Annotated in this window: 880 protein-coding genes, 31 tRNA genes, 9 rRNA genes, 1 other RNA gene, 9 pseudogenes and 1 riboswitch (1 of these 931 only partly in view); of the genes and pseudogenes, 323 read left to right on the forward strand and 607 right to left on the reverse strand. The window is 27.6% G+C overall.

Translation table 11 applies throughout. The features are described from left to right. Window positions 1–141 precede the first annotated feature (141 nt). From AACT_RS09540 to hypF, 10 genes are all read right to left on the reverse strand, one after another. The gene (locus AACT_RS09540; RefSeq protein WP_172126584.1) at window positions 142–1728 is read right to left on the reverse strand and encodes a type II toxin-antitoxin system HipA family toxin; all 1587 of its coding nucleotides are present in this window, start codon (window positions 1726–1728) and stop codon (window positions 142–144) included. A gap of 292 nt (window positions 1729–2020) precedes the next feature. Further along, window positions 2021–2380: a HepT-like ribonuclease domain-containing protein gene (locus AACT_RS09545; protein ID WP_172126585.1), complete on the reverse strand. Its 360-nt coding sequence runs from the start codon at window positions 2378–2380 to the stop codon at window positions 2021–2023. Further along, a complete protein-coding gene (locus AACT_RS09550) occupies window positions 2373–2684 on the reverse strand; it encodes a nucleotidyltransferase family protein (RefSeq protein ID WP_172126586.1) in 312 nt (103 codons plus the stop codon). Before AACT_RS09550 ends, AACT_RS09545 begins: the two co-directional genes overlap by 8 nt. A gap of 504 nt (window positions 2685–3188) precedes the next feature. Beyond that, a complete protein-coding gene (locus tag AACT_RS09555) occupies window positions 3189–3695 on the reverse strand; it encodes a hypothetical protein (protein WP_172126587.1) in 507 nt (168 codons plus the stop codon). Between the two features lie 14 nt (window positions 3696–3709). Continuing rightward, window positions 3710–4918, reverse strand: a complete 1209-nt coding sequence (locus AACT_RS09560) for a PDDEXK-like family protein (RefSeq protein WP_172126588.1) — start codon at window positions 4916–4918, stop codon at window positions 3710–3712. Between the two features lie 57 nt (window positions 4919–4975). Beyond that, window positions 4976–5980 (reverse strand): helix-turn-helix transcriptional regulator, encoded by a 1005-nt coding sequence (locus AACT_RS09565; protein ID WP_172126589.1) that lies wholly within the window; start codon window positions 5978–5980, stop codon window positions 4976–4978. Between the two features lie 25 nt (window positions 5981–6005). Continuing rightward, a complete protein-coding gene (locus AACT_RS09570; protein WP_172126590.1) occupies window positions 6006–6341 on the reverse strand; it encodes an FtsZ/tubulin family protein in 336 nt (111 codons plus the stop codon). A 125-nt stretch (window positions 6342–6466) separates the two neighbouring features. Continuing rightward, window positions 6467–6820, reverse strand: coding sequence for a cupin domain-containing protein (locus AACT_RS09575; protein WP_172126591.1), 354 nt, complete (start codon window positions 6818–6820; stop codon window positions 6467–6469). A gap of 62 nt (window positions 6821–6882) precedes the next feature. Further along, window positions 6883–7299, reverse strand: a complete 417-nt coding sequence (locus AACT_RS09580) for a hypothetical protein (protein ID WP_172126592.1) — start codon at window positions 7297–7299, stop codon at window positions 6883–6885. Between the two features lie 318 nt (window positions 7300–7617). After that, on the reverse strand, window positions 7618–9861 hold the full coding sequence (gene hypF, locus AACT_RS09585; RefSeq protein ID WP_172126593.1) for a carbamoyltransferase HypF: 2244 nt from the start codon (window positions 9859–9861) through the stop codon (window positions 7618–7620). A 188-nt stretch (window positions 9862–10049) separates the two neighbouring features. Between hypF and AACT_RS09590 the strand changes: the two genes are divergently transcribed. Together AACT_RS09590 and AACT_RS09595 are read left to right on the forward strand one after the other, a co-directional pair. Next, entirely contained in the window at window positions 10050–10727 is a 678-nt protein-coding gene (locus AACT_RS09590) for a type 1 glutamine amidotransferase domain-containing protein (RefSeq protein ID WP_172126594.1), read from the forward strand. A 104-nt stretch (window positions 10728–10831) separates the two neighbouring features. Further along, window positions 10832–11707, forward strand: a complete 876-nt coding sequence (locus AACT_RS09595) for an AraC family transcriptional regulator (protein ID WP_172126595.1) — start codon at window positions 10832–10834, stop codon at window positions 11705–11707. 12 nt (window positions 11708–11719) lie between these two features. Here the strand turns inward: AACT_RS09595 and AACT_RS09600 are convergent, their stop codons facing one another. The 12 genes from AACT_RS09600 to AACT_RS09655 all read right to left on the reverse strand — a co-directional run bounded on the left by AACT_RS09600 (window position 11720) and on the right by AACT_RS09655 (window position 27056). Then, complete coding sequence (locus AACT_RS09600; protein WP_172126596.1) at window positions 11720–12865, reverse strand: iron-containing alcohol dehydrogenase; 1146 nt, start codon at window positions 12863–12865, stop codon at window positions 11720–11722. 97 nt (window positions 12866–12962) lie between these two features. Continuing rightward, complete coding sequence (locus AACT_RS09605; protein ID WP_172126597.1) at window positions 12963–14879, reverse strand: TIGR00341 family protein; 1917 nt, start codon at window positions 14877–14879, stop codon at window positions 12963–12965. Window positions 14880–14942: 63 nt separating this feature from the next. Then, window positions 14943–16475, reverse strand: a complete 1533-nt coding sequence (locus AACT_RS09610) for a Kae1-like domain-containing protein (protein WP_172126598.1) — start codon at window positions 16473–16475, stop codon at window positions 14943–14945. After that, window positions 16459–17052 (reverse strand): HyaD/HybD family hydrogenase maturation endopeptidase, encoded by a 594-nt coding sequence (locus AACT_RS09615; RefSeq protein WP_172126599.1) that lies wholly within the window; start codon window positions 17050–17052, stop codon window positions 16459–16461. The genes AACT_RS09610 and AACT_RS09615 overlap by 17 nt, the downstream gene beginning before the upstream one ends. A gap of 46 nt (window positions 17053–17098) precedes the next feature. Further along, on the reverse strand, window positions 17099–17803 hold the full coding sequence (locus AACT_RS09620) for a cytochrome b/b6 domain-containing protein (protein ID WP_172128635.1): 705 nt from the start codon (window positions 17801–17803) through the stop codon (window positions 17099–17101). A 1-nt stretch (window position 17804) separates the two neighbouring features. After that, complete coding sequence (locus AACT_RS09625) at window positions 17805–19547, reverse strand: nickel-dependent hydrogenase large subunit (protein ID WP_172126600.1); 1743 nt, start codon at window positions 19545–19547, stop codon at window positions 17805–17807. Next, complete coding sequence (locus tag AACT_RS09630) at window positions 19547–20782, reverse strand: hydrogenase small subunit (protein WP_172126601.1); 1236 nt, start codon at window positions 20780–20782, stop codon at window positions 19547–19549. The genes AACT_RS09625 and AACT_RS09630 overlap by 1 nt, the downstream gene beginning before the upstream one ends. Window positions 20783–21056: 274 nt before the next feature. Then, the gene (locus tag AACT_RS09635; protein WP_172126602.1) at window positions 21057–22412 is read right to left on the reverse strand and encodes a nickel-dependent hydrogenase large subunit; all 1356 of its coding nucleotides are present in this window, start codon (window positions 22410–22412) and stop codon (window positions 21057–21059) included. A 4-nt stretch (window positions 22413–22416) separates the two neighbouring features. Further along, window positions 22417–23310, reverse strand: coding sequence for an NADH-quinone oxidoreductase subunit B family protein (locus AACT_RS09640; RefSeq protein WP_172126603.1), 894 nt, complete (start codon window positions 23308–23310; stop codon window positions 22417–22419). Then, the gene (locus AACT_RS09645; protein WP_172128637.1) at window positions 23300–23893 is read right to left on the reverse strand and encodes a TetR/AcrR family transcriptional regulator; all 594 of its coding nucleotides are present in this window, start codon (window positions 23891–23893) and stop codon (window positions 23300–23302) included. The genes AACT_RS09640 and AACT_RS09645 overlap by 11 nt, the downstream gene beginning before the upstream one ends. 77 nt (window positions 23894–23970) lie before the next feature. Further along, window positions 23971–25422, reverse strand: a complete 1452-nt coding sequence (gene pyk / locus AACT_RS09650) for a pyruvate kinase (RefSeq protein WP_172126604.1) — start codon at window positions 25420–25422, stop codon at window positions 23971–23973. A 14-nt stretch (window positions 25423–25436) separates the two neighbouring features. Further along, entirely contained in the window at window positions 25437–27056 is a 1620-nt protein-coding gene (locus AACT_RS09655) for an NADP-dependent glyceraldehyde-3-phosphate dehydrogenase (RefSeq protein WP_172126605.1), read from the reverse strand. A gap of 138 nt (window positions 27057–27194) precedes the next feature. Between AACT_RS09655 and AACT_RS09660 the strand changes: the two genes are divergently transcribed. Continuing rightward, a complete protein-coding gene (locus AACT_RS09660) occupies window positions 27195–27926 on the forward strand; it encodes a GntR family transcriptional regulator (RefSeq protein ID WP_172126606.1) in 732 nt (243 codons plus the stop codon). A 110-nt stretch (window positions 27927–28036) separates the two neighbouring features. Here the strand turns inward: AACT_RS09660 and AACT_RS09665 are convergent, their stop codons facing one another. From AACT_RS09665 to AACT_RS09730, 14 genes and pseudogenes are all read right to left on the reverse strand, one after another. Further along, window positions 28037–28228 (reverse strand): hypothetical protein, encoded by a 192-nt coding sequence (locus AACT_RS09665; protein WP_346726243.1) that lies wholly within the window; start codon window positions 28226–28228, stop codon window positions 28037–28039. 21 nt (window positions 28229–28249) lie between these two features. Further along, window positions 28250–29890, reverse strand: coding sequence for an IS1634 family transposase (locus AACT_RS09670; RefSeq protein ID WP_172125626.1), 1641 nt, complete (start codon window positions 29888–29890; stop codon window positions 28250–28252). A 230-nt stretch (window positions 29891–30120) separates the two neighbouring features. Next, entirely contained in the window at window positions 30121–31065 is a 945-nt protein-coding gene (locus AACT_RS09675) for a malate dehydrogenase (RefSeq protein ID WP_172126607.1), read from the reverse strand. 36 nt (window positions 31066–31101) lie between these two features. Next, a pseudogene (pgi, locus tag AACT_RS15540) lies at window positions 31102–32753 on the reverse strand (glucose-6-phosphate isomerase). A 2-nt stretch (window positions 32754–32755) separates the two neighbouring features. Then, complete coding sequence (locus AACT_RS09685; protein ID WP_172126608.1) at window positions 32756–33397, reverse strand: bifunctional 4-hydroxy-2-oxoglutarate aldolase/2-dehydro-3-deoxy-phosphogluconate aldolase; 642 nt, start codon at window positions 33395–33397, stop codon at window positions 32756–32758. Between the two features lies 1 nt (window position 33398). Next, complete coding sequence (gene edd, locus AACT_RS09690; RefSeq protein ID WP_172126609.1) at window positions 33399–35228, reverse strand: phosphogluconate dehydratase; 1830 nt, start codon at window positions 35226–35228, stop codon at window positions 33399–33401. After that, on the reverse strand, window positions 35225–35920 hold the full coding sequence (pgl, locus tag AACT_RS09695) for a 6-phosphogluconolactonase (RefSeq protein ID WP_172126610.1): 696 nt from the start codon (window positions 35918–35920) through the stop codon (window positions 35225–35227). The genes edd and pgl overlap by 4 nt, the downstream gene beginning before the upstream one ends. Next, a complete protein-coding gene (zwf, locus tag AACT_RS09700; RefSeq protein WP_172126611.1) occupies window positions 35910–37373 on the reverse strand; it encodes a glucose-6-phosphate dehydrogenase in 1464 nt (487 codons plus the stop codon). The genes pgl and zwf overlap by 11 nt, the downstream gene beginning before the upstream one ends. A 71-nt stretch (window positions 37374–37444) precedes the next feature. Continuing rightward, entirely contained in the window at window positions 37445–38371 is a 927-nt protein-coding gene (locus tag AACT_RS09705; RefSeq protein ID WP_172126612.1) for a carbohydrate kinase family protein, read from the reverse strand. Window positions 38372–38396: 25 nt separating this feature from the next. Further along, window positions 38397–39857 (reverse strand): mannitol dehydrogenase family protein, encoded by a 1461-nt coding sequence (locus AACT_RS09710; RefSeq protein WP_172126613.1) that lies wholly within the window; start codon window positions 39855–39857, stop codon window positions 38397–38399. Beyond that, window positions 39854–40906, reverse strand: a complete 1053-nt coding sequence (locus AACT_RS09715; RefSeq protein WP_172126614.1) for an ABC transporter ATP-binding protein — start codon at window positions 40904–40906, stop codon at window positions 39854–39856. Before AACT_RS09715 ends, AACT_RS09710 begins: the two co-directional genes overlap by 4 nt. Before the next feature lie 47 nt (window positions 40907–40953). Beyond that, window positions 40954–41784, reverse strand: a complete 831-nt coding sequence (locus AACT_RS09720) for a carbohydrate ABC transporter permease (protein ID WP_172126615.1) — start codon at window positions 41782–41784, stop codon at window positions 40954–40956. 10 nt (window positions 41785–41794) lie between these two features. Next, window positions 41795–42670: a carbohydrate ABC transporter permease gene (locus AACT_RS09725; RefSeq protein ID WP_172126616.1), complete on the reverse strand. Its 876-nt coding sequence runs from the start codon at window positions 42668–42670 to the stop codon at window positions 41795–41797. Between the two features lie 98 nt (window positions 42671–42768). Further along, on the reverse strand, window positions 42769–44076 hold the full coding sequence (locus AACT_RS09730) for an ABC transporter substrate-binding protein (RefSeq protein WP_172126617.1): 1308 nt from the start codon (window positions 44074–44076) through the stop codon (window positions 42769–42771). Between the two features lie 265 nt (window positions 44077–44341). On the opposite strand from AACT_RS09730, the gene AACT_RS09735 reads away from it, so the two are divergent. Together AACT_RS09735 and AACT_RS09740 are read left to right on the forward strand one after the other, a co-directional pair. Further along, window positions 44342–45052 carry an HAD family hydrolase gene (locus tag AACT_RS09735; protein WP_172126618.1) on the forward strand — a complete coding sequence of 237 codons (711 nt, stop codon included), beginning with the start codon at window positions 44342–44344 and terminating at the stop codon, window positions 45050–45052. Further along, window positions 45049–45993 carry a sugar-binding transcriptional regulator gene (locus AACT_RS09740; RefSeq protein ID WP_172126619.1) on the forward strand — a complete coding sequence of 315 codons (945 nt, stop codon included), beginning with the start codon at window positions 45049–45051 and terminating at the stop codon, window positions 45991–45993. Before AACT_RS09735 ends, AACT_RS09740 begins: the two co-directional genes overlap by 4 nt. Window positions 45994–46070: 77 nt before the next feature. Here the strand turns inward: AACT_RS09740 and AACT_RS09745 are convergent, their stop codons facing one another. From AACT_RS09745 to AACT_RS09755, 3 genes are all read right to left on the reverse strand, one after another. Next, entirely contained in the window at window positions 46071–46643 is a 573-nt protein-coding gene (locus AACT_RS09745) for a class I SAM-dependent methyltransferase (RefSeq protein WP_172126620.1), read from the reverse strand. Between the two features lie 14 nt (window positions 46644–46657). Continuing rightward, the gene (locus AACT_RS09750) at window positions 46658–47365 is read right to left on the reverse strand and encodes a hypothetical protein (RefSeq protein ID WP_172126621.1); all 708 of its coding nucleotides are present in this window, start codon (window positions 47363–47365) and stop codon (window positions 46658–46660) included. A gap of 90 nt (window positions 47366–47455) precedes the next feature. Beyond that, window positions 47456–50029, reverse strand: coding sequence for a bifunctional aconitate hydratase 2/2-methylisocitrate dehydratase (locus AACT_RS09755; RefSeq protein WP_172126622.1), 2574 nt, complete (start codon window positions 50027–50029; stop codon window positions 47456–47458). Window positions 50030–50410: 381 nt separating this feature from the next. Between AACT_RS09755 and AACT_RS09760 the strand changes: the two genes are divergently transcribed. Next, window positions 50411–50854, forward strand: a complete 444-nt coding sequence (locus tag AACT_RS09760) for a YiiD C-terminal domain-containing protein (RefSeq protein ID WP_172126623.1) — start codon at window positions 50411–50413, stop codon at window positions 50852–50854. On the opposite strand, the gene AACT_RS09765 is transcribed toward AACT_RS09760, so the two are convergent. Further along, on the reverse strand, window positions 50844–51866 hold the full coding sequence (locus tag AACT_RS09765) for a GGDEF domain-containing protein (protein ID WP_172126624.1): 1023 nt from the start codon (window positions 51864–51866) through the stop codon (window positions 50844–50846). The two genes, AACT_RS09760 and AACT_RS09765, sit on opposite strands and share 11 nt — an antisense overlap. 153 nt (window positions 51867–52019) lie before the next feature. Between AACT_RS09765 and AACT_RS09770 the strand changes: the two genes are divergently transcribed. Further along, a complete protein-coding gene (locus tag AACT_RS09770) occupies window positions 52020–52277 on the forward strand; it encodes a hypothetical protein (protein WP_172126625.1) in 258 nt (85 codons plus the stop codon). 15 nt (window positions 52278–52292) lie between these two features. On the opposite strand, the gene yddG is transcribed toward AACT_RS09770, so the two are convergent. Next, window positions 52293–53180 carry an aromatic amino acid exporter YddG gene (yddG, locus tag AACT_RS09775; RefSeq protein WP_172126626.1) on the reverse strand — a complete coding sequence of 296 codons (888 nt, stop codon included), beginning with the start codon at window positions 53178–53180 and terminating at the stop codon, window positions 52293–52295. 203 nt (window positions 53181–53383) lie between these two features. On the opposite strand from yddG, the gene AACT_RS09780 reads away from it, so the two are divergent. The 6 genes from AACT_RS09780 (at window position 53384) to AACT_RS09805 (ending at window position 63799) form a co-directional block, all read left to right on the forward strand. Then, a complete protein-coding gene (locus AACT_RS09780) occupies window positions 53384–55117 on the forward strand; it encodes an AMP-dependent synthetase/ligase (protein WP_172126627.1) in 1734 nt (577 codons plus the stop codon). A gap of 9 nt (window positions 55118–55126) precedes the next feature. Next, window positions 55127–56401 carry a thiolase family protein gene (locus tag AACT_RS09785; protein WP_172126628.1) on the forward strand — a complete coding sequence of 425 codons (1275 nt, stop codon included), beginning with the start codon at window positions 55127–55129 and terminating at the stop codon, window positions 56399–56401. A gap of 1 nt (window position 56402) precedes the next feature. Beyond that, window positions 56403–58508: a 3-hydroxyacyl-CoA dehydrogenase NAD-binding domain-containing protein gene (locus tag AACT_RS09790; RefSeq protein ID WP_172126629.1), complete on the forward strand. Its 2106-nt coding sequence runs from the start codon at window positions 56403–56405 to the stop codon at window positions 58506–58508. Continuing rightward, window positions 58496–60856, forward strand: coding sequence for an acyl-CoA dehydrogenase (locus AACT_RS09795; protein ID WP_172126630.1), 2361 nt, complete (start codon window positions 58496–58498; stop codon window positions 60854–60856). Before AACT_RS09790 ends, AACT_RS09795 begins: the two co-directional genes overlap by 13 nt. Next, window positions 60853–62970: an alpha/beta fold hydrolase gene (locus AACT_RS09800; RefSeq protein ID WP_172126631.1), complete on the forward strand. Its 2118-nt coding sequence runs from the start codon at window positions 60853–60855 to the stop codon at window positions 62968–62970. Before AACT_RS09795 ends, AACT_RS09800 begins: the two co-directional genes overlap by 4 nt. Before the next feature lie 61 nt (window positions 62971–63031). Continuing rightward, complete coding sequence (locus tag AACT_RS09805) at window positions 63032–63799, forward strand: M48 family metallopeptidase (protein ID WP_172126632.1); 768 nt, start codon at window positions 63032–63034, stop codon at window positions 63797–63799. A 13-nt stretch (window positions 63800–63812) separates the two neighbouring features. Here the strand turns inward: AACT_RS09805 and AACT_RS09810 are convergent, their stop codons facing one another. The 3 genes from AACT_RS09810 to AACT_RS09820 all read right to left on the reverse strand — a co-directional run bounded on the left by AACT_RS09810 (window position 63813) and on the right by AACT_RS09820 (window position 66522). Beyond that, a complete protein-coding gene (locus tag AACT_RS09810; RefSeq protein ID WP_172126633.1) occupies window positions 63813–65057 on the reverse strand; it encodes a sensor domain-containing diguanylate cyclase in 1245 nt (414 codons plus the stop codon). Next, window positions 65054–65566, reverse strand: a complete 513-nt coding sequence (locus AACT_RS09815) for a Rab family GTPase (RefSeq protein ID WP_172126634.1) — start codon at window positions 65564–65566, stop codon at window positions 65054–65056. Before AACT_RS09815 ends, AACT_RS09810 begins: the two co-directional genes overlap by 4 nt. A gap of 245 nt (window positions 65567–65811) precedes the next feature. After that, complete coding sequence (locus AACT_RS09820) at window positions 65812–66522, reverse strand: YebC/PmpR family DNA-binding transcriptional regulator (RefSeq protein ID WP_172126635.1); 711 nt, start codon at window positions 66520–66522, stop codon at window positions 65812–65814. Window positions 66523–66629: 107 nt separating this feature from the next. On the opposite strand from AACT_RS09820, the gene pgp3 reads away from it, so the two are divergent. From pgp3 to AACT_RS15630, 7 genes are all read left to right on the forward strand, one after another. Continuing rightward, window positions 66630–67484, forward strand: coding sequence for a peptidoglycan metallopeptidase Pgp3 (gene pgp3 / locus AACT_RS09825; RefSeq protein WP_172126636.1), 855 nt, complete (start codon window positions 66630–66632; stop codon window positions 67482–67484). A gap of 56 nt (window positions 67485–67540) precedes the next feature. Continuing rightward, entirely contained in the window at window positions 67541–68284 is a 744-nt protein-coding gene (locus AACT_RS09830; protein WP_172126637.1) for an MlaA family lipoprotein, read from the forward strand. A gap of 5 nt (window positions 68285–68289) precedes the next feature. Continuing rightward, complete coding sequence (locus AACT_RS09835) at window positions 68290–68889, forward strand: Tgt2/MlaC family protein (protein WP_228720472.1); 600 nt, start codon at window positions 68290–68292, stop codon at window positions 68887–68889. After that, the gene (locus AACT_RS09840) at window positions 68889–71375 is read left to right on the forward strand and encodes an efflux RND transporter permease subunit (RefSeq protein WP_172126638.1); all 2487 of its coding nucleotides are present in this window, start codon (window positions 68889–68891) and stop codon (window positions 71373–71375) included. The genes AACT_RS09835 and AACT_RS09840 overlap by 1 nt, the downstream gene beginning before the upstream one ends. After that, window positions 71372–71935, forward strand: coding sequence for an LOG family protein (locus tag AACT_RS09845; RefSeq protein ID WP_172126639.1), 564 nt, complete (start codon window positions 71372–71374; stop codon window positions 71933–71935). Before AACT_RS09840 ends, AACT_RS09845 begins: the two co-directional genes overlap by 4 nt. A gap of 228 nt (window positions 71936–72163) precedes the next feature. Then, window positions 72164–72601: an HAD family hydrolase gene (locus AACT_RS09850; protein ID WP_272953542.1), complete on the forward strand. Its 438-nt coding sequence runs from the start codon at window positions 72164–72166 to the stop codon at window positions 72599–72601. 65 nt (window positions 72602–72666) lie between these two features. Beyond that, a complete protein-coding gene (locus AACT_RS15630) occupies window positions 72667–72795 on the forward strand; it encodes a hypothetical protein (protein WP_272953543.1) in 129 nt (42 codons plus the stop codon). Here AACT_RS15630 and AACT_RS09855 read toward each other — a convergent pair. The 7 genes from AACT_RS09855 to AACT_RS09885 all read right to left on the reverse strand — a co-directional run bounded on the left by AACT_RS09855 (window position 72792) and on the right by AACT_RS09885 (window position 77240). Next, window positions 72792–73370 (reverse strand): TlpA family protein disulfide reductase, encoded by a 579-nt coding sequence (locus AACT_RS09855; protein WP_172126640.1) that lies wholly within the window; start codon window positions 73368–73370, stop codon window positions 72792–72794. The two genes, AACT_RS15630 and AACT_RS09855, sit on opposite strands and share 4 nt — an antisense overlap. Then, window positions 73370–73666, reverse strand: a complete 297-nt coding sequence (locus AACT_RS09860; RefSeq protein WP_172126641.1) for a hypothetical protein — start codon at window positions 73664–73666, stop codon at window positions 73370–73372. The genes AACT_RS09855 and AACT_RS09860 overlap by 1 nt, the downstream gene beginning before the upstream one ends. A 1-nt stretch (window position 73667) precedes the next feature. Continuing rightward, window positions 73668–74858, reverse strand: coding sequence for a hypothetical protein (locus AACT_RS09865; RefSeq protein ID WP_172126642.1), 1191 nt, complete (start codon window positions 74856–74858; stop codon window positions 73668–73670). Window positions 74859–74869: 11 nt separating this feature from the next. Next, window positions 74870–75517 carry a DsbA family protein gene (locus AACT_RS09870; protein ID WP_172126643.1) on the reverse strand — a complete coding sequence of 216 codons (648 nt, stop codon included), beginning with the start codon at window positions 75515–75517 and terminating at the stop codon, window positions 74870–74872. Beyond that, window positions 75518–75955, reverse strand: a complete 438-nt coding sequence (locus AACT_RS09875; protein ID WP_172126644.1) for a disulfide oxidoreductase — start codon at window positions 75953–75955, stop codon at window positions 75518–75520. Between the two features lie 4 nt (window positions 75956–75959). Beyond that, entirely contained in the window at window positions 75960–76244 is a 285-nt protein-coding gene (locus AACT_RS09880; protein WP_172126645.1) for a hypothetical protein, read from the reverse strand. Between the two features lie 66 nt (window positions 76245–76310). Continuing rightward, window positions 76311–77240 carry a methyltransferase domain-containing protein gene (locus tag AACT_RS09885; RefSeq protein ID WP_172126646.1) on the reverse strand — a complete coding sequence of 310 codons (930 nt, stop codon included), beginning with the start codon at window positions 77238–77240 and terminating at the stop codon, window positions 76311–76313. Between the two features lie 189 nt (window positions 77241–77429). On the opposite strand from AACT_RS09885, the gene rraA reads away from it, so the two are divergent. The 3 genes from rraA (at window position 77430) to AACT_RS09900 (ending at window position 80946) form a co-directional block, all read left to right on the forward strand. After that, entirely contained in the window at window positions 77430–77912 is a 483-nt protein-coding gene (gene rraA / locus AACT_RS09890; RefSeq protein WP_172126647.1) for a ribonuclease E activity regulator RraA, read from the forward strand. Window positions 77913–78051: 139 nt separating this feature from the next. Beyond that, window positions 78052–80559, forward strand: a complete 2508-nt coding sequence (locus AACT_RS09895; protein WP_228720579.1) for a glycosyltransferase family 2 protein — start codon at window positions 78052–78054, stop codon at window positions 80557–80559. Window positions 80560–80790: 231 nt separating this feature from the next. Continuing rightward, window positions 80791–80946 carry a hypothetical protein gene (locus AACT_RS09900; RefSeq protein WP_172126649.1) on the forward strand — a complete coding sequence of 52 codons (156 nt, stop codon included), beginning with the start codon at window positions 80791–80793 and terminating at the stop codon, window positions 80944–80946. 39 nt (window positions 80947–80985) lie between these two features. On the opposite strand, the gene AACT_RS09905 is transcribed toward AACT_RS09900, so the two are convergent. Both AACT_RS09905 and AACT_RS09910 read right to left on the reverse strand, forming a co-directional pair. Further along, on the reverse strand, window positions 80986–82983 hold the full coding sequence (locus tag AACT_RS09905) for a BCCT family transporter (protein ID WP_172126650.1): 1998 nt from the start codon (window positions 82981–82983) through the stop codon (window positions 80986–80988). Further along, window positions 82967–84247 (reverse strand): MFS transporter, encoded by a 1281-nt coding sequence (locus AACT_RS09910; RefSeq protein ID WP_172126651.1) that lies wholly within the window; start codon window positions 84245–84247, stop codon window positions 82967–82969. The genes AACT_RS09905 and AACT_RS09910 overlap by 17 nt, the downstream gene beginning before the upstream one ends. A gap of 111 nt (window positions 84248–84358) precedes the next feature. On the opposite strand from AACT_RS09910, the gene AACT_RS09915 reads away from it, so the two are divergent. Further along, the gene (locus AACT_RS09915) at window positions 84359–85138 is read left to right on the forward strand and encodes an RMD1 family protein (RefSeq protein WP_172126652.1); all 780 of its coding nucleotides are present in this window, start codon (window positions 84359–84361) and stop codon (window positions 85136–85138) included. Here the strand turns inward: AACT_RS09915 and AACT_RS09920 are convergent. After that, entirely contained in the window at window positions 85126–85764 is a 639-nt protein-coding gene (locus AACT_RS09920) for a peptidoglycan recognition protein family protein (protein WP_172126653.1), read from the reverse strand. The genes AACT_RS09915 and AACT_RS09920 overlap by 13 nt on opposite strands. 88 nt (window positions 85765–85852) lie before the next feature. Here AACT_RS09920 and AACT_RS09925 point away from each other — a divergent pair, with 88 nt between their 5' ends. Further along, window positions 85853–86143: a hypothetical protein gene (locus AACT_RS09925; protein WP_172126654.1), complete on the forward strand. Its 291-nt coding sequence runs from the start codon at window positions 85853–85855 to the stop codon at window positions 86141–86143. Between the two features lie 4 nt (window positions 86144–86147). Here the strand turns inward: AACT_RS09925 and AACT_RS09930 are convergent, their stop codons facing one another. Then, entirely contained in the window at window positions 86148–87758 is a 1611-nt protein-coding gene (locus AACT_RS09930; protein WP_172126655.1) for a cation:proton antiporter domain-containing protein, read from the reverse strand. A 159-nt stretch (window positions 87759–87917) separates the two neighbouring features. Between AACT_RS09930 and AACT_RS09935 the strand changes: the two genes are divergently transcribed. After that, window positions 87918–88238: a DUF6172 family protein gene (locus tag AACT_RS09935; protein ID WP_172126656.1), complete on the forward strand. Its 321-nt coding sequence runs from the start codon at window positions 87918–87920 to the stop codon at window positions 88236–88238. A gap of 15 nt (window positions 88239–88253) precedes the next feature. Here AACT_RS09935 and AACT_RS09940 read toward each other — a convergent pair whose 3' ends face one another. Genes AACT_RS09940 through blaOXA form a run of 4 tightly spaced genes read right to left on the reverse strand, consistent with a single transcriptional unit; the run spans window position 88254 to window position 90643 of the window. Further along, window positions 88254–88772, reverse strand: a complete 519-nt coding sequence (locus AACT_RS09940; protein WP_172128643.1) for an MOSC domain-containing protein — start codon at window positions 88770–88772, stop codon at window positions 88254–88256. A gap of 3 nt (window positions 88773–88775) precedes the next feature. Further along, window positions 88776–88952 (reverse strand): hypothetical protein, encoded by a 177-nt coding sequence (locus AACT_RS09945; RefSeq protein WP_172126657.1) that lies wholly within the window; start codon window positions 88950–88952, stop codon window positions 88776–88778. 33 nt (window positions 88953–88985) lie between these two features. After that, the gene (locus AACT_RS09950; RefSeq protein WP_172126658.1) at window positions 88986–89852 is read right to left on the reverse strand and encodes an aldose 1-epimerase family protein; all 867 of its coding nucleotides are present in this window, start codon (window positions 89850–89852) and stop codon (window positions 88986–88988) included. Further along, window positions 89849–90643 (reverse strand): class D beta-lactamase, encoded by a 795-nt coding sequence (blaOXA, locus tag AACT_RS09955; protein WP_172126659.1) that lies wholly within the window; start codon window positions 90641–90643, stop codon window positions 89849–89851. Before blaOXA ends, AACT_RS09950 begins: the two co-directional genes overlap by 4 nt. A gap of 103 nt (window positions 90644–90746) precedes the next feature. Here blaOXA and AACT_RS15635 point away from each other — a divergent pair, with 103 nt between their 5' ends. Continuing rightward, window positions 90747–90869, forward strand: coding sequence for a hypothetical protein (locus AACT_RS15635; RefSeq protein ID WP_272953544.1), 123 nt, complete (start codon window positions 90747–90749; stop codon window positions 90867–90869). 3 nt (window positions 90870–90872) lie between these two features. Here AACT_RS15635 and AACT_RS09960 read toward each other — a convergent pair whose 3' ends face one another. The 5 genes from AACT_RS09960 to AACT_RS09980 all read right to left on the reverse strand — a co-directional run bounded on the left by AACT_RS09960 (window position 90873) and on the right by AACT_RS09980 (window position 94983). Beyond that, on the reverse strand, window positions 90873–92258 hold the full coding sequence (locus AACT_RS09960) for a DEAD/DEAH box helicase (protein WP_172126660.1): 1386 nt from the start codon (window positions 92256–92258) through the stop codon (window positions 90873–90875). A gap of 193 nt (window positions 92259–92451) precedes the next feature. Further along, window positions 92452–92868: a DUF3010 family protein gene (locus AACT_RS09965; RefSeq protein WP_172126661.1), complete on the reverse strand. Its 417-nt coding sequence runs from the start codon at window positions 92866–92868 to the stop codon at window positions 92452–92454. Between the two features lie 82 nt (window positions 92869–92950). Then, window positions 92951–94174, reverse strand: a complete 1224-nt coding sequence (locus AACT_RS09970) for a type II toxin-antitoxin system HipA family toxin (RefSeq protein ID WP_172126662.1) — start codon at window positions 94172–94174, stop codon at window positions 92951–92953. Then, window positions 94171–94479 carry a helix-turn-helix domain-containing protein gene (locus tag AACT_RS09975; protein WP_172126663.1) on the reverse strand — a complete coding sequence of 103 codons (309 nt, stop codon included), beginning with the start codon at window positions 94477–94479 and terminating at the stop codon, window positions 94171–94173. Before AACT_RS09975 ends, AACT_RS09970 begins: the two co-directional genes overlap by 4 nt. Before the next feature lie 75 nt (window positions 94480–94554). Next, window positions 94555–94983 (reverse strand): hypothetical protein, encoded by a 429-nt coding sequence (locus AACT_RS09980; RefSeq protein ID WP_172126664.1) that lies wholly within the window; start codon window positions 94981–94983, stop codon window positions 94555–94557. Window positions 94984–95113: 130 nt separating this feature from the next. On the opposite strand from AACT_RS09980, the gene AACT_RS09985 reads away from it, so the two are divergent. From AACT_RS09985 to AACT_RS09995, 3 genes are all read left to right on the forward strand, one after another. Continuing rightward, entirely contained in the window at window positions 95114–96739 is a 1626-nt protein-coding gene (locus tag AACT_RS09985; protein ID WP_172126665.1) for a YcaO-like family protein, read from the forward strand. 70 nt (window positions 96740–96809) lie between these two features. Then, on the forward strand, window positions 96810–97187 hold the full coding sequence (locus AACT_RS09990; RefSeq protein WP_172126666.1) for a DUF302 domain-containing protein: 378 nt from the start codon (window positions 96810–96812) through the stop codon (window positions 97185–97187). 134 nt (window positions 97188–97321) lie between these two features. After that, the gene (locus AACT_RS09995; protein ID WP_172126667.1) at window positions 97322–97789 is read left to right on the forward strand and encodes a DUF2721 domain-containing protein; all 468 of its coding nucleotides are present in this window, start codon (window positions 97322–97324) and stop codon (window positions 97787–97789) included. A gap of 23 nt (window positions 97790–97812) precedes the next feature. Here AACT_RS09995 and AACT_RS10000 read toward each other — a convergent pair whose 3' ends face one another. Further along, entirely contained in the window at window positions 97813–98163 is a 351-nt protein-coding gene (locus AACT_RS10000) for a RidA family protein (RefSeq protein WP_172126668.1), read from the reverse strand. Between the two features lie 112 nt (window positions 98164–98275). Between AACT_RS10000 and AACT_RS10005 the strand changes: the two genes are divergently transcribed. Next, window positions 98276–98509 (forward strand): transcriptional antiterminator Rof, encoded by a 234-nt coding sequence (locus AACT_RS10005; RefSeq protein ID WP_172126669.1) that lies wholly within the window; start codon window positions 98276–98278, stop codon window positions 98507–98509. A gap of 44 nt (window positions 98510–98553) precedes the next feature. On the opposite strand, the gene AACT_RS10010 is transcribed toward AACT_RS10005, so the two are convergent. Together AACT_RS10010 and AACT_RS10015 are read right to left on the reverse strand one after the other, a co-directional pair. Then, on the reverse strand, window positions 98554–100749 hold the full coding sequence (locus tag AACT_RS10010) for a methyl-accepting chemotaxis protein (protein WP_228720473.1): 2196 nt from the start codon (window positions 100747–100749) through the stop codon (window positions 98554–98556). A gap of 176 nt (window positions 100750–100925) precedes the next feature. Further along, window positions 100926–101072 carry a hypothetical protein gene (locus AACT_RS10015; RefSeq protein WP_172126671.1) on the reverse strand — a complete coding sequence of 49 codons (147 nt, stop codon included), beginning with the start codon at window positions 101070–101072 and terminating at the stop codon, window positions 100926–100928. Window positions 101073–101322: 250 nt separating this feature from the next. On the opposite strand from AACT_RS10015, the gene AACT_RS10020 reads away from it, so the two are divergent. Both AACT_RS10020 and AACT_RS10025 read left to right on the forward strand, forming a co-directional pair. Beyond that, the gene (locus AACT_RS10020) at window positions 101323–102144 is read left to right on the forward strand and encodes a ribonuclease HI (protein ID WP_216658192.1); all 822 of its coding nucleotides are present in this window, start codon (window positions 101323–101325) and stop codon (window positions 102142–102144) included. A gap of 66 nt (window positions 102145–102210) precedes the next feature. Then, a complete protein-coding gene (locus tag AACT_RS10025) occupies window positions 102211–103185 on the forward strand; it encodes an aldolase catalytic domain-containing protein (protein WP_172126672.1) in 975 nt (324 codons plus the stop codon). A gap of 53 nt (window positions 103186–103238) precedes the next feature. On the opposite strand, the gene AACT_RS10030 is transcribed toward AACT_RS10025, so the two are convergent. Beyond that, window positions 103239–103556 (reverse strand): monooxygenase, encoded by a 318-nt coding sequence (locus AACT_RS10030; protein WP_172126673.1) that lies wholly within the window; start codon window positions 103554–103556, stop codon window positions 103239–103241. 81 nt (window positions 103557–103637) lie between these two features. On the opposite strand from AACT_RS10030, the gene AACT_RS10035 reads away from it, so the two are divergent. Next, window positions 103638–104108, forward strand: coding sequence for an MOSC domain-containing protein (locus tag AACT_RS10035; protein WP_172126674.1), 471 nt, complete (start codon window positions 103638–103640; stop codon window positions 104106–104108). A gap of 16 nt (window positions 104109–104124) precedes the next feature. On the opposite strand, the gene AACT_RS10040 is transcribed toward AACT_RS10035, so the two are convergent. Beyond that, a complete protein-coding gene (locus AACT_RS10040; RefSeq protein ID WP_172126675.1) occupies window positions 104125–105396 on the reverse strand; it encodes a Y-family DNA polymerase in 1272 nt (423 codons plus the stop codon). A 141-nt stretch (window positions 105397–105537) separates the two neighbouring features. On the opposite strand from AACT_RS10040, the gene AACT_RS10045 reads away from it, so the two are divergent. Next, window positions 105538–105729, forward strand: a complete 192-nt coding sequence (locus AACT_RS10045; RefSeq protein WP_172126676.1) for a c-type cytochrome — start codon at window positions 105538–105540, stop codon at window positions 105727–105729. 171 nt (window positions 105730–105900) lie between these two features. Here the strand turns inward: AACT_RS10045 and AACT_RS10050 are convergent, their stop codons facing one another. Next, window positions 105901–106881 (reverse strand): IS5 family transposase, encoded by a 981-nt coding sequence (locus AACT_RS10050; protein ID WP_172126677.1) that lies wholly within the window; start codon window positions 106879–106881, stop codon window positions 105901–105903. A gap of 209 nt (window positions 106882–107090) precedes the next feature. Between AACT_RS10050 and AACT_RS10055 the strand changes: the two genes are divergently transcribed. Continuing rightward, on the forward strand, window positions 107091–108374 hold the full coding sequence (locus AACT_RS10055) for an NAD(P)/FAD-dependent oxidoreductase (RefSeq protein ID WP_172126678.1): 1284 nt from the start codon (window positions 107091–107093) through the stop codon (window positions 108372–108374). Between the two features lie 36 nt (window positions 108375–108410). On the opposite strand, the gene AACT_RS10060 is transcribed toward AACT_RS10055, so the two are convergent. From AACT_RS10060 to AACT_RS10140, 17 genes are all read right to left on the reverse strand, one after another. Then, window positions 108411–108653, reverse strand: coding sequence for a hypothetical protein (locus tag AACT_RS10060; protein ID WP_172126679.1), 243 nt, complete (start codon window positions 108651–108653; stop codon window positions 108411–108413). 9 nt (window positions 108654–108662) lie between these two features. Beyond that, window positions 108663–108857 carry a sodium-dependent tyrosine transporter gene (locus AACT_RS10065; protein WP_172126680.1) on the reverse strand — a complete coding sequence of 65 codons (195 nt, stop codon included), beginning with the start codon at window positions 108855–108857 and terminating at the stop codon, window positions 108663–108665. Between the two features lie 48 nt (window positions 108858–108905). Next, window positions 108906–109928 carry an energy-coupling factor ABC transporter ATP-binding protein gene (locus AACT_RS10070; RefSeq protein WP_172126681.1) on the reverse strand — a complete coding sequence of 341 codons (1023 nt, stop codon included), beginning with the start codon at window positions 109926–109928 and terminating at the stop codon, window positions 108906–108908. Next, window positions 109925–110620: an ABC transporter permease gene (locus AACT_RS10075; RefSeq protein ID WP_172126682.1), complete on the reverse strand. Its 696-nt coding sequence runs from the start codon at window positions 110618–110620 to the stop codon at window positions 109925–109927. Before AACT_RS10075 ends, AACT_RS10070 begins: the two co-directional genes overlap by 4 nt. Window positions 110621–110654: 34 nt before the next feature. Beyond that, window positions 110655–111470, reverse strand: coding sequence for an ABC transporter substrate-binding protein (locus tag AACT_RS10080; RefSeq protein WP_172126683.1), 816 nt, complete (start codon window positions 111468–111470; stop codon window positions 110655–110657). A 17-nt stretch (window positions 111471–111487) separates the two neighbouring features. Further along, entirely contained in the window at window positions 111488–112735 is a 1248-nt protein-coding gene (locus AACT_RS10085; RefSeq protein WP_172126684.1) for a molybdopterin molybdotransferase MoeA, read from the reverse strand. Then, entirely contained in the window at window positions 112736–113728 is a 993-nt protein-coding gene (locus AACT_RS10090) for a cysteine desulfurase (RefSeq protein WP_172126685.1), read from the reverse strand. It lies immediately after the preceding gene. Further along, complete coding sequence (locus tag AACT_RS10095) at window positions 113721–114092, reverse strand: winged helix-turn-helix domain-containing protein (RefSeq protein ID WP_172126686.1); 372 nt, start codon at window positions 114090–114092, stop codon at window positions 113721–113723. Before AACT_RS10095 ends, AACT_RS10090 begins: the two co-directional genes overlap by 8 nt. Then, complete coding sequence (locus tag AACT_RS10100; RefSeq protein WP_228720474.1) at window positions 114076–114504, reverse strand: ModE family transcriptional regulator; 429 nt, start codon at window positions 114502–114504, stop codon at window positions 114076–114078. The genes AACT_RS10095 and AACT_RS10100 overlap by 17 nt, the downstream gene beginning before the upstream one ends. After that, complete coding sequence (gene fdhD, locus AACT_RS10105; protein ID WP_172126687.1) at window positions 114497–115285, reverse strand: formate dehydrogenase accessory sulfurtransferase FdhD; 789 nt, start codon at window positions 115283–115285, stop codon at window positions 114497–114499. The genes AACT_RS10100 and fdhD overlap by 8 nt, the downstream gene beginning before the upstream one ends. Before the next feature lie 75 nt (window positions 115286–115360). Continuing rightward, window positions 115361–116329 (reverse strand): cytochrome b/b6 domain-containing protein, encoded by a 969-nt coding sequence (locus AACT_RS10110; protein WP_228720475.1) that lies wholly within the window; start codon window positions 116327–116329, stop codon window positions 115361–115363. Further along, complete coding sequence (fdh3B, locus tag AACT_RS10115) at window positions 116319–116933, reverse strand: formate dehydrogenase FDH3 subunit beta (RefSeq protein WP_172126688.1); 615 nt, start codon at window positions 116931–116933, stop codon at window positions 116319–116321. The genes AACT_RS10110 and fdh3B overlap by 11 nt, the downstream gene beginning before the upstream one ends. Window positions 116934–116942: 9 nt before the next feature. Next, complete coding sequence (locus AACT_RS10120; RefSeq protein ID WP_172126689.1) at window positions 116943–119765, reverse strand: formate dehydrogenase subunit alpha; 2823 nt, start codon at window positions 119763–119765, stop codon at window positions 116943–116945. A 16-nt stretch (window positions 119766–119781) separates the two neighbouring features. Next, complete coding sequence (locus AACT_RS10125) at window positions 119782–119994, reverse strand: Tat pathway signal protein (RefSeq protein WP_172126690.1); 213 nt, start codon at window positions 119992–119994, stop codon at window positions 119782–119784. Between the two features lie 137 nt (window positions 119995–120131). Further along, window positions 120132–120908, reverse strand: coding sequence for a TorD/DmsD family molecular chaperone (locus AACT_RS10130; RefSeq protein WP_172126691.1), 777 nt, complete (start codon window positions 120906–120908; stop codon window positions 120132–120134). Beyond that, window positions 120898–122595, reverse strand: a complete 1698-nt coding sequence (locus AACT_RS10135) for a 4Fe-4S binding protein (protein WP_172126692.1) — start codon at window positions 122593–122595, stop codon at window positions 120898–120900. Before AACT_RS10135 ends, AACT_RS10130 begins: the two co-directional genes overlap by 11 nt. Before the next feature lie 279 nt (window positions 122596–122874). Further along, the gene (locus AACT_RS10140) at window positions 122875–123906 is read right to left on the reverse strand and encodes an IS5 family transposase (protein ID WP_172125441.1); all 1032 of its coding nucleotides are present in this window, start codon (window positions 123904–123906) and stop codon (window positions 122875–122877) included. Between the two features lie 200 nt (window positions 123907–124106). On the opposite strand from AACT_RS10140, the gene AACT_RS10145 reads away from it, so the two are divergent. Genes AACT_RS10145 through AACT_RS10155 form a run of 3 tightly spaced genes read left to right on the forward strand, consistent with a single transcriptional unit; the run spans window position 124107 to window position 127498 of the window. Continuing rightward, window positions 124107–125261, forward strand: a complete 1155-nt coding sequence (locus tag AACT_RS10145) for an ABC transporter substrate-binding protein (protein ID WP_172126693.1) — start codon at window positions 124107–124109, stop codon at window positions 125259–125261. Continuing rightward, entirely contained in the window at window positions 125251–126843 is a 1593-nt protein-coding gene (locus AACT_RS10150; RefSeq protein WP_172126694.1) for a sensor histidine kinase, read from the forward strand. The genes AACT_RS10145 and AACT_RS10150 overlap by 11 nt, the downstream gene beginning before the upstream one ends. Next, a complete protein-coding gene (locus AACT_RS10155; protein WP_172128651.1) occupies window positions 126836–127498 on the forward strand; it encodes a response regulator in 663 nt (220 codons plus the stop codon). The genes AACT_RS10150 and AACT_RS10155 overlap by 8 nt, the downstream gene beginning before the upstream one ends. A gap of 13 nt (window positions 127499–127511) precedes the next feature. On the opposite strand, the gene AACT_RS10160 is transcribed toward AACT_RS10155, so the two are convergent. From AACT_RS10160 to AACT_RS10215, 12 genes are all read right to left on the reverse strand, one after another. Then, window positions 127512–130541, reverse strand: a complete 3030-nt coding sequence (locus AACT_RS10160) for an efflux RND transporter permease subunit (protein WP_172126695.1) — start codon at window positions 130539–130541, stop codon at window positions 127512–127514. A 3-nt stretch (window positions 130542–130544) separates the two neighbouring features. Continuing rightward, a complete protein-coding gene (locus AACT_RS10165) occupies window positions 130545–131243 on the reverse strand; it encodes an efflux RND transporter periplasmic adaptor subunit (protein ID WP_172126696.1) in 699 nt (232 codons plus the stop codon). 52 nt (window positions 131244–131295) lie between these two features. Further along, entirely contained in the window at window positions 131296–131910 is a 615-nt protein-coding gene (locus AACT_RS10170; protein WP_172126697.1) for a TetR/AcrR family transcriptional regulator, read from the reverse strand. Window positions 131911–132072: 162 nt separating this feature from the next. After that, entirely contained in the window at window positions 132073–132513 is a 441-nt protein-coding gene (locus AACT_RS10175; RefSeq protein WP_172126698.1) for a hypothetical protein, read from the reverse strand. A gap of 96 nt (window positions 132514–132609) precedes the next feature. Then, window positions 132610–133314, reverse strand: coding sequence for a pirin family protein (locus AACT_RS10180; protein ID WP_172126699.1), 705 nt, complete (start codon window positions 133312–133314; stop codon window positions 132610–132612). Window positions 133315–133340: 26 nt separating this feature from the next. Next, a complete protein-coding gene (locus tag AACT_RS10185) occupies window positions 133341–134120 on the reverse strand; it encodes a DODA-type extradiol aromatic ring-opening family dioxygenase (RefSeq protein ID WP_172126700.1) in 780 nt (259 codons plus the stop codon). 9 nt (window positions 134121–134129) lie between these two features. Further along, window positions 134130–134333, reverse strand: coding sequence for a CDGSH iron-sulfur domain-containing protein (locus AACT_RS10190; RefSeq protein WP_172126701.1), 204 nt, complete (start codon window positions 134331–134333; stop codon window positions 134130–134132). A 28-nt stretch (window positions 134334–134361) separates the two neighbouring features. Continuing rightward, window positions 134362–134928, reverse strand: a complete 567-nt coding sequence (locus AACT_RS10195) for a YceI family protein (protein ID WP_172126702.1) — start codon at window positions 134926–134928, stop codon at window positions 134362–134364. A 59-nt stretch (window positions 134929–134987) separates the two neighbouring features. Further along, window positions 134988–135440 (reverse strand): MarR family winged helix-turn-helix transcriptional regulator, encoded by a 453-nt coding sequence (locus AACT_RS10200; protein ID WP_172126703.1) that lies wholly within the window; start codon window positions 135438–135440, stop codon window positions 134988–134990. Between the two features lie 124 nt (window positions 135441–135564). Beyond that, window positions 135565–135849, reverse strand: a complete 285-nt coding sequence (locus AACT_RS10205; protein ID WP_172126704.1) for a heavy-metal-associated domain-containing protein — start codon at window positions 135847–135849, stop codon at window positions 135565–135567. A 3-nt stretch (window positions 135850–135852) separates the two neighbouring features. Beyond that, window positions 135853–136179 carry a hypothetical protein gene (locus AACT_RS10210; RefSeq protein ID WP_172126705.1) on the reverse strand — a complete coding sequence of 109 codons (327 nt, stop codon included), beginning with the start codon at window positions 136177–136179 and terminating at the stop codon, window positions 135853–135855. After that, entirely contained in the window at window positions 136176–137270 is a 1095-nt protein-coding gene (locus AACT_RS10215) for a transglutaminase family protein (RefSeq protein WP_172126706.1), read from the reverse strand. The genes AACT_RS10210 and AACT_RS10215 overlap by 4 nt, the downstream gene beginning before the upstream one ends. A gap of 243 nt (window positions 137271–137513) precedes the next feature. Between AACT_RS10215 and selD the strand changes: the two genes are divergently transcribed. Beyond that, window positions 137514–138551, forward strand: a complete 1038-nt coding sequence (gene selD, locus AACT_RS10220; protein WP_216658193.1) for a selenide, water dikinase SelD — start codon at window positions 137514–137516, stop codon at window positions 138549–138551. Between the two features lie 32 nt (window positions 138552–138583). Here selD and AACT_RS10225 read toward each other — a convergent pair whose 3' ends face one another. The 5 genes from AACT_RS10225 to AACT_RS10245 all read right to left on the reverse strand — a co-directional run bounded on the left by AACT_RS10225 (window position 138584) and on the right by AACT_RS10245 (window position 144693). Further along, window positions 138584–140947, reverse strand: a complete 2364-nt coding sequence (locus tag AACT_RS10225; RefSeq protein WP_228720581.1) for a diguanylate cyclase — start codon at window positions 140945–140947, stop codon at window positions 138584–138586. Between the two features lie 14 nt (window positions 140948–140961). Continuing rightward, window positions 140962–141138 (reverse strand): hypothetical protein, encoded by a 177-nt coding sequence (locus tag AACT_RS10230; RefSeq protein ID WP_172126709.1) that lies wholly within the window; start codon window positions 141136–141138, stop codon window positions 140962–140964. A 72-nt stretch (window positions 141139–141210) separates the two neighbouring features. After that, a complete protein-coding gene (locus AACT_RS10235; protein WP_172126710.1) occupies window positions 141211–143133 on the reverse strand; it encodes a diguanylate cyclase in 1923 nt (640 codons plus the stop codon). Beyond that, window positions 143072–144412, reverse strand: coding sequence for a transporter substrate-binding domain-containing protein (locus tag AACT_RS10240; protein ID WP_172126711.1), 1341 nt, complete (start codon window positions 144410–144412; stop codon window positions 143072–143074). Before AACT_RS10240 ends, AACT_RS10235 begins: the two co-directional genes overlap by 62 nt. Window positions 144413–144593: 181 nt before the next feature. After that, window positions 144594–144693: transfer RNA gene (locus AACT_RS10245), tRNA-Sec, on the reverse strand. 56 nt (window positions 144694–144749) lie between these two features. Here AACT_RS10245 and selA point away from each other — a divergent pair. From selA to AACT_RS10270, 5 genes are all read left to right on the forward strand, one after another. Further along, window positions 144750–146096 carry an L-seryl-tRNA(Sec) selenium transferase gene (gene selA / locus AACT_RS10250; protein WP_172126712.1) on the forward strand — a complete coding sequence of 449 codons (1347 nt, stop codon included), beginning with the start codon at window positions 144750–144752 and terminating at the stop codon, window positions 146094–146096. Next, the gene (gene selB / locus AACT_RS10255) at window positions 146096–147925 is read left to right on the forward strand and encodes a selenocysteine-specific translation elongation factor (RefSeq protein WP_172126713.1); all 1830 of its coding nucleotides are present in this window, start codon (window positions 146096–146098) and stop codon (window positions 147923–147925) included. Before selA ends, selB begins: the two co-directional genes overlap by 1 nt. A 48-nt stretch (window positions 147926–147973) precedes the next feature. Beyond that, window positions 147974–149599 (forward strand): UvrD-helicase domain-containing protein, encoded by a 1626-nt coding sequence (locus AACT_RS10260; RefSeq protein ID WP_172126714.1) that lies wholly within the window; start codon window positions 147974–147976, stop codon window positions 149597–149599. A gap of 70 nt (window positions 149600–149669) precedes the next feature. Next, a complete protein-coding gene (locus tag AACT_RS10265; protein WP_172126715.1) occupies window positions 149670–150416 on the forward strand; it encodes a hypothetical protein in 747 nt (248 codons plus the stop codon). Between the two features lie 8 nt (window positions 150417–150424). Next, on the forward strand, window positions 150425–151678 hold the full coding sequence (locus AACT_RS10270) for a response regulator (RefSeq protein WP_172126716.1): 1254 nt from the start codon (window positions 150425–150427) through the stop codon (window positions 151676–151678). A 12-nt stretch (window positions 151679–151690) separates the two neighbouring features. On the opposite strand, the gene AACT_RS10275 is transcribed toward AACT_RS10270, so the two are convergent. From AACT_RS10275 to AACT_RS10285, 3 genes are read right to left on the reverse strand one after another with little or no spacing between them, the layout of a single operon-like run. Then, on the reverse strand, window positions 151691–152803 hold the full coding sequence (locus tag AACT_RS10275) for a sensor histidine kinase (protein WP_172126717.1): 1113 nt from the start codon (window positions 152801–152803) through the stop codon (window positions 151691–151693). After that, window positions 152803–154314, reverse strand: a complete 1512-nt coding sequence (locus tag AACT_RS10280) for a sensor histidine kinase (RefSeq protein WP_172126718.1) — start codon at window positions 154312–154314, stop codon at window positions 152803–152805. The genes AACT_RS10275 and AACT_RS10280 overlap by 1 nt, the downstream gene beginning before the upstream one ends. 52 nt (window positions 154315–154366) lie before the next feature. Further along, window positions 154367–155413 carry an IS630 family transposase gene (locus AACT_RS10285; RefSeq protein WP_172126719.1) on the reverse strand — a complete coding sequence of 349 codons (1047 nt, stop codon included), beginning with the start codon at window positions 155411–155413 and terminating at the stop codon, window positions 154367–154369. 282 nt (window positions 155414–155695) lie between these two features. On the opposite strand from AACT_RS10285, the gene AACT_RS10290 reads away from it, so the two are divergent. The 8 genes from AACT_RS10290 to AACT_RS10320 all read left to right on the forward strand — a co-directional run bounded on the left by AACT_RS10290 (window position 155696) and on the right by AACT_RS10320 (window position 159735). Then, window positions 155696–155968 (forward strand): hypothetical protein, encoded by a 273-nt coding sequence (locus tag AACT_RS10290; protein ID WP_172126720.1) that lies wholly within the window; start codon window positions 155696–155698, stop codon window positions 155966–155968. 103 nt (window positions 155969–156071) lie between these two features. Then, window positions 156072–157376, forward strand: coding sequence for an IS1380 family transposase (locus tag AACT_RS10295; RefSeq protein WP_172125880.1), 1305 nt, complete (start codon window positions 156072–156074; stop codon window positions 157374–157376). Between the two features lie 218 nt (window positions 157377–157594). Next, window positions 157595–157726, forward strand: coding sequence for a hypothetical protein (locus tag AACT_RS15640; protein WP_272953545.1), 132 nt, complete (start codon window positions 157595–157597; stop codon window positions 157724–157726). 73 nt (window positions 157727–157799) lie between these two features. Then, window positions 157800–157874: transfer RNA gene (locus AACT_RS10300), tRNA-Gln, on the forward strand. Between the two features lie 23 nt (window positions 157875–157897). Next, window positions 157898–157982: transfer RNA gene (locus AACT_RS10305), tRNA-Tyr, on the forward strand. A 9-nt stretch (window positions 157983–157991) separates the two neighbouring features. Next, window positions 157992–158067 (forward strand) — tRNA-Phe (locus AACT_RS10310). A 34-nt stretch (window positions 158068–158101) separates the two neighbouring features. Then, a tRNA-Leu gene (locus tag AACT_RS10315) sits at window positions 158102–158188 on the forward strand. Between the two features lie 128 nt (window positions 158189–158316). Further along, window positions 158317–159735: an ABC transporter substrate-binding protein gene (locus tag AACT_RS10320; RefSeq protein WP_172126721.1), complete on the forward strand. Its 1419-nt coding sequence runs from the start codon at window positions 158317–158319 to the stop codon at window positions 159733–159735. Here AACT_RS10320 and AACT_RS10325 read toward each other — a convergent pair. Next, window positions 159719–160765 (reverse strand): IS630 family transposase, encoded by a 1047-nt coding sequence (locus AACT_RS10325; protein ID WP_172126719.1) that lies wholly within the window; start codon window positions 160763–160765, stop codon window positions 159719–159721. The two genes, AACT_RS10320 and AACT_RS10325, sit on opposite strands and share 17 nt — an antisense overlap. On the opposite strand from AACT_RS10325, the gene AACT_RS10330 reads away from it, so the two are divergent. From AACT_RS10330 to AACT_RS10345, 4 genes are all read left to right on the forward strand, one after another. Then, on the forward strand, window positions 160741–161625 hold the full coding sequence (locus tag AACT_RS10330) for a sensor histidine kinase (RefSeq protein ID WP_172126722.1): 885 nt from the start codon (window positions 160741–160743) through the stop codon (window positions 161623–161625). The genes AACT_RS10325 and AACT_RS10330 overlap by 25 nt on opposite strands. A gap of 94 nt (window positions 161626–161719) precedes the next feature. Beyond that, the gene (locus tag AACT_RS10335) at window positions 161720–163711 is read left to right on the forward strand and encodes a transporter substrate-binding domain-containing protein (RefSeq protein ID WP_172126723.1); all 1992 of its coding nucleotides are present in this window, start codon (window positions 161720–161722) and stop codon (window positions 163709–163711) included. 79 nt (window positions 163712–163790) lie between these two features. Continuing rightward, a complete protein-coding gene (locus tag AACT_RS10340; RefSeq protein ID WP_172126724.1) occupies window positions 163791–164300 on the forward strand; it encodes an NADPH-dependent FMN reductase in 510 nt (169 codons plus the stop codon). An 80-nt stretch (window positions 164301–164380) separates the two neighbouring features. After that, window positions 164381–165757 carry a PhoH family protein gene (locus tag AACT_RS10345; RefSeq protein WP_172126725.1) on the forward strand — a complete coding sequence of 459 codons (1377 nt, stop codon included), beginning with the start codon at window positions 164381–164383 and terminating at the stop codon, window positions 165755–165757. Window positions 165758–165795: 38 nt separating this feature from the next. On the opposite strand, the gene AACT_RS15730 is transcribed toward AACT_RS10345, so the two are convergent. Continuing rightward, on the reverse strand, window positions 165796–165915 hold the full coding sequence (locus tag AACT_RS15730) for a FeoB-associated Cys-rich membrane protein (RefSeq protein ID WP_430385337.1): 120 nt from the start codon (window positions 165913–165915) through the stop codon (window positions 165796–165798). A 351-nt stretch (window positions 165916–166266) separates the two neighbouring features. On the opposite strand from AACT_RS15730, the gene AACT_RS10350 reads away from it, so the two are divergent. From AACT_RS10350 to AACT_RS10360, 3 genes are all read left to right on the forward strand, one after another. Further along, window positions 166267–167757, forward strand: coding sequence for an HD domain-containing protein (locus tag AACT_RS10350; RefSeq protein ID WP_228720476.1), 1491 nt, complete (start codon window positions 166267–166269; stop codon window positions 167755–167757). A 51-nt stretch (window positions 167758–167808) separates the two neighbouring features. Next, window positions 167809–168447, forward strand: coding sequence for a pyridoxamine 5'-phosphate oxidase (gene pdxH / locus AACT_RS10355; RefSeq protein WP_172126726.1), 639 nt, complete (start codon window positions 167809–167811; stop codon window positions 168445–168447). A gap of 85 nt (window positions 168448–168532) precedes the next feature. Further along, a complete protein-coding gene (locus AACT_RS10360) occupies window positions 168533–168904 on the forward strand; it encodes a hypothetical protein (protein ID WP_172126727.1) in 372 nt (123 codons plus the stop codon). Between the two features lie 6 nt (window positions 168905–168910). Here the strand turns inward: AACT_RS10360 and AACT_RS10365 are convergent, their stop codons facing one another. The 5 genes from AACT_RS10365 to AACT_RS10385 form a co-directional block, all read right to left on the reverse strand. Further along, entirely contained in the window at window positions 168911–169192 is a 282-nt protein-coding gene (locus AACT_RS10365; RefSeq protein WP_172126728.1) for a peptidylprolyl isomerase, read from the reverse strand. 66 nt (window positions 169193–169258) lie between these two features. Beyond that, a complete protein-coding gene (locus AACT_RS10370; protein ID WP_228720477.1) occupies window positions 169259–171712 on the reverse strand; it encodes a diguanylate cyclase domain-containing protein in 2454 nt (817 codons plus the stop codon). A 38-nt stretch (window positions 171713–171750) separates the two neighbouring features. Next, the gene (gene dbpA, locus AACT_RS10375) at window positions 171751–173139 is read right to left on the reverse strand and encodes an ATP-dependent RNA helicase DbpA (RefSeq protein ID WP_346726266.1); all 1389 of its coding nucleotides are present in this window, start codon (window positions 173137–173139) and stop codon (window positions 171751–171753) included. A gap of 51 nt (window positions 173140–173190) precedes the next feature. After that, window positions 173191–173727 (reverse strand): DedA family protein, encoded by a 537-nt coding sequence (locus AACT_RS10380; protein WP_172126730.1) that lies wholly within the window; start codon window positions 173725–173727, stop codon window positions 173191–173193. Between the two features lie 4 nt (window positions 173728–173731). Next, entirely contained in the window at window positions 173732–174364 is a 633-nt protein-coding gene (locus AACT_RS10385) for a hypothetical protein (RefSeq protein ID WP_172126731.1), read from the reverse strand. A 172-nt stretch (window positions 174365–174536) separates the two neighbouring features. Here AACT_RS10385 and AACT_RS10390 point away from each other — a divergent pair, with 172 nt between their 5' ends. After that, window positions 174537–175553, forward strand: a complete 1017-nt coding sequence (locus tag AACT_RS10390; protein WP_172126732.1) for an EAL domain-containing protein — start codon at window positions 174537–174539, stop codon at window positions 175551–175553. 157 nt (window positions 175554–175710) lie between these two features. Here AACT_RS10390 and AACT_RS10395 read toward each other — a convergent pair whose 3' ends face one another. After that, window positions 175711–176886, reverse strand: coding sequence for a transposase (locus AACT_RS10395; protein ID WP_172124464.1), 1176 nt, complete (start codon window positions 176884–176886; stop codon window positions 175711–175713). Between the two features lie 134 nt (window positions 176887–177020). Here AACT_RS10395 and AACT_RS10400 point away from each other — a divergent pair, with 134 nt between their 5' ends. Together AACT_RS10400 and AACT_RS10405 are read left to right on the forward strand one after the other, a co-directional pair. Further along, on the forward strand, window positions 177021–177257 hold the full coding sequence (locus AACT_RS10400) for an EAL domain-containing protein (RefSeq protein ID WP_272953577.1): 237 nt from the start codon (window positions 177021–177023) through the stop codon (window positions 177255–177257). Continuing rightward, window positions 177254–178054 (forward strand): diguanylate cyclase domain-containing protein, encoded by an 801-nt coding sequence (locus AACT_RS10405; RefSeq protein ID WP_172126734.1) that lies wholly within the window; start codon window positions 177254–177256, stop codon window positions 178052–178054. The genes AACT_RS10400 and AACT_RS10405 overlap by 4 nt, the downstream gene beginning before the upstream one ends. On the opposite strand, the gene AACT_RS10410 is transcribed toward AACT_RS10405, so the two are convergent. The 8 genes from AACT_RS10410 to AACT_RS10445 form a co-directional block, all read right to left on the reverse strand. Then, complete coding sequence (locus AACT_RS10410; protein WP_172126735.1) at window positions 178036–178947, reverse strand: 5-oxoprolinase subunit C family protein; 912 nt, start codon at window positions 178945–178947, stop codon at window positions 178036–178038. The genes AACT_RS10405 and AACT_RS10410 overlap by 19 nt on opposite strands. Next, window positions 178944–179618 carry a 5-oxoprolinase subunit PxpB gene (gene pxpB / locus AACT_RS10415; RefSeq protein WP_172126736.1) on the reverse strand — a complete coding sequence of 225 codons (675 nt, stop codon included), beginning with the start codon at window positions 179616–179618 and terminating at the stop codon, window positions 178944–178946. Before pxpB ends, AACT_RS10410 begins: the two co-directional genes overlap by 4 nt. Next, window positions 179615–180352 (reverse strand): 5-oxoprolinase subunit PxpA, encoded by a 738-nt coding sequence (locus AACT_RS10420; protein WP_172126737.1) that lies wholly within the window; start codon window positions 180350–180352, stop codon window positions 179615–179617. The genes pxpB and AACT_RS10420 overlap by 4 nt, the downstream gene beginning before the upstream one ends. A 150-nt stretch (window positions 180353–180502) precedes the next feature. Continuing rightward, window positions 180503–181840, reverse strand: coding sequence for a TRAP transporter large permease (locus AACT_RS10425; RefSeq protein ID WP_172126738.1), 1338 nt, complete (start codon window positions 181838–181840; stop codon window positions 180503–180505). Continuing rightward, on the reverse strand, window positions 181830–182315 hold the full coding sequence (locus AACT_RS10430; RefSeq protein ID WP_172126739.1) for a TRAP transporter small permease subunit: 486 nt from the start codon (window positions 182313–182315) through the stop codon (window positions 181830–181832). The genes AACT_RS10425 and AACT_RS10430 overlap by 11 nt, the downstream gene beginning before the upstream one ends. Before the next feature lie 3 nt (window positions 182316–182318). Further along, window positions 182319–183275 (reverse strand): TRAP transporter substrate-binding protein, encoded by a 957-nt coding sequence (locus tag AACT_RS10435; RefSeq protein WP_172126740.1) that lies wholly within the window; start codon window positions 183273–183275, stop codon window positions 182319–182321. A 75-nt stretch (window positions 183276–183350) separates the two neighbouring features. Further along, window positions 183351–184031: a response regulator transcription factor gene (locus AACT_RS10440; RefSeq protein ID WP_172126741.1), complete on the reverse strand. Its 681-nt coding sequence runs from the start codon at window positions 184029–184031 to the stop codon at window positions 183351–183353. Further along, window positions 184024–185553 carry a cache domain-containing protein gene (locus AACT_RS10445; RefSeq protein ID WP_172126742.1) on the reverse strand — a complete coding sequence of 510 codons (1530 nt, stop codon included), beginning with the start codon at window positions 185551–185553 and terminating at the stop codon, window positions 184024–184026. The genes AACT_RS10440 and AACT_RS10445 overlap by 8 nt, the downstream gene beginning before the upstream one ends. A gap of 139 nt (window positions 185554–185692) precedes the next feature. On the opposite strand from AACT_RS10445, the gene AACT_RS10450 reads away from it, so the two are divergent. Together AACT_RS10450 and AACT_RS10455 are read left to right on the forward strand one after the other, a co-directional pair. Next, window positions 185693–186310, forward strand: a complete 618-nt coding sequence (locus AACT_RS10450) for an LOG family protein (protein WP_172126743.1) — start codon at window positions 185693–185695, stop codon at window positions 186308–186310. Between the two features lie 37 nt (window positions 186311–186347). Beyond that, a complete protein-coding gene (locus AACT_RS10455; protein ID WP_172126744.1) occupies window positions 186348–188258 on the forward strand; it encodes a GGDEF domain-containing protein in 1911 nt (636 codons plus the stop codon). 19 nt (window positions 188259–188277) lie between these two features. On the opposite strand, the gene AACT_RS10460 is transcribed toward AACT_RS10455, so the two are convergent. Further along, window positions 188278–188604: a hypothetical protein gene (locus AACT_RS10460; protein WP_172126745.1), complete on the reverse strand. Its 327-nt coding sequence runs from the start codon at window positions 188602–188604 to the stop codon at window positions 188278–188280. Window positions 188605–188799: 195 nt separating this feature from the next. On the opposite strand from AACT_RS10460, the gene AACT_RS10465 reads away from it, so the two are divergent. Then, the gene (locus AACT_RS10465; RefSeq protein ID WP_172126746.1) at window positions 188800–189606 is read left to right on the forward strand and encodes a DUF4197 domain-containing protein; all 807 of its coding nucleotides are present in this window, start codon (window positions 188800–188802) and stop codon (window positions 189604–189606) included. Between the two features lie 13 nt (window positions 189607–189619). On the opposite strand, the gene AACT_RS10470 is transcribed toward AACT_RS10465, so the two are convergent. Next, window positions 189620–190204 (reverse strand): hypothetical protein, encoded by a 585-nt coding sequence (locus tag AACT_RS10470; RefSeq protein WP_172126747.1) that lies wholly within the window; start codon window positions 190202–190204, stop codon window positions 189620–189622. Window positions 190205–190333: 129 nt separating this feature from the next. On the opposite strand from AACT_RS10470, the gene AACT_RS10475 reads away from it, so the two are divergent. Then, complete coding sequence (locus AACT_RS10475) at window positions 190334–190804, forward strand: hypothetical protein (protein WP_172126748.1); 471 nt, start codon at window positions 190334–190336, stop codon at window positions 190802–190804. Window positions 190805–190818: 14 nt separating this feature from the next. Here AACT_RS10475 and AACT_RS10480 read toward each other — a convergent pair whose 3' ends face one another. From AACT_RS10480 to AACT_RS10510, 7 genes are all read right to left on the reverse strand, one after another. Continuing rightward, on the reverse strand, window positions 190819–191943 hold the full coding sequence (locus tag AACT_RS10480; protein WP_172126749.1) for an ABC transporter permease: 1125 nt from the start codon (window positions 191941–191943) through the stop codon (window positions 190819–190821). Beyond that, complete coding sequence (gene rbbA, locus AACT_RS10485; RefSeq protein ID WP_172126750.1) at window positions 191943–194663, reverse strand: ribosome-associated ATPase/putative transporter RbbA; 2721 nt, start codon at window positions 194661–194663, stop codon at window positions 191943–191945. The genes AACT_RS10480 and rbbA overlap by 1 nt, the downstream gene beginning before the upstream one ends. Before the next feature lies 1 nt (window position 194664). Further along, window positions 194665–195651, reverse strand: coding sequence for an HlyD family secretion protein (locus AACT_RS10490; protein WP_172126751.1), 987 nt, complete (start codon window positions 195649–195651; stop codon window positions 194665–194667). 9 nt (window positions 195652–195660) lie between these two features. Beyond that, window positions 195661–196260: a TetR/AcrR family transcriptional regulator gene (locus AACT_RS10495; protein ID WP_172126752.1), complete on the reverse strand. Its 600-nt coding sequence runs from the start codon at window positions 196258–196260 to the stop codon at window positions 195661–195663. 291 nt (window positions 196261–196551) lie between these two features. Continuing rightward, on the reverse strand, window positions 196552–198462 hold the full coding sequence (gene htpG / locus AACT_RS10500; RefSeq protein WP_172126753.1) for a molecular chaperone HtpG: 1911 nt from the start codon (window positions 198460–198462) through the stop codon (window positions 196552–196554). A 105-nt stretch (window positions 198463–198567) separates the two neighbouring features. Further along, window positions 198568–198981, reverse strand: coding sequence for a type II toxin-antitoxin system VapC family toxin (locus AACT_RS10505; protein WP_172126754.1), 414 nt, complete (start codon window positions 198979–198981; stop codon window positions 198568–198570). Next, window positions 198962–199219 carry a ribbon-helix-helix domain-containing protein gene (locus AACT_RS10510; RefSeq protein WP_172126755.1) on the reverse strand — a complete coding sequence of 86 codons (258 nt, stop codon included), beginning with the start codon at window positions 199217–199219 and terminating at the stop codon, window positions 198962–198964. Before AACT_RS10510 ends, AACT_RS10505 begins: the two co-directional genes overlap by 20 nt. 131 nt (window positions 199220–199350) lie before the next feature. Between AACT_RS10510 and AACT_RS10515 the strand changes: the two genes are divergently transcribed. From AACT_RS10515 to AACT_RS10530, 4 genes are all read left to right on the forward strand, one after another. Further along, the gene (locus tag AACT_RS10515) at window positions 199351–200280 is read left to right on the forward strand and encodes a hypothetical protein (protein ID WP_172126756.1); all 930 of its coding nucleotides are present in this window, start codon (window positions 199351–199353) and stop codon (window positions 200278–200280) included. Between the two features lie 72 nt (window positions 200281–200352). Continuing rightward, complete coding sequence (gene ciaB, locus AACT_RS10520; RefSeq protein WP_172126757.1) at window positions 200353–202236, forward strand: invasion protein CiaB; 1884 nt, start codon at window positions 200353–200355, stop codon at window positions 202234–202236. Between the two features lie 373 nt (window positions 202237–202609). Then, a complete protein-coding gene (locus AACT_RS10525) occupies window positions 202610–203362 on the forward strand; it encodes an NAD-dependent epimerase/dehydratase family protein (RefSeq protein WP_172126758.1) in 753 nt (250 codons plus the stop codon). Between the two features lie 23 nt (window positions 203363–203385). After that, window positions 203386–204267, forward strand: coding sequence for a glycosyltransferase family 2 protein (locus AACT_RS10530; protein WP_172126759.1), 882 nt, complete (start codon window positions 203386–203388; stop codon window positions 204265–204267). A 96-nt stretch (window positions 204268–204363) separates the two neighbouring features. Here AACT_RS10530 and AACT_RS10535 read toward each other — a convergent pair whose 3' ends face one another. From AACT_RS10535 to AACT_RS10560, 6 genes are all read right to left on the reverse strand, one after another. Beyond that, a complete protein-coding gene (locus tag AACT_RS10535) occupies window positions 204364–204870 on the reverse strand; it encodes a hypothetical protein (protein ID WP_172126760.1) in 507 nt (168 codons plus the stop codon). Between the two features lies 1 nt (window position 204871). Then, window positions 204872–205363: an ankyrin repeat domain-containing protein gene (locus tag AACT_RS10540; protein WP_172126761.1), complete on the reverse strand. Its 492-nt coding sequence runs from the start codon at window positions 205361–205363 to the stop codon at window positions 204872–204874. 2 nt (window positions 205364–205365) lie between these two features. Beyond that, on the reverse strand, window positions 205366–206793 hold the full coding sequence (locus AACT_RS10545) for a catalase (protein WP_172126762.1): 1428 nt from the start codon (window positions 206791–206793) through the stop codon (window positions 205366–205368). Window positions 206794–206991: 198 nt separating this feature from the next. Beyond that, window positions 206992–209649, reverse strand: coding sequence for an MlaD family protein (locus AACT_RS10550; protein WP_172126763.1), 2658 nt, complete (start codon window positions 209647–209649; stop codon window positions 206992–206994). Then, window positions 209642–210223: a paraquat-inducible protein A gene (locus tag AACT_RS10555; RefSeq protein ID WP_172126764.1), complete on the reverse strand. Its 582-nt coding sequence runs from the start codon at window positions 210221–210223 to the stop codon at window positions 209642–209644. Before AACT_RS10555 ends, AACT_RS10550 begins: the two co-directional genes overlap by 8 nt. Next, window positions 210224–210820, reverse strand: a complete 597-nt coding sequence (locus AACT_RS10560; RefSeq protein ID WP_172126765.1) for a paraquat-inducible protein A — start codon at window positions 210818–210820, stop codon at window positions 210224–210226. Window positions 210821–210960: 140 nt separating this feature from the next. On the opposite strand from AACT_RS10560, the gene AACT_RS10565 reads away from it, so the two are divergent. After that, window positions 210961–211395, forward strand: a complete 435-nt coding sequence (locus tag AACT_RS10565; protein WP_172126766.1) for a globin domain-containing protein — start codon at window positions 210961–210963, stop codon at window positions 211393–211395. 153 nt (window positions 211396–211548) lie between these two features. Next, complete coding sequence (locus tag AACT_RS10570) at window positions 211549–214104, forward strand: putative bifunctional diguanylate cyclase/phosphodiesterase (RefSeq protein WP_172126767.1); 2556 nt, start codon at window positions 211549–211551, stop codon at window positions 214102–214104. A gap of 48 nt (window positions 214105–214152) precedes the next feature. Here the strand turns inward: AACT_RS10570 and AACT_RS10575 are convergent, their stop codons facing one another. The 5 genes from AACT_RS10575 to AACT_RS10595 form a co-directional block, all read right to left on the reverse strand. Then, window positions 214153–214359, reverse strand: a complete 207-nt coding sequence (locus tag AACT_RS10575; RefSeq protein WP_172126768.1) for a hypothetical protein — start codon at window positions 214357–214359, stop codon at window positions 214153–214155. A 68-nt stretch (window positions 214360–214427) separates the two neighbouring features. Continuing rightward, a complete protein-coding gene (locus AACT_RS10580; RefSeq protein WP_172126769.1) occupies window positions 214428–217613 on the reverse strand; it encodes an NAD-glutamate dehydrogenase domain-containing protein in 3186 nt (1061 codons plus the stop codon). A 95-nt stretch (window positions 217614–217708) separates the two neighbouring features. Further along, entirely contained in the window at window positions 217709–218179 is a 471-nt protein-coding gene (ybaK, locus tag AACT_RS10585; protein WP_172126770.1) for a Cys-tRNA(Pro) deacylase, read from the reverse strand. Continuing rightward, window positions 218163–219239 carry a DNA alkylation repair protein gene (locus AACT_RS10590; protein WP_172126771.1) on the reverse strand — a complete coding sequence of 359 codons (1077 nt, stop codon included), beginning with the start codon at window positions 219237–219239 and terminating at the stop codon, window positions 218163–218165. The genes ybaK and AACT_RS10590 overlap by 17 nt, the downstream gene beginning before the upstream one ends. Further along, window positions 219240–219569: a gamma-glutamylcyclotransferase family protein gene (locus tag AACT_RS10595; RefSeq protein ID WP_172126772.1), complete on the reverse strand. Its 330-nt coding sequence runs from the start codon at window positions 219567–219569 to the stop codon at window positions 219240–219242. It abuts the gene before it with no gap. A 332-nt stretch (window positions 219570–219901) separates the two neighbouring features. Here AACT_RS10595 and AACT_RS10600 point away from each other — a divergent pair, with 332 nt between their 5' ends. Beyond that, the gene (locus AACT_RS10600) at window positions 219902–220963 is read left to right on the forward strand and encodes an agmatinase family protein (RefSeq protein WP_172126773.1); all 1062 of its coding nucleotides are present in this window, start codon (window positions 219902–219904) and stop codon (window positions 220961–220963) included. A gap of 24 nt (window positions 220964–220987) precedes the next feature. Then, window positions 220988–222361, forward strand: coding sequence for a dihydrolipoyl dehydrogenase family protein (locus AACT_RS10605; RefSeq protein ID WP_172126774.1), 1374 nt, complete (start codon window positions 220988–220990; stop codon window positions 222359–222361). Between the two features lie 45 nt (window positions 222362–222406). Here AACT_RS10605 and AACT_RS10610 read toward each other — a convergent pair whose 3' ends face one another. From AACT_RS10610 to AACT_RS10800, 40 genes are all read right to left on the reverse strand, one after another. After that, the gene (locus tag AACT_RS10610) at window positions 222407–223522 is read right to left on the reverse strand and encodes a PQQ-dependent sugar dehydrogenase (protein WP_172126775.1); all 1116 of its coding nucleotides are present in this window, start codon (window positions 223520–223522) and stop codon (window positions 222407–222409) included. Window positions 223523–223584: 62 nt separating this feature from the next. Further along, window positions 223585–224019, reverse strand: coding sequence for an Lcl C-terminal domain-containing protein (locus AACT_RS10615; RefSeq protein ID WP_172126776.1), 435 nt, complete (start codon window positions 224017–224019; stop codon window positions 223585–223587). 124 nt (window positions 224020–224143) lie between these two features. Then, window positions 224144–224719, reverse strand: a complete 576-nt coding sequence (locus AACT_RS10620) for a superoxide dismutase (RefSeq protein ID WP_172126777.1) — start codon at window positions 224717–224719, stop codon at window positions 224144–224146. 162 nt (window positions 224720–224881) lie between these two features. Beyond that, window positions 224882–225802 (reverse strand): manganese-dependent inorganic pyrophosphatase, encoded by a 921-nt coding sequence (locus tag AACT_RS10625; RefSeq protein ID WP_172126778.1) that lies wholly within the window; start codon window positions 225800–225802, stop codon window positions 224882–224884. A gap of 76 nt (window positions 225803–225878) precedes the next feature. Beyond that, window positions 225879–226802, reverse strand: a complete 924-nt coding sequence (locus AACT_RS10630; RefSeq protein ID WP_172126779.1) for a GGDEF domain-containing protein — start codon at window positions 226800–226802, stop codon at window positions 225879–225881. 9 nt (window positions 226803–226811) lie between these two features. Then, window positions 226812–228719, reverse strand: coding sequence for a sensor histidine kinase (locus AACT_RS10635; RefSeq protein ID WP_172126780.1), 1908 nt, complete (start codon window positions 228717–228719; stop codon window positions 226812–226814). 37 nt (window positions 228720–228756) lie between these two features. Further along, complete coding sequence (locus AACT_RS10640) at window positions 228757–232665, reverse strand: bacteriohemerythrin (protein ID WP_172126781.1); 3909 nt, start codon at window positions 232663–232665, stop codon at window positions 228757–228759. 142 nt (window positions 232666–232807) lie between these two features. Then, window positions 232808–234001, reverse strand: a complete 1194-nt coding sequence (gene lhgO, locus AACT_RS10645) for an L-2-hydroxyglutarate oxidase (RefSeq protein WP_172126782.1) — start codon at window positions 233999–234001, stop codon at window positions 232808–232810. Continuing rightward, entirely contained in the window at window positions 234002–234598 is a 597-nt protein-coding gene (locus tag AACT_RS10650; RefSeq protein WP_172126783.1) for a lactate utilization protein, read from the reverse strand. Continuing rightward, on the reverse strand, window positions 234582–236531 hold the full coding sequence (locus AACT_RS10655) for a TRAP transporter permease (RefSeq protein WP_172126784.1): 1950 nt from the start codon (window positions 236529–236531) through the stop codon (window positions 234582–234584). Before AACT_RS10655 ends, AACT_RS10650 begins: the two co-directional genes overlap by 17 nt. Before the next feature lie 94 nt (window positions 236532–236625). Continuing rightward, window positions 236626–237645, reverse strand: coding sequence for a TAXI family TRAP transporter solute-binding subunit (locus tag AACT_RS10660; RefSeq protein WP_172126785.1), 1020 nt, complete (start codon window positions 237643–237645; stop codon window positions 236626–236628). A 629-nt stretch (window positions 237646–238274) separates the two neighbouring features. Further along, complete coding sequence (locus tag AACT_RS10665; protein ID WP_172126786.1) at window positions 238275–238736, reverse strand: hypothetical protein; 462 nt, start codon at window positions 238734–238736, stop codon at window positions 238275–238277. After that, window positions 238733–238987, reverse strand: coding sequence for a hypothetical protein (locus AACT_RS10670; RefSeq protein ID WP_172126787.1), 255 nt, complete (start codon window positions 238985–238987; stop codon window positions 238733–238735). Before AACT_RS10670 ends, AACT_RS10665 begins: the two co-directional genes overlap by 4 nt. Window positions 238988–239148: 161 nt before the next feature. Beyond that, entirely contained in the window at window positions 239149–239862 is a 714-nt protein-coding gene (locus tag AACT_RS10675; protein ID WP_172126788.1) for a response regulator transcription factor, read from the reverse strand. Between the two features lie 17 nt (window positions 239863–239879). Next, window positions 239880–242489, reverse strand: a complete 2610-nt coding sequence (locus AACT_RS10680) for a PAS domain-containing sensor histidine kinase (protein WP_172126789.1) — start codon at window positions 242487–242489, stop codon at window positions 239880–239882. A gap of 63 nt (window positions 242490–242552) precedes the next feature. Beyond that, window positions 242553–243044 carry an asparaginase domain-containing protein gene (locus AACT_RS10685; protein ID WP_172126790.1) on the reverse strand — a complete coding sequence of 164 codons (492 nt, stop codon included), beginning with the start codon at window positions 243042–243044 and terminating at the stop codon, window positions 242553–242555. After that, window positions 243041–244453, reverse strand: a complete 1413-nt coding sequence (aspA, locus tag AACT_RS10690) for an aspartate ammonia-lyase (protein WP_172126791.1) — start codon at window positions 244451–244453, stop codon at window positions 243041–243043. Before aspA ends, AACT_RS10685 begins: the two co-directional genes overlap by 4 nt. A gap of 68 nt (window positions 244454–244521) precedes the next feature. Next, complete coding sequence (locus tag AACT_RS15545) at window positions 244522–244695, reverse strand: winged helix-turn-helix domain-containing protein (protein WP_228720478.1); 174 nt, start codon at window positions 244693–244695, stop codon at window positions 244522–244524. Further along, window positions 244668–245201, reverse strand: a complete 534-nt coding sequence (locus AACT_RS10695) for a response regulator transcription factor (RefSeq protein ID WP_228720479.1) — start codon at window positions 245199–245201, stop codon at window positions 244668–244670. Before AACT_RS10695 ends, AACT_RS15545 begins: the two co-directional genes overlap by 28 nt. A 3-nt stretch (window positions 245202–245204) precedes the next feature. Continuing rightward, window positions 245205–246329 (reverse strand): sensor histidine kinase, encoded by a 1125-nt coding sequence (locus AACT_RS10700; RefSeq protein ID WP_172126792.1) that lies wholly within the window; start codon window positions 246327–246329, stop codon window positions 245205–245207. A gap of 119 nt (window positions 246330–246448) precedes the next feature. Next, the gene (locus AACT_RS10705) at window positions 246449–247906 is read right to left on the reverse strand and encodes an alanine/glycine:cation symporter family protein (protein WP_172126793.1); all 1458 of its coding nucleotides are present in this window, start codon (window positions 247904–247906) and stop codon (window positions 246449–246451) included. Between the two features lie 150 nt (window positions 247907–248056). Next, entirely contained in the window at window positions 248057–248752 is a 696-nt protein-coding gene (locus AACT_RS10710) for a 5'-methylthioadenosine/adenosylhomocysteine nucleosidase (RefSeq protein WP_172126794.1), read from the reverse strand. Continuing rightward, complete coding sequence (gene fabD / locus AACT_RS10715) at window positions 248745–249674, reverse strand: ACP S-malonyltransferase (protein ID WP_172126795.1); 930 nt, start codon at window positions 249672–249674, stop codon at window positions 248745–248747. The genes AACT_RS10710 and fabD overlap by 8 nt, the downstream gene beginning before the upstream one ends. Before the next feature lie 170 nt (window positions 249675–249844). Continuing rightward, entirely contained in the window at window positions 249845–250423 is a 579-nt protein-coding gene (locus tag AACT_RS10720; protein ID WP_172126796.1) for an FKBP-type peptidyl-prolyl cis-trans isomerase, read from the reverse strand. A 22-nt stretch (window positions 250424–250445) separates the two neighbouring features. Beyond that, a complete protein-coding gene (locus AACT_RS10725) occupies window positions 250446–251465 on the reverse strand; it encodes a tetratricopeptide repeat protein (RefSeq protein WP_172126797.1) in 1020 nt (339 codons plus the stop codon). Between the two features lie 5 nt (window positions 251466–251470). Then, window positions 251471–252010, reverse strand: coding sequence for an OmpA family protein (locus AACT_RS10730; protein ID WP_172126798.1), 540 nt, complete (start codon window positions 252008–252010; stop codon window positions 251471–251473). A 336-nt stretch (window positions 252011–252346) separates the two neighbouring features. Then, on the reverse strand, window positions 252347–253618 hold the full coding sequence (gene tolB, locus AACT_RS10735; protein ID WP_172126799.1) for a Tol-Pal system protein TolB: 1272 nt from the start codon (window positions 253616–253618) through the stop codon (window positions 252347–252349). A 5-nt stretch (window positions 253619–253623) separates the two neighbouring features. Continuing rightward, complete coding sequence (locus AACT_RS10740; RefSeq protein ID WP_172126800.1) at window positions 253624–254349, reverse strand: TonB C-terminal domain-containing protein; 726 nt, start codon at window positions 254347–254349, stop codon at window positions 253624–253626. Window positions 254350–254352: 3 nt separating this feature from the next. Further along, window positions 254353–254742 (reverse strand): biopolymer transporter ExbD, encoded by a 390-nt coding sequence (locus AACT_RS10745; RefSeq protein WP_172126801.1) that lies wholly within the window; start codon window positions 254740–254742, stop codon window positions 254353–254355. A gap of 4 nt (window positions 254743–254746) precedes the next feature. Then, window positions 254747–255307, reverse strand: coding sequence for a MotA/TolQ/ExbB proton channel family protein (locus AACT_RS10750; protein WP_172126802.1), 561 nt, complete (start codon window positions 255305–255307; stop codon window positions 254747–254749). A gap of 6 nt (window positions 255308–255313) precedes the next feature. Next, entirely contained in the window at window positions 255314–255691 is a 378-nt protein-coding gene (gene atpC, locus AACT_RS10755; protein WP_172126804.1) for an ATP synthase F1 subunit epsilon, read from the reverse strand. A 21-nt stretch (window positions 255692–255712) separates the two neighbouring features. After that, window positions 255713–257107, reverse strand: a complete 1395-nt coding sequence (atpD, locus tag AACT_RS10760; protein WP_172126806.1) for a F0F1 ATP synthase subunit beta — start codon at window positions 257105–257107, stop codon at window positions 255713–255715. A gap of 18 nt (window positions 257108–257125) precedes the next feature. Then, window positions 257126–258013: an ATP synthase F1 subunit gamma gene (gene atpG, locus AACT_RS10765; RefSeq protein ID WP_172126808.1), complete on the reverse strand. Its 888-nt coding sequence runs from the start codon at window positions 258011–258013 to the stop codon at window positions 257126–257128. Window positions 258014–258023: 10 nt separating this feature from the next. Continuing rightward, on the reverse strand, window positions 258024–259541 hold the full coding sequence (atpA, locus tag AACT_RS10770; protein WP_172126810.1) for a F0F1 ATP synthase subunit alpha: 1518 nt from the start codon (window positions 259539–259541) through the stop codon (window positions 258024–258026). A 21-nt stretch (window positions 259542–259562) separates the two neighbouring features. Then, window positions 259563–260096, reverse strand: a complete 534-nt coding sequence (locus AACT_RS10775) for a F0F1 ATP synthase subunit delta (RefSeq protein ID WP_172126812.1) — start codon at window positions 260094–260096, stop codon at window positions 259563–259565. 1 nt (window position 260097) lies between these two features. Next, complete coding sequence (locus AACT_RS10780) at window positions 260098–260610, reverse strand: F0F1 ATP synthase subunit B (RefSeq protein ID WP_172126814.1); 513 nt, start codon at window positions 260608–260610, stop codon at window positions 260098–260100. A gap of 12 nt (window positions 260611–260622) precedes the next feature. Further along, the gene (locus AACT_RS10785; RefSeq protein WP_172126816.1) at window positions 260623–261045 is read right to left on the reverse strand and encodes a F0F1 ATP synthase subunit B family protein; all 423 of its coding nucleotides are present in this window, start codon (window positions 261043–261045) and stop codon (window positions 260623–260625) included. Between the two features lie 116 nt (window positions 261046–261161). Further along, window positions 261162–262016, reverse strand: a complete 855-nt coding sequence (locus tag AACT_RS10790; RefSeq protein ID WP_172126818.1) for a ParB/RepB/Spo0J family partition protein — start codon at window positions 262014–262016, stop codon at window positions 261162–261164. 21 nt (window positions 262017–262037) lie between these two features. Continuing rightward, the gene (locus tag AACT_RS10795; RefSeq protein WP_172126820.1) at window positions 262038–262814 is read right to left on the reverse strand and encodes a ParA family protein; all 777 of its coding nucleotides are present in this window, start codon (window positions 262812–262814) and stop codon (window positions 262038–262040) included. Continuing rightward, complete coding sequence (locus tag AACT_RS10800; protein ID WP_172126822.1) at window positions 262811–263446, reverse strand: biotin--[acetyl-CoA-carboxylase] ligase; 636 nt, start codon at window positions 263444–263446, stop codon at window positions 262811–262813. The genes AACT_RS10795 and AACT_RS10800 overlap by 4 nt, the downstream gene beginning before the upstream one ends. A gap of 65 nt (window positions 263447–263511) precedes the next feature. On the opposite strand from AACT_RS10800, the gene AACT_RS10805 reads away from it, so the two are divergent. Continuing rightward, the gene (locus AACT_RS10805; protein ID WP_172126824.1) at window positions 263512–264405 is read left to right on the forward strand and encodes an AEC family transporter; all 894 of its coding nucleotides are present in this window, start codon (window positions 263512–263514) and stop codon (window positions 264403–264405) included. A gap of 5 nt (window positions 264406–264410) precedes the next feature. On the opposite strand, the gene AACT_RS10810 is transcribed toward AACT_RS10805, so the two are convergent. The 8 genes from AACT_RS10810 to dnaG form a co-directional block, all read right to left on the reverse strand. Next, window positions 264411–265781 carry a GAF domain-containing protein gene (locus tag AACT_RS10810; protein ID WP_172126826.1) on the reverse strand — a complete coding sequence of 457 codons (1371 nt, stop codon included), beginning with the start codon at window positions 265779–265781 and terminating at the stop codon, window positions 264411–264413. 40 nt (window positions 265782–265821) lie between these two features. Next, on the reverse strand, window positions 265822–266742 hold the full coding sequence (gene fmt / locus AACT_RS10815) for a methionyl-tRNA formyltransferase (RefSeq protein ID WP_172126828.1): 921 nt from the start codon (window positions 266740–266742) through the stop codon (window positions 265822–265824). Window positions 266743–266754: 12 nt separating this feature from the next. Continuing rightward, the gene (gene proB, locus AACT_RS10820; protein ID WP_172126830.1) at window positions 266755–267525 is read right to left on the reverse strand and encodes a glutamate 5-kinase; all 771 of its coding nucleotides are present in this window, start codon (window positions 267523–267525) and stop codon (window positions 266755–266757) included. Continuing rightward, entirely contained in the window at window positions 267522–268613 is a 1092-nt protein-coding gene (gene obgE / locus AACT_RS10825) for a GTPase ObgE (protein ID WP_172126832.1), read from the reverse strand. The genes proB and obgE overlap by 4 nt, the downstream gene beginning before the upstream one ends. A 148-nt stretch (window positions 268614–268761) precedes the next feature. Next, window positions 268762–269016, reverse strand: a complete 255-nt coding sequence (gene rpmA, locus AACT_RS10830) for a 50S ribosomal protein L27 (protein WP_118886868.1) — start codon at window positions 269014–269016, stop codon at window positions 268762–268764. Between the two features lie 27 nt (window positions 269017–269043). Beyond that, the gene (gene rplU, locus AACT_RS10835; RefSeq protein ID WP_172126834.1) at window positions 269044–269361 is read right to left on the reverse strand and encodes a 50S ribosomal protein L21; all 318 of its coding nucleotides are present in this window, start codon (window positions 269359–269361) and stop codon (window positions 269044–269046) included. Window positions 269362–269481: 120 nt separating this feature from the next. Next, entirely contained in the window at window positions 269482–269865 is a 384-nt protein-coding gene (locus AACT_RS10840; RefSeq protein ID WP_172126836.1) for a Rid family detoxifying hydrolase, read from the reverse strand. A 77-nt stretch (window positions 269866–269942) separates the two neighbouring features. Next, on the reverse strand, window positions 269943–271580 hold the full coding sequence (dnaG, locus tag AACT_RS10845; protein WP_172126838.1) for a DNA primase: 1638 nt from the start codon (window positions 271578–271580) through the stop codon (window positions 269943–269945). Between the two features lie 85 nt (window positions 271581–271665). Between dnaG and AACT_RS10850 the strand changes: the two genes are divergently transcribed. The 4 genes from AACT_RS10850 to AACT_RS10865 all read left to right on the forward strand — a co-directional run bounded on the left by AACT_RS10850 (window position 271666) and on the right by AACT_RS10865 (window position 275303). Then, window positions 271666–272715, forward strand: a complete 1050-nt coding sequence (locus AACT_RS10850; protein WP_172126840.1) for a tetratricopeptide repeat protein — start codon at window positions 271666–271668, stop codon at window positions 272713–272715. 86 nt (window positions 272716–272801) lie between these two features. Then, on the forward strand, window positions 272802–273476 hold the full coding sequence (gene rnc, locus AACT_RS10855; protein ID WP_172126842.1) for a ribonuclease III: 675 nt from the start codon (window positions 272802–272804) through the stop codon (window positions 273474–273476). Between the two features lie 2 nt (window positions 273477–273478). Continuing rightward, window positions 273479–274552, forward strand: coding sequence for a chorismate synthase (aroC, locus tag AACT_RS10860; protein ID WP_172126844.1), 1074 nt, complete (start codon window positions 273479–273481; stop codon window positions 274550–274552). Further along, window positions 274530–275303: a M15 family metallopeptidase gene (locus tag AACT_RS10865; protein WP_172126846.1), complete on the forward strand. Its 774-nt coding sequence runs from the start codon at window positions 274530–274532 to the stop codon at window positions 275301–275303. The genes aroC and AACT_RS10865 overlap by 23 nt, the downstream gene beginning before the upstream one ends. Before the next feature lie 202 nt (window positions 275304–275505). Here the strand turns inward: AACT_RS10865 and AACT_RS10870 are convergent, their stop codons facing one another. The 3 genes from AACT_RS10870 to AACT_RS10880 form a co-directional block, all read right to left on the reverse strand. Beyond that, window positions 275506–276285 (reverse strand): D-alanyl-D-alanine carboxypeptidase family protein, encoded by a 780-nt coding sequence (locus AACT_RS10870; RefSeq protein ID WP_430385345.1) that lies wholly within the window; start codon window positions 276283–276285, stop codon window positions 275506–275508. 126 nt (window positions 276286–276411) lie between these two features. Continuing rightward, entirely contained in the window at window positions 276412–277266 is an 855-nt protein-coding gene (htpX, locus tag AACT_RS10875; RefSeq protein WP_172126850.1) for a zinc metalloprotease HtpX, read from the reverse strand. A gap of 53 nt (window positions 277267–277319) precedes the next feature. Continuing rightward, window positions 277320–278234, reverse strand: coding sequence for a 5'-nucleotidase (locus AACT_RS10880; protein ID WP_172126852.1), 915 nt, complete (start codon window positions 278232–278234; stop codon window positions 277320–277322). A gap of 146 nt (window positions 278235–278380) precedes the next feature. Between AACT_RS10880 and AACT_RS10885 the strand changes: the two genes are divergently transcribed. Next, window positions 278381–278860 carry a SixA phosphatase family protein gene (locus tag AACT_RS10885; RefSeq protein WP_172126854.1) on the forward strand — a complete coding sequence of 160 codons (480 nt, stop codon included), beginning with the start codon at window positions 278381–278383 and terminating at the stop codon, window positions 278858–278860. A gap of 24 nt (window positions 278861–278884) precedes the next feature. On the opposite strand, the gene AACT_RS10890 is transcribed toward AACT_RS10885, so the two are convergent. The 8 genes from AACT_RS10890 to AACT_RS10925 all read right to left on the reverse strand — a co-directional run bounded on the left by AACT_RS10890 (window position 278885) and on the right by AACT_RS10925 (window position 286610). Beyond that, entirely contained in the window at window positions 278885–279307 is a 423-nt protein-coding gene (locus tag AACT_RS10890; protein WP_172126856.1) for a hypothetical protein, read from the reverse strand. A gap of 31 nt (window positions 279308–279338) precedes the next feature. Next, on the reverse strand, window positions 279339–280679 hold the full coding sequence (mnmE, locus tag AACT_RS10895; RefSeq protein WP_172126858.1) for a tRNA uridine-5-carboxymethylaminomethyl(34) synthesis GTPase MnmE: 1341 nt from the start codon (window positions 280677–280679) through the stop codon (window positions 279339–279341). A 2-nt stretch (window positions 280680–280681) separates the two neighbouring features. Continuing rightward, on the reverse strand, window positions 280682–281557 hold the full coding sequence (locus AACT_RS10900) for a Jag N-terminal domain-containing protein (RefSeq protein WP_172126860.1): 876 nt from the start codon (window positions 281555–281557) through the stop codon (window positions 280682–280684). Window positions 281558–281566: 9 nt separating this feature from the next. Continuing rightward, the gene (gene yidC / locus AACT_RS10905) at window positions 281567–283177 is read right to left on the reverse strand and encodes a membrane protein insertase YidC (RefSeq protein ID WP_430385346.1); all 1611 of its coding nucleotides are present in this window, start codon (window positions 283175–283177) and stop codon (window positions 281567–281569) included. After that, complete coding sequence (gene yidD, locus AACT_RS10910) at window positions 283164–283511, reverse strand: membrane protein insertion efficiency factor YidD (protein WP_172126864.1); 348 nt, start codon at window positions 283509–283511, stop codon at window positions 283164–283166. The genes yidC and yidD overlap by 14 nt, the downstream gene beginning before the upstream one ends. Continuing rightward, window positions 283508–283843 carry a ribonuclease P protein component gene (gene rnpA / locus AACT_RS10915; RefSeq protein WP_172128657.1) on the reverse strand — a complete coding sequence of 112 codons (336 nt, stop codon included), beginning with the start codon at window positions 283841–283843 and terminating at the stop codon, window positions 283508–283510. The genes yidD and rnpA overlap by 4 nt, the downstream gene beginning before the upstream one ends. Continuing rightward, window positions 283831–283965 carry a 50S ribosomal protein L34 gene (gene rpmH / locus AACT_RS10920; protein ID WP_108558405.1) on the reverse strand — a complete coding sequence of 45 codons (135 nt, stop codon included), beginning with the start codon at window positions 283963–283965 and terminating at the stop codon, window positions 283831–283833. The genes rnpA and rpmH overlap by 13 nt, the downstream gene beginning before the upstream one ends. Window positions 283966–284030: 65 nt before the next feature. Continuing rightward, on the reverse strand, window positions 284031–286610 hold the full coding sequence (locus AACT_RS10925) for an ATP-dependent Clp protease ATP-binding subunit (RefSeq protein ID WP_172126866.1): 2580 nt from the start codon (window positions 286608–286610) through the stop codon (window positions 284031–284033). Between the two features lie 166 nt (window positions 286611–286776). Here AACT_RS10925 and rnhB point away from each other — a divergent pair, with 166 nt between their 5' ends. Then, window positions 286777–287361, forward strand: coding sequence for a ribonuclease HII (gene rnhB / locus AACT_RS10930; protein WP_172126868.1), 585 nt, complete (start codon window positions 286777–286779; stop codon window positions 287359–287361). A gap of 74 nt (window positions 287362–287435) precedes the next feature. Continuing rightward, window positions 287436–289277 carry a GGDEF domain-containing protein gene (locus AACT_RS10935; protein ID WP_172126870.1) on the forward strand — a complete coding sequence of 614 codons (1842 nt, stop codon included), beginning with the start codon at window positions 287436–287438 and terminating at the stop codon, window positions 289275–289277. A gap of 51 nt (window positions 289278–289328) precedes the next feature. Here the strand turns inward: AACT_RS10935 and AACT_RS10940 are convergent, their stop codons facing one another. After that, window positions 289329–289643: an MTH1187 family thiamine-binding protein gene (locus AACT_RS10940; protein ID WP_172126872.1), complete on the reverse strand. Its 315-nt coding sequence runs from the start codon at window positions 289641–289643 to the stop codon at window positions 289329–289331. A gap of 159 nt (window positions 289644–289802) precedes the next feature. On the opposite strand from AACT_RS10940, the gene AACT_RS10945 reads away from it, so the two are divergent. After that, window positions 289803–290141: a hypothetical protein gene (locus AACT_RS10945; protein WP_172126874.1), complete on the forward strand. Its 339-nt coding sequence runs from the start codon at window positions 289803–289805 to the stop codon at window positions 290139–290141. On the opposite strand, the gene msrA is transcribed toward AACT_RS10945, so the two are convergent. From msrA to AACT_RS10975, 6 genes are all read right to left on the reverse strand, one after another. After that, window positions 290138–290632, reverse strand: coding sequence for a peptide-methionine (S)-S-oxide reductase MsrA (msrA, locus tag AACT_RS10950; RefSeq protein ID WP_172126876.1), 495 nt, complete (start codon window positions 290630–290632; stop codon window positions 290138–290140). The two genes, AACT_RS10945 and msrA, sit on opposite strands and share 4 nt — an antisense overlap. Then, window positions 290632–290994 carry a methionine-R-sulfoxide reductase gene (locus AACT_RS10955; RefSeq protein WP_172126878.1) on the reverse strand — a complete coding sequence of 121 codons (363 nt, stop codon included), beginning with the start codon at window positions 290992–290994 and terminating at the stop codon, window positions 290632–290634. The genes msrA and AACT_RS10955 overlap by 1 nt, the downstream gene beginning before the upstream one ends. A gap of 16 nt (window positions 290995–291010) precedes the next feature. Next, on the reverse strand, window positions 291011–292153 hold the full coding sequence (locus AACT_RS10960) for a response regulator (protein ID WP_172126880.1): 1143 nt from the start codon (window positions 292151–292153) through the stop codon (window positions 291011–291013). Continuing rightward, window positions 292146–292556, reverse strand: a complete 411-nt coding sequence (locus AACT_RS10965) for a response regulator (protein WP_172126882.1) — start codon at window positions 292554–292556, stop codon at window positions 292146–292148. The genes AACT_RS10960 and AACT_RS10965 overlap by 8 nt, the downstream gene beginning before the upstream one ends. Then, on the reverse strand, window positions 292543–296322 hold the full coding sequence (locus AACT_RS10970) for a transporter substrate-binding domain-containing protein (RefSeq protein WP_172126884.1): 3780 nt from the start codon (window positions 296320–296322) through the stop codon (window positions 292543–292545). The genes AACT_RS10965 and AACT_RS10970 overlap by 14 nt, the downstream gene beginning before the upstream one ends. 151 nt (window positions 296323–296473) lie before the next feature. Next, a complete protein-coding gene (locus AACT_RS10975) occupies window positions 296474–297088 on the reverse strand; it encodes a fumarylacetoacetate hydrolase family protein (RefSeq protein ID WP_172126886.1) in 615 nt (204 codons plus the stop codon). Between the two features lie 60 nt (window positions 297089–297148). Between AACT_RS10975 and AACT_RS10980 the strand changes: the two genes are divergently transcribed. Continuing rightward, on the forward strand, window positions 297149–297490 hold the full coding sequence (locus AACT_RS10980) for a DsrE family protein (RefSeq protein ID WP_172126888.1): 342 nt from the start codon (window positions 297149–297151) through the stop codon (window positions 297488–297490). Here the strand turns inward: AACT_RS10980 and AACT_RS10985 are convergent. From AACT_RS10985 to purH, 6 genes are all read right to left on the reverse strand, one after another. Next, window positions 297487–298143: an NUDIX hydrolase gene (locus AACT_RS10985; protein ID WP_172126890.1), complete on the reverse strand. Its 657-nt coding sequence runs from the start codon at window positions 298141–298143 to the stop codon at window positions 297487–297489. The genes AACT_RS10980 and AACT_RS10985 overlap by 4 nt on opposite strands. After that, window positions 298130–299410, reverse strand: a complete 1281-nt coding sequence (gene bioA / locus AACT_RS10990) for an adenosylmethionine--8-amino-7-oxononanoate transaminase (RefSeq protein WP_172126892.1) — start codon at window positions 299408–299410, stop codon at window positions 298130–298132. The genes AACT_RS10985 and bioA overlap by 14 nt, the downstream gene beginning before the upstream one ends. Window positions 299411–299476: 66 nt before the next feature. Continuing rightward, complete coding sequence (locus tag AACT_RS10995) at window positions 299477–300757, reverse strand: ATP-binding protein (RefSeq protein ID WP_228720480.1); 1281 nt, start codon at window positions 300755–300757, stop codon at window positions 299477–299479. 13 nt (window positions 300758–300770) lie between these two features. Further along, window positions 300771–302135 carry an IS4 family transposase gene (locus AACT_RS11000; RefSeq protein ID WP_172126292.1) on the reverse strand — a complete coding sequence of 455 codons (1365 nt, stop codon included), beginning with the start codon at window positions 302133–302135 and terminating at the stop codon, window positions 300771–300773. A gap of 87 nt (window positions 302136–302222) precedes the next feature. Next, complete coding sequence (locus AACT_RS11005) at window positions 302223–303569, reverse strand: ABC transporter substrate-binding protein (RefSeq protein ID WP_228720481.1); 1347 nt, start codon at window positions 303567–303569, stop codon at window positions 302223–302225. 117 nt (window positions 303570–303686) lie between these two features. Then, complete coding sequence (purH, locus tag AACT_RS11010) at window positions 303687–305219, reverse strand: bifunctional phosphoribosylaminoimidazolecarboxamide formyltransferase/IMP cyclohydrolase (RefSeq protein WP_172126894.1); 1533 nt, start codon at window positions 305217–305219, stop codon at window positions 303687–303689. 182 nt (window positions 305220–305401) lie between these two features. Here purH and AACT_RS11015 point away from each other — a divergent pair, with 182 nt between their 5' ends. The 11 genes from AACT_RS11015 to AACT_RS11065 all read left to right on the forward strand — a co-directional run bounded on the left by AACT_RS11015 (window position 305402) and on the right by AACT_RS11065 (window position 315533). After that, complete coding sequence (locus tag AACT_RS11015) at window positions 305402–306229, forward strand: ABC transporter permease (RefSeq protein WP_172126896.1); 828 nt, start codon at window positions 305402–305404, stop codon at window positions 306227–306229. 9 nt (window positions 306230–306238) lie between these two features. Then, window positions 306239–306736, forward strand: a complete 498-nt coding sequence (locus AACT_RS11020; protein WP_172126898.1) for a nitrous oxide reductase accessory protein NosL — start codon at window positions 306239–306241, stop codon at window positions 306734–306736. 165 nt (window positions 306737–306901) lie between these two features. Beyond that, window positions 306902–309499 carry a Sec-dependent nitrous-oxide reductase gene (nosZ, locus tag AACT_RS11025; protein WP_172126900.1) on the forward strand — a complete coding sequence of 866 codons (2598 nt, stop codon included), beginning with the start codon at window positions 306902–306904 and terminating at the stop codon, window positions 309497–309499. A gap of 172 nt (window positions 309500–309671) precedes the next feature. Then, window positions 309672–310460 (forward strand): cytochrome C, encoded by a 789-nt coding sequence (locus tag AACT_RS11030; protein WP_172126902.1) that lies wholly within the window; start codon window positions 309672–309674, stop codon window positions 310458–310460. Window positions 310461–310463: 3 nt separating this feature from the next. Next, complete coding sequence (locus AACT_RS11035; protein ID WP_172126904.1) at window positions 310464–311675, forward strand: nitrous oxide reductase family maturation protein NosD; 1212 nt, start codon at window positions 310464–310466, stop codon at window positions 311673–311675. A gap of 9 nt (window positions 311676–311684) precedes the next feature. Continuing rightward, the gene (locus AACT_RS11040; protein ID WP_172126906.1) at window positions 311685–312416 is read left to right on the forward strand and encodes a 4Fe-4S dicluster domain-containing protein; all 732 of its coding nucleotides are present in this window, start codon (window positions 311685–311687) and stop codon (window positions 312414–312416) included. Further along, complete coding sequence (locus tag AACT_RS11045) at window positions 312413–313015, forward strand: c-type cytochrome (protein ID WP_172126908.1); 603 nt, start codon at window positions 312413–312415, stop codon at window positions 313013–313015. The genes AACT_RS11040 and AACT_RS11045 overlap by 4 nt, the downstream gene beginning before the upstream one ends. Next, a complete protein-coding gene (locus tag AACT_RS11050) occupies window positions 313012–313509 on the forward strand; it encodes a c-type cytochrome (protein WP_172126910.1) in 498 nt (165 codons plus the stop codon). Before AACT_RS11045 ends, AACT_RS11050 begins: the two co-directional genes overlap by 4 nt. A gap of 16 nt (window positions 313510–313525) precedes the next feature. Then, window positions 313526–314431 carry a NapH/MauN family ferredoxin-type protein gene (locus AACT_RS11055; RefSeq protein WP_172126912.1) on the forward strand — a complete coding sequence of 302 codons (906 nt, stop codon included), beginning with the start codon at window positions 313526–313528 and terminating at the stop codon, window positions 314429–314431. After that, window positions 314428–315075: an ABC transporter ATP-binding protein gene (locus AACT_RS11060; protein WP_172126914.1), complete on the forward strand. Its 648-nt coding sequence runs from the start codon at window positions 314428–314430 to the stop codon at window positions 315073–315075. Before AACT_RS11055 ends, AACT_RS11060 begins: the two co-directional genes overlap by 4 nt. Then, a complete protein-coding gene (locus AACT_RS11065) occupies window positions 315075–315533 on the forward strand; it encodes a nitrous oxide reductase accessory protein NosL (protein ID WP_228720482.1) in 459 nt (152 codons plus the stop codon). Before AACT_RS11060 ends, AACT_RS11065 begins: the two co-directional genes overlap by 1 nt. Before the next feature lie 24 nt (window positions 315534–315557). On the opposite strand, the gene purL is transcribed toward AACT_RS11065, so the two are convergent. Together purL and AACT_RS11075 are read right to left on the reverse strand one after the other, a co-directional pair. Beyond that, a complete protein-coding gene (gene purL / locus AACT_RS11070) occupies window positions 315558–317771 on the reverse strand; it encodes a phosphoribosylformylglycinamidine synthase subunit PurL (protein ID WP_172126916.1) in 2214 nt (737 codons plus the stop codon). A gap of 64 nt (window positions 317772–317835) precedes the next feature. Beyond that, window positions 317836–318795 carry a L,D-transpeptidase family protein gene (locus AACT_RS11075; RefSeq protein WP_172126918.1) on the reverse strand — a complete coding sequence of 320 codons (960 nt, stop codon included), beginning with the start codon at window positions 318793–318795 and terminating at the stop codon, window positions 317836–317838. 79 nt (window positions 318796–318874) lie between these two features. Between AACT_RS11075 and AACT_RS11080 the strand changes: the two genes are divergently transcribed. Next, window positions 318875–320062: a peptidoglycan DD-metalloendopeptidase family protein gene (locus AACT_RS11080; RefSeq protein WP_172126920.1), complete on the forward strand. Its 1188-nt coding sequence runs from the start codon at window positions 318875–318877 to the stop codon at window positions 320060–320062. A gap of 17 nt (window positions 320063–320079) precedes the next feature. After that, window positions 320080–320421: a MerR family transcriptional regulator gene (locus tag AACT_RS11085; RefSeq protein ID WP_172126922.1), complete on the forward strand. Its 342-nt coding sequence runs from the start codon at window positions 320080–320082 to the stop codon at window positions 320419–320421. Window positions 320422–320468: 47 nt separating this feature from the next. On the opposite strand, the gene folE is transcribed toward AACT_RS11085, so the two are convergent. The 8 genes from folE to AACT_RS11125 form a co-directional block, all read right to left on the reverse strand. Further along, entirely contained in the window at window positions 320469–321041 is a 573-nt protein-coding gene (gene folE / locus AACT_RS11090) for a GTP cyclohydrolase I FolE (RefSeq protein ID WP_172126924.1), read from the reverse strand. Window positions 321042–321093: 52 nt separating this feature from the next. Continuing rightward, window positions 321094–322047: a magnesium/cobalt transporter CorA gene (gene corA, locus AACT_RS11095; RefSeq protein ID WP_172126926.1), complete on the reverse strand. Its 954-nt coding sequence runs from the start codon at window positions 322045–322047 to the stop codon at window positions 321094–321096. Between the two features lie 12 nt (window positions 322048–322059). After that, a complete protein-coding gene (locus tag AACT_RS11100) occupies window positions 322060–323250 on the reverse strand; it encodes a type II secretion system F family protein (RefSeq protein WP_172126928.1) in 1191 nt (396 codons plus the stop codon). Continuing rightward, window positions 323250–324611, reverse strand: a complete 1362-nt coding sequence (locus AACT_RS11105; RefSeq protein ID WP_172126930.1) for a GspE/PulE family protein — start codon at window positions 324609–324611, stop codon at window positions 323250–323252. Before AACT_RS11105 ends, AACT_RS11100 begins: the two co-directional genes overlap by 1 nt. Further along, complete coding sequence (locus AACT_RS11110; RefSeq protein ID WP_172126932.1) at window positions 324583–325299, reverse strand: hypothetical protein; 717 nt, start codon at window positions 325297–325299, stop codon at window positions 324583–324585. The genes AACT_RS11105 and AACT_RS11110 overlap by 29 nt, the downstream gene beginning before the upstream one ends. Further along, the gene (locus tag AACT_RS11115) at window positions 325280–326161 is read right to left on the reverse strand and encodes a hypothetical protein (protein WP_172126934.1); all 882 of its coding nucleotides are present in this window, start codon (window positions 326159–326161) and stop codon (window positions 325280–325282) included. The genes AACT_RS11110 and AACT_RS11115 overlap by 20 nt, the downstream gene beginning before the upstream one ends. A gap of 139 nt (window positions 326162–326300) precedes the next feature. Continuing rightward, a complete protein-coding gene (era, locus tag AACT_RS11120; protein WP_172126936.1) occupies window positions 326301–327185 on the reverse strand; it encodes a GTPase Era in 885 nt (294 codons plus the stop codon). Between the two features lie 119 nt (window positions 327186–327304). After that, the gene (locus AACT_RS11125; protein ID WP_172126938.1) at window positions 327305–328816 is read right to left on the reverse strand and encodes a YifB family Mg chelatase-like AAA ATPase; all 1512 of its coding nucleotides are present in this window, start codon (window positions 328814–328816) and stop codon (window positions 327305–327307) included. Between the two features lie 114 nt (window positions 328817–328930). On the opposite strand from AACT_RS11125, the gene AACT_RS11130 reads away from it, so the two are divergent. After that, entirely contained in the window at window positions 328931–329308 is a 378-nt protein-coding gene (locus AACT_RS11130; protein WP_172126940.1) for a hypothetical protein, read from the forward strand. Window positions 329309–329336: 28 nt separating this feature from the next. Here the strand turns inward: AACT_RS11130 and def are convergent, their stop codons facing one another. From def to tig, 3 genes are read right to left on the reverse strand one after another with little or no spacing between them, the layout of a single operon-like run. After that, window positions 329337–329852, reverse strand: coding sequence for a peptide deformylase (gene def, locus AACT_RS11135; RefSeq protein WP_172126942.1), 516 nt, complete (start codon window positions 329850–329852; stop codon window positions 329337–329339). 8 nt (window positions 329853–329860) lie between these two features. After that, window positions 329861–330445 carry an ATP-dependent Clp endopeptidase proteolytic subunit ClpP gene (gene clpP, locus AACT_RS11140; RefSeq protein ID WP_172126944.1) on the reverse strand — a complete coding sequence of 195 codons (585 nt, stop codon included), beginning with the start codon at window positions 330443–330445 and terminating at the stop codon, window positions 329861–329863. 14 nt (window positions 330446–330459) lie between these two features. Continuing rightward, window positions 330460–331761 (reverse strand): trigger factor, encoded by a 1302-nt coding sequence (gene tig, locus AACT_RS11145; protein WP_172126946.1) that lies wholly within the window; start codon window positions 331759–331761, stop codon window positions 330460–330462. A gap of 148 nt (window positions 331762–331909) precedes the next feature. Between tig and AACT_RS11150 the strand changes: the two genes are divergently transcribed. Then, window positions 331910–333541, forward strand: a complete 1632-nt coding sequence (locus tag AACT_RS11150) for a VWA domain-containing protein (protein ID WP_172126948.1) — start codon at window positions 331910–331912, stop codon at window positions 333539–333541. 11 nt (window positions 333542–333552) lie between these two features. On the opposite strand, the gene ppk2 (AACT_RS11155) is transcribed toward AACT_RS11150, so the two are convergent. The 5 genes from ppk2 (AACT_RS11155) to AACT_RS11175 form a co-directional block, all read right to left on the reverse strand. After that, on the reverse strand, window positions 333553–334695 hold the full coding sequence (gene ppk2, locus AACT_RS11155; protein WP_172126950.1) for a polyphosphate kinase 2: 1143 nt from the start codon (window positions 334693–334695) through the stop codon (window positions 333553–333555). Next, window positions 334695–335633, reverse strand: a complete 939-nt coding sequence (ppk2, locus tag AACT_RS11160; protein ID WP_172126952.1) for a polyphosphate kinase 2 — start codon at window positions 335631–335633, stop codon at window positions 334695–334697. The genes ppk2 (AACT_RS11155) and ppk2 (AACT_RS11160) overlap by 1 nt, the downstream gene beginning before the upstream one ends. Window positions 335634–335641: 8 nt before the next feature. Further along, complete coding sequence (gene nspC, locus AACT_RS11165; RefSeq protein WP_172126954.1) at window positions 335642–336790, reverse strand: carboxynorspermidine decarboxylase; 1149 nt, start codon at window positions 336788–336790, stop codon at window positions 335642–335644. Beyond that, a complete protein-coding gene (rd, locus tag AACT_RS11170) occupies window positions 336777–336944 on the reverse strand; it encodes a rubredoxin (RefSeq protein ID WP_172126956.1) in 168 nt (55 codons plus the stop codon). Before rd (AACT_RS11170) ends, nspC begins: the two co-directional genes overlap by 14 nt. 108 nt (window positions 336945–337052) lie before the next feature. Then, a complete protein-coding gene (locus tag AACT_RS11175) occupies window positions 337053–338249 on the reverse strand; it encodes a saccharopine dehydrogenase family protein (RefSeq protein ID WP_172126958.1) in 1197 nt (398 codons plus the stop codon). A gap of 160 nt (window positions 338250–338409) precedes the next feature. Between AACT_RS11175 and ssrA the strand changes: the two genes are divergently transcribed. The 6 genes from ssrA to AACT_RS11200 all read left to right on the forward strand — a co-directional run bounded on the left by ssrA (window position 338410) and on the right by AACT_RS11200 (window position 340988). Continuing rightward, window positions 338410–338808, forward strand: a transfer-messenger RNA (tmRNA) gene (ssrA, locus tag AACT_RS11180). Between the two features lie 114 nt (window positions 338809–338922). Continuing rightward, complete coding sequence (locus AACT_RS11185) at window positions 338923–338994, forward strand: helix-turn-helix transcriptional regulator (protein WP_172128663.1); 72 nt, start codon at window positions 338923–338925, stop codon at window positions 338992–338994. A gap of 78 nt (window positions 338995–339072) precedes the next feature. Beyond that, window positions 339073–339372, forward strand: a complete 300-nt coding sequence (locus tag AACT_RS11190) for a nucleotidyltransferase family protein (protein ID WP_172126960.1) — start codon at window positions 339073–339075, stop codon at window positions 339370–339372. Between the two features lie 122 nt (window positions 339373–339494). Further along, window positions 339495–339620: a hypothetical protein gene (locus tag AACT_RS15645; RefSeq protein WP_272953554.1), complete on the forward strand. Its 126-nt coding sequence runs from the start codon at window positions 339495–339497 to the stop codon at window positions 339618–339620. A 509-nt stretch (window positions 339621–340129) separates the two neighbouring features. Then, complete coding sequence (locus tag AACT_RS11195) at window positions 340130–340786, forward strand: zeta toxin family protein (protein WP_172126962.1); 657 nt, start codon at window positions 340130–340132, stop codon at window positions 340784–340786. Then, window positions 340776–340988 (forward strand): hypothetical protein, encoded by a 213-nt coding sequence (locus AACT_RS11200; RefSeq protein ID WP_172126964.1) that lies wholly within the window; start codon window positions 340776–340778, stop codon window positions 340986–340988. Before AACT_RS11195 ends, AACT_RS11200 begins: the two co-directional genes overlap by 11 nt. 396 nt (window positions 340989–341384) lie before the next feature. Here the strand turns inward: AACT_RS11200 and AACT_RS11205 are convergent, their stop codons facing one another. After that, window positions 341385–343031, reverse strand: a complete 1647-nt coding sequence (locus tag AACT_RS11205; protein WP_172126966.1) for a HipA domain-containing protein — start codon at window positions 343029–343031, stop codon at window positions 341385–341387. A gap of 509 nt (window positions 343032–343540) precedes the next feature. On the opposite strand from AACT_RS11205, the gene AACT_RS11210 reads away from it, so the two are divergent. The 4 genes from AACT_RS11210 to AACT_RS11225 are packed head-to-tail and all read left to right on the forward strand — an operon-like array spanning window position 343541 to window position 347583. Then, the gene (locus AACT_RS11210) at window positions 343541–344179 is read left to right on the forward strand and encodes a type IV toxin-antitoxin system AbiEi family antitoxin domain-containing protein (protein ID WP_172126968.1); all 639 of its coding nucleotides are present in this window, start codon (window positions 343541–343543) and stop codon (window positions 344177–344179) included. Next, window positions 344176–345063, forward strand: coding sequence for a nucleotidyl transferase AbiEii/AbiGii toxin family protein (locus AACT_RS11215; protein WP_172126970.1), 888 nt, complete (start codon window positions 344176–344178; stop codon window positions 345061–345063). Before AACT_RS11210 ends, AACT_RS11215 begins: the two co-directional genes overlap by 4 nt. Window positions 345064–345070: 7 nt before the next feature. Beyond that, window positions 345071–345376, forward strand: a complete 306-nt coding sequence (locus AACT_RS11220) for a hypothetical protein (RefSeq protein ID WP_172126972.1) — start codon at window positions 345071–345073, stop codon at window positions 345374–345376. An 8-nt stretch (window positions 345377–345384) separates the two neighbouring features. Continuing rightward, window positions 345385–347583, forward strand: coding sequence for a TOTE conflict system archaeo-eukaryotic primase domain-containing protein (locus AACT_RS11225; RefSeq protein ID WP_172126974.1), 2199 nt, complete (start codon window positions 345385–345387; stop codon window positions 347581–347583). A 340-nt stretch (window positions 347584–347923) separates the two neighbouring features. Here the strand turns inward: AACT_RS11225 and AACT_RS11230 are convergent, their stop codons facing one another. Next, window positions 347924–348625 (reverse strand): MOSC domain-containing protein, encoded by a 702-nt coding sequence (locus AACT_RS11230; RefSeq protein WP_172126976.1) that lies wholly within the window; start codon window positions 348623–348625, stop codon window positions 347924–347926. After that, a complete protein-coding gene (locus AACT_RS11235) occupies window positions 348615–349811 on the reverse strand; it encodes an acetylornithine transaminase (protein ID WP_172126978.1) in 1197 nt (398 codons plus the stop codon). Before AACT_RS11235 ends, AACT_RS11230 begins: the two co-directional genes overlap by 11 nt. A 333-nt stretch (window positions 349812–350144) precedes the next feature. Between AACT_RS11235 and AACT_RS11240 the strand changes: the two genes are divergently transcribed. The 3 genes from AACT_RS11240 to AACT_RS11250 all read left to right on the forward strand — a co-directional run bounded on the left by AACT_RS11240 (window position 350145) and on the right by AACT_RS11250 (window position 352628). Further along, on the forward strand, window positions 350145–350957 hold the full coding sequence (locus AACT_RS11240) for an AraC family transcriptional regulator (protein ID WP_172126980.1): 813 nt from the start codon (window positions 350145–350147) through the stop codon (window positions 350955–350957). Window positions 350958–351351: 394 nt separating this feature from the next. Further along, a complete protein-coding gene (locus tag AACT_RS11245; protein WP_228720483.1) occupies window positions 351352–351705 on the forward strand; it encodes a NifU family protein in 354 nt (117 codons plus the stop codon). Window positions 351706–351950: 245 nt separating this feature from the next. Then, entirely contained in the window at window positions 351951–352628 is a 678-nt protein-coding gene (locus AACT_RS11250; protein WP_172126982.1) for a hypothetical protein, read from the forward strand. Window positions 352629–352835: 207 nt separating this feature from the next. Here the strand turns inward: AACT_RS11250 and AACT_RS11255 are convergent, their stop codons facing one another. Then, a complete protein-coding gene (locus AACT_RS11255) occupies window positions 352836–353648 on the reverse strand; it encodes an SDR family oxidoreductase (RefSeq protein WP_172126984.1) in 813 nt (270 codons plus the stop codon). Between the two features lie 137 nt (window positions 353649–353785). After that, window positions 353786–354694: a protoglobin domain-containing protein gene (locus AACT_RS11260; protein WP_172126986.1), complete on the reverse strand. Its 909-nt coding sequence runs from the start codon at window positions 354692–354694 to the stop codon at window positions 353786–353788. 414 nt (window positions 354695–355108) lie between these two features. Here AACT_RS11260 and AACT_RS11265 point away from each other — a divergent pair, with 414 nt between their 5' ends. From AACT_RS11265 to AACT_RS11285, 5 genes are all read left to right on the forward strand, one after another. Next, window positions 355109–356467, forward strand: coding sequence for an IS4 family transposase (locus AACT_RS11265; RefSeq protein WP_172126989.1), 1359 nt, complete (start codon window positions 355109–355111; stop codon window positions 356465–356467). Between the two features lie 59 nt (window positions 356468–356526). Then, the gene (gene rd / locus AACT_RS11270; protein WP_172126991.1) at window positions 356527–356688 is read left to right on the forward strand and encodes a rubredoxin; all 162 of its coding nucleotides are present in this window, start codon (window positions 356527–356529) and stop codon (window positions 356686–356688) included. A gap of 8 nt (window positions 356689–356696) precedes the next feature. After that, on the forward strand, window positions 356697–357890 hold the full coding sequence (locus tag AACT_RS11275) for an anaerobic nitric oxide reductase flavorubredoxin (protein ID WP_172126993.1): 1194 nt from the start codon (window positions 356697–356699) through the stop codon (window positions 357888–357890). Window positions 357891–358062: 172 nt separating this feature from the next. Beyond that, the gene (locus tag AACT_RS11280; protein ID WP_172126995.1) at window positions 358063–358962 is read left to right on the forward strand and encodes a response regulator transcription factor; all 900 of its coding nucleotides are present in this window, start codon (window positions 358063–358065) and stop codon (window positions 358960–358962) included. Between the two features lie 55 nt (window positions 358963–359017). Beyond that, window positions 359018–359650 carry a Crp/Fnr family transcriptional regulator gene (locus AACT_RS11285; RefSeq protein WP_172126997.1) on the forward strand — a complete coding sequence of 211 codons (633 nt, stop codon included), beginning with the start codon at window positions 359018–359020 and terminating at the stop codon, window positions 359648–359650. Between the two features lie 45 nt (window positions 359651–359695). Here the strand turns inward: AACT_RS11285 and AACT_RS11290 are convergent, their stop codons facing one another. From AACT_RS11290 to AACT_RS11330, 9 genes are all read right to left on the reverse strand, one after another. After that, the gene (locus AACT_RS11290; RefSeq protein WP_172126999.1) at window positions 359696–360406 is read right to left on the reverse strand and encodes an ABC transporter ATP-binding protein; all 711 of its coding nucleotides are present in this window, start codon (window positions 360404–360406) and stop codon (window positions 359696–359698) included. A gap of 1 nt (window position 360407) precedes the next feature. Beyond that, window positions 360408–361553, reverse strand: a complete 1146-nt coding sequence (locus AACT_RS11295) for an ABC transporter permease (protein WP_172127001.1) — start codon at window positions 361551–361553, stop codon at window positions 360408–360410. Then, a complete protein-coding gene (locus AACT_RS11300; RefSeq protein ID WP_172127003.1) occupies window positions 361550–362695 on the reverse strand; it encodes an efflux RND transporter periplasmic adaptor subunit in 1146 nt (381 codons plus the stop codon). The genes AACT_RS11295 and AACT_RS11300 overlap by 4 nt, the downstream gene beginning before the upstream one ends. Beyond that, on the reverse strand, window positions 362692–363945 hold the full coding sequence (locus tag AACT_RS11305) for a TolC family protein (protein WP_172127005.1): 1254 nt from the start codon (window positions 363943–363945) through the stop codon (window positions 362692–362694). The genes AACT_RS11300 and AACT_RS11305 overlap by 4 nt, the downstream gene beginning before the upstream one ends. Before the next feature lie 70 nt (window positions 363946–364015). Next, window positions 364016–365080 carry a sensor histidine kinase gene (locus AACT_RS11310; protein WP_172127007.1) on the reverse strand — a complete coding sequence of 355 codons (1065 nt, stop codon included), beginning with the start codon at window positions 365078–365080 and terminating at the stop codon, window positions 364016–364018. Continuing rightward, window positions 365067–365720 carry a response regulator transcription factor gene (locus AACT_RS11315; RefSeq protein WP_172127008.1) on the reverse strand — a complete coding sequence of 218 codons (654 nt, stop codon included), beginning with the start codon at window positions 365718–365720 and terminating at the stop codon, window positions 365067–365069. The genes AACT_RS11310 and AACT_RS11315 overlap by 14 nt, the downstream gene beginning before the upstream one ends. Before the next feature lie 393 nt (window positions 365721–366113). After that, window positions 366114–366407, reverse strand: a complete 294-nt coding sequence (locus AACT_RS11320; protein WP_172127009.1) for a type II toxin-antitoxin system RelE family toxin — start codon at window positions 366405–366407, stop codon at window positions 366114–366116. Window position 366408: 1 nt separating this feature from the next. Next, on the reverse strand, window positions 366409–366717 hold the full coding sequence (locus AACT_RS11325; RefSeq protein ID WP_172127010.1) for a hypothetical protein: 309 nt from the start codon (window positions 366715–366717) through the stop codon (window positions 366409–366411). A gap of 214 nt (window positions 366718–366931) precedes the next feature. Then, window positions 366932–367156 (reverse strand): twin-arginine translocase TatA/TatE family subunit, encoded by a 225-nt coding sequence (locus AACT_RS11330; protein WP_172127011.1) that lies wholly within the window; start codon window positions 367154–367156, stop codon window positions 366932–366934. A gap of 204 nt (window positions 367157–367360) precedes the next feature. Here AACT_RS11330 and AACT_RS11335 point away from each other — a divergent pair, with 204 nt between their 5' ends. The 4 genes from AACT_RS11335 to AACT_RS11350 all read left to right on the forward strand — a co-directional run bounded on the left by AACT_RS11335 (window position 367361) and on the right by AACT_RS11350 (window position 370691). Beyond that, window positions 367361–368104, forward strand: coding sequence for an ABC transporter ATP-binding protein (locus AACT_RS11335; RefSeq protein ID WP_172127012.1), 744 nt, complete (start codon window positions 367361–367363; stop codon window positions 368102–368104). Continuing rightward, window positions 368041–368847, forward strand: a complete 807-nt coding sequence (locus AACT_RS11340; RefSeq protein ID WP_216658194.1) for an ABC transporter permease — start codon at window positions 368041–368043, stop codon at window positions 368845–368847. The genes AACT_RS11335 and AACT_RS11340 overlap by 64 nt, the downstream gene beginning before the upstream one ends. A gap of 35 nt (window positions 368848–368882) precedes the next feature. Next, a riboswitch (TPP riboswitch) is annotated at window positions 368883–368988 on the forward strand. A 77-nt stretch (window positions 368989–369065) separates the two neighbouring features. After that, a complete protein-coding gene (gene tenA, locus AACT_RS11345) occupies window positions 369066–369719 on the forward strand; it encodes a thiaminase II (RefSeq protein ID WP_216658195.1) in 654 nt (217 codons plus the stop codon). 24 nt (window positions 369720–369743) lie between these two features. After that, window positions 369744–370691 (forward strand): ABC transporter substrate-binding protein, encoded by a 948-nt coding sequence (locus AACT_RS11350; RefSeq protein WP_172127013.1) that lies wholly within the window; start codon window positions 369744–369746, stop codon window positions 370689–370691. Between the two features lie 33 nt (window positions 370692–370724). Here AACT_RS11350 and AACT_RS11355 read toward each other — a convergent pair whose 3' ends face one another. Next, window positions 370725–371876 carry an alpha/beta hydrolase gene (locus tag AACT_RS11355; protein ID WP_216658196.1) on the reverse strand — a complete coding sequence of 384 codons (1152 nt, stop codon included), beginning with the start codon at window positions 371874–371876 and terminating at the stop codon, window positions 370725–370727. Window positions 371877–371893: 17 nt separating this feature from the next. Continuing rightward, complete coding sequence (locus tag AACT_RS11360) at window positions 371894–372244, reverse strand: sensor histidine kinase (protein WP_172127015.1); 351 nt, start codon at window positions 372242–372244, stop codon at window positions 371894–371896. Window positions 372245–372358: 114 nt separating this feature from the next. Here AACT_RS11360 and AACT_RS11365 point away from each other — a divergent pair, with 114 nt between their 5' ends. After that, a complete protein-coding gene (locus AACT_RS11365; RefSeq protein WP_172126292.1) occupies window positions 372359–373723 on the forward strand; it encodes an IS4 family transposase in 1365 nt (454 codons plus the stop codon). Here AACT_RS11365 and AACT_RS11370 read toward each other — a convergent pair. Both AACT_RS11370 and AACT_RS11375 read right to left on the reverse strand, forming a co-directional pair. Then, the gene (locus AACT_RS11370) at window positions 373707–375785 is read right to left on the reverse strand and encodes a PAS domain-containing protein (RefSeq protein WP_172127016.1); all 2079 of its coding nucleotides are present in this window, start codon (window positions 375783–375785) and stop codon (window positions 373707–373709) included. The genes AACT_RS11365 and AACT_RS11370 overlap by 17 nt on opposite strands. 10 nt (window positions 375786–375795) lie before the next feature. Continuing rightward, window positions 375796–376557 (reverse strand): CHASE domain-containing protein, encoded by a 762-nt coding sequence (locus AACT_RS11375; protein WP_172127017.1) that lies wholly within the window; start codon window positions 376555–376557, stop codon window positions 375796–375798. A gap of 235 nt (window positions 376558–376792) precedes the next feature. On the opposite strand from AACT_RS11375, the gene AACT_RS11380 reads away from it, so the two are divergent. From AACT_RS11380 to AACT_RS11390, 3 genes are read left to right on the forward strand one after another with little or no spacing between them, the layout of a single operon-like run. Beyond that, entirely contained in the window at window positions 376793–377620 is an 828-nt protein-coding gene (locus AACT_RS11380) for a PhnD/SsuA/transferrin family substrate-binding protein (protein WP_172127018.1), read from the forward strand. After that, window positions 377620–379716 (forward strand): PAS domain S-box protein, encoded by a 2097-nt coding sequence (locus AACT_RS11385; RefSeq protein ID WP_172127019.1) that lies wholly within the window; start codon window positions 377620–377622, stop codon window positions 379714–379716. The genes AACT_RS11380 and AACT_RS11385 overlap by 1 nt, the downstream gene beginning before the upstream one ends. Then, window positions 379713–380156 (forward strand): sensor histidine kinase, encoded by a 444-nt coding sequence (locus AACT_RS11390; RefSeq protein WP_172127020.1) that lies wholly within the window; start codon window positions 379713–379715, stop codon window positions 380154–380156. Before AACT_RS11385 ends, AACT_RS11390 begins: the two co-directional genes overlap by 4 nt. 38 nt (window positions 380157–380194) lie before the next feature. Here AACT_RS11390 and AACT_RS11395 read toward each other — a convergent pair whose 3' ends face one another. From AACT_RS11395 to AACT_RS11410, 4 genes are all read right to left on the reverse strand, one after another. Continuing rightward, window positions 380195–380866 carry a haloacid dehalogenase type II gene (locus AACT_RS11395; RefSeq protein ID WP_172127021.1) on the reverse strand — a complete coding sequence of 224 codons (672 nt, stop codon included), beginning with the start codon at window positions 380864–380866 and terminating at the stop codon, window positions 380195–380197. Between the two features lie 30 nt (window positions 380867–380896). Beyond that, window positions 380897–381556, reverse strand: coding sequence for a peroxiredoxin-like family protein (locus tag AACT_RS11400; protein ID WP_172127022.1), 660 nt, complete (start codon window positions 381554–381556; stop codon window positions 380897–380899). Between the two features lie 75 nt (window positions 381557–381631). Next, window positions 381632–382192: a TetR/AcrR family transcriptional regulator gene (locus AACT_RS11405; protein ID WP_172127023.1), complete on the reverse strand. Its 561-nt coding sequence runs from the start codon at window positions 382190–382192 to the stop codon at window positions 381632–381634. Between the two features lie 135 nt (window positions 382193–382327). Further along, window positions 382328–383020 carry a SapC family protein gene (locus AACT_RS11410; RefSeq protein WP_172127024.1) on the reverse strand — a complete coding sequence of 231 codons (693 nt, stop codon included), beginning with the start codon at window positions 383018–383020 and terminating at the stop codon, window positions 382328–382330. Between the two features lie 213 nt (window positions 383021–383233). On the opposite strand from AACT_RS11410, the gene AACT_RS11415 reads away from it, so the two are divergent. From AACT_RS11415 to AACT_RS11425, 3 genes are all read left to right on the forward strand, one after another. Further along, window positions 383234–383533, forward strand: coding sequence for a YaeQ family protein (locus AACT_RS11415; RefSeq protein ID WP_172127025.1), 300 nt, complete (start codon window positions 383234–383236; stop codon window positions 383531–383533). 88 nt (window positions 383534–383621) lie between these two features. After that, entirely contained in the window at window positions 383622–385223 is a 1602-nt protein-coding gene (locus AACT_RS11420; protein ID WP_172124149.1) for an IS1634 family transposase, read from the forward strand. Window positions 385224–385228: 5 nt separating this feature from the next. Then, entirely contained in the window at window positions 385229–385708 is a 480-nt protein-coding gene (locus AACT_RS11425) for a YaeQ family protein (protein ID WP_172127026.1), read from the forward strand. 15 nt (window positions 385709–385723) lie between these two features. Here AACT_RS11425 and AACT_RS11430 read toward each other — a convergent pair whose 3' ends face one another. From AACT_RS11430 to AACT_RS11455, 6 genes are all read right to left on the reverse strand, one after another. Continuing rightward, a complete protein-coding gene (locus tag AACT_RS11430) occupies window positions 385724–386131 on the reverse strand; it encodes a rhodanese-like domain-containing protein (RefSeq protein WP_172127027.1) in 408 nt (135 codons plus the stop codon). A 38-nt stretch (window positions 386132–386169) separates the two neighbouring features. Further along, window positions 386170–386808: a L,D-transpeptidase gene (locus AACT_RS11435; protein ID WP_172127028.1), complete on the reverse strand. Its 639-nt coding sequence runs from the start codon at window positions 386806–386808 to the stop codon at window positions 386170–386172. Window positions 386809–386834: 26 nt separating this feature from the next. After that, window positions 386835–387185 (reverse strand): hypothetical protein, encoded by a 351-nt coding sequence (locus AACT_RS11440; protein ID WP_172127029.1) that lies wholly within the window; start codon window positions 387183–387185, stop codon window positions 386835–386837. 54 nt (window positions 387186–387239) lie between these two features. Continuing rightward, window positions 387240–389714: a PAS domain S-box protein gene (locus AACT_RS11445; protein WP_172127030.1), complete on the reverse strand. Its 2475-nt coding sequence runs from the start codon at window positions 389712–389714 to the stop codon at window positions 387240–387242. Between the two features lie 4 nt (window positions 389715–389718). Beyond that, on the reverse strand, window positions 389719–390504 hold the full coding sequence (locus tag AACT_RS11450; protein WP_216658197.1) for a substrate-binding periplasmic protein: 786 nt from the start codon (window positions 390502–390504) through the stop codon (window positions 389719–389721). A 120-nt stretch (window positions 390505–390624) separates the two neighbouring features. Further along, the gene (locus tag AACT_RS11455; protein WP_172127032.1) at window positions 390625–390792 is read right to left on the reverse strand and encodes a hypothetical protein; all 168 of its coding nucleotides are present in this window, start codon (window positions 390790–390792) and stop codon (window positions 390625–390627) included. Window positions 390793–390923: 131 nt separating this feature from the next. On the opposite strand from AACT_RS11455, the gene AACT_RS11460 reads away from it, so the two are divergent. Together AACT_RS11460 and AACT_RS11465 are read left to right on the forward strand one after the other, a co-directional pair. Next, entirely contained in the window at window positions 390924–392078 is a 1155-nt protein-coding gene (locus AACT_RS11460; protein WP_172127034.1) for a trans-sulfuration enzyme family protein, read from the forward strand. A gap of 11 nt (window positions 392079–392089) precedes the next feature. Next, on the forward strand, window positions 392090–393580 hold the full coding sequence (locus AACT_RS11465) for a PLP-dependent transferase (RefSeq protein WP_172127036.1): 1491 nt from the start codon (window positions 392090–392092) through the stop codon (window positions 393578–393580). A 41-nt stretch (window positions 393581–393621) separates the two neighbouring features. Here the strand turns inward: AACT_RS11465 and AACT_RS11470 are convergent, their stop codons facing one another. Further along, window positions 393622–396525, reverse strand: coding sequence for a DEAD/DEAH box helicase family protein (locus AACT_RS11470; protein WP_216658198.1), 2904 nt, complete (start codon window positions 396523–396525; stop codon window positions 393622–393624). A gap of 1 nt (window position 396526) precedes the next feature. Further along, complete coding sequence (locus tag AACT_RS11475; protein WP_172127038.1) at window positions 396527–398422, reverse strand: site-specific DNA-methyltransferase; 1896 nt, start codon at window positions 398420–398422, stop codon at window positions 396527–396529. Between the two features lie 157 nt (window positions 398423–398579). Here AACT_RS11475 and AACT_RS11480 point away from each other — a divergent pair, with 157 nt between their 5' ends. From AACT_RS11480 to AACT_RS11495, 4 genes are all read left to right on the forward strand, one after another. After that, the gene (locus AACT_RS11480) at window positions 398580–398768 is read left to right on the forward strand and encodes a hypothetical protein (RefSeq protein ID WP_172127039.1); all 189 of its coding nucleotides are present in this window, start codon (window positions 398580–398582) and stop codon (window positions 398766–398768) included. Between the two features lie 91 nt (window positions 398769–398859). Next, entirely contained in the window at window positions 398860–399579 is a 720-nt protein-coding gene (locus tag AACT_RS11485; protein WP_172127041.1) for a hypothetical protein, read from the forward strand. Beyond that, a complete protein-coding gene (locus AACT_RS11490; protein WP_172127043.1) occupies window positions 399576–400658 on the forward strand; it encodes a hypothetical protein in 1083 nt (360 codons plus the stop codon). Before AACT_RS11485 ends, AACT_RS11490 begins: the two co-directional genes overlap by 4 nt. 7 nt (window positions 400659–400665) lie before the next feature. Next, window positions 400666–401538 (forward strand): hypothetical protein, encoded by an 873-nt coding sequence (locus AACT_RS11495; RefSeq protein WP_172127045.1) that lies wholly within the window; start codon window positions 400666–400668, stop codon window positions 401536–401538. A 78-nt stretch (window positions 401539–401616) separates the two neighbouring features. On the opposite strand, the gene AACT_RS11500 is transcribed toward AACT_RS11495, so the two are convergent. The 8 genes from AACT_RS11500 to AACT_RS11535 all read right to left on the reverse strand — a co-directional run bounded on the left by AACT_RS11500 (window position 401617) and on the right by AACT_RS11535 (window position 407761). Continuing rightward, window positions 401617–401901 carry a type II toxin-antitoxin system RelE/ParE family toxin gene (locus tag AACT_RS11500; RefSeq protein WP_172127047.1) on the reverse strand — a complete coding sequence of 95 codons (285 nt, stop codon included), beginning with the start codon at window positions 401899–401901 and terminating at the stop codon, window positions 401617–401619. Next, window positions 401888–402154 carry a hypothetical protein gene (locus tag AACT_RS11505; protein WP_172127049.1) on the reverse strand — a complete coding sequence of 89 codons (267 nt, stop codon included), beginning with the start codon at window positions 402152–402154 and terminating at the stop codon, window positions 401888–401890. The genes AACT_RS11500 and AACT_RS11505 overlap by 14 nt, the downstream gene beginning before the upstream one ends. A gap of 82 nt (window positions 402155–402236) precedes the next feature. Next, entirely contained in the window at window positions 402237–403118 is an 882-nt protein-coding gene (locus AACT_RS11510; RefSeq protein ID WP_172127051.1) for an ORF6N domain-containing protein, read from the reverse strand. Window positions 403119–403152: 34 nt separating this feature from the next. Then, window positions 403153–404097: a RhuM family protein gene (gene rhuM, locus AACT_RS11515; RefSeq protein ID WP_172127052.1), complete on the reverse strand. Its 945-nt coding sequence runs from the start codon at window positions 404095–404097 to the stop codon at window positions 403153–403155. A 201-nt stretch (window positions 404098–404298) separates the two neighbouring features. Beyond that, window positions 404299–405492, reverse strand: a complete 1194-nt coding sequence (locus AACT_RS11520; RefSeq protein WP_172127054.1) for a hypothetical protein — start codon at window positions 405490–405492, stop codon at window positions 404299–404301. A gap of 9 nt (window positions 405493–405501) precedes the next feature. After that, window positions 405502–406839: a c-type cytochrome gene (locus tag AACT_RS11525; protein WP_172127056.1), complete on the reverse strand. Its 1338-nt coding sequence runs from the start codon at window positions 406837–406839 to the stop codon at window positions 405502–405504. Beyond that, window positions 406827–406997 carry a hypothetical protein gene (locus AACT_RS11530; protein WP_172127058.1) on the reverse strand — a complete coding sequence of 57 codons (171 nt, stop codon included), beginning with the start codon at window positions 406995–406997 and terminating at the stop codon, window positions 406827–406829. The genes AACT_RS11525 and AACT_RS11530 overlap by 13 nt, the downstream gene beginning before the upstream one ends. Window positions 406998–407092: 95 nt before the next feature. Continuing rightward, window positions 407093–407761: a response regulator transcription factor gene (locus AACT_RS11535; protein WP_172127060.1), complete on the reverse strand. Its 669-nt coding sequence runs from the start codon at window positions 407759–407761 to the stop codon at window positions 407093–407095. 102 nt (window positions 407762–407863) lie between these two features. Between AACT_RS11535 and AACT_RS11540 the strand changes: the two genes are divergently transcribed. Then, window positions 407864–408418 (forward strand): GNAT family N-acetyltransferase, encoded by a 555-nt coding sequence (locus AACT_RS11540; RefSeq protein WP_172127062.1) that lies wholly within the window; start codon window positions 407864–407866, stop codon window positions 408416–408418. A 19-nt stretch (window positions 408419–408437) separates the two neighbouring features. Here AACT_RS11540 and AACT_RS11545 read toward each other — a convergent pair whose 3' ends face one another. Together AACT_RS11545 and AACT_RS11550 are read right to left on the reverse strand one after the other, a co-directional pair. Next, window positions 408438–409913 carry a nickel/cobalt transporter gene (locus tag AACT_RS11545; protein ID WP_172127064.1) on the reverse strand — a complete coding sequence of 492 codons (1476 nt, stop codon included), beginning with the start codon at window positions 409911–409913 and terminating at the stop codon, window positions 408438–408440. Further along, window positions 409910–410794, reverse strand: a complete 885-nt coding sequence (locus tag AACT_RS11550; protein WP_172127066.1) for a metal ABC transporter solute-binding protein, Zn/Mn family — start codon at window positions 410792–410794, stop codon at window positions 409910–409912. The genes AACT_RS11545 and AACT_RS11550 overlap by 4 nt, the downstream gene beginning before the upstream one ends. 119 nt (window positions 410795–410913) lie before the next feature. Between AACT_RS11550 and AACT_RS11555 the strand changes: the two genes are divergently transcribed. From AACT_RS11555 to AACT_RS11575, 5 genes are all read left to right on the forward strand, one after another. Further along, the gene (locus AACT_RS11555) at window positions 410914–411300 is read left to right on the forward strand and encodes a Fur family transcriptional regulator (protein WP_172127068.1); all 387 of its coding nucleotides are present in this window, start codon (window positions 410914–410916) and stop codon (window positions 411298–411300) included. Beyond that, the gene (gene nhaA / locus AACT_RS11560) at window positions 411293–412573 is read left to right on the forward strand and encodes a Na+/H+ antiporter NhaA (protein WP_172127070.1); all 1281 of its coding nucleotides are present in this window, start codon (window positions 411293–411295) and stop codon (window positions 412571–412573) included. Before AACT_RS11555 ends, nhaA begins: the two co-directional genes overlap by 8 nt. Window positions 412574–412648: 75 nt before the next feature. Continuing rightward, complete coding sequence (locus AACT_RS11565) at window positions 412649–413440, forward strand: helix-turn-helix transcriptional regulator (RefSeq protein WP_172127072.1); 792 nt, start codon at window positions 412649–412651, stop codon at window positions 413438–413440. 54 nt (window positions 413441–413494) lie between these two features. Beyond that, window positions 413495–414397 (forward strand): DMT family transporter, encoded by a 903-nt coding sequence (locus AACT_RS11570; RefSeq protein ID WP_172127074.1) that lies wholly within the window; start codon window positions 413495–413497, stop codon window positions 414395–414397. Next, window positions 414390–415592, forward strand: a complete 1203-nt coding sequence (locus AACT_RS11575; protein ID WP_172127075.1) for an APC family permease — start codon at window positions 414390–414392, stop codon at window positions 415590–415592. The genes AACT_RS11570 and AACT_RS11575 overlap by 8 nt, the downstream gene beginning before the upstream one ends. 6 nt (window positions 415593–415598) lie before the next feature. Here AACT_RS11575 and AACT_RS11580 read toward each other — a convergent pair whose 3' ends face one another. The 6 genes from AACT_RS11580 to AACT_RS11605 all read right to left on the reverse strand — a co-directional run bounded on the left by AACT_RS11580 (window position 415599) and on the right by AACT_RS11605 (window position 424292). Next, window positions 415599–416900 (reverse strand): dicarboxylate/amino acid:cation symporter, encoded by a 1302-nt coding sequence (locus tag AACT_RS11580; RefSeq protein WP_172127076.1) that lies wholly within the window; start codon window positions 416898–416900, stop codon window positions 415599–415601. Between the two features lies 1 nt (window position 416901). Continuing rightward, window positions 416902–419955 carry an efflux RND transporter permease subunit gene (locus AACT_RS11585; RefSeq protein WP_172127077.1) on the reverse strand — a complete coding sequence of 1018 codons (3054 nt, stop codon included), beginning with the start codon at window positions 419953–419955 and terminating at the stop codon, window positions 416902–416904. 1 nt (window position 419956) lies between these two features. Next, window positions 419957–421063, reverse strand: coding sequence for an efflux RND transporter periplasmic adaptor subunit (locus tag AACT_RS11590; protein ID WP_172127078.1), 1107 nt, complete (start codon window positions 421061–421063; stop codon window positions 419957–419959). A gap of 3 nt (window positions 421064–421066) precedes the next feature. After that, complete coding sequence (locus tag AACT_RS11595; protein WP_172127079.1) at window positions 421067–422836, reverse strand: TolC family protein; 1770 nt, start codon at window positions 422834–422836, stop codon at window positions 421067–421069. Then, a complete protein-coding gene (locus AACT_RS11600; RefSeq protein ID WP_172127080.1) occupies window positions 422833–423474 on the reverse strand; it encodes a TetR/AcrR family transcriptional regulator in 642 nt (213 codons plus the stop codon). Before AACT_RS11600 ends, AACT_RS11595 begins: the two co-directional genes overlap by 4 nt. Before the next feature lie 113 nt (window positions 423475–423587). After that, complete coding sequence (locus AACT_RS11605; RefSeq protein WP_172127081.1) at window positions 423588–424292, reverse strand: SDR family NAD(P)-dependent oxidoreductase; 705 nt, start codon at window positions 424290–424292, stop codon at window positions 423588–423590. A gap of 307 nt (window positions 424293–424599) precedes the next feature. Here AACT_RS11605 and AACT_RS11610 point away from each other — a divergent pair, with 307 nt between their 5' ends. After that, window positions 424600–425631 carry an IS5 family transposase gene (locus AACT_RS11610; RefSeq protein WP_172125441.1) on the forward strand — a complete coding sequence of 344 codons (1032 nt, stop codon included), beginning with the start codon at window positions 424600–424602 and terminating at the stop codon, window positions 425629–425631. A 137-nt stretch (window positions 425632–425768) separates the two neighbouring features. On the opposite strand, the gene AACT_RS11615 is transcribed toward AACT_RS11610, so the two are convergent. Then, a complete protein-coding gene (locus tag AACT_RS11615; protein ID WP_228720484.1) occupies window positions 425769–426413 on the reverse strand; it encodes a di-heme oxidoredictase family protein in 645 nt (214 codons plus the stop codon). Continuing rightward, complete coding sequence (locus AACT_RS11620) at window positions 426382–427734, reverse strand: imelysin family protein (protein WP_172127083.1); 1353 nt, start codon at window positions 427732–427734, stop codon at window positions 426382–426384. Before AACT_RS11620 ends, AACT_RS11615 begins: the two co-directional genes overlap by 32 nt. 186 nt (window positions 427735–427920) lie before the next feature. Here AACT_RS11620 and AACT_RS11625 point away from each other — a divergent pair, with 186 nt between their 5' ends. Further along, window positions 427921–428619, forward strand: coding sequence for a rhodanese-like domain-containing protein (locus AACT_RS11625; protein ID WP_172127084.1), 699 nt, complete (start codon window positions 427921–427923; stop codon window positions 428617–428619). Window positions 428620–428649: 30 nt separating this feature from the next. Here AACT_RS11625 and AACT_RS11630 read toward each other — a convergent pair whose 3' ends face one another. Continuing rightward, window positions 428650–430731, reverse strand: coding sequence for a translocation/assembly module TamB domain-containing protein (locus tag AACT_RS11630; RefSeq protein WP_172127086.1), 2082 nt, complete (start codon window positions 430729–430731; stop codon window positions 428650–428652). Between the two features lie 171 nt (window positions 430732–430902). Here AACT_RS11630 and AACT_RS11635 point away from each other — a divergent pair, with 171 nt between their 5' ends. From AACT_RS11635 to AACT_RS11645, 3 genes are all read left to right on the forward strand, one after another. Further along, the gene (locus AACT_RS11635; RefSeq protein WP_108558306.1) at window positions 430903–431217 is read left to right on the forward strand and encodes a F0F1 ATP synthase subunit C; all 315 of its coding nucleotides are present in this window, start codon (window positions 430903–430905) and stop codon (window positions 431215–431217) included. 131 nt (window positions 431218–431348) lie between these two features. Then, window positions 431349–433472 carry a methyl-accepting chemotaxis protein gene (locus AACT_RS11640; protein ID WP_172127088.1) on the forward strand — a complete coding sequence of 708 codons (2124 nt, stop codon included), beginning with the start codon at window positions 431349–431351 and terminating at the stop codon, window positions 433470–433472. A gap of 117 nt (window positions 433473–433589) precedes the next feature. Next, a tRNA-Leu gene (locus tag AACT_RS11645) sits at window positions 433590–433674 on the forward strand. A gap of 156 nt (window positions 433675–433830) precedes the next feature. Here the strand turns inward: AACT_RS11645 and AACT_RS11650 are convergent. The 4 genes from AACT_RS11650 to AACT_RS11665 are packed head-to-tail and all read right to left on the reverse strand — an operon-like array spanning window position 433831 to window position 436339. Continuing rightward, entirely contained in the window at window positions 433831–434130 is a 300-nt protein-coding gene (locus AACT_RS11650; protein WP_172127090.1) for a nucleotidyltransferase domain-containing protein, read from the reverse strand. 4 nt (window positions 434131–434134) lie between these two features. Continuing rightward, window positions 434135–434770 (reverse strand): hypothetical protein, encoded by a 636-nt coding sequence (locus AACT_RS11655; protein ID WP_172127092.1) that lies wholly within the window; start codon window positions 434768–434770, stop codon window positions 434135–434137. Then, window positions 434763–435794 carry an esterase/lipase family protein gene (locus AACT_RS11660; RefSeq protein ID WP_172127094.1) on the reverse strand — a complete coding sequence of 344 codons (1032 nt, stop codon included), beginning with the start codon at window positions 435792–435794 and terminating at the stop codon, window positions 434763–434765. The genes AACT_RS11655 and AACT_RS11660 overlap by 8 nt, the downstream gene beginning before the upstream one ends. A 59-nt stretch (window positions 435795–435853) precedes the next feature. Then, complete coding sequence (locus AACT_RS11665) at window positions 435854–436339, reverse strand: hypothetical protein (protein WP_172127095.1); 486 nt, start codon at window positions 436337–436339, stop codon at window positions 435854–435856. Between the two features lie 163 nt (window positions 436340–436502). Here AACT_RS11665 and AACT_RS11670 point away from each other — a divergent pair, with 163 nt between their 5' ends. After that, window positions 436503–438389, forward strand: coding sequence for a mechanosensitive ion channel family protein (locus tag AACT_RS11670; RefSeq protein WP_172127096.1), 1887 nt, complete (start codon window positions 436503–436505; stop codon window positions 438387–438389). Between the two features lie 8 nt (window positions 438390–438397). On the opposite strand, the gene AACT_RS11675 is transcribed toward AACT_RS11670, so the two are convergent. Together AACT_RS11675 and AACT_RS11680 are read right to left on the reverse strand one after the other, a co-directional pair. Further along, a complete protein-coding gene (locus tag AACT_RS11675; protein ID WP_172127097.1) occupies window positions 438398–438811 on the reverse strand; it encodes a hypothetical protein in 414 nt (137 codons plus the stop codon). A gap of 9 nt (window positions 438812–438820) precedes the next feature. Continuing rightward, entirely contained in the window at window positions 438821–439135 is a 315-nt protein-coding gene (locus AACT_RS11680; protein WP_172127098.1) for a hypothetical protein, read from the reverse strand. 111 nt (window positions 439136–439246) lie between these two features. Here AACT_RS11680 and AACT_RS11685 point away from each other — a divergent pair, with 111 nt between their 5' ends. The 6 genes from AACT_RS11685 (at window position 439247) to AACT_RS11710 (ending at window position 444362) form a co-directional block, all read left to right on the forward strand. Beyond that, a complete protein-coding gene (locus AACT_RS11685) occupies window positions 439247–439528 on the forward strand; it encodes a peptidylprolyl isomerase (RefSeq protein ID WP_172127099.1) in 282 nt (93 codons plus the stop codon). 296 nt (window positions 439529–439824) lie between these two features. Next, window positions 439825–440043 (forward strand): XRE family transcriptional regulator, encoded by a 219-nt coding sequence (locus AACT_RS11690; protein ID WP_172127100.1) that lies wholly within the window; start codon window positions 439825–439827, stop codon window positions 440041–440043. Further along, window positions 440040–440801, forward strand: a complete 762-nt coding sequence (thiD, locus tag AACT_RS11695) for a bifunctional hydroxymethylpyrimidine kinase/phosphomethylpyrimidine kinase (RefSeq protein ID WP_172127101.1) — start codon at window positions 440040–440042, stop codon at window positions 440799–440801. Before AACT_RS11690 ends, thiD begins: the two co-directional genes overlap by 4 nt. Window positions 440802–440866: 65 nt before the next feature. Beyond that, window positions 440867–441166 (forward strand): hypothetical protein, encoded by a 300-nt coding sequence (locus tag AACT_RS11700; RefSeq protein WP_172127103.1) that lies wholly within the window; start codon window positions 440867–440869, stop codon window positions 441164–441166. 30 nt (window positions 441167–441196) lie between these two features. After that, on the forward strand, window positions 441197–442429 hold the full coding sequence (locus AACT_RS11705; protein ID WP_172127105.1) for a glutamate-5-semialdehyde dehydrogenase: 1233 nt from the start codon (window positions 441197–441199) through the stop codon (window positions 442427–442429). A gap of 61 nt (window positions 442430–442490) precedes the next feature. Continuing rightward, on the forward strand, window positions 442491–444362 hold the full coding sequence (locus AACT_RS11710) for a glycoside hydrolase family 17 protein (RefSeq protein WP_172127107.1): 1872 nt from the start codon (window positions 442491–442493) through the stop codon (window positions 444360–444362). Between the two features lie 48 nt (window positions 444363–444410). On the opposite strand, the gene AACT_RS11715 is transcribed toward AACT_RS11710, so the two are convergent. After that, on the reverse strand, window positions 444411–445118 hold the full coding sequence (locus AACT_RS11715) for a hypothetical protein (RefSeq protein ID WP_172127109.1): 708 nt from the start codon (window positions 445116–445118) through the stop codon (window positions 444411–444413). A 150-nt stretch (window positions 445119–445268) separates the two neighbouring features. On the opposite strand from AACT_RS11715, the gene ccoG reads away from it, so the two are divergent. Further along, a complete protein-coding gene (gene ccoG, locus AACT_RS11720; RefSeq protein WP_172127111.1) occupies window positions 445269–446582 on the forward strand; it encodes a cytochrome c oxidase accessory protein CcoG in 1314 nt (437 codons plus the stop codon). A 2-nt stretch (window positions 446583–446584) separates the two neighbouring features. Here the strand turns inward: ccoG and AACT_RS11725 are convergent, their stop codons facing one another. Together AACT_RS11725 and AACT_RS11730 are read right to left on the reverse strand one after the other, a co-directional pair. After that, window positions 446585–447904, reverse strand: a complete 1320-nt coding sequence (locus tag AACT_RS11725; protein WP_172127113.1) for an ATP-binding protein — start codon at window positions 447902–447904, stop codon at window positions 446585–446587. Beyond that, the gene (locus AACT_RS11730; protein WP_172127115.1) at window positions 447894–448574 is read right to left on the reverse strand and encodes a response regulator transcription factor; all 681 of its coding nucleotides are present in this window, start codon (window positions 448572–448574) and stop codon (window positions 447894–447896) included. Before AACT_RS11730 ends, AACT_RS11725 begins: the two co-directional genes overlap by 11 nt. 41 nt (window positions 448575–448615) lie before the next feature. Here AACT_RS11730 and AACT_RS11735 point away from each other — a divergent pair, with 41 nt between their 5' ends. Genes AACT_RS11735 through AACT_RS11745 form a run of 3 tightly spaced genes read left to right on the forward strand, consistent with a single transcriptional unit; the run spans window position 448616 to window position 451254 of the window. Further along, a complete protein-coding gene (locus AACT_RS11735; RefSeq protein ID WP_172127117.1) occupies window positions 448616–449149 on the forward strand; it encodes a methylated-DNA--[protein]-cysteine S-methyltransferase in 534 nt (177 codons plus the stop codon). Beyond that, a complete protein-coding gene (locus AACT_RS11740) occupies window positions 449142–450554 on the forward strand; it encodes a phosphomannomutase/phosphoglucomutase (RefSeq protein WP_172127119.1) in 1413 nt (470 codons plus the stop codon). The genes AACT_RS11735 and AACT_RS11740 overlap by 8 nt, the downstream gene beginning before the upstream one ends. Next, complete coding sequence (locus AACT_RS11745) at window positions 450529–451254, forward strand: carbon-nitrogen hydrolase family protein (protein ID WP_172127121.1); 726 nt, start codon at window positions 450529–450531, stop codon at window positions 451252–451254. The genes AACT_RS11740 and AACT_RS11745 overlap by 26 nt, the downstream gene beginning before the upstream one ends. A gap of 15 nt (window positions 451255–451269) precedes the next feature. Here AACT_RS11745 and AACT_RS11750 read toward each other — a convergent pair whose 3' ends face one another. The 3 genes from AACT_RS11750 to AACT_RS11760 form a co-directional block, all read right to left on the reverse strand. Further along, entirely contained in the window at window positions 451270–451476 is a 207-nt protein-coding gene (locus AACT_RS11750; protein WP_172127123.1) for a hypothetical protein, read from the reverse strand. Between the two features lie 172 nt (window positions 451477–451648). Continuing rightward, window positions 451649–452152 carry a hypothetical protein gene (locus AACT_RS11755; protein WP_172124437.1) on the reverse strand — a complete coding sequence of 168 codons (504 nt, stop codon included), beginning with the start codon at window positions 452150–452152 and terminating at the stop codon, window positions 451649–451651. Window positions 452153–452216: 64 nt separating this feature from the next. Next, window positions 452217–452822, reverse strand: a complete 606-nt coding sequence (locus AACT_RS11760) for an ISAs1 family transposase (RefSeq protein ID WP_172124435.1) — start codon at window positions 452820–452822, stop codon at window positions 452217–452219. An 86-nt stretch (window positions 452823–452908) separates the two neighbouring features. Between AACT_RS11760 and AACT_RS11765 the strand changes: the two genes are divergently transcribed. The 4 genes from AACT_RS11765 to AACT_RS11780 all read left to right on the forward strand — a co-directional run bounded on the left by AACT_RS11765 (window position 452909) and on the right by AACT_RS11780 (window position 455287). Continuing rightward, entirely contained in the window at window positions 452909–453406 is a 498-nt protein-coding gene (locus AACT_RS11765; protein ID WP_172127125.1) for a transglycosylase SLT domain-containing protein, read from the forward strand. Between the two features lie 274 nt (window positions 453407–453680). Continuing rightward, the gene (locus AACT_RS11770) at window positions 453681–454022 is read left to right on the forward strand and encodes a DUF2325 domain-containing protein (protein WP_172127127.1); all 342 of its coding nucleotides are present in this window, start codon (window positions 453681–453683) and stop codon (window positions 454020–454022) included. Next, entirely contained in the window at window positions 453985–454770 is a 786-nt protein-coding gene (locus AACT_RS11775; RefSeq protein WP_172127129.1) for a hypothetical protein, read from the forward strand. Before AACT_RS11770 ends, AACT_RS11775 begins: the two co-directional genes overlap by 38 nt. 19 nt (window positions 454771–454789) lie before the next feature. Further along, window positions 454790–455287: a flavodoxin gene (locus AACT_RS11780; protein ID WP_172127131.1), complete on the forward strand. Its 498-nt coding sequence runs from the start codon at window positions 454790–454792 to the stop codon at window positions 455285–455287. Window positions 455288–455318: 31 nt separating this feature from the next. Here the strand turns inward: AACT_RS11780 and AACT_RS11785 are convergent, their stop codons facing one another. Further along, window positions 455319–455768, reverse strand: coding sequence for a Fur family transcriptional regulator (locus tag AACT_RS11785; RefSeq protein WP_172127133.1), 450 nt, complete (start codon window positions 455766–455768; stop codon window positions 455319–455321). Between the two features lie 145 nt (window positions 455769–455913). Here AACT_RS11785 and AACT_RS11790 point away from each other — a divergent pair, with 145 nt between their 5' ends. Next, window positions 455914–456138: a FeoA family protein gene (locus AACT_RS11790; protein ID WP_172127135.1), complete on the forward strand. Its 225-nt coding sequence runs from the start codon at window positions 455914–455916 to the stop codon at window positions 456136–456138. Beyond that, entirely contained in the window at window positions 456131–458239 is a 2109-nt protein-coding gene (feoB, locus tag AACT_RS11795) for a ferrous iron transport protein B (RefSeq protein ID WP_172127137.1), read from the forward strand. Before AACT_RS11790 ends, feoB begins: the two co-directional genes overlap by 8 nt. A gap of 37 nt (window positions 458240–458276) precedes the next feature. Here feoB and AACT_RS11800 read toward each other — a convergent pair whose 3' ends face one another. The 10 genes from AACT_RS11800 to AACT_RS11845 form a co-directional block, all read right to left on the reverse strand. Beyond that, entirely contained in the window at window positions 458277–458645 is a 369-nt protein-coding gene (locus tag AACT_RS11800) for a hypothetical protein (protein WP_172127139.1), read from the reverse strand. Further along, window positions 458638–458865 (reverse strand): hypothetical protein, encoded by a 228-nt coding sequence (locus tag AACT_RS11805; RefSeq protein WP_172127141.1) that lies wholly within the window; start codon window positions 458863–458865, stop codon window positions 458638–458640. The genes AACT_RS11800 and AACT_RS11805 overlap by 8 nt, the downstream gene beginning before the upstream one ends. Then, complete coding sequence (locus AACT_RS11810; protein WP_172127143.1) at window positions 458855–459592, reverse strand: arginyltransferase; 738 nt, start codon at window positions 459590–459592, stop codon at window positions 458855–458857. Before AACT_RS11810 ends, AACT_RS11805 begins: the two co-directional genes overlap by 11 nt. 2 nt (window positions 459593–459594) lie before the next feature. Beyond that, entirely contained in the window at window positions 459595–460335 is a 741-nt protein-coding gene (trpA, locus tag AACT_RS11815) for a tryptophan synthase subunit alpha (protein WP_172127145.1), read from the reverse strand. Window positions 460336–460397: 62 nt separating this feature from the next. Further along, window positions 460398–461813 carry a chloride channel protein gene (locus AACT_RS11820; protein ID WP_172127147.1) on the reverse strand — a complete coding sequence of 472 codons (1416 nt, stop codon included), beginning with the start codon at window positions 461811–461813 and terminating at the stop codon, window positions 460398–460400. 161 nt (window positions 461814–461974) lie between these two features. After that, complete coding sequence (gene galU, locus AACT_RS11825; RefSeq protein WP_172127149.1) at window positions 461975–462811, reverse strand: UTP--glucose-1-phosphate uridylyltransferase GalU; 837 nt, start codon at window positions 462809–462811, stop codon at window positions 461975–461977. A 30-nt stretch (window positions 462812–462841) separates the two neighbouring features. Beyond that, entirely contained in the window at window positions 462842–464581 is a 1740-nt protein-coding gene (locus AACT_RS11830) for a sugar phosphorylase (RefSeq protein ID WP_172127151.1), read from the reverse strand. After that, on the reverse strand, window positions 464578–465789 hold the full coding sequence (locus AACT_RS11835) for a glycosyltransferase family protein (RefSeq protein ID WP_172127153.1): 1212 nt from the start codon (window positions 465787–465789) through the stop codon (window positions 464578–464580). Before AACT_RS11835 ends, AACT_RS11830 begins: the two co-directional genes overlap by 4 nt. Continuing rightward, a complete protein-coding gene (locus AACT_RS11840) occupies window positions 465782–466945 on the reverse strand; it encodes a glycerate kinase type-2 family protein (protein WP_172127155.1) in 1164 nt (387 codons plus the stop codon). The genes AACT_RS11835 and AACT_RS11840 overlap by 8 nt, the downstream gene beginning before the upstream one ends. Then, on the reverse strand, window positions 466938–467747 hold the full coding sequence (locus AACT_RS11845) for an HAD-IIB family hydrolase (RefSeq protein ID WP_216658199.1): 810 nt from the start codon (window positions 467745–467747) through the stop codon (window positions 466938–466940). Before AACT_RS11845 ends, AACT_RS11840 begins: the two co-directional genes overlap by 8 nt. A gap of 133 nt (window positions 467748–467880) precedes the next feature. Here AACT_RS11845 and panB point away from each other — a divergent pair, with 133 nt between their 5' ends. From panB to AACT_RS11860, 3 genes are read left to right on the forward strand one after another with little or no spacing between them, the layout of a single operon-like run. Continuing rightward, window positions 467881–468690 carry a 3-methyl-2-oxobutanoate hydroxymethyltransferase gene (panB, locus tag AACT_RS11850; RefSeq protein WP_172127157.1) on the forward strand — a complete coding sequence of 270 codons (810 nt, stop codon included), beginning with the start codon at window positions 467881–467883 and terminating at the stop codon, window positions 468688–468690. Window positions 468691–468720: 30 nt separating this feature from the next. Then, complete coding sequence (gene ruvB / locus AACT_RS11855; RefSeq protein WP_172127159.1) at window positions 468721–469758, forward strand: Holliday junction branch migration DNA helicase RuvB; 1038 nt, start codon at window positions 468721–468723, stop codon at window positions 469756–469758. Then, window positions 469755–470807, forward strand: coding sequence for an AI-2E family transporter (locus tag AACT_RS11860; RefSeq protein ID WP_172127161.1), 1053 nt, complete (start codon window positions 469755–469757; stop codon window positions 470805–470807). Before ruvB ends, AACT_RS11860 begins: the two co-directional genes overlap by 4 nt. An 18-nt stretch (window positions 470808–470825) precedes the next feature. Here the strand turns inward: AACT_RS11860 and AACT_RS11865 are convergent, their stop codons facing one another. The 9 genes from AACT_RS11865 to AACT_RS11905 form a co-directional block, all read right to left on the reverse strand. Further along, window positions 470826–471572 carry a ferredoxin-thioredoxin reductase catalytic domain-containing protein gene (locus AACT_RS11865; protein ID WP_172127163.1) on the reverse strand — a complete coding sequence of 249 codons (747 nt, stop codon included), beginning with the start codon at window positions 471570–471572 and terminating at the stop codon, window positions 470826–470828. A 37-nt stretch (window positions 471573–471609) separates the two neighbouring features. After that, on the reverse strand, window positions 471610–471837 hold the full coding sequence (locus AACT_RS11870; protein WP_172127165.1) for a VF530 family protein: 228 nt from the start codon (window positions 471835–471837) through the stop codon (window positions 471610–471612). 48 nt (window positions 471838–471885) lie between these two features. Then, window positions 471886–471961, reverse strand: a tRNA-Thr gene (locus tag AACT_RS11875). A 689-nt stretch (window positions 471962–472650) separates the two neighbouring features. Further along, window positions 472651–472766, reverse strand: a 5S ribosomal RNA gene (gene rrf, locus AACT_RS11880). A gap of 268 nt (window positions 472767–473034) precedes the next feature. Continuing rightward, window positions 473035–475990, reverse strand: a 23S ribosomal RNA gene (locus tag AACT_RS11885). A 425-nt stretch (window positions 475991–476415) separates the two neighbouring features. Beyond that, window positions 476416–476491: transfer RNA gene (locus AACT_RS11890), tRNA-Ala, on the reverse strand. Window positions 476492–476586: 95 nt separating this feature from the next. Next, window positions 476587–476663 (reverse strand) — tRNA-Ile (locus AACT_RS11895). Window positions 476664–476767: 104 nt separating this feature from the next. Next, window positions 476768–478284: ribosomal RNA gene (locus AACT_RS11900) — 16S ribosomal RNA — on the reverse strand. Together the 16S, 23S and 5S rRNA genes with 2 tRNA genes alongside form the textbook arrangement of a ribosomal RNA operon. Before the next feature lie 449 nt (window positions 478285–478733). After that, entirely contained in the window at window positions 478734–479069 is a 336-nt protein-coding gene (locus AACT_RS11905; protein ID WP_172127167.1) for a c-type cytochrome, read from the reverse strand. 295 nt (window positions 479070–479364) lie between these two features. Here AACT_RS11905 and proV point away from each other — a divergent pair, with 295 nt between their 5' ends. From proV to AACT_RS11925, 4 genes are all read left to right on the forward strand, one after another. After that, window positions 479365–480489 (forward strand): glycine betaine/L-proline ABC transporter ATP-binding protein ProV, encoded by a 1125-nt coding sequence (gene proV, locus AACT_RS11910; RefSeq protein ID WP_237682639.1) that lies wholly within the window; start codon window positions 479365–479367, stop codon window positions 480487–480489. Further along, window positions 480482–481510, forward strand: coding sequence for a glycine betaine/L-proline ABC transporter permease ProW (proW, locus tag AACT_RS11915; RefSeq protein WP_172127169.1), 1029 nt, complete (start codon window positions 480482–480484; stop codon window positions 481508–481510). The genes proV and proW overlap by 8 nt, the downstream gene beginning before the upstream one ends. Further along, window positions 481507–482484, forward strand: coding sequence for a glycine betaine/L-proline ABC transporter substrate-binding protein ProX (gene proX / locus AACT_RS11920; protein WP_172127171.1), 978 nt, complete (start codon window positions 481507–481509; stop codon window positions 482482–482484). The genes proW and proX overlap by 4 nt, the downstream gene beginning before the upstream one ends. A 291-nt stretch (window positions 482485–482775) precedes the next feature. Then, window positions 482776–483276 (forward strand): zinc-binding dehydrogenase, encoded by a 501-nt coding sequence (locus AACT_RS11925; RefSeq protein ID WP_216658200.1) that lies wholly within the window; start codon window positions 482776–482778, stop codon window positions 483274–483276. Between the two features lie 45 nt (window positions 483277–483321). Here the strand turns inward: AACT_RS11925 and AACT_RS11930 are convergent, their stop codons facing one another. Continuing rightward, a complete protein-coding gene (locus AACT_RS11930; RefSeq protein ID WP_172127173.1) occupies window positions 483322–483945 on the reverse strand; it encodes a LysE family translocator in 624 nt (207 codons plus the stop codon). A gap of 43 nt (window positions 483946–483988) precedes the next feature. Further along, a complete protein-coding gene (locus tag AACT_RS11935) occupies window positions 483989–484486 on the reverse strand; it encodes a lactoylglutathione lyase family protein (RefSeq protein WP_172127175.1) in 498 nt (165 codons plus the stop codon). A gap of 162 nt (window positions 484487–484648) precedes the next feature. On the opposite strand from AACT_RS11935, the gene AACT_RS11940 reads away from it, so the two are divergent. Further along, the gene (locus AACT_RS11940) at window positions 484649–484996 is read left to right on the forward strand and encodes a winged helix-turn-helix transcriptional regulator (RefSeq protein WP_228720485.1); all 348 of its coding nucleotides are present in this window, start codon (window positions 484649–484651) and stop codon (window positions 484994–484996) included. Between the two features lie 158 nt (window positions 484997–485154). After that, window positions 485155–487416, forward strand: coding sequence for a glutamine--tRNA ligase/YqeY domain fusion protein (locus tag AACT_RS11945; RefSeq protein ID WP_172127177.1), 2262 nt, complete (start codon window positions 485155–485157; stop codon window positions 487414–487416). A gap of 303 nt (window positions 487417–487719) precedes the next feature. Here AACT_RS11945 and AACT_RS11950 read toward each other — a convergent pair. The 13 genes from AACT_RS11950 to AACT_RS12010 form a co-directional block, all read right to left on the reverse strand. Then, a tRNA-Asn gene (locus AACT_RS11950) sits at window positions 487720–487794 on the reverse strand. 33 nt (window positions 487795–487827) lie between these two features. Then, window positions 487828–487902, reverse strand: a tRNA-Asn gene (locus AACT_RS11955). A 29-nt stretch (window positions 487903–487931) separates the two neighbouring features. Beyond that, window positions 487932–488006, reverse strand: a tRNA-Asn gene (locus tag AACT_RS11960). Window positions 488007–488076: 70 nt separating this feature from the next. Continuing rightward, window positions 488077–489000: a radical SAM protein gene (locus AACT_RS11965; RefSeq protein WP_172127179.1), complete on the reverse strand. Its 924-nt coding sequence runs from the start codon at window positions 488998–489000 to the stop codon at window positions 488077–488079. 54 nt (window positions 489001–489054) lie between these two features. Continuing rightward, entirely contained in the window at window positions 489055–490086 is a 1032-nt protein-coding gene (gene hemE, locus AACT_RS11970) for a uroporphyrinogen decarboxylase (protein ID WP_172127181.1), read from the reverse strand. Window positions 490087–490161: 75 nt separating this feature from the next. Further along, window positions 490162–490674: a YqhA family protein gene (locus AACT_RS11975; RefSeq protein WP_172127183.1), complete on the reverse strand. Its 513-nt coding sequence runs from the start codon at window positions 490672–490674 to the stop codon at window positions 490162–490164. Further along, window positions 490675–491712 carry an aspartate-semialdehyde dehydrogenase gene (locus AACT_RS11980; RefSeq protein ID WP_172127185.1) on the reverse strand — a complete coding sequence of 346 codons (1038 nt, stop codon included), beginning with the start codon at window positions 491710–491712 and terminating at the stop codon, window positions 490675–490677. 4 nt (window positions 491713–491716) lie between these two features. Then, a complete protein-coding gene (gyrA, locus tag AACT_RS11985) occupies window positions 491717–494305 on the reverse strand; it encodes a DNA gyrase subunit A (protein ID WP_172127187.1) in 2589 nt (862 codons plus the stop codon). Window positions 494306–494449: 144 nt separating this feature from the next. Continuing rightward, window positions 494450–494659, reverse strand: a complete 210-nt coding sequence (locus AACT_RS11990) for an HP1242/YdcH family protein (protein ID WP_172127189.1) — start codon at window positions 494657–494659, stop codon at window positions 494450–494452. A 71-nt stretch (window positions 494660–494730) separates the two neighbouring features. Beyond that, the gene (gene argJ / locus AACT_RS11995; RefSeq protein WP_172127191.1) at window positions 494731–495921 is read right to left on the reverse strand and encodes a bifunctional glutamate N-acetyltransferase/amino-acid acetyltransferase ArgJ; all 1191 of its coding nucleotides are present in this window, start codon (window positions 495919–495921) and stop codon (window positions 494731–494733) included. Window positions 495922–495923: 2 nt separating this feature from the next. Then, the gene (locus AACT_RS12000; protein ID WP_172127193.1) at window positions 495924–497051 is read right to left on the reverse strand and encodes a potassium channel family protein; all 1128 of its coding nucleotides are present in this window, start codon (window positions 497049–497051) and stop codon (window positions 495924–495926) included. A 23-nt stretch (window positions 497052–497074) separates the two neighbouring features. Beyond that, window positions 497075–497263: a 50S ribosomal protein L28 gene (rpmB, locus tag AACT_RS12005; RefSeq protein WP_128360241.1), complete on the reverse strand. Its 189-nt coding sequence runs from the start codon at window positions 497261–497263 to the stop codon at window positions 497075–497077. A gap of 62 nt (window positions 497264–497325) precedes the next feature. Further along, a complete protein-coding gene (locus AACT_RS12010) occupies window positions 497326–498198 on the reverse strand; it encodes a glycosyltransferase (RefSeq protein ID WP_172127195.1) in 873 nt (290 codons plus the stop codon). An 83-nt stretch (window positions 498199–498281) separates the two neighbouring features. Between AACT_RS12010 and gmhB the strand changes: the two genes are divergently transcribed. The 5 genes and pseudogenes from gmhB to AACT_RS12035 all read left to right on the forward strand — a co-directional run bounded on the left by gmhB (window position 498282) and on the right by AACT_RS12035 (window position 503211). Next, complete coding sequence (gene gmhB / locus AACT_RS12015) at window positions 498282–498809, forward strand: D-glycero-beta-D-manno-heptose 1,7-bisphosphate 7-phosphatase (protein ID WP_216658241.1); 528 nt, start codon at window positions 498282–498284, stop codon at window positions 498807–498809. Next, the gene (gene rfaD / locus AACT_RS12020; RefSeq protein WP_172127197.1) at window positions 498809–499816 is read left to right on the forward strand and encodes an ADP-glyceromanno-heptose 6-epimerase; all 1008 of its coding nucleotides are present in this window, start codon (window positions 498809–498811) and stop codon (window positions 499814–499816) included. The genes gmhB and rfaD overlap by 1 nt, the downstream gene beginning before the upstream one ends. Continuing rightward, window positions 499816–501251, forward strand: a pseudogene (gene rfaE1 / locus AACT_RS12025) (D-glycero-beta-D-manno-heptose-7-phosphate kinase). Before rfaD ends, rfaE1 begins: the two are co-directional and overlap by 1 nt. Then, a complete protein-coding gene (gene gmhA, locus AACT_RS12030) occupies window positions 501235–501801 on the forward strand; it encodes a D-sedoheptulose 7-phosphate isomerase (protein WP_172127199.1) in 567 nt (188 codons plus the stop codon). The pseudogene rfaE1 and the gene gmhA overlap by 17 nt, the downstream one beginning before the upstream one ends. A 165-nt stretch (window positions 501802–501966) precedes the next feature. Beyond that, window positions 501967–503211 carry an O-antigen ligase family protein gene (locus AACT_RS12035; RefSeq protein ID WP_172127201.1) on the forward strand — a complete coding sequence of 415 codons (1245 nt, stop codon included), beginning with the start codon at window positions 501967–501969 and terminating at the stop codon, window positions 503209–503211. Here AACT_RS12035 and AACT_RS12040 read toward each other — a convergent pair. From AACT_RS12040 to gltB, 15 genes are read right to left on the reverse strand one after another with little or no spacing between them, the layout of a single operon-like run. Beyond that, window positions 503191–504300: a glycosyltransferase gene (locus AACT_RS12040; RefSeq protein ID WP_172127203.1), complete on the reverse strand. Its 1110-nt coding sequence runs from the start codon at window positions 504298–504300 to the stop codon at window positions 503191–503193. The two genes, AACT_RS12035 and AACT_RS12040, sit on opposite strands and share 21 nt — an antisense overlap. Continuing rightward, on the reverse strand, window positions 504290–505318 hold the full coding sequence (locus tag AACT_RS12045) for a polysaccharide pyruvyl transferase family protein (RefSeq protein WP_172127205.1): 1029 nt from the start codon (window positions 505316–505318) through the stop codon (window positions 504290–504292). The genes AACT_RS12040 and AACT_RS12045 overlap by 11 nt, the downstream gene beginning before the upstream one ends. A gap of 1 nt (window position 505319) precedes the next feature. Then, a complete protein-coding gene (locus AACT_RS12050) occupies window positions 505320–506306 on the reverse strand; it encodes a hypothetical protein (protein ID WP_172127207.1) in 987 nt (328 codons plus the stop codon). Further along, complete coding sequence (locus tag AACT_RS12055) at window positions 506303–507307, reverse strand: ELM1/GtrOC1 family putative glycosyltransferase (protein WP_172127209.1); 1005 nt, start codon at window positions 507305–507307, stop codon at window positions 506303–506305. Before AACT_RS12055 ends, AACT_RS12050 begins: the two co-directional genes overlap by 4 nt. Continuing rightward, window positions 507307–508323, reverse strand: a complete 1017-nt coding sequence (locus AACT_RS12060) for a glycosyltransferase family 4 protein (protein ID WP_172127211.1) — start codon at window positions 508321–508323, stop codon at window positions 507307–507309. The genes AACT_RS12055 and AACT_RS12060 overlap by 1 nt, the downstream gene beginning before the upstream one ends. Next, complete coding sequence (locus AACT_RS12065) at window positions 508320–509138, reverse strand: polysaccharide deacetylase family protein (protein WP_172127213.1); 819 nt, start codon at window positions 509136–509138, stop codon at window positions 508320–508322. The genes AACT_RS12060 and AACT_RS12065 overlap by 4 nt, the downstream gene beginning before the upstream one ends. Window position 509139: 1 nt before the next feature. Then, on the reverse strand, window positions 509140–510225 hold the full coding sequence (locus AACT_RS12070) for a glycosyltransferase family 4 protein (RefSeq protein ID WP_172127215.1): 1086 nt from the start codon (window positions 510223–510225) through the stop codon (window positions 509140–509142). A gap of 3 nt (window positions 510226–510228) precedes the next feature. Then, window positions 510229–511497, reverse strand: coding sequence for a nucleotide sugar dehydrogenase (locus tag AACT_RS12075; protein ID WP_172127217.1), 1269 nt, complete (start codon window positions 511495–511497; stop codon window positions 510229–510231). Between the two features lie 35 nt (window positions 511498–511532). Continuing rightward, the gene (locus AACT_RS12080) at window positions 511533–512411 is read right to left on the reverse strand and encodes an ELM1/GtrOC1 family putative glycosyltransferase (protein WP_172127219.1); all 879 of its coding nucleotides are present in this window, start codon (window positions 512409–512411) and stop codon (window positions 511533–511535) included. Continuing rightward, on the reverse strand, window positions 512386–513294 hold the full coding sequence (locus AACT_RS12085) for a lipid A biosynthesis lauroyl acyltransferase (protein WP_172127221.1): 909 nt from the start codon (window positions 513292–513294) through the stop codon (window positions 512386–512388). The genes AACT_RS12080 and AACT_RS12085 overlap by 26 nt, the downstream gene beginning before the upstream one ends. Window positions 513295–513296: 2 nt before the next feature. Beyond that, window positions 513297–514763, reverse strand: a complete 1467-nt coding sequence (locus tag AACT_RS12090; RefSeq protein ID WP_172127223.1) for a Ppx/GppA phosphatase family protein — start codon at window positions 514761–514763, stop codon at window positions 513297–513299. Next, window positions 514763–515017 carry a YfhL family 4Fe-4S dicluster ferredoxin gene (locus AACT_RS12095; protein ID WP_172127225.1) on the reverse strand — a complete coding sequence of 85 codons (255 nt, stop codon included), beginning with the start codon at window positions 515015–515017 and terminating at the stop codon, window positions 514763–514765. Before AACT_RS12095 ends, AACT_RS12090 begins: the two co-directional genes overlap by 1 nt. A gap of 41 nt (window positions 515018–515058) precedes the next feature. Continuing rightward, window positions 515059–515811: an inositol monophosphatase family protein gene (locus AACT_RS12100; RefSeq protein ID WP_172127227.1), complete on the reverse strand. Its 753-nt coding sequence runs from the start codon at window positions 515809–515811 to the stop codon at window positions 515059–515061. 6 nt (window positions 515812–515817) lie between these two features. Further along, window positions 515818–517194 (reverse strand): glutamate synthase subunit beta, encoded by a 1377-nt coding sequence (locus AACT_RS12105; protein ID WP_172127229.1) that lies wholly within the window; start codon window positions 517192–517194, stop codon window positions 515818–515820. A gap of 3 nt (window positions 517195–517197) precedes the next feature. Next, complete coding sequence (gltB, locus tag AACT_RS12110; RefSeq protein ID WP_172127231.1) at window positions 517198–521634, reverse strand: glutamate synthase large subunit; 4437 nt, start codon at window positions 521632–521634, stop codon at window positions 517198–517200. A gap of 281 nt (window positions 521635–521915) precedes the next feature. On the opposite strand from gltB, the gene AACT_RS12115 reads away from it, so the two are divergent. Genes AACT_RS12115 through AACT_RS12125 form a run of 3 tightly spaced genes read left to right on the forward strand, consistent with a single transcriptional unit; the run spans window position 521916 to window position 524754 of the window. Then, complete coding sequence (locus tag AACT_RS12115) at window positions 521916–522908, forward strand: DctP family TRAP transporter solute-binding subunit (protein ID WP_172127233.1); 993 nt, start codon at window positions 521916–521918, stop codon at window positions 522906–522908. Between the two features lie 12 nt (window positions 522909–522920). Next, the gene (locus AACT_RS12120; protein ID WP_172127235.1) at window positions 522921–523472 is read left to right on the forward strand and encodes a TRAP transporter small permease; all 552 of its coding nucleotides are present in this window, start codon (window positions 522921–522923) and stop codon (window positions 523470–523472) included. Between the two features lies 1 nt (window position 523473). Next, entirely contained in the window at window positions 523474–524754 is a 1281-nt protein-coding gene (locus AACT_RS12125; protein WP_172128685.1) for a TRAP transporter large permease, read from the forward strand. Window positions 524755–524918: 164 nt separating this feature from the next. Here the strand turns inward: AACT_RS12125 and AACT_RS12130 are convergent, their stop codons facing one another. Beyond that, entirely contained in the window at window positions 524919–525623 is a 705-nt protein-coding gene (locus AACT_RS12130; protein WP_172127237.1) for a glycerophosphodiester phosphodiesterase family protein, read from the reverse strand. After that, window positions 525610–527202, reverse strand: a complete 1593-nt coding sequence (locus tag AACT_RS12135) for a cache domain-containing protein (RefSeq protein WP_172127239.1) — start codon at window positions 527200–527202, stop codon at window positions 525610–525612. The genes AACT_RS12130 and AACT_RS12135 overlap by 14 nt, the downstream gene beginning before the upstream one ends. A gap of 240 nt (window positions 527203–527442) precedes the next feature. Here AACT_RS12135 and AACT_RS12140 point away from each other — a divergent pair, with 240 nt between their 5' ends. After that, window positions 527443–528129, forward strand: coding sequence for a response regulator transcription factor (locus AACT_RS12140; protein ID WP_172127241.1), 687 nt, complete (start codon window positions 527443–527445; stop codon window positions 528127–528129). Window positions 528130–528147: 18 nt separating this feature from the next. Here the strand turns inward: AACT_RS12140 and AACT_RS12145 are convergent, their stop codons facing one another. Next, on the reverse strand, window positions 528148–528975 hold the full coding sequence (locus AACT_RS12145; protein ID WP_172127243.1) for an EI24 domain-containing protein: 828 nt from the start codon (window positions 528973–528975) through the stop codon (window positions 528148–528150). A 12-nt stretch (window positions 528976–528987) separates the two neighbouring features. Further along, the gene (locus AACT_RS12150; protein ID WP_228720487.1) at window positions 528988–529845 is read right to left on the reverse strand and encodes a radical SAM/SPASM domain-containing protein; all 858 of its coding nucleotides are present in this window, start codon (window positions 529843–529845) and stop codon (window positions 528988–528990) included. A 128-nt stretch (window positions 529846–529973) separates the two neighbouring features. Between AACT_RS12150 and AACT_RS12155 the strand changes: the two genes are divergently transcribed. After that, the gene (locus tag AACT_RS12155; RefSeq protein WP_172127245.1) at window positions 529974–530297 is read left to right on the forward strand and encodes a hypothetical protein; all 324 of its coding nucleotides are present in this window, start codon (window positions 529974–529976) and stop codon (window positions 530295–530297) included. Here AACT_RS12155 and AACT_RS12160 read toward each other — a convergent pair. Beyond that, window positions 530290–531036, reverse strand: a complete 747-nt coding sequence (locus tag AACT_RS12160) for a hypothetical protein (RefSeq protein WP_172127247.1) — start codon at window positions 531034–531036, stop codon at window positions 530290–530292. The genes AACT_RS12155 and AACT_RS12160 overlap by 8 nt on opposite strands. A gap of 7 nt (window positions 531037–531043) precedes the next feature. Further along, window positions 531044–531583 carry a hypothetical protein gene (locus tag AACT_RS12165; RefSeq protein ID WP_172127248.1) on the reverse strand — a complete coding sequence of 180 codons (540 nt, stop codon included), beginning with the start codon at window positions 531581–531583 and terminating at the stop codon, window positions 531044–531046. Between the two features lie 123 nt (window positions 531584–531706). On the opposite strand from AACT_RS12165, the gene AACT_RS12170 reads away from it, so the two are divergent. Then, on the forward strand, window positions 531707–535105 hold the full coding sequence (locus AACT_RS12170) for an ABC transporter substrate-binding protein (RefSeq protein ID WP_172127250.1): 3399 nt from the start codon (window positions 531707–531709) through the stop codon (window positions 535103–535105). Between the two features lie 48 nt (window positions 535106–535153). Here the strand turns inward: AACT_RS12170 and AACT_RS12175 are convergent, their stop codons facing one another. The 18 genes from AACT_RS12175 to AACT_RS12260 all read right to left on the reverse strand — a co-directional run bounded on the left by AACT_RS12175 (window position 535154) and on the right by AACT_RS12260 (window position 543776). Next, complete coding sequence (locus tag AACT_RS12175; RefSeq protein ID WP_172127252.1) at window positions 535154–535363, reverse strand: hypothetical protein; 210 nt, start codon at window positions 535361–535363, stop codon at window positions 535154–535156. A 205-nt stretch (window positions 535364–535568) separates the two neighbouring features. Continuing rightward, window positions 535569–535645: transfer RNA gene (locus tag AACT_RS12180), tRNA-Met, on the reverse strand. A 77-nt stretch (window positions 535646–535722) separates the two neighbouring features. Then, window positions 535723–535797, reverse strand: a tRNA-Gln gene (locus AACT_RS12185). Window positions 535798–535816: 19 nt separating this feature from the next. Next, window positions 535817–535893: transfer RNA gene (locus tag AACT_RS12190), tRNA-Thr, on the reverse strand. Between the two features lie 51 nt (window positions 535894–535944). Next, a tRNA-Met gene (locus tag AACT_RS12195) sits at window positions 535945–536021 on the reverse strand. 11 nt (window positions 536022–536032) lie between these two features. Beyond that, a tRNA-Met gene (locus AACT_RS12200) sits at window positions 536033–536109 on the reverse strand. A gap of 39 nt (window positions 536110–536148) precedes the next feature. Next, window positions 536149–536225: transfer RNA gene (locus AACT_RS12205), tRNA-Gly, on the reverse strand. 55 nt (window positions 536226–536280) lie between these two features. Beyond that, a tRNA-Gly gene (locus AACT_RS12210) sits at window positions 536281–536357 on the reverse strand. A 63-nt stretch (window positions 536358–536420) separates the two neighbouring features. After that, window positions 536421–536497, reverse strand: a tRNA-Ile gene (locus AACT_RS12215). 2 nt (window positions 536498–536499) lie between these two features. After that, window positions 536500–536590, reverse strand: a tRNA-Ser gene (locus AACT_RS12220). 88 nt (window positions 536591–536678) lie between these two features. Then, complete coding sequence (gene pyrF, locus AACT_RS12225; protein ID WP_172127254.1) at window positions 536679–537377, reverse strand: orotidine-5'-phosphate decarboxylase; 699 nt, start codon at window positions 537375–537377, stop codon at window positions 536679–536681. Between the two features lie 3 nt (window positions 537378–537380). Further along, window positions 537381–537776, reverse strand: coding sequence for a transcription antitermination factor NusB (gene nusB, locus AACT_RS12230; RefSeq protein ID WP_172127256.1), 396 nt, complete (start codon window positions 537774–537776; stop codon window positions 537381–537383). Window position 537777: 1 nt separating this feature from the next. Beyond that, window positions 537778–538248: a 6,7-dimethyl-8-ribityllumazine synthase gene (ribH, locus tag AACT_RS12235; RefSeq protein WP_172127258.1), complete on the reverse strand. Its 471-nt coding sequence runs from the start codon at window positions 538246–538248 to the stop codon at window positions 537778–537780. A 29-nt stretch (window positions 538249–538277) separates the two neighbouring features. Beyond that, a complete protein-coding gene (kdsA, locus tag AACT_RS12240; protein WP_172127260.1) occupies window positions 538278–539078 on the reverse strand; it encodes a 3-deoxy-8-phosphooctulonate synthase in 801 nt (266 codons plus the stop codon). Beyond that, window positions 539075–540763: a potassium channel family protein gene (locus AACT_RS12245; RefSeq protein WP_172127262.1), complete on the reverse strand. Its 1689-nt coding sequence runs from the start codon at window positions 540761–540763 to the stop codon at window positions 539075–539077. The genes kdsA and AACT_RS12245 overlap by 4 nt, the downstream gene beginning before the upstream one ends. A gap of 14 nt (window positions 540764–540777) precedes the next feature. Then, entirely contained in the window at window positions 540778–541155 is a 378-nt protein-coding gene (locus AACT_RS12250; protein ID WP_172127264.1) for a DUF6394 family protein, read from the reverse strand. Next, window positions 541142–542890 (reverse strand): FMN-binding glutamate synthase family protein, encoded by a 1749-nt coding sequence (locus tag AACT_RS12255; RefSeq protein ID WP_172127266.1) that lies wholly within the window; start codon window positions 542888–542890, stop codon window positions 541142–541144. Before AACT_RS12255 ends, AACT_RS12250 begins: the two co-directional genes overlap by 14 nt. Window position 542891: 1 nt before the next feature. Then, window positions 542892–543776 carry a DMT family transporter gene (locus AACT_RS12260; protein ID WP_172127268.1) on the reverse strand — a complete coding sequence of 295 codons (885 nt, stop codon included), beginning with the start codon at window positions 543774–543776 and terminating at the stop codon, window positions 542892–542894. Window positions 543777–543902: 126 nt separating this feature from the next. Here AACT_RS12260 and murA point away from each other — a divergent pair, with 126 nt between their 5' ends. The 3 genes from murA to AACT_RS12275 all read left to right on the forward strand — a co-directional run bounded on the left by murA (window position 543903) and on the right by AACT_RS12275 (window position 546990). Further along, window positions 543903–545168 (forward strand): UDP-N-acetylglucosamine 1-carboxyvinyltransferase, encoded by a 1266-nt coding sequence (gene murA / locus AACT_RS12265; protein WP_172127270.1) that lies wholly within the window; start codon window positions 543903–543905, stop codon window positions 545166–545168. 99 nt (window positions 545169–545267) lie between these two features. After that, window positions 545268–546362, forward strand: a complete 1095-nt coding sequence (locus AACT_RS12270; protein ID WP_172127272.1) for a DUF5644 domain-containing protein — start codon at window positions 545268–545270, stop codon at window positions 546360–546362. A gap of 13 nt (window positions 546363–546375) precedes the next feature. Further along, window positions 546376–546990, forward strand: coding sequence for an HNH endonuclease (locus AACT_RS12275; RefSeq protein ID WP_172127274.1), 615 nt, complete (start codon window positions 546376–546378; stop codon window positions 546988–546990). A gap of 5 nt (window positions 546991–546995) precedes the next feature. On the opposite strand, the gene AACT_RS12280 is transcribed toward AACT_RS12275, so the two are convergent. Further along, the gene (locus AACT_RS12280; RefSeq protein WP_172127276.1) at window positions 546996–548687 is read right to left on the reverse strand and encodes a type II secretion system protein GspD; all 1692 of its coding nucleotides are present in this window, start codon (window positions 548685–548687) and stop codon (window positions 546996–546998) included. A gap of 49 nt (window positions 548688–548736) precedes the next feature. Next, on the reverse strand, window positions 548737–549309 hold the full coding sequence (locus AACT_RS12285) for a YigZ family protein (RefSeq protein WP_172127278.1): 573 nt from the start codon (window positions 549307–549309) through the stop codon (window positions 548737–548739). A gap of 14 nt (window positions 549310–549323) precedes the next feature. Here AACT_RS12285 and tlyA point away from each other — a divergent pair, with 14 nt between their 5' ends. The 8 genes from tlyA to AACT_RS12325 all read left to right on the forward strand — a co-directional run bounded on the left by tlyA (window position 549324) and on the right by AACT_RS12325 (window position 556080). Then, window positions 549324–550034: a 23S rRNA (cytidine-2'-O)-methyltransferase TlyA gene (gene tlyA, locus AACT_RS12290; protein WP_172127280.1), complete on the forward strand. Its 711-nt coding sequence runs from the start codon at window positions 549324–549326 to the stop codon at window positions 550032–550034. Next, window positions 550003–550839 (forward strand): bifunctional riboflavin kinase/FAD synthetase, encoded by an 837-nt coding sequence (locus AACT_RS12295; RefSeq protein WP_172128689.1) that lies wholly within the window; start codon window positions 550003–550005, stop codon window positions 550837–550839. Before tlyA ends, AACT_RS12295 begins: the two co-directional genes overlap by 32 nt. 65 nt (window positions 550840–550904) lie before the next feature. After that, window positions 550905–551615 carry a carboxy-S-adenosyl-L-methionine synthase CmoA gene (gene cmoA, locus AACT_RS12300; RefSeq protein WP_172127282.1) on the forward strand — a complete coding sequence of 237 codons (711 nt, stop codon included), beginning with the start codon at window positions 550905–550907 and terminating at the stop codon, window positions 551613–551615. Window positions 551616–551630: 15 nt separating this feature from the next. Beyond that, on the forward strand, window positions 551631–552137 hold the full coding sequence (bcp, locus tag AACT_RS12305; protein WP_172127284.1) for a thioredoxin-dependent thiol peroxidase: 507 nt from the start codon (window positions 551631–551633) through the stop codon (window positions 552135–552137). A 12-nt stretch (window positions 552138–552149) separates the two neighbouring features. Then, a complete protein-coding gene (locus AACT_RS12310) occupies window positions 552150–553157 on the forward strand; it encodes a plasminogen-binding N-terminal domain-containing protein (protein WP_172127286.1) in 1008 nt (335 codons plus the stop codon). After that, the gene (locus AACT_RS12315; RefSeq protein ID WP_172127288.1) at window positions 553154–554542 is read left to right on the forward strand and encodes an FAD-binding oxidoreductase; all 1389 of its coding nucleotides are present in this window, start codon (window positions 553154–553156) and stop codon (window positions 554540–554542) included. The genes AACT_RS12310 and AACT_RS12315 overlap by 4 nt, the downstream gene beginning before the upstream one ends. 7 nt (window positions 554543–554549) lie before the next feature. Then, window positions 554550–555341, forward strand: coding sequence for a YihY/virulence factor BrkB family protein (locus AACT_RS12320; RefSeq protein ID WP_172127290.1), 792 nt, complete (start codon window positions 554550–554552; stop codon window positions 555339–555341). A gap of 22 nt (window positions 555342–555363) precedes the next feature. Beyond that, a complete protein-coding gene (locus tag AACT_RS12325; RefSeq protein ID WP_172127292.1) occupies window positions 555364–556080 on the forward strand; it encodes a hypothetical protein in 717 nt (238 codons plus the stop codon). Between the two features lie 414 nt (window positions 556081–556494). On the opposite strand, the gene rrf (AACT_RS12330) is transcribed toward AACT_RS12325, so the two are convergent. The 8 genes from rrf (AACT_RS12330) to AACT_RS12365 form a co-directional block, all read right to left on the reverse strand. Beyond that, a 5S ribosomal RNA gene (gene rrf / locus AACT_RS12330) occupies window positions 556495–556610 on the reverse strand. Between the two features lie 268 nt (window positions 556611–556878). Next, window positions 556879–559834, reverse strand: a 23S ribosomal RNA gene (locus AACT_RS12335). A 425-nt stretch (window positions 559835–560259) separates the two neighbouring features. Next, window positions 560260–560335 (reverse strand) — tRNA-Ala (locus tag AACT_RS12340). Between the two features lie 95 nt (window positions 560336–560430). Next, window positions 560431–560507, reverse strand: a tRNA-Ile gene (locus AACT_RS12345). A 104-nt stretch (window positions 560508–560611) separates the two neighbouring features. After that, window positions 560612–562128 (reverse strand): 16S ribosomal RNA (locus tag AACT_RS12350). 518 nt (window positions 562129–562646) lie between these two features. Then, entirely contained in the window at window positions 562647–563405 is a 759-nt protein-coding gene (locus tag AACT_RS15690; RefSeq protein WP_346726244.1) for a c-type cytochrome, read from the reverse strand. A gap of 96 nt (window positions 563406–563501) precedes the next feature. Beyond that, complete coding sequence (gene clpA, locus AACT_RS12360) at window positions 563502–565727, reverse strand: ATP-dependent Clp protease ATP-binding subunit ClpA (protein WP_172127294.1); 2226 nt, start codon at window positions 565725–565727, stop codon at window positions 563502–563504. Between the two features lie 2 nt (window positions 565728–565729). Beyond that, on the reverse strand, window positions 565730–566029 hold the full coding sequence (locus tag AACT_RS12365; RefSeq protein ID WP_172127296.1) for an ATP-dependent Clp protease adaptor ClpS: 300 nt from the start codon (window positions 566027–566029) through the stop codon (window positions 565730–565732). Between the two features lie 69 nt (window positions 566030–566098). Between AACT_RS12365 and bioD the strand changes: the two genes are divergently transcribed. The 7 genes from bioD (at window position 566099) to AACT_RS12400 (ending at window position 575549) form a co-directional block, all read left to right on the forward strand. After that, window positions 566099–566731: a dethiobiotin synthase gene (bioD, locus tag AACT_RS12370; RefSeq protein WP_172127298.1), complete on the forward strand. Its 633-nt coding sequence runs from the start codon at window positions 566099–566101 to the stop codon at window positions 566729–566731. Between the two features lie 318 nt (window positions 566732–567049). Beyond that, window positions 567050–568180, forward strand: a complete 1131-nt coding sequence (locus AACT_RS12375; protein ID WP_172127300.1) for an HpcH/HpaI aldolase/citrate lyase family protein — start codon at window positions 567050–567052, stop codon at window positions 568178–568180. Between the two features lie 15 nt (window positions 568181–568195). Further along, the gene (locus AACT_RS12380; protein ID WP_172127302.1) at window positions 568196–570715 is read left to right on the forward strand and encodes an aldolase/citrate lyase family protein; all 2520 of its coding nucleotides are present in this window, start codon (window positions 568196–568198) and stop codon (window positions 570713–570715) included. Between the two features lie 9 nt (window positions 570716–570724). Next, a complete protein-coding gene (locus AACT_RS12385; RefSeq protein ID WP_172127304.1) occupies window positions 570725–571795 on the forward strand; it encodes a MaoC family dehydratase in 1071 nt (356 codons plus the stop codon). A 27-nt stretch (window positions 571796–571822) separates the two neighbouring features. Beyond that, entirely contained in the window at window positions 571823–572806 is a 984-nt protein-coding gene (locus tag AACT_RS12390; protein WP_172127306.1) for an HpcH/HpaI aldolase/citrate lyase family protein, read from the forward strand. Between the two features lie 230 nt (window positions 572807–573036). Continuing rightward, the gene (locus AACT_RS12395) at window positions 573037–574530 is read left to right on the forward strand and encodes a fumarate hydratase (protein ID WP_172127308.1); all 1494 of its coding nucleotides are present in this window, start codon (window positions 573037–573039) and stop codon (window positions 574528–574530) included. 182 nt (window positions 574531–574712) lie between these two features. Next, the gene (locus AACT_RS12400) at window positions 574713–575549 is read left to right on the forward strand and encodes a DUF5718 family protein (protein ID WP_172127310.1); all 837 of its coding nucleotides are present in this window, start codon (window positions 574713–574715) and stop codon (window positions 575547–575549) included. Between the two features lie 35 nt (window positions 575550–575584). Here AACT_RS12400 and AACT_RS12405 read toward each other — a convergent pair whose 3' ends face one another. After that, window positions 575585–577030, reverse strand: coding sequence for an RNA-guided endonuclease InsQ/TnpB family protein (locus AACT_RS12405; RefSeq protein WP_346726268.1), 1446 nt, complete (start codon window positions 577028–577030; stop codon window positions 575585–575587). 138 nt (window positions 577031–577168) lie between these two features. Between AACT_RS12405 and AACT_RS12410 the strand changes: the two are divergent. Further along, a pseudogene (locus tag AACT_RS12410) lies at window positions 577169–577261 on the forward strand (transposase); the annotation flags it as partial. A gap of 62 nt (window positions 577262–577323) precedes the next feature. On the opposite strand, the gene AACT_RS12415 reads toward AACT_RS12410, so the two are convergent. From AACT_RS12415 to AACT_RS12425, 3 genes are all read right to left on the reverse strand, one after another. Next, entirely contained in the window at window positions 577324–580137 is a 2814-nt protein-coding gene (locus AACT_RS12415; RefSeq protein ID WP_172127314.1) for a methyl-accepting chemotaxis protein, read from the reverse strand. 366 nt (window positions 580138–580503) lie between these two features. Further along, the gene (locus AACT_RS12420) at window positions 580504–581067 is read right to left on the reverse strand and encodes an IS630 family transposase (protein WP_172124293.1); all 564 of its coding nucleotides are present in this window, start codon (window positions 581065–581067) and stop codon (window positions 580504–580506) included. A 43-nt stretch (window positions 581068–581110) separates the two neighbouring features. Continuing rightward, the gene (locus tag AACT_RS12425; protein ID WP_172126026.1) at window positions 581111–581509 is read right to left on the reverse strand and encodes a helix-turn-helix domain-containing protein; all 399 of its coding nucleotides are present in this window, start codon (window positions 581507–581509) and stop codon (window positions 581111–581113) included. Between the two features lie 58 nt (window positions 581510–581567). Here AACT_RS12425 and mscL point away from each other — a divergent pair, with 58 nt between their 5' ends. Beyond that, window positions 581568–581957, forward strand: a complete 390-nt coding sequence (gene mscL, locus AACT_RS12430) for a large conductance mechanosensitive channel protein MscL (protein ID WP_172127316.1) — start codon at window positions 581568–581570, stop codon at window positions 581955–581957. Between the two features lie 35 nt (window positions 581958–581992). Here the strand turns inward: mscL and AACT_RS12435 are convergent, their stop codons facing one another. The 7 genes from AACT_RS12435 to AACT_RS15650 are packed head-to-tail and all read right to left on the reverse strand — an operon-like array spanning window position 581993 to window position 587965. Then, complete coding sequence (locus AACT_RS12435; RefSeq protein ID WP_172127318.1) at window positions 581993–582556, reverse strand: flavin reductase family protein; 564 nt, start codon at window positions 582554–582556, stop codon at window positions 581993–581995. A gap of 12 nt (window positions 582557–582568) precedes the next feature. Further along, on the reverse strand, window positions 582569–582793 hold the full coding sequence (locus tag AACT_RS12440) for a hypothetical protein (protein ID WP_172127320.1): 225 nt from the start codon (window positions 582791–582793) through the stop codon (window positions 582569–582571). Next, window positions 582784–583965, reverse strand: a complete 1182-nt coding sequence (locus tag AACT_RS12445; RefSeq protein WP_228720488.1) for an MFS transporter — start codon at window positions 583963–583965, stop codon at window positions 582784–582786. Before AACT_RS12445 ends, AACT_RS12440 begins: the two co-directional genes overlap by 10 nt. After that, window positions 583952–585661, reverse strand: a complete 1710-nt coding sequence (locus tag AACT_RS12450; RefSeq protein WP_172127324.1) for a molybdopterin-dependent oxidoreductase — start codon at window positions 585659–585661, stop codon at window positions 583952–583954. The genes AACT_RS12445 and AACT_RS12450 overlap by 14 nt, the downstream gene beginning before the upstream one ends. Beyond that, on the reverse strand, window positions 585648–586355 hold the full coding sequence (locus AACT_RS12455; protein ID WP_172127326.1) for an efflux RND transporter periplasmic adaptor subunit: 708 nt from the start codon (window positions 586353–586355) through the stop codon (window positions 585648–585650). Before AACT_RS12455 ends, AACT_RS12450 begins: the two co-directional genes overlap by 14 nt. Window positions 586356–586365: 10 nt before the next feature. Continuing rightward, on the reverse strand, window positions 586366–587829 hold the full coding sequence (locus tag AACT_RS12460) for a BatD family protein (protein ID WP_172127350.1): 1464 nt from the start codon (window positions 587827–587829) through the stop codon (window positions 586366–586368). 1 nt (window position 587830) lies between these two features. Then, window positions 587831–587965 carry a hypothetical protein gene (locus AACT_RS15650; protein WP_272953556.1) on the reverse strand — a complete coding sequence of 45 codons (135 nt, stop codon included), beginning with the start codon at window positions 587963–587965 and terminating at the stop codon, window positions 587831–587833. Window positions 587966–588116: 151 nt separating this feature from the next. Between AACT_RS15650 and AACT_RS12465 the strand changes: the two genes are divergently transcribed. Then, the gene (locus AACT_RS12465; protein WP_172125880.1) at window positions 588117–589421 is read left to right on the forward strand and encodes an IS1380 family transposase; all 1305 of its coding nucleotides are present in this window, start codon (window positions 588117–588119) and stop codon (window positions 589419–589421) included. A gap of 217 nt (window positions 589422–589638) precedes the next feature. On the opposite strand, the pseudogene AACT_RS15555 reads toward AACT_RS12465, so the two are convergent. The 3 genes and pseudogenes from AACT_RS15555 to AACT_RS12475 all read right to left on the reverse strand — a co-directional run. Continuing rightward, window positions 589639–589734, reverse strand: a pseudogene (locus tag AACT_RS15555) (flagellar hook-basal body protein); the annotation flags it as partial. 3 nt (window positions 589735–589737) lie between these two features. Continuing rightward, window positions 589738–590811, reverse strand: a complete 1074-nt coding sequence (locus tag AACT_RS12470; protein WP_172127357.1) for a hypothetical protein — start codon at window positions 590809–590811, stop codon at window positions 589738–589740. Between the two features lie 14 nt (window positions 590812–590825). Then, complete coding sequence (locus AACT_RS12475; protein ID WP_172127359.1) at window positions 590826–591197, reverse strand: response regulator; 372 nt, start codon at window positions 591195–591197, stop codon at window positions 590826–590828. A 160-nt stretch (window positions 591198–591357) separates the two neighbouring features. Between AACT_RS12475 and flgG the strand changes: the two genes are divergently transcribed. Genes flgG through AACT_RS12490 form a run of 3 tightly spaced genes read left to right on the forward strand, consistent with a single transcriptional unit; the run spans window position 591358 to window position 592769 of the window. After that, window positions 591358–592146: a flagellar basal-body rod protein FlgG gene (gene flgG, locus AACT_RS12480; RefSeq protein WP_172127361.1), complete on the forward strand. Its 789-nt coding sequence runs from the start codon at window positions 591358–591360 to the stop codon at window positions 592144–592146. A gap of 16 nt (window positions 592147–592162) precedes the next feature. After that, complete coding sequence (locus AACT_RS12485; protein ID WP_172127363.1) at window positions 592163–592537, forward strand: hypothetical protein; 375 nt, start codon at window positions 592163–592165, stop codon at window positions 592535–592537. A gap of 10 nt (window positions 592538–592547) precedes the next feature. Next, entirely contained in the window at window positions 592548–592769 is a 222-nt protein-coding gene (locus AACT_RS12490; RefSeq protein ID WP_172127365.1) for a hypothetical protein, read from the forward strand. A gap of 55 nt (window positions 592770–592824) precedes the next feature. Here AACT_RS12490 and AACT_RS12495 read toward each other — a convergent pair. From AACT_RS12495 to AACT_RS12510, 4 genes and pseudogenes are all read right to left on the reverse strand, one after another. Next, window positions 592825–593490: pseudogene (locus AACT_RS12495) on the reverse strand (IS1634 family transposase); the annotation flags it as partial. Between the two features lie 101 nt (window positions 593491–593591). After that, entirely contained in the window at window positions 593592–594338 is a 747-nt protein-coding gene (gene istB / locus AACT_RS12500) for an IS21-like element helper ATPase IstB (protein WP_172127369.1), read from the reverse strand. Window positions 594339–594360: 22 nt separating this feature from the next. Further along, complete coding sequence (gene istA / locus AACT_RS12505) at window positions 594361–595887, reverse strand: IS21 family transposase (protein ID WP_228720489.1); 1527 nt, start codon at window positions 595885–595887, stop codon at window positions 594361–594363. A 191-nt stretch (window positions 595888–596078) separates the two neighbouring features. Next, window positions 596079–597143 (reverse strand): annotated as a pseudogene (locus tag AACT_RS12510) (IS1634 family transposase); the annotation flags it as partial. A gap of 247 nt (window positions 597144–597390) precedes the next feature. Here AACT_RS12510 and AACT_RS12515 point away from each other — a divergent pair. Further along, on the forward strand, window positions 597391–598377 hold the full coding sequence (locus AACT_RS12515; RefSeq protein ID WP_172127375.1) for a hypothetical protein: 987 nt from the start codon (window positions 597391–597393) through the stop codon (window positions 598375–598377). 51 nt (window positions 598378–598428) lie between these two features. Here AACT_RS12515 and rimM read toward each other — a convergent pair whose 3' ends face one another. The 20 genes from rimM to rpsL all read right to left on the reverse strand — a co-directional run bounded on the left by rimM (window position 598429) and on the right by rpsL (window position 619471). Then, window positions 598429–598962: a ribosome maturation factor RimM gene (rimM, locus tag AACT_RS12520; protein ID WP_172127377.1), complete on the reverse strand. Its 534-nt coding sequence runs from the start codon at window positions 598960–598962 to the stop codon at window positions 598429–598431. Window positions 598963–598968: 6 nt separating this feature from the next. Next, window positions 598969–599208 carry a KH domain-containing protein gene (locus AACT_RS12525; protein ID WP_172127379.1) on the reverse strand — a complete coding sequence of 80 codons (240 nt, stop codon included), beginning with the start codon at window positions 599206–599208 and terminating at the stop codon, window positions 598969–598971. Window positions 599209–599225: 17 nt separating this feature from the next. After that, window positions 599226–599453: a 30S ribosomal protein S16 gene (rpsP, locus tag AACT_RS12530; RefSeq protein ID WP_129086815.1), complete on the reverse strand. Its 228-nt coding sequence runs from the start codon at window positions 599451–599453 to the stop codon at window positions 599226–599228. An 87-nt stretch (window positions 599454–599540) separates the two neighbouring features. Beyond that, on the reverse strand, window positions 599541–600893 hold the full coding sequence (ffh, locus tag AACT_RS12535; RefSeq protein ID WP_172127381.1) for a signal recognition particle protein: 1353 nt from the start codon (window positions 600891–600893) through the stop codon (window positions 599541–599543). Between the two features lie 151 nt (window positions 600894–601044). Then, window positions 601045–601803 (reverse strand): pseudouridine synthase family protein, encoded by a 759-nt coding sequence (locus AACT_RS12540; RefSeq protein ID WP_172127383.1) that lies wholly within the window; start codon window positions 601801–601803, stop codon window positions 601045–601047. Next, window positions 601794–602942 (reverse strand): lipid IV(A) 3-deoxy-D-manno-octulosonic acid transferase, encoded by a 1149-nt coding sequence (waaA, locus tag AACT_RS12545; RefSeq protein WP_228720490.1) that lies wholly within the window; start codon window positions 602940–602942, stop codon window positions 601794–601796. Before waaA ends, AACT_RS12540 begins: the two co-directional genes overlap by 10 nt. Before the next feature lie 2 nt (window positions 602943–602944). Further along, window positions 602945–603637: a zinc ribbon domain-containing protein gene (locus AACT_RS12550; protein WP_228720491.1), complete on the reverse strand. Its 693-nt coding sequence runs from the start codon at window positions 603635–603637 to the stop codon at window positions 602945–602947. Window positions 603638–603659: 22 nt separating this feature from the next. Further along, the gene (locus tag AACT_RS12555; protein WP_172127395.1) at window positions 603660–604415 is read right to left on the reverse strand and encodes a Nif3-like dinuclear metal center hexameric protein; all 756 of its coding nucleotides are present in this window, start codon (window positions 604413–604415) and stop codon (window positions 603660–603662) included. A gap of 9 nt (window positions 604416–604424) precedes the next feature. Next, window positions 604425–605363 carry a glycine--tRNA ligase subunit alpha gene (gene glyQ, locus AACT_RS12560; protein WP_172127397.1) on the reverse strand — a complete coding sequence of 313 codons (939 nt, stop codon included), beginning with the start codon at window positions 605361–605363 and terminating at the stop codon, window positions 604425–604427. Beyond that, window positions 605364–605597, reverse strand: a complete 234-nt coding sequence (locus tag AACT_RS12565; RefSeq protein WP_172127399.1) for a glutaredoxin family protein — start codon at window positions 605595–605597, stop codon at window positions 605364–605366. Next, window positions 605597–606091 carry a 5-(carboxyamino)imidazole ribonucleotide mutase gene (purE, locus tag AACT_RS12570; RefSeq protein WP_172127401.1) on the reverse strand — a complete coding sequence of 165 codons (495 nt, stop codon included), beginning with the start codon at window positions 606089–606091 and terminating at the stop codon, window positions 605597–605599. The genes AACT_RS12565 and purE overlap by 1 nt, the downstream gene beginning before the upstream one ends. A 40-nt stretch (window positions 606092–606131) precedes the next feature. Continuing rightward, window positions 606132–607394: a glycosyltransferase family 9 protein gene (locus AACT_RS12575; protein WP_172127403.1), complete on the reverse strand. Its 1263-nt coding sequence runs from the start codon at window positions 607392–607394 to the stop codon at window positions 606132–606134. 17 nt (window positions 607395–607411) lie between these two features. Next, window positions 607412–608698 carry a peptidase U32 family protein gene (locus AACT_RS12580; protein WP_172127405.1) on the reverse strand — a complete coding sequence of 429 codons (1287 nt, stop codon included), beginning with the start codon at window positions 608696–608698 and terminating at the stop codon, window positions 607412–607414. A gap of 123 nt (window positions 608699–608821) precedes the next feature. Beyond that, a complete protein-coding gene (locus AACT_RS12585) occupies window positions 608822–611716 on the reverse strand; it encodes a methyl-accepting chemotaxis protein (RefSeq protein WP_216658201.1) in 2895 nt (964 codons plus the stop codon). A gap of 68 nt (window positions 611717–611784) precedes the next feature. Further along, window positions 611785–613506, reverse strand: a complete 1722-nt coding sequence (locus AACT_RS12590; RefSeq protein WP_172127409.1) for an IS1634 family transposase — start codon at window positions 613504–613506, stop codon at window positions 611785–611787. A gap of 385 nt (window positions 613507–613891) precedes the next feature. Beyond that, entirely contained in the window at window positions 613892–615421 is a 1530-nt protein-coding gene (locus AACT_RS12595) for an AAA family ATPase (protein ID WP_172127411.1), read from the reverse strand. A gap of 2 nt (window positions 615422–615423) precedes the next feature. Further along, window positions 615424–616290 (reverse strand): NAD(+)/NADH kinase, encoded by an 867-nt coding sequence (locus AACT_RS12600; protein WP_172127413.1) that lies wholly within the window; start codon window positions 616288–616290, stop codon window positions 615424–615426. Window positions 616291–616493: 203 nt separating this feature from the next. After that, window positions 616494–618599 carry an elongation factor G gene (gene fusA, locus AACT_RS12605; protein WP_172127415.1) on the reverse strand — a complete coding sequence of 702 codons (2106 nt, stop codon included), beginning with the start codon at window positions 618597–618599 and terminating at the stop codon, window positions 616494–616496. Window positions 618600–618608: 9 nt separating this feature from the next. Beyond that, window positions 618609–619076: a 30S ribosomal protein S7 gene (gene rpsG, locus AACT_RS12610; protein WP_172127417.1), complete on the reverse strand. Its 468-nt coding sequence runs from the start codon at window positions 619074–619076 to the stop codon at window positions 618609–618611. 11 nt (window positions 619077–619087) lie between these two features. Next, a complete protein-coding gene (gene rpsL / locus AACT_RS12615; protein WP_172127419.1) occupies window positions 619088–619471 on the reverse strand; it encodes a 30S ribosomal protein S12 in 384 nt (127 codons plus the stop codon). Window positions 619472–619746: 275 nt separating this feature from the next. On the opposite strand from rpsL, the gene AACT_RS12620 reads away from it, so the two are divergent. Next, a complete protein-coding gene (locus AACT_RS12620; RefSeq protein ID WP_172127421.1) occupies window positions 619747–620892 on the forward strand; it encodes an MFS transporter in 1146 nt (381 codons plus the stop codon). 24 nt (window positions 620893–620916) lie between these two features. Here AACT_RS12620 and AACT_RS12625 read toward each other — a convergent pair whose 3' ends face one another. The 3 genes from AACT_RS12625 to AACT_RS12635 are packed head-to-tail and all read right to left on the reverse strand — an operon-like array spanning window position 620917 to window position 622471. Beyond that, on the reverse strand, window positions 620917–621111 hold the full coding sequence (locus AACT_RS12625; RefSeq protein WP_346726269.1) for a YwbE family protein: 195 nt from the start codon (window positions 621109–621111) through the stop codon (window positions 620917–620919). After that, window positions 621108–621608 (reverse strand): hypothetical protein, encoded by a 501-nt coding sequence (locus tag AACT_RS12630; RefSeq protein ID WP_172127425.1) that lies wholly within the window; start codon window positions 621606–621608, stop codon window positions 621108–621110. The genes AACT_RS12625 and AACT_RS12630 overlap by 4 nt, the downstream gene beginning before the upstream one ends. A gap of 47 nt (window positions 621609–621655) precedes the next feature. Next, entirely contained in the window at window positions 621656–622471 is an 816-nt protein-coding gene (locus tag AACT_RS12635; protein ID WP_172127427.1) for a DUF2971 domain-containing protein, read from the reverse strand. A gap of 198 nt (window positions 622472–622669) precedes the next feature. On the opposite strand from AACT_RS12635, the gene AACT_RS12640 reads away from it, so the two are divergent. Both AACT_RS12640 and AACT_RS12645 read left to right on the forward strand, forming a co-directional pair. Then, window positions 622670–623266 (forward strand): nucleotide-binding protein, encoded by a 597-nt coding sequence (locus AACT_RS12640; protein WP_172127429.1) that lies wholly within the window; start codon window positions 622670–622672, stop codon window positions 623264–623266. A gap of 1 nt (window position 623267) precedes the next feature. Next, the gene (locus AACT_RS12645) at window positions 623268–623534 is read left to right on the forward strand and encodes a hypothetical protein (RefSeq protein WP_172127431.1); all 267 of its coding nucleotides are present in this window, start codon (window positions 623268–623270) and stop codon (window positions 623532–623534) included. Window positions 623535–623631: 97 nt separating this feature from the next. Here the strand turns inward: AACT_RS12645 and AACT_RS12650 are convergent, their stop codons facing one another. Then, window positions 623632–624570 carry a hypothetical protein gene (locus tag AACT_RS12650; protein WP_172127433.1) on the reverse strand — a complete coding sequence of 313 codons (939 nt, stop codon included), beginning with the start codon at window positions 624568–624570 and terminating at the stop codon, window positions 623632–623634. 270 nt (window positions 624571–624840) lie between these two features. On the opposite strand from AACT_RS12650, the gene AACT_RS12655 reads away from it, so the two are divergent. Both AACT_RS12655 and AACT_RS12660 read left to right on the forward strand, forming a co-directional pair. Continuing rightward, window positions 624841–625095, forward strand: a complete 255-nt coding sequence (locus tag AACT_RS12655) for a helix-turn-helix domain-containing protein (RefSeq protein ID WP_172127435.1) — start codon at window positions 624841–624843, stop codon at window positions 625093–625095. After that, window positions 625092–626399: a HipA domain-containing protein gene (locus AACT_RS12660; RefSeq protein WP_172127437.1), complete on the forward strand. Its 1308-nt coding sequence runs from the start codon at window positions 625092–625094 to the stop codon at window positions 626397–626399. Before AACT_RS12655 ends, AACT_RS12660 begins: the two co-directional genes overlap by 4 nt. A 468-nt stretch (window positions 626400–626867) precedes the next feature. Here AACT_RS12660 and AACT_RS12665 read toward each other — a convergent pair whose 3' ends face one another. The 5 genes from AACT_RS12665 to AACT_RS12685 all read right to left on the reverse strand — a co-directional run bounded on the left by AACT_RS12665 (window position 626868) and on the right by AACT_RS12685 (window position 629361). Further along, window positions 626868–627140, reverse strand: a complete 273-nt coding sequence (locus AACT_RS12665; RefSeq protein ID WP_172127439.1) for a type II toxin-antitoxin system RelE/ParE family toxin — start codon at window positions 627138–627140, stop codon at window positions 626868–626870. A gap of 3 nt (window positions 627141–627143) precedes the next feature. Then, entirely contained in the window at window positions 627144–627377 is a 234-nt protein-coding gene (locus AACT_RS12670) for a type II toxin-antitoxin system RelB/DinJ family antitoxin (protein ID WP_172127441.1), read from the reverse strand. Window positions 627378–627592: 215 nt separating this feature from the next. Beyond that, the gene (locus AACT_RS12675; RefSeq protein ID WP_172127443.1) at window positions 627593–627943 is read right to left on the reverse strand and encodes a hypothetical protein; all 351 of its coding nucleotides are present in this window, start codon (window positions 627941–627943) and stop codon (window positions 627593–627595) included. Window positions 627944–628702: 759 nt separating this feature from the next. Further along, a complete protein-coding gene (locus AACT_RS12680; protein WP_172127445.1) occupies window positions 628703–629065 on the reverse strand; it encodes a helix-turn-helix domain-containing protein in 363 nt (120 codons plus the stop codon). Window positions 629066–629067: 2 nt separating this feature from the next. Next, window positions 629068–629361: a type II toxin-antitoxin system HigB family toxin gene (locus AACT_RS12685; protein ID WP_172127447.1), complete on the reverse strand. Its 294-nt coding sequence runs from the start codon at window positions 629359–629361 to the stop codon at window positions 629068–629070. Between the two features lie 250 nt (window positions 629362–629611). Here AACT_RS12685 and AACT_RS12690 point away from each other — a divergent pair, with 250 nt between their 5' ends. Then, a complete protein-coding gene (locus tag AACT_RS12690) occupies window positions 629612–629923 on the forward strand; it encodes a hypothetical protein (protein WP_172127449.1) in 312 nt (103 codons plus the stop codon). Window positions 629924–630010: 87 nt separating this feature from the next. On the opposite strand, the gene AACT_RS12695 is transcribed toward AACT_RS12690, so the two are convergent. The 7 genes from AACT_RS12695 to AACT_RS12725 all read right to left on the reverse strand — a co-directional run bounded on the left by AACT_RS12695 (window position 630011) and on the right by AACT_RS12725 (window position 633084). Continuing rightward, window positions 630011–630574 (reverse strand): IS630 family transposase, encoded by a 564-nt coding sequence (locus AACT_RS12695; RefSeq protein WP_172124293.1) that lies wholly within the window; start codon window positions 630572–630574, stop codon window positions 630011–630013. 43 nt (window positions 630575–630617) lie between these two features. Continuing rightward, window positions 630618–631016: a helix-turn-helix domain-containing protein gene (locus AACT_RS12700; protein WP_172124295.1), complete on the reverse strand. Its 399-nt coding sequence runs from the start codon at window positions 631014–631016 to the stop codon at window positions 630618–630620. A 48-nt stretch (window positions 631017–631064) separates the two neighbouring features. Then, the gene (locus tag AACT_RS12705; protein WP_228720586.1) at window positions 631065–631793 is read right to left on the reverse strand and encodes a tyrosine-type recombinase/integrase; all 729 of its coding nucleotides are present in this window, start codon (window positions 631791–631793) and stop codon (window positions 631065–631067) included. Window positions 631794–631824: 31 nt separating this feature from the next. Beyond that, the gene (locus tag AACT_RS15735; protein WP_172128695.1) at window positions 631825–632007 is read right to left on the reverse strand and encodes a tyrosine-type recombinase/integrase; all 183 of its coding nucleotides are present in this window, start codon (window positions 632005–632007) and stop codon (window positions 631825–631827) included. Window positions 632008–632052: 45 nt separating this feature from the next. Further along, window positions 632053–632256, reverse strand: a complete 204-nt coding sequence (locus AACT_RS12715) for an Arm DNA-binding domain-containing protein (RefSeq protein ID WP_172127453.1) — start codon at window positions 632254–632256, stop codon at window positions 632053–632055. 339 nt (window positions 632257–632595) lie between these two features. Then, entirely contained in the window at window positions 632596–632847 is a 252-nt protein-coding gene (locus AACT_RS12720) for a type II toxin-antitoxin system RelE/ParE family toxin (RefSeq protein ID WP_172127455.1), read from the reverse strand. Window positions 632848–632850: 3 nt separating this feature from the next. After that, the gene (locus AACT_RS12725) at window positions 632851–633084 is read right to left on the reverse strand and encodes a type II toxin-antitoxin system RelB/DinJ family antitoxin (protein ID WP_216658202.1); all 234 of its coding nucleotides are present in this window, start codon (window positions 633082–633084) and stop codon (window positions 632851–632853) included. Window positions 633085–633361: 277 nt separating this feature from the next. Between AACT_RS12725 and AACT_RS12730 the strand changes: the two genes are divergently transcribed. The 8 genes from AACT_RS12730 to AACT_RS12765 all read left to right on the forward strand — a co-directional run bounded on the left by AACT_RS12730 (window position 633362) and on the right by AACT_RS12765 (window position 639267). Then, window positions 633362–633586: a helix-turn-helix transcriptional regulator gene (locus AACT_RS12730; protein ID WP_172127457.1), complete on the forward strand. Its 225-nt coding sequence runs from the start codon at window positions 633362–633364 to the stop codon at window positions 633584–633586. Further along, entirely contained in the window at window positions 633561–634082 is a 522-nt protein-coding gene (locus tag AACT_RS12735; protein ID WP_172127459.1) for a hypothetical protein, read from the forward strand. Before AACT_RS12730 ends, AACT_RS12735 begins: the two co-directional genes overlap by 26 nt. Further along, entirely contained in the window at window positions 634083–634481 is a 399-nt protein-coding gene (locus AACT_RS12740) for a hypothetical protein (protein WP_172127461.1), read from the forward strand. It abuts the gene before it with no gap. A gap of 32 nt (window positions 634482–634513) precedes the next feature. After that, window positions 634514–634813, forward strand: coding sequence for a hypothetical protein (locus AACT_RS12745; protein ID WP_172127463.1), 300 nt, complete (start codon window positions 634514–634516; stop codon window positions 634811–634813). A gap of 64 nt (window positions 634814–634877) precedes the next feature. Beyond that, window positions 634878–635327, forward strand: coding sequence for a helix-turn-helix domain-containing protein (locus AACT_RS12750; RefSeq protein WP_172127465.1), 450 nt, complete (start codon window positions 634878–634880; stop codon window positions 635325–635327). After that, window positions 635317–635988: a nucleotidyl transferase AbiEii/AbiGii toxin family protein gene (locus tag AACT_RS12755; protein WP_172127467.1), complete on the forward strand. Its 672-nt coding sequence runs from the start codon at window positions 635317–635319 to the stop codon at window positions 635986–635988. Before AACT_RS12750 ends, AACT_RS12755 begins: the two co-directional genes overlap by 11 nt. Window positions 635989–636548: 560 nt before the next feature. Further along, window positions 636549–637475 (forward strand): hypothetical protein, encoded by a 927-nt coding sequence (locus AACT_RS12760; protein WP_172127469.1) that lies wholly within the window; start codon window positions 636549–636551, stop codon window positions 637473–637475. 190 nt (window positions 637476–637665) lie between these two features. Then, window positions 637666–639267, forward strand: a complete 1602-nt coding sequence (locus AACT_RS12765; RefSeq protein WP_172124149.1) for an IS1634 family transposase — start codon at window positions 637666–637668, stop codon at window positions 639265–639267. 99 nt (window positions 639268–639366) lie between these two features. Here AACT_RS12765 and AACT_RS12770 read toward each other — a convergent pair whose 3' ends face one another. The 5 genes from AACT_RS12770 to AACT_RS12790 form a co-directional block, all read right to left on the reverse strand. Further along, complete coding sequence (locus AACT_RS12770; RefSeq protein WP_172127471.1) at window positions 639367–640023, reverse strand: hypothetical protein; 657 nt, start codon at window positions 640021–640023, stop codon at window positions 639367–639369. A gap of 460 nt (window positions 640024–640483) precedes the next feature. Further along, window positions 640484–640777 carry a plasmid mobilization protein gene (locus tag AACT_RS12775; RefSeq protein ID WP_172127473.1) on the reverse strand — a complete coding sequence of 98 codons (294 nt, stop codon included), beginning with the start codon at window positions 640775–640777 and terminating at the stop codon, window positions 640484–640486. 71 nt (window positions 640778–640848) lie between these two features. Then, window positions 640849–641511: an AAA family ATPase gene (locus AACT_RS12780; RefSeq protein WP_172127475.1), complete on the reverse strand. Its 663-nt coding sequence runs from the start codon at window positions 641509–641511 to the stop codon at window positions 640849–640851. A 168-nt stretch (window positions 641512–641679) separates the two neighbouring features. After that, on the reverse strand, window positions 641680–641907 hold the full coding sequence (locus AACT_RS12785) for a hypothetical protein (protein ID WP_172127477.1): 228 nt from the start codon (window positions 641905–641907) through the stop codon (window positions 641680–641682). Between the two features lie 70 nt (window positions 641908–641977). After that, window positions 641978–642232 carry a helix-turn-helix domain-containing protein gene (locus AACT_RS12790; protein ID WP_172127479.1) on the reverse strand — a complete coding sequence of 85 codons (255 nt, stop codon included), beginning with the start codon at window positions 642230–642232 and terminating at the stop codon, window positions 641978–641980. A gap of 94 nt (window positions 642233–642326) precedes the next feature. Between AACT_RS12790 and AACT_RS12795 the strand changes: the two genes are divergently transcribed. Then, window positions 642327–643001: a hypothetical protein gene (locus tag AACT_RS12795; protein ID WP_172127481.1), complete on the forward strand. Its 675-nt coding sequence runs from the start codon at window positions 642327–642329 to the stop codon at window positions 642999–643001. A gap of 143 nt (window positions 643002–643144) precedes the next feature. Here the strand turns inward: AACT_RS12795 and AACT_RS12800 are convergent, their stop codons facing one another. Next, the gene (locus AACT_RS12800) at window positions 643145–643699 is read right to left on the reverse strand and encodes a recombinase family protein (protein ID WP_172127483.1); all 555 of its coding nucleotides are present in this window, start codon (window positions 643697–643699) and stop codon (window positions 643145–643147) included. 690 nt (window positions 643700–644389) lie between these two features. Between AACT_RS12800 and AACT_RS12805 the strand changes: the two genes are divergently transcribed. Together AACT_RS12805 and AACT_RS12810 are read left to right on the forward strand one after the other, a co-directional pair. Then, window positions 644390–645421, forward strand: a complete 1032-nt coding sequence (locus AACT_RS12805; RefSeq protein WP_172127485.1) for a YbfB/YjiJ family MFS transporter — start codon at window positions 644390–644392, stop codon at window positions 645419–645421. 39 nt (window positions 645422–645460) lie between these two features. After that, window positions 645461–646519, forward strand: coding sequence for an IS630 family transposase (locus AACT_RS12810; protein WP_172127487.1), 1059 nt, complete (start codon window positions 645461–645463; stop codon window positions 646517–646519). 239 nt (window positions 646520–646758) lie between these two features. Here AACT_RS12810 and AACT_RS12815 read toward each other — a convergent pair whose 3' ends face one another. The 28 genes from AACT_RS12815 to mraY all read right to left on the reverse strand — a co-directional run bounded on the left by AACT_RS12815 (window position 646759) and on the right by mraY (window position 676587). Further along, on the reverse strand, window positions 646759–647739 hold the full coding sequence (locus AACT_RS12815; RefSeq protein WP_172127489.1) for a nucleotidyl transferase AbiEii/AbiGii toxin family protein: 981 nt from the start codon (window positions 647737–647739) through the stop codon (window positions 646759–646761). After that, window positions 647732–648346 carry a DUF6088 family protein gene (locus AACT_RS12820; protein WP_172127491.1) on the reverse strand — a complete coding sequence of 205 codons (615 nt, stop codon included), beginning with the start codon at window positions 648344–648346 and terminating at the stop codon, window positions 647732–647734. The genes AACT_RS12815 and AACT_RS12820 overlap by 8 nt, the downstream gene beginning before the upstream one ends. 104 nt (window positions 648347–648450) lie before the next feature. Continuing rightward, entirely contained in the window at window positions 648451–648819 is a 369-nt protein-coding gene (locus AACT_RS12825; RefSeq protein ID WP_172127493.1) for a hypothetical protein, read from the reverse strand. A 1605-nt stretch (window positions 648820–650424) separates the two neighbouring features. After that, complete coding sequence (locus tag AACT_RS12830) at window positions 650425–651438, reverse strand: hypothetical protein (RefSeq protein WP_172127495.1); 1014 nt, start codon at window positions 651436–651438, stop codon at window positions 650425–650427. A 37-nt stretch (window positions 651439–651475) separates the two neighbouring features. Then, complete coding sequence (locus AACT_RS12835; protein WP_172127497.1) at window positions 651476–652684, reverse strand: restriction endonuclease subunit S; 1209 nt, start codon at window positions 652682–652684, stop codon at window positions 651476–651478. Next, window positions 652677–654164 (reverse strand): class I SAM-dependent DNA methyltransferase, encoded by a 1488-nt coding sequence (locus tag AACT_RS12840; RefSeq protein WP_172127499.1) that lies wholly within the window; start codon window positions 654162–654164, stop codon window positions 652677–652679. Before AACT_RS12840 ends, AACT_RS12835 begins: the two co-directional genes overlap by 8 nt. A gap of 168 nt (window positions 654165–654332) precedes the next feature. Next, entirely contained in the window at window positions 654333–655181 is an 849-nt protein-coding gene (locus AACT_RS12845; RefSeq protein WP_172127501.1) for an Abi family protein, read from the reverse strand. A gap of 91 nt (window positions 655182–655272) precedes the next feature. After that, window positions 655273–657660: an EcoAI/FtnUII family type I restriction enzme subunit R gene (hsdR, locus tag AACT_RS12850; protein WP_228720492.1), complete on the reverse strand. Its 2388-nt coding sequence runs from the start codon at window positions 657658–657660 to the stop codon at window positions 655273–655275. 319 nt (window positions 657661–657979) lie between these two features. Next, on the reverse strand, window positions 657980–659209 hold the full coding sequence (locus tag AACT_RS12855) for a tyrosine-type recombinase/integrase (RefSeq protein WP_172127503.1): 1230 nt from the start codon (window positions 659207–659209) through the stop codon (window positions 657980–657982). Between the two features lie 155 nt (window positions 659210–659364). Then, a complete protein-coding gene (locus tag AACT_RS12860) occupies window positions 659365–659652 on the reverse strand; it encodes a YciI family protein (RefSeq protein WP_172127505.1) in 288 nt (95 codons plus the stop codon). Between the two features lie 64 nt (window positions 659653–659716). Next, window positions 659717–659899, reverse strand: coding sequence for a hypothetical protein (locus tag AACT_RS15560; RefSeq protein ID WP_228720493.1), 183 nt, complete (start codon window positions 659897–659899; stop codon window positions 659717–659719). 252 nt (window positions 659900–660151) lie between these two features. Continuing rightward, window positions 660152–664675 (reverse strand): DNA-directed RNA polymerase subunit beta', encoded by a 4524-nt coding sequence (gene rpoC / locus AACT_RS12870; protein WP_172127509.1) that lies wholly within the window; start codon window positions 664673–664675, stop codon window positions 660152–660154. Beyond that, the gene (gene rpoB / locus AACT_RS12875; RefSeq protein WP_172127511.1) at window positions 664668–668813 is read right to left on the reverse strand and encodes a DNA-directed RNA polymerase subunit beta; all 4146 of its coding nucleotides are present in this window, start codon (window positions 668811–668813) and stop codon (window positions 664668–664670) included. Before rpoB ends, rpoC begins: the two co-directional genes overlap by 8 nt. 172 nt (window positions 668814–668985) lie before the next feature. Then, window positions 668986–669357, reverse strand: coding sequence for a 50S ribosomal protein L7/L12 (gene rplL, locus AACT_RS12880; protein ID WP_172127513.1), 372 nt, complete (start codon window positions 669355–669357; stop codon window positions 668986–668988). Window positions 669358–669409: 52 nt separating this feature from the next. Next, window positions 669410–669898 carry a 50S ribosomal protein L10 gene (rplJ, locus tag AACT_RS12885; RefSeq protein WP_172127515.1) on the reverse strand — a complete coding sequence of 163 codons (489 nt, stop codon included), beginning with the start codon at window positions 669896–669898 and terminating at the stop codon, window positions 669410–669412. A 164-nt stretch (window positions 669899–670062) separates the two neighbouring features. Further along, window positions 670063–670761, reverse strand: a complete 699-nt coding sequence (rplA, locus tag AACT_RS12890; protein ID WP_172127517.1) for a 50S ribosomal protein L1 — start codon at window positions 670759–670761, stop codon at window positions 670063–670065. A gap of 75 nt (window positions 670762–670836) precedes the next feature. After that, window positions 670837–671262, reverse strand: a complete 426-nt coding sequence (gene rplK / locus AACT_RS12895; protein WP_172127519.1) for a 50S ribosomal protein L11 — start codon at window positions 671260–671262, stop codon at window positions 670837–670839. A 97-nt stretch (window positions 671263–671359) separates the two neighbouring features. Continuing rightward, window positions 671360–671887 (reverse strand): transcription termination/antitermination protein NusG, encoded by a 528-nt coding sequence (gene nusG, locus AACT_RS12900; RefSeq protein WP_172127521.1) that lies wholly within the window; start codon window positions 671885–671887, stop codon window positions 671360–671362. A 12-nt stretch (window positions 671888–671899) separates the two neighbouring features. After that, window positions 671900–672082, reverse strand: a complete 183-nt coding sequence (gene secE, locus AACT_RS12905) for a preprotein translocase subunit SecE (protein WP_172127523.1) — start codon at window positions 672080–672082, stop codon at window positions 671900–671902. An 83-nt stretch (window positions 672083–672165) separates the two neighbouring features. Beyond that, window positions 672166–672241: transfer RNA gene (locus tag AACT_RS12910), tRNA-Trp, on the reverse strand. A 52-nt stretch (window positions 672242–672293) separates the two neighbouring features. After that, a complete protein-coding gene (gene rpmG, locus AACT_RS12915) occupies window positions 672294–672452 on the reverse strand; it encodes a 50S ribosomal protein L33 (RefSeq protein ID WP_430385347.1) in 159 nt (52 codons plus the stop codon). Between the two features lie 18 nt (window positions 672453–672470). Further along, window positions 672471–673679 (reverse strand): elongation factor Tu, encoded by a 1209-nt coding sequence (tuf, locus tag AACT_RS12920; protein WP_172127527.1) that lies wholly within the window; start codon window positions 673677–673679, stop codon window positions 672471–672473. Between the two features lie 222 nt (window positions 673680–673901). Beyond that, window positions 673902–673978, reverse strand: a tRNA-Gly gene (locus AACT_RS12925). A 10-nt stretch (window positions 673979–673988) separates the two neighbouring features. Next, window positions 673989–674073, reverse strand: a tRNA-Tyr gene (locus tag AACT_RS12930). A 62-nt stretch (window positions 674074–674135) separates the two neighbouring features. Beyond that, a tRNA-Thr gene (locus AACT_RS12935) sits at window positions 674136–674212 on the reverse strand. A 13-nt stretch (window positions 674213–674225) separates the two neighbouring features. Then, window positions 674226–674301 (reverse strand) — tRNA-Phe (locus AACT_RS12940). A gap of 42 nt (window positions 674302–674343) precedes the next feature. Continuing rightward, window positions 674344–675516 carry a UDP-N-acetylmuramoyl-L-alanine--D-glutamate ligase gene (gene murD / locus AACT_RS12945; protein WP_172127529.1) on the reverse strand — a complete coding sequence of 391 codons (1173 nt, stop codon included), beginning with the start codon at window positions 675514–675516 and terminating at the stop codon, window positions 674344–674346. A 9-nt stretch (window positions 675517–675525) separates the two neighbouring features. Further along, window positions 675526–676587, reverse strand: a complete 1062-nt coding sequence (gene mraY / locus AACT_RS12950; protein WP_172127531.1) for a phospho-N-acetylmuramoyl-pentapeptide-transferase — start codon at window positions 676585–676587, stop codon at window positions 675526–675528. Between the two features lie 68 nt (window positions 676588–676655). Here mraY and gpmI point away from each other — a divergent pair, with 68 nt between their 5' ends. Genes gpmI through AACT_RS12965 form a run of 3 tightly spaced genes read left to right on the forward strand, consistent with a single transcriptional unit; the run spans window position 676656 to window position 680779 of the window. Next, window positions 676656–678131 carry a 2,3-bisphosphoglycerate-independent phosphoglycerate mutase gene (gene gpmI, locus AACT_RS12955; RefSeq protein ID WP_172127533.1) on the forward strand — a complete coding sequence of 492 codons (1476 nt, stop codon included), beginning with the start codon at window positions 676656–676658 and terminating at the stop codon, window positions 678129–678131. A 10-nt stretch (window positions 678132–678141) separates the two neighbouring features. Next, the gene (locus AACT_RS12960; RefSeq protein ID WP_172127535.1) at window positions 678142–678831 is read left to right on the forward strand and encodes an ATP-binding cassette domain-containing protein; all 690 of its coding nucleotides are present in this window, start codon (window positions 678142–678144) and stop codon (window positions 678829–678831) included. Window position 678832: 1 nt separating this feature from the next. Continuing rightward, a complete protein-coding gene (locus AACT_RS12965; RefSeq protein ID WP_172127537.1) occupies window positions 678833–680779 on the forward strand; it encodes a transglycosylase domain-containing protein in 1947 nt (648 codons plus the stop codon). A gap of 83 nt (window positions 680780–680862) precedes the next feature. On the opposite strand, the gene glnA is transcribed toward AACT_RS12965, so the two are convergent. The 4 genes from glnA to AACT_RS12985 all read right to left on the reverse strand — a co-directional run bounded on the left by glnA (window position 680863) and on the right by AACT_RS12985 (window position 683958). Beyond that, window positions 680863–682290 (reverse strand): type I glutamate--ammonia ligase, encoded by a 1428-nt coding sequence (glnA, locus tag AACT_RS12970; RefSeq protein ID WP_172127539.1) that lies wholly within the window; start codon window positions 682288–682290, stop codon window positions 680863–680865. Window positions 682291–682419: 129 nt separating this feature from the next. Then, window positions 682420–683211: a histidinol-phosphatase HisJ gene (gene hisJ / locus AACT_RS12975; protein WP_172127541.1), complete on the reverse strand. Its 792-nt coding sequence runs from the start codon at window positions 683209–683211 to the stop codon at window positions 682420–682422. 37 nt (window positions 683212–683248) lie between these two features. After that, complete coding sequence (locus tag AACT_RS12980) at window positions 683249–683731, reverse strand: molybdopterin synthase catalytic subunit (protein WP_172127542.1); 483 nt, start codon at window positions 683729–683731, stop codon at window positions 683249–683251. A 2-nt stretch (window positions 683732–683733) separates the two neighbouring features. Then, window positions 683734–683958 (reverse strand): MoaD/ThiS family protein, encoded by a 225-nt coding sequence (locus tag AACT_RS12985; protein WP_172127544.1) that lies wholly within the window; start codon window positions 683956–683958, stop codon window positions 683734–683736. Window positions 683959–684028: 70 nt separating this feature from the next. On the opposite strand from AACT_RS12985, the gene AACT_RS12990 reads away from it, so the two are divergent. Beyond that, window positions 684029–684691, forward strand: a complete 663-nt coding sequence (locus AACT_RS12990) for an MqnA/MqnD/SBP family protein (protein WP_172127546.1) — start codon at window positions 684029–684031, stop codon at window positions 684689–684691. After that, window positions 684688–685455, forward strand: coding sequence for an undecaprenyl-diphosphate phosphatase (locus AACT_RS12995; RefSeq protein ID WP_172127548.1), 768 nt, complete (start codon window positions 684688–684690; stop codon window positions 685453–685455). Before AACT_RS12990 ends, AACT_RS12995 begins: the two co-directional genes overlap by 4 nt. On the opposite strand, the gene AACT_RS13000 is transcribed toward AACT_RS12995, so the two are convergent. Both AACT_RS13000 and AACT_RS13005 read right to left on the reverse strand, forming a co-directional pair. After that, complete coding sequence (locus AACT_RS13000) at window positions 685438–686466, reverse strand: UDP-N-acetylglucosamine--N-acetylmuramyl-(pentapeptide) pyrophosphoryl-undecaprenol N-acetylglucosamine transferase (protein ID WP_172127550.1); 1029 nt, start codon at window positions 686464–686466, stop codon at window positions 685438–685440. The genes AACT_RS12995 and AACT_RS13000 overlap by 18 nt on opposite strands. Next, window positions 686463–687749, reverse strand: a complete 1287-nt coding sequence (locus AACT_RS13005) for an FtsW/RodA/SpoVE family cell cycle protein (RefSeq protein WP_172127552.1) — start codon at window positions 687747–687749, stop codon at window positions 686463–686465. The genes AACT_RS13000 and AACT_RS13005 overlap by 4 nt, the downstream gene beginning before the upstream one ends. Before the next feature lie 28 nt (window positions 687750–687777). Here AACT_RS13005 and AACT_RS13010 point away from each other — a divergent pair, with 28 nt between their 5' ends. Next, complete coding sequence (locus AACT_RS13010) at window positions 687778–689691, forward strand: peptidoglycan D,D-transpeptidase FtsI family protein (RefSeq protein ID WP_172127554.1); 1914 nt, start codon at window positions 687778–687780, stop codon at window positions 689689–689691. 10 nt (window positions 689692–689701) lie between these two features. Beyond that, entirely contained in the window at window positions 689702–690202 is a 501-nt protein-coding gene (locus AACT_RS13015; protein ID WP_172127556.1) for a peptidylprolyl isomerase, read from the forward strand. Between the two features lie 37 nt (window positions 690203–690239). Here AACT_RS13015 and AACT_RS13020 read toward each other — a convergent pair whose 3' ends face one another. From AACT_RS13020 to AACT_RS13030, 3 genes are read right to left on the reverse strand one after another with little or no spacing between them, the layout of a single operon-like run. Further along, window positions 690240–691583, reverse strand: a complete 1344-nt coding sequence (locus tag AACT_RS13020; RefSeq protein ID WP_172127558.1) for an HlyD family type I secretion periplasmic adaptor subunit — start codon at window positions 691581–691583, stop codon at window positions 690240–690242. Next, the gene (locus AACT_RS13025) at window positions 691576–693792 is read right to left on the reverse strand and encodes a type I secretion system permease/ATPase (protein ID WP_172127560.1); all 2217 of its coding nucleotides are present in this window, start codon (window positions 693790–693792) and stop codon (window positions 691576–691578) included. Before AACT_RS13025 ends, AACT_RS13020 begins: the two co-directional genes overlap by 8 nt. A gap of 3 nt (window positions 693793–693795) precedes the next feature. Beyond that, window positions 693796–695484, reverse strand: coding sequence for a TolC family protein (locus tag AACT_RS13030; protein ID WP_172127562.1), 1689 nt, complete (start codon window positions 695482–695484; stop codon window positions 693796–693798). A gap of 211 nt (window positions 695485–695695) precedes the next feature. On the opposite strand from AACT_RS13030, the gene AACT_RS13035 reads away from it, so the two are divergent. The 19 genes from AACT_RS13035 (at window position 695696) to AACT_RS13125 (ending at window position 715179) form a co-directional block, all read left to right on the forward strand. Next, a complete protein-coding gene (locus AACT_RS13035) occupies window positions 695696–696853 on the forward strand; it encodes a glycosyltransferase family 4 protein (protein ID WP_172127564.1) in 1158 nt (385 codons plus the stop codon). 11 nt (window positions 696854–696864) lie between these two features. Continuing rightward, on the forward strand, window positions 696865–697977 hold the full coding sequence (locus AACT_RS13040; RefSeq protein ID WP_172127565.1) for an RNA/DNA-binding domain-containing protein: 1113 nt from the start codon (window positions 696865–696867) through the stop codon (window positions 697975–697977). 19 nt (window positions 697978–697996) lie between these two features. Next, window positions 697997–699004 carry a UDP-glucose 4-epimerase GalE gene (galE, locus tag AACT_RS13045; protein WP_172127567.1) on the forward strand — a complete coding sequence of 336 codons (1008 nt, stop codon included), beginning with the start codon at window positions 697997–697999 and terminating at the stop codon, window positions 699002–699004. 78 nt (window positions 699005–699082) lie between these two features. Then, window positions 699083–699292 (forward strand): hypothetical protein, encoded by a 210-nt coding sequence (locus AACT_RS13050; RefSeq protein WP_172127569.1) that lies wholly within the window; start codon window positions 699083–699085, stop codon window positions 699290–699292. Beyond that, window positions 699270–699605 (forward strand): type II toxin-antitoxin system PemK/MazF family toxin, encoded by a 336-nt coding sequence (locus AACT_RS13055; protein WP_172127571.1) that lies wholly within the window; start codon window positions 699270–699272, stop codon window positions 699603–699605. Before AACT_RS13050 ends, AACT_RS13055 begins: the two co-directional genes overlap by 23 nt. Window positions 699606–699794: 189 nt before the next feature. Then, window positions 699795–701006, forward strand: coding sequence for a nucleotide sugar dehydrogenase (locus AACT_RS13060; RefSeq protein WP_172127573.1), 1212 nt, complete (start codon window positions 699795–699797; stop codon window positions 701004–701006). Window positions 701007–701021: 15 nt separating this feature from the next. Next, entirely contained in the window at window positions 701022–702122 is a 1101-nt protein-coding gene (locus AACT_RS13065; RefSeq protein ID WP_172127575.1) for an NAD-dependent epimerase, read from the forward strand. Next, on the forward strand, window positions 702119–703387 hold the full coding sequence (locus AACT_RS13070) for a flippase (RefSeq protein WP_172127577.1): 1269 nt from the start codon (window positions 702119–702121) through the stop codon (window positions 703385–703387). Before AACT_RS13065 ends, AACT_RS13070 begins: the two co-directional genes overlap by 4 nt. Continuing rightward, window positions 703377–704387, forward strand: coding sequence for a glycosyltransferase family 2 protein (locus tag AACT_RS13075; RefSeq protein WP_172127579.1), 1011 nt, complete (start codon window positions 703377–703379; stop codon window positions 704385–704387). The genes AACT_RS13070 and AACT_RS13075 overlap by 11 nt, the downstream gene beginning before the upstream one ends. Then, window positions 704375–705514, forward strand: a complete 1140-nt coding sequence (locus AACT_RS13080) for a glycosyltransferase (RefSeq protein WP_172127581.1) — start codon at window positions 704375–704377, stop codon at window positions 705512–705514. The genes AACT_RS13075 and AACT_RS13080 overlap by 13 nt, the downstream gene beginning before the upstream one ends. Continuing rightward, entirely contained in the window at window positions 705504–706427 is a 924-nt protein-coding gene (locus AACT_RS13085) for a DUF6625 family protein (RefSeq protein WP_172127583.1), read from the forward strand. Before AACT_RS13080 ends, AACT_RS13085 begins: the two co-directional genes overlap by 11 nt. Next, complete coding sequence (locus AACT_RS13090) at window positions 706411–707322, forward strand: hypothetical protein (RefSeq protein WP_172127585.1); 912 nt, start codon at window positions 706411–706413, stop codon at window positions 707320–707322. The genes AACT_RS13085 and AACT_RS13090 overlap by 17 nt, the downstream gene beginning before the upstream one ends. Further along, window positions 707319–708524: a glycosyltransferase gene (locus AACT_RS13095; protein ID WP_172127587.1), complete on the forward strand. Its 1206-nt coding sequence runs from the start codon at window positions 707319–707321 to the stop codon at window positions 708522–708524. The genes AACT_RS13090 and AACT_RS13095 overlap by 4 nt, the downstream gene beginning before the upstream one ends. Beyond that, a complete protein-coding gene (locus tag AACT_RS13100) occupies window positions 708521–709474 on the forward strand; it encodes an NAD-dependent epimerase/dehydratase family protein (protein WP_172127589.1) in 954 nt (317 codons plus the stop codon). Before AACT_RS13095 ends, AACT_RS13100 begins: the two co-directional genes overlap by 4 nt. Window positions 709475–709915: 441 nt before the next feature. Further along, the gene (locus tag AACT_RS13105) at window positions 709916–710158 is read left to right on the forward strand and encodes a type II toxin-antitoxin system Phd/YefM family antitoxin (protein WP_172127591.1); all 243 of its coding nucleotides are present in this window, start codon (window positions 709916–709918) and stop codon (window positions 710156–710158) included. 90 nt (window positions 710159–710248) lie between these two features. Next, window positions 710249–710449, forward strand: coding sequence for a hypothetical protein (locus AACT_RS13110; protein WP_172127593.1), 201 nt, complete (start codon window positions 710249–710251; stop codon window positions 710447–710449). 32 nt (window positions 710450–710481) lie between these two features. Then, on the forward strand, window positions 710482–711939 hold the full coding sequence (locus AACT_RS13115; RefSeq protein WP_172127595.1) for a mannose-1-phosphate guanylyltransferase/mannose-6-phosphate isomerase: 1458 nt from the start codon (window positions 710482–710484) through the stop codon (window positions 711937–711939). Window positions 711940–712012: 73 nt separating this feature from the next. Further along, the gene (locus AACT_RS13120; protein ID WP_172127597.1) at window positions 712013–712810 is read left to right on the forward strand and encodes a polysaccharide biosynthesis/export family protein; all 798 of its coding nucleotides are present in this window, start codon (window positions 712013–712015) and stop codon (window positions 712808–712810) included. A gap of 8 nt (window positions 712811–712818) precedes the next feature. After that, on the forward strand, window positions 712819–715179 hold the full coding sequence (locus tag AACT_RS13125; RefSeq protein WP_172127599.1) for a GumC family protein: 2361 nt from the start codon (window positions 712819–712821) through the stop codon (window positions 715177–715179). Between the two features lie 33 nt (window positions 715180–715212). Here AACT_RS13125 and AACT_RS13130 read toward each other — a convergent pair whose 3' ends face one another. The 6 genes from AACT_RS13130 to AACT_RS13155 all read right to left on the reverse strand — a co-directional run bounded on the left by AACT_RS13130 (window position 715213) and on the right by AACT_RS13155 (window position 733144). Then, window positions 715213–715446, reverse strand: coding sequence for a BrnA antitoxin family protein (locus tag AACT_RS13130; protein ID WP_172127601.1), 234 nt, complete (start codon window positions 715444–715446; stop codon window positions 715213–715215). Continuing rightward, the gene (locus tag AACT_RS13135) at window positions 715433–715717 is read right to left on the reverse strand and encodes a BrnT family toxin (protein ID WP_172127603.1); all 285 of its coding nucleotides are present in this window, start codon (window positions 715715–715717) and stop codon (window positions 715433–715435) included. Before AACT_RS13135 ends, AACT_RS13130 begins: the two co-directional genes overlap by 14 nt. 58 nt (window positions 715718–715775) lie before the next feature. Then, window positions 715776–715937 (reverse strand): hypothetical protein, encoded by a 162-nt coding sequence (locus AACT_RS13140; RefSeq protein WP_216658203.1) that lies wholly within the window; start codon window positions 715935–715937, stop codon window positions 715776–715778. Between the two features lie 477 nt (window positions 715938–716414). Then, the gene (locus AACT_RS13145; RefSeq protein ID WP_172127607.1) at window positions 716415–716699 is read right to left on the reverse strand and encodes a GIY-YIG nuclease family protein; all 285 of its coding nucleotides are present in this window, start codon (window positions 716697–716699) and stop codon (window positions 716415–716417) included. A gap of 251 nt (window positions 716700–716950) precedes the next feature. Further along, window positions 716951–717691 (reverse strand): tyrosine-protein phosphatase, encoded by a 741-nt coding sequence (locus tag AACT_RS13150; RefSeq protein ID WP_172127609.1) that lies wholly within the window; start codon window positions 717689–717691, stop codon window positions 716951–716953. Window positions 717692–717736: 45 nt separating this feature from the next. Next, on the reverse strand, window positions 717737–733144 hold the full coding sequence (locus tag AACT_RS13155; protein ID WP_172127611.1) for a tandem-95 repeat protein: 15408 nt from the start codon (window positions 733142–733144) through the stop codon (window positions 717737–717739). A gap of 109 nt (window positions 733145–733253) precedes the next feature. Here AACT_RS13155 and AACT_RS13160 point away from each other — a divergent pair, with 109 nt between their 5' ends. Further along, window positions 733254–733958 (forward strand): response regulator transcription factor, encoded by a 705-nt coding sequence (locus AACT_RS13160; protein ID WP_172127613.1) that lies wholly within the window; start codon window positions 733254–733256, stop codon window positions 733956–733958. Between the two features lie 143 nt (window positions 733959–734101). Here AACT_RS13160 and rrf (AACT_RS13165) read toward each other — a convergent pair. The 8 genes from rrf (AACT_RS13165) to AACT_RS13200 all read right to left on the reverse strand — a co-directional run bounded on the left by rrf (AACT_RS13165) (window position 734102) and on the right by AACT_RS13200 (window position 742620). Then, window positions 734102–734217, reverse strand: a 5S ribosomal RNA gene (gene rrf / locus AACT_RS13165). Window positions 734218–734496: 279 nt separating this feature from the next. Next, window positions 734497–737451: ribosomal RNA gene (locus AACT_RS13170) — 23S ribosomal RNA — on the reverse strand. Window positions 737452–737876: 425 nt separating this feature from the next. Further along, a tRNA-Ala gene (locus AACT_RS13175) sits at window positions 737877–737952 on the reverse strand. 95 nt (window positions 737953–738047) lie between these two features. Beyond that, window positions 738048–738124 (reverse strand) — tRNA-Ile (locus AACT_RS13180). 104 nt (window positions 738125–738228) lie between these two features. Beyond that, window positions 738229–739745: ribosomal RNA gene (locus AACT_RS13185) — 16S ribosomal RNA — on the reverse strand. Between the two features lie 472 nt (window positions 739746–740217). Further along, window positions 740218–740847, reverse strand: a complete 630-nt coding sequence (locus tag AACT_RS13190; protein ID WP_172127615.1) for a type II secretion system protein — start codon at window positions 740845–740847, stop codon at window positions 740218–740220. Beyond that, the gene (locus AACT_RS13195; protein WP_172127617.1) at window positions 740844–742049 is read right to left on the reverse strand and encodes a glycosyltransferase family 39 protein; all 1206 of its coding nucleotides are present in this window, start codon (window positions 742047–742049) and stop codon (window positions 740844–740846) included. The genes AACT_RS13190 and AACT_RS13195 overlap by 4 nt, the downstream gene beginning before the upstream one ends. A 1-nt stretch (window position 742050) precedes the next feature. After that, the gene (locus AACT_RS13200; protein ID WP_172127619.1) at window positions 742051–742620 is read right to left on the reverse strand and encodes an anthranilate synthase component II; all 570 of its coding nucleotides are present in this window, start codon (window positions 742618–742620) and stop codon (window positions 742051–742053) included. Window positions 742621–742794: 174 nt separating this feature from the next. Between AACT_RS13200 and AACT_RS13205 the strand changes: the two genes are divergently transcribed. The 6 genes from AACT_RS13205 (at window position 742795) to AACT_RS13230 (ending at window position 749757) form a co-directional block, all read left to right on the forward strand. Continuing rightward, window positions 742795–743802 (forward strand): Fe(3+) ABC transporter substrate-binding protein, encoded by a 1008-nt coding sequence (locus AACT_RS13205; RefSeq protein WP_172127621.1) that lies wholly within the window; start codon window positions 742795–742797, stop codon window positions 743800–743802. Then, window positions 743793–745361: an ABC transporter permease gene (locus AACT_RS13210; protein ID WP_172127623.1), complete on the forward strand. Its 1569-nt coding sequence runs from the start codon at window positions 743793–743795 to the stop codon at window positions 745359–745361. The genes AACT_RS13205 and AACT_RS13210 overlap by 10 nt, the downstream gene beginning before the upstream one ends. Further along, window positions 745358–746290 carry an ABC transporter ATP-binding protein gene (locus AACT_RS13215; protein WP_172127625.1) on the forward strand — a complete coding sequence of 311 codons (933 nt, stop codon included), beginning with the start codon at window positions 745358–745360 and terminating at the stop codon, window positions 746288–746290. Before AACT_RS13210 ends, AACT_RS13215 begins: the two co-directional genes overlap by 4 nt. Before the next feature lie 28 nt (window positions 746291–746318). After that, the gene (locus tag AACT_RS13220; RefSeq protein ID WP_228720494.1) at window positions 746319–747254 is read left to right on the forward strand and encodes an ABC transporter substrate-binding protein; all 936 of its coding nucleotides are present in this window, start codon (window positions 746319–746321) and stop codon (window positions 747252–747254) included. A 191-nt stretch (window positions 747255–747445) separates the two neighbouring features. Then, window positions 747446–748474 carry a transporter substrate-binding domain-containing diguanylate cyclase gene (locus AACT_RS13225; RefSeq protein WP_172127629.1) on the forward strand — a complete coding sequence of 343 codons (1029 nt, stop codon included), beginning with the start codon at window positions 747446–747448 and terminating at the stop codon, window positions 748472–748474. Between the two features lie 107 nt (window positions 748475–748581). Beyond that, window positions 748582–749757: a transposase gene (locus tag AACT_RS13230; protein ID WP_172127631.1), complete on the forward strand. Its 1176-nt coding sequence runs from the start codon at window positions 748582–748584 to the stop codon at window positions 749755–749757. Between the two features lie 389 nt (window positions 749758–750146). Here the strand turns inward: AACT_RS13230 and AACT_RS13235 are convergent, their stop codons facing one another. Next, window positions 750147–750311: a hypothetical protein gene (locus AACT_RS13235; RefSeq protein WP_172127633.1), complete on the reverse strand. Its 165-nt coding sequence runs from the start codon at window positions 750309–750311 to the stop codon at window positions 750147–750149. Continuing rightward, on the reverse strand, window positions 750308–750460 hold the full coding sequence (locus AACT_RS13240) for a hypothetical protein (RefSeq protein WP_172127635.1): 153 nt from the start codon (window positions 750458–750460) through the stop codon (window positions 750308–750310). The genes AACT_RS13235 and AACT_RS13240 overlap by 4 nt, the downstream gene beginning before the upstream one ends. 213 nt (window positions 750461–750673) lie before the next feature. On the opposite strand from AACT_RS13240, the gene AACT_RS13245 reads away from it, so the two are divergent. Then, entirely contained in the window at window positions 750674–751705 is a 1032-nt protein-coding gene (locus AACT_RS13245; RefSeq protein ID WP_172125441.1) for an IS5 family transposase, read from the forward strand. A gap of 148 nt (window positions 751706–751853) precedes the next feature. On the opposite strand, the gene AACT_RS13250 is transcribed toward AACT_RS13245, so the two are convergent. Together AACT_RS13250 and AACT_RS13255 are read right to left on the reverse strand one after the other, a co-directional pair. After that, entirely contained in the window at window positions 751854–753200 is a 1347-nt protein-coding gene (locus AACT_RS13250) for an IS1634 family transposase (RefSeq protein ID WP_172127637.1), read from the reverse strand. A 191-nt stretch (window positions 753201–753391) separates the two neighbouring features. Next, window positions 753392–754978, reverse strand: coding sequence for a nitrite/sulfite reductase (locus tag AACT_RS13255; protein WP_172127639.1), 1587 nt, complete (start codon window positions 754976–754978; stop codon window positions 753392–753394). 410 nt (window positions 754979–755388) lie between these two features. Between AACT_RS13255 and AACT_RS13260 the strand changes: the two genes are divergently transcribed. Genes AACT_RS13260 through AACT_RS13285 form a run of 6 tightly spaced genes read left to right on the forward strand, consistent with a single transcriptional unit; the run spans window position 755389 to window position 760769 of the window. Continuing rightward, window positions 755389–756477 (forward strand): peptidase M42, encoded by a 1089-nt coding sequence (locus AACT_RS13260; RefSeq protein WP_172127641.1) that lies wholly within the window; start codon window positions 755389–755391, stop codon window positions 756475–756477. A gap of 42 nt (window positions 756478–756519) precedes the next feature. Beyond that, complete coding sequence (locus AACT_RS13265) at window positions 756520–756753, forward strand: hypothetical protein (protein ID WP_172127643.1); 234 nt, start codon at window positions 756520–756522, stop codon at window positions 756751–756753. Next, window positions 756737–757141, forward strand: coding sequence for an ester cyclase (locus AACT_RS13270; RefSeq protein WP_172127645.1), 405 nt, complete (start codon window positions 756737–756739; stop codon window positions 757139–757141). Before AACT_RS13265 ends, AACT_RS13270 begins: the two co-directional genes overlap by 17 nt. 24 nt (window positions 757142–757165) lie before the next feature. Beyond that, window positions 757166–757876, forward strand: a complete 711-nt coding sequence (locus AACT_RS13275) for a 2OG-Fe(II) oxygenase (protein ID WP_172127647.1) — start codon at window positions 757166–757168, stop codon at window positions 757874–757876. Between the two features lie 54 nt (window positions 757877–757930). Beyond that, window positions 757931–758665: a phytanoyl-CoA dioxygenase family protein gene (locus tag AACT_RS13280; protein ID WP_172127649.1), complete on the forward strand. Its 735-nt coding sequence runs from the start codon at window positions 757931–757933 to the stop codon at window positions 758663–758665. Further along, window positions 758658–760769 carry a helix-hairpin-helix domain-containing protein gene (locus AACT_RS13285; protein ID WP_172127651.1) on the forward strand — a complete coding sequence of 704 codons (2112 nt, stop codon included), beginning with the start codon at window positions 758658–758660 and terminating at the stop codon, window positions 760767–760769. Before AACT_RS13280 ends, AACT_RS13285 begins: the two co-directional genes overlap by 8 nt. Window positions 760770–760793: 24 nt before the next feature. Here AACT_RS13285 and AACT_RS13290 read toward each other — a convergent pair whose 3' ends face one another. From AACT_RS13290 to AACT_RS13355, 14 genes and pseudogenes are all read right to left on the reverse strand, one after another. Continuing rightward, the gene (locus AACT_RS13290; protein WP_172127653.1) at window positions 760794–761078 is read right to left on the reverse strand and encodes a type II toxin-antitoxin system RelE family toxin; all 285 of its coding nucleotides are present in this window, start codon (window positions 761076–761078) and stop codon (window positions 760794–760796) included. Further along, window positions 761068–761319, reverse strand: a complete 252-nt coding sequence (locus AACT_RS13295; RefSeq protein WP_172127655.1) for a type II toxin-antitoxin system Phd/YefM family antitoxin — start codon at window positions 761317–761319, stop codon at window positions 761068–761070. Before AACT_RS13295 ends, AACT_RS13290 begins: the two co-directional genes overlap by 11 nt. A 256-nt stretch (window positions 761320–761575) precedes the next feature. Further along, window positions 761576–762634: a hypothetical protein gene (locus AACT_RS13300; protein ID WP_172127657.1), complete on the reverse strand. Its 1059-nt coding sequence runs from the start codon at window positions 762632–762634 to the stop codon at window positions 761576–761578. 18 nt (window positions 762635–762652) lie between these two features. Then, window positions 762653–763036: pseudogene (locus AACT_RS13305) on the reverse strand (DUF4238 domain-containing protein); the annotation flags it as partial. A 316-nt stretch (window positions 763037–763352) separates the two neighbouring features. Further along, on the reverse strand, window positions 763353–763541 hold the full coding sequence (locus AACT_RS13310; protein ID WP_172127659.1) for a DUF4238 domain-containing protein: 189 nt from the start codon (window positions 763539–763541) through the stop codon (window positions 763353–763355). A gap of 53 nt (window positions 763542–763594) precedes the next feature. Beyond that, a complete protein-coding gene (locus AACT_RS13315; RefSeq protein WP_172127661.1) occupies window positions 763595–763900 on the reverse strand; it encodes a CcdB family protein in 306 nt (101 codons plus the stop codon). Next, on the reverse strand, window positions 763900–764145 hold the full coding sequence (locus AACT_RS13320) for a type II toxin-antitoxin system CcdA family antitoxin (protein WP_172127663.1): 246 nt from the start codon (window positions 764143–764145) through the stop codon (window positions 763900–763902). Before AACT_RS13320 ends, AACT_RS13315 begins: the two co-directional genes overlap by 1 nt. A 136-nt stretch (window positions 764146–764281) precedes the next feature. Beyond that, window positions 764282–764665 (reverse strand): RidA family protein, encoded by a 384-nt coding sequence (locus tag AACT_RS13325; protein WP_172127665.1) that lies wholly within the window; start codon window positions 764663–764665, stop codon window positions 764282–764284. A 28-nt stretch (window positions 764666–764693) separates the two neighbouring features. After that, window positions 764694–765479, reverse strand: a complete 786-nt coding sequence (locus AACT_RS13330) for an NUDIX hydrolase (RefSeq protein WP_172127667.1) — start codon at window positions 765477–765479, stop codon at window positions 764694–764696. 27 nt (window positions 765480–765506) lie between these two features. After that, the gene (locus tag AACT_RS13335) at window positions 765507–766121 is read right to left on the reverse strand and encodes a LysE/ArgO family amino acid transporter (RefSeq protein ID WP_172127669.1); all 615 of its coding nucleotides are present in this window, start codon (window positions 766119–766121) and stop codon (window positions 765507–765509) included. Further along, window positions 766114–766746: a MarC family protein gene (locus tag AACT_RS13340; RefSeq protein ID WP_172127671.1), complete on the reverse strand. Its 633-nt coding sequence runs from the start codon at window positions 766744–766746 to the stop codon at window positions 766114–766116. Before AACT_RS13340 ends, AACT_RS13335 begins: the two co-directional genes overlap by 8 nt. Window position 766747: 1 nt before the next feature. Next, a complete protein-coding gene (locus AACT_RS13345) occupies window positions 766748–767716 on the reverse strand; it encodes an amino acid ABC transporter permease (RefSeq protein WP_172127673.1) in 969 nt (322 codons plus the stop codon). A 3-nt stretch (window positions 767717–767719) separates the two neighbouring features. After that, window positions 767720–768535 (reverse strand): transporter substrate-binding domain-containing protein, encoded by an 816-nt coding sequence (locus tag AACT_RS13350; protein WP_172127675.1) that lies wholly within the window; start codon window positions 768533–768535, stop codon window positions 767720–767722. 29 nt (window positions 768536–768564) lie between these two features. Next, window positions 768565–769293: an amino acid ABC transporter ATP-binding protein gene (locus AACT_RS13355; protein ID WP_172128701.1), complete on the reverse strand. Its 729-nt coding sequence runs from the start codon at window positions 769291–769293 to the stop codon at window positions 768565–768567. A gap of 162 nt (window positions 769294–769455) precedes the next feature. Here AACT_RS13355 and AACT_RS13360 point away from each other — a divergent pair, with 162 nt between their 5' ends. After that, the gene (locus AACT_RS13360; RefSeq protein ID WP_172127677.1) at window positions 769456–770343 is read left to right on the forward strand and encodes a DMT family transporter; all 888 of its coding nucleotides are present in this window, start codon (window positions 769456–769458) and stop codon (window positions 770341–770343) included. Here AACT_RS13360 and AACT_RS13365 read toward each other — a convergent pair. Beyond that, window positions 770327–771217: an AraC family transcriptional regulator gene (locus tag AACT_RS13365; RefSeq protein ID WP_172127679.1), complete on the reverse strand. Its 891-nt coding sequence runs from the start codon at window positions 771215–771217 to the stop codon at window positions 770327–770329. The two genes, AACT_RS13360 and AACT_RS13365, sit on opposite strands and share 17 nt — an antisense overlap. A gap of 117 nt (window positions 771218–771334) precedes the next feature. Here AACT_RS13365 and AACT_RS13370 point away from each other — a divergent pair, with 117 nt between their 5' ends. Further along, on the forward strand, window positions 771335–772438 hold the full coding sequence (locus AACT_RS13370; protein WP_228720495.1) for an aminotransferase-like domain-containing protein: 1104 nt from the start codon (window positions 771335–771337) through the stop codon (window positions 772436–772438). Between the two features lie 24 nt (window positions 772439–772462). On the opposite strand, the gene AACT_RS13375 is transcribed toward AACT_RS13370, so the two are convergent. The 13 genes and pseudogenes from AACT_RS13375 to AACT_RS13435 all read right to left on the reverse strand — a co-directional run bounded on the left by AACT_RS13375 (window position 772463) and on the right by AACT_RS13435 (window position 786434). After that, a complete protein-coding gene (locus AACT_RS13375; RefSeq protein WP_228720589.1) occupies window positions 772463–773146 on the reverse strand; it encodes a DUF5718 family protein in 684 nt (227 codons plus the stop codon). A 33-nt stretch (window positions 773147–773179) separates the two neighbouring features. Then, on the reverse strand, window positions 773180–774238 hold the full coding sequence (locus AACT_RS13380; RefSeq protein WP_172127681.1) for an IS630 family transposase: 1059 nt from the start codon (window positions 774236–774238) through the stop codon (window positions 773180–773182). Between the two features lie 53 nt (window positions 774239–774291). Then, window positions 774292–774438: pseudogene (locus AACT_RS13385) on the reverse strand (DUF5718 family protein); the annotation flags it as partial. Further along, window positions 774428–776149 (reverse strand): FMN-binding glutamate synthase family protein, encoded by a 1722-nt coding sequence (locus tag AACT_RS13390; RefSeq protein ID WP_172127683.1) that lies wholly within the window; start codon window positions 776147–776149, stop codon window positions 774428–774430. The pseudogene AACT_RS13385 and the gene AACT_RS13390, both read right to left, overlap by 11 nt. A 143-nt stretch (window positions 776150–776292) precedes the next feature. Continuing rightward, entirely contained in the window at window positions 776293–779856 is a 3564-nt protein-coding gene (locus AACT_RS13395; RefSeq protein ID WP_216658204.1) for a bifunctional proline dehydrogenase/L-glutamate gamma-semialdehyde dehydrogenase, read from the reverse strand. A 134-nt stretch (window positions 779857–779990) separates the two neighbouring features. Continuing rightward, window positions 779991–780713 carry an ABC transporter ATP-binding protein gene (locus tag AACT_RS13400; RefSeq protein ID WP_172127685.1) on the reverse strand — a complete coding sequence of 241 codons (723 nt, stop codon included), beginning with the start codon at window positions 780711–780713 and terminating at the stop codon, window positions 779991–779993. Next, window positions 780703–781491 carry an ABC transporter ATP-binding protein gene (locus AACT_RS13405; protein WP_172127687.1) on the reverse strand — a complete coding sequence of 263 codons (789 nt, stop codon included), beginning with the start codon at window positions 781489–781491 and terminating at the stop codon, window positions 780703–780705. The genes AACT_RS13400 and AACT_RS13405 overlap by 11 nt, the downstream gene beginning before the upstream one ends. After that, complete coding sequence (locus tag AACT_RS13410) at window positions 781491–782456, reverse strand: branched-chain amino acid ABC transporter permease (RefSeq protein WP_172127689.1); 966 nt, start codon at window positions 782454–782456, stop codon at window positions 781491–781493. The genes AACT_RS13405 and AACT_RS13410 overlap by 1 nt, the downstream gene beginning before the upstream one ends. Further along, window positions 782456–783358, reverse strand: a complete 903-nt coding sequence (locus tag AACT_RS13415) for a branched-chain amino acid ABC transporter permease (protein ID WP_172127691.1) — start codon at window positions 783356–783358, stop codon at window positions 782456–782458. The genes AACT_RS13410 and AACT_RS13415 overlap by 1 nt, the downstream gene beginning before the upstream one ends. 12 nt (window positions 783359–783370) lie before the next feature. Beyond that, a complete protein-coding gene (locus tag AACT_RS13420) occupies window positions 783371–784492 on the reverse strand; it encodes a branched-chain amino acid ABC transporter substrate-binding protein (protein WP_172127693.1) in 1122 nt (373 codons plus the stop codon). 27 nt (window positions 784493–784519) lie between these two features. Continuing rightward, on the reverse strand, window positions 784520–785179 hold the full coding sequence (locus AACT_RS13425; RefSeq protein WP_172127695.1) for a hypothetical protein: 660 nt from the start codon (window positions 785177–785179) through the stop codon (window positions 784520–784522). After that, window positions 785179–785412, reverse strand: a complete 234-nt coding sequence (locus AACT_RS13430; RefSeq protein ID WP_172127697.1) for a hypothetical protein — start codon at window positions 785410–785412, stop codon at window positions 785179–785181. Before AACT_RS13430 ends, AACT_RS13425 begins: the two co-directional genes overlap by 1 nt. 218 nt (window positions 785413–785630) lie before the next feature. Continuing rightward, window positions 785631–786434 carry a DMT family transporter gene (locus tag AACT_RS13435; protein WP_228720590.1) on the reverse strand — a complete coding sequence of 268 codons (804 nt, stop codon included), beginning with the start codon at window positions 786432–786434 and terminating at the stop codon, window positions 785631–785633. Here AACT_RS13435 and AACT_RS15655 point away from each other — a divergent pair. After that, window positions 786373–786504: a hypothetical protein gene (locus tag AACT_RS15655; protein ID WP_272953558.1), complete on the forward strand. Its 132-nt coding sequence runs from the start codon at window positions 786373–786375 to the stop codon at window positions 786502–786504. The genes AACT_RS13435 and AACT_RS15655 overlap by 62 nt on opposite strands. A gap of 54 nt (window positions 786505–786558) precedes the next feature. On the opposite strand, the gene AACT_RS13440 is transcribed toward AACT_RS15655, so the two are convergent. The 5 genes from AACT_RS13440 to trmD are packed head-to-tail and all read right to left on the reverse strand — an operon-like array spanning window position 786559 to window position 789302. Beyond that, on the reverse strand, window positions 786559–787101 hold the full coding sequence (locus AACT_RS13440) for a hypothetical protein (RefSeq protein WP_172127699.1): 543 nt from the start codon (window positions 787099–787101) through the stop codon (window positions 786559–786561). Between the two features lie 3 nt (window positions 787102–787104). Beyond that, the gene (locus tag AACT_RS13445; protein ID WP_172127701.1) at window positions 787105–787710 is read right to left on the reverse strand and encodes a DedA family protein; all 606 of its coding nucleotides are present in this window, start codon (window positions 787708–787710) and stop codon (window positions 787105–787107) included. A gap of 9 nt (window positions 787711–787719) precedes the next feature. Continuing rightward, window positions 787720–788238: a hypothetical protein gene (locus AACT_RS13450; RefSeq protein WP_172127703.1), complete on the reverse strand. Its 519-nt coding sequence runs from the start codon at window positions 788236–788238 to the stop codon at window positions 787720–787722. Between the two features lie 30 nt (window positions 788239–788268). After that, complete coding sequence (gene rplS, locus AACT_RS13455) at window positions 788269–788628, reverse strand: 50S ribosomal protein L19 (RefSeq protein ID WP_172127705.1); 360 nt, start codon at window positions 788626–788628, stop codon at window positions 788269–788271. Beyond that, window positions 788625–789302, reverse strand: coding sequence for a tRNA (guanosine(37)-N1)-methyltransferase TrmD (gene trmD, locus AACT_RS13460; protein WP_172127707.1), 678 nt, complete (start codon window positions 789300–789302; stop codon window positions 788625–788627). The genes rplS and trmD overlap by 4 nt, the downstream gene beginning before the upstream one ends. Before the next feature lie 130 nt (window positions 789303–789432). Between trmD and AACT_RS13465 the strand changes: the two genes are divergently transcribed. Continuing rightward, complete coding sequence (locus tag AACT_RS13465) at window positions 789433–789783, forward strand: hypothetical protein (protein ID WP_172127709.1); 351 nt, start codon at window positions 789433–789435, stop codon at window positions 789781–789783. A 129-nt stretch (window positions 789784–789912) separates the two neighbouring features. Next, window positions 789913–790545, forward strand: a pseudogene (locus AACT_RS13470) (5-methyltetrahydropteroyltriglutamate--homocysteine S-methyltransferase); the annotation flags it as partial. Between the two features lie 31 nt (window positions 790546–790576). Here the strand turns inward: AACT_RS13470 and AACT_RS13475 are convergent. Further along, on the reverse strand, window positions 790577–791635 hold the full coding sequence (locus tag AACT_RS13475; protein ID WP_172124971.1) for an IS630 family transposase: 1059 nt from the start codon (window positions 791633–791635) through the stop codon (window positions 790577–790579). 25 nt (window positions 791636–791660) lie between these two features. Between AACT_RS13475 and metE the strand changes: the two genes are divergently transcribed. The 4 genes from metE (at window position 791661) to AACT_RS13495 (ending at window position 796084) form a co-directional block, all read left to right on the forward strand. Then, window positions 791661–793331 carry a 5-methyltetrahydropteroyltriglutamate--homocysteine S-methyltransferase gene (gene metE / locus AACT_RS13480; protein ID WP_272953578.1) on the forward strand — a complete coding sequence of 557 codons (1671 nt, stop codon included), beginning with the start codon at window positions 791661–791663 and terminating at the stop codon, window positions 793329–793331. A 111-nt stretch (window positions 793332–793442) separates the two neighbouring features. Next, complete coding sequence (gene ilvA / locus AACT_RS13485) at window positions 793443–794648, forward strand: threonine ammonia-lyase (protein ID WP_172127711.1); 1206 nt, start codon at window positions 793443–793445, stop codon at window positions 794646–794648. A gap of 90 nt (window positions 794649–794738) precedes the next feature. Further along, a complete protein-coding gene (locus AACT_RS13490) occupies window positions 794739–795425 on the forward strand; it encodes a F0F1 ATP synthase subunit A (RefSeq protein WP_172127713.1) in 687 nt (228 codons plus the stop codon). A gap of 92 nt (window positions 795426–795517) precedes the next feature. After that, the gene (locus AACT_RS13495) at window positions 795518–796084 is read left to right on the forward strand and encodes a thiamine phosphate synthase (RefSeq protein WP_172127715.1); all 567 of its coding nucleotides are present in this window, start codon (window positions 795518–795520) and stop codon (window positions 796082–796084) included. On the opposite strand, the gene AACT_RS13500 is transcribed toward AACT_RS13495, so the two are convergent. Then, a complete protein-coding gene (locus AACT_RS13500) occupies window positions 796081–798813 on the reverse strand; it encodes a RecB-like helicase (RefSeq protein WP_172127717.1) in 2733 nt (910 codons plus the stop codon). The genes AACT_RS13495 and AACT_RS13500 overlap by 4 nt on opposite strands. 124 nt (window positions 798814–798937) lie before the next feature. Between AACT_RS13500 and argB the strand changes: the two genes are divergently transcribed. The 5 genes from argB to AACT_RS13525 all read left to right on the forward strand — a co-directional run bounded on the left by argB (window position 798938) and on the right by AACT_RS13525 (window position 804148). Beyond that, window positions 798938–799837 (forward strand): acetylglutamate kinase, encoded by a 900-nt coding sequence (argB, locus tag AACT_RS13505; RefSeq protein WP_172127719.1) that lies wholly within the window; start codon window positions 798938–798940, stop codon window positions 799835–799837. A gap of 13 nt (window positions 799838–799850) precedes the next feature. After that, on the forward strand, window positions 799851–801332 hold the full coding sequence (gene thrC, locus AACT_RS13510; protein ID WP_172127721.1) for a threonine synthase: 1482 nt from the start codon (window positions 799851–799853) through the stop codon (window positions 801330–801332). Between the two features lie 173 nt (window positions 801333–801505). After that, window positions 801506–802006 carry a Rieske 2Fe-2S domain-containing protein gene (locus AACT_RS13515; RefSeq protein ID WP_172127723.1) on the forward strand — a complete coding sequence of 167 codons (501 nt, stop codon included), beginning with the start codon at window positions 801506–801508 and terminating at the stop codon, window positions 802004–802006. Between the two features lie 10 nt (window positions 802007–802016). Continuing rightward, window positions 802017–803267, forward strand: coding sequence for a cytochrome b (locus AACT_RS13520; RefSeq protein WP_172127725.1), 1251 nt, complete (start codon window positions 802017–802019; stop codon window positions 803265–803267). Then, a complete protein-coding gene (locus tag AACT_RS13525; RefSeq protein WP_172127727.1) occupies window positions 803264–804148 on the forward strand; it encodes a c-type cytochrome in 885 nt (294 codons plus the stop codon). Before AACT_RS13520 ends, AACT_RS13525 begins: the two co-directional genes overlap by 4 nt. An 86-nt stretch (window positions 804149–804234) precedes the next feature. Here AACT_RS13525 and AACT_RS13530 read toward each other — a convergent pair whose 3' ends face one another. Together AACT_RS13530 and AACT_RS13535 are read right to left on the reverse strand one after the other, a co-directional pair. After that, window positions 804235–804906 carry a 16S rRNA (uracil(1498)-N(3))-methyltransferase gene (locus tag AACT_RS13530; protein ID WP_172127729.1) on the reverse strand — a complete coding sequence of 224 codons (672 nt, stop codon included), beginning with the start codon at window positions 804904–804906 and terminating at the stop codon, window positions 804235–804237. Next, window positions 804906–805310, reverse strand: coding sequence for a hypothetical protein (locus AACT_RS13535; RefSeq protein WP_172127731.1), 405 nt, complete (start codon window positions 805308–805310; stop codon window positions 804906–804908). Before AACT_RS13535 ends, AACT_RS13530 begins: the two co-directional genes overlap by 1 nt. 83 nt (window positions 805311–805393) lie before the next feature. On the opposite strand from AACT_RS13535, the gene AACT_RS13540 reads away from it, so the two are divergent. The 8 genes from AACT_RS13540 (at window position 805394) to accA (ending at window position 812092) form a co-directional block, all read left to right on the forward strand. Further along, on the forward strand, window positions 805394–806617 hold the full coding sequence (locus AACT_RS13540; RefSeq protein WP_172127733.1) for a molybdopterin molybdotransferase MoeA: 1224 nt from the start codon (window positions 805394–805396) through the stop codon (window positions 806615–806617). Next, a complete protein-coding gene (queC, locus tag AACT_RS13545) occupies window positions 806610–807293 on the forward strand; it encodes a 7-cyano-7-deazaguanine synthase QueC (protein WP_172127735.1) in 684 nt (227 codons plus the stop codon). The genes AACT_RS13540 and queC overlap by 8 nt, the downstream gene beginning before the upstream one ends. Then, window positions 807294–807827 carry a 6-carboxytetrahydropterin synthase gene (locus AACT_RS13550; RefSeq protein WP_172127737.1) on the forward strand — a complete coding sequence of 178 codons (534 nt, stop codon included), beginning with the start codon at window positions 807294–807296 and terminating at the stop codon, window positions 807825–807827. Then, complete coding sequence (locus AACT_RS13555; RefSeq protein WP_172127739.1) at window positions 807820–808584, forward strand: 7-carboxy-7-deazaguanine synthase QueE; 765 nt, start codon at window positions 807820–807822, stop codon at window positions 808582–808584. The genes AACT_RS13550 and AACT_RS13555 overlap by 8 nt, the downstream gene beginning before the upstream one ends. Before the next feature lie 67 nt (window positions 808585–808651). Further along, a complete protein-coding gene (fabG, locus tag AACT_RS13560; protein ID WP_172127741.1) occupies window positions 808652–809395 on the forward strand; it encodes a 3-oxoacyl-ACP reductase FabG in 744 nt (247 codons plus the stop codon). Between the two features lie 92 nt (window positions 809396–809487). Then, window positions 809488–809718 carry an acyl carrier protein gene (gene acpP, locus AACT_RS13565; RefSeq protein WP_128359949.1) on the forward strand — a complete coding sequence of 77 codons (231 nt, stop codon included), beginning with the start codon at window positions 809488–809490 and terminating at the stop codon, window positions 809716–809718. Window positions 809719–809828: 110 nt separating this feature from the next. Beyond that, entirely contained in the window at window positions 809829–811085 is a 1257-nt protein-coding gene (locus tag AACT_RS13570) for a beta-ketoacyl-ACP synthase II (RefSeq protein WP_172127743.1), read from the forward strand. 68 nt (window positions 811086–811153) lie between these two features. Next, the gene (accA, locus tag AACT_RS13575) at window positions 811154–812092 is read left to right on the forward strand and encodes an acetyl-CoA carboxylase carboxyl transferase subunit alpha (protein ID WP_172127745.1); all 939 of its coding nucleotides are present in this window, start codon (window positions 811154–811156) and stop codon (window positions 812090–812092) included. A 44-nt stretch (window positions 812093–812136) separates the two neighbouring features. On the opposite strand, the gene AACT_RS13580 is transcribed toward accA, so the two are convergent. Then, on the reverse strand, window positions 812137–812466 hold the full coding sequence (locus AACT_RS13580; protein WP_172127747.1) for a histidine triad nucleotide-binding protein: 330 nt from the start codon (window positions 812464–812466) through the stop codon (window positions 812137–812139). A 129-nt stretch (window positions 812467–812595) separates the two neighbouring features. On the opposite strand from AACT_RS13580, the gene pheS reads away from it, so the two are divergent. From pheS to efp, 7 genes are all read left to right on the forward strand, one after another. Next, a complete protein-coding gene (pheS, locus tag AACT_RS13585; protein ID WP_172127749.1) occupies window positions 812596–813588 on the forward strand; it encodes a phenylalanine--tRNA ligase subunit alpha in 993 nt (330 codons plus the stop codon). Further along, on the forward strand, window positions 813585–815909 hold the full coding sequence (gene pheT, locus AACT_RS13590) for a phenylalanine--tRNA ligase subunit beta (RefSeq protein WP_172127751.1): 2325 nt from the start codon (window positions 813585–813587) through the stop codon (window positions 815907–815909). Before pheS ends, pheT begins: the two co-directional genes overlap by 4 nt. 14 nt (window positions 815910–815923) lie before the next feature. Next, complete coding sequence (gene aroA / locus AACT_RS13595) at window positions 815924–817204, forward strand: 3-phosphoshikimate 1-carboxyvinyltransferase (RefSeq protein WP_172127753.1); 1281 nt, start codon at window positions 815924–815926, stop codon at window positions 817202–817204. 11 nt (window positions 817205–817215) lie between these two features. After that, window positions 817216–818052, forward strand: coding sequence for a 4-hydroxy-3-methylbut-2-enyl diphosphate reductase (locus AACT_RS13600; protein WP_172127755.1), 837 nt, complete (start codon window positions 817216–817218; stop codon window positions 818050–818052). Window positions 818053–818119: 67 nt separating this feature from the next. Then, the gene (locus AACT_RS13605) at window positions 818120–819775 is read left to right on the forward strand and encodes a 30S ribosomal protein S1 (protein WP_172127757.1); all 1656 of its coding nucleotides are present in this window, start codon (window positions 818120–818122) and stop codon (window positions 819773–819775) included. 11 nt (window positions 819776–819786) lie between these two features. Then, window positions 819787–821370, forward strand: coding sequence for a phosphoglycerate dehydrogenase (gene serA / locus AACT_RS13610; RefSeq protein ID WP_172127759.1), 1584 nt, complete (start codon window positions 819787–819789; stop codon window positions 821368–821370). A 9-nt stretch (window positions 821371–821379) separates the two neighbouring features. Beyond that, window positions 821380–821940: an elongation factor P gene (efp, locus tag AACT_RS13615; protein WP_172127761.1), complete on the forward strand. Its 561-nt coding sequence runs from the start codon at window positions 821380–821382 to the stop codon at window positions 821938–821940. A 148-nt stretch (window positions 821941–822088) separates the two neighbouring features. Here the strand turns inward: efp and ribD are convergent, their stop codons facing one another. From ribD to nadA, 12 genes are all read right to left on the reverse strand, one after another. Then, entirely contained in the window at window positions 822089–823096 is a 1008-nt protein-coding gene (gene ribD / locus AACT_RS13620) for a bifunctional diaminohydroxyphosphoribosylaminopyrimidine deaminase/5-amino-6-(5-phosphoribosylamino)uracil reductase RibD (RefSeq protein WP_172127763.1), read from the reverse strand. 98 nt (window positions 823097–823194) lie between these two features. Next, window positions 823195–823623, reverse strand: coding sequence for a ribosome maturation factor RimP (gene rimP, locus AACT_RS13625; protein ID WP_172127765.1), 429 nt, complete (start codon window positions 823621–823623; stop codon window positions 823195–823197). Further along, the gene (rbfA, locus tag AACT_RS13630) at window positions 823620–823979 is read right to left on the reverse strand and encodes a 30S ribosome-binding factor RbfA (protein WP_172127767.1); all 360 of its coding nucleotides are present in this window, start codon (window positions 823977–823979) and stop codon (window positions 823620–823622) included. Before rbfA ends, rimP begins: the two co-directional genes overlap by 4 nt. A gap of 2 nt (window positions 823980–823981) precedes the next feature. Further along, window positions 823982–826690, reverse strand: a complete 2709-nt coding sequence (gene infB / locus AACT_RS13635) for a translation initiation factor IF-2 (protein ID WP_172127769.1) — start codon at window positions 826688–826690, stop codon at window positions 823982–823984. Further along, window positions 826680–826955 carry a DUF448 domain-containing protein gene (locus tag AACT_RS13640; RefSeq protein WP_172127771.1) on the reverse strand — a complete coding sequence of 92 codons (276 nt, stop codon included), beginning with the start codon at window positions 826953–826955 and terminating at the stop codon, window positions 826680–826682. The genes infB and AACT_RS13640 overlap by 11 nt, the downstream gene beginning before the upstream one ends. Before the next feature lie 36 nt (window positions 826956–826991). After that, window positions 826992–827873 (reverse strand): homoserine kinase, encoded by an 882-nt coding sequence (gene thrB / locus AACT_RS13645; RefSeq protein ID WP_172127773.1) that lies wholly within the window; start codon window positions 827871–827873, stop codon window positions 826992–826994. A gap of 14 nt (window positions 827874–827887) precedes the next feature. After that, entirely contained in the window at window positions 827888–828340 is a 453-nt protein-coding gene (locus AACT_RS13650) for a hypothetical protein (protein WP_172127775.1), read from the reverse strand. Window positions 828341–828351: 11 nt separating this feature from the next. Continuing rightward, window positions 828352–829257 (reverse strand): UDP-3-O-acyl-N-acetylglucosamine deacetylase, encoded by a 906-nt coding sequence (gene lpxC / locus AACT_RS13655; protein WP_172127777.1) that lies wholly within the window; start codon window positions 829255–829257, stop codon window positions 828352–828354. Then, window positions 829254–830660, reverse strand: coding sequence for a M23 family metallopeptidase (locus tag AACT_RS13660; protein ID WP_228720496.1), 1407 nt, complete (start codon window positions 830658–830660; stop codon window positions 829254–829256). The genes lpxC and AACT_RS13660 overlap by 4 nt, the downstream gene beginning before the upstream one ends. Then, complete coding sequence (locus tag AACT_RS13665) at window positions 830644–831630, reverse strand: DHH family phosphoesterase (RefSeq protein WP_172127779.1); 987 nt, start codon at window positions 831628–831630, stop codon at window positions 830644–830646. The genes AACT_RS13660 and AACT_RS13665 overlap by 17 nt, the downstream gene beginning before the upstream one ends. A gap of 8 nt (window positions 831631–831638) precedes the next feature. Further along, entirely contained in the window at window positions 831639–832460 is an 822-nt protein-coding gene (gene nadC / locus AACT_RS13670) for a carboxylating nicotinate-nucleotide diphosphorylase (RefSeq protein WP_172127781.1), read from the reverse strand. Further along, window positions 832457–833446 (reverse strand): quinolinate synthase NadA, encoded by a 990-nt coding sequence (gene nadA / locus AACT_RS13675; RefSeq protein WP_172127783.1) that lies wholly within the window; start codon window positions 833444–833446, stop codon window positions 832457–832459. The genes nadC and nadA overlap by 4 nt, the downstream gene beginning before the upstream one ends. Before the next feature lie 121 nt (window positions 833447–833567). On the opposite strand from nadA, the gene plsY reads away from it, so the two are divergent. From plsY to prfB, 8 genes are all read left to right on the forward strand, one after another. After that, window positions 833568–834191 (forward strand): glycerol-3-phosphate 1-O-acyltransferase PlsY, encoded by a 624-nt coding sequence (gene plsY, locus AACT_RS13680; protein WP_172127785.1) that lies wholly within the window; start codon window positions 833568–833570, stop codon window positions 834189–834191. A 25-nt stretch (window positions 834192–834216) separates the two neighbouring features. Continuing rightward, window positions 834217–834528, forward strand: a complete 312-nt coding sequence (locus AACT_RS13685; protein ID WP_172127787.1) for a dihydroneopterin aldolase — start codon at window positions 834217–834219, stop codon at window positions 834526–834528. A gap of 589 nt (window positions 834529–835117) precedes the next feature. Further along, on the forward strand, window positions 835118–836296 hold the full coding sequence (locus AACT_RS13690; protein WP_172127789.1) for a porin: 1179 nt from the start codon (window positions 835118–835120) through the stop codon (window positions 836294–836296). A 148-nt stretch (window positions 836297–836444) separates the two neighbouring features. After that, on the forward strand, window positions 836445–837071 hold the full coding sequence (locus AACT_RS13695; RefSeq protein WP_172127791.1) for a c-type cytochrome: 627 nt from the start codon (window positions 836445–836447) through the stop codon (window positions 837069–837071). Between the two features lie 141 nt (window positions 837072–837212). After that, a complete protein-coding gene (locus tag AACT_RS13700) occupies window positions 837213–838340 on the forward strand; it encodes a major outer membrane protein (RefSeq protein ID WP_172127793.1) in 1128 nt (375 codons plus the stop codon). Window positions 838341–838467: 127 nt separating this feature from the next. Continuing rightward, window positions 838468–838719 (forward strand): type II toxin-antitoxin system Phd/YefM family antitoxin, encoded by a 252-nt coding sequence (locus AACT_RS13705; protein ID WP_172127795.1) that lies wholly within the window; start codon window positions 838468–838470, stop codon window positions 838717–838719. Then, window positions 838716–838976 carry a Txe/YoeB family addiction module toxin gene (locus tag AACT_RS13710; protein WP_172127797.1) on the forward strand — a complete coding sequence of 87 codons (261 nt, stop codon included), beginning with the start codon at window positions 838716–838718 and terminating at the stop codon, window positions 838974–838976. Before AACT_RS13705 ends, AACT_RS13710 begins: the two co-directional genes overlap by 4 nt. A 536-nt stretch (window positions 838977–839512) precedes the next feature. Then, entirely contained in the window at window positions 839513–840607 is a 1095-nt protein-coding gene (gene prfB / locus AACT_RS13715) for a peptide chain release factor 2 (protein WP_172127799.1), read from the forward strand. A 26-nt stretch (window positions 840608–840633) separates the two neighbouring features. On the opposite strand, the gene AACT_RS13720 is transcribed toward prfB, so the two are convergent. The 12 genes from AACT_RS13720 to AACT_RS13775 form a co-directional block, all read right to left on the reverse strand. Next, window positions 840634–843003, reverse strand: coding sequence for a PD-(D/E)XK nuclease family protein (locus AACT_RS13720; RefSeq protein WP_172127801.1), 2370 nt, complete (start codon window positions 843001–843003; stop codon window positions 840634–840636). Next, window positions 842993–843550, reverse strand: coding sequence for a hypothetical protein (locus tag AACT_RS13725; protein ID WP_172127803.1), 558 nt, complete (start codon window positions 843548–843550; stop codon window positions 842993–842995). Before AACT_RS13725 ends, AACT_RS13720 begins: the two co-directional genes overlap by 11 nt. A 4-nt stretch (window positions 843551–843554) precedes the next feature. Next, window positions 843555–844184 carry a hypothetical protein gene (locus AACT_RS13730; protein ID WP_172127805.1) on the reverse strand — a complete coding sequence of 210 codons (630 nt, stop codon included), beginning with the start codon at window positions 844182–844184 and terminating at the stop codon, window positions 843555–843557. 104 nt (window positions 844185–844288) lie between these two features. Then, window positions 844289–844534, reverse strand: a complete 246-nt coding sequence (locus AACT_RS13735; RefSeq protein ID WP_228720591.1) for a DUF4006 family protein — start codon at window positions 844532–844534, stop codon at window positions 844289–844291. A 19-nt stretch (window positions 844535–844553) separates the two neighbouring features. Continuing rightward, window positions 844554–845444: a c-type cytochrome gene (locus AACT_RS13740; RefSeq protein WP_172127809.1), complete on the reverse strand. Its 891-nt coding sequence runs from the start codon at window positions 845442–845444 to the stop codon at window positions 844554–844556. Window position 845445: 1 nt separating this feature from the next. Further along, on the reverse strand, window positions 845446–845670 hold the full coding sequence (locus tag AACT_RS13745; protein WP_172127811.1) for a CcoQ/FixQ family Cbb3-type cytochrome c oxidase assembly chaperone: 225 nt from the start codon (window positions 845668–845670) through the stop codon (window positions 845446–845448). Window positions 845671–845679: 9 nt separating this feature from the next. Next, complete coding sequence (ccoO, locus tag AACT_RS13750; RefSeq protein WP_172127813.1) at window positions 845680–846363, reverse strand: cytochrome-c oxidase, cbb3-type subunit II; 684 nt, start codon at window positions 846361–846363, stop codon at window positions 845680–845682. Window positions 846364–846377: 14 nt separating this feature from the next. Next, window positions 846378–847844: a cytochrome-c oxidase, cbb3-type subunit I gene (gene ccoN, locus AACT_RS13755; RefSeq protein WP_172127815.1), complete on the reverse strand. Its 1467-nt coding sequence runs from the start codon at window positions 847842–847844 to the stop codon at window positions 846378–846380. A gap of 163 nt (window positions 847845–848007) precedes the next feature. Then, window positions 848008–848484 carry an SsrA-binding protein SmpB gene (gene smpB / locus AACT_RS13760; protein WP_172127817.1) on the reverse strand — a complete coding sequence of 159 codons (477 nt, stop codon included), beginning with the start codon at window positions 848482–848484 and terminating at the stop codon, window positions 848008–848010. Next, on the reverse strand, window positions 848474–849238 hold the full coding sequence (locus tag AACT_RS13765; protein WP_172128711.1) for a 4-(cytidine 5'-diphospho)-2-C-methyl-D-erythritol kinase: 765 nt from the start codon (window positions 849236–849238) through the stop codon (window positions 848474–848476). Before AACT_RS13765 ends, smpB begins: the two co-directional genes overlap by 11 nt. A gap of 2 nt (window positions 849239–849240) precedes the next feature. Then, entirely contained in the window at window positions 849241–850095 is an 855-nt protein-coding gene (gene truB / locus AACT_RS13770; protein ID WP_172127819.1) for a tRNA pseudouridine(55) synthase TruB, read from the reverse strand. Window positions 850096–850107: 12 nt separating this feature from the next. Continuing rightward, window positions 850108–852162, reverse strand: a complete 2055-nt coding sequence (locus AACT_RS13775; RefSeq protein WP_172127821.1) for an ATP-dependent helicase — start codon at window positions 852160–852162, stop codon at window positions 850108–850110. A gap of 116 nt (window positions 852163–852278) precedes the next feature. Here AACT_RS13775 and AACT_RS13780 point away from each other — a divergent pair, with 116 nt between their 5' ends. Beyond that, window positions 852279–853175 carry a LysR family transcriptional regulator gene (locus tag AACT_RS13780; RefSeq protein ID WP_172127823.1) on the forward strand — a complete coding sequence of 299 codons (897 nt, stop codon included), beginning with the start codon at window positions 852279–852281 and terminating at the stop codon, window positions 853173–853175. A 72-nt stretch (window positions 853176–853247) separates the two neighbouring features. After that, window positions 853248–854771: a bifunctional GNAT family N-acetyltransferase/carbon-nitrogen hydrolase family protein gene (locus AACT_RS13785; RefSeq protein ID WP_172127825.1), complete on the forward strand. Its 1524-nt coding sequence runs from the start codon at window positions 853248–853250 to the stop codon at window positions 854769–854771. 35 nt (window positions 854772–854806) lie between these two features. On the opposite strand, the gene mnmL is transcribed toward AACT_RS13785, so the two are convergent. The 5 genes from mnmL to trxA (AACT_RS13810) form a co-directional block, all read right to left on the reverse strand. Continuing rightward, on the reverse strand, window positions 854807–855769 hold the full coding sequence (gene mnmL, locus AACT_RS13790; RefSeq protein WP_172127827.1) for a tRNA modification radical SAM protein MnmL/YtqA: 963 nt from the start codon (window positions 855767–855769) through the stop codon (window positions 854807–854809). A gap of 1 nt (window position 855770) precedes the next feature. Beyond that, window positions 855771–857120 (reverse strand): amidophosphoribosyltransferase, encoded by a 1350-nt coding sequence (gene purF / locus AACT_RS13795; protein ID WP_172127829.1) that lies wholly within the window; start codon window positions 857118–857120, stop codon window positions 855771–855773. A 12-nt stretch (window positions 857121–857132) separates the two neighbouring features. Then, a complete protein-coding gene (gene dapB, locus AACT_RS13800; protein WP_172127831.1) occupies window positions 857133–857906 on the reverse strand; it encodes a 4-hydroxy-tetrahydrodipicolinate reductase in 774 nt (257 codons plus the stop codon). A 13-nt stretch (window positions 857907–857919) separates the two neighbouring features. Further along, window positions 857920–858849 (reverse strand): thioredoxin-disulfide reductase, encoded by a 930-nt coding sequence (trxB, locus tag AACT_RS13805; protein ID WP_172127833.1) that lies wholly within the window; start codon window positions 858847–858849, stop codon window positions 857920–857922. Window positions 858850–859091: 242 nt separating this feature from the next. Next, window positions 859092–859409 (reverse strand): thioredoxin, encoded by a 318-nt coding sequence (gene trxA / locus AACT_RS13810; protein WP_172127835.1) that lies wholly within the window; start codon window positions 859407–859409, stop codon window positions 859092–859094. Between the two features lie 187 nt (window positions 859410–859596). On the opposite strand from trxA (AACT_RS13810), the gene alaS reads away from it, so the two are divergent. The 3 genes from alaS to AACT_RS13825 all read left to right on the forward strand — a co-directional run bounded on the left by alaS (window position 859597) and on the right by AACT_RS13825 (window position 863323). Next, window positions 859597–862152, forward strand: coding sequence for an alanine--tRNA ligase (gene alaS, locus AACT_RS13815; RefSeq protein ID WP_172127837.1), 2556 nt, complete (start codon window positions 859597–859599; stop codon window positions 862150–862152). A gap of 9 nt (window positions 862153–862161) precedes the next feature. Then, on the forward strand, window positions 862162–862641 hold the full coding sequence (locus tag AACT_RS13820) for a hypothetical protein (protein WP_172127839.1): 480 nt from the start codon (window positions 862162–862164) through the stop codon (window positions 862639–862641). A gap of 109 nt (window positions 862642–862750) precedes the next feature. Continuing rightward, a complete protein-coding gene (locus AACT_RS13825; protein ID WP_172127841.1) occupies window positions 862751–863323 on the forward strand; it encodes an NlpC/P60 family protein in 573 nt (190 codons plus the stop codon). 15 nt (window positions 863324–863338) lie between these two features. On the opposite strand, the gene AACT_RS13830 is transcribed toward AACT_RS13825, so the two are convergent. After that, window positions 863339–863905: a hypothetical protein gene (locus tag AACT_RS13830; RefSeq protein WP_172127843.1), complete on the reverse strand. Its 567-nt coding sequence runs from the start codon at window positions 863903–863905 to the stop codon at window positions 863339–863341. A 116-nt stretch (window positions 863906–864021) separates the two neighbouring features. On the opposite strand from AACT_RS13830, the gene AACT_RS13835 reads away from it, so the two are divergent. After that, window positions 864022–864642 carry an NlpC/P60 family protein gene (locus AACT_RS13835; RefSeq protein WP_172127845.1) on the forward strand — a complete coding sequence of 207 codons (621 nt, stop codon included), beginning with the start codon at window positions 864022–864024 and terminating at the stop codon, window positions 864640–864642. A gap of 18 nt (window positions 864643–864660) precedes the next feature. Continuing rightward, entirely contained in the window at window positions 864661–865308 is a 648-nt protein-coding gene (locus AACT_RS15485; RefSeq protein ID WP_216658205.1) for an NlpC/P60 family protein, read from the forward strand. A gap of 315 nt (window positions 865309–865623) precedes the next feature. Here AACT_RS15485 and AACT_RS13845 read toward each other — a convergent pair whose 3' ends face one another. Both AACT_RS13845 and AACT_RS13850 read right to left on the reverse strand, forming a co-directional pair. Then, window positions 865624–866910 (reverse strand): tellurium resistance protein TerC, encoded by a 1287-nt coding sequence (locus AACT_RS13845; protein WP_172127847.1) that lies wholly within the window; start codon window positions 866908–866910, stop codon window positions 865624–865626. Continuing rightward, entirely contained in the window at window positions 866911–867795 is an 885-nt protein-coding gene (locus AACT_RS13850) for a DMT family transporter (RefSeq protein ID WP_172127849.1), read from the reverse strand. It lies immediately after the preceding gene. A gap of 93 nt (window positions 867796–867888) precedes the next feature. On the opposite strand from AACT_RS13850, the gene maf reads away from it, so the two are divergent. After that, window positions 867889–868434 carry a septum formation inhibitor Maf gene (maf, locus tag AACT_RS13855; protein WP_172127851.1) on the forward strand — a complete coding sequence of 182 codons (546 nt, stop codon included), beginning with the start codon at window positions 867889–867891 and terminating at the stop codon, window positions 868432–868434. 30 nt (window positions 868435–868464) lie between these two features. On the opposite strand, the gene AACT_RS13860 is transcribed toward maf, so the two are convergent. From AACT_RS13860 to gap, 9 genes are all read right to left on the reverse strand, one after another. Then, window positions 868465–868935: a hypothetical protein gene (locus tag AACT_RS13860; RefSeq protein ID WP_172127853.1), complete on the reverse strand. Its 471-nt coding sequence runs from the start codon at window positions 868933–868935 to the stop codon at window positions 868465–868467. Beyond that, window positions 868935–870740 (reverse strand): 1-deoxy-D-xylulose-5-phosphate synthase, encoded by a 1806-nt coding sequence (gene dxs / locus AACT_RS13865; protein ID WP_172127855.1) that lies wholly within the window; start codon window positions 870738–870740, stop codon window positions 868935–868937. Before dxs ends, AACT_RS13860 begins: the two co-directional genes overlap by 1 nt. A gap of 12 nt (window positions 870741–870752) precedes the next feature. Further along, a complete protein-coding gene (gene hisC, locus AACT_RS13870) occupies window positions 870753–871859 on the reverse strand; it encodes a histidinol-phosphate transaminase (protein WP_172127857.1) in 1107 nt (368 codons plus the stop codon). A gap of 9 nt (window positions 871860–871868) precedes the next feature. Beyond that, complete coding sequence (gene pheA / locus AACT_RS13875) at window positions 871869–872945, reverse strand: chorismate mutase (RefSeq protein ID WP_172127859.1); 1077 nt, start codon at window positions 872943–872945, stop codon at window positions 871869–871871. 20 nt (window positions 872946–872965) lie between these two features. Next, a complete protein-coding gene (lysA, locus tag AACT_RS13880) occupies window positions 872966–874174 on the reverse strand; it encodes a diaminopimelate decarboxylase (RefSeq protein WP_172127861.1) in 1209 nt (402 codons plus the stop codon). A gap of 232 nt (window positions 874175–874406) precedes the next feature. Beyond that, a complete protein-coding gene (gene fabI / locus AACT_RS13885; protein ID WP_172127863.1) occupies window positions 874407–875231 on the reverse strand; it encodes an enoyl-ACP reductase FabI in 825 nt (274 codons plus the stop codon). Window position 875232: 1 nt separating this feature from the next. Next, on the reverse strand, window positions 875233–875940 hold the full coding sequence (locus tag AACT_RS13890; protein WP_172127865.1) for a triose-phosphate isomerase: 708 nt from the start codon (window positions 875938–875940) through the stop codon (window positions 875233–875235). Beyond that, entirely contained in the window at window positions 875937–877142 is a 1206-nt protein-coding gene (locus AACT_RS13895; protein ID WP_172127867.1) for a phosphoglycerate kinase, read from the reverse strand. The genes AACT_RS13890 and AACT_RS13895 overlap by 4 nt, the downstream gene beginning before the upstream one ends. A 19-nt stretch (window positions 877143–877161) precedes the next feature. Next, a complete protein-coding gene (gene gap / locus AACT_RS13900; RefSeq protein WP_172127869.1) occupies window positions 877162–878157 on the reverse strand; it encodes a type I glyceraldehyde-3-phosphate dehydrogenase in 996 nt (331 codons plus the stop codon). Window positions 878158–878245: 88 nt separating this feature from the next. Here gap and nadD point away from each other — a divergent pair, with 88 nt between their 5' ends. Then, window positions 878246–878788 (forward strand): nicotinate (nicotinamide) nucleotide adenylyltransferase, encoded by a 543-nt coding sequence (gene nadD, locus AACT_RS13905; RefSeq protein ID WP_172127871.1) that lies wholly within the window; start codon window positions 878246–878248, stop codon window positions 878786–878788. A 5-nt stretch (window positions 878789–878793) separates the two neighbouring features. Beyond that, window positions 878794–879123, forward strand: a complete 330-nt coding sequence (gene rsfS / locus AACT_RS13910; protein ID WP_172127873.1) for a ribosome silencing factor — start codon at window positions 878794–878796, stop codon at window positions 879121–879123. A 14-nt stretch (window positions 879124–879137) separates the two neighbouring features. On the opposite strand, the gene AACT_RS15660 is transcribed toward rsfS, so the two are convergent. The 10 genes from AACT_RS15660 to AACT_RS13955 all read right to left on the reverse strand — a co-directional run bounded on the left by AACT_RS15660 (window position 879138) and on the right by AACT_RS13955 (window position 886571). Next, window positions 879138–879260 (reverse strand): hypothetical protein, encoded by a 123-nt coding sequence (locus AACT_RS15660; protein WP_272953559.1) that lies wholly within the window; start codon window positions 879258–879260, stop codon window positions 879138–879140. Beyond that, window positions 879260–880849, reverse strand: coding sequence for an arginine--tRNA ligase (gene argS / locus AACT_RS13915; protein ID WP_172127875.1), 1590 nt, complete (start codon window positions 880847–880849; stop codon window positions 879260–879262). The genes AACT_RS15660 and argS overlap by 1 nt, the downstream gene beginning before the upstream one ends. Window positions 880850–880858: 9 nt before the next feature. After that, window positions 880859–881089: a Sec-independent protein translocase subunit TatA/TatB gene (locus AACT_RS13920; RefSeq protein WP_172127877.1), complete on the reverse strand. Its 231-nt coding sequence runs from the start codon at window positions 881087–881089 to the stop codon at window positions 880859–880861. Window positions 881090–881155: 66 nt separating this feature from the next. Then, window positions 881156–881542, reverse strand: coding sequence for a fluoride efflux transporter FluC (locus AACT_RS13925; RefSeq protein WP_172127879.1), 387 nt, complete (start codon window positions 881540–881542; stop codon window positions 881156–881158). Further along, window positions 881532–882218: a lysophospholipid acyltransferase family protein gene (locus AACT_RS13930; RefSeq protein ID WP_172127881.1), complete on the reverse strand. Its 687-nt coding sequence runs from the start codon at window positions 882216–882218 to the stop codon at window positions 881532–881534. The genes AACT_RS13925 and AACT_RS13930 overlap by 11 nt, the downstream gene beginning before the upstream one ends. After that, the gene (locus AACT_RS13935) at window positions 882205–883275 is read right to left on the reverse strand and encodes a hypothetical protein (protein WP_172127883.1); all 1071 of its coding nucleotides are present in this window, start codon (window positions 883273–883275) and stop codon (window positions 882205–882207) included. The genes AACT_RS13930 and AACT_RS13935 overlap by 14 nt, the downstream gene beginning before the upstream one ends. 30 nt (window positions 883276–883305) lie before the next feature. After that, on the reverse strand, window positions 883306–883977 hold the full coding sequence (purQ, locus tag AACT_RS13940; RefSeq protein ID WP_172127885.1) for a phosphoribosylformylglycinamidine synthase I: 672 nt from the start codon (window positions 883975–883977) through the stop codon (window positions 883306–883308). Window position 883978: 1 nt separating this feature from the next. After that, complete coding sequence (purS, locus tag AACT_RS13945; RefSeq protein ID WP_172127887.1) at window positions 883979–884224, reverse strand: phosphoribosylformylglycinamidine synthase subunit PurS; 246 nt, start codon at window positions 884222–884224, stop codon at window positions 883979–883981. Between the two features lie 89 nt (window positions 884225–884313). Next, on the reverse strand, window positions 884314–885267 hold the full coding sequence (locus AACT_RS13950) for a phosphoribosylaminoimidazolesuccinocarboxamide synthase (protein WP_172127889.1): 954 nt from the start codon (window positions 885265–885267) through the stop codon (window positions 884314–884316). Between the two features lie 8 nt (window positions 885268–885275). Beyond that, complete coding sequence (locus AACT_RS13955) at window positions 885276–886571, reverse strand: S41 family peptidase (protein WP_172127891.1); 1296 nt, start codon at window positions 886569–886571, stop codon at window positions 885276–885278. A gap of 113 nt (window positions 886572–886684) precedes the next feature. Here AACT_RS13955 and AACT_RS13960 point away from each other — a divergent pair, with 113 nt between their 5' ends. Together AACT_RS13960 and AACT_RS13965 are read left to right on the forward strand one after the other, a co-directional pair. Beyond that, entirely contained in the window at window positions 886685–887266 is a 582-nt protein-coding gene (locus AACT_RS13960; RefSeq protein ID WP_172127893.1) for a hypothetical protein, read from the forward strand. Window positions 887267–887275: 9 nt separating this feature from the next. Further along, entirely contained in the window at window positions 887276–888259 is a 984-nt protein-coding gene (locus AACT_RS13965) for a hypothetical protein (protein ID WP_172127895.1), read from the forward strand. A gap of 73 nt (window positions 888260–888332) precedes the next feature. Here AACT_RS13965 and AACT_RS13970 read toward each other — a convergent pair whose 3' ends face one another. Together AACT_RS13970 and dksA are read right to left on the reverse strand one after the other, a co-directional pair. Then, window positions 888333–889331, reverse strand: a complete 999-nt coding sequence (locus AACT_RS13970) for a tRNA pseudouridine(13) synthase TruD (protein WP_172127897.1) — start codon at window positions 889329–889331, stop codon at window positions 888333–888335. Next, window positions 889328–889699 (reverse strand): RNA polymerase-binding protein DksA, encoded by a 372-nt coding sequence (gene dksA / locus AACT_RS13975; RefSeq protein WP_172127899.1) that lies wholly within the window; start codon window positions 889697–889699, stop codon window positions 889328–889330. The genes AACT_RS13970 and dksA overlap by 4 nt, the downstream gene beginning before the upstream one ends. A 450-nt stretch (window positions 889700–890149) precedes the next feature. Here dksA and AACT_RS13980 point away from each other — a divergent pair, with 450 nt between their 5' ends. The 4 genes from AACT_RS13980 to AACT_RS13995 all read left to right on the forward strand — a co-directional run bounded on the left by AACT_RS13980 (window position 890150) and on the right by AACT_RS13995 (window position 894138). Further along, the gene (locus AACT_RS13980; RefSeq protein ID WP_172127901.1) at window positions 890150–891328 is read left to right on the forward strand and encodes an ABC transporter permease; all 1179 of its coding nucleotides are present in this window, start codon (window positions 890150–890152) and stop codon (window positions 891326–891328) included. Continuing rightward, window positions 891325–891996: an ABC transporter ATP-binding protein gene (locus tag AACT_RS13985; protein ID WP_172127903.1), complete on the forward strand. Its 672-nt coding sequence runs from the start codon at window positions 891325–891327 to the stop codon at window positions 891994–891996. Before AACT_RS13980 ends, AACT_RS13985 begins: the two co-directional genes overlap by 4 nt. After that, complete coding sequence (locus AACT_RS13990; RefSeq protein WP_172127905.1) at window positions 891989–892957, forward strand: hypothetical protein; 969 nt, start codon at window positions 891989–891991, stop codon at window positions 892955–892957. Before AACT_RS13985 ends, AACT_RS13990 begins: the two co-directional genes overlap by 8 nt. A gap of 62 nt (window positions 892958–893019) precedes the next feature. Further along, window positions 893020–894138: a DUF475 domain-containing protein gene (locus AACT_RS13995; protein WP_172127907.1), complete on the forward strand. Its 1119-nt coding sequence runs from the start codon at window positions 893020–893022 to the stop codon at window positions 894136–894138. A gap of 85 nt (window positions 894139–894223) precedes the next feature. Here the strand turns inward: AACT_RS13995 and AACT_RS14000 are convergent, their stop codons facing one another. From AACT_RS14000 to AACT_RS14010, 3 genes are all read right to left on the reverse strand, one after another. Continuing rightward, the gene (locus AACT_RS14000) at window positions 894224–894511 is read right to left on the reverse strand and encodes a hypothetical protein (protein ID WP_172127909.1); all 288 of its coding nucleotides are present in this window, start codon (window positions 894509–894511) and stop codon (window positions 894224–894226) included. 169 nt (window positions 894512–894680) lie between these two features. Further along, window positions 894681–896969: a cache domain-containing protein gene (locus AACT_RS14005; RefSeq protein WP_172127911.1), complete on the reverse strand. Its 2289-nt coding sequence runs from the start codon at window positions 896967–896969 to the stop codon at window positions 894681–894683. 100 nt (window positions 896970–897069) lie between these two features. Then, complete coding sequence (locus AACT_RS14010) at window positions 897070–899016, reverse strand: sensor histidine kinase (protein ID WP_172127913.1); 1947 nt, start codon at window positions 899014–899016, stop codon at window positions 897070–897072. Window positions 899017–899328: 312 nt separating this feature from the next. Here AACT_RS14010 and AACT_RS14015 point away from each other — a divergent pair, with 312 nt between their 5' ends. Next, window positions 899329–899925, forward strand: a complete 597-nt coding sequence (locus tag AACT_RS14015; RefSeq protein WP_172127915.1) for a peroxiredoxin — start codon at window positions 899329–899331, stop codon at window positions 899923–899925. A 1-nt stretch (window position 899926) separates the two neighbouring features. After that, window positions 899927–900247, forward strand: a complete 321-nt coding sequence (trxA, locus tag AACT_RS14020) for a thioredoxin (protein ID WP_172127917.1) — start codon at window positions 899927–899929, stop codon at window positions 900245–900247. A gap of 76 nt (window positions 900248–900323) precedes the next feature. On the opposite strand, the gene AACT_RS14025 is transcribed toward trxA (AACT_RS14020), so the two are convergent. The 9 genes from AACT_RS14025 to AACT_RS14065 all read right to left on the reverse strand — a co-directional run bounded on the left by AACT_RS14025 (window position 900324) and on the right by AACT_RS14065 (window position 912789). Further along, window positions 900324–900584 carry a GGDEF domain-containing protein gene (locus AACT_RS14025; RefSeq protein WP_172127919.1) on the reverse strand — a complete coding sequence of 87 codons (261 nt, stop codon included), beginning with the start codon at window positions 900582–900584 and terminating at the stop codon, window positions 900324–900326. Further along, entirely contained in the window at window positions 900568–902112 is a 1545-nt protein-coding gene (locus AACT_RS14030; protein WP_172126420.1) for an IS1634 family transposase, read from the reverse strand. Before AACT_RS14030 ends, AACT_RS14025 begins: the two co-directional genes overlap by 17 nt. Window positions 902113–902354: 242 nt before the next feature. Beyond that, window positions 902355–903857, reverse strand: a complete 1503-nt coding sequence (locus tag AACT_RS14035; protein WP_172127921.1) for a sensor domain-containing diguanylate cyclase — start codon at window positions 903855–903857, stop codon at window positions 902355–902357. Window positions 903858–903952: 95 nt separating this feature from the next. Continuing rightward, window positions 903953–905740 (reverse strand): transporter substrate-binding domain-containing protein, encoded by a 1788-nt coding sequence (locus AACT_RS14040; RefSeq protein WP_172127923.1) that lies wholly within the window; start codon window positions 905738–905740, stop codon window positions 903953–903955. A gap of 115 nt (window positions 905741–905855) precedes the next feature. Then, on the reverse strand, window positions 905856–906887 hold the full coding sequence (locus tag AACT_RS14045; RefSeq protein ID WP_172125441.1) for an IS5 family transposase: 1032 nt from the start codon (window positions 906885–906887) through the stop codon (window positions 905856–905858). Window positions 906888–907368: 481 nt separating this feature from the next. After that, on the reverse strand, window positions 907369–908673 hold the full coding sequence (locus AACT_RS14050; RefSeq protein WP_172127925.1) for a leucine-rich repeat-containing protein kinase family protein: 1305 nt from the start codon (window positions 908671–908673) through the stop codon (window positions 907369–907371). A gap of 143 nt (window positions 908674–908816) precedes the next feature. Continuing rightward, entirely contained in the window at window positions 908817–910205 is a 1389-nt protein-coding gene (locus tag AACT_RS14055) for a sensor histidine kinase (RefSeq protein WP_172127927.1), read from the reverse strand. 120 nt (window positions 910206–910325) lie between these two features. Continuing rightward, window positions 910326–911582, reverse strand: coding sequence for an Lcl C-terminal domain-containing protein (locus tag AACT_RS14060; RefSeq protein WP_172127929.1), 1257 nt, complete (start codon window positions 911580–911582; stop codon window positions 910326–910328). Between the two features lie 400 nt (window positions 911583–911982). After that, complete coding sequence (locus AACT_RS14065; protein ID WP_172127931.1) at window positions 911983–912789, reverse strand: ion transporter; 807 nt, start codon at window positions 912787–912789, stop codon at window positions 911983–911985. A 141-nt stretch (window positions 912790–912930) separates the two neighbouring features. On the opposite strand from AACT_RS14065, the gene AACT_RS14070 reads away from it, so the two are divergent. Beyond that, window positions 912931–913389 (forward strand): YccF domain-containing protein, encoded by a 459-nt coding sequence (locus AACT_RS14070; protein ID WP_172127933.1) that lies wholly within the window; start codon window positions 912931–912933, stop codon window positions 913387–913389. A 285-nt stretch (window positions 913390–913674) separates the two neighbouring features. Here AACT_RS14070 and AACT_RS14075 read toward each other — a convergent pair whose 3' ends face one another. The 5 genes from AACT_RS14075 to AACT_RS14095 all read right to left on the reverse strand — a co-directional run bounded on the left by AACT_RS14075 (window position 913675) and on the right by AACT_RS14095 (window position 916691). Next, window positions 913675–914055 carry a helix-turn-helix domain-containing protein gene (locus tag AACT_RS14075; RefSeq protein ID WP_172127935.1) on the reverse strand — a complete coding sequence of 127 codons (381 nt, stop codon included), beginning with the start codon at window positions 914053–914055 and terminating at the stop codon, window positions 913675–913677. An 83-nt stretch (window positions 914056–914138) separates the two neighbouring features. Then, window positions 914139–914498, reverse strand: a complete 360-nt coding sequence (locus AACT_RS14080) for a DCC1-like thiol-disulfide oxidoreductase family protein (protein ID WP_172127937.1) — start codon at window positions 914496–914498, stop codon at window positions 914139–914141. Window positions 914499–914501: 3 nt separating this feature from the next. After that, window positions 914502–915164, reverse strand: coding sequence for a DUF2071 domain-containing protein (locus AACT_RS14085; RefSeq protein WP_172127939.1), 663 nt, complete (start codon window positions 915162–915164; stop codon window positions 914502–914504). A gap of 13 nt (window positions 915165–915177) precedes the next feature. Further along, complete coding sequence (locus tag AACT_RS14090) at window positions 915178–915753, reverse strand: SOUL family heme-binding protein (protein ID WP_172127941.1); 576 nt, start codon at window positions 915751–915753, stop codon at window positions 915178–915180. Window positions 915754–916226: 473 nt separating this feature from the next. Beyond that, window positions 916227–916691, reverse strand: coding sequence for an SHOCT domain-containing protein (locus AACT_RS14095; RefSeq protein WP_172127943.1), 465 nt, complete (start codon window positions 916689–916691; stop codon window positions 916227–916229). A gap of 509 nt (window positions 916692–917200) precedes the next feature. On the opposite strand from AACT_RS14095, the gene AACT_RS14100 reads away from it, so the two are divergent. Both AACT_RS14100 and AACT_RS14105 read left to right on the forward strand, forming a co-directional pair. Next, window positions 917201–918241 (forward strand): DUF5677 domain-containing protein, encoded by a 1041-nt coding sequence (locus tag AACT_RS14100; RefSeq protein ID WP_172127945.1) that lies wholly within the window; start codon window positions 917201–917203, stop codon window positions 918239–918241. Between the two features lie 77 nt (window positions 918242–918318). After that, window positions 918319–919521, forward strand: a complete 1203-nt coding sequence (locus tag AACT_RS14105) for a phospholipase D family protein (protein ID WP_172127947.1) — start codon at window positions 918319–918321, stop codon at window positions 919519–919521. A gap of 319 nt (window positions 919522–919840) precedes the next feature. Here AACT_RS14105 and AACT_RS14110 read toward each other — a convergent pair. From AACT_RS14110 to AACT_RS14135, 6 genes are all read right to left on the reverse strand, one after another. Further along, window positions 919841–919928: transfer RNA gene (locus AACT_RS14110), tRNA-Ser, on the reverse strand. 502 nt (window positions 919929–920430) lie between these two features. Further along, a complete protein-coding gene (locus AACT_RS14115) occupies window positions 920431–920589 on the reverse strand; it encodes a hypothetical protein (RefSeq protein ID WP_172127949.1) in 159 nt (52 codons plus the stop codon). A 427-nt stretch (window positions 920590–921016) separates the two neighbouring features. Further along, complete coding sequence (locus tag AACT_RS14120; protein ID WP_172127951.1) at window positions 921017–921688, reverse strand: hypothetical protein; 672 nt, start codon at window positions 921686–921688, stop codon at window positions 921017–921019. Window positions 921689–921882: 194 nt separating this feature from the next. Next, on the reverse strand, window positions 921883–922146 hold the full coding sequence (locus AACT_RS14125; RefSeq protein WP_172127953.1) for a hypothetical protein: 264 nt from the start codon (window positions 922144–922146) through the stop codon (window positions 921883–921885). A 1-nt stretch (window position 922147) separates the two neighbouring features. Continuing rightward, window positions 922148–922348 carry a helix-turn-helix transcriptional regulator gene (locus tag AACT_RS14130; protein ID WP_172127955.1) on the reverse strand — a complete coding sequence of 67 codons (201 nt, stop codon included), beginning with the start codon at window positions 922346–922348 and terminating at the stop codon, window positions 922148–922150. 154 nt (window positions 922349–922502) lie between these two features. Continuing rightward, window positions 922503–922746, reverse strand: partial view of a tyrosine-type recombinase/integrase gene (locus AACT_RS14135; protein WP_172127957.1) — the end only. The gene runs 1010 nt beyond the window's last position; only the last 244 of its 1254 coding nucleotides appear in the window; its start codon lies beyond the right edge, outside the window; it ends in the stop codon at window positions 922503–922505.

Below are 922746 nucleotides of genomic sequence, written 5' to 3' on the forward strand. Positions count from 1 at the left end.
AGGATTTAAGATATTCATTGATTTATATATTCAATTAGTATTCTTTTCGAAAAATTCATAAATATGAGTAAATTTTTTCAACTTACATTGGATACATTCATTAAATTGATTATAATAAATCTTCCATCTCAAATGTTTTTATCATATTATCCAAGAATATGTTTTTAAATGCTCTACTCTTTCTTTATGAAACTTTGTTAATAACTCATGAAACTCAATTGGTGCTGTTGAAGCTTTCCAGTATGAACCTTCACCTATTCTTGTTTTTTGTTTCTTCTTATAAAAAGGTATTGATCCTAAAGATTTAATTTCTTCAATATATTCAGGTAATTTCATTTCATATAATTTAGCTATTTTATAAGCTTCCTCTTTAAATTCTTTGAAATCAACTTTTAAAATTTTACATAATGGTTTAAAATCATTAGGTCTAATATTTGATTGTTTTCCATTTATTGTTAGATGAGAATCATATCCTTTCGATGAATCGTATATACCTGTACAAGCTACGTCATATAAAGGAGCAAAAAATATTAAATCTTTATCATAAATTAATGATAAATTTTTTGTATGCATATCTTCATGTTGAATAATTACAGAATATACATAATGTTTTAATAACTCCATTCTTTCTTTTGGGCTGATTAATTCTTTTTCAATTCTTTCAAAAAGTCTTTCACTAGTTGTATCATATTTATTTTCACTTCTTAAGCCTAAAAATACTGCAAATGTAGATTTTGCATATCGATGAAAACCTAATCTATCAAATCTTTTTACAATATAATGAAACTCTTCATCTTTTTCATTCTTTACAATTGCACTATATGGAACTCTAAATCCTAAAGTATTCTTTGCAAAAGACATAAATAGATGTTCGTTTAAAGAAATATGAGGAAAGTAGTTGTCATTATCTTTATTTGCTTTAGGTTTGCTATATGGTTTTAATATATAGGCATGAGCTGAGTCATCTAACTTTATATTTCTTTTTTCAAAATCAATATTGATTAATTTTTTATATTGAAATCCAGATATTCCATGAGCTTTTCTCATTTCTTGTTTTGAAATATCGTATCCATCAGGGAATAGTAATGAATCTTCTATATCTACTGTAAAATTGTTTAATACATTTATTTTAGGATTATTAGCTAAAATCTCATTTAATGAAGAAAGATAGCTAGGATTAGAAGATGTAGTATTATCAATATCTTTTGTTTTAGAAAAATATAAATCTCCAATATTATCTTCAAGCATTGTTAAGATATGAAATTCATCTGCAGTTTTTGAAGTTGTTTCTAAAATTTCTCTATTAATTCCTTCTGGAATATTCTCTTCAAATACTGCAGGGATATTATCAAAATCAAAAGCTTTAATTTGTAGATTTAATGTAGGAATAGCTTTTGATTTATTTATTAAGAATTCATTTTCATAATAAAACCTATATCTATCTTTTAGTTTAAAAAGTATCCCTGCAATTTCATCATTTTTAACTACATAGATAAATTCAAATCTTCTATAATTTGAAACAATATCATTTATTGCATATTCAGTAGAAGATGCTTGTCCTATAACACTTACTCTATTTGTATCAATTAATTGCTTTAGCTCTTTTTGAAGAGTTCTTGGTGTAATTTTAAATTTATCTAATTTACTAATTAATTTTTTTAAGCTAATGTATTTATTTTCTTCTGTAAGTATTCTTAAAATATCTATTAATATGGGTTTTATTGTCATATATTTCCTTTAAGCTTATTACGAATTACTTTTATATTTATTTAAGATTATATAATAATAAATACAAAAAATCAATATAATATTAAAATAATCTTATGATTGTTCGTGATATGCTTTAATAATTCCTTTAATAAAATTCACTACATTTGTTAATTTATTAAAGCTTTTAATTATTACAGTATTCCCAAATAGGTGAAGTTTTTGAACCCTTATTACAAATTTTCTTTAATTAAATTTACACTGGTTATTTCAATATTTCAATTTAAAATGTTTTCCGCTGTTTCTTTTTAGTTTAAGGTAGCTTATCTATAACTTTTAAACATTGTGTTTTAAACTTAGGAAGACCAAATCTAATTATCCATTCGATAATAGATAAGTTTACACCTTCATAATCATGTGCAATATATGTTCTCACATCATAAAGACCTTTTAAATCATCTTTATCAAATTTATCTAATATATCATCAGCATGAGATTGTTTTAATTTATTAAATTGTTCAGCTATAGCTGTTAGATGCATAAGTATTGCAGGTCTTGAAGTAACTAGGTCTTCTAAAGCAGCAGAAATAGTTCCATTATTTTTTACAATTTCTTCTATATATTCTATTTTTTCAATAATCAAATATATTTTAGAAATAGATTCTTTAGACATAAATAGTTCTATCAATAATAAATTTTTTTGCAGTTTTTCCCATACCTGAACTATCTGCTAAATCAACAGGTATTCCAAAGATAGTACTAATTTCTTGTTTTATTTCATTTATTCTACTAACAGCTTTAAAACCATATTTTGCAGCAAAATCAGGGGTAGATTCAACTAATATATCCACATCACTATTTGGTGTTGCTTCATCTCTTGAGTATGAACCAAATAATCCTTTTATAATGAAACCCTCTTTACTATAAAGAGGTTTTAGTTCTTTTAGTTTTAAAATTATTTCATTTTTTTGAATCATTATTTACCTTTGTTTTTTTGTATTATAGCATAACAAAATTTTTGTTCATTATTGTTTATATCTCTTTTGATTTAAACAATCTGCAATAATATAGATTTTGAAAGCTTATGGGTTGGGATTTCTTTTCCTAAGACTCACTTCTTATCGAATCCCTTTGTATTATTTTTTTCATAGGATTATTTGGGCATCTTGACTGTTTTAATTTATAATTAGTCATTGGATTTAGAGTTGATTTTAACTCATAAGCACAATTTTCATTTCCTATTTCTTAAAAATTGCACCTAAATAGATTTCATCATCATTTATATTATCTATTTTTACTTTTCTATGTATTTATCACAAAATCTAATATAATCTTTGCTCCTGCCATCTTAAACCTCCTTTTCTTTTTTATAAAAAAATTATGGAACGATTTGAAATGTTTTTAAAGCAAAATTTATTTTATTTATTATTCTTTTTTTCCTATGTGTTTTTTCTATTTGAAGTTCATTTAACATTTTAAGATTAATTCTTTTGATAAATTAAATTAAAAAATATTTTATTTATATCTTTGATAATAATATTGGCTAAATGTATATTAGATTCTTCATTAAATTTATTCAAGTCGTCTAAAAAACCATTAGCATAAAAATCAATTAATACTTTTTCATTTGCTGAAATACAATTTAACAATAAAGTTTTTACATTTTGAAACTCTTGAAAATTTATTTTTTCTACTATTTGTTCAAATATTTCATCTTCTTCTTTAAATAATGATAAAAACTCTTCTTTTGTTATCATTTCCTGATTTTTCATAATTTTATACATAAAACTATCATTCATATAACTTTGTTTATCTTTATAACTTATCTCTTTTGTTAATGGATTTTTAGCAAAAGTGTCAAATTCATCTTTCATTTCAATTTCCATAATTTTGAATTTTTCACTATTTTCCCAAAAATTATTTTTATCTAATCCACATTCCTTTGAAAGTAATTCACTCATTCTATTAAGATCAATTTTATTTCCCATTTTAATTATTCCTTTTAGTTTAATTCTTTAACTATAATATCCATATAACTTTTTATTTCATTATAAATATTTTCAACAATTTTATCTAATTTATCATTATCAAAAATGTCATAAGTTGGCTCTTCATAATCTTTGCAAAAATTTAATGCATATTTTGATTCACAATATCTAGCATTTTTATATTTGTATTTAAAATCTATTAATTTAGCTAATTTTTCTATATCACTTTTACTTTCAAATTCAATTTGATATTTAAAATTAGATTTAGAATAAGAATAAATTAAAAAATAAAAATTATTTTTATTTAAATTAAGTCTTAATCCTAAATCATTATCTTTTGTTCTTTTCTCATAAATTTCTTTTATTAAATCATCTGTTGAACTATCTTTTATAGAAAAATTATATCCCTCCATTCCCCAATTTTTCTTATTTTTTAAATATTCTTCAAGTTTAATAGTTAAACTCTTCCAAAATAAGAATTCTCTTTCTGCCCAAACTTTAGCTAAACCTTTTGACATTCTTGTTGCTGCTATTGCCATTTTTGGAGTATTTATAATTTCGATTATTTCCATTTGCATTTCCTGTGTTGTTTGATTTGTGATATTTAATATTAAATTTTTATATTGAAAAAGACTTTCCCTTATTATTGGTAAATTTGCACTTTTTTCTATGGATTTTTCAATAAAATTTAATATATTAGATTGAAAAGAAATTCTTTCATATTCAACTTCTTTTGCACTTTTTTCATCGGCATCTCTACCATCTAAAGTTAAATAATAGATTTTAAAAAACTTTTTATCTTGCTTTTTTGCATATTCAAAATAATCACTTAATTGTTTATCTTGATCTGTTGCATCTATTTTCATTTCAATTGCAATATAATAATCATCATTTTCAATAGTAAAATCTATCCTTCTATTAGCGTCTATTAAATTTTCTCTACCTACTTTTACATTTTCAAAATCAAAATCTTCAATTTTTAGAACTTCATCTATAAAAATTCTTAAATATTTATCATCTTGATAATGTGTACCTTTTGGATTGATAAATTCATATAAAAAAGCTGAATGCGTATTAACTTCCAATCTTTCCATTTTTAAAATAGAAAAAATATTAAACTTATCTCCTCTATGCTTTTGTAACTCTTCAATAAGTTCTATTTTTCCATATAACTTAATTAAAGCTTTTTCTAGTTCTTTAAAATCTATATTTTTATCACTCATTTCAACAATTCCTTTTTAATTTACTAAATCTTATCATACACGAATAACCAAGTAAGGTTACTCAAATCTCTTCAAATACAAATCAATATTCTCTTTCACTTTACTTTTCAATTTATCAGGCTCAATAACCCCAATAAAAGGAAGATACCTTTGAATAGTAGGAATTATCTCCATATAATCTGTAATCATTAGTTCTATATCACAAGATTCATCATCATAGATTTTTAATACTCTTTGTGATTTATTTAGTGGTTTTCGCATGACATATCTTGATACTTCTTTATCAAGAAAGAGTTGAACTAAGATAGGTTCATTTTCTGGTTTATAGTAGGCACTTATGGCATTTTCAAAAGAGTTTATTTTTTCTTCATCAAATCTAAAGTTTGAGTGTAATACTTCTATATCTTTAATAGTATTTAGATGGAAAGTTTTTATTTTATTATCAATTGGCTCAAATATGATTAGATACCAAAATCCCTCAAGGTTTAGAATTTTAAGAGGATATATTTCTCTATTTTTCTTATTATAAAAGCATTTGATAATAGATTTTGACTCTATTGCATTTTTAATTTGAATTATTTCATTTTTAAAGTTATCTATTTTTTCTATTGAGCTTGTTTGATAAAGTTTATTTGTTAATTCATCTTCAAATTTTAGAAATAGACTATCAACTTTTGGGGATAAATCAACATCACTATATTTATCTTTTGATTTATTTTTTAATATTGCAATTATTGCTAATTCATCAGAGCTAAACAAAGTTTTTGTTAAAAAGTTGTTTTTAGCTTTATAGGTTTTAGAAGAGTAATTATAATAGATCTTATCATCTACAAATAAAGGCAAGATATAATCTTTAAAATCACTTTGAATGATTTTTTTACTTACACCTAATCTTTCAACAAGATTTGGTGTTGATAAATCATAGCCTTTATTTAACAATTCTAATATAGCTGATAGTCTATTTATTCTAATACTAAAATCCATTTTCATCTTTGATAATAATTTATTAATTATTATATCTACCAAATGACTCTCAATTGACTCTTTTTTATCTAAATTCATAAAATATTTTTATAATTAGATATTTTTACACTAATCCTGTAAACAATATTTTACACTTAATACTATTTTCAACTAAATCTTCATTAATAGCTGTTCCAAAGATTACTTCACAATTTTCATCACAATTGTCATTTATAAAACCCATAATATCATTTACGATTAATAAAGAGCTATTAGGTAAAATCTCAAACTCAACCCAAATACCTTTTGCAGCTTTTAATTCATTAGAAAACTCATTTTTAATATCTGATGTTATATTATCTTCAACATTAAAAATCTTAACATAACCAGCAACTTTTCCTATTTTTGACAAGATTACTTGTAAATCTTGTAAATCAGTATTTGTAGTATTTAAATTCATTTTGTTCTCCTAGATTGTTTATATAGTGAAATTATAAACTAGGTGAATTACTTAGGTTGGGGATTTAGTGAAATTTAGGAAAAGGAAAAACTAACTTGAGAATAAATTCCCAAGTTGATTTTATTTTATAACATAGTGATCTTATCTTCTTTTGTAGTAATCATACATAAAAACTCATATTCGCTACCATAACAGGCTTCATAGTTATGTTCTACTCCTGCTGGAATGTAAATAAAATCTCCAGCTCTTGCGTGATACTCTTCATCACCTACAATAACCTTTGCTTCACCTTTTAAAACATATTGTTGGTGTTGTATTTCATTGATATGATTTGGCATAGAACCATCAACTGCCAGGGTAACTTTTCTAACAATAAAATCTTTATCCTCTTTTGGAGTTAAAACAGCAATTGAGGCATTTACAGTTTTTGGAATACAAGTTGATTCATAAACGTCTGAATTATTACAATATTTGTTCATATCTATCCTTTTTTTTAATTGTTTATAATTGTAATTATAACTCTTTTTAAGAATAAAATGTATTAAAATACAAAAGCAATATCAGCAATACTAATATTGTAAATATTTATTTTAACTCCATCACTATCAACAACATTGTATGAGATAATCAATTCATTTGGATTTTCTATAGTTTGATTCTCTTCAGCAAATTTTACATATTTATCATAATCAATAACGCTATAAATAAATTTTGCTTTTTCTTTAAATTTTTCATTATTTATATATCTTACATAAACTTCTTCGTATGTTTTGGGATCATATTTATCATAAAAATTCTTCTTATACATTAGCTCACAATAAGCAGCTTTTTTAGAATTTGTTGAAGAGTATTCTAAATAATCATCTGCAATAATTGACTCTAAACTTTCATGTATTTCAAATAGATTATACTTTTTATATCCATCTTCATTTGATATTTCAGCTGTTGTTCTAATCATTTTTATTCCTAATTTTTTATTTGATTTTAGCATATTCTTTGTTATAAACACATAATTAATTTTTAATATGTATAATCTTATATAATTATAAATAGATAACAATATATATTGTTTTTTGATATAATTTCATATAAAGTTAATGCATATTTTATATAGTATTTTTGAGAAAAATTATTTTTCTATTTCTACCTTATATATAGCTTTTATTTAGTATTATCATTACATTTTAAATACTATTTATATATCTATTAATGTTTATATATTGTATAGTATAAATATTTTATATAAAGTACTATTTTATAGCTTTATTCTAATTTATTAGATTTTATGATAGATTTGCCCAATACTAAGACCACCATCATTAGCTGGAATATCAATATTAAAATAAAATTCCCTACCCTGCTTTTCAAATTTATCAATTAAAATTTCTAATAAAATTCTATTTTGAAAAACTCCTCCACTAATTACCAAAGGAAGATTTTTATAAGTGTTTGATAAATCTTCTATAATCTTAACTATTGTATTTATAAACTTTGAACAGATTAATTTCTTATCATTATCTAAAATTATTTCTTTTATCATCAAAGATAAATCTATTTGATTATGTGATATTTCATAAGAATAATTCTCTTTTATTGAAGCCTCATAGTATTGTTCTATTTGTAAGCCTGTTTCACCCTCATAACTTTGGGTTTGTAAAATATCAGCAAATGATGCAAGTGCATCAAATAAACGTCCTATAGAGCTTGTAAGAGGTGTATTTAAAGCTTTTTGCCACATTGTATGAAACATTTTTATTTCATTTATTTTAAAAGCTTTTACACAAGAATTATCCATAAGTAGTATTTCATCTAAGGTAAAATTATCAAATAGTAGACTCAAAGCCACTCTTTTGGGCTCTTTTACTGCCATTTCCCCACCAAGAAGTTTGAAGTATTTAATATGATTTACTCTTTTGTATGTACTTTTATTTGCTATAAAAACCTCACCACCCCAAATATTCCCATCATCACCATACCCTGTACCATCAAATGCTATTCCTAAAACCTCTTTATCAAGTTTATGCTCAGCCATAACAGAAAGAATATGAGCATAATGATGCTGAACTTGAACAAGTTCTATTTTAGGATTAATATTTTTAAGTTTAAATGCAAACTTTGTGGACTCATAATTTGGATGTTTATCACAAACAATAATCTGGGGTTCAAAGTCATAAAAATTTTTAAAAGTGTTAATTGTTCTTTCAAAATATTCAACAGATTCAATAGAGTTTAAATCTCCAATATGAGGAGATAAAATTAAGTTATTTTCAAAGGCTAAACTAATAGTTGACTTTTGATTTGCACCCATTGCTAAAATCTTTTTTTCTAATTTATTTTCTAATTTTATAGATGTAGGAGCATAACCTCTTGCATTTCGTAGCTTTATATTTCTATTTCTAACAACTTGTATAACTGAATCGTCACAAGCGTTTACAATATCTCTATTAAAATCAAGTATAAAGTCTACAATATGTTCTAATTTAGCAAAAACTTCATCTTTATCTTTGATTATTGGTTCATCTTTTAAATTAGCACTAGTGGCTATAATTGGGCCATCTAAATACTTAAAAAGCAAATGATGTAAAGGTGTATAAGATATAAAGCATCCTATACGATTTACATTTGGAGCAATTTTACTTGATAAAGCTGTATTTCCTTTTTTATTTACTAAGACAATTGGTTTTTCTTTTGATGATAAGATTTCTTCTTCTTTTAAAGTGATATTTGTATATTCTTTAATACTCTTTAAGTCTTTAAACATAACCGCGTAAGGCTTAGTTGGTCTATTTTTATTTACCCTTAATTTATTTACACTTTTTTCATTTAAAGCATCACAAATCAAGTGAAAACCACCCATTCCTTTTATAGCTATAATAAAGCCTTTCTTTATCAAAGTAGCTACTTCTTTAATAGCTTCATTATTGTATTTAATAATATCTCTATTAGAACTATACAAAGTTAAATTAGGGCCGCATTTTTCACAAGAAATTGGTTGTGCATGATATCTTCTATTCCTTGGATCTTTATACTCTTTTTTACAGTCTTCACACATTTCAAAGCTTGCCATTGATGTGTTTACTCTATCATAAGGAACTGTAGTTATAATAGAGTATCTAGGACCACAATTTATACAATTTGTTAAACAATAGCTATATCTAAAGTTATCCAAATCATTAATATCATCAATACAGTCATCACAAATAGATATATCAGGAGATATTATTGTTGATTTGCTATTGCAGTTAAAACTCTCAACTATTTCAAAGTTTTTATACTCTTTTTGATTTATTATTTCTTTTATTTTTAGCTTATGTATAATTGCTAGTTTAGGAGGGTTTAGTTCAAGTTCCTTCATGAAATTTATAGCCTCTGATTCTAAACAATAAAGAAGAATATTAACTCCCCTATCGTCATTATTTACCCAACCTTTTATATTATGTTTTATTGCTAGATTATAAACAAAAGGACGGAAACCAACACCTTGAACTATCCCTGTAATTTGAATAAGAAATGACTTCATATAACTCCAAAAAAATTTATATTTTTATTATAAAAGATTATTCCTTTACTAATGATATTTAATAAAATCTGTAAATTTATAATTTAACTTACTATTTGTAGAAATTGACATGATATTTATATAATTGTCTATTCACTTATTTTCTTTTATCTCTTATAATCTCACATATAAAAAAAAAAGGAAATATTATGAATATACTAATTGTACTTACATCACATGATAAACTAGGAAATACACAAGAAAAAACAGGTTTTTGGCTAGAAGAATTCGCATCACCTTACTACACACTACTTGATGCAGGAGCAAATATAACAATTGCAAGTCCAAAAGGTGGGAAACCGCCACTTGATCCAAAAAGTGACGCAGCTGATTTTCAAACAGAATCAACTAAAAGATTTAAAGCAGATGAAAAAGCAAATGAAGTATTAGCAACTACAGTTAAACTTTCAAGTGTAAAAGAAAGCGATTTTGATGCTGTTATGTATCCAGGAGGTCATGGACCACTATGGGATTTAACAACAGATTCTGATTCTATAGCATTAATTGAAGCCTTTGTAAAAGCTGATAAACCCGTAGCTTCTGTATGTCATGCACCTTCTGTTTTATTAAATGTAAAACTATCAAATGGTGAGTATTTAGTAAAAGGTAAAAAAGTAACTGCTTTTAGTAATACAGAAGAAGAAGCTGTTCAATTAACAGATATTGTTCCATTTTTACTAGAAGATGCTTTACAAAGTAAAGGTGCTATTTACTCAAAAGTTGATGATTGGCATTCATATGCAATTACTGATGGCAAACTAATTACTGGTCAAAATCCAGGTTCTTCTCAAGCTGTTGCTAAAGAACTTTTAAAACTTCTTGCATAAATTACATAAGGACTTATTTTAAGTCCTTTTTGTAGAAATACACATAATTTATCAATACTCTAACAAACTTTCTACTATAATGAATAAAAAAATTTGGAAATCTTATGAACCATAAAATATTAGAAGAAGTAAATAAACTTGTAAAAGAAAACTCATTAACTAGAACGAATATAAAAGCCGTAAACTTATATAAAACTACAACTTTTTTACCACGAACTCCTTTGACTTATGATTTTTGTTTAGTATTTGTTTTACAAGGAAAAAAAATAGGTTATCTTCCAAATAAAAGATTTGAATACGACTATAAAAACTATCTAGTAGTGCCAGCTGCCCTTCCCTTTGAGTGTGAAACCTATGCTTCGAAAGAAGAGCCTTATACTTGTATTTTAATAAATATTAATAGAGATATTATGCATGAAATCATCTCTTGTATTTCAAAAGAAGAATCAAAAAACTGTAAGTCTGTACAAATGGCAATTTTTCAAGATAAAGTTACTCAAGACTTAGAAAACTCTATTTATAGGCTATTAAAAATACTTCAATCAAAAGAAGAATCAGCTATTTTAGGTGATTCAATATTAAGAGAAATTTATTATAGAATTGCAATTGGTGAAAATTCTCACTTTTTACATAAAATGTTTTTAGAAAATAAAATGGAATCAAAGATGACAAGAACACTAAAAATCATACATAATAAATACAATGAGCATCTTGATATTCCAACTCTAGCAAAAGAAGAAGATATGAGTGTATCGTCATTTCATACACACTTTAAAAAAGTAACAAGTCTTAGTCCTTTGCAATATATTAAAAAAATACGACTAAATAAAGCCAAAGATTTATTAACAAGAAATAATTTACAAGTAAATGAAACAGCCTATGCAACAGGATATGAGAGTTCTTCGCAGTTTTCGAAAGATTTTAAGAGTTATTATGGATATCCACCAAAAGAGGCAAAAGCCTCTTTTGAGATTGTTTAAAGCTTATTTTGACTATTTCATAGCCATTTTAAGAATTTTTTCACAAATATCTAAAGTGATATTCTGGTTTTCACCAATAGCTATCATTCCATGAGCTTCTAGAGATGGAATGATATTTTCAATAACTTTATTATCAACTGTTTCATAATCGTTTAGATTTGTAGTAACACCAACGCTGTGATACATATTTTCAATAGCAACAATAACTGCTTCATTATCATTTTTGATTCCAAAAACATTTTCACCCATTTGTGCTAGTTTTTCACTTTTTTGTTCAATCATAACTCTTAATAAAGAAGGTTGAACAACAGCTAAACTTTGTGCATGATCAACTCCATAAAAGGCTGTTAATTCATGTCCTATCATATGTGTAGCCCAATCTTGTGCTACACCTGAACCTATAAATCCATTTAAAGCTTGATTTGCAAGAAGCATTAGGTTTTCTTCCCAAACTGCATCTTTTCTATTGTCCCAAGTACTTGCTAGTTTTGCTAAACCTCTTAAAATAGTTTCAGCATAACCATCATGAAGCAATGATGTATTTGGACATGTTAAATACTGCTCACAAGTATGAACAAAGGCATCAACTAAACCATTTGCTAGTTGTCTATCTGATAATGTACTCATTACACTTGGATCTAATACTGCAAATAATGGAGAAACAAAAGGTGATGCGAAAAATCTTTTTTCATTTGTAGATTTTTTTGATACAACTGCATTTGTATTTGATTCGCTCCCCGTTGCAGGTAAAGTTAAAATAGCACCAAGAGGTAAAGCTTTTTCAATAGTTGCAGTTCCACACAAGAAGTCCCAACCGTCACCATCATATAGTGAAGCTGCTGCTATATATTTTGAACCATCAATAACAGAACCACCACCAACAGCTAAAATAAAATCAACTTTTTGCTCTTTTACTAAAACAACTGCTTTACTTAGTGTTTCATAAGATGGATTTGCTTCAACTCCTGAAAACTCAATCCAATTAAAACCTTCAAGTGCAGATTTTACCTCATCATACACACCATTATTTTTAATTGAACCACCACCATAAACCACTAATATTTTATTACCTTTACTTAAATGTTTAACTATTGAAGCAATTTGACCTTTTCCAAAGTGAATTGCTGTTGGGTTTGAATAATCATATACTAAACTCATTGATATTTCCTTCATATTTTTTAATTTATGTATTATAGAAGAAAATTATACTAATAAGAATAGCTATTTCTTTAAATTATATGTTAATTCCTACAAATTAATTTATTACAATAACAGGTGTAATTTCTAAAACTAATTTTTTGTCTACTACTTTTTGTAACTTCTCTTTGATAATATTATAATCATCTAAGATAAGAGGTTTAGAAGATATTACATCTAAATTTACAATAATTTCATCGTTTTTATTTTGTACTTTTTTAATATGCAATTCTATATCATGTCCATTTAAGGCCACTGATTTAAAACCATTTAGTTTATTGAAATAATCATATCTGTGAACCACATCCATAAATGATAAAAATAAAGGAATAGCAATAATCACCATTAAAATAGAAGTATATAAAATACCTTTTTTAGCCCTTTTAATAGGAGCATAACCTAAAACTATAAATGTCAATGCAGCACTTAGAGTAATTCCCACTAAGTTTGTTACAAATAATAAAAATGAACCATAAATCACATCAATATTTCCAAGGCCAAGCCCAATACCTGTTACACTCAAAGGTGGCACTAAGGCAACTGCTATTGCAACACCTGCAAGGGATTTGGCAACTTCTTCTTTAGAGTTAGCATAAGCACCTGCAATTCCTGAGAAAACAGCCACCATTAAATCAAGTAAATTAGGATTTAATCGTCCTTGCATTTCTGCTGTTATTTGCTCTAATGGAATAAAAAGAGTATAAACGCAAGAAAATAGTAAGGCCATAAAAATACCAATAATCAAAGATCTAGCACTTTGAATCATCAAAAACTTATCAGCTCTTACAACACCCATTGATAAAGAGATAATAGGAGCCATTAATGGAGCTAATATCATGGCACCTATAATAACAGGTGCTGAATTAGCGAAAAGTCCTGTAGTAGCTAATAGAGTACTTAAAATCATCAAAGTTAGATATGTATAAGAAAACTTAGCACTATCTTTTAAACTTACAAATAAATCTTTAAACTCTTCATCTGTAGCTTTTTTAAATAATGGCAACTTTCCACCTATTAAAATAGAGCTTAATTCAGCTTTTGGGAGTGTATTTAGTTTTATTACATCTTTTTCTTCACACTGATTTGTATCATTTTTTACAATTTCAAGTAAAACTTTTCCTAAATGTACATTTAAACAATCTTGTAGCACTTCTAGTTCTATCATATTTGATTGATACATATCTTTATGATCGATTTTATAATTCAATATTCCATTAGATGAAACACTCAACTTTGAAGTTTTAATAAATCCCAAACTTTTTGGTAAAGAAACTAAAGATATTTTTTGATAAAAGAAAATTGAAATCAAATACCAAATATATGAAAACAAAGACGTGGGAGCTAGAATATAGGCATTTAACTTTCCATCATGAATTGATAAATCATCTTTAATTGCTGATTCTTTATTCATGATAGTTGTGTGTTCAAGTATAGTTATACCTGAAGCTGCTGTTTGAATTGATTGTTCTTTTGAAGTAGTTAGGGTATAGCTTTTAAATTTTATATTTATTAAGTTATTAAAAAATATTTTTATTTTATTTATTCTACTATTTTGATTATAATCAAGTCTATTCATTCCATGCATATCACCAATTACAACACGATTAAAAGCAATGAAATCATTACATTTTAATAAATCTATCTTACTTAATAGCTCAATATTAAAAGCATCTTCAATAGACTCTTTAATATCTTTAGAAACACCATAGTTTCGCATTGCATTTGGGCAATTTTCATTTGGTAAAATTGCAATATTTATATTTGTGTTTAGATGATTTTGAAAAAAAGTTTTTATTTCATCATCACTTAAATATAATAAAAATAAACAATCCTGCTTTTCTTCAGACTTATCAAATATTTTTTCTGTTGAAAAAGTAGCTATTTTACTAGTATATTTTTCTTTTATATAATCAAATATTTCACCAAGAATTTTTTCATCTTGCTCTTTTGTAATAAAACAAACATCTCTATACACTTTTACTAATCCTTATAATCAATAGCTTTATTCTTTTAGATTAGCATTATAGTATAAGATATTTTAATAATCTAGGGGATACTCTTTTGGCAAAATTATATTATATGATTTACTTAATGTTTTATTTGTTTTTGACAATAATATTGAATTTGCGAACATATTTCCGCATAAAACAACATCTTTTGCTTTTGTTTCTTTTGCGATTTCATTTGTGTAATTACATATAAATTCACTTAAACTTTCATAGAAAGAATAAATTAAAGTAATATTATCAACATCAGCCATTTTATAAGCCATTATTGATTGAACAATTCTTCTATAATCTAAATAATTTACATCATTTATAGATATTAGTTTCATATCTATTTGAATTCCACTTGTCATACTTGTATTTAAAGCCATATCTTCAAACTCTTTAGAGCTATTTATTCCTAAAACCTTTGCACACATATTTATAATTGATTCAAAACCATTTGTATTTAAAGGTACATCATCTTTTAAAACATTTGGGAATTTTTTACTATAATTTGCAATTAATCTAGCGCAATGCTCATCAATATCTGCAATTTCTTCAAAACAATTTTTTATACTGTTATGAATATTTGGAATTGAAATAATATTTTTCAAACCTTTTGTTGGAATATTTATACAAATAGAACTATTTGAATTATTTTGAGAGAAATAAACTCCAATAGAAGGTATTAATCTTTTTGAAGTTTGAGCCAAAATTGCTTTATAAACACCACCATTATCATCAAAATACTCCTTTGAAGAGTTGTATTTTCTATTTGCTACAAAATCATATTTAGGAAAAAGACCTTTATCTCCATGAATTATCAAATTTTGTTCTTTCATATAAGTAATTTTTAATCCATCTTGATAAACTTCATCATTTACATATAAAACATAATTTATATCATTTTTCTTTAAAGCTTGTGCAAATAAAACCACCTCTTTATCATCAGGAATTTTTGCATATATAAAATTTGTTGAAGAAAACTCTTTTTGTGTATTTTTTAATATTTTAAATTTTAGTTTTACTAAAGGTCTTTCAATTGAACATAAAAGTTGAAAATCTTTTACACTTATATCAAAAATCTCTTCAATTTTACTGGTATCTGTAATTAGAAGTTTAACTTCAAAACCTTTTTCTTCAAACTCTTCTCTTATTTTTTTGTTTGGTAAAAAGTAGTCCTTAAGTCCATTATGGGTTTCAAATCTTGATATTTCACCCCTTGTGATTTTTACAATATCATTTAAAAAATCAATATTATTCTCTTGTATTATTTGTTTTATTGAATCATTTGTAAGAAGTGATAAGTTTTGTTTTATTTCAAAATCTTTCAATTCTTCTAAACTTTCATCATAATCTTCAATAACATAAGATTTTCCAATAAAAATTGATAATGGAAGTTTTTTTTCTAAAAGTGAAAAGAAATTCTCTATTATTTGGGCTTCTTCTTCTAATATTATTAGAATAAAACCTTTATATTGTTTGCAAACTGCATTTACTTTTGACTGTTTTATTAAATCTTCTATTATATATTTGAAATATAAATTTGTTGTATTGAACTCTATTTTATAAATTAATTGCATGTGTAAAATCTTCTTCATTTGGAATTCTATTTAAGTGCTCACCATTGTAACTACCTATCATACTTTTAACAATATCAGGAATCAAGATGTTATTTATTTTTGTAGCTTTTATACCTAAGCTTTCTATTTCTTTTATACTATTTAAAATAAACTTTTCAAATCTATTTTCCATACTTTGAGTAAGTCCAATTTCAACATTTATAATATCTTCAGGAATTATTCCAATTATAGTCACATTTGCATGGGAATCTAAAACTGAAACAATTTCTAACATCTCCACAATTTCTACCTCATGGGCTGTTTTTCTATAGTTTCCAAGTCCCAATAAAACATCTGAAGGAAGTCTATATATTTCCCCTGCTTTATCTTCAATAGACACAGTATCTAAAATAATAACATTGTCATACTCTTGAAAATATGTCATTAGTTTAAACCCTAATGTTCCACCATCTATTATTTCTAATTCTTCATCATCAAATTTGTAATTTTGTTTAATATATTCAGCAGCATAAATTCCAATACCTTCATCTTTGAAAAGCATATTTCCAACACCAATTACAATATTTCTTTTTTTCATTTTTTCTCCAAAATATGGCTGAAGTTTTAAACCTCAGCCATTGTTTTTATTTTTTTTCTTCTTTTTTATCATCTTTTACAAATTTATGTCCAGAGAATACTATACCAATATCACCTTCTCTCCAGAAAATTGTTCTCCATATTTGATAATAAATATGTGACATAACCCACATCAAAATCAAATACATAGCTGTATGGTGAGCAATTCTAACGCCCATATTCCCACCAAACACCGTAAGTGTCCAATCAGTTGCTATATGTAACATTGTAGGCCACCATGTTCCTATTGAGCTCTCACCTGATGCTAAACCATGAACATATAATTGAAGTCCAGTTAATAACATAAACACTAATAATATATGAAAAAATGTAAAAAACACAATATTATAAGAATCACTGTGAGTTGAATCAAACTTTTTTCTTCTATTAAATGTAATTAAGTTAAAAAATACTTCCCAAAATTCAATAAAATTTTGTTTTGTTGGTAAAATTTTTTTATATGGTTTATCAAAATTTGAAAACAAATATAAATAACCAATTAATATAGCTGTAACATCAAAAATAATTGCAGCTATAAAATGTCCCCATCTATTCCAAGCCATTACATACTTATCCACAGCAGGATCAGCAATAAAAGTTTGATAATAAGGATGACCAATATATAAACCGGTTGCAACAGCTACTATCATACAAAACGCATTCGTCCAGTGAATGGTTCTCATAGTAGCTGTCATTCTCTCAACCCTTTTCATTTTAGGCACGGCTTGTTCCTCCAATTGGATCTACTTTATAAACACCTAGTTCTTTTCCATTAGTATCAATAATATGCACAGCACAAGCAATACATGGATCAAAACTATGTACAGTTCTTAAAATCTCTAAAGGTTGATCAGGATTCGCTACTTTTGTACCTATTAATGATGATTCATAAGCACCAAGTCTTCCTTTGTAATCTCTTGGAGCTGCATTCCAAGTAGATGGAACCACCGCTTGATAATTTTCAACTTTTCCATCTTTTATTTTAACCCAATGACCTAATCCACCCCTTGGAGCTTCAGCCATACCATATCCTTGTGTATTTGCTGAAACATTATCAAAATTAAATTCGGTCCATGTAGATAAATCACCATGAGCCACATTTGAAGCTAATTCATCAACCCATTCCATCATAACATCAGCCATTAATTCAGTTTCAATAGCCCTAGCAGCTGTTCTTCCCACAGTTGAAAATAAAACTTTAATAGGTAAGTTTCCATTTTTTAAGAATGTTGTTACATATTTAGAAATTCTTTCATCTCCCTTTGCAACTCCAATTATCATACGAGCTAATGGCCCTACTTCCATTCTTTCATCATCATGAAGTGGTGATTTAATCCAAGTATATTTATTTTGAGTATCTAAATAAGCGATATTGTCTTCTTTTTTCCCAAAACCTGTATAATTTGGCTTAGTTTCACCATCATATGGATGTAAATTTGTTTTACCTTCATACCATGCATGTGTTACATCTTCTGTGATTTTTGTTTGATCTACTTCAAAAACTTTTGATAAATCTCTATTTTTTACAATTCCAGATGGAAATAATTTAGCAGCTTCATAAAATGGTGTATCATCAAGTCTAAAGTCACCATAAGACATATAGTTTCCTATACCTCCGCCAATACCTTCAAGAGCTTCATCAGTATACATGGTTCCTGCCATATAAATATCTGGTAAATATGCTTCTTTTGTAAATTTTTGTGCTAATTTTAGTATTTGTTTAAATTCAGCGATTCTTGCAGGATTTTTAATATCTTGAACACAAGTTACTCCTCCCACTACAAATGATTGTGGATGTGGATTTTTACCACCAAAAATTGCCATCATTTTAGCCAGTTCTCTTTGTATTTCCAAAGCATCTAAATAGTGCGATAAACCAATTAAATTTTGTTCAGGAGTCAGTTTAAAACCCTTTGAACCCCAATAAGCATTTCCAAAAATTCCAAGCCTTCCTTGTTTTACATATCTTGTGACTCTTTCTTGAACTGCTGCATAATTATCTTCACTTGCATTCCAAGGTCTATGAGCTGAGAGTCCTGCCCATTTTTGTGCTTCAATAACTGTTTTTTTAGGATCAGCTTCTAAGGCTTTTGTAATATCAACCCAATCAAGAGCATGTAAATGATAAAAATGAACAATATGATCGTGTAAATATAAAGCACCTTGAATTAAGTTTCTAACTAATCTTGCATTTTTAGGAATAGTAATTTTAAAGGCATGTTCAACAGCTTCAATACTTCTTTGATAGTGAGTACCTGTACAAACTCCACAAATTCTCATGGCTAATAAACCACAATCCCTTGGATCTCTTCCTTTTAAGATAGTTTCAATACCTCTAAACATCGTTGAAGAAGAAAAGGCATCTACTACAACATTATTTTCATCTATTATTGCTTCAATTCTAAGATGTCCTTCAATTCTTGTAATTGGATCAATTACTAAGTGTTTCTTTGCCATTATTTTTCTTCCCCTTCTCCTGATTTTTTACCTGCAACAGCTGAAGCTATTGCATGAACTCCAATACCAACAGCAGTTGCTGTTAATAAACCTAAACCAAATTCATCTACAGTTTTTTCAACTCCACCTGTTGGTGCTTTGATTTTTGCATCTGCCATTGGTCTTTCATATGCATATTTATCCCAGAAATCAGGCTCACTACATCCAATACAACCACGTCCTACACCAATTGGCCAGTTTGTTCCTTCGTTATATCTAACTATTGAGCAGTTATTAAAAGTCATAGGACCTTTACATCCAACTTTATATAAACAAAAGTTGTTTTTAGCACCCTCATCTCCCCACTCTTCAACAAATTCACCTGCATCAAAGTGTGCTCTTCTTTCACAATTATCATGAATTCTATATCCAAAGGCAAATTTTGGTCTTAAAAGTGAATCAAGTTCTGGAATTTGACCTGTTAAAACATAGTGTAAAATAACTCCGACCATATTTGCAGGATTTGCAGGACAAGCTGGAATATTTACAATTGGTTTTCCTTTTACTAAATCCATAACCCCAACAGCGCCTGTTGGATTTGGAGCAGCAGCTGGAACTCCTCCAAATGTAGCACAAGTTCCAACAGCTACAATTGCAGCTGCATCTTTTGACATTCTAATTAAGTGATCATGAAAAGTTTCACCCATAGCACCAATAGTTCCATATTGACCATTCATTGCCATTGGAATTGCACCTTCTACAAATAAAAGATATTTACCTTTAAAGTGATGAACCGCCTCTTCAAGTTGCTTATCAGCATCATGACCCGCTGCAGCTTGTAATGTTTCATGAAATTCTAAAGATAATACATCAAAAAGTAAATCATCAACGGTTGGAGCTGAACTTCTTAATAGTGCTTCAGAGTTTCCAGCACAGTCTTGTAACTCAATCCAAATTACAGGGACTCTATTCATAAGTTCAGTTGCTTCTGCCACAAGTGGTGCAAACATTGGAGGAAGCATTAATGTAGCAGTTGTTGCACTAACCCACTTTAGAAAATCTCTTCTATTTACTCCCTCACTTTCAATAATATCCATCATATCAATATCTTTAAGAGGTTCTTGTGCCCTTAAATCTGATAATCTTTGTTTAGCTTGAACAAATAAATTATTATAAAAAACTTCCCCTTTATTTGTTTCAACCCTTCCTGATTTTTGTGTAAAAACTTTTTTTACCATATCTGCTGAATTAATCATAAGACCTAGTCTCCTTATTAAAAATGAATGTTCATTTACTTATTCGTAAATTAACAGTAAAAAACTTATGCATTACTTAATTGATATTTAAGTAATGTAGCATGAAAATAGCATTGTTTATTTTTTATAATATAAGAAAAAGTATAAAGTCCCAAGGGGATGGATTATTTATGAATAAGTATTCATTTATATTAAATAAATACTATTTTTTTTGAGTTTTATAATTTAATAGATTCTTTTTATATTTGTTACAAATATATACATCTTTTTAAATTTAATGGCTAGTGCAAACAGAACAAACATCAAAACTTCTTAGAACTATTCTTGCTATTTCTATAGAAGGAGCACCAATAATTGCTTTTTGAGCGATACCCTTTTGAGTTTTATTTTCAGGACCTAAATTCCAAACAGTTGGAGTAATAACATCATATTTAGATATTTTTCCTTTTTTTATATCTATTTTATGAAATAAAGAACCTCTACATGCTTCAAGAACCGAGGATCCATTTGCACTTTCTATATCTTTTAAAGATACTTTTGGCTTGATAAATGATTCTTCACTAATATCTACTTTTTTTATTAATTCTTTTGTATTTTCTAATAAAAAAGCTAATTCATCTATTCTGGCCATTATTCTTGTAAAAGAAGAGTCTTTATAACTTTTATGTATATCTTTTATAAATTTTCTATTTGAAATCATAGCTCTAGCTAAAGGCCCTGTTTCAAAAAAGTCATTATCATAAGATACTGATTTTGACCATGTTGTTTTTTTATTGTCAAATTTATCATCTAAAACTAAAAAAGTATGTTCACTACTCTCTTTTATTTTTGATAAATCAAGTTTATGTGCTAACCTTTGTTTTATTTTTCCACTTTCAAATAAAAAAGAAGAACCTAAAGAAATAAATCTATCATAAGATTTCCCATATTTCTCCAAAGAATTTTTAAAAGATAAATCTTTAAAATATTTTAAATCAGCCCCTAATAAATCTAAATCATTTACACTATCAAAAGTTAAATATTTATCAAAAGGTACTCCTGCAATTGATTTTTCAAAAAATCTAATTGCACTATCCATATAGTTTTGCATTGAACTTAATTCTAAAAGCGTTGGATCACATACAACTCCACCTGGCATCATATATGAAGTGTGGGGCCATTGACCTCCTATTATTGCAAGAGCTTTTATGGTTTCACTAGCAGTTTTGCAAGCTTCCAACCAACGTGTACCTTTTAAAGGAGAGTAAATTCCCAAATCAGGAGTATCTAGTTTGATAATATCAGGAAGAATAAACATATAAAACCATTTTATATGAGAATCAATTATTTCAATATTTAAACCTATTTCTCGAAGTAACTTTGCTTTATTTGTAACTTGCAAAGGCTCATTTAGATTTTCATAAATATTTTCTAGCGCATCAACAGTAGCTTTTAAATGGGCTTGCCCACAAATTCCACAGATTCGTGGAGTATAAACCAAAGCATCAAGGGGAGCTTTTCCTTCTAAAATATACTCAAATCCTCTAAAATTTAGAAAATCAATTCTTGCATCACTTACAATATTGTTCTTCCAAGTACAAGATACCTTTGCTTCGCCTTCAATTCTCTCTACTATTTCAACTGTTTTCATATAATCAATCCATTAGCTTTTTGTTTAGTCTATCAATTTTAAAGGTTTTTGCAATTCCAGCTAGGGATAAGTAAGCTCGTTTAGAGATACCAATAGGAACGTCTTGTGGAATTCCTATATTTTTTTTGGTTTCTAACATATTTTCCCTTGGGAAATCACTTTCTGTACATCCAATACAGGGCATCCCTACTCTTGTTTTTGAGCTAATATCATTCCATAATATTTTATTACAAGAGCTATGAGTCATAGGACCACGACATCCTTGATCGTAAAATAAACAACCCTCTTTCTCTCCAAAAGCACCTTCTACTTTCCATTCAAAATATTCATTTCTTGTGCATCCATGGTGAGCTAAAGAACTATATAATTCTTTTGGTCTTTTTTCCTCATCTAAATTCATTTTTCCATAATCTCTTAATGAAAAAAGAGTTTGAAGTATCCATTCAGGATGAACAGGACAACCTGTTAGATTTATAATACTATGTTCAAGTTTATTAATAGTTTGTTTATCAATAGAATCATTAATTCCTTGAATATCATTGTTTTGAGTGAACTTTGTATGAATTCCACCATTTGAAGCACATGAGCCAACTGCTATTATATATTTTGATTTTAATGCTAGTTTATTTAAAAGATTAAAAGTTGTGTCATTTGAGATTGAGAAGAATTTTTCATTTGAAGTAATTGCACCTTCAATAAGTAAAAAATCTATTTGTTCTTTTTGATTTAAAATATCATCCAAAGTCTTTTCAATAGTTAAACTTGGATGATAAATAAGATTAAAGCTATTAAAAAAAAGCTCCAATCTTGAAGAGTTCGCACTTAATAAGGAATGGGTATTTCCATTACATGTAATTGCTTGAAACCATACTACAGTTGGTTTTTCTTTACTCGTCATACTTTAATGCTCGATATATATTATCAGCAACAGCATCTGAGTAAGTTAATAAATCTTTATCTAGCACTTTTTCTCCACTTAAAAAAGCAAAACCACCTAAGCATCCCATTATCATAGAAAAAGCTGGGAAAAAGTCTTGTTGTCTAAACTCTTTTTTAGAAGCACCTTCTTCTAGTAAAATCATAACTTCTGTTACAAATTCTCCTACACATAAGAAGCCCTCACAGCCTTGTTTAAACACTTCTCTATTTGATAAATATACTCTTAGAAAGTATTCAATTACTTCTGGTGAATTTTGTACATTTTCTAAATATCTTTTAACAAATATGTAAATTTTTTCTTTAGAAGAGACATCTAACTGATTAATTTCTTTTAATTCTTCAGCTAATATATTAGTTGAATATTTTATTGCAAATTTCGCAAGTTCTTCTTTTGAAGAAAAATAGTTATACATATTTCCAACACTCATCTTCATAGCTTTTGCTATATCTGGGATTGTTGTATTATAAAAACCTTTTTGAGAGAATAATTTTAAAGAATTTTCTATTATTGAATTTTTTTTAGTTTCTTTTGTATTAGAAATAGTATATCCTTCCTTGTATTATTTTTTATTATGATAATACAACTTTGTTTAAAATAAGCCACTATTAATTTAAAACATCACTCTGAATTATTATTAGTATAATTCAAGTAATAATTAATCTCACTTGGTGTTAAAATCTTAATAGTATTTGTACTTCCTTGAAGTCCAACCGGATATCCAACTGTTGCCACATAAGATTGATTTTTATCTAATAAACCTTTCTTATCTAAAATTGTTAACATTTCTTGAAACATTTTTGAAGCTTGATCTTCTTTTATTGTTCCAATAGCTTCAATACCCCAAATTGCAGTTAGTGAATTTAATACTTCTTCTTCATGAGTAAAGGCATAAATAGGAGTTTTTGGTCTATATCTTGACATTTTAATCGCAGATCTTCCAGAACTTGTAAGTGATAAAATTGCTTTTGCACCTAAATCATCTGCAAGTTTTGTAACTGTTGCTTGGATTACATCATATTTATCAAGATAAGCTAATTTATTTTGTTTATTATAGTTATAGATATCCTCTGTTCTTGCAATAATATTACTCATAGTATCAACAACATTAATAGGATCTTCTCCAACTGCACTTTCTTCACTTAGCATCACAACATCAGTTCCATCTAAAACAGCATTTGCAACATCTGAAATCTCTGCTCTTGTTGCTCTTTCATTTTGAGTCATTGAAAGAAGCATTTGAGTTGCAGTGATTACTGGAATTCCTACAGCATTTGCTTTTTTTATAAGCATTTTTTGAATTGTTGGAACATCATAGTAAGGAACTTCTATTCCAAGGTCACCCCTTGCAACCATTATTCCATCACTTTCTTCTATAATTTCATCTATATTTTCAACTGCATCAAACTTCTCAATTTTTGCTATTAATTTACCTTTATAACCATTTAGCAAACTTCTTGCTTTTTTCATATCTTTTGCATTTTGTACAAATGAAATTGCAAAATAATCAACTTGATTTTCAACTCCCCAAGCAATATCTTTTTCATCTTTTATTGTAATTACATCAATATCAATTACAGTATTTGGGAAATTCACACCTTTTTTCGAACCTAAGATTCCATGGTTTTCGATTCGTGCTTTTACTGTTTCTCCAGTTTCTATAACTTTAGCTCTTATAGTTCCATCATAAAGGTAGATATATTCATTTATTTTTACTTTATCTAAAATATCTGGGTAATTAATAGATACAACATAATCTTTATCACCTCTTTTATATCCAATCATATCATCTTTTAAAAACGTAATAATATCATCTCTATGAAGTTCAAATGGCTCTTTTACATCACCAATTCTTACTTTTGGTCCTGAAATATCTTGTAAAATTCCAACAGTTTTTCCTACATTTTTCATAGCTGTTCTTATATTATTCAATGTTTCTAAGTGATATTCATGACTTCCATGAGAAAAGTTTAATCTAAACATATTTGCACCAGCTTTAATTAATCCTTCAATCATTTCAATAGTGTGGCTCGCTGGGCCTAATGTTGCTAATATTTTTGTTCTTTTTTGCATAATTCTCCCTATACTTATAAAATAAAGTCAGTTGATAAAAAGTTCGATTTATGATCTCTTAAAATACTTGAAACAATCTCTTTATTTTCATTGTTATCTTTTATAGCAACCATTGATCTAATACTAAATGCTCTTAATGCATCACCAACTGAAAGTGTACTTTGAGCTGAATCTTTTCTTCCTGTAAATGGGAAAATATCAGGCCCTCTTTGACATTGAGCATTTATATTAACACGACTTACTAAATTTACTAAACTATCAATCATTTTTGCAATTTCATCTGAATTATTACCAAAAACACTTACTTGTTGTCCATAGTTTGATTCCATTAAATACTGCATTGGCTCACAAATATCTTTATATGTAAGAATTGGCACGATTGGTCCAAATTGCTCTTCATGATAAATTCTCATATCTTTATTTACAGGGAATAAAACAGCTGGGAACATAAATGTATTTTTAATTGTTCCTCCATCTTTATTTACTATTTTTGCACCTTTTGATGTTGCATCATCAATTAAATCTTTTAAATATGTAGTTTTATTTGCTTCTGGTAATGGAGTAATTTGAACATCTTTATCCCAAGGCATACCAAATTTTATTTCATCTACTTTTGCATTGAATTGCTCTAAAAAACTTCCAACAATATTTTCATGTATAAATAAAATTTTTAAAGCTGTACATCTTTGTCCATTGTAAGATAAACTTCCAGTAACACACTCATTAACTGCAACTTCTAAATTTGCATCAGGCATTACGATTCCTGCATTTTTAGCTTCTAAACTAAGTACTGATCTTAATCTATTTGGTTTTGGGTGATGATGCTCCATTGTACTTGCAACTTTTGAACTACCAATAAATGCTAAAACATCAATTTTTCCACTTTTCATTAAAGGTGTTAAAAGCTCAGACCCACTTCCATATAAAGTATTTACAATTCCCTTTGGAAAAGAATCTCTAAAAGCTTCAAGTAAAGGTCTATGTAATAAAACACCAAATTTTGGAGGTTTAAATATCACTGCATTTCCCATGATTAGTGCTGGAATTAAAGTTGTAAATGTTTCATTTAATGGATAATTAAATGGCCCCATACATAAAGTAACTCCAAGTGGAGATCTTTTTACTTGTGCTAGAATTCCTGATTCTATTTCTAATTGAGAGTTTTTTCTATCTAAAGTTTTTAGTGCTTCAATTGTATCTTTAATATAATCAACTGTTCTATCAAACTCTTTTTGAGAATCTTTTAGAGGTTTTCCAATTTCCCACATTAAAAGATTTACTACTTCTTCTCTTTTTTCAATCATTTTAGAAGTGAATTTCTCAACTGCTTTTATTCTATTAGCAACTGTCATTTGTGGCCATTCACCCATTCCATAATTATAAGCTTCCAGGGCAGAATCTAAAGCTTCTTGAGCTTCATTTTGAGTAAGTTTTGGATAAGTTCCTAGTTTTAATTGCTTACCATCTTTTAAACAAAGTGGAGAATAAACATCTTGTTTTTGTCCTTTCCAATGTTTTATAGTACCATTTATTAAATACTCATTTTGAGAAATTTCACCATCAAGTTTATACTCTTTTGGAACTTCTTCAATTGACGTAAATAAATTATCATATTTTTTATTAATTGTTTTCATAATCTTCCTTAAAATTCATAATAACATTATAATGATTAAAATATTAATTTAAACTTAAACATTATAATGTTATTATATAATGTTTATTTAATTTCATTTAATATAAACTTTTAAAACTATAGAACATAAGGATGACATTTGTTTACTAAAAAAGGTAGCCCTCTATACTTACAACTAAAAGATATTCTTTTAAAAGATATAAAAGAAAACTACAAAGCGGGAGAAATTATTCCAGCTGAACCAAAGCTTGAAGAAATTTATAAAGTAAGTAGAATTACAATTAGAAAAGCAATTGAAGAACTTGAAAGAGAAAATATAGTTGAAAAAAAACAAGGTCGAGGTACTTTTGTATTAGAGCAAAAAATTCTTTATGATGCAAATGCAATAGGTTCTTTAACACAAAGACTATCTAAGCAAAATCATAAATTAGAAACCAAATCTATTAAGTTTGAAATAATAGAAGGTGAGCATTTTGTAAAAGATCTACTTTTATGTAAAAAACTTCTATGTATTAAAAGATTAAGACTTCTTAATGGTATTCCATTTGCGTTAATGCGTAATTATATGGATTATGAAAAAGTACCTAATATTGAAAAAAACTTTAATATAGAATCTTTATATACTTATTTAAAAGATGAATATGAAATAGAATTTTATAATGCTCAAGAAACAGTGGAAGCAATAGCGCCTACAAAAAAAGAGGCAAAAGATTTAAATATTAAAGACTCTACTCCTTTATTATCTTTACATAGATTATCTTTTGATAAAGAAAATAAGCCAGTGGAATACTCAGAAGTAAGAATTAAAGCAGATATGTATAAACATAAAATTTATTTACATAATGATAATATTTCTAATAATCCTTCATAAAAAAGAGGAGAACTCCTAAGATATCGAAAGAACTTTTAAGAAAAATAATCTTACTTTATTCAGTTTCCCAAACTTTTTTTGTTTAGGAAATGAATATTTATACTTCTAAATTAAATAAAAAATTTCTCATCTAAAGTATCAATTAATTCTTGAACAGAAGCAACTGAATTTGCAAATAACTCTTTTTGTTCTTCATTTAGTTTTAACTCAATAATTTTTTCAATTCCATTGCTTCCTAACATAACAGGAACTCCACTTACAACATTTTTACAATCATATTCCTGACTTCCGCGATAAGACACACAAATCAATATCTTGAAATTTCAAATAATATCTAAAATCTGTTTTTGTATTTCAGATGGATTAATAGGTATTATTTCATCATCTATTTTTACAGCAATTATATGCTCAATAATTTTGCGTAAAAATTTTTGTGAGAAATCAAATTTAACATCATTTAGTTTTAATTTTCTTTCAAACTCTTTATAGATTGCATAAGATACAAACGAAATTAAGATATGAGCTTTTATTCTTGTTTCTAGTCTATGATAAATAGGTCTTATTTTTAGATCAGTCTTTGAGATTCTAAAAGCTCGTTCTACATCATATTGATTATTATAGTGTTCAATTATTTCATTTGCTGTAAGATTAAAATCATTTGTTATAAATCCTTTGATACCATCTAATTTTTGATCTTCAATTATTTTTTGATTATTGATATTAAAAGTGATATCACATTTATGATCATCAATATTAAGATATTTAGCATAGTATGATAGTTTTAAATCTTTTTTTGTGATATTTTTTGTAGTCTTTATTTTCTCTTCTAATCTTTGCAATGCTTTATCTCTATTGTACTTATCTTTTTTTGCTCTTTTGAATGAATATGAAAGCACTAATCTTTGATTTACATTTATTGATTTTGAAACGCTAGTATCTTCATCTATTTTTTCTTTATAGGATATATCTTTATTAAATTTTAGTGTATGAATAGTACCATCATCAATAAATGTTAGATTTGTGATTTTTTCTTTTAAATCACTTGCGATACTTCTTGTTTTAGCAGCTAAAATATATTTATAATTATTCTCTTCTAAATAAGCTATATTTGCATTATTTAACATTCCACGATCAGCTACAACTATAGGTTTATTTGGAAGAACAAATTTCTCTTGGAATTTTTTGAGTATATCTACTAGTGTATGGCCTTCATATTTATTACCCTCATAAACTTCAAAGCTTAATGGATATCCTTGCAGTGTTGTAAACAATCCTAGTTGTATCTGAGGACGTGCTAATTTACCCTCTTTACTAAATCCAATACGTCTAAGATCATCTTCACTCTCACTCTCAAAGTATAATGTTGTTACATCATAAAAGGTTAATACTATTTCACCTTTCATTATATTTTTTGTATATTCAAATACACAGGTCTCTATTTTTGATTTTATTTCATCTTGGTACAAAGTATCTAAAAATCTATATATTTTATCACTTGTTATATCAATATTTTTAAAGTAACTTAGATAGTTTATAAGTTCAAGTTTACTCCCTGGATATAATAATCTTGAAATCACCAAACTTTTAAACAAAAAGTTTTTATCCTCTTTATTCCTAATATTTTTTGTATTTATATCTTTAAATAAATCATTACATCCAATATTATTAAACAATTTTCCAAATATAAGCTCATCACCTATTGGAATAAAGTCTTGTGTATTTAAACTTGAAAGTAGTTCTTTAAGTAGTATCTTTTTATTTGATTCTGATATTTTATTTGCAAAAAGATTTTGAGATAAATCATTGATTTTTACAAGAGCTTTTTCATAAAATTTTTCAATCTCTAGATCTTCAAAACTACAACCAATAGTTTCAACTACTTTGTATCCTCTATTTGTTCTATCTAATATTTGAACACTTATACTACCACTAGCATTTTTCTTTTTTCTAACTCTTAAATTCATAAAGAAATTTTAACAAATATACCCTTGAGACACACAAATAGTGTTTTCTTATTACCTATAAAGCCCTTTATTTAGGGATTCATATTTTTAAATTATTGATTTATTGAGTTATCGCGGAAGTCAGGAGGAGAACTCCTAAGATATCGAAAGAACTTTTAAGAAAAATAATCTTACTTTATTCAGTTTCCCAAACTTTTTTTGTTTAGGAAATGAATATTTATACTTCTAAATTAAATAAAAAATTTCTCATCTAAAGTATCAATTAATTCTTGAACAGAAGCAACTGAATTTGCAAATAACTCTTTTTGTTCTTCATTTAGTTTTAACTCAATAATTTTTTCAATTCCATTGCTTCCTAACATAACAGGAACTCCACTTACAACATTTTTACAATCATATTCTCCATCAAGCATAACTGAACATGGATATATTTTTTTGTTATTATATAAAATTGCTTCTACCATTAAAGAAGTTGCATGAGCAGGTGCATAATAAGCAGATCCTGTTTCAAGAAGTTTTACGATTTGAAGTCCACCATTTTTTGTTTTTGTAACGATATCTTCAATATCTTCTTTACTTAAAAGTTCAGGTAAACTAACACCTGCAACTGTTGAATAATTAACTAAAGGAACCATAGCATCACCATGACCACCCATTACAGATGATTCGATTTGCCCTGCTCCATATCCTAATTTTTCACAAATAAAATGAGACATTCTAGCGCTATCTAAAATTCCAGCCATACCAATAACATGTTCTCTTGGGAATTTAAGTATTTTAAGTGCTGCATAAACCATTGCATCAAGTGGATTTGAAACAATAATTATTTTTGAATTTGGAGCATATTTTTTAATATCTTCTAAAACAGCTTGCATAATTTTTGCATTTGTTAAAAGTAAATCATCCCTACTCATTCCTGGTTTTCTAGGAATCCCAGCAGTGATAACGATAACTTCACAATCTTTTAAATCTTCACCACTCTTAGCAGCTTTTACCATAGTATGTGACTTTTCTGCATTTGCTGCTTGTGAAATATCTAAAGCCATAGCTTCAACTATATTTTCTCTAATATCTTTTAAAACAATTGATGAGCAAATTCCCTTTGATGCAAGTGAATATGCAAGTGTAGAACCTACATTTCCAACACCAATAATTCCAACTTTCTTATTTTCCACCATAAATCCTTAATTATCTTTTATATCTTTATAAATTTATTCTTGCCATGCACTAATAGCATTTAGTAAACCAGCACTTGAAGAATCCATATCTTTATAAGAGTAGTCTTTTTTATTATCACAATTTTGAACATGAGATAACATTTCAGATGCTAACTCTTTTCCAAGTTCAACACCCCATTGATCAAAAGAATCAACTCCCCAAATAATACCTTCTACAAAAACTCTATGCTCATATAAAGCAATAATTTTTCCTAAAGTTTTAGGGTCTAATTTTTTGTATAATAAAGTAGAAGAAGGTCGATTTCCATTAAACTGTCTATGAGGAGCAAGTCTAATTGACTCTTCATGGGAAACACCTCTTTTTTCTAATACTCTAATAACCTCATCAACTCTTCGTCCTGCCATTAAAGCTTGACTTTGTGCTAAACAGTTTGCTATTAATAAATCATTGTGCTCTTTCATATTGCTTTCTGACTTATTAACTCCCAACATAAATTCACAAGGAACTATTTGAGAACCTTGATGTAATAATTGGAAAAAAGAGTGTTGAGAATTAGTTCCTGCATCACCCCAAACAATTGCACCTGTTTTTTCATATAACATTTCACCACTTGAAGAGATACTTTTTCCATTACTTTCCATGTCAAGTTGTTGAATATACGAAGGAAATGAACTAAGTCTTTGATCATAAGGCAAAATTGCTCGTGTTGGATATTCACAAATATTAATATGCCAAATTCCAATTAGTCCTAAAAGTACTGGCATATTTTCTTCAAGTGGAGCATTTTTGAAATGTTGATCCATTTCATAAGCACCATCTAAAAATTCAGCAAAATTTTTTGTTCCAATTGCAATCATAACACCTAACCAATAGAACTCCAAATAGAATATCTTCCACCAACCCAATCCCAGTATCCAAATACACGATTATCTTTAATACCAAAATCTTTAGTTTTTTCTAAAGCTGTTGAAATAGCTGCAAAATGTTCACTTACATTTTGCTCACCTACTGCATCTTTCATCCAAGTTAATGCTGTTTTAGCATTAGTCATTGTTTCAATAGTAGTAAATGTTTTTGAAGCAATTAATATTAAAGTTCTTTTTGGATTTAAATCAGCTAACACATCTGTTATATGTGAAGAGTCAATATTAGATACAAAATGTACATTTGGTCCATCATGAAAAGGTTTTAAGGCTTGAGTTACCATTGCAGGTCCCAAGTGAGAACCACCAATTCCAATATTTACAATATCAGTAAATGATTCATTACTTGAAGATAGAATTTTTCCATCTCTAATACCATTTGCAAATTCTTCCATTTTCTCTAAGCCATCATGCACATCTTGCATAATATCTCTATTGTCAACATATATAGGATTATCTAGCTTATTTCTAAGAGCTATATGTAAAACTGCTCTATTTTCAGTGATATTTATTTTATCACCTCTATACATTGCATCTCTTTTTTCTTCAACATCACAAACTCTTGCAAGTTTAAAAAGTGTATTTAATACATCTTTATTCATATGAAGTTTAGAATAATCAAGAATCATATCATCAATCGAAGTTGAAAATTCTTCAAATCTTTTTGGATTTAAAGTAAATAAATCACTAATTGAGAGATTTTTTAATTGGCTTCTAATTTGCTTTAATCTTGCAAAAAGAATATCTCTTTGTTCATCCATTACTAAGCCTTGTTTCCATTGATTTTCGCAATTGAGCTTTTAGCAATTCTAGTGATTTCTTCAAACTTTTTCTCTTTTAATAAGTTTTTAGGAACTAGCCATGAACCACCCACACATAGAACATTTTTTAAGTCTAAAAAGTCATTCATATTATCTAAACTAACTCCACCTGTTGGGCAAAAATTCATTTTAGGGAAAGGTCCAGAAAAAGCTTTTAAAAGATCTATTCCACCAACTTGAACAGCTGGAAATAGTTTACAAGCAAATAAACCATTATTTTGTGCAAGCATAATTTCTGATGCGTTTGAAACACCTGCAATTAAAGCAATATCATTTTGCTTTGCACTTTGTATTAACTCTTCACTAATACCAGGTGAGAATATAAAAGCCGCACCATGTGCAATTGAATCTTCTAAATCTTTTTTATTACAAACAGTTCCTGCTCCCACATTCATAGATGGCATCTCTTTTGAGATTAACTCAATAGCTTTTAATCCAGTAGGTGTTCTTAAAGTAATCTCCATGATGTTTATTCCACCATCTTGTAAAGCTTTTGCAAGTGGTAAAGCATCTTCTATATTATCTAAAGCAATAACAGGAACGATTGGCGAAATACTTAATACTTCTGTTGCGTTTAATTTCATCTTAACTTCTCTCTTTTCCAATAATATCAAAAATAGTAGCACCCTCTTCTGCTGTACTAATATTTGCTCTAACTATTGAGAATAAATTTCTTCCATAATTAGCGTGATTTGCAGATAAATCTGCTTTTTTTATTTGTCTTCTAATTTTTTCTTCTGAAGGTATTTCTAAATTTAATTTTCCGTTTTTAACATCTAAACAGATAATATCACCATCTTCAATAAGTGCAATATTTCCACCTTTTGCAGCTTCTTCAACAAGATGAATAGCTGATGGAACTTTTCCTGAAGCCCCTGACATTCTTCCATCTGTTACGATGGCAACTTTATAACCTTTATCTTGAAGAACTCCAAGTGAAGGTAATAATCCATGAAGTTCAGGCATACCATTTGCTTTTGGACCTTGGTATTTTACAACTGCTACAAAATCTTTGTCTAATAAACCTTTTTTAAATGCATCTTTTAATTCATCTTGAGTTGAAAAAACCATAGCAGGAGCTTTTACATATAAATGCTCTTCTTTTAGTGCTGAAGTTTTTATAATACTTCTTCCTAAATTTCCTTCAAGTAAAGTGATTCCACCCTCTTTTGAAAAAGGAGCTGCTACACTTGAGATAATATCTTTATCTCTTGAAACTGTTGCACCTTTGTTAAAAGTTAATACATTATCTTTTAATGATGGTTCAACAATATAATTTTTTAAACCAAAACCAACTACAGTATTTACATCTTCGTGTACAAGACCTGCATTTATTAATTCATGAATAACAACGCTCATACCACCTGCATCTCTGAAGTGATTAACATCAGCACTTCCATTTGGATATAACTTACATAAAAGTGGAGTAACTTTTGAAATCATATTAAAATCATCCCAATTTAAAATAATTCCAGCAGCTCTTGCCATTGCAATTAAATGGATAGTATGATTTGTAGAACCACCCGTTGCCATTAACCCAACTATTGCATTAACAAAACTTTTTTCAGTCACAATATCTGCTATTGGTGTGAAATTATTTTTAAACGCTGTTAAATTTAATAGTGTTCTTGATGCTTCTTGTGTTAATTCATCACGAAGTAATGTATTAGCATTTACAAAAGAAGAGTTAGGCATTTGTAGTCCCATCATCTCTAAAAGCATTTGATTTGAATTTGCAGTTCCATAAAAAGTACAAGTCCCACTACTATGATACGAAGCTGCTTCTACTTTAAATAGTGCCTTTTCATCAACTTTACCTTGAGCAAATTCTTGACGTACAGATGCTTTTTCTTTATTTGAAATACCAGATGGCATTGGACCAGCTGGCATAAATATTGCAGGTAAATGTCCAAAAGATAAAGCTCCAATTAGAAGTCCTGGAACAATTTTGTCACAAACTCCTAAAAATATAGCTCCATCATAAACATTATGAGATAAGCCAATTGCAGCACCCATTGCTATATTATCTCTTGAAAATAGACTTAATTCCATTCCTTCAAAACCTTGTGTAACACCATCACACATAGCAGGAACTCCTGATGCAACTTGAGCAGTGGCACCTTCTTGTAATAAAGTTCTTTTTATAAGTGGAGGATATACACTAAAAGGCTCGTGAGCAGATAACATATCATTATATGAAGTAACTATTGCTATATTTGGAGTAAGCATATTTGACATAGCTTCTTTTTCAACGCTGCTCATAGGAGCTATTGTATGTGCTAAATTACTACATCCCATTTTTGATCTATTTACTTTTTTAGAGCTAACTTCTTTAACTCTATTTAAATAAATTTCACGACTTGTTTTTGATCTTTCTATTATATTTTGTGTAACTTCTAGTATTATTTCATTCATTTGTAATATACCTCAATTTTTTTCTTATCTTGATTTAATATTGCAGAGATAGGCATGTCATTGCTATTTGCACCTTCAAGAACTTTTTTATATACATTTCGTTTTTCAACACCTTCAAAGTGCAAATAGATATTAGAAGCACTTAATATTGCTGTTTTAGTTAGACTCATTCTTTCATAAGGAGCTGTATCTGGTTTCATACAAATACAAATTTTATTGAGAGTTTCTAATGATTCTTTTAATTTAATATTATTAGGAAATAAAGAAGCTGTATGTCCATCATTTCCCATACCTAAAATTAGTACATCCAAAGGAAATAACTCTTTTTTATAAATATCTGAACAAAGCTCTTGTGCATCTTCAATATTTATATTTTCTTGATACATTGATACAAATTGTGCTTTTTTTGCAAAATTTACTAAAAGTGAATCTCGAACAAGTTTTTCATTTGAATCTTTATGATTTTTATCAATCCATCTTTCATCACAAAGGGCAATTTTTACTTTTTCCCAAGGAATATCAAAAGAACTAAGTTTTTCAAATAAAGGTTTAGGAGTACTACCTCCTGAAACCAATAAAGAAGCACTACCTTTATGTAGTATTGCTTCTTCTAAATTTGCAATAATTTTTGAACTTAAAGCATCAATTAATTCTTTTTGCTCTAAAAAGAAATGTTCATTATTATTCTTCATGCCAATCCCTACCATCTTTTGCAACTAATTGAATACTTGCACTTGGTCCATTTGTTCCAGCTGTATATTTTTTCATAGGAACTAAATTATCTTCCCAAGCTTCAAGAATAGTATCAACCCATTTCCATGCACTTTCAACTTCATCAAGTCTCATAAATAAAGTAGGATTAGATCTTATAACATCAAGTAATAATCTTTCATAAGCTTCATTTTTTCTTTTTAATGTACAAGGAGTCATTAATTCAAGATCAACTTCTTCTAGTCTCATATTTTTACTTAAATCTGGAACTTTATTAATTAAACTTAATGTAATACTCTCTTCAGGTTGAAGTGTAATTACTAATCTATTTGAAGATACGGGCTCTCCATTATTTTGAAAAATTGAATGGGGAACATTTTTGAATTGAATAACAATTTCAGAATTTCTTTTTTGCATTCTTTTTCCACTTCTTATGTAAAAAGGAACGCCATTCCATCTCCAGTTATCTATATCTACTTTTAAAGCTGCAAAAGTTTCTGTTGTACTTTCAGATACTCCATCACCTTCTAAATATCCAGGAACTGGTTGTCCATTTATTGAACCTTTTTCATATTGAGCTCGAACAGTATTTGAAGCTACGTTTTCTCTAGTAATTGGTCTAAGAGATCTTAAAACTTTTACTTTTTCATCTCTAATACTATTTGCATCTAAAGAACATGGTGGTTCCATTGCAATTAAACAAAGTAGTTGCATAAGATGATTTTGAATCATATCTCTCATTGCACCAAATTGGTCATAATATCCCCATCTACCTTCAACACCCACACTTTCTGCAACTGTTATTTGTATATGATCAATATTAGTAGAATCCCAAAGTGGCATCATAATTCTGTTTGCAAAACGAAGAGCTAAAATATTTTGTACAGTATTTTTCCCTAAATAATGATCAATTCTATAGATTTGATTTTCAGTAAAATAACTTAACACCTGATTATTTATTTCTCTTGCAGATTCTAAATCTCTACCAATTGGTTTTTCTAAAACAACACGACTACTTGGTTTTATTAAACCCCAATGATTTAAAGATTTACAAATGTCACCAAAAAAACTAGGCGATGTAGATAAGTAAGAAATTCTATCTTCATTCGTACTTTTATCTAATAATTTTTTTAAATCTTTGTAAGTATCGTTATCGCTAAAATCTACATAAACCGCATGTAAAAGTTTTTTAAACTTTTCAAATGCATCTTCACTAAATAATTCTGGTTCTATAAATTCGATTAATTTTTCTTTTGTAAGTTTTATATGCTCTTCTTGGCTTGTTTTTTGTCTCGAAACTGATATGATTTTACTATCAGCATCTAAATAATCATCATTAAAAAGATGATATAAAGCAGGGATTAATTTTCTAAAAGAAAGATCCCCATATGCTCCAAAAATTATGATGTCAGAAGAATTTTTTATTTCATTCATAAATTTCTATCCTTTATTAAAAACATGGCAACATAATAACATTATAATGTTATAATTGCCATTAAATATAATTAAAAATCTAACTCATTAAAAAAAGGAGGATTTGCACCTGTTCTACCTACACTAATAGCAGCTACTTTATTTGCAAATTTTAATGATTCTTCTAATGATTCTTTATCAATATTAATTAAATCTTTTTTTGAAAAACTTTTGTGTTTAGATAGTGAATATAATAAGGCACCATTAAAGATATCTCCAGCACCAATAGTATCTACCACTTCAACTTTTTCTCCACGAGAAGTTACTTCATAATTCTTTGTTTTTATAATAGCTCCTTCACTTCCTTTTGTAAGAACGATAATACTAAGACCCAAATTTAGCCACTGTTTGTATATTTCTTCAAAAGAACCATTTGGATATAACCATTCTAAATCTTCTTCAGATATCTTTATAATATCACTTTGAGATAATATTTTTTCAAATCTTTGTATAAAAAGTGATCTATCTTCTATAAAATTAGGTCTAACATTTGGATCATAGAAAACAATTTTCTTTGAGCTTTCTTTTGCAATGAAATTTTCAATTTCTGTTCCATTTGGTTCACTCATCAATGATATTCCACCAACATAAATAGTATCAACTACACTATCATCTAAAACAACATCTTTTAAGCAAATAGTTCTATTTGAACTATTTTCATCAAAAAAACTATATGTTGTAGTTCCATTTGCAATTTTTGCAAAAGCTAAAGTTGTGTTATTTGATGTTTCAATACAAAATGAAGTATTAACTTTTGAATTATTTAACTCTTCAAAAATCATTTCTCCGAATAAATCTTTAGAAACTGCTCCTAAAAAACCAACATTAGCTCCTAGTCTTCCTAAACAAATAGAAGTATTTAAAATCGCTCCTCCTATTTTTGGAATAAAAGCAGTTTCTTTACTATCTAAAGTAGTAGGTATCATGTCTATTAAAGCTTCTCCACAACATATAATCATTTTGTATTATCCTTTAGTATTTTTGCTATTGTTTATTATAATTTATAACTGTATTTTCAACACCATTTTCCCAAATACTGTTTAAGAATTTTGAGAATGTATTTGCAAAATATTCGTTTTGTGCTAAATTTCCGTAGATATCTTCCATTTGAATGAAAACTATTGGATTAGTTTTTGCTTCTAAAGCCAACTCTTTTAATTTATCTTTTCTACCATCATTTATATCTATTGCTTTATTATTTTCATCAGTACCAATTGAATAACGACACCATAAAGCACACGTTAATATTAAACCGTCAACATTTACATTGTTTTTAATTCCGCTTTTAATACTATCTATAATAAATTTAGGTTGTTTGTTTGAATTATCAAAACAAATCCTTGTAATCGTATCTTTAATATATGGATTAGCAAATCTATTTAAAACAGTATTATAATACTTATCTAAATCAACATCAATAATATTTTTTAATACAGGTATTACTTCTTTATTCATAATATTATCTAAAAAAGTTTTTACAGTTTTGTGTTCTAATGCTTCATGAACATAATCAATATTTAATAATGCACTCACAGATGAGATAGCAGCATGAGAACCATTAAGCATTCTGATTTTCATTAATTCATATGCTTCGATGTCTTCCACAAACATAACACCTACTTCTTCTAAAGCTGGTCTTCCATTACAAAAGTTATCTTCTATAATCCATTGAATAAATGGTTCACAAAAAACAGGTCTATTATCAATATATCCATATTCACTTTGAATAAATGCTCTATCAGCATCTGTTGCAGTTGGTGTAATTCTATCAACCATAGAATTTGGGAAAGCTACATTTTTTTCAATATATTCACTTAATGCTGGATCTATTGCAGCAGATAATTTAACTACTACATTTTTTAATACATCTCCATTATGAGCTATATTGTCACAAGTTAATAAAGTAAAAGGAGCAAGACCTTTTTCTTTTCTAATTTTAAGTGCTTTAATTAATATACCAAATGCAGTATTTGGGCTATCTGGATTTTTAATATCTGCTTGAATTTCTTCGTTTTGAATATTAAAGTTACCATAAGAATCAATATAGTAACCACCTTCAGTAATTGTAAGTGAAACTATTTTAATATTTTCATTTATTAAAGACTCAACTAATAATTTATTATCAACTTCAATAAAATCAATCATTGATTGTAAAACACGTACACTTGTAGTTTCACTATCTCTTGAAACAACTGTTGTTAAGCAATCTTGTTTTAAAAGATCATTTCTCATAAAAGAATCATATTCTCTTAAACCTGCACCTACGATACCATAGTTTAAATCTTTTCTTTTATTAAATAAAGCATCTAAATAATATGCTTCATGTGATCTATGGAAATTTCCAACACCTATATGTATAATACCTGCAGTCAAATCAGCTTGATTATAATTATAATCAGCCTTATTGAAAGATTTGTTTTCTAAGAAATTTTTATTTAATATCATTTTATTGCCTTATCTTCATTGTCAAAAAAGTAAAATTTAGAGTCATCACAGTTTAAATATGCCGTATCACCTATTGCAAGATGATCTGGATTATCACTTTTAACTGTTATTATTTCATCATTATTAAGTTTCACATAATAAATCATATACTCACCTAAGTTCTCAACTAAATCAACTACCCCTGTAAATTTACAGTTTTCTTTAGTTGATAAGTTGAAATGTTCAGGTCTAACACCAACTGTTTTAACTGTATTTCTTCTATTGTCTAATCTATTTTCAATATTATTAACTATATATTGAGCTTCAGAAGAATTCTCTGTTTCAATAAAATTCATTTTAGGACTTCCTATGAAACCTGCAACAAATAAATTATCTGGACTTTTGTATAAATCATCAGGTGATCCAAATTGTTGAATTACCCCTGCGTTTAATACTACAATTCTATCTGCTAAAGTCATAGCTTCAACCTGATCATGTGTTACATAAAGCATAGTAGCTTCTAGGTGTTTATGTAATTTTGCAATTTCAATTCTTGTATTAGATCTTAAGTTTGCATCTAGATTTGATAATGGCTCATCAAATAAAAACACTTTTGGCTCTCGAATAATTGCACGTCCAATTGCTACCCTTTGTCTTTGACCCCCTGATAAATTTTTTGGTAATCTATCAAGTAAATTCATCATTTGTAAAGAAGTTGCTGCTTTTTTAACTCTCTCATCTATTTCTGCTTTTGGTACTTTTGCAACTTTTAAAGAGAATGACATATTGTCATAAACATTCATATGAGGATAAAGTGCGTATGATTGGAATACCATTGCAACTCCTCTTTTTGATGGAGGAGTATCATTGATTACTTCTCCATGAATTAAAATCTCACCACTTGTAATTTCTTCTAAACCAGCGATTGTTCTCATTAATGTTGATTTTCCACAACCACTTGGTCCTACGAAAACAACGAATTCGCCTTTTTTAATTTGTAAATTTGCACCTTGAATTATTGTATGACCTTCATAAGCTTTTACAACATTTCTTAATTCAACTCCTAACATATAAGTTCCTTTAATTTTTTTTAATAATTTCTAATATTCTAATAATTTTATTTAACAGCACCAAAGGTTAAACCTTGTACTAATTGTTTTTGACAGAACCAACCAAATACTACTATTGGAGCACATGCCAATGTTGAAATTGCTGATAACTTAGCCCAGAACAATCCTTCAGGACTTGAATATGAAGCAACTAGTGCTGTTAATGTTGCTGCGTCTGCTGAAGTTAAATTTATAGACCAAAACGCTTTATTCCAACACAATACAATACTTAATAGTCCAGTTGAAGTAATTCCACCCCAAGATAATGGTAAAACAATATGTCTCATCTCTTGAAGATAATTTGCACCATCTAAACTACAAGCTTCTAAGATATCTTTTGGTAAATCTTTAAAGTATGAGAATAACATCCAAATAATAATTGGTAAATTCATAAGTGCAAATATAATAATTAATACTATTTTTGTATCTAATAAACCAAATTTTTGTGCCATTAAATATATAGGAACTAATACTCCAACAGCTGGTAACATCTTAGTTGATAACATCCATAGTAAAACATCTTTTGTATTTTTCGTAGGAGAAAAAGCAAAAGAGTATGCTGCTGGAACTGCAATTATTAGTGATAATAAAGTTGCACCAAATGATGTAATAATCGAGTTCATTGCATGATGGAAATAATCACTTCTTTCATTTACTAATGAATAGTTTTCAAAAGTAAAATCAAATACAAATAACGGAGGTACAGCAATTGCTTGTAACTCTGTTTTAAAACTTGTTAATATCATCCAAAATATTGGGAAAAAGAATACAATTGCAATTAACCAAGCTAATGCAACTAGTAATCTATGGGTAATCTTTTGTTTAGTTTTATAAGTCATTTTTTATTCCTTATGCCATTAAGCTTTTGCCAACTTGCTTGATTAAGAAGTAAGCTACAATATTTGCTAATATGATTGCGAATACACCACCAGCTGATGCAATTCCAACATCAAAATTTAATAAAGCATTTGTAAAAATCATATATGTTAAGTTAGTACCATCATTACCTGGTCCACCACCTGTTGTAATTAAAATCTCAGCAAAGATTGATAAATGGAATATCATTTCAATCATTATTACAATTGCAATTGATCTTGATAAATGAGGTAAAGTTAAATAATAAAACTTTGCAAAGAATCCAGCACCATCTAATTCAGCTGCTTCTTTTTGCTCTTGATCTTGCGATTGTAAAGCTGTCATAAAAATCAATAATGCAAATGGAGTCCATTGCCAACTTAGCATTATAATAATTGACACCAATGGATAATCAGACATCCAGTCAATTGGTTCTAATCCAAAAGTATTAGAGAAAAATGCAAACATCCCATAAACTGGATTCATGAACATATTTTTCCATAATAAAGCATTTACTGTAGGCATTATAAAGAATGGAGAAATAAGCATAACTCTTACTATTCCACGACCTGGGAATGTTCTATCAATTAAAACAGCTAAAATTATCCCCGAGATAATGGTAACAACAATAATACTCACTACTAAAATTAATGAATTTAAAATAGCTGGCATAAATGCAGCATCTGTCATAAAAAATTCATAATTCCCTAAACCTTCGAATCCATTATCCATAGGACTTAAAAGGTTATACCTTATTACCGAAAAATACAAAGTCATTGAAAGCGGTACTATCATCCATAAAAATAAAACGATGATACTAGGCGCTTTTAATAAGTTCATAACGGTGCTTTTATTTAATTCAAATTTCATTATTAACCTTGTTAAATTGTTTTGTTATTTATAAAAAATTTATTATTTTAAATAGACATGAATCAAAAAAAGAGTTTCCTCTTTTTTTGATTTAGATATTATTTATAATATCTTGCTCTTTTCATTGTTCTTTCAGCTGTTTCTTGAGAATCGGCTAATGCTTCTTTTACTGAAATTTTTCCAGCTAATGCAGCACTCATATCTTTTCCAACAGAAGTTGCAATTCCTTGAAATTCAGGAATAGTAACAAATTGTACACCTACAAAAGGAGTAGGCATTAAAGTTGAGTCTTTTGGTTTTGCTGATAAAATTGCTTTTAACTCAGCATCTGCAAAAACTGCTGCTTTTTTGAAGTTTTCATTTTCATAAGTACTTTTTCTTGTACCTGTAGGAACTTTTCCCCAACCATTAGTATCACCAACTAATTTGATATACTCTTTAGAAGTTGCCCAAGAAATGAATTTTTGTGCATCTGTTACATTTTTACTACTAGAAGGAATAGCTAAAGCCCAAGACCATAACCAGTTTGCACCTTTACTTGTAACTCCAACAGGAGATTGTGCAAATGCAACTTTGTCAGCAACTTTTGATTGTGCTGGATCTGAAATAAATGATGCTGCAATTGTTGCATCAATCCACATACCACATTTACCTTCATTAAATAAAGCTAAAATTTCATTAAAGCTATTTCCACTTGAACCTGGAGGTCCATATTTAGTTAATAAGTCAACATAGTAATCCATTGTATTATTCCATGCTGCTGAGTTTAATTGCGGTCTACCATCTTTATCAAACCATTGTGCTCCAAAAGTATTTGCCATTGTAGTAATCAATGCCATATTGTCACCCCAACCTGCTTTTCCTCTTAAACAAATACCATAAACTCCTTGATCTGGATTATGTATTACTTTTGCAACTTCAGAAATATGTTCCCAAGTTGGATTATCAGTAATAGTCATACCTGCTTTTTCAAGTAAATCTTTTCTATACATAAGCATAGAACTTTCTCCATAAAATGGTGCTGCATAAAGTTTTCCATCAGATGATAATCCATCTACCATTGCAGGTAAAAGATCTTTTTCATCATAAGCTGCATCAAACTTCATTTCTTCAATCCAACCTTTTTTACCCCACATTGGTGCTTCATACATACCAATAGTCATAATATCAAACTGACCACCTTTAGTAGCAATATCAGTTGTAACTCTTTGTCTTAAAACACCTTCTTCTAAAACAACCCATTTAAGGTTAATACCTGGATTCTCTTTTTCAAAAACTTTTGATAGTTTTTGCATTTCTACCATGTGACCATTATTAACTGTAGCAATAGTTAAATCACCAGCATTTAAACATACACTAGCAATTGCAGTAACAACACTCGTTTTTAGTATCTTTTTAACATTCATCTCTCTCCTTAGTTTAGTCAAAAATAAGCTTTTGCCAATACTGATAGCAAAAGCTCACTACTTGAGAAAATAATAACACCTTGAAACTAAATTGTAACTTAACAGAAGGCTATTTTTTATACTATTTTAAAAAAAAAATTTACATATTTTTCTTTAGTTTTTTTTAAGTTTTAAATAACTCTTTTAATAAAATCTAATAATAATCTTTTTGTAAAATAAAAACTTGTATACTCCTATTTATAAAATTAATAAAAGGCTCAATATTTTGGAAATTGAAAATTATGAAAATATTCAATTAATCATCTTTGATTGTGATGGAGTTTTAATAGATAGTGAAATCATAAGTGCAAAAGTAATATCTATGCAATTTAATAAACTAGGAATTTACATAGATACACAATATGTACAAAAACATTTTATTGGACAATCATATTTAAAGGTAAAAGGCCATGTTCTTAAAAATTTCAATATTCAGTTAGCAGATAATTTTGAAGAAGAATACAGAGTTGAATTACTAAAAGTATTTGATAAAGAATTAAAAATTATACCTGGAATTGAAGATATTTTAAAACAATTAAATATCAAAAAATGTGTTGCAACAAGTAGTAGTAAAACCCGAGCAACTAGTTCATTAAAAACAGTTGGTATATATGAGTATTTAAAAGATAATATTTTTAGTGCATATAATTTAGGAGATAAAGGCAAACCAGCTCCTGATATATATTTAAATTCTGCAAAAAAATTTAATATTGAACCTCAAAATGTATTAGTAATAGAAGATAGTCTAGTAGGAATTGAAGGTGCTAAAAAAGCTGGTATGAAAACTTGGCATTTTATAGGAGCTAGTCATTTAATAACTTGGGATAGAAATCATCAATACTCTTATGAACCTGATTTTGTATTTGATGATATGAATAAGTTTTTTGACTATTTACCTCATTTATCAATAAATAATAAGAAAGAAGAGCAATCATGATATACAAAAAAGGTGATAAATATGATTTAGCAGCACGAGCAGGATGGCTTTATTATGTTGCTGGATACAATCAAGAAGAAATTGCAAATGAATTTGGTATTTCTAGACAATCAGCACAAAGAATGGTTTCATTATCAGTAAGTGAAAAACTTATAAAAGTAAGGCTTGATCATCCTATTGCTAGTTGCATGAAACTAGCATCTGAATTAAAAAAGAAATACTCTTTAAAAGAGTGTGAAGTAATTCCAAGTGTTACGCAAGAAATTAGTACAAATGTGGGCTTAGGACAAGCAGGGGCTCAAATATTAGAAAAATATTTAGAATCAAAAGAGCCATTAATTATAGGTTTAGGGACAGGAAAAGTTTTAAATATGATTGCAAATGAGCTATCACCTATAAATGGTTCTCAACATAAACTTCTATCTTTAGTTGGAAATATGGCAAATGATGGTTCGGCGTCTTCCCATGAAGTTGTTAGTAAAATTGCAGATAAAACAAATGCAACATACTATCCTATGCCTCTTCCTTTAATAGTTAAAACTGAAGAAGAACGAGATTTATTACATAATCAACAATCAACAAAGAATATTTTAGCCTTATCAGAAAAGGTTGATATTTCATTTGTAGGAATTGGGCAAATAGACGGTACTGCTCCTATGTATAAAGATAACTTTATCACTGAAGAAGAGTTAAACTCTTTATTAGAAGCAAAAGCAGTAGGTGAAATTATAGGTTGGGCCTTTGATATTAATGGAAATATAATAGATGGGTGTACAAATAAAAGATTAACAAGTATTCCTCTTAAAAAGAATCCTGAAAAATTAATAATAGGAATTGCAGCAATACAAGCAAAATTAACAGCAATAAAAGCAGCTTTAGAAGGTAAATTAATTAATGGCTTAATAACAAATGAGATGTGTGCAAAAGCTCTGTTAGCTTAGAGTTTTGCTAAATAAAAAAGCTTTTTACAATAATTTGTTAGAAGCTTTTTTATGGTTAAAATTATTCTTTGTAAAAATTACAATTTTCTAATTGCAATTGATTGCTTTTTCATTCTATATAGTTCATTCTCTTCATTTAAAAATTCATCATAATCCAAAACTTCAAAAGCATCATCAAAAAAAGTTTTTAGTTCATCTTTTTTTAATAAAAAATCTGGATTTGAAGAAGGTTTTTCATTTATAATATCATGCATGTATGTTTCAATAAATAAAATTCCATCATTTTTAAGAGCATTTGAGAGTTTAACAATAATATTTCTATCTAAAAAATTTGTCATAACTATAAAGTCATAGGAATTTTCAGGCACTTCATATTCATCTAAATCTACAAGTTTACAAGAAATATTTTCAAATCCTTTGCTTTTAAGTGAATCAAGAGCCACTTGCGAAATATCCAAAGCATCAACTTCAAAGCCATTAGCTGCTAAATAAACAGAGTTTCTTCCAGTTCCACTTGCTACATCAAGAGCTTTTTTGCCTTTTACTTTTTGTATTATTTCAATCAATTTTTCACTAGGTCTCCTCTCTTCAAGTAAAGAAGGAGTTTCTTGATATTTTTTATTCCATTTTATTTCATCTTTTTTTGCCATATTATCTCTTTATTTTAATCTAAAATAGTTTGAGTATCAAGAATTGAAAATGTATCAACTACACTACCATCTTCTTCACCTATTCCCATGAATAATATAGTTCCCATATTTTTTGCCATGTAGATATGATATTCATTTTCCATAAATGAATCTTTACATGATAGTTCTACTACATCATTATAATTTTTATCTTTAGCAAAATATTCTGCTTTAAAATAGGTATTTATTTTATCTTTAACGTTTATATTTTTATGGTAATTAGTAAAAGTACAAACCAATATATTTCCATCAATATCAACTTCATCAATTACTTTATCATTGATTTTTATATCTTTTTTATAAGAAGAAACTTGCTTTTTATCAAGCTCAAACTCTTCATTTATATCATTTTGTGAAATATTATATTTTAAATCAACATTTTTATCCAAAAGCATTGATTTATAATTTTCCTTATTAATATCCTCAAAAAAACTATACTTTTCTATTTGATATATACCTGTTTTATTTTTTTTGTAAACATTAAAATCTACATAGCTACTTGTTTTATTGCCATTATTATATTGTTCAGTGTAATTTTTATTTATAACAACTTTATTGTTATCTAAACTTTTCATATTAAACCAATGAGTAGATAAATCATAAGTATCAACATTATCATTTTTTTCAGCACAAGCTGTAAAAAGTGATAAAACTGCAATCGTACATATACTTTTTTTGAACATAATTTCTTCTTTTATTGTATTTGATTAGTAAAATCTATATAAAAAAAAACCGAGGCCAAAGACCTCGGTTTTTAAATCCCAAAATAACTATTAAGAGTGAACTAAGTTTTTTAATTGAGCTGGAGTAACTTGGTGGAAGTTTAAGTATTTATAAACACCCTCTCTGTTTTTCTCTGTAATTTTCTTAGGTACGATTTCCATATATTCTTCAACAGATGGTAATCTTCCTAAAAGTGCAGTAACAGCTGCAACTTCAGCAGATCCTAAATAAACTTGAGAACCTTTTCCTAGTCTATTATCAAAGTTTCTTGTAGATGTTGAGAATACAGCAGCACCTTCAGAAACTTGAGCTTGGTTACCCATACATAAAGAACATCCAGGAATTTCAAGTCTAGCACCCGCAGCTGCAAAGATTGAATAGTATCCTTCTTCTGTTAATTGCTCTTTATCCATTTTTGTTGGAGGCGCAACCCATAGTTTTGAAGGAACTTCACCCTCACCTTTAAGTACTTCACCTAAAGCTCTGAATAATCCGATATTAGTCATACAAGAACCTACGAATACTTCGTCGATTTTTTTAAGTCTTTTTGGATCATTGTTGATGTTTGTTAATGTATCAACATCATCTGGATCGTTTGGACAAGCTAAAATTGGCTCAGTAATTGTATTTAAATCGATTTCGATAATTGCTTTATATTCAGCATCTGCATCTGGAGTTAATAACTCTGGGTTATTGATCCATTCTTGCATTTTATCAGCTCTTCTTTGAAGTGTTTTAGCATCTTCATAACCTTCTTCAATCATTTTTCCAATTAAAGCGATGTTAGATGATAAATACTCAATAATTGGCTCTTTATCTAATTGTACTGAACAAGCTGCTGCTGATCTCTCTGCTGCCGAATCTGATAATTCAAATGCTTGCTCAACTTTTAAGTCTGGTAAACCTTGAATCTCAATAATTGTTCCAGCAAATACATTTTTCTTACCTTTTTTCTCAACAGTTAATAAACCATCTTGAATAGCTTGGTAAGGAATAGCATTAACTAAATCTCTTAAAGTAATACCTGGTTGCATTTCACCTTTAAATCTTACTAATACAGATTCTGGCATAGTTAAAGGCATCATACCTGTAACTCCAGCAAATGCAATAAGACCAGATCCAGCTGGGAATGAAATACCAATTGGGAATCTTGTATGAGAGTCTCCACCTGTACCAACAGTATCTGGTAAACATAATCTATTTAACCATGAGTGAATAACACCATCACCTGGTCTTAATGTAACTCCACCTCTTGAAGAGATAAACTCTGGTAAAGTATGTCTTAATTTAATATCAGCTGGTTTTGGGTAAGCAGCAGTATGACAGAATGATTGCATAACCATATCAGCACCAAAAGAAAGTGCAGCTAGTTCTTTAATCTCATCTCTTGTCATTGGTCCAGTTGTATCTTGTGATCCAACAGTTGTACAAATTGGCTCAACATACATACCAGGTTTAACACCTTCAATTCCACAAGCAACACCTACCATTTTTTGAGCTTGAGTAAACCCTTTTCCATTATCTTTTGGTTGTGTTGGAGCAACGAACATATCAGAAGCACCTAAACCTAAAGCAGCTCTAGCTTTTGCAGTTAAACCTTTACCAATAATTAATGGAATTCTTCCACCTGCTCTCATTTCATCTGTTAATGTATTTGGAGCTAATTTAAATTCAGAAACAACAGCACCATCTTTTAAGATTTGTCCAGCGTATGGTTTAATAGTAATTACATCACCTGTTTCTAAAGCATCAACAGAAGCTTCGATTGGTAAACATCCTGAATCTTCTGCAGTATTGAAGAAAATTGGAGCAATAATTGAACCTAATACAACTCCACCTGTTCTTTTATTTGGAACACCTGGAATATCTCTACCCATATGCCATTGAACTGAGTTGATTCCTGATTTTCTTGAAGATCCAGTTCCAACAACATCACCAACGTATGCTAAAGGGTGACCTTTTTCTTTTAAAGAAGCCATCATTTCTAATGGTTTTTCCATTCTTGATTGTAACATTGCAGTTGCATGTAATGGAATATCAGATCTTGTAAATGCAACAGTTGCAGGAGATAAATCATCTGTATTTGTTTCACCAGGAATTTTATATACAGTTAGAGTCATTTCTTCTTCTAAAGCTGGTTTATTAGTAAACCATTCAGCAGCAGCCCATGATTCAATAATTTCTTTAGCTTTTGCATTTCCAGCATCCATTAATTCTTTTACATCATTAAATGCATTATAAACTAATATAGTATTTTTTAATTCTTTTGCAGCAGCTGATGCAACTTCATCAATTTTTAATGCTTCAACTAATGGAGTAACATTAAATCCACCCATCATCATTCCTAAAATTTCAACAGCTTCAACTTTTGAAATTACTGAACATGTTACGTTTCCTTGAACGATGTCATTTAAAAATGCAGCTTTAACATAAGCAGCATCATCAACACCTGGATTAATTTTATTTTTAAATAAATCTAAACAATACTCAGCTTCAGCAACTGGGTTAGCTTTTAATAATTCTACTAATTCAGCAGTTTGTTCAGCAGTTAAAGGTAATGCAGGTAAACCACCTTCATTTAATCTCTCTTGCGAATGTGCTTTATAATTTGCTAATAAACTCATATATTATCTCCTCTTTTATTTTAGAAAGTTTGATTTATTATATCACAAAGAAAAAAATTAGTATGTACAAGTTTTGTAAAGAATTGTACAAGTTTTTATTTATGTAAATAAAAGTTACACAAAAATAGCGCATTAAGCTAAATTAAAACAAAAAGATGATTAATTGACATTTTACAGACGCTATTTCTAATTTAATACTGTACAATTATTGTACATCATATTATTTATTTAAAATAAGAAATCATTAAATAATTGTAATCAATACTTCATATAAATCATCAATATACTCGAGCTTTTAATCTATTATTAGTATATAATTAATATAAAGAAAAGTTATATTATTGTCTAATTTCATATAAAAAGATCAAGAAAAGGGAGTAAATGTTATTAGAAGAACTTCAAAAAAAATTACATAATGAAATTCCACTTACTAAACTAATGAATATAAATATTAAAGAATACAATGAAAAAGAACTTATAACAACAGCACCTTTAAATATCAATATAAATGATAAAGGAACTGCATTTGGTGGGAGTTTAAGTACTATGACTATTATTTCATCTTGGAGTTTATGTTGGCTTATTTCAAAAGAGCTTGGCTTTAATAGTAAAAATATTGTAGTAATAAAAAATGAAAACTCTTATAAAAAACCTGTAACAAAAGATATTGTTTGTTATACACAAAAACCATCACAGCAAGAGATTGCAACTTTAAAAGAAAAATTACAAACTAAAAAAAGTGCTTCAATTAAAATAAATTCAATAATTATAGAAAATAATGAGACTTATGTAGAATTTCAAGGATATTATGTAATTAAACTATAATATCCCTTGTAGTTATTTGATTCCGTCCATTATCTTTTGATTCGTATAAAAGTTTATCAACTTCATCATAAATTTGATCACTATTTGCATCAGGACTAGCTTTTTTGATATATCCTAAACCTATTGATATGGTTAAATAATTACAAATAGTAGAATTACAAGCGATGATTTTTAAATCTTCAACTTTTTTTCTTAGATTTTCCATAATAGAAATAGCATTATCTTTACTATCAACTTCAAATATTATTGCAAACTCTTCTCCACCTACTCTAAAAACATAATCTGTTTGTCTATTTAAAATTTCTTTTAATACATTTGAAACTTCTTGTAAAGCAATATCACCTTTATGGTGACCATAGGCATCATTATAATCTTTAAAAAAATCTATATCAATCAAAGCAAAATAAAATTGATAATTGTGTCTGCTTAATAAATTAATTTTTTTATCAATTATATTTTGAAAATATCTTCTATTAAAAAGCCCTGTCAAGTGATCTGTAATGCTTAAATTACTTAATAATTTATTTTTTTCATCAAGTTCATTTAAAGTTTTTTTATAATCACCAACATCCAACATAACCCCAACAAGACCTAAGATTTCACCATCAACAACAAAAGTTGATTTATAAAATTGGTAAGATCTGATTTCTTCATCAGCACATTTTACTTTTGCCTCATAAAACTGCTCTTTTACTGCTAAAAAAAGTTCTTGATCTTTCTCATGATAAATTTCAGCATACTCTTTTGGGATAACCTCTTCTAAATCACAAAGTGTTTTCCCTATAATTTCCTCTTTTGCGATTCCTAAAATTGTTTTTGAAAAAGCATCATTACAATGTTGATAAACTCCATTTATATCTTTATAAAAAATAGGATTAGGAATAGTATCAAATAATTTTTTAAAAAAAATCTCATTTATTTTTATATCTTGCTTTAGAGAATTTAGTATTGATGAATTTTCAAGTTTTTTTATCTTTTCTTCTAACTCTTCATAGCTAGGTTTTTTATTCATAAGCTACCTTTATTTTTAAAAAATAATATTTATAGAAAACTAATTATTGTTATATTTATTTTTTGTAATATAGTACATAAATTATTAAATAACGATTTAAAATAGGCATTTTTAGATTTTTTTGTTAATATTAGTTAAAAAATAGGAAAAGAAATGTCAAATATAAAAAAACTAGAAAACGTTCTAAAAGAGGAACTAATTCCAGAATTAGATGAAAGTCTTGAAGAGATGATGGATATTGTTGATAGTGGTGATTGCTCAAAGGATGATAGAGATGAGCTTAAATATCTAGAAGAAATGAAAGCATATTTTGATGAAGTTGAACTTGATATTGCAAATAATAATATTACAGAAGAAGATGCTTTGGATATTTTAGAAGTTTTAGAAGATATGAGAATAGATAAAGAGTAGGTATCAACTCTTTTCTTATCTAAAAAAAAACTTTTTAATAGCTTTTAGATATTCAGCTGAGCTTATAAATGAACCTATAATAATAAATGCACAAGCAAGGGTGATACTTAAAGTAAAAGTTGCATATCCTAATAAAACCAAAATAAATGTGGATAATAATGGTGTAAAATATGAAATCGAACCTAAAAGTTTTATATCTGCATTTTTAACCCCATAGTCCCATAAATAAAAAGCCCCGCCAACAGGCCCTAAACCTAACATTAAAGCTCCAAAAAGCTCACTTTGATTTGGGATTACTGTTATTTCAAAAATAAAGTGACAAATAGTTGATAAAATAACTGTTACAATACAAAATCCAGTCACTGCATAAGTTGGAATATGAGATAGTGTTCTTGATATCACAGAATATGATGACCAAGTAAGTGCAGCAATTAAAGCAAAAATATAACCCCACATATACTGTACTTCGAAGCTGAAACTACCATTTTTTGAAACTAATAAAAAAGCCCCTACAAGTCCAAATAAAGCGCCTAAAATGTGAAACCACTTTAATTTCTCATTTGGTAAAAAAGCAGAAAATAGAACAATAAGTAAAGGCCATAAATAATTTAAAAGATTCGCTTCAACTGCAGGTGCATTTTTAATAGCTAAAAAATAAAAAAAATGATAACCAAAAAGACCTACTACTCCTATAATCCAAACTTTTAAAGGAAGTTTTAATAACTGTATTATCTTAATATTTTGCTTTTTTAATAAAATCAATCCTATACATGAAGCCACGAAAAATGCCATAGCTGTGAGTTGAAAAGCTGGAATATGAGTAGTTAATATGGAAAATAAAGCTAAACTTCCCCACATAATTATGGCTAAAATACCGTAGATATTACCTCTTCTTGCTTGCATATAAAACCTTAATTTTTTGGAACTATATCTAAATTAATATAAAGTTCTTATATTTAATTTATTATTTATAATATGAGTAAATTTGACATAAAAGAGACAAAAAATAGATTTTAAATTTATCTATTTAAGAAGAAAAAATTATCTATTTGATTTTTTGTTATAATATTTTTATAAATTAATTTTAATTTTATGGAGGATATGAGATGAATAATTATAATTTCAAAACATATAATGAGCTTTTTTCCTACATATCAAACACTTATGATAATAAAAAATTTTTAAACTATCTATCAAATGGCCAATATAAAAATATTTCAACAAATGATTTTAAAAATAAAATAATTTGCCTAAGTCTTGCTTTAAAAGATTTAGGGATAAAAAAAGGTGACACAGTTGGTATTTTTGCTAATTCTTCACCTTTTTGGTTAATTTTTGATTTTGCCATTCATGAAGTTGGAGCCATAAGTGTTCCTATTTTTGCAAATATTTCAAGTGTTAATCTAAACTTTGAAATTAAAGATTCAAAAATGAAATATATGTTTATTGACTCACAAGAAAGATTAAAAGATATCGAAGAGGAAAACTCACACTTAACTTTTATCACACATAATTTTTGTATAAAAGAGCCAAACTTTTATAATTTTGATGAAATTTTAGTAATAGGTCAGCAAATCTGTGATTCAAAAGGTTTTACAAGCCATAAAGCAAATGAAGATGAAGTTTTTTCTATTATTTATACAAGTGGAAATACAGGAACACCAAAAGGTGTAATGCTAAGCCATAAAAATATAGTTTCTCAACTTCATGATATAAATACTCTAATAAATTTAGAAAAAAGTGAAATTGCACTATCACTGCTTCCACTTGCACATATATTTGAGCGAACTGTTATGAGTTATTATTTAAGTCGAGGAATTAGTATCTATTTTGTAGATGATATAACAAATGTATCAAATTTGTTAAAAATAGTAAAACCAACTATTATGACGGCCGTTCCTAGACTTCTTGAAAAAATATTTAATAAAATCAAATCAAATATTTCTCAAAAGCCCTTAATCTTAAGGTTAATAGCAAGTTTTGCTTTTAAATATGCACTAAAAGAAAGTATAGATAAAAATGCCCTACTTTTTAAAATCTATGACAAAATTGTTTATTCAAAATTAAGGGAAATTTTTGGTTCAAGACTTCAAAAACTAATAAGTGGAGGAGCTCCTCTATCAAAAGAGATAGCACAATTTTTTGTAAATATTGGAATTCCCGTTTATCAAGGTTATGGATTAACAGAGTTTTCACCTGTAATTTCTACAAATGCTCCAAATGCAAACAAAGTTGGATCTTGTGGAAAAATTCTTCCAAGTGCAAAAATTAAAATAGATGAAAATAAAGAGCTTTTAGTACGAGGTCCTTCTTTAATGAAAGGTTACCTAAATCAAGAAGAGTTAACAGCTAAAACTATCGATAAAGATGGCTGGCTTCATACAGGAGATATTGCATCTTTAGATAAAGATGGCTACCTTTATATTACATCTAGGGCAAAAGAGATATTTAAAACTTCAACGGGAGAGTATGTTAATGCTGTTGCAATTGAACAAAAGCTATCAAAAAATAGATATATAGAGTTTGCAGTTGTAATATCTCAAAATAGAAAGTACACAACGGCCCTACTTTTTGTAGATATTGAAAAATATGAAATTGCAAAAAAATCAAATAAAAGCTTAACTATAGAAGAGTATTATAATAGTAGTGATATTATTAAAAATATTTCAAACTATATAGAAAATATTAATAAAGATTTAAATCAATGGGAAAAAATAGTTAATTTCAAAATCATTACCAATGATATTTCAATAGAAGGTGGTGAATTAACACCTTCTATGAAAATCTGTCGAATTGTAATTGAAGAAAAATATGAAGAAATTATAAATAGTATGTATTAGGAGCTAAAAATGAAAGAAAGAATAGCCGTAATTGATGGATTAAGAAGTCCAATAGCAAAAGCAAATGGAAAACTAAATGACGTAAGTGCTGATAACTTAGGTGCAATAATTACAAAAGAGTTAGTTTTAAGAAATAACCTAGAGTATAAACTCTTTGATGAAGTAATCATGGGAAATGTAGCCCAACCTGCAAATGCTGCAAATATAGCCAGAGTTATGGCAATTAGAGCTGGATTTCCACAAAGTACACCTGCATATACAGTTCATAGAAATTGCGCGTCAGGAATGCAGTCAATTTCAAGTGCCATTGAAAAATTACACTCAAATCAAGGTGATTTATATTTAGTTGGAGGAATGGAATCAATGAGTAATATTCCATTACTTTATAGTGATGAATTTAGAAATTTTATTACAAAATTTACCTACTCTAAATCACTTGCTCAAAAACTTAAAATATTAAGCTCGTTTAGATTGGGATTCTTAAAACCTACTATTGGTTTGATTTCGGGATTAACAGATCCAATTTCTGGAAAAATCATGGGAATTACAGCTGAAAACTTAGCAAATGAGTTTAAAATTAGCCGTGATGCTCAAGATGAATATGCTCTAAAATCTCATTTAAAAGCTCAAAAAGCAATTGAAAGTGGAATATTCAAAGAAGAAATTCATCCAATAATGACGAAAAATGCTTCAATAATAGATGATGATGGTGTAAGATTTAATCAAACAATCGAAGCTTTAAATAAATTAAAACCAATTTTTGACAGATTAAGTGGAACAGTAACAGCTGGAAACTCATCTCAAGTTTCAGATGGAGCTTGTAGTTTAATAGTTTGTACTGAATCAAAAGCTCGACAATTAAATCTTGAACCAATTGGATTTATAAAAGATTATGCTTATGCTGGACTTGATGCACATAGAATGGGATTAGGGCCTATTTATGCCACAAAAAAACTATTTGATAAAACGGGTGTTTCTTTAAAAGATATTGATGTAATTGAATTAAATGAAGCTTTTGCAGCTCAAGTTATTGCAAACCTTGAAGCATTTAAATCAGATGATTTTTGTAAAAAAGCATTTAATAGTAGTGCCTTAGGGGAAATTGATGAATCTATTTTAAATATAAATGGAGGAGCAATTGCTTTAGGACATCCTGTTGGTATGAGTGGAGCTCGAATTGTTTTAACAGCTCTTAAAGAGTTAAAAAGAAGAGATGATAAACTAGGTCTTGCAACACTATGTATTGGTGGCGGGCAAGGTGCATCTTTCTTATTGGAGGTATAAAATGAGTAATATGACATTAGAGATTAAGCAAAATATAGCAACACTTACATTTGATTTGCAAAATGAAAAAATAAATAAATTATCATTTGAAATTTTAAAAGAGTTTAAAGAAATTCTAAACACAATTGAAAACGACTCTTCCATAAAAGCTTTAGTAATAGATAGTGCAAAGAAAAATATTTTTATTGCAGGGGCTGATATTAAAGAGATTGAAAAACTAAAAGATGAAAAAGAGGTTTATGAAGCTTTAATGGAAGTTCACGAAATCTTTAATAAGCTCGAAAACCTTCAAATTCCAACAATTGCATATATAAATGGTGCTTGTATGGGTGGTGGTCTTGAACTTGCCCTTGCTTGTAAATATAGAGTTTTAAGCACAAATGAAAAAACAAAACTAGCCTTTCCAGAAATAAAACTAGGAATTTTCCCAGGATTTGCAGGAACTATTAGAGCTCCTAAATTAATAGGCCTTGTAAATGCCCTTGATTTAATATTAACTGGAAAAACTATTGATGCAAAAAAAGCTTATAAAATAGGTCTTGCTGATATGATTTTTGATGATGCACAAAAAGAGTTTATGTTAGAAGGTTTTGTAAAAAAAGCTATTTATGGAACAATTAAAAGAAAATCTAATTTTAATTTTTTAAATTATGCACCATTAAATGAAATAGTATTTAGTAAGGCATTAAAAGGCTTAGAAGCAAAGGTAAATAAAGATTTCAAAGCACCTTATAAAGCCTTAGAAGTAATAAAAGCTACCATAAATAAAGAGCTTGATGATGCTATAAAAGTAGAGGCAAAAGAGTTTTCAAAACTGGCTGTTTCAAAAGAGTCAAAAAATATGATAAAACTATTTTTCCTTTTTGAAAAGCTAAATAAAAACTATACAAAAACTTCAAATCCAATCTCAAATGCAATAGTTCTTGGAAATGGAGTTATGGGAAAAGGAATTATTTGGTTATTCTCAAAATATTTAGATGATGTTAGAATAAAAATAAGAGATATTTCACAGGCAAATGAGATAATAAAAGATGTTTCAAAAATCTATGATTATTTAGTAAAAACAAGAAAAATGACAAAAAATCAAGCCGAGTTTAAACTAAATAAAATCTCATATACCCAAGATTTCATAGGTTTTAAAAATTTTGATTTTATTATTGAAGCTATTGTTGAAGATGAAAATATAAAAAAACAAACTTATAAAGAGATTGAAAATGTTGCAAATGAAAATACAATAATTGCTACAAATACATCATCAATTTCAATAGAAAAATTATCAAGTGAAGTTAAAAACAAAGAAAACTTCCTAGGAGTTCATTTTTTTAATCCTGTAAATTTAATGCCACTTGTGGAAGTGATTCCAAATTCAAACACTTCAAAAGAAACTATAAATAAGGTATTTGAACTTCTTATTTCTTGTGGAAAAACACCTATTTTAGTGGGGGATTGTGCTGGATTTATTGTAAATAGAATTTTACTTCCTTATATGAATGAAGCTGCTTTTATTTTAGAGCAAGGTTCAAAAATAGAAAGAATTGATAATGTAATAAAAGATTTTGGAATGCCAATGGGACCATTTACCCTTGCTGATACTGTGGGAGTTGATATTGGATATAAAGTTGCAACTATTTTAAATGAGTCTTATGGAAGCAGAATGCCAATAGCTTCTATTATTGAAAAAATGTACAATGCAAAACTTTTAGGGGAAAAAACTAAAGCTGGTTTTTATGAATATGCAGGACGAGATACTTATCCAAACTCACATGTTACGTCTATGCTAGAAAACAATAATAAAATTATCGAAGACGATGAGATAGTTCAAAGATGTATTTATATTATGATAAATGAGGCATCAAGATGCCTTGAAGAAAATATAGTAACAGATGCATCAATTATCGATTTTGCAATGATTTCAGGAACTGGATTTCCAGCTTATAAAGGTGGATTACTATCTTATGCAAATGAGATTGGTTTAAAAAACATCTTAGAAAGTTTGAGAAAGTTTGAAAAAGAGTTTGGAAGTAGATTTACACCTTCAAATTTATTAGTAAAATTAGTTGAAGAGTATGAAGATTTTGAAACAGGAGAAGCATTATGGAAGCATTAATTTTATTGTTGGTTATATTGGTTTTTGGATTTTATTCATTTCCACTATATAGTTATTTTGCATTTATTGCAGTTTATTCTTTAGCATTTTGTGATGTAGGGTTTATTTTCTGGACTATTTATTTACTAGCTGCACTTGTGCTATTAATACAATCATTTAGAATAAAATTTATTACATCTAAAATTGTAAATTTTATAAATAAAAATGGTCTTTTACCAAAAATCTCAGCAACAGAAGAAGCAGCACTACAAGCTGGAACAAACTGGGTTGAAGCAAACTTTTTTAAAGCTCAAGTTAACTTCAAAGAGATTCAAGCTGAAAAAGTAACAGTTTTAACACCTGAAGAACAAGCATTTTTAGATAATGAAGTAAAGCAACTTTGTGAAATGACAACAGATTGGGAAATTTTCCAAGATAGAGATTTCAGACCTGATGTTTGGCAATTTATCAAAGATAAAAAATTCTTTGGAATGATTATTCCAAAAGAGTATGGAGGACTTGGATTTTCTGCAACTGCACACTCAAAAGTAATTGAAAAATTAGTATCACGTTCTCAAGTTTTAGCAATAACTATAATGGTGCCAAATTCACTTGGGCCTGCTGAATTAATCTTAAAGCATGGAACTCAAGCTCAAAAAGATAAGTATTTAAATGACTTAGCACTGGGAATTCAAGTACCTTGTTTTGGATTAACAGAACCAAATGCAGGAAGTGATGCCACATCTATTTCATCAAATGGTGTTGTTTTTAAAGATAAAAAAGGTAATTTAAAAATCAGATTAAATTTTGAAAAAAGATATATTACCCTTGGAAATATAGCAACTTTAATAGGTCTTGCTTTTGTATTAAAAGATCCTGAACACTTACTTGGTGAAAAAGAAGACTTAGGTATTACCTTTGCAGTTATTGATGCAAAAACAAAGGGAATTGATAACTCAAAACGACATGATCCACTTGGTATTCCATTTGTAAACTCACCACTTTATGGAAAAGATGTGGTTATTCCTTTAGAAAATATTATTGGAGAAGAAAAAGGAATTGGAAAAGGTTGGCAAATGCTTGTTGAATCTTTATCAATTGGACGAGGAATTTCACTTCCAAGTGTAAGTCTTGGTGGAAGTAAACTGGCACTTAATGTGGTAGCCTCATATTCACAATTAAGAGAGCAATTTGGACTTAGTATTAATCATTTTGAAGGCGTAGAAGAAAAAATTGCAAAAATTGCAGCCTTTACTTATATGTTAAATGCTTCAAGAAATTACACTTTAGATGCTATTGATAATGGTGCAAAACCAGGAGTTATAAATTCTGTTATGAAATACCACGCCACTGAGAAATTTAGAACTATTATAAATGATGCAATGGATGTTTTAGGAGGAAGCGCTATTATTAGGGGAGAAAACAATCTTTTAGCCCATGCTTATTTTGCTATTCCTATTTCAATTACAGTTGAAGGTGCAAATATTTTAACAAGAAATTTAATGCAATTTGGACAAGGATTAATTAAATCACATCCATATATTTATACACAAATAAATGCTTTAAAAAACAATAATGTACAAAGTTTTGATAGGGCATTTTTTGCACATATTGGATTAGTATTTAACTCATTTTGTAAATCTTTAGCTTATTATTTAACAAGGGCACAAATTAATTGTCAAAAAGGGCACTTCCAAAGATATAAACAAAAACTTACATGGGTATCAAGTGAATTTACACTTTTAACAAATGTTGCTTTAGCAATTTTAGGACCAAGTCTTAAAAAAAGAGAAAATATTAGTGCACGATTTGGAGATATTTTATCAAATTGTTATTTGATAACAGCAACATTAAGGGAGTTTGAAAATAATCCAAACCAAAAAGATGAAGATTTAGTGGATTATATTTGTAATTATTGTTTTAATGAAATTCAAATAGCAAGAGAAGAGATTATTATAAATATTGGTTACTTAGGATTTTTACTTCCACTTGTAAAAATCAATCCATTCTCTATAAAAGAGAAAGACTCTTTAAATGCAAAAATTGTAAAAAACTTAGAGAATGAAGATTATCTAAAACAAATGACATCAAGTTTATTTATTTCAAATAGCAAAGAAGATAGATTGGCAAAAATCCAAAAAGCTGTAAAACTAAATAAAGAAGCACAAAATAGTTTTAAAATTCTAAAAGAAGCTATAAAAAATAATACTATACAAAAAGATAATTCAGAAAGTATGATAAATGAACTTTTAGAAAAAAATCTTTTATCAAAAGATGAGATAGAAAAAATGCTAGAAGCCCACGCACTAAAACAAGAAGTTATAAGTGTAGATTCATTTAAAACAAGTGAGTATAAGGCTCAACGATGATAAAAAGTGATTTGTTAATTAACATAAATGGTTATGTTTTAAGTTTACTAGAGAAGATTCTTGATGCAAATATAGAAATAAAAGGAATTGAAAATATTCCTATAGACAACCCAAAAATGTTTGTTGCAAATCATTTTACTCGAACAGAAGCTATGCTAATTCCATATACTTTATATAATCTAACGGGCAAAAAAGTAGGTGTCATTGCCGATGATTCACTTTTTAAGTCCTATTTTGGTGATTTTTTAAAAAATCTAGGAGCTATGAAAAAAAGTGAAGCAAATAGAAATGAACATATTATTGGTGATTTAATAACTTCATGTAAAAACTGGATGATATTTCCAGAAGGGATGATGGTAAAAGCAAAAGATATTAGTAAAATTGATAATAACTTTTGTGTAAAAATTGACAATGCTTGCCAAAGAGTTTATACAGGAGCAGCAGTTTTTGCCTTAAGTTCCCAATACTTTAGAGAAAAATATTTTGATCATAAACTTGATGATTATGATTCTTTTAGCCAAAAGTTTTTTATAAATGAATGTAGTGATATTAATAAAAATGAAACAATGATTGTTCCTATTAATATAAGCTATACAAAAATTAGAAATGGAAGAAACTTTTTAATTGATATGGCTGAAAAGCTTATTGATGAAATGGGTGAAAATTTTAAAGAAGAGTTAGAGATTGAAAGTAACTTAATATTAAACTCTAAAATTATAATTCATATATTAAAGCCTATTAGTACTAAAAATATTATTGAAAACTTATATAAGCAAAATCTTTCACAAGAAGATGTAATCTCTAAATTAAGATATGAAGTCACCCATGATTTTATGAATTATATTTATGAATCTTTAACTATAAGTTTTGATCATGTCTTTGCACTAATACTTCATTTATATCCAAAAAATGAAATCAATATTGAATATTTTAAAAGATTAATTTATATGGTAATTCATAAAATAAAAGAAGCCAAACTATTTTATGATGAAGAGATTGACAAAGATTTAATTTATTTAATATCTTATGAAAAATTTAAACTATTTGATAATATTTTAGAAATAGCAATAAATACTCAAATCATAACAATTGAAGAAAATGCATATTTAATAAATAAAGAGAAATTATTAGATTCCCATACTCACAATACCATAAGATTAAAAAATATTTTAAGAGTAGTTTTAAATGAAATATTAATCAATGAAAAAGTTGTAAACATAATACAAACACTATTATCAAAAGATGAAAATGAAAATAATTCCCAATTAGTAAATATATTAAAAAATGAAGAAAATGAAGAGTTTGAATTTGCCTATGAAAAAAGTAAAGATTATGAAAATATAAAAGCAAAAGAGATAGGAAAAACAAAATATTTTGATATTGATAAAGCAAAAAATTGTGTTATTGCAATTCATGGGTTTTCTTCATCTCCCAAAGAAGTAGAACAATTAGCTCTTTTCTTAAATGAAAATAATCTAAGTGTACATACACCAAGACTAGCAGGGCATGGAATAGTTCCTGAAGAGCTAAAAGAGAAGAAATGGGAAGATTGGTATAAGTCTGTTTCACGGGCTATTGTAATTGCCTCATTGCAATATAAAAAGATTTATATTGTAGGGTTTTCAACGGGTGGATTATTAGCTCTTTTAAGTACTAAAAAGTATTATAAAGAGTTTGTAGGATTAGTTTGTATAAATGCTGCACTTCATTTAAATGATCTTCGAATAAAAACATTAGTTCCTGCTATTTCCTTTTGGAATGATATAGTAAAAGTATTTGGTGAAAATGATTACACAAAAGAGTATGTGGATAATTTTCCTGAGAATCCAGAAATAAACTATAATAAACACTATATTGATGCTATTGAACAACTTAGTTTATTAATGAAAAGAACAAGAAAAAGCTTACATAAAATAAGAAAACCTATTTTAATAATTCAAGGAAAAGACGACCCAATTGTAAATCCAAGTTCTGCCCATGAAATATATGAAAAGATAGAATCAAGATATAAATCTTTAAAAATAATTGATGCTTCAAATCATGTAATAATCATAGGGGAAAAGACTAAAGAACTTTTTACTGACATATTAGATTTTATAAGCCAAGGAGAGTAATAATCTATTTTGTAATAAAACTTATTATAGAATAAATTATAAAACTTATTAAAGGATTACTATGAAAATTATAAAAAATATGGTTTTAATACTGCTAAGTTTAATAATTATTATTGGATGTACACACAAAACTCCTTATACAAATAGATCTCAAATGATATTTATGTCAAGTGAAGAAGAGTTAGCCCTTGGTGAGAAATCATACCAAGAAGCACTCGCTGAAGCAAAAGTTATCACAGGAACAAAAGATGCTAATAGAGTAAAAGCTATTGGAGAAAGAATTGCAAAAGTAGCCGATAGAAGTGATTTTACATGGGAATTTAATCTTGTTGAAGATGAAGCTTTAAATGCATTTTGTTTACCAGGGGGTAAAGTTGTAGTTTATACAGGTATTTTAAAAGCAGCACGTAATGATGACCAATTAGCAACTGTAATTTCACACGAAATAGCCCATGCACTTGCTAGACATGGAGCTGAAAGAATGAGTTCTGCAAAAGTACAACAAGGAATTCAAGTATTAGGAAATGTTGTTTTAGCAGTTGGAGCACCTGAATATCAAAATGTATTTAATCAAACATATGGAATTGGAACGCAAGTGGGAGTTATGCTTCCTTATGGAAGAATGCAAGAGAGTGAAGCTGATGAAATAGGTATTTATTTAATGCACAAAGCTGGATATAATTTACAAGAAGCACTTAAATTTTGGGAAAATATGAGTGAGGGAAAACAAGAAACAAATGAGTTTTTATCAACACATCCAAGTTCAAGTACTAGAATTGAAGATATTAAAAAAGTAATTGTAAAAATACAATCTCAAGCAAACATCTAAAATAAGAGTAAATCTATACTCTTATTTTTTTATCTTCATACATTTTCTCATCTGCATAATTTAATAAATCCTCAATATTATCACCATCTTTTGGATATATACTCACTCCCAAACTAAAAGATAAAGGTATTGTTAAATCTTCAGTATAATTTAGTGGATTTTTTTTTGAAATTTCTTCTATTCTTTTTAATGTTAAATTTAAATATTCTAATGATTTAAGATGTTCAAAAAGTATTACAAATTCATCTCCACCAATCCTTGCAAGTGTGTCGTCATCTCTTATAATATCAGATAAAACTTCACCAAGATGTTTAAGTAACATATCCCCAACATGGTGACCATATTCATCATTTACTTTTTTAAATTTATTTAAATCTATAAAACATAGGGCAAAAAATTCTTCTGAATCTTTACTTTTCGAAATAGCATTATCTATTTTCCTTATTAACATAGAACGATTTGGTAATCCAGTTAAACTATCATGATCAGCAGAATATTCAAGCTCTGATTGAATTTTTTTAAGATATGTAATATCTTGACAAATAATTATATTATCTGCTCTATTATTATAAGTAAATTTCATTGGAATAATATCTGTATGAAAGAAAATATCAACGCCATCTAAATTTGTTGCTTGTAAAATACTACTAACTTGTGTAGATGAAATATTAACCTCTCTTGAAAAGAAATATTTGGAGAAATGTGAACCTATCATATCATTTTGGTTTAAACCAAAAAAAGATGTACAAGCTTCATTGGCTTCAGTTATTATTCCTTTTTCATTTATATGAAAACTAATTAAATTCTGATTTATTAGATTAAAATACATCTCATTGTTTTTTATATCTTCTTTTTGATTTTCATAATGTAAATTCTCTTGATTTATTAACTGTATTGCTTGTACATAATCCATAGTAAGTTTTGATTGTTTGGTGAACATTGCTATATAAAAAATTTTGTTTGTTTCGAAATAACAAAGTTCTATATTAACATCATAAAATATATCTCTTTTTGAAAGCATTGGTATATGTAAATAATCTTTATTATTGATATTTAAATCTTTTAGTTTTTCTTCTAAACCAACAAATTCCCAAAAGAAATCTCTTATGTCTGAATTTACACTTATTGTTTTGAAATCATCAACAAAATCTATTAAATTATCTGTAAACTCAACAATTTTGAAATCTTCAGAAAATAATATACAAGAGATATTATATTTCTTGCAAATGATAGGTAAAATCAATCCTGATAAAATCATAATAATTGCTCAACTATTTTTTTACTTAAAACACCAAATAATTCTTCGATATTACTGTTATCTTTTGCCGAAGTTTTAGTAATAAATACTATATTAGGAAAAAGTTTCTTTAAACTTTTAAGATCAATTTCCTCATACTCTAAATCACTTTTATTTAAAGCAATACAAATAGGTAAGTTTGGCATTGTTTCTTCACAAAGAGTTAAATGTTCAGAAATAAAATTAATTGTATTTTTTCTAGTTAAATCTGCAACAATAATAAAACCTTTTGCTCCATTTAAATAATGACTTAAAATTGGTTTAAAATCTGTTTTTCCTTCAATATCCCATATCATAGTATTTGAAGTGTAAGTTTTATTATTTACATAAGTATCAATAACTTTATTTAAAATAGAAACACCAATAGTGCTTAGATATTCTTCATTAAAATTATTATCAATATAACGTTTTATTAAACTTGATTTACCTGTTCCAAAATCTCCTAATAAAACAATTTTATAAGTAAACATCCAAAACCTTTATTTTTTAATAAAAAATGTATAAACTAAAAGTATATTATATCTAATTTTATTATTAAAAACTTTATTATTTATTATTATTTTAAATATGAGATAAAAAATGTGTTATATTTATAAGGATTTTTCTTAGAAGTAATTCTAGTATATACTTTATTTTTAAGTTAAATTGATAGGATTGTAAAATTCTGAGATTTTTTATTCAACTCTCATAATTGAGAATTGAATAAATTTATAAATTAAGCTATATTTGTATAAACCGCTTGAACATCCTCATCATCTTCAAGTTTTTCTATTAATTTACCAATCTCTTCTTGTTGAGCTTCTGTAAACTCTTGAGGATTATTTGGAATTCTTTTTAACTCTGCTTTTGTAAGTTCAATTCCTAACTCTTCAAATTTTTGATTCATATTTCCAAAGTCTGTATAGTTAGCATATGCTAAAACAACACCATCTTCTTCTTCAATTTCTTCAAGTCCAGCATCAATTAATTCTAATTCTAATTCTTCAATATCCATATCAGCTGTTTTATTAAATTCAAAAATAGCTTTTCTATCAAAGAAAAATTCTAAAGAACCAGTTGGTACAACTTGTCCACCGTTTTTATTGAAATACATTTTAACATTTGCAACTGTTCTTGTATTATTGTCTGTTGCAGTTTCTACAAAAATTAAAATTCCATGAGGACCTTTTCCTTCAAAGTTTACTTCAGAAAAATTTGTTGCATCTTTTCCACTAGCTCTTTTTATAGCAGCATCAATATTTGTTTTTGGCATATTTTCAGCTTTTGCATTTAAAATAGCTGTTCTAAGTGCTGAGTTCATTTCAGGATCTGGAACTCCTGCCCGTGCTGCCATTTCAATTGCTTTTGCTAATTTAGGGAAAATTCTTGACATTGCTCCCCATCTTTTCATTTTTGACGCTTTTCTATATTCGAAGGCTCTACCCATTATAACTCCAATTTGTTTTTCAAATTTTTGTTGAATTATAGCAAGTTTGTAATAATATAATTATAAATATAAAACTTATTCTAAAATAAAATTCGATAATATAAAGGATGAAAAAAATAATATTACTCTCATTTATCCTATTTTTAAACTTAAATGCTTTTAATCTGTCCAGCTCAAAAGTAAAAAATGCAAATACAGTTTTAGTAAAAATTAATGGAAAAAACATAAGCGAGCCAAAATTAACTTTTGATAAACAAAATATAAATTTTTATAAAAATCCTTTTATTTCTGATTCCTATTATGCCCTACTTCCTATTTCTTATTATCAAAAACTTGGGAAAGATAGAATTATCTTCTCTTATTTAGAAAATAATAAAAAAATATTTAAAGGTTTAGATTTAGAAATAATTGATGGAAAATACAAAAGTGAAGTAATAAATGTAAAACCTTCAATTTTTAAACCAAATAAAGAAAGAGTTGCAAGAACAAAAAAAGAGTATGAAGAAGCTATGGAAATTTACAATAGTTCAAGTGCAGAAATTTACTGGAAAGATGATTTTATATATCCTTTAAACTCGAAAATAACCAGCGATTTTGGAACAAAAAGAGTTTATAATAAAGAGCTTAAATCATACCATGGAGGAACAGATTTTCAAGCAAAAGACAATACTCCTATTATCGCTTCAAATTCGGGAATAGTTCGAATTTCATCAAATAGATTTTATGCAGGAAATTCAATAGTGATAGATCATGGACAAGGCGTTTACTCATGTTATTTTCATTTAAATACAATGAATTTCAAAGTTGGTGATTTTATAAATAGAGGTGAAATTTTAGGTCTAAGTGGAAGTACTGGAAGAGTTACGGGCCCACACTTGCATTTTACTTTTAGAATAAATGGCCTACAAGTTGACCCATTACAAGCAATTCAAGTATTAAATAATTTAAAAAACACTTATTAAACATTCTTTTTATAATTTTTTTATATAATATGAGTAACATATAAGAAAGGATAAATTTGAAAAAAATAATTTTATTACTAGCTTTAACAATTTTTTGCTTTGCCCAAGACAAATATCAAGATGATTTTGTAAAAAGTTTTGATTCAGAGTATAATGAAAACAAAATTGAAGTTTTTGATCCTTTAAGTGGTTACAATAGATTAATGACTGATTTTAACGATAAAATATATATGAATGTATTAGACCCAACAGCTAGAGGTTATGAATATATAGTACCCCAAACAGTAAGAATTAGTGTTGATAATTTTTTCAAAAACTTAATGTTTCCAGTTAGATTTGTAAACAATATATTACAACTAAAATTTCAAAATTCAGCAGAAGAATTAGGTCGATTTGTAATAAATACAGTTTGGGGATTAGCAGGATTCATGGATGTTGCAAAAAGTGAATTAGGCTGGGAAGCTCATAATGAAGACTTTGGACAAACTTTAGGTTTTTATGGAGTTGGGGATGGTTTTCATGTAGTATTACCTTTCCTTGGCCCATCAAATTTAAGAGATATTGTTGGTATTGGAGCTGATTCTTATGTAAGTGTATTAAGTACTACAGGAAGCAGTGATTTAAACTATAAAATACCAGATACTTTCTTACAACAAATGGGAATTACAACTTTTAGTATCGTAAATTCCACTTCACTAAAGTTAGGACAATATGAATCAATAAAAAAAGATGCTTTAGATTTATATCCATTTTTAAGAGATATTTATACGCAAGCAAGAAAAAAACAAATAGAGGAATAATATAAATGATGTTTAAAAAAATTTTTACAATTTTATTAATAATTGCAGCTACATTTTCTTATGCAAATGCTCTAAAACAAAATGAAATAAAAGAACAAATGACAAAAAAAATCGATAGTGTTTTATTGGTTTTAGAAAAAAAGAATTTAACAATCCCTCAAAAAGGCGATGAAATCATTAAAATAATTGATGAAGTTTTTGATTATGAATTAATGGCAAGAATTTCTCTTGGAAAAGAGACATGGAATTCAATATCTGAGCAAAAACAAAAAGAATTTACAAAAATATTTGAAAATAAATTAAAAAAATCATATATAGAAAAGCTTGAACTTTATAATGATCAAAAAGTTCAAATTATTGCTTTAAAGCCATATAATAATACAAGACTACAATTAGAAACACAATTAGTAGGAAAAGAAGGAAACTATCAAATAAACTATAATTTCTATAATAAAGCAAAAGATTCTGAGCAATGGCTAATTTATGATGTAGATTTAGTAGGAGTTAGCATCATACAAACATATAGACAACAATTTGCTGGATTATTAAAAGAAAAATCTTTTGATGAAATGCTTGTATTATTAGAAAAATCAAATAGTAAATAATGATAAAAAGAATATATGATACTTTTATTTTAAAGTATCCAAGTGCTGTTTTAATTGCTTTAATGATATTTATCTCAAGTTTAGCTTATTATGCTACAAAACTTGAGATAGATGCTTCTGCTGAAACATTACTACTTGATGATGATAAAGATTTGAAATTTTTTAGAGAAGTTAATGAAAGATACAATAGTACAGATTTTTTAGTTGTTACATTCTCTCCCAAAACAGATTTACTTTCAAAAGATAGTCTTGAAACTATAAAAAACATTTCTGAAGATTTTTTAAAAATTGAAAATATTGAAACTATAACTTCAATTTTAAATGTTCCCTTGCTTCAATCACCTGTTCGTCCAATATCAGATTTAGTTTCAGGAGTAGAATCACTTGAGACAAAAGAATTTGATAAAACTCTTGTAAAGAATGAGTTTTTAAATTCGCCCCTTTATTCAAATGCCTTAGTAAGTAGTGATTTTAAAACTACTGCTTTAATTTTAAATTTAAAAAAAGATACAAAATATTTTGATTTACTTGAACAAAGAAATAGTTTATTGGCTAAAAAACGAGAAAACAACTTAAGTGATGAAGATAATAAAAAACTTGAAGAAACAATTTTAGAGTTTAAAGCACATAGAGATAGACAAAGAGAAAATGAAACTATTGAGATACAAAATATTAGAAATATTATCAAAAAATATGAACCAAGTGCTAAAATATTTTTAGGTGGAGTAAATATGATAGCTAGCGATATAGTTGGCTATGTTAAAAATGATTTACTTATTTATGGAACATCTTTACTTCTAATTTTAGTATTTATTTTATGGTATATTTTTAGACATATTAGATGGATTATAATACCCTTATTTATATGTTTAGTATCTGTTATTGCAACAGCTGGAACCTTAGGTATTTTTGGCTGGGAAGTAACTGTAATATCATCTAATTTCATTGCTTTACAATTAATTATTACCATTTCAATAGTTTTACACTTAATTGTAAGATATAGAGAATTAAATGTAAAATATAAAAATGCAAGCCAATATAAACTTGTGATAAACACTATTTTATCAAAATTCAATCCATCATTTTTTGCAATAATTACAACCATCACAGGATTTGGTTCTTTAGTTTTATCAAATATCCAACCTGTTATTAATCTAGGACTTATGATGAGTACTGGGATTGCTATTTCTTTAGTTTTATCATTTTTGATTTTTCCAGTTATTTTGATAATGATGGACAAAAAAGATGAGCATGAGCAGGAAAACACCAGATTTTCTTTTATAAAAAAATGTTCAAATATTGTAGAACATAATGGAAAAACAATTATTGTTACAAGTATTCTATTATTAATCTTTTCTCTAAGTGGAAGTTTAAAACTTATAGTTGAAAATAGTTTTATTAGTTATTTTAAACAATCAACTGATATATACAAAGGGATGCAAGTAATTGATGAAAACCTTGGAGGAACTACTCCTTTAGATATCGTTATCAAATTCAAAGATGAACCAAAAGCCATAGTAAAAGAAGAAGTAAAAGATCAATTTGATGATTTTGAAAATGAATTTGCAAAAAATGCAGATGATAAACAATATTGGTTTAGCCAAGATAAAATGGACACAATAACTGCTGTTCACGATTATCTAGAAAGTCTTCCAGAAGTTGGAAAAGTTCAATCACTAGCAACTTTATTAAAAATTGGACAAACATTAAATAATGGCAAAAAGTTAGATGGAATTACTTTAGCATTATTATACAATCAGTTACCTGCTAAATACAAAACTTTAATACTTTCTCCATATATTAATATTGATGAAAACGAAGCTAGAATTACTATTAGAATAGTTGATTCAAATCCAGATTTAAGAAGAAATGATTTACTAAATAAAATAAGAGATGATTTAAAAACTGTAATTCAAAATAAAGAAACAACTGTTAAATTATCAAATTTAATGGTTTTATATAACAATATGCTTCAATCTTTATTTAATTCTCAAATTGCGACTTTGGGATTTGTAATTGTAATTTTATTTGTAATGTTTATAATTTTATTTAGATCATTAAAAATAGCTCTAATAGCAATAGCAACTAATATAATACCTATTTCAGCAATATTTGGAATAATGGGTTGGTTAAATATTCCTTTAGATATTATGACTATTACAATTGCAGCAATTGCCATAGGAATAGGAGTTGATGATACAATTCACTTTATACATAGATTTAAAGAAGAATTTAAAAAAGATCATAATTATGTTAATTCAATAAGAAGATCACATGAAAGTATTGGATATGCTATGTATTATACTTCTTTAGTGATAATCATGGGCTTCTCTATTTTAGTTTTATCAAATCTAATTCCAACTATCTATTTTGGTTTATTAACTGTAATTACTATGATTACTGTATTAATAGCTAATTTATTGTTATTACCAAGATTAATTCTCATTTTCAAACCATATGAAAAACTAAAGGACAAAAATAAATGAATGTAGCAATATATTGTGGTTCTTCATTTGGGAATGACATAATTTATGAAGAATCAACAAGGATTTTAGCCAAGAAATTAGCTTTAAAAAAATTAAATATTGTTTATGGTGGCTCACTTCAAGGATTGATGGGAATTATTTCAAATGAGTCACTTAAATATAATAATATGGTAACAGGTGTAATTACATATGACTTAGTTACAAAAGAAATCGAAAATAAGAATATTACAAAGATTTACAAAGTTGATACAATGAATGAACGAAAAGCAAAGATGGAAGAGCTAGCAGACGCTTTCATAGCAATTCCAGGAGGTTATGGTACACTAGATGAGACATTTTCTGTATTAACAGCTGCACAAATAGGACACCACGAAAAACCCTTTGCTTTTTACAATATAAATGGTTACTATAATAAACTCATTGACTTTTTAGAAAACTGTGTAAAAGAAGGTTTTATTGGAAAAAGTTTTGTTGATATGCTTATTATTAGCGATGATATTGATGAAATTATAAGTAAAATTTTATCATACAAAGCACCAAAAAATAAGTGGGTGAAATAATAAAGCTAATATAAGCTTTAAGCTATTTACCTTTTGTTAATCTTCTATTTAATAAGAGTTAATAGTAGTAAATTATAATTATCTTACAAGTTAATTACAAACTTAATTTTTTGCGATGTTAAGATTTTAGATTAACCTTCCTCCTACTACTATATACAAAATTCAAAGTCCACCAGGAAAGCTTTTTAGCTTTCCTTTTTTTTAAATTACTTACAGGAAAAACTACTTATGAAGAAATACATATTATTTGATAATGATGGAGTTGGAGAGACTGAAAATTGGTACTATGAAGCAAATAAAAAAGCTTTGAAACAATTAGGCTTAAATCTTCAAAGGGATGAATATCAAGAAATAATGGCAAGGGGTGGCACAGCTTGGGAACTTGCAATAAATGCTGGAATCACAACAGAAATTATAGATAAGAAAAGAGTTCAAAGGGATAATTATTACCAAGAGTTTTTACATACAAAAAATCTAGAAATATCAAATGTAAAAAAAGTTCTAAAAAATCTTTCAAAAAAATATAAGATGGCAATAGTAACCACATCAAGAAGAGTAGATTTTGAGCTTATTCATAAAAACAGAGGAATAAGTGACTATATGCAGTTTGTATTATGTGTTGAAGACTACGAAAGAGCTAAACCCTATCCCCTGATCCATATTTAAAAGGTTTAGAGCTATTAAAAGCATCTGCTAAGGATACTATTGTAGTTGAAGATTCACAAAGGGGATTGATTTCTGCAGTTAATGCAAATATAGAGTGTGTAATTGTAAAAAATGAATTTACAAAAACACACGATTTTTCAAAGGCTAACTATTTTATAGACACTTTAGAGCAACTAGAAACTATTTTAAATTAGTTTTTAATTGCTAAATTTATATACTCTTCTAAACTTTCTTTTGAAGTTTTACCAACAAACTTTTTCACAAATCTACCCTCTTTTGTAAATAGAAACATTTCAGGAATTTTTTTAACATCACCTAATTGTTTTGCTAATTTAAAATTTTCATCTCCTACTGTAACAGGATATTCTATTCCATGTTCTTTTATAAAATCTAAAATCTCTTGTTTTGGTTTATCTTTTTCAAATAAAACAGAAACTATTTCAAAATCATCTTTATACTTTTCTCTAAGCTCTTTTAAAATAGGAAGTTCTTCAATACATGGTGGACACCATGTAGCAAAAACATCAACTAAAACTGCTTTTTTACCCTTATACTCTTCAAAATCTAAACCTTGAGTTGTACTTTTCAAAGTAATAAATTTTTCATCTGTTGTAAGTAGTGTGAAGTTTTCTGAAACAAACTCAACCGGTGCACTATTTTGGTGTGTACCTGGTTTTACCATTGCACTTTCGTCAATTGTTGTTTTAGTATCACAAGCACTAAATAAAAGACCAGTAACCATTAAACCTATTAATAAACTTTTTTTCATTATTTACCCAAACCTGACAATTCTTGTATTAAATTCTTAGCTTCAATTTCATCAAAAAATATATTCATAGAAAGTTCATAATTTACTCTTTTTATAAACTTTATTCTTTCTTGAAATTGTAATTCTTTATTATCTTTATTCTCTTCTAAAATATTTAGAAGTTCCTCTTTATAACCTTGAATTAACTCTTCTTTTTTTACGGGTGCTGATTTTATACTAATATTTTTATTCTTTTTAAAATAAATAAAACCTACAGTTAAACCTGCACTTAAAAGTAAAGCTAATACATATTCCATTTTATTTACCGCTTCTTGCTATCGCTTTTGCTTCTTTTGCTATTGTTTCAGCTCGTCTTGCAACTTCTAGAATCTCAGCTACTTTAGCATTGTAATCAACTTCATTTTCTAGTTTTTCAATTCTCTCAAGTACATTTCTATAATCTATATGACCAATAGTTTCTAAAACTCTTGGAGCATTTAAAATATGTTTTATAAGTCCTAAATCTTTCCAATTAAAGGTAATTTTATTATCCAAATATTCTTTATAATTTTCATTTATTTGTGTTTCATTTTTAACAAATGCCAATTCTAAATTAATATCATCATTTTCTTCTTTTCCAAAAAAATTATAATATAAACTTTGTAAATAACTTGGATTCTTTAAATTTGAAATATACTCATGAACTTTTTGTTTCTCACCATTTTCAATCATATAAGATAAAATTACTTCAGAAATTTTTACATTGTTATTTGAAAATAAACTATCTATTTTATCATTACAATTAGTAAATATTTTCCCTGATTCCTCTTTTGTTAAAGCTTTTGCAAATTTAAATAAATTTAAATTAAAAGCAAAACTAAATCTATTTATCTCCTCTTGTAAAGGAGTTAAAATTGACTCAGGATTTTTTAAACTATTTGCATAAGTTACAATACTATTTACATATTTAATGTCATTTTCTTTAAAACTAATATTTTTATAATAATTTTCAATCTCTTTTATTAAATCTTCATCCAATAATATTCGAGATTTATTTTCATAGTATTTAGTTAATTCTTCATTTGCATATTTTTTTGAACTATTAGCAATCAAAGAATATACAGATGAAATTTGCTTATAAGATTTTATTTTCTTTTTTATATTAAAATCTTTTAGTAAAGCCAATTGAGAAGTTAAGATACCTCCTTTTAGGGCATTTAAACTATTTGCAACCTCACTTCCTCTTTTTGGTAATTCTAAAGCAATTTTTGATAATTTACTATCAAACTCATCAAAATCAGAAATATTTTGTATTTTTGACACAAGCCTTAAAAGCTCTGATTTTTTAAAAGCACTTCTAATAAACAAAGCTACTATTAACAATAATACTAATAGTATTAAAACTACTACATAAATACCATTTGGATTTTGTGAATAAATTAATCCTAAATCAAAGTTTGACTCTTTTACAAGTGTAAAAAAATCACTAGTTTCTTCTAAAAATGACATCATTCTCCCTTTTATTTATAAATTTCAGCCTCTACTAAATCAAATAAATCTTTTTGCGATAAAACACTTAATCTTTTTTCATTTACAAAAATAGTTGGTGTTCCCCTAACATTTAATTGGTTTGCATCTTGCGTATCAATATCCATAATTTTATCAATTTGTGGATCTTTTGAATCTTCTTTTAATTTATTAATATCTAATTCTGGAATTACACTTAAAAATTCCCATAATAATTCTGGTTTTTCATTATTGTGTTCTGCCCATAAAGGCTGTTTTTCAAATATTACACTTAAAACTTCTTCGTATTTATTTTGTACTCTTGATGCTTCAAGAATTTTTACTGCAAATCTTGAATTTTTGTGATTTGGAATATATCTAACAACTAATTGAATATCTTCATGATATTCTTTATAAACTTTTCTCATAATTGGGTGAAATAGTGCGCATGATTCACATTCAGGATCTAAAAACTCAACTACTGAAATATTTTTTTTATTATCACCAAATTTTATTGAGTGATCTCTAACTAACGAAGAGCTTTTACTCAATGTTGCTACTTCTTCTTGTTTTTTTTCATTATTTTTATAAAAATAACCAAACCCTACAAATAATAACACTAAAACAACTAGTGTTCCTAATACTAACTTCTTATTCTGCATTTAATTTAATTCCTTTTTCATTTTTACTAATAAAATTAGTATTGTAGTATATGCAAAAAAAGATAACAAAGGAATAGTAATAAAACCTAACCAATTGATATAAGCTGTTGAACAAGGTACGCCTTGTACACAAGGTGCTAGATTTTCTGGGATTATCCCAAACATTAATAAATTATGATAAATTGATATAATCCATCCAAAAAGTACTAATAATATTGCATATTTAAATACTTTATCATCAGGAAATAAAAGATTCATCAAAAATATAAGAACTAATGAATACATAAATATTCTTTGATACCAACATAAAGAACAAGGAATAAAATGCATGATTTCTGAAAAAAATAGACTTCCAAGAGTGGCTATTAAAGATACTATAAAAGCAAAAAAGACATAGGTCAAATTAGAATTTGACCTATTTTGTGAGTCTGAACCCATTAAATTAAGCCCCTCCACCAATATCTGAATTTAATTCATCATGAATTTTACTTCTTGGAATTGAATCACATAGAGCAACTGATTCATTTAGAGCTTTAAAAAATTCACCAATATTTTCATAAGGAATTTCAACTTCAGAAACTTTAGTTTTACCATGGGAAAAAATAGCAATACTAACAACTGGACTACTGTATTCACCATAAGGTTTTTCAATATGTTCAATTCTTACTGTATCATCAGTAGAATGAGCTAGCTTAAACGTCTTAACTTCAATGTGCTTTGATGGCATAATATACTCCTTTTATTTTATAAATAATTGTAACAAAAAATTGTAGCATAAACAAAACATTTTTACTTATTTTATTGAGGTTGCCGTTAAAAAGAGATAATTTTTCCCAGTTAAAGTAACCCTATATTTTTTTTGCTGTAAATATTTCTTACAAAAATAAACATCTTTATATAAAACAGATTGCTCAGAGTATGAATAATTAGCTGCCTTTGCACCATAAATCATTTCACCATTAATCCATCTGCAATTTGGAAAACCTAAAATAATCGAGCCTTTATCTTCTAAATAATTTTGAATTAAATCCATAAATAGTAATTTAAAATTTAATCCCGAACTTTGCAATGTTCCTATTGAAATCAATAAATCTGCTTTTTTTAGATCTAATTCATTAAGCCTATTTATATCATGATTGTAAAAAGTAAAGTTTTCATCAGGAAATCTATTTTTTGAATATTCTATTGCACTTTTAGAATAATCAATCCCTACTAAATTCATTTCATTTAATATTTTTTCATCTACTAATTTTTTTATAACTTCGAATTCATCAGCTTTATTTATACCTAGATTTAAAATATTTCTTTTTTCTTCAATTTTTACATTTTTTAAAGCATTTAAATATGTATAAACAAAAACGGGTTCTTCATTTTTATTAATTCTAAAAAAAGTTGAATTCTCTCCATATTTCTCGTTTTTTTCATCATTTAAATCATTATGAAAAGAATCAAGTTTATTTAATTTTTGAAATTTTAATATAACAGTATTCTCATATAAATGAATAACTAACATTTTACAAAATAAGATTTCAGCCAAATCACTCCACGATTTATATGATCTATATATAAACTTATTGTTTTCTATTTTTAATTTTTCGCCTGCGTAAATATCATCTTTTACATTTGGATTTAGAACTTCTATAGATATTTCATTATTATTTTTTAACTCATTTTCTAAATATTGAATTATTTCAAACATTTCTTCATTGATAATTTTTTTCATTTATAATCTCATTTTTTACACAATTTTTTTGATTATATTATACTTTTCAAAAATATACAATGTTTTTTATAGCTTATTAAATTAAATTAATATTTAAGTTTAATAAATTTTTAATTTTATACACTTTTTCTACATTTTATTTCTATACTATTGTCACTGTAATATTTATTTAGGAAAAAAAGGATTAATATGAACATTCAAACAGCAGACTTATGTGATAACAATAGAGACAAAAAAATAGAAGTTTTATCTTCAAAATTTACAAACTATGGCGGATTAAAACAATTTTCAGGACAAATTGTTACTGTTAAATTAGATAAAAGTAATTGGCTTTTATTAGAAATGTTAAGAGATGAAGATGGAAAAGGAAGAATCGTAGTAGTAGATAATTCACAAGAATTTTTTGGAGTTGTAGGAGATAAGTTAATGGCTTTTGCACTTAAAAACAATTGGCAAGCAATTATTTTAAATGGTTACGTAAGAGATACAGATGAAACAAAAAACATCAATGTAGGCTTGGCTGCAATTGGAACTTGTCCATTAAGAAATTTTGAAGAAACTCAAGGACAAAGAGATGTTGAACTAAGTTTTGAAGGACTTACTTTTAATACAGGTGATTATATTTATGCTGATAATGATGGAATTATTCTAACAAAATCAAAACTAATGTAGCATCTATTTTTAAATTCACTATTTTTAAGAAGAAGTATCTCAATTTAGTTAACAATATAATAAACGAAAAAATGGTAATATACTCAACTAATTATTTAAAAGGAAACTAACGTTGAGATATATTATCTTAGGTCTTATCATGGCAGGTTTATTCCAAGTGTTTTTTTGGATTACACAGGATAACCGTGTGTCATTAATTGAAACTTCATTTGAAAAAGTTGAATCTCTTTCATACTCTCCATTTGAAGGTTACGATAAAAAAGTTTTATCACCTGAACAAATTGAAGAAGATGTAAGTATGCTTTCGCATTTTACAACTAAACTTCGTACTTACTCTACTGCGGATGCTAAAGTAATTCTAGAAGCAACTTCTAAAACAGATATACCTATTGACTTAGGTATTTGGATAAGTGGTGATCATAAAGAAAATCATTTAGAAATCCAAAGAGCATTAAAATTATTGGAAAAATATCCAGATAATATTGCAAATGTTATAGTAGGAAATGAGACTCTTCTTAGAGCTGATTTAGAGGAAGAAGAATTATTCGCTTATATTGATTTTGTTGCAGAATTTACTAATAAACCAATCACTTGTGCTGAGACATGGGATGTTTGGGAAAGAATTCCAGATCTTGCAAAACATGTAGATTTTATCACTATTCACATCTTACCTTATTGGGAAAAAGTGCCTATAGATAGATTCAATGATTTTATTATTGAAAAATATACTCTTGTTGAAAAGTTATTTCCTTATACAAAGATAAATATTGGGGAAACAGGATGGCCAAGTCATGGGTATAATAATAATAACGCCGTTCCAAGTTTAAAAAATCAAGCTGTAGCAATTAGAGGTTTTATAAATCTTGCTTCTGAAAAAGGTTGGGATTATAATATTGTTGAAGCATTTGATCAACAATGGAAAGGTTATGATGAGGGAAATGTTGGACAATATTGGGGAATTTTCACATCTGATAGAGAATTAAAATTCTATTTAAGTGGTGATATTGAATTAAATCAATATTGGCTATACCAAATGATTGCTGCAATTATTATTGGAGCTTTATTAACATTATTTGGACTTAGAAACCAAAAAATGAATATCAATCATGCATTAGCTTATGCTGTTACAGCTCAAGGTATGGCATTTGGTATTGTAATGGCTGTTATTTATCCATTTGCAAACTATATGAACTTTGGTATGTGGGTTATGTGGGGAATGGGAACATTCTTAATGATTCCATTAATCATTATTACTCTTGCTAAGGCAAATGAATTATTTAGAAATTCTTTAGGAGTTGGACCAGAAAGACTAGTACCTCTTGATTTAAGATCAGATAATATTCCATTTGTTTCAATTCATGTTCCTGCATATAAAGAGCAACCTCATGTATTAGCAGAAACATTACAAGCATTATCAAGATTAAATTACCCTAACTATGAAGTTTTAGTAATTATTAATAATACTTCAGAAGAGTATTACTGGAAGCCAATTGAAAAGTTATGTCAAGAACTTGGAGATAAATTTGTATTTATGAATATCACATGTACTGGATTTAAAGCGGGTGCTTTAAATGCTGCACTGGATTATACAAATAAAAAAGCTGAAATTATTGCTGTTATTGATGCAGATTATGTTGTTGAGTCTCCTTGGTTAATTGATTTAGTTCCTTTATTTGATGATCCAAAAGTAGCAATCGTTCAAGCTCCTCAAGATCACAGAGATGGAAATGAATCAATTATAAAGGCTGCTATGAATGCAGAATATGCAGGATTCTTTGATATTGGTATGATTGATAGAAATGAAGAAAATGCTATTGTTGTTCACGGAACTATGGTAATGGTTAGATTAAGTGCCATGATGGAAGTTGGTGGTTGGGGAACTGATACTATTGTTGAAGATAGTGAATTAGGTCTTAGATTATTTGAAGCTGGTTACCTTGCACACTATACAAATAGAAGATATGGTTATGGATTACTTCCTGATACTATTGAAGCATTTAAAACACAACGTCATAGATGGGCTTATGGTGCTATTCAAATTCTTAAAAAACACTGGAGAGAATTTACACCATCAGCTACAAAATTAACATCTAGACAAAAAAATAAATTTGTTGCTGGTTGGTTCTTTTGGTTAAGTGATGCTTTAGGTCCTGTTATGGCTATTATGAATATTATTTGGGTTCCTGTTATTATATTTGTTGGGGTTACAATTCCAACAATTCCATTAACAATTCCAATTATTACAGCATTTTTAGTAAATGTTTTACATACTTTTATTTTATATAGAATCAAAGTAAAAACATCATTTAAAAATACAATTTTAAGTTCTATAGCATCTATGAGTTTACAGTTAATTATTTTCAAAGCTGTTTTTGATGGTTTTGTAAAAGATGGTTTACCGTTTAAAAGAACAGATAAAGGTGGTAAAGCTAAAAAAGCAGCTACCGCTACTAACCCTATTAAATATGAAACTATTTTAGGTACATTATTGTTAATATCATTTTTCGGTTTAATATTTACAAATTATACAGGTATTACTGAAATTTATGTTTTTGCAGCAACTATATTTATTCAAAGTATTCCTTATATCTCAGCAATTATTATGAGAATATTAGAAGTACAATCTTTAAAAAATCAGAAGTCTTAATAAGACTTCTGATTTCCTAACAAATTTCAAATATTTTTCTAAAATAACTCTTTTTAAATCTACTATTTATTAACTATTCTGTATATTACGCATCCAAAAAAATTCCATGACAAGGATTAAATAATCAATAAAATAATTATCTATTTATTATTATCTACAAGTTTATTTTCAAATGATTTCAAGTTAAATGCACTTGCAAAAGAACAGAAAAGTTTAATTAATAAATATGAAATGAATATAAAAATAGCCAAAGCAAAAAGATTATATGAAAGAATAAACCTTTTATCTCAAACACTAAACTGTTTTAAAAACTCACATAGTAAAAAAGATATAACAAATTGTAAATATGAAGAGCAAAAAAAGATTATGGAAATAATAAGTAAGTGAAATTAGAAGCCAAAAAATGACTTCTAATAATATAGTTTTCTAATCGATAGGAACTACAGGGTTAAGTGTTGATGTATTATGTAAGAAGTGTCTATGTTTTTCAAATTGATCGATAATATCAATCACAATTGCATCTTCATCATAACCATAAATATCATAAGCTTTATTTCCATCTTGTAAGTAAACCTCTGCTCGAGCGTATTTTTTTTGCTCTTTAGTAGGATTTACAGACTCAGGATAAGCATAACTTGGAGTATCATAATTTCTAGCACGTACTTCATAAATAAAGTCAAAATCATTTGAATGCTCAACTCTAATAACAGAAATTGCACTTGCTTTATCATTTGAAATATCTACGTTCCATGAGTAATTATTAAGCTCTTCTTTTACAGCTTGCATTGCTGTAAGAACATCTTCATTAATAAATCTTTTTGTTTCTTCAACTTTAGGAAACTCAATAATTCTATTAAGTCTTACTTTCCATGTTCCACTAATTTTTCCATGACGACCTGCATTCATATGGTGTCTTAAACTTTCATTTCTAATTGTTTCAAGATTAAGTGCTTTATACAGCCCCCAACAAGCAATTAACATAACAATAGCAAAAGGTAAAGCTATAATAATTGAAGCTGATTGTAAAGCTCCTAAACCACCTGCAAGTAATAAAGCAATTGCAACAATACCTTGAGTAACTGCCCAAAAAATTCTTTGCCAAACTGGATTATTATCTTTCCCACCTGATGCTATTGTATCAACTACAAGCGATCCTGAATCTGATGATGTAACAAAAAATGTAACAACTAAAATAATTGCTATTATTGAAGTAATACTTGCAAATGGGAAATGCTCTAAAAATTTAAATAAAGCTGTTGAAACATCAGCTGAAACAGCTGTTGATAACATAGTAAAACCATCATTCATAATTGCATCTAATGCACTATTTCCAAACACAGTCATCCATAAAAATGTAAATCCAACAGGAACAAATAAAACTCCAATTACGAACTCTCTGATTGTTCTACCTCTTGATACACGAGCTATAAACATCCCAACAAAAGGAGCCCAAGCAATCCACCAAGCCCAATAAAATAAAGTCCATGAACTAATCCATGAAGTTTTATCATAAGCATATTGATTAAAAGTCATAAATACAACATTTGATAAATAAGAACCTATATTTTGAATAAATGCATTTAATAAAAAAAATGTAGGACCAGCTAAAAAAATAAATAGTACTAAAAAACCAGCTAAATAAAGATTTAACTCTGATAATCTTTTAATTCCACCATCAAGACCTAAAACAACTGAAATTGTTGCAAGTGCTGTAATAATAGCTATTAAAATTATTTGATTTGTAATATCAACAGGAATATCAAAAAGATAATTTAATCCTGAATTCACTTGTAAAACACCAAATCCAAGAGAAGTTGCAACTCCAAAAACTGTTCCTAAAACGGCAATGGTATCAACACTATGTCCAATTCCACCATATATTTTATCTCCTATTAAAGGATATAACGCAGATCTAATAGATAATGGTAAGCCATGTCTAAAAGAAAAATATGCTAATACTAAACCAACAACAGCATAAATTCCCCAAGCATGTAGTCCCCAGTGAAAAAATACTATATTCATAGCCATCTTAGCTGATTCTATACTTTCAGCTGTTCCAACAGGAGGTGATACATAATGCATTACAGGTTCTGCAACACCCCAAAACATAAGCCCTATTCCCATTCCAGCTGAAAAAAGCATAGCAAACCAAGAAAGATTTGAATATGCAGGTTTTGATTGATCAGGGCCTAATCTAAACTTTCCAAAGGGAGAGATTGCTAAAAATAGTACAAATAGTGTAAAAATTCCTACACTTAACATATAAAGCCAACCAAATTTTTCTGCTACAAAGTTTTTAACTGTACTAAAAACCTCGCTTGCAACTTGGGGCATTATCATCGTAAAGACCACTAATATTACTATAAATAATACAGATGGTATAAATACTGGTTTTAAGATCGTTGTCTTAATTTCTTGACTCATTATTTTCCTTTTCATTTTCTAAATTTTGTTCTAAGTCTAGTTCTAAAACCACACTTCCTGAAGCCACGGGAATATTTACAAACACACTCATATCATCATCTGCAATTCGTTTTTTAGATAGTGAATAGAAACCTAAAAAAACACCTAATATTGCAAAAATGACAAAAATAAATTCACTATAGTAATAAAGTCCAAATCCTAATATTATTGGAGCAAGAAATGATCCTAATCCATAAGTAAATAAAAGTGCTCTACTAATTTCAACTATATCTTTATTTTCATCTACAACATCATTAGCTCTTGCAAGTGCTAAGGGATAGATTGAGAAAATACTAAAACCTAATAAAACTCCTAATACATAAATCATATTCTCATAAGATAAAACAAAAATAAATAATGTAGAAATAAGAGCTATATAAAAGCCATTGTAAGCAAGAAGTTTTCTTCTTCCATACTTATCAGATAATAGTCCTATTGGCCATTGAGAGATAAGACCTCCAATAATAGAGCAAGCCATAAATAAAGAGAGCATTTCAATAGAAGAATATTTTTGAATTAAATATATAGGTATCATTGTAAAAAATCCACCAACTAAAAAACCACCAATAAAACTGCCCATTAATGCCAAAGGTACCACTGAAAAAAGCTTCGGGAAACTATATTTTTCAAAAGGTTTTAAAATAGGCTCTTTAATCTTTGTCATTGATATAAATAAAACAGAAAAAAGTATTAATACTGAGCCTAAAATAAAAATAATATAAGTAGTATCCCCTTTTATATTTAAAAAAAGTTGCCCCACTGCAGTTGCTAGATAAAAGATAATTGTATAAATAGCAAGTATTTTTCCCCTATGAGTTTGGCTAGACTTTTCATTTAACCAACTTTCTAATATTATAAGTAATGCATAAAATGCAAAACCTGAAATAAAACGTAATATAGCCCAAAGGTACTCATTAAAAAACAAAGCTTGAACTAAAAATGAGATAACCATCAAAGATGCAAATGTAGCAAAACTTCTAATATGCCCAACAGAAGATATAATCTTTTGACTAAAAATAGATGAGCCAATTGCTCCTAAAAAAAACGAAGCATTAATAAGACCAATTATTGCATCATTTAAACCTAATTCTTTTAGATAAACTCCAACATAAGTAAGTATCATTCCATAACCAATTGCTAAAAATGCTATTGCAAAAAATAAAGAAGAAATAGGACTTAGTGAAAATTTTTCTATGTACGAGTGTGTGTTTGTATTGTCATTCATATGCCCAAAATAACATATTTTGTCTTAATTTTTACTGTTAATTATATTTTTGTTTCTTTAAAGTAATCATATTATTATATAATAATAACAAAATATAATATGGGAAAAATCATGAATGTAAAAAAATTAATATCTTATTTAACTTGTGAGAAATTTGAAAAAGAGGTATTTAAAAGTATAGAGGAACGATATAAATGTAATATTATAAAAGATGCAATTATTATAAATATAAAAGAAAATCAAGAAATAATATTATTTAACTATGGTGTTCTAATTTCTTGGAATGTAGAATTTGAAAATATAAAATTTTTTATGGATTTTATAAAAAACTTTCAAGTAAATAGTTTTGAAATTCCATTTATTGAAGAATTAAATTATACATTTGAAAGCGAATTCAAAATAAACTTTGACACAATTTATTTAAATGATTTGTCATCTATATCAAAAATAGCAATTTCTCAAGCTTTATCTCAAAATGTAAAATTAGATCAATTTGAAAAAGAGGTACAAACAAGTATTGAAAATAATTCAAATATTCCTTTACAATTAGCACAAACAGGAAAAATAAAATTAACAAAAAAAGAGATTTCTAAGAAAATTGGAGAATTATTTTTAGTAAAAAGTAAAATAAATTTACATTATGATTTACTTGATACTCCTGAGTTTTTCTGGGAATATCCTGAATATGAAAATCAATATGAAAAAATGATTAAATATTTAGATATTAAATCTAGAGTAGAAGTTTTAAATAAAAAAGTTGAAATTATTCAAGAACTGTTGCATGTTTTAGGAGATGAACAAAAGCATAGATATTCATCTTTTTTAGAATGGATAATTATTATTTTAATTGCTTTTGAAATAGTTATAAATCTTAAAGATCACTTTTGGTAGGAGTTCAAATCAGGAAAGTTACTTCTTAAACTTTCCATAAACCATACAGCTGGGTCATGTTTTATAGTTCTATATTTAGCATCTCTTTCTAAAAATAAAGGATGATTTTCAAACTTTGTATATTCATAATGACCAATTAGATATTCAATAGTTTTATACTTTTCTTTTAAATATTTAACTAACTCTATATTTGCTTTTAGTTGCTCTTGTGTTAACTCTTTTTTATTGCCACCAATATTTTCTATTCCAATACTTGAAAGATTTAAACCTATTACATGTCTTGCCATATAAGTTTCTGGCATTAAAGCATAAATACTCCCATCAAAATCTACTAAAAAATGTGCTGATACATTTAAGTTCCCAGCTTTCATTATGTAGTTTCTATCAGCTGTTAAAGTCTCTGAGTTAAATCTATCATATGATTCTTTTAAATCATCCATTGCAGTATGATGAATAACAATAACTTTAGGAACTATATATATATTCTCAACATCTAAGCCATAAGAGTTTTTTATATATTCTTTTGTTAAATCAATTCTTTTTTGTGTAAAATTTAAAGGCATTTGTTTAATTTCAATAGAATTTGCATAAATAAAAAGGGATAATATTAGTAAAAATTTTTTCATAGTGCAATTGTAACAGATTTTTTGTGAATTTCATTTGTTAATTAAATGAATAAAACTATATAATATAGTACAAATAAAAAGGAAGCTTATGCAAAATATAAAAGAAAATTTAAAAGATTTAGTGGAAAACACTATGATTCCTGAAGTTGAAAATTATTTAGAAGATTTATTTAAACTTTTAGAAACAAATTCACAAACTCCTGATGATGTATTAGCAATAGAAGAAATGGAGTCATTTTTAGTTGAATTACAAAATATTTTAGCAGTTATAGAAGAAGACAAAATGCCAGATAGTGAATATCAAAGAATTTATGATTATATTATGCAAAACATAGATGAGCATGCACATGGACATGAACTTGAGCAACAAGAAGATTAGAAATCTACTTATTTTCTAACTTAACTAAAGCCTCTTCCACCAATAAACGCCCTACTTCAAAATGGGCATGAACAAATTTTTTAATATTTAAATCTTTTAGTAAAGCTTTTTCATCTAGTGATTCAATTTTTAATAAGATATTAGCTTCCTTATGAAATTTTAAAACTGCTTCACAAATCAATCTTTTCATATGAGTATCACTAACAGTTATTATCACACTAGATGCCTCATCTACTTTTAAAGACTCCAAAACAGGCAACTTATCTAAGTGTCCAAAGTATGCCATATATCCCAGTTTTCTTCCAAGAAGTACATGTCTTAAATCATCTGAAATTATTACAAAAGGAATATTTCTTTCACTTAAATCTCGTGCAATTACCCTTCCTAAAATGGAAAATCCACAAATTACAATATGATTTTTTGCTTTAATTGGTGTAATTTTATCAGATTCATAAAACTCAACAACAAAATATGATGCAATTTTATAAATATTATTTACTATAAATGGTGTTAATATCATAGATAAAACTGAAATTAGTATCAGAAAACTTGCTATTTCATGTGAAATCAGATTGTTATGTGAAGCTAAGGCAAAAATAGCAAAAGAAAATTCTCCAACTTGACAAAGGGCAAAAGCTGATTTAATAGCTGTACTTTTATCTGATTTTCTTCTAATAATTACATAAACAACTAAAGCTTTAATAAGCATGATAGCTATAAAAATAACCAAAATTATATGCACATTATATAAAAAATATAAGGCATCTATTTTTGTTCCTACACTAAAGAAAAATGCTCCTAAAAGAAGATCTTTATAACTAGAAATATCAGATTCAACTTTTACACTAAAGTTTGTATCAGAAATAATCATACCTGCTATAAATGCTCCCAAAGAGTACGTAAATCCAACTTCATGAGCTAAAAGAGATGTTCCTATAACTATTGATAAAACAGACCCTAAAAATAACTCCTCTATTCTTGTATCTGATGCAAATTTTAAAAGCCAAGAGATAATCTTTTTTCCAACTGTAAACATAAAAAATATAATTGCAAGTGCTAGAACAAAGGTTTTAGCTAATACTTCACCTATAGATAAAGTATCATTTGTCAAAAATGTAATTAAAAGTAAAATAGGAATAACAGCTAAATCTTGGAAAATCAAAATAGCTGTTGATTTCTCACCATAAGGAGTATGATTATCCTTTGATTGTTTTAAATAAGTTAAAACAATTGCAGTTGAAGATAAAGAAAAAGCCAAAGAAACTATAAGTGAAACTTCAAGCCCTAAATCAAAAACAAAAAAAGTCACAAGATATATTAATACAGCACTAACACTTACTTGTAAAAAACCATTTAAAAGTAAAATTTCTTTCATTTTTTTAATTTTATCAAAGCTCATTTCAAGACCAATTGTAAACATCAAAAATACAATTCCAAATTCAGCAATAAGCTCTAAAGAACCTATATCAACACCATTAAAATTAAAGCCATAACTAATAAGAGTACCTGTTATTATATATCCGATAATATGGGAAATGCCAAATTTTTTTAATATAATATTTAAGATTGTAGCTATAAAAATAGTTAAAAATAGCGTTAGTAAAATATTTTCCATATTTCTCTTTTTTATAAAATGTATAAAAATTATATCAAAAAATGATTTGGTTATTTTATAATTAACTGTATAAAATATAATCTATGAATCTTCTTTCATAAAAATGCAAAAAATTTTTAAATAAAACATAAATTAGATATAATTCCCAAAAGGATTTATATGAAAAAAACATTCCAACTAATAGTTGAAAACAAAAACAAAGATAGACAAGTTGATTCTATAAAAAATGAAGTAAGAAAATATATCAAAAGAGAAAGAAGTAAAAAATTACCTGAAAAATGTAACTACTGGAATTTTGATTGTAAATTTGGTAAAACTGAAGAAGAAGCTGTAACAATCAGATTTGTAGATATTACAAAATCAATTGACATAGCAGCTAGTGAAAATCTTGATAGTTTCTTTTTAGAACTAGTAGCACGTGCTGAATTTAGAAAGCCAAAAGAAAAAGGTCAAGAAAATGAAGATGAATTAGAAGATTAATTTTCTTCTATTTCATTATGTATGATAATATGAAAACTGATCATCTTTCTCTTTTAATTTATATCTCTTAGATAATGACTCAAAAAATGCCTTACCTAATTCTTCACATTTTAAAGCTTCAAAAGTAAGTGCTTCATCTAACATTGGATTTATTATTAATTGATTTAATATATTTATATTTAAAGTAGGATTAATTCTTTTTTCTAAAATAACTTCATCATTTTGACAAATAAACCCTTCTTCTAAAACTTTTGCATACCAACCAGTTAATCCATTATCAAAAATAATTTTTGTCATATCTTGTTCATTTGTATTAGCACTTAATTTCCAACAAGGCTGTCTAGGTTGTGTTATTTGTACTTTAGTTTGCCCTATTTTTAAAATATCTCCAATACAAATATCTTCTTCACAAATATTTGATAAAATAAGATTCTCTCCAAAATATGCCATATCTGTCATTTCAAAACTATCATTAAAAAAAGAATTTATTTTTTTGTAAGTTAAGGCAGAAAAAAGAAATAAGGCTTTATTAATTCCTCAATGATGAAGCAAATCACCTTGCTCATCATTTTTAAATCCAGTTTTTGTAAGATATGCTTTTAAAACTGGATATTTTTTTATTCCTGAAACTAATTCACTTCTTTTATTTTCTATTTTTGTTGTACTTACTTTTCCAACTTTTATATATAAAACATTTGAGATTTTTTCATTCATTTAAAGCTGCCTTATTCAAAAAATTATGATTTTCTAAATTTCAATACTATAAAAAGAAGAGAAGATCTCATCTTTTAGTAAAGTAATTATTCCTTTTTTATCTTCTAAATTTTTTGAAGAATCAAAGCTATCCGCAACACCAAACCAAGGTTCAATACATAAAAAAGGCGCTCCACTTGGTTTTGACCAAAGACCTAAATAAGGGAACTTTTCAAATTCTAATCTTATATTCTTTGTATTTTTCATATTTTTAAAAGATATTGTTTTAATAGATAAATCATTAAAAACTAAAGCATCATCTTTAAATAACTCTTCACTTAAAGGTATTTTATTTTCAATAATCTTTAAATCTGCATTATCATAAACTAAACCTTTATCATTTAAAAAATATCTTTTTGTATTTTGAATATTATTAAATTTAAAATAAGCATCATTTTTTTCTTCATTATCTAAAGGCCAATTAAAAGCCGGATGAGCTCCTATGGAAAAAAGCATTTCACCATTTGTTTTATTTCTTACTTCATAAGATATTACTAATTTATTTTCTACTAACTCATAAGAGATATCTAGTTCAAATAAAAAAGGATATTTTTCTAAACTCTTTTCATTACTTTGAAGCCTAAACTTTAAGTAATCATCTTCTTTTTTTACAAGCTCAAACTCACAATCTCTTGCAAATCCATGTTGAGTCATATTATATTTTTTATCTTTATAAAAATACTCATCATCTTTTAGTCTTCCAACTATTGGGAAAAGTATCGGGGCATGACGATTCCAATATTGTGGATTGGCTTGCCAAATATATTCTAGGTTTTCATCTGTTTTTTTCAAGCTATTTAATTGTGCTCCAAATGAGTCAATTTGAGCTGCTATATGAGTGTTTTTTATTTGAAAATTCAATTTATTATTCCTTTTATTTTTAATGCTTCCATAGTAATTTCTTTTCGTAATGGCAAATCTTTCATTCCATGGGTAATTATGTTTGTAGCAAAAAACCAAACATCATCTTTAGTTTCGATATATCCAACATACCAACCACTTTCAGACTCAAATCTTGTACTCCACCCACTTTTTGCTCTAAGTATAAAATTCTCATTTTTTTCTTCTATCATAATATTTTTTAATGTATTTATATTTTCTATTTCAAAAGGTAAATCATTTTTATATAGCTTCTTTAAAAAATGAACTTGTTCAAAAGCAGTGATTTTCAAAGATCCATCCAACCAAAAATCACTCACATCTTGCCCAATAGCTTTATTTCCATAATTTAGTTTTTCTAAATATTCTTTATATTTTGAAGCTGCAATTTTTAAAGTAAACTCTTTATAACACCAAACACATGATAATTTAAACGCTGACTCTAAAGTTTGATCTTTATTCCAAGGGGTCATTCCTTTGTCAGTTTTATCCCAAAAAATTATAGAATCTGCTCTAATTACACCTTCATTTAGTGCCATTAAAGTATGAGGAATTTTAAATGTAGAAGCAGGACTCAAAAGAGTTTCAGCTCTTTTTTCATTATATATATAAAATTTTTTTGTATTTAAAGACTCTAAAACAAGAGTTCCTTCAATATTCTTATTTTTAAAAATATTTTCTAAGTCACTATCACTTGCCATTAAAAATGAATTGAAAACAAAAGTTATGAATAAAAATAGTTTAATTTTAGATAGGTTGATTTTAATAGACATTAAAACTCCATTGAAAATTTTATTGTTTAATTTTAACAAAATATATTGATAATTTTTATAAATATCGATAAAATAAAATATAATCTTTATAAAAGGATAAATTATGCAAACATCAATGTACAAACAAAGAAGTTTTCAAGATGAGATTTTAGAAAGTTTTGACTCAGCGTTTAAACAAGTAAAGTCATTTTTGTATAAACATCATACTTTACTTGCATATTTTTAAAATCTAGTTATTTTTAAAACCAGAATTAGTTCTTCTATTTTTAGAAGTATTATTTGTAGCGTGGTTACTATTTTTACTTCCGTATTTATTATCACTGTTTCTATTATTGCTATTTTTATTTTTTGAAGGAGCTGCTTCTTCTTTTTTTCTTCCAGATGGTTTTCTTGAAGCATCTTTTGGTTTTGCAGTTCGGTTTTGATTCGAACCATTTCCTCTATTACTTCTATTTCCAATTGGTTCAGCTTTTATATTTGGATCTACTTTAAAACCTAATATTTCAACTTTTTTAATTTTTTGTTTAATTAATTTTTCTATTCCAAATAGGTAATCATGTTCATCTACACAAACTAAAGAAATTGCATCACCTGTATTTCCAGCACGTCCAGTTCTTCCAATTCTATGTACATAATCTTCTGCGATATTTGGTAATTCAAAGTTTATTACATGGGGAAGTTGGTCTATATCAATACCACGAGCTGCAATATCAGTGGCTACCAATACTCTTACATTTCCTGACTTAAAATCATCCAATGCTTTTGTTCTTGCACCTTGTGATTTATTACCATGAATAGCAGCTGAAGTAATGCCATCTTTTACAAGGGCTTCACTTAGTTTATTTGCTCCATGTTTTGTTCTTGTGAAAACTAAAACTTGCTTCCAATTGTTTTTATTTACAAGATAAAGTAAAAGCTCTTTTTTTCTTTCTCTATCAACGTGGTGAACAATTTGCTCAACCTTATGAGAAGTACTATTTGCAGTTGCAACTTCTATTAAAACAGGTGAGTTTAGTAGACTATCTGCTAGTTTTTTAATATCTTCTGAAAAAGTTGCTGAGAAAAGAAGATTTTGTCTCTCTTTTGGGAGAATTGCAAGAACTTTTTTAATATCGTTTATAAATCCCATATCAAGCATTCTATCTGCTTCATCTAAAATAAAAAATTCTATTTTTCTTAAATCTAAACAATTTTGAGAAACTAAATCAAGAAGTCTTCCAGGAGTTGCAATAACTATATCAACACCTTTTCTTAAAAGTGCAATTTGAGGGTTAATTCCAACTCCTCCAAAAATAACTGCTGATTTAAAAGGAAGATATTTCCCATATGTTTCAACACTAGCTGCAACTTGAGCTGCAAGTTCTCTTGTAGGAGTTAAAATAAGTGCTCTTACATGAGATTTTTTATCTTTATTATAAGAAGTTTTTAATCTTTGTAATAATGGAAGTGTAAAACCAGCTGTTTTTCCAGTACCCGTTTGAGCACCTGCTAGAACATCTTTTTTTGATAAAATTACTGGAATTGACTTTGCTTGGATAGGTGTTGGAGTTGTATAACCCTCTTCTTTTATTGCACGTAAAAGTTCCGCACATAAACCTAAGTTTGAAAATGACATAAGTACCTTGTTTTTTATGAACCTATCAAAAGCTGTAAACTTGAGTTACGATCTAGGTTATATAATATGAGTTTAGTTGAGTTGTAAAGTGGATACAAAAACGAAGTCAGGCATAGACCGATGTACGCTGAAATTACGTAATTATAGCACAATTAGTAAAATTAAAACTATTTTTGAATTAATTTAGATTATTTCACTGTTTTTCCAGAAAAGCAAGAGCAGCTAAATATGCTTGTTCTTGATATTTTTTTAAATTTCTGGGAAATTCAATATTGTTTTTTTTCTCAAAGGCATTGATAGTTTGAGCAGAAATTAACTCAACTTTACAAACGCTATTTAGTTGAATGATGGCTTCTACTTTAAAAGTATTTGCACCTCCTGAAAAAGCGCCTTTTTTAGCTCTTTTTTTGATAAGAACTTGCTCTATTTGATTCTCTTGTAGAAAATCATTAATTGCTTTAGAATAAGTGATTATATTTTCTTGGATTTCATCATCTTCTAATTCTATTTTTTTTATTCTCAAATCTAAATATTTTATTTGTTCATTGTTCTTTTCTAAAACTACTAAAATTGTATTATTTGCTTTTAAATCAATTGCACATATTTTCAAAATATACTCCTATTTTGTATATTTTGAATTATATATGATTTTATTTTTTAAATTGGATTTTATTTCATTTTGTAATGAAAATCTAATTTTTCCCAATTAATCCATTAAATATTTTGCCCAAATTTACAGTTTCATTTTTTGAAAGTTCCACATCTTTTGCAAGGTTTGAAAACTCTAAAATAGCACTTTTTACTTCATCAATTATCTGTTTATACTCTTTTATTCCATGCTTTAATGCAAGTTTTTCAAGATGATTTATATTCGGATTTTTGCCTTCATTTAGATATGTGGTGCTATGTTCAGTTCCTACTCCATAAGAAAAAGTCAAATCATAAGCAGGAGTTAGTTTCCAAGAGTTTTTTTCATCTAACATAAAAGAGAAGTTTTTTGCATGGTCGTCTCTATTGTGTGTGAAAAGATTAAAAACTGCTAATCTAAAAAGCTTTTTTACTTCATTTATATCTTTTGTTAGATGAAAACATAAAGTTAATAAATCATCATAATCAAGAGAGGGAATTCTAAAGTCACTATGTGTAAGTCCTGCCACACTATGAATATGCAATCTATTATCTTTTATTCTATCAAATCTTTTTATTGCAAAATAGTTATTTTTTTTACCTTTTAGTAACCTTGTTTCAGGTATTTCAATATTTGCTTTTCTTGCCATTAAAGAGTAAATATACTCTATTTTCCCAATATTTAATCCATCATTTGAGTTTGGGAATTTGATTATATAGTGTTCAAAACCCTCTATTAATTTTTGGCTCCCATGGAGTATTTCATTTTTATTGTTTAGTTGAGTCATTATTTTTGGTCTAGCTCCAGCACTACTTCCACCAATAGCCAATAATGTATCAAGAAGTTCATAACTAGAACCATTTAAAATATTTATTGAAGAGTTCGCTAAATCATCTAAAATTATTTCTTGATTTTTTGTTTCTATCTCTTCAAATATTGGCTCATAGCTTAATGCTCCAATACCATATTTTCCAACATAACACAATCTATCAAGTGGTGTAATATCGTGAAAATTTATTCCTTTTGACATAAGATGTCTATCTAAAAGCAATTTTCCCCAACCATCAGGTAAACTATCTGCAAAAACTCCAAATAAACCATCAAAAACATTATCATTACAAACTTGTAACTCTTTTTTTAGTGGCAAAAGATAAGGGGATAGATTTATATTTTTTTGAATAAAATCTAAATCATATTCAAAATATATTTTTCTATTTTTTAGTGCTAACTTTCCAACAAAGATTTTGTCATCAAAATGATTTAAAAATACATTTACTGTTTTTATCATTTTATAGCTCCTCTTTTTTTCATAGGTTTTACTTTTAATAAATCATCCATAGAATCGTATTGTTCATCTTTTTTATTCGCTATATTTTGAAAATCATCTAAACAATCCAATACAAATGCAACTTTGAGCAAAGATTCAAAAGAGATTTCTCCACTTGATTCAAACCTTTTTATACTTCCAAGACTTACTGCACTTTTGTTGGAAAGTCCTTCTTGAGTTAAGTTTAAAGATAATCTTTTTTGTTTGAATTTATCTTTTAAATCTTGCATTATAGATTTTGGTGTTGAGATATTAATAGCTAACATATTAGTCCTAAAATAGATATTTTATTTATTATAGCTAAAATATTATCTATTAATACTTTTATTTAGTTAGATTTTTTACGCTTCTTCTGTTACATAAAATGTAGTTTTACCGTTTTTAGGGTCAAAATTTTCACCATTTTTTGAAATATATGTATTTATGATTTTTCTAGCTTTTACAAACGAACTTGCGTTTCCTATCTCTTCTCTTTTATCATCTTTTGTGATTACTGTTTTGTCATAACCTTTTGCAAAATTTTTAGCAACACTTGCATCTGCAAATGTGTACTTAACTATATCAATATCTCTTTTTACATCAATTGTTGCTTTTTTCTTTTCATCTTCAAATCTTAAAATTCTGTTTCCGTTTGATGAAATTTTCATTGTTGTTGCTGTTTCGATATTTTCTGTGTCTTCAACAATCACGTACTCTTTTCCATTTATTAATAGTATATCATCATCTAATTTTTTGATTTCTTTTATTAAAGTCTTTTTCCCTTTTGCCATTTTGTAACCTTTTATTTTATATTAGTTTCATATTGTATCTAATATTTCTAAGCTATTCTTAAAATATAATTTTTTCAGCTATAATCTATATATCTTATAAAAATCAATATGAATCGAGAACAAAAATCAAATGAATTTATTATCAAAAAATAGCCCTGTAGAACAATCAATTATTAAAATGAAAGAAGTTTTAAAAGACGTAGGTTGTGAGGCATCTTTTTCACAAGAAAAGCATCCTTTAGAAAACTGCTTTTCAGTAAATTTAGCTTCAAATGAAGCTCCAAATCATATCTATTCAAATGGAAAAGGTGTGATTTCAGATGCATCAATTGCAAGTGCTTATGGAGAATATATAGAAAGATTACAAACAAATAACTTTTTTATAGACTTTCACCTTCCAAATAGAAAATATTATCCAGATGAAATTGCCTTTGAATTTGGTGGAAATTATTTAAATGATGAATTAAAAGAAATTTATAGTGCAGATGGTGAGTTAGAAGATAAAGACTTAGTAGATTTTAACAGTGATTATATGGATAAAATTGTTGCACTTCCTTTTATTAGAGAATCAGATAAAGTAAAAACATATATTCCAATAAATATTTTAAGTAATCTATTCGTAAGCAACGGACTTGCAACTGGAAATACAGCAAATGAAGCAAAAGTTCAAGCACTTAGTGAAATCTTTGAAAGATATGCAAAAATCGCTATCATCAAAGAAGGTTATGCACTTCCTAAGTTTCCAGATGAAGTTGTAAAATCTTTTCCAAAAGTGGCTAAAGATGTACAAACTTTAAGAGATTTAGGTTATATCATCGAAGTTTTAGATGCTTCTTTGGGTGGAGTTTTTCCTGTAACTGCAATTTCACTAATAAACACTAAAAACAATACTCTGTTTGTATCTTTTGGAGCACACCCTATTTTAGAAGTAAGTCTTGAGAGAACAATGACAGAACTTATGCAAGGAAGAGATTTAACTAACCTTGATGCTTTTGAAATCCCTACTTTTGATATGAGTTTGGTAGCTGATAGTTTTAACTTAGAAGCTCACTTTATTGATTCAAATGGAAAATTAGGTTTCCCATTTTTATGTGCTAAAAAAAGTTTTGAATACGCACCTTGGAGATATGAAGGGAACGGAAGTGATGACGAATACGCATTTTTATTAGATATTTTAACTTCACAAAATAGAGAAATGTATTTAAGAGAATATACATATTTAGATTTTTATTCTTGTCAAATGATAGTTCCAAATTTCTCAGAAGTTTATCCACTAGATGATATGGTTTATAACAATAAAAACAATGGAAAACTAATCCGAGATATGGTTTTAAACTTTGAAAAATATGATGTAAATGAAATTTTAGACACAGTTGATAGTCTTGATGACTCTTTAAATATGCAACTATATATTGGTGTAATTTTTAAAGAAAACTTCACAATGGGAGATTTTAAAGCTCAAATGTTACTTCTTTTAGAAGAGTATGATGATGCTTTAGAGATTTTAGAGTTTTCAAATAATAAATTTGGACATCTAGTAGCTCAATTAATTAGAATGAGTAATGATGAACTTGAATGGGCGGATTATGAAGAAGCTTTAAACAATGTTTATGGAAAAGAAAAAATTCAGAGAGCTGTAAATATTTTAGAAGGAAAAGAGTTTTTAATCAATAGAACTTTACATCAAGATTATAACAATATGCTAAGTATGTTTGATAAACTTGAAGTAAAAAAATTGGCTTTTTATAAAAACTAATTTGATATAATCAATAAAAACTAATTTGATATAATCAATAAAAATTAAATAATTATAAGGAAAAAAATAGATGCAATATGTAGAAACATCAAGCAAAAGTGTTCAAGAAGTAGTTGATTGTCTAAAAGAAGTATCTTCAAAATATAAATTTGGAATTCAACATATTCATAATGTAAAAGAAACTTTAAAATCAAAGGGAATTGATTTAGCAAATGAGTGTCAAATAGTTGATATTTGTAATCCTCAAATAGCTGAAAAATTCTTAAGTGAAGATATGTCTCTTTCTATTATCATGCCTTGTAAAATCTCTGTTTACACACAAGATGGTGAAACAATGATAGCTATGAACTCACTTGTTCAACTAGTTGATGATATAAATCCTGATTTAATCGAAATTGCACAAGAAGCACAAGAGCGATTATTAGAAATTATTGATGAAATAAAATAGAGTCTACTTTGGAAATATTATATAAAGTATTTGAAGTAGCTATTGTTTTATATTTCGTTTATATGCTTGTGAAAATATTAAGATGTAAATTTGGAAAATGTAATATAAAGTAAATAAAAGAATAAGAAGAAAATATGATCACTCAATTAAATGCAGATAGTGTAAATACAGTTTCACAATTAATACAACTCTCTGTTGCTCCTGTTTTTTTATTAGCTGGAGTTGCAGGATTGTTAAATGTTTTTACAGGAAGACTTTCACGAATTATTGATAAAGTTGATAAATTAGATAAATATGAAGAAGAAAATATCTTAAAAGATGAAAAATCTATTTTAAAAATAACTCAAAGAAGAGATTTTTTAACTATGAGAATGAAAAACACAAACCTTGCAATACTATTTTCTACAAGTACAGGTTTACTTGTAGCCATGGTTATTGTAACTATGTTTTTAAGTGCTATTTTTAATTTTAAAGACTTTTTATTTATTGCTATTTTATTTATTTTGGCAATGATTTGTTTAATAATATCTCTATTTTTATTTCTAAGAGAGATTTTTTATACCACTTCTTTTATAAACAAAAAGAAAAGTTATATACCCTAAAAAAAAGTAAAAACAAAATGTTTTTACTTTTTTACATTTGTAAAGATTATCTCCACTAAAGTTTCAGGCGTTGACATACTAGCTTCTACGCAAGCTCGTGCAGGAGGATTTTCTTTTGATACCCATGCATCCCAGATTTCATTAAAGTCTGAAAAATCTCTATCTATATTTTTTAAATAAATTTCTGCTCTTAAAATATTTTCATTATCAGTATTTGCTTGTTCAAAAAGATCTTTTGCAATATTTAAAACTTCTAGTGTTTGACCTTTTACATCAACAGTTTTATCAGTTGGTACAATTCCTGCAAAATAAATTACACCATTGTGCTCAACAATTTTACTCATTCTACTTCCAACTATTTGTCTATTTATCATTATAACTCCTTTAATTTCTGAGTATTTTAAGTATATCATTTTAAAATAAAAAATCATTTATTAATTCAATTAATACTAAAATCCTTTTTAAAATCAATAAAAGGCACTATTTATGTACACACCAATTTCTTTAGATTTCTTTGACCAACTAAATGTAGCAATGCAAAGAAAAATCCCATCAACTGTTGTTTTTCTAGATAATGGTGAGAAAAAAACTCTTAAAGGTTTAGTTCATACTATGGAAGTAATTGATGGAATTGAATATATGATTTTAAATACAAAAGAAAAAATAAGACTAGATAAAGTTGTACTTTTTAATGGAAGAAGACATAAAGAAGAAGAATAAAAAAGGAATTTAAACCTTTTTTATCTTTTTGTTTTTTCTAATTTTTAAGATTTTATAGAGTCTTTTCCATTAAACTCTTTTGCATCAGCTTGTTCTATAATAGTATTTGAAATAAGAAGTGTTTTTTGTGCTATTTCATTTGCAGAAGAGGCATTTTGTGCATTTTGTTGAGTAATTTGATCTAAACTATTAACAGCATCATTTATTTGAATCATTCCAGTTGCTTGCTCTTTACTAGCAGTTGTAACATTTTGAATTAAATCTAAAGTAACAGTTATATTTTCATTTAATTGAGCATAACCTTTTATCATATCAGAAGCTATTTCTTTACCTTCATAAGTTTTTCTTTGTGCATTTTCAACTAAGTCTTTTATTTGTTTAGCAGCTTCTGCACTTCTACTTGCAAGTGTTCGCACTTCTCCTGCAACAACTGCAAATCCACGTCCAGCTTCACCAGCAGTTGCTGCTTCAACGGCTGCATTTAATGAAAGAATATTTGTTTGAAAAGCAATTTGATCTATGATTGTAATAGCTTCGTTAATAGCTGATGTTTGAGAATTAATCTCTTCCATAGAAACCACAGTTTTATTTGCTAAGTCTTGACCTAAAGAAATTGAAGTTTTAACTTTATTACCATAACTTGCCATTTGTGTAGTTGTTTGAGTATTGTTTGTGATATTTGAAGTTATCTCTTCTAATGAAGCTGCTGTTTCTTCTAAAGATGCAGCTTGAGAATTTGCAGCATTTGCAATTTCTTGCATATTTTTAGTTAGAATATTTGCATTATTACTTAAAGTAATCCCTATTCTTTTATTTTCAAGTAAAGTTTGAGTAATAACATCACCTAATATATTTACATCATTTTCTAACTCTTTGATTATACCTTCAAGATTATTTTGTGTTAATTTTGGTCTAAAATCAAGTTTTGAATATGAAGTTAATACTTTTAAGATATTTGAAATATTACTATTAAGTGTTTCTAACATTTCATTAATAATATCTTTTAATTCATTTAAAGAAGGATTGTTTGAACCTAGCTCTATTTTTGTATTTAAATAGCCTTTATTAATAGCATTTGTAACTCGAATAGTATCAGCTATTAAAGCTCTATCTTTTTGAATATTTGCTTTTGTATCTTCAATATTTTTGTTGATAATTTTTGACATCATTCCTAATTCATCATTTGATTTTACATCAATAAGTTCTATATCATCTTTTTCAAAATTAATAAATGCAAAAAAGTTTTCAACACCTCTTTTTACAGATGCAACATCAATTAAAATAGTAAAGGCAATTGTTCTTGCTAAAATCATAGTTAAAGCTATTCCCAAAATACTAAGTAAACCAAATATAATCATATTTTGATTTGAATCGCTCATTTCATCATTTATTGTAATAATTAAAGTTTGGGAAATATAATCTTCAACTTTTTTTAGTAAATTGATTTTTTCTGTAATTTCTTTAAACCAATGATTAGCATCAACTTCAAAATTTGTTTCAATATCACTATATAGTGCAATTTTTCTTATTCTTTCAACTTCATCAACAGAATCACCTTTTAAATTCGTTTTATAAAATTCAACTACTTTTGAATCTGAAACTTTTAAAAATGAATCCATATATGCATTTTGCTCTGCAATTAAAGTGTAAAATTTAGCTTTCATACCTTCACCAAAACTATCTTTTGCAAAAGTATTAGTTCCAACAGCTCTCTCAACGCCAGCTCGTTCTTTTGATAATAAGAAATTCATATAAGAAACTAATTGTTGAGAAACAGTAGCACTATTTGATAGTTTTGTAATACTTCCTATTACATTTAATAACAATTTATTTAAATCTGTATAATAGCCTATTGCAATGCCAGCGTTTAAAGATAAGGAATTAACCCCATTTCTAGTATTGTTTAAGTCTTCGATTTTCTTTAAACTTAAATTCAAATTTTCTAAAAATTCTGAACTATATTCATTTTTATTAAAAGTGTTTAATAAAGTATTTAACTCTTTTAATTTTTCATCAACATTTAATCTTTGAGCTGGCAATTCCACTTTAAACTTTTCACCAGAACTTCCAAGAAACCCAGCTGTCATGCCTCTTTCTTTTTGAGCTTCATGAACTAAAGCCCCAATTTTTGTAGAAAGAATAACAACCCTATCTAATGCACGTAAGTTTTTAGAAGTACTAAATGAATCTATAGCTAATTTTGCTGCTAATAAAATAACCACAATAAGTGGTATTAACATTATTAAAATAAGCTTTTGTTTTATCGATAATTTCGAAAGCATAAAAAACCCCAATTTTTTTAATTTTTGTGATTTTAACTGAATTAATAATAATTAGTGATGATTGTGGTCAAGAGATTAATAAAAATAATTGAATGAAGTCTTTTATATTTGAGTTTAAATAAAAGTAATAACTTTTATTTAATTTTGTTGTTAAGAATTACTTTTGTTTTTTCTATATTTAAACCAGATTTTGAACTTGCGTCCGCCAAATTTTCGTTATTTGCTAAAAGTCTTAATAAAACTTCGATTTTTTTGTTTGTTTTTATATGTGTAATTGACATATGATTTTCCTTTTTTTTTCTTCATTATATGAAGTTAATCAAAAGATAAATATGAGCTTGTTGTCTAAATGTAAATAATGTGTAATATCAATAGTGTGGGAATCAATAAAAAGCATAAAATAAAATAACAGATGAAACTCGAATTCATCTTAAGTGGACACAGTATAACTAAATTGATTTATAAAAGCAAGCCCTATACTATTTTTTAGTATACTCCTTCTTAAAATTAAAAGAAATAGAGAAAATAAAAATGACCATAGATAATAGTTTTATAGAGTTAATATCCCATAAAAACACACTAAACAAAGAACAATTTAAAATATTAGCTTTAGATTATCCTGCCTTAGATAACTGGAAAGAATTAGCTTTAAATAAAGAAGTATCAAAAAATGATACAAATTTATTAATGCTTTTAAAAGGTGACTTATCTTTAAAAGCCCAAGAACAAATAATAAAAAACTATCATATGGTATTAGAGTTTAACAATATCAAGGCAAAATCAGTTTATAAAACAACTACAACACAAGAAATTCCAAGTCCTAAAATAGAAGATGATGAAGAAGAGCATATAAAAATCTACTGTGATGGTGCATGTTCTGGAAATCCAGGGGAAGCTGGAAGTGGATTAGCAATTTATTCAAATAAGAAAAATCCCGTTTTACTTTATGGTGCTTATGAAAAAGACGGAACTAATAATATCGCTGAATTAAACGCACTTTATCAAGCTTTATTAATAGCTAGACAAAGCAATAACCAAAATATCATCTCTATATTTTCAGATTCAAAATATAGTATTGATTGTATTACAAATTGGGCATATGGTTGGAAAGCAAAGGGTTGGATCAAAAAAGGTGGAGAGATAAAAAATCTTGAACTAATAAAAGAAGCTCATTATTTATATGAAAAATTAAAAGATAAAATCGAAATAAACCATGTAAAAGGTCACTCAGGAGTCGAAGGAAATGAGCTTGCTGATAGAATGGCTGTTCATACGATAAAAGCAAAAAACAAAGATTTTGCTTTTTATTCATATAATAAAGTGGAAGAAGTTCTATCTTTAACTTCATATTAAAGATGATTTGAGCACCATTCAGATATTATAATAAATATTATTTAATAAGCACAACGAGGAAGAAAAATGGTTGAAAAAAAGGGTTCAATATTAACAGTTAGAGAAGACATCAAAGTTTTTGATTGCACAATCAGAGATGGTGGTCTTGTAAACAATTATCATTTTACAGATGAGTTTGTAAAAGCACTTTATGAAACATGTGTAGCTGCTGGTGTTGATTATATGGAAATTGGTAAAAACGTATCTCCTACAGTAATGAGTGAAGAAGAGTACGGAGCTTGGAATTTCTGTAAAGAAGCTGATATTAGAAAAATTGTAGGTGAAAATAATACAAGTCTAAAAATTGCAACAATGGCTGATGTTGGAAGAACTATAAAAGAAGAGATTCCACCAAAAAGTGAAAGTGTTGTAGATATGATAAGAGTTGCTACTTATATTCATCAATTACCTGAAGCTATTGAATTAATCGAAGATTTTCATGCAAAAGGTTATGAAACTACTTGTAATATTATGGCTATTTCTAAATCATTTGATGATGAATTAGACCAAGTTTTAGAAACTCTTAGCAAAACAAATGTAGATGTTATTTATATAGCTGATAGTTTTGGTTCATTTTATCCAGAGCAAATCAATAAACTAACTGCAAAATACCTAGGTGCTGCAAAACCTGTTGGTAAAAAAGTTGGAATTCATGCTCATAATAACCTTACTTTAGCATATGCAAATACACTTGAAGCTATGATTTATGGAACAAGTTATTTAGATGTTACAGTTTCAGGACTTGGCCGTGGAGCTGGAAATTGTGCTATGGAATTATTATTAGGTTTCTTAAAAAATCCAAAATACAAATTATTACCTGTACTTAAATTTATCGAAACTCACATAGTTCCTTTAGAAAAAGAGTTAGATTGGGGACCAAGTGTACCTTATATCCTAACTGGACACTTAAATGAACACCCAAGACCAGCTATGAAAGCTAGAGATGAAGGTGATACTCAATATGTAAAGTTTTATAATAAACTAACAGAAGAGTATAGTTAATATTTAACAGTATTCTGTAGTCTTCACCGATAAAAAAGGGATTAGTTTTTTAACTAATCCCTTTTTTTTGTTAAAGTTGCATTCGTTATTGAACTTAATGGTTCATTCACCTTAAATATTTTTGCTTTTATATCTGAATAACCAAAAGATTCAAGCCTTTTTGTGTGCATTTCTAAATATCTTTTCGCATCAGCTTCATTATCAAAAAGATATATTCCTCCTGCTTCTTTTGTTTGCTCATTTTCTGTCCAAATTTTCCAAATCAAACCAGATTCTTCTGATATATTTTTTGCTAAATCTACAAAAGCATTTGAAAAATCTTCACCAAAAATTACATCATGTGGGAAGTCAACTTGTAATAAATATGCCATCTAATTACCTTTTATTTTTATTTAATTTTAGTGTTAATAAACTTTATTTTCAGTTATAATGAAAACAAAAAAGGAATCATTATGTCTGGTAAAATTATAAAACTTCTTATTTCAAAAGATCCACAAAGTACTATGATAAACGTAAATCAAATGGTTTTAGAAATTGATAAAGGAATATTTGGAGATAGATATTATAATCAAATAGGAACTTTCTCAAATAAAGAAACTATTGAACCTGATAGCCATGTAACTTTAATAGAATTAGAAAAGATAACTGCCTTAAATGAAGAGCATAACTTAAATATTACAGCAGAAGATTTTAGAAGAAATATTGTTGTAACAAATTGCGATTTAAACTCACTTGTAGGAAAAGAATTTCAAATAGGCGAAGTTGTATTAAAAGGTATTAGACTTTGCGAACCTTGTAAATATTTAAGTGATAAAATAAATGAAAAAAAAGCATTAACTGAAATGGTTCATAAAGCAGGTCTTAGAGCCCAAATTATCAAAGGTGGAAGTATTGATTTAAATTCACAAGTAGAAGTTAAATAACTTCTGCTTGATAGCTTTACTTTTTAATCTCAAAACCACTTTTTATAATATCAATTCCATATTTATTTCTTAATTTTTGCATTTGATTTGTCAAAGCTCTTTTTTTTGTATCATTTTCATATTCAAAAAGATTATAAGTATATTCATTTACCTTTGCAAAATTTGAAACTGTAATATTTAACTGAATAATTCCATGAGTTTTATGGTTATCTGTACTTTCAAAGAGTTTTACCATTTCATTTTTGAAGTCCATTTCATTAAAAATTCTATTTACATTTATATAGTTTTTTGATTTAACTTTATATTCATATCTTATTAAAATGGCATAGGTAAGTGGATTTACATTTGCTTTTTTTACTAAAAAGCATAGATATCTACAAAGTATCATTACTCTTCTTTTTAACTCAACTCTATCAAAAATAACATCAAAAGTTCGCCCTATTCCTATTGATTTTTTTTCTCGCTCTATGGTGAGTTTATTATCTCTAATTCCGCAAACACGATTGTATAAATCAATTCCTGGTTGTTTCCAAGAGTAAAAAAGTTTTTGATTTTTTTTAATATCTCCAAGGGTTTTAATTCCATAACCTTTTAGTCTTTCTTGAAAAGCTTTTCCAATACCTGGAAACTCTTTGATTGGAATATCTTTTATAAAATTTCCAATATTATCAACACTTACATATTTAACCCCATCTGGTTTTGCATATTCAGTTATTAGTTTTGAAAGATACTTTGTATTTGCAATTCCTATTGAAATGGGAAGTTTTAGCTCATCATATATTTTTTTCTTCAAATAATATGCAAAAGCTACCACTTCACTTTCATCTATATAACCACTTACATCTCCAAAAAATTCATCAATAGAAAATTGTTCAACAAGGGGTATTTCTTTTATTAAAAGTTCTTTTAATTTTGTTGATAATTCATGATACAAAGGATAGTTTGGTGGAAGCATTTTTAAGTGTGGACATAAAGTTAAAGCTTCATTTACACTCATAGCTGTTTTTACTCCAAAAGCTCTTGCTTCATATGATGATGTTGTTATTATCCCTCTTATTTTTCCATTTTCATCTACAAAATACTCTTTGAAAGTTTTTTGACCTTCATTGGTAAGAATTGTACTTACAAAGGCACCACTATTTTCTGAGATTTTTCTAATCTCTTTTTTTGATGAAAAAATATTAAGATTACTTCTTCCTCCAACCGCAACTGGAATATGAAACAAACTATCATCTATAGTTCTGTGAGCAGAAACAAAAAAGCAATCTAAATCTAAGTGAATGAACATAATGCCATTTTATACTATTTTTAATATGAACTGCCATTATATTTCATTTTGCAATATTTATTTTAAACTTTTATTTATCTTATTTTTAAGGTTTTTAAACTATTATATTAGATTATACTTTGTATAACTAAGGAGAGAAAAATGAAAAAACTAGGTCTACTATTATTATGTTTGAGTAGCTTGTCATTTGCTGCTGAATATGATCCTGTAAGGGGAGAAATGTTATCACTATCTTGTACTTCATGTCATGGAAGTGAAGGAAAATCTGAAGCTATTACACCATATATTGCTGGTATGGGTAAAACAAATATGTACCAAATTTTATTAGATTGAACCCTCTGAATAAAATCACTTTTACAACTTAATTCCAAGATTCAGTGTTTTCTTAAAATTTAAAATCTACTTTTTAAGATATTTTTTAATTTCTTTAATCTTTTAACTAAGTTTAGTCACTTTCCCCCTCTAGTAAATAGCTCAATATAGCTATATATTCCTATTTTCATACTATTCACACCTTTGTATCAGATTTGGCATTCGTCTTAAATTATAAGCGGCTGCTATTAGAAATACATGTTGACTATTTTTATGTAGTCCAAGATATTTAGTTTCTGTATATTTCATTAGTTTTTTAATAAAAGCAAATGGTAATTCAACCAGTGCTCTTACTTTTGAGAATTTAGTATTATTTTTTGATTGTTTAGTTCTTAGTTTAGATTGTCCTCTTACTCTTCTTTCAGTAATACCATTGAATATACCTTTTGAACGTAATGTTCTTTTTCTCTCTTGTGACATGTATCCACTATCAGCGAATACTGCTTTAGTCTCATCTTTTGTGAGAGTATCAAACTGTGTTGAGTCATGAGTCTTTGCTGTGGTTGTTATTACTTCTTTTATAATAGAGTTCGTATCAGTTGCAATATGTATTTTATAGCCATGATGCTTTCTTCCTCTTTTTGAAGTATAACTTGCATCTTCATCATTTGCTTTATTTGAAATAGTTTTACCATTCTCATCTTTTCTTTTTTTTGGTTCACTTGAGTGAATAAGTGTTGCATCTACAAGTGTTCCTTCATTAAGTATGAGATTATTTTTTATCATGCTATTTTTTACTTCTAGGAATATAGATTCTAGAAGATTGTTTTTTATTAATGCGTTTCTAAACTTACAGATAGTTGTCTCATCAGGAATAGTATCGTCTTCTTTAATATCAAGAAACTTTCTAAAAGATATACGGTCATGAATAAGTTCTTCTGTAAGAGGATCACTTAAACCATACCAGCTTTGTAAAAACAAAGCTCCAACTAGAATATTTACAGGAATTGATGGTCTTCCTTGTTTCCCCTTATTAGGTTTATAGATGCTTTTTTCGATTAGAAGTTTTTCAATTTGCTCAAAAGGTATAAGTTCTTTCATCTCTGAAAGAAATTTTGTACTCTTTTTACCACCTTTATACTCTAGTGCATAATCGAAAAAACTTGTTTGCATGATTCTTACCTCAGATATATAATTCTTTTTAGTATATCTATTTTATCAAATTACCTCTGAATTCTTATTGTTTATTCAGAGGGTTCGATTATAAAAGTGGTAAAAGAACTGAAACTATGATGCAAAAACATGCAAAAGGTTTTAGTGATGAAGAGTTAGAACAAATTGCTTACTACTTTTCAAATATTAAAAGATAGAAAGGATACAAGATGATGAATAGAAGAACTTTTAATAAAATACTTTTAGGAACAACAGCACTATCTTTTGTTACATGTGCAAGTATTGCAGATACGAAACTTCCTGCTAATAAAAAAAGAGTTGTAATTGTTGGAGGTGGATTTGGTGGTGCAACTGCTGCTAAATATCTAAAAAAATTTAGTCCTGATACTGAAGTTATTTTAATTGAACAAAATAAAGATTATTATACTTGTCCATTTAGTAATACAGTAATTGCAGGAATGAATAAAATTGATTATATAAAACATGACTATAAAACTTTAGAAGAAAAATACAAAATTATTGTAAGACATGAAAAAGTTGCAAAAGTTGACGGAACTATAAATAGTGTTATTTTAGAAAATGGAGAGATTATCCCTTATACTAAAGCTATTGTAGCACCTGGAATTGATTTTAAATATGATAAAGGTTATATTGAAGGCTCAGAAGCATATGCACCTCATGCATATAAAGCAGGAGAGCAAACTGTACTTTTAAGTGAGCAATTACAAAATATGAAAGATGGTGGAACATTTGTAATGGTAGCACCTAATAATCCATTTAGATGTCCTCCTGGACCTTATGAAAGAGTTTCTTTAGTTGCTCACTATTTAAAACATAATAAACCAAACTCTAAAATTATAATTCTGGACCAAAAAAACAAATTCTCTAAACAAGGATTATTCCAAGAGGGTTGGGAAAAACTTTATAAAGATATGATTGACTGGAGAAGCGTTGAATTTGGTGGAAAAGTTATCTCTGTAAATCCTAAAACAAAAGTTATAAAAACAGATGATGGTGATGTAATTGCTGATGTACTTAACTATATTCCAGAACAAAAAGCTGGAAAACTTGCATTTGATTCAGGACTTGTAGATGGTGATTGGTGTCCAATTAATACTAAAACATTTGAATCAAAACTGGTAAAAAATGTTTATGTAATTGGTGATGCATGTATTGCTGGTCCTATGCCAAAATCTGGATTCTCAGCAAACTCACAAGGGAAAATTGCAGCACTTCAAATTTCTAGGATTTTAGTAGATTTACCTCTTGTAAATCCTCCAAAACTTGCTAACACTTGTTATAGTTTAGTAGCTCCAAACTATGGTATTTCAGTTGCTGCTGTTTATGAAGCACATGATAATGAAATAGTTGATTTAAAAAGTTTAGGAGCAGGTGGATTAAGTCCTTCATATGCTGATGAAAGTATCAGAATGCAAGAAGCTGAATATGCTATTGGTTGGTATAAAAACCAAATGTCTGATATATTTAGATAAATTTAATTTGATAAATAAGACACTTTTGTGTCTTATTTACTTAGTTATATATTGAATAATTTGTTGTGGTGCTTCACCAATTTTTACAACATTTGGCTCTTCAATTAAATCTCTTTTATCTCTATTTAATCCAAAAGTAACTTCGTAATCTCCACTAGGACAAGAGATGATACTCTTAGCTTCACTTAATTTCAACTCTTTACAACCATCAAAACTATTATTTGAGGCTGCAAACAAAGTTGATGCAGCAATAATCAAAAATAATGATATTTTTTTCATATTAATACACTATTTATTTAAAGGATTGATTAACTCTTCAAACCATTTATTAGCGTCTTCAACTGTCTCAAATCTTTTTGATTTTGCAACTTGGTCTTTACCTTCGTAGAATCTTACTCTAATTCCATCTTCTACATGGTCAATTTTTGTTCTTGTGATTTTTGATAAGTTTAAATAAACTCTTTCATTTAATTTTACAAACATTTTCGTTCTCACTTTCTTTTGATTTTGTACATTTTACTTGAATTATCTTTAAATCCAACAAACACCTGAAAGATTTATATTTACAAAAATTTTATCTCCTGGAAGTAATGCTTGTTTTTTCATCTCTTCTCTAGTAATTTTACTATTAAAATTCATTCCACTAATAGAAAATTCTACTAATAAATGATTTTCATTTGTTTGTTGATAAATAGAGCAAACCGTTGCCACAAGAGTGTTTTCATTTTGCATTTCATCACAATCTTTTCTACAAATATCAATATGTTCAGTATTTATCATCATTACTGAATCTCTTTTCTTTGATTCACTATTTGCTATAGTTAATCTTTGACCATCTGAAAAAACTTTTACAAGATTTCCTTCTTTATTTTTTTCCCATGGAGCAAAAAGAAGATTTACACTACCATTTTCCACAAGATTTCCTTGAAATAATGCGATCCTTCTATCACAAATATGATTTAACCAATTATGATCGTGACTTGAAATAAAAATAGTTGTGTTGTATTTTTGTTTTGCAGTTAATATTGCTTCTTTTATAAGTTGTGCTGAATTTGTGTCAACACCCGCTGTTGGTTCATCTAAAATCAATACCTTTGGCTTTAAAATCAATCTTGCAGCAAGGGCCACTCTTTGGGATTCTCCACCTGAGAGTTGACTCCATTTTCTATTGGCAAAATTTGTATCTAATCCTACTAATTCTAATGCCTCATAAACTTTTTCTTTTAAGTTATCCGTATCATTTCTTAGTTTTAATCCATAAGCAATATTATCAAATACTGTTCTTTTTAAAAGATAAGGATTTTGAGGAACTATTACTATACTCTGTTTTGTTTCTAAATCAATTTTTTTATTGCAAATACCATTAAATGATATTTCGCCTTTTGTTGGTTTACAAATAAAAGAGAGTAATGAAAAAAGCGTAGATTTTCCACTACCATTAGGTCCAAAGAAACCAATAATTTGGTTTTCTTCTAAATATAGTGTATCAACACTAAGCACTTTTTTACCATCATAATATTGTTCAATATAATTCAGTTCATATAAGTTACTCATTGATTCCATTTCCTTTTTAATACAGATAAAGCAATATTAACCATCAAAGCAACTGCAAATAAAACTAAACCAAGTGCAATACCTGTTACAAACTCACCTTTACCCGTTTCAAGTGCGATTGCAGTTGTGATTGTTCTTGTATGGTATTTTATATTTCCACCAACCATCATAGAAATACCAACTTCTGTGATAATTCGTCCATAAGCAGTCATAGCAGCTGTCATAAGACCAAATCTTGCTTCTATTAGAGTTCCTATTAAAATTTGATAAGAATTTGCTCCTAAGCCTTTTAAAGAGGTATATAATCTCTTATCAACAGCTTCTACTTGGCTTGCAGTTAATGCAATAATAATAGGAAGACCTAAAACTATTTGACCCATTATTATGGCTTGTTGGGAAAAAAGTAAATTATACTCTCCCAAAGGTCCTACTTGGGAAAGCATTGTATATGCAATTAATCCAATTACAACCGTTGGCAAAGCTAAAAAGGTATCTACAATTGTTCGAATAATTGTTTTACCTGGAAATTGATAATATCCAAGTAAAAAACCCAAGGGTAGACCTATTATTAAACTAATCATTAATGATAATGAGGAAACTGTAACTGTTACACTAATTGCTGAGTAAACACTTTCGTTTCCTGACGTAAGAAGATCAATCGCTTCATTGAAGCCATCTGTAAAAAGATTCATTCTATAAACTAACCCTAACCCTTGGAATTTTTATTTATTTACTTGCGTTTGGTGTAAATAATGTTTTATCTAATAATTTAAAATCACCAATGAATTTTTGTGTTTCAGGTTTTATTAACCAATCACTAAAGCTTTGTGCTAATTCTAATTTTACATTTGGACATTTAGCTTTGTTAACTGGAATAACACTATATTGATTAAATAAAGTTTTATCTTTTTCAACAACAATTTTCATTTTATTATCAGCTCCTTTTTGAGCTTCATATTTAATCCATGTACCTCTATCTGTCATTGTATATCCATTTTTTTCAGCAGCCATATTAATAGTAGTTAGCATACCTTGACCTGTTTGAATATACCATAAATCAGTTTCTGGAATAACTTGTGAAGCATCTTTCCAAAGTGATAATTCTTTTTTATGCGTTCCTGAATCATCACCTCTTGATAAGAAGTTTGCTTTTGAATCTTTAATTATTTTTAAAGCTTCAACTGTACCTTTACCACTTACATGAGCAGGATCTGCAATTGGTCCAACAATAATAAAGTCATTGTACATAACTTCTTTTCTATCAATTCCAAAGCCACTTTCAACAAGTTTTTTTTCAGCAGCAGGTGCATGAACTAATAAAACATCAACATCACAATTTTCACCCATTTTAAGTGCTTTTCCTGTTCCTGTTGCTACCCATTTAAGATTAGTTCCTGTTTCTTTTTCAAACTGTGGTGCTAAATAATCTAATAATCCAGTGTCATCTGTGCTTGTTGTTGTTGCCATCATTAAAGAATCAGCTGATAAACTCATAGCTAATAGTGCAGATAGTCCTACTGATAATAAAGTTTTTCTAATCATTTTTTATTTCCCTTTTATTAATTAAATATATTTGTTTCTTGCGCTGTTGATTTGTTATTGAATTTAATAACATACACTTCTTGCCCCACATCAATAGATGATGTACTTTCTTTTGTTACAAGAATAGAATTACTCTCATATAAAGCTGTTATCATTCCTGATCCATATTTATTGTTTCTAGTGACTTTAAAACCTCCATTTTCAAGTTTACCAAGGACAATATTCACTCTCCCTGCTTTTGTTTTAAATTGCTCATGATTCATAGCAAAGGCTGTTTCATGATAAATATTTTCATTTCCTTGGATTTTATTTAAAATAGGAATTGCAAATAAATAAATATTAACCATTGCAGTTAGTGGATTTCCAGGAAGACAAATAACAAGAGTCTTGTCCATCTTTCCCATCATAATAGGACGACCAGGTTTTATATTTACTCCATGAAATGCTGTTTGTAAACCATTTTGTAAAAAAGCTTCTCCTACAAAGTCAGCATCTCCCATAGAAATACCTCCACTTGTAATAATTACATCATAATTTTTTAGATTTTTTATATAGTTTTTTGAGTCTTCAAGATTATCAGGAATTACTCCACAATAAGTTGCATCAAAACCTTTTTCTTTTAGTTGAGAAATTAAAGCAAATGAATTACAGTTATAAATTTCTTCCTCATCTGCTCTTTCCCATGGCTCTTTTATTTCATTTCCAGTTGATAAAACTGCAATTGAAATTTTTCTAAAAACTTCAATCATTACTAAACCTTGAGAAGCTAAAAGAGTAATATGAGATGAGTTTATTTCTTCACCTTTTCTAAATAATACATTGCCCTCTTTTTGCTCTTCTCCTTTTAGTCTTAAGTTTGCACCTTTTTTGATATCAGAGGGAATTTTTACTGTTTTTTCTGTCACATCAAAACAGTTTTCAATAGGAACAATAGTATCAACATCAGAAGGAACTTTAGCTCCTGTCATGATTTTATAACACTCATTTTTTAAAAGTGATTCTTTTACTTTTTCACCTTTATCACCTGCAAATATAGTTTTATTTATACTTAAAACTTTTCCTGCATCTTCAAATTTAACAGCAAATCCATCCATTGCAGAATTATTAAAAGAAGGTAGATTTTTTACACAAACTACATCCTTTGCAATTATTCTTCCTATTGCTTCACCAATAGAAATCATTTCTGTAAAAGTTGTAGCAATTGATAAATCCAAACTCTTTTTTACGGCATCCGTAAAATCTAAAAAATTCATTTTCTCAGCCATTTAATTTCCTTGATTCAAAACTTTTATTTGTTTATATTTTTTTGCAATAGTATTTACAATTTTTTCTATCTCTTTTTCTTCTAATTTCTGAGTAAAAGTTAAAGAAATAGAGTTTCTACTTGTAGTTTCATCATATCCCATAGCCTGAATAATTCTAGAAGGTCTTGAAAGTCCAAGAGAACAACCCTCACCATTTGTAATACAAATTTCATCTAAGGCAAGTGTTCGTATAAGCTCCCTTGCTTTTATATTTTTTAAAGCAAAATGAAGGCTATAAGGTAAAGTTTGTGAGTTATTAACAAAGAAATAAATATCTTCTTTTAATGCATCTTTTAATTTTTCTATAAAGATATCTTTTATTGATATTTCAAATCTTTGATTTTTTAAAGCTTCTAAAATATTAAAAAGAGCAATTCCATCTTTGTTTGAGATGGCTTGTTCTTCAAATAAATCTTCATTAAAAAGTATTAATCCATGAAAAGAATATCCTGTTAATTTATATGGGTCAAAATAAATTACATCAGAATTTTTATCAAAATGGGCACTGGCATTTGAAATAATTTTTGCATTTGTTGATTCTTTTATTTTTTCAAGAGGTGTTTGAACAAAAGTATCCATCACATAAGAAGATATGAAAATAAAATCTATATTTAAATCTTCTAATTTTTTGATATTTACATTTCCATCTTTTAATAAATCAATCCAAATTATTTCAAATCCCAACTCTTCGAAAAGCATTGCTGCATCTATCAAACTTTGTGTTTCACCAACACTTATTGCAATTTTTCCTTTTTTACTTAATTCTAATAATAAAGATAAAAAACCACTTTTAGAAAATGAAAAACTATTAATATTTTCAAATGAATATTTCTCTTTGAACTCTTTTTCAGTTTTGTTATACTCTTCATTATTACTTAGAATATTTAAAGACATATCATCTTTAATATGCAAATTTTGCATATTATTATATTGCAAAATATTAAGTTTATACATTTTTACTTTCCTTTACTATATCAGATTCCCTATCTAAAAAAAGTTCTTTGAACCTTTTTTGAGAATACTCTTTTATATCTTCATCAAGTGTTTTATAAAGTTTCATTAACTCTTTAGCTTTTAAAGTTAATTTACTTCCACTATCTTCTGCTCGACCTTTTTTTGTCAATACTAAATCATCTTCAATATACTCTTCAAGAATTTTTATATGAGACCATGCTTTTTTATAGTTCATTCCAACATTTTGTGCAGCTTTTGCTATTGAGCCTGTTTGATCTATTTGATTTAAAATCTCAGTTTTTCCGCTTCCAAAAATAAGATTTCTATTTTCATCTTCAATCCAAACTTTAACTTTTATTTCCATTTTTATGACCTTTTTTTTCTCTAAAACATCCTAATTGGCAATGAACTACTTCAATATCAGAGTTTTTAACAGTAGAACCTACTGTTCGTAGTGTTGAGTTTTGAGCTTCATCCCACAATACTTTACATTCTAAAGTTTTATGGCCCATATAGTTTTGTTTTAATTTATCATAAACATGAATATTTGGGTCTTGAAATTTTAATTTCCCAAAAACACCCAACTCACAATTTGTAATTTTTATACCTAAACTTTTTGTAATGGCACTCATCTCTTTTGGTTTTTTACCAATTAATCTGGCAACTTTAAAAGCTTTTAGACAAGAGAGTTTCCCCTCTTCATCTAAATTTGTCATAAGTAAATCTTTTTGAACTTTATCTAATTCTATTTTTAAATTATCATCAATACTAGACATCTATTCTTCCACCATGCGTATAAAGATTCATTTTTTTACCCCTTGCAAATCCAATAAGAGTAATTCCATGTTTATGTGCAGTTTGAACTCCTAAGTAAGTTGGCGCAGTTCTTGAAACTATTATTGGAACCCTATGCATAACAGCTTTTGTAACCATTTCTGAACTTAATCTTCCACTTACAAATAATATTGATTTTGTAGTATCAAGTCTTTGAAGTTTACATTTTCCAACTGCTTTATCAATAGCATTATGTCTTCCTATATCTTCAGCTGTTACTGTTGTTCCATCTAATAAATAAATCATTGCTTTATGAACACAACCTGTTAAATTATAAAGTTCACTTTCATGATAAAATATTTTAATTTCACTTGAAATAGTTTCGGGTTTAACTTTGAAAGCAGTTTGATTAAATGGTATTTCTAAACTTCCTTCAATATTTCCAGTGACTCCACCACCACATCCACTTACTAGTGTTTTTTCTTTATATAAGTTTTGTAGTGAATCTTCATCAATTTTTGCTTTTACATCTACTCTTAATCCATCTTCACTAACCGTTAGCTCTTCGATGTCATCAATAGATGATATTACATTTTCACTCATTAAAAAACCAATTGCATGTGCGTCTTGATCTTTTGGAATACACATCATTGATATGGCTTTCTCTCCGTTTAAAAAAAGGTTAAGACGTGACTCATCAATAGTCACGTCTTCAAATACAGTTGCTTCATTTTCTATAAGTTTGTCAATTATTACGGTTTTTAAATATTTGGCGTTGTCCATATCTTTCCTTTAATATGCAAAATTAGCATATTATAATATATAAAGAAAAGCAAAGAGCTCATAAAGAGCTATTTACTAATCTTTTTTTAATAAATTCTTATCCTCTTCTAAAACGTCGGGTCTTAATTGTTCTAGATACTCAAGAGGTAATTTTCCAGTTACAACTCCTGGGATGTAACCTTTTACAGATACAAAGTATGAATAAACTGTTTCAAAAGTAAAGAACGAAATAATCGCACTACCCATAAAATGTATAAACAAAATAAATCTTTTTATCTGTATAGTTTCAGCATGTGTTGCAGCATTTGGAAACATATACCAAATTACAAATCCACTAAGTACTAATAATGAACCAAAAGCAACATACATATAATAATTAATTCTATCCATATGCTTATACTTTCCTCTTAGGAAAATTTTATTCCATATTTTAGAACTTGGTCTTACGAAAAATTTGTGATCTTTAAAAGCAATTATAGTCATAATAAACCAAATTGGCATCCATCCAAGACCTACTATTTCATGTGTTGCTCTCATTAATCTTGCAATATATCCACCACCTGTCCAGTTTCCAAATGTAATTGAAAAACCTGTGATAAATAGATACATCATAATGATAATATTTAGTAAAATTACCAATCTTTGAAAGATTGAATAAATTTGAACCTTATCATTTTCCCTTGTAATTTTTGCTTGTTTTCTTCCTTTTGCTACAATAAACATAGTTAAGAATAAGAAGAATTCAACTGTAAATACTATTGGAAGTAAATGCTGTCTTTCTTCAAATGCTCTTATAACTTCTGGTGCAATTGCATCATATCTTGGTCCAAAAAGCCCTACTTCCATCTGTTGATAGTGAGTTAAGCTTTCAAATGGTACCACTTGACCTGTGAAATTACCTTGCAACATTTGTAATATAAACTTATAAACATAATTTATATCAGCAATTGATGCTAACCAGAAATACCAATATGTTAAAAGGATGAATAAAAAGCCTATAATTAAATAGGCCTTATATTCACTTAGAAAACTTTTATTTTCCATACGCTTTATCCCAACCATAAGGCATAGTTTGTACACCATGACCAAATGACATTACTCTTTCTCTATAGATATTTGAAATTGATTCAGCATCTCCAACTAGTAAAGCTTTTGTTGAACACATAGCAGCACATACAGGAACTTTTCCTTCTGCAATTCTATTTTGTCCATAAAGTTCTCTTTCATGTTCACTATTTGTTTCATCTGGACCACCTGCACACATTGTACATTTATCCATTACACCTTTAGTACCAAAAGCACCGTTAGCTGGGAACTGAGGAGCTCCAAATGGACAAGCATATAAACAATATGAACAACCAATACATTTATCTTTATCATGTAAAACAATACCATCTTGTCTGATATAAAAACAATCAACAGGACATACTTGTTCACAAGGTGCATCAGTACAATGCATACAAGCAACAGATAGAGAAAATTCCATCCCTTGCTTACCTTCATTTACTGTTACAACTTTTCTTCTAGAAATTTCAACAGGTAGTTCATGTGCCTCAGCACAAGCAACAGAACAACCATCACAATGAATACATCTGTGCTCATCGCAGTAAAATTTCATTCTGGCGAAATCTACATTATTATTACTCATGTTATTCTCCTACACTCTTGAAATCTGACATAATCCACCTTTTGTTTCAGGGATTTGAGTAACAATGTCATAACCGTAGTTAGTAACAGTATTTGCACTCTCACCTGTCGCATAAGGAGCAGTTCCATCAGGATATTTATGAAGTAAACTTTCACCTTCTAATACACCTGCAAAGTGAATTGGAATAAATATTCTATCAGGACTAACTGAATGAGAATAATGTGCTTTTACTTTAATTTTTGTTCCTTGAGGTGAATGAATCCACATCATAGAACCATCTCTAATACCATATCTTCCTGCTAAATCTGGATTAATATCACAGAACATTTCAGGTGTTAATTTTGCAAGATATTTACTAGCTCTATTTTCCATACCAGCACCATTCATATTTACAAGTCTTCCTGTAACTAAGTTAATTGGGAAATCTTTTGCCCAATCTTGTTTAGTTTGCTCAGAAATATATCTTGTATCAACTCTCCAGTGATCTGGTTTATCGGCAAAACTTGGATATTCTTTTACTAAATCACTTCTTGGTGAATGTAATGGTTCTCTATGTTTTGGAATAGTATCAGCCCAATCCCAAACTTTTGCTCTAGCTTTTGCATTTCCATAAGGCGCAATTCCAGCTTCCATACATTTTTCAGCAATAATATCTGACTTATCAACTTTCCAGTTTTTACCAATTTTTGCTTTTTCATCTTCTGTTAAAGTTATTCCTAAAACAGCTTCAATATTTTCAGCTGTGATTTCAGGGTATCCATCTTTGTTGTTTGAATCTTTTGGTGCACTACCTTTACCTGCAAGTAAATCCACACCATCTTTTTCAACACCAAATCTGTTTCTGAATCCCATTCCACCTTCTTTAACAGGTAAATTTATATTATATAAAACCGGGCTTCCAGAATGAGATGTTGTCCAACAAGGCCATGGTAAACCATAGTACTCACCAGTCATATCTCCATAACCTCTTAATGTTACTTCATCAAACATATGCCAATTGTCTGTATGTTTTTTCAATCTATCAGCTGTCCATCCAGTTAATCCAATAGTTTTGATGATTCTTGCAATTTCATTTGTTGCATCTTCAGGCCATGAGAAATCTTTCCCTTTACCCATTCCAGCAACTAATTCATCATAGAATCCTAATCTTTTAGCTAATTCAAACATAATGTCTTGGTCAGCCTTAGATTCATACATAGGTTTAATAATCTCATATCTCCATTGAGCAGATCTATTTGTAGCAGTTACTGAACCACTTGTTTCAAATTGAGTTGCTGCTGGTAAAATATAAACATCATTTTGTTTGTCTGTTAAAATTGCACCTTCATTAACAAATGGATCACAGAATACAGCAAGTTCTAGATTATCTAAGGCTTCTTTAACTTTTTTTGTTTGAGCAGTAGAAGTAATTCCATTACCCATTACAAATAAAGCTTTTAATTTTGTTCCTGCATTATGAATAGCATCTTCTCCAGGATTTTCACCTAAAACTCCAGCCCACCATCTAGCTAATGTAAATCCTTTTTTACCCATCCATGATGGATCTTTGAATCTACCTTGAAGCCAATTAAAATCTACTCCCCAAGATGATGCAAAATATTTCCAAGAACCTTCTACTAAACCATAATATCCAGGTAATGAATCAGCTAAACAACCAAAGTCTGTTGCCCCTTGAACATTATCATGACCTCTTAGAATATTAGTTCCACCACCTTCAACACCCATGTTTCCAAGAGCAAGTTGTAAGATTGGAGCCATTCTAGTATTTGATGTTCCATTTGTATGTTGCGTTAATCCCATTGCCCAAACTAATGTTCCGGGTTTTGCAGCTGCATATAATTTTGTAATTTGTAAAATTAAATCCGCTTTAACACCTGTAACGTCAGCCACTCTTTCAAGAGGCCAATTTTTAGCTTCAGCCATAATTTCATCCATACCAAAAACTCTATCATTAATAAAGTTTTTATCATGCCATCCATTTTCAAATATAATATTTAACATTCCATACATAAATGGAATATCTGTTCCTGGTCTAATTTGTGCATATAAATCTGCTTTTGCAGCAGTTTTTGTAAATCTAGGATCTATTACAATAATTTTTGAATTATTTCTTTCTTTTGCTTTTAAGAAATGTTGAAAACCAACTGGATGATTCACAGCAGGATTCGCTCCAAAAATTATAATCGCTTTAGAATTTTGAATATCTCCTAAAGAATTTGTCATAGCACCATAACCCCATGTATTTGCCACACCGGCAACTGTTGAGCTATGTCAAATTCTAGCTTGGTGATCTATATTATTAGTTCCAAACATTGCTGCAAATTTTCTATAATAATACGATTGTTCATTATTGAATTTTGCTGATCCTAAAAACATCGCTGAATCAGGTCCTGACGTTTTTCTTAAGTCTTCAAGTTTAGATGCAATTCCATCTAAAGCTTCATCCCAAGAAATTCTTTGCCATTGACCATTTTTCTTAACCATTGGATGTTTAAGTCTTACTTCTGATCTAACCATATCAATCATATCGGCACCTTTACAACAGTGACCTCCAAGAGATACAGGGTGATCTTGTGCAACTTCTTGTCTTACCCACACACCATTTTGAACTTCTGCTATTACACCACAACCAACAGAACAAGCAGTACAAATAGATTTAACCATTTTTGAACCTGGAAAAGGATTTTTAATCTCTTCAACAGTTGCTTGTCTAGTAGCAGTAGTGCTTGCAAAAGATGATGTAACTCCAAATGCAGTTGCAACTGCAGCCATTTTCATAAATGACCGTCGTCCTACTTTTGCATTTAGAGATTCATATGTATTTGCTGACATACTATCTCCCTTTTACTTATTTTGCAGTCTTGTAAAATTCTTCCCAAGCTGCAGTTTTTTTGTAAAGAATCTCTTTTTTTCTAGAGCTCCCTAAAACAACACCATTATTGCTATCACCTTGAACAGATGATTCACTACTATTAGCCAACACACTCGAACCACCAACAACTGCCGCTCCCGCAGCGACCATTGCAGCTTTTTTTGCAAATTCTCTTCTGCTTTCTTGCACGACTGACCTCCTTATAGAAATTGAGCCCCTAAAAGGCACTCTTAAAAACTTAAGGTTTTTAAAAGGCACTTTATTAAGAGACTTTATAAAAAAAGCAAAACTTTCTTTATAAAATCTCTAAAAAGGTTTTTACCTTTTTAGATTTCTGTTTCACCCACACTTACAATATCAATAGGACAAGCTTCTTCTTCTTTTGGTCCTAATGCTTTTAATGCTTTATTTCTCGCACGTCTAGCCATTTCTTCATCTGAAATAACATCACAAGTTTCTTCTTCTTTTTTTACTATTCGCTCTTTTTTAGGAGCTTTAGATACTTCTAAATATAATCTTTCAAAAGCAACAAATGAATGAAGAACTATCATTAACTCTTTATATATTTTAGAACTATTATGCTCAAATACATCTTTAGCAAACTCTTCAATAAATTCATTTAAAATTTCAGCAAAAATACAATGAACTGTATTTTCATAAACTTTTTCACCATTTGATATTTGATTTGTTAATTCTGCCATTAAAGAAAAAATAAACCCAACTGAATCTTCATACTCAAAATAGTTTTTTTCATCTCTTCTAATTTTTGTTTTAGCAACAAATTGAATCATCTCAACTCTTTTTTTACCTGACTCAACGCCTTCATCATAGAATGATGCTGTTTGTCTGATTTTTTTAGTTGTTGGATTATGAAATAAATCATCAAACTCTTTTAATAAAGCAACATTTGAACTAGGATCCAATAAGCTTGAAATATTTTCTAAAGCTTCACCTGAAAGTTCATCAAGAGGATTTTGTTTTAAAATATTTATTAATCTTAATAATTCAAAGTAGTTCTCACTCTTAGAACTCTCCACAAAGAAATTTGCAAAAAGGTTGTAGTATAAAGCTCTTGCTTTATTTATTGTTTGATTATCTTGCATTATTTTCTCCTTGATTTTTTTTATCAAAATAGCTTTGCATCATAATTTTTGGTTTACAATCAGCACAGCAATATAAACTTCTCTCTTTTACAGGATCAACAGAAAAAATTGGTCCCATCATAGCTGCTATTTTTTCAATAGCTTTAGTTGTAGCAAACTCTTTTCCGCATTCAACACAGGCAAAAAGCGTATCTTGTGCTAAAACACTGTCTTTAAACCAAGATGGTTGTAGTTCTATAATATCACGCTGTATTGTTAAACAATCTTTTTCAGGACATGAAATTTCACAGTAACCACATGAGGTACATAAACTTGGATTTAATCTTAATGTATTATCTTTAGCATCTGCAATTAATGCTCCAACATTACAAGATCCAACGCAAACTAGACATAAAGTACAAGTTGATTCATTTACAATTACTTTTCCATAATGTACATGTTCACCTGTTTTAACAATACCTAGATTATCTTCACCTATGAGTTTTTGAAGTCTATGTGAAAAAATCTCTCTTTTTTTAAGAGTGTCTTGATTAAAATTGAAATATGAATTTTCCACAAAAGAAACTTCTTCCAATGCAGTTTTTAATTCATCTTCATTCATAGCTACTAAAATTGCATCTTTTGAATATTTTTTTTGATAAATATCATTTACAATTCTAATTGCATCTTTTGAACCTTTTGATAAAAAGTCACTATAAAAGATAATTTGAGATCCTGACATTTGAAGAAGAGTTAAAAAAGAAGATTCATCTAAAAACTTTTCACCTTCAATTGCAAGAGGTAATACACCTTCTTTTAAAAATGATTCTAAATTTGTAATATTCATTTTTTCAGGAATAATTAAAGGGTGAGTCTCTTTATAAAATTTACTAACTTCATAGATAGATTCTCTATTCATAGGTGCATATTCTAAAGCACCACTTGGACATACAGAGATACAACCTCCGCAACCATGACAATCTATTTGTGAAAAAGTTAATGTTTTAGTTTTATCATCTTTAGTAATAGCCACCGTTGGACAAACTTCTTCACATTTACTACAAATAACTTCTCTTCTTCCATCATATTGGCAGATTGATTTATCATAAGTTGTGAATTTTTTATAAGAGTATGAATTTATATTTTCTTTTAAAGTTTGTATTACATCATCAACACTTGATAAATTTGGATCAAAAGTTCCGCTTTGATCTAATCCCATTTGTTTAGCATCAAACCAAACAATTTGAGAAACATTTAAAGTTACATCTTCTCCCTCATCATCAACAATTACTTGAAGATTTCCGATATGTCCTGATATTGATTTAATTATCTCTTCATTTATTGAAAAAAGTTCGAAATCATCTGATTTAATTTTTGATATAAATAGTTCATAATCTTCTGATTTACTTGTGATTAGCAGAAGTTCTTTTGAAACTTCACTTGAATATGAAATATCTTGAGCAAAATCGTATTTTGTCGCAGCAATTTCATAAAGTTTTAAAACATTTTTAATTTTATCTGATAGTGAATCTTGTGTATTTTTTATATAGAAATCTATTTCTTGTGCACTTAGTTCACAATTAATTTCTTTTGAGTTTGAAATTAAAAAACTTTTATCTTTTAGTTCTTCAATATTGTTTGTTACTAGTATCTGCTCACTGATGGGAAAATCTAGCCCCGAAGCATTATAATATATAAAATCTTGCATAAACTATGCCCTTTTTACTAAAAGTTATTTTATTTATTTTATATGTTTAAAAATTAAACAATACTTAAAAGTTAAAAAATATTTTACCTTTTTTGTTAAAACTGTTACTTTTGTATACTATCAATTTAAAGGGAACCTCTAAAAATACCTTTTAAAGCTCCCAACTTTTACTTTTTTTGATTTTTAAAAAATCTCAGCCCAATTCTAACTGAACTTTACTAAGAATTTTGTGGAAATCACCCTAATATTTTGGATATTTCATCCATTTCCCAACTCTTTTCATATCAATTTTACCTTTTGTAATCTAACCATCTGTTCGTATCTGACTAAGTTGTAGGTAAGGTTCGTAAGTCCTATTGTGGACTTTATCCTATCTATTCCAATTGAGAGAAGATTAAGTGCATTATGCATTTGAGTTGTAAGTGTTCCAAATATATGTTCAACTCTTACTCTTGTTTTAGAGTGTTTATAATTTTCTTTATGCTGGGCATTGGTTAAGGGTTTGTTTCTGTAGGCTCTTTTGATAACTTTTGATTTCACATTTTTACTTTCGAGATATTGCTCAGTCTCTTCAGATTTATAAGCACTATCAGCATAGAGGGTATTATCATCTCCATCTATCAAATCTTTAACCACTTGTGAATCATGGGTTGAAGCTGGCGTCACTTCATATTTAGTGATAATTTTAGTTTTCTGATCTGAGGCTACATGATCTTTATATCCATATTCTCTTTGACCTCCTTTTGTTGTCCATCTTGCATCACAATCTTTTTGAGCTTTTTTATTTGGATTGTCTTCAAAGCTTTGTGGCATTTTATCCTCTTTGATTTGTTTATTTTCATCTCTTGTATTTCTTTGTTTGGGTACATTTACAAATGAAGCATCAACGATTGTCCCCTCTTTGGCAACTATTCCATTTGAGATAAGTTTAGAGGTAAATAGTTCAAATAATTTTTTGGATAAACCTTTCTCTTTTAGTTGCTCTTTAAACAACCATATAGTCTTTTCATCTGGTACATCATCACCGATTTGCAATCCTAAAAAATCTAAAAATGATAATCTATCTTTGATCTGAAATTCTGTTTGTTCATCTGAAAGATTATAATATCGTTGAAGTATTAAAATTTTAAACATTAGCAATTTATCGTATGGCTTTCTTCCTGCATTTGACTTTCTATCCTCTTTTTCTAAAGCTGATTCAATTGTTTCTCTAAACATCTCCCAATCAATAATCTTGTTTAGTTTTTGTAGCGGTGGTTGATGTTTATTGATTTTTTCCAATTGAAATTCGTAGTCAAATAGTCCTGCCATTTTTTAACCTTTGTACCTATATTTATATAGATATTTTAGCTAAAAAGTCCTACAAAAAGCCTTACATAAAGGGTTTTGTCGCTTTATTGCAAAGTATACATCATCAGTGATTTTATGAATATTTTCAATTTTTATGAATATTGACTAATTTTTAGAGGTGCCCTAAAGTATTTTTTTTAATTTTTTCTGTAAACTATCACATGATAAAACGACTACCTATAATTATATTTATATTTATTATTTTTTATATATATTTCAAAGATGATGTATTCAAAGATAAAACAATTGTTATTGGCGCTTCACTACCAAATAGTGGAATTATAAAATCTTGGGGAGATGCTGTTACAAGTGGTGTAAATAGTTATTTAAATTATTCAAATGAAAATCATTTACTTGGAAATAAAGAGATTAAATTTCTAACATACGATGATAAATACGAGCCTGAGCTCACCTTAGAAAACACAAATAAACTTATTTATAAAGAAAAAGTATTTGCTCTTTTTGGTTTTGTTGGAACTCCCACGGTAAAAAGAGTTTTACCTATTTTATATGATGAAAATATTCCATTTTTTTCAGCATTTACAGGAGCTTCTTTTCTAAGAGATAATAAAAATGAAAACTTCATAAATTTTAGAGCATCTTATAATCAAGAAATTGAAGCATTGATAAACTATTTGTCTAAGCAAAAAAAGCTAAATAAAGTTGCCGTTTTTTATCAAAATGATGATTATGGAGAAGAAGGATATATTTCATTATTACAAGCCCTTAAAAATAAAGATATAAAACTTGTAGCTGAGGGTTCTTATAAAAGAAATACCCTATCAATAAGTCATGCTTTTAATGAAATAAAAGATGCAAATCCCCAAGTTATATTTATGATAGGAGCTTATAAAACAAACTCTTTATTTATCAAAAAAGCAAAAGAAAATGAAAATCTAAAAGATACAATTTTTTGTAATATCTCTTTTGGTGATGCGAACTCTATGATAAAAGAACTAGAAAAACTAGATACAAATACTCAAAATCTAATTTTTTCACAAGTTGTTCCTAGCTATATAAATAGCGATATTCCTGTAGTTTTTGAGTATCAAAATCTTATGAAAAAATATTATCCAAATGAAGAATTAGGATTTTTATCCCTTGAAGCATTTTTATCTGCAAAAGTTTTGGTAAATGCAATTTCTAGAATTCAAGGTGATATTACTAGAGAAAAGTTTATTTATATGCTAAAAACAACACCTACTAACTTATTAGAAGGAATTAATATTAAATTTGAGAACTCTCAACTTTTAAATAACGTTTACTTATTTGAGTATAAAAACAATCAATTCCTTGAGTTGAAAAATGAAAAATAAAATTGATAAACTAATAAATTATTTTGATAATTTAAAATTTAGATATAAAACTGCTTTTTTAATTTTTATAATCGCAGGAGGAATGATTTGTATTATTATACTTTCACAAATATCTATTTTTGCAGTAAAACAAGATTTTGATATTTTATTTGATAAAAGAACAAAAAGTTTAATGCAACTAGAAAATATAAAAGATACCTTTCAAGTAAATGTTCAAGATACATTAAGAGATTTTGAGAAAAAACAAATCTCTTTTGAACAAACTTCTGAAGTTTTAAAATTAGCCCAAGAAATTATTGATAAGAACTGGCTTTTATACAAAAATCAAATAAAAGTACAAAATAAAGATTTTTTAACAACTTTTATTAAAGATTTCATAATTAAAGAAGAAAATTATTATGAAAATAAAGCCCTAAAAAACAATATTATGAATAATATTAATACAAAAATGCAAATCATAAAAAGTAAACTTGCTAAAATAAATATAGATACTAATGAAGAAAAATTCCATTTAGAACTAAATCTTCAAATAAATGCCGTTTCTATTTATCTAACAAGTTTAATTAATTATGATTTATCATTAGCTATTAATGAAAAAAGAAATACTGATAAAATTTTTAATATCATTTTGATTTTCTCTATTATTTCTATTTTTATAGTATTTTTATTTTCTATTATTTTGTCTATTTTTATTATAAACAATTTCAAAAAATTACATAATTCACTTGAACAAAAAGTTGATATAAAAACAAAAGAACTTCAAGAGTTAAATATGTCCCTTGAGTCAAAAATTTCAAAAGAAGTTTCCCAAAATAGAAAAAAAGATATTATCATGTTCCAACAAGCAAGACTTGCATCTTTGGGTGAAATGTTAAACAATATTGCTCACCAATGGAGACAACCATTGGGATCTATTACCATGATTATTCAAAGCTTTCAAACAAAACTATTATTAGGTAAATTAACACCTGATTTTGTTGATGAAAAAGTTAAAGATGCCCTGTTTCTAGCTAATAATATGTCAAATACCCTTGATGATTTTAAAAACTTCTTTTCTCCAAATAAAATAAAAAGTAAATTTTCAATTAAAAATTGTATTGAACACTCTATTGAGCTTTCAAAATATTTATTATTAAGAGAGAATATAAAAGTTGAGTTAACAATAAAAAAAGATGTAGAAATCAATAGTTTTTATAATGAATTATCTCATGTGTTCTTAAATATCATCACAAATGCAAAAGATGCTTTATGTTCAAATGTTAATAAAAATGATAGAATCATAAAAATAATTGTAAATAAATTTGAGAATAATCTTGTTGTAAATATAGTAGATAATGCAGGAGGAATACCTCAAGAAGTTTTACCAAAAATTTTCGAACCTTACTATACAACAAAATATAAAAGTGCAGGAACTGGAATAGGACTTTATATGTCTAAACAAATAATTGAAAAACATATGGAAGGTCAATTATCTTGTAAAAATATTCGCCATAAAATAAAGGATGAAAGAGTTTTTGACTGTACTTTGTTTACAATAAAAATACCTATAAAAAACAACTATAAAGAGAGTGATGATGAATAACAATGATTTAAATATTTTACATGAATTCAATATTTTATATCTTGAAGATGATGAAAATCTATTAAAACATACAAAAGATATTTTAGAAGATTTTGTAAACAATATTTATGCTGTAAAAACTATAAGTGAAGCTTTAGATATACTTTTAAATAAAAAAGTTGATGTAATAATTTCTGATATTTTATTAAAAGATGAAAATGGTATTGATTTTTTAAAACACATAAAAAATAAAAATATAAATATTCCTACTATTCTTACAACTGCTCACACTGATACTCAATATTTATTAGATGCAATAAGATTAAAAGTTGAAAACTATATTATAAAACCTATAAATATTAAAGAGTTATTAAATAGTTTACACGATATTTTACTTCCAATTGTTCAAAAAAAAGAGATTCAAAAAAACAATAATTTAATAAAAACAATTTCAGCTATAACAGATGGAAAGCAAGTTGCAATTATAAAATATATTCTAAATAATTTAGATAATGAAAACCTTTTTACAGCTTCATATACAGATATAATGGATAGTTTTTCAATTTCAAAACCAACGCTTATTAAACTATTTAAAGAGTTAGCAGAAAAAAATATCTTGGTAAAAGTTCAACATAAAACTTATAGATTCAATGAAAAAACATTAGAGAATCTATAGTTTATATGCTTTTTTATTTAACTATACCTTTTTCGTACCATTTTCTAAGCCATGCATCAAGTGGATACATAAATTTATAAATAGCAGGAACTACTAAAAGGGTTAAGATAGTTGAACTTATAAGTCCTCCAATAATTGCTATTGCCATCGGAGCATTACTTTCATGCCCTGCTCCACTTCCAAAAGCTAAAGGAAGCATAGCTCCAATCATTGCAAAGGTTGTCATTAAAATTGGACGTAACCTTTTTTCACCTGCTTCTAAAAGTGCATCATCAATACTTTTTCCATCTTTGATTGCACGATTTGCAAAATCCACAACTAAAATAGCATTTTTACCAACCATTCCTAAGAGTAAAATAATCCCAATCATTACAAATAAACTAAAAGAATTTCCACTTAAATATAAAGCAACCATAACTCCTGTAAAAGATAAAGGCATTGAAATCATAATAATAAAGGGCTGAATAAGTGATTCATATAATGCTGCAAGAATAAGATAAATCAAAATTACAGCAAAGAAAACAGCAGAGGCAAAAGCCTTATTTGTATCTACCATATTTTCAACATCTCCTGTATAACGATAGCTATATCCTAAAGGTAAAATTTCTGGCATTTTAGAATCAACAATTTCTACGATTTTATCAAGGGAAGTATTAAAAATATTTGCTGTTACTAAAACTTTTCTTTCCCTATCAAATCTGTTTATTGAAGCATTTCCTAGAGTTTCTTCGATTTTTATTAATCCATCAAGAGCAACAAATTGACCATTTGAATTACGAACTTGTAGTTTTTTTAAATCATCAAGTGAAGATCTAAAATTATCTTTTAATCGAACAGTTATATCAAATTGTCTTCCATTGTCTTCAAAATATGAAACTGCACTATCACTTGAATATGCTGAACCTAAAATTGAAGCAATATCTTCAACACTAACTCCTACTCTTTGGGCATTTTCTCTTAAAATACCAATTTTAATCTCAGGTTTTCCATTTTCAAAATCTCTATCAACATCCACAACACCAGGAGTTTCTTTTAGAATATTCATTAACTTTGTAGATAAAACATCTAATTCTTCAAGTTTATCACCTTTGATTACAACTTGAACAGGTGCTGTTGTTGTTCCTGTATCAAAATCATCTACTTTCTCAACAGATATTATCATATCTTTAATTGATGAGAATTTATCCCTATAGTATTGAATTATTGCTTCTTGTGTTTTTGTTCTTTCTTTTAAGCTTTTAAGTTTTACATAAACTCTTCCTTTATGTAACTCTTGAGCTGAGTTATAACCAATCGATGAAATTGAATATAAAATATCTTTATCCTCTTTTAACATATCATCAAAGGGAATCATAGCTTTTTTCATTGATTCTAAATTAATTCCAACAGGTGCTTTTATAGTGATTTGAAACTCTGCATTATCTTGCATTGGTAAAAATGACATTCCAACTTTTAAAGTAGTTGAAGCAACTAATATACCAATTGTTACAATAATCGTAATAGTTTTAAAACGAAGTAATGGCTTTAATAACCAAGTATAACTTTTATCAATGGCAGATAATATAGGCTCAGTTGCATGATAAAAACGACTTTGTTTTGTACTTAAAACCCTTGCCCCAATACTTGGAATAAACATAATGGCAACAAAATAAGAAATTACAATTCCAGAAGCAACAGTCATTGCAAATGAGTTAAAAAACATTCCTACAATTCCATCCATGAAAGCCACTGGTACAAAAACTGCTAATAAAACAGATGAAATAGCAAGAATTGAAAAAGCAACCTCTTTTGCACCTTCAAAAGAAGCTTGAAATGTTGTTGCGCCATCTTCCATTTTTTTCATGATATTTTCAATTACAACAATAGCATCATCAATAAATATTCCAATTGCAAGGGTAAGTCCAATAAGTGTTAAACGATTTAAGTCATATCCCAAATAATCAATAATAGCAAAAGTTCCAATAACAGAAGTGGGAATTGCTAAGGCTGAAACAAAAGTAGCTGTTGTATTTCGTAAAAAAACAAATACAATAAAAACAGAAAGAAAAGCTCCAAAGATTAGGTCAAATTGTACATTATCAATATTTACCATAATTTTTTCAGATTGATCTTGAAGTATTTTAATTTGTGTATTTTCACCTGCAAGGACTTGAAGTTTAGGAAGTACTTTCTTTACCTCTTTGATGATATTTAAAACATTTTCCCCTGAGATTTTTTTTACTTCTAAAGTAACACCTTGTTGACCATTATAAGAAGAAAAACTTTTTGCATCACTTAGTCCATCTTTGATTGTTGCAATATCTTTTAATCTAACACCTGATTTTACTAATATATTACCAATCTCTTCAACATTTTGCGCATCACCTTGAGCTTTTAAAATAATCTCTTGGTTTTGATTAATGATTTTTCCAACACCTTGTTTTATATTTTGTTTTGAAATAATAGCACTTACGTCTAAAGCGCTAAGATTATATTTATTTAATAAAAAGGGGTCTATAAAAATACGAATTTCTCTATCTTGATATCCTAAAATATTAACTTCCCCAACACCTTTTATTCTTTGTAATTGAGGTTTAAGTTTTTCATCTGCAAGTCTCATTAAAGAGCTTGTATCATTTCCATCTGAAGCTATAAAAAGACTTATAACAGCTCCTGCGCCCCCTAATTTCTTTACAACTGGTTTATCAACTTCAGAAGGAAGATTTAATGCACCTATTTTATCTCTTACATCATTTGTGGCTTCATCTAAATCTTTTGTAAGTTTAAACTGGATGGTAACCGCACTAAAACCTTCATAACTTGTTGACATAAGTTTATCAATACCATCAACACCTGAAATCGCTTCTTCAATCTTATCAGTTACTTTTGTTTCAACAGTAGATGGATCTGCTCCATTGTATGTAGTTTGAACTGTAACTATTGGAAAGTCAACATTAGGAAAAAGATTGATAGGCATACTTTTATATGACATAATTCCAAAAATAACAAATGTTAATACACCCATCAAAGTTGTGATTGGGCGATTTATAGCTAATTTATACATTATTTACTCTGCTTTAATTGTGCCATTACCAAAAAGACCTGGCATAAGATTTTGTGCTTGAACTTCAGCTTGCATTTGTCTTGTTTCTTTTAAAATTACTGGATATACTTTTGTAATAGTTCCTTCATAATCTGTATCACTACCATCAACTTTATATATAAACTTTTGCCCTACTTTTACTTTTTGCCAATATTTCTCATCTAATTTTAATATCAATTTCACATCATCTAAAGCAATAACATCAATAAGTTTAGTTTGAGAAGCTAAAACAATAGCACCTAAGTCAATATTTTTTTTAGTAATCACTAAATCATAAGGTGCTCTTAACTCAGTTTTTCTCAAAATGATTTCTTTATTTTTAGCATTTAACTGAGTAATATCCCTATCAAAAGTGTAGTTCTCCATTTTTTCTTTATCTATAACATTAGATATTTTTGCATATCTTGAATAAGTATTAGCCGAATGTTCTGCATTCTTTTTTGCAATTTCATATTCATTTTTTTCTTGTGTATTATTTAAAGAAAGAATTAAATCATCTTTTTTTAACTTATCACCAACATTTACATTTAAGGTACTTACAATTCCTGATACAGAAAGTCCAAGTTGTGACTCTTTATCACTTACAACATCAAATGTTGCATAAATATCCTCTGCAAACAAGGAATGAAACATAAATAATATAATTATAAAAATCTTTTTCATTTGATAATTCCTTTAATATGTTCACTCATTTTATTAAGTAGTTTTGATTTATTCATAATTTATCCTTTGTGTAATTGTCAAGTAAGTAACTAAGATGTTTATTCAAAATATTTTGAGTTTCATTAAAAGTCATATTTGAAGCTTTTGATTTAACTAATAGACCTTTTAAAAGTAGAATTATTATATTAGTTAAGTTATCAACATCATCAATTATTAATTCACCTTTATCAATTCCTTCATTTAAATACAAAAAAATAAAGTCATAATCTTTTTTGAAAAAACTTTCAAAGTATGCTGTATAAAGTTGGGTTTCATCAATAAGCATTGAGCTTATAAAATGTTGAAAAAGTTTAAGTATTTGCTCTTTATCAAACTCTTCTTGAAGTTGATTAAAATTAAAATACTCTAGGATTTTTTCTTTTGCACTCATATTTACTGTGATATTTTTTTGAAAAGTTTCTTGATGTTGTGCAGAAAGAATATCCCAAATAGTAAAAACTATCTCTTCTTTATTTTTAAAATAAAGATATATAGTTCCTTTTGCTACTTCAGCACTTTTGGCTATTTCATCAATACTTGTTTGTTGTATTCCCTTTTCACAAAAAAGTTTAATAGCAGATAATGCTATATTAGCTCTTTTTTCATCTTTATCTATAATTCTTGCCATAAAATACCTTTTTTAATGAATGACCGTCAGTCATTTATGAAATAATACATCTTTTAGATTTACTTGTCAAGACAAATAATTTTATTAGGAATTTTAAAAAGAGTTTTGTTTTATTTGTGATAAGTTTGAGTATTTTTTGAAAAAGACAAAATGAAAATAGAATTAATCTAAAATCTTTAAAATCTCTTCTATTTTAGAAATATTAGTTTGTGAGAATTCATCTTTTTCATCTTCATATTTAACTTTATTTATTTCTAAAAGATTTGCTAGTTCTTCTCTTAAAATAAACTCTTTTTCACTTACTATTCTATGGGAAAAAGTCTCTTTTAAATCAAATTCTACATTCGATTGAATGTCTATTGAAAAGTTTAAACTATAGTGAACTTCTCTTCCTTTAATATAAGCTCGTGAAGCTACAAGATAAGCTGCATAGAAAAATACATCATCCATTTCTCTTGAAGTATAGGTCATTTTTATTAGATTTTTTGCATTTTCTATCAAATCATATTTAGAGTAATTTTCTCCTAATTTTGTAAGAATATCTAAAGTCTTATCAAAGTCAAAATCTTTAATCAGTTCTTTTTGTATTTGCGCTAGGTTCATTTGTTTTAGCCTTATTAAAATCATTTTTTTAGTTAAAAAAGTGAAAGTATAGCAATATATTCTAAATATAGGAATTGAATTTATGCTTTGCTTGAATTATACTTTTGCCATTTCAATAAATAAAAAATGTGAATTTTCTAAGGCTTTTATATTTATTTGTTTTTCATTTATTATTTCCACTGCATCACCATTATTTAAGACAAGCCCATTTATATCTGATTTTCCTTCAATTTGTACAAAATAAACCTGTCTATTTTCTTCTATATGAAAATCTAAATTTTTATCTGAATCTAATTGACTAACATAAATATTTATGTCTTGATGGATTTTTATATCAGCTGTTCCATTTTGCCCTGATACTATATTTAAAAATTTATTTTTTCTCTGTATTTCTTCAAATTTATTTGAACCATAAAGTCTTGGAAGTCCAACTTTAGGTGGTATAATCCATATTTGTAAAAGTCTTAAATCAAGAGATTTATTTTTATTATATTCACTATGATATATACCATCACCTGCACTTAAATATTGAATATCACCTCTTGTTAGAGTCTCAATATTTCCTAATGAATCTTTATGTGTTAGTTCCCCATTAATCACATAAGTAATAATTTCCACATTTTCATGAGGATGCATATCAAATCCAGAAGTGGTATGGATAATATCGTCATTAAGCACTCTAAGTACTCCAAAACACATATTCTTTGGGTTATAATAATTTGAAAAACTAAAATGAAATCTACTTTCTAACCAGCCTAAATTAGAAGTACCCATATTCTCTTTTTGCAATTTTTTTAACATTTTTCACTCCTGATATAATACATTAATCAATTATAAGTTTCCTTTTCATCAAAAATAAAACTCTCCATTGAGATATTTGAATAAATCATTTCTTTATTGAAAGATTTCCCTTTCTTATTTATGGCATTTCCATAAGCTATAAATAAGGGTAAAAAATGTTCCGTTGAAGGATGATTTTTATAGAAGTTAATATTTTTTGCAATATTTTTTAATTCATCTTCTTTTGCATTTTCAATAATATTTACAATATCACTATTAAATTTCTTTGCATAATCTTTTGTAGTAAGACTCATACCCATATCGCCTAAGTTATGTGTAATACCACCACTACAGATAATCAAAGCTTTATCTTTAAATTGTTGAAGATTTATTCCTAAATTAATTAACTGTTCAGTACTATAAGAACTTGGAATACTTATTTGTAATACTGGAATTTTAAGATCTTCATACATCAAGGCTAAGACATTCCAAACTCCATGGTCATAACTTTTTCTATTTTCATCTATTGAAATATCAATATTATTTTTTTTCAATTTTTCAATTAATTCTAATGTTAATTTCTCATCACTATTTATTTCATACTTTACTTTATATAATTCATCTTCAAAACCATAAAAATCGTACATTATTTTATTTGCTTGGGGTGAAATAATTTTTAAATCTTTTGTTAAATAATGTGCTGAAAATATAATAATATATTTTGGTGTTTCTAAATTCTCTGCTAATTTCTTTATTCTCTTTTTTGATTTGATATCACTCAAAATAATATTTGGAGCGCCATGTGAAATAAATAGTGTTGGATTCATAATTTATACTTATTTAGAGTGAGAACCATCACAAAATGGTGCATTCGATGTTTTCTTACAGGCACAAATATTATATTTTTTAGTTTCAGATACTGTAAATACTTTAGGTATAAACTCTGTTCCTTTGTGTGAACCATTACAGAAAATTCCATCTTCACTTTTACCACAAGTACAGTAATAGTACTCTTTATTTGCTTCTAATTGTGTTGCCATAATTTTATCTTTTTTAAATTTTAGCTAATTACTTAGCTAAAATTCCTTCTACTTCAATGTTTAATTTTACAGTTTCATCAACTAAAACTCCACCAGCTTCTAATGCTTTATTCCAGTTAAGACCAAAATCTTTTCTATTAATTTTTCCTGTTAATTCTAAAGCAACCCTTTTATTTCCCCAAGGATCAATCGCTTCTCCATTATTTTCAAAATTAAGTTTTACATCTTTAGTTATACCTCTAATTGAAAGTTTCCCATATGCAAAATCACCATCAATTTTGTCTAATTTAAAAGTTAAAGTAGGATGATTTGCTTCATCAAAGAAATCAGCAGATTTTAAGTGCGCATCTCTTTTTGCATCTTCTGTATTAATTGAAGCAACTTTTGCTTCACCAACTAAACTTTTTAATGTTTTTGTTTTTTCATCATATTCAAAGTTACCACTAAATGTATCAAATTTCCCATTTACGTTTGAAATCATTAAGTGTTTTACTTTAAATCCAACATTCGAATGACTTGCGTCAACATTATATGTTCCTGCAAATAGAGCACTTGAAGCTACAAGTGATGCTAAGCTTAATTTTAAAAATTTCATTTTATTCCTTTTTTTATCTATAATATATTACTAATTAGTATTAATAAAGCAAAAAAATATCAGTTTGCCTTATAAACCTTGTCCAATAAATCATATAAAGTATCTAGTTCTTTATCACTTAAAATTTCTAAAGCTTTATTCAAATTATTTGCATGATTTGGAAATACTTTTTCAATAACATCTGTTCCCTTTTGAGTAATAGACAAAATAGATACTCTACTATCATTTGGATCTTTTATAGAAGTTATCCATTCATCTCTTTTGAGATTTTTTACCACAACTGTTATATTCCCAGGTGTGCTCATAGTAAGTTTTGTGATTGAACCTATATTTAAATCACCTAAGTGATATAAAACTTCTAGAACTTTAAATTGATTAAACGTCAGATTATGTTGTGATAAATAGTTCACTGTCATATTGTTTATTTTTAAAGCTGCTCTTTCTAATCTAACAACAGTTTTCATAGATTTATCAGTTCGTAAACCATAAGATTTTAGTGATTTATTATTCATTTCATACTCCTTGGAAAATTATACTACTAATTAGTAATAATGTCAAGTATTTAAAAAAAGAATTAATATCTTAATTATCAGCATACCATTTAATGTATTTTACTATGGTGCTAGTTTTTAATATTTAATTTTTAATATTATGCAAAGTAGTTGATATTAAAACTCCTTCGTATGAAGTAGTTTTAATTGCACTTAAAATTTCTTTTAAGTTTGTTTTATCATTGTAAGTAACTGTAACTTCTTTTGTATTTAATCGTACACTAACTTTTTCAACTCCATCTACAGCTTTTACTGCTTTTTTTACAGCTGTAGTACATAAAGGGCAATGCATTCCTTCAACTTTTATAAGTGATTCATTTGAAGCAAAAACAAAAGAACAAAAAGCAAATATTATAAATAAAATTTTCATAATCTAATCCATAAAGTAAGGTATTATTTCAGGGTAAAACAACAAAAATACTAATAGGAAGAAAAAGCCTATACTAAAGGTATAATGAGTAATTTTTTTTCTTCTATCTTTTTGGCAAGAGATATTTTTATTTGATTGTCTTATTGCTAAAATAAATAAAATAACTGTTAAAACACTCATAGGAATACGTAGATATTCTAAACTTGTAAAATAAGTCAAAATACCACTTGATACTCCAAAGAATATAAATAAAAAAGCTGGTAAACAGCAAAGCGTAGATAAAAGAGCAGTGCTAACTGCTCCAAATATCGTTAACCTATTTTTTTTCAAATGATTTCTTGTGAAGTATAAGAATATGTAAATGTTTTAGGAGTATAGTAATCAAGAGCATCTTCTCCAACCTCAGCATATGGATAACCTAACATATTTATAGGATATTGAGTTGGTTTTGGATTTAATACAAAATCTCTAGCACTATTAAATGCAACCCAGTTCATTTCCCAAGAACCAAAGAAATATTTTTTAACATCTTTTACTTTTTTGTCTTCATTTGTTAATTTTTCAGCAAGTCTTACTTTTGTAACATCAGCAGGATCAGCAGGAACCCATCCTAATCCATCTATATAAAATTCTGCACGACAATGTTGAGCTCCTGTAATATTTGCAAAACCTTTATCATCTGCTTTACCACAAGCATTTGAGATTTTTGATTGTCCAGCTCTTATACCAAAAACTTCTCTAGAAGGAATGCCTAAGTTTCTTAATAAACATACCAATACTGAACTAATATCTGTGCATTTTCCACCATAGATTTTCTCTTCAATAGCTTTTTTAGCATCACCTAATCCACAACCAATTACACTATCATCTCTATACATAGTTGTAACCGTCCAGTCATAAACAGCTTGTGCTTTTTCAAGTGGAGTTTTTGCACCTTTTGCGATATCTTTTGCATATTTAGTTAAACTTGCGGTAATAGGAATATGAGTACTTCCTTCTAGGAATACTTTTACATCTTCAGGGTAATTCATACTTGATGTAGCCTTTGAGAAATTAGTTGTTCTTTCTTGCATAATTACATCAAAGTTAACTTCTAATTCAGATTTTTTATCTGATTTGTCCCATTTTACATATAAAACTCTTGTATCGTATTCATTTTTTACAATTTTTGCTTCAGTAAAATTTCCTTTATAATCAAAAGATACAACTTTATGGTAACTTTCATCTTTTGGAAGTGGTATCCAAAGTTGTGTAGATTCAGTACTTGGATTTATTGAATAAGTATTTGCAACACTAAATTTTCTTGGTTTACTTGTAATTCCAAATGGATTTATTTCTTTATTTGCAAATGCAAAACTCGGAGCTAATACAGCAACACTTGATAAAGTAGCTGTTGTTTGTAGAAATGTTCTTCTTTGCATGGGGGATTAACCTCTAATAGTTTTTTGTTCTACAGAAGAGATAAAGTAAATATAGTTAACTTTATGTCAAACCATAACCTATGGTCTTGAACTAATTTGAAAGATATTAATATATCTCTTATAAATAAATACTTAAAAAGTAAAAAAAAATTTACTTGAACATAATGAATATTTTAATAAATTGTAAGTATAATAAATTACTAATTTAAATAAAAACCCATATAAATTAATATAAGGAGAAGAATGAACAACGAATATAAACTAACAAAATTTGTTCAAGCTGCTGGTTGAGCTGCAAAAATGGGTCCGGGTGATCTTAAACAAACTATTTGCGGTTTAACTCCAAGTGATGAGAGAATTTTAGTAGGATTTGATACAAGTGAAGATGCAAGTGTATATCAAATAAATGAAACACAAGCAATAGTTCAAACACTTGATTTTATAACTCCTGTTGTTGATGATCCATATATTTATGGACAAATTGCAGCTGCAAATGCACTTAGTGATGTATTTGCAATGGGTGCTGATGTAAAAACAGCCATGAATATTGTAGGTTTTGACAAAAAAAATATTTCTAAAGAGGCTTTAGGACTTATTTTAAATGGTGGAAATGAAAAAATCAAAGAGTGCGGTGGTGTACTTTTAGGTGGACACACTATTGAATCACCTGAAATGTATTATGGATTATCAGTTACAGGAATGATTCATCCAAAAGATATAATTAGAAATAATACTTCAAAAATTGGGCATGTATTAGTTTTAACAAAACCTTTAGGTATGGGTATATTATCAACAGCAATAAAAAGAGATTTATTACCTTTAAACTTTATAAAAGATTGCGCAAAAATAATGGCAAGTTTAAATTACTTACCATCAAAAATAATGAGAAAATATGATGTAAGTTCTTGTACTGATATTACAGGTTTTGGACTACTTGGGCATGCCTTAGAATGCACAAATGAACTGGTTACCTTTAATATTTCATGTAATGATGTGCCAATTGTAAATGAAGCTATAGAGTTATGTGCAAATGATGTAATTCCAGGTGGAACAAAAAGAAATATAAAATATGTAGAAGATAAAATTTTATATATGAACAACCTACCTACTTATTGTAAAGCTTTATTATGTGATGCACAAACATCAGGTGGTTTATTAATAGCCATGAAAGAAAGTGACGCTATTGAGTATATAAAAGAACTAGAAGAGCTATCTTTTGGTTATGCAAGTATCATAGGACAGGTAATTCCAAGAGGAATAAAGCCTATTATTATTCATTAAATTAAGTAAAGATTTTTTCTTTACTTAATTACTTAAAGTGTGCAAACTTTATTTTTACCTGTAGTTTTAGCTTCATATAAAGCATCATCTGCTCTTTTAAAGATACTTTTTACATCATCATCTTTTTGAAACTCTGATAAACCTAAACTTATAGTTTTAGTCCCTACTTTATCAAATTTTATATTTTCTACAATTTTTCTAATATTTTCTGCAAGGATTTTTGAATTATCTAAATTTGTATTATTACAGATAATTAAAAACTCTTCTCCACCCCATCTTCCTATAATATCAGTGATTCTAATATGAGTTCGTAATGTCTTTGCAATTGTTTGTAAAACATAATCTCCTACATCATGACCATATGTATCATTTACACTTTTGAAATTATCTACATCTAATAATATAATAGAAAAGTTTACGTTATATCTTCTAAATTCTTCAATCTTTATTATCATTAATTCATCTAATTTTAGTCTATTATATAAACCTGTTAATTTATCAGTTACTGATAATTCTTCAATTCTTTTTTTATCGGTTATATCTTCAGAAATTGATCTATAACCTATTTTTATATTATTTTTAAAAATTGGTTCAATATTTACATTAAAAATTATATTAGTTTTGTTTTTCTTTAAATTTTTAATTTCTCCTGACCAAATTTGATCTTTATTTATTGTATTCCAGATATCTTCAAAAACTTCATGTTTCATATCTGGATGTCTCATAATACTATGGGTAGAGCCTATTAGCTCTTTTTTTGAAAAACCAGTAGCATTACAATAAGATTCATTTACATCTGTTATTATTCCTTTAGTATCTGTTGATAATATTGGAACATATTTATTAACCATTTTTTGTTGTTCTTCTCTTTCTTCTTTAGCTTTTGTTAGTTCATTATTAAGAAGAATAACAGTCCTATTTTTATATAAAACAGCTAATACAATAATTAAAAATATAGCAGTAATTTGCCATAAAATAGTATAGTCAAATGCTTGTAAAACTTTTATTTCAATCCATTTACCAATAATAGTTCTTTTATGCTCTAGACTTATAGAATCCAAAGCTTTTTGCATAATAGTATTTAAAATTGGCTCATCACTTCTTGACCCAATGCTAAGTTCTATATCAAACTCTAATTTTCCTGCAATTTTTAAATCTAACATAGAATACTTTTGAATAGCATAACCAATAGTAGGCATAGTATCTATATATCCAAAAAGTTCACCACTCCTAACTCTTTCTAATCCTTCTTTTGTATCTGATACATCAACAATTTCTACAGAAGGATTCTTATCTTTCAAAACTTCAATAAATGCATAGTTTCTTACTATTCCCACTTTCTTATTATTAAGAGAAGTACTATCTTTGATAAAAAATTTATCCATTGTAGTAGCAATAACAAAAGGTTCTTCTACATAAGGTTTAGTAAAATTTATTGCAATTCTTCGACTTGGAACATCCATAACTACAGGTAAAACATCACATTTTCTATCTTTTATATTTTGTAAGGATTCTGCCCATTCTTTAGTAGGTATTAGCTCAATTGGTTTATCTATATATTTTGAAATTATTTTCATAATATCAGCACCAATTCCTTTGTGCTTACCATTTTCATCAATTTGTTCAAAGGGAAGCCAGTTTGGCAATACACATATTTTTATATTTTTTTTGGTCTTTAGATATTCAATTTCTTCACTATTAATATCATCATTTAAATATTCAAATGATGTTACACTCATCCATTTCTGTTTTAATTTATTTATTTCACTATAAGGAATAGCTAGATTTACTTTTTCTAGAATAGATTTTAATATCTCATTTTCTTTTGATACAGCCATGGGTAGATTGGTTTTAAATGAAGTTCCAAAATCATCAACACTAATAGTTTTAATATTACTTAACCAATTTCTTTGAATATAGTAATTAAGGGTAGGTAAACTACCGATTACTGCATTTGATTCACCTAAGGATAAAGTTTCAATGGATTTTTCAGTTGAAGAAGTTAATAATAAAGTATATTTTGGGAATTTGTTTTTTAAGTAGTTATGTAAAAAAGTACTATTAGTAACGGAAATCACTTTATTATTTAAATCTTTCATTGATTTAATAGTGCTATTTTTATTAATTGCAATTCCAGTATTGTATTCAATATGATTAAAGTTTGTAAAAGCTAGGTATTTTTCTCTTTCTTTAGAAACAGCCACATGAGGGATTAAATCTATTTCATTATTTTTTAACATCAAAAGATATTCATCCCAAGATTTATCACTAATAAACTCTATTTTAATTCCTAAGTACTCTCCAACTAATTTCATATAATCAACAGAATAACCCTTTGGTTTTCCATCTTCATAAAAATTAAAAGGAGGCAATGTAGGTAAATTTGCAACAGTTATTTCTTTTTTATTTTCTAAATACTTTTTTTCTTCATTTGTAAGAGATAGTTTTTTATATTTTCATTTATAATCTGAGAATTAAAAGGCACTTCTTGATTCTTCTTTGATTGAGTTTCAGTTAAAATATTTTGCGATGCATTTAATATAATTGTTGTAAAACATACTAATAAAATAATAAATATTTTTTTCAAGCTATAGGCACCTTTTAGTGTTAATACAATATTTTAACATAGTAATATTAATTGAAGTATTAATGCTTTTAATTAAATTGCACAAACTTTATTCTTTCCTGTGGTTTTAGCTTTATATAAAGCATCATCTGCTCTTTTAAATATAGACTTAGCATCATCATTTTGGTAAAATTGAGTTATTCCTAAACTAATAGTTTTTCTTCCAACTTTTTCAAAATTTGTTTCTTCAACTAATACTCTTAAATTTTCAGCTATAACTTTACAATCTCCTAAATCGGTATTACTACAAATAATAATAAATTCTTCTCCTCCCCATCTTGAAACAATATCTGATATTCGAACATTCTCTTTTAAAATATTAGATAGGGTTTGTAACACATAATCACCAACATCATGTCCATATGTATCGTTTACCATTTTAAAATCATCTATATCAATTAATATAATAGAAAAATCTGTTTTATATCGGCTAAACTCTTCAATTTTTATTAACATCAGTTCATCAAGTTTGAGTCTATTATAAAGACCTGTTAATTTATCAGTAACAGATAATTCTTCAATTCTTTTTTTATCTGTAATATCTTCAGAAATCGATCTATAACCTATTTTTATATCATCTTCAAATATTGGCTCAATATTAACGATAAAAATTATAGTAGTTTGATTTTTTGTCAGATTCTTAATCTCTCCTGACCATTTAGCATTGTTAGTAATTGTTTCCCATAACTCTTTAAAATAACTATCTTTCATATCAGGATGTCTCATAATACGGTGAGGTTCTCCAATCAATTCCTCTTTTGTGTAACCTATGGCTCTACAAAAAGCTCCATTAACATCTGTAATAATACCTTTTGTGTCAGTGCTAAGTATTAAAACAAAATCATCAACCATTTTTTGTTGATTCTCTACTATTTTATTTGCTTTTGTCAACTCTTGATTTACAAGAATAACCGCTCTATTTTTATATAAGACTGCTAATATAATAAATAAGAAAAAAGCTGAGATTTGCCATAAGGTTTTATAATCAAAATCTTGAGCTACTTTTATTTCTACCCATTTATTAATAATAGCTCTTTTTCTCTCTTCGCTAATTGCATCTAAGGCTTTTTGCATAATATCAGTTAAAAGAGCTTCATCATTTCTTGAAGCAATAGCAAGCTCAATATTAAACTCCAAGTTTCCTGCTATTTTTAAATCAAATAAAGAGTATTTTTGAATACCATAAGCAACTGTTGATAGGGTATCTACATATCCATATAATTCACCACTTCTAACTTTTTTCAATCCTTCTTCAATATTTTTTACTCCAACTACTTGGATTAAAGGATTTTTTTCATTTAAAATTTCAATAAGAGCATAATCCTCATTAACACCTATTTTTTTATTACTTAAATCAGAACTATCTTTGACATAAAACTCATCTAACTTAGTCACTACAACAAAAGGTTCTTTTACATAGGGCTCTGTAAAATTCAAATAATCTTTACGACTAGGTACATTTATAGCAACAGGTAGAATATCACATTTTCTATCTTTTATATTTTGTAAAGATTCAGACCATTTTTTTGTGGGAACTAATTCTATTGGCTTATCAATATACTTAGAAATTAATGCAATAAAATCAGCACCAATTCCCTTATACTCTGTATTAATGTCAATACTACTAAAAGGAGGACTATCAGGAAGCACACACATTTTTATACTTCTTTTAGTCTTTAAATAGGCTAACTCTTCAGCAGTAATTTCAGAATTAGTAAATTCAAGAGGTGTGATACTCATCCATTTTTGTCTTAATTTTGATTTTTCTCGATATGAAATTGAAGCATCTACCTTTTCTAATATTGATTTTAATATTAGATTGTCTTTTGATACAGCCATTGGGAAAATTGTTTTTAATGGTATTCCTAAATCATTTAATACTACTGTTTTAACATTACTTAGCCAATTTTTTTTGAATATAATAGTTAAGACTAGGTAAACTTCCAATAGCAACATCAGCATGTCCTAAAGATAAAGCCTCAATAGATTTTGCAGTTGATTGGGTTGAAAGTATTGTGTAATGAGGAAATTCTTTTTCGAAATATGCTTCTACAAAGGAATTATTTGTGACTGCAATTACTTTATCCTTTAAATCTTTTACTGATTTTAAACCACTATTCTTACTAATTGCAACTCCTGTAATATGTTCTATATGGTCAAAATCTGTAAAAGACATATACTCTTTTCTTTCTTCAGTAATAGCAGCATGGGGAATTAAATCAATTTCCCCTTTTTTTAGCATTATTAGATTTTCAGCCCAAGTTTTATTACTAACAAACTCTATTTTAGTGTCTAAATATTCCCCAACTATGTTCATATAATCAACACTATACCCTCTAGGTCGTCCTCTTTCATAAAAATTAAAAGGAGTGAATGTATCTAGATTTGATACTTTTAATAACTTTTTATTTTTTATATACTCTTTTTCTTCTTTTGTTAAAAATAAACTATTTTTATTTAATAAATGTGAAGAAGAGAACCATTTTTTATCTATTGCTATATTCTCTTCTATAGAAATTGCTTTTAAACCTTTATTTAAAATTGAAATAGCTTCAGGATAATCTTTTCTAAGTGAAAATACCAAATCAAGTTCACTATTTAATACTTTATATGCAATTTTTAAATATGGTAACTTTTTTTTCTCTGCTGTAAAAAAGATATCATGATTTCCTAAAACAAAATCAATCTTTCCATTAACTAAGTCTTTTAATTGTTCTTCAATTGAAGAATAAGGTACTAATATTGAGTTTTGATACTGAGTCAAAAGTTTTTTATCAAATAAGTTTGCCTCTTGATAAGCTATTTTTTTATCAGTAAGGTCATTCAAAGTATATATATCTTCTTGATTATTAGCTAAAGTAATTAAATATTTTTGTGTATTTGCATAAGTATCTGAAAAGTTAAAATAATTTTCTCTTTCTTTATGAACAACGCTTGTACTTAATCCATCTATTTCTTTATTCATAGCTTTTTCAACCATATCTTTCCAGTCTCCTAGTATCAACTGAAAATTTGCACCTGTTTTTTCATTTATCAAAGTTAAAATATCTTTGTCATAACCTGTTATAAAACCATTATTATCAATAATAAAAGGAGCCCAACTTGAATCTGAACCAAGTGTAATAATAGGATGTTGTACTAGCCAGTTTTTTTCTTCATTACTTAACTCAACAGAAGCTGCAGTTAAAATCAATGTATTAAAATATATCAATAAAATTATAAATATTGTTTTCAATTTTAATCACCTTTCAATATCTAAGATATAATAGTTATATCGTTCCATTACTCTTATTATACTATAGTTTATAATTTATTGAGAGTAAATTATTTTTTACCATATGTTAAGTTGAAATCAATTTTTAATTTGATAAGATTTGTGAATTTATATTAATAAGTATGATTTTAAGGCAATAAAGTGGCGAGAAGATGTAGGAATCGAACCTACCTCGGCGTATTACACATAAACCGACAATCAGGGTTGAAGCCTGTGGTGCCCACCAGGTACACATATCTCCCACTTTTAGAAATCTAATTCTACATAAAAAATTTTAAAACTATCTGAAAGGGTAAAAGTGATTTTACTAAAATCTATTCCAAAAATTGATAAGTTTATCAATAACAAGGCTTTTGATGGGTTTTCAAAAGAATTAATTACAAAAATTTCTAAAAAAATTATAGAAAATTTACGAAAAGATATATTAGAAAACAAGATAGATTCAATAAATGAAGATATTTTAGTATTTCAAGTTATAGAAGATTATAACAATCTAATCGAACCATCATTGCAAACTCTTATAAATGCAACAGGAATTATAGTTCATACAAATCTAGGAAGAAGTTTAATAAATAAAAAAAGCCTAGAAAAAGCCATCCAAATAGCAACTTCATACAATAATCTTGAATATGATTTAATAGAAGGTAAAAGAGGTGAAAGATACTCACATATAGTAAAAACTCTTCAAAATCTAACAGGATGCGAAGATGCTATTGTTGTAAATAACAACGCAAGTGCTGTATTTTTGATTTTAAATACCTTTACTAAAAACAAAGAAGTGCTTGTAAGTCGTGGTGAGTTAGTTGAAATTGGTGGAAGTTTTAGAGTACCTGAAGTAATGGCTCAAAGTGGAGCTATTTTAAAAGAGATAGGTACTACAAATAAAACACACTTAGCAGATTATGAAAATGCTATAAATGAAAACACATCTATGCTTATGAAAGTTCATAAATCAAACTACTCTATTGAAGGCTTTTCAAGTGATGTTGATTTTGAAGATATTGTAAAAACAGCTCAACAAAACAGTGTTATAGATTATTATGATATGGGTAGTGGTCATATGATTGATTTGCCTTTTAATCTATCTCAAAAAGAGCCTTCAATTTTAGAAATTATGAAATACAAACCTTCACTTCTTAGTTTTTCAGGGGATAAACTTTTAGGAAGTGTTCAAGCAGGAATCATAATAGGTAAAAAAGAGTTAATATCTAAAATCAAAAAAAATCAACTTTTAAGAATGCTAAGGGTTGATAAAATCACTCTTAGTATTTTAGAAGATAACCTAAACTCATATTTAAAAAATGACTTAGATGATATTCCCACATTAAAGATGCTTTTTACTTCCCTTGAAACACTTGAAAATAGAGCTAATAGTTTAAAAGAAAAAATAGATACTATTTGCACAGCTCAAGTATTAGAAACTCAAACACTAATAGGTGGGGGAACAACTCCAAATAGAAAAATTCCATCTTTTGGAGTAACTATTTCATATAAAGATTTTAAACCAAATAAAATAGAAAAACTTTTTAGACAAAATAATCTAATATGTAGAATTGAAAATGAAAAAGTTCTTTTAGATTTTAGAACCATCCAAGAAAATGAAATAGAACAAATCGCAAAAATTATAACTAAGGTTTTTAATTAATGTCAAATATTATCATAGGAACAGCAGGACATATTGACCATGGTAAAACTGCACTTATCAAAGCTTTAAATGGGTTTGAAGGTGATAGTACAAATGAAGAGAAACAAAGAGGAATCACAATAGATTTATCCTTTTCAAATCTTACAAAAGGTCAACAAAATATCGCTTTCATTGATGTTCCAGGACACGAAAAACTTGTAAAAAATATGATTGCGGGAGCTTTTGGATTTGATTATGTGATGATTGTTGTAAGTGCTGCGGAGGGAATAAAACCCCAAACTGTTGAACACTTGGAGATTATTAATCTTTTGGGATTAAAAGAGATTATAGTTGTTATTACAAAAAAAGATTTGGTTACCCTTGAGCAATTAGAAGAGAAAAAAGAGCAACTTTTAATGTTTTTAGATACTTTTGATTTTGAAATTAAATTTATTCACGAAGTTTCCATCTATGAAAAAGAGTCCATAGAAAAACTAAAAAACTCCCTATTTTCCATAAATAATAGTATCAAACAAGAGGAAAATTTCTTTAGATATTATGTTGATAGGGTTTTTTCTCCAAAGGGAATTGGAACAGTTGTAACGGGTACAATTTTAGGTAAAAAAATAGAATTAAATGAAAAAATATTTATTTGCGATTCACAAATGGAATCAAAAATAAAAAATATTCAAGTTCACAATATTAATGCTCTTGAAGCAAATATCTCAAATAGAGCAGCTTTAAACCTACAAGGTGTAAATATTAATCAAATCAAAAGAGGAGATTTAATCACAAAAAAAGGTCATATTAGAGGTTTTGATGGTATTGATATTTCCTTTAAATGTCTAAAAGATAAAAAACTTCACCATAACCAAACATATACTTTGTTTATTGGGGCAAAAAAAGTTGAAGTAAAAGTTCTATTATTTGATTGTATTACAACTTTAGAAACAGGTTATGCCACACTAAAAGCGGATGAAAAACTATATTGTATCTTTGGAGAGAAAATAATCTTACGAAATGCAAATGATACTATTTGTGGTGGGAAAGTTTTAAATCCTATTATTGATCCTATGAAAAAAAATCAAAAAAGAAGATTATTAGAAGCTTTAGATAATAGTGATTTTACAGCTGCATATAAAGAGCTTTTAGATGCCCACAAAAAAGGCTTAGGAATTATCTCTTCAACTCAAAGATTTGCACTTTCCCATGAAAGAGCAATAGAGTTTGCAAATGAACTTGAAAATGTTTTTGTTGATGTTAAAGAGCTTGTTATTTATCCAATGGAGACAAAAGATTTTATAAAAGATTTTATAAAAATAATCTATACAAAAAATACCTATGCCCTACTTTCAAATGCTTCAATAAATCTAAGACTAAAATGGGCAAGTACAGCTTTTATTCAAAGTGCTTTAGATGAACTTGTAAACGAAGATTTTTTAACAAGAGATGTTTCACTTTATAAAAATTCAAATATCAAAGAAGATTTTACAAAAGAGTTAGAAACTGTATTTTTACATAGATTAAAACAAGAAGATATTACACCAACAGCTCCTTATAATATCTATGATGATTTAGATATTGATAGAAAACTAGGTGATGATATTTTGAAATCTCTAACAGCAAAAAAACAAGTTATTAGATTACAACATAATCTTTTTATACATTTTGAAAGTTTAAATAAAATAGTGAAAGAGATGAAAAACATCATAAAAGAAGATGGCTTTATAGATATTTCAAACTTCAAAACTAGATTTGATTTAAGCAGAAAATATTTGATTACCTATCTTGATTATTTAGATAATTACTCAAATATTAAAAAAGTAGAGAATAGAAGAGTTTTTGTTTAAAACTTTTCTTTTTATAAGTTATTTAGAAATGCCTGCTAAAATTTCACAATGAAATTAACAAAAGAGCAAGAAGAGATAATCAATAGTGATAAACTCTCATTTAAAATCAATGCCGTTGCAGGAAGTGGAAAAACAACAACACTTTTAGAGTATGCAAAAAAAAATTCCCACCTAAAAATTTTATATCTTGCATATAATAAATCTTTACAAGTATCACTTCAAGATAAACTAAAAGAGTATAAGCTTCCTTCTATGCACGTAAGCACAATTCACTCACTTGCATATAATAAAATAGAAGCCTACAACTACAATCTTGCCCACGATTTAAAAAATCAAATCATAGAGCGAGTTATAACACAACACGAGCTAACAGTAAATCAAAAATCATATTATCCAATACCTGAATATGTGGCTTTGATAAAAGATTTAGTAAATTTTTATTGTAACTCCTCTTTAATAGCACTTGATGATAAATTAATAGAATCATATAAAAAACAGTCAGATTTGGGAGCTAAGATACTTGAGCTTTTAAGTAAAAATGAAAAAAGAGTATTAGAGCATTTAAAAACTATTCTAAGTGCTATGAAAAATAAAATCATAGATGCCACTCACGATTTTTATTTAAAAATGTTTTATCTTAATAAAAAAGTATCAACAAACTTACCCTATGATTTAATTTTAGTAGATGAAGCTCAGGATATTTCAGATGTGATGATTGGAATTGTTGAAAATCAAACTTGCAGACGTATTTATGTTGGAGATTCTTTTCAACAAATTTATACTTTTAGATTTGCTACAAATGCTTTAAATAAAATAGATTTACCCTCATTTGATTTAACAAAAAGCTTTAGATTTGGAGATAATTACGCAAAAATCTTACAAAATAATCTAAATAAACTATATGAAATAAACTCAAGTAAAACTCTAAAAATAACTGGATTGGAGTGCACAACTCAAATAGGAAAAGAGCATATAGATTTTAATAAACCCTTTTGTGTTATTGCTAGAAGTACCTTTGGATTGGTTCAGCAATTAGTCTATTTTATTCACGATAAAAAGAAAATATATTTTGAAGGCGGTTATAATTCTTACTCATTTATGAATCAAACTGTTTACTCTATTTTTTATTTAAAACAGAAAAAAAACGACAAAATCACAATAGATGAAATCAAAGATTTTGACACAATAAGTGAACTTGAGCAGTTTGCAAAAGATACAAAAAATCAAGATTATTTAAATATTATTAAGTTCATAAATACTTACGGAGATAATATATTTGAAATAAATAAAAAAATCAAAGAACATCTAGTAAGTGATAAAAAAGATGCCGATATAATATTTACAACCACTCATAAATCAAAGGGTTTAGAGTATGAGCAAGTTATAATGGCAGATGATTTTATTTCAAAAAAAGAGATAGTAAATACAAAAAATAAAATCTCATATCAAAGAATAAACGAAGAGTTAAATATCTATTATGTAGCAGCAACCAGGGCTAAAAACGTAATACAAATAGCAGATTTAAATCTTACATATACTTACAATGAAAATGATGATAGTTCAAGTTTTGTAAAATCAAGATTCATAAACAAAAAAGCTGATAATAAAAAAAGTAAAGAACTACAAGAAGAGTGGCTGAAAAAAAATCGAGTAAAAAAAGTTAATGCATTTTAAAATAAAATATATAAGCAAGCTATGTATAATTATTTGATAAAATAATAATAGAAATAAACAAGGAAATTCAATGCAATATTTTGGAACAATTGAAACTAAATATGAAGAGATTTTTTTAACTGAAAGTTATATGTATTTTAATGCAGAAGATGAAGAAATAACAGTTAAAGAATTAAAAGAAAAAATAAAAACAGCAAAAGATAGAAAAAAAAATATAATAGGAACTATAATTTTATACAGTCCAATGGTGACGCCAGTTGGATATGATTCAAATAAATATTTATTAGAACAAGATTTTGAAGATTTTGGTAAAATGGTTGAGTTAAAAGGTGAAAATCATATCACTATATTTAAACAAGCTATGAGAGAACATTGCGCAGGGAAAATAGTAGAAATAAGAAATCTATTTAATTTAATAGAAAGAAACATAGATATTCCTGTTTTATTAGAAAAATTTAATAGTGATTTAGAAAGTTACAACTCTTTTCAAACAACACAATTTGACAGAGATATTATGTATTTAGATGCTGCAAATTTAATTCCAAGTGGTAAGTTTGTATTCTTCTGTTGGGGAGATAAAATCAAAGAAAAAGAGTTCCCATACATAAATGATTATGCAAGAACACTTTATGAAAGTAGTATGAAACTTGGTAAAAAAGTTGTTTACGTTTATAAAAAAGAAAAAACTCAACAAGGAGCAACTGATTATCTACAATTTTCAAATCCTATGCAAAATCATAAATATAAAAATGCAATTATCTCTTCAATAAAAAAAGCATTTGAAGAGTTTCCACCTTCTGTAACACCATACGAATAGGAAAATCTATGTCAAATATTGAATACCTAAGAACCCAAACTGTACTATTTGTAGAAGATGAAGAACTAGCTAGAGATGTACTTGCAAAAATATTAACTAAGCTTTTTAAGAAAGTTATAACAGCTGCAAATGGACAAGAAGGATTAGAAAACTTCAATAAAGAAAAAAACACAGATGAGCCTATTGATTTAATAATATCAGATATAAATATGCCTATTATGAATGGCCTTGAAATGTTAAAAAATATTAGAAAAATAGATTCAGAAGTTCCTGCAATTTTTGTAACAGCAAGAAATGAAACCAATAATATATTAAAAGCTATTGATTTGAATGTTTCTAACTATGTAATTAAACCTATAGAAACAGATGTTTTATTAGGAAAAATCTTTGATGCTTGTGAAAAGAAATTTATTCAAAAACAATTAGCTGATAAGCAAAAAGAGTTAGCTGTATATTTAGAAGCCGTTGATAGTGTTGCTTTAATTTATAAAATGAACAATGAAGGAGAGATTATCTTTGCAAATAAAGGTCTTTCTGAAGCTTTATCATATTCAAAAGAAGAAATAGAAAAATTACATTTTAATGATTTAATTCATCCAGATATTCCTAAAGAACAGATTCAAAATACATGGAAATTTATTAGAGAAGGAAAAATCTGGAGTGGAAATACAAAATTTATTGGGAAAAATAAAGAAGCCTTTTATTTAAAAAATACAATATTTAAAATGAAAACCAATTCAATTGATGAGTATATAACAATTGGATTTTCTACTACAAAAGAAAATAATGAAAAACGTGAGTTCCATAAAAAAGTATTAATGAGTATCCAAGAATTCAATAAAAAAGAGTATGGATACAAAAAAGAAATTGCTGAATTAACAGATAAATTAAAACAACTAGAACTTTATATCCCTAGATTATATGAAGAATTAGAAGATCAAAAAGCAAAAACAATTAGTAAAAATAGACAGTTAGAACATTATGAAATGCAAATGCATAATGTGGATGAAAAATATTATGGCCATATGACTGTAAAAAGTAAAGAAGTTGAAGAATATTCAAAAGTTATTTCTGGTTTAAGACAAGAAAATGACAAGCTTAAAGAAAAAAATGAATCATCACAAGAAGAAATTGCAGCAACTAAAAAAGAATTAGCTCTTCTTATGGAAACAAACAATAGTAAAAATAGAAGAATAAATGATTTAAGTGATGTGATAAGATCTCTAGAATCTAAAATAAGAGATATTACAGCTGGATCATAATCTTATTTTATCCTATCTTTTTTGAGGAAGGGCTATAATATACCTTAGTCCTTTTTCACTATTATTTACTTTTAGATCTCCAGAAAAACTATTTTTTATTACAAGTTTAACCATATATAAACCTGTTCCTGTACCATAAGGTTTAGTTGTGTAATAAGGATCGAATAATTTTTCTAAACTTTCTAATTTAACTCCACCTGCATTATCTTCAATAATTAATATGGTATATGTACCTTTTGATAATACTGTAATATTTATCTCTTTATTTTTTATTTCTCTTTCTTTGAAAGCATCAATGGCATTATTTATAATATTTAGAATAACTTGATCTAGTTCTGTTTCTATTCCATAAACATTTAGATCACTAAGTTCTAAATTTAATTTTATTTGATTTACTACAAATTGATTTCCAAGAAGTCTTAATGATCTTTCAATTGCATCTTTAATGCTGAAATCCCTTTTTTGTTTATCTGGATTAAAAAAGTCTCTAAAATTGTCAATGGTATCACTTAAAAATTTTATTTGTTCACCTGTATTTTTTGAAAATTCATTGATAAAATTTTCATCTAATTCATTTAATTTAAAATTACTTTTTACATCACAACAATATAAAGACAAGATATTTAAAGGTTGTTTTAATTGATGAGAAATAACACCTATCATTTCTCCCATAGTTGCCATTCGTGATTGGTGAATTAAAATTTTATCTTTAGATACAATTTTAGCTTCATCTATTTTTTGCTTTTCAAAAATATCAATATAAACTTTTAATTTTGAGTTTAATAAAATATCATGTATAGGTTTAGTTATATATTCAACAGCACCTAAGTTATAACCTCGTGTTTGATATTCATCTTTATCATAAATACCAGTAATAAAAATAACTGGAATATTTTTTGTTCTATCAATATTTTTCAAATATTCAATAAATTCAAAACCATCAATTTCTGGCATTTGAACATCTGTTAATATTAAATCAATATTTTCTTTCATCAATATTTCTATTCCCTCTTGTGCACTAAGAGCAGTAAAAATATTTACATCAAAACTATCTTCAATCATCATTCTTAAAGAATATATATTTTCAGGAACATCATCAACAAGTAAGAGAGCAAATTTTTCCATTATTTTTCCAATTTATTTAAAATATCATTTAGAAGTTCTATTTTTGATAAGCTTTTATTTACATATTTATTATTATTTTCCATAAGTTTAAAAGATAAAATTAAAAAATTTATATTTTTATCTAAACAATAAGATATAAAATCTTCAACTTCATCATTTAAGTCTTTGTCATCTAAAAGCAGTAAATCATAAGATTTATCTAACTTTTTATAAGATTCTTCTATTGATTTACTATAATCTAATTTGATATTTTCTTTTTTTAAAGAAACAGCAAGGGGGAAGAAAAAAGCAGGATCACTATTTATAATCAATAAGTCTTTATTTTTCTCAATAATTGGATTTTTAATATCAATATTTTCCTCTTCCATATCAAAGAATACTATATCTTCAATAATTGTATTATTTTCTCTTGATGATATAGTAACTTTATCATCGGAAATATTTTGAATATTTGTTTTTTTAGGCAAAATTAATTCAAAAGTACTACCTTTTTCCAAAGTAGAAAAAGCTTTAATATCTCCTCCTAATAAAATTGCCAATTCTTTTGAAATAGCTAAACCAAGACCTGTACCACCATATTTTCTAGTAGTACTTCCATCTGCTTGTTTAAATCTTTCAAAAATATGATTTAACTTATCTTTTGCAATTCCAATACCTTCATCAATTACTTTAATAGTAATATCATTTGTATTTTCCTCTAAAATAATACTAACAGTACCTTTTTGAGTAAATTTTATTGCATTACTTAATAAGTTTTTTAAAATTTGTTTTATTCTATGGCTATCACTTAAAAGAGTAATTTCATTAATAAAACAAGTAAATTCTAAAGTAAGCTCTTTTTGATTTGCCAAGGGGTTCATCTCAGATACCAATTCTTCGATTAATTTATTTATATCAATTTTTGATAAATTAAGAGATATTTCCCCTGCTTCAATTTTTGAAATATCTAAAATGTCATTTATTAAAAATAATAAATCATTTCCACAAGTATTAATAATCTTCATATTTTTTATTTGTTCATCATCTAATTTTTTATTTTTATTTTTAGCCATAATTGATGAAATAACAATTATTGAATTTAAGGGAGTTTTTAATTCATGGGACATATTTGCTAAAAAATCATTTTTATATTTATCTGATTCAATTAATTGTTTTTGCTGTTCTTTTAATTCATTTGTTAAGCTGTTAAGCATTGCATTTTTATTTTTCATTCTTTGAACATTTAAACAAGCATCAATACTAATGTTTAGTTTTACAATTAGATCTTGAAACATAGATAATAAAAATTCAAAATTCACATCTGTTTTTTCATAAACAATTGCAAAAACTCCCTTATCTAAAGGAATTAATAATATTTTTTTATCATCAAAATCAATAAGTTTTGTAAATGATAAATTTTCAATATTTGTTTCTAATAATTTTTTATCAAATATATCTTCGGGGAAATAAGATAAATATAAATAAGACATATTTGATTCATCTAATAAATAAAAAAAAACCATTAGAAGCATTTGTATCCTCAACAAAAGTAATTATTACTCCCCCAACAAAATACCATAAAAATCAAGCTGCATAACTAATACTTGGGTGTTTAAAAAAGTTAGATACTTTTTGAGTATCTTTTATTAAATTATCCATATAATTCTCAGTATTTTCTCTAAGTTCTGTAAGATTTGTCGGTATTCTATTTTTATTTGCATTTCTCTTATAATCTTGATTTAGATATTCATCTGGATTATAATCTGGTGAATATGGCGGAAGATAAAAAATAGCTATTCTATTTTTATGTTTCTCTATCCAAGCAGTTACAAGTTTTGCATGATGTACACGAAGATTATCAACTATCATATATACTTTTTTCTCACTCGATTCAATTACTTTTTGTAAAAAATCTATAAACTTCTCTACATTTACACTTTCATCATAAAGAGCAAACATTGTTTTACCTGTATTAGTTATTGCACTAATCATATTTATTTTAAACTTTCTTGCTGGATGTTTTAGTACAGGTTTATTTTTACTTCCTATTGGTGCATATCCTTTTAGATTAGTAGGTAATGATACACATGCAGTTTCATCAGCCCACCAAATATCTGCACCATCAGCTTTAGCTTGTATTTTTATCTTTGGATACTCTTCTTCTAACCAAGCTTTTGTTTTCTCATCTTTCCTTTCATATGCCCTTTTGATTGGCTTTTTACTTGTAAACTTCCACTTTTTTAAATAATCCCCAACTGTTGAGATAGGCAATTCTTCTCCTATCTCTTGTTTTATTAGTTGTCTTACAGCTTCTCTTGTCCAAAGAGCAAATTTAAATTGTAGTTGTTGCGGATTTTTATCAATAATAAGTTTGATAATATGATACTCTTGATCTTTAGTTAGTTTTGCGCCAGTCCCTTTTTTTACACCTCTATCTTTTATCTTTAAAGCTTTCACTCCACCATCATTATATAATTTCTTCCAAGCATACACTACCCCTTGAGTTATATCTAATATTTCCATTATCTCTTTTACTGGCAATTCCCGTTGAAATAATTTTGCAGCTATATTCCTTTTCTCTTGTTGTTGCTCTGTTGTTAATTTTCTTGCATCTATTCTTTCATTTTTCATACTCAAATTATATCATAATATTACTGTATTTTATCGGTGGAGTAATAATACTTCTTTTAGCATGTAATTTAGATCTAAACTATTACCAATTGAGCTATGACATTTGTAGGTCAAGGCTAAATGTTCCATAAACATAATCTACAACCTTTTCAAATTAAATAATTTTTAATTATTGAAATAATAATACCATAAAAAATACTAATTAATAGAATCCTATAAAAATAAAGATTTGTATTATGAAATTAAATATGCTAGAATAATCAAAAAATTTAAGGTAGAAACATGAAATTAAAGAAAGTATTATTAAGTATTGGTTTTTTAGGACTTATAGGAGCAAATGCTGGTGATTCAAACTCTGTAAAACATTATGGTTTTTCAGCAGTATTTGGATTTACAAGTGAAACAATAATTCATAAAAATTTCACAAGTTTAAATGATATAGAAAAAGTTTCTTATGCAACTTTATTAGGTTCAACACCTGGATTAATAAAAGAATTAACAGATGATAAATTTTCAAATGAAGATATGGCCCCTAATAATTCCATACTAAATTAGACAACAAGCCGACTTGCTCTATAATTAGGTACTTTAAAGCGAAAAAGTTACACCTAAAACTTTCACCTACTGGGTGTAACTTTTTCTAACTCAGGATTAGATTATGGCACAGACTATCTTAAATTTCAAACTACAATCCACAAACGAAAAATTAACTCCTAGAACAGGTGTAGCAATATTTGGGGAGTATCTCAAAGGTATAAACCTTGAGAGTCTTTGCAATACAAACCTTCCTTTAGCTAAACATCCAAACGGATATACTCCGTTTGAATTTATTTATCCATTGATTCTAATGCTTCACAGTGGGGGTAGAGTTCTTGATGATATTAAAGAGATACGATTAGATACAGCACTCTCAACACTTCTAAAAATGGATAATATTCCAACAGCATCAGCGTTCACAAAATATCTTCATAAGCATAAGACTATCGGGGAAGATGGAATAAGAAAGATCAACAAACAGTTCTTAAAAAGATTTCTAAAAAGTATCAAAAGTGAAGAGCTTATCTTAGACATAGATGCTACATTTATTGAAGCACATAAAAATACTGCAAAGTGGTCTTATAAAAATGCACCTGGTTATATGCCTATGGTTGGACATATTAATGGCGGATATGTAATTGATGTTGATTTCAAAGAGGGTAATGAGGCACCTGCAAGCAAAAACTTAGAGTTTATCAAGCAGTGCCAAGGACAACTTCCAATCGGAGTAAAGTTTGATAGGTTTCGTGCTGATAGTGCTTCGTATCAAGCTGCTATTTTTAACCACTGCGATAAAGAAAATATTCTTTTTACTGTAACAGCTAAAAAGAACAAGAATGTATTTGATTCAATCAAAGATATTAAAGATGATACATGGCAATTTTTTTCCAAAAGAGAGAAAGTTTCAGAGTTTACACATACAATGCAAGATACAGATAATGCTTTTCGGATGATAGTAATTAAAAAAGATATAACACCGATTCTTCCGACAATGGAGGAGTATATATCGGATGAAGTGATGATGCAATATCAAGATGAGATTTATTACTGTATTGCTACAAATGATAATGATTTAAGCTCTGAAGAGATTATTAAACTTCATCGTCAACGTGGTGAAACAAGTGAGAACAAGATTAAAGAGTTAAAGAATGGCTTTAATATGAGTTATCTTCCAACATCCAACACACAAGCAAATGCCTTTTACTTTGCCATTGGTACTTTAGCATATAATCTGTTTTTACTATTCAAACAGATTTTAGACTCTAATATGCAAAAACATACAGTAAAAACAATCAGATACAAGCTTTATAATATCGCAGGTAAAGTAGTTTCACATGCCAGAGAGATAACTCTAAAAGTTAATGAACAGTTTAAAGAATTGTTACAAAACATCAGATACAGAGCTTATGAAGAGAGCTTACAATGACAGCTAAAAACTTAAAAATCCTATTTTTCAATAAAATAACAACAGGATACTATCGCCTGAAAAACTGTAAATCTCGCAAAAAGTACCAATATCTCATTAAAATTGGAGTCAAAAAATGTGAAGTATAATTTTATAGCCTAATTTAGTATTTTTATTCTGAAAAAATTGATATTTTTTTACAAGTAAAGAGCAGAAATTGTACTATGGATTTATTTGGGATGGCATTTAATGTAGCTGGTGCATTAACAGGAGCTTTAATATCTAATTATTTAAATAATAACACTTCAATCTTTGTAAGTCATAATAAAGAAGAAAAAGCAACAAAAGTTAATTTAGCATATAATTTCTAAAATTTTTGGATTTTCCAAAAATTTTAGCTAACTTTAATAAACTTATGATTATAATTCCATCCACTTAAATTACTGGGGTATCGCCAAGCGGTACGGCAACTGCTTTTGGTGCAGTCATTCCTAGGTTCGAATCCTAGTACCCCATCCATTTAATTTAAGTACATTTTCAACGGTGAGGTTGGAGAGTGGTCAAATCCTGCGGACTGTAAATCCGCCGCCTACGGCTTCGAAGGTTCGAATCCTTCTCTCACCACCACTTCTAAATGGTTCGATAGCTCAGTCGGTAGAGCAAAGGATTGAAAATCCTTGTGTCGACAGTTCGATTCTGTCTCGAACCACCACTTCTTTTGAAGTCTTTAATTAATATGTACATGTGCGAGTGTGGCGGAATAGGTAGACGCGTTGGACTTAAAATCCAATTCCGGTTTCGGAGTATCGGTTCAATTCCGATCATTCGCACCATATTATTTACAATCAACTATGAAATCAAAATTTACTGTTCAAATTAATATAAAAAATAATTTATTTTTGCTTATATTAAAATTCTTCTGCTATTATTCCAATTATTAAAATATTGGAAAAAATTATTTATGATAAAAATACTTATACTATTTCTTTTTCTTTTCTATTCAAATATCTTTGCACAAGAAAAAAAACTATCTAAAGTTTCTTTACAACTTCATTGGAAATATCAATTTGAGTTTGCAGGTTTTATTGCAGCACGTGAAAAAGGTTTTTATAAAGATGCTGGTTTAGATGTTGAGTTAAAAGAGTATGAATTTGGCCAAAATATAATAGAAGATGTAAGTTTAGGAAAATCAAACTATGGTATTTATAACTCAAATATTTTAGTAGAATATATAAAAAAAGAACCTATACAACTAATATCTTCATACTTCAAAAGATCGGCACTTGTTCTTATTACAAAACCTGATATAAAATATCCAAAAGATTTAATTGGTAAAAAAATAATGGCAGTGGGGAAAAATGATTTTGATTTAAATTTTAATTATATATTTTCTTTACAAAAAATTAAAATCGATGATTTAAATCTTATACCTCATAGTTTTGATGTGAAAGATTTTGCAGAAGATAAAGTTGATGCTATGACTGCTTTTATTTCAGATCAACCTTACAAACTAGACAAATTAAATATAAAATATAATCTTATAAATCCTAGTGAATATGGACTATTTAACTTACAGCTTGAACTATTTACCTCAGATAATGAAGTATCATTAAATAGAAATAGAACAGAAGCCTTTAAAAAAGCTAGTTTAAAAGGATGGGAATATGCTTTAAATCATCCTCAAGAAATTATTGAAATCATATTAAAAAAATACAATACTCAAAATTTAACAAAAGAGTTCCTAGAAAATGAAGCTATTTACACAGATAGATTAATTCTTCCAAAAATGTATGAAATTGGATCTATTGATGAAATGTTCTTATTTAAACAAATAGATGCACTATATACTGACGTAAGCTTTACTTTAAACGAAAAAAAACAACTTGTTAATGATTTTATTTTTTCTTCAACAGAAGATTTAGATGTGAAAAAAAGTGAAAAGAACTATCTTTTAATAAAAAAAGCCATGCCCTTTTTAGTAATTATATTAATAATATTTATTTTCAGTCAATTACTTCTAAAAAAATATAATAAAAAATTAAAAAAAGAAGTTGATGATAAAACCCTTGAGTATAAGAAAAAAAACCAAGAGCTTATAAATGCAAATCAAAATTTCTTTGATTTATTAAATACAGCAATTGAAGCTATTGCAATATTTGATGAAAATGACAATTTAGTCAAGTTAAATAAATCTGGGAAACTTATGTTTAATTATTATTTTAAAAAGAATTCTGAAAATAAAACAATATCAGATTTTATACCCGAAGATTTTATTTCTGAAGTAAAAGATAGACTAAATAATAAAATATTTGAACAGGTTGAAATAAATCTATTATTACTCCCCCAACAAAATACCATAAAAATCAAGCTGCATAACTAATACTTGGGTGTTTAAAAAAGTTAGATACTTTTTGAGTATCTTTTATTAAATTATCCATATAATTCTCAGTATTTTCTCTAAGTTCTGTAAGATTTGTCGGTATTCTATTTTTATTTGCATTTCTCTTATAATCTTGATTTAGATATTCATCTGGATTATAATCTGGTGAATATGGCGGAAGATAAAAAATAGCTATTCTATTTTTATGTTTCTCTATCCAAGCAGTTACAAGTTTTGCATGATGTACACGAAGATTATCAACTATCATATATACTTTTTTCTCACTCGATTCAATTACTTTTTGTAAAAAATCTATAAACTTCTCTACATTTACACTTTCATCATAAAGAGCAAACATTGTTTTACCTGTATTAGTTATTGCACTAATCATATTTATTTTAAACTTTCTTGCTGGATGTTTTAGTACAGGTTTATTTTTACTTCCTATTGGTGCATATCCTTTTAGATTAGTAGGTAATGATACACATGCAGTTTCATCAGCCCACCAAATATCTGCACCATCAGCTTTAGCTTGTATTTTTATCTTTGGATACTCTTCTTCTAACCAAGCTTTTGTTTTCTCATCTTTCCTTTCATATGCCCTTTTGATTGGCTTTTTACTTGTAAACTTCCACTTTTTTAAATAATCCCCAACTGTTGAGATAGGCAATTCTTCTCCTATCTCTTGTTTTATTAGTTGTCTTACAGCTTCTCTTGTCCAAAGAGCAAATTTAAATTGTAGTTGTTGCGGATTTTTATCAATAATAAGTTTGATAATATGATACTCTTGATCTTTAGTTAGTTTTGCGCCAGTCCCTTTTTTTACACCTCTATCTTTTATCTTTAAAGCTTTCACTCCACCATCATTATATAATTTCTTCCAAGCATACACTACCCCTTGAGTTATATCTAATATTTCCATTATCTCTTTTACTGGCAATTCCCGTTGAAATAATTTTGCAGCTATATTCCTTTTCTCTTGTTGTTGCTCTGTTGTTAATTTTCTTGCATCTATTCTTTCATTTTTCATACTCAAATTATATCATAATATTACTGTATTTTATCGGTGGAGTAATAAGAAGTGATAAAACTATTTTTCCTGGTTTAATTGCTGTAAAAACAATTCAAATAGAAAATAAAATTCATACTATTATTACTATAGTTGATTTAACTCAAATAAAACTTCAAGATAAATTCCTTCAACAACAAGCAAAACTAGCACAAATGGGTGAACTTCTAAGTATGATAGCACATCAGTGGAGACAGCCTTTAACAGCTATTAGTGCTGCAAGTGAAAATCTAAAATTAAAAACACTATTAAATAAAATAGATAATAATACTATTCATACAGCAACAAATGATATCAATAAATACACAAGCTATTTAAGTAATACAATAAATGATTTTAAAAATTTTTATAAAACAAATAAATCAAAAGAATTGACAAATTTAAATGAAATGGCGGAAAAATCATTAAATATTATTGAAGATTCTATAACATTTAGAAATATAAGAATCATTAAAAATTTGAAGTCAACTTCATCAATTGAAACTTTTATGAGTGAAGTAACACAAGTTATTTTAACTCTTTTACAAAATGCAGAAGATATCCTTTTAGATAAACAAACGCAAAATCCATATATAAAAATAAACACCTTTGAAAATGAAAAACATCTGTATCTTCAAGTAATTGATAATGGTGGAGGAATTCCCCAAGATATAATAGATAAGATTTTTGATCCTTATTTTTCAACTAAACATGAAAAAAATGGTACAGGGTTAGGATTATATTTCGCAAAAAGTATTATAGAAAATAATTGCGATGCTTTATTAACAGTAGAAAATAATCAAGATGAAGCTATTTTTACAATAAGATTTAAAAAAGAATAATCTTTTTATTATTAATTAAGTAAAAAAATATTGTTAACCAACTTTTTATATACTAGGTGTTATCATATCTAAAACATGATGTAAAGGATTATATTTGAGATTATTAATTTTATTAATAATAACACTTAATATATTTGCGCAAGAACTAGGAAATTATATTGGGCCTACGCTATCTCAATTAAATTATCTTAACAATAAAAAAGAACTAAAATTATGTATTGGCCCTGATTCTATGCCCTTTGAAGATTTTGGAGAAAATGGCGAATATATTGGACTTACATCAGACTATTATAAAATATTTTCTAAAAATCTAAATATCCCAATCAATGTTGTACCTGTTAAAACATGGAAAGAATCTATAGACTTAGCAAAAGATAGAACATGCGATATTATATCAGCTATGCAGACAGAAGAAAGAAAACAATTTCTAAATTTTACAAGTCCTTATTTAATTACACCTGTAGTAATTGCTACAAATAATGATAAACCTTTTATTTCAGATTTCAAAGATTTAACAAATGAAAAAATAGGTGTACCTAAAAGTTATGCTTATGTTGAAGAACTAAAAAAAATCTATCCTAATATAAATTATGTTGAAGTACCAACAATAAAAGATGGTTTAAAAAAAGTTATAGATGGTGAATTATATGGACAAGTTGGAACCTTAGCTAGTATTGGATATTTTTTTATCACAGATTTTATAGGTTCTCTTAAAATTGCAGAGAAAACAGATAAAGTAAATTTAGAATTAGGAATAGGAGTTAGAAATGATGACCCTATACTTTTTGATATCTTACAAAATCAAGTAGAAAATATTGATGAATCTTTTCATAACAAAGTACTGAACAACTGGATAAATATTAAATATAATACTTCTATTGATTATACTTTAGTTTATCAAATCCTATTTCTAGTATTTATTTTGGCATGTTTTTTTATATATAAACAATTACTTCTAAATAAATATAATAAAAAATTAATAAAAGATGTTGAAGAAAAAACAAAAGATTATAAAATCAAAAATGAAGAACTAATTAATTCAAATCAGAATTTTTTTGATTTATTAAATACAGCCATTGAAGCCATTGTAATATTTGATGATAGTAATACTCTTGTTAAGTTAAATAAATCAGGGAAAATCATGTTCAATTATTATTTTGATGAAGAATCTACAAGTAAAAAAATATCTGATTTTATACCAGATAATTTCCTGTTTGAAGTGAATATTAAACTAAAAGATGAAATATTTGAGCCCTTTGAAATAAACCTACTAAGAAGCGATAAAACTATTTTTCCAGCTTTAATTTCAGGAAAAACTATTTTAATAGAAAATAAAATTCATACTATTTTATCTGTTGTAGATTTAACTCAAATTAAACTTCAAAATGAATTTATTCAACAACAAGCAAAACTGGCACAAATGGGTGAACTTCTAAGTATGATTGCACATCAATGGCGGCAACCATTAACTGCCATCAGTGCTGCGAGTGAAAACTTAAAATTAAAATTAATTTTAAATCAAGTGGACAATGAATTAATACAAGATACTACAGAAGATATAAATAAATACACAAAATATTTAAGTAATACAATAAACGATTTTAAAAATTTTTATAAAACAAATAAATCACGGGAAACAACAAATTTAAATGAAATGGCGGAAAAATCATTAAATATTATTGAAGATTCCATAACATATAAAAATATAAAAATTATTAAAAACTTTAATTCAAGATCAGATATTAAAACTTATATGAACGAAGTAACACAAGTTATTTTAACTCTTTTACAAAATGCAGAAGATATTCTTTTGGAAAAACAAACGCAAAATCCATATATAAAAATAAATACCTTTGAAGATGATGAATATTTATATTTACAAGTAATTGATAACGGTGGAGGAATTCCCCAAGATATATTAGATAAAATTTTTGATCCTTATTTTTCAACTAAACATGAAAAAAACGGTTCAGGATTGGGATTATATTTTGCAAAAAGTATTATAGAAAATAATTGCGATGCTTTATTAACAGTAGAAAATAATCAAGATGAAGCTGTTTTTACAATAAGATTTAAAAAAGAATAAATTTTTATTTTAATAAATTTATCAAATAAAAGTATTGCTTCGTTATAATTTGACTTTAAAAATATAAATAAGGATAATTATGGCAAAAATAGGAATATTAGTTGCTAGTTCTAATAACAATCAAAAATTAGGATTAAAACTTAAAGAGTTAGCACTAGGTCAAAATTGTGAAGTAGAATTAATAAATTTAGTTGATTTAAGATTACCTCTTTATAGTACAGTTGAAGAGCAAGAAAATGGAATTCCTGAATCTGCTTTGGATTTAGCTACAAAAATATTAGAACTAAAAGCTTTTATTATTGTTGCTCCTGAATACAATGGTGTTATGCCTCCTGTACTTAATAATGCAATGGCGTGGACTTCTAGAGCTACAAAAGACTGGAGAGATGCTTTTAATGAAAAAATTGTAGCCCTTGCTACTCACAGTGGTGGTGGTGGAGCAAAAGGTCTTCAAGCTATGAGAATTCAATTTCAACATTTAGGTGCAAATATTCTTGCAAGAGAAATTTTAACTACTTATGAAAAACCTTTAAACGAAGAAACTGCAATTGCTATGATAAATACACTTGCAAAACTATCTGAAGCTTAAGAGAAATCTTAAGCTTTAAAATCTATTTTTTACACAATTTTGTCTCTCAAATGTAATTTATTTTATGCTAAAATTTTCTTATGAAAGAAAAAGTATATGTCCTAGACACAAATATCATCTTACAAAATCTTCAAAATCTCTACAAAATTTCAGACAATAAAACTAACCATATAGTAATCCCAGAGACAGTTCTTCTTGAATTAGAGGATAAAAAGAAACTGACTAGTGAACTAGGATTTTATTCAAGAGATTTTGCAAGATTATTAGCAAAGATGAAAATAAAAGAGGTTGATTATAAACTTGGCTTTAAAGTTGTGAAACTTTTTAATGATGAGATTAATATTGATATTATTTCAAAAGATAAATATGACACTGTAATTGAGCAAATACATATTTCTGAATCAAATGATAAAAGAATCATAGAAGTTGCTTCAATAGCCCAAGAGTATTACAAAGGCTGCCAAACAATCTTTTTATCCCTTGATGTATATGCAAGGACATTTGCACTATTTAAAAGCATCAAAACAGAAACATTGCATGATGATAAATCAACAGTTCCAAAGTTTAATTTTGTAAAAAGTATGGAATTGGATTCATCTTTATTTAATAGTTTGGAAAATAAAGATATTAGTCTAATAGATAAGGAATATGAGCCTGAGAACTTTGCTTATAGTTTTGAAAGCAAAGATGGAAATACTGAATATGCACTTATTATTAATGGGAAAATTGATGTTCTAAAAGAGAATGATTTTAAATCATTAAATGTAAAACCTGTAAATTTAAAACAAAAACTATTTACAAAAGCAATATTGTCAAATATGTATGAGCTTTTAGTTATTGATGCAAAAGCAGGAAGCGGAAAAACTTTAATGTCAGTGGTAAGTTCAATGAGACTTATAGATCTAGGACTATATGACAAAATAGTATATGTTAGAAATTCTATTGAATCCCTTGATAAAGGTGCTGATATTGGATATTTAGCAGGGAATGATGAAAAATTTAGAATCTATAATATGGCTTTACAAGATACCTTAGAGTTTATTGCAAAAAAACATCTTAAAAAAAGTGAAAATAAAGAAAATCAAGAATCAATAGAATCAAAAATTAGTGAATTACAATCAAGATATTGTATTGAAACTTTATGGCCAGGTGAAGCTAGAGGAAGAACACTAAGTAGTGCTATTGTTATTATGGATGAGTGGCAAAACTCAAGTGAAAAAACAACACAGTTAATACTTTCAAGATTAGATGAATCTTGTATGGCTATTGTAATTGGCTCAAATAGACAAATAGATAACTTATACTTGAATAAGTATAATAATGGTCTTACAACCCTCTTAAAACAAACAAATGTGCTACATCCTGAGCTTAAAATGTTTGCAATAGAATTAGAAAAAGCAGTTCGTGGTAAATTTGCTCAGTTTACTGAAAGAATTTTTGAAAATAGAAAAGATTGATAAAAATTAATTACTAATAAAAATAGAACTTCTTAGTTCTATTTTTTAGAAGAACACTTTCCTTCACTTCCACAGCCACAGCCACTTTTCCCAAATGTTTTTTTAAGAATAAAAAACAAAGCTAATAAAACAATTGCATATATAAAATAGTCTTCCATATTCATCCTTTATTTATTGATAATAATTATTAGTATAATATACTCTTTGTAATTAATTAGAAATTAATTCACATATTACTTATAAATTAAGCGATAATAAAAACTAACAAAATTATAATATACAATAATATAAACAGAATATTAAAAGGAAATCAAATACAAAATAGATTAATAAACGACACTATATACAATCATATAGAGTACACAAAACTTGAAGATAAGATTTTACAAACTAAAATAGTAAATAGATTACAATTTATAACACAAAATGCACTGGCATACTTTTCATATCCATCAATTACAACTAAAAGATTTATTCACTCTTTAGGAACTATGCATTTGGCTTCTTTTATGTTTAAAAATGCCCTTTTAAATGCTGATAAAAAAACAAAAAATGATTTTCTATCTTCCCTAAAAAGAGTTATAAAATTAATAATCAAAGAAGAGAGTATAAAAGTTACAATCGATGATATGGAGTATTTTGATAATAAAGCTTTATATCAATTCACAATTCCTACAAAATCAAAATCACAAAGAGCAGCATATTCTGTATTTCTTCAAACATTAAGAATCGTTGCCCTACTTCACGATGTTGGACATTTACCATTTTCACATCAAGTGGAATATGCTTTAAAAAAAGTATATAACAAAATAAAAGATAAAGAAGAAAATCAAGAATTACTTTGTGCAAAAGAGCTAAAATTCAAAGAAAATTATGAAAATATAACTAACAATAGTAAAGATGTATTACACGAAGCTATTGGAGAAAATCTATTAAAACTTCTTTTTGATTATGAACTTGAAGAGTTAATAGTAAAAACCCATGAAAAAGAGTATATAAGGCTTATTAAAAGATTATGCATTTTAATTCTTGAAGAGCAAGTTTATGAAGGCTTTGATTTCAAAGTTTTACACAATTTTATAGATAGTACAGTTGATGCGGATAGGCTTGATTATATAAATAGAGATATGCTTGCAAGTGGCTATATAACAGGTCCAAATGACCATATAAGAATCACAAAACAAGCTGTTCTTGTACAAAAAAAAGAAAAGTTTTATTTGAGTTTCTTTGATATGAGTTTAATTGATATAGAGCATATGCTAGAGATGAGATTTAATCTTTATAAAAAAGTAATCTTTAATCATGGTATTGCAAAAACAGATACTTTACTTGAAAGTGTTGTTCAATATTTAGCTACTAAGTATTTTGAAAGTGTTGACATAAATGAAAAAATTTCAAATAATATTTCAATGTTGTGGAATTTCAAAAATAAAGACAATGTGGAAAAAGAGCTTGATATTATTTCTATGCTTGATGAAAACTGGTTAATTTCTTTATTTAAAACAAAATATTTTGAGATAAAAGATAAAGAAAACCCAACACAAGAAGATATAAAATATCAATATTGTTTTGAAGAGGTTTTATTTGGAAAAAGAAGATTTAGAAGTCCTTGGAAAAATCTAAATGAATTTTATAAGGTATTAGATTTTACAACAGTTGAAAGATATAAATTTAGAGAGAGCTTTGGATATATAACTGATATTAGAGCAAAAAAACTTCAATTAGAATTAGATAGATTTATCAAAAGATGGGAAGAAAAAGAGGATAATCTATATCTTTCTTATCAAATAGTTTCTTTTAAACTAGGAATTGCAAAAGAGTTTTATTTATATGATGGAGAAGAATTAATAAATCTTGATGAAATCTCAACTTTAAGAAAAAGATTAAAATATTCTATGAGAAATACTGTTCCTTTTTATTTATATTCAAATAAAAAATATATAAATGAAGAGATGAAAATAGAATTAAGAAATATATTATTTGACATTTTTGGGGAATGAAACAAATAGTTATTTCGCTAAAATAAAAAATATCAATTCAAAGGACAGATTTTGGATTTAACAAGTTTAAGAGCGAAATATACAACAAAAGGTTTGGATATAAAAGATTTAAACCAAGATCCTTTTATGCAATTTGAAACATGGTTTAATGAAGCTATAAATGCAAAATTAACAGAACCAAATGCTTTTTCTCTAGCAACCGTTGGAAGTGATATGATGCCAAGTATTAGAACTGTATTACTAAAGATATTTGATGAAAAAGGTTTTGTTTTTTTTACAAATTATAAAAGTACAAAAGCAAAACAAATTGAAGAAAATCCAAAAGCTGCAGCTTTATTTGCATGGTTAGATTTAGAAAGACAAGTAAAAATTGAAGGAAGTATTGAAAAGATTTCTAGTACTGAATCTTTAAAATACTTTTTATCACGTCCAAAAGGCAGTCAAATAGGAGCTTGGGTTTCACACCAAAGTGAAGTTATAACTTCAAGAAGTTTACTAGAGCAAAAATTTGATGAGATTAAAAAAAAGTTTTTAAAAGGTGAAGTTCCTTTTCCATCTTTTTGGGGTGGATATGCAATAAAACCTATACGAATTGAGTTTTGGCAAGGTGGACAAGATAGACTTCATGATAGATTTTTGTATGAACTTCAAAAAGATAATACTTGGACTATTTCAAGACTTGCTCCATAAGAATAAATATTACAAAATGAAATTTAATTTCGCTTTTTGATATTTTTTAAGTAAAATAAACTTATAAAATATCAGGAGTTTTAATATGATATTAGGTAAATGCCCCTATTGTAAAGCAAATGTTGTAGCTATTAAAAGTACAGCAAATGGTAAAAAAGTAAATTTATACACTTGTGAAAATGCAAAAAAAGAGTACGATGATAGTGATCAGTTTGTCTTTACATCTGATTCAACTTGTACTTTTAGAGTATATTCAAATGTGTTTTTAAGATGGAATAAACGAAGTTTTTCTAAATATGAAATGAAAAAACTTTTAGAAGATGAACAAGTAATTATTAGACTTCATGGAAGACGTGGTACTTCTGAATACTTTAAATATGTCATAACAGATAAAGAGTATGGAGTTTCTATTTTATGGGATGAAGAAGTAGAGAACGAGAAAGAAACTTTCTCGTAATAAATATTAATCTCTTCTTGAAGTTGTTTCTAATAAGTGAAATCCAAAATCAGTTTTAACAGGACCATGAACTACATTTATTGCTTCATTAAATACTACAGCATCAAATTCAGGAACCATTTGACCTTGGAAAAAAGTCCCTAAATCCCCACCATTTGAACCTGATGGACATGAAGAATATTCTTTTGCAATATCTTCAAATTTTTCACCATTTGATATCTTTTCTTTTAATTGTAAACATAACTCTTCACTATCAACTAATAGATGTCTAGCTGTTGCACTTTTCATTATTTTTCCTTACACTGTATAAAATTTAGACGGATTGTATCATAAGCAGTTGATTAAATTTCTTAATCAAAAAAATTCTATTGAATTTTTTCCTTGTTTTTTAGCTACGTACATAGCTGTATCTGCTTGTTTAATAATATTTCTAACACTAACTGAAGAATCGTTAAATAGGGTAATCCCTATACTTGGAGTAGATACATTTTCATGCCCATCAATGTGAGTAATTGCATTTAATGAATCTTTTATTTTTTCTGCAAGATTTAGTATATTTATCTTTGCATTTTCCTTATTATTTCCAATATTATCAAGTAAAATAATAAATTCATCTCCTCCAATTCTAGCAAGAGTGTCTTCATCTCTAATTACTTTATGTATAGTTTTAGAAACCATAACAAGTAATGAGTCTCCAACATCATGTCCTAAAGTATCATTAACTTCTTTGAAATTATCTAAGTCAATAAATATTAATCCACCTACTATTTGATGTCTAACTACTTTTGTAATTGCATGTTCTATTCTATCAAGTAATAGTAATCTATTTGGTAAACCTGTTAAATTATCATGAGTTGCTTGGTATTCTAGAACTTTCTCTTTATCTTTTTGTTCAGAGATATCAATATATTGACCTAAAAAATGAGTGATAACATTATCTTGATTTTTAATTGCTGTAATAGTTGTTCTCAAAGGTATGATTTCGCCATTGAATTTTCTATTATAAACTTCACCACTCCAAAAACCATTTTTCCTTAAATCGTTCCATAATTGATTTCCAAACTCTTTATCTTGGTGATTTGATTTAAAAATTCTTGGATTTTTACCTATAATATCACTTCTTGAATATCCCATAACATTACAAAAAGCATGATTTACTTTTATTATTTTTCCTAACTCATCGGTTATTATCATAGGTTCACTAGATTCAAAGGCAAAAGAGGTAATTTTTAGCTCTTTTTCTTGATTTAACCTATTCTTTTCATAATCAAATTTTTCTAAAATATGAGATAAATCACTTACTAGTTTATCAAATAACACTTCACCTTCATAATCAAAAAATTTGTTTTCATTTGAATATATTACAAAAACAGAAACAACCTCAGCAAATTTTTTAATAGGAAAAGCTGCTGCTGATTTTATCCCAAATTGTTTCGAATATTTGAAAAATACAGAGATGTTATTATCTTCAAAAGATTCAATAATCACATTTGATTTACTACTAATTACTTTGTTAATCAAATTATCACTATTTAATTGTCTACTTTCATCAAGTCTCATTAAAAGTAAATCTTTTAAGACTCCCTCTTGAGCATATACTTCATCTTTTTTTACAACATCATCATTTTCATCTTTATTTTCAATATCATAAATAAAACTAAATACCATACTTGGATGTTTAGAAATAATCTGATGTATTTGTGAGTATAAATTTTCTTTTGTATTATTTTTCAATAAATACTTGTTTGTGTCATTAAGTAATTCATACACTTTTTTCTGTTTTTCAAGCTTATCAAAACTTATTTGTTGTTTGAAAATTATATTCTTTAGTACAAATAATAAACTAATAAAAGTTACAAAACATATAAATAAAAATAATAAACTTACATTTTGATCAATAAATGCTGTTTTTTGAATATCTTTTGTAGTTTTCTCTAAGTTAGCAATTATAATACTACATATTTCATCTAGATCTTCTATTCTTTGAGTAGAAATTTGCAACCATTGATCTAAACTTATTGAATTATTATTTATATTATTTTCTATATTCAATCTTATTTTATCTATTTTATTTGTTAATTCTTTTGGTATTATCTCATTATATTTATTGAAAATATCCATAGAAGAATTTTTAATAAAATTGTTAAAACTTTCTAATTGATATGATTGTATTTTTATTAATTCATTTTTAACTTTATTATCAACTTTTCCTTCATTTATAATAAAAGAAATTAATGCACTTTCCATTACAAAAGATTCTTTATATACTAGAAAATGGTATATATTTATAAATTCTTCATTGAAATTTGATGCGGATTTAATTGATTTTATTGATGAAATTGATTCTAAAAGTATATTATTTATATCAGAATATTTAGAAAGAATATCCATTTTATTCATTGCTAGATTTTTTACTTCAGCACGTATTTCATCTAATTCATGAAATTTTTTTTGAAGTTCTTTAATTACAGTAAATATTTCTTTTTGCTCAGGAACATCTAAAATATAGGTATTTGCATTTTTTAAATAATTATTAAAGTCTAAATCACTTGTCTTTTTTTGTTTCTCTAATTCAAGAGTTATACCCTCGTGTTTTGCATCATATAAAATAGATAAACCTCTTTCTTTTTGAATAGAGTATATTAGAGTTTCTGACATTTTCATATATTGCAAGTTATAATTGGTTTTATATATTTCATCCAGTAGTTTTATTTTATCAAGAACTAGTACCGTACTAAAATATAAAATACCCAAGGCAGGAAGGGTAAAAATCATAATAATTTTTAAAAACAATGTATTCTTAAACACTCTTAACCTCCCCATTTTTTAATACTTATTTATTATATTTATTTCTCGTAAATTCTATACAATTTACCTTTGATTTTTGATTTAGATAATTTATCTAGAACATAATCAATTTTTTCTTTATTGATTGCAACATAAGAAGAAAAATCTAAAATATCAATTTTCCCGATATCACTTTTATCTAAACCAATACCAGCTGTTAAAGCTCCTAAAATATCTCCTGCTCTTAACTTGTGTTTTTTCCCACCATTTATAAAAATAGTTCTTTGAGGTGAGTCGATTTTATAAGATAAGTCATCTTCAATTTTTGATACATCTTCCTCTTGGATATCAGGGAAAGTATCTTTAATAATATCATATCTATCTAAATCATTTTGCGTATATAAAGAAACAGCTAAACCACCTTTTCCAGCACGAGCTGTTCTTCCAATTCTGTGAGTATGAATTTTCTCATCCAATGATAAATCATAATTAATAACTAAATCCACATCATCAATATGTAAACCACGTGATGCAACATCTGTTGCTATTAAAATAGGATATGATTTATTTGAAAATAAAATTATTGTTTCATCTCTTTGTTTTTGTTCTAAATCTGAATGAAGTGTTAAAACATCTAAACCTAAAGCATATAAATCATCTGCTAATTGGTCACATTTTATTTTCATATTGCAAAAGATCAAAATTGATTTTGCTTTATTTGATGAGATAATTCCTGGAATTAAAGCTGTTTTATTATCTTCTCTTACTTCATAGAATTTTTGTTTTATATAAATTTTTTCTTCATCTTCGATTTTAACAAGTACTGGATTTTTTAATACATTTGAAGCTAGTTTTTCAATATTTTTTTCAAAAGTTGCTGAGAATAAAAGTGTTTGTCTTTTTGTAGGTAATGAACTTATGATTTCCATAATATCATCATAAAATCCCATATCTAACATTTTATCAGCTTCATCTAAAACTAAAGAGTTAATATTTTCTAAGTCAATATTATTTTGCTGTATATGTTTTAATATTCGCCCAGGAGTTCCTACAAGTATATGTGCTTGATGGCTTAAAGATAAAACCTGAGGTTTAAAAGGCATTCCTCCACATAAAGTCAAAACTTTCATATTATGAATATGACGTGAAAGTTTTCTTAGTTCTTGTGCAATTTGATTTGCAAGTTCTCTTGTTGGAGCTATTATTAAAGATTGAACTCTAAAGTTTTTAATATCTAATTTATTTATTAAAGGAATACAAAAAGCAACAGTTTTACCTGAACCTGTTTTTGCTTGTGCAATTAAATCATAGTTTTCTAAGCTTAGAGGTAAACTTTTTTGTTGAATTGCTGTTGGTTTTGAATAACTTAATGAATCTAAATTTGATAAGAATTCTTTTGATAAATTTAATTGTGAGAATTTTTCTACTAAAATGATAAAGCCTTTTATAGTTTTTTTCTATTATATCAAAACTATAAAGTACTTTATACGAAAATTTAGTTATTTTTCTATTTTTTTGAAAAGATAAGAGATTGATAAAATTATTACTAGAACTATTCCTAATCCTACATATTTAAAATCATCACTTAAGCTAAGTATATATTCACCTGCTGAATAACTTAAATATCCAACGACACAAGCCCAAAGAATTGTAGCTAAGACATTAAAAAATGCAAATTTTGTTGCTGAATATTTTGTAATTCCCATTGCAAGGGGAATTAATGTTTTTATTCCATAAATATATTTCTGAACAAAAACTACCCAAGAACCATATTTTCTCATCATCAAATGAGCTAGAGCAATTTTTCTTCCATATTTTTTCATCATATCTTTTGCATAATTTTTATTTTTCCTAGCTAAAAAGAATAAAAATTGATCTCCTAAAAAGTTAGAAATACCTGCAACTAAAATAGATACATAAATATTTAAATCACCTGCGTATGATAAAACCCCTGCAAAGATAAGACCTACAAATCCTCCACCAAATGAGTATAAAAATAAGGCAACATATCCCCAGTCTTGGATTAATTGTTCCATGAAATTAAGCCTTTATTTCGAAAATTTCTAATGCTTCAATTACATCATCATCTTCAATGTCTACTAAATGCTCTTTTATGTTTTCTAATGCTTTTTTAGCAATATACTCTTTTACTTTTGCTCTTACATCATTTATATCATCAATGATTACAAAACCACTAAATTGGATTGTATTATCATAACAAAGTAAAACACCTTCACAATTATCTTCTATAAATTCACTAATTTCTCTATAGTTGATTTCTAAAGCACTTGCATGCCAACCATAATCTTCAAGAACTTTATCTTCAAACATTTCAACACCATCACTTTGGTGATCAAAATAAAGCATATTATCTTTATTCATATCAATAATATTTTGCCAGTTTGAAACAGGTTTGATTTTACAAATTGTTCCCAAGATATTTGGCTTATAATCAGCAAATAAATTTGATGCAATTGCTTTTGCATCAAGCATTGATGAAATTTGTTTAGGAGTTATTTGTTTAAAAATTACAGCTTTTTTCTTTACATCATTTTCACTAGTGTAAATATTTCCATCAACATCAATGATTATTGGAGTTTTTGAACTATGTAAATTTAAAATTTGTGTAATATCGATATTAAGTTCTAAATCTTTTATATTTATTTTTTTCATTTTAAAATATCCCTTTAAATTAAGATTGCGCGATTCTATCTAAATATATATTAAATATTATATTTAATAAATGTATATAAAAAATTATTTATTTTTTATATACATTTTATTTTTTATTTTTATTAAAGAATAATGGAATATAATCAACGTATTAATTCGTAAAAGGTTGTTTTTGATATTTAAAAATTTTTTTTCTTATCTTTTTAAAAAAGTAGAAATAAAAACTCTTTTTTTAGTTGATATATTAAACATGCAAGACTTAAATGCTATTTATGGTTTTTCTAATGGCAATTATATTATAAAACAATTAAACTCAATTCTAAAAAATGAAACCAAAAACTCCATAAAAAAGATTTTAAATCGTGAATTTCATATAAAAATAAAAAATTCTCATGCCGATGTTTTCAAAATATTAATTTATGATGATTTATCAATTGAAGATATTATAAAAATAAAAAATTTAATTTATGAAAATATAGTATCAAATGATTTTAAATTACTTGATAGAAACTCATTAATAAATATTGATATAACTATAGGTTGTTCTAAAAGTGATGACAATAGAACAAAAGTTTATGCAGAAAAAGCCTTACATAATGCAAAACAAGATTTTCTTCACTATTCTTATTATGATTCATTTTTATATAAAAACGAACTAATAAATGAAGATTTAGTTGATACCATAAATTATAGTATTCAAAATAATTTAGTAGAGCCATATTTCCAAGCTATTATGGACAATAATACAAATGAAATTGTAAAATATGAAGCATTAATGAGAATATTTGATAAAGATGGAAATATGATTATGCCAAATGTTTTTATTTACAAAGCAAAAAAATGTAGACTTTATAATAAACTTATGGAAATATTATTTGATAAAATTATTATTTATATTTTAAAATATAAAATACATGTGAGTATAAATTTGGATTATATTGATATTTTAAATCCACAAATAAAAAAAACACTATTATCAAAGATAAAAAATAATAAAATTGGTTCATATTTAACTTTAGAGATCTTAGAAAGTGAAAAAGTATCAAATTTTGAGTTAGTAAATAAATTCATAAATGAAACACAACAATATGGTGTAAAAATTGCAATTGATGACTTTGGAACTGGATTTTCTAATTATGAAAATATTTTAAACCTAGAGCCGCTTGCAAATTCCACCATCATAAACTAGTGAATTTGTAAACCTACTAAACTTATCAAGCAGATCTTTTAAACTTTTAATCATTTTACCGCTTTATGGGTCAATTTTAGATAAAAAACTATTATTGGGTGCGTGCTTGATGGTTGAGTTTTAAAAATGGCTAATTTTTAGTGTTTTTAGCTAAAAGTTATGTTACCATTTTCAAACTCTGATGAATACAAACTGATAAAATACCAAATGCTAAAACAGAAGCTACTTTTGTAGCTCCTTTATAATAAATATTACTGCATCCAAAGTCTTCTTTGAGGTATTTATTTACACGCTCAACCATACTTCTTTGGTTATAGTGATGGGTATCTAAACTTTGAGTAAGGTTTAGAATTTCAAATTTCTTTTTTTCATCTTTTATAAGTTGAATTTTTCCTTTTAACTCTTTGGAGTTCTTCGGATTGATATCAATAAGCGGTCTATGATTTAGTTTTTTGGAAAAATCTCTGATAATATTGCTGTCGTATCCTGCATCTTGTAAGTCATAAAGATATGATACTTTTTTGCTTGTCTCGTTTATAAGAGGAAGTGCTACTGAGCTATCATGAACATTTGCCCCTGAATAAATAGCAGTAATAGGGATATCTCCATCTACTACACTGATATGGAGTTTCCCTCCTATCCATGTTTCAAAGTTGCCTTTGGAATTCTGTTTTCTTCCAACTCCACACTGCGTTGATACCAAAGATAGCATCTGCTTTGTGGTTTTCATATCTTCTTGTTGCTGCAAGATACTGGGTGTTTTAGGCTCTCTTGTTTCACCTTTTTTAGGTCGTCCTCTTCTTTTTGGTTTAAACTTTTCTTTTTCAACTTTTACAGGTTTTTCTCTCAGTGGTATTTTTGTTGCATCACTTGCATTATAAAAAAAGAGTGTATCCCTTAGATACTCCTTCACAAACTGCTCATGCGTCTTTTGTGCAATTTTAAGAGCACTTAACTCTTTAAATACTCTACTAAATTTAGACTCACTTGGAATATCGTTTTTATATCTCCACCCACACAAGATCCTCAGCGTTCTATCACTATGAAGTCTATCGATAAGGTCTCTGGTTGTTTGGATATTGTAAACACTCTTTGCAATAAATGCTCGTGCAATCTCTTCTCTATGCTTTGGAGTGTTTGTAATAGATACGACAGTGATATTTTTTTCAATCGCAGCAAAGTCTAATATCTTAATAAGCTTTTGCTCTTTATTTGACAACTCTTCTAATTGAAGCTCTCTTTTCAAAGAAGGAAAAAGTGAATTTTCAAGATTTAAAACCTTAGTCCACATTTTAGATAGACTTGAAGATATTTTTGGTAGAATAATTTCCATAAGTTGAATCGCTCTTCTGTTAAATTTTTGTAGTAAAAAATTATAACTTATCTGAAGTTTGATTCAACTTTTTAAAATTTAAATCAGCTTAAATTACGGGTTGTTTTTTATAATCTGCAAGTGGCTCCCTAGATATTAATTATATTAAAATTGATGGTTCTTTGATTAGAAAAATCGATGAAACAATATATTTAAATCTAATAAAAAGTATAGTTTCTTTTTCAAAAGAACAAAATATAAAAATAGTTGCTGAATTTGTGAGTGATCTAAAAACCCTAAGATACGTAAAAAGTGTCGGAATAGATTATTCACAAGGTTATCATATAGGAAAACCCATGCATATAAATGATATCATCAAAGGAAATAAATGAACCATAAGCTAGAGCAAATTACAAATTTAACTATTAATAGTTTGTTGAATAATAAAATAATTCTTCCCTCTTCATATTTTGAAAAGTTTAATCATTATGCAAAAGAAATAGAAATAAATTTAGATGATATTGATTTTACAAAAGAAATAAATAGTTTAATACTTCAAGATTTCAATAAAATTGAAGAGTATATGAAAACCATAATTTCAAGCACAATTAAACTTCAAGATAATGCAAAAGATGCTAGCAAAGCTATTTTAGATAAAGACACAGAGTCTTTAGACAATGTTTGTGAAAAGATGATTAATTTAGAAGAAGAAATCAGAAACTTAACAAATCAACTATTTATTGATGATATAACAGGTATATATAATAGAAAATGGATTTATAGTAAATTATTAGATGAGAATGCAAACTTTAAAGAAGATGGGATTTGCATATTATTAGATGTGATTGATTATGATTATATAAAAAAAGAGTATGGAGAATTACTTGCTAATAACCTCTTAGCTTTTGCAGTAAATTTCATAAATGAAAAATTAAAAGATGAAAAATATAATTTTCAAATTGCAAAATATCTTGAAAATAAATTCTTCATTTTTATTTTTGATGAAACAAGACAAGAAATTTTAAATAAAATAAAAAATCTTGAACAAATTTTATTAAAAACAACTCTTAAAAGTAATTCTGGTTTATTAATAAAAGCAAAATATGATTTTAAATTAAATTTATTTAAGAAAAATCAAAATTCAAAAAATATTTTTGAAATACTATTGGCTTACAAAAAAGAAGAATAGAATCTTCTAGTCTTTTTTGTAGCCTCATCTATTGAAATTTCAGAAAATCTAATTTTTGTATTTGCTTTAACTTGCGATAATTTAAAACAATCAATAGCTAAAACTGAACCAATTTTAGGGTAACCACCTATTGTTTGTCTATCTTTTAGAAGTATTATTGGTTGTCCATCAGATGGCACTTGAATTGCTCCAAAACTTATTCCCTCTGAAATAATTCCATTAACATCACATAATATCGACTCACCATTTAACTTACATCCCATTCTATTAAAATCATTACTCACTGTAAAACTATTTGAAAAGAACTTCTCTTTTTCTTCATTAGCAAATAAATCACTCTGATAAGATAAAACTACTCTTAAAATCAATTCATCTTCATAAGAAGGAATTAACTCTTTTTTAAATCTAGCATCAAATGAACAAGAAATTTCTTTAAAAGCTAAAATATCACCTTTTTTTAATTTATCACCATTTAATCCACCAAGATTTTCTTTTATGGTTGTACTATTGCTTCCAAACTCTTTTTTAATGTCAAAGCCACCAAAAACTCCTAAATAAACTCTAATTCCTTTTAATATTTTTCCTATTTTTATAATATCCCCTGCTTTTACATTATGGGTTTGCCAACATTGCTTAGAAATATCATTTATAAAAAGTTCACAAATTGCACCTGTAATTGCAATTTGAGTAGGAGCATTTGCTTTAAATATTACATTTGAAAAAGCAATTTCAAGGATATTTGTATCAAAGGAATTTCCAAGCATTTTATTAGCAGCATAATAAGCATACTCATCCATAACTCCTGAGTTTGTAACTCCAATATCACTGTATCCATAACGCCCCTTATCTTGAAGCATCACTAAAATAGGATTATTTATAATTTCTAAACTCATATTATTCCACCTTGAGATAAAAATTCTTCTTTTGATATAGGATTAAATTTCACTTTATATCCAACACTTAAAGGAGAAAGTTTCTCTAAGTTTTTATCAAAAAGTTCCATTGCAGTTCTACCTATAATATTCCAACCACCAGGACTTTGCTGTGGATAAACAGCTGTTTGAGTATCTGCAATTGCAACAGAACCTTTTGGAACACTTTTTCGTGGACTTGAAAGTCTAGGAACTGCAATTTTTTTATCAACACTTGCTAAAAAAGCAAAACCAGGAGAAAAACCTATTGCATAAACATCATATGATTTTGAAGAATGTATTCTTATAATTTCTTCTATTGAAAGATTAGTTTTTAAACTCATATCATTTAAATCTAAACCAACCTCATCTCCATAATATACATCAATATTTATTATTTCTTTTACACTATTATCTTGGTAATCTAAATCTATATTATTTTTTAGTATTTCAACAAAAGAAGAATAATCATATTTAAAAATATCATACAAAATATAAATACTTGTATATGAAGGAATAATTTCTCTTATTCCCTCAATATTTAGATTTTTTAATGAAAAATATGCCTTCTGTACAATACTAGCAATATCTTCACTTATTTCATTTCCAAAATAAATAACTAAAGAATCAACAGAAGCTATTTTAAATATCATTCAGTGATTTCCTTTCTAAGGATTTTTATAAATTCTAAGGCATTTTTTGTATCACCATGAACACAAAGTACATCTGTAGCCAAAGATAACTCTTTTCCACTAATACTATTTAATGTACCTTTTTCTTTTAAATCTTTAATTCTCTTTATTACTAATTGCTCATCATCAATTACAGCATTACTTTGTGATCTTGAAACCAAAGAGCCATCATCATTATAATTTCTATCCGCAAATACTTCATATAATAAAGAGATATTATAAGCTTTTGCAATTAAAGCATACTCCTCATTTTTTGGACTTGACAGTATCATTAGTTTTATATTTTTATCATAAGAAGAAATTGCACTTAATATTGCTTTGAATACATTTTCATTATTCATCATATCATGATACAAACCACCATGTGGTTTCACATAAGATACAGATGTACCATGTGCTTTACAAAAAGCATTTAATGCCCCTGTTTGATATAAAACAATTGCACTTATTTCTTCATTAGAGCAAGACATACTTCTTCTACCAAATCCTACTAAATCTTGATAACCAGGATGGGCACCAATTGTTACGTTATTTTTTTTTGCTAGAAGAACTGATTTATTCATAATAAGAGCATCACCTGCATGAAATCCACAAGCTAAATTTGCCATATCAATATATGGCATGATTTCCTCATCTAATCCCATTTTCCAAATACCAAAACTTTCACCCATATCACAATTTAATTTTATACTCATTTTGTTCCATCCTATTTCTTTCGTTTACTATACCAATTTTATTGTTTAGAAGTGTGAAATCAGTGAGTTTTTTTTATTTAGATATTAAATTTTGAGAATTTTAGTTTTTTGAATATACTGGGGAAAATTCCCCAGTTAAAAAATCTAGAATTATTTTGCAGTCATATATTTTGGTAAGAATTGTACGATTTCTGGGAAAAATGTTATTAAAACAACAGCCACAATCATTAATAAAAAGAATGGTAATGTAGCTTTTAATATATATTCAATTTTTTCTCCACTTATACTTTGTATTACAAACAATGAGAAGCCTACAGGTGGAGTTATTTGGGATAATTCAACCATAAATACTAAGAAAATACCAAACCATAAAGGATCAAATCCAGCCATTACTATAATTGGTAATACAATTGGTAAAGTCATAACTACAATAGAAATTCCATCAAGAATCATTCCTAAAATAATATACATTACTCCAATTATTAAAATCAACATCAAAGGACTTAAGCCTAATGTTCCTATAAATTCACTAATTGCCCTTGCAATTCCTAAAAATCCTACAACTTGTGATAAAAATCCAGCTCCAACTATTATAAAACTTATCATAATAGAAGTTTTTATAGTATTTAATAAAGCATTTTTCATTACATCAAAGGTAAAGCTTTTAAAATAAACTGCTAAAACAACTGCACCTAAAACACCTAAAGAAGCAGCTTCTGTAGGAGTTGCAAGACCTCCATAAATAGAACCTAAAACAACAAGTATCAAAGAAAATACTGGAAACAAATCTTTTAATGAATGAATATAATCATTCATAGTATATTTAACGTTTTCTTCTGGAACTACACTTTTATCAATTCGCGAAACAATCATTATGTAAACAGAATAAAGTGTTGCAAGTAACAATCCAGGTAGTATTCCTGCCATAAAAAGCTTACCTATTGATACATTAGATAATACTCCATAAATAATCATAATAAGAGAAGGAGGAATTAAAAAACCTAATGTTCCACTTCCAGCTAATGAGCCAAGAGCAAGTGATTTTGAATAACCTCTTTTTTTAAGTTCATCAAGTGTAATTTTTCCAACAGTTGCAGTGGTTGCTGAGCTTGAACCTGAGATTGCTGCAAAAAGTGAACATGCAGCAACATTTACATGAAGAAGTTTTCCTGGAACAAAATTCAGCCAAGGAGTCAATCCATTTAAAAGACGTGTTGAAATTGATGATTTATATAATATTTCTCCCATTAAAATAAATATTGGTAAAGCTGCAAGAGACCATGAATTCAAAGAATCATACATTGATGAAGCTAATAAATCCCCAATTTTATCAAAAATTGAAATAACAGGAGGAAGATTATTTTCAAATATCAACATACCAACAATACCAGTTAAAATAAGCGAAACTCCAATCCAGATAGAAGATAAAAGAAACACAAACATAATAAAGATTAGAACAATTGATAAAACTAATGGATCAGATATCATTTTTTAATCCTTTAATAACAAAGATTAAAACACTTAGTATAAATAAACTCAAGCCTAATGGCATAACTAATTGTGTTAAATATAATGGTGTTTGTGATACTGATTCAGAAAGCATTTCCATTTCATATGAATCAAAAGTAAATAAAATTGTGCGATAAAGTGCAAAAAGTAAAACAACAATAGTTATACTTCCTGCAAATATATCAATAAATTTATTTGATTTCTCACTCATTCTAGAAGTTAAAATATTAATTCTAATATGTGCATTTTCTTTAAAAGTATAAGATAAACCTAAAAATACTGAAGCTAAAAATAAATATCCACTATACTCATCGGCAATAAGAGTAGAAGTATTAAAAAAATATCTAATGAAGATTTCTGTTAAAATTAACAAAACCAAGGAAACTAATAATATTGAAGATAAATAAGCGCCCCACAAAGAGAGCTTATTTACTAAATTATAAAGTGTTTTCATAACTTATCTTCTATATTCTTCAAATATTTTTTTTGTTTCATCATCAGTATCAGCTAAATATTCTAGTAACAATTTATCTGCAACAATTGATAATTCTTTCTTTAAAGTTTCATTTGCTTCTGAAATTTTAATACCATTTTGAGCCATAGTATCAAGTGCATCTTTATCTTCACTTTTTACAACTTCCCATTGTTCTTTTTCAATTTCATCTGCTGCTTTTAATATTGCTTCTTGTTGAGATTTATCTAAAGAATTCCAATAGTCAAGATTAATAGTCACAGCTTGCAAAGGATAGGCATAACTAATTTTTGTAAAGTTGTTTAGAACTTCCCAAAATTTACCATCTTTACCTGATGTTGAAGAAGTGATAACTGAATCAACCATTCCCGTTCTAAGTGCTGAGTAAACCTCTCCCCAAGGAAGGGCAACTGCATTTCCCCCTGCACCATTTACAAAATCAGCAGAGTTTTTATCATATGTTCTTGTTTTTACACCTTTAAAATCTTCAATAGATTCCATTTTTTTATTTGCATAAAATCCAGATGCTGGCCATGTTACACTATAAAGAAGTTTTTGATTCCATTTTTTAGCAGTATCTTCATACGCTGGTTTTGAAATTTGATAAAGTTTATATGCATCTTCATAAGAAGTTGCAATAAAAGGTAAAGCTGAGATTCCAAAAACTTTTCCCCCACCTGCTGTAAAAGGAATAAACATATCAGCCATTGCAACTGTACCATCTTTTACTGCTTTTAAAGGATTACCTTTTACTAAAGAAGAACCTGGATGAACTGTAATATCAACACTACCTTTAGTGTAATCTTTTACTAATGAAGCAAATTTCTCGCTACCTTTTGTATGAAAATGATTTGCACTTTCTCTTTCATTTAAATCCATTTTTACATTTGCTGCAAATACAGAACCTGTAAGAGTAGCGATTAATAGACATTTTTTAAACATTGTATCTCCTTATTTTTTATATAAGGACATCATAATAATTCAAAGTGAGCATTGAGTGAGTTTTTTACATAATTATTAGGAATTTATTAATTTATACCCTTCTTGTGGTACATTAATAATCAAATCAATAGGTAATCTTTGTCTTAACTCTTTTATAAAAGTTTTTAATGCACTCATACTCATTAATTTATCTTTCCATATATACTCTTCTATTAAAGAGTATGTTAAAACTCTATTTCTATTTTCATGAAGTAAAAGTAAAAAATCTTTATCTCTTTTTCTCAAAATTATAATTTCATCTTTACAGTATAATTCACGTTTTTTCATATTAAAATAAATATCATCAGTGAATTTTATTTTATTTTCTAATCTGTCTCCAAAAGCTTTTATAATACCATTTAATAAACTTTCAGAAACCACAGGTTTTAAAATATAATGATTTATATTTAGATTTATTAAACTCAAAAGATACTCTTCACTTGAATATGCTGTTAACATAATAATAATTGTATTTAAGTCATTTTTTCTAATTTCAGAAATTAACTCAATCCCATTCTTTTTTGGCATTTCAATATCAGAAATTATAATACTAGGTTTATATTCATAATATAACTCATACCCCTCTTCACCATTTGATGCTTCATAAACATCAGCAAAATAATACTTTAAAGTATTAACTAATCTTTTTCTAATACCATCTTCATCTTCAACACATAAAACTGTATAATTTTTTAATTGTTCTGTAATATCACTCATTGTAAGCCTTGATTTTTACTTTAAAAATAGCGCCATCATCTACGTTTTCAACACTAAGCTCACCACCCATATTTTTCTCAATAATCATTTTTGACATATAAAGACCAAGTCCTGTTCCTTGTAAACTACTTTTTGTAGTGAAATATGGTTCAAAAATCAAATCTATATATTCATTTTCTACACCACCTGCATTATCTTTTATTGTAACAATTGCATAAGTATCTATGTAGTCTACTTCTAAATTAATTGTTGGATTTTTTATCTCTCTTTGAATTAAAGCATCTTTTGCATTCGACATAAGGTTTAATAACACTTGAGCAAATTCTCTTCTATACCCATATATTTCATAATTCATTTTAATATTATAATGTAAATCAATATTATGATTTTTAATGGAAGCATTTATTAAAGATATAGCTTCCATACAAGGGTCTTCTATATAAAAATGTACTTTTTGTTTATCTGGCTTAAAAAAATTCCTAAAATCATCAATAGTATATGACATAAATTGAATAAGTTTATTAGACTCTTCAATTGATTCTTTTATCATCTTATCATCTACTTTTTTAAATTTTGAAGCTGTTTCTAACTCCATAAGTATTCCAGCTACTTCACTTAAAGGTTGTCTCCATTGATGAGCTATCATTGATAGCATTGTTCCCATTCGTGCAAGTCTTGATTGATGAAGCATTGCTCTATCTTTTTTTTGAGCTTCTTCAATTGCAATTTGAATTTTTTCTTCTAAATTTTTATTTATATCTTCAAGTAAAAGTTCTTTTTTCTTCACGTTTTCTTGATATTTCTGAAATACTTCTGTAATTTTTTTTGACATGAGAAAAGATAATAAGCTAATAATTAAAATAATAAGAAAAGAAATAAATACAATCAATCTAACATATTTATCAATTTTTTCTTCTAATAACTTTTTATTCTGAAAAATAGATTTTTGAATATCATCAACATAAAGACCAGCACCTATTACCCAATTATACTTTTCATATAATCTAAAAAAACCAAGTTTTTTTGAAAAACTAACTTCTCCAGGTTTTTGCCAAAAATATTCTATAAATACGCCCTTTGGACTTTTTACTGTTTTGTCAATAAACTCTTTTGTTATAAAAGTTCCTATAGCATCTGTTAAGTCAATATCATAAGTGTTTAATCTATCTTGTCTAAAAGGATGGGCTTTTAAATAATAATTTGTATCATGTATCCAGATATAGCCATGTTTACCATAACGAATAGTTTCAGTATATTTCAAAATTTCATTTTTTAATTCATTATCATTTAATTTTGTATTATGATTTACATGAAACTCTATGTAGTTGACAATATAATCAACCTCTTTTTTTAAAATATCTTCTTGTCTTTGAAGATACTCTTTTTCAAGCCTAATGCTTTCTTCTTCAAAATAATTATATTGATTTTGTATAAAAAAATATATAGTGAAAAAAGCTACTAAAAGAACTGTAATAATAGGTGTTAAAATAATTAATTTTGGTATATTTCTTTCTGAAAACAAAAGTACTCCCTATAAAAAATCTACTTTATCCAAATCAAGTGAGATTAAAGTGAGTTTTTTATTATTTAACAAAATAAATTAATTTTTAAGGCATTAAATAATATAAGCTAGTGATTAACTAGAGATAAAAGAGAGATGAATGAAAAAAGAAAAAGTTATATGTAAAGATAAAATTGCAGTTGATTTTAATGATGGGAAAGAGTTACTACAAGATTTAGGAAAAAGTGTTACAATATTTGGAAGTGCAAGAACTTCTAGCGATGACAAATATGCAAAATTAGCAGAAAAATTAGCATTTAGACTTTCAAAGAAAAATATAAATGTAATTACAGGTGGTGGTAATGGCATTATGCAAGCTGCTAATAAAGGTGCTTTTGAAGCAAAAACAGCTGAATCAATTGGACTTAGCATTTATTTACCAAATGAAAAAACAAAAAATGAATATATTACAAAAGGTTTAACTTTTAACTACTTTTTTTCAAGAAAATATATGTTAGTAAAATACTCAAAAGCTTGTGTTATTTTTCCAGGAGGATTTGGGACATTAGATGAGATGTTTGAAGTTTTAACACTTACACAAACTGGAAAATTAAATGGTTTTAAGATTTATTTAGTTGGATGTGATTATTGGAAATATCTAATAAAATTTATAGAAAAATCTTTATATAAAGAAAATATGATTGATAAAGAGGATTTAAATATTATTACTTTAACAGATAATATTAAACAAATTGAGAAAGAGATTGTGTTATTATAAACATAAATATGTGTACAAAAATAAAAAAGGATGAGTTATGAAAAAAATCTTACTAATAACGTTTTTTCTTACAATTTTTTTGTATGCACAAAATGATAAAAAGATAACTTTACAATTAAATTGGTTAAATCAATTCCAATTTGCCGGTTATTATATGGCAAAAGAAAAAGGTTTCTACAAAGACGTAAATTTAGATGTACAAATAAAAGAATCAAATTTTAACACCGATGTAATAAAAGAAATAGAAAGCAAAAATGCAGATTTTGCAGTTGGAAGATCTTCATTAATAATTGAAAAAATAAATGGAAAAGATATTGTTGCATTATGTGCTATTTATCAAGAATCTCCTCTTATACTTTTAGTAAAAAAAGATTCAAATATAAATAGTGTAAAAGATTTAAGAAATAAAAAAATCATGATTACTCCAGATGCAAGATATTCAGCCCCAGTGTTAGCAATGTTAAGTGCAAATGAGCTTACAATAAATGATTTTATGGTACAAAAACACTCTTTTGATATTAATGACTTAATCAATAGAAAAACAGATGCAATGGCTTCTTATATCTCAAATGAACCTATTCTATTAAATGAAAAAGGAATTGAATATACAATATTTAATCCTAAAGATTTCGGATTTGATTTATATAGTGATATTTTATTTAGCTCTTCAGAATATATAAAAAACAATCCAAAAATAACAAAAGATTTTTATGAAGCAAGTTTAAAAGGTTGGAAATATGCCTTTGAAAATTTAGCTGAAACTGCTGAAATAATATATTCAAAATATAATACTCAAAATAAAACATTTACTCATTTAGTAAAAGAAGGTGAAGTTTTAAAAAAACTTGCATATACAGGAAACAATGAACTAGGTGATTTCAATGATAACAAATTAAAAAATATAGCAAATGTTTTTAAATTATTTGGCTTAGTAAATAAAGATTTAGATCTAAAAGAATTCATATATAAAGAAAACAAACCTAAAATTATAAACCTAGAAATTTCAAAACAAGAAAAAAATATAATCATAACAATTTTAATTTCATTATTTTTAATTTTTTCTTTAATTATAATTTTATTGAGAAAGAACTCTCAAACAAAAAAACTTTTACAGACTGTTATAAACTCTTCTGATGATTTGATTTATTATAAAGATAGTAAATTAAGATATATTGGTTGTAATAAAAGTTTTGAAAATTTACTTGCTAAAAAAGAAAGTGAGATTATTGGTAAAAATGATTTTGAACTCTTTGAAGAAGATCTTGCCAAAGTTTTCAGAAGAGAAGATTTTGAGGTACTTGATGAGAATAATTTAATCACAAGCAATGAATGGATTATATTTGGTCATAAAAGAATTTTTTTTCAGACTAAAAGAATACCTTTTATATACAAAAATAAAAAAATAGGAATCTTAGGCATTGCAAGGGACATAACAGGTTTATATGAAATTCAAGAAAAATTAAAAAAACAAACTTATTATGATGAACTTACAAAAATATTTAATAGAAAAGCTTATAATGAGAGAATTCAAGAAAAATTTGATTTATTTGATAGATATGATACTAATTTTACAATAGCAATGTATGATATAGATGATTTTAAAAAAATAAATGACACCTATGGACACGATATAGGAGATAAAGTTTTAGTAGAAATCACTAATGAAGTAAAATCAATTATTAGAAAAACTGACTTCTTATTTAGAGTTGGTGGGGAAGAGTTTGTTATTATTTTTGATAAAATATCACTTGATGAATCTTATGATATTGCAGAAAAAATTAGAATTAATGTTTCAAAAATGCAAATTATTGAAAATGAAAAAATTACAATAAGTATGGGTATCACGCAAGCAATAGCAAATGACAATCCTCAATCTATTTATGAAAGGGTTGATAAGCTAATGTATCAATCAAAAAGAAACAATAAAAATCAAACCACAAAGGGTTGATTTTTAACTATTTCTAGCTCTAATATTGATAAATATGATATTTGGAATTCTCTTTTGCTTTTTTTTCTTCTAATTTTTTATAAACTTGTAAAGCTCTTTGTTTTAAATCTTCATTTATTTCTTTTGTATTATACTCTTTGATTAAAACATCTAAAACCAAAATATAAACTATACAATTAAGCTTTAAAGAGTCTTCATTTCTCATTAATTTATCTAAATCAACTGCATAAACAGCCTCTGAAAATGTAAAGAATAATCTTTGTTTAATATTTTCAAGTCTATATGAATAACCCAAGATTGTTAAAAAATTTTCTTCAAATTCTTCATGAAAATTTAAATCTTCCAAATCTTTAGCAAACTTAGATATTTGCTCCTTATGTTTTGTAGCAATTTCTTCTGATTCTATTACTTTATTTTTATAGTAATAAATAAAATCACAAATTTCTTTAATTAGTTCTATAACTGATCCTTTTTCACAATTTTTGCATAGTTCGTATTATATAATGTAAATGTAAAAAATCAACATATTATAGGAATCATTATGAAAAAATCAATTATAGTATCAACATTAATTTTATCTTCAAGTTTAACATTTGCTTTTGACTTAAGTGCAATTGCAAAAAATGTAGTAGAAAATGTAACGAAAGAGCAAACAACAACGCAAGAAACAAGCACATCAAATCTTAGTGATACAACAGTTTCAAATGGACTAAAAGAAGCTTTAAAAACAGGTGTTAATTACGCAGTTACTCAATTAGGAAGCAACAATGGATATTTAAATAATACAGCTGTTAAAATACCATTACCAGATAATTTAGCAAAAGCAGAAACACTAATAAGAAGTATTGGTGGAGATAAAATGGCAGATAATTTAATAAACTCAATGAACACAGCAGCATCAAAAGCCGCTCCAAAAACAGCAGAAGTATTCGTAGAGGCAATAGATAAAATGACGCTAACAGATGCACAAGCTATTTTGTCAGGGGGAAATGATGCAGCTACAAACTACTTCAAAGCAAATACAAGTGATTCATTAAAAAAATTAATCACTCCTATTATTCAAGAAACTATGAAAGAAAATCAAGTTGCATCTTATTATGATACGGCAAATAATTTATATAAATCAAATGTAAAAGGTTTAGTTGATAATAGTGGAGTTATGGGACTTGCTAAAAATTTTGGAGTTGACTCTTTTATTCCTGGAAGTTCAGATGAAAGCTTGGATGAGTATATTACTACAAAAGCAATTGATGGATTATTTACAATGATTGGTCAAAAAGAAGCAGCAATTCGAGCGAATCCACTTGAACAAACTTCTTCAATACTCAAAGAAGTATTTGGGAAATAGACTAAGATTTTTCTTAGTCACCCCCACTTGTAGTTCTAAAATATCCTTGAATAGCATTGTTTTTTACTACACTTGTATTTAAAGTTAAGTTTAATTTCTTATTTCTTTCAAATTCATATTTATAATTTTTATCAAAGTTTTTTAATAAACCTTCATATAAATCACCTTTTAAATCAACTATAAAAATTTCTTTGTTTATTTCATAAATATAAATCAAGTTTAATATATAAGTGTTATCAATTCTATATACCATTAATTCATAGTGCTTAAACTCTTTTTTTTCTATTAAATCCATTGATTTAGCTCTTATATCACGCTTTAGCAAACCTATAAAAAAAGAAAATGCTTGCCCATTCCAAGAAACATCAGCATCAGTATGAATATACTCAATATAAAGGTTATTTGCAGTTAGGGTGAAAGCCTCTAAAACATAAGGATCATGTCTTGTTTTTGTTTCAATATTTGATATGGAAAATAGATAAAAATTGTCAGAATCTATTTTGAATTTTAATTGATTTTCTTCTAAGGTAAAATAGGGTCTTGATAGCTTTGTAATTGTTTTAAAAAATGATTTAAAAGCATTTGTGATCATACCCATATTGAAGCCTTTTATTTAATCTTAAGAATTGTACTTTAACATATTTAAATCATTTATACAAGTATTTTGTAATAATTTTATTAAATCTTTTTTTTAGATATAATCAATTTAATAATAATTAGGAAATATATGAATATAGAAAATTACTTTGAAAAAAATGAGATTATAAAAAATCTTGGGAAATATGAACTTTTTTACCAGGTTACTTTGGGAAATCTAATCAGTCTAACTAATGCAAAAGATATGAATTATGAAATAGAATTCCAACTAGCTCTTGGATCTATTTATGAACTACTAAAAGACTTAAGAAGCCTAGAAGATGAAAGTATATCATTTGAAGAAGAACTAAAAAAACAAGCCGCAATGGATGCTGTTCAAAACTTTGCAAATGAAAATCTAGAACTATTAAAAAATGGTGAAATAAAAATAGAAAAAATAGTAAATCACATAAATGATGGAATATTTTTTAATGAAGCCATGGAAGTTGTCTGCAATGAGAATCTAGAACATCAAATTGAAAAATGGGAACAAATAATTACATCTGATTTAGCAAAAGCAATATTAGAAAGTATTCAAGAATTAGAAAAAAATGAAAACTAAAATTCCTAAGAATTTTAGTTTTGTGAATCTAAACTTCTTTTAAAAAGAGCCAAAGTTGAAACAAAAAACACTACTCCAATAATAAAAATAATTAACATCTTTTCCCAAATAATACTAAGACCTGCTCCTTTAAATAAAATTGCTTGAGATAAGTCCACAAAATGACTTGTAGGCATTAGTTTCATAAGCTCTTGTAAAATCATAGGCATACTTTCATAGGGGGTAATACTTCCAGAAAGTAGCATTAAAGGCAAAATAGCTAAAATAAATATCATTCCTAATTGTGGCATATTTTTAACAATTGTTCCCATAAATACTCCCATAGATGTAGTTGCAAATAAAACTAAAAAAGTACACAATAAATACAAAGGAACAGAACCACTCAAAGGTATTTTCAAAATAAGCTCAATAACAACCAATAAACTAAAAGATACACAAACTAAAACCACTAAACAAGTAGAAAGTATTTTTGAAAGCATAATTTCGAAAGCTCGTAAAGGCATTACCATAAGATGTTCAATTGTTCCATGTTCCCTCTCTCTTACAAGAGCAGCACCTGAAAGTAAAATAGAAATCATTACAATATTATTTATAATTTCATTTATACTACCAAACCACATACTAGTAAGATTTGGATTATATTTATATCTACTTACAATTTTTGGATTAACTGAATTATCATATGTTCCTTTTAAAAAAGTTTGAACTTCTTGAGTTATTATATTTTGAATATATCCTGAACCAATTCCTGCTTGTGTCATTCTTGTAGCATCTATATTTGCCAAAATATCAGGAGATTTTCCTCCTAGTACATCTTTTTCAAAATCTGCTGGTATTAAGATAATAAAAGTGTAATATCCTGAATCTAAATTAGCATTAACATCATTATAAGAAATCATAACAGGAGTATTAAATCTAGGCTTCATAAAGGAATCTATGATTCTAGTAGAAAGAGTTGATTTATCACTATCTACAAAAGCAATAGAGGCATTACGAAGTTCTGTAGAGGTTTGAGTTCCTCCTATATAAATTGCAAAGGAAAAAGAGTAAATTACCAATAAAACCATAACCTTGTCATAGAAAAGTGTTTTTAACTCTTTTATACTTAAATTATATATATTTAAAAAAGTTCTCATCATTATTTTTCCTGTTTTTTTAAAACAAATAAACTTAACATTATAATCACAACAGTAGAAATACTTAAAGCAAAAAACTCAAGATGTAAATCAGAAAAAGAAACATTTTTACTAAATAATCCTCTACTTATATTTATAAAATATGTTACAGGAAAAGCTTCACCTATTAGTCTTCCTATTCCTTCTAAGGAACTAACAGGATCTTTTAATCCTGCAAATTGAACTGTTGGTAAAAGTGTAAAAATTGCGGTTCCAGCAAGGGCTGCTATTTGTGTTTTTGCAAAAGATGACATTAGAAGTCCAATTCCAGTTGTACAAATAATATAGAGTAAAGCTGCAAAACTTAAAGTAAAAAAACTTCCTTTTAAAGGAACATCAAATATAAATACTGCAAAAAATACAAGAATAAAAAAACTAATCATACTAACAAATACATAAGGCAATTGTTTCCCTAATAAAAACTCCAATTTAGTAACAGGTGTTGCATAAAAATTTGTAATTGAACCTAACTCTTTTTCTCTCACAACACTAAGCGCCATCAAAATTGCAGGTATAAAAATCAAAAGCATAGGAATAACAGCAGGAACAATAGAATAAATACTTTTAAAATCCTGGTTATATCTATATCTTAAAAGAATATTTACATCTGAGATTATATTCATTCCAAAATTTTCTTTATAAAATCTTTTTATATAATTATAATGCAAGCCTTGAACATATCCATGAATTGTCTCTGCTCGAAAAGGAAAAGTACCATCTATCCAAACAGCTATTTCTTCAGAATAACCTTTAGTAAGATTCTTACCAAAATCAGGAGGAATAACAAATGCAAGACTTATCTCGCCTTTTTTCATTCTTTCATCTAATTGCGCAAAAGAGTCCAAAGATTCTTTTTCTAAAAAATAACGCGAGCCTGCAATATTTTCTATATAACTTTGACTTAAAGGAGTTTTATCTTGATCTAAAACTGCAAATTTTAAATCTTCAACATCTAAGCTTATTCCATATCCAATAACAAACATTAAAATAACAGTTCCAAGTAGTGCAAAAGTAAGTCTTACTTTATCTCTAAATAGTTCTAATGATTCACGATAGCTATATCCAATAACTCTTAGAAGAGAAAAAAAGCTATTGTTTTTACTTTTCTGTACACTTGTATTAAAACTTAGTTCTTCAGTTTTTTCTTCATTTGCAGTTTTTCCTACAGCTTCTTCTAGATATGAGATAAAAGCCTCTTCTAATGTATCTTTATTTTTTAAAGATATAAGCTCTTTGGGAGTATTTGTAATTAAAACTTTTCCTTGGTGCATCAAAGAAATTCTATCGCATCTTGCACCTTCATTCATAAAGTGAGTAGAAATAAAAATAGTTACATTGTCATTTCTTGATAAATCAATTAAAAGTTCCCAAAAATTATCTCTAGAAATTGGATCAACACCTGAAGTTGGTTCATCTAAAATAAGCATTTTAGGTTTGTGAATAACAGCTGTTGCCAAAGAAAGTCTTTGTTTTATACCCAAAGGTAAATCTATTGCTAAATTGTCTTTATAATCTTTTAAATCGAATTTTTCTAAAAGATATTCTATTCTTTCTTCTCTATCTTCTTTTATATGAAAAAGCTTTGCATGTAATTCTAAGTTTTCTAAAATAGTTAATTCATTGTATAGGGAAAAAGCTTGGGTCATATATCCTACTTTTTCTTTCATCTGCAAAGAATTATCTTTTACTTCTTCTCCAAAAAGTTTAGCTTTTCCACTTGTAGGGGTTAGTAGTCCTGTTAGCATTTTCATTGTTGTAGTTTTTCCACAACCATTTGAGCCTAAGAAACCAAAAATTTCACCTTGTTTTATTTTTAGATTTACATTATTAACTGCAATAAAATCACCAAATTGCATAATTAGGTTTTCAGCCTCAATTGCATAATCATCTTTATAATCATTTTTTACAGGAACTACAAGTTTTTTATGCCCTACTCTTTTTTCTTGGGGTAAAAGTTGGATAAAAGCATCATCAATATTATCGCATTTTGTTTTTCCTAAAAGCTCTTTTAACGTTCCTTCTAAAAGAATTTTCCCATCATCCATGGCAATAATAGTGTCAAAGCTAGCAGCCTCTTCCATATAAGCTGTTGCTATTAAAACACTCATATTTTCATTTTTTTCTTTTATACTAGATATTAGTTTCCAAAATTCTCTTCTTGATAAAGGATCAATACCTGTAGTTGGTTCATCTAAAATCAAAAGATCAGGATCATGAATCAAAGCACAACAAAGTCCTAGTTTTTGTTTCATTCCTCCTGAAAGTTTCCCTGCTGGTCTATCTTTGAATTGAAGTAAACCTGTACTTTTTAATAGTTGAAGAATTCTTTCATTTCTTTCTTTTTTTTCTTGTCCAAAGAGTCTTGCAAAAAATTCTATATTTTCATAAACACTTAAAGTCATATATAGGTTCTTCCCTAAACCTTGTGGCATATATGCAATTCTTGTACAGATATGTTTTCTGTAGTTTTTATCTTTTATTTTATCACCTAAAACTTCTACCTCTCCTATTTGAATTATCTTCACACCTGAAATTATAGAAAGAAGTGTTGATTTTCCTACTCCATCAGGTCCAATGAATCCTATCATTTTACCTGCTGGAATATCTAAAGTAATATTTTCAAGTGCTATAATATTTCCATATTTATGGGAAAGGTTATTTATTCTAGCAACAAAATCACTCATTTTATTCACTTAATCTTTTTGGTAAAGTACTTAAAGATTCTGGCCAAGGCGTATTTTTATCATATTTAATATATGCAATTCCTGGCAGTCCGGTTTTTATTTCTTTAAAATATTTTTCTAAAACTGTTGCATCAATTCTAACTTTTACTCTAAACATCAGTTTTTCTCTTTCTGCTTGTGTTTCTATCTCTTTTGGAGTAAATTGAGCTAAGGGTGAAACAAAAGTTACATGAGCTGGTATTGTTACATTTGGAACAGCATCTAATACAATCCTAGCTTCTGAATCAATATTTACAAGTCCTGCTTGGGAAGTTGGAAGAAAAATATTCATATAGGTATTCATTAAATCAAGAACAACTAAAACCTTCCCACCACTTGCAACTACTTCACCATTTTGAGCAATTTTATATAAAACTCTTCCTTTTATAGGTGAATAAAGTTTTGAATCTTCTATATTTACTTTTATAGTTTCCATTTGAGCAATTGCTGCATTTATTGTAGCATCAGCACTTATTACTTGACTTTTAGCAGCACTTAAAGCAGCTTTTGCGCTTTGTAGTTCTGCCTCATTTTTTTGATATTCAGCAAGAGGGATACTTTTACTTTTATATAAAGAATTTGCTCTATCATAATTTTTTTTCACTAAGTTTAATGCACTTTCTTTTTCTTGAACGATTGCTAAAGTATAGTTTTTATTTTCAATTGCTTGTTGTTTATAAGCTGTAACTTCTTGCAATTTTGCATTTAATTCTTTTATATCAAGAGAAGCTAAAAGTTCATCTTTTTGTATTAAAGAGCCTTCATCTACACTAATGTTTAGTAATCTTCCTGCTAATTTTGATGAAATATCAACTTGAGTAGTTTCAATTCTACCATTTCCAACAGCAAATCCTTCAGGGACTTTTGATTGTTTATTTGCAATCACATAAAAATAAACAGCTGCAGAAACTGCAAGCAAAAAAAGTAAAACTATTATTCTTTTCAACATTCTATTCTCCTAATTTTCACATAAAGCATCTAATAAAATATTTGAAATAAATTCTTCAATATAATTTAATATTTTTTTATTATCTTTATCTAAATTTTTAATATTTTTTAATTCTAAAGGTGTTTTTTGCATTGAATAATAAGTAAATATTGTTCCAAGAATCATGGCTTTTATTTGATAAAAATCAGTATTTTTGTATTTTTCTTTTAGATTCAATTGTAATACAATTTTTTTCATACAAATAATGTCATTTTCAATATTATTTGAAATATTACTTTCAATACCTATATCAAAACCTGCCATTTCTCGAAGAGTTAAAGGAATTATATTAGGATTATCACCCATAGTATTAATTAATGATTTAATATATTGTTTAAATTTTTCTTTAGGTTCTAAAGTACTATTAGCTATGGCTTCTCTCTCATCTTTATCTAATTGAATAAGAGAAAGTATAACCTCATTGTATAAACTTTTTTTGTCTTTAAAGTGATAATAAATAGTCGCTTTATTAATTTCTAGTTTTTTAGCAAGATTATTCATACTCAAAGCACTATAACCCAAAATAGCAAATTCACTTGTTGCAATATCTAAAATATGTTCTTTTATCATAAGATGCTCGATTCTTAGTAACTAACCGTTCGGTTAGATTAAGTATAAGATAATAAAGATTAAATGTAAATTAGATTAAGTATAAGATAATAAAGATTAAATGTAAATAAGAATTATTAAAAAAGAAAGTAAGTTAAATGGAATAAATAAAAAACTAGCTCTCAAAATAATTAAAAGAGCTAGTTGTATAAAGATTCAAGGCGAAGTGAAATTTTTGAGATTGAACGTACATTAGTACGTGATTGAACAAAAATTTTACTTCAACGCAGAAGATTTATGCAAATAGCTCTTTTAAAGAGCTTTTGCTGTGATTCTTGATAATCTTTGTGCGAAAGCTACAGTATCTGTAATATCCATACCCTCAGATAATTTTGCTTGATCTAATAAAATCCAAGATACATCTTCGATTGTAGAATCATCTGCACAACCATTTAATTTTTTTACGATTTCATGGTCTGGATTGATTTCTAAAATTGGAGCTGATGCGGGCATTTCTTGTCCCATTGCTCTCATCATTTGCATCATTTGAGCCATTTGTGCATCACCTGCATCTTTTGTTACACAAGATGGAGATTCACTTAATCTTGTAGTGATTTTTACTTCTTTTACTGCATCACCTAATTTATCTTTAATTTTTTCAACGATAGATTTGAATTTTTCTTCAACTTCTTTTTTCTCTTCTTCGTTTTGTTCAACTTTTGGAGGCTCACAAGCTGTAATATCTTTGAATTCCCATTCTTTAAAAGCACCCATAGTTGGAGTTATAATCTCATCAATTTCTTTATCATCTAAGATTAAAACTTCAATTTCATTTTTCTTATAAGATTCTAATAATGGAGAGCTTTTTAATACTTTTTCATTTTCACCAACGATATAGTAAATAGCTTTTTGCTCTGAATCAGCTCTATCTTTATAAGCTTCTAGTGAAGTCATTTTCCCAGCTTCAGTTTTTGTTGATTTGTATCTTAATAACTCTAAGATAGCATCTTTATTTGTATAATCTTGGTAAACACCCTCTTTTAAAGGTCTGATATATTGAGCTATAAATTCTGCATATTTTTCTTCATCTTTAGAAAGTTTTTTGATTTCTGAAAGTATTTTCTTAACAGATGATTGTTTAATATTTGCCATTACTCTATTTTCTTGTAAAATCTCTCTAGATACATTTAATGGTAAATCTTCTGAATCAATAATACCTCTTACAAATCTTAAGTAAGTTGGTAATAATTCTTTTTCAGAATCTGTGATAAATACTCTTTTAACATAAAGCTTAACACCTGGTTGGAAATCAGCTCTATACATATCCATTGGTGCTGTTTTAGGAATATAAAATAGTGTCGTATATTCACTAACACCTTCTACTTTTGTATGAATTGAAAGCATTGGATCTGTTGAATCATGAGAAATTGATTTATAAAAATCATTATACTCTTGCTCTTTTAGTTTAGCTTTTGCTTGCATCCATAAAGCTGTTGCTTCATTTATTTTTTCTCTTTTATCTTCAATAGATTTAGCAGCTTCTTTTCCTGCTTTTTTATCATCTTCACTTAAAGTTTCAGTAACTTCTTCTTTATAGTTTAAGAAGATTGGATATGCAATATGATTTGAATATTTTTCAACAATATTTTTAATTCTATATTTACTTGCAAATTCACTAGCTTCTTCATCTTTTAATTTAATATAAATAACAGTTCCAGATGATTCTTTTGTACAAGGTACTAAATCAAATTCACCTGTACCATTTGATGACCATTTGTAAGCTGTTTCAGAGCCTGCTTTTTTAGAAATAACATCTATGTTATCAGCCACCATAAATACAGAGTAAAAACCAACACCGAATTGACCAATAAGGTTTGAATCTTTTTTAGCATCACCTGTTAGTGCTTCAACAAATGATTTTGTACCTGATTTTGCAATTGTACCAATAGAAGCAATTAAATCTTCATCATTCATACCAATACCATTATCTGAAATAGTTAAAGACTTATCAGCTTCATCAAAAGAGATATTAACTTCACCTTTCCAAGTAGCATAAGCGTCTTTTAAATTTTCATCTGTAAGTCTTAAATAGTTTAATTTATCGATTGCATCACTTGCATTTGATACAAGTTCTCTTATAAAAATCTCTTTATTTGAGTATAAAGAGTGTGTCATTAAGTGTAATAATTGTCCTACTTCTGTTTGAAATTGATGTTTTGCCATTATAATTTCTCCTATAATTTATTAATTTTAGAACAGAATTTTATCAAAACTTTATAAAAGGAAGCTAAAGTTTTTATTAAAATTAGCACTTTTTATATAAGAGTGCTAATTTTTAAGTAGATTATTTAAACTCTGTTTTTTCAAAGTTCTGTAAATATCGAAATCACTATCAATACTTACTATATTTTTAATTTTTTCTTTATTTGAAATATACATCAAAGTTCCATCAGCTAAATCCATAGGAATATCAATATATTTTTCCATCATTACCCTAATATTTGATATTTCATCTTGTGAAATATCATAAACTTCAACTCCACCAACTTCACACCATTTTAAAAAATCAATTTGAACATTAAGATTAAAATCAAGCATATGAGAAACTTCTGTTATAACAGCCCAAGAAGTGATTAATTTACCATTGTATGATTTTAAAAATTCAACTACTTTTAAATGATACTTATCACTCCTATCAAAAAGTGCAATCAACGGACCGCTGTCAATGATTGTTTTTTGCATTTATTTTATCTTTTATTTTTTGTTTATAAGTTGTAGATAAATCATCTCTTCCACTTGAATATTTACCAAAAAATTCACTTCCTAGTTCATAAGGAGTTTTTTCTTTTGATTCATTTTTTGTCATATCAAAATAGTATGTTAAGGCATCTTTGATAATTTTACTTTTTGAAATATGCTTTTGTTGAGCTAAGAAATTGAGTTGATTTTGAGTATTTTCATCTAATCTTATAGATAACATTTCTATTCCTTTTTAGTTTTGTATTACATATTGTATCACAAAAATTTCATAAAAAACTATATTTAAAATAACATAATTACTTTTATGTTTAAATGTATAATTTTTTTAACAACATAATTTAAAGGTTGAAAATGAATAAAAAAGAAAAAGCATTATTTGAAAAAGCAAAAAAATTAATTGATGATAAAAGAATTGAGATAATAAAATATGCTAATGAAAACAATTCAAGTCATTTAGAACTAGTAAAAAAAGATATTTTTCAATTAAGAAAATATATAAAAGGTTGTATTTTGTTGAAAGAACAAGATATAGATAATTTATTATCAAATTTAGTTCAATATCGTATATCTTTAAGTATTCCAATAAATAATGCAAAATTTGCAAGAACAAGGATAATGACTAACTCAAAAGAATATCCTAAATATGACGATGTTTCAGTTCTATCTTATACACCTTTACACTTACAAAATAAAGTTTCACAAGGTAGATTTAATAAAAAAGAACAAAGAATGTATTATGGCTCTATTTTTTACGATTACAGTAATCTTAATGTTCCATTTAGTGAAATAGATTTAAAAGAAGTTGATGACTATGTCAATACTTTAATATCTGAAGTTACTCAAAATATAAATCTAAGAATCATAGGTTTGTTTTCATTTATTGAAAATAAACATCCATTGATAGATTTTCATCCAATATTAAAAGAAATAAGTGATTACTATGAAAAAACTCATGAAGAAAAATTATTAAAAGCAATTAAAATGGTAGATGATTTTTTTGTAGAAATAACTACTTCAAAAGGAAATGAAAGAGTTTATAATGTTACTTCTATATTAGGAAATATTTATTTAGAAGATGAAAGTATAGACGGAATTTTATATCAATCTGTTAAATCTGATGAAGTTCCAAATGTTGTTTTAAAAGCAAGTTCAGTTGATACTAAAGTTAAACATTTTGAAGCAAAGATTGCTTTATTAACAGAAGAAAAAGATGGAGAATATATTATAAAAGAATTAAATAAAGGTAAAATAGACAACTGTAAAATAATTTGGAAAAAATAAATAAAACCTCTTTAATCATTACCAACATTATAATCTGCTAAAATAAATTCTTATAAAAAATGAGGAAAATAGATGAATAAAGAAAATTTTTTAAACGACTTACAAAAGATATATGATTTTTTAAATGAACAAAAAAACCAAACAAATAAAATAATAACTCATCTTGAAAATGAAGAGTTTGATAAACTGCAAATCATTAATGATTTTGCAAAAACTTTAGGTCTTGAAATGACAAAAGATTTAAGATTTGCACTTGTTACTAGACTTGTAGGATTAAGAGATGATTCTTTAGTTCAAGTTCTAAAAAAACTTGAAAAAAATGAAAAAGAAATAATTGAACTTCAAGAAAAAGCTTATAATTTTGTAAAAGAGTATTGGCATGAAAATCATACAAAACTAATAGATTTAATAGTTCAAAATAAATTATTAACACCTTTTTATCAAGAAATATTTATTGGTGTTTATAATGTGGGACTTCAAATGTCAGCATGGCAAACAACATGGACTTCACATATTATAAACGGAATCAATAAAGAATTGCTTGCTAAATTTGATGGAAATGAAGAAAAAGTTATGGAATATCTTGAAAATGAAAAGCTTTTAGATTTAGGACATGGTGGAATTATTGCTGATAGATGTTATTCAGCGTTAGTAAAAGATGGTGATAAATATAAATCACAAGCTTATATTAAAGCCTTTAAAAAAGAAACAACTGAAGTAGTAGATGCCCTAGAAGAGTTTGCTGATAAACTAATCGAACTTGAAGATGATATTTATAATCAAAAATGGGATTATGTTTTATATATTCAAGCACTTATAAAAGCATTTTCTGAAGATAGAACAGATGAACTTGTATCAAAATGGGCAGATGTTGATAGAGCTTGGATGAAGATAAAAACACCAATTCAAATAGGTCATCCTTTAGAATATTACGAAGATCACTTTAGAAAAGCTGTTGCACTTGAATGGGATATAAGACTAACTAATCCCAAATTTGCTCAAAATGACCATAGGGTAAATAAAATAAAAGATTCATTTACAAAAATTTATAATAGTTTTGAATCAAATGAGAAATATGAGAAAATTTATAATTTCTCTTTAAAATCACTTGATAAAGTTCAACTTTATGTAGGACGACCTGCACTATTTTTTGGAGCAGAATTACAAGGGATGTTTTCAGCGCAAGTTGTACCAAATGATGAAGTAGTATCTTTAGAAGAAGGTAAAAAAATCTTTGCATTTTCTGATGAAATTTTACAAGCAAGCAGAGCTAAACCATTTTTAGCTTTAAGTAGAGAAATCTTTGGACAAGAACTATTAACTCATGATAGAACATTTTTATTTAATGAAACTGCATCTTGGCATCAAGTATATGATATAAGTACTGTAGGACACGAATATGGACATATATTATGGTGTGATGAGCAAACAGAATCTGTTATGAATAAAACAGGGAATTTTAAAAATATAGAAGAGTTCAAAGCAACAACAGGAGGACTTATTTCATATTTCTTAGATACAAATACAGATGAATCACATCTAAAAGAGCAAGTTTTAAGTGACCTTGTAAAAAGAAGTGTAGGATTAATTGGATGGATGGAAGTTGACGAAGTTCAACCATATTATTGTGAAGGATTAATTCATTTAAATGGTTTATTTGATACAGGTGTATTAACTTGGGATGAAAATAATAAAAAGTTGAATATAGATTTAAGTGATGAAAAATATGAAGAATTAAGAAAATGGTATATAGTAAATTATACAGCTTTAGCAAAACACTATTTAGATAAATTAGATGCTACAAAATTCTTAAATTTATACGCTACAAAAGTTGGAAAATATTTTATGCCAAATAATGAAAAAATTTCTTCTTTTGTAAAATATTATTTCAAAAGATACCAAGATATAGGACAAGAGATAGATACAGTTGATAAAAAAAGCAATTATTTGAAATAAAATATTTGTAAAAATTTAAGCATTTAAATATCCAATATCATTTTTCATGCACTTTAATTTATTTAATAAATTAAGAAGCATGAAAACGATATAATATGTACAAATAAATTACTTTTAAATACAGATAAATTTTATTTTAATCTGATAGAGATGTTAATTGAATTAGTGAATTTGTTAAAAAAATTAATAATTTTTTAGGGAACCTTGATAATTGAAACAACCTTATCAAAAAAAGTACTTTTAAACTGTAGAAAATTAAGAAAAAATCTTAGAGCCAAACTATTTATAATCTTTTCTCCCAATATAAATCACTTACATAAAAACGGCGTATTTTTATAAATACAAATAACTTATTTAAATCTGGAGTACAAATTTGCTTAATATTTTAGTTACGGGGGCAAAAGGTTTTATTGGTAAAAACTTACTTAATGCGCTAAAAAACAATAAAAATATTAATATCTTAGAGTTTGATAGAAGTAATACAATTGAAGATTTAGAAAAATTAATTTCTAAATGTGATTTTATTTTTCATCTAGCAGGAGAAGTAAGACCAAAAAGTAGTGATGAAGAGTTTAAAAAATCAAATATTTTATTAACTAAAAATATATTAGATATTTTAGAAAAACAAAACAAAATCGTACCTATTTTATTAGCCTCTTCAATACATTCAAAGTTATTATTAAATGAATATGGTAAAACAAAGAGAGTCGCTGAATTATTAATTGAAGAGTATTCAAAAGAAAAGAAAATAAATTGTTTTATATATAGACTTCACCATGTATTTGGAGAAGGTTGTAAAGAAAATTATAACTCTGTAATAAGCACTTGGATGTACAATAGCATCAAGAATTTAGATATAATTGTATTTGATAGAAATATTGAAATGCATTATGTATATATTCAAGATGTAATAAATGAATTTGTATCGAAATTAGAAATAAATGACGCTAAAGAAACATACTTCGAAGTTGAATCAATATTTGATACAACACTAGGAGAAGTAGTAGATTTTATAAATGAATTTAAGTTAAATATTCTAAATGAGAATTACAAAATTGAAAATAATGATTTTAAACAAAAGCTATTCCAAACATATCAAGATTATTACAGGAAATTAAATGCTTAAAAATATGGTAAAGGACTTCTTAATTGACTAATGAGCCTAAAATAGGACTGGTTACAGTTTTATATAATAGTATAGAAGTATTAGAAGATTTTTTCCAAAGCTTAGTAAATCAAAGCTATAAAAACTTTATATTATATGTTATTGATAACTCACCAAATGATGATGTACTTAATGAAGCCATAAGATTATCAAATAAATTTAATATTAATTCAGTTTTTATAAATAATAATGCAAATCTTGGTGTTGCTAAAGGTAATAATCAAGGAATAGAACAGTCATTAAAAGATAACTGTGAATATGTATTATTATTGAATAATGATATTGAATTTGCTCAAGATACAATTAAAGATTTAGTTGAATATACAGTAAAAAATGATGTATCAATAATAGTGCCAAAAATACATTACCACAATACAAATAAAATATGGACAGCAGGTGGTCACATATCTAAATTAAAAGGAACATCTCCTCATAGAGGTGAACTTGAAGAAGATGTTGGTCAATATGAAAATATCGAATATGTAAATTATGCACCAACTTGTTTTATGATGATTAAAAAAGAAGTTTTTGAAAAAGTTGGATTAATGGATGAAAAATATTTCGTTTATTATGATGATAGTGATTTTATTTATAGAACAAATGAAAATGGATATAAAATTGTATATTTCCCAAAAGCTGTAGTTGCACATAAAGTAAGTGTTAGTACAGGAGGAAGTGAAAGTCTATTTTTTATTTATTATGTAACTAGAAATAGAATCTATTTTATAAGAAAAAACTTACCTTTTATCTATAAGCTGATTAGCTTACCTTATTTCTTTTTAACAAGAATGGTTAAATATAAATCATACAATCAAGAACAAAGAAAAACATTAATAAAAGCAATCAAAGATTCATTTAAACTATAAAAATATTTGGAAGATACTGGCTTGAAGAAAGCCCTTAAAATCAATCTATAGATTGTGCTTAAGGGCTATATATTTAAATTTAATTTATACTAAGTTCTAGAATTTCCCTAAAACTAACTCAGTTGATGCTAATGATTTATTAGCTGAATCAAGAGCTTCAATACCTACTTTATAAGTATTTCCTTTTCCACCTGAACAAGGTGCTAAATATGCTCCAGGAGTTTTCTTGAATCTTGTTCCTGTATGTGCAGTTACAACTTCAAAACCATCTACTAATTCAAATGTTTCACCACCTTGTGCTGGAACACTAATTTCTTTTGCATCTGCTGCTACTTTGTAAGCAACAATTCCATGACCACCATTATCCATTTTTGTAAATGTTTTATCACTATAAGTGAAAACTAACTTAGCCGTACCACTTGGAATATTTGAAACTTTTAAAGGTGGAGTTGAACCTATTTTGCTTTCGTTAAAGTTTGAGCAAACTTCATCTTTAGGAACTGTCATACCGTCCCATTTAGCATCTGTAAACTCGGCTTTTAAATCACTTGCAAATAATGAACCTGAAACTAATAATGTACTTAATATAATTGATTTTAACATGTTATTTCCCTTTTTTAAAAATATTTTTAATGATAGCAAAAATTTTAGATATTAATAAATAAAATTTTGTCTTATAATTACTATTTTCTTTATTTAAATATTTTACTATTTCATAATTCCCAAACATCGAAGCAAACATAATAGGAGTAGTTCCCATTCCATTGTTTTCATAAATATTTGCACCTGCTTTTACTAGAACTTTTACGATGTCTAAATAACCTTTAAAACAAACACCTGCAAGTGGTGTTTGTCCTCTATCGTTCTTTTTATCAACATCTGCACCCATATCAACTAAGAGTTGTGTTGTTTCTAAATTTCCATTGTATGAAGCTAACATTAAAAGAGAATTTCCTTTATGATCACATAAATTTATAGGCATTTTAGCTTCTAGCATTGCTTTTAAATCTTGAGTTTTCCCTTGTCTTGCAAAATCAAGTGCAAAAACCTGAAGTTCTTCATATCTTCTTTGTTCTTCTTCTAATATAGCTTCCATTTTTAGATTCCTAAAGCTTTTTTAACTCCAGCTGCATAATCTTTATGAACTTGTTCAAAAAGTGCAAGTTGTCTATCAACTATGTTTCTTGGAACTCCACCCATTGCTTCAGCAATATTAGAGAATAACTGCTCTTTTTGATTATCACTCATTAAATTAAATAAAGCTGTTACTTGTACAAAATCATTATTCCCATCTCTGTGATTATATCTATCAGCCATATCACCTGTTTCAAATGCAGGTTCTGCAAAACTTGCATCTTCTACAGCTCCACCAAAGCTATTTGGCTCATAATAAGCATCTGTAGGCTCTTTAATTTCATAATTCATAGATCCATCAGCATGATAAGTATTAACATCAACTATAGGTCTATTAACAGGCAACATTTCATAATGTGTTCCTACTCTATATCTATGAGCATCTGGATATGAAAAGATTCTAGCTTGTAACATTTTATCAGGTGAGAAACTAACTCCAGGAACTACATTCGATGGAGAAAATGAAGCTTGTTCAATTTCATTAAAATAGTTTTTTGGATTTTCATTTAAAGTCATTGTTCCTACTTTTATCATAGGATAATCACCATGTGGCCAAACTTTTGTTAAATCAAATGGATCAAAGCTACAGTTTTTAGCTTCTTCATTTGTCATAATTTGAATTTCAAAACTCCATTTTGGAAAATTACCAGCTTGAATATTTTCAAATAAATCCCTTTGATTTGATTCTCTATCTTTTGCAACAATAGCTTCAGCTTCTTTATTTGTAATAGTTTCAATTCCTTGAAGAGTTTTAAAATGGAATTTAACCCAAAATCTCTCACCACTTGCATTAATTAAACTATAAGTATGAGAACCATATCCATTTACATGTCTATATGATTTTGGAATTCCTCTATCAGACATAAGAATAGTTACTTGATGTAAAGATTCAGGACTTAATGACCAGAAATCCCAAGCAGCAGTGTTTGATCTTAAATTTGTTTGTGGATGTCTTTTTTGCGTGTGAATAAAATCAGGAAATTTATATGCATCTCTTATGAAAAATACAGGAGTATTATTACCAACTAAATCCCAATTACCTTCACGTGTATAAAATTTAAGAGCATAACCTCTTACATCTCTTTCAGCATCAGCAGCACCTTTCTCACCTGCAACAGTTGAGAATCTAAGTAGCATTTTTGTAGTTTCACCTTTTTGTAAAACTTTTGCTTTTGTATATTTTGAAATATCTTCAGTAATTTCAAGAACTCCAAAAGCTCCACTTCCTTTGGCATGAACTACCCTTTCTGGAATTCTTTCTCTATTTTGGTGAGCTAATTTTTCTATTAATTGGTAGTCTTGCATTAAAACAGGACCTCTAGGTCCTGCTGTCATAGAGTTTTGATTATCTGAAATTGGATTACCAGCAGTTGTTGTCATAACTTTTTTCATTTTTTATCCTTTAATTTTATTAAGGAAAATATTTTTCCTTTGATAAATTTATTCTATATGATTAAACATTAAAATAAACTTAAAATTTATTTTATAAAAGACCTTTTTTACATTGAAAAAATCTTTTTACATAACTAAATATATCCTATAAAATTAAATATGATTTAAATAAATAGTAAACAAAAGTAAATACAAAAATTATTTAATACTTGGGCTTATACTTTTCCAATCTTCCCTTAATGTTTTATTTAAAATAAATTTATCTTTAGAACTTGCAATTTCATTATATTCATAAGGAGTAACAACTACAATTCCACCTTTTAATATACTAGTAAAAGTATTTGATTCAATTTTTGAACCAGAAAAAATTGAGAATTTCATTTCAAAACCACTTATGTCATAGAATTCAGAGTTTTTTCGAACAAATTTTTTATATTTATCATCAATTAAACAGTCAACAATAACTTTTGATCCATCACTACTTAAATCAACTTTACTTACTTTTCCTATTTGAACATTTTTATAATAAACAGGAGCATCAACATTTACACTTGATGCTGTACTATCTTCTACTTGGAAAACTGTACCAAAATGAGATTTTTCAACAGAAGGTTGATCTTTTAATCCATCAAATTTTGTTTGTGTATTCGCACTTGTACTTTTGATTACACCTATATTTACAGCCATTACAGTTGAGCCTGCATTTGCAATTTCTTGTAGCGAAATTCTTGGTTTTTTTAAATAATAGATTGTTCCTTCTTTAGCAAAAGAGGCATAATCATCATATATAATTGCTTTTACTTCAACTTTTTGATCTTTATTTAATGATACTTTTGTAACTTTCCCTACATTTACACCTTTGTATGTAAGTTGTGAAAAGTTTTCTTGAACACCTTCAACATCATCAAAAACAATACTAATACTATTTGATGAATTTTTCATAGCATCTTCACTTGAGAAAACTTCATAATTATTATAAGTTATAGGAGAATCTGTATCAAGATGAATTGAGCCTTCTAAAAGCGAAGTGAAATTATCAACTTCAAATAAAACACCACTTAAACTAGCTTTTAAATTTACAATTCCCTTTTTATAAAATCTACTTTTTTTAGTAATATATTTTTGAAATGGAGTATAAATAAATAATCTAACTGTTGATCTTCTATCATCAAAATCTATATCTTTTACAAATCCTATTTCTTGATTTTTATAAATTATTGCCATATTAGGTTTGATTTCAAAATCATTATCAAAAAATGCATCTATTGTAATTCCAGTGTTATACACTTTTTTTAATTTTTCAACGTCTTTGAATGAGCTATAAAGTTTAAACTCTTTTTTTGTTAATTTTTCACTTCTTTTTTCACCAACAATTCCAATAGCCCCATTTAATAAAGGTTCAACTCCACTATAATTTATATTTAAATCTAAAGCTTTCATTTCAACTAATTTTGAACTCATATCATAAAAAAGTATATGGTCATTTATTAAATCTTTATATTGATCATCAATAGAAACTACAATTTTTACTTTTTGTAAATTTGAAGTTAAACTATAACTATCAACTTTCCCCACTTCAATATTTTTATAATATATTTTTGATTTTTCACTAATAGAATTTAGGCTATCACTATAAAGTTCTAACTTAATTGATCTATTATTTTTATTTATATCTTTTTTATCAATAGCTTTAAAAATATTATTAAAGGTTCCTTCTTTATAAACTAAAGATACAAAGTTTCCTTTTACTATATTTCCAAGATTTTCAACTCCTTCAATAGAAACAGTTGGCTCTTCAACAAAAAACTTAGTGTTATTTGTAAGTAAATATCTATAATCATCATAAACATAGGCTTTTGTTTGTAGAATTTCATTTTGTAAGCCTACTGTTAATATTCGCCCTATTTCAATACCTTTATAAATAATTGCACTATTTTCTTCTATTCCATTTGCTTTTTCAAAGTTAATATGAAAATACTCTTTTTTTCGCAAATCATCTTTTTTTGCAAATAGTGTATAAACTTCTTCTTTTTCTATTTTCTTTGCATCTTTATTTGGTGTAACAACTGTAACTCCACCTACTAATGCTGAGTATAAAGAGCCAACTTCAATGTTTAATCCACTTGCTCCATAATTTACTTTTAATGCTTCATTTATAACAAATTTTGAACTTTGGTTTACTAAATAATTAAATTTATCATATATATATGCACTTAAAAAAACTTTTTCATACTTAAACTCTTTTGAAATAATCTCACCGATTTGAAATTTATTATAAAAGATTGGAGTCCCAATTTCAACATTGTCTTTATCGTTTGCAATTAAAGATATATAGTATCCATTATCTTCATACTCGTCATTTGGTTGAGTATCTAATCCCTCAAAAAATAACTGTTCATTAGTACTATTATAATCTTCTTCTTTTTTAAATTTTGGAGATAATTCTATTTTATGTCCTGAAATTAATGTACTTAGTCCTGAAATTTTTGTTAAAGATATTGTTGGTTTTCTTATCCAAAATTGCGAACTTTCATTTGCAACATATTTAGCAACTTCTTTTTTTACAAGAATATTTACTTTTACACTTTTTAAATCTTCATGCATACTAATTTCCGTAACTTTTCCAAGTTGTAGTCCTTTGTATTCTAAAGGAGTAACACCCTCTTTTAAGCCTTCTGCACTTTTGAAAATAACAGTTATATTTGTTCCTTTCTTCATATAAGATTCATAGGCAATCCAGCCTAAAACTCCTAATATAATTAAAGGTAAAACCCAAATAAAAGACACTGGTTTTTTTTGTTCTATCTTTGGTTTATAAACTACTTGTTCTATCTCTTGTTTAACTATTTCACTCATCCCAAATAATCCTTGTATCAAATCTATGTGCTGCTATCATTGTTAATACTACCATCAAAGCAAAAGAGGTCGCAGCAATTCCCCCTTTGATATTAAAAATCTCATCTAACTGTATAACTGAAGCTAAAATTGCAACAACATAAATATCAATCATTGACCATTTTCCAATAGCTTCTATAAATTTAAAGATTTTAACTTTTGTTTTATTTTCCATTTTTATATTTATTTCTAATGATATAAAAATAAAAAGTAATCCTGCTAGTTTTATTATAGGTATCACAACACTTGCTGCAAATACCACAAAAGCTATAAAGTAACTTTTATACTCTAAGAAACTAATAACCCCTTCTAAAATTGTACTTTCAACTTTAACTCCAAGCTTAGTAACTTCCATCATAGGATAAAGCATAGCAGGGATATATAGTAAAATTGCACAAATTGTAAGTGCTATTGATGTTTGTAAAGAGTAGCTAATTCTTCGCTTAACTTTATGCTTGCATCTTGTGCATACAAATTCGTCATAATTTTCTTTTTCATACATTTTATGACAATTTTTACAAGATATTAAAACCATCTATTCTCCAAAAACACTTTTTCCCTCAAATCGTTTATTAGACATATAAAAACAAAAAACATATGCTAACATAACATAAAAGCCAATATCAAATTTTGTTGAATTTACTAATCCAATAAGTTTAATATACGTAACAATTATACTTACTACAAAAACTTCAATAAATCCCCAATGTTGAAAGAAATGAAAACTATCATGGAGCAAAGTTTTTGTAAAAAACTTAATTTTCGTTTTTGATTGTATAAATGAAAGTATTATTACAAGAGAATTCAATATTGGAGCTACAATAATTGTAAAAAATACAATCACAGCTACAAAAAAGAAGTTTTGCTCGAGTAAAATAGACACTGTTCCAATCAATGAAGCTCGTAATTCTGTATCATTTATATTTAGTGACATAATTGGATAAATATTTAGTACTCCAAATAAAAGAAGTGATGAAATAGCAAAATATAAAGAATCTTTTGAATGTTTTTTACTTCCACTTAATTTTGTATTACATCTAGGACATCGTTGTACTAAATTTGTTTTTAATTCTTTTTTTATAAATAAGCCACAACTATAGCACTCTACAATTGTATTTATATTTTTATGCATCAAAATCCTAATTTAAAAAATCTCGGCATTTTACCACACTTAATATTCTTTAAATACAAAAAGTGTTTAAAATCTAATATATTGTATTATGTTATCTGCAAATATGCAAATCAATACTATATTTTAAAAGGTTAATAAAAATGCAATTTACTATTACACAAGGACAATTAGGTACTAGACCTCCTGTTGTAAAGCCAGATCCAAAGGTTTTAGAATTTTTAGGAGAAGAAGGAATGAGAAAGTTAATTTCTGATCACTATGATTTATTAAGAGAAAGTAACATAAAAGGATTATTCCCACCAAGTGATGAAGGTTTTGCTCTTGCAAAACAACATTCAGCTGATTTCTTTATACAAATTTGTGGAGGACATCCATATTTTAATGAAAATAGAGGAGCACCAATGATGGCTGCACGACATCAACCATTTGCTATTACACAAGAAGCTAGAAGGATATGGTTAGAATCTTATATTATGGTTTTAACACCACTTAACATGCCAGATGACTTAAAAAAATCTTTCTGGAACTATCTTGATATTTTTTCTATTTGGATGATGAATACTCCTGAAAAATAATAAAAATGGCTTCGCCCATTTTTATTAAATAATATTATTTATCCTGTATTTGTCGTAATGTTTCTTAATTTAATAATATTTTTACAAAAAATATACTTAAAATAAATATTTTTTTTGATATGATAATAAAGTTATTTCTTATTAGGATCAATTATGCCAAAAACTTTCAAAAATTATATTTTTTCAGGACAAATTATTCTCGTTTCAATAATTTTTTTAATATGCTTTGTATTTAGCACTTATTTACACACAACCCTTACAAAACAAGAAGCATTAAAACATTCTCAAGCCATATCAAATCAAATTTTTTCTTCAATGTACCAAGTTATGAAAAAAGGATGGAGTAAAGATGATGTTAATATATTTACAAAATCATTGGAAGATAATTTTGTAAGTAGCAATTATGAAATAAATATATATAGAGCTCAAAAAGTAAAAGAAATTTTTGGTGAAATACAAGAAAAACAAAAAGATATAACATTAATAGATGTACTAAATGGAAAGATTGGAAACTTTGAAAGTTTTGAAAATAATACAGTAAGAACAATAATACCTCTAAAAGTAAAAACAGATTGTATTTCATGTCATGTAAATACTATTGAAGGTGATGTTTTAGGTGTATTAGAAGTAAAACAAGATTTAAATGATGTTTTTCATGAATCTAAATATCAATTTATTGCATTTTTTCTAATAATCATTCCTTTATTTTATCTTTCTGCATTTTTATCTTCAAGATATACAAGTAAACAAATAGTTGATAGTTTAACTTTATTTAATAATAAAGTTAAAAATATAAACTCTGTACAAGATTTTAAAGAATTTGATTCAAAAAATATTGATTTGCACTTTAAAGAGTTTAATGAAATTGTTAATAATGTAGATTTAATGGCAGAAAAATTAAAAGGAATTGCTGTTGATAAAGAATTATTAGAGTTTGAAATAAGACTTCTAGATAAATTTATTATTACCTCAGAAGTTGTAAAAGATTGGAAAGAGTATATTAGTGAATTATTAATTGAAATTAACAAAATCATGGAAACATATACTTTAATGACTGTTTTTAGAGTAGGAGATGACCAGTTTGAAGTTGACATTTTTTGGTTAGGAATGCCAAAAGAAATACAAAAAAATGTTTTTGAAAAATACATAAATAAAACAATTAAAGACTCAGAATATTTCCAAGGAATGAGTGATTTTACAATTAAACATATAGTTGCAGATAGAAATAAGTGTCTTAATGAAGTAAGAGAAGAAGAGATAGAATATCGTTCTAAATCTTTATTTTTAGATAGTCCAAAGATTGGTGGAATTGTAGGAATTGGATTACAATCAGCTTTTTCAAATGATCCTATTAGATATATCGTTATTGATTCTATTTTAACAACTATGGCAAATTTAGTGGGTTCAGTAAAAGCTATTAATAAATATACTCAAGACTTAGAATATTACGCTGCACGTGATCCATTGACTGATTTATTTAATCAAAGAGTATTTAACGACATGATGAGTTATGAAATTAAAAGAGCAAATAGACATGAATATTCATTTGCTTTAATGGTAATTGATTGTGATAATTTTAAACCTATTAATGATAACTTTGGACATGCCTTTGGTGATAAATTTTTACAAACAATAGCTGATATTCTAGAAGAAGAAAAAAGACCTGAAGATGTTGCTGCTAGATATGGTGGAGATGAATTTACTATCATACTTCCTGAATGTGATGAAAACGGTGCATTAACAGTCGCAAAAAGAATAGCAGAAAGAATAGCAAATAAAAAACTAATAGCTCCTGATAATACAAAAGTTGGTCTTACTATTTCAACAGGAATTTGTGTATATCCTCAACATACAATGTCACAAACAGATATGTTTGTAATTGCAGATGCAATGATGTATCAAGCAAAAGAAGAAGGTAAAAACTCTATTAGAATTCCTGACCAAAAAGATATATCTTCTATTCTAAGAAATAATCAGGAAAAATCTTCTTTATTAATTAAGGCCATTGAAAATGATCAAATAGAAGCTTATTTTCAACCAATAAAACCATCTTTATCAAATAATGATTTAGTAATTCATGAGTTATTAATGAGAATAAACCAAGATGGTAGAATCGTTTCAGCTTATGAATTTATCGAAATTGCAGAAGCTAGAGGATTAATAAATACTATGGATTTAATGGTTATTGAAAAAGCCTTTAAAAAAATACGAGAAACAAACTATGAAGGTATTTTATTTATAAACTTATCACCTAAATCTTTAATCATGGGAGATTTCATTAATAAAATAAATAATTTTGTAAAAACTTATGGAATTGTGAAAGAACATATTGTATTTGAAATAACAGAAAGAGAGACTGTAAAAAATTTCTCTCTATTAGAAAAATTTGTTCATGCTTTAAAAGCTGAAGGATACAAATTTGCTATTGATGATTTTGGTTCAGGATTTTCATCTTTCCACTATATTAAAAAATTTCCTATTGATTACATCAAAATAGATGGTGATTTTATTATAAATATAGATAAAGATATAAAAGATAGAGCCTTTGTAAATAGTATAGTAACACTAGCTAAAGAGCTAAATATTAAAATAATTGCTGAATTTGTAGAAAGCCAAGAAATAGTTGAAGTTTTAAATCTTTTAGAAATCGATTATTACCAAGGTTATCATATTGGAAAACCAATAGATAAATTTATCTCTTTAAAATAAAAATTATAACTTATAAAATAGTACTAGAAACTAGTACTATTTTTATATTTATTTTTTACTTGTATTAATTCCTGGTTGTTCAGGCGTTCCTATATAATCATCAGGAAGAGATGTTGTTTTAAAATAAGCAATTACAGCTCCAACAACTAAACAAAAAATCACAATTAATCTAACTGTATTTCTTTTTTGTTTTGATTCATTTCCGTTATAATCATCTATTTTATCTAAACTTGGTTCATTATTAAAATTACTCATAATTTACTCCTTTATATTTTTCATAAGTATATCTAATAATTTCTTATATTAATAATTATAAATTTAACTTATATTAAAGAAACCATTAACTGATTTACTGTAATTGTAATATCTTTAATATCTTTATTTTCTTTAGCCATAAAAGTATCTAAATAATCTCTGATTTTATAAAATTTATCTTTTTCATTTGCTATGAAATTTGCAAATGCAATATTAGGTTCTTCATTAACTCTTTGGAATTCTAAAATCTTTTTTGTATAGTGAACAACAATATACTCAATAAATTGTAACACTTGATTTCTCAAAGCCATATCACTTGCATTTACAACTTTGATTTTATTTAAAGCAAGAATAATATCTAAGATATTAAACTCATGAATTAAAGAATAAAACAATACTATTACATCTTTAAAAGAATGTGGCGTATTTTCTTTTACTATAATAGCAGCAATTGCAAATCTTAAATAATCAATAACACTATAAAATTTATTAAACTCATCATCACCTTTGATTATGACTTCAACTTTTTCATTATGAACTTCTGATAGTAAAGCAAATAATTCAGATTTATGATCTAAAATATGTACTGAATCTAATTGATTTTTTTGAAGATATTTTACCATCCACTTTGTACTTGAATATAAAACATATTCTAGTTTATTTATTAGTTTATATTGTTTTTCAACAGGCATAATTGCATCTTGTGCATATATTTTTTCTCTAATCTCTTTTGTTCCAAATAATAATTTTACAAGTAAATATGATTTTATTTTTAATAAAAATTTATCATTTCCAAGTTTATTATAATCTGAAATAAAAGTAATTCCTTGATTGTTTATTACAATATCAGCCATCATAGTTGCTATTATTTCTCTTTTTAAAGGGTGATGTGCTATTTGTTGTTCATATGCACCAACAAACGATTTTGGGAAATATCTAAATAAATATTGTTGAGCAAAAGGCTCATCTATAAGTGTTGAATCTAGTAATATTTTTTTAAGAAAAATTTTACTGTAAGAAAGTAGTGATCCTAAAACTGGTCTAACAATAGAATCATTTATATCAATAATATCACTTAAATTTTCATTTTTAGGAATATAGAAATCTCTTCTATTAAATGCTTCTACTTCACTTTCTAAAATTTCAATTGCTTTTATATAATCATTTGGATATTTTCTTGAAAATTGCTCATCAATAGATATTATACAAGCTTGATCGTAGTTATTTTGAAGAACTAGTTCAACAACTGCTTGAGTTAAAGATTGCAAAGTATCCCTAGTTTGTTGCTCACTTAAAATACCTTGATTTTTTATTATGTTTAATAGAATTTTTAAATTCACTTCATGATCTGAAGTATTTACACCTGCTGCGTTATCAATAGCATCTTGATTTATTCTACCACCTTTTAAAGCGAATTCTATTCTAGCTTTTTGAGTAAAACCTAAATTTCCGCCCTCACATACTATTTTTGCTTTTAATTCACTTGCATCTACTCTTACAGCTTCATTTTGTTTATCACCTAAATCAAGATTATTTTCATCACTTGCTTTTACATAGGTTCCCACTCCGCCATTAAATAATAAATCAACATCAAGAGTAAGAAGTTTTTTACATAACTCTTCACCTGAAATTGTTTTTTTAGTGCATTTTATTAATTTTTGTATTTCAGGACTTAACTCTATTTGCTTATCATTTCGTTTAAAAATTCCACCACCTTTTGAGATTAGCTTAAGATCATAGTTTTCCCAACCACCGTTTTGTGATTCAAAAAGTCTTTTTCTTTCCATATATGATTTTTCAATATCAGGTTTTGGATCAATAAATATTTCCCTTTGAGAAATAGCAGCAAGAAGGTTGAATTTTTCTGATTCCATCATTCCATTTCCAAAAACATCCCCACTCATAGAACCAATTCCCACAACAGAGATCTCTTCTTTATGAATATCAATACCCTCTTCAATAAAAAATCTTTGAGTTGATACCATTGCACCTCGAGCAGTGATTCCTAAATCTTTATGTCCAAAACCATTACTTCCTCCACTTGCAAATGCATCCCCCAACCAAAACTCTCTTTGTTTTGCAATACCATTTGCAACATCACTCATAGATGCAGTTCCCTTATCAGCAGCAACTACGAAATAAGCATCATCTTCATCATAAGAAACAACATCAGGATTTTTTACAATTTTTCCATCAATCATATTATCAACTAAATCTAAATTTGCATTTATAAATAGCGAATAAATTTGCGTAAAAAACTCTTTTGTAATTTCACTTGAATCTTTGTTTATTACAAATCCGCCTTTTGCACCATCTGGAATAATAATAGAGTTTTTACCCTCTTGAGTAATCATTAGAGATTTAACTTCTTGTCGATAGTCATCATGTCTATCAGACCATCTAAGTCCTCCTCTTGAAATTTTTGTCATTCTTAAATGAATACCATAGAAATCCCTATGATAAATAAAATTTTCAAGATTTGGTTGTAAACCTTTTAAATCTTTTCCAAAGTTTTTTGTATCAATTTTAAAAGAGATTGTCTCTTTATTTAAAAAATAGTTTGTTCTTAAAAGTGACCTTAGAAATTGTAATGTTAAGTTTAAAATTTTATCATCAAGTATTTGGGGTACTAGTTTTATCTTTTGTTTTATATCTTCTTCTATTTTTATTAATAGCTCATTTTTATTTTTAATTTTTGGATCAAATTTTGTAAGAAAATACTCAACAAATAAAGCTGTAATTGAGTGATATGTTGTAAACGTATTTAAAATTGCTGCTGAATTAACAGTAAGAACTGCTTGGTCTAGGTACTCAATAAATGCTCTTAAAATCATAATTTTTCTGAAATTTAAGTTCTGTTCATAAACTAAAGAAAAAGCTTTTGAGTGTTTTACTGTTGGATCTTGTAAAGATTGTGTAACTATATTTTCAATATTATCTTTTGCAATATCCAATTTTTTCAGATCAGAAATATTTAAATTAAATCTTGAAATAAAAATTAAATCTTTTTTATGGGTAACATTATAAGTCACCTCATCAATAATCTCAAATCCAATATTGTGCAAAAGTGGTGTTATATGAGATAAAAAAAGTTGTTCTTTTGAGAAAATTTTTATATATTTACTATCTTTATTATCTAATATTTTTGTAACAATTCTATTTTCTAGAACTTCATTAAAAAGTTGTTCATCAACATTTAAATCATCACTTGTTAAAAGTTGAGAACAAATTGCGTTAATATCATGAGTAGCCATATTTAAGTCCTTGTAAAAAGTATAATATGAATATACTACTCTTAATAACTTAAATAATTGTTAAATAAATGATTATTTATATAACTGTATTTTCTTTAAACAGCCTTTATTTCACATATTTTTGCTTTAAGTAATTTTTGTAAATCACTAGGCTTAACTTCTATATCAAGTCCACGTTTCCCACCACTTATAAAAATAGTTTTAAAACTATTTACACTCTCATCTAAAACTGTTCTTAATAGCTTTTTTTGTCCTAAAGGAGAAATACCTCCAAGCAAATAACCTGTTACTTTTTGAGCTTCATCTTTATTTGCCATTACAGCTTTTTTTACACCAAAAGCAGATGCCACCTCTTTTAAGCTTAATTGATTTGATACAGGTAGAACACAAACAACCAACTCTTTTGGCGTAAGTTCTACTAATAGAGTTTTATAAACTTGATTTGCATCTAAACCTAACTTTTCTACAGCTTCATCTCCAAAATCTGTGCAAGCAGGGTCATGGTCATATTTGTGAACTTTAAAATCACATTTGTTCTTTTTCAGTAAATTAATTGCAGGTGTCATCTAGTAAAAACTCCTTTTTTATAATTTCTTCACCATTTATTAAAATAGAAATATAATGAATCCCTAAATAGTGTTTTCTTGTGCTCATATTTTTAAAGCTTTGTTTTTTTATAAATTTTTTTGAATTTGATTTTATCTCATTCTGACTTATCATAAAGACTTTTTTATTATGATTTTTATTTGATTTTAGATAATCAATAGCATATTCTATTCTTACATTTCCAATCTCTTCTTGGGATACTAATTCAAAAGAGAAATTTAGACTTTCATTTATTTTAACACTTAAATCACAAGAAAAGTTTTGTATATCCACATGTTTTGATTTATCAAAAGAAAAAAGTTTTAAAATCTCTTTATCAGCTTTTTTTAAAAGTGTTCTAGATGCATGCTTACAAATCCAATCAAGATTTTTTGAAACTCCAAGATTTGTTTTTATAAAATTTATTACTAAATGTGGATTATCTTTTGAAATATCATTTAGATTATTTGCCACTGATTTTTTAACATACAAACTTTTATCATTTTTTAAAAACTCAATTATTTCAAATACTTTTGTTGGATCTTTTTTAAACTTAGACAATGCAATAGCCCAAGGAAGTCTAGGTCTACAACCTTCACAAGAAAGCCTTCTTAAATGTTCATTTGAACTTTGACTCCAGATTTTCATTTGTGTCATAGTTTTATCTTCGTATTTTAAAATAAATTGCCGAATAGCAAACTCACTACTTGAATCTTGTGTAAAAACTTCCAATGCTTTCATAGACTCTTCAAAATCATCAAGGCCAAAAACCTCAACAAAATCCTGAAAAAACATAGCTTCAAATGAGCTAAAATCTTTTGATACTTCTTTTAGTATTTCCAACTGTTTATCATAAGTAAGAGCTAAACGTTTATCTAAATTAATTGCAATATGTCGCATACGAGCTTTTAATTCTAGACTTTCCCAAGTATTATCAAAAATAGAATCTATAAATTTATCTGTATCAAATTCTTTATAATTATCTTTTATTTTTAAAGCTAGATTTTTTATATACTCTTTTGTATATACATTTTTTAACATTTACTTTTGATTTAATTCATAAATATATGCATAAGTTGTATTTCCACCGTTTAATGTAACTTTTACAAGAACCCTACGATACTCTTCTCCTTCAAAGCTATCTAATTCATCCAATTTTTTATAAAGTTCCTTTGAAGTAAATAGAAAACCTTTAATTTCATTTGCATTTTCATCTAATATAATTCCAGGAAACCCAAGATCAGAACCCCATCCTTCTTGATGTAAAACTCCTTTAACAATTCCCTCTTCCCAAATACCATCAATATCACTTAATTTATGTTCATTTGGTCTTCCAGGAGCTAGGGTTCCATATATAAATAATTTTTCCATATTTATTCCTCGTATAATTTTATATTTGTAAAATATTTAAGTTCATTTAGGATTTTGAACCATTTATTATTTCTTCAAAAAATCTTTTTTTAGTTTTGAGAACTAATCCAAGTTGTACTTATAAATGTACTATATTAGAAAATAATTTTTCTTCATTGTGTGTTAATTTACAATAAAATTTATTAATTCTAATTAAAAAGTTTTTATACAATTTTAATATGTGGCAAAATTAAAACTTAATATTATAAATAAAGCAAAAAATTAACTTTATTATTTCCATATTTATCATATAATTCAAAAATTAAATAAATACAATATATTAGGAAATCAATATGTCATATAGAACTTTAGAAGAAGAAATAAAAGTATTAGAGCAAGGATTGCCTCCAGTTGAAGGTGATGGTTTTATTGGTGGTAGATTAGATCCCCAAGAAGCTAGTTTAGTTTTAGTTCCAGTTCCATGGGAAGCTACTGTTTCATATGGTGAAGGGACTGCACTTGCTCCTGATGCTATGAGACTTTCAAGTCATCAACTTGATGTTGAAACATATCATTATATTAAGCCATATACAGCTGGTATTGCCATGCTTGAAACTGATAAAAGTCTATTAAAACTAAGTAATAAAGCCAGAAAAAAAGCTTTAAAAGTTATTGAAGCCTTAGAAAATGGTAAAAAAAGTAAGAAAGCTCTAAACTTTGTAAATGAAGCTTCAGATACATTAAACAATGCAGTATATGAAAAATCAATAGAACAATTAAATAAAAGTAAATTTGTAGGAGTTGTTGGTGGTGATCACTCATCTCCACTTGGACTTATCAAAGCTTTAAATGATACTCAAAATGAGCGATTTGGAATCTTACATGTTGATGCACATCATGATTTAAGAAAGGCATATGAAGGTTTTACATATTCTCATGCTTCTATTTTTTATAATGCAATGAATGAATGTGACAAAATTTCTAATTTAGTTCAATTTGGAATTAGAGATTATAGTAGTGAAGAATCTCAAAGATTGTTTAACTATGGATATAAAGGTGCATGTTTGTATGACACTGATATGCAACAACAATTAGCTTGGGGGGTTTCATTAGAAAATGTTTTTTCACCCTATATTGAAAAACTTCCAAGAAATGTATACCTATCAATAGATATAGATGGATTAGAGCCATTAAACTGCCCAAATACTGGAACACCTGTTCCTGGTGGATTAAGATATGGGGAATTAGAACATCTAATATTTATGGTGGTAAGAAGTGGAAGAAATATCATAGGTTTTGACTTATGTGAAGTTGGTGATAGTGTTGATGGTTGGGATGCAAATGTTGGTTCTAGGATTTTATACCAACTTTGCGGAGCATTATTAGCTAGTCAAGGTAAAATACCATACAAATAAGTCCATTAAAAAGAAGGATACATAATGAAAGAATTTGATTTAATTATTATTGGAGCAGGAAGAGCCAGCAATCTAGCTGTTAGTGCTGGTAAAGCTGGTAAAAAAGTTGCTTTAATAGAAAAGTCAACTTTAGGCGGAACTTGCCCAAATAGAGGTTGTGTACCTTCAAAACTATTATTAGGTTATGCACACGTTGCAAATGCAATAAAAGAATCCCAAAGACATTTTATTGACTCATCTATAAATAGTATTGATATAAAAAAAATATTTGAAAAAACAAACAGTTATATTTCAAAAATCGATTCAATATATGAAAATAAATTTAATGAAAATGTTCAAATCTTCAAAGGTGAAGGTTCATTTATTTCAAATAATATAGTAAAAGTAAATGATGAGCAATTAACAGCTCCTAAAATAGTAATTGCAACGGGAACAAGACCTATAGAAGCTCCCCATGAAAAAGCTTGGACTAGTGATGATATATTTCCTTTACTTGGCGATATTCCAAAGTCTATTACTATTGTTGGAGCTGGTTTTATTGCTTGTGAGCTTGCAAGCTTTTTTTCAGGTGTTGGAATTAAAACTACACTACTAGTTAGAAGTCAAAGAATTTTAAGTAACGAAGACGAAGAGATATCTGCAATTTTTAAAGATGAATTTAGTAAAAAAATGGATATTTTATTTGATACAAGTATTAAAACTACAAATTATGAAAATAATCAATTTAATCTTATCCTTGAAAATAAAGATGGAACTACAAAAGAACATCAAAGTGATGCCCTTCTTTATGCAACAGGAAGACAATCAAATACAGATACATTAAACCTTGAAAATACATCTATTCAAATAGATAAAAGAGGTTTTATAAAAAGAGATAAGCTTTTTGAAACAAATGCAAAAGGAGTTTATGTAGTAGGAGATGCATCAGGAAAACACATGCTTCAGCACGCAGCTGCTTATGAAATAAATCATCTAGGAAAAATATTACTAGAAGATTGTAAAGAACCTTTATATTTTAAATATATGCCCCATGCAGTTTTTACAGAACCTGAAATTGCAAGTGTTGGAATAACAGAGCAAAAAGCAAAAGAGAAAAATATAAAATATATAACAAGTACTACAAACTGGTTAGCAAGTGCAAAAGCTATGTCAACTAGACTACACTATCCAGTTACTAAGTTTCTTATAAATCCAGATAATTATGAAATATTAGGATGTCATATGATAGGACCTGAAAGTTCAACTATGATGCATCAAGTCTTAGCAGTAATGCATATAAATAACGATGTAAGACATATAAAAGAAATGCTTTATATTCATCCAGCATTAAGTGAAGCTTTACTTCCAGCAGCTGTTGCAGCTGTAAAAGAAGTTGAAAAGTATAATAAAAAAAGTTAAATATGAAAAAAAGATTTTTTAGTTAAAAAGCAGATAATCTGCTTTTTAATTTTTGGTACTTAACATATAAATATTTCCACTATCGCTAGAAATATAAATCTTACCATCAGAAGATTGAATTACATTTCTTATTCTCTCATTTAAATTTTCTAATAATCTCTCTTCTTTTATCACATTGTTACTCTTATCAAGAACAATTCTATTTAAATGTGTTAATTTTAAAGCTCCAGAAAAAATATTACCTTTGTATTTTTTAAATAAATCCCCATTATAAACCATAAGCGAACTAGGAGCAATTGATGGAATATAGTATTTAATAGGCTGTTGCATTCCTTCTTTTGCTGTTGATTCTCCAACAGCAAAATCATTCCAATACTCTTTTCCATAAGAGATGATAGGCCAACCATAATTTTTACCTTTTTCAATCAAATTTATTTCATCACCACCCCTTGGGCCATGTTCTATACTCCATAAATTTTTACTTGTTTTATCATAAAAAAGTCCTTGAGGATTTCTATGTCCATAAGTATAAATTTCAGGAAGTGCATCTTTTTTATTAATAAAAGGATTATCACTTGGAATTGAGCCATCAAGATTAAGTCTTATAATACTTCCAGCATGGTTAGACAAATTTTGTGAGTTTTCTCTAACTCCCCTATCTCCAATTGAAAAATATAGATGACCTTCTTCATCAAAAGTAATTCGACTTCCAAAGTGTCTTGAAGTATCTGAAAAAGCTTGACTTATAAATAAATCATTCCAATTAATTAATTTATTATTTTGTAGTTTTGCCTTTGCTAATACAGTTGTTGATTTACCTTTTATTTCTTTTACATAAGTGAAAAAAAGTTCATTGTCTTTTAAAAAATTTGGACTTTTTTGAACATCTAATAATCCGCCTTGTCCTGTGTAGTTTAAGTTTTGAGTATTTGAAAGATTTGAAATATTTTTGATTTCTTTAGTTTTTATATTTAAAAGAGCGATTTTACCAGTTTTAACAGTAAATAAAAGTTCATTATCAGAAATAAAAGTCATACCCCAAACAACACCTAAATTTGATGCTATCTTTTCAACTGTAATATTTGTATCTTCACTTTTAAATTGGATAGTTTGAGAAAATAAAAGAACAGGTAATATTATAAATAAATAGATAAAATGCATAGTTTTTCTCCTAGATAATTTATTTAATATATACTACCTATTTAAAATTTACTTTTACCTTTTTATTTATTCAAATCTTTCACACATCTTATATAAAATTTATCCACCATTAACTCTCTATTAAAAGCTCCTGATAAAAAATTCACAACAAAAGCTTCCCCACTTGCTCCATGTCCAAAAGTTTTACTTGACCAGTAATTATCAGATACAAAATATTTAAACTCTTTTGGCAATGTTGGATTATAAGATTTTGTATCTACAATAGAAAATAATTCTAGAAAATTTGGCATCTGCCAATTTTTGTACCCATCAAGTTCAAGATTTTGACAATAATTTTGCGCTTCTAAAAAATCTCTTTTAATAACCGTGCCCTCTTTTGTATCTTGCCACAATAAATTTGTTTTTGAATCTTTTAATATAAATTCACTTTCTTTTATCATTTGAGCATTTGAATAAGTAAGAATTGACATAAAAATAAGAGCGTTTAAGATTTTCATAATTTAACCTTATAATAAAAATTTTATTTTATTATAACTTAGTAGATTTGAAATAGTATTGATTATAATCAAAAAAAGATAGTGATTAATAATTTTTATTAAATCACTATCTAATTGTTTTAGATTAATCTAAATTTGCCTCAACATAATCCCAATTTACAAGTTTCCAGAAGTTTTCTAAATAAGCAGGTCTTGCATTTCTAACATCAATATAATAAGCATGTTCCCAAACATCACATACTAAAACAGGTTTTAAATTATCTGCAAGTGGTGTTTGTGCATTTGCAGTTGTTACTATTTTTAGTTTTTGTGCATTATCTTGAACAAGCCAAGCCCAACCTGAACCAAAATGTCCTATTGCTTTTGCTGTAAACTCTTTTTTAAATTCACTAACAGAACCAAAACTTTCAACTAATGCTTCTTCTAATTTTTCTGAAATTGCACCTTGAGTAGGAGTTAATCCTTTCCAAAAAAAATCATGATTGTAAACTTGTGCAGCATTATTAAAAACAGCCCCTTCTGAGTCATAAACTATTTCAAGTAAGCTCATATCTTGGTACTTTGTATCTACTATTAATTCATTTAATTTGTTAACATATGTTTGATGATGTTTTCCATAATGAAACTCTAAAGTTTCTTTTGACATTAAAGGAGCTAAAGCATCTAAAGCGTAAGGTAAAGTCATTAATTCGTGTTTCATGGTATATCCTTTTATATATTATTTTATTTTATTTGCCAACATTAAATTATAGTCTAATTTAATTAAATTATATCAACAATAAAAAAGGGATTTGATTAAATTAAAATTTAAGAAGAAAAAGGAACAAAACCATAATAGGTTTTATTCCTAGCTTATAAAGTATTACGCGAATGCAGGTTCTAAGAAAGGAATGATTTGTTTTTTTCTTGATAAACAACCATCTAACCAAACTTTTCCATCTACAAGTTTTACATTAAATGCTTTTTCAAAAATAGACGTATCTTCTGAACAAACTAATACTTCTGAACCTTCTTTCATAATATCTGTTAAGATTAAACAAGTTGTATGTAAGTTGTTTTCAATTCTTAATTTTTCTAAATCAGCTTGTAATTCAGCTTTAACACTATCAAAAATAGATAAATCAATAACTTCAAGTTGTCCAATTCCAACTTTTGTTCCATGCATATCAAATGGTTTGTAATCTCTTAAAATTAATTCTCTTACAGGAACTCCTGAAACTGCTGATTTAACTTTGAACATCTCCATTCCAAGTGCACCAAAATCTTCAACACCACAAATAGTTGCTAATTCTCTAACAGCTTTAATATCAATTTCTGTACATGTTGGTGATTTGAAAATTACAGTATCAGATAAAATTGCACACATCATAATTCCTGCAATATTTGCAGGGATTTCAACTTTATGATAATCATACATTTCTTTTACAATTGTATTTGTACAACCAACTGGTCTAATCCAACATTCAAGTGGAGTTGAAGTTGTAATATCACCTAATTTATGGTGATCAACGATACCTACAACTATTGCTTTATCAATATCAGCTGGAGCTTGACCTTTATCAGAATAATCTGTAATAAATAGTTCTTCACCTGCAAATTCAGTTTTTAATAATGGTGCTTCAAATCCAAATCTATCTAAGATAAATTGAGTTTCAGGAGAAACCACACCTTGACGTGCAGGAATTGCTTCTCTACCAATTTTATTTAATAAATATCCTAATGAAATCGCTGAACAGATAGAGTCTGAATCAGGAGTTGTGTGTCCACATGTATAAATTGCCATATAAAGTCCTAATTTTTATTAATTTTTGCCATTTTATCTAAAATAAAGTTATTGTTCTTTTAAATATATCAATTAACTATTCAATTTTACTAATAACTTGATTTCTACCATTTTGTTTTGCTTGATATAGTAATTCATCTGCTTTTTTTATAATTTCTTTTTCATCTGTATCAATATCAGTATTTATAGTTATTAATCCAATACTAATTGTAACTATAGGTGAAACTGTTGATTTTTCATTTGGAATTTTATGTTTTTTAATATCTTTTTTAATTTTATCAATGAGTAATAAAGCATTTTCATTACTTGTATTTCCTAAAACTAAAGCAAACTCTTCTCCACCATAACGAGCACAGATATCACCTGCTCTTTTTATATTTTTTTTTAAAACTTTACCTATTTTTTTTAAGCAATTATCGCCCTCTAGATGTCCATATGTGTCATTTAATAATTTAAAATAATCTATATCTAAAAGAGCCAAAGAAATAGGTGTTTTCTGTCTTTTCCAACGTTTTAATTCTTCTTTTATAAATCTATTAAATGCTCTACGATTGTAAATATTTGTTAACCCATCTACCAAAGAAAGCTTTAAAGCTTTATCTTCTGCTAATTTTCTCTTTGTAATTGTTTGATGAGAAATAACAAAGTATTCAGTCTTTTCAAAAATAAAAGACTCAACACTCATTAAAAACCAACGTTTTTCTTTCTTTCCATGACAAGGATACTCTAAATAAAAAGTTTTCTCTTTATTCTCAATTACTTTCCTTATTCCAACTGCTGCTTCAAAACCAAAAGATTCTCCATTTAAAGATGATTTATCACAAACTTCTAAATAATTAATTTTTTGCCAATCAGAAGCATTTGTTATACAGTGATTATTTTCTCCAAAACTGTTCCAACTTTTATTTGTAAAAATAATATCACCATTTTTATCTATTACAACAATATGATTTTCTACTGTATCTAGTATTGATTTAAAAAAAATTTGATTATAAAGCATTTTAATTCCTTATTTTAATGGCATAGTTATAATAAATAATGCTCCAATAAAATTTTCACCTTCAAATTCATAACTCGTGTTTTCAACTTCTAAAACTCCATCCATATGTTTTGTTATAATCTCTTCTGACATATAAAGCCCTATTCCTGTTCCTTGGCTTTGATGTTTAGTAGTGAAGTATGGTTCAAAAACTCTTTTAATAATATCTTCTTTTATTCCTCCAGCGTTATCTTTTATTTTTATTATTAAACTTGTATCTTCTTTATATATATCTACGAAAATATATTTTTCATTAGGGATTGATTCTAAGGCATCCATTGCATTTTTAAATATGTTTAATAGTACTTGAAGAAATTCCCTTTCAAATCCAGTTATAGATAAATCATCAACATTCCTAATCACTTTAATTTGTTTATTATCCAATTGAATTTGAAGAAGCTTAAATGTTTTATCAAGCGCACTATTCATAGAGAAAAGACTCTTTTCTCTATCTGGCTTAAAAAAATCTCTAAAATCTTCTATAGTTTCACTTAAATGATATGCGCTATTTTCTATAGTATTCAAAGAGCTTAATAAAAAATCGTCTTCTAAAAGATCTAACTCTTTTTTAATTTTTATACCACTTGCAGAAATTGTTATTAAAGATAAGGGCTGTCTCCACTGGTGTGCTATATTTTCCAACATTTGCCCCATGGCAACTAATTTTGTTTTTTGTGCTAAAAGTTCATACTGTTTTTGATTTTCATCTATATATCCTTTAATATCAGCTTTATATGCATTTAATTTTTTTTCTATTAAATAAGAAATATAAAAAGATATCCCTAATAAAATAATAGTTGAAAGAAAAGAAGCTAAAAGTAATTCTTTTATATTTTTTTCATAGGCAAGAGCCAATGTCTTTTTTTCTTTATCAATTAAAACAGCAACATCATTTTCATAAAAACCTGTACTAATTACCCAATCCCATTTTGGAATCGTTTTCAAATAAATAATTTTTGATTCTATAGTAGTAGTGCTTGGTTTGTAAAACTCTAAAGAAACATATCCCTGAGATTCATTTATTACTTTTGAAATTGCATTTAAATTATTCTTATCATTTACACTTTTTATTTTTGCAAAGGCATTTTCTCCTATTAGACCTTTATTAATATGACTAATATAGTTATTATTTTTATCTGTGATTATAAGATAACTATTTTCTCCAAAACTAAACTTACTAATTTGTTTTATAACATCTTTTTGTATACTTTTATTAAAATCTTCTATATATTCACCTGTACCTATAAACCAATCTAATTCATATATATTTTTAATAAAACCTATTTTTTTATATTCATGCTCATCTTCTTGAGTCTTTTTCCAATACCATGTTTGATATGATTCATCACTATTTTTTAGTAAATTTAAGGATTCTTTTAATGCAAAAACACCTTCTGAGTCTTGATGTTTTATTAAGTTTTCATCTTCTAATTCTGAATTTAAACCATGAAAAATATTTTTTCCATTTTTATCATATATAAAAAAATATCCTCTATTATCGTTAAATTTCATATCTCTTAATACTATTTTAATTAGGAGCGTTATTTCTTCTTTAGTATAAATATCTTTGTATTGATTATAAATATTTATAATCACTTTATGGGCATCATAAATTTTTGTTTTAAGAGTTTTTTTAAGAGTTTCTTCTGTGCTATTTTGTTCATCGATAATATAATTGTAAATATAATCAATTTGTTCTTTTATTAGTTGTTTTTTTTCATTAAAAAATCTTACTTCAGTTTCTTGTTTTATTTTTTCAAATGTTTCTTTATGTTCAAAATATAAAAAAGTTGTAAGAGCGATAGAAAGTAATAATATAATAATAGATAATAAATATCTAATTATAAATAACAATTTTTTCTCATTTGCTAAATACATAATAAACCTTTTTATTAATTATATCATTTTTATTGTTCTATATAAGATAACACTTATTCAATAAATCAATTAACTGTTTACTTAAATCATTTAATATTTTAATATTATTTTCTGATATTGGTAAACCTGATTTTTTTAAACGAATTAATTTATTAGCATGCTCATGAATAGTAAAATGAATATCTATTATAGATTGAAATTCACATTTATTTTCATATTTTTTAGTATTTTCACCATAAAGCCACTGGGAAAATCTACATTCCCTATGATTTTGCTCTTCTACTGTAAAAGAATTATTTGTTAAAAAAGATATGATATTTTTTATCCAAGAAGAGTGTTCTATTTTCGCATGGAGTAAATGAATATCCTCACGACTTATAGGAGAAATATTATTCCAAAGTACATTTGGTTTCCATGTATTTATCCATTTTACTATATTTTCTGCGGGCATTGGATAGGCAATAAAATACCCTTGTGCAACTTCACAACCTAATTGTAATAAAATTTGTCCTTGCTTAATATTTTCTACTCCTTCTGCAATAATATCACGGCGAAATGCTGTTGCTAAACTTATAATACCTTCAAGAATTGCTAAATCATCTGTATCAAAAAGCATATCTCTTACAAAACTTTGATCTATTTTTAACTCTGAAACAGGAAGCCGTTTTAAATAAGTTAAAGAAGAATAACCTGTCCCAAAATCATCAAGTGCAAAGTTTATACCAATTTTTTTACATGTTTCCATGATTTGAGATACTTTTTCTATATCCTCAATTGCACTTGTTTCTAATACTTCAAGAATAATATTATTAGGTTTAACAGTAGGATATTTATTAAATAATTTTTTAAGATAATTAAAAATACTTCCAGATAAAAGATGTAAAGCATCAATATTAATACTTACAACAATTTCAAGTCCCTCTTTTTCCCAACATTCAATTTGCTCAAAAGCTTCATTTAAAACCCATTCTCCAATTTGAATAGATAATAAATCTCCTTTTATCATAGGTAAAAAATATCCAGGAGTCAAAATACCTTTTGTTTTATGATTCCAACGAATTAAAGCCTCTAAACCAACAACTGTTCCTTTTTTCATATTAACTTTTGGTTGATAATAAAGCATAAATTCATTATTTTTTAAAGCAGTTTCTATTATTTCTATATTAGCATGTTGTGTACGTATATTTTCATCATGAACAGCATCGAAGATATGAAAACGATTTTTACCTGCTAGTTTAGCTTGGTACATAGCTTGATCTGCGAAACGAAGTAATTGGTCTGCATCAAAAGTATCTTTGTCATCAAAAAAAGTAACTCCAAGACTAGCTGTAACTTTCATATCACATTTTTCTATAGTAACAGTTTCAGATGCCGCTTGAAGAAGTCTATTTATCATTGGTTTACATTCTTTATGATTTCCTAAATTATGTAAAACAGCTACAAACTCATCTCCTCCAAGTCTAGCTATAGTATCACATTCTCTTAATGTTTTTTTCATTCTATTTGCAATTATTGTTAAAAACTTATCTCCAATATTATGACCATAAGAATCATTTATTTCTTTAAAACCATCTAAGTCAAGATATATGATTGCTATAGTAGATTTATTTCTATGCGCATGTAACATAGCTTGATGTAATCTATCAGATAGTAAAATACGATTTGGTAAACCAGTTAGTGCATCATAATGTGCAATGTATTCTAAGTGCTTTTGTTGTTCTTTTAATCCACTAATATCTGCAAAAAGTGCTACGTAATGAATTAATTCACCAAAATCATCTTTTACAGCTGTAATAGTTAACATTTCAGGAAATAATGTTCCATCTTTACGTTTATTCCATATTTCTCCTGTCCATGAACTATTTTTATTTAACTCTTCCCACATTTCTTTATAAAAAATAGATAAATGTTTTCCTGAACTTAATATTTTAGGATTGTGACCAATTAATTCTTCTTTTGAATATCCAGTCATTACTTCAACAGCATGATTAACATCTATAATTTTATTTTCTGAAGAAGTTATGATTATACCTTCATGACTATGAGTAAATACGCTTGCAGCTAAATGTAATTTATTTTCTGAGACTCTTCTTTGAGTGATATCTTCACCCGCACTTAGTGTTCCTATAATTTGATTTGATTCATCCAATAAAAGAGAGTTATGCCATGCTATTAATTTTTTTTCTTTGTTTTTAGTAACAATATAATTCTCAAAATATTCTTTTCCTTCTAAATTTCCATTAATTATTTCTAAAAAAACTGGATATACATTTTCTTTACCCTCAGGTTGTGGCAAACAAAATTCAAACCATTGTTTTCCAATAAGTTCTTCTTGGGGATAGCCTAAAAGATCACATCCTTTACGATTTACAAGAGTAATACATCCATTGATATCTATTGAAACAATAATAGCTTCTACGGCATAAAGATAGCTTTCAAAACGATTACGCTCCAAAATTAAATTTTTTTCTAATTTTTTTGTTGCAGTGATATCTCTTGCAACACCTAAAACACCAATAAAATTACCATTTGAATCATGAAAAGGCGTTTTTGAAGTAGATAAAATTTCCTTATGACCATCTTTTACAAAAGTTACTTCTTCTTCATTAATATTTTGTTTTTTAGTAAGCAATACTTTATTATCATTTTCACGAAAACGATCTGCTTGTGATTTTTCAATAAAATCATAATCAGTTTTACCAATAATTTCAGACTCGCTAGCTCCAAAAAAATCTTCAAAACGATTATTACATGCTAAATAAACCCCATCTTTATTTTTCAGCCAAATTAAGTCGGGGATATCTTGAATAAGTGTTTTTAAAAAACTTCGTTCATATTTAAGTTCAGTTTCTATTCTTTTTTTATTTGCAATATTGCCTAATAATCTACTAAAAAATCCTAATAATTCTATTTCAAGTTTTGTAAACTTATGTAATTTCTTTACAGCATCAAATCCTACAAATCCTATACATTTGTTATTTTCAAAAAGAGGAAAGGTAACTAAACTTTTTATATCTTGTGAAGATAAAATTTCTTTTAATTTACCTTCTTGCAAAGCTTTTACATCTTCGATAATTACATATTTGCCTTTTGAATGAAGCTCTGGCCAATCAACCACAAAACTCATACAGATATTTTGAAGATTTTGTATATGAGGTTCAATATCAGTATTACACCACTCATAAGTATTTGTTGCTGTATTTAAATCAAAATTATAATCAAAAATGTAAGCACGATCAGCACCCACAAATGTTGCCATTTCTTTTAATGCATTATTTATTTGTAAATCAATTTGATCAAGTGGTAAATTTATAAAAGAGCTGGATAATTCTAAAAATAATTGAAGATATTTATCTTGAAAGATAATTGTTTCTTCATGTTTTTGATGTTGCTTTAATTCTTTTATAAGCTCTAAAGTGTTTGGAAATAAAGTAGAATAAATAGAAATAATTATTTCAATAAGAATATTATGATTATCATTTAATTTATTTTCTGCTTCATTTTTTGCAGTATTAATATCAAGACCAGATTCTACACCTAAAATAATATAAGCCATTTTACGATCTGTTTTAAGAATATGTGAAACTAACCAATCCACTAAAAAGGCTAAAACTTCATTGGATAATTGATTAAATGGCTTAAGGTCTTGCTCTTTTTTAAATTGCAGTATTTTATCTATAAATTTTTGGTGTGTGTTTTTATGCTCAATATTTAAAATATCATTTTCTAAATATTTGTGCCAAATTTTTTCTTCTGATTGGAAATGACATAGAGCATATTCAATAAGTTCATCAAAGATACAATTTAATTCTTCAGTATTTGATTTATAAGTAACAAAAGTGGCTAAACGATTAAGAATAGCTACTAGTTTACTGTGTTGAGTATCAATAAATTCTAAACCTGTATCAAAGTGATTATTCCATGGAAAAATATCTATTGTTTTCATTTTTATGCTTTTTTGATAATTTTTATTTATGCAGTTAAAAGATAGTTAAAACTCTTAATAAAAGCAAGTCCATAAAAAATTATTTATTTAAATCTTAGCTAAGTTATAATAATAGGTATATAAAACTAATTAAAAAAGAGTATCAACTCTTTTTTAATATATGTGTTTCAACAACCCAAGAAGCAAAAGGAATTGAAGAGGTAAAAGCGGGGCTTACAGCATTTAATACATGTACTGAGTTAATATCAGATTCAACAACAAAATCTTGTACAAGTTCTAGTGTATTTTTATTTAAAAGTTGTGCTCTAATACCCGGTGTACTCCAAGAATCATAACCTTTATGGTTCATATTTTGTGTTAATTTCGTAGCAAGTCCTTTTAAATAATTTAGATTATATTTTTTTATTTCACTAAAAGCTAAGCTTCTAAATCCAAAAGCATTACTTGCAAATAATTTCATTTCATAAAAAGTTATTTGAAGAAATTCTTTTAATGAAAAGTTATCAAAACCTTTATAATTTTCTCTCCAAAAAGCGGGAATTGCTGTTGGACCTATTTTACTTTCATTATCTACTGTAAGTGTATAATGAACTCCTAGAAATGGATTATCAAGATTAGGAACTGGATAAACATTTGTTGTAAGATTTGAGATATTACTTTTATCTTTTAAATAAATTCCTTTAAAAGGAATAATCACATAATCTTTAGAAAAACCAAAATCACGTGCTATATTATCAGCATATAATCCAGCACAATTTATGATTTTTTTAGCAGAAAAATCACCCTGTGAAGTTCTAACCATATTAGCTTTTGAACTAAGGTATTTACAATCAAGCACTAATTCAACACCTAATTCTTGTATTACTTTTGCAAATTCTTTTGTAACTTCTTTTGGATTTACCGTTGCTGTACTTGGACATAAAAGTGCTTTTTTATGAGTTTTAATATTTGGATATAGCTCTTTTAATCCTTTTTCATCTAACCAATGAAGCTCAACCCCATTGGCATCCCCTCTTCTTTTTAACTCTTCTAATCCTTCAACTTCTTTATCATTAAGAGCAACAACAACTTTTTGACATGGATTAATTTTTAGATTTCTTTGATTACAAAACTCTTTTAAAGCTGCATTTCCTTCTTTTGTAAACTTTGCTTTTAGAGAGTTAGCTGTGTAATAAAATCCAGCATGTAATACACCTGAGTTTCTACCACTACTGTGCATTGCGACTTCTTTTTCTTTTTCCATAACTAAAATTTGAGCATTTGGAAATCTTTCTTTTAAATTTTTTGCAATATTTAATCCAATAATTCCAGCTCCAATAATCAAATAATCATACATTTAATATCCTAACTCTTCATCTACTAAGATTAATATAATTCTATTTTTTTCATCAGCTTTTACCCATGAAAATTTATTTGCAATATTATCAAGATTATGACGTGGTTCTTTTCCCATTTCAATGGCTTTTGAATTCATTCTATCGATATTTTTAACAGCGGCAACTTCCATAACTCTTTTAAAACCGGCTTCTACATCTTTTACTATTTTATTTTTTCCAACAATTACTAAAACTCTTCTAGGACCATAACAAAAAGCAGCAACTCTATTTCCGCTACCATCTGCATTTACAAGTTTTCCATCAAGGGTTAGAGCATTTGTTCCTGTAACAAAAATATCAGAAACTAAACCTTGTCTTCTTCTCTCAGAATTTTCTTCCATAGTAATACCAGTTTCATATTGGTTTTGTAATTTAATATCTTTTTTATTAACTAAATAATCTAATAAACCAATTTGTCCAACACTAACACTTCCACCAAGACCAACACTCATTCCTGATTTTATGAATGTTTTTGATAATTCAAAAGCTTCACTTTTATTTGAAACACAATGAACTTCATAACCACAATTTTCTAAAGTATTAACTAATGCTTGCATATTTTTTTCCTTCTTTAAATAACATTTTATGTAAAATCATCGATACTGCAAAGATTATAAATCCTACAATATGTGTTGTTTGAACTATACCAAAAAATGAATCAATATTATATGCTTCATCTTCTGTTAATAATAAAATTGCAGCAAGTGCAAATATAGCCCTTTCTAAAATCATCATTTTTTTATCCCAGAAACCTTCCATTACAATTGAAAAAGATAAAATTCCAAAAAAAGCAAAAATAAATACTTCAAATTTTTCATACCAATCACCTGTTATAAGTGGTGTAAAGGCAAATAATAAAGGAAGAATATACATTCCTTTTCCTATTTTCCAAGAAACTAATCCTGTTTCCATAGGAGGTGTTTTTGCAATTGCAGCTGCTGCAAAAGCTGCTAAACATACAGGTGGAGTAAGATTTGAATCTTGTGATAACCAAAAAATAATTAAATGAGCTGATAATAAATACATAGCAACTTCAGGAATTTGAATTCCCGCATTTGCAAGTGCTGCCATTTCTGGACTTAACATAAGTCCCAAAAGCGCGGGTGCACTTAAAACTGATAATACAACATAAGAAGCAGTTACAGGTAATCCCATTCCTAAAATAAGAGAGGCTAATGCAACTAAAATAATTGCTATTAATAAAGAGTTTCCTGACCATTCCATAATAAGTTGAGAAAATGTAATTCCAATTCCAGAAATATTAATAACTCCTACAATAATACCAACAGCTATTAATAAAACACCCGTAACTATCATATTTTGACTTCCAAGAGCTAAAGCTTCTAAAATCTCTTTTATTCCCATTCTTTTATTTTTAGTTAAATACGAAGCTAAAACAATTGTAACTATTGCAATTGAAGCTGCATATGTTGGAGAATATCCATAAATTAAAAGCCCTACTAAAGTTGTTAAAGGAATTATAAAATGAAAACCTTCTCTTAATAATGGTAAAATTTTTATATTGTTATTTTCGCCTTTTATATTGTTCTCTTTTGCATGAATATGAATATAAAAAGAAATAGATGCAAAATATAAAATTGCAGGTAAAATAGAAACTGATACAATGGTTACAAAAGGAATATTTGTAATTTGAGCCATAATAAAAGCTCCAGCACCCATAATTGGTGGCATAATTTGTCCACCTGTACTTGCTGCTGCTTCAACTGCTGCTGCAAAGGTAGGTTTAAAACCAGCTTTTTTCATCATAGGAATTGTGATAGATCCAGTTGAAACTGTATTTGCAACTGCACTTCCTGAGATAGTTCCCATCAAAGCAGATGAGAAAACAGCTACATGACCTGTTCCACCTGTATATTTCCCCGCAACTGCATTTGATACATCAACAATAAAATCTCCAGCACCTGATTTTAATAAAAATGCTGCAAATAAAATAAACATAAATACATATGTTGATGAAATAGTAGCAATTGGACCAAAAAGTCCTTCACTAGTATAAAACATTCTATATAAGAATCTTTCATAATCCATTCCAGCAAATGCAAAAATTCCCTCGAAATATTGACCTAAGAATAATATATATGAAATACAGAAAATAATTATACCAGGAATAATATATCCTGTTTCTCTTCTAACTACTTCAATAGCAAGTGCAATAGTAAGACATGTAACAATTATATCGCTTGTTCTCATTTGTCCACTTGCGACTTCATATAAACTCTCTTCAAATAAAACCATATATACGAAAGTAAGCAAAGAAAGAATTGCAAATATAATATTTATTATACTTATCTTATTTTCATTTTTACTTGCTTCATAACTTAAAAAACCAAGAGAAGCTAGAAGTGCAAAGTGAGCTGAATTAAACCATAAGTCACTTATACCACCCCAAATATTCACATAGAAGTGAAAAAGAGAAATTAGTATTGCATAGACAAATATAATTTCTTTAAAGTATTTAATTTGTATCATGATGATAGTCCTTATTTTTTATAAGCTACATAAATGATTTTTAATCACTTATGTAATATATAAAATAAAGAGAGGAAAACTCTCTTTATTTTTTTTAGTTATTATCTATTAAAGCATCAGGTATTTTTATACCTTGTTCTTTGTAGTATTTAGCCGCACCTTTATGTAAAGGCATTGGTAATCCAGCGATTGCTTTTTGAATTGACATATCAAGAGTTGCTTTATGTACACTATTTAAAAATGGTAAGTTTTCATAAATTGTTTTAGTTAAAAGATAAACAGTTTCTTCAGGTGTATCTTTTGTAACAACTAATAAATTTGGTTGAGAGATTGTATTAATATCTTTATCTTGACCTGGATATGTTCCAGCTTTAATTGTGTATGGATTCCATACAGGATAGTTATCGTTAATTGCTTTTAAGTCTTCTGCTGTAAAATCAAGTACTCTAATATCATTATTACCAATTGAAGCAAAGGCATTAGTAACAGCTGAAGTTGGAACACCTGATGGAGTTGTCATACCATCAACTTTTCCATCTTGAAGTGCAGTAGAACTCGGGCTATAACCTAAATATTGTTGGTCCAATTTAGTATAATCAATTCCTAATGAACTAAAAATAGTTTCTGTTGAAATTCTAGAACCTGAACTTCTATCACTCATAGAGAATCTTTCTCCATAAAGGTTTTTCATATCTTTAATATTACCAGTTTTAGCATATTTACTTTTTATAGTAATTTGCTCAATATTTTCCCAAAGCATTGTGATTGATCTTAGATTTTTTTGAGGTTTACCTTCGTATTCATCTTTACCTTGCCAAGCCATTGAACCAAATAAACCTTGTAAAAGTGCAAAATTAACTTCACCTTTTCCAAGCATGTCAATATTTTCATTACTTCCTGCACTTGTAATTGCTGAAAAAGTTGTTTTATGATCTTTTGCTAATTTAATTGATGCAATTGTAGCAATTCCAACACCTACTGGATAATATGTCCCACCTGTACTTGCTGTTGCAATTACATATTTATTTTCATCCGCTGCATTTGCAACACTTAGCATCGTAGCTGTAATTGCTGTTGTTACCAAGATTTTTTTTAAAATAGAATTTCCAAACATAATTTCTCCTTAGTTTTTTATCTAGGAGAAGTATATCATTTTTTGAAACAAAATTGTTTCAAAATTGTTTTAAATTTTAAAATTTGTTTTAGAAACACTATTTTATAAGAGTTTTAAGAAGTGAATAAAATGATATTTTGAAACAAATAAAACAAATTTATCTAAAATAAAGGTATATTAAATAATATAAATTCAAAATAAGGACATTTGCATTTTTGGTTTTTTATACTAATAACTTTTCTAAACTCAATTAAAAAAAAATAGCTTGAACTATAGGGATTTTTTTCTGCCTTTGATGAAGCCGGAAGTTAGATATTTATTTTCGGTTACGCCCGAAACTGTTTGAGCGTTAAGAAATGGCCTAAATGGCCGTTTTAGCGAGTTTTGCAGGGCAGAAAATAAATATATAACTGTAGAGTAGCTTTGCCTTCATCAATTCGGCAGTCTTTTTTGCTTACTTTTTTGAGACCAAAAAGTAAGAAATGTGGAAACTTCCAAGTTTTCAAGAGAAACTAAAAAACTATTAAAATAAAATAATATAGCAAAAGAAATAAAAGGATTAGAAGTTAAATATATCATTTAATTGTACCGCCTCCCCTTTTCTTCAAGATTTTCTTATCTTAATAAAGTTAGTTCTTGTTTTCCATCAATTTAACAGTTTCTTTACTCCAATATCCATTTGGTTTGTACCAAACTGTGTATGATGTTTTGAAAACATCATCATTGGAAGCATTTGTAAGAGCAATTGTAAATTGAGAGAAATATCCGCTACCATCTTCATCATTTTTTCTGTATTCTTGATAAACTCTTAATGTATTGACTTGAATAGAATAGTATTCTTTATTTTTATCCCATTTTTTTAAAAGTGAAACATATTGACTAACCGGTGTACCATTGTTTGTTTCATAATGATCTTGAAGATAATATTCCTCGCCATCAATAATTAAATCATTAAAATAATTCATTGCTACTCTATCTGAATCACAACTCACTCTTTGTTGAGAGCCTTGCCAATTAAAAAATTTGTCCCATCCTTGAAGAGATACTGTAACTATAGTAGAAATAATAATTACTTTTAAAATATTTCTCATAAATTTTCTTCTAATGTTAATTTTGAACCATCGCTAGAACCTTCAAATTTCATAATTACTTTTTTACATGTACATAATATTTGACCTTCCAAAATATTATCTAATGGACCAGTTATAGCTAATATAATATCTAACTGATTGAGATGACATGGAACCAAATTTCGTTCTTCAATTACATTAGAAATTAATATTTCTATATCTTCAACTTGTGATTCTTCAAAATTACTTTGCCATATGAAGTTTTTTTTCATAAATTCACCTTTATTTTAGATTATACTTAAATGTAAATAGAATATAGATAACTATTTATTAAACATACATTATATACACAATAGCCTGAAAACCAATAAATAGAATACAATATCATGATAAACCTGCATTATATTATATTTAGTAAGAACTCAATTAATGATTAATTATTTCTCTCTATCAAATACCCCAACCCCTTTTTAGAAACAATGAAGTCATCATCCACAATTTTATCTTTAACTCTTTTAATCACAGTTCTCATAGTTGCATCAGAAGTTTCACTATCTTTCCAGATAAATTCTTTTAAATACTCTTTTGTTTTTATCTCTTTTATATTTTTAACTAAAGCCTCTATTAGTAATTTTTCCTTTTTTGATAAATCTACTAATTCACCATTTCTATAAAGAAGATTTGTTTTTCTATTATATTCATAGGTATTATTTATTTTTAGAATCACTTCTTCTACTGGCTCATTTGATTTATCTTCTAAAACTTTTGATTTAACCTTTTTCAACATCTCCATCATATTTTTTACTTCCAATGGTTTTACAAAATATGAAATAACATTTAGATTTATTGATTTAAAAAGATATTCTTCATCTTTGTATGCTGATACGATTATAAATTTCTGATCTTCATTTATTTTTGTTATATCTTCAATCATTGATAAACCATCAAGATTTGGCATTTGAATATCTGTTAAAACTAAATCAAAGGTCTTATTATCATTGTAAGCTTTTTCATAAAGTTCTAATCCTTCTTGCCCATCACTGGCAATTTGAACCTCATCAAAAATAGTATCAAGATAAAAACTTAATATTTCTCTTGCATCTTCTTCATCTTCTACTAATAATACTCTTGTAATATATTCATTCATTTTTTAATCCTATAAAGTTAAATGTTTAAAGTAATGGTAAATTTAACACCATTAATTATATTTTGGACTTCAATTTTCCCTTTCATATTAGTTTCAATAATCGATTTTGTCATATAAAGCCCTATTCCTGTTCCTTGAGTTTCAAACTTTGTTGTAAAGTATGGTTCAAAAATTTTGTATAAAATTTCTTCATTTATATTTCCACCATTATTTGATATTTCTAATATCATTTTTTCTTCATTTTTGTATAAAGATATATTAATAAAAGCATCAAAATCTTCTATATCTTTTTTAGAAAGTAAGGCATCTTTTGCATTATTCAAAATATTTAATAAAGCTTGTTTTAGTTCATTTTCATAATTTGTTATTTCAATATTTTCATACTCAAAGTTTATTTTTATATTTTCACTTTCATATTGATTTTTCACCATATCAAGTAAAGTATCAATACTCTCATTTACAAAAAATTTATTTTGTGTTTTTGATGGTTTATAAAAATTTCTAAAATCATCAATTGTTTCACTCATATACTCAATGTGCTTATTTGCTTTATTCATAAATTTATCAATCTTCTCTTCACTTACTTCTTTGTTTTTATAATTATCTCTTAAGAATTGAAGTATTAAAGAGACATTATTTAAAGGTTGTCTCCATTGGTGAGCAATATTCCCTAACATCTCTCCCATGGCTGCTAGTTTATTCTGCTGGATTAAAATTCTATCTTTTTCTCTATTTTTAATAAGTTCTTCTTCAACTTTTAATTTTAATTCTTCTTCACTTAGTTTTATTTTTGTAATATCATTTAAATAGCCATAAAAGTGGCTTATTTGCCCAGTATGGTTTTTAATAAGAATAACTCTACTTGATATCCATCTTATTTCATTTGCAGCATTAACTATTCTACAAGTAAAAGTAAAATGTGGTAGATCTTTTTTTACAGCTGCATTAATAGCAACTTGTACATTTGCAATATCTTCTTTATGAATTAAATCCATAAATCTCATATTCTGTTTTTCAAACATGTTTTTAGTAAATCCAAAAATTTGAATACTATTTGAAATATATTGAACTGATAAGTTCTCATCGTTCATAAGTTTAAAAATTACAATTTTTCCATCTTCAACTAAAAGCTCAATATCCAATAACTCTTTTTTCATTCTTTTATTTTTGTCTATGTCCATAGACATCATTAGCATTCTATCTAGCTCATCATTATCATCAAGAAAAGATTTACCTCTTGCTAGTACCCATTTAAAACCTTCATTTTTTGTTTTTAATCTATACTCACAAATAAAAGTATCATCAACTTTTGCAAATATTTTATCAAATAATTTTTCCACATTTATTTTATCTTCATTATGTATTAGATTAAACCAATCAGAAAAAGTTAGCACTTCATCTTTTTCATATCCAAACATATCCAACCACTTATCAGAAAAATATATTTTTTGGCTTTTAAAATCAATATCCCATAAACCATCATTTGAAGCAATAATCGCCAACTCAAACCTTTTTTTCCAATGAATTAAAGATACGGTTTTATTTTCAAGTTCATCATTATATTCTGTAATGATTTTTTTAATAAAATTTATAAAAAGATAAGTAAGTAGTATTAATAGTGTTGCACCAATTAAAATATAACTAAGAATTTTCAAAAGTAGATTGCTACTGTCTTTTTTAATTTTAGCAATAGTATCTTTTGTTTGATTTTCTACTATTTCATTGTTATTAAATGTTGAAACTAAAAAATTATATTTTTTATAAAGATAACTATAATTTTTAAACTTGTCGTTATATCCAAAGTCAGTAAAATAGTGTTTTAAAAGCTCATAAGATTTAGTGTCTTTTTCATTTTTAAATAACTCATTTGAATCAACATATTTTTTCTTTTTGTTAAAATTATATGTTTTTTGTGAAATGAGATCATAAAACCAAATATCGAAATTATTACTATTAATAGCATCAATTATTGCATTTTTTGTAATCATACTAATTGAGTTAATAGTAGAAAGAGCCCCAATATAATACTCTTCATCATCAATAAGAACCTTATCATAAAAACTTAATCTCACAGTATTTGCAATATCATCCTTCCAATATTGAAGATTTTCATTACCTTGTGAATAGATATACATTAAAATAAGATCTTTATATTTTTTATCTTTGTAATTAAAAATTAAATTTTGTAAATAAGTAATTGATTGTTTTCCATATAAAATATCTAAATTTTCTTTTTTAAAAATAGTAAGATTTACATTATTTGTTTCTTCTATATTTTTTAAATAAGTACTTAATTTATCAAACTCTTTTAAACGATTTGATTGAATATATCCAACAACTTTATAAGTAATATTCTTAAGATGTATTTCTTCTTTTAAAAACCTATTTTTCAATTTTTTTTCAACATAAGCTTTGAATCTACTAATTTCTTCTTTTTGCGCAAATTCATAATTTAAAAAGTATTTTTGTTTAAGTAAGTCTATTTCTCTAGATTGTTTTGAGTCTAAAATAAAAAAAGTAATAAGAGAAGATAATAAAGCAATTACAATTATAAATATCAATGGTATTTGTGAATATAATCGCTCTATATCGTTTAAGCTATATTTTTTATCATTTTTAAAAAGCATATAATAACCTGTTTCATAATTGTTTCAAACTAAACAATTATATTGAAACTTTGTTAAAAGTAACTAATTAACTAAAAATTGCCCTACTGATCTATTTTTTTTAAGTCTATTATGCTCAACTACAACTCCATGCATTGATAAATAAATACCATTTTCTATTGGTGCATTTAAAAATCCAATTGCTTGAGAAAAATTCATAGTTGCTTCAACTTCATCAATACTCATAGGAACCATTGCACCTGTGAAAACTATTTTTTTACCCTCAATTTTATCTTCAATAAATTTTGAAGTTAAATCAACAGTATCAGTTCCGTGAATGATGATAATTTTGTCACTTGTGCTATTTTGTATCTCTTTTAAAATAGTTTCTCTATCTTCTTGAGTAAAATCTAAACTATCTTTTGAAACAATATTTTTAATGTCAAATTGTACATTAAAACAAGATTTTACAATCTTGTCTAATGCGATATTATCACTTGGAACTTCTAATTGTCCTTTAATTGGATTATATCTTTTGTTAAATGTTCCACCTGTATTTAATACAGTTATTTTCATTTTGCATCCTTAGAAAGATTAGTTACCATATTTTCAGGTCTTAATAATTCATCAAGTTCTTCTTTTGTAAATAGTTCTTGTTCTAAAATAATGTCATAAACTCTTTTGTTTGTTTTTAAAGCTTCTTTAGCAAGTGCTGAACTCTTTTCATATCCTAAAATTGGATTTAAACAAGTTACAAGTGTTACTGAATTTAAGATATTTTCCATACAAACTTCTTCGTTTGCAGTAATTCCTTTAACGCATTTTTCACCTAAAGAATAAAATGCTCTTCTCATCATATTAATTGAAGTAAATAATTTATAAGCAATTAATGGTTCAAATACATTTAATTGTAATTGTCCACCTTCACTTGCCATTGCAATAGTCATATCAGCACCAATTACTTCAAAAGCAACCTGGTTTACAACTTCAGGAATAACAGGATTTACTTTTCCAGGCATTATTGAGCTTCCTGGTTGCATTGGAGGAAGATTTATTTCATTAAATCCAGCTCTTGGTCCTGAACTAAGAAGTCTTAAGTCATTACAAATTTTTGATACTTTAATTGCAACACTTTTTAACATTCCAGAAATATGTACAAATGAACCTGTATCTTGAGTAGCTTCAATTAAATCACCTGCAGCAATATAATCAACACCTGTAACTTCTCGCAAGTTTGAAATAACTTTTCTTTGATATGCAGCTTTTGAGTTAATTCCAGTACCAATTGCAGTAGCACCTAAATTAACTTCTCTTAAATGAGCTTGTACATCTCTTAATCTAAAAATATCTGCATCAATCATAACCGCAAATGTTTTAAATTCTTGACCTAAAGTCATAGGAACAGCATCTTGTAACTGCGTTCTTCCCATTTTTAAAACATCTTTAAATTCAACAGATTTTTCTTCAAAGCAATCTCTTAAAAATCTTAAAGATTCTTTTAATTTATATATTAACTCATGTAAAGTTAACTTAATAGCAGTTGGATAAACATCATTTGTAGATTGACTCATATTAATATGATTATTTGGATGAATAATGTCATATGAACTTTTTGGTTTTCCTAAAATCTCTAAAGCACGATTTGCAATAACTTCATTTGCATTCATATTTGTAGAAGTTCCAGCTCCACCTTGAATAGGATCTACAATAAATTGATCATGAAATTTTCCATCTATAATTTCATTACAAGCTTGAACAATTGCATCTTTTTGCATATCAGATAAATCGCCTAACTCATAGTTAGTTAAAGCACAAGCTTTTTTTACTTTTGCAAGTGATTTAATAAAATTTGGGAACAAAGATATATCTGTTTTAGTAATATTAAAATTTTCTTTTGCTCTTAATGTTTGTATTCCATAATATTTACTGGGATCTATCTCTTTCTCACCTAAAAAGTCTTTTTCTATTCTTAATAATCTTTCCATAAAAATCCTTTTAATTAATAATTTCATTATAATATAAAATAGAAGTATGTTAAAAGTGTGCAATATTTCTATTTATGTAAAGTATACCCTTCTTGAGGTACATTTTTGATTATATTAATTGGAATTTTATTTCTAAGTTCTTTAATAAATGATTTTAAAGCATGACTTGTCATCTCCTTATCACTCCAAAGTTCAAACTCTATTTCTTCATATTTTAAAATTGAGCCTTTTTTTTCATACAATAGATGTAAAAATCTTTCTCTCTTTTTCTTAAATGAATAACTTCATCCCCTTTATAAATAAGTTCTCTTTTATGTGAATCTAAAAATAAATCCTCACACAATAAAATAGGTTCAACAGCTTTTATTAAATATTTTTCTAAGGCTTCATTTAACTTTTTTAAATTTAAAGGTTTTAAAATAAAATGACTAATATTTAGATTTATTAGTTCTATTAAATACTCTTCATTTGAATAAGCTGTTAACATAATAATCATAGTTTCATTATCTGTTTTTCTAATTTTTTTTACAAGTTCAAGACCATTGCAATCTTTCATTTGAATATCTGTTAATACAATCTTTGGTTTATAATACTCATAAAGTTCATAAGCTTCATTTCCATCACAAGCTTCATAAACTTCTTTAAAATAATACTTCAAAGTACTAACTATTGTATCTCTAATACCATCTTCATCTTCTACACATAATATGGAAATGTCTTTTAATTCTTTTAATAATTCTTCATTCATTTTCTATCCTGCTACTATTATTTTAAACACAGCACCATGAGCATCATTATAAATACTAAGTTCTCCACCCATATTTCGCTCAATTATTAACTTAGAAATATAGAGTCCAAGACCTGTACCTTTTGATGAATCTTTTGTACTGAAATATGGATCAAATATCAATTCTTGATTTTTTTGTGCAATACCACCTGCATTATCTTTTATTGTAATAATAGATAATATTCCTTTTGTATCAATATTTAAATCAATTTGTGGATTTTTTATACTTCTTTCAACTAAAATATCTGCTGCATTACTTAATATATTTAAAATAACTTGAGAAAACTCTGTTGGATACCCAAAAATTCTTTTGTCATTTTCTATATTTATATTTAATTTTATATTAAAATTTTTTAATGAAGCTCCAATAATATTTATTGCATTTTTACAAGAGTCTGAAACTAAGAACTCTTCTTTTACTTTATCGGGTTTATAAAAATTTCTAAAATCATCAATAGTATTTGACATAAACTGAATCATCTTATCACTTCGTTCAATTGCACCTAAGATATGTTTTTCATCAGCTTTTTTAAATCTAGTTGCAGTTTCAAGCTCCATCAAAATACCTGATAGTTCAGTAAGTGGTTGTCTCCATTGGTGTGCAATCATAGAAATCATAGAACCTATTCTTGCTAATTTAGCTTGCTCTAATATTTTTTTATCCTTTTGTTTTCCCTCTTCAATACCACTTTGTACTTTCATTGATAAGTTTTCATTTAAAGAGTGTAATTCTTCTTCTCGTTCTTGAACTTCAATTTTATATTTTTTCACAACATCTTTTGTAATTAAAATCATTATATATGAAAAAAATGCCATAAAAAGAGTAACCACTGAAGTAACCGCTAACATGAAACTACTATATTCTGTATTCATGATTTTATTTTCATTTATTTTATTTTCTATAAATAAATCTAAATTATTATTTTCTTTATTAGTTTGAAGATATAATTCTTTATACTCTTTTATATTAGACTCAAAATTATTAGAAGAAAGTTTTAAATGATATGAGATAGAAAGAAAAGTTATAAGAAAGATACTTAGAAAAGGGATAACAATTACAAAAAAAGGGATTCCTTCTTTGTTAAACATATAAGACCTTTTAATTATTATTTTAAATATATCATGTCTAAATATTACTTAAAAGTAAGTGTTTCTAACAAGAAATTTAAAGAAGAAGAATTTAAAATTCTTCTTCAAAGAAATAAAAGCTAAGCTTTCATTCCTTTATTTTTATTTTTTTTGTCGTTAATATTATCAACGATTTCTTTCCAAGTTTCTTTTTCAAAATTAAACTCTACGTAATCGTTATATCTAAGAACAGGAGTTTTCCCTTCTTTGATTTGTCTTTCATAACCTTTAATTAATTGTAAAACTGGTTTGTATAATAAAGCAATTACAATCATATTAATAACTGCTAATAATCCCATACTTAAATCAGCAAATGCGAAAATAGAACCTAAATCTTGAAATGAACCCCAAACAACAAGTAAAATACAAACTATTCTAAAAATATTGAAAACAAATACATTACCTTTAGAAAAGAAATTTAAACTATTTTCAGCTAAATAATAGTTATAAATCATTGAAGAAAAACCAAATAAAAATAATGCAATAGTAATAAAATAACCACCCATTGGACCAATATGCTCAATTAATGCATTTTGAGTTAATAAAATACCATCAGCACCATTAGCCCCTGGAGTATAAACACCTGATAAAAGAATTATAAATGCCGTACATGAACATAAAATAATTGTATCAATAAATACAGAGAATGATTGAACAATACCTTGTTGAACAGGATGCCCTACATAAGCAACTGCAGCTACGTTTGGAGCAGATCCAAGTCCTGCTTCATTTGAAAACATACCTCTTTTTGCACCTTGTAAAATAACAGCTCCAATACCACCACCAATAGCTGAACTTGGGTTAAACGCTTCATTAACAATCATTCCTATTAAACTTGGAATTTCATTAATATTTAAAACAATAACAACAAGTGCAATTAGTAAATATCCTAAAGCCATGATAGGTACAATAACTTCAGACATTCTAGCAATTCTTTTTACTCCACCAAAAATAGTAACCCCAAAAACAGCAGTAACTATTAAACCACCAATCCATGTTGGAAGATTAAATGAAGCTTCAAATGAAGTTGAAATAATAAAAGATTGAGTTGCATTAAAAGCAAAACCAAATGTAATAATTAATAAAATAGAAATAATTACACCTAACCATCTTTGACCTAATCCTTTTGTAGCATAATAAGCTGGACCACCTCTATAAACGCATGAATCATTACCATCTTTTTCTTTATATAGTTGTGCTAAAGAACACTCAAAAAAACTAGTTGCCATACCAACAAGTGCAATAACCCACATCCAAAATACAGCACCAGCTCCACCAAGTGTAATTGCAACCGCGACACCTGCAATATTACCACCACCAACTCGACCAGCAACACTTAGCATTAATGCTTGAAATGAACTAATATGACCATCTTTATCATGCACTGTATCTCTTAAGATATTGAACATCTTAAAAAAGTATCTAAATTGAACAAATCTAGAACTGATTGTAAAAAAAATCCCTAATGCAGGTAGTAAATATATTAATATATTACCCCATATAAGATCATTCAGAAAAGTATTGATTTCTGCGAACATTTATTCTCCTTGTTTATATATAAGAAAACTTTATCATGTAGGAGAGTGTTAAAAGTGTCTTTTAGTAATAAAAAATATAGTTTATATTAGAAAGTAAATAAAACTGAAAACAAAATAGTTTCAGTTTTATTTATAAAGAGTAAGAAGAGTTTATTTTTTTAATTCTTTTAATATTTTGATTAAATAATCAGCAGAATTTTTTGCACTTGATTTTAAAAATTCATCAAAATCAAATCCTGCATCCATATCAGCAGTATCAGAAATAGCTCTTAAAATAAAAAATGGTACATTTAAAGCATCACAAACAACAGCAACACTAGCGCCTTCCATTTCTAAAGCATCTGCATTAAAAGTATTTTCAATAAATTCTTTTCTTTGTGTTGAATGAACAAATTGATCACCTGTAGCAATTATTCCTTCGATAACTTTTAAATCATTTTCTTTTGCAACTTTTATAGCTACATCTCTTAATTCTTTTGAAGTTTCAACAAATACTTTTCCACCAGGAACATATCCGTGAGGATGACCAAAAGCTGTAATATCTAAATCATGTTGGCATAATTTATCAGCAATAATTAAATCACCAATTTTTAGCTTAGGATTAATTCCACCTGCAACACCTGAAAATAATAAAGTATCACATCCAAATTTTTCAATCATTGTTGAAGCAGTTAAAGAAGCAAAAACTTTTCCTATTTTTGAATAAGCTATTACAATATCTAAACCATTATAATTTACTTCATAATATTTATTATTTGCATATTCAACAACATTTACTTTATCAAAATATGCTAAAAGAGGTTCAATTTCTTCTTCCATTGCCCCCATTATTGCTAATTTAGTCATTTAATTCACCAATAACACTCTCTAAAGATTTCATATCAGAAACATTTAGTGTAGGAACTTTTGTAATTTTTCTATTTAGACCTTTTAAAACTATTCCATTTCCAAACTCTATAAATAAATCAATTTTTGATTCATGTGCCATAATTGATTGTTTATATTTAACTGGACTTGTAAGTTGAGCAGATAATAACTCAATAGCTTCATCTTTTGTAGTATATGCTTCAGTACTAACATTTGAAATAATAGGCATAAATTCATCTTTTAAATACTCTTCTAAATAAGGTTTTAAATTTTCAACAGCAGATGTTAATAATTCACAATGAGAAGCAACTGACATATCTAAAACAATAGCTCTTTTTGCACCTGCTTCTTTGAATACTTCAACTAAAGACTCTAAATCAGCTTTAATACCAGCAAGAACTAATTGACCATCCATATTATAGTTCGCTGGCCAAACTTGTTTTCCAGCATCTCTTTGCTCTTCACAAATTTTTTCAACAGCATCATCATCAATTCCAACTAATGCCATCATTCCAGCCCCTCCACCTAAACAAGCTTCAGTCATAAATAAACCTCTTCTATGAACTAATTCAATAGCATCTAAATAATTAATTGCGCCAGCTGCAACTAAAGCTGAAAACTCACCTAATGAATGTCCTAAAACAAATTCTGGAACAATATTACATTTTTCTTTGAAAATAGCATTAGCAATTGAACTTACAAGTAAAATTGCAGGTTGAGTAAATTCAGTTTTTCCTAAATTTTCATTTTCTTCAAATAATAGTTTTTCAAAATCAACATTTAATCTAGCGCTTGCATTAGAAATCATTTCCTTTGCAATTTCACTATTTTCAAAGAAATCTTTTCCCATTCCAATTGTTTGACTTCCTTGACCTGGAAAAATAAAAGCAATTTTTTTCATATGTTTTAACCTTATTGTAAATTTTATATTAAATTAAAAAAGCAATTATACACTTTTAATTTAGTCTTTAAAATAAAAAAGCCCAAGAGCTTCGTGCTCTTGGGCTTTTTTTGATATTTTTGTCATAATTAAATCTGAGATTTAATCCAAAGTGTTTCGCATACTGCGAACTAATGACAACCACAACCACCATGTGATTGTTTAGGTTGTTCAGATCCACAAGAACCTCCACCATGGTCATGTCCATGATCGTGACCACCGCCACCACCACAACAACCACCACCCATAGCAGCCATTCCACCAACAACACCTGTTTGAACTTCTTCTTCAGTTGCATCTCTTAAAGATAATACAGAAACTGAGAACATTAAAGTTCTTCCAGCCATTGGGTGATTGTAATCAATTGTTACATCAGAATCAGAGAAAGATTTAACTACAACTTGTACAGTTTCACCTTGTTCACCAGTTCCATATAAAGACATCCCTTCAGTTAATTCAATACCAGCAAATTGCTCTTTTGGTAAAACTTGAACTGCTTCATCATTATATTCACCATAAGCAAGTGCAGGCTCTACTAGAACATCTGCTTCTTCATTTGCAGCCATTTCAACTAATTTAGACTCAAGCCCTGGAATAATTTGACCTTTTCCTGAAATAAATTCTAATGGTGCTTGACCAACGTTTGTATCTAATTGTTCACCAGTTTTTGCATCTTTTAATGTATATTCAATACCAATTACTTTTGACATATATTTTCCTTATTAATTATTATTATAATTTAGTTAAATTTTTTTTCGCTATCCCAGCTTCACTTGAACTTGGATAAAGATCTATTAATGTACTATAAAAATTCTTAGCATTTTCTTTATCTTTAGTATTTTCAAATGAAATAGCACTATGCAATAATAATGTAGGCATATAAGCTGCTTTATCATAAAGTACAGCAGATTTTTTAAAATGACTTATTGCAAGATCATATTTTTTTCTTATATACCACATTTCACCTAGGTAAAAATTACTCTCAGCTGGTTTATAATTTACTTCTACAAGTTTTTCATATTTAGGAATCGCACTATTATAATTTTTAGCATCAAAATCACTTTTTGCATCATTTAAAAGTTTTACTTTATCTTCTGCAGTTAGATTTTCTTTTATTACTTCATCAGCTGATACTTTCGTTTCCACTGCTGATGATTTTGCTTGGTTAGTTTTTGTTGGAGTTACTTGAGTGGTTTTTACTCCTAGAGTCTTTTTTAAAGCCTCAAATTCCTCTCTTGTAATAAATTGTTGCATATTTTTTTCTAATTCTGAAGAAGAAACATAATCTGAATTTATTTTATTTACTAGAGTTGAAATTTTAGCAAGTGCAGCTTTTAAAGTATTAATACTTTCTTTCATCTCTTTTTCAGAGTCGCTTTTCATATTTAGAAGTTGTTGAGATACATTTTTTATTTCAGCGGCATCGCCGTTAGAAGCTAAATCTGAAGATTGGCCTATTTTCTGTGATAATTCGTTAATCTTCAACACTGTTGAATTTAACTTTGCAGAATCACCTTCATATGTAGATTCTAAGCCTTCTAATCTTCTATTAATAGCTTCAATCAATGAATTCATATCCCCAACTTTTGAAGATAAAGAATTAATATTTGTTTGGTTCTTTAAAATATGCTTTTCCGAAGAATTTAATCCATAAGGACTATTTGCATTTAAATTTCCTGCATCAAATACCGAAACCTCTTGGGCTCCGGCTATTGAAGATACTACTAATAGAGATAGAAGATACTTATTCATTTAAATTATTTACTTAAATCGTGTTCAACTCTTCTGTTTTTTGCCCAACAATCTTTAGTTTTTTCAGTACATACTGGAGAACTTTCACCTAATGAAACTAAAGAAACGTTTGCAACAACACCATTAGCAACTAATACATCTTTAACAGAGTTAGCTCTTTTTAATCCTAATGCGTAGTTATACTCATCAGTTCCCCATTCGTCTGTATTACCAGAAACTTTAACAGTAGTATCAGATTTTAATGCAGCTAATTTAGAAGCATTTGACATTGCATTTTCTTTGTTTTCACCAGCTAAGTCATATTTATCAAAACCAAAATAGATGTTAGCAATAAATACTTTTTGACCGTTAATCATAAAATATTGACCATCAGCAGTTTTTTCTAAAGCAGAGAAGCTTCCATCAGCAATATTTGTGTCAGGAATAGTATTAGCTACTTCTGGTTGCGCAACATTTTCAACATTCATATCAGCATTTTTCTCACTACAACCTGTAGCAAATAATAAAGCTGCAACTAAAACAGAGTAAAGACCTAATTTTTTCATAATTTTTTTCCTTGAAGTAAAATTTGTGGAATAATACTGAACTGAACCTTAATTATAGTTTACGTTTTCATATTTCAACACATTTACTTATAATATCTAAATAAATATTAATTTTCATTCAGTAATGAAAGTATAAATCAAATAAACTTAAAGTTTAAGAATAAAATATAAAAATGTATTTTTGGTTACAAAAGAAGTTTTAAAGCCCATATAATGGGATATCATTAAAATAGTATAATGAGATAATTTCTATAAAAAAGATTTAGAAAAGAAATTTATGAAAAAAATAAAAAATCTAAACCAAATGTATAAAAATACATTTGATTTAGCATGTTTTTACCAATCAATAGATTGAATTCTTCCACCACTTAATGGGAAAAGGAATGATTTACTATATTCAAGTCTAATTATACCAACAGAACTAACTCCGCTTAATGATTTAATAAACAATAATGTTTGTCCATCATTAGAGAATTTAGGGAATTGGTTAATCCCACTTGATGTTAATCTTGTTAAATTATCTGTTTTAGTAGATATTAAATAAAGATTAAAACTTTTATCAGCTAATTCATTACTTGAATCTTTACTACTATATACAATTGAATTTTTGTATGCAGTAGCAGACGAGTTATTATTACTATGGTAAACTAATCTTTCAACAGCAGTAGAATTTATACCTTGAGCAAAAATATTTGGATTTCCAAGTCTATCTGAAACAAATACTATTCTTGAATCATCTTCGATAAATTGTGCACCAACATCAATTCCACTAAATTTAGTTATTTGTTTTTTTGCTTTTGTTCTTGCATCAACTAAAAATACATCTGGTTGATTGTTTGGTGATGCTGTAACCAATAATTTACTTCCATCATCATTTACATCAGAACAAGCTATCATTCCATCAGACTCCATAATAACATCTTTACTTCTAGTATAAATGTTTAGTTTAACCAAAGTAGGATTTTTATAATTGTATGATGTATAGTAAATAGTTTTTTGATCTTTATCTGCCCATTTAGGGAAAATATTTAAACCACCTGTAACAACTGTCTTCTTATAAGTTAAAGTATAATCACCAATTAAGATATCTGCTTTACCAGGACCTTTATATACAGAGAAAACAACAAATTTATCCATCCAATCTACACTAGGTGCTTTGAAAAATGTATTAATTGATATTGCAGCTTTATGTGCTAAGAAAACATATCTATCTTCTTGTGATGTAGTAAAGTTTTTTTCTAAAATCAAAGCTCTTGCATTAATGTCATATAATTTAGTCATTAATGTATACTCACCAGATGCTTCTTTTCTAGCTGATAAATTTAAAAATAAGCTAACACCTTGATTAGATAAACCAATAATATCCGGTAAATCTTCATATGCTGCTCTACTTGTAACAGTAGCAATTTCAAAGTGCCCTGTTACTCCTAAATCATCAATTAAACTTTTTCTAATTTTTCCTAAAGTTTCAATTTCTGTTGCATTACTAGAAACAGAAACTAAAATTTTTGGTATTGAATTTGCTTTTTTAACAATTTCTAAATTTGCATCAACTTCTGCAAAAACTGTACTTAATATCATTGATATTAACAAAAATATTTTAAACATAATTTTTATCCTTCCGATTTGAAATCAACATTAATTCTGATTGCTTTATCTTTTGTAGGTATTGGATAAGGAATATTCCTTTGTTCATCCAAAAATGCCTGTAAAGACGTGTCAAATGCTTCATCACCTGATTTATTTACAAAACGATAATCAAACTTACCATTTAAATCAATCATAATTAAAACAACAGCCTTTAGTCCAGAACCAACTGGTACCCAAACTGATAATAAATCACTAACTTTTGAAAAATATTCATCATTCTCAACGCCTTTATTTGCATTGGTACTTTTTGCATTAGTTGTAGTTTTTTCATCATCTAACAGTTTATCAATCTTAATATTTGAAGATTTTTTTTCTTTTTCAAATTTAGATTTAAATCTTTTAGGATCTGCTGATTTTTCAACATTATTAACTTCTTCTTTTGCAACTTCTTTTGCTGTTTCTTTAACATTTGCAAATAAAGATTTTAAATCAGGTCTTTTTTCATTTGAAACTGAAGCAGTTTTTTCTTGTACTTCTTCTTTTTCAATTTTTTTCTCTGCTTTTTTCTGAATCATTTTCTTATCACTTTTTTCAACAATCATATCAAGTTCAATTGTTGTTGAAGTTGGAGCGATACTAATCATCTTTGGCTCAGGGCTCATAATATAAAAAAGGATTCCAAGACATAACATAACATAAAATGAAATCGCTATTATACCTGAAATTATAAATGAAGATCTATTTTGCATTTACTATCCATCTGTTACTAATGATACTTTAAGAAAACCTGCTTCTTTAACTGATTTTAAAACAAAAATAATATCATCATATTTTAGATCTTTATCTGCTCTAATATATATTGGAGTAGCTTGATCTTTACCAGTTGAAAACAATAAAAAGCTATCTGGGAAATTAGTTATTTCTACTTTATTTTTATTTAATGTGACAATTCTATCTTTTGTAATTATAATATCTATTTTTTGAAAATCTTGTACTTGTTTAGATTTACTTCCAACAGGAAGTTGAATAGGTTCTTCAAACTCAATTACTGGAGCTGTAACCATTAATATAGCTAATAAAACTAACATAATATCAACTAAAGGTGTAATATTTAATTCTGGTTTATCATTAAAATCGTACACTATATTAGCCTTTAGCAATTAAAATTTGCGATTCTGCCTTAAGATAAATATTTAATTCATATATTTTTCTTGAAATAATTTGATGGAATGTATACGCAAATATTGCTACTAAAATACCAGCAGCTGTTGCAACTAATGCTTCGGAAATTGCAGGAGCAATTACAGAAAAAGCAACTTTTGATTGACTTGCAAATTTTGCAAATGATTCTAATATACCAACAACCGTTCCAAAAAGACCAATAAAAGGTGATGTTGAAGATATTATTGCTAACCATGAAATACCTTGGCTTGCATCTTTAATTAAATTAATTTCGCATGCATATAGTAATTCTTTAGAATTTGAATTATTAGAGCACTTATTTAGTGCCGACAGTGGGGAAAACCTAGCTTCTCTTGAAGTTAATGATTCTAATGCTTTTTTTTCGTTACTAATAAGTTTAGTAAGAGCAGCATTTCGATAAAAGAAAATCCAAAATGTAATGATTAGGTACGTTGACAATAGTGCTAAAACTATATAAGTTATAGCACTACTATTTGCCAAATAATTTAGTAATGTAGTTATCATGAGCTTTTATGCAAATGAGTTAATTTTTGCTTCAACAGCAGCAACTGAAATATTAGAATCTTTTACAGATTTAACTAATTCTCTAGCAGCTTCAATGTTTTTAGCAAGTTCAGAGTCTTTTCCAGCTGTTAATGCAATAGCTCCATCTGCTAATACATCAACCGATTTTTCATCTACTTTTGCATGTCCCCAGTTAATAGCAACTGCTTCAGTAGAATTTGCTTTTTCAATAACAATTACACCAACCGTTAATGAAGAAACTAATGATGAGTGTCCTGGTAGAACACCGAACTCTCCCTCTTTTCCAGGAAGAGTTACAGTTTTTACGTCATCATTAAATATTTCTCCATTAGGTGTAACTATTGATAATCTAATTGTATCCATGTTATGCCTTATGGTTTTTTGTTATTTCATTTTCTCGGCTTTAGCAAGAACCTCGTCGATTCCACCAACCATATAGAATGCCATTTCAGGGATGTTGTCATATTTACCAGCTAAAATTCCTTGGAATCCTGCAATAGTATCTTTTAATTCAACATATTTACCTGGGCTTCCTGTAAACACTTCAGCAACGAAGAATGGTTGAGATAAAAATCTTTCGATTTTTCTTGCTCTTGAAACAACAAGCTTATCAGATTCTGATAACTCATCCATACCAAGAATAGCAATAATATCTTGTAAATCTTTATACTTTTGTAATACAGACTGAACGCCTCTAGCTACATCGTAATGCTCTTGACCTAAAATATCTGCACTTAAGATTCTTGAAGATGAATCTAGTGGATCAACTGCTGGGTAGATACCTTTTTCAGCAATTTTTCTATTAAGAACTGTAGTTGCATCTAAGTGAGCAAAAACAGAAGCTGGTGCTGGATCTGTTAAGTCATCCGCTGGTACGTAAACTGCTTGAACAGAAGTAATAGAACCTTTAGAAGTAGAAGTAATTCTTTCTTGTAATTTTCCCATTTCTGATGCAAGTGTAGGTTGGTATCCAACAGCTGAAGGAATTCTTCCTAATAAAGCTGACATTTCAGAACCTGATTGTGCAAATCTAAAAATATTATCAACGAACATTAATACGTCAAGACCTTTTTCATCTCTAAAGTATTCAGCCATTGTTAAACCTGTTAATGCAATTCTATTTCTAGCTCCTGGAGGCTCACTCATTTGACCATAGCACAGTGCAACTTTGTCAAGAACGTTTGAGTCTTTCATCTCATGGTAAAGGTCATTCCCTTCTCTTGTTCTTTCTCCAACACCTGCGAATACTGAGTATCCTGAGTGTTTAAATGCAACGTTATGGATTAATTCCATGATAATAACTGTTTTACCAACACCAGCACCACCAAATAGTCCAACTTTTCCACCTTTTGAATATGGTGCTAAAAGGTCAACAACTTTGATACCTGTTTCAAACATTTCTGTTTTTGTTGATTGCTCTTCAAAAGAAGGAGCAGATCTATGAATAGACCATCTTTCAGTATCTGCAGGAATTGCTTCACCTTCATCAACTGGATCACCAATTACATTGAAGATTCTTCCAAGTACAGCTTCACCAACTGGAACTTTAATAGGTCCACCTGTAGCAATACACTCTTGACCTCTAGTTAAACCTTCTGTCATATCCATAGCAATAGTTCTAACTCTACTATCACCAATATGCGCAGCAACTTCTAATACTAATCTATCAGCATTAGCATTAGCTAATACTACATCAATAGCTTCGTTAATTTCTGGTAAGTATCCGTCGAACTCTACGTCAACAACCGGACCCATTACCTGAAGAATTTTACCTTTCATGCGGGCAGCTCCTTTAAATTATTTTAATGCTTCAACACCACTGATAATTTCTATCAGCTCTGTTGTAATTGCAGCTTGTCTAGCTTTGTTATATTCTACTGTTAAACTATTAACTTTCTCTTTTGCATTTTTAGTTGCAGCTTCCATTGCTTGCATTCTTGCAGAATGCTCAGCAGCTAAAGAGTCAATTAAAGCATAATACATATTGAAATCAATATATTTTTCTGTTAATTCATTTAACACTTCGTCTTCATCATCTTCAGGTTCAATATTTAGCATAGAAGCAGTATCACTAATTTCAACTTTTTCTAAACTGATTGGTAATAATTCTCTAACTCTAATTTCTTGAGCTAGCATATTTAAGAATCCATTATAAACTAAAACTACCTTATCAGTAACTTCGTTTTTAAAGTCTTCTACAACATCATTAATAAAATCAGCTGCTCTATCATAATCAGGAGCAGAAGATAAATCAGAAACTTTTTGTTCTAAAGTCATACCTTGGAAAGAGAAGAAATCAACTCCCTTTCTTCCAGCGGCTCTTAATCTAACTTTTGTACCTTTAGCTTCATATTGTGCAATTAATTTACTAACTGCTTTAATAGTTGCCATATTAAAACCACCGCAAAGTCCTTTATCAGCAGTTACAAAAACAATATCAACTGTTTTTGGAGTGTCATTTTGTACAAATGCTCTACTAATATTTCCTTCGTCTTGAACTTTGCTAACTCTAGCAGCAATATCAGAAAGAACGTCATTTATTTTTCTTGAATAACTTCTAGCTTGCTCAGACAATTGTCTTGTTCGAGTAAGCTTTGCAGAAGAAACAAGCTTCATAGCTTTAGTTGTTTTCTGAGTATTTTTAACACTACCTATTTTTACTTTTATTTCTTTTAAGTTAGCCATTGACTAATCCTTAGTTTGCACTAAATACAGTTTTGAACTCTTCTAATGCAGCTTTTAATTGCGCTTCTGTATCATCATCAATTTTTTGTTTAGATTTAATAGCTTCTAAAATATTAGAATACTTTTGTTCAAAGAACGCATGTAATTCAGCTTCAAATCTTACAACATCACTAACAGCAACATCATTTAAGTAACCTTTTGTACCAGCATAAATAATAACAACTTGTTTTTCAATAACAAGTGGTTTATTTACACCTTGTTTTAATACTTCAACCATTCTTTGACCAAGCTCTAATTCTCTTCTAGTTGCTTCATCTAAGTCAGATGCGAATTGTGCAAATGCTTCAAGTTCTCTATATTGTGCAAGTGATAATTTTAAAGTACCAGCAACTTGTTTAGTAGCTTTAATTTGTGCAGCTCCACCAACTCTTGAAACTGATAAACCAACATTAATTGCAGGTCTAATACCTGAGTTAAATAAGTTAGTTTCTAAGAAAATTTGACCATCAGTAATAGAAATAACGTTTGTTGGAATATACGCAGCAACGTCTCCAGCTTGAGTTTCGATGATTGGTAATGCAGTCATAGACCCAGCACCTCTTTCATCAGACATCTTAGCAGCTCTTTCTAATAATCTTGAATGTAGATAGAATACATCTCCTGGATATGCTTCTCGACCTGGAGGTCTTCTTAAAATTAATGACATTTCTCTATATGCAACAGCATGTTTAGATAAATCATCATAAATAATAAGTGCATGTTTACCATTATCTCTAAAGAATTCACCAATAGTAACACCTGTATATGGTGCTAAAAATTGTAATGCAGCAGAATCAGCAGCTGAAGCGTTAACAACAATTGTATATTCCATTGCACCTGATTCTTCTAATGTTCTAACAACAGAAGCAACAGAAGATGATTTTTGACCAATAGCTACATAAATACAAATTACATTCTCACCTTTTTGGTTAAGAATTGTATCGATTGCAACTGTAGTTTTACCAGTTTGTCTATCACCAATAATAAGCTCTCTTTGTCCTCTTCCGATTGGAACAAGTGCATCAATTGCTTTAATACCAGTTTGTAAAGGTTCATGAACTGATTTTCTAGCCATAATCCCAGGAGCTTTTTCTTCAACTAATCTTGACTCAGTTGAAGCAATTTCACCTTTACCATCAATTGGTTCACCAAGAGCATTTACTACTCTTCCAACCATTCCATCACCAACAGGAGTAGATAAAAGTTCTCCAAGTCTTCTACAAGAAGTACCTTCTCTAAGACCTGTACCTTTTCCAAGTATAACAACACCAACTGAAGATTCTTCTAAGTTAGAAGCAAGACCTCTCTCACCATTTTCAAACTCAACAATTTCCCCAGCCATAACATTTTTTAGACCGTAAACTTGAGCAATACCATCTGCATAAGAGATAATTTTACCTGTTTCATTTACATCTACATTTAATTCAAAGTTATCAATTCTTTCTTTTATAATAGAACTGATTTCATCAGCTTGAATTTTTGCACCCATTCAATTTCTCCTTTGTAAGTTCTAAACTGCTTTTAAAATATGATCTATTAACTGTGATTTTAATCTCTCTTTTGAGAAAGAAATTTCAACCCCTAGTCCATCAATATCTACTTTAATACCATCGTAATCACAAACATTTTGTGATAATGATAATTTAACATCAAATTTTTTACTAAATTGTTTTTCTATTGAAGATACATAATCATTAGATAACTCTTGATTAGTATAAACAACTCCAACATAACTATTATTCATTTTTGCAATTTGAGAATCTAACTCTTTTGCAATAAATGGTAATAATCCTAGTCTTCTTTTTTCACCAAGTATTTTGATGAAATTATTTAAAGTTTCATCTTTTGCTGCATCACATAAAGAGATAATTAAATCTACTTTTGAAGAAACAGCAATCTCAGGAGAAGACACTATCGAATTGAATTTTTCATCAGCAAATGCTGAAGAAATAACATTTAGCTTACCGCTAATAGCAACTATAGTTTCACTATTTCTACCATCAACTAACGCTTTTACGTATCTTTTTGCAACTAAATCATTCATGTTATGCTACCTTTTTAAGAACAATATTTGCTAACTCATCTTGAGTTAATTTAATATTTTCTGAACTTAATAGCTCTTCAAGAACTTTAGCAACAACTTCTCTCTTAGCCTTTGATGTTTCAACTTTCATCATTTCATCTAAACTTTTATTTAAATGAGTAATATCTGAATCAACAGCAGTTGCAACTTTTTGTTTAACTGAATCTATATCAGCTTTTGCACCTTCAATTATATCAGCAGCAATTTTTTTTGCTTCTTCTAATTTTTTCTGTGCATCTGAAACTTTATCTTTAGAAGCTTTTAAAGTATCTTGTACTTTATCAAGCTCACCTTGAATAGATAAAGTTCTATCAGCAAAAAATGCTTTAATTTTATCAGCAAGTAAATACCATAAAATTCCAGCAAATATTATAAAGTTAACGGTTCTTTGTACTATATCAGTTTCTACCGCACCTTCGTTTGCAAGTAATGCAACAGGAGCTAAAGCCAATCCGAGTAATAATATTCTTTTCATTTTCTATTCCCCTTAAATTGAGCTAAGCTTAGCTTTTAGGCTCTCATTAAATTGAGGCATAGAAGATACTAAAGAATCTCTTAGAGCTTTAGTCTCGTCTTGTAAGTTCTTTGCAAATTCCGCAGACTTTGCTTCTAAATCAGATTTAGCACTTGCAAGTTTTGCATCAGCACTATCCTTTGCTTCCTTATAAGCTTGTTCTCTAATTGCAGCTGCTTCCTTTTTAGCTTTTGAAATGATATCATTTGCTTCCGCTAACAAACCATCTACATCAGCACCGTTTGATTTCGCATCTTCTAAATCTCTTTTTATAGAAGCTGTTCTATCATCCATGTGCTTTAGTAAAGGCTTGAAAAGACAACTGTTTAGTCTAGCAACAACCAAAAGAAAGATGATACCAGAGCTAAGCAATAATACAGGACTTATGTCTAACATTCATTCCTCCATATTTTTTACAGTTTAGTTTAACTAAAACTTGATTATTTTAGCAAAACTAACTATAAAATTATATTAAAAGAAAAAATTAGATTGTAATTTTTTAGATTTTGTTACTATTGTAAATTAAAATATGAAGATATTTTCTCAATATCATCTTGTGAGTTAAATTCAATTTTAAAGTAATTCTTTTCAACTTTTACTTTTAAATCGTTTTCTTGAAGTTTATTCATTAAATTTTTTAATGGATTAATATCATAAGTGTTTGATTCTTTCTTTTTCTTAGGTTTATCACTATTTTTTTCTTTTAAATCTTTAACTAATTTTTCTGTTTCCCTAACTGAAAGTTTTTGTCCAATAATTGAATCACATACCATTTTTTGTTCATCAACACTAAGACCTATCATAACTTTTGCATGACCTGCACTAATTTTGTCCGTTGCTAAAAATTGTTGTACATATGAGCTTAATTGTAACAATCTTAATGTGTTAGTTATAGAAGTTCTACTTTTAAATACTTTTCTTGATAATTCTTCATGGGTAATATTATGTTCATTTAGTAACTGTGCGTAACAATATGCTAATTCTATTATATTTAAATCATCTCTTTGAATATTTTCAATTAAAGCTAATTCTCTTAATTTAAATTCATCGGCATCGATTATAATAGCTTTGATTTTATCAATTTTTGCAAGTTTATGAGCTCTTAATCTTCTCTCCCCTGCAACTAAAGTATAAGTATTATTATCATTTTCTATAACAACAATAGGTTGTAACAACCCATGCTCTTTAATTGATTCACTTAAATCATTTAATTTTTCTTCATCAAATATTTTTCTTGGTTGATTTGGATTAGCTTTAATAGATGCAACATCTATTTTATTTACACCTGATTTGTTGTTTCTAGTTGAACTCTCATATGCTGATTCAACTTCTCCTAATAATTCTCCTAATCCTCTACCTAATGCCATATTCTTTCCTATTGATAAAAATTAACCTGCAATTGCTCTTGCTAAATTTGTATATGCTTTTGTACCACTTGAGTTTGTATCATATAACATAATTGGTTTCCCAAAACTAGGGCTTTCTGCTAATTTAACATTTCTTGGAATCACCACATATGAATCATCATCAATTTTAAATAGTTTATTTTCAAAATGTTGTGCTAAATCTGCAAATACTTGTTTTGACAAGTTATTTTGAGAACTGTACATTGTTGGTAAAAAACCTCTAATTTGTAAACCTTGGTTAATAGTTTGTTTTACTAATTTTATAGTGTTCAATAACTGTGCAAGACCTTCTAATGCAAAAAACTCACACTGAATTGGGATAAGAACAGATGTTGATGCACTTAAAGTATTTATTGTAATTGGTCCAAGTGCTGGAGGTGAATCGATAATTATATAATCAAAATCTTTTTTTACTGGATCAATTTTTCTTTTTAATACTAATTCTCTTTCTTTTGTATTTTTATAAAATTCTTTTTCAATTCCTACAAGACCAATATTTGAAGGAGCTACTTTTAAATTTTCTATTTCAGAATCTAAGATAATTTCACTTAATTCTTTTGTCCCTAACATTACATGATAAATATTGTATTCATAAGTATCCCTATGAAATCCTAATGAAGTTGTAGCATTTGCTTGAGGATCAGCATCAATTAATAATACTCTTTTTCCTTCTAATGCAAGTGCTGCACTTAAGTTTACAGCAGTAGTAGTTTTACCTACTCCACCTTTTTGATTAGCTATTGAAATAATTTCTGTCATCTTAAACTAAATACCTTTTTATTGTTTACTTGTATTGAACCATCTTCATTTAATATCGCATTTTCGAGGGAAACTTTTTGATCATCTATGGTTGTTTGGAACTTTTTGCTATGTTGAAATTCTATCCTAAAGTCACTAAATATTTGCTTCCATAAAATCTTTTCCCCTAAGAGTTTAAAATAACTTTCCAGTACATTATTTACATCAATTTTAATATCTAATTTACCAAAAGCCTCATCTACAGCTAATAAATTTAATCCAATTCCACAATATATCAAATCTTTAGATACTGTAGTAATTGTACCTCCGATTTTTTTATTGTCAATATAAAAATCATTTGGCCATTTTAACCAAATCTTTGAGCCTAAGTCTTTTAATATTTTTTTTAGTATAAAAGATACATAAATAGAGACACTTTGTAATGGTAAATCACTAGGTAAAAACTCTTTTTTAATTACAAAAGAGAAAAATAAATTGCCTTTTTTCCCACTCCAAGAGTTTCCCCTACTTCCTAAACCATTTGTTTGATAATCTGTAAAAATACATAATGATTCTTCAAATCCATTTTTTAATATGTACTCTTTTAGATATGTATGTGTTGAGTTAACTTGTTCTAATCTTATAATTTTCATTTTTTGATTATACATAATATAAATAGAAGATTTTATTAAATATAATCTTTGTAAAAAAGGTTAATATGCTAGATCCTATTTTACCAATTGCAATTTATTTATTGTTGGGATATTTATTTAAAATAGTATTCCATGATAATTCAAAACAACTAATTGAATTTATTATATATTTTTCTCTTCCTGCTATTGTATTTTCTAAAATCTATCCATTAATTCTAGATCAGAAAATTTTCGGATTAATTCTTATGTTTATTTGTTTTATTTTATTAAATTTAATGCTTGCATATTTTATTGGTAGAATGATGAAATTAAACAAGTTGCTACTTGCTACTTTTATGATTATGGCAACTTTTGGGAATACCTCATTTATTGGTTTTTCATATATAGATGCATTTTATGGACAAGATTATATTGTTTATGGTTTGATTTATGATTTATTTGGTTCTTTTTTACTTTTAGTTTCAATTGGTATGTTTATCATCACTTGGGGAAGCGGAAGAAAAAATGATACTAAATCAATTTTTAAAAGCATTTTCTTATTTCCGCCTACTTTAATGTTTTTTGTAACTGTAATTGCAAAAAACTTTGAAGTTCCAAATTTTTTAATTTTAACATCACAAACACTTGGGTCTACACTTGTTCCTATTGCTATGATTGCAATTGGAATGAAACTTGAATTAAAACATATTTTTGTAAAGTTCCATATTGTTTCAATGGCTATGATTTTAAAAATGCTTGTTGTTCCAATTATTGTACTTATTGGGTTTAAATTTTTCTATGGTATTGATCAAACATGGGTTAAAGTAACAATTATCGAAGTTGCGATGCCTCCAATGACTATGGCTACAGTTTTAGCAATAAAAGGTGGATTAGATGAAAAAGTGGCTATTAATTCACTTGTATTAGGAGTATTACTAAGTTTATTTACAATTACAATGTATACCACATATTTAGGGTAAATTTTTTACTCTAATATGATTGTAAATTGCTCTCCTTTATAATCTTTTCCTTTATATGAGAACTCAACATTATCAAATGTAATAACACCATTTGTATGTTTTTCTATTATAATTTTTGTCATATAAAGACCTGATTTAGAGTTGTTATTTATCTTTTCTAGGTGTAAATTTTCATTAATAATATTCTTATTATTATCAAGTATTTTTTCACCTGAATTATTTTTGATAACTATATATTTTTTACCATCTTTTTGGAATAAGTCAATAAATATATATCTATTTTTATCTAAACTAACTTTTTGAATTAAACTATCTTTTATACTTACTAATAAATTTAATAATGCTTGTGTAAATTCATTTCTTAATCCATACATAGAAATAGAGATATCTAAATCTAAAATAAGTACTATGTTATTTTCATCAAATGTTACTTTTGCCAATTCTAAGCTTTTATAAATACTACTATTAATAAAAAAAGTTTCTTTTATTGTTTCAATATTATAAAAAGTTTCAAAATCGTCTATTGTTCCAGATAACTTATTCGTAATATCAAGCATTCGATCTAATTTAATTATAAATTCTGGAGAGTTAATATTCTCATATTCAACATCTAATTTTAATGAACTAGCATAAGCAGAAATTACGCCTAATGGCTCTTTCCATTCGTGTGCAATATTTCCTATAAGTTCGCCCATTGAAGACATCTTTGATTGATGAAAGATTATTGATGATTTATATTTATTATCTAAAACTTCTCTTTCTATTTTCTTTTCTAATCTTTTATTTGCGTTCTCTAATTCTTCATTTAATCTTTGAAGTTTAACAACATCGTTTTGAGCTTTTGAAATTGATAATGCAATAAAAGAACTAAACATTGATAAAGAATTTTTATCTTTTTCATTAAAATTTATATAATTGTCATTATCTTTTTTATTTAATAATTGAACAACACCTAAAACTTCATCTCGTATAGGATGAATTAAAGGAATTGTAATTATAGAGTGAGTTTTGTAATTTAATTTTTCATCAAATTCTTTAGTACCAGAATATTCATACTCTTTTGTATCATAAATATCATCAATCATTATAATTTTTTTTGTTTTAAAAGAATCAACAGCAAGGAATTTATTTTCAATAAATAAAGGGAGTTTAGAATCTTTTATCGTATAAAAAAGTTTATATATATCTTCATAAGATAATTTATCATTTTGGAAAACATGAAATTTTAGATATTCATCTTCTTTTATATAAATAGTTCCTGCTTCTGCATTTATTAATTCACGAGTGTATTTGAGTATCTCATGTAATAATACATCTAAGTCATTTATATTGAATAAGTTTATATCATAAATATGTCTTAATTCTAAATCTTTCATGAGTAAATTACTTTGTGTTAATTTTGAATTATTATAGCACTTAAATTATTATATTTCCAACTTCAAGTCTTTGACCTCTTACAAAATCAACAGAACTAATAGCTTTTTTAGATGGAGCTTGCAGAGTTTTTATCTTTAAGCTTCCTTTTTCACAAGCTACTAAAATATAATCTTTTTTTATTTCTAAAATTTCACCAGGATTATTAATCGATATTTCTTCATTTAGTTCAATATCTTTTAATTTTAATTCAGAAGATAGAAAAATTCCTGGCCAATAAGAATAGGCTTTATATTTTAAAATCAATCTTTTTGCATCTAAAAAATCAACTAAACCATCTTCTTTCTTTATTTTTTTACAAAAAGAAACTTCTGCTTCATTTTGTTTTAATGGTTTAATATTCTCAAAATTATCTAAAGTAGTAATCGTAAGTTTTGCAGCAATTTGAGAAAGTTCTTCAAATGCAGCAGATACTTCCATAGTAGGAGTTACTTTTAAATATTGAAAAGCTAAAATATCTCCACTATCAAGTCCCTCTTCCATTAACATAGATGTTACTCCTGTATATGAATCGTCATTTAACAATGACTCTTGAATAGGACTTGCACCTCTATATTTTGGAAGTAATGAAGCATGTAAATTTATACAAGGAGCAATATCAAGTATTTCTTTTGGCAAGATTTGACCATAGGCTGCAACTATTATAAAATCAGGATTTAAATTCTTTATTTGAGTAGTAGCTTCTTCATTTCCTCTTAATTTTAAAGGCTGAAAGATAGGTATATTTAAATTTAAATCTAAACAATACTGTTTAATATGAGGGGCAGTTAATATTTGTTTTCTGCCAACAGGTTTATCAGGCTGAGTAAATAATCCTATAATTTCATAATTACTTTGCAACAACTCGCTAAAAATAGTTGTTGCATAATCAGGAGTTCCCATAAATAAAATTCTTTTACTCATTTGTTTATCCTTTTATTTCTTTGCTTTAAAAATTGTTCCACTTTTATGATTTCCATCAACTAAAAAATCATAAGCATTTGTTAAATCAAAACCTGAAGTTAAATACATTGGAATATCATTTTTCATTAAAAAATCAGCAGCTTTTAGTTTTGTAACAATTCCACCTGTTGCAAATTCTGAATTTGCGGTATGTGTCATTTGTAATTCGCTAGGATCAATAAATGATACTTCTTTTTGCAAAACAGCATCGTCAAATTCCCTTGGGTTTTTATTATAATATCCATCAATATCTGATAATATTGCCAGCATATCTGCTTTAAAATGAAATGCCACATGAGCTGCTAATTGGTCATTATCACCAAATAATAGTTCATAATTAGCAATTACATCATTTTCATTTATAATTGGAAGAATCTTATTTTCTAAAAGAATTTCCATTACGTCTTGAGCATTTTTAGTTCTTTTTCTTGAATCAAAATCATCTGCAATAAAAAGCATTTGAGCACAACTAATGTTATGCTCTTTAAATCTTTTTTTATAATGTTTTAACAATAAAGGTTGCCCAATAGCTGCAAGTGCTTGTTTATTTGCAATAATTTTTTTATCTAGTTTCAAAGTAGTATACCCAGCACCAACAGCACCTGATGATACTAAAATTACTTCAAGTTTTTTTTCATTTTTTAATTTAGCTATTAAATCAACTAGATTTTCCATTCTTTCAATGGCTAGTTGACCGTCTTGTGTTAAAACGGCTGTTCCTACTTTAATAACTAATCTTTTCATTTATCTTGTTCCAATAAATTATATAATGCAAATCCAAGTGCTTTGATATTAAATTTTGTTAAAGATGAAATTGGTAAAACAAAATATGGTTTTGTATCATCAAATCGTGAATAAATTAAATCTTGAACATAATATGGATATTCTGTTTCAAATTTGAATTCATTAGATTTAGTAATTTCTAATCCAATATCTTTAATGAAATTTTCTATATCACCATCTAAATCTTCACCCATATATCCATCAACTTTACTTAATACTATTGCATAGTTTCTAGTTGATAATTCACTTGAGAATTTAGCAACTTCTTCTTTTAGAACATTGTATTGATCAATCATTGTTCTATAATTTGCAACATCAATAACAAATAAAAGAGTTTTTGTTCTTTCAATATGTTTTAAAAACTCTAATCCTAAACCTCTTCCTTCACTTGCACCGTCGATTATTCCTGGAATATCTGCCATTACAAATGAATTATAATCTCCAACTGTAACTACACCTAATTTTGGTGTTAATGTTGTAAATTCATAGTTTGCAATTTCAGGAGTTGCATTTGACGTAACTGAAATTAAAGTTGATTTTCCAACATTTGGATATCCAACAAGTCCAACATCTGCAATTAGTTTTAATTCTAATCTAATTTTTCGCACTTGACCTGGAAGTCCTGGTTGGAAATATGTAGGTCTTTGATTTCTAGAGTTTTTAAAGTGAGTATTACCTAATCCTCCTTTTCCACCTTCTAAAAATAAAACCTTTTCTCCAAGTTCTAATAGGTCAAAGATTACTTCATTTGTTTCATCATCAATAACTTGAGTTCCTGGAGGAACAATTAAAACTAATGCTTCTCCTGACTTTCCAGTCATTCTTCCACCTAAACCTTGTGCTCCATTATCAGCTTTGAAGAATTTTCTTCCTTTATAGTTTGATAATGTATCAGTGTTATTGTCCACTAAGAAGTAAACATCTCCACCTTTTCCACCATCTCCACCATCTGGTCCACCTTTAACAACAAACTTTTCTCGTCTAAATGCTGCACATCCCTGTCCACCTTTTCCAGATGTAACTGAAAATCTAGCGCTATCTATAAACATAATAAAACCCTTTTAATAATTAATTAAAAACTAAAAGCAAAATTATTATTTTCACTGTTAACTTTTAATTAGCTACATTAATTTTTAAATAAAAAAAGGGTGTAGGCAAAAGCCATACACCCTTTAAAGAAATCAATTTTATCCAGAATTACGAAGCGTAAACTGAAACTTTTTTTCTTTTTTTATCTTTAATTTCAAATTTAACAACACCATCAATTAAAGAATAAATTGTATGATCTTTACCCATACCAACATTTTGACCTAAATGTACTTTTGTACCTCTTTGTCTAATTATGATGTTACCAGCTCTTACTACTTCACCACCATACTTTTTAACACCAAGTCTTCTACCAGCTGAATCTCTATTATTCTGTGTACTACCCTGACCTTTTTTGTGAGCCATAGTTCTTCTCCTTAACTTTTGTTATGCTTATGCAGCGATTTTTGTAATTCTAATTTTAGTGAAGCTTTTTCTAAAACCTCTTTTTAACTTAGAATCTTTTCTTCTTCTTTTTTTGTAAATGATTACTTTTTTAGCTCTATTTACACCTGTTCCATCTAATACTACAACTGCTTCAACTTTTGCGTTTGCAACAGCATCACCAGTTTTTAATTCACCATTGTTTACAGCTAAAACATCAGTAATTTCTAAAGTTTCTTTAGCAGTTTGACCTGTATAATCAACATCTAAGATATCACCCTCAGATACTTTATACTGTTTTCCACCACACTTGATAATTGCGTACATCTTTACATCCTCTAATTCAATTCTATATGCTAAGTAGTTGATATATTCTCATATAACTCTATTTTTCGAACCGGAATAGTATCTTATTTTAGTTTAAACTTTCTTTAAGGCCAATAGTTTTTATCTATAATCGTTAGCTAATGCGATTGCTTCAACCATAATCATAGAATTTTTTGGCAGACCTTTTACTGAAACAGTACTTCTTGCTGGTTTATGATCTCCAAAAGCTTCTGCAAATAATACATTAACAATACCAAAATCTTCGATATTTTCTAAATACACAGATACTTTTACTACTTTTTCCATTCCGCTTTCTGCATCTTCCAATAATGTTCGTAAATTAGACAATACTTGTCTAGTTTGAACTTTAATATCCCTTTCAACCATTGTTCCATCTAATGTTACTGGAACCTGTGCAGATGTATAAATCATCCCATTTACCTTTACAGCAGGAGAGTAAGGTCCTATTGCTTGAGGTAAATTATCACTTGCAATAAATTTCATGCATAATCCTTAAGTTTATATAGCTGATGGAATTTTACATAAATTAAACTGCTAATTAAATAAATTATAAAAATTAATTATAAATTATAACTTACAAGTTTACCTTGCTTCAACTGATAGATATTATCTTTGATTTTTCTAATCAAATTTGCTTTTTGTCTAAAATCTAACTCTTTATCATAAGAAATTGCTGTTAATTTATTTGCATAGAACTTATATAATAAAGTAAGTAATTCTTGATTTAATCTTTCATCATCATAGTTTTCAAGTTTTTCATTTAAAACTATAGAATTTAATGATATGTTATTTATATCTGTTAAAACTAATTCAAATTCGTTTTTATGGGCTTCAAACATTGAAGCATCTACTATATCTAAAACAGCATCCAATCTTTGAGGTTTTTCTAAAATAGATTTAATAATACACAACTCTGCAATATCAATTTTAGATAAGCTTGGAGTGAAAGCTCTTTGTTTATTTGAACTTATTTGTATTAAATTTTCTCTAATATTTAATTTTTGAGCTAAATATCTTTTATACTCATCTTGATAAATTAATCCTAGAGATTTCAAATACTCATTTGATTCAATTAAAGCTTTTTGTTTTTGATTTGCATCATTTATATCATATTTTGAAATAATGTAATCAATAGCATAAGGAGTAAAGGAAATCGGATTTGCAAAAATTTCATTTAATTCTTCTACTTTATTTTTATTAACCATATCAGCAGGATCCATACCATCTGCAAAAATTATAACACCACCTTCAAATTCACTTTGAGATAACATTACAGATGCTTTAAAAGCAGCTGCTAATCCTGCTTTATCACCATCATAGGCTAATATTACTTTTGGTTCACCTCGTCTTAGAAGTGGCAAATGATCAGCTGTAAGGGCAGTTCCAAGAGTTGCTACTGCTGTATTAAAACCTGCTTGATGAAGCATAATAACATCTAAATAACCTTCACAAACTATTATTTGATTTTTTTTATAAATATACTCTTTGGCTATTTGATATCCATATAAAAGTTTTGATTTATTAAAAAGTTTTGTTTGGGGTGAATTTACATATTTTGCATTATGTCCAGTGATTGTTCTACCGCCAAAGCCTACAAGTTTACCACTTATAGAATAAATTGGAAAAGTAATTCTTTCAATGAATCTTGAATATAATCCATTTGTTCCTGTATCAATAATCCCTAAATCAATTGCATCTGTTAAATTATAATGATTTGATTTTAAAAAGTTTATTGTATCAGCAGAAATAGGAGCATACCCTATTTCAAATTTTTCAACAGAAAAATCTGAGATTCCTCTTTGATGAATATAATCTTTTACCGCAGGATTTGAAACAAAAAGTTTTTGGTAAAATTTATTAACTTCTTCAATTACTCTTGTATCTTGTTTTTTTTCAGAACTATTTTCTTCATATTCTAAAATAAAATTATTCATAGAAGCTAATTTTTCTATTGTTTCTGGATATGTTAATTTTTCATATTCCATAACAAACTTTATAGAATCACCACCTACTCCACATCCAAAACAATGATATATTTGCTTAGCAGGACTTACAACAAAAGAAGGTGTTGTCTCTCCATGGAAAGGACAACAAGCCTTAAAATTAGCTCCTGATTTTTTTAATTCTATATATTGTGAAATAATATCAACAACATCAAGATTATTTTTAAGATTTTCAATGGATTCTTTTTTTATCATATTTGGATTATACTCTTTTATTATTTTATATGAACTTTTATGTTAAGATTTATCAACTTATAAGATATAAACATGAAGGTTTTACTTGGGTAATATTGCTTTAGGATATAGAGATCCACTTTTTGGAATTATACTAATTGTTGCACTAATTTTTTTGATATCATTTTTCACATATTATTATAGTATTTATAAAGAAAAAATTGCTAGAAAAGATTATAGAAAATTATCTAAAAGGTTCGAACTTGGTAAATTAAAAGAAGAAGATTATGTTCATTTATATAAAACATATAATCTACCTTTTGATTCTATCCTACTTTTAGCTTCATCTTTTTTGCACAAAGGTGATCACAATAAAGCTATCTCTGTTTATCTTACTTTACTTGAGCATGTAAAAGATCGAGTAAAAAAAGAAGAATTACTTGAACTTTTAGGAACTACCTATTTCAAAGGTGGATTTTTACAAAGATCAAAAGAGATATTTTTAAGAATTTTAAAATTTTCTCCAAGAAATAAAAATGCCTTATTACATCTTTTACTTGTAAATGAAAAACTAAAAGACTTTAAAAAAGCAAAAGAGATTACACTATGTTTAGAAGAACTAGACAAAGATATGAGTACAGATAAAATCTACTTAGATTCTTTACTCATATTAAATGACTCTGTTTTATCATATGAAAGACGAACTGAACTTTTATATGACATTTTTAAAGAAAATAAAATCATTGAAAGAATTTTTGCAACATTTTTAATTCAATTTAATAAAGCATTTTTATGGGAACATATCTCTGAATTTGATTGTTCTAAATTTATTGATGTTATGTGGTATATGCCTCTTAATGATATTAATTTAGAAAAAGCAATTGAAAATGATTTTTTAGCTGAACTTTATAATGCTAAAGGTTACTTAAATAATTTGAAACATAGTAAAAATTTTGACTTTGATATTTTAATTTTAATAAATCAACATGAACATAAAATTAATGCTACTTTAGATTTTGAATATATATGTTCATCATGTAAACATTCTTTTCCTATTTTTGATACAAGATGCCCACATTGCCATCAAATTCTAACATTTAATGTTAAACATCACTTAACAAAAGCACTTTTTGATACAAATCAATCATTACAATAGATAATTTTTCTTCTTAAAAGCTATTATCAATTAACTAATAATAAAAGATGTGATATACTTCTAAAAAATTTTACAGAAGGAAAGATATGAGTGATTATTCAAAACTAGAAAAGTGTTTGGATTATCAGTTTAAAAATAAAGATCTGATAATCGAAGCACTTACACACAAAAGTTATAAAAAACCTTACAATAACGAAAGACTAGAATTTCTAGGAGATGCTGTTTTAAATTTAATTGTTGGCGAGTTTTTATTTACTAAATTCAATAAATCAAATGAAGGTGAATTATCAAAAATAAGAGCCTCGCTTGTGAATGAAACTGGATTTACTAGACTTGCAAATGAGATAAAACTAGGTGATTATATTTATATTTCAACTGCAGAAGAAAGAAATAAAGGAAGAACAAAAGCTTCTATTTTATCAGATGCTTTTGAAGCTATTATGGGAGCTATTTATTTAGAAGCTGGTCTTGAAACATTAAAACCTATTATTTTAGATTTATTAGAAAGATCTTATGACAAAATAAATTTAGATGTTTTATTTAGTGATTATAAAACAGCACTGCAAGAAATAACACAAGCACAATTTGCTTCAATACCTGAATATAAAATAGAAGGTTCATATGGACCTGACCATAAAAAAGAGTTTGAAGTTTCAATTTGGATTGATGGCGAAAAATATGGAAGTGCAAATGGTAAAAGTAAAAAACTAGCTCAGCAAGCAGCAGCTAAAATCGCAATAGAAAAACTAAAAGGAGAGTAAATATGAATACATTTGGTCACAGATTTAGATTTACAACTTTTGGTGAGTCACATGGAAAAGCTCTTGGATGTATTGTTGATGGAGTTCCAGCTGGAATTAAAATTGATGAAGAATTTATTCAAAATGAAATGAATAGAAGAAAACCAGGGCAAAATAAATTTGCAACAGCAAGAAAAGAAGGTGATGTAGTAGAAATACTTTCAGGAGTATTTGAAGGAATTACTACAGGAACTCCTATATCTATGGTTATTTTTAATGAAAATCAAAAAAGTAGTGACTACTCAAATGTAAAAGACTTATTTAGGCCAGGTCATGCTGACTTTACTTACTTTAATAAATATGGAACAAGAGATTATAGAGGTGGAGGAAGATCAAGTGCTAGAGAAACAGCGTGCAGAGTTGCAGCTGGATCTATTGCAAAACTAATGCTTCTTGAGCTTGGAATAAAAGTTCAAAGTGGTATTTGTGAAATTGATGGAATAAAAGCAGAAAATTATGATTTCTCAAAAGTTAGTGAATCTGAAATTTTTGCTTTGGATAAAGAAGTAGAACAAGCACAAAAAAATGCTATTTTAGAAGCTAAAAACTCTCACAATAGTGTTGGAGGGGTTGCTTTAATAAATGTATCAAATGTTCCTATTGGTCTTGGTGAACCATTATATTTTAAACTTGATTCTCAAATAGCAAATGCAATGATGGGAATAAATGCAGTTAAAGCTGTAGAAATTGGTGATGGAATGCTATCATCAAAAGTAAAAGGTTATGACAATAATGACCAAATTAGAGCCAAGGGATTTAAAACAAATCATAGTGGTGGAATGTTAGGTGGAATTTCAAATGGTGATGATATAAATGTAAAAGTTTACTTTAAATCAACTCCATCAATTTTTATAGAACAAGAAACAGTTGATATTTATAATAATGAAGTTGAGTGTAAATTAAAAGGAAGACACGATCCTTGTGTTGCAGTTAGAGGAAGTGTTGTTGCTGAATCTATGATGGCTTTAGTTCTAGCCGATATGGCACTACTTAATATGTCTTCAAAAATGGAAAATGTTAAAAAAGTTTATAGCTAGTCTTTTATTAATTGTAAATCCTCAGAATATAGAACTTTTTGCAAGTAATCAAGATGAACAAAATCTTACAAAACTTGCAAAAGCCTACCCTACTTTTATAAAAACAACTTCAAATAATAAGCTAATTTTCACAGATAATGATCAAATGAAATATAGTGATTTCATAGAAAATAAAACATATGAAGAGATACTGAATAATCCATCATTAAAAGATCAAATGAGTATGAAGTATATAAAAATAGATGAAAATCTAAATTATATACCTTCCCAAAATGAAGATGCAGGAAGAATTAGATATGAGCCATTTTTCAAAAAAATGTATGGTTCAAATCCCAAAGAAATAAAAAAAAATCTTACAAAAATAATCTGGCTTCCAAAAAGCTCTAAGAAAACTCTTTTAGTTACTACAATAAATGACGTAGATAAAAAACTTAAAGCCATATCAGATGAATTAGAGCTATTGCCAAAGGAACTTAAATCATATGTTAATAATCCAGCAGGAGCAACTAATTACAGAAAAATTAGTAATACAAACAGATTAAGTGCCCATAGTTTTGGAATAGCAATTGATATAAATGTAAAAAATTCTGATTATTGGCAATGGCATAAGAAAAAGGATAATCTTAACTACAAAAATAAAATACCTTTAGAAATAGTAAGAATATTTGAAAAACATGGATTTATTTGGGGAGGCAGATGGTATCACTATGATACCATGCATTTTGAATATAGACCTGAATTATTGAATTAAAGAATCATTTAAACTTATTTGTATATAATTACATCACTAAGCAACTCTTTGGTCAAGGGTTGCTTTTTTTATGCCTATGTTTTACCTAATCCTATATGCTTCTATTAAATTAATTTAAATATTAAAAGCATAAAGACTGAAATAACTTCAACAATATTAAAATCTTATGGAGAGAAAATCAAGAAATAAGTATATAATGATTTTATCTCATTACTGCATTAAGCGCAATTTTAGCATTTGGCCATCTATTATTCACATTTAACATAACCATTAAAACATCTTTATTATTACTCTTAGCACGTGCAATTAAACAAGCACCCGCTTCATTTGTATAACCTGTTTTAATACCTATGATATAAGGTTCATGGGCTAATAGTTTATTACTAGAATGAACTACGTATCTAGATTTTGTATTAATCGCATTAAAAGCATATTTTTCAAGCTTAACAATAGAATTAAAAGTTTTATTTTTTATTGCATATTCTGTTAATTTTAGTAAGTCACTAGCAGTACTTGCATGATTTCCAATATCAAAACCACAAGGATTTGTAAAATTAGTATTTTTCATTCCTAATTTTTTTGCTTTTACATTCATCATAGAAACAAATTTTTGTTTATTTCCATTTCCTAAATAAATAGCAATTGAATTAGCAGCATCATTTGCTGATTTAATCATTGCGGCATGAACTAAATCTTTTAAGTAAAACTTTTCACCAACCTTGAAGTTTGAAATAGTTGGTTCTACTTTTTTCATTTCAGCAGTAATAGTTACAACATTATTCATCTTTCCACTTTCAATAGCAAGTATAGCTGTCATAATTTTTGTTAAACTAGCTGGTCTTAAAATTTGATTTTCATCTTTTGAAAAAATCAATTTTTTTTGCCCTAAATCTTTTACTATTATTGAATCAAAATCTTTTTGAATTTTTTGAAACACCTTTGTGTCACTAGTAAGTGCCAAAGCTGGCAAGATAAAAAGCATAAATACAAGAAAAATTCTCATCAGGTCACCATTTAAAAAGTTATTTATAATACAAGTAAAACCAAAGGTATTTGTAATACATAGATATATTATATCTAATTCATAAATTTTTTACCCTTAAATTTGTTATTTCAATTCATTTTTTAATTCTTCTAATCTTGCAATTCTATCTTCAGTTGTAGGATGTGTTCTAAATAAACTTCCTAAAGTTGATTTTAAACCAGAAAAAGGATTGATAATAAACATATGAGCAGTTTGTTCTGTTGCATTATGAATTTGATGTCCGCTTCTAGCATAATTTTCAAGTTTAACCAATGCACTTTGAAGACCTGCTGGATTTCCTGTCATTCGAGCAGCTCCTTCATCAGCCATATATTCACGGCTTCTGCTTACTGTCATTTGAATAATTGAAGCTGCTAATGACAATAATATAGCCATTGCAATCATCATAATTGGATTTGAACCTTGTCTATTATTATTTCCACCAAACATTGCTCCAAACTGCATCATATTAGCTATCATTGCTATAGCTCCTGCAAACACAGCAGCTATGGTTCCCACTAAAATATCATAATGTTTGATATGTGATAATTCATGGGCAATTACACCTTCAAGTTCTTTCTCATTTAACATTTCATATAAACCCATGGTAACAGCAACAGCTGCGTGTTGATGATTTCTTCCTGTTGCAAATGCATTTGGAGTATGATCAGGTATTAAATAAACTTTAGGCATAGGAAGTCCAGCTTTTTGAGTTAGTCTTTGTGTGATTTTATAAACTGGATGTCTTGAATCCTCAAGTGGTGTTGCATCATAATGTTTTAATACTTGTTGATCTGAGTAATAATATGCATAAAAATTCATACCACCCGCAAGTAAAAATGCTATTAGCATTCCTGAACTTCCACCAAATGAATAACCAATAAATACAAAAATAACTGTTAAAAATGTTAATAAAAATACTGTTTTTATTTGTTCCATAAAATTCTCCTAATTTTTCTAATACTAGCAAAAAAAAGTTAATAAAAATTAAACTAAATATTATTTAAAATCGATTCTTTTTTATATGGCACCTTTGCGCTTGGAGTATTTTTAGAAGTACTTTCTAAATGTACATCTTGATCATCAAAGAAAATATCAGCTCCAAAAGCTTTTACAACTTCATACTTATCAACACCACCTAAGAAAAATGCTTCATCAAGTCTAACATTCCATTGAGAAAGTGTTCTAATCACTCTTTCATGAGCAGGTGAGTTTCTAGCTGTTATAAGTGCTGTTCTTATTGGTGTTTGCTCTTGTGGATATTTTGCTTGGATATTTGATATAACACTTAATAACTGCGCAAATGGACCACTATTCATAGGATTTGTTGCATTTTGTTTTTCAAAGGCTAAAAAAGCTTCTAAGCCTTGTGTCTTATATACTATTTCTGACTCTTCTGAAAATAAAACAGCATCTCCATCAAAAGCAATTTTTACTTGATTTGTATACTCATCAGCTGATTCTTCATATGGTAAAATTCTAGCTGAGGCAATTCCTTCATTTATTGCATCTTGAACATCCTGTTCATTTGCTGATAAAAATAAATCAACTTTAAATGGTTTTAAATATTTAGAAATTTCACTTCCTCCACTCCAAGCAGATCGTTGAATATCTAAGTTATATTTTTCTATTGATTTTGTAATTCTTAAACTTGTTGCTGAATTATTCCTTGACATAATTATTACTTCAACTTGTTTATCATTTGGAAAATCATCGTTAATTTTTAAAAGATTTTTAACTAATCTAAAAGCAGTACCTTTTTTTAATTGTGAATCTTCATTTTCAATTTGATATTTATAATATTCATCAAGACCTTTTTCTTCAAAAATTTTATTTTCATCTTCTAGATTAAATAAAGCTCTTGAAGAGATTGCTATTACTAATTTTTTATTTAAATCATATCCCAAAATATTATCCTTTATTTTTTATATTATACAAAATCTAGCTATAAACTTACTATGGTACTAAATTTGAAAATTTGAAAATTTTTTTATAGAAAGAAAAGCCAAATTAATCTAAAATCAAATTATTATTTTTTAAATTAAGAGTCAAAATGAAAAAACTTTATATTGTAAGACATACACAAAAAGAAGAAGAATTTACTAAAGATGATTATGATAGAGATCTAAGCCCTGAAGGCTTAGAAAAAGCTAAGTTAATTGCAGAAAATTTTGCTAAAAAAAATATACCTATTGATTTAATTGTTGCAAGTCCTGCCATTAGAACAAAAAAAACTGCAGAGATATTTGCTGATGCACTAGATTATAAAAAATCTATTATGTATAATGAAGTTTTATATATGGCTTTTGTAAATGAGTTATTTGAAACTATCTCTTATACTTTTGATACTGTTGATTCTATGTTATTAGTGGGACATAATCCATCTTTAACAGCACTTGCAATTACACTAGTTGGATTTAAAGAAAAGTTTGAACAAGGAGCAATTATGCAGATTATTTTTGATTGTGATTCATGGATTGATATATCAGTAGAAAATGCAAAATTAGTTTCTTATGAGTTACCTAACATATAATAAAATCCTTTTGGATTTTATTATTTAGTCTAAGTTTTTATTTAAAAGAACTAGTGAAGCTAAAGATGTTAACTCTTTTATACTCTCTTTTGTAATTTCTGGATTATCACCTAAAACTAAAGAAAATATATCAGTGAAGTTTTGTCTAGCCCAAACTCTCAACTCATCACCTGTTAAGAATTTATCAGTACTTAGAATCTTTCCTTTTTTATTTGTAACTATAACTTTCGCAGTATCAGTTTTTTCAAAATTTCCTTTTACTCCATCATTATTTTTTATTTGATATGAAACATTTGCTTCATATAATTTACCTTTTACAACCGTTCCATTATCAACAATTTTTCGAGGAAATCCTGTCGCTTTAAAAAAACCATCCCATTGATCTGCAAATAAACTTGTCATACCAAAACTTATTATTAATAAAAAAAATAAAAAATATTTTTTCATTTATTATTACCCTCTGTAATTATTATATATATTATTTACCTAAGCAAAACTCACCAAACATAACATCTAACATTTGGTCATTTTCATAAGGTCTTGTAATTGCTGAAATGTGTTCTAACGCTTCACTTATATAATGGGCAAAAAATTCTAACTCTCCACTATTTAAAGGAGTTTTAGATAAATCTATATTATAAAGTGTATTTTCAACAGAACTTATTTGTCGTTTAGAAATCAATGTCATTTCATCACTATGTGTATTTGAATCTAAAATATTTTCAACTTTTTTAATTAATGGACTTATATCCTCTTTTGTTGAAAGTTCAATAAAATCTTTTATATTTGACTTATCAAAATAGTTTTCTAAATCAGATTTATTTAATACTTTTATAATCTCTTTATGAGAATTTTCATCTATTAACTCTATTATCTTTTTATCTTCATCATCACAAATTTTACTATTATCAAAAAGTGCAATTACAATATCTGCTTCATTTATAGCTTGAATTGATTTTTCAATTCCTATTTTTTCAATCACATCACTTGCATTTCTAATACCTGCTGTGTCTACTATTTTAATAATATGAGTTCCTATTTTCACAGATTCTTCAATAGTATCTCTAGTAGTTCCTGCTATATCAGAAATAATAGCTCTATCATAGTTTAGAAGCTTGTTTAAAAGCGAAGACTTACCAACATTTGGTTTTCCAATGATTGCTACTTTAAAGCCTTCAATCATTCCTTCTCGTCTTTTAGAAGCATCTAAAGTATTTGTTAATTTTACAATGATTTTTTCCATTTTACTTTTAATTTGCTCAAAAATATCACTTGGTAAATCATCTTCTGCATAATCAATTGAAACTTCTGTATAAGCTAACATGAAAAGTAAATCTTCTCTAATATCATTTACAAAAGTTGTAAGCTCACCTTTTAATTGACGTGCTAATAATTTAACAGCATCTTCACTTCTTGCTTCAATTATTTTAGCAATTGCTTCTGCTTTTGTTAAATCTATCTTATTATTAAAAAATGCTCTTTTTGAAAATTCACCAGGATTAGCAAGTCTAGCACCTTGTTTTAAAACTTCATCAACAATCATATTTGCTATTGCAAATCCACCATGACATTGAAACTCTATTACATCTTCACCTGTAAATGAAAAAGGAGCTTTAAAGTATAAAACTAAAGCCTCATCAATAAGATTTTTATTTGTATCATACAAATAAGAAAGTGTAGCAAGTCTTGGTTGAAAAGCGTTTTTTTGAGATATTTTTGAAGCAATTTCATGAGCCTTTGGCCCTGAAATTCTAACTATTGAGATAGACCCAATACCATTTGCTGTTGCTATTGCAACAATTGTAGCATCATCAAACAAGATTATACTTCTCTTGCTCTGTACTCATTTACAAGTACGTATTTATCACCTCTAACATTTGTTTTTACAGCAACATATTTGTCTGGGAATTCATCTCTTAATTTTTTTAGTGCAATATGAACTAAAATTCCATCAAGTGGTTTAGTTTTAAAAGTACCTTTTTCTTTGATAATTTCGATTATTGGTTCAAGATAAGTATAAATTGCTTCTTCTTGGTTTTTCAAAAATTGTGCAACTTCAAGTCTTAACATTAAACCATATTTTTCATTTATCCAGTTGAATAAGATATATGATAAGGCTTTGTATCTATATCCTTCTTTACCAATAAGTAAAGCTGAATCTTCACCTAAAAACTCTACGTATAAAGTTTCTTCATCATAAAACTCTACATTTATTTGATCAATTTTATAACAAGTGTCTTGAAATAATAAATTGATTCCAGCTTTTACTTCTTCTAAAATTTTTTCTTTATCTTTTTTAATGACAATTTTTGAAACTTCATTTTGAGAAGCTTCTTCATTGTAAAAATTATCAAAAATTTTATCTTTTGATTCAACTTTTGGAACTTTAATTAAAGGTTCTTTTTTTTCTTCTTTTCTTGAAAATTTTTCTTCTTCTGATTTATTTGAGTATTCAATTCTATCAGATACTTCTTCTATTCTAACATCTTTATTTTTGAAACTTTTAGTTTCTTGAACGTATTTCTTGCAGTTATCTTTGTAACATACTTCAATAATTGCATTTTTCTTTCCAAAACCAAGAAAGCCTTTACTTGGTTGTTGGATAACTTCAATTTCTAATTCTGTAATAGAACAGTTGAATTCTGCACTTGCTAATTCATATACTTTTTCTAAACAATCTGATTCAAACTTTTTCATAATAAGTTCCTAATTTTTTTCAGCTCTTTTTCTTTCGAATACACTATTGATATAGTATTGTTGCCCAATTGTAAACAAGTTATTTATAAACCAATATAAAGTAAGACCTGCTGGGAACCATAAGAAGAAGAATGTGAAAATAACCGGTAAGAACTGGAATATTTTCTTTTGCATTTCATCTTGCATAGTATTTGGTGTAATTTTTTGTTGAATATACATTGTTGCACCCATTAAAATAGGTAAAACAAAATACGGATCCATTTCTGCTAAATCGTGTATCCATAACATCCAAGGAGCACCTTTTAATTCAATTGCATTTAATAAAACTCTATAGATTGCAAAGAATACAGGAATTTGTAAAATTAATGGTAAACATCCACCCATTGGGTTTGCACCATGTTTTTTATAAAGTTCCATCATATGCATAGATTGTTTTTGTTTATCATCTTTATATTTAGCTTGAATTTCTTTCATTTTAGGAGCTAAATCTTTTAGTTTTTGCATAGAAACCATTCCTTTGAATGATAAAGGGAAAAGAACTAATTTAATTAAAATTGTCAAAATAACAATTGTCCAACCCCAGTTTCCAACATAACCTTGAATAAACTGTAATAATAAGAACATTGGTTTTGCAATAAATGTAAACCAACCATAATCAATTACATCAATTAATTCAGGATTTAAAGCATCTAAATCTCTATGATTTTTTGGTCCAACAAAACCTGAAAAAGTAATATTACTTCCACCATGAATAAAAGCTTGAGGATTTGATTCTGAATCTGGCATTAAAGAAATACTTAATGATTTCTCAAAATTATAAATAACTGTTGCATAATATCTATCAAAATTAGAGATAAATTTTACACCCGTAATATTTTCATTTTTATCTAAATCACCATCTTCGATAGTTTTTAAAGTATTGTCATTTAATTTTGATATAAATCCATGAACAGCATACATATCAGCTAAAACATTTGGTCTAAATCCATTTGTAATAAAAAATTGTTTATCATTTGTAGCGTTAACACTTAAGTCATAATGACCATCAGGATAAATAGTGAATTTTTTTGTTAAAACTGTTCCACTTAAAGTTTGAGTTAATACTAACTCTTGAGTACTTGTTGTTGCATCTACATTTGATAAACTAGCAACTGCTGGAACTTTAAATGCTTCAGTATTTAAATTTATATCTGCAAATCTAACTTCTAAAGGTCTTAATTGATTTGCTTCAAATAGTTTAATTTGACTTGCATTTTCATCTTTATATTTTTCTTCAAGTAATGTAACTTGAGCAATTCTACCTAAAGTATCTATTTCAATAATATTTTTTGCTGTTTTAATAACAGAAACAATTTGAGAACTAGCAATTGCTTTAGCAGATAAAGCATCAAGCGATTTTGACATATCAATTGGATTACCGTTAACATCTGTTGATACCATTTGCGTAGATGCATTTACATCAGGTGCTGCATTTTGTTTTTGCACTTGCTCTTGTTTTACAAGGGCTGCTTTAGCTTCTTGTTGCGGTTTTAAAACTAAAAACTCGTAAGCTATAAAAAATACAAAAACTACTAATGTCATTATTAACATTCGTTTTTGCATACCGTTATTTTGATTCATGTTGTTCATTCTTCTCTTTCCACTCCCGATTCTTTACTACTAAATACTTTCCATTTTTCAATGGGATATACCAATATTTTATTTTGATTTTTGAAAAATTGATATTTTGATTTGCTCTCAATCTTATGATAGGATAGTCAAATCCACCAGCAAAAAGTTGATTACATTTTAATATGCGTGTTATTGTAAAATAAATCGCCTTAAAAAAAGTATTGTTGTCCAATTGCCATAATGCATATTGGGAACAAGTTGGATAATATCTACACGATCCAAAAGCTAAAATAGTTAAATATCTTTGATAAAATCTTATCAAATATTTAAATATGGTTTTCATTTTAAAACTTCTAATCTCTTTAGTGCGAAATCAAAATCTTTTTTTAATTCTAAAAAATTTTTATCATGTAAGGTTACTTTTGCAACAAATATATAATTACCAATTACTAATTGTTGTTCATATGAAGCGAATAAAGCACGCATTCTTCTTCTTGCTTTATTTCTATATACTGCGTTCCCAACTTTTTTGGAAGTAACAAATGCAGCTTTTAATGTAGGATTAGAACTAAAAAAAGCGACAAAGCTGGTAGTATGCCATCTTTTGCCGCTTTTATATAGTCTATTAAAGTCTCTCGAACTATTAAGCCGATGTTCTTTATTTAAACAGCTAATTTATGTCTACCTTTAGCTCTTCTTCTGTTAATTACTCTTCTACCATTTTTTGTAGCCATTCTTACTCTGAACCCATGAGTTCTTTTTCTTGGAGTATTATGCGGTTGATATGTTCTTTTCATCTTAGATTTCCTCTATATTCACTAATTAAGTTGGGGATTATAGTTAAATTCAGCTTAAATTTTCTTTAGTTTAAATTTACTTTTACTTTATTATCTACAACATCAAACTCAATAACACTTCCCTCACCTATTTTATCTTCTAAAATTAAATCAGCTAGTTTGTCCTCAACTATTTCATAAATAGCACGTTTCAAGGGTCTTGCACCATATACAGGGTCAAATCCAATTTTAGCAATATACTCTTTTGCATTTTGTGTTAAAGAAATTTTAATATCTTTTTCTTCAACTTTTTTCTTGATACTATTAAATAAAATTTCTACTATATTTGTAATTGCGTTTAAATTTAATTGTTCAAAAATCACAATATCATCAAGTCTATTTAAAAATTCTGGTCTAAAATGAACTTTTAATTCATCTAAAACTGCTTTTCGTCTCTCTTCTTTATCAGATATTTCAATAATTCTTGCACTTCCAATATTTGAAGTTAAAATAATAATTGTATTTTTAAAATCAACTGTAACACCTTTGTTATCTGTTAATCTTCCATCATCTAAAACTTGTAATAAGATATTAAATACATCAGGATGTGCTTTTTCAACCTCATCGAAAAGTATTACACTATAAGGTTTTCTTCTAACAGCCTCTGTTAATTGACCACCTTCTTCATATCCCACATATCCAGGAGCAGCACCTACAAGCCTAGAAACTGCATGTTTTTCCATATATTCACTCATATCAAATCTAATAAGTGCTTTTGGATCATCAAATAAGAATTTTGCTAAAGTTTTTGCACTTTCAGTTTTACCAACTCCTGTTGGTCCTAAAAATAAGAAAGATCCAATTGGTCTAGAAGCTTCACTTAATCCTGCTTTATTTCTTTTAATTGCTCTGCTTATTGCTTTTAATGCTTCATCTTGTCCAATTACATCTTTTCTTAATACATCTTCAACCATCAAAACTTTTTGTTTTTCACTATCCATCATTTTATTAACTGGAATTCCAGTCCATCTTGACACAATACTAGCAATTGCATCTTCATCAACAGAATTTCGCAGAAGCGTTCCTTCTTTTTGCATTCTGTCCCATTTTTCTGTGTTTTCTTTTATTTTTGCTTCAAGAGCTGGAATTTCTCCATACTCAATTTGAGCAGCTTTTTCGAAATTTGATTCACGTTTTGCTATATTTGCTCTTGTTTTAAGTTCATCAATTTTTACTTTTAATTCACTTGTTGCATTAAATGTTTGTTTTTCATTATCAAATCTAGCTTCTAAATTTTGTTTTTCTTCATTTTTATTTGCTAACTCTTTATCTATTTGAGCTAATCTATCCTCATTCTTTTTAGTTTTTTCCATTTTAAGAGCTTCTTTTTCAACATTTAATGTTTGAATCTCTCTTTTAATAGTTGATAATAAAGTAGGCTCACTCTCAATTTGCATTTTAAGTTCTGCTGCTGCTTCATCTATTAAATCAATTGCTTTATCAGGTAAAAATCTATCTGTTATATATCTGTTTGATAATTTTGCAGCTGCAACTAATGCTGAATCATTAATAGTTACATTATGGTGAGTTTCAAGTTTCTCTTTTATACCTCTTAATATTTGTAAAGCTTCATTTACACTAGGCTCATTTACGTTTACAGGTTGAAATCTTCTTTGCATTGCTGTATCTTTTTCAAAATACTTTCTATACTCTTTTAATGTTGTTGCTCCAATAGTATGTAATTCACCCCTTGCAAGACTTGGCTTTAAAATATTAGCTGCATCCATAGAACCTTCACTAGCACCTGCACCTATAATTGTATGAATTTCATCTATAAATAAAATTATATTTCCAGCTTTTTTAACTTCATCAATTACAGATTTTAATCTATCTTCAAATTCCCCTCTATATTTCGCTCCTGCAATCATTGCACCCATATCAAGAGTAACAACTCTTTTATTTAGTAAACTTGTAGGAACATCTCTATTTACTATTCTTTGAGCTAAACCCTCTGCAATTGCTGTTTTACCAGTTCCTGGCTCTCCTAGAAGTATTGGATTGTTTTTTGTTTTTCTAATTAAAATTTGCATCATTCTATTGATTTGCTCATCTCTTCCAATTACAGGATCAAGTTCTCCATCAATAGCCTTTTTATTTAAATTAATTCCATATTTCCCAAGTGCTTCTAGATTTTCATCTCCACTTGCACTATCTATTGTATTTCCAGCTCTCATGGCTTCAAGCTCTTTTTTTGCTTCTCTTAAATCTATATATTTACCTAATACATCTTTTAATGTTTGCGAATCAAAGTTTGCTATTAAAAGTGTATCAACAGCTATATATTTATCTCCATAACTTGTCATTAATCCTTCTGCTTTTTGCAAGCTTGAAAGAAGATTTCTCGATAATTTTATATTCTCTTTAGTTACACTTGAAACACTTGGCAATTTGTTTGCATATGATTTTGCTTCAAGCTCAATTGCTGCTTTATTAACATTCATTTTATTTAATAGTTGGTTTAGAACCGAATTTGTATTTGTTAACAAAGCCCAAAGTAGATGTATCATCTCTACTTCTTGATTTTTATTATGCATTGCAAGAGCAACACTTGAATCTATTGTCTCTGTTAGTTGATTTGTCATTTTCTCAAAAATATTATTACTCATTTAGCACTCCTTAGTTTTAACTGCTAATAAAATTATAGCACCTTGAGTGATTGTTTGTCAAGTTAAAATAATATAATTTTTAAAATTTTTTATAATATTTTCCTTATTCACTATAAAAAAAGAATTCCGATAAATGATATAATTCACTTTTTAAAAGGATTTAAATATGTTATGTGGAATTGATGAAGCAGGACGAGGACCAATTGCAGGGCCTTTAGTAGTATCAGGTGTTGTATTATTGGAACAAATTGATGGATTAAATGATTCTAAAATATTAAGTGAAAAAAAGAGAGAAAAACTATTTGATGAAATAAAAGAAAAATCAAAATACCATATTGTATTTACATCAGCAAAAACAATAGATGAAATAGGATTAAGTGCATGCTTAAAAAATTCTATTTTAGAAATAATCGAAAAACTAAAACCCTATTGTGATGAATTCTTAATGGATGGAAATACAAGTTTTGGGATATCTTCTTTAAAATGGAAAATCAAAGCCGATGCTACTGTACCACAAGTTAGTGCTGCATCAATTCTTGCAAAAGTATCTCGAGATAGATATATGTACGGAATTAGTGAAAAGTATTCAAAATATAATTTTGAAAAGCATAAAGGATATGGAACAAAAGCTCATCTGGAAGCAATTAAAGAATTTGGTAGAAGTGATGAGCATAGATTTTCTTTTAAACTTAAAGCTTTAGATGAAAATATTGATAATAATTTGACTAGCCAAGCTATTATTGATTTTTAAAGATTATTAAAATGTATTCTTTATTATAAGCTTAGTTAAAGTAGAATCATTATTTACTTAAATAAGGGACTTAGATGGGAAAAAAGATAATTTATCAGTTTATTATAATCTCTTTTTTATTAATTTGTATTGTTAGTGCCATAACAATGTACAGTACAAAAAATAATTCAATTAAAGCATCTATTCATAATGCAGAGCTAATTTCCAGAATTGTTAAAAACGATTTAACTTCTTATATGGTAAATAATAATGTAAAACAAATAGATAGTTATATAAATTCTATGGCTAGTATAGATAATGTTAAGAATTTATGGCTAGTTAGAGCAGATTCTGTAAGTAATCAATTTGGAATAAACAAAAATCAAGAACCAAAAGATGATATAGATAAGAAAGTTTTAAAAACAGGAGAAATAGAATATAAATTAAATGAAAGTTTATTATATTCTAGTATGCGTATTACTGTTCCTTATAAAGCAACATTTGATAATGGAATTGACTGTTTAAGCTGTCATACTGCATCAGCTGGTGAGACACTAGGTGCTGTCTCTATGGAGTTAGATATTAGTGAATTAAAAAATATTGGATTAGAAGCTATTTATTTAATTCCTATAATTATGATTGTAGGTATTTTACTAATATTTTTTATTTTTAAAAATAAATTAGAGCAAGATAACTTAATTTTTGATAGCATTTCAAAAAGTTTAAGCTCTTCATTAAATGGAAATCTAAGAAAAATATCTTATTCTAAAGGATTATCAAAAGATATGATACTTTTGATGGAAAAATTCAATAGATTAATGGTAACTTTTAAAGATACATCAACAGATATTGATAAAAAATTAAAAGGTTTTATTGGAACTAAAACAAATAAATTTACAAATCCATTAGAAGACTCAAAAGAAATAGTTCAAAACTTATCAAATTTATATCAATTTAAAAAAGAAATTGAACTTGATAACACTAAAGAAGAGATTTATAATAGATTATCTGAAATATTTACTAATCAATTTAAGATCACAAGTTTTACTTTTATTGAAATTGACTTATCAAAACGAAAAATGACTACAGTCAAAGAAATAGGAAATACTTTTTATTGTAAAGAAAATATAGAAAATGAACCTCATTTATGTCGAGCAGCAAGAACTGAAAATGATGTAATTACAACAGAATATCATCATACTTGTCCTTATTTTGAAAAAGTTGATAAATTTCATTATTGTATTAGTACAAGTATTAGCAAAAATATTAATTTGATTATAAATTTTGTATTTGATGATAAAGATAAATTAGAATACTTAAAAGAAAAAATTTCTTTTATTAAAAGCTATATTAATGAATCAGCTCCTTCAATAGAAGTTAAACTTCTAATAGAAGCTTTACAACAATCAGCATTTAGAGATGGATTAACAGGATTATATAATAGAAAATTCCTTGAAGAACATACAAAAAAACTTATTCCTCAAGCATTAAGAGATAAATTTAATATTGGAGTATTATTATTAGATATGGATCATTTCAAAGCTGTAAACGATGAATATGGTCATGATATTGGAGACAAGGTATTAAAAGAATTAGCAAGAATCTTAAATGAAACAACAAGAGAATCTGATATTATCATTAGATATGGTGGAGAAGAATTCATTGTTTTACTTGTAAATATAAAAACAGAAGAACAAGCTATTTCTGTTGCAAATAAAATAAGAATTAAAGTTAGTGAAAATGAAATAGATGTATACGCAGGAAGTAAATTAAGAAAAACTGTTAGTATTGGATTATCAATGTTTCCTGAGGATTCAAGTTCATTAGAATCTGTAATAAAAAATGCAGATATTGCACTTTATGAAGCAAAAAGTAAAGGTAGAAATCAAGTAGTTAGATTTCAATCTGAACAAACTTCTAGCATAGATTTATTTTAAAATTTAAAGAACAGCCTATAAAATCATTAATTTTATAGGCTTCTTTGAAAACTATTTTGATACTTCCCCTATATAACTTTCAACTGTAGCTATTTTATTTTTCAACCTATTCTCATGGCCTTTTCTAATATCAAATTTCAATGTAGCATAAACTCTGTTACAACCTAGCTCTTCTAATCTTGAATAACATTTTTCTGCTAAAGCAAATGCTTCTGCTATTGTATTTATTTCTATAATAGTAGCCATTGAGGTAAGTTGATAACTCATACCACTATCTCTTATAATTTTAATAACTTCAGAAACTTCTTTACTTTTACTTTCACTTTTATCTGTGGGGAACATTGACATTTCTAATAATACACTCATAAATTAACCTTTAAATCTATTTATTTAATAATACATAAACTATTATAAAAAGTTTAATAAATAGACAGTAAAAGAGTGTACTGCTTTATTTTTTAATTGCTATTTAAAATTATTTTGATAACATATCTGTTAGTAAATATTAAAACAAGAAGGATTAAAATGCAACTAGATGTATCTGCAGAAGTAATATTATCTCAACTAGGATATTCAAAAAATGATGCTTCACTACAACAAGCTGAAAAAATAATAAATTCAACAAGTAATTTTGATAAATTCTCAAAACATATTTTCACACTAAATGACCACTTAAAAAAAATGAATGCATATGTTGCACTATCAAATAAATCTGATTATTTAAAAATCAAATGTGATGAAAATGATTCTAATGAAATCTTAGAAGAGTTTCATAATGAAGTTTCACATTGGGCAGATAAGTACAATGTAAAACTTGAAAAATTAGATAGTAGACACATATACTATATTTTAGGTACTCACTAAAATATTTTTCTATAACTATGACAATAAGGCATCTTTTGATGTCTTTCATAGTAATCTTGATGATAAGACTCTGCCTCATAAAACTTAACTAACGATCGTAAAGAAGTTGCGATTTTAAAACCTTTATTTTCTAACTCACAAATTAATTTTTCACATACTTTTTGTTGTTTTTCATCCACATAAAAAATTGCAGATAAATACTGACTTCCTATATCTGGACCTTGTCCATTAGTTTGAGTAAAATCATGGATTTCAAAAAATAGTTTTGTTAATGTTTCAAAAGAAACAATAGTTTCATCATAAGTAATCTCAACTACTTCTAAATGACCTGTTAACCCAGTACATACCATTTCATAGGTAGGATTATCAATATGGCCTCCCATATAACCAGAAATTGCACTAAGCACACCTTCTAGCTTTTCAAAGTGATATTCAACTCCCCAAAAACAACCCGCTGCGAAATATGCTTTTTTAATATTTTCATTATTCATTATTTTTCTTTCTTAAAATTTAAAGATATTGAATTTACGCAATGTCTTGTATTTTTTGAGGTAAGTTCTTCACCTTCAAAAACATGTCCTAGATGTCCACCACAAGATGCGCATACTATTTCTACTCTTCTTCCATCTGCATCTGGAACTCTTTTTACAGCACCTTCTATCTCATCATCAAAGCTAGGCCATCCACATCCTGAAGAGAACTTATCTTTTGATGTATAAAGTTGAGCATCACATTTTTTACAAGTAAAAATACCCTCTTCATAAAAATCATTATATTTCCCAGAAAATGGATATTCTGTTCCTTTATTTTCTATTACTCTTTTTTCTTCATTTGTTAATTCATTGTATTTCATATTTATATTTCCTTAATTATTTATCAAATCTAATAATATATTTTATACCATCATTTGTTTTTTCTATAGATATTAAACCAAAATTCTTCTCAATAAATACTTTTACTAAATAAAATCCTAAATCAAAATCATCTTGTAATAAAGAACTTGGAGTTAAAAAAAATCTATCTATTTGTATATTTTCATAAATTTTTGCATTGTCTTCATAGGTAATAAAGATTGATTCATTTATTTCTTCAAAAGATATATTAATAAACTTATTATTTAAACTGCTATTCTCTTTAAAGTTTATCATTGATTTATTTAGTAATTTACTAAAAATATGTTTAATTTCATCAAATACAATATTTATTGATAACAAAATATCACCTTGAATATTTATATTTATATCTAATTCTTTCATTTTATCTTTTAGTAAAAATAGTGCATTATCCAAAGAAACTTTTAAATTTACATTCTCTTTATTTTTATGATTATTAAAAGATTTATGAAAATCATTCATTATCTCATCTAATTTATTTATTTCAAAAAGTGTATTTTTAAATGTTTCATCTGATTTTAAATCTTCAATATTTTCAATTTTTATATTTAATGATTGTAAATAAAGTTTAATCTTATCAAGAGGTTTCTTCCATTGTATAGTTATTACATCAATTATAGAAGCCATTGCACTTATTTTAGATTGCTGAACTATTATTTCATCTTTTTGTCTAATTTGTTCAACTTGCTCTTTTACTGTTTTATTTAAATTTGAGTTTACATGTTTAAGTTCACTCATAAGTCTAGCTATTTTTAAATGAACTTCAACCCTTTTTAGTAAAACTTCACTATAAAATGGTTTTGTTATATAGTCAACTGCTCCTAATTCGAAACCTTTTACAATATCTTGCTCATCATCTTTTACTGTTAAAAAAACTATTGGTATATTTTTTGTTTTTTCATTTTCTTTAATTTTTGAACACACATTATAACCGTCCATCATAGGCATAACAACATCAAGTAAAATTAAATCAAAATTATTTTTTTCCAATAATTCGAAAGCTTTTTCACCATTTTGTGCATAAATAACATTATAATTTTTTAATATATTCATAGCAACTTGTAAATTTTTTGTATCATCATCAACTAGTAAAATTTTATTATCATATTTTTTATACATAACTTGCTCCAAATCTATCTTCTAATCTTTTTAATCTTACATAAGAGTTTACTTTTGTAATTAACTCTATTGTAATAAATGGCTTTACAACATAATCTATTCCACCACTTTCATAAGCTTGTGAAATATCTTGAGAGGAATTTTTCCCTGATAAAAAAATTATAGGTATATCTTTTGTTTTATTATTGTTTTTTAACTCTATACAAACTTCAAATCCACTGATATCTGGCATCATTATATCCAATAATATCAAATCGAAGCTATGTTCATCAACTAAATCAAGTGCCATTTGTCCACTCTTAGCATAAAACATTTTATAACCTTCATTTTTTAAAATATTCATAGCCATCTGAATATTTTTTGGAATATCATCTACTATTAATATTTTGCTATTTGTTTCCAATTTTTGCCTTTAAATTCTCAATTAGTTCTAAATATGTATTCATTAAATAATCTACTTTTTCTATATCAAAAGAGTTTATATTTTTTATTAACTCTTTAGAATAATTTTCCAATAAATGAATTTTTTCTTTTACAGATAAATCATCTAATTTTTTTGCAAACTCTTCAATTAAAGAAAAATCTCCAGCGTCTTTTATATTTTTCCACTCTTCTTTTAGCTCATTTTCTAATTTATCTAAAACAACTTTTAATCTTTGTGAATCAATAACACTAAAATCATCTATTTGAACTATCTCTTGATTTATAAAATGATATTTTAAGTATTTACCTAATTCTTCTATTAAATCATCTAATATTACAGGTTTACGTAAATATCCATCAAATCCAAACTTAGATACTTTTTCTAAATCTTTTCCCATTACAGAGGCTGTTAGAGCTATTATTGGAATATGTTTTAACTTTTCATTGCTTTTTATTATATTAGTAGCTTCATATCCATCCATAACAGGCATTCTTAAATCCATTAATATCAAGTCTACATTTATATTTCTTAATTTATCTATTGCTTCTTGGCCATTTTCTGCCATGATTAAATCTATATCAAAATCTTTGAGGCTAGCTTTTACTAATTTTCTATTTTCTTCAATATCATCAACCACTAATATTTGTGCTTTTTCAAAAACTATATTTGAAGCTAATAATTTTTGAGAGACAATCTCATCTTCAATTGAACTAATTGGAATATCTCTTAATAACACTGTAAAAGTCGAACCTATATTTTTTTTACTCTTTACTTTTATTTCACCATTCATCATATGAACTAATTTCGAACAAATAGCAAGACCTAATCCAGTACCACCATATTTTGCAATATTTTGATTATCTGCTTGTTCGAAAGCATTAAAAATAGTTTCTAAATTATTTTCTTCAATTCCAATACCTGTGTCTTCAATGCTAAATATTAAATCTATTTTACTTTTTATATCATCTTTATAAATATTCTCAACTTTAAGTTTTATATAACCTTTTTCAGTAAATTTAATTGCATTTCCAATTAAATTAAAAAGAATTTGTCTTATTCTTACACCATCAATTATTATAAATTTTGGAATTGTTTTATCTATATCTACCATAAAAAGGATATTTTTACTTATTATTTTTGAATGGAAAATTGATTCAATTTCTAGAAATAAATTTTTGGGATTTAAAGATTCATTTTTAACTTCTAACTTTCCTGCTTCTATTTTTGAAAGATCCAAAATATCATTGATAATACGTAAGAGTGAATTTCCACCTTTTCTTATTGAACTAAGATACTCTTTATGTAAGGGATTTTTTATCTCTTTTTCTAATATTTCTGTAAATCCAATTACAGAGTTCATAGGAGTTCTTATTTCATGACTCATATTTGCTAAAAACTCACTTTTTTGTTTTGCTATATTTTCAGCAACATCTTTTGCTTTTTTTAACTCTACATTTAGTGATTTTATAAAGTTTCGTTCCTTTTCTAACTCTTTTTGTACTTTTTCTTTTTCAAGTATTTCTAATTTTAATTTTCTATTCCAATAAATTGTACCAATTAAAATAAATAATGCAAAGATAATTATTTTCCAAATTAAATCATAATCAATTTTTTCTTCATAATCTACTTGTATCCATTTTCTATAAATTTCATCTTTTTTTTGAATAGAGATATTATCTAGCAATTTATTTATTATTGAGTGTAAGTGAGTATTATTTTTATCTATACCAAAACCATATTGGTAATTATATCCCGAAGGGCCTACTATTTTTAGATTACTTAAACTATAATTTTTACTATAATATTCAAAAGAAGGAATATCTAATATAAAATAATCAATCTGAGAATTCGATAACTCTTTTAATCCATCTAATGGATTATCAAACTCTATAATTTTTTTTATTTGAGGAAAATCACGTTTTATCTCTTCAATTACTGAATAACCTTTTACAGTAGCTATTTTTCTGTGAGAAATTGTATTAAATGAATTTACATAATTATCATTTCTATTATTTGCAATTATTACAATTTCAGCCCCAACATATTTATTTGAAAAATTTAAATATTCACTTCTTGTAGGAGAGTATGATATAGCATCTATTAAATCAATCTTTTTATTTTCCATTAAACTTATAGTATCAGCCCAAGAATCAGTTTTTACATACTCTAGTTTTATATTAATATTTTTAAATACCTCTTTTACTAAATCAGGAATAATACCAATATAATTGTTTTTATCATCATAAAAAGAGTAAGGAGGCCATAAAGGATCTCCTGAAATTTTAATTTTAGGATTTGCTTTTATCCAATCAAGTTCATCTTTAGTAAAAGATATTGAACTATTTTTTTCTTTTAGTTCAAAAATCCATTTTTTATTTATATTCTCTTTTTCTTTTCTAATAATAAAGGGCATTGCTTTTTGAACAATATTAAACAGTGTTTCATTTTCTTTTAAAACAGCCATAGATAGATCTATTTTGTCAAAATCTGCTTTAAATTTAACCTCTATATTTGTATATAACTCTTTTTGAACAAAATATGAAAATACAGGCAAGTTCCCGATAAAAATATCAGCTTTACCATAAGAAACCATTTCAAAGGCTTCTTTATTTGATTTTGCAAAAATAAACTTCATATCAGGATACAACTTAAGTAGTTTTTCATGGACAAAATTACCCCTTTGAACAGCCACTACATAATCTTTTATTTCATCAAATTTTTGAATTGGAAGCTCTTTTCTTGCAATTACCACAACATCAATATTTAAATATGGACTCGTATAGTTTAAATATTTTTCTCTATCAGTAGTTTTTGCAACGCAAGCTAGCATATCAAGTTCTTTTTCTTTTATTTTTGATATTACACTATACCAATCATTTGCTTGAACATTAAATTTCAAGCCTGTATAAAAACTAAGTAAATCTAAATAATCAGAAGCAATTCCTTGGTATTTGCCATTTTCATCAAGATATTCAAAAGGTGGCCAATCAGAATCTGCACCTATATTTACTATTGGATTTTTTTTAATCCAAAGAAGTTCATCTTCTGTAAAATTTATTTCATTATTTAATTTTTTTGATAAAACCCATTTCTTATTTATTTCATTTATTTGTTCTTCAGAAATGTTTGATAAAACTTTATTAAAAATTGTTTTTAATATATTTTTTTCTTTTATAACAGCAATTGATAATAAGGAAGGTTCAAAGTCAGCTTTTATTTTTATTTCAAGATTAGTCAATAAATCTTTTTCAATAAAATAAGAAATTGTTGGTAAATTATCTATATATAAATCTGCTTTTCCATATGATATAAGCTTTAAAGCTTCTTGATTTGATTCAACAAATACAAAATCCATATTAGGAAATTTTTTAACTAAAGAATCATAAATATAACCATTTTTTTGAACTACAACTTTAAAATTATTTATATCTTCAAATGATTTTAAAACTAACTCTTTTTTAGCAACAACTACAATATCAAGTGTTAAATAGGGATTTGTAAAATCTAAATATTCTTCTCTTTGGGGATTTTTAACAGCACAAGCTAATATATCTAGTTCTTTATTTTTTATCTTTTCAATGACATTTGACCAAACATCAGAATAAATATCAAATCTTAAACCTGTTTTTTCTGATATTATTTTTAAATACTCAGATGATATTCCATTATGTACACCTAAAGCATAATAATCAAAAGGTGGCCAAGCTTTATCGACCCCTACTTTTATAACTGGATTATTTTTCATCCATTCTAATTCTTGAACCGTGAAAATTGAATTATTCTCTTTATTTATAGAAGAAAAGAGAGAAGTGAGAAATAGAATGATAAAAAAAAGGTATCTCATAAAAGTCCTTAAATTGATTAGAAAACCTATTATAACATAATAAAATTACTTATTATAAAACTTTAAAAGATTCCTCTATTATTACTTTCTCATCAAATAATATTTTTCCTAAAAATACATCTCCTCTTTTAAAAGAACCAACTCCTGATGGTGTTCCACTCATTAAAATATCACCATCTTCAAAACTTAGAAAACTATTTGCTTCTTTTATAATTTCTAATGGTTTATTTATCATCAATGAGTAATCACCTTTTTGTTTTAATTCACCATTTATATAAAGTTCAATTCCAAGTTTTGAAATATCACCATCAAAATTTACAAATTTTGAGAAAACAGCTGCTCCATCAAAAGATTTCGCTCTTTCCCACGGAAGTCCTTTTTCTTTTAATTTACTTTGAACTTCTCTTAATGTTAAATCAAGTCCAAAAGATACGGCACTTATTTTATTATCTTCAATTAAAAAAGATATCTCAGCTTCATAATGACAAGAATTTTGATTTTTTGGAAAATCTAGTTTATTTGAAATTGCAGAATTTGGTTTTATAAAAAATACCATATCTTCAGGAACTTCATTGTTTAATTCCTTTATATGTTCCATATAATTTCGTCCAATACACACAACTTTTGATGGAAATATCTCTTTATCTTCTAATACTATTTTATTCATTTTTTACCTTTAAAATTTTTATTATATAATCATGGAAAATTATAACTAAAGGCCTTTTAAATGAAAGATAATTTATTGATTGTTTGGACAAATGGTGATATTGAAGTGGCTAATAAATTCCCACTTTTATATTCATCTGTAATTTTAGAGCGAGAATATTGGAAAACTGCACATTTAATGCTTTGGGGTCCATCAATTTTACTTGCTAAAAATAATCCCCAAATTCAAGAACAGTTAAAAAAAATACAAAAAACAGGTGTAAAAATGAGTGCTTGTGTTGTTTGTGTTGAAGATTATGATGCAGTTAATATACTAAAAGAATTAAATATAGAAATAATACATACAGGAGAGCTTTTAACAAAAGCTCTAAAAAATGATACTTGGGCTGTGATGACTATCTAATATCTTTCAATAACATCACGAATTAAAACTGAAGTAATTCCCCAGATTACTTCACCGTCATATTTATAAACCCAAATTTTATGTTGTTTATTTCCCCAAGGTTTTTTATAAGCAGCAGGAAGTCCTAACTCTTCAACTGGAAATAAAATCTCTTTTTGTCCATCTTTATTATATTTATAAGGTTGGATTTCATGGGATAAAGTATATTCTTCAGGCTCGTTATCTTTAAAAAATGAAATAGGAATAACAATAGTTTTTTCAACTTCATTCTCATCAATTTTCATATTTTTATATGCTTTTTTCTTTATTCTAGCAACAAAAGATTCAATTACTGTTCCAATTGGTGCAATATAAGTATCAAGTTGACCTAAAACCTTTATATCTTTAGCATCGATTCCTAGCTCTTCTTTTGTCTCTCTAAGAGCTGTATCTTTATAATCTTTATCTACACCTTTTTCGAATCCACCACCTGGGAAACAAATATCTCCACCTTGTCTTATATGTGCTGCTCTTTTTTGAAATAATAGATGATATTCACCTTTTATTTTTACAAGCGGTATTAAAACTGCACTATTAAAAAGTCTATGTCGTCCCAAAACACTTGGATATTTTGGCAAGTTTGAAACTAATTGCTTTAAATTATTTTTTTTCATTTTCTATCTTTATTGATTTTATAGCATCAATCATTGTTTTTACTATTTTTCTTAAATCTTCTTCTTTTATAGTATACGCAACAATTGAATAAATTAATTTTCCAAAAGGTCTAATCCATACTGCATTTTTAACACAATAATCTTGTATTTCTTGGGCATAACAATCATCTTTTAATTCAATAACTCCAATAGCTCCAATATTTCTAACAGATTTTACAAGATTTAACTCTTTTGCAAACTCTAATTCTTGAGTAAAAATTGTTTCGATGTTTTTTACATTTTCTTGCCAAGAAGTATCTCTTAACAAATCAATACTTGCATTTGCAACACTACAAGCTAAAGGATTTGCCATAAAAGTTGGTCCATGCATTAAAACACCAATATCACTATTTGAAATAAGATCACTAACATTTTTAGAAGTAATCATGGCAGCCATAGTCATATAACCACCTGTTAAACCTTTTCCTACTGTCATAATATCAGGTTTTATTTCAGCCCATTCACATGCGAACATACGTCCTGTATGTCCAAATCCGGTTGCTATTTCATCTGCAATTAATAAAATATCATATTTACTACAAAGTTCTCTTGCTTTTTTTAGGTAGTTTGGATTATATATTCTCATTCCACCTGCACCTTGAACAATTGGCTCTAGAATAAAAGCTGCAATTTCTTCGTTGTGTTTTTTTAATATCTTTTCTAGCTCTATTATTGAATCACTGCAATCACTTTGGAAACCTAGTTCTGGAGCTTTTGTAAAGATATGTTCACTTAGATATGTTCCATAAATACTGTGCATAGAATTATTTGGATCGCATACGCTCATAGCTCCCAATGTATCACCATGATAAGCATTTTCTAAGGCTAAAAATTTATATTTTTTTAAACCCTTTGCTTTTTGATAAAGTATTGCAGTTTTTAAAGCAACTTCAACTGAAACCGAACCACTATCACATAAAAAAACACTATTAAGTCCTGTTAAATCTATCAGTTTTTTAGACAAAATAGATGATTGTTCATGGGCCAAGCCCCCAAACATAATATGAGGCATAATATCAACTTGTTTTTTTAATGCTTCATTTAATTTTGGATGATTATAACCGTGAATTGCACTCCACCATGAACTCATACCATCTATGAGTTCTTTTCCATCTTCTAAAAAAATTGATGTTTTATTTGTGCTTTTAACAGGAAGTATTTTTGTTTTTGAAGGTAGAGCATTATAAGGATGCCAAACGTGAGCTTTATCTATATCTAACCAATTCAAGAGCTTTCCTAATGTATATATTGTTTAAATTATAGCCAAAGATTATTACAAAATTAATAAATCATTTTATTTAACTACATCCAGAACAATAACAGCTAAAGTTCCTTTATGAATTTTCTCATTATATTTAAATTGAGTATTTGTAATATCAATATGACCATTCATATGTTTAGTAACAATTTCTTGGCACATATAAAGTCCTATTCCTGTACCTTGAGCTTGATGTTTAGTTGTAAAATACGGTTCAAAAACTTTATCTAAGATATCCTCATCAATTCCACCCGCATTATCTTTTATTTTAATAATTGCTTTATTGTTTTTTCTAAGAATATCAATAAAAATCAATTTCTCATCTTCTTTAGATTCTAAAGCATCTTTTGAATTATTTAAAAGATTAATTAAAACTTGAATTAATTCTGTTTCATATCCATTTATTTTTACATCATCAATTGTACAAATTACTTTTATATTTTTTTCTAAAAAGTTTGCCTCTAGTAAATCTATAGTTCTATTGCAACAATTTTCTAAATAAAAATCTTCTTTTTCCCTTTGCGGTTTAAAGAAATATCTAAAATCATCAATTGTACTAGATAAGTATTGAGAGGTATTCATTACAGAATCAAGAGTTTTGTTAAAAAACTCATCATCCAAATCACCTAACATTTTTTTTATTTTTAAACCACTAACACTCGTAGTTATCAAAGAAAGTGGTTGACGCCATTGATGAGCAATGTTTTCTATCATTTGGCCCATAGAAATCATTTTTTGTTGTTGAGACAAAAGTCTATCTTTTTTTAAATTTTCATCTACTTCTTTTTTTATTTTTTCTTCTAGTTGATTATTTATTTCTCTTAGTTTTTTTGTTTTTTGGTGAACTTTTTCTATTAGTGTTTCATTCAATCTTTTTAATAATTTTTGTCTATAAAGAATGGCCATAAATATAAGAATTAGAAAAATAGAAATTTTCCAAATTATAGAATAATCAAATTCCTTTTGATATTCAGTAAAAGTCCATTTATTTAATATCTCATTTTTATTATATTCATCAATACTCAAAACAGCTTTTTGGAAAATACCATATAGTACATCATCAGGAACAGTAGCTATAGAAATATCAATATTTTCATCAAGCTTCGATGAGATTGAGATTTTAGTTAAATATTTACTTTGAATCTTATACCATGAAGTAGAAATAGTATCAATATGCCCAAACACTTCACCATTCAGAGTTTTTTTAATACCTTCATCTATATCTTTGACTTCTATAAACTCTATGTCTTTATATTTATTTCTTAAGGTATTAATTATAGAATAACTTTCTACTACTGATATTTTTTTATTTTTCAAAGAACTTATATTCTCAACTTTCGCACATAAAACCAAGTTCTTTTTTAGTGTAAGCACTTAACACAGCGATAATGTTGAGTAAATCTTTATTATCCTTGACAACATTTTGAATTTCACTAATTTTTGTCAATATTTGAATAAACAGTTGCATTGAAATTGCCAGTGTTTCAAGTTCACACTCTAAATCTCTAAAAAGTTCTCCTAGTGTTTGTGGCTCATGCTTTATGCGATTGATATAGCTTACAATATTGTAGGTAAACATTGAAAGAGTTATTTTCGCAATAAGTGCTTCATAGATTCGATTCTCTTCTTTTCCTAAACCAAAAAGGTTTCGTAAATCTTTATAACCTTGTTCAATATTCCATCTCTTTTTGTAAGTAGCTATTATCTCTTTACCTGCGATAGTTATATCAGTTGAGATAAAAACTAACAAGTCTTTGCCTGTGTGCAAAAATACGAGTTTAATCTTACCTAAAACTGCATGCTCTATAATTGCATCAAAGTATTTGTAAGATATTTTGCCATGCTGTCCGCCGCTTTTATGACGAGAGTTTTTTAAACTCTCATAGATTGCATTCATTGTTTTATGTTTGCCTTTAAAGTTCCAAATGAGTTTATTATTTGGAAGTCTTGAAATTACAGGCATACCGAGCTCATTAGCTTTTTCTATAAAGTTTGGTTTAGCGTACCAACTGTCAACCAATAGATAATCTGCTTCAACTCCGTTATTCAAGGCTCTTTCAAGCATCTCTATAGCAAGTGTGTTTTTACTTTTTATTATCTCACTTTTTCTTTGATATGAATTACTTCTATGATGGAGTTTACTTGTAAATTCTGATATCTCTTTTCTTTTACTATCATTCATCTTTATAGAAAAATCAACTTGAAAAGTTGAGTGTGAGTCTGCATAATTTAAAGATACAATGTTTAATGCATTGATACTTTTATGCTCTTTATTACTCCAAACATATTTACAACTTCCTTCAATGAATTTCCCTCTTTTGGGTTCTACTGTATCGTCAATAATAAGCAAGCGGTGTTCACCATTTTTATGTAATAGTTTTATTCTTTGCAAAAGTGCAGCAGCACTTAGTATCAAAAACTTTCGCCAGTTATAACGACTCTCTTTAATGAATCTGTAATAGGCGTCTTTACCAAATGCATTCTCACTGTTTTTTATAAAAGCTGATTGTCTTTTATTCATAATTAGCATATAAACAAAATGTAAGATAATTTGAAAAGGAGGATAACCAACTTCTCTTTTTACAAAGTTACTTTGTTTAAGTATTTTTGTAATTTTTATTTCTGATAATACTTCAAGAATTGGGTTTTTTAATATGCTTCTCATAGCAGTTTGAATATAATTGTCAAGTCCCATAAAAACACCTTTGTATAGTTGATTGTCGTTATGAAATTATACTAAAAAGTGCCTATTTATGGGCTTTATTATTCAACTCTGGTTCATTTATTTACTGGAATCTATGTGCGAAAGTTGAGTTATATTATTAATAAAAGAAGTATCACTTTTTGTTAAAAGAACAAATGGAATATTTAAGTATGGTTTTGTAAAGCTAAATATATCATCTCTCTCTTCTGTCCAAACAGCAGATGGCAAAATATCACATTTTCTATCAGCTGCAAATTTCAAAGATTCAGCCCAACTTTGTGTAGGAATTAATTTGATTGGTTTTTTTATTTTTTCTTCTATTAAATGCATATAATCAGCTACAAATCCTACAAATTCATCATTTTTTATATCACTATAAGGCATTGCATTAGGAATAACACACATACTTAAAGTGTCTTTTTTTTCTAAATATTTAAGTTCAGATTCTGAGAAAGTTAAATTTTTTAAATTATTCAAATCAAAAACAAATTTTTCTAAATCAATAGGAGTATCAATAAGACCCATAAGATTGTATAAATCATAAATTCTTTGAATTTTATCTTTTTTAATTTCTCCTAAGTTTGCAGTTTTAAAGTATGAAAGTTTTTTTAACTCTCTTCCTTCATATATTAATTCAGCTTTTGTTAGTTTTTCAGAATTATATTTTTTATATATTAAATCAGCACTTTCTTGGATATTTGAGTATGCATATTCCCATCCTTTTAATGAAGCTTTTTTAAACAATAACACTGCATTTAAATCACGATTTATAAGATTCTCACTTGTATATAACATATCACTATACATATCAAATCCGAAATGTTTTGGATCAAAAATATTATATTCTACAGATTTTTGATTAAGTTGGAATGGAGCTTTCGATATGTATGCAGAAATAACATCTGTATTTTTATTTAATAAATCATTAATATTATGAGTATGTTTTAAAAAATTTAAATCTTCAACTTTAACTTTATTTGAAATAATCATTGCTTTTAAAGATACTTCACTTGAATCATCAATTGTTGTCATTATCTTTTTATTTGAAAAATCATTTATTGTATTTATTCCTGATTCTTTTGTGCTTATTAAAATCAATGGAGTTGCTTGAAAAAGTGCATATAAAGCAACAATATTTCTATTTTTTGTTCTCTCTAAAATTAAAGTTTCACGTCCTACTGCAAAGTCTATTTTCCCATCACTAACTTCTTTTGGAATATCAATACCAAACTCAAAGGGTTTTATCTCTACATCAAGACCTAATTCTTTATAAAAACCTTTCTCTTTTGCCATATAATATCCAGCAAATTGGAACTGGTCAAACCATGATAATTGAATAGTTATTTTTTTAAGATTTTCGCTGTATAAAGAAGTAGTGAATATAAAAAATAAAAATAAAGATTTGATAAGTTTTGAAAAATTCAATACGAACCCCTAAATAAAAGTGAAAGAGTATATCAAAAAATAATTAAAAAAAAAGAAGATTAAAAAGAAAATAATATCAAAAGCTAAAAGCTAGTGATATTATTTATATGATTGTTTCTAATGTAAGAAGTGTCTAATTCCAGAGAAATATAAAGCCATTTCATATTCATTTGCAGCATCTATAATTTCATCATCTCTAATACTTCCACCTGGTTCAATTACACATTTAACTCCAGCCTCAGCAGCCGCATCAATAGAATCTCTAAATGGAAAAAATGCTTCAGATGCTAAAACAGCACCTTTTACATCAATTCCCATGTCTTCAGCTTTTCTTAAAGCAGCTTTTGAAGCGTCAACCCTAGAAGTCATACCCATACCAACAGCTACCATTGCAGAATTTTTAACATAAACTACACAGTTTGATTTTGTTAATGAAGCTATTTTATATGCAATTTCCATATCTTTTACTTCTTGCTCAGTTGCAATTCTAGTTGATTTTAGCTCAGAATTTCTAACTTCATCCTCTTTAACTTTATCAGCATCTTGGAATACAAATCCACCATCAACTCTTTTAAAGTCAATTGCATCATTTGCAAGTTCTAAATATTGTGTACCTTGCTCAAATAATTTAATTCTTTTTTTAGATTCAAATACTGCAACTGCTTCAGGTGTAAAAGAAGCTGCAAATACAACTTCTAAAAAGATTTCATTCATTTTTTCTGCTAATTCTTTATCAACTGTTCCGTTAACTGCAACAACTCCACCAAATGCAGAAACTGGATCACATTTAAGTGCTTCAACATAAGATTCTAATAATGTATCTTTAATTGCAAATCCACAAGGATTTCCATGTTTTACAATACAAACAGCCTTATCTTTTCCAAAAGCAGCGGCAATCCTTGCAGCTCCTGAAATATCACCCATATTATTAAATGATGCTTCACCTTTTACAGTTTTAAATTTATTTGAAAATTGCTCATCAAATTCGTATAATGCACCTTTTTGATGTGGATTTTCACCATATCTTGTATCAAATACCTTAGACCCAACAATAAATTGTTTAGCTCCCATTCCACCATTAAATCTTTTATTCATATAATTAGCAATCATTGAATCATAAGCAGCTGTATGCTCATAAGCTTTAATCATCATATCACGTCTAAATTCAACAGTGTTAGTGTCATTTTTAAGATTATTTAATACTAAATCATAATCAATAACATCTGTAACAATAATAACAGAATCAAAGTTTTTAGCAGCACTTCTAACCATTGCAGGTCCACCAATATCAATGTTTTCAATAATCTCTTCAAAATCATCTGTTTTTTCAATAGTTGCTTTAAAAGGATATAAATTTACACATACTAAATCAATACCTTCAACACCAAGTTCTTTCGCTTGATCTAAGTGAGATTGTTTATCTCGTCTGTGTAAAATCCCACCATGAATATATGGGTTTAAAGTTTTAACTCTACCTTCAAAACACTCAGGAAATTTTGTAACTTCATTTGCTTCAATTACTGCAATTCCTGCATCTTTAAGTTTATTATATGTTCCACCAGTACTGATGATTTCATAACCTAATGCTACTAACTCTTTGGCAAAGTTTTCAACACCACTTTTATCACTAACGCTAATTAATGCTCTCATATATGCATACCCTTTGATAATATATTTAATCACTGTGAAGCAATTTCTTTTATTTTAATAAGTGGGATTATATAAAAGTATTAGTTAGGGATAGCTTTCATAATAAAATAGTCTATTGATATACATCAATCATATGACCTATTGTTATATGATAAAATGCCCAAATAATAAGGTAGGTGTATATGAAAAATTTATTACTAATTGCATATTTAGATTTAAAAGAATCCATAAGAGCTAAGTGGTTTTTGGTTTATTCTTTGGTTTTTGGAGGAATGATAGCACTATTTTTTATAGCTGGTGTTACTCAATCTCAAGTTATGGGATTTTCTGGATTAAGCAGGTTGTTACTTATGTATATTCAAATTACAATAGTAATTTTACCAATATTTATTTTAGTAACAACCGTTCGTTCAATTTCTGGAGATAGGGATAATCATATTTTAGAATATATGTTATCTTTTCCTATTTCATTAAAACAATATTATTGGGGGAAAATACTAGGTAGATTTATAACTGTATTTTTGCCAGTATTTTTTGCAATGATTTTAGCAGTTATTTATGGTGTAAGTATTGGAGCATCTGTTCCTTGGGATATTTTATTTTTATATTCTGGATTATTATTTGCACTATCATCTGCATTTTTAGGAATTGCATTTTTTATCTCTTCATTTGTAAAATCAAGTGAAGTAGCCCTTGGAATATCATTTTTTGTATGGATTTTTTTATTAGCCTTTATAGATATTGCATTAATATCTTTAATGATGCAAAATAGATATGAAGAATCAATGATTATTGCAATTGCTCTTATAAATCCTATGGAGATATTTAGAGTTGCTGCAATTTCATTATTTGATCCAGAATTAACCGTTATGGGACCTGTTGCATTTTATATTTTAGATACATTCAATCAATGGGCATTTGTATTGTTTTCAATTTTATATCCAGTTTTATTAGGACTTGTATTTGCAGTATTTGGATATAAAATATTCTCAAAAAAAGATTTAGTATAAGGATTAAGTATGAAAAAAAGTTTAGTAGGCATTTTATTTTTAGTTTTTGGTTTATTTTTAGTTTCAGCTTTTGCTGATGATATTAAGTATGATATGAATTTTACAAAAGAAACTTCTTGTGAAATAAGAAAAGTTAAAATATATGAAAATCCAGCATGGGCTAGTAAAATTGATTTTACGAATGGCAAAAGTGCATTTTTCTGTTCACCAAAATCAATGTTTGAATTTTATTATAATATGGAAAAATGGGAAACTTTTGATGCAAAAGAGTTAGCTGATTTTAAAAATATACTTGTAACAGATTATAATACTTTAAAAATAATTGATGCAAGAAAAGCATTCTTTGTATATGGTTCACATGATATTTCTCCTGCTGGTGATGATTTAGTGGCATTTGAATCAAAAGAAGAAGCACAAAAATTCCTTGAAAAAAATAATGGAAAAAGAATTTTTGATTTTGATTCGGTTCTAAACTCATTAATTAGACTTCTAAATGGCAGAATTTAAAAATTTAAAAAATTTAAAATATTAAGAATTTATTAATTAATTAACAAATAATTAACAAAATCTTGATATGTATCATTTTTCTTAACTTTCCTTAGTGTTAGAATGTTATTGATATTTAATAACTTAAGTATTAAAAAATCTAATACATTAAGGAAAGGAATTTAAATGAAACCTGTACTTGGTAAAATCTCATCTTTACTTTTAGGAACAACGCTTATTACATCAGCTCTGGCTGCTACTGATGGAGAATTAGCAAAAGTAATGAAAGATAGAGGCTTATCTGAAATCGATGTAGTTCGTGCTGCGAAAACGTACAATCCTACTGGGGTTAAAGATAAATATGTAGTTTTCTCATCGGGTGGACAAAGTGGACAAATGCTTGTTTATGGCGTTCCATCTATGAGACTTTTAAAATATATTGCTGTATTTACACCTGAACCTTGGCAAGGATACGGTTACGACAAAGACTCACTTGAAATTCTAAGACAAGGAAATATAAGAGGAAGAGAGATAAATTGGGGAGATACTCATCACCCTGCACTTTCTGAAACTGACGGAAAATATGATGGTAAATGGTTAGTTATAAATGATAAAGCTAATCCAAGAATTGCTGTTATTGACTTAGAAGACTTTGAAACAAAACAAATTGTTCCAAATCCAGTATTTAAATCTGAACATGGAGGAGCATTTTTTACTCCGAATTCTGATCATATTCTAGAAGCAGCTCAATATGCAGCTCCATTTGATAATGAATACCATCCTATAGAAGATTATAAAGAAACTTATAGAGGTGGAGTTACTGTTTGGAAATTTGATTCAAAAATTGGACGAATTATTCCAAAAGATTCATTTACTCTTGAATTACCTCCATATATGCAAGATTTATCAGATTCTGGTAAAGGTATCTCTGATGGTTGGGGATTTACAAACTCATTTAATACAGAAATGTACACAGGTGGAATTGAAGTGGGAATGCCACCAAATGAAGCAGGTATGAGTAGAAATGACACTGACTTTTTACATGTATATAACTGGAAAAAATTATATGAATTATCAAAAGATCCTAAAAATGTAAAAATTGTAAATGATCATAAAATAATTCCAATTGAAATTGCAGTTAAAAATGATGCACTATTTTTAATTCCTGAACCAAAATCACCTCATGGTGTTGATGTTGATCCAACAGGACAATACTTAGTTGTTTGTGGAAAATTAGATACTCATGCTTCAGTTTATGATTTTAAAAAAATCCAAAAACTAATTAGTAATAAAGAATATGCAGGGAAAGATCCTTTTGGTATTCCAATTTTGGATATGAAAAAATCTTTACATGGACAATTAGAATTAGGACTTGGGCCACTTCATAATCAATATTCACCTGTTGATGGAGAAATTTATACTTCATTATATGTTGATTCACAAGTTGTAAAATGGAACTTTAAAGAATTAAAAGTTCTTGATAAAGAAAATGTTCACTATAACATTGGTCACTTAGCTGGAATGGAAGGGAAATCTGCAGATCCACAAGGTGAGTATATTATTGCACTTAACAAATTATCAATAGATAGATTCCAAAATGTTGGTCCTTTACATCCACAAAATCATCAGTTAATTGATATTTCTGGGAAAACAATGGATTTATTAGTTGATATGCCTTTACCTTTAGGTGAACCACATCAAGCTGTTGCAATTAGAGCAGAAAAACTACATCCTCATGTTAGATATGAGATGGGTACAAATACTAAAACAGGTGAACAACATATTGGAAAAACTCTTGCAGGACAAGAAAGAATTGAGAGAAATGGTAACCATGTAACTGTATATGCTACATTAGTTAGATCTCATATTAATCCTGAAAGAATTACTGTAAATAAAGGTGATAAAGTAACTATTCACATGACTAATCTTGAAAGAGCACAAGATGAAACACATGGATTTACTGTTGACAACTTTGACGTACACGCATCATTAGAACCAGGAGAAACTTCAACAATTGAATTTAATGCAGATATTGAAGGTGTGTTTCCATACTATTGTACAGAATTTTGTTCAGCACTTCACTTAGAAATGATGGGTTATTTAATGGTTAAAGACCCAAATAAAAAATATGAAAGTGCTCAAAAAATCAAAATGCAAACAATGACACCTGAGCAGTTAAAAGCTGAATATGATAAAACAGTAGCAGTTAATGCAGCAACTGATTCAGTTATTCAAAGTGTTGTTAAATTCTTAAAAGATAATAAATTTGGTGATCATAAAGTTGTAGCTGATTTAGTTACAGATGCACTTGATCAATATGGGAAAATTCCTGAACAGAAAAAATTATCTGATGAAGCTGTTAAAGCTGGAGATATGGAAAAAGCTATTTTATTTGAAAATATGATTTGGCAACTTATGGTTAAAACAGCAGACGTAGGGATCAGAGCAAAAGACACTTTAGTAAGACTAATTGCTACTAAACAATCAGATGCAGCAGCGCGTGGAGAAAAAACATTCGCAGAAGGTGGATGTAATGGTTGTCACGTTATTGGTAAAGTATCTTCAGGACCTGATTTAACAGGAGTTTTACAAAGACATGAAAATGGTGAAAAATGGGTTGCAGACTTTATTTTAGATCCAGAAAAAATGTATGGTGAACCTTATGTAAAAGGTATGATAGATTACTTTAATCTAAAAATGCCAAACCAACATATGAGTCAAGAAGAAACTAAAGATATTATTGAATATCTAAAATGGATTGATGAAAATGCAAACCTTTTCTAAAATCATTTAGATGAGAATAAAAAAGGAAGAATATAACATTCTTCCTTTTTTTATTGATGAGTATCAACATTTAAAATTTTTATTTATGATAATCTAACATTATAATAAGTTTTGAACTATAAATTATAATTATAACTTATAATTCAAAGCTTTTAAAGAAAGGAATTTTTCTATGCATCCTAGTTTTCTAAAATCTAAAATATTTGCATTACTGGCTCTTGTGATTATGAGTGTCTCTTTTACTTTTCCAATGATTGCATTTCATGGAACATTAAATAAAATCCATGAAGACAAAAGTGATGAAATATCATCACTTGCAATTAACACATGGAATTTATACAACCAAGGTAAATACAAAAGTACTACTACTCCAAAAGAAGCACATAATGATCTTGAGAAAATGATTAAAACATCTTCTGAAATTGGTGTTGCATCTCTTCCTATTTGGTCATGTTCACTAGAAGCTCCAAACTATCCAAAAGTAGCTTTTCCAGAAGGAATCCCTGTATTTTTCCACTTTGATGGATTTTCAGGTGAAGTTCATGAAATGAATACAATTAATCACTATGTGGGAATGGATCCTATGTGGAGAGGTGGACAACTTGAGCGAGAGATTGGTATTTATGCTCTTTTAGGACTATCTTTATTTATGATTTATTTTATTTTATTTAATAAAAAAATCCTAACTTATATAATGATTATTCCAGCATCTCTTCCTTTATTATTTATAGCTGATTACTCATATTGGTTGTATTGGTTTGGACACAACCTTCATGACTGGGGAGCTTTTAAAATAAAACCATTTATGCCTACAGTTTTTGGTGATGGGAAAATTGCACAATTTACAACTCACTCTTATCCAACAATTGGTTTTTATATGTTACTTGCAATTGGAATTCTTAGTTTATTAGCAATTTTAGCTAGAAGTAAAGCAATAAAAGAAAGTGGATTAGAGGATTAAAAAATGTTAAAAATTATATTTACATCATTTTTCTTTCTTATTACTTTTTTAAATGCAAATTTATTACAAGAAGCTATTGATAATGCAAAAGAAGGATCTATATTAAAACTTCCAAAAGGAGTTTATAAAGGTTCTATTGTAATAAATAAACCAATATCAATTATTGGAAAAGAAGATGGTGTAATAATTGATGGAGAGCAACAAGGAACGGTTATTCAAATAACTAGTCCATTTGTAACTATCAAAAATTTAACAATAACAGGAAGTGGTGATAGACACGATACATTAGATTCTGCCATTAAAATTACCAATTCTAATCAATCTGAAATTTCTGGAAACATTATAAAAGATTCATTATTTGGTATTGATGTTTCAATGACAAATAATTCAATAATCTCAAATAACTATATAACTTCAAAAGATTTAGATTTGGGATTAAGAGGTGATGGGCTTAGACTTTGGTACTCAAATGATAATATTGTAACAAAAAATAAACTTATCAAATCAAGAGATATGGTAATTTGGTATTCACATGGAAATGAGATTTCAGAAAACTATGGTGAACACAATAGATATTCACTTCATTTTATGTATGCAGGTAAAAATCTAGTTAAAAATAATACTTATAAATATAATTCTGTTGGAATATTTTTTATGTATAGTCAAGATACAACTGCTATTGGAAATACTATTCAAAGTTCATTAGGTGCAACAGGAATGGGAATAGGATTAAAAGATGTATCAAACTTCACATTAAAAGATAATACAATTATTTATTGTGCGCAAGGTTTATATATAGATAGATCACCATTTGAACCAGATACTAAAAACTGGATTGAAGATAATAAAATCTTATACAATTCAGAAGCTTTACATTTTCATTCTATAAGTGAAAACAATGTAATTAAATCAAATAAAATTCTAGGAAATATCGAAGATATTATAAATGATAGTAGAGGTGCTAAAACAGATTTAAATGAAATAGTAAATAATTATTGGGATAACTACGAAGGTTTTGATAAGGATGGAGATAATATTGGAGATACACCACATAAAGTTTTCCAATATGCTGATCAGTTATGGGTTTATGATCAAGATGTAAAATTTTTCTATGGTTCTCCTGTTATTGCATTATTAAATTTTCTAGCAAAATTAGCACCATTTACTCAACCAATTTTTCTTATGGCTGATGATAAACCTAAGTTAAAAATGTAAGGACTTAAAATGAAAGAATTACAAAAAGATAGAAGAGATTTTATAAAATTCTCAACATTAGGAATTTTAGGATTAACACTAGGAGCAGGAGTTGTTATTTCACCACTTGCTCTTCAAGCTCAAATGAAATTAAGACCACCAGGTGCAGTTAGTGAAAAAGAGTTCTTAGCTTTATGTATTAAATGTGGTCAATGCTTACAAGTATGCCCTTATCACTCTATAAAATTAGCAGATATGGCAAAAGGCCATGGAATTGGAACTCCTTATATTGATGCAAGAGAACGTGGTTGTTATGCTTGTAGTGCAGTTCCTTGTGTACTTGCTTGTCCAAGTGGAGCTTTAGATCATGCTTGTGAAAAACCTGAAGATATAAAAATGGGAATTGCTGTTTTAGAATTCCCAAACAAATGTATTGCAATGACAAATGAACTTGTCACAAAAGAACAAATAGCAAGAATTCATACTCATCCAAATAGTAGACAACTTGAACAAGATATCTTAGATAAGCTAGATAAGTTTGAAGGAAAACCTTGCACAATATGTGCAGATATGTGTCCAATTCCAAATGCAAGTAGTGCTATCTCAATGATACAAAGTGGAAATGGAATGAAACCTGAAATTTATGATGGATGCGTTGGTTGTGGAGCTTGTGAGGAATTATGTCCAGCTTTTGAAGCAGCTATAGTCATAAAACCTAGATTAACTTATGAAGATTATTATATTAAAGGAATTAGATCATGATAAAACAAATTATATTAAGTGCTGCATTAATTTTATTAATAAGTGGATGTGGAGACAATAAAAAAACTGAAGAGACTAAAGAAATCATAAAAGTAGAAAATACTCAAACTCCTTTAAAAATAGAAGTAGAAGAAAATTCAAATGCAAATGAAATAAAAGTTACTCCAAAAATAAAAGATGGTTCAAAAAATGAATCATATTATTATGATTATAATGTAAAAAGTGAATATGATCCAAATGCAAAACCAGCCAATGAAGATGCAGCAGTAAGAGAAAAACCAAGAACTACAATTGATGCAAACTTAAATGTAAGAAGTCCTTATCAAAAAGTTCAAATTTCATTACTTGTAAAAGGTTTGAGTAAAGAGTTTATAGTCAAATGTTCTGCTTGTCATAATGATTATGCAAATGGAATAATTGGACCTTCATTATTAGATAAAGATGCAACATTTATTTTTAATCAAATTAAAAAATTTAAAGAAGATAAAAATGCAAATGTACTAATGAGTGATTTAGTAAAACAAATGTCTGATGAAAATATACAAAAATTAGCTGACGAAATTTTTGCATTTAATAAAGAGATTAAGGAAATGAAATGAAAAATATAATTGCAATTGTTTCAACAGTATTTATAATAGGTCTGATGGTATATACTTTTTCAAATGGTAGAGCATTTCAAGGTGGGGAAGCTGGGAATATTATTGAGGATATGAAATATATCGATACTCCAAAAACAGTAGAAACAGTAGAAACAAAAGAACAAAAAAATGAAGATGAAGAAAAATTAAAAGCCTTAAGAGATAAAGCTGGGAATTCTGGAACATTTGAAGTTTCAAATGCATACAAAAGTAAATGTGCATCTTGCCATGGTGTTGATGGTTCAGGAGAACAAAATGGTAAAAAACTAATGGGTCCTAAATTAATTGGACAAGAAGAAGCAGTTTTATATAAAGATTTAGTTGATTTTAAAGCAGGTAGAAAAGAAAATCTTATTATGAAAGGTTTATTAATCAACCTTGAAGATGAAGATTTAAAAAACTTCGCAAAAGAAATAGCTGGATTTAAAGCAAAACAAGAAGCCTTAAATCAATAGTTAAAAGGAGAATAAAATGGATAAATGGAATACAAGAGCAACCATAAAAAACACAACTTTTATGTCTACTTTTTTTGATAAAACAAAAGATGGAAAAACAAAATTTTCTTATAGAATGAAAAGATGGATTGTAGTTATTTCTATTCATTTATTATTCTTTTTATCATTTCATATTGATATACAAACACTAGAAGGAACATTAAATGGTTCAAGATTTTTAGGTTTTCATTTAATTGACCCATTTACAACTATTCAAATGTTTTTAGCAACTTATCATATGCCAATTAATATGATTATAGGAACTGTAACTATTTTACTTTTTTATCTATTTATTGGTGGAAGAACTTATTGTTCATGGGTTTGTCCATATGGAATTATAAGTGAAATAGGAGAAAAACTTCATAATATTTTACTTACAAAAAAAATCATAAAAGAGCGAAAATTTGATCATAGAGTAAGACATATTTTTTGGTTTATATTTTTAATTTTAGCATTTACAAGTGGTTATTTAGTTTTTGAAACATTTAATGTTGTAGGAATTTTAAGTAGATTTATAACTTATGGTTGGAGTTTAGCTGTTGTTTGGGTTCTTGCAGTATTTTTAATTGAAGTATTTTTTTCAAGACGTGCTTGGTGTACATATCTTTGTCCAATTGGAACAACTTATGGATATGTTGGAAAAGTAAGTGCTCTTAGAATTCAATGGAATGATAATTGTGACCATTGTATGGTTTGTCATGATGTTTGTTTTGAAAATCAAGTATTAGATTTAACAAAAGCAAAATATGATAAAGAAAGACAAGAAAAAGGAATCAAAACTCAATATGTAACAGGCGCTGATTGTACACTTTGTGGAAGATGTATTGATGTTTGTCATTCAGATGCATTAAAATTTGATTTTAGATTAAAAGGCTTAGTATGATTCAAGTTAAAAATTTAACAAAAAAATTCTCTTCACATATATCTTTAGATAATGTAAATATAGAATTTAATAAAAACGAATATATAGCTTTGATGGGACCAAATGGTGCTGGAAAAACTACACTTATTCGTTCTATTTTAGGATATTATCACCCAAATAGTGGGGAAGTATTAATAAATGGACTTGATCCAATTAAACAAAGAGAAGATGTATTAGAGCATATTTCTTTTGTACCACAACTTCCACCCCCTATAAAATTAAGTTTAAATGAGTTAATGCAATATATAGAAGCTAGTTCAAACGTTGATAAAGATTTAATTATGCATTATGCAAATGAAATGAAACTAGATATTAAAGAAAATCTAAATAAATCATTTTTTAAACTAAGTGGTGGGATGAAACAAAAAATGCTTATAGCAATTTCATTAGCTAAAAAAAGTAATATTATCATTTATGATGAACCAACTGCAAATCTTGATCCAAAAGCAAGGGATGATTTCTATAGATTATTAAAACAAAATGAAGATGATAAAATCCTACTTTTTGTAACCCATAGATTAGATGAAGTAAAAGATATAGTTAATCGTCAAGTTTATATGGACTTAGGAAAAATAATTTCAGATGAAAAAGTTAAGGAAAAATAATGATTTCATTAAAAAGAAGAAAATTCATACAAAACACAGCAGCTTTAGCACTTATTCCAATATTTTCTGCTTGCGAGAAAAAGATTTCAACTGAAGTGCATGAAATCCATTGGGATAGAGATATGTGTGCAAGATGTGTAATGGTTGTTAGCGATAGAAATCAAACAGTTCAAGCAATAAATCCAAAAAATGGTAAAGTACATGTATTTGATGATATTGGATGTTTAATATTATGGTTTAGGGATCAAGATATTAAATGGGAAAATGAAGCAGTTATCTGGATAAATGATATAAAAACTTCAAAATGGATAAACGCTAGAACTGCATATTATGATACTATGAATATTACGCCTATGGCTTATGGATTTGGAGCTCATGAAGCAAAAGAAGATATTCAAGAAGGATTAGAAATTATTGATTTTAATGAAGTTAAAAAAAGAGTTCTAGAATCTGAGTAATAATAAAAAGGCGATGCCTTTTTATTATAAATCTTGCTCAATTACTTCTTTAAATCTATTGAAATAAATATAAGATACTTTATCTAAATCTTTGTAAATATCATTTATAGAGATTTTATCTCCTGTTACTTGACCTATTTTTGAATATTCAATATTAAACGAACTTGCAACTTTTTCAAATTCTGCACAGTTTTCAGGCCTAACTTCAACAATAGCTCTACTTAATGATTCTGAGAAAATATCTTTTGAATCATTTAATGAAATTGAAATCTCAATTCCAATATTACCCACAACAGCCATTTTAGCAGCACTTACTGCAATACCACCAACATTTACATCTTTTGCAGATTTTAATAAACCTTTTTTATTTGCTTCAATAACCGTATTCCATAATGCTAATTCTTTTGTAAAATCAACTTCAGGGTGAGTACCAGCTACTTTTCCATACATTTTTTTCATGTATAAAGAAGCACCAAATTCAGATTTTGTTTCACCTAAAAGATATAAAATATTTCCATTTTCTTGAACACAAGAAGGTAATACTTTATTTGCATCTTCATTAACTCCAACCATAGCAATTGAAGGTGTTGGGAAAACCCCTATTCCATTTGTTTCATTATATAAAGATACATTTCCACCAATTACAGGTGTATTTAATTCTCTACAAGCTTTTTTAATACCTTCGCAAGACGCCGCAAATTGCCACATAACTTCAGGATTTGTAGGATTCCCAAAATTTAAACAATCTGTAATTGCTTTTGGAACAGCACCTGTCATTGCAACATTTCTTCCAGATTCCATAACAGCAGCTGCTGCTCCTAATTCTGGATTAATATAACAAAGTCTTGTATTACAATCAGCACTCATTGATAAAGCTTTCCCTGTCTCTTTGATTCTAATAGATGAACCATCAAGTTTACCTGGACCTTTGATTGTATTTGTTTGAACCATTGAATCATATTGAGAATAAACCCAAGATTTATCAACAACTTCCATATCAGAAAATAAATCATCAAATGCAGCTTGATTTGAAATTTCTTTATCTAAAGTAATATCTTCAATACCATCTAAATATGCAGGTCTAGCTGTTGGTCTATCAAGAACTGGAGCTTGTTCAGATACTGGTTGAACAGGAACTTCAGCACATTTTTCACCATGCCAGAATAATTCCATATTTCCAGTATTTGTAACTTCACCAATAACTGCAACATCTAATTCCCATTTTTCAAAGATATCAATAACACCTTGTTCACAACCTTTTTTAGCACAAATAAGCATTCTTTCTTGTGACTCTGAAAGCATGAAATCATAAGGAGTCATACCCTCTTCCCTTGCTGGAACTTTATCTAAATGCATAATCATTCCAGATCCAGATCTTCCTGCCATTTCAAATGAAGAAGAAGTAAGTCCAGCAGCACCCATATCTTGAATACCAATAATTAAATCAGCTTTAAATAGTTCTAAACAAGCTTCTAAAAGTAATTTTTCAGTAAATGGATCTCCAACTTGAACAGTTGGTCTTTTTGATTCAGAATCTTCTGTAAATGCAGCACTTGACATAACTGCTCCACCTAATCCATCACGTCCAGTTTTAGACCCAACATACATTACAGGATTTCCTAAACCTTCTGCTTTTCCTAAGAAAATTTCATCAGATTTTGCAAGTCCAACTGTAAATGCATTAACAAGATTGTTTCCAGCATAACACTCTTCAAAAGTAGTTTCTCCACCAATAGTAGGAACTCCCATACAGTTACCGTATCCACCAATACCAGCAACTACACCTCTTAATAAAAATCTATGTTTTTTAGCAGTTTCACTATTTCCTTCAATTGAAGCAAATCTAATAGAATTCATATTAGCAATTGGTCGTGCACCCATTGTAAATACGTCTCTTAAAATACCGCCAACACCTGTTGCTGCACCTTGGTAAGGTTCAATAAAACTTGGGTGATTGTGTGATTCCATTTTAAATACAGCAGCATATCCATCACCAATGTCAATAACACCAGCATTTTCACCTGGCCCTTGGATAACCCATGGTGCTTTTGTAGGAAAACCACTTAAATATTTTTTACTTGATTTATATGAGCAGTGTTCGCTCCACATAGCAGAGAAGATACCAATTTCTACATAGTTTGGTTCTCTTCCTAAAATTTCTTTAATATTTTCAAATTCTTCAAGTGTTAGAGAGTGAGCAAGTGCTATCTCTTGAAGGTTCATCTCTTGTTTTTGCATCTTTAGCCTTAAAATATGGTTGTTATTTTAAGGCGATTATATCTAAAAAGAGTTAAATATACTTTTAATCCTCAGATAGAATTTTTACTTCATTATCTATTATTTCAATAAATAGCTCTTTATTTCCAATAAATTTAATTGTCGGACTTAAATATTCTTCATCCATAAAAATTCTAAACATATTTTTACCAAGTGAGTTTGGATAGGGAGAAATATCAATGTTTGTAAAGTTTATAGTTTTCTTTTCATCTTTAGCAAAAATTCTCTCTTTATACTCTTTAAACTCTGTAAAACCTGATTTATCATCTTTTTTAAACTCAGTTGAATAAAATGATATATAGTCATTAAATTGTGAATACTTCCATGCATCTTTCCATTTAAAAATAGAAGATAAAATAAGTGCCATTTCATCTTTTGTAGCTTTTTTAAATTGGTTTTGAGTTGTGATTAAAATAGTTTTCTTTAAATCTAAATTTTTTTCTAAATTTTCTAATTCATTATTATCTAAAGCAATACAACCTTTTGTAACACTTTCTCTTTCTCCGCTAAAAGGCTTACCATGAATCCAAATACCATAACCATTTTTGTTAAGACTTTGATCAAAAACATTAGGGTAAGAAGTAACTAAAGCAAAAGGACCATAAAATTGATCCAAGCCAGTTTTCTTTTCAATTAAATCATAAGAACCTTCAGGAGTTTTTTTATCACCTTCTGTATATTTATCACCTTGATTTTCACCTGTGATTACATTGTTTCTTAGAACAAGTTTGAAATCATTATCTTTAACTTCAAAAAGTGAAATTTCTGATTGATCTTTTTGAGTTAAAAGTACATATTTTTTATACTCATAATAACCATAGTCAACATTTTTATCTTTTAAATATTCTTTCCAGTAATCCTGATTTTTTAAAGTTTTTTCTATTTCCATTTCTACTGAATTTAAACCCTGCATTCTATATATATTAACTAAATCACTAGCATATCCATTTAATATTATCATCAAAAAAATTACAACTCTAAACAATTCTTACTCCATATTTATCTTTAAGTTGCGCCATTGTATAATACTTGACCTAATTATTTAATAAAAAAGCGACACACTAATGAAGAAAATCATCCTATCAATTATTATGTTATTTAATATATTATACTCTGCACAAGTAGAAGAATTACCTTGGCCAAAAGGAGAGAGTTTTTTAACTTTCTTGGATAAATATTCAATATCACAAAAGCTATATTTTGACTTAGAAAAAGAAGATAAAGAGTTATGTTCAGAAATAGAAGCTGACAAAACATATTACTTATATACAGAAGATGATGGTTCTTTAAATCAGGTATTAATTCCAGTATCAGATGATATTCAAATCCATGTTTATAAAGATATAAATAATGAATTCAAATTCCAAACTTTACCTATTAATTATACAGAATATACAGAAACTGTTGCAATAGAAATTACAGAATCTGTTTCACATGATATATTAAAAGCCACAGGGGATGTTACTTTAGCAGCAGTTATAAAGTCTCTTTTTAAAGATAGTGTAAACTTTAGGAAAATGCAAAAAGGTGATTTTATTGCATTAAAATATTCAAGAAAAGCATACTTAGGTAAACCATTAGGTCTTCCCGATTTAATGGCAGCAATGGTAGAAATTTCAGGGAAACCTTACTATAGATTTAAACATGATAAAGATGATAAATATTATGATGAAAAAGGTATTGGCTTTACAAAATCATATTTTTTTCAAATTCCTTTGAAATATCAAAGAATTTCAAGTATCTTCACAAAAAAAAGATGGCATCCTGTTTTAAAAAGATATAGAGCTCACTTAGGTACAGACTTCGCAGCACCTAAAGGAAGAACTATTTATGCAGCAGGAGATGGAAGAATTGAATTTGCAGGAACTAAAGGTGGTTATGGAAAAACTATTATTATAAATCATGGTAATGGATATAAAACATTATATGCACATCAAAATGGTTTTGCAAAAGGAATTAGACAAGGTATGGGTATCAAAAAAGGTGAACTAATTGGTTATGTAGGAAATACAGGGCTTAGTTCTGGACCTCATTTGCATTTAGGTTTATACAAAAATGGTACTGCAATTGATGCAATGACTGTCTTAACAAAACCTAAAGTTGATGGATTAGAAGCAAAAGAAAGAGCTACGTTCTTAGCAAATACAAAAGTGATTCAAAAAATATTTGATGATGAAATAAAAAATGACAAAAGAACAATTCCAACAAGATTAGATAGAGTTACAGATAAAAGTGAAATAAATATTTTATAAAAGAAACAAGGATAGAAATGGCTTTACTAAATAATGACAAAGATGTTCTACCTTTAAGTAGTATTTCAGAGCTTTTAAATGCAAAAATTCGTACATTAAAGATGTATGAAGATAAAAAACTATTCCCACTAAAAAACAATAAGCTTAAAAAGCTTTACTCTATAAATGATATAAAAATTATAGCTTTTGTTCACTATCTTGCTAATATAAAAAAAATTAATGCAAATGGAATAAGTTATATCTTAACAATGATTGAAAATAATATGGATGAAAAAAATAGAAATGATTTTTTAGATATGATAGAAAATAAACTTGAAAATATCTCTCAAAGTGATATTCAAGATCTAGAATCTTTTTAAAGAAGTAATTAAATAGACAATAAAATCAATAGAAAATTTCTATTGATTTATTTACGTAAAGAGTTAGAAACTATTGATAAAAACTCATCTTTAGTTTTCTTATTTGATTTAAAAAGCCCTCTTAATGCTGAAGTTACTGTTGTTGAACAAATCTTTTCAACCCCTCTCATTTCCATACACATATGCCGTGCATCAATCATAACAGCTACACCTTTTGGTTTTAAATGCTCATTTAAAGCATCACAAATCTGCTCTGTTAATTGCTCTTGAATTTGTAATCTTCTTGCAAAAACATCTACAACTCTTGGTATTTTTGATAATCCAATAACTTTTCCATTTGGAATGTAAGCCACATGTGCTTTTCCAATAATTGGTAACATATGATGTTCACATTGAGAATAAAACTCTATATCTTTTACCACAACCATTTCATCATTTGTTGATGTAAAAAGAGCTTTTTGAATAATCTCTTTTGGATCTTGTTTATATCCACTACACATAAACTCATAGGCTTTTCTAACACGACTTGGAGTATCTTGTAATCCTTCTCGGTTTACATCTTCACCAACATGTTCAAGCATTTTTTTAATTGCATTTTCAAACTCTATATCACTACTCATTAAACGTTTCCTTTAAATTTATATTTTTATTTATTTAGATTTAGTAAGTTTACTAAATCCAACCTTTCTTTTTAAATATTACAATTGGTGTGATTGCTGCAATTATCATAAAAGTAATTGAAAACGCATAACCATATTCCCAATGCAACTCAGGTATAAAATCAAAGTTCATCCCATAAATACTAGCTATTAATGTGGGTGGTAAAAACATTACATTTACAATTGTAAATATTTTCATAACTTTATTTTGTTCAATACTTAAAATACCAATAAATATATTTTGGAGATAATCTAATCTTTCAAAATTAAAATTTGTATGGTCAATTAGAGATTTAATATCTTTTAACATAATTGGTAAATCATTCTTTTCATCAGTAAATTTCTGAGATTTTAAAAGTGAAGTTAAAATTCTTTGTTTATCTGTTAAATTTTCTCTAATAATCATATTTAAATCTTCAAATGTAGAAATTTTTTCCAATATTTCTTGGTCGTCATTTGAATAATCTGTAAAAACATGTTTTCTGATTTTTGTTATCTCTTTAGATAAATTCTCAATAGTATCAGCATCAGCATCAATTCTAATATCAATAATCTTACAAAAAATAGAATAGCCATTTTTAAATTCTCTTGGTAACAACATAAGTTTTTCTATAAAAATATTAAAACTTTCAAGTTTTTTATATCTAACAGAAATCAATAAAGAACCTAGTAAAATAAATGACACTGTTTCATTGTATGCTGATTTAGCATCATCAACTAAGAAATAACTATTTATTTCTATTTTATTTTTTTCTTCTCTATATCTTGAACTTAGCTCAATCTCTTCACTTTCTTGTTTTGTAGAAAATTTCATATCAAATAAATTTTCAATAGCTTTAACTTCATCAAGAGTAGGAAGAAGCATATCAATCCAAATCACATCATTTTTATTTTCAATATTATCTAAAGAGTCAACACCTTCAACTACAAAAAGCTTATTTCCTTTTTTTATATAACAGTTAATCAAAGATACTCCTTTTCAAGCGTTTATCATGGTTCCCATATTCCAAATAGGCATAAATATTGCCAATACAATCCAAAGTATTAAAGCCATAATCACAATCAAAAATATAGGTTGTATTAAAGACGTTAGCAAATTCATTTTATCATAAAATCTATTTTTATAAATCTTTCTTATTTCACCTATTGTAATACCCAAAGAGTTTGAAATCTCTCCTGTATTTATAAGATTTAAAACTATATCATCAAATATATTTGTTTTTAAAAAAGAGTCATTGATACTTTTTCCATTTTGTAATAAATTATCAATTAGTGCTATTTTATCTAACAAATATTTGTTTTTTAATAAAATTTTTGATGAAATAAAGGCTTTGTGAAATTCATAATTTGATTTTAGCATTATATCTATTACTAAAAACAATTTATAAAGTTGCATATTTAAATAAACATCTTTAACTAAGAATATTTTTTCAATCAAAAGCTTATGAATCACGTATTCGAAATTTTTATTATATTTATAAAAAAATATAAGCCCAAAAGAAAATACCAGTAGAAATAAAAAAATCAAGTAAGAATAGTTTTCTAAAATATGCTGTGTTTCCAATAATATTTCAGTTGCAAGGGGTAATTGATTTTGGCTTTGTTCAAAAATCATTTTAAATTTTGGAATAACAAAAGTAAAAATCGATATTAATGAAATAAAAAAACTTATGATTAAAATTATGGGATATGATATTGCTTTTATAAAACTCTTTTTAATTTCCGAATCTTCTGTTAACAACTGACTCAATGCTTTCATATTTGAAGCTAAGTTTCCATATTTTTGAGATATTTCTAAAAAAGATAAAACTATATGATTAATCTGAAAATTATCCAAGTTTTCACTTATTGATTTTCCATTTGATAAACTATATTTAATAGCTTTTAAAAATTCTAAGATATTTTTATCTTTTTTATTTTTTATCAAAATTTCAAGGGCATCATTTATGTTTATATTTGCTTGTAACATCAAATTTAATTCATAAAAAAGTAGATTTAACTTTTTGTCATTTATTCTTTTTTTATTAAAATAGTTTAAATCAAATGTTTTTTTGTACTCTTCAATACTAATTATATTTTTAGGAAGTTTTTCATTTGTGATATTACTACTTTCAAGTGTAATTTCTTTTATAAAACTTGCATCTTGATATTTTATTTTATACTTTTTCATCAGTATGAAATCACTTTATAAACTTCATCTAAAGAAGTAATATTTTCTTCAACTTTTTGTTTTCCATCATCTAACATAGTTTTAAATTTTATAGTTTTAAGATACTCTTTTATTTCATTTATATCTGATTTTTTAAATATAAAAGAAGATATCTTTTCATCAATTCTTAAAATCTCAGCAATATTTGATCTATCATAATACTTTGTAAAATTACATTTCTCACACCCTTTTGCTTTACAAAAATTACAATAGTTCAAAACTAATCTTTGTGCCATAATAAGTTTTAATGTACTAGAAATCAAAAATGGATCTGCATCTAAATCTACAAGTCTAGAAATAGTCTCAACGGCATTATTAGCATGAATACTAGCAATCACTAAGTGTCCAGTAAGAGACGCTTGTAGGGCAATATCCAAAGAAAATTTATCTCTGACTTCTCCAATAAAAATCACATCTGGATCTTGTCTTAAAATATTTTTTAATACAAGTTCAAAACTAAGTCCAATTTTATTGTTTATTGCAACTTGACAAATTGAATCTATTTTATATTCAATTGGATCTTCAACTGTAATAATCTTTTTTTCTTCACTATCTAACTCTTTTAAAATAGAGTATAAAGTTGTAGTTTTACCACTTCCCGTTGGTCCGGAAATCAATATCAAACCTTGAGTTAATTTTAGTGATTCATTTAAAATTTCAAGTAAATTCGAAGATAATCCTAAAGTTCTTAGATTTTTATTTATATTTTTATTATCTAAAACCCTTAAAACAATTGATTCTGAATCAATTGTAGGCATAGTTGAAACTCTAAAATCAAAATTCTTCTCATTTATAAGTAAAGAGAATCTTCCATCAAGTGGAATTCTAACTTGAGTAATATCTAAGTTAGAAATTAATTTAATATAAGAAGAAATATATTTAAAAAAATCATATTCAAAGGCAAAAAATGTTTTTAATCTTCCATCAACTCTAAATTTAAATAAAATCAAATCCATATATCTTTCAATATGTATATCACTAGCTCGTAATTCAACAGAGAAAAGCAATACTTCTTCTAGAAAATCACTTATATATTTTTCAAAACTATTCTGAAAAATCGACTTAGAAGCTAAATTAAATAAAGCTATTTTTTTATCAAGATTACTTAAAATAAATAAAAGCTCAAGCTCATTAATCTCTTGATAACTAATCAATTTATCAAAATCATCTTTTACTGTTAGAAGATTTGAGTTAGAACAAACTGCAATTTTTAGATATATATTATCCTCATAAATAGGAATTATTTTATTATTGATAAAATATTCTTTCCCATACTTTTCAAATAACGAATAATCAATAAATGTTTTTAAGATACTCTTCATCTGCTAACTCCAATCTTATTTTTTTATTTTTATTTTCTAAAACAATAGAATTTCTGTTAATTTCATTAACTTTAAATCCATCAATTATCTCACCTTCTTTTAACCAAATATCATTTATTAAAATATATTCAGCAATTATCGCTTTTAGTTCATAATTATTTTGTGGAATTGGTATTTTAGTGATTTTAATTTCCTTAGCTATTTCAGATTTCTTTTTAACTATAGGTTTTATTTTCTCAAATTTTTTTATATAAAATTTATTTAGATCAATTTTTAAATCAAAAAAATGTGCATTTAAATCTTTTTTATCAGACATAGTAATTAAATTTATTTTTGTAAAACTATTTATATTTTCAATCTCTTTTATAAATAAAGGAAGTTGTTCTATTTTTGCTTCTATTTTTAAATCTACAATATTCTTTTTATTATTTAAAGAAAGAATTTCTATATTATTTTCCTTTGCCCTATTTTCAAGATTTGAGAAAAATTCTAAAAAAGAACTTTGAAATTTCTTATTTTCATACTCTTTAAAATTTATTTTGTTTTTTATGGCAATTGGTTCTTCTAAAACAAAAAAAGAACTTGAGAAATAATACAAAAGATATAAAAGCAAAAGAGGCAAAAGATATAGTTCAATTTTAGTTTTTAATGAAGCATTGGCAAATTTATTATTTATATAAGTTAACATAAGCTGTCACCTCATAGAGTTCCTTTTTTTCATCAAAATATATTGATGAAGAAATCAAACTTTTTTTATACTCTTTTAAAAATAGATATAAGTTATCTTTAATTTGGGAATTTAGAACAATTTTTATTTTTGGTTTTTTATATTCAAAAGATATTATTTGTAAACTATATTTATTTAGGTTTTCTAAAATTCCATTAAAATCATTTTCAAGGCTTACAAAAGTATGCTCTTTTTTGAATTCTTCGTAATTTAAACTTTGAGTATTTGTTGTTGGATTTTCAATTTTTTGTGAACTATTTTGTTCTATATAATAAATGCAAATATATACTAATATAAAAAGGTAAATCAAATAAAAAATGAAACTATTATTTTTTCTCTTATTTATATTTTTTAAATTGCTTTTTTTATTTCTTTGAAAATATTTATCTTTTAGTTCTTTTAGTTCATCTGCTTTTATTTTTTTATAGTTATTTACTTTTGTATTAAATTTTTTATTTATAAAATCAAGAAATTCTTCAATAGTTAAAGAAAATTCAATAGCTTGATAGTAATAAAAAACACCATTTTTATATAAACAAAAAAACTTATCTGTAAGATATAAATCTAATCCTTCACTAATATCATCATAAAAAAGCTCAAAAACTTGAAATTCTGCATTTGTGAATTTATTATCTATAAGAATAATTTGATACTGTTTTAGTTCTTGAAGATATGTAGTATAAATCAAATCATTACTTGAGTATTCTTTATTATTTAAATTCAAAGATGTCGTAACAAAATTTTTTAAACTATTATTATCTATTTCTTCTGAAACATCTAGTTCAAGTGAAAAGATTTGTTCTGTTGAAATATAATTTATCATAAAGCAATCCATATATAATTTTTTTAGTTATTAAAAATTATACAATAAAGAGCTTAAGGCAAGATATAAAATAATATTTTTATTTATTTAATAAGTGGATTGTTTAGTGTAATATAAAGAAGAGGTAGTTCCTCTTCTTTTAGAAAGTTACGTCGTAACCTAAGTCTTTAAGTCCTTGTCTGTCTTTTGTCCAACCTTTTTTAATTGAAACAAATAGCTCTAAATAGCACTTTTTACCTGTTAGTTTTTCTATTTTTTCTCTTGCATCTTTTCCAATTCTTTTAATTGCAACTGCATTTTTTCCAATAATCATACCTTTTTGAGTAGATTTTTGAACAATAATAGTAGCTTTTACAACATCTACATTATCTTTTTCTTCAACTTTATTGATTAGAACATCTGTTTCATATGGAATTTCATCTGAAATATTTTCAAAAATTGATTCTCTAATAAACTCTTTAAATAAATCTCTCATATTTTCAGTAGTCATAATTTCTGGATCAAATAAATATGGATGAACTGGTAAATGTTTTACAACATCATTTAAAATATCAGCTTTTGTAGTTTGTTTTTTTATAGAAATTGGAATTACAGCTTCGTATCTATCACTGTATTTTTCATATTCTTTGATTTTTTCTAAAACTTCAGCATTTGATACAAAATCAATTTTTGTAAGAAGTAAGATGTGTTTTACATTTTTCTTATTTTTTACTAAAAAATCTTCATAATGTGAAACTTTATCAGTAATAGGTGCTAAAAATAAAATTAAATCACAATCACCCATTGCTTTTAATGCCTCATCAAGCATAAATTGATTTAATAGTTTTTCAGTTTCATGAATACCTGGTGTATCCACAAATACAATTTGATCATCATTGTGCATTACAATAATATTTGATCTTTTTCTTGTAGCATTTGCTTTGTGTGAAACCATCGCAATCTTTTCACCAACAAGCCAATTTAATAGTGAACTTTTACCAGCATTCGGTCTTCCTACTACTGATACATATCCGCATTTTGTCATTTTTATCCCTTTGTAATCAATACGAAGTTTTCTTCGTAAAATCTAATTTTTTGCATTATACTATAAAATTATGATATTTAAAAATTTGAGAGATAAATAATGATTTGAAAAAGAATAATTTATCTTTTTCTAAAGCTTAAACTTTGTAATAAATCGTTTTTTGTAATTATTTCATTATTATTTAAATCAGCAATAGTTCTTGCTACTTTTAAAACTTTATTTATACTTCTAAAGGAGAGCTGATAATTTATTTTAGCTTTTTCTAGAATATTTTCTGATTCATCATCTAAGATACAATATTTTTTTATATCCTCATCTCTTAATTTCCCATTTAATTCACTTTGCCCTCTTTTCTTTTGTTTTATAAAAGCACTTATTACTTTTTCATGCAATTCTTTAGAACTTACAAAGTTTTTATTATCACTAAAAGCATCATTCATAACAACATATAAATCAATTCGATCTAAAAAAGGTTCACTTAAGCGCCCTTTGTATCTTTGGATTTCCATTTCATTACATCTGCACTCTTTTACACTAGAAAGTAAATTACCACAAGGACATGGATTCATAGCTGCGATGAAAATAAATTTTGTTTCATACATAATTTTTGTATTCACTCTTGAAATCAAAATCTTATTATCTTCTAATGGTTCTCTTAAAGCTTCTAAAATTGATTTAGAAAAATGTGGCAATTCATCAAAGAACAAAATACCATTGTTACTAAGTGCGATTTCTCCCATCTTTGCATTTGAACTACCTCCTCCAAAAATGGAAGATTTGGTTGAACTATGATGTGGACTTCGAAATGCTCGAATTGGTAGAAAATCTACCTCTTTATAATCTAATGATTGAAGTTTTGCTTTTTCTAAAATTTCTTCTAAATTCATAGGTGGCATAATATATTTTAGTCTTTTTGAAATCATTGACTTACCACATCCAGGGCTTCCTTCAAAGATTATATTATGGCAACCAGCAGAGCTTATAACAGCTGCATTTTTAGCCATATCTTGACCTATTACATCTTGAAAATCATCTATATAATTTGTATCAAAATAGTACTCTATTTCATTTATTTTTAATACTTTATATTCTAATGGATTTTTTTTAAATAAAAACTCTTCTTTTTTATTTGATTTAATAAAATTAATAGCATCATCTAAATTTTTTACACAATAGATTTCTAAATTTGGAATATTTGAGAGTTTTTTTGCACTTTCTTCACAAACTAAAACTTTATTTATAAGATTCTTTTTTGTTAAAGATAAAATAATAGGAAAAATTGAACTTGTATCTTTTATATTCCCATCAAGAGATAATTCACCAAAAAAATATATGTCATTAAAATCAATATTTTTTTGATCATAAAAAGCTATCTGTAAAGCTATTGCCAAGTCAAAATGAGTACCTTTTTTATTTATTTCAGAAGGTGAGAGATTAACAGTTATTTTCAAAGGTGGAAATTTAAATCCATTTGTTAAAAGTGCAGATTTTACCCTATCCTTAGATTCACTAATACTTGTACTAATCATTCCAACAATAGTAAAGGTAGGCAAGCCTTTTGTAAAAGTGGACTCAACATCAATGCTTATGGCATCTATTGTATCTAAAGAGGCTGACTTTATAATTTTCATATTTTACCCTTTAAAAATAATATTTTTAATTATATAATAAAAGGCCTTAAATCAAATATCTTCTATTTTAACTTCACTTGCTATAATATGAAAAAAATATAGGAATTAATACATATGTCATCACTTACAAATTGCCCTGAATGCAATCATGAAATATTATCAAGACTTGGAACTGTCTGCCCTGAATGTGGTCATACAATAGGATATTTTAATGGAGATAGAAAAAGAAAAGTTTATGGGAAATTTTTTGCATTAACTGTATTTGCACCATTTATATCACTTATTACAATATTATTCGCTTCACAAAATAAATATACAATGATAGTAGGAACACTGATTTATCTATTTTTAGCTGTAAAATCTTGTCCATTATTATTTAAAGAAATTTTTTTTACAAGTTTTGAGAAAGTGTTTTTTTGGTTAATTTGGATTATTGCAAATAGTATAATGTTTTCTTTGATATTTAATATCACTCAAAAGGGTTTTGAGTAGAATAAAAGGGAAAGGAATAAAAGATAAATTATTTTTTATCTTTTAACTTCTTTTTCCACTCTTTTTCAAATTTTTTTCTTTTAATTATTGACAGATGTTCTATAAATAAATGACCTGCTAAATGCTCCATCTCATGTTGCCATGCAACTGCTAGAAAATCTTCGCATTCCATTATTTGTTTTTGACCATTTCTATCAAAATATTCAACTATTATATGCTTTGCTCTTGTAACATCTTCACTAAAACCAGGAACACTTAAACACCCTTCAGTGAATACTTGAGTACCATCTTTGTGAGTAATTATAGGATTGATAGCTTCAATTAAATCATTTTTATCTTGAATATCTTCTTCATTTGGTAAATTGATTATCAAAACATTTAATGGGATTGCAACTTGAATTGCAGCTAGTCCAACGCCTGTTTCAGCCATCATAGTTTCATACATATCATCTAAAAGAGTGTGCAGTTTTGAATCAAACTGCTCCACATCTTTAGATTTTAATCGAAGTAATTTGTTTGGATAAGTTATAACTTCTCTAATCATTGCAATTCTTATTTATGTTTAGTTATAACTTCGTCAATTAAACCATAAGCACAAGCTTCTTCAGCACTCATAAAATTATCTCTTTCTGTATCTTTTTCAATAGTTTCAATAGTTTTTCCAGTTTGTTCTGCAATCATTGCATTTAAACTATCTTTCATTCTTTGAATCTCTTTAGCTTGAATTTGGATATCAGTTGATTGACCTTGAGCACCACCTGATGGTTGGTGAATCATTATTCTAGAGTTAGGTAAAGAATATCTCTTACCTTTTACACCAGCTGATAATAAAAATGCACCCATAGATGCTGCTTGTCCTATACAAATAGTACAAACATCAGGTTTGATATAATTCATAGTATCATAAATTGACATACCACTTGTAATTACTCCACCTGGAGAGTTTATATATAAATAGATATCTTTATCTGGATCTTCAGCTTCAAGAAAAAGTAACTGAGCAACAATAGTTGACGCAACTTGGTCATTTACTTCTCCACTTAACATAATAATTCTATCTTTTAGAAGTCTTGAATAAATATCGTAACTTCTTTCCCCTCTACCGCTTTTTTCAACTACATATGGTATATAACTCATATTCATTCCTATAATTATTTTCCTAATTTTTCATCTAATAATTTAGAGATAACTTTCTCTTCAATCATAGACATTTTAATAGCTGGTAAGTATCCAGCTTCTTGGTATTGTTTTACAACTTCTTGTGGGTTTTGTCCCATTTGCATTGCTTCATAATAAAGAACTTGCATAACTTCTTGATCACTTACTTGAATATTTTCAGCTTTTGCTAAAGAATCAATAATAAATGTAGCTTTTACAGAATTAACTGCATCTTCTTTTAATTCATTTCTAATTTCTTCAACTTTTGCAGGATCTTCTTGTAAAGCTTTAATTTCATCTTCACCCATTGATCTTACTTTATTATTTAAAGCATAGTTAATCTCTTGATCAACTACAGAATTTGGTAATGCAAATTCTATTCTCTCAACTAAAGTTTCTAAATATGCAGGTTTTAATTCTTCTCTATAGTATTTACCCATAGCTTCAGATTTCATTTGCTCTTTAATTTTTTCTCTTAAAGTATCAATTGTTACATTTTCTTCATTTGGTAACATTTTTTGTGCAAATTCATCATTTAATTCAGCTGCTGCTTTTTCTTGAATTTCATGTAAAGTTACTTTAAAAGTAGCTTCTTTACCTGCTAAGTTTTTAGCTTGGTAAGATTCTGGGAAAGTTACAACGATATCTTTTTGCTCTTCATATTTCATACCGATAACTTGTTCTTCAAATCCTGGAATAAATGAACCTGAACCTACGTGTAATGGATACTTTTCAGCTTTTCCACCTTCAAATGCAACACCATCAACAAAACCTTCAAAATCGATAACAGCATGATCATCTTGTTTTACAGCTCTTTTTCTAGCAATTTTTGCTAATGGAGCAGATGATTTAGAAATTTCTTCTAATCTTGCATCAATATCAGCAGCATCAATTTCTTTTTCAGCAACTTCTGGAAGTAATGATTTATAATCACCTAAATCAATAGTTGGTTTACAAGCAACTGCGATTTCAACTTCGATTGAACCATCTTCTTTTTTATCAAATTTAGAAATATTTGGCTCACCAATTAAATCTTCACTTGCAATTGCTAATTCTTTGATACCGTCATTTAAAACTTTTCTTAATGCGTCACCTTCAGCATCTTCTCTTAATTTTTCAGCAAATCTTTGCTTAATAACAGTTACAGGAACTTTTCCTTTTCTAAAACCTTGAACATTCATAGTTTTTGCAGCTTGTTTAGCTACTTTGTCTAAATTTGCTTCAATTGTTTCTTTTGTAACTGTAGCAGTGATAACTGCGTTTGCTCCATCAACTCTATTTGCGTTAAATTCCATTAAATTTACTCCGATTGTTATAATTTTAACAGTGATTTTAGCTAAAAATTACTAAGTGTTTACTAAAATAGCACTTTTAAAGGAGTTTTGATTGTATTTTATCCATTTTCAGGTACTTTTTTTAATGTTAATACCAAGCTTTATTCTCATGTATTTAATAATCACAAAACAAAGTAAATTAACTTCTTATTTTTCAAAAAATGCCTTAAACAAGCTTAGTGTCTCAAATCAATATTTTTCTAATAAGGCTAGAAATATAACTCTTTTTTTATCTTTAATTTTTATGATAATAGCCCTTGCAAGACCTGTAACAAATGAAAAGATAAATGATATAGAAGCAGAGTTAAATGCTGTAGTAATAGCAATAGATGTTTCAAAATCTATGAATGCTATAGATATTTATCCAAATAGATTAGAATTTGCAAAAAAGAAAATACTAGATATTATTGATACTTCTAAAACAGAAGCAATAGGAGTTATACTATTTGCTAAATCATCTTTTTTGTTATCTGCTGTTACTCAAGATTTAACATCAATAAAACTTCTAATAAATAATCTTGATACTGGAATAAATTTTGACAACGGCACAAATATATTTTCAACTTTAGAAACTACACAAAAACTATTAAAAGATTTTTCAAGTAAAAATCTGATTTTATTAACAGATGGAGCAGATAATACAGATTTTGAAAAAGAAATTGGGTTTGCAAATAAAAATAAAATAAATGTTTATACACTAGCTCTTGGAACACCACAAGGTTCAGTTATAAAATTAAATGATGGAAATTTTTTAACAGATAAAAATGGCGATATAGTAAATGTAAAATTAAATGAATCAATAAAAGAATTAAGCCTTAAAACAAATGGTGGATATATAAATTACACACTTGATAACAGGGATATAAATCAAATACTAAATGATATAAATTCAAAGTCACAAAAAGAAAAATTTGATAACACTAAATACAAATCATATACTGAACTATTTTATTATCCTTTGGCTTTTGGTATATTTTTACTTTTGATTGCTTTTTCATCTCTGCCTACTTTTACAAAAAACAAATCATCTCTTTCAATACTTTTATTATCATTGATTTTTATTTCAAACTCAAATTTAAATGCCTCTTCAATTTTTGATTTCAATACAATAAAAGAAGCAAATAATGCCTATGAAAAAGAAGAATATGAAAAAGCATCAAATGAATTTAAAAAATTAGATTCAAATGAATCAAGAGATTATAATCTTGCAAATTCTTATTATAAAGATAATAAATTTAAAGAAGCTATAGAATTATATAAAAACATTCAAACTTCAAATAATGATCTAGAGTTTAAAAGATTACACAATTTAGCTAATTCTTATGCAAAAAATAAGGATTTTCAAAATGCAATTAAAAACTATGAAGAAGCATTAAAACTTAAAAATGATCAAAATACTAGAGAAAATTTAGAATTAGTGAAAAAACTATTGGAAAATAAAAATAAAAAACAAGAGCAAAATGACAAAGAAGATAAGCAAGAAAAAGAAAACAAAGATACTAAAGAAAAAGAACAAAAAAAAGAAAAAAAACAAAAAAATGATTCTAAAAATCAAGAAAATAGAAATCAAGAAAAATCAGAAGAAACCCAAAAAGAGAAAAAAGAAGAAGATAGAAAACAAGAAATAATGTCTGATTATGAAGAACAAAAATGGTTAAAAGACTTAGAAAGCCAAAAAACAAATTCTTTACTAAAAAAAATGGAATCTTCGAATGAAGATTCCATTTCAAATCCATGGTAAAATCAAAAAGATTAGTAGTCTTTTGATTTTCTCATTTGTAAAAGTTCTTTTTGAACAGAAATATTTATAGCCTCATTTGGATCAAAATCTAAAGAATAATTTCTTCCATCATAATCAACAGAATTTAAAATAATTTTCATAGCTTCAAGTCTAGCTTTATGCTTATCATCACTTCTTACAATATGCCAAGGAGCAGCTCTTGAAGTTGTTCGTCTTAGCATTTCATATTTTTTTTCAGAAAATTCATCCCATAAATCTTGTGCTTGCATATCAACTTCTGAGAATTTCCATTGTCTTAATGGATCTTCTATTCTTCTATCAAATCTTCTTTTTTGCTCTTCTTTAGAAACAGAGAAATAAAGTTTAATCAAAACCATTCCTTGTCTTACTAAATCTTGCTCAAAATTAACAACATCTTCCATAAAAATCTCATGTTCTTCAGGAGTACAAAATCCAAAAATTGGCTCAACCATAGCTCTGTTATACCAAGATCTATCAAACATTACTATTTCTCCACCTGTTGGAAAATGTTCAATGTATCTTTGTAAAAACCATTGGTTTCTTTGAGTATCATCAGGTTTACCAAGAGCTACTATTCTATAATGTTTATTATTCATATATCTAGTAATTCTTCTAATAGCTCCACCTTTTCCTGAAGCATCTCTTCCTTCAAAAAGAATAATCATTCTTTTATTCCCTTTTTCTAGGAAATTTTGAAGTTTTATTAATTCTATTTGATATTTTTTCAAAGCTTCTAAATCATGAATTTTTTGAATACCTTCTGCTAAAACTTCTGGCTTTAACTTTTGATAATCACCTAATATAGATTTAAAAAAATCATTTTCTTCTTTTAGTTTTACTAATTCTGCATTATCTTTTATTGACACCTTTTTTTCCTGTACTACTATTTTTTCTTCTGCTTTTTCAATTATAGTTTCATGAGGTTCTACAATTATTGTGTCTTTAAATTTTTGCATTAAATCAAATGCATTTTTAACACTCATTTTATCTCTTATGCTATAGCCTAAAACTTTTACATATCTTTTTTTATCATGTTGAAATCTTGTAATATATTTTTTTCCATATTTTACATGTGCCTCTTTTGAAACGTATAAGCCGCTATACGTTGTCATTTCAAAATCACTTAAATTCATTAGGCTAACCTTGCTAATTTATGGTCTTGTTCCATATTTTCTATTTCTTCAATTCCAGTAATTAAAATTTCATTATCTATTTCAAATATTTTATCATCTGTTTTACGTTCATAATTAACATTTAACAATATATGTTTTATACAATTTAATCTTGCAGCTTTTTTATTGTCACTTCTAATTACAGTCCATGGGGCGATGTCTGTATTTGAAGCCATCAACATTGAAAATTTAGCAATCGTATATTTATCCCATAAATTTTGAGATTCTTTATCAACAGGTGAAAGTTTGAACTGTTTTAAAGGATCTATTTCTCTTTTTTTGAATCTCTTTGCTTGTTCTTTTTTTGAAACAGAAAAGTAGAATTTAAATAAAATTATTCCTGATTTAACAAGCATTTTTTCAAATTCTGGAACTTCTCTTAAAAACTCATGATGTTCTTCAGTTGTACAAAATCCCATTACAGGCTCAACACCTGCTCTGTTATACCAAGATCTATCGAACATTACGATTTCCCCAGCACTTGGTAGATGTTGTGTATACCTTTGAAAATACCATTGTGTTTTTTCAATATCACTTGGTTTTTCTAAAGCCACAACTCTTGCACCCCTTGGATTTAAATGTTCTGTGATTCTTTTAATAGTTCCACCCTTGCCAGCAGCATCTCTACCCTCAAAAATCATAAGAACTTTTAGTCCATTTTCTTTTACATGATTTTGTAATTTTAGAAGTTCAATTTGTAGTTTTGTTAACTCTTTTTCATAATCTAAAGTCTCTTTTCTAACCCAAATCTGAACTTTTTTACGTCCCTCTTCTTCTTTTTCTTCTAACTTTTCTCTATCTCTATTTTTTTCTTTATAATCATGTTTTAAAGATTTTTCAGTATCAATTTCCTCCATATCTGAAAATTCATTATCAATAATTTTCCGCTCCTGCCCCATTTATTCTCCTATGAAAGTCTTACTTTATAGTCATTATATCCAAAGTTTTTTATAATTTGATAAGATTCTTCATTATGTTTTACAACAATTGATGGTAATTTAATCCCATTAAACGTTGTAGTTTTTACCATTGTATAATGAATCATATCTTCAAAAATGATTTTATCTCCAACTTTTAATGGCTCATCAAAAGAATAATCTCCAATAACATCACCTGCTAAACAAGTATTACCACCAAGTCTATAAGTATGTTTTTTTTCACCAGCAAGTCCAGAGTTTCTAATCATTGCTCTATATGGCATAGCTAAAGTATCAGGCATATGCGCTTCTGCTGATGTGTCTAAAATAACTAAATCCATACCATTATTTATAATATCAAGAACAGTTCCTACTAAATATCCAGTTTGCCAACCAACTGCTTCACCTGGTTCTAAATAAACTTTTAGATGTGGATATCTTGATTTAAAATCTTTTAAAAGAGTAATTAATCCTTCAACATCATAATCAGCTCTAGTGATATGATGTCCACCACCAAAGTTTACCCATTTTAACTTATCAAAATATTGTGAGAAATTCTTTTCAAAAGCTGTTAATGCACCTTCAAGAGCATCCACATTTTGCTCACAAAGAGCATGAAAATGAAAACCATCTAAAAATTCTAATTGAGACTCATCAAAATTTGCTTTTGTAGTCCCAAGTCTTGAAAATGGAGCACATGGGTTGTATAAATCAACATCAACAGATGAGTATTCAGGATTTAATCTAATACCTAATGAAACTTTTCCATAAGCTTTATCTTTATATCTTTTTAGTTGATTAAAAGAGTTAAAAACTAAGTGATTTGATAATGAAATAATTTCATCAATCTCATCATCTTTAAAAGCAGCAGAATAAGTATGAACTTCTCCTCCAAACTCTTCTTTGGCTAAAATCGCCTCATGAAGGCCTGATGCACAACATCCTTTTAGATACTTTTTGCATAAATCAAAAGTTGACCATAATGCAAAACCCTTTAGGGCTAAAAGAATACTAACATTAGCTTCATCTTGAATTCTTTTTAGAAGTATCAAATTTTTTTCTAAAAGTTTCTCTTCACACACATAACTTGGACTTGGTAGTTTATCAAAACTATCTACTATTAAATTATTTGTCTTCAAGTGGCTCAAAATCCTCTTTACTTACACCACAATCTGGACATTCCCAATCATCTGGTAAATCTTCAAATGCAGTTCCTGGTTTAATTCCAGAATCTGGATCACCTATTGCTGGATCATAAATATAATCACACGCGGTACAAATATACTTTTTCATCACAAACTCCTTTTAAAATGTTCTATATTTAAGAAAACTTTTTTATCAATAAATTTATGAATTAAGAGATTTTTTCATAATCTTCAACGCAGAGTATGAAAAAAAGAATTAATTCAACTCTAGGATTTTCCAAGGAAGACCTTGAGTCATCAACTCATCCATAAATGGTTTTGCATCAAACTCTTCAATGTTAAATACACCTTTATTTTTCCAAATACCTTTATAAACCATTTTCGAACCAATCATCGCAGGAACTCCTGTTGTATAGCTTACAGCTTGAGCTCCTGTTTCTCTATAACACTCTTGGTGATCACAAACATTGTAAATGTAAATTTTTCTTGGTTTTCCATCTTTGATACCTTCTATGATACATCCAATATTTGTTTGTCCAACAGTTCTTGGTCCTAAACTTGAAGGATCTGGTAATAATGTAGTTAAAAACTCAATAGGAGTAATCATCATTCCTTTATGTTCAACTGGCTCAATACCTAACATTCCAACATTTTGTAAACAATTCATATGAGCAATATATGAATCTCCAAATGTCATAAAGAATCTAATTCTTTTTAAACCTTTGATATTTTTAACTAATGACTCTAATTCTTCATGATATAAAAGATATGAAGCTTTTACTCCAATTTCTGGATAATCATGATCAACTCTTATTTCAAGTGGAGTTGTTTCAATCCATTGTCCATTTTCCCAATATCTACCATTTGCAGATACTTCTCTTAGATTGATTTCAGGGTTGAAATTTGTTGCAAACTTATAACCATGATCTCCTGCATTACAATCCATGATATCAATAGTGTGAATTTCATCAAATAAGTTTTGTTGAGCATATGCACAAAATACTCCAGTAACTCCTGGGTCAAAACCTGAACCTAATAATCCCATGATTCCAGCTTCTTTAAATTGATCATTTCTAGCCCATTGTTCTTTATATTCAAATTTAGCTTCATCTGGATGTTCATAGTTTGCAGTATCTACATAATCAACACCACATTTTGTACAAGCGTCCATGATAGTTAAATCTTGGTATGGTAATGCAACATTTAAAACCATTTTTGGATTAACTTTTTGAATTAATTTTACTAATTCATCTACATTATCAGCATCAACAGAAGCTACATCGATTTGCACACCTTGATTTTTTAAAATATCAGCCGCTATTGATTCACATTTTGAAATCGTTCTTGACGCTAATGTAATCTTTTCAAAAGTGTCTATGTTCATTGCACTTTTTACAGTTGCAACACGACTAACTCCACCTGCTCCGATAATTAAAATACCTTTTTTACTCATTATTCACTCCGATATATTTTATATATTTTTTTATATATTATTGTACTATTTTTAAATATAAGAATGGATAAAATAGTTTTAAATTGCTATTTTAGTGACAATCTGATTACAATTAACATCCTTTTAATAATTTGTTTTGTAAAATTCATTTTTAGGTTATGGGGATGACTTGGCATCGATTAGAGCAGTGAGTATAAGTTGCATGTCGGCCTGAACATGCCGTTACGCGGTTCATTTTTTTTAGACGCAAATAATACAAATTACGCTCCAGCTTACGCAAAAGCTGCGTAAGTTTTAAAAACTTACTGACTCGCCTTCGGGCTTGAGTCTTTTGGAGACTGGCACTACGGATTCTATCTATGTAGATAAATGCTGGTTCACCCTAGATAGATTATCTTTGAGGAGTTGATTGAAACTCAAAGAGAAATTCCAAATCTTAGCTTTATAATTGCCTGGGGAGTTGAGCTGTTGTAAAGTGAAATTATTCAACTCTGCTAAGCATGTAGACGCTTATGTGAACTGTTTTAAGACTGCGGTTCGATCCCGCACATCTCCACCAATACACAAACAAAACTTATAAAGTCTAAAAAGTACCTAAAAATGGTACTTCTTATCTCAATTACAAACAATACCGTCTAATTAACTATTATCAAATCAAAACTTTTAGGGGTATATTACTAAAAGCACTATTTGGCTATGGGTTAGTGAAGGTAAATTTCCAAAACCTATAAAATTAAGTCCTTGAATTACAATTTGGGAAGAAGAGAAAATTAATAACTGGATGAAAGAAAAGTTATAAATTTTTTTATGATATAATTTTATTATGAATAAAAATGAAATATTAAATAAATTAAAAGAACTAAAACCAATATATCAAAATGAAGGCTTAGAAATACTTGGAGTATTTGGAAGTTATGCAAAAGAAACAAATACTAAGTATAGTGATATTGATATAGCTTATAAATTAGATTATGATAAATTCTCTAAAAAATATATTGGTGGTTTTTCTAAAATATTAAGAATCGATGAAATAAAAGATGAATTAAAAACAATCTTCAAAACAGAAGTTGATTTTGTATCTGATTCAAATAAAAAAATCATGAAAGATTTAATATATGTCTAAAGCAATAAATAGATTAAATAAAATATTGGAAGCTATTTAAGATATTGATTTCATTATAAAATGACAGTAATCTAAAAATTACACAAGCAATAAATGATAAAATTATAAAACCAGCAATTAGAATGAATATAATAAGAATTGCAGAACAATTTTCTAAACTTAAGGATGATAATATTATTGAAGAAGTAATTAGATACAATTTACCTATTTTTAAACAGACTATTTTAGATATAAAAAAAGAATTTTAAAACTTTAGAAATTTATAATCTTAGGGTACTTTTTAGGGGTACTTTTATAATTTTGTCTTCAAAACTACCTATTTAAAGGCAAGTTTAATCCTGCATATCACATCAATTTATATCTCTTAATTCTTATTTTTAAAATATATCTTTCACTTATCACATACTTAATTAATTCATTATTACATACCTTTAAATTTTAATATACGAAAAACCCTTTATACTTAATTTCCGTACTATATTTTAATCCGATAGTATTTTTCGTATACTTATTTGATGGAATTTTAGTTATTTTTGAAGTTTTTGATAGTGTCGAAAACAGATGATTGTAAGCTGCTTTTAGAATTTGGATTCAAAAAGCTATTGCCTATTTATGTTATCACCCAAATAGATGTATAGTTAGGAATATAATATATAATTTGAAACATTGAAGGAGTATGTTATAATCTAAGTTTAATGATGATAAAACAATTTTTGCATTAAATCAAATTCAAAATTTATAAAAAGAATAACTTAAAATGAACAAATTAGAAAAAATAGCTACGGACTATCTTAATCAGAACAAACAACAATTTTTAAATGAGTACACAAATGAGATACAAGATACAGATGAAAAAATAGCTATATTTACAGCTGGTATGAGTGGTGTTGGGAAAACTGAGTTAGGGATTTTTTTTAAGGAAAATAATCCAGATATTTTACATATAGATACTGATAATATTAGAGAATTTTTCAAGCCAGTTGGTTATGATGGTCAGAATTCAGATGTTTTCCAAAAAGTTGCCAGTAGAGGATTTAATGGACTTTTTAACTATACTTTAAAAAAAGGTTATTCTATTATTTTAGATTCTAATCTATCTAATGTTAATTTAGCTATTCAAAATATTGAAAGATTAGCAAAAAGAGGCTACAATATTCATATATATTATCTCTATAATTATCCAAAAGTTTGTTTTGAATATGCAACAAGAAGAGAAGTAGTAACACACAGGAAAGTCCCTAAAGAAATATTTGTTAAGAGTAATTTTAACTCTTATAACACAGTATTAGAGATAAAATCATTATTTAAAGAGAGTATTAATTTACATTTCATTGATAAAAGAAATGATACTTTTTATCAAAATATTGATGATAATTTTATAAAAAATAAAATAGGAGTAGATTTTGAAATTTAATGATCAACTTATGAAAAATGCACTTATTAGAATAAATGAATTACAAGAAGAAATTATACAAAAATCAAAGAATATTAGTGGTGCAGAAGATTTTGTGAAACAAAAATTAGAGCTTTATGAAGAAGATGAAAGAATCAGAGCTATAGCTAAAGATATAAATCTTCAAGAAAAGCAAATTACAGATAATTTTTTTAATAAGTGATTCTAAAACAATATTAATAATTCAACCAATTGGAATGGTAACTAAAATTCAGACACTTTTTTCCCTATCGAAGTTCAACATTTTATTATATATACGAAAACTAACTTTATATTTTCCGACACTATATGGAAAACATATTTCTTGGTTTTCATATATTTTTAAAAATTCAAAAATATATGAAAATTACTGAGTGTCGGAAAACAGATGTTTAAAAATAATTTTTAGATAGCACATTTATTATTCCACTTGTCTACAAAATATAAATTTCATATTTTTTTAAATTAACAGCAGTATGTTAAATTAAAACAACTAAACTTACAGGAAAAATTAATGAAAATATTGGGTTAAAAATATTTGCTTAAGTTATTAAGTGAATTTAAAAAAATCATTCATCATTTATTTTATAATATGACTTTTATGTAACTTTTTTAACTCATTTTTATCATACTTTAAAAGCTTATCATCTTGTAATTTATTTTTATAATGCTCTATTTCAAAATCTTTCAACATATTTAATTTCATAAACTCAACAATTCTTTCATTATAAAAATTTGCCATTTTAATAATTAGATTTGTATATCCATTTCTTGTATTATTAATTTCAAGTGAAGAAAACTTCAATAAGTCTTTTGTTGCTTCTATATATGAAGGAAATTTATCAATAAAGGTAATTAGAATATCTTTTGCAGCTAGTTTAAATCTTTCATTACTAATCCCTAATATATGGGCAAGTCCATAAAAATCTTCCACTCTAAACTTAACTCTTTGATTAGGATATTTATTATTAACAGATAAACCAAGCGCATCACTATTTCCATAATAAATACCAATTGATATGACATCATATAATGGTGCTAGTATATTCTTTTCTCTTCCTATGTTTAAAGTAGCAATATTTTTTGCATGAAGATCACTATGCTTAATAATAGTAGAATAAAAATAAAATTTTAATGCATTAAACTTTTCTTCTTCATTATATAAAACTTCATTTAATTTACTAAATAATTTCTCACTTGTTGTTTTATATTTTTTAGTACTATCAATATTAAGGTATTGAGCAAAGTCTTTTTGATGATATTTATAATTTTCATATCTATCATATCTTTTTGTTATGTAGTGGAATTCTCTTTCCCCTTCTATTAATGCAGTATAAGGAACGTTAAATCCTAACTCATTTTTTGCAAAACTCATAAAAAGATGTTCATTAATTGCAATATGTGGATAATAACCTTTATCTTTTTTTTTAAACTGTTCAAAATAACTGGACAAATCTTCACTATATGGTTTAAGTAAATATTGAGCAATCTCATCGTTTGTTACTTCTGAAATATTTTTGTTTTCAAAATCAATATTAATATCCACTTTATTTTGATTACCACTTAAGTGTGAATGTTCTCCTTTAGTTTTAGCTTTTAATATTTCATTGTCTATTTTAAGATTGAAACCAGATAAAACATTTGGATAATCATTTTCTCCTAGTATTTTATTTTTTACACTGTACCAAGAAGGTCTTTTTGAATAATCACTTATATATTTCCCTTCTTCATAGCTATTTATAAAATCATATGCTCCATGGGAATTTTTCAAGTGAATTAACAACTCAGATAAATATTCTGAATTATATTCTCTTATTAACTTATCTCTTCTTGCATATTCAGGAATAAGATTCTCAAACTCTGGAAATAAATCAGGTCGATTTTTTTGCTCCATAAGATTATCTGGTTTCTCTCCTTTATAATTTTTATCATATAAAAATCCAAAACCATCTGTTCCGAATTCAAGAACACCAAACCTAACACCTTCTTTAAAAACAGTAATTTCTTTCGCGATATATTCATTTATTATAACTCTAGAATAAAAAGTACTTTTTCCTACTCCTGATTTTTTTACAAAATCATTCTTAATTAAAAAATTAACATTGTCAAGAAACGTTCTTTTAGGAAGTCCAAGCTTCTGTGATAATTCACTTGATGAACCTTCTTTTATTATTTCAAGTAGTGCAATAATGTTTCTTTGATTTCTAGATAAGTCATCAACTTTCATATCTTTCCTTTCGTGCAATTTCATGCGAAATATATAGTTTTTAAGTAATTATTAAATAATAGCATAAAATGTATAAATTGATATTTTTTCGTGCAATTTCGTGCGAATTTTATAATACTTTAGGATTTATTAAGAATATTCTATATTTTAGAGAATATTATAATTTTTATTTAACAATTGAGTTTTAGAAAAGAATTATGTATGCGGAAATGAATTTTATATTTTCCACATTAACTGAAAAACATATTTCTTAGTTTTCGTATACTTTTTAAAATATGGAAAAATTACTAAGTGTCGGAAAACAGATGTTTAAAAATAATTTTTCATCTACTTCTTTTTGCATATTTTTATCTTAGCTCTCTCGTGTATATTATTAATATTAAATTAAGTTTCAAGAATTATTCTAAATTTTATTTTCTTAATATAAAAAATTCATTATTATATAAATTAAATCTCAATAAATTGGATTATCTATACAATATAATGAATATTATGTTAAAATCATTCCTATGAAAACAATAGAATTAAAAAATGCTTTACCATTAAGTATCTTTTCCCATGAAATGATATATTCACTACTTGAGAAATCAATTAGTAATGTAAATGAGAAAATATCAAATCTTGTTAAAAATGGTGAATTAGTAAGATTAAAAAAAGGTTTTTATACTTTTTCTAAACTTTATCAAACAAAACCAATTAATCTACTCAGTGTTGCAAATACTTTATATTCACCATCTTATGTATCATTTGATTATGCTTTAAGTTATTATGGAATGATACCTGAAAGAGTAAGTGAAGTAACATCAGCTACAAGTAAAAATGAAAAATTATTTGATACTCCTATTGGAAGATTTAGTTATAAAAAAGTAAGTCTACAAGCATATTCTTTGGGAATTGATTGGATTTATGATGATATTGAAGGTGGAAGATTTATTGCAACTGCTGAAAAAGCATTATGTGATAAAATAAAATATGATAGAGGCATTGGAACTTTAACTCAAAATTCAATGATTGAATATCTAAAATATGATTTAAGAATTGATATTACTACACCTTTAAATTATGAACTTATAGAAATAATTGCAACTGCATATAAATCAAGAAATCTAAAAACATTGGCAACTATAGTAAAAAAAGGAAAATTATGACTCATCCAGCACTTATGAAAATGTTAGAAAAATATGATTTATCAAATTCAAATAGTAGTTTTGATGCATTAAGAGAAATTCTTCAAGAAATAGTACTGCTTGGGCTGTATGATGCTGGATTTTTTAAACATGCTGCTTTTTATGGTGGGACTGCTTTACGAATTTTACATAATCTTCCTAGATTTTCTGAAGATTTAGATTTTTCGCTACTTGAATCAAATCCAAACTTTGATTTAAAGCCTTTTCAAGATGCTATTGTTGATACTTTAAAATCATTTGGATTTGATATAACAATAGAAATAAAAGAAAAGAATTCAAATAGTGCAATAGCATCAGCATTTGTAAAAGGAAATACTATAGAGCATTTACTAAATATAAATGCTCCAAAAGATATTACTAAAGCTATTAACAAAGACAAAATTGTAAAAATAAAATTAGAAGTAGATACAAATCCTCCATTAGATTTTGAAACACAAAATGTAATTAGATTAACACCTAGACCATTTTCTATAAATGCATTTACATTACCATCTTTATACGCAGGGAAAATGCATGCGATTTTATGTCGAGCATGGAGTACAAGACCAAAAGGAAGAGATTGGTATGATTTAATTTGGTATATAGCAAATAATGTGGAACTTGACTCTAAGCATTTAAAATCAAGATTAACTCAAAGTTGTAAATATTTAGAATCTAATGATATAAAAATACCAGATACTCTTAACAAAGAAAGCATAAAAGAATTATTGTTACAAAGAATAGAAACTCTTGATGTAGAAAAAGCAAAAAATGATGTTCAACCTTTTATAAAAGATATTAGAGAAATTGAACTTTGGTCAAAAGAGTTTTTTATAGCTGTAATTGAAAATATGAAAGTTAGGTAAACAAGTTATGAAAATAGAAATTGAAACAGCAACCAATGGTTATATTATAACAATTCCACCAGAATATGAAGATAGTGTTGAAAAGAAAATTGTAATTCAAGAACTTGAATATGACCATAATAATGGTAAAAAAGAAGAGTTTGAATGTTTTCGTAATCTTGTCTCAAATTTGCAAGAAATTTTTGGTGTAAATAACTCTAAGCATAATACTATTGGATATATCAATGATATTTGTTCAGAAGATAAAAGATGGGAGTTTCAACAACAAATGAAACAGTCCTTAGAAAATCCAAAAAATGATTTAGGTGATTAAGATTAAAAATGACTCTTCCAGAACTTCGCCAAAAACTACAACATTTAGAATCTCAAAAAATTAATTTAGATAATGAGATTCTACAAACAAAAAGAGAAATAGAAAAATTATCACCTTTTTCAAAAGAGCAGAAAATTGAACTTTTTAAATCTCTTTTTATTGGTAGAAGTGATGTTTTTGCAAAATATTGGGTTAGTAAAGATGGATTAAAAAAAGGTTATTCTCCCTCAACTTATACTTTTAAAGGGAATGATTATATTCCTATTTCAAATGAGATTATTCAACAACATCTAGAAGGAAAAATTAGACTTGGCACTTATGTTGTCGTAAATCAAACTATGGCAAAATTTTTAGTAATTGATTTAGATAAAGCAAGTTTTATTGAAGATGCAAGAGCTATAAATAAAATCTCGTTAAGTCTTGGACTAAAACCATTGATAGAGCTTTCAAAATCAGGGAATGGTATCCATATTTGGTACTTTTTTGAATTAACAATTAAAGCAAAGGATGCCAGAAAACTAGGTGATATAATTATCACAAAAGCTATGGATACAACTAGTGGTATTGATATGACAAGCTATGATAGAATGTTTCCAAATCAAGATTTTGTATCACCTGATGCATTAGGGAATTTAGTTGCACTTCCTCTTCACTATGGCTCAAGATGTGAAAATAAAACAATTTTTATTGATATAGATACTATGCAACCATTTGAGAATCAATGGGAGATATTACAAAATATTTCAAAAATATCATTCTATCAAGTATCAGCAATTTTACGAGAGCATTTACTAAGCTCAAATTATGATGAGAACCTTATGCCTTGGGAAATTAAACGAGATAAACCACTTGTTTTCCCTAAAACAACCAAAGCAATTTTATATGATGCTTTATATATTGAAAAAGAAAATCTCTCAAAAGAAGTATTAAATAAACTACAAAGATTATCAAGCTTTTCAAATCCAGAGTTTTTTAAGTTACAGAATTTAAGATTTTCTACTTTTAATACACCAAGAATTATTACATCATTTGATATAAATGAAAAATATATTATTGTTCCAAGAGGACTTACAAATAAAGTTCTTAACCTTTTCAACTCTAATAAAGCAAAACTTTTTATTGAAGATAAACGATTTGTAAAGTCTATCGAGAAACTAAATTTTAATCTTACTTTAAAAGATGAACAGCAAATAGCTTTAGAAAAAATACTCCTACAAGATTATTCAATTTTGATTGCACCTCCAGGATTTGGTAAAACGGCAGTTGCAGCAGCAGTAATTGAAAAAAGAAAAGTTAATACCTTGATTTTAGTAAACAAAAGCAATTTACTTGATCAATGGGTAGAAAGATTATGTGAATATTTTCAGATTGATATAAAAGCCATTGGAAAGCTTGGTAATGGTAAGAAAAAACTAAATTCAAATTTAGACATAGCTACTTTACAATCACTAAAAAATAGACCTGAACTAATTGAAGAATATTCACAAATTATAATTGATGAAGCACATCATATTCCAGCAGTTTCCTTTGAAATACCTCTAAAAAGGTTTAAAGGTAAATTTGTTTTAGGTTTAAGTGCAACACCTGCAAGACAAGATGGGATGCATCCAATTATGTTTATGCAGTGTGGAGATATTGCATATGAATCAAAAAAAGAGATTAAAAAAATACATACATTAAAAACAATTGTTTCTACATTTGAAGCACTAAGTGATGATTTTTCATTAATTCTAAATGAAATGGTAGAAGATTTTGATAGGAATAATCTCATAATTTCTGAGATTGAAAAATTAAAAAATAGAAATATCTTAGTACTTAGTGAAAGAATTGAACATTTAAATATTTTATATCACATATTAGATGCAAAAAAGATAAAATCAACTCTTATACATGGTGGCTTAAAATCAAAAATGAAAAAAGAGTTTTTAAAAGAAGCTAATAGTTCCTCAATTATTTTATCAACTAGCTCATTTATTGGAGAAGGAATAGATTTTTCACATCTTGATGCTATTATTCTTACAATGCCCGTTTCATATTGGGGAAGAATAGTTCAATATCTTGGGAGAATAGGAAGAGATGGACAAGAGTGTATAGCTATAGATTTTTATGATGAAAATACTCCCATGTTACGATCAAGTTTTCAAAAAAGACAAAAAGGTTATAAAAAAATGGGTTATATTTCATTGAATGAAAAGGGATTATTTTAAAGAATAACTTTCTGCAGAATATGATTTTATATATAATTTAAGTAACAGCCCTTCCTATATACGAAAACTAACTTTATATTTTCTGACATCTAGTGAAAAACATATCTTTTAGTTTTCGTATACTTTTTAAAATTTAAAATATGGAAAAATTAATAAGTGTCGGAAAATAGATGTTTGTGAGTTACTTATGAAATTTCAATTTAAAAAAGCTATTAACCTATTTTGAGTAGGAATTAATGTAACTGGACAGGTACTTAATAAAAGTTTCTAAGCTATTCTACTTTAAGTATAGATTTAAGTTTCTAATTCAAAATTAGATAAGAAAAATAAATATAATAACTTATTGTCCATACGTATCTTCTTGCCATTCTTGAATGCCTTGTTCTTTATCTTTATATCTTTTTGATAGAGATAATCTATAAGCATTTGCTAATTTATCACAAGCTAGTATTTTCTTTATATTTTTTTGATTTTCTTTTGCATTAAATGAACATTGATTTATATGCTCAATAGTTATATCAGGGTAATCTCTTGAAATCAATTCTAATTCATTACCTATTTGAATATACCCACCTTTTATCACTCTAAAATAAAATCCTGTTTTATGTTCTTTTACAATTAATGCAGTTAAACTTTTTATTCCTAAAACAGAAGATATTTTCCAGCAAGGCTGTCTTGGTTGAGAAACTTCAAATATTACCTCTCCACATTGGAACTTATCTCCTAAGCAAACTTCTGAATCATCCAAGTCTTCGATAGTAAAGTTTTCACCAAATGCACATTCAGAGAGACTTAAATCATATTTATTTTTAAAATAAGGATAATACTTTTGACTATACACACATACAGCTTTATCAATTCCTCCATGATGTATTTTATCACTTTGTGTATCCATTTTAAATCCAAATTCATTTACAATTAATATTTCATTTTTAGATACAAGTGTTTTTTTATATGATGTTTTATAAGAATTTCTTTTTCCATCATCAATTTCTTGTTCTTTTCCACAAAAAATATTTCTAATTCTTGATTTAATCTTCATTTTTAATCCTTTTTAGAGCAATTTCAATTCTTCTAAATCCCTCTTTTATCTCTTTATTTGTAATTGTTAAAGGGGGTAAAAATCTTAAAACATTTTTTCCTGATTTTAAAACTATTACTCCTTCTTCAAATAAAGTTTTTATTACGCTTTCTAATATATTTTCATTTTTTAAACGTAATCCTTTCATCAAGCCAAATCCAAGTATTTTATCAAAAACATCATCGTAATCATTTAGTATATTAAGTAATGATAAAGAAAAATAATCAGATGTACTCTTCAATACACCAGTATTTTTATGTTTTTCTAAAATCTCACATACTTTTAAACTTACTTGACAACTAAGATAGTTACCTCCAAAAGTACTACCATGATCTCCTGGTTCAAAAATCTCTTTATGTTTACTCATAACTATTCCAATAGGAACTCCACCACCTATGCCTTTTGCAATAGTTATGATATCTGGCTCAATATTATAAAAATTAGAAGCTAAGAACTCTCCCGTTCTATATACTCCAGTTTGTACTTCATCAATAATTAGCAAAATGTCTTTACTTTTTAGAAATCTAGCTAATTTTTGAACTTCTTCAATTTCAAATGTCATAAGACCACCTTCTCCTTGAATTAGTTCCATCATCACAGCAACTGTTTCATCATCAACACTTTTATATATTTTTTCAATATTTTGATTAAAAGAAAATCCTTCAGGATAAGGTGCAAAATCTTTTTTATGAACTTTTACTTGCCCCGTGGCCTTTGAAGTTGTAATGGTTCGTCCATGAAATGAATTTTCTAATGTTATAACTTTATATCTTTTACCATTATATTTTCTTTGCCCATACTTTCTTGCAATTTTGATTGCTGCTTCATTTGCTTCAGCCCCACTATTTCCAAAAAAACATGCCATGTCATAACCACTTAATTCAACCACTTTCTTTGCCAATAAACTTTGCGGTTCTATTGCAAATAAGTTTGAAATATGTGTAATTCTTTCTGCTTGTTCATAAATAGTTTTAGCAATGATTTTATTTCCATGACCAACAGAAACAACACCAATTCCACTCCCAAAATCTATATAATTTTTCATATTTTCGTCAAAAAGTGTTGCACTCTCACCTTTTACAAAATTAACATAGTTTCTGTTATAAGTATTTAATACATATTTCTTATCTAATTCTTTTAAAGACATTTTATTGTATTCCCCATTTTTAAATTACCACTTAGTAATTTCTTTTATTAACTTTATTTATTTGTTGATTTATTAATTTTGAATATTTATTCTCAAAATATTTTGTAGTATTTAAACTTAAATTGAAAAGACTTCTAATAATGTAAATATATATCTTTGTTACACTCATTTAATTTCCCTATGTTTTTTCAGCAGTATACATTTAGCAAAAAAAAATATAAATGGTTAATTAGTACAATTTATTGTATAATTTGTACATCAACCATAAAACAATAGATTATAAAAAAGATTTAACTTTGACTTCATTGAAGTTTTAAAAGGTTAAAATATAATATGGAAGATAAAGTAAATACATCAAGAAATAATAACTCATTTAGTATTAAAAAAATTGAAAAAAATATAAATGGTTTTTCTTTTGATATACGTCAACATTCTCTATATGAACTTGTTTGCATATCAAAAGGTAATATAAAACTTACTATAGATTTCCAAACATATGATTTAAAAGAAAACACAGTTTATTTAATAAAACCTGGACAAGTACATCAATGGATCAAAGATAAACAACCTAATACTTGCATAGGATATATTTTCCATTTTTCAAAAGATTTTTTACCCTCATATGATATGGTAAACAAATTATATGAAAAAAATTCTTTTCCTATTATAGAACTATCTTTAAGTGTTTTCAATAATATCAATCAGTTAATATCAATGTTATTAACTGAAAATCAACCTAATACTCTTTGTGCTTACTTATTTGGTTCAATATTAGAATATATATTAAAATCTAAAAAAAATACAAATAATTTATATTATAAAGATCAAAGAATCTATTTATTATTAGATCTAATTGAAAAAGAATTTATACACGAAAAATCAGCATTGTTTTATGCAAAATCACTTAATTTAACAACAAAAAGATTAAATGAATTAACAAAAAAATATTTAAATAAAACAGTATCTTCTTTAATTTTTGAAAGAATTATTATTGAAATAAAAAGAGAATTAACTTATAGTAACTTAACCATTACAGAAATTTCTAATAATTTAGAATTTAATAGCCTTTCACATTTTTCTAAATTTTTTAAACACTATACTTCTTCCTCTCCTTTAGAGTTTAAAAATTTAAAGAAACATACATAAAGTAAAATAAAAAATATATTGAAAAATTAAATATTATAATAAAATCTTATAAAAATATCATTGATTTAATTATTGTATTTTTCAAAAGTTCAAATCAATACATTATGGAAAAATCTAATCATCAATCATAATAAAAGATATTTATTCAAATTACAGAAAAATTGATATTAATCTTTTCTAATTCTTCAAAAGATCTGAAATAAGAGATTGAGAGTCTATAAATTCAAAAGTATCATTAAAAAATAAAGCTTTAGTATAATAAAACCAATCAATACTTTTTAAAATAATTAAAATAGAAATAGTGCTTAGAAAAGTATTGCAAAATGATTAGTCTTATTTAAGTAATCATATACTATTATAATAAATTATAATATATATTACAAAGGATAATTAAATGATGCCTTTTTCAGATGAGGAGATATATAGAGCGACAAAGTATAATTTATCTAAAATAAGTACTTACATTAGCTCTCATGGTGGGGATATTAGATTGTTAGGTGTAAAAAGTGCTACTATTTATATAGAACTTACCGGTGCATGTCATGGTTGTGCAATGAGTCTGATGACAACAAAAATGGTCGTACAAGAAGAGTTTAGGAAATTGATTCATCCCGAGATAAAGGTTATTAATGTTGATGGTATGCCAGGGAATGAACTTCCTAAAAATTGTTATAAAGAAGAAGAACCCATAAAAGAAAAAAGGGAAAATGGATTGATTAATAAAATTAAAAAGTTTTTTAAATTATAACTGAAAGATATAAAAAAGACTCGGTAGCCATCTATCTATATATTTAGTTTAATATCTAAACACAGATAAGACATTATATTATACAAATTCAAATCAAAAAAAGAGTAGAAAACTTATTTGGATACTTTGAAATAATTGTGTAAATACAAATTTTATCAAAAATTTAATTTATTGTTTTTTATCAATAAATATTCTAATTAATTGATATATAATTAATTCAATCTTATAAGATAAGAAGTAAAACCTTGATAAAAAAGACATCTAAAACAAAATCAAATACCATACAAAAGCAAAAGTATCTTAAAACATATTTACATCAAAGAAACTATACATTAAAAGATTTAAAATGTGAAATAGTTTTAATGATATGTGATATGTTATTAGAAAACTATTTATATGTAGAAGATACTGCGAATGCTGAAGAATTAATTTCAGATTTTACATCTGATGAAAGAATTACAACCTATAATACTATGAAAGACTTAAAAAAAGATATTCAAGAAAATATATTAACTATTGAAAAAGTTCAAAATATAATGATTCTTCAAAATGAAAATAAAGATACTTTAACTAAAGCCAGATTAGCTGATAGTACGTACTACTTCTATAATACATGTATAAACTACTTAGAATTTCTAATTACATCCACCTCCATAGATAAAAATAAAAAGATGTGGATTCCTGATCTAATATGTCTTTATTTGATTCAAGATATGAAGGAAAGTGGATATACATTTAATAAATTTACATTTCTTGATAAATATGATTTTGATAGTATATTCAGAATCTATGAAAAAATTAATATAACTTTTAAAAAAGTAGGAAATTTATCAATGTTTTCAAAAGAAAAAACTAGAATTGATATCATGTCAAATATTTCTTATGAAATAGTTACTAAATTAATTAATACTAAATATAAATAAGCATCACTTTTGCAATATTTATTTGTTTTAATTATTTAATCTATCGAGGTGATTAAAGAATATCATCTATTATCAATAATCACAAGTTTCTATTAGATTTAAAGAAATGAAGGAGAACTTAGAAATATTCTTTTATATGTTAACAGAAAATATGAGATTACTTTACATACATCAAATATTTAACTAAAGAATATTTCTAATTATATATTAAATACTAAAAGTATCTCTAACTTTTTGCTCAAATGCTTTATCGCTTAACTCTTTTCTTAGTGGTATAAAAGTTTTAGCCTCATCCCCCACAGGAATAAATATTTCTGAGTTTTCATCTTCTATAATATTTTTTACTGCATCAGCTATTGGTTGAGAAGAAGGACCTTCATTTATCGCTTTTGCCACTATTGGAACAAAATGTGCTACTAAATCTTTATAGGGTGAGTTTTCATCTGTTGTTTTTGAATTAACAACTAAACCCTTTTTTACAAAATTTGTTCCAAAAAGTCCTGCTTGGATAGAATGAACTCTTACATTATACGGTAGAGTTTCAAATCTTAAAGAGTCTACTATTCCTTCAACTGCATACTTAGATGCATTGTAATGAGCTAAAAGAGGAAGTCCCATCTTTCCTAAAAATGAGCTAATATTAATTATAACTCCTGCTTTTGCTTCTCTCATATATGGAAGAACTGCTCTTGTAACTTTGAGTAGTCCAAATACATTTACATCAAACTGATTAAACATTTCTTCATCTGTTCCATCTTCTACAGTTGAAAGAAGACCATATCCAGCATTGTTAACAAGAACATCAATTTTGCCTTCATCTTTTATAATCTTTTCAACAGCATTATTTATACTTTCTGTCTTAGTTACATCTATATATATGCTTTTTAATAATCCATCATTACTTATTGTATTTTTATCTCTTGTACCTGCATAAACAATATATCCATTATCACTAAGTAACTTTGATGTTAACTCACCCATTCCTGATGTTGCACCTGTAATTAGAACTACTTTTGACATATATAAATCCTTTTATTTTAATCACTATATTATCCTATAGCGAGATAAATAAAATAGATTTATATCAATAATGGAGGCCTTATAATTTAAAATCTATTTATTAAAAGAGAAATAAACGAATTTTTTTATTTCATAGTTTAATTATTATCTGAATTTCTTTTGTTAATACTTACTAGCCAATAAGAAATAGCTAAGGCAACTATTACTATGGCAATTATTAATAATTCTGTTGCTTTTTCTGTTGAAAGAGAATATATTAATACTTTTCTTATCAACGCTGCCATTGCAAGCATAATAAAAGCACCAATTGCAAAACCTTTTCCTTGTAAATGTTTTATCTCTTCATGTATTAACTCAATTGATGCCCATAGTACTAATAAACTTCCAAGTACTGTTAATATACCTTTTTCTATTTTTATATCAGTAAAAAATAATAAATAAATATCATAAACAAACAAACCAATAGCAAAAAAAGCAATAATTCCTAAGGCAAATGCTAAAAAGTAATTAATAAAAGAATTGAATTTTTTTAGTGAAGATAAGATTCCTTTTTCTGTTCGAGATAATGATAAAAATTTCCCAAGTTCTTCTTCTCTATAAGAACTAGTTAAAACATCCAAATTCATATCAATTATTTTTTCAACTGCATTGATTTCTCTTACATGTTGTTCTTTATTTTCAAAATTCTCTTCTATACTCTTAAGTACAAATGTTCTAACAAAAGTGAAAGCAGAATTTACATAGTGAGTAGGAAGACCAATTTGAACGTGAATTTCACCTATTTTATAAATAGATAAAAAATAAGATATATCATATTTACCAGAAAAAAGATTTATGAACCAAGCTTTAATTTTAATCTTATGTCTACTAATGATTTCATTGTTCTTTAAATATTTTGCAGTTCTTCCAAAACCCCAAATATAATCATAAAATTCATCAATAAATGTATCGGCTAGTTTTTCCATTCTTGGTTGAAGTTTTTTTAAAATAAGAGCTTCTTCTTCAGTAAATTTATAGTGTTCTTTTAACTGGGTATATTCTTTCATTTGTTATCCTATCAAATAATTCTAATATAAAAATTTAAATTATCTCTAGTAATTATACTTATATATTAACCTAATAAACTTTTTTTCTTCAAGAATTATAATATTATGTTAAAAACTCTTCAAAAGAATTATCAATAACAATATCTTCCTTATGTATTAATTTCTTAATAACCTACAATATCATTAATTTCATTTTCTTTTAATAGTAATAATAGTTTTCATTTAAATTCTTCTTTTAACAATTTTAAGAAAATAAGTTAAAAATTATCTTGATTTATATCAAAATATAATTAACTCAACTTTCGCACATAGAAAATCATAAATTCACTATATTCAAAAGCTTCATTAAACCCCATAAATAGACACTTTTAGCTATAATTGTTCACCACAAACATTAATATATAAGGGCTTTTTATGGGTATTGACAATTTTATCGAAACTGCTATGAAGAGTGTGTTAAAGAATCCTATAGTTTTAGTTTTAAGAGATATAAATTTTAGCAGTATTTTAAAACAAAGTAATTTTATCAAGCGTGATGTAGGTGTGCCGCCGTATATGGTGATCTTACAATTTTTATATATGTTCCTTATTAATAAAAAGATCTCATCCTTTATGAAATATAGTAATGACAGTTTTAAGAAAGATGTTTATTATAGATTACTAAAAAATAGTAAATACAACTGGAGAAAATTATTGTTGCTCACATCCGTGAACTTAATCAATAAACTTTCATCATTGCAAAAGCCAACTGATACAAAAGTATTTATCATTGATGACACAGTTGAAATTAAGCGTGGAAAATATATAGAAGGCAGTTGTAAGAATTTATGGAGCAATAAAGATAAAAGAGTAGTTAAGGGTTTAAATATTGTATCACTAAACTATAGTGATACTCATACCGATATGATGCTAGATTTTTCCATGAACTATAATAAAAATCAAATTATAGATTCTATTGATAATAAATATCACCATAGAAGCAATGCCTATAAACGAAGAATTGAAGGGAGAAACGGTAAAAATATCCAAGCAATAAATATGCTAAAACGAGCTTTAAGTTCAGGAATATATGCAGACTATCTACTTGTCGATAGCTGGTATGCAAAACCAAATTTTATCAAAGAGGTTAGAGATAATGGTTTGGATACGATTGCAAGGGTTGCAAAAAGCAATAGAATCTGGCAGTTTAGTGGGAAATATAAAACACTTGAAGCTCTATATAATCATGAAAAACAAAATAAAACTTCAAAACTTGGTAACTATAATTCCATCAAATACTCCTATGTTTCAACTATCACTACACATAAAACACTTGGAAGAGTAAAGATTGTATTTATAAGAACCAAAGAAAATCTAATACCAATATTTTCAACCAATATACATTTATCAGATTTAGAGATTATAAATACATACAAAAAACGGTGGAATATTGAGCAAGGATATAAAGACCTAAGGGAATACTTTCAATTCGGTAAAGAGGAAAACCGCATTTATGAATCCCTAATAGCTAGAATCACTCTATCATTCCTTGCATACAATTTAACAAGCTATATCAATCGTATCAATAATGAACCACAAACTTTAGGAAACTTATTCAAAGACTTAGAGTGTCAGCTTGAAACCCTTGCTATTTCAATGGAACTATTCCTAAAAATATTAGAAAACTTGCTCCAAACTACAGAAATTGTCAAGAGAAATAAAGATTTAGAGCTTATTATCAATGTTTTACGCATTCATACCAAAAAGCAACTTGGTTTTATGTGCGAAAGTTGAGTAATTAATTATTTTAGTTATTATTAATTGATTAGAAACTCTTATTTAAAAGCCTTTTTATGAATAAATATGTTTGTACTGTTTGTGGATATATATATAATCCAGAAATAGGTGATTTAGATTCAGGTATTGAACCAGGAACTGCATTTGAAGATATTCCTAATGATTGGGAATGTCCTGATTGTGGTGTTAAAAAAGAAGATTTTGAAATAATTAATTGAGGTGAGAAATGGGATTTAATATAAAAAATAACATTTACCTTGTAGGTAATGTAGATTGGGAAATTGAAAGTTATCAAGGATATAAATATTCAACACATAGAGGCTCATCATATAATGCATACCTTATTAAAGAGCAAAAAAATGTTTTAATTGATACTGTTGATTCAACATTTACTGATATATTTATTAAAAATCTTAAAAATGAAATTAATTTAGATGATATAGATTATATAATTATAAATCATGGTGAAAAGGATCATACAGGTGCACTTCCTGAATTAATGAAACTTATACCAAATACTCCAATTTACTGTACTAACAATTGTGCAAAATCATTAAAAGGTCAATTTCATCAAGATTGGAATTTTAATATTGTAAAAACAGGAGAAAAACTTAATTTAGGTGATAAAGAATTAATTTTTGTAGAAACTCCAATGTTACACTGGCCTGATAATATGATTTGCTATTTAACACAAGATAATATGCTCTTTAGTAATGATGCATTTGGACAACATTATGCTACATCAGCTATATACAATGACTTAGTTGATCAAAATGAGTTATTTGTAGAATGTTTAAAATACTATTCAAATATCTTAACTCCGTATAATTCAAAAGTAATCAAAAAAATTGAAGAAATTTTATCTTTAAACCTCCCTCTTGATATGATTTGTCCTTCACACGGAGTAATATGGAGAGATAACCCAACTCAAATTGTAGAACTGTATTTAAAATGGGCGCAAAACTATCAAGAAAATCAGATAACAATTCTATATGACACAATGTGGGAATCAACAAGAGATATGGCAGAAGCAATAGCCAAAGGAATAAAAGAAGCAGATAGCCAAACAGTTATTAAATTAATACACTTATCGAAAAAAGATAAAAATGATGTTATTACTGAAGTTTTTAAATCAAAAGCCATATTAGTAGGATCACCAACAGTAAACAAAGGAATTTTAACAACTATTGCTTCTTTATTTGAATTTGTAAAATCTTTAGAATTTAAAAATAAACAAGCAGCTGCTTTTGGTTCATTTGGATGGAGTGGAGAGTCTGTTAAACTAATTAATGCAAAATTAGTGGATAGTGGATTTGCGTTAGTAAATGAAGGACTAAGGGTTTCTTGGAAACCAGATGAAGAGACTATTAAAGAATGTGTTAAGTTTGGAAAGGATTTTGTTAAGGATTTAAATAAGTAAATTGATAAATATCATTTTATCTATTATTGTTTAGCAGTATAATCACAAAGTTATGAAGTAAAAGAACGGTATTTAGCATTCATATTTCAGAAATAGAATAAATTCTATTGAAAAGAAAAAAGTTGTTATTCATAAAATATAACAATTATAAATATTATAAATGGAAAAATGAATGAATATATTAGTAATAGAAAATGAAATTTATTTAGCACAAAAAATTGTATCAAAACTTATTAATGATGGGTATAATTGTGATTACATCGATTCACCAAACACGGATACTTTTACAAAAGAATATGATGTAATTTTATTATCTACTTCTTTCCCTTTTAATTTTTGTAATAATATAATAAAAAAATACAATGAGAATTGTATTATTATTCTTTTAGTATCTTATATTTCAGATGAAACTGTTACTCTTCATATTAAAAGTGGTGCTAAAGATTATATAATGAAACCATTTATTATGAATGAATTAATAAGAAAAATCCACCATTATAAAGAATGTAAAGATATCAATAAAGAACTTCAAAAATTAAGAAATTATTTTCAATTTACTATGTTAGATATCAAAACTACAGATGTTCTATCAGCAACTTCTTTTCCCATATTAATAGAAACTAATGTTCAGAAATATGCAGATAAATTAGTTTATGAACTATCCATTAAAATGGCCTTGCCAATTACTTTTATTTCATTAACGACATCCAATTGGCAAGAACAAATAAATAAAATTCAAAAAAAATCAATTATTTATTTAATTAATTATCAAACTTTAAAAAAACATCCAAAAGAAAATCTTTTGAAAATAATTGAAAATAAAAATTGTGTAATTTCTACATTAGAAGAAGAACTTGATTTTCCCTATACAAAGGTTGAAGCTAGAAATGCAAAAGGACTATTAGCTAATTCAAATATTATGACTATTCCTGATTATGTAAAAACTATGGTAACTTCTTATCAGCATAAATATACAGATACAGAATTATCCAAAAAACTTGGAATTTCTAGAAAATCTCTTTGGGAAAGAAGAAAAAAATTTGATATTGAAAAAAGAATATTAATAAGTTAAGATAATATTTAATTATTCCTAATATAATACAAATGTATTTAATTTAGGGGTTAATATGCTGCAAAAGTTACGAAATGTTTATCTTTTAAAAGATGTATGTGATGAAACCTTAAAAGAAATAGCTAAATATACTTCATATTTAAAACTATCAAAAGATAATATTCTTTTTTATGAAGGAGAAGATTCTAATTGTTTATTTCTACTTACAAAAGGTATAGTAAAGTTCTATAAAACTTCATCAAATAACAAAGAAATCATCATAAAATATCATTATAGTAATGAATTCATAGCAGAAGTTGCAAATTTTGAAAATATTCCATATCCTGCAACAGGAAAAGCTTTTACAGAAATAGAAGCACTAAAAATTGATTTTAAGAATTTAAAACACCTTCTTTATTCTGATGCTAACTTAGCTTTAGTCATTCAAACTTCACTTATAAAGAAAATAAGAAATCTTGAAAATCTTATACTTTTTGATGTAGTCCTTACTGCTGATGAAAGAATAGCAAAGTATATATGTGATAATACAAAAGAGTTTTTTAATACAAAAAGAATAATAATTGCTGAAATTTTAAATATCACACCTGAGACATTATCAAGAAGATTAAAATTATTCGAAAATGATGGCTTGATTAATTATCAAAAGAAATCAATAGATAAGGAAAAACTTAAAACTCTTTTCTCATAATCTAGAGAATTATTCTCTAGAAATAATATAAATTAATAAAAAATATTAAACGAATGTAGAATCTTTTGAAATAGATGAAACTACTTTTTTATTCTCAATCTTAAGTATCCTATCACATAATGGAAGCATGGCTTCATCGTGTGTTACCATAATAACTGCTACATTTTGTTCTATTGCTATTTTTTTAAGCATTTTAACTACGCTAATTGAGCGTTCATTATCAAGAGCAGCAGTTGGTTCATCTGCTAATATTATTTTAGGTTTATTTGCCAAGGCACGAGCTATTGCAACTCTTTGATTTTGACCACCTGATAGTTGTGATGGCATGGCAAGAGCTTTTTCACTAATATCAAAATATTTCAGAAGTTCCATTGCTACTTTTTCTGATTCTTCTTTTGACTGTCCACTTGTTTGAGGTAAAAGAGTTATATTATCTATAATATTTAAAAAAGGAATAAGATAATGCGCTTGAAAAATAAATCCTATTTTCTCCCTACGAATCTTTCTTGTATCTTTATTTAACCATTTGTTATCATATACTTTTTCATCGCCAAGCCATATTTGACCACTTGTGGGTTCTTCAACACATCCTATCATCATAAGTAATGTAGTTTTTCCAGCACCACTTGGTGCAATCAATGCTATTAATTCCCCTGTTTCTACACTAAAAGATGCTTTATCTATAACATCAACAAGACTATCACCTTTTCCAAAACTTTTTACTAGATTTTCAACACGAATACTTTGTTTATTCATATCATCCTCCTATTGCAGCTGCTGGATCAGCACTTATAACTTTTTTCACACCTATAAAAGATGATAAAATAGAAGCAATTATTACAACTATAAAAAGTAGCCAAGCATCAGAAATTTCTAATACAACTCTTTTGGGAAACTTCTCATATATTAGATGAGAAAAAATATTCCCTGAAATAAAAGCAATAATACCAAGAAGAAGTGTTTCTTGTACAATCATCTTTATAATTACGCTATTTGGAATTCCTATAAGTTTCATTATTGATATTTCTTTCATCTTTTCAAGAGTCATCGTGTATATGATAAGAGCTATTATAATTGTTGAAACTAAAATAAGAATACCCGTAAATAAACCTATTTGTTTCGCTGCTCTTTCAATAAGATTTTTTCCTAAAATATCTTCTTGTTCTTTTTTTGTATAAACACTTTTATGTTTCCACTCTTTTATATTTTTTGCAACTGCATCTGTGTTATATCCGTTTTTTAGTACAGCTATTATTGCATTTACCATTGTAGTGTCATTTCCACTTATACCACGTTCACGATCGTTTCTTACTCTATTATTAGAATATGAAAATTGATTTTTTTGTGCATCTTTTAAGCTGATGTAAACTAACAAATCACCTCCTGAAGATACGGTCTTTTCAGTTAGTCCTACCACTTCATACTTATCTCTTGCAAGTATTATCTCATCATGGAGTTTGAATCCTGTTTCTTTAGAAACAACAATTTGATAATGGTCTTTTGTTAACTTACTTCCTTGGATTAGTCTATCTGGGTTTATTGGATTTATATTACCAAAAGGATCATAACCAACAGCCATAACTCGAATAGGCATATTAGCTTTTGGAAGCTGTATATTTTGAAAGGTTATTGCTTCACTATACTTTACTCCATCAATAATACTTATAGAATTTTTTAAATCTTCATGAACTCTTGATGATTCGGCAAAAGGGCCTAGGGTATCTTCTTGAACTATCCACAAATCTGCATTTATATCATTAATTAATATCTCTGCATCAACAACCATACCTCGATATACTCCCATCATAATAAGTACAATTCCAAGAAGCATACCTACACCCATTGCAGTTACTAAAAACTTTCCAAGGGAGTGAGATATATCTTTTTTGGCTAGATTAATCATTGATGAATCCTCATTCCTTCACTTAAAGCTTTTTTACTATTGTCTGGTATGATTATAATATCTTCTGTTTTTATACCACTTATTATTGCAGCTTCATTATCACCTTTTGCTTGAATATTGAGCTCTTTGAAATAAGCTTTATTATCTATTAAAGTCCAAACCCCTTCTTTCCCATCTTCAACTTTTATTGTATTTAAAGGAATTGTAATTGCATTTGATATTGTTTTTGCATTTATAGTAACTCTTGCTTGTTCATTAATATAAAAAGGAATTGGTAATTCATCGAAGGCTACATTTATTTCTCTTTCTTGAGTTACAGCATCACTTTGTGCAACAATTCGTTTAACAGATCCAGTAAATTGTTTATTACTTTGAGAACGAAGAGTTATTTCTGCTTTTTGTCCAACTTTTATATCACCACTAATTTTTTCATCTATATAAGCTTTTATCCAAAGAGTTTTAGGATCAACGATTTTTAAAATAGTTGTAGAAGAAGCAACATTTTGTGCTACTTCTGCACTTTTAGATATTACATAACCATCAACTGGAGCATAAATTTGAAATCTAGATAATTTTGTTTTTAAAGAATCTGCATTTTTTTGCGTACGTTGAACTTCTATTTTACTTGACTCAATACGAACTAAGGTTGCTTCTAATTGTGCTGTTAAAGAATTTAAATCTGTTTTTGCTTTATCAAATTCAGATTTAGAAACAAAAGATTGTTTAACTAAGTTTTCATATCTTTTATAAGTAATCAAAGATAATTCTTTTTGAGCATTTAAGCTCTCACTTTCTTTTATTAGTGCCTTAAGCTCAGATTTTGTTTTCTCAACACTTATAAGCATCTCTTCAACTAATTCAGGCATATCAACTGGATCTATAGTAATTAGTAAATCACCTTTTTTTACCCATTGTCCCTCATCTGTAAGAATTGATATAATTTTTCCTCCTGTTTGAGCAGTAATAGAATATATATCTTTAGCACTTACATTACCTATTCCAAATACTTTAATATCTAAATTAGCAACTTTGGGTGAAAGAGTTTTATAAGTAGTTTTAACAATATAAACATTCTTATAAAAAAGAACTATCCCCACAATAACAAGTATTGCGATTATTATATATTTAATTCTTTTATTCATTGTATTTTTCCTTTTAAATAGTCAACTTGATCTATAGATGTACTTTTAGTGTAATAAGCCTCAAGTAGTTCTAATTGTGCAGTCAAGATTAATGACTCAGCGTCAAGTACCTCTATGTACGTTGAAAGACCTTCTTTATATCGTCCTTCTAGAACATCTTTTGTATCATTAGCCCAATGAAGTTGAGCTTGTTTTGAGGCAATAGTTTTATCATACCTGGCAATATCAATAAGTAAATTTGATAAACTTTCTTTAATAGCTAATATTTTAGATGATTGCTCTTGTTTTGCTAATTGAATATTAATTCTTGCTTTTTGTGTTTCTGCTTCAATTCTTCCTCCACTATAAAGTGGAACAACAACTGTAACACCAATAGTTGAAGTGTTATATTCATTTAAAGTATCAAAATGATTATAAGAAGCAACCCCATCAATTGAACCATAATGAGAAGCTTTTGCAGATTTATATAAAAGTTTATTTTTATCTATATTTAATGCATTTATTTTTAGTTGAGAATTATTACTTAAGATTTCCTCTTCTACTAAATCAGGTTCAAAAGAATAATTTTTCTTTATAATATCTGATTCAAAAGTAGTATCATCTTTTATTTTTTCTCCCATATATAAAGAAAGAGATTTCTTTGTTTTATCAAATGAAGCTTGTGCAATGGCTAGATTTTCTTCTGAAAAATAAACTGCTGATAAAAAACGACTTGAATCTGCTTTTGTTTTAAACCCTTGAGAAACTAGTCCTTGAGCTTGTTCATAATAAGCTTTTTTTGAATCCAAATCTTTTTTATGAACTTCTATTGCTTCTTTTTGAACAACAATTAGTTTATACAAAGATTTTATTTTGTAAGCCATAAGTGCTTTCATATCTTCTAAAGATAAGCTAGCTATATCTTCATCTATTTTTAAAGAATCTAATTTAGAAGAAGTTTTTTGGAAATCCCATATTCTTTGCTTTAAACTTGCACCTGCATATCCGCCATTTTTTTCAGTAGTATAAAAAGTTCCATTTGAAGAACTAGTGTAAGTTTGCGCAAAATCATACTCAGCTTGCAAATTTATTTGTGGTAAATTATCAGCAAAAGTTACATCATAATTTTTCTGCGATAATTCAGTTTTTAAAATAAAAGATTGAATATCTGGATTGTTTAAAAGAGTTTTTTCTATGCTTTGTTCTAAACTCAAAGTTTGAGTATAAGCACATGAGAAGAATAAGCTTAATAGTAATAAGCTTTTTTTCATTTGGAATCCTTTTTCAAAATAATATGCTTATTGTACTCTTCTCATATTAGCTTAATGTTAGGATAAAGGATTATTTATCAAAGATTAAACTAAAACAATTACTTTCTTCATTTGATGTAACCTCAATTTTTATATTCATAGCATCACATAAACGCTTAACTATATCTAATCCTATTCCACTACTATTTTGTTCACTATAATTTCGATTAAAAATCTTATTAGTTTCATTAATTTCCGCACCACTATTTCTAATATGTAATATTTTATTTTTTTCATAAATACGTACATATCCATTGTGACGATTATATTTACAAGCATTAGAAATGATATTGTGTAACACTTCTTTTAAAGCATTGGGATTTGTGTCAATAATCAAAGAATTCTTTGAAATATCAAATGTTATATTAGGATAACTAGGCTCATGAAGATGAACGACTTCTTGAACAATATCAAATATATTTACAGATATGATTTGAAAAGTTCTTTTTTCAAGTAAAACAGTTAAGTTTTCATGTAATTCTGTAACAGTATTTATACTTTTATTTAATCTCTCAATAGCTTTGATATTCTTTATTTGCGGATCTTTTTCAAGTAATTTAATATTTAATTTCATAGCAGTGAAAGGTGTATTTAAATCATGAATTAAATCTTTTGCAAATTTATCTAAAGTTTCAATACTTTCTTTTAGAGGTTTTAAAGAACTTTTTGCCAAATAAAAACTAAGTGTTGCAAAGATAAATAGCAATAAAAGTTGAACAGCTATAACTCTTAATAGTAATTCATAAACTTCATTATTAAAATTTTCATCTGATTTAAAAACTTGAAGATATGGTTCATTATTTGACATGGGAATAAGCTTTGTAAATTCTTTTCCTATTTTCTCAAAGTTCCTAATATCTATATATTTGTTATTAGTATCAACAAATTTATGATGATATTCACTAGAATAAGTATTGCTGCTATCCCCTATTTTAATATAACGAGCGTAGGTAATTAAAGAAAAATCTTCTGCTTTTAAATACCCTTCTTTCATTTGTTGAAAATAAAAAAATCCAGCAATTAAAATAAGTAAGGCAACACTAAAAAAATAAGTAATAAAAAACTTTAGAAAAGCATTTCTTTCATGACGATGCAAAACGATATCCTATTCCTTTTATTGTTGCAATTGGTAAGCCAATTTTACGTAAATTAGTAATATGCACACGAAGAGCTCCTTCGCTTATATCTTTAAAATCATCTAAAGAGTCAATTAGAAAATCTTTTGTCAAAGTAGTATTTATATTTTTAAAAAACAATAAAACAAGCTTTAATTCATAAGGAGTTAGAGGAATAAAAATATCTGATTTATAAAGTTCATTTTTTTCTATAAAAAAATGAAAATCATCAAGAGTAAGTTCATTACTATAAGTATGATACTGCTTTTTTAAAATAGCATTTATTCGAATAAGTAACTCATCAAAATCAAAAGGTTTTTTTATATAGTCATCTGCTCCAACATCAAAGCCTTTTGATAAAGATGCAATATCAGTAAGTGCTGTAAGAAATATTGCAGGAGTTTTATCACCACTATCTCTTAAACTTTTTAAAAGCTCAAAACCATTAAACAAAGGAACATTAACATCTAGTAGTAATAAATCGAATTTTTGTAAAAATGTTTCATCCAAAGCTTTTTGAGAATTAAGCACATGAACAATATCAAAGTTTTCACTTTCTAAAAGCTCAATAAGAGATTCTGCTAACATATGATCATCTTCTAGTAATAGTAATTTTATCATAAAGAATAATATCTAAATTAGTTCTTATTGAGTTTAAAATTTATAGCTAGATACAAATATTTTCTGAATAAATATGTTGTGATAAAGATTTTATTATTTCTTATAGAAAATAGTGCTTTAAGTTTGGCACATCAATTAAAAATTTAGGAATTTATAAATCATAAAAAACATTTATATTTTAACTATCAAATAAATTTTAAAAAATAAATACTTGTATACGAAAACTAACTTTATATTTTCCGACATCTAACGAAAAACATATTTCTTGGTTTTCGTATATTTTTGGAAATTTAAAATATGAAAAAATTTCTGGGTATCGGAAAACAGATGTTTTAAAATCTTAATTTAAAAAACTGCAAGCAATTAATTTAGATTAATACTACATAAAGATATTTATAATCTCTCATTTGCTTTTTTATAAACTTCCATATCATTTCTTTTTCCAATGGCAATAGTGTAAATTAATAATTCATCATCTTGAATTTCATAAACAATTCTAACTCTCTTTTTTGCTACATATACTTTTTTAAATCCACTTAGGTTCATATTATTTTTATTTCCAAGAGGAAGTCCAAGTTGAGGAGAAATTTGAATTTGCTTTAATTTTTTGAATACTTGAATTTGAAGTGCATTATCAAGTTCTTTTAAATCATCTTCAACTTTTGGATGTAATTGTAGTTCATACATTTTATAAAGAATTTGTATCTATGTTGAATTTTTTAGCCATATCATTTAAAGAAACATAATCAGACTTTGAAGTATTAATTCTGCTTTGAACTATTTCATATATTTCTTTATGTTCAATATTATTCATTAGCTCTTCAATCTCTTTTAATCTCTCATATTCCTGTGTTGAAATAACAACAGCTTCAAGCTTATTGTTTTTTAGAATACCGACTTTTTCTAAACTATGTTCTTTTAAATTTCCAAGAATTTTACTTATTGATTTTGTAAAGTCTGTAATTGATAATAATTCATTTTGTGTATAACTTACCATTTTATTAACTCCTATATTCTATGGTTTATATTATAGCTAATTTAATAGTGAATTTACAAATAAATATTTTCAAGTTTAAAAAAAAGTTAACTAAGATTAATACAATTTATTCTGAAATATTAACATTTTTTTTATTGATATTGAACTCTAAAAGTATACTTAGCAAAACCTTTTTACGGTAATTATTACGGTATTTTAATTTTTAATTAAATAACTAATTAATTTTTTCATTTAATATTTTAATTTCATTATTAATAGGATTTTGAATATTCTCAGCCTTTGCAATCTCTTCTTCTTCAACACCCTCTTTTAATGCATTTTTAAAATTTTTAATACCGCTTCCCAATCCCTTTGCAAGTTCAGGAATCTTTTTACCAAAAAGCAAAAGTATTACTATAAAAATCACTGCTAATTCCATACCACTTGGCGCACTAAACATATTTACTCTCCTATTGACTTTTTTGAAAGTATAACTTTTTTATTGAAGAATTAATCAATTATATTAATAAATCGTTTCTTTTATTTTTTTAAAGTATTTTTTTACAAAGTATAAAAGATCATATAACAGTTTTTGAAATATACAATCAAAAAATTTGTTAACTAATTCCTTTATTTTTAGTTCTTTTATTATATTATAGCGCACATGAAGAACAATTTTATAGCTCAAATACAAAACTTAAGCCTTGATTTCAAAGGTAAAAAACTATTTAAGAACCTAAACTTTAATATATTGGAAAATAAAAGTACCGCCCTACTTGGAAGTTCAGGAGTTGGAAAATCAACCCTGCTTAGATGTATAGCTGATCTTGAGATTGAGAATATCACAGATGGAAAAATAATATTAAAAGAAGGTACAAACATCGCTTGGCTTAGTCAAGAAAACTCACTTTTCCCTTGGCTTAGTATTTTGGATAATGTTCAACTATATCATCATCTAAAAGGAACTAAGACAAATCAAACTTTACAAAAAGCAGAAGAGCTTTTAAGCCAAGTAAATATGTCTGACCACCTAAATAAAAAAACCTATGAGCTTTCAGGTGGACAAAAACAAAGAGTTGCACTAGCTAGAACTCTTATGCAAGATGCAAATCTTATTTTGATGGATGAACCTTTTTCAGCCTTAGATGCAATTACAAAAATGCAACTACAAGATTTGACTTGTCATTTATTAAAAGATAAAACGGTAGTACTTGTGACCCATGATCCACAAGAAGCTATAAAACTAGCAAATCATATTTATATTTTAAAAAACCAACCTGTTGTTTTTGAAGAAGTTGCCTCTTTACAAGGAGCTTTACCTCATCAACTATCAAATGAAAAATTATGGAATTTGCAAGAAGAGTTAATATCAAAACTTCAAGAACAAAACAAAGAAAGTCAAATATGAAAAAAGTTTTAATAATATTACTTCCTATAGTATTTTTATTTATTTTGTGGCAAAGCATTATTGTGATTTTTGATTTACCTCACTATATAATGCCAAAACCAAAAGATGTATTTTTCCAACTAATCAATCAACATAGCTTACTTTGGGAACATACACAAACTACACTTTTAGAGATAATAATAGGAATAATTCTTGGTTGTATTTTTGGTTTGGGTTCTGCTTTTACTCTGCTTTATTTTAAAAAAATTGAGAAATATTTACTTCCATTACTTGTAATTTCACAAGCAATTCCTGTATTTGCAATAGCGCCTCTTTTGGTTTTATGGTTTGGTTATGGTATGGCTTCAAAAATAGTTATGACAGTGATTATTATATATTTTCCAATTACCACTGCTTGTTATGATGGCCTTAAAAACACACCAAAACAGTGGCTTCAACTTGCACATACATATAAGCTATCTGCTTTACAGACTTTATTAAAAGTACGCTTTAGAGCAAGTTTACCTTCTTTGGCTTCTGGACTTAAAATTGCAGTTTGTATAGCACCCATTGGAGCAGTTATTGGGGAATGGGTTGGATCTTCAAAAGGACTTGGTTATCTTATGTTACATGCAAATGCAAGAATGCAAATTGATTTGATGTTTTCTGCACTTTTTATACTAATTGTAATGACTTTAAGTATTTATTTTTTAACTGATTATTTAACAAAAAAGTTTATTCCTTGGGCTTCACATTTACATTAAATTGACTTAAATTCTTTTTTCAGATAAGATTTATTTTTTAGTACATAGGGAGCTTATATATAGGCTGAGAGGAAGTTTTGAACTTCGACCTTTGAACCTGATCTAGGTAATGCTAGCGTAGGGATTTGTTTTTGCAAATGTATTTATATACTTCAAATTTTGTCTATCTTTATTTCAAGATAAACTCTCTTCTTATATTATAAGTTAAAAGGAGAGCAATGACTATTACACAAGATCTTATCAAAAATTCAAAGCCTCATTGGGATAATTATATTAAACATGAATTTGTACAAAAATTAGCTAATGGAACACTGGAACTTAAAAACTTTCAACACTATTTAATGCAAGATTATATTTATCTATTTCATTATTCAAGGGCATTTGCACTTGCTATGTACAAAAGTGATAATTTTGAGCAAATGGAGTTTTCAAGACAAGCTTTAAATTCTATCTTAGATGAAATTCAACTACATATAAATTATTGCAAAGAGTTTGGGATAGATGAAAAATCAATCCATGAACAAAAAGAATCACCTGCATGTGTTGCATACACTAGATATGTGCTTGATTGTGGGCTAAGTGGAGATTTAACCCAACTTTATGCAGCTGTAATCCCCTGCTTTCTTGGTTATGCAAAAGTAGCTGATTATATCACTCTTAACAACTTAAGCGTAGCAAATAATCCATATCAATCTTGGATAGATATGTACTCTTCAAAAGAGTATCAAGAAGCAGCAAATGATGCAACTGAGTTTTTTGAAGGACTATGCAAAGACTTATCAAAAAAACAAATGGGAAAAATACAAGATATTTTCACAACAGCCACTCGTATGGAAATATCTTTTTGGCAAATGGGTTTAGACCTATCGTAAAAAATAAAATAAAAAAGGAAAATAATGAAAAAAACAATATCAAAAATAACATTAAGTTTACTACTTTTAAGCTCAACTGCTTTTGCAGATAAAGAGAAAGTAAGCTTACTTTTAGACTGGTTCGTAAATCCAGATCATGCAGCTATCATAATAGCTCAACAAAAAGGTTTCTTTGAAAAGAACAATCTTGAAGTAGAGATTATGGAACCAGCGGATCCTACAATGCCTCCAAAACTAGTAGCTGCAAAAAAAGCAGATTTAGCTGTTGATTATCAACCACAACTTCAAATGCAAGTGGCAGAAGGTTTACCATTAGTAAGAATTGCAACACTTGTAAACTCTCCACTTAATAGTTTAATCGTATTAAAAAATTCTGGTATAAATAAAATAGAAGATTTAAAAGGTAAAAAAGTAGGATATTCTGTAAGTGGATTTGAAACAGTTTTATTAGATGCTATGCTAAAATCTGCAAATTTATCTGAAAAAGATGTTGAACTTGTAAATGTAAACTTTTCATTATCTCCATCTTTGATGAGCAAACAAGTTGATGCAGTAATTGGAGCTTTTAGAAACTTTGAATTAAATCAATTAAAATTAGAGAAAGAAGAAGGAAAAGTATTTTTACCTGAAGATTATGGAGTTCCTAAATATGATGAACTAATAGTTGTTGCAAATAAAGATAATGTATCTCAAGTTAAATTTAAAAACTTTGTAAAATCTTTACAAGAAGCAACAAACTACTTAAAAGAAAATCCTAAAGAATCTTGGGAAGCTTTTATAAACTATAAACCAAAAGAGTTAGATAATGAACTAAATCGTCTTGCATGGGCTGATACTTTGCCATATTTAGCAGCAAATCCTGCTACTTTTGATAAAAAAGTTTATGAACAAATGGCTTTATTTATGAAACAAAATAAACTTGTCGAAACATTACCAAGTTTAGATGAGTATGCTCAAGAGATATTAAAGTAAAGAAAGTAGAGAATTAACTTTCTCTACTATTTTTTATTTAGAATTTATAACATCACTCATAAGTTTTATTGTTTTGTCAAAATATGGATTCCATGTAAGTCTTGCAAAATATTTTCCTTCTTCTTTTAATCCCCAAGCTGAATACCAAAGTTCATCTTCTTTTTCATTATAGATCTTATCTTGACCATTTTTGAACATTTTATATGAGCCATTTCTTCCATAAAAGAAATGATTTTTTTTAAATAATACTGATAGATGGGAAAAATTACCAATATGTTCTTCTGGAAGATAAGATGATAAAGAAGTGATTCTGTTGTCATTTGAGCTATTTTTTTTACCAAACCAAAGAAGTTGACTATTTGGGTTTTTAAAATTATTTGAAAAAATTGATACTATTTCTTCTGCCTTTATTACACTATCATCTTCACTAATTGTTACAAATACAGGTTTTGAAAAGCTCTTATTTTCTAATTCTTCTTGTACTCTTTGTAGGGATTTATAATATAGGTTTGAAGCATTCATTGATAATGATTCATATCGTAAAATATTTTGACTATTATCATTTTGAAACAACCAAGTTTTAAAATAAGTTCCAATTCCAGATAAAGGCAATAAAGTATCTTGATTTGATGCAAATCCAGGTGAAAAAAGCAATAATCCTGATATATCTTTTTCATTTTCTAAAGCATATGAAGTTACAAGATTAGCTCCTGTTGAAAATCCTCCAAGCCATAGTTCATCTACTTCTTTTTCTAATAATTTTATATGATGAGAAACAAGGTTTTCCCACTCTTCAAATTCTACATTTATTAAATCAGCAGGTTTACTGCCATGACCTGTTAATAATACTGTTCTAACTAAAAATCCATGAGAAACTAACTCTTGCGTTAAATCCTCAAAATAACCTGGAGAATCTCCAAGTCCATGAACAAGTAAAATTCCTTTTGATACATTTTGATTGATAGGTTTTCTTTCAAAAGGTGTATTTAAACTAAGTTCTAGATTTTGATTTTTGCTTAGAAAAACACGATTATCTTTTAGCCATTGTTTATTTTCATTTACATATTCTGAAAAATTTTGTTGATTATAATTTGGCAGAGATTTTGAAGATACATACAAAGGATTGTTTTCATTAGCAAAACAAAAGTTTATAAGTAATAATAGTAATAAAATATGTCTATTCATTTTTATAGTTTTGATACTCATAGAGTATCGCAATTTAACACAACCATAAAACAAGCACCCTTATATGTTTTACCTTCATATTCAAATTCTTCATTTGAAACGCTGATTGTTCCATCATGTCTTTCTCTAATAATTTTATCTGCCATTGCTAAACCTAATCCTGTTCCTCTTGATTGATGTTTAGAAGTAAAATATGGTTCAAAAACTCTATTTATAATATCATCAGGAATCCCACCACCTGAATCTTTAAAAGTTATGACTACTTGAGAAGTACTCTTTTTATAAGCATCAATAAAAATAAGTCTATCCTCTTCATTTGAAACGCTCTCTTTTAAAATATCTTTTGAATTATTAAGTATATTACTCAACTTTCGCACATAGATTCCAGTAAATAAATGAACCAGAGTTGAATAATAAAGCCCATAAATAGGCACTTTTTAGTATAATTTCATAACGACAATCAACTATACAAAGGTGTTTTTATGGGACTTGACAATTATATTCAAACTGCTATGAGAAGCATATTAAAAAACCCAATTCTTGAAGTATTATCAGAAATAAAAATTACAAAAATACTTAAACAAAGTAACTTTGTAAAAAGAGAAGTTGGTTATCCTCCTTTTCAAATTATCTTACATTTTGTTTATATGCTAATTATGAATAAAAGACAATCAGCTTTTATAAAAAACAGTGAGAATGCATTTGGTAAAGACGCCTATTACAGATTCATTAAAGAGAGTCGTTATAACTGGCGAAAGTTTTTGATACTAAGTGCTGCTGCACTTTTGCAAAGAATAAAACTATTACATAAAAATGGTGAACACCGCTTGCTTATTATTGACGATACAGTAGAACCCAAAAGAGGGAAATTCATTGAAGGAAGTTGTAAATATGTTTGGAGTAATAAAGAGCATAAAAGTATCAATGCATTAAACATTGTATCTTTAAATTATGCAGACTCACACTCAACTTTTCAAGTTGATTTTTCTATAAAGATGAATGATAGTAAAAGAAAAGAGATATCAGAATTTACAAGTAAACTCCATCATAGAAGTAATTCATATCAAAGAAAAAGTGAGATAATAAAAAGTAAAAACACACTTGCTATAGAGATGCTTGAAAGAGCCTTGAATAACGGAGTTGAAGCAGATTATCTATTGGTTGACAGTTGGTACGCTAAACCAAACTTTATAGAAAAAGCTAATGAGCTCGGTATGCCTGTAATTTCAAGACTTCCAAATAATAAACTCATTTGGAACTTTAAAGGCAAACATAAAACAATGAATGCAATCTATGAGAGTTTAAAAAACTCTCGTCATAAAAGCGGCGGACAGCATGGCAAAATATCTTACAAATACTTTGATGCAATTATAGAGCATGCAGTTTTAGGTAAGATTAAACTCGTATTTTTGCACACAGGCAAAGACTTGTTAGTTTTTATCTCAACTGATATAACTATCGCAGGTAAAGAGATAATAGCTACTTACAAAAAGAGATGGAATATTGAACAAGGTTATAAAGATTTACGAAACCTTTTTGGTTTAGGAAAAGAAGAGAATCGAATCTATGAAGCACTTATTGCGAAAATAACTCTTTCAATGTTTACCTACAATATTGTAAGCTATATCAATCGCATAAAGCATGAGCCACAAACACTAGGAGAACTTTTTAGAGATTTAGAGTGTGAACTTGAAACACTGGCAATTTCAATGCAACTGTTTATTCAAATATTGACAAAAATTAGTGAAATTCAAAATGTTGTCAAGGATAATAAAGATTTACTCAACATTATCGCTGTGTTAAGTGCTTACACTAAAAAAGAACTTGGTTTTATGTGCGAAAGTTGAGTATATTAATAAAAGCTTCACTTAATTCATTTATACTACCATCTATTAAAAGATTATCTTCAATCTTTTTAATTAATCTTATATTGTTATTCTTAATTGTTGCATCCATTAAAGCTAAAGTATAATTAAACACTTTATCGATTTTGATAATTTTATGATCTTTATCATCTTTAAAAAAATCTCTAAAGTTATCGATTGTGCTAGAGAGATAGTTAGCCTGTTGAATTACAAGATTAGAATACTCTTTTATTTGCTCCTTAGAAATTTCCATATCTAATTCAGCTTCCAAGTTTAAACCACTTGCGCTTGTTGTTATTACACTTAAAGGTTGTCTCCATTGATGGGCAATATTTCCTATCATCTCACCCATTGAAGCTAATTTAGATTGTTTTTCTAAAAGTTTAATAGATGATGTGTCTTTGATTATAAAAAGTAATGTTTGCTTATTAGGAAGAAGTGAAATAGAAATATGCACTGTAATTGTTTTATTATTCTTTGTTATAAAATCTTTTTCAAAATTTTCAACATGTCCTACGACTATTGCATCTTGTATTATTTTTATAATTTTTTCTCGATTTTTAGATACTGTGAATTCATAAAAGTTTTTACTCAATAACTCTTTTCCCTTATAACCTAAAAGATTTTTAAAGGAATCATTAAATTTTAATAAGTTTCCTTCTAAATCACTTATTACAATACCATCTTGTGCATATTTAAAAATAGCTTCAAATTCCTCTTTTTTATTTAAAATAAGCTTTTGAATATTCTCCTTTTGGGTTACATCAATTCCTATTGTTGCAAAATAATTCATACTTCCATCTTCTTTTAGAACTAAGGTATTTGACCACTCAAAAACTCTTTCTTCTTTATCTTTTGAAACCCAAATATTTTTAAAAGATTTTATAATATGACCTTTTTTTGCTTCTTCTACAAGATCCAATACTTTTTCTTTTTGACTTTCAGGCAAAAATCTTGACCAAAAATATGGCTCACTAGCTATCTGCTCTTGAGTATATCCTGTAAACTCTTGGGCATATTTATTAACCCTAATCATTCTGCCTTCATTATCAATTACTGCAATAACAGAGTTTGCATTATCAATAATAGTTGAAATAAAATCTCTTTCAGATATGATTTTTTGTTCTAATTCTTTTTGCTTTGTGATATCTCTAAAAGTTACATAAAGATAATTTTTATTTAAAATATTAATCGTAACAGCATTTACATGAACATCTATTATTGTGCCATCTTTTAGTCTATGCTTTGATTCAAACTGATCCCAACCACGCTTTATAATATTTTCTTGAGTCTCTTTTATTTTCTCTTCATCGTGGGAAGCTTCAATATTTATTATTTTTAAATCCAAAAATTCATCTTTTGTATATCCATACAATTGAGTAGCTCTTTGATTTACATCTGAAAAATTTCCACTTTCTGTATCAAGAAGTACTATTGAATCTAAAGAATAATTGTATATTGAATTAAATTTGATATTTGCTTTCTCAATTTCTTCTTGATATTTCTTTCTCTCATCAATATCTGTATGAGTTCCAATAAGTCTTAAAGGATTTCCCTCTTTATCTTTTTTAACAATAACACCCCTATCAAGTATCCACTTATATGAGCCATCTTTACATAATACCCTATGCTCATTTTGATAACTTTCTACTTTCCCTTCCATGTGAGCAGTAAGATCTTTATATACTTGTTTTAAGTCATCTGGATGTACCTTATTCTCCCATTCTTCAATGGAATCTTTTATTTCATGTTCTTCAAAACCAAGCATATTTTTCCATCTTGGAGAAAAATAAACTTCATTTGTTTGAGCATTCCAGTCCCATAATCCATCACCACTTCCATCAACTGCAAACTTCCATCTAAATTCACTATCTTCCAAAAGAGTTTTTTGTTTTACAAGATCTGCTGTTTGAATTTTAAGTTCATTTTCTAATTCTTTATTATAGTTTTCTAATATCTCTTTATTTTTAGCAAAAAGTTTTTCATATCTATAAGCCATTAAAGCGATTAAAAAAGAGATTAGTGTAATTAGTGCATATATCATATTATCTCAATTAATTATTTATACTATTTTTTTCAAGAGTAAAAATCCATTTACCATTTGGCACATTTATATCAAACTCTAGGGTATCTTTACCTTTAAAGTTTTTACTTTTTGCAAATAAAGGCCTTTTTTCTTTATCAGGATCAAAACCTTCAAGTTGATATTCAAAGCCATTATCTTTAATTTTTTCTTCAAGAGATTTCATAATAGAATCAACATAAATTATAACTGTAGAAAATCCCCAAAATTTCTCTTTATCATCTAAAGTTTCAAAAATAGGTTTTCTAGCTATCAAAGCATATTTATCATTTTGAATTAATTTAATTGGACCTACGAAAGTTATTCCTTTTTTTTCAATAGCTAATAATGCACCATCATCACGTCTTTTATCTTTTAAAAGATCATGTCCCATAGCACTTTTATTCTCTTCATAAGGGTAAATACTTGATACAACACCATCTTTTGCTAACTGTAAACAAGCTATAGAATCTTTTTCTTTCATAAGCTCTTTTGCCCATTTATCAAAATCTTTTGGATTATAATTATTTTGTTTTAATATAAGTATTTGAGAATCAACGGCTGTTATACCTTGTGAAATTTTTGTTTGAATTTCATTTACAATATTTTGTACCAATAAATTTGCTTTTTCAGAAGTTTTATTTTCTTCTTTTTCTTCATAAAACATATAAAAACTTATTAAAGTTATAAATACAAAAACAAAAGTAAATACAGAAGCGATTATTGGTTTCTTATCTTTAAAAGTATTATTCATCAATTATCCTTATAAAAAATTATAACTTTTTATTTGTTAAAAAGCACTCTTTTTCATAGGTTTTTTATCAATTTATTCATTTATAATATTGCTAAATTAATAATCAAAAAATGTAAAACTAAGATATTTTTTCATTATCACCTTATTTATACAATATTAGCTCTAAATAATTATTTTTTTAGAATTAAATGATAAAATATGGAAATTTTAAAATATAAAAAATTAAGAGTAATCTATGTTCAAATTTATCTTTTTATTAAGTCTTTTCCATTTGTATCTTTTTAGTGAAACTAGAACTCTAACATTCGCTCCTTTAGTAACAAAGGATATAGAAGAAATAAATACTCAATTTTTACCAATGATTAAATATCTAGAAAAAAAATTAAATGTTAAAATCCAAATAGATTATAATAGTGATTATGATGCTTTACTAGAAAAGTTTATAAATGGAAAAATAGATATGGCATATTTAGGTCCATTGCCATATTTGACTTTAGAAGAAAAATACCCAAATACAATGCCTTTGGTTAATTTTAAAAATGAAAAAGGTGAAGTCTCATATACTTGTTCTTTTGTAAGTTTTATTTCTACAGAAGGTTCTATTGAAAATATGACTAATACAAAGATTGCATTAACTCAACCTCTTTCTACTTGTGGATATTTATTTGTTAATGATGTACTAAATAATTCAAATACAAATATTGAAAAAAATAAATATAAATATTTAGATAGACATGATGAAGTAGCATTAAGTGTGATTAGAGATGAGTTTAAATATGGTGGCTTAAAAACTGATATTGCTCAAGGATTTACTCATTTAGGATTAAAAGAAATAGTTCGTTCCAAAGAGATACCAAGTTTTGTATTAGTAGGTAATTCAAAAACTTTAGAGAATAATATGCTTACAAATATCAAAAACAGTATGTTATTTGTAGAAGAAAAAGAATTATCATCTTGGCATAAAAGTATGAAATTTGGAACAAAAGAAATAAACAATGCAGATTATGATTATCTTCGCAATCTCATAAAATCAACAAAAATATCATATGAAAGTAATTTTTGATGAAATATATAATAAATAATATTTATCAGTTTTTTATAGTTCTTATTCTTTTTACAGGAATTCTTGCCTTAGTTTTTATAAATCATTATAAAAAAAGCAATGAAAAAGAATATCTTAATGAAAATATATCAACCCTTGGTATCTCTTATCAATCAAGTATTGATAAGTATCGTTTATTATCAAAATACATTTTTAATGAATCAATTAATAATGAATTAGTACTTTCTCTTTTTGAAAAAGGAATTAATTCAACAGATGATGAAAAAAAGTTATATAAAGGTTTATTATTTAGAGAACTACATCCTTTATACTTAAAATTAAAGGAAGAAGGAATAAGGCAACTACATTTTCATACAAAAGATAATAAAAGTTATATAAGATTTCATCAACCTGATAAATATGAAGATGATTTATCACTAGTAAGAAAAACTGTTAAATTTGTAAATGATGAAAATAAAGCAATAACGAGTTTTGAATCAGGGAAAGTTATATCAGGATTTAGAAATGTTTTTCCTATAAATTTTAGAAATGAACATATAGGAAGTGTTGAAATTAGTATTTCAACAAGAATGATGGTTGAATCTATTTCAGATTTAGATTCAAGAAAAGAATATTCTATTATTCTAAATAAGGATATTGTATTTGATAAATTATTTAAAAGTCAAAGCTTCTTATATGAAGAGTCAGTACTTAATTCTGATTTTGTAATTGAAGATATAAATTCTTCTTTGCCCGATTCACCAAAAACACTTAGCGATATCGCAAAAAGAATTAATGATAAATTGCATAATAATAAACAATTAAAAGAAGCAATGAGACAAGGTGAAAAATATGCAGTATTTGTAAAACTTGATGATATTTATTATGATGTAACACTTATTCCTATGCCTGGTATTAGCAAAAAGATTGAAGGTTATTTAATTGGATATCAAAAAAGTATAAATATACCAATCATGATGTCTTTTGAATTATATGCTTATTCTCTAATAATATTAGTAATGATAATTTTCATATCAATGCTACTAATAATACAAAGAAAAACAATGATATTAGAGAACGAAAGAAAGTGGTTTAAATCTATAACTGATAATTTGGTCGAAGGATTATATGTTATGGATTCTAATGCTAAAATCAACTATATCAATCCTAATGCTTGTAAAATTTTAGGATATAAAGAAGAAGAAATTTTAGGAAAAAATGCCCATACTCTTTTTCATTCCCATTATCTCAATGATAATATGAAACAAGAAGATTGCACTATATTCAAAGGAGTAATGAAAAATAAATATTTTACTTCAAAGAAAGAATATTTTAAAAATGCTAAAGGTGAAAATATTCCTGTTGCAGTAAATAGTAAATTGGCTTTATCTTCAAATAGAGGAATGGAGATAGTTACTTCTTTTTCTGATATAAGTATTCAAAAAGAGCTTGAAGATAAAAGTAATCTATTAATTAAAGCTCTTGAATCAAGTATAAATTGCATTGTTATAACAGATAAAGATGCTTATGTACAATGGGCTAATCCAGCTTTTGAAGAATTAACAGGATTTAAAATAAGTGAAATTATAGGTAAAAACCCTAAAGAATTTATCTCTTCAAAAAAACAAACAAAAGAGTTCTATGAACAAATGTGGGGAACTATTTTAAATAAAAAACCTTGGAAAGGTGAAATTATTAATAAAAAGAAAGATGGAACATTATATGATGAAGAATTAATAATAACTCCAGTTCTTGATGAAAATGAAGAAATAACAAATTTTATTGCTATAAAACAAGATATAACTCATCGTAAACTTCTTGCTTTAGAAAAAGAAGAGAAAGATAAAATATTTTTCCAACAATCAAAACTTGCAGCAATGGGAGAAATGTTAGGAAATATAGCTCACCAATGGAGACAACCATTATCTGCAATTTCAACAGCTTCTACGGGTATAAAGTTACAAAAAGAGATGAATTGTTTAAGTGATGAAGATTTTAATTATGCAATGAATACTATTAACAATTCTGCACAACATCTTTCTTCTACAATTGATGATTTTAGAGGTTTTTTTGACCCGAACAATGATAAAAAGAAATATTTTTACTTTCTGGGATGATTGATAAGGTTTTTAATATCATAGGTCAACAATTTATAACTCAAGATATTGAAATTATAAAAAACATAGAAGATATAACTATTTTATCTTTAGAAAATGAATTAATACAAGTTCTTTTAAATATATTAAATAATGTGAAAGATGCATTACTTAAGTTAAAAGATGAAAAAAGATTAATTTTTATAAATGCATATACTAAAGATAAATTCATAGTAATAGAAATAAAAGATAATGCAAAAGGAATAAAAGAAGAGATTATAGATAGAATTTTTGAACCTTACTTCACTACAAAACATCAATCCCAAGGTACAGGAATAGGATTATATATGAGTCAAAATATTGTTAAAAACTATTTAAATGGAACGTTAGATGTTTACAATGAAGATTATAAATATGAAGGTGTTGCATATACAGGAGCTAAGTTTATTATCATAATTTAAAATTTATAAAAACACTAAAGACTTAAAAGTCTTTAGTGTTAATTTAGTTTTTCACAAAGTTCTAATAAAGAGTTAACCCTAATAGTAGGCTCTATTTCCCAAGGATCAAAAATAGCTTCACTACTTCTTTGAATCCAAGCTGATTTCATTCCTGCTGAAATTGAACCTGTTACATCAAAAGAATTACTTGAAATCAACCAAGCTTCACCACCATTTACTTCTGCTGTTCTTAAAAAGTGTGCATAAGCTCCAGGTGAAGGTTTAAAAGTTTTAATATCATCAACACTTACAACACCTAAAAACAACTCTCTAACTCCTGCATGAATCAAAAGTTTTTCAACAGCTTCTTTTTTTCCATTTGAAAATGCAAATAATCTAAAGCCTTTTTCTTTTAACTTTGTTAATGCTTCTTTAACATCTGTAAATGCTGGTAATACTGCATAGATATTCATAAGCTCATTTTTTTGTTCACTTGAAAGTTCAAGCTTGTAAAATAAACAAGTATAATCTAAAGCCTGGGAAGTACAAACAGCAAAACTCACATAGTTTTGCATATGCCCTCTTCTAAATGAGTATTCAAGTTGTTTATCACGCCAAGTAGCTGAAAATGCTTTTGCTTTATCACCTATGAATATTTCTAATAAATCAACAACTCCATTAGTATCAATTAGTGTTCCATAAACATCAAAGGCAAGTGTTATGTTTTTCATGATATCTCCTTCGTTTTTTTCTATATAATTTTATTTATTTTTAGCCTTTTTAATCACCTCTATTATATCTTGTGGCTCACATCTTTTTGTATAATCTTCATCTATAAATGAAAATATAATCTCTTTATTTTTATTTATTACATAAGTTGCTGGCATTGGAATTTCATAAGAATCTTCTTTGTTATTTGCTGGAAGATTAATTCCAAAACTTAAATAAATTGGTCTTAGTTCTTCTGCTAGTGAAAATACAAGTCCATACTGTTTTGCTATTACATTTGAATTATCACTTAATACTTCAAATTCCAATTCATTTTTTTCTTTTGTAGCTAAACTTGCATCTGGACTTTGTGGTGAAACAGCAATTAATTTTGCACCTAAGGCTTTTAACTCTTCATTTCTTTCTTGTAATGCTTTTAATTCTAGATTACAATAAGCACACCATGTACCTCTATAAAAACTCACAACTGCAAAATCATTTTCTTCTAAAGTTTTAAATAATGAAACTTCATTTCCTAGGGCATTTGGTAATTTAATTTCTTTTGCAGTTGAGCCAACAGTTAGTGCGTTTTTGCTAAGACTTGAATTCTCTAGTTTTTTTGTAGCTTCTAACATCATTTCTTGAATTTCTTTTGGAGCTTTTTGTTTAAATGCTTCTTTATATTTATTTATCTCATCTATTAATCTTGACATTTTATTTCCTTTTATATTTTGTTTAATTTCTCTAATATGTTATAGAACAATTATTCTATAATATATAAAAAAAATTTATCTAATCATACTTAGTAAATTTTTAATTATAAGCCGACTATCTTCTTTTGAAGAATTATATTTTCCATGAACATGAAAACCATGAATAAAAGTCTCAATAGTAAGAGCCATTGCTTTTACATCTCCACTAAAATCACCATCTTTTTTCGCTTGTGTAAGATTTTCTTCCATTCCTAAACGAACATTATTAAAATACTCTTTTGTGATATTGTATGTTTCTTCAGTTACAAAATCTTTTTCTCTCATAGTATTTGAAAACAAACAACCTTTAAAATCTTTTTTAAAAGTAAAACTTTCAAAGAAAAGTTCAATTCCTTTTTTACCAGGATTATTTTTTAAAATAGTAAGTTTTTGAGCTGATAATTTTGAATAATAATTCTCAAGGGCATCTTTAAACAAACCTTCTTTATCTGTAAATAAAGAGTACATGGTTCTGCGATTTAATCCTGTATATGAAACTAATTCAGCCATAGATACACCTTCGTATCCTTTTTGCCAAAATATTTCCATAGCACTATCTAGTACTTTGTTTAAATCATATTCCACAGGTCTTGCCATTTTTTTCCCTTTTGTTTGTAAGATTATAGAACAATAATTCTATAATGTCAAGTTTAATGATTTTTGCTTCAAATTTCTATAAGTATGAAAACCTTTGAACAGCTTAAAAAAGAGAATCCAAAGGCTTATTTATTCTTATGAAAATCGTTTAATATTTGATAATGAAATTAAATGTGCAGTGATTAAAGGAATTGCATTTTTATTAAAAAGTTCTTCTTTTCTTTTTTTACTTAAATGTTTTAATTTTTCTTCATTTACTACATAAAAACCATTTATATTGTATTGTTCATCTTTTGAAACTATCACTTTTGCATTTTTTTCTTCTAGAAGTTCCCATTCATCTAATTGTTTTATAAAAGAAGATGTTTCTATTGAATCTTTTTGATATTGGTTTAAAAATCCTAAGATTCCATTTAAAAATTTACTATTATTTCCATCTTTATCAAATAGTTTTCTATTTTCATCTTTTTGTGTTTTGATTTTATAATCTTTTTCCACACCTAAAGTTAATTGTGATGATTTATTGTCTGTTACAAATATAAAAGGATATCTTCTAATATGAGCCGGAATATATTTATGTTTAGCCCAAATACCCTTTTCATCAACAAAAGTATTTTCTTTTTCTTTATAACCTAACATAACTGTAGCCATCCATGAGTTATTAGCATCTTTTACAAAAAAGATTGGATAATCTTTACATGATTCATAAAATTCTGAAATTGTTATTGGTGAATTCATCTGAGTTTTTGCAAAAGAGTAATCTTTAATTTCTTTAATTGATACATCTTTATCTGTAATTTTATTGATTGCTTCTAAATTGTTATACATGATTATGACTTCCTTATTACTATAAATTATTTTCTACTATATTTTAACTAATAGCTATTTAAAAGAAGGATTATCTTCGTAGAAAATATTTAAATCATCATGTGCATTAAAAAATTCGCTTAATATTCAATCAAATAATAAAAATTTCCTAAATTCATCTACTATTTTCTAATAAGCGCTATAATGCAGCCAAACAATAAACCAAGGAATCAAATGGCTACGAAAGCAACAATCTATAAAGCACTTTTAAACATTGCAAATATGGATACAAACTACTACAATGAGCACAATTTAACACTTGCCTTACATCCAAGTGAAACGGAACTAAGATTAATGGCTCGTTTAGTTGCATTTATTTTAAATGCAAATGAAGATTTAGTATTTTGTAAAGGTATTGATCAAGATGATGAGCCTGATTTATGGGAAAAAGCTTTAGATGGAGATATTGAACTTTGGATTGATTTAGGTCAGCCTCCTGACTTTCTCATTTTTATCAAAAATCAATTTTTCTAAAAGTGATATCCCTTATTAAAGGGCTTTATAGACTATAAAATTCATAAAAGTGTGTGTCCTATAGTCTAAAACCTGCTACAATTTTAGTATGAGTTTACATATTAGACAGAAGAAAAATAGTAGTGGAACAATCAGTATTCAGATTATCGATAGAGTTCATAGGAAATATAAGGTTATAGAAACTATTGCTTGTGTAAAAAATGATTTAGATTTACAAATTTATTTAGATGTTGCAAATAAACGTTTAGAAGAACTGCGTCAACAAATGTATCCTACTTTATTTGATGAAAATAAAAATGAAGAGTTAATATTCATAGAACTTGGAAATAATGATTTAATACCAATAGGTGATGAATTAATCTATGGAAAATTATTTGAACGATTGGGATGTTCTAGTGTAGATTTGGATTGTAAAAGACTTCAGATGTTTAAAAATCTTGTTGTATCAAGATTACTGTATCCTGGTAGTAAATTATATTTGATTGATTATCTTGAATATTTTAAAAAAGAGAGTGTAGATAAAAATGCTATCTATAGATTTTTAGATACACTTTATGAAGAGAATTTAAAACTACAAATTGAAAAATGTGTATTTGATCATACTTATGCAAAAATGAACCAAACTATTGCATTTACATTTTATGATGTTACAACCCTGTACTTTGAATCTGAGAGTGAAGACGATCTTAGACGTATTGGATTTAGTAAAGAGGGTAAATTAGCACGTCCTCAGATACAACTGGGATTGTTTACAACACTACAAGGATATCCATTAAGCTTTGAGGTTTATGAGGGTAATAAATATGAGGGACATACTTTAGTTGATGTACTTAAAAAGTTTCAAAATAAATTTCAATTAAAAAATAAACCTGTAGTTGTAGCTGATAGAGGAATGCTAAACAATAATAATCTAGTATATCTTGAAAATAATGGATATAAATATATCCTTGCAGCCAAAATAAAAAATATATCAAATGATTTAAAAGAGCAAATATCAAACTTGATATTTTTAAATGATGGAGTAACTCATACACTTAAATTTAATAAAGATATACCATATACTGATGAGAATGACAATAAACAATCCATAAATATCAATCAAAGGTTAGTTCTTTCATATTCAACGGCAAGAGCTAAGAAAGATAAACATAATAGAGATAAAGCACTTGAAAGATTAAAGAAAAAAATTGAATTCTCAAAATCTATCACAAAAAAAGATTTAAAACTATCATACTATGCTAAATATCTTAACATCGATGATCATAAATGTGATATCACTTTTAATATCAATAATCAAAAAGTTGATAATGATTCAAAATTAGATGGTATAAAAGGTTTTATTACAAATGATTTTACACTAACACCAAGTGAAATTATAGAACACTATAATAATCAATATGCAGTAGAACAAGCATTTAGAATATCAAAAACTGATCTTAAAATCAGACCCATATACCATAGGCTAGAAACCAGAATAAAGGCTCATATTCTTATTTCATTTGTATCATACTCAATTTATAAAGAGTTTGATTCAAAACTTAAAGAAAATAATATTAAATTTAAATTCTCACAAAAACTTTTAAGAGATATAATTAAACATATGTTTGCACTTAGAACAAATGGAAAATTAGTCTACTTGAAATTTGATGAAATTCAACAACAAGTTTATAATGCAATTAAAAATAGTTAAAAAGTGTGTGTCCATATGAGAAAGTCAGGAATTTAACACTTGCCTTACATCCAAGTGAAACGGAACTAAGATTAATGGCTCGTTTAGTTGCATTTATTTTAAATGCAAATGAAGATTTAGTATTTTGTAAAGGTATTGATCAAGATGATGAGCCTGATTTATGGGAAAAAGCTTTAGATGGAGATATTGAACTTTGGATTGATTTAGGTCAGCCTGATGAAAAACGTATCAAAAAAGCTTGTGGACGTTCTAAAAAAGTTATAATTTATACATATCAAGAAAATATGGCAACACCATGGTTTGCTCAGATTGAAGGTATTCTTTCACGATTTAAAAACCTATCTATTGTACATCTTAATCTTGATGAAGAAATAATAGAACTAGCAAAAAGAGGTATGAATTTACAATGTAATATCAGCGATAGTGAACTTACGTTAATAGAAAAAGATACAAGTACAACTATTACTCAAAGAGTATGTAAGTAAGGTTATTTAACCTTACTATTTATACTCTACTGTTTTTTTACCTTTATCAATCCATCCATAATTTATTCCACCTTCTAATTCATAAACATTTGTATAACCTACTTGTTTATTTAGAAAATTTCCTAGCATTTTAGTTCTATTAGCATGGGCGCAATATATTACAAATGCTTGATTTTTGTCTTTTACATATTTTGAAAATTCACTAAGCCATTTTGTAATATCATAATTTCCTTTTTCATCAAAAAAAGTTATTGGCTTAGCATTTTCAATAATTCCATATTCTTTCCATTCACCCAATGTTCTTATATCAATAACAACTACATTTTTATTTTGCATTTGAGTTAATTCATTCTCATTAACTACTTTTAAGTCTGCAAATAATGCAGCAAAAAATAGTGATAAAAGTACAAAAATTCTTAGCATTTATTTTTCCTTTGATTTTATTTTATTCTATAATATTTTTATTTCAAAATTACTTTTATATCATTTATACTTTTAAAGTCTATAAATTCATTTAAGATTTCTACTAGTTGCACAACTTCTTCATTTTTCATTCTTATACAACCAGCTGATTCATAAGAACCTATTGTTTTTTCACTAAGAGTTCCATGTATTCTAAAGGTATCTTTTCCATCAACCCTATGAGTTAGGTTTATTTTTGCTGAACCCATATAGTTCAACTTATCTCCACCTGGAACTACTGTTGGTAAATCTATTCCTCTTTTTTTAAAACTTTCTATAGTATCAGAAGTTGGATACCAAACAGGATTTAAGGCAATAGAAGTTATATTTCCCTCACCTAAAGGTTTTTTTATATCTTTTTTTGCTGTTGATACTTTATAGCTTTTTAGAAGTTTAAGACCTCTTTTACTTTTTCCACTTACGGTCATTATATTATTTTTAGAGTTTACAACAATTAGTAGTGTATCAAAATAGCTAAAAGGAGATAGAAGGTTATCAACTTTTCTTACAGGAGCTATTTCAGGGGTAAATTTATCTATTAGCTGACTACCAATAGTTTTTATTTCTTCTAAATATTTTACTTCAGATGCAATTATTAGTGATTTAAGTAATATTAAAATGAAAAAAAATCTATACATAAAAATCTTACTTAATCACTATATTATTAATTTAAAACAGCAAGTATTTCGTTGTCTTTTCTTGATATTCTATATACTTTATTTTCAATTCTATAAAGATCTGTATATTTGATATTTTCATATTTATTTGTATTAATCATTGTTCCTTTTTTTAGAAAAGCCATAGTTGCGAATTTTTTCGCTGGTTTCTTTTCTACTTTTTTAGTAGCTGTAACAACTTTTTTATCATTATTTACTTTTTTTGTTGAGCTTGAAGTTACTTTCTTTTCTTTATAATCCTTATAACTTATCATGTCAGGATCTTGTTGTTTAGCATATAATGAAGTTCCTATAAAAGCTATAATTGAAAATGTTATAATCATTTTTTTAATAAACATAATAATTCCTTTTTATTTTTTACAATTTTATCAGATAAAAACTAGAAAGTAAATTTAAATTTTTATATTTTTAGATATGGGTATTTTTATAGAAAACTTTGCTCCTTTATAAGGCAGGTCTTCATAAATATAATTTTCATTTATTGCACTAATTTCACCATTCATATGTTTAGTTAAAATTTCTTCAACCATATATAAGCCGATTCCAGTACCAATACTTTTATGTTTTGTAGTGAAATATGGTTCAAATATTTTATCTATAATATTTTCATCAATACCTCCTGCATTATCAACAACATCTATATTTATATAACTACCTTCTATATAAACATCTATAAATATATATTTCTTTTCATCTAAAACTTTTTCAAGTAATACATATTTTGCATTATTAAAAATATTCATCATTACTTGCTTAAATTCATTTTCGCTTGCAAAAATATTATCAGATTCAATTCTTTTAAAAATAATATTTATTTCTTTATATTTAAAATCTGATGACAATAATTTCAAAGTCTTATTGATAGCATTTACACAATCAAAATCATTATTTTCAATATCTTGTGTAAAGAAATTTCTAAAATCATCTATAGTTTCAGATAAATATTGAGTAGAATTATTAATAGAATCAAGAAAATCTATGATTTCTTTTTCCCCATACGTTCCCTCATATTCGTGCCCCAGTTTAACAGCTCCAGCTGCCACACTAATCACACTTAAAGGCTGTCTCCATTGATGGGCGATATTTCCTAACATCTCTCCCATTGATGCCATTTTTGATTGTTGGAAAAGCATTCTTTCTTTTTCTTTTATAATCTCTTCTTGTTGTTTTTGTTTTGAAATATCTGAAAAAATACCAATATAGTTTGTCAATTTATTTTTTTTATTATAAACAGCACTGATTGTAAGTTTTTCTACATATGACGTTCCATCTTTTTTCTTATTGACTATTTCACCATCCCAATAATTATTTTCTACTAACTCTTTCCACATATCTTCATAGAAATTTGGGTTATTTTTTTCAGATCTTAAAATACTAGGATTTTGATTTAGTACTTCTTCTAATTTATATCCTGTACAACGCATAAAAGCATCATTTACATTTATTATTTTATTTTTATCATCTGTAATCATAATTCCATCATGGGTGTTTTTAAATACTTGATAGGCTTGTATTAATTCTCGTTCATGTTCTTTCTTTTCACTTATATCTCTTCCAAAAAGTACTAATTCTTTTTTATCATCAATAATAATTGAGTTAATAGTAATATCAATATATTTTCTTTTAGAATCTAAATTAGTTATTACTAACTCTTTTTCAATATCGTTTTCACGATTTTTTATTGCATTTTCTAGCCAAATTTTACATTCATTATTAAAACAATATAAATCCCAAATATAAACCCCTATGTAATTATCTTTAGTATTTCCTAAAAAAGACAATACTGTATTATTTATCTTATTGATTTTTCCATCTTCATTTAAAATAAAAGAAAAAAAATGAGTTTGTTCAAAAAGTATCTTAAATCTTTTTTGACTTTGTATTTTTAGCTTATGAGTTTCTATCTCTTCTTGCTTAGTTTTATCATTTCTTATTATAAAAATTAATATCAATATAATAATAAACACCAAAAGAAGAGAGATAATAAATAAAAAATTTAATCTTTTTTCTTCCCAGTTTTCAAGGCTTTTTTCATAATCAAAACGAAGTAATAGCGATAGTGGATAATCTTTTATATTTTCAATTGAAATAATATTTTTATTTACTGACTTAAATTCTTTAATTCCTAAATAACTATTTCTTTCATTTAAAACATCTAAAATCTCATCATCTAATAGTTTCTCACCTATTTTTATAAATTTATCATTTGAAAATAAAACTTCACCATCAAAATTTAAAACTTCCATATGAGCTGATTCTTTTTCTAAATTTTGATTATATTTATTTAAAAACTGCTCAATATTTAATGCTAATAAAACTATATAATTTTTATTCTCAAGATGAACAAGCTTCGATATAGGAAGGAAAAGAGACTCTTTATTTGAATACTCAAGCTGATTTGTTATCTCTTTACCTTCATAAAAATCTCTTCCTACAAAGGAGTTTCCAAATCGTAAAATATCTTTTTTAAAAATAGGTTTAGGGTAGAATTCATCTGTAACTACAAATAAACCTAAATTAGATTTATTTGTACTTTTAGTAATTATTTCTTCATCTAAAATATTAATAGATCTAATATATGGATTTTCTCTTAAATATTTTAATAAATAATCATCAATGATTTTTTCATCTTCATTTTCTAAATATATAACTTCCAGACCATTTATAAATAACTCAATATTATAGATACTATTATTAAAATGTTCAGAAAAAGTTTTATTATAAATATTTGCTATATTTTTATGGGATTCTTCTGCATCTTTTTTTAATAAATTAGTTGTTGTTGAGATTATAGTAAGAACAATAATAAAAAGTATTAAGCTAATTAAAATTATTTTTTGTGAGGTACTTAGATTGTCTTTTTTCAAATTATTACTTTATTTTTACTATTGGATTTAATTCATTATGTTTAGCAATCTCATATAATCTACCATCAATCTTTATATCAGAAATAAACTTTTCTATTCGATTATAAAACTTATCATCTCCATAAGCAAGAGTCCAAGCGTATGGTGTTAAATGATAAGTAGAACTAGGTTTAATAAGTTTTGCCCAATCGGTTTTAGCTAACATTCTTTTTCCAAAAGGGTAATCAGTCATAAAAACATCTGCACGTCCTGATTGAACCTCTTGTTCTCTTGCGTGCATACTATCAACAACTAATAATTGAGCATTTTTTAATTTTTCTCTCATTACAGGCTCGTGGTATGTTCCCTTTGCAACAGCAACAATCACTCCTTCTTTATCAATATCATCCCAGTTTTCTATTTTTTTATTATTTTTTGTAGTAATTGCATAAATATCGCTTTGTAAGTGAGGTGTAGTAAATCTTACTTTTTCACGTCTAGATTCTGTATTTCCTATTGCAAACATTGCAATATCACATCTATCTTCAGTAATATCTGAAATAAATTTAGGAAACGAACTCGCTACAAACTCTAAATTAACCTTTAAATCTTTAGCTAATTCTTTAGCTAAATCAACATCGATTCCAACAAGTTTTTGTGTTCTATTATCCAAATAACTAATACCAAAATATTCAGGCCAAACACATACTTTTATGCTCTTTTCTAATAATATTTTATCCAATCTACTCTCTTGTGCAAACAAAAAGAGTTGAAAGAAAAATAATGAAATAATAATTTTTTTAAGAATCACTTTAAAGCCTTTTTATACTAATTAAATACATTATATATAAAAAAAGATTAAACAACTAAAAAGAAAATTTGTAGTTTTTATATTTCATTTAATATTAATATTTTGTCATTTCATCTTATTTTAGTCACTTGTAGCTTCATTTATTGATTTTTTAACAGATTTATATACACCTTTTGAAGTATCTTTTGTCACATTCCAAGCATCATTTGTATCTTGTTTTACACCGCTCCATGTTGCACATCCTTGAAATAAAATCATAAGAATAACTAATAATATAATTTTAATCATAGCTTATATCTCCTCAAATACTATTTTATTAATATACTTATATCATTTTTTTATATGAAATACAATTAAATTTTTTTCTCATTTTATTAATATGACTTTGGGTACAATTGCCTAAAAATTTTAGGATAATTATGACTAAACAAATAGAAACATCTTTATGCCATATGGCTTCATTTGCACCATTTGATGATGTAAGTGGCGCTTCACATTTCCCAATTTATAACACAGGGACTTTTGATTTAAAAAAGCAAAAGGGTGATAAAATATATGATTATACAAGAAGTGATAATCCTACACGTGAAGTTTTAGAAAACCTTTTCACTCATGTTGAGAGAGGTGCAGGATGTGTGTGTACACATACAGGAATAGCTTGTGTATCACTTTTATTTGAAACAGTTTTAAAAGCAAATTCTCATATTTTAGTGGAAGCTGATTGTTATGGTGGGACATTTAGATTATTAAAAATCTTTAAAGAAAAATATAATGTTACTGTTCATTTTGCAGATTTTTTAGATTTTGAAAATTTAGAGCATATTTTAGCAACAAATCCTATTGACTTAGTTTTATGTGAAAGTCCTACAAATCCAGGTCTTAAAATCATAGATTTAAAAAAAGTAGCAGATTTAACACATAAATACAATGCCCTATTTGCAGTTGATAATTCCCTTGCAACTTTTATTTCTCAAAGACCTTTAGAGCTTGGAGCTGATTTTTCACTATTTTCAACTACAAAATATATTTCAGGTCATGGAGCTGTGGTTGCTGGTGCAATCGTTGCAAAAACAGAAGAGCTAAGTGACAAAATCCACTACTATGCAAATGCTCACGGAAGAAGTCAAAATCCTATGGATGTCTATTTAATCAGTCTAGGAATTCCAACATTAAAAGTAAGAATGGCTGAACATGAAAAAAACTCTATATTAATTGCTAAGTTTTTAGAAGAGCAAGATTACATAGTAAAAGTAACTCATCCAGCTTTAAAATCACATCCTCAATATGACTTAGCAAAAAGCCAAATGGCTTATATTCCAGGTCTATTTTGTGTAGATTTTAACAGTATTGAATTAGCTGAGAGTTTTATAGAAAATACAAAACTTTTTGGAGAAAAATGTTCATTTGGAAGTCCAGATAGCAGAGTTGAAATTCCTGCAAAAATTTCCCATGCATCTTTTTCAAAAGAAGAACTAGCTGCCATTGGAATAAGTGATAGTACGGTTAGATTTTCTATTGGTTTAGAAAATGTTGAAGATTTAATCGCTGATATAAAACAAGCTGTAAAGAAGTAGAAAAAACATAGATGAGTCAATCAATTTTTAGTCATATTCCTTGTGGACAAACATTACCTTTAAATAACATTCACGCAGTTTCTGTTTCTATGCCAGAACTTCAAGATGTTATTGATTATGAAGAGCAAACACCAGAAATTTTAGAGAAAATAAAAAGTGCATATCCAAGATTTGTGATGCATCCATATTTAAAAATCCTAGCTTCTCATATAAAAGAGAAATACAAAGTTTCAAATGCCTATGAAGTTGTACTTTTAAGCTCACAAAAAGCTGTTGATGTGGTAAGTAGCAAATATTTTATTCACAATAAAATAGAAATAAATGAACCTTTTGGAGTGATTTTAGTTCAAAATGGAACAACACAACTACAAAAAGTTTTAAAGTTTATTCAACACGTTGGATATAACTTATCTTCAAGACTAGCTCAAGATTATCTATTTGAAATTGGATTATTAAATAATATTCACCAAGAAGAACTTGAAAATAAAACTATTGCAAAAGAGATTGTTATAAGTGAGTTAGCAAAGGCATATAAACAACCAAAACAAAATATCTGTTTAACACCATCTGGAATGAATGCAGTTTATTGTGCGCTAAAAGGATTAAAACCAATCCAAGAGCGAAATGGCAAAAATAAACTAATTCAACTTGGATGGTTATACCTTGATACTATGAATATAGTTGAGCACTATTTTGATGAAAATAAAATCTTTTATGATATTAATAATCTTGATTTACTAGAAGAATATCTAAAAACAAATGGTCATACAATTTCAGCAATAATCACAGAAATTCCAACAAATCCCCTACTTCAAACGGTAGATTTAGTAAGATTAAAAGAGCTTTGTTTAAAATATAATATTGTTTTAGTAATAGATGCAACTTTTGCAACACCATACAATCTTGATTTAAAACCCTATGCAGATATTTATATAGAATCACTTACAAAGTTCGCTTGTGGGAATGCAGATGTTTTAATGGGTGCATTAATTTTAAATGAAAACTCAAAAATCTCTATGATGTCTCAAGAGTTTTTCAAACACGCCGATGAGCCATATATCAAAGATATTCAAAGATTAGCTTTTCAAATAAAAGATTATGAAAAAAGAATGAAAGTAATATCAAAAAATACAAAACTTCTAGTTGAGTATTTTAAAAAAGCACCTTTTATAGATGAGATTTTTTATTGTTTAAATCCAAAATATGCCTCAAACTATCAAAAACTAATGATTGATGAGAACTCTTTAACAGGTATTATTTCTGTGACATTTAAAAAAGATTTCAAAGAGATATATGACAAATTAAACTTTGCAAAAGGTCCTAGTTTGGGAACTGAATTTACACTTTTAATGCCTTATACTTATTTGGCACATTATGATTTGATTTTGACAAAAAGTGGAAATGAATTTTTAGAAAAAATTGGACTTCCAATAAATCTTCTTAGAATCTCTGTTGGATGTGAAGATATAAATGATATTATAAATGAGTTTGAGAGAGTTTGACTAGAAAATCCACAAGCTTTTTAAAACTTGTGGATTGTTTTTTATAAGTCGAATAAATTCCCCGTAAATGTAGCTTCATTCATCTTTGCACTATTTGCCAAATCTTCAATATCAGCTCCACTTTTTACTAGTGAGTAAAACTGCGTTTCACCTAAAAGTAAATAATTCCAAGTTTTAAACTCTCTTAAATCTTCACTTAAATTATTTATCCTTTTTACAAAGTCTATTGTTGATTTTTGTTTTTGTTTTACATTGACATCTTTTAAATCTTTATCGGATTTTGTCTCCACTAAATATATATTTTTTTGCGTTTCTATCATAAAATCAGGATAATAACTAGCCATCAATCCATCATCTCTAAAGTAACTAATAGTTGCAAAATCGTGTTTGAACTCTAAAATTTTGATAAATTTTAACACTTTGCTATCTTTATCCAAAAACTCTAAAAATGCTTTTTCAAATCCGCCTTTATTTGATGGATATGATGTTTTTTCATATATTGTTTTTTGTAAATCTAGCGAAAAATTTGCCCTCATATTTAAGCTACTAACTTTTGAAAAATATATTTTATTTACAAGTGGTTTTATATAAGTTGTACTATTTTGCATATTGTAAATAAGTCTATTTATCTCATTTGTAATATGTGTTGTGATATTTGCATTTTTTAACATCAAAACTCGCCAACTCTCATCTAAAAAAGGATTAAACTCTTGTGCAAAAAGTTTGGTTCTTATATATTTATCCAAAACTCCTAAAAGTTGCGGTTGATATATTTGCATTGATGGTAAAGCTCGGTTATGTCCTCGTAACTTTAACTGTCCCATTTTGTGGGTCAAAATCTCCAGTAATTTTTGCAAATATTCATTATAAGAGTTTGCACTAAACAAATCAGCACTGATACTATAATCTCCAAACGTTGTTTTAACAGTCAATTCTTCACTATGAAAAACTTCCCCTCTGACAGTCCATGATTTGAGTTGTTCTAAGCTATGATAAGTATAAGGTGGCAAATCATTTACATTTATATTTGGAGTGCTTAATTCTTCCTCTTCATCTTTTATAATCTCTAAAAAAGCCATATCAAAATCTTGATAATTCTCTTTTAGTCCTACTTTTATCATATCGCCTGTACTTGTTCCCTCAATTGGTTCATTTTCATCAAAACCAAATTCATCACTTGAAAGTAAATCACCATAAAACTGCGTAAAGGCAGGATGTTCAATGATACTTAAAACATCCAAATAAGAGCTAGGACTTAGTTTTTCTTTTAAAACTCTTTGTCTATTTTGTTGTTTTTCATCTTCAAATTCAGCTCCTCGATACATAAGTCGAAGCCCTCGACCAATAGTTTGTTCAAGTAAAATAGAAGATTGGTTTGACCTCAATGGCACTATCACACAAACATTTGATACATCAAATCCCTCTTTTAACATCAAAACAGAAATTACAACTTTTGGATTTTCATAAACATCAAGATTAAAAAGTTTTTGTTTTAAACTAGCCCATTCATCTTTTGCTATTTCTCCATTTTTTTTAGAATGAACACCCATAAATTCATCACTTTTAAGTCCAATTTCCACTAAAAAATCTTCTACAAATCTCACAACTTCTGTATCTTCACACATAATTAGCATTTTTGGATGTTTTGGATTGTCAAGTGTAGAAAAATCTTTTTCTAAAATATTTAGTTTTGTAAGTCCTGCTTGTATCATGATTTTTTGACCATCACTTAGACCTATAACTTTATTTGAACCTTCATCTCTTAGGGCTTTAAAGTCTAACTCCAAAGTAGATAACTCTTTTCTTTTATCAATGGTTATCATTTTTACTAAACCATCTTTTATGGCACTATTCAAATCAAAATCCACAACAACATGAGGGAAATAGTGTTTTGCCCTATTTTGCCCACTTCCTGTAGTATCATAAGGCGTTGCTGAAAAATCTATTTGAATAAATTTAGTTCCCTTATTTTTGGCTATAAAATTCAAAGATTTTTGCCATTCTACCTCTTGAATTTCCCCTGCTGTTTTATTTTCATGGATATGATGTGCTTCATCATTCATAACAACTAAATCATCTAGCCCAGCTAAGTATTCTATTTCACCACCACTAAAATAAGCATTATCAAGAGTTTCAAGACTATTTCCTGCACTTATTCCAGGACGTGCTGGAAAAATATCAGCTATCACACCGCTTGGGTCATCAAGTGGGCTTATCTCTTGGGCTTCTTCTTTTCCCATAAACAAATGCCAATTTGAAATAGCCAACATCCCATCACTTGTGATTTTTTTGCCTATTTCATCTTTGTTTACTACACTTGAAGATAAAAAAGCTTTGATTGTCATCTCATATTTTTGTGATACAAAAAGCTCTTTATTTTTGAAAATATCACTTGTATTTACATCTCTACTTCCATCAACTCCCTGTTTTCCCATATAACTATCAAGCAATCTTTCATATACTATAAGCCCTGGAGCTATAAGCAAAAAGTTTTTTGAGTATCTTCCGCTTTTTTCTTTTTCAGCTCTTGCATTTAGATATTGCCAAATAAAAAGTGCATTCATAACCCAAGTTTTACCTGTACCTGTTGCCATTTTCATAGCGTATTTTGGGATATTGTATTTCTCTTTAGTTAAAAATTCAAAGTTTAGTTTTAAGATAAGTTCTTTGTCGCATTTTTCATAAATCTCTAAAACAGAGTTTATTTTGAGTATCTCATGTAGATAAATAGTATTTAAAATAGCTTGTTTTTGCCCTCTATGAAAATTTATTTCTCGTTGTGTTGTGTGAGGTTCACAAAACCAAAATTTTAATAAATCAGCACTTACAGGAGTAACAAGAGTTAGAAACTCTCCACTTTCCCAAAGTTCATTTACTATTTTTGAGATACTAAGAGCAAGTTTTAAAGGTATTTCACCTGTTAGAGTATTTATAGGCATAGGCATTTTATATCTCCTCTTTTACCATAGATTCAAAACCAAAAACATCAACAGCCTTAATACAAACAACTCTTTTATCTTTTTTTGGAACCATTATTTTAGCACTATAAATCACATGAAGTGGATCACCATCATTTGCAGTATTTTCCCTATAATCTTGCCATTTACTCCTAAAAGTAACCCCGTCAAAATCAGGGTCAATACTCCAATACTCAATAAGTGCAAGAGGGTCTGTAGCCATAAGTTGTTGAAGAGATTTTTTATCATTTTCATCAAGGGGAATATTATCAGGACTTAAAAGAATATAGTTATCAAGTTTGATTATTAACTCTTCAATAGTATCATCATAAACTGTTTTTTCTATTGGTTTTATAGTTAAATATTGAAGTGAGCTAAATCTAATTTTTCCACTATCTACAAGTTTTTTATATGTGGCTTTTGATTTTAGTTTGTCAAGTAAATCAGGAGGTATAACTAAAACTTCAAGTTTAGAGTCATTTAGTTCATTTATAGCACTACTTATATCATAGGCAAAATTCCATCCTAAAACTACAACTTTTTCCCAACCACCCAAAAAGTTATCTCTAAATTCAATAGCTTTTTTCAAAGTAGCAAATCCAGTGAGGCGACTAGGACTATCTATAAAAACCAAAGTTTTTTTATCTTTGATATATCCCAAATTTCGTGGATGTTCATCTCCAAATCCCAAAGCACCAGAGCCACTATCATCACTAAAAAGTGAAATCACAACTTGTGATAAATCTCCGATTCGTTTATAAAGTTTGCTAGACTCAAATGCTTCTTTTTGATAATCGCCGATAGATTGATATAAAAATGGTTTCACTTCATTGTCAATCAGCCTTTTTCTTTGCACCATAATAGATGGTTTTCCAATATCACTACTTATCCATCTTCTGCCTAACTTTTCAGCAACCGATGCAGTTGTACCACTTCCTCCAAAGAAGTCAGCTACTATTGAATTTTCGTTTGATGATGCTTTGATAATTTTTTCTAATAATTTTTCTGGTTTTTGAGTTGAGTAATCTACTTTTTCTTTAGCCATACCATTTATAGTTGCAATGTACCAAACATCAGTTGGTAAAGCTAATTCACTATCCCCTCTACCTTTATTTCCATCTGTGATTAATGCACCTTTATATTTTAATCTGTTTGCAGTTGCATCACTTATTTGTCGCTCTTCTAAAACTTCTTGTGCATTAAATATTATATTATCAGTATTTTTAGAATACATAAAAATATTATCGTGTTTTCTATTCCATCTGCTATCTGTTCTAATTCCCCAAGAATAATTCCAAATAATTTCATTCACAAAATTATTCTTTCCAAAAATATCATCAAGTAGAATTTTCACATAATGCCCAACATGCCAATCAATATGCACATATATTGAGCCTTTTTCACTCAAAAGTTCTCTCATAAGTGCAAGTCGTGGATATATCATTTTAAGATAACTAACCGTTCCATCTTTCCAAGTATCAGCATAGGCAAACTGCTCTATTACAGTTGGTTTTTGATTTAGATTTACATTTGGTAAAGTGATTTTTGTCCGATAATCAGCCTTTGAGTCAAAAGGTGGGTCAATATAGATTAAGTCTATTTTTCCTCTCATACTCTTTAACCCACTTGCACTATCTCCCGCAAGAAGTCCTTGCATCACCAAAATATTATCCCCATAAATCAGCCTATTTTTCCACTCTTCATTTTCATCAACAGATGGAACCTCTCCACGATAAAGTCCGCTTATATCTTTTGAGGGTAAAACTAACTCATTGGTTTGTAAAGCCAAAGCATTTCCACTATTGATTCGTTCAAGTATTCGAGCAACTTCTGCCCGACCCTCTTTTACTATTTTTGGTAACTCTTCTATTAATGATAAAGGCATAATATTTTTCTCTTTTTTTAAGATTTGGGAAAAGATATTATCTTTTTATATCTTAAAAGGCAAATATATATTTTAAAGTTTAATTATAAAGCAAATATATTGCTTGTTGTTTAATTAATACTTTTGGGTTAATTTTTTACTAAAAAAGGTTAAAAATATGACACAAAGAGATATGGCAGGATTATTAAAAATTACCCCAATGACTTTAAGAAACTGGAAAAAAGAAAAACCAAAACTGTACGAAATAATAATGAAAGGCTTCGCATTTGAAGATGCCGTGAAAAAAGCTCAACAAAATGCCGATGAACTGAAAGCTTTAGAAGAAGAGTTTAAAACCAAGAAGTAAATATTTATCCAAAACATTGCAATTTGACATATTCTTTTGCTTTTATTATTTTTGGTGGTATAATTTAAGAAAATTCATTAGGAAATATTCAATGATATGGGTCAATATTCTATTTCTAATATTAGTATCTTCTCTACTCTTGAGTGATTTAACTTTTTTAAAAATCATTAATTCATCAAATATTATAACTGTTGTAACTGCATTTGCTGGTGCATTATCTGGTGCATGGGGAGCATATAAACTACAAATAAATAAAGAAAACAAAAAAGAAGAAAAACAAAAAATTAATTCACTTAATAAAGCATTATTTATTTTATTAAGGCAAATTAATGCAATGACAATGTTTAAAATTGATTTAGAAAAAGTAAAAGAAAAAGAACCTATCGTAAGAGCATTTCAAATACAAGCATGGAAAACAAATCCATATAATGATTTAAAATTTAACTTTGAAGAACTATCTTTTATTTTAGATACCGAAGATTTAAATTTATTACATGAACTCTTTATCGTGCAAGAAAGTTTTGAACAAGCCATAGAAACAATAAATCAAAGGTCAATTTACTTTATCAATAAAGTCACTCCTGAGATGGAGTTAAAAGATATTGATAATAAAAAATTTACATTAGATGAATTAAAAACTGAAATGGATATTAATAAAATAAATGGATTAGTTTCAGGAACAGATTATATGTATATACATGTATATAGAACATATCAACAATTAGAAGATGTAACATCAAAATTATTTAACTTTGCAAAATCACAATATCCAGATAAAAAATTTATTCAATTTGAAAAGAGTATATCGTGATTGAAAATGTGTTTAAACTTTACTACACTGATAAAATAGACCTGTTTTCCAAAATAATTGAAAGTAGTATATTTGAGAGTATTTTCTTATCAATCATCGCTGCTGTAATTTTTAACCATATATTTGTAACCATACCATTTAATAAAAGAAAAAATAAACTCAGACCAATTATTGAAACTGATATGAGTTCTATATATTTTAATTTAACTATTACTTTTGATCTCATTTTTAGACATTACGAAAAATCACCTTCTTATTATCAAGATAAAATGAGAGGAAATCAGCTATCAAAAAAAGATTTTAATATAGCTTTACAAAATAAGGTTTCAAATAATAATTTTTTACTCGATAAAAATTTGGCTCCATACATGATGATAATAGGGGATAAGCTAGAAGGTCATTTAAACAAAATTAATGCTTTACTACAACATATTATTTCGCTTTATGATTATTGTTCAGTTGATGAAATTTTATTATTGAATAAATTAAGACAACAAATTGAAAAAATACAATTGGATAAAACTCCACTATTTATCAATTATGAAAATAATAAAGTATTGCCAATACCATATTCTCTTGAATCTCAAACAAATAACTTTTATCAACTATACTTATTATACATTGAATTAGTTACAACAATTATTTATACACATAAATTACTAGAAAAACTTAACTTTCAAAATAAGATAGTTTGCTTTTATTTTAGTAAAAATTATAAAATGTGTAAAAAAACTATTCAAGATTATAAAAGGAATTACCCAAATATGGATAGTACCTTTTTAGATTTATATCTTGCAAAATGTGAACTAAAATTAAATAATAATCAGAAATTTAAAAACTTAATATCTAGTGTAATCAAACAAAAACCTGAATTAATAGGACATAGATATATTTATGAAGAAATACTAAATATTGATATTGTCAATAATTTACTAAAAAAATATTATTCAGATGAAGAAATCAAAAGATTAAATGATACTTTGGTAGAAGAAAAAACTCAAAAAGAAAACTTTGAAAACCAAAATAAAAGCTTATATAAATATTTTCATCATAATAAAGAATACTCATTTAAAGAATGACTTAAAAATGGAAAGACTAGTAAATATTTTTGAGATAGAAAAAAACAATTTAATAACAGAAAATTTTGAATTAGAATATAAACTTAAAGAACTTGAGCAAACTATTGAGTATGCTAAATTTAGATGTTTACCTACTTCTAAACTAATTGAAGAACTATCCAATTATCAAATAGACACTTTTGTAGAAAATTATTTTTACAGATTAAATGAGTTGAAATTAACAGTTAAAGATTGTAATTTACTTATAGATTCTATAGATAAACTTATAAATAAATATACAAATTTAACGACTAAAGATAAAATAAAATTTGAAAATTTTATTAGACGATTAATTGTATATCTACCATCACATCTAAGACATAAATATTTTGATATTTTTATAAATTCGACAAGAAAATCAGGAAGAAAAATTGCATATAAATCCATTTGTAAAGACTTGCTTACAAAAAATCAAATAAATTTACTTTTAGAATTATATTTAAAAAAAAGAGAAGAAGAATCTCTCAAATCAATTATTTTTTCTTCTGTAAAACTTGATTTAGAAATTATTATATCTATTCTTGAAAAAACAGACAATAAATACTGGAAAGCAAGATTAATCCAAAATCTTATTCTCAATGAACAAAATGAAGTTTTAAAAATATATTCAATGTATCCATTTGAATTTGTACATGCAGTAGGCAGAATCGGTAATAAAAAATATATCAAAGTGATTAAAGAATTATTTGAAGAAAATAAAAATGATTTTGATTTTTTGTCAATTTATGCCTATTCATTAGGAAAACTGGGTGCAAAAAAAGAATTAAATAACCTTAGCAAATATATTAAAACAAAAGGCAAGGCTTTAAATTGTCCCCAAGGGACGAGCAAAGAAGTCTAAACTTCCAGCCCAAATACTTAAAAATATTATAGGAAAATTTATCTAAAATCACACAAACCCAATCTTTTTAGAAAAAAACTAAATTAATTTTTCCATATATTTGTTTATACCGATGATAATAATTTGATTTTTAGCAGTATCAATCTTATAAGGTACTACATATCCTTTAAAGATAAGATCTCTTATGTTGTTATTATTGAAGTAGATTGATTTTCTATATTTAAAAGGCATATTTGGAATATCATCTATAATTTCATCCAACTCTACTTGAAATTTTATAGCCAGATTCACACTATCTTGTGCTATAAATTCCATGATAGATTGAAGTTTTTGAAGATAACTAATATCCCTAATTATTTGCATATTTAGACTTGAGATTTTTCTTGAAGTTATTCATTTGATTTGTGTATTGTTCTTCTGATAGTAGCTGAGTATTACCATTTTCTATATTTTCTAAAGATTTCTGAAAATAGATTTTTGTTTGTTCAAAATCATCAACTACGAAATCTTCTTCTTTTACTGCAAGATTTTTAACCATACCCTTTTTTAGACTTTTAATAATAGTTAAAAATGACTCATAGTTATCATCTTCTACTTGAAGCTGTATAGTTTTCATTTCTACCTCTTTTTTATTTTATTGTATCTTATTTTGAATATAAAATCACATAAACTCAATTTTCTCAATCCCCTCTTTTACTTCATTTTAGCTTCTCTAAAACTTCCAAAGCTTCCATCTCAAACTTTGAAAAAGCAAACCATTTTTTGCCCAAGTCTTTAAGACTAGCTCCAACATGATAAATCTCTTTTTTATCAATAATAAGAAATCTATCATGAGCTTTTTTGAACTCTTTTAGTTCTATATTTTTATATTGAGAGCTATATTTTTGAAAGTCTAGATTCAACTGTTTTGAGATACTTTGGGTATATATTTTTATTTGCAAATTTTGATATTTGCTGAAAAGTGTAAATACTGTATCATTGATATAATTATCTATTAGCAATACTTCACTTTTTGCACTTTTAAGTAAATCATTTATAAAAGCATAAGCATCATAAATCTGTCCGTCATAAAATATCCCTTCACTAGGTTTTTGAGTTTTGTTTTCTAGTGCATTTAAAACTTGTTCTATTTTTGCATCTGTTTTAAGTTGATAATAGATTTGTTGTTTTTCTAAAGTTTCTATCCTAGCGTATATTAAATTATTTGAATTGATGAGTTTTCGCATATTTACAAAAGCTCTCATAATATTTATATGTATTTCTATAGCAATTTTACTTGTTAGCACAGTAGATAAAGAAGATACACCTTGCTCTGTAAAAACAAATGGTTTAGCTCCTCCAAAAGATTTTTTTGATGGTATCACAGATTGTGATACCAAGAAATCAATCTCCTCATCGTTTAGTTCAAACATAAAGTCATTGGGAAATCTATCAATATTCCTTTTTACCGCTTGTTTTAATGCTCTTGTTTCAACTTGATAAAGTACTGCTAAATCTCTATCAAGCATCACTTGAAATCCACGGATAGTGTAGATTTTATCTTGTAGGTTTTGTATATTTATTGTTGTTATTTGATTCATCTCTAAGTCCCAACTATTTATTTTTTTAATCATATCAAATGAATCTATTTTGATTTAAAAATATGACATTTTGCAATACAAAATCACACAAACCCAATTTTCTTAATCTCTTCTTTTGCTTCATCTTAAATATTTTATATATTAACAAATCCTTTACAGAAATATTCATCTTATTTACTGCAAATACTTTATTTCCCAAATCCTTGAAACTTGCTCCAAAATGATATACAATTTCATCACAAATCAAAAATCTATCATGAAAATTTTTAGTGATTTTTGCTTCAAGATTGGAATATTGTTTGTTATATTTTTGAATATCAAGTTGTAGTTCTTTAGAAATATTTTGAGTATAAATAGTAAATTTTACATTTTGATTTTTTGAAAATAGGTTTAATATAGATTCATTTATGTAATTATCAATTAAAATAATTGAAACTTTTGCACTTTTTATTAAATCTGATAAAAATACATAAGCATCAAATATTTGTCCGTTGAAAAATATTCCGTGTTTGATTTCTATTGTATTATTTTTGATATGGGATTTAATAATTTGAATATCATTTTCAAGAATAGTTAATCTTTGTTCTGTGATTTTATGAGTATTGATAGCATAACCATTTTGGATGTAGTTTTTAAGTACAGAAGTTGCCCATTGTCTAAAATGGATAGCTTTATTAGAACTTGTTCTATAACCTACTGCTAAAACAATATCTAAATTATAATACTTAATATCTCTTGTTTGTGTTTTATCTGATAGTGAACCATGTTTTGTGGTATGTGCAAAATTTGCACATACCACTTTTTCATCTAATTCATTATCTTTAAAAATATTTTTAATATGTTTTGATACAACACTTCTATCTATATCAAAAACTTTTGCAATATCATTGGTACTAGCCCAAATAGTATCCTTATCGGCAGATATTTTTAACTCTATCTCACCATTTTCATAGACTACTATATCTGATATTGTATCCATGTTTAATACTCCTAAATTTTATACGTACAAAACAATAACATAAAATTTTATTTTTATTAAAAAACATAACAAATTGCAATGTTTACAAAACAAAAAAGCCCCACCAAAAGGTGAGGCTTTAAAATATCTATAATTAAAACTTAAAATCTCTTCTAAAAATGCCAAAGAGAATATCTCTTTGGCATATAACTTTAATAAAAATTAAAGAATATTGTTAAATAGGATTGTCATACCCCAACCAAAATATATTACCATCCATAAAACCATAATAGCTAATGTATAATTTCCTAGTTTTGTTACAGCTACATCTTTTGAGCCATCAAAAATACCTTGATTTTTACCAACTTTCCACGCCATTGTTAATAACCAAGCAACTCCAACTCCTCCAAGAACTACGAATGTAAGTAAAAATAATATAATACTTGGTAACTCAAGATTAACTGGATATTCGTAAATGCTATATCCTAATTTTGCCATAATATCAAATCTAATAAGCTCTCTCATACCTGAGATTAATAAAGCCACCACAACCAATACTATTGTTGTAATATAACTATTACTATTTTTTGCAACCATCAATAATAATACAACTACACCTACAATAATCGCAAGAGATAATGGATTAAATAAATAACCTATTTGAAGCATCCAAGCAACAAAACAAAGTGCACTTATGATTAATCCAATAACACCCAGTTTAGTTCCAAGTGAAGCTGTGTATTTTATAAAATCAGGACTAAAATCTTCTCTTGTACTTAGAAATCTACTATAGTTTTGTAAAAAAATTCCAACAACTGGAATAGCTAAACTTACCATAAATGCTAATCTTACAATATTCATATTAAATGTCCAACCGCTGTTATCAACAACACCATTTGGAGCATACATATTCATCCACTCATTTGGCATAATAGAAGTAACTGCAAAGTTATGCATTAATATTCCGGCAAATACTAAAATTAAAAATGAAATAATACCAATAAGTTTTCCTCCACCTTCATTTTTTTTGTTTGCATAATAATACCAATAATACATACTGTAACCAACAACAAGTGTATAGATAAATATAAAAATCCACATACCTGATAATGTATTGGCTACATACCAGTTTGGATCATAAATAACTTGAGTAAACAAAAGTGGGGCAACACCTAAAACAATCAAAATAGATATACTAATCTTTCCAGTTTGAAGTAAATGTGGTGTTAAAATTTTCCAATTTGAATCACTTTTTTGTTTAAAAGTTCCAAAAATAGATAAGCCCATTGAACCAAGTGCTAATAAAACAAAAGCTGCATGTAATGCCCATGTTAAAACATAAAGTGCTTGAAATACAACTGGATAGAAAGGAACCCCTGCTGGGTCTCTTAGTGCTAATAATACTGATGCGTCCATAATTCCTCCTTAATATTTCAATGACGCGATATATTCTGCAATCGCATCATATTCGTGTTCTGGTAGTTGAAGTGACGGCATATATGGCATTCCACCACTTCCAATAGCATATAATATTGATTTAATTGCATCTTTATCCATACTTGCAAGTCTATCTTTAAGAGGTCTATATTTACCTGTTTTTTCCAAAGAGTGACAATTTGAACATGCCATCCTTGTTAAAAGTTTCCCTGCTTCAAGTTTATTTTCTTCAGTTATTACTTTCAAATTTTCAGGAACAAATGGATTAACTTGTAAAAGACCTTTTTGCGCAATGATAGGTAATTCATTTTTAATATTTTTTCCAGGAACATCACGACTGATAATTTGATTTGAATAGATATATTGACCAGCAACATAAGGTTTTCTCATGGATTCTCTAAGTTTCTCACCTGGCCAAATTCCTCCAATTAAGATAACTAAAACCATTACACCAGCTAATGGAGTAGATATAAATTGTGGTTTGAAAATAGCTATTAAGAAGTAGAGTGAGAAAACAGCAGTAAGAATAATTCTATTTTGAATTACTTCTGCTTTTGTTATATTAAATACTGCATGTGCATTATCAGGTAATGTTCCCATATACCACATAAAAAAGAATATAACTAAAAATCCACCTAACATACTGATATAACCCATTTTTTTAGTTAACTCTTTTGCAAGTTCTAATTTTGTTTTCTTCATGGCACTTGAAATTACCATTCCAATAACACCTGAAAGCATAATCATAAAACCAATTCTTAAGAACATGTGAGGGAAAGTATTCGTACCAAAGAAAGCATCACTTGCACTTCCTGTTGTATAGTAAGCTTGTGTTCCTGGCCACATCATAAAGCTAATAATCCCAATAATAAGTGCCAATGTACCAACAGAGGCTAATGCGAAAGAAAATGTCAGTTTTAAATGGGTTTTTTTATCAATTTTATCAATGAAATATACAAGAACAAATACCCCAATAACTTCATAAACAAAAAATACCCACTCAGTTGCCCATACCCACACAAAGTTATGAATAAGTGCGCTAATACCCCTAGGACTTGCAGCTGTAGCTGTATACCAAATACCTGGGCCTGTTATTGAACCGATTACATATGAAAAAATCAGTAAGAACATACCGTATTTTTTCATATACGGATATAAATCACTTCTGTCTTCTTTATACGCTTTATACGCTAAAAATGCAAAAAGCATCGCAGCACCAACAGAAGTATGTGACGCTAAAATATGAATAGTACCAGTCATACCCATCATCCAAGCACTTCCATATTCTGGAAAATAAAACAATGGGAATTGTCCTATAATATCCATGAAGTCTCCTTTTTTAAATTAGAATGTGCAATTACAGCTAAAATAACAGAACCATCAAAAGTTCTTCCATAAGATACAAAATTATGTATAATTGCATTTATTGCCATTAACACTCTTTGAACTATGAAAAACATTTCAAATATGGGGTAATTAAACATACCCAAATCCTCCCTATATAATTTTTTGCTTTATGCAGAAAGCTATTTTAATGCTATGTTTGTTAATTGTTCGTTTGTATTTTGTTAATAAATTGTTAATTAATAATATCTATTTTGTAACCATTAGATTTATGAGAAGTAATTAAATCATTTCCTAATAATTGTCTAATTTTGTGAATATGAAAACGAATTACTCCATTTTTAGAGTTTGTATTTGCAGGGTAAACACCATTTTCAAGATTTTCAGAAGATACATAAAAACCTCTATATTTTAATAAGTAAGTAAGAATTAAAAGAGCTTTTTCACCTAAATTAATTTCATTCTTATTTATCAAAACTTTTTTATTAAATATCTCATATTTAATATTGTTTTTTAATGAAATGGAATCCGTATAAACCTTGAATTGTCTTCGTATAAGTGCTTTAACGCGTAGGATAATCTCTTCTTCATCTATATTTCTGATAATACATTCATCACAACCAGATAAAAAAGAGGGTTTAATAATATCAGGAATAGAAGTAATCACCATTTTCATAGTCATATCTTTGTATTCATTTAATAATTGAATTAATTGAAATCTCGGAAGTGATTTTTCATTAATATCTATTAAATATAAATCATATAAATTATTATAAACTCGTTCTAAAAATTCATTATTATTTTTACAAATATCAATATTAAAATCATTTTTTCTTAAAATTTCTATAATCTGGGAAATTGAATTATCTGTACTTTCTAAAACTAAAATTTTTAATGCTTTCAACAATATTCTCCAATTCAACAATGGGATTAATTTTAAAATAAATCTATTAATTATCTGTTAGTTAAACAGTGTATAATTATCAAAATTAAAGAAAGAAAAATTGTGATTACACAAGCAAAAAAACAAAATAATATGAATCTTGCAATTTTAATCCATAATGCAATACACGATATTGCAAATACCCTAACGGGTGAAGGTGAAAAAGATAAAATATTACAAACTTTAAATTTATATATTTCAATGGATATAAATAGATTAAGTTACAACAATATTTGGACTTATGAAATAGAAAATGAAATAGCAGGACTAATCTTAGCTTATGATTCAAACAGAGTAAAAAAGCTTGATGGTGCTATTTTAGAGTATCTAAAAACGAAAAATATCTTTTTAGAATCATTTGATAAAGAGTGTTTTGAAGATGAATTTTACATAGACACAGTAAGTGTTTTTGGAAAATTCCAAGGAAGAGGAATTGCAAAAGAATTATTTGCATTTATTGAAAATAAAGCCAAAGAAGAAGGCTTTGAAAAAGTATCTCTTTTAGTTGATTTTGAAAATCTAAAAGCTCTAAAACTCTATGAAAAAATAGGTTTTGAAAAAAACTGTATATTAGAAGTATCAAAACATAATTATCATCATATGATAAAAATGCTTTGATAAAAAATTTAAATCTAATTTAAAAACTACTTGAATTTAATAAAAGTAACAATCCTAATATAAACATAAAAATTGGTGCTACAATTTCTAAAATATTTTTGATTCTATTTGATTTTGAAGATACTTTCCCCAAAGAAACTCCCAAAAACGATGAAGCAAAAATAATCACTGCCATCCCAAGACTTATAGCAATACTAGCAAGTAAAACTGAAAAATATGTTTTCAATAAAAAAGCATAAACAAACAGTAAAACAGTTCCAGGGCATGGAATAATTCCAGCTGTTAATACAAAAATTATATTTTGTTTTCTTTTTAATTTATTATCAAATATTGGTTTATTAGAACTTGTTTTTACAAAATTTATATTTGATGCATTTATAGAGAAATTTGTCTTTTTTAAATCCACATTACAAGCACAACATGAAGATGATTTTCTACTTAGTTTTCTATATAAAATGTATAAAGCTAAAAGCATAATAACCAAAGCAGAAAATGAAGTAACATAAGAAATAGAATCTTCCATAAATTTATTTAAAACACTTTCCAATACAAATACAGAAACCAATACTAAAATCAACGCTCCTATAATATGAACAAAAGCCGTTCCAAGAGATACCATAAATGCTTCAAAATATGAACTTTTTTGAGCAGAAAAATATGAAAAGGCTAATGCTTTTCCATGACCTGGTCCTAAAGCGTGTAAAACTCCATACAAAAAAGAAGCAATTAAAAGAAAAAATAGTGCATAATTATCTTCACCTTTTTCAATATCTACCAAATATTTTTTCATATTGTAAGTAAATTTATCCAATAAATTTTCATTTTTTACTGTTTCTTCTACAATATTCTTTTCTTGTTTTTTTTCTATATTTTTTATTTGTTCATTAATTAGTTTTTCTTCTACTATCTCTTTTTTATCATCTTCTTCAAATATAGGTAAAGAGCTATCATTTATAGTAAAAGAAACATCATTTATATTTGTTTTTTTGGTGATTTTATAAGGAATATTAAGTAACTGTTTTTTTTCATCAAAAATTATAAAAAAATAGTTTTCATTGTCAAAGATATGAATATTTAAAATATTTTTATCATAAAGTTTATAATTTAAATCAATATTATATTCAAAACTTAAAACCGAATCTTTAAAAATCATTTTATAATTTTTTACTTCAAAAGGATTTGATTTTTCATTTATTTGTTTGTCATAAGAGATTTTAGTCAAGAAATTTTTAGGTTTTAAATATGCGATTAAGGCATCTTCAATCAGTTTTAACTCTTTGTCATTAAAACTAGTATCCAAATCTAAATCATATAGTTGTAAAAGCTCTTTTGTAAACTCTGAAGCAAAACTCCAATTAATCTTTAAGGTTTTGATATGTGTTTTATCAGCTTTTATAGATGTTGTAACGTGGGTTTTTGGTGTATATACAGAACATAAAGAGCATCCAAAAACAATGCTCTTTAAAAATAATAATATTAATAAAAATCTTATCATTTACTATAACTATTTGCTATTTCTTTCGCACTTAAAAGTAAACTTTCATTCCATTTTTCATTCAAAGGATCAATTGATATAACAGATGCTCCAATATTTTTCGATATTGTTTTTGCACTTTTTTGTGAAAATTGAGCAGATACAAAAACAATTTTTATATCATGTTTTTTTGCATCTTTTATAAGTTCTACCAATTCATTTGGTTTTGGCTCTTTTCCTTCAACTTCAACTGCAATTTGCTCTAAATTATATCTTTTTGCAAAATATCCCCAAGATGGATGAAATACCATAAAAGCTCTATTTTCATAAGGTGCTAAAATAGTTTTTACTTGAGTATCTAAATTATCCAACTCTTTTAAAAACTCTTCATAGTTAGCTTTATAAAATTCACTGTTTTTTGAATCAATTTTAATAATAGCCTCATAAATATTTTTAGCTTGAACTTTTACTAAAATAGGATCTAACCAAATATGTGGATCTAAAGCTTCATCTTCATGCTCATTTTCGTGTTCATGATTTGTATGAATTTCTTCTTCATCATGATGCCCATGTTTAGCCATTGCAAGTTTTTCTATTCCAATAGTTGTATCTACAAAAGTAGTGTTTTTTGCTGATAATTTGAACTTATCTAACCAAACTTTTTCAAATGAAACCCCAATATAAAAATAAATCTTAGAATTAACCAATGATTTCATTTGAGATGATTTTGGTTCATAAATATGTGGAGATGCACCTGGCAGGACCATTACATTTACATCAAATTTATCTTTTACTATTTTTTCAACAAAATATTTTTGAGGTAAAATACTTACACTTAATTCAGCCTTTGATGCATTTAATACTGTAAACATTGCTATAAATAAAAATAATATTTTTTTCAATATTTTATCCTTTTGTTTTCTTTGCAACTTAGTTGCGATTTGGAATTTTAATTAATTTTTTCTTTAATGCAACTTAGTTGTAAAAGTAAGTTTAAAAATAAATTGATATAATATTACCCATGAATGAAATAAATAACTTAAACAATATTACAAATATCAAATTAACAAGTGCGAGAAAATCAATTTTGGAACTTTTGATAAATTCAAATAAACCTTTATCATATGAAGATATGAAAGATAATATTTCTATGGACAAGGCAACTTTTTATAGAAACATAACAATTTTTGAAGAAGAATCTGTTATTAGTTCTTTTGAATCAAATGATAAAAAAAGATATTTTGAAATTTCAAAAACTCCCCATTCACACTTTATTTGTTCAAGCTGTTCAAAAATAGAGTGTATTCATAAAAAGATTGATTTTAATCTGCCTGAATATAAAATTGAAAATATAATTATAAAAGGTATTTGTAAATATTGTTTAAATAAAAAGGAAGAAAATGCTTAAAAAGTTTTTAATGATCGAAGACTTTATCTCAAAAGAAGCTCTAAGTGGGATACTACTATTTATAGCTACCGTTGCTGCTGTAATTGTTGCAAACTCTAGTTGGGGACAAGCTTATTATGATTTATGGCATATGCCATTAGGAATGACTCTTGGTGAAAAATCTATATCAATGAGTTTAACATATTGGATTGATGATGGACTTATGGCTTTGTTTTTTCTTATGGTTGGTCTTGAAATCAAAAGAGAAATGGTAATTGGTGAACTTTCATCAGTAGCAAAAGCATCTTTTCCTATTATTGCAGCTATTGGAGGAATGGTAGTTCCAGCACTTATTTATGTAGCTTTAAATACTGATAATCCATTAGGATTTGGTATTCCAATGGCCACAGATATTGCTTTTGCCCTTGGTATTTTAATGTTACTAGGAACTCGTGTTAATCCAGCACTTAAACTATTTTTAGTAGCTCTTGCAGTTGTTGATGACTTAGGAGCTGTTTTAGTAGTTGCTACTGTTTATACAAGTGAAATAAAAGCTGAATACTTTTTACACGCAGGTGTTACATATGCTCTAATTTGGTTATTAAACTATATGGGTGTTAAAAAGATTTTACCTTACTTAATTTTAGGTGTTTTTTTATGGATATTTATTCATGAAATAGGAATTCACGCAACAATCGCTGGAGTTTTATTAGCTTTTGCAATTCCTATTAGTTCTAAAATTGATGAGGATAAGTTTATTGAAAAAACAAGAGAATCACTTGATGAGTTTGAAAAACATAGAGATCCAATTCCTGTTTTAAATCATCATCAAATAGATGCACTTGAAGGTATGGCTTATGGATATGATAAGGTTCAAAATCCATTAGTAAGACTTGAACATAATCTTCATGGTTTATCTGCATTTTTTATTATGCCTTTATTTGCTTTTTCAAATGCAGGTGTTATTATTGATTTTTCTACAATAGATGCAAACTTAATGATTGTGTTAGGAGTTGTTTTAGGACTATTAATAGGAAAACCTGTTGGTATTTTTGGATTTACTTACTTGGCTACAAAAATCGGTCTTATCAAAAAACCAGATGATATTTCTTGGTATGATGTAATTGCAGTTGGATTCTTAGGTGGTATTGGATTTACTATGTCAATTTTTATTACACATTTAGCATTTAGTGATGAAACAATAATTGCAGCTGTTAAACTTGGAGTTTTTGCAGCTTCATTCATTGCAGCTCTTATTGGTGTAATGCTTATTATGATGAAGAAAAAAGCGTAAATACGCTTTTTCTTCAACTTTTAAAATAGCAATTTTATTCTATTTCTTATAATAATTATTTTGATATAATTCCCAATGACAAAACTATTAAAAAATACCCTATTTGAAAATGTTACACATATCAACGAAAGCTTTTCAAAACATTATCATGATACATATACAGTAGGTCTTACTTATGATGGGGTATTAAAAACATATAATTCAAATAAAAGTTTTGACTTTTATAAATACTCAATTAGAGTAAATAATCCAAATGAAGTACATGAAGGAATCAGTCAACACTGGTCTCACTCAAACTTTTACCCTACAATTGAGTTATTATCAAATTTATATGAGCAGATATTTTTTGAAAAAAAAATACCATTTTTTGAAAATCATATTATAAATGATAAGGTTTTATTTTTTAAATTACATAACTTTTTTGATTCATTTTTCAAAAATGAAGATGAAATTTTAATTGAAACTCTTTTGATTGATTCATTGTCATATTTAATACTACATTTTACAAACTATACAAAAAACTATAATGATATTTTTGATAATAAAATTATTGTAAAAAGATCTTTAGAACTTATAAATGATTGTATTGATGAAAATATAAGTCTTGATAAACTAGCTTTAAATTGTAATCTTAGTAAATACCATTTTTTAAGAGTTTTCAAAAAAGAAATAGGTCTAACACCCCACTCTTTTATTATAAATGAAAGATTAAACCGTGCAAATAATTTAATTAAAGAAGGAATTACCATTAGTGAAGCTAGTTTACTTGTGGGATTTAATGACCAGTCACACTTTACACGAAATTTTAAAAAATATTTTGGATACACGCCAACTTTACTTCAAAAAAATAGCAATATTATTCTATAATTAATTACTTATTTTATATACAATAATCTCCTAAAAATTACAAAAAGATAGATAATGACACAAGCAAACAAAAATATATTTTATTTTATGATGGTTTTAGCAATGGCAGGATGGGGTGCATCTTGGGTAAATGCAAAAGTATTAAGTTCTTATATAGATGAATATCAGATGATGTTTTTAAGAAATTTTTTTACAATAATTACCTTAGCTCCAATATTAGTAATAACTAGAAAATATTTCTATTCAAATACCAAAAGTCTTATTTTAGCTTTTATTGCTGCTATTGTAATGATTGTTTATCTAAAATTCTATTTTTTAGGGGTAAAGTTTGGAACAGCAAGTCTTGGTGGAGCATTAGTTACTACTTTGATTCCTATTAATACATTTATTTTAATGGCCTTGTTTTTCGGTAAAAAATTACAAAAAAAAGATATATTTGCACTTATTCTTGGAATGTTTGGGGTTTTAACTATTTTAAATATTTGGAGTTTTTCAATTGAGCAAATATTTACAGAACATAATTTGTATTTTTTAGCTGCATCTATTTTATGGCCTATTTTTACAATAATTTCTTCAAAATCGACAAAAACTTCGCCTTTAGTTTTTTCATTTTATATGTATGTTTTTATGACTATTTTACTTTTAATATTTTTTGTAGAACCTACAAAAATGCCTTATGCAAATTTTGATTGGATTTTTTGGGCAAATGTTTTATGTGTGGCTGTTGTTTCAACTACCTTTGCCACATCAATTTATTTTATTGGAATTGAAAAATTAGGTACAAATGAAGTTAGCTCTTTTATATTTTTAGTACCATTTTTTGCAATTGTTTTAAGTGTAATTTTCCTAAAAGAACATATAAGTTATTCAATTATTTTAGGTACAATTATGACCTTAATTGCTGTAAAAATACTAAACAATATCAAAATATTCAAAAAGAAAGAAAAAATTGCATAATCAAGAAAAAAAGCTAAATACCTTTACTCTTTCAGGACTTATTATTGGCCCTATTTTAGGCTCTGGAGTTATATTACTTCCATCTATGCTTTATAATATGATAGGTAACTATTCACTTATTATTTGGGCTATAATTTTATCTTTGGGCTTTATTTTTGCACTTGTTTTTGGAAAACTAGCAATTTTATATCCAGGTGATGGTGGAGTTTCATTAGCAACTAAAGAGGCTTTAGGTAAAAAGTATCAACTACTTACTTCTTTTTATCTGATTTGTGCTGTATTTTTTGGACCTGTGGCTGTTTTATTAATTGCAGGGCAATTTATAAAACCTTATTTTCCCGATACTTCTGTGGTAACTTTGGGTTTTTTTATCTATTTAGTAACTTATGCTTTATTGCTATTTAGAATTGATTTTATTGGGAAATTAATGCTAATTGTAAGTTCTGCAATTACAATTATATTTCTAATTTCTAGTATAAATATCTTACTTCAAACAAGTAGTTTTTCTTTAGTGATTCCATCCCTTGAGTTTTCACAAATTGGCTACTCTTTTTTATTAGCCTTTTGGGCAATTGTTGGATGGGAAGTAATAGGTAACTATTCAAATGAAGTGAAAGAGACAAAAACTCTTACAAATGCTGTAATTTTTTCAGCAATCATAGTGTCATTGGTTTATATTTTGATTTGTTTAGCTATTTTGTTTGGAGATTTTGAGAAAAAAGGAATTGAAGCTTTTAAATTAATTTGGTTAATTGAGCCTATTTTTAAATCATATTCAAATCTAATATTATCAAGCATATCTATGATTTTGTGTGTTGGAACTTTGATTTTATTTGTAGGTGGAGTTGCAAGACTCATATCATCTTTAAAACTAACTACTTATACCTCAAAACATCTAAGTAATAAAACACCAATTGGTGCTTTAAATTTATTATCAATGATTTATATTATTACACTTATTTTAGTGCATTTTGAAGTTTTATCACTTGATAATCTAGTAGCTTTTGCAGATGGATTTTTTATTGCAAATGCAATTATTGGACTTATAACTGCTATTGTCATATTTAAAAAAGGATTTCTTAGAAATTGTTCAATATTTTTAACTTTTTTATTTTTTATAATACTTCTATTTTCAAATATTTTTATATTAGTGCTTATTATTTCACTTTTTATTTTCACATTTTTCAAGAAGTAGTAAATACTACTTCTGTTGACTTACATACTCATTTGCAATTTTTTCACTTGTAGTTGAAAAGTTTGTTAATCTTTTCATAACTAAAGTTGCTGTTAAATCCCCTGTTACATTTATAGTAGTTCGGCACATATCTAAGATTCTATCAACTCCTAGAATAAGGGCAATTCCTTCAAGGGGAACACCAATACTTTGTAAAATTGTAGCAAGTATTACAATACCAACTCCTGGAGTACTAGGTGTTCCAATAGATGCTCCAACTGTTGTAAGTGCTAATACAAAAAGTTCTACAAAGCTTAAATCAATAGAAAAAACTTGAGCTAAAAAAACAGCCGCACAAACTTGATAAAGTGCTGTTCCATCCATATTAATAGTTGCACCCAAAGGTATAACAAACTTTGAAATAGATGTTGGAACTTCAAGTTTAGTTTCTGCTGTATTTATAGACAAGGGCATAACAGCCGCTGAACTCGACGTTGAAAAAGCCATAAGCTGAACCTCTTTTATTTTTCCTAAAAACTCTAAGGGTTTCATTTTTGAAGCTAAATAAACTATTATTAAATAAAAACACAAAATTAAAACTAAACCAAAAATAACTGTAAATATATACATAAGCATTGAAGAAATAGCATCAAATCCGATTTTAATAGTAATACTACAAATCAATCCAAACACAGCATAAGGAGCTAATTTCATAGCCCACTCTACAATTTTCATAGAAAAAGCTTGCAAGGATTTAGATAAATCAATCAAAGGTTTTGATTCTTCCTCTTTTAGGCTCAAAAGTGCAACTCCAATAAAAATTGCCAAAATTACAAAGGCTAAAATATTTCCAGAAAGCTCAGCTTTTGCAACACTTACAGGTATTAAATCCACTAATAAATCAGGTATAGATATATTTTGAGCCTCTTTTACAACTTGAATATTTGCTACTGACATTTGATTTATCATCTCTTTTGAAACATAAGAACCTGGATTTATAAAAGTGGTAATCAAAATCCCTATACTTACAGCAAATAGCGTTGTAAAAACAAAATAAGGAATAATTACTAAACCTAGTTTTTTAAGAATTGCAACACTTTTTGCGCTTGTAATTCCTAAAATAATAGAACTTAAAACTAAAGGAATTACAATCATTTTTATTAAAGCTAAGAAAACATTTCCAATAAGTGCTATCCAAGGAGCTAATTTTAGTGCTAACTCATTTGAAATTAAAGCAAAAGCAGAAGGAGAAAGAAGTAAACCGATTACTATTCCACTTATCATTCCAAGTATTACTTGAAACCACAATTTACCTAATAGATTTTTCATTTTAAACCTTTTTTATTTTAAAAAATAATGCATATAAAACTGGAACAAAACCAAGGGTAAACATAGTTGATATCATTAAACCAAAAATAATTGATATGGCCATAGGCTCCCACATAACTCCTCCACTATACCACAAAGGAACTAATCCTAATATTGTTGTTAGTGTTGTTAAGATAATTGGTCTAAACCTACTAATACTAGCTTCAATAATTGCATCATAAGAGCTAAAACCATTTTGCTCTTCTTCTATTTTTATTCGCTCTATTAATACAATTGCATTATTAATTACAATTCCTGAAAGGGAAATAATTCCTAAAAGTGTCATAAAACCAAAATATGAATTTGTAATAAATAAACCAAATGAAACCCCAATTATTCCCAAAGGAATTGCAGTTAATATAATAAGTGGTTTTCTTACAGAATTAAACTGAGCAACCATTAAAAGTAATATTGCCATAAAAGCAATTGGAAGGTTTACAGCAATTGAATCATTTGCTTTTCCAGAAGCTTCAAACTCTCCTCCAAATTCATAATAATATCCCAAGTCAAAAGATTTTGAATACTCATCAAGCCATGGTTTTATAGTTTCAAAAACAGCTAAAGCATTGTAACCATCTTTTATATCAGAACCTACAATTATTGTTTTTAACCTATCTCTTCTGATGATTTTTGATTCTTCATAAACTACATTTACACTAGCTACTTGAGATAATGGAATATTTTTACCACTGCTTTGAGAATAAACATTTATAGTTTCTAATCTATTTATATCATCTTTTGTATTTTCATTTGAACGAATAATTATCGGAATTAACTTATCTTCTTTTCTAAAAGTTGTTACTTCAAATCCACTAAGGCTTGTTTGTAAAGAAAGTGCAATATCAAGATTTGAAATTCCTTCTTTTAAAGCTTTTGCTTCATCTATTTGAATAGTTAATTTTTTATTTCTAAGTCCCCAATCATCTACAATATTTTTAACTCCATCTATTTTTGCTAATTCTTGTTTTATTTTTGAACTTAACTCAAAAAGTTTATCGGTATCTTTTCCACTAATTCTAATTTCTATTGGTTTTTTAACAGGAGGTCCCATTGCTAATGTTTTTGCATTTACTTGCATATCAGGGAAATTTGTTTTTGCAAAATTTTCGATATCTTTTCTAATTGGTGTTAAATCACTATTCTCTTTTGCATTTATTAAAATTGTACTATATTCAGCACTTGCAAGTTCTTGCTCATAAGATAACCAAAATCTAGGTGCACTCTCTCCTATAAATGAAACAAAGTTTACAACTTCACTCTCTTGTGCTTTTGACATATATTTTTCTTTTATATATCTTTCAATTGTTTGTACATTATTTTTAGTAGTTTCAATAGCAGTTCCAACAGGAAGATTTATTTCAACAGTAAAAGTAGATTCACTTGATGGTGGGAAAAATTTCTTTGGAACATAATCTAAAAGTTTTAATGAAGCAACAAAAACAACTACTACAAAAATCACTACCACTATTTTATTTGTAAGAACAAAATTTAAAAAGCCCCTATAAAAAATCTGAAAATGACTCTCTTTATGCTCTTTTTGTAAATCTTTTTTCAAAAAATATTTACTTAAAACAGGAGTTAAAGTAAGAGCTAAAACCCAAGAACATAAAAGCGTAATTGTTACAACTTTAAAAATAGAATTTGTATATTCACCCGTACTTGATTTTGCTAAAAATATTGGCAAAAATGCAGCTGAAGTAGTAAGTGCAGATGTTAAAAGTGGAATTTTTAATTCATTAGCACTTTGAAGTGATGCTTCAACTACATTTTTCCCCCTTTGCATTAAAACCATAATAGATTCACTCATTACAATAGCACTATCAACTAATAGTCCCAAGGAGATAATAAGAGCAGCAAGGGATACTTGGTCAAGCCAAATATCAAATATTGACATTATTATAAATGAAGTCAAAATTGACATAGGAATTAAAACAGCAACTATAAGACCAGTTCGTAAACCAAGAGAAAAAAGCATAACAATAACAACTAAAGCCATAGCTTGAAGTAGATTATTTACAAAATCCCCTACTATTTTTCCTACTATTTTTGGCTCATTAAAAAGTCTATCAAGTTTTACACCCAAAGGAAGTTTTTCTTGAATTTCTTTTGTAAGTTTGTCTATTTGCTCTCCAAGTTTAATAATATCTCCATCTTTTTTCATAGATATTGCTAAAACCAAAGATGCTTTGCCATCTTTTTGTACTATAAATGAACTTGGATTTTTATACTCATATTTTATCTTTGCAATATCTTTTAGATAAATTTGTTCTGATGTATTTAAAGGAATTATTGTATTTCCAATTTGAGTTACATTTTCATAATTTCCCGATGGTTCAATTGAAAGTCTATTTGTATCAACTTTTATATTTCCACCTGAAAGAACTATATTTTTGCTCTCTAAAATATTTTTTAAATAACTTGCACTTAAATTTAATCTCGCCATTTTAGAGTTATCAAATTCCACATACACAACTTGTGGTTGGATTCCTAAAATTTCAATTTTTGCAACATTATCAAGTCTTAAAAATATATCTTTAGTATCATTTGCAATATCTTCAAGTTCTTTGGGACTTAATCCATCACTTGAAATAGAAATCATTGAACCATAAACATCTCCAAATTCATCATTTACTATTGGTTTTGATGTTCCACTTGGAAGCTGTCTTGCCCCATCTTCTACTTTTCTTCGAAGACTATCCCAAATTGGTCGCATATTTTTATGTTTTTCTAAAATATTTACAAAAATAATAGATACACCACTTTTTGAAGTTGATTTAATAAAATCAATTTCACTCATTTGTTGTATCTCTTTTTCTAATTTATCAGTTACAAGTTGCTCAACTCTTTTAGCACTTGCACCTGGAAAATGTGTTACCACTGTAGCAGTTCTTATGATAAAACCTGGGTCTTTTGCCCTTGGTAAATCTAAAAAAGAGATAATCCCATAAATAAAAAGTAATAGTGAAAAAACAATAGTTACCTTGTCATTTTTTAAAGCAAATGAAGTAATATTCATCTTAATTTCCTAACTCTTTTATATTTGCAATCACAACTTCCATATTTTCAAAAACTTCACTCATTCCAGCTTTTAAAACTAAATCATTTTTATCTAAGCCTTCTGTTATTTCAAATCCTTCTTTTATTAGATTTGCTACTTTTATATCTTTTCTTTTTACAAAATATTTTCCATCTTGATTTTTTAATACATAAACAAAATAGCCATTTTTATCATTTAAAACAGAATTTGAAGGAACTAAATATTCGATTGTTTTTGTCTTATCTTCCACATCAAAATAAACATCAGCAGACATTCCAGCTTTTATTAGGCTTGAACTATCTTGCAATTTTGCAATTACTAAATAAGTTTTTTCAGTTTGTGAAGCATATTTTGATATTTCAGATATTTTTGCTTCAAAGGGTTTTGAATCAATAGAATTAAAAAGAACTTTTACACTGCTATCTTTTTTTATTTTATTTATAAAAACTTCAGGAACTTGAATTCTTACTTCATCTACTAATTTATCACTTATTAAAATTATTGGTGTTCCAAGAGCTATATTTTCATTTTCATTTACATATTTTGCACTTATATATCCATTTATTGGAGCATATAAGTTAGTATAAGAAAGTTGTAATTTTGCATACTCTAACTCTTGAGTAATATTTTTAACCTTTGCACTACTTGCCCAAAAAACAGCTCTTGCATTATCTATATCACTTACACTTGAGTTTTGATTTATATATAATTTTTTTGTTCTTTCATAAGTACTTTTAGCATTTTGTAAACTTGCATTTGCTTCACTTAATGCATATTCTATTTGAGAAACCCTTAACTCATAAGGTTTTGAATCAAGTCGTGCAATTAAATCACCTTTTTTTACCTCATCACCTATTTGTGATTTAAAATAATTTAGATTTCCTTGTACTTTAAAACTAAGTTTTGTTTGATTACTTGAACTAGCAGTTGCATTAAACACCCTATTTTGATTTTCATCTTTTAAAATAGGGTTAATTGCAAAAACAGATTTAACAACATCTTCAACTTTATTTTCCTCTTTTTTTTGGCAAGCTGCAAAAAATAAAACCAAAACTACTAATATATTTAATTTTAAAAACTTTCTCATTTATTAACCTTTAATCGCATTTAATATTTTTTCTTCAATCTCTTTTTTCTTATTTTCATCTATTAAAATATCTATTTTCCCACTAAAAAAGTATATTGATGATAAATCAACCAAATAATCAATAGTAGAAATATTTTCATTTAATTTTGAAACGATATAAGAGTTTTGAGCATCAAGAAGGGAGATGATATTATCTCTTCCATTTCGATACTTATCTTGTATCAAATCATAATTCTTTTTTGAAAATTCTAAAGAAGTTTTTGCATAAGATATTTTTTCATAAGCTTTTAGAAGTGAGTCATAATCTTGTTCTACATTTTTTTCTATCAAACTTTTTACATTATTGTATTGGAGTTTTAAATTTACAAGTTCAATCTCATTTTTTTCTATACCTAAACTTTTACTTCCACCTTCATAAAGTGGCAAAGTAAGATTTATTACAGCTTGATACTCTTTATCATCCCAGTATCTTGTACTTTGTGAACCCTCACCGTATCTATCTACAATTTTTTTAGCACTTCCTTCAAAGGCAATTGTTGGTAAATATCTTGAATTTTTATTCATTTTTAATTCTTGATTTTTTACATTTATTAACTCAGCAATCTGTTTTAATCGTGAATGGGAATAAATAATATCATCTAAAAATAACTCTTGAACTTTTTTGTTTGAGATATATTTAATTGCATCACTATTTAAAAGTTTAAAATTATTTGAGTTCATTCCATACTCTACAAAAGAGAACTCTTTTTCTATTTGAAGTAAATTTGACAACTCTATTTTTAAAGATTTTAATTGCTTTTTAGAGTTTGAAAGTTCCATATTTGCATTTGCTAGTTCACTTTCCCATCTATAAACATCACTTCTATCTTGAACTCCTATTTCTACTCTTTGTTTTGCAAAATTTAGATTTTGACTTATAAAATTGTGTTTTATTTTTATAATATCATTGTAGTTATTTGCTTTTATTACATTTAGATACGTAACTAAAACTTTATAAAGTATCTCATCATTTTGAGATTTAATACCATTTGAGTTTGATAATTCTAATAGTTTTTTGATTTCTATATTTTTCAAAATTTTATCTGAATAGATAACTTGTGTTAATTTCAAACCAACTTCAGCTGTACCTTGACTATATAAACCATTACTATATTTTGCCCTATCTTCATCTATTTGAATTAAATTTGAATAAAAATCAATTTGTGGTTTATAATCACTAATTGAATCATCTATATTAAGTTTATCAATTTTTGTGTTGTTTTTATTTTGTTGAATTTCAATATTATTTTCAAGTGCTAAAGAAAAAATATCCTTTAAATCTAAAGTTTTTTGATTGGCTGGAATTATCTCTTCTTCAAATATTTCTTCATTTATTTTATTTTCAATATATATACTATTTGATATTTTTTTCTCTTTTAAATACTCAAATATTGCTAAAGCAGAAGCTCTTATAAGTCTATTTTCATCATAAACAGAAGATATAAAATTGTATGAAACTATATATGAATTACTATTATTTGTATATTTATTTTTACTATTTAAAATTATTAGTTTTTTATCATTAAACTTTTTTTCACAATCATTCTTACAAATTTTAATATTATAATTTATACTATCATTACTTGAAAAAAGGCTATTTGCTTCTTTTTTTATTGCATTTATATATTTATTTGTATTTTCATCTAAAAGTAAATCAATATTATAACTTTGAGCAAAAGATGAAGTTGCACTTAATAATGCAAAAGATAATAAATATGATTTTAAATATTTCATCTCTTTTCCTTATCATTTTTTAAAACATTTAAAATGGTTTTTATTTGTTCATTTTCAAGGCTCTTTTTTGTTAAATATGGTTTTATAAAATAAAACATATTTAATGCACCTTTTTTAGCATTATCAATTAAATCATTTGATAATAGATTCCAAAAAGATAAATTATTACAAGCTATTATCCAAGAGTTTGAAACAAATAAATCGATTTCTTCATCTTGCATTTCTATAATGTATCCATATTTTATTTGGTGATGTACAAGTTTTTTAATCATTTCTATTTCATTTTGAAGTTGCTCTTCCATTATTTTTTTGAAACTAGGAAAAGTCATTACTAAAAGGTTTAATTCAAGATGTAAAAATCTATATTTAATATCAGCTTCTAAATTATCTAATAAAAAGTTTTTTAACAAAAATATTTCATCTTGAGAATAATCTAAAGAACTCACCTCTTTAAATACTATTTCTAAATATTGCAAAAATATTGCAGTTAAAATCTCTTCTTTATTTTTAAAGTGGTAGTAAAGATTTCCAACACTCATATTAAGCTCATCTGCAATATGCCTAGTTGAAGTGTTTAGACACCCTTTTTCATTAAAAAGTTTTATTGATACTTCAATAATTTTATCTTTTGTAGTCATTATTTTTTACCTTAGAACAAATGTTCTAAATAATAGAACAATTGTTCTAAATTAAGGCTTAAAAAAAGGTAGCCCTAAAAGCTACCTTTAAAAATTTATATATTTTTCTAAAACTATCTAGGATATGAGCAGTTATTTATATCTAAACAAATTCCGTTTATATATTCAGGACAATCAGTTGCTAACCAAACCATTGCTTTTGCAACTTCTTCAGGTTGTGCAAATCTTCCTGTTGCTACTGTTTTTTTGAACTCTTTTTTTCTCTCTTCGCTATTATCTTTTTGCATATCAGTTTCTGTAGGACTTGGAGCTACACAATTTACAGTAATTCCATGAGCACCTAACATTTTTCCATAAATTTTTGTAGCATTAATAAGTGCTGCTTTTGCCATTCCATACCAAACATCTGGATGTCCAATTTGACCAGCTATTGAAGCTGTATTTACAATTCTTCCATAACCTCTTTTTTTCATTCCAACACTAAATATGTTCATTAATTCAACTGGAGTGTATAAATCTACATTCATAATATGATCACGTGCTTCTTTTGGATAGTTGTCATAGGTATATTTTGGTTGCATATATCCAGCATTATTAATCAAAATATCTATTTCTCCTACTTCTTTTGCAAGGGCTGGAAGTCCCTCTACATCTGATAAATCATACTCAATAGCAGTTACATTTGCAACTCCAACTAAAGGACAAGTATCAAAATCTCTAGCAACAATTATTATTTCATATCCAAACTCTAACATAGCTCTTGATACTGCTAATCCTATTCCTTTATTTCCACCTGTTATTAAAACTCTTTTTGACATCTTAAATCTCCATTTATTATCTTGAGACCATTATATATATTCATGGGTTTTAATCATCTTAATAACATTTGTTTTATGATAGAATAAACATTAAAAAGATAATAATTGGAATTAAAATGACTTATAAAAATGAAAAACAATTAAGGGCACCTCTAAAAATTAGTCAATATTCATAAAAATTGAAAATATTCATAAAATCACTGATGATGTATACTTTGCAATAAAGCGACAAAACCCTTTATGTAAGGCTTTTTGTAGGACTTTTTAGCTAAAATATCTATATAAATATAGGTACAAAGGTTAAAAAATGGCAGGACTATTTGACTACGAATTTCAATTGGAAAAAATCAATAAACATCAACCACCGCTACAAAAACTAAACAAGATTATTGATTGGGAGATGTTTAGAGAAACAATTGAATCAGCTTTAGAAAAAGAGGATAGAAAGTCAAATGCAGGAAGAAAGCCATACGATAAATTGCTAATGTTTAAAATTTTAATACTTCAACGATATTATAATCTTTCAGATGAACAAACAGAATTTCAGATCAAAGATAGATTATCATTTTTAGATTTTTTAGGATTGCAAATCGGTGATGATGTACCAGATGAAAAGACTATATGGTTGTTTAAAGAGCAACTAAAAGAGAAAGGTTTATCCAAAAAATTATTTGAACTATTTACCTCTAAACTTATCTCAAATGGAATAGTTGCCAAAGAGGGGACAATCGTTGATGCTTCATTTGTAAATGTACCCAAACAAAGAAATACAAGAGATGAAAATAAACAAATCAAAGAGGATAAAATGCCACAAAGCTTTGAAGACAATCCAAATAAAAAAGCTCAAAAAGATTGTGATGCAAGATGGACAACAAAAGGAGGTCAAAGAGAATATGGATATAAAGATCATGTAGCCTCAGATCAGAAAACTAAAATTATCACTAAATATGAAGTGACGCCAGCTTCAACCCATGATTCACAAGTGGTTAAAGATTTGATAGATGGAGATGATAATACCCTCTATGCTGATAGTGCTTATAAATCTGAAGAGACTGAGCAATATCTCGAAAGTAAAAATGTGAAATCAAAAGTTATCAAAAGAGCCTACAGAAACAAACCCTTAACCAATGCCCAGCATAAAGAAAATTATAAACACTCTAAAACAAGAGTAAGAGTTGAACATATATTTGGAACACTTACAACTCAAATGCATAATGCACTTAATCTTCTCTCAATTGGAATAGATAGGATAAAGTCCACAATAGGACTTACGAACCTTACCTACAACTTAGTCAGATACGAACAGATGGTTAGATTACAAAAGGTAAAATTGATATGAAAAGAGTTGGGAAATGGATGAAATATCCAAAATATTAGGGTGATTTCCACAAAATTCTTAGTAAAGTTCAGTTAGAATTGGGCTGAGATTTTTTAAAAATCAAAAAAAGTAAAAGTTGGGAGCTTTAAAAGGTATTTTTAGAGGTTCCCATATGAGATATTTGCATCTTTGTGTAAAGCACCATAATTTAGATTTTCTAAAGAATATTTTGGTTTTAATAAAATTTGTTTTTCTCCATCAGGAAAATCTACTAATACTTCATCAAAATCAATTTTCACTTTTCCTTCAAAATCAACTCCATGAATACCATTTATTGCCAATTGACTTCCGTAATTTGGTTCTGGAATAAAACCTTTTTTTTCTAATAAACTCTTATGTAAATCACTCTTAATTAAACTAGGTGAATCAATAGATAATCGAACAACTAAAGATCTAGATTCTACATTTTCATTAAAAAGCGTTCCTCTTCCATTTGCAGGATGACAAGAAACACAAGTATTTGCATTAAAAAGTGGTCCTAATCCATCTCTTGCTGTTGTAACACTTGGAGCTTCAACCCAAGGAATTACAAAAAAACTTCTTCCCAAAATAAACTCATCATACTGCTCATCATTTAAACTAGGAAAAGGTTTTAGTAATAAAGAACTATCTTTATCACTTGATAAAAATTTACTATTACTATCAACTGCAAAAAGCCCTGTAGCAAAAATTGCTACAAGGCTTTTTAGAATAATAGTTTTTTTAAATAAATTAAATTTTTGTTTCTTCAGGATCAGTAACATCATCAGTACTTAAATCTATTTTATTAGCAGCAGCAACATTAACCATCTCATCACCTAGTTTTCTAAGTTCATTTTTTAGTTTTACAATCACTTTTGATTGAGCACTTTCAGGTCTTATTTGATAATCAAAATGCTCTTTAGTACGTGCAACCTCATCAATACTTGCAATTTTGGATTCAATTGAAACCATTAATTTTTCAATTCTAGTTTTTGTTTCTTTATCAACAGCATCTAAAAGTGATTTACCATATTTTTTACCATTGTAAGAAGCTGTTAAAATATTTTTAAATCCTAAATAGTTAGTTGCTATGTCTCTATGTGTATTATCAGAAAAACAAGAGTGTTCATCTTCTTCACTTGGAGTTAAAACAGCAACTGCAATTCTTTCATTTGCAAGTTCAGATTTTACGAATACACCCATTCCTGCAATAATTTGTTTTAAAGCGTCATTTGAATTTATATTTTTAGAAGCATTTTCACCTGTTAATTGACCTTTTAAAGCTGCTTGATATAAACCAGCATTTCCTTTAATCTCTTTTTGCCAAGCACTAGCGATTACTTCTAAATCATTTACAACTTTTTGGCTTGCTGCTTGTAAATAAGCTAGTCTTCTATCTGCATTTTTTTCACTTGTAAAATCACTTAAAGCTCTATTTCCAGCAGTCATAGCTCCAGGAGTTACACTATCTTTTAAGAAGTTAGAATAATCTTGATCTTGTCCCCATAATAAAAACTCAACTGCATGGTACCCAGATGCTACATTTGCATCTCCACCATTTTCATTTAAAGCAGAGATTGCATCAACTGTAATTTTTGTTACATCAACAGCACTTGATTCCTCTCCTCCTGGATTAAAAGTACCAACAGTGTCAATAATATTTCCAGATGTTTTAGCACCATTTGCATCAATAGTATAATCAATCATATTTTCATCAAGTGGCCAAGCATTTATTTGCCCTTCTAATGCACCATAAGCTTCTGCAACCCAACCATCTTCTGCATCAATTGGTCCATTTGCAAGTCTGAAGATTTCTGTTTGACCATAAGACTCTCTTGAAGTTAACCAAGCCTTTTTTGCATTGTCAAGATTTGCTTGTGTTGGGCTTTTTGCAAAAGCATCAATAGCTGTTTTTAAAGATTTTGCATCTTTTAAAGCATCACTATAATTTGCTAATGCAATATCTGAATAAGCATCTAAAATAGAAGCACCTTTTACTACTTCTGATTTCGAAGTTTGTGTATTTGAAGCTGCATTAGAACTTATTGCAAGAGCTGTTACAAGAGAAAGCGATACTAATACCTTTTTAGTTAAATTAATCATTTATTTCCTTTTTTTGTTTTAATATCAATATTAATATTAATTATCATTAAGGAATTAAACCAAAACTAAACTTTCATTTTTCTTAAAATGATAATAATTATCATAACAATATTTAAATTTATACTTTAATCAATAATTCAAGCTTTAAAACTTATACTTATTGAAACTAATTAGAAGGAAAATAAAATGAAAAAGCTATTATTTATACTTTTTATTTCTATTTATGTAAATGCTGTAAATCCTATTTCATTGCAATATATGGAAATTGATGTTGTACATACTTATTTAGATGGAAAAAAAGAAAACTATAAAATACAAAGGAATATAGATAAAAACTGTATGGATATACCTATGAGTCCTGAAAGTTTTAGTGGGGAAAATATTAAAGACAATATTTCAAAAGAGTGTAAAAGAACTTTTATAACAACAAAAGGAGTGATTCAGCCTCTTTATATAAATGATAAAATCAAAACCTTAGCAGAAATAGAAGTACTAGACTTTATTTATAATAAGTCTTCAAAAGAACCAAATAAATATGCTTTAATTGATACTAGAAAGTTTTCATGGTTTGAAGATGAAACTATTCCTTCTGCTTTAAATGTGCCCTTTGAAGATTTAGTTTATGATGAAGACTTTAAAGATGAATTTGAAAAAGCATATTCAAATTTAGGTATAAAAATAGTTGATATAGAAAAAAATAAATTTGATTTTACAAATACAAAAACTGTAGTATTTTTTTGCAATGGCCCATGGTGCCCTATTTCTTCAAAAAGTATTGATTATCTTTTAAAACTTGGTTACCCAGAAAATAAAATGATGTGGTATAGAGGTGGGATGTTAGACTGGAGTGCTATGTCTTTAACTACAACAAAAAAAATGAAATAGAGAAAAACTCTATTTCATAATATTTTATTTTTAGAATAATGATTTTAGATTTTTAATAAGCTCATTAGCTTTACCATCTTCAAGTTTTCCACCTAAAGCTTTATTTATTTTTTCTTCAATTTTATCTTTATTTTTTTCCAATTGTTTATCAATTTCATTTTTTAATAAATCCTTTGTATCAAATGAAAATTTAGGATTTGAAGTATTTCCATTTACATTAATATTAAATGAAGTCTCTTTAATTTTTGCTTCTAATGTTGCATCAATAGTATTATTTTGTGTATCAAAAACAGAGTTATTGATTGCAATCTCAGTATTTGCACTTTTCATATTTACAGTTGAAGTTAATATATTTTGATTAATATCACTATTTATACTAACTGTTTCATAAATCTCTTTTGTTAAATCAAATTTTGCTAATTGGTTAATTAAAGTAGAAAATTCATTTTCTAGGAAATGCCCATTTACAAGGTTTCCACTTAATGTTCCTTTTTTAACTAATAAATTATAGTCTACCTTGAAAGTTCCTTTTGAATCAAAAATTTCTGGTTGATATAACATATAAGTTAATTCTTTTATTCCAATATCACTAAGTGTTGCACTTAAATCATCATTCTTTAAATTAAAGTTTAATGCTCCACCTAAAATACTTGATTTCCCATCAACAATTAAAGAGTTTTCTTTACTTTGAATATTCCCACTAATATCCATAGCTCCTCTTAATTTTGTTTTTGTAAAATCTACTAAGTTAGTTAATGAAGCAATTTTTACTAAGTAATCACTATTTAAAGAAGCTTCATTAAAATCAAAAACTGCTTGATTTATATTTAAATCTAATAAATTTGTATTTAAACTAGCTTTTGAAACAGCCTGATTTGGAACCAACGAAGTATCAACATTTAAATCAAAAGTTACTATATCTTTTATCTCTTGTTTGAAAACAGTATTTACAACTTCATTTATTATTTTACCTTCAGTGATTTTTGTATTTATCAAACCATTTAAAGTTTCAATCTTAGCATTTTTGATATCTCCATCAATATTTAAATTTCCTGTTGCATAAACAGGTTCATTTAACATATGAAGAAGTTTTTCAATTTTTGCATCTTCTATTTTGAAATTTATATTTTCAAGATTTGAATCTTTTAGTTTTAGATTATATGTACTTGTACTTTCAAAAATATTTGAATTACCAGCAATTGAAATATTAGAATTTTCTAGAAAAATATTTCCAGAAGTATAGAAGTCTCCATTTAATTTTTTACCAATAACACCTTCTAACTTATTTAAATTTTTTACATCAATTCTATAATCACTAAAAGATTTATTTTTTTCTAAATCAATAACAGTTTTATCTAAAAATATATCAGCAACTGAAGATATCAATTCTGATTTTACTTCTACTTTTTTTCCTAATAAAGAAGCATTTATATTTGTTTCTATATTTATTGAAGTATTAATTGATTGTTTAAATTCTTTATTTACTACATCATTATTAATTTTACCTTTTGAAATATTTGCTTTTACAATACCGTCTAAGTTTGTAACATCAATATTTTTTATATCAGCTGTGATATTTAAATCACCAGTAGCATAAATAGGTTTATTTAATAAGCTCAATAACTCTTGAATTTTTGCATCTTTTAAATTTATATTTATATTTTTAGGCTCAAAATTAACTAAATTTACATGATAATCAGTTTGACTAAGTGCAATATTTGTAAAACCTTGAATAACTGCGTTATTCTTATCTCCAACAAATGTTCCATTTGTAGAAAATGGTCCTTTTAAATCTTGTTTTGTTAGGTTTTTTAAAGTTGCTAAATCATTTATTTTAATGTCATATTTTAAATCTACACTTTGTTTGAAAATAGCTAAATCACCTGTGATTAGTATTTGAGAATCATCATTTATTTTTGCATCAAAATTTATTGTATTAAAAGTTAATCTAAAATCATTTACTTTTAATTTAACATCTTCTTGTCCATCATTTACTTTGTTTTCAATATAAGAAGCAATAATTCCGTTACCATATTTTGTAAATAAAGTCCCATAAACTGAACCTATTATAAGAATAATTATAATCGTTAGAAATAAAAATAGCTTTTTCATTTGTATCCTTTTTTAATAATTGAGATGATTATAACAGAATTTCGTAAAAAATTAAATTATAAATTTTAGCTTTTCTTTAGCTTAAGTTATATATAATCATCGCCACAAAGTATTAAGTAGGGATACGCAAGCCGAACGGACTTTGAAACTAATAAAATATAAGGATCTAGAATGAAAAAAATCGTTCTTTTAATGTTAGCTATTGCTGCTGTTGCATTCGCTGCTGATGGTGAAGTTGCTAACCAAACTTTAAAAGCTTACTCTGTAGTAGCTGCTGGAATTGGATTAGGTCTTGCTGCACTTGGTGGTGCTATTGGTATGGGTAATACTGCTGCTGCAACTATTGCTGGTACTGCTAGAAACCCAGGTTTAGGTGGAAAATTAATGACAACTATGTTCATTGCATTAGCGATGATCGAAGCACAAGTTATTTATGCACTTGTTGTTGCTATGATTGCATTATATGCAAATCCATTTTTAGGGTAATCTTTAAATCTACAGATTTAATAAAACTCGAAAGGTCAAGAAGTTTATCTTCTTGACCTTTTTTTTTAGACACTTTTTTAACTCTAAATTTATGTTATAGTATTCTTTTAGTTTAATCAAAAGGATTTACTATGCAAGTAAATAGTATAAAATCAAAATTATTAATACTTCTTTTTATAAGTATCTCATGTTCATTTATTATATTGGGTTTTTATAATGCCTATAATAACTATAATTCAGAATATAATCTGATAAAACAAAAAGAGTTAAATCAAGTAAAAGAAACATCAAAATCAATTAATAATTATTTACAGTCTAAAATAGATATAGTTGAAGCAGTAGCTCAAGAAGTATCTACATTACCTTTAGATGTAAAAAATAGTGAAATAGTTAATAAATTACGTTTAGGAAATCTAGCAGGTAATTTTTCTGGATTATATTTAGGAATTCAAGAAAATGGTAATTTCTTACAATTTGATGGAACTTTCAGAACACCACAAACCCATGATTATGATTCAAGAGCTAGACCTTGGTATAAAAAAGCTATTGATGAAGATAAAGCAGGAGTTAGTGAACCATATATTGATTTTTCAACAAAAAAGTTAGTTATATCAGTATCTGCTCCTATAAAAAAAGATGGAAAAAATGTAGGGGTTATTGGTTCGGATATTTCTCTTGATACAGTTGTAAGTACAATTTTAAATATTTCTCTTGATGAAGAAGGGTTTGCATATCTTATTGATGAAAATGGTAAGACTATTGTTCATAAAGATGATAAACAGTTTAATATCCAAAATAAAGTTTATGAACAAATTAAAAGTGACAATAGCTTACATTTTGCAGAAGCTTTAGATAATGGTAATTTACAACTAATTGCTTATAATAGTATTCCTATCACAAATTGGAAGTTAGTAATCCAATTAGATAAAAATACATTATCAAAAAAAATCAATGAAAATTTATTAAAAGAAGTGTTTTTATATCTTATATTACTTATTATTATTTTAACTATTTTATTTTTTGCTCTTATTAAAATCTTAGTTCCACTAAAAACTCTTGAAAATGGATTAAACTTTTTCTTCAAATATTTAAAAGGTGAAGAAAAAAATATTAATAAATTAAATATCAATACAAATGATGAGTTTGGAAATATGGCAGCAGAAATTGATAAACAAATGGAAATAATTGCCAAAAATCTAGATCAAGATAGAAATCTAATTGAAGAAGTTAAAGAGATTGTAAATAAAGTAAAATCAGGTAATTTAAATTCTCAAATAATGTCTAAAACATCAAATACTTCTTTAGATGAATTAAAAAATATCTTAAATGATATGATAGGCACAATTAAGAACAATGTAAATGAAGATATAAATGTGATTTTATTATCACTTGAAAAATATGCTAAATTAAACTTTGTTGATGAAATTCCAAATCCAAGTGGAAATGTTGCAAAAGGACTAAATAATCTTTCAAATATTATTAACCAAATGCTATTAGAAAATAAAAACAATGGATTAACATTAGATAAAAGCTCAAAAGTTTTATTAGAGAATGTTAATACTTTAAATAAATCTTCAAATGAAACAGCTGTATCTTTAGAAGAAACAGCAGCTGCTTTAGAAGAAATTACAAGTACAGTAATAAATAATACCCAAAGAATTTCAACAATGGCAAGTCATTCAAAAGAACTATCAAGCTCAATAGAAGAAGGGCAAAAACTAGCTAGTATTACAGTTGATTCAATGGATTCAATAAATGAGCAAACAAAAGCAATAGCAGATGCAATAAGTGTAATTGATCAAATTGCTTTTCAAACAAATATCTTATCTTTAAATGCAGCCGTAGAAGCAGCAACTGCTGGTGAAGCAGGACGTGGGTTTGCAGTAGTTGCACAAGAAGTACGAAATCTAGCTTCACGAAGTGCAGAAGCAGCACGTGAAATAAAAGATTTAGTTGAAAATGCAACAAATAAAACTAACAGTGGTAAAAAAATTGCAGATGATATGATAAATGGTTATATAAAACTAAAAGAAAATATAGCTAAAACAACGAAAGTTATCCATGATATTTCAATCTCTTCAAATGAACAAAAAACAAGTATAGAACAAATAAATGATGTAGTAAATAGATTAGATAGACAAACACAAAACAATGCATCAATTGCCACACAAACTCAAGATATTGCTATAAATACCTCAAATATTGCAAAGAAAATTCTTGAAACAGTAAATGAAAAAGAGTTTAGAAACAAATAAATCTCAACTTCTTTTACAAAAAACTCATCATAATACTTAATCTTAGATGAAGTATTATGATAGTAACATTTCAACCTTATTTTTAAAGCCTTAGAAGTAAATGCTTATAAATAATGTGCGGATATGGTGGAACGGTAGACACGCTACCTTGAGGTGGTAGTGCCCTACGGGTGTGCGAGTTCAAATCTCGCTATCCGCACCACATTGATTTTTTTTAAATCCCTATTTTATAGGATTTAGAAGACTTTTTAAGATTCATAACAAAAAATTAATTCCAACCTATTTCCAACTTAAAACATCCAAAATAGAGAATTAATTATAATAGTAAAACCTATGATTCATAAAAGTTTTTACTTAATCATTTAATATCTTTAAATTTTCCTATTTTAATATCTTTAAGTTGTACTGCACCTACTTTATTTATAAAATCTAACTCTATTTCTTCATCCAAACTCATATAGTATATATCTAAAGGATAATAAACTGACAATTGATTTAAATCATTCTTCTTTTTTAGAAGCTCATCTTGAGATTCATATAAAATCAATAAATCTATATCATAAATTACATTCTTATTTTTTAAAATAGAACCAAATAAATATATATCATCGGAATATGAATAACTTTTTAAAACTTTTAAAATTCCAACTACAGTCATAATATTAACTATTCAATCTACCTAATAATTGTCTCCAAGTTAAAATTTTTAATCCTAATTCTTTTGCAACATCGTTAGCAATACTACTAATTCTAGCATTAGGATTACTAGCCAAAATTACATCAAATGTACGATATTTACTTTTAGCTTCTCTAACTTTCTCAGCAGTCAAATCATAATTATTTAGAGCTAATATTGTATCTTCTTTAAATCCTATTTTTATAACCTTATATCTTCTATTATCAAGTCTTATTATACTATATACATTCGTATGTTGCTTTAATCCTTCCATAATAAATTTAGTTTCTGGATTTTGATATTCTGTTAAATTTTCATTATTAATAGCTCTCATAATATCTCCAAATCCACCAATTCCAAATCTTTTTACTTCTGCATAAGCTAAAACTTCACCCTCTATTAACGGTTCCTTTTTTATATTAAATAAAAATTGTGTATTATCTTTAATAACTTTTTCTATTAAATCCATTGTTATATATGATTCAGAGATGACTGCTACATTATACACCTCTGAATTCTGACATCTAATTTCTACATGATTATCATCTATAATTTCAATACTCTCTACATTATCATTACTTGATACCTTTTCTTGACACCAATTTACTATCCAATTATTCATTCAGGCTCCTTAATACATTTAATATTTCACGAGGGAATTGTTGTCCATTAAAATCTGATTTCCCCGTATGTTTTGCATTAAAATCTTTAGTATGAACTTTATAAATCTGAAATTCTTCTTTTTCTCTATCAGTTAAAAGAAAATAATTCTGTTCAAATAAATCAATAATCTTATGATTATTAGGAAGGATACAACTTTCTATTTTTTCTTTCCATGCATGAGCAATTTCACTTTCTGCATTATATTTATAATCATTATTTGGACCATAAATACTTAATATAGATTTATTTTCATTAAAATAAGGTTCTAAATTATTAAATAATTCTTTTCTTTTTATTCTTCTATTTAAAGAAATCTTTTTATTCTCTAAAAGAATTTGTTTTAAATCAAGAAAAGTCCTATCCTTTGAATTTCTTGGTTTTGCAATTCCATTACTACCCATGTGTGCTTTATCTGATATTTCTTTATATCCTTCATTCCATAATCCACTTGCACTTACTCTATCTACAACTCTATCTAAACTACCTATAATATAATTAAAATCAATATACTCAGATATACTTGATGAAATAAAATTTTTATTTAATTCTTCTAAAAAATCGCTATTTTTTCTTAATTGTGCTATTTGTGGATGAAAAGAATATACACCAAATGCTAAATCAGAACCTATATTAGGAGTTGCATACAAAACTACTTTAGTTACTTTTATTTCATTTAACTTTATCATTTCCAAATTGTCAACTAAATACTTTTTTGCAATAAGTCCACCCATACTATGGCAAACTAGCACTATTTCATTATAATTAGAAAAGTGTGCATTAATTTCACCTTCCAAATCTTTACTTAAAGATTGTATTTTAGGGTATTTATTAAAATAAGGTACATGAATTAAACTAGTTGGATATTCATAGAACGCAACATCCCAAGAAGACAATTCTTCATCTTCATTAATAAACTGTTTAAAATTACCAAATGATTCTTTAGTTCCACCTAAACCATGTATAAATAATATTAATTTTTCCACATATACTCTTTTTATTAATTAATCTAACTCTCAATAACTATTATAATACATAGTCAGTCCTATAAAAAAGGCTTATTAAACTCTTCTTTTTTCCACTTTTTACAAAAGTCAATAAACTCTTGAGCATCATTATCTATTTTTTGAGATTCTTCAATTGCAAGTTTCATCACTTCCGCTAAAGCTTTAATAAATTCTGTAAAATTAATTCTTACAATATTTGAATCTTCATCAATTGAAAAATAATCAATACATCGAGATACTTTAGTTTCATATTTTTCGCCATTTTCATCTTTTTTTGTTCTTGTAAATATATCTTTTATAGTTATTTTTCCATCAAGTATACATAATGAGAAATTATCATCTGATTGCAGCCAACTACCACAAAAATAATCTTCTGCTTTAATATTTACTTTACAACTTGTATCTGAAGTAGTTATATCTTTATCAAGATTTTTTTCAAGTTCCAAAATCAGTGCAAAAAGTTCTTGAAGGGCTTTTCCTGTTATTTTTTTTCTATTTTCTAATTTTTCAATTAATGTTTTCATTTGTATTTTGTATAAATGAAACTATTAAGCATAAAATAAGATAGTACATAAGTTTAGTATAATAGAAATTAGATTATTTCATATTTTGATTTTTGCTTTTACTTATACAATAAGCCTAATAACTATATAATTGCTTTCGCAATAAATCCATAAGGAAAACTCTATGTTTCAAAAACTTTTATTAAAAATATTAACTATTTTAATAATTCCAATATTCTTATTCTCAGATAATATTCCAGAGACTCCAATTAAATTAATAGGTAAAGATACCTCTGTTACAAAACCAACAATAGAACCCACAATAGTTACAGAAGATACAACAAAAAATTTAGAAAATCAAATAGATATTCAAAATAAATTAATTAATGAAGTTATACTTAATATAAATAATGAATCATATCTAACATCCTTACCTGAAAAAAGTTTTTATGAAAATGAAATTTTATTTTTAACAAATAAAATCAATGCAAACAATATTCAAAATAACACTTTAGCTGCACAAAGAGATGAATTAAAAGTTGCTTATTTAGATGAAAAATCTTATTATGAAAATACCCTAAAAGATATAATTATCGGAAAGCAAGAGTTTAAAAATAAAAAATACTTTGAAGAAATCTTACAAAATAATATAAATAAAATACAAAAGTTTAAACTTGATCCTTATACACTAATTTATAATAATGAATTAAAAAATGATTCTAAAGTATCTACAGAATTTATAGATAGTTATATAGAGTTATATAATCAAAAACATACTCAATTATTTGTACTTCAATACTTATATTCAAATATGCAAAAGATTAGAGCTTCAAATTTCTTTATTGATGAATTTAATCTTAAATATATAATAAATAAAATTGACAATATAAAATCAATTTCTTATTTTTCATCACTCATTTCTTATCACTTAAATTTTTCTATTGGTGAAGCTTCTGTTGTACTTTTAATTATCATATTTTTTAGATTATTAAATAGATACTTAATTGCTTTAATAATAAATTTTATTTCAAAAATATTATTTAAAAATGATCAAGAAGCCGAAGAAAGTGTACTTTACTATTTAAAAGAGGCAATTAATTCCCCTTTGATTTATAGTTTATACCTTTTTTCAATACAAATTTCTATTTTTATTTTAATAAAAGACCAATCATTAATAAATCAGATAATGCCATGGATAAATACAATTTATATGGCTCTTTTAACATGGGCTATGTATTCTATTCTAAATAATAGTATTTCAATTTATGCTCAAAACTTACTTGAGAAATATCAAAATGTAAGAAAAGAGATGATTGTTTTTATTTTAAAGATTGTCAAAGTTCTACTTATTTTAGTTGTAATTCTTTTTTTATTTACCCAACTTGGAATTGATGTAAAAGCAATCGCTGCATCACTGGGAGTTGGGGGTATTGCAATAGCGCTTGCTGCTAAAGATACTCTTGCTAATTTCTTTGCTTCATTAAATATTATGACAGATAACTCATTTTCCCAAGGTGATTGGATAAAAACAGATGATTTTGAAGGAACTGTTGTTGATATTAGAATGAGAACAACAAGAATTAGAACATTTGATAATGCAATGATAACTGTTCCAAATACTCAAATTGCAAATGCGCATATTTTAAACTGGTCAAAAAGAATAATAGGAAGAAGAATAAAAATGAGTATTGGAGTAACATATGAAAATAAAATGTCAGATATTGTATGTTTAAAAAATGATATCTTAGATATGTTATTAAATCATCCAAATATTGCTTCAAACAAAAATATAGATATTTCAAGAACAAAAGCCTTTGAAGCAATAAAAAGAGAAGATTTAGAAGGTATTAAAAATACTCTTTTAGTGTATATTGATGAATTTGGAGCAACATCTATAAATATCTTAGTTTATTGTTTCTCAAGAAGTCCTGTATGGGAAGACTGGCTTGATACAAAAGAAGATGTAATGATAAAAATAGCTAGATTAGTTGAGAAAAACCATTGTGAGTTTGCTTACCCTACTCAAGTTGTACATTTAAAACAAGAGCAAAAAATAGAAGACTTAAGTTAGAAAGTCTTCTATCTTTCAAGTAATATATCAGCTTTAGTTCTAAGTTTTTTTTTATACAAAAACTCTTTTTCTCTAGCTGTAAATTTCTCCTCTTTTTTCTCTTCAACTTTTGTTTCTTTTTTTTGCTCTTTCTTAAAATCTTTTTTTGAATCTTTCTTAGAGTTTATCTCTTCTTCTTTTTTAAACATAGTTAAAAGTAAATAAACAGAAAAAACTATATTAAACACTATTATTAGCCATTTTGAAATAAGTGCTATTTCTAAAAAAGCTAATTTATCTTTTAATTTTAAATACTCAACAACATCTGAATATATAGCATTTGCAAATAATGCAATAATCAAAAGTAAAACAATTAAGATTACCCTTCTTCTGAATTTAAATAAATAGTACCAAAAAAGTGCAGATTTAACTTGTTTAAACATCACATATTCCTAAACAAAGAAATTTAAACCAAGAGCAGCAAGGGCAACTACAAGGGATTTTGTTTTTAAATCATCTACAATTTTTCTCTCTTCATCTGCAATTATTATTTCAAGTTGTTCATCTGTGTAATCATCAAAACTTTTGTGATTTTCAACAAGTCTAGCTTTTGTTGCAAGTACAGCTTTTTCTCTTATTTTTAAGTTTACAGCCTCTTTTATTTGTAGGCTTTTTATTTTTGGATAATCAAATGCTTTTGTAGCATTTTCACTTGCTATATTTAATAATTTGTTTGAATTTTCTTTTAAAGTATCTTTTATTCCCATGATTTTTCCAATTTATTTTCTTTTATTTTATCATTTAACTATTAATGAAAACATAATCAAGAAAATATCAATACAACTTTGATAAAATAAAAAGAAAATATAGGGTTAAAAATGTCAAAAGCAACAGCAAGACACATTCTTCTAAATAATGAAAAGTTAGCAAGAAAACTAAAAAAAGAGATAATCAACAATGAAATTACCTTTGAAAAAGCAGCAAAAAAATTTTCAAAATGTGGTTCTGCAAAAAGAGGAGGGAGTCTTGGGACTTTCCAAAAGGGAGATATGGTTAAAGAATTTGACAATATAGTCTTTACTCAAGATTTAAATAAAATACACGGACCAATAAAAACTCAATTTGGTTTTCATCTAATAGAAATAATGGCTAGATACTAGCCATTATTAAAAATCCTCAAATACTTTTTTAAAACTTAATATTTCTAAAAAATCTTATAAAACATATTCCCATCTTGGATAAACAGAAGCAATAGTCTTCATATCATCAATTTTAAACACATTAATAATCTTAAATCTACCACTTGTTAAAAATGCTTTTATTCTCATTTTGTATTCCTTGATTTTTCTAAATAAATTATAGCCAAAATTTTATAATATTTTACTTAATTTTATATGCATATATATATTTATATTATTTTTATGATATACTTATGCATATTTTTAATTGGAGCCAAATGGATAAAGATAATTTTAAATCATTATTAAAAAAAGCTAATTTCAATAAACGCACCTTTTCAGAACATTTAGGATTGAAATATCAAAGTGTAAATTCATGGGGAAACAACGGTAGAAGCGTTCCTTATTGGGTTGAATCATGGCTGAATTTATATATTGATAATCACAAATGCAAGCAAATAAAAGAGATGTTAAAAAATACAGGAGTATGCGAATGAAAGTAGTTTTATCGATAGCCGGAAGCGATAGTGGTGGCGGTGCTGGAATTCAAGCTGATATAAAAAGTGCTCAATATCATGGTGTTTTTATGACAACTGCAATTACAGCTGTAACTGCTCAAAATACAAAAGGAGTAAGTGGAATATGTGTGCTTGAACCCTCTTTTGTAAAAGAACAAATAAACAGTGTACTTAGTGATTTTAAAGTTGCAAGTATAAAAATAGGAATGCTAGGTTCAAAAAAATTAGTTTTAGAAATAGAAAAAGCTATAAAAAATTTAGATATTCCTATTATTTTAGATCCTGTTTCTATTTCAAGGGCTGGATCTAAATTAATAGATGAAGAAGCTGTAAATAGTTTAAAAGATTTATTTAAATATAGTTATTTAATAACACCAAATAAATATGAAGCAAAGCTTTTTTTTGATGTAAGTTGCATTGAAGATATAAAAAAACTTCAAAAGCCACAAGCAAATATTTTATTTAAAAATATGATTGAAAGCCAAGATAAAACAGTTGATGTTTTATTAACAAAAGATGGAGAGATTAAAGAGTTTGAAAGTTCAAAAGCAAATGAATTAAATACCCATGGAACAGGTTGTAGCTATAGCTCTTCAATAGCTTCTTTAATTGCTAAAAACTACTCTTTAGAAGACGCAATTAAAGTATCTAAAGATTATATTTACAATGCTATAAAAAACGCGCCTAATCTTGGAGCTGGAAATGGACCTATAAATCACTCACTTAATGATTTATAGGCCATAGCAAAGCCTTATTTAAGCAGATTATACATAAAATACGCAAATCAAAAAAGGGATAAAATATGGAACCACAATATGACAAAATAATAGTACTACTAATTGTACTAACAGCAGCATTTTTAACATGGAAAATGGTAAAAGATTTTTATATCACAAAATTACATAAAGTTTTCGCACATTTAATTGCTGTAATAACATCATCCTTTATGTTATTGTCATCTATGTTTTTATTTTTACCAAAAAATTACCAAAGAGGTACAGGTCCAGAAGTTGAAATAACATTTACAGGTATTCTAACAGTTATAGTAATGCTTGGTGTTTTATATTTATTCTTCAAATATGTACCTAATAATAAAAAATAAAATTAAAAAATAAATGATATAGGAATAGAAATGCAAACATTTTTAGAAGAGGCAAAAAGAACTAGCCGAACTATTGCAAACCTAAGTACTGCCGTTAAAAATAAAGTACTAAACGATATGGCTGATGCTTTAATGCATCATTGTGATTTTATAATTGAGCATAATCAAAAAGATATGAGTAATGCAATATTAAATAATTTAGATGATGCCTTACTTGATAGACTTCTTTTAACAGGTGATAGAGTTCAAGGAATGTCAGATGCAATTAGACAAATAGCATCACAAATGGAACCTGTGGGAAGAATACTTGATGGTTGGGTTACAAAAGATGGTTTAAATATTCAAAAAGTATCAATTCCAATTGGTGTAATTGGTATAATTTATGAAAGCCGACCAAATGTAACAAGTGATACAGCAGCTTTATGTTTTAAAAGTGGAAATGTATGCGTGTTAAAAGGGGGGAAAGAAGCAGAACACTCAAACAAAGCAATTGCTGTTGTTTTAAAAGAAGTTTTAGCTAAAAATAAACTTCCAGAACAAGCTATTTCACTTTTACCTGATTCATCAAGAGAAGGTGTTGCAAAACTTATAAAACAAGATAAATTTGTAGATTTAATAGTGCCAAGAGGTGGAGAAGAGCTTATAAAATATGTAAGTAAAAATTCTTCAATTCCTGTTATTAAACATGATAAAGGACTTTGTCATATTTTTGTTGATAAAGACGCAGCTCCTGCAAAAATCATAGATATAGCAATAAATGCAAAATGTCAAAGACCAGGTGTTTGTAATTCAATGGAAACTTTATTGATTCATGAAGATATTGCACCATATATTTTACATGGATTAGAAGATGCATTTAGTGAATATGGGACTATTTTAAAAGGCTGTGCTGAAACACTTAAATTCATAAAAGCAATTCCAGCGACTCTTGAAGATTATGACACAGAATATTTAGCAAATATACTAAATATTAAAATAGTAAAAAATGTTGAAGAAGCTATTGTTCATATTCAAAGACACGGTTCTGGACACTCTGAATCAATTTTAAGTGAAAATTATACAACCGTAAACAAATTTTTAAATGAAGTTGATGCAGCTTGTGTTTATGCAAATGCAAGTACAAGATTTACAGATGGTGGAGCTTTTGGATTAGGTGCTGAAGTTGGGATTTCAACAAATAAACTTCATTCAAGAGGACCTATGGGAATCAATGATTTAACAACATTTAAATACAAAATTTATGGTTCTGGTCAAATCAGATAATTTTTAGATAAAATGTTAGAAATTTGTGTTTAAACAAATAAAATAAATTAGTAGAGAGAGAATGACAAAAAAATTATTATTAACACTTTCAAGCGTAATTGCTGCGGTACTATTTTGGTACTATTTTGGAGCGGTATCTATATTAAAAGATGATACTAGCTCTTTTTCAAAACTTCAATGTGTATCTTATGCACCTTTTGCAAAAGATGAATCACCATTTTTATTTGATAATGGTTTGGTTATTTCAAGCAATAGAGTAAGAGAAGATCTAAAACTTTTATCTAAATATACAGATTGTATTAGAACTTATTCAACTGTTGGATTAGAAATGATTCCAGCAATTGCAAGAGAAAACAACTTAAAAATGCTTATGGGTGCATGGGTTAGTAAAGATAAAGTTCAAACAAAACAAGAGTTAGATACTTTAATTAAACTAGCAAGCGAAAACCAAGATATTGTAAAAGCAGTTATTGTTGGAAATGAAGTTTTATTAAGAGGTGATACATCAGATGTACAACTTTTAGAGTATTTAAAACAAGTAAAAGCAGCACTTCCAAATATAAAAGTTACATATGCTGATGTTTGGGAATTTTGGTTAAAACATCCAGCAATTAAAGAAAGTACAGACTTTGTAACTATTCATATTCTTCCATATTGGGAAGATGAACCAATGGGAATCAAAAGAGCAATTAATCACTTAGCAGATGTTAGAGGTGAAGTCGAAAGTATCTTAAAAGATAAAAATATCTTAATAGGAGAAACTGGTTGGCCATCTGAAGGAAGAATGAGAGAAGATGCACATCCAAGTAAAATAAATCAAGCTTTATTTGTAAGAGAGTTTGTACAATTAGCAGTTAAAAACAACTGGGATTATAATATCATTGAAGCATTTGATCAACCATGGAAAAGAGTAAGTGAAGGTGCTGTTGGTGGTTTTTGGGGATTATTTGATAAAGATAGAAATGATAAAAATGTTTTTGCAGGAGATGTATCAAATTTTCCTAACTATAAATATTTAGCATTTGGAACACTTGCACTTATATTATTGTTCTCATTTTTATTAAAAAATAAAGAAATATCAACAAAAAGATTAATAGCATTTTCATCTGTAAATACTATATTTGCAATACTATTTGTTCTACAAATTGAACAATATAATTTAACAACAAGAACATTTTTTGAAGAAATATGGGCATTGTTGATTTTAGCAGTACATATTGCTATTTACTATTTCTTCCTATTAAATATTGTAAAAAATAAAGAAAATGACTCAATTCCTATTTCATTATTTTATTCATCAGCAATATTAATGCTAATTACAAATATTGGTTTAGCTTTTGATGGAAGATATAAAAATTTTGAAATATATGTATTTATGATTTCTGCTATTTCATTTTTATGGGCTTACAGAAATAAAATTTCAGAATTAAACTTTGGTAAATTTGAAAAAGTATTATCTTTACTTGTGATAATCTCTTCAGCTTATACTATTTACAATGAAACCATTGTAAATATTTTCTCTAATGTGTGGATTATTATTACTTTAGTTTTTGCATATATTTTAAATAGAGGAAGTAAAAATATCTCTTTTTGTCAAATTAGAGAATTAGCTATTTATATAGGAATTTTCTTTGCTGCATTTTTAGCTTTAAAATATGGATTTGTGGATAATAAAGCAATCGCTACACAATGTAATCTTTATGCAGGAACATTAACTTGTAAAGTAAAAGATTTTATTGGAGCATTCTTATACTTTGGATACTTAGGAATAACAGCATTTGTTGTTGCCTTAATAGCTCTTGTTTTAAATAAAAGAACTACTACAATCATAGCTCTTGCGGTTAGTTCATGTGCAATTGTATTATCTAATCCTTTCTTAGGATCAATTGCATTTATTATTTGTATTTATCTTCTTACAAATAAAAAAGATTAAAAGAGTTTTACTAGCTTGTAGAATTACAAGCTAGTAGCTTTTAAGTAGTTATTTTTTTGATTTTTCAGATTGTTTAATAAGATTTGAAATAGTTTTATTTTCTTCTTCAATACTTGAAGATGAAGCTTCTTCCGTATAATTATCTCCAATTATTTCTTCCATTGCTTTTACTGGAAAAGGTGGCAATTTAAATTTATCTTCTTTAATTGTTATATTAAATACTGCAAGTTTTGCCTCTTGAATTTGAACAAGACCTAGAGATTTTGTGATTAATTTTAAAGGAACTGAATTATAAACCCAAATTCTATCTTCACCTAATTGCCAAACATCACAATCATAACCTAAAACTTTTTCAACACCTAAATTTTTTGCACCCATTGAAATAAATGCTTCTTTGTTTTTTACATTTAACGTAGGTTCTTCATCATCTATAACCATTTTTTGAGTATATGTTACTTCATCTGTAAAATCTACGTTATAGATTTTATCTCCCATAATTTTAGTAACTGTTCTTTCTTCTTCTATTTCTTTCATTACAGTTTGTTGAATCTTTTCATCTGTTAATTCAACATTACCAAAATCTTTGAAATAAAGTTTACTTGTTCCACTCAAAGCAGCAGAATTCCCACCAACATCACCTTCTCCTACAATTTCGTATTCTACCATACCTGATTTTATATCATATCTATTTGCAGCAGCAAATAAATTAACAACACCTACTAACAAAAATATAAATATATATTTTGATTTCTTCACCTTTTCATCCTCTAATAAATTGGCGGAAGTATACAGATAATAAGATAATTTTGCAATAGATTTCAAGCTATTTTTTTTGATAAATTTAAAATAAATACCACCAAAGGAACACCATTTTTTATTAGCATAAAAAAAACAAAGGAGTTTTATATGTCTTATTCAAAAAAAAGATATTTAGTCTATTTTTTTATTACCTTATTTATTATGGTAATACCTTTTATCACACTAAATAATAATCACTTATTGTTGCTATCTTTTGATAAATTACAGTTTCATTTTTTAGGTATAGTTTATAATGTAAGTGAACTTTATGTAATGCCGTTTTTACTTATGTTTTTATTTATTGGTATTTTTGCCATTACTTCTATTTTTGGTAGAGTTTGGTGTGGTTGGGGCTGTCCTCAAACTATTTTTAGAGTTATATACAGAGATTTAATAGAAAGTACAATTCTTGATTTAAGAAGAATAAAAAACAAACAAAAAGATATTAATTATAATAAAAGAAGCAATCAAATCAAAAAATATATAGCTATAGTTTTATGGAGTATTATTTGTTTGATCATAGCTTCAAATTTTATGCTTTATTTTGTAGCAAGTGAAGATTTTTTTACATATATTCAAAATCCAAGTGAACATAGTTTTATGATTATATTTATTATATCAATTGCTGTTTTTTTAATATACGATATTGTTTTTATGAAAGAAAATTTCTGTACTTACATATGTCCTTATTCAAGAATACAATCTGTTTTATATGATGATAATACAAAACAAGTAAGTTATGATTATACAAGAGGTGGAAAAATCTATGAAAACAGTGTTAAATCAATATTTAAATTAAAAGATTTAAATGCCAATGATGAGTGTACGACCTGTGAAGCCTGTGTTAAGATTTGCCCTACTCATATAGATATAAGAAAAGGTTTACAAGTTGAGTGTATAAACTGTCTAGAGTGTAGTGATGCTTGTGCTAATGTTATGAAAAAGTTTGATAAACCATCATTAATAAATTGGGGAAGTACAAATAAAGTAATAAATAAAAAAAATATATCAATTTTTACAAAAAGAAATATCACATATTTTAGCTCTTTATTTTTATGTATATTTTTAGCATTTTATTTTTCTTTAGATAAAGAGGATTTTTTAGTAAATGTAAATAAAACAACACAACTTTATAAAACAAAAGAAAATGGTGTAATTGCAAATAACTATGTTTTAACATTTCATAATACTCAAGATAAAACTCTAATTTTTCATATAAAATTAGAAGATGAAAAAAATTATAAAATCAAAAGATTTGAAAGTTTTGCATTAGATGCTGGCAAAAAAATCAAAAAAGTTCTAATTATTGAAACAACAAAAGATTATGTAAAATCAAAAGATAATGCAAATATTAAAATAGAAATAAAAACTTTAAATGAAAGTTTAAAAGTAATTAAAAATATATCTTTTATTCATCCATAAAATCAAAGAGCTTTTTCAATAAAGAGGGAAAACACAGCCCCCTCTTTTTGGTTTTCTACACTTATTTTTCCCAAGAAACTCTCTTCAATTATCATTTTACTTAAATATAAACCAATTCCAAATCCTTGCTCTTTTGTAGAAAAATATGGCTCAAATATCTTTTTTATATTTTTACTTTTTATTCCACCACCATTATCTGCTAAACTAATAGTAACCTCAGCACTATTTGAAAAAACAAGTATTTTTATTTTTGGATTTTCAATATTTTTTAAAACATCAATTGCATTTGAGATAATAGAGAGTATAACTTGAGTAAATTCACTTTTAACTCCAAAAATTTCCACCTCTTCAAAGGTATCAAATTTTAAATCAAGTTCTATATTGTTACTTTTTAAATCAGCCGATAAAATTGTAAGAGCATTTGATATTGCTTCTTTTACAGAAAAGTTGTTTTTATCTTTTGAATTTGTATAAAACTCTTTAAAATCTTCAATTGTTTTTGATAAAAATTCAAGTTGGTTATTTGCTTGAATAAACTTCTTATCAAAATATATTTCATCTAAACTATTATTTTCAAACTTTTTCTTTAGATTTATTAGAATATAAGAGATGTTATTTAAAGGTTGTCTAAATTGGTGGGTTATATTTGCTATCATCTCTCCTGATTTTACAAATTTAGATTGCTGTAAAACCATTTTTTCAAAACTTTTATTTTGATTTTTCAAATCATTATATTTATACCCAACCGAAATAGTAAATAAAATTGCTTCAATTGCAAATACACTTAATACAATATCAAAATACCCTTTTTGTATGTAGTAATTTTTAAAATCAAAAGCAAATAATAAAATACAAAAAATCGACCAACCAAGAACATATATAAGTGTTGGTTTAAAACCTTGCTTTAAATTAAAAACAATAGATATAAATAAAATTGCATATATAATAGTATAAGGAATATACTCAAAAAGCATATAGTGATAAAAAGCTGTTAATATAACCACATTTAAAAGTAAGGTATTAATTATTAGCTCTTTATAGTTTGAAATTTTTGGCAAAAACTTACCTTCATAAAAAGTAATTGCAAAAAGTACAGCACTAATACTAGCAATTAATAAAGATAATTCTTGAATAAAACTACTAATTTCAAAAAGATTGCTAAATGCTGCAATATAAACTAAAGAAAAAATCTGCATAAAACAGTAACTTATATAAAATATCTCTTTTGAGTATATATATCTAATAAAAGTATATACAATAGTCATTATTAATATTCCAAAAGTAATCCCATAAAATAAGATTAAGTTGATATCATATTGCAATTTTATATCCACTATTTGTAAGATTAAGAATTAAATCTTTTGGTATTTTTGTTTTTATATTTTTTACTAATGTTTTTAAAGCATCTTTTGTCATAACACTATCATTCCAAACATAGTTTTCAATTTCTTCATAACTTACATATCTATTTTTATTTTTAATTAATAACTCTAAAAAATTCAACTCTTTTGCTCTTAGTTTTACCATTTCATTAGATGAAATAAGATTTTTATTAAAAGTATCAAAAAAGGTAATTTCATCTAATTGAATAATATTTGTTTCATCTTTTTCTAGAGCATTTATACATAAAAACAAAGCTTCTTCAAACTCTTTTTCACGTACAGGTTTTACTAAATATTTTACTAAACCTAACTCAATTGCTTTTAGTAAATAGTCTTTATCACTAAAAGCTGTAATAATTATAACTTGAGTTTTTTTATCTTTTTGTCTAATTCTTTTTACAAATTCTAAACCATTTAATTTTGGCATTTGAATATCTGTGATTATAATATCAGGTTTGTATTTTTCATATAATTGTAAGGCTTTAATCGCGTCACTAGCATCGTAGATTAACTCAAAATAGTTTTCTAAGTATTCTATACCATTTTCTCTAGCTATTTCATCGTCTTCCACATATAGAATTTTTATATTTTTGTAGTATTTTTTTAACATATAATATTATATCTTATATATGATTATGTTAATATTCCATTATGAGAGAATATAAATCACAAACAAAAGAAATAATAGCAACAACAACATTTTCAACACCTATTGGTGAAATGTTTGCAGCAGCATCCAAAAAAGGCATTGTAATGCTTTGTTTTTTCACACCATTTAATATAGAAGCAAAGATTCAAACACTAAAAGACACACTAAATGCGGATGTTATTCCTGCGAATAGTGAGATATTTGATGCTTTAAAACAACAATTAGATGAATATTTTAATAAACAAAGAACTACATTTGAAATTCCATTACAGTTAATCGGTTCTCCTTTTCAAGTAAAAGCGTGGAAAGAACTATTAAATATTCCATATGGAAAAACAATATCTTATAAAGAACAAGCTTTAAATATACAACAAGATAAAGCCCATAGAGCAGTAGCAAATGCGAATGCACAAAATATGATAGCAATATTAGTTCCATGTCATAGAGTAATTGCAAGTAATGGAAAACTTAGTGGTTACAATGGTGGAGTTGAGAAAAAAGAATTTTTATTAAAATTAGAATCAAATAATGATTAATAAAATTATTTTTAGACAATATGATATAAGAGGTATTGTTAATAAACAACTAACAAAAGAAAATAGTAAATTAATAGGATATTATCTAGGTCTTACTATAAAAGAAAAATATCCTCAAATCACACCATATATAATAGTTGGTTATGATATAAGAACTCACTCACAAATGCTTTTTGAAGCTTTGATTTCAGGAATAAATCTATCAAATTGTAAAGTTTTAGATATAGGACTTGTAGCAACTGGAGTAAACTATTTTGCTTCATTTCAAGAGTATGAAATAAATAATAAAACTATAAAACCAACTGCTTCTATTATGATAACAGGAAGTCACAATGCAAAAAAATATAATGGCTTTAAAATAACAATAAACAATGAACCTTTTTTTGGTGATGAATTAATAGATTTATATGAAAAAATATCAAAAGACAGTGAAATAAAAATAGCTGATAATTTTGATGTGATTAAAATAGATGCAAAATCTTTATATATAGATTATATGTTAAATCAATTTTCACATTTAAAAGACTTCCCTATTCCTTTTATAATTGATTGTGGGAATGGCGTAGCAAATACTGTTTTATGTGAAGTTTTAGATAAATTGAATCTAAATTATAAGGGTTTACACCTAGTTCCTGATGGAGAATTTCCAAATCATCATCCAGATCCAACAAATGAAAAAAATCTTGAAGATTTAAAAGTATTACTAAAAGATGAATATAATCTGGGATTTGCCTATGATGGAGATGCAGATAGAATTGCAGTTTTAACTCAAAAATATAATATCAAAGGTGATATGTTAGCTTTACTTTTTTCAAAAACTATGAAAAATCCAGTTATTATTGGGGAAGTTAGTTACTCGCAAAATATCTTTGATGAAATGAATCAAACAACAAAAACTATTATGGATAAAACAGGTTATTCAAATCTACGATTAAAACTAAAAGAGTTAAATGCAGACCTAGCAGCAGAAGTATCAGGACATATATTTTTCAATGACAGATATTATGGCTTTGATGATGCGATTTATGCAACATTTAGAGTATTAGAATTAATACAAAAAGGTATAGATTTAGACAAAGAACTAGATAAACTTCCAAAAGTGTATACAAGTTCTAATATAGAGATATCTGTGTCTGAAAGTAAAAAATTTTTAATCATTGAAAAAATTGAAAAGAAATTAAAAGAAGTTCAAAGGGGATTTCCAATTATCAAAGATATTTTACAAATAGATGGTCTTAGAATAAATTTTGAATACGGCTGGGCTTTAGTTCGTGCTTCAAATACAAATGCTCTTATTATGACAAAATATGAAGCTACAACAGAAGCGACAGCTATTGGTTATCAAAAAGCTGTTGAAAATTTAATACAAGAGGTAAGAGATGAACTTAATTGCATTACAAATTAAAACAAGTCCTAATTTTGAAGAAAATCTAATACACTTAAAAGAGCTTATTAATTCATGTGAAGAAGATTCACTTATTTTAGCTCCTGAGTTAGCTTTAAGCGGGTTTTCTTATGACAGAATGATTGAAACTTCTAACTTTTCATTAAAGGCTGTAGAGGATATAAAAGCCCTTAGTGTTAATAAAATCATCGCTTTAACATTTATAACTCAAAAAAATGATAGTTTTTTTAATACTTTACATATTTTTCATAATCAAAAAATTGTTCATACACAATCTAAAAGGCAACTTTTCCCACTTGGAAATGAACTTGAACATTTTAATGCAGGTAATGAAAATGACATAAAAATCATAGAAATAAATGGAATTAAAATTGCTACATTAATATGCTTTGAACTTAGATTTCCAAGACTTTGGGAAAAGGTAAAAGGAGCTGATATTATATTAAATCCTTCCATGTGGGGATTAAAAAGAAAAGATCATTATGAATCTATTTCAAAAGCTTTAGCTTTAGTAAATCAGTGTTTTGTTATTGCTTGCAATAGTGCTGATGATAATATGGCAAAAGGAAGTGCAATTATTAGTCCATTTGGAAATGTGATAAAAGATGATTTTTCTGAAATAATTAAAACAAAATTTGATTTTGATGAGATTAAAAAAACAAGAAAGTATATCGATATTGGATTAAACCAAGAGCTTTGAATAAATCAAATTTATTCAAACTCTTAATGAATCTCTAATTTCATCTAAAGGAATACCATTTTGTTTAGCTAATAGAGCTAATCTTGTTATTCTTTTTATATGTGAAGGAATGATTTTATATGTTGTAAAAGTACTTGCTTTTACACCTATTTCTTCTGCAAATCTACCTTGAGAAGAAAATCCAATTTCTTTGATAATTTTTTTAAATTCTTTCTTTTCCACTACTTTTTACTTCTGACAAAAATTTTTGAAATTATAGTTGCACCTACCTAAAAATCACATTAATCAGCCTTTAAATCCAAGTAAATTATAGGCAAATTTGACAACTTTATACTTTTAAAGTATAATTCCGACTTAATTTAAGAAAAAACAAAGGAGAAATTACTCCAATCCACTAAAAACAAATTTTTAATAATAATCCTAAAGTAGTATCTAAATCCCATCTGTTTTCTAATAACTGATTTTTGATAGATTTAACTTTATTTAGGTGTAGAATATTTATAACAAAGCTTCTTAATATTGTCATAGTCATTGGATTTATATTTGCAGTATGTAAATCTTCATAAAGTGATTTATCTTTATAAAAGTGCATTGTCTCCACTTTCCAATGATTGAGTTGAAGATTATGGAAAAATTCTGCACTATTTTTAAAGTTTGCAATTGCAAATGATGTTGTTACTATTTCTTTTATCTCACCTGTTTTTTTATTATTTGAGTATATTGTTTTATCAATTTTAATTATAGTTTTTATATGTGTCATTCCATTATGGTAAAAGCAACTATCATTTGTAAAAGTAGACACTTTTCTTTGAACAAGATATTTACTTTCTTGTTTTAACGAAGATATATAGATATCTGTAGGTATTTGTGTATCGGATATTTTAATAGCTTTTTGCAAAAGCTTTTTTTGATTTCCTTTTAATTTAGAATAATACTTATTATCATTTGTCTTTTCAATTTTATCAAGTGTTTTTTTTACTATTCATAGCATCAAAGGTATATATAAAGCTATCATCTAATTCATCAATAAGTTCTCTTAATGCGGGTACTTCATTTGATTTTTCTACAATTTTTTTATGAGCTAATATTATTCCACTATTTGCTAATACTGCATTTAGTACTTGTGTTGATTGTTTTGCATTTACACTACTACCATTCATAACTTTACCATCAACAGCTAATTGTGGTAAATTAGAAGTATCAACCAATTCATTTATCCATATTCTAAAAACTTTTTCTAACTCTAGATAATTAACTTCAGCTAAAATCTCTGCAATAGCACTTCTTCCTGGTGTTTTTATAAACTCTACACCTAAAAGTTTTTTAATTTTATCATCTTGAATATGCTTTGTAATCCATACCCATATCTCTTTATAATTAACTGCTCCCATTAATTGTGCAATAACTGACAAAAACAAAATATGTTCCAATTTATGAAGTTTACCTTGACCTTTTCTATGATCTGGTATCTCACCTAATAGTTGCAATAATCTATTTTTAGAAGCTATTTCCTTATAACCTTTTTTAGATCTTTTCTCTGCTAATTTCTCTCTAAATCTATTTGCCATAATATCTCTTTTTTATGCTTATTATAGCTGATTTTATCTATTTACTTAATTAAGAGTTTTTGGTGGATGAGGATAAGGAGAAATCAATGAAATTGAAAGTTTTTTTACTTATTCTAATGTTTATATCAAATATTTTTGCAGCAGATTTTGACATTAAAAAATTAACTCAAGATGAAATTGAAACGCTAAAAGAAATCAAAAGAGAAGGTCAAGAACACGGACTTAGTTACTCTTTAATGGCTATAGCAATAAAAGAATCTAGCCTAGGTAAATACTTAGTTAATGTTGATACTAAAGATTATGGTTTATACCAAGCACATTTAAAAACAGTTATCGACAGAGAAAATGTAAAAGATAATTCATGGAATAGAAACAAATTTGCAATGAAATTAATTTCAGATTTTAAATTTGCAACTAAAAATGCAATAGACGAACTTGTATATTGGCAAAAAATTCATAAAAATGATTGGTCAAAAGTTTGGAGTAGTTACAACGGCGGTTGGAAATACAATAGTAAAGCTGCGCGTGATTATTCACAAGAAATAGCTTCAATAATACGAGAATTAAAAAAAATCGACGTATAATACTTTTTTTAACTAGGAATCTCCTAGTTATTCCCTTCTTCTTTATCATCCACTATTAAAAATCTTTTTTATTTTAAACACAAACAAAACAATCTTTATTAGCACATACTTAGTTTATTGATAATCATTCTTAATATTAATAATACTTTAAGATTACTTACTATACTATTCAATAATGATTATCAATACGAAGGATTTAAAATGATTGATTGTATAAAAAATAAAAATGACTTAGTAAAACCAACTGGTTGTACTTGTTAATAAAGGATTTGAAATGAGTGTATTAATTATTGGAGGAGATCAGATCTCTCAAATATCTTCAATGCTAGAGTCTTTAGGTGCTAAAACAATAAATCATTGGGATGCAAGAAAAAAGTCATCAGCTCCAAAGAAAAAAGTTCCATTAAATACTGATTGCATAGTAATGTTAACTTCTTTTTTAAATCACAATACTATGCTTAAATATAAAAATGAAGCAAAGAAGAAAAATATACCATTTATCTGTGCAAAAAGATCAATTTCTTGTGTGTATGAAGAATATGTAAAAATTATGGGTATTAAAGATTGTAAAGAGTGTTATGCAAATTGTAATTTTGGAGATAAAGATGTTAAATAAAAATTTAATTGGATTTAGTGATAAAGAAGAATATTTACCAAAAGATTTTGATGAGTTTAATTCAATAATTAGATTAAGACAAATGTTTTTAAATCTAAGTAATAATATTTTACATTCATATTGCCATTTTTCTAAATATGAACAAAAGAAATTATCAAGTTTATCTTTGCAAGATGCTTTTATATATAAAATAAAAAGTATGAGTCCAATTAGTTATATAAAAACACACAAATATAAAAATAGAAGTTTTAAACTTTGCATTAAGTCTACAAAAATAATTAATAACTATTTAAATGCAAATAATAAAAATTCAATTGTTATTTCAAATAATCATTTACTTCCCCTCGCAAAACTTATATCCCTTTGTTTTACAAACAATAAGATGCAAGTACTTATTGATAAGCATTTATTATTTCATGAGTTTGTATTAAAAAAGATAAAGAAACTTCATGCAGATAAAACTGTTATTGATTTAGGAAATGCTATTTGTATTAAAACAAAAGATTTTGTTGGCTTGAAAATTTACACTTCATGGAAAGATATAATTGTAAATAAACCAAATATTCAAGACGAATTAGAAAGTGCAATAAAATCAATTAAAAAAGGTGAATATTATCAAATATATTTAGCTTATCCAAAAAACAATGACTTTAAAAAACAAATCCCTATTTATGTGGATGAATTAAAAAATAAAGAGTATCAAATAAAAGCAATACCTTACTCTTTAAGATCAATTATAAAAAATTAATTAAAAATAAGGAAATAAAATGGCAACAGCAATATTTTTTGCAAGTAGTACAGGGAACAGTGAAGAGATAGCTTCTAAAATAGCTTCTTCATTAAATAATATTGAAGTATTTGATTTATCAGGAACAAAAATAGAAAAAATCAATGATTACGATAAAATAATTTTTGGTGGATCAACGTGGGGAGATGGAGAATTAAATGATGATTGGGAAGATGTTTGGGGTGATTTTTGTAAATTAGATTTTAGCTCTAAAACAATTGCATTATTTGGATTAGGTGATCAAGAAAGTTATAGTGACGAATTCTGTAGTGCTCTAGGATTAATCTATGAGCAAGTAAAATCAATGAATGCAAATGTTATTGGTTTTACATCAAGCGAAGGTTATTATCATGATGCTTCAAAAGCACAAATTGATGATAAGTTTGTTGGATTAGTAATTGATGAAGATAATCAAAGTGATTTAACAGATGAAAGAATTAAAAATTGGGTAAATGAAATAAAAGAAGATATTTTATAAAAATATTTTATCAAAGAGTAGTATAAATATACTACTCTTGACAAGTTTCACAAGTTCCATATAACTGCATTGAATGACTAGTTATTTTAAACTTATTCTTTTTAGCTATTTTATCTTGTCTTTTTTCGATCTCATCATCAATAAACTCAATGATTTTACCACAATTTGTACAAATCAAATGATCATGATGTGATTTTGCATTACTTTCATATTTTTTACCATCTGTACCAAAAGCAATAGAAGTAATCAAATCAACTTCTTCTAAAAAGCTAAGAGCTCTATAAACAGTAGCTATTCCAATATTTGAGTCTGTGTGCTCTTTTTTAATCTCATTATATACTTCTTCAGCAGTTAAATGATCTTGAGCATCTAATAAGACACTTAAAACAATCTCTCTTTGTTCTGTATATTTAAGTCCTTTTTGTTTTACTATCTTTTTTAATTCATCTATTATTTCTTCATTACTATTTTCATTTAACATTAAAGTACACCTTAAAAAATTTTATACTGATTCAGTATATCTAAAGTTAACAAAAATTACAAATATATTTTATTGATACACATCAAGTATTAAAAAGTTAAATTATATTATAATAATCATTATTAATACTATAAAAGGTAAATGAATGACATTAAATGAATTAAAAATTAAAGAAAGTGCTGAAGTCATATCTATAAATTGTGATAAAGTACTTAAGAATAGACTCTATTCATTTGGGATTATAAAAGGTGCTATTGTAAAAATAGAAGAATTAACCCTTACAAAAAGTACAATTGAAATAAAAATCAATCAATCTAAAATAGCTCTTAGACTAAGTGAAGCTGAAAAAATTGAGGTTAAATATGCATAATAAAACAATAAAAATTGCTTTAGTTGGACAACCTAATGTTGGAAAATCTATGCTTATTAATTCAATTTCAAATGCAAGACTAAGAGTTGGAAATTTCTCAGGTGTAACCGTTGCAAAAGAAGAAGTTTTTCTTAAATATAAAGACTATCAAATTCAAATAACAGATTTACCAGGAGCTTACTCTTTAAATGATTATACTCTTGAAGAAAAAGTTACTAAAGAATTTCTAGATAAAGAAGATTATGACATTATTTTAAATGTATTAGATTCAACAAATCTGCAAAGAAATCTTCTTTTAACCTCAGAATTATTAGCTCTTGATAAAAAAATGATACTTGCATTAAATATGAGTGATGAAGCTGATAAAGAATTAATAACTATTGATGAACTACAATTAAGTAAAATTCTTGGAAAACCTTGTATTAAAACAAGTGCTGCTAAAAAAAGTGGTATAGATAGACTTTTAAATGAAATTGTTTCAAAATTTGAAAGTGAAAAACTTCCAACAAAATTATGCTTTTCAGATGTAATAGAAGAAGAGGTTGAAACTATTTCAGCTTTATTACATGATTGTGGATACAAAACAACTCAAACATATAGACAAATAGCAATCAAACTATTAAAAGAAGATAAGCAAACATATAAGCAGTTCCATGATGAACCAATTTGGGTAAAACTGCAAGCTGTTTTAAATGAATCATTTGAGCACCTTTATATTCATTTTAATACAAAAAATATTGAAGATATTTTTAATGATGAGAAATTTGCTTTTGCAAGAGGTGCTGTAACTGAAACTGTAAAACAAAAAATTATTGAGAAAAAAACATTAACTGAAAAGGTAGATTCAATTTTAATAAATAAATTTGTTGGATTACCAATATTTTTATTTTTAATGTGGGGATTATTTCAATTAACATTTGAAATAGGAACCATTCCTATGGATATTATAGATGCTTTTTTTGCAAGTATTATTGATTCAACAAAAGTAATTTTAGGAGATAATCAAATTTCTTCAATAATAGCAGATGGAGCAATAGCAGGTGTTGGTTCTGTTGTATTATTTCTACCAAATATTGTGATTTTATTTTTTGGTATTGCTTTACTTGAAACTACAGGTTATATGAGTAGAGTTGCCTTTTTACTTGATGGATTTTTTCATAAATTTGGTCTTCATGGAAAATCATTTATTCCCTTAGTAACAGGGTTTGGATGTTCAGTTCCTGCATATATGGCAGCAAGAACACTTAAAAATGAAAGAGATAGATTATTAACTTTATTTATTATAGGATTTATGTCTTGTGGTGCTAGACTTCCTATTTATGTACTTTTTGTTGGAGCATTTTTTGGTGAAAGTAATGCTGGGAATATACTATTTTTAATATATATAAGTGGTGCATTATTAGGATTATTTGCTGCAAAACTATTAAAAATTGTTGTATTTAAAAGTGAAGATGAACCTTTTGTAATGGAAATGCCAAAATATAGACTTCCATCATTTAAACTAATTTGGCATACAGTTTCAAATCAAGCAATGATGTATTTAAAAAAAGCAGGAACATATATTTTAGCAGCATCTTTACTTATTTGGTTTGCAAGTAATTATCCAAAACATTTAGAGGTAGAAGAAACATTTAATCAAAAGATTGAATTAGCAAGCACAGAAGAAGAAAAACAAAACCTTACAAATGAATTAGGCTTATACAATCTAGAAAACTCTTATTTAGGATATATTGGAAAATCTACAGAAGTATTTTTTGCACCTTTAGGATTTGACTGGAGAATGACAGTTGCCCTTGAAACTGGACTTGCTGCAAAAGAGATTGTGGTTTCTACATTATCTATTTTATATGGATTAGGTGGAGAAAACGATGAAACATCAGATAGTTTAATTGATAAAATCAAAAACAATATTCCATTTGCATCTGCAATTGCATTTATTGTATTTGTTATGATTTATTTGCCTTGTTTAGCTGCATCTATGGTTTTTGCAAAAGAGGCTGGAGGATGGAAGTATTTGGGATATTTATTTGTATTTACAACTACCACTGCATGGGTTTTATCTTTTATCGCTTATAATGTAACAAAACTAATAATAAGTTAAGATTTTATCTTAGCTTATTATTTCTACTATAATTTATTTACTTTAATTCAAAAGAAGAACTATATTCATTTTGGTTATAAAGGATTTTAAAATTCCATTTACCACCTTCTCTACCATCAAGATATCTATAATCATAAGCTGAGACATCTCCTGCTGGAATGTTCATTTCTCTAGTTCTTGAGATTTCTCCTGTTGGGCTAACCCAATTTATAACTATTTGCTGATCTTTTGTATCTCTAATAACTTCAAATTTACAAATAATTGAATTTTCATCTTCTAAAATCAAACAATCTACATTTGGATTATATACTTGTGTAACTTCTATTGTTTTTTCTTCTTCTACTATTGCATTTTCTGCAAACATTACATTTGCTAATAGTAAAAAAGAAACCATATATTTAATCATTTTTTTCTCTTTCTTCCTGTTCTATATCCATAAATTTCATTAATAAATATTTAATTGGAGCATAAAATGTTGTCATTGAAACTATTGTAATTATTAATTGAGCTATTTTAAATAAAGAACTATTCTCCCCCAAAATAAATAACACTAAATAGTAACTAATAAGCATAGAGATTATAGCACAAATTACAATACTTATTATTACAATAATATTATAATTCATTTTTTCTCCATATAGGTCTTTCATCCAAATAAGCCCTATTCTCTAAAACTTCAAAAGGTTCATATGCTTTTTTATATCCCATTGAAAAATGGTCTTTTATCCAATATCCCAAATAAATATAAGGAATATTAAGCTCTTTTGCAATTTTTATTTGTGCTAAAATAGAAAATTTTCCTATTGATAAATCTGCATAATCATGATCATAATAACAATAAATCGAAGATATTGACTTATCTAAAATATCAACTAAGGCAACACCAATTAATTTATCATCTCGTACATATAAAAATTCTTTTGCGAAATTTTCTTTTCCTTCAACATAAGATTTTATGTAATCATTTGGATCAATAGGACTATAAGGCCAATCTTTTTTATCATTCATAAATTTATGATACTTATCATAAAGACTTAGATGTTCCATAGTCAAAGATGGTGGTCTTATATAAAGTTTAGTTTCTTTATTTTTAGCAATTACTCTTTTTTCTGATCTAGAAAATTTATAGTTAGCAACATCAATTCTTATAGAAACACATTTTGTACAAGATTTACATTCTGGTACAAAATGCATCTTACCAAATCTTCTCCACCCTCTTTCTAACATACCTTGGTATTGAATTGAAGAGCAAGAATGAATATATTTGTATCTAATATCAGATATTTTTTCATCAAAATAAGAGCATGTTCTATTCTCTTCTAAGAATTCAATATCTGGACTTTGAGTAAACATAATTATTCGTTTATTTTTTCTTTTATCTCTTTTGCAATAGCACTAATTTTCTTAATTTTTTCATCGTTTGATAAACTATCATCAAGTATGTGTTTTACAAAAGCACTTCCAACTATAACTCCATCAACCCCAACAATTTTCTCTTTACAAGTCTTTTCATCAACACCAAAACCAATATATAAAGGTGTATCTGAATATTTTCTTACATTATTAATAATTGAAGTTAAATCCTCTTTTTGACCACTTCCTGTGATTCCAGCATAAGCAACCATATAAATAAATTTTTTAGCATCTGCTACTATTAATTTTATTCTTTCTTCACTATCTGTTGGTGCTACAAATGAAATATTTGCTTTATTGTATTTATCAAATAAGCCTTGGAAATTTTGAGCCATTTCATAAGGAAGATCAGGAATAATTGTTCCTTGAATATTATATTCTTGAGCATTTTGTAAAAATTTTTCCATACCATAATGATAAAACGGATTTAAATAACCCATCCATAAAGTATCAATATCTTTTGCAATTTTTGAAGATACTTCAAATAAATCTTTTAATTTAAAACCATTATTTAAAGCAATTAAATTTGCTTTTTCAATAATTGGACCATCTGCTACAGGATCAGAGAAAGGTATTCCTAACTCCAGTGTATCAACACCTGCATCTTTCATACTATATGCTAAATCAATTGTAAAATTGTTATTTGGAAGCGACGACGTAATATAACCTACTAATTTTTTCAAAATCGTAATCCTATCTTTAAAATTTAAATTATTTTATCTAAAATCTACTTTTAAACTATTAATTATTCTTTTTTATCTTCTGTATTTTCTTTAGTATCTTTTTTACTTCTTTTTAAAAGTACATTAATAATATTTTGAATATTAATAAAAAATCTTGTTGTATATGAAGTTTGGCTATTTATAATTTCTTGCCCTAGTTTTATATCTATCGCTTCTGATTTTTTCATTGATAAAAGCTGAGAAGGAAATACACTTCTATGTCCTGTCATTAAAAAAGCAATAATAATTGAAATAGCAGCATAATGCCCAACATCCATCCCAAAAAGCTCAACTGCCATTATCATAGCAGCAATTGGGGCACTTGTTGTTCCTGCTAAAACACTTACAAAGCCAAGTGCTGCAAATAATGGAATATATCCATCTACTAAATATCCAAAGAAATTTCCACTTGTTGCACCAACATAAAATATGGGCGTGATAACTCCACCACTTCCACCAAAAGCCAAGGTTATAGAAGTGAAAATAGTTTTCATAATAAAAGCATACCAAGGTACATTTTCATAGGCTTCAATGTTATAGGATAAGGAGTCTTTTATTGTATGAAAACCAAGTCCTAGATAATCTTCTCCAATAATTAAAGTTAAAATTACAAGAAGCATTCCTCCAAAAAAAGCTTTTAAAATATAATTAATTTTTATCTTATCAACATATTTATGTAAAGTACTCAAGGTAGTGATAATAAAATCTGCAACTAGTCCAAAAAATATTCCACCTAAAATAATTTTTGATAATAAAACATAATTAAAATCAAAACTTGAATAAAAAGCAATATAAAAATATGTATAATTAATACCAAGCATCTTTGCTACTAAAAATGCAGAAAAACCAGCCACAATTGAAGGTAATAAAATATCATACATTAAAGCACCAACAATTAATATCTCAACTCCAAAAATAGCACCTGCAAGTGGAGTTCCAAATACAGAAGCAAATCCTGCACTAATTCCACAAATTACAATTTTTTTTCTATCTCTATTTGAAAAATTTAGTTTCATTGCAATAAAAGAAGCTAATGATGCTCCAATTTGAGCACCAGGACCTTCTTTACCAACAGAACCACCTGCAAAAATAGTAAGTACCGTTGCAAAAAGTTTTGTAGGAACAACACTAATATTTATTTTTCCAGAATTTTTATGAACAGCTTCAATTACTTTTTCTGTTCCATGACCTTGGGCACTTGGAGCAAATTTTTTCACAATAAAAACCGTTATTGCTAAAGCAAAAGGCAAAGTATAGTAATAATTAAAAGGTAATAATTCCCTAGAATTTTCACAATATTCTAAAAGTTTTAGAAATAAAGAAACAACTGCACCAATCAAGGCACCAATTAAAGATGATAAGATTATCCATTTTGAGATACTGGCAAATAAAATAGTTTGTTCGGCTAAGTGTTTTGGGATATTTAAGTCATTTTTCATAAGAAAGCTTTATATTTATTTTAAATTTATATTTAGTATTTAATTTTAACTAAAGACTTATTTACTTGTACTTTAAAATAGTTCTTTTTATACTAAATATTCAAATTCTAATTTTTAATAGGCTAAGATAATCAAACCTCAGCCTAAATTTTTTTATTAAACTATTTTTTTGCTTTTTTTTCTAAATCATAAAAGTAATTTGTGGCTTCTACAAAACCATCAACACTTCCACAGTCAAATCTCTTACCTTTAAATTTATAAGCTAATACCATGCCACTTTTAGCTTGGGTACATAAAGCATCTGTTATTTGAAGTTCACCGTTTTTACCAGGTTTAGTTTTAGATATTACTTCAAAAATACTTGGCGTTAAAATATATCTTCCAATAACAGCTAAATTTGAAGGAGCTTTATCATTATTAGGTTTTTCAACCATATTTGATACCATAAAAACTCCATCTTCAATTTTACTTCCTTCAATAACACCATACTTATGAACATCCTCTTTTGGAACTTCCATACAAGCTACTATACAACATTTATATTTCTCATATAATTTTATCATTTGAGTTAAAACACCATCACCTTTTGGATTAACACATAAATCATCTGCAAGAATTACAGCAAATGGATCCGTTTCACCCACTAACATTCTTCCTTTATATATTGCATCACCTAGACCTTTCATCTCATTTTGTCTAGTATAAGTAAATGTACATTTTTCAATAATTTTTCTAATGTCATTTAACATCTCTTCTTTAGATGAACCTTTTATTTGATGTTCTAACTCATATGATATATCAAAGTGATCTGTTATGGCTCTTTTACCTCTTCCTGTAATAATAGACATAACATCACATCCACCTGCAATAGCTTCTTCAACTCCATACTGAATCAACGGCTTTGTAAGTACCGGTAACATCTCTTTTGGCATTGCCTTTGTTGCTGGTAAAAATCTTGTACCATAACCTGCTGCTGGGAATAAACATTTCTTAATCATTCTTTCTCCTTTATTTGTTTAATTATTTATTTAAATTGTTCCTTTTAACCACATAATTTGATATGGTGCGAGTTTAAATTCTCTTTTTTGCTCATTTTCTTCTTGTGATAAAACTCCATAATTTGTAGATAAAATATCATACAAAGGAAGTTTTATATTTTTAGGAAGGATACAAATTACTTCCTCATTTGAAAAATTATGAATAGCTATAATTCTTTCAACACCTTTAGCACATACATTATCTATGGCAAATATTTTTTCACCCATATCTAGAAAATTAAATTTTCCAAAAGGGTTAAAAGCTTCTTCATTTATTCTTATGGATATTAATCTTTTATAACTATCAAAAACACTTTTTGCCAAGCTTCCTTGTTTTGATAATTCATTTTCTAACCAATCAATATGATATTTTTCACGATTTATAGTTCTATTTACACCTGTATGCTTCACACCATCTCGATAATTTCTAGACCCAACTAATGAATGAAAATAAATACCTGGAACTCCTGGCATTGCCAAAACTGTAGCTTGAGTTACTAATAATCTTTTTAATCTAATTGCATCATCTTCATTTGGATTAGTAAGAGCATCTATGTAAGAACAATTTAGCTCATAAGGAGTTTTTGTTCCATCTTCTTCTGCTCTAAAAGATACTAATCCACCATGCTCTTGTACTTTTTGTACAATAAAATCAACTTCTTCATCTTTTAAAATATCTTTTACAGGTCTAAGGCCTATACCATCATGACTAGCCGTAAAATTAAAGAAACATACCTTATCACTTGGAAGTGTTAAAGTCTTTGCCCAAGAATTTAAAGTTTTTGTATTTCCATTTAAAATAGAATGAACTAAAAGTGGAGGAAGAGCAAAGTTATAAACCATTTGCGCTTCATCATCACCACTTCCGAAGTATGATACATTTTCATGGTGTGGTACGTTTGTTTCTGTGATTATTATAACTTCAGGTGCAACCTCATGTAAAACATCTCGCATTAGCTGTATTAACTCATGGGTTTGAGGAAGGTGAACACATTGTGTTCCTATTTCTTTCCAAATAAAAGCAATGGCATCAAGTCTTATTAGTGTTGCACCTTTTTCTATATAATAAAAAAGTGCATCTAGAACATTTCGTAAAACCCTATGACTTTTGTAATTTAAATCAACCTGATCCTTACTAAAAGTAGTCCAAATATTATGAATTTTTCCATCATCATCTACAAATTCACTTAACAGTGGACTAGCCCTTGGACGTACAACTTTACTTAAATCAATAGATGGATCCAAATCAATAAAAAAGTCTTGAAAATAAGGGTCTCCACTTAAATATGCTCTAAACCAATCTGAAAATTGAGAAATATGATTTATAACACCATCTACCATAAGTCTATAATTTTTACTTATCTCTTCAATTTCTCGCCAAGATCCCATATGAGGATCAACAGCACTATAATTTACAACTGAAAAACCATCATCTGAAGAATAAGGATAAAAAGGAAGAATATGAACTGAATTAATTACACCTTTTAAATGATTATCCATAAAATCATTTAATGTTTTAAGTGAAGCTTCATGATTTTTACTTACTTGGTCTCCATAAGTTATCAATACTATATCTTTTTGACTTAAGTGATATTCTTGGGATTTGATTCTTTGTTTGTATTTAAAGATTAAGTCTATAATATCATTGATAGCAAGTTCAGCAATAGAAGGTGGATAGAGTTTGTTTAGTCTTTTATTTATTTTATGATTGGGGCTTGATATATGTTTCATTGGTTATCCTCACTGACGTATTTTGCGAACTTATCTGAAAACTCAGGTAAAACAGAACGAACTGTAATCCAAGGAGATAATGCTGGAATTCCCATAGGATCTTCGTAATACTCTTTTGAAGCTTCTTTTATGGCTTTTTCAAACTCCATTACTGCTTGTATTTCTTTTTCTCTTATGTACTCTAAGTTATTTAATTTACTTAAAGCATTGTATTTTGATATTTCAAATCTTGCTTCTTGGAAATAAGTTGCTAATAATGTTTTAAAAGATGCTTCACTAAAAACAACTCCTTCTTGAGCCATAACTCTAAAAAGTGTTTTAGCTATATCATTGGCCATTTTATATATTCCACCGCCACTATCAGAATTTCCTAATTCTTGATGTTTATGTTCATAACTTTCCATAATTTCAGTTTGACATATTCTTCTATTTGAAGTATTTTTATAGACCTCACTTAAAGTTGAAACTTCTAATCCCCAAGTGGGGGAAATAGCAATACCTCTTCCTAAACTTCTTATAAAAGAGAATTCACCCGATAAGGCATATCTAAAACTTTCCATATAATCTAAATATCTACTAGAACCATAAACCTTTGTAAGTGAATTTATTAAAGGTGTGTATAAAAGCCTTGTAGCTCTTCCATGTAGTTTATTTGTTACCCTTGAATAAAATCCTTTATTAAATTCAAAATCAAGTCCAGGATGAATAATAGGATAAAAAAGTCGTGCAGGAATTTCTCTATTATAATTTACAATATCACAGTCATGAAGTGCAAAAGCATAAGCATCTTTATCTGTTAATCCATAACCAATCATTGTCCAAACATTTCTTCCTTTTCCAGGAGTATTAAGTCCGGGAAAACCTTCATTTGTCAAATCTTTATATAATTCTTGAATTTTAGGTCCATCATTCCATAACACATCAACCCTACAAGGTAAAACTGACATTAGTTGCTTAACTTCTTCAAACTGCTCTTTTGTTGCCTTATCTAAACCTAATATAATTTTATATAAATATTTTACACCCTTTAATTCTTCAATAATTTTATGCATCGCAGGAGTTTGGAACTCTGAATATAATGCAGGTAAAAGAAGAACCATTTGATGTCTTTTACCAAATTCTTCAAGTTCACTTTCCATATGTTCTATACTTCTATTTCCAAGATCTTGTAAAGTTGTTATAACTCCATTTTGAAAAAAATCAGCCATTGTTTTTCTCCTTTAAAACTATTATAAAATCCATTACATTTGTACCCGTAATTCCAGTTACAAAATCATATGAAAGCTTATTAAAAAATGTATTACTATCACAATTTTTTAAATACTCATTTGCATTAAGATTTAATTTTTTTATTTTTTCAGAAATCTCAAAATCAACAAAAGCTCCATTTGCATCACTATTTCCATCAATTCCATCACTTCCTGAACATAAAATAGAAATATTTTTATTAAATTTATTATCAATTAACAATCGTAAAGCCAATTCTTGATTTCGTCCACCTTTTCCATTTGCTTCAACTATAGTTGTAGTTTCACCACCAAATAATAAACAAAAACTTTCATATTTTTTATCATATTCTTTAATTATATTTGATATGTAAGAACTAGCTTCTATAGAGTTTTTATCAAGGGAAGTAGTTATAATTTTTGTCTTATCTACTTTTTTATCTATATATTTTTTGGCTTTCTTTAAAGCTATTTTATTATTTCCTATAATGTAGTGTTTGAATTTTCCATTATTCATAGGAGCAGAGCCAATTGTATTTAAGTCATCTCCAATAACATCACTTAAAACTAAAACAGAACCTTGAGCTTTAATACTATTAGCTAGTTTTCCGCCTTTTATTTGTGAAATAGATTTTCTTACACTATTTAAAGCTTTAATATCTATACCACTTGATAATAGTGCTTTTGATATTTTTGAAAAGTCATCTAAATTTAATCCATCAATTGGTTTTTCAATCATTGCAGAAGCACCACCTGAAAGCAAAAATATAAAATAATCATCTTCTTGCAAATTAGATACTTCATCAAGTAATAAAGTTCCAGCTTTTATACTTTTTTTAGAAACTAAAGGATGACTTGACTTAAAATGTTTTATGTATTTTAATTTTCCTTTTGATGTAGAAATTGCTAAACCACCTTTTATTTTATCTTCTAAAATTTTTTCACACTCTTTAGCCATTGAAAAACCAGCTTTTCCAACAGAGAATATATATAATTTTTTGATTTTATTTAAATCTATTTTCTCATCTACTATATTTAAGATATTCTCTTTAATAGATACATTATCTTTAATAATTGTTTTTGCTTTTACCTTATTCAAGGCTTTAAAATATATTTTTTCTAATTCTTTTCTAGACATTTTTTAACACCATTTCGCTCCAACCTGTAGAGCCTTTGTAAGTTGATTTTTGAATATTTTTAATTTTACAGTTTATATATCCACCTTTGTGGTTTTTAATTATAATTGGAACATCCACATTTTCAAGCATAGCAATATCATTTTGTCCATCACCTAAGGCAATTGTTTTAGTTTTTGTATTAAATACCTTTTCAAATATTTTTACTGTTTCACTAACTGCTCTTCCTTTATCTTGATTAATTCCAATTAAATGATAAAATCTTCCACCTTTAGTAATTTTTATTCCATATTCGAAAGCAATTTTTTCTAAAGCTTTTAATTTAGATTCATCCTTTAAAATAAATGGCTCTGTGAAATCTCTTTGTTTTGCTAAATCTGCAATAGTAGAGTCTAATTTTGTGTATTTCATTAGCTCCCATTTATTCATATCCGAGAAACCTAAAATCTCAAATTCTTCTTTATATTTATTATAAAATTCTAAAATTTTCTCATAGGATAATCCCAATTGATAAATATAATAATTTTCATACTCATCTAAAAATGAAAAGTCCAATTCTTTATAATTTTTTGGAATAAATAATGCAGCACCATTTTCTATAATAAATGGCTCATTGATTTTCAACCTTTCATGTAAGGTCTCAACCTCGACTTTTGTTTTACTTGTAGTAAATATTAAAGGTATATTTTCACTTAAAACTTTTCTAACTCCAAGAAGGGAATCATTATAAGAATAGTCATCATGATTTAAAAATGTACCATCTAAATCTGTAAATATTATGATTTTCATAATTAATAATAGCATTTAATAACCAAAATTAAAAGTTATCCTTGTATAAAGAATATACAGTAGCAAAATGCGCACTTATGTTATTTTATTTATTAAAAAGATTTTTGTGATAGAATATCTATCTAGATAAAGTACAGGAAATTATATTATGAGCATAATTACAAACGATTTTGAGAAAATGAATATTACAAAAATCAAAAATTCAAAAAATAATAAAAAATTAACAATGATTACAGCATACGATGCACTATTTTCAAAGCTTTTTGCAGAAATTGCAGATATGATTTTAGTGGGTGATAGTTTAAATATGAGCTTTGCAGGGAAAGCAGATACGCTTTCAGCAACACTAGAACAAATGATATATCACACAAATGCAGTATGTGCAGGAGCACCAAAAGCTTTTGTTATTTTAGATATGCCATTTGGAACATACATAAATAAAAATGAAGCCCTAAAAAATGCAGTTGAAGTTTATAGACAAACAAAAGCAGCAGCCATTAAAATAGAAGGCGGAGCAGATAGAGCTGATATTATAGAACACTTAACATCAAACTCAATTGCTGTTATGGGACACATTGGTCTTATGCCACAATATGTGAGAAGTGAAGGTGGATATAAAGTAAGAGGAAAAAATAAAGAAGATGAAGAACAGTTAATAAAAGATGCCATTGCAGTTGAAAAAGCAGGAGCATTTGCTATTGTTGTAGAAGGTGTAATGAGTGATGTTGCAAAAAAAATCACTGAAGCTGTAAATGTGCCTATTATTGGAATTGGAGCAGGAAATGTAACTGATGGTCAAGTTTTAGTTTGGTCAGATATGTTAGGTTTCTTTGAAGATTTCAAACCAAAATTTGTAAGACATTATATGCAAGGAGCTTCAATGGTTAAAGAAGCAATAAACCAATATAGAAGTGATGTTCAAGATAGTTCATTTCCTTCAAAAGAAGAAGAATATTAACATGGCAAAATTTAAAGGATTACTTTAAAAATGGAAAGAATAGTAGAAGTTGAGTCAGTATCTTTTGAAGAAGATAATGCAGAAGTAAGCTTACGTCCTTCAAATTGGGACGATTATATAGGTCAAGAAAAAATCAAAAAAAATTTAAAAGTATTTATTGAAGCCTCTAAAAAAAGAAAAGAAGCATTAGATCATATACTTTTTTATGGACCGCCAGGACTTGGGAAAACAACTTTGTCATATCTTATTTCAAATGAAATGAATACAAATATTAAAGTAACAGCTGGGCCTATGATTGAAAAATCAGGTGATTTAGCAGCAATATTAACAAACCTTGAAGAAGGAGATATTTTATTTATAGATGAAATTCATAGACTTTCACCAACTGTTGAAGAGATACTTTATCCTGCAATGGAAGATTATAGATTAGATATTATAATTGGTTCAGGACCAGCTGCACAAACTGTAAAAATTGATTTGCCAAGATTTACTTTAATTGGAGCTACAACAAGAGCTGGAATGTTATCAAATCCTTTAAGAGAAAGATTTGGTATGCATTTTAGAATGCAATTTTATAATCACGATGAGTTATCAAAAATTGTTAGAAAAGCAGCAGATAAACTTTCAAAATCATGTGAGAATGATGCAGCGTTTGAAATTTCAAGAAGAAGTAGAGGAACTCCAAGGGTAGCACTTCGACTTTTAAAAAGAGTAAGAGACTTTGCAGAAGTTGAAAATGAAGATTTTATTCATATTTCAAGATGTAAATATGCCTTAGATGAATTAGGAGTAAATGAAAGTGGCTTTGATGAAATGGATATAAATCTTCTTGAACTATTAATTTCAAATCGAGGAAAACCAATGGGACTTTCTACAATGGCTGCTGCTCTTAGTGAAGATGAAGGAACAATTGAAGATGCTATTGAGCCTTATTTACTTGCAAATGGATATATAGAAAGAACTGCACGTGGAAGAGTAGCTTCATTAAAAACTTATGAAATGTTTAGACTTTCATATCCAGGAAGTGAAAAATTAGATGATAATGTAAACCAAGGAAAATTATTTTGAAAGCAGTTTACTTTTTAGTTGCTATTGCTATTGTTATGATATTTTTTATGGTGGAATTATTTAGTCCATTTTTAAAATCGATTTTCGTATCTGTTTTACTAGCAGTTGCAACAAGTACTGCAACCCTATATTTAGAAAACAGACTAAAAAGTAGAATAATTGCAAGTTCAATTATGACTATAGGGCTAACAGCACTATTTTTTATTCCAATTTTATATTGTATTTTTTCATTTGCAAACTTTTTTAATCAAGTGGATCAACAAGTATTGATTAATAATTTAAGTGATATGAAAATCTTCGTTCAAAAAATGATATCTGATTTAGTTTTTCTAAATGATTTTTTAAATGATTTAACTTCAAAAATTGATATTGGTAAAACTGTAGAAAATATATTATCAATTAGTGCATTCTTAGGAAAAAACTCTGCTAAATTTATGATAGATATGGTAATGATATTAATATTTTTCTTTTTCTTCACTTTGTATTCAACTTCAATTGCAACTTTTATGAAAGAATTATTACCAATAAAAAAAGACGACTCTACTATTTTATTTTATGAGTCATCAAATGTAATGACTGTTGTACTTTATTCTATTTTAATTACAGCTATATTTGAAGGATTTTTATTTGGGTTTTTCTTAACATTTTTCGGATATGATGGATTACTTTTCGGAGTTTTATATGGTTTTGCATCACTAATTCCAGTTGTTGGAGGGGTTATAATGTGGCTTCCAATTGTAATTTATGAAGCAACAACAAACTCATTACCAAATGCAATAATTATTGCAGTATATTCCATAGTGGTAATTTCTATAATTGCAGATACATTTATAAAACCAATGATTATCAAATATATAAATCAAAAAGTAGTAAAAACACCAACAAGTGTAAATGAACTTTTAATTTTCTTTTCAATAGTAGCTGGTCTTTCGACTTTTGGTTTTTGGGGAATGATTATAGGGCCGGCAATGGTGACATTTTTCATATCAATTATGCATCTATTAAAAAAATATTCAGATGACTTTAAAGAGCATGTATCCTATGACTAGAATACATAATCAAAGAAATTAATTATCTCCACTTTCTCTTTGTCCACCAAAAGATGAAATACCGTAATCTAAATTAGCAACAGATTTAAATCCTAAATCTTTCATAATTCTTTGACAATAAGCGCTTCTACTTCCGCTATGACAATAAACTACTACTGAAGTACTTTTTTGATCTGTGATTCTTTCTAAGGCTTGATAAAATGAAGTTGTAGGAATTAAATAATCTGTACCTTTTATTCTTGTTCCAACCCATTCCATCCATTCTCTTGTATCAACTAAATTAAACTTTACAAAACCTAATTCTCTAGCTTCTAATAATGATTCTAACTCTTGAGAATTAACTTCATTTTTAGTTAAAAGTTTTTCACATTCATCTTTTGATAAACCTCTTGAGTGTGTAGCAATAGCATCATGTGTATCATTTTCTTTTTCAATCTCTTGTGCTTTTTCAACAGTACAAAAAATTCCACAGTGACATGAACCTTTTGATGGTATTTCATTTGTAAGAGCTGGAGTACACGGACATAATCTATTTTCACTTGTTTCTTGCTCTTTTGCAGTTTCACCAATAACCATAAAACATGGACAAAATCTTTTTCCATAAATCATTTTATTTCTAGAAAGACCCATTTGAATAGATTCATTAATCTCATCATCTGGATTATAAGAGAATCCATGATCAGCAACTACTTTATCTGTAAATTGTTTTGTTAACTCAAGTTCCAATTGAAATTCTTCACTATTTATATCTATTTTTCTAATCATTTTTTATCCTAGTATTTTCTTATTTTATATTCTTAACTTAAATATCTTTTTTAATAAAAGTATTTAAATATAATTTTTCAACTTTTTCTCTAGCCCATGGAGTTTTTCTAAGAAATTTTAAACTCGATTTCACAGAAGGCTCATAGTTAAAACTATTAATATTTATCAATCTTCCTAATTCGTTCCATCCATAGTATTCTACTAATGAATTTATTATCATTTCTAACTTAATTCCATGTAATGGATTATTTGGGTTTTCATTCAATTCATTTTCCTAGTTAATATTTTCTTATAATAAAAGTATAACATAAAGTGGTGCTCACAATCGGAGTTGAACCGATAACCTCTTCCTTACCATGGAATTGCTCTACCATTGGAGCTATGCAAGCGTGTAAAAATAGGAATGTAAAAGGATGGGAATTGTAGCAAAAAAGAGCATAAGGAGTTATAAAATCAGTAATGAGTATCTAAATTAGTATAGTTAAAAAAGTTTGTTTAGAAGAAAGAAGAATAGTTAGACTTAAAAGCCTAACTATTAAAATTAATGTGTAAACTACTTCTTGTAAATAGTACCAGTATTAACTTGTACGCCAATTACATAACCATCTAACATAATGTATGATTTAGTCTTGTCTTTTTCGTCTGGAATAATAGATACACCATATGAATTGTGTTTGCTAACTTTGTATAAAGGTTCCATTTTTTTTTCCTTTTTAATTTAATTGTACTTTATAATTGTTAAAATTATATAATAAATTAGACATAATAAGGTTACTTAATAGATTATTTTATATACAGTAATTAGAAATTATGCTTAGAAGTCAGAATTTAGAGTAGAGTAATGTAGTTAGTTTATTGGTGTATATTGGTCTATTAGTGTATTAAAGACCTGTGCTAAGTATTAAGCGCTAAGTAAAAAACCAGAATTCAGTGCTCAGAATTCAGTGCTCAGAGTTCAGTGCTCAGAAAGTCAAGCCAAAAAAGATAAAACCCAAAAAAACAAACTAAAAAAAAAGCTTCTACCTAAAAATACTTTTTAAAGTATGAATAAGTAAAAGCTTTGATTAATAAACTCAAGAGCTGGCAGCGGCCTACGTTTCCACCAGGGGACCCGGCAGTATTATCGGCGATGAAGTGCTTGACTTCCAGGTTCGGAATGGGACTGGGTATTTCCACTTCTCTATAGCCACCAGCAAAGTTGAGTGTTAAATTTAATTTTGAATGCTTAATTTTGAATTTTGAATTAAAACCCAAATTAAGTAAATTATACTTAACACTCAACTCTATACTAGAGTTAAGAAAAAATAATGTTAAAGTCTTAAAATAAACACAATTTGTTTATTAAATATATCCTGCGCTTATGCATAACCATAAAAGCTACGGTTCCGAAACTATAAAAGTGAAGCAGTTCACTTTTAATAACGTTTCTCATATATTTAATAAGATAGTAAACCAAAGAATATAAAATAAGCCAAACGTTCTATTAGTACTAGTCAGCTAAACGTCTTACAACGCTTACACATCTAGCCTATCAACCAGTTAGTCTTACTGGGAACTTCAGGGAAAGTTAATCTTAGAGTTGGCTTCGAGCTTAGATGCTTTCAGCTCTTATCACATCCGTACGTAGCTACCCAACGATGCTCTTGGCAGAACAATTGGTACACCAGTGGTACGTTCATCCCGGTCCTCTCGTACTAGGGACAAATCTCTTCAACTTTCCTACGCCCACGGAAGATAGGGACCGAACTGTCTCACGACGTTCTGAACCCAGCTCGCGTACCGCTTTAAATGGCGAACAGCCATACCCTTGGGACCTACTTCAGCCCCAGGATGCGATGAGCCGACATCGAGGTGCCAAACCTCCCCGTCGATGTGAGCTCTTGGGGGAGATCAGCCTGTTATCCCCGGCGTACCTTTTATCCTTTGAGCGATGGCCCTTCCACACAGAACCACCGGATCACTATGACCGACTTTCGTCTCTGTTCGACTTGTATGTCTCACAGTCAAGCTAGTTTATGCCATTATACTCAACTGGCGATTTCCATCCGCCATGAACTAACCTTTGTAAGCCTCCGTTACTTTTTAGGAGGCGACCGCCCCAGTCAAACTACCCACCAGACATTGTCCTGAACGAGGTTGACTCGTCGCAGTTAGTAACTCAAATATTCAAGGGTGGTATCTCAAGGATGGCTCCATATGTACTTGCGTCCATATATCATAGCCTCCCACCTATCCTGCACATGAATATCCAAGCTACAGTGTCAAGCTGTAGTAAAGGTGCACGGGGTCTTTCCGTCTTTCCGCGGGTAGGAGGAATTTTCACCTCCACTACAATTTCACTGGATCCCTGGTTGAGACAGCTCCCATCTCGTTACGCCATTCATGCAGGTCGGTATTTAACCGACAAGGAATTTCGCTACCTTAGGACCGTTATAGTTACGGCCGCCGTTTACTCGGGCTTCAATCAAATGCTTCGCTTGCGCTGACATCATCAGTTAACCTTCGAGCACCGGGCAGGCGTCACACCTTATACATCCACTTACGTGTTAGCAAAGTGCTGTGTTTTTGGTAAACAGTCGGGAGGGACTCTTTGTTGCAACCTCTCTAGCTTTTGGAAGCAAGTTCCTATACCAAAGTAGGCACACCTTATACCGAAGATACGGTGCTAGTTTGCAGAGTTCCTTAACCAGGGTTCTTCCACGCGCCTTAGAATACTCATCCCACCCACCTGTGTCGGTTTACGGTACGGGCAACATACAATATACTTAGTGGCTTTTCTTGGCACGACAGTATCATCGATTCTCCCTCTCCTCCGAAGAGTGTCAGGAGCCTGTAAGATCTCGGCCTCATGTAACCCGGATTTGCCTAAGTTACAGCCTACGTCCTTCGACCCACTATTCCATCAGTGAGCTCGACTAACTCTATGCGTCCCCACATCGCGCTTGTATGTTGGTATTGAAATATTAATCAATTTGCCATCGTCTACCCCTTTCGGACTCGACTTAGGACCCGACTAACCCTACGATGACGAGCATCGCGTAGGAAACCTTGGGTTTTCGGCGTTGAGGATTCTCACCTCAATTATCGCTACTCATGCCTGCATGCTCACTTCTATCCGCTCCAACGCTCCTTACCGGTACATCTTCAACGCTGAATAGAACGCTCTCCTACCACTCAATTAAAAATTGAATCTAAAGCTTCGGTGCACATCTTAGCCCCGTTATATTTTCCGCGCAGAATCACTAGACCAGTGAGCTGTTACGCTTTCTTTAAAGGATGGCTGCTTCTAAGCCAACCTCCTGGTTGTCACAGTAACTCCACATCGTTTTCCACTTAGATGTGACTTTGGGACCTTAGCTGTTAGTCTGGGTTGTTCCCCTCTCGACGATGGATTTTATCACCCACCGCCTGACTCCTGTGATTCCACATATAGTATTCATAGTTTGATAGGGTTTGGTACCGCGGTAAGCAGCCCTAGCCCATTCAGTGCTCTACCCCTATATGCTACAACACAAGGCTATACCTAAATATATTTCGGAGAGAACCAGCTATCACGAAGTTTGATTGGCCTTTCACCCCTATCCACAAGTCATCCCAAGACTTTTCAACGCCTGCGGGTTCGGTCCTCCACTGGCTCTTACACCAGCTTCAACCTGCTCATGGATAGATCACTTCGTTTCGGGTCTGCAGCATCTGACTAAGGGAACCCATTAAGAACATAAAGTTCTTAATGGGGACCCTATTTCGCCCTATTAAGACTCGCTTTCGCTACGGCTTCGTACTTGACTTAACCTTGCCAGACACCACAACTCGCAGGCTCATTATGCAAAAGGCAGTCCATCACCCTGATAAATCATAGGGCTCTGAATGATTGTAAGCTAATGGTTTCAGGTTCTATTTCACTCTCCTCGCTGGAGTACTTTTCACCTTTCCCTCACGGTACTTGTTCACTATCGATTTGTAAGTAGTATTTAGGATTGGAGGGTGGTCCCCCCAGTTTCAGTCAAAATATCACGTGTTCCGACCTACTCAGGATACCATTAGAGCTATTGAAAATTTAAATTACAGGAGTTTCACCTTCTATGCTACACTTTTCCAAGTATTTCATCTATCTTCTTTAGTCTCATATCATGGTCCTACAACCCCCAATGCAAGCATTGGGTTTGTCCTAATCCGCGTTCGCTCGCCGCTACTGACGGAATCTCGTTTGATTTCTCTTCCTCTGGCTACTGAGATGTTTCACTTCACCAGGTTAGCTCCCCGCAGGGTAATATAATTCTCATTATACTGGGTTGCCCCATTCGGAAATCCTCGGATCAAAGCTCTTTGGCAGCTCCCCGGGGCTTATCGCAGCCTAATACGTCCTTCATCGCCTCTTACAATCTAGGCATCCACCATTAGCCCTTAATAGCTTATTAATAAACAGAATTAAATTCTGTCGCATTTTTGATAATTATTCTTTGGCTACTATCTTATTAAACATATTTAAATTAATGAATCTAATCATCAACTCTTACATCTTAATAAAATTAGTTGTGTTCTATCTATTTCAAATTATCTTAAAAAAACAAGTTTTTTCAAGGTAACAATTTTTAGATAATTAAATTTTTGTTTTTAAATTATGTTCTTTCGAACGTAAATTAAACGAAAAAATTAAAGACTTTAACATTATATTTTTAAATATCATTTTAGATTTCTCTAAAAGTTTTGATTCGAAAATCAAATATAAATTCAAACTAATTTGAACTTATATTTAATTTTACTCTCAAGCTAAATTATTATAACTGAACTTTAAATTCTATCTTCTGAGCACTGAACTCTGATTACTGAACTCTAAAATAGGTGGTGGAGAATAGCGGGATCGAACCGCTGACCTCCTGCGTGCAAAGCAGGCGCTCTCCCAGCTGAGCTAATTCCCCTGGGACTAATAATTTTGAATTCTAAATTCTGAATTTTGAATTAAAAAAATTAATTCAACATTTAAAATTTAACATTCAACATTATAAGATTATCATGGTGGGCCTACCAGGACTTGAACCTGGGACCTCACGATTATCAGTCGAGCGCTCTAGCCAGCTGAGCTATAGGCCCCTACTACCTATTTAAATAATCTTTATAAACCGAATATATAAAATCTTTGCCATTTTCTTTATTTGATATTTGAAATCAGAAACGAATCTGATCTCTTATCTCTGAAAGGAGGTGATCCAACCGCAGGTTCTCCTACGGTTACCTTGTTACGACTTCACCCCAGTCGCTGAATCCACTGTGGAAGGTAGCTATTTTAGCATCCCCGCTTCGAATGAGTTCAACTCCCATGGTGTGACGGGCGGTGAGTACAAGACCCGGGAACGTATTCACCGTAGCATAGCTGATCTACGATTACTAGCGATTCCAACTTCATGTAGTCGAGTTGCAGACTACAATCCGAACTGGGAGATATTTTTGAGATTTGCTCCACGTCACCGTATTGCTGCTCTTTGTATACCCCATTGTAGCACGTGTGTAGCCCTGGACGTAAGGGCCATGATGACTTGACGTCATCCTCACCTTCCTCCTACTTGCGTAGGCAGTCTCATTAGAGTTCTCAGCCGAACTGTTAGCAACTAATGACGAGGGTTGCGCTCGTTGCGGGACTTAACCCAACATCTCACGACACGAGCTGACGACAGCCGTGCAGCACCTGTATATAAGTTTCTGCAAGCAGACACCAATCTATCTCTAGAAAGTTCTTACTATGTCAAGTCCAGGTAAGGTTCTTCGTGTATCGTCGAATTAAACCACATGCTCCACCGCTTGTGCGGGTCCCCGTCTATTCCTTTGAGTTTTAATCTTGCGACCGTACTCCCCAGGCGGTACACTTAATGTGTTAACTGCATTACTGCAAGGTCGAGCCTCACAACAACTAGTGTACATCGTTTAGGGCGTGGACTACCAGGGTATCTAATCCTGTTTGCTCCCCACGCTTTCGCGTCTCAGCGTCAATAATGTTCCAGTAGATCGCCTTCGCAATCGGTATTCCTTCTGATCTCTACGGATTTTACCCCTACACCAGAAATTCCATCTACCTCTCCCATATTCTAGATAAGCAGTTTCAAAAGCAGTTCAATAGTTGAGCTATTGGATTTCACTTCTGACTTACCTATCCGCCTACACGCTCTTTACGCCCAGTGATTCCGAGTAACGCTTGCACCCTCCGTATTACCGCGGCTGCTGGCACGGAGTTAGCCGGTGCTTATTCATATGGTACCGTCATTATCTTCCCATATAAAAGGAGTTTACGCACCGAAATGTGTCATCCTCCACGCGGCGTTGCTGCATCAGACTTTCGTCCATTGTGCAATATTCCCCACTGCTGCCTCCCGTAGGAGTCTGGACCGTGTCTCAGTTCCAGTGTGACTGATCATCCTCTCAAACCAGTTAAGCGTCATTGTCTTGGTGAGCCATTACCTCACCAACTAACTGATACTGTACAGGCCGATCCCAAAGCTATAAATATTTCCCTTGCTGACTTTTGTCATAAAGGCATATAGAGTCTTAGCAGACGTTTCCATCTGTTATCCTCTTCTTTGGGGCACGTTACCTATATATTACTCACCCGTGCGCCACTTAGCTGACAATTATAGCAAGCTATAATCCGTTCTCGTTCGACTTGCATGTGTTAAGCACGCCGCCAGCGTTCACTCTGAGCCAGGATCAAACTCTCCATAAATTGAAGTTTTTGAACTTGACTTCTTCTGTATTATTTTACTAATTACAAAATTATCACTCATAAGTTAATAGACAAGTTTAATATGTTTTACCATACTTTTCTTGTTTTATATATTTAACATTATTCTTATTTTTAATCTGAATAAATTGACAGATTTAAACAACAAGAATTACATATTCGGTTTACAAAGATTACTTTATAAACGTTATAATTTATTTTAAAGATCATCACATTCAAACTATCTCGTTACCATCACACTTTCGTTTGATGCGTTCCAGTCAAATTGGACGGGAATTATAATAGATTCCTCTGGGTTTGTCAAGACCTTTTAGCTGAAATTTGGCTTAAATTTTTGGATTCAATTTCTTCTTTGTGTTTTTTTGGGGTTTTACTTGCTTTTTATTGGGTTATAATGGGATTTGAGTGTTTTTATTTGGTTTTTTATGGATTTAATTAGTCAAATCATATAAATATGAACTTATTTCTTCTAATGTTTCTTTGTCATAACCTAACATTGGCATTAATTTATATTTTTCTATTGCATCATCCATAAGTGATGTTTCTTTATTTGGATTTAGTACCCAGGTACTCATATAATGTATAAAATCTTTTTTCAAAGGAAAAGAACTTTTATATATTTTTTGTATTTCTATTATAGTAGGAGCTGATTTATTTAACTCATTTGTACTGTGACAGGTAATGCAGTTTCCATTAAATAACAACTCACCATATGATGAAGCAAATAAGTTTATTGATAAAAGTAATATTAGTAGTTTAATTTTCATACATAAAGTTTATAACAAGTAGGTTTAAAAAATTATTTAATGTATTCAATTTTAATCTTAATGATATTAGAACAAATTGTTATTTACCTCTAATATTTTGGATTATTTTTACATTATTTATGTATAATATTTACATAATTAATGTATAATTTAATCTTTTTGTAAGGAAATTTTCACAATAATGTAGTAACAAATAAATATACAGGAGCAAGAAAACATTAATTCAATAAATAAAAAACTTGTTATAAAGAATGTTTTTAAAGTCTTTGGAGAAAATCCTAAAAAAGCTTTAAAAATGCTAGAAAGCGGTTTATCTAAAGATGAAATCTTTAAGAAAACAGGAATGACAATAGGTGTTCAAGACGCTAGTTTTGAAATAAATGAAGGTGAAATTTTCGTAATTATGGGCTTATCGGGCTCAGGTAAATCTACGCTTGTAAGACTACTTAATAGATTGATTGAGCCAAGCTCAGGAAAAATCTATATTGATGAAACTGATGTAACAAATTTAAATGATAAAGAACTAATAGATATCAGAAGAAAAAAAATATCAATGGTTTTTCAATCTTTTGCACTGATGCCACATATGAATATTATAGATAATACATCTTTTGGATTAGAATTAAGTGGAATATCAAAAACAGAAAGATATACAGCTGCACAAAATGCCTTAGAGCAAGTGGGACTTGGCAATTATGCAGAATCTTATCCAGATGAATTAAGTGGTGGAATGCAACAAAGAGTTGGGCTTGCTAGAGCTTTAGCTAACAATCCTGATATTATGCTTATGGATGAAGCATTTTCAGCATTAGATCCATTAATTCGAACAGAAATGCAAGATGAACTTTTAGTGCTTCAAGAAAAAGCTAAAAGAACTATTGTCTTTATTTCACATGATTTAGATGAAGCAATAAGAATCGGTGACAGAATTGCTATTATGCAAAATGGTGAAGTTTGCCAAGTAGGAACTCCTGAAGAAATTATTAATCAACCTGCTAATGATTATGTTAGATCATTTTTTAAAGGTGTTGATGTAACTTCAGTTTTAACAGCATCACATATTGTTAAAAAATCACACTCTACAATCATAAATAAAGAAAGTACTGGAATAAAATCCGCTTTACAATATATATCAGATTTCGATGAAGACTACTGTTACTTTGTTGAGAAAAGTGGAAAATATATAGGATTACTTACCTTAGAATCATTGAAAAAACAACAAAAATCAAATGGTACTATTCATGATGCGATAATCAATGAACAAACTATTAATGAAAATCTTCCAATTTCTGAGTTTATATCAGATATTGCTAACAATATTTATCCTACTGCTGTTATTGATAATAATGGTAAATATAAAGGAACAATTTCTAAAAGTAGATTACTAAAAGTTTTTGATGAAGGAGTAGATAATGAGTAATGATCCATGGGGAAATGCCTCAACTGCACAAGAAAATAAAGAATCCTCTGTTAACTGGATGGAAGCTGAAACTAATGTTCCTATTGAAGAAGTGAAAGATTTTGATATATTAAATCCTTTTAAAGATGCAGTAATTCCTTTTGATGATTGGACAAATAAAGGGATTGACTGGCTTGTTGAAAATTTTAGAGAAGTTTTTTTAGCTGCTAAAGCACCTGTTGATATTGTATTAAGATCAATTGAAAGTTTTTTATTATTTTTAAATCCATATGTAGTGATTCTCTTTTTTATACTTTTAGCTTTACAATTTTCAACAAAAAAGCTAGCTCTTGGAACTTTGATTTCCTTTCTAATTATTGGATTTATTGGTGCTTGGGATGAAGCTATGATTACATTATCTTTAGTTATAACAGCTGTTCTTTTTTCTATAATAATAGGTCTTCCCCTTGGAATTTGGAGTGCAAGAAGTGATACTGTCAATAAAATACTAAGACCAATACTTGATGCAATGCAAACAACACCAGCTTTCGTATATTTGATTCCAATTGTAATGCTATTTGGAATTGGAAATGTACCTGGAGTAATTGTTACAATTATCTTTGCTCTTCCACCTTTGATTAGATTAACTAATTTAGGTATTAGACAAGTTCCTGCTGATTTAATCGAAGCTTCAAGATCATTTGGGGCAAGTTCTTCTCAAATGCTTTGGAAAGTTCAAATTCCTGTTGCTATGCCTACAATTATGGCAGGAGTAAATCAAACTCTTATGCTTGCACTTTCTATGGTAGTAATCGCATCAATGATTGCAGTTGGTGGTTTAGGACAAATGGTTTTAAGAGGAATTGGAAGATTGGATGTAGGACTTGCAGCTGTTGGTGGATTAGGTATTGTTTTATTAGCCGTAATCTTAGATAGATTAACCCAAGCAATGGGACAAAAAGATAAAAATGACAAAACTAAATGGTTTCAAAAAGGACCAATTGGTTTTATGTATAAATTAACAAATAAAGGAAAAAAATGATTAGTAAAAAAATATTAATAGGTGGATTAAGTTCATTACTACTTGCTTCAAGTTTATTTGGAGCAAAAGTTACGGCACTTAAATCAAATATTGCAGAAGAAACATTTCAAATGTTAGTAGTAAATGGAATTTTAGAAAAGATGGGTCATGAAATTGTAAGTACAAATGATGTGAATTATGATATCGCATTTCAAACAATTGCAAATAATGCAAATAGCGAAGATGTATATTTCCTAGCTTCTATGTGGGATCCTTTGCATAATTCAAAATTAGAAGCTCTAGGTGGAGATAAAAATATTGTTACATATGATAAATTTATTGCTAATTGTGCGCAAGGTTACCTAATTGATAAAAAAACTGCAGATAAATATAATATCAAATACTATAATGATCTTAAAAAACCAGAAATAGCTAAACTTTTTGATACTGATGGAAATGGAAAAGCAAACTTAACAGGATGTAATGCTGGTTGGGGATGTGAAAAAGTTATTGAACATCAATTAGATGCTTATAATTTGAGAGATACTGTTGAACATAATCAAGGTGAATATTCTGCATTAATTGCAAATACTATTGCAAATTACAAAACAGGTAAGCCAATTTTATATTACACTTGGACTCCATATTGGGTGAGTGGTAAATTAGTTCCTGGTAAAGATGTTGTATTTTTACAAGTAACTCATTCGGCTAATCCTAATACTCCTTCTACAAAACTTTCAAATGGTGCTGATTATGGATTTAATGTAAATAATCAAAGAATTGCTTCAAATGCAAGTGTAAAAACTAAGCATAAAGATATTGCGAAACTATTTGATATTATTAAATTAGATGTAAATGATATTAGTGGTCAAAACATGCTTATGGCAAATGGTCAAAATAAAGAAAAAGACATAGAAAGACACGTAAAACTTTGGTTAGAAAACAATTCAGAAAAAGTTGATGCTTGGATAAAAGAAGCTAAAGCTGCTAAATAAGTACTCATAAAACAAGAGTTATTCAACTCTTGTTTTACCTCCTTTAAATAATAACTCAAAATAATCTCAAATATTAAAGCTATAATTTTAAAAGCTAATGATGACTACGATCAACTTGAATATGTAAAAAACTACACATGCCCTATTCCAAAAGATACTGAGGTTTTAATTGAAGACGCACATAAAATTAATAGCTCTTTTACTAATAGCCAACTAGCTTCTTTTCCTTGTTCTTATTCAACTGCTGAAAATCTTTTAACAAGGGCCAATGTAAATCAAAATGATGTGGTTTTGATTTCAGGAGCTTCAGGTGGAGTTGGAAGTGCAGCAATTCAATTAGCTAAGGCAAGAGGTGCAAAAGTTATAGCCATAACTAGCCCTTCAAAATTTGATGAAATAAAATCATTAGGAGCTTCACAAGTTATCTCAAGACATGATGACATAGTTGAAGTCTTAGGAAAAAGTAGTATTAATGTAGTTATTGATTTAGTTGCAGGTGAAGCATGGGGTAAATTCTTAGAAGTTTTAAAACCCAAAGGAAGATATGCAGTTTCAGGAGCTATTGCTGGGCCTATAGTTGAACTTGATATTAGAACACTTTATTTAAAAGATTTAAGCTTTTTTGGTTGTACTGTTTTAGAAGCTGAAGTTTTTGGGAATTTGATAAAAAGAATTGAAAATAAAGATATTAAACCTTTAGTTGCAAAAATATATCCTTTAGAAAACATCGTTGATGCTCAAAAAGAATTTCTAAAAAAGAAACATATTGGAAAGATAGTTTTTTCAATATAATTTTGAAAATCTAATAAGCCAATCTTTATCATATATGCTGACTCACTAATAATCAAGAGCTAGTTTTATACCTAAGGCTGCTAGTAAAGTCCCGGCAACTCTATCAATATATTTTTTAAACCGTAAATAAATTTTTTGAGATTTTTGCGTAGATAATAAAACTACAACCAGACAATACCAAATTGCATCTATAAAAAAAGCAATCAAGCATAATAATAGTTCGCTATAAACAGGTAATTCTTTTGGTAATAATGCTGCAAAAATACTTCCTATTATAATTGCTGTTTTTGGATTACTGATTTGTGTTATAAAACCAAATAAAACCGCTTTAAAAAAACCTTTTTTACTTTGCTCTAGTTTCATATCCATTGATAATGATTCATGTGAGTATTTCCAAATTTTATATGCTAAATATATTAAATATATTCCACCTAAAAGTTTAAATATTCCATATAAAAAAGGCACTGTTTCAAATAAGGCATATAATCCAAAAATTGCTAATAATGTAAAGCAAACAGCTCCTATTGATAATCCAATAGAAACGCCAATTCCTTCATTAAAAGGCTTTGAAACAGCAGTTTTTGCAACAAGAATAAAACTAGGTCCTGGGCTCATTGTTCCAAACATAAAGACAATGGCAATCGCCAAAAGAAAAGAATATTCACCCATAAAATCAAACCTCTGTTTTTGTTTTATTATAGTATAAATTTTCTTATTTGTAAGAAGCCGAATATACTAATTCGTAAGAATGTGTATAAATTTCTACGATATTTCCAAATGGATCTTCACAATATACCATTTTATATGGTTTTTCACCTGGGAAATATTCCCTAATTGGCATTCTTTGTTTTCCACCTGCTGCTACAATTTTTTCAACTAATCCTTCAATATCTGGATCTTTTACACAAAAGTGGAAAATTCCTGTTTGATATGGATTGAATTCATGTTTTGGTGTTAAATTTTGAGGGAATTCAAATAACTCAATACCTATAGTATCACTTGTTGATAAGTGTGCTATTTTAAAACTTCCCCAACCTTTTCCAAAAACATCAATGCACATTTGACCAATTGCTGTACTATTTTCTTCTAAAACTTCTGTTGGGCCCATCATTATATACCAACCCATAACATCACTATAAAATTTCACTGCCTCTTCTAAATTTGGAACTGTTATTCCTATATGTGAAAAAGCTCTTGGATAATTACTCATTTTTTTTCCTCCTTTAATTTATGTTATAATTCAAGAAATAATAACTAGATAATAATACTTTTGGAAGACGTAACCTTTAAGTTATTAGGTTACCTAAAAGTTTCTCTTAGGAAATAATCTATTAGAAATAGTAATAAAAAATTTACAAATTTAGGAAAAAATATGACTAGAGGCAATGAAAAAATCTACAAATACAATGAAAAAGAGTATAAATGTCCATTGGAAGCATCAATGGATTTATTAGCAGGTAAATGGAGAGCTCTAATTATATGGCATTTAATAAAAGAAGATTTAAGATTTTCACAAATACAAAAAATAGTTCCTGGTATTTCAAAAAAAGTTTTATCTGAACATTTAAGAATTATGGAACAAAACGAGTTAATAGAAAGAACTGTATTTCCAGAAGTTCCACCTAGAGTTGAATACAATATTACAGCAAAAGGTAAAACACTTTTTGAGCCCTTAAATTATCTTGAAAATTGGGCTCGAAAAAATATGAAGAAAAAATAAATTTTAATATTTTTTTATAAACTAACAATATCTTCTAAATAAATTAATTTTCTGCATCTTTTCTTTTTCACTTCATCTAACAACTCGTGATGCTATAAGCTCTAATTTGATAAAATAGAATTCTTAAAAGAGTATCAAAATCAAAAGGTTTAATAATAATGAGTGAAAGTAAAGATTTTTTACGTACAATAGTTGAAGAAGACTTAAAGGCAGGGAAGTATAAAGAAGTAATTACAAGATTTCCACCGGAACCTAATGGATTTCCACACATTGGACATGCTAAATCTATTTGTATAAATTTTGGAATTGCAAAGGATTATAATGGTCATTGCAACCTTAGAATGGATGATACAAATCCAACTAAAGAAGATACAAAATATGTAGAAGCTTTAAAAGACGCTGTTCAATGGCTTGGATTTAACTGGGGAGAAAATGTATATTTTACTTCTGATTATTTTTCTAAAATATACGATTATGCAGTTAAACTAATTAAAATGAATAAAGCATATGTTGATAGCTTAACAGAAGAAGAAATAAGAGAATATCGTGGAACTGTTACACAAGCTGGAAAACGTAGCATTTATGCACAGCGTACAGTTGAAGAAAATCTAGACCTTTTAGAGCGAATGAAAAACGGTGAATTTAAAGATGGGGAACATGTATTAAGAGCAAAGATTGATATGAGTGCTGCTAATATGAAAATGAGAGATCCACTTTTATATAGAATCAGACATGCGCATCATTTCAGAACAGGCGATGATTGGTGTATTTATCCAATGTATGACTTTGCCCATTGTTTATCTGACTATATTGAAGGTGTTTCTCACTCTATTTGTACACTTGAATTTGAAAATAATCGAGATATTTATGATTGGTTACTAGATACTCTTGAGCTTAAATTACCTCGTCCTTATCAGCATGAGTTTGCAAGACTAGGAATTAACTACACTGTTATGAGTAAAAGAAAACTTTTAGACTTAGTTAATGGTGAGTATGTTAGTGGTTGGGATGACCCAAGAATGCCAACAATTGCTGGATATAAAAGAAGAGGATATACAAAAGAATCAATTTTAAACTTCTGTGACCAAATTGGAATTGCAAAAGCAAATTCAATGGTTGATGTTGCACAACTAGAATTTTGTATTAGGGATGATTTAAATCAAAAAGTACCTCGTGTATTATGTGTAATGGATCCACTAAAAGTAACAATTGAAAATTATGAAGGTAGTGAAGAAATTGATGCTCCATATTACCCTCATGATGTACCAAAAGATGGTTCAAGAAAATTACCTTTTTCTAAAGATATTTATATTGAAAGAGATGACTTTATGGAAAATCCTCCAAAAGGATACTTCCGTCTTACACCTGAACAACCTGTTCGTCTAAGACATGGTTATATAATTGCTTGTAAAGAGGTTATAAAAAACTTAGATGGAAAGATAATAGAAATTAAAGCAGAGTATTACCCTGAATCAAAAAGTGGCTCAGATACAAGCGGTATAAAAGTTAATAGTGCAATTCAATGGGTAAGTGCAAAAGAAGCAAAAACAGTAGAACTAAGAGTTTATGATAGATTATTCAAAAATGAAGCACCGGAAGGGTTAGAAGATTTAAATCCAGATTCTTTAAAAATTATCAAAAATGCACTTGTTGAACCTGCAGTTATTACAGATAAAATTGATGAGAGATTTCAGTTTGAAAGACAAGGATATTTTTATGCTGATCCTATTGATTATACAAATGAAAAACCAGTATTTAATAAAATTGTAGGATTAAAAGATTCTTGGGCTAAAAAAACAAAAATAGTAGAACCAGAAGTTAAAAATACGCAAAAAGTACAAATGCAAAAAGTACAAGTTGTAGGCTCTATGGAACCTATGAATGAAGATCAAAAAGCAGCATTTGAAAAATATACAAATACACTTGGATTAAATAGCGAAGTAGCAAATATTCTTGCAAGAGATGAACATCTTTCTCATTTCTATGAAGAAGCACAAATACTAGTTAATAGCCCTATAACATTAGCTAATATTGTTGTAAATGAAGTAGCTAGAGAATTAAAACAAATGGAATTAAGTCAAGTAAAATTTACTCCATCACAAATTGCAGAACTTGTTAAAATGATTGATGATGAAACTATTTCTAGTAAAATAGCTAAAGACGTATTTGAAGAGATGGTAAAATCTGGAATTAATCCAACACAAATTGTAAAAGATAAAGGATTAGTTCAAATAAGCGACCCTTCCGAAATTTCACCTATTATTGATGAGATAATTGCGAAAAACCCAGATAATGTTGCAAAATTCAAAGCAGGTAATACTAAACTATTAGGCTTCTTTGTAGGGCAAGTATTAAAAAGTACTGGTGGAAAAGCAAATCCACAAGTTGTAAATGAACTTGTAGCTCTTAAATTAAAATAAAAAACAAATAATCAGGCAAAAAAAAAGCTTAGTAGAAATACTAAGCTTTTTTTATATCAATTTTTTTAATCAAAAGATTATCTATGCATTCCATGACCTGGTCCACCATGATGGTGATGAAAAGGAAAACATCCGCTTATTATAAATGTTGTAAAAATTGTTAGAGTTAATAAAAATATTTTTTTCATAGTAAGTCCTTTATTTATTATTCAAAATTATTGCATAATCTTTTTAACGAAACATTAATAATAAATTTTTAAATGATAAATTATTTAGAATAGTTTTTAGGGGTTTTATTTGAAGTGGCTCCGGCACCTGGATTCGAACCAGGGACCAAATGATTAACAGTCATCTACTCTACCGCTGAGCTATGCCGGAACTTAAAAAGGTTTTGTATCTTAAATTTATAAATGGCTCCGGCACCTGGATTCGAACCAGGGACCAAATGATTAACAGTCATCTACTCTACCGCTGAGCTATGCCGGAATCTATAAATTTACATTAAATTGAAGTAATGGCTCCGGCACCTGGATTCGAACCAGGGACCAAATGATTAACAGTCATCTACTCTACCGCTGAGCTATGCCGGATTATATGACTTCAACTTTAATGGGTCCGAATTATAGTAAAAAATGACTTTATTGTCAAGGGTAAAAGAATCTATTTTTGTAAATTCTTATAAAACTCAACTCCACTACTGTTAACAAGAGAAATAAACTTATTTTCAAGTAAATCATTTAAGATTAATTTTGATTCTTCATCAAACATATTTTGTATATCTTCTTTAGTTAAAGGTCTTCTTTTTAACATTGACTTTATTTCATCTTTATCATAATATTGAATAGACTTTGGTCTATTTTTATATATGATATTGGTATTAATATTTTCAAATCTATCTGCAACGCTCTCTAAGAACTCATAAGAGACAGGTTTAACATCATATGCAGGCGGTCTATCAATTGTTCCTATATCAACTCTTTTTGGATTGATTTTCTTTACTGCATCATATAGTAAAACAATTTCATCTTCTTTATCATTTAAATCTTTTACAAACAATATTTCTAATACAAAATCATTTTTTGTCTCTATTGAAAAGTTAACCATTGAAGGAATAATTTTTTCTATTTCAACATTTTTATTTACTCTATCTAATTTTTTAAAACATTTCTCACTAACACAATCTAAAGATAATTTAACAGTATCAATTTTCAAAAGTGCATCATATATTTCTTTTTTATAAATTGTGCTTCCATTTGATAGAATCAAAGTTTTTGTATCACCTTTAATTTTATTAATTTCATCTATTAGTTCATTTAAGTTTGGATATAAAGTTGGTTCACCATTTGCTGTTAATGTAATCACATCAATTTTTGGATGTTTATCAAAACTCTCTTTTATTGCATTTATTATTTCAGTAATACTTGGATTAGTATCCATTTTATCAACTGTTTTTGCACCTTCAAGTTCACAATATAAACAATCAAAATTGCACTGTTTTTTAGAGGGAGATAAATCTACACCTAAAGATATACCAAATCTTCGAGAAGGAATTGGTCCAAAAATAATAGAGTTTGAATATGACATGATTTTTCTTTCCATAGAATAAGTAGGAGAGCTCCTACTTAATTTTTTGTTAGATTATTTTTTACTTACTCTTTGACACTCTTTTACAAAGTGAATAGCATTTTCAACAGGCACATCAGGAAGAATTCCATGCCCTAAATTAAAGATATGACCTTCCCCTTGCATTATATTCTGTAAAGCTTCAACACACATAGTTGTAGCTTCCTTTGAATATAATCTACATGGCTCCATATTTCCTTGAAGAACATATTTACTTCCAAGTTTTTCTTTTGCAAGAGCCATAGGTGTTCCCCAATCTACACCAAATACATCAAAGTTTCCATATACTTTATCTAAAAATGCTGGGATTCCTTTTGGGAACATAATAACTGGAATATGAGGATATTTTTCTTTTAAATATTCTGCAATTTCAACCATATAAGACCATGAAAATTCATCATATCTAGCTGGTTCTATTGCTGCTGCCCATGAATCAAAGATTTGAACAACATCTGCACCTGCAAGTATTTGTTTTTCCATATAAAACTTCACAACTTCAGTTACTTTTCTTAGTATTTTATGTAAAAGTTCAGGATTTGAATACATCATTTTTTTACAAATATTGTATGTTTTTGTCCCCTGCCCTTCAATCATATACGTAGCAAGAGTCCAAGGTGCTCCTGTAAAGCCTATAAGTGCTTTATCATCTGGTAATTGTTGTTTTAATAACTTGATTGTTTCATAAACGTAAGTTAACTTATCAGCAGCAGCCTCACCACCAAGTAATGCATCAACATCAGCTTCAGTAACAATAGGATCTTTAAAAAGAGGACCTTCCCCTTTGATAAAATCTAAATGCATTCCCATTTCATTTGGAATTACTAAAATATCAGAAAATAAAATAGCTGCATCAACTCCAACTATATCTAAAGGCTGAATTGTAACTTCAGCAGCAAGTTCTGGATTATGACAAAGATTTAAAAAGTTCCCAGCTTGAGCTCTTACTTTCATATATTCAGGAAGATATCTTCCTGCTTGTCTCATCATCCATACAGGTGTATAGGGAGTTGGTTTTCTAAAACATGCATCTACAAATATTTTTGACATTTTTTATCCTTAAAATAGTCCCTATTCCAAGGGACTAATATTTATATATTTACTTTTTCAAAAGTAACAAAAAATTTAATGTTTTCCTACTTTTCCTAAAAAGAAAAGTCCTGCTGATAATATTCCAATTGATAATGCAAAATAAAGCATTTGTAATGCTCCATCATAACTTGTATGTAATACCTTTTGGAAAAAACTAACAATTAATACCATTACAATAACTTTTGCTATTTTATCTTTTAATTGATCTAAAGAGTGAATAGCTAGGATATTATTCCCTGATTTACTATTTTCAGCCGCATCAATTTTTGAAATAAATAGTTCATATAAACCAAAAGCAAAAATTAACATAACAACTGCAATCAAATATAAATCAACCGCACCAATAATTTTACTTACAATCTCTTCATGAAAATTTTCGGGATGTAAGCCATTTAAATATACATCTAATGTATAAACTAAAACTTCAAAAATATCTACTGAAGCTACAATAAAAAGTATTATAGCTCCAATAAGCCCAAAAACGACTGGGAACAAGACAAAAAGCCTTGTTTTCCACATTGCATTTTCAAAAAATTTTTCTAACATTTAGATTTCATTTTCCAAAGCGATCCATTTAAGACCAATTCTTACTGCATTTGTTGCAGCTCCAACTCTTACTTGATCAGCTACGTTAAAATAATGAATTACATTTGGTGAATAAATATCTTTTCTAATTCTTCCAACATAAGTAATATCTGTGTCAGTTGAAATAATTGGCATTGGATATCTATTATTTGCTAAGTCATCTATAACTTCAACATTTTCAAAATTATTTAATACTTCTCTTACTTTTTCAACATCAACATCAACATTTTCATTAAATGTAACTGTTAGTGATTCACTGTGAGATCTTAAAACTGGTACTCTTACACAAGTTGCTGCAATTTGCATTTCTTTGTGCATAATTTTTTGAGTTTCTTTTACCATTTTCATCTCTTCTTTAGTAAATCCATTATCAGTGGCAACATCAATTTGAGGGATTACATTAAGTGCAATCTGATGAGGGAAAGCTTTAACATCTGATTCATCTAATTTAAATGCAAAGAATGCTTGCATTTGTTTTACAAGCTCTTCCATACCTTTTTTCCCAGCACCTGAAACTGCTTGATAAGTTGAAACATCAACTCTTTTAATTCCATATAATTCATCTAATGGTTTTAATGATAAAACCATTTGAATAGTTGAACAATTTGGATTTGCAATAATTCCTGTTTCTCTCCATAGTTTTATATCTTCTGGATTTACTTCAGGAACAACTAAAGGAACTTTTGGGTCCATTCTAAAGTGACTTGTATTATCAATTACAACAGCACCTGCCTCAACTGCAAATTTTGCAAATTGCTCTGAAACACTTCCCCCTGCACTAAAAAATGCGATTTCCACATCATTTTCTTCAAAACAAGTTTCAGTTAATTCTAAAACTGTAATCTCTTTGTTCATAAATTCGATTTTTGAACCAGCACTTCTTGAACTTGCTAATGGTATTAATTTATTAATAGGGAAGTTATATTCTTCTAAAACTCTAAATAACTCTTCACCAACTGCACCAGTAGCTCCAACAACTGCAACATTAAACTTTCTCATTTTTCTACTCTTCCTCTTCTTCTAAATTATCTTTTTCTACAATATCTAACAGTGTAGATGGTTTATTTACTTCAGGACTAACTGAAATTGATTCTAAAATTTCACCATCTTCTGTATATCTTATAATATTTCCATTTTCGTCTAATTCAATTTCTTCATCTTCTTTTGGACATTTAGCAATAGATACAACTTTATCATTTTTATCAACATTTACGATAATTACACCAGCTGTATTTCTTCCTGCTTTTCTAATTGCTTGCATATCAACTCTAATCATTTTTCCAATTGAAGTTAATAACATTAAGTCTTGAGTATCATCTACTAGAACTTCTCCAACAACATTACCTGTTTTTGGTGATAATTTCATTGATATAACTCCAGAACCTGCTCTATTTGTAAGTCTATATTCACTTACTGTTGTTCTTTTTCCAATACCTTTTTCAGATACTGTTAATAATTCTTGTTCTTCATTACTTACAACATCCGCATCTACAACAAAGTCAATATCATGTTTGAACTTGATACCTCTAACCCCTCTTGTGCTTCTTCCTTGATCTCTTGTTTTCTCGATTTCAAATCTGATACATTGTCCCATACTTGTAAAAATCATTAAATATTGTGTTTCAACATCAGCAATTTTTGCAGTTACAATTTCATCTAAATCATCAAGTACAATTGCTCTTACACCATTTGATCTAATGTTAGAGAATTCACTTAATGAAGTTCTTTTAATTACACCATTTCTTGTAAAGAATACTAATGATTTTGATTCATCAAAATCAGGTGTTGGAATTATTTCCATAATTTTTTCATCAGGTCTTAAATTGATTAAGTTAACTACCGCTTTACCTTTTGCTGTTCTACTTCCTTCAGGAATTTTGTAAACTTTCAACCAGTATAATTGTCCCATATTTGTAACAAACATCAAAGTATCGTGAGTATTACTAACAAAGAATTTCTCAATAAAGTCATCATCGTGAGTAGTAACGGCTACTTTACCTTTTCCACCACGTCTTTGTTTTTCATAAGATTTAATTGGAACTCTTTTTACATAACCATTATGAGTAATTGTAACTACCATTGGTTCATTTGGAATTAAATCTTCAATATCGATTTCGTCATAAGAATCTTCAATATCAGTTCTTCTATCACTTGAGAATCTTTCTTGAATTTCTGTTAATTCTTCTTTGATAATCTCATTTAATTTATCTTCAGATTTTAAAATAGATTCAAGTTCAGCAATTAATATCATTAATTCTTGATATTCAGCTTCTAATTTATCCCTTTGAAGACCTGTTAATCTTCCTAATCTCATATCTAAAATAGCTTGAGATTGAATAGGACTTAATCCAAATCTGTTTTGTAAACTATCTTTTGCTTCTTGATCATTAGCACTTGCTCGAATGATTTTTACAACTTCATCGATATTATCTAAGGCAATTTTTAAACCTTCTAAAATATGGGCTCTAGCTTTCGCTTTTTCTAAATCAAAAATTGTTCTTCTAATAATTACAGTTTTTCTATGAGATAAGAAAATATTTAATAATTGTGGTAAATTAAATACTTTTGGTTCTTTGTTATAAACAGCTAATAAAATAATACCAAATGTGGTTTCCATAGGTGTTGATTTGTATAAGTTATTTAATACTATTTCACTCATAGCATCTTTTTTAAGCTCAATTACAACTCTGATACCTTCTCTATCTGACTCATCTCTAACTTCAGAAATACCATCGATTTGCTTATCTTTTGCAAGAGTTGCAATAAGTTCTATTAATCTTGATTTATTAACTTGATAAGGTAATTCATCAAGAACAATAATCTCTTTTTTCCCTCTTGTTTCAATATGATGTTTAGCTCTTATTCTTACTCGACCTCGACCTGTATTATAAGCATCAATAATTCCACGTCTTCCAAAGATTGTTCCACCTGTTGGAAAATCTGGTCCTTTAATAAATTGCATTAATTCATCTGCTGTAACATCTGGATTATCAATCGTATATAAAACAGCTTCTAAAAGCTCATTTATATTATGTGGAGGAATTTTTGTAGCCATACCAACAGCGATTCCTTCACTTCCATTTAATAAAAGGGTTGGTACACGAGTAGGAAGAACAGATGGTTCTTTCATTGTATCATCGTAGTTAGGAGTAAAATTAACTGTATCTTTATCTAAATCTCTTAGTACCTCTTCAGCTATTTTTGTCATTCTAGCTTCTGTATATCTCATAGCAGCTGCACTATCACCATCAATAGAACCGAAGTTTCCTTGACCATCTACTAATGGAGCTCTCATTGAGAATGTTTGAGCCATTCTAACTAAAGCATCATAAACAGAAGTATCCCCGTGTGGGTGGTACTTACCAATAACATCTCCAACAATTCTTGCTGATTTCTTGTAAGCTGATTTTGAAGTAATATTCAAATCATGCATTGCAAATAGAATTCTTCTATGCACAGGCTTTAAACCATCTTTTGCATCTGGTAATGCACGACCAATAATAACACTCATAGAGTAATCTAAATACGAAGCTTTAACTGAGTTCTCAATATTTATGTCTATAATATCTTGATTTTCGAAAAGGTTTTCCATAAAAAAAGGCCTTTGTAATATAAAATTGTATTATTTTATCTAAAAAGGACTTAGTATAAGTTGTAATAGATTTTTTTACTAAAAAAAAAGGGATAAAAGTCGAAACTTTTATCCCTTTATATGAACTTTATTTGAAAATTAGTTTTATGCTTTGTAATTAACTAATATAGAATAAATTTCATCTTTTAATTTTAACTTTTCTTTTTTCTTAGATTCAATTTCAAACTGATCTGCGTGAGATTTCTCAAGTTTTGCAATTGAGTCATCTAAAGCATTATGTGCTTCAAAAAGTTTATGGAAATGCCCATCTTTTTGTTTTAGTTCTGTGATTAGATCTCTATATTCATGAAACATTTTACATCCTGTTAATTTAATTTAGTCTTATTATACTCTTGGACTACTTAATATTTTATAAAATTATTAAATTAACTTCGATAGTCCGCATTAATTTTCACATACTCATAACCTAAGTCACAACCGTATGCTGTAAATTTTCCATCACCTAAACCAATATCACAAATTATTTTGTATTTATCTTTTTTAAGAACTTCACCAGCTTGTGCTTCAGTGTTTGCATCAAAACAAATTTCACCTTTATTAAATACAACAACATCATTATAAGATATAACTAGTTTTTCATCATCACAATCAATTCTTGAAGCACCAATTGTTGAAGCTATTCTTCCAAAATTTGGATCTTCTCCAAAAAGTGCTGTTTTTACTAGTAATGAATTAGATAGTGCTTTTGCAGCAATCATAGCTTGCTCATTTGTAGCTGCGTTTATAACTTCAAAAGCAGCTACTTTATTTGCACCTTCACCATCTGCTACCATTAACATAGCCATATCAAACATTACTAATCTTAGAACTTCTGCAAATGCTTCTTTATCATATGCATTTGAGTTTCCATTAGCTAAAACCATAACTGTATCATTTGTTGAAGTATCACCATCAACTGATATTGCATTAAAAGTTGTTTCACTATTTATTTTTAAAGCTTCCATAATATCAGAATAAGGAGCAGCTGCATCTGTACAAATAAAACAAAGCATAGTTGCAAGATTTGGGTTTATCATTCCAGCACCTTTTGCAACTGCACCTATTTTGAATGAGCTTCCATTTTCAAGTTTTACTTCATACATACAAGATTTAGCATAGGCATCAGTTGTCATAATTGCTTTTGAAAGATTTTCCCCACTTTTTGCACTTAAGTTAAATCTTTTCGCACCTGCAACTAATTTTTCTATAGGTAATCTGTTTCCAATTACACCTGTTGAACTCATAATTGGATTTACCAATTTCAAAGAGCCAAAATCTAATTGAGAAAATAAAGTATCAATATCAGCAATACCTTTTCTTCCTGTTAATGCATTTGCATTTTTAGAATTGATTAAAACAAAATTTGTTTTAAAATCTTCGTCATATTGTAAAAAATGCTTTAAAGGAGCAGCTTGAAATTTATTTTCTGTAAAAATAGCAGCAACAGTACAAGGTTTATCACTATAAATAAATCCTAAATCATTATTTCCATTTGGCTTAAGTCCAGCATGAATTCCATCACAATAAAATCCATCTATTTGATCAAAGTAACCTTTAATTGGCAAAATTGTAAACATTTTTATATATCCTCTGGTTGTTTAGTTAAATTTATAATTCTTTTAGCTCTAGCAATACCTTTTTGCGATCCAACTAACAATAACTTGCAATTTGCATTTATTGACATTGTTCCCTTTGGCATTTGAATAAACTTGCCTTTTTCTTCTGTAATTCCTATAATTGAAACTTTCAATCTATCTCTTAAATGTAAATCTTTTATTTCTCTATTTACTGTCCACGATTGTTCATCAACAAATACTTCTTCCATATCAATAGGAGTATCTCTTTTATATAAAAATTCATCTAAAACATTTTCCATATCAGGTCTTATTGCCATTGCACTTACTCTTTTTGCCATAAGTGATGGAGTTGCAACAACTTTGTCAGCTCCAAGTTTCATAAGTCTGATTTTTTCATTTTGTGTTTCTGCATTTGAAATAATTAAAAAAGGACTTCTACCTAACTCTTTTTCATAAAGTCTTACAGATGCTATTAATGTAATATTATCTGAAATATTTTTTGATAAAGATATTGCACCTTTAGCAGAAGATAAATGTGACTTCAAAAAAGCCGTTTCTTTATAGGGTTCATCTTTTACATAATATGGATAGCCATTTTCTTTTGCAATTTCTTCAATTTCTTCAGATGGGTCAACAACTACAAATGGAATATGATTTTCCCTAAATTGTTTAGCTAATTGTGCAGTATATTCATTATGATAAAAAATTACAAAATGTCTTCTTAGTCTTGCTATTTTATAAAGCATTTTTCTTTCCTTTAGTAATTCACGCAAAGGTCCATTTGAAATAACATCGATTACAATACCTACAGCGAAAATTAAACTCGCAAACCCAGCTAACATTAACCATACAGTAAATACTATTGTTTCATTTTTAAAATTTGATTCGTTTAATGCCCCAAATCCCGTATTTGTAAGTGTATATGCTGATTGAAAAATTGCATGCATTATTGTGTAGTCTTCAAGATAAACATATCCTAAAGTCCCTATCATCATAACAATTTGAATTAATATTAAGGGTAACCTTAAAGGTTTAAGTTGTGAGTATATTAGTGGATTTAAATCGTATTGAGGTTTGACTGTTCTAATTTCCCAGCCGATGGCCCTCTTCACCCTAGTAAAGATGCTCATGAAAGCACTTTTCTAGCGCCTTCTTATGAGTGTTTTTTAAGAGTTCTTAACTCTTTTGCAGAAACTTTTAATTTAGTTGTAGTTCCATCTTCTAATGTAACTCTAACTGTTCTAATGTTTGGTAAAAATCTTCTTTTTGTTCTGTTTTTAGCATGACTTACGTTGTTTCCAGACATAGGTCCTTTTCCTGAAATTGCACATCTTCTTGACATTTTGTCTTCCTTCTGTAGTGAAAAATATTTGCGTATTCTACCTTAATTTTCTTAAGTTTAATTTAAATATTGTCTATTATTGCATTAAATTTCAATAAATTATTTGCTAAACTAAACTCTGATGCAAGTTTTCTATTCTCTTTTTTAATTAATTTAAGGTCATCTTTCCCTTTTAATACGGCATCTAATTTGAAACTCATGCTTGAATCACTAGGTGAATCCATCGAAGCAAACACATCAACAATCTCTTTTGCATCGTTATTAATACTCAAAAATACGGCACATCTACAAAACATTGCTTTTATTACATTGCTAGCAAAAGTTTTATTATATGTAGGCAAGATAAATATATCTGAAGCCAAAAACAAGTCATCCATATTTTTATAATCTTCTAATAGAATTATTTTATCTTGGAGATTTTGATATTTTGGAATTTGAAATTGCAATGTTCTTATTTGTTGTTTTTCACCTGCAACTATAACTTTAAAGTTTTCATATGAAATTGATGAGCATATATCTAAGAATTCTTTTATACCAGAAGATTTGAAATTTTTTGCAGTAAATAAGATAATCTTATTTTTTACATCAATTTGTAATTCTTCACAAAGTTTTTCTTTTACATCTTTGTTTTTTTTATACTCAAGATCAACACTTGGATATATTACCTTTACTTTTTCATGAGAAATCTTTGTTTTTGCTATGATTTCATTCATAGATGAAAAACAATTAGCAATTGTCATTTTTGCATTTAATATATTTTCAATTGAATTTTCATCTAAACTACCACTATGAAAATATACATCTGCATACTTTTTCTTTGAGAAAAATTTTGAAAAGAAGTTTCCTTCTCTTAAAACCTCAATATTATCTTGATGTGATAACTTATCAATTAGGATATTCTTTGTTTTGTATGATATTGTTGTTTTATGGTTCATATTTATCTTCACTTTAAATTTTGTTATTATACTTAAAAGTGCTTTATGATAATATTTAAAGACTAATAAGAAAAGGATACATTATTTCAAACTTAACAAAAAAAATTATATTTCTTGATAGAGATGGTGTTATAAACTATGACCATGGATACGTTGGAGAAATAGAAAAGTTTGAATTTATAGATGGTGTATTTGAAGCTTGTAATCATTTTTCTAAACTTGGATATGAAATAATTGTAATTACGAATCAATCAGGAATAGGAAGAGGCTATTATTCAGAAGAAGATTTTATAAATCTTACAAATTGGATGAAAGATGAATTCAAAAAAAATGGTATAAATATCTTAAAAGTTTATTATTGCCCTCACTCACCTGATAAAGATTGTGAATGTAGAAAACCAAAAATAGGAATGATTACTCAAGCAATTAATGATTTTAATATTGACTTAGAAAAATCTTGGTTAATTGGAGATAAAATTTCAGATATACAAACAGCTGTAAATGCGAATATAAAAAACACTATTTTGATAAAAGAAGACAAGAAAATTGCTTCATTTACTGCTAATAGCTTATTTCACACAATAAATATAATTAAAAAACAAGGTAAATAATGACTTTCAACGATATCGATTTTAATAGTAAGACTATTTTAATAACAGGTGGTGCTGGATTTATTGGTTCTAATTTAGCATTCTACTTTCAAAACAATTTTCCAATGGCAAAAGTTGTTGTTGTTGATTGTTTTAGAAGTGGAGAAATATTTTCAAATGGAAATTTAAAAAGTTTTGGTCATTTTAAAAATTTATTAGGATTCAAAGGAATTGTAATAAGTGGAGATATTAACGACAAAAAATTATTAAAGAACTTAAAATTAAACTATAAATTCGATTATATTTTTCATCAAGCAGCAATTTCAGATACAACAGTTAGTGAGCAAGATTTGATGATAAAAACAAATGTAAATGCCTATGAAGATTTATTAAAAATTGCCATTAATCATAAAGCAAATATGATATATGCAAGTAGTGCTGCAACTTATGGAGATAGCGATAGATTTGAAGTAGGATATGAGCGAGCAAATAATGCATATGGATTTTCAAAAGTAATGATGGATAATATTACTTATGAGTATTTAAAAAAAGATTTAGATATTTCAATTGTTGGACTAAAGTATTTCAATGTATATGGACCAAAAGAATTTTATAAAAATAAAACAGCTTCAATGGTTGTACAATTTGCACATCAAATATTAAAAGGTTTAACTCCAAAATTATTTGAAGGAAGTGATAAAATATTAAGAGACTTTATTTATATTGAAGATGTTATTCAAGCAAATATTAAGGCTTGTAATCCTAAACAATCTGGTATTTACAATGTAGGAACGGGAAAAGCTAGAAGTTTTGAAGATATCGTAAATATTTTACAAAAAGAGTTAGAAATAGATAAGGGGAAAGAGTATATTCCCAATCCTTTTATTGGTGCTTACCAATTCTTCACTGAGGCAAATATCGAATCTACAAAAGAGAATTTAGGGTATAAACCAAGATATGAAATGGAAGATGGGATAAAATCCTATATACCAGAAATAAAAAGATTATTCAAAGAAGAAGTTAAATAATGATTAATTTTAAAAATAAAATTCCTAAAATATTAGTAATTGGTGATTTAATGATAGACCATTACTTATGGGGGAAATGTGAAAGAATTTCACCTGAAGCTCCTGTACAAATAGTGAATATAGATAAAGAGAACTCAGTTTTAGGAGGCGCGGGAAATGTTATAAATAATCTTCGTGCACTTGAATCTAATGTAGATGTATTAAGTGTTATTGGAAATGACACTACAGCAAAAGAGTTAGAGGCTTTATTAGAAAGTATAGAAGTTAAATCAGATATGTTGATTATTGAACAAAATAGAAAAACATCTAAAAAAAGTCGTTTAATAGCTTCTCAACAACAAGTTCTTCGATATGATAATGAAAGTATCGAAGATATTTCAAGTAGTAGTGAAACACAAATTATTAATAAATTATCAGCAATTATTTTAAATTATGATGTTGTGATACTGTCAGATTATGGTAAAGGTGTTTTAACAACAAAATTAACTCAAGAGATTATTTCTATTTCAAATAAAAATAATGTAAAAGTCTTTGTTGATCCAAAAGGTAAAGATTATAGTAAATACAAAGGTGCTTATACTCTAACTCCAAATAAAAAAGAAGCCATAGAAGCAACCAATATTCTTATAAACGATAATGAAAGTTTAGAAAATGCAATCAAAAAACTAAAAGATGAATGTGAATTAGAAGTTTCACTTATTACACTTAGTGAAAGTGGAATTGCAATATTTGATGATAATCTTAGAATTAAACCAACAGTTGCAAGAGAAGTTTATGATGTAACAGGAGCCGGAGATACAGTTATTGCTTCTATTGCATTTGCTATTGCAAATCATATGAAAATAGATGATGCAATACAATTTGCAAATCTTGCAGCTGGTGTTGTTGTAGGGAAAATTGGAAGTGCAACTGCCTCACTTGATGAAATCTATAAATATGAATCAAGTTTAAATAAATCAAACTCTTCTTCTCATATAAAATCATTTGAAGAAATTGAAATTTTGGCTAAAAACTTCATGATAAAAGAAAGAAAATCATATTTACAAATGGTTGTTTTGATATTTTACACGCAGGTCATGTTAAATATCTTGAAGAGGCTAAAAGTTATGGGGATATTTTAATTTTAGGATTAAATGCAGATTCTTCAGTAAGAAAACTAAAAGGCCCAACAAGACCTATAAACAATCAAGATGATAGAGCATATATTCTGGCCTCTTTAGAATCTGTTGATTATGTGGTGATTTTTGAAGAAGAAACTCCCTATGAACTAATAAAATTAATACAACCTCATGTTTTAGTAAAAGGTGGAGATTATGAAGGTAAAGAAGTAGTAGGACAAGATATTGCTCAAGAATTAAGACTAGTTCAATTTGTAAATGGGAAAAGTACAAGTAAAATAATCCAAAGGATTCAAAATAATGAAACAAACAATTAAAAACGAATTTTTATCTCACCTCGAAGTTATAAATTTAACAATTGAAACTATGCAAGATAAACTTGAACAAGCTTCTTTATTAGTAGTAGAAACACTAAAAAATGGTAATAAAATTCTTTTATGTGGAAATGGTGGAAGTGCAGCTGATGCACAACACATAGCAGCTGAACTAGTAGGAAGATATAAAAGTGATAGACGAGGTCTTCCTGCGATTGCACTTACAACTGATACAAGCATATTAACATCTGTTGGAAATGATTATGGATATGAAAAAATTTTTGACAGACAAGTTGAAGCACTAGCAAATAAAGGTGATTTAATTATTGGGATTAGTACAAGCGGAAATAGTAAAAATATTGTTAATGTATTAAAACTTGGACGAGAGTTAGATTGTAAAACAGTAGGTTTTTCTGGATATAAGGGAGGAATTATGAATGAATTTTGTGATATAAATTTAATCGTTCCTTCAAATAATACTCCTCGCATTCAGGAGATGCATATTTTATTTGGACATATTATTTGTCAGATTGTGGATGATGAATTGAGTTAATATAAATAAAATTAAGATTATTATCTTAATTATTTGATAAGTAAATAGAACAGTTTCTCAATTTTATTTCTTGACAAAGATATTATCTTATTCTTAAAATATTTATAATAGCTGAATAATTATTATGATAATATTCCAACCATTTAACTTTAAAAGATTATAAAAATGCCCATAATATTACAAAAATTAAAAAATATTCCTAGAATCGACTATATAAACTATTTAATATTACTTTATGCTTTTACTTTAAGTTTTCCAAGTGAAATAAAAAGAGTAATTGCAATATTTATGATAATACTATGGATTACAGACAAAACAAAATATGATTTTAAATTACCAAAAACAAATATATTTTTATTTTTTTGGATATTTATAGGATATTGTTTAGTATCTTACTTCTGGAGTGATGTTAGTTTTCATGAAGCATTAAAATATATTAAAAGATATTGGTACTATTTACCTATATTTATAATTTTCAAATATCTAAAAAAAGAATATTTTGAATATGCAATAAGTTTTTTTCTTTTTGGAATGTTTATTAGTGAAATTTTGTCTTATGGAAATTTTTTTTCTTTTTGGAAAATTGGTTTTGGTAGACCACATGATCCTACTGTATTTATGCAACATACACTTTATAGTATATTTTTATCTGTATGTGCTATTTTTTTACTTTCTAAAATAATTTATGAAGAAGACACTAAAAAGAGGATGATTTATTTATTCTTTTTTACTACAGTAACAATAAACTTACTTATAGGTTCTGGAAGAACAGGTTATTTTACTTTATCTATTACTTTAATTATTGTTATAATTTTTATTTATAAAACTAAATTAAAAATAATTCTTACCACGATCGTTCTCCTTTCAATAGTGTTATTTTTATCATACAATCTATCACCAAATTTCAAAAATAGAATTTCTTCTATTAACTCTGATATTACAAAAGTAATTAACAATTCTAACTACAGTACTCCAATTGGAGCAAGAATTGGTTTATGGATTATTGCAAAAGAAATAACAAAAGATAATTTATTATTTGGGTTAGGCATAGCCGATAATATAAATAAAAAAAATGAATATATAACAACTAACAAATTAACAAATTTTAATTATGTTGAAGAGTTAGTACATTTTCACAATAATTTTCTTGAGATAATTACTCAATTTGGGATAGTAGGATTAGCTTTATTTATTTATTTATTTTTTTTGATTGCTAAAATCGAAATAAAAGATAAAACTATTTATGTATTAAAAATTTCAACTCTAAGCATTTTTTTATTAGGTAGCTTGAGTGATATGTTATTTTATTTAAATGATACAATGTTCTTATTTTCATTTGCTATTGGAATTATACTAGCAAAATATAAATTAGAAGATCAAGATAGAAAATTACTTATTAATCAAGGATAAATACTGATTAATAACATTATCTTCATTAAACTTACTAATGTATTCAGCTTTTATATTGATAGTATTTTCTATAACTTGATTCATTTTTAATGCTAAATCATCAGAATCATTAACTTTTACTAAATACTTTGATAATTCTCCAACTAAAATTTCACTTGGACCTGATATACAGTTTGTTGAAACAACAGGGGTATCTAAGATTAAAGATTCAATTAATACTGTTGGTAGACCTTCTCTTTCAGAAGATAAAACTAAAAATTTTGCTTTTTTAATAATTGGATAAGGATTTCTTTTAAATCCCAAAATTATTACTTTATTTTGTAATCCTCTATTATTAATCATTTCAATTATCTCTTTTGTTGGATTACATAATAAAATTAATTTTAATTTAATTTCAGATTTTTTATAAGCATCAAGAAGAATATCATATCGTTTAACTGGCCTGAATGCTGAAGCACTTAATATATAATCCTCTTCAATTATATCAATCTTCTCATTGGCTTTTTTTATAATTTCTCCAAAATTAAAAGGATTATATATGCATATAATAGACTTATATTCAACTTCTAATTTATTTAAATCTTCTTCAATTTTATTTGAAACAATAATTAATTTTTTATTTTTATATATTTGTCTATAAAGTTCATATTTTTTCTTAGCACGAGCATATTTTCCTTTTGATTTAAATTCTTCAATTTCTTGAAAATAAGAAGTATGTATGCAAAAATAAACATTGTTTCTAGTTGAATATTGTAAAACTCTATCAGATCCCGGTAAATTTGATAGTATTAGATCAAAATTCTGATTTTCTTCTTTTTCAATAAAGACTATCTTCTTTTCTAGAAGATAATGTAATCTTTGATCACCCATAAATGAAAATAGTTTATGATATTTCCTATTCGTTGTTAAACTTATGATTTTACTTTTTTCCTTCTCTAATAAATCATAACAAATAATATCTTCCAATAAAAAAATATACACATTATGTCCAAATTTCTCAAACATATTAAATAAATTTAAAACTACTTTTTCAGCTCCACTTCCTGCAAGATTTGTAACAACTAATCCAATTAATTTATTATTTTGCATCATATTTTCCTAAAATTAAATTTATTTCATCAAACATAAATTCTATTTGTTGATTAGCCGTAATAATATAATCATCAATTTTATTTAGTTCTTCTTTTGAAAAAGAATTATAATCATTTTTTACTCTTTCAATATCATTTAGTTTTTTTATATCAATAATTCTTATTTTATCCAAACCTATATCACTCAATAATGATTCAATTTTAAAAGTATTTGAAGATAACGCAATAAAAGGTACTTGAAAATGTAAAGATAAACAAATTGCATGAAATCTTGCAGATATTAAAAAATTAGAATTTCTAATATTTTTTAATAAATCATCTTCATTATTTACAAGTATAAATCTTTTATATTTATATTTAAGACTCATAAATTTCTCGATGAAAGATCCATAATAATTAAAAAAATTAAATTTTAATTTTTTTAAAAAACCATTTAAGTTACTATATTTTTTAAATGGTGCAATTATTGGAATAAAAACTATTTCATTGTTTTCTGCAATTCTATATAATTCTTCTGATTTTTTAATATCATGGCTATCCGTAATATATATCTTTTTTTCATTTAATTGTTGATAATTTTTTTTCAAAGTATAAAAAGTCATATCAGGTACAACTACAGAATCAATGTTGTTTTTTTCTAACTCTTTTTTGCTAAATGTTTCTCTAACATAAATTTTCTCAAATTTTGAAACTAATTTTGAAAATTTTTCAGAATTATTCTGATAAGTCATATTTATCAAAAAACAAGGCTTATTCGTATAATCTACAATTTCTAATAAAGAATATGCATAATCACTATCATCATGTATTGTTCCCTCTGCATTTATTATTACTCCATCAGATTGATTCAAACTATTTAAAAAAGTTTTATTACTCTTCCAATCTTTTCCTATTGGATTTGTAGCAAGTAATTTTATATCTCTTTTTTCTAAATTTCTTTTTATATTTTCTATAACTATATTACAACCATGATGATTTTCAAATGAAGTATCATTTAATAAAACTACACTTTTCAAATTAATTTACCTTTATTAATGGGATTTTTTTCTCTATATAATTTTTATATAAATTTGTATACTCTAAAATTTGATTCTCTTTTTGTAATTGTGTTTTATCTAATTCAATCACATTAAGAAATTTTATATCATACAAATAGCCTAATGTTTCTAGAGCTGTTGATCGAATTGTTATTAAACCTAAAGGTTTCTTTTGATGTTGGGAAATTGCTAATTCTAAAATTGTAAGAAATTTTTTCAATTCAAAGCCATATTTTATAGATAATTCTCTTAAATAATCTATATCTTCATATCTATGAGGAACATAAATTATTTTATATTCTTTAAAATATTCTATTGTATTTTTTAATATATCTTCGAAATACTCTTTTTTTATATAACTATTAATTAAGTTTGAGCCTATAAAAAATATCTCCTTATTTTCAAGTAAATTATCAATTGATTTTTTAAAATCTCTATAATCATTTTTTATGATTTTATTGTTTAATAAATAAGAATCTAAATCAAAAAATGTAAAAATTTTTAATTTTTCAATAAAATTTAAATTAAATTTTCTTCCTAGTATATTATTTACTATAGTATTTTTAAATTTATTTTTATAAGTACTATTTTTAATATTATTTGCAATTAAAAATGTTTCATTCCCATCATCAATTAATATGTTATTTTTTGATTTTATCTGATTTACTGAATGTATAATATAAGATGTAATTAAGCCAAAAAAACAATATTCAACATTTTTATATTTTCTTAATAAATTAGTTAATATAAAAGAGTAAAAAATCCTAGTAAAAAAATTTAATTTAATAAAATAGACTTTTTCCCATGACAACTCTTTTAAAATTTCTTGAAAAAGATTTTTATCTACTTCATTTTTATATATACATATCAAAATATTGGAACCATTTATATTAAATCTCTTAATTGCTTCAATACAATTAAATAATTGAAAAGGAGTTCTTATTAAAGAAATTGATTGTTTATTCATCTAAATTCTTTCTTAATAAAATTTCTAAATTCACAATTAATATTTTTATTATTAAATTCATGTCTATTATCGTGTAAAGAGAAATTTTTTATTCTTATAATTTGATTATTTAATTCAAATTTTTTTAATATACTTTTATAATTTTCATCTGCATCTGAATATTCATTTCCAATTGTAAAAACCTTTTTTGATGAAGAAATAGCTTCACTTATCATTGAAGAACTTTCTTCTGTAACAAAAATAGCTTCACTTAAACCAAAGAAAGGTAACAAAATTTTTTCCTCTTTCTTGTTATATGCTACAAAATAAGAGTAATATTCTTTTAACATTTTCTCTAACTTATTCTCTATTTCAAGCGGCGTTCTTCTTGAAGTTGTGATAAGCCATTTAATATTCTTATCTTTTGATATTTTTTTTACAAAATTTATTAAATCATCATAAAATTTATTATCATATTTGTACCCAGCACCATTTCCACCTATTAACAAAGTATAATATTTTTGATTTATATCTAAATTATTTAATTTTAAAAACTCATTTGATTTTTCTAATAACTTCTCTTTTGTTATTGTATTTGGTGCAACATCTAAAATAATTTGATTTTTATACCCCAAATCAATTACAGTTGTAATATTTGTAAAAAGTTCTTCTTTTAAGCCTCTTAATGCTCCATTTAAAATATTTTTACATTTATAAATTTTTGCAAACCATGCGTTTAAATTTGAAGTATTTCCACCTGTTGAAATAATTAAATCTGGTATATTTTTTGGTATAGAATAATTCTTATAAAAAAAAGAAAGATATTTTAAACTATTTTGTGTAAAAAGCTTAGGAAAAGTATTTAATAAAAATCTCAATATTTTTCTAGTCAATTTTGATTTTATTTCTATTTGTATATACTCAACTTCTAAATCATTAGACATTTCTTTTAAATATAATACCAATCCCTCTGTTTGATTGTAGTGACCTGGTTTGTCATCTTTTATTACTAATACTTTCATTATCTTAAAACTTTTTTATAAACTGAAATAGTTTCATTTACCATATTTTCTATTGTAAATTTATTTTGTGCATAATCAAATTTCTCTTGAAAATCTGCTACTACTTCATTATAATTATCTTTTACATATCCTATTTTACTTGAAAGATCATTTACATCTGAAAAATGAGTAATATATTTTTTTCCAAGAAGTTTTTCCATATCAGAAACAGGAGTTGAAATAAATGGAGTTTTACAAAACATAGTTTCAACAAATGTGTAAGGAAATCCTTCATTATCAGAAGACATAACAAATAATGATGATGATGAAATAATTTCTTTAACTTCATTATTTACTAAATTACCAGTGAAAGTTACTTTATTCTCAATATTTAATCTTGTTACTTCATTTCTTAAATTATTTTCTTCTTCTCCTGAACCTACTAAAATCAAGTGTAAATCTAAATTCTTGATAGCTGATAATATTAATTCAAATCTTTTTACCTTTGTCAATCTTGCAACACTACAAATTATAAATTTATCTTTTTCAATATTATATTTAGAATAAAGATCTATTTTTAAATTTTCATCATAATTAAATGAAATTCCGTTGTATATAGTAACTTTATTTTTTGTTTTCAGATTTTTTCCAATATTATCTGAAACAGTAATCACAAAATTACTTTTTTCAAACGCTGATAAATTCTTTTTATAATTATGTAAAGTAGAAACTATTTTAGTGTTAATAAATGATTTTATTTTAGTCACCATTGAAGTTGCTTTATTAGCTTGAGTATGAATAATGTCAAAATTCTCTTTTTTTAGTATTTTATAAAGTTTAAATAAAATAAAAAAATTATTTCTGCTTTTTGATAAATCAAGGGGAATGAATTTTATATTTTCAAAAGATTCTTTAAAATCTTCATGAGCAATTACAGTTACATCAAAACCTCTATTTACTAACTGTTTTGATAATTCTATAGTGTGTTTTTCTAAACCACCATCTTCATTTCCTGCAAGAATTTGACATATTTTCATTTTAGCAAACCTCTTAATCCTCTTTTTAATTTAATTTTAAAGGCAAACATATTATCTTTACCGCTTATTGTAATTCTTTTTAACTCAAATAAATCTAATTTTGTCAAATCATCTATACCTTTTGTTGTAGTCGTTGCATTTGTATAAGCCAATTCTACAACTAACTTTATATCTTCTTTATCATACAAACCAAAAGGATAACAAAAGGAATTACATTTTGTATTGAACTTCTTTTCTATTTCTAATTTAGAATTTCTTATTTCATCTATTTTTTGTTCTTTATCTAAAGTTGGTAAATTATCATGTGTCATAGTATGAGAACCAATTTCAATCAAACCAGAATTTATTAATTCAACAATTTGTTCATCCAATAATTTTGGTTCATTTTTCAATTCACCAGTACTATTTTTCTTTTTCCTTTTTGATGACCACTCCCTATCATGTCTGTCAATAACAAGATAAATTGTAGCTTTAGCATTATATTTTTTTAAAATAGGGAAAGCATTTGTAAAATTATCTTCATAACCATCATCAAAAGTTATTGCAATTGATTTACTTGGTAAATTATCTTTTTTTTCTATTAATTCGCTCATAGTAAAAAAAGTCCAATTATTATAACTCAAATATTTTATCTGATTTTCGAACTCTGTAGGTGTTACTCTAAGACCATTAAATTTTGCATTTTTTTTATGCTTAGAAATCATATGATACATTAAAATTCTAGGATAATTATAATCTATAGTTTTAGTCCACCAGGCATACTTATATGAATAATATATAAAAATAAATACTGGTATTAAAAGTAATATCTCCAAATTATATTAACCTTTTATAAACTTCTATTGTTCTATTCACCATATTCCCTAAAGAAAAATTGTTAGAAATATAATTATATCCATCAAATTCTAAATTTCTAGCTTTTAAAATATTATTTGCTAACTCTTTTTCATCACCTACTTCGAAGAAAAATCCATTTTCATTTTCAATAATTATATCTTTTACACCACCATGATTTGTAGCAATTACTGGTTTATTCATACAAATAGCTTCAGCAACTGCTCGACCGAAGCTTTCTGGTTTTTTTGAACTGCTTACAATGACATCACTTAAAGCATAGATTTGTTCTATCTTGCTTTGACTTCCTGTAAATGTAATATTATCTTCTAAATTTAATTCTTTTATTAAATTCTTCAAAGAGTTTAAATAATCTTCTTTATCGCTTCTAACGCCACCAACTATTAAGCCTACTATATTTGGAAGCTCTTTTTTTACTAAAGAAATAGCTTTTATAAATGTTTCATAATCTTTTAGTTGAGTTACTCTTCCAACACTTGAAACTATAAATTTATTTTCTAAATGAAACTCTTTTTTAAAAGTATTAATAAAATCATTATCAATATTTTTTGGATTAAAAAGTTCTAAATCTATTCCTCGAGGGATTACTGTTATTTTAGATTCACTTGTTTTATAATGTTTTTGTATGTACTCTTTTATACTATTACTCACGCATATAACTGCATCTGCTTTTTGCATGATAGAGCTATAAAATCCAACACTGTTGAAACCATGAACAGTACTCACAACTTTGATCTTTAAACTTTTATTTGCAAAATATATAAGCCAAGCAGGAACCCGACTTCTTACATGAATAATATCTGGTTTTATTTCTTTTAGTATTTTTTTTAGTTTTGCTACTCTTGTGAAAACTGTAAAAATATTTTTACTACATACATCAAATTTTATGTGCTTTCCACCATCAAGATTTATTTGATTTTCTAGTTTTCCCCCTGCACTAATAACATATGACTCAATTTTTAGTTTCACATATTCACGGTTTAGTTCAACAACCCCTCGTTCAACTCCACCTTCATTTAGTTCAGGAAGTAACTGCACAATTCTCATATATTATAATTTCCAAGAAGGATGTGGAACTATTCCTTTTACATCAATAATAATTTTTTCATCTTTTATCAAAGAATCATACTGTTCTTGAGTTATTGTTTTAAATTTATCATGTCCAACAGCAACTACAATAGCATCATATTTTTTACTATTTTCAAATGGGTTTTCAACAAAGTTATAATCATAATAGTCTTTATCTTTTTCATCTATCCAAGGTTCATATACATCAATATTTGAGCCATAGTCTTTAATCTCTTTTATTATATCTACTACTTTTGTATTTCTAATATCTGGGCAATTTTCTTTAAAAGTTAATCCCATTATTAAGATATTTGAGTCTTTGATTATTTTTCCAGATTTAATCATAAGTTTGATTGTTTTTTCAGCGATATATTTACCCATACCATTATTGATTTGTCTTGCACCTAAAATAAGGTTTGGTTTGTATCCTAGTTCTTCTGCTTTATGTGTTAAATAATATGGATCTACACCAATACAATGTCCACCTACTAATCCTGGCTTTAGTTTAATAAAATTCCATTTAGTTGCTGCTGCTTCTATTACATCATTTGTACTTATATTCATAGTATCAAAGATTAATGCTAATTCATTTATTAAAGCTATATTTACATCTCTTTGAGTATTTTCTATAACTTTTGCTGCTTCTGCTACTTTTATTGAGCTTGCTTTATGAGTACCTGCTGTTATAATTGATTTATATAAATCATCAACTACATCAGCTATTTGGGGAGTTGAACCAGCTGTTATTTTAAGTATCTTAGTAACTGTATGTTCTTTATCTCCTGGATTAATTCGCTCAGGTGAATATCCACAAAAGAAATCTTTATTGAAAGTCATTCCTGATACAAGTTCTAGTTGTGGAACACAAACTTCTTCTGTAACACCTGGATAAACTGTTGATTCATAAATAACAATATCATCTTTTTTTAGAACTTTTCCAATAGTTTGTGAAGATTTAATTAAAGGAGTTAAATCAGGTCTATTTGAAGAATCTATTGGTGTTGGAACCGTTACGATATAAACATTACAATCTTTAATATCTTCCATATTAGTTGAATAAACCATACCATTTTCTATAGATTCTTTTACTTCAGTTTCTGTTAATTCTAAAGTTCTATCAAAACCTGAATTTAATTCATCAACTCTTGGTTTATTAATATCAAAACCTACTACAGAATATTTTTTACTAAAAGCATGTGCTAGGGGAAGACCTACATATCCTAGCCCTATTATGCATATTTTTTTATTCAAATTTTTTCCTTTAAATTAATTACTTTTAAAAACTTTTATATTTTCACTTTTTTAAGTAATTTCGCAAAATTAACTTTTTCATCATCCATATCTTCTATTATTTTTACTAATCTATGGTATTTTGTATTTTCTTTTTTAGAGTCTAAATCTACTATGTTTATTATTGCATTACTATTAGCTCTGACTTCACTTAACATTGATGTAGAATCTGTTGTAATGAAAAACTCATCACAAACAGCTATAAAATCTCCAATAGGATTTATATTTGGTTCTTCTGAGTATATAAGTTTATAGTCAAATTTATATTCATTAATTAAATTTTCAATCTCTTTTGACGTTCTTCTTGAAGTGGTTATATATTTCAAATAATCAGGATATTTCTCAAAAATATCATCTAACTCATCTTTTATAAGCTCATGTTCCATATCAAAAACATCATTATCTCCACCTATTATTATAGCTAAAGATTTTTTTCCTTCAACTTTTTTTACATATCCTTTTTCTCTAGGGAAAGAAAGATTTAAAGGAAGTGTTAAAATATTATCTAGTCTTACTGGATTATCATGTTCTTGCGCAATAATATAATAAAAATCTTTGTATTTATAAGATTTTGGAAGCATAAGAGCTATTGCTTTTTTATTATATTTTTTTGAGATGTATTTATTAAAATAATAAGTTCCTGAACCAGCACTTATTACAGCATCATAGAAATCACCATAATACTTTTTATAATCTGTAAATAAGAAATCTGTGTAATAACCTAGTTTATCAAAAAGATATGATAAAGCTTTATGAAATTTTGATTTAAATTTAACTTCCAAAATATCATAACTAACATCTTTTATTTTACAAAAAGCGATTGATTGATTTAGGTGACCGGGCTTCCCATCACTTATTATTAGGATTCTTTTCATATATTTCCCTATAATGACTTTTAAATCTTTTATGTGGCCAAAACCACTGTTTTTTATCTTCCAAAATTATATCAGATATTGCATTAGCTTCTAATTGGGAAATATGTTTTAAATCCTCTATTTCGTTATCAGTTTTTATTGGTATTATTGGTTCATATACTTTTATCTTATATTTATAATCATCTTGATTAAAAACAGCAATAGGTACAATATACGCACCAAACTTTCTTGCTAGCAAAGCACTTGAAGAAGTTTGGTAAGCACGTTTGCCTAAGAATTCTACTTCTTTTCCATCTTTTGAATTTGTGTTTTGATCAATTATCAAAGAAACAGATTCCTTTTTCATCATAGCTTTTACAAGTGTTTTTAAAGCACCACTTTTAAAAACTATTTTACTACCTGATGCTTCCCTTGCTTTTATTAAAAATTCATCAATTTCATTAAAATTTGATTCACGTGCTACTTGGTAAACAGGAAATAGAAATTTATTAAAATAGTAGCTCATCATTTCAATATTACCATAATGTGCAGAAATTAGAATAATGGGTTTGTTTTCTTTTCTAAGCTTAATAAGAGTCTCTTCATTTTCTATTGTTACAGTTTCTTTTAACTCTTTCTCACTAACATCTAAATTTTCAATCATAGATTGAACCCATAAAACCATATTAAAATATGAATATTTCTGAATTTCTTTTATCTCTTTTTTTGACAATGAATTTTCGAAAACTAAATTAAGATTTGCTTCAATTACTTTATTTGTTTTTTTTGCAAAAACATATCCCAAATATGCAATAAATCTGAAAAATGATCTTCTTATAAATCTTGGCATTTTTCTTAGTATAAAAACAACTATTAGAAAAAGTCTATAAACTAATTTTTTCATCATTAAATCTTTATAATCAAATCTTCTGGACTTTCCAATTTATCAATATTTGATTGTATTAAAAATGATTTATTTGATAAATCTATTTCTAAAGTATTATTATTTAACACATATTCAACTTTTGGTCTTGATAAATCTTGATTTATTGCAATATTTAATGAAATCATAAAAGACATCCATTGCATAACTTCTAAAGAGGGTAACAATTCTTGATATTTTAAGATATCACTTTTTGAAGGTAATGATTTCTTTGAGAACTTAATAGTATGAGCTACAACAACCCTTGATGTATGTAAAAAATCATAGTTTAAGCCATTTAAAATAAAATCAAATGCATTATCATTTGATTTATAGAAGTTAAGAGTTGATCCAATAGAATGAAGTTTAGAAGCAATAACTAATAAGGTTCTAAATTTATCATCTAAATTATGCATTGGTTTTAGAACATCAAATATTTTACCAGCATTTGAACCCAAATAGGCACTTTGTTTTTCATCAATTTGAAATCTATCAAGAAGAGATCTAACGCTTACATTAAAGTTTTCAGGAAATTTATGATTAGAGTTTCTTAATAAATCTGTTAAATAAACACCTTCTCTAACACCAACACCTGATGTTACAACTTCTTTTATATTTAACTCATCTAAAATTGTTTTAAATATAAATGTACCTTCTTTTATGGTATCAAATCTATCTTTTTTTACACCTACTGATTTTAAATCATCATTATTTCGTGCATTGATTATTTTATTAAATAAAGATACTTCATCTTTTACATTATATGTATATCCATGTAAGATATCTAAAGGATAATCATTTTTAGCCATTACAATTTTTGAAAAAGCTCTAATACTTCCACCAATTCCAACAACTTTTTTAGGAATTTCAATACCTAATTCAAAAATCTTTTTTAAATTATCTAAAATATTTTTCTTAGCACCTTCAATATCATCTTTATTGAAAAATAGCTCTTTTATTCTAACCGTTCCAATATTTAAAGATATTGATTTTTCTATCTTTCCATCTCTTATAAAAGAGAATTCAGTAGAACCACCACCTATATCCATAGTTATAAAAGTATTATCATGTAAAAGATTTAATGCAGCAACGCCACCATAATAAGCCTCTTTTTCTCCCTCAATAACTTTTATATTAAGTCCTAGTTCTTTTTGAACACGAGATATAAATACTTTTGAATTTGGAGCATCTCTTAAAGCAGATGTTGCAACACAGATAATTTTTCGTGATTTTAGTGCGTGAGATATATTTAAAAAAGATTTTAAAGATTCATAAGCTCTTTGCATAGGAAGATCTTGAAGGTTTCCATTATTTTCATAACATCCTTCAGATATTTTAACCCTACTTTTTGTTTCATTTATTAAACTAAAAGAGAACCTAGAGCTTTTTTGCAATACAACCATACGCATTGAGTTAGACCCAATGTCGATAATAGTTGTTACTTTAGACATTAAGCTTCTTCTTCCATTAATTGTTCATACTTGAATTTTAATTCTTCCATTGTTTCTTGATTATCTGGATCTATAATAATACAGTCTACAGGGCAAACTTCAATACATGAAGGCTCTTCATAATGACCTACACACTCAGTGCATCTATCCGAATCTATAATATAAATTGGATCACCCTCTTCGATAGCGTAATTTGGGCACTCTTCTCTACATGCATCACATGCAATACATTCATCAGTAATAATTAAAGACATACAGTTTTTTCCTAGTTGAATTATTTATGTGGAGTTATAACCTATTTCTCTTTAATAAATTCTTTAATTAGCTCAAATTTATCTTTATTTTTACATATAAGTAGAAATTTATCTGTTTTGTGAATGAAAAAATCATTACAAATATACATAGAAGCTGCAATATCAAAGATTCTAATTTCTCCTGCATATAACACAAATTCATAATTTCTTGTATCACTTAATGATAATGCAACTGCGCCTAAAGTTCTAAATTTTATATTATTTTCATTTAATTTTTCACATATTTCTGGATATTTATAAGCTCTTTCAAAAATAGCAATTTTTGTTTTTTTAACTTCTTTTATATTTATTTCTTTTAAATCTATTAGTGATATTTGTTTTATTTCTTCATCAAATGCTTTATATGTAACAAGTGATGAAATTAAGTTTGTTACAAATCCAGCAACTGTAATTCCATCTTTTTGGATAGCCACGGAAGTACCATAATATGGTAGATTTGAATAGAAATTATTACTACCATCAAGTGGATCAATTATAAAAGTATATTCTTTATTAGTGTTTAATAATCCACACTCTTCTGAGTATATATTGCCAAGTTTTTCAAGATGTTTAATAAAAATATTTTCTGCAAGTAAATCCATCTTCAAAGAATTATCTCCACCAAAACCTATGATATTTGTATATTCATAATCTTTTGAAGATAGATTTGTATTTATGTAAGTATGTAATTCTTTATTAGCAAGAATTACAGCCTCTATAAAAGTTTTTTTATCAAAGGCTGTAATATTATTCATTTGTTATTATAAAAGTTCTTTTACCATAATTCTAGCAGCATCTCTTCCATCAGCAGCAGCAGTAACAGCTAAGTGAGCACCTCTTTGGCAATCTCCACCTGCATAAACTTTTTTATTTGAAGTTTTAAATGTAGAATCAATAACAATTCCACCCCATGAATTAGTTTCAACATTTAATTCTTTTAAAAATGCTGGAACTTCAGGAGAGAATCCAAGAGCTAATATAACAATATCAGCATCTTCTAAATATTCACTACCTTCATTTATAACAACTTTTTGTCTACCACTTGAATCAGCTTCACTCATAGAAGTTTCTAATAATTCAACTGCAACAGCTAAATCATTTTCTAGTTTTATTGATTTTGGACTTACATTAAATACAAATTCAACACCCTCTTCTTTAGCATTTACAACTTCTTTTTTAGATCCAGGCATATTTGCTTCATCTCTTCTATAAAGACATTTAACACTAGCTGCACCTTCTCTAACAGATGTTCTAACACAGTCCATAGCAGTATCTCCACCACCAATTACAACTACTTTTTTATCTGCAACATCAATATAAGAAACATTTTTATTCCCAAGATTTCTTTTTTGAAGCCCTGTTAAAAAATCTATTGCAAAATGAACATTAGAAGCATTTGATCCATCAATTTTTATACTATTACTTTTTGTAGAACCAATTCCTAAGAAAATTCCATCAAACTCTTCTTCTAGTTCTGATATAGCTTTATCTTTTCCAATTTCACATTTTGTATGTAGTTTCATTCCTGCTTCTAATAACCAGTTAATTCTTCTATCAACTGTTGTTTTATCAAGTTTAAATCCAGGGATTCCATACATTAAAAGACCACCTGCTCTATCTTCTCTTTCAAACATTTCAACATTGAAGCCTTTTCTTAAAAGAAATGTTGCAGCTGAAATTCCAGCAGGTCCTGAACCAATTACCGCTACTCTTTTATCATTTTTATGAGTAGGGAATTTCGGTTTCATACCTTTTTCAAAAGCATCTTCTGAAATATAAGTCTCAATTGCTCCAATAGAAATAGCTCCATGACCTGTATTTAATGAACAAGCACCCTCACATAATACATCTTGAGGACAAATTCTTCCTAAAATTTCAGGGAAAGGAGATGTTTCATTTGATAAAGCAAAAGCTAATTCTGGATTCTTTGTTGCTGTTTGTTTTAACCATGCAGGAATAAAGTTTCCTAATGGACATCCTGTATGACAGTATGGATCTCCACACTGCATACATCTATCAGCTTGTTCAGTAGCTCTTGATTTTGAAAATACTTGATATACTTCATTAAAATCTTTTAATCTTTGAAGTACATCTCTTTTTTCAGGGTTAATTCTTTCAAATTTTGTAAAGTTTAACATCTCTTAATCTCCCTTGTCCGGATCTAATGGTAACACTGTCATATTTTTAGGTTTTACCATCCAGAAATTTCTAATTTCAGCTCTAAAGTTTTGTAAAATATTATCACTCATCTCACTATCTGTTTCATGTAAGTAATCTAATAATAATCTTTTTAAATATAATCTTTCTCTTTCAGTATCATCTGTATCAATTCTTACTGATTCAATTAATTCTTGATTCATTTTATCTACAAATGTTTTTTCAGGGTCATAGACAAAAGCTAATCCACCTGTCATACCAGCACCAAAATTGATACCTGTATTTCCTAAGATTACTACGATTCCACCTGTCATATACTCACAAGCATTGTCTCCAGTACCTTCAACAACTGAAGTACATCCAGAGTTTCTTACTGCAAATCTTTCACCTACATTAGCTCTGATATACAGTTTTCCACCAGTTGCTCCATATAGACATGTATTACCACCACCTGAGAAATCTTTTCCTTGTTGAGCTGGATTAATGATGATTTTTCCACCATTCATACCTTTACCAACATAATCATTCGCAGCACCATTTAGATATAAATTCATACCTTTTGACAAGAAAGCACCAAAAGATTGTCCTGCAATTCCATTTAAATTAATAGTAATTGAATTTTCAGGTAATCCTTTATCTCCATAAAATCTTGCGATTTCTCCTGAGATTAAAGCACCAAATGATCTATTTAAGTTAGAAATATCTGTACTTATTTTTATAGGAGAATTTGGATTTTCAATAGTTCTATGAACTTTTTTCAATAATTCTTTTTCAAATTTATTATTATCAAAAGGAGCATTTGTTTCTTTTTGACAAGTATCAATTCCATCAATTCTTCTTAAAATATTTTGGAAATCAAATTTTTGTGCAAATTTATCATCTATAACCTTTAATAAGTCAGATCTTCCAACAATTTCTTCAATTGTTTTATAACCTAATGATGCAAGAATATTTCTAATGTCTTCTGCAATAAATGTAAAGTAAGAAATTAATCTGTCAACTGTTCCTGTGAAGAAATCTCTTAGATTTTCATCTTGAGTTGCAACTCCCACTGAACATTTATTTGTATGACAAATTCTTAAAATTTTACATCCAAGTAATGTTAATGAAGCAGTTCCAAAGGCATAAGACTCAGCACCAAGCATTGCTGCTTTTACAACATCAAGACCTGTTTTTAATCCACCATCTGTTTGAACATGAACGAACTCTCTTAACTTATTAGCTTTTAAAGCATTATGAGCTTCAGAAAGTCCCATTTCCCAAGGATTTCCTGCATGTTTAATAGAAGTTAATGGAGCAGCTCCAGTTCCTCCATCTCCACCTGAAATAACAATTTTATCAGCATAAGCTTTTGCAACCCCAGCAGCAATTGTTCCAACACCAATTGATGAAACTAATTTAACTGTAATTTTAGCCAATGGATTAACTTGTTTTAAGTCAAAAATTAATTGAGCTAAATCTTCAATTGAATAAATATCATGGTGTGGTGGTGGCGAAATTAATGTAACACCTGCAACTGTATGTCTAAGTGTTGCAATTAATGCAGTTACTTTATGTCCAGGTAATTGTCCACCCTCACCTGGTTTTGCACCTTGTGCAACTTTAATTTGCAACTCTTCTGCAGATCTTAAATATGCAGGTGTAACACCAAATCTTCCTGATGCAACTTGTTTGATTTTAGAATTTTTAATAGTTCCAAATCTTTTTGAATCTTCTCCACCTTCACCTGAGTTACTCATTCCACCAATAGTATTCATAGCTGTTGCCATTGCTTCATGAGCTTCAGGAGAAATTGAACCAAGAGACATAGCTGCACTTGCAAATCTTTTGAAGATATCTTCTTTAGATTCAACTTCACTTACGTCAATAGCTTCTTTATCTGAATTAAATTCAAAGAAATCTCTAATAAACTTTTTATCTCTATTATTAACTAAATCTCTTAAGCCTTCAAAATCAGTAATATCTTCTTTTTTAGCAGCTTTTTTATTATGCATTGCATTTGTTGTAGCTGGACCATAATCATGGTATTCCCCACCATTACTATATTTATAAAAACCACCCAAATCAAGTGGGAACATAGTATTTTCTTCAACAAAAGCATTTTTATGTGACTTGTTAATTCTATCTTCAATATCACCATATGTTAATCCAGCTAAATCACTATGAGCACCTGTGAAACAATCATTAACGATTTCATCACTTAAACCAATAATATCAAATAAACCTGAGTTTCTATACGATGCAACTGTACAGATACCCATTTTTGACATGATTTTTAAGATTCCTGCATTTACTGATTTTTGTGTATTCTTTAATAACTTTTGTGTTTCGTATTTAGATGGTTTTTCTCTTTGGAAAAATGCAACAGTTGATGCAAACATCATATATGGATAAATTGCAGTACATCCAAATCCGATTAATACAGCTGCCATATGAGGATCATAAACTTCACCAGTAATAGAAATTATTGAAACATTATGTCTAATTTCCTCTTTTAATAATTTTTGATTAATGTATCCAACTGCTAATGCAGCAGGAATCACTTTTTCATTTTCATTTATTGATCTATCATCTAAAATAACAACTGAAACACCATCTTTAGATACAGCTTTAACTACATATGACGCTAATTTTTCCAATGATTTTTTTAAATCATTTTTAAAAGTAGTTGAGAAAACTCTATTTTTATAATACTCGTCATATCTTGGTGATTTTTCATCTCCAAATGAATAAACAATATCATATTTTTCTTTCATTAAAATAGGACTTGTTATTTTTAATCTTTTTGCATACTCAGGTTTTTCATCTAAAATATTATGAACTCTACCAAAACCTGTTTCCAAAGACATTACAACTTTTTCTCTATATGGGTCAATTGGTGGATTTGTAACCTGTGCAAATTTTTGTCTAAAGAAATCTGTAAAATTTCTATTAACTTGAGAAAAACATGCTAATGGCGTATCATCTCCCATAGAACCAACTGGTTCTTTACCATCTTTAGCCATTGGCTCAATTACTTGATCTAAAACTTCATATGTAATATTAAAGAATTTTTGTTTTTTCTCTAAATCTTCAATCTTATAATCTTTTACATTTAAAAAAGTATCCTCAATATATTCTTGAACATAATCCATATCATCATTTAACCATTTAGAATAGTGTTGTGCTGATTTTAAATAGTTATTAATATCATCTTCTTTTAGAACTTTCCCGTGCTTTAGGTCAAGTGCTATCATTTGTCCAGATTGTAATCTTCCACGCTCTAAAATATTGTCATCTTCAATTTCTAATGTTCCATACTCAGATGTAATATATAATTTATCATCTTTAGTAATAACATATTTAGATGGTCTTAAACCATTTCTATCAATTAAACAACCAATGTGTCTTCCATCTGTTAATGAAACAGCGGCAGGTCCATCCCAAGCTTCCATAGCAGTTGCAGTATACTCATAGAATGCTCTTAAATTAGAGTCCATGTGTGGAGCATTTTGCCAAGGAGCAGGAACTAATGCACGTGCTGCTTTAAAGAAATCCACACCATTTGCCAATAAAAATTCAAACATATTATCTAAAGATGTAGAATCCGAACCTACATTTTGTAAAATTGGAAGTAATCTTTTCATCTCTTCTTCAGAGAAAATTTCTGATTTTAATTGTTCTGATTTTACTTCAACATTAAATCTATTTGCTTCAACTGAATTTATCTCTCCATTATGTGCAATTGCTCTAAATGGTTGAGCTAATCTCCATAAAGGAAGTGTATTAGTCGAAAATCTTTGATGAAATAAAGAGAATGTAATTTTAAAATCTTCATCTCTTAAATCAATATAAAAATGCTTTATATGCGTTGGCATAATAAGCCCTTTATACGCAATTACTTTTGAAGAGAATGTAGGAATATAAAAATCTTTATTATCTACTAATCTATGCTCACACTCTTTTCTTGTTAAGTAAAGCATTGCATCAAATCTTTTTGATGACATTAATGTATTTGGTATAACAAATACTTGTACAATGTTAGGTAAACTATCTAACGCTTGTTGACCTAAAGCATCAATATCAACAGGAACTGTTCTTGTTAATAAAACCTTTAAATCATTTTTTTCACAGTATTCTTTAAATATATCTATTTCAGCTAGATCTCTTGTGAAAATCATTGCAACTGCATAAATTTCTGGTAAGTCAACACCTTTTTGTGTTGCTACTTTTCTCATAAAAGAATCTGGCATTGATAATAATAAACCTGAACCATCTCCAGTTTTACCATCAGCAGCCACTGCACCCCTATGCATCATTCTTTCAAGTGAAGTTATTGCATCTTCTAAATTTTTATGACTTGGTCTGTTTTTCATATCAGCTACTAAACCAAACCCACAATTATCTTTAAAAGAAGTTAATAAGTCTAAATTGCACCCCATCATTTCCCTTTATATTAATCTCACATATTCCTTAAGTAAAGTCCGATAATATACTATAAATTAGTTTAAAAAAAGTTAATAGCTAAAATAATAGAATCTTTACGATACCACATTATACAAAATATTTGAGCATTAATTTTTTCACACATGTATATTTTTTATACATATGTTGTTTTTGTACACTTTTTATTTATGTGTATAAAAAATTCCTTTTGTACATAATACTTACACAAGATTTAACTATAATTTTTGTATATCAAAAATTAAGGAGAAAAAGAGATATGAAAAAATTAGTTATAGGTACAATAGCAGCAGCTATGATGGCAACTGCAGGTTTAGCAGCAGATTATGTAATGAAAGTAAGTCATGTTGTAAGTGACAGTACGCCAAAAGGTAAAGCTGCAATTTTCCTTGAAAAAAGAATTGAAGAATTAACTGCTGGAAAAATTGATGTTCAAGTATTCCCAAATTCACAATTATATGGTGATGGTGAAGAAATGAAAGCTCTTGTAATGGATAATGTACAATTAATTATGCCAAGTTTATCAAAGTTTACGAGTATCGCACCAGAAATGCAACTATTTGACTTACCTTTCTTATTTAGAGATAAAGCACACCTTTACAATGTAATGGACGGAGAAGTTGGTAATATTTTAAAATCTAAAATTGATGCAAAAAAACAAATGATTGCACTTGATTACTGGGATGCAGGATTTAAACATTTTTCTACAAATGCTAAACCTATCGTATTACCTGAAGATGCTGCTGGTCATAAATATAGAATTCAAAGTTCAAAAGTTCTAGAAGCACAATTTAAAGCAATTGGTGGGAATCCTCAAGTTCTTCCATTCTCAGAAGTTTACTCAGCTTTACAACAAGGTGTTGTTGATGGAACTGAAAATCCATTATCAAACTTCTATACAAAAAAATTCAATGAAGTACAAACAAGTCTTACTTTAAGTAGTCATGGTTACTTAGGATACTTAGTAGTTATGAGTGATAGATTCTGGAAAAAACTTCCTGCAGATCTTCAAGCAAAAGTTTCTCAAGCTATGAAAGAAGCAACTGCATTTGAAAGAGAAGAATCTGCTGTAGAAGATGCAAAAATCATGGAATCTTTAAGAGCATATGCTAAAGATACAAACAAACTTGAAATTATTGAATTAACAGCTGATCAAAAAGCACAATGGAAAAAAGTAATGGCTACTGTTTATCCAAAGTTCTATGATGTAATTGGTGAAGATTTAATTCAAAAAGCAATTGACGCAAAATAAAAAAGTAAAAATATGAAAAAATTCTTTGATACTATTGATTTAATAGTAGGTATGATTAACCAAACAATGGCAGTCGTAGGACTGTCATTAGGGGTTATATTAGCATTTATTAATGTAATATTGAGATATGCGTTTGATATGAGTCTTACTTGGGCTGCTGAACTAACTAACTATCTTTTTATCTGGGCTGCACTTTTTGGAGCTGCGTATGGATTTAAACAAGGAGCGCATATTTCAGTAAGTTTAATTATTGAAAGGTTTTCGCCAAAAGTCACCAAAGGCTTTTTGATCTTTGCGAATCTAGTCTCTATTGGATATTTAGGTTTAATTTCATACTTTGGGTATGAATTAATACTGTTATTACAAGATTTTGGTGAAATGAGTGTGGATTTAGGTATCCCTATATGGATTCCACATCTAGTTCTTCCTATATCATTTGCACTAGCTGCATATAGATGCGCTGAAAAATTAGTTGAAATTTATTATACAGATGCAGACGATATAAAATTATATAATGAACATGAAGCAGTGATTCATGAAATTAAATCACAAGGAGATAAATAATATGGTTATCGGTACTTTATTTATTTTACTTTTCGCTCTTATGTTAATAGGAGTTCCAGTTGCTGTTTCATTAGGAGCTACAACATTAATAACTTCATTTCTTTTTACAGATATGGATTTAATGGGTATTTCATCTAAAATTTTTGATGGATTAAACAAGTATACACTTATGGCTATCCCTATGTTTATTTTAGCAGGTGCTTTACTTTCACGTGGTTCATCTGCAATGAGAATTATTAATTTTGCAAAAAGCTTAGTTGGACATCTTCCAGGTGGTCTTCCAATTGCTGCTATTCTTGCATCTATTATTTTTGCGGCTGTTAGTGGAAGTTCTCCTGCTACTGTTGCTGCTATTGGTTCTGTTATGTATGGAGCTATTAAACAAGCTGGATATAACGAACAATTTGCTATTGGTACTATTGCAACATCAGGAACTCTTGGAATTTTAATTCCACCTTCTATTGTATTTATCGTATTTGGGGTAACTGCTGATCAATCTATTGGAAAGCTATTCATGGCTGGAGTTATTCCTGGACTTATGATTGGTATTATGATGATGATTGCTACATATTTCTTAGCAAAAAGAAGTGGATTCAAAGCTACAAAACCTGCTACTTTTAAAGAACGATTTACAGCATTTAAAGATTCTTTTTGGGCTTTATTAATTATTGTTGTTGTTATTGGTGGAATCTATGGGGGTATTTTTACTCCAACAGAAGCCGGTGCGTTTAGTGTTATGTATGCATTTTTTGTTTCATTCTTTATTTATAAAGATACAAAATATAAAGATTTATATAGAATTATTTTAGATTCAGCACAAACAAGTTCAATGATTTTCTTCATTATTGCTAATGCAATGTTATTTGCGCACTTTTTAACAGATGAGCAAATTCCTCAACATATCACTCAACTGATATTAGAAGCTAATGTTGGACCATTAATGTTCTTATTAATAGTAAATATTTTACTTTTATTAATGGGACAATTTATGGAACCAAGTTCTGTGGTAATGATTACAGTACCTCTATTACTTCCAATTGGTATTGCTTTAGGAATAGATCCTATTCACTTAGGTGTTATTATGGTTGTAAATATGGAAATAGGAATGATAACCCCACCTGTGGGACTCAATCTCTTTGTAGCCAGTGGAATAACGGGGCTTAGTCTAAAACAAGTTATTGTTGCATCTTTACCGATGACAGGAATATTACTTATTGGATTAATGCTAATAACTTATATTCCAGAAATTTCTCTTTGGTTGCCAAGATTAATGTATGGATAAAAAATTAAGTAAGAGTTTATCTCTTACTTTTTTTATAATTTAGATAGACTTTCAAAAAAGGGTACTTATGACTACTTTACAATCTGAAATATTCTCTTTTACAATTATCGCTTTTGTTGTTATACTTTTAGCATTTTTCACCCAAAAACTTCAAAATAGAGAACCTAAAGAATAAACTTCTCAAAAATTACTCCATTTACTTTTTTTTTTATATTTTCATAATCTTCTTTATTTTTTATGGTCCAAGTTATTAATTCTAAATTATTCTTTTTACAAAAATCATAGACTGAACTATCTAATAATTTATAATCTAAAGAGATAAAGTCTGCTTTTGTTTTGTAGTATTTATATAAAAAAAGTATTTTATTATATTTTTCAAACTTCTTTGGATTTGATTCAAATATCAATCCTCTTTTTAAATGTGGGTTATTATTTTTAAACCAAGTTAATACATTTCTTTCAAAGGAACAAATAAAATATTCACCATCGTAATTGTTTAATAACTTAACTATATTGTCTTCTAATACTCCAATACTATTATGCTTTTTTATTTCTATTATAAGGGCAATTTTTCCATTTACTAAATATAAAACTTCTTTAAATAAGGGTATTTTTTCATTACTATTATGAAGGTTCAGTTCTTGTAAATGTGAGTATGTAACATTTTCTATATCTTTATCAACATTACACAATCTAAGCAAATTATCATCATGAAATACAACTACTTTTTCATCTTTTGTGATTGTCAAATCAAACTCAATCGCATAGTTATATTCAAGAGCCTTTGAAAAAGACAATAATGAGTTTTCAGGTATTAAGTTATTGTGTAAACCCCTATGAGCGATAAATCTATTTTTAAATAAACTCATAATTAATCTTTGTATTCTCTTCTATATTTTTAGGAATAATAATAGCAAACTTCGCACCCTCTTTTGTATTTTTCACTCTTAATTTACCTTTCATATTTTTATCAACAATAATCTTTGACATATAAAGCCCTATTCCTGTTCCATTACTATTTTCTTTTGTAGTAAAATATGGTTCAAAAATTTTTCCTTTTGGCTCAACTAAAACTCCACCACCATTATCTTCAATTGTTAAAATCACAAGAGTAGATTCTTCTTGCGCTTTTATTTTAATATATGGAGATTCAGTATTCTTTTCTATTAAAACATCTTTAGCATTGTTTATTATATTTAATAAAACCTGCTCATACTCATTTACATATGTTTTTAAAACTATATTTCTATCAATATCAATTTCAAGTTTTATATTATAGTTTTTTAAAGTACTAGAAACAATATTTATTACTATATCAACAACACAGTATAAATGAAATTCCTCTTTTTCTTTTTTAGGCATAAAGAAATTTCTAAAATCATCAATAGTATGAGACATAAAATCTAAAACCTTATCCGCTTCTTGAAGTTTTTGATTCATGGTATTTTCATCTAATGCTTTAATACTTTGTTTAAATTTTATATACATAAGTATAGAGGACAATTCACTTAAAGGCTGTCTCCATTGGTGAGCTATATTTGATATCATTTCACCAAGGGCAATAAATTTTGATTTTTGTACAAGAAGTTGTTCTTTTTCCCTATTTTTTTCAATCTCTTTTTGTACTTTTATCTCTAATGATTCATTTAATTCTTCTAACTCTTTAGCGTTGGATTTAACTTTATTTTCATAACTTTTTAATACCTCATCAATTTTTTGAGAAATTATTATTGATATTAAAATTGCAATTGATAAAAACATTACAAATAAAACTAGATTTTGAACAACTTGATTTTTAATCTTTATCTCTAAATCTCTTTTTTTTATAGCTATTTCACTTTCAATATCATCGGTATAAACTCCAACAGCTATAATCCAATTCCATTGCTCAAAGTATTTAAAATAAGAAAGCTTTTGTTTTACTTCATCTGAATAAGGTTTTTTATAAGTATACTGAGTAAAAGATTCTTTATACATTCTTATATCTTTTAAAAAATCTTCTCTGAATTTCTTTCCATTAGTATCTTCTAAATTAGTAGAAATCAAAGTTCCTACTAAATCAGGTCTATTTGGGTTTACCATTAATCTAGCAAAGTTATCTCCACCTTGAATATTTTCAACTTCATATACAAAAAAATAGTTACTTTTATTTTCTTCAAATGTAATATTATTTAATAATCTAACCGCATCAATTTTTAACTGTTCATCATCTAAATTTGATTTTGCTATATTATAATTTAAAATATCAATTACAGTATTTATCTCTTTTTTTAAAGTCTTTTTTTTATCTAGATAATACTCATTTACAAACTTATCCATTTCTTGCTCAAAATCATCATAAGTATTTTTTACATAAAAATAAGATATCGCAAATATCATTGAGGTCATTATTATTATAAAAGTAAAAATTATTGTTTTTGATAAATTTTTTTCTGTTATTAAATTCAATACGCCCCTTTTTATTTCATCTATTCTTTTATTATAGCGGTAGTTTATCATTTTTTTTAATTCTTAATTTTTTATTAATATCTAAGTAAAATAAAATCTCATAAAAAACCTTCCTCATATAATAAACCCTTATAATATCTAAAAAAATGTTTAATTACTTCAATGCATAAATTTTTTATGCTTTATTCTTAACCTAAATTTGATATGATAATATAAATATTTATAAGGATTCATAAAGTTATGCAAAATAATTTTACAAATAAACTTAATGCTTTTTCTGTTTTATATGTAGAAGATGAAGATGGAATCAGAAAAAATATTGAAGAAATCTTACGGCATTTATTTAAAGAAACCAATAGTGCTTCAAATGCAAGTGAAGCCTATGCGAAATACTTAGAATTTAATCCTGATTTAATTATTACAGATATAAAAATGGGTGCTGAAACAGGAATTGATTTAATTAAAAAGATTAGAAAATCTGATTCAAAAACTAGAATTATTATAAGCTCTGCACATACAGATTTAGATTATTTGCTACAAGCTGCTGAACTTCACCTTGTAAAATATATAGTAAAACCTATAACTCAAGATAAACTAATGAATGCATTAGAAGCTTTTGTTAATACCTACAATGAAGATAAAATATATAACCTTGATCCAAATTGGATTTTTGATTATAAGGAATCAATCATCTCAAATGGAAATGAAATATTTACTTTAACAAAAAAAGAAAACACTTTTTTAAGACTTCTCATTACTAAAAATAGACTTATTACATATGAAGAGTTAGAAAATAGTGTTTGGGATGATGACTCAATTATGACAGCAAATGCCATGAGACTTTTTATTAAAAATTTTAGGAAAAAACTTCCTCAAAATTTTCTAAAAAATATTCAAGGCCTTGGATATAAATTAATTAAGGAATAAAAAGAGATAAAACTCTTTTTACTTCTCTTCAATTAAAAGTATCTCTTCTTCTTTTTTATACTCTTTTTTTACATCTAATTTACTTATTTCATCAAGTTTTATAAAATAAGCATGACCTAAATAAATAATATAATAAACAGCAGTAAAAAGTGTAGCAAAGGGAAACATTGAAATAAAATATAAAAACAGTGTTCTTAATCTAAAACTATTACCCTCTTTTGCATATATCTCTTTATACTCTTCTTTACTTAATATTGTTGAGCTAACATCAAAATTTAATAGCTTATGAAAGAAATAATACAAGGGCAATGCAAATGCAATTATATTTAATACAGGTACAAAATAAACAGGTATTAAAACGATAAATAAAACTATCATTACAAGACCACTTTTAGCCATTACCCACAATGGTGACAATAAACTACCATGTCCATGTAAAGTTAAATGAGAATAATATCTTTTATGTAAAATATCTAAAATCATAGGAGTTAAAAATCCAATTACAACTATTGATAAAATTACCGATGCTTGAAGAACTATTACCGTACCTATAGTATAAAGTAAGAATCCTGCAATCCATGATGTAAAAGAGTACTTAAATAAAAATACTATAAAGTAAGTTGCCCATACAAAATAAAAAGGTGCATTTTCATCAATTACTACTTCTTCTCCATTTTGAGAAGCTGCTGCAATTTCTTGAAGTGAAGTTATACCAAAATCAGCTGCCGCAAAAAATAGCATATATAATATAACCATAGTTACAATCAAGGGAATTAATGCAATTTTTAGCATAGAACTTGTAAAAAAGTCTCTTATACTTTTTATTATAATTTCTATTTCATTCATATTATTATTCCTTTATTTATCGAATCTAGTTCTATATTCACACTTTTGACAAAGTTCTTCTACAACAATATTTTTTCTAAAACCATTTTGAATTGCTTTTACTCTGTTTGAATTTAAAATATCACTTATTTGTGTAGTATTTGTATTTCCAAGATTTATACAAGCATTTTGGTCCAAACAACAAGGAACCACATCTCCACTTGTTAATATTCCAAAGTGAGAATCTAAACCATAACAAAAACCATTTGAAGAAACTATTTCATTTTCTAAACTCGGCCAGTTAAAATATTCATCAAAATTGAAAAATATTTTTCTATCTATCCTTATATTTTTAGGACGTTCTTTATATACATTTTCTAAATCTATATTTGTATTAAAAGTTTCATTTATTTTATCAAATACTTTTTTATTGAATTCTTTTGCACTTTTTTCTTCATCTAAATTCCAAATTCTAAAGTTTATAAAATATTCATGTTTTTGTTCTTGTGCAAATTTTACAAAATCTAAAATTGGATTTAGATACTCATCTAAAGATTTTTTATGGGAATTTGCATTATATGAATTTATAGAAAAATTTATTTGTTTAATTGTTGGATTCATCAAAGCTTTATAGTGCTTTTCATTTATATTATTAGCTGTTGTTGTGATATTTACTTTTAAATCATGTTTTAAACTAATATTTAAATACTCATTTAAATTTGATAGAACTAATGGATCACCAACCATATGATAAGCTAACTCTTTTGTATATGGTTTTAATTGAAAATTCAAATCATCAAATTTTTCTAAACTCATTGTTCCATTTGGAAGAATTTTTGGAGGACAAAATGTACACTTTAAGTTACAAATATTTGTAATTTCTATATGCACTTTCTTAAATTTTTTAATAATATTTTCCTTTTTTGATTTTGCAAATTGTATCTAATACTTGATAAATATAATCAATTACTAACTAGAGTTTAAATATAATCCCAACTACTATTTAAAAAGGTGAAAATATGGAAATGATTCTAAATGAAAATGATTTAGTAGTTGGTGCTTTATTTGAAAATGGAACAATTCAAGATTATGTTGATGAAAATAAAACTTATGGTCTTGTTAGAATTGAAGATTCAACTGTGAATTGGTTTTTATTTAATAAAGATGAGAGTGAAGCTGATTTACAAAAATTATATAAAAAAATTTTAAAAGAAGAGCATTTTATCCAGGATGATTTTGGAGAAGAAATCGTAGTTTTCAATAGAACAGGTAATAAACCATTCGAAGATTTCATCAAAAAAATTGATGAATATCTAGGAGATGAACTAGGAGAATTTATTTAGTATTTATAAATAGTTTTTTATAAATATTATCAAAATTTTCAATAGGAGGAAGATTAAATTCATCTTCTTTCTCTTGCGTCCAGAATAAATACTTATTTCTAAACTTAGTATAACTTGTCAAAAATGATATTTTAAATGCAGTTGCTATTACAATATTTGTTTGTTTATCTAAAAATTTATACTCATATTTTCCAAAAATTTTTGGAAGAAAACCATCTTGATAGCTTTTAGAAATAACAAATCTAGCTTCTTCATTTGGATTTGATATTAAAGAATTATCATACTTATAAGAGTTTAAATAGACTCTTTCAGTATTGTAAGTATATTTATTAAATTTATATGTAAAAGTTGATATGTCAATAAATTTCTCAATATAATTTTCATGCATACTAGCTATTTCTTCTTTTTCAGAAGAACTAAGTGTACTTGAATATTTTAAAGGATAAATATAAGCGCCAACAACAGATAAACTTTCGATTTTTGAATCTTTATTTTTAAAAGCTTGCGTATATATTTTTGAATCCATTTGAGATAATTCATAATAGTTTTTTACTACGTATTTAATTATTAAATCATAATATCCAGTACTAAATAAACATATCAAAAGTACGAAAAAAACAATTGCACTTTTTAATATTTTTGACACAATGAAACTAATAAAGAAACAAAAAGATATAAATGATAAGTTTGATATTATAAACATAAAGTTTTCTGGCATTAAAATCTGAAAAGATGGCATTATAAACCTATTTTACCAAATAAGGTAAATCTCTTTTTAAAGACTCTAGTAAATCTTCATTTAAAAAGAATTTAAAAAACTCTTCACTTTTATTGTTTTTATAACAAAATGCACATACATATCTATTTCTTTTTATCAGTTCAACTGCCTGTTCTAAAGCACTTTGAAAATCAACATTACTAATATAATACTCATACATAGTTTTTAAAAACTCTGCTTTAATTTCTTCTTTTACAAATACTACATTTTCTTGCATAAATTCTATTACATTTTCTTCATCTGATTTTATATTTAAAAACGCTTCTTTAACATCATCAAATCTCATATCAAATTTTGCACCAACTAATAATACTTCTTTTAAATTTTTTAAATCATTTTTTTGAAAATAATATTGTAATAATAGATTTAAATAATGTTCTTGTACATCAGTGTCATAATCTTCTATAAATTCAAAAACTTCTTCCGCTTCTAATATTTTATTAGTTTCTATTAGGGTGTTGTGAATTATTCCAATTTCCCCGATAATTTCATGTATTCTATCACCCATTAAAAAGTGTCCTTCATATTTTATTTTATTTATTAATTAGATTATATCTAAAATACATTTCAGAATAATTAGAATGTTAATGTTATAATAAATAACTATTTATATTAAACAAAAGAAGATTAAATGAAAAATATTCTAAAAATTATAATTATATTATTTGTATTGATAACAAACTTAACATTTGCAAACGAAAAATCAATAACAAAACCTTTAGAAAAAGATATTTTACGTTTAGAATGGAAACATCAATTTGAATTTGCAGGATTTTATGCAGCACTTGAAAAAGGCTACTACAAAGATATTGGCATTGATCTTGAGATAAAAGAGTTCGAAGAAGGTATTAATATAAGTGAAGAAGTTTTAAGTGGGAAAGCAACTTTTGGAATATCTTCATCAGCATTAATCCTAGAGAGACTAAAAAATAAACCAGTTGTTTTAATTGGTTCATATTTTAAACAAAATGCTTTAGCACTAGTAACAAAACCTGAAATAAAAACTCCTTCTGATTTAAAAAATAAAAAGATTTTGGCTGTAGATTGGGAGATGGGCCATACAAGCTTGGGAGTTATGCTAAAGGATTATGGAATAAATGAAAATGATTATACCTTAGTAAAACATGATTTTAAAGTAGATAAGTTCCTAAATGGTGAAGTTGATGCTATGAGTATTTTTACAACATCTCAACCTTTTGAACTTGATAAATTAGGAATAAAATACAATATATTAAACCCTGCTAACTTTGGAATTTACTCTTATGATGTTGAATTATTTACAAGTGAATTTGTAATAAATAAGGATTTAGAAAAAGTAAAAGATTTCGTTAATGCAACAAATAAAGGTTGGGCTTATGCATTTGAGAATAAAGAAGAGATCATTGATTTAATTTATGATAAATACACAAAAAGAAAAACAAAAGAGGCTTTGTTATACGAAGCAAATAAAACTGAAGAAATATTTAAAACAAATGTATTTAAAATAGGAGCTATTGTTCCTGAATTAATAAAATTAAATGCAGATATGTATGCAAATCTTAATTTAGTAGATAAAAATTTTAATATAAATACTATATTAAAAAACTATTATATAACGCAAGATAAACTTCCTATAATTAATTTCACAGAAGAAGAAAAAGCTTTTTTGAGAAAAAAACCAATTATAAAAGTACATAATGAATTAAATTGGCCACCTTATAACTACTCTATAAATAATAAAGCAGAAGGATTTTCTATTGATTATATGAATTTATTAGCTTCAAAAATTGGATTAGAAGTTCAATACATATCTGGCTTTTCATGGAATGAATATATAGAAAAATTAGAAAAAAATGAAATAGATATTATGTTAAATATTTCAAAAACTCCAAGTAGAGAAGAAAAATTTCAATTTACATCTGCATATACAAAAAATATAGATGCTATTTTTGTAAAGAAAGATAATAATAATTTAAAAAGTTTAAATGACTTTAAAGGAAAAACACTAGCAGTTATAGATGGATTTTATGAAGAAGATGTTCTAAAAAAACATTATCCAGATATAAAACTTTTAGTAGTTAAAGATTCTCTTGAAGGTTTAAAAAAAGTAGCTTTTGGACAAGCAGATGGAGCATTTGATAATTTTGTAGTTGGTAATTATTTTATCGAAAAAAATTTTATTACAAATATAAAACCTGCATTTGAAATAAAAAATTCTAACTTTAATTTAGATATGCATATTGCTGTTAACAAAAATAATACTGTATTAAAGAATATATTAGAAAAAGTTAAAAAAGAAATAACTCAAGAAGAATTAAACTTAATAAATGAAAAAATCTTTACTGCTAATAAAATTTCTAAAAATACAATTGCATTAACAAAGGAGGAACAATTATATCTTGATAAAAAACAAATTATTACAATGTGTATTGATCCAAATAGAGAGCCTTTTGAAAAACTTGATGTTAACAATAATCATATTGGTATTGCAGGTGATTATATTAAACTTTTAACAGATAGACTTGGTATTCAAATAAAAATTATTCCGACAAAAAATACAGAAGAAAGTACAGCTTTTTCAAAAAATAAAAAATGTGATTTATTAAATTTTATAAATCAAACTTCTTCAAGAGATCAATGGCTTGATTTCACAGATACCATATTTATTGATGAAAATGTAATTATTGGAAGAATAGAAATGCCAGAAATCAAAGATTTATCAAAAATCAATGCAACTATTGCTATTCCAAAAGGAACAGCAATGTATGAAAAGATTGAAAAAGAATTTCCTAACTTGATAATAGTTCCTGTAAATTCACAAAAAGAAGCCTTTGATTATGTTGAACAAAAAAAAGCTGATTTAACTATACATTCTTTAATAATTTCAGCATATACAATCAAAGAAAATAGTCTTTTTAATTTAAAAATTTTATTAAAACCTAAAGAGTTTGAAAATGAATTAAGAATTGGTATACAAAAAAATGAAGATATTTTAAAATCAATTTTAAATAAAGGCATATACTCAATAACACAAGATGATAAAAATAAAATCATTAATAAATGGGTTGTAGTTAAATACGAAGAAAAAATAAATTATACTTATTTATGGATATCTATTGCTTTTATGTTAGTAATATCCGTATTCTTTTTATATAGACAATATATCTTAAAACATAATAATAACTATTTAAAAAATGAAGTAACAAAAAGAACTGCTCAATTAGAAAATTCTAATTTAATTTTAAAAGAAAAAAAAGATGAACTCTATGAATTAAACAAAAATCTTAAAATAAAAATAGAAGAAGAAGTAGAAAAAAATAAATTAATTCAAGAAAGATTATACAGATCTGATAAATTAGCTTCAATGGGTGAGATGATAGGTAATATAGCTCATCAATGGAGACAGCCATTATCAATTATATCAACAATTGCAACAGCCATAAAAATACAAAAAGAGATGAATCTTTTAGAAGATAAAGAATTGATAGAAAATATGGAAATAGTAAATAAAAATGCACAATATCTATCAAAAACAATAGATGATTTTAAAAATTTCATTAGAACTGATAAAACAATAGAAAATTATAATTTAACTAATTCAATAGATCATTTTATTCATATTATTGAACCTTCTTTAAAAAGTCATAATATTGATTTAATATTAAACTTAGATGATAATATTGTCATTAATGGAAGTTCAAATGAACTAACACAATGCTTAATTAATTTATTCAATAATTCAAAAGATGCACTTGTAGATTCAAACCCTGATCGTTCTTTATTTTTTATTGAAACAAAATTAGTAAATAATATAATTTATATATTTGTAAAAGATAATGCAGGAGGAATTCCAGCTGATATTATTTCAAAGATATATGAACCATACTTCACTACTAAACATAAATCACAAGGTACTGGTCTTGGATTAAGTATGACATATAAACTTATAACTGAAGGAATAAATGGTAAGATAGAAGTTTCTAATAAAGAGTTCACATATGAAAATAAAATATATATAGGTGCTGAATTTGTTATAAGTATAGAAAAATAAAGACCTTAATATTTCTATATATTTATATATATTAAATAGAGTTACTTTTTATTGGCATTTTTTATAGTGCATACGCTTTAAGGCATTAGTTGATGGATTTAATTGATCTTTAAATTCTGAATCAATTCTATCAAATTCATCAGACTTATTATTTTCTTCAGAAACTATTTGTTCATCTGAAGTCATTTTATTTTGATTAGCTTGTGAGCATCCTATAAAAACAACTAAAATCAATCCCGTAAATATTAATGTTTTCATAAGAATTGCTTCCCCTTAAATAATTAAAAATTGTATCATATTATTATAGTTTTTATTCAAAATATGTTTAAGAATTAAAAGAATGAAAAAAATAAATACGGATATTTCTAGATTAGAAAGATTCTAACTTGTATAATAGGAAAGAAGACTAAAAAAAAGCTTCTAGCTAAAAGAACACTTGGTTCAAATAGCTAAAAGCTTGTATTGGTTGCGGAAACAGGATTTGAACCTGTGACCTTCGGGTTATGAGCCCGACGAGCTACCGTGCTGCTCTATTCCGCGGATTATGTATATGACATACAAAGTTAAATAATCAACAGTATCAAGTATTAATTAGATTTTATGTTTTGTAAGAAATGTGGATGGGGTACTAGGATTCGAACCTAGGAATGACTGCACCAAAAGCAGTTGCCGTACCACTTGGCGATACCCCAAGAAAATATGGTTTAAAAATGGAGCTGGTGAAGGGAGTCGAACCCCCGACCTGCTGATTACAAATCAGCTGCTCTAGCCAACTGAGCTACACCAGCATCCAAAAATCGTTTAATTAAAAACGCACGCATTATACACTTTTAATTCGATGGTGTCAAGAGAGGGACTCGAACCCTCGACCTCCGGCTTATGAGACCAGCGCTCTAACCAGCTGAGCTACCTTGACGTTTAAAAAATTGGTTGCGGAAACAGGATTTGAACCTGTGACCTTCGGGTTATGAGCCCGACGAGCTACCGTGCTGCTCTATTCCGCGTTATAAATAAAAGATCATTTAATCAATCAAGATTAACCGTGGAGCGGGAGACGAGACTCGAACTCGCGACAGTCTGCTTGGAAGGCAGAAGCTCTAGCCAACTGAGCTACTCCCGCATCACTTTTGGTAAAATAATAAAAACTAAATAGCATTACCAAATCTATTTAATAGTGGAGCGGGAGACGAGACTCGAACTCGCGACAGTCTGCTTGGAAGGCAGAAGCTCTAGCCAACTGAGCTACTCCCGCATAAAAATGTACTGAAATACATTTTTAAATCACAAAAAATGAAAACTATTTACTTAAAAATAGTGGTGGGTCATGAAGGACTCGAACCTTCGACCACTCGGTTATGAGCCGAGTGCTCTAACCAGCTGAGCTAATGACCCAATGGCGGACAGTGAGGGATTTGAACCCTCGGTACCGTTACCAGTACGTCTCCTTAGCAGGGAGGTGGTTTCAGCCAGCTCACCCAACTGTCCGCTGTTTCCGTAATTTTACTTTCATAAAATCAGGACGGAAATTATAATACTACATCACTTAAAACATACTTAAAAGACAAAGAGATCATTAAATATTTTTTAATATCTCTTCAACTACATTTTTTGGATTAGAAGATTTATATATTGGTCTTCCAACAACTATGAAATCAACAAGGTTTTTTTTAGCAAATGCAATATCAGCAACTCTTTTTTGATCACCACTGTCTTCACCAAAAGGTCTAATTCCTGGACATAGAGTAATAAACTCTTTTGAAGTATTATTTTTTATATCAAAACTTTCATAAGCAGAACATACAACTCCATCAACACCTGAATTATATGTATCAATTGCAAATTGTCTTGCTTTTGTTTTTATATCTTCATTATAAATTGCTTTAAAAGCATCATTATCAAAAGAAGTAAGTGCAGTTACAGCTAAAACTAAAGGTTTATTTGGAATATCTTTAATTCTATTCATAACAGTACTCATAGCTTCTACGCCTGAACTAGCATGAACGTTAAACATATCTACTAAACCAAAGTTTGCAATCTCTTGGGCTGCATCTGCCATTGTATTTGGTATATCATAAAGTTTTAAATCTAAGAAGATTTTAAAATTAGGATTAATAGCTTTTATTTTTTCTAAAAATGATTTTCCATCTCTAATGTAAGTTCTAAATCCAACTTTTAACCAAACATCAAAATCTTTTATTTGTTTTACTAGTTCTAAATTTTCTTCAGCACTTGATAAATCTAAAGATACACATAATTTCATAGCATTACTCATAAATTAAGCCTTTATAACTTTATCTAATAATCCATTTACAAATTTTGGAGCACCATCACTTGCTAATTTTTTTGATAATTCAATTGCTTCATTAATAACGATAGCTTTTGGTAAATCTTCAAATAATATTTCATAAATCGCAAGTTTTAGAATTGATTTTTCAACAGAACCAATATCTTCTAATGTTCCTTGATTTAAATGTGAAATAATTTCTTTATCAATAGCTTCAATATTTTGTATAGTTCCATTAAAAAGTTTTAAAGCAAATTCTTTTTGTTGATTTCTAATTTTTTTATCTTCTAAAATTTCATCAACAAATTTTACAATACCTTCATTTCCCAAATCGTAAGCATACAATAACCCAATTACAGACTCTCTTGCTTGTGTTCTTGTTGCCAAATTACTTCCCCATTTCGCTATATAAATCTAGCATTTCAATAATAGTAACCATAGCTTCTGCACCTTTATTACCAACTTTAGAACCAGCTCGCTCAATTGCTTGCTCAATTGTATCAGTTGTTAAAACTCCATTTGCAACAGGTTTACCGTGTTTAATTCCAACAGTTGCAATTCCTTTTGTAGCTTCAGCTGAGATATAGTCAAAATGAGGAGTAGCTCCTCTTATAACTGCACCAACACAACAAATTGCATCATATTTTCCACTTGCAAGTGCATTTTCTAATGCAAAAGGGATTTCAAAAGCACCTGGAACTAAAATCAAATCTAAATTATCATCATTTCCTCCATGTCTTTTAAATGCATCCCTTGCACCTTCAACCAATCTATCTGTTATAATATGATTAAATCTTCCATTTATAATAGCTACTCTTTCAGTACCTTTTAATCGCAAATTACCTTCAATAATTTTCATTTATTTCTCCAAAAATATGTGTATAAGGATTAATTATATCCTAAAGCCTCTTTAATAGCAAAAATGTCACTTACTGTTTTATATAAGTCTTCGATTTTTAGCATATTTGGTCCATCACTAAGTGCAGCACTTGGGTTTTCATGTGTTTCAAAGAAAAATCCATCAACTCCAACAGCAGCAGCTGCTTTTGCCATATATGGAACAAATGAAGAGTTTCCACCTGTTGTTCCACCTGTGCTTGGAATTTGAACACTATGTGTTGCATCAAAAATTACAGGAGCATATTTTCTTAATAAAAGCAGATTTCTCATATCAACAACTAATGCACCATATCCAAAAGTATTTCCTCTTTCACAAAGCCAAACTCCAGCTTTTTCAGAAGTCTCATAAGAAACTTCTGTTATTCCTCTTGTATTTAGAATTTTTTCAACTGGATGTTTCATTGCATCAGCTGCTAAGAATTGTCCTTTTTTAATATTTATAATTGCAGGTGTTTTAGCTGCTGCTACTAATAAATCAGTTTGTCTACATAAAAATGCAGGAATTTGTAAAATATCCATTACTTCACCAGCAGGTGCTGCTTGATATGATTCATGAATATCAGTTACAACTTTATATCCAAATTGCTCTTTTATTTCTTGGAATAGCTTTAATCCCTCATCAAGTCCTGGGCCTCTAAAAGAGCTTATACTTGTTCTATTTGCTTTATCAAATGAAGCTTTAAAATAAAATTCAACTCTTTTATCTTCACTTAATGGTTTTAATTTTTCAGCAATTCTCATTACTGTATCTCTATCTTCTAATACACATGGTCCTGTTAAAATTTTCATTTAATTCCTTTAAAAATTGTTCGTTTTTCTTTACCTGTTATTGCATAATAAAATTCATAAGCATTTTGACAAATATATTCTATATCATCTTTTGCATGATTATCGCATGCCAATAAAATTTTATCGCCTATTTTAATTTCATTTTCCCATTCAGGGGTTAATATTATATCATTTTCTCGTTGAAGTAACAAAGGAACAATATTATTTCTATGTTCTTTATTATGTAAAGATATTCCTAATAAACTTAAATACGCTATTTCTTCTGACTTTAAATAATTAAAAATTTGGGGAGTTGTACTTTCACTTATCTCAACTTCCAAAAGAAGTGGCTTAGCATCGATTTCTTGTAAAAGCTTACTAACTAGTTTTGATGCCCATTCATTGTCTTTTTTTATAATCATCTTTAAAAATTTATCACTAAGTGGGTTTACTAAAGCATTTGTAACTTTATTTACCAAAATCTTAGAAGGTGTAAAAATATGATTTATATTTGCATTCTTAAATAAAAAATCATCCAAAATATCATTTTCTCTAACTATGGTTACAATATTAGGATTTAACTTTTTAGCCGTTGCTAAAATAGATAAATTAGTAGTATCATCTTCAGTTGCTGCAACTATTGCAACTGCATTTTCTATTCCAACATTTAACAATAACTCTTTGTCATCTGCATTTCCGAAAACTAAATGAGATATTTCATCTGGAGTAAATTTTCTATCTTTATTTTTATCTAATTCAATCAATTTAACTTCCACATTGGTATCTGTTAATTTTTCAAAAATCTTTCTTCCCATTCTTCCATATCCACATATAATATAAAGACCTTTGGGAAAAATCGGTAAAGTTGCATTTAAATCATCAATACCATATAACCATTTTTCAAGTTTAAATAGATTTGGGGCAGAAAGTGCCATATTAATTTCTGATGAAATAATTGAAAAAGGATTAATAACAACCTCAGCATTTAGATCTTTTAAATTCTCCGTATGATTTGTAGTTGTAGATTTAACAGCAACTTTGATGTTTTTATTTAATGTTTTTGCAATTAATGTAATCTTCAAATTTAAAGCATCGTCTTCCAATAGAGATACTATTGCTTTACAATTTCTTTTATTTAAACCTGCTACTTCTAAAACTTTTACAGAATAGTTTTCACTAAATAATACAGGTACTGTTGGTGTAAAATTTTCTAAAAGTAAATTATTTATTTCCATTTTATCTTTTGTTATCACAACTGTTCGTAAGCCTTGATTAAGAGCTTTTGTAATAATTTTTCTTGTGATTTGGTTATATCCAAGAACCACAATAAATTTTTCATTTAGATTTTTTATTTGTCTTAAAAATTTTGTTTTTTCTATTTCTTGTAAAAATAGTTGATCTTGCAATAAAGTAAGTAATGAACCAATACTATAAAACCATCCTAAAACCGTTAAATATGTTGAAAAAGTAACCCAAATTCTTTGAGTGTAAGTAAAAGGGTAAGGTAACTCACCAAATCCTATTGTAGTTGCTGTATACGAAATAAAATAAAAAGCATCAAAAATAGTCATATGATAAGTATTTCCATTTAAATCCATACCTGGAATTAAAAGGAAGCCTATCATTGAAATAGTATATGTTATTAATATTACTAAAAATGGTTTCCTCATTTTTTGTAATATTATAAATAAAGAATTATTTCTCAATATATTTACCTATTCTATCTCTTAGATTTTAGTGTATCACCAACATAAAGTGCTACTGAAGTTATATTTGCTAATAATGCTCCACCTGATAAAGAAACAACAACTGACATAACTGAAGAATCCATAGTAGATGAATAAGCAACAACTGTCCAAATAATAGCTGCTGTGATTAATTGAATATCAGCTACTAATGAAGTTGCTAATAATACAGAACCTAACTGAGTCTTATCACCCAGTTTTAAAATTGTAGCAATTAAGTTTATTATTATTGCTGCAAATAATTCATATTTACTATGGCTTTCTATAGATTGAATATCTCCATAAAAAAATCCAAAATTTAAAGTCATTGCAAGGATTATAAAAAATCCTGAAATTACTTTATCTAAGTTCATGGTATTCGTCCTCCAAATCTTTTCCTAAATCTAATTTTCTTTTAAATACTTCATCTATATTATCATGCACTCTTGAATCTTTATCTAAAAATAGTAATCTATGTTTATTTAATTGATTAATATTTTTAAGTCCCATGATTGCTAATAAACCTTTTACATTTTTTAAAAGATTTTTATGATAATTTGCCACATAAGTAGCATGTCTAAATACAAAATATTTTCTTCTTTTACTCTTATTTTGAGTTGCAAGTCCAACTGGACAATCACGACCTGTTGTACCTGAACAATAACGTGCCCTAATACATCCAGCACTCATCATAAATCCCCTTGCAATTTGCAAGAAGTCAGCTCCTAAGCTCATAATAATTACAATATCATCAGGTGTTAAAATCTTACCACTTGCAACTAGTCTTACCTTATCTCTTACTCCATAATCTATTAAAACTTTATTTACTAAATAAACAGAATCTCTAACATTAAGACCTACTCTTTCCATCATTTCAATTGGAGCCGTTGCACTTCCACCACTTCCTGCATCAATTGTAATATAATCAGGATAAGCATCATTTCCTTGATCTATTCTTTTTTTAATCTCTTTAGCATATGGTTCAATATTTTCAATATCTGAAATTACGATTTTAATACCAACTGGTTTTTCAGATAACTTTTGAAGTTTTCCAACAAAATCAAATAATTCTTCAATAGAATTCGCATATGGAAATCTATTTGGTGAGAATACGTCTTTATACGCTTCAACGTTTCTATAATATGCGATTGCTGGAGTTACTTTATGCCCTGCAAGTTTTCCACCTGTTTGTTTTGCACCTTGAGCCATTTTGATTTCAGTCATTTGACAAAATCTCATAACTTTTTGATATCTATCAGGATCAAAATTCCCTTCTTTATCCCTAGCACCATAAAGACCTGAACTAATTTGGAATATAATATCAGGCATATCAGATGGAACTTCTTTTGGGAAACTTTCTAAAGGAGCATCCCAATTTGGTCTATAAAAAACTTTACTTTTCATATCTAAAATATAAGTTTCTGCTTCTGGATCATTTTTAAAAACTAATTTTCTATATACATCAGCAGCAGTTGAACCATTAAAAAAGAATTTAACATAGTGTTTTATTTTTTTCTTTAAAGGCGTACTATCTACTATTTTCATATATGCAGAATCATAATTAACATGGGTAACAAAAAAGTTAGAGGTTACACCTCCTTCTCCTGAGTTAATAGGAAAACCACCAATTTGAGATCCTTGAACAAAAGCTCTTGTTCCTTCAGGAGAAATAGAACCATCACTCATAGCAGATCTAGCAATTATACTTTTTGCGGTATAAGGTTTTTTTCTTCTTTCACCAAAAGTTACTTCAAATTTATCTTCAACTTCATTATCATTTAAAACAATATTTGCATGTCTAATCATAAATTTTGGTTTTGGTAAAGGCTGAGATGGTGAAAAAGATGCATAATTTGGCAAATCTCTTGCAGCTTTATAAACCCAATCAAGTTTATCTTTTGATTCATAAAACTTTTCATCACCAAAATATTGTCTAAAAGGTTCTCTGGCTTCTTCAAATACATATCTTAATCTTCCAATAATTGGATAATTAACAAGTAACTGATGTTCTCTTTGTACATATTTATCATGAATATACCAAGCAATCATAATGATTGCAAAAATAATCCAAAACTCTTCCCAAAATGTAAAATCTTCTAAAAAACTCATTTTATTCCTTTTTACTTGATACTAACAAGCCACTTAAAATTATCAATAGTATACCAAAAACTATTGAAATACTAGGAAAGTTGTCTCCTAGTATTAGTCCAAGAATTATTGAGAAAAGTATGTTGCTATAAGATATTGTTCCAATAATTCCAGCTTTTGCACAAGCGTAAGCTTTTGTCATGTAAATTTGGGCAAAAGTAGCAAAAATACCCAATAAAATAATATATATCCAATCATTAGCCTGGGGCATTACAAAAGTACCCAACATAAAATCTAAAGACTCATTTGAATAGAAACTTGAAATTATCATTAAAATCAAAGGTCCAATTGTTCCAACAGTCATAAAAGATAAAACTATAGCTCTTGAATCATAATAATTTCTAAGCTCTCGCACAGATGTATAAGCCAAAGCAGCCCCTACTCCTGAAAGTATTCCTAAATAATCTGTTTTTTCTAAAGAACTTCCATCAAACTCTGTTATAAATACAATTCCTATGAAACCTACAAAAACTCCAAGCCAACCTTTTATTCCTAGTTTTTCTTTTAGTAAGAAATATGCAATAATTGCTGTAAAGATTGTAGATGTTTTTGAAAAAGTCATTGCTTCCCCAAGTGAAATCTCTGCAATATTATAAAAGAAAAATAATAAAGCTATAAAACCCGCCATTCCTCTAAATACCAATAACCAAAACTTACCACCTATTTGCTTTAAAGGTGAATTATATATTGATATTAAAATTAAAAAAACTCCAAATATATTTCTAAAAAAAACAACTTCTACAGAACTCATAGAATCACTAAGTTCTTTTGCAGCAGCTCCCATAAATGCAAACAATACAGATGCATAAAGCATATATTGAATACCTTTATTTACTTGATTTTCCATAAAACCCTTTCATTATAAAGTGGCAATTGTATTTATAATCCTATTAAAAAAAGATTATTAATGCTTTTCATATTAAAGCAACTTTTAGATATTATATTAGCTATATATAAATATTTGTGGGGTAACATGGAATACTTAAAAATTGTTGGGGGAAAAGATATTTCTGGAAGCGTAGAAATATCAGGAGCAAAAAATGCAGCCCTCCCTTTAATTGCTTGTACTATTTTAGGAAAAAATGAAATTACAATTGGAAACTTGCCAAACGTAGTTGATATCAATACTTTTTTAAAATTAATCAAAAAACTAGGTGGTAGTTTTGAAAAAGATAATCATACTGCAAAAATCAATACAACAACAATAAATAATACAACAGCTACTTATGATATTGTAAAAACAATGAGAGCTTCTATTTTAGTTTTAGGACCAATTCTTGCAAGATTTGGACACTGTGAAGTTTCACTTCCTGGTGGTTGTGCAATTGGACAAAGACCTGTTGATTTACACTTAAAAGCTTTAGAACAAATGGGTGCAAAAATCGAAATTTTGCACGGTTACATAAGAGCTACTGCACCAAATGGATTAAAAGGCGCAAAAATTGTATTTGATAAAGTTACAGTTGGTGGGACTGAAAATACAGTAATGGCAGCAGCATTAGCTCATGGAACAACTACAATAATAAATGCAGCAAAAGAGCCTGAAATTGTACAACTTTGTGAAGTATTAGCAAACTCAGGAGTAAATATTCAAGGTATTGGAACTTCAAAAATAATTATTGAAGGAACAGGACAAAAACTAATAGATATAAAACCTTTTGATGTTATTCCGGATAGAATTGAAGCTGGAACTTATATGTGTGCAGCAGCAATCAAAAATCAGAAATTAAAAATTGATAAAGTTGTTCCTTTACATTTAGAAGCAATTATCTCAAAACTTGAAGAGATGAATTTTGAAATTTTACAAGATGAAAACAGTGTTACAATTCTTCCTACAAATGAAATTAAACCTGTAAATATCATTACAACAGAGTATCCAGGATTTCCTACAGATATGCAAGCTCAATTTATGGCATTAGCAACTCAAGCAAATGGAACTAGTACAATTGATGAAAGACTATTTGAAAATAGATTTATGCATGTTAGTGAACTTTTAAGACTGGGAGCTGATATTCATTTAAATGGTAATACTGCAACTATAAATGGTAAAAAAGGAACTCTAAATGGGACTGATGTAATGGCTACAGATTTAAGAGCATCATCTGCTTTAGTTTTAGCGGCATTAGTTGCTGATGGAGAAACAAATATTCACAGAATCTATCATCTTGATAGGGGTTATGAAAACCTTGAAGGGAAACTTTCAAAAATTGGTGCTGATGTAAAAAGGTTTACAGAATAGGACATTTTTTTAATGATAAGTATAAAAATCATATACTTATCATTTTTTTTAAGTATAAATTAAATAAAATCTAACTAATTACAAAAAAGGCTACTATTAATGAAACTAGAAATCTCTTTATTCAAATTTGATAAAAATTCAGACTATTTACCATACTACACAAAACATTTTTTGAAAATAGAAGATGAAAAAAATATCTTAGATATATTAAAAACCATAAACAAAACAGCAAAATTTGGTTTTAAAGATTGTGAAAATTTTGATTTAGTTATAAATGGTGTTTATGTAAAAGCATCTATTAAATTAGAAGAAATTTTAGAAAATTTTGGAAAAGAACTTACAATTGAACCTATTTCAATTAGAAGGGCAAATAATGATTTATTAATTGATGATAATGACTTTAAAGATAAAATCAATGTTTTAAAAGAATTTATTGATGAAAATGATATAGTAAATTATTCTAAGTTAAAACAATATTATTATGCTTCAAACACCCTAAACTACAATAATGATTATATTGGTGATTCAGTGCTAATTTTTGCACATGATTTAATAGAACAAAAACCAGCATATGAAAACTATATACTTCATGCTCTAAATGAAGTTGAAATTGGTGCACAATTTCATACTAATTTAGAAAATAGAATTTATAATTTTGATTTATCAATTGAAGAAAAAATAAAAAATATTCAGAAAAAATTAGATTTATTTGAAGAATTACCTAAACAAAATTTTAGAATCAATAAAACACTAATTATTGATTTTGGGGATTTTGAAGATAATTATGAAATAAAACATGATTTTAAAGATTTTAATATTGCATATTATCCTTCAAAAAATAATGAAAAAACTCTAGAGTTATTAGAAAAATTAAATGCAAAGATTTTAAATCTTGATACTTTAAACCTTGATTTAGCAAAAAACACATTTAATAAAAATCCAAAGATTACATATTGTGTAGCTTCAACAATATTATTAGATGCTTTTGATACAAATGCTGATTTTTTATTAGTTGATACAATTGAAGACTTCTATATCTTTGATTACAATAGAAAACAAATTGAGAAAATTTCAGGAAGAGAAATCATATTGCCTGTAATTTATATAAATGAGCTACAAAAACTAGCATCAGGTAAACATGATGAAGCTAGAAAAACACTTGAAAAACATCAAATAAACCCAGAAATAATATAATGAAAGAAATACCTTGCGATTAGAATTAGATTTTGTTATTTATGCTAGTTTATTAATTGCTGCATTATTACCATTATATATTTATAGAAAAAGAATATTCCGTGCTAAATACAGTGATAATGGATTTTCTTTTTTTATAAAAGACTTAAAACTGCATATGTCAGAATATCATCCTAAAATAAAAATTGATTATTCAATAATTGAAAAAACTCAAAATGAACTAGATTTAAGAGTAAGAGAAACAATTATTGTTGAAAATATTGTTACTCAATTCTTTAACTATAAATATGAAAAAAGAACACAAGAATCTATTCCAAGAGATAAACTCTGGTCGAATTACATTGAAAAATCAAATTCAAATCCTAAATACCCAAATGATTGGACACAAAGAAAAGAAATATCATGGAAAAGAGATGATAAGTCTTGTAACAGATGTGGAACAAAAATCTCTCTAGAAGCTTCTTATACTTGTTTTGTCCAAGATATAAAAGATGGAGGAGGATACAATATTGAAAATATTATAATCTTATGTTCTGATTGTAACAAGGTTATAAATTCTACAAATCCAAAAAATACAATCAGTTCTCTTTCTTTAAATGATTCCTTAATGGTGTATGTAAAATCTTAATTAATTTAGTATCCTAATATCTCCGCAACTCTTTTTTCATGTTCTGTTTGACTATCATCTTTAGTAGTTTTATTATCTGTATTTTCTAGTTTTTCTAATTTCTCAGTTAGAGCTATTATCTTTTTCTCTCTATTTTTTGCATCTATTTTCTTTTTTAATGATTCTTCTTTTAATCTTACTAAACTATCTGCTAAGTATTTGTCTTCAAGATTCTTAAGTTCACTTAACTTATTTCTAACAAAAGTTATATCTTTTGTTTTTGGAATTAAATAAGGAGTTACAATAACTACTAAGTTGTTTTTTTCTGTATTATTTACAGTATTTTTAAACAATTCCCCAAATAAAGGAATATCCCCTAATATAGGAACTTTTTGATTTGTAGATTCAATCTTATTTTCTATTAATCCACCAATAATTACACTTTCTCCATTATTTAGAATTGTAGTTGTTTTTATTCGTTTCTTCGAAGTATCAGCATTTCCACTTATTGTTTGAGTTGTTTTTACTCCTTCTAAAATTGTTTCAATTTCCAAAGTAACTTTTGTATCATTTGAAATTCTAGGTTTTACTTTTAATGTTAATCCAACATCTTCCCTTTCATAGTTTTCTTTTATTGTTCCACCATCAGTTACACTTGAAGAAACTTTTATTGAAATTGTTTCTCCAACATAAATAGAACTTTCTTTATTATTTATAGCTAATATAGATGGTTCTGACACAATATCTAAAGCTCCATTTTGTTTAAGTAGATTTAATGATGCTCCTAGTGCTAAACCTGAAGTTAAGTCAGGAATTATTAAGCCATCAATAAATAAAGAAGGAATTTCGCCATTATTCAAACTTGAAGAGAAACTTGATAAAACATTACTACTTGCACGTGCACCAAAAATTCCATACGAAACACCAATTTGATTTACTAAATCATCATTTACTTCTATAATTCTAGCTTGAACATATACTTGAGTTTTTTCTTTATCCAATTCTTTAATTAAACTATCTATACTAGATATTTCGTCAGGAAGGCCCATGATAATAATAGAATTTGATTCTATATCCAATGAAAAGAGAGGTTTATCAGCAGAATTAATAAACTCTCTTTTATTAATAATTTCATCTAGAATTTTAATTACATTTGTAGCTTCAACATTTTTTAAAGGGAAAATTCTAATCTCTTTTTTTCTTGAAAGACTACTAATATCAATTGATTTAATATGCTTAGATAATATTTCTAGATTTTTCTTTTGACCAATTAATATTAAAGAATTACTGTATCCATTTTCAATTATTACAGTTTTTTCTTCTTGATTATTCATCATTGTTAGAGAAATTAAATCTAAACTTTTTTTAGCATCACTTGCATTTATATTTTTTAACTTTATTATTAAATTCTCTTTTTTTAACATTGAAGACTTTACTACTCTTAATATATCCTTCTCACTTACTAATGAATAACCTTTTTCCTCTAATACTAAATCTAGTATTCTAATTAATTCATTTTTTGATACTTCTTTATTAGGAATAAAATCAGCAGTTCCTTCTATTTCATCTGTAAATAATATGTTTTTATTTATAACTTTTGATGTAATCTTAATTAAATCACTTATTTTTAGATCTTTGAAATTTATATTTATCTTATCATTTGCATTAATTACATAATTGAAAGAAAAGATAAAAAAAAGTACTAATAATACTTTCATATAACAACTCCTTGATATTTATTTTTAAATTAAATAATATTAAAAGTTACTATACTACTAAAATATTTCTTGAAAGTAAAGCTTTAAGCTCTTCAAATTGCTCAATTGTTAGTTCAATTTGCAAATTTATTTGATTTGTAAACTCTTTTGATTTTATATTTATATTTTCTTGACTTAAAAGATATTCAAGTTTTGATAATTCAGAATAATCGCAAATTAAAGTTTTTGTTATTAGTTTTTGATACTCAACAAATGAAGCTATTTTTATAACTTCATTTACACTATCTCCATAGGCTCGAACTAATCCACCTGTTCCTAGTTTTATTCCACCAAAATATCGCACTATTATTACAGCTGTATTAATTAGTTCATTTCCAGCGAGTACTGCAAGGCTTGGTTTTCCACTTGTTCCTTTTGGTTCTCCATCGTCACCACTATTTTCTACAATTTGCTCAAATTCATTTAAATATCTATATGCATAAACATGATGTCTGGCTTTTGGATGCTCATTTTTTAGTCTAATCATTACTTCATCAAACAAATCATACGGCATTAAATGAGCTATGAATTTTGATTTTTTTTCTTCGAAAGTGCAACTAAACTCTTTTTGAACAAACTTCAACTATAATTGCCCCCATGAGATTGGATTTATATTTAACAAAAACCTTTAATATTCAAAGCAGAAACAAAGCTTGTGAATTAATAAAATCAGAAAAAGTTAAAATTGATGGAATGATTATATCAAAACCATCTTTTAATGTGGAAGAAAATCATATAATAGAGCTATTGGAAGATGATTTTTATGTATCACGAGCTGCTTATAAACTTAAATATTTTTTAGAAGAATTACCAGACTTTATTTTGGAAAATAAAAATGCCCTTGATATTGGAAGTAGCACAGGTGGATTTACTCAAATACTTCTTGAAAAGAATGTTAAAAAAGTAACTTGTGTTGATGTTGGCTCAAACCAACTTCATGAAAGAATAAAATATAACCCAAAAATAAACTTTTTTGAAAATACAGATATTAGAAATTTTAAAAGTGAAGATATTTTTGAAATAGTAACTTGCGATGTTTCGTTTATTTCTATTTTACATATTATAGAAGATATAAATAGATTATCTTCAAAAGATATTATAATACTTTTTAAACCACAATTTGAAGTTGGAACAAATGTAAAAAGAGATAAAAAAGGTGTGGTTAAAGATAAAAATGCAATCATTAATTCAAGAGAGAAATTCTTAGATTACACGCAAAATTTAAAATGGAAATTAAATTACTCATCAATGAGTAAATTACAAGGAAAAGATGGAAATGAAGAAGAGCTCTTCTATTTTAGTAAATAAAAATACAATCACTTCAATAGCTATTGGGGGATTTGATGGAATGCACAGCGCTCATCAAGAGTTATTTAAAAACCTTGATGAAAATGGTGCGATTTTATCAATAGAATCAGGTTATGCAAACTTAACTCCTAAAAGATATAGACAAGAATATAGTATTTATCCTATTTATTATTATGTATTAGAAAATATTAGACATCTAGAAGGTGATGAATTTATTAAACTAATAAAAGAAGAATTTCCAAATCTTAAAAAAATAGTAGTTGGTTTTGATTTTTGTTTTGGGAAAAATAGAAAATATTGTATAGAAAAACTAAAAGATTTGTTTAATGGTGAAGTTTTAGTAATTGATGAAATAAAAATAGACGAAATTCCTGTTCATTCAAGAATAATAAGACAATATTTAAAAGATGGCAATATAAAAATGGCAAATAAACTTTTAGGGAAAGAGTATAAATTATATGGTCAGCAAATAAAAGGACAAGGATTAGGAACTAAAAGTTTTGTGCCAACAATAAATCTAAAAGTAGATGAATTCTTACTTCCTCAAGAGGGAGTTTATATCACAAAAACCATTTTAGATAATAAAGAATATAAGTCAATAACTTTTTTAGGACATAGGGTTACAACAGATGGATCTTATGCAGTTGAAACACATATTTTAGATGAAAACATTACAAATGATAATTATACCACTCAAGTAAAATTTTATGAGAAAATTAGAGATAATAAAAAATTTGATAATTTTGAGGACTTGAAAAAACAAATTTTTGATGATATAGAATTAGCAAAAAACTACTTTAAATAAAGAAATATTTATTAAATTTATGATTATTAATATTTATTAATATGCATTTAGATAAAATATCTACCATGGTAGATAAAGTATTTAAAAAATCAATTATAAAACAGTTTGAATTTGATGAAGAAGTAGCATCAGTATTCGACGATATGTTAAATAGATCAGTTCCTTTTTACAAGGAGATGCAAAGATTATCAATAAATTTTGCATGCAATTTTTTAGAAGAAAATGACAAAGTGTACGATTTAGGATGTTCAACTGCATCAACATTGATAGAACTAAGTAAGCATTGTAAAAATAATCTAAAACTAATTGGTATTGATAACTCAAGTGCAATGTTAAATCGAGCTAGTAAAAAAGCTAAAGCATTTGGAGTTGAAATAGATTTAGTAAATGCTGATTTACATGATGTTTCTTTTGATGATGCAAAACTTATTCTTTCTAATTATACTTTACAGTTTATAAGACCGCTTCAAAGAGAAAAATTAGTAAAAAAAATATATGATTCATTACAAAATAAAGGTATTTTTATTTTTAGTGAAAAAGTGATATCTTCAAACTCAACTTTGAATAAACAAAGCATTGATGAATATTATGAATTTAAAAAAACACAAGGTTACTCAGAATTTGAGATATCTCAAAAAAGAGAAGCTTTAGAGAATGTGCTAATACCATATACAGAAGAAGAAAATAAAAAAATGATACTAGATGCTGGATTTACTCATTGTGAAACAATTTTTAAATGGGTAAATTTTGCTACATTTATTGCAATAAAAAAATAAATTAAGGATTTATATATGTTAAAAATAGGCGAAATTGCTCCTAGTTTTTGTGCAGCTAATCAAGATGATGTTGAAATTTGTTCAAGAGATTTACAAGGAAAATGGATAGTTTTATATTTTTATCCAAAAGACTTAACTCCAGGATGTACAACACAAGCTTGTGACTTTACAGATAAACACTCATCTTTTGATGATTTAGATGCTGTTATTTTAGGAGTAAGTCCTGATGATACTACAAAACATAGAAAATTTATTGACTCAAAAGATTTAACAATAACTTTATTATCTGATACAAGTAAAAAAATGTGTGAAGATTTTGGAGTTTGGCAACTAAAAAAATTTATGGGAAAAGAGTTTATGGGAGTAGTTAGAACTACATTTATAATTGACCCTGATGGTAAACTAGCTGCAATTTGGCCAAAAGTTTCTGTTAGAAAGAAAAAAAGTGTAAAAGGTGAAAAAATAGAAGTTTTACACGTAGATGAAGTGAAAGAAAAACTTCAAGAATTACAATCAAAATAATTAGGAATAACGATGACAAAAATATTTAATAAGATTTTATTGCTTAGTGCTACATGCCTTCTTTCAAGTAATTTACTTGCACAAGAAACAGTATGTTTTAAGAATAATGTAGAAAAACCTTCTTTAATTGAAAATACAGCTTTAGATGGTGGTGTTTGTAATGGAAACCTTTCATTAAATCAAATGAAAAAAGATGGATGGAATGTTTTAGACATAAAAATCACTCCTAGTGAAAATAAATTTAATTATAGTTATTATCTAATAAAAAATGATAATCAAAATATAGCATTAAACAATTCAAATGATTCTAAATACAATGTAGAGAACAATTTTTCTGTTAAACCAATGGGAACAAAAATTGAAAATATTGATGATAATAAAAGTACAATAAATATTGGAAATTTGATCATTGGTCAAACAGGCATTGTAGTTCATATTTATGATAATGACAAAAGATTAATTGTATCAAATGCAAAAGTAATTAGTTCAAATAGTAACTCATCGATTGTAGAATTTTTTAAATTTGATGATTTAAAACAAGATGCACTTCCTACTACGAAAAGAATGGTAGAAAAAGGAGATGTTTTAGTATTAAATTATATGTATAATTCTTCTTTATTAATTACTCCTACACAAGATACATTTCAAGCTGTAAGAAATAATTTCAAATTAAATAACTTCATACATTCTGATATATTTGCAGCAAAATTAAAAATAAATAATAAACCTTTCCCAACAAAAGAAGATTTTCAAGAGTTTGCAATTGAGCAAAATCTAGGAACAATATTTTATGTTTTAAATAAAAAAGTTTATATTTTAGATACAAAAACATTCACAATTTTAGATACTTATCCTCTTTCTTATGATGAGAATGAAACTAAAATGCCATTTTATACAAGAGTTGAAGAAATCGAAAGTTCAATACTTGATTTCTCATTTTCTGACTTATTATTCTTTAATGATAAAAAAGAGTTAAGTTATGATGAATATTATGAAGAAATTCTAGGATTAAAAAAATGATTCAACAAGAACATTTAGATTACGTTACATCTATTGTAGGTAGCGAAAATGTTAAAAGTGATAAAGCTCACTTAATTGCATTTTGTTATGATGCCACAAGAACTAGATTTGAGCCAGATGCTGTTGTTTTTCCAAGAAATGAACAAGATATTTCAGATATATTAAAATATTGTAATGAGCATAAAATTGTAATTGTTCCAAGGGGTGCAGGTTCTGGATTTACAGGTGGAGCACTTCCATCAAATGGCGGAATTATTCTTTCTCTTGAAAGACATATGAATAAACTTCTTGAAATTGATATGGAAAATATGGTAGGAGTTGTTCAACCAGGTCTTATTAATATGGAGTTCCAAAAAGCAGTTGAAGCCGTTGGATTATTTTATCCTCCAGATCCAGCAAGTGAAGAGTATTCAACGCTTGGTGGAAATGTTAGTGAAAATGCAGGTGGTATGAGAGCTGCTAAATATGGTATTACTAAAGATTATGTAATGGCTTTAAGAGCTGTTCTGCCAAATGGAGATATCATAGTTGCAGGTAAAAAAACTATCAAAGATGTTGCTGGTTATAACACAGCTGGTATTTTAATAGCAAGTGAAGGAACTTTAGCCATTATCACAGAGATTACATTAAAACTAATTCCTAAACCAAAATTCAAACAAACTTACATGGGAGTTTTCCCTAGCGTTGATACAGCAATGACGGCAGTGTTTAAATCACTAGCAGCTGGAGCAAATCCTGTTGCAATGGAATTTTTAGATGCACTTGTAATTAAAGCATTAAAACAAAAGTTCCCACAAATTTCACTTCCTGATAATGCAGGTGGAATTCTTGTAGGTGATGTTGATGCTAGTTCTTTAGCAGAAATCGATTCACAACTTCAAACACTAAAAGAATCTTTTGCAGCAAATGGTTCAACTGAGTTTATAATTGCCAAAGATGAAGAAGAAGGTAAAAAACTTTGGTTTGCAAGACGAAATGCAAGTCCAGCAACTATGATTTATGGAACTAAAAAATTAAATGAAGATATTTCAGTTCCAAGAAGTAAATTACCAGTTGCCCTTGATGGTATTTATAAAATTGGTGAAAAGTATGGCTTCCAAGTTCCTTGTTTTGGTCATGCAGGAGATGGAAATATCCATGTTAATGTAATGGTAAAAGATAAAACAAATGAAAAAGAGATGGAAGATGGACACAAAGCTATTGAAGAAATTTTTCAATATGTAGTTGATTTAGGTGGAACATTAAGTGGCGAGCATGGAATTGGAACTTCAAAAGCTCCTTTTATGCATATTGCTTTTACGGAAGCTGAAATGAATCTATTTAGAAATATTAAAAAAGCATTTGACCCAAATAATATTTTAAATCCATTTAAAATGGGATTATAGTTATTCAATGAATGAGATAGATAATAAAGATGGTTTATTTAAAAAGGTACTAAAGGTTGTAGATTCATTTTTTAATGATGATACAACTTATTATGCAGCCTCATTAAGCTTTTTTACTATCTTTTCTATTCTTCCTATTATTGCTTTATTAATAGCATTTATTTCAAACTTTTCAGAGTTTGAAAGCTATTTAGAAATATTTACCTCATATATTTTTAACATAATCAACCCTACACATTCAACTGAAATAATAGACGCACTAAAGAACTATATATCAAATTCAAACAAACTAGGTCTACTAGGTACTGTTTATATGTTATTTGTATTTATAATGTTTTTTAAAGATTATGAATATATTGTAAATAAAATACATAAAGCAAAAAGAAAATCAATTCATATTTCTTTTTTATTTTATTCTGTTTATTTAATAGTTTTACCAATCTTATTTATAGTATTAAACGTAATTATGTCTATTTATAACAATAATATACTAAATAATATATTTTCATATGTCTTTGCATGGTTAATATTTTATTCTTTATTTAAATTAAGTGTAAACAAAACTATAGATAATAAAGCTGCTTTAATCTCATCCTTTATTACACTATTAGTTTTATCTATTACAAAAAATTTGTTTGTATATTATGTTGTCTATAATAAAACATATACAACAATCTATGGCTCTCTTGCAACACTATTATTTACTTTTTTTTGGATTTATATTTCATGGATTATTTATTTATACGGAATAAAAATGTGTCATAAATTAAATATTAAATATCTTATAAAAAAAGATTAATAATTTTTAAGTATAATAGCATATGAATAAATTATTAATACCTATATTATTTCTTGCTAATAGCTGTTATGCCAATACAAATGAAGAAACTAACAACTTATCGTATCTCGAAACTGCTTTAGTAAAAGTAAACAAAAATAGCAGATATGCAAAGCCTGTGATTTTAAATTCACAAAATAAAAGACAAAATAATTTAGTACCAAAAGTAAATAATGACTTTAATTTATTGATAGATTCTCAAGGAGAAAGAGAATTGAGATATATTTTTGAGAAACCTTATAGAAATAATAACTCTCTTATAAATTTTGGAATATCTTTTAAAGATAAAGCATATAAAAATATAGATTTTAAAACAAGACTTGGATTAAAATTAAACAATAAAATAAATCCTTTTATTCAATTGACAACAAACAAAACTTGGAAAAATATATATGGTGTAGATTATGCTCTTGGTCAAATATTAAAAAAATCAGTAAAGAAAAAAGCAGAGTATAGAAGCTATTTAAAACTAGATAGAAAACTAAATGATAAATACTCTATTCATAACTACAATGAATCATACTGGCAAGATACAGAAGTTGATTATGTAGATATAAACTCTTCTCTTTATCTAAAACAAAAACTAACTAGAAAAAGTAACTTGATATATAAAATTGGTTTAAAAGCTAATGATTCAGAAGGTAGACAAGAAATAAAGAACTATGGAATAAATATAAAATATAAAATAGCTATACTTTAATATAGAACTACAATATCTCTAAAAAACAACAAACCCCATACCAAGACTAAGTAAAATAGAAAAAGCCCGTATAATAGAAATATAGAGGATTATTAATTTTGAATTATTAATTTTGAATGATTAATTGTGAATTATTAATTGTGAATGATTAATTGTGAATTATGAATGGAAAAGAGGATTTGTATATTTGTAATTGGTATATTGGTCTATTAGTGTATTAAAGACCTGTGCTAAGTATTAAGCGCTAAGTAAAAAACCAGAATTCAGTGCTCAGAATTCAGTGCTCAGAGTTCAGTGCTCAGAAAGTCAAGCCAAAAAAGATAAAACCCAAAAAAACAAACTAAAAAAAAAGCTTCTACCTAAAAATACTTTTTAAAGTATGAATAAGTAAAAGCTTTGATTAATAAACTCAAGAGCTGGCAGCGGCCTACGTTTCCACCAGGGGACCCGGCAGTATTATCGGCGATGAAGTGCTTGACTTCCAGGTTCGGAATGGGACTGGGTATTTCCACTTCTCTATAGCCACCAGCAAAGTTGAGTGTTAAATTTAATTTTGAATGCTTAATTTTGAATTTTGAATTAAAACCCAAATTAAGTAAATTATACTTAACACTCAACTCTATACTAGAGTTAAGAAAAAATAATGTTAAAGTCTTAAAATAAACACAATTTGTTTATTAAATATATCCTGCGCTTATGCATAACCATAAAAGCTACGGTTCCGAAACTATAAAAGTGAAGCAGTTCACTTTTAATAACGTTTCTCATATATTTAATAAGATAGTAAACCAAAGAATATAAAATAAGCCAAACGTTCTATTAGTACTAGTCAGCTAAACGTCTTACAACGCTTACACATCTAGCCTATCAACCAGTTAGTCTTACTGGGAACTTCAGGGAAAGTTAATCTTAGAGTTGGCTTCGAGCTTAGATGCTTTCAGCTCTTATCACATCCGTACGTAGCTACCCAACGATGCTCTTGGCAGAACAATTGGTACACCAGTGGTACGTTCATCCCGGTCCTCTCGTACTAGGGACAAATCTCTTCAACTTTCCTACGCCCACGGAAGATAGGGACCGAACTGTCTCACGACGTTCTGAACCCAGCTCGCGTACCGCTTTAAATGGCGAACAGCCATACCCTTGGGACCTACTTCAGCCCCAGGATGCGATGAGCCGACATCGAGGTGCCAAACCTCCCCGTCGATGTGAGCTCTTGGGGGAGATCAGCCTGTTATCCCCGGCGTACCTTTTATCCTTTGAGCGATGGCCCTTCCACACAGAACCACCGGATCACTATGACCGACTTTCGTCTCTGTTCGACTTGTATGTCTCACAGTCAAGCTAGTTTATGCCATTATACTCAACTGGCGATTTCCATCCGCCATGAACTAACCTTTGTAAGCCTCCGTTACTTTTTAGGAGGCGACCGCCCCAGTCAAACTACCCACCAGACATTGTCCTGAACGAGGTTGACTCGTCGCAGTTAGTAACTCAAATATTCAAGGGTGGTATCTCAAGGATGGCTCCATATGTACTTGCGTCCATATATCATAGCCTCCCACCTATCCTGCACATGAATATCCAAGCTACAGTGTCAAGCTGTAGTAAAGGTGCACGGGGTCTTTCCGTCTTTCCGCGGGTAGGAGGAATTTTCACCTCCACTACAATTTCACTGGATCCCTGGTTGAGACAGCTCCCATCTCGTTACGCCATTCATGCAGGTCGGTATTTAACCGACAAGGAATTTCGCTACCTTAGGACCGTTATAGTTACGGCCGCCGTTTACTCGGGCTTCAATCAAATGCTTCGCTTGCGCTGACATCATCAGTTAACCTTCGAGCACCGGGCAGGCGTCACACCTTATACATCCACTTACGTGTTAGCAAAGTGCTGTGTTTTTGGTAAACAGTCGGGAGGGACTCTTTGTTGCAACCTCTCTAGCTTTTGGAAGCAAGTTCCTATACCAAAGTAGGCACACCTTATACCGAAGATACGGTGCTAGTTTGCAGAGTTCCTTAACCAGGGTTCTTCCACGCGCCTTAGAATACTCATCCCACCCACCTGTGTCGGTTTACGGTACGGGCAACATACAATATACTTAGTGGCTTTTCTTGGCACGACAGTATCATCGATTCTCCCTCTCCTCCGAAGAGTGTCAGGAGCCTGTAAGATCTCGGCCTCATGTAACCCGGATTTGCCTAAGTTACAGCCTACGTCCTTCGACCCACTATTCCATCAGTGAGCTCGACTAACTCTATGCGTCCCCACATCGCGCTTGTATGTTGGTATTGAAATATTAATCAATTTGCCATCGTCTACCCCTTTCGGACTCGACTTAGGACCCGACTAACCCTACGATGACGAGCATCGCGTAGGAAACCTTGGGTTTTCGGCGTTGAGGATTCTCACCTCAATTATCGCTACTCATGCCTGCATGCTCACTTCTATCCGCTCCAACGCTCCTTACCGGTACATCTTCAACGCTGAATAGAACGCTCTCCTACCACTCAATTAAAAATTGAATCTAAAGCTTCGGTGCACATCTTAGCCCCGTTATATTTTCCGCGCAGAATCACTAGACCAGTGAGCTGTTACGCTTTCTTTAAAGGATGGCTGCTTCTAAGCCAACCTCCTGGTTGTCACAGTAACTCCACATCGTTTTCCACTTAGATGTGACTTTGGGACCTTAGCTGTTAGTCTGGGTTGTTCCCCTCTCGACGATGGATTTTATCACCCACCGCCTGACTCCTGTGATTCCACATATAGTATTCATAGTTTGATAGGGTTTGGTACCGCGGTAAGCAGCCCTAGCCCATTCAGTGCTCTACCCCTATATGCTACAACACAAGGCTATACCTAAATATATTTCGGAGAGAACCAGCTATCACGAAGTTTGATTGGCCTTTCACCCCTATCCACAAGTCATCCCAAGACTTTTCAACGCCTGCGGGTTCGGTCCTCCACTGGCTCTTACACCAGCTTCAACCTGCTCATGGATAGATCACTTCGTTTCGGGTCTGCAGCATCTGACTAAGGGAACCCATTAAGAACATAAAGTTCTTAATGGGGACCCTATTTCGCCCTATTAAGACTCGCTTTCGCTACGGCTTCGTACTTGACTTAACCTTGCCAGACACCACAACTCGCAGGCTCATTATGCAAAAGGCAGTCCATCACCCTGATAAATCATAGGGCTCTGAATGATTGTAAGCTAATGGTTTCAGGTTCTATTTCACTCTCCTCGCTGGAGTACTTTTCACCTTTCCCTCACGGTACTTGTTCACTATCGATTTGTAAGTAGTATTTAGGATTGGAGGGTGGTCCCCCCAGTTTCAGTCAAAATATCACGTGTTCCGACCTACTCAGGATACCATTAGAGCTATTGAAAATTTAAATTACAGGAGTTTCACCTTCTATGCTACACTTTTCCAAGTATTTCATCTATCTTCTTTAGTCTCATATCATGGTCCTACAACCCCCAATGCAAGCATTGGGTTTGTCCTAATCCGCGTTCGCTCGCCGCTACTGACGGAATCTCGTTTGATTTCTCTTCCTCTGGCTACTGAGATGTTTCACTTCACCAGGTTAGCTCCCCGTAGGGTAATATAATTCTCATTATACTGGGTTGCCCCATTCGGAAATCCTCGGATCAAAGCTCTTTGGCAGCTCCCCGGGGCTTATCGCAGCCTAATACGTCCTTCATCGCCTCTTACAATCTAGGCATCCACCATTAGCCCTTAATAGCTTATTAATAAACAGAATTAAATTCTGTCGCATTTTTGATAATTATTCTTTGGCTACTATCTTATTAAACATATTTAAATTAATGAATCTAATCATCAACTCTTACATCTTAATAAAATTAGTTGTGTTCTATCTATTTCAAATTATCTTAAAAAAACAAGTTTTTTCAAGGTAACAATTTTTAGATAATTAAATTTTTGTTTTTAAATTATGTTCTTTCGAACGTAAATTAAACGAAAAAATTAAAGACTTTAACATTATATTTTTAAATATCATTTTAGATTTCTCTAAAAGTTTTGATTCGAAAATCAAATATAAATTCAAACTAATTTGAACTTATATTTAATTTTACTCTCAAGCTAAATTATTATAACTGAACTTTAAATTCTATCTTCTGAGCACTGAACTCTGATTACTGAACTCTAAAATAGGTGGTGGAGAATAGCGGGATCGAACCGCTGACCTCCTGCGTGCAAAGCAGGCGCTCTCCCAGCTGAGCTAATTCCCCTGGGACTAATAATTTTGAATTCTAAATTCTGAATTTTGAATTAAAAAAATTAATTCAACATTTAAAATTTAACATTCAACATTATAAGATTATCATGGTGGGCCTACCAGGACTTGAACCTGGGACCTCACGATTATCAGTCGAGCGCTCTAGCCAGCTGAGCTATAGGCCCCTACTACCTATTTAAATAATCTTTATAAACCGAATATATAAAATCTTTGCCATTTTCTTTATTTGATATTTGAAATCAGAAACGAATCTGATCTCTTATCTCTGAAAGGAGGTGATCCAACCGCAGGTTCTCCTACGGTTACCTTGTTACGACTTCACCCCAGTCGCTGAATCCACTGTGGAAGGTAGCTATTTTAGCATCCCCGCTTCGAATGAGTTCAACTCCCATGGTGTGACGGGCGGTGAGTACAAGACCCGGGAACGTATTCACCGTAGCATAGCTGATCTACGATTACTAGCGATTCCAACTTCATGTAGTCGAGTTGCAGACTACAATCCGAACTGGGAGATATTTTTGAGATTTGCTCCACGTCACCGTATTGCTGCTCTTTGTATACCCCATTGTAGCACGTGTGTAGCCCTGGACGTAAGGGCCATGATGACTTGACGTCATCCTCACCTTCCTCCTACTTGCGTAGGCAGTCTCATTAGAGTTCTCAGCCGAACTGTTAGCAACTAATGACGAGGGTTGCGCTCGTTGCGGGACTTAACCCAACATCTCACGACACGAGCTGACGACAGCCGTGCAGCACCTGTATATAAGTTTCTGCAAGCAGACACCAATCTATCTCTAGAAAGTTCTTACTATGTCAAGTCCAGGTAAGGTTCTTCGTGTATCGTCGAATTAAACCACATGCTCCACCGCTTGTGCGGGTCCCCGTCTATTCCTTTGAGTTTTAATCTTGCGACCGTACTCCCCAGGCGGTACACTTAATGTGTTAACTGCATTACTGCAAGGTCGAGCCTCACAACAACTAGTGTACATCGTTTAGGGCGTGGACTACCAGGGTATCTAATCCTGTTTGCTCCCCACGCTTTCGCGTCTCAGCGTCAATAATGTTCCAGTAGATCGCCTTCGCAATCGGTATTCCTTCTGATCTCTACGGATTTTACCCCTACACCAGAAATTCCATCTACCTCTCCCATATTCTAGATAAGCAGTTTCAAAAGCAGTTCAATAGTTGAGCTATTGGATTTCACTTCTGACTTACCTATCCGCCTACACGCTCTTTACGCCCAGTGATTCCGAGTAACGCTTGCACCCTCCGTATTACCGCGGCTGCTGGCACGGAGTTAGCCGGTGCTTATTCATATGGTACCGTCATTATCTTCCCATATAAAAGGAGTTTACGCACCGAAATGTGTCATCCTCCACGCGGCGTTGCTGCATCAGACTTTCGTCCATTGTGCAATATTCCCCACTGCTGCCTCCCGTAGGAGTCTGGACCGTGTCTCAGTTCCAGTGTGACTGATCATCCTCTCAAACCAGTTAAGCGTCATTGTCTTGGTGAGCCATTACCTCACCAACTAACTGATACTGTACAGGCCGATCCCAAAGCTATAAATATTTCCCTTGCTGACTTTTGTCATAAAGGCATATAGAGTCTTAGCAGACGTTTCCATCTGTTATCCTCTTCTTTGGGGCACGTTACCTATATATTACTCACCCGTGCGCCACTTAGCTGACAATTATAGCAAGCTATAATCCGTTCTCGTTCGACTTGCATGTGTTAAGCACGCCGCCAGCGTTCACTCTGAGCCAGGATCAAACTCTCCATAAATTGAAGTTTTTGAACTTGACTTCTTCTGTATTATTTTACTAATTACAAAATTATCACTCATAAGTTAATAGACAAGTTTAATATGTTTTACCATACTTTTCTTGTTTTATATATTTAACATTATTCTTATTTTTAATCTGAATAAATTGACAGATTTAAACAACAAGAATTACATATTCGGTTTACAAAGATTACTTTATAAACGTTATAATTTATTTTAAAGATCATCACATTCAAACTATCTCGTTACCATCACACTTTCGTTTGATGCGTTCCAGTCAAATTGGACGGGAATTATAATAGATTCCTCTGGGTTTGTCAAGACCTTTTAGCTGAAATTTGGCTTAAATTTTTGGATTCAATTTCTTCTTTGTGTTTTTTTGGGGTTTTACTTGCTTTTTATTGGGTTATAATGGGATTTGAGTGTTTTTATTTGGTTTTTTATGGATTTAATTAGTCAAAATTAAAGAAAAGATTAAAATCTTTCTTTAATTTCTATTTACATAGTAAGTATGTTATTATAATTTTGAAATAAATGTAGCTAATGCATCAATTTCCGCATCTGTTTTAGTAGCTACTTGTCCTTTCATAATATTTTTCATAACTCCACCGTATGTTCCAGCTTTATATCCATTTAATGCTTGAATAGTTTTTTCTTTATCCCATCCTGCAATTACTTGTGATTTACCTAATGCTTCTTTTTCAGCTTTTTGACCATGACATGATGCACAAGATTTGTATAATGCTTCTCCATCTAAACCTTCTGCAACTGGAGCTACTGCTTCTGTTGCATTTGCAACTACAGCTTCAGCAGTAGTTACAGCTGCCGCAACTGCTGTTTCACCTTGAGCTACTGCAGTAGCTGCAACTTCTTTTGTTTCTTCAACAACTGCAACTGCCATTTCTTTTGTACTTTCTTTAACTTCTTCAACTTTAGCAGCTGTTTCAGTAACTGCTGTATTTGCAGCTTCTTTTACTGTTGTATCACTTGCAGATACAGCTTCTTTTGCAGTTTCCATCACGTTTGCAGTAGTTTCTTTAACTGCTTCACTTGTGTTTTCAACAACTTTATTAGTTGCTTCAGTAACTGTGTTAGTAACTTCTGTTGCGGCTTTTGTAACTGTTTGTGCTACATCTTTTGTAGCTTCAGCAACCACTTCTTTTGTAGTTGTTTGCTCTGTTGCAACTTTAGTTGCTTCAGCAGTTGTTTTTTTCTCGTCTCCACATCCAGCTAATAAAAGTACTGTAACCGCAGAACCTAATAAAATTCTATTCATTTTCTTAATCCTTTTAATCGAAATTATTCTAAATTTAAGTTTTTTAATAAAAAACCATATTTTTCATTATAGCTAAAATATTGTATAAAGATTGTGTTAGTTTTTCTCATATTGGAAAATAAACTCTTTATCAAAATCAATTTTAACTAATCCGCCTTTTTTTAATTTACCAAATAAAATCTCATCTGTCAATATATTTTTAATTTTATCTGATATAACTCTATTAAGTGGTCTTGCTCCCATTGCTTTATCATAACCTAAAACAGCAAGTTCATTTTTTGCTTTTGCACTTATTTCAATTTTAATTTTTTTATCTATTAATTGTCTTTCTAAATCTTCAATAAATTTACCTGCAACTTTTGAAACAACCTCTATTGTTAATGAATCAAATGGAACTACAGCATCAAGTCTATTTCTAAATTCAGGTGCAAAGAATTTATTTATTGCTTTATTTTCATTTAACTTATCATTTTTCGCAAATCCCATAACATTTGCTTCTGTTGCTCCAAGATTTGAAGTCATTATCAATACTACATTTTGAAAATCAGCTTTATTACCACTATTATCTGTAAGTTCCGCGTTATCCATAACTTGTAATAAAATTGACATTAAATCAGGATGCGCTTTTTCAATCTCATCTAATAATAAAACCGTATGAGGATGTTTTCGTATAGCTTCTGTTAAAAGTCCACCTTGTTCAAATCCAACATATCCAGCAGGTGCTCCAATTAATCTTGATATTGTATGAGCTTCCATATACTCACTCATATCAAATCTTTCAAAATGAATTCCTAATTGTGATGAAAGCTCTTTTGCAACTTCTGTTTTACCAACGCCTGTTGGTCCTGTGAATAAAAAACTTCCAATTGGTTTTTTATCAAGTCCAAGACCTGCTTTGTTTCTTTTTATTGATTGAACAATAGTTGTTATTGCACTATCTTGTCCAAATACTCTTTTTTGCATATTCTTTTCTAATGTTTTTAAAAGAGTTAAATCAGATTTAGTTGCACTTCTTTCAGGGATATGTGCCATTTTAGCAATTGTCGCTTCCACATCTTTTTGTGTAACAGTTATATTATTTGTTGATTTAGTTTTAAGCTCAGTTGCTAATAATATTTTTTTAGTAGCTCCAACCTCATCGATTACATCAATTGCACAATCTGGTAAAAATCTATCTGTTATATATTTTTTACTTAATTCAACAGCACTTTGAATTGCACTTTTTGAATACTTTACACCATGATACTCTTCATATTTTGATTTTAAACCTTCTAAAATAGTAATACTATTTTCAATTGAAGGCTCTTCCACATCAACTTTTGCAAATCTTCTACTTAGTGCTTTATCTTTTGAAAAATCATTTCTATATTCTGCAAAAGTTGTTGCTCCTATACATCTTAATTTTCCATTAGCAAGCATTGGCTTTAATATATTTGAAGCATCCATTGCAGATCCTCCAACACTTCCCGCTCCTACTATTGTATGAATTTCATCTATAAATAAAATAGAATTTGGTATTTTTGCAACTTCTTTTAAAAGTGTTTTTAATTTTTTCTCAAAATCACCTCTATATTTAGTTCCTGCAATCATAGAACCCATATCAAGTGAATATACTTTTGCTTTTAATAAAAATTCAGGAACTTTCTCTTGTGCAATTTCTAAGGCTAAACCTTCTGCAATTGCAGTTTTTCCAACTCCTGGCTCCCCTACTAATATTGGATTATTCTTTTTTCTTCTACTTAATATTTCAATTACCCTTGAAATCTCTTTTGATCTTCCAATAACTGGATCTATTTCACCTTTTTTTGCAAGTGCAACTAATTCAGCTGAATTTTTATCTAATACTTTATTTTCATTATCTGCATCATTTTCTTGATTTTCGTCTTCCTCTGATTCTTTATGAGAAATCTCTTCTAAAATATCAACTCTTTGAATTCCTAATTTCTTTAATAAGTAAGTAGCATAAGACTTTTCTTCTTTTAAAATTGCTACAAACATATCTTCTACATTTGCATTTTGTTTCCCACTTGTTTGAGAATGGGCAACCATGTATTCAATTGTAGATGCTAAAGAAACTGTTTCAATTGGTTCTTCATCTAAATTTTGATCTTCTGGAAATTTTGGTGTATTTTCATCTATATAAATTTTAAGTTCTGTAAAAAGGATATTTGTATCTACACCTAAATCTATAAATAAATTTTCAATTGTTTGATCATGTATTAACATTAGAAAAACGTGTTCTATTGTTAAATACTCATGTTTACTAGTTTTTGCATAGCCAACGGCTTGTGCAAAAATATTTCTTAATTCTTTACTAATCATTTTTATTCTTCTTCCATTGTAGCTTTTAAAGGAAAGCCCTTTTCTCTTGCCATTGCTTTTACTTGTGCAACTTTAGTTCCTGCAATTTCGTAACTATAAGTTCCACATATCTCTTTCCCGTTATTATGTATGTTTATCATTATTACTGATGCTTCATCTACTGATTTTCTAAATACTTTAACTAATACATCTATTACAAAATCCATTGTTGAAAAATCATCATTCAATAAAAAAACTTTATATTTTTTTGGCTCTTGTAAATCTAATTCATCATTTAATTCTATCTCTATTTCATTACTCACATCAAACCTTTATTATGATAATATATCTATTTATTAAAAAACACATTATTATAACAAAAAAGAGATTATATGAAAAATGATATTAGCTATTATATAAACAAATCTATATTTATTACTGCAACTAACACAGATGTTGGTAAAACTTATGCATCAGAAAAATTTCTTAGATATTTTACTTCAAAGGGATTAAAAGTTGGATATTTCAAACCTTTTGAAACAGGAGTTATTGATTTTCCCCTTGATGGAACTAAGATGTTAAATTTAGTAAAAACTTTAAATCCCTCTTTTGATGTAACAATTAATGATGTTGTTCCTTATCAATTCAAACTTCCAGCAGCTCCTTATGTTGCAAAAGAAAATACAATTATAGATATAGAATTTTTAAAAGAAAAGAAAAAATATCTAGAACAGTTTTGTGATTTACTTATTATTGAGGGAGCTGGAGGATTAATGGTTCCGGTTGAAAAAGATTTGTTTATTATAGATTTAATAAAAATATTTGATGCAAGTGCAATTTTAATAGCTCCTTCAAAACTTGGATGTATTAACGATACTTTACTTTCAATTAACGTATTAAAAGCTAAAAATATTGATTTTGAACTTTATATAAATTTATATGAAGACTTAGATAGTTTTGAAAATGTATCTAAACCTTTTCTAATTGATTATTTTAAAAAACTAAATTTTTTACAAGATTTATAAAAAAAGGAGAATATTTATATAAATATTCTCCTTTTTTTATAATTTTTCTTAATTTTAGCTGATTTTTTACTCTAAATATACTATATTTTTACTACTTTTAGCCCTATTTTACAAGATCATTTAAGTTTTCTTTACCTTATTCATGGGCTTAGGTAAAGTTTTATTATTTTAAACTTAAATTTATTTGCTATTTCAAAACACATTAAAACAATTCATTTTAAATGCTGTATAACTTTCCTGTTGGTTTTCATGTATAATAATACGTTTATTACATGAAACAAAATAGTACTTAAAATCAAACAATGAAAGGTAGATAAAATGACTTCTGCAATAGATTTATCTAAATTAACAGCAAATGATGATTTAACACCAGTTCTTGGTGGATATTGGCCTGGTATTCAAATTTATTACCCACCAATTAAATTTAATCCATTAGATGGAACATATGAGAGTATGGAACAAGCAAAGCTTAGACTACAAAAACACGCTTATAAAACTAAAGCACATACAGTTTTATTTGACTTAGAAGATGGTTGTAGACAAAAAGCAATGTCAAGAGAACTTTTAATTCAAGAGTTACCAAAGTTTCCTGAAAGAACTTTCCAGATAGCTGTAAGAATAAATCCATTTAGAACAGATGAATATGAAGAAGATTTAAAAATGTTAAAACAAATTCATCAATACATTGATGTTATTGTTCTTGCGAAAGCTGGAGAAGTTTATGGATCTGCTGAAATTAGAGATTTATCATCTTGGTTAATTTCAATCGGTAGTAATTTAACAATTCAACCAATTATTGAACATCCAAAATCTCTTCAAATCGCTGATAGATTAATGGATCATTCAACTGTTAAACATGTTGTTTTTGGTATTCACGATTTCTCTAAAGCTATGGCTTATAAAATCACTCCTCAAGGATGGATTAATGAGTTAGAAACTTTCTTTAATATGCTTACGATGGAAGCTAGAATTAAAGGTAAAGGGGTTATTGGTGGAGTTGAAGTTATGTTAACACCACATTCACTACCTGATAATTGTGTTGAGAAAAAAGATATTAGAAGATGGTTAGATTTACATGGTGATGATGCATCAAGACATGTTTATGCTCATGCAATTAGAGAAAATGCAATGGGATTAACAGGTAAACAAGTTATTACCCCAAATCATATTAATGTTTGTAAAGTTGCTTTTACTCCTTCTCCTAAAGAAATTGAAAAAGACATAAGAATATTAAAAGAAGCTATCAATGCTGATGCACTATTAAGTGGAGCAATCAGATATGAAGGTGAAATGTTAGATCCACCAATGTTTGGTAAATCTTTACAAAATATTTTAAGAGCTTATGCATTAAGATCTTTAGCAAAAGAGGATGAGATTTTTGCATTATCTGTACTAAACAGAATGCCAATTCATACATTTAAAGAAAACTGGCCTTACGGTCAAATTTAGTAAGGAGATTATATTATGAGTTCAAACGTAAAAATTGAAATACCTGAATTTTTAAACATCGGGTTTGCTTGTACTTCTGCTCATGTGGGAACACCTAAAGAGAACAGTATTGCAATGATAATCGAAGATGATAAATTAGGTACAGATGAAATAAGTTATAAAGATTTAGCTACTAAATCTGACCAAGTTTGTAATTTCTTTACTAGTATTGGTCTTGAAGCTAGAGATAGAGTTCTTGTTTGTTTAAAAAACTCACTTGCATACCCTATTTCATTCTTTGGAACAATGAAAGCTGGAATCATAGCAGTTCCAACTTCTACACTTTTAAGTGGTAGTGAAGTTAAGTATCTTGCTGAAGATTCACAAGCAAGAGCAATTGTATTATCAGCTTCTATGTATGAGAATTTAGTTCCATACTTAGAAAACCTTGATAACTTAAAAACAATTGTAATTGCTGGAATTGATAGTGTTGAAAATATCAAAAAACCAAAAGATATTAATGTTTATTCATTAAATGAAATTTTTGCAAATACTGATAAAACACCAAATCATTATAATTCTAAATCAGGAGAACCTGCATATTTAGTTTATACATCAGGAACAACTGGTTATCCAAAAGGTGTTTTACACTCACATAGATCACTTGTAGGAAGAACTCCTGCTACTAAATTTTGGTTTGATTTTAAAGAAAATGACAGAATCATGCATTCTGGTAAATTTAACTGGACTTATGTATTAGGATCAGCACTTATGGATCCATTGTTTAATGGTCATACAGTTATTGCTTATGAAGGTTCAAATGATGCATCTACTTGGATTAATTTAATTAAGAAACATAGTTGTACTATCTTTATTGGAGTTCCAACCATTTATAGACAAATCATTCAAAAAACTGATTTTACTTTAGAAGATTGCCCAAGCTTAAGATATTGTATGAGTGCTGGTGAGCATTTATCAGATGAGATGTTAGGTCTTTGGAGAGAAAAATTCAAACAAGATATTTATGAAGCAATCGGAATGAGCGAGTGTTCATACTATATTTCTCACTCAAAAAACAATCCTATTAGACCTGGGTCTGCAGGATTCGTACAACCAGGACATACTGTTAAACTTTTAGATCCAGATACACTTGAAGAAGTAGTTGATGGTGAAGAAGGAATGATTTGTATTGGTGAAGATGATCCAGGTTTATTCTTAGAGTATTGGCAATTAGAAGAAGAAACTGCAAAATCAAGACATGATGGGTATTTCTTCACAGGTGATTATGCTAAAAAAGATGAAGATGGATATATCTGGTTTATTGGTAGAAAAGATGACATCATCAATACTTTTGGATTTAGAGTATCACCTCATGAAATTGAAAGAGTTGTAAAAACACATGATGCGGTTGCTGATTGTGTTGCTTTTGGTTTAGATATTGGAAAAGATAAAACAATAGTTGCTATTGCAGTTATTGGTCATGAAGAATTAAGCGAAGAAAAACAAACAGAAGTATTAGCATTTGCACAAGCTAATCTTGCAAAATATAAAGCTCCAAAAGAGATTTTTGCAATGCTTGATTATCCAAGAACTAAAAATGGAAAAGTTTTAAGAAAACAACTTGTAAAACAATTACATGAAAAATATCATGCAATTGAAACTGGAACTGAAATTGTTGAATATAAAGCTAGAAGATCTATGTTATTTGTACCCGCTTATAATAAGCATAATGTACAAAAAGCAAAAACAGTACTTGCAGATGCTGTTATTTTTGACCTTGAAGCTATTTTACAAGAACAAAGAGAACTTGGAAGATCAACAGTTGCTGAAGTTTACAAAGAAGATGGAGCTAAATTTGGTGAGTCTGAAAGAGTTTTAAGAATTAATAATCTTGGAAGTGAAGACTTAGCAAAAGATTTAGAACTTGCTAAAACAATCGAACTTGATGGTTTATTATTTTCTAAAATTCAAACAAAAGAAGATGTACTAGAAGCGGTAAGATTATTAGAAGAAGTAAATCCAGAATTATCTTTGATGATTATGGTTGAAACTCCATTATCAGTTTTAAATATTCAAGAAATTTGTGCTGCTAGTCCTAAAGTTGAAGTTATTGTTGTTGGATCTAATAAACTTGCAAATAGACTTCAAATTGATATTAAAAAAGGTTCAAAAGCAATGCTTAACTATTTATCACAAATTGCCCTTGCTGCTAAAGCATATGGTAAAACTGTGATTGATGGACCACACTTTGATGTTCATGATGAATTTGCATGTGAAGATTCAACTAAAGATGCATTTAACCTAGGATATGATGGAAAATCACTTATTCACCCTGTTCAAATTGAATATATTAATGATATCTTCACTCCAAAACAAGCTGAAGTTGAAGATTATGAATTAATGATTTCTAAATATGAAGAAGCAACTAAAGAAGGTAAAGAAGTAATCTTACATAATGATAAATTAGTTGATTCATCAAAAATTAAATGGGCTAAAAAAATGATTACATTATATGAAACATATAAATCATTAGGTCAAAACCTATTTAATAAATAAGGAGTAAATTTGTCAAAAATAAGTAATAAGATTAATTTCGGGAATTTCTTTGAAGATTTTTCAATTGGTCAAAAAATTGTTCATCCACTTCCTAGAACAATAAGTGATGGTGATGTATCTTTATACATCGCTTTCACTGGTTCTAGATTTGCTCTGCACTCTTCTGATACAGTAGCAAAACAAATGGGATATGATAAAAAACCAATTGATGATATGTTAATGTTTCACTTAACATTTGGTAAATCTGTTCAAGATGTATCTTTAAACGCAATTGCTAACTTAGGTTATGCAGAAATGTCTTTCCCTAATTCAGTTTTTGTAGGTGACACAGTTTCTATGACATCTACTGTTATTGGATTAAAAGAGAATTCAAATGGTAAAAGTGGAGTTGTTTATGTTCACTCTATTGGTGTAAACCAAGATGGAGCTGAAGTTTTAAACTTCAAAAGATGGGTAATGGTTCATAAAAAAGATAAAGAGACCTTATCAAATATCAATGAAGTTCCTACTTTTGCGAAAACGACACCAATTGCTGATGTTATTAATATCCCAACAATTAAAACTGTAGATACAGATTCGACTGGTGGAAAATATTTCTTTGAAGATTATGTAGCAGGTGAAAGACTTAATCACCCAGAAGGTATTACTATTGATAATAGTGACCATACATTAGCAACAAAGTTATATCAAAACAATGCAAAAGTACATTTCAATGACCACATGATGAAATCAACTCCTATGGGTCAAAGACTTATGTATGGAGGAATCATTATTTCAATGGCAAGAGCTATTTCATTTAATGGTTTACAAAATGCGCAATGGGTATACGCTATTAATAGTGGTGCTCATGCAAACCCTACATATGCAGGTGATACAATTTATGCATATACTGAAGTTATTGAAACAATTGAAGTGAATAGAGATGATATTGGATTATTAAGACTTAGAACTGTGGCTATTAAAAACCAAGTTTCTAAAGAAATTGAAAATCCAAAAGATGAAGATGGTAAATATTTACCATCGGTTGTACTTGACTTAGATTACACTGTTGTAATCCCAAAAACTAAAACAAAAAAATAAATTTAAATTAAAAAAAAGGATAATATTATGACACACCCAAAAGAAGCACTATTCGGTTCTGGGGATAACTTACCAATCATTCCATCTTGTGAACACTTTGCAGGTAGCGAAAAGCTAATCTTAAAAGGTTTTGAGATGCAAAAAAAATTAGGACCTGTTTTTGATATTACTTGTGACTGTGAAGATGGAGCTGAAACTGGTAAAGAAGTTGCACATGCTGAAATGATCGTAAGAGTTGTAAATTCTGATGCTAATCCATATTCAATGGCAGGAACTAGAATCCATGATTTTGACCATCCAGATTGGAGACAAGATATTGATATTTTAGTACCAGGTGCTGGAGAAAAATTAGCATATATTACAATTCCTAAATCAACTTCTTATGAAGATGCAAAAACTCAAGTTGAATATATTCAAGCAACTGCAAAAAAAGCTGGAATTACAAGAGAAATCCCAATTCACGTTTTAATTGAAACACATGGTGCTTTAAGAGATGTTGAAAAAACTGCAACATTACCTTGGGTACAAGTATTAGACTTTGGATTAATGGATTTCGTATCTGGTTATCAAGGTGCAATTCCAGCTTCTTGTATGAGAAGTCCAGGTCAATTTGATCATAGATTAATTGCTGCTGCAAAAGCTAAAGTTGTTCAAGCTGCACTTTCTAATCATATTATTCCTTGTCACAATGTTACACTTGATTTAAAAAACCCATACCAAACTTATAAAGATGCTGAAAAAGCAAGAAATGAGTTCGGATTCTTAAGAATGTGGTCAATTTATCCAACACAAGTACAAGCTATTGTTGATGCAATGAAACCTGACTTTACAGAACTTGAAGATGCTCAAAATATCTTAATTGCTGCTCAAAATGCTGAGTGGGGACCAATTCAATATGATGGTGAATTACACGATAGAGCAACTTATAGATATTTCTGGGAATTAGTTCAAAGAGCAAAATTCTCTGGAACTAAATTACAAGATATCGTTGAAGAAAGATTCTTCGCTTAATTTTCTAACTTAAGGCTTTTGCCTTAAGTTAATCTTCAAATCCTCTTTTTTTATTTTAAACTTTTTCATAAATATATAAACCTTATAATTTCTAAAATTTACACAAAACACAACCAATAAAAGGTAAAAACTAAACACTTTAGGAAAAATAAATATTAAAATTTAAATAAAAGAATTCTTTCATACTAGCATTGGTATAATATTAAAATTTCTAAGCAAAAAGGAAACAAATGAGCGTAATAAAACAACAAGATATAATCGATAGTATTGCTGATGCATGTCAGTATATTTCATATTTTCACCCAGAAGATTTCGTAACAGCAATGGTAGAAGCTTATGAGAATGAAAAATCAGAAGCTGCAAAAAATGCACTAGGACAAATTTTAATTAATTCTAAAATGTGTGCTTTAGGACATAGACCTTTATGTCAAGATACAGGTTCTGTAAATATTTTTGTAAGAGTTGGATTAAAAGCTAACTTAGAATTAACAAAAGAATTAGTAGATGTATTAAATGAAGGTGTAGCTAAAGGTTATACTAATCCTGATAATACATTAAGATATTCAGTTGTTTCTGATCCTGCAGGAAAAAGAACAAATACAAAAGATAACACTCCAGCTGTTATTCATGTTACTGTTGATAATTCAGATGAATTAGATATTACAGTTGCTGCAAAAGGTGGAGGAAGTGAAAATAAATCTAAATTTGCAGTATTAAATCCATCAGATTCAGTTTATGACTGGGTTATGGCAAATGTTAGAGAAATGGGAGCTGGATGGTGTCCTCCTGGAATTTTAGGTATTGGTATTGGTGGTAATCCAGAAAAATCAATGCTTTTAGCAAAAGAGTCTTTAATGGGGCATGTTGATATTCATGAACTTCAAGCAAGAGGTCCTCAAAATGCTTTAGAAGAATTAAGATTAAGACTTTATACAGATATTAATAAAATTGGAATTGGTGCTCAAGGTTTAGGTGGTTTAACTACAGTTGTAGATGTTAAAATCTTAGATTACCCATGTCATGCTGCTTCACTTCCTGTTGCTATGATTCCTAACTGTGCTGCTACTAGACATATTCACTTTAAATTAAAACCAGGGGAAGGTGTAGCTAAATTTAAAAAACCAAATTTAGATTTATGGCCAGATGTAAAATTACCATTAGATTCTATTAAAAAAGTAAATATTGCAGACTTAACAAAAGAGAACTTATCTCAATTTAAATCAGGTGATACACTATTATTAACTGGAAAAATTTTAACAGCTAGAGATGCTGCTCATAAAAAAATTGTTGAGTACAAAAATGCTGGTAAACCACTTCCAAATGGTGTTGATTTAAAAGATAGATTCATCTACTACGTTGGACCTGTTGATCCTGTTCGTGATGAAAAAGTAGGACCTGCGGGACCAACTACATCTACAAGAATGGATAAATTTACAAAAGATATGATGGAAATTGGAATCATGGGAATGATTGGAAAAGCTGAAAGAAAACAACCAACTATTGATTTAATTAAAGAATACAAATCTATGTATTTAATTGCAACAGGTGGAGCAGCATACTTAATTTCTCAATCAATCAAAGATGCAAAAGTTCTTGCATTTGAAGAGATGGGAATGGAAGCTATTTATGAGTTTGATGTAGAAGATATGCCTGTAACTGTAGCTGTTGATACAGAGGGTGTTTCAATTCACACAACTGGTCCTGCTAAATGGAGAACTATTTAATTTTATAATTTTACAAAAGGCATTTGCCTTTTGTAAATCATACCTATAGTTATTTTAAATAAATATTTATAAATGCTTATCTAAAATAATTCTTATATGATTAAACTACATTCAATATTTGACTTTAAGAAGATAGAGTTTTTGCTATTCTTCAAACAATAATAAAAAATACAGGAAAAAAAATGTTATTAGATGATTTAAAAGACTATTTAGGCTTTGCAGTTGCAGGAAACTTTGCAAATCACTTAGGTGAAGCTGGAGAAGCTGACGAATTTTCTGTTATAAAAACTGAAGAAAAAAATGCGCCAAAAGGAATGTTTCCTATTTATATAAAAGGACATGATAGTTTTTTAGGAACTTATCCTATTTGTGATGATATTATTGAAACACACGATAGGGAAAAAGATAATCTTCAAGTTGAAGCAGAAGTAGCTTTAATCTGTGATTTTGTATATGAAAATGAAAAAGTTATTGATATTATTCCTAGATATTTTTCTGCATTTAATGATTTCTCAATAAGAATTCAAGATGGAAATAAATTAAGTACTAAAAAGAATTGGGGTCCTAACACAAAGGGTATTTCTCAAGAAATTATAGAAATTGATAATTTTACACAAAAAGGTGTTTTAAGTAGATATCATATTGCCTCATTTATTAAAAGAAATGGAATAGTTCATGATTATGGAACAACAAGTGCCGTTAAATCATATAGTTACTTTTTTGAACAATTAAAAGATTGGATGATTGAAAAACTAAATACACAAGAAGATTGTGGTCCTTTAGAAGAATTAACACAATTTTTAAAAGTTGCAGCAAAAGATGCTAAAGGTATTTTAATAGCTGCAGGTGCAACTGCTTATGCTGATTTTGGAAAGAAAAACTTTGTACAAAAAGGTGATGAAATTTTTGTTTATGTTTATGATGCTCACTCACACTCATTTGATGATATATTCAATGATATGTGCGGAATGGATACTTTTTTAGGTAAATGCTCTAAACTTCATCAATATGTTCAATAAGGAGTGAACCAACTCGCCCTAAAGAGCGAAGCTTCCTAACTAGCAACTTCCAATGAAGTTGAGCGAAAGGCTTTGTGTTTATTTAAGTCCACAAGGCTAGTTCCTAGCCCAAACGACTCCAATCCTCTTTTTAAAATAGTTTGTGAAGCTTGTATATCAGGGTTTATCTCAAACCCACAAGCTGTACATTTAAACTTATCTTGTTTAGGACGATTGTTTTTATCTATATTTCCACAACAACTGCACTCTTGTGAGGTATATTGCGGATTAACTTTTACAAATAGTTTGTCATTTAGCATTGTGGTTTTATATTGTATCATTGATACAAACTGATAGAATGAAGCATTTAAAATTGTTCTATTTAGTCCTGATTTTTGTTTTACTCTTTTTCCATGAGTTATCTCATTTCCTTTTGAGCTTTTAGACATATTTTTTGTTTTTAAATCTTCAACTACTATCAAGTCAAACTTATTTGTTAGTTCAGCAGTAATTTTATGGTACAAATCAATTTTTTGATTTGATATTCTTTTTGTTAGTTTATTTAATTTCTTTTGAGTCTTTTTATGATTACTTCCTAATTTGAATTTGGTTTTACTTTGTTTACAATTTTTAAGTTCATTTAGAACTCTTCTACTTTGTTTTCTTATGTGAACTTTGATTGTGTTTTTATATTTCAAACCTTTTCGATTTGTAGCACCATTATCTATTAGATGATTTAAAGTTACTTTTGCGATATTGGAATCTTGAATAAAATCAACATTATTTGATATTGCAAAATTATAAGCATTTAAGTCTATACCTATAGACTTAGTAATATCAAGATTATCTTTTGACACTACTAAACCTACTTGTTTATTAAACTCTATTCCAAAGCTTACATAATAACCAATTGCATCTTTTGAGATAGTGATTGATGATAGTTTATAATTATTTGGAAAAGTTCTATGGCATCTAAATCTAAAGTTTGTTTTTAAAAGTCTTAGAGTTTTAAATCTTGTATTATTATTTATATCATCTAATATTTGATAACCTTGATTATTCCAATTAAATGATTGAAAAATATCTCTACTTGATTTAAATGTCGGCATACCTAATTTAAAAGCTTTAACTTTTTCTTTTGGAGTAGTTGCTATTTCTATAGCTTTTAATCTTTTAGATACATTTTCTTTAGAGAAAGATTTTTTAACTGCTTTTAAAAAGTTAATTCTTGCTTGTTGAGTTACTACTGTTGAAAAAGATAGTTTCCTAAGTCTTAATGCTCTTTTTACAACTGTATCATAACTAACAGCGTTTCTAAATACTCTATCTTCTTTATCTAACTTTTTATTTTTACTATTTTCTTTTTGCCAAAGATTCAAAAAAATATTATAAGCTTGATTATAAATATACATTTGATGATTTAAAATCTTCATTTGGTCTTTAGTAGGATAAAGTCTATATTTGTAACCTAAGTTTACTGTTTTTTGAGTATTCAGAATGATTCCTTATTAATCAACTATAAAATTATACTGAAATGATAAGTGAAAGCTCAAATATATTACATTATGTAATATATTTTTATTCACATGCATTTGTTATTTACTACTAAATATATAGAAGAAAAGCTTTGAAATAATTCACTTTGGAGTCCTAGTTATTTTATAGGAAGTTGTGGCGGTGCAAGATTGGAAGTGGTTAAAAAATATATTGAAAACCAAGAAACTCCTAACTAATTTGCTTACATCACCGACCTAAAGGACTGTGTTTTTCGCAAAAGATTGATAAAGTTAAACCTTTATTCCCTATTTTGTTCATTTTTTGACTCAATATATAAAATATCATTTAAACTATCAAATACTTTTAAAGTTGCATCTTCTATATCACTAGCAGTTTGTCTTAATATTTTATTTTGCATTTTTTGAGAGTTTTCTAATATATATTGTTGAATTTTATTATGAACTAATTCATGATTTGATTTCAAAATACTCCACTCTTTTGCACTTGTAAAATTTCTTTTTTCATTTTCACAAGTAATAATCCATTTGCCCATATTACATGATTTACAATCTAGAACTTGACAACTCTCAAAATTATCTAATTTTTCATAATGTTTCTTCTTGAAATTTATATGATCATTTTTATATTTTGAAACTTCTTTTATTAAATCAATATTTTCTACCATATGAAAAAATTTATCTTCTATTTTTGATTGAGAAGTTATTTGAAGTAATCTTGTTGACAATTTTGAAACTTCGTGAGAAAGGGAATCGATACGTGAAGCTGTAAATGCATTTTTTTGAGTTGCAGTATCAAGTCTTGATATTGTTTCATTAATTTGAATAATCCCAATCTCTTGTTCCTTACTAAATTGGCTAACATTATCAATAATATCTTTTGTTTCAATAATTTTATTACTTAAATTATCATAGCCTCTTATCATATCATCTGCAATAGTTTTACCTTCATTTGATTTTATACTTGCACTTTCAACTAAGCTTTTTATTTCTCGTGCAGCTTCAGCACTTCTTGAAGCTAAATTCCTAACTTCAGCAGCAACAACAGCAAATCCACGCCCTGCTTCACCCGCAGTTGCAGCTTCAACAGCTGCATTTAGAGATAAGATATTTGTTTGAAATGCTATTTGATCAATAATTGTAATTGCTTCGTTTATAGCTTTTACTTTATCATTTATTTCATCCATTGATAAAGACGTTTGCTTGGCTGACGTACTTCCAATACTTGCTGCATTATTTAATTCATTTGCAATATGCATCATTTTATTCATATTTTTATTATTGTTTCTAATATTTACAGTTATTTGTTCAAGTGAAGCAGAACTTTGTTCTAATGAACTTGCTTGTTCACTTGATGATATTGATAACTCATTTGAAGAGTTAGTTAAAATTTTAGTATTATTTTCAAGTTCAATACCTGCATTTACAATCATTGCAATTAACTCAGAAGAGGACTGCCCTAAAAGAATAGTAGATGAACATAAAGTTCCAAAATCTCCATACATTCCTTTTTTATGAACCTCATCAAGTTTAAATTTATAATCACCGACAGAATAACTATTTAATAAAATATTTAAACTATCAATTTTTAATTTTGTTTGAATTATCATTTTATTTATAATTTCAGTTAAAGACTGCAATTCATTTGTTGCTGCATTTCCTTTAATAGAATATTCAAAAAAACCGTTATTAACTTTTTCCATAATATCAGTAATTTCTAAAACCACATTTTTATCTTTTTCTATAATTTTTTCTATTTTTGATATTTGAATATTCATATTCTTAGTCATAATAGCAAATTCATCATTTCCATTTATTTCATTTAAAATAATAGAGTCTTTTTCTCTCATTGAATAAGAGAAAAAACTATTAAGATTTTCTTCAAAAATACTAATTGATTTTGATATTTTGTTTGTCATAAAAAGAATAAAAATAAATATTCCAGATAAAAATATTGTCATAAATAGTAGAAATAAAACTATTTGATTGTTTAATTCAGAAGTATTAGCTTGAATATTAGAAATCATCTCTTCAACAATTTTCTTTTTTATCTCTTCAAATGAATTTATTCTTTGCGAAGAAACATCTTCCCATTTACTAAAATCAGCTCCATAAATATTTTTTTCTAAAGTAATCAAAGCTTTTTGTGTTTTTGAATCATTTATATTAGTATTATTTAAATCTACACCATCATAAGCTTTTGACATATATAAATCAAATGTAGCTTGAATTTCATCTAATAACATATTCTCATTATTAGATATATTTTCTAGTTTTTTATAACTTTTTATAGCCTTCAACATTTTTGTATGGCTTTTTTGTATTTTATTTAAATTGTTATCATTTTGTGTTATTACAAAATCTTTATATGAATCTATTAAACCACCATATCCTATAGCTTCTCTTATCTCACTTAGATAAATATTTTTCTTTGTTTTTATATAAATTAATTCTCTAAAATCATTTACATCTTTAAAACTATTACTTTTAATTTCATTTTCATAAAATTCAGATTGACTTGTAGATAAATTTTTTATAAAAACATCTAAATAAGATTTTTGAGAAATTACATATGAAATAAAATCATTATAATTTTCATTTGTAATATTATTATGTTCAAAAATATTCTTAACAATATTCTTTTCACTATAGGCTTTTTCAATCACATTTAATAAAGAAACATATGCTTGAGATGATTTTGATAACTCTTTTGTATTTGAATAGACTAATAAATCATCAAAAAATAAAACCATATTTTTTATATTGATTCCATAATAATTAATTAATTCTTCTGAACTTATTTTTAACTGCAAAGATTCTTCTCTAAATTCTTTTATATTTGAAATACTATTTTTAAAATCTTCTAACTTATTTAATAAATTATTTTGGCTTTTAAGAAGTTTAAAATCATCTAAAAATATATTTAATTCATTGAGAGATTCCTCGCTTATTTTAATTTGATTTTCTAAATTTACTTTATTTTCCTTTCCATATGAAGAAATATATGAAATAAAATACTCTCTTTCTTTTTGAAAATTTGTTAAAAGATTTGAAACTTTTACTGTGAATAGAATATAACTTGATGTCTCAGTCATATTTCTTTCTTTCTTATATTTATCATATATTAAATTTGAAGATAAAATTAATATTGCAACTATAGGAATGAGTAATATTAATATTATCTTATTTTTTAATCTTAAGTTGTTCATTTCTACCTCTTGAATTATAATTATTATAATATATTATTTATTTTTAAAATTAAAGGTTAAGTACTATTTCAGTGTAATCAAAATGTAATTTATAGATTATTTTTATATTATTTTATTAATATAAAATTATAGGAATTTTTATTTTATTATTTATAAGTACTTTTTAATTATAATTACAAAAAAAATTAAAGGAAAAATATGCTTAAAGAATTTAGAGATTTTTTAATAAAAGGTAATGTTGTTGATAAGTACCTACTTAAAATTAATGTCATAATTAGTTCCAAAGCCAGCTAATAAATTTTTAACATGTTTATGTAAATTATCAAATGATAAATAAGCTTCTAGTTTATGATAGTGATATTTCATATGTTTCCACAATATTTCTATTTTATTTAGTTCAGGTGAATATGGTGGTAAAAATAATAATTGTAGTCCAAGCTTCTCCCACTTTTCTATCTCTGCTTTAAAAAGCTTACTTGTGTGAATAGATGCATTATCAAGTATGACAACAGTAGTTTTTGTAATCTGATTTACAAAATCATTAAAGAAATCTATAACAACTTGTGTATCTACTTTTGTTATTGTAGTTTTCGAAAAGAGATGATTATTCTTTGTATTTAAAAACCCTAAAACATTTATTCTTTTTGCAAATCTATTTGATGGAATTTCTACTGGCTTACCTATTGGTGACCAATAATAAGGGATATTTGAATCAAGTGAAAAACCACTCTCATCAAAATAATATGTATCAATCCAATCTTTAGCAGACCAGCTTAAAACATTAAGTATTTGAGCTTTTTTGGAAGAATAATTCATCCACTTCTTCTCTTTAAATATAGTGTTTCTAGCTCTTTTAAAACTATATTGTATATTTTTTTAAATATCTTTTTAAGATTTGAGGTGATACTTTTTTAACTCTTTTTGACTCTTTATTAAGAGCTATACAAGTCTCTTTGATACTATTTGTTTCAATAAGTTTTTTTACTTTATCAATATCATTTTCATTTAGTGCTGGTTTTCTACCACGACCAATTTCATCAGATAAATTTTCTATTTGTTCTTCTTTGAATCTATCAAACCATCTATAAACTGTTCTTGTTGACTTATTGAATATTTTGCATATCTCTTTTACTGTTATACCTTCATTACTTAAAAGTATAGATTTAGCTCTTTGTCTTAATTGCAATGAACTACCATTTTTTACTATTTTTTCTAATTCTTTTACTGTTTTATTATTTAAATTACTTATATATCTCATATAGTATTATAGCTAAAACTAGCTTATAAAACAAGACATTAATTTTGATTAATTACTTATGGCTGTGGGATTTATTTTTGGAGCTGCGTTCGCAACACTAATCAAATCACTTGTAGCAAATGTAATAATGCCTCCAATTGGTTTATTACTTGGAAGAGTTGATTTCTCACAATTATTCATCTCTTTAGATGGAAATGCATATGCTACTATTGCAGAACTTGATAAAGCAGGAGCTCCTGCTATTAAATATGGTTTATTTGTAAATGATACTATTTCATTTGTAATTTTAGGCTTTGTTATGTTTATGTTTATCAAATCATATAATAAACTTAAAAAAGAAGAAGTTGTTCCTGAAGCAGCACCTACAACTAAAGTATGTAGTGAATGTGCAATGGAAATTCCAATTGCTGCAAAAAAATGTGGACATTGTGGAAATACTGCGGTATAAAACAAAAAAATTAAAAGGCTAAATTAGCCTTTTAATTATAAATCAACTAAAGCTTTAAATGTAACTCCACATCTTCCTATATTTTCTATTTTAATATGATTTCTTTCATTAATTCTATCATCATCAATATATTGATATTTTAACTCTAAAACAACAGGTGTTGTATCTCCTGGGATTTCATATGTATCATAATATTCACAAAATAAAGCACTTTGAGAAGATGCTATCATAGGAGGGTAACCTTCCATTACATTTTTTACATCAATTTCAAATTTTTCGATTTCACTTACTTCTTTTCCAAGTGGAGTTGCACATTTTTGTACTTGATCAACATTCTCTTTATTTACAAAACAAATAGTTGCTTTTTTTGTTTTTAAAATATTTGCCAATGAATCCTTTGGACTACCATCTTCTTTTATTCCAATAGCAACAATTAATAGTGCAGGGTTAGAAGAAATAGGAATAAAATAAGAAAATGGTGCTGCGTTTAATACACCATCATCATCTGTTACAATCCAAGCAATTGGTCGTGGAATTACAGTTCCTGACATAATTTTATATCTATTTAAATCGTCAATATCTTTATAATCTAAAATCATTTATTTCCCTTTTTATAATTTAAATTCTTGATCAACATTCTTAGCTGTTACTTCACCTTTTAAAGTTAAGTATGAATCAGAAATAAACTCTTCACTTCTAAGTTTTTTCAGTAATCTTTTACCCTCTTTTAAAGAGAATAAATTTGTATTTTCTAGTTTTAAGACCACATCATTTAAAGTCTCATCAGACTCTTTTTTTAATATTGCAAGTAATAAAACTTTTTCAACTATATCCATTTTAATATCCTTGTGTAGTAAAAAGCAAAAGCTAAAAATCCTAGCCCTAAAAGAATGGTAATTATATCAACAGAAGTTAAACTTGCCATTAAGCCAATAAACAAAGTTGTAACAACACATGAGAGCATAAAGAACATATCGTTATAAGAAATTACTCTTCCTATATATCTTTCATCACAATTATCTTGTAATAAAGCATAAGTAAATGACCATAAAGTCGTTGTACTAAGACCTACAATAAATAATGCAATTAATGAAATATAAAAATTGCTTTGCATAAATCCCCATAAAATTATTGATAATCCTTGAAATATCAATAAATAGTGTAAGTTCTCTTTAGTAACATATTTTGATAAAAACACAGGTCCAAACATTAAAGCAACAGCTCTAACTGCATTTGATAAACCAATTGCAAGGGGAACAGAAATAATATACTTATACTCATTTTTTGCCAAAATAGTAATCAATGCATCAAAGGAAGTCAATCCAACACATGAATGTAAAAAAATTAAATGAAGCATGATTTTATTGTTTTTTATATAGATAAATCCATCTTTTATTAGTTTCATAAAATTATCAGTTGCAGTACTAGCTTTTACTACAAAATCAATTCTTATAAAAACAATTAATGCAATAGTAAAAATTATAGCATCAATCATAAAAGCTGTTTTTACACCATACCAATTAACTATAAAACCGCTTATTCCCATACCCGCTGCATAAGTAAATGACCATATAATAGAGTGGATTTCATTTGCCATTTGTAAAGGTTTACCCTTAAGAAGTTTAGATAAAAGAGACATCTCTGTTGAAAAGAACATAGAAGCAGCACTCATTCTAATAAAAATCAAAATCATTAAAAGCCAAATTTCACTTTTATCATCAATTGTTAAAAATAAAATAGTCATTATTAGTTCTATTAAAATCAATAAAGTCATTAAAGGTTTGATTTTTACCCTATCTATTATTGCACCTGAAAAAGGAGCAATTAAAATAGCTGGTAAGAAATGCATTGCAGTTACTATTGAAATTGCCATTTCACTTGAACCAAAGTTAACAAGCATTGTGTAGATTGCAACATTAGAAAACCACGCACCAAAATATGCGATAAACTGAACTAAAGATAAATCCCTAATAATCTTATGTTCAGCAAAAAGTTTACGATAGTTCAATTTCCACCAATACTTCTTGATACATCGCAGAATTTGAGCTTTCATCTTCATCAAAAGGAGTTAAATAGTTTGCATTTTTGTTTCCTGCAAATAAAAATACACAATCACTTTTAATATCGTCATTTATTTTTACAATAAATTTTGCACTTCCATATTTTGATGAGATAGTAACATTATCATTATCTTTAAAATTTGTTGATGAATGTAAATAAACAAAATCATCTTTTGCAAATTGAGAATTTAAAGAATTTTTACTTTTTGCTGTTATAAAATAAAAATTATCTGATGTTTTATCTTTATATAAAGGCTCAATTTCTACTTCTTCAATAAATTCAAAAGTATCAAAATCTTTTAAATCAGGTTTATGATTTGCATAATATGAAATAACTTCATCTTCATCTTTTAATTTATCAAAATTAAACTTCTCTAAAAGATAGTTTGCCAATTCATATTCACTAATACTGTTTTCATTTTTAGGAACTACTACTTCTGAAATTGCTTTAAATTCATGACCATAAGATAATCTTACATCTTTTTTTGATAAAAAAGAACTTGAAGGAATTATTAAATCTGCATATTCACAAGTATCATTTAAAGTTGTACCAAAATAAACCACAAAAGATTTTTTCAATCCTTCTTTTACTTTAGCACTATTTGGAGCAGAAACAGCTGGATTTCCACCTTGAATAAAAACTAAGTCAAATGAAGCAAAATCAGTTTTAGCAACAGAAACTTTTTTATTACTTCCTTTTATTTCAAACTGCTTTTTATAACCATATGCAGAATCACTTAAATACCAAACTCCACCTGCATCTTGTTTATGATATCCCATATAAGCAGCAAAAGAATCAATACATCTCATTATTTGAGCGCCTTCAAAATACTTTTGAACCCCAAGACCTAACATGATAGCAACTTTTTTACCTTCAATTAAATCAAAGAAATCATTAACTTGAGAAAGAGGAACTCCTGTTGTTGCTTCATAAGAAACAACTGGTCTATTTCTTGATATATCAAAAAACCAATCAGCACCTGTGCCAAATTCTTCTATAAAATCTCTATCTTCCAAATCTTGCATATGTGCAAATCTTGTAAATAATAAAGCCAATTCATAATCTGTTTTTGGATTATTTTGCATATGTATTTTTGATTTTTTTGCTATATCTGTGCAAATTGGATCTATTGTTACAAATGTTTTATCTTTAACTAAATTGTACATATGAGAAGAAGTTACTGAGAAATTTCTTCCCCAAACGATAATAATATCTGCATCTATAAGCTTTTGGATTGGTGGATTTATAACATTTTGTCTTCCAGCTTTAATTCCAGCTCCTCCACCTCCATCACACAAACTTCCTTTTGTTAAGGTTGAACCATATTGTGTAAAAAATTTTTTTGTAGAGCTTTGCATAAGGCCTAAGTTTCCGCTTCCTGTGTAAAAAAGAGTTTTTGCAGGTGTAGTTGATTTAAGTTTATCAAGTAAAATATTTAAAGATTCATCTAAAGAAATAGTTTTACCTTGAAATAATGAATTTTGAAGATTTTCTTCTTTTAATAAGTTTGCAAAATTAACACAAAGTTTGCCATTTGTAACAAAATTTTCTTTTGAGCCTTTTATATTCCCGTCATACATTTGACCTTGACAGGCATCATAGCAGTCCATAGGACATGCTACTTTGTTTTTATTTGAACTCAATTTTTACCAACCTTGAAAATGTTTTTACATTATTTACAATTAATTCAACTTTATATGAAGAAATATTCACAGAATCAGCTACATCATATATTTTTGAAATTTTAGTATCACTTTTTATACCATCTAAAAAAATCTCTTTATTTTTTATCTCATCTATTTGTGCAATTGGAACAAATATTTCTAATTTACCTTTTGATAAATCTTTTGATTCATAAAGTAAAGTTCCAGCATTTACATAGTCACCTTCTTTTACTGCAATATTAAAAATATAGTTAGATTTTTCAACTAATTTCTTATTTGAAATTGTATCCTTTAAAGTTTCTATTTTTATTATCATATCTGATCTTGAAGATTCTAAATTAATCACTTTTAATTTTTGAGTGTCTTTTTCAAATGCTGATTTTGATGAAACTTGATTTAATCTATTGTAATTGTTGTTTTCTATTTTTATCATTTCATCAATATATTTCAGTTTATTTCTTGATTGCTCTAAATCAACTTTATTAACTTCTGAATCAATTTCTATTATTGTTGAATTATTAGCCTTTGAGCCTTCAATTTGTGAATTTGAGTATATAACTTTACCTGAAACTGCCGCTTTAACTTGAAAGCTATCTATTGGTTCTAATTTTGCATAATATTCGCTTGCAAAGATTGAAGTAATTGTAAATAAAAACATCCATATGATTTTCATTAATTTATCCTTATAATTTTAATTCTTTTAAAGTTTTAATAATCTCTTTTTTCAAAGAGTCAATATCTTTTGTTTTTTCTAATTCAAAAATATATGCATCTAATTTTACATCTATTTTTAAATAAACAGCCAATATTTTTAGTAATTCATCTTTTGTTTTTGACTCTTTAACTTTTTTTACTAATGGTTTATCTTCTTGTTTTTTTCTTTTTGAAGTTATAACATAAAAATATAAACTTATTATTAATATAGAAAAAGCTATTCCTAAAAAGAAGAAAATAATTCTATCTAAAGTTGAAGTTTGTTCAACAACTTTTATAATCTCTTTTGGCTTTTCTTCTGGCAATATTTTTTCTGTTGCTTTTTCTAAAAGAACTTCTTTTTTAATTTCTTCATCTAAAACTTCAATATTAAAACTATTTGTTTGTTTACTTATTACTTTTGATAAGTTTTTATCAAAATAATCTAGTTTAATACTTGGAATTGTAAAAGACCTATTCGCAATAATTGAATATACTTTTTCCCATTCACCTTTATATTCATTATTTAAAATTTGAGTTTTAACAAGTGGTTTATTTTCATAAATTGTTACATCATCAATAGGAATTTTAATATCAGGAATATCATCAATATTTCCAGATCCTATTATATTTAATTTAAAAGAAACCGCTTCACCTTTTTTTACTATTTGTTTATCAACAGAAGCACTTATTTCAAAATTTCCAATTAAATTAGTATTTGCCGGTAAATTTTTAATATTAAAATTTAATTCATTTGAATATATTTTTTTATTTCTTGTAGAAGAGAAAACTGAATAAGAACTATTATCCATTACTTGGGCATTGATGCCAAGAGCTTCTATTTTTTGACTACCCTCTTTTAATGCAAACATCAAAAACTTTATTTCAAAAACAGTAAAATCACCCTCTTCATATTTTTTAGTATTATCAATCTGCTTGTACCAAAAATTTTCGAAACTTGGTTTATCAAAAGATAAATCAAGAATATCAAGATCTTTTTTATATTTAAAAACCATTGTTAAAATAAAATTCTCACCAATATATAAATCATTATTATTAGTTTTTATACTAAAATCAAAAAGAGAAGATTGTGTTTTTGAAGCTTTTTGTATACTAATTTTTTCTTCATTTGTTTTATAGTTTTTTCCATCTATATCTACTTCAAAAGAAGGTAAAATGAAATCCTTTATTGGATAAAAAGAATAAGTTTTTTTTATTTTTTTTGTTACTTTTCCATTAATGATATTGGTTGATGTTATGCTTGAAATTTCTTGCACTGCTTTACCATCAATTAAAGGTATACTTGGAAAAGTTATATTGTTTCCATATGCTTCTAAAACAAAAATAAAAGCTTCATTCTTAACTATATTATTTGAAGGAAGATATAATTTTACATTTCCATAAAGTGTATTTACAAAGAAAAGAAATAATCCAATAAATTTAAATATCTTCATCTTAGAACTCTAATGTTCCTTCAATAGCAAAGTTTGCTTTTGAATCAAGTTCAGCATGTGATAAAACAGAAACTTGTAAACCAAATTTTTCATAAATTTCAGAAATTCTTTTTCTAAGTATTGGATCAACAACCATAGTAATTTTTGAGAAACCTTTTACCCTAATAATTCCATACTAAATTAGACAACAAGCCGACTTGCTCTATAATTAGGTACTTTAAAGCGAAAAAGTTACACCTAAAACTTTCACCTACTGGGTGTAACTTTTTCTAACTCAGGATTAGATTATGGCACAGACTATCTTAAATTTCAAACTACAATCCACAAACGAAAAATTAACTCCTAGAACAGGTGTAGCAATATTTGGGGAGTATCTCAAAGGTATAAACCTTGAGAGTCTTTGCAATACAAACCTTCCTTTAGCTAAACATCCAAACGGATATACTCCGTTTGAATTTATTTATCCATTGATTCTAATGCTTCACAGTGGGGGTAGAGTTCTTGATGATATTAAAGAGATACGATTAGATACAGCACTCTCAACACTTCTAAAAATGGATAATATTCCAACAGCATCAGCGTTCACAAAATATCTTCATAAGCATAAGACTATCGGGGAAGATGGAATAAGAAAGATCAACAAACAGTTCTTAAAAAGATTTCTAAAAAGTATCAAAAGTGAAGAGCTTATCTTAGACATAGATGCTACATTTATTGAAGCACATAAAAATACTGCAAAGTGGTCTTATAAAAATGCACCTGGTTATATGCCTATGGTTGGACATATTAATGGCGGATATGTAATTGATGTTGATTTCAAAGAGGGTAATGAGGCACCTGCAAGCAAAAACTTAGAGTTTATCAAGCAGTGCCAAGGACAACTTCCAATCGGAGTAAAGTTTGATAGGTTTCGTGCTGATAGTGCTTCGTATCAAGCTGCTATTTTTAACCACTGCGATAAAGAAAATATTCTTTTTACTGTAACAGCTAAAAAGAACAAGAATGTATTTGATTCAATCAAAGATATTAAAGATGATACATGGCAATTTTTTTCCAAAAGAGAGAAAGTTTCAGAGTTTACACATACAATGCAAGATACAGATAATGCTTTTCGGATGATAGTAATTAAAAAAGATATAACACCGATTCTTCCGACAATGGAGGAGTATATATCGGATGAAGTGATGATGCAATATCAAGATGAGATTTATTACTGTATTGCTACAAATGATAATGATTTAAGCTCTGAAGAGATTATTAAACTTCATCGTCAACGTGGTGAAACAAGTGAGAACAAGATTAAAGAGTTAAAGAATGGCTTTAATATGAGTTATCTTCCAACATCCAACACACAAGCAAATGCCTTTTACTTTGCCATTGGTACTTTAGCATATAATCTGTTTTTACTATTCAAACAGATTTTAGACTCTAATATGCAAAAACATACAGTAAAAACAATCAGATACAAGCTTTATAATATCGCAGGTAAAGTAGTTTCACATGCCAGAGAGATAACTCTAAAAGTTAATGAACAGTTTAAAGAATTGTTACAAAACATCAGATACAGAGCTTATGAAGAGAGCTTACAATGACAGCTAAAAACTTAAAAATCCTATTTTTCAATAAAATAACAACAGGATACTATCGCCTGAAAAACTGTAAATCTCGCAAAAAGTACCAATATCTCATTAAAATTGGAGTCAAAAAATGTGAAGTATAATTTTATAGCCTAATTTAGTATTTTTATTCTGAAAAAATTGATATTTTTTTACAAGTAAAGAGCAGAAATTGTACTATGGATTTATTTGGGTTTGTATTTACATTTGCTAAATTATTACTAACTTGATCTAAACGATTAATTTGATTAATCATCGATGCAGCAAGAGGATAAGTACCTTGGTTCATTAACTATTCCTTATGATCTGAAAATTCAGTAATTAATTTCTCTAAATCATCTCCAGCTAAATCAGTTGAATGATCACCATGAATATGTTTTGCAACAGCAACATTACTAGCTGTTCCATCATCTTCAAATAAATTATTTAAATACATAGACAATTTTCTAATAACAGACATTACACGTTCTATTTTTTGTCTATTAATATCATTGAATTGCATTAATTCCATAGCTTGAAAAATTTGAGCGTCTTCAGTACTAGATTGTAGTTTTAAATTATTTAAAGTTGTTGAAACAGTCTTAATATTATTTAAGTGTTCTTCAAAAACCTCAATATTAGGAAATTTATTATTCAATGATTCCAATAAACTAGTTTGTGAAGCAATAAATGATTCCATTGATTTAATAGAGTTTCTAAGCTCATTATTATTGTCTAAAGTTAAACTTAACACATCAAATATTTGAGAAACTTTTTCTTCAGAATCATTAGCAACTTGATTTAATTGACTAACTACTTTGGTATCTTTTTCAACGGGAAGAGGGAATACTCCTTCTTCAATTCTTGAAGAAGTCCAATCTTTTGCTACATCTTCATCACTTCTAGTTTCTTTTTTTTCACTTATGTCTTTTTCTTTTAAAGAGTTTTCTTTAACCTCAATTTTTGGGGCCTCTTCAACAGTAAGATTTTCTAAATCAACTTGTTCTTCTGGTTTAACTTCATCTTCAAGTTTATCCAAAGAATCTAAATCTAAGTCTTCTAAAGAATCTTCTTCATCTTCTTCTTCAAATTTAGAAGAAGAGTTAGTTTCAATATCATGTAGTAATTGTTCAATTTCATCTGTTTTTACACGAGATTCTTCTTTTTTACTAATTATGTCTTTTGAATCATCGATAGTAACCCTACTATCTTCTTCACTTTTTGACTTAGAATCTACTTTTTTATAATCTTCAGTTTGTGCTAATAACTCTTCAATTTCTTGTGTGTTTACTTTTGTTTTTTCAGACGATTCCTCAGAATCTGTTGCATCATCGTCAATATCTAAACCACTCATTAAAGCTTCAATTTCTTCCTGACTCATACTCATGATAAGGCCTTATATTATTTTTTTAATACACCATCAAGTTTTTCTTTTAAAACCTCTGCATTGAAGGGTTTAACTATATAGTTGTTCACTCCTGCTTTTAATGCTATTATAACCTCACCTTTGCCACCTTCAGTTGTAATCATAATGATTGGTGTTTTTTGGTGTGTCCCTTCTGATCTAACTTTTTTAACAAGCTCTAAACCATTCATATTTGGCATATTCCAGTCTGTTAATATTACATCATAATGACTTTCACTAAGTAACTTCCATGCTTTTACACCATCTTCAGCTTCGTCAAAATTATCTTTAGCAAATCCTAATTGCATAACTACATTTCCAATGATTCTTCTCATTGTAGAGCTATCATCAACTATCAGAATTTTCATTAACTATCCCCTGTATACATAAATATTTTCAATAATTAAGCATTATATACGATTTGTTTTAAATTTATACTTAATCATCAAAAAATAACTTAGTTAATTTATCTAACTTTAATTGTACTTAAAATATAATTGTTTTATACGCAATTCAAAAGGATAGCCCATGATGAGAGGACTTTACACAGCAGCAAGTGGAATGAATGCAATGCAGCACCAACTTGATGTTACTTCAAATAATATTGCTAACGTTAACACTGCAGGATTTAAGCAAGATCGAGCAGAATTTCAAGATTTAATGTATGAAACATTAAATTACACAGCGGGTCAAACATCACAAACGACAATGAATCCTACAGGTATTGATGTTGGATTAGGAGTTCGAATTTCTGGTATACAAAAGAATTTTTCACAAGGTTCTTTAAATACAACATCAAACACTTTTGACTTAGCAATATCTGGTAAAGGTTTTTTTCAAATTACTCTTCCAAATGGAGAAACAGCTTACTCTAGAAATGGTGAATTTAAATTAAACTCAGATGGTGCTATTGTTAATGGGAATGGTTATTTACTAAGTCCTGAAATAGTTATACCCGATAATGTTGAAGATGTTTCTGTAGCCTTGGATGGAACAGTAACTGCAACAGATTCAACAACTGGAGAAAGCCAAGAATTAGGAAATATCACTTTGGTAGATTTTATTAATTCAGCAGGCTTAATTCCACTTGGAAATTCATTATTTATGCAAAGTGATGCTTCAGGAGATGCAATAGAAGGAACTCCAGATGAAGAACAATTTGGTTCAATTCAGCAAGGAATGGTTGAGTTATCAAATGTAACATTAGTTACTGAGATGGTTGACTTAATTACTGCGCAAAGAGCCTATGAAGCTAATTCTAAATCTATTACAACAGCAGATAGTATGCTAAGTGTAGTAAATAGCTTAAAGACTTAATAAATAATTTAAGCCAATGAATTTAGATGAATTAAAAAAAAGAAGAGAACAGAATTTTTTAGCTCATAAAAAAAAGAAAAAAGAGTACTATTTAAAAAAGAAAAAGATAGTAAAAAAAGAGATAGATTATCAAGAAGAGTTAAAAGATGATAATTTTTCCCTTAAAATTAAAGAAATAATAAAAGCTCAAAAGAATTATGTTGATGTTAGAAAAGATTTAATCATAAAAAAAATAAAAGAGTATAAAGATACTAAAAAAGATTACTATGAGCAAAATAAAGAAAAAAGACTCGAGTATGATAAAGAGTATAGAGAAAGAAAAAAAGAAGAACTAAAGAAATACAGAAAAGAGTATTATAAAAGATTAAAAGAAAAACAAAATAAACTTTAAAAGAGTATCAATGGCAGAAGAAAGTAACGCAATAGAAGAATTAAAAATAAAAGATGACTTATCAGATGCTAATACATTAACTATTGAAAACGAAGAACCTAATCAAACAAATAATAAAAATGAAGATGATAAGTATAAAGATATTCTTGAAGTAAAAGAAGATTTGACAAAATCAAAGAAAAAATCACTTCTCCCGACTTCCGCATATTTTTCAAACAAACACCTTAACTAAGGGATTCCCAATTTTCAAGGGGCACTACTTTTTATAGATTTTAGTATATTTACTGTTAGAATTTTCCTAGAATATAGGGTGTTGTATGTTTCTTTAATCCCATAATTCTGTAGAGTTTATTTATATCTACATTTGTTTTTGATGGTATTGCGTATTTAATTTTTCTTGTTTTATCTACTAATGTTGAGTGTTGTACAGATAGTAGTAATTCTTTTATCTTTTTAGGAGAAAGTTTTTTATATTGTACTTTTACTCTATATTCTAAGTGTCGTACTAAAAAAAGTGCAGCAAAGCTTATAGCTAAATGAGCTTTAACACGACTAGGTTTCCAATGGTATACTGGTCTTATTTTTAAATCAGATTTTGTGATTCTAAAAGACTCTTCAACTTGCCATAGATTTGAATATTGAGTAAGTATCTCATCATTAGTTAATTTGGAGTCTTTGTTGACTATTAAACCTTTTAATCCATCCCAAAGGGCATCTTGAACAATCTTCTCTTCATTGAGTGTTATTGTAAAATCACAAGATGTTGCTTCATCTTTTGTCTCTTCTAGTTGGAGATATTTTTTGAATCCTTGTGTTGATAGGTGTGTTTTAACTGATCTATTTTTTTGAAGTTTCTCTCTTAGTTTTATAATCCCCTTTTCCCTATCAGTTTTATCTTTTCGTGCTCTTTTTAGGGAATGTGTTACTATTAATTTTCTACCATTATCCAAAGTGCTCCAGCCGATTCATTCGGACACCCAGCCAGAAGTATTCGGACAGTTTAAAAGTAGAAATTTTCTAAGTGTAAAATTATATCATAAGTGTCCGAATGTTTTTAAATTTTATTGATTTTTGATCTTAATTTTCTCATTGATTCTCCTTCTAATTCTATCCTATGTGATGAGTGAATTATCCTATCTAAAATGGCATCTGCAACTGTGTCATTATTTAAATAATCATACCAACTTGAAACAGGTAGTTGTGAAGTTATTATTGTGGAATTTATCTCTGTTCTATCTTCTATTATCTCAAATAAATTTGTTGCATCATCTGTTGAAATTGTTGAAGTTCCAAAGTCATCTAAAATGAGTAATTGAAATCTTGAGTACTTTTTTAATAAATTTGTATATGTTCCTGTTGCTCTTGAAATCTTTATCTCTTCAAGAAGAGTAGGAACTCTTATATAATAAACTCTAAATCCATCAATTACTGCTCTATTTCCCAAAGCTTGGGAAATGTATGATTTTCCGGTACCTGTACAACCTGAAATTATTACATTATGATGATTCCTAATAAAGTTCATATTTGATAAATCTTTAATAATTGATTTATCAATTTTTCTTTTTGAAGAATAATCTATATCTTCTAAAGATGCTTGTTTATCTTTTATTTTTGACAATCTTAAATTCACTGATATTCTTTTATTTTGAAGAAATATCTCTTGAGCTTCTAGTAAATTATATACTCTTTCATCAAAGCTTAATTTACTATAATTTGTATCTTCTATTTGTCTTAAGTATGCTGATTTAAATCCATCATATTTTAAATCATTTAATTTATTTATTATTGTAGTTTGATTCATTTTTTAGCCTTTATTCTTAATTTTATTTATAATAATCAGAACCACGAATATTTTCATGATTATTAAACACATTTGATTTTACAACATTATTTGCAGCCACTAAATATAATTTTTTTGATAAAATAGATTCAATCGACTTAACACTTTTTGCATCAATTTTAAGAGCATATGCTAGTGCTAAATTTAACTCTATTTTTCCATAAAGTTTTGCTAATGATAAAATTGCTATTAATGTGCGATACGCTTTTACTGGATATTGTGCTTCATCTAATCTTTTTTCTACAAACTCTTTTGCTTCAACACCTATATTCCTTCCCCAAGATATAAGTCTTTGTGGATTCATCTTCTCATTTTGATATTGATGATTTAATGGCATATGTTCTTTTATAGTAGACGAATCATTTATTTTATATAATCTTGGATGAGTAGCTATTAATTTTGATTTATAATAAATTTCAACTAATGTTGTAGAGTATTTAATTTCTACTTTTTCTTTTAAATATTTAAAAGGAACTGAGTAAAAAGATCTATTTAATTCAACATGGTAATCTATATTAACACTTGCAATTTTTAGCTCTTTATAAATAAATCTATTTGCAGGAAGAACTTCTAAAAACTTCTTTTCATTTTCTTCAAATAAATAAGTTCTACTTTTACCAATCCTTTTTATAATTTTATTATTATAAATATCAAGTAATGGAGATATAGCTTCATTTATCTCATCAACATTAAAGAATGTCTTATTCCTAAATACAGCTAATATCCATCTTTGGATACCTTGTACACCTTGTTCTGCTTTTGCTTTATCTTGGGGTTTTCTTACCCTTGCTGGTTCTATTGCAAAGTTATAATGACGTGAAAGTTCTGCATAATTATCATTAAACACAATTCCTTTTTTATTATTTGAAATTATTGCACTTTTAAGATTATCTGGAACCAGTATTTTAGGAACCCCTTCATAAAATTCAAATGCTTTTACATGGGATTTTATAAAGTCTTCAACTTTTTGAGAAGCTGTTGCATGAACATAGGTATATCCACTTAATCCTAATACACTTACAAATATCTGTGCTTTTATAAATTCTCCTGTTGATAAATCTACAATAGGTACTGTTAAGCCACTATAATCTACAAACATTTTTTCACCTGGAATATATGTTTGTCTCATACTTGGGTTTAATCTCTTTTTATATTTGTAGTAGTATTCTTTAAATTGGCTACACCCATAACCATCAGGATATTGCTCTTTATATTCTTGCCATAGTAATTCAAAGGTAACACCTTTTTTAGCTATTTCTTTATGAATATATTCTACATTTGGGATAGGTCTTGTTTTATAGGTTTTTGGCAAAGATTTTTCAGGGAACAATAATTGATAAATTTCATCTTCATCTAATGTAAGAAATTCATCTATTTTATAGTTTGTAATTTCAAATCTTTTACAATAATCAGCAGCGGTTGAACTTGGGGTATTTAAAGCTCTGCTTATTTGACGATAGGATATATTGGTAATGAATCTTAACCTCAATACATCTTTAATTTTTTTCATAGAAAGTCTCCTCATTTTTTACCCCTTGTTTTTAACAAAGTGTAATTAAATTTTAGAAAAACTTCTACTTTAATTTTCCAGCCGGAAATTAATTAAATTGTCCGAATGTAAATCGGCAAAGTGTACGAATCAACTTCGGCTGAGTGTCCGGATGTTAATCGGCTGGCTGTCCGAATGTGGTCGGCGTATGCATCCAAAGTGATATTTTTTACTTTTATATCTTCATTTAATTGGAGATAATCATTCATATTAAGTATCTGCTCTTTAATACTTTTGGAGATATTTTTTATTCTTGCTCCAACGATATAATTAAACTTATGTTCCTCTAGTTGATCTAGCTCTTGTAGGTTATTTTTATTAAACATACCACTATCTGCTACATATACAACATTATCTATATTGTATTTCTCTCTTAGTATCTTTAAACTTGGAATTAAAGTATGTCCATCAAAGGTATCACCACTAAATGCTTCATATCCTATTGGTAATCCCTCTTTAGTTACCATAAGTGCTAATACTACTTGAGGCTGATTAAATTTTAAATCTTTACTATAACCGTTCTTCTTTAAAGCATCTTCACCTGTATCTTCTGTAAAAGATTCAAAGTAGATAGTTGTTGCATCAAAGTATATTACATCTATCTTATCCCCAAACAGTTCTTTAGTTTTATTATAAGAAAGGGTATTAAGTTTAGCAATAGCTATATCATCAAGTTTATCCATCATACGATATACTTTATCTAAATCGATCTCTACACCATACTTCTCTTCTAAATCAGCAACACTTCCCCTTTTACTATCAGGATTTGCTATTCTAGAGATCACCATCTCTTTGAATATTTTAGCAACAGATACATTTCTAGCAGGATTAGCTATGATTGAACCAACTTTTAATTCATCATATAACTTTCCATATATATCATGAATACCAGTTATTGTTCTACTCTCCTCTTCTAAGTTTCTTATATCAACATTATAATCTTCATCACTATAGATACTTTGATCATATTTACCTTCTAAAGTTAAATCTTCTATCAACTCTTCTGCTTGAAACAATGATTCTTTATCAACATTTTCCAAAGTTATTTGGATAGATTTAGCTAATAATCTTAATTCATCTAGCTGCTCATCATTATAAGCAACACCAATATGCTTTACAATAGTTTGCACTACCTTACCATTTACCCTTGATGATTCTACTAACTGTACTGATTTATTATATTTATCTTTTGATTTACTTTTTATTCTTACAAACATAACAGAATTTTACCATAATCTATAATAAATGTCAATATATAAATATAGTGGGGCACTACAAGGATCATAAAATATTTATAGTGCTAAAACAAGGGATTCTTTAGAGTTTATTGTGCGTATTTGTAGTGCTTTTACGGAAGTCAGGATAAAGAGTATAGAGAAAGAAAAAAAGAAGAACTAAAGAAATACAGAAAAGAGTATTATAAAAGATTAAAAGAAAAACAAAATAAACTTTAAAAGAGTATCAATGGCAGAAGAAAGTAACGCAATAGAAGAATTAAAAATAAAAGATGACTTATCAGATGCTAATACATTAACTATTGAAAACGAAGAACCTAATCAAACAAATAATAAAAATGAAGATGATAAGTATAAAGATATTCTTGAAGTAAAAGAAGATTTGACAAAATCAAAGAAAAAATCACTTCTTAGTAAAATATTAATTGGATTGATTGCTTTCTTGTTATTACTCTTAAGTACAGGAATAATCCTATATTTTTTAGGCTTTTTTTCACCTCAAGAAGAGATTCAAAATGCAGCACAAAACAATGTACTACCTGTTGAAATAAAAGAAGAAGCTTACAAATTTGATATAAAAGATATTAATTCTAAAAAATTAAATGAGCAATTGTCATTTTTAACTAATAAAAATATTAGTAAAGATAGAAATGAAGAATTAGAAAAGCTAGAAAATGAAAAAAGAATAATAGAAGAACAAAAAGCAAAAGAAGCAGAAGCTTTCAAAGCACAAGAAGAAGCATTATTAAAAGAAAAAACTGCAATTGAAGAAAAGAAAATACAATTAGAAAATGAAAAAGCTGAACTTGAAGCTATGAGACAAGAAGCCTTAATGTTAAAAGAACAATTAGAAATGAATAAGACTAAGTTAGAAAATACTCAAATAGAAAAAGTTGACATTGAGATAAGCCCTAAAGAAGAAAAAGTAAGTGATCTTCCAGTAGAAGCTAGTACAAATAAAAAATTCTTAAAATTCATTAATGTTGCAAAAATAAAAGGTAGTTTGTACAAAAAATATTTAGACAAAGTATCAGCAGTTAATCCCAATGTAATATTATGTAGAGATGACAAAAATAGAATAGAAATATATTTTGGTCCATTTAATGATGAAGAAACAAGAGCTAAGTTATTGGATAAATTAATTAAAAATAAATTTGAAGAAGCATATGAAGTTGAATTTACACAAGATGAATTTGATAAGAGATGTAATTATTAATATTTATCAATAATTATACTTACAAATTCTAAGGTAGGGATTAATAAAAGATTATGAATTCTCTAGTATTTCTAAAGATTTTATAACTCTTATAGTTTTAGTTTCAATATTTATATCAATCACATATTTATCAAATATATGCGGTATTAAAAATACTTTTGGCAAACCTTTATTAACTAGCTCTTCATCTGTAATTATCTCTAGATAATCATTTAAAGGGTATCTTTGAATCTCTTTTACCATACCTAATTTTAAATCATTTTCATAAACTTCACAAGATATTAAATCAAACCAGAAAAATTCATTCTTTTCTAATTTACAATATTGTCTTGTTTGTTCAAATGTAGAGTAAAGTTCTTGATTAGTTAGTTTTTTTGCAGTATCTACATCATCATAGTTTTCAAATTTAATTAATTCTCTCGAAGGATTATATTCTGATACTTTTAATTGTAGATTTCTATTTGTGCTAAATACAGCACCTTTTTTAAATTGCTCAGGAAAATCCGAGTCTATAAAAAGTCTTAGTTGACCTTGTAGACCCACTGCTTTTCCTAATTTTGCAATAAATATTTTATTATTATTCATAGATTACTATTTCACCACTACTTGTATTTTATAAGACACACCATCTTTTGCTTTACAACCATTTGCCATAGTTTTTAAAGCATTAATCATATTTCCATTTTTACCTATAAGTTTACCAATATCAACACTATTAACACTTATAATAATCTCTGCGAAATTATCATCTATTAGCTCTTTAGTCACGCTTACATCTTCTGGTACACTAACAATTAGTCGTGCATAGTTTTCTATAAATTTAATAATCATAATATTTCTAATTAAAATTATTTAGAAGCTAGTTTTTTAACTTTTTCTGATGGTTTAGCACCAACACTTAACCAGTAGTTATATCTTTCTTCATCAATTTTTAATACTTTTGGCTCTGTAACTGGGTTAAAATAACCAATTGATTCAATCCATCCTGAATCTCTTCTTTTTCTTGAGTCTGTTACAACGATTCTGTAAAATGGTTTTTTGTTTCTACCCATTCTTGTTAATCTGATTACTGTCATGTTTTCTTTCCTTTTTTGATTATAGTATTGAATTCTGAACTCCAAAACCTAAGTTAAAAGTTCACAGCTCAACACTATTTAATATTTTTATCTTGGTATTTTTGGCATTCCACCAGGTCCCATTTGAGACAACATATTTTGTAAACCTTTCATTCCACCCTTGCTTGAAAGTTGTTTAGCCATTTTAGAAGCATTTTTAAATTGCTTTAAAATTTTATTGATTTGAACCTCAGAAACTCCAGAACCAACTGCGATTCTTCTTTTTCTACTTGGGTTCATTAAATCAGGATTTTCTCTCTCTTTTGGTGTCATAGAACCAATAAGCGCTTTAATTCTTTTTATCTCAGCAGAGTTTTCAAAATCCATATCCTTTATAGGTCCAGCCATTTGTGAAAGACCTGGAATCATTCCAATAATTGATTTCATGGAACCTAACTTACTCATCATTGAAAGTTGATCTAAGAAGTCATTAAAATTAAATTGACCTTTTTTGATTTTTTTACTAACTTCTTTTGCTTTTTTCTCATCAATAATTGCAGATGTTTTTTCAGCAAGTCCTTCAATATCTCCAAGACCTAATAATCTTGAAACAATTCTATCAGGAATAAATACTTCAAGATCTGGCATTTTTTCACCAGTTCCTATAAATCTTAATGGAACATCTACTTGATTTGCAATTGAAAGAGCAACTCCACCTTTTGTATCACCATCATATTTAGATAAAATTACACCATCAATTCCAATTTTTTCTTTAAATGTAGTTGCTGTTTTTGTTGCATCATGACCTGTTAAAGAATCTGCAACATAAAAAATCTCATTTGGATTGATTGCATCTTTAATATTTTTTAATTGAAGCATTAAAGCTTCATCAATAGCAAGTCGTCCAGCTGTATCTATTAAAAGTACATCATAATGCTCTTTTTTTGCTTTTTCTTTTGCTGCAAGTGCTATTTTAATTGGATCTTTTTCATTATCATCAAAATAAATATCAACATCTATTTGAGCTGCAATTTGTTTTAACTGCTCAACGGCTGCTAATCTTTGTAAGTCACATGCTGCTACTAAAACTTTTTTCTTTCTAGTTTTTAAATAGTTAGCTAACTTACCTGTTGTTGTTGTTTTACCAGAACCTTGAAGTCCTGTCATTAAAATTGTAGTTGGAGGAGTAGAAGAAAAAACAAAACCTTGATTACCAGAAGTTGTTAATAGATTAGTTAATTCACTTTTTAATGCTTTAAGAAAAGAATCTTGTCCAATACCTGCACTTTTTGTTTGTAATTCAACAGCCTGAATAAGGTCTTTTGTAGTTTTATGATGTACATCAGCTTTTAATAAAGCTTTTTTTAACTCTGATGTTGCTTTTGTTAAAGCTGCAACATCATCTTGATGTCTTATTTTATTTACTGCATTTCTTATCGAACCGGTTATTGAATCAAACAAAATGAATCTCCACAATTTTTAAATTGCGCAATTTTACTTTAAAAATACTTTAGTCTTGATTAAATGAGAAGGTTTAGTTTAAGTTAGTATTTATTTTATTTTATTTAACAAATCCCTGTTTATTGGGAATTGTTAAATTTTCAAAGCTTAATTATGAATGAAAGTCGTACACTCTAAATTCTTTTGGTTCTTTTGACTCAAATACATAATCAAATATTTTTGTTACTTTTGAGTGTAATAAAACTCTATTTATATTTGAAGCTGTTCTTCCATAAATAGCATCACCAATGATTGGTAATCCCACAGAATTTAAATGAACTCTAATTTGATGTGTTCTTCCTGATTCGATAACTACTTTAATTTTAGATTTATTACCTTCAACTAAAATTGGAGAAACAGTACTTTTAGCTGGTTTTCCTTTTTTCAAATCAATTTTTGATTTTGCCATTCCTCTATCTTTTGTAGTTAGAATTGGTTTATCAATAACAATCTCTTCTACAACTTTTCCATCAACAATAGCTACATACTCTTTATAAACTCTATTTTGTGAAAATTCTGTAATTGCTCTTTTTTGAAATTCTTCATTTTTTGCAAACATCATAACACCACTTGTTTCTTTATCAAGTCTGTTTAATAATATTGCTCCAGAGAATTTTTTAGCTACGTCATCAGCTGTTAAAAAAGCTGGTTTATCTACAACTAAAATATTTTTATCTTCAAAAATTACTTTAATTTTTTCAATTTCTTTTATTGTAAAATGAGTATCATTTCTAATTTCACCACGTGCAATTAAAACTTTTTTATCTCCAACTTTTACAACACCTCTATCTATTAACTCTTTTGCTTTTGAATTTGAAATTCTTTCTTGTTGTGCTAATAATTTATATGCTTTATCGTATTCTATAGCCATTTGTTTATTTCCTTTATTATAGGTTCTGTTGAACCTGCTTTTGTTAAAACTGCTTTATCTAGATTTTTTATATTATCTAAATATGTTTTCAATTCATCATTATTTATTAAATAATAGTTTTTTATGCAATCAAAAAGTGATTTTTGATTAAATATATTTTTACCACTAATTATTTTACAAGAAAAAAATGCAGGCTCAACAGGGTTATGCCCACCAATCTTTTCAAATGCTCCACCTAAAATTACCACGTCAGAAATTGCATAAATATCATTTAGCATTCCCATTTTATCAATCAATATTATATCAGAATCAAAATCCTCTTTTACAGAGTATTTATGGTAGGTAATATCTTTATTTTTAATATAATCAGAAATTAGTATATTTACTTTTTCAAACCGCTCTGGGTGCCTAGGAACAATTATAAGTTTTCCTTGATTTTTATCATAAGCACTTAAAATCAAAGTTTCTTCATTTTCATGTGTACTAGCAGCTGTGATTACACATTTTTTAGGTTTTTCTAAATCTAATTTTTTACTTGGTAATTGTGCTAGTTTTATATTACCAATTACTTCAACATTAGAAGCACCTAGTTCTTCTAATCTTTTTTTATCAACATCACTTTGTGCAAAAACTTTATCAATATTTTTAAATATCTTTTTATAAAAAAAAGAAAATCTTTTATATGATTTATAAGATTTATCTGAAATTCTTGCATTTATTAAAAAAGTTTTTGCACCTTTTTTCTTTGCAAATAAAAAAAGCATATACCAAAGTTCAGCTTCCATAACAACTAAAACTTTTTGTTTATTTATCCAAAAAGGTAAAAAGATTTCAAAAGGAAGATATCTTACATTAGAACTTATTGTTTTTGCTTCTTCATAACCTGTATTTGTAATAACAGATATATTTGCAAGCTCTTTAAAGTTTTCAATTAAAGGCTTAATAGCCTTTGTTTCACCCATAGAACATGAGTGAAACCAAATACCATTTTCTTTAAAACTAGAATTATCTTTTAGAAAAAATTTTGCTGGAATTGCTTTTTTGTATTTAGTACTTCGAGATTTCCATACTAAATAAGGAATAGCTAGTATATAAATAGCACTTAATAATAAGTAATAAAATATACTAAAAAGGCCCAAAATTAAGCCTCTACTAGTTCTTCATTATCTTTGTAAAGAATTCTTCCACAATGTGGACAGTTAATGATTTCTTCTGCTTTAATAACTTCAGCATAAGTTTTATCATTTATTTTCATATGACATCCATAACAAGCTTGTTTTTTTACAGGAACAACTGCTGAATCTTTTGCCCATCTTTTGATTTTTTCATAGAAAGTTAAAATTTTATTATCGAATTTTTCTAATAATTCACTTCTTTCTTTATAAACAATATTTCTGTCTTTATTAATTTCTTCAATTGTAGAATCAACTGCAACTTGAATTTCTTTAATATCATCTTCTTCTGCTGTTAATTTTTCTTGTAACTCTTTTAAAATTGTTTCTTTATTTTTAGTCAGATTATCTAATCTATCGATTTCTTCATTTGCAAATGAAATTTGTTCTTTTGCAATTTCTTCCTCTAATTGTAAAGCTTTTAACTCTTTATCATTGTGAACATCTTTGTTCTTTTTAGCAATATTGTCTAACTTAGTTTTTAACTCAGCTAAGTGAATATTGTTTTTTGTTCTTTTTGATTTTACATCATCAATTTCTAAATAAATTGAATTAATTGATGCCTTAATTGATTCTGCAGTTTCAACAAATGTTGCTAACTTTGCTTTTTCATTTTCAATTTTTGGTTCAAACATACTAATTGCTGTATCAAATTTTGACAATTTGATTAAATCCTGTAAATACTTATTCAACCGTTTCTCCTTCTATAAAAAACTCAAATGGATTTTTCGAAGCTGTTATTATAGCTTTTAATTTATTTTTTTTCAAATATTCTGAAAGAAGTCCCTCTATTAAGGGAGCAAAACATCTTTCACTCTCATAGTGTCTTATGTCAATAAGTGACAAACCTCTTGCTTTTGCTTCCATAGCATCATGATATTTTATATCACCTGTTAAGAAACAATCTGTTTTTACTTCGTCAATTAAAGACATTCCAGAACCAGTTACAATGGCAATTGTTTTTATAAAATCACTACATCTAACTGCTTTTGTAGTTTTTAAACCTACTTTTGAAGAAATATGTTTAACTAAATCATTAAAGTTCATATTAACTTCACAAGTAGAAATAAACTCTTGGGTATTTGTAATATTAAAACCCAGAATATTTTCTATAAAATATTTATTTAAATGGGTTTTATCAATGTTTGTATGCATTGAAATTAAAGATATATTTTTTTTAATTAATTCTCTTAATAATTTTGTACTATATGTATTGTAATTAACTTTTTTTAAACCTGAAAATATCAAAGGATGATGAGTTATTACTAAAGAATTTTCTTCAAATGTTGATACAAGTTCTAAATCTAAATCAATGCTTAGATAAACATTTTTTATTTCATCATCTAAAGTTCCAACTAGTAATCCTGCATTATCCCATTTTTCTTGTATTTCAAAGGGTGAAAGAGTATTTAATAACTCATATATTTCTTTTAATCTCAAAACAAAACCTTAAACAAATAACTCAGGTTTTTTAACTTTTAAATTTTCTAAAGCTTTTAAAGAAGAGGGACTTCCAATTCTTGCAAGTCTAGCTGGCTCTTGTTCTTTATATAAAACTGCGCAACTTTGAGATAGTTCTCGCACCTTTAAAATATAATTTTGTCTCTCAGTTACAGAAATAGCTTTTCTTGCATCTAATGTATTAAAAGCATGTGATGCAATCATACATTGATCATATGCAGGAAGTGGAATTTTTGCTTCTAGGCATTTTTTACATTCATTAAAGGCATCTTCAAAATGTCTAAATAACATCTCAGTATTTGCTACTTCAAAGTTATATGTTGAGAATTCAAATTCAGCTTCTTTATGAACATCTGCATAAGTTGTAATTCCATGTGTATTTTCATTCCAAACTATATCAAATACAGAATCTACACCTTGTAAATACATGGCAAGTCTTTCTGTTCCATAAGTAATTTCAACAGCCACAGGATCACAAGGAAGGCCCCCTACTTGTTGAAAATATGTAAACTGAGTAACTTCCATACCATCAAGCCAAACTTCCCATCCAAGTCCCCAAGCTCCAAGAGTTGGAGATTCCCAGTTATCTTCTACAAATCTAATGTCATGTTTAGAAATATCTAAACCTAAAAATTCTAATGATTGTAAATATAAATCTTGAATATTGTCAGGACTAGGTTTGATTAGTACTTGAAATTGATAATATGCACCCAATCTATTTGGATTTTCACCATATCTTCCATCTGTTGGTCTTCTACTTGGTGCAACATAAGCTGTACTCCAAGGTGTTGAATCTAAACTTCTTAATAACGTAGCAGGATGGAATGTTCCAGCACCTGCTGGAATATCATAAGGTTGTACAATGTTACATCCTTGTTTTGCCCAAAACTCTTGTAATTTTAATAGAATTTCTGAAAATGTTACCATCTATTTAATCCCTAACTCTTTATTTATTTTATTTTTATCAAAACCACAAATCCAAGTATTTCCTATTAAAATTACAGGGGCACCTTTACATCCATGTTTTTGACAATCTTTTAACGCTTCTTTGTTTTTTGATAAATCTATGAGGTTATATTTTAGTTTTTTAATTTTAAAATACGTTGTAGCCTCTTTACACCATTTACAATTTGGAAGAGTAAATAGTGCTATTGGCTTCATTATAAAAGTACTTCTATATCTTTTGAATCAGTCTCTACAGCTTTTGCTTTAACGATTCTATCTTCTTTTAATTTTATTGCTAACTCTTTATCTGAAATAGCTAAAATTTGCATTGCTAAATAAGCTGCATTTATAGCTCCAGCTTTTCCAAGTGCAACAGTAGCAACAGGCATTCCTGCTGGCATTTGAACAGTTGAAAGCATTGCATCCATACCATCCATTGCACCACCTTTCATAGGTACTCCAATAATAGGTTTAGTTGTAGCTGCTGCTAAAGCTCCAGCTAAATGAGCTGCCATTCCAGCAGCTGCAATAAATGCAACAGCACCTTTTTCTTCTGCTTCTTTTACATAATCTTTAGTTCTTTCAGGACTTCTGTGAGCTGAAGAAATAATCATCTCATATTTTACATTAAATTTTTCAAATGTGTCTGAACAGTTTTTCATAATTTCATAATCAGATTTACTACCCATGATAATAGATACAAAATTCATTAATTACCCTTTTTCTTTTGTTTTTTGGCTTATTATTCTATCAAAACTTATCTAATAGTTTTATAATCTGCTTTATCTTTACCTTCTTCCATGATTCAAATTTATAAAAAGTCAAACTTTCATTTTCATATATGAATTTTGAGAGATTTTTTGATTCATCTTTTACATATATAGTTTTTAAATATTTATAATATTTACTTTTTATTTCAAAATCATTTTGAGTGAAAAGCCCAACAGTAGGAACCATAAAAGCATCACTAATATGATATGTTGATGTATCTGTTGTTATAATTTTATCCATACATGAAACTATATATATGAAATCATTTAAATTTTTTGATTCTTTTGATAAATCAATATAATTATCTTCTTTTATTTTAGCATCAATTTGCAATGTAGATATTACAATATAATCATCCGCCTTTTGTAATAACTCTTTTAAAAATGAAATAGCAACAGCTTGGGGAATTGATTTATTTATATTTGCAGAATATGGCTGAAATAAAAGTAGTTTACCTTTTATTTTTGCATCTTCTATTTTTTTTACTAGGCTACTTGAAACTTTATACTTTGAAATATCAAGTTGATTATATTTTTCATTTTTATCTATTTTTTTATAATCAATTCCAAATTTATAAAGCCATTTATCAACATTATTTAAAGGTGTACCTAAAGCTATTCCAATATCAAAACTATTATCAAAATAATAGTCATATTCACATAATTTTTTCGTTGTTAAACTTAAAGGGAATACAGCATTTATATAATCTTGTGTTTCATAAATTTCTTTGTCTCTTGTATAAAAACTATTATTTGAAGCCTTTATAAATATATCAAATTTAATATTTTTATATACTTCATTTAATTTCTTATGCAAAATTCTTAAAGCTGTACACGAAGAGATAATATCACTAATGCTTGAACCTAAACCACCTATAAAAGCAAATCTAACTTCATCTTTTTCAATATGTTTTAATTGTTTAAAAATATCTACTTGTTTTGTATTTGCAAATTCTAAATAAGCTGGTTTTTCTCTATTTTCAAATTCATTAATATTTGAAATTCCAAGTTCTTTTGGAAAAGTGGGTATTGATCTAACGGTTTTTTCAATTAAAGTTTTAGCAAAATATTTGTCTTTATCAACTTTTGCAAATATATCTTTTATATCTTTGAAATCATCATAAGTTGTAATGTATACCGTTTCATTTTCTAAGTTTGATGGCACTTTTAATCTAAAGTAATTAACTAAAGTACCATCTGTAGTTTTAATATTTATATTTTGAGTAACTCTAAAAAATATCATCTTTTAAGAAATACTTTTTATTCGATAATTTCTGTAACGTTTTCAACTCTAAACATAGTTAAATACGGAAGTTTCCCTGGTAATTTAATTTTATTTACATTTCCACTATGAACTGATTCTAACTCTTTATTTGTCTCTGTTAATATTTTTTTGAAGTTAATATAATACAGGTCACCTTTTTTAAAGATTTTCCCAATTTCATTCTCAGCTTCTTCTAAAACTTCACCTGTTGGAGTAAAAATTTCAATATCTTCATTTGGATAAACTTTATATTTACATAAGAAGTGTTCTTCATCTTCTGTTACTAATCCTGTAACTTCATATGAACCTTTGCTTAATGCGTAATCATGATTTTGTGAATCTGTTTTTTCAAATGGTCTATGAATTAAATAAGCATCGGTAAAACCTCTATTTTTTGTAGTATGAAGTTCTCTTTGATATTTATCGGCATCATATTTATCATCATAATAGTCATCAATAGCACTTCTATATGCTTTTGCTGTTACTGCTGCATAATATGGTGATTTTGTTCTTCCTTCAATTTTAAGAGAATCTACTGCACCTGAATCTAGTATTTCTTGTATATGTGATGCTAAGTTCATATCTTTTGAGTTAAAGATATATGTACCAACACCTGGTTCTTCTTCTAATCTAAATAAAGTATTGTGATCTTCATTTACAGCATATAATGTGTATTCAAATCTACAGTCATTTGCACAGCTTCCTCTATTTGGAACTCTTCCCATTTGAACAGCAGATACTAAACAACGTCCTGAATAAGCAAAACACATAGAACCATGTACAAAAATTTCTATTTCCATATCTGGTAAATGTTTTTTTATTTCAACAACATCTTTTAATGAAATTTCTCTAGCAACAACGATTCTTTTTACTCCCATATCCCAAAATACTTGAGCATCAAGATAGTTTAAAACATTTGCTTGTGTTGATAAATGAATATCAATTTGAGGTGCAATTTCTCTACATAATTTTACAACTCCTGGAGCTGCAACAATAAAACCATCTGGCTCAAGTGAAGCCATTGTAGCTATATGTTTTTTTAGTAGTTCAATTTGTGAATTAAAAGGAAATCCATTGATTGTTGCATACACTTTTTTACCATGGGCATGGGCATAATCAATTCCTTCTTTAAATGTTTCAAATGTGAACTCTTTACCAGCTCTAATTCTTAAACTAAAGTGACTAACACCTGCATACACTGCATCTGCACCATATTTGATAGCTATTTTTAATTTTTCTAAATTTCCAGCAGGTGATAATAACTCTACTTTTTTATTGTCCATAAATTTCCTTTAAATACTTCGTCATAAATATATTTGTTTTTTTTAGTTTAATATTATACCTATTTTTAAATAAATTTAAAAGAGGATAGTTTTAATCTTATTTAGGTCGAAGGGGAAAAGCTTTTAAAAGCTTTCCCACTCATCGTCATCTTTTTTTGAAGAAGTAATTACATTAGGTATTGGTTTAGTAGAAACTACAGGTTTAATAGGTGCTTTATAAGGTTCTTTAGATATTTCTTTTTTCTCTATTTTCATTTCTGATTTTGAAGAAAAATTATCATTTTTTGCTTCTACTTTTTTAACTAAAACATTATCTTTTTTTAACTGATCTAATGATTTAAATACATTACTTGTAGCACTATCTAATGTACTAGAGAAATTGCTTAAAAGATTTTTATCAGGATCAGCTTTACAATCTTCATTTATATAATCTTGTACACTTGAATGTACTAAATTATGATGAACTTTTAACTGTGACCAATTATCTGTTTTTGTAAATGATTTTCCTATATTTTCTTGTTCTATTAACCATTTACCTAAGGCACATTCATTTGGTTTTGTAACTGTCCATGCTGTTTTTGTAGTTCCAACTTTTTCAAAATTTACCATTTTGAATTTTATATGATCATTTTTAAGTTTTGAAATATTAAATACTAAATCAATATCTTGAATTTCTTCTTTTGTTGATATTTTAAATTTAGCTCTATCTGCAATTTGAAGTAATGTATCAGATAATTTTGAAACTTCATTTGCTAAACCACTAATTGTAGTTGCAGAGTTTGCATTAACTTGAGTAGCTTGATCAAGAGCATTAACAGCATCATTGATTTGAATAATTCCTTTTTCTTCTTCTCTACTTGCTTGAGATACATCTTCTATTAATGAAATTGTCTCGTTAATTTTAGTGTTTAAAATTGTGTAACCACTAATCATATTATTAGCAATCACTTTTCCTTCATTTGCTTTTGAAGTAGCAGATGCAACTATCCCTTTAATCTCTTTAGCAGCTTCAGCACTTCTTGCAGCTAGGTTTCTAACTTCTGCTGCAACAACTGCAAATCCTCGTCCTGCTTCACCTGCAGTTGCCGCTTCAACGGCTGCATTTAAAGAAAGAATATTTGTTTGGAATGCAATTTGATCAATTACTGTAATTGCATCGTTTATTGATTTTACTTGACTATCTATATCATCCATAGCTCTTGTAGTTTTAAGTGCTAATGTCTCACCATCTTTTGAAGAAACTTGTAGTTCATTTGCAAGTGTTGACATTTGGTAAACTTTTTGAACGCTTGATTTTACAATTGATGTAATTTCTTCAACAGCTGCTGCTGTTTCTTCTAGTGAAGCTGCTTGTTCATTTGCTGAAGATGATAATCTATTTGCAGATGTTGATAATATAGTTGTATCATTATTTAATTTCTTACCACTTTCTACAATCATTGATAAAAATTCTGAAACTGCAATTCCAATTAGTTGAGAACTTGCAATCAATGAAGAAATAATACCATTTGCTTTTGAAGATTCAGTAATTTTACTATTTGGAGTAAAATCTGAATTACCATATTGCATTAAAATATTATTTAAATTAGTTAAATTATCATTTGTTTTAGAAATCATTGAGTTTATAGAATCTCTTAATTTCATAACTTGTGCATTAGATGAAGTTTTTTCAATTTTATACACATAAAATCCATTATTAACTTTTTCAATAACAGAGTCAACTTCCTCAATAACTTTTGAATCTTCTTCATATCCAGCTTTTAGTTTACTCACATAACCATTGAAACTATCTACTAAATGACCTATTTCATCATTTGATGTTTTTTCAATAATATCACTTGAAGAATTATTTGAAGAAATATCTAAAATTGCATCATTTAAATTTTCAAGAGGTTTTATTATCATTTTTTTAATCAAATAACTATAAATCAAATATACTATAAAAATAGCTATTAGAGAAAAGATAGAAATACTTAAAATTATATTATTTATCTCTTCTTTAGTTTTTTCTTCCATTAAAGCAACATCAGCTTCAATATCATCTACATATGCACCCGTACCAATAATCCAATCCCAAGGTTCAAATTTTTGTACATATGAAAACTTTTCTCGAGGATCACCTTTTTTCTCTGGTCTATCCCAGAAATATTTAACTAAACCACCATCTTTGTTGTTTTTTACAACTTCTACCATTTCAACAAAATGTTTTTTCCCTTTAGCATCTTTGTTTTCAGATAAATCTTGTCCAACTAATGCTGGTTTTATTGGATGCATTACCATTTTAGGGCTAGAATCATTTATCCAAAAATATCCGTCTTTACCATATCTCATGTCAGCAATAGCTTTTTTTGATTCTTCTTGTATTTTAGAAGATACATCAGATACATACTCACCTGTTCCAACTACCCAATTATAAGGTTTAAATAGCTTTATAAATGAAACTTTTGGTTGTGGTTTTTCAAATCCTGGTTTTGCCCATACATAATCCACAAATCCTTCACCATTTTTTTTAGCAAGTGCTGCAAATTCTGAGAAAATTTGTTTTCCCGCATCATCTTTAAATGCAGATAAATCTTTACCATTTAATGCTGGTTTTATTGGATGAATAACCATTACAGCATTTGTGTCATTAACCCAAAAATAACCGCTATCTCCATATCTTGTGGCATCAACAATTGATTTTAATCTTTGTTTTAATGCATCTTCTGAAAGAACATCTTTTAATTTAATATATTCTGATTCTAATATTGAAAATAAAAAATTAGTTTGCTTCTTTAAATCATCTTGAACTTCAACTTTAATCTTATCAATTGCAGTTCTTTCATGATAAGACTCTACTGTTTTCATAGCTAATGAGACATAGTTTTTCAACTCTAATTCTTTTTTAGCATAAGATTCTTCTTTGTATCTATTAATATTTTCATTTGAAAGTTTATTAATAGAATAAAGTGAATCAATAGTAACAGACAATGAAACCACAATAATTGTGATCCCGACTTCCGCATATTTTTCAAACAAACGCCTTAACTAAGGGATTCCCAATTTTCAAGGGGCACTACTTTTTATAGATTTTAGTATATTTACTGTTAGAATTTTCCTAGAATATAGGGTGTTGTATGTTTCTTTAATCCCATAATTCTGTAGAGTTTATTTATATCTACATTTGTTTTTGATGGTATTGCGTATTTAATTTTTCTTGTTTTATCTACTAATGTTGAGTGTTGTACAGATAGTAGTAATTCTTTTATCTTTTTAGGAGAAAGTTTTTTATATTGTACTTTTACTCTATATTCTAAGTGTCGTACTAAAAAAAGTGCAGCAAAGCTTATAGCTAAATGAGCTTTAACACGACTAGGTTTCCAATGGTATACTGGTCTTATTTTTAAATCAGATTTTGTGATTCTAAAAGACTCTTCAACTTGCCATAGATTTGAATATTGAGTAAGTATCTCATCATTAGTTAATTTGGAGTCTTTGTTGACTATTAAACCTTTTAATCCATCCCAAAGGGCATCTTGAACAATCTTCTCTTCATTGAGTGTTATTGTAAAATCACAAGATGTTGCTTCATCTTTTGTCTCTTCTAGTTGGAGATATTTTTTGAATCCTTGTGTTGATAGGTGTGTTTTAACTGATCTATTTTTTTGAAGTTTCTCTCTTAGTTTTATAATCCCCTTTTCCCTATCAGTTTTATCTTTTCGTGCTCTTTTTAGGGAATGTGTTACTATTAATTTTCTACCATTATCCAAAGTGATATTTTTTACTTTTATATCTTCATTTAATTGGAGATAATCATTCATATTAAGTATCTGCTCTTTAATACTTTTGGAGATATTTTTTATTCTTGCTCCAACGATATAATTAAACTTATGTTCCTCTAGTTGATCTAGCTCTTGTAGGTTATTTTTATTAAACATACCACTATCTGCTACATATACAACATTATCTATATTGTATTTCTCTCTTAGTATCTTTAAACTTGGAATTAAAGTATGTCCATCAAAGGTATCACCACTAAATGCTTCATATCCTATTGGTAATCCCTCTTTAGTTACCATAAGTGCTAATACTACTTGAGGCTGATTAAATTTTAAATCTTTACTATAACCGTTCTTCTTTAAAGCATCTTCACCTGTATCTTCTGTAAAAGATTCAAAGTAGATAGTTGTTGCATCAAAGTATATTACATCTATCTTATCCCCAAACAGTTCTTTAGTTTTATTATAAGAAAGGGTATTAAGTTTAGCAATAGCTATATCATCAAGTTTATCCATCATACGATATACTTTATCTAAATCGATCTCTACACCATACTTCTCTTCTAAATCAGCAACACTTCCCCTTTTACTATCAGGATTTGCTATTCTAGAGATCACCATCTCTTTGAATATTTTAGCAACAGATACATTTCTAGCAGGATTAGCTATGATTGAACCAACTTTTAATTCATCATATAACTTTCCATATATATCATGAATACCAGTTATTGTTCTACTCTCCTCTTCTAAGTTTCTTATATCAACATTATAATCTTCATCACTATAGATACTTTGATCATATTTACCTTCTAAAGTTAAATCTTCTATCAACTCTTCTGCTTGAAACAATGATTCTTTATCAACATTTTCCAAAGTTATTTGGATAGATTTAGCTAATAATCTTAATTCATCTAGCTGCTCATCATTATAAGCAACACCAATATGCTTTACAATAGTTTGCACTACCTTACCATTTACCCTTGATGATTCTACTAACTGTACTGATTTATTATATTTATCTTTTGATTTACTTTTTATTCTTACAAACATAACAGAATTTTACCATAATCTATAATAAATGTCAATATATAAATATAGTGGGGCACTACAAGGATCATAAAATATTTATAGTGCTAAAACAAGGGATTCTTTAGAGTTTATTGTGCGTATTTGTAGTGCTTTTACGGAAGTCAGGAATAGTAATAGACAATGAAACCACAATAATTGTGATCAAAGATAATAGTAACAACTTACCTTTTATTGATATATCTCTAAACATCAGGATTCTCCATATATTAATTTATGTAATATATTACCTTTTGTAAGATTAAAATGCAACTGTGATTTAATTATTTAAAAATAAATAGCTCTTATTTACTCAAAATAAGCATTATGGCAAAGTAATTTTGTATTAATTATCAAATACTAAGATAAATTATTTTAATAAGTTTTTTGCAAATTCAAAGGCTTCACTTGTGATATTTTCACCACTAATCATCCTTGCAATTTCATTTATTCTTTCTTTTTCATTTAGTAATTTAACATTTGAAATTCCATTGTGTTTATCAACTAAAAAATGTTGATTTGCACTTGATGTTAACTGTGGTTGATGTGAAATTGCAAAGATTTGATAAGATTTACTAAGTTTTATTAATACTTTTGAAATAGCGTCACTCTCTTTTCCACTTAAATTTGCATCTATTTCATCTAAAAATAAGATTCCATTATCAACAATATCAAACTCACTCATTGAAGTCAAAAGTGCAAGTCTTAATCTATTATATTCTCCTGAACTTATTGTTTCTAAAGAAACTCCATTTAATTCAAAAAGGATATTATCAATACCTGAATTATCTAATTGTTTTTCTTCTAAAATTATTTTTGCATTACTTAAATATAAAAATTTAAGATATTCGTTTATTTTATTTTCTAGTATTAGTGAAGTTTCTTTTCTATATTTTGATATTTCTAAAGAAAGTACTGATAGCTCTTCATTTATTCTTTTATAATCTTTTTCTAATTTTTCTTTTTGAAAAGATATATTTTCATATGATTCTAACTCTTTTTTCTTCTGTTCTTTATATTTTAAACACTCTTCAATAGAACCAAATCTTTTTTGCAGGGATGCTAATTTTTCAATTCTATCTAAAACATTTTCTATATTTATATCTTCAAGTTCATATAAAGAGTCATTAAACTTTTCAAATACATTGTTAAGCTCATTCATTGCTTCGTCAAAAAATGAAGAATCAACTTCCATTAATTCCAAAGCATTAGTAACATTTTGATTAAATTCCATTATTCCTGAAGCTTTTTTTATTGCAACTTCAATTTTCTCTTTTTTTGATAATCTTTTTTTTATTAAATTTAACTCTTCGTATTCATCGATACTTGGATTAATTTGCTCTATTTTATCTATTTCAAATTTTGCAAACTCTTTTAAATCTTCTAATTTATTTTCATCTTCTAATATCTTTTTTAACTCTTTTTTTATTTGTAAGAAATCTAAATATAAAGTGTCAAATGAACTTTTAATCTCTACAAACTCTTTTTTATTTTTTGAGCTAAGCTTATCTAGAAAAACTACTAATTTATGACTATCAAATTCAGAAGTGTCTTTTAGGTTTAGATGTTTAATAAGCATTGTTGAAAGATTATTTAGATTTTTCTTTGAGATTGTTTGATTATTTAAAAAATATCTTACTTTTTCTTTTTTTATACTTTTAATAACAATATCATCATCAAGTGAAATATCATATGACTCATCAGAAAAGTTCAAATTATCTAACTGTATTTCACCTAAGTTTGCTTTTACTTCTGATAATGCAAATAAAGATAATATGGCTTGCATTAAGATTGATTTTCCAGCACCACTTGGACCTGTAAAAATATTTAAACCTTTTTTAAATTCTAAATCAACTTCCTTAAAAGATAAACACTCTTTTAAATATACTCTATTAATCAAATTTAATTTCCCCATCTTAGTTTTTCATTTAATACTTCAAAATAATTTCTTTGTACCCTATGAATCATTTTAGCTTTCTTTGATGCAATTTTTATTTTTATAGATTGGTTTTGTTCAACTTCATAAATATCTTGACCATCTACAATAACAACCGCTCCTTGATTGTCAATTATTTTAAATTCAATTTCAAAATCAGCAGGCATTACAAGAGGTCTTTGTGTTAAAGAATGAGGAGCAACAGGAGTTACAATAAATGCTTCTGTTAAAGGATAAACAATTGGTCCTCCAACTGATAAATTATAGGCAGTTGAACCTGTTGGTGTTGAAACTATAACCCCATCACCATCATAAGAATTAAAGTGTTTACCATCAATTTTTGCAGATATTTTTATCATAGAAGAGATTGATTTTCTTGAAATCACAATATCATTAAAAGCAACAAATTTATTTAAATTTACACTTCCTTCAACCATCATTCTATTATCAATTTTATATATATTATTTTTTAAATCTTTTATAAAACTAGGTAATTGCTCCATTGAAATATCAGTTAAAAATCCTAAGGTTCCAAGATTAATTCCCAAAACAGGTTTATCATATTTAAAAGATTTTCTAACTACTGAAAGTAAAGTTCCATCTCCTCCGACTGAGATTAGAAAGTCAACTTTACGACATAAATCGTTTAAAGGAATACCTTTTAAAGATATCATATTTGCAGAATTATCTTCTAATAATATTTCAATATCAGCTTTTTGGAATAATTCTTTAATTTTTAAATATATCTCTTTTAGTTCTGGGCTTGAAGGCCTTAATATAATTCCAGCACTTTTTATATTAGGTAATAATTCAAAATTTTTTTCTATTCTCATAATACACCTAGCTTTATTTATAAATTTATTTAAATTATTTTATCCAATTATTTTAATAACTTAAGTAAATTTAATCAAAAAAAAGGGGATATGCAAATGCATATCCCCTTTTGGTGTAATTACGAAATCATAAATTTCTATTACACATACAAAAGCTCGTTAATAGCTATAAATGACACGCAAGTGTCATTTACTTAACGCTATTAACCATTTCTTTTTTTGATGATTTCTTCAGAAACATTTTTTGGAACTTCTGAATAGTTATCGAAAATCATAGAATAAGTCGCTCTACCTTGAGACATTGATCTTAAGTCAGTAGAATAACCGAACATTTCAGATAATGGAATCATAGCAACAACTAGTTTAACACCAGCTCTGTCATCCATAGATTGAACTTGTCCTCTTCTTTTATTACAATCCCCAATAACATCTCCCATATAATCTTCAGGAGTTTCAATTTCAACTTTCATAATTGGTTCTAAGATTACAGCTTGAGCAGCAGCAGATCTACAACCTTGTTTGAATCCCATAGAAGCAGCAAGTTTAAATGCCATTTCAGATGAATCCACATCATGGTAAGAACCATCATAAACAGAAACTTCAATGTTAACCATTGGGTAACCAGCTAAGATACCACCTTGCATTGCTTCAAAACAACCTTTTTCAACTGCAGGAATATACTCTTTTGGAATAACCCCACCTTTAATATCATTGTTAAATTTGAAGTTTTCTTCGCTTCCAACTAATGGTTTAATGTCTAAATATACGTGACCGTATTGACCTTTACCACCTGATTGTTTTGCGTATTTATACTCTTGTTTAACAGCGTTTTTAATTGTTTCTCTATAAGCAACTTGAGGAGCACCAACTTCAGCTTCTACTTTGAATTCTCTTTTCATTCTATCTACAAGAATTTCAAGGTGTAATTCACCCATTCCTGAAATAATAGTTTGTCCAGTTTCTTCATCAGTATTAACTCTAAATGATGGATCTTCTTCTGCAAGTTTACCTAAAGCAATACCCATTTTTTCTTGGTCAGCTTTAGTTTTTGGCTCAACTGCAACAGAAATAACAGGTTCTGGGAATTCCATTCTTTCTAAGATAACAGGATCTTTTTCAGAAGCTAAAGTATCTCCAGTGATTGTATATTTTAAACCAACAACAGCACCGATTTCTCCAGCATAAAGCTCTTTGATTTCTTCTCTGTTATTTGCATGCATTTTAAGTAATCTTCCGATTCTTTCTTTTTTCATTTTTGTAGAGTTATAAACATAAGTTCCAGATTCTAAAACTCCTCTATAAACTCTTGCAAATGTTAACTGTCCAACAAATGGGTCAGTCATAATTTTAAATGCTAAAGCAGCTACTTCACCAGCATCTGTTGAAGGAACGATAACTGGTTCACCATCTTGAGTTTCACCTCTAATGTCTTCAACTTCAGTTGGAGCTGGTAAATACATAGCAACAGCATCAAGTAAAGTTTGAACACCTTTGTTTTTGAAAGCTGTTCCACAAGTCATTGGAGTAATAGTCATATTTAAACAACCAGCTTTAATACCTGCAGTGATTTCTTCTTCAGTTAATTCAATACCTTCAAGGTATTTTTCCATTAACTCTTCGATTGACTCAGCAGCTGCTTCAATCATTTTTTCTCTATACTCTTGTGCCATATCCATCATATCAGCTGGAATTTCTTCAACGTGATAGTTTGAACCCATAGCTGCATCTTCATCCCAAACGATAGCTTTCATTTGAACTAAATCTACAATACCTTTGAAGTTCTCTTCAGCACCGATTGGTAATTGAATAGGAACAGCATTTGATTTTAATCTTTCATTTACTTGTTTTAAAACATTATAAAAATCTGCACCAGTTCTATCCATTTTATTAACGAATATCATTCTTGGTACTCTATATTTATTAGCTTGTCTCCAAACAGTTTCAGATTGTGGTTGAACCCCACCAACTGAACAGAATACTGCAACAGCTCCATCAAGAACCCTCATAGATCTTTCAACTTCAATAGTAAAGTCAACGTGACCTGGAGTGTCAATGATGTTAATCATTAATTGCTCTTTAGTTTTTGGGTGAGTCCAGTTACAAGTAGTAGCAGCAGAAGTAATTGTAATACCTCTTTCTTGCTCTTGTTCCATCCAGTCCATTGTTGCAGCACCTTCATGAACCTCACCAATTTTATGAGATACACCTGTGTAGAATAAAATTCTTTCAGTAGTTGTAGTTTTTCCAGCATCAATGTGAGCTGCAATACCAATATTTCTAACTCTGTTAAGTGGTGTTTTTCTAGCCATTTATAATTCCTACCATCTGTAGTGTGCAAATGCTTTATTAGCTTCTGCCATTCTATGCATATCTTCTTTCTTCTTGAAAGATGAACCTCTTTCATTAGCAGCTTCGAATAACTCATTAGCTAATCTTTCTACCATAGTTCTTTCGTTTCTTTTTCTAGCATATTCTACTAACCATCTTAATGCTAAAGTTTGTCTTCTTACAGCTCTAACTTCAACAGGAACTTGGTATGTTGCTCCACCAACTCTTCTAGATCTAACTTCTAAAAGTGGTTTAACATTTTCAACTGCTTTTTCGAATAAGTCAATACCTTTTTCTTCACCTCTTGCATCAAGGTTAGCAATTGCACCATACATAATTTTTTCAGCAGTAGATTTTTTACCATCTTGCATTACTGTATTAACAAATTTTGTGATCACTTTACTATTGTAGATAGGATCAGCCATTATTTCTCTAACTGGAGCTTTTCTTCTTCTCATTTTCTATCCTTCTACTTTTTCTTAGCTTTTGCTTTTTTTGTACCATATTTAGATCTTGCAACAGTTCTGTTAGCAACACCAGCAGTATCTAAAGCACCTCTTACGATGTGGTATTTAACCCCAGGTAAATCCTTAACTCTTCCCCCTCTTACTAGAACAATTGAGTGCTCTTGTAAGTTGTGACCTTCACCACCGATATATGAAATTACTTCATATCCAGATGTTAATCTAACTTTCGCAACTTTTCTTAAAGCCGAGTTAGGTTTTTTTGGAGTTGTAGTATATACTCTTGTACATACTCCTCTTCTTTGTGGGCAACTTTCTAACGCTGGCGATTTAGATTTTTTTATAACCTTTTTTCGCTCATTTCTTACAAGCTGATTGATTGTAGGCATTTCTTTCCTTTATATAAATTGGTTTGAGTAATTATAGCCTTACCCATGCTTCTCGTGCAAATTCAACATTTTAGTTGAAACGATACTCCCATTCTAGGAAACATAAATTGTTTTAGTTTTCTAAAAAAGTGCGTGATTATACTGAATATATACTTAATTATTGTTTAGCTTAATTTTATTTTTCAGTATAAATAATTCTATATTTAAGTATAAAATAAAATATTCCTACTAGAATTCGGAAATATTTTATAAAAATTCAATAAAAGATACTATTTATGACAAAACAATTATTTCCTTTAGCCTTAGGTGGTTTAGGAATAGGAACAACTGAATTTGCAATAATGGGATTACTTCCTGATGTTTCAAGTTCACTTGATGTTTCTATACCAGTAGCAGGTCATCTAATTTCAGCCTATGCCTTCGGTGTAGTAGTTGGAGCACCAATTTTAGTGGCTCTTAGTGCAAAGTTTCCACCCAAAAATATTTTAATTATTTTCATGCTTATGTTTACTGTTTTTAATGCCTTATCAATTATTGCACCTGATTATAATACTTTATTAGTTTCAAGATTTTTATCTGGACTTCCCCATGGAGCATTTTTTGGAGTTGCTACTATAGTAGCTTCACGTTTGGCAAAAAAAGGTAAGGAAGCTCAAGCTATTGCTTCTATTTTTACAGGTCTTACACTTGCTATTTTACTTATGGTTCCTTTAGTTACTTTTATAGGACATCATCTTAATTGGAGATATGCCTTTGGCGTTGTTTCTCTTTTGGGTTTATTAACTATTTTATTTTTATATATTTGGTTACCTTCTATGAAACCACTTAGAAGTGTAAGTTTTAAGGAAGAATTAGAATTTTTCAAAACAATAAAAGCTTGGCATATTTTAACTATTGTGGCAATTGGATTTGCTGGTTTATTTGCTTGGTTTAGTTATATTGCACCTCTTTTAATTAATATTGCAGGTTTTGATATTGAAGTGGTTTCTTATTTAATGATAGTTGCAGGTGCTGGTATGGTTGTTGGAAATATTATTGGAGGATATTTAGCGGACAAAAGAGATCCTGTAATTGTTTCTATTTTTTTACTTTTTTTAATGGTTATATCATTACTTTTAGTATTTTTCTTTTCAGAGAGCAAAATTGTTTCAGTAATACTTACTTTTGTTTGTAGTGCTTTAGCCTTATCTTTTGGAAGTCCAATAAACATGATTATGTTAAAAAGTGCTAAACATTCAGAAATGTTAGCAGCAGCATTTATCCAAGCTGGTTTTAACGTAGCAAATTCATTGGGAGCATTATTAGGAGGGATTCCATTATTATATGGTTTATCTTTTAACTATCCAGCATTAGTAGGAGCAGGAATGGCACTTTTTGGAGCTGTTTTATGTTTGATTTTTTATAGAAAATATGAAAGATAAACTCTTTCATATTTAATATTTATTTTATAAAATCTCTTGAACACGACCAACTTGTCCATCTTGAAGTCTAACTTTGATTCCATGGGGATGAGTTGGTGAATTTGTTAGAATATCTTTAACAATACCTTGAGTTAAATTTCCACTTCTTTGATCTTGTTTTAAAACAATATTAACTTTTAATCCTTGTTTTATATTAAATCTTTTTTTTGGATCCATTATATTTCTTCATCTCTATTATAAGTTAAAATATCTTTTGCAAAATCAATATGGTAGAAAAATATTATTTTATAAATCATTGAAACTTTTGTTTTTTTCTCAATTGATGTATCTAAAATAGAAAATGTAAAACCTAATAATTCTTCTTCTTTTTTAGGCGTAACTTTAATAGAAACAGGTTTTAATGTTCTCATCATATTCATAGTTTCTTTATAATCTTTTGGATTTAAACCATTTAGCATATCTCCATCTCTTTCTTCTTTTCTCATGGCAGTAAATAGTTGATCTAAACTATCTTTAAATATTTGTTTATTCCAATTTAATTTTGCCTTTGCAAAGTGAAATACACAACTTTTATTTAATAAAGCATGTGGTTTTTCTTTTTTAATATCTTCAATCATTTGAAGGAAAACATTAGTTCCTCCAATACTCATAGCGAATCCCTTTACTTCTTCATGTAATTCGCTTTTAATTTTTGAATCTAATTCACTAAAATTCATATTATTCCTCTTATTTTACTTTTTATTTTAATAGTATAGCTAAATTATCATCTATATGAAGATTTTGAGTTTTTTATATCTACATTATAAAATCCGTTATTTGCCAAAAATATTTTAATCTCTTGATTAATAAATTTATTTTTAGGTCCCTTGATTATCTCTAAAATCGGAGGTTTATTCTCACAAAAATAATCAAATTTTAATTCAAAATAAGGGATAAGATTTCCACATACAGCTCTAAACATCATTTGAGATAAGTTATTTTTAAATATAAATTGTTTAGTTTGTTCATCTTCTATTATAATTGGATTATGAATTAATCTAACTTCTTGTTCTTCCATAAAAAGTTCATTTTTTGATTTAGCTGATAAATTATTTATCTCACTTATTATATTTTCACAATATTCTTCAAATTCTTTTGATTCAAAGTTTATCTTATCATCTAAATTTAAAAGTGGTTCTAATATTTTTTCTATTTCTACTTCTTGTTGTTTTTCATCATATAAAACCTCTGAAGTTTTAATCAAATCATTTTGTTCAAAATAGTCTGTGTTAAATCCAATTGCAATACCAAAACCATCATTTGCATAAGCTCGCCATTGACTTAATAAATCATCACCTTGAGAAAATGAAGCTATATAAACTGTTGGTTGTTGATTTTCAAATAATTTTATAAAACTATTAAACTTTTCATATGAATTCTTATTTGTATATTCTTTTATCTTTTTTAAAACTTTATCTTTAATCCAATGTATCTCTTTGTAATCATTTAAATTATAAACAGAACTAAGCCATATTGCTTTATTTTGTATTATCGCTTTAAATGATTCAACGTTGCAATAGTGATATATAATTTTCCCCATGAATACTCCTAAAAAAAATATTATACTCTATAAATTTTTATATTGAAATATTTTGACTAAGATAATTTTTATATAATAATATATAGAAATATATAAAAGCATATAGTATTATATATTTATAAATATTTTGATATAATTTGACTATATAAGACAATATATTATATAAAAATATATAGAAATAATTCAAAGGAGCCCAAATTGTCATTTGTAGTATATAGTATTAAAGGTGGTGTTGGTAAAACAACTTTATCTGTACAGATTTCACAGATGTTTGATTATACATATGTAACAAACGATTCACACTCATCAGCACACAATTTAATGCCTGAAGAAAAAGGTTTTTTAGTTTCAAGTGAGGAATATGATGAAATTCCATTTGATGAAAATATAGTTTACGATTTTGGTGGATTTAAAGATACAAGAATTAACAATATTATTAAACAAGCTAATAAAATCATAATCCCAACTTTAACATCAATTGTTGATGTACAAGCTACAATGGCTACATTAAAAGATGTGGCACAAATAAATAAGAATATAATAATTGCAATAAATAGAACAAAAAACAACAATAAAGCAATTGAATTAAAAGAGTACCTTGCAGAAGAAATAAAAAAATCATTTCAAGACTTAGATATTTCTATAATTTTTGTAAGAGAATCATCTGTTTTGGAAGATAGTTTATTTGATTGTGAGTACGTTGAAACTAAAGCTGGAACTAATAGATTTAAAAGACACATTTATAGAAATGCCATAGAAGATATGACTATACTAAAAAAAGATTTGGAAAAATAAAATGGGATATGCAGATAAATTAAAAAAAAATAGCTCTAAAATACAAACTAGCGAAAAAGTATTAGATGAAAGTACAAAAAAGAAGCAATTAGGACGACCTAAAAAAGATCAAAATCTAGTAAGAAGCACAGCTATTCCAGTAGCTTTAAATCAAGTTGAAAAAGAATGGATTGAAGAACAAGCTTTAAAAATGTCAAAGGAAATTGGAACAAAGATTACAACATCAGCTTGGATGAGAATGACATTATTAAAAGATATGGAGAAATAAAACTCTTATTTTTTTGATTAATTAAAACAAAAAATCTCTACTGATAAAAGAGACTATTTTCTCCTTTATCAGTTAATATAAAGATAAGTGATTAATTTTATTTAACTTGATATCTAAATAATATAAGATTATCTAAAACTAGATTACTAGACCAAATAAAAGAAGCCCCTGCCCCTGTGAATTTCTCTTGAAAATTCATATAAGCATTTTTATTAATTACACCAATTTCATCTTCTGTATATTCAACAGCTTTTGGCCAAGATAAATATTTATTATTTGATTGCCAGTCTATTGGTATATCCCAATGTAGTGAATATGTTTCTTTGTATTCATCTAAACTTTTTGTATCACAATCTTTTGTTATACGTTCATTTCCATTTTCTTTTACACATGATAAATCATAAATAGGAGATGTATAAAAAGTTTGAGCTTTCCACTTAGAATTTGTAATAGTTCCATCTGAGAAACTAGCAATCAAACCACCATCACCTGGATGAAAACGTTTACCTCTATTGCTTTCACTACCTAAACCAGAGTTTTCTTCCCAATCAACAACCTTAATTGCGATTTCATATGGTTTTTTAACTTTAAATTTTACAACACTAGAATTAAAAGGTGTAAAAGGAACAGAATCAACTCCTACTAGTTTGCCATTTATAAATAATTCAAAATAATTATCTGCAAAGATATAACCTGTGATTACCTCTGCATCTTTATCTATTTCAATAACAGGGACTGATGATAAATCAACATCAGCTAAAGATTGAGGTTTTACATTAGTGCATTCGTTGTATAAATCACTTGCAAAGTTTTTAGTTTCATACTGAACTTTTGCTGGTACTGTAAATTCTTTTCCATTAATAGTTTGAATACCAATAGGTGATGGTCTTGAATGTCCATTTTCACAACTAAATAAATTTTCAATTTGTACTTGAGCTTTTCCTTTTGCTATTTGTGCAGATTCAGAATATTCAGTAAAAGCAAGTAAAGGTGTTAAACATAATATTGATCCTAAGGATAGTAGTTTTATTTTCATTTTAATCTCCCTCGTATTTCTTATATTCTAGTTTAATTTTATTAATACACATATTAAGTTGTTTTAAATGAATTTAAATCAATTTAGCGCTATTTAGATTTGTTTGAATCCAACTTCTTTTTGTATATTTAAAAATTAAATACTATAAATACAGTATTTTAATTTATATTCAATAAAGATAAACAATAAATACTGTATTTAAAGTATTATTATTGACAAAGAATAATTTTTTATTTATAATACTATAAATAAAGTATTAAAGAGGATTAAATGGCTAAGAAAATAAAACCAACAGAATATCCTACTTCAGATCTTGAATTAACAGCAGAATATTTAGGTAAATTTATTAGAGCAAAAAGAACAAATTCAAATCTAACTTCTCACCAAACAGCACTGTTATGCAATGTTCCAGTTGATGTTATTACAAAATTAGAGAATAATAGTGGTGGAGTTACCCTTGATAGTTTTTTGAAAGTAATAAATGGACTTAGTATTAATATTGAATTAACAAGAGATAATAAATGAAACATACTATAAATATATTTTGCAATAATGACTATGTAGGTTTTATAGAAATTGATTTAGATTCGAATAATGCAAAATTAAATTATGATGATAATTGGAAAGAAATAGGATTTGAATTATCTCCACATCTAAAATTCAATAAAGAAATAGATTCAAATAGTATAAAGAAATTTATATCTAATCTTTTACCTGAAGGTAAAGGATTAGAATTTGTTAGTGAAATTTTACAAATTTCTAAAGCTAATAAATTTGCATTAATTGAAGCAATTGGTAATGAAACAGCAGGAGCTATTACCTTTACTTCAAATAAAGAGATTGTTACGAGTTTTAGAGAAATTAGTAATGAAGAATTAACTCAAAGAATTATAAATAGAGATAGTATAAATATTACTCTTTGGGATAAAAAAACAAGGCTTAGTCTTGCAGGTGTTCAAGATAAGTTACCATTAGTTGTTTTAGATGATAATAACTATGGGATAGGAGAAGGAAGAATTGCTTCTACTCATATATTAAAATTTGAGAAAATAAATAATAGTTATTTGGTTTTAAATGAATACTTTTGTATGAAGTTAGCTAAGTTGTGTGGCTTAGATGTAGCAGAAGTAGAAATAAAGAAATTTGCTACTCAAAATGTTTTATTTGTAAAAAGATTTGATAGAGAACTTTTAATAAATGAAGATGGCTCTTTTGAAGTTTTGAAAAAACATATAATAGATGCTTGTCAATTATTAAATTTAGATGTTGCTGTCAAATATGAAAAAGTTTATACAGATGCAAGAGGTGAAGCAAATTTTAAAAACTTATTTGAATACTCGAAATTATCAACAAATAAGATTTTAACAAAATTAAATCTTCTAAAGTGGACTTTATTTAATTTATGCATAAACAACTATGATGCTCATGCAAAAAATATATCATTTTTTGTAAATAAAAGAAGTTTAGAATTAAGCCCATTATATGATTTAGTAAATATTGCTATGTATCCAGATATACATAATGAGTTTGCAATGGCTTTTGGAGATGAGTTTGATTCAAATAAAATAGGTACATTTGATATGGTAGGTTTTTGCGTACATACAAATATACAGCCAAGATTAATAAAAAATGAATTGTCATCTATAATTGCAAATATTAAGAAAAATATCGAAACTATAAAAAATGAAACGTTATCTCTTTGCGATGAAAACGAAATTAATTTTTTAGAATCTTTAGAAAAAAACATTTTACTAACTTGTAAAAAACACGAAAATATGATTCAAACATTAGTAGATGATTATAAAATTTATAAAAAAGAATATGAATAATCTAAAATCTGTTTATACAAAAGTATCAGAAGAATAAGCTTTAGATAAGATAAATGAATTCCAGGATATAAAGAGAGAATAATATCCGCATATTAACAATCTTAATCAGATTTAATAATTATAAAGTTTCTTTAAATATCTAGAAACTGTTAAAAATTTATATACATAATAAATTCGATAGAATCACTAAATTCAACAATAGATTAAGCATTAAAATTAATGTATTTATCAACATTTGATTTACAAATAAATTATTAAGTCCAAAGGTTAAAAGTGTAATAAGATAAGCCCTATAAAATGGGCTTATTTGATTAGTTATTTATTTTTTGGGAGCAACTTCATAGGCACGATCTGGAACTAAATTCTTTAATCAATAGCCGTTAAAATAGTATTTTCTTGTACCTGAAAAAGTACCGGAAAGAAAAAAAGGGTAAGGATTAATTTCTTTAAGCCTTTTTCAGTAATAAATTAGTTATTAAATAACTGATTATGAGTGCCTATTCTTGTTAGCTTTAAATAACCATAATCTATTATATATATTAAAAGCATATCTCCACTAATATGGCATTCTCTAAAGCCCAGATAATTTCCAATAAGTTCATGGTCTAAAGCTTCGTCTGGAAGTTTTTTATCTTCAAGTAGTAAGCTAACAAAATTTATATATTTTTCATAATGTTTATCTGATAATTTTGTTTTACCATAATCTTTTATAAATTGTTTTGTTCTAAATAATTTATACATATTTTATAAATCTTTTAAAGATATTTTTTCACCTTTAAACTCTTTGGCTTCTTGCATAGCTTTTAGAGTTTCTTTGTTTGGAATTTTCATATCAAAGGGAATACCATTTTGAAGTTTTACCATATTTAAGAACATTACTATTGCTTGAGAAGTATTAAGCCCTAGTTTTTTAAAAATAGCTTCAGCTTCTTGTTTTAAATCACTATCAACTCTAGCTCTTACAGTTGCATCCATCATTTTAAATCCTTTTTTATTTATTGTAGCCTATTTGCGCTACAAAGTCAATATAATAAGAAACTATATTTAGAAATATTATTTAATATTAGGAAGTGTTAAGATACTAATAAATTGATATTTCTGAATTTACACGGTAATTTTTACACTGCCTTTTTACAACACTTGAATACTATGTGTTATAATTAAAACTCAGAAAATATTCTTATCAAAAGTGTTCAAGTATTTCTGGAAACACTGTTCAAATACTCCGTTATATGCACATTTTCTTTGGGTTTCTTTTCCCAATCTATACTACCATATTCATTCTCTATATGATTTATAGTACTCTCTATATATTCATTTGGATATTTTGAGCTAAATTCTTCATGCAATACATTACTTAACTCATAAGGTCCTCCAAATAAGTACTGATACCCACCTGCTTTAGTTTCATAAGGTAAGAAATTAGCAGGATCATCATAATTATCAAAAAACCAATCTTTCATTTCTGAAATTGCTAAATCTTTTTCTTCTAAATCATCATCAGTATTTGTATTTCTATTTCTCGATGGATAAATATATAACAATTTTTCATTATCATTTTCATAAACATTACAATTTTTATCTACACCATATATATAGTTGCCATCATATTCAATTTTATATTATTTTTTTACTAATAATAAACTATTATTTATTATATTACTTGAATTGCTTTCCAATGCAAATTCAACTTCATTTAAATCATCTTGAATTTCATCTATTAGATCCATTAAATACGTAGTATCGAATTCATAAGAAATTAAAAAACTATCGTCAGGAACATCGTCTTCATTTGAATAATCTTCTGAATTATATATATACTCTCCTTCTGAGTAAGGATTTAATTTTTCAATAAATTCTTCTAATACTTCTTTTTTCTCTTCTAAAGTAGAATAAAAAGTATTTTCATTTTTAGTTAAATCAAATTGATAATTACAAGGAAGAAGGAAATAAATATAGACTGTACTTTAAAGATGCGATTACAAAACAAATTGGCAAAAGCAATAAACTTTATGATTTAGAAAATATTGAGAAATTGCCATTTGTTGAGAAAACGGAGATTACTAATGATAACTAATAATTATATTAATGACCATTTTTTAAAAATCGAAGAAGTTTTAAAATAATTCCTATAAGTCGTGCTACATTGTATCGTCTTGGGGAAAAAACAAGGCTTTTAAAACCTCTAAAAGTAGGAGGCTCGAGTTTTTGGAGCTTGAATAATATAAACTATTATTTTGAAGAGTTGAAGCAAAAAAATTTTATCTGATTAAAAGAGAGGGTAGTCTCTTTTATTAGAAAATTTAAATTGGTTTAACCAATATCTCCAAAGGAATATGTAAAGCTTCAGATAAATTTTTAACCATTGAAAGAGATAAAGATATTTTTCTATTTAAAAGTTCTGATACTTTACTTTTATTTCCAATATAAGGTACTAAATCCTTCTGTTTTAGATTCATCTCTTCCATTCTATATTTTATGGCTTCTATTGGGTCTGGTGTTGATATATTCCAATTTATTTCTTCATATTTTTCTACTAATAAAACTAAAATTTCAAGTTCATCACTTTGGGCTGTTCCTAGTTCTGGATTTAGCTCCATTAATTCATCAATTCTATTTAGAGCGTCATCATACTCTTTTTCATTTCTTATAATTTTTAATTGCATGGTTATATTTCCTTTGCATTGATTTTATCATACTCACTATGAGTACCAATAAATTTAATTCTAACTATTTTTCTTTTATAGTCAATATGTACTACCAAATGATAGTCATTTCCTTTGATATTGAAAACAACTCGATTGTCTTCTAAAAATGAAGCATTTGCATATATTTTTTTAATATCATCAGGTGTTTTCCACTCGGCTTTTCTTGTATCAAGATGCCAAACTTCTAATGGCGTTTTAGCTTGCGGATGTTTTTCATAAAATTCTATTAATGTTCTTTTACTTATTACGTTCATTCTGAATTATACCCTTGGTTCCTTTATAGGGAACTTAACTTATAGTTTACTATTCTTTTTTTGCAATTTATTTAAATCTAATTCTCTTAGTATCAATATTGTATTTTGAAATTATATCATCAATCTTCTTTTCCAACTATTATCAGAACTAACTGCATTCATCAAAAAATACATCTACTAGAAATATCCATAAAAATTGTGAATACAGTTATGAAAGACAAATTAAAAAAATTTATATAAGGAAAAAATTATGACAACAATAGATATTGGAACTTTATCAAATAATGATTTGATACATAATCACAAAGTTTTTAAAAAGAATAGAAGATTGGAAACATTAAGACTATACAATTTTCATCTTGAACGAAGCAATAAAATCTCTTTTGAAAAGTATAAAAAAGGTGTTGTTTCTTTAAAAATTTTAATTGATAATAATTGGGATAAGCTTATTGCAGTCACTTCATCAAATACAAAAAAAGAAGAGGAAAGTTCATTAATTTTTCTTGTTCAAAAATTTGAACAAGAAACAACTTCAACTGAAAAAAGAAAATTAAGAAGGTAAATCATGATAAAAGTAAAGAGATTTTGTCTCTTTACTCATCCTTATTAAATTAAATTATCCAACCAATCAGCCCACCATTGTAAGTACCTACTTAAAATTAATGTCATAATTAGTTCCAAAGCCAGCTAATAAATTTTTAACATGTTTATGTAAATTATCAAATGATAAATAAGCTTCTAGTTTATGATAGTGATATTTCATATGTTTCCACAATATTTCTATTTTATTTAGTTCAGGTGAATATGGTGGTAAAAATAATAATTGTAGTCCAAGCTTCTCCCACTTTTCTATCTCTGCTTTAAAAAGCTTACTTGTGTGAATAGATGCATTATCAAGTATGACAACAGTAGTTTTTGTAATCTGATTTACAAAATCATTAAAGAAATCTATAACAACTTGTGTATCTACTTTTGTTATTGTAGTTTTCGAAAAGAGATGATTATTCTTTGTATTTAAAAACCCTAAAACATTTATTCTTTTTGCAAATCTATTTGATGGAATTTCTACTGGCTTACCTATTGGTGACCAATAATAAGGGATATTTGAATCAAGTGAAAAACCACTCTCATCAAAATAATATGTATCAATCCAATCTTTAGCAGACCAGCTTAAAACATTAAGTATTTGAGCTTTTTTGGAAGAATAATTCATCCACTTCTTCTCTTTAAATATAGTGTTTCTAGCTCTTTTAAAACTATATTGTATATTTTTTTAAATATCTTTTTAAGATTTGAGGTGATACTTTTTTAACTCTTTTTGACTCTTTATTAAGAGCTATACAAGTCTCTTTGATACTATTTGTTTCAATAAGTTTTTTTACTTTATCAATATCATTTTCATTTAGTGCTGGTTTTCTACCACGACCAATTTCATCAGATAAATTTTCTATTTGTTCTTCTTTGAATCTATCAAACCATCTATAAACTGTTCTTGTTGACTTATTGAATATTTTGCATATCTCTTTTACTGTTATACCTTCATTACTTAAAAGTATAGATTTAGCTCTTTGTCTTAATTGCAATGAATTACCATTTTTTACTATTTTTTCTAATTCTTTTACTGTTTTATTATTTAAATTACTTATATATCTCATATAGTATTATAGCTAAAACTAGCTTATAAAACAAGACATTAATTTTGATTAATTACTTATCAAATCTTTTTTTTCATCAAAATATTTAAACTTTGATTCTCTATTATAAGAAGCTTTTACCCTATTCTTCTCTTTATGTGCCAAACAAGCCTCAATAATATCAGAATGAAATCCATGTTCTTTATATAATTCATGTGCTATTGTTGAAAAGATACTTCTAAAGCCATGAAAACAATGTCTATTTTGATAACCTAATCTATTTAAAGTATCAGCTAAAGTCGAACCTGTAACACCTCTATCACTCTTTTGAGGTGATGGAAATACAAATTTACTTCTATGTCTTGTGTAAGGTTCTATTTCTTTAATTAATTTTATAGCTTGTTTTGGCAAAGGACAAACAAAATCCACATTCATTTTCATTTTTTCTTTTGGAATTGCCCATAAACCTTTTTCTAAATCTAAATCATCCCAACACATAAGTCTAATATTTTCACTTCTAACAAATACATATGGAATAAGTTTAAATATAAATATTGTACTTATATCACTTCTAAACCTATCTTCAATACTATTTATATCTTTTAAGAGTTGCTTAATATCTTCTTTTTCTGTAAGCGCAGGAAGATGCTTTTCTTTATTTTTCAAAAGTGTAGCTTTTTTATCAATATCAACTATTATATTATGTTCAACATACCCATTAGTAACTGCGAATTGATATACTTTAAATACAAGAGATAAAATTCTTAATCCAGTTTCTATTCTTCCTTTTTTTTGCACATTCAAAATAATTTCAATATAATCTTTTCTTTCAATATCTTTTTATTGCAATATTACCAATCTTATCCGTTACATTTTTTAATATTCTTTGATTTGTTTTCCAAGTTGCTTCACTAGAATTTAATTTTCTAATTTCAAGCCATTTATCTATAACAAAATTAAGCGTAATTTCTTCAGTAATTTTATTAATTTTTTTCTCAGAAATAGGATTTATATTATTTTCTAGTAGCTTTTTTGCATCAGCTGTTTTATCTCTTGCTTATTTTAAAGAAGTTTGAGGATAAACACCCAAACTCATAGATAATCTCTTTCCACCATATCTAAAATCTAATCTAAAAAATTTAGAACCATTTTTACGTACAATAAAATAAAGTCCATCACCATCGCTTAGATTATAATCTTTTTCTCTTATTTGTGCTTTTTTTAATTCTAATTCTGTAAGTTTTTTACTTGTTCTTTTCATAATGACAGTACAGCATTTTTAAAATATTTTTTGTACTGTCAATTGTACTGTTTTAAAACTGAGCTTTGAGTAAATTCATTGATTTTAGTTGAGACAAATTGAAACTTATAGAAGCCCAATTTGTCGATATTTATGAGTTGATTTGAAATTAATTGCTATTGTTTAGGAAGCAGTTTCATTGGCACGATCTGGAACTAAACTATTTAATCAATAGCCGTTAAAATAGTATTTTCTTAGATTAGTATTTTCTTGTACCTGAAAAAGTACCTGAAAGAAAAAGTGGTAAGGATTAGTTTCTTTAACCCTTTTTCAGTAATAAATTAATTATTAAATAACTGATTATGAGTGCCTATTCTTGTTAGCTTTAACTAACCATCGTCTATTATATATATTAAAAATATCTCCACTAATATGGCATTCTCTAAAGCCTTGAAAATTCCCAATAAGCTCATGGTCTAAAGCTTCGTCTGGAAGTTTTTTATCTTCAAGTAGTAAGCTAACAAATTTTATATATTTTTCATAATGTTTATCTGATAATTTTGTTTTGCCATAATCTTTTATAAATTGTTTTGTTCTAAATAATTTATACATATTTTATAAATCTTTTAAAGATATTTCTTCACCTTTAAACTCTTTGGCTTCTTGCATTGCTTTTAGAGTTTCTTTGTTTGGAATTTTCATATCAAAGGGAATACCATTTTGAAGTTTTACCATATTTAAGAACATTACTATTGCTTGAGAAGTATTAAGCCCTAGTTTTTTAAAAATAGCTTCAGCTTCTTGTTTTAAATCACTATCAACTCTAGCTCTTACAGTTGCATCCATCATTTTAAATCCTTTTATATTTATTGTAGTCTTAGCCTTTAAGCTTGACTCTTATCGATGCAAGAATCAGGGAAATCTTATCGTCAATTTAAAAAATTAAATTAATTTACAGATGTTTAATGTTGAAATTGTACAAAAATTGTACAAATAACAGGAAATTTTACAATTCGTAAAAAAAAATCAACGAAAATGTAACGATCATTGACATTCATATTATAGAAAAACAATCATTTAATACTCCATACGATGATTGTATTTTTAATTAAAAACAGGAAGCAAAATGACCGTAGACAGATTAATTAAAAGAAAAGAAATTTTCTTTTATCTTGAAATTAAGGATACTAAATTGAAAGAATTGATTAAAGCTGGAAAATTTATAAAACCGATATTTATCGAAGGTTTTAACGAAGCTTTATTTTCACTGAACGAATTGCAAGAGTGGATTACGGCTCTAAAAGATAAGAGAGACCAAAATGTTTATGAAAAAAATGAAACAGCAAAATAACCAAATTAACCCAGAGATAATTTTATCTCTGGAATTTCGGACCAAAATATCAGAAGTGCAAAGAAAGAAATTAATTAATTGGTTTAAAAATCAAAATATTGAAGTTCAGATACTCATTTTTGATGAGCAAAAAAATCAATTTTTTAAATTAAAAAATGAGGGTGCTCATAAAAACATTCTATCTTTAGCTTCATTTTTATCGGCAATCAAAAACTTTTATGACAAAGAACAATTGCTAAAATTAAAAAATAAATGTCAAACATTAAATGAGATTGAAAGCATCACTAAAATTGAAAAGATAAAGCTTAAAAAAGAGAGACCCAAGCAAAAGCTTCAATTACTTTTATCAATGGATTCAATCATAGCAGATCTTCATAATGATGGCTATAGTTCAAGAGAAATTGAAAAAATTTTCTTCAAAAAATATAGAAAAAAAATTTCTCACTCGTATATAAATTCATACATAAAATTGTATGTAACGAATAAGGAAAATTAAATGAATGACGAAACAATACTTATACTTGGAATTATTCTACTAGGAGTAGGAGCTATTATTGGTGCTTTAACTTATCATTTAATTGTTTATAGATTTTCAAATAAAATTGAAAAACAGTTAGATAAAAGCATAAAAAATTATGAGAATTTTGTTTTAGAAAAAGCAACAAATACTATAGATAGATTTGAAAGTATAACAAATGAAGTAACTAATATTTCTAATAATATAAAAAAAGAGCAAAAGAGTATTTATCAATCTACGTGTAGTATTTCTGAGGATATTGACACATTTTTTAGAGAACTTAAATCCAGTCAAGAAATGAGAGTTTCGTTAGAAAATGAAATCATCAAATTAAAAAATATAATTAATCGAAAAAATAAACAAAATAAGGAGAAATAAAAATGGCTTATCCATTTAGTGTGTACAAGGAGATGACTATAAAAAAACTTAATAAAGAACGTTTAGACGAAGAAGAAGAAAATTATTTTTTAAAGTTTTCTGACTCTTCAATAATGTCAACATCAAAGAAAATTTATTATTTTGCTTTACTTTATTTTAAAAGATGGTACCCTAGATTTTTGATTCATTTTATAATCACATATAAAGTCAAGAAAGCTTTAAAGAACGAAAATGCGCCTGAAACAATTCAAAATTTATATAGAGAAATAGCAAAAATTATATGTTTAAGTGCAATGGGCGCTTATGGCAAGGGTAGAAAAGTAAAAAAATAAATATTTAATTTGACATATCGGCAATATTCGCCTATAATTTTAAAAAAGATTTTAGGCGAATATAATGACACAACAACAAATGAGCAAATTATTAGATGTTTCTGATAGAACATTAAGAGATTGGAAAAGTAATAGAAGCAGACTATATACCTTACTTGAAAATCTTGAATATACTGATGTAAAAAATAAAATTGATGTTGTAGATTTAAGTGATGAAGTTGAATTTAATCCACAAGAGTTTTCTACAAATCTTTTTTGGCAAACAAGTAATACTAGTCATCAAAAAGTTTATGCAATTATCTCTAATTATCTTTCAACTTTAAATGCTGATGATATAAAAGAACTTTGTAAAAGATTTGGTAAAAATATGGTCAAATCAGTATTAAATGATAAATATAAATCATTATATAAACAAGGTTTTATTTCAACTAATGGAATGGATATTCCATTAAATGGCAAATATAATCAAAATCCTATTTATAAACAATTATCAGGAATTATTAATGACTTCTAATGTTATCTCTGCACTAAATAAAATAAAAAACTTAGAGGTCTTTAAAGATGAACTTTATTTCATAGGTGGAACTGCACTATCTTATTTTATAAATCATAGAATATCTGAAGATATCGATATTGTCTCATCTAAAACACTTAACTATAAAAGAATCATTCCTCTTATGTCAACTATTGGAGCTAAAAAAATTGATGATGAAAATATAATGTCTCTTAGACTTGCTGGATTATTCCCTGATGAATATATCTTAAAATTTATATTAGATGATGTAAAAATAGAGTTTTTCTTTGCCAATAGACCTATTCAAAATCAGATTCTAAAAGAATTAACTTTTACAAATTATGAAAACTCTAATTTAAAGATATTAGATTTAAAATTAATTGTGAAACTAAAGCTAGTAGCTTTATTTCAAAGGGATAAAGCAAGAGATTTATTTGATTTTGGATCAATCTTAGATAATAATATTATGAGTATAAATGAGATCTTATATATTGCAAAAGAATCTAAAAATATAAATTCAAAAGAAGACTTAATTAATTTTATCTCAAATAAAAAAGAAGCAAAAAATGATGAAGCTGTTTATCTTGATGAATCAAATAGACTTGATTTATCATTTGAAGATATAAAACAACAAGTCCTAACTAAATTATATACTTACTAATTTCACTAAAAATTAAAAGTTTTACAAAAAATATTTGTAAACTCTTTTGTAAAGAACTGTAAAAAATCTTGTAAACTCAAATTTTGAGAATTTGTAAAATAAATCTTTTAGACCATCTATTCTAGAGACTTTTCTACTCTTTAAAAAAAATAAGGAAACGGGAGTAAAAATATTCACTTTCCAATTTTTAAATTAATACCTATTTCATTTTACAAAATAACTGATAGAATTTTCTTTTAAATAACCCCTTACAAATTGTAAGCATTGAATCAACACATTGGCTAAAGTTGAGCTAAAAAATAAAGTTTACCAGAATCTTTTTTTCTAGGCTATCTTAAAAACTGTGAAGCATAAAGTAAAGTTATCAGTCCTTTTAAAAGCTGTTAAGCCATTGACTTTTTTAATGGTTAGGAAAACACCTATATTTAGTTGTATTAGAACTATTAAAAAAATCTAATCTTTGTTTGATTCTTTCAAAGAAAAATAAAAAGTAGATAGACTCAACACATACCTGTAAATAAGAGACAGGAAAATAAAAAATTATAAATAAATGGAAAAAAATGAGAGGTAGTGTTTATTATCAAAGTGCAGTTTTAACAAAAGTAATATTTGTTGAAGGTTCAAAAAAAGAGAATAGAATAAATCCAAATCATGAACAATATCAATGTATATCATCTTTTAAAACAATGGAGAGTTACAGAAACGTTTGGAATAACTTTTTTAACTATTTAAAGGAGCATTTTAAACTCAAAAACTGTGAACTAATAAATGATGACCACATTAAAAGTTATATTGAGTATAAAATAGAATATTACCCTTCAAAACAGTATTTAGAAAAAATTACATCAGCTTTAGGTAAATTAGAAGTTGCATTAAATAAATACTCAAAAGATAAATATGAAATTCCAATTATTTATGATTTTAAAATAAGACAAAAACTTTTAAGGAATGCAAAAGATCTTAAACTTGTAGCTAATAACTATCATAATAGAGTTTACAGTGATGCAAATCTAATTATTCAACATCTCAATAGTTATAATCATCAATTAGCAGCAAGCATACAATTAGAAGGTGGAGCAAGAAGTGAAGGAGTTACTTTAATCAAAGAAGAGCAACTCAAAGGATTTAAAATTGATAATATATCAAAAAAAACTGTTGGAGTAATAGAGACAAAAGAGAAAGGCGGAAAAGTTGGCGATGTATTAGTTTCTTTAACTACTTATCAAAAACTAGGAAATTACTTTACGAACAACAATACATCAACTTTTAAAATCAAATATCAAGATTATTTAAATGATATAAAGAATTCTTGTGAGAAATTAAATATTAATTATCAAGGTTCTCATGGTTTTAGATGGACTTTTGCTCAAAATAGAATTAGAATTTATCAAAAATTTACCTATACATATGAACAAGCATTGCAAGGTGTTAGTTGGGAAATGAAACACTTTAGAGCGAATATTACTGAACATTATTTAGGGAAATGAAAAGTGATTCAAGTTTAACTGGTGGGTTTCAGTTTATTTTACAGGCTCTCTAAAGAAAATATTCCTGACTTTCTCATTTTTATCAAAAATCAATTTTTCTAAAAGTGATATCCCTTATTAAAGGGCTTTATAGACTATAAAATTCATAAAAGTGTGTGTCCTATAGTCTAAAACCTGCTACAATTTTAGTATGAGTTTACATATTAGACAGAAGAAAAATAGTAGTGGAACAATCAGTATTCAGATTATCGATAGAGTTCATAGGAAATATAAGGTTATAGAAACTATTGCTTGTGTAAAAAATGATTTAGATTTACAAATTTATTTAGATGTTGCAAATAAACGTTTAGAAGAACTGCGTCAACAAATGTATCCTACTTTATTTGATGAAAATAAAAATGAAGAGTTAATATTCATAGAACTTGGAAATAATGATTTAATACCAATAGGTGATGAATTAATCTATGGAAAATTATTTGAACGATTGGGATGTTCTAGTGTAGATTTGGATTGTAAAAGACTTCAGATGTTTAAAAATCTTGTTGTATCAAGATTACTGTATCCTGGTAGTAAATTATATTTGATTGATTATCTTGAATATTTTAAAAAAGAGAGTGTAGATAAAAATGCTATCTATAGATTTTTAGATACACTTTATGAAGAGAATTTAAAACTACAAATTGAAAAATGTGTATTTGATCATACTTATGCAAAAATGAACCAAACTATTGCATTTACATTTTATGATGTTACAACCCTGTACTTTGAATCTGAGAGTGAAGACGATCTTAGACGTATTGGATTTAGTAAAGAGGGTAAATTAGCACGTCCTCAGATACAACTGGGATTGTTTACAACACTACAAGGATATCCATTAAGCTTTGAGGTTTATGAGGGTAATAAATATGAGGGACATACTTTAGTTGATGTACTTAAAAAGTTTCAAAATAAATTTCAATTAAAAAATAAACCTGTAGTTGTAGCTGATAGAGGAATGCTAAACAATAATAATCTAGTATATCTTGAAAATAATGGATATAAATATATCCTTGCAGCCAAAATAAAAAATATATCAAATGATTTAAAAGAGCAAATATCAAACTTGATATTTTTAAATGATGGAGTAACTCATACACTTAAATTTAATAAAGATATACCATATACTGATGAGAATGACAATAAACAATCCATAAATATCAATCAAAGGTTAGTTCTTTCATATTCAACGGCAAGAGCTAAGAAAGATAAACATAATAGAGATAAAGCACTTGAAAGATTAAAGAAAAAAATTGAATTCTCAAAATCTATCACAAAAAAAGATTTAAAACTATCATACTATGCTAAATATCTTAACATCGATGATCATAAATGTGATATCACTTTTAATATCAATAATCAAAAAGTTGATAATGATTCAAAATTAGATGGTATAAAAGGTTTTATTACAAATGATTTTACACTAACACCAAGTGAAATTATAGAACACTATAATAATCAATATGCAGTAGAACAAGCATTTAGAATATCAAAAACTGATCTTAAAATCAGACCCATATACCATAGGCTAGAAACCAGAATAAAGGCTCATATTCTTATTTCATTTGTATCATACTCAATTTATAAAGAGTTTGATTCAAAACTTAAAGAAAATAATATTAAATTTAAATTCTCACAAAAACTTTTAAGAGATATAATTAAACATATGTTTGCACTTAGAACAAATGGAAAATTAGTCTACTTGAAATTTGATGAAATTCAACAACAAGTTTATAATGCAATTAAAAATAGTTAAAAAGTGTGTGTCCATATGAGAAAGTCAGGTGATTCAAGTTTAACTGGTGGGTTTCAGTTTATTTTACAGGCTCTCTAAAGAAAATATTCTACTTCTTCATTATAAATTTACCACCACTACAAGCGCAGCGTAATTAACTTGGTGATAAACCCGCTCTAAACTAGATTGAATAGTCCAACCATCTTTTAAGCTCTTATCAATAGAAGTATAATAAAAATTGTGAATATTCATTTTTCTACATACATTAGCGTATTCATCATATGCTAACATATTTATGTTGTTATAATATTTATCTTGATTCATAAAGCCATCAAAATAAGTAAAAGTATAAGTACCTTTTCTTTTTCTCAATGCATCATTTTTTTCTTTGAATTCATTGAATTTAGAAGGTTTAATATATTTTTTATATTCTTCATCAGACTTTTTTTCAAAGTAATAATCGTACCATTTTTTATTATTAATTGTATATTCAATAAGAAGGTCTCTACATTCTCTACTATAACCTAAAGCACTCTCAACTCTATTTAATTCAAAGTATTCATTAGTTTCTTTTATATCACAGCCAAAATAGGTTATGGAATCAAAATAACTACCTGCCTTTCTCAAATTGATTTTGTAAAACCCTAAAAAAAAATTACTATATTTAGGTTCAAAAAAAGTTAATTTAGAACCTTTCAACTTACAATATCTTTGAAGAGTTTTATATGAATCAGAATAAGTGTATGAAATGCCATCAACTAATTGTTTAACATTCATGAAATCATAAAGCTGATTAACATTGATTTTTTGAAATTCAGAATCATTTATAAGTTTAGTTTTTCTGGAACTCTATATTCTTATACTTTATCAGCACAACAACTAAATGATAATATTAGAAAACTTATCAATAGATAGTTTTTTAATTCATAAAATATTTTTTTCATTTAAATCCTTAAAAAGTAATATTTAAGTACTAGTTATGTATTTTAAATTGAGAAATTTGTATTGCTTAACTAATACAAACTTACTGTAAAATTAATACTTAAGAATCTTTCAATTTTTATTAAAAATCACAATTTTAAGATAAAATATTCTAATAATAAAAAGGATTTAAAATGTACGAGTTATTACCATTAGCAGCACTTGTTATTTTTGGGATTTTATATTCTCTAGGACATAAATATTATCTTGAAGAATTAAAAAAATAACATCATATTTTTATAAATATGAAAACATATTAACTTATTCCAAAAATCTTAACTAAGACATATTTTGAAACACTTAAAGATGATTGTTTTGCTTTTTTAGTAATTTCATCTTTTTGCTCTTTTGTAAGATAAATCACTATTTGTTCTTGTTTTAATTCATCATTATTTAATTTAGGTCTTCCTCTAGGATTTAATACTTTTTTAGTTTGTCCTCTTCCTGAGCTTACAAAATCATCTATTTCTTTAACATCATTTTCTAAGGTTTTATCTTCTACAAAAGCAAAAGATTTTTTTTCATTTTTTCTAAATATTGATTCTTTCAATTGTAGTTCCTTTTATTTTATCAGTATATTACTATTATATTAGTATTAATTTATTAGTAAATAAATACTAATTAACTATTAGTAAATTCTACAAGTTCATCAAAGAAGTTATTAAAATCTTGATAAGCTTTTGACTTTTCATCTACAAATTCTAAAATACCTTTACCATTTGAAAAAGAGTTTTTATATACTTCTCTTTCATATATTACACTTTCACATAGTTTTATATCTTCAAGTTTTTTATCTATAATATACTCTTTTAAATCTTTTATTTTTTTAGTTAAAAAAGGATTTGGACTTGCTTTTGAAATAGTGATAAGTGCCTTTGCATTTGGATTAAATACTTTTGCTTGATTAAACAAATTTATCATTTTATTTAAAACAGCAATATCTAAATCACTTGGAAGTGTAGGAATAATTACTAAGTCACTAATAGCTAATGCTTGTCTCATTTCTTCACTATCTCTTCCACCTGTATCTATTATAATAGAAGAATATTTATTTTGTAAGCTTTTAACTTCTTTTCCTAGACTACTTCCAAATTTTGAAACAGTATTAAAAATAAGTTCAATATTTTCATTTGCTCTAATATTTGTAAAGACTTCAATACTTCTTTGAGGATCGGCATCAATTAATAAAGTATCTTCTTTTAATAGTCCAAGTTTTACTGCAAGATTTAAGGCAATTGTAGTTTTTCCACTACCACCTTTTTCATTACAAACTGAAATCACCATCTTAAATTCCTTTGATTTTTTAATGGCCAATTATATATAAAATACTATTAAATTGATATTAGATTATATATTATTTAATATTTTATTACTAATAGATTAATATTAAGTTATTAGTAATAAAATAGTATATAGTAATTAATTGGGATGTGGGAATAAGAGATTGTAGTTTTATTTCATTTCGTTTAATGATTTGATATATTCATCAGACATATGTTTTTTTACAGTATTAAAACTTACTTTTGATATTTTTGCTATTGTGTAGTGTGTTATCTCTTTTTTTTGAGTATGTAGTATTTCAATTGCTATATTCATTTTATACTTAACTTTTTTACTTCTTATTTCTGTTGCTTTCATTGCTGCTATTGATTTATTAGAGCTATTATACTCAAGTGACAAAGATTTCGTTTGTAATACAAAGGTTGCATATATTTAATGAATAGATAAAATAGTTAGTGAAGGGAAGTCTTTAAAACTCATTTTGAAAAAATTCTTCTATATTAACATCTAAAACTATTGAAATTTTATATAAGTGTTCAAGATTAAAGTGTTTATTTTCTGATAAAAGTTCAGCTTTTCCTATAAAAGTTGCATTTTGATGACCAATTGCATTCGCTAATTTTAATTGAGATATTTTTTTTTGTTTTCTAATTCTAATAACATTTTTACTAACTCTTTTATAAAACTCTTCTAAACATCCATTTTCAAAATCAACAATTTTCATTAAATTAACACCCTATAAGGTTTTATTTAATTTTATTCGTATATAATTTTATTAACAACACCTGATAGGGCGTAATTATTAAAGGGAATAAAAAATGGCAGGACTATTAATAGCTGATATAAATAAAATAAAAAAGCCAATAATTAAAATTGGATTACTTGCATTAGTAAGCGCATATCTTTTAACTGGATGTACACAACAAGTTACAGACAAAATGGCATTTAAAAATGGACAACCAAATAGTGAAAAAATGTTTATGGATTTATCTGAAGACAAAGAGTTATCAGCTTCATTATCTAAGAACTGGAATAAAATTGATTATAACAAAAAAGGAATTACAACTTTAAAAGAATTAAATATTCTTACAGGTGTAAAACCTTTAGAGTTTGCACCTTCCTTTTTAGTAAATTATGAAAAAAGTATTTATCCAAAAGAGTACATTGAATTCGCTCAAAAAAGAGGAAATACAGTTAAAAAATATAACCGTATAATAAATAAAAAAGGTATGGATAAAATTGATCCCTATTTTAGCGCAACACATTTTTATGAAGATATGAAAAACAGTTATCAAGGTGTAGTAAGTGCACCTTTTTATATAGAATTCGATAAAGACGGAAGAGTTGTTTCAGCCCTTGGTTCTTATGTATATAAATCTGGTAAGTATGATATACGTGCAGATTGTTATCATACTTATTTTAGTGGTGCAAAAGCTAAAATTATTGAATCAATATTTACTAAAAAAGAACTTGAAGATAATTTGGCATTTTAAAGAAAGATTTTCTGAAAATTATTTTAAGAATATATGTACAAAAAAAGGACACCTTTTCAGTGTCCTCATGGCGTATGCCAAGCCCCTAATAAATTACCATCCACATTAATCTTGTAACATATTAAATAAACGTTGTAAAAAATCTAACTTCTATTCAAGCTATCAATCAATGTACTTCTTTTTACACCAAAGGTTCTGCAAATTGCAGCTTTACTCATTCCATCATCCAGTGCTTTTTTTATTGCATTTATTTTTTCATCATCAATAGCTCGTGGTCGTCCACCACTTATTCCTCTTTGTTTAGCAGATTCAAGTCCAGCTTTTACTCTTTCTTGAATTAAAGATCTTTCAAATTGAGCCAATGCTCCAAATATATGAAAGAATAGCTCTCCTGATGCAGTTGTTGTATCCATACCTTCAGTAATAGATATAAAAGATATATTTCTATTTTTTAAAGAAGTAATAATACTTATTAGATGAGCTAAGCTTCTACCTAATCTATCTAATTTCCAAACAACTAAAGTATCACCATCTTTTAAAAATTCAATTGCTTTATCAAGTCCTACTCTTTTATCTTTTGAACCAGATGTTTTATCTGAAAATATATTTCTTTCATCAATGCCAAATTTTAAAAGTGCATCTTTTTGTAAATTTAGATTTTGATCATCAGTTGAAACTCTTATATATCCTACTAGCATACGGAAAACCCCTTTAATATAGTTTCCGTATTATATCACAATCCGATAGTGTTTGTCGTATATTATTTTGGTGTTTTTTTAGTGAATTTTGAAGTTTTTAAAAGGGTGTCGGAAAACAGATGTTTAAAATAATTTTTTAAAGAGTTATATATTTAGTCTCTTTACTTTTTATAAAGTATAAATAATTATTAAATCTTATTACTAAACCTATAGATTTAAATTCATTTGAAGAAAAAACATATGATTGGCTATATTTACATAAAGGTACAAAATACGCCACGGTTCTTATAATTCTTAGCATAGCTTAGAAATAGTTCTTCCTTATATTAATACAATTTTCAATTAAACTAGTCAAACGTGAACGAAAAGTTCAACTTAGAATAGTGAATATAATTGAAACAGAAAAAGTGAAGAAATACTAACTATTTTTATTTCCAAAAGAATTACTTTTTTTATTTATTAATCCTAGATATTAATTTTTATTTCTTAAGCTTTTAATACTTTAAAAATCTTAGTAATAAAACAAATGAAAGGGAAAATCATAAAACTTAAAGAAAATCTTCCCATTATGTACTATTACAAAATGCTAAGCAAATAAATTAAATTAAAATTTTCTGACCAACCTATATAATCCACCAAAAGAACACTAATTATTTATACTATCCAATTAACTTCAAGTTAAAGGCTTACATGAAAATATGTTTATTGTTAGATAAAAATTCAAATAATACTATCTTATTAGCAGGTATCATTTCTATAATTATTGGAGTTGGTATCGCGAGATTTTCTTTTACTTCTTTGTTACCATTAATGTTGAATGATATATTAACTGTAAAATTCGCAGGTTTTCTAGCATCAGTAAATTATATAGGTTATTTAAGCGGAGCTATTTTTGCTATTTTTATTAAAGATATTTACACAAAAATAAAATTTTTTAGAATAGGTTTACTATTATCAATTATCTCTACAATAATTTTAGGATTAACAAGAAATGAATTTTTATGGATTTTATCAAGATTAACTGCTGGATTTGGCACGGCGATGATTTTAGTTGTTTGTTCATCTATTGTAATGGTGAAATTAAATGCAGAAGATAAAACTAAAATTATGGGTATCTATTTTTCGGGTATAGGAATTGCTATTACTACGACACATTTATTTTTAAGATATATTAATATGAATGAAAATTTGTGGCAAGTTTCTTGGTTAATTCTTACAATTGTTGCAATAATTTGCAGTGTATATCCATTATATATTTTATCTGTTGAAAATAAAATAGATATACAAGCAATAAAACATAAAATAGACAAGAAGATATTTACTCCTTTTATAATTGTATTAACAATAGCTTATTTTTGTGAAGGGATAGGATTTGTAGTTCAAGCTACATTTTTACCAGATATTATCGATAAAGTAAAAGGGCTTGAAGGATATGGAAATTTAGCATGGTTATTTGTAGGAATTGCAGGAATTCCATCAAGTATTATTTGGATGAAATTAGCTTTTAAATATGGTAGTGTAAATATGATAATTACAGCATTATTTATTCAAATTATTGGTATTTTAATTCCAACTTTAACAAATAATATATTTTTAAACGTTTTTTCTGGATTTTTATATGGAATGACATTTATAGGATTAACTGCTTTATTTATGAATTTAAGTGGTAAATTATCAGATAAAAATCCAGTTGTTTTAATGGGAATATTACTCCACCGATAAACTAAACTAATTATATGCTAAATTTAGCTATAATTTGAAATGGAAAAAATAAATAAATTAGAAAAAAATGATGCTAGAAAAGTAGATTCAAATACATTACAGTATCTCAGAGATAGAGCAATTAAATTAAGGGATAGTGGTATAAGTAATCTTGAAACAGCTGCAATATTAGGTTTGTCAAAAATCACAACATCAAGATGGTATAGCAAATATAAAAAAGATGGTCAAAAAGCACTTAAAGTTCAAAAAACTGGTCGTCCTAAAAAGTCTGGTAAGAGACTTAGCGATGAACAAGAGGAAAAAATCATCCGAATGCTTATAGATACAACCCCAGAACAATTAAAGTTTAAGTTTGCTTTGTGGACAAGAGAAGCTGTAAAACAGTTAATTCTAAGAGTAGTAGATATTGATATGCCAATATCAACAGTTGGAGATTATCTTGCAAAATGGCAATTTACTTCGAAAAAACCAATAAAAAGAGCTTATGAAAGAAAAGATAGTGCAACTAAAGCTTGGTTGGAAGAAACATATCCACAAATCAAAAAAGAAGCAAAAATAAATAATGCAGATATTTGGTGGGCCGATGAGACTGCTTGTGTATCAATGCCATCAAATTTAAAAGGATATGCTCCAATAGGAAGTAAAATAAAACCTATTCTTACCCATACAGCTAGAAAATTTAAAGTGAATATGATATCAGCCATTACTAATACAGGTAAATCAATGTTTGCATTGTATGATGATTCAATAGCTACAGATAATTTTATAGATTTTTTAGAAAAAGTAATAAAATCAAATGATAAAAAAGTATTTATGATAGTAGATAACCTAAGAGTACATCATGCTAAATTAGTAAAAGCTTGGGAAGAAAAGCATAAAGATAAAATCAAATTATTTTATCTTCCACCATATTCTCCAGAATTTAATCCTGATGAATATTTGAATCAAGATTATAAGAGTAATGTACATAAAAATGGATTGCCAAAAAATCAAAAAGAACTAAAAGAAAACACACAAAATTATATGGAGAGTTTACAAAAGAATCCACAAAAAATAGCTAACTTTTTTCAACATCAAAGTGTGAAATATGCTAGCTAATGAAATTAGCTCTGTTTATTGGGGGAGTAATAAGTATTCAATAATATAAAATTAATTTTAACTAAGTTCAATCTCATAAAAAGAGATTGTACTTAAAATACCTCTAACAAAACTTTATTACTATATTTTAGAATTTAATTGTAGATTTTGGAACTTTCACTAAGTTTTAAACTAAGTTATTGAACTATAATATGATTTTTAAAAATTATTGCTTGCTGACACTAAACTCTGAACAGTCTCTAAACTTCATTAATTTCTTTTTCTAATTTCCTCAAACTATCAATTATCTCCTCAAAAGAAATATATTTATCAAAAATCATATTTTGCATAGCTTTATAATCTTTTTCCAAAGAATCAAGTCTAAATTCAGGAGGTAAAAGTTTTAATGTTCCAGGAACTGCTTCTTCATATTTTGCCCAAATTCTAGGATAAAATTTTTGTTTGAATTCAACTACATTTTTTAGTAATTCTAAATCTACTAATGCTTCATCTTTTACTTCATTTTTAGCCATCATAGCTAGATCATAATAGTGTCTTGAATATCTAGTTGGCATAGCAGAATCAAGAGGTCTATTTGCTTCGTGGTGCAAGATTGTTGCTTTTTCCCAAAATGTTCTTTTTGCAACTATTGTATTTACAGTACATTTAGTTTTTTCAAAAACTTGAGGGAATTCTTGAGCTGCAAAAGAAGATATTTCAAAACTATCTGAAGGTAGCCAAGAAGCTAATGGCCCTATTTCAAGTAGTATTTCAGGTCTTAGATAATTATCATCAAAAGCATTTGGATATTTAACATTTATTGAGAATCCATCTTCAGCCATACTACAAGTACATAAGGGGGATAAGTTTTCTGAAATTATATGTAGTAGTATATTTTTAATATATTCTTTTGCGTTATCATTGATTTGTTCATTAAATCTTACTTGTTTATTTTTTGATTCTTGAACATTGAGTGGGTTTTCATTTGAAACTAATCTCCAATCTAAAATTAAATCAATATCTTCAGAAAATCTTCCAATAAGATTAAATACTTTTGAAAGACTTGTTCCACCTTTAAACATAAGTATTTTATTTAATCTATCATCACTAAATACTTTATCTAAAGTCCAAACAACCCAAAAGTCTTTTTCAACAATTGAGTTTGTTGTATTCATAAGTGTTGCTGTTTCAGAAAAAAGTTCACTTCTTTGTTGTTTAGGTAAATTTGCTATTTTATTCATTGTTACTATCTTTACATATTTGTTTTATTATTTCATATACCCATACTGTTGTAGTTTGAGTATCATTTAAAATCTTTTCATACATTTTAGAATCAATTTGATCTTTTATTTTATTTATTATTTCATTTGTAATATGTTCTTTACCCAAAGATTTTAAAGCTTGAACTATTAGAGAACTCTCTTTATATTTAAATCCTATATCTTTTAAAACAGATTTTTTAAACTCTATTACTACATCATTGAATAATTTATAACTCTTGTTGGGACCATCACTAAGATAAATATACTTAGCTTGAATTTGAGTAGATAGATTTAAAATATTTAAAGCACTATCTCCAGATACTTCTATTCTCCAGTTAAACTTTCTAGCATATGCCCTGGATACTTGTTCTATATCTGGATTTAATTCTTTTTTTAGGAAATCACTATATTTAGGATAATCATAAATTCCTCTTGATACTCTTCTTATTTTTTTAGCTTTTACTAAATCAGATAGTACATTATCAATTTGTTGACGATCAAATTTTTTTATTAAATCAGTAGAAGAAAAAGCCCAACCCTTACCATGGCCAGATATAAAATAAAATACTGTATCATAGAGCTTCAATTGATTATTCCTTAATTTTAATTTCTAGAAAAAAGTATATCTTTTTCTAGATTTTATTTTGCTTTATGAAAGATAAATCAGAAATATTAATGATGATTAAAACTTCATTTCTTTTCATTTAAATATTTTAAAGTTTCATCCGACAGATATCTCTTAACAGTACTAAAACTTACACCAGAAACCTTTGCAACTGAATATCGTGTAATATCTTTTCTTTGAGTTCTTAAGATTTCCACTGCAGTATCAATTTTATATTTTGCTTTATTACTTCTTGCTTTTGTTGCTTTTTCTGATGCTAAACATTTAGCTAAACTAAAATTTATATTTTTGGGATTATTCAATTTATTTACTATACTAAAGCCTTCAATTTCTTTATATCTTTTTTCAATTTCTTTTAATTTTTCAAAATCTATAATCTCAATCAAACATTCATATTCAAGTTTTGTAAGATCTAATCTTTTATATTTATTCATAGTTTTATCCTTTCATATTTATAAATAATAATTCTAAAAACATTATCACATATCATGACTTCTTTATCTTTTTCTTATCATTTAAAAAATGATAATAGTTAATTTCATTAAATGAAATAAAATAAAGTAAATTAAATTATTTCTAATATATTTAAAATATAAGAATTAATGATACTATTAACAAAACCAAAGATATAGTCAATATTTAAATATTCAATTCTTCCACCTTTTTTGTCTCAGTTGTCTCACTCTTTTAAGTTAATCTTGCCGTTCGCCTTTGGCTAGTTCAAATGATATGGTAGGGAATGGCTCTAGAGTGAAGACAACTTGCCCTTGTACTACTTTGGATTTAACAAAATAGTACAGAACAAGTTAGTCTAAAAGTTGCAAATGACACGGCTTTTGCAGGACTTTCGTTACGACATTTAGTAGATTATTGTTCAGCTCTTAATCTACGACACAATTACATTAGACGGTTCCCCTTATCTAATAACCTATATATTTAATTAATCTAGTATAAACATTTATTGTTTATTTAAAAACCTCTGTTTTATATATTAACTAGTAAATCTATAGGAGTGTCCTTGCTACTATAAAAATAGTAGAACGGGCATCTCCAAGGTGAATCGTACCGCATACACTTCCTCACACCTTGCTGATTTGGTCTCTTATTTGGCTATGATTTTTAATGAGTTCATTCTCACTTTGTGAAAGTATTTATTTTATCGCAAGTTTTCGCTTACAGGCAGTCCCCCCACTCTACCGCTATAGTTTTTCAAGCTCAAATGATTGAACAGGGACAATTATTAAGCAATACTTTATCCTCAACACTAAAGTTGATTTTTTTGAAAAATTATTTGCTAAATAATTGCTATGTATTTAGATTTTTGGTAAGATGTTACTTACTTTTTAGCAATTCTTTTAGTCGCCAAACTAACAGGGAAGAATTGCTGAAATACTCCTTTTTTCAAACATAAAAATATTCTCCAACAATTAAGTGGCTTCATAGTTTTATATTTAAAATTAAAATAGATTTTTTTATTAGTATTTAAAATTAGATTGTAAATTTGGCAAGTTACACATCTAATAAATACTTAGAGCTTAACAAATCTATCAAGTGATAAATCTACTAAGCAGATATGTAGCTTGCCAAGCTCTAAATATTTATAGAGCTAGTATATAGGGTTTTAAAGAGAAATACAATAAATTATTTTTTTGATTTTTTTGATTTGATTTGATAAAATTTGATTTGATTTGATTAGTAGTTTTTGGATTTATTAAATGAAATACTTAATTTTGATAATTAAATATTATATTTAAGTAAATTTTAACATATCTAACAAGACTATAATATTAGATACTTTTTTTAGATAAACAAGTTAATTTACTATGTAAAGAACTATTGGTTCAACTTCTTTTATGTATCCCTAAAGAAGATAGAATATTATCTATCCTCTTCTAGGAGAATTATTCCCTCTACCTCTTCCTGATGGATTCCCCGTAGTACTTGGTCCATTAACTGGTCTTGAATTTGATTTTGACATTTTCTTTCCTTTTATATTTAGATAAAAGAATTATAAATAAATTTTTTATATCAAATTCATTCTAATAGTGCCAGTTTACATTTTTTGTAAGATATTTAGTCATTTTATTTTGTAAATCTTTTTCAATATTGATTTCTTTTATATCTTCAAAAAATGGAGCAATATATTTAATCAAATTATTTAAATCAAGGCTATTACTATCATTTTGTTCAAAAAGTATATTTTCAAAATCGATACAATATTTTAGTTTTAAATTAGTTAATTCATCAAGACTTTTTTTTCTAAAATTCTTTAACTTTTCTAAAAATTGATCTTCAATTTCTTCATCAATATTAAACTCTTTTTTTATATGTAACAATGCTCTTAAAATAAGCATTAAGATTAATTGTGCTCTTTGTTCATATTTCTGCTTTTTTGAAAAAAATGTAACATTCATAACTATTACTTTAAAAAATTCTGGAAGTTCACCATTTTTCCATCTTGATACATCATTTACAAAAACTTTTGATTCATCTATATCTTTGATATTAGAATCATAATTTACAGATATTGATTCTGTTAATTTATAAAATATTGTATGTAAATCATAAGCTACCCCATTTTGATTTTTATTGTTAATTTTTTCATAATTATCAATATATGGTTTAAAACTATTATCTTTTAAAGATTGTTCAAAAAGATTAATATCAATATTTAACTTCTCAATATGCTTTATTATATATGCAATTTGAAAAGAGAATATATTCACTATTTTTTCAATATCTTTGGTTTCGAAGATATCTAAAAATCTAAAAGTAAATGCAATGTTATTTAATTCTTTTATTAATTCAAGACTATTGTCATTTTCAACTTTTGAAAATAGATTATCAAATAAAAAATAAAAATTATTTGGTTCTTTATACAATAACTCTATAAAATCATCAATTCTCATATTTGTGGAATTTTTAAATTTAAAAAATTTCTTTTTTTCTTTATTTGTATCATTATTTTTAATACGATAAACATCTTCATAGGCATAAACTCTTTGATTTACTCCCCATGTTTTCCAAAATATTGAATTAAAATCTGTTTGCATACTTTTCTTTATGATTAAATATAGATGAAAAAATCATCTATAATTCCCCTTTAAAAGCTTGGTCTAAAATAGAAGCTTTTAATGCTTTGAGGCTATCCATTTTAGCTTTTTGTGCTTGTTTGATTTTTTCTATTTTTTCTGAAATTTCATCTAAATATTTGACTACTTTTTGTTGGATTGATATATTAGGAAATGGTAATGTAATCTCTCCTAGTCTCATAATAGCTAACTTTGGTACAGCCATTTGCATTGTGGCAGATTCTAATTGGGTTAAAAAAATTGATGATTTTGTGAAATAATACATAAATTTATTAGATGTATTATTTTTATCTTTATATACCAACTTAACTGCATTTTCAGTCAAATTAGCTCCATTTAACTCTGAAGGAATAATTCCACTTTTTCCTATTGTATTTCCAACATTAGTAATATATAAATCTTTATCTGTAATTGTATATCTTTTAATTAGCTCGTATACTTCTTTAGTTAAATACAACATTTTACCAGTGCATATGGTTCCATAATCTTTAAAATCAGTTACTCTTAAATAAGGATATGGTGTAGGCTTTTCTGATAGTTTATATCCTTTAGGTACTCTTTTCCCACCTTTTATTGTTGCTACAGTATTAATAGAAAATTTTTCATACTTCTCTTCCAACTCTCCAAAAACATCATTCAAAACACTTCCCATAAATGCGTTAGCTTCATCCATATTTTTTTGATGTAGGGCTATTGATTTATCTATTTTTTCAAAGAGTAAATCCAATTTAGAAACTATTCTTTGTTGTTCTGAAAGTGGTGGGAGAGGAATATTTGTATCTTCTAATTCTTTTTTTGTAATTGCAGAAAAGGTACTACCTTTACCTTTATTTGATATTTCCAATTCAAAATTTCTAAAAAAGTATAATAGATAATTTGTTAAAGTATTCGATTCGCTTGGTCTAATAGCTCCTAATCCTCTACCGATACAACATTGAATATTTGAGATATTAGTTGGTCCAACTGGGGCTCTAACTGATAGTAATATATCTCCAATTTCTGCTATTTTTTTAGGAGCAGTACAATATTTTGATACAGTTGGATACATCTCACCAAACTCAGTTTTACCTTGAAAAAAAGGCATACCCTTTCCATCAGAATTGTAAGTATCAGAAGATGGTGATTGTCCCATTACTAATTTACATACAGAACTGTCTCCTAACTTCTTCCACTCCCACCCCTCAGGTAATTGATATAACTCACTCATTTATATCTTTCCCTATCAAAATAGCTTCTATCTCATCCATCAAATCATTTATTTCAGCATTGTTTAGTTTGATATTTTCAACTAACTCAATTGGAGATTTATGCTCAATAGTGTCATTTCTATTTGGATTTTTGGCACTAATATCAAAATCTTTAATATCATTTATATTCACTATCCAAGAATTATCAGTGATTTTCCTATCTTTCCATACGTCTAAAAACTCTTCAAAATGACTATTGTTAATTGGCTTGTTTTTTGTAAGTTTAGAGCTTGGATTTACTTCATAATAAAATATATCAGAAGTACTTCCATTTCTATCAAAGAAGATTACATTCGTTTTAACTCCACTATATGGTAAAAATACTCCACTTGGTAGTGATAAAATAGTATGAACATTAAACCTTTCACATAAATCTTTTTTTACAGATTGAAAAGCATTGTTAGTTTGAAACAATACACCCTCAGGAATTACAACACCACAACGACCTTGAAGTTTTAAACTATTCATCATATGTTGTAAAAATAGTAACTCTGTTGCATTTGATTTAATAGGAAAGTTTTGTTGGATTTGCTCTTTTTCTTTTCCACCAAAAGGAGGATTTGCTAAGATACAATCATATCTATCTTTTTCCTCTAAACCTCGTATATCTCGTGTTAGTGTATTTGTTTTAGATATATTTGGAGACTCAACTCCGTGTAAAATCATATTCATTACACCCATTACATAAGATAATGGAGTTTTTTCATTTCCAAAAAAAGTATCTTCACTTAAAAATCTCAATTGCTCAGTTGATAACTCTCTTTGTTTATTTGTTTCAATATTTTCATATCTGATATGATTATAAGCTTCAATCAAAAATCCACAACTTCCAACTGCTGGATCATAGATTTTATCACCAATTTTAGGATTTACTACCTCTGTAATCACTTTGATAAGTGGACGAGGTGTATAAAATTCACCACTATTTCCACCATCACTACCCATATCTTTTAGAAGTTTTTCATAGATAAGAGATAATTGATATAAATCACTATTGTTATGAAAATCCATCTCATCAATGATGTCTAACACTTCTCTAAGGGTGTGTCCATTTGCTATTCTATTATCCAAAAATTCAAATATAGCACCAATTTTGTATTTGATTGATTTAGGATTTTCAGTAATATTTTTAAATGATTTTAGATAAGGAAATAGTTCTTTATTTACAAACTCTAATAAATCTTCTCCACTTTTTGAGTTGATTACATCTATTTTCCCATTTGCTTTTAAAACAGCCCATGAACCCCATCTGAACTTTTCATCTAAAACAAAGTTATAAATCTCACCATCAAGCTGAGCATCATCATTTTTTGTTTCTTCAAGATCATTAAGGAATTTTAAAAAAAGTATCCAAGAGATTTGCTCTGTGTAGTGCATCGCTCCACTTATACCATCATCTCTTCTTAGGATATCTGTTATTCTGTTTATTTTGCTTTCCAATTATATTTCCTCTTTTTTTTCTATGGGTAAATTTCTTTATATTTTTAATATAGGTTTATATCTATGGGTAAATTATTGTATTTTTTACATATAGTTTATACTGAAAATATTTAATTTTTTAATTTCTTTAGTATATTATCTAAATATATTTTACACATCAATTCTCCCTCAATATTCAATAAATCCCATACTTTTTTTATCAATATTTGGATATTTATCAAACAAATCTTTTAACTCTTTTTTGAAGTCAAAAGTATCATTTATCGCAGTTAAAACATAATTTGCCATCATTGCAAAAGTATAATATCTATCATTTATCATACCTTTGAACTCTTTTTTATGTCTTGGTATTTTTGTTTTAATTACAAATTGCCTATTCCATAACCTGCTATGATGAGCTGATATATTTCTTATATACGAAAAAACATGAAGCCAATTTTTAAATACAAACGACGGTAAATCTATACCATTAAGTATAAGTTTTTCAGTTTCTGGACAAAGCATAGTATAAAGTTTTGACAGTGTTCCAAAAGATATAGTTTCTACTACCATCCATATTGGTAAATCTTTTTGAGTATACTTATCTCTAAAGTGTTTTACAAAAGTTTCTTTTGATCTTTTAGTTTCTTTTTGCACATCAGAACAAAACCAATTAAAATCTTTGTCATCACAATAAAAATTTTTATTATCCACATATCCAAAAGGTGTATGCTCTTTTGCAAAGTTATATGCTATTGAAGTTCTTAAAAATATTTCTATTTTTTCTATTGCACTAAATGTTAGTATTCGAAGCTCTTTATCAAAATGATATAACTCTATAATATCATCAAAAGTAGTACCATTAGTAAAAATATCTTTTTGAGAATAAAAAGGTATGAAATAAGCACTTAATCTATAATAACTAATATGTTTTAATTTTTGCAAAGCATAATCTTCATCATTTATATTTAAGTTTCTATTTTTTAAAAGTTGGATTTGTTCATGATATGATAAATGTGGTTTTTCGTAAGTAATCATAAGCACTCCCCCATTTGCACTTTAGTAAGAGGTGGGGGAAGTATGTTAATTCGATTATAATATAATGAATCTTGTTTTTTGTTTAAAAACTTCATTTATAAATTTCTCTTTGCAATCCAAAATATTCATCTCTAATATTGTAATTTCCAAAAGATTGTCTTAACTCACTTCTATCAAATCCACTAAGTTTCACCAAATCACTTAGTTTATCTTCATCTAATTCTTTAACACCATCTTTTTTATATCGTTCTAGGATAAATTCTATAAACTCTTTTGCTTTTTCATTGTGATATTTTTCCACAAAAGTAGAGCTCTCAACAGCTATTACTCTTTCACTTCTTGTTTTTATATCAAGATTAAAAGATATATGAGCTAATACATCATAAATATCTGAATTTTGCGCTTCAAAGATTTCTTTTAAATCATTTAATTGAGATTCATCTATATTCATTTCTCTTAGTTTATTTAATAAATCTTTTCTATTTTTTGGACTACTCCATATTTCTCTTAAACCTTGTTCGTCATTGTAAAACTTACCTAAAATACCAATCAATAATTCTAAGTATTCATTTGTTTTAAGAGGCTTACCATCGTCTCCAACATAAGTAGTTTCTATGTTGATTACTTTTAGTTTTTTACCTTTTATATCTATAATTACTTTTTCATTTTTTTGTTTTTCATCTGATGTTCTAGCTTCATATTCACTTTCTATATCACTAACTTTATCTTCTTGATTATCTTGTAACTCATAATCATTTTGGTTTGTATCAGGTTTATCTTTATCAAGCTCATTGTCTGTGGCTATAATATCTTCAATATCTTCTTTTAACTTATCTTTATTATCATCCCATTCTTTATCATAAAACAGATTCGTAGCTCCTACAAAATCAATTATAGTGAAGAAATCTTTTCCTTCAAAAACTCTTGTACCTCTTCCAATGATTTGCTTAAATTCTGTCATAGATCTAATAGGAGCTGTTAATACTACATTTCTTACATTTTTAGCATCAACTCCTGTTGTTAGCATCTTAGAACTTGTTAGTATGGTAGGGATATCTTTATCATTGTTTTGAAAATCTTCTAAAAAGTTTCTTCCAATTTCACCTTCATCTGATGTTACTCGTACACAATAGCTATTGTCTTTGATAGTTTTATATTTATCAATTGCAATTTTCATTTCTGATGCATGTTGTTGGTTTACGCAAAATACAATAGTCTTATCCATAGGATTTATATTGTTTAATATAGTTCTTGCTATTAATCTTGTTCTTTTTGGAATAATTACTTGTTTTTCAAACTGTTCTAGTTTTACTATGTTTTCTTTTAGTTCACCTGTTATTATGTCATTTGGATCAAACTTGTATTCATCTATATTTGTTTGAACTCTTTTTACTTTGTAAGGAGTTAGAAATCCGTCATTAATACCATCTTTTAGTGAGTATTCATAAATTGGATCGCCAAAGTATTTGTACGTATCTCCATTGTCATCTCTTTTTGGAGTTGCAGTTAATCCTAAATGTGTAGCACTTGTAAAATGATTTAAAATATCTCTCCAAGAACTTTCATCGTTAGCACTACCTCTATGACACTCATCTATGATAATTAAATCAAAGAAGTTTTTTGGATATTGTTTATAGTATCCACTTACATCATCTTCTTCATCTTCTTGTGTATTTTCTATCTGTTTTTTATTTTCAGCAATTGATTGGTATATTGCAAAGAATACATTAGCATTTGTAGGAACTTTTCCACCACGCTTTCTAATCTCTTTTCCTGTAATTTCAACAATATCTTTTTCCATTGAATTAAACTGATTTATTGCTTGTGATTTTAGTATATTTCTATCTGCAAGAAATAGAATCTTTGGTCTTCTATTACTTCCATCTTTATTCCATTTTGATTGGAATAGTCTATAAACTATTTGAAATGCTATATAAGTTTTACCAGTTCCCGTAGCAAGTGTTAAAAGAACTCTATCTTTGTTATTTGCAATTGCTTCAATAGCTTTTTGAACTGCAATTTGTTGATAGAATCTTGGTTTCATCCCATCTTCTAAATGAAATGGATACGTGATAGTAGTTTCTACTTTTGTATCAATTTTCCCAAATTTTCTTTCAAACAGTTCTTGAGGAGTTGGATATGAATCAATCCATTTACCATTTCCTTCTATCAAAGAGTGTTCAAAGATTTTAAGTCCATTTGTAGCATATACAAAATCTATTTTTAACTTTTTGGCATACTCTATTGATTGTTGTAAACCATCAAGAGCATCTTTATCATCTGCTTTTGCTTCAACTATTGCTAGATTTGTATTTTTAAAAGAGAGTAGATAATCTACAAAATATCTTTTTCCTCTTTTATTACCAATTAGTTTTCTACCATCAGTAAAAAAGTACTCTCTAACAATGTTATTTTCAGTCCAATTTGATTCTTTTAGTTTAGGATCAATAAGTTTAGAACGAGTATCTGATTCAGTCATTTATATGCTTTCATTTATAATAAATAATATTTTACCAAATTTTAACAAAAGAATGACTCTCAAATGACTCTTTTTGATGTTAATTGCTTTTATTTGTTGAAAAATGTATTAATATCATCTATTTTAATCAAATCTAATTCAAAAGATTAGAAGATGCTAATTTTCAAATAAATCAGGAATAAGATATCCAAATAACTTACTATTTAATTTAAATCTAATTATTCAGTAAATATACCGTAACATAGTAACTGTGTTAAATATATAAAACAAAAATTTATAAACTTTTTATAAACTTTTTATAAACTTTTTTAAAAGTAAATTATATGCTTTTTTTTATTTGATCTAACCAATCAGCCCACCACTGAATTAGTTCTTTTTTTTCTTCAAAATATTTAAATTTTGATTCTCTATTGTAAGCCGCTTTAATTTTATTTTTCTCTTTATGAGCTAGACAAGATTCAATAATATCAGAATGAAAACCATGTTCTTTATATAATTCATGAGCAATAGTAGAAAACATACTTCTAAAGCCATGGAAAGAGTGTTTATTTTGATATCCAAGCTTATTTAATGTATCTGATAAGGTAGCACCTGAAACTCCCCTATCGTTCTTATAAGGTGATGGAAATACAAATTTACTCCTATGTTTTGAATATGGTTCAATTTGTTTTAAAATATTTACAGCTTGAAATGGTAAAGGACAAACAAAATCAACTTTCATTTTCATTTTTTCTTTTGGTATTTCCCATATACCTTTTTCTAAATTTAAGTCATCCCAACACATAAGTCTAATATTTTCACTTCTAACAAAAACATAAGGAATGAGTTTAAATATAAATATAGTACTAATATCACTTTTTAATTTTTCACCAATTGAATTTATATCAAGAAGTAGTTGTCTAATATCTTTGGGATTAGTTAATGCAGGAAGATGATTATCTTTTTTATTTGGAACTAAAACTGAACTTTTATCTATATCTGCAATTATGTTATGTTCTACATATTCTTTAGTAACTGCATACATGTATATTTTATTAATTAAAGACAATAGTCTATGGGCTGATTCAACAACTCCCCTATTTTGCATTTTTTCTAATGCAAATATAATATCTGTTCTTTTTATATCTTTTATAGCAACAGTACCAAGCCAATTTGTAATATTTTTTATAATTCTTTCATTTTGGGTTATAGTAGCTTCACTAGTACTTCTTTTTCTAAGTTCTAACCATTCTTCAATTACATTTTGTAACGTTAATGATTCTGAAGCTTTTTTAATTCTTTTAATCGATATAGGATTATTATTCTTAGATAATTGTTCTCTAGCCTCTTCTCTCTTTTCTCTAGCTTCTTTTAATCCGACTTCAGGATAAATACCAAAAGACATACTAAGATTTTTATTACCATATCTAAAATCAAATCTCCATGATTTAGTTCCATTAGGTTTTACAACTAGCCATAATCCTTTTCCATCAGGTTTTTTATACATTTTAGATTCGGCTTTATAGCTCTTTACTTCTGTTGTAGTAAGCGGTTTAGATATTTTTGGCATTTTTCAGGTACTCACTTTTCATTAAGTCTTATAGTACCTGAAATATTACCTGAAAAAAACTTGACTTAGCCTGATTTATTATGATTTCATATGATGTGATTTGAGATTTAAAAGTAGTAATAAGCCCTATAAAATGGGCTTATTTGATGAATTATTTATTTTTTTGGGAGTAATTTCATTGGAACGATCTGGAATTCATCCATGTTCCATACATTATTTTTTACATAAGGTTCATTTTCTAACCACTCATCTAATTCTTCATCTGTTTCAAAATCTATAAAAAGTGTAGATCCTACCATTACATCATCTTCTATTAATGCACCTGCGTTTATTATTTTACCTTCAGCCATAAGTTTTCTTGCACCTTCAATGTGTGCTTCTCTTGATTCTAATCTTCTTTCTAGTGCGTTTTCATTGTCATAAGCGATAACTAAATATTGCATTTATATTCCTTTTTATTTAATTCTAGCATTTTAGCATAAAAATTTAGTTACAAAATTTAAATTATTAAAAACCAATTGCGAATAAAAATGTTAAAGGATAAATTACTAAGTTCATATATCTAAAAACTAGATTCATATTAATATTCATTGGAATTAATTCATTGATTTCTTTACCACTTGAAAGTTTTTGCATTAAAGTTAATTTAAAACTTATATCTAGGAATTTAATTACTAAAATTGAACTCATCCAGAAAGTAAAATTATTAAGGTAAAAAGATAAAAATATTGTATAAAAAAATGTTGTGTGTAATAAAAAATATAAAATTATATTTTTATTAAAAATTGAGAAGTTATTATTAATCAAACCATACAAAGTATCAGATTTTTGCCATGTTGATTCAAAAAACTCAAGAGCAACAAAGATTAAAAATAAAAGTAGGATTGTCATATTATATAAAGAAGTATTTAAACAATAGAGCCAAAGCTCTATTGTTTAAGATTAATGTTCAGAAAATTTAATTTTTTGGTTTTTGTATAGACCTGTTCCAACAGGAATAGTTCTACCAATAACAACATTTTCTTTTAAGTCTTCTAACATATCCATTTTAGCAGATATAGCAGCTTCTGTTAAAACTTTTGTTGTTTCTTGGAAAGAAGCAGCTGAGATAATAGAATCAGATGTAACGGCAGCTCTTGTGATACCTAATAATAAAGGTTCAGCAATTGCAGGTTCTCCACCTAATTTAATTACTTTAGCATTTTCAATTTTGAATTTCTTTTTAGAAACCATGTCTCCAACGATAAATTTAGTATCTCCACCGTCTAAAATAGCAACTTGTCTTAACATTTGAGATGTAATTACCTCAATATGTTTATCAGCAATATTAACCCCTTGAGATCTATATACTTGTTGTACTTCAGAAACAATAAAGTAATGTAAAGCTTTTTCTCCAAGAATTCTTAATACATCATGAGGAGAAGTTTGACCATCTGTTAATGCTTCACCAGCATGAACGAACTCACCTTCATGTACAAGAATTTGTTTAGATTTCTCTACTAAATACTCACTATTATTACCTGTGTTATCAGAGATAATAATTCTTTGTTTATTTCTTAATGGTTTACCAAATGTTACAACACCGTCAAATGATGCTAATACAGCAATATTTTTTGGTCGTCTAGCTTCAAATAATTCAGATACTCTTGGAAGACCCCCAGTAATATCTTTTGATTTTTGAGTTGCTTTTGGTGTTTTACCAAGAATATCAGCAACTTCAACTTTTTTACCTTCTGCAACGTTTAACGAAGTTTTAGGATCAAGTGAATATCTAATAATCTCTTTATCATCTGTTGCTAAAATAATTGTTGGTTTATATCCACTTGGAATATACTCATTAACAACTAATTTAGAAGTTCCTGTTAATTCATCAAATTGCTCAGAAACAGTAACTCCTGGGATAATATCTTCAAATGATATTGTTCCAGCTTTTTCAGCAATTGTTGGGTTTGCATATGGATCCCATTCAGCAATTACTACTTGTGCAGAAACTTTTGGTACTGCAATTACAGATTCTTTTTCAACATTTGTATTATCATTTAATTCAATTAATGAACCACGTGCAATATAATGTCTTAGTGCTTCTCTATCTTCACCATCAACGATAACTGCGAATACACCTTTATCACTTACTGTATCACCAGCTTTAATATCTTCTCTTCTTTCTAAATAATCACCTATTAATTTATAATATTTAACAGTACCTTTAGCTCCTGAAGTAATAATTGAAGTAATAGGTGCTCCATCTTCAACTTTTAATTCTGAAGCAAATGGGATTCTATTTGGTACATTCCATCCATCTTTAATCATCTCAACGATAGATTCATTTTGTTCTACTTCATCACCGTTTGAATAAGGTAAATATAATTTACCTTCGATTTTTCCAGAAATACCAGCTAATTCATTTGCTTTTGCAACATCATTTTTTCTTAAATAATATTTTTTAGTGTCTTTTCCATTTGTAATAGTTAAAATTGTTTCTTCATGAATTGTTTCAACTGTAACTTTACCTTTAAATGGTGCATTAATTTTTGGTTCAACTAATAAAACACCCGCATTTCTTCTATTTGCAACAATGATTTTTCCATCAGATTTAACATGTTTTTTGATGTTATAGTATCTAATGAAACCTTCTTTATCAGCTTTTAATTCTCTTTCTGTTTGAGTAGCAGATGCTGTTCCCCCAACGTGGAAAGTTCGTAGCGTAAGCTGAGTTCCTGGCTCTCCAATTGATTGAGCAGCAACAACTCCAACAGCTTCACCTGGTTTTGCTTTTCTTTGCTCACCCAGATTTAGACCATAACATTTTGAACATAATCCATTTTCAACTTTACAAGTTAATGGAGTTCTAATAGTTACAGCTTTTACTTCAGCATCAGCAACAACTTTTGCATCTTCTTCAGTAATTAATGTACCCTCTGCAAATAAAATTTCATTTGAAATAGGATCAATAATATCTTCAGCGATAACTCTACCTGTAATTCTTTCTTCTAAACTCTCAATTAATTCATTACCTGAAGTAATATCAGTAATTTCGATACCTTCGTGAGTTCCACAATCTTCAACTGTAATTCTAACATTTTGAGATACGTCAATTAATTTTCTTGTTAAATACCCAGCATTTGCAGTTTTAAGTGCAGTATCCGCAAGACCTTTTCTAGCTCCGTGAGTAGAAATAAAGTACTCAAGTACGTTTAGACCTTCTCTAAAGTTTGAAATAATTGGAGTTTCAATAATTGAACCATCTGGCTTAGCCATAAGTCCCCTCATACCCGATAACTGTCTAATTTGAGCAGCAGAACCCCTAGCTCCTGAGTCAGCCATCATATAAATAGAGTTAAATCCATTTTTATCAGTTTTAACTAATTCCATCATCTCTGAACCAAGTCTATTATTAACTTCTGTCCAGATATCAATAATTTTATTATATCTTTCTTGCTCAGTTAATAAACCTTGAGAGAATTGTTTTTGAACGTCAATAACTTCTTTTTTAGATTTAGTAATATGTCCAACTTTTGTTTCAGGAACTCTAATATCATCAATAGAAATAGAAATACCAGCAATTGTTGCATATTTAAACCCTAGATTTTTTAAGTTATCTAAGAATCTTGGAGTTACTTCATAACCACCATGTTTATAAATATAATCAACTAATATACCAATATCTTTTTTCTTTAAAATTTTATTCCATAAATTTGCTGGTACAAATTCAGGTAAAATTTCATGAATAATTAATCTTCCAACAGTTGTATGAATAACTTTATCATCTAATTTAGTTCTAATTTTTGCATGAAGATCAACTTGACCCATATCTAATGCAATTTTAACTTCATTTACATCTGTAAATAATTTGTGCTCACCTTTTACTCCATCTTTTTCTAATGATAGATAATAAATACCTAAAATCATATCCTGTGATGGTACAGCAATAGCTCTACCAGATGCTGGTAAAAGAATATTCATAGAAGACATCATTAAAATTTTTGCTTCTGCAACTGCTTCTTGTGATAAAGGCACGTGAACTGCCATTTGATCCCCATCGAAGTCGGCATTAAATGCAGCACAAACTAATGGGTGTAATCTAATTGCTTTTCCATCAATTAATACAGGGTGGAAAGCTTGAATAGAAAGTTTATGTAGAGTTGGAGCTCTATTTAACATAATTGGGTATTCATCAACGATTTCGTTTAGACATTCCCATACTTCATTAGCTTCAGATTCAATTAATCTTTTTGCAGCTTTTAAAGTAGTTGCATAACCTTTTTCTTCTAATTTAGCCATTAAATGCGGTTTAAATAACTCTAAAGCCATTTTTTTAGGAATACCACATTGGTCCATATTTAATGTAGGCCCAACAACGATAACAGATCTTCCTGAGAAGTCAACCCTTTTACCAAGTAAGTTTTGTCTGAATCGTCCTTGTTTACCTTTAATAATTTCTGATAATGATTTTAAAGGTCTTTTATTTGCACCTTTAACAGCATTTGCAGTTTTACCATTATCAAATAAAGCATCAACTGCTTCTTGAAGCATTCTTTTTTCATTTCTGATAATGATTTCAGGAGCATCAAGTTCTGTTAATCTTTTTAATCTGTTGTTTCTGTTAATAACTCTTCTATATAAGTCATTAACGTCTGAAACTGCAAATTTTCCACCATCAAGTGAAACAAGTGGTCTTAAATCAGGTGGAAGAACTGGTAATTGAGTTAACATCATCCATTCTGGTTTATTTCCAGAGTTTAAGAAGTTTTCAACAACTTTTAATCTTTTGATTATAGTTTTTCTTTTTGCTTCTGATTTAGTTGAACCCATTTCTTCTTTTAAAACTGTTAATAATTCAAATAAATCAATAGTTTCTAATAAATCTCTTACAATTTGTCCACCCATGTTTGCTTCAAAACCTGTGTGCTCAAATAAATCTGCAATAGTTCTATATTGTTCTTCATTTAAGATATCATATTTTTCAACTTTTTTAGTTTTTTCATTATCGTAAAATGCATCACCTGCAACGCTTACAATATATGCTTCATAATATAATACTCTCTCAAGATCTTTAAGTTTAACACCTAATAATGTACCGATTCTTGTTGGTAATGAGCTAACCATCCAAATATGTGCAACAGGAGATACTAAATCAATATGACCCATTCTATGTCGTCTAACTTTTGATGAAGTTACTTCAACTCCACATTTTTCACATACAACACCTTTGTATCTCATTTTTTTGTATTTACCACAAAGACATTCATAATCTTTTACAGGTCCAAAAATTTTCGCACAAAATAAACCATCTCTTTCAGGTTTAAGTGTTCTATAGTTAATAGTTTCAGGTTTTTTTACTTCACCACAAGACCAAGCTAATATTTTTTCAGGACTAGCTAATCTTAATTGGAAAGCCGCGAAATCTTGCGGTCTTTCTAACTCTTTTATTTCAATTGGCGATAATATTTTTTCGTTATTACTCATTGTTTTCTACCTCTCCAAAAATCTCTACATCAAGTGCAAGTGCTTTTAACTCTTTTGTTAATACGAAGAATGTTTCAGGAACACCTGAATTTGGAACATTTTCACCATTTGCAATAGCTCTATAAGCTCTTGTTCTTCCTTCAACGTCATCAGATTTCGTTGTTAGCATCTCTTTAAGTACATTAGTTGCACCATAAGCTTCTAACGCCCAAACTTCCATCTCTCCAAATCTTTGTCCACCAAATAGAGCTTTTCCTCCAACTGGTTGTTGTGTAACTAAAGAGTAAGGTCCAGTAGATCTTGCGTGAACTTTCTCATCAACCAAGTGATGTAGTTTAAGCATATACATGTAACCTACATTTACTCTTTCCATCATTTTATTACCAGTTTTTCCATCATAAAGAACACATTTACCATCTGAATCAATTTTTGCTAATTCAAATAATTTAATAAATTCTTCTTCTTTAACACCGTCAAAAATTTGTGTAGCAAATCTAACACCTTTTGTCCAGTCTTGACCATATTTAATTAGTTCATCATCAGATAATTTATCCATAAATGCTTTACCATTCATAAGTTTAGCAACAGATGCAATTTCAGTCATTTTAGCTCTAAGTTCTTGAACAAAATCAGCTTTTTTAGCTTCAAAGATATCTTGAATTTGAGCTCCAAGTCTTTTACCAACTAATCCTAAGTGAACTTCAAGAATCTGTCCGATATTCATCCTAGATGGAACCCCAAGTGGATTAAGAATAACGTCAACAGTTGAACCATCTTCTAAGTAAGGCATGTCAACTTTAGGAACGATATTAGAAACGATACCTTTGTTTCCGTGTCTTCCTGCCATTTTATCCCCAACTTTGATTTTTCTCTTAGTTGCAATATAAACTTTAACTTGTTTAATAACACCTGAAGATAAAATATCATCGTGCTCTAATACTTGAAGTTTTTCTTCATGCTCATCTCTTAATTGAGATTTTTGCTTAATGAAATGTTCTTTAATATCATTGTATGCTTTTTCAATCTCTTTTGAGTAAGAAGAAACAACTTTTTTCATTGCAAATCTATTTACATTTGATAATACATCAACAGGGATTGTTTCACCTTTTTTATATGTAACATCATCAAGTTCAACATCTTTTGTTAAAATTGTTTTTAATAAAAGGTCATTGATTTTTAAGATTTCTTCTCTATCTAACATCAATAATTTATCATGATGTTTTAAATCTAATTCAGCTTTTTCAGACTCAATTTCAGCAATTGCTCTTTCGTCTTTTTCATAACCTTTTTTAGTAAATACTTTAACATCAACAACTGTACCTTCCATTGATGTAGGACATACTAAAGATTTATTAATAACATGTCCAGCTTTTTCACCAAAGATTGCTCTTAATAGTCTTTCTTCTGGAGTTGGTTTAATTTCACCTTTTGGTGTAACTTTTCCAACTAAAATCATTCCTGATTTTACATAAGTACCGATTTTAACAATACCTGAGTTATCTAAATGTGTAATTGATTCTTCTTTTACACCTGGTAAATCTCTTGTAATTTCTTCATTACCATGTTTAAGCTCTCTACATTCAACTTCTTTTTCATAAATATGAATTGAAGTAAATGCATCTTCTTCGATTAATCTCTCAGAAAGAACGATAGCATCCTCATAGTTATATCCATTCCAAGGCATAAAGGCAACCATAGCATTAACACCAACAGCTAATTCACCTCTATCCATTGAAGGACCATCAGCAATTACTTGACCTTTATCTACAAAGTCACCTTCTTGAACAGCAATTCTTTGTCCAAATGAAGTATTATTATTTGTTCTTACATTTTTATTTACAGAATAATGATCAATGAAAGCACCGTTCTCATCTTCACCTCTTACATAAATATTTTTTGCATCTGCTTTTTCAACAAGTCCAGCTCGACCAGCTTTAATTGCTTCCCATGCATCACGTGCAACTGTTTTTTCTAAACCAGTTCCAACAACAGGAGCATTTGGTCTTAATAATGGAACAGCCTGTCTCATCATATTCGATCCCATTAAGGCTCTGTTGGCATCATCATGCTCTAAGAATGGAATTAAAGATGCAGCAACACCCATAACCATTTGTGAAGAAATATCAATTAAATCAATTTTATTTTTTTCAACTAATAAAATTTCTCCATCTTGTCTTGCTTCAGTTAGTGCTTCTAAAATTTTTCCATTTTCATCAACTTTAGTTGATCCTGGAGCAATAACTAATCCCTCTTCTTGAGTTGCCGTATAATATTTAATTTCATCTGTAACAACACCGTCTACAACAGTTTTGTATGGAGCTTCAATAAATCCTAATTCATTAACTTTTGAGAAAGTTGATAATGTATTAATAAGACCAATATTTTGACCCTCAGGAGTTTCAACTGGACATATTCTTCCATAGTGCGTTGCATGAACGTCCCTTACTTCAAATCCAGCTCTTTCTTTTACAAGTCCACCCTCACCAAGTGCTGAAAGTCTTCTTTTATGAGTAACTTCAGATAATGGATTTGTTTGGTCCATAAATTGTGATAATTGACCAGATGTAAAGAACTCAGTAATAGTTGAAGTAATCATTTTAGAGTTTACTAAATCATGTGGCATAATATCTTCTAATGTACCAGATAAAGTAGTCATTTTATCTCTAATAGCTTTTTGCATTTTGATTAAACCAGCATGTAATTCATTTGCTAGTAATTCACCAATTGCTCTAATTCTTCTATTACCTAAGTGATCTCTATCATCAATATGACCATGACCTGATTTAACTTTTACTAGGTATTGTACTGTTTTAATAACATCTTCATAAGTTAAAGTTGTTACATATTCAGGTACGTTAACACCTAATTTGTGGTTCATTTTCATTCTTCCCACTTTTGTTAAATCATATCTTTCTGGATCAAAGAATAATTTTTTAACGAACTCTTTTGCAGCTTCTTTAGTAACAGGCTCACCTGGTCTCATTACTTTATAAATTCTAATTGCTGATAAATCATTTTCATCATCAATTTGCTCAGTTTGTTTTAATAATTTTAAAGATTCAGCATCAGCTTTAAATGCATTAATAATAGAATTATCAATACCAGTTGCTAAGTCATTTGCTATATCAAATGATTCAAAACCTAAATCTAAAAGTTTTTTTAATTTTAATTCATCAAGATTAGTTAATGCATCAAATAAAATTTCTCCAGATTCTGGATCATAAATTGTATTAGCAGTACTTCTATCCATTAATTGCTCTAATGGGTATTCAATTAATTTAAGACCACCCTCAACTAAAGCTTTAGCTTTTCTTGCAGTTAATCTTTTTCCAGCTCCAATAACTAAGTTACCTTTGTCATCTTTAACATCAAATTCAATTCTTCCCATGAAATCATCAGGATTAAATTCAGTTAAGAATTTATTGCTTTTAATTTTAATATTAACTATTGGATAGAATAATTTAATAATATCTTCTTTAGAGTAACCTAATGCTCTAAATAAAATAGTAACAGGAACTTTTCTTCTTTTGTTAATTCTTACATATAATACGTCTTTTGCATCATATTCGAAGTATAACCAAGAACCTCTATCTGGAATAATTTGTCCAGTGTAGATTAGTTTATTGTCAGCTGTATTTGATTCTTCTTCTTTGAAAATAACACCTGGTGATCTATGTAATTGATTAACAACTACCCTTTCAACACCATTTACTATAAAAGAAGTTCTATCAGTCATTAAAGGAATTTCTCTAATAAATAAAGCTTGTTCCTTCATATCTTTAACACCGATTTTTTCACCAGTTTTTTCGTCAAGATCCCATAGTGTTAATCTAATATTGATCTTAAGAGGAATAGAATATGTTAATCCTCTAACCATTGATTCTCGTACGTCATATTTAGGTTTTCCTACGTCTGAACCTAGGTAGTCAAGTGTAATTCTGTTTTGAACGTCATGTATAGGGAAAATAGATTTAAATACTTTTTCAATTCCAGCAGTAGTTCTGTCATCTTGACCAATCATTAAGAATGTGTCATATGAAGTTTGTTGTAGTTGTAATAAGTTTGGAATTTCAATTTGTTGTGGATTTTTTGCAAAATCAACTCTAAGTCTATTACCAGATTTTAAAGAGTTTAACATTGTCGGCCTTGTTATAAAATTTGGTTAAGTTTTGCTTTTTATATTTCTATAAAGCACAAAAGCATCCATAAAGGATAGGGTTGAAATTTCATAAAATTTTAACCTTAGCCCTCAAAGATGCTGTTCTTATACAAGGCCAAAGCCTTGTATAACAGTCATAATTAGCGAGTAATTATTTAATTTCTACTTTTGCACCAGCAGCTTCTAGAGCAGCTTTTGCAGCTTCAGCATCTTCTTTTGAGATACCTTCTTTAATTGTTGAAGGAGTTTCTTCAGCAGCAGATTTAGCTTCTTTTAAACCTAAACCAGTTAATGCTCTAATTTCTTTAATAACATTAATTTTTTTGTCACCTGCATCTAAGATAACAACATCAAATTCAGTTTTTTCTTCAGCAGCTTCAACAGCAGCAACTGCTCCACCAGCCATAGCTACAGGTTGTGCAGATACACCAAATTTTTCTTCAAATTCTTTTACTAGTTCTGATAATTCTAATACTGATAAACCAGAGATAAATTCTAAAACGTCTTCTTTAGAAATTGCCATTTCATATTCCTTATAATTTTTATTTTTAATATATTAATTGCTTAAATAATAATTAAGCTGCCTCTTCTTCTTTTTTTCTTCTAAGTGCATCAAGACCAATAGTAAAGTTTCTAACTGGTGCCATCCATACAGATGCAAGCATTCCAAGAAGTTCTTCTCTAGATGGTAATTTAGCGAATGCATTAACTCTAGCAGCGTCAGCAATTTCACCTTCAATGATACCAGATTTAATAGTAAATTTTTCTTTGTTAGCAGATGCAAACTTATCAGCTACTTTACAAGCTGAAATTTGATCTTCCGACCATAAGAAAATATTTGTACCACTTAATTCGATATCACCTAATTCAGCATTCTTAGCAGCTACTGTTACTAAAGTATTTTTAGCAACTTGTACTTTTGTATTATTAGCTCTTGCTTCATTTCTTAAAGATTCTAATTCTTTATGAGTAAGACCTTTGTAATCACATACTACAACCGCTAAAGATTGTTTGAATTCAGATGTTAAAAAATTAACAATTTCTGATTTTTGTTGTTTAGTCATATATTTCTCCTCCCTTCAAAACATCGACTTAGGCGGGACTTACAAGAAACGGAGGTGTCTCTTACCAGCTGTCTTCAGTTTTATTTCAGTGCTTTGAATAACACTCAATAATAAAGAAGAAATTCTTCATTATTGAATGCTAAAAAAATTAGATAAGGTAAACCTTATCTAATTTCCATTAATTCCATATTATCTAAAATAATTGATGGACTCATTGTTAACGATATAGCTGCATTAGTAATATATCTACCTTTTGCAGTTGAAGGTTTTGCTTTATTAATAGCTGAGATAAACGCCGCAGCATTTTCTTGAATTGCTTCAGCAGAAAAAGAAACTTTTCCGATTCCAGCTTGCATATTACCTTTTTTATCAACTCTATATGTAACTTGTCCACCTTTAGCATCTGTAACAGCTTTTGTAACGTCCATTGTTACTGTTCCAGTTTTAGGATTTGGCATTAAACCTTTTGGTCCTAAAATTCTACCTACTTTTCCTACAATTCCCATACAATCAGGAGTTGCAACTAAAACATCAAAATTGATATTTCCAGCTTGGATAGCTTCAGCTAAATCGTCATTTCCAACAATGTCAGCACCTGCTGCTTTTGCTTCGTCCATTTTTAAACCTTTAGCAAATACTGCAACTCTTACAGTTTTACCAGTTCCATTTGGAAGTACAACAGCACCTCTAATCATTTGGTCTGCATGTCTTGGATCAACATTTAAGTTAAGTGCAATTTCTACACTTTCGTCAAATTTAGCTGATTTTAATTCTTTTACACTTACACAAGCATCAGCTAATGAGTATTTTCTATTCTCAATTTTTTCTGTTAATGCTTTATATCTTTTTGAAACTTTTGCCATTATTATCTCCGCAATTATATTATTTTGCTACCGCCATTATTAAGTCTGGTGGTAAGACTCTCTTAAAACAGAATATTATAATTCTGTTTCAATACCAATTGATCTAGCTGAACCAGCAACAATTCTTGCAGCCGCTTCTTTATCGTCTGTATTTAAATCTTTGATTTTCATAGCAACGATTTCCATAATTTGATCTCTAGATAATTTTCCAATTTTTTGTTTTAATGGATTACTAGAACCTGATTTAATACCAGCAACTTTTTTAATTAAATCAGTCATTGGTGGTTGTTTTACTTCAAATGTAAAACTTTTATCCGTATAAACTGTAATAACAACTGGTAATTTGAAACCAGCTTTATCTTTAGTTCTTTCGTTGAAAGCTTTACAAAACTCCATTATATTAACACCTCTTTGACCTAAAGCTGGTCCAACTGGTGGTGATGGGTTTGCAGCACCTGCAGGTATCTGTAATTTAAGTAACCCTTGAATTTTTTTAGCCATGCTATTCCTTTAACAATTTTTTAATGATTAGACATTAGGCAAGAAAACTATAACAAGAAGCTAGTTTTTTTGCCTAATGCCTAAAATTATTATAAAATCAAACTACTCTTTCTACTTGAGTATAAGAGATTTCAACTGGAGTATTTCTTCCAAAAATTGAAACATTTAATTTTAATAAACCTGAAACCATATCAAAATCTTCTACTAAACCATTAAAGTTAGAAAATGGCCCTTCATTGATTCTTACCATTTCACCTTCGTCAAATGAAACTTTTGGTTTTGCTGCTGCTCTATTTTTAACTTTTTCTAATATTAAGTTAATATCTTTATCAGATAAGGCAGTTGGTTTTTTTGATTCACCGATAAATCTTCCAACTTTTGGCATTGATTGAATTCTATGCCATAAACCTGTGTCTAATTCAATTTTTGCAAATGCATATGCAGGATATAAAGGTCTTTCTACAATAGACTTTTTACCTTTTTTAATTTCAATTAAATCTTCAGTTGGAACTAAAACCTCTGCAATTCTACCATCTGCCATTTCTTCAGCTAATTGGATTAAAGCTCTTTTTACAGATAATTCACTTCCTGAATAAGTTTGTATTGCATACCATTTATGTGCCATAAATATGTTTCCTTAATTAATTATTGAAGATAAGCTTAACGACATAATTCCATCAATTAAAGCTAAAAAAAGTGTAATAACAGTAACAACTATAAACACAGATAAATATGCAGATCTGATTTGTTCCTTAATTGGAAAAATAACTTTTAATAATTCTGATTTAGCATTTGTGTAATAACTTTGTAATTTACTCACTATTGACTCCGATTTTTGATTGCTGTTGAAAATCTTATAAATTCTTTCAAAAAAAGTGAGGACTTCTTTTAAAAAAATTCAAGTGGCAGGCCAGGAGGGACTCGAACCCACAACCATCGGATTTGGAATCCGGCGCTCTACCGTTGGAGCTACTGACCTACTTATAATTTTTTAAAAAAGAACTTGTGGACTTAACCACAAGTTCAAAATATTACGATTTTAATTTAACTTCTTTGTGTAAAGTATGTTTTTTTAATTTCGGGCTATATTTTTTTACTTCAAACTTTTCAGTATGAGTTTTTGGATTTTTCCAAGTAGTATAGTTAATATCACCATTCTCTTGGCATTTTAATCCGATTTTTATTCTAATGTTTGCCATTATAAATCCTTATTCAATGATTTCAGCAACAACTCCAGCACCTACAGTTCTACCACCTTCTCTAATAGCAAACTTTGTACCTTTGTCTAGAGCGATTGGAGCAACTAATTCAACTGTCATTTCTACGTTATCACCTGGCATAACCATTTCAGTACCTTCAGGTAATGTACAAGAACCAGTAACGTCTGTAGTTCTTACATAGAATTGTGGTCTATATCCTGAGAAGAATGGAGTATGTCTACCACCTTCCTCTTTAGAAAGAATATACACTTCGCATCTAAATTTAGTATGTGGAGTAATAGTTTTAGGTTTACATAAAACTTGTCCTCTCTCTACGTCTTCTTTTTTGATACCTCTTAAAAGAACACCACAGTTATCACCAGCTTGACCTTGATCCATTTCTTTTCTAAACATCTCAACACCTGTTACAGTAGTTGTTTTAGTGTCAGAGAATCCAACGATTTCAATAGTCTCACCAACTTTGATAGTACCTTTTTCAATTCTACCAGTTACAACAGTTCCTCTTCCTGAGATAGAGAAAACATCTTCTACAGGCATTAAGAAATCTTGATCAACATCTCTTTGTGGAGTTGGGATATAAGAATCTACTGCATCCATTAATGCAATAATTTTTTCTCCCCATGGTCCAACAGCACCAGCTTTTGCTTCTTCTAATGCTCTAAAAGCAGAACCAGCAACAACAGGAGTATCATCACCTGGGAAATCGTAAGTAGATAATAATTCTCTAACTTCCATTTCAACTAATTCTAACATTTCGTCTTTGTCTTCGTCATCTAATTGATCTTCTTTATTTAAGAAAACAACGATGTAAGGAACACCTACTTGTTTAGAAAGTAAGATGTGCTCTCTAGTTTGAGCCATAGGACCATCAGTTGCAGCAATAACAATAATAGCACCGTCCATTTGTGCAGCACCTGTAATCATGTTTTTAACATAATCCGCGTGACCTGGACAATCTACGTGAGCGTAATGTCTATTTTTTGTTTCATACTCAATATGAGAAGTAGCAATAGTAATTCCTCTTTCTCTTTCTTCTGGTGCATTATCGATTTGATCGTAATCCATCATCGCTCCACCATCTCTTACAGATAATACTGCAGAAATAGCAGCAGTTAATGTAGTTTTACCGTGGTCAACGTGTCCGATTGTTCCGATGTTAACGTGTGGTTTGTTTCTTGAAAATTTTTCTTTTGCCATAGAATTCCCCTTCTAAATTTTGGTTATTGCCCTCTGAGTAGATAAGCCCATTTGGCTTCTCTATTCAGAGGGGATTTAAATTATGTTTAATTGCACAATTTTATTGTGATGCGTATTATATTTAAAAAATACTGAAAAAAAACTTTAATGGGAGTAATAAATAAAAAGAGTTACAAAATAATTTGCGTTTATAACTCAGCTCCCAGTAATCAATAAATAAAATGGAGCGGGAGACGAGACTCGAACTCGCGACAGTCTGCTTGGAAGGCAGAAGCTCTAGCCAACTGAGCTACTCCCGCAACATTTGCGTGGTGGTGAGAGAAGGATTCGAACCTTCGAAGCCGTAGGCGGCGGATTTACAGTCCGCAGGATTTGACCACTCTCCAACCTCACCGTTGAAAAATATTATTGTTCTGGTCAAGCGCTGTTCTTAAAAGATCACGCAGGACAAAAAAATGGAGCTGGTGAAGGGAGTCGAACCCCCGACCTGCTGATTACAAATCAGCTGCTCTAGCCAACTGAGCTACACCAGCATCCAATACAAAATGGTGGTTCGAGACAGAATCGAACTGTCGACACAAGGATTTTCAATCCTTTGCTCTACCGACTGAGCTATCGAACCAACGCAAATTGGAGTGAGATTATACAAGGTACTTTATTAAAATTAACTTAAAGAGTTTACCAAATTTTTAAATTCATCTCCACGATGTGCATAAGATTTAAACTGATCCAACGATGCCGCTGCTGGAGACAATATTCCTATACTATTTATTGTTAAATTTTTATCCATTTTTTCAACTGCAATATTTAAATAAGTACAACTTTCTACTTTAATTTTATATTCATTACAATAATCTACTATTTTATTTGTATTTGAACCAATTGCATATACATATATATCTAAGTCTTTTATATTTTCAAACAATGGTTTTAAATTTGCACCTTTATCATCACCACCTAATATAATATGTATGTCATTATTTATATATGGAACAAGTGCATTAATTGTTGCATCCACATTTGTAGCTTTACTATCATCAATCCAGAGTCTATTTTTTTTATCTTTAAACTCTTCTACTTTATGTTTATCGATTATAAATTCATTTATTAAATCATAGTTTATTTCATCAAATACTATTTTTTGAACACACATAGCTAAAATTGCATCTAATAAAAAAGGTTCTTTAAATTTTATTTTTGATTTATCTATTTTAAAGTACTCACATAAATCATCACTATTTTTATATGTTATTACTTGTGCATTTGTTTTTATATCTTTAAACTCTTCAGGAATGATTGCAATTTCATTTTCATTCATCAAAGTTAGTGGTTTTAATTTTGCATCTTGATACTCTTTAAATGAACCATGCCATGTAATATGATCTTCTGATATTGGAAGTAATAAATAAATATTTGGTTTTGACTTATTTGTGTAATGTAAGGTAAATGAAGAAGTTTCTAAAATCCAAATAGGTGCTTTTTCATCCATTGACGAAAGTGGTATTCCAATATTTCCACCACATACTGAGTTATACTCTTTTAATAAGTGTTGACACATTTGTGTAGTAGTTGTTTTTCCGTTTGTTCCTGATATCCAAATTGAAAAAGGAATTATATCTTCAAATAAATCATAGTCACTAACTACATTTTTTGAATTTAATACCATATTATTATAAGGAGGAATCCCAGGACTTACAACTGTTAATTCTTCACTTTGTAAATCGTAGTTTTCAAAATCTTTATCATCATATAATGTTGCATTTGGAAATTTATCTTTTAGGGCAAGGGCTGTAATACCTTTACCTAAGATTCTGATTTTATCATTTTTTATAGTCATATTTTTTCTTTATCTGATTTTTAAACTCAAGAGTGCAATTAGATTTGTCATAAAAGAGATAATCCAAAATCTTACAATTATCTTATTTTCTTTCCAACCTTTTTGCTCAAAATGATGGTGAATAGGAGCCATTAAGAAAACTCTTTTTTGTCTTAATTTATAAGATCCAACTTGAAGTATCACTGATACTGTTTCAAGTACAAATATAAATCCAATAGCCAATAACAATAACTCTGATTTAGCAACAATTGCCATATATCCCATAAATGCACCAAGTGGTAAAGATCCTGAGTCTCCCATAAATATTTCAGCGGGATGTGAGTTAAACCATAAAAATGCGATTAAAGCTCCACAAATCGCTGTTCCCATGATTACAAGTTCTCCAACATTTTGAATATTTGGTAATAATAAATATGATGAGAAAATAGCGTGTCCTGTTACATATACTAAAATAGATAAGGTAAAAAAAGCCATAATAGATGGAACAGTAGCAAGGCCATCCAAACCATCTGTTAAGTTAACTGCATTTGAAGCAGCTACCATTACTACCATCCAAAATAAAATTCCATATATACCCATATTGAATAGTGAAAACTTATAAAAAGGAGTAAAAAGTTCTGTAGAATGTCCAAAGTAATATAACACAAATCCAACTAGTGCAGCTGCTAAAAACTGTAAAATTAGTTTTGCTCTTGCACTTAAACCTGCATTGTTCTTTGCTTTTGATATTTTTGAATAATCATCTTGTATACCAATTAGTGAAAAAAGTGCTAAACATACTAATCCACCAACAACATAAAAGTTGCTTAATTTTGCAGTTAAAACAGTGGCAATAATAGTAGCAAAGATAAATACAACTCCACCCATTGTTGGAGTCCCTACTTTTGCCCTATGTGCTTCAGGTGCTAATTCATAAATCGGTTGTGATGCTTTTTTTGACCTTGCCCATTTAACGAACTTTGGCATTAAATACATTGTCAAAACAAATGCAATAAAGAAACTCATTCCAGCACGAACTGAAATATATTGAAAGATATTAATATCTAGATGTCTATATAACCAATAAAACAAACTTGAACCTTGATTTTGATATAATTTGCGCGATTATATAATATTATACTTTTTAAAAGGTTTAAACCATGACAAATAAAACACTGCTTATTATCACTGATGGTATTGGACATAACAGTTCAAATAATTTTAATGCTTTCGCAAGTGCAGTTACTCCTACTTATGATTATCTATTTAATAATGTTCCATATTCTTTAATTCACACTTATGGTAAATTTGTGGGACTTCCTGATGGACAAATGGGTAATAGCGAGGTTGGACACATGACAATTGGTAGTGGAAGGATTTTATATCAAGATTTAGTAAAAATTAATATTGCAATTGAAGAAAATACTTTAAAAGACAATCAAATTTTCAAAGATATCTTAACAAAATCTAATAATATTCACTTATTAGGCTTATTAAGTGATGGTGGTGTTCATTCACATATTGATCATATTATTGCAATGGCAAAAATTGCTAAAGCTCAAAATAAAAAAGTATTTATACATGTTATAACAGATGGAAGAGATGTTGCTCCTGATTGTGCTGCTGTTTATATTAATCAATTACTAGAAGTTTGTGATGATGATATCAAAATAGCAACAATAGCTGGAAGATATTATGCAATGGATAGAGATAATAGATGGGATAGAGTTAAAAAATCATTTGATGCTATTGCATATTCTCATCCATCAACTTCTTGCGATATATTAACTTATCTAAAAGAATCATATGATTCAGGTGTGTTTGATGAGTTTATTATTCCTTCTTCATTTGATGGATATGATGGATTAAAAGAAAATGATGGAATAATCTTTTGTAACTTTAGAAGTGATAGAATGAGAGAAATGTCATCTGTATTTGCAAATAAAGATTTTAGTGAATTCACTACTTTTAAAGAAAATTTATTTCTAGCAACAATGACACAATATGATAAAAACACTCCTATTGATGTTTTATTTCCTAAAGATGCTCCTACTAATACATTAGCTGAAGTGATTTCAAATGCTGGATTATCTCAAGTTCATACAGCTGAAACTGAAAAATATGCTCACGTTACATTTTTCTTTAACGGTGGAGTTGAAGAGCCTATGCTAAATGAAACTAGGGTTTTAATTCCATCACCTTCTGTTGCAACATATGATTTACAACCTGAAATGTCAGCACCACAAGTTGCAGATGCTGTTAAAACTGCTATGAAAAATGATATTGATTTTATAGTTGTAAACTTTGCAAATGGAGATATGGTAGGACATACAGGTGTTTTTGATGCGGCTGTAAAAGCTGTTGAAGCTGTTGATCATGAACTTGGACTTATTTTAGAAGTTGCAAAAGAAAAAAACTATAATATAATTTTAACATCAGATCATGGAAACTGCGAAATGATGAAAGATGATGAAGGGAATACTCTTACAAATCATACAGTTGGAGACGTTTACTGTTTTGTTATTGCAGAAAATATAAAAGAAGTAAAAACAGGAAGTTTAAATAATATTGCACCAACTGTTTTAAAATTGATGAATTTAAATATTCCTTCTGAAATGGATGAACCTTTAATATAAAAGGTATTTAGTGTTAAAAATAAATAAATTAAAAATCAGTTCACCAAATAAGCAATTAGTTGATATATCATTTGATATAAAAGACTCAAGTGCTTTAATTGGTGAAAGTGGAAGTGGAAAGTCTTTAACTTTAAAGGCACTATTAAATCTACTTCCATCAAGCTTGCAAGTTGAAAAAGATATTTATTCTACTTTTGAATTAAATTATGACACAATTGGATTTATTCCTCAAAATCCTTTTACTTCTTTATCTATGATGACAAAAATTAAAGATCAATTTTTTTGTAGCAATGAAAAAAAAGAGGAAGTACTAAAATTAGTTGATTTGGATATTTCGCTTTTAAATAAATTTCCAAGTCAATTAAGTGGCGGTCAAATACAAAGAATAGTAATAGCAATAGCATTAAGTAGAAATATAAAACTTCTTTTACTTGATGAACCAACTACAGCACTTGATGAAGAAAATAAAACTAATATTATAAATTTGATAAATGATTTAAAAAGTCGTTTAAATATCTTAATATTATTTGTAACCCATGATATAGAATCAATAAAAGATATTTGTAATGAAATTATAATTTTAAAAGATGGCCAAGTCATAGAAAAAGGTTTTACAATTGATGTTTTATCAACACCAAAAGAAGACTACACAAAAAAGTTGATTAATTCAACTTTTAAAAATAAACAATTTAGGAATTAGTATGATCAAATATATTTTTGGTTTTTTTATCATTTTAGGATTAGGGGCTGCGGGATGGCTTTATAATTTATATGATGAAATAAAACATGATGTTGATACAGTTGTAAATTATGCACCAAAACAAAGTACACAATTTTATGATAAAGATGGAAACATAATAGCAAATACATTTAAAGATGAAAATAGAGAATATGTTAAATATGATGATATTCCAGCAAGAATAATCGAAGGATTAGTAGCTATTGAAGATACTCAATTTTTTGAACACTCAGGTATTAATCCAGATGCAATAAGTCGTGCTATTATAAAAGATATAAAAGCAGGTGCTTTTGTTGAAGGGGCTAGTACATTAACTCAACAGTTAATAAAAATGCTTGTATTAAGTAGTGAAAAGAAAATTATGAGAAAAGTAAAAGAAGCTTTACTTGCAATTAGACTTGAAAGTATTTTAACTAAAGAAGAAATTTTAGAAAGATATTTAAACAATGTATATTTTGGTCATGGCTATTATGGGATAAAAACAGCGGCAAAAGGTTATTTTGATAAAGACTTATATGAATTGTCTTTAAAAGAAATGGCAATTTTAGTTGGACTTCCAAGAGCACCTAGTTTCTATGACCCTACAAAAAATTTAAAAATTTCCCTAGCACGAGCTAATCAAGTAATTACAAGATTAAATACTTTAGGTTGGATAAATCCAGATCAATATGAAAGTTCTATGAAAGAAATTCCTATTATTCATAATCAAACACTTACAAAAAATAGTGCTCCATATGCAATTGATTATGCGATTAGTCAACTTATAAATGATATTCCAGATATTAAATATGGTGGATATAAAGTTTATTTAACAATAGATTCAGATGCACAGGAAATTGCAAAAGATAGTTTAAAACAATCATACGATGAAGCATTAAAAAGAGCAAATTCAAAAGATGATTCAGATAAAGAGTTAAATGGTGCAATGATAAGTATGGAAAGCTCAACTGGTAAAATATTAGCAATTGTTGGAGGAGTTGATTATAATAAATCTGTTTTTAATAGAGCATTTCAATCAAAAAGACAAGCAGGAAGTGCTATTAAACCATTTTTATACCAAATTGCTTTAAATGAAGGTTATAATCCAGCTTCTCAATTATTTGATATTTCAAGAACATACAACTATACAGTTGATGGAGTTCAGAAAAAATGGCAACCAAAAAACTATGGTGGGAAATTTGAAGGAATAGTAACATTAAGAGATTCATTAACTTTTTCTAGAAACTTATCAACACTTAATCTTGTTACAGATGTAGGAATTGATCTTACTACTAATGAATTAAAAAGATATGGGTTTAATGATATAGTTGGTAATTTATCTATTACTTTAGGTTCTATGAGTGTTACATTAGTTGAATTTAGTGAAGCATATAGTATTTTCTCAAATAATGGTGTTCAAGTTAAACCTTATATTATTGAGCAAATCGTAAATAAAAATGGAGAAGTTGTTACAATTGAACCTCAAACAAAAGAGATAATTTCTCCTGAACAATCTTATCTTATTACTTCTATATTAAATGATGTAGTAACAAGAGGTACAGGAAAAGCAGCACAAGTTCCTGGTATTGAACTTGCTGGAAAAACAGGAACTACAAATAACAATGTTGATGCATGGTTTTGTGGATATTCACCATCAATTCAAACACTAGTTTGGTTTGGAAATGATAATAATACTCCTATGAAAAGAACAGAAACAGGTGGGAAAATTGCAGCTCCAGTGTTTGGTAATTTCTATAAAAAATATTTAGAGTTACATCCTGAAATTCCAAGAACTTTTACAATGCCACAAAATGTTTATACTTCAAATATAAATGGTAAAACAGAACTATTTACAGATAAATCACCTTTACCTGAAATTGATATTTTAGTTCAACCTTCAAGCCCAGGAGAAGAAGTATTAGAATTCTAATATTTCTTTTTTGTTCTTATTTTTTAAGCATAAAAAAAGGCAAGTTCAAATGAACTTGCCTTTTTTCTTTTAGTAAATAAATACTAGCAAGAATACATAGTTTTTAATTCAAATGGTGTAGGTCTAGCTTCGTTAGGCCATACTTGAGTTTCAAATTTGTAGTGTTGGTATGTATCTACCATATCTTTAGTGAATACAGGTTGTAAGAATTCGTAATCTCTTACTAATGCTTCTAATGCACCTCTTAAAGTGTGTGGCATTTGAGGAAGTCCTCTTTCTCTGATTTCATCTAATTCTAATTCATATAAATCGTCATCCATTGGACCAACAGGCTCTAATTTATTTTTGATACCATCAAGTCCAGCCATTAACATTGCTGCAAATCCTAAATAAGGACAAGCTGTTGAATCTGGGAATCTCATTTCAATTCTAGTTGCTTTCTCTCCTGCTCCATAAGGAATTCTACAAGAAGCTGATCTATTTTGAGAAGAATAAGTTAAGATTGAAGGTGCTTCAAATCCTGGAATTAATCTTTTGTATGAGTTTGTTGATGGGTTAGTAAATGCAGCAACTGCTCTAGCGTGCTTAAATACTCCACCGATATAATGTCTAGCCATATCAGAAAGATTACCATATTCACCTTGTTTGTAGAATAAGTTTTTACCATCTTTCCAGATTGATTGGTGTACGTGCATACCACTTCCATTATCACCATAAAGTGGTTTTGGCATAAATGTAGCAGTTTTACCATTTAAGTGTGCAACCATTTTGATTACATATTTCAATTTTTGAACATTATCAGCAGCTTCAATTAAGTCACCAAAAACGATACCTAATTCATGTTGACCTTGTGCAACTTCATGGTGTCCTAAAACAACTTCTAAACCAACTTGCTCTAGAACTTGCATCATTTCAGCTCTTAAATCAACACCTGTATCAATAGGAGCTACTGGGAAGTATCCACCTTTTGTTCTAGCTCTGTGACCCATGTTTCCACCTTCAATAGTAGCTCCATCATTCCACTCACCATCTTCAGTGTCAACTCTATAGTATGACTCATTTGCTTTATCAATGATTTTTACATCTTCAAATACAAAGAATTCATTTTCAGGACCAAAATATGCAACATCACCAACACCTGATTCACTTAAGTGTATTAATGCTTTTTTAGCAATAGATCTTGGACATTTTTCATACATTTCACCTTTATAGATGTCATAAACATCACAAAATACAATGATTGTAGAATCAGCAGTAAATGGATCTAAAAATGCAGTATCAACATCTGGCTTTAAAAGCATATCTGATCTGTGAATTGGTTGCCAAGCATCAATTGATGAACCATCAAAAGGGAAACCATTATTTAAGCTAGATGCACTAACTGCACTTAACATATAAGTTACATGGTGCCATGTACCTTTCATATCTGTAAATCTAAAATCTACAAACTTAACTTCATTTTCTTTACAATAAACAAAAAACTCTTCAGTATTATTAACGAACTTACCCATAGGTTTAACTCCTTGAAATTATTTCAATTATTGTAGCAAAAATAATGTAAAATAAAATAAAACAGTTGTATAATTTTTATACAACTGCAGATTAAGTAATAATATTTCTAAGCACTTAAGCTAAAAAGTCTAAAAAATGATAGATTTTTTTTCTCTATTCTCAAAAGTTGTACATTTTTTATACCCGATTTCTTTTGCAAGTGTTATGGCTTCTTCATATTTGAAGCCCACTTGTTCTACACTATGAGCATCTGATCCAAAGGTAATATCAATATTCATTTCATAGGCTAACTCTAAAAGTTGTCTTGATGGATATGTTTCACCTATTGGTTTTCTAAGACCTGCTGGATTTATTTCTAAAACCATATTTGAATCTTTTATTTGTTTTAATGTATCACGAGCAATAATTCTAATATCTTTTTTTGGAAGAAATTTAAATACTTTTATTAAATCTAAATGCCCTACTATATCAAATAACTGAGTTTTTGCCATTGCACTTATAGCTTCAAAGTATTCAGCCCAAATAGTATCTATATCTTTTGATTTATAAACACCTATAAATTCTGGATTATCAAATCCCCACATATCATTTTTATTTTTCAAAAAATGTACTGAGCCTATTAGATAATCAACTTTGGCATTTACGACCTCATCTAAAATATATCCATCTAAATAATCAACTTCATATGCAAGTAAAATTTTTATTTTATCTTTATACTTTTCTTTTGCATCAAGTACCCATTTTTCATATAAAGCTTTTTGGCTTATATCCATTCTATATTTTGGATCATAATTCATAGGAGCATGATCTGAAAAACCATACTCATCAATTCCTAGTTCTATTGCTCTTTGTATATATTCATCAACTGTACCCTCAGCGTGATTACATAGTGTTGTATGGTTGTGTAAATCTACTCTCATATTATTTTCTATCTTCTTTCTTTTTTCTACTTTTGTTTTATGACAAAAGACCTGAACCTTTTATAGCTGTACTTCTATCTTGTGCATATATTCTTTTATTATCAATAATATCATATTTCCAAATAGGAGCTTGTGCTTTAAAGTCTTCTACAAATTCATCTATTAACTCTAGGGCTACTCTTCTTTTTGGTGAACAAACGCCGGCTATATATGAACTTTCATGATTGAAAACATCACCTCTGCTGTGAGCCATTAGAACTATTGCATTTAAATCATTTGCTTTTTTTTGCCATGTATCAAACCAATTGTTTAATATAGGTTCATAAATATCAAATGATAATCCATCTATTTTGTTTTCATCTCTTACAACTCCCACAAAAGTGATAATTGCTCCATAGTTTGAATTTTTGTATTTATCATACCATGCATTTGTTATTTGCTCAACTGGTAATGAACCATCAAAAAGTTGTAAAAACTCTTTTCTATCTACTTGTCTATCTATATTCTCAATATTACTCATAATCATCCACCACAAACAGGAGGTAATAATGAAACTCTATCTCCATCTTTTAATACTACATTATCTTTTGAAGAAATTAATGTATCATTTATAGCAACAGCGCATGTTGCAAGCCAAGTTGACACATCACTATCTTCTTTTAAAATATCACTTAGTTGTGATAAGTTTTGAATATCTAAATTCATATCTTCTTTATTTATTGGTCCTAAAAACTCTATTTTTACCATTTTAATCCCTTCTTATAATATTTATATTATTATAGCGACAAAATTTTAACATAATAAGGACAAATATTTAATGATATTTGCAAAAATAGATTTTATAAATTTATTACCCTTTCATATTTTTATAAAAAAAAACATACAATCAACTCAATTAAAATCAATAATAGAGTATAAAAAATCTTATCCATCATTTATAAATAATAAATTTAAAACAAGAAAAGTAGATAGTGCATTTATTTCATCAATTGCTTCACGAAATGAAAAATTCTTAGATTTAGGGATAGTTGCACAAAATGATGTACTATCTGTGTTACTAATTCCAGGCCAAAACCAAAGTGATTTCCAATCTGAAACTTCAAATGCACTTGCAAAGGTTTTAGAGCTTGAAGGAAAAGTAATCATAGGAGATAAGGCTCTAAAATTTTATCATGAAAATAAACATATAGAAAAAATAGATCTAGCCCAAGCATGGAAAGATAAATACAATCTTCCTTTTGTCTTTGCAGTTCTTTGTTACAATTCAAATAAAAGAGCCTTAGAAAAACTTACAAAAAACTTCAATAAAAATCATATTAAGATTCCCCAATACATTTTAGAGCATTATTCAAAAAGATCAGGTGTTTCTAAAAATAATATAATCCTTTATTTAAAGAAAATTGACTATAATCTCGGACTAAAAGAAAAAAGAAGTTTAAAACTATTTTTAAAACTTACAAAACAAAAAGGATTAAAATGACCGTATTCGATTCGGCAATACTAGGAGTAATAGAAGGTATTACAGAATTTTTACCTATTTCTTCAACTGGGCATCTAATAGTTGCTAGTGAATTTTTAGGAATTGAACAAACAAGTATAAACAAAGCCTATGAGGTTATTATTCAATTTGCAGCTATTTTGGCTGTAATTCTAAACTATCCTTCAAAGTTCACTTTTTCTCATATTAATCTATGGATGAAAGTATTACTTGCATTTTTACCAATTGCAATAATAGGATTTATTTTCTCAAAACAAGTTAAGGCAATGTTTTCTATTGAAATAGTGGCTGTCATGTTTATTGTTGGGGGAATTGTATTTTTAATAGTAGAGAAGTTTTATAAAGAAAATGAAACTCATACTTTAGATGTGGAAGATGTTACTTACAAACAAGCAGCTTGGATTGGTTTTGCTCAAATATTTGCTTTGATTCCAGGAACAAGCCGAGCGGGTTCTAGTATCATAGGGGCTATGCTTGTGGGACTAAATAGAAAAACAAGTGCTGAGTTTTCATTTCTTTTAGCTTTTCCTGTTATGTGTGCAACTACTGGATATGATTTATTAAAACATCATGAAGAGATACTTGTAGGGGGAAACTTTTTAAATCTAGCTGTTGGTTTTGTGGTTTCTTTTATAGTGGCATTTTTAGCTATTAAAGTATTCCTAAAATTCCTTGAAAACTTTACTTTCGTAGCTTTTGGAATTTATAGAATAATCTTTGGAATTTTGTTACTTATTATCTTTTAGAATAATATCAACAATTAGTGAAATAGCATTTGAGTTAATAGAACTTATTAATTCAATGCTAATTTTATGAATATCTGAATTTATAGCTTCAAAGAAATATTCTTCATTTAGCTCTTCTTCTCTTTTTAAAAAGCATAAACCCCTATCAAGTAAAGCCTTTGCATTGTAGTACTGATGATCAGCTGCTGCATGTTTATATGGAATAAAAAATGTTGGTAATTGATTTGCACATAATTCCCATAATGTAGAAGCACCTGCTCGGCTTACTGCAAAATCTGCCTTTGTCATTTTTTGAGGAATTTTTCTTGAAAAATCAAATACATCTGCTTTTATATTTAGTTTATTGTATTCAAAAGAAACTCTTTCAAAATCATTTTTACCTGTTTGGTGTATGATTTTTATTCCCATTTCATTAAGTCTAGGAGCCACTTTAAGAGCAAAGTCATTTATACAAATAGCACCTTGAGAACCACCAAAAAAAGCTACAGTTTTTACTTTATCTCTAACTCTTGCTGTTAGGAAGAACTCTTTTTCAACTGGATAATCTTTTACAAGAGATTTTTTATCAAATGATGAAAATACTTCTGCAGCAAATTTTGTTGTGATTTGATTTAGTTTACCCATTCTTGAGTTTTGTTCATGAATATATAGTTTACATCCCATTTTTAAAATAGATGCAAAGGTTGCAGCAGCTGCTGAAAATCCACCAACTGATATTACTGTTTTAATATCATACTTAAAATATAAACCTAAACAATATAGGGTTTTTGTAAAAATATTTCCCAAAGATAAAATCTTTGCAAAACCACTTTTATTTACAACCCCTCTTGTATCTAAAAAAATCGCTTCTTTCAGTCTTGTGTCATGTTCAAACCAAGCTCTATCTTGGCCATTTGTTGAACCAATAAAAATCACATCGATTCCTCTATGATGGAACTCTTCAATAAAGGCATCTGCGACTTTTAAATGCCCTCCTGTTCCACCACCTGTCACTACTACTGTTTTATTCATTTACTCATAACCTTTTTTCTAACATCTTGTCTAATATCTTGTTTGATATTTACTTTTGTTTTTTCTTCTTCTTTTACAACTCTACTTATAGATAAAACTAAACCTATGGAAATAGCCATAGAAATAAGTGAAGATCCACCATAAGACAATAATGGAACTGCAATACCTTTAATAGGAATCATTCCTGATATTCCATATGAGTTGATTAAAAATGCAATTATAATCATCAAGGCAATTCCAAGGGTAAATAGATGATATATAGGATTTTCAACTCTTCTACTTATTTTAAATATTCTCCAAATAATCATAAACATAATCGAAGTTAATGCCATTAGACCAAATAGTCCTATTTCTTCTGTGATACCTGCTAATACGAAGTCCGTATGAACTTCTGATAAAAATCCTACTTTGATATCACCCAAGGCCACACCTTGACCAAAGAATCCACCGTTGTGTATTGCATTTAAAGAGTGAGATACTTGATAAGGCTCAGGCAATTCATCAATTCTTAAATATGGTTCTACCCATGCAGGAAGTACCGATAAAATACCATCTTGAACCATGGCCCACCATGAATGAATCCTATTCATCCTATGGGGTGCTGCAATAATAAGCCCAACTAAACCAACAAGTGCAATAGCACCTAAAGCAATAAATATTTTAAATGATCTATTTGCAAAGATAAGTAATACTACTAATATAACTCCCAAAAGAACTACTTGACCTAAATCTTTTTGTAAAAATGCGATAATAAATACAACCACAAAAAAAGTCAAAAAATAAGGTGATAAAAGTACTATTTCATCTTTTAAGCCAATTTTCTTAGGTTTTAATAAAACTTTTCTATGGAAAGACCAAGATAAGAAATATATAAATCCAATTTTGAAAAACTCAACAGGCGATAATGAAATACCAGGTAACCTAATCCATCTATTAGCTCCCCCCGAAGCTGTAACCATGGATGCTGGTAAAAATGGCATCAATATCATAAGTAAAAAAAATGCAATAAATAGTGTCATTCCAACTTTTTCTACTATTTTATCTGGGTCAATTAGTGAAAATCTCCACATTATCAATATCGCTACAATCCCAACACCTGCTTGTCTTATAAAAAAATGAAATTCATCGTAACCAAAGAATTCCACTGTATATATGGTCAAAGAGTATGAAAAAACTATACTTATGATTATTAATAATGACACCAATATAAACAGTGGATAGTCTGCTTTATTATTATTTACATGATTGTTATTTGATTTAATCTTAGTTTTGTTAAAATACATTTCTCATTATATAATAATATGGATAAATATGCCTTCAAAAAATATCGAAAAGATTGACAAAACAAAAAAAATAGTAATATTATTTTCTCTAATTTTTTTATGTCTAACTATTTTAATGATTTCAGTGTTTAGAACCATAACTGAAAACAGACATTTACCTTCACTTAAGGGTGAAAAAAGTGAACTTGCAGTTCGTGGAGATATAGTAAGTAGTGATAACTTTAAAATCGCTTCTTCAAAAAAACTATACAAAGCTTCTATTGATACAAGATACTTAGACCCTGCAAAAAGAGAATTATTTTTAAATCTATTTTCTATTTATAGTAACACAGATTATAAAGAACTGGAAAATAGATTAATAGAGGGAGAAAAAAATCCTGGAAATTTAATTTTATCATATGGGATAAATTCAAGATCTGCAAAGAATCTAAAAGAATTAGCTTTTAAATTGATTCAGCTTGATGTATTTAAAAGTAGACAAGTAAATGGAAATAAAATCCTAAGAGGTTTAACAATCAGTGAAAGTGGTGAAAAAAGAACTTTCTCATATGAAGATACTTTAACTCCCGTTGTTGGATATATTTCAAAGTTTGAATCAGAAGCGGGAAAAACAAAAGTAAATGGTATTAAAGGACTTGAAAGAAACTATAACAAAGTTTTAAACCAAACTAAAGATGGTGTTCTTCAAGGTGATAGAGATGTATTATCATATATCTCTTTTGATAAAAATTCTGTTATTAGAAAAAGAATTGATGGGGCTACTTTAAATTTAAATATTCCACTAAAACTGCAAAAAAATATAGAAATGACCCTTGATTCTTATAAACAAAAACTAACAGCCGATGAGATAATAGTAGCTGTAATGGAAAGTAGAACAGGAAAAGTCATCACTATGGCTTCTTCAAATAGATTTAATCCTGAGCAAATCAAAAAAGAAGATATTCCCTCACTAAATGTAAACGCAATAGAGTATCAGTTTGAACCAGGTTCTGTTATTAAACCACTTTCTATTTCACTTGCCATTGATAAAAATCTAGTGAAAAAAAATGAAAACTTTCCTGCATATAACTCAGGTGGAGGAAGAAACTCAGCGGGTGAATATCCAAAAGGTGCATATAAAATAGGACGATTTACAATCAAAGATGACCACCAATTTACTAAAAATTATTTAAGTCTTGATGATATTGTTATGTTTTCATCAAATATAGGAACTCTACAAATCGCTCAAAGACTAACAGGTCCTGAGTTTTTTGAAGGTATGAAAAGATTTGGTTTTACTAGAAAAACAGGTATAGATTTACCATACGAAAAAAAAGGTGTAATGCCTAAAATCTGGCAATTTTCAGCAGGAGACAAAGACAAAAAAGATAACGTTTTTAAAGCTACAGTTTCTTTTGGTCAAGGTATGACTTCTACTTTTATTCAACTTTTAAAAGCCTATACAGTTTTTAACAATGATGGAAATATGATAACACCACATATAGTTTCACACTTAACTTATGATAATACAAAATATAAACCATATGATGATAAACCTGAAAAAATTGTTTCTAAACAAACAGCTGATTTAATGAAAAAATTATTAGTAAGAACAGTTGAAGAAGGAACAGGACGAGCAGCACGTATCGAAGGTTTAGAAATCGGTGGAAAAACAGGAACAGCACAAATAGCAAGAGGTGGAAAATATCTTAAAAAATATATCTCTTCATTTATTGGATTTGTAAATGATGAAAAAGGGAACTCATATACAATAGGTGTAACTGTTATGAATCCTAACTCAACTGGAAAGTATTGGTACTACTACTATGCATCATGGTCAGCGGTTCCTGTTTTCAAAGAAATCGTTCAGAACTTGGTTAAATTAAACTATTTAACACCTAAAGAGGGTATAATTTCAACTGAAGTAATGCCAAAAGAAGGTACCTTCCTTGAAAAAGAATAAAAGGATATAGATGTTTGGATCAAAAATAAAAGAATATAATTATTCAAAAGAAGAATTAGCAAAATTTGCATATGCAAAAATCACTACAGAAAAAGGTGTTATTTGGATTAAACTATTTAACGCAGAAACTCCAATAGCAGTATCAAACTTTGCAACACTTGCAAATGACAATTTTTATGATGGATTAAATTTTCACAGAGTAATCCGAGGTTTTATGGCACAAGGTGGATGTCCACAAGGTTCAGGTGCAGGTGGTCCTGGTTGGAATATCAAATGTGAAACAAAAGCTGATAAACAAGTTCACAAAAAAGGTAGCTTATCAATGGCACACGCAGGACCAAATACAGGTGGAAGTCAATTCTTTATCTGTTTTGTAGCTTGTCCTCATTTAGATGGAGGTCATACTGTTTTTGGAGAAATCGAAGATGGTGATACTGATAGTTTCGAAGCTTTAGATGCAATTGAACAAAAAGATAAAATAGTTTCTATTGAAATTAAAGAATCAAAATAATTTATATTGATTTGAGTAAAAGATAATCCTTAAAGGATTATCTTTCATGAAGTGCGTTTGCTTTTGTTTTTAATATAGGTTTTAATAAGAAATCTAAGATAGATTTTTTCCCTGTCACAATATCTACTGTTGTTACCATTCCTGGTATGATTGGTAGTTTTTGCTTATCTTTTTCCAAATAATTTTGCTCAGTTTTAATAACTACTTTATAATAACTTGTTTTATCTTTATTGTCTTTCTCTTCGATACTATCTGCTGATATTTCAACAATTTTACCTTCAAGTCCACCATAAATAGAAAAGTCATATGCTGTAATTTTTACAATTGCTCTTTGTTGTGGATTTATAAATGCAATATCCTTTGGGTCAATCTTAGCTTCAACCAAAAGAATATCACTTTGAGGAACGATTTCTATTAAGTCCATTCCTGATTTTACAACTCCACCTATTGTGTTTACGTTTATCTGTTTTACTATTCCATCAACAGGTGATGAAAGAACTGTTTTATCTAGTTTATCTTCATCTGCAACTAGTTTTGACTCATATTTTTTGATTTCTGTATTTATTTTTTGAAGTTCATTTGAAGCTTCTGATTTAAATATTTTTAGCTTCTCAACTATTTTATTTTGAGCTTCTTCTATGGCAAATTTTGCCCTTGGAATTGAAGCGTATGTTCCTTGAAGTTCACCTTCTAGTGTAGCTAGCTCTCTTTTGATTTTTAGTAAATCAACCTTTGATTTTGATTGACGTGCTACTAATAACTCCATAGTTTTTGCTTCTTCTCTAACAAGTGCGATACTTATTTTTAGTTGAGTTGCTTTACTATTTAGCTCATTTATCTCTTGTTCTTTTTGTTTTAGCTGTATTTTAAATGTTTTGATTGTACTGTTTAATTCTTCCATTCTTGAAGTAAAAAGTTTTCTATCATTCATTGCAAATACATTTGCATTTGCTAAAACCTCATCACTATATTTTATTTGGGGAATTTCATTTTCTAAATCTAGTTTTGATTCTATTTCTAATCTAGCTTTTGTTACTAATAAGTGATAATAAGTTTGTTTATTCTCTTCTAGTGATGCTTCAAACCTAGTTGTATCTATTTTCATCAAAGGCTGACCCTCTTTTATGATAGATCCTTCTTTGATAAGAATCTCTGAAATAATACCACCATCTAAACTTTGGATAGTTTTTATTTTTTCAGATGGTATTACCTTACCCTCACCTCTTGTTAACTCATCAATTTCTGAAAAATAGGCCCAAAGAAAAGCTCCTAAAAAAAACACTAAAATTGCAGAAAATAGTAATAATACTTTTGAGTCAATTTTTGCATTTTTTTGTGAATGCAAAATATTTACAAAGTTTAAATCTTCACTACTACTCATTGATTACTCTTTTTGCTATTGTTTGTTTTACAGTTGTTGCTGTTGGCTGTTTTGCTCCAAAGGCAGCTACTACTTTCTCTTTTGGTCCATCTGCTACTACTTTTCCATCTTCTATTACTATTAGTCTATCTACGATTGATAGAAGTGATGGTTTGTGAGTTATTATGATAACTGTTTTGTCTTTTACTATTGTTTGAACTTTTTTCTTAAATATATTTTCAGATAACTCATCCATCATATTTGTAGGCTCATCTAGTAGTAAAATATTTGGATTTGATAAAATAGCTCGAGCTAGAGTTACTGATTGTCTCTCACCACCTGAAAGACCTTCACCCCTCTCACCTACTATTAAATCATAACCTTTTTCATGTTTACCCAAGAAGTCATGAACACCTGCTATTTGAGCTGCTTTTAAAATCTGCTCATCTGTTGCAAACTGCTCACCAATAGTGATATTGTCCTTAATACTTCCCATAAATAAAAACGGCTCTTGTGGAACATATCCCACTGATCTTCTTAAATCCACTGGGTCGATTTGTCTTATATCTGTATTATCTACCAAAATTGAACCTTTTGATGGTTCATATAGATTTATAAGAAGTTTTCCTAAAGTTGATTTTCCAGAACCAATTTTTCCTATGATTCCTACTCTTTCACCTTTTTTGATAGTTAAGTTTATGTTTTTTAGTACATCAAATTTTTGATCTTTGTATGCAAAGTTTACGTCTTTGAAAACTATATCTCCATCTAAATCAGGTCGACTTAGATATTTTTGATTTCTTTCTCTCTCAACTGGCATTTTCATAATCTCATCTATGTTATTAAGTGAAAGAAGTGTTCTATCTAGTCTTATTATCATTCCTGCTATTTGTGAAACTGGTCCTATAACCCTACTATTTAACATCATGGCTGCAATTATTGCTCCCATGGTTACTGTTCCTTGGGTTGCTAGTATTACTCCACCTGCAACTATTACTATTCCTGAAAGTTGTGAGATAAATCCTACAAAATAAGTAACTATTTGTGATAGGTAATGAGATTTGTTTCCATAGTATGAAGTTTGAGAAATAGATCTTTCCCAGTGTGTTCTCATACGATTTTGTGCTCTTACGCTTTTTATAATCTCTAAACCTGTTACAGTTTCTGTTAAAACTGTTTGTTTTATCTGATCTTCTTTTGCTGCGTTTAAAATAGTCTTTTTAATTGGTTTTTGCATAAACCAAGAAAAAGTGATAGCTATAAACATAGTAGCCAATGATACATAACCCAAAGGTCCACCAATATAAAAAATGATACCAATAAAAAATATCACAAAAGGTAAATCCACAAATGCTGTAATAGTAGCAGTTGTAAAAAACTCTCTAACACTTTCAAAAGATTGAAGTCTACTTACAAACATACCTGTTGAAGATGGTTTTGCATCTAGTTTTATATTTAAGAGCTGATCAAAGATCTTACTTGACATTCTTATATCAGCTCGTTTTCCAGCTTGTTCTATAAAATATGCTCGTATTAGTTTTAGTATAAAATCAAAGATTAGTACAAATACAATCCCTGATAATAAAACCCATAAGGTATCAACTGCTTTATTTGGTAAAACCCTATCATATACATTCATAGTAAATAAAGGCACAAAGATTACAAAGATATTTATCAATAAGGCTGCAACTATAACTAACTTATAGATACTTAAGTTTTTTTGCATAGTTCGCCAGAACCATTTTTTTGTATCTTCTACTTCCACATCTTTATCTACTCTATTTTCGAAGTTATATGCTGGCTTAATTATAAAAAGATTTCCAGTGTATAGTTTTTCTAGTTCTTCAATACTAAGGGTGATTTGAGTTTCTGTACTTACATGTGGCATGATAAGAATTGCTTTATTTTTTTGTAAATCGATATTTAAAACTATGCAAGCTTTATTGTTATTCAAAAGCATAACAGCTGGTAGTGCTAAGTTATCTATTTGTGAGAGTTTTCTACTTACGGCTTTTGTGATTAGACCTATTCTTTTCGCAGACTTTTCAAACATAGAAGGTGTCATAAGAGAGTTGTATATAGCTAAACCTGCAATTAGTGATTCTGCTGATGCTGTTCTTTTATGGTATTTTGATAAAAAAAGAAGAGACTCTAAAAGAGTATCTTCTTTTCTTTGTTCCTTTATATTTTCAAAATCGCCGTTTAAATCTACTTGATTTGATTCATCCAATATTTATATCCTAATTATTTCTTTTTTTATATAATACGCTTGTGGAAATTGTCCTGCTAATTGTTTTTTAAGTTCAAGGGCATTTTGTAAACCATCAATATTGTATAAAGCTAGAGATTGTGTACCATTTGAGTTTGATACTACTTTTGCTTTTACATCATTTTGAAGTGATGATGATACTGAATTTAACATTTTATTTGCATAAGCTGAATCTTTGTATGATGCTAATAAAAGTGCATATTCATTTGCTACAGTTGAAGGAGCTACTGTATTTACTTGAACAGGTGCTTCTTTAACTTCTTTTACTGTTGTTGTATCTTCTGCTAAAAGTGATTGAACTGATGTATCTGATTGTGTACTTGTCTTTTTGTTTGCTTTTGTAGTTGTTTGTCCACAAACTTGATTTTCAGAGCTAACTACTGTTGATTGAAGTGTAGAAGTTGCTTTTAAAATATCATAATATGAAGTATACATTGAAAATTCTGTGTTGATTAAAGCTAATTTAGAGTTATATAAATCACCTTCAACATTTAAAACGTCAATGAAGTTTCTAGTTCCTGCATCAAACTGATCTTTGTAGATTGAAATGATTTGTTTATTTTCTTCGATAAATTGTTTTAATTCAACAATTTGTTTTTTTGATGTGTTATATGTTTCATATGCAACTGCAATTTCATCTAAAACAGATTTTGTAACAACATCAAGTTTTGCTTGTGCTTCTTTTAAAAATAAAACTTCTCTTTCTGATCTATTAGAGTTTACTAAACCATTAAAGATATTGTATTTTAATTCTACTTTTGCAGTGTATGTGTTTGATTTTACTTCATTTTCAGCAAAGTCATTATCATATAAACTTTGAAGTTTAAATTTTAGTGTTGGAAGGAAACCTGCATTTTCTTGTTCTATTAGTGCTCTTTGTTGTTTGATTGTTTCTATTTGCCCTAAAATTTGGTAGTTGTTTTCTAAAGCTGCTTTTTGTAGTGTTTCTAAACTAGCAGGAATTTTCCCTTCATTTATAACTGGTCTACAAATATTGTTATCTACTGGCATTCCTACATTTTTTACAAAAGAACTTTTTGCTGCACTTTTGTTGTTTGTTTCTTCAAAAAGATTACTTTTTGCTGAGTGAATTTTTGCTTTTGTTTGAACTTTATCTAAGATTTCTCCATTGATTTTTTCTGTTTGATTTGCAATTGAAAGATAATCTTCATGAACAAGTAAATTTTCTTTTGAAACTTTGATTCTTTCATCATATTTTAAAATATTTAAATATGCGTTGATACCATCAAAAAGAATACTCTCTACATCGTTAGAGTTTTTTAGTTTATTAGCAGCGTATCTAGCTTTTGCTTCTTCAACTGAACTAGAAGTTAGATTACCATCGTATAACATTTGTTCTAAATCTAACTGAACATTTCCACCGTTTTGGTTTGTATCAACTCTTGATGAACCTTTTACTGTATCATTTTGATCTACTACACCAGCGTTTGCTGTAAGATCGATTTTTGGATAGTATCCACCTTCTTGCTCATCTATGTATTTTTTAAATGCATCATTGTTTATTGATTTTGAAACAATATCTTGATTTGATATCAAAGAGTGTTCTACCACGTCTTTTATTGTCGTTGCATTTAATGATGACATTAAAAAAGCTAATGCACTAAGACTGTATGTGATTTTTTTAATTTTCATTATATTTCCTTTTCTCTACCTTGTTGCGTATTGTATAAGAAAAAAAGATAAAAATCAATATTATTTCATCATAATTTTTTAATTTACTGTATATATAATATATTTGTAATTAAAATAACTTAATTGCGTATTTCGTAACCAATTTGTAGCCTAAAATAAGAAAATATATTGTATAATCTAAATAACAAAAAAGTTAGGAAATTCTAAAATTATGACTACACTACTGTTTTACTGCGCAATATTATTTATCATCACATATTTTTCTATTAGAAAATTTATCACTATAGCTCCACAACTAGGGCTTGTAGATATTCCAAATGAAAGAAGTTCACATCAAAAACCTATGCCAAGAGGTGCTGGGTTGGTTTTTGGTCTTATTTTTTTACTTGGAATAGTATTTTATGATTTAGATACTTTCAGTGAAAATAAATATACATTTTTAGCGATACTTATTATATATATTTGTGGTGTAGTTGATGACAAATTTACAATCAGTGCAAAACAAAAACTAGTATTTATAGTACTATCTTCGGTAATAGTTTATTTCAATGGCTATGAAATCACAAATATAGGTACATTTTTCAATATATCTGTAAACCTTGGTTACTTAGCTCTTCCATTTACTGTATTTGCAATAGCTGCATTTACAAATGCTGTAAATCTAAGTGATGGTCTTGATGGACTAGCAGGATCTATTTCTACTATCATATTATCAGCTGTATTTGTCATAGGTTATGTTTATCATGATAATATTTTGATGGTATGGAGTGCAATACTTATAGCTATAATCTTAGCTTTTTTAGTCCTAAACTGGCATCCTGCAAAGGTATTTATGGGAGATAGTGGTTCACTACTTTTAGGTTTTGTAATAGCAATCCTAAGTATAAAATCACTTACATATATAAATCCAGCATCTGTACTATTTTTAGCAGCTGTTCCAATACTAGATACATTAGTTGTATTTAGAAGAAGAATCCAAAGGGGAAAATCACCTTTTGAAGCTGATAAAAATCACCTACACCATATACTAAACAATATCAAACAAGATAAAGCCTTCACAGTAAAAATGCTAATCTCAATACAACTGGCTTTCTCTTGTATGTTTTTACAACTACACAAACAAGACGATGCTTTGAACTTAGTAGTTTTCTTTTTATTATTTTCTATTTTCTTCAATCTTTTTGACCCAAGAGCAAGAAGAAGAGCAAAAGATGCAAGACTAAGAAAAAAATATGCAAGAATAAAATATGAAAACAAAAAACTAAAAGAAAACAAAAAACTAAAAGAAAATAAAATAGTAAAAGAAGAAATCATAGAAGAACTTAAAGAAGATATAAAAAAAGAAATCAAAAAAGACTACGAAATATAAGTTAGTATAAAATGACAGAATCACAAACTATAGAATTCAAACAAATATGGAAAGATGAATATCTAAAAACTATTTGCGCCTTTGCAAATACAGATGGAGGAAATCTTTATATAGGTCTTGATGATAACTCAAATGTATATGGAAAAACTTGGGATGATATAGCAGAAGAGAACTTTACTCTAGAAGAGATAGATCTAAACACAATTCAAAAGTTTAAAAATCTAGCAAAAGATAGAGCACCTAATATTCAAAATGAAAATGATTTAGAAGAACTTTTAAAAAAGCTAAATCTCTATGATGGGAAATATCTAAAAAGAGCAGCAATTTTACTTTTTGCTAAAAACCCTCAAAAATACTACATACAATCACATTCGAAAATTGGAAGATTTTTAAGTGAAACAGATATTCAAAGTAGTGACATATTAGAAGGCAATTTGATAGATCAAGTTGATAAAATAATGGATGTGCTAAGACTCAAATACTTAAAAGCATATATTTCTTATGAGGGGATGCATAGAAGAGAAAAACTAGAATACCCTTACAATGCACTAAGAGAAGCTGTTATCAATGCCTTGATACATAGAGACTATACAAATACATCAAATCTACAAATAAAAGTATATGACAATAAACTCATGATGTATAACGGAGCTACTTTAAGCAGTGAAGTTCCTATAGATATGTTTAACAAGCCACACCAGTCAAAACCATTTAATCCTACGATGGCAAATGTATTTTACAAATGCGGTTTTATAGAAAACTGGGGAAAAGGAACTACAAATATAATAGAGGAATGCATACAATATGGTCTTCCAAAACCAACATTTGAATATACTTGGACAGCAGTAGTTGCGACATTTTATAAGATAGTTGAAATTGATGAGGGTGTAAATGGCGGTGTAAATGGCGGTGTAAATGGCGGTGTAAATGGCGGTGTAGAGAATACTGTATATAATTTCATTCTAAAAAACCCAAATTTTAACGCAAAACAGATAAGTGAAAAGACAAATATTCCCCTACGAAGTACTGAAAGATGGATAAAACAACTAAAAAATGAAAATAAAATAAAATTTGAAGGTTCACCAAAAACAGGTGGCTACCAAGCCATAACCAATAACAAATAAATATACAAAGGAAAAAATTATGCAAATATTAGTAACAGGTGCAGCAGGATATATAGGAAGTCATGTAGTAAAACAATTACTTGAACAAACAGATTATGAAATCATCATCATAGATAACCTATGCACAGGCTTTGAAACGACTATAAATACTTTAAAGTCACTTGATAGTACAAACAAAAGAATCAAATACTACAATCAAAACCTAAGCGAATGGGAAAAAGTAGAAGATATTTTCAAAGAAAATAATATAAAAGAAATTATCCATTTTGCAGCTTCTTTAGTAGTACCTGAATCAGTAGAACAACCATTAAAATACTATTTAAACAATACAGCAAATACAGCAAACCTGATCCAAATCGCTACGAAATATGGAGTAAATAAATTTATCTTCTCTTCTACGGCTGCAGTGTATGGTGAACCAAACAAAGAAGATATTCCTGTAAGTGAGACTACACGAACTAGCCCTATAAATCCCTATGGAAGTTCAAAGCTATTTTCAGAATCAGTTATCAAAGATACAGCTTTTGCAAATGAAACTTTTAAATTTGTGATTTTAAGATATTTCAATGTAGCAGGTGCAGATGTAGATGGCAAAATCGGACAATCAACTTTAAATGCAACTCACCTTATCAAAGTAGCAGCAGAAACAGCACTAAATAAAAGAGCAAAAATGTCAATCTTTGGTGATGATTATGATACACAAGATGGAACTTGCATCAGAGACTATATTCATGTATGTGATTTAGCAGATGCTCACCTGAAGGCTCTAAAATATCTAGATACAAATCCATCAGATATTTTCAACTGTGGATATGGATATGGCTACTCTGTAAAAGAAGTAATAGATACTATGAAAAAAGTATCAAATACAGACTTCAAAGTAGACATAGTTCCAAGACGAGCGGGTGATCCTTCAACACTGATTTCAAATAATACAAAAATCAAAACAAAAATGAACTGGACACCAAAATACAACGACCTAGAACTGATTTGTAAAACAGCTTTAGATTGGGAAAAAAACTTATAAGTTAAATAAAAACAAGTTATAATATTTGAACTATAGTAAAACTATTAGTTTAAATTTATTAACTTAATTGGAGAAAATATGCAAACAATCAAACTAGAAATTGAAGATTCAAAAGTTGATATAGTATTAAATATTATTCAAAATCTAAAAGATAATATCATTACAAAATATGAAATTGTTTCTGAAATAAAAGAAAACCAAGATTTTATAAATATTTCAGAAAAATCTCTAGAAAAAATTTGGGATAACCAAGAGGATAGTATTTATGACAAATTTCTTAAAGTATGATGTAGTAGTTGTTAAATTTCCTTTTGCTAGTAGTTTAAAATATAAAGCAAGACCTGCTGTTATATTATCTTCTGATATATATAATCAAAACAAAAGAGAAACTTTAATTATACTTGCAATATCTAGTAGCAAAGAAAATAAGTTAGATTTTGAATTAGAAATTCATAATTGGCAAAAAGCTGGATTACTTAAGTCTTCTATATTTAAATCTTCAATTGCTACTATTGAAAAAGAGTTCGTTATAAGCAAACTTGGTAGGCTAGACGATGAAGACTCTAAAAAATTAGAAAAGATGATAGAAGTAATATGTTAATAATTACAGACACACCAAAATACAACGACCTAGAACTGATTTGTAAAACAGCTTTAGATTGGGAAAAAAACTTATAAAAGGTTAAAAACTAATCATAGAAAAGTATCAAATTAGTATCAAAAAAAGATACAATAATATAATTTTAATTGTAATTTAGTTACAATCACGTCAATCTAATAGGAAACAATCATGAATCAAGAACAACCAAAGTATAAAATAGCAATCGCAGGAACAGGTTACGTAGGACTGTCAAATGGTATATTACTATCACAAAACAACGAAGTAGTAGCTCTTGATATCGTGCCTTCTAAAGTAGAAATGATAAACAAAGGTATCTCTCCAATCGAAGATAAAGAAATAGAAGAATACCTAACAAACATACACAATAATCCAGATTCTTTAAAAGGTTCTTTCAAAGCAACCCTTGATAAAGAAGAAGCATATAAAAATGCAGATTTTGTGATAATCTCAACACCAACAGACTATGATCCTGAAACAAACTATTTTAATACAAAATCAATTGAGTTTGTAATCAAAGATGTTCTTTCTATAAATCCAAATACAACTATGATAATTAAATCAACAGTTCCAGTTGGATATACAAAAGCTATAAATGAACAATTTAATACAACAAATATAATCTTTTCTCCTGAATTTTTAAGAGAAGGAAAAGCACTATTTGATAATCTACATCCAAGTAGAATAATAGTAGGTGAAAAATCACAAAGAGCAGAGACTTTTGCAAACTTATTAGCTCAAGGTGCTATCAAAAAAGATATAAATATTTTATTTACAGATTCAACAGAAGCAGAAGCTGTAAAACTGTTTTCAAATACATATCTAGCTATGAGAGTTGCATACTTTAATGAACTAGATTCTTATGCAGAAGCACATGGACTAAACTCAAAAGAGATTATAGAAGGTGTAGGACTAGATCCTAGAATTGGCTCTCATTATAATAACCCTTCTTTTGGATATGGTGGATACTGTTTACCAAAAGATACAAAACAACTTTTAGCAAACTATAAAGATGTACCATCTAATATGATAGAAGCAATTGTAAATGCTAATTCTACTAGAAAAGATTTTATTGCAGATTCAATTATCGCTAAAAATCCAAAAATAGTGGGTATTTATAGACTTGTTATGAAAGAAGGATCTGATAACTTTAGAAGCTCAGCTATCCAAGGTATTATGAAAAGAATCAAAGCAAAAGGAATTGCTGTAGTTATCTATGAACCAAATCTAAAAGAAGATGAATTTTTCCATTCTAAAATAGTAAAAAATCTTGATGATTTTAAAAATATCTCAGATGTAATAGTAGCAAATAGATTATCAAATGATATTAGAGATGTTCAAGATAAAGTATATACTAGAGATATATTTAACAGTGATGATTGATAAAAGGAATTTAAATTGAAAATACTAGTAACAGGAACAGCAGGTTTCATAGGATATCACTTAGCTTTAAAACTTCTAGAAAGAGGTGATGAAGTAATAGGACTTGATAATATAAATGACTATTATGATGTAAACCTAAAATATGCAAGACTTAATCAACTAGGTATTTCATATGAAGATAAAAATACAAGTAATTCTGAACTTGATGATTTATGTCATTCCCAACTTGATTGGGAATCTAAGCTAATCCAAAGTAAAATATACCCTAAACATAAATTTGTAAAAATGGATTTATCAGATACAAAATCTATATATGAACTTTTTGAAAAAGAAAAGTTTGATGCAGTTTGTAATCTAGCTGCACAAGCAGGGGTAAGATACTCAATAGAAAATCCTCACGCATATATAGATTCAAATATAAAAGGATTTATGAATATCCTAGAAGCTTGTAGACATAATGATATAAAAAATCTATCATATGCATCTAGTTCATCTGTATATGGATTAAATAAATCACAACCATTTAAAACAAGTGATCATACAGATCATCCTGTATCATTATATGCAGCAACAAAAAAATCAAATGAAATGATGGCTCATACATATAGCCACCTTTATAATATCTCTACTACAGGACTTAGATTCTTTACCGTTTATGGACCTTGGGGAAGACCTGATATGGCTCCAATGCTTTTTGCAGATGCTATTTTAAATGATAGAGCAATAAAAGTATTTAACCATGGAAATATGAGTAGAGATTTTACTTATGTGGGTGATATAGTAGATGGTATTATTAAAGTAATAGATAATCCTTCAAAATCAAATGAAAACTTTGATGCACAAAATCCAGATCCATCTATTTCATCAGCACCTTATAGAATATATAATATAGGGAATAATGCACCTGTTCAACTTTTAGATTTTATAAAAACTTTAGAATCATCTATTGGAATAGAAGCTAAAAAGAACTTTATGGATATGCAAGATGGAGATGTTGTATCTACTTATGCAGATACAAATGATTTAATCAAAGACTTTTGTTATAAACCTGATACAGATTTGAGTGATGGAATTGCTGAATTTGTTGAGTGGTATAGAGAATTTTACGATAAATGATAAAGAAAATAATAAATCAATCAAAGAGTAAAGAAAACAAACAATTATTGTCAAATTTCTTTTCATTATCCATTCTTCAAGGAGCAAATTACTTATTACCATTATTAACTTTCCCTTATTTAGTTAGGGTGATAGGAGTAGAATATTTTGGTCTTTTAGCATTTGCAACAGCAACAGTAACATATTTCCAAATAATAACTGATTATGGATTTAATCTTTCAGCTACTAAAGAAATATCAATACATAGGGATAACAAAGAAAAATTAATAGAAATATTTAGTTCAGTTATGACAATAAAATTTTTATTGATGTTTATATCCTTTTTTTTACTTAGTATAATGATATTTGTTTTTGAGAAATTCAATAAAGAAGCACTCGTTTATTTTTTTACATTTGGAACAGTAATAGGTCAAGTTCTTTTCCCCCTGTGGTTTTTTCAAGGTATTGAAAAAATGAAATATATTACTTATCTTAATATAATATCAAAAGCAATATTTACAATTAGTATTTTTATATTTATAAAAGAAGAAAGCGATTACTATCTTGTTCCTATCCTAACATCTATTGGTTTTATATTAGTTGGTGTCTATTCATTAATTATATTAAAAAAAGAGTTCAATATAACATTTAGGTTTCAATCCTCAATAACTATAAAATATTATCTAACTGAAGGATGGCATATATTTTTATCTAGAATTTATGTAAATCTATACACAACTACTAATTTAATATTATTAGGATTATTTACAAATAATACCATAGTTGGATACTACTCCATTGCAGAGAAAATTGTTTTTGCTATAGGAGGATTATTTGAACCTGCTACTCAAACACTTTATCCTTATCTTGTAAGAAAAAGTAGAGAGAGTATTCACCAATTCAAAAAGATGTTAATAAATATTGCTTCTATATATTTGATTATATCATTCTCTCTAACCTTTATATCTGAATACTTTAAAGAAGAAATCGTTCATCTAATAACAGGAGAATATAATCCAGAAGTTATATCACTACTTGCAATCTTCTTAATCAGACTTGTAACTTATCCATTTGGAGGTTTGTTTTCTAATTCATTAATTATTATGAATAAGAAAAAAGATTTTTTAAAAGTAATGAATTATACTGTCCTAATTAATTTTTTAATAATACCAGTTTCAATATATTTTTGGTCTGAAAATGGATTAATTATAAGTTTTATTTTTGTACATATAATTCATGTTAGTCTACTATTTTATTTTATGCAAAGGAAAACAAATGAATTATGATTTAATCTCAGTGATAATGGCTGTTTATAATGGGGAAAAATATTTAATTGAAGCAATGGAAAGTATATTGGACCAGACTCATAAGAATTTTGAATTTATTATAATAAATGATGGATCAAAAGATGACTCAATTAAAATAATAAAAAAATATATGGAAAAAGACAAAAGAATAATTCTTATAGACAGAGAGAATAAAGGCTTACCCTATTCGTTAAATGAGGGAATATCAATATCCAAGGGTAAATATATTGCAAGAATGGATGCTGATGATATCAGTCATTCAAATAGACTTGAAAAACAACTTAGCTATATGAAAGAAAACAATTTAGATGTTTGTGGTAGTTTTATAAAAATTTTCGGTGAAAATAAAGAACAAATTATAAAGAATCCAATTACTCATGATGAAATAAAATTCAGACTAATAATAATGTCTGGACTTGCTCACCCTACAGTTATTTTTAAAAAAGAGGTATTCGAAAAAGTTGAATATCAATCAAGTTATAAAGTAGCCCAAGATTATAAACTATGGACAGATATTATAATCAATAATTTTAGAATAGGTAATATTCCAGAGGTACTACTCAACTATAGAGAACATACCTCACAAGCTAGTATAAAAAAAAGAGACCTGCAAGAAGAAACTGCAAAAAAGATATCATTAGACTATGCAACAATTATAGGGAAAGATGAAAAATCACTAGCATTAGATTTACAATCAATAAATTCCTCATCAGATATAGAAAATATAATTAATAAAATACTTATTATTTCAAATAAATACAAGCTTAGTGATATCTCAAAATCTAATGAAATAAAAAACTTTTTTGGAAATATTGAATATAAAGATTTATCTTATTATATAATGTATTATAAAAAAACAAAAGAATTTAAACGAAATTTTAAAGATGAATTTGAACTTCTTGTAAAATCTATTATAAAAACAAATAATCAATCAACATCTTATAATATGTTAAAAAAGGTTAAGAAATGGCTGTATTAGGTAAAATCACTTTATTTATGCCTACATTTTTAAATGGTGGAGTAGAAAAACTTTTCTTAACTATTGCAAAATCATTAGAAAATCAATATGATATTGAATTTCTATTTCCCAACTTTGTTAAGGAAGAATACAAAGAAACACTCAAGAATTATAAAGTTACAGATTTTAATATTTCAAAATCACACGGTGAAGGGAAAGTTATTCTAAGTCTTAATAAACTAAGAAAATATTTAAATACAACAAGCTCATCAGTAATAATTGCTGCTCCAGGATATTCAACAATTATTACTATAATAGCAAATATTCTTTCTAAAAAAAATATCAAAGTTATAGTAGTCCTTGACATTAAAATATCTACATTTTTAGAAAGTAAAAAATTATATCAAAAAATAATTCCTTTTTTCGCAAAGATCTTTTTTAAAAAAGTAGATATGGCAATAGTCTCTTACAATAAAATTGAAAATGAATTAATATCTATATATAAAATGGATAAAAAACAAATCGTAACAATATATCCTCCCTTATTAACTGATTCTATTTTCAAAAAATCTATAGAAGATATAAATGATTCTTTTTTTGATAATTCAAAAATATTAATTAGTGTAGGAAGATTGGTTGATGAAAAAGGATTAGATATTTTAATTAAATCTTTCTCTATCTTTAGTACAAAATATACAAAATATAAACTTGCAATAATAGGATCAGGTCCAATTGAGAATGAGTTGAAAAATTTAGTAAAAGAATTAAAACTAGAAGATAAAATAAAATTTTTTGGCCATCAAATAAATCCTTTTAAATTTATACGTAAATCAGAAATATTAATTGTATCATCAAGATGGGAAGCTTTTGGCTTTACAATAATTGAGGCTATGGCACTGGGGAAACAGGTTGTAATTACTGATGTTCAAAGTGAAGGTCCTCAAGAAATAATAAATTTCGGAGAATATGGTTTTATATCAAAAATGAATTCACCATCTGAGTTAAGTTTAAAAATAATTGAATCTATACAAAATCCTAAAAATCCTAATAAACTAATAGAACGTTCTAAGTTATTCTTTTTTCAGAAAGAAAGCAACCTTTATTTAAATACTATTAATAATATTTTAGGAGAGAATCATGGCAAATAATTGCTTATTAATAATAGTTTATTTTGGAGTCTTTAATGAAGTACTCAAGAAATCTTTAGATACACTTACAGATAATAATGTTGATGTATTTTTATTTACAGACAAACCTGTTCTTTTAGAAGAAAAAGAGAATTTATGGAATCATCAAATATCAAGGAGTGAATTAGAATCTTTGACATTAAAAACTTTAAATATAAGTCAAGAGTTTAATGATTATTATAAATTGTGTGATTTTAAAATATTTTACTACAGTATTTTAAAACAATATATTCAAAAGCAATATGACTATATTGGTTTCTGTGACTTGGATGTAGTTTTTGGAAATTTAGATTACTTTTTAAATAAACCTATAACAGAAAAAGCGAATGTAGTTGGTTCAAGAGGTCACCTAATGTTATTTGAAACTCAATACTATAAAAAAATTACCAGCGATTTATTAAAATTGAATTCAATTAAAAGGCTTTTAGAAAGTAATGAAAATTATGCATTAGATGAATTTGAATTCCTCCATATTTATCTTGAAAAAGAAAAAAGCAAAAAGAATATCATATGGAATCAAGACATTTCTTTAAAAGCTGTTGATCTAAATTATTTTACTGAAAATTACATTTGTGTAAATAGAAAATTAGTATTAACTAGTTACTTAAAAAAGAATCTAAATATAGAAGTCATATTTGAAAATTCTCAAACTGAATATATCCCGTATATACATTTTCAAAAAAGAAAAATTAATGATAAATTTTTTAAAGAAAATGAAACTGTAAAGATTACAAAACAATCTAAAATTAAAAACTTTAAGAGATTTATAAGTATTAGCATACAACGAATCAAAACAAAACTAACTACAGAACCAATTATAAAAAAGAAGTTACTATCGAAATTATTTAGGAATGAAATTGAAAATAGTTTATAATAAGTTTTTAATTTTTAATTTTTTGTTTTTATTTATAATTGGATCGGGTCTTGGTTTTGGACTAATAGATTATGACCATTTATTACAAAGAAGTAATATGAATCTATATGATAATATTGTAAAATTTTTAAACCCACATCCAATAGTTTTAATATTATTTAATATATTAACAATTTCTATTTTATTAAGTAAAATTTTTGAAAGGAATAAATTAGTTTATATTTTTTTAATTACAAATCCTTTTATTCTTTTAAATACTTTTGATGCATATAATAAATTTTGTTTTACCATCTTTATGCTATATCTTTCAATTCGATTCTTTGAAAAAAATATAAATTATTTCTATATTTTCGTAGGATTTTTATTTTCTATTCATCCTTATTACATATTTGGTTTATTATATAATAAATATGTAATAAAAAAACTTATTATATTCCTGCCTATTTCATTAGTTTTTTTAATATTTGTATTTTTTTATTATGATTTATCTTCTTTAATATATGAAAATGATAAATATAAATTATTTATGCAATACTCGTATGATATAGCTTCTTTATCAGAAGGAAATTTAGCATTATCAAAGGAAATTACTGATCTTAGTTTTTCCTCAATTATTCAAAGAAGTATTGCAATGGTAATACCTATTTTATATATTAAAAGTTCTTCAATTGGATATTTATTTTTATCATTATACTTACTAGCTTTTTTTATTTATAGTATGAAAATATTTCTAAAAAATAGGCTTATTTTAATAAGTTTCATTTCAATGTTTATTTTTATAGTTTTATTTTCAGGAAATGTTGCAGTATTTTATAGACATATTTTACCAATGTGGTTTTTCTTTTTATTTTACATTACCATTAATTTTACTAACTTACAAAAAGGAGAGAGATGAAAAAGATACTATTTTTTTTACATTTTACAAAAATAGGTGGAGCAGAACTGATTGCTATGCAATATATAGAGGGATTAATAAAAAATGGTTATACAGTTGATTTAATTGTTGATTATAATATGGGTAAAGATGGAAATACATTTGAACATGCAATTCCCAAAGAAGCAAACTTTCAATATGTAAAATCAGAAAGAATATCTAAATTTATTTATAAACTAAGAACATTAGGTAAAAAAAATATTTTATTTAATATTCCATTGCTATTTGCTATAAAATTTTTTGATTTTTATTATTATAATACAAAAATTAAATCATTAATTAATAGAAATAATTATGACTTATCAATAACATTTTTTCAATTTTTACCTTCTCATATTACTAAATTTAAACATATGAAACATTTTATATGGCTACATGGTTCGGTTAATCAAATGTTTAGTGGAAAGAAAGCATTATTAAAAAATTCATTTGGCAAAAAATTAAATTTATATGATAAAGTTTTTACAATTGCAGAAGAGATGAAAGATGAAGTTATAAATTTATATCCATTTATTAATAAAAATAAAATTGAATTACTTTACAACCCTTTTGATTTTGAATCAATAAAATCTAAAGCAAATCAAACAACAAATTTATCAAGTGATGAAATAAATTTATTAAAAGATAATTATTTCTGTACAGTAACAAGATTAGATGAAAATCAAAAAGATTTAACTACACTAATTGAATCTTATAAAATATTATTAACTAAAAATCAAATCACTGAAAAACTGTATATTATAGGTGATGGAATTGATAAAGTAAAACTCCAAAATCTAGTAGAGAGTTACGGACTTAATAAGAGCATATTATTTTTAGGAAAAAAAACAAACCCTTTTGTTTGGATGCAAAATTCTAAAGCATTTATTCTTTCGTCAAAATTTGAAGGACTACCTACAGTTTTAATTGAAGCAATGATTTTAGAAAAATTTGTTATTTCATCAAACTGCAAAACAGGTCCTTGTGAAATACTTGATAATGGGAAATGTGGTGATTTATTCGAGATAGGTGATGTAAAAGAATTATCTAATTTGCTTCTAAAAACTACAATAGACTCACAACATATTATAAATAAAGTTGTTAATTCTAAAAATCACATAGAAAAATTTAAAAAAGAAAATATAATTGAAAATTTAATTAAAATATTGGAGGAAAAAAGATGAAAATATTAATTACTGGTGGAAGTGGCTTTATAGGGACAAGACTTATAGATGAATTAAAAAATGAAAATCATGAAATAATCATATATGATAAAGTAAAAAGTGCAAAATATCCTGAACTCACTATTGTAGATGATGTTAGAAATAGAGAAGGACTTAAAAAAGCCTGTGAAGGTATAGATATTATATATAATCTTGCAGCCGAACATGCGGATAATGTAACACCTCTTTCGCTTTATGCAGAGGTTAATATTGATGGAGCTAAAAATATTGTAGAAGCAGCAAAAGCAAATAATATAAATAAAATTATATTTACAAGTTCTGTAGCAATATACGGATTAAATAGAGGTACCCCAAATGAATACATGGAAGCAAAACCTTTCAATGAATATGGTCGCACAAAATATGAAGCAGAAAAAATATTTTTAGCTTGGCAAAAAGAAAATGAAGCCAATAATCTCCAAATTGTTAGGCCGGCTGTTGTATTTGGTGAAGGAAATAGAGGTAACGTATATAATCTTATAAATCAAATCGTAAGTGGGAAATTTGCTATGATTGGAGATGGTTTAAATAAAAAATCTATGGGCTATGTAGGTAATATAGCTTTTTTCTTATCTTCTCTTAAAAATGTAGAAAAGAAACTAGATATTTTCAACTTCGCAGGAAATAATGACTTATCTACAAAAGAAATACTTAATATTGTAAAGACCGAACTTAGTATAGATAAAAAATTTCCTACTATTCCTTATTCAATTGGTATTGTAGGAGGATTTGTGCTTGATATTATTTCTAAGATTACGGGTAAAAAATTCCCTGTTTCAGTTGTAAGAATTCAAAAATTTACTGCAGAAACTACTGTTTCTACTAAACATCTTTTTGAAAGTGGATTTAAAGAAAAGTATACTTTAGAAGAAGGACTTAGAAATATGATAAAGTATGAATTCAAAAATTAATTTTATTTACATTAATTTTAACATGACAAATTTATCGTTTAATATATGATAGCGATAGATTTACTCAAATATATATTCTATAGCCTAGTAGTTACAAAGGATGGATTGATACCATTGTAATTATATAAAATTAGAGATTTTAAGAGTGGATTATATGAAATAAATAAATTGTAATGGAAAAGTATATCAAAACTATAAAAAACATATAATGAAGTTTAGTTGGTTCTGCTATTGATGATGATAGAGATTTTAGTGATACGTATTCTTTGGATCCCCAAATCAAGCTTGAGGATGACGGGGTGTCATTCCCAAGACAAGAGTTGTCATTTCCCACTTGATGGGGAATCTATCAAGCCCGAAGATGACTGAGGGTAAAATATTGAATTATTAATTCATTTTTTATTTGATATAATTATGTACAGAATATTGTAATGAATAAATATGCAAGTAGTAAGTATGACAGAAGCAAGAAACAACTTTAAAGATATTTTTGACAGTGAATATCATAATCATGATGAAGTTATAATTCATAGAAAAGGCAGAGAGAATGTTGTCGTAATATCTTTTGATGAATATAATTCTATGAAAGAAACTAGTTATTTACTTAGTTCAACAGCCAATAGAAAACATTTAGAAGAATCTATCAAACAATTAAGAGATGGAAAAACTATAGAAAAAGATTAACCCACTTATAAAAGACATTCAAAGAGATCCTTCCAACTTCATAGTCTTGGATTCAAACATAAAGTTGAAATAGAAAATGGTATTAGAACTATGTATGAATGGTATTTGAAAACTGAAAAGATTCCCAATCAAGTTGGGAATGACGGTGGTATGTTGGGAATGACGTTCTTCGTCATCCTCGGGCTTGCATTCTTCGTCATCCTCGGGCTTGCATTCTTCGTCATCCTCGGGCTTGCATCCTTCGTCATCCTCGGGCTTGACCCGGGGATCAATGTAAAATTCCAAACGTAAGAAATAAATGTTTTTAGAAAAAGGAATAAAAAATGACAAACATAATCCTCTGCGGTGGAAGTGGTACAAGACTATGGCCAATCAGTAGAAGTCTTATGCCAAAACAGTTTGTAAAGCTATTTCTCGAAGAGAGTGCAGAGCACAAGGATAAGAAGTCATTATTTCAGCTTACAGTTGAGAGAAACTCAAAAGTTTGTAAATCACAATTTATAGTTTCAAACACAGAGCAATACTTTCTGGCTTTAGATCAGTTGGAAGAACTAGGAAAAACAAATAACAAATATCTACTAGAACCTGTTGGAAGAAACACAGCTCCTGCTATTGCACTTGCTTGTATGCAGTTAGATTATGATGAAATAGTTTTAGTAACTCCAAGTGATCATCTAATCAAAGATGAAAAAGAGTATGAAAAAGTATTAAAAAAAGCAAAAGAGTTCGCAAAAGATAATAAACTAGTTACTTTTGGAATAACTCCAACTTTTGCAGAAACTGGATTTGGGTATATAGAAGCTTCACCTGCAAATGGTGATTCGTCATTGGTTAATGGTATGGATGTTGTTAACTTTCATGAGAAACCAAGCTTAGATGTAGCAAATGAGTATCTAGAAACAAATAACAAATATACAAATAACAAATCAACAAGTTACTATATGTGGAACTCTGGAATGTTTTGTTTTAAAGCAGGTGTATTTTTAGATGAGTTAGAAAAATACTCTGCTGAGATATATAATACTTGTAAAACTGCATTTGATAATAAAAAAATTGATAATTCAACATTGAGAATTCAACATTCTCATATGGAAGCTATTCCAGATGATTCTATAGACTACGCTGTGATGGAAAAAAGTGACATAGTTAAAGTTATCCCATCAAATATCGCTTGGAGTGATGTAGGTAGCTTTGATGCTCTTTATGAAGAACTTCCAAAAGATAAAAATGGTAATACAAAAAATGATAAACATATATCAATAGATTCTAAAAACAATCTAGTATATGGATCAGATAGAATCATAGCTTCTATAGATGTAGAAGATTTAATAATCATCGATACAGGTGATGCACTTTTGATTTCAAAAAAAGGAAGTTCGCAAAAAGTAAAAAAAGTTGTAGAAAAACTAAAAGCTTCTAATTCACAACTTCACAATATCCACCAAACGGCCTATAGACCATGGGGAACATATACAGTTCTAGAAGAATCAGCTGGATATAAAATCAAAAGAATAGAAGTAAAACCAGGATCAAGACTATCTTTACAAAAACACTTCCATAGAAATGAACACTGGATAGTAGTATCAGGAACTGCAACGGTAACAGTTGGAGAAGAGACAAGACTAGTGCGACCAAATGAATCTACTTATATAAAAATGGGTGAAGTACATAGACTAGAAAACCAAGGAAAAATTCCAGTAGTTTTAATAGAAGCTCAAGTTGGAGAATATATAGATGAAGATGATATTGTTAGAATCAGCGATGATTTTAAAAGAGAGTAACAAATTTATACAAATTTGTAATCAAGATTATAACATATTGTGTTATAATCTTATCAAATAACAAGGGGAAGAAATGACAAAAAGAAACCTATTTTTTTTAACTGCATTGGTTTTTATTTTTTCAGGTTGTGGAGTAAAAGAGTATAAACTTTTCCAAACACAAAACGCAGAACTAGAAAAAACAACGGTAGTTGATGAAAAAACTTACAAAGAAGAAGTTGTATTTGAAAATGTAATTGCACCAAATGATAGAGTTGATATTACAGTATATATCCAATCAGGTGAAGGCAATCAGCAAATGACTTCTATGCTTACAAGCAGAGAAACAAATACAAGTAGCACAATACAAGAAAACATAGGACTTCTTGTAACTCAAGATGGTACAGTAAGACTTCCTCTTATTGGTAGTTTCAAAGTTGCTGGATATACACAAGATCAGGCTTCTGATATTTTGATTCAAGAGTATAAAAAGTATATTAGAAATCCATATGTTCTAGTAGAAATAAAAAACCAAAGAGTTATAGTAATAGGTGAAGTAAAAACACCAGGAATAGTATCAGTTACAAATGGAACTATGAATATCATCGAAGCAATCGCAAGATCAGGTGATGTTACAGATATGGCTTCAAGAAGTGATATCAAAGTAATCAGAGGTGATCTTAGAAACCCAGAGATTAGAAATGTAGACTTGACAAGAATGGACGCAGTTTCACTTTCAAGTTTATATCTAAAACCAAATGACATACTATATGTACAACCAAGAGAAATCAAAGGTTACAATAGAGTATTTACAGACTTTATGCCGTTTTGGGAAACATTCTCAAGTGTCTTAAATCCATTTGTACAAACAAAATCACTTAAAGGTTGGTAAGCAAAAGTATGGTTAACCAACAAATTACAAATCAATTTCATCGTAATGATGAAATTGACTTAAAAGAAGTAATCAAAACTATTTTAAGATATAAGTATTCTATTATATTTATAACACTTATTTTTACGATAGGAAGTGCAGTATTTGCATATACAAAACCAAGTATTTATTTATCTTCTACAACTATAGAGTTAATGGAAAATAAAAAAAATACAGACCCAGCAGACTTCATGCTTCAGGCATTTGACGGGGGTAGTGCAAATGTTGATAATCAACTTGAAGTGTTTAAATCTAGATTTTTAGCGCAAAAGGCTTTTTCATTTTTAAACTTAAATACTAGATATTTCACTAAAGTAAACTATAGAGAAATAGAGCTTTATAAAAGTGCTCCATTTATAGTAAATAGTGAGTTTATTGATGATTTAGCTTATGGGAAGAGATTTATAGTTACACCTGTAGATGATGAAACTTTTAATCTAAAAATAGAACCTGTTTCTATATATAGCATCTCAGGAATACTAAAAAAACTAGGTCTTCAGCCTTACAGTGCTTCAGATAAAATCATTTATGATAAAAATCATAAATTTGGTGAATCTATAAAAACAGAATTCTTCACTCTAGATTTAGAAAAAGTACGTTCATTTTCAAATAACAAATATGAGTTTTCATTTATCAATGATATGGGACTATATAATCACTTTATAAGTAACATTTCAGTTGCTCAACCATCTAAAAATGCAACTATTTTAAATCTTGGTTTTCAAGATACTGCTAGTTTAAGAGCGAAAGAGATTTTAAATGCCTTAACAAAAGCATATATGGAAGTAGAAGTAGACCAAAAGACAAAAGAAGCCAACCTTACTTTAGAGTTTATTGATGCACAACTTGAATCTATAAATGAAAGACTAAAAAAATCTGAAACAAAGTTAGAGTCATTTAAAGAAGACAACAAAGTTGTAGGACTAAATGAACAAGCAATGGCAACTACAACTCAACTAAGTGAATACCAAGCAAAACTAGAAGAAGTACAAACAGAGATCAGCATTTTAGCAAATCTTGAGCAGTTTATAATATCAAATCAAGACTTAACAGGTCTTACAATTGGTTCTGTAAACTTCGCCGATCCAGCTTTAGGATCACTAGTAACTAGTCTTCAAGAAGAAGTTGGAAAAAGGTCTTCACTTTTAGTGGATTATACAGATCTTCATCCTGATGCACAAAAATCTAGTCAAAATATCGCAAACTTAAAAAGATCGATAAAAATAGCAATTAGCAACAACCTAAGACAACTTGGTCAAAGAAAAGCTTCTTTACAAGGTATTATAGGTAAGTTCAACTCTTCAATTGCATCTTTACCAAAACAAGAAAGAGAGCTTTCTAGACTTACTAGATTTTACAGTATTGATGAAAAAATATACTCATTTTTACTAGAGAAAAAAGCTGAAACAGCGATTATGAAGTCTTCAACTATTTCAAACTCTAGACTTTTGGATGATGCTATTGAAGATACAACTCCTATAAAACCAAAAAGAACATTGATTGTTTTAGTTGGTATCATCCTTGGTATGATTTTAGGACTTGCTTTAACATTTGTAAGAGAGTTTATGAACAATACTGTTAAAAACTCAGAAGAAGTAGAAAAACTAAGCTCAATACCTATTTATGGAATCATTCCAAATAATAAAAGTAGAAAATCAGCTAAGCTTATAGATGAATCATATAGAGCAATACGAACAAATCTGCAGTTTTTACCAAGACATAGTAAAAGTCAGATTATATCTATCACCTCTTCTGTTTCAGGAGAAGGGAAAACTACTATCTCAGGAAATTTAGCAAGAATTATTTCACAAGCAGATAAAAAAGTAATCGTTTTAGATTTTGACTTAAGAAAATCAAGTTTACACAAAGAATTCGGTCTAAATAACACTATTGGTATTAGTAACTACCTAACAGAGCAAAACACTCTAGAAGAAGTTACAAATCATATTAAAGATACAAATGTAGATGTGATTACAACAGGAACCCTTCCTCCAAATCCATCTGAATTAATCTTAACAGATAAAATGAAAGATTTTGTAGAAATACTAAAATCAAAATACGATTATGTGATATTTGATACACCACCTGTTGGACTAGTAACAGATGCCTTGATTTTAATGAACTACTCAGATATCGTATTTGTAGTTGCAAGAGCTGAATATACAAGAAAAGAATTCGTAAGAAACCTAGACAGACTAAGTAAAGAACACACTCAACATACATTTGGAATGATACTAAATGGCGTAGAAATCGGTGAAAAATACGGATATGGATATGGTTCTAGTTATGGTTATGGTTATGGAAATGACAAATATTATAAAAATAGATAAGAAGAGTTAAACTCTTCTTATTAGATGAGTATTTTAATGAACACTCGTTTGCATATGCTCTCGAAGTAAATTATTTATTAATGTTTGATATGCTATCTTTTTTTCACTAGCTTCTTTTTTTAAAAAAATTAAAATATCGTTATCTAGTCTCATAGAAGTGGGTACTTTTTTTGGTTTATAAAATCTTCCTCTTATTCCACCAGAAAAATCATAATTATCTTCTAATTCATAGTTATCTAATTCTTCTCTTTGTTTAGAATCTCTCATAGCTTTCCCTTTCTTGTTTATTAGCTTTTCTTGCACTAATAATACGTATGATTTCTTCTCCCTCATTAGTAAAAAATAGATTAGCAACAACTAAAATTTTGTTTGTTTTACTTGCACCTAAGCTAATCCATCTTTCTTCAAAATAAGAGAATCTTTTATCTAATTTTGATATATGAAGAGCATCATCAAAAATTTCTTTTGCTTCTTCAAAAGAAATACCATGCTTCTGCTTATTTAAAGTATTTTTATCTTCATTCCATTCAAATTTCATAATATAAGTTTAACATAATGTATTTACAATGTCAATGATTTTAATAATACTTCGAGTATTACAAATAAGCATTTTTTATGATATTTTTTTCTTCAATATTTCTAAAAATTTTCGTTCCAATACTTTGTTTTAAAGACTCTATATATTTTGGTCTATGGGTATCACTTCCTACAAAATCTACTAAACCTTGGTCTATTAGATATTTCACTGCTTTCGTCATCATCAGACTTGACAATCTTCGTCATCATCAGACTTGACAATCTTCGTCATCCTCGGGCTTGACCCGGGGATCTCAGTTGGATTCCCAATCAAGTTGGGAATGACGAGGTTTTGTTGGGAATGACAGTTTTCATCCGACTTGACAAACACGTCATCATCCGACTTGCCAAAACACGTCATCATCCGACTTGTCAAAACACGTCATCATCAGACTTGACAATCTTCGTCATCCTCGGGCTTGACCCGGGGATCTCAGTTGGATTCCCAATCAAGTTGGGAATGACGAGGTTTTGTTGGGAATGACAGTTTTCATCCGACTTGACAAACACGTCATCATCCGACTTGACAAACACGTCATCATCCGACTTGACAAACACGTCATCCTCGGGCTTGACAATCTTCGTCATCATCAGACTTGACAATCTTCGTCATCATCAGACTTGACAATCTTCGTCATCCTCGGGCTTGACCCGGGGATCTATAATATTTCTTCATACAAATCATTATACTCAAAATTCATTTTTTCAATCAGCTCTTCTTTCCACTTACGATTCCACTTTTTTAACTGTTTTTCTCTTTTTATTGCTTCAGTGATATCATCATATATTTCATAATATACAAGTATCTTTGTATTATATTTTTTAGAAAACCCATCATAAACTTCATTTTTATGTTCATAAACACGTTTCACTAAATCACTTGTTACTCCAATGTATAGTGTTGATTTGGATATATTTGTCATTATATAGATGTAAGATTGCATTTTTTCTCTTTTTTAATAAATTATAACATTATTTATTTAGATTCCCAATCAAGTTGGGAATGACGAGGTTTTGTTGGAAATGACGAGAGTGTTTATTGGGAATGACAAAATGTGTCATCAGACTTGACAAAATTCGTTATCTTCGGGCTTGACTGCTTTCGTCATCCTCGGGCTTGACCCGGGGATCTCAGTTGGATTCCCAATCAGAAAGATGTCTTGGGAAATGACCAGAGGTGTCCTAAAAAATGTCGTTATAAGTAGTTGTTTCTAATCTGATTCTTTTCTTCAATATTTCTAAAAATTTTCGTTCCAATACTTTGTTTTAAAGACTCTATATATTTTGGTCTATGTGTATCACTTCCTACAAAATCTACTAAACCTTGGTCTATTAGATATTTCACTGCTTTTTTTGCAGATTTTCCATAGAAGTCATTTGTTGAGTTTATATTGATTTGAAATAGCAATCCCATGTCTTTTATTTGATGATATTTATCAGGGTTTGCTGCAAAATATGAATATCGTTCAGGATGGGCTAAAATAGGTTTATAGCCAGAACTTAAAAGCTCAAATGCACTTTGCTCCAATCCAAATACAGGTGTTGTATAAGATAGCTCAAAAAGTACATTGTTATCACCAAAAGTCAGTAAATCTTTTTTTCTAATCAACTCTATAAAATGTTCATCATAATAGTATTCACTAGCAACCTGCATACACATATCTATATTTTGTTTATGAAGCTCTTCTTGAAGTTCATCAAAAGATCTTAGTATTCCATCTTTTGAATTTGGATATCTGTGAGACATAATATGAGGAGTTGTAATAAGCTTTTTAAAGCCCATTTCCTTTAGCTCTTTTATCATCTCGATACTTTGTTCCATAGATTTAGAACCATCATCAATAGCAGGAAGTAAATGTGAATGCAAATCAGTTGTGTAAAAATCAGGTAGAGTATGGTTTGTTTTTTTGAAACTGTTAAATAGTTTTGAGAGCAAGTTAAATTTTCCTTTTTAATTATTAGGCTAATTCTAGCCTAATAATTATACATTTTCAACTGTAATTGTGTTTTCAATAAGAAGCTTTAAAGTCTCAGAAGCTGCATTTGTAGTTGTATACACATGGAATCCATCAGGATCTGTATATGGAGTCGCACCATCAGAACCCGTCATTTGAGTCCAGTTTTGAGCTGAATCTAAAGAGATTTTATCTGCACCATCACCAAATATTTTAAGTGTATTATCTTCATCAGTTAATGAAACAAAATCATCAAGTGTGAAGTTGCTTAAAATATGTTCACCTAAAGTCATATCAAGTTCATCTAATCCAGATGTATTTGAAAGTAATGTCACCATATCAAGTGTTTGAGAATCATCTGACTCAGTTGAATAAGAATCTGTTAAATCAATATTTAAATTTACAGTTTCAGATTCACTTTTAGTACCTGTTTTATCCATTAGATAGTAATCAAATGAAATTTTCACATCATCAGAAGAATCAAGTGTTGCAAAAGTATCACTTGTAACTGAGTATGCACCTGTTGGATCAATAGTTACCTTTACATCTGAAATATCAACTCCATCAATAGTTGCATTAACAGAATCAGCAGTTAAGAAATAAGTCAATGTAGAAATGTCTTCAAAATCTGCATCCATACCTACTCTAGTAGATAAATCATCTGCTAAAGTTAATGCCGCAGCTTCTTTTCCACTCACTGTTGAGATATCACCCAAAATACCAAAGTCAGATAATACAGCAGTTTTAATATCATTTGCAGTAAGAGAAGTAGAAATATCAACTGTAGCATCTGCAATGTTTAATGAACTAATAGCATAATTAATTTGTGCAGTTAAAGTAGTAGTATTAATCGTTGGATTTATAGCTATTAATGCGTCCACAAAAGCAGTCACATTTGTAGCTATTTGATTATCTAAAGCACTATTTAAATCACTTGAAATTTGTAGCTCAAGTGCTGTGATTAAAGTATCTATACTTGTTTCAACTGCATCAGATTGACCTGCTACGATAGAATCAATTCCGTTTAATATTGAAGTAAATTTAGCTAAAACTACACTTGAATCACTTAAATCACTTGGGCTTAATGTTGCTAAATATGTACTTAACTGTGTTTTAACAGAATCAAAAGCAGAAGTATCAACACTAATACTAGATTCTGTATATGCACTAAGTGCTGAATCTAAGTTTATACCTGAAACTAAAGCTGTTGAGTTTACAGCTGTTAAGTTACTAATTGCCGTAACTAATGAATCTGGAATATTGTTGCTAACAATTTCTGTAAATGTTAATCCAAAATCAGTTTTTGCAAGATTTAACATATCTTTTGCAACTTTATTGAAATCTACAGTATCACCTGTTAATACAGCCATATTAGCATATAAATAGTTAATTACATTAGTATTAAATGTAGTGATTTCAGCAGGTGTTTGAGCACCTAATTCAAACTCACTAATAAGTTTTGTAGTAATTCCAGATACCCATGTATTTAAATTCATTCCTACATAACCCATATTAATGCTACCATCAGATAATCTATTTGCATCAACATCATCTTTGATAAGTTCAACTACAGTTTTTAAGTTATTTATTTTATCTTGATCAAAGTATGAAATCGCATTAGTACCTAAAGTTCCATCACTATTTAAAATTCCTAAAGACACAATTATTCCAGCTTTTAATGCAGTGATTTGTGCATCAGATACAACTGGGAAAGTAGGAGTTACTGTAATAGTATCTGTATTTACTAAATCACTTACTTTAATATCAATTTGTGGATTTCCTAAAGCAGAAATCATAGATCCAGGTAAATAACCCTCATAACTAACAAATGAATCAACTTGTTCATTTATAGTTTGAGATACAGCTATTGGAGCATCATTTGTTCCTGTTATTGTTAAGTTTACAGTTGCTGTTGATGTTAATCCACCTTGATCTTTAATTGTGTATTCAAAGCTATCACTTAATCCATATGCATTTGCAACTGGAGTATATTTTAAAGTTCCATCATCATTTAAAGTTACTGTTCCATAAGATGGTTGAGTAAATGATTGAATTGATAAATCTTTTATTTCCACATCAGTATCGTTTAATAATACATTAATATCTACAGAAATATCTTCAAAAACTTTTACCACATCAGCATTTGCAGTTGGAGCATCATTTACAGAATCGATTGTTAAATTAACTGTTCCCTCAACTTCACTAATACCATCTGTAACAACATAATTAAAGCTTGCAACTCCATCGTAGTTTGAAACTGGAGTAAATACAACTTTACCATCTACAATTGAAACTATTCCATTAGAAGCGTTTGAAACACTTACTAAACTTAAGTTATCTCCATCAATATCACTATCATTTGATAATAATTCTAAAGCTGTAAATGTAGCTACAGAATCTTCTGATAATGCAAATTGATCTGCTTGTGTAATTGGTGCATCATTTGTACCTGTAATTGTGATTTTTAAAATTGAATTTACTTTTTCAACTCCATCAGTTACACTAACAGGAATTTCTATAACTAATTTTTCACCATCTTTTAAATAATCATAAGAATTAGTGTCAAATGTATAAGCTCCCGTAGTAGAATTTAAACTAAATTCTCCTAAAGTACTTGTTGTTGAATATGTTAATACGCTCTTTGGTAAACCATTTGTTCCTAAAACTATATCCACATCACTTGCAGATATTTGTCCTGTTAAAATAGTATTTTCATTGCCACTATTAGTAAATAATGTAGAGATAACTGGTGCATCATTTGTACCTGTTACTGTTAAAGAAACAGTTTTTGTTATATCATCATTTTCACCATCACTTGCAATTACATCAAATGAAATTTTCATTACATAACCTTTTGCAAGTGAATTAAAGTATGTAGAATTTAGAATAAATTCACCTGTACTTGTAACTACAACTGAACCTAAGTTACCGATTGAAGAAGTAACATCCACTCCATTTACAGTAACACTTGAATTTGAACCTAATGTAAATATCTGATTATCATTTAAGCCATCAACAGTTTCTAAAATACCTTTATAAACTGAATTTTCATAAGAAGTACCATATACAATTAGCGTATCTAAATCACTTTCTAGAACAATAGGATTATCATTACTATTATTTACAGTTAATCCAATAGTTTTTGTAGCACTAAACTCACCATCAGTAGTAGTTAAAGTAATAGTATCAGTTCCTACATAGTCTTTATTTGGCGTATAAGTAACTATATTTCCATTTACTTCAACTGTACCTTCTAAAGCTGTTGCTGTAGTAGTTAAATCACTATCAATATCTAAAGCCATAAAAGTAATTGATTTATCATTATTTTTATTTACAATTGCAGATTCAACAACTTCTATTGTTGGAGCATCATTAGTAGGACTTACTGTTACATTAAATGTCTGAGAAGTAGTTGTTGTTCCATCATTTACTGTTAATGTTACCGTAGCAGTCCCATTGAAATCTTCTGTTGGAGTAAATTCTATTTGACCATCTATTATTTTTGCCGTTCCATTTGTAGCTTTTACACTTGAAGTTAGAGTATCACCATCAATATCTGAAGCTGTGAAAGCAATAGTTTTAATTCCATCTTCAGCTACTGTTTGTGTTGCAATTGTTGCGATTGTTGGTGCATCATTTACTGCACTTACTGTTACATTAATTGTTTGAGTTGTAGTTGTCGTTCCATCATTTACTGTTAAGGTTACTGTTGCATCTCCATTGAAATCTTTTGTTGATGTAAACGTAATTACATTTCCTAATACTGTTGCAGTTCCATTTGTAGCTGTTACACTTGAAGTTAGAGTATCACCATCGATATCTGAAGCTGTGAAAGTGATTGTTTGTGATTCATCTTCATTTACTGTTTGCGTTGAAATTAGTGCAATTACAGGTGCATCATTTACAGGACTTACTGTTACATTAAATGTTTGAGTTACTACTCCACCATTTAAGTCATCAACTGTTAATGTTACAGTTGCATCTCCATTGAAATCTTTTGTTGGAGTAAATGTGATTTCATTCCCTAATACAGTTGCAGTTCCATTTGTAGCTGTTACACTTGGAGTTAAAGTATCACCATCAATATCACTTGCAACAAAAGTGATTGTTTTACTTCCATCTTCATCTACTGTTTGTGTTAAGATTGTTTCTATTGTTGGTGCATCATTTACTGGATTTACTGTTACATTTATTATACTTGTAGTTGTAAGTATTCCATCATTTGTAGTTAATGTAATAATTGCAGATCCATTATAATTTGCACTTGGAATAAATGTGATTTCATTTCCACTTATTACAGCTGTTCCATTTGTTGCACTTACATTTGAAGTTAGAGTATCACCATCTATATCAGAAGCTACAAATGTGATTGTTTTACTTCCATCTTCAGCTACTGTTGTGCTACTTACAACTGTAAGAGTTGGAGCATCATTTGTAGGAGTTACTGTTACACTTATAGTTTTTCTAACACTTGCACCATCATCATCTGTTGCAATTATAGTAATAATATCTGTTCCGTTATAATCTTTGTTTGAAAGATATATGATTTCAGAACCATCTATACTTACTGTTCCATTTTCTGCACTTGCTGTAATTTCTTCTATTATTCCATCTTCATCACTTAGTGTAAATGCAAGTGCAGTTGATTGATCTTCATTTGCAGCTAATGTAGAAACTATAGTTACTACTGGTAATTTATTTACTACCACTTCACTTGCTTGTGCAGAGATTTCATTTACTGATAAAACTGTTCCATCTTGTGCAGATTCTATAACATCTTTTACTAAAGTTTGAACTTTTGAAATATCTTCTACTGAAACTAAAGAAGCATTATTTACTGCTTGATTTAAATTTGATATTGCATTGATAATATTTGTATCACTTGTTCCTAAAATAGTAGTAATATTTTCAACTGATGTTAAATCTATATTATCAGAATCATTAATCATATCAGTAATAGAATCTAAAGCTGAACTTTCTTGTGTCATTAGAATCACTAATTGAACTGCGATTTTTTGAACTGAATTTGCAGTTTCTTTTGCAGTTTCTTTTGCTGCTTCACTTGATGTAGAATCTGTTGCAATAGCGTATGAATCATAAGTTGTTAAATCAATACTTGAATCAATACCTAATGAAGTTTTTACTTTACTTGAAGCTTCTTCTACAGATAAAGTAGAATCTAATTCCATTAAACTTTGAACAAGAGTAGTAAGTGGACTTAAAACAGTAGAACCAGTAGGTGCTGTTAAAGTTCCAGTAAATGCAAGTCCAGTTGAAATATCAGTTCCACCAATAGCAACAAGAGGTCCTGTAACACCAGCCAAATAGAAATCACCATTTGCATCTGTATAAGTCGATTTTTCACCATCATCAAATGTTTTATCGCCATCTAAATCTTCAAATACAAGGGCACCTGCAATATGACCATCTGAAACAGAAGAATCAGCTAATGAAATATTTAAAGTCACAGCTTTAGCTTCACTGTCTTCAATTCCATCATTTACAACATAAGAAAATTCTACTTTTACTTCATAAAGAGTATTCATAGTAGCAAATGAAGAGTTAGTAACTGTATATGAACCATCAGAATCAACAGTTACAGTTGTAGGAGTAGTCAATGTGTTTGTTACGTCAACTCCAAATTCATTATAAACAGTTGTAATTACATCACCATCTACTTTATAAGCTAACGTTGCAATATCAAGTAAATCCTCATCCATACTTAATCTTGTAAATACATCCTCAACCATTTTCTCAGCAATAAGATCTCTTGCTGCTTCTTCTAATAATCCAGTGTCAAGACCTAGTTGAGTGAAGATTGATTCAAGGGCAATATCTTTCATACCTTCAATATCAAAACTTAAATCTTTTGTAATCTCTGTCACTAGATAATCATTTATTTCATTTGGTAATGAACTTAAAATTGTTGAATCCACTCCAGCACTTGATAACTGAGAAATCAATGTTTGTAATGTTGTAGATAAAGCTGTAGAAATTTCATCTGATAGAACTGATTTTAAAGTACTCAGTAATAATGCGTCATCTATAGGTGTATTATCTTTAGAGAAAACTGTATCAATACTATCATCTATAATATTGAACACTACAGTTAAAAGATCTTTAAATGTATTTACAATTGCATCAGGATCATTTGCTAGTTGAGATAAACTTAAACTTGAAACAAAAGTTTTCAACTCTGTTATAGTTGACTGTAAAATTGGATTTACCATTGTAGTTATATCAATATTTGTAAGTCCAAGTTCACTAATAACCTTAGTCAAAATCGAATCAGCTGTTATTGTAGATAAATCAATATCATTTGGATCAATAGTTATTGCATTTGCAATTGTTATAATAGGATTTAATTCAACAGTTAAAGGATTTGCTATATAGATTTTTACTATATCTTTTTGTAGTTCTAAAAGTGCACTATTTTCTTGAGTTGAATTTTCATTTGCAGCAATATATGAAGTTACAAAAGTATTAATTGAAGTTGTTAATAAAGTATCATTTGTACCTGTAGCATCACCAAGATTATTTTCAATTGCATCTTTTATAGCTATTTTCATTGATGCGATAGCTAAAGCTTCAATTGTAGTTTCATTAGTATTAATATCATTTTCTGCATCCACTTTTGCAGCTGTAGATAAAGATATAATGTACGCATTTAATGTTATATTATTTGTTGCTAAATAATTGAATAAATCTTTTGATTCTTGACTTATAGCTGGACTTGCCATTAATGCTGTGTTAGTTGATAGTGCAACTAACTCCGTTTGATTTATATTATTAATACTTGCAAATAATTCATTTCCAAATGTTGCTTCATCAGAAGCAGTCCTATCACTTTCTAAATATTTTTTTAATGCAATCTCTAATGAAGAAGCATCAAAAGTAATATCAGGTTTAGTATCTGAAGAATTAGCGAACACATCAATAAAACTTTGTTTTGTATAAATTAAAGCTTGTTCATTTGTTGTTGTTTCTATTGAGTCAGTAACTGCAGTTTGAATATCACTCTGAAGGGCATTCAATTTTGTACTATATAGTCCAATAATATTAAGTCCAAATGGAACTAAAGCATCATTTACAGATGTACCATTCATAACTGAAGTAATAAATGTGTCAATAGCAGTTTCCAAAGATTCTTCTTCAGTTCCACTTAAATCACCTAAAACAGTTTCTATTTGAGTTTTAATAGTATCTGGTAAAGTTTCAAGTTGCCCACCTGTAGCTTTATCTAAAATTAATGCTGATAATCCAGGTACAAGAGTAGTTGACAAGGTACTTGTATCTATATTTATATCTACACTTTCTTTTACTGCAGTTAAAACTTCATCAATATCAATAATACCTGTTAATCCATTTGATAAATTAATATTTCCTAACACATCAGTTAACATATTAACAATATACGATCCAGGAAGTGTACCTTCATAAGTAGTTTCACCAAATGCAATCTCAGTATCTACACTATCAGTAACTGCAATAGGAGCATCATTTACTCCAGTAATTGTAACAGTTGTTGTTCCTTTATTAGAATCATCTATTCCATCATTTGCAGTATAATCAAATGAAATTTCAATACTATCACTTCCTTTCATTGTATTAAATAGTGGTGAAATAATTTTATATTCTCCATTATCATCTAATGTAATATTTAATAATCCAGCTGTTTTAAGAGCATCCACAGCAAGTGTAGGAATATTTATAGTTTTAGATGCCGTTGTTGATATAGAAATATTTCCATTTATCAAATCAGTTGCTAAATCTTGGATATAAGCTAAACTAGGAGTTGCAGTTGTTAATTGTTCAAAAAGCGTAATTAAATATGAATTTGTAGTAGTAACTTTCATGCTAACCTCACCTAAAGAAAGAGTAACATCGCTTAAATTATCTACATCACTTACAGTTATTTGACCTGTATAAACAGCATTTTCAAGTGGTAAATTAAATGCAGTTCCTAAATGATCAAGTAATACAAGTTTTAGATTTGCTTGAGAAATAACTGATAAAAAAGGATTTGAAGGTAAACCTGTAATTTGAGCATTTACTGTAACCGTTCCTGAAACACTTGTATCTATATCTAATGTTATATTATCTTCATAATTATCTGGTAATAGTGATAAAATACTATTTTTAACAAGTGATTCAACATCAAATTGATTAAATAATCCAACTATTGTACTATTTGAAGTAGAGATATTTAAAGTTATTTTACCATCAGCATCTGTAACTATAGTTTGTAAGATTTCTTCAGTAGCATATGTAAGAGCTGATTCAGAAACAGTGATATCAGAAAAAGATACTATTGGTGCATCATTTGTAGGAGTTACTATTACATTAAATGTTTGAGTTGTAGTTACTTTTCCATCATTTACTGTTAAGGTTACTGTTGCATCTCCATTGAAATCTTTTGTTGGAGTAAATGTGATTTCATTTCCTAATACAGTTGCAGTTCCATTTGTAGCTGTTACACTTGAAGTTAGAGTATCACCATCGATATCTGAAGCTGTGAAAGTGATTGTTTGTGATTCATCTTCATTTACTGTTTGCGTTGAAATTAGTGCAATTACAGGTGCATCATTTACAGGACTTACTGTTACATTAAATGTTTGAGTTGTAGTTGTCGTTCCATCATTTACTGTTAATGTTACAGTCGCTGTTCCATTGAAATCTTTTGTTGGAGTAAATGTGATTTCATTTCCTAATACAGTTGCAGTTCCATTTGTAGCTGTTACACTTGAAGTTAGAGTATCACCATCGATATCTGAAGCTGTGAAAGTGATTGTTTGTGATTCATCTTCATTTACTGTTTGCGTTGAAATTAGTGCAATTACAGGTGCATCATTTACAGGACTTACTGTTACATTAAATGTTTGAGTTGTAGTTGTCGTTCCATCATTTACTGTTAATGTTACAGTCGCTGTTCCATTGAAATCTTTTGTTGGAGTAAATGTGATTTCATTTCCTAATACAGTTGCAGTTCCATTTGTAGCTGTTACACTTGAAGTTAGAGTATCACCATCGATATCTGAAGCTGTGAAAGTGATTGTTTGTGATTCATCTTCATTTACTGTTTGCGTTGAAATTAGTGCAATTACAGGTGCATCATTTACAGGACTTACTGTTACATTAAATGTTTGAGTTGTAGTTGTCGTTCCATCATTTACTGTTAATGTTACAGTCGCTGTTCCATTGAAATCTTTTGTTGGAGTAAATGTGATTTCATTTCCTAATACAGTTGCAGTTCCATTTGTAGCTGTTACACTTGAAGTTAGAGTATCACCATCGATATCTGAAGCTGTGAAAGTGATTGTTTGTGATTCATCTTCATTTACTGTTTGCGTTGAAATTAGTGCAATTACAGGTGCATCATTTACAGGACTTACTGTTACATTAAATGTTTGAGTTGTAGTTGTCGTTCCATCATTTACTGTTAATGTTACAGTCGCTGTTCCATTGAAATCTTTTGTTGGAGTAAATGTGATTTCATTTCCTAATACAGTTGCAGTTCCATTTGTAGCTGTTACACTTGAAGTTAGAGTATCACCATCGATATCTGAAGCTGTGAAAGTGATTGTTTGTGATTCATCTTCATTTACTGTTTGCGTTGAAATTAGTGCAATTACAGGTGCATCATTTACAGGACTTACTGTTACATTAAATGTTTGAGTTGTAGTTGTCGTTCCATCATTTACTGTTAATGTTACAGTCGCTGTTCCATTGAAATCTTTTGTTGGAGTAAATGTGATTTCATTTCCTAATACAGTTGCAGTTCCATTTGTAGCTGTTACACTTGAAGTTAGAGTATCACCATCGATATCTGAAGCTGTGAAAGTGATTGTTTGTGATTCATCTTCATTTACTGTTTGCGTTGAAATTAGTGCAATTACAGGTGCATCATTTACAGGACTTACTGTTACATTAAATGTTTGAGTTGTAGTTGTCGTTCCATCATTTACTGTTAATGTTACAGTCGCTGTTCCATTGAAATCTTTTGTTGGAGTAAATGTGATTTCATTTCCTAATACAGTTGCAGTTCCATTTGTAGCTGTTACACTTGAAGTTAGAGTATCACCATCGATATCTGAAGCTGTGAAAGTGATTGTTTGTGATTCATCTTCATTTACTGTTTGCGTTGAAATTAGTGCAATTACAGGTGCATCATTTACAGGACTTACTGTTACATTAAATGTTTGAGTTGTAGTTGTCGTTCCATCATTTACTGTTAATGTTACAGTCGCTGTTCCATTGAAATCTTTTGTTGGAGTAAATGTGATTTCATTTCCTAATACAGTTGCAGTTCCATTTGTAGCTGTTACACTTGAAGTTAGAGTATCACCATCGATATCTGAAGCTGTGAAAGTGATTGTTTGTGATTCATCTTCATTTACTGTTTGCGTTGAAATTAGTGCAATTACAGGTGCATCATTTACAGGACTTACTGTTACATTAAATGTTTGAGTTGTAGTTGTCGTTCCATCATTTACATTTAATGTAATTAAATCACTTCCATTGAAATTTGCATTTGGAGTATATGTTATTACATTTCCTGAAATACTTACTGTTCCATTTGTTGCTGTTGCACTTGAAGTTAAAGTATCACCATCAATATCAGAAGCTATAAAAGTAATTGTTGTACTTCCATCTTCATCTACTGTTTGTGTTGCAATTGTTGCGATTATTGGTGCATCATTTACAGGACTTACTGTTACATTAATTGTTTGAGTTGTAGTTGTCGTTCCATCATTTACATTTAATGTAATTAAATCACTTCCATTGAAATTTGCATTTGGAGTATATGTTATTACATTTCCTGAAATACTTACTGTTCCATTTGTTGCTGTTGCACTTGAAGTTAAAGTATCACCATCAATATCAGAAGCTATAAAAGTAATTGTTGTACTTCCATCTTCATCTACTGTTTGTGTTGCAATTGTTGCGATTATTGGTGCATCATTTACAGGACTTACTGTTACATTAATTGTTTGAGTTGTAGTTGTCGTTCCATCATTTACATTTAATGTAATTAAATCACTTCCATTGAAATTTGCATTTGGAGTATATGTTATTACATTTCCTAAGATACTTACTGTTCCATTTGTTGCTGTTGCACTTGAAGTTAAAGTATCACCATCAATATCAGAAGCTATAAAAGTAATTGTTGTACTTCCATCTTCAGCTACTGTTTGTGTTGCAATTGTTGCGATTATTGGTGCATCATTTACAGGACTTACTGTTACATTAAATGTTTGAGTTGTAGTTGTCGTTCCATCATTTACTGTTAATGTTACAGTCGCTGTTCCATTGAAATCTTTTGTTGGAGTAAATGTGATTTCATTTCCTAATACAGTTGCAGTTCCATTTGTAGCTGTTACACTTGAAGTTAGAGTATCACCATCGATATCTGAAGCTGTGAAAGTGATTGTTTGTGATTCATCTTCATTTACTGTTTGCGTTGAAATTAGTGCAATTACAGGTGCATCATTTACAGGACTTACTGTTACATTAAATGTTTGAGTTGTAGTTGTCGTTCCATCATTTACTGTTAATGTTACAGTCGCTGTTCCATTGAAATCTTTTGTTGGAGTAAATGTGATTTCATTTCCTAATACAGTTGCAGTTCCATTTGTAGCTGTTACACTTGAAGTTAGAGTATCACCATCGATATCTGAAGCTGTGAAAGTGATTGTTTGTGATTCATCTTCATTTACTGTTTGCGTTGAAATTAGTGCAATTACAGGTGCATCATTTACAGGACTTACTGTTACATTAAATGTTTGAGTTGTAGTTGTCGTTCCATCATTTACTGTTAATGTTACAGTCGCTGTTCCATTGAAATCTTTTGTTGGAGTAAATGTGATTTCATTTCCTAATACAGTTGCAGTTCCATTTGTAGCTGTTACACTTGAAGTTAGAGTATCACCATCGATATCTGAAGCTGTGAAAGTGATTGTTTGTGATTCATCTTCATTTACTGTTTGCGTTGAAATTAGTGCAATTACAGGTGCATCATTTACAGGACTTACTGTTACATTAAATGTTTGAGTTGTAGTTGTCGTTCCATCATTTACTGTTAATGTTACAGTCGCTGTTCCATTGAAATCTTTTGTTGGAGTAAATGTGATTTCATTTCCTAATACAGTTGCAGTTCCATTTGTAGCTGTTACACTTGAAGTTAGAGTATCACCATCGATATCTGAAGCTGTGAAAGTGATTGTTTGTGATTCATCTTCATTTACTGTTTGCGTTGAAATTAGTGCAATTACAGGTGCATCATTTACAGGACTTACTGTTACATTAAATGTTTGAGTTGTAGTTGTCGTTCCATCATTTACTGTTAATGTTACAGTCGCTGTTCCATTGAAATCTTTTGTTGGAGTAAATGTGATTTCATTTCCTAATACAGTTGCAGTTCCATTTGTAGCTGTTACACTTGAAGTTAGAGTATCACCATCGATATCTGAAGCTGTGAAAGTGATTGTTTGTGATTCATCTTCATTTACTGTTTGCGTTGAAATTAGTGCAATTACAGGTGCATCATTTACAGGACTTACTGTTACATTAAATGTTTGAGTTGTAGTTGTCGTTCCATCATTTACTGTTAATGTTACAGTCGCTGTTCCATTGAAATCTTTTGTTGGAGTAAATGTGATTTCATTTCCTAATACAGTTGCAGTTCCATTTGTAGCTGTTACACTTGAAGTTAGAGTATCACCATCGATATCTGAAGCTGTGAAAGTGATTGTTTGTGATTCATCTTCATTTACTGTTTGCGTTGAAATTAGTGCAATTACAGGTGCATCATTTACAGGACTTACTGTTACATTAAATGTTTGAGTTGTAGTTGTCGTTCCATCATTTACTGTTAATGTTACAGTCGCTGTTCCATTGAAATCTTTTGTTGGAGTAAATGTGATTTCATTTCCTAATACAGTTGCAGTTCCATTTGTAGCTGTTACACTTGAAGTTAGAGTATCACCATCGATATCTGAAGCTGTGAAAGTGATTGTTTGTGATTCATCTTCATTTACTGTTTGCGTTGAAATTAGTGCAATTACAGGTGCATCATTTACAGGACTTACTGTTACATTAAATGTTTGAGTTGTAGTTGTCGTTCCATCATTTACTGTTAATGTTACAGTCGCTGTTCCATTGAAATCTTTTGTTGGAGTAAATGTGATTTCATTTCCTAATACAGTTGCAGTTCCATTTGTAGCTGTTACACTTGAAGTTAGAGTATCACCATCGATATCTGAAGCTGTGAAAGTGATTGTTTGTGATTCATCTTCATTTACTGTTTGCGTTGAAATTAGTGCAATTACAGGTGCATCATTTACAGGACTTACTGTTACATTAAATGTTTGAGTTGTAGTTGTCGTTCCATCATTTACTGTTAATGTTACAGTCGCTGTTCCATTGAAATCTTTTGTTGGAGTAAATGTGATTTCATTTCCTAATACAGTTGCAGTTCCATTTGTAGCTGTTACACTTGAAGTTAGAGTATCACCATCGATATCTGAAGCTGTGAAAGTGATTGTTTGTGATTCATCTTCATTTACTGTTTGCGTTGAAATTAGTGCAATTACAGGTGCATCATTTACAGGACTTACTGTTACATTAAATGTTTGAGTTGTAGTTGTCGTTCCATCATTTACATTTAATGTAATTAAATCACTTCCATTGAAATTTGCATTTGGAGTATATGTTATTACATTTCCTGAAATACTTACTGTTCCATTTGTTGCTGTTGCACTTGAAGTTAAAGTATCACCATCAATATCAGAAGCTATAAAAGTAATTGTTGTACTTCCATCTTCATCTACTGTTTGTGTTGCAATTGTTGCGATTATTGGTGCATCATTTACAGGACTTACTGTTACATTAATTGTTTGAGTTGTAGTTACACTTCCATCATTTACATTTAATGTAATTAAATCACTTCCATTGAAATTTGCATTTGGAGTATATGTTATTACATTTCCTGAAATACTTACTGTTCCATTTGTTGCTGTTGCACTTGAAGTTAAAGTATCACCATCAATATCAGAAGCTATAAAAGTAATTGTTGTACTTCCATCTTCATCTACTGTTTGTGTTGCAATTGTTGCGATTATTGGTGCATCATTTACAGGACTTACTGTTACATTAATTGTTTGAGTTGTAGTTGTCGTTCCATCATTTACATTTAATGTAATTAAATCACTTCCATTGAAATTTGCATTTGGAGTATATGTTATTACATTTCCTGAAATACTTACTGTTCCATTTGTTGCTGTTGCACTTGAAGTTAAAGTATCACCATCAATATCAGAAGCTATAAAAGTAATTGTTGTACTTCCATCTTCATCTACTGTTTGTGTTGCAATTGTTGCGATTATTGGTGCATCATTTACAGGACTTACTGTTACATTAATTGTTTGAGTTGTAGTTGTCGTTCCATCATTTACATTTAATGTAATTAAATCACTTCCATTGAAATTTGCATTTGGAGTATATGTTATTACATTTCCTAAGATACTTACTGTTCCATTTGTTGCTGTTGCACTTGAAGTTAAAGTATCACCATCAATATCAGAAGCTATAAAAGTAATTGTTGTACTTCCATCTTCAGCTACTGTTTGTGTTGCAATTGTTGCGATTATTGGTGCATCATTTACAGGACTTACTGTTACATTAATTGTTTGAGTTGTAGTTGTCGTTCCATCATTTACATTTAATGTAATTAAATCACTTCCATTGAAATTTGCATTTGGAGTATATGTTATTACATTTCCTGAAATACTTACTGTTCCATTTGTTGCTGTTGCACTTGAAGTTAAAGTATCACCATCAATATCAGAAGCTATAAAAGTAATTGTTGTACTTCCATCTTCAGCTACACTTTGTGTTGCAATTGTTGCGATTATTGGTGCAAAATTAAATCTTGTAGTTTGAGCTACTGTAGCAGGAGCATCTTCAGCTAAATCATCCTCTACAACTAAATTGTTATAAGTTTCATTTTGTAAGTTTAATTCATCATCATTAAGACCAGAATTGGCTGCACTATCAGAATTTGTATTAGCTGCTGCTGGACCTGCTGCTGCTGGACCTGCTGCTGCTGCTTCAAGAGCAGAATTAATATCTGTAATACTAGCTAATACTTTTTCAGTTCCAGCTTCTATTATTTCAACTAATTGAGTTCCATCATTTTGAGCTAATAGATTAGCCATATTTTTAAGAATTAATTCAAAGATATTTCCATCTGCATCTTTAAATTCTATTTTTAAATCTTCTTCTTGTAAAGTAGTAGAAAATTTTGTACCTTTTTGTACTTCAATAATAAGTGCTTTATCAAGAACTAAACCATCTAAAGAAAATGATTTTATTTTCTTTACAGCTTCTATATTCGATAAATCTATATTCTCACCATATTTGTTTATAGAGATCATTGCATACCCTTTTGTAATTGGATTATTTTATACTCGTATAATATATAAAAAAGAGTTGCAAAGTAGTTTCATTTTCAAAATTTATTATTTTTTTGTGTTATAATAAATTATGAATTTATCACTAAAAAAAATATTAAAACAACTTGATGTTTTGTTTATATCTGAGGTAGATTCCTCATATAAAAAAATAGAGAATATTTTACGCCTTTTTTTTAAAGAGGTACTTAATACAAATTCATTAATAAATGCCAATAAAATATATGAAAAATCATTTCCTAGTATTTTGATTATTGATATAAATTTAAAAGAATCCTCTGGATTGTCTTTTGTAAAAAACCTTAGAAAAAAAAACAAATCGATGCCAATTATAATAATCACAGAAAATAAAGAAACAGATATTTTAATTGAAGCTATTAAACTAAATTTAATAGATTATTTACTTAAACCTGTTGATATTAATAAACTAATACATGCATTAAATCTATCTGCAAAAAATATATTAAATAGTGGGGAAATAAAAACGATAATTACAAATGATATAATTTATAACTATGTAGATAAAAGCATAACAATTTTAGATAAAAAACAATCTCTAACAAAAAACGAATCACGATTATTAGAACTGTTTTTAATAAATAAAAATAAGTTTGTCAAAAATGAAGATATTATCAAGCAAATTTGGTCAGATAAAGAAGTTTCAAGTTCAGCATTTAAGTCACTAATTAATAGATTATCAAATAAAATAGGGAAAGATACAATAAGTAATTCGTTTGGGATTGGGTATGGGATTATTAGTGATAAATGTGAATTGTAAATATTAAAAGATAAAACAATAATTGGTGTATTAGTTATTGGAATATTAGTAGTTTAAACCTAAAAAAAGCCCTAAAAAAAAGCTTCTACCTAAAAATACTCAAAGAGTATGAATAAGTAAAAGCTTAAGTAAATAAACTCAAGAGCTGGCAGCGGCCTACGTTTCCACCAGGGGACCCGGCAGTATTATCGGCGATGAAGTGCTTGACTTCCAGGTTCGGAATGGGACTGGGTATTTCCACTTCTCTATAGCCACCAGCAAAGTTGAGTGTTAAATTTAATTTTGAATGCTTAATTTTGAATTTTGAATTAAAACCCAAATTAAGTAAATTATACTTAACACTCAACTCTATGCTAGAGTTAAGAAAAAATAATGTTAAAGTCTTTTGTTCTTTCTAAAAAAAACACAATTTGTTTATTAAATATATCCTGCGCTTATGCATAAGCATAAAAGCTACGGTTCCGAAACTATAAAAGTGAAGCAGTTCACTTTTAATAACGTTTCTCATATATTTAATAAGATAGTAAACCAAAGAATATAAAATAAGCCAAACGTTCTATTAGTACTAGTCAGCTAAACGTCTTACAACGCTTACACATCTAGCCTATCAACCAGTTAGTCTTACTGGGAACTTCAGGGAAAGTTAATCTTAGAGTTGGCTTCGAGCTTAGATGCTTTCAGCTCTTATCACATCCGTACGTAGCTACCCAACGATGCTCTTGGCAGAACAATTGGTACACCAGTGGTACGTTCATCCCGGTCCTCTCGTACTAGGGACAAATCTCTTCAACTTTCCTACGCCCACGGAAGATAGGGACCGAACTGTCTCACGACGTTCTGAACCCAGCTCGCGTACCGCTTTAAATGGCGAACAGCCATACCCTTGGGACCTACTTCAGCCCCAGGATGCGATGAGCCGACATCGAGGTGCCAAACCTCCCCGTCGATGTGAGCTCTTGGGGGAGATCAGCCTGTTATCCCCGGCGTACCTTTTATCCTTTGAGCGATGGCCCTTCCACACAGAACCACCGGATCACTATGACCGACTTTCGTCTCTGTTCGACTTGTATGTCTCACAGTCAAGCTAGTTTATGCCATTATACTCAACTGGCGATTTCCATCCGCCATGAACTAACCTTTGTAAGCCTCCGTTACTTTTTAGGAGGCGACCGCCCCAGTCAAACTACCCACCAGACATTGTCCTGAACGAGGTTGACTCGTCGCAGTTAGTAACTCAAATATTCAAGGGTGGTATCTCAAGGATGGCTCCATATGTACTTGCGTCCATATATCATAGCCTCCCACCTATCCTGCACATGAATATCCAAGCTACAGTGTCAAGCTGTAGTAAAGGTGCACGGGGTCTTTCCGTCTTTCCGCGGGTAGGAGGAATTTTCACCTCCACTACAATTTCACTGGATCCCTGGTTGAGACAGCTCCCATCTCGTTACGCCATTCATGCAGGTCGGTATTTAACCGACAAGGAATTTCGCTACCTTAGGACCGTTATAGTTACGGCCGCCGTTTACTCGGGCTTCAATCAAATGCTTCGCTTGCGCTGATATCATCAGTTAACCTTCGAGCACCGGGCAGGCGTCACACCTTATACATCCACTTACGTGTTAGCAAAGTGCTGTGTTTTTGGTAAACAGTCGGGAGGGACTCTTTGTTGCAACCTCTCTAGCTTTTGGAAGCAAGTTCCTATACCAAAGTAGGCACACCTTATACCGAAGATACGGTGCTAGTTTGCAGAGTTCCTTAACCAGGGTTCTTCCACGCGCCTTAGAATACTCATCCCACCCACCTGTGTCGGTTTACGGTACGGGCAACATACAATATACTTAGTGGCTTTTCTTGGCACGACAGTATCATCGATTCTCCATCTCCTCCGAAGAGTGTCAAGAGCCTGTAAGATCTCGGCCTAACGTTACCCGGATTTGCCTAAGTAACAGCCTACGTCCTTCGACCCACTATTCCATCAGTGAGCTCGACTAACTCTATGCGTCCCCACATCGCGCTTGTATGTTGGTATTGAAATATTAATCAATTTGCCATCGTCTACCCCTTTCGGACTCGACTTAGGACCCGACTAACCCTACGATGACGAGCATCGCGTAGGAAACCTTGGGTTTTCGGCGTTGAGGATTCTCACCTCAATTATCGCTACTCATGCCTGCATGCTCACTTCTATCCGCTCCAACGCTCCTTACCGGTACATCTTCAACGCTGAATAGAACGCTCTCCTACCACTCGAATAAATTCGAATCTAAAGCTTCGGTGCACATCTTAGCCCCGTTATATTTTCCGCGCAGAATCACTAGACCAGTGAGCTGTTACGCTTTCTTTAAAGGATGGCTGCTTCTAAGCCAACCTCCTGGTTGTCACAGTAACTCCACATCGTTTTCCACTTAGATGTGACTTTGGGACCTTAGCTGTTAGTCTGGGTTGTTCCCCTCTCGACGATGGATTTTATCACCCACCGCCTGACTCCTGTGATTCCACATATAGTATTCATAGTTTGATAGGGTTTGGTACCGCGGTAAGCAGCCCTAGCCCATTCAGTGCTCTACCCCTATATGCTACAACACAAGGCTATACCTAAATATATTTCGGAGAGAACCAGCTATCACGAAGTTTGATTGGCCTTTCACCCCTATCCACAAGTCATCCCAAGACTTTTCAACGCCTGCGGGTTCGGTCCTCCACTGGCTCTTACACCAGCTTCAACCTGCTCATGGATAGATCACTTCGTTTCGGGTCTGCAGCATCTGACTAAGGGAACCCATTAAGAACATAAAGTTCTTAATGGGGACCCTATTTCGCCCTATTAAGACTCGCTTTCGCTACGGCTTCGTACTTGACTTAACCTTGCCAGACACCACAACTCGCAGGCTCATTATGCAAAAGGCAGTCCATCACCCTGATAAATCATAGGGCTCTGAATGATTGTAAGCTAATGGTTTCAGGTTCTATTTCACTCTCCTCGCTGGAGTACTTTTCACCTTTCCCTCACGGTACTTGTTCACTATCGATTTGTAAGTAGTATTTAGGATTGGAGGGTGGTCCCCCCAGTTTCAGTCAAAATATCACGTGTTCCGACCTACTCAGGATACCATTAGAGCTATTGAAAATTTAAATTACAGGAGTTTCACCTTCTATGCTACACTTTTCCAAGTATTTCATCTATCTTCTTTAGTCTCATATCATGGTCCTACAACCCCCAATGCAAGCATTGGGTTTGTCCTAATCCGCGTTCGCTCGCCGCTACTGACGGAATCTCGTTTGATTTCTCTTCCTCTGGCTACTGAGATGTTTCACTTCACCAGGTTAGCTCCCCGCAGGGTAATATAATTCTCATTATACTGGGTTGCCCCATTCGGAAATCCTCGGATCAAAGCTCTTTGGCAGCTCCCCGGGGCTTATCGCAGCCTAATACGTCCTTCATCGCCTCTTACAATCTAGGCATCCACCATTAGCCCTTAATAGCTTATTAATAAACAGAATTAAATTCTGTCGCATTTTTGATAATTATTCTTTGGCTACTATCTTATTAAACATATTTAAATTAATGAATCTAATCATCAACTCTTACATCTTAATAAAATTAGTTGTGTTCTATCTATTTCAAATTATCTTAAAAAAACAAGTTTTTTCAAGGTAACAATTTTTAGATAATTAAATTTTTGTTTTTAAATTATGTTCTTTCGAACGTAAATTAAACGAAAAAATTAAAGACTTTAACATTATATTTTTAAATATCATTTTAGATTTCTCTAAAAGTTTTGATTCGAAAATCAAATATAAATTCAAACTAATTTGAACTTATATTTAATTTTACTCTCAAGCTAAATTATTATAACTGAACTTTAAATTCTATCTTCTGAGCACTGAACTCTGATTACTGAACTCTAAAATAGGTGGTGGAGAATAGCGGGATCGAACCGCTGACCTCCTGCGTGCAAAGCAGGCGCTCTCCCAGCTGAGCTAATTCCCCTGGGACTAATAATTTTGAATTCTAAATTCTGAATTTTGAATTAAAAAAATTAATTCAACATTTAAAATTTAACATTCAACATTATAAGATTATCATGGTGGGCCTACCAGGACTTGAACCTGGGACCTCACGATTATCAGTCGAGCGCTCTAGCCAGCTGAGCTATAGGCCCCTACTACCTATTTAAATAATCTTTATAAACCGAATATATAAAATCTTTGCCATTTTCTTTATTTGATATTTGAAATCAGAAACGAATCTGATCTCTTATCTCTGAAAGGAGGTGATCCAACCGCAGGTTCTCCTACGGTTACCTTGTTACGACTTCACCCCAGTCGCTGAATCCACTGTGGAAGGTAGCTATTTTAGCATCCCCGCTTCGAATGAGTTCAACTCCCATGGTGTGACGGGCGGTGAGTACAAGACCCGGGAACGTATTCACCGTAGCATAGCTGATCTACGATTACTAGCGATTCCAACTTCATGTAGTCGAGTTGCAGACTACAATCCGAACTGGGAGATATTTTTGAGATTTGCTCCACGTCACCGTATTGCTGCTCTTTGTATACCCCATTGTAGCACGTGTGTAGCCCTGGACGTAAGGGCCATGATGACTTGACGTCATCCTCACCTTCCTCCTACTTGCGTAGGCAGTCTCATTAGAGTTCTCAGCCGAACTGTTAGCAACTAATGACGAGGGTTGCGCTCGTTGCGGGACTTAACCCAACATCTCACGACACGAGCTGACGACAGCCGTGCAGCACCTGTATATAAGTTTCTGCAAGCAGACACCAATCTATCTCTAGAAAGTTCTTACTATGTCAAGTCCAGGTAAGGTTCTTCGTGTATCGTCGAATTAAACCACATGCTCCACCGCTTGTGCGGGTCCCCGTCTATTCCTTTGAGTTTTAATCTTGCGACCGTACTCCCCAGGCGGTACACTTAATGTGTTAACTGCATTACTGCAAGGTCGAGCCTCACAACAACTAGTGTACATCGTTTAGGGCGTGGACTACCAGGGTATCTAATCCTGTTTGCTCCCCACGCTTTCGCGTCTCAGCGTCAATAATGTTCCAGTAGATCGCCTTCGCAATCGGTATTCCTTCTGATCTCTACGGATTTTACCCCTACACCAGAAATTCCATCTACCTCTCCCATATTCTAGATAAGCAGTTTCAAAAGCAGTTCAATAGTTGAGCTATTGGATTTCACTTCTGACTTACCTATCCGCCTACACGCTCTTTACGCCCAGTGATTCCGAGTAACGCTTGCACCCTCCGTATTACCGCGGCTGCTGGCACGGAGTTAGCCGGTGCTTATTCATATGGTACCGTCATTATCTTCCTATATAAAAGGAGTTTACGCACCGAAATGTGTCATCCTCCACGCGGCGTTGCTGCATCAGACTTTCGTCCATTGTGCAATATTCCCCACTGCTGCCTCCCGTAGGAGTCTGGACCGTGTCTCAGTTCCAGTGTGACTGATCATCCTCTCAAACCAGTTAAGCGTCATTGTCTTGGTGAGCCATTACCTCACCAACTAACTGATACTGTACAGGCCGATCCCAAAGCTATAAATATTTCCCTTGCTGACTTTTGTCATAAAGGCATATAGAGTCTTAGCAGACGTTTCCATCTGTTATCCTCTTCTTTGGGGCACGTTACCTATATATTACTCACCCGTGCGCCACTTAGCTGACAATTATAGCAAGCTATAATCCGTTCTCGTTCGACTTGCATGTGTTAAGCACGCCGCCAGCGTTCACTCTGAGCCAGGATCAAACTCTCCATAAATTGAAGTTTTTGAACTTGACTTCTTCTGTATTATTTTACTAATTACAAAATTATCACTCATAAGTTAATAGACAAGTTTAATATGTTTTACCATACTTTTCTTGTTTTATATATTTAACATTATTCTTATTTTTAATCTGAATAAATTGACAGATTTAAACAACAAGAATTACATATTCGGTTTACAAAGATTACTTTATAAACGTTATAATTTATTTTAAAGATCATCCACATTCAAACTATCTCGTTACCATCACACTTTCGTTTGATGCGTTCCAGTCAAATTGGACGGGAATTATAATAGATTCCTCTGGGTTTGTCAATAGATTTTTGTACAAATTTTACAATTTCTTCATTTTTTTACTATTTTATTCTTTTTTACTTTATTTTTATTGGGTCTTGGGGAGAATTGTTTGTTTTTTTCTTATTTTTTTGTTACTTTTCTATACTAACTAATCTTTTTTAATCTCGTTTACTCTACTTTTTCTTGTTTTGAATATCCTGTGAATGGATATATTGTGATTTCTTTTGTATCTTTATTCTTTGAAATGAATTTTATTGTACATGGTTCAGTAATTTCATATTCTTCACTTTCATTATCAAAGGCTGATAATTTTGAATATATTTTTCCATCACTTCCAAAAGAGAGTTGACCTAGGGTTGTTGTATCATTACAAGAAATATTTACATCTTCTATATCATATTGTTTAGTTAGTAGAACATATTTACTATTTTCATCATTTTCATTGCAAGTGTTAAAACTATATATGTTTTTATTGCTTAATGGATCTTTTAAACTATCTTCAGCACTTGGATGTCCTGATTTATTTCTATCTGTATATATTGTGTAATAAATACCACCTACACTTTTTCTACAATTGAAGAATTTTATTGTCCATCTTTGTTTATGCCATAAAGGATCACTTAAATCATATTTATCATCTATTAATGCTTTATATCTTAGATGTGTAATATATAATGATATTCTATTTGTCAGTTCATCAAGATTATTGATTTTTGTTTTGGGAAGAAAGGCTGTATATAAGAATCCAAGTAAAGTGATTACTAAAATGATTTCTAATACAGAAAATGATTTTTTCATTTTTCTATTTTTTTCACATATACATCAAGAAGTTCTTTATTGTAGTATCTAATTACAATTCTTTCATCATAGTTATAATATGAACGAGTTGATAAGAAATATTTCTCACCTTCTACTATATTATAAAACTTCAATCTTAGTTGTAATTCTTTATCTATACATGTGACTTCATTTATATTTCTTTTTTTTAGTTCATCTGCTAATTCTTTTGCAAAATGATATTGATACACGAAATGTTTTGTTGGATTTCCTAAAACTAAATATAAAGGTTTATTAATAAAAGTTAGAAATACATTTATCACAAGCATAGATACTATCAAGACTGCTATTATATTATGAGTTTGTCTAAACTCTTTTAATCTAACTCTATATGAATGAAAAAATGTTTTTAACATAAAAGGTAGAGATATCACAACATAAGGACCAAAGTCTTCTATAAATACTCTTTGTCTAAAAGAAAATACTATTGACAAAACCATGGCAGTCATAGAAATATACCAAGTTATTGTTCTTTCATCTTTTATTCCAGCTCTGTATAATGAGTAAATAAAGTATATAAATAACAAAGGGGAAAAAACCGTCGCATAAATTGCAAAGGTATCAACTAAAAATCCTCTTGGTTTTCCATCTGTTGAAAATCCATATATATACATTGATAAAATAAAAAATATCATTGAAAAATACATTAACTTTTTATCTTGATTTTTAAAAGAATAAAAGAATAATGCTAGATATAAAATGGCAAATGAATTATCTACAAATAAAAAGAAAACTAACAATAAATAAGAATGCTTAGCGTTCTTTTGATACATATACAAATATAGAAGTGTGAAGAAGATTACCATTATTGCGCTATTAACAAGTAATGAAGCACTTATAACTCCAGGAAGAATCATAAATATGCAAATTGCAATAAACCTATCTTTTTCATATCTAAAATAGTTTTCTGTTAATTTGTACATCAATAATACGCTTGAGGCATAAAATACTATAAAGGGCAATCTTAAGGCAATATCATTTTGTCCAAAAATTGATATAGATAGTTTTGATATTATAGATAAAACTGAGTTATTAACAAATACATTTAATGCTTCTTTATAGGAAATACTAAGTGAATTGTCTGCTTTGAATAATAAAATTACTACTATTGTTAATAAAGATATATAAAAATAGTAGTTAAATTTATTATTTGTAGTAGTCATTTTATAATTTTAAGAAGTTATCTAGTATTTTAAATCCATGTTCACTCATTATTGATTCAGGGTGAAACTGAACTCCATAGATTTGTTTATCTTTGATTTCTAAAGACATAATTTCATTGTCATCATCACTATATGATGTAACTATAATATCTTCAGGAAGATTTTCTTTTTCAACTATTAATGAATGATATCTAGTTTGTGTAAACTCTTTTGGTAAGCCTTCAAAAATTTTTGTATCTTTTACAACTTTTATTAAAGAAGTTTTCCCATGCATCATATTTTTAGCACGCACTACATTACCTCCAAAAACTTGTCCAATAGCTTGATGTCCTAAGCATATACCAAAAATTGGTTTTTTACCTGCAAAATATTTTATAACATCTAAACATACGCCTGCATCATCTGGAGTTGCTGGGCCTGGAGAAATTATAATTTTTTGCGGATTTAAAGATTCTATTTCTTTTAGTGTTAATTCATCATTTCTAATTATTTTTAAATCAGCTCCTAATTCCAAACAATATTGAACTATATTGTAAGTAAATGAGTCGTAATTATCAATCATTAATATCATATATATTATTCCCTCTTTTTTTCTTGTGCCATTATAACAATAATAAAATTTGTTTATGTTAAAAATAATTCTTTTCTTTTATGATAATCATTCTTAGTATTAAGATTATTTAAAGAATAAAAGATGTATCATCTCAATATCAATTATTAAGGTAATTAAAAAAAAGGAAAATACATGATAAAAAAATTAGCTATAAGTGCTATAGTATTAGCAAGTTCATTCTTAACAGCATCTGAGGTTAATGTTTACTCTCATAGACATTATGATTCAGATAAAATATTATTCAAAAAATTTGAAGAAACAACGGGAATAAAAGTAAATATTGTAACTGCAAAAGCAGAAGAGCTTGTATCAAAATTAGCAATTGAAGGTGAAAATACTCCAGCGGATGTTTTAATTACTGCTGATATTGGAAATTTACATGAAGCAAAAAGTAGAAATTTATTACAAACTATTGATTCAAATACTTTAAATACAAATATACCAGCTCATTTAAGGGATGCAAATAAAGAATGGTTTGCACTTACAAAAAGAGCAAGAATTTTTGTATATAATCCTGAAAAAATAAATGAAGCTGATTTAAGTGATTATTTAAGTTTAACTAACCCTAAATTAAAAGATAAAATTATCACAAGATCTTCAACAAATGCTTATAATAAAGCTTTATTAGCTTCTATTATTGCAAATCATGGAGAAGCAAAAGCTTTAGAATTTACAAAAGGTTTAGTGGCAAATTTTGCTAGAGATCCAAAAGGTAGTGATAGAGATCAAATCAGAGCAGTAGCTGCAGGTGATGGTGATTTAGCTATTGTTAATACTTATTATTTAGGTGTTATGTTAAATGGAGAAGATAAAAAAGACATTGAGATTGCAAAAAGTGTGAAAATCTTTTTCCCTGCACAAGAAACAACTGGAACTCATATGAATATTTCAGGTGCAGGTGTTACTAAATTTGCTAAAAATAAAGAAAATGCGGTTAAACTTATTGAATTTTTAAGTTCTTCTGAGGCACAATCAACATTTGCAGAAGGAAATCATGAATATCCTGTAAATCCAAATGTAAAACCATCTGCAACTGTTGCATCATGGGGAACATTTAAAGAAGATACAATTGATTTAACAAAAATTGGTGAAAATACAAAAAAAGCAGTTGATATTGCAACACAAGGAAATTGGAAATAAACAGATTAAAATATTACTTAGCCCCTCTTGCGGGCTTAAGTATCTCATTACCAATACTATCATTAATAATCTACTTCTTATTTGAAGGAAGTTTTGATTTCAACTTTTTAAAAAGTAGTGTTTTACTTGAATACACAAATAATACTGCTTTATTAGTTTTTGGAACTTTTGCTTTGGTAATTGTATTAGGAACTATAACTTCATATTTAAGTGCTAGATTTGAATACTTTGGTCATAAGTTTTTTGCAGTAACATTTGTTTTACCCCTTGCATTTCCAGCTTATATTTTAGGTTATACATATGTGGGGTTTTTTGAATATAGAGGAATCTTGTCAGATATAGTATCAGATGCTAGTGTTCGTCTTGATATTTTAAATATGTATGGTGCAATTTTTATATTTGCCATTGCAATGTTCCCTTATGTTTATATTCTTGCACGTGTCTCTTTTGCTTCTATTTCTTCAACTGTCTGTGAGTTGGTATCTTTACAACAAATAAGTCCTATAAAAGCATTTTTCAAAGTATATTTACCCCTTTCATATCCTGCAATTTTTGCAGGAAGTATTTTAGCTGTTATGGAAACACTTAGTGATTATGGTACTGTTTTATATTTTGGTATAGAAACTTTTAGTGTAGGAATATTTAAAAGTTGGTTTGGATATGGAGATTTAGCACAAGCTATAAATGTTGCTATAGTTTTACTTATATTCGTATTTGGTATTTTATGGACTGAATCATTAATTAGAAAAAAATATAGATTTGCAAGTGCTACCCATAGTGCAAAAAGAGCTTCAAAAATAAAGCTTAGTGGTAAATATAATTTTATAGCATTTTTAATATCATTTGTTATTTCAACTATTACTTTATTTATTCCTATTGTTGTTTTAATTTATTGGTTTATTTTAGATATAAATACTTTAGATTTCGAAGCTTTTTCATACCTTTACAATACTCTTAGTTTAAATATCATCTCATCAAGTATTATCATTTTACTTTCATTTCTTGTAATTTATATGTTGAGATTTTATCCATCTAAACTAGGAAGTTTTACCCATAAACTTTCAATGCTAGGATATTCAATTCCTGGAGCAGTTGTTGGGGTTGGATTATTGATATTAGGTAGCTTTATTGATAAAAGTCTAGGCTTTATAGTTTTTAGTGGAACTTTTTTTATGGTAGTTTTTGCATATACAACCAGATATTTTGCTTCAAGTATTGGCTCTATTGAAAATGGATTTTCTAAAATCGACTCAAGCATTGATGATGCTAGCAAAATATTTGGTAAAAGTGAAATAAAAAATATTATAGAAGTATATTTTCCACTAATGAGGCCATATATGATAAGTGGATTTTTGATACTTTATATAGATATTGCAAAAGAATTACCAGCAACTTTAATATTAAGACCTTTTAATTTTGATACTTTAGCTATTAGAATATATGAACTTGCAAGTAATGAGATGCTTTATAAAGTTGGATTTCCATCGCTTATACTTGTATTTACAACAGCAATTGCTGTAATGTTATTAAACTCAGGATTTGGGAAAAGAAAAAAATGAATCAAATTGTACAAATAAGAAATCTGCAGAAAGTTTTTCCAAAAGGGAATATTTGTATTGCAGAAAATATAAGTTTAGACATAAAAGAAGGTGAGATTTTTACTATTCTTGGAAAAAGTGGAAGTGGTAAAACTACATTTCTTCGAATGATTGCAGGACTTGAAAGCCCTGATGATGGAGAAATCTCAATAGATAATAATATTGTTTTTTCTAAAAATAAAAATCTTGAACCAAAAAATAGAAAAGTTGCAGTAGTTTTTCAAAATTATGCCCTACTTCCTCATTTAAGTATTGCTTCAAATATCACATTTGGAAGTGATGCTTCAAAACAAGATTTAGAAGATATTTTAGAAAAAACAAAATTAAAAGGCCAAGAGAATAAACTTCCCCATGAATTAAGTGGAGGACAACAACAAAGAGTAGCCCTTGCTCGTGCTTTAATAAATAAACCAAAAATTCTTCTTTTGGATGAGCCATTAAGTAATATTGATACAGAATTAAGAGCTCATTTAAGAGCAGAATTAAAAGAGATGATAAAAGCTTTTGGAATAACAGCCCTATTTATAACACATGATAAAGAAGATGCTTTTTATTTATCTGATAGAATTGCAATAATGGCAGGTGGAAATATTTTACAAGTTGGAACTGCAAAAGATATTTATCACCATCCAAATGATTTATATTGTGCAAATTTTTTAGGAAAAATGACTCAATTATCTTCAAATACTTATATAAGACCTGAGCATATTGAAATATCAAATGATGGTATTCTTGAAGGAATAATTAAAGATATCATCTTTTATGGAAGTTTTTATGAAGTAATAATTTTATCTAAAAATAAAGAACTACTTATTCATAGTTTTGATGATAAATTAGAAATTGGACAAGAAATAAAATATATTTTTAATGGGGAAATTTTAGAATTTTAGTTTAAACAAAAACATTGTAAAATATTGTATGTTTATAAAAAAATTATTACTTATATTTCTATTGCTAATAGTATCACTAAATGCCTCTGAAAAAGAAAAAGTCACTCTCTACTTAGATTGGTTAAACCAATTCCAATTTGCTGGATATTATATGGCAAAGGAGAAGGGCTATTATGATGAATTAGGAGTCGAATTAGAAATAATAGAGTATTCTAATAATCATAATATTACAAGTAAAGTAATAGAAAAAAGTTCAATATACGGTATTGGTAAATCTTCTTTAATTGTTGATAGATTTGAGGGTAAAGATATAGTCTTATTATCAAGTTTCTTTCAAAATTCTCCATTAGTTTTAATTAGTCTTGAAAAATCAAATATTAAAAGTCCTAAAAATTTAGTTGATAAAAAAATAATGATAACAAAAGATGCGAGAGATGCACTTGCTATAAAAGCTATGATTGTATCTCAAGGTATTAAGATGGATAAATTAAATATACAAAATCATTCTTTTGATATCAATGACTTAATAAATGGCAAAACTGATGTGATGGCCTGTTATTTATCAAATGAACCACTTATACTGAAAGAAAAAAAGATTAAATATACTATTTTAAATCCTTATGATTATGGTTTTGATTTTTATGAGGGTATTCTTTTTACTTCACAAAAAGAACTTAAAGAAAATCCTAATCGTGTTAAGAATTTCAATCAAGCATCAATAAAAGGTTGGGAATATGCCTTTAACAATATAGAAGAAACCGCAAAGATAATACATGAAAAATATAACACACAAAATAAAAGTTTAAAAGCATTAATTTACGAAGGTACTGTTTTAAAAGAACTTTCAAAAATTAATGAAAATTTATTAGGTGACATTAATTATCAAACAATAGAAGAAATAAAAAAATTTTATACTCTTTTAGGCTTAAACACCAAATTTATTCATTTGAAACACAAAATATAATTTTTAATAAAAATGATATTTTAATTAATGAGGAAGAAAAAAAATATTTAGAAGATAATTCATTTGCTCTTTTAGTTCAAAATAATAAAATACCTTTCTCTTTTAAAACAACAGAGCAATTAATAGGAGCAGAATTAGATTTTTGGAATTTAATATCTAAAAAACTGTCTAAGTCATTCAATATAGAAGAGATGATTAAAAGTGAATTTATAAATATTTTTTCTGATTCAATAAAGGGAAAATTTATTTATAGTTTTGAAGAGAATGATTCAAATAAATATGTCTATAGTGACCCTATAACTAAAATTCCTATTTCAGTTGCCACAAAAAATTATGTAAATTATATCAATGATTTAGGAACATTAAATAATATTAAAATTGGTATTCTTAAAGATTTGAAAATAACTCAAGTATTGAAAAATGATTATCCAAATATAGAATTTGAAGAGATAGATACATTAAGTAATGGTATAAATAAGCTAAACAATAATGAAATATTTGGATTAATTGATAACTTTTATTCCTTGTCTCATAATATAAATAAAATTAAATCAAACGAATTAAAAATAAATAATTCTTTAAAATATGAAATAGCCATGAGATTAGAAATAAAAAAGGAAAATGAAGAATTTGTTAAAATAATAAATAAGATACTTACTACTTTAACACAAAAAGAGAAAAATGATATTTTTAATAACTATCAATTAATTTCATATCAAGAAGATTTTGATTTTTTATATGTAATTAAATTCATTATTCCTTTAATTATACTTTCAGCAATTCTTCTGATTTTTAACTATCGCTTAAAAAATGAAGTAAAAATGAGAAAAAAAACAGAAATAGAACTATCTAAATTTGCAAATAAGGATAGTCTTACAAATATTTATAATAGAAGAAAGATTGAAGAATTATGTGAAAATGAATTAAAAAGAAGTGAAAGATATAACAATGCTCTTTCATTGATTTTCTTCGATCTAAATGATTTTAAATTGATAAATGATTTGTTAGGTCATCACAAGGGAGATGATGTTTTAATCAAAATTGCAGATGTTGTGTCAAATAATATACGTTCAACTGATTATTTTGGTAGATGGGGTGGTGATGAGTTTTTAATAGTTTTACCACATACAGATATATTGCAAACAGAAAAAATAATTAAAGTTTTAGAAAAGAAAATAAATGAGATAAATTTTAATTTAAGAGCCACTTGCAGATTATAAAAAACAACCCGTAATTTAAGCTGATTTAAATTTTAAAAAGTTGAATTGAACTTCAGATAAGTTATAATTTTTTACTACAAAAATTTAACAGAAGAGCGATTCAACTTATGGAAACTATTTTACCAAAAATATCTTCAAGTCTATCTAAAATATGGACTAAGGTTTTAAATCTTGAAAACTCACTTTTTCCTGCTTTAAAAGAGGAACTTAGATTAGATGAGTTATCAAATAAAGAGCAAAAACTTATCAAGATATTAGATTTTGCACAAATTGAGAAAAATATTACAGTAGTATCTCTCACAAATACTCCAAAGGATAGGGAAGAGATTGCGAGAGCTTTTATAGCAAAAAGTGTTTATAATCTCCAAACAACACGAGACCTTATAGATAGACTTCATATTGACAGAACGCTACGAGTATTGTGTGGATGGAGATATACAAATGATATTCCAAGTGAATCGAAATTTAGTAGAGTATTCAAAGAATTAAGTGATTTAAATATAGCTCAGAAGACTCATGAACAGTTTGTCAAAGAGTATCTAAGTCAAAAGACATTTTTTTATAATGCAACAGATGCCACAAAAATACCACTCAGAGAAAAAGCTGTAAAAAAAGAGAAAGTAAAAAAGGTCAAGAGAAAAGCTGGTCGTCCTAAAAAAGGCGAAGCAAGAGAAGCAATAAAACCAAAGATATTAGAACAACAAAAAGAAATGCAAACAGTAGAAGAGATGCTATGTTTAGTCTCTACAGAGTGCGGAGTTGGTATAAAACAAAATTCCAAAGGCAATAAAGAAGTATGGATAGGCGGTAAACTGCATATTAGTGCAGTAGATGGAGATATACCAATAATAGCATTTTATTCAGGTGCTAATGTACATGACTCATCAGTATCACTCCCTTTGATACAAGAAACAAGCAAAAGAGTGAACTATCTTTATGACTTACAAGATGCAGGATATGATGCAGATATTATTAGAGAGTTTTCAACTGCATTAGGACATCGTCCAATCATAGACATCAATCCTAAAAACTCGAAAGAACTCAAAGTAAAAATAGAAGTTCAAAAAGATGAACAAAAGAAGTTTGAAATGTTAAGCCTTGTTCAAAGTTCTGATACACATCACTATAACCAAAGAAGTATGGTTGAGCGAGTAAATAAATACCTCAAAGAAGATTTCGGGTGTAATACAATTTACTATCAAGGAGCTACAAAAGTAGCTTCCGTCCTAGCATTTGGAATACTTTCAGTTTGTATTCATCAGAGTTTGAAACTGGTGACATGACTTTTTAGCTAAACACACTAAAATTAGCTCACTTTTACAACGCGACCATCAAGCACGCACCCAATAAAAGCTTTTAACTAAAATTGACCCATAAAGCAGTAAAATGATTAAAAGTTAAAAAGATCTGGTTGAGAAGTTCGGTAGTCTTATAAATTCACTAGTTTATGATGGTTGAATTTGCAAGTGGCTCTTAAAAGAAAAATTACCAGTTTCTTGCAGCTTTGGTTTGTGTCAATATGAGAAAAGTGATACATTAGATAGCTTGTTAAAAAAAGCAGATTTATCAATGTACACTATTAAAAATAAATATAAAAAAACAAAAAGTATAATAGCATAAAACTACATTCTCTTAAAATATAAGCTACTTTAAGAGAATATTAGTGATTATATTATTCTGAATCTTCAACTGCACTATCAGAGTGTAAAACAGCTAAATAATCTTTAAATCTTAGCTGCCCTAAATTATCAACTTTGTAATCATTTATTAATTGACCAACATAAGATACAAGAGCTGTTGCTGGAACTTTAACTCCAATTTTTCCTGACTTCATCATTCGAGGCACCCAATATGAATATCAATAATATTTTGAATTTTTAGTTGTATTTCATTAAGTTGCAACACTTCAAATTTTTTCTTATGTGTAAGTGGGTTTATATATTCTAATCCATAGATTGTTTTTATCTCTTCGAGGGCTATTTGCACTGACAAATTCTTATCATGAAGTTTAATAATTCTTTCAAGTTCTTTATAAAGGGCACCTCTAAAAATTAGTCAATATTCATAAAAATTGAAAATATTCATAAAATCACTGATGATGTATACTTTGCAATAAAGCGACAAAACCCTTTATGTAAGGCTTTTTGTAGGACTTTTTAGCTAAAATATCTATATAAATATAGGTACAAAGGTTAAAAAATGGCAGGACTATTTGACTACGAATTTCAATTGGAAAAAATCAATAAACATCAACCACCGCTACAAAAACTAAACAAGATTATTGATTGGGAGATGTTTAGAGAAACAATTGAATCAGCTTTAGAAAAAGAGGATAGAAAGTCAAATGCAGGAAGAAAGCCATACGATAAATTGCTAATGTTTAAAATTTTAATACTTCAACGATATTATAATCTTTCAGATGAACAAACAGAATTTCAGATCAAAGATAGATTATCATTTTTAGATTTTTTAGGATTGCAAATCGGTGATGATGTACCAGATGAAAAGACTATATGGTTGTTTAAAGAGCAACTAAAAGAGAAAGGTTTATCCAAAAAATTATTTGAACTATTTACCTCTAAACTTATCTCAAATGGAATAGTTGCCAAAGAGGGGACAATCGTTGATGCTTCATTTGTAAATGTACCCAAACAAAGAAATACAAGAGATGAAAATAAACAAATCAAAGAGGATAAAATGCCACAAAGCTTTGAAGACAATCCAAATAAAAAAGCTCAAAAAGATTGTGATGCAAGATGGACAACAAAAGGAGGTCAAAGAGAATATGGATATAAAGATCATGTAGCCTCAGATCAGAAAACTAAAATTATCACTAAATATGAAGTGACGCCAGCTTCAACCCATGATTCACAAGTGGTTAAAGATTTGATAGATGGAGATGATAATACCCTCTATGCTGATAGTGCTTATAAATCTGAAGAGACTGAGCAATATCTCGAAAGTAAAAATGTGAAATCAAAAGTTATCAAAAGAGCCTACAGAAACAAACCCTTAACCAATGCCCAGCATAAAGAAAATTATAAACACTCTAAAACAAGAGTAAGAGTTGAACATATATTTGGAACACTTACAACTCAAATGCATAATGCACTTAATCTTCTCTCAATTGGAATAGATAGGATAAAGTCCACAATAGGACTTACGAACCTTACCTACAACTTAGTCAGATACGAACAGATGGTTAGATTACAAAAGGTAAAATTGATATGAAAAGAGTTGGGAAATGGATGAAATATCCAAAATATTAGGGTGATTTCCACAAAATTCTTAGTAAAGTTCAGTTAGAATTGGGCTGAGATTTTTTAAAAATCAAAAAAAGTAAAAGTTGGGAGCTTTAAAAGGTATTTTTAGAGGTTCCCTAAACTGTATATGCAATAAATGATATTGAGATATGAGCTTCTATTCTATGTCTTAGATAATGATGAATTGGTCTTATTTTTAAATCTGTTTTAGAAATTCTAAAGGCTCTTTCTATATGCCACAGATTTGAGTAGTTTTCAATCACTTCAGATGGACTGAGTGTTGTATTTGTGATATAACCTTTAAGACCATCCCAAAGTGCATCTTCATTAAATTTATCATAATCAATTACTACTTCAATTTCATTTTTAAGATGTAAATATTTATTATATCCTCTACTATTGATTTGATCTTTTGTAAGTCTTCCTGATTTGATTTTCTTTTCTAATCTTTTTAAACCTTTTTCTCTATTATATTTATCTTTTTTTGCTCTTTTATCTGTATATGACAACACAAGTGTATCATCACCTTTTGCAACGGTTGCAATAGCATTATTTACATCAAGATTTAAAGATAATATTTTACTTTTTGTAATATGATTTTCATTTTTGATTCTTGCACCTAAGATATATTTATAGTTATGAGTTTTTAGTTGTTCTATATTATTTTTAGATAACAATCCTGAATCAGCTATTACAATTGGTTTTTCTAAATTAAATTTCTTTTCAAACTTTTGAAGTATTGGTATAAAAGTATTTCCTTCATAGCTATTCCCCTCATAAATATCATAGCCTATTGGATAACCTTTTTCTCCCACTAAAAGTCCAAGCATTATTTGTGGAGATTGAAATTTACCATCTTTACTAAATCCAATTCTTCTTAAATCATCCTCATCTTCACTCTCAAAGTAAAGTGTTGTAACATCATAAAATAAAACAGTAATTTCACCTAATATTTTTTTTGTATGTTCAAAGGCTACTTGTTCAATCTCCTCTTTATATACAACATTAAACTTATCCATAAAGCGATATATCTTCATAATATCAATATCTATATTTCTATATCGTTTAAGATACTCAATAACTTTTAATTTACTTCCTGGATTAATAAGTCTTGTTACAACTAAATGTTTTAAAAGTTCATCATCAATAATTTTACTAAATCCAATATAATCAAACAATCTTGCGATAATAAGTTCTGGGCCAATACAAACAATACTATTTGTTGATAGATTTTTTACAAAGGTATCTATTATATTTTCACTATTATCATTTGGAAATAAATTTAATATAGGTTGTTTGGTGAGTTGTGGAATAAGTTTTAATCCCTCTTCATATAAAAGTTCTATTTCTATTTCATCTTTAGATGAACCAATAGTTTGCACTACTTTATTATTTCTTCCAATTTTTTCTATTATTTGAACACTTATACTACCACTTGCATTTCTTTTTTTACGAATAAACATACAATATTATATCGTGGGTCACCCAACTTAAAAATTAAAATACCTTAACCATGGGGTTTATTAGATATTGTTTTATGCTCTTTTTCAAAAGTGATGAAGTCAGGATAAATATAAAAAAACAAAAAGTATAATAGCATAAAACTACATTCTCTTAAAATATAAGCTACTTTAAGAGAATATTAGTGATTATATTATTCTGAATCTTCAACTGCACTATCAGAGTGTAAAACAGCTAAATAATCTTTAAATCTTAGCTGCCCTAAATTATCAACTTTGTAATCATTTATTAATTGACCAACATAAGATACAAGAGCTGTTGCTGGAACTTTAACTCCAATTTTTCTTGAAATTCTACTTCCTTTTTCACCTTCTAGGTTTCCACCTAATAAAACTTCATAACCTTCAACTCTTTGTCCATCATGTCTAATCATTCCACCAACAAATCCAATATCTGAAATTTGTGGTTGAGAACAACCATTTCCACATCCTGAAATTGAAATAGTTACATCTTCTGTGAACTCAGGAAATTTTTCTTCAAGTTCAACTAATACTTTTTTAGCAAACTCTTTAGTTTCTGTAATACCAAATTTACAAAACTCTTTTCCTGTACATGATTGTAATCTTGCTCTAAATGGAGTTGGCTTATATGGATATCCAAGTGCTGCAATTTCGTTTGCTAAATCTTGAACTACCTCATCTTTTACACCATATACAATAAAGTTTTGAGTAGCAGTTAATGATAAACCAGCAGCATTATATTTTTTACAAATATCATACATAGCTTGGAAATCCTCACCTGCAACTCTTCCTGAGTTTGTAGCAAATCCAACGTAAGACTCACCTTTTTGTTGAGCTTTGTTGATTCCAAAGTGGTTTCTATTTTCAAATGATTCTATTTTTGGCTCTATTAAACCTTCTTCTAAAGAATAACCAATAACTTTTTCAATTTCAGCTACAAATTTTTCAATTCCCCAGTCATTTAATAAGTGTCTTACTCTTGCTTTGTTTCTATTTTCTCTATTTCCATTATCTCTAAAGATTTCAGCACAAGCAACTGCTACATCTTGAACTTGTTCAGGTTTTACATATCTGTTTGCTCTTGTTGCTATTTGTTTTGATTTTGATAAACCTCCACCAATAGTTAAGTCAAACAGTACTTCACCTTTTTCATTTTTAAATCCAGTAAATGCAACATCTTGAATTTCATGTGCTGCACAGTGGCATTTACATCCTGAGATTCCAATTTTATATTTTCTTGGAAAATTACAAAATCTATCTTCATTTACATCAAAATAAGTATCTACTTGTTTTACTAGTTTTGCTGCATCATAAAACTCACCCTCATCTATTCCACTTACAGGACAAGTCATAATAGGTCTTGGTCCATCACCTGATGCCATTCTTGAAGTTAATCCAACAGATTTTAATAAATCTAAAATAGCTGGCATATCTTTTATTTGAATAAAATGAAATTGAACATTTTGTCTTGTTGTAAAATCTACTAGTCCTTGAGCATACTCTTGACCTATTTTAGCCATCACTGCTAATTGTTCTAAATTCATTTTAGTATCAACTAATTTGATTCTTTTCATGAAGTATTTTTTATCTTCTGTTCCATCACTATTAATATGTGGATACATTCCATACCATTTTAATAAACCAATGTACTCATCTTTTAATGGAATTCCATCTATTGCTTCTTTATAAACATCATCAATAACTCTTAAAGGATTTCTAGAAGCTTTTAATTGCTCCAAAGGTGATAACTCATTTGCCATAATTTTCTCCTATTGTTTAAAGATAAAATAATATCTTTTTATTCACTAATTTTCAAAATTATATCCTATTTTCATAAAAAATAGATTAAATTAATCTTGATTAAAATACTATACTATATAGAGATAATATTTTATGCTGCTATTTATAAAATTTTTATAATGAAAATATCAATAATCATATATAAAAGCTAGATAAATTAGGCTTTTGTGTTTTCTTTCTAAGTTTATTTTACATATAACAAATATCCATTTTATGGTACTTTTAAACATCATAAATTAATTTAAGATTTTTTTCAGAATATTTCTTTTTTTTATGGTTTATAATTACAATATAGAATAAGAAATAAATCTACAAGGTTTTATTTATCTTCTTATAGTCTTATTCTATTCTAAATTTTCAGGAGAATAAATTGGGTGCTTCATCTACAAATGAGCCAAAAAATTTTATTCCATTTCTTGACTTATTAAAACAACTAATAAGGGTTCCTTCTGTAACTGGAGCTGAACACTCTTTTTTATTATATTTAAAAAGAGAATTAGAAGAAATTGGTATAAAAACACAATACTATGATGGTCTATTAGTTGCACAGGGTAAAAATCCTACTAAAGGAATGCTAAGTGCGCATATTGACAGACATGGAGTAATTTGTACAGGGCCAAATGAGTTTCAATTTGCAGCTTTCCTTGCTAAAAATCGATCTGACTTAAGAGGGAATTCCCTATCTGAACAAACATATCAATTAATTGCTAAAAGATATATAAATCAACAAGTTCAAGCTTATGAACCTTGGAGTGGGAGTTATTTAGGAATTGGACAAATTTCTGATGTATATATGAACGAAGATGTTAATAACTTATTTTTTAAGATTGATGGATTATCTCATTTACAACCAGGAACACCAATTGCCTTTAGTGATAAACTAAAAAGATCTGATGATTTATTATCAGCACAACTTGATAATGTTATTAGTGCTGCTATTATAATCTATTTATACCAAAATGGATTTCAAGGAACAGCGTTTTTTACAGCACAAGAAGAAGCTGGAAAATCTTGGAGATATGTTTATGAATGGTTTAGAAAAAACAATGTAACTACAAATGAATTGTTAGTTCTAGATACTAGTCCCTATGACACAAGACTTGAAGCAGATGTTCAACAAGTAGTTCTAAGAAATAGAGATGCAAATGCTAGATTTAAATCTCCTATTTTAAAACAACTAAAAAACTTTTGTCATAAAAATAAAATTGATTTTTCTTGTAAAGATACATTTATTCAAGAGAAAAATAAGATTAGAAAAGAAAAAGGTTTGCCTTTACTGACTCTTGGTAGTACAGAACTTGGAAGAATTGTAATGGAATCAAAGGGCTCTATTCAAGGAGCAACATTACAAATACCAACAACAGGTTATCACACAGTTGAAGAAACAGCTTCTATTAAGTCTGTTAAGGCAATTTTACTTATATTAAGCAGTATCTATATAGATACTAAAAAAGCTTAATAAGAAAATTTTAAATATATTAATTTAGAGGAATTGAGAGTTATGAATTTAGCTATTATTTATGAATTAAGAGCAAATGATGTAAGCGAAGAGCATATTGATTTAATCATGAGTAGAGTAAAGAACCGATTTACAGAAGAAAATATTGATAAAGAACTTGTAAAATTAGGTTATTCTAAAATATTTACGGTAGACTACGACGAATTTGACAACTATGATTTTGATGATGATTATGGTAGTCACGGCCACAAGGGAAATAATGAAGAAATTGACTAATAAAGAATTAGTAAAACTGTATTACCACGAATTATGGAATAAACAAAATAAAGATTATATTGATATTTTATTTGATGACAATATCACATTTCATGGTTCATTGGACATATCAGTTGTTGGAAAAGAAAAATTCAAAGAGTATATGGATACTATCTTAACTGGTATTCCAAATCTTTTCCATAGTATTATTATGATGGTAAGTGAAGATGATACAATTGCTGTTAAAGCATTGTACAATGGACGACATACTGGTAAATTATTTAATTATGAAGCAAGTAACAATAAAATTGTTTATAATGGAGCATCTTTCTTTAAATTTAGAGATGGGAAAATTGTAGATATTTGGGTTCTTGGTGATTTAAATAATCTTAATAAACAACTTTCATAAACACTCGTTTATGAAAGGCATTTTATGACACAAATAAGCAATCATGTATATTGCGCTGATTTTTTAACCTCATTTGATATTAAAACAAAACTTTTACCTAATCCTTATTATGATTATCCATTTTTAATAATAGAAAACTTTCTTAGTATTAATGAATGTAATGAAATAAATAAAAAAGTAAAAGAAGATGATGATTTTCAAAAAGCACAAATAAAAACTTTGGATTCAGTACTTCTTAGTGAAACTAATGAAGAAATCAGAAAAACAAATATTTATTCACTTGATGAAAAATATTTAGAACTCTATACAAATAGATTTTTTCTACATCAAGCGCAAATTGAAGACTATTTTAAAATTGCACTTACAACTTCTACTTCTGTTCAAGTATTAGAGTATTTGAAAAATAGCTTTTACTCTATGCACAGTGATGATTCAAGTATGTTATATAAAGATGATGAATTAGTTGGTTTTATACCCGTTGCAAAACAAAGAAAGATCTCAACAGTACTTTTTACAACATCAAATGATGAAAATACAAGTGACAATACTTTTATTGGTGGAGAGTTATTATTTAACTTTCTTTACGATGTTAATGGAAACGAAATAAAAATAAAACCAAAAGCTGGAAGCATGCTAGTGTTTTTAAGTAATCCCTATTTTACCCATGAAGTTTTAAAAGTAATAGAAGGAAGAAGAATCACTTTAGTTCAATGGCATAATGCTATTATCAATTAAAAAACAGCTTTTTTTACTATAATAACAAAAATAATCAATACCATAAGAGATATAATGACACTAGATGAAAATCAACTAAAAGAATTCCATGAAAATGGATTTCTTCTTCTTAAGAATTTTGCCGATTCAAAACTTTGTGATGAAATTCTAGAAAAAGCAAAAGTACATTTGAAAAATAAGATTGCTCCAATTGAGAGTGAACAAGAATATATGCAAAAAGATGCAGATGAAATCACAGTGCGAAGGCTAAGACAAGTTTATGATAGAGAAGAAGTATTTAAAAAATGGATGACAAATGATAAAATCAGACCTATTTTAATACAACTTTTAAATGATACTCCTGTATTAACACTTGCTCATCATAACTCAATTATGACAAAACTACCCCATGACAGTACAAGAACATTTTGGCATCAAGATAGACGTTATTGGAATTTTGAAAATGATAATCTAGTTTCTGTATGGTTAGCTTTAGGAGATGAGTATTTAGATAATGGATTACTTGAATTTATTCCAGCTTCTCATAAAATGAATTTTTCAAAAGATAGATTTGATTCTGAGTCAAATTTTTTAGATGAAAATAGTGAAAATATAGAACTAATACATCAAAGAACTTCTAATAACTTGCAAAAAGGTGATGTTGTATTTTTTCATTGTAAAACACTTCATCATGCAAGTAAAAACCACTCTGATAAAGCAAAAATATCTTTTGTATATACAGTTCGAGCAAAATCAAATAATCCTATTAAAGGAACAAGAAGTGATTTTAAAGAGGTGATTCTTGACTAATAATCTAATCACTCTTTTAATAGAAAAAACAAACTTCTCAAAAGTTACTGTTGAAAATATTTTAAAACTTTTAGATGAGGGTTGCACTATTCCATTTATTGCTAGATATAGAAAAGATTTAACTTCAAATGCTACAGATGAACAACTTCGTGATTTTGAAGATATTTATAACTACTCTTTAAAACTACTAGGAAGAAAAGAAGAGATTCTTTCTATTTTAAAAGAGAGAAATTTTTTAGATGATAAAATACAAAATCATATAAATACTGCAACAACTTTGCAAATGCTTGAAGATATATATGCACCTTTTAAAGATAAAAAATCATCAAGAACATCAACTGCAATTGAAAATGGTTTAGAGCCACTTGCAAATATAATTCAATCAATGAAATATTCACTTGAAGAAGTAAATAAAAAAGCAAAGCAGTTTTTAGGCAAAGAAGTAGTAAATATAGAAGATGCAATCTCAGGAGCTAGTGATATTATTGCTCAAAGATATGCAGATGATTTTAGAACAAAAGAAGTGATTAGAAATATTGTTTTAAACTATGGAATACTTGAGACTAAAAGAACAAAGACATTTGATGAAAATGGAGTTTATGTAAGTGTTGCAAATGTTAGTGAAAAAGTAAAATATATAAAATCACATAGATTTCTAGCAATTTCAAGAGCTGTAAATGAAAAAGAATTAACAGTAAAAATCGAAGTTGATGAAAACTATATTTTAGAAAATATAAAAAAATATAAAATCCCATCAAGTGCCGAAAGCTCAAAAGAGTTAGTTTTTCAAGCCTATAAAGATGGATTAAAAAGACTATTACTTCCAAGTTTAAAAAGAGAAGCATTAAGTGAACTAAAAGAAAAAGCATCAAGTGATGCAATAATACTTTTTGGAAAAAATCTAAAAGAACTACTACTAACACCACCACTTGTAAATCAAGTGATTTTAGGAATGGATCCAGGATATGTGAGTGGATGCAAGTTAGCAGTTATAGATATAAATGGTGATTATCTAGCATCAAATGTAATTTATCCCACAAAACCAAGAGAAGATTTTACAAGCTCTTCTAAAATAGTATTAGAGCTTATTAAAAAATATAAAATAAACTCAATAGCAATAGGAAATGGAACAGCCTCACAAGAAACAGCAGCTTTTGTAGCAAAATTAATAGAAGAAAATAAATTAGATGTAAAATTTGCTATTGTAAGTGAAATAGGAGCAAGTGTTTATTCAGCTTCAAAAATAGCAATACAAGAATATCCAAACCTAGATGTAACAATAAGAGGAGCTATCTCAATAGCTCAAAGACTTAGAGATCCAATGGCTGCTTTAGTAAAAATTGATCCAAAATCACTAGGAATTGGTCAATATCAACATGATGTAAACCAAAAAGAGTTAAACACAAAACTTGAAAATGTAACAGTTGATTTAGTAAATAAAGTAGGAGTTGATATAAACTCAGCTTCATATAAACTACTCTCTTTTATTTCAGGTATTAGTGAAACTATGTCAAAAAATATCATTGCACATAAAAATAAAATCAAAAAATTCACTTCAAAAAAAGAATTACTTGAGGTAAAAGGAATAGGTGAAAAAGCATACGAACAAGCCGTAGGATTTTTAAGAATCAAAGATGGTAAAAGTATTTTAGATAATACAGCAATTCACCCACAAAATTATGATGTCGTAAAAAACTTACAAAAGAATTACAAAATAGAAGAGATAAAAGATAATCAAATTGAGCAAATATCAAAAGAACTAAACTGCCCTCCACTACTTTTAAAAGATATTATAAGTGAACTTTTAAAACCAGGTTACGATGTAAGAAGTGAATTTGACACAATAGAGTTTTCAAAAGATATAAAAACAATAGAAGACCTAAAAGAAGGATTCATAATAAGTGGAGTTGTAAGAAATATCACAGACTTCGGAGCTTTTGTAGATATTGGCCTGAAAAATGATGGACTTATACATATTTCACAAATAAGCGAAAAAAGAATCTCCCATCCTATGGATGTACTAAGTATAAATCAACAGTTGAAAAATATCAAGGTTATTAGTATTGATTTAGAGAAACAGAGGGTTGGGTTGAGTTTGAGATAGGTTGTTTTGATAAAGAGTAAAAAGTTAAAATCTACCTTTTAAATTTTTGTAAATTTTATCATTTTCTCTTTTTCCAACACTTAGTACAAGAACGATTATTTCTTCATCTTTTACTTCATAGGCAAGTCTATAACCAACTGTTCTTAATTTGATTTTATAAACATTTTCATATCCGCTTAGTTTATCTTTTTCTACTCTTGGATTTTCTAATCTCTCTTTTAACTTATTTTTGAATTGTTCTTTTATAGTAGACCCTAATTTACTCCATTCTTTTAAAGCTTTAGGTTTAAATTCAAGATTATAAGTCATCTAAGTTTACTTTAATTGGTGTATCTGAATCCTTTAGAGATTTTTCAACTTCAAGAGATAAATGATAATCATCTATAATATCCATCATTTTTTCATATAATTTACTTGGAACCAAATAAGCACTTGGAATATTATGATTTAAAATTGCGATAACTTCATTATCTGCTTGATTTAGCAATTGAGTAGGAGACTTTTTAAGTTCAGTAATACTGGCCGTATACTTTGCTAAAATTGCTTGCATTTCAGATCCTTTCTTGATATTAAATATTGTACTTAATATAGTACCTTTTGTCAATATAGGGTTTTTATATTTATTCATATATTTAAAAAACAAAGAGTTGGATTGAATTTGAAATAGATTATTTTAGTTTTTCTAAAATATCTAAATTTTCATATCCAATTAATTTATCTTTTTCTACTCTTGAATTTTCTAATCACTCTTAAAGATTTAATTATCTAAAAGTTAATCTCTTGTTTTAATTCTAATTCATTTAAGTTCAGCATTTTGTATTTTTGATAGTTTCTAACTCTAGCCTATTTCTCATTTCATCTATATGAGAAATAGAAAAATAGTCTTTAATAATATTTGTATTTTTATATTTAGATATAAAACTATAAATTTCATTTATTTTATCATCAGGATTAATTATAAATAACTCTTTCACTCCATCATGTAAACTAGAATGGTCTTTTAAATATTGTAAAGTATACAGAAATAAGTTTTTTATAAAGAAATCATCTTTTGCTAAACTCAATCCTATTATATAAATATCTTTTGTAAAATTAAATATATTTTCTATTTTATACCAATGCAAAGCATTAAATCTCACATCAAAAGCTTTTCCATATCCTGGTAATACTAAAAAAGGTTCTATTGAAGAAGTATTGTTTCTCCAATATCTATTATTATGTAACATATCAGATTTATAAATTTCTAATTTTGTTCTATCATATTCAGGATGCAACGGTGTCCAATTTAACCCATCATCTCTATATGGTTTTGTAATTCTCCAATTTATAGAACCGTGAAGTTTGGCAAGATTGATACAACCTTCTTCTACAAAATTATAAGTATATTTCTTACCTACTTTTATTAATGAAGCTTCTAATAGTAAATCCCAATTAAATGATAGAACTATATCTTTATCATGCAATTGTTCTGCAAACTTTATATAAATATCTGGTATATCTTCATAAGGTGTTTTCTCAGAAATAGTCTTTGACAAGTAATATCTTAATGAAATTTTTTCTCTTGAACCATAGTCTTTATATCTTTCTCCTGCACCATACTCTCTTAATTCAATAAATTCTAAAAAATCACATAATTCATAAAAATCTATTTTTGAATAATCTATATCTTCATCATCTTTTAAATTTTTATATATTCTTACATAGTTATCTATTCTTTCAGAAATTTCTGATTCACTTTTAAATTTATCCATAGTAAGCTTTAAAAGTGTATCCATCAGGGGAATACCTGCACCTGCAGAAAATCCTGCTCCTAAAATAAATAATCTATTTTTATTAATATAATATACTTTATCTAGTTCTTTCATTTAAAATTCCTTCTAGTATTACATATTCTTAATATTGAAATCTATTTTTTTAGTTGAAAATACTTGCTTATTTGCAAAGTCATAAGTTGCTTTATTAATTTTATTAACTATATCTTTTGTAGCAATAAACTTTTTTTGTTTTTTATTTTCAAATATTCCACTAAATGCTAAATATTTAGAGATAGGAAAACAAACTTCTGTATTTTTCATTCCAAATCCAAGATGTTGTAAATTATCAGATTTATTTAGTGGGGCAATTGAAACAGGATAATCTGAGGTAATGAATTCACCAATAGTCTCATCTGATATAATTAGATACCAGTTTCTTTGATATAAAATATTTACTAACTCTTCAATAGCTTCAATTTCAGATTTAATATGAACCTCTTGATTTACTTCAAGAGTGTACCTACTTTTATCCTCTGTAAATTTCTTCTGTTCTTCATAGGGGGGGGTATATCTTCTTCTTTAATCCCTGCTTGTAAACATTAATCTTTATATATTTTTTCTGATGACATAGTCATACTCATAAATTTATCTGCAATATCGGTATATAATTTATCAAATATAGCTCTAGTTTTTGGATTCCGTAAACTAACTAAAGCTATAAAATTTAAAATATGGACTAGTTGTTCATCATTAGGATAGTTTTTTGTTTCAATAATTTCTTTAAAACTTATAGCTAGTACACTTTCAACTTTTGCTTGTTCAGTCTCAACTATATATTCCTTTCTGGAAAAGAGATTTTATTGAAATATTTGATATAACATATGTCATCTGGATTAGATCTAAAATAGTTATTTTTTACTTTATCATAAGCAAATAACATTTCTTTTTCGTCACCTGATTCTGTAAAATTTCTTAAATAAAATTTTGAAATATAATGATGATTTTTAGGAACTGACATTTATTTATATACTCCTTTATATAATTATTTATAAAACTAACAAAAAGTTAAACCTAAAACCCCGTAACCAAAAAATCAACTGCTCCAATAATCTCTTCTCTTTTATCTTTTAAAGAACAAACTTTATTTCCTAAAATTTCCATAGGAATACTTGCAAGTTCAGCAGTTGATAAAATTACATCTATTTCAGTTATAACAAATTTTGGATTTAAAAAGTCAATTGCTTCTTTACTAATTACTAAAGGAATCACAACTCTTGAAGATACATTTTTTAATATATCATTTTGAATATCTAATAGAAAAGGAATTTGTTCTTTTGTTTTTTCATTTATATTTTCATATACATCAAATTGAGCCATTAGAAACTTCTCAATCCATCAGAAAAAAGACCATTTTCTGATATTCTTTGATTATAAGAAGCTATTGCTTCTCTATTTTCTTTTTCCCAATTTTGAATTTCATGTTGTCGTATTAACTCTTCTAGAGTTTTTTCAACATTTGCAGAAACATTTATTTTGTATTTTTTCGCTTTTTCTAATAAATCAGAATTTATACTTATATTTGTAGCTTTTTTCTTTGCATTTTTGTTATATGTAGCTGTCATTACACATCCTTAATATACATTTATTAAGTGTAAGTATATCATACAATATGCAATGATACAAATATTAAAGAATTATAGATATTCAGTAAAAAAAGAAATTTATTATTTAAAGAAGTAGAACTAGAGAAAAGATTCCCTAGTTTTTAAAAGCAATTGCATCTACTTCAACAAAAACATTTTTTGGTAAAGTTTTAACAGCAATTGTAGCTCGTGCAGGTGCAGTTTCAGCTGGGAAATATTGTGCATATACTTCATTAAAAGCTACAAAGTTGTCCATATCAGACAGATAACAAGTTGTTTTAAGCACATTTTCAAAAGATGAATTTCCTTCTTCTAAAACTGCTTTTAAATTTTCCATAACTTGTACAGTTTGCTCTTTTACTCCACCTTCAATAATTTCCATAGTTTGAGGAACTAATGGAATTTGTCCTGATAAGAAAAGTAGTTTATCAAATGCTGTTGCTTGATTATATGGTCCAATTGCACTTGGAGCTTTTGTAGTTGATATTATTTGTTTCATTATTATTTTCCTTTATATTTAAAATGTATTATACAAGAGTCTTACTTTCCATTGGGAAAAATAGCTCAAAATCTTTTTTAATATGACATAGAACTTCTTGATTTGCTTTGATAAATCCTTTGTACTCCAAAGATGCAAATACAACTGCTTTTGAGTAAGCTAAAACTTCATCATCTTCTAAATATCTATTTACATCAATCCATTTTGCATCTAAGATTTCTTGAGTATCTTGAATATTTATTTCTAAACTTTTGGGCTTTGCAATACAAAGTACATATAAGTTTGATTTATGAAATTGGTGTGGATAGAAGTGCCCTAAAGAGATGATTGATTCAAACTCAACAATAACTCCTGTTTCTTCAAAAACTTCTCTTTCAAGAGCTGTGGAAATCATTTCACTATTATCAATATGACCACCTGGAAGTTTATATCCTAGGTTTGAGATTTTTTCTTTTATTACTAATATTTCATTTTTATCATTTATTACAACCGCACCCACACCTAAAGTATGATTTGCAGCTGTTGGAATAATTGCATTTTCTTTTATTCTTTTTACCACTAGTACATAAGATTCATCACAAGAATGAAAAAAGAAATCTTTTGAAATTGCAATTGGAATAAAATCTGATTTTGTAATATCAATATAAATCCAAATAAGATTTCTTTTATATTTTACTTCTTCTATTAAAAAATCAAGATTTAACTCAAACTCTTCTTTTGTATTAGGAAGATTTTTACTATCAATTGTTAGTCCATTATATGGATCAATAATAGTATTAAAACAGCCTATTTTTTCTACACTTGTATTATTCATAATTTAACCTTTGAATAATTATATTAACTAATATTTGATTAAATCTATTAAAGTATAAGCAATAATTAGCATAATAATTCCAATTAAAATATCAAGAATTTTCCAAGTGATTGGCTTTTTAAATAAAGGAATTAAAAGTCTAGCCCCAAAACCTAAAAGTATGAACCATGAAGCAGAACCGCTAATTGCACCTAAAAGGAAATATATTTTTAAATCATTTTGTATATTTGCTCCAATTCCACCAATTAATAAAACTGTATCTAAATAAGTATGTGGATTTAAAAATGTAAAAACTAAAAGCATACCAATAACTTGTTTTAAAGGATTAGTTTTAGTTTTCCCATCAATTTCTAAACTTTCATTTTTAAATGCAGATTTAAAAGATAAAAAAGAGTAAAAAGTTAGAAATACAATCCCAATTATTGCAATAATATTTATAAGTAATTGATTTCCTTGAACAAAAAATCCAAGTCCATAAACTCCAGCTGTTATTAAAATAGTGTCAAATAATATGCATAAAAATACAGCAAGCAATACATATTGTTTTAAAAGTCCTAGTTTTAAAACATAAGCATTTTGAGCACCAATTGCAACTATTAATGAAAAAGTTACAATAAAACCTTTTAAATATATATCAAGCACCTAAATACCCTTTACTCAAACTTACAATTCCACCAACAATAAATTGAACAGCAATGGCTCCTACAATTAAACCCATAAGTTTTGTAATAATATTTTGACCCGTAAGACCTAAATATTTTTTAATATAAATTGAGTTTTTTAAAATTAGATAAAAAACTAAAGCATTTAAACAAAAGGCCATTGAAATAGAAAACAGATCTAAGGCAGTTTGAGCTTGATGCTTAAAAATTATAATAGTAGTAAATAATCCTGTTCCAAAAGCAATTGGAATACCAAGGGGTATTACAGATAACTCTTCATTGTTTTTCTCATCTAAAGTATTATCATCTTTTGGTTTTGTTGTTCCATTTACCATAGAAATTGCCATTAAAATAAGAACAATACCACCCATTACTTTTAAAGAATTTTCATCAATACCAAAAAGTTTTAAAAGCATTTCACCTGAAATTAATACAACAAAAAAAGCAATGATAATTGTAATGGTAGCTTTGTAAGCTACCTTATTTATTTGTGTTTTTGTAATATTTGGACTTAGTATTGATAAAGCAATTGCACTTATACCAATAGGGTCCAAAATAGCAAAAAAAGTAATCGATTGCTGTAAAAAAGTAGCTAAAGCATCCACTTTAACTCATTCCACCTTTTTCAGCCATTCTTTTTTCTAATTTATGTCCCACATAACTTAAAACTGAAGTAATTGATAGATAAACTAAAGCAATTACAATCCATGTTTCAAAGGGAGAGAAAGTGTTTGCAACTATTTCTTTTCCTACTTTTGTTAAATCAGTAATTGATATAACAGAAACTAAAGAAGAATCTTTTATAAGTGCAATCATTTCACCAACAAGTGTTGGTAATGCTCTTTTAAAAGCTTGAGGTAAGATAATATATCTCATAGCCTGAAATTTAGTTATTCCTAAAGAGTTTGCAGCTTCAAGTTGACCTTTGTCAATAGATTGAATTGCACCTCTTAAAATCTCCGCCATATAAGCCCCAAAGAAAATACCAAGAGCTAAAACCCCTGCTACAAATCTATCCAATTCAAATATATTTGCAACTATAAAATAGAATAAAAATATTTGTACAAGTAAAGGTGTTCCCCTTACAATGGTTATATAAACAGTAGCAATATCTTTTAAAAATTGATAGGAAGAAAGCTTCATAAAAGCTACTATTGTTCCCAGAATAAAAGTTAAGATTGCTGCAAAAAAAGAAATTTTTAGAGTAACCCAAAGACCATTTAAAATAGGTCCTGTTTTTTTCTGTGATTTTGTAGCAATATAATCACCCTCGTAAACATCTTCACCTAATACGTAAGAAAATTTATATGAAGCATCTAAGTTAAGCTTTACTTTTTCATCACTATTTTCTAAATAGTAGATACCATCTTGGACAATTAATTTACCATTTGCAGGCGCTTCAACTGTTTTAGTTTCTGTATATACAAAATAATCAGGAATTGAGTTCCACTTCCATATGTAATTCATATTTGATGCAGCAATATATAAAAAATATCCAACTGCTATATAAAAACATAGGGCAATTAAATGCCCTACATTTTTATTTTGTGCTAATGATTGATGCTTTTTTGCCATCTATTATTGAACTCTTTGTAACCAGTCAGTTTCAACTAACCATTTTTGATATAACTCATCACTAAATCCAACAACTTTATCTTCTTGAGCTTGTCTTAAGAAGTTATTTAACCAATTAAGGAAATCAGGATCACCTTTTCTAATAGCCCAACCTAATGGCTCATAAGTTAAAGGAGTATCTAAATGAACTAATTTATCTTTACCTTTATCACTCATAAATAATACATTGTAAGGTTGATCATAAACCATTGCAGCAGCTTTACCATTTAAAACTTCAGCAGCAGCATCAGCTTCTGTTTCAAAAGTTACGATTTTTGCTTTTTTAAAGAATTTTTTAGTTGCAATTTCACCTGTAACTCCAAGTTTAGTAACAATTGTATATTCAGGTTTATCTAAATCTTTTGCAGTTTTAATAGTATCTGCTAATTTTTTATCCATCATAACAGTTTGACCAACAACAATATAAGGATTAGCAAAATTAATTTGTAAATTTCTTTCTTGAGTAATAGTCATACCTGACATAATAATGTCAAATTTATCAGTAATAAGACCTGCAATAATTCCATCCCATGAAGTTGGAACTAGTGTTAACTTAACACCCATATCTTTAGCCATTTTTCTAGCCATGTCAACATCATAACCTATGATATTACCTTTTTTGTCTTTCATTTCAAAAGGCATGTAACCAGGTTCCATACCAACTCTTAATTCACCACTTTGAATAATTTTATTCAATGTTGAATTCTTCCATAAATCTAAATCTGCTGCAAACATATTTAATGTTGCAAAAGCCAAAAATGCCATAACTAATTTTTTCATACTTTTCTCCTTGTTTTTAAATTAAATTATTAATGTGTCAAAATTTCATTTAGAAATTTCTTTGCTCTATCACTTGAAGGATTATTAAAAAACTCTTCAGGTGTGTTTTCTTCAATAATTACACCATGATCCATAAATACAATTCTATGCCCAACCTCTTTTGCAAATCCCATTTCATGAGTTACACACACTATAGTAAAGTTTTCATGTGCTAAATCTTTCATAACTGAAAGTACATCACCAATAGTTTCAGGATCAAGTGCTGATGTAGGCTCATCAAAAAGAATGATTTTTGGCTTCATTGCCAATGATCTTGCTATTGCAACCCTTTGTTTTTGACCACCACTTAAATCAGCAGGATAAGAATTAGCTTTATCTGCAAGTTTTACTTTTTCAAGTAAATCCATAGCTATTTGTTTAACTTCTTTTTTATTCATATTTTTTACTAGTGTAGGTGCAATTGTAATATTCTCTAAAATAGTTAAATGAGGGAAAAGGTTAAAATGCTGAAATACCATACCAACTTCGCTTCTAATTGCTTGAAGATTTTTTTTACTAGCATGAATATCTATATTATCAACAATAATATCACCATCATCTATATCTTCAAGTCCATTTATACATCGAATAAGTGTAGATTTACCAGAACCACTTGGTCCACAAACTACAACTATTTCACCTTTTTTTACACTAAAATCTATATTCTTTAAAACATGGAAGTCATCATAGAATTTATTTATTTTAGTCATCGAAATTATATTATCTGTCATTTACACTCTTTTTTATTTGCTAAACATTAATCATACTAAAGTTTTCTTTAATTTTTTATATCACAATGTTATAATTTATATACAATTTATATATAATCTCTTATATTAATTAATATGATATAATTTCCGCTTTTATTTTAAAGGAATATTTTGAGATCAAAATTATATGAATTAAGAGCAGATTTATTACTTTTATCTGTGGCCATTGCTTGGGGTGTTACATTTTTAATGGTTCAAGATGCCATAAACTCAACTCCTGTTTACGCTTTCTTATTTTTTAGATTCGGCATTGCATCAATTTTAATGTTTTTTATAGCTTATAAATATTTAAACCAAATAAACAAAAGAACTATTTTTTATGGTGTGATATTAGGAACATTTCTATTCTCAGCTTTTGCTACGCAAACTTTTGGACTTTTATATACAAAAAGTTCTATTGTTGCATTTATCACAGGATTAAATGTTATTTTTGTTCCATTTTTAGCTTATCTGATTTTTAAAGATCATATATCAAAAAAAGTTTTCATTGCTGCAATTGTAGCTGTTATTGGTCTTTATTCACTTACTATGTCTGGAACTTTGACTGTTGGAATTGGAGAATTTCTTACTTTAATATGTGCATTCCTATTTGCTCTTCAAATAATATATACAGGGAAATTTTCAAAAGAGGTAAATGTATTTTTATTAGTACTATTTCAACTAATAACCGTTACGATTTTATCTTTAATTTTTTCATTAAGTTTAGATGATGTTACTTTTAATCTATCTTATGATTATGCATTTTTTAAAGCTGTATTAATAACAGCTATATTTGCAACTGTTTATGCTTTTTTAATTCAAACATATATGCAACAATTCACAACTGCTAGTAAAACAGCCATTATTTTTGCAATGGAACCCGTAAGTGCAGCTATATTTGCATACTTTATGATTTCTGAAACATTAACTTCTATTCAATTAAGTGGTGCTGTATTAATTGTTCTTGCAACTATAATTGCTGAAGTCAAATTTAAAAGAAAACTCAAACATACTTTATAGGTAAATAATAATCTAAGATAAACTCTTCATCACTACTTAGAAAATGATTTTTGTAATAAATAGTGTATGAAGGGTTTGTTGTTGTCTCATATCCACTTTCTATCAACCATGTATGATAAACCCATTGAATAAGCTTTATTACATCTCCATATTTGCCTCTTAAAGAAAACTTTGCATAAATACCTTTAGGAATATTAAGTGTAGGCAAAGATAGATTTTCTAAAGATCCATTTTCATTTTCAAGAACAATCATTGCAATATACTGACACTCTTCAAGGGGAGTGATAATTGGATTATCATGGTGTAATGCCATTTGTTTATAATCTTTTAAATCATTTGTATAAATCCAAGTTTGAAGTTTCTGCCACGTTTTTTTAATACTTATATCATAACCTTGGTGTCTAATATAATATGCTTTTAGTTCAGGCATTTTTACAATACTTGGTTCTATTTTTGAGAAATCTATATTTTTATCTATTAAATTATTTGGGTTTAATATTTTTTCAACTATTTTATTTGAATACTCTTTGTAACCTCCACTTTTCCACATTTTAGGAGTCATAATAAATCTTTCTTTAAAGGCCCGTAGAAAAGAAGTTTGTGAACTATACCCTGTCATATTTGCTATATCTGTAATAGTAGAGTATTTATTTGTAATCAATAAATTTGATGCTTTTTGTAATCTAATTGATTTTATACTTTCATAGATGTTTTTCCCAAACTCATCTTTAAAAATTCTATGCAAATGAAACTTGCTAATATTCAACTCAATACTTAAATCATCAATGTTAATATCAGTATCTATATATTTATAAATATAATTCATAGCATCATTAGCAATTTTTGTTCTTTTTTCATAGGTATTTTTCTTCATAAGTAAATTATAGCAAATAAAATAAACAAAATTAGCAATAATAGATAATAAAGTGTGCATTTTTTGTAAAGAGTTAAAAACAAAATTGATGTATGCTATCACAAAAAAAGGATATGTATGAAACGATCATTTATTAGAGAAATCCTTGAATCAATTGATGAGACAACAATCTCATTTGCAGGTGGACTGCCAAGTGAAAAGTTATTCCCTGTAGAAGATATAAAAACAGCAACTATGAAGATATTTGATAATCCAAAAGTATTTCAATATGGAGTTAGTAATGGAATAGCAGAGTTAAGAGAAAAAATAGCTGCTAGATATACAAAAGAAGGCTTTCCTACAAGAAAAGACAATATTCTAATTACTACAGGAAGCCAACAGGGTATGTATATTCTTGCTAAGTATTTTGAGAGTAAAGATATTACTATTGAAGAGCCTTCATATTTGGGAGCTATGAATATTTTTAGATTAAATCATCTGAATATGAAAGGTGTAGAACTTGAGAATAATGGTGTTAATATTGAAAAATTTAATGAAAGTTTTAAAGAGACAAAATTAGCATACTTAATTCCGGATTTTCAAAATCCATCTGCAAGAACTTATAGTGATGAAAAAAGAGAGCAAATAGCAAGAATTGTTAGTGAAGAAGATGGAATTTTAATAGAAGATAGTCCATATAGTGAGCTATTTTTTGATAAAAAAAATACAAGTATTAGTGTAAAAATTCCAAAAAATTCATTTCATTTAGGATCTTTTTCTAAAACATTAGTTCCAAGTCTTAGAATTGGTTGGATTAGAGCTGATGAGAAATTACTTCAATCTTTAATGATTATAAAAGAAAGCATTGATTTACACTCATGTGGAATTTCTCAATATATTTTAAATGAGTATTTAAAAGATGAAGAAAAATATGAAAAACATCTTCAAGATATTAGAGATGATTATGAGAAAAAAGCAAACTTCTTTTGTGAGCAATTAGATAAGTATCTTCCTGAATTTAAATATGAAAAACCAAAAGGTGGAATGTTTTTATATGGAAGTTTTGAAGGAATAGACTCTTTTGCATTAGTTCAAAAATGTATAGAGAAAAAAGTTGTTTATGTTCCTGGAAATCAATTTTATATAGATAAAGTTCCAAATGGAGAAATTAGATTTAACTACACTCACTCTACTTTTGAGCAAATAGAAAAAGGTATTCAATTAATCAAAAGTTGTTTATAAAAAAGGCATTTGACCTTTTTTATATTAAACAATAAGCTGATATAACTTAGAGCACTCAGGTAGTTTAGTATTTGAATCTATATTATTAATGATATTTTGATGAGAATATACCCGTGCATTGTACACATAAATAAAAAGCTCATCACCTTTTTTTAAAAAGTTTCTTTTTCCAAATTCACTATAAGCTGTCGCACCTGCAGCTATTAGCATACCTTTTGCATCTTTAGCATTTTTCATAAATTGACCTAATTCTTCTAAAGGTCCACAATCTTCTTGTGTATTAAACTTATTAATCATCCAATCTTTTAATTGAGTAAAAAAATATGAATATGACTTAACAGCTGAGATTGTTCCATAATTATGAATTTTACCATCCCTTTTAATAAAAGAAGAAAGGTGATATTTACTTAAAATCCCAGTTTCACTAAAATTATCAATTTCTATAAAATCTGTTGATATTCCTTTTGTATTTATTCCCCAATTTTTCTTTGTACTTAATTTATTCCCATCTTGAAATCTAAGAGAGCAATCATTAAAAGCAGAAAAATATCTAGGAATAATATCTATTACTTTTTCATTTTCATATACAAAATCACAAATCAACGCAACTTCTGGTTCTGCTTGTAATTTATCAGATTCTCTATTATGTGTAGAGAGCACATCATAAGAAATTGGATATGTTCCTAAAAAAGAATCATGACCTTTTATATATTACTCCCCCAATAAACAGAGCTAATTTCATTAGCTAGCATATTTCACACTTTGATGTTGAAAAAAGTTAGCTATTTTTTGTGGATTCTTTTGTAAACTCTCCATATAATTTTGTGTGTTTTCTTTTAGTTCTTTTTGATTTTTTGGCAATCCATTTTTATGTACATTACTCTTATAATCTTGATTCAAATATTCATCAGGATTAAATTCTGGAGAATATGGTGGAAGATAAAATAATTTGATTTTATCTTTATGCTTTTCTTCCCAAGCTTTTACTAATTTAGCATGATGTACTCTTAGGTTATCTACTATCATAAATACTTTTTTATCATTTGATTTTATTACTTTTTCTAAAAAATCTATAAAATTATCTGTAGCTATTGAATCATCATACAATGCAAACATTGATTTACCTGTATTAGTAATGGCTGATATCATATTCACTTTAAATTTTCTAGCTGTATGGGTAAGAATAGGTTTTATTTTACTTCCTATTGGAGCATATCCTTTTAAATTTGATGGCATTGATACACAAGCAGTCTCATCGGCCCACCAAATATCTGCATTATTTATTTTTGCTTCTTTTTTGATTTGTGGATATGTTTCTTCCAACCAAGCTTTAGTTGCACTATCTTTTCTTTCATAAGCTCTTTTTATTGGTTTTTTCGAAGTAAATTGCCATTTTGCAAGATAATCTCCAACTGTTGATATTGGCATATCAATATCTACTACTCTTAGAATTAACTGTTTTACAGCTTCTCTTGTCCACAAAGCAAACTTAAACTTTAATTGTTCTGGGGTTGTATCTATAAGCATTCGGATGATTTTTTCCTCTTGTTCATCGCTAAGTCTCTTACCAGACTTTTTAGGACGACCAGTTTTTTGAACTTTAAGTGCTTTTTGACCATCTTTTTTATATTTGCTATACCATCTTGATGTTGTGATTTTTGACAAACCTAATATTGCAGCTGTTTCAAGATTACTTATACCACTCTCTCTTAATTTGATTGCTCTATCTCTGAGATACTGTAATGTATTTGAATCCACTTTTCTCGCATCATTTTTTTCTAATTTATTTACTTTTTCCATTTCAAATTATAGCTAAATTTAGCATATAATTAGTTTAGTTTATCGGTGGAGTAATAAAAAGGGAATAAACCTTTTGGAGCATTTTTGTCTTCAGTTTTAATTACTGAAAATTCATCCGCTTCTCCTGCTTCTCCTAAGTGACCTGCAAAGTTGCCAGCAACTGCAAAACCTAAATAATCTTTTAAATCATTAGCTTGCATTTGGCTCATCCTTTTTCTTTTTTTTCAATATTCTTCTTTCAAATAATTCATGCATATCATCATGAATAATAGAATCAATATCTAAAAATATAAGTTTCTCAATATTTAGCTCTTTTACATTTTTTAAACCCATAACTGCTAATAAACTCTTCATACTTTTTATAATATTGTTATGATAATTTTTTACAAACTCTGAGTGTTTTTTTACAAAATAATGTTTTCTTTTTTTAATATCTTGAGTAGCTAATCCAACAGGACATTGATGTTTCCCTGAACCTGAACAATAACGAGCACGAATACATCCAGCACTCATCATAAATCCACGTGCAATTTGCACGAAATCAGCTCCCAAGCATAATATTATAATTACATCATCAGGGGTTAGTATTTTTCCACTTGCAGATATTTTTACATATTCTCTTACACCATGGTCTTTTAATACCTTATCAACTAAATATAAAGCATCTCTTATATCCATACCAATTCGTTCCATCATTTCCAATGGTGCCGTTCCCGTTCCACCACTTCCACCATCAATAGAGATATAATCAGGATATGGTAAACCTAACTCAACTCTTCTTTTAATCTCTTTGGCAATTGGAACAATATTATTATGATCTGATATTACAATTTTTATACCAACAGGTTTTCCTGATGCTTTTTGAAGTTCACCTATGAAATCAAATAACTCTTCATTTGTATTTGCATAGGGAAATCTATTTGGTGAGAAAGCATCTTTATTTGCTTCAATATTTCTATAATAGGCAATAGAAGGAGTAACTTTTTTAGCTATTAGTTTTCCACCTGTTTGTTTTGCACCTTGAGCGATTTTTATTTCTGTCATTTTACAAAAGCTCATCTGTTTTTTATAACGTTCTATATCAAATTTTCCTTTTTTTGTTCTAACTCCATATAGTCCTGAACTAATTTGTAAAATTACATCTGGCATATCAGAGGGAACTTCTTTTGGGAAAGATTCAAGGGGAGCATCCCAATTTAATCTGTAAAAACAATCCTTCTTTTTATTAAAAACATAAGTATCAGCTTGATTATCTTTTCTAAATACAATTTTTCTATATAAATCAACAGCAACAGGTTCATTAAAAAATATTTTTGCTAATTTAAATATTTTATATTCAAAAGAACTACCACTAACTTCTTTCATATAACTTGTGTCATAATCATTATGTGTTACAAAAAAGTTTGAAGTTAAACCTCCCTCACCTGAATTTATAGGGAATCCTCCCATTTGAGCACCATATACAAAAGCTCTAGTACCTTCAGGAGAAATAGAACCATCACTCATAGGCCCTCTTCCTAATATTGATTTTGTAATAAAGGGTTTTTCCTGATTTTTTCCAAAAGTTACTGAAAAATCATTTTCAACTTCATCATCATTTAAAACGATATTTGTGTGTCTTAGCATAAATTTTGGTTTAGGTAAGGGTTGAGAAGGAGAAAAAGAAGAGTAGTTTGGTTTGTCCCTTGAAGCGTTGTAAACCCAGTCTAGTTTATCCATTGATTCATAGAATTTTTCATCTCCAAAATATTGTCCAAAGGGTTCTCTAAATTCTTGAAAAACAAATCTTAATCTTCCAATAATGGGGTAATTAACCAAGATTTGATGTGTCCTTTGTACATATTTGTCATGAACATACCATGCAAATATTAATATACCTATAGCTATTAAAACTATAATCCATGTTTCCATATGAAATCCTATTTTATTAGATACTGAATCATATCAGTAAAAAGTGCGTAAAAAGTAGTCTAAATTAGTGATTATTAAATATCATAATTAAGAATATATATAAATATTTATTAAAAAGGTGAAATAAGAAGACTTCCGTCTTCTTATTTTATACCTCTTGCTCCAATATTTCCATATCTATGGAATGAGTGAGAGATTGATTGTTCAATGAAGTAGTTTAGAAGTTCAAGTCTTCCTTCCATCATAGGTTTAGCTCTAATAATGAATGTTAAAGATTTTCTAGCTTCTTCAAATACAAGTTCAGGTACTTTTGAGATATCAGAATAAATAACTCTATCATAATTTTTAATAAATTTAACAAACTCTTCATCTGATTGTTCTACTAATGAATCTCTAGCTGAAAATAACTCTTTTGATACTTCTAGGAATGATTTTAGTAAGGCATTATTATCAAGTGATACTTTAAAATGTACTCCTGAAACTTTTGCTGCTAATATTCTTGAAACAACTTCAAAAATTGTATCACCTGAAGTTACTCTAATAACAACATTTTTTAAAGGTAAATATCTAAAGTGATTATCTTCACCTCTTACATTTGCATAATCTTTAGCTTTTGAAAATTCATTTTCATAATTTTCTAAATATGATTGAAGTGCAATTTCAAGTTTTTCAAAATCTTCTTTATTAGCATGTGTTGTTTTACAATTAGTTATAAAGTTTGTTAAACTATTACTATATTTTTTTTCAACTTTTGGAGCTGATTTTTCAGTAAAATCAACAAACTGAGTAATATAATTAAAAATACCTACTTTTCTTCCTGCACCAATTGCAGATTTACCCATACCACCAAAAGGTTGTCTAAGTACAATTGCTCCCGTTGTTCCTCTATTGATATATAGATTTCCAGCTTTTAGGTTTTCTTTCCAGTAATTTACTTCTCTTTCATCAAGTGATTCAATTCCTGAAGTTAATCCATATCCTGTATCATTTACAATTTTTACAGCATGAGCTAAATCATTTGCTTTAATAACTGCTAAAACTGGTCCAAACAACTCATTCATATGAATAAAGTTACCTTCACTAACTCCCCATTTAATTGATGGTTTTAGCATATATTCATTACCATCTACATATGAAGGCTCTAATAACCATGATTCATTTTTTTCCAATGATTCAAGAGCTTTTTTTAGATTTCCAGAAACTTTATTTGCTAAAGTTCCAATTCTATTTTTGAAATCCCAAATAGATCCAACACTCATAGAAGATGCTGTATCAATTAGAGCTTTTTTGAAATTTTCATCATTATAAACTTCTTCTTCTAAAACTAATAATGAAGTTGCAGAACATTTTTGACCTGAATTTCCAAATGCACTATTACAAACATTTTTAACAGCTTGTTCTCTATCTGCCATATTAGTTACAATTGTTGCATCTTTTCCACCTGTTTCAGCAGTTAAAAATAAATCTGGTCTTGTTTTTAACATAGAAGCAGCTGTATCTTCTCCTCCTGTTAAAATTACAAAATCTACATCTTTATTTGCAATTAAATGTTCACCTGCAAGTGCCCCAGGACAAGGTGCAAATTGTAATACATTTTTTGAAATACCAGCATCCCAAAAACATTTGCACATTTCATAAGCAGTTAATGCAGCAACCGAAGCTGGTTTAATAATAACTGTATTTCCCGCAGCTAAAGTAGCTGCAATTCCTCCTAAAGGAATAGCAACAGGGAAATTCCAAGGTGGAATTACAACTCCAACACCCTTACCTGTAAATTCTAAGTTTTCATACTTAGCAAAATAATCTGCACTATATGGATAGAATTCTAAGAAATCTACAGCTTCAGAAACTTCAACGTCAGTTTCAGTAAATACTTTACCAACTTCAGCAGCAGCAACTCCAATTAAATCATCTCTTCTCTCTCGCACTTTTATAGCAACTTTTTTTAAAGCATCATGTCTTTGAGCGTGAGATAATGATCTCCAACCATCAACATCAGCACGTGCAACTTCAACTGCTTTTTTTAAGTCTTCAGCACTTGCATTTGCAAATCTTCCAGCTAAAACACCATCTTTTAATTGAGATTTATCAATAGCATCTACAACCATTCTTTCTTCATTGATATCCATTCCACCAATTACTATTGGAGTGATTGCATGAACAGTATCTTTTGTAAATTTCCATTTTTTTACAATATTTCTAGCCCATTCTTGATTTTTTGGTAATACAAAATCTGTATCAGCTTCTGCATGATATTCACTATGAGAAAAAGCACCACTACTTTCATAAGATTCTTCTAATCTATTTTGAGTTCGTTTTGCACCTACAAATGATGTTTTTTCATTTTCAAAAGATTTAATAAATAACTCTTTTTGCATTTTCCAATCACTTGAGCCAACAGTTAATCCAAATGAATATCTAATAAAGTTATTTGGACCTGTATTTTCATCAAGTCTTCTAACTAAATATGCAATAGCATTTGTAAACTGCTCTTTTGAAGCTGTTGGCGCATATAAAATTACTGATTTTGAAATTTCTCTAATAGCTAAACGTGCTGCTTCACTCATACCCTCTAGCATCTCTAAAGTATGGTAATCACTTGTTCCATTAGCTTGTGCTAAAGTTGTAGCATATGCTAGTTCAAATAAATTATGAGAAGCTGTTCCTATATGCATATATGGAGCATTGTCTGCTTCAAGTGCATACCTAGCCATTCTTTTATAGTTTGAGTCAGTATCACTTTTTTCAGTATAAGTTACCATTTCCCAATGTTTTTGACTAGCTTCCGTTTCTTCCATTTCCATGTTAGCACCTTTTACAAGTCTGAACTTAATAGGTGAGCCACCATTTTTAACTCTATTTCTTGCCCAGTCACATAAATCTTTTTGCCAGTTAAATGAATCTGGTAAATAAGCTTGTAAAACAATTCCTGCGTAGAAATCTTTGAATTCTGGTTTTTCTAGCGTTCTTTTAAATACCTCAACAGTAATTGCTAAATCTCTATATTCTTCCATATCAAGATTTATAAATTTATTTGATTTTGTTCCATTTGGTGAAATATATGGATGTTTTTTTGCTTGAGCGTAAATTTCACTTAATTTTTCTACTAATACTTCAACTGTATGTTCAAAATCTAAAGCAATAATTTGAGAAAAAATAGTAGAAATTTTGATTGAAATATAATCAATATTTGGATTAGCTAAAGCTTTTAAATACTTTTCCATTCGCTCTGCTGCTTCAACTTCACCCAAAACAACTTCACCAATTAAATTAATATTTACTCTAGTTCCTTCTTCTTTCCTCATTTTTAAGTGTTTATTAAAAGGCTCTTCTTCTCCTTTAATAACTACTGTTTTTGTATCTTCTCTTATTTGATTTACAAACATTGGAACTGCTAAATTAGGAAGAAATTTTCCAAAGTTTTGAAATAACCATAAAAGTGTTTTATCTTTAGTTGTAAAGAAATGTGCCATTCCATGTTTTTCTAATAAAAAACATATTTGGTCAGCTATTCTAGCATTTGAATCACATCTAAATGCTTGGTCCATTAACTCAATTAATAGTGCTTTATCTTTTGGATGTTCAAGCATTTTATTCATTTTTACATAAAATTCTTTGTCCCATTTACTAACAAGCTGTGTAGCTCTGTTTTGCCATTTTTCAGCTAAACTTATTGCTGAATCTATAATTTCTTTTTCATTTTTCATTTACAATCCTTAAAATTAATTGAATCTTAATCAAATTTTAAGTAGCTTAAGACGCACGCTTTAAATGTGTCAATAGAGGGGAAACCGCCAAGTTATGCCCCTCTTGCTACTTTACGCTTTTTTCTTTTTACCTACTAATGTTTTTTACCTAAATATGCTTCTTGAATAGTTTTTGAGTTTAATAATTCTTCCGCTGTTCCTTCATGTGTGATTTTTCCAACTTCTAATACATAAGCACGATCAGCCAATTTTAAAGCTGCTTTTGCATTTTGTTCTACTAATAAAACAGTAACCCCACTTTGAGCTATCTCTTTTACTGCTTTAAAAATTGCTTTAATTAAAATTGGTGCTAAACCTAAAGATGGTTCATCCAAAATCAATAATTTTGGTTTAGACATAATAGCTCTTCCAATTGCAAGCATTTGTTGCTCACCACCACTTAAAGTTCCTGAAAGCTGTTTACGTCTTTCTTTTAATCTTGGTAAAATATCATATATCCAAGCTAGTGTTTCTTTATCATGGTTTTTTAGAGTATAAGCTCCCATCATAAGATTTTCTTCAACGCTTAAAGTTCCAAAAACTCTTCTTCCCTCAGGTGAATGAGACATCCCTAAACTTACAATATCGTGTGCTTCACATTTAGTAATATCATTTTTATCAAAAATAATATTTCCTGATTTTGCTTTTAAAAGTCCAGATATAGTTTGTAAAGTTGTAGTTTTACCAGCTCCATTAGCACCTAAAATAGTAACTACTTCACCTTTTTTAACATGAAGTGAAATTCCTTTAATTGCTGTTACTGCGCCATAAGATACATGAAGATCACGTATATCTAATAATATTTCATTATTTACCATTTTCTTCATCCTCCTCATCATCAGTTCCAATATAAGCTTCAATTACTCTTGGGTCATTTTGAACAAAATCAGGCTCACCTTGAGAAATCTCTTTTCCAAAGTTGATTACCGTAATATAATCAGTTAATTTCATAACCATTTCCATATCATGTTCAATCATCATAATTCCAAGTCCCATCTCTTTGATTTTTAAGATGATATTTGTAAGTTCTATTGTTTCATTTTCATTAAGTCCTGCAGCTGGTTCATCTAAAATTAAAAGTTCAGGCTCAGCTGCTAAGGCTCTTGCCATTTCGATTTTTCTTTGATTTCCATAAGATAAATCACCAGCTGGAGTATCTGCATATTTACTTAAACCAAAAAACTCCATTAATTCTTCAACTTTTTTCCACTGTTTTAATTCATCTTTTTTATAAAAAGGTGTATGAATAATCGAGTGGTACCATTTTTGTTTTGATTTTGTATGAGTTCCTGCAATTATATTTTCAGCAACACTCATCTCTTTAAATAATCTAATATTTTGAAATGTTCTTAAAACTCCCCTTTGGGCAATTTTATGAGGTTCCATTCCTGTGATGTTTTCACCTTTGTATTTTATAGTTCCCTTTTCAGGAGTATAAATACCTGTTACACAGTTAAAAAGTGTAGTTTTCCCAGCACCATTTGGACCTATAATTCCATATATCTGACCTGGTTTTACTTTGATTGTTAAATCATCAATAGCAACTAAACCATGGAAGAATTTTGAAACATTTTCTATTTCTAATACATATTTCATTATTTTGATTCCTCCGTTTTAGCTACTTTCTTTTTTAAGAATTTTGGGATATTTCCAAAAGTCGCTGGCCATACACCATTTGGTCGTAAAATCATAGTTAATACCATTGCTGCACCAAAGATTAAATATCTTGATTCTTTAAACTCTGTAAATAACTCAGGTAATACAAACATTACAAATGTTCCTATAATAATTCCTGGAAGTGAAGCAGATCCACCAACTAAAACAATTGCAAAGAACATAACAGATTGCATAAAGTTAAATGACTCAGGACTTACAGCTGAATACTGAATAGCAAATACACTTCCAGCAGCTCCAGCGATTGCAGCACCTAAAGCAAATGCAAATAGTTTATAATATGAGATATTAATTCCCATAGATTTAGCTGCTATTTCATTTTTATTTATATAATATAATGCTCTTCCATATTTTGAATTATCTAGATTTCTAATTATAAATAAAGTAATAAGTAATAATCCAAATGCAATATAATAAATGGCAGTATCAGAATATAACTCATATCCAAAAATTCTAACAACATCAATTCCAAATATTCCACTTGGACCACCTGTAACATCAAATACATTATTTTTTAATACTTGTTCAAAAATAATATTAAATCCAATAGTAGCAACTAATAAATAATCCCCACGAAGGTGAATAATTGGACCTGCTAATAAAATAGAAATAATTATAGGAAGAATAATTGCAAAAGGTACAGTAGCAATTATTTCAAATCCAAAGTGAACATTTAAAATAGCAGTTGTATATGCTCCTATTCCAAAAAATATTGCATGTCCCATATTGAAAATTCCAGCTCGTCCAAGAATAATATCTTGAGAAAAAGCTACAACTGCAAATACTAAAAAAGTAATTCCAATACCCAACCATGCAGAGTCAACTAAAAATGGGAAAACCGCCATTGTTAATAAAAATATTATGGCAATAATTGTAGTTTTATTCATTATACTTTCTCCGCCGTTTTTTCACCAAGAATTCCAGTTGGTTTTACAATTAGAATAACAATCAAAAGAATAAATGTAAATGTTTCAGCCCAAGTTGTAGATATATAACCTGAAATCATTGCATTAAATAATCCAAGTAAAAGTCCACCTAACATAGCTCCTGGAATTGAACCAATTCCACCAATAATAGCTGCAATAAATGCATTTAATCCATAAAGCCAACCCATATCAAAAGTTAAACCTCTATAGTAAATTCCAATAAACAATCCACCAATAGCTCCAAGCATAGAACCGATTATAAAAATAGTCATAATAATTCTATTAACATTAATTCCCATTAATTTTGCAGCATCTTGATCAATAGCAGTTGCTCGTATTGCTGTACCCATTTTTGTTTTATTAATAAAAATATATAGTGAAACCATTACAACAGCTGATAGAGCCAAAATTATAATTTGTGTAAATGAAATAATCACTCCACCAAAATCCCATGATGTACTTGGAAATACATCTGATGGAAAAATTTCCATATTTGGTCCCCAAATTAACATAATTCCATTTTGAATTACAAGTGAAGCTCCAAGGGCTGAAACAACAGCACTTAATCTTGGTGCCGTTCTTAAAGGTCTGTATGCAAGACGCTCAAGAAGAACACCCACAAAAGCCACAACTATAGCTGTTAAACAAAATACAATTACAATATTTACTAAAGATAATGCATTTGAACCATAAAACTGAGTAAAAATAGTCAAGCCCACATAAGCAGAAAAGGCAACAAGGTCACCGTGTGCGAAGTTAATTAACTTCATCACACCGTAAACCATCGTATAACCTAAGGCTACTAATGCATATAAACTTCCTATAGTTAATCCATTTATTAACTGTTGAAAAAAGATATCCATTTTATTTGCCTTTTATTCGCTAACTACGTCTTTAGTACCATCATTTTTCATTTTATAAACAACAAATTTAGCACCAACTCTTTCACCATCTTCTCTAATATTAAATGGTCCTGTAATTCCTGGGAAATCTTTCATAGTTCTGATGTAATCAGAGATTTTTTTAGTATCAAAAGAGTTTGTTTTTTCAACACCTTCAATAACTGCTCTTAAACCATCTGCATTTGTAACTGACCAAATTGATGGGGGATCCATTTGGAATTTAGTTTTATAAGCAGCAAGATATTTTTTAGCTTCTGGATATGGTAAAATCTCAGGTGTTGGGAAGTTTATTAAAACACTACCTTCAGCTGATGCACCTGCTAATTTGTAGAAATCTGGATTGTCATTTGAATCACCACCAACAAAATCTGCATCAATTTGTAATTGTGCTTGTTGAGCTCTTAATAATCCACCATCAGTATAATAACCTGAATAATAAATCACATCTGGATTCATTGATTTAACTTTTGTAAGCATTGCTGTAAAGTTTTGTGTTCCAGATTTAATTTTACCTCTATAAATTACATTTCCACCTAGAGCTTTAATAGATGCAGCTGTTGCATCTCCTAAACCTTCTGAGTAAGAAGAGTAATCAGATAAAACTACTATGTTTTTGTATTTTTTAGAATTAACCATATATTCAGCTGTAAAATCACTTTGTGATGAATTAGGGAATGAATTTCTAAAGAAAGTCCAATATTTGTTTGAAATTAAAGAATCACTTGTTCCATCTGATGTTTGTAAAACTTTACTTCTAAAGTATGTAGTTTGAGCAGCTTCAGTTGCACCTGAAGTATATGAACCAATAACTGCAAAAACACCTTCATTTACTAATTTTTTAGCACAAATAGCTGCTTTTTGAGCTTTACCTTCATCATCACAAGTTACAACTTCAATTTGTTTACCTAAAAGTCCACCAGCTGCATTTTTTTCTTCTACAATCAGTTTTACAAAGTTTTCAATACTTTGACCTTCATTTGCATATTCACCTGTAATTGGTGCTTGAACACCTATTTTCACAACATCAGCTGCCATTAACGAACTAGCTAAAATAGCACTTACTGCTATTGTTTTTGTAATATTTTTTAAAATCATTTATCTCTCCTTAAATTTATTAAATTTCTATAAAGTATGCTCTATAACATAACAACCTATACACCACTCACCAACTTTTTCTATCTTTTTAATACTTCCCCCTTTGAAACTTGATTTTAAATTTTTATGTGAAGCTACTATTGAATCAAATGATTCAATAATATTGTCTAATCTTTCTTGAGCATTTTTTCTAGCACTTGATGAAATATCTAAATAAAATGCAAAAATTCCATAATCTAATGTTGAATCTTCTTTTTTATCTCTTTGTAACATTTTGCACATAAGCTCAACATCATTTTTATACTCTTCTTGTACATTTCTTACACCATTTTTTAAAGACATAATTACTCTTGAAACAGAATCATTATCACTTTTATGTGTAAATCTTTCATCCAATGTTAAACATAATAATCTATCCATTATGTAGTTTTTTTTCATAAAATCTCTAAAGTCAGTCCTATTTGGCAATGAACATCTTAAAATATCAGAGATTGTTGCATCTATAAAGATTTCAGGTGCATTGGCTAATTTACCAATTTCTTGTGCAACATGAATAGTTAAAAACTTTGGTGGAGCATATGATAAATATAACTCGTCTGAAGTCCAAAAAGTATAATTTCTTTTGGCATTTTCAATACCTGCAATAACTGCATTTATAACATCATTTTTTATAGGAAAAACACTCATTACTCTTGCTCCATATAATTTTCATCAACTTCTTGTAAAATTCCACTTTCAAATAAAATATCTTCAATAAGTTTATTTTTTGAAATATTTAAACTTTGACTTAATATTGCTAAGGCGTTATCCAACCTACTATCTATTTTAATAGTAAGTTGAGAAATCTCTTTTTTACTACCATTGATATGTTTGTTTATAACTTTTTTTATTATTGTTCTTTTATTTTTTAACTTTGCCATATTAATCCAAATTAGTAAAGATTTAAAGGTAGTACAAAAAGTACTACCTTTTTTTCTTAAGTCATTTTTGCATACTGAAACTTAATCTAGTCTTATGTTTTTCATAATATATGTCTATAAAATAGACAATTTTAGTGTTTTTTGATAAATAGTATCAAAATGCTATTCTAATGCTATTTATCTCAGTTTTTTACGATTTTCATATAATTTTAAAAATTTTATTTTGAGCTTTTAGATTGCTGTAAAATTAATCCTAAAATTATAACTGTTAAGCCAATTAGGGTAGAGATAAAAATTTGTTCACCAACAATGAAGTATATAAAGATTAAAGAAAGAAAAGGTGATATAAAAATTAGATTTGCAATCTTTGCAGTTGAACTAGCACTTTGCATTGCTTTTAACCAAAAAAGAAAAGTAATACCCATTTCAAAAAAACCAACATATGAAGCTGCTAGTATTCCTTTTATATCAGGCATAACTAAAGGTTGAGTTAGAAGAAAATAAATTATAATAATAGGAAGCGAAATTAGAAAACTTGAAAATAATCCAACTATTGGATCAGCTTTTTGTTTTGTGTTTATAATCCAATACATAGACCATAAAACCGTTGATAACAAAGCTAATAAAACTCCATCAATATTAGAAAAGTTTAAAGAAAAAGGCTCACCTTTTGTGGAAATAATTAAAACACCAAAGTAGCAAATGATACCTGCAAAAATATCTTTAACAGTTAATTTTTGTTTTAAAAATATGACAGATAAAAAAGCCAACATCAAAGCCCATGTATAATTTATAGCTTGCGCTTCTTGAGCAGGAAGTAAATCATAAGCTTTAAACAAAACTAAATAGTATAAAAATGGATTTATTAAACCTAAGGTAAAAACTAATTTATAGTTATTTATTATATGAATTTTTACTTGATTAAATTTTTTTTGATAAGAAATTACTATATATAAAACTATGGTAGAAAAAATTGAAGCATATAATACTAATTCAGATGGTGTTAAATATTGTAATGAAATCTTAAATGCAGTGGCAACTGTAGACCAAAAAAATATTGCAATTAATGCATATTTATATGCTTGTTTTTGATTTTCGATAATTAAGCCTTAAAAAATTTATCTAATTGTAGTAAATAAAGTTTAATTAAAATTTAATCTTTTGTTTTAATAGTTTATATATATGAGCAGTTTTTTTCTTAAATTTACTTCTTGTTGAAAAAATTTTTTCTTTTATAGAGTTTTTTAAATTTGATGCTTTTTCTTTTATCATAATATATGTTTCTGAATTTTTAATCTTTTCAATCATTAAAATTAATTTATTATAAACATAAGTAAACCACTTAAATTCTAATAATTTAGGTTTTGTTATATTAAAAAACCAGAAAATAAAAGCAGCAAGTGGAATTTTTAGTATATAAATAAAAACTGCACTAATAACATGTCCAGAAACAAATAAAACTCCTGCATAAACACCAATTAGTTCTACAACAATAAATATACTAAGAAAAAATATTAAAATAAAATATGAGTTTAAAGATAAGATTTTAGGAATAAAATCTTTAAATAAAGATAGATTTGTAATAAAGCTTAATATGGGTTTGGCAAGTTTTTCCCAAACTAATTCTTCAAATATTATATAAATAAATACTAAAACAATTAAAAATATATTTAGTATTTTTTTATACATGGTTTATAAAACCTTTGCTTTTTTTGTTTTTCTATAGTACCAAATTCCTAAAATAGCCAATAATACTAAGATAACAATAATGATAGTATGTAAATACTCTTTAATTAAAGCCTCATTTCCACCTAAGAAATATCCTAATAAAGTAAGAATAATAACCCAGATTCCAGCACCTAGACTTGTATATATACAAAATACAAATAGATTCATTCTAGCAAGACCGGCAGGAAAAGAAATATATTGTCTAACAGCAGGAATTAATCTTCCTGAGAATGTTGAAATATGGCCATGCGATTTAAAGAACTCTTCCATTTTTACAATAGTTGGTTCTTTTATAAAGAAATATTTTCCATATTTAATTAAAAACTTTCTACCAAATTTAACTGCAAGATAGTAGTTAAATAATGCACCTGCTAAAGAACCAAGAATACCTACAGCAATTGCTATAAACATATTCATTTCACCTTTATAGGCTAAATAACCTGCAGGAATCATAACAACTTCAGAGGGAAATGGGAAAAATGAACTTTCCAAAAACATCATAAGAAAAATACCTAAATAGCCTAAACTACCTACAGTTTCAACTATAAAATTAACAATACTAGTAAGCAAGGGGATCCTTTAGATTAATTTTTTCCATTTTGATATTGAATTATTAATAAGTTCAAATATTATATCATTTGTTGGTTCAACTTCATCAAAATAATCAGAAACTATTTTTAAAACATAAAAGTCTTTAATATTTTCTTTACAAATTTGTGAGAAGAATTGTGCTTGTTTATCAACAAGTAAGGTTTCTAAGTTTTCATCTGTTTCAAGTGGTTTTTCAATAGTAGTAATATTAGCAAAATTTAATCCACCAATAAATCTATTGGTACAAAAAAGTGTCCCAAGAGCAATTGAACCATCACTACACGATGCAATACTTAAATCAAATGCTTTTGAAATTGAATAGTTTTTAAAAATATAATCCAAAGACTTAACTATTAAATCTTTACTTACTCCAGATATTATAAGTAAGATATCATCATTGGAATATATTTTGTTTTCGCAAGAGTTTTCTAATTCTTTCAAATTAAAAAATTTAATAATCGGATTTGCTTCGATTATTGAAGTTGTGTGAATTAAGATCTTTGACATTAAATCAAAACTAAGGCCTAAGCCCAAGTTTTACTTTCTTTTTAGTTCTTTAATTCTTGCAGCTTTACCTTTTAATCCTCTTAAGAAGTTTAATTTAGCTCTTCTTACTCTACCTTTTCTGATTACTTCAAAAGATTTTAAAGACTCAGAATATAATGGGAAAATTCTTTCTACACCGATTGAATTTGCACCAATTTTTCTAACTGTAAAAGTTGAATCTACACCGTTTCCACTTCTACCAATAACAATACCTTCGAAAGTTTGAACTCTTTTTTTCTCACCTTCTTTAATCTCTACACCAAGTCTTACAGTATCTCCTGCTCTAAATTGAGGGATCTCTTTTGACTCTATTTGAGCTGCTTCAAAACTAGCTATATATCTATTTTTCATCGTTTTTCCTTATTCGGTCTATAATATTTTGTCTTACAATTGGACATCTGGAATTTTAAGTCGGAAATTTTACTATGATTTCCCTTTAAGAATTCTTTAACAACACTTAATTTTTGGAAAATCTCAGGTTTTGTAAAAGATGGTGCTTCTAAAAGGTTGTTTTCATAGCTTTCAACATCCAAAGAATCGGCATTTCCTAGAACTTTTTCAACATTTCTTGAAATAGCATCTGCCATCACAAGAGAGGGTAATTCACCCCCTGTTAAAATAAATTCTCCTATAGAAAATACTTCATTTGCATATTTTTCTATAACTCTTTCGTCAATTCCTTCATATCTTCCACTAACAAAAACTATGTTTTCTTTCTTAGCTAATCGCTTTGCATCATTTTGTCTAAATGGTTTAGCAGCAGCTAATGGAAAAACAATATACGCATCTTTGTTTTTACTCTTTATTTCATCTAAACAATCAAATAATGGCTGACAAGAAAGAAGCATTCCTGCTCCTCCACCTACCATTTGGTCATCAACTTTTTTATGTTTGTTAGTTGTAAAATCCCTTGGATTATAAAACTCATAAGATATAAAATTTGATTCAATTGCTCTTTTTAATATAGAGTCATGAAAATATGGCTCAATCAAATTTGGGAAAAGTGTTACAAAAGTAAATTTCAAACTAAAATTCACATACCTTATATAATAAAGTATGCTCTCCTTTTTTCTTGGAATCATACCATATTTATTTTTATTTACAATTAAGCATTAATCATTTACACTTCGAACTTATTTATAAAAAAGGTTTTATTTGAAATTACTTAAGGGTTTTGGAAAAAAATATTTCACATTATCAGCAATACAAGCACATTCTGTTGCTCCAAAATTACATAGTGTAATTACATCATATAAAAATCATTTAAATAAAAAATTATCAATTTCTTCAAAAGATGAAAACGAAGAAGATGAATCTGTCCCTATTTTACAAGAAAATTTAATATCTTATCTTATTCAAAGAACTAAACCTTGTCATTGTGACTGTGTATTTAGAAGAAAAACTGCATTAGCAATAACTCTATTTAAATTTATACCTAGATGTCCTTATTATGATACCTTCTTCGCTTTTAGAAGAACAGGTGTTCATCCTCCTTTATTTAATTAATCTTACTTTCAAAAGTCAAAATCGTAAATTCAAGGCTTTATTTTAAAGTCTTTTAGTTTTTTCTACTTTTAAAAAGTTGAAAATATATTCTGCTTCCTCTAATACAGAAAGCATTAATAAGGATTAATTATGCAAAAAAGTTATGTGATAGGATTTCCAAGAATTGGAGAAAAAAGAGAGCTTAAAAAAGTTCTAGAAAAATACTGGTCGAAACAAAGTGATTTTAATGAAGTTAAATATGTTGCACGTCAATTAAAAAGAAGACATTGGAATTACCAAAAACAATCAAATATAAGTTTTATTTCATCGAATGATTTTTCACTTTATGATAATGTACTTGATACAACAATTCTTTTAGGAGCAATTCCAAAAAGATTTGAACATTTAAAAGATGAAGAATTATATTTTGCAATGGCAAGAGGGAATGACACTTGTGTTGCAATGGAAATGACTAAGTGGTTTAATACAAATTATCATTATATAGTTCCTGAAATTTCAAAAGAAACTACATTTAAACTCAATAGCAAAAAAATTATTGAAGAATATGAGGAAGCAAAAGAGCTTGGAATAAAAACAAAAATAAATTTACTTGGACCAATTACATATTTAGGTCTTTCAAAAAGTATAGATAATAGTGATGTTTTTTTTCATATTAATAATGTAGTAAAAGTTTATAAAGAGTTATTAGAAGAAATATCAAAATTTGATGATGAAATAATTGTTCAATTTGATGAACCATTATTTGTAAGAGATATTGACACTATTACTCCCCCAATAAACAGAGCTAATTTCATTAGCTAGCATATTTCACACTTTGATGTTGAAAAAAGTTAGCTATTTTTTGTGGATTTTTTTGTAAATTCTCCATATAATTTTGTGTGTTTTCTTTTAGTTCTTTTTGATTTTTTGGCAGACCATTTTTATGTACATTACTCTTATAATCTTGATTCAAATATTCATCAGGATTAAATTCTGGGGAGTATGGTGGAAGATAAAAGAGTTTGATTTTATCTTTATGCTTTTCTTCCCAAGCTTTTACTAATTTAGCATGATGTACTCTTAGGTTATCTACTATCATAAATACTTTTTTATCATTTGATTTTATTACTTTTTCTAAAAAATCTATAAAATTATCTGTAGCTATTGAATCATCATACAATGCAAACATTGATTTACCTGTATTTGTAATGGCTGATATCATATTCACTTTAAACTTTTTAGCTGTATGAGTAAGAATAGGTTTTATTTTACTTCCTATTGGAGCATATCCTTTTAAATTTGATGGCATTGATACACAAGCAGTCTCATCAGCCCACCAAATATCAGCATTATTTATTTTTGCTTCTTTTTTGATTTTTGGATATGTTTCTTCCAACCAAGCTTTAGTTGCACTATCTTTTCTTTCATAAGCTCTTTTTATTGGTTTTTTCGAAGTAAATTGCCATTTTGCAAGATAATCTCCAACTGTTGATATTGGCATATCAATATCTACTACTCTTAGAATTAACTGTTTTACAGCTTCTCTTGTCCACAAAGCAAACTTAAACTTTAATTGTTCTGGGGTTGTATCTATAAGCATTCGGATGATTTTTTCCTCTTGTTCATCGCTAAGTCTCTTACCAGACTTTTTAGGACGACCAGTTTTTTGAACTTTAAGTGCTTTTTGACCATCTTTTTTATATTTGCTATACCATCTTGATGTTGTAATTTTTGACAAACCTAATATTGCAGCTGTTTCAAGATTACTTATACCACTATCCCTTAATTTAATTGCTCTATCTCTGAGATACTGTAATGTATTTGAATCTACTTTTCTAGCATCATTTTTTTCTAATTTATTTATTTTTTCCATTTCAAATTATAGCTAAATTTAGCATATAATTAGTTTAGTTTATCGGTGGAGTAATAAAATATTATCATTAATTAAACCTGTATATGATGAACTTTCAAATGCAGTAACAAATATTAAAATAGTTGTTGCATCTTATTTTGAGCATTCAAATGAAGCTAGTAAAATATTAGTAAATACTCCAATTTGGGCTTTAGCATTGGATTTTATTTATGGTGAAAAAAATATTGAGTCATTAGATTTTATAAAAAACTCAAATAAAACTTTAATTGCAGGTGTAATTGATGGTAGAAATATTTGGAAAAGTGACTTTAAAAAGAAAATAGATTTGCTTGAAAAAATATCAAAACATATAAATAAAGATAAATTAATTATCTCTACAACTTGTTCTCTTTTACATGTACCTTTTTCTTTAAAATATGAAGATCACTTGAGTAAAGAAATAAAATCTTGGTTAGCTTTTGCTTGTGAAAAATTAAATGAACTTTCACTTGTAAGTAAAGATTTCTTTGATATCCAATTAAATTTAGATGAAATTTCAATTATTAAAAGAAATTTAGAGGATAATATTCAAAGAAAGACATCTTCTAAAATCCATAATTTAGAAATTCAAAATGAAATAAAAAATCTGAAACTTTTTGAAAGGGCAGATAAGTTTAACGATAGAATTAAAATTCAAAGAGAGTTTTTTAACTATGATTATTTAACAACTACAACAATTGGATCATTTCCTCAAACACCTGAGATTAGAGAAAATAGAAAAAAATTTAAGGAAAATAGTATCTCAAAAGAGGAATATGAAAAAGAAATAAAAAATTATATAGATGATTGTATTTTATTTCAAGAAGAAATAGGACTTGATGTATTAGTTCATGGTGAACCTGAGAGAAATGACATGGTTGAATATTTTGGTGAAATGTTAGATGGATTTGCCTTTACACAAAATGCTTGGGTTCAATCATATGGAAGTAGATGTGTAAAACCACCTTTAATATATGGAGATATAAATAGAGCAAATCCTATGACAGTTGATTGGATAAAATATGCACAAGGTAAAACATCAAAAGTTGTAAAAGGGATGTTGACAGGACCTATTACTATTTTAAACTGGTCATTTGTAAGAGATGATATAAAAAGAAGTGAAGTAGCAAAGCAAATAGCACTTGCAATTGCAAAAGAAGTTGATGATTTACAAAAGCACGGAATTAAAATGATTCAAGTTGATGAAGCAGCATTTAAAGAAGGATATCCATTAAGAATTGAAAATATTAAAGAGTATGAAAGATGGGCAGTAGATAATTTCAAATTAAGTGTTAGTTTAGCAGCAATTGATACACAAATTCATACACATATGTGTTATAGTGAGTTTAATGACATTATTAAAACAATTGAAGAAATGGATGCTGATGTTATCTCAATAGAAACAGCACGAAGTGGAAATAGACTTCTTAGAATTTTTAAAGAAGTTGCATATAAACAAGAAGTTGGTCCTGGAATTTATGATATTCATAGTCCAAGAATCCCAAGCGTAGAAGAAATGGTAAATCAAATAAAAGCATTATTGGAAGTTTTACCAAAAGAGCAATTATGGATAAATCCAGATTGTGGATTAAAAACTAGAAAATGGCCAGAAGTAAAACAAAGTTTAATAAATATGGTTGAAGCTGTAAATATTATAAAAAAAGCAGAAAAACACTAGAGCATATTGCTCTAGTATAAAAATAGTTTTTTATAAGTATTTTATTAGTATTTAATTACGATAAAACATATTTTAGATAAGATTCAAAAAACAAAAATAAGAAAAGATAAGATGATTACATTAAACGATATAAAAGAAGCAAAAAAAAGATTAGCAGGAACTGTACTAAATACTCCTTTAGTAAAAGCCCCTATTTTAAGTAAAGATTTAAATTCTGAAATATATTTAAAAGAGGATAACTTACAATTAACAGGAAGTTTTAAAATCAGAGGTGCTTTTAATAAATTAGCAATGATGGATGACAAAAGAAGAAAAAATGGTGTAGTAGCTGCAAGTGCTGGAAATCATGCACAAGGTTTAGCATATGCTGCACAACATTTTGGATGTGAAGCAACTATTTTTATGCCAGAAGCAACACCTCTAACAAAAGTGAGTGGTGTTAAATCATATGGAGCAAATGTTGTTTTAGTTGGAGAAAATTTTGATGAAGCCTATGCAACAGCTACAAAATCTGCACTTGATAATGATAAAGAGTTTATTCATCCTTTTGCTGATGATGCTGTAATTGCAGGGCAAGGAACAATTGCCTTAGAAATTTTAGAAAAAATTGAAGATATAGAACATATTATTGTTCCAATTGGTGGAGGTGGATTAATCTCAGGAATTGCCATTGCAGCAAAAGCTATTAATCCAAATATTAAAATTACTGGAGTTGTAGCAAGTGGTGCAAGAGGAATGAAAGACTCTTTTGAAGCTAGAATGCCAATTGATTCAGCATCAGTTAAAACAATAGCAGATGGAATTGCTGTTCGTGATGTAACTCCTAAACTTCTTGATATTATTTTAGAATATGTTGATCAAATAGTTGAAGTAACAGATAATGAAACTGCAAATGCAATTTTATTTTTACTAGAAAAACACAAACTTGTAGTTGAAGGTGCAGGTGCAGTTGCAACTGCTGCCATTATGCATAAAAAAGTTGAAATTGAAAATGAAAAAGTTTGTGCAATTGTAAGTGGTGGGAATATTGACGTTACAATGTTATCATTAATTATTGATAAAGGTTTAGTAAAATCTTTTAGAAAAATGAATCTAATCGTAACACTTATGGATAAACCAGGTGCATTGATGCATTTAACTGATGTATTTACCCAATGTTCAACAAACATAGTACAAATAGATTATGACAGAAACTCTGTAAAGCTGGAGTTTGGTGAAGCTCACGTTACAATAGCCCTTGAAACAAAAGGTGAAGAACACCAAAAACTAATAAGAGAAAATTTGAAACAAAGTGGATATAGATTCAAACAAATCTAAGTTAATTTATTATCTTTAGAAAGTTTTTAGAAAACAAATATTATAATGCATGAATAATTTAGTATGTAGAAACAAAAATAAAGGAAGAAAATGGAAGGAAGACTGTTTACATTCTTAGGAACTATCGGTGGTCACGGACAAGAGTGGATAATCCTATCACACTATGTTTTAGTTATTGGAATTATTTTCTTAATAGCAAGAGCAGCAACTAGAAAATTACAATTAGTTCCAACTGGGGCTCAAAATGTAATGGAAACATTTGTTGGCGGTATCATTACAATGGGTGCTGATACAATGGGTGAAAAAAATGCTAGAGTTTATATGCCGTTAATCGCGTCATTAGCTATAGTTATTTTTGTTAGTAATATGATTGGGGTTATTCCTGGTTTTGAAGCTCCAACTAGTAATATCAACTTTACTTTATCATTAGCATTAATTGTATTTGTTTATTATAATTATGTTGGTATTCAAAAAAATGGTTTTGTAAACTATTTCAAACACTTTATGGGACCAATGCCAATTCTTGCTCCTTTAATGTTCCCAATTGAAATAATTTCTCATATATCAAGAATTATTTCATTATCATTCAGACTTTTTGGTTCAATTAGAGGGGATGATATGTTCCTTATGGTACTTTTAATGTTAGTACCTTGGTTATTACCTCTTCCTGGATTTTTCTTATTAACTGCGTTTGGTTTCTTACAAGCGTTTATTTTCAGTATATTAACTTATGTTTATATCGCTGGATCGGTTATGATGGAACACGAAGAGCACTAAGAACTCTAAAGAATTCTTACAAAAATAAAAAGGGAAATAAGTTTTACTTATTTCCCTTTTTTATTGTCTATTACATAGGAAAATGAAATCACATGAATTACAAATTAAAACACTATTTAATCACTGATCCCAAATATTATACAAATGACATAGGATTGTTTGAAAAGAATCTAAGAAATATTTTAGAAAATAAAAAAGTAGATATAGCATGTTTTAGAGATAAAACATCTGATAATTATGAAGACTTAGCAAAGATATTTATAATGACTTGTAAAGAATTTACTATAAAAGAAATTTTATTAAATACAGATTATAAACTAGCTTCTAAATTAAAAGCTACAGGTGTTCATTTAAACTCAACACAATTTGATAAAATCAAAATTGCAAAAGATTTAAACCTAAATGTAATTATCTCATGTCATAGTTTTGAAGATATAGAAAAAGCAAAAAGCTTAAAGTGTGATACCCTTACATTTTCTCCCATATTTCAAACACCAAATAAAGGTGAACCAAAAGGAATTTTAAAATTACAAGAAGCAATAGATACATATAAAGATGTTAATATTATTGCACTTGGTGGAATTATAAATGATGAGCAAATAAAACAAATAGAAAAAACAAAAGCATATGCTTTTGCTTCTATTCGATATTTTATTTAAATTTCTTGAATAAAACTCTCATTTGAATGTAAATAAACTAAATAAGCTTTTACTTCATTTGTGCTAAAAATATCTTTTATAGCTTTTTTATAAAAAGAAACTTGAGCTATATGCTCTGGTAATCTATCTTTTGTTGTTTTATAATCTATAATATAATATGTATCATTTTTAAATAAAAGTAAATCAATAATCTTTATCTCTTCTTTATATATTAAAGATTGTTCTGTAATAAATTCTGAATCATTTATAATAGAAATAAAATCATTATTTTTAATCAACATTGAAATTCTATTTTTAATATCAATAAAATCAACTTCATTTAAATAATTTGAATATCTACTAATTGCTAATTTTAAAGTATATTCCAAACAATCAATGGTAAACTCATCCATCATTTCTAAACAATAGTGAGTAGTGATTCCAAAATATTTAGCATGAAGATGATTTTCATCTAATTCTTTTTCATTTGCAAGTTGTTTATCTTGTGTTCCTAGATTTAAAGGTGTATAAACAATCTTTTCAATCTTGTCATAGTTTTTTGAAATATTAATACTTTGTATTATATTTCCAATTTTACAAGGGCTCATATTTAAAATATCAAAAACCGAAGATTTGATTTTTTTAAATATAATCATATTATTTTTAGCCCTTGTTAGTGCCACATATAAAATATTTATTTCATCTTCTATACTTAGAGCTTTTTCTTTTGCTAGGGCTTTTTCATAATCTTTGTTATAGTTTTCATAACCTTTAATTTTGTAAAAAATATTTTTTAATTCTACACTATCATATTCAAATAAAAGTGATGATTTATCTACATTTTTTCTTTTTATTCTATCAAGTAAAATTACAGTATTAAACTCCAATCCCTTTGATTTAAAAATAGTAAGTATTTGAAGACCAATAGATTCACTATTTACCATATTTGCATCTAATTTATCTATTTCATAAACGAAATCAACGATATTATTAAAACCTGAACTAACCTCAATAAGTTTAATTATATTTTCATCGATTATTTTTAGATTACTTGCTATTTCACGAATTAATTCTTGAATAGATTTTTCTTCTAAAGAAAACAATAAATCCAACTCATTTAAAATAGGTTTTCCAATAAGTGCATTTAAATTTTCTTTATAAATATCTTCTTTAAAATAGATATATTTAATAGCATTTATTATTGCTTTTACATTTTGTTGATTTATTAGTTTTGATGTCATCTCTGTTGTGATTTTCAAAGATGGAAATTTTTGTTTTAAATAGTAATATAAATTTAAAACATCAGCATTAGTATAGGTTAATATTGCAATATCATTTGAATTTACACCCTCTTGCAAAAGTGCTGCAATTTTAGAAGCCACATTTACAAACTTCTCATCTTCATCAAAAGCACTATCTTCTATTACTTCTATATATCCATCTTTTGCTATTGATTCTTGTTCAAAATATTCATAATTTGATAGTTTTAGAAAAAGTGAATTTACATAAGAGATAATATTTTCACAAGAACGATAATTTGTATTTAATACTTCAACTTCAAGAAGTTTATTTGTATTTGCAACATAATCAAAAAGTTCTCTTTTACCACCTCTAAATCTATAGATTGATTGTTTTGTATCACCCACATAAAAAAATGTTTTAAATTTAGTCTCATCACCTGAAAGAATCTCTTTTATTAATGGCTCTAAAATCTTATATTGTAAAAGTGAAGTATCTTGAAACTCATCCATTAAAATATGTGAAAATTGAGAATCTAATCTAAAATATAAAAACTCTTTATCAATTTTTGTTGATAATAATTCGTAAACTAAATTTGAAATATCATTAAACTCTAAATAGTTTTTATTTTTATTAAATGAGAATTTAAAATCTTTAAACATCAAATATAGCTCAAATAACTTACTTAAACTGTAACCAGCTCTTAATTTATAATAAATTGCAATTTGCTCTTTCAAAATAGAAAAATAAGACTCTATTGTTTCATTAGCACATTTTTTAAAATATGAATAATCAGATAAACTATCTTTTTCAAGCCATGTTCGGCCAAATAAATCGTCAAACTTCTCAAAATCAACTGCTTTTATTGCACTATTACTAGCAACACTACAATTCAAAATAGCCTCTTTGATTTTAAAAGCATTTTGTAAGACCATATCTTTTTGTAAATCAATTAATTTTGCATCTATATTTAAAATATCAATTGTTTCATTTTTCTCAAGTAGGTTTTTAAATAAATCAAAGATAGAGTTGAACTTCTTTTTTTCATAATGGGAAAAATCAATTAATGCTTCAAATTGTTTTGAATCCAAAGATTGTAAAAACTTCATACTCAAAGTTTCAATATCATCTTCTTTAATTTCAAAATCATCTGAAACACCAATATATCCACAAAACTCTCTAAGAATTTTATTTATAAATTTATCAATGGTAAAAATAGATAAGCTTGCATTTGAAAAAGATTTTACTAAAAATGCTTTTCTTCCAAGAATCTCTTTTTTTGATAAACCTGATTGTTCTACTATTGCATTTAGATATGCTTCATCATCTCCTAAAGTAAGAAGAGTTTTATAGATTCTTTCACTCATTTCATTTGCGGCTTTATTTGTAAATGTAAGAGTTAAAATCTCATTTGGTTTTGCACCAAGTAACAACAAAGATATGTATCGAACTGTTAGTGCAAAAGTTTTTCCACTTCCTGCACTGGCTTTTAGGGCTAAGTATTTTTTCATAAACTAATGATACTAAAGTAACAATTATAACTTACTATATTTCTTTAGATTAATTATTTTTTATTAAATTAATAAGATTCTTTTAGATATAATCATGACTCAAAAAACACTTAGGATAGTTTATATGCAAACAAAACATCAAAAAGTTCAAACCTTACTTGACGCAATTCCATATATTAAAAAGTTTTTCGGAAAAATAATTGTGATCAAATATGGAGGATCAGCTCAAACAAGCCCTGATTTAAAAGAAAAATTTGCACAAGATATCGTTTTTCTTTCACTTCTTGGAATTAAACCTGTAATTGTTCATGGTGGTGGTTCAAGAATCACTGAACTTCTAACAAAACTTGAAATTCCATCAAGTTTTGTAGATGGACACAGAGTTACTTGTGAAGAAAGTATGAGAGTTGTTGAAATGGTATTAAGTGGTGAAATTAATAAAAATATTACATCTTTATTAAATCATCATGGAGCAAAAGCTATTGGTATTTCAGGAAAAGACTCTGCTATTATAAATGCTATTCCTAAAGATGGTGGAAGATTTGGATACACAGGTGAAATCACAAAAGTAAAAGGTGAAATGATAAAAAACTTAATCAAAGAAGGATTTATTCCTGTAATTGCACCAATTGCTGATAGTGCTGAACCAAATCATCCAGGTTTTAATATTAATGCAGATGTAGCAGCTTGTGAAATTGCAGCTGCCATTGGAGCTCAAAAAGTTCTATTTTTAACAGATACTATTGGAGTGTTGGACAAAAATGGAAAGCTTATTACTTCTTTAGATAAAGAAAGTGTTGAAGCATATAAAAATGATGGAACAATTGCAGGTGGAATGATTCCAAAAGTTGATTCATGTATTGATGCAATTTATAATGGTGTTAATAAAGCACACATTATTGATGGACGTGTTGAACACTCAATATTACTTGAGTTATTTACAAGTGATGGAATTGGAACTCAATTCGTAAGACGTGACAATCCAAATAATGATATAGATATGGATAAATTATTAAACGACTAAAAAGGGAAATAAAATGAATTTTATAGAAACAAGAGGAAATGATGGTATTAAACCAATTGAAGTACCATTTAGTGAAGCTATTCTAAATCCAAGTACATCATTTGGTGGATTATATGTTCCTGCATATTTACCAAAACTTGAAGAGAATTTTTTACAAAATCATGTTAACTCTTCATATAAAGAGCTAGCTTATGATATTTTAAAAGCTTTTGAAATAGATATTGATGAATCTGAAATCAATAAAGCATTAGCCTTATATGATAATTTTGATAATCCAGCAAATCCATGTCCTGTTATAAAAGTTAAAAAAGATTTATTTGTACATGAGCAATATCATGGTCCTACACGTGCTTTTAAAGATATGGCATTACAACCTTTTGGTTCGATTCTTTCTTCAATCGCAAAAGCTAGAAATGAAAAATATTTAATATTAGCTGCAACTTCAGGGGATACAGGACCAGCAGCACTTAATACTTTTAAAAATAAAGAGAATATTCAAGTGGCTTGCTTATATCCAGATGGTGGAACAAGTGATGTTCAAAGACTTCAAATGGTTTGTGAAGATGGTAAAAACTTAAAAGTACTTGGAATAAAAGGTAATTTTGATGATGCTCAAAATGCATTAAAACAACTATTAGCTTCTCAAACTTTTAAAGATGAATTAAAAAAAGATAATATTAAATTAAGTGCTGCAAATTCTGTAAATTTTGGAAGAATTATATTTCAGATTATTTATCACTTCTGGTCATATATTCAACTTTTAAAAGAAAATGAAATTGCAAATGGTGACAAAATCTATCTAGTTGTTCCAAGTGGTAACTTTGGAAATGTTTTGGGTGGATTCTACGCACAAGAAATGGGTGTACCAATAGAAAAACTATTAGTAGCATCAAATGAAAATAATATCTTAACACAATGGATAAATACAGGTATCTATGATATCAGAGATAAAGCATTAAAGCTTACAAAGTCCCCTGCAATGGATATTCTAAAATCTTCAAACATTGAAAGAGTTATTTTTTCTCTTTGTGGAGCACAAAGAACAAAAGAGTTAATGGAAGACTTAAATAAAAATAATATTTTTCAAATGAGTGAAAACGAAACAAAAAATCTTCAAAAATATTTTTCAGCAGTTGATTCTGATGATACTTTTGGAACAAATACAATCAAAGAATTTTTAGATATTGGTTACTTAATGGACCCACATACTGCAACTTGTATAAAAGCGTATAATACACTAAGAGAAAAAAATCTAAAGACAGTTATTTATTCAACTGCTGAATGGACAAAATTCTCACCTACAGTATTAAATGCACTTAATGAAAATGATACAAAGTACTCTGATAAAGAAGCTTTAGAAGAAATTTCATCAAAATATGATGCAACTTTACCTCAAAGTATAAAAGATTTATTTCATTCTAAAATCAACCACTCTTTAGTTATTGATAAAAAAGATATCGAAGCTGAAATTGTAAAATTTATTAGAGAATCATAAGATTCTCTAATAATTTTATTAGTTCAAATTAAACTACCCATAGAGCAGTAACTGTATCATTTATTCTCACATATTAATCAAAAAACATCCTAATTATGACATAGGTCAATACAATTTAAGTATTTTAGTATTATAATTACCAAATTCTAAAATTAAAAAAAAGGAAGCCAAATATGTCTAAAGAAACAAATAGACGAGATTTTATTGGTTATTCATTTGCTGCAGTTGCTGCAGTGGGTGGTGCTGCGTCGCTTGTTGGTATGAAACAAGCTTGGGATCCACTTCCAAGCGTTCTTGCTGGTGGATTTACTGAGATTGATTTAAGTACTGTGAAAGCAGGAACTCCAGAAACTTTCGTATGGAGAGGGAAACCTATTTTTATACTTAAAAAAACTGCAGAAATGGAGAATTCAACTAGAGATTTAAAAATCGGTGAAGATAGATTTACTGTTGCTATTGGTCTATGTACTCACTTAGGATGTATTCCTGCATGGAAAAAAGATACGTGGAAATGTGCATGTCATGGTGGAGAGTTCAATGCTAGTGGTAAACAAACATTTGGACCACCTCCAAGACCACTTGACTTGCCTCCATTTGAAGTAAAAGGAACTACAATCGTTTTAGGAAACGAAGGTCCAGAATACAAAGATATCGCTGCTGCGATGATGGCATAAGGAGTAATGAATGGCAAAATTTGAAAAAGCTAACTCTGTTGGTGAGTGGTTAGACCAAAGATTAAATCTAACTACTTTCAACAAAGTAATGATGACTGAATATTGGATTCCAAAAGATATTAACTTCTTATGGGCAATGGGTGTATTACTTGCTACTACTTTTGGTATTTTAATAATTTCTGGTATTTTCTTAATGATGTACTACAAACCAGATATTAACTTAGCATTTGATTCAGTTAACTATACAATTATGCAAGAAGTTGCATTTGGTTGGTTATTTAGACATATGCATGGTGTTGCAGCTTCTGTTGTATTCTTAATTATTTATATTCACATGTTTACAGGTATCTACTATGGTTCTTATAAACAAGGAAGAGAAATGATTTGGATTTCAGGTATGTTATTATTTATGACATTCTCAGCTGCTGGATTCTCTGGATATATGTTACCATGGGGACAAATGTCTTACTGGGCTGCAATGGTTATTACTAACTTATTTGGTGGAGTTCCTGTTATTGGAGATGCTTTAGTTGTATGGATTAGAGGTGACTTTAACGTTGCTGATGCTACTTTAACTAGATTCTTTATGTTACACGTATTCTTATTACCAATCACAATCATGGGTATTATAGGTGTTCACTTCTATACATTAAGAATTCCTCACGTTAATAATCAAACTTCTGAAGAATTTGATTTTGATGAAGAAGCTGAAAAATATTTAGCTGGAAATAAAAAAGAGTCAAAAGTTATTCCTTTCTGGCCTGTATTTATTTCTAAAGATTTAGCTGTATTAGGTGTTTTCTTAATATTCTATTTCTACTTAGTATTCTTCCATTATAATTTTGCAATGGATCCAGTTAACTTCGATCCTGCTGATAGTATGGTTACACCTGCTCATATTTATCCTGAGTGGTATTTCTTATGGTCATATGAAGTATTAAGAGGTTTCTTCTTTGATATTGCTGGATTTAAAGCATTTGATATCGGATTAATTGCATTTGCATTTGCAAATGGTATCTTCTTAGTATTACCATGGTTAGATAGAGATCCTAAAATTTTACCTGCGCATAAAAGACCAGTATTCTTTATTTGGTTCTGGATATTGATGGCAGACTTAATTATATTAACTGTTTATGGTAAATTACCTCCAACAGGAGCTAATGCATGGGTTGGATTCTTTGCAGCACTTGCATTTATCTTATTATTCCTTGTATTACCAATTGTTACTAAAATTGACGCTAAGAAAAGGGGATCACTATGAGAGAATTAAAAATACTAGCAGTAGTAGTAGCTTTAACGCTAATTACTTACTGGGGTGTTGAGCCATACGCTCATCACCAAATGCATCCTCAAGTTGAAGCTGCTGATTTCACATTTGCAGATGTTAAAAAAGATGTTGAAGATGTTACTGCATTACAAGGTGATGCAACAAATGGTGAAGTATTAGTTACAGCTAACTGTACTGCTTGTCACTCAATCGAATCAAAAGGTTTTCCACAACTTATGGATAACGCTAGTTCAGGTGCTGCATATGGTGTTACACCTCCTGATTTAGGATCTGCTGGTAAATTATATGATGCAACTTATTTAGCTGCATTTATTAAAGACCCAGCAAGTGCATCTAAAGTTGCTCATAAATTTGTAGATGGAAAAGTTCATCCAATGCCTTCATATAACTGGATGCAACCTCAAGAGATTGCAGATATGGTTGCATATTTAAAATCTATTGCTCCAAAAGAAATGACAAACAAAGAAGTATATGCTGATGCTTGTCAAAGATGTCATGGTATTAAATATGCTGATATGAAAGGTGGCTCAATGGCTGCATTTACATCACCTAATGATATCAAAGGTTATATGGGTAAATTACCTCCAGATTTATCTCAATATATTAAATCAAGAGGACATGAATATTTAGAAACATTTATTAATAATCCTCAAAAACACCTTGAAGGTACAGCAATGCCTAGAGTTGGATTAAATGAAGAATCTCAAGCTCAAGCTATTACTTATTTAGAAGAAATTGGTGAATCTAAAAAAGCAGAGAGAGAAGAGTTAGGACCTAAATTCTTAATTTATATGGTAATCTTTGCAATCTTCGGATTCTTATGGAAAGCAAGTAAATGGAGAGATGTTCACTAAGAACATTTCTTTATAATAAAATTAGTAGAAAAAGGGTAGATTTTTAATCTATCCTTTTTTTATGCAAATACAAATAGTAGAAAAGATTATAGAAGTATTTTTGAGCCAGCTGATATAATTGCAGTTTCAGATCGTAAAATCAAACTAGAATTAAATCCAACAATATTTTCTTTATTAAATTTTTCTCTTTCTTTAGCTGAGAAACCACCTTCACAACCAATAACTAAAGTTTTAATCTCATCACATTTTTCATTTATAGAGACATTTGAAAAGTCTAAAAAATATGTATCAGGATTTTCTTTTATAAATGTTTCAATGTTCTTACAAACATCTAGTTTTATAATATTTGATCTTCCACACTGGCATGAAGAATTTATTAAAATTTTTTCTAATTTCTCAATATTTACTTTAAAATTCTTTTGAGAATAATCACTATAAATAAAAGTGATTTTATCAACTCCCATCTCATTTAGAGATGTAATATATTTTTCAATGGTTTTAGGATCAACTACACACCAAGCTAAATGTAAACTCTTTTGATTTAAAACAACTTTTTCTTCACTTGAAATTAAATCAAGCAAAGCTTTTTTCTTATCAATATTATTTAGTCTATATAAATAAATATTGTTGTCTTTTAAATTTCTAAAATAAATCTCATCATCAATTTTATGTCGTCTAGCTTTTATTAGGTAATTATATACTTCATCTTTTATTTCTAAAATGTTACCACCACAAAATTCATCATAAGTAAACTGCATTAAAATACCTTAGAAATAATATAAACAGCAATAATTACAGATATCTCAATTGTATAGATTTTTCTAGAATATGCAAAAAAATCATTTTGAAGTTGAAGTTGATCATGCTTAATAACTCTCATCTTTTTAAATCTTTTTATTTCAATAACCAATAAAAAAATTGATGCAGGAATCATTAAAGCAATTGTAAAACTAAAAGTTTGCGCATAAAAAGCAACTATTGTTCCTGTGTAAATAACTATAGCATTTGTTAAATGGTATAAAGGTGTCATAAATTTTAATCTTTTTGCTAAAACAATAAAATTTCTCTCTCTTGTAACAGAATATAAATTAAATAACATAATTGCTAAGAAAAAATATATTGTATAAACGTGGGTTTGCACCGCACTTTGCATTAGTTCCATATTTGTTTATCTCACTTTTAAAAAATTTTGGTATTATATCTAACTTGTCATAAGTTTTTATTTTAACTAAAAAAAGGAATAATATGGCTATTTCAGTACAAAAAGCTATAGATATAATTTCAAATCTAAATATTAATACAAATTTCGAAATCATACCGATAGAAAATGCACTAACAAGAATATGTGCCCAAGAAGTAATTGCAAATAGTTTTTTACCAAAATTCAATAACTCAGCAATGGATGGTTATGCAATAATCTATGGAAATAAAGATAATGAATTAAAAATTATCGATACAATTTTTGCAGGGGATGATAACAAAAAAATATTAGAGGAAAACACTTGTATAAAAATAATGACAGGAGCTAGAGTTCCTGAAAATACAAGTGCAATTATTCCAATAGAAGATATACAAGAACTTAATGATAATAAAATAAAAATAACACAAAATGCTAAAGAATTTCAACATATAAGATATATTGGCGAAGATATTAAAAAAGATGATATTTTAATAAATATAGGTGAAGAGATAAATTTTTCTAAAATTACACTTCTAAGTTCACAAGGTATTTCACATATAAAAGTATTTAAAAAACCAAAAATTGTTGTATTTTCAAGTGGAGAAGAATTAAAATTACATTATGAAAAAATAGAAGATCATCAAATTTATAATTCAAATACACCAACATTTATAGCGCGAGCAAAAGAACTAGGTTGTGATGTAAGATTTATAGGTCAAGCAAAAGATTCAATTGAGGCTATTAAAGAATTAGTTGAAAACTCTTTAGATGCTGATTTGATAATTACATCAGGTGGCGTTTCAGTTGGAGATGCAGATTTTACAAGAGAAGCATTTAACGAACTTGATTTTAAAATACTATTTGATGGAATCCAAATAAAACCAGGAAAACCAACAATTTTTGGAAAAATTAAAAATACATATATTTTAAATTTACCAGGAAATCCACTAGCCTCAGCTTTGATTTTTGAATTATTTGGAAAACTAATAATTCAAAAATTACTTGCTTCAAATGAAATATATCAAAACTATATTTTAGGAAAAATAGATCAAACATTTAAAACAAAAAAAGGAAGAGTTACTGTAATTCCTGGAATGTTTGATGGAGAATATTTTAGTATTTCACCAAATAGATCGCCAGGAATGGTATCAGTTTTATCTTTATGTAATTCAATGATTATTTTAGATGATGAAGTAGAAAGAATAGAAAAAGAAAGATTAGTAAAAATTTTACCAATAAATTGGAAATTTTTAAGCACAAAAGAAAAGGACTTTTATACACATGAGTAGCAAATCTACTAGAAAAGCAATATGTATTTTAAGTGGAGGAATGGACTCTACTTTAGCTTCATACATAGCAAAAAACGATGGTTATGAAATCATTGCAGTTCATTTTAACTATGGACAAAGAACACAAGATAGAGAATTAAAAGCATTTAGAGATATTTGTGATGATTTGGAAATTTTAGAAAAATATGAAATTGATATTCCATTTTTTACACAAATTGGTGCTAGTGCATTAACTGATAAAACAATAGATGTTCCAACAGGTGGAGTTGAAGCAGGAGTTCCAATAACTTATGTACCATTTAGAAATGGTATTTTTCTTTCAATCACAGCAGCAATTGCTGAGAAAGAAGGAGCAACTGCTATGTATATAGGAGTTGTTCAAGAAGATAGTTCAGGATATCCAGATTGTACAGATGAGTTTATAGCTGATATGAAAAAAGCTATTAATCAAGGAACTAAGAAAGATACTCATATTGATATATTAACACCTTTAGTTCATTTATCAAAAGCACAAATTGTTCAAGAAGCTATGAAACTTAATGTCCCACTTGAGCATACATGGTCATGTTATAAAGAAGAAGATGAAGCTTGTGGAATTTGTGATTCATGCAGATTAAGACTAAATGGATTTAAATTAGCAAATCAAATTGACCCAATTAAATATAAGGCTTTATAAATGTATTGGAAGATTTCAAAAGAGTTTGACTTTTGTTATGGACACAGAGTATGGTCACAAACATTAAATACAGAATTTTCTCTAGATGGATGTTTAAAATGTAGACATTTACATGGACATCAAGGAAAAATTTTAGTTTATTTAGAAGCTAGTGAACTAAAAGATGGAATGGTAACAGATTTTAAACATCTAAATTGGTTTAAACAATTTATTGATGATGTTTTAGATCATAAATTTATTTTAGATATAAATGATCCTTTATTTTCAACCTTACTTCCTCATATAGATAAAAATGAATTGATTAAATTTGAAGAAGGATATTCATTAGTTAATTTAACAAAATTTTCTAATGAAGAAATTCATATAAAAGAATTATATGAAGGATATATAATAGTAGATTTCGTTCCTACAAGTGAAAATCTTTCAGCTTGGTTTTTAAAAATTGTTCAAAAGAAAATGGATAAATTAGGTATAAAAGTTTCACATGTAGAATTTTTAGAAACACCAAAAAGTAAAAGTACTTTTTATGCTTGAAATAAATGAAATATTTGGTCCAACTATTCAAGGTGAAGGAAAATTAGTTGGATCTCCATCTGTATTTATAAGATTTGGAAAATGTAATTTTAAGTGTGAAGGTTTCGCAGTAGAATATGAAACTCCAAGTGGTGTAAAAAAATGTGCTTGTGATACATATTATGCTGTTGATACTGAATTCAAAGATACATGGACTAAATACAAATCTTATGAAGAAATAGTAAATGAAGTTGATAAGTTAATTTCTATATATCCATATAACTATAAAATTGATATTGTAATTACAGGTGGTGAACCATTATTATATTGGAATAAAGAAGAGTTTCAAAAATTATTAGAGCATTATATAAATGCTGGGCATAAGGTTACTATTGAAACAAATGCTTCATTAAATCTGAATATAGACAAAGAGTATCAAAAAGAACTTCTATTTTCTATGAGTGTAAAATTAAGTAATTCTCTTGAACCCATAAAAAAAAGAATTAATATAAACACACTAAATACAATTTTAAATAATACAAAAGAGTCTTACTTAAAATTTGTAATTGGAAAAGACTTTTTAAATGATGCAAAAAAAGAAATAAATGAGATACTTTCATTAATTCCAAAATGCGATGTTTATCTTATGCCACTTGGTGATACAGCTGAACAAATAAACAAAAATTGTGAAGATGTAATAAATATGTCAATTGAAAATGGTTTTAAATATTGCGATAGATTACATATAAGAGTTTGGGATAATAAAAGAGGCGTTTAAGAATATTGATAATTTTTATTAAAGTGTTGATATAATAAACAATTAATGTACAATTAAAAGGATAAAAATGAAATTTACAGGTTCTAATGTATTAGTTACAGGTGCAAGTAGAGGTATTGGAGCAGAAATTGCAAAGACTCTTGCAGGATTTGGATTAAAAGTTTGGATAAATTATAGAAGTGGCGCTGAAGCTGCTGAGAAAATCAAAGAAGAAATCGAAACAGCTGGTGGAAAAGCTGCAATTATTAAAGCTGATGTTACAAATGAAGAAGAGTTTGCTGCTGCAATTAAAACAATTGTAGACGCAGATGGTGAATTAGCTTATTTAGTTAATAATGCTGGAATTACAAAAGATAAATTAGCTTTAAGAATGAGTGTAGCCGATTTTAACGATGTTATTAGTGCAAACTTAACATCAGGATTTATTGGTTGTAAAGAAGCGTTAAAAGTAATGAGTAAAAAAAGATTTGGTGCTGTTGTAAATATTTCTTCAATTGTTGGAGAAATGGGAAATGCAGGTCAAACTAACTATTCAGCTTCTAAAGGTGGATTAAATGCAATGACAAAATCATTCGCAAAAGAAGCAGCTTCAAGAGGAATTAGATATAACGCTGTAACTCCTGGATTCATTCAAACAGATATGACACATGAATTAAAAGCTGAAGTAAAAGCTGAATATGAAAAAAATATTCCTCTTTCAAGATTCGGAAATCCTTCAGAAATAGCCGATGCAGTAGCCTTTTTATTAAGTGATCACTCATCATATATTACAGGTGAAATATTAAAAGTTAATGGTGGACTGTACGTTTAATTTCTTAATTGGAATTAAAAAATTAAATTTAAAAGAGTTTTTAAAAACTTTTTTGTTATAATACAAGAATAATTTTATAAAAGGAAATAAATATGGCATTATTAGATGATGTAAAAGAAGTAGTTATAGAGCAATTAGATTGCGATCCAGCAGAAGTAAAAGAAGATTCAAAATTCATTGAAGATTTAGGTGCAGACTCTTTAGACGTAGTTGAATTAGTTATGGCTTTAGAAGAAAAATTTGATATCGAAATCCCTGATGAAGATGCAGAAAAAATCTTAACAGTTGCAGACGCTATTAACTATATTGAAAATAACGCGTAATTTATAAAATTAAATAGAAGAGTAATTTCTTCTATTTATTAATTTCAACTATTGAGTTTTTTTATACAAAAATTGAATAATTCAAATAATAAAAACATGGAGCATATTTAATGAGAAGAGTTGTTGTAACGGGTATTGGTACTATTAATTCTACAGGACATAACGTAAAAGATTCTTTTGAAGCTGTTGTAAATGGTGTTTGTGGTATTGATACTATAACACTATTTGATGCAAGTGATTTTTCTGTAAAAATTGCTGGAGAAGTAAAAGATTTTGATCCTACGACAGTTATGGATAAAAAAGAAGTAAAAAAAGCTGATAGATTTATTCAGTTAGGTATTAAAGCAGCGCATGAAGCTATGATAGATTCAGGTTATGTAACTGCTGATAATAAAAAAGTTGATGGATCAATTGCTGATAGATTTGGAATTATTTCAGGTTCAGGAATTGGTGGTTTATCAACTATTGAAAGAAATTCTGTTGTTTGTGAAACAAAAGGATCAAGAAAAGTTTCTCCTTTCTTTATTCCTTCATCTTTAGCAAATATGTTAAGTGGATTTATTTCTATTGAACATAATTTAAGAGGACCTTCTTTAGCTCACGTAACTGCTTGTGCTGCGTCTACTCATGCATTGAATGATGCTGTAAAAACTATTATGATTGGTGGAGCAGATAGGATTTTAGTTGTTGGTGCAGAATCAGCAATTTGTGGTGCAGGAGTTGCAGGATTTGCAGCGATGAAGGCATTATCTACAAGAAATGATGATCCTAAAAAATCATCAAGACCATTTGACATTGATAGAGATGGATTTGTTATGGGAGAAGGGGCAGGAGCGCTTGTTGTTGAAGACTTAGAATTAGCACTAGCACGTGGAGCTAACATTTATGCTGAAATTATTGGATTTGGTGAATCAGGTGATGCAAATCATATTACAGCTCCTGTTATGGATGGTCCATTAAGAGCTATGGAAGCAGCATTTGAAATGGCAAAAAACATCACTGGTGAATATCCTAAGATTGATTATATCAATGCCCATGGAACTTCAACTCCAGTTGGTGATAAAAATGAAACAAAAGCTATTAAAGCACTATTTGAAGGTAAAGATGTTCCATTAGTATCTTCTACAAAAGGTCAAATTGGACATTGTTTAGGTGCAGCAGGTGCAATTGAAGCAATCTTTACTATTAAAGCTTTAAATGAAGGAATTATTCCTCCAACAATAAATATTGAAAATCAAGATCCAGAATGTGATTTAGACTATGTTGCAAATGTCGCAAGAAAAGCTGAATTAACTACTGTTATGAGTAATAATTTTGGTTTTGGTGGAACTAACGGTTCTGTAATATTCAGAAAATATACAAAATAATTAAAAAATAAACCTAAGATAAAAGAGCTAATATATTATTAGCTCTTTTTTTTTAAAAGGGAAATACATTGGCAGCTTACTTAGAATTCGAAGATAAAATCAAAAAAATTGAAGATGATATTATAATTGCTAAAACTAAAGCAGATGAACACGCTGTTGAAATTTTAGAAAAAAAACTTGAGAAAGAAGTTGAAAAAACTTTTAAAAATTTAAGTGATTATCAAAAACTTCAGTTAGCTAGACACCCAGATAGACCATACGCATTAGATTATATAAATGGTCTACTTACAAATGCATATGAAATTCATGGTGATAGACACTATGTTGATGATCACGCAATAGTATGCTATTTAGGATTTATTGGTACTCAAAAAGTATTAGTAATTGGAGAGCAAAAAGGTAGAGGAACAAAAGACAAACTTTATAGAAATTTTGGAATGCCAAGTCCAGAAGGATATAGAAAAGCTTTAAGAGCTGCAAAAATGGCAGATAAATTTCAAATTCCAATCCTAATGTTAGTTGACACTCCAGGTGCATATCCAGGAATTGGAGCTGAAGAAAGAAATCAATCTGAAGCAATTGCAAGAAATTTATATGAATTTGCAGACCTAACAACTCCTACTGTTTCTATTGTTATTGGAGAAGGTGGTTCAGGTGGAGCTTTGGCTATTTCAGTTGCAGATAAATTAGCGATGATGAGATACTCTGTTTATGCTGTTATTTCACCTGAAGGTTGTAGTGCTATTTTATGGAATGATCCAACAAAAGTTGAAACAGCAGCTAATGCACTAAAAATTACTGCTGAAAACTTAAAAGAATTGAAACTAATTGATGATGTTATAAATGAACCATTAATTGGTGCTCATAGAAAAAAAGATGAAGCAATTAAAGCATTAAAAGATTATTTTTTAACATCTTTAGATGAATTAAAAAAATTAACTCCTGCTCAAAGATATGAAAAAAAATATGAGAAAATTATGAATTTAGGTTCTTTTCTAGAAAAATAAGTTCTACTATTTTTAATTAGTAAGAAAGAAGTAGAAACTTCTTCTTATCTAACTAATCTTCCAACTGGTTCTCCACCAATCAAATGAAAATGTAAATGATGTACTTCTTGTCCCCCATCATCTCCAATATTTGTAATTAATCTATAGCCACTTTGTCTTACATCTAATTTTGATGCAACTTTTTGAATAAACTCAGTCATTGAAGCCATTACTTTTGGTGGCATCACATCAAATGAATCATAATGCTCTTTTGGAATAATTAAAACATGGATTTTTCTTGTTGGATTAATATCATTAAAAGCTAAAAAGTTTTCATCTTCTAAAATAGTTTGATTTGGAATCTCACCTTTTACAATTTTACAGAATATACACATTATTTTTCCTTGAAATTAAATAGTAAAATATTATAACCAAACTCTAATAAATCTTTAAGTATAATCCCAAAAATACACAATAAAAATAATCTATTAAAATTAATTATAGAAAAATTTAGGGAGAAAAAAGTGACACAGTGGATTGAAAAAATAACCAATGCAGCATCACTTGAAGAGTTAGAAAACTTAAGAATTGATACTTTAGGTAAAAAAGGTGTTTTAACTTTAGAATTTGCAAAAATGAAAAGTGTTCCAAATGAAGAGAAAAAAGCATTTGCTGAAAATCTAAATACACAAAAAACTATAATCACAGATGCAATTGAAGCAAAAAAAGAGATTTTAGAAAAAGAGGCTTTAAATAAAAAATTAGAAGCTGAAAAAATTGATGTAACTAGATTTAACAATGAAATGTCTTGTGGAGCTACACATCCTGTAGTTGAAACAATGGATAGAATTATTAGATATTTTCAAAATCTTAATTTTGCAGTTGAAGAAGGTCCATTAGTTGAAGATGATTTTCATAATTTTGAAGCACTAAATCTTCCTAAATATCACCCTGCTCGTGATATGCAAGATACTTTTTACAACAAAGACTATACCTTATTGAGAACTCATACCTCTCCTGTTCAAATTAGAACGATGTTAACTCAAAATACACCTATTAGAATGATAGCTCCAGGAACTGTTTTTAGAAGAGATTTTGATATTACTCATACTCCTATGTTTCACCAAATTGAAGCACTTGTTGTTGATGAAGCAGACAAAGTTTCATTTGCTAATTTAAAACACGTATTAGTTGAGTTTTTACAACATATGTTTGGTGATGTTGAAGTAAGATTCAGACCTTCATTTTTCCCATTCACTGAACCTTCAGCTGAAGTTGATATTTCTTGCGTATTCTGTAAAGGTGATGGATGTAGAGTTTGTTCACAAACAGGATGGCTTGAAGTTTTAGGTTGTGGTATTGTTGATGAGAATGTATTTAAAGCGGTTGGTTATGAAAACAAATCAGGATATGCTTTTGGATTAGGTGTTGAAAGATTTGCTATGCTTATTCATAATATTGGAGATTTAAGATCACTATTTGAAAGTGATACAAGACTATTAGGACAATTCAAATGATAATTACTAGAACTTGGTTAGAAGAATTTATTGATATTTCAAAAATTTCAACAGATGAGATTTGTAAAACATTAAACTCAATAGGGCTTGAAGTTGATAGCGTTGAAAAATTGTCAATTGCACCTAAAGTTGTTGTTGGAAAAGTTTTAGAAAAAGTTAAACATCCAGATGCCGATAAATTAAATATTTGTCAAGTAGATATTGGAGAGAGTACTGTTCAAATAGTTTGTGGTGCAAAGAATGTAGATGCAGGTCAACTTGTTCCTGTTGCTGTTGTTGGTTGTGATTTAGGAAATGATTTTATAATTAAAGCTGCAAAATTAAGAGGTGTTGAATCAAATGGTATGATTTGTTCATCAACAGAACTTGGACTTGCAAAACTAAATGATGGAATTTTAGAACTTGATGATTCAATTGGTAAATTAATACTTGGTAAAGAATTAAAAGAATATTCAAAATTAAATGATGAAATAATCGAAGTTGAATTAACTGCAAATAGAGGTGATTGTCTAAGTATTTACGGAATTGCAAGAGAATTAAGTGCATATTATAATATTCCATTAATTGAATGTGAAAAACAATTAAAACATAATGATTTGGGAATTGGTCAAGTTTTAGAAGTTGAATGCGATAGCAATATCAAATCTTCTTTATTATTTAAAGCTGTAAATTTTGCAAATTTTAAATTTCCTGTTTTACATAAATTAAGAACTTCAATATTAGGTAAATACCAAGAAGGGAATGATGTAAAAAATGTTCTAACATATGCTACTCATGCAATTGGTGTAATTTTAAATGCTTATTCAAAAGAGAAAACAATTCAAGGAAATAATTTAAGTATTTTAAAAATCAAAAAAGATGAGCAAGGTTTTGATAATGTTTATGGAATTGAACAATTAAGTAAAATCTGTGTTGAGCATAAAGACATTAATCCAGATGATACAAATTTTATTCTTGAAGCTTCTTATATTAATCCTGAATATATATCAAAAAAAGTTTTTGAAACAAAAATAAAAACAGGAGAAGTTTATTATAAAGCTTCAAGAGGTAGTGAACCAGATATTGAATTTGGAGCAAATTATTTTTCTAATTTAGTTTCAAAATATGGAGCTTCAATTTATAGAGGTAATGAATCATTTATAGAAGATAGTGAAAAATTAACTTTAGATGTTAGTGTAAGAAAAATCAATGCAATAATTGGACAAGAAATTCCAAAAATTGATATTGAAAAAATACTTACATCTTTAGGATTTGAAGTTAAAGATACACTGGATAATGTATTAGTAATAAAAATTCCATACTATAGACACGATATTAAAAACGTTGCTGATATAACTGAAGAAATTGTAAGAATAATTGGAATAGATAATATCATTTCAAAACCTTTACAAATTGACGAAGTTAATAGAGTAAATAAAACATCAAATGACTTGATCAAAAAAAATAAATTAAGATTCAAAGCAATTGAAAATGGTTTTTATGAAACTTTAACTTACGTATTTTCATCAAAAGAAAATCTACAAAAATATGGATTTAAAACTGTTAAAGATGACTTAGAACTTATTAATCCAATTGTAAAAGAGTTAAATACATATAGAACTACTATGCTTTTGAATTTAGTAGAAGCTTGTGCAAATAATTTCAAAGTTGGAGCTAGATCAACAGCATTTTTTGAAATTGGAACTATTTTTGATGAAAATAGAAATGAGAGTAAAAAAATATCATTTATTCAAACAGGAAATGCAGAATCTGAAGATGTATCAAATGCTGGTAAACCTAAAAATATTGATTTCTTTGCTTTTTCTAAAAAAATATTAAATACAATTGGTAAATTTGATTTAGAAGCAATGACTCAAATAGATAACTCATTTATTCATCCATTTCAAAATGCAAATATAATTATTGATGGAAAGGTAGTTGGTTATATTTGCAAGTTACATCCAAGTGTTTGTACTGATTTTGATTTAAATGATACATTTATTGCTCAAGTTGATTTTGAAGCAATTTCTAATGATATAATAAAAACAAATGCATATTCAAAATTTCAGTCATCAAAAAAAGATTTAACTATTATTACTCCAAAATCTATGGAATACAAAGAAATTAAAAAAGCAATTAATTCTTTAAATAATACAAATATTAAACAATTTAATTTAATTGATATTTATAATGATGAGAAATTAGGTGACAGTGAAAGTTTAACAATTAGATTTGTTTTACAAAATGATGAGAAAACAATGGAAGATGAAGATATAACTAGTACAATGACTTCAATTCTAAATGTATTAAACGAAAAATTATCTATTGGTCTAAGACAATAATCTAAAGGAAAAAAGTGGAAAAGTTTGCTATAAAAAAATTAACAAAAGCATTTGATATAGAAATAGACTCAATAGCAAGTGATAAATCAATATCCCATAGATGTGCTATGTTTTCACTTTTTTCTAATGAAACTTCATATATTAAAAACTATTTAACAGCTGAAGATACTTTAAATACACTTAGTATAGTTGAACAATTAGGTGCAATTATTAAAAGAGATGGAAGCAGTGTTGAAATAACTCCAACAGATACATTAACTGAACCTTCAGATGTTCTTGATTGTGGAAATTCTGGAACTGCTATGAGACTATTTTGTGGATTATTAGCAAGTGTTGATGGTGCCTTTACACTTACAGGGGACAAATACCTAAGAAATAGACCTATGAAAAGAGTTGCTGATCCTTTAAGAAGTATTGGTGCACTTATAGATGGAAGAGAACATGGAAATAAAGCTCCTTTATTTATAAGAGGAGTAAAAGAGCTTCAACCTTTTACTTATCACTCTCCTGTTGATTCTGCACAAGTAAAATCAGCAATGATTCTAGCTGCTTTAAGAGCTAATGGAGTATCAAAATATAAAGAAAATGAATTAACAAGAGATCATACAGAGAGAATGTTAAAAGGTATGGGAGCTAAACTTGAAAATGATAGTGATGGGTTTATAAATATTCATCCATTAACAGGTCATTTAAAACCTTTAAATATAACAGTTCCAACTGATCCTTCTTCTGCATTTTTCTTTGCACTTGCAGCTGCTATTACTCCAAAAGCTAGGGTTTTAATAAAAAATGTTACATTAAATCCAACAAGAATTGAAGCATATCAAGTTCTTAAAAAAATGGGTGTAATTGTTAACTTTATAGAAAAACAAAATGTTTATGAACCAATTGGTGATATTGAAGTAATAAACAATGAACTAAATGGTGTAGTTGTTAGTGAAAATATCTCTTGGCTAATTGATGAGTTACCAGCATTATCAATAGCAATGAGTTTAGCAAACGGAAAATCAAAAGTTTCAAATGCAAAAGAGTTAAGAGTAAAAGAATCAGATAGAATCTCAAGCGTAGTAAATAACTTAAAACTTTGCGGCGTAGAATACACAGAATTTGAAGACGGATATGAAATAACGGGTGGCTTATTAAATAAAGCTACAATTAACTCACATGGAGATCATAGAATTGCAATGAGTTTTGCAATAGCTGGATTAAATTGTGATATGGATATAGAAGATATTCAATGTATTGAAACTTCATTTCCTAATTTTAAAGAGATATTGGACTCTTTATTTAAATAAAGGTAAATCGTATGAAAGTAAAATTAGCATCTAATTATGGATTTTGTTTTGGAGTTAAAAGAGCTATAAAAATAGCAGAAGATTATAAAAACTCTTCAACAATGGGACCATTAATTCATAATCAAGATGAAATAAATAGATTAAGAAATGATTTTAATGTAGGTTTATATACAAATCTTAGTGATGTTAAAGATCATGATACAGTTATTATTAGAACACATGGTATTCCAAAAGATGACCTAAAAAACCTAAGAGCGCAAAAAGCTAAAATAATAAATGCAACATGCCCTTTTGTAACAACACCACAGCAAATAGTTAAAAAAATGTCAAAAGAAGGATATTCAATCCTAATTTTTGGTGATGCTGATCATCCTGAAGTTAAAGGTGTACAATCTTATGGTGAAGATCAAAATGATGTACATATAATATTAGAACCAAGTGATATTGAAAATCTAGTATTTAAAAATAACAAAATTGCAACAGTCGCTCAAACTACAAAAAAGAAAGAAAAATATCTTGAAATTGTAAATGCATTGATATTAAAAAACAAAGAAGTAAGAGTATTTAATACAATTTGTGATGCAACTTTTGAGAACCAAGATGCCGCAAGAGATCTATCAAAAGAAGTTGATGTGATGATTGTAATTGGTGGTAAAAACTCATCAAATACAAAACAATTACACTCTATTTGTTTAGAGAATTGTGCTGATTCTTACCTAATTGAAAATGAAACAGAACTACAAAATTCATGGTTTTTAAATAAAAAATTATGTGGAATAACAGCAGGTGCATCGACTCCTGACTGGATTATTCAGCAAGTTGTAGAGAAAGTAGAGTCTCAAAACTAACTCTTTTTAAGCCTTTTTTTTGTATAATCGTTCTATTTAATAAAACTGGTAAATATGAAGGAATAAAATGGGTATCGAAGATATTGATTTAGGTGAAGACTTTGATTTTGAGCAAATGCTTAATGAGTCTTTTGAGAATGCGGAAAATAATTCTGTGGTTGATGGTGTAATTGTTGAAATTAATAGTGAAAGAGTTCTAGTTGACGTTGGTCAAAAAATAGAAGGTCAGTTAAATATTTCTGAAATTACAATTGGTGGTGAAGTAAAATATAAAGTTGGTGACACAATTCCTGTTATGTTAATGGGAAGCAGAGGTGAGAGACCAAGTATTTCACATAAAAAAGTTTTACAAAAAGAAAAATTTGATGCTTTTGAAAAAGCTCATGGTGAAAACTTCGAAGATGTAACAATCGAAGGTAAAATCGTTTCTGTAAAACAAAGAGGTGGATTTATAATCGAAGATGCTGATGGTTGTGAATATTTCATGCCTATGGCTCAATCTTACTTAAAAACTATTGGTGCAGTTGGTAAAACTGTAAAAGCAAAAGTTATCAAAGTAAACAAAGCTCAAAATTCAATTATTGTTTCAAGAAAAAAATTAATTGAAGAATCAAAAGCTGTTAAAGATAATAAAGTAACTGAAATTTTAGAAAATAAAGAACCAGTTATTGGAACAATCAAAAAAATTACTTCTTATGGAATGTTTGTTGATTTAGGTGGAATTGATGGTTTAGTAAACTACAATGAAATCTCATACAAAGGTCCTGTAAATCCTGCAAATTATTACAACGAAGGTGATGCTGTATCTGTTGTTGTATTATCTTATGACAAAACAAAACAACATTTATCTTTATCAATTAAAGCAGCTTTATCTAATCCTTGGGAAGAGATTAAAGACGAATTAGAAGTTGGTGATACAATTACTGTTACAGTTTCTAACTTTGAATCTTATGGTGCATTTGTTGATTTAGGAAATGACATTGAAGGTTTATTACATATATCTGAAATTTCATGGAATAAAAACTTAAAAAATCCAAAAGAGCTTTTAACAATTGGTGAAGAAATCAATGTTGAAGTTATTGAATTAAATATTGAACAAAAAAGATTAAGAGTATCTTTAAAAAATCTACAAGAAAAACCTTTTACTAAATTCACAAACGATCATAAAGTTGGTGACATAATCACTGGTAAAATTGCTACATTAACTGACTTTGGTGCTTTTGTAAGCATTGGTGATGTTGATGGTTTATTACATAATGAAGAAGCTTCATGGGAACCAAATGCAAAATGTAAAGCATTATTCAAAAAAGGTGATGAAGTAGAAGTTAAAATTATCAAAATTGATAGAGAAAAAGAAAATATCTCATTATCTATTAAAGAAATTGCTGATTCTCCTGCTAAAAAATTCCAAGATGCTTACAAAATCGGTGACATCGTAAAAGGAACTGTAAAAGATGCTAAAGATTTCGGAATTTTCATTAAATTAGAAAATAATCTTGATGGTTTAATTAGAAATGAAGATTTTGGTCCATTAAAAGCTGATGAAGTAAAAAATGGTGATGAAATTGAAGCTGTTGTTGTAAATATTGACACTAAAAAAAATAGAGTTAGATTATCTGTTAGAAGATTAGAGCAACAACAAGAAAGAGAAGTTTTAAAATCAGTAAATGATGACTCATCTATGACTTTAGGTGACATTATAAAAGATCAAATGAAATCATAGGAATTATTTAAATGAGTAAACATACAATTGTAGTTTGCGATCATATACATGACGCTGGTTTACAAATTCTTCAAAATACTGAAGATGTAAACTACGTATATGCAGCAGATGTAGATAAAACAGAACTTTTAAATATTATTAAAGATGCTCAAGTAGCAATCACTAGATCTTCAACAGATGTTGATGAGAAATTTTTAAATGCAGCAGTAAACTTAAAAGCTGTTATTAGAGCTGGTGTTGGTTATGACAATGTTGATATGGAAGGTTGTAGTAAAAGAGGAATAATCGCAATGAATGTTCCTACTGCAAACACTATAGCAGCGGTTGAATTAACAATGACTCACATGCTTTCTTGTATGAGAAAATTTCCATATGCTCACAATCAATTAAAAATTGATAGAGTTTGGAAAAGAGAAGATTGGTATGGAAATGAACTTTATGGGAAAAAACTAGGAGTTATTGGTTTTGGAAATATAGGTCATAGAGTTGCACTTAGAGCTAAATCATTTGAAATGGACGTATTGACTTACGACCCATATATTCCTTCAACTAAAGCAACTGATTTAGGTATCAAGTATACAACTAATTTTGAAGATATTTTATCTTGCGATATTATAACTATTCATACACCAAAAAATAAAGAAACTATCAATATGATTGGTTTTGAAGAGATTGCAAGAATGAAAGATGGTGTAGTTTTAATTAACTGTGCTAGAGGTGGATTATATAATGAAGATGCATTATATGAAAACCTAAAATCTGGTAAAGTAGCAATGGCTGGTATTGACGTATTTATAAAAGAACCTGCAATTGATCATCCATTATTAGATTTACCAAATGTAACTGTAACTGCTCACTTAGGGGCAAATACAAAAGAATCTCAAAGAGAAATTTCAGTTCAAGCTGCAAATAATGCAATTGAGTCTGCACGTGGAATTTCATATCCAAATGCTTTAAATTTACCAATTGATGAGAGTAAAATCCCTCATTTTGTAAAACCGTATATTGAACTTACTCAAAAAATGGCATTTTTACTTGCACAATTAAGTAAAAGTGAAATTAGATCAATTAACATTACAGCTGAAGGTGAAATCTCAGAATACTTAGATTCATTACAAACTTTTGCAACTGTTGGTGTATTAGCTGTTAGTTGTGGTGATGAAGTTAACTATGTTAATGCTAATTTTATTGCAAAAGAAAAAGGAATTGACCTTACAAATTCTGAATTCTCTAATCATAGTGGATATCAAAATAAAGTTTCAATTAATATCACTACTCCAACAGGAGTAAAAACAATTTCAGGAACAGTATTTAACGAAGATGTTCAAAGAATCGTAGAAATAAATGGATTCCCACTTGATATTGAGCCAAAAGGTAAAATGATCATTATGAGAAATCATGACGTTCCAGGTGTAATTGGTGAAGTAGGAAAGATTTTAGGTAATAATAATATTAATATTGCTGACTTTAGATTATCAAGAGGAAAAGATGGTGCATTAGCTGTTATTCTTATTGATGAAAAAGCTTGTTCAGATGTATTAAAAAAACTTGATAGTTTAGAAGCTGCTATTGCAGTTGCTTACGCAGAAATTTAAGGAGAAAATATGGCAATTGGTATGAGTGAATTAAAAAAGGGATTAAAAATCGAAGTTGATGGTGTTCCTTATAAAATTACAGAATATCAACATGTAAAACCTGGTAAAGGTGCTGCATTTGTTAGATGTAAAATTAAATCATTTTTAAATGGAAAAGTAATCGAAAAAACTTTCCACGCTGGTGATAAATGTGAAGTTCCAAATTTACAACAAAAACAAATGCAATTTTTATATGATGATGGTGAGATGTTACAATTTATGGATAATGCAACTTACGAACAAGAAGGTTTAACTTACGATCAAGTAGGTGAAGCATTTGATTGGATTATTGATGGAATGACTTGTGATATGATGTACTATAATGGTAAAGCTATCACAGTTGAACCACCAATGGTTGTAGAACTTAAAATTGTAGAAACTCCACCAAACTTTAAAGGTGATTCTCAAGGTGGTAGAAAACCTGCTACTTTAGAATCAGGTGCAGTTGTACAAATTCCTTTCCATATTCTTGAAGGTGACATTATTAAATGTGATACAAGAACTGGTGAGTACCTAGAAAAAGTAAAATAAAAAGATTAAGCTATATCGTGGAAATACTGCGATATAGCTTTCTTTTCTTCAGTCACTGACCTTGGTCAGCTCCCTCTTCAAATAAAACTCTATCTTGATTTCGACGATAAATCTTAACCTTTTCAATGTTTTGTATTAAAATAAATTTTTAAACTTTTCTTTTTAAAAACATAATTTTTTCTTCTCCAATATAGTTCTCATGTACTATTTCAAAATCTATATTTATTTCATTTAAGGCATTAATTCCATTTCTTATTTTTGGACTTACTATTAATACAATATAATCAATTCTTTCTTTTAATATATTCATTAAATTATAAACACCTTCAACCATTACTAGCTTATGATCTAATAATTTAAATAAATCATCACTTATTATAACTTCTCTATTTGGTACTTTAAATAGTGGGATATTATTATCAAATATTTTATTTTTACTATATATCATTATTTTAGGCGCACGTCCAGCTATATATCTTGCATCCAAGGTTGGTTTATCTATTCGTACAGTATTTCCACCTATTAGCATTAAATCAACTTTATCTCTTAATGTATGTACATATAATTGACTCATTTTTGAAGATACGGCTCCATCTATACAGCCATTTAGCGTTTGTGCCATTTTATAAAAGATAAATGTTCCGCTACTCCACTTTATAAATGGATATAAGAGATTATAGGCTTCTTTTTTCATACATCCTATACTTACACTAATATTTACACTTTTTAGTGTTTCTATACCACCTGAGGCTAGTTTATTTATATCTTCATGGGCAATGATTACTCTTTTTGGTTTTAATTCTTTTAATAAGTTTGCACAAGATGGAGTTTTACCTATGTGATTGCAAGGTTCAAGCGTAACAAAAATTTCGCAATCATTAAAATATCCATTATGATTTTCTAAAAAAAAAGTATGAATATCTAAAGAACTATTTTTCATTTTTAATATTGAATTTGGATATTCAAGTAAGTATGCAGCTTTTAGTGCATTTACTTCTGCATGGGGCATTCCAGCTTCTTTATGAGCTTCTATTGATAATAACTTACCATCTTTTACAATAACACAACCAACAGCTGGATTTGGGTATGTTAAAAGCTGATATTTCCATGCTTCATCAATAGCTAATTTCATATAAAAATTATCATCTATTTTCATTGTTTATCGCTTTTGGTTTAATTTTTTTTGGGGAGGTAGTATATAAGAAGTAGTGTTAATGTGTAGTAAAATTAATAGAGGATCTCTATTAATTTATTTTACCACTCGAAATAAGTAGCAGCTGAAAGAATTGAATCATAAGTGATTTCTTCATCTGCAAATTCAGTTTTTACTATTATTTTTTGATCATCAGCAAAAATCAATTCACCTTTATAAGTTTCAGTTGCAAAATCTTTAACTTTTACTTTTTCGCCTACAGATGCTTTAAAATGCTCTTTTGTTCTAAGTTTTCTTTCAATTCCAGGAGAGCTTACTTCTAAAATATATTCGCCATTCATTGGTTCATCAACATCTAATATTGGTGAAATCATTCTTGAAATTTCAGCACATTTATCTAAGCTAATTCCACCTTCAGCTGTTACTAATACTCTAAAGATATTTCTATCATGTGCTTTTGTGCTCACGATATCATAAAGATTAGCGCCTAAACTTTCTACTGCTAATTTAATTGATTGTTCTAAACTCATTCTTCTTCACTTTTTGTTTTTCTTATTTGAGCAAATAATGCTTCAATATTTTTTGATTTCTCTAATGATGTATCATTTAAAAATGTAAAGTTAGGACACTTATACCAACCTGTACTTGCTAGTATATGTGTTTTAATTCTTCCATTTGCTTTGTTTAGCAATGAAATAATATCTTTAATTTCAGTTTTATCATAATCAGAGCCATCAAAATATACAATAGCATCATACTTTCCATTTTTACAGTTAACTGCTGTAATTGGCAAAGAGTTAATTCTGCTATCAACTAAATTTGATAAAGCTTCTGGAATTAACTCCATAAGTAATGATTCTGTTCTTTGTAAATTTATACTTTTCATTCTTAGTTATCTACTGATACTTTTTCTTCAATTTGAATAAATGTTTCGATGAAATCTCCAACTTTAATATCATTGAATTTATCAAACATAATACCACACTCATAACCATTAGCAACTTCTTTAGCATCATCTTTAAATCTTTTTAATGATGAGATTTTACCTGTATAAGTAACAACTCCATCTCTAATGATTCTTGCATGTCCACCTCTGATAACTTTACCATCTGTTACTAAACATCCAGCAACTGTTCCTACTTTTGGAACAACGAATGTATCTCTAACTTCAGCTTGACCTGTATTTTCTTCACGAATTACTGCACTCATCATACCTGATAACGCATCTTTAACATCATCAATTAAATCATAAATGATTGAATAAGTATTAATAGAAACACCATCTGCTTTTGCTTTTGCTTTTACAGAACCTGTAGGTCTTACGTTAAATCCTAGGATAATACACCCTTCAGATGCACCTGCAAGAACTAAGTCAGACTCAGTGATTCCTCCAACTGCTGCATGGATTACTTTTACTTTTACTTCATCATTTGCAATTTTTTCTAATGAACCTTTAATTGCTTCTAAAGATCCACCAACATCTGTTTTAATAATTACAGGAAGTTGTTTGATTTTACCTTCAGCAATTAATCCACTCATCTCTTCTAGAGAAACTTTAGTAGATTTAGATAATTCTTTTGCACGTGCATGTTCAGCTCTAGTAGTTGCAATATCTCTTGCTTCTTTATCAGAATCCATAACAACCATAACAGTACCAGTTGTTGGAACGTCATTTAGACCTAAAACAGTACCTGTTTCAGAAAGTCCAAGTTCTTTTACTGCATTTCCATTATCATCAGTAATTGCTTTTACTCTACCAAAAGTAGTATCACAAACGATATTATCACCAATTCTTAATGTACCATTTTGAACGATAATAGTAGCAACTGGCCCTCTTCCTTTTTCAAGTGAAGATTCAATAACAGCAGCTTTAGCTTTTGCAGTTGGATCAGCTTTTAATTCTAGTAATTCTGCTTGAATTAATATATTTTCTAATAAATCTTCAATACCTTCACCTGATTTTGCAGATACTCCGATAAATTCTGTATTTCCACCCCAATCAACAGGTGTCATACCTTTTTCAGCCATTTGAGCTTTTACCATATCGATATTTGCAGTTTCTTTATCAATTTTATTCATAGCAATAATAATTGGACAACCACTTGCTTTTGCATGAGCAATAACTTCTTCAGTTTGAGGTTTAACACCATCATCAGCAGCAACAACAATAATAACGATATCTGTAATAGCAGTACCTCTTGATCTCATAGCAGAGAAAGCAGCATGTCCTGGAGTATCAACAAATGTGATTTTTTGTCCATTTTTCTCAACTGTATAAGAAGAGATATGTTGAGTGATTCCACCTGCTTCACCTGAAGCTATTTTTGAAGATCTAATTTTATCTAATAATGATGTTTTACCATGGTCAACGTGTCCCATAATAGTAACAACAGGTGGTCTAGTCACAAATGATGAATCATCAATATCTTCATCACCATCATGATAGTCTCCAACATAATTTACATCTTCTAATGCATCTCTTACTGTTACTTCAATTCCAAACTCTTCACCAAGAATCTCTAACTCATCTTGTTTTAAGAAGTCATTTTTAGTAACCATCATTCCTAATGAAAATAATACAGTTATAACTTCAGCAGGTGATTTACCACAAGCTTCAGCAAACTCATAAACTCTAATATCTTCAGGAATTGTAACTTCAGTTATTTCTACAGTTTCTTGAGTTCTAGCTATTCTTTTCTTTCTTTTTCCTCTTTTTAAACCTTGAGGTGCATTACCAAAAGCAGCTGGTCTTGAAGATCTTGATTGTTTAGCTGGATTTTGAGGTTTTGGCTCATCAAAAATTTTAAGATTATCATTTAATCCCATATCAAGTAAAACAACTTCTTCACCTAATAATGAATCATCAGAACTTGAAAATTCATCACTATAAGTTCTATCAAGTTTTTTACCATGATCTTGAGCTTTAACGATAGTTTTCTTTTTCTCTTTTTTAGGTCTTGACTTTTTCATATCGTCAAAGTTATTCTTTAAATTCTCAGTAACTGTATCTTCTTCGTTTCCACCAAGAATTTCACTTAAAGATTTCATTTGTTTTTTAGGTTGTACTTCAGATTCAAAAGTTTTTTCAACAGGTGCTTCAACTTTTGGCTTTTTCTTCTTGATAATAACTAGACCTCTTCTTTTAGGCACTATTTTATTAACATTGTCAGGATTAACATCAGGTTTGTCAAGTTCTTCTTGAGGTTTTGAAGGTGCAGGCTTTATATTTGGCTTAGAAATTACAACTTTTTTTAATTCTGGTTTTTTTCTAACTTCAGTATCTTTCTTTTCAATAGTTTCAACTTTTGTTTCACTAACTATTACTTCTTTAACTTTAGTAGTTTTATTTTCCATATCTTCTGTTTTATTTTCAGTTGTTTTCTCAACAACTTTTTTAGGCTTAGCTACTGGCTTAACTTCTAATTTTGGACTTTTTCCAGTCATTATATAATTAGTTATTTCCTCAGCATCTTCAAATGATACTGCACTTTGGGGTGATTTAAGTTCTATTTTTAAATCTTTAGCCTTTGCAATTACTTCTGCACTAGTTGCTCCCGCTTCTTCTGCAATCTCATAAACTCTTACTTTATCTGACATCTGTTAGCATCTCCTTAAGTTGTGTGACATACTTATCTTTATTTTTACACTCTTTGCAAAGTGATTTTTCAATTCTTTTAAAATCTTTTCCATTTATATCTGACTGTAAGATATTTTCACAATCACTACAAATATAAAAACTTCTACCGTAATTATTGTAAAACAATAATTTTTTATCTTCACATTTTAGTCTTAGTAACTCTTTTTGTTCAAATTTGCCTTTGCAAACGACACAGGTTCTTAAGATCATTTTTGAATTAGCCAAGCATTATACCTAAAATATACTTAATATCAAAAATAATCAAATTTCTATTCTCACACCAACATTATCAAAATCAGCTGTGAAGACTTTAAAATGAGGAAATCTTAGCTTTAATGCTTTCTCCAAATTTTTACTATCATCTGCATAGGACATTGAAAACAGTGTAGAACCTGAACCTGATAAAGTACTCATTAAAGCACCCTCTTTTAAAGATGTTTTTTGTACATCAAAAAGCTCTGGCATTTGCTTCATTCTGTATTTTTGATGAATTTGATCAAACGAAGCATGCTTCAACATCTCCCAATCTTCAGCCATAAATGCAGCTGTTAATAACGATGAATGAGAAATATTAAATACTGCATCTTCCTTTGAATATTTAAAAGGTAATGTTTTTCTAGACAATTGCGTTGAAATTGCTCTATTAGGTACTACAATAACTGCTTTTAAATTTTTTGGAATTGCTTTATTAATATATCTTACTTCATTTTCTTGAACGCAAGCTACATTAAATCCACCCATAACAGCAGGTGTTATATTATCAGGATGATTTTCATAAGCTAATGCTAAATTTAATAATTTATCTTTTTCAAGTTTTATTCCCTCAATTGCGTATGCACTGGCAATTGCTGAAACAATAACTGCAGATGAACTTCCTAATCCACGTGAAAGTGGAATCTCATTTTGAAATTCAAATCTAAAATGTCTTTTTTTATATGATAAATTATGATAAAAATCATTAAATATAGATATAAACATATTGTTATCTTTTAAAGCAGGATTATTTGCACCCTCACCTTTTAAAGATACACTATGAAATTTTGATGGTCTGATTATTACTTGGTTTTTCATAGATATTGCTAAACCTAAGCAATCAAAACCTGGGCCTAAATTTGCACTTGTAGCGGGAACGCTTACTTTCATCCATTTCCTTCTTCTTAAACAGCTGGTAAATTATATATTGGCAGTGTTTCTTGATTAAAATTATATTTTTCTATACACATAGGTAATTTAAAGTCGCGAATTATACTATCTTTTTCTAAAAAATCTACTTTAATTTCCTTATCTTGTTTTATAAAATACTTTTTACCAAGGGCTTTAATAGGAGAATTTTCATTGAATTCAAAGCCATCAATAGCTTTAAATTCAATTTTTTTTGTTATACATATTGTTTTTAGAAATATATAAGCTACTTTAATAGCCATAAAAGATCCAGGAGAATTAACATAAGTAATTGTATTAATATCATATTCATCTAAAAGTTTAGTAAATAAACTAGGCAATAAATCCGATGTTTTACCATCGAGTTTATGCTCAACAATTAATTTTTTATTTTCATAAACACCTACTAATAAAGGGTTTGAAATAGTTATAGCTAAAATTTCTATCAAATAATTAAACCTTAATTCTCAACTTTTGAATATGCCATTTCAAATACAACAGCTTCAGAAGTAGCTTCTTCTAAATCAATTATTTCATAATTTGATTCATCTTCATAAAGTTTCTTTGTAAGTAAATGATTTAAATGATGACTTCCAGCAACTGCATCATATTCACCAACCAAAGTATATTCTAAAAGTGCCATATCACCAATTGCATCTAAAATTTTATGCCTTACAAACTCATCATCAAATCTTAAACCTTCAGGATTTAAAACCTTAGATTGATCAAGTACAATAGCATTTTCCATAGAACCACCTTGTGCTAATCCTATACTTCTTAAATATTGAACTTCATGTAAAAACCCAAATGTTCTAGCTCGACTGATATTCTCTTTATATTCAGCAATTGAATAATCAAAGTGGAAATTTTGTTTTCCAATAGCAGGATGATCAAATGTAATTTCAAAATCATATACAATTCTATTAGAAGGTTTTAGAGTAACTCTTTTACCTTCAGGTGTTGTAATTTCAACTTGCTTTTTGATTTTTATAGCTTTTTTTGATTTATCAAGCTCTTTTATTCCAGCTTCTTCAATGAGCATACAATATCCAGCTGAACTTCCATCAAGTACAGGAACTTCATCATTATCAATCACTACTCTTAAGTTATCAATTCCATAAGCATAAACAGCTGATAAAAGATGCTCAATTGTAGAAATTACAACTCCATCTTTACCAATTACTGTAGCCATCTTAGTATCAACTACATTTTCTCTTTTTAGTGGAATTGTAACACCTGCATCTACCCTATAAAAAACTATACCCATATCACTATCAAGTGGTTCTAGTTTCATTTTTACAGGAACGCCTTTATGTAAGCCAATACCTACAATTTCTATACTTTTTGCAATTGTTCTTTGTTTCATTTTGCACTTCCATTTGCTGGTGCTGTACTTCCATTTATTATTTTCACAGCATCATTTATAGTTTTATTAACGTTAGTCTTCATCCAATCAAAATCAAGCCACTCATTTGGATTTACTTCAATTCCTTGAACTAACATACCAAAGTGTAAGTGATCCCCAAATACAGCTCCTGTAGAACCTGTATTACCTATTTTATCTCCAGCTTTTACTTCATCATTAACTTCAACATTTAAACTACTTGTATGTGCATATAAAGATCCTATTCCATAACCATGATCAATAATAGCAGTATCTCCATAGATTCCTAAATATCCTTTAAATATAACTTTTCCAGGATTTGATGTAAATATTTCTGCTCTTTTAACACTTGCCCAATCCATACCTAAATGCCAAGCTTCATCAATTTTTATATCATTATAAAAATAATGTCTTCTTTCACCAAATTTAGCAAAAGTTGCTGCATTTGGTAATCTAATAAAAGGTTTAATATCAAAAGGATTATTAGAGTTATTCATAAGATTTTTTCTTGCAACTTCTCTTATAGTTTTAACATTTTTTTCTCTTAGCTCTTTGTTTGTTTTCACAAAAGTTTCAACTACATTATTAGGAACATTCATTTCACTATTTTCTAAAACGTGTTTACTTACATTGTTTACAAAATCATCTGAAATTTTGATATCATCAATTTTTTCTTTAAAGTTCTTAATATAAAAAGGTACTTTCGCTTCTGTTTTATTTCCTGCTAAATCCACAGCAACTACATTTACTCTTTTAAATTCTTTAATATCAATAGGCCAAGTAATTACAGAAATATAGAAGTTTTTCTTATAAAAAGGAAATAATTCAAATACCTCTTCATCATTAAATGAAATATAGTAATCTTTTATATTCTCATCATTGATCTCTACAACAATAACTCCACTTCCACCTTGTCTTAATAAGTATGAATTTGTAATTACATTTGCTACTGGACTTTTTTTATCAATAATTATTTTAGAATTACTAACTGTATGATTTCCTTTAAAAAAGTTCCATTTACTTGTATCATAAACTTCTACTTTTAAAGTAGCTTCTTTAGGTTTATAAAATTCATCAGATTGTGGAGGCATTACATCTAATTCAATAATTCCATTTTCATTTTTTATAACTTTAGTTTCTAATTTTATCTTTTTTTCACCATCAATAAAAAAGATATCATAAGATTTTATTTGTGTATCATCTGCAATTGCAACATTTATTGGCTTTTGAAAATTCCAATAAATTTCATTTTGTACTTTAATTTGTGGTGCACTTCTCTCAAACATATTAGAGAACAACAAAAACACAACTGCTGATAAAAAAATGATAAGGCCTATATAAATTCCTAAACCTTTAATACTGTATTTATTATTTGTAAACTTCAAAAATTTCCTTTAAAACTATTTCTTTTGCTTTTTCTACATCTATCATATCTAAGGTACATCCAGCTGCGTTATAATGGCCACCGCCATCAAACTCACCTGCAATCTTAGCAACATCAATTTTTCCCTTAGATCTTAACGACACCCGTGAAACTCCATTTACAACTCTTACAAAAAAAGCGATTTTAACTATGGCAATACTCATAATCATATCTAAGGCATCTTCACAATCCCTATTATGAGCACCTGTCTCTTTAAACCACTCTTCTTTTGCAAATATGGAAGCTACTTCACCCTCTTTAAAAAGTTCTAAACTATTTAAAACTTTTGGAATAATTCTATATTTTGCCAAAGAATCTCTTCTTAAAAGCTTATTTGCAATCTCAGAAGGGCTAGCACCACATTCAACTAAAAAGTTTGTTTTCTCAAAAGTCAGCTCATCACATCTTCCTAATGAAAAAGCTAATGTATCATCATAAATCCCCACATAAAGTGCAGTTGCTGAATCTTTTGTAATGTATAATCCATTATGTTTAAAAAATTCAAATACTAATTCAGCTGTTGAACTTTTCATAGGATCTACGATATTTACTACTCCAAAATGATTATTTGATTTGTGATGATCAAAGTTTATAATTGGAATAGATGGATCAGGAGTAAATCCTAATCTTTTAAAAGTACCACAATCTACTGTAATAATCAAATCAAAAAATGCTGGTAATTGATCTGAAATTTTATCAAATCTTGGTATAAAATCAAGATTTTGTGGTAAATCAGCACTTATATTAAATACCTTATGTTTGATTTTATTTTCATGAAATAAGTTTGATAAAGCCAATGCTGAACCAATAGAATCAGGATCTGGATTTACATGTGTAACAATTAATATATATCTACTTTTTTCAATAAGTTCTAATGCCTTAGTATGTTCTGCCATATCAACTTTATTGCTTATTATAAAATCTTTTTTCAAAATAAGTCCTAATCAAACTTCATAGAAAAATCAAGCCAAGTTGCTTGATGAATAATACTTCCACTACTAATAGCATCAACGCCTGTAGAGGCATATGTTTTAATAGTATCAAGATTTATATTTCCACTAGCTTCCAATAAGATATGTGGATAATTGGTATTTCTAAAAGTTACAACTTCTTTTATTTGTTCAGTAGTCATATTATCACACATAATAATATCACCACCTGCATGCATAGCTTCCTTAACTTGCTCAAAAGTTTCACATTCGATTTCTATTTTAGTAACCCATGAGATTCTTTTTCTTGCTTTTTTTACAAACTCTTCAAGATTGTCAATTGTTCTTAAGTGAGTATCTTTTAACATCAAACAATCATCAAGTCCAAGTCTATGATTAATAGCCCCACCAACTCGTGATGCGTATTTTTCAAAATCTCTTAACTGTGGTCTTGTTTTTCTAGTATCAAGTAAAACTACACCTGTACCTTCTATAAGTTTTGCATATTTATTTGCCATAGTAGCAATTCCACTTGCGTGTTGAAGCATGTTTAAAAAAGTTCGCTCAGATGATAATAAAATAGATGCTTTCCCCTCAAGTTCGGCAATAATATCACCCTCTTTGATTTCATCTCCATCATTTTTTAAAAATTTACAATCAAACTTTTCAGTTCTTGCTAATACCTTTGCGTATTGAACACCTGCTAAAATACCATCTGATTTACAAATAGCACGCGCAGTAAATCTTCCTTTGGGAGCAACATCGAAGAATAAATCTCCTCTACCATTATCTTCGATAATGGCATTTTTTACAAACTTCTTTATATTAATCATACTTCAAACATCCTTTCTAATGCTACTTTTGCCCACTTTGCTGTATCTTCTGAAACAAAAATCTCTGTTTCTTTACTAATTTTATCATCTTTTATAGATTTTAGTGTGTTATAAACATCTTGTAAAGTTGTCTCATTCATTGTTGGGCACTCAGGTTTTGTTGAACTTAATATATATGTATTTTTATCTCTTAATCTACTTACCATATTAAACTCAGTTCCAACAGCTATTTTTTGCTCAGGATCTAAGCCTTTTATATATGTAATCAATTGAGAAGTTGAACCTACAAAATCAGCTGCATCACAAACACTTGGATCACATTCAGGATGAACTGCAATTAAAATATCTGGAAATCTTTCTCTATAAAACTCTATATCTTCTACTGAAAACTGTTGATGAACAGAACAAAATCCATTATAACAAATAATATCAGCTTGCTTTAAATCACTTCCATCACCAACAATTGCAGATTTTAAATTTAATGATTTTGCAAAGTTTTGACCTAAACATCTATCAGGAACAAAAAATATCTTTTTCCCTGATTTTAAACCTTTTTCAATAATTTTATATGCATTTGATGAAGTACAAACCATTCCACCCATTTGTCCAACTTTTGCTTTAACAGCTGCACTTGAGTTTATATATGTAATTGGTAAAATCTCATCATTTGAGATTCCAGCTTCATTTATTTTTTTTAGATTCTCTTCATAATATCCAACATCAATCATTCTAGCCATTGCACAACAAGCAATTTTTGGCATAAGAACAGTTTTTTCTGGACTCATAACTTTTACACTCTCACCCATAAAACCAACACCACAAAATACAACATATTTTGAGTCTGTAAGCATTACTTTTTTTGCAAGTTCTAGTGAGTCACCTGTAATATCTGCTAACTCGAATACTTCATCTCTTTGATAGAAATGAGCAACTAAAGTTACATCTAATTCTTCTTTTAATTTTATTATTTCATTTTTTAAATTCAAAATAAGCCTTCAAATTTTTATTAAATGTGAATATAACAAAATTTTAGTTATAATCTCATTTAATTAAGTAAAATAAACAATTTAAGTTCCTTTAAATAAGGAGCATTATAAAAGGTAATAGATGGATTTTTTCACAAATACAAACATTTTATTTTTTTTAGCAGCATACCTAATAGGATCTATTCCTTTTGGTTCAATATTAGCTAAAACATTTGCTGGAGTTGATATAACAGCAGCAGGAAGTAAATCAATTGGGGCAACTAATGTTCTTAGAGTTGTAAAAGAAACAAACCCAAAACTTGCAAAAAAGCTAGGTCTTGCAACTGTGATTTTAGATGCATTAAAAGGAACTTTAGTTTTATTAGTTGCTATGTATTATGGTCTTAGTGAATCTACACTTTGGGGAGTTGCAATTCTTGCAGTTTTAGGACACTGTTATTCTATATACTTAGGTCTTGAAGGTGGAAAAGGTGTTGCAACTGGTCTTGGAGTTTATTTAGTACTTATTCCAATTCCTACTATTATTGGAGCTGTTGTTTGGATAGTATGTGCAAAAGTTTTAAAAATATCTTCTTTATCATCACTACTTGGACTTTTAGCTGTTGTAATAAGTGCTAGTTTTTTAAATAATGGTTTAAATGTAGGTTCAAATATACCTATGTATATAATCGCATTTATCATTATATATAAACATATTCCAAATATTATCAGAATGATAAAAGGTGAAGAGAAAAAAGTTATATGACTTTTTTCTCTACATATAATTAGCAATGAAAATAGAAATCAATAATCTTACATTTAAATGTATTATAGGAATACTTGATTTTGAACGTATTAAAAAACAAAGAGTTATTCTAAACATATCTTTTGAATATCTCTTTACAAAAGATATGTTTATAGATTATGCAGAAGTATCATCTCTTTTAAAATCTACAATGAAAACACAAAAGTTTCTTCTTCTTGAAGATGCTATTTTATATATAGAAAATCTACTATTACATATATACCCTATCACAAACCTACAAATCAAAATCTCAAAACCAGATATTTTAAAAGATTGTATAGTTACATTATCAAACTAACAAATATTGACATAAGAATTTTAATATGTTAAAATCCTTTTATGTAAAACATGAAAACTCTTGTAGGAGTGACTACCTACTAGTTTATTCACCGAAAGGGTAAGGAATTTTTTCCTTACCCTTTTTTTTGTGGGTAGTGTTGGGTGGGAGTGATAAATGAAAGGAGTTCTTTCATGTTTTACAAAATGGTAGTATTACTTTTAATATTCTTAATATTTGCTATTAAGTTATATTAATAAAAGGGGGAACTAGTCACTCCCCTGTTACTACTTACTCAAATCTCAAAACAGATATTTTAAAAGATTGTATAGTTACATTAAGTAATTATTAGCAAGCTATTGTACCTTTAATATAGGACACTTTTTGTCTCTTCATAGCATTAACGAAGCATTAATATGGCGTTAACTAAATACTACCTTAAATTAACAGAGAATTAACAGTCAAATTGTAACTTTAAGAAAACTTTAAAATTTAGTGGTGTAGAATGGCCGTAACGGAATATCGGAAAAGGTTTAAAACCAAAAGTTTTAGATGAGTTCGCGCGCTCCGATATACTGAAAAAAGATTTCGAAATTTTAGGAGAACACAAATGAAAAAAATCGCAAAATTAAGTTTAGTAGCTGCTATTGCAGTTTCAGGATTAACGGCAGCTAACGCTACACCATTAGAAGAAGCAATCAAAGGTGTTGATGTTTCTGGTACAGTTGTATATAGATATGATGACAGAACTACTGATAATGCAACTGCAGATGGTTTTAGTAATGAATCAAACAATAGTTATAAAGTTGCACTTAATTTAAAATCTTCAATTAATGATGATTTAACATTTAATGCAAGAACAATTATCGGTGACAGCACAGGTATGGCTGAAGTTGGTGATTCTACAACTGGTGCAGATGGTGAAGCAACTTTTGGTTTATCACATGCTAACTTTGCATATACAGGTATCATGAATACAACTGTTATTGCTGGTAAACAAGCTGTTCCATCTCCATTTGCTGTTCAAGCTGATGCTGCAGGAAATGAAAATACTGGTACAGGTATCACTTCTTTAACAACTGTAGGTCCTGTTACTGTAGCTGCTACATACTTAAATCAAACTAACTTATTTGGTAGTACAACTGGACAAGATATTGCTGGTTTAGGATTAATGGGTGATTTAGGTCCTGTAGCATTAGACGGATGGTATTTACAAGCTTTAGAAAGCAATTCAGCAAATGATGATGGAGCTTCATTATATACACTTGGTGCAAAAGCAAAAGTTGAAATGGTTGAATTAACATCTAGATATTCTGCAATTGATCCATCAGCTTCTGGAATGGATACAGAATCAATTGCAAAAGTTGGAGCAAAAGCTAAATTTGGTATCGTTACTGCGTCTGTAGATTATGGTCAATCAAATGATTCAGATAGTTATGCTTCTTTAATTGGTTTAGCTCATAGTGCAACAACATCTCCTGATGCTGATGCTGATGTTAATTTACAAGCATGGGCTTTAAACCTTAACAAAAATGATGCACAATTAATTAAAGCAACATTAGGTGTTGATGTATTAGCTAATGTAAACTTATCAGCTACTTATGCAGATTTATCAGTAGATTCAGCTGCAAACTCTGATGCTTCTGAATACTATGGTCAATTAACATATAAAATGGGTAAAAACTTCATGACATATGCTAGAATTGGTCAAGTTGAGTATGATGTTGCTTCAGGTGTTGCAAGCAAAGATAATACAAGAGGAAGATTACACGTTCAATATACTTTCTAATTTGAAAGATAGTATTTAACTACTAAACTTACTTTAAAAGGGTTGAAGATTTTTCTTCAACCCTTTTTTTATTCTTAAATTTCTTATTATTACTTTACTCTTAAACTATTTATGATAAAATCTAGAAAATTTAAAAAAGGATTTTATCTTGAAAAAAGCAATTCTTTCATCAATACTATTATTAAGTTCAACTTCTATTTTCGCTGATACTACTATGTGTTTCAAAGAAAATCATCAATCTATGTCAACTATTGAAAATACACCTTTAGATGGTGGTATTTGTGCAGGTAAAAATACAATAGCAGATATGAAAGCAAAAGGTTGGTTAGTAGATGATATAAAAATATCTCAATCAGCAAACGGTATGAACTTTATCTATGTTCTTAAAACTCCAGGATCTCAAATGGCGTCACAATCAAATTTTTCAGGAAACCAAGCTGATATGGAAGCTAGAATCTTAGAAAAACTAGAGAAGAAAAAAGAAGCTGAAAAAGTTGCAAAAGAAATTCAAATTAAAAAAGATTTATCAGTTGATGGTAAAAATATCTATGTTAATAAATGTCAATCATGTCATGGAGAAAAAGGTGAATCAACAGTAGGTGGATACTCAAGACCTCTTAATACATTAAGTTCAGAAGAAATGAGACACTCAATTAGTGGATATACAAATGGAACTTATGATAGAGGAAGAGCATCAGTTATGAGACCAATTACATCTACTCTTACATATGTAACTTTAGATAAAGTTAGTGCATATTTAGAGTCAATTAAATAACAAATACTAAAAAATAAAAGGAATGAATACTTTTTACTCATTAATTAATGAAGTATTAACTAATAATTAACGATTTATAAGTAACTTATAAGTAACATTCAGATAATTTTATAGAATAAATATTACAAAAGGATTACAAATATGAAAATAACAAAATTAAGTTTAGCTACGATTATTGCAATCGGAAGTTTTTCTGCTGCAAATGCACAAAATTTAGAAGACGCTATTAAAAATGTAGATATCTCAGGAACAGCAGCATACAGATATAATGACTATGAGACAAGTACAGGATCAAATAACTATAAAGTTGCTACAAATTTAAAATCTGGAATCAATGACGATTTAGCTTTTAATTCAAGAATAATTATTGGAAATGCAACTAATCCTGCATCTTTAGATACAGGTGAAGCTGATTCTGAAGCAGAATTTGGATTATCAGAAGCAAACTTCGCGTATAGTGGTGTACAAAACACAACTATAACTGCAGGTAAACAAGGAATTGCAACTCCATTTACTATTGATAGAGATGCAATGGGTAACGAGCAAACAGGAACAGGACTTGTAGCAACTTCAAACCTTGGAATGGTTTCTTTAACTGGTGGATTCTTCAATCAAACAAATTTAAGCAGTACTGATGGTGAAGCTCCAATAACATCTGGAACAATAGATGGTGGAGAAGATGTATACTTTGCAACTGCAAACCTTACAGTTGAAAATGTTACTTTAGACTCAACTTATATTAACTTATTAGACACTTTAGATGGTTTTACAGTTGGAGCAAAAGCTAAATTTGATGTTGCAGGTATTCAAATGAATCCATATGCAAGATATTCATCAATTAACTTTGATAACTATGCAAAAGACAATACTTTATGGAAAATTGGTACAGATGCACAAATGGGAATCTTTGGAGCATACGTAGCATACGGTCAAACAAATGAAGAAGGTGGAGAAACTGGTCTTGACTATAGTTCAGATACAGGAATGGATGACCACTGGAGAGTAACATTAACAGGTGTAGCTGATGCTTCAGTTGTTTATGCTTCTGTAAATACTCAAGTTACTGATGCAGTAAATGTATCAATTAATTATTCAGATATGAATGTAGGAAGTGCTAATACAGCAGGTGATGTAGATCAAAATGAAATTTATGGTCAAGTAAGTTACCAAATGTCTAAAAACTTTAAAACATTTGCAAGACTTGGTCAATACGATCAAGATGGAGATACTTCAAACATGGGTAGACTTCACGCACAATACTCTTTCTAATCTGAAAGTTTAAACTACAAAACAAAAAAGGCTTAGAGTTAAACTCTAAGCCTTTTTTTTAATTGACTTACTTTATAAATTCTGATAAAATCTTTAAAATGACAATATATTGACAAAAGGATTTAAAATGCAAGCAGTTTTTTACTCACAAGCAAGAAATAATCTAAGAGAAATTATAAATAAAGTATGTGATGATTTTGATGAATATATTATTACTACAAAAGATGAGAAATCTGTAGTTTTGATTTCATATGAAGAGTATAGTTCAATGAAAGAAACAATATATCTTTTATCTTCAAAAAATAATAGAGATAGATTAAATGATGCCGTAGAACAAATAGAAAACTCAAAATTTCTTAAAAAAGAAATTGATTTATGATTATTGGATTTGCAGATGAAGCATGGGAAGATTATCAATATTGGTCTTTAAATGATAAAAATATATTCAAAAGAATAAATTTATTAATCAAAGATATAAAAAGAAATCCCTTCGATGCTAATGGACTTGGAAAACCAGAAAGACTAAAAGAAAATTTTCAAGGATACTTTTCAAGAAGAATAACATCAGAACACAGACTAGTATATAAAATAATCGATGATTTGATAATCATAGCTCAATGTAGATATCATTATTAATCCAAAATAAAATACAAGACTTTGATTTTTTTTAATGTATCAATTAACTATTCTGACTTAAACGCTGGTTCAATATCAAAGGACAAGAATCAAGATAGAGATACTTCAAACATGGGTAGACTTCATATGCAATACTCTTTCTAATCTGAAAGTTTAAACTACAAAATATAAAAGTGTTGGAGATTTTCTTCAACACTTTTTTTATTTTTAAAATTATTGACATGAAAAAAATATTTAGATATAATTTTTTTACGAATGACATTTACTTCTTTTGTAGGAGTGATTACCTACAAATAAGTATCGAGGGAAAAGGTTTATACCTTTTCCCTTTTTTTTTGGGCAGAGAGGGCGGGAGTGCTTATTTAAAGGAGTAAGTAAATGTCATATCGTATAGCAATACTACTTTTAATATTTCTTATTTTTGCAATAAGAGCATATTAATAAAAGGGGGAACTAATCACTCCCCTGGTATTGCTTCCTAACCAACTTTTATACAAACTTAAAGTATAATTCTTTTTTTTAAAGGATTACGATAAATGGATGCATACGAATATTCAGAGCTATTAAAACTTCTAAATACTAAACTTAAAAACATAAAAGGTATTTTAAAACCTGATGAATTAAATAAAAGATTAGATGAAATAAAAGAAGAAGAAGCTCAACAAGATTTTTGGAACAATGTAGAAAATGCTACGAAAATCGGTATTGAAAAAAATAGAATCTTAGGAAAATTAAATAAATTTAATAAAGCAAATGATTCACTAAAAGGTACAAATGAGCTTTATGAGATGGCAAGCGATGAAAAAGATGAAGATACTTTTGAAATGCTTTACGAAGAAGCTCCTGAGCTAGAAAAACTTATAAAATCAACTGAAATATCTGTAATGCTAAGTAATCCAGATGATGCATCAAATGCTATTGTGTCTATTCATCCAGGAGCTGGAGGAACAGAATCTCAAGATTGGGCTTCAATGCTTTATAGAATGTATTTAAGATGGGCTGAAAGAAATGATTTCAAAATCGAATTACTAGATTATCAAAATGGTGAAGAAGCTGGTATCAAAGATGTTTCTTTTATAATCAAAGGTGAAAATGCCTATGGTTATATGAAAGCTGAAAATGGTATTCATAGGTTAGTTAGAATCTCTCCATTTGATTCAAATGCAAAAAGACACACATCATTTTCATCTGTAATGGTAAGTCCTGAAGTTGATGATAATATTGATATTGTAATCGAAGATAAAGATATAAGAATAGATACATATAGAGCAAGTGGGGCTGGTGGTCAACATGTTAATAAAACAGAATCAGCTATTAGAATCACACATATTGCTACAAATATCGTAGTTCAATGCCAAAATGATAGATCACAACATAAAAATAAAGCAAGTGCTATGAAAATGCTTAAATCAAGACTATATGAGCTAGAACTAGAAAAACAACAAGCTTCTAAAGATGGTGTTGAAAAGAGTGATAATGGATGGGGACATCAAATTAGATCATACGTTCTTCAGCCATATCAACAAGTAAAAGATAGTAGAAGCAATATTGGTTACTCAAATGTTGATGCTATTTTAGATGGTGATATTACAAAAATAATAGAAGACGTATTAATAGCAACTGCAAAATAACTTAAAATATATATAGAGAATAAATCTTATTCTCTATTACAAATGATAATATAAGGGCAGTAAGTACAGTTATTTTTATCTTCACATTTAGAAAAATAGATTTCATTTTTTGAGATTTCTTTTAGTTCATTAAACTTTTCGCACAACAATTCAAGTTTTTTATCAAGTGCAATTTCATTTATTAATTGTGTGTTGCTTAAATCATAATAATAAGCTTCTATTTTGTCTGTTTTGTACATTTCACTCATGGCAAGATAATAAAACTCTAATTGAAAATCATCGGTTTTTTCATAGTTTTTTAAAGTATCAACACTCAAAGTTGAAGATGTTTTGTAATCAATAACTTCATAACTGTCTTCAAAAGAATCAATCCTATCAATTACACCTTTGATTTTTATTCCTTCAAATTCGCATGAAAATGATTTTTCTAAGGCTATAATTTTTCTATGTTTAAGTCTTTGTTTATCAAGTAAATAAAACTCATATAACTTTTTCTTCCAAATTTCTAAATCCAAAATCAAGAATGGATTTGTACTTTTGTATTTATTAAATAAAGATTCAATTTTTTCAAAACTTAATTCAGTACTATTTTCATCTAAAGTGTAGAAATCTTCTAAAATAGAGTGAATAATATCACCTAACTCATAAGCCTTAGGTTTGAGCGATATGCTGTGTTCTTTGAGTTTTAATATATACTGTAGATAAAACTTTCTTTTGCACTGTAAATAGGTTTTAAATGACGTTGCTGACCATGTAAACATCGATAAATCTATTTTTGCTATTATCTCTTCTTCAATATGTTTTATTTTATGATTATCATAAAGTATATGCTTATATGCATTGTCATTTGTATCTGTTTTTATATACTTATCAAAAAGTTCATTTGCAAATCTTGATATTTGATTTGTATCAGAGTTCACATAAGTTACAAAAACATTTTTTGAAGAATCAATTAATCTTTTATAATAGTATTTTTGTAATGATTCCCTATCAAATTGAGTTGGAAGATTTGATAGTTGTTTTAGTTTTGTTGATAAAAACTTATCTTTTACAGAAATTTTTGGAATAAATGATTCATTAAAATCACAAATAATAACAGTATCAAACTCAACTGCTCTAGTTTCCAAAAGTCCAAGAACTGTAATTTTTCCTGAATTTACATCATCAAGGGTAAGTTTTACTAATTTTTGCAAAAATATTTTATATACATCTTTTAATAAAATTACATTATCATTTGAAAAAACTATGATATTTAGTTTATAAAGAAGTTCTTCATACTTTTCTAGTAACTCTACACTACTCTCTTTTGATTTTATAAACTCAGAAATAAACTCAAAACTCTCTTTTGTAGCTCTTTTATTCCAAATTGGTTTTATATTTTTATCAATAAAGTTTTTATCTAATTTCAAGAAATCAAGATTTGAAATATGTTTAATATCATCTTCACTTAAATATGAATATATAGCATAAGCAACTTGATAAAGATTTGTATTTTTGATAGTTTTACCCATAGCATAGTTAAAATACTTTTCTGTATCAAATAACTGTATGTATGAAGCAAAAGTTTCATCAGGTAATACAAGTGCTATTCTTGAAGGATTTACACCTTTTTGAACTGATTTTACTATTGAGTCTTTTATATATGCGATTTGATTTAATCTTGAAGAGAAACCTTTGATTTCTAAAGATTGAAGATTCTTTTTATTTTTTTCTTCTTGTAAAACTAGTTTATTTGTTAAATCAATTTTATAGTTAAAATCTATTTTCAAATCTATATTCATATTTTTGAAAACTTCTAATGATCTTTGGTTATATGTATTTGAATAGAAATTAATTTTTACATTGATAAATTTTGATATTTTTTCTACTATTTCAAATTCTACTTTTGTAAAATATCCTTCAAAATGTAACTCTATCTCTTCAAATTTCTTTAAAAAATTTTCATTTATTTTATAGTGATTATCTAAGTTTATTCTATCTACATAAGAATTTTTTTCTAATATATTTATATAGTTAGTTTTTATAGTTTCAAGAATTTGTAAGTGCTCTAAATAAAAATCATAAGTATCTACATTTTGAATATCTTTGATTTCTACTTTTTCACTTGCTAGTTCTAAAAAGAATCTATATATATAATCGCTTTGTTTTAAAAATTTTGTAAAATTATCTGAAATTCCAAGTTTTTGGATGTTTGTATTTTTTATTGCTTCACTTAAAAAAAGAACTCTTTGTTCTTCTTCACAATATTTCATATTATTAAGATTGATTGATTTTTTAAAAAGTTCATCAATAGTGAGGGTAAAAGGCAAAAGAGTATTAGAACTCTTTTGCGTTGAAATAAAATTTCTAATTGACCTTGATGTAGGAAAAACTAAAAGTTTTTTTTTAAATAGCATTTGTTTTAATATAAAGATATCCAGTTATTCCATCAACAACAAAACTTCCTGTAATAATCCAGTTATTTGACTCTTTAATTTCAAAGTCAGCAATGTAAGTTTTGTCATTTTCAACAAAATCACCATTACTTAATAACTTGTCACTATCATTTGAAATAGTTTTGCTAAGAATCAAATCAATTTTAACATCTTTTTTTTCATTTGTAATTTTATCACTAACAGTAAGTTTTAAACTATTTTTTCCAACTTTTAATGAATCTTTATTTACAGAGAATTTTTCAATTACTCTTTGTGAATATCTAATATCTTCAGTTGTCAATGCAAATTGTTTATCATTGATAAAAAAATCAAAATTATATTTTGATCTAAATAATACATTTGAATCCATCATTTCATTATAATGCTCTTCAACATCTTGATATTTTTTCATAAAACTATTATCTTCTATTACAGGTACAGAAACTGCACTTTTAATAGTCCAAATAATCATACCAATGGTAAAAGTAAAAATTCCAATAAACAATAAAGGCCAATAATTTCTTTTCATATTTTTATTTTCTTTTTCTTAAAATTGCGTAAGTATATGCTAATAATCCTAAAACAATCAATGTATACATAAGAACTCGCCATATAGTACTAGATACTTTTCCAGCATTTCCTATACTTGACTCTAGTTTAATTTGATTTGCTTCTGCAATAGTATCAGCAATAGCAGCATATCCATTTAATGTAGCAGCACTAACTTTTGCAAATAAAGTATTTTTATCTTGTGATGCTAATAAAGGAACTATATATCCGTCTAAAATATCATTTTTATCAAGAATATCTTTAAAGTCATCAGAAAAAAGTAGATTAACATGTGTTTCTTCAACTGCAATAGTTAATAAAACATATGGTTCTTCTAGTGTTGATATTATTTGATTTTCACTATTTTTAATGAAATCAATTTTATCTTTTGTTTTAACATTTTCGCCTAAACCTAAATTAGATTTTGCATACACATATATATTAACACCTAATTTAGACTTAACTTCAGCACCAATTTCGTTGATTTTAATAGCGGCTCTATCATCTATTAATTTATCATCATTTAAGATAAATTGTTGAGCGCTTAAATTTGAGCATAAAAAAAGCAGAAGTGAAAAAATCACTCCCACTTTCAAAAAATTAATTTTTTTCATATTAACCTATGAATATCTTAGCCGAATTAAAGAAGCTAAAATACAATGTCACAATTGCAGATACTACAAGTAATATACCAATAATTTTATCCATTTTAGTCTCCTTATTTAACTAGAATATAATTTTTATTTTGTTCTTCTGAAGATTTTTGTTCTTTATCAGAAAAAACACTTCCAGAAGTTAAACCATTTAAATCTTGATTGATTTTATAAAAATTAGTTGATTCATCTTGTTGTACTTTTATACCAAATACAGTTAATACAACTAATATAGTTAAAAGCAAAACTGTTGCAATTAACATACCAGTAATACCATTTAATTTAAAGATTCCTCTTTCATTTTCGTTCATTTGCGTATTTCCAGCCATGTTACTCTCCTAAACTTCTTAAATATGCACCTAGTGCTTTTTGTTGAGTTTCATTTAGTCTTCCATCAAAACTTGGCATGATACCAATATTTGATTTTTTACCATCTTTTAGAACAGCAGTAACTAATGCATCGTCATAAGCTCTAATATTTGGTGCAACATATTCTATACCGTTTCCATCAACGCCATGACATCCAGCACAAACCGCATACATTGCAGGTTGTTCACCTTTGAATCCACCTGCCACATAAGCAGCAACTGCTTCAATATCTGCATCTTCTGTTAACATCATTGGAGGCATTCCAGCTGGATATGCAGTTGCTAAACTATTAGAACCATTTTTAATAACATGCACAACTTGTTCTTTTGAAATTCTTTTTGTTAAATTTTGAGCTTTACCATCAATACCTTCAGCATCAACTCCATGACAAGGTGCACATTGAACTAAAAATGTTGACTGCCCCATTGCTTTTAAAGTTTCTTCAGATGGATTTTCCCATTTTTTCTCAAATTTAGCATTATAATCTAATGTCTCTTCATTCCATTGACCAATTTGTGAAAAACTATTAATTGGATAACCAATAGCCATGTACCAAAACATCCAAATAATAGTTCCAATAAATGCTATTGCCCAACCTGTTGGAAGTGGATTTCTATATTCACCAATACCGTCCCATTTTTCTTCAGCTAAATCACCACTCGCAGTGTCATTTTTCATTTGATTAACGTATTTAAGTGCAGTAAATACAGTAATTGTAATAATAGCTGCAGCACCTAACATTGTTAAACTGTTAATATAATCATCCCCGTTAAAAGCATCACCTGCTACAAAGTAAGTTCCTGCTAATAAAGCGATGATAAGAATTATTCCACCTATAATCATAGACTTCATCTTATTTCTCCTTATTATCTATATCTTTATCATTTTTTCTTTCTTCAAGAGGAGAAGAAACACTTGAATCATCATGAACAAGGTTAGAATATTTTTCATAATCTCTTTCACCTGTTTTATCCCTTTTATACATAGAATAAGCATATGAGTAAAATAATACAAAAACAACTAAAATCAAAAAGAATTTAGCATAACCTTGAACTGTTAAAAGTGTTTCATAATCCATAGACAACCTCTATTTTAAAGAATTTAAATATGCAATTAATGCAACTATTTCAGGAATTTGACCATTTGCAACAGCATCTTTTATCGCCTGATTTTTCATATCAGCAGCAATTAACTTAGCATCTTCTTTTGCTTTTGCAACTGCAGCTTCATATTCACCAAGTTCAACATCAACAACACCATCACCATCTAAATCTTGATCATATGGAGTTGCGAATACTGTTTTAACTGTATAAGCTTCTGCATATGCAGTATCTAAATCAGCAATATTAGTAAACTGATGTTTGTATGCTGGCATAATACTTCCAGGAACAACTGCAGCTGGTTCCATCATATGATTTTCATGCCAATCAGTAGTTCTATAGTTACCAACTCTCATTAAATCTGGACCAGTTCTTTTTGATCCCCATAAGAATGGTCTATCATAAGCATACTCACCTGATAAAGAATACATACCGTATCTATCAGTTTCAGCTTTAAAAGGTCTAATTAACTGTGAGTGACAAGCGTTACAAGAATCTTTAATATAAACTTGTCTACCAGCTAACTCTAAAACACTGTATGGTTTTGTACCAACAGTTGGTCTTGATTGTTTTGCAAAATCTGGAATAGTTTCAATAATACCCGCAAATGCAACAAATAAAAATACTAGTACCGCAAAGAAAAACGGTCTTTGTTCAAACCAATGAAACATAATTTCTCCTTTTCTTATGCAGCTACTGGTGTAGCATTAACAGGTTCTTTATCAAGTACTCTTCCACATCTAATAGTTTTATAAATATTATATGCGAACATAAAGAATCCGATTAGGTATAGTAACCCACCAACAGCTCTGATTGTATAATATGGATGTAATACAGTAACTGTATCAATGAATGAGTAAACTAATGAACCATATTCATCGTAAGCTCTCCACATCATACCTTGTGTAATTCCAGCAATCCACATAGAAGTAAAGTATAAAACGATACCTGTAGTTTGTAACCAGAATTGTGTATCCATTAATGATTTAGAGTAAATTTCTCTTTTGTACATTCTTGGAACCATATGGAATAATGATGCCATAATCATAAATACAACCCATCCTAAAACACCATCATGTACGTGTCCTGGAATCCAGTCAGTAAAGTGTGCAATAGCATTTACAGATTTAATAGCTTGAATTGGACCTTCAATAGTTGATAACATATAGAAAGTTGAAGCTAATACCATAAATTTAATTAGTGTATTTGATTGTAATTGTTGCCACTCACCCTTCATTGTTAAAAGCATATTAATAGCTGATCCCCATGATGGTAAAATTAAAACAACAGACATTACAGAACCCATAGTTTGCATCCAGTCAGGAACAGTTGAATATAATAAGTGGTGTCCACCAGCCCATAAATATACAAACATTAATCCCCAGAACGCTAAGATAGAAAGTTTATAAGAATAAACATTTTGTCCAGATTCTTTTGGTAAAAAGTAATAAATTAAAGCAATAATTGGAGTTGTGAAAACGAATGCAACAGCATTGTGTCCATACCACCATTGTACTAATGCATCATTTGTACCTGAATACATTGATACAGAGTGAAGCCATGAACCATAACCTGAAACTAAAGCTGTTGGAACTTCCATATTATTAAATAAATATAACATTGCAATTGCAATAAAAGTAGCAATGAAATACCATAAAGAAATATATAAAGTTCTTTCTCTTCTAATTCCGATTAATCCAAAAATTGAAATACCCCATAAAACCCACCATAAAACAACTAAAATGTCTAATGGCCACTCTAATTCTGCATACTCTTTTGAAGTTGTGTAACCCATGAAAAGTGTAACAACAGCTAAAAGAATTGTGATAAAATATAACACAAAGTGTAATTTTGCGATAGCCATTAAAAAAGGTGACTCTTTTAATGAAACTTTTAATACCCTTTGTCCAATATAATACCAAGCAGCAAAAACACCACTTAAAGTAAAACCAAAAGCAACACCGTTAGTGTGTAAAGGTCTTAATCTACTGAAAGTACCATATTCTCCAGCTAAATAATTTAACTGTGGAAACGCCAATTGCAACGCAAGTACAACACCAATAGTCATACCTATGATACCAAACAGAATTGTTGCAAATGTAAACGCTTTTGCAACTGAGTAATCGTACTCAATTTGTGCACCGTTTTGCATCAATCTCCTCCTACTAATTTTATATACAAGTCACAAAAATGTCACTCATTGAAGTAATCATAGCTAAGAGAAACTTAAAAGATACAAAAAAATTAACAGAAAATTAACAATAAAAACTAATTTTAATTATAATTTTTACTTATAAATTAAGACATTTTTTATCTTATTTATAATTCTTTAAAACTTGTTGTGTTTCCCTTAACATGGTTTTTTTCTTAAGGTCTTCACGTTTATCGTGTAATTTTTTACCCTCAGCTGTTGCTATTTGAACTTTGATCATATTTTTGTCATTGAAATATAACTTTAACGCAACTAAAGCAATACCATCTTTTGCCACTTTGGTGTACATTTTATCTATTTGCTTAGAGTGTAAAAGTAATTTTCTATCTTTTCTTTCATCAGGTCTATATGTAGTATGAGTTGTACTTAAATGTGAAATATGCATATTTAATAAAAATACTTCACCTTTAATAATTCGTACAAATGAGTCTTTTAAATTAACTCTTCCATCTCTTATAGCTTTTACTTCACTACCTTCAAGCACAATTCCAGCTTCTATTGTTTCTAAAATAGTAAAATCATGAAATGCTTTTCTGTTTTTAAAAACTAAATTTTTTTTTGTATCTTTATTATTTGCCATTGTTAACCTTAAAAAATGAACTTCCACTTCCACTAAAATACCAATCTTTCTTACTATAATCTTCTAAATCAGAATATAAACTAAGAGCTGGTTCGTATAAATCATTTGCTTTTTTAATATCAAATTCTTTTAATATATCTAAAGATTTCATATTTAATAATTTATTTGATTCTTCTTTAGAAATTTGCTTGTAAAACTTCTCTCTAAATATTTTAAATATTTCACCTGTATTACATTTTATTTTTGGTGTAATTGTATCTATATTTAATATCTCTTCATCAAATTTTTTTACTATTTCTCCAATTCCAGTCACATTTGCACTATCATACTCATAAACAAAAAATGGAACATCTGCACCTATTTTAACAGCAATTTCACATAATTCGTCTTTTGATAAATTTAAATTACAATATTTGTTTGCCATTATTAAAAAAGTAGCTGCATTTGAACTTCCACCACCAAGTCCTGCAAATTCTGGAATATTTTTTTCTATTTTTATACTATGATTTTCAAAAAAATCTTTTACATTTTCATAATCTTCTATTAATTTGTATGCTTTATATACAGTATTTGATTCCATTTTGCAACCAAAATCACCTATAATGTTAATACCTCTCCTACTAGTTTTAATAAAAGATACAATGTCGTATAAATTATGAACTCGTACAAACCTAGATACGAGTTCATGATAATTATCTCTTTTATCAGATATTTTCAAAAAGATATTTACTTTTGCATAAGATTTTTCACACATTTCTAACATAGCTTATTTACCTTATTTAATAAATATGATACTTCACCATCTTTTATCTCTAGAATTGAAAAAAAGTTTTCTAATATAATTAAATATTTTCCATCATCTTTTTCTTCTAAATAATCAATAGATATTTTTCTTCCTGTATTTATCCATTCATATGTACCTGAATATTTATTTATAGGTAAATCAATATATTCTAAAGGATCTAAGTCTTTCTCATTATCAAAAAAGAATTTCCCTTCATTTAATCTTTCTAAATAAGATAAAGTACCTACTCTTTTAAGTTTTTCAAGTAAGATTTGAGCATATGAACGAATGTATGAGCCTTCACTAACTGTTACATCTATGGTTATAAAAGGGTGTCTATATGAAATAAATTTTGTTTCATATACATGCATTGTAGATTCTTTTAAAACAACTTCTTCACCATTTCGGGCCATATCATAAGCTCTTTTACCATCTATTTTTTTTGCAGAAAATTTTGGTGGAGTATATAAGATATCTCCTTTTAGTAAATCAAGCTCTTTTTTTATTAGATTGATATCTACTTTATCAACCATTTCTATACTTGTTACTTGCTCAATATCTAAAGACTCAGATTGAGTCCCAAGCCAAACTACAGCTCTATATGTTTTTGGAGTTTTTGCTAAATACTTAAAAAGTTTTGAGTATTGACCAAAAGCTACAATCAAACATCCTTTTGCAAAAGGGTCTAAAGTTCCGCTAAATCCTGCTTTTTTATTTTTATATTTTTTTTTAATTCTTGTCAAATAAAAATTAGAACTCATAAAAATTGGTTTATTAACCACTATCAACTTATTTATTGATTCTTTGTCATAAAATCTTTTTTGCAATATTATTTCCAGTTATGCTTTTTGAACAAATGAAGATAAAATATCTCTGTGAGTTCCGCCAAAATTGATTGATAATTTATAGTCTTTACCTGCATTTGTGGCTTTTAGAACTCTACCCATTCCAAAAATTTTATGCTGTACTAAATCACCTTTTTTAAAGCCTGATTGTTTTTCAATAGTTAAACAACCTTTTATTAATCCACTTTCACTCAAAAATCTACTTTTTGTCAGACTTGCTCTTTTACCTTTGTAAAATCTTGAATGAACAAATGATAAAGTTAGGTTATCCATGGCTCTTGTAATTGCCACATATCCTAATCTTCTTTCTTCTTCTAAATCACTACCATCACCTGTAATTGGGAAAAAGCCTTCTTCAAAACCTATAATAAATAGTTTTTTAAACTCTAATCCTTTTGATGCATGAATACTCATCATAGAAACTGATTCACCATAATAATCATCATTTTCACTATCTAAGGCAATTTCATTTAAAAAATCTTTTAAATCTAAGTGTGGATTTTGAATAAAATAATCTCTAAGATATCCATAAAACTCATCAATATTAGCTTGTCTTTCAAAACCATCAGGTAAGTTATCATATGATGCTCTATAATCAAATGTTTCTTCAAAACTATCTAAGAATTTCATTTTTGATTCACTAAGTAATTCTTTTAAGTCTAAAATAGAAGCTTCAAATACTTTTAAAGTTCTTGAATTCTTTTTACCAACTATTGAAGTAATTTCACTTGAATCCAAATTTTGAATTAGATCAAAAATTGATCTTTCACTTTCAACTGACTTAGCTTCAAGCTTATCAATAGTTGTTTTTCCAATTCCACGTTTTGGTTTATTAATAATTCTTTTAATTGAGAAATTATCATTTGAGTTTGTTAATATTCTAAAATAAGCAATTAAATCTTTAATTTCAGCCCTTTCATAAAACTTCATACCACCAACAAGTTTATAATGAAGTCCTGCTTTATTAAATCCTTCTTCAAGTGATCTTGAAAGTGCATTTACTCTAAATAATATTGCTATATCTTTAGGGCTGATTCCTTGATCTATTAATTGTTTTATATCTTCTACAATTTTTCTTGTTTCTTCATTTTCATCATGTGATTCATAAACTTTTATTGAATCACCTTTCATTCTTGTTCCAACTAATTTCTTACCTAATCTATCTCGATTATGTTCTATTAATTGGTTTGCATGATTTAAAATAGTATCTGTTGATCTATAGTTTTCTTCAAGTTTTACCACAATCGTATTTTCAAAATGCTCAGAAAAATTTAAAATATTCTTAATAGTAGCACCACGCCAACCATAAATAGATTGATCGTCATCACCAACAACACAAAGGTTATTATGACTTGTACATAAAAGTCTTAAAAGTCTATATTGTAGTTCATTTGTATCTTGATACTCATCTACCATTATGTATTGATATTTCTGACTTATTTCTTGGGCTAGTTTAGCATTGTTTTTTAATATTTTGTAAGGAAGAAGAAGCAAGTCATCAAAATCTACAAGATTGTTTTTTTCTAAATAAGCTTCATATTTTTCATATACCTCTGCTATTTGTTGATAAAGTTTTAGTTGAGCTGCTTTTACAGCTTCACTTGGAGTCAATAGTGTATTTTTATATTTTGATATTTCAGATACTAAAAGTGCTGTTGTAATATCTTTATCAATTGATTTTATAATTCTTTTTTTATCATCTGTATCTATTATAATGAAGTTGTTTTTTCTATTTAATTCTGACATATGAAATTTTAAAAACAATAAACCAAATTTATGAAAGGTACATAATAAAGGTGGAGTATTTATCATTGAGGGATCAATCATATTAAATGCCCGTTCTCTCATTTGAGTTGCTGCTTTATTTGTAAAAGTAAGAGTCAAAATTGATCGAGGATCAATACCAATTGATATTAAATATGCAAGTCTTGTAGTAATCGTTTTTGTTTTACCAGAGCCTGCACCTGCTAGAATTAATAGCGGTCCATCTATATGCTGGGCTGCTAATTTTTGTGATTCGTTTAATGATGATAATAAATTTTCAGACATATTTTCTCCAATATTAAATTATTATATCATATATTATATAAATTCATTATTGCTCTTAATTATTTTATATATAAATAAATGTTATGATAATCATAATTTATTTTACGGAGGTTATAATGCTTACAGATTTTGCAAAACTAGAAACTTTTCTTACAGTAGTAAGGGAGAAATCTTTTTCAAAAGCTTCAGCAAAACTTGGCATTTCGCAACCAGCAGTTACACAACAAATGAAATTTATTGAAGATTATTTAGATGTTCAAATCGTTGATAGAAAGAAAAATGGTATAAGACTAACTAAAGAAGGTCAAATGCTTCATGCTATTGCTTTAAAAATTGAAAAGTGTGTGGGAAATGCTGAAAAAGAGTTATTGAAAATCATGAATAAAAATGTTACTTTTGTATTTGGTGCATCATTTATTATAGGAAATTACATATTACCTAGATTTTTAAATAATTTAAAAGAGAATATTCACAATGATGTTTCAATAAATGTATCAGTTTCTCACGAAGCAATCGATGATTTATTAGATAAAAAGATTGATATAGCATTAGTTGAAAATTATGTTGCAAATGACGATATAGTTTATAGAGAATGGATGGAAGATGAAATTGTAATTTTTTCTAACCAAAAATTACCAGCTCGTGCAAAAGCAGAAAATTTATTATCATATAAATGGGTATGTAGAAACCCTGAATCAAATACTAGACTTATTTTTAAAGAGAATCTTGAAAAAGCTAATTTCCCTGATTGTGATACATTTAATGTAACAAGTGAAGTTACAAGTGCTACAACTATTGTTCAAACAGTTTTACACTCAGATAAAAACACAACACCTACAGTATCTATTGTTTCAAGAAATGCTATTGAATCACTTTTAAAAGCAGGCGCTCTTTATGAATCAAGAATCAATAATCAAAAAATGACTAGAAAACTATATATAGCTTACAGAAAAGATAGAAAACATGATGCATTTGTTGAAAATGTAGTTGATTATCTTTTAAAAATGAAATAATTATTAGGTAAAATCCTAATAATTATTTATAAATAAATCTTTCTTCTTACAAATCTTTCAAAAAGGAAAAAAATGGACACAATAGATAAAATTGAACTTATGTATCTTCAAATCGAAGACCATAAAAATATCGTTGATTTAATGAACGATGAATATAAACATTTAGATGATTCTTCTTGGACCTATGAAGAGTTTTCTATTTTATTAGAAAAATTCCCAAAAGGTCAAGTTGGAATTAAAATCAATGGAGAATTAGCAGGTTTTGCATTAAGCATTGTTGTCGATTATAATAAATTTGATGATTCTCATACATATAAAGAAATTACTGGAAATTATACATTTAGTACCCATGATGATAATGGTGATAGTCTTTATGGTGTTGATGTTTTTGTTAGTAAAAAATATAGAGGACTAAGACTTGGAAGAAGACTTTATGAATTTAGACAAGAACTTTGTGAAGAGTTAAATTTAAAGGGTATTATTTTTGGAGGAAGACTTCCAAATTATAAAAAATATTCTGAAACTTTAACTCCAAAAGAGTATATTTCAAAAGTAAGAGATAGAGAAATTTACGATCCTGTATTAAACTTTCAACTTTCAAATGACTTTTATGTAAAAAGAGTTTTAAAGAATTATCTTGAAGGTGATGTAGAAAGTTGTGAATATGCTTCTTTATTAGCATGGGATAACATTTATTACACTAAACCTTCTAAAAAACCAATGTCTGAAAAAACTGTTATTAGATTAGGATTAATTCAATGGCAAGTAAGACCATATAAAAATATTGAAGAAGTATTAGAACAAGCAGAATACTTTGTAGATGCAGTATCAAACTATAGAAGTGATTTTGCCCTATTCCCTGAATTCTTTAATGCTCCATTAATGGCTGCGTTTAATCATCTTGGAGAAGCAGAGGCTATCAGAGAATTAGCTAAATTTACACCAAAATTTAAAGAAGAATTCTCTAGACTTGCTATTGCTTACAATATCAATATTATTACAGGTAGTATGCCAGAACTTGTTGATGGTCATTTATATAATGTTGGTTTTGTATGTAAAAGAGATGGTTCAGTTGAAAAATATGAAAAAATGCATGTAACTCCAGATGAGAAAAAAGTTTGGGGATTAACAGGTTCTAATAATATTAAAACTATTGATACAGATTGTGGAAAAATCGGTGTACTTATTTGTTATGATAGTGAATTCCCAGAATTAGGAAGAATCTTAGCTAAAGAAGGAATGAATATTCTTTTTGTTCCATTTTTAACAGATACTCAAAATGGTTATTCAAGAGTAAAAATTTGTGCACAAGCTAGAGCTATTGAAAATGAGTGTTATGTTGCAATTGCAGGTTGTGTTGGAAATCTTCCTCAAGTTGAGAATATGGATATTCAATACGCTCAATCAGCTGTATTTACACCATGTGATTTTGCATTCCCACCAAATGGAATAAAAGCTGAGTCTACTCCAAATACTGAAATGATTTTAGTAGCTGATGTTGATTTAGAATCATTAAAAGAATTACATAATGTTGGAAGTGTTACAAATCTAAAAGATAGAAGAACTGATATTTACGAAGTAGAATTAAAAAAATAAAAACTAGAGTCTAACTCTAGTTTTTAACTCAAGAACTAATAATTAAATCCCTCTTTTTCCAAAGCTAATCTAATATTTTTCATTTGTGTATGTTTATCTCTACACCAATCAGGTGATAATAATGTACTATCATTAATTCCTGCTGTTATTCTTTGAATAGAAATATTTTCAGGTAAGTTTTTAATTGATTTAACAACTGTATCTATATATAGTTCTTCACTTATAGGTGTAAATCTACCCTTTTTAAACTCATTTGTTAAAAGTGTATTTTTTACAACATACAAAGGATGAAATTTAATAGAATCTACTTTTAATTCAACTGTTTGTCTAAATGTTTCAAGCATCATTTCTTGAGTCTCTTTTGGTAAGCCATAAATCAAATGACCGCAAACATTTAAACCTTTTTCTTTACTTCTTTTAATCCAGTATCTCATATTATCAGCTGTGTCTCCACGATTGATATTCACAAGAGTCTCATCATAAAAAGATTGTATTCCAAACTCTATCCAAATTTCTTTGTCTTTTGACAAATCAACTAAATAATCAAGTATTTCATCTGTAACACAATCAGTTCTTGTTCCAATACTAAGGCCAATTACATTTTCAAAACTAAGTGCTTTTTCATACAAAGCTTTTAATGTGGCAATTGGTGCATAAGTATTGGTAAAAGATTGAAAATATACTATAAATTTTTTAGTTCCAAACTTATTTTGTAATCTTTGTTTAGTTGCATTAAATTGCATTTCTAATTGTTTTAATTGATTATCTAAATAGGGATTCTCATTTATTCTAGGATTTAATTTAAACTTAGTTTTCTTTTCTTGCAAATTAGGACTAAATGAGTCATTTTCACAAAATGAACATCCACCTTTTGCTACTGTTCCATCAATATTTGGACATGTAAATCCTGATATTGAAATTGGAACCTTGTAAATTTTTTCACCAAACTTATTTTTTAAATATCGACCAATTGTTAATACATCTTTTAATTCATTCATTCTACTCTTTTACGAAATAATCTCCGTCAAAACTTTCAAGTGCATATTTTCTATCATTTCCTATTGCATTAACTAAATCATCTACTGATAAATACTCTAAAGAGTCTGCTTCTATATATTTGCAAACTTCTTCTTTAGTCATATTATTTGAGATTAATTCCTCTTTATGTGGTGTATCAATACCATAATAACAAGGGAATTTGATTTCAGGACTCGCAACTCTAAAATGTACTTCTTTAGCTCCTGCTTCTTTTAAGATCTTAACGATTCTTTTAGAGGTTGTACCTCTTACAATTGAATCATCTATTACAAGTAAAGATTTACCCGCAATTAATGATCGCATAGGACTTAATTTCATTTTTACTTTTAAATCTCTCATTTCTTGCGTTGGTTCAATAAATGTTCTACCAATATAGTGATTTCTAATAATCCCATATTCAAAAGGAATTCCACTTTCAGCTGCATATCCAAGAGCCGCTGGAACACCTGAGTCAGGAACTGGAATTACCATATCAGCTTTAATACTTTGATTTGCATCATTTTTAGCCAATGCTCTTCCCATATTTTCTCTTGTTCTATATACATTTTTACCATCTATTACAGAATCTGGACGAGCAAAATATACATATTCAAAAGCACATGGTCTATATTGAGATTCAAATAATTGAATTGATTCTGGCTCATCATAATCTTCACTAAAAATTAACATCTCCCCTGGATTTACATCTCTAATAAAATCAGCATCCACTAAATCAAAAGCACAAGTTTCACTTGCAACTATATATCCACCACTTTTTAATTTTCCTAAAGATAATGGTCTAATACCATATCTGTCTCTTATAACGAATTGTTTTGATCTACTTTGAACAATAAAACAGTATGCACCAATAGTTCTTCCTAGTGCTTCTTTAATTCTATCTCTTAATCTATCTTTTGTATTTTTTGCAATTAGATGAATTAAATTTTCTGTATCCATTCCCGTTTGGAAAATCGCACCTTTATCAATCAAATCTTGTCTAACTTCATCTTTATTAATTAAATTTCCATTATGCACAATTGATATTTCACCAAGTTTATACTTAGCAAATACAGGTTGAGCATCTAAAATAGAGTCTCCACCTGCAGTTGAATATCTATTGTGACCAATTGCCATATTTCCAACTAATATTTTTAAAGCAGCTTCGTTAAAAACTTCAGAAACTAAACCTCTATTTTTGATTGTATGAATTTTACCATTACATGATGATGATATACCTGTAGCTTCTTGACCTCTGTGTTGCATTGCAAATAAAGCGATTGAAGCTAACCTTGCAGCATTATCATTACCATAAATTCCAACTATTGCGCACATATTTAATTTTCCTTATAGACCTAAAGCGTCATTGATTGAGTATAATTTTGGATCTTTTCCAATAATCCACTTAGCAACTTTTATTGCACCTTTTGAAAAAGTATTTCTAGCTGTTGCTGTGTGATTTAATTCTAAAAATTCACCGTCATTATATAGACCAACTGTATGACGACCAACAATATCTCCACCTCTTAATGCCATAACTGCAATTTCATTTTTAGTTCTAGCACCAATTTGTCCATCACGTCCTGAAATTCTAACTTCATCTAAATCTAAGTCTCTAGCATTTGCTGCATGTTCTGCAAGTGTTAATGCTGTTCCTGATGGAGAGTCTACTTTATGTCTATGGTGTTGTTCAACAATTTCTATGTCAAAATCACTCAATGTTTTTGATGCAAGTGCTACTAGTTTATTTAAAACAGCAACACCTAAACTCATATTAGTAGCATATAAAATAGGTACAATTTTACTAGCCTCAATTAATAAATTTTGTTGATGCTTGTTAAATCCAGTTGTTGCAATAACTAAAGGTTTACCTTCACCATTTTCAACAACTTGTGTAAGAAGTGCTTCTGTAGCAGCTGGTGCAGAAAAGTCAATAACCACATCACTAGAATCTAGTAATACTTTCATATCATTTGTTACAACAGTGCCATCAGGTACTTGTCTTGTTAATTTATCAAAAACATGAACAGCTGCAACTCTAGCTTGTTCATCATTTGCTAAATCATCAATTAATAAAGAACCAACTCTTCCTGTACTACCTAATATACCTACATTAATCATAAATAATTTTTCCTTATCCTAAATATTCTATAATATTAACAGCTGCTGTTGCACCATCACCTGCTGCACAAACAACTTGTTTTGATGCATCAATTCTAATATCTCCAGCTGCATAAAGACCTTTTACTGATGTTCTCATTTTTAAATCAACAATAACTTCACCAGCTTCATTTGTATCACATAAAAAAGATCCATCTTCTTGTTTTAATGGTGCATTTAATACATCTCTACCTACGAATATAAAAACTCCAGGAGTTGGTAATTCTCTAATTTCACCTGTTTCTTTTGATTTAACTCTTAAACCAAGAACTCCACTTGTATCTCCAAATACTTCTTCAACAGTTACATTTGTAACTTCTTCAATATTTTTTGTATGTTTCATATGTTCTATTGTACTTGGTGCTGCTCTATATGTATCTCGTCTATGAACTAAATAAACTTTCGAACAAAGTTTTGCTAAATAAACAGCCTCTTCAATAGCAGAATCTCCACCACCAACAACAGCTACTTCTTTTCCTTTATAGAAAAAACCATCACAAGTTGCACAAGTAGAAATTCCTCTTCCGAAGAATTCATTTTCACCTTTAAATCCAGCACGTCTAGGAACTGAACCTGTTGCCATTAATACAGATTTAGCTTCATATGTTTTACCATCAACACCTGTAATATTAAAAATATCATTATTTTTTGTAATTGAAGTAATTTGATTCATTTCATGTTTTAAACCAAATCTTTGACATTGCTCAGGCCAATTTGCCATTAAATCCATTCCTGATACAATTTCAGCTTGACCTGGATAGTTTTCAATTTCTGAAGAACCTGTAATTTGACCTCCAGGCATACCCATTTCAAACATTACAACATTTTTTAATCCACCTCTAGTAGCATATAAACCAGCTGTTAATCCAGCAGGTCCTCCACCAATAATCGCTAAGTCTAACATATAAAATCCTTATTTTAATAAATTGAATAATCTATAGCATTTTTTAAACCACAATAATACTAAAATATTTGTAAGTTTCAGGTTAAATAAACCCTAAAGATTGAGGATAAATTTTATCATTTAATAATTTATATAAACCTTAATTGTATTATAATAAGGAATATTATCATTCAAAAAATTTAGAAATAAAAAAGGGAGAAGTAAAACACTTCTCCCTTTTTTTTATATTGTATTTGTATTTATTATAATAAAGAGTTAATTTTATCAGTGAAAGCTTGTTTTGAAGAAGCTCCAACCATTTGATCAACAACTTCACCATTTTTCATAAATAAAATAGTAGGAATAGATCTAATTCCATATTTAACTGCTAAATCTTGCTCTTCATCTGTATTTACTTTACAAATGTTTGCTTTTCCTTCGAAATCTGCAGCTAATTCTTCAATAACTGGAGCAATCATTCTACAAGGTCCACACCATGGAGCCCAGAAATCTACCATAGATACGCCTTCTTTTGTAACTTCTTCAAAGTTTGCTGGAGTTAATTCAACATATTTTCCCATTTTATTTCCTTATTATTAATTTTAATTTTCGTCATTTTTATTTAATATACTTATATATAATTAAACTAAATCATTATAACTTGTAAAAACTTAAATTTAGTTTTACATTATTTAACTTTGATATATAATCAATCCTAAATAATTATTTCGTTAAAATAAGTGAATTTAATTTAATATGGATAATTTTATGGATATCAGAAAAGAATATTTAGAGTTTTTTAAAAGTAAAGGTCATGATGTAATCTCATCAATGCCACTAGTTCCAGATGATCCTAGCTTAATGTTTACAAATGCAGGAATGGTTCAATTTAAAGATATATTTACAGGTGCAGTACCAAAACCTGCAAATCCAACTGCAACTTCTTGTCAGCTTTGTATAAGAGCTGGTGGAAAGCACAATGACTTAGAGAATGTTGGCTACACAGCAAGACATCATACTTTATTTGAGATGTTGGGGAATTTTTCTTTTGGTGATTATTTCAAAGAAGACGCAATTGCTTATGCATGGGAATTTATAACTGTTAATTTAGCACTTCCAGTTGATAAACTATGGGTTACAGTTCATGATAGCGATGATGAAGCTTTTAATATCTGGACAAAATATATTGATTCTTCAAGAATCATAAGATTTGGAGACAAAGACAATTTCTGGTCAATGGGTGATACAGGAGCTTGTGGTCCTTGTAGTGAAATTTTTTATGATCAAGGTGATGAGCATTTTAATACACCTGAAGATAAAATGGGTGGAGATGGTGATAGATTCTTAGAAATCTGGAATTTAGTTTTTATGCAATATGAAAGAACAGCAGATGGAAAATTAAACCCATTACCAAAACCATCAATTGACACAGGAATGGGACTTGAAAGAGTTATTGCTATTAAAGAAGGTGTTTTAAATAACTTTGATTCATCTAACTTCAAACCTATTATTGAAAAAATTGAAGAACTAGCTTCTAAAAAAGCTGATAAAAGTTCAATTGGTTCATATAGAGTAATTGCAGATCATTTAAGAGCTACATCATTTATGTTATCTCAAGGTATTTTATTTGGAAATGAAGGAAGGCCTTACGTATTAAGAAGAATTCTAAGACGTGCTGTTAGACACGGTTACTTATTAGGATTTAGAAAACCATTTATGGGAAAACTTCTTGATACACTAATTTCTATTTTAGGTGGACACTATACTGAATTAATAGAAAATAGAAATTTTATAAAAGAGCAATTAACATTAGAAGAAGATAGATTCTTCAAAACTATTGATTTAGGAATGTCTTTATTTAATGAAGAATTAGCAAATACTAAAGAAGTTTTCTCAGGAGAAATTGCATTTAAATTGTATGATACTTATGGATTCCCATTAGACTTAACAGAAGATATGTTAAAAGATAAAGGACTAAAAGTAGATTTAGGTAAATTTGATGAACTTATGAGTGCACAAAAAGCAATGGCAAAAGCTGCATGGAAAGGTAGTGGAGACGCTTCAAATGAAGGTGATTTTAAACAATTAATTGAAAAATATGGAATCAATGAATTTGTAGGTTATGATAACGTTACATATAAATCAAAAATTCTTGCACTTTTAGATGAAAACTTTAAAGAAGTTAAAACTTTAGAAAAAGGTTCAACTGGTTGGGTAATGCTAGATAAAACTCCATTTTATGCTACAAGTGGTGGGCAAAATGGTGATATTGGTGCATTAGAAGACAATAAGCATATTGCAATTATTGAAGATACATCAAAATTCCATGGTTTAAATCTTTCAAAAGTTAAAATTGAGCACTCAAATATAAACCAAGGTGAAAGAGTTGAAGCTGTTGTTGTAAATAGATATGAAGTTGCAAAACATCATAGTGTTACGCACCTTTTACAAAGTGCATTAAAAATGGTTTTAGGTGAAACTGTATCACAAGCTGGTTCATTAAATGATGCATCAAGATTAAGATTTGATTTTACATATCCAAAAGCTATGACAACTGAGCAAATTGATGAAGTTGAAGATTTAGTTAACTCAATGATTGCTCGAGGAATTGCTGGAAATGTTGAAGAATTACCAATTGAACAAGCAAAAGGCAAAGGTGCTATTGCTATGTTTGGTGAAAAATATGGAGACATGGTAAGAGTAGTTAGTTTCTCAGATGTTTCAGTTGAATTTTGTGGTGGAACTCATGTAAAAAACACTGCTGATATTGGAAGTTTTTATATTGTAAAAGAATCAGGCGTAAGTGCAGGAGTTAGAAGAATAGAAGCTGTTTGTGGGGCAGCTGCAATTGCTTATACAAAAGAGATTATTAATTCAATGAATGAAATTAAATCTGAAATTAAAAATAATGATGTTATTACTGGTATTAAAAAATTAAAAGATCAAATTAAAGATCTTAAAAAAGAACTAGAAGCGGCGGTTAGTCAAACAAGTGCTCCAATTAGTGAAGAAGTAATAGGTGATACAAAAGTTGTAGTAGCTATAGTTGAAAATGGTGATTTAAAGAAAATCGTTGATGATATGAAAAATTCAAATGAAAAACTAGCTATTTTATTACTTCAAGCTAAAGATGATAAAGTATTGATAGTTGCAGGAAGTAAAAACACAAATATCAAAGCAGGTGATTGGATTAAAAATATTGCTCCAATCGTTGGTGGAGGTGGAGGTGGAAGACCTGACTTCGCACAAGCTGGTGGAAAAGATGTAACAAAAGTTGAAGATGCAAGAATTGCTGCACTTGCATACGCTAAAGAAAATTTATAGGAAGTAATCTTGAGCGAATTATTTAATAACTTTTCATCTTCAATTGTTTTTTTACATGTAATTTCTGCTGTAATTTGGGTAGGAGGAATGATAGCAATTAGATTTGCTGTTCATTACTCTATTCAAGAAATTGAAGAACCAAAAATTAAATTAGGAAGAACACTAGAAAATTTACGAAGATTTTTCAATATGGTAATTCCTGCTATTTTAGTTCTTTTAATTACAGCTATTATAATGATAATAGCTCTTGGATTTAAAGGTACTGAACTTTATACTATAGTAATCGTAAAAGAGATTATATGGACAGTAATGACTATTATTTTTATCACTATATATATGAAAAGAAATAAAGCTCAAAAAGCTTTTAATAGTGGTGATTTTGCAAATGCTAAAAATGACCTACTTCCAATTGCAACTTATTATATACCAGCAAATATAATCTTAGGGATTGTTGCTATATTCTTAGGAATAACACTTAGAGGATTTTAATAAAGATTTATTTTTATAAATCTTTATTTGAAATTTTAAATCTAGACTTGACATAATTCTTATTTTTTCTTAATATAATAAATATACTTTATTATAAAGGTCTGTACTTATGCATTTTAAAATTTTTCTTACATTTATTTTTTCAATTATTATTTTTACTGGTTGTTCTCAAAAATATGAAGATCAAAATGTTAATTATAGAAATTACAACACTCAAAAAAGTAATCTTCAGAAAAGATATTTAAATATGCTAAAAAACAATAACTATGTTTTAAATAATAGATATATAGATTTTAATACAGCGCAACAAATAGATTTTAATACCTCACTAATAGAATTTTATGAAAATTGGTCTGGAGTAAAATATGAGTATGGAGGTAATTCTAGAAGTGGTATTGATTGTTCATCATTCATACAAATGGCTTATAAAGATAATTTCAATATAGCATTACCAAGAACAACAGATTCACAAGCAAATATTGGAATAGAAATAGACAAATCTCAACTTGAAATGGGTGACTTAGTTTTTTTTAAAACTAGTTCAAGTTCAAATCATGTGGGAATTTATCTAGAAAATGGTAAATTTATGCATGCCTCAACTAGTGTAGGAGTAACAATTTCTTATTTAGACAATATTTATTTTGATAAATATTATTGGAAAGCTCAAAGGATAATTTATTAAGTAAATTTCTAATATTTACTTATCATATATACTTTCTCTTTCTCTTGAAAAGTATGAATTTATAAAATTCATATTTACTAAACTTTTTGAATAATCACTTTTAAATCTTAATTTATCTACATATGTATTAGTATAAGCTTTATCAAATTTCTTTCTCAATGATGAATAATATTTTCCTTCATAATCTAAAATAAATAAATCTTCATATGTTGAATACTTATAGATTAAATCAACATAATATTTATCATCTATTATATATGTAGTAAATTCATAATTATCATAATCTACTCTTTCAATAACCTTCATTGACTTTAATTTTAAAGTTGATTTAAATAGATATTCAAAATTTCCTCTTTGAAAACTATTCCAAGAGCAAGAATTATCTAAATTTATATATTCACTAAATAATCTACCATATTCCTTATCATTTATATTAGATATATATGAAAAATTTGCACAAGAATCTGAAGTATTTTTTTTCGTAAGTTCCGTAAATTCACTCATATTATCACTTAAGTTATTGATAGAATTACATCCATAAATTGATAAACATAAAATAAAAATGACTAAAAAATTTCTCATAATTACTCCTTCAAAATAAGAAAATATTATACTCCTAAAACAGTTAAGACTTGACATATTTTTTATTTTCTACTAATATAAGAAAAAAATTTTGTCTTTAAGGAGCTACTGTTCGTATGAATTTTAAAAATTTACTAATAATATCTATGTGTATTTACCTATTTACCGGATGTTCTTACAAAAGTATGGAACAGAGTATAGATATGACAGATAATAATACAAATTCTACTTTTAGAAGTGCTTCTTTAGAAAATACAATAAATCAAAAAGATTTAAAATATAATAAATACAAGACAAACTCAAACATTCAAGCTAAAAATGACACATTTCAAGATAATGATTACGCTAATAGTAATACAACAATTAAACAGGATTTAAATACTGATTTATATGATTTTTATGCAAAATGGGAAGGTGTAAGATATAAATTAGGAGGAGAGTCAATGACTGGTATTGATTGTTCTGCTTTTATTCAAAAAGCCTTTGAAGAAAAACTAGCTTTAGAAATGCCTAGAACCACTTTATTACAAGCGAAGGTTGGCAAAGAAGTAAATAAAGATGAACTTGAAGTTGGAGATTTAGTTTTTTTCAAAACAGGAAGAACTAAACATGTAGGTATTTATATGGAAAATGGGAAATTCATGCATGCTTCTACAAGTAATGGTGTAACAATTTCGGAGTTAAATAATTCTTACTTTGCTAAGAATTATTGGAAAGCCCAAAGAATAATAAATTAATAAAATCAAGGAGTAATAATGATCAAGAAAACCTTTCTACTTTTACCTGTAGTGTTGCTATTTACAGCATGTAGTAATAAAGATGTTCAAGTGAACTCTAATGAAGTTAGACCAAATGAAATAACTCTTTCATATAGTGAATATAAAAACTTGTATGAATCAAAAAATCAAAAAGTAAAAAACAAGCCTATTGCTAAATATGAGCCTATCATCACTCCAGAAGAGTACAAAAAGCTTGTACTGACAGAAGATAAAGAAGAAATTACTGATACAAAAATAAGTAAAGTAGATGAAACACCTATAAAAAAACAAGCTTTTACAGAGTTTTATAATGAATGGAAAAATGTAAAATATAAAATGGGTGGGATATCAAAAACTGGGATAGATTGTTCAGCATTTACTCAAAAAATTTATAAAGATAAATTTGGTATAGAGTTATCAAGAACTACAAGAACACAGGTTAATGAAGGCGTAGAAGTAGCAAGATCAGAACTTCAGCCAGGTGACTTAGTTTTCTTTAAAACAGGGAAAACAGATAGACATGTTGGTATTTATGTTGGGAATAATAAATTTTTACACTCATCAATAAAAGGTGTTAAATATACAAGCCTTGATAAACCTTTTTATAAAAAGAACTACTGGACATCTAGAAGAATTATTGATTAATTCTTCTAAAATCTAAAAGAATCAAACTACTCAAGAGGCTTTTAAAGTCTCTTTCTAAAAAACTTCATACTACTGCAATTAAAAATAAACCATATATATCTATATTTAAATGTTAAAGAATACTCTAAAGAGTTCAATTACTTAAATATTAAAAATAAACATAAAAAGAAGATGAAAAATGTGGGGAAAGTTTAGTAAAAAATAAGGTAAACGCAAGTAATTTGTAATTTAGGAAGCAGAAAGGATACAAATGAAATACGCTAGGCCTTATTTGAAATAATTTTACAAAAGTTATATGATAATTGTATGATTTTCTTACATCAAAATGTAATTTGATAAAATAAATAAACAAAATGTACAAACTAAGTACATTTTTATTGCATAAAATATATTTAATTTTAGTATTTCTTTTGCATCATAATTATATCTAGCCACAATTGTAAGATTTAAACCTGAAAATGGTGAAGTTGAAACAGTAGTTGACCAAGCCATTAAAAAAGTAATAGCCAATAATGTATGGTTTACTCCACTTAAAAAGTCTCCGATTACTGCGATTGTAATAATTGGATGAATACCAACAAATCCTAATATAATAAAAATTGCTAATAAAATTGAGGCTACGAACCAATCGAATTCTTTAAAGGGAACTTGGAAGTTTAATCCTAAAAGGATAGAACCGACCAAAATACCAAACATACCAGCAACTAAAAATAAAGATAATTCCGTCTTCATTTTTGGTAGTTCTTCTAAAATATGATTTTTTAATTTTATTTTAGATTTTAAATAACTATATTTAACTGGTATAACAATAATTGTTAATACAAATGAAAATAGTGATATCAAAATTATGACTTTTATCTCAGGGAAAAATGTATGAGTAAGTAAAACAAAAGAAGCTAAGATTATAGGCAGATAAATAGTATCAAAAGAAATTGGATAACCTCTAAATTCAATTAAATTAAATTTTTTATCTTTTTTTACTTCTAAATATGTAATTAAAAACCCAATTAAAGCCAAAACAATACCATTTAAAACTATAGTTAAGGTATTTAATTTTGGTGCATAAGTAATAGCTGCTGCAAAAGCAACGAAAAAAGGTGACCAATAAGCATCACTTGCAAATGCTCTTGTAAGTAAAACTATTTGAGTATTTGTCAAAGATGCTTTTTTATACATTTTATCTGCAACTAAAATAAGAGAAGATAGATTAATTACAGAACCAAAAAGATGAACGCCTAAATATGTTTTTAAAAATGAAGCTTCACCTTTTGGAAGTTCTTTTATTTTTGCTTTTTTAGGCGTTGCAATTAGCCTTAGAAAGCCAACTGCTATTAAAAGGGTAATTAGGTATTGATTTACAGTAAAAACCTTATAGAAGTCAATTTTGTAATCATTTACAATACAAAGTAAAAAAGTTAAAAAACTTAATGCAAAAAGAGTATAAAGAAATTTTTTATTTTTTAAACTTGAAAACAATAAAATAAAAGCAAACCATGAAAAAGAACCTGAAACTATTAATAAATCTTTTTGGAAAAAATATGAATATATACTAATTATAAATGATAGAAAGATTAATATTCCAGCAATATTTGATTTATTCATTTACTTAACTTTTTTAAAAAACATAGTTAAATATATTCCAATAGCTATTAGAACAATTCCCACTATATGATAAAATTCTAAAACTTCTCCTAAAAATATATAAGCCAAAATTGCTCCAAAAATAGGCATCAAGTGAGCAGATTGTCCAGCTTTATTAGCACCTATTTCAATAGTTGCCATATTCCAAAAATAAAATGATAGTATTGAAGGGAATATTACTATATAAATAAGTGAATATAAAACTTCTTTATTTGATAAAAAACTAAACTCTAGGCTATAACCTTGTAATATAAATGCAATATATAAAATCATTACACCAATAAAACTTGTAATTGTTAAAAAAGAAAAAGAGCTTAAGTCTTTTGGTTTAAATTTTAATAGTACCGAATAAATTGCCCAATCAAGTGCAGCTAAAAGAATCCATAAATCACCTGGAGTAAAATTTAGTTCTAATATATGATTTATATCCCCTTTCAAAATAAGATATAAAACACCTAATGTTGATAAAAGCACACCCAATATTTGTATTTTCGTAATTGCAATTCTAAATATAATACTTGAAATTAGTATTATAAAAATTGGGGTACTTGAATTTATTAAAAGTGCATTTGTAGCACTTGTAGTTTGTAAGCCGTAATATAAAAAAGTATTAAAACCAGCAATTCCAAAGGCACCAAAAACTACAAGAAGTAAAGAATCTTTTTTAAATCCTAATATTAAATCTTTGTAATTAATAAAAATATATGGAAGCAATAAAACCAAAACAAAAAACCATCTATAAAATGATAATTGCATGGGCTCGATACTAGTTGATATATATCTACCTGTAATAAAATTTCCTGACCAAAATAAAACTGCTAAAACTAAAAATATATAATATTTCATCTAATCTATTTTCTTCTTTACTAATAATTGATAATTTTTTTAAAAAGCAATTATATACAAATTGAGTATAATTCAAATAAAAAAAGGTATAAATTGATTAGACTTGGTTCAAATTCACCAACACGTGCAATTATTCTTAAAAATTATGGAATTGATTTTATTCAAAATGGTGGTAATTTTGATGAAGACTCAATTAAAACAATAAATCCAAAATCTTTTTGTTATGAAGCAACAAAGGGAAAATTTGAAGAACTATATAAAAAATATGGAATAGTTGATATGCCCCTACTTGTTGCTGATTCTGTTGTAACGTGTGAAGGAAAACTTTTACGAAAAGCAAAAGATTTGGCTGATGCTAAAAACATGCTAGAACTTCAAAGTGGAAATAAAACTTCTGTTATTACTTGTATGATTTATAAATCAAAAGAAAAAGAAATTATTGATATTTCAGTTACAACATATGAATTTTTACCTTTTGATAAAAAACATATGCAAGAGTATTTAGACTCAGGAGAATGCTTTGGAAAAGCAGGAGCTATTATGGTTGAAGGATTTTGTAAACCTTATATAAAAAATGTTATTGGATTTGAAAGCACAGCCATGGGATTATGTGTAGAGAAATTAAAATTCTTTCTTTAACATATAAGAAAAACTACGATTACAAAATAACTAATTTAAAAGATTTTTTATTATTGTAATCATTCCTTGATGTAAATTATAAATAGACATTGGAAAATCTAAACTATCTTCATCTATTATATTAACTCTATTTGAAGATAGATAAGTTCCTAACTTTTCAAGATCGATATAACTATATTTAACATTATTGTAATCAGTTCTTACTAATTCATTTTTTTCGTTACTTTCTTGGATAATAAAAGCCAATGTTTTTAAACAAACTAAATCACTCCATCTAAAAAAAAGTTCACTATCTATTGTATTTACAATTTGTCCTTCTGGATTAAATAGGATATTTTGTTCTTTTAAAGGTAGTAATACAGATAAAATAGCTTCAGTAAAAGGAATGATTTTTTCTTTCCAAAAATCGGGTTCTTCACTATTTTTTAGCTTATCTTCTAAAACTTTTATTATTTCTTCTTGTGAAGAATTTTGTAGTAATTTTGTAAAGTTATCATTCATTATTTCACCTTTAATACAAGTTGTTCTGGTAATAATTCTAGACTCTCTTCGATTATTTTAGTATCACCATGCTCTATAAAATTATCTCTATACTCAAAACTTGTTACTTGGACATTTTTAATTTTTTCATCATTTAAAACTTCTAAAATTGCACTTGCAACTCCACTTTGTTTTTGAGAATCAGAAAAAACATACCAATCATCATATTTTTTAGAAAGTTCAACTAAAGTATCTTTATCAATAGGTTTTACAAATCTTAAATCCAAAATAGCTATATCATCATTATGTAAAGATTCAGTATCAATAGCTCGGCTAACCCCTGCTCCATATCCTATGAATAATTTGTTTGAACTACCATCTTTTAAAAGTTCTGCTTTCCCTAGGGTAAATGCAGTGGAATCATATTCAAGCTCTTTAAAGGCTCCTCTTGGATATCTAATTGCACATGGAGATGTTAAAGTATAGGCGAACTCTAAACCTTCCACCAAAGTTTTATTATCTCGAGGAGCAAATAAAATCATATTTGGAATAAATCTTAAAAATGAAATATCAAATGCACCTTGATGTGTTTCTCCATCATTTCCAACAATTCCTGCTCTATCCATAGCAAAAACAACAGGAAGATTCATAATACAAACATCATGTATTATTTGATCAAATCCTCTTTGAAGAAAAGTTGAATATATAGTGATAAATGGTTTAAATCCTTCTTTTGCCATAGCAGCCATTGAAGTAATAGCATGTTGTTCAGCAATTGCCACATCCCAAAATCTATCTGGGAATTTATCCATAAGTTTATTTATACCCGTTCCACTTGGCATCGCAGCTGTTACTCCAACCACATTATCATATTTACATGCAAGAGATGATAAAGCATCTGCAAATACAGCCGTTGCTGCTTTTGGTGCTTCTTTTTTTACAAATGCTCCATCTTCCACATTAAAAGGTCCAACTCCATGCCAATGTTCATGTTGACCTTCTGCAATTTTATAACCTTTACCTTTTACTGTTCTTGCATGTACAATAACAGGTTTATTCATTGCTTTTGCAATTTGTAAAGTATCAATTATTTCATCAATATCATGACCATCAATAGGACCTATATAATCAATCCCCATCTCTTCAAATAAAATACCAGGAGTAATAAGCTTTAAAGCTTCTTCCATTCTTTTTGCTATATAAGTTGTACCTTCTGGCATATTATTTTTAATAAATTTATCAACTTTTCCTTTAAACCCTTGATAATATTTTCCAGCTAGAATTTTTGAAAGATATTTAGAAATTGCTCCAATAGGTTTTGCAATTGACATCTCATTATCATTTAAAATAATTACAACAGGTAGTTTAATATCACCTAGCTCATTTAACGCTTCATAAACCATTCCAGCAGTCATAGAACCATCACCAATCATAACAACTGGTACTCTATTTTCTTTTTTTAAAGCAATTGCCTTAGCAGCTCCCACAGCCAATGAAATAGAAGTTGAACTATGTCCAGCTACAAAATAATCTGCACTACTCTCATTTGGTTTTGTAAAACCACTAAGTCCACCAAATTGTCTTATGCTTTCAAACTCCTCCCAACGTCCTGTTAAAAGTTTGTGGGGATAACACTGATGAGATACATCAAAAATAAAAGGATCACTATATGCATCAAATACATAATGCATACCAAGAGTTAATTCAACAGCCCCAAGTGTAGATGAAAAATGTCCACCCTTCCTTGATACCACATCAATAATTCTATCTCTTATCTCTTGTGATAATGTTTCTAACTCTTTTAGTGATTTATCTTTTATTTCCATTTCTTCAATACTTTATTTTAAATTTTCTAATACTTCGTCTAATTGTTCAAATACTTTTGTATTTTGCTCATTTCTTCCAATTGTAATTCTAATTGCATTTTGACCATAACCAGTTAAATCTCTTACAATTACTCCTCTTTCAAGAAGTTTTTGAGCAACTTCTTTTGAAACAAATTTATCAGCAAATTTAATTGTAATAAAATTTGTGTATGAAGGAATATATTCAAATCCTTTAGATTTTGCATACTCTTCATATCTTGTCATCTCTTCAAAGTTTTTTGCAATACACTCATTTACAAACTCTTCATCTTTAAGTGCTTCAATAGCAGCTGCAAGCGTTAAAGTTGTAATATTAAATGGAGCTCTTAATTTATATAAAGTTTTTATAATATTAGCTTGAGCAATACCATAACCAACTCTCATTCCACCAAGAGCATAAGCTTTAGAAAATGTTCCTAAATAGATTGTATTTGGGAATTTAGTTATTAAATCTTTAGCTACAATTCTTTTTTTCTCATCTTTAAAAGATGCATACTCTTGATAAGCTCCATCAACTACAACTAATGTATTTGAATCTATTGTCTCTAAAAAAGCATAAACATCATCTTTATCTACACATTCACCTAATGGATTATTTGGTAAACATAAAAATATAACATCAGCTCCATGCTCTTTATATAATTTTGAAAACTGCTCAAGATTATGTTGATCATCTTCAGTTTTAATAATAGTTGCACCTGTTTGTTTTCCATAAATTTCATACATTGCAAATGTTGTTTTTGCCATTAAAATTTTTGAATCTTTTTCACATTTTGCATGTACACAAAATTCTAAAATTTGGTCACTTCCAGAGCCAATAATTACATTTGAACTTTCAACTTCAAATTTATTTGCTAATGCTTCTTTTAATTCATACATTGAATCATCAGGATAAACAAACATATTTTTTGCTAATTCTTGAATCTTTGCAGTAACTTTTGGACTTGTTCCATAAGGATTTTCATTTGAAGCTAATTTGATTACACTTTCAGGTTTTACACCATACTCTCTTACAACTAGTTCTATTGGTTTTCCAGCTTCATAAGTTGTAACATTTTCTAATACTTTATTAAATTGCATCTTTATTTCCTAAATATCATTTATTTCTTTAACATACGATCCTAATACTTTAACACTATTTTTGTATTTTAGTAGGATATTTTTAACATTTTCATCATCTTTATGTCCATCAAAATCAATAAAGAAAATTGAATTTCCTTCAACAATATGTGATTTAATTTTTGTTAAATTTATTCCAGCATTATTAAAATCTGTTAAAAATTCAACTAATACACCTTGTCTATCTGGTAATTTTACTAAAATTGATGTTTTATCATTTCCACTTTGAGCATTTTCAAAATCACTTATTATAAAGAATCTTGTTTTATTATTGTCTTTATCTTCAATATTTTCAAATAGAATAGGAAGATTATGTAACTTTGCCCCAACATGTGCACAAATAGCAGCAGTTTCAGGTTCACGTGCAGCTAGTTTCGCAGCTTTTGTTGTAGATTCAACTGGTATTTGTTCAACTTCATCAAGACCCATATTTGTTAAAAATTTTCTACACTGATCAAAAGCGATATCTTTTGAATATATTCTTTTTATATCTTTTATTTTATCGCAAGTAGTTGCAAGTGTATGATGAATATCCAATACAACTTCAGCAATAATTTTTAAATTATATTCACTTAAACAAGTAATTGTATCAGTTACGATTCCATTTGATGAATTCTCAATAGGAATCACACCAAACTTTACTTTTTTAGTGTTAACTTCTCTAAAAACACCCTTTATAGAACTAACTGAAATATATGAACTCATAGCTCCAAATCTTCCTTCAGCAGCCTGATGAGTAAAACTTCCTTCAGGTCCTAAATAAGCTATATTTTCAGGTAATTCAATATTTCTTGAAATTGCAAAAATCTCTAAGAATAGTGCTTCAATGGCACTTCTATTTAATAAACCATTATTTTCACTATTGATTTTTTCCAATCTATCAATAATAGCTTTTTCCCTTTCAGGTCTATATATTGCTCCACCACTTTTTGCTTTTAAAGCACCAACTTGATGAACAATATGCATTCTTTCGTTGATTAATTCCAAAAGTTTATTGTCAATATTATCAAGCTTATTTCTTAAGTCTAATAATCCCTCTTCACTCATATAAAACCTTTTAATATAAATTATTTAATAAACTCTTCTTCTAAAGCAATTATATCTTCAAAAGTTTCTCTTTTTCTAATTAATCTATCATTTCCATTTTCAATTGCAATTTCAGCAACTCTTCCTCTTGTATTATAGTTACTAGCCATTGTAAATCCATAAGCACCAGCAGAATAAATAGCTACTAAATCATTATGTTCAGTTTTTGGTAATTCTACATTTTTAGCAAAAAAGTCACCACTTTCACAAACAGGACCTACAAGATTACAATCTGAAAACTCTTGATTGTCATTTAAAACTTCAATTTTATGATATGCATTATATAGAGATGGTCTAATTAAATCATTCATAGCTCCATCAACAATAATAAATCTTTTGTTTCCATTAATTTTTTCATATAAAACTTTTGTTACAAAAGTTCCGCAGTTTCCAACTAAAAATCTTCCTGGTTCACAAATGATTGTAATATCTAAACCAAACATATTATCTAATACACTTTGTGCATACTCTTTTGTATCAATTAAAACTTCATCTTTATAAACAATACCTAAACCACCACCAATATCCATAAATGATAATTCGATTTTTATAGCTTTTAAGTTTCTTACTAAATCAGCAACTATTTTAACAGACTCTTTAATTGGTTGTAATTGAGTTAATTGAGAACCAATATGACAGTGCATTCCAACAGGGTCTAAACTAGGTGAGTTTTTACATTGGATATACATTCTTTTTGCTGTATCAATATCAACACCAAATTTATTTTCATGTAAACCAGTTGAAATATATGGATGAGTTTGAGGATCAATATTTGGATTTACTCTAATAGAAATTCTAGCAACCTTTCCAAGTTCAGCAGCAATAATTTCAACTCTATTTAACTCAGCGTCACTTTCAACATTTATCATTAAAATATCAAGTTCTAAAGCTTCTTTAATTTCTGAATCAATCTTTCCAACCCCTGAAAAAATGATTTTATAAGGAGCAATACCAACTTTTAAAGCACGTTTTACTTCACCAATACTAACACAATCTGCACCTGCACCAAGTTGTGCTAAATGCTTAATCACAGATAGATTTGAATTTGCTTTAACAGCATATGCAACAAGTGATTTTCTAGCTTTAAAAGCCCCTTTTAATTCCTCATATTGTTTTGTAATATGATCAAAATCATACACATAATAAGGTGTTTGATATTTATTTGCTAACTCTTTAAAATTTATACTCATTTTTATAATTGTCCTATTTTTAAAATCTTAATTTAAAATTTCATTAAATTTAAAAGTAAAATCTTTTTAATTAAAAAATCACACTAAAACTAAAAAAAATAGTTATAAAGTGTGAGATTTTGAGTGAAGTTCAAGGCGACAAGTAAATTTAAAATAGGAGCTTACTAAAGTAAGTGAGTATTTAAAATTGACTTGTCAACGCAGAAATTCGCCAAAAGCTTACGCTTTATAGCTATTTTTCTCCGTTCCAGGCGATAGTCTGTTTGCCGTTTTCATCAAATGAAGTTGCTGGCATTCCCATAATGTTATAACCACAATCAACATAATGAATTTCACCTGTTACTGCACTTGATAAATCAGATAATAAATACATACCAGAGTTTCCAACTTCGTCAATTGATACATTTTTCTTTAATGGAGAATGAGCTTCATTCCATTTAAGCATAAATCTAAATTCACCAATTCCTGCTGCTGCTAAAGTTTTAATAGGACCAGCACTTATAGCATTTACTCTAATTCCATCACGTCCTAAATCTTCTGCTAAGTATTTAGTTGTCATTTCAAGAGCTGCTTTTGCAACACCCATTAGATTATAGTTTGGAATATATTTTGCTCCACCATAATATGTTAGAGTTAATACAGAAGAGTTATTACTTAATAATGGTTTTAATTCTCTTACTACTTCAATTAAAGAGTAAACAGAGACATCCATTGCAATATCAAAAGCTTGTTTTGAAATATCATAAAATCTTCCAGATAATCCTTCTTTTGGAGCAAATGCAATTGAGTGAACAATAAAATCAATTTGTCCCATATCTTTTTCAAGTGATTCTTTTAAAGCTTTGATTTCATCAGGATTTGAAACATCACAAGGATATACAAAATCAGCACTTCCAAATTCTGCTGCAATTGGTTCAACTCTTTTTTTTAAAGAATCATTTAAATATGTAAATGCAATTTGTGCACCTTGAGCGATACAAGCTTTTGCAATACCATAAGCAATAGACTTATCATTTGCAACTCCTAAAATTACACCTTTTTTACCCTTCATAAACATCTTATAAATCCTTTGTATTTTCTAATATTTGTATAAAATCTTCCGTTTTCCAAGAAGCTGTTCCAATTAATGCACCATCTACATTTGGTATTTGGCAAATTTCTCTTACATTTTCTACTTTTACACTTCCACCATATAAAAGTGGTTTTGGAAATTTTTCTTTAATTGCTCTATGTATATTTTCTATATCATCATTAGTAGCAGTAACTCCTGTTCCAATAGCCCAAACAGGTTCATAAGCTAGAATAAGATTTTCATACTTTGTATCAATTTCATTAAACTGTTCATAAATATACTCTAATGTTTGATCAAGTCCTTTATTTTTAACTTCTAAAGGTTCACCAATACAATAAATTATCTTATATCCTAACTCTTTATAAAAGTCATATTTTTTAGCAATTTTATTTTGTGTTTCACCTAAAATATGTCTTCTTTCACTGTGACCTATTAAAATTGTTTTAATTCCAAACTCATCAAGTTGAGAAGTTCCTATTTCTCCTGTAAATGATCCAGTAACTATTGGATAAGCATTTTGTGCACCTATAGAGAAATTTGAAACTACCTCAAAAGAATCAAGAGAAGTAGCTGTTGGGAAAACAAAAACTTCACTTGAAATATTATTCTTTTTTATATAATCATTAACTTCATTTACAAATAAAGCCGTTGACTGTCTTGTATGATTAGTTTTGAAATTACTTGCAATTATCATTCGTTGTCGTCCTCAATTACTAAAGCTTTAACACCTGGTAAAATTTTACCTTCGATTAACTCTAAAGAAGCTCCCCCACCTGTTGATATAAATGTCATTTCATCTTCGTCACCTGTAACTCTTACAAGGTCAGCTGTATCTCCTCCACCTACTACTGTTGTAGCAAATGATGATGCAACTGCATGGGAAATTTTTGTACTTCCTTTTGCAAATTTATCCATTTCATAAACACCCATTGGTCCATTCCATAAAATAGTGTTTGCATCTTGTAAAGCTTCTGAGAATAATAAAGCACTTGCAGGTCCAATATCAAGTCCCATCCAATCTTTTGGTATTTCTTGAACAGTTACAATTTTTGCTATTGCTTCTGCGTTAAATGCTTCTGCTGCAACAACATCAACTGGTAAATAAAGTTTAACACCTAATTGTTTTGCTTGTTCCATAATTTTAACAGCTTCTGGAATTAAATCTTCTTCAACTAAAGAGTTACCAATTTCATGTCCTAAAGCTTTTAAGAATGTAAATGCCATTCCTCCACCAATAATGATTTTATCTACTTTTGGTACTAGATTGTGTAATGCTTCTAATTTTCCTGAAACTTTTGATCCACCAACAATTGATATAAAAGGTCTTTTTGGATTATGAACAATATGATGGAAAAACTTAATTTCTTTTGCCATCAAAAATCCTGCAGCTTTATGCTCCATATCAAAATATTTGGCAATCCCTTCAACTGATGAGTGGGCTCTATGAGAAACTCCAAAAGCATCATTAATATAAACATCTGCCATTGAAGCTAATTTAGAACTTAATTCCTCATCATTTGTAGTTTCACCTTTTTCAAATCTCATATTTTCTAATAATAAAATTTCACCAGCTTGTAATTCTTTTGCCATTTGTATTGTTTCGTCACAAATAATACTTGGAGCCATTTTTATTTCTTGTTTTAAAAGAGTATGTAATCTTTTTGCAATTGGTTGTAATGAGAATTCTTCTTCAAATCCACCTTTTGGTCTTCCAAAATGTGAAGCTAAAATAACTGCACAATCATTGTCAATACAATATCTAATAGTATTTAACGCACTTCTAATTCTTCTATCATCAGTAATATTATTGTACTCATCCATTGGTACATTAAAATCACATCTAATGAAAATTTTCTTTCCTGATATATCAATATTTTTAATTTCTTGTAATTTCAAAATGCTTCCTTAGTTAAAATTATTTAGTTGCTACGTGAATACCCATTTCTACAAGTCTTGTAGAGTATCCCCATTCATTGTCATACCATGATAATACTTTTACCATATTTCCACCGATTACTTGAATAGTATCTATTGGAACTACCGTTGATAATGTTTCACCATTAAAATCAGAACTTACTCTGTACTCTTCATCAACACCTAAAATACCTTTTAATTTTCCAGTACTAGCATTTTTGAATTCTTCAATTACTTCAGCAGCAGTAACAGATTTATTTAAAGTAACTGTTAAATCTACTAATGAAACATTTGGAGTTGGTACTCTAATTGCTTGACCATTTAATTTTCCATTTAAGTGAGGCATTACTTTTCCAATAGCTTTCGCAGCTCCTGTACTTGATGGAGTTAAGTTAGTAGCTCCGGCTCTTCCTTTTCTTGGATCTTTTTTATCTTTACCATCTAAGATAGGTTGTGAGCTTGTATATGAGTGAATAGTTGTCATTAAACCTTTCTCAATTCCAAATGCATCATCAAGTACACGTGCAACTGGTGCTAAACCATTTGTAGTACAAGAAGCATTTGAAACAATTGGTTCACCTGCATATTTATCTTCATTTGCACCAAGTACAAATGTAGGGGTATCATCATTTGCAGGAGCACTCATAACAACTTTTTTAACACCATTGTCAATATACGCTTGAACAGATTCTTTAGTTAAGAAAGCACCCGTACACTCTAAAACTACATCTGCACCATATGATGCAAAATCTAGTTTAGCAGGTTCTCTTTCATTTAATAATTTAGCTTTATCGTTACCAATATAAATATATCCATCTTCAACTTTTATATCTTGTCGAGGACCATGAACAGTATCATATTTTAGATTATATTGAATCATTTCTTCACTACCACTAGCATTTACAGCAACTAATTCAACATCATTTCTACTTGCAACAATTCTTGCAACACATCTACCAATTCTACCCAAACCATTTATTGCAACTTTAACAGCCATATTTTCCCTTTATATAAATCTAAGTGTAGATATTTTATCGAAAAATTGCTATAATAATATTTAAGTATATTACAAAGGTTTTAAATAGGTGCGAATTGCAATATTTGGTGGAAGTTTTGACCCATTACATTTGGCACATGTTGCTATTGTACAAAATGCATTGAACAAACTAGATATTGATAAATTAATTGTCGTTCCTACTTATCTAAACCCTTTCAAAAGTAGCTTTTATTTAGATCCACAAACTAGATTTGAATTATTAAAAAAAGTTTTTATAAAATTTGAACAAGTTGAAGTTTCCAATTATGAAATAAATCAACTGGCTCCAAGTTATTCTATTAATACTGTAAATTATTTAAAAGATTTATATAATCCATCAAAGATTTATCTAATCATTGGTGAAGATAATATGGAAAATTTAGAAAAATGGTATAAGTATGATGAATTAAAAAAACTTGTAGAATTTGTAATTGCTTCTAGAGCTGGATTTGAATCAAAAAAAGCTAACGAGTTTAAATGTTTGGATATAAATATTGATATTAGTTCAACACAACTAAGAGAAAAAATCAATTTAGATTATATTCCAAGAGAAATTAAAGATGATATATTAAATCTTAACAAAAAAAGGTAAAGTTTTTGAGCACTAGATTAGAAAACATTAAAAAAATATTAGATGACAAAAAAGCGGAAAATATAGAAATTATTGATTTAAGATCAAAAGACTATATAGTTGATTATGTTGTAATTGCTACAACATTAAATCCAAAACATGGATATGCATTATTAAACTACTTAAGAACTGATTTAAAACCAACAGGTGAAGAATTTTTAAGAGTAGATGAAGATGATGAATGGACTATTATTGATTTAGGTGATATGTTTATTCACTTAATGAGTGAAAATTATAGAAAAAAATATTCACTTGAAGATTTTTTATCTAAATTAGGTACAAAAGAAGAGGAATAAAAAAAGGAGAGAATTTACTTCTCTCCTCCTTTCATAATTTTGTTGTAATTTCCAGCAGCATCTCTTGCACCGCCCATATTGTCTGTATAAATTGCATAACCAACAATTATAACTAAAATTAATATTACCCATTTCATTACATTATCTCCTTAGCTTTTATTCCTAATAATGATAATCCAACATTTATGCTTAATGATGCAATACTAAGAACTTTTAAATAAGTATTTTGCTCATCACTACCTATTACCTTATGTTCATTGTAGAACTTATGTATGCTTGAAGCTAATGAATATAAATATTCAGTAATTTTTTGCATATCTCTTTTTGTAAAGGCTTCATTTAAAATTGATTCTAAAAGTAAAGATTCATAAACTAAGTTTAATCCATCTTGATTTAAACCTTCAAAACTTATATCTTTTATATCTTCAAAAGTAATTCCAGCTTTAACAAAAACCTGATTGATTCTTGCATGTGCATAATTAATATAAAAAATTGGATTAGATGAATCTTGATTTTTCAACATATCAATATCAAACTCTAAATGTGTATCACTTTTTCTTGTTAAAAATATAAATCTTAAAGCATCTGATCCTATCTCTTCTGTGATATCAGACATCAAAATAACATTACCAGCACGCTTACTCATTTTATAAGGCTCACCACCTTTTAAAAGTTGAACCATTTGAGAAAGAATTACTTCAAGTTTTGAAGAATCAAAACCTGTAAATTCAATTGCAGCTTTAACCCTTGTTATATATCCATGATGATCAGCACCCCAAATATTTATATACTTATCAAATGGTCTATCAAATTTATTTTTATGATAAATTATATCACCTGCAAGATATGTAGGTATTCCATTGTCTCTTACAACAACTCTATCTGAATCATCACCATAAGCAGTTGATTTAAGATAAATCTTTTCATCTTTTTCATAAAGTGAACCATTTTTTTCTAAAACTTCTTTTGTACTATCCCAAGATGGATATAAAGATTTTTCAGAAACAAAATTATCAAATTCTATACCTAAATCTTTTAAATCTTTAATTATGATATCCATAACTAAATCTTTTGAAAAGAATGCTATATCTTTATATTTTGATTCATCATAAATGATTTCTTTTCCAAACTTTTGAATTACTACATTGGCAATATCAATTAGATAATCACCTCTATAATAAGTTTCTGGATATTCAACTGTTTCATTAAATATAAAATCTCTTGCAGCTAAACATACAGATAAACCTAAAAGATCCATTTGTGCACCAGCATCATTGATATAATATTCTGTTGTAATATCATAACCTAGATATTTTCCAACACGAGCAAGTGAATCACCTGCAATTGCTCCTCTTGCATGACCTATATGTAAAGGTCCAGTTGGATTTGCAGAAACATACTCTAATAGAATTTTTTCATTTTTTTTATCTTGTCTTGCATAATCATTTCTATTTGATAATGCATCATCCACTAATGATTGTAAAAATGAAGTTGATAGTTTAAAGTTTATGAAACCTTTTACCGCTTCCACTTTTTCAAACATTGAACAGTTTTCAAACTTTAAAACTAATTCATCAGCAATAGTCATAGGTGATTTTTTTAATTCTTTAGCCAAAGAAAATGCAACGGGAGTTGCATAATGACCAAAAGAAATATCTTTTGGTTTTTCTAAGACTACACTTGTATTTAAAGTTTTTTCAATAAATTCTTTTACTAAATTTTGCAATACTTTCTCTTATACTTGTTTTGATTCATTTTTATCAGCAGTAGTAGCTTCTGATTTTTTTTCAAGTTCATCTGATTTTTTAACTTCAGCAACTTCATCTTCATCATCTTTTACAGCTTTTTTGAAGTTCTTAATTCCAGAACCTAAACCTTTTGCTAATTCTGGTATTTTCTTACCACCAAACAATAATAAAACTACGAACGCAATTAATAACCACTCCATACCACCAGGCATACTCATGACTTATCCTTCTAATGAATTTTGCGAATATTATAACTATATAATGCTTAAAGAATTTTTGAAAGACTATTTTAAAATGTAATGGATTAGTTTATAGCCACTACCTGCTGCAATAATTGTGCCAAATAAATTTAATGCAATATTTGTAAGTGCTAGGTAAATTGAAGTACCAAATAGTAAATAAGATTCAATAGCAAAAGTGGAATATGTAGTTAAAGCACCTAAAAAACCTGTTGTAAGAAATGCTTTTAGATTTACTGAAACCGTATAATGTGAGAAATAGGCAAATAAAATCCCTATTATAAAAGAGCCTATGAGATTAACAAGAAGAATTCCTAAAGGAAATTCTATAGGTATATGTTTATTTGTAAAGTGTACAGCATAAGCTCTAGCAATTGCTCCTAGAAATCCTCCAAGACCAATAGCTAAAATTGTTTGCCAACTAAGAGACATAGTTCTTATACTCTTTATTAAAAGTTTCTTTCATATTTTCTTCTGTTTGTTCAAACCAATCTGTTGTTTTATCAGCTTGAATAGGATCTAAAAAAACAACTTTTACAATTCCAGGAGATGCTTTTAAACTTTTTGAATCAACAATATTTCTTGTATTAAACAAAACAATTGGTTGTACTTTTAGATTATATTTATTTGCAATCATCTTAGCACCTGGTCTAAAACTTAACATTTTAGTGCCATCACTTCTTGTACCTTCTGGAAACATAGCAATTGGTCTTTTTTTATCAAGTCTATCTTTTGCTTCTTTTAAAAGGTGAATTAAACCTGCTTTATTTTCCCTATCTACACTTATCATTTTTGGAGCTTTTATGATATGTCCAAAGAAGAAAAGATCTGCTATCTCTTTTTTTGCAACCCATGCTAAATCTCTATTATGAATATGTTCTATTACAATAATATCGAGTAAAGATTGATGATTCATTAAAACCATATCACATGAATTATCTAATTTTCCTTCTGTTTCTATTTTAATACCTAAAAGAAAAATTTGAAAAGACATCCATGCTTTTATTACTTTATGAGTATGCTTTCTAAATGTGTACATTAGAATAACAGTGATTGCTACTGTAATTGAAAATTGTATTAAAAGTATGATTCCTCTAATTCGTTTCAAAACTATCTTCCTTTATCCAACCAATAAAATCATTATCAAGTCCTAGAACTTTTATAAAACCATTTTTTCTTTGTAAGATTTCAATTTTTTGATCACTGTCAACTTTAAAAAATATAGTTGAATTTTTAGTTGGTAAAATATAAATATATGAATCTTTTTTTACAATTCCCTTACTATTTGGTAAATTATATAAAAGTGCAACAATAAAAGCTACAAGGGTTAAAGCCATTAATATTTTATTTCTTTTTACTAAAAGTAAAATAAGAAATAGTACAAAAATTACTATAGAAAATATTTTTTTATATTTCTCAAAATTAGAATCATTTGGATTTAAATCCGTTTGAGTACTAACTAATTCATTTTGCAAAATTAAAGGAATCTTTACATCTTTAAAACTTTTTGTTGCTAAATTATAATAAGTAAAAACAACTTTTTTCTCATAAATAGGAGTAACAAAATAGTAAACTAGATTTTGTGTACCACCATCATCTTTAATATTTGAAACACCTTGTTCACTAATACCTTGCAATTTAAAATCTTCTAAATTTGAGTTTTGCGCATCAACATCAATTATTGTTAAAGCTTCTTTATTATTATATTGTTTAGTTTTATAAGCTTTTAATACAAATTTGTCAGCTATTATTCCTGAGAATCTAGTATCTCCTGTACCAATATCTGAATATCTAAGTGTAGGGCTTGATAAATCACTAACATCAATTGTAGAACCATTTGACAATAGCTTAACACTAATATTTGGTAATCTAAAATTACCTTGCTTTATTTTAAAATAATAACTATTTTCATAAGTATCATTTGATACTTTTCTCCAAGGGCTATTTGGATTTAAAACACTTGCATTTGATGAGTCTGAAAAAGATGTTGACAAAGTATCAAAATTATTTGTTGTAATTAAAGCTTTAACAATAACTTCTATTTTTTGATTTTTGTATGCTTGATTTGGAACTTTTTTATAAGAAAGATATAAATTTTTTGCAGCAAAAAGATTTATAGATAAGAAAATATTTAATAAAATTATTAGATAAAATGTTTTTTTCATTTTTCTTTTTACAAAAAGAGAAAAATCTCTTTATTGTAAAAAACCTTTCAACATATTAATACCATCTGTTGAGCCTAATAATTCCTCGATTGCACGTTCAGGATGTGGCATTAAACCAAAAACATTTTTTTCTTTATTACAAATACCTGCAATATTTGATACTGAACCATTCATGTTTACAACACTACCATTATTATCACAGTATTTTAAAAGGATTTGTCCATTTTCTTCTAAATCTTTTAATCCAAGAGAATCAATATAATAATTTCCATCATGGTGAGCTACTGGAATATTTAATACTTCATCTTTTTTTAATAACGATAAGAAAGCATTGTCATTATCAACAACTTTTAAAGTATGGAATTTTGAAATAAAATGTAAAGAATCATTTCTTTTCATAGCACCTGGTAATAATCCAGCTTCTAATAAAATTTGGAATCCATTACAAATTCCTAATACTTTTCCGCCCTTTGCAGCATAAGCTTGAACAGAATCCATAATAGTTGCAAATCTAGCAATTGCACCAGATCTTAAATAATCTCCATAAGAAAATCCTCCAGGGATTACTAATAAATCTGTATCTTCAGGAATATTTTTTTCTTTATGCCAAATAATTTCTACTTCGCAACCTAATTGCTCAAAAGCGTATTTTGTATCATATTCACAGTTTGTTCCCGGAAATTGTAATACTGAAATTTTCATATTAACCTACTATTTCTATATCGTAATCTTCAATAACTGTATTAGCTAAAAGTTTTTGACACATTTTTGTAACTTCTTCTTTTGCTGCTGCTTCATCTGAAGAATTTAATTCTATAATAATTTGTTTACCAATTCTTACATCTTTAACTAAATCTTTAAAACCTAATGTATCTAACGCATGATGCGTTGCTTTACCTTGATCGTCAAGTACACCTTGTTTTAATCCTACATTTACAATTGCTTTCATTTGTCACCTTCAATTTATATTTTTGCGATTATATCTAAAACTGCCTTATAGCATTTTAGACAAGGAAGTCAATGCTTCCTTTGTTGAAACTATTTACTTAATCTATTTAAGATAGTTGTATATCCACTCAGAATTTTGTCTTTAATAGTTTGAGGAACATTTACTTCTAATTTTTCACCAGGTTTAAGATCTTTTGATTTTTCTTTCCAGTTATTAGCTTTTCCAAAATCTCTTAAAAGTTGTTTATCCATTGAAATATAATTAGCCGCATCAAAATCTTCTTTTGAAATAAATCTTGAACTCTCAGGAGTTAATACTTCATCACCTAAAACCCATTCACCTTTTGAGTTAACAAATATTTCAAATTTTGTATCAACAACAATAATACCTCTAGCTTCTGCAAATGCTGTGAAATCTTTAAATAACTTTTCAAGACTTGTAACAATTTCAGGAAATTTAATTCTTACTTTTTCACTATTTAAAGGTTCATCTTTAATACCTTTAGTTGTAGGAGTAAAGATTGGTGTTTCAAACTTAGACCATTGTGGTAAATCTGAAGGTAAATTTAAACCGTATGGATCATTTCCATTTTGACAAGCATCAAATAATGAACCTGTTAAATAGTTTCTATAGATTAATTCAAATTGAACTACTTCTCCATCAATTTGCGCTTCTAATGGTTTACATAATTCCATAAGTTGACATCTTGGTGCGATTGCTAAAGATTGATCTACTTTTTCAGATAGGATAGCTGTTCTAATTCCTGCTTCTTTTGCAAATTCAGCTCCATTATTTGAAATAGCTGTTTGTGAAACACCTTTTCCATCAATTAATAGATTCAATGGAATATCAAAAACTGAACATCTATCACTTCTTACTAATAATACTTTTGCATCTTCACCCGGGCATGTGTAAAGGTCTGCATTTTTACCGATATAAAATAAGTTATATCCTAAATCTTCTAATTCAGATATACCTTTTTGAGACGTTGTTTTTTTTGAATCAGGCCAAAGACCAAGGGCAACAATATCACTAATTTTCATTTACTCTCCTACTTATTCATTATAATTAAACTTTTTAAGATTGCAATAGAAGTGTTTAATTGATTATCTTCTAAAACATCTTCACTATTGATAACTTTTTTAGTTTCATTTTCTAAAGTTTTCGCTTCTTTTTTTACATCACTTACTTTTTCAAGTTCACTTTCAAGGTGTTTTTTTAAGTCTGCTTCTTTTATTTTAAAAGCATTATCTTCAGCTTGTGTAACTTTTCCAGCACTTGCGATAACATCTGGAGTAACCCCTACTGCTTGAATTGTTCTACCACTTGGTAAGTAATATTTTGCAATAGTTAATTTAATATTTTCTGTTCTTTCATTATCAATTGGAAGTACTGCTTGAACAGAACCTTTACCAAAAGTTTTTTCACCAACTACAATAGCTCTCTTGTGATCTTGTAATGATCCACTTACGATTTCAGAAGCTGATGCAGAACCTTCATTTACAAGTACCACTAAAGGTAATTTAGTTCTAGTGTTTGAACTTGATGCTTCAAATTTTTCTTCATCTTCTGCATTTCTACCTTTTTGAGAAACAATAATTCCCTTATCAACAAATAAATCAACTACTCCAATTGCTTGAGATAATAATCCTCCTGGATTATTTCTTAAATCAAGGATAAAGCCTTTTTTATCTTTATTTTCATTAATAATTTTTTCTAAATCTTCAGTTACATTAGCATCAAAGCTAGCAACTCTTAAATATAATAAATCTTCTTTCTCAATAGTTTTAGCAAATACTGATTGAATTTTTATAATATCTCTTTGAATTTTTACTTCTAATGGTTTTGTTTCACCTTTTCTAACTATTGTTAAAACAATGTTAGTTTTTGGCTTACCTCTCATCAAGTTAACAGCTTCATCTAATGTCATATTTATTGATGAAGTCTCATCAATTTTTAAAATAATATCCAATGGTTTTATTCCAGCTTTAAAAGCAGGAGTATCATCAATTGGTGAGATAACTGTTAAAGCACCATCTCTCATACCAACAGTAATTCCTAAACCACCAAACTCACCTTGAGTTTGAACATTCATCTCTTTAGAGGCTTTTTTATCAAGATAGCTTGAGTGTGCATCAAGTTCTTGCATTAAACCTTTCAGTGATTTATCCACAATTTCCTGCAGTTTTATGTCATCAACATAATACTTTTCAACTGTTCCTATAACTTTTGTTAATTTTGATAACGACTCAAATCTTGATTGTTCAGGTGCAATAACTTCCTCTTTTGCAAAAAGAGTTTGAGATAGAACCACAGCTAATGTAGAAGCTAATAATAATTTCTTCATATTTTTAAAACCTTATAAATTTATAGAGAAATATTATACAAAAAAGTTTATAAAAGTAAGATTTTATTAAAACTTTTGTATCATATTAATTACTTTTTGAAAAGGTCATAAAAATGAGTATAAAAGAAAATGTTGATTATGTTAAAGAAGAATTAAATAGCCAAGAAAAATTTCTTGAAAGTTTCGTAAAAGGTGAAAGATTTTACAAAAAATACAGAACATTAATCTTTGCAAGTATTGCTATAATTGTAATTGGAGCTATTGGTTTAGTAATTAAAAAAAATGTTGATGAATCAAATAAATTAGAAGCAAATCTAGCTTTTAATAAAGTACTTCAAAATAGCAATGATAAAGAAGCACTTGAATTATTAAAAAATAAAAATGAAAAACTCTATGAAGTTGCTTTATTCTTACAAGGGAAAAATGAAAATAAAGCTGTTGATATAAATATCCCTGTATTAAAAGAACTAGCAGAATATCAAGTTGCATTATCAAATAAAAATGTTGATGAATTAAGTAACTTATCTATGCAAGGGGATTTTTTATTGAAAGAGTTTGCACTTTTTAATAAGGCTTTATTATTATCAAACGAAGGTAAATATGAAGATGCTAAAACTGTCTTAAAATTAATTCCTCAAACATCAAAAGCGTTTGAGTTAGCTAATTTATTAAATCACTATTTACTTACAAAATAAGGAAAAAATATGAAATATATTTTAATTTCAATCTCTGCTCTACTTTTATTTACAGCTTGTTCTGGTAAAAAATACTTTGAACCTGAAGATGTAAGTAATAACATTGTACTAAGTAAAGAGTCATTATCTTCATCAATCACATCAATAAATAAAATTGGTGCTACACTTGAAGATAAAAGATTCTTAACAAAAAATGGTATTTCTGATGTTGAATTACCAGAAGGATTTGATTTTTTAAATCTTACAGAAGATGGGAAAGTAATTGCCACAAACTATCTTGATAAAATATTAGTAGGAAATGTTGAAAAACCTATGAAAGATGTTGTTGTTGCAGCATCTTTAAAAGATGGAAAATTAGCACTTGTATATTCAAACAATACAATTGAATTACAAGATATGGCTACTTCTAAAACGTTATATAAAGAGTATTTACCTCTTTCTTTAGCAAATGACACTAGAATCACTAATCCATATTTTATGGGTAACTTGGTTTTATTTCCAACTTTAAATGGAAAAGTTATAATCGTTTCATCAATAAACTATGAGTCAATTAAAAATATTGCAGTTGACCCTGATAACGAATTTAACAATATAATTTCATTAAATGTTATTGAAAGTTCGCAAACACTTATTGTTGCAAGTCCAAATAAAATAGTTTCAATTTCTCCAAAAGAAATCATATCTAAAGACTATGAAGTAAGAGATGTAATTGTAAATAAAGAAGATATTTATGTAGCTACAATTGACGGTCAAATTAAAAAGTTAACTCCTAATTTAAATGAAGTTGCTAGTAAAAAATATAAATACGCGAAAATCCATGCATTAGCTTTTACTGATTCTTTATATGCAGTTGAATCACAAGGGTTTTTAATCAACATAAAAGAAGATTTCACAACAAGTGTTATTTATGACTTTAGCTTTGATAATGAAGAAAGAATGATTGCAATTGGAAATAGAATATATTTTGATTCTCAATATATAACTCTACCATAAATAAAATTCTGATAATAAAAAAGGGATATTTGGTTTTCCAAATATCCCTTTTTTTTAGTAAATTTTTTTGATTTTATGAAAAGTTTCTATTAGCTAAAAACTCAACTAAAACTGTTGCATATGAACCCTTAGGTAAGATAAAATCCAAAGTACATACTTTATTAGCAGCATCATATTTACAAGATATTTCTCTTGGGAAAACGATAGCTTCTCTTCTATACCCTTTTTCTTGAACATATAGATCATCATACTTTTCTTCAATTTGTCTTGCTTTGCCCATAGCTTTAAATACTTTTCGTCCAGGAAGAAGTCCTGTTGGAGTTATTTTAGAATTTTTGAAATCATTTAAAATATTTGCAGTAATTGCTTTTGGAGTGAAAATTTTATCTTTTTCTAAATCTAAGAAAATATCCCCATCTATTAAATCAAAATAATCTTTTGAAAGTTTTAATCTCTCAACAAGCCAAGCATTAAAAAAACTACTTTGATAAGCAGCTACTAGCATTTTTGAGAGTTTTTTATCTTTAACTAATTCTTCACCATAAACAACATCTTTAGCTTTTGCTAAATTATCAACAACATCTTTCCCAAATCTTTGATAACCAAAATAGTTTGGCATACCATCTCTTGAAATAAGTTTTATGATTTTTTGAATATGATTTACATCTGCAATTTCAACTTTATGAAGATTAATTTTAAAACGATTTCCTTCTAAATCACCAATATTTAATTTTGCATTATGTAAAAAAGTATCAAGTATCGTAATTTTTTTATTTTTAAAAAGTTTTATTTCTTTTGAGTATTTTTTTGGAATAGTCATATATTGAATAGTTGTAGCTCTTTTATCTTTTAACCCTGCATATCCAATTTCATTTGAATAAATATTTAAAAATTTAGCTAATCTATCTATCAATTCCCAAGTATCGCAGTTTGATTTTTCTACTTTTAAAACTAAAAAACTTCCTGCACCAGAAAATTTTATAGCCTGTTCTTCTACTATAAAATCCTCTTCATTTTGTACAAACTTGAAATTTAAAACTTTATCATTAGCAGGATAAAATCGTTCTATCAATTTTTTGCTCTTTTTACAAACTCATGTTCATAAACTGTTCTACATTCTGTACAGAATTTTGCAAATGGTTTTGCTTTTAATCTTCCTAAAGGAATAACAATACCACACATATCACAAATACCATAAGTACCTTGCGATATTTTTACAAGAGCCTCTTCAATTTGTTTAAACTCTTCTAGTTGATGATTTGCAATCATTCCTTCTGTGAAAGAATCACTTACAAGTTCAGCATAATCTAAATCATCTTTAATATCTTGTTCTTTTAATTGATCAATATTTAATCTGCTACTATTAATATTAGATAATATATTATCTCTTCTTTCAAGTAAAATTACTTTTAGCTCATCAATTTGACTTTTATTTGGCATCTCTTCTCCTTAAACATTCGCGCAATTATATACTTTTTATTATATATAACTTATTAAGAATAACTTAACACCCATTTCTAGGCCTTTCTATGAATTTTAAATAATTAACTAACACATATAAATTTGTTTTTTTTTATTTATTAGAATTTTTTTAACTATTAATTAACTAAAAATAGATAGAATACTTTTCAGACTAAAAGGAGTTTATTATTACTACTTTATCAAAAAAATTTATTTTTTCAATTACTATGATTTTATTGTTTTTTTTCTTCCTATTTTTTCTTAATACAAGTAAAAAAATTAATTATCCATCTAAAATAAGTGCTATTACCCAACTACCTAGCATATCTTTTTCAAATAACATACATGAAAATAGAATAAAAGAGTATAAAGATTTTTCAAATAATATTTATCCCATGAATCTGCAAATTAATTATTTGGATTTTGTATATGAAAAATAGTGTATTTTTTAACTTTTTATTTTTATTACTTTCTAAACATAAAAGTAAACACATAGCAATTTTTTTAATATCAATTTTAATTGTTTTTTTAAGTGCTTCAATCCTATTTATTTCAACAACACTTAAAAAAGAAATTTTTTCAACTTTAAATAATCAAAGTGACTTTGTAATTCAAAAAATTAATAGTGGAAAAACTTTATATACACCTGTTTCTTGGGTAGAGGATTTTAGAGGGATAAATGGTGTTGATAAGGTTCAACAAAGGGTTTATGGTCAATACTACTTTATGCCTGAAGATGTTTATTTTACAATTATAGGTGTTGATTTTTTTGAAGAAACTATTAATAAAAATATAAAAGATTTATTAGCACAACTAGAAGTTTCAAGTTTCTTAGAAAAAGATTCTATGATTATTGGAAATGGAATTAAAAAATTGTTTGATAAGTATCACTACTTTGATTCATATGATTTTAAACTTGTAAATAATGAATTAAAAGAGATAAAAATATTTAAAGATTTACCAAAAGAAGCAAATCTTGTAGCCAATGATTTAATAATCATGGATATAAATCTTGCAAAAGAGATTTTAAATATAAAAGATGATGAGGCTACAGATATAATACTAAATGTTCCAAATAATTTAGAAAGACAAAATGTAAAAGAACAATTAATTTTAAAACATTCAAACACAAAAATACTACAAAAAGAGAATCTTAAAAAAGAGTATGAAAATATGTTCAACTACAAAGGTGGAGTTTTTCTTATTTTATTTATTATTGTTATTTTAACCTTTACATTAATTTTATATCAAAGATATTCAATGATTAGCTTAGGAGATAAAAAAGAGATTGGAATCTTGAAAGCTGTGGGTTGGAGTATAAAAGATATTATAAAACTAAAAATCATGGAAAACTTTATAGTTTCATTTATAGCATTTATTATTGGATGTATTTTTGCATATATTTTTGTTTTTATCTTAAATGCACCAATTTTAAAAAATGTATTTATAGGTTCATCAAATATGCAAAATGAGTTTATTTTTAATGCAAATGTAGAAATCAGTACTTTAATCACCCTATTTTTATTTTTTATAATTCCTTTTTTAAGTGCTATTTTAATTCCTGTTTGGAAAGTAGCTATTATAGATTCAACAGAGAGTATGAAATGATAAAAATCACTAAACTAAATAAAATATTTAATGAAAACACAAAAAAAGAGTTTCATGCTTTAAAAGACATAAATATACAAATAAAAACATCATCATGTGTAATACTAAAAGGAGTTAGTGGAAGTGGAAAGTCAACTCTTTTATCAATAATTGGAACTTTATTAAAACCCACAAGTGGTGATATAAAAATTGATGATGAAAGTATTGCTAAACTTCCTGATTTGCATGCTTCTAATTTTAGAGCTAAAAAATTAGGATTTATATTTCAGTCATATAATTTATTTAATGAACTAAATGTGAAAGACAATGTTTCTATTCCTTTAATTCCTCTTGGATATTCACAAAAACAAATAGATGATATGAGTAAAATAGCCCTTACTCTTGCAAATATTGAACACAAAAAAGATGAGCTTGTATATAACCTATCAGGAGGAGAGAAACAAAGATGTGCAATTGCAAGAGCATTAGTTAATAATCCTGATATTATTCTTTGTGATGAGCCTACGGCTAATTTAGACCATGATAATTCTATGAAATTTATAGAAAGCCTAAGAGAGTTTAAAAAACTTAATAAAACAATTATTGTGGCAACCCATGATCCTATATTTGAAGAGCTTGATTTTGTAGATGAAATTATAAATATAAAAAATGGAATGATTTGTGAGTAGTATTCTTCTTTCAAATGAAATCGTAATATATTTATTTGTACAAATCGTTCTATTTGTTTTACTTTTTATTGCCTTTTATTTTTCAATTTCTATTATCAAAAACTGGGACTATGAAAAAACTTCTACAAAACAATATAAACTAGAAAAAACTTCTTATTTAGTGATTTTAATCATAAGTTTTACTTTAATAGTAAAAATATTTCTTTTCCCTTATTTTACATATAGTTTAGATAACTTATCAAATATAGTCCCTGGAGCTATGTGTGCTGCTGGAATTGTTGGAGCGAATGAATTTGGACAGATAAACTTAAGCCTTAAAATTCTAATTTTATTTTTTATTGGTGTTTGGTTAATAATTAATTCTTTGGATTTAAAAGCAAAAACATATCCTTTTACAAAAAAGAAGTATCTATTTTACACTTTTATTTTTACCCTTTGCACTATTGAAACTATCCTAGATTTTCTTTTTTTAAATGGAATTCCTACAACTGAACCGGTAATGTGTTGTTCTACTATATTTGGAGTAAATAATGTAGGAACAAAAATACCATTTGACTTAAGTATTTCTTTACTTTTAATCATATTTTATCTTTTATATTTACTTATAATTTTTATAAATATTCAAAAACAGGCTTTATTAAATCTTATTGTAAATTTTCTGTTTTTATATATTGGCTATTATGCGGTTACTTACTTTTTTTCAACGTATGTATATGAGCTTCCAACTCACCAGTGCCCTTTTTGTATGTTACAAAAGGAGTATCACTTTATAGGATATTTTATTTGGTCAACACTTTTTTTGGGTACATTTTTTGGAGTTGCATCTTATATCTTAAAAGTATTTATTAACGAAGATCTAAATTATACTTATAAATATTCTTTGATTTTTAATACTATTTTTGTATTTATTTGTAGTTTTTATGTGATTAGATTTTATTTTATAAATGGAGTTTTTTTATAAATCACTTATTTAGTTTATAGTCGCTAATATTCGCTTTTATTTAAAAAGTAAAGGATAAATTCATGACAGAACTAATTAAGCAAAAATCAACATTAAGTTATTTTAATACTTTCTTTTTATTTTTTGGAGTCTCTTTAATAATAGAGTTTTTTTATATGGGTGTATTAGGTATTGTTCAAGGGACAACTCTTACAATTTTAGAATTAGCTTTATCATTTGATAATGCAGTTGTTAATGCTCTTATTTTAGTTAATATGTCTCCAGTTTGGAGAAGAAGATTTCTTACATGGGGTATGTTAATAGCAGTATTCGGAGTAAGATTAATTTTACCAATTTTAATAGTTTTCGCAACAACTGATTTAAGTTTTGTTGAATCATTTACCCTAGCAATAAACAATCCAAGTGAATATGAAAAAATTATTTCAGCTTCACATCATATAGTTATGGCTTTTGGTGGAATATTTTTATTAATGATATTTTTATCATTTTTATTTAATGAAAAGAAAGATGTTCATTGGATTGCAATCATTGAGAAATATGCTTCAAGATGGTCAAGCATTGGTGATTTAAAAATATTAATTGCAATATTAACCGTTGCACTTATTGGTTTTTATGCTCCATCTGAAATTTTAATTGCAGATGTTGTAAAAAAGATTGATAAAGGTGACATTATTTTACCTATGGTTTATGGTATTTTACTATTTCTTTGTATTGAATTTCTAAGAGGTATTTTAGAAGATGATGGTAGTAAACATGAGTCAAATAGTATGGAAATTGAAAGAGAAAAAATAGAAAACGTTGTAAATACTAAACTGGCAAAAGGTGGATTCGCTTCATTTGTTTATTTAGAACTTATTGATATGTCTTTCTCTTTTGATGGTGTTTTAGGAGCTTTTGCTGTTAGTCAAAATATCGTTATTATTATGTTAGGTTTAGGAGCAGGAGCATTTGCAGTTAGAAATCTTACTATTTTAATGGTAGATAGAGGAACTGTTTCTGAATACAAATATTTAGAACATGGGGCAATGTGGTCTGTAGGATTTTTAGCAATAAGTATGATTATCCAAATATTTATGCATTTACCTCATGGCTTAATTATTGCTTTTGCTATTATTCCAATTGCTATTGCGTTTTATCACTCTGTTAGAGAAAATAAATTAGATAATTTAACAGTTAATTAATTCTTTATTATAATTGATTTTTACTAGATAAGAATATTCCGTAATAGATTAAACTATCACGGAATTTATAGATAGAAATTTAAAACTATTTACCTTGCTCTTGTTCAACAGGTTCTTCATCTTGAACAGGAAGTTCTTCTTCACCCTCTTTTGGTGCTAATTCTTCTTTGTCCATTTCTTCATCAGATGGATTTAAAAGAACTGGCATTGCATCTTCTTTTTCGATTTCTTCGTTAGATGGTGTTACGATAGCTGTCTCATCTTTTTTCACTTCTTGAGTAGATGTTTGTACATCTTCAGGTGCTTTTTTTTCATCTGAACAACCTGTTAATAATGCTAATAATACAGCTGTTCCTAATAAAACTTTTTTCATGGATTAGATCCTTTTAATATAAATAGTTTTTGTTTCGAAAAAACAATGTGGAATAATAGCAAAATAATTGTAGAGAAATTGTGATAAAAATAAATTTAGAATAAAGCTATTATGAGCGGATTTAAATAAGCCTAATTGAAACTTTTATAAATTCCTACAAAAAGTATATTTAAATAAAATCATCCATAATTCCAATTGTAAAGCAAGCGCCCACATAGGATATTCCATCAAATACATACTCTTTATTTGATACAATTAGTTTTCCATTTAAATGTTTTTCTACTATCTCTTTACTCATATATAACCCAATTCCTGTACCTTGAGATTGATGTTTTGTTGTAAAATATGGTTCAAATATTCTATCTATTATATCTTCTGGTATTCCTTGTGCATTATCTTGTATTTCCAAATGCAAAGTATTGTCTTTTGAATATGCATTTATAAAAATTAATCTTCTTTGATTTTCTGCAAGATCTAATGCATCTCTTGCATTATTTAATATATTTACCAATACTTGAATTAACTCATTTTCTATCGTCCTTATTTTATATTCTTGTATATCTTGAATAATCTCTATTTCTTTTGAAACAAATTGTGCTTTTACTAGATTTAAGGTTTTTAAAATAGTATCTTTGATATTAAATTCAGTAATTTTATTATTGCTTGGATTAAAGAAATCTCTAAAATCATCAATTGTTTTAGATAAATATTGAGCTGAATTATTTATAGAAGTTAAAGCTGAGAATAAATCTTCATCACTCAAACAATTCATCTCTTTTTGTAATTTTGTTCCTGTTGACGCTGTTGAAATAGTAGAAAGTGGTTGTCTCCATTGGTGGGCGATATTTCCTATCATTTCACCCATTGCTGCCATTTTACTTTGTTGATATAATAACTCATCTTTTTGTTGTTTTTCTATTTCAAGATTTTTACTTTCAGTTATATCTTGTATTATTCCAATAATAGATAATTTATCTTCATCCAATTTTCCTCTACAATCAATCCAACGAATTTCATTATTTGCTCTTTTTATTCTATAAATAATTTTATATTCTATTCCTTTATTTATGCAGTTTCTTATTACATCTTCCAAAGCAGATATATCTTCAGGAACTATTATGTCTTTTAGAAGTTCAAATCCAAACATATTCTTATCATATTTTTCAAAACCGAATATACGAATAATTTCATCTGACCAAAAAACTTCATTTGTTTGTAAGTCTAATTTCCAATCACCAATATGCGCTACTTCTTGTGCTCTTATTAAAGTCTCTTTTTGTTTTTTATTTTCAATGATTTGTTTTTCTAAATCTTTTTTATGTAGTAAAAATTTCTTTTGTAATAATCTTGAAACAAGCATTGAAGATATTAAAAATAAAAAAGTCATAGAAGTTGCAATTATAATTGCAACATACATATGTTCATCATAATCTTTTTCTAATTCTTTTTGTTTTTCTTTTATTTTTAAACTTAGATTATCTAAGTTAAAACCTGTTCCTATTATCCAATCATAGATTTCTACTTTTCTTAGATATGAAATTTTTGCTGACTTACTTATACGTTCATCTATACTTGTATATTCATATTGTGAATATTTATCTTTATCATTAGAATTTATAAAATCGTTATATGATTTAACAAATATATTTTCTTTATCAATATCACTTACATTAACAAATTTTGTTTTAGTTAGTAAAAAATCTGCATTTTTATCTATTATAAAAATATGATTACTTCCACCATCATTTAGAACTTTTATATAATCTATAATTTGATTTTTTACTAGATTTTCAAAATCTTCTTCGAATTCTGCAGTGGTAATAATAAAGTTATATGGTTTAAATTCCTTTACAATACCAAGTTTTTTTAACTCTTTCGATTTATCTTTTAACTTATAATAATACCAAGAAAGAAAACCTTCTGTTTTTGCTTTTGCAATAGAAATAGCCTCTCTTACAGGATAATCTCCATAAATGTCTTTTCTATTTAATACTAAAGTTCCTTCAAACTCTTTATATATTGGATGAAAAACATTTACTCCTTCCATTGTATGAATTGAAAAATAACCTCTTCCATCGTTAAATCTTACATTCTCTAAGGCTGTTTTCATTATTTCAATTATTTCTTCTTTTGTTCTTTCATTTTTATACTTATCATATATAGAAGTCATAATATCGTGAGCAGTATTTATCTCTTTTTTTAGTTTTTGTTTTAAAAGCTCATTAGATTGAGCATTTTTATTATTTATATAGTTGTATATATTGTTTATGTCACTTTTGATTAACTCTTTATTTAACTTTATATATTCATTCTCTATTTTTTCTTTTTCTTTTTTTAAAGTATTAATATAATCTAAAGAGATGTAAGCTGTAGTTAAAATTGAAGCGATTAATATAAATATTAAAGGAGCATATTTAATTATTCTCAATACAAATTTTTCATTTGATATATCTTGCATAATGCTCCTTTTAATTAAATTTATATTATAAAGTTTAACATAATAAGCAATGAAATCAAAATTCCAAAGTAGCTGTTTGATTTTAGGAGTTTATCAATATCTAATTTATTTTAATAATAAATTTTGCACCAACATAAGAAATACCCTCATATTCATAAGTATCATTTTCTGCACTAAGTGTTCCATTTAAATGATTTTTAACAATCTCTTCACTCATATATAATCCAATTCCTGTACCTTGAGCTTGGTGTTTTGTTGTGAAATATGGCTCAAAAATTCTATCAATTATATTTTCAGGAATTCCACCTGCATTATCTTTTATATTTATATATGAATGATTTTTTTTTTGATAAGCCTCTATAAAAATCAATTTTCTTTCATTTTTATTTAAAGTTAAAGCATCAGCTGCATTATTTAAAATATTAACTAACACTTGAATAAGTTCATTTTCTATTGATAATAATTTAAATTCTTCTATATTCTTAACTAATTCAATATTTTTATCTATGAACTGTGCTTTTATGATTTCTAATGTTTTGTCTAAAATATCATTAATATTATATTCACTCATTCTATTGTTACTTGAATTAAAAAACTCTCCAAAATCATCAATTATTTTAGATAAATGTTGACTTGAATCATTTATAGTTGTTAAAGCTGTATTCAATTGTTCATCACTCAAACAATTCATTTCTTTTTGTAATTTTGTTCCTGTAGCTGCTGTTGAAATTGTAGATAAGGGCTGTCTCCATTGATGAGCTATATTCAATATCATCTCACCCATTGCTGCTATTTTACTTTGTTGTATGAGTAAATGTTCTTGTTTTCTTTTATTATCTTCATAAACAACTATTGCATTTGTATATTCTTTTATTGTTTTATCAATTTTCAAAGATACAATTATTGCTACTAAAATAGCAAAAAGAGACAGTAATCCAACCCAAAAAAGTGTTTCTTTTATTGTATGATTTGTGTAAGATGAGATTGATTCTTTCATAGATAAAATCTGTTTTTCCAAATCATCATAATAAAAACCACTTAAAATTATCCAATTCCAATCTTTTTGGAAATATATATATGATATTTTTAATTCAGGCTGATTTGTAGATGGTTTTTTATACCAATACTCAGTAAAACCTTCTCCTTTTTCTTTTATTAAAGTTAAGTAATCTTTTTTATACATATTCCCTTTAATATCCAAATCTTTATCAGAAGTTTTATTCCCTATTAATTCAGGTTTATTTGAGTTTAATAATACTGTAGCAAAATCATCTCCACCTTTTAAATCGTGGACTTCAAGAATAGCTATGTATTTATCTTTTTCATAATATTTTGTTTTTGAAAATCTATTTATTATATATTCTTTACTTTGTTTTTCTATAATATCAAGATATTCTCCAATACCAAACACCAAATTTAGGGGTTCAAATTTTGTTACGCAAGTAATTTTAGGAAATTCTTTTTCTTTGTCATTAGGTTTGGCAAAATAAGTTTTAGAATAAGCTATTTCATTCTTTTCAAGTTCAGATGTAAATAATTCAATAAGATTCTGACCACTATTATTTATAAAAGTTGTCATATCATTTCCAATAAGTTCGGATAAAGGATGTTCAAGCATAACATTAGTTTTACTATCATAAATAAAGTAATAGCCAAGACCATCATCAAATTTAATTAGTGAAAGTGTTTTTGCTATTTTTTCTTTTATCTCTTCTTTACTGTTAATATCTTTATATGTATCATAAATAGAGTTTGCTACATTTATAGCAATATTTATCTTATCTTTTAAATTAGCTTTTAGGATATTTTCTGCATCTGCTATTTGGAAATCTATTGTTTCTTTTACAAAATCTACTTCTTGGTGCACTTTATTTTTTTGATCTTGGGTATAACTTATTTTAGTTTTTTCAATTTGTTCTTCCATATGGGATTTGAATATTTTAATTGTAATATAAGAACTTATAGAAGCTATGGATACAATAGATATAAGTACTAATGAAAGAATTGGTAGTAAAAACCTTTTTGATTTATATTTTCTATTTTTCATTTAAATATCCTAATATAGTTTGGTATTTAATTGTCTTTAATTATTTTATTATAATAAAGTATAAATAAGGTTCATACTTTTATTATTAATACGCCTAAGAAATTATAACTACTATCTTATTAAAATATTGATTTTCTTTATTAAATTAAAAGTATTAGATTTTAATTTATAAATTTTTCATTCTGCATTGAATATAAAATTAAACGATAAATTTTATCTTTTGATATATTTTATTAAGTAAGCTTTAATAATATATACATTATACTTTCATCACAAAACGAAAAATTAATAAAAAATAAAAAGGATTTAAATATGTTAGTAACTAAAAAAGCTCCAGATTTTACAGCAACAGCTGTACTTGCAGATGGTCAAATTGTAGAAAATTTTAACTTATATGAAAACATTGGGGAAAAAGGTGCAGTATTATTTTTCTATCCATTAGATTTCACTTTTGTTTGTCCATCAGAAATCATTGCATTCTCAAAAAGAATTGAAGATTTTACATCAAGAGGTGTATCAGTAATAGGTTGTTCAGTAGATTCTCAATTCTCTCACTTTGCATGGAGAGAAACTCCTGTTGAAAATGGTGGAATTGGAAGAGTTAAATTCCCATTAGTAGCTGACCTTTCAAAATCAATTTCAAGAGATTATGATGTATTGTTTGGTGAATCAGTAGCATTAAGAGGATCATTTTTAATAGATTCAGATGGAACAGTAAGAAATGCAGTAATCAATGACTTACCACTAGGAAGAAATATTGATGAAATGATTAGAATGGTAGATACAATGATTTTTACAAATGAGCATGGAGAAGTATGTCCAGCTGGTTGGGTAAAAGGTGACGAAGGAATGAAAGCTTCTACTGCTGGTGTTGCTGAGTACTTAGGTAAAAACGAAGGAAAATTATAATATGAGTAAATATATAGAAGTAACAACAGAAAATATTGATGAAGTAATAAAAAGTGGTGTAGTATTACTAGATTTTTGGGCTACTTGGTGTGGACCTTGTAGAATGTTATCACCTGTAATTGATCAACTAGCAATAGATTTTGATGGAAAAGCAAAAATTTGTAAAGTAAATTCAGATGATCAACAAGATTTAACAGTTAAATACGGTGTAAGATCAATACCCACTCTTATTTTCTTAAAAGATGGAGAAATAGTAGATCAAATGATTGGTAGTTCGGCAAACAAGCAAACTCTTACAGATAAACTAAACTCTTTATTATAAATCTTATCATATGAGAAATCACATTCTAGAATTTAGAATGTGATTTTTACACTGCCAAATTCAATACACATTTTATTTATTCTGAAACTAAAACTTTATTTCTTCCACTATTTTTGGCTTTATACATAGCATCATCTGCTCTTTTTATAAATTGTTTAGTATCTTCAATATTATCAAACTGGGAAATTCCTATACTTATAGTCTTTTGTCCAACTTTCTCAAAAGAATGATTTTCTATTTTATTTCTTAGATTTTCAGCCACTATATATGCATTATCTAAATTTGTTTGAGGAAGTAAAAGAATAAATTCCCTGACTTCATCATTCGAGGCACCCAATATGAATATCAATAATATTTTGAATTTTTAGTTGTATTTCATTAAGTTGCAACACTTCAAATTTTTTCTTATGTGTAAGTGGGTTTATATATTCTAATCCATAGATTGTTTTTATCTCTTCGAGGGCTATTTGCACTGACAAATTCTTATCATGAAGTTTAATAATTCTTTCAAGTTCTTTATAAACTGTATATGCAATAAATGATATTGAGATATGAGCTTCTATTCTATGTCTTAGATAATGATGAATTGGTCTTATTTTTAAATCTGTTTTAGAAATTCTAAAGGCTCTTTCTATATGCCACAGATTTGAGTAGTTTTCAATCACTTCAGATGGACTGAGTGTTGTATTTGTGATATAACCTTTAAGACCATCCCAAAGTGCATCTTCATTAAATTTATCATAATCAATTACTACTTCAATTTCATTTTTAAGATGTAAATATTTATTATATCCTCTACTATTGATTTGATCTTTTGTAAGTCTTCCTGATTTGATTTTCTTTTCTAATCTTTTTAAACCTTTTTCTCTATTATATTTATCTTTTTTTGCTCTTTTATCTGTATATGACAACACAAGTGTATCATCACCTTTTGCAACGGTTGCAATAGCATTATTTACATCAAGATTTAAAGATAATATTTTACTTTTTGTAATATGATTTTCATTTTTGATTCTTGCACCTAAGATATATTTATAGTTATGAGTTTTTAGTTGTTCTATATTATTTTTAGATAACAATCCTGAATCAGCTATTACAATTGGTTTTTCTAAATTAAATTTCTTTTCAAACTTTTGAAGTATTGGTATAAAAGTATTTCCTTCATAGCTATTCCCCTCATAAATATCATAGCCTATTGGATAACCTTTTTCTCCCACTAAAAGTCCAAGCATTATTTGTGGAGATTGAAATTTACCATCTTTACTAAATCCAATTCTTCTTAAATCATCCTCATCTTCACTCTCAAAGTAAAGTGTTGTAACATCATAAAATAAAACAGTAATTTCACCTAATATTTTTTTTGTATGTTCAAAGGCTACTTGTTCAATCTCCTCTTTATATACAACATTAAACTTATCCATAAAGCGATATATCTTCATAATATCAATATCTATATTTCTATATCGTTTAAGATACTCAATAACTTTTAATTTACTTCCTGGATTAATAAGTCTTGTTACAACTAAATGTTTTAAAAGTTCATCATCAATAATTTTACTAAATCCAATATAATCAAACAATCTTGCGATAATAAGTTCTGGGCCAATACAAACAATACTATTTGTTGATAGATTTTTTACAAAGGTATCTATTATATTTTCACTATTATCATTTGGAAATAAATTTAATATAGGTTGTTTGGTGAGTTGTGGAATAAGTTTTAATCCCTCTTCATATAAAAGTTCTATTTCTATTTCATCTTTAGATGAACCAATAGTTTGCACTACTTTATTATTTCTTCCAATTTTTTCTATTATTTGAACACTTATACTACCACTTGCATTTCTTTTTTTACGAATAAACATACAATATTATATCGTGGGTCACCCAACTTAAAAATTAAAATACCTTAACCATGGGGTTTATTAGATATTGTTTTATGCTCTTTTTCAAAAGTGATGAAGTCAGGAAATGATTGGTAGTTCGGCAAACAAGCAAACTCTTACAGATAAACTAAACTCTTTATTATAAATCTTATCATATGAGAAATCACATTCTAGAATTTAGAATGTGATTTTTACACTGCCAAATTCAATACACATTTTATTTATTCTGAAACTAAAACTTTATTTCTTCCACTATTTTTGGCTTTATACATAGCATCATCTGCTCTTTTTATAAATTGTTTAGTATCTTCAATATTATCAAACTGGGAAATTCCTATACTTATAGTCTTTTGTCCAACTTTCTCAAAAGAATGATTTTCTATTTTATTTCTTAGATTTTCAGCCACTATATATGCATTATCTAAATTTGTTTGAGGAAGTAAAAGAATAAATTCTTCACCACCCCATCTTCCAAAAATATCTGATTCTCTAATATTATTGGAGATAATATTACATATTTGTATTAGTATCTCATCTCCTACTTGATGCCCATATTTATCATTTGTTTCTTTAAAATAATCTATATCTAATATCATTAAAGAGAAATCACTTTTATGTCTTTTTGATTTTGTAGTTTCTTGTGAAATATATTCATCAATCATTCTTCTATTATAAATATTTGTTAAAGTATCTTTTGATGCTAATTGAATTAACTTTTCATTTGCTTCAACTAATGATTTTGTTTTTTCTTCAACTTTATTTTCAAGGGTTTTGTTTAATTTTTTGAGTTCTTCTTTAGAATCATCTATCTCTTTGTGAAGAGCACCAACGAAAATTGTAATAATAAAAAGTAAAAATATAAACTCTTGTAAATATATAGTAGTCTCTTTTTCTAAAAATATTGAAAAAGGTCCTATTCCTCCTACAGTATAATATATAGCTGTCCCTGAAATCAAAAGTGAAAGAATTAACGCTGGTAAAATTCCCTGTTTATAGATAATCCAAACAAGTGCTAAAATAAAAATAAATGGTGTTGCGGGTAATGAAAGATTTATATTACTTGTAGAAAATAACTCTATGGATAAATATAAAGCAAAAACTATTACAAATATATTTAAAATATTAAAATCATATTTTTTTAAAGATTCATAATTTTCTTTTAATATAACCATTATTGGAGTTAATAATAAAATTCCAACGGCATCTCCAAAATACCAAAGTCGCCAAAATTCAAAAAAAGTTGTATGTTCGTCTATTCTAGTAGAATATACAAGTGCCCCAAAAAGAGCACCAATTGCTGGCATAATATTTAATCCTATAAAGAAAAACATTATTACATATTTCGTATTAGTAAAATTTACTTTCTGATTTCCAGAAAATTTCTTTATTAAAAATGCAGCTAAAGTTGTTTCAAAAATATTTATAAAAGCAAATTGTAAGGCCTGAATAATAGTAAATGTTGAATAATCAGCTACTATTTCTGCCATCACAAAAAATGGAATGTAATATTTCCATTGCTTAATATCTTTTAGTAAAAAAAATGCAAGAAGTAAAGAGTTTGGAAGCCAAGCTATTGCGATACCAGAAGACATGGTTACATATTTCATACTTAAGATACCAAGTAACACATAAACAGTTGATAATAATAAAGCTATGGCAATATTTTTTATATTTAAAAAATTTTCTATATTAATTTCTCCATTATTTTTAAATGAGTTTTGCATTGTATCTTAAGTTAGAAAAATAAGTACTTTTATAACTTTTTTTAATATATACTATTTTAGCATTAAACTCTAAAAACTGCTTTATTATCTATATTTTAAAGCTCAATAGGTGCGTTATTGTGAATTGTTTGTGTTTCTACAGGTAAAGTAATAGTAACTTCTACCCCGTTATATTTTTTGTTATTATAAGTAAAAACTGTATTAATTATATCAATTGCTCCTTTCATTTTATCAACTATTAAATTATAAGTAATATAAAGACCTAAACCTATTCCTTGGGATTGATGTTTAGTTGTAATATATGGTTCAAACAATTTATTCATAATTTCTTCACTTATTCCTTGTGCATTATCTTTTATTGTTATAATTACTTTATTATCTTCAATTGAAGTTGTTATGAATATAAGTTTTTCTTCTATTTTTCTTTCATTTAAAGCTGTTCTTGCATTATTAAAAATATTAATGAAACATTGAATTAACTCATTTTCATATCCATTGATTTTTATATCTTTTTCTAAATTTAATATTATGTTTATATGATCATTTGTAATTAATGCACTAACTAAATTTAAGAAATCCTCTATTGCATTTTCTAAATCAAATACTTTTTTATTATTATCATTATCAATAAAGTTTCTGAAATTATCAATTGTTTTAGAAATAAATTGAACATTATTATCTATCATAATACAATTATCTCTAAACTCTTTATCATCTAGTAAACCATACTCCTTTTTTAATAGCATTCCACTTGATATAATTGATATTATAGAAAGAGGCTGTCTCCATTGATGAGATATATTATTTATCATTTCTATCATTGATGAGATTTTTTCTGCAGTAAAAAGTTGTTTTCGTATTTTTATATTTTTATCAACTTCCTCTTTTATTTTTATTTCTAAGTCTTTATTATATTGTTTTAAAATCTGTTCATTTATCTTTAACTTCTTATTAGAGTCAACAAGTAATTTAGTTTTTTTATTAACTTCTTCTGCTAGTTTTTTATTCATATTTCTTAAATAGAATTGTTTATATATAAAAAAACATGCCAAAATAAATACTAGAAATAGGATTTGATAAACTAAAGTATAATCAATAGAAGTATTATATTTAATATTTATCCAGTTGTTCAGTACTTTGTTATGAAAAGATTCATCAATATTTTCTACTTGATTTTGTAAGATATCAAAAAGTATAGGGTCATCATTTCTAACTCCTATTCCTAATTCTAAATTTACTTTATCTGTTTTCCCTGCAATTTTAAGAGAACCTATAAAATCTGTGATAAAAAAATATCCAATACTAGCTAAGGTTCCTACTTGTCCATATAATTCACCATCTATAACTTTTTTTAAACCATCTTTTATTGTTGGTACTTCAACATAATTTATATTAGGATAGATTTTTTTTAGTTCTTCAACATAAGCATAACTTTTAGGTACACCTATTTTTTCATTTGTTAAATCTTTAAAATCTGAAATAAAAGGTTTATCATTATTTGTAGCAATTACAACAGGTGTTTTTAAATAAGGGCTTGTAAAATTTAGATATTGTTTTCTTTCTTCTGTCTGCATAGCTGATATAATATCGCATGTTCTATCTTTTGCTAAGTCTATAGATTCTTTCCATGTTTTAACAGGTACAACATTGATTGGGATATTTAGATTTTTAGAAAATATTTTATAATAGTCTGATGTAAGTCCAATATATTCGCCATTTTCTCCAAAATCTTCAAAGGGCATAGAATCAGGGCCAATACATAATTTTAGTTCTTTTTTATTGCTAAGATAATTTAATTGAGATAGCGTAGGCCCAATATAACTTCCTAGTTCTTGCGCAAATATATTAAGGGAACCTCTAAAAATACCTTTTAAAGCTCCCAACTTTTACTTTTTTTGATTTTTAAAAAATCTCAGCCCAATTCTAACTGAACTTTACTAAGAATTTTGTGGAAATCACCCTAATATTTTGGATATTTCATCCATTTCCCAACTCTTTTCATATCAATTTTACCTTTTGTAATCTAACCATCTGTTCGTATCTGACTAAGTTGTAGGTAAGGTTCGTAAGTCCTATTGTGGACTTTATCCTATCTATTCCAATTGAGAGAAGATTAAGTGCATTATGCATTTGAGTTGTAAGTGTTCCAAATATATGTTCAACTCTTACTCTTGTTTTAGAGTGTTTATAATTTTCTTTATGCTGGGCATTGGTTAAGGGTTTGTTTCTGTAGGCTCTTTTGATAACTTTTGATTTCACATTTTTACTTTCGAGATATTGCTCAGTCTCTTCAGATTTATAAGCACTATCAGCATAGAGGGTATTATCATCTCCATCTATCAAATCTTTAACCACTTGTGAATCATGGGTTGAAGCTGGCGTCACTTCATATTTAGTGATAATTTTAGTTTTCTGATCTGAGGCTACATGATCTTTATATCCATATTCTCTTTGACCTCCTTTTGTTGTCCATCTTGCATCACAATCTTTTTGAGCTTTTTTATTTGGATTGTCTTCAAAGCTTTGTGGCATTTTATCCTCTTTGATTTGTTTATTTTCATCTCTTGTATTTCTTTGTTTGGGTACATTTACAAATGAAGCATCAACGATTGTCCCCTCTTTGGCAACTATTCCATTTGAGATAAGTTTAGAGGTAAATAGTTCAAATAATTTTTTGGATAAACCTTTCTCTTTTAGTTGCTCTTTAAACAACCATATAGTCTTTTCATCTGGTACATCATCACCGATTTGCAATCCTAAAAAATCTAAAAATGATAATCTATCTTTGATCTGAAATTCTGTTTGTTCATCTGAAAGATTATAATATCGTTGAAGTATTAAAATTTTAAACATTAGCAATTTATCGTATGGCTTTCTTCCTGCATTTGACTTTCTATCCTCTTTTTCTAAAGCTGATTCAATTGTTTCTCTAAACATCTCCCAATCAATAATCTTGTTTAGTTTTTGTAGCGGTGGTTGATGTTTATTGATTTTTTCCAATTGAAATTCGTAGTCAAATAGTCCTGCCATTTTTTAACCTTTGTACCTATATTTATATAGATATTTTAGCTAAAAAGTCCTACAAAAAGCCTTACATAAAGGGTTTTGTCGCTTTATTGCAAAGTATACATCATCAGTGATTTTATGAATATTTTCAATTTTTATGAATATTGACTAATTTTTAGAGGTGCCCTTAAGTGTTATTATTAATAAAATTAATAATCTCAAATATAATCCTTTACATTAATATATAAACATATTAACACTTAGTAAATAAAATATTGTTTAACAAATAAAGAATTTGTTATATAAGAATAAATTATATCAGGCAAAAAAAAAGCTTCTTTTACAAGAAGCTTTTTTTCTAAGGAGAACAAAATTTATAATCTAAGTTTAAAGGTTCGCGGCTTTTAAACTTTTTAAGAAGATTCGCATTTCCTCTTAAGTTATATAGACAGTATAATATCCGAGCATTAACTAAACTATAATCAATAGTTAATAAATAATTAACTTAAGATACAATTTCATCTAATCGCTCTAATATCTCTTTAAATAAGGGTCTTTTATTAGGGATTTCACTTAAACATGATATTTGTAATTTCAATAAAGCATCTTTTATTTTTTCACTTTTATTATCTTCCTTTGATAAAACCAATAAATCTTCAATCAAACATCCAAAAGCTCTTACTTCTAAATGTTCTAAGGCGTTATGCATTTGCAAATCTTCTGCTTCATAATATGATGCTCCACCAAAATCACCTAAAATACTATTATCATTTTTATCTATCATAATATTATGTGCATAAAAATCACCATGCATTATATTTCGTTCATGCATATGAACAGCAGCATTTGCCATTCCTTTTAGAATTTTTAAACAAGATTGAAGTGAGAGTTTAAAGTTTTCTTTATAAACATCCCTTGTACAAGTCTCAAAACTAGGAGGCAATCCTAAGTTTGAAAAAGAAGATGGAATTAGTTCTAACATCAATACATCTTTATTTTGGGGATGATTTACTACTTGAGCTAAAACATCAATAAGATTTTCATGTACACCCATAGAGATATTTATATCCATTTCTTCTTGGGGTAAACCATCTGATGTCATATCTCCTTTAAATACTTTTATAGCAACTTCTTTATTTTCATATATTGCTTTATAAATATTCCCAGAAGCACCCTCCCCTAATAGTTCTTTTATTTCTAATTCATTCCATGAAATTATTTGCAATTTTGTATTAGAGTTTGGATGTTTTTTACAAAAAGGGTTTCCACTATATGCAAGCCATGAAAGTTTTGGTAATGAAAGTAAAATATTAGGGAAAGAGCTAAGTTTATTTGCAGAAATTCTTAAAAGTTCTAAATTTTTACAATTACTAATACTAGAAGGTAAAAACGTTAATTGATTTCCTGAAATCATAAATTTTTGAAGTAAAGATAAATCACCAATAGACTCAGGTATAGCTTGCAAATTGTTATCAGTTAATATTAACCATCTTGTACTAAGAGGTAATGAATTTTCTTCAAATATTTCAATATGATTATTTCTTATTCCAATCATTGATAAAACAGGAAGTTTAGCTAATACTTTTGGAACATGATTAAATTGATTATTTGATAAAAAAAGTCTTTTTAGTTTTTTAAATCTATAAAAATCATCTGGCAAAGAAGATAGATTATTATCAGTTAAATCCAAAACTTCCAAGCTATCTTCTAAGGTATATAATTCAGAAGGAAAGATATCAAGACTACATGCTATTTTGATATGTGTTGAGTTTTTTAATTTGCCAGATTTCAGTTCTTTTAGTGTTTCCATATATAATATAATCCTAGATTTTACTGTATTTTGTTTTATTAATATTAGATAATAACATAAATCATCTTGGCAAATTATTTATAATTTAAATATGATAAAAGCTAAAGAAAAAGCCCTCTCATAATAAATAGTGTTATAGTATTTTATTCATATGGTAATTCTATTCTGAACTCCGCACCTGCATATTCATTTTTATTATAAGTAAAAGAAACATTATAAGCTTCCATTGAACCATCCATACCTTTTGTTACTAGATTATATGTAATATTTAAACCTAATCCTGTACCTTTACTTTTATCTTTTGTTGTAAAATAAGGTTCAAATATATGAGGTAAAACACTATTTGCTATTCCATGGGCATTGTCTTTTATTTTAATAATTACATGATTTTTTTTAATTTTAGAAGAAATAAAAACATATTTATTCTCAACTTTTTTTTCTATTAATGCATCTTTTGCATTATTAAAAATATTGAATAAACACTGCAAAAGTTCGTTTGGATAATTATTAATCTTGATATTTTCTTCAAGATCTAAAACTATATTTATATTATGAATTTTAATAGAACCTTGAACCAAAGTTAAAAAGTTATTTATATTATCTGCTATATCAAATACAACTTTATTTCGTTCACCTTTTATAAAATCACTAAAATGATCTATTGTTTTTGATAAATATTGAGCATTGTCATTTATTGCTTGACAAGTTTTATCAAATTCTTCATCATTTAAAATTCCATATTCTTTTTGTATTTTCATTCCTGTGACACCTGTAGAAATAACAGATAAAGGCTGTCTCCATTGATGGGCTATATTTGCAATCATTTCACCTAATGCAGCCATTTTCTCTGACCTCATAACTTCATGTTCCATCATAATATTTTCTAAAGTTTTTTCTTTTATAGATAAATATGTTGTAAATATTATTGGAAGAGTTAGTAGAAGATATAATAGTGTTTCTTCAAGATATTTATATTTTATATCATCGATAATTTTGTTAAAAACTTCCATTGAAACCTCAGCAGATATTACAATAACCTGTGAATTTTCTAATGTCATTGGAATATGTACAGCTCTAAAAGAACTCCATTTATCAGTATAATTATCATAAAGAATTTCTTTTGATTCAAAAGAATTAACAAGTGATTCTCCCGCATCTTCATAATGGTGAAAATAGTGTAATTCACTTTTTTCTTCTAATTCTTCTTTTGAAGCACTTGAAGAAGTTAGATACACTTTATTATCTTTTTTAATTGATGAATAGATAAAAGCTAAGTTTGCATGATTGTTATAATATGATAATTTGTTTATATTTTCCCAATCTTCTTCTTGGGAAATTGAATCTTTATTTATTGCTTTTTTAAAAAAATCTTCACCTAATATATTATATACAGTATAAGCACCAATTTTTAATTTGTCATCTACAACTTCTATTTCTTTTTGTTTATAGTCCATATATGAAGAATAATTGTAAAAAAATATACTTATTACATAAAAGATAGAGGCAAGGAATATTTTATAATATTTAAACAAAACCTTCTCCTTGATAAAAAGAATCATTACACTGTAATCATATCACTTTTTTACCAATTATATAATAATAAATTTGGCTATAAAATAATAAAAAAGCCAAAATTCACTTTTTAACTCTTTTTATTTTATATTTCTAACACATCTTGCAAAATTTAAGCCCCTAATAACATCTCCTTGTGGTCCACGAATGATTGCACCATTTACAACTTTAAAACCATTTTGCTTTACATTTATTTGTGATATATCTTTAGGAGCACTTCTTTGAGCACCTGCTCCATGAACATCTAAATAAAAACCATGAAAATATCCTAATGCTCTCCCAAAACTTATATATACAGCATTTCTAGCATTTGACATATTTTCATGGCTAGTACTACTCCAATAAAAAGCAAAATCTTTTTGTTTATTTTCATTTATTATAGGAGTTGCATTAAAAACTGAATTAATAGCAGCAGAATTACTTGTATCTGGTGAACGTGTATAATCTACTATACTTTGAAGCTCTTTTGCATCTGGTAGTTTCCAATTGCTATATCCTGCTTCTCTAGAGTTTTCACAATACTCTAATGCATCGCTCCACTTTACACCAAGACCATTATCATTTTTTTGCCACATAAGATTTGTTGCAAGATCTGTGATTGTTCCATCTTTATGATCTATAAAATTGTTTTTCCCATAATTTTCATTTCCACGAACACATTGAACATAAAACTTTTTATCTTTACCCCTTGCCGTAAGTGGATAGCCTTTTATTCTTCCATCTGCAAAATTAACCCCAAACATTGTATTGTTACCATTCATTGTATTAGATACATATTTTGTTGATGTTGCCCACTGAGCATCTATAAGTCTTTCTTTTTTACTTCTATCTCCATATCCAAAACCAAAGACATAATTATTAATAAATGGTGTTAATTTACTATCTTCTTCATCATAAGCACTTATATCCTTACCATTAAAATCAATTAATGAATATATAGATTTAATATCTGGAAGTCTCCAATCAGATTTTTTGGCAAGAGTTAAATTCTCGCAATATGATATTGCATCACTTTGACTCATTTTATCATCATAATTAACTTTCCCATCACCATTTATATCTGCTGTTTGTTGCCATACTAATTTTGTAATATGATCACTTACCGTTCCGTCATTATTATCTGAAAAAGAAGGACTTAGAGTTTTATACTGTGCATCTTGTCCTGTTTGCATACATGAAATCTGCACTCCACTTACATCAAAACATTTTTCTTGGTTTGTATCTACTATAGGGTATTGAGAACTTGTACTTGTTATTGGACTATTATTGATTTCTTCATTTTTTTCTATCTGTGTTTTTTGTGCTGGTAAACCTAAAGAATTGCAAGATAATAACATAGAAATTATTCCCACGAGGAAAAGTTGTTTAGAGTATTTGAAATTCATAATTTTATTACCTTTATATATATTTTTTTGAATTATATATTTGTGATATTAATTATGTTTTAACAAGAAGTAAATAAGAGTAAATAATTATCATTATTTTTAATATGTAGGGTTTCTTAGAGTTAAATATTATAGGCAAAAAAAAAGCTCCTTTTTTCAAGGAGCTTTTTTGTAAGGAGAACAAATTTTGAAAGTTTAAAGGTTCGCGGCTTTTAAACTTTTTAAGAAGCTTCGCGTTTCTTCTTAATATAAAGTAATTATAATAGACCACGATTAACTGAAATACAATCAATAGTTAACAGAAGGTTAATTTGCTAATAAATACCATATAATATGGAGTAATAAAAAGCAATTATTTAGTTTTCAGGTTATTTTCTATTAAAAATTTAAGCTCACCTATTTCTGCTCTTAATTGTCTTATCTCATCATTTACATGTATTTCATTTGAATGAACTTCTTCTAAAATCGTTTCTTCTTCTTTTTTATTTAATATAGCCATTGCATCAACAATGATTGCCACAACCAAATTTATCATAACAAAAGTTACAACAAATATAAAAGGAACAAAGAAGACCCATGCATATGGATATACTTCCATTACAGGTCTTACAATTCCCATAGACCATGATTCTAAAGTCATAACTTGAAATAAAGTATAAAAAGATTCTCCTAATGTTCCAAACCATTCAGGAAACTTCTCAGAAAAAAGCTGTGTTGCCATAATTGCAAATATATAAAAAAACAAAGTCATTAATGCAATTACAGATAACATTCCAGGAATTACACTAATTAAAGCTGAAACTATTTTCTTCATTTGAGGTACAGCAGTAATAAGTCTAAATAATCTTAGTACTCTTAAAACCCTTACTATTTCAAAACCTGCACTTGTTGGAATTAATGATATAGAAACAACAAAGAAATCAAATAAACTCCATGGATCTTTGAAAAAAGAAGTTCTATAAACATAAATTCTAAGTGCTATTTCTATTGTAAATATTGTTATAACTATTTGATTAAATAATAAAGCATAATCTCCAAAACTCAACATAAATGATTTAGAAGTTTCTAATCCCATAGTAATACCATTTAAGATAATCAAATAAATAATAAATTTTGTAAATAAATTACTCTCCACAAAATCTTTTATTTTTGTATTCATATTCTTTTCTCCGAAATTTTTAGAATAATAGCAAAAAAAGACCTTTGAAAGTTATTAAGTTTTAGAAAAAACCATCAAAAATTTTTGCTAGTAATTTGAAAAAAGATATACTAACGTTATATCAAAAATGGAAATACAACAATGAGATTAATTGGTAATTTTTTATGGTTTATTTTAGGTGGAGTATTAATGGGAATACTTTGGTGGATAATGGGATTAATCTGTTTCATCTCAATCATTGGTATACCTTGGGCTAAAGCTTGTTTTGTAATAGGACAATTTACATTTTTTCCATTTGGCAAAGAAGCTATTAGTAGAGAAGAGTTACATCAAGCAAAAGATATTGGAACAAGTGGATTTGGAGTAATTGGAAATATCATTTGGTTTTTACTCTTTGGATTATGGTTAGCGATTGCACACATAATGAATGCTATAGCTTGTTTTATAACAATCATAGGAATACCTTTTGGGATTCAACATTTAAAACTAGCTGGCATTGCACTTTTTCCAATAGGTCAAACAATAGTTGATAAGGAAGTTGCAGCAGAAGTTAGAATGCAAAATGCTAAAGAAAAAGTTAGTCAAATGAGAAAAATATAGAATTAAAATTCTTCTACCTCTTTTTTTGTTTTTATTACTGCTTCTTTACATTCTTTTAAAATTAATTCATATTCACTATTTGTCAATCCACAACTTTGTTTTGCAAAAGTTTTATTTCTTTACCTAAATCATTAAGTTTCATAGATATTTTCCTTAAATATGAAGTTTATTTCTTATTATTAGTCAAAATAGATAAAATATGAATTATATTTCTTATAATATACAAGATTATTCTCTGATAATTTTAATCCTGACATTCATATATTAGTTTTATACTATAAGTCATTATACAACCCACAGTTTATTTTTATATTGTCCTTGTAGGAATTCTTTTTCAAACTTATGTATAATTTTGTCTAAAGAATCTTTTTCTAAGCCTTGAAATTCTAAAGTTGATGTACTTTGAACTAAAGATGCCATAAATAAAGCTTTTTCTTTTGCTCTTTGTTTTTGTAATTGATTTAGCGGGATTACTTCATTTCCTGCAAAATCAAGCCCAAGTAGATTTGTGATTTTTTCTATAGTACTAAATTTTACATCATCACCTGCGAAAAATCTATTGACAGTTCTAACACCTAGATTACTTAATTTTGCTAAATTTTCAATACTTATATTAATTTGCTTTTTTCTATTCTGGATTTTTTGAATTAATTCTAATCTAGTCATTTAAGTCCTTCGTATGATTATGCCATAAGTGACATATATGTTTAAACATGAGTTAAAATATTTTTTGCTTACATGTACCTAATTTACGCTTTATTCTTAAAATACAAAGCTATTTTTCGGAAAATTTTTAAAGCACTATATACAAAAGGGGCTAAATTATTATTTGAAAATATAAACTTTTGGATTTTAAAAATCAAACCTTTAAATATACAAATATTATCAAGATATGCTATTGCTTCGACACCTTGCAATATTGTGAAATCTTCACTTAATAATAAAATAATACCATCATCAAGGTTCAAGTTTGGATTAACTTCTTTCCAGAGTAGATTTTCTCTTGCATCTACAAGTTCAATATCAATACACTCTCTAAGTTCTCTAAACTTAGCATATTGATTACAAAATGGACATTCACCATCATAAAAAAGATATGCTTTTTTCATGGATTAAATAAGCTGTAATTTTGAGGTAGTAACCTCTAAAGATTTACAAAACAGTATATCTTTGTGTTGAGATACTATATTGTATGGTTTTAATACTTCTAAATTTTGATTATTAACTTTTGCAGTTGTTAAAACCCATGGCTTGTGAGTTATATTTCCCATAAAACTAAATCCTAAATATTTGTTTGCAAAAAAGTATCTCTCAGTTGCCCAAAAAGCGAAACTACCTTTTTTATATATTTTAAAATCATTATCTATAGAATATTCACATTTAAAAATATCATTGTTATTATGCAAAGTTTCTATTGATTTATTTTCTACTTTATAATTTCTATATCGATAAGGTAGGCCATAAAAAACTCTTGCACCAAAAACCGAAATTAAAGAGTCAACATCTAAACTTAAAAATAAAACTCCAGGTTTATTTTTATATGTAATATAAGCTCTTACATTAAGTTCATTATATTCTTTAAACCATACAAAATCTTTTGTTGATTTATGGCGTACATTAGTCATTTGCATACTAACTAAGCCAATGTAATATTTTCCTTCAAAACTATCGAGATAACAATCTTTTGGCAAATATTTTTCTAAAAAACTTTTATCTTCAATCTCAAAATGTTGAAAAAGTAAATTTTCCCATGTTTGTTTCCAGCCTTTTTCCATAAACTATCCTTCTTTATCTTTGCACTTCTATCATAATTTCATTTCTACGCATAAACCAAAGTGCAAATGGAGAATTGTATCGTGCAAAACTTGGCTCACCTATGATCTTAATATTAGCATCTTGGAGTGCTTTAATAAGTATGGCTTCATGCTCTTTATATCTTTTCTCTGTCCATCCACCTGAGTATTGTAGTACAGCAACAATCTTTGCTGGTATTTCTCTAAGAGTAATACGATTATCTAATGGAGAAGGAAGAGTATCTAATGTAAAGCTTTCAGGCATTACAAAACTAATAATGGCACTGTTAGAATCTTCTTTACCTTTTTCTTGTATCACTGGAGCTGTCATTGATATCTTTTGTCCTTCTTTATCTGAACTTTCTTGTATCACAGGCGCCGTCATTTTTATATTACTTTGCTGCTGATTCTCACCTGAGATATATTTAATAAGAATTCTAAATGCTTTGCCACCTCTTTCATCAAATGTACCCGAAACCTCAGTTTGTGCTACAAGATATGGTGAATATTTTCTGATTTCAAATGCCTCATATTTTTCCATGAGAGTATACTTTGGTTCTTCTATTGCCATAAGAACTCCTTTTAATGTTAGAAATATTATAAATACTATTCTCAACATGTAATTCCTTTATTTTAATCACATTTTAAATTATAATGTTTATTTATTATTTTGGAAGTTCAAATATGTCGATTTGTCTTTATCTTATTTAAAAATGCTTATTAATAATTCATTTGAAGGATACAATTTCATTTCTAAGATAGGGAAAACTGTTTTATAAAATATTCTCTCCCCCAATGATCTTAATGAACTAAAGTGGAATTTTACTAAGAATAAGGCAGGTTTTAGACAGAGAAAAAAATCAAAATTAGCTAGACAGCCTATTTCTCGACTCCCTTTTTATGTACCTCGCCGGATAAGAGAATCGGCTAGATGTTTTTCATATGAATTTATTTCAATAATTAAATTAGAGAAAGTTCTAAAACTACAAGTTATTGAATTTCTAAATAAATATCTTATATAATTCAGGATATGTAATATATTAATCAAAAACTATCTAATAATTCCTTTCTTTTTTTGTCATATTCATCCTTAGTTATTAATTTATTTTCATACATATCTTTAATTTTTTCTAATTTATCCATAGAATCATTTGAGCTAGAATTTTTTGATATTTTTGTATTTCTGTAGTTATATCCTTCAGGACATTTGTAAATACTAAAACTTGCATTACCCGCTTCTCCAAAACCTGCAGATAAATAGTGTTGTAAATAAGCATTCCCATTATTCATGATAACATCGTTTATCATTAAAATTTTTGCATTTTCGACATGCATATCATGTCCAAAGCCAATTAGATTTAATACTCTAGATTTTTTAATAAATTCACAACCCATTGTTGCAGATTCATTAGGAAGTTCTAAAATATTGTTTGAACCAGGGATAGGCTTATGTGCACAACCTGAAAATAAAAATATTCCTATACTTAAAACAATTGAAGTAATTTTCATAATAGTACCTTTATAATAGTTTTTTATGATAACAAAATTTTATCTAAAAGTGTCTCATAAAAGACTCCATTTTCTTAGAAGTTTTTAAAAAAGTATATGATAAGTATATTTAACAATTATGTTAACTTAATAATACATTTTTCATAAGTTATTTGTTAAAAAATTTTCACTCATTGAATAAAGCTTAAAAGTTTTATTACATAATGATTTTTCATAAAGCAGTTTTTGTTAAGAAAAAACTTGTTATTAATAGAATTGAATTGGTGAATATACCCAGAAGGTACAAGTGTTGAACTTCTTATTTTAACTCATATTCTCTATTATTTAGACATTAAAAAGTAATTTTTTATCGTTATTCCAATATAATTATTTTATTTATTTAAAAATATGTTCCTATAATATTTTTAAACTATTATAGGAACATATTTTTGTCCTGATAATAAGAATAAATTTGATATTTGGACATTATGTCCGATAATAAATAGCTATGCATAATAAGGATAATACACATGAAAATTTTAACTCATACATTTTATGAAACACTAGAAGATGAGCTAAACAAATCATTAGTTTCTCTTGGTGAAAATGAAGTTAATAATTTAGAAGAAAGTATGATTCAAGAAATAATACCTGATTTAGTAAAATCTATAAAAAAAACATTATTATCAGACGCCCCAAAAATGCTTGAAGAAAGAAGAATACTATTTTCAGAATTTTGCAAAAGAAATCACAAAAGGTGGAACATAGCTTTTGACTTGTTTGAAACATTTATTGTTATATGTACTGAAGCAGGTGAAGAATTCAACAAATCATATCGTTCTACAGCAGTAAAAGAGAATAATCTCGTTTTTGATATTGTCGTTAGACACCATGCTAGAGCATGTCATATTTCTCAAGAAATCTTATGCTTACTAAAATCTGGATTTGCAGATGGAGCTCATGCAAGATGGCGTGCATTGCATGAGGTGATAGTTACTGCGATATTTATATTAAAACATGGACAAGAATGTGCAGAACGGTTTTATTGGCATGATATAGTTGAATCATACAAAGGGATGATTCAACATAAAGAGTATGAGCATAGATTAAATGAAAAAGGAAATTCAGAACAAGAAATACTTCAATGCAAAAAAGTATATGATGAAGTGATTGCAAAATATGGAAAAACTTTTAAAGAATCATATGGTTGGGCTTCTAATTTTATAACAAATAAACGTGTCACTTTTGCTGATATAGAGAAAGATGTATTATTGGACCATATGAGACCTTATTATAAGTGGGCTAGTCAAAATATACACGCTGGGACTAAAGGCATCAATAATAAGCTAGGAATGTGTGAATCTACAGAAGATTTTCTTTTAGTTGGACAAAGCAATTCAGGAATGACAAACCCTGCACATTCTTCTGCAATTTCTCTTGCTCAAATAACTATTAAGCTATTAAATATAGAACCAAATATTGATAGGCTAGTTATTATGAAAATTATTTTAGAAATGGAAAATGAAATTGGTGAAGCTTTTTTAAAGTGTGACAAAAGTAGAGAAGCATAATAAATCAGTGGAGCCAATAAATTACTTGAGGGCAGTTTATTAGTTCATTTAAAACATAATAACATCAAAGGATATTAATGACATTACTAACAACCCCAAATGAGATCGAAACAACTATATGCCATTTAATTAAAACATATAAATCTATTTCATTTGCAAGTGCTTGGGCTTCTGCAAGTTCAAAGGCATTTCCATTATTGTTAAAATACTCAAATAAAATAAATAAAGTTGTAGTTGGTATTCATTTTTATCAAACTCATCCAAATTTTATTAAAGAATTTATTGATGATGAAAAAGTAAAATTCAAAACAAATCCTAATGGGATTTTTCATCCAAAAATCTATTTATTTCAAAACAATGAAAATGATTGGGAATGTTTAATAGGTAGTGCTAATTTTACAAAAGCAGCAATGCAAAATAATTCAGAAATAATAGTTCATATTAATAGTAATGACACAGATGCGCATGGAGTATATAAAAAAACTATTGAGGCAATTGAAAACTATTTTGAAACAGCAGTTAGTTTTACAAATAATGACTATCAAGCATATTTAAAAGTCTGGAATAAAAAGTCGAAAGAATTATTAGATATTCAAGATGAATTTAGTTCTGAAACTGATATTAAACCTATTTTTAAATCGAAAATTATTATGCAAGATTGGAATAGCTTTTTTGAAGAAGTTAAAAATGACAAAAACAATTCATTTGAAATTAGATTAGAGTTACTGAATAAAACACAAGAATATTTCCGAAATAGTTCTTTTGCAAATATGACAGATATAAAAAGACGTCAAATTTCTGGTATAACTAGCAAGGATACAAATAATCCAGAACTTAATTGGATGTACTTTGGAAATATGGTTAGTCCAAGATTTAAAACAAGAATTAGTGAAGATTATATAGATATTTCAGAGGCACTGGATTGTATCCCGATGAATGGTATTGTTTCAAAAAATGACTATATGAATTATATAGAATATTTTAAAGAGCATAGTGGTTATGGTTATGGTGTAATTACAATTAGTAGACTTTTAGCAATGAAAAGACCTGATGTGTTTTTTTGTATCACAGGTGGAAATAAAAAATATCTGTATGAAGATTTTGGTTTAACAAAAGATATAAAAAGTAATGAGTATGAAAGATATTGGGATGAAATAATTCAAAGAATTCATAAATCAGAATGGTACAATACTGACGAACCTAAAGATATTATTGAAAAAGAGTTATGGAGTAAGAGAGTAGCAATGTTGGATACAATTTTTTATGATGGTGATTTGTAAAAAGCTATAACAAAACGCAGGAGCCAATATTTTACCCACCCTTGGGTAAAATATTGGCTCTCCGCAACCGTTTCACAATCTCTTAATTTTGGAACATGAAGCACTCATATTAGTTTTCCATGTTCCACAAAGTGTTCAGAAAGTTAAAATGACAAAACTCCACAACCTTTAAGAAAATTTGGAACAAAAAAAAGTAGTTGATTGTAGATTCACATTATCTGATTGAAAAAAAAGTATATAAATTTACCCTGACAAATTCCGGTCAAAAATGCGTCTAATTTGAGAAAAAAAATGATGAGTTTGATTTAATTTAAAGTAATGGCAGACAATGTCGGATTTGAACCGACGGTAGGTTGCCCTACGCTATCCTTCCAAGATAGTGGATTAAACCGCTCTCCCAATTGTCTGTATAAAAAAAGTATGTTATATTATAACTCGCCGGTTATAAATATCGGTGCATAATAATTCTTAAAATGTAAGTATTTTCACCCTGACAAAATCCGGTCAAAAATAGGTCTAAATTGTAAAAAAATTGATTGTTTTTAAAATGATTATTTATATAGAAAGAGTGGAGGTAGTCTCTTCCTACATTAATACCATATAATCCATAAAATAGGAACTTTTTTCATTGACTTCTTTTTAAACCCCCAAATATACCCCCAAATATAATTTTTTATCAAGTGAAAACTACATATTGGAGCATATAAAATAATGGAAGTCTAATCAAAAAAGAATTAAAAGATGATAAAAGGGCAAAATCAAGTGATTTTATTAAAAAAGAGGTTCAAGAGTAAAAGATACAATGATATTCCCAAAAATATTAGAGAATATCTACTTACAGAAATGATATAAAATTGTAAAAAGATTTAAAAAAGTGGGTGTAGAATTAAACTACACCTAAAAAGAAAATCAACGTCTTTTTTTAACTTCCCAAAATTGTTCTGTTTTGTTAACATCATAAGATGTATCATTGGTGCAAATAACAAGCCAATTCCCATCATAAGAGCTTTGAAATGCTGATTCTATTCCTTCACAAGAATAATTACTTGCTCTAATTATGTTAATCAATAACTTTTCTTGATTAGCGGTAGCATTACCTCCATATAAACTACCCACTAATAACACAAACAAAATTAAACTCTTTTTTAGCATAAATACTCCTATAAATTATTTAGTTATTGTATCAATATAATCCTTTAGTTAGAATAAAAATATTTCTACTATTTAGACAATAAAGAGAGTGGGGATAGTGGAAAAAAAATATTAAACGAGATATACAAATTAAGCGTTCAAGCACCCATGGTTAGGCTTTAATCACGCAACAGTACCTTTTTTTATATGATGAGTATTGTCCAATATGATGGACTTTTCTTTATTGTTGATACTGTTACAATAATCTATTTCTTTTCTTTAAATACTATTGTTACTTTTACACCTTTGTACTTTTTATCTTTCGATAAGATTTCTTTTATTTTTTCTTCTACTTGTTGCTTAGTCATTCTATACCTTTTAGTAAATCTGTAATGCGTTTAAACTCTTGAAGTGGTAAAGCTAACACTTTTATATTAGGAATACTAATAAGAGCTTCTATTCGCCATAAGACACAATCTAAGCCATTCTTTAAAGCCTTGTCATAAATTACAATCTTTTCTATCATAGAAGCATTGGTATTGTTAATATAATGAGTATCTGTTGATACACCATCTTTAGTTATAAACTGTTTTAACGTGAAATAGTTTTCTAATAATTCTATCTTTGGCTTATATGGAATATCTAAACAAATATCAATATTAGTTACATTATTCAAAATAGATAACACCTTACTAACTATGTGATGAGGTGGTGGGGATTTATGGTATTGCTTTAATCCAAATATTACCATTGTTGCAGTTCTGTATTTTGGTTTATCTTTGTTGCTGTTGTAGTAATAAATATTATGTTTTTCTAACCTCATCACACTTGTAACCTCATCTACTCCTAACCTATTTTTCAATTTATGCAAAATATTAGAATTCTTTTGTAATTTTTCCCATTTACCTATTCCATCTAATTTCTTCTTTTTATGTTGTTTACTAAATTCAATCCTAATACTATCTATGCTAAATTCTTCATTATTATCTTGATTAAATTCATTAATAAAATTTTCTAATTCTTGTAGTATATTCATAATTTTTCTTTCTTACATTAAGAAGATGATTCCTTAAACTGTATATTTGTATATTGAAGTAAGCCACTATTACGGGAATCTTTACGACTTATTATTCTTTTTTTATTTTAATAGTTAGATTACCTTGATACACATTATAAGGGGTATTTTTTATAATCTTAAAGCATAAAAAAAGAGAAATTTTTAGGCTTCTCTTATTTATTATTTTGTAATCTTTTAAGATGAACTTTTGCTTTTTCCAAGTTATCAAATGCTAAATCTAATTTTCTTTCAAGATGATAAGCTCTATTGGTTAAATTCTGTTTTTTTACCTCAATAAGATTAATACCCCATTTTTTAATTATGCAAAAATATTGATTAGCATTACTTGCACGGATATCTGTTGAGATTAATATTTTACCCTCAATTAAATCACTTAATATACTCACCAAATGTGATGGCTGTTCACAATTATTCATTTTAAGCCACTTTCCTAAATAAAGCTATTTCAACTTCATCAATATTAAATACTGTTACTTTATCGCTTATTTTATATGCTGTAATTTTCTTTTGTTTCGCATATAACCATATTGTAGATAATCCTACTCCTAAATATTCTGCTAATTCTTTTGCTCTATACATTTTTTTTGTTTGTATATCGACGTATTCAATTTTACTCATATTGAGCCTTTAATTTAAATTGTTAAATCATTATCATGTTAGACTGATTTAAACTTAAATGAATTGTATAAGTTGAATACCGATATTTTCTAAGAGATTATATGTATTGTGTTTTTTGTTAGATTTTGTTTATAAAAAAGAACTAATTGCGACTTCATAATTCATTTATTTCTCTTAAACTTTTAATGAAGTTGCTCCAATAAGTCATCAACTCTTGTAACTGCTCAAAATAATCCCCTTTATGAGAATATGCTCTTACAACTTTACTTTTTTCGTGATGGTCTAAGGCTCTTTCTTTTACTTCATAAGTAAATTGTCCTTTTGTATCTAAAGTATCTATCATACTCCTAAATGTACCTCTAAATCCGTGTAGTCTTATTTTTCTACCCTCTCTATTA

Origin of the sequence: Arcobacter acticola, assembly GCF_013177675.1 — a bacterium.
Taxonomy (GTDB): domain Bacteria; phylum Campylobacterota; class Campylobacteria; order Campylobacterales; family Arcobacteraceae; genus Aliarcobacter; species Aliarcobacter acticola.

Coding starts and splice junctions, on each gene's coding strand:
- AACT_RS09630 (WP_172126601.1), bottom strand. CDS start 20,782: ATGATTAATTCAGCAGATATGGTAAAAAAAGTTTTTACACAAAAATCA.
- argB (WP_172127719.1), top strand. CDS start 798,938: ATGCAAACAAAACATCAAAAAGTTCAAACCTTACTTGACGCAATTCCA.
- AACT_RS12380 (WP_172127302.1), top strand. CDS start 568,196: ATGAGTTCAAACGTAAAAATTGAAATACCTGAATTTTTAAACATCGGG.
- AACT_RS11300 (WP_172127003.1), bottom strand. CDS start 362,695: ATGAATAAAAGAATTAAATATATAATAATCGCAATACTTGTTATTGTG.
- yddG (WP_172126626.1), bottom strand. CDS start 53,180: ATGCAAGCAAGAAGAGGTAATATCTACGGTATTTTAGCCATAATTATG.
- AACT_RS10890 (WP_172126856.1), bottom strand. CDS start 279,307: ATGAAAAAATATTTTTTATTTTTTTTATTAATAATAAGTTTTGGTATG.
- AACT_RS13850 (WP_172127849.1), bottom strand. CDS start 867,795: ATGAAATATTATATATTTTTAGTTTTAGCAGTTTTATTTTGGTCAGGA.
- AACT_RS13080 (WP_172127581.1), top strand. CDS start 704,375: ATGGCTGTATTAGGTAAAATCACTTTATTTATGCCTACATTTTTAAAT.
- AACT_RS10940 (WP_172126872.1), bottom strand. CDS start 289,643: ATGAGTGTATTATTAGAAATGTCAATGTTCCCCACAGATAAAAGTGAA.
- AACT_RS13345 (WP_172127673.1), bottom strand. CDS start 767,716: ATGGCAAAAAAGCATCAATCATTAGCACAAAATAAAAATGTAGGGCAT.
- AACT_RS12995 (WP_172127548.1), top strand. CDS start 684,688: ATGACCGTATTCGATTCGGCAATACTAGGAGTAATAGAAGGTATTACA.
- AACT_RS11420 (WP_172124149.1), top strand. CDS start 383,622: ATGAGTTTACATATTAGACAGAAGAAAAATAGTAGTGGAACAATCAGT.
- fabG (WP_172127741.1), top strand. CDS start 808,652: ATGAAATTTACAGGTTCTAATGTATTAGTTACAGGTGCAAGTAGAGGT.
- gmhA (WP_172127199.1), top strand. CDS start 501,235: ATGAAACAAACAATTAAAAACGAATTTTTATCTCACCTCGAAGTTATA.
- proB (WP_172126830.1), bottom strand. CDS start 267,525: ATGAAAAGATTAGTTATTAAAGTAGGAACAGCCGTTTTAACACAAGAC.
- AACT_RS11085 (WP_172126922.1), top strand. CDS start 320,080: ATGGCTTTACTAAATAATGACAAAGATGTTCTACCTTTAAGTAGTATT.
- AACT_RS10135 (WP_172126692.1), bottom strand. CDS start 122,595: ATGCAAGATTTTATATATTATAATGCTTCGGGGCTAGATTTTCCCATC.
- atpD (WP_172126806.1), bottom strand. CDS start 257,107: ATGAAAGGTAAAATTCTTCAGGTAATGGGTCCGGTTGTTGACGTAGAG.
- AACT_RS10075 (WP_172126682.1), bottom strand. CDS start 110,620: ATGAATCTTTTTACAGATGGCTTCAATGAAGCGATTGATCTTCTTACG.
- AACT_RS11130 (WP_172126940.1), top strand. CDS start 328,931: ATGTCATCACTTACAAATTGCCCTGAATGCAATCATGAAATATTATCA.
- AACT_RS10005 (WP_172126669.1), top strand. CDS start 98,276: ATGTACACACCAATTTCTTTAGATTTCTTTGACCAACTAAATGTAGCA.
- proW (WP_172127169.1), top strand. CDS start 480,482: ATGAGTAATGATCCATGGGGAAATGCCTCAACTGCACAAGAAAATAAA.
- atpA (WP_172126810.1), bottom strand. CDS start 259,541: ATGGGTGCAAAAATTCAAGCTGATGAAATCAGTTCTATTATAAAAGAA.
- lhgO (WP_172126782.1), bottom strand. CDS start 234,001: ATGTATGATTATTTGATTATTGGAGCTGGAATTATTGGATTAAATATT.
- AACT_RS15650 (WP_272953556.1), bottom strand. CDS start 587,965: ATGGTTGTTGATCCAATACTTAGAAAAAGAATTTCTGAAATTTATGAA.
- AACT_RS12720 (WP_172127455.1), bottom strand. CDS start 632,847: ATGTATAAATTATTTAGAACAAAACAATTTATAAAAGATTATGGCAAA.
- AACT_RS13235 (WP_172127633.1), bottom strand. CDS start 750,311: ATGATGAAGTCAGGAAAAATTGGAGTTAAAGTTCCAGCAACAGCTCTT.
- AACT_RS11500 (WP_172127047.1), bottom strand. CDS start 401,901: ATGCAAATAATTAGGGATATTAGTTATCTTCAAAAACTTCAATCTATC.
- AACT_RS10720 (WP_172126796.1), bottom strand. CDS start 250,423: ATGTCAAAAGTAATTGGTATTGAATATACATTAAAAGATGCAAAAACT.
- AACT_RS11945 (WP_172127177.1), top strand. CDS start 485,155: ATGAGTGAAAGTAAAGATTTTTTACGTACAATAGTTGAAGAAGACTTA.
- AACT_RS13300 (WP_172127657.1), bottom strand. CDS start 762,634: ATGAAAGAACTAGATAAAGTATATTATATTAATAAAAATAGATTATTT.
- AACT_RS13295 (WP_172127655.1), bottom strand. CDS start 761,319: ATGCAAGCAATTTTAGCAAAGTATACGGCCAGTATTACTGAACTTAAA.
- AACT_RS09625 (WP_172126600.1), bottom strand. CDS start 19,547: ATGGCAAAGAAACACTTAGTAATTGATCCAATTACAAGAATTGAAGGA.
- AACT_RS09595 (WP_172126595.1), top strand. CDS start 10,832: ATGAACCATAAAATATTAGAAGAAGTAAATAAACTTGTAAAAGAAAAC.
- purF (WP_172127829.1), bottom strand. CDS start 857,120: ATGTGCGCAATAGTTGGAATTTATGGTAATGATAATGCTGCAAGGTTA.
- galE (WP_172127567.1), top strand. CDS start 697,997: ATGCAAATATTAGTAACAGGTGCAGCAGGATATATAGGAAGTCATGTA.
- AACT_RS11735 (WP_172127117.1), top strand. CDS start 448,616: ATGAGAGAATATAAATCACAAACAAAAGAAATAATAGCAACAACAACA.
- AACT_RS13745 (WP_172127811.1), bottom strand. CDS start 845,670: ATGGATTATGAAACACTTTTAACAGTTCAAGGTTATGCTAAATTCTTT.
- cmoA (WP_172127282.1), top strand. CDS start 550,905: ATGGTAGATAAAGTATTTAAAAAATCAATTATAAAACAGTTTGAATTT.
- AACT_RS11320 (WP_172127009.1), bottom strand. CDS start 366,407: ATGTATGAACTACAATTACATCCAAAAGTTGAAGATGATTTAAAAGAA.
- AACT_RS10785 (WP_172126816.1), bottom strand. CDS start 261,045: ATGTTAGACATAAGTCCTGTATTATTGCTTAGCTCTGGTATCATCTTT.
- AACT_RS10170 (WP_172126697.1), bottom strand. CDS start 131,910: ATGGCAAGAATTATAGATAAAGATGAAAAAAGAGCTAATATAGCATTA.
- AACT_RS10665 (WP_172126786.1), bottom strand. CDS start 238,736: ATGAGAAATATTTTAAAAGTAATTATTATTTCTACTATAGTTACAGTA.
- AACT_RS11255 (WP_172126984.1), bottom strand. CDS start 353,648: ATGTCAAAAGTAGTTCTAATTACAGGTGCAACATCAGGAATGGGTGAG.
- AACT_RS13205 (WP_172127621.1), top strand. CDS start 742,795: ATGATAAAAAAATTAGCTATAAGTGCTATAGTATTAGCAAGTTCATTC.
- AACT_RS12040 (WP_172127203.1), bottom strand. CDS start 504,300: ATGCAAAATAATAAATTAATTGGATTAGTTGTTACAAATCTTGCAGGA.
- AACT_RS13270 (WP_172127645.1), top strand. CDS start 756,737: ATGAAGAAATTGACTAATAAAGAATTAGTAAAACTGTATTACCACGAA.
- AACT_RS13700 (WP_172127793.1), top strand. CDS start 837,213: ATGAAAATAACAAAATTAAGTTTAGCTACGATTATTGCAATCGGAAGT.
- htpX (WP_172126850.1), bottom strand. CDS start 277,266: ATGGAACAAATAAAAACAGTATTTTTATTAACATTTTTAACAGTTATT.
- AACT_RS10805 (WP_172126824.1), top strand. CDS start 263,512: ATGCTAGATCCTATTTTACCAATTGCAATTTATTTATTGTTGGGATAT.
- AACT_RS10065 (WP_172126680.1), bottom strand. CDS start 108,857: ATGTTTGTAAAATTAAATGAAAGAGTTTATTTAAACTTATCAAAAATC.
- AACT_RS12725 (WP_216658202.1), bottom strand. CDS start 633,084: ATGATGGATGCAACTGTAAGAGCTAGAGTTGATAGTGATTTAAAACAA.
- AACT_RS13120 (WP_172127597.1), top strand. CDS start 712,013: ATGACAAAAAGAAACCTATTTTTTTTAACTGCATTGGTTTTTATTTTT.
- AACT_RS09980 (WP_172126664.1), bottom strand. CDS start 94,983: ATGGCAAAAGGGAAAAAGACTTTAATAAAAGAAATCAAAAAATTAGAT.
- AACT_RS11775 (WP_172127129.1), top strand. CDS start 453,985: ATGCAAATTGTAATTTTGGAGATAAAGATGTTAAATAAAAATTTAATT.
- AACT_RS10280 (WP_172126718.1), bottom strand. CDS start 154,314: ATGCTTCTAATGGTTTTTTTTTATTTATTAGATGAATCAAATATGTCT.
- AACT_RS10190 (WP_172126701.1), bottom strand. CDS start 134,333: ATGGCAACACAATTAGAAGCAAATAAAGAGTACTATTACTGTACTTGT.
- AACT_RS12395 (WP_172127308.1), top strand. CDS start 573,037: ATGAGCGTAATAAAACAACAAGATATAATCGATAGTATTGCTGATGCA.
- istB (WP_172127369.1), bottom strand. CDS start 594,338: ATGAATCAAACTACAATAATAAATAAATTAAATGATTTAAAATATGAT.
- AACT_RS15635 (WP_272953544.1), top strand. CDS start 90,747: ATGCAAACATCAATGTACAAACAAAGAAGTTTTCAAGATGAGATTTTA.
- pheT (WP_172127751.1), top strand. CDS start 813,585: ATGATAATTACTAGAACTTGGTTAGAAGAATTTATTGATATTTCAAAA.
- AACT_RS12120 (WP_172127235.1), top strand. CDS start 522,921: ATGAAAAAATTCTTTGATACTATTGATTTAATAGTAGGTATGATTAAC.
- AACT_RS13785 (WP_172127825.1), top strand. CDS start 853,248: ATGGACACAATAGATAAAATTGAACTTATGTATCTTCAAATCGAAGAC.
- AACT_RS10205 (WP_172126704.1), bottom strand. CDS start 135,849: ATGAAAATTTTATTTATAATATTTGCTTTTTGTTCTTTTGTTTTTGCT.
- AACT_RS09990 (WP_172126666.1), top strand. CDS start 96,810: ATGCAATATGTAGAAACATCAAGCAAAAGTGTTCAAGAAGTAGTTGAT.
- AACT_RS13220 (WP_228720494.1), top strand. CDS start 746,319: ATGTTTATAAAAAAATTATTACTTATATTTCTATTGCTAATAGTATCA.
- AACT_RS13935 (WP_172127883.1), bottom strand. CDS start 883,275: ATGAAAAAAACATTTTATCTAATAATTTTATTAAATATTTTCTTATCT.
- AACT_RS10705 (WP_172126793.1), bottom strand. CDS start 247,906: ATGTTCGCAGAAATCAATACTTTTCTGAATGATCTTATATGGGGTAAT.
- AACT_RS11530 (WP_172127058.1), bottom strand. CDS start 406,997: ATGTTTAATTACCCCATATTTGAAATGTTTTTCATAGTTCAAAGAGTG.
- rpmB (WP_128360241.1), bottom strand. CDS start 497,263: ATGTCAAGAAGATGTGCAATTTCAGGAAAAGGACCTATGTCTGGAAAC.
- AACT_RS11555 (WP_172127068.1), top strand. CDS start 410,914: ATGAATGAAATAAATAACTTAAACAATATTACAAATATCAAATTAACA.
- AACT_RS11395 (WP_172127021.1), bottom strand. CDS start 380,866: ATGAAAAACATAACACTTGCCTTTGATGTTTATGGAACACTAATTGAT.
- AACT_RS13425 (WP_172127695.1), bottom strand. CDS start 785,179: ATGAGTGTTTTTCCTATAAAAAATGATGTTATAAATGCAGTTATTGCA.
- rpoC (WP_172127509.1), bottom strand. CDS start 664,675: ATGAGTAATAACGAAAAAATATTATCGCCAATTGAAATAAAAGAGTTA.
- AACT_RS11770 (WP_172127127.1), top strand. CDS start 453,681: ATGAGTGTATTAATTATTGGAGGAGATCAGATCTCTCAAATATCTTCA.
- AACT_RS09600 (WP_172126596.1), bottom strand. CDS start 12,865: ATGAGTTTAGTATATGATTATTCAAACCCAACAGCAATTCACTTTGGA.
- AACT_RS09620 (WP_172128635.1), bottom strand. CDS start 17,803: ATGAAAAGGGTTGAGAGAATGACAGCTACTATGAGAACCATTCACTGG.
- AACT_RS10650 (WP_172126783.1), bottom strand. CDS start 234,598: ATGCAAGCATTAGTTAATACTTTAGAAAATTGTGGTTATGAAGTTCAT.
- AACT_RS09685 (WP_172126608.1), bottom strand. CDS start 33,397: ATGAAATTAAACGCAACAGAAGTATTAAGTATTTCGCCAATCGTTCCT.
- atpG (WP_172126808.1), bottom strand. CDS start 258,013: ATGGCTAACTTAAAAGAAATAAAAGTAAAAATAGGTAGTGTTAAAAAT.
- AACT_RS10750 (WP_172126802.1), bottom strand. CDS start 255,307: ATGATAACTACATTACTAAATTATTTGGCAAATAGTAGTGCTATAACT.
- AACT_RS10435 (WP_172126740.1), bottom strand. CDS start 183,275: ATGTTTAAAAAATGTCTATTAATCGCTACTCTTACAGGTTCTGTATTT.
- AACT_RS11520 (WP_172127054.1), bottom strand. CDS start 405,492: ATGGACGCATCAGTATTATTAGCACTAAGAGACCCAGCAGGGGTTCCT.
- AACT_RS10870 (WP_430385345.1), bottom strand. CDS start 276,285: ATGCTTTTTATCTTGCCAGCTTTGGCACTTACTAGTGACACAAAGGTG.
- AACT_RS10695 (WP_228720479.1), bottom strand. CDS start 245,201: ATGAATGAAGAATTATTAAAAGAATTAAAAGACATTTCCATATTATGT.
- AACT_RS10660 (WP_172126785.1), bottom strand. CDS start 237,645: ATGTTTGGAAATTCTATTTTAAAAAAAATCTTGGTAACAACAGCAATT.
- AACT_RS09815 (WP_172126634.1), bottom strand. CDS start 65,566: ATGTTTACTTATAAAATTGTTTTATTAGGAGATTTTGGAACAGGTAAA.
- tig (WP_172126946.1), bottom strand. CDS start 331,761: ATGGAATTTAACGCAAATAGAGTTGATGGAGCAAACGCAGTTATCACT.
- AACT_RS13780 (WP_172127823.1), top strand. CDS start 852,279: ATGCTTACAGATTTTGCAAAACTAGAAACTTTTCTTACAGTAGTAAGG.
- AACT_RS13830 (WP_172127843.1), bottom strand. CDS start 863,905: ATGAGAAATTTTTTAGTCATTTTTATTTTATGTTTATCAATTTATGGA.
- AACT_RS09850 (WP_272953542.1), top strand. CDS start 72,164: ATGAAGAAATACATATTATTTGATAATGATGGAGTTGGAGAGACTGAA.
- AACT_RS11700 (WP_172127103.1), top strand. CDS start 440,867: ATGGAACCACAATATGACAAAATAATAGTACTACTAATTGTACTAACA.
- AACT_RS13010 (WP_172127554.1), top strand. CDS start 687,778: ATGCCTTCAAAAAATATCGAAAAGATTGACAAAACAAAAAAAATAGTA.
- AACT_RS11525 (WP_172127056.1), bottom strand. CDS start 406,839: ATGGATATTATAGGACAATTCCCATTGTTTTATTTTCCAGAATATGGA.
- ppk2 (WP_172126952.1), bottom strand. CDS start 335,633: ATGGGGCAGGAGCGGAAAATTATTGATAATGAATTTTCAGATATGGAG.
- AACT_RS10275 (WP_172126717.1), bottom strand. CDS start 152,803: ATGGAAAAATTTGCTCTCTTACTTGTTGATGATGTTCCTGAAAATATA.
- ruvB (WP_172127159.1), top strand. CDS start 468,721: ATGGAAAGAATAGTAGAAGTTGAGTCAGTATCTTTTGAAGAAGATAAT.
- AACT_RS12990 (WP_172127546.1), top strand. CDS start 684,029: ATGATATTTGCAAAAATAGATTTTATAAATTTATTACCCTTTCATATT.
- AACT_RS13380 (WP_172127681.1), bottom strand. CDS start 774,238: ATGGAAAAAGTAAATAAATTAGAAAAAAATGATGCGAGAAAAGTGGAT.
- AACT_RS10180 (WP_172126699.1), bottom strand. CDS start 133,314: ATGTTAAAAAAATTGCAAAAAGAGAATATGGGTACTTCTAATTTAGGC.
- AACT_RS12250 (WP_172127264.1), bottom strand. CDS start 541,155: ATGAACTTAGATAAAGTAATTTCAGGATTTTTTATAATCCTTGCAATG.
- AACT_RS13985 (WP_172127903.1), top strand. CDS start 891,325: ATGATAAAAATCACTAAACTAAATAAAATATTTAATGAAAACACAAAA.
- AACT_RS11685 (WP_172127099.1), top strand. CDS start 439,247: ATGTCAAAAGCAACAGCAAGACACATTCTTCTAAATAATGAAAAGTTA.
- ciaB (WP_172126757.1), top strand. CDS start 200,353: ATGAATAAAGAAAATTTTTTAAACGACTTACAAAAGATATATGATTTT.
- AACT_RS14010 (WP_172127913.1), bottom strand. CDS start 899,016: ATGAAAAATAGAAAATATAAATCAAAAAGGTTTTTACTACCAATTCTT.
- AACT_RS09640 (WP_172126603.1), bottom strand. CDS start 23,310: ATGACGAGTAAAGAAAAACCAACTGTAGTATGGTTTCAAGCAATTACA.
- AACT_RS12470 (WP_172127357.1), bottom strand. CDS start 590,811: ATGAGTATGAGTCAGGAAGAAATTGAAGCTTTAATGAGTGGTTTAGAT.
- AACT_RS13860 (WP_172127853.1), bottom strand. CDS start 868,935: ATGAATGATAACTTTACAAAATTACTACAAAATTCTTCACAAGAAGAA.
- atpC (WP_172126804.1), bottom strand. CDS start 255,691: ATGGATACAATTAGATTATCAATAGTTACACCTAATGGAGAAATATTT.
- AACT_RS10200 (WP_172126703.1), bottom strand. CDS start 135,440: ATGAATAATAAATCACTAAAATCTTATGGTTTACGAACTGATAAATCT.
- AACT_RS11630 (WP_172127086.1), bottom strand. CDS start 430,731: ATGAAAAAGCTATTTTTATTTCTAACGATTATAATTATTCTTATAATA.
- AACT_RS09610 (WP_172126598.1), bottom strand. CDS start 16,475: ATGCAATTAATTTATAAAATAGAGTTCAATACAACAAATTTATATTTC.
- AACT_RS13845 (WP_172127847.1), bottom strand. CDS start 866,910: ATGAATAAATCAAATATTGCTGGAATATTAATCTTTCTATCATTTATA.
- AACT_RS11365 (WP_172126292.1), top strand. CDS start 372,359: ATGGGACTTGACAATTATATTCAAACTGCTATGAGAAGCATATTAAAA.
- rhuM (WP_172127052.1), bottom strand. CDS start 404,097: ATGGATACAATATCAGATATAGTAGTCTATGAAAATGGTGAGATAGAG.
- AACT_RS10900 (WP_172126860.1), bottom strand. CDS start 281,557: ATGAAAAAGTTTGAATCAGATTGTTTAGAAAAAGTATATGAATTAGCA.
- AACT_RS12115 (WP_172127233.1), top strand. CDS start 521,916: ATGAAAAAATTAGTTATAGGTACAATAGCAGCAGCTATGATGGCAACT.
- AACT_RS11470 (WP_216658198.1), bottom strand. CDS start 396,525: ATGCCTATGCCTATAAATACTCTAACAGGTGAAATACCTTTAAAACTT.
- AACT_RS12055 (WP_172127209.1), bottom strand. CDS start 507,307: ATGAAAGTATTAGTAATAAAAGATGACAAACCAGGTCACTACAATCAA.
- AACT_RS12665 (WP_172127439.1), bottom strand. CDS start 627,140: ATGTATAAATTATTTAGAACAAAACAATTTATAAAAGATTATGGTAAA.
- AACT_RS13155 (WP_172127611.1), bottom strand. CDS start 733,144: ATGATCTCTATAAACAAATATGGTGAGAATATAGATTTATCGAATATA.
- AACT_RS11295 (WP_172127001.1), bottom strand. CDS start 361,553: ATGATTAATCTAGCCAAAAAAGATATATCTCACTCCCTTGGAAAGTTT.
- AACT_RS13500 (WP_172127717.1), bottom strand. CDS start 798,813: ATGAAAAAATACTTAGCCCTAAAAGCCAGTGCAGGAAGTGGAAAAACT.
- istA (WP_228720489.1), bottom strand. CDS start 595,887: ATGAAAAAAATTAAAGATGTATTGAGGTTAAGATTCATTACCAATATA.
- AACT_RS12105 (WP_172127229.1), bottom strand. CDS start 517,194: ATGTTAAACTTTACAAAATTTGAAAGAATTAACCCTGAAAAAAGAGAT.
- AACT_RS09915 (WP_172126652.1), top strand. CDS start 84,359: ATGAATGTAAAAAAATTAATATCTTATTTAACTTGTGAGAAATTTGAA.
- AACT_RS09560 (WP_172126588.1), bottom strand. CDS start 4,918: ATGAGTGATAAAAATATAGATTTTAAAGAACTAGAAAAAGCTTTAATT.
- AACT_RS09550 (WP_172126586.1), bottom strand. CDS start 2,684: ATGATTCAAAAAAATGAAATAATTTTAAAACTAAAAGAACTAAAACCT.
- AACT_RS10175 (WP_172126698.1), bottom strand. CDS start 132,513: ATGAACCTAGCGCAAATACAAAAAGAACTGATTAAAGATTTTGACTTT.
- AACT_RS11235 (WP_172126978.1), bottom strand. CDS start 349,811: ATGTCTTTAAAAGAATTAGATAAGAAATATGTATTAAATACTTATAAC.
- AACT_RS13685 (WP_172127787.1), top strand. CDS start 834,217: ATGAAAATAGAAATCAATAATCTTACATTTAAATGTATTATAGGAATA.
- AACT_RS12010 (WP_172127195.1), bottom strand. CDS start 498,198: ATGAACCATAAAACAACAATATCATACAAAACAAAGAATATCCTAATT.
- AACT_RS11355 (WP_216658196.1), bottom strand. CDS start 371,876: ATGAATAGACATATTTTATTACTATTATTACTTATAAACTTTTGTTTT.
- AACT_RS11370 (WP_172127016.1), bottom strand. CDS start 375,785: ATGATATATGCACTAATTACACTAATCTCTTTTTTAATCGCTTTAATG.
- AACT_RS13490 (WP_172127713.1), top strand. CDS start 794,739: ATGGAAGGAAGACTGTTTACATTCTTAGGAACTATCGGTGGTCACGGA.
- efp (WP_172127761.1), top strand. CDS start 821,380: ATGGCAATTGGTATGAGTGAATTAAAAAAGGGATTAAAAATCGAAGTT.
- AACT_RS13825 (WP_172127841.1), top strand. CDS start 862,751: ATGCATTTTAAAATTTTTCTTACATTTATTTTTTCAATTATTATTTTT.
- AACT_RS15640 (WP_272953545.1), top strand. CDS start 157,595: ATGGCATTTAATGTAGCTGGTGCATTAACAGGAGCTTTAATATCTAAT.
- AACT_RS13710 (WP_172127797.1), top strand. CDS start 838,716: ATGATTATTGGATTTGCAGATGAAGCATGGGAAGATTATCAATATTGG.
- AACT_RS11690 (WP_172127100.1), top strand. CDS start 439,825: ATGGATAAAGATAATTTTAAATCATTATTAAAAAAAGCTAATTTCAAT.
- AACT_RS12770 (WP_172127471.1), bottom strand. CDS start 640,023: ATGAATGTTAAACAATTAGTTGATGGCATTTCATACACTTATTCTGAT.
- AACT_RS13020 (WP_172127558.1), bottom strand. CDS start 691,583: ATGAGTAGTAGTGAAGATTTAAACTTTGTAAATATTTTGCATTCACAA.
- hypF (WP_172126593.1), bottom strand. CDS start 9,861: ATGAAGTCATTTCTTATTCAAATTACAGGGATAGTTCAAGGTGTTGGT.
- AACT_RS11840 (WP_172127155.1), bottom strand. CDS start 466,945: ATGTCTAGAAAAGAATTAGAAAAAATATATTTTAAAGCCTTGAATAAG.
- AACT_RS09615 (WP_172126599.1), bottom strand. CDS start 17,052: ATGAAAAAAAGAAATATTGTAATTGGTGTTGGAAATATGCTTTTCAAA.
- AACT_RS11605 (WP_172127081.1), bottom strand. CDS start 424,292: ATGTCAAAAAGAGTTTTAATAACAGGTGGAAATAAAGGAATAGGATTA.
- proX (WP_172127171.1), top strand. CDS start 481,507: ATGATTAGTAAAAAAATATTAATAGGTGGATTAAGTTCATTACTACTT.
- AACT_RS10110 (WP_228720475.1), bottom strand. CDS start 116,329: ATGGAAAATAAAAGTTTTCTAAGTGAATATAAGGCCTATTTAATTATA.
- AACT_RS12760 (WP_172127469.1), top strand. CDS start 636,549: ATGAGAGGTAGTGTTTATTATCAAAGTGCAGTTTTAACAAAAGTAATA.
- pyk (WP_172126604.1), bottom strand. CDS start 25,422: ATGCAAAAAAGAACAAAAATATTAGCAACATTAGGCCCAGCGAGCCAC.
- AACT_RS10020 (WP_216658192.1), top strand. CDS start 101,323: ATGACCATAGATAATAGTTTTATAGAGTTAATATCCCATAAAAACACA.
- rpsP (WP_129086815.1), bottom strand. CDS start 599,453: ATGACAGTAATCAGATTAACAAGAATGGGTAGAAACAAAAAACCATTT.
- AACT_RS13835 (WP_172127845.1), top strand. CDS start 864,022: ATGAATTTTAAAAATTTACTAATAATATCTATGTGTATTTACCTATTT.
- AACT_RS12420 (WP_172124293.1), bottom strand. CDS start 581,067: ATGAATTATTCTTCCAAAAAAGCTCAAATACTTAATGTTTTAAGCTGG.
- AACT_RS11280 (WP_172126995.1), top strand. CDS start 358,063: ATGAATATATTAGTAATAGAAAATGAAATTTATTTAGCACAAAAAATT.
- AACT_RS12845 (WP_172127501.1), bottom strand. CDS start 655,181: ATGATTACTTACGAAAAACCACATTTATCATATCATGAACAAATCCAA.
- AACT_RS09875 (WP_172126644.1), bottom strand. CDS start 75,955: ATGGGTTCAGACTCACAAAATAGGTCAAATTCTAATTTGACCTATGTC.
- folE (WP_172126924.1), bottom strand. CDS start 321,041: ATGAGTAGTGATATAGAGTTTGAAAATGCAATTAAAAAAATGCTTGAA.
- AACT_RS09935 (WP_172126656.1), top strand. CDS start 87,918: ATGAAAAAAACATTCCAACTAATAGTTGAAAACAAAAACAAAGATAGA.
- AACT_RS12525 (WP_172127379.1), bottom strand. CDS start 599,208: ATGATTATTAAATTTATAGAAAACTATGCACGACTAATTGTTAGTGTA.
- AACT_RS12745 (WP_172127463.1), top strand. CDS start 634,514: ATGACTATAAAAAAACTTAATAAAGAACGTTTAGACGAAGAAGAAGAA.
- AACT_RS11215 (WP_172126970.1), top strand. CDS start 344,176: ATGACTCATCCAGCACTTATGAAAATGTTAGAAAAATATGATTTATCA.
- AACT_RS11745 (WP_172127121.1), top strand. CDS start 450,529: ATGAACTTAATTGCATTACAAATTAAAACAAGTCCTAATTTTGAAGAA.
- AACT_RS14060 (WP_172127929.1), bottom strand. CDS start 911,582: ATGTTATTATCTTGCAATTCTTTAGGTTTACCAGCACAAAAAACACAG.
- AACT_RS12155 (WP_172127245.1), top strand. CDS start 529,974: ATGGAAATGATTCTAAATGAAAATGATTTAGTAGTTGGTGCTTTATTT.
- AACT_RS13890 (WP_172127865.1), bottom strand. CDS start 875,940: ATGATAATTGCAAGTAATTTCAAAACTAATCATACAAGACAGTCAACG.
- AACT_RS13765 (WP_172128711.1), bottom strand. CDS start 849,238: ATGTGTGAAAAATCTTATGCAAAAGTAAATATCTTTTTGAAAATATCT.
- AACT_RS13535 (WP_172127731.1), bottom strand. CDS start 805,310: ATGGAACTAATGCAAAGTGCGGTGCAAACCCACGTTTATACAATATAT.
- AACT_RS13250 (WP_172127637.1), bottom strand. CDS start 753,200: ATGTTTATTCGTAAAAAAAGAAATGCAAGTGGTAGTATAAGTGTTCAA.
- AACT_RS09855 (WP_172126640.1), bottom strand. CDS start 73,370: ATGAAAAAAAGTTTATTAATAGGTTTAATGGTTACTGGTCTTTTATTT.
- AACT_RS13735 (WP_228720591.1), bottom strand. CDS start 844,534: ATGAACGAAAATGAAAGAGGAATCTTTAAATTAAATGGTATTACTGGT.
- AACT_RS09960 (WP_172126660.1), bottom strand. CDS start 92,258: ATGTCATTTTCAAACTTAGGTTTATGTGCGGAACTTTTACGTGCAATA.
- AACT_RS09670 (WP_172125626.1), bottom strand. CDS start 29,890: ATGAATTTAAGAGTTAGAAAAAAGAAAAATGCTAGTGGTAGTATAAGT.
- AACT_RS11040 (WP_172126906.1), top strand. CDS start 311,685: ATGAAAGAATTACAAAAAGATAGAAGAGATTTTATAAAATTCTCAACA.
- AACT_RS13350 (WP_172127675.1), bottom strand. CDS start 768,535: ATGAAAAAATTAGTTATGGCATTTTTGGCTTTTGCAACATTAAATATG.
- AACT_RS14100 (WP_172127945.1), top strand. CDS start 917,201: ATGAAAATTTTAACTCATACATTTTATGAAACACTAGAAGATGAGCTA.
- AACT_RS12755 (WP_172127467.1), top strand. CDS start 635,317: ATGACTTCTAATGTTATCTCTGCACTAAATAAAATAAAAAACTTAGAG.
- fusA (WP_172127415.1), bottom strand. CDS start 618,599: ATGGCTAGAAAAACACCACTTAACAGAGTTAGAAATATTGGTATTGCA.
- mscL (WP_172127316.1), top strand. CDS start 581,568: ATGGCTGTGGGATTTATTTTTGGAGCTGCGTTCGCAACACTAATCAAA.
- AACT_RS13430 (WP_172127697.1), bottom strand. CDS start 785,412: ATGGCAAAGTTAAAAAATAAAAGAACAATAATAAAAAAAGTTATAAAC.
- AACT_RS12855 (WP_172127503.1), bottom strand. CDS start 659,209: ATGCCAAAAATATCTAAACCGCTTACTACAACAGAAGTAAAGAGCTAT.
- AACT_RS11810 (WP_172127143.1), bottom strand. CDS start 459,592: ATGTTTACTCAAAGTCCAGATATTGAATTCTTAGAAGAGAATAGAACA.
- nusG (WP_172127521.1), bottom strand. CDS start 671,887: ATGGCACATAAATGGTATGCAATACAAACTTATTCAGGAAGTGAATTA.
- AACT_RS10265 (WP_172126715.1), top strand. CDS start 149,670: ATGCAATATTTTGGAACAATTGAAACTAAATATGAAGAGATTTTTTTA.
- dxs (WP_172127855.1), bottom strand. CDS start 870,740: ATGGAAATAAAAGATAAATCACTAAAAGAGTTAGAAACATTATCACAA.
- nadC (WP_172127781.1), bottom strand. CDS start 832,460: ATGATTAATATAAAGAAGTTTGTAAAAAATGCCATTATCGAAGATAAT.
- AACT_RS10925 (WP_172126866.1), bottom strand. CDS start 286,610: ATGAGTAATAATATTTTTGAGAAAATGACAAATCAACTAACAGAGACA.
- AACT_RS14065 (WP_172127931.1), bottom strand. CDS start 912,789: ATGAATACAAAAATAAAAGATTTTGTGGAGAGTAATTTATTTACAAAA.
- AACT_RS13040 (WP_172127565.1), top strand. CDS start 696,865: ATGACAGAATCACAAACTATAGAATTCAAACAAATATGGAAAGATGAA.
- AACT_RS11225 (WP_172126974.1), top strand. CDS start 345,385: ATGACTCTTCCAGAACTTCGCCAAAAACTACAACATTTAGAATCTCAA.
- AACT_RS11000 (WP_172126292.1), bottom strand. CDS start 302,135: ATGGGACTTGACAATTATATTCAAACTGCTATGAGAAGCATATTAAAA.
- AACT_RS09715 (WP_172126614.1), bottom strand. CDS start 40,906: ATGTTAGGAGTTGAATTAAGAAATGTTGTAAAAGCTTATGAAGGTCAT.
- AACT_RS13145 (WP_172127607.1), bottom strand. CDS start 716,699: ATGCAATCTTACATCTATATAATGACAAATATATCCAAATCAACACTA.
- AACT_RS10670 (WP_172126787.1), bottom strand. CDS start 238,987: ATGAAAAAAAACTTCATATGGCAAAGTAATTTTGAAGAATCACAAGTT.
- AACT_RS12630 (WP_172127425.1), bottom strand. CDS start 621,608: ATGAATTTTAGTGAATTAGATTCAAAAATTAAAAGCGAATTACATGAA.
- AACT_RS11710 (WP_172127107.1), top strand. CDS start 442,491: ATGACAAAAAAATTATTATTAACACTTTCAAGCGTAATTGCTGCGGTA.
- AACT_RS12540 (WP_172127383.1), bottom strand. CDS start 601,803: ATGGCTATAGAATACGATAAAGCATATAAATTATTAGCACAACAAGAA.
- AACT_RS10030 (WP_172126673.1), bottom strand. CDS start 103,556: ATGGCATATTTATTACAAGTTGACTTCCCACATGATGTAATTTTTGGT.
- ccoG (WP_172127111.1), top strand. CDS start 445,269: ATGTCTTATTCAAAAAAAAGATATTTAGTCTATTTTTTTATTACCTTA.
- AACT_RS11195 (WP_172126962.1), top strand. CDS start 340,130: ATGAACAAATTAGAAAAAATAGCTACGGACTATCTTAATCAGAACAAA.
- AACT_RS13705 (WP_172127795.1), top strand. CDS start 838,468: ATGCAAGCAGTTTTTTACTCACAAGCAAGAAATAATCTAAGAGAAATT.
- acpP (WP_128359949.1), top strand. CDS start 809,488: ATGGCATTATTAGATGATGTAAAAGAAGTAGTTATAGAGCAATTAGAT.
- AACT_RS13540 (WP_172127733.1), top strand. CDS start 805,394: ATGGCTATTTCAGTACAAAAAGCTATAGATATAATTTCAAATCTAAAT.
- AACT_RS13370 (WP_228720495.1), top strand. CDS start 771,335: ATGAAACGATCATTTATTAGAGAAATCCTTGAATCAATTGATGAGACA.
- AACT_RS10470 (WP_172126747.1), bottom strand. CDS start 190,204: ATGGGTATGATCACAAATGCTTTTAAATCATTTTTTAAAACAATTACA.
- AACT_RS12415 (WP_172127314.1), bottom strand. CDS start 580,137: ATGACTGAGACATCAAGTTATATTCTATTCACAGTAAAAGTTTCAAAT.
- AACT_RS12690 (WP_172127449.1), top strand. CDS start 629,612: ATGACAACAATAGATATTGGAACTTTATCAAATAATGATTTGATACAT.
- AACT_RS10630 (WP_172126779.1), bottom strand. CDS start 226,802: ATGCTTTATAATCAAATTTTTTTTAAATCAATACTAGATACAGTAGAA.
- AACT_RS13525 (WP_172127727.1), top strand. CDS start 803,264: ATGAGAGAATTAAAAATACTAGCAGTAGTAGTAGCTTTAACGCTAATT.
- AACT_RS12165 (WP_172127248.1), bottom strand. CDS start 531,583: ATGGGTGATAGAATACATGAAATTATCGGGGAAATTGGAATAATTCAC.
- AACT_RS10640 (WP_172126781.1), bottom strand. CDS start 232,665: ATGAAAACAATAGATATTTTTCCATGGAATAATCACTTTGATACAGGT.
- AACT_RS13265 (WP_172127643.1), top strand. CDS start 756,520: ATGAATTTAGCTATTATTTATGAATTAAGAGCAAATGATGTAAGCGAA.
- tuf (WP_172127527.1), bottom strand. CDS start 673,679: ATGGCAAAAGAAAAATTTTCAAGAAACAAACCACACGTTAACATCGGA.
- AACT_RS14075 (WP_172127935.1), bottom strand. CDS start 914,055: ATGACTAGATTAGAATTAATTCAAAAAATCCAGAATAGAAAAAAGCAA.
- rfaD (WP_172127197.1), top strand. CDS start 498,809: ATGACTTTCAACGATATCGATTTTAATAGTAAGACTATTTTAATAACA.
- ccoN (WP_172127815.1), bottom strand. CDS start 847,844: ATGCAAAACGGTGCACAAATTGAGTACGATTACTCAGTTGCAAAAGCG.
- rd (WP_172126956.1), bottom strand. CDS start 336,944: ATGAAAAAGTATATTTGTACCGCGTGTGATTATATTTATGATCCAGCA.
- AACT_RS14080 (WP_172127937.1), bottom strand. CDS start 914,498: ATGAAAAAAGCATATCTTTTTTATGATGGTGAATGTCCATTTTGTAAT.
- hisJ (WP_172127541.1), bottom strand. CDS start 683,211: ATGAGAGTAGATTTACACAACCATACAACACTATGTAATCACGCTGAG.
- AACT_RS11260 (WP_172126986.1), bottom strand. CDS start 354,694: ATGAAAGAATATACCCAGTTAAAAGAACACTATAAATTTACTGAAGAA.
- AACT_RS11375 (WP_172127017.1), bottom strand. CDS start 376,557: ATGAATAATACTTTTAAAGATAAGAAACCAATAATCGCTTCTGTATTT.
- AACT_RS11780 (WP_172127131.1), top strand. CDS start 454,790: ATGGCAACAGCAATATTTTTTGCAAGTAGTACAGGGAACAGTGAAGAG.
- AACT_RS09725 (WP_172126616.1), bottom strand. CDS start 42,670: ATGAAATTTGAATTAAATAAAAGCACCGTTATGAACTTATTAAAAGCG.
- ybaK (WP_172126770.1), bottom strand. CDS start 218,179: ATGACACCTGCAATTAATTTACTGAAAAAGAACAAATGTGATTTTAAA.
- rpmH (WP_108558405.1), bottom strand. CDS start 283,965: ATGAAAAGAACATATCAACCGCATAATACTCCAAGAAAAAGAACTCAT.
- AACT_RS10885 (WP_172126854.1), top strand. CDS start 278,381: ATGAAAAAACTTTATATTGTAAGACATACACAAAAAGAAGAAGAATTT.
- AACT_RS13330 (WP_172127667.1), bottom strand. CDS start 765,479: ATGAATAATACAAGTGTAGAAAAAATAGGCTGTTTTAATACTATTATT.
- AACT_RS10590 (WP_172126771.1), bottom strand. CDS start 219,239: ATGTTAAAAAATGTATATACAAAAGAGTATATAAAAAATCTAGCTTTA.
- rraA (WP_172126647.1), top strand. CDS start 77,430: ATGAACATTCAAACAGCAGACTTATGTGATAACAATAGAGACAAAAAA.
- AACT_RS10480 (WP_172126749.1), bottom strand. CDS start 191,943: ATGATGAGAACTTTTTTAAATATATATAATTTAAGTATAAAAGAGTTA.
- AACT_RS13555 (WP_172127739.1), top strand. CDS start 807,820: ATGCTTGAAATAAATGAAATATTTGGTCCAACTATTCAAGGTGAAGGA.
- AACT_RS13310 (WP_172127659.1), bottom strand. CDS start 763,541: ATGTCAGTTCCTAAAAATCATCATTATATTTCAAAATTTTATTTAAGA.
- AACT_RS11495 (WP_172127045.1), top strand. CDS start 400,666: ATGGAAAGACTAGTAAATATTTTTGAGATAGAAAAAAACAATTTAATA.
- gyrA (WP_172127187.1), bottom strand. CDS start 494,305: ATGGAAAACCTTTTCGAAAATCAAGATATTATAGACATAAATATTGAG.
- rimM (WP_172127377.1), bottom strand. CDS start 598,962: ATGAATAATAATAAAATATTTATTGCAAAATTAGGAAAAGCAGTGGGT.
- AACT_RS12700 (WP_172124295.1), bottom strand. CDS start 631,016: ATGAGATATATAAGTAATTTAAATAATAAAACAGTAAAAGAATTAGAA.
- AACT_RS10340 (WP_172126724.1), top strand. CDS start 163,791: ATGGCAAAAATAGGAATATTAGTTGCTAGTTCTAATAACAATCAAAAA.
- AACT_RS12375 (WP_172127300.1), top strand. CDS start 567,050: ATGACTTCTGCAATAGATTTATCTAAATTAACAGCAAATGATGATTTA.
- AACT_RS09570 (WP_172126590.1), bottom strand. CDS start 6,341: ATGAATTTAAATACTACAAATACTGATTTACAAGATTTACAAGTAATC.
- tenA (WP_216658195.1), top strand. CDS start 369,066: ATGACTATTACACAAGATCTTATCAAAAATTCAAAGCCTCATTGGGAT.
- trxA (WP_172127835.1), bottom strand. CDS start 859,409: ATGGGAAAATATGTTGAATTAACTCCAGCAAACTTTGAAGAAGTTACA.
- blaOXA (WP_172126659.1), bottom strand. CDS start 90,643: ATGTCTATTAAAATCAACCTATCTAAAATTAAACTATTTTTATTCATA.
- AACT_RS12000 (WP_172127193.1), bottom strand. CDS start 497,051: ATGAGCATCTTTACTAGGGTGAAGAGGGCCATCGGCTGGGAAATTAGA.
- AACT_RS12310 (WP_172127286.1), top strand. CDS start 552,150: ATGACAAAAATATTTAATAAGATTTTATTGCTTAGTGCTACATGCCTT.
- AACT_RS14000 (WP_172127909.1), bottom strand. CDS start 894,511: ATGAAAAAAGTTTTATTAGGAACAGCTGTATTATTAGCATTATTAACA.
- AACT_RS13105 (WP_172127591.1), top strand. CDS start 709,916: ATGCAAGTAGTAAGTATGACAGAAGCAAGAAACAACTTTAAAGATATT.
- gltB (WP_172127231.1), bottom strand. CDS start 521,634: ATGGGGTGCAATTTAGACTTATTAACTTCTTTTAAAGATAATTGTGGG.
- AACT_RS13775 (WP_172127821.1), bottom strand. CDS start 852,162: ATGTCTGAAAATTTATTATCATCATTAAACGAATCACAAAAATTAGCA.
- AACT_RS09835 (WP_228720472.1), top strand. CDS start 68,290: ATGATGTTTAAAAAAATTTTTACAATTTTATTAATAATTGCAGCTACA.
- ccoO (WP_172127813.1), bottom strand. CDS start 846,363: ATGTTTCATTGGTTTGAACAAAGACCGTTTTTCTTTGCGGTACTAGTA.
- AACT_RS13200 (WP_172127619.1), bottom strand. CDS start 742,620: ATGATATTAATGATTGATAATTACGACTCATTTACTTACAATATAGTT.
- AACT_RS09845 (WP_172126639.1), top strand. CDS start 71,372: ATGAATGTAGCAATATATTGTGGTTCTTCATTTGGGAATGACATAATT.
- fdhD (WP_172126687.1), bottom strand. CDS start 115,285: ATGGACAACGCCAAATATTTAAAAACCGTAATAATTGACAAACTTATA.
- AACT_RS09805 (WP_172126632.1), top strand. CDS start 63,032: ATGAAAATTATAAAAAATATGGTTTTAATACTGCTAAGTTTAATAATT.
- AACT_RS09985 (WP_172126665.1), top strand. CDS start 95,114: ATGAATTTATTATCAAAAAATAGCCCTGTAGAACAATCAATTATTAAA.
- AACT_RS13140 (WP_216658203.1), bottom strand. CDS start 715,937: ATGACGAAAGCAGTGAAATATCTAATAGACCAAGGTTTAGTAGATTTT.
- AACT_RS12660 (WP_172127437.1), top strand. CDS start 625,092: ATGAAACATACTATAAATATATTTTGCAATAATGACTATGTAGGTTTT.
- AACT_RS10450 (WP_172126743.1), top strand. CDS start 185,693: ATGAAAAAAGAAAAAGTTATATGTAAAGATAAAATTGCAGTTGATTTT.
- AACT_RS09760 (WP_172126623.1), top strand. CDS start 50,411: ATGTTATTAGAAGAACTTCAAAAAAAATTACATAATGAAATTCCACTT.
- AACT_RS13920 (WP_172127877.1), bottom strand. CDS start 881,089: ATGAGTATGCCTGGTGGTATGGAGTGGTTATTAATTGCGTTCGTAGTT.
- AACT_RS13475 (WP_172124971.1), bottom strand. CDS start 791,635: ATGGAAAAAATAAATAAATTAGAAAAAAATGATGCTAGAAAAGTAGAT.
- AACT_RS10800 (WP_172126822.1), bottom strand. CDS start 263,446: ATGAAAATTATAAGATTAGAACAAGTTAACTCAACACATACATATCTA.
- aroC (WP_172126844.1), top strand. CDS start 273,479: ATGAATACATTTGGTCACAGATTTAGATTTACAACTTTTGGTGAGTCA.
- AACT_RS15645 (WP_272953554.1), top strand. CDS start 339,495: ATGAATATAATAAGAATTGCAGAACAATTTTCTAAACTTAAGGATGAT.
- AACT_RS11015 (WP_172126896.1), top strand. CDS start 305,402: ATGAAAAATTTATTACTAATTGCATATTTAGATTTAAAAGAATCCATA.
- AACT_RS12455 (WP_172127326.1), bottom strand. CDS start 586,355: ATGAAAATCATATGGATGTTTTTATTTACAATTACTTCAATCTTTGCA.
- AACT_RS13320 (WP_172127663.1), bottom strand. CDS start 764,145: ATGACAGCTACATATAACAAAAATGCAAAGAAAAAAGCTACAAATATA.
- rpsG (WP_172127417.1), bottom strand. CDS start 619,076: ATGAGAAGAAGAAAAGCTCCAGTTAGAGAAATAATGGCTGATCCTATC.
- AACT_RS09910 (WP_172126651.1), bottom strand. CDS start 84,247: ATGAATGACAATACAAACACACACTCGTACATAGAAAAATTTTCACTA.
- rnc (WP_172126842.1), top strand. CDS start 272,802: ATGAGTGATTATTCAAAACTAGAAAAGTGTTTGGATTATCAGTTTAAA.
- purL (WP_172126916.1), bottom strand. CDS start 317,771: ATGCAAAAACAAGAGATGAACCTTCAAGAGATAGCACTTGCTCACTCT.
- AACT_RS13570 (WP_172127743.1), top strand. CDS start 809,829: ATGAGAAGAGTTGTTGTAACGGGTATTGGTACTATTAATTCTACAGGA.
- AACT_RS11230 (WP_172126976.1), bottom strand. CDS start 348,625: ATGAAGATTAAATCAAGAATTAGAAATATTTTTTGTGGAAAAGAACAA.
- AACT_RS12060 (WP_172127211.1), bottom strand. CDS start 508,323: ATGAAAATATGTCAAATTCTTGCAGGAAATGAAGATGGTGGTTTAGAA.
- AACT_RS15660 (WP_272953559.1), bottom strand. CDS start 879,260: ATGAAATGGGTAATATTAATTTTAGTTATAATTGTTGGTTATGCAATT.
- AACT_RS11465 (WP_172127036.1), top strand. CDS start 392,090: ATGAGTCAATCAATTTTTAGTCATATTCCTTGTGGACAAACATTACCT.
- AACT_RS10865 (WP_172126846.1), top strand. CDS start 274,530: ATGTTAAAAAAGTTTATAGCTAGTCTTTTATTAATTGTAAATCCTCAG.
- AACT_RS12575 (WP_172127403.1), bottom strand. CDS start 607,394: ATGATATTTTTTAGAGTTACTCAAAATATAAATATTAAAACTACAGAT.
- AACT_RS10595 (WP_172126772.1), bottom strand. CDS start 219,569: ATGGAAAAATTATTTATATATGGAACCCTAGCTCCTGGAAGACCAAAT.
- AACT_RS12440 (WP_172127320.1), bottom strand. CDS start 582,793: ATGGATATAGTTGAAAAAGTTTTATTACTTGCAATATTAAAAAAAGAG.
- argJ (WP_172127191.1), bottom strand. CDS start 495,921: ATGTTTACAATTTTGCCAATTAAAGGTTACTTTGATCAAATAGATGGA.
- AACT_RS10015 (WP_172126671.1), bottom strand. CDS start 101,072: ATGTCAATTACACATATAAAAACAAACAAAAAAATCGAAGTTTTATTA.
- AACT_RS13580 (WP_172127747.1), bottom strand. CDS start 812,466: ATGTGTATATTCTGTAAAATTGTAAAAGGTGAGATTCCAAATCAAACT.
- pheA (WP_172127859.1), bottom strand. CDS start 872,945: ATGAGTGAAGAGGGATTATTAGACTTAAGAAATAAGCTTGATAATATT.
- AACT_RS10615 (WP_172126776.1), bottom strand. CDS start 224,019: ATGAAAATCTTAAACGCTCTTATTTTTATGTCAATTCTTACTTATTCA.
- prfB (WP_172127799.1), top strand. CDS start 839,513: ATGGATGCATACGAATATTCAGAGCTATTAAAACTTCTAAATACTAAA.
- AACT_RS11340 (WP_216658194.1), top strand. CDS start 368,041: ATGGAATTTGCAAGAAGAGTTAATATCAAAACTTCAAGAACAAAACAA.
- AACT_RS11565 (WP_172127072.1), top strand. CDS start 412,649: ATGACAAAACTATTAAAAAATACCCTATTTGAAAATGTTACACATATC.
- AACT_RS11175 (WP_172126958.1), bottom strand. CDS start 338,249: ATGAGTAAAAAAGGTATTTTAATTATCGGAGCAGGTGGAGTTAGTCGT.
- AACT_RS11065 (WP_228720482.1), top strand. CDS start 315,075: ATGATTTCATTAAAAAGAAGAAAATTCATACAAAACACAGCAGCTTTA.
- AACT_RS09705 (WP_172126612.1), bottom strand. CDS start 38,371: ATGATTATATGTTGTGGAGAAGCTTTAATAGACATGATACCTACTACT.
- AACT_RS13925 (WP_172127879.1), bottom strand. CDS start 881,542: ATGTCTCTTAGTTGGCAAACAATTTTAGCTATTGGTCTTGGAGGATTT.
- AACT_RS11965 (WP_172127179.1), bottom strand. CDS start 489,000: ATGTCATATTCAAACTCTATTATTTTTGGACCAATTCCTTCTCGAAGA.
- AACT_RS14120 (WP_172127951.1), bottom strand. CDS start 921,688: ATGAATATACTACAAGAATTAGAAAATTTTATTAATGAATTTAATCAA.
- AACT_RS12390 (WP_172127306.1), top strand. CDS start 571,823: ATGACACACCCAAAAGAAGCACTATTCGGTTCTGGGGATAACTTACCA.
- AACT_RS12825 (WP_172127493.1), bottom strand. CDS start 648,819: ATGAATAAATATAAAAGATTAGATCTTACAAAACTTGAATATGAATGT.
- AACT_RS13245 (WP_172125441.1), top strand. CDS start 750,674: ATGGCAGGACTATTTGACTACGAATTTCAATTGGAAAAAATCAATAAA.
- AACT_RS13725 (WP_172127803.1), bottom strand. CDS start 843,550: ATGAAAAGAAATTATTGGCCTTTATTGTTTATTGGAATTTTTACTTTT.
- hemE (WP_172127181.1), bottom strand. CDS start 490,086: ATGTCAAAAATATTTGTAGATGCATGTTTTAGAAAACCAACTCCCTAT.
- pgl (WP_172126610.1), bottom strand. CDS start 35,920: ATGAAGAATAATAATGAACATTTCTTTTTAGAGCAAAAAGAATTAATT.
- AACT_RS10975 (WP_172126886.1), bottom strand. CDS start 297,088: ATGAATAAAATAGTATTAGAAGATAAAGAGATATTTCCATCAAAAGTT.
- AACT_RS12090 (WP_172127223.1), bottom strand. CDS start 514,763: ATGTCTAAAGTAACAACTATTATCGACATTGGGTCTAACTCAATGCGT.
- AACT_RS09920 (WP_172126653.1), bottom strand. CDS start 85,764: ATGAAAAAATTTTTACTAATATTATCCCTTTTTATTTATGCAAATTCT.
- AACT_RS12425 (WP_172126026.1), bottom strand. CDS start 581,509: ATGAGATATATAAGTAATTTAAATAATAAAACAGTAAAAGAATTAGAA.
- AACT_RS11115 (WP_172126934.1), bottom strand. CDS start 326,161: ATGATAAATTATATTTCAACAGAACAAATCTTTTCACTTGAACTAGAT.
- AACT_RS11650 (WP_172127090.1), bottom strand. CDS start 434,130: ATGACTGTAGTTGGAATTTTAAAAGTTTTAAAAAGTTATTCATATTCC.
- rplA (WP_172127517.1), bottom strand. CDS start 670,761: ATGGCAAAAGTTTCAAAAAGATATAAAGCATTAACAGAAAAAATTGAG.
- AACT_RS11760 (WP_172124435.1), bottom strand. CDS start 452,822: ATGGCAAATAGATTTAGAGAGAAATTAGCAGAGAAAAGATCTAAAAAA.
- purE (WP_172127401.1), bottom strand. CDS start 606,091: ATGAATTTTGTATCTATTATCATGGGTAGTAAATCTGATTATGAAATT.
- AACT_RS11990 (WP_172127189.1), bottom strand. CDS start 494,659: ATGTTTCATGAATATAGAGATCTAATCACAGAACTAAAACAAAAAGAT.
- AACT_RS11305 (WP_172127005.1), bottom strand. CDS start 363,945: ATGAAAAAAAGCTTATTACTATTAAGCTTATTCTTCTCATGTGCTTAT.
- AACT_RS09540 (WP_172126584.1), bottom strand. CDS start 1,728: ATGACAATAAAACCCATATTAATAGATATTTTAAGAATACTTACAGAA.
- rpmA (WP_118886868.1), bottom strand. CDS start 269,016: ATGGCTCACAAAAAAGGTCAGGGTAGTACACAGAATAATAGAGATTCA.
- AACT_RS11800 (WP_172127139.1), bottom strand. CDS start 458,645: ATGATTAAATATATGGTTTCTTTTTTACTATTAGCAAATGTAATGTTT.
- AACT_RS12145 (WP_172127243.1), bottom strand. CDS start 528,975: ATGAATGAAATAGAAATTATAATAAAAAGTATAAGAGACTTTTTTACA.
- def (WP_172126942.1), bottom strand. CDS start 329,852: ATGATTAGAGAAGTTATAACTTATCCAAACAAATTACTTCGATTAAAA.
- gap (WP_172127869.1), bottom strand. CDS start 878,157: ATGGCTGTTAAAGTTGCAATAAATGGTTTGGGTAGAATTGGTAGATGT.
- AACT_RS10495 (WP_172126752.1), bottom strand. CDS start 196,260: ATGATAAAAGAACATATTTTAGATATTGCAACAAGTGAATTTGCTATT.
- AACT_RS15655 (WP_272953558.1), top strand. CDS start 786,373: ATGGTAGAAAAAATTGAAGCATATAATACTAATTCAGATGGTGTTAAA.
- AACT_RS12730 (WP_172127457.1), top strand. CDS start 633,362: ATGACCGTAGACAGATTAATTAAAAGAAAAGAAATTTTCTTTTATCTT.
- fdh3B (WP_172126688.1), bottom strand. CDS start 116,933: ATGAGTAATAATAATGTAGATTTCGCCAGAATGAAATTTTACTGCGAT.
- AACT_RS13160 (WP_172127613.1), top strand. CDS start 733,254: ATGAATTTATCACTAAAAAAAATATTAAAACAACTTGATGTTTTGTTT.
- ribH (WP_172127258.1), bottom strand. CDS start 538,248: ATGAAAATTATTGAAGGTAATTTGCGATTAAAAGGTACTGAAAGAGTA.
- AACT_RS12035 (WP_172127201.1), top strand. CDS start 501,967: ATGCCCATAATATTACAAAAATTAAAAAATATTCCTAGAATCGACTAT.
- AACT_RS11820 (WP_172127147.1), bottom strand. CDS start 461,813: ATGAAAAATGACTTAAATATCCCAAAACACTTAGCCGAACAAACTATT.
- rplU (WP_172126834.1), bottom strand. CDS start 269,361: ATGTACGCAATTATCAAGTGTGGTGGAAAACAGTATAAAGTATCTGAG.
- AACT_RS11835 (WP_172127153.1), bottom strand. CDS start 465,789: ATGGCTGATTTTTTTCAAAATGGAGTTATAACAACTTTACAAGATCTT.
- AACT_RS13420 (WP_172127693.1), bottom strand. CDS start 784,492: ATGATTTTAAAAAATATTACAAAAACAATAGCAGTAAGTGCTATTTTA.
- aspA (WP_172126791.1), bottom strand. CDS start 244,453: ATGGAAAGATTATTAAGAATAGAAAAAGACTTTTTAGGTGAGAAAGAG.
- AACT_RS09765 (WP_172126624.1), bottom strand. CDS start 51,866: ATGAATAAAAAACCTAGCTATGAAGAGTTAGAAGAAAAGATAAAAAAA.
- AACT_RS13130 (WP_172127601.1), bottom strand. CDS start 715,446: ATGAGAGATTCTAAACAAAGAGAAGAATTAGATAACTATGAATTAGAA.
- AACT_RS11625 (WP_172127084.1), top strand. CDS start 427,921: ATGAAAAAGCTATTATTTATACTTTTTATTTCTATTTATGTAAATGCT.
- AACT_RS12080 (WP_172127219.1), bottom strand. CDS start 512,411: ATGAAAAGAATCCTAATAATAAGTGATGGGAAGCCCGGTCACCTAAAT.
- AACT_RS13190 (WP_172127615.1), bottom strand. CDS start 740,847: ATGAAAAAATCATTTTCTGTATTAGAAATCATTTTAGTAATCACTTTA.
- AACT_RS13405 (WP_172127687.1), bottom strand. CDS start 781,491: ATGAAATATGTATTAGAAATAGAAAATGTTTCAAAATTCTTCCATGGT.
- AACT_RS11905 (WP_172127167.1), bottom strand. CDS start 479,069: ATGAAAATTAAACTACTAATATTACTTTTATCAATAAACTTATTTGCT.
- AACT_RS13730 (WP_172127805.1), bottom strand. CDS start 844,184: ATGAAAAAAATTAATTTTTTGAAAGTGGGAGTGATTTTTTCACTTCTG.
- AACT_RS10165 (WP_172126696.1), bottom strand. CDS start 131,243: ATGAAAAAGATTTTTATAATTATATTATTTATGTTTCATTCCTTGTTT.
- AACT_RS12860 (WP_172127505.1), bottom strand. CDS start 659,652: ATGCAATATTTAGTTATCGCTTATGACAATGAAAACGCACTAGAAAGA.
- AACT_RS09575 (WP_172126591.1), bottom strand. CDS start 6,820: ATGAACAAATATTGTAATAATTCAGACGTTTATGAATCAACTTGTATT.
- AACT_RS12835 (WP_172127497.1), bottom strand. CDS start 652,684: ATGAGTGAGTTATATCAATTACCTGAGGGGTGGGAGTGGAAGAAGTTA.
- lpxC (WP_172127777.1), bottom strand. CDS start 829,257: ATGAAACAAAGAACAATTGCAAAAAGTATAGAAATTGTAGGTATTGGC.
- AACT_RS12320 (WP_172127290.1), top strand. CDS start 554,550: ATGAATGAGATAGATAATAAAGATGGTTTATTTAAAAAGGTACTAAAG.
- AACT_RS14005 (WP_172127911.1), bottom strand. CDS start 896,969: ATGCAAGATATATCAAATGAAAAATTTGTATTGAGAATAATTAAATAT.
- AACT_RS09810 (WP_172126633.1), bottom strand. CDS start 65,057: ATGATTTTATCAGGATTGATTTTACCTATCATTTGCAAGAAATATAAT.
- AACT_RS09970 (WP_172126662.1), bottom strand. CDS start 94,174: ATGATAAAAACAGTAAATGTATTTTTAAATCATTTTGATGACAAAATC.
- AACT_RS10580 (WP_172126769.1), bottom strand. CDS start 217,613: ATGGCTACTCATGATATTAACGCAATTTGTTCTCAACTTTTAACAAGT.
- AACT_RS12100 (WP_172127227.1), bottom strand. CDS start 515,811: ATGAATAATATTACAGCCTTTGATAAAAAAACTTTTATAGAGGCTGTA.
- AACT_RS10545 (WP_172126762.1), bottom strand. CDS start 206,793: ATGAAAAAAGTTATGACAACAACTGCTGGTAATCCAATTTCAGATAAT.
- murD (WP_172127529.1), bottom strand. CDS start 675,516: ATGACTATAAAAAATGATAAAATCAGAATCTTAGGTAAAGGTATTACA.
- AACT_RS11275 (WP_172126993.1), top strand. CDS start 356,697: ATGGGATTTAATATAAAAAATAACATTTACCTTGTAGGTAATGTAGAT.
- AACT_RS12125 (WP_172128685.1), top strand. CDS start 523,474: ATGGTTATCGGTACTTTATTTATTTTACTTTTCGCTCTTATGTTAATA.
- AACT_RS10700 (WP_172126792.1), bottom strand. CDS start 246,329: ATGTTTAACAAAGAAGGAATCCCTTTTTTTGTAATTGTTATCCCTTTT.
- infB (WP_172127769.1), bottom strand. CDS start 826,690: ATGTCAGATAAAGTAAGAGTTTATGAGATTGCAGAAGAAGCGGGAGCA.
- bcp (WP_172127284.1), top strand. CDS start 551,631: ATGTTAAAAATAGGCGAAATTGCTCCTAGTTTTTGTGCAGCTAATCAA.
- rimP (WP_172127765.1), bottom strand. CDS start 823,623: ATGAGTTTAGAACAATCAATTAAATTAGCAGTAGAAAGTTTAGGCGCT.
- AACT_RS13450 (WP_172127703.1), bottom strand. CDS start 788,238: ATGTCAAAGATCTTAATTCACACAACTTCAATAATCGAAGCAAATCCG.
- AACT_RS11350 (WP_172127013.1), top strand. CDS start 369,744: ATGAAAAAAACAATATCAAAAATAACATTAAGTTTACTACTTTTAAGC.
- pyrF (WP_172127254.1), bottom strand. CDS start 537,377: ATGAGTAATGCTATGAAATTATGTGTATCTTTAGATTTATCAAGTGCT.
- AACT_RS13195 (WP_172127617.1), bottom strand. CDS start 742,049: ATGACTACTACAAATAATAAATTTAACTACTATTTTTATATATCTTTA.
- AACT_RS11055 (WP_172126912.1), top strand. CDS start 313,526: ATGGATAAATGGAATACAAGAGCAACCATAAAAAACACAACTTTTATG.
- AACT_RS13605 (WP_172127757.1), top strand. CDS start 818,120: ATGGGTATCGAAGATATTGATTTAGGTGAAGACTTTGATTTTGAGCAA.
- AACT_RS10140 (WP_172125441.1), bottom strand. CDS start 123,906: ATGGCAGGACTATTTGACTACGAATTTCAATTGGAAAAAATCAATAAA.
- feoB (WP_172127137.1), top strand. CDS start 456,131: ATGCATAATAAAACAATAAAAATTGCTTTAGTTGGACAACCTAATGTT.
- thrB (WP_172127773.1), bottom strand. CDS start 827,873: ATGAAAGTAAGCGTTCCCGCTACAAGTGCAAATTTAGGCCCAGGTTTT.
- AACT_RS09930 (WP_172126655.1), bottom strand. CDS start 87,758: ATGGAAAATATTTTACTAACGCTATTTTTAACTATTTTTATAGCTACA.
- AACT_RS10160 (WP_172126695.1), bottom strand. CDS start 130,541: ATGTATAAATTAGCTATAAATCGCCCAATCACAACTTTGATGGGTGTA.
- AACT_RS11670 (WP_172127096.1), top strand. CDS start 436,503: ATGTTTCAAAAACTTTTATTAAAAATATTAACTATTTTAATAATTCCA.
- AACT_RS11580 (WP_172127076.1), bottom strand. CDS start 416,900: ATGAAAAATCTATTAGGTAAATTGTGGTTTCAAGTAATACTTGGAATG.
- AACT_RS12985 (WP_172127544.1), bottom strand. CDS start 683,958: ATGGTAAAAATAGAGTTTTTAGGACCAATAAATAAAGAAGATATGAAT.
- panB (WP_172127157.1), top strand. CDS start 467,881: ATGAGCATAATTACAAACGATTTTGAGAAAATGAATATTACAAAAATC.
- AACT_RS11080 (WP_172126920.1), top strand. CDS start 318,875: ATGAAGAAAATCATCCTATCAATTATTATGTTATTTAATATATTATAC.
- AACT_RS13530 (WP_172127729.1), bottom strand. CDS start 804,906: ATGCAGTTTACTTATGATGAATTTTGTGGTGGTAACATTTTAGAAATA.
- AACT_RS09860 (WP_172126641.1), bottom strand. CDS start 73,666: ATGGAATATGTATTAGCTTTACTTTTAAGTGCAGGTTTAACTGTAGGT.
- pgp3 (WP_172126636.1), top strand. CDS start 66,630: ATGAAAAAAATAATATTACTCTCATTTATCCTATTTTTAAACTTAAAT.
- AACT_RS12740 (WP_172127461.1), top strand. CDS start 634,083: ATGAATGACGAAACAATACTTATACTTGGAATTATTCTACTAGGAGTA.
- AACT_RS11245 (WP_228720483.1), top strand. CDS start 351,352: ATGATGCCTTTTTCAGATGAGGAGATATATAGAGCGACAAAGTATAAT.
- AACT_RS09785 (WP_172126628.1), top strand. CDS start 55,127: ATGAAAGAAAGAATAGCCGTAATTGATGGATTAAGAAGTCCAATAGCA.
- AACT_RS11330 (WP_172127011.1), bottom strand. CDS start 367,156: ATGTTTAGTGCGCCAAGTGGTATGGAATTAGCAGTGATTTTTATAGTA.
- trxB (WP_172127833.1), bottom strand. CDS start 858,849: ATGTTAGACTTAGCGATTATTGGTGGAGGACCTGCTGGATTAACAGCT.
- AACT_RS10675 (WP_172126788.1), bottom strand. CDS start 239,862: ATGAATGAATATATTACAAGAGTATTATTAGTAGAAGATGAAGAAGAT.
- AACT_RS10465 (WP_172126746.1), top strand. CDS start 188,800: ATGAAAAAATCAATTATAGTATCAACATTAATTTTATCTTCAAGTTTA.
- AACT_RS11930 (WP_172127173.1), bottom strand. CDS start 483,945: ATGGGTGAATATTCTTTTCTTTTGGCGATTGCCATTGTCTTTATGTTT.
- plsY (WP_172127785.1), top strand. CDS start 833,568: ATGGATTTTTTCACAAATACAAACATTTTATTTTTTTTAGCAGCATAC.
- AACT_RS12815 (WP_172127489.1), bottom strand. CDS start 647,739: ATGAATAAAATAGCAAATTTACCTAAACAACAAAGAAGTGAACTTTTT.
- AACT_RS13115 (WP_172127595.1), top strand. CDS start 710,482: ATGACAAACATAATCCTCTGCGGTGGAAGTGGTACAAGACTATGGCCA.
- AACT_RS11545 (WP_172127064.1), bottom strand. CDS start 409,913: ATGATAAGATTTTTATTAATATTATTATTTTTAAAGAGCATTGTTTTT.
- AACT_RS12475 (WP_172127359.1), bottom strand. CDS start 591,197: ATGAAAATTCTGATAGTTGATGATAGCTCTACAATGAGAAGAATCATT.
- AACT_RS14130 (WP_172127955.1), bottom strand. CDS start 922,348: ATGAGTAAAATTGAATACGTCGATATACAAACAAAAAAAATGTATAGA.
- AACT_RS11935 (WP_172127175.1), bottom strand. CDS start 484,486: ATGAGTAATTATCCAAGAGCTTTTTCACATATAGGAATAACAGTTCCA.
- AACT_RS10270 (WP_172126716.1), top strand. CDS start 150,425: ATGTCAAATATTGAATACCTAAGAACCCAAACTGTACTATTTGTAGAA.
- AACT_RS10515 (WP_172126756.1), top strand. CDS start 199,351: ATGAATAAAAAAGAAAAAGCATTATTTGAAAAAGCAAAAAAATTAATT.
- AACT_RS09580 (WP_172126592.1), bottom strand. CDS start 7,299: ATGATTAGAACAACAGCTGAAATATCAAATGAAGATGGATATAAAAAG.
- AACT_RS11675 (WP_172127097.1), bottom strand. CDS start 438,811: ATGTTTAAACAAGTTAAATCTGCACTTTTTTGGTACTATTTATTTAAA.
- AACT_RS10680 (WP_172126789.1), bottom strand. CDS start 242,489: ATGCTTTTTAAAAATGATAAAAAATATAGCTTAAACGATATAGAGCGA.
- glnA (WP_172127539.1), bottom strand. CDS start 682,290: ATGGGTAAGTTCGTTAATAATACTGAAGAGTTTTTTGTTTATTGTAAA.
- AACT_RS11595 (WP_172127079.1), bottom strand. CDS start 422,836: ATGAAATATTTAAAATCATATTTATTATCTTTTGCATTATTAAGTGCA.
- era (WP_172126936.1), bottom strand. CDS start 327,185: ATGACAAAATGCGGATATGTATCAGTAGTAGGAAGACCGAATGCTGGT.
- AACT_RS12260 (WP_172127268.1), bottom strand. CDS start 543,776: ATGGAAAATCAAGTAAATAAAGGTATTCAATATATGCTTTATGCATCT.
- AACT_RS10550 (WP_172126763.1), bottom strand. CDS start 209,649: ATGAGTGAAATAGTTAAACAAGAGATAGAACAAGTAGTTTATAAACCA.
- purQ (WP_172127885.1), bottom strand. CDS start 883,977: ATGAAAATTTCAGTATTACAATTTCCGGGAACAAACTGTGAATATGAT.
- AACT_RS10395 (WP_172124464.1), bottom strand. CDS start 176,886: ATGGAAATTATTCTACCAAAAATATCTTCAAGTCTATCTAAAATGTGG.
- AACT_RS13365 (WP_172127679.1), bottom strand. CDS start 771,217: ATGAAGAAAAATACCTATGAAAAAAGAACAAAAATTGCTAATGATGCT.
- tolB (WP_172126799.1), bottom strand. CDS start 253,618: ATGTTTAAAATATTTTTGTTAATATCAATGATATTAAGTACAGTTTTT.
- yidD (WP_172126864.1), bottom strand. CDS start 283,511: ATGAAAACCATATTTAAATATTTGATAAGATTTTATCAAAGATATTTA.
- AACT_RS13280 (WP_172127649.1), top strand. CDS start 757,931: ATGACACTAGATGAAAATCAACTAAAAGAATTCCATGAAAATGGATTT.
- AACT_RS09975 (WP_172126663.1), bottom strand. CDS start 94,479: ATGTTAGCTATTAATATCTCAACACCAAAATCTATAATGCAAGATTTA.
- AACT_RS10080 (WP_172126683.1), bottom strand. CDS start 111,470: ATGATTAGAAAAACTTTATTATCAGTAGGACTATCTGCACTATTAGCT.
- AACT_RS09730 (WP_172126617.1), bottom strand. CDS start 44,076: ATGAATGTTAAAAAGATACTAAAAACGAGTGTTGTTACTGCAATTGCT.
- AACT_RS12790 (WP_172127479.1), bottom strand. CDS start 642,232: ATGAAAATTGTTGATTTTGAAAATGGATGTTTAGAAGAGTTTTATAAA.
- AACT_RS10935 (WP_172126870.1), top strand. CDS start 287,436: ATGGGAAAAAAGATAATTTATCAGTTTATTATAATCTCTTTTTTATTA.
- AACT_RS10385 (WP_172126731.1), bottom strand. CDS start 174,364: ATGAAAAAAATAAATATAAAAGATTTAGAACTTAATATCGATATTACA.
- AACT_RS10090 (WP_172126685.1), bottom strand. CDS start 113,728: ATGTATAAACTTAATATTTTGCAATATAATAATATGCAAAATTTGCAT.
- AACT_RS10325 (WP_172126719.1), bottom strand. CDS start 160,765: ATGAAAAATGAAAGAATAGATGCAAGAAAATTAACAACAGAGCAACAA.
- fabI (WP_172127863.1), bottom strand. CDS start 875,231: ATGTTTATGAAGGGTAAAAAAGGTGTAATTTTAGGAGTTGCAAATGAT.
- AACT_RS10425 (WP_172126738.1), bottom strand. CDS start 181,840: ATGATATCTGATCCATTAGTTTTATCAATTGTTCTAATCTTTATTATG.
- fmt (WP_172126828.1), bottom strand. CDS start 266,742: ATGAGTAAAAGAATTTTATTTATGGGAACTCCTGATTATGCAACAACT.
- AACT_RS10010 (WP_228720473.1), bottom strand. CDS start 100,749: ATGTTAATACCACTTATTGTGGTTATTTTATTAGCAGCAAAATTAGCT.
- AACT_RS12170 (WP_172127250.1), top strand. CDS start 531,707: ATGAAAAATATTCTAAAAATTATAATTATATTATTTGTATTGATAACA.
- AACT_RS12715 (WP_172127453.1), bottom strand. CDS start 632,256: ATGAAAAGAACAAGTAAAAAACTTACAGAATTAGAATTAAAAAAAGCA.
- AACT_RS11325 (WP_172127010.1), bottom strand. CDS start 366,717: ATGGTAAGTTATACACAAAATGAATTATTATCAATTACAGACTTTACA.
- AACT_RS11415 (WP_172127025.1), top strand. CDS start 383,234: ATGGCTACGAAAGCAACAATCTATAAAGCACTTTTAAACATTGCAAAT.
- AACT_RS13325 (WP_172127665.1), bottom strand. CDS start 764,665: ATGAAACAAATAATATCAACTACAAAAGCTCCAAGTGCAATTGGACCA.
- AACT_RS11655 (WP_172127092.1), bottom strand. CDS start 434,770: ATGAATAATTGGATAGTAAATTGGTGTCAAGAAAAGGTATCAAGTAAT.
- AACT_RS12070 (WP_172127215.1), bottom strand. CDS start 510,225: ATGAGAATTGTGCAGTTACTTCCTGAACTAAATGAAGGTGGAGTTGAA.
- AACT_RS10955 (WP_172126878.1), bottom strand. CDS start 290,994: ATGAAATACAATGAATTAACAAATGAAGAAAAAAGAGTAATAGAAAAT.
- AACT_RS10365 (WP_172126728.1), bottom strand. CDS start 169,192: ATGAAAAGTGCAACAGCTAGACATCTATTAGTTGATAGTGAAGAGTTA.
- AACT_RS11125 (WP_172126938.1), bottom strand. CDS start 328,816: ATGAAAATTATAAAGTCAGCCTCTTTAGATACAATAGATGCCATAAGC.
- AACT_RS10740 (WP_172126800.1), bottom strand. CDS start 254,349: ATGCAAAATAGATCTTCATTTATAATTTCAGGTATAATAGCGATTTCA.
- AACT_RS11205 (WP_172126966.1), bottom strand. CDS start 343,031: ATGAAAGTTGATGACTTATCTAGAAATCAAAGAAACATTATTGCACTA.
- AACT_RS09895 (WP_228720579.1), top strand. CDS start 78,052: ATGGCAGGTTTATTCCAAGTGTTTTTTTGGATTACACAGGATAACCGT.
- AACT_RS13415 (WP_172127691.1), bottom strand. CDS start 783,358: ATGGATATCTTTTTTCAACAGTTAATAAATGGATTAACTATAGGAAGT.
- AACT_RS11390 (WP_172127020.1), top strand. CDS start 379,713: ATGATTGATAAGGTTTTTAATATCATAGGTCAACAATTTATAACTCAA.
- rd (WP_172126991.1), top strand. CDS start 356,527: ATGAATAAATATGTTTGTACTGTTTGTGGATATATATATAATCCAGAA.
- AACT_RS11035 (WP_172126904.1), top strand. CDS start 310,464: ATGTTAAAAATTATATTTACATCATTTTTCTTTCTTATTACTTTTTTA.
- AACT_RS10635 (WP_172126780.1), bottom strand. CDS start 228,719: ATGTATTTAGCAAATGAGAAAAAATTGTTATTTATAATTAGATATTTA.
- AACT_RS15690 (WP_346726244.1), bottom strand. CDS start 563,405: ATGAATAGAATTTTATTAGGTTCTGCGGTTACAGTACTTTTATTAGCT.
- AACT_RS13960 (WP_172127893.1), top strand. CDS start 886,685: ATGAGTATAAAAGAAAATGTTGATTATGTTAAAGAAGAATTAAATAGC.
- AACT_RS10150 (WP_172126694.1), top strand. CDS start 125,251: ATGAAAAATAAAATTGATAAACTAATAAATTATTTTGATAATTTAAAA.
- AACT_RS10540 (WP_172126761.1), bottom strand. CDS start 205,363: ATGGAAGCTATATTAGAAGAAGAACAAAGAAGATATGAAGAACTTCAG.
- AACT_RS10795 (WP_172126820.1), bottom strand. CDS start 262,814: ATGACAGAAATTATTTCAATAGCTAATCAAAAAGGTGGAGTAGGTAAA.
- AACT_RS11150 (WP_172126948.1), top strand. CDS start 331,910: ATGTATTTAATAATCACAAAACAAAGTAAATTAACTTCTTATTTTTCA.
- AACT_RS09635 (WP_172126602.1), bottom strand. CDS start 22,412: ATGAAAACAGTTGAAATAGTAGAGAGAATTGAAGGCGAAGCAAAGGTA.
- htpG (WP_172126753.1), bottom strand. CDS start 198,462: ATGGCAAAACATCAATTTCAAACAGAAGTAGGACAATTATTACACTTA.
- AACT_RS11190 (WP_172126960.1), top strand. CDS start 339,073: ATGAATAAAAATGAAATATTAAATAAATTAAAAGAACTAAAACCAATA.
- AACT_RS13055 (WP_172127571.1), top strand. CDS start 699,270: ATGACAAATTTCTTAAAGTATGATGTAGTAGTTGTTAAATTTCCTTTT.
- AACT_RS12465 (WP_172125880.1), top strand. CDS start 588,117: ATGGCACAGACTATCTTAAATTTCAAACTACAATCCACAAACGAAAAA.
- AACT_RS11110 (WP_172126932.1), bottom strand. CDS start 325,299: ATGTTAACTTATATAAATAATAAATTTGCCAATGCTTCATTAAAAACT.
- AACT_RS09865 (WP_172126642.1), bottom strand. CDS start 74,858: ATGTCATTTTTAGAAGAAACTAGTGATTTTTTTACACTTGTAAAAGAG.
- AACT_RS13495 (WP_172127715.1), top strand. CDS start 795,518: ATGAATTACAAATTAAAACACTATTTAATCACTGATCCCAAATATTAT.
- AACT_RS12800 (WP_172127483.1), bottom strand. CDS start 643,699: ATGCTAGTAGGATATATAAGAGTTTCAACTGATGATCAAAATCTAAAT.
- AACT_RS11865 (WP_172127163.1), bottom strand. CDS start 471,572: ATGATTAGAAAAATAGATATAAATAGTGAAGAATTTCAATTGGAACTT.
- AACT_RS11480 (WP_172127039.1), top strand. CDS start 398,580: ATGACACAAAGAGATATGGCAGGATTATTAAAAATTACCCCAATGACT.
- AACT_RS12650 (WP_172127433.1), bottom strand. CDS start 624,570: ATGAAAATAAAACTACTATCCTTAGGATCAATATTATGTTTAACACCT.
- alaS (WP_172127837.1), top strand. CDS start 859,597: ATGGATATCAGAAAAGAATATTTAGAGTTTTTTAAAAGTAAAGGTCAT.
- AACT_RS10025 (WP_172126672.1), top strand. CDS start 102,211: ATGGTTGAAAAAAAGGGTTCAATATTAACAGTTAGAGAAGACATCAAA.
- AACT_RS12095 (WP_172127225.1), bottom strand. CDS start 515,017: ATGTCTTTAATTATTACTGATGAATGTATTGCATGTGATGCATGTAGA.
- AACT_RS13095 (WP_172127587.1), top strand. CDS start 707,319: ATGAAAAAGATACTATTTTTTTTACATTTTACAAAAATAGGTGGAGCA.
- queC (WP_172127735.1), top strand. CDS start 806,610: ATGAGTAGCAAATCTACTAGAAAAGCAATATGTATTTTAAGTGGAGGA.
- AACT_RS13315 (WP_172127661.1), bottom strand. CDS start 763,900: ATGGCTCAATTTGATGTATATGAAAATATAAATGAAAAAACAAAAGAA.
- AACT_RS10985 (WP_172126890.1), bottom strand. CDS start 298,143: ATGAAAAAAAATAATTTAAAGCAATTAGTTTCAAACTTGCCAAAATAT.
- AACT_RS12140 (WP_172127241.1), top strand. CDS start 527,443: ATGCAAAATAATTTTACAAATAAACTTAATGCTTTTTCTGTTTTATAT.
- AACT_RS14070 (WP_172127933.1), top strand. CDS start 912,931: ATGAGATTAATTGGTAATTTTTTATGGTTTATTTTAGGTGGAGTATTA.
- AACT_RS09750 (WP_172126621.1), bottom strand. CDS start 47,365: ATGTTCAAAAAAAGTATATGTACGATTGCAGTTTTATCACTTTTTACA.
- AACT_RS13720 (WP_172127801.1), bottom strand. CDS start 843,003: ATGCTATTTAAAAAAAAACTTTTAGTTTTTCCTACATCAAGGTCAATT.
- AACT_RS13135 (WP_172127603.1), bottom strand. CDS start 715,717: ATGAAATTTGAATGGAATGAAGATAAAAATACTTTAAATAAGCAGAAG.
- AACT_RS11740 (WP_172127119.1), top strand. CDS start 449,142: ATGATTAATAAAATTATTTTTAGACAATATGATATAAGAGGTATTGTT.
- AACT_RS11405 (WP_172127023.1), bottom strand. CDS start 382,192: ATGGCAAGACCTGTGGAATATGATTTAAACAAAGTACTAGATAGTGCT.
- AACT_RS13515 (WP_172127723.1), top strand. CDS start 801,506: ATGTCTAAAGAAACAAATAGACGAGATTTTATTGGTTATTCATTTGCT.
- AACT_RS12685 (WP_172127447.1), bottom strand. CDS start 629,361: ATGAACGTAATAAGTAAAAGAACATTAATAGAATTTTATGAAAAACAT.
- AACT_RS09840 (WP_172126638.1), top strand. CDS start 68,889: ATGATAAAAAGAATATATGATACTTTTATTTTAAAGTATCCAAGTGCT.
- ribD (WP_172127763.1), bottom strand. CDS start 823,096: ATGAAAATAGATGATAATTTTTATATGAAATTAGCTATTGATGAAGCA.
- AACT_RS11030 (WP_172126902.1), top strand. CDS start 309,672: ATGCATCCTAGTTTTCTAAAATCTAAAATATTTGCATTACTGGCTCTT.
- AACT_RS11765 (WP_172127125.1), top strand. CDS start 452,909: ATGAAATTGAAAGTTTTTTTACTTATTCTAATGTTTATATCAAATATT.
- AACT_RS10620 (WP_172126777.1), bottom strand. CDS start 224,719: ATGAAACACGAATTAATGACTTTACCTTACGCTTTAGATGCTTTAGCT.
- AACT_RS11830 (WP_172127151.1), bottom strand. CDS start 464,581: ATGAAACATATATCAAGCCCCAATCATAAAATAAATAAAAGACTAAAC.
- AACT_RS11440 (WP_172127029.1), bottom strand. CDS start 387,185: ATGTTTATTAAAAAAATGATTATAACATTTTCAATTATAGCTTTTATA.
- AACT_RS11460 (WP_172127034.1), top strand. CDS start 390,924: ATGACTAAACAAATAGAAACATCTTTATGCCATATGGCTTCATTTGCA.
- glyQ (WP_172127397.1), bottom strand. CDS start 605,363: ATGGTAACATTTTCAGAAATTCTATTAAAATTACAAGAGTTTTGGGCA.
- serA (WP_172127759.1), top strand. CDS start 819,787: ATGAGTAAACATACAATTGTAGTTTGCGATCATATACATGACGCTGGT.
- AACT_RS11600 (WP_172127080.1), bottom strand. CDS start 423,474: ATGACTACAAAAGATAAAATTATTGAAGTATCAATAAAACTTTTTAAT.
- AACT_RS10145 (WP_172126693.1), top strand. CDS start 124,107: ATGATAAAACGACTACCTATAATTATATTTATATTTATTATTTTTTAT.
- rbfA (WP_172127767.1), bottom strand. CDS start 823,979: ATGAAAAGTATAAATTTACAAAGAACAGAATCATTACTTATGGAGTTA.
- AACT_RS12590 (WP_172127409.1), bottom strand. CDS start 613,506: ATGTTTGTAAGAATAAAAAGTAAATCAAAAGATAAATATAATAAATCA.
- AACT_RS12460 (WP_172127350.1), bottom strand. CDS start 587,829: ATGAAGATATTTAAATTTATTGGATTATTTCTTTTCTTTGTAAATACA.
- kdsA (WP_172127260.1), bottom strand. CDS start 539,078: ATGAAAATTTTAACAGGACCATGTGTATTAGAAGATAGAGATACAGTA.
- AACT_RS12695 (WP_172124293.1), bottom strand. CDS start 630,574: ATGAATTATTCTTCCAAAAAAGCTCAAATACTTAATGTTTTAAGCTGG.
- AACT_RS09795 (WP_172126630.1), top strand. CDS start 58,496: ATGGAAGCATTAATTTTATTGTTGGTTATATTGGTTTTTGGATTTTAT.
- AACT_RS09800 (WP_172126631.1), top strand. CDS start 60,853: ATGATAAAAAGTGATTTGTTAATTAACATAAATGGTTATGTTTTAAGT.
- AACT_RS11045 (WP_172126908.1), top strand. CDS start 312,413: ATGATAAAACAAATTATATTAAGTGCTGCATTAATTTTATTAATAAGT.
- AACT_RS12130 (WP_172127237.1), bottom strand. CDS start 525,623: ATGAGTTTATTTAAAAATAGATTTATCGCTCATAGGGGTTTACACAAT.
- AACT_RS10045 (WP_172126676.1), top strand. CDS start 105,538: ATGAAAAAACTAGGTCTACTATTATTATGTTTGAGTAGCTTGTCATTT.
- AACT_RS09925 (WP_172126654.1), top strand. CDS start 85,853: ATGCAAAATATAAAAGAAAATTTAAAAGATTTAGTGGAAAACACTATG.
- hisC (WP_172127857.1), bottom strand. CDS start 871,859: ATGCAATTTAATAAAGTATTAGAAAATGTTACAACTTATGAAGCTGGA.
- AACT_RS11475 (WP_172127038.1), bottom strand. CDS start 398,422: ATGCCTTTATCATTAATAGAAGAGTTACCAAAAATAGTAAAAGAGGGT.
- ppk2 (WP_172126950.1), bottom strand. CDS start 334,695: ATGAATTTAAGTGATTTTGAAATGACAACGTATAGCGGCTTATACGTT.
- AACT_RS13690 (WP_172127789.1), top strand. CDS start 835,118: ATGAAAAAAATCGCAAAATTAAGTTTAGTAGCTGCTATTGCAGTTTCA.
- AACT_RS11020 (WP_172126898.1), top strand. CDS start 306,239: ATGAAAAAAAGTTTAGTAGGCATTTTATTTTTAGTTTTTGGTTTATTT.
- AACT_RS14035 (WP_172127921.1), bottom strand. CDS start 903,857: ATGCAAAACTCATTTAAAAATAATGGAGAAATTAATATAGAAAATTTT.
- AACT_RS11210 (WP_172126968.1), top strand. CDS start 343,541: ATGAAAACAATAGAATTAAAAAATGCTTTACCATTAAGTATCTTTTCC.
- AACT_RS09655 (WP_172126605.1), bottom strand. CDS start 27,056: ATGAAAACAATTAATAAAAAATATGATAATTTATTTACGTCAATTGAA.
- AACT_RS11220 (WP_172126972.1), top strand. CDS start 345,071: ATGAAAATAGAAATTGAAACAGCAACCAATGGTTATATTATAACAATT.
- AACT_RS12280 (WP_172127276.1), bottom strand. CDS start 548,687: ATGAAAGTATTATTAGTACTTTTTTTTATCTTTTCTTTCAATTATGTA.
- AACT_RS10790 (WP_172126818.1), bottom strand. CDS start 262,016: ATGGCATTAGGTAGAGGATTAGGAGAATTATTAGGAGAAGTTGAATCA.
- AACT_RS10780 (WP_172126814.1), bottom strand. CDS start 260,610: ATGAAAAGAATATTATTACTCGGATTGGCTTTAGCTCCTGTTGCATTA.
- AACT_RS13100 (WP_172127589.1), top strand. CDS start 708,521: ATGAAAATATTAATTACTGGTGGAAGTGGCTTTATAGGGACAAGACTT.
- AACT_RS10195 (WP_172126702.1), bottom strand. CDS start 134,928: ATGAAATTTTTAAAATTAAGCTTAGCATCACTTGTAGCTTCAAGTGCT.
- AACT_RS09885 (WP_172126646.1), bottom strand. CDS start 77,240: ATGAAAAAAATTATCAATGAAGAAATGTTTGAAATAATTCAATATTTA.
- AACT_RS10730 (WP_172126798.1), bottom strand. CDS start 252,010: ATGAAAAAATTAGGTCTTTACTCTGTTTTAGTTGCAGCTTTATTATTT.
- AACT_RS10840 (WP_172126836.1), bottom strand. CDS start 269,865: ATGAAATTTATTGCAAGTGATAATTTACCTCAAGCAATAGGACCTTAC.
- AACT_RS10560 (WP_172126765.1), bottom strand. CDS start 210,820: ATGCATAAAAATATAAATACAATTGTAGAGTGCTATAGTTGTGGCTTA.
- AACT_RS10600 (WP_172126773.1), top strand. CDS start 219,902: ATGTCATATAGAACTTTAGAAGAAGAAATAAAAGTATTAGAGCAAGGA.
- AACT_RS10570 (WP_172126767.1), top strand. CDS start 211,549: ATGCCAAAAACTTTCAAAAATTATATTTTTTCAGGACAAATTATTCTC.
- AACT_RS11805 (WP_172127141.1), bottom strand. CDS start 458,865: ATGAATTATAATATTATTGTAATAATAAGTATTGTAATTTGTGCTATA.
- AACT_RS12670 (WP_172127441.1), bottom strand. CDS start 627,377: ATGATGGATGCAACTGTAAGAGCTAGAGTTGATAGTGATTTAAAACAA.
- AACT_RS10055 (WP_172126678.1), top strand. CDS start 107,091: ATGATGAATAGAAGAACTTTTAATAAAATACTTTTAGGAACAACAGCA.
- AACT_RS11980 (WP_172127185.1), bottom strand. CDS start 491,712: ATGAGAAAGTTTAATGTTGCAGTTGTTGGAGCTACTGGTGCAGTTGGT.
- AACT_RS10945 (WP_172126874.1), top strand. CDS start 289,803: ATGCAACTAGATGTATCTGCAGAAGTAATATTATCTCAACTAGGATAT.
- AACT_RS10685 (WP_172126790.1), bottom strand. CDS start 243,044: ATGAAAATAACTGTATTAAATACAGGTGGAACATTTAACAAAAGATAT.
- AACT_RS10710 (WP_172126794.1), bottom strand. CDS start 248,752: ATGACTAAATTAGCAATAATGGGGGCAATGGAAGAAGAAATTGAACCT.
- AACT_RS13440 (WP_172127699.1), bottom strand. CDS start 787,101: ATGTATAAAAAAATACTAAATATATTTTTAATTGTTTTAGTATTTATT.
- AACT_RS10035 (WP_172126674.1), top strand. CDS start 103,638: ATGTCTGGTAAAATTATAAAACTTCTTATTTCAAAAGATCCACAAAGT.
- AACT_RS10320 (WP_172126721.1), top strand. CDS start 158,317: ATGATAAAAATACTTATACTATTTCTTTTTCTTTTCTATTCAAATATC.
- rplJ (WP_172127515.1), bottom strand. CDS start 669,898: ATGACTAAACAACAAAAATCAGAAATTGTTAATTTTTTAACATCTGAA.
- AACT_RS12655 (WP_172127435.1), top strand. CDS start 624,841: ATGGCTAAGAAAATAAAACCAACAGAATATCCTACTTCAGATCTTGAA.
- purH (WP_172126894.1), bottom strand. CDS start 305,219: ATGAGAGCATTAATTAGCGTTAGTGATAAAAGTGGTGTTGAAAACTTT.
- AACT_RS10575 (WP_172126768.1), bottom strand. CDS start 214,359: ATGAGTAATTTTAATAATGAACCAAGTTTAGATAAAATAGATGATTAT.
- AACT_RS11620 (WP_172127083.1), bottom strand. CDS start 427,734: ATGATTAATTTAACTAAAAAGGTATTAGTATCGCTTTCTCTTGTAACA.
- AACT_RS12965 (WP_172127537.1), top strand. CDS start 678,833: ATGATCAAATATATTTTTGGTTTTTTTATCATTTTAGGATTAGGGGCT.
- AACT_RS11265 (WP_172126989.1), top strand. CDS start 355,109: ATGGGTATTGACAATTTTATCGAAACTGCTATGAAGAGTGTGTTAAAG.
- AACT_RS11315 (WP_172127008.1), bottom strand. CDS start 365,720: ATGATAAAATTACTATTACTAGAAGATGATCATATGTTAGCAGAATCT.
- AACT_RS10215 (WP_172126706.1), bottom strand. CDS start 137,270: ATGCAAAGAAGAACATTTCTACAAACAACAGCTACTTTATCAAGTGTT.
- AACT_RS09740 (WP_172126619.1), top strand. CDS start 45,049: ATGATATACAAAAAAGGTGATAAATATGATTTAGCAGCACGAGCAGGA.
- dnaG (WP_172126838.1), bottom strand. CDS start 271,580: ATGATAAAAAAAGAATCCATTGAAAATCTTAAAAATAATCTTGATGTT.
- AACT_RS11590 (WP_172127078.1), bottom strand. CDS start 421,063: ATGAGAAAGTTTTTAAAATTAAATATATTAGTAGTTTTGGTTTTATTT.
- AACT_RS13015 (WP_172127556.1), top strand. CDS start 689,702: ATGTTTGGATCAAAAATAAAAGAATATAATTATTCAAAAGAAGAATTA.
- AACT_RS11615 (WP_228720484.1), bottom strand. CDS start 426,413: ATGTTACTGATCCTGAAGAAACAAAAATTTAATTTATTTAAAAAAACT.
- AACT_RS09790 (WP_172126629.1), top strand. CDS start 56,403: ATGAGTAATATGACATTAGAGATTAAGCAAAATATAGCAACACTTACA.
- AACT_RS11975 (WP_172127183.1), bottom strand. CDS start 490,674: ATGTTAGAAAAATTTTTTGAAAATGCAATGTGGAAAACAAGGCTTTTT.
- AACT_RS09780 (WP_172126627.1), top strand. CDS start 53,384: ATGAATAATTATAATTTCAAAACATATAATGAGCTTTTTTCCTACATA.
- rpoB (WP_172127511.1), bottom strand. CDS start 668,813: ATGTTAAACTCTTTAAAATCTGGTAATAGACTTAGAGTTGATTTTGCA.
- AACT_RS09880 (WP_172126645.1), bottom strand. CDS start 76,244: ATGCCATCAAAGCACATTGAAGTTAAGACGTTTAAGCTAGCTCATTCT.
- AACT_RS13005 (WP_172127552.1), bottom strand. CDS start 687,749: ATGTATTTTAACAAAACTAAGATTAAATCAAATAACAATCATGTAAAT.
- hsdR (WP_228720492.1), bottom strand. CDS start 657,660: ATGACTGAATCAGATACTCGTTCTAAACTTATTGATCCTAAACTAAAA.
- AACT_RS11240 (WP_172126980.1), top strand. CDS start 350,145: ATGGAAGATAAAGTAAATACATCAAGAAATAATAACTCATTTAGTATT.
- AACT_RS12255 (WP_172127266.1), bottom strand. CDS start 542,890: ATGAGTTTTTTAGAAGATTTTACATTTTGGGAAGAGTTTTGGATTATT.
- AACT_RS10155 (WP_172128651.1), top strand. CDS start 126,836: ATGAATAACAATGATTTAAATATTTTACATGAATTCAATATTTTATAT.
- AACT_RS13740 (WP_172127809.1), bottom strand. CDS start 845,444: ATGAAGTCTATGATTATAGGTGGAATAATTCTTATCATCGCTTTATTA.
- AACT_RS10040 (WP_172126675.1), bottom strand. CDS start 105,396: ATGTTCATTCACTTAGATTTAGATTGCTTTTTTGTTTCTGCTCACAGA.
- AACT_RS12490 (WP_172127365.1), top strand. CDS start 592,548: ATGGCAGAAGAAAGTAACGCAATAGAAGAATTAAAAATAAAAGATGAC.
- ilvA (WP_172127711.1), top strand. CDS start 793,443: ATGATTACATTAAACGATATAAAAGAAGCAAAAAAAAGATTAGCAGGA.
- AACT_RS14105 (WP_172127947.1), top strand. CDS start 918,319: ATGACATTACTAACAACCCCAAATGAGATCGAAACAACTATATGCCAT.
- AACT_RS13125 (WP_172127599.1), top strand. CDS start 712,819: ATGGTTAACCAACAAATTACAAATCAATTTCATCGTAATGATGAAATT.
- proV (WP_237682639.1), top strand. CDS start 479,365: ATGCTAGAAAGCGGTTTATCTAAAGATGAAATCTTTAAGAAAACAGGA.
- pxpB (WP_172126736.1), bottom strand. CDS start 179,618: ATGATATTTAAAATAGCTTCTGTTGATTCTTTAGTTATTTATTTTGGA.
- AACT_RS10625 (WP_172126778.1), bottom strand. CDS start 225,802: ATGGCAATTTATACATGTGGACACACAACTCCTGATTCAGACTCTATC.
- AACT_RS12735 (WP_172127459.1), top strand. CDS start 633,561: ATGAAAAAAATGAAACAGCAAAATAACCAAATTAACCCAGAGATAATT.
- AACT_RS14045 (WP_172125441.1), bottom strand. CDS start 906,887: ATGGCAGGACTATTTGACTACGAATTTCAATTGGAAAAAATCAATAAA.
- AACT_RS12810 (WP_172127487.1), top strand. CDS start 645,461: ATGGAAAAAATAAATAAATTAGAAAAAAATGATGCTAGAAAAGTAGAT.
- AACT_RS10490 (WP_172126751.1), bottom strand. CDS start 195,651: ATGTTGAAAAGAATAATAGTTTTACTTTTTTTGCTTGCAGTTTCTGCA.
- AACT_RS10775 (WP_172126812.1), bottom strand. CDS start 260,096: ATGAATGATTTAGTTGCAAAAAGATACGTAAAAGCGTTAGTTGATGGT.
- AACT_RS12750 (WP_172127465.1), top strand. CDS start 634,878: ATGACACAACAACAAATGAGCAAATTATTAGATGTTTCTGATAGAACA.
- AACT_RS15730 (WP_430385337.1), bottom strand. CDS start 165,915: ATGGAAGACTATTTTATATATGCAATTGTTTTATTAGCTTTGTTTTTT.
- AACT_RS13075 (WP_172127579.1), top strand. CDS start 703,377: ATGAATTATGATTTAATCTCAGTGATAATGGCTGTTTATAATGGGGAA.
- AACT_RS13000 (WP_172127550.1), bottom strand. CDS start 686,466: ATGAATAAAACAGTAGTAGTGACAGGTGGTGGAACAGGAGGGCATTTA.
- AACT_RS11585 (WP_172127077.1), bottom strand. CDS start 419,955: ATGAATATTACTTCATTTGCTTTAAAAAATGACAAGGTAACTATTGTT.
- AACT_RS12175 (WP_172127252.1), bottom strand. CDS start 535,363: ATGAAAACATTAATATTTACGGGATTGATTTTAGTTGTTTTTATAGGA.
- AACT_RS10510 (WP_172126755.1), bottom strand. CDS start 199,219: ATGTTATCTATAAGATTAGATGAAAATACTCAAAATCAACTCAATTTC.
- AACT_RS12780 (WP_172127475.1), bottom strand. CDS start 641,511: ATGGTGATTTCAGTTTGTAATGAAAAAGGTGGTAGTGGAAAAACTACA.
- AACT_RS11430 (WP_172127027.1), bottom strand. CDS start 386,131: ATGCTAAGAATTTTTGTACTTTTATCACTATTTTTTGCTGCATTATTT.
- AACT_RS11790 (WP_172127135.1), top strand. CDS start 455,914: ATGACATTAAATGAATTAAAAATTAAAGAAAGTGCTGAAGTCATATCT.
- AACT_RS10100 (WP_228720474.1), bottom strand. CDS start 114,504: ATGTCTAGTATTGATGATAATTTAAAAATAGAATTAGATAAAGTTCAA.
- AACT_RS10565 (WP_172126766.1), top strand. CDS start 210,961: ATGCAATTTACTATTACACAAGGACAATTAGGTACTAGACCTCCTGTT.
- rbbA (WP_172126750.1), bottom strand. CDS start 194,663: ATGAGTGATTTTGTTGCTAGAATAAATAACCTTTCCCATAAATATGGA.
- thrC (WP_172127721.1), top strand. CDS start 799,851: ATGAATTTTATAGAAACAAGAGGAAATGATGGTATTAAACCAATTGAA.
- AACT_RS12635 (WP_172127427.1), bottom strand. CDS start 622,471: ATGGGGAAAATTATATATCACTATTGCAACGTTGAATCATTTAAAGCG.
- AACT_RS09900 (WP_172126649.1), top strand. CDS start 80,791: ATGAATATAAAAATAGCCAAAGCAAAAAGATTATATGAAAGAATAAAC.
- AACT_RS11105 (WP_172126930.1), bottom strand. CDS start 324,611: ATGAAGAGTATCTTAAAAACATTTATTGATTATTCGTTATTTGAAAAG.
- AACT_RS11505 (WP_172127049.1), bottom strand. CDS start 402,154: ATGAAAACTATACAGCTTCAAGTAGAAGATGATAACTATGAGTCATTT.
- AACT_RS13255 (WP_172127639.1), bottom strand. CDS start 754,978: ATGGCAAATGAGTTATCACCTTTGGAGCAATTAAAAGCTTCTAGAAAT.
- AACT_RS10970 (WP_172126884.1), bottom strand. CDS start 296,322: ATGAAAAATAATCCAGTTATAAAAGTAGGGGTCGATAAAGCTTGGCCA.
- AACT_RS12485 (WP_172127363.1), top strand. CDS start 592,163: ATGAATTTAGATGAATTAAAAAAAAGAAGAGAACAGAATTTTTTAGCT.
- AACT_RS11785 (WP_172127133.1), bottom strand. CDS start 455,768: ATGTTAAATGAAAATAGTAATGAAGAAATAATAGATGAATTAAAAAAG.
- AACT_RS12795 (WP_172127481.1), top strand. CDS start 642,327: ATGGCAGGACTATTAATAGCTGATATAAATAAAATAAAAAAGCCAATA.
- AACT_RS10000 (WP_172126668.1), bottom strand. CDS start 98,163: ATGATAAATAGACAAATAGTTGGAAGTAGAATGAGTAAAATTGTTGAG.
- AACT_RS10430 (WP_172126739.1), bottom strand. CDS start 182,315: ATGAAAACACTTTATAATTTAGTAAATAAGCTCTCTTTGTGGGGCGCT.
- fabD (WP_172126795.1), bottom strand. CDS start 249,674: ATGAAAAAAATTGCTTTTATTTTTCCAGGTCAAGGAAGTCAAACAATT.
- AACT_RS09555 (WP_172126587.1), bottom strand. CDS start 3,695: ATGGGAAATAAAATTGATCTTAATAGAATGAGTGAATTACTTTCAAAG.
- AACT_RS13230 (WP_172127631.1), top strand. CDS start 748,582: ATGGAAACTATTTTACCAAAAATATCTTCAAGTCTATCTAAAATATGG.
- AACT_RS14050 (WP_172127925.1), bottom strand. CDS start 908,673: ATGGAAACACTAAAAGAACTGAAATCTGGCAAATTAAAAAACTCAACA.
- AACT_RS10960 (WP_172126880.1), bottom strand. CDS start 292,153: ATGTATAAAAAATATGATAATAAAATTTTACTAGTTGATGATGATACA.
- AACT_RS10410 (WP_172126735.1), bottom strand. CDS start 178,947: ATGAGTTTAGAAATTATAAATAATCCTATTTTAGTGATGCTTCAAGAT.
- AACT_RS13050 (WP_172127569.1), top strand. CDS start 699,083: ATGCAAACAATCAAACTAGAAATTGAAGATTCAAAAGTTGATATAGTA.
- rplS (WP_172127705.1), bottom strand. CDS start 788,628: ATGAAAAATAGATATATAGCTAGTTTTGAAGCAGCTCAAATAGAGTCA.
- rpsL (WP_172127419.1), bottom strand. CDS start 619,471: ATGCCTACAATCAATCAGCTTGTAAGAAATGAGCGAAAAAAGGTTATA.
- AACT_RS14030 (WP_172126420.1), bottom strand. CDS start 902,112: ATGTTTATTCGTAAAAAAAGAAATGCAAGTGGTAGTATAAGTGTTCAA.
- AACT_RS10085 (WP_172126684.1), bottom strand. CDS start 112,735: ATGGCTGAGAAAATGAATTTTTTAGATTTTACGGATGCCGTAAAAAAG.
- AACT_RS11730 (WP_172127115.1), bottom strand. CDS start 448,574: ATGTTAAAAAAATACTACAAAAATATAAAAATTCTATATGTGGAAGAC.
- clpA (WP_172127294.1), bottom strand. CDS start 565,727: ATGATTAGTAAAGAATTAAGAAATATTTTTGCACAAGCCGTTGGCTAT.
- AACT_RS13600 (WP_172127755.1), top strand. CDS start 817,216: ATGAAAGTAAAATTAGCATCTAATTATGGATTTTGTTTTGGAGTTAAA.
- AACT_RS13070 (WP_172127577.1), top strand. CDS start 702,119: ATGATAAAGAAAATAATAAATCAATCAAAGAGTAAAGAAAACAAACAA.
- AACT_RS10810 (WP_172126826.1), bottom strand. CDS start 265,781: ATGAAAGATTTAGAATTAAGACATATTTATGATATAAACTTATTCAAT.
- lysA (WP_172127861.1), bottom strand. CDS start 874,174: ATGAGTATAAATTTTAAAGAGTTAGCAAATAAATATCAAACACCTTAT.
- AACT_RS09995 (WP_172126667.1), top strand. CDS start 97,322: ATGATCACTCAATTAAATGCAGATAGTGTAAATACAGTTTCACAATTA.
- AACT_RS11455 (WP_172127032.1), bottom strand. CDS start 390,792: ATGATTAAAATTATATTATTAGTTATTCTTATGATTTTATTTCAAGGA.
- nosZ (WP_172126900.1), top strand. CDS start 306,902: ATGAAACCTGTACTTGGTAAAATCTCATCTTTACTTTTAGGAACAACG.
- trxA (WP_172127917.1), top strand. CDS start 899,927: ATGAGTAAATATATAGAAGTAACAACAGAAAATATTGATGAAGTAATA.
- AACT_RS10050 (WP_172126677.1), bottom strand. CDS start 106,881: ATGCAAACAAGTTTTTTCGATTATGCACTAGAGTATAAAGGTGGTAAA.
- AACT_RS12980 (WP_172127542.1), bottom strand. CDS start 683,731: ATGAGTAATATTGAGAATATAGATAGACAAGTAGATAGAAAAGAGTTT.
- AACT_RS12580 (WP_172127405.1), bottom strand. CDS start 608,698: ATGGACAATAAAAAAGTAGAGTTATTATCACCTGCTGGAAATTTAGAA.
- AACT_RS12830 (WP_172127495.1), bottom strand. CDS start 651,438: ATGCAAACAGATTTTAATTCAATATTTTGGAAAACATGGGGAGTAAAT.
- rnhB (WP_172126868.1), top strand. CDS start 286,777: ATGTTATGTGGAATTGATGAAGCAGGACGAGGACCAATTGCAGGGCCT.
- AACT_RS11635 (WP_108558306.1), top strand. CDS start 430,903: ATGAAAAAAATCGTTCTTTTAATGTTAGCTATTGCTGCTGTTGCATTC.
- AACT_RS11485 (WP_172127041.1), top strand. CDS start 398,860: ATGATATGGGTCAATATTCTATTTCTAATATTAGTATCTTCTCTACTC.
- AACT_RS12270 (WP_172127272.1), top strand. CDS start 545,268: ATGAAACTAGAAATCTCTTTATTCAAATTTGATAAAAATTCAGACTAT.
- AACT_RS10380 (WP_172126730.1), bottom strand. CDS start 173,727: ATGGAACAATTAATCCAAGACTGGGGATATGTTGCCTTATTTTTATAC.
- mnmL (WP_172127827.1), bottom strand. CDS start 855,769: ATGAATGAATTAAAAGATGTATTAACAATTGGTCGATATTTAAAAAAT.
- AACT_RS11335 (WP_172127012.1), top strand. CDS start 367,361: ATGAAGAACAATTTTATAGCTCAAATACAAAACTTAAGCCTTGATTTC.
- AACT_RS09945 (WP_172126657.1), bottom strand. CDS start 88,952: ATGAATGAAAAAATCTCAAATGTTTTATATATAAAAGTTGGAAAAGTA.
- AACT_RS09710 (WP_172126613.1), bottom strand. CDS start 39,857: ATGATATTAAATAAAAATTTCTTAGAAAACAAATCTTTCAATAAGGCT.
- AACT_RS13030 (WP_172127562.1), bottom strand. CDS start 695,484: ATGAAAATTAAAAAAATCACATACAGTCTTAGTGCATTAGCTTTTTTA.
- AACT_RS09590 (WP_172126594.1), top strand. CDS start 10,050: ATGAATATACTAATTGTACTTACATCACATGATAAACTAGGAAATACA.
- AACT_RS10455 (WP_172126744.1), top strand. CDS start 186,348: ATGAAAAAAATCTTACTAATAACGTTTTTTCTTACAATTTTTTTGTAT.
- AACT_RS13980 (WP_172127901.1), top strand. CDS start 890,150: ATGAAAAATAGTGTATTTTTTAACTTTTTATTTTTATTACTTTCTAAA.
- AACT_RS10285 (WP_172126719.1), bottom strand. CDS start 155,413: ATGAAAAATGAAAGAATAGATGCAAGAAAATTAACAACAGAGCAACAA.
- AACT_RS11640 (WP_172127088.1), top strand. CDS start 431,349: ATGCAAGTAAATAGTATAAAATCAAAATTATTAATACTTCTTTTTATA.
- AACT_RS10535 (WP_172126760.1), bottom strand. CDS start 204,870: ATGTTAAAATCAATTATATTAAGTACATTATTAGTTTCAGGTTCATTA.
- AACT_RS09905 (WP_172126650.1), bottom strand. CDS start 82,983: ATGAGTCAAGAAATTAAGACAACGATCTTAAAACCAGTATTTATACCA.
- AACT_RS13520 (WP_172127725.1), top strand. CDS start 802,017: ATGGCAAAATTTGAAAAAGCTAACTCTGTTGGTGAGTGGTTAGACCAA.
- AACT_RS10655 (WP_172126784.1), bottom strand. CDS start 236,531: ATGATACAAATTAAATACTTTAAAGAAATTATATTTGTCTATGCAATA.
- AACT_RS12515 (WP_172127375.1), top strand. CDS start 597,391: ATGGCAGAAGAAAGTAACGCAATAGAAGAATTAAAAATAAAAGATGAC.
- AACT_RS13085 (WP_172127583.1), top strand. CDS start 705,504: ATGGCAAATAATTGCTTATTAATAATAGTTTATTTTGGAGTCTTTAAT.
- AACT_RS13110 (WP_172127593.1), top strand. CDS start 710,249: ATGTATGAATGGTATTTGAAAACTGAAAAGATTCCCAATCAAGTTGGG.
- AACT_RS10610 (WP_172126775.1), bottom strand. CDS start 223,522: ATGCATTTTATCTATTTATTTATAATATTACCTGTTCTTTTATTTTCT.
- AACT_RS12805 (WP_172127485.1), top strand. CDS start 644,390: ATGAAAATATGTTTATTGTTAGATAAAAATTCAAATAATACTATCTTA.
- dapB (WP_172127831.1), bottom strand. CDS start 857,906: ATGATTAATGTAGGTATATTAGGTAGTACAGGAAGAGTTGGTTCTTTA.
- AACT_RS10260 (WP_172126714.1), top strand. CDS start 147,974: ATGAAATTAACAAAAGAGCAAGAAGAGATAATCAATAGTGATAAACTC.
- AACT_RS09545 (WP_172126585.1), bottom strand. CDS start 2,380: ATGTCTAAAGAATCTATTTCTAAAATATATTTGATTATTGAAAAAATA.
- AACT_RS12435 (WP_172127318.1), bottom strand. CDS start 582,556: ATGATTTTAGATTATAAAGATATTGACGATTTAAATAGATATAAAATT.
- AACT_RS12600 (WP_172127413.1), bottom strand. CDS start 616,290: ATGAGAATAGAAAAAAATTTTGAATTATTACCTAATATAAAAAGTGCT.
- AACT_RS14015 (WP_172127915.1), top strand. CDS start 899,329: ATGTTAGTAACTAAAAAAGCTCCAGATTTTACAGCAACAGCTGTACTT.
- AACT_RS13275 (WP_172127647.1), top strand. CDS start 757,166: ATGACACAAATAAGCAATCATGTATATTGCGCTGATTTTTTAACCTCA.
- AACT_RS13290 (WP_172127653.1), bottom strand. CDS start 761,078: ATGACTTATAATCTTGAATTTAAACCTAAAGCTTTAAAAGAATGGAGT.
- AACT_RS13215 (WP_172127625.1), top strand. CDS start 745,358: ATGAATCAAATTGTACAAATAAGAAATCTGCAGAAAGTTTTTCCAAAA.
- AACT_RS11100 (WP_172126928.1), bottom strand. CDS start 323,250: ATGAAAAAGTATAAAATAAAATATCAAGATGCAAGTTTTATAAAAGAA.
- AACT_RS09745 (WP_172126620.1), bottom strand. CDS start 46,643: ATGGCAAAAAAAGATGAAATAAAATGGAATAAAAAATATCAAGAAACT.
- AACT_RS10605 (WP_172126774.1), top strand. CDS start 220,988: ATGAAAGAATTTGATTTAATTATTATTGGAGCAGGAAGAGCCAGCAAT.
- AACT_RS12085 (WP_172127221.1), bottom strand. CDS start 513,294: ATGAAAAAATTAGTTTATAGACTTTTTCTAATAGTTGTTTTTATACTA.
- AACT_RS11570 (WP_172127074.1), top strand. CDS start 413,495: ATGACACAAGCAAACAAAAATATATTTTATTTTATGATGGTTTTAGCA.
- AACT_RS10290 (WP_172126720.1), top strand. CDS start 155,696: ATGAAATTAAAGAAAGTATTATTAAGTATTGGTTTTTTAGGACTTATA.
- AACT_RS12160 (WP_172127247.1), bottom strand. CDS start 531,036: ATGCCATCTTTTCAGATTTTAATGCCAGAAAACTTTATGTTTATAATA.
- AACT_RS11380 (WP_172127018.1), top strand. CDS start 376,793: ATGTTCAAATTTATCTTTTTATTAAGTCTTTTCCATTTGTATCTTTTT.
- AACT_RS10070 (WP_172126681.1), bottom strand. CDS start 109,928: ATGAGTAACTTATATGAACTGAATTATATTGAACAATATTATGATGGT.
- AACT_RS10420 (WP_172126737.1), bottom strand. CDS start 180,352: ATGAGTATAAAATTAAATTGTGATATGGGTGAAAGTTTTGGTATTTGG.
- AACT_RS11705 (WP_172127105.1), top strand. CDS start 441,197: ATGCAAACATTTTTAGAAGAGGCAAAAAGAACTAGCCGAACTATTGCA.
- AACT_RS10405 (WP_172126734.1), top strand. CDS start 177,254: ATGAACCATAAGCTAGAGCAAATTACAAATTTAACTATTAATAGTTTG.
- AACT_RS12565 (WP_172127399.1), bottom strand. CDS start 605,597: ATGAAGCCAATAGCACTATTTACTCTTCCAAATTGTAAATGGTGTAAA.
- dksA (WP_172127899.1), bottom strand. CDS start 889,699: ATGCCAAATAAAAGTCAAATTGATGAGCTAAAAGTAATTTTACTTGAA.
- AACT_RS15485 (WP_216658205.1), top strand. CDS start 864,661: ATGATCAAGAAAACCTTTCTACTTTTACCTGTAGTGTTGCTATTTACA.
- AACT_RS11050 (WP_172126910.1), top strand. CDS start 313,012: ATGAAAAATATAATTGCAATTGTTTCAACAGTATTTATAATAGGTCTG.
- zwf (WP_172126611.1), bottom strand. CDS start 37,373: ATGAATGAAATAAAAAATTCTTCTGACATCATAATTTTTGGAGCATAT.
- AACT_RS10505 (WP_172126754.1), bottom strand. CDS start 198,981: ATGCAAAAAACAATCATTGACAGCGGTCCGTTGATTGCACTTTTTGAT.
- msrA (WP_172126876.1), bottom strand. CDS start 290,632: ATGAATAATGAAAATATTAAAAAAGCATATTTCGCAGCGGGTTGTTTT.
- AACT_RS10235 (WP_172126710.1), bottom strand. CDS start 143,133: ATGTTGCTATTGGAAGTTTACCTAGTCTTAACTATTATATTCAAAAAA.
- AACT_RS09720 (WP_172126615.1), bottom strand. CDS start 41,784: ATGACTTATAAAACTAAACAAAAGATTACCCATAGATTACTAGTTGCA.
- AACT_RS11285 (WP_172126997.1), top strand. CDS start 359,018: ATGCTGCAAAAGTTACGAAATGTTTATCTTTTAAAAGATGTATGTGAT.
- AACT_RS13965 (WP_172127895.1), top strand. CDS start 887,276: ATGAAATATATTTTAATTTCAATCTCTGCTCTACTTTTATTTACAGCT.
- gpmI (WP_172127533.1), top strand. CDS start 676,656: ATGACAAATAAAACACTGCTTATTATCACTGATGGTATTGGACATAAC.
- AACT_RS11610 (WP_172125441.1), top strand. CDS start 424,600: ATGGCAGGACTATTTGACTACGAATTTCAATTGGAAAAAATCAATAAA.
- bioD (WP_172127298.1), top strand. CDS start 566,099: ATGAAAAATGATATTAGCTATTATATAAACAAATCTATATTTATTACT.
- AACT_RS10295 (WP_172125880.1), top strand. CDS start 156,072: ATGGCACAGACTATCTTAAATTTCAAACTACAATCCACAAACGAAAAA.
- AACT_RS10095 (WP_172126686.1), bottom strand. CDS start 114,092: ATGGAAATAAAAGTTAAAGTTTGGATTGAAGATGAAAATAGAAATCTT.
- AACT_RS11680 (WP_172127098.1), bottom strand. CDS start 439,135: ATGGGAATAAAAGATACTTTAAAAGAAAATTCAAACAAATTATTAAAT.
- AACT_RS13410 (WP_172127689.1), bottom strand. CDS start 782,456: ATGAATAAAACTACAATTATTGCCATAATATTTTTATTAACAATGGCG.
- AACT_RS11435 (WP_172127028.1), bottom strand. CDS start 386,808: ATGTATAGATTTTTTTTCATTTTAATATTACTTAAATCACTAATAATT.
- AACT_RS11290 (WP_172126999.1), bottom strand. CDS start 360,406: ATGAATAAACAAAGTATTCGTGTTGAAAATCTAGTAAAAAGTTTTGGA.
- AACT_RS09870 (WP_172126643.1), bottom strand. CDS start 75,517: ATGCAGAATAAGAAGTTAGTATTAGGAACACTAGTTGTTTTAGTGTTA.
- AACT_RS10130 (WP_172126691.1), bottom strand. CDS start 120,908: ATGCAAGATAATCAAACAATAAATAAAGCAAGAGCTTTATACTACAAC.
- smpB (WP_172127817.1), bottom strand. CDS start 848,484: ATGGCAAATAATAAAGATACAAAAAAAAATTTAGTTTTTAAAAACAGA.
- selB (WP_172126713.1), top strand. CDS start 146,096: ATGTCAAATATTATCATAGGAACAGCAGGACATATTGACCATGGTAAA.
- AACT_RS11510 (WP_172127051.1), bottom strand. CDS start 403,118: ATGAATCAAATAACAACAATAAATATACAAAACCTACAAGATAAAATC.
- AACT_RS12620 (WP_172127421.1), top strand. CDS start 619,747: ATGACAAAACAATTATTTCCTTTAGCCTTAGGTGGTTTAGGAATAGGA.
- purS (WP_172127887.1), bottom strand. CDS start 884,224: ATGAAAGCAATTGTAAATGTAGGATTAAAACAAGGTGTACTTGACGAT.
- obgE (WP_172126832.1), bottom strand. CDS start 268,613: ATGTTTATAGATAGCGCTAGATTTTCAGTTACATCTGGAAAAGGTGGA.
- AACT_RS09755 (WP_172126622.1), bottom strand. CDS start 50,029: ATGAGTTTATTAGCAAATTATAAAGCACATTCGCAAGAGAGATTAAAT.
- AACT_RS10360 (WP_172126727.1), top strand. CDS start 168,533: ATGATATTAGGTAAATGCCCCTATTGTAAAGCAAATGTTGTAGCTATT.
- AACT_RS12295 (WP_172128689.1), top strand. CDS start 550,003: ATGAAGAAGAGCTCTTCTATTTTAGTAAATAAAAATACAATCACTTCA.
- AACT_RS13995 (WP_172127907.1), top strand. CDS start 893,020: ATGACAGAACTAATTAAGCAAAAATCAACATTAAGTTATTTTAATACT.
- AACT_RS12400 (WP_172127310.1), top strand. CDS start 574,713: ATGTTATTAGATGATTTAAAAGACTATTTAGGCTTTGCAGTTGCAGGA.
- AACT_RS12315 (WP_172127288.1), top strand. CDS start 553,154: ATGATTCAACAAGAACATTTAGATTACGTTACATCTATTGTAGGTAGC.
- AACT_RS10060 (WP_172126679.1), bottom strand. CDS start 108,653: ATGAAAAAAATATCATTATTTTTGATTATTGCTGCATCAACTTTGTTT.
- AACT_RS11410 (WP_172127024.1), bottom strand. CDS start 383,020: ATGTATAACAATTTAGAAGCAATCAATAAAATTACAGATAAAGATGTA.
- AACT_RS10350 (WP_228720476.1), top strand. CDS start 166,267: ATGTTTAAAAATGCCCTTTTAAATGCTGATAAAAAAACAAAAAATGAT.
- AACT_RS12050 (WP_172127207.1), bottom strand. CDS start 506,306: ATGAATAAACAATCAATTTCTTTAATAAGAACTCCTTTTCAATTATTT.
- AACT_RS11845 (WP_216658199.1), bottom strand. CDS start 467,747: ATGCTATTATTAATTATGAAAATCATAATATTTACAGATTTAGATGGT.
- murA (WP_172127270.1), top strand. CDS start 543,903: ATGGAATACTTAAAAATTGTTGGGGGAAAAGATATTTCTGGAAGCGTA.
- AACT_RS13225 (WP_172127629.1), top strand. CDS start 747,446: ATGATTAAAAGTGAATTTATAAATATTTTTTCTGATTCAATAAAGGGA.
- AACT_RS12680 (WP_172127445.1), bottom strand. CDS start 629,065: ATGCAATTAAAAATTATAAGAAATGAAAAAGAGTATGATGACGCTCTA.
- AACT_RS13400 (WP_172127685.1), bottom strand. CDS start 780,713: ATGGTAAATAATGAAATATTATTAGATATACGTGATCTTCATGTATCT.
- AACT_RS12325 (WP_172127292.1), top strand. CDS start 555,364: ATGAATAAATTATTAATACCTATATTATTTCTTGCTAATAGCTGTTAT.
- edd (WP_172126609.1), bottom strand. CDS start 35,228: ATGAATGAAATAATACTAGAAGTTACACAAAATATAATAGAAAGATCA.
- thiD (WP_172127101.1), top strand. CDS start 440,040: ATGAAAGTAGTTTTATCGATAGCCGGAAGCGATAGTGGTGGCGGTGCT.
- AACT_RS11385 (WP_172127019.1), top strand. CDS start 377,620: ATGAAATATATAATAAATAATATTTATCAGTTTTTTATAGTTCTTATT.
- nhaA (WP_172127070.1), top strand. CDS start 411,293: ATGCTTAAAAAGTTTTTAATGATCGAAGACTTTATCTCAAAAGAAGCT.
- galU (WP_172127149.1), bottom strand. CDS start 462,811: ATGATTAAGAAATGTTTATTCCCAGCAGCAGGTTATGGTACAAGATTT.
- AACT_RS09820 (WP_172126635.1), bottom strand. CDS start 66,522: ATGGGTAGAGCCTTCGAATATAGAAAAGCGTCAAAAATGAAAAGATGG.
- AACT_RS14090 (WP_172127941.1), bottom strand. CDS start 915,753: ATGGCAATAGAAGAACCAAAGTATACTCTCATGGAAAAATATGAGGCA.
- flgG (WP_172127361.1), top strand. CDS start 591,358: ATGATGAGAGGACTTTACACAGCAGCAAGTGGAATGAATGCAATGCAG.
- AACT_RS10725 (WP_172126797.1), bottom strand. CDS start 251,465: ATGAATAAGTATCTTCTATCTCTATTAGTAGTATCTTCAATAGCCGGA.
- AACT_RS10475 (WP_172126748.1), top strand. CDS start 190,334: ATGAATATAGAAAATTACTTTGAAAAAAATGAGATTATAAAAAATCTT.
- clpP (WP_172126944.1), bottom strand. CDS start 330,445: ATGAGTTATATACCATATGTAGTTGAAAAAAGCGGTAGAGGGGAAAGA.
- AACT_RS13390 (WP_172127683.1), bottom strand. CDS start 776,149: ATGGAAACATGGATTATAGTTTTAATAGCTATAGGTATATTAATATTT.
- AACT_RS13395 (WP_216658204.1), bottom strand. CDS start 779,856: ATGAAAAATGAAAAAGAAATTATAGATTCAGCAATAAGTTTAGCTGAA.
- AACT_RS10555 (WP_172126764.1), bottom strand. CDS start 210,223: ATGGTTTTAATATCTTGTAAAAATTGTCATAAAATGTATGAAAAAGAA.
- AACT_RS10440 (WP_172126741.1), bottom strand. CDS start 184,031: ATGAGTGATATTACAGAACAATTAAAAAATTATACAGTTTTATGTGTT.
- AACT_RS13950 (WP_172127889.1), bottom strand. CDS start 885,267: ATGAAAATTAGTGATATTGTTGCCCTTGGTCTTTGGCCTGATTCAAAA.
- AACT_RS11665 (WP_172127095.1), bottom strand. CDS start 436,339: ATGAAAACATTAATTGAAAAATTAGAAAATAGAAAAAAAATAACAGGA.
- AACT_RS11400 (WP_172127022.1), bottom strand. CDS start 381,556: ATGTCAAGATTAATAGATGAGATAAATAAATATAAAGAAGCATTTAAA.
- AACT_RS14125 (WP_172127953.1), bottom strand. CDS start 922,146: ATGAATAATTGTGAACAGCCATCACATTTGGTGAGTATATTAAGTGAT.
- rplL (WP_172127513.1), bottom strand. CDS start 669,357: ATGGCAATTTCTAAAGAAGACGTTTTAGAATTTATCTCTGGTTTATCA.
- AACT_RS13035 (WP_172127564.1), top strand. CDS start 695,696: ATGACTACACTACTGTTTTACTGCGCAATATTATTTATCATCACATAT.
- AACT_RS15560 (WP_228720493.1), bottom strand. CDS start 659,899: ATGAGTTCAATTTTAGTAATTAAATTCCTAGATATAAGTTTTAAATTA.
- AACT_RS14085 (WP_172127939.1), bottom strand. CDS start 915,164: ATGGAAAAAGGCTGGAAACAAACATGGGAAAATTTACTTTTTCAACAT.
- AACT_RS11060 (WP_172126914.1), top strand. CDS start 314,428: ATGATTCAAGTTAAAAATTTAACAAAAAAATTCTCTTCACATATATCT.
- AACT_RS13955 (WP_172127891.1), bottom strand. CDS start 886,571: ATGAAGAAATTATTATTAGCTTCTACATTAGCTGTGGTTCTATCTCAA.
- AACT_RS09565 (WP_172126589.1), bottom strand. CDS start 5,980: ATGAATTTAGATAAAAAAGAGTCAATTGAGAGTCATTTGGTAGATATA.
- AACT_RS12645 (WP_172127431.1), top strand. CDS start 623,268: ATGGGATATGCAGATAAATTAAAAAAAAATAGCTCTAAAATACAAACT.
- rplK (WP_172127519.1), bottom strand. CDS start 671,262: ATGGCTAAAAAAATTCAAGGGTTACTTAAATTACAGATACCTGCAGGT.
- AACT_RS13060 (WP_172127573.1), top strand. CDS start 699,795: ATGAATCAAGAACAACCAAAGTATAAAATAGCAATCGCAGGAACAGGT.
- AACT_RS10980 (WP_172126888.1), top strand. CDS start 297,149: ATGAAAGATAATTTATTGATTGTTTGGACAAATGGTGATATTGAAGTG.
- AACT_RS11940 (WP_228720485.1), top strand. CDS start 484,649: ATGACTAGAGGCAATGAAAAAATCTACAAATACAATGAAAAAGAGTAT.
- yidC (WP_430385346.1), bottom strand. CDS start 283,177: ATGAATCAAAATAACGGTATGCAAAAACGAATGTTAATAATGACATTA.
- AACT_RS10185 (WP_172126700.1), bottom strand. CDS start 134,120: ATGAATCCAACACTATTTATTTCACATGGCGCTCCAAATATTATTTTG.
- AACT_RS13550 (WP_172127737.1), top strand. CDS start 807,294: ATGTATTGGAAGATTTCAAAAGAGTTTGACTTTTGTTATGGACACAGA.
- tlyA (WP_172127280.1), top strand. CDS start 549,324: ATGAGATTGGATTTATATTTAACAAAAACCTTTAATATTCAAAGCAGA.
- AACT_RS14095 (WP_172127943.1), bottom strand. CDS start 916,691: ATGAAAATTACTTCAATTGTTTTAAGTATAGGAATATTTTTATTTTCA.
- AACT_RS12765 (WP_172124149.1), top strand. CDS start 637,666: ATGAGTTTACATATTAGACAGAAGAAAAATAGTAGTGGAACAATCAGT.
- AACT_RS10345 (WP_172126725.1), top strand. CDS start 164,381: ATGAAAGAAAAAGTATATGTCCTAGACACAAATATCATCTTACAAAAT.
- AACT_RS09770 (WP_172126625.1), top strand. CDS start 52,020: ATGTCAAATATAAAAAAACTAGAAAACGTTCTAAAAGAGGAACTAATT.